The following is a 922,746-nucleotide window of genomic DNA, read 5'->3' on the forward strand; positions in this document are numbered from 1 at the left end:
TGTTCGCCGCCCACGACCGGGCCGACCAGCGCTCCGCCGAGGGCGGCGAGGTGGCCAGGGCCGGGGTGACGAGCACGTCGAAGCGGCCGTCGTTGAACCAGTTCCGGCAGCGCTCCCGCCAGGCCGCCCGGTCGGCGTCGCGGACCAGGCCCCGCCGCTGCGCCGCGGCGCCGAGGGCCACGTGGCGGCGGGTGCGCGGCTGCAGCTGGTCGCGCTCGAGGCCGGCGGCGTCGAGAGTGGCCCCGCTGAACCAGGTGGCGAGCACGCGGGCGGCCAGGACCGGCGGATACACCGGGTCGGCGCGCACGGCGTCGTGACCGTGCGCGAGCAGGAGCCGGACGGCGTCGCTGAGGCCCTTGCGCGCATCGGCGTCCGGCGTCACGCCGGTGACGGGGCTGCGCAGGGAGACGGCCACGCGGAGCGTTCCGGGCGGGGTGAGGGTTTGGGGGGTACGTCCGGACAGTACCGAATAACCCAGATGCGCGTCGGCGACGGTCGTGGCCAGGATCCCGTTCTCGGTCAGGCCATACCAGTCGTTGGCGCCGATGCCTGCCGGCACCGCGCCCCGCCCGGGCTTGAGCCCGACGATCCCGCAGCAGGCGGCCGGGATACGGATCGAGCCGAGCCCGTCGTTGCCGTGCGCGATCGGCACGAGACCGGCGGCGACGGCGGCCGCCGATCCGCCCGACGAGCCGCCGGGCGTGCGGTCGGTCCGCCACGGGTTGCGGGTCACGCCCTCGGCGTCGTCGGTGGTCGCCCAGATGCCCAGCTCCGGCATCCGCGTCACGCCGACCACGACCGCGCCCGCGCCGCGCAGCCGGCGCACCACCTCGTGGTCGCGGTCGGCGACCGCCCGGCGGGCCGCGGCCGAGCCGTTCCAGGTCGCCAGCCCGGCGACCGGAGTGTTCTCCTTGACCGCGACCGGCACCCCGGCCAGCGCCAGGTTGCCCAGCTGCGGCTGCTCGTCGACGGTCTCCGCCTCGGCGATCGCGGCGGCGGCGCGCACCTCGCGGAACGCGCCGACGACGCGGTCGTAGGCCCGGATGGAGTCCAGGTGGTCGGCGACGACGGCGGTCGCGGAGGTGTCGCCGCGCCGGACCGCGCGGGCGATCTCCCTGGCCGTGGCGCCGACCCAGGTGGTGGAGCGCTGCAGCATGCGTGACACCTTCCCGTACCCGTGCCGTGGTGCGGTCAAGTGTGTCAACGAGCGAGGGCGTACTCCAGATCGGCCAGCAGATCCTCGACCGTCTCGATGCCGACGGACAACCGGACGAGGTCGCCCGGCACCTCCAGCGGGCTGCCGGCGGCGCTGGCGTGGGTCATCCGGCCCGGGTGCTCGATCAGCGACTCGACGCCGCCGAGCGACTCGCCGAGCACGAAGAGCTTCGCCCGGTTGCAGATCGCCACCGCGTGCTCCTCGCTGCGGGCGCGGAAACTGACCATGCCGCCGAACCGCTTCATCTGCTTGGCGGCGGTCTCGTGCCCGGGATGGTCGGGCAGGCCCGGATACAGCACCTGGGTGACGGCCCGGTTGCGGGACAGGAACTCGACCACCCGCTCGGCGTTGTCGCAGTGCCGGTCCATGCGCACGCCCAGCGTGCGGATGCCGCGCAGGGTCAGCCAGGCGTCGAAGGGGCCGTTGACCGCGCCCATCGCGTTCTGGTTGTAGGCCAGCTCGCCGAGCAACTGCTCGTCGATGCCGACCAGCGCGCCGCCGACGACGTCCGAGTGGCCGCCGATGTACTTCGTGGTCGAGTGCACCACCACGTCCGCGCCCAGGTGCAGGGGCTGCTGCAGGTACGGCGAGGCGAACGTGTTGTCGACCACCAGCAGCGCGCCGCGGTCGTGCGCGACCTGGGCCAGCGCGGCGATGTCGGCGATGCCCAGCAGCGGGTTGGTGGGCGTCTCGACCCACACGATCCGGGTCCGGTCGGTGATCGCGGCGCGCACCGCCTCGACGCTGTGGATCGACGCGGCGGTCCAGTTCAGCCCCCAGCGCTCCGCGACCTTGGCGAAGAGGCGGTAGGTGCCGCCGTAGGCGTCGTCCGGGATGACCACGTGGTCACCGGGGCGGCACACGGTGCGCAGCAGGGTGTCCTCGGCGGCGAGCCCGGAGGCGAAGGTGAGCGCCCGCCGGCCGCCCTCGAGCGCGGCCAGGCAGTCCTGCAGGGCGGTGCGCGTCGGGTTGGTGGTGCGGCTGTATTCGTACCCCTGGCGCGGGCTGCCGACGGCGTCCTGCGCGTAGGTGCTCGTCTGGAAGATCGGCGGCACCACCGCGCCGGTGGCCGGGTCCGGCTCCTGGCCGGCGTGGATGGCGAGCGTCTCGAAGCCGTGGGTCATGGTCTTGACCCTAGCGGCGGCTAGTCTGGCGGGCGTGTCGGACTGCCTGTTCTGCTCGATCGCGTCGGGCGCCACGCCCGGCTTCGTGGTCGCCGAGACCCCCACCGCCGCCGCGTTCCTGGACATCCGCCCGGTCTTCAAGGGACACGTGCTGGTGGTGCCGAAGGCCCACATCGTCACGCTGAGCGACCTCGACCCGGCCGACATCCCGGACTACTTCGGCTTCGTCCAGCGGGTGACCCGTGCGGTCGAGACCGGCCTGTCGGCGGGCGGCAGCTTCGTCGCGATCAACAACCGGGTCTCGCAGAGCGTCGCCCACTTGCACACCCATGTGGTACCCCGAACCAAGGGCGACGGCCTGCGCGGCTTCTTCTGGCCCCGCACGAAATACGACAGCGACGACGAGGCGTTGTCCTACGCGGAGAAAATCTCGGCCGTAATGAGCTCATAAGGCAGAGCGGCCCTGCACGCGGCAGACTTGAGTCCAAGCACCTCAAGTTTTAAGGAGCGGATCGTGTTCTTGCGGTACACCAAGCAGCTCGACCTGCCGACCGCCGAGTCGGCCATCCCCGGGCGCGACACCGAGATGCCCGTCGCCGCGAAGCACATCGTCCTCGGCACCCCGCTGCGCGGCCCCTGGCCGGCCGGCCTGGAGGTCGCCTACTTCGGGATGGGCTGCTTCTGGGGCGCGGAGCGCATCTTCTGGCGCATTCCGGGCGTCTACTCGACCGCCGTGGGCTACCAGGGCGGCTTCACGAAGAACCCGACCTACGAGGAGACGTGCTCGGGCCGCACCGGCCACACCGAGGCGGTGCAGGTGGTGTACGACCCGGCCAAGGTCTCCTACGAGACGCTGCTAAAGGCGTTCTGGGAGAACCACGACCCGACCCAGGGCATGCGCCAGGGCAACGACGTCGGCACGCAGTACCGCTCGGCGATCTACACCACAACCCCGGCCCAGGCCGCCACGGCCGCCGCCTCCCGCGAGGCTTTCGCCCCCGTCGTCCACGCCGCCGGCCACGGCGAGATCACCACGGAGATCACCCCGGCCGGCCCGTTCTACTACGCCGAGGACTACCACCAGCAGTACCTGTCGGACGCCAAGAACCCCTACGGCTACTGCAACCACGGCCCCAACGGAATGACCTGCCCCATCGGCATCGGCACCCTGCCGTCCTGACCCCTCGACGGGCGGCCACCGCCATCTCGACGGTGGCCGCTTCGCAGCATGTGCGCCGGTTGGTCAGACATAAAGGCGTTGTCGTGCCTTTTACCGCCGGGAGATCCTGCGATCGTGACCACCAACGGCGCCGATGTACGCGCCGGCTTCGATCGCCGGGTCGACTCGCTGCAAGGCCGTCGAGTGCTCTGCGTCGACTACTGGGACCTTCGCAGCGTCGGGCCGGAACCCGAATGGGACTTCGGCGAATGTCACCACGCCGTGATGGGCGCGCAGCTGACGACCGACGCGGGTCCCGTGACTGTGACCTGGACCGCGACCCTCTACCCCGGTTCACGATCGGACCCACCATGCGGGCAAACGGCCAGGTGATCGGCCCGCCGTACGACGTGGACGTCCCTACCGCCCTATGGCTGGACTTCGACGGCAGACCGGTGTGGTTCGTGGCCGGCACGCCGCAGTTCCAGGAGCCGCACGACGCATTCATCCCGGGCGATGCGATCGTGATCGTCTTCGCGGCCTCGAAGATTCGGCAGATGGGGTATGCCGACCCAAACTTTTGCCGAGTAGGGCCGCAGACAATGGATCGCCCGGCGGGAACGGATCTGCGAGCGTCGAACCGGCTCATCGAGAAGGTGGAAGATCGCGCGCTGGACCGTCCATCGCAGTCGCTGGGGCAGCGCCTCCACCTGTTGCCACGCTTGCTCAGGAAAACGAATCTGCCGGTCAGGCACGAATTCCCCAGGCCTCGGCGAGCTGCTCGCGCGTGAACACCCGAGCCTCGTCGCCGGGTCCGGCACCGCGGTCCGCCTGCATGAGGGTCAGCGCGACCTCACGCGCGGCCTCGCGGCGCAGACGCCTCAGCTCTGCCTGCATGGCGTCGAACTCGGCCCGGGGAATCGTGATCATCTCGGTCGCCTCGCTGGTCACGCCGCGCCCCCACTCCCGCCCACTGCCATTGACCGGACACCACCTGAAGGATAGCCCGGTTCCACGGCCGAAGGCGGCCAAGCACGATCGGCCTCCGCCCACCGCAGGGCGCGCGGACGGCATCGACAAGCAGCAGCCGAGCCGCGTACGCACCCGCACCAAAGCCAGTTGGAATACCACCTTGCCCGCCAGAGTCGAAGAACCCCTACGGCTACTGCAACCACGGCCCCAACGGCATGACCTGCCCCATCGGCGTCGCCACCGTCCCCGACGCCTCCTGACCCCCGCCTACCTCCTGCTGTCCGTAGAATCGCCCGGACAGCAGGAGGTGCCGATGACCACCGTCGTTCCAGCGAAGTTCTTCGACGAACTCCTGGCGGAGCTCGATCGGCCAGGCGCGCCGAATCAGGCACTTCGGGCGGCCGCGGAACGCTCTTCTGCCGTCGTGGAACGGCCGCACCGGGCGCGGAGCGACGCCGCCGCGGCGGATTTGCGCGACCTCGCGCTTGTCGTCGCCCGATCGGCCGCCGACACCGGTCGCCGGATTCCTCTCGATGAAGTTCTCGGCGTCTTCGGGCACACCCGCGAGTCGCTCGCCGCACTCCCCGACAACGACTAGTCACGGCGAAGATCGGCGCCCCAGGAGGGGCGCCGTTTTCGTGGTCGCTCGCGGGGTGTGTCAGACGTTTCGGAGCCTTTACCACGTAGCGCACGGCCAACAGGCGAAATGGCGGTTTTGAGCAACTTTCAGGTATCTCACTGCTACTTTGAGTGACAGTCCGGTTGCTGAGCGCGACCTTGCTGCGCCCGCCGAGCACTCCCATCCCGTGGATCCAACGGAGGAGACACTCAAGTGCAAGAGAGAAAACGCTTGTCCGGTGGCCGAATAGCCGCCCGCGCAGGCGTCGCCCTGGGCCTGGTTGCGGCCGGCCTGGTCGCGACCGCCACCCCTGCCTTCGCCGTCGTGGACACTTTGACGCTGAGCACCTCGCACGGTCCGACCGGCGGGGGCTACTCGATCCAGGTGACGCCGGGCGTGTCGACCACCTTCGACGTCGGCAACGGGCCGTTCACCGCCCAGTTCCAGTTCGGAGCGTGTGACAACACGGCCGGCGCGCTGCCTCAGACGCCGGTCGTGTCCACCACGGGCGCCGTCAGCGCCGGTGTCGTGACCGCGACGAACTCGGCGGCCACCAGCCCGGCCACCGACCTGGTGGTCGACGTGCCTCCGGCGCTGACGCTGCCGTCCGACGTCACGTCCGGCGCGTTCTCCGTGTGCATCTACAGCTCGAGCGCCCTCCTTGCCGCGTCGAGCACCGGCGCCTTCAAGGTTCTGCCACTGCTCACGCCGACGCCGAACAGCGGTGCGCCCGGTGGCGGCTACTCGATCGACGTCAACGCGGAGCGCCCGGTCTTCACGGCCTACTCGACCAGCGCCCAGTCGGTGCAGTTCCAGGCCAAGACCGCGACCCAGCCGCTGTGCGCCGCGGCGCCGATGGGCGCGACCTCGCCGTCGTCGGCGGCCGGGACGCCCAACACCCTGGCCGGTGGCGTGATCCCGGTGCCTAGCGCCGGCCTGCAGGCCACCTCGACCACGCATCTGTCGATCACCGTGCCGACGACGCTGACCCAGCCGGCCAGCCCGATGCTGATGCGCGCCGATTACAACATCTGCGCTTACAACAACAGCAGCGCGCTGATCGCCGAGACGTCACCGTCCTCGACGGGGCCGACGACGTTCAACGTCAACGGCAACGTGGCGCCGAGCGCCAGCTCCGGCTCGACGGCGGGCGGCAACTCGCTCACGCTGACCGGTACCGGCACGATCTTCACCAGCGGCGCGACCTACGCCCAGCTGCAGAGCGCGGCGTCGAACCACCTGGACTGCGACTCGACCTACGCGACCACCGGCTCGCCGGTCAACGCCGCCCAGACGCGGTACATCTCGCCCAGCAAGGTGGCGGTGACGCTGCCGACCACCATCGCGAGCGGCACCTACAACGTCTGCGTGTACGACGCGACGACGAGCAGCCACCTGGTCGCCCAGGCCTACGGGTACTACACGGTCGGCACCGTCCCGGCGATCCTGACCGTCACCCCGGCCACCGGCCCGGCGCAGGGCGGATCGACCATCACGGTCACCGGCACCAACTTCCCGACCACGCCCGGCGCCATGACCGCCTCCATCGGCGGCGTCGCGCTGACCAACGTCGTCGTGGCCGGCGGTGGCGGCAGCTTCACCGCGGTCACGCCGCCGCACGCACCCGGCAACAACCAGTCGATCAGCGTGACGACCTCGGGCGGCACGGTGGAGGCGAAGAACATGTTCACCTTCACCAACGGCATCACCATCGCGCCGGTCACCGCGCCGAACTCGAAGATGACCTCGACCGACCTCGACGTCACCGGCGTCGGCTTCACCGACCTCACCTTCGCCCCCGCGGGCACCGTGGACCCGAGCAGCGCCAAGGCGCACGTGTACCTGGTGAAGGGCGCCTACGACCCGAAGCCGGGCGCCCCGGCGACGGCGAAGACCAACGGTCAGGTCGCCGAGTGCGTCGACGTGCTCGTCATCTCCGACACCAACCTCATCTGCAGCCTGTACACCGGCGGCAACGGCCCGCTCGCGACCAGCGCCGGACGCCTAATGACCGGCTGCACCGCGGCCACCTCGGCGTCGACCACGATGGTGCCCGGCGCGACCAACACGAACTGCCTGTTCTACCCGACCGACGTCGGCATGACGATCGCCGGCGCCGGCATTCCGGCCGGTACCACCATCACGGCGGTCAACGCCGCCAACGGCAACGCGACGCTGAGCCGGCCGATCACCGCGGCGGTCACCGCGAGCACCCCGCTGTCGACGTTCGCCACCACGACCAAGGCGCTGACCGACGCCGCCGGCACCAGCGGTACCAAGGTGCTGTCCACCACCACGGCAATGTTCGCCGCCACCGACGTCGGCCGGACGGTCTACGGCACGGGCATCCCGGCCGGGACGGTGATCACGGAGTTCACGGACACGAAGAACGTGAAGATCTCCAACTCGCTGACGGCGGGCATCACCGCCGGCGCGAGCGCGACCGCCCCGGTGTTCGTGGCCGGGTCGGGTCCGGTGCCCAACGGCACGTATACGGTCACGGTGGTGAGCAACGGCACCCTCAACGCCGCCGCGGCGAGCACCACGACCACCAACGCCCCGCCGTACATCCAGTCGATCATCTCCAGCGGATCGACCTTCACGGTGGCGGACTACCTCAACTAGCTCCACCGGCCCGTAACGGCGCTCGGCCCGGTGTCCTCGCGGACACCGGGCCGTTCGTCGTATGCGGTTGGTTTTGGCAGGCGAGGGCACCATCGCGATATATGCGGGGGAACCACGACATGTGCCCTCGCCTGCCGGTAGACCCGCCCGATCCCTGGGGAGGACGCCTGGCCGGAGGCGTTCGGAGCCGGCGGAGGCATGCCGGCAACCGTGTCCGGGCGGGTCTTTGTGTTGCGGGACTGCGTTGCACTGGCGGGGCGCGCCGGAGTCTCCGCGGAATCAACGATCGTGTCAGAGGAAAGTTCCCCGGTTGCCGCCGGCGCGGTGCCAGCCGCCCCGGGAGGTGCTCGGCCGGCCGAGGTCGATGCGCCAGTCGGGCATGGTGCGCAAGCTGTACAGGTCGTGCCGGGCGGTCCAGGCCTCGTTCCACGGCCGGCGGGACGCCTCGGCGGCGTTCTCCGCGAGCCGCCGTGGCGCGCACGGCCACTCCCGCCCGCACCAGAGGCACAGGCCCGCGCCGTCGGACTCGCTGTGCCGACTCAGGATCTGCGTGGCGTCCCGCCACAGGAGTCGATCGACGACGTCTGTTGGCTCGGACTGGTCAACACTGACCAACTTCCCTACCCCCAGTCTCCATGAGGCTTCCTGAGCACCTCCGGACGAGAGGTTAAACAATCGGGCGGCCCGCATGGGCGGACAGACAGTGCGACATTCAACCGACCACACGAAAGTGGACGGCGTGGCGGCGTCGCATAATGGCTGTCATGCAAAGCCCCCTCTTACAGCGAATTCGCGCCGCCGTCATCGGCGACGACCAGGTGATGTGGGGGCCGTTCGGCGCTCGCCGGGTCACGTACGCGGACTACACCGCCTCCGGCCGGGCGCTGGACTTCATCGAGCGCTTCATCCGTGACGAGGTTTTGCCGCGGTACGCCAACACGCACACGGAATCGTCCGGCACCGGCCTGCAGACCACCCGCCTGCGCGAAGACGCGCGCCAGATCGTCAACGAGGCTGTGGGCGGCGACGCGGAGACGGTCGTGATCTTCACCGGCTCCGGCTCGACCGCGGCGATCGACAAGATGGTGCACATCCTGGGCCTGCGCGTGCCAGCCGGCCTGGAGGACCGCTACGAGCTGTCGGCGCACATCCCGCCGGCCGATCGCCCGGTCGTGTTCATCGGGCCGTTCGAGCATCACTCCAACGAGTTGCCGTGGCGCGAGTCCATCGCGGACGTGGTCGTCATCCCCGAGGATCACAACGGTCACATCGACCTGGACCGGCTGCGCGAGGAACTCGCGCGGCACGCCGACCGGCCGCTGAAGATCGGATCGTTCTCCGCGGCCTCCAACGTGACCGGGATCGTCAGCGACACGCACGCGATCTCGGCGCTGCTGCACGAGTACGGCGCGCTGTCGTTCTGGGACTTCGCGGCCGCCGCGCCCTACGTCGACATCGCGATGTACGGGCCGGAGCCGGGGCAGTACAAGGACGCGGTGTTCATCTCGCCGCACAAGTTCGTCGGCGGGCCGGGCACTCCCGGCGTGCTGGCCGTCCGCCGCGAGCTGCTCACCAACCGGGTGCCGACCGTGCCCGGCGGCGGCACGGTGGACTACGTCAACCCGACCGACCACCACTACATCGCCGACCCGGCGCACCGCGAGGAGGGCGGCACCCCGGCCATCGTGGAGTCCATCCGCGCCGGCCTGGTGTTCCAGCTCAAGCAGGCGGTGGGCACGCCGACCATCCGGGCCCTGGAGGAAGGCTTCCTGCGCGAGGCGATCGCCTCCTGGCAGACCAACCCCAACATCGAGATCCTGGGCAACCTGGACGCGCCGCGGCTGTCGATCGTGTCGTTCGTCATCAAGAAGCCCGGGGGACGGTACCTCCACCACAACTTCGTCGTCGCGTTGCTGAACGACCTGTTCGGCATCCAGTCGCGGGGCGGCTGTTCCTGCGCCGGCCCCTACGGCCACCGCCTGCTCGGCATCGACATCGAGCGCTCGCACCGCTTCGAGCAGGAGATCATCGCCGGCTGCGAGGGGATCAAGCCGGGCTGGGTGCGGGTCAGCTTCAACTACTTCATCTCCGAGACCGTGTTCCGCTACATCGTGGACGCGGTGCACCTCGTGGCCACGCACGGGTGGGCGCTGCTGCCGCAGTACCACTTCGATCCCCAGACCGGCCTGTGGCGCCACCGGGCGGGATTGGTCGAGCCCCCGCTCCGCCTGTCACAGTTGACGTACACCGCCGACGGCGAGCTGACCTGGCCTTCGCGGCCCTCACAGCACGAGCGCGCCCCCGAGTCGGACTTGTCCGGATATTTACGGTACGCCCGTGAATTGTGCGATTCGCTGCCTCCCGTGGAGCAGCCGGACGGCGTCGTGTCGCCCAACTTCGAGGCATTGCGGTGGTTCGACCTGCCGGCGGTATCGCTGTTGGCGTAAACCGGCGGGCATGGCGCGCGCCCGGGGCGCGTTCTGCTCTGCATGGACCCAGAAATCGACGCGCTCGACGCGTACAGCCGGGTCGTCTCCACCGTGGCGGCCACCCTGCTGCCGAGCGTGGCCAGCCTGACCGTGCGCAGCCGGCGCGGTGAGGGAGCCGGCTCGGCCGTCGTCTACACCCCGGACGGCTTCGTCCTGACCTCCGCCCACGTAGTCGCCGGCGCCGACGGCGGCGACGCCGAGTTCACCGACGGCACCCAGACCCGCTTCGACGTGGTCGGCGCCGACCCCCTGGCCGACCTGGCGGTGCTGCGCATCCGCGAGCCCGGCGTGCCGCCCGCCACTCTGGGTAATGCCGACGACCTGCGCATCGGCCAGCTGGTCGTGGCCGTGGGCAACCCGCTGGGCCTGGCCGGCTCGGTCACGGCCGGCGTGGTCAGCGCTCTGGGCCGCTCCTTGCCCGTCCGCGACGGCCGGCACACCCGCCTGATCGACGACGTCATCCAGACCGACGCCGCCCTCAACCCGGGCAACTCGGGCGGCGCCCTCGCCGACTCGGCCAGCCGGGTGGTCGGCATCAACACCGCGGTGGCCGGCATCGGCCTGGGCCTGGCGGTGCCGATCAACGGCACGACCCGGCTGATCATGTCGGAGCTCATGTCGACGGGCCGCGTCCGCCGCGCCTGGCTCGGCGTGGCGGGCGCGACGGTGCCGCTGCCGCCACCCCTGGCGCAGCGCCTGGGCCAGTCGAAGGGCCTGCGCCTGGCCGAGGTCGTCCCGGGCAGCCCGGCGGGCCAGGCCGGGCTGTACGTCGGCGACGTCATGCTCTCGGCCGCGGGCAAGCCCATCACCGGCGTTCAGGACGTGCTGCGCCTGATGCTGGGGCCGGCGATCGGCCGCCGCCTGGCGATCACGGTGCTCCGCAAGGACGCCCTGGTCGACGTGGTGGCAGTCCCCGCCCCGCTGGAGTAGCCGCCTTGAGGCGATAAGTCGGGCGCCGGGGGCGCCCGACTTATCGCCTATATCATCATTTAGCGCCCGTGGGACGGATGCTGAAATAGGCGATAAATCCGGCGCCAGGGGCGCCGGATTTATCGCCTTTATCGTGATTTAGCGTGGCCAATGGTTGGCTCATTTGCGGCGTCGGGTGGTCGGGCGGGTTTGCCGGAGGCGTTGATCCGGGCCCAGACGTGTTCGGCGACTCGGCGGCGGCGCGCACGGCGCCCGGCCGAGCCCTCGATCGGCGTGATTCCAGCCGCCATCCGGCATCGCGACCGAATCTCTCCGCGATCATGCCGTGGTCGCCACCCGTATCGCGAGTTTTTCATGATCGCGGAAGGATTATGTACCTATAGGTACTATATGTCTCCGGGATCATGAGAAACACGCTGCACGTCGGCGGGAGTTGCATGATTCCGGAGAGATTCGGGCGTAATTCGTGCGTTCTGGCCGCAGCCGGTAAGTGCGGCGAAAAGTCACGACGCCCGGCGGCGTCATGACTTTTCGGATTTTTCCCCCGTCGGGGTATTAGCGCGCCAAACCAGACGGCGAGGCGAGGTCCGCACGCCGCGAGGGTGCGCGGACACCGGCGCCGCGAGGGTGCGCGGTCGACAGGCCGCGGGGCGCCGACACCGCGCTGCGCTGGCGCCGCACCGCGCTGCGCTGGCGCCGCACCGGGCGCACGCCGCAGAGCTCGTGGACGCCGCGCGGCGCGGACGCTCGGCCGAGACACCGCGCGGGAGCGCGGACACCGCACCGCGCGGATGCCGCACAGTGCGCGGACGCCCCGCGGCGCGGACACGCGGCCGGACACCGCGCGGCGCGGACGCCGCACCGCGCGGACACGCGGCCGGACACCGCGCGGCGCCGCAGGCCCCACGCAGGAGCGCGGACACCGCGCGGATGTCGCGGAGCGCGTGGACGCGGGTCAGGAGAGGCGCTCGAGCACCATCGCCATGCCCTGTCCGCCGCCGACGCACATGGTCTCCAGGCCGATCGACTTGTCGTGCCAGTTCAGCGAGTTGATCAGGGTACCGGTGATGCGGGCGCCGGTCATGCCGAAGGGGTGGCCGACCGCGATCGCGCCGCCGTTGACGTTGAGTTTCTCCAGTGGGATGCCGAGTTGGCGGTACGACGGGATGACCTGGGCCGCGAACGCCTCGTTGATCTCGACCAGGTCGACGTCGTCGATTGTCATGCCGGCGCGGCGCAGGGCGCTGCGGGAGGCCTCGACCGGGCCGATGCCCATGATCTCCGGGGACATCGCGGTCACGCCGGTGGAGATGATGCGGGCCAGCGGCGTGATGCCGAGCTCGCGGGCGCGCGTGTCGCTCATGACGATGACCGCGGCCGCGCCGTCGTTGAGCGGGCAGCAGTTGCCCGCGGTCACCCGGCCGTCGGGGCGGAAGACCGGCTTCAGGCCGGCCACGCCCTCGTAGGTGACGCCGGGGCGGGGGCCGTCGTCGGCCGAGACCACGTCGCCGCCGGGCGTCGTCACGGGGGTGATCTCGCGGGCCCAGAAGCCCTGCTTGATGGCCTCCTCGGCGAGGTTCTGCGACCGTACCCCGAACTCGTCCATCTCCTGCCGGGTCACGCCCTCGATCTCCGCCAGGTTCTCCGCGGTCTGGCCCATCGCGATGTAGATGTCGGGCAGCTCGCCGTCCTCGCGGGGATCGTGCCAGGTCTCGGCGCCGCCCTCGGCGCGCTTCACGGTGCGGGCGTAGGCGCCGGCGAAGGCCTGGTTCTGCCACGGGCCGCCGACGACCTCCTGGGCCTCCGGCGGCAGGGCGTCGGAGTTGCCGCGGGCGTACCGCGAAACGCACTCGACCCCGGCGGAGATGAACACATCGCCCTCGCCGGCCTTGATGGCGTGGAAGGCCATGCGGGTGGTCTGCAGCGAAGAGGCGCAGTACCGCGTCGTGGTCGCGCCCGGCAGGTGGTCGAAGCCCAGCAGGGTGCTGACCACGCGGGCCATGTTGAAGCCCTGTTCGCCGCCGGGGAGGCCGCAGCCCAGGTAGAGGTCCTCGATCTCGGTCGGATCGAGCTGCGGGACCTTGTCGAGCGCGGCGCGGACGATGGTGGCGGCAAGATCGTCGGGGCGGAGGTCGCGCAGCGATCCCTTGGCGGCTCGGCCGATCGGGGACCGGGCGGTGGCAACGATGACAGCTTCCGGCATATCCCGATGCTACTTGAGGGTAACCCGACGAGCGCCCGCCGGAATGTCACAACCGAGCCGGCCGACCCCGAGCAGCGCCCGGCGGAATGTCACAGCGAGGCGCCCGACCCGATGAGCGACCGGCGAGACGTCACACCCCGCGGCGGACCGCGGTGGCCTCCTCGACCGCGGGGAGCAGCGCGTGCGCCCACACCCGGTAGCCGTCCGCCGACGGGTGGAAGCCGTCGTGGCACAGCGTGCCGGCGTCGGCCCGGAACACCGCGCCGGTGCGCGCGCCCAGGTCGACCACGACCGCGCCGGCCGCGCCGGCGGTCAGGCCCTGCAGCCGGGCCATCCGGCGGCTGCGCAGGCCCATCAGCTGCCGCAGGGGCGGCGCGAAGGCGCGCAGCGCGCCGAAGTCGGGGCAGGTGCCGACCACCACCGGGATGCCCGCGTCACGCAGCCGGCGGCAGGCCGCGCCCAGGTGCTCGGCGGCATCGGCGGCCCGGCCGACGTTGGTCACGTCGTTGGTACCCACGAGGATGAGCGCCACGTCCGGAGCCGGCCCGACCAGCGCCCGGGCCACCTGGGTGGCCAGGTCGGAGGCGCGCGAGCCGGCGACGGCGACGCTGGACAGCTCCACCCGCCGGCCCGCGTTGCCCTCCGCCAGCAGGGCGGCGAGCTGGCCGCCGACCGTGTCGGCGACCCGGTCGACCCCGACGCCGAGGGCGGTCGCGTCGCCGAGCAGGACCAGGCGCATCGGGGGCTTGCCGGTGGCGCCGATCGACGAGCGCATCGCCAGGCGCATGTCGGGCTTGGCATACGTGCGGGTCCGGGCGGCGACCGCCTGCGCGGCGAGCACGGCGGCACCGCCGACCGTGCCGGCGAGGACGGTCGCACTCGCGACCTTGGCGAGGCGCTTGACGACACTCATGCCGTCACCTCCGTTCGGGGCGGTATAGGCACCTCAACGGGCCTACTGGGCGAGTCGGACGAACCGGGACCGTTGTCATGCTGCCTCCACGGTCCGGTCAGGGGTACGTTCGGCCTGCTGCGGCAGCCGGTGCCAGACCCGGTGGCGCAGCTGCGCCCAGCGTCCGGCCGGCCCGCGATCGCGCCCGGCCACCTGGGCGGCGCTGACCTCGGTCCCAGGCCGGTGCGCGGCCTCCAGGGCGGCCTGTGGCAGCGCGCGCACGCCCTCCCCCGCGCCCAGCCCGACACCGACGGCCACGGCGGGCTCCGGCTCGCTCAGGGCGGCCACGACGGTGGGCAGCACGGCCTGCGCGGCGGCCAGGTAGCCGGCGCCGGAGGGGTGGAACCGGTCGAAGCTGAACATGCGGTCCGGCTCGGCGTAGAACAGCTCGCCCAGCAGGTCGCCGAGCGACACCGTGCGACCGCCGGCCTCGACGACCGCGATCGTCTGCGCGGTGGCCATCTGCCGGCTCCAGCGCCGGGCCAGCCAGCGCAGCGGCGGCTGGATGGGGCGGATCGTGCCCAGGTCGGGGCAGGTGCCGACGACCACCTCGACGCCGGCCGAGCGCAGCGCCCGCACCGCGGTGACCAGGTGCCGCACCGCGGTCTGGGTGCTCACGCGGTGGGTCACGTCGTTGCCGCCGATGCAGATCACCGCGACGTCGGGCCGCTGCCGCAGCGCCACCTCGACCTGCGGCGCGAGGCCCTTGGACTCGGCCCCGACGACGGCCAGGCAGCGCATCTGGACCGGGCGTCGCAGCTGCTCGGCGAGGCCGGCCGCGACCGCCGCGGCGAAGGTCTCGCTGGGGCGCTCGGCGCCGTAGCCGGCGGCGGATGAGTCGCCGAGGACCATGAGGCGGACCGCCTCGCCGCCGTGGTGCCTGCCGTAGACGCCGTCCGCGCGCGGTGGCGGGCCGACGACCGGCGGAATGGTCTTGCGCGCCATCAGGGCCTGGCCGAGGACCAGGCCGTAGAACAACACGCCCGCGCCGGCGACTCCCCCGCCACCGACCGCCGCCGCCGTGGCTATCCGCCGTGCGCGCTCCGACTGCAGTTTCACGCCCCTGCCCTTTCCGTGCCTCTGGCCCCCGCGAACCCGAGGCTAGCCCCCGACCTCCAAGTATTCGCCGCTATTCGTCCCGATCCCGATCGTCCTCATCCCGACCGATCCGGCCCCGCGCGCAGCAGTGTGACGCGGATCAGCACCCGCTGGTCGCGCAGCATCGCCGAGCGGTAGTCGTCCCAGTCGGGGTGCTCACCCGAGGCGCGGCGGTAGTAGTCGACCAGGCCCTCGAGGCTCTGCGGCGGCGGCACCACCTCCGCCTCCCCCTCCACCTGGATCCAGCGCCCGTAGAAGCCGTCCGGCAGCACGCACAGCGCCGCCCACGGGTCGCGCCGCAGGTTACGCACCTTGAAGGCGGGCAGCCTGCTGCTGATCGCGACCTTGCCCTCGCCGTCGAGGACCGCGAGCACCGGGGACATCTGCACGCCGCCGTCGGAGCGCCGGGTGGCCAGCACGGCCTGGTGCTGCTCGGCGATCACGGCGCGGGCCGCATCGAGATCCATGTCGTCATTCTTACCTCGGCGCATGGTGACCGGCACCGTTACATTCATAGCCAGACAAGAGAGGGCGGTCACCATGGCGGACAAAACGCTGCGACGGCGGATGGCGTGGACCGCGCTGCTGCGGGTGTTCAAGCCCGGCACGCCAGGCATCGGCAAGCGGCTCGCCGCCATCCCGCGGATGATCAAGGCCACCTTCAAGAGGGAGTACGACGGCGGCGCCCGCCTGGCCATGCTCGCCGCGGCCGGGGTGTACATCATCTCCCCCATCGACGCCGTCCCGGAAGCCTTCCTGCTGGTCTTCGGCCTGGTCGACGACCTGGCCGTGGCGGGGTACTTCGCCGGCGCCCTGATGGACGAGCTCGAGCGCTTCCTGGAGTGGGAGAAGCTGCGCGACAACGTCATCCCCGGACACGTGGTCAGGTAGTCCGGCCGCTCCCGATACGCTGGCGACGTGCGCTACTACGACAACGTCGTCGAGCTTGTGGGCAACACCCCACTCGTCCGGCTCCGCAACGTCACCGCGGGCATCTCCGCCACCGTCCTGGCCAAGGTCGAGTACCTCAACCCCGGCGGCAGCGTGAAGGACCGCATCGCGCTGCGGATGGTCGAGGAGGCGGAGAAATCCGGCCTGCTGCGGCCCGGCGGCACCATCGTCGAGCCGACCTCCGGCAACACCGGGGTCGGGCTCGCGCTGGTGGCCCAGCTCAAGGGGTACCACTGCGTCTTCGTCTGTCCCGACAAGGTCAGCGAGGACAAGCAGAACGTGCTGCGCGCCTACGGTGCGGAGGTCGTGGTCTGCCCGACCTCGGTCGCGCCCGAGGACCCGCGCTCCTACTACAACGTCTCCGACCGGCTGGCGCGGGAGATCCCCGGCGCCTGGAAGCCCGACCAGTACGCCAACCCGGCGAACCCGCGCTCCCACTACGAGACGACCGGCCCCGAGATCTGGGAGCAGACCGACGGCCGGGTCACGCACTTCGTGGCGGGCGTGGGCACCGGCGGCACCATCTCCGGCGCCGGCCGCTTCCTGAAGGAGGCTTCCGCGGGGAGGGTACGCGTGATCGGCGCCGACCCGGAGGGCTCCGTCTACTCCGGCGGGACCGGGCGGCCCTACCTGGTGGAGGGCGTCGGCGAGGACTTCTGGCCCACGACGTACGACCGGACCATCTGCGACGAGATCGTCGAGGTCTCCGACAAGGACTCCTTCGACTACACCCGGCGCCTCGCCCGCGAGGAGGGGCTGCTGGTCGGCGGCTCATGCGGCATGGCCGTGGCCGCGGCGCTCAAGGTGGCCCGCGCGGCCGGCCCGGACGACGTCGTGGTGGTCCTGCTGCCCGACGGCGGCCGCGGGTACCTCTCCAAGATCTTCAACGACGCCTGGATGGCCCGCTACGGCTTCCTGCGCACCGCCGAGGCGACGCCGACCGTCGCCGACGTGCTGGTCGGCAAGGACGGCCGGGTGCCCGGCATGGTGCACATCCACCCCAACGAGACGGTGCGCGACGCGATCGACTACATGCGCGAGTACGGCGTCTCCCAGCTGCCGGTGCTCAAGGCCGAGCCGCCGGTCGTCACCGGCGAGGTGGCCGGCTCGATCGCCGAGCGCGACCTGCTCGACGCGCTGTTCTCCGGCCAGGCCCACCTGCACGACATCGTCGAGCGCCACATGTCGGCACCGCTGCCGATGATCGGCGGCGGCCAGCCGGTGAACGAGGCGGTCGCCCTGCTGGAGAAGGCCGACGCCGCGGTGGTCCTCATCGACGGCAAGCCCGCCGGCGTGCTCACCCGCCAGGACCTGCTGGCCTACCTCACCTGACCCCGCCGCCCATCGGCCCGCACATCCGATAAGTCGGGCGCTCCGCGCCACGACTTATCGGATTTATCGCCTGACGGGGCATATATCCGATTTGGCAGCCATAAGTCTCCGTGATCATGCATGCGGCCACGCCGAAACACCGGGTTCGCCATGATCACGGAGACATACGGTACCCATACGTACGTTTTGTCTCCGCGATCACGAATAACGCGTGGTGCACACGTCCGGTTGAGCATGATCACGGAGACAAAGCGTCCCGGACCGCGCGCGACAAGCCCGGCGCCAACTCGGGCAGCGCCCGACGCCCAGCCGGATCAGGTGAGAGACCGCGAACCGCGAATGCCGTGCCGCGGACCGCGCCTCGGCATGGACGGACGTCGGGGGGCAAAACGGCGCAAATTGGCCGCGACCACCCGCAGCCGGCCAGGCGGAGCCAAGTCACTGCCGAGCCGGGGCACCGGCAACGCCGCGCGCACCCCGGGCCGCGCACCCCGGGCCGCGGGCGCACGGCAAGGCCATCGACCGGGCCAGGCTGGGCATGAACGCCGCCCGGCCCGCCAGTCCTGCACGAGCGGCGCCCAGCGGGACCTCAGCGAAGACGCCGCGGCAGGCTAAGCGAAGACGCCGCGGGTAGCTAATCGAAGACGCGCGCCGCGGCGGGCTAAGCGAAGAGGCCGCGGGCTAAGCGAAGGCGCCGCGGAGGGCGTTGATGCGGTCGGCGGCCTCGGCGTGGACGGGCGGCGGGGCGAAGCGGCGCACATCCGCCGCGACCACCCGCAGCTGATCGGGCAGGGCCAAGTCGTTGTCGAGCCGGGGCACGGGCAGCGCCGGGCGTCCCTCGGCCGCGGCGCACCGGTCGGCCAGCCACTGGACGAGGTCGTGCATGAGCGCCGCCCGGCTCGTCGCGGAACCGCCGCTGGACGCCGCCCAGCGGGGCGGCGTCCAGCGTGAGACCTGGCCGACCAGCTTGCGCACGGCGGCGCCCAGTTGGTCGTCGTCGCGCATCAGCGTCGCAGGTAGCTCAGCAGGCGCAGGATCTCGTAGTACAGGAAGATCAGGCCGACGAGAATTCCGAAGGCGCAGTACCACGAATACTTCTGCGGCAGGCCGTAGCGCACGCCCTGCTCGATCTGGTCGAAGTCGAGGATGAACGTCAGGGCGCCGACGCCGATGACGATGAGGCTGAAGACGATCGGCAGCCAGCCGACGCTGCCCGTGGTGCCGTAGTCGCGCAGGCCCAGGTTGACGCCGAACAGGTAGAACAGCCAGTTGGCGAGGCTGAGCACCACGACGCCGATCAGGGCGCCGAGGACGAACTTCGTGAACCGGGGCGTGGCCCGCAGCACCTTCAGCTTGTAGAGCACCGCCATCACGGCGAAGACGCCGAAGGTGCCGATCACCGCCTGCAGGATGATCCCGGAATACCAGCTCTCGTAGGCCCGGCTGATGACGCCGAGCACGATGCCCTGGGCCGCCGCGTAGATCATGATCACTACGGGGTTGGTGATCCGCATGATGGAGATCACCAGGCCGAGCACGAGGCCGGCGATCAGCGAGCCGATGACCGCGAGCACCATCACGCCGGGCGTGTTGGGCAGCAGCGTCCAGGCGCCCGCGCCGAACACGCCGGTGACCGCGAGCAGGGCCACCGTGCGGACGACGACGTCGTCCATCGTCATGGCGCGCGAGGGGGCCTGCGCGCCGGGGTATCCGGTCTCATACCGGGAAGCCCGCGCCGCCTCGCCAAGGCGGGTGAGCACCGGGTTGGAACTCTGCACGATCGGCCTCCATGGGCGTCTCATTCACGTGTACGACCAGGGTACCGCGAAAGGGCCCGTCTGGGACGCCTACCATACAGTGCGACGTGCGGGTTACCGTCCGTCACTGTTCCGGGGACGGCCACGTGGAGCATTGCCAGGAATGGGGAACGGTGGGGGTGCCCGGGGCGGGGTTCGAACCCGCACGCCTCGCGGCAGCCGCTTTTAAGGCGGCCGTGTCTGCCGTTCCACCACCCGGGCGTGGAAACGCGTTTCACGGTAGCCCGTCCGACGAACTGTCAACACCGACAACGGGTTGGCCGTTACTGTCATCCGGGTGACCAGCGCCCCGCATACCGGCGAGGCCGGGACTGCGCCGGTGGAGCAACAAAAACGAACCACTCCGCCGATGTATTTTCGGCGTCCATGGATTAGGGACGCCGCCGTTTGCTTGTTGTTTGTGGTCGCCGGCGTCCTGTTGACGCATGGGCTTTGGCCGGATCCGGCGGGGCGCGCGCTCGAGCTGAACTCGAACGACCAGGCGCTCGACGAGTGGTTCCTCGCCTACGCGACCCGAGCGTACCGCGGGGATTTCACCCTCGTGACCGGCGCGCTGAACGCCCCCGAGGGGGTGAACCTCATGGGCAACGCCTCGCTCATCGGGCTCGGGCTGCTGTTCGCCCCGTTGACGCTCGCCTTCGGCGCCCCGGTGACGTTCGCGGTGGCGACCGCGGTCAACCTGGCGGCGACCGGCGCCGGGTGGTATCTCCTGCTCGCCCGCACGCTCGGCCTGCACCGCCTCGGCGCGCTCGTCGGCGGCGCGTTCTGCGGCTTCGCGCCCGGCATGGTGAGCCAGTCCAACGCGCACCTGCACATGACGGCCGCCTGGCTGGTGCCGCCGATGGTCTGGTGCGTGGTGGCGCTGGCCCGCGAGCATCGCCGGGCGGTGCGCCGCGGCCTGCTGCTGGGGGCGCTGGCCGCCGGGCAGTTCTTCCTCGGCGAGGAGGTGCTCTTCCTCACCGCGCTCACCCTCGGGCTGTTCTGCCTGGCCTACACCGCGACCGCCCGGCCCTTCCCGCGCGCCGCGCTGCACGGCCTCGGCGTCGGGCTGGGCGTCGCCGTCTTCGTCGCCGCCGCGCTGCTGGCCTACCCGCTGTGGGTGCAGTTCGACGGCGCGCAGAGCGCGCACGGCGGGGTGTTCTCCCCGGGGTACTACGCGGCCGATCTGCGCAGCTTCGCGGCCGTCTCGCCGCTGTCACTGGCCGGCGACGACGGGGCCGCGCGGCTGGCGAGCGGGCCCGCCGAGTACACCACCTTCTTCGGCGCGCCAGCGCTCATCGTCGTGCTGGGCGCGACGGTGTGGCTGTGGCGGCGCCCGGCCGTGGTCGCCTGCACGGTGGTGACGATCGTGCTGTTCGCGCTGTCGCTCGGCCCGCGGATCGTGGTCGGGCACGAGCGGACCGAGCAGTGGGGCCCCTTCGCGCTGCTGTCCGGGCTGCCGGTGGTGGAGTGGGCGCTGCCGGCCCGCTTCGCGCTCGCCGCGATCCCGCTACTCGGCTTCGTGCTGGCCCAGGCGGTGCACGTGGCGCTGACCCAGACGGAGACGCTGAAGCTGCTCGTGCCGGTCGCCGTCGTAGCCTCGCTCGTGCCGCTGGCGCCGCGCCCGTTGCCGACGGCGCCGCGCACCCCGGTGCCGAAGTTCTTCACGGAGGGGTACTGGCACGGCTTCGCGCCCCGCGACGGGACGATCGTGCCCGTGCCCCTGCCCGACTCGCACAACCCGCAGTCGATGCGCTGGGCCGCGGCCACCGATGTCGCGTTCGCCACGCCGCAGGGCTGGTTCATCGGGCCCTACGGCCGCGACGGCCGGGCCGCCGTCGGCATCTGGCCGCGGCCCACGGCGCAGTTGCTGGCGCGGGTCGTCACGAACGACGCCGCGCCGGCGCTGACCGACCGGGACCGGGTGGCGCTACGCCGGGACATCGCCTACTGGCACGCGTCCTGCTTCGTGCTCGCCGACGGCCAGCCGGGCGCCGAGGCGCTCAAGAGCACCCTCGACGCCCTGCTCGGCCCGGGCGAACGCGTCGCCGACGTATGGGTCTGGCAAGCCCGCACGACCTGACGACCGCGCCCGCCCCGCCCAAACGACCGCGCCCCGCCCAAACGACCGCGCCGCCCAAGCGACCACGACCGCGCCGCCCAAGCGACCACGACCGCGCCGCCCAAGCGACCACGACCGCGCCGCCCAAGCGACCACGACCGCGCCGCCCAAGCGACCACGACCGCGCCGGCCAAGCGACGGCGCCCCGCACCGCCCAACGACCCCGCCGGCTAGGCGGCGCGGTCGGAGGAAGTGGAGCCGGCGCGGTTGACGGGGAGCGGGATCGGGGCCGTGACCTCGGTGAAGGCCTCCCGCGGCTCGTGCAGCGAGCCGAGCGCGACGACCTCGCGCCGCAGCACCAGCTGCAGCGTCCAGTCGACGAGCACCCGGATCTTGCGGTTCAGGGTCGGGATGCGGCTCAGGTGGTACGTGCGGTGCATGAACCAGGCCGGCACCCCGCGCACCTTCACCCCGTAGACCCGCGCCGCGCCCTTGTAGAGCCCGAGGCCCGCCACCGAGCCGACGTGCTTGTGCTTGTAGTCGACCGGCTCGCGGCCGCGCACCACCGCGGCGATGTTGTCGGCCAGCCGGGAGGCCTGCCGCACCGCGTGCTGCGCGCTCGGCGAGCACAGCGCGGCCGGGTCGGCCGAGGTCAGGTCGGGCACCGCGGCGCAGTCGCCGGCGCTCCACGCGCCCTCGACCACGTTGCCCTCGGCGTCGACGACCTGCAGCGTCGGCTTGCAGGTGATCGCGCCGCGCTGGTTGCGCGGCAGGTCGGTGTCGGCGAGCATCGGGTGCGGCTTCACGCCGGCCGTCCACACGATCGTGTCGGCCTCGAAGGCGTCGCCGTCGGAGAGCCGCACCAGGCCGTCGACGCACGACTCGAGCCGCGTGCCGAGCCGGATGTCGATGCCCCGGCGGGTGAGCTGGACCGCGGTGTAGGCGCCCATCTCGGCGCCGACCTCGGGCAGGATGCGGTTGGCCGCCTCGACCAGCACGAAGCGCACCTCGTCGCGGGGGATCTCGGGGTAGTAGCGCAGGGCGCCGCGGACCATGTCCTCCATCTCGGCCAGCGCCTCGACGCCCGCGTAGCCGCCGCCGACGAAGACGAAGGCGAGGGCCCGGCGGCGGGTCGCCGGGTCGGTCGTGGTCGCGGCCACGTCGAGCCGGTCGAGCACGCTGTTGCGCAGGAAGACCGCCTCGCCGATGGTCTTGAAGCCGACCGCCTGCTCGCGCAGGCCCGGGATGGGCAGCGTGCGCGAGACCGAGCCCGGCGCCACGACGATGTGGTCGTAGGCCACCTCGCGGGCCGGCCCGATGATCGGCTGGACGATGGCCACCTTCCGGGCGTGCTCGATGCTGGTCACCGTGCCTGAGAGCACGTGGCAGCGCTTGAGCTCGCGGCGCAGGGGCACGACGCTGTGCCGGGGCGAGATGTTGCCGGCCGCCGACTCGGGCAGGAACGGCTGGTAGGTCATGTGGGGCTGGGGGTCGACCACGGTGACCTCAGCCTCGTGCAGGTTGAGCTTCTTGGACAGGCGCAGGGCGGCATAGAGCCCGACGTGCCCGGCACCGACGATCAGGATTCGCTTCGCAGCCACGGACACAACGCTAGCCACGAAACGGGCCGCGGAGCCGCCGGGCATCAGACATGTAACCGGCGTTACCAGGGCTGTAACGCCCGCCACAGGTACCGAAGCCGGTCGATCTTCAGGTCCGGCGGGCGATCATCCACGCCAGCACGCCGGCCGCCAGCACGCCGGCCAGCGACGCGGCGAGGAACACCGGCCCGACCGTGAGCCGGGCCGCGAGCATCAGCGCCACGCTCACCAGCGCGCTCGCCGCGACCACCGCGAGGGCCCGTAGCAGCCAGCCGGAGAGCACGCCGGGCGAGACCACGGCGTCGTAGGGCAGCACCGCGGCCAGGGCGGCGAGGGAGTGCATGAGGTAGAGCGCCGCGGACAGCGCGACCAGCCGGGGCAGCCAGACCGGCTCGCCGTAGACGGTGGTGGCGGCCAGCCAGCCGAAGGCGCACGCGAAGATGGCGAGCCCCACCAGCCGGCTGCGCGGGAACAGCCCCGGCAGCAGCGCGACGATCCCGGCCACGAGGATCCCGCCCAGGTTCTGCATCACCGCGGCCGGGAAGCCGAGCACCAGGCTCAGCGCGGCGAACACGGTGACGCCGAGGCGGACCAGCAGCGGACCGGCGGAGGCGCGCTCGGCGAAGTCCTTGACCCGGCCGGCGCGGGCGGCGAAGTAGTCGCCGAGCTCGTCGAACATCAGGTCGTCACCGTCCGCCCGACCGCCACCCGGGCCACGCCGTGCAGCACCTCGTCGAGGCTCCCGGCGCCACCCCAGGCCACCACCGGCACGCCGTGCTCGCGGAGCTGGCCCATGATCGCCTCGCGCTCCAGCCGCCACATGCGCGCCGCCACGTCGCCCCACTTGCCGGCGGCCCGCACGCGCAGGGCCGAGTCGGCGAGGGTGTCCACGGCGACCACGAACCGGCCGGCCCGGGCGAGGCTCGCCAGCATCGCCGCCGAGCGCACGTCCAGCAGCGGCGTGAGCACCATCACCAGCGCGTTGCCCTGGACCATGTGCGGGCCGAACGACGACGGCGGCGGCTCGTCGTCCTGCTCGCCCGGCGCCACGTCGAGCAGCCACTCCAGCGTCGTCATGTAGTGCCGCCGGCCGCTCGCCGCGCGGAGGTGGCGCACGGCGCCGCCGTACTGCAGCAGCGCCACCCGGTCGCCGCGGTGCAGGTAGTGCTCGGCGATGCCGGCCGCCGCGCGGACGGTGATGTCGAGCACCGAGGTGGCGCCGTCGATGCCGCCCGAGCGCCCCGCCTCGTGCAGCGCGTCGAGGAGTACCACCACCTCGGCATCGCGGTCCGACAGCGTGCTCACCACGTGGATCTCGCGCGTGCGCAGCGACACCCGCCAGTCGATGCGGCGCAGCCGGTCGCCGGGGCCGAAGCGGCGCACGCCGGCCAGCTCACCGCCCTCACCGGTGCGGCGGGAGCGGTGGCCGCCCACGTGCCCGGCCGCGCGGGGCATCGCCTCGGCCGCGTCGAAGTGCTCGGTCGCCGGGTATGCCTTGAGCGGCAGCGGCGGTGTCTGCGCGCCCCGGCTGATGAGCAGCCCGTCGGAGGCGATCGCGTGCGCGGTCACCGGGCCCAGCGGGTGGCGGCCCCAGCGCAGGATCCGCCCCTCCAGGCCGACGCCGGCGATCGTGCCGCCGGCGACGCTGACCGCGTAGGGCCGGTCGGTGTGCCGCAGGCGGACCCAGCGCGGTACCACCGCCCGGACGACCACCAGGTCGAACCCGGACGGGTTGGGGTTGCCCACGCTCACCGTGACGTCCACGTCGTTGCCCTCCACGAGGAAGGGCTCGGCGGTGCTCACCTCGAGCGTCGGCACCCGTCGCGGCCGGCGCACCAGCGAGATCGCGGTGCCGATGGCGAAGGGCGCGGCGATCGCGACGAGGTCGTACCGCCCGATGATCACGGCGACGAAGACCAGCGCGCCGGCGACCAGCACGGCCCGGCCCAGCGCCCGGGTCGGCTCGAACGCCCGGGCGTGGGACCTGGGCCCGCCGTGATCAGCCATGCGGCTCAGCCACGCCTTCCGCCGTAGGTGGGCAGCGCGCCGCTGGCCGGGGCCGGAGTCTGGGCGAGCACCTCGCCGACCACCGAGCGCGGGTCGATGCGCTTGAGCCACATCTCCGGCCGCAGCGAGATGCGGTGCGCCAGGGCCGGGACCGCGACCGCCTTGACGTCCTCGGGCACCACGTAGTCCCGGCCGCTGAGCGCGGCGGAGGCGCGGGAGAGCAGCAGCAGCGCGAGGGAGCCGCGGGGCGAGGCGCCGACCAGCACGTGCGGGTGGACCCGGGTGGCCGCGGTCAGCGAGACGATGTACCGCCCGATCGAGTCCTCGACCGCCACGTCCTCGAGCGCGCCCTGCATGGCCAGCAGCGTCTCGGCGTCGACGATCGGCTCGAGGGTGGCCTCCTCCTGCCGGCGGGCCATGCGGCGGCGCAGCACGTCCCACTCCTCGTCGGCCTCCGGGTAGCCGAACGACACCCGCAGCAGGAACCGGTCCAGCTGAGCCTCGGGCAGCGGGTACGTGCCCTCGTACTCGATCGGGTTGGCGGTGGCGAGCACGTGGAACGGCGCGTCGAGCCGGTAGGTGGCGCCCTCCACCGAGACCTGCCGCTCCTGCATCGCCTCCAGCAGCGCCGACTGCGTCTTCGGCGGCGTGCGGTTGATCTCGTCGGCGAGCAGCAGGTTGGTGAAGACCGGGCCGGCCCGGAAGGTGAACTCGTGGTTGCGCTGGTCGTAGAGGAACGACCCGGTCACGTCGGCGGGCAGCAGGTCGGGGGTGAACTGCAGGCGCCGGAAGCCGATGCCGAGCGCCTGGGCGAACGAGCGCGCGGTCAGCGTCTTGCCCAGGCCGGGCAGGTCCTCCAGCAGCACGTGGCCGCCGGCCAGGATCCCGGCCAGGACCAGCTCGAGCGAGTCGCGCTTGCCGACGACCACCGTGCCGACCTGGTCCAGGACCACCTTGGCGATCCGGCCCACCTCGGCCGTTGCGAGCGTCTTCATAGCGCCTCCACCTTCGCGACGATCGATGCTATGTCCTGCGGGCTCGGCACGCGGGACGGTGTGTAGTGCAGCAGCTGCCAGAGCTCCTCGCCGACGAGCGCGCGGGCCTGCTCGGGGGCGCCGGCCAGGGTGATGCCGTGCCGCTGGCGCAGCCGGGCGTCGACGAGGTCGGTGAAGCGCGGTACCACCACCGCGGCGAACCGGCCGGGGTCGCGCTCGCCCCAGACGAAGCGGTCGTCCCACTTCGCCACCGCCAGCCGGATGCCGTCGCCGCGCGGGATCGCGTCGCGCAGCTCGCGCCGGGCGGCCCGCTCCCCCGGGTTCTCCTCCGGCGGGCGGACCGGCTCCCGGCCACTGCCGGTGACCGCGGCGGGCAGGTCGTCGGCGTGCACCTGCTGCAGCACCTCGCGCATCACCTGGATGGCCACGATCGACAGCAGGACCAGCGCATACGGCAACCGGTAGCCGGCCACCCAGAGCACGCCGCCGCCGACCACGGTCAACGCGAACGCGACGAACAGGCGGCGGATCCACCAGCGCAGGTCGAACGGGCGCGACGGGCGGCGGGCCGGGCGCGGGTCGGGCCGGGGCGCCGCCCGCTCGCCGTCGAACAGCTCGTCGAGGCCGACCACCTGCTCGCGCTCACGGGGCACCGGGTGCTCCTCCCGCCGGGCTGGGCGCGACGCCGGAGAGCTCGGCGCGCAGCTGCCGCAGGGCCGCGATCGCGTCCTGCCGGGAGCGCTCGGTGACCGGGTGGGTGGCGTAGCGGGCCTCGCGGTACACGTCGGCGAATCCCTCCAGCGTCGGCCGGCTCACCCGGTGGGCGGACAGCAGGCGGGTGACCAGCTCGGTCGGGCTGTCGCCGATCAGGCGCGGGGTGCCGGCCGCGGCGGCGGCCCGCTCCAGGCGCACCCAGCAGGCGATCACGGCCCGGCGCGGGTCGGCGTCGCTGTCGCCCAGCTCGACCAGGCCGGCCTCGACGGCGGCGATGACCTCGTCGCCGGCCGCCGGGACCGCCATGGGCCGGGCCGCCTCGGGCTCGACGAACAGCCGCGCGGGCTGTTTCGGGGCGCGGTTGCGCAGCAGATACCACACCAGGCTGCCGACGAGCACCACGACGATCAGCCCGCAGACGCCCATCGCGGCGAGGAGCACCCAGTCGGGCAGGGCATAGCCGCTGGAGTAATCGCCGGGCACCGGCTGCGGTGGCGCCGCGATCGTGGCGGCCGGGCCGGGGGTCGGATCGTCGAGGTCGGGCGCGGCGACCGGCAGATTGATGATCTCGGGCGAGGACATCGAGGCGGCGATGGTCCCGACGCCGAGCACGGCCACGACGCCCAGCACCGGCAACCAGCGGCTGATGGTGCGGTCCATGGCATCCCGTCGGTCTGTGAGCGTCTATGTGAGCCCGGCGAGGCGCTTCGCCCGGGCGAGAATCTCGTCCAGCATTCCTGGCGTGAGCCGACCGGTAAAGGTGTTCTGCTGGCTCACGTGGTAACAACCGAGCAACGCGGGGGCGCCGTCGGCCTGCCACAGGGCGCCGTGACCGAACGGAACCTTCCGCGCCGGTGCTACACCGTAGACGGCGCGGACCGCGGGCCAGAAGGCGGCCCACGCGAACGCGCCCAGGGCGACGACGACCCGCAGGTCAGGCGCGAGCGCGCGCAGCTCGCGGTGCAGGAACGGCGCGCACGTGTCGCGCTCCTGCGGCGTGGGCTTGTTGTCCGGCGGTGCGCAGCGGACGGCGGCGAAGATCCGCGTCGCGGTCAGCTCGAGCCCGTCGTCGCGGGCGGTGCTGGTCGGCTGGTTGGCCAGGCCAGCGCGGTGCAGGGCGGCGAAGAGGACGTCGCCGGAGCGGTCGCCGGTGAAGATCCGGCCGGTGCGGTTGCCGCCGTGCGCGGCCGGGGCGAGCCCGAGGATGGCGATGGGCGCCCGGTGCGGGCCGAAGCCGGGCACCGGGCGCCCCCAGTACTCCTCGTCGCGGAACGCCGCCCGCCGGGTGGCCGCCACCTGCTCGCGCCACGCCACCAGGCGGGGGCAGCGGCGGCACTCGGTGATCTCGGCGTCGAGCCGGTCGAGGGCGTCTCCCACCCACCGAACGTTAGTGGGACGGCGAGGGTGTCGGCGAAACGGACACCGACGGCGACCCGCTCGCCGACGGCGACACCGGCGGCGAGACGGTGGCCGACGCGGTCTGCGGGCCGCGCGCATACGGCGCCACGGTGCACCGCGGGTAGACCTCGGTCCGCGGGTAGACCTCGGTCTGCACGTACACGCCGCGGGAGCACGCATACGGGTCGCCGATCACGATCGGGTTGCCGTTCTGGTCGTAGAGCGTGATGCCGGTGAGGGCCTGGCCGTTGGCGTCCACCGGGTAGACGTCGACGACGCCGGAGTAGGGGTCGTAGGAGTAGCCGGCGCTGCCGCCCTGCCCCTGCACGTCGAGGGCGGTCAGGATGGTCAGTCCGCCGAAGACGGCGACCGCGGCGACGACGAACCCGACCCATCGCGGCAGCCGGGGCCGGCCGGTCGCGCCGAGCCGCACCGACACCACCACGGCAGCGGCGCACACCAGCCAGCCCAGCGGGTCGTCGAAGCGGTCCCGGGGCAGGATGTCGAAGGCGAACAGCAGCGCCGCCAGGCAGATCGCCCGGGCGATCCACCACGCCGGGCGGAGCAGCCGCAGGAAGTCGGTCAGCCGCTCGAAGCCGAGCACCCCGCCCACCCGGGCGTCGGCCCGGCCGAGCAGGTGCCGGACCCGGGCCAGCCGGGCGTCGAGGCGCGGACGGCCCGTCGGCCCGGGCTGCGCGCCGAGGCCGGCCGCGGCGCGCAGCTCGGCGGCGTAGGCGGCGGGCGGGCCGAGCCGCTCGATCAGCGAGCCGCCCTGCTCCTCCAGGACCTCGGCGAAGTGCGCCGGCAGGTCCTCGAGGAGGTCGTCGCGCACCTCCGGCGGCAGGTCGGCCAGCGCCTCGGCCACCCGCTCGAGGTAGTAGTCGATCTCCAGGCTGCTGCTCGGCGCGGTCATGCGGTCTCCCCGATGAGCTGGTCCATCGTCTGCGCGAAGCCGCGCCAGACCTTGCCCGACTCGGCGAGCTGGGCCCGGCCGGCGGCGTTGAGCGCGTAGTACTTGCGGTGCGGGCCGGACTCGCTCGGGACCACGTAGGTGGTCAGCGCGCCGCCCTGGAACAGCCGGCGCAGGGTGCCGTAGACCGAGGCGTCACCGACGTCGTCGAGGCCGGCCGAGCGCAGCCGGCGCAGGATGTCGTAGCCGTAGCCGTCCTCGTCCCGCAGGACGGCGAGCACGGCCAGGTCGAGCACCCCCTTGAGCAGCTGGGTGGTGTCCACGGCAAGCAGAGTAGTACGCAATGCACAGTAGTATCAAGCGCGGAACACCCGGACACGCAAAAGGCGGCCCGCCACGGCGGACCGCCTCGCGAAGAACCCGGGTTACTTGGCGTCGTTGAGGCAGAGGGCGTCACCGCTGCTGGTGTCGGTGCCCTGCCACAGCACGTACTTGCTGTCGGTGAACTCGTTGCAGACCTTGGTGTCGTTCGCCAGGGCGTCGGCCTGGGGCACGCCGTTCTTGATGCCCACGACCTTGTACTTCGCCGTCGCGTCGTCGCACTTGACGATCTTGACGCTGACGCTCTTGGAGGTCGTGTCCGTGATCGAGTCGCCGGCCAGGCAGTCGCCCACCTTGGCGTTGGACGGGTCGCTGTTGACGCTGTCGACGATGTCGTTCCACGTGCTCCGCGCGAACAGGAAGATGCCGCCGCAGCAGACGAGCGCCAGGACCAGGATGATGCCGAGGATGATCAGGATGATCCGGCCGGCGCTGCTCTTCTTCGGGGGCGGCGGCGGGGCGCCGAACGGGGCGCCCGGAGGGGCACCGTAGGGCGGCGGCTGGTCATACGGCGCGCCGGATGACGGCTGGCCGTAGGGAGCGCCGCTCGACGGGCCGTAGGGCGCGCCGGGCTGCTGGCCGTAGGGCGCGCCGGACGACGGCGGACCGTACGGGCCGCCGGAGGAGGGCGGGCCGTACTGAGGCTGGTCTCCGCCCGGTGGCGGGTAGCCCCCGCCACCGGGCGGGGGGTAGCTGCCGGGCGGCGGGTACTGATCAGACATGCGTTTCCTTCCGGGGTATGCGCAAAGATCACCCTAACGGGCAGAAAGTCGGTTCAGCCTGCAAAAGCCCGCTGGAGACGGCTCACGATAGCGGTAGAGCGCCAATGCGCGCAGCACCGTGCACGGCCGTATTACGGTGTGCGCCGTGACCGATCTCTTGAAACGGCTCGCCGCGGGCCCCGGCGTCTACCGCGGTCGCGGCGACGGGCTGGAGTCCGGCCCCTTCGTCGCCCGCATCAAGGTGACCTCCGTGGTGCGCGGCAACGCCATCACCCTGGACTACGAGGCGGTCAGCGACAGCAAGGGACTGCAGCACGTCGAGCACACGATCCTCACCGCGAGCGAGGCCGGCCGGCTGGAACTGCACGTCACGTGCCTCGAGCTGCCCGGTGTGACCCGATTCGTGCAGAGCGAGCCGGGAGTGTTCAACGCCTACGAGGGCGCCTTACCAGCCAAGATCATCATCACCATGCCGAGCGACGGCGTGCTCACCTACGGGTGGTGGTGGTCGCGCGACGACGCGGAGCCCCGGGAGCAGTCCCGGGCCGAGGTCCGCCGCACCGGTTAGCCGGGCTGAGCTGCGCTGGCACAAATCCGACAGCGATCGCTCAGATCAACGACAGGGCGATTCCGTCCAGGATGTCCGACTCGGAGGCAATGACCGAATCGGCGCCGGAGCGATCGACGATGATCCGCAGGATCAGCGCGCCCGCGCCGATGACGTCGGCGCGGCCCGGGTGCATGACGGGGCTCTCGAGGCGCTGCCGCGCGCTCTTGGCGAGCAGGTCGGCGGTGACCTTGGCCACGTCCTCGGCGGAGATCCGGGCCCGGTGGATGCGCGCCGGGTCGTACTCCGCGAGCCCGAGCGCCAGCGCCGCCACCGTCGTCACCGAGCCGGCCAGGCCGACCAGGGTGCGCGCCCGCGTGCCCGTCACCGCGGCAAGGCCGCGGTCGACGGCGGCGGTGATGCCGGCCTCGGCGGCCGCGATCTCCGCGGCGGTCGGCGGGTCGGTGTGCAGGTGCCGCTCGGTCATCCGCACGCAGCCGATGTCGACGCTGAGTGCGGCGTCGACCTCGGCCGTGCCCAGCACGAACTCGGTGGAGCCGCCGCCGATGTCCACGACCAGGAACGGCGGCTCGGCCGCCAGGCCGCCCACGGCGCCGGCGAAGGACAGCCGGGCCTCCTCGTCGCCGGTGATCACCTCTGGCTCGAAGCCGAGGGTGTCGAACACCATCGCGCGGAAGTCGGCGGCGTTCTCGGCGTCGCGGGAGGCGCTGGTGGCCACCATGCGGGCCGCATCGACGCCCGCCTTGGCGATGTCGGCGGCGTAATCGACGAGCGCGAGCCGGGTGCGCTCGATGGCGGCCGGGGCGAGCCGCCCGGTCCGGTCGACGCCCTCGCCGAGGCGAACGATCCGCATCTGCCGCGAAATATCCCGCAAACCCGACGAATCACCCTCCGCGATCAGCAGCCGCACGGAGTTGGTGCCACAGTCGATCGCCGCCACGCGCTTCACGGAGGAACTCACGGGGAGCAAGCCTACAAATGCAGCAGCATCCGGTGGTTGCCGAGGGTGTTGGGCTTGACCCGCTCCAGGTCGAGGAACTCCGCCACGCCCTCGTCGTAGGAGCGCAGGAGCTCCTCGTACACCTGATGGGTGACCGGCGTCCCGTCGATCGGCACGAACCCGAACGAGGCGAAGAAGCGGGTCTCGAAGGTGAGCACGAACACCCGCCGCACGCCGATCTGGCGGGCCTCGCCGAGCAGCTCAGCGACGATCCGGTGGCCGATCTTGTGCCCGCGCAGCAGCGGGTCGACGGCGACCGTGCGCACCTCGGCCAGGTCCTCCCACATGACGTGCAGGGCGCCGCAGCCGACGATCGCGCCGTCGCTGTCGCGCTGGGCCACCCAGAACTCCTGGACGGCCTCGTAGAGCGCCACGGTCGGCTTCGACAGCAGCCGGCGATCGGCGACGTACATCGCGACGAGCCGCCGAATCCCCCGCACGTCGGCGGTTCTCGCCCGCCGGACGGTTACCTCCATGGACGTAAGGGTAGTGGCGCGCGGGTGTGGCATCTGACGCGAGACCGGGTGCTGATGATCACCACCGTGGTGATGACGGTGATCGCCGGCACGATGACGGTGCTGTACTTCACCAAGGGCGACGGACCGCAACCGCTGCGGCCGGTGGCCACCTCCAGCGGCGATCCGCCCGGCGCGCGGCGCAGCGGCGGCCCGAGCGTGCCGGCCACGGCCGCCCCGGGCACGGTGAAGGCGGCCTACGCGGTGCGCAGCAAGTGGAAGAACGGCTTCAACGCCGAGGTCACCCTGACCAACCTGGGCAGCCAGCCGCTGACCGGCTGGACCGTGCGACTGGAGCTACCCAAGGGCGTCGACGTGACCTCGACCTGGGGCGCCAAGGCCGAGCAGGCGCCGGGCCGGCTCACGCTGAGCTCGCAGGCGTACAACACCTACCTGGAGGCGGGCGGCGCGCTCCGGATGGGCTTCGAGGCCAAGGGAGACGCCGCGCAGCCGACGAGTTGCTCCGTCAATGGCTCGCCCTGCTGAGCCATTGACGAACCCTTGAGGAGCCATTGACGGGTCGGAAAATTGACTGTCTCGCCGCGACGGGCGGACGCGACCCCGACTGAACAGAGTAAGTGGCGTACCTTGTCGTGGTGTTGACCCCACCGGCAGGGCTCGCGGAGGACGCGCTCGGGGCGTTACTCGCGCGGGAATGGGGCATTCCGGTCAAGTCGCTCGGCTACCGGCCCGTCGGGTTCGGCAGCCACCATTGGGAGCTTGTCGACACGGCCAGCTCACGGTGGTTCGTCACCGTCGATGAGCCGGCCGACCCGGCGAAGCTCGACGCGTCGCTGCGCGTGGCGGCCGACCTCCACGCCACCGGCCACAACTTCGTGGTGGCCCCGGTGCCCACCGTGACCGGCACGCCCTCGCTGCGCAGCGGCCCGTTCACGATCGCCGTCTACCCGTTCGTCGAGGGCGCGAGCTTCGACTGGAACGCGTTCGCCGGACCGGCCCACCGCCAGGCCACCCTGGACATGATCATCCGGCTGCACACCGCGCCGCCGGTCGCCCGCCGCCACGCGCGGGCCGACGACTTCGCCGTGCCCTACCGCGACGAGGTCGAGGCGGCGCTGCGCCGGCCGGGCACGGAGTGCGGGCCCTACGCGGTGCCCACCGCCGACCTGCTCGCCGAGCACCGCCGGCCGCTGGAGCGGGTGCTGGCCCGCTACGACGAGCTGGTGCTGGAGAGCCGCAACGAGCCGGTCCGGGCCGTGCTCACGCACGGCGAGCCGCACTCGGGCAACACCATGCGCACCCCGACCGGGTGGCGGCTCATCGACTGGGACACCGTGCTGCTCTCGCCGCCGGAGCGGGACCTGTGGCTGATCGAGCCCGGCGACGGCTCGATCTTCGCCGCCTACGCGGAGGCCACCGGCGTGCTGGTCCGGCCCTCGACGATCATGCTCTACCAGCTGCGCTGGGCGCTGGCGGACATCGCGGTGGAGGTGCGCCGCTTCCGCCGCCCGCACACCGGCACCCCCGACGACGCCGAGGGCTGGGACATCCTGCGCTCAGTCGTCACCAGCATCGAGTGAGACGCACGGGCCGGCCTGCCACCACTCACCGGCCAGCGCCCGGGTCTCGTCCCCGAAGGGATTGACGCCGGGGCCGACGGCCAGGGCGTGGCCGAGGTGGACGTGCAGGCACTTGACCCGGGTCGGCATGCCACCGGCGGACACCCCGGCGATCTCCTCGACGTGCCCGACCCGCTCCCGGCGGCGCAGGTAGTCCTCGTGCGCGCGCCGGTATTCGTCGGCCAGCTCGGGATCCGCGGCGAGCCGCGCGCCCATCTCGCGCATGAGGCCGGACGACTCCAGCCGGCTGCACTCGTGCACCGCCCGCGGGCAGGTCAGGTAGAACAGCGTCGGGAACGGCGTGCCGTCGGGCAGCCGCGGCGTGGTCTCCACCACGTCAGGCAGGCCGCACGGGCAGCGGTGGGCGACCGCTCGGGTGCCCCGCGGCGTGCGGCCGAGCTGGGCCGCGACCACCGCGAGATCCTCGCCCGTGGCCGGCTCGAAGTCGGTCACTGCTGGTCCGCCGCCTCGACGCTCGACCAGAGCTTGCTATACCACGGCCGGGGTGGCTTCGGCGCGCCGGGCAGGTCGGCGGGGTCGGTCTGCTCGGCGTTGGCCGGGTCGACCACGACGTAGGCCTTCTCACCGGGCAGCATCATGTGCAGCCGCTGCCGGGCCTGGGAGATGATGTACTCCGGGTCGTCGTACTTCTTGGCCTCGGCCTTCATGTCGGCGACCTTCTGCTCCTGCCGCTGCTGGCTGGCCTCCATCGCCTCGATCTCGGCCTGCTGGGCCAGATACACCCGCACCGGGTAGGCATAGGCGAGCAGCAGCGTGAGCAGCACGAAGCTCAGCAGGACGGCGCGGCTGGTGAACCGCTGCGGCTGGGGCGCCCGGGTGCGCAGCGCGGCCCCGCCGGCCGTGACGGCCCGCCGGGCCACCGGCCGCGCGGGCGCCCGCCCGGCCCCGCCGCGCGGGTTTGCCCGCTGGCTCCTCGGCGCCGCGCCGCGGGGGCTCATCCCCCGCCCACCGGGCCTGGTCCGCTGCTGCATGCCTCCCCCAGCTTCGCACCGTTGTCCGCGGCCCCCTGTGGCGCACGGGGGCCGCGGAATCATGAAACCGACTAACGGTAACGCGGGAAGGCGCCGCGGCCGGCGTAGCGCGCCGCGTCGTCGAGCTCGTCCTCGATGCGCAGCAGCTGGTTGTACTTCGCGACCCGGTCGGAGCGGGCCGGCGCGCCGGTCTTGATCTGGCCGCTGCCCACCGCGACGGCCAGGTCGGCGATCGTGGTGTCCTCGGTCTCACCCGAGCGGTGGCTCATCATCGTGCGGAAGCCGGCCCGGTGCGACAGCTCCACCGCGTCGAGCGTCTCGGTGAGCGTGCCGATCTGGTTCACCTTCACCAGCACCGCGTTGGCGGTCTGGGTGGCGATGCCCCGGGCGATGCGCTGCGGGTTGGTGACGAACAGGTCGTCGCCGACGATCTGGATGCGACCGCCGAGCGCGTCGGTCATCGACTTCCAGCCGTCCCAGTCCTCCTCCGACAGCGGGTCCTCGATCGACACGATCGGGTAGGCGTCCACCAGCGAGGTGTAGTAGGCGATCATCTCCTCGGACGACTTGCTGCCGCCCTCGAAGGTGTAGGCGCCGTCCTTGAAGAACTCGGTCGCCGCCACGTCGAGCGCGAGCACGACGTCGCTGCCCAGCGAGTAGCCGGCCTTCTCCACGGCCTCGGCGATCAGGTCGAGCGCCGCCGCGTTGGCCGGCAGGCTCGGGGCGAAGCCGCCCTCGTCGCCCAGGCCGGTGGCCAGGCCCTTCTTCTTCAGCACCGACTTGAGCGTGTGGTACACCTCGGCGCCGGTGCGCAGGGCCTCGCGGAAGGTCGGCGCGCCGATCGGGGCGATCATGAACTCCTGGACGTCCACGTTGGAGTCCGCGTGCGCGCCGCCGTTGAGGATGTTCATCATCGGCACCGGCAGCAGGTGCGCGTTGGGGCCGCCGACGTACTTGAACAGGCTCAGGCCGGTCGAGTCCGCGGCGGCCTTGGCCACCGCGAGGGACACGCCGAGGATGGCGTTGGCGCCCAGCTCGGACTTCTCCGGGGTGCCGTCGAGGTCGAGCATGGCCTGGTCGACCAGGCGCTGCTCGGTGGCGTCGAAGCCGCGCACGGCCTCGGCGATGCGCTCGTTGACGTTCTCGACGGCCTTCTCAACACCCTTGCCGAGGTAGCGCTTGCTGTCGCCGTCGCGCAGCTCGTTGGCCTCGAACGCGCCGGTGGAGGCGCCCGAGGGAACCGCCGCCCGGGCCAGGGTGCCGTCGTCGAGAACGACCTCGACCTCGACCGTCGGGTTGCCCCGCGAGTCGAGGATCTCCCGCGCGCCGATTGCTTCGATAGTGGCCACTGTCGTGTCACTCCCTGCAGAAAAAAAGTTGGTCGGCCGCCACGGTGCGGCACCCCAGAGCCTATCCCCCGGGCCGATCTTGCTCGCGGAAAGGGCATGCTATGTCAGAGTTCGAGCAGGGTGCGCAGGTGCCGCGGGGGCGGCGAGCCGTGCGCCAGCATGCGGTCGTGCCAGTCGCGGAGCGTGACGTTCGCCGGGCGTTCATCGGCGATCTGCCGTACCTCCGTGTAACCCACGAAGTAGGTGGACAGCTGCGTCGAGCTCAGCAGCGCGCGCCGCCACTTGCCGGCCGCCTCACCCTCCTCCTGGAAGCCGCGCTCCATCATCAGCGCCATCGCGTCGGCCTCGCTCAGCCCGTCGCAGTGCACCCGCTGGTCGATGATCGCGTTGATGCTCATCCGCAGCTGCATCTTGAGCTGCTGCAGGCGCACGGGCAGGCCGCCGAAGCCGCGCTCGGCCATGAGCTCCTCGGCGTAGACCGCCCAGCCCTCCACGAACGGCCCGGACCAGCCGATCGCCCGGGCCCGGGTCCGGCCGCGGAACCGCCGGGCGTGCGCGAGCTGCAGGAAGTGCCCGGGCGTCGCCTCGTGCATGGTGAGGTCGCGCAGCATGTGGCTGTTGTACTCGCGGTAGAACGACGCCACCCGCTCCGCCGTCCAGTCGGCCGGGGTGGGCGCGATGCAGAAGAAGGTGGGCAGCTCGGCCGGCTCCAGCAGGCCGGGCGGGTCGCAGTAGGCGACCGCGACGCCCCGGGCGAACTCGGGCATCTCCATGATCACCAGCGGGTCGTCGATCAGGGTGACGAGGTCGTGCTCGCGGACGAACCCGGTCGCCTCGTCCAGCGACACCTTCGCCAGCTCCACGATCGTGTCGTTGTCCGGCACGTCGGCGGCGGCCAGGGCCAGCGCCGCGCGGATCGTCTCGGTCGTCGGCGCCGCGCCGGTCAGCTCGGCGGCCGCCGCGCGCAGCTCGCCGGTGACCCGCTCCAGGTTGGCCTCCGCGCGCTCCAGCACGGCGGCGGCGCTGAGCTCGGTGTCCAGCGTGTGCCACAGCCGGGCCTCCCACAGCCGCCGGCCCAGCCGCGGGTCGCGCTCGGCCGACTCGAGGCGGCCCCGCAGCCACTCGGCGAAGGCGTCGAGCTCGGCGGCGGCCCGCTCCTGCGCCGGCGCCACCACCTCGGCCATGCCGGGCGCCTCCTTGAACAGCTCGCCGAGCTCCTCGCGGACCAGCCGCGCGGTGCCGGCGAACTGGCCGACGGCGGTCTCGACGTGCACCCGTGGCGCGTCGCCGAGCACCTCCCGGGCGGTGGCCAGCGCGTCGGGTACCGCCGAAAGCCGGGCGGCGATGGAGACCAGCCGCTCCTCGGCCGGTGCGAACGGCCGCGAGATGAGCCCGTGCAGCAGCCCGCCGGGGTTGTGCACGAGCGGGTTCCACTCGTGCTCGCGGATCTCCGTGCGCTCGAACAGCATCCGCTCCACCCGGGCCAGCAGCACGGCGTGGTCGACCTGGTCCTGCGGGTCGAGCTCGTCGACGTCGACCTGGCTCAGCGCGGCCGCGGCGTCGCGCAGCATGTCGACGTCGGCGGCAACCCCCTCGGCGGAGTAGTCCGGCAGCCGGTCGTCGAAACGGTGGTCGCCGGCGCTCGCGGCCAGCGCCGGCGCGCACTCCAGCAGCGCGTCGGCGACGTGCTCGGCAAGTGGAACGAAATCCTGGGACATCCCCCGACCGTATCGTTCACAGCAGCGCGGCGAGTGCCCGGACCGCGGTAGCGAGCTCGTGCGGGGTGTGCGCCGCATAGCCGAGCACCAGGCCGCCCGGCCCGCCCTCGCGCACGCGCAGCCCGGACAGGGCCAGCGGGCCCAGCCCGGCGGCGGCCGCGCGCTCGGCCAGGGCCCGGTCGTCCACCCCCGGCGGCAGCTCGACGACCAGGTGCAGGCCGGCCGCGATGCCGCTGACCCGGGCCCGGGGCAGGTGCCGGCGCACGGCGGCGACGACCGCGTCGCGGCGCTCGCGGTGCATCCGGCGGGCCCGGCGCAGGTGCCGGTCGTAGCCGCCGCCGGCCAGGAACTCGGCGAACGCGAGCTGCTGCAGGGCCGGGCCGCCGTTGTCGGCGTCGGACTTCGCCGCGCACAGGTCGGCCAGCCAGTCCGGCGGTGCGGCCAGCCACCCCAGGCGCAGCCCGGGCGCGAGCACCTTGCTCACCGAGCCCAGCAGCGCCACCCGGTCCGGGGCCAGGCCCTGCAGGCAGGCGACGGGGTCGCGGTCGTAGCGGTACTCCGCGTCGTAGTCGTCCTCGATGACCAGGCCGTCGACCCGGCGGGCCCAGGCGATCACCTCGGCCCGCCGGCGCGGCGCGAGCACCACCCCGGTCGGGAACTGGTGGGCCGGGGTGAGCAGCACCGCCCGGACCCGGGTGCGGCCCAGCACGGCGACGTCGACGCCGTCGGCGTCGACCGGCACCGGCACCACGTCCAGGCCGAGCCGCACCAGGTGGTCGCGCAGCGAGACCGGGCCCGGGTCCTCCAGCCCGATCCGCCGGGCGCCGCGGGCCAGCAGCACCCGGGCGAGCAGGGCCAGGCCCTGGGTCACCCCGGCGGTGACGATGAGCCCGTCCGGCGGCACCAGCGCGGCGCGCACCCGGCCGAGGTAGCCGGCCAGCTCGGCGCGCAGCCGGGGCACGCCGGTCGCGTCGCCGTAGTCGAAGTCGGCGTCCAGGGCGCTGGTCAGCGCGGTCTCATAGGCCCGCCGCCAGGCGGTGCGGGGGAAGGCGCCCAGGTCGGGCACGCCGGGGCGCAGCGGCGCGACCGCGGCCGGGCGGGGCGCGGCCGCGCCCCGCTGGCGGGGCACGGCGGTGACCACCTCGGCCACGACGGTGCCCGAGCCGCGCCGGCTGACCAGCCGGCCCTCGGCGGCGAGCTGCTCGTAGGCGCCGACCACCAGGCCGCGGGACACCCCGAGGTCGGCGGCCAGGTCGCGGGTCGAGGGCAGCCGGGTGCCGGGCGCGAGCCGGCCGCGCGTGATGGCCTCGCGCAGGGCGCCGACGAGCTGCTCACCGACCCGCGGGCGGGTGCGGTCGAGCTCGACCAGCGCCTCCCAAACCGACAAGTGGCCCTCCGAAAGCAGCATCCGGTGGCACTGTAGCGTGGACCACTGACGCTCGTAAGTTCCTGTGCATGTCCCGCCGCTACTCCGCGTACTGCGTGCTGACCTGCGCGATTCTCGGTGGCTCATTCACCGTGAGCCGCTCGATCGTCGACTATCCGATCCTGTCCGGCCAGGCGTTGCGCTACGCCCTGGCCGCACTCGCCCTGTTCGCGCTGACCCTGCGGGGCGGCCCGCGCATCCGCCCGACCGGCCGGGAGCTCGCCCGGCTGGCGCTGGTCGCGGCGACGGGCCTCGTGGCGTTCAACGTCCTGCTGCTGTTCGCGTTGCGCCACGCCGACCCGGCGGTGATCGCCACCATCGTCGGGGCCAGCCCGCTGCTGCTGGCCCTGCTCGGCCCGCTGCAGCAACGCCGCCGGCCGGCGCCCCGGCTGCTGGCCGCGGCGGTGGTGGTCGTCGCCGGTGCCGCGCTGGTCAGCGGCTACGGCCGGCACGACCTCGCGGGGCTGGCCGCGGCGGCCGGGGTGCTGTGCTGCGAGGCCGCGTTCTCGCTGCTGGCCGCGCCGCTGCTGCCACGCCTCGGGGCCGTGCGCGTGTCGGCGTGGAGCACGGCACTGGCCGTACCGATGCTGCTCGGGCTTTTGGCTCTCGGGACGGAACGGCTCCGGGTGCCCATCGCGCGGGAGGCCGCGGCGCTGGTCTTCCTCGGCCTGGTGCTCACGGTCGTCGCGTTTGTTTGCTGGTACACCGGGGTGGCCGGCCTCGGCGTCGACCGGGCCGGGGTCTACCTGGCCCTGGTGCCGGTGTTCGCCCTGCTCACCACCGCCGTGGTGGACCGCGCCGGGCCGGGGCCGGCGAAACTGGGGGGCGTGCTGCTGGTGGGCGCGGGCCTGGCACTGGCGGCGCGGCGTGTTAAGCAAGATGCATGGAACGCACCGCGCTCGTCCTCGGCGCCGGTGGCATCACCGGTGTCGCCTGGCAACTCGGCATCCTCGTCGGACTGCACGACCGGGGCCTCGACCTCGGCCGCGCCGACCTGATCCTGGGCACCTCGGCCGGCGCCATGACCGGCGCCCTCATCGCGGCATTCGGCGACCCGCGCGCGGCCGCCGCCATCGAAGCCCCGCTCGGCCCGGGCGACCCGCCGATCACCGCGGACTGGAACCGCGGGGCGATCGCCTTCGGCCTGCTGCAGGACGCGTCGCTGGACCCGGCCGAGATGCGCCGGCGGATCGGCGCGATCGCGCTGGAGGCCGAGGTCGGGCCGCCGGAGCCGTGGCTGGCGGCGTTCGGGCGGCGGCTGCCGATCGAGACCTGGCCGGCGCGGCTCGTGGTCACCGCCGTGGACGCGGCGACCGGCGACCCGGTCGCCTGGGACGAGGACTCCGGGGTGCCGCTGGTGCCCGCCGTGACGGCCAGCTGCGCCGTCCCGTGCATCTTCCCGCCGATCCCGGTCAACGGCTCGCGGTTCATGGACGGCGGGGTCCGCTCCCGCACCAACGCCGACCTGGCGGCCGGCTACGACCGGGTCTACGTGCTGGCCCCGCGCATGCCGATGATGCAGCGCGACGCCCTCGACCCGGCGTTCACCATGATCGAGCCGGACGAGGCGGCGATGGAGGCGATCGGCGGCAACGTGTTCGACGCCGGCCGCTGGATCCCGGTGCTGGCCGCGGCCGAGCGCCAGGGCCGGGAGCTACTGCTTCGCTGAGCCGGACATGGGCTTGTAGTAGGCGTCCTGGGCGAGCGAGCCGCGGAAGGCGGCGAGCACGTCCGGGTCGTCGGAGACCATGAACTGGTTCGTCGGCCCCTTGTTGTCGGTGGGGTCGGACTCGAAGTAGAGCACGGCGCGGACCTGCGGGTTGGCCTTGAACGTCGCCGAGGCGTCGGCCAGCCACGCGGCCCGCTGCCGAGTGCCCCAGCTACGGGCGATGCCGAACTCGCCGACCATCACCGGCTTGCTCGGGTGCCGCGCGCAGAACTCGAGGAACGGCCGCATGAGGTTGCCGATCGTGTCGTACTTCGTGCCCGCGTACACGTCGACGCAGGTCCAGTCGACCTGGTCGTCGCCGGGGTAGAAGCCGGCCGCGACGCCGCCGGCGAAGCCCTCGGCGGTCGGGCACCACACCCAGGAGGCGTTGGTCGCACCCTCCTGCCGGAAGACGTCGCGCACGTACTTCCAGGCGGCGATGTAGTCCGCCCCCGACCACATCTGGGCGCGGAGGTTGGGCCGGTCCATTTCCCAGCGGTACCGCAGCAGCACGGGATGGCCGAACGCCTTGAGCTCGCGGGCCCGCTCGCGGATGAGCTCGTCGTAGCGGCCCATCGTGATGAGCCGGGTGTCGCCGCCCGCCCACGACAGCATCAGTGTGCTGCCGCGGGCGGCGAACTGGCGGTCGGAGTCGTTGAAGAAGTTCTCGTCGAAGCGGCGGTACGTGTTGACGATCGCCATCTTGCGGCCCAGCGAGTGCTCCCAGGCCGTCATCGCGCTCACCCGACCCGACTCGGTGAGGCTCTCCGGGCGCACCCACGCGCCCAGGTAGGAGCCGCTGCGCGGCGGGGCGACCGGCCCCGCCTCGAACGGCCCCTCCGAGCGCGCGATGGCCGGCGGCGACGCCGAAGTGTCCACCGTGGACGACGGGCCGGCCGTGGGCGGCTGCGCCTTCCGGCCGCGGTCGAGCACGGTCAGCGTCACCGCCGCGGCGGCAGCCACGGTCACGACCACCACGGCGATCGTCAGCACGATCCGCTTCATGCTGTCCTTTCCGGCTATCCAGATATGCGCCTGGCTACATAGAGAACGTCCGTGGCCACCCCGGAGAGACGGCGCGAACGGCTGGCGAGGTCGTCGGCCCGCCGGGCCACCGGCCGCAGCCACTGCCGCCGGTACGCCCCGGCCGGCAGCACCGCGAAGCCCCGCCGGTCGATCACCTCGAAGCCGTGCCGGGCCAGCAGCTGCTCCACCTCCGCGTGCTGCAGCTCGGCGAACCACGCGTTGCCGCGGTGCCGCCGGTGCCGCAGGTGGCGCAGCGAGGAGCGGTTGCCGTGGTTCTCCACGACGAGCAGCCCCGAGTCCGCCTCCGGCAGGGCCCGGGCGGCGAACGCGATCGCCCGGTCCCGCACCTCCCGCGGCGCGTTGAGCAGCAGCCGGAACACCGTCACCAGCGCCGGCCCGTCACCGGTGGCCGGCTCCGGCACCGGCCCGGCCTCGGCCACCTGGTGCAGCTTCGCGTAGACGCCCGCTTCCCGGGCCTTCGCGAGCATCTGCGCCGAGGTGTCGTAGCCGTGCGCGGCGCGTACCACACCGTGCAGCAGCTTGATCGCCCGCCCGGTCCCGCAGGCGAAGTCGTGCTGGACCGGGCGCCGGGCGGTGAACTCCCGCCGCACCAGCCCGCGCAGGAACGCCCGCTGCCGCCCGCTCACCGCGGTCGCGTAGGTCTCCGGCGCATAGACGATCCGCTCGTACTTCTCGACCGCCGCCTCCGACTGGAAGACCTCCGCGTAGTCCGTTCTCATGGCTCCCCCTGCATCAAGGTTTTCCTCAATCGCACCGCCGCGTAGCAGTACGCGACGGCGCCCGCCCCCGTGGCGGCGAGTTTCACGGCCGGCCCGGGGTGCAACGCCCACAGCGCGAGCTGGGGCGCGGCGAAGAACCCGGCCGCCATGGCGCAGGCGAGCAGCGTCGCCCGGCCGAAGGGGTGCAGCCCCAGCCCGCGCACGACCTGCACGAGCGGGACGAGGTTGTTCACGAGCACCGCGGCCGCGAGGCCTACGGCCGCGCCGAACGCGCCGCTGCGGGGGATGAGCAGCGCGTCGACGCCGAGCATGACGATCAGGGCCAACCCGACGTTGGCCAGGTTCCACCAGGTGCGCCCGGCCATGGCCAGCACGACGTCGACCATGCCGCAGGCGGTGGCCACCAGCATCGCCGCGGCCAGCACGCGCACCACGCCGACACCGTTGCTGTAGTGTTCGCCGAAGAGGGCGAGGTACCACGGGGCATAGGTGAACACGAGCAGGTACAGCGGCCAGCAGCACAGCACCACCCACGCGGTGGCCTGGCGGTAGAGCAGGTTGGCGCCCTCGGTGTCGCGCACCGCGAGACGCTCGGCCAGGCGCGGCTGGACCGACTGGGAAACGCCCTGGTTGACGAACTGGCCGAGGATCACGAACCGGCCGGCGACGGCGTACATGGCGGCCGGCGCCAGCCCCGCCAGCGAGGCCACCATGAGCACGTCGACGCGCTGCAGCGCCATCTGGGCGAAGCTCGCCACCGCCCTGGGCGCCGTGAATCCCCAGAACCGCTTGGGCGTGAAGTCCGACAGTTCGGTTTTGTCAGGCCTTATACCTACATAGAGGCGTTTGAGGGCGTAGCCGGCGAGCAGCGCGGTCGGCAGGTAGGGCAGCGCCCACAGCGCGGCGAAGAGCTGCGGGCCCCAGCCCGCGGCCCACACCACCACCAGCAGGGCGAGCTGCGCGGCCGGGCGCATCACCCGGTCCAGCAGGACCGTCGGACGCATCGCGCGCAGCCCGCGGGTGGTGGACAGCAGCACGTCGGTGAAGGCCGCCGCGGGCAGGAACAGCGCCAGTGCCCGGACCAGGTCGGGCCGGCCCGGCAGCAGGCCGGCACCGAACCACAGCCCGGCCGCGATGAGCGCGGCGGCGACCGCGACCGGCAGCATCGCCACGCGCAGGCACTCGCCGAACCGGGACAGGTCGCCGACCGCGCGCATCCGGGCCGGCCAGTAGACCAGCGACGTCTGCACGCCGAGCTTGGCCACCGTCACGCCGAGGCCGAAGGTGGCGGTGGCGGCGAAGAAGGCGCCGGCCGTGTGCGGGTCGAGCGCCCGGGCGGCGAGCCAGGTGACGCCGACGCCGGCCAGGCCCGTGCAGGCCGTGCCGGCCAGGTTGGCGATGCCGCCGCGGGCCGCGCCGCGCAGCATCCCGCGCGGCGACTCGACCGCGGGGCGCTCCAGGGTGTCTGTTTCTTCCGGCGCGCTGACGCGGGTCATCCGACCATCCATGAAGGCCGGTAGCCCAGCCAGTCCGCCAGCCTCTCGTCGTAGGGCGCGTAGTGCTCGGCCAGCCGCGAGGCGATCGAGTCGTCGAGGCGGTTGCGCGGCCGGGCGTTGTGCCGCTCGAACGCCGGGTAGGCGTTGACGTGCGGCAGGCCCAGGAAGTCGACGACCGCGTCGTAGACGGGCTCGGGCCGGGTGAAGAACTCGGTGCTGTCCACCACGTGCACCCGGTCGCGGCCGAGCAGGCGGGCCATCGGCTCGATGTACTCGATGTACTCGCCGCGCGCCCGGTAGGCGTGGTGCTGGTGGGAGAAGCTGTAGGCGTGCGGGTCGCCGAGCAGCCGCTCGCGCTGCCCGGACAGCCGGTGCTCCTCCAGGTCCAGCGCGCGGCCGAAGTCCACCTCGGACTCGAAGCCGCGGGCCACCTCGTGGGCGTGCTGGGAGTACGCCCGCTCGATCGGGTCGCGGACCAGCACGACGAGGCGCACCCCGGGCAGGTCGGCGGCGATGCGGGCCAGCGCGTGCGGGTGGTACATGTAGTACGGGCTGGACTCGAACGTCTGCGCCGGCACGCCGAACTCGGCGCGCACGCGGTCGGCGCGCCGCTGCAGCGGGAAGTGGCCGCGATACCAGCGCAGCCCCCGGTGATAGCCGACGTCGAAGTAGTGCACGCCCTTGTGCAGCACCGCCTTGATGACGGCCGGGTGGGCGGCCAGCGCCCGGTAGAGCGACGTGGTGCCGCAGCGCTGCCCGCCGCAGATCAGGAACGACGGCAGCATGCGCCGGCTCGCGGTGAGCTGGCCGTAGTTGCGGGATCCGAAGTGGACGATCCGCTTCATCGACTCGGGAACCTGCACGGGCATGGTTACAGCGCCTCCACTCGCGCGACGAGGACGGGCAGCAGCCAGCTGCCGAGCACGCCCAGCCGGGCGCCGGCCTCCGCCTGCCGGTCGGTGACGTACCGGGTGGCCAGGTCGATGAGGTACAACAGCGTCGTGACCTCGATCGCCTGGCGGTGCACCACGCCGAAGGGCAGCAGCACGTCCGGCGCGGTCGCGACGAGCTCGCTCACGGCCTGCCCGGCGCTGGGCGAGCGGCCGATGCCGATCTGCAGCGCGTGGTGCAGGGCGTCGAAGCCGAGCGGCACGCCGGGGGTGAACCGCTCCCAGTCCCAGACCAGCACCGCGCCGGCGAGCCCGGCCATATTCCACGGCGACCAGTCGCCGTGCCAGGAGCCGAAGGAGAGCTCGACCCCGCCCGCGGCGCCGGCGATCCGCTCGGCGGCGCCGCGCAGCGCCGCGCCCTCCGGGTGGCCGGCGACGGCGTCCAGCCGGGCCCGCAGCCGGTTCCAGTAGCCGCTGCCCGCGAGGGTGCCGTGGCCGGTGCCGCAGCAGCGCGCGACCTCGAGCATCGCGCCGGCCAGCCGGGGCGCGCTGAGCGGCGCCCGCGGCTGCCAGACCGGCAGCGCCGACTGGACCAGCACCTCGTGCTCGCCCCACTGCCCGGCGTGCAGCACGCCGGGGACGCGGACGGCGCGCAGCCCGGCGGAGCCGACCGCGGCCAGCGCGTTGCCCTCGGCCCGGACCAGTTCGCGGGTCAGCGCCGAGGTGCCGAGCTTGGCGAAGGCGACGGTCTGCCCGGCCGCGTCGAGCAGCTGCAGCACCGGCTTGCGGTTGGCCCGCGCCGGTCCGATGTGGACGCTCAGGCGCAGCCCGGCGCCGACGGTGCGGCCGAGGTAGGCATCGATCGTGTCCGCGCCGGGGCTGAGCGTCAGCCGGTCGCGCAGCAGCAGCCCGGACAGGCCGGTGCGCAGCGCGGCGACGACGGCGTCGCGCTTGAGCCGGGCCAGCCGGGACTGCGGCTCGGCGTAGCGGCGCACGGCCGCGGCGGCGACCCGGCGGTCATCGGCCGGCACCAGCAGGCGCGGGCGGCGGGCGTTGGGGATGACGAGGTACTCCACGGCCCGCTCACCCCGGCCGGGGTACAGCAGGCTCAGGACCTCGGCGACGTACTGGGCCCGCAGCTGCTCGTCGCCGGCCCGCAGCTCGGTCGGTGCGGTCTTCATCGGGCTCATGGCCGGCTGAACCCCCTCTGCTGGTTGCGCCACAGCACGGCATAGGCGAGGAACATCAGGGCCAGCGGGGTGACCAGCGCGTTGTACCAGAACATCGCCGCGAAGCTCGACACCAGCGCCGCACCGCCGGCCAGCCCGATCGCGGAGGTGTCGCGGCGGAACCGCCACAGGGCGGCCAGCAGGAAGCCGAGGTACGCCGCGGTGCCCAGCAGCCCGTGCGCGTAGAGCAGCTGCCACAGCTGGCCGTTGCCGCCGATGGTGAAGTTGCCGCAGCGCTCGCAGCTCGCGCTCTCCCCGACCGCGATCGAGTTGCGCCCGCCGATGGTGCTGCGGGTGGAGCCGAAGCCGATCAGCGGCGACTCCCACATGCCGTCGATGGCCTTCTGGGTGGTGTACATCCGCACGCCGTTGGACTTGCCGTCCTCCAGCCGCGCGTTGACCACGTCGCCCAGCGGCGTGGCGGCGACCGCGACGGCCACCGCGACCCCGGCCACCGCGACCAGGCCCAGCGCCGCGGCCCGGCCCTTGAGCGCCAGGCGCACGGCGACGTAGACGATCATCACGCCGAGGCCGATCCACAGGCCGCGGTTCAGCGAGTACACGATCGGCACCAGCGACACCAGCAGCGTGACGGCGGCGAAGACCTTGACCCGCCGGCGCTGGGCGAGGGCGAAGCCGGCGACCGCCAGCCAGCCGGCGAGGAGGCACACGTTGTTGCCCCAGGTGTTGGTGTACCCCCACGGCGCGCCCGGCCGCGGCGTCTCACCGCCGAGCAGGTTCATGATCTGCGCGGCCGTCGGGTGCACCATGGACTGCACGAAGCTGTCGTGCCGCATGTGCGCGGGCAGCAGCAGCTCGACCGGCGCGGTGAACTCGAAGCGTGGCGCGGCCATGCCGAGCAGCCCGCCGGCCACGGTCACCACGAACAGCCAGCCCAGCAGGCGGACCAGCCGCTCCTGGGTCAGCGCGCGGCGCTCCAGGTTGCCGGCGTACACCAGCAGGACGGTCAGCGCGGCGTAGCCGAGGAGCCGGAAGGCGTACGACACCAGGCGGCTCTGCGCGGTGCCCGGCACCGTGCCGGCCGGGTCGGCGCCGAGCGTGAACAGCCCGAAGGCGACCGTCGCCAGGAAGAGCAGCCAGAGCAGGAACGCGGGCGGCAGCTTGACCACGTGACCGGCGGCGCGGTGGCGCACCAGCGACCACAGCATCGGCACGGCGGCGAGGAAGAAGATGAGCACGCCGAGGCCGAGCGCCCACCACAGCGGGTAGAGCAGCAGGATCCCGGTCAGCGGCCAGGCGCGCAGCCGGTGGGCCGGCTTGAACGGCCGGCGCGGCGGGGCGGCCTCGGCGGCGCGTTCGGCGGGGTGGCTCGTGAGGGTGGTCATCGGCGCTTGTCGGCGCCGTTCTCGCTGGGGGTCTTGGGGGCCTCCGCCGGGATCCGGGTGACGGAGATGGTCCGGACCGCGCGCTTCGGCGCGGCCGGGGGCGCCGCGGGCGCCGGCACCGGTGCGGCCGGAGGCGTCGCCCGGACCCGCGCCGGTGCCGGGGCCGCCGGCTCCTCCGGGGCGAGGAGCTCCTTGGGCGGCAGCTTCTCCAGCACCGCGGTCATGTCGGCGGCGACCGGCACGGTGGCGGCGGCGGTCGTCCCCGCGCCGGCCTCGCGCTCGTCGCCGCGCGGCGCGGCGAGCCGGGGCAGGACCACGGCCCCGAGCAGCGGGGTGCCGACCCGGCGCAGCTGGTCGGCGGCGTCGGCCAGCTCGGTGTTGCGGGTCCGGCGCAGCTCGACCGCGACGATCGCCGCGTCGGCCAGGCTGGCCAGGCTCTGCGCGTCGGCGCTGGTCGCCGTCGAGGGCGCCTCGACGACCACGTAGGCGGCCCGCTCGCGCAGCGTGGCCAGCGTGTCCCGCAGGGCCTGCGACTGCAGCAGCCCGCCGGCGCTGGCGGTGCCGCCGGTGGTGACGACGCTGAGGTTCGGGTGCCGCGGCGCGCGCTGGGTGGCGCTGCTGAGCGAGAACCGCCCGGCGAGCACGTCGGACAGGCCCGGCACGGCCCGCACGCCGAGCATGCGGTGCACCGAGGCGGTGTCGACCAGGCTGTCGGGCAGGTGGGCGCAGACCAGCACGGTCTCCGCGCCGGTGCGCGCGAACGCGGCGGCGAGGTTGGCCGCGACCACCGTCGACACCGCGCCGCGGCTGGCCCCGGCGACGACCACGACCTGGCCGGCGAGCGCGACCCGGGCGTCGCCCCCGGCCGGCGCCGGGATGCTCGCGAGCACCTCGTTACGGAGCCGGTTGAAGATCCGCCCGCCGGCGCCGAAGGGGGCGAACACGTCGTCGAGGCGCGGCTTGACCCGGCCCGGCACGGCGGCCAGCACCGTGACGTCGGCCCGCCGCGGCAGGTCGGACGGGCGGCGGATGCGCTGGTCGAGCCGCTCCCGCAGCATGGCCGCGCCGACGCCGAGCAGCAGCCCGACCATCGCGCCGCTGGCCAGGTTGAGCAGCCGGTTGGGCTTGACCGGCGCGCTGGGCAGGTCGGCGTCCCGGGTGATCTTCCCGGCGCTCACGGTCGTGGTGAGCAGCTGGTTGAGCTGCCCGGCGAGCGTGTTGATCTGCGAGGTGGCGGTGCTGCGCTGGCTCTCCAGGTTGGGCCGGTTGGGGTCGTTCTGCTTGAGCGTGGCCAGCTTGTTGTTGATCTGCGTCAGCCCCGCGTTGAGCTGGTTGATCTTGTCGTTGAGGATCGCGATCCGCCCGGCCACGTCGGCCTTCGCCGACTCCTCCCGGTTGCGCAGGTAGGCCTCGGCGAACGCGTGCGACCCGGCCTGCGCCCGCTCGGCGGTGTCGGCCGAGAAGGTGATCACCAGAAAGGTCGTGTTCGGGGGTACCTCCACCCGCACGCCCGCCGCGAGCGTGTCCGGCGGCACGGTGGAGCGCATGAGCGCGGCCGCGTCGGTGGCCACGGTGGTGGAGGCGACCAGCTGGGCCTCGTTGTCGAGGTTGATGTCGCCCTTGGTGCGCCCGCTGGTGGAGTTGGCGTCCTGCCCGTTGCCGATCGGGGAGACCAGCACGGAGGTCGCCGACTCGAAGACCTTGGTCTGCATCGACGTGAACTGCACGGCGCCGGCCAGCCCGGCGAGCACGAGCACCAGGACCAGCCACCAGTGGCGCCGGGCCATGCCGAGCAGATCGACGCCCGGGGAGTCGGGCTCGGCGGAGTGCAGGCGGTTGGCGTCCATGAAGCGGCGGCCCCTTCGTCAGGTTCTCAGGCCCTAACGCCACGGATCGCGCCGACGTAATGGGAGATTCACCCCGGTTCACCCACCAGTAGGCTCTCGCCGGGAATTCGACCCGACCCCGGCGCCCTCGCCGCGCGTCAGCGGACGGGAGGCGATGTGCGCGAGGAACTCGAGCGGGAGTACACCGAGTACTTCCAGGCGCGGCTGCCGCAACTGCGCCGGCTGGCGGCCGCGCTGTGCGGCGACGCCCACCGCGGCGACGACGTCGTGCAGGCGGCGGTGACCACGCTGTACGTGCGCTGGAAGCACATCCGCGGGGTGGACAACCTCGACGCCTATGTGCGGCGGAGCGTGGTCAACGCCTTCCTGAGCGCGCGGCGCCGGCCGTGGGCCCGGGTCGCGCTCACCGACGCGCTGCCCGACCGGCCGGCCGAGCCGGGCCAGCCGGCCGACGAGCGGCTCGTCCTGCGGGCGGCCGTGCGGCGGCTGCCGCACCGCCAGCAGGCGGTCGTGGTGCTGCGGTTCGTGTGCGACCTGCCGGTCGCCGAGGTCGCCGCGCTGCTGGGCTGTGCGGAGGGCACGGTGAAGAGCCAGACCGCGGAGGCGCTGGCCGCGCTGCGGCCCTGACGGCACCGGCTCCGTCGCCGTCGGCATCGCCCGCGACGGCACGGTGGTGGGCGAGGTCGTCGGGAGTGATCGGCGCGTGCCGCACGCAGCCCAGGGGCGAGCGGGCCGACGTGAGCTTCGTCAGCCTGGACGGCCGGCACCTGTCCGGCCGCAGCTCCACCGGCGAGTGGCTGGAGTGGACCTGTGCCGGTTAGGGGATGGGGCGCGGGTCCAGCCAGCCGTTGCTGCCGAGATAGCGCAGCACCGTCGTCACCGCCTCGCCCTGGGAGAGGTCGGTGGTGTCGATGGTGACCTCGGCGTCCAGCGGCTCCTCGTAGGGGTCGTCGATGCCGGTCATGCCCTTGATCAGCCCGGCGCGGGCCTTGGCGTAGAGGCCCTTGCGGTCGCGGCGCTCGCACTCCTCCAGCGGGGTCGCGACGTGCACCAGCACGAAGCCGGCGCCCGCGTTGTGGGCGAACTGGCGGGCGGCGGCGCGCGAGTCGCGGAACGGCGCGATCGGGCAGCAGATCGCCACCCCGCCGTGCCGGCCGACCTCGGCGGCGACCCAGCCGATGCGGCGGATGTTGGTGTCACGGTCCTCGGCGGAGAAGGTCAGCCCGGCCGAGAGGTGCCGGCGCACGATGTCGCCGTCGAGCAGGGTGACGCTGCGCTCGCCGGTCTCCAGGAGCGCGTCAGAGAGGCCGGTGGCCATGGTCGACTTGCCGGAGCCGGACAGGCCGGTGAAGAACACCACGAGGCCGCGCTGGCGCCGGGGCGGGCGGGCGCGGGCCAGCTCGCGGGCGACGGCCGGGGGCGTGTGCCACTCGGGCAGGATCGTGCCGCGGTCCAGGTGGTCCTCGATCTCGGCGACCGTCAGCGGCAGGCGGCGGTGCCGGGGCGGGATGTCGTCCAGGGACCGCCACTGGCCGTCGCGGCCGTCGTAGGCGAGCTCTCGCGGTACCAACACCCGAAGCCCGCCTCCGGAGAGCATCGACTCGCTGGAGGCCAGCAGGTGGGTGACGCCGTAGGCGGCCGCCACCCGGGTGCGCAGCATCGCGTCGCGGATGTCGTCGCCCTCGTGGTGCGGCAGCGGCAGGGCCACGATCGTCGAGGCCGGCATCCGGTCGCGGGCCGCGAGCACGCAGCGCACCAGCGCCTCCGGGGCCAGGCCGTCCGGGCCCGGGCCGTCGACCGGCACGAGCACGACGAGGTGGGCGGCGAGCGTGCGGGCGGCCCGGGCGATCTGGGCCAGTTGCGGGCGGTGCAGCGGCCGGTCGGCGATGACGCCGAGGATGCGCCCGGGCGGCAGCGAGCCGCGCACCTCCGCCGGGGTGCGCCGCATGCGCCGGAAGGCGCCGTGGCCGCCGTCGCCGAGCCGGCGGACCGGGCCCGCGACGCCGAGCGTGGTCTTGCGGCCCGGGTACAGCTCGGTCGCGTCCAGCGCCGCGACCGGGGCGCCCTCAAGATCGGCGAGGATCAGCACCCGGCGTAGCGGGTTGGTCACGTCGAGCTGCTCGGCGAGGGTGCGCGGCACCTCCAGCGTGACGGGCACCGGCCAGGTCGTGCCGTCGGCGAGCCGGCCGGTGCGCCGCAGGGCGATGAGGTCCGCGGAGCCGAGGAATCCGGTCAGCGGCGTGTATGCCCCCGACACCAGCAGCTCCAGGTCGGCCAGCTCGGACGGTTTCGGCGTATAGGTCGGGGCGTCCCGCAGCACGTCTTCCGGCAATACCCAATCCGCGGGGCCCGATCCATCGACTGCCCAACCGTTCACAGACACGACCGCAAGCCTGCCACAGAACTCAACCGGTGTTACGCATGCCCGCCGCGATTCCATTGATCGTTGTCAACAAGGCCCGCTCCAGCGCCGGGTCGGGCGAGGACCGCCGGCCGCCGGGCCAGGCCCCGCTGTCGGCGGTCTTGCTGTCGCGGTACTGCCCGAGCAGCGTGACCTGCAGGTGGTGCAGCGGCTGCAGGTAGCTGTCCCGCACGCCGAGCGTGCGCTGCAGCACCGGCTGGCGGTCGAGCAGCCGCGTCTCACCGGTGACCGCGAGCACCTCGGCCACGGTCTGCTCGTACTCGGCGCTGATCGTGTCGAAGATCGGCCGCAGCGACGCGGGCACGAGCGTCTCGACGTAGCGCGCCGCGATCTCCAGGTCGGTCTTGACGAGCATCATCTCCACGTTGGACAGGAACGTGGCGAAGAAGTGCCACCGCTCGTGCATTTCCCGCAGCACGTCACCCAGGCCGGCCTCGCGGGCCGCCTTCAGGCCGCTGCCGACGCCGAACCAGCCGGGCACGATCTGGCGCGACTGGGTCCAGCCGAACACCCACGGGATGGCCCGCAGGCCCGACAGCCCGGCGTCGGCGTTGGGCCGCTTCGCCGGCCGGGAGCCGATGTTGAGCGCGCCGAGCAGCTCGGTCGGGGTGGCGGCCCAGAAGTAGGCGGGCAGGTCCGGATTCTCGACCAGGGCGCGGTAGTCGGCGAACGCGGCGGAGGAGACGACCTCCATCGCGGCGTCCCAGCGGGCCAGCGCCTCGGCCGGCTGCCGGGGCTCGGTGTGCAGCAGGGCGCTCTGCAGCACGGCGGCCAGCGTCAGCTCCAGGTTCTCCCGGGCCAGGGCGGGCAGCGTGTACTTGTCGGAGATGACCTCGCCCTGCTCGGTCACCTTGATCGCGCCGTCCAGCGTGCCCCACGGCTGGGCCAGGATCGCCTCGTGGGTGGGGCCGCCGCCGCGCCCGACGGTGCCGCCGCGGCCGTGGAAGAGCCGCAGTCGCACGCCGTGGCGACCGGCGACGTCGCGCAGCTGGCGCTGCGCCTTGTGGATCATCCACTGGGAGGTGGTGATGCCGGCGTCCTTGTTGGAGTCGGAGTAGCCGAGCATGACCTCCTGGACGTCACCGCGGGCGCGGACGATCGCGCGGTACACCGGAATCGACAACAGCTCGTCGAGCAGCTCGCCGGCCATCTCCAGCTCGCGGGCCTGCTCCAGCAGCGGCGCGAAACCGACCCGGGCCCGGGCCGACTCCATGGCCGCGCCGCCGAAGCCCGCCCCGGCGGCCACCTCGACCAGGCCCCACTCCCGGGCCAGGACCACCGCGGCCAGCACGTCGTCGATGCCTTGGGTCATGGAGATGATGTACGTCTCGATGACCTCGGGCCCGAACCGCTCCTGGACCTCGCGGATGGCGGCGAACACCTCGAACGTCTTGCGCGCGCTGTCGCTCAGCCCGGTGTCGCGGGTGGCCAGCGGCCGGCGGCCGTTGAGCTCGTCGATGAGCAGCTGGCGGCGCGCGTCGCGGTTCAGGGTCGCGTAGTCGACCTCGCCGACCCGGCGGTACAGCTGGGAGAGCACCTCGTGATGGGCGTCGGCGTGCTCCCGCACGTCGAGCGTGGCCAGCTGCAGGCCGAACGCCGACAGCGTGCGGATCGCGGAGGCGAGCCGGCCCGTGGCGGCGAGCTGGCCGCCGTTGCGCGCCAGCGACGCCCGCATCAGCTCCAGGTCGGAAATGAGCTCGGCGGTGCCGAGGTAGTCGCGGCCGGGCTTGTGCGGGGTGCCGGTGGCCAGCCGGGCCCGGGTGTGGCCGAGCTTGAGCCGGATGCAGCGCAGCTTCAGCCGATACGACTCCTCGAGGTTGACCCGGCGGTAGCGGGCCGGCAGCTCGGGAAGGTTGTCGAGGTCGGCGGCGAGGCTCGCGGACAGGTCGAGCGAGACCCCGCGCAGCCGCTTGGAGACCGACAGCTCGTCGATCAGGCCGTCGATCACGCCCTCGGCCATGCGGATGCCGTACTCATGCTGGATGAGCAGCACGTCGCGGGTCACCGCCGGCGTCACGAACGGGTTGCCGTCGCGGTCCCCGCCGATCCACGAGCCGAACGTGAGCGGCCGCGCGGTCGGCGGCAGCTGGACCCCGAGGTCGCGCAGCGTCTCGTAGAGGTCGTCGAGCACCGTGGGCGCGGCGCCCTCGGCCAGGTCGGCGAGGTAGTAGACGGCGTTGCGGGCCTCGTCGGCCGGCTCCGGGCGCTCCAGGCGCAGCTCGTCGGTCTGCCAGAGCAGGTCGAGCAGCTCGGCGAGGCGGCGGTCGGTGCGCGCGGTGCGGGTCTTGTCGGGCTCGGCGGAGCCGTCCAGCGCGGTGGCCACGGCCTCGGCGTCGAGCTCGTCGCCGACGGCGCGCAGCTTGGTCAGGATCGAGCGGCGGGCGGCCTCGGTCGGGTGCGCGGTGAAGACCGGGCGGACGGCGAGCTTGGACGCGATCGAGCCGATCTCGCGCACCCCGACGCCGCGGTCGGCGATGAGCTTCGCGGCCCGCTCGAGCCAGCCGCCCTCGCGGACCCGGATCCGGCGCAGCTCGCGGGCGCGGTGCACCTGCTCGGTGATGTTGGCGAGGTGGAAATACGTCGAGAAGGCCCGGGCCAGCTGCGTGCCCGTGACCACGTCGAGCCCGTGCAGGCGCTCGGCGGCCCGCTCTGGGTCGGTGCGCACCAGCGCGCGGACCTCTTCGACGAGGTCAAGCAGCTGCTGGCCGTCCTGGCGGACCAGGCTCTGGCCCAGGAGCGAGCCAAGCCGGCGGATGTCGGCGCGCAGCGCGGCGTCGGCTGCGCTCGACGCGGTTGCTTCGACAGACATGGTGACAGGTCCCCTCCGGGTGAGTTGCGGCTCGGCTGGGGGACGGCGCTGTCCGTTTTCTATCCCTATGGTTCCCGGGCATCGTATCGGCTAGCGCAACGCCCCGTGGCCACCCGGTGAGTCACGTCACCCGGTGTTCACGTGGCTTCGCCCCCGATATTTCTGTCATACCCGCCCGATAGTCTGGTAGCCGCATCGACCACCCCCGCCCTGCCTGGGCGCGGGGCTGTTTGCCGTGCAGATTGGGTGCAAATCGCCATGAAGCTCGCAGGCCTCACCGCTGCCGCCCTCGACGACCCCGCTCTCGCCCGCGCCCGCGACCTCGCCCGCGCCGGCCACGCCGACCAGGTCGACCTGACCGGGCCGCCGGCCGTGCGCGCCTTCGTCACCGCCGCCATCGCCGCCGAGCGGCCGGTGCTCGCGGTGACCGCCACCGGCCGCGAGGCCGAGGACCTGGCCGGCGCGCTGGGCTGCCTGCTCGACCCGGACCAGGTCGCGGTCTACCCGTCCTGGGAGACGCTGCCGCACGAGCGGCTCTCGCCGCGCTCCGACACGGTCGGCCGCCGCCTGGCCGTGCTGCGCCGCCTGGCCCACCCGACCGCGGAGGCGCCCCGCCCCCGGGTGGTCGTCGCGCCGGTGCGCTCGGTGCTGCAGCCGCAGCTCAAGGGCCTGGGCGACCTGGAGCCGATCGAGCTGCGCCCGGGCAGCGCGGCCGAGCTCGACGCGCTCACCGTGCGGCTGGGCGAGCTCGCCTACGCCCGGGTCGACCTGGTCACCAAGCGCGGCGAGTTCGCCGTCCGCGGCGGCATCCTCGACGTGTTCCCGCCGACCGAGGAGCACCCCCTGCGGGTGGAGTTCTGGGGCGACGACGTGGAGGAGATCCGCTCGTTCGCCGTGGCCGACCAGCGCACGATCGAGACGGTCGACCGGCTGTGGGCACCGCCGTGCCGGGAGCTGCTGCTCACCGACGAGGTGCGGGCCCGGGCCGCGGCGCTGTCCACCGACCACCCGCAGCTGGCCGAGATGCTCGACAAGCTGGCCGGCGGCGTGCCGGTGGAGGGCATGGAGTCCCTCGCACCGGCCCTGCTGGGCGGCACCGACTCGCTGGAGCTGGTGCTGCACACCATGCCGCCGGGCACGCACGTGCTGCTGTGCGACCCGGAGCGCATCCGCACCCGCGCGCACGACCTGGTCCGCACCAGCGACGAGTTCCTCGAGGCCAGCTGGGCCGCGGCGGCCGTGGGCGGCAAGGTGCCGATCGACCTCGGCGCGGCGGCGTTCCGCCACCTCGGCGACGTGCGGGCCGCCGCCGCCGAGCTCGGGCAGCCGTGGTGGTCGCTCAGCCCGTTCGCGGCGGCCGAGACGACCCGGGAGCCCGACGAGCCGTGGCGGCTCGGCGAGGACACGCCGGTGGCTGTCTCCGACGACGCCGTGTCGATCACCCTCGCCGCGCAGGCGGTCCCGCTGTATCACGGCGAGACCGACCGGGTCGTCGACGACCTCAAGCGGCTCAGCGGCGACGGCTGGCGGATCGCCCTGGTCTTCGAGGGCACCGGCCCGGCCCAGCGGGCGGCCGAGGTGCTGCGCGGCGCCGACCTGGGCGTGACCCTCGTCGACGACCTGGCGACGGCGCCGCGGCCCGGCGCCATCGCGATCACCACCGGCTCGCTGGAGCTGGGCTTCCTCGACGAGGAGGCGCGGCTGGCGATCATCACCGGCGCCGACATCTCCGGCGGGCGGGGCGCGTCCACCAAGGACATGCGCAAGATGCCCAGCCGGCGGCGCAACCAGATCGACCCGCTGGAGCTGCGCGCCGGCGACTTCGTGGTGCACGAGCAGCACGGCATCGGCCGATATGTGGAGATGGTCCAGCGCACGGTCAACGGCGCCGACCGCGAGTATCTGGTGATCGAATATGCGGCCTCCAAGCGCGGCCAGCCCGGCGACCGGCTGTTCGTGCCCACCGACCAGCTCGACCAGCTGTCCCGCTATGTCGGCGGCGAGGCGCCGACGCTGCACAAGATGGGCGGCTCCGACTGGCAGAAGGCCAAGTCCCGGGCCCGCAAGGCGGTCCGCGAGATCGCCGCACAGCTCATCCAGCTCTACGCCGTCCGGCAGAATTCGCAGGGCCACGCCTTCGGCCCCGACACGCCCTGGCAGCGGGAGCTGGAAGACGCGTTCCCCTACCAGGAGACCCCCGACCAGCTGGCCGCGATCGAGGAGGTCAAGGCCGACATGGAGAAGTCCGTCCCGATGGACCGGCTGATCTGCGGCGACGTCGGCTACGGCAAGACCGAGATCGCGGTGCGCGCGGCGTTCAAGGCGGTGCAGGACGGCAAGCAGGTCGCCGTGCTGGTGCCCACGACGCTGCTCGCGCAGCAGCACTTCAACACGTTCGCCGAGCGGGTCGCGCAGTTCCCGGTGGAGGTGCGGCAGCTCTCGCGGTTCCAGACCCCGACCGAGACGAAGGTGACCATGGAGAAGGTCACCGACGGCACCGTCGACATCGTGATCGGCACCCACCGGCTGCTGCAGACCGCGACCCGGTTCAAGCAGCTGGGCCTGGTCATCGTCGACGAGGAGCAGCGTTTCGGCGTGGAGCACAAGGAGTTCCTCAAACAGCTGCGCGCCTCGGTCGACGTGCTGACGATGTCGGCCACCCCGATCCCCCGCACGCTGGAGATGGCGATCACCGGCATCCGGGAGATGTCGACCATCGCCACGCCGCCGGAGGAGCGCCACCCGGTGCTCACGTTCGTCGGCGCGCAGGACGACAAGCAGGTCGCCGCCGCGATCCACCGCGAGCTGCTGCGCGACGGCCAGGTCTTCTACCTGCACAACCGGGTCGAGTCGATCGAGCGCGCCGCGCGCCGGCTGCGCGAGCTGGTGCCCGAGGCGCGCATCGCGGTCGCACACGGCCAGATGGGCGAGGAGGCCCTCGAGAAGATCATGGTCGGCTTCTGGGAGAAGGAGTATGACGTCCTCGTCTGCACCACGATCGTCGAGAGCGGCATCGACATCCCCAACGCCAACACCCTGATCGTGGAGCGCGCCGACCTGCTCGGCCTGGCCCAGCTGCACCAGATCCGCGGCCGGGTGGGCCGGGGCCGGGAGCGGGCCTATGCCTACTTCCTCTATCCGCCGGACAAGCCGCTCACCGAGCACGCCCACGAGCGGCTGGCGACGATCGCGCAGCACACGGAGCTCGGCGCCGGCATGTATGTGGCGATGAAGGACCTGGAGATCCGCGGGGCGGGCAACCTGCTCGGCGGCGAGCAGTCCGGCCACATCGAGGGCGTCGGCTTCGACCTCTACGTGCGCATGGTCGGCGAGGCGGTGCAGCAGTTCAAGGGCGAACGCCCAGAGGAGGAGGAGCCCGACGTCAAGATCGACCTGCCGGTCGACGCCCACCTCCCCTTGGAGTACATCGGCGCCGAGCGCCTCCGCCTGGAGATCTACCGCAAGATCGCCGGCGCCAAGCACGACGCCGCCCTCGACGAGATCGTCGCCGAGATGCGCGACCGCTACGGCGAGCCCCCGGAGCCGGTGGCCAACCTGGTCGCGGTGGCCCGCTTCCGCCACCTGGCCCGCGCCTACGGCCTGACCGACGTGTCACTGCAGGGCAAGCACGTCCGCTTCGGCCCGCTCCGCCTGCCCGACTCGAAGCAGCTACGCCTGAAGCGCCTCTACCCGGAGTCCGTCTACAAGTCCGCCGCCGACACCGTCTCCCTCCCCCGCCCCTCAACCCGCCGCGTCGGCGGCGAACCCATGCGCGACACCCAACTCCTCACCTGGGCCGCCGAACTCCTCAAGTCCGTCCTCGGCGACCCCGTCCCCACCCCCACCCCGACCCCCGCCTCCTAACCCGCGGCCGGGACCCGCCCCGCGGCATCGCGCTCGGCTCCGCCCGCGGCTGCGGGCTCGGCCGCGGGCTCGGCCTCGTGGCGGGCGCGCTGGCATCGCCCGTCCCGGTCAGGCCCGCAGCCTCCCGGCCCGGAGCCATAGCCCGCGGGCGGGGCCCCGGGTCCGGCGACTCGGCGATCTGGGCCCCGGCCGCCGCACGCCTCGGTCACCCGGGCAGTAGGTGCAGTAGGGCACGGCCGCGCCGAGGCCGGCCGCCCCTGCCGCCGCTTCCTCGCCCTGCCGCGGCGCCCAGGCTGCCCTTCGGGCCGCACCGCCCGCACCGCGCTCCGCACCAACCGGCCCTGCGCCAGCCCTGGCCCGCGCCCCAGCTCGCCCCGTGTTGAGCCTCCGCCCTCGGGCCGCATCGCCCCTTGCCCGCCGCCGCACCCCCTTGGCCCACACCGGGGAGCCCGGGCCCGATTTCGCGAGTCGTGCCGGGCCTGGGTTGGGCCACACGGCCACGACTCCGGCACTCCGCGGAGTCCTGCGGCGCCTTGATGGCGTAGCCATTGCGGTCGGGCGGACGAAAGTCTCCGTGATCATGCGCGCGCCCAACCGGGACGGCGGATTTGCCATGATCTTGGAGACATATGGTACCTATGTGTACATTTTTGCTCCGCGATCACGAAAAAGTGCCGTGCGGGCGGCGGGTTTGGCGTGATCGCGGAGAGATACGGTCGCGGGGCGAAGGTCGTCGGTGGTGGGCGGCTTGCGATAGCGTTCCGTGCGCGGGCATCGCGATCTCGTGGAAAGGCTGGCGGCCGTGTCGGGCAGAGTGGTCCTGCTGGTGACGTCGCCGCGGCTGCCGGCCGGGGTGCTGACCGCGCAGGCGTGGGACCTGGTGCGGGCGCACCCGGTGCTCACGGCCGAGGAGTCCGAGCAGACGGAGACCCTGCGCGCCGCGGGTGCCGCGGTCACCGTCGTCCCGGCCACCGCCGACACCCTGCTCGCCGCGATCGCCGAGCACGGCACCGTGGTCTGGCTGGCCGCCCCCGAAGGCGACGAGCACCTGGCCCGCGAGCTGGGCCTGCGGCTGGCCCGCGAGCCGGGCCTGGCCGAGCTGGAGCTGCTGTACGGCTCCTGGGACCCGCCGGGCGCCCGCCTCCTCGACGTGGTGACGGTCATGGACCGCCTGATGCACCCGGACTCGGGCGACCCGTGGAAGCGGGCCCAGACGCACACGAGCCTGGCGCCGTTCCTGCTGGAGGAGGCGTACGAGCTCTACGACGCCATCCGCGACGACGACACCGAGGCGGTCCGCGAGGAGCTCGGCGACGTCCTGCTGCAGGTGGCCCTGCACGCCCGCCTGGCCGAGGAGACCGCGAGCTTCACCATCGACGACGTGGCCGGCGACCTGGTGGCCAAGCTGATCCGCCGCAACCCCCACGTCTTCGCCGGCACCGAGGTCGCCGACATCGACGAGATCATCGCCAACTGGGAGCAGATCAAGAAGACCGAGAAGTCCCGCGCCTCGGCCGCCGACGGCGTGGCCCTCTCGCAACCGGCCCTGTCCCTGACCGCCAAGCTCCTGCAGCGCGTCGAACGCGCCGGCCTCACCGTGCCCACCCCGCCCGCTGACACCTTGGGCGGCGAGCTGTTCGCCCTGGCCGCCCGCGCCCGCGCGGAGGGCGAGGACGCCGAGGCCGCCCTGCGCAAAGCCGCCTTGGACTACATCGAGTCGATCCGCACCGCCGAGCGCCGCTCAGCCTAGATACGGATCTCTCAGCGGCTCCGGCCGGCCGAGGCTCTCGGCGATGGCCAGGATCGGCCCCGCCGCGACGTAGTACCGCCCGCGGGTCTGTCCCCGCTGCGCCAGCAGTTCCCGGTCGAGCAGCATCCGCAGGTCGCGGGTGGCCTGGTCGGAGGTGAGGCCCTCGTCGCGCTGGTACGCGGTGCGCCGCACCCGGCCGCCGGACGCCGCGGCATACAGCGCCGACGTGGTCCGCGTGGGCAGCCCGAGCCGCTCCAGCTTCTCCCACAGCAGCCCGGCCCGGTCCAGCCGCTGCCGCACCCGCTGCATCTGCATGTGGTGCGCTCGCAGACAGAACCGCACCCACGGCAGCGTGTCCCCATGCGGCTGCCAGCTGTCGCGCCCCGTATCCCGCAATGCGTCGTAGTAGGCAACGGTGTTGCGCGCGCTGCCGAGCCACTCCTCGATGGAGGAGAACTCGGGCGCCAGAATGGCGTCGCGCGCAAGCACCAGCGTGTGGACGCATCGGGACATGCGGCCGTTGCCGTCCTTCCACGGATGGATGCGCACCAGGTTCAGATGCGCCATCGCGGCGCGGACGAAGAGCGGCGCGTTGAGATCCCCATCCTCCAGCCAGTCGCTCAGGTCCTGCATGAGCTCCTTGACGCGGTCCGCCTCCGGCCCGGCGTAGACGACTTCGCCGGTCGAGTGATCCGTGATCCAGATGCCACCCGGACGGAAGCGCCCGGGCCACTTTTCGGGATGGTGCTTCAGCAGCATGAAATGGAGGCCGTTGAGCAGCATGTAGTCGTAGCGGAATTCCGCGGAGTGGGCGAGCATCTGCACGTAGCTGAGCGCGTCGCGGTAGCCCGTGATCTCCGCCCAGACGTCGGGATCCGCCTCGAGGGGTTCGTCGCCAGAGGCGGCGGCGATGGCGTCGTCGACCGAGACCTGGTAGCCCTCGATGGAGTTCGAGCCGACGATGCCCCGGGCCACCAGCTGGCGGCGGAGCTGGCCGGTCCACCGGTGCGGCGTGGCGACCTGGTATCGCAGGCTGTCCCGCATGTGCTCCAGCTCGCCCAGGACGCGCTTGTCCTCGTCCTTCAGTTCCGGCGTCGCGTAGAGCATTTCATGATACTAGCATCATGCGGAAATCATTACCGCACTACGCGCGGTGGGCTGGGCGGTGTGTGAGGCGGTGGTGGAGGGAGCGGGCCAGCAGGGCCGCGGCGAACGGGGCGTCCTCGCGTAAGTACCGCCGAGCAAGACGACGCGGCTCGCGGGCCAGGCGGTCCAGCCACTCCAGGCCCGCCCTCTGCAGGGCCGGGCGGGCGCGCCGCACGTCGCCGGCGACGAAGTTCACCGCGGCGCCGCAGCCCAGGAACCAGGTGGCCGGCAGGGACGCGCGCAGGGACGCGATCAGGTGTTCCTGGCGAGGGAAGCCGATTCCGACGTACACCATCTGCGGTTGGGCCTTGATGACCCGCGCGCAGACCGACCGTAGTGCGCGGCGACTGCGGTCGAAGCCGTATGGCGGGCAGTGGGCGCCCGCGATGCGCAGGCCCGGGCAGGCGGCGGCGAGGCGCGCGGCGGCGCGGTGGGCGCCGTCCGGCTCGCCGTCGGTCGACGGCGCGCCGCCGAGCACGAACGCGCTGCCGCCGACCGCGGCGAGGCCCCGCGACAGCGACCAGATCAGGTCCGAGCCCGCCACCCGGGCCGGCAGCGTGCGGCCGGCCAGGCGGGCGGCCCAGACCAGCGGGGCGCCGTCCGCGACGACCAGGTCGGCCGCGCGGAGCTTGGCGCGCAGGGCGGCGTCCGCGGCGACCTGGCGCAGGATGTCGACGTTCGGCGTGACGATCCAGCCGCCGCGGCCGCGTTCCAGGGCGGCCAGGACGCGGGCGACGACCTCGGCCTCGGTGAGCGGGTCGATGGACAGGCCGCCGACCGGGACCCGCCGGGTGTGGGTATAGCTGCGCAGCATCGTTCGTCCGCAATTCCTCGTTATGCCTACCAGATACCAGCGAAACTGGCATATCTACCAAAACGACCAAGGAGGACGGTTTGGTACGCGTTCTGTTCCTCGGAGGGCTCGGGCGCAGCGGCACCACGCTGCTCGAACGCCTGCTGGGGGAACTGCCCGGCGTGTGCCCGCTCGGGGAGGTCGTGCACCTGTGGGAGCGCGACATCGCCGGCGATGAGCGCTGCGCCTGCGGCGTGCACTTCTCCGACTGCGACTTCTGGCAGGCCGTGGGCGAGAAGGCGTTCGGCGGCTGGCACCACGTCGACGTGTGGCGGGTGCTGGCGCTGCGCCACGCGGTGGAGCGGACCCGGCACATCCCGCGGCTGGCCAGCGTGCGGATGAGCCCCGCGCACCGGCTGCTCGTCGAGGAGTACGCCGACTGGTACGCCCGGCTCTACGAGGCGGCCGCCGTCGTCTCCGGCGCCGACGTGCTGGTCGACTCCTCGAAGCACGCGGCGCTGGCCTACTGCCTGCGGTTCGCGCCGAGCGTTGACCTGCGGGTCGTGCACATGGTCCGGGACAGCCGCGGCGTGGCGTACTCCTGGACCAAGAAGGTCAGCCGGCCGGAGACCGACAATGCCGAGGAGATGACGCGGTACTCCCCGGGCCGCTCCGCCCTGCTGTGGAACGCCCACAACACCGCGCTGTCCGTGCTGCACCGCTGCGGCGTGCCGGTCAAGCGGGTCCGGTACGAGTCGCTGCTGGACGAGCCTTCGGCGACGCTGCGCGATCTGTCCGGATTTATCGGGATAAAACCGGGTGAACTGCCCTTCCTGCGCGACGGCGTCGCCGAACTGAGCACGTGCCACAGCGCCGCCGGCAACCCGATGCGCTTCAAGGTCGGCCCGGTGCCGCTGCGCCGCGACGACGCCTGGCGCACCGCGCTGCCGGGAGGCCAGCGGCGGGTCGTGAGCGCACTGACCGCTCCGTTGCTCGGGGTGTACGGCTACCGGGGCAGCCGATGAGCACCGCCGCGCACTGGCCGAGCGTCGGCGTGGTGGTACCCACCCGCAACCGGCCCGAGCTGCTGCGCCGCGCCGTCGCCGGGATCGTGGCGCAGGACTACCCCGGTCCGGTTCGCACGATCGTGGTGTACGACCAGCACGAGACCGACGCAAGCCTGTGCCGCGGCGGCGACCGCCCGCTCGACGTGCTGCCCAACCTGCGCCGCCCCGGCCTGGCCGGCGCGCGCAACACCGGCATCGTCGCCCTGGACACCGACCTGGTCGCGTTCTGCGACGACGACGACGTGTGGCTGCCGACGAAGCTGCGCCGCCAGGTACACGCGCTGCAGCAGCGCCCGCAGGCCGAGTTCTGCAGCTGCGCGATCGAGGTCGAGTTCGCCGACCGGCTCACGCCCCGGCTGGCCGGCGCCTCCCTGATCGGCCTCGACGACCTGGTCCGCTCCCGGATGTCGATGCTGCACTCCTCGACGTTCCTGATGCGCCGCGCCGCGTTCGCCGCCGACGAGCTCGGCCTGGTCGCCGAGGACGCCCCGGGCAGCCAGAACGAGGACTGGGACCTGCTGCTGCGCGCCGCCAAGCGCGGCGAGATCGTGCACGTCGACGAGCCGCTCGTGCGGGTGCTGTGGGGCCGGTCGTCGATGTTCGCCTACGAGTACGCCACGAAGATGGCCTCCCTGCGCTGGATGATGGCCCGCCACCCGGAGATCGCCCGGTCCGCGACCGGCGCCGGGCGCGTCTACGGCCAGCTCGCCTGCTGGTCCGCCGCGACCGGCAACCGCCGCGACGCCTGGCGCTGGACGAAGGCCGCGATGCGCTCCAACTGGCGCGAGCCACGCGCCGCCATAGCCCTGGCCGCCGTCACCGGCGTCGTCAAGGTCGAAAGCGTCCTCGGCGCCCTCCACCGCCGGGGCCGCGGCATCTAGCCATCGCTGAAGTCTCGGGGTCACCCCGGGCTCACCCTCGACCATGCAGTACGCTCGTACTGCTAAGCGAGGTGTCAGCGCGAGAGGAGCGCCCGGCCGATGGCGAAGATCAAGGTAAACAACCCTGTCGTCGAGCTTGACGGCGACGAGATGACCCGGATCATCTGGAAGCAGATCCGCGAGCAGCTGATCCTGCCGTACCTCGACGTCGATCTGAAGTACTACGACCTGTCCATCGAGTACCGCGACCAGACCGACGACCAGGTCACGGTGGACGCCGCGAACGCCATCAAGCAGTACGGCGTCGGGGTCAAGTGCGCGACGATCACGCCCGACGAGGCGCGCGTCGAGGAGTTCGGCCTCAAGAAGATGTGGCGCTCCCCCAACGGCACGATCCGCAACATCCTCGGCGGCGTGGTCTTCCGCGAGCCGATCATCATGTCCAACGTGCCGCGCCTGGTCCCCGGCTGGACGAAGCCGATCATCATCGGCCGCCACGCCCACGGCGACCAGTACAAGGCGACCGACTTCGTGGTCCCCGGCCCGGGCAAGGTCACCATCACCTACACCCCCACCGACGGCGGCGCCCCGCTCGAGTTCGAGGTCGCCAACTTCCCCGGCGGCGGCGTGGCCATGGGCATGTACAACTTCGACGACTCGATCCGCGACTTCGCGCGCGCGTCGTTCCGGTACGGCCTGGACCGCGGCTACCCGGTGTACCTGTCCACCAAGAACACGATCCTGAAGGCGTACGACGGCCGCTTCAAGGACCTCTTCGCCGAAGTCTTCGAGACCGAGTTCAAGGACGCGTTCGCCGCGGCCGGCCTGACCTACGAGCACCGCCTCATCGACGACATGGTCGCCGCGGCGCTCAAGTGGGAGGGCGGCTTCGTCTGGGCCGCGAAGAACTACGACGGCGACGTCCAGTCGGACACGGTCGCCCAGGGCTTCGGCTCCCTCGGCCTCATGACCAGCGTCCTGATGACCCCCGACGGCAAGACCGTCGAGGCCGAGGCGGCCCACGGCACCGTCACCCGGCACTACCGCCAGTGGCAGAAGGGCGAGAAGACGTCGACCAACCCGATCGCGTCGATCTTCGCCTGGACCCGCGGCCTGGCCCACCGCGGCAAGGTCGACGGCACCCCGGAGGTCACGGCGTTCGCCACCGCGCTGGAGGAGGTCTGCGTCGAGACGGTCGAGGCCGGCCAGATGACGAAGGACCTGGCGCTCCTCATCTCCCGCGACGCCCCCTGGCTCACGACGGACGAGTTCATGAACGCCCTGGACCAGAACCTCTCGAAGCGCCTGGCCGCCTGACCCACCGCACCCTCACCGGCCCCGCCTCTTCGGAGCAGCGGGGCCGGTCGCATTCCGCCCACTCCCACGCCATCGACTCTCGATGAGCTTGCGCGCTCTCGACGCCCCCGGAGGCGCGGCGTCCCCGATCGCGCTCCAGCCCCGAGCCGTTCCGATCCGCGCGCCGTCGCCACACTCACCGCCGCCACTCGACCAGCGGGCCTGCGCGGCCGCCGCCGGCTGGGCGGCGATGACCGCCGTGCGGTGGTCATCGTCGCCGACCCCGAGGCGGCGCAGCGGACCGATGCGGACATCGCACCCGTCGAGCGCAACCGCCGATCCGCGCGGCCGGGCCGGACGTATGTCTCCGTGATCATGATGCCCGCGGCGACCGCACACCGGGTTTGCCATGATCCCGGAGACTTGTGGTACACGGGTGTACATCAAGTCTCCGCGATCATGAAAAACCGTTGGTGTCGATGCCGGTTGCGCATGATCACGGAGACTTCCGGTCCCTGCGCCGCGCTTCACAGCGAGGCAACGCCCAACGCGCGCAGGTCGTGGACGTCGACGACCTGGAACGGGCCGCGGTCGAGCTGGGAGTACATGATCGCCGATCGTGACCACCCCAGGGTGTTGGGACGCGCCGGCCAGACACCACGTGGCCACCGGCGGGCATCGCGGCCAGCGTTGCCGGTTCCCGAGTGGCGCCGGCCAGTTCCGCCGCAGCGCTGGCCGGTTCCCGAGTGGCGCCGGCCAGTTCCGCCGCGGCGCTGGCCGGTTCCCGACTGGCGCTGGCGGGCACCTGGGCACGGGCGGAGCGCAGTGGCTGCGAGCCGCGCACCCCGGCCGTACGCGGCGCGGCACGACCGTGCGGTGCCAGTCCATGGCAGGCGCGCCAAGGTCACTCCGCGCCGGGCACCACCGCACATGCAGGGCCCCGCCACCCACCGAACCGGCCGCCGCCGCACAGCAACACAATCCAGAGCGCTGGCCACCTCAGCCACCACGCCGGCGGATGCGACCGCCGCAACGCCCAGCGGCGAACCGGCCTCGCGCCCCCCACCACGCCCCAACCGTGCCCACGCCCGCCCCCACCGCGTCCGTTAACCCTGCGCTCCCGCCGCCTCCGAGGCCGCCCCGCCCACCGGGCCATGCCCCGCTCCCGCCCGCGGCCGGGCCCGCATTACCCCGCGCTTCGCGCGAACCCGCCCCGCCCACCGGGCCATGCCCCGCACCCGCGCCCGTCCGGGGCCGGGCCCGCACTGCCCCGCGCTTCGCGCGAACCAGCCCCACCCACCGGGCTATACCCCGCGCTGCGGCCCTAGGCCGTGTTTCGTAACGGCGTCGATGTTGCGGCGTGGCGGTGATCGATAATTGAAGAGGTCTCCGGTAGGTGGTTTAGCGACCAAGCAAAACCGCATACCAGACCGGAGACCTCGTGCCGAGCGTAGCGGCAGTGAGGCGTCATGACCTGACCGACGCGCAGTGGACGGTGTTGGAGCCGTTGCTGCCTGCGGAGACCGGTCGTGGGCGCCCGCGGAGATGGGCCAGCAGAGACGTCGTTGACGGGATCCGGTGGCGGGTCCGGGCCGGAGTGCCGTGGCGGGATGTTCCTGAGGTGTATGCGCCGTGGCAGACGTTGTATCGCTGGTTTCGGCACTGGCAGCGTGATGGGACCTGGGCGCGGGTCCTGGCGGCGTTGCAGGCCACTGCGGACGCGGGCGGGAAGATCGATTGGACGGTGAGCGTGGACTCCACGGTCAGTCGGGCTCATCACCATGCGGCGGGTGCCCGCCGAGACGGTCACCTGCAGAAGGAGCCGCCGGGCGGTGTACAGGACGAGCCCGGCGATCATGGGCTGGGGCGTTCGCGTGGTGGGTTCACCACGAAGATCCATCTGGCGTGTGAGCAGGGCCGGAAGACCCTCGCGGTGGTGATCACCGCTGGTCAGCGGGGTGACAGCCCGCAGTTCGCCCCGGTGTTGGAACGGATCAAGGTGTGTCGGGTCGGTGGTGGCCGGCCGCGAACCCGTCCGGGCCTGGTCCTGGCGGACAAGGCGTACACGAGCAAAGGCAACCGCGGGTACGCGCGCCGTCGCGGGATCAGGGTGTGTATCCCGAGCAAGGCCGACCAGGACGCTCACCGCAAAGCGAAGGGGTCCAAAGGCGGGCGGCCGCCCGCCTTCGACCCGGTCGTCTACCGACTGCGTCATGCCGTGGAATGCGGCATCAACCAGCTCAAACAGCATCGCGCCATGGCGACCAGATACGACAAGCTCGCCGTTCGCTTCGAGGCCACCGTGACCATCGCCGCCATCAACCAATGGCTCCGCGCGTTATGAAACGCGGCCCTAGCCGCGCCCGTTAGCCCTGCGCTCCCGCCGCAGCCAAGGCTGCCCCGCCCACCGCGCTATGCCCCCTCGCGCGCCCGTTGCCCTGCGCTGCCGCCGCAGCCGGGTCCGCCCCGCCCACCGGGCCATGCCCCGCACCCGCGCCCGCCCGGGGCCGGGCCCGCACTGCTCCGCGCTTCGCGCGAACCCGCCCCGCCCACTGGGCTATACCCCGCTCCCCGCGCCCGCACCGCTCCCCGCGCCCGCACCGCTGCCCACGCCCGCACCGCTTGCCGCGCCCGCTGGGCTATGGCCTGTGCCTGCGGCCCTGGCCGCGCCCGTTAACCCTGCGCTCCCGCCGCCTCCGAGGCCGCCCCGCCCACCGGGCCATGCCCCGTGGCCGTGGCCGCGCCCTGGCCGTGGCCGTGGCAGGCGGCCGCTGCGAGCGGCGTATGGGGTTGGGGCGGAGGTCGGGAGTCGGGACGCTGGTGCGTGCTGGGTGCGCGGCGCGGGTGGTGAGTTGTGTGGTCGTGGGCGGCGGGTGCCGTTCTTGGCACCGCGGACCTGACAGGGAGGGCCGCCAGGCCCGACCGGTGCCTCGCGGGAGGAACGGTCTGAAAGTGACGCGGCCCGAGTCCTGCCTCTATTTCTTTCAGTTGGGCACCTCCGTCCGTCGGCGGCCGCTTTCCGGTCACTGACCCGTGCCGGCCCTGCGCTCCTGCCGTGCCGCACGTCGGCCTGCGTCGCCCGGCGCTCCTACGCCTCCGAATCCCGCTTCCCTTCCCTTCGCCGCGCCCCGGGACAACGCTGCCGGGCTCCAATCACCTGCGCCGGCCCAGGAGCGGGTCAGCTCGTCAGAACGCCGACACCCAGCCCCACCACCCCGGTCGCTAAGCAGGCCGCGCCGATCCAGACGAGCGCTATGGCTGCGTTGGGCGCCGTTCGCTCCTTGCCGGCCGATGAGGCGAAGAAGCCGCCCGGCATCAGGATCGCCGCGGCCAGGATGCCGGCCCGGCCGAGCCATCCGACCACGCCGGCGAGACCTGCGAGGTCCGCGTAGAGGATGCCGACCAGGCCGAGCGTGACCAGGACGCCGGCATGCGCGTGGCCCGCCCGTGCGAACGTCTGCTGGAACGGTGTCATCGGCACCGAGCCGCGCACGATCCTCGTGAGGAACCACCCGCCGAACTCGATCGTGACGATCGACAGCAGCGCGATGCCGGCCAGGATCCGGCCGGCGTCGGTGAACTCGAACGGCATTTCGACCCTCCCGTCACTGGCTTGGTACGGTATGGCAGTGACGATAGGCGGTCAGGGCATCACTGGTCAAGTGGCGATAGACAGTTATGTGGCGGCTTACGTCGAGCTGTGCATCGCCCTCGTCAACGACCTGGCCATCGAGATCCGTCAAGGTAGACGCGTCCACCACGACGCCGGGCTGGGCGAGGCGTTCGCCGAGCTCGCCGAGAACGTCCTCATGCGCCGCCACGACCTCTCCGACGCCGACGTCGACGACCTGGCCTCGGTGGCGCGCCGCCTGCACATCGCGATCGACGCCTGCCTGGCCGGCGACCTGCTCACCGCGTCGTTCGCGCTGAACACCGTCCTCGCCGAGCACGGCGCCGTGCCGAACCTGCACATGGCGCCGGGCGAGGGCCCGCACCTGTCCTTTCACTCCGCCGACGCCACGATCGTCGACGCCTGGGCGGCCGAGTCCGCGACCGCGCTCGCCTTCCTGGTCGGCACCCGGCAGACCCATCGGCTCGGACAATGTTCCGCCGAGTCCTGCGACGCGTACTACCTCGATTCCACCAAAAACGCCTCCCGCCGCTTCTGCTCGCTCGCCTGTCAGAACAGAGCGAAGTCATCCGCTTACCGACAGAAACTGCGCGACCGGGCCGGATGAAATCTGTCGTACCCACCCGTCATCCTGTCCTCGTGAATCTCCTCGCTCGCGCGGCAGGCTTCGTCGTCATCGGAATCGGCATGGTTGCGACCATCGCCGGGCTGGCGCTGCCCTGGACGCTGGCCGGCAGTAAGCATCCTGACCTGGTCACGATCGTCGGCATCGCGTTCCTCGGGCCCCTGCTGAGCGCGCTCTGCGTGGCGTATTCACGCTCCGAGCCCCGCCGCTCACGGCTGATCGCCGCGGTGGCCGCAGTGTCCGCCGCGGCCGGCGGTGTGATCGCGATCGCGCTGACCCGCCTGATCGAGCCGAGTTCGGGCATCGCGCTCGGCGGCCCGGTGACGGTCGCCGGTTCGGCCGCCCTCGTCCTCGGCTGGGCAGTGTTGACGGTCACAGGCTCCGGCACGCTGCCGGGCCGCGACTGGCGTCCCTGGACAGCGGTTGCCGCCTTTTCGGTGGTACTCGTCATTGCCTCCGGATTCGCCGTCGACTGGGCGCGGGAAGGCCGCTTCGTCAACGCGACGACGGCCGGCGCGTCCCCGGGAACGAAGGCGGAGTCGTGGCCCCTGCCCTTCGCCGGCGTCGAGCTCGTGGGCGTGCACGGAGAGCTGGCGATTCTCCGGGCGGGCGACGGGATACGCGCGGTCTGGCTCGACAGCGGCACGACCGCCTGGCAATACCTGCGCTCCGACCTGCCCAGCCAGGCGGCCGGCCTCGTCGACGACGCGGTCGTGGTGGCGTTCGGCACCGACGACGGGGTGCTGGTCACCGCGCTCGAGGCGGCGACGGGGGCGGAGCGGTTCTCCCGGCGGTACCAGTCGGGAAAGATGGCGACCGTGCGCGCCGCCGGTCGCACGGCAGTGCTGTCCGGGACGGGGGTCGGCGCCGGGGATCTGCTCGGCATCGATACGCGGTCCGGCGAGCAGCGCTGGCGGTGGTCGCCCGTCCGCAGCGGCGCGGCCTGCGACGTGACCGACCTGGCCGCTACCGCGGAAACCGTGGCGGTTGCCCTGCGTTGCCGCGCCCAGGGCGTCGACGACGTGGCCGTCGGTCTGACCGCCGCGACGGGCGCGGAGCGCTGGTCCTGGCACGCGATCCAACGCGGCGGCGCTGAGCTGCGCATCTACTCCGCCGACGCCGGCTTCGTGACCCTGACCGGCGCGTCGCCGCAGCGCGCGACGTACATGGACGCCGGCACCGGCACGGTCGGCACCCGCCACGACGCCAAGGGCACCCTGCCCGTGCCCGCCGGCATAACCCTGATCTACGCCGACCCCGGCAGCGCCAGCGCCCACCTGAGCGCCGTCAACGTCCGCACCGGCGCCGTCCAGTGGGACGTGGGCCAGACCGGCCTCGGCGGCTACCAGCCGATCGCCGGCACCGCCACCGACGACCGCGCGTACATCCTGTGGCGCAGCACGTCTGGCGCCCTCCGCCTGCTCACCGTCGCCACCACCGACGGCTCCACAAAGGAGGAACGCGCCATCGCCTGCACCACCCGCTGCCCAGAAGCCTCCATCGCCGCCGCCGGCCCGCACGCGGTAGTCGCCACCAGAGAGGAGAAGTCCACGCAGCTCTACCTCAGCGCCCTCTGACACCCCGCCCGCCCGGCCCCGCCCGCCCGGCCCCGCCCGCCCGGCCCGGCGCGACCGCTGGCGTGGTGTATGAGGGCAGTGCCTGTTCGTGGTGGTTGCTGTGAGGCGGCCGTCGGTTCGGTGGCGGATGCGCTCTGCCGGTGGGGCGGTGCCCGGCGCGGAGCGACTATGGCTTGCCGCCACGGACCGGCACCGGCCGCCGCGGAGCACGGCGTAGCGACCGGAAGTCTCCGCGATCATGCGCACCCGCTGCCGACACCAACGATTTTTCATGATCACGGAGCGCTGATGTACCCCCGTGTACCACAAGTCTCCGAGATCATGGCAAACCCGCGGTGCGGCCACTACGTGCATCATGATCACGGAGACATACGTCCGCCCCGGCTGCGCAGATCGGATTGTGCGCCCGGCGGGTGCGACCTCCGCCCCGTTGCGCCGCCAAGGGGGTCAGCGCCGATGACCGGCGTGCCGACCAACGGCCATTGACGCCCAGCCTGTAGCGGCCGTCGGCGGCCGCCGACATGAACCACCACGATCAGGCGCTGCCCTCATACACCACGCCAGCGGCCACGACCGGCGCGGCCCGGCCCGGCACGGCACGGCGCGGCACGGCGCGGCGCCGGCCCGGCGCGGCCCGGCACGGCCCGGCACGACGCGGCCCGGCGCGGCCCGGCACGACGCGGCCCGGCACGACGCGGCCCGGCACGGCTCCATGTCGACGCGGCCGACGCGTCCGGCCCGCAGCCACCGTGCACCGTGCCCGCACTCGCGCGCCGCGATGGGCTGCGCCGGCTGCGCCCCCGGCACCTGCCAGCGCTGCCATGCCCGCTCACCGCGAGGGCCGACCCGCTCGCCCAGGCCATCCCACGGCGAGCGCGACTCGCGGTCACGGTCCCACACGGCCGGCGCTGCATGCCGCGGAGCGCAGCGCAACGACCACAAGTCTCCGCGATCATGCCGCGCTCGCTGCCGACACCAAGGATTTTTCATGATCACGGAGTGGTGATGTACACCCGTGTACTACAAGTCTCCGGGATCATGGCAAACCCGCGGTGCGGCCACTGCGTGCATCATGATCGCGGAGACATACGTCCGGCCCGGCCGCGCCGATCGCGTCTTTGCTCGGTGCCGGCGGCGAGAGATCCGCGACGCCCGGCCTGCCGCGCCGCCCAGGGGTCCGCGGCCAACTCCACTCCGCCGCGATCGGGCGACGGCCGCCTCGCCACGGCGGCACCGCCTCGCCACGCCAGCGGCCGCCTCGCCACGGCGGCGGGCGTGAGCGGCCCGGAGTGGTCGGCGACGGGCGTGTGGTGGGTCTTGGCACGGCGGACCTGGCAGGGGCCGGCCGCCCGTTCAGGGCAGGCCGGGCCCGGTGACTCGCGGGAGGAACGGTCTGCAAGTGACGCGGGCCCGAGTCATCATCTTCGGGAAGGCAGTGAAAAGGGCGCGCGAAGCACTCGCGCGCCCTTTTTCCGGGGTGGTCGATCAGGTGAAGTTCAGGCTGCCCATGTTCAGCGCGAAAACCAGGATCAGCCACAGCAGTTCCAGGCCGGCGCCGACGGCGCCGCAGATGAGGCCGGCGAGGGCCTGGCTGCGGTTGGTGGCGACGCCCTCCTTCACCTTGTTCAGGCCCAGGTAGCCGAGCACGATGGCGGCGACGCCGATCACCAGGCCCAGGTAGCAGCAGGCCGTCGGGATCGAGATGATGCCCAGGATCATGCTGACGAGGCCGAAGGTGTTCTGCGGCTGGGCGGGGGCCGCGCCGTAGCCTGGCGTGGCGTAGCCGCCCTGCGGGTAGCCGCCGCCGGAGGTCGGGTACGCGCCGCCCGAGGTCGGGTACGGGGTGCCGGAGACCGGCGGCTGCTGGGGCTGCGCGTACGGGTCCTGGTAGGCCGGCTGCTGCGGCTGCGCGTAGGGGTCCTGGTACTGGGGCTGCTGGGGCTGCGCGTACGGGTCCTGGTACGCGGGCTGGCCGTACTGCGGCGGCTGCTGGCCGTACTGGGGCTGACCGTAGGGATCCTGGTTGGGCTGCTGCCCGTAGGGATCCTGGCCCGGTGGTGGGTAGCCCATTGCTATGGCTCCTAAGGCTGGGGACGACTCCGTGCGTTGGTGGTTCGCATCAGGGTAGTCCCGAGGGGGATACGGAACTTGGGCAGCGTACTTGCCCCGATCAACTCTGCGCAGTCGTAAACGGTGGAGTATCGATAACTGGACCACACTGTTTAGGGTTATGTCCGGGTTTGCCCGGAAATGGCGGGCGGCCCGGCGCTGAGCTGGGCGGACCCGGTCGATACAGTTTCGTGGTGACAGTTCGGATTGTCGTGCTCGTGTCCGGTTCCGGGTCGAACCTGCAGGCCCTGCTGGACGCCGCCGAGGATCCGGCGTACGGCGCCGCGGTGGTGGCGGTCGGCGCGGACCGTCGCTCGATCGAGGGGCTGGCCCGGGCGGAGCGGCGCGGCGTGCCCACGTTCGTGGTGCGGGTGGGCGACTACCCGGACCGGGACGCCTGGGACGAGGCGCTGCTGGCCGAGTGCGCGCGGTTCAAGCCGGACCTGGTGGTCTCCGCCGGGTTCCTGAAGCTGGTCGGGCCGCGCTTCCTCGGGGAGTACGAAGGCCGGTACATCAACACACACAACGCTTTGCTGCCGGCATTTCCGGGTATCCACGGACCGCGGGACGCGCTCGCCTACGGAGTGAAGCTCGCGGGTGCCACGCTGCACTTCGTCGACAGCGGCGTCGACACCGGGACGATCATCGCGCAGGTCGCGGTGCCCGTCCTCGACGAGGACACCGAGGAAACGCTCACCGAGCGGATCAAAGTTGCCGAGCGCCGCCAGCTGGTCGACACGGTCGGGCGAATGGCGCGCGAAGGCTGGACCGTCAACGAACGAAAGGTCAGGCTGGGCCGTGGCTAACCGCCGTCCCATCAGGCGCGCGCTCATCAGTGTGTACGACAAGACCGGACTCGAGGAGCTGGCCCGCGCGCTGGCCGGCGCCGGGGTCGAGCTGGTCTCCACCGGCTCCACGGCGGCCCGCATCGAGGCGCTCGGCCTGCCGGTCACCCGCGTCGAGCAGCTGACCGGGTTCCCCGAGACGCTGGACGGGCGGGTCAAGACCCTGCACCCGAAGGTGCACGCCGGCCTGCTGGCCGACCTGCGGCTGGAGGCCCACGCGGCCCAGCTCGCCGAGCTGGGGATCGAGCCGTTCGAGCTGCTGGTGTCCAACCTGTACCCGTTCACCGAGACGGTCGCCTCGGGGGCCTCCGACGACGAGTGCGTGGAACAGATCGACATCGGCGGGCCGGCCATGGTCCGCGCCGCGGCGAAGAACTTCCCCAGCGTCGCGGTCGTCACATCGCCCGGTTTTTACGATTTGGTACTGCAAGCCGTCGCCGACGGGGGCTTCACGCTGGACGAGCGGCGGTCGCTGGCCGGCGCGGCGTTCGCGCACATCGCGGAGTACGACGTCGCCGTCGCCGACTGGTTCGCCCGCGACGACCAGCGCTTCGCCGGCACGGCCCTGCGCAAGGCGGCGACGCTGCGGTACGGCGAGAACCCGCACCAGGCCGCCGCGCTCTACACCAACCCGGCCGCCGCGCCCGGCCTCGCCCAGGCCCAGCAGCTCGGCGGCAAGGAGATGTCGTACAACAACTACGTCGACGCCGACGCCGCCTGGCGCGCCGTCCACGACTTCACCGACCCGTGCGTCGCGGTCATCAAGCACGCGAACCCCTGCGGCATCGCGATCGGCTCGGACGTGGCCGACGCCCACCGCAAGGCGCACGCCTGCGACCCGATCAGCGCGTTCGGCGGCGTGATCGCGGTCAACGCCCCGGTCACCCTCGACCTCGCCAAGCAGATCAGCGAGATCTTCACCGAGGTGGTCGTGGCGCCCGACTACGAGGACGAGGCCGTCTCGCTGCTGACCACCAAGCCCAGCCTGCGGGTCCTGCGGGCGCCGGCCTGGCAGCCGGCCCCGGCCGAGTCGCGGCAGATCTCCGGCGGCGTTCTGGTCCAGGCCGCCGACCGCATCGACGCCGAGGGCGACGACCCGGCGAACTGGCGGCTGGTCACCGGCGAGCCCGCCGCCGCCGGCCTGCTGCGCGACCTGGTCTTCGCCTGGCGTGCGGTGCGCGCCGTCAAGTCCAACGCGATCCTGCTCGCCTCCGGCGGCGCGACCGTCGGCGTCGGCATGGGGCAGGTCAACCGGGTCGACTCGGTCCGCCTGGCGATCACCCGGGCGGGCGAGCGGGCCGCCGGGTCGGTGGCCGCCTCGGACGCGTACTTCCCGTTCCCGGACGGCGCGCAGGCGCTCATCGACGCCGGCATCGCCGCGATCGTGCAGCCGGGCGGCTCGGTCCGCGACGAGCTGACCATCGAGGCGGCCCGCGCGGCCGGCGTGACGATGTACTTCACCGGGACGCGCCACTTCTTCCACTGAGCGCCTCGGGTCGGTGCCCGCCCGCGGCTACGGCAGCGAGACGGGGGCGGGCACCTTCGCGCCGAAGTACGTGGCGACGGCGTCGCTGACCGCGTGCGCGCCCTTGTCCAGGGTGCCGCCGGGCCGCTGCTCGTACATCGCGGCCACGACATACCGCTCGCCGTCGCCGGCGAAGCCGACCGTGTGCGTCATCCAGACGTTCTTGCCGTCCACGGGCTTCTCGGCCCAGCCGTCCTTGTTCCCGGGTTTGAGGCTCGACCCGGCCGCCCAGACGCCCCAGTGCTGGTTGCTGGCGACCTTGCGCAGCGTCGACACCAGGTAGCCGCGATCGGTCGCGTCCAGTTTGTCCAGGACGTACGACATCAGGCTCTGCAGGTCCTCGGCACTGCACCGCAGGTTGCGCCAGAAGGTGTCGTAGCCGTCGATGACGGCGAGGCGACTCATGCCGTACCGCGACCGGAACCGCTCCAGCATGCCCGGCCCGTCATACTTGTTCCACAGCGCCGTCGCCGCGTCGTTGTCGGAGTTGATCAGCGCCTTGTCCAGGTTCGACCGGTCGGTCGCATCGAGCGTGATCTGCTTCGACTGGTTCCGCTCGAGCAGGTCGGTGGCGATCGCCAGCTTGATCGTCGACGCCGTCCACGTCGTCGCCGTGGTGTCGCCGGCCTTCCACACCGCCCCGGTCGTCCGGTCCCGCACGATGATCCCGAACGTCCCTGGCAGCTTCCGCACGAACGCCGCGGCCAGCGCGCCCCGGTCCGTCGCGCCACCCTTGCTCTCCAGCCCGGCCGCGGGCTCGTCGGAGCCGGCCGGCGCCGCCTGCCGCCCCTGGCTCGCGCCCACGGCCGGCTGCTCCGACACGGGCGCGGGCGCGGGCGGATCGCCACACGCGGTCAGCGCGAACAGAGTGAAGAGGGCGACAACCCCTCGCCGCAGCGGCACGCCCTGCACTCTAGTGGCAGGATCGGACTCCGTGACGGCAACCATTCTCGACGGCAAGGCAACGGCGACCGCCATAAAGGACGAGCTGCGCACCCGCGTCAAGGCGCTGGCCGACCGCGGCATCGTCCCCGGCCTGGGCACCATCCTGGTCGGCGACGACCCGGGCTCCCACGCGTACGTCGCCGGCAAGCACCGGGACTGCGCGGAGGTCGGCATCGCCTCGATCCGCCGCGACCTGCCCGCGACCGCCACCCAGGCCGAGGTCGAGGACGCCGTGCACGCCCTCAACGCCGACCCGGCCTGCACCGGCTACATCGTGCAGCTCCCGCTCCCGGCCGGCCTGGACGAGCAGCGCATCCTGCAGCTCATCGACCCGGACAAGGACGCCGACGGCCTCCACCCGACCAACCTGGGCCGCCTGGTCCTGAACATCCCGGCCCCGCTCCCGTGCACCCCCAACGGCATCGTCGAGCTGCTGCGCCGCTACGACATCCCGACCAACGGCGCCGAGCTGACCGCGATCGGCCGCGGCACCACCGCCGGCCGCCCCCTGGGCCTGATCTTCACCCGCAAGACCGAGAACGCGACGGTCACCCTGTGCCACACCGGCACCCGTGACCTGGCCGCCCACACCCGCACCGCGGACATCGTCATCGTCGCCGCCGGCTGGGCCGGCCTGCTGACCCGCGACATGGTGAAGCCCGGCGCCACCGTCCTCGACGTCGGCGTCACCCGGGTCACGGACGAGTCGGGAAAGTCGCGCCTGGTCGGCGACGTCGCCCCCGACGTCGCCGAGGTGGCCGGCCACCTGGCCCCGATGCCGGGCGGCGTGGGCCCGATGACCCGCGCCATGCTCCTGACCAACGTCGTGGAACTCGCCGAGCGCCGGGCCTGAGCAAAAAGCTGCTGGCTCGGGCCGCGTCACCGGCGGACCGTTGCTCCCGCCAGACACCGGTCGGCGCTGGCGCGCCTCCCTGCCAGGTCCGCGGTGCCAAGAACCGGCGCGCTACTCGCGGGACTGGCGGGCGTGGAGGGCGAGCTTGGTCGCCGCCGTGGAGAGCAGGGCGCCGATCGAGATCATGAACATGGCGACGAACCCGACCGCCCCCGAGTGCGGGCCCATGTCGGCCAGGCCGGCGGCGCCGAGGGAGCCGCTGGCCGCGGCCGAGGCCAGGGCCAGCAGCACGCCCGCCACCGGGCCGGCCAGGGCGGAGGCGCCGAGCAGCGGGACCCACGGGCGCGCCGGGTCGTTGCGCAGCGACCGGCGGGCCAGCAGCCAGCCCGCGACCAGGGCCGCGGCCAGCGGCAGGCCCAGCAGCAGCGGCGCGTAGCCGGTGGCGGGCGTCGACGGCAGGCCGGCCAGCAGCGGTACCGCCGGCAGCGGACCAACTGTCACGTGCGCCGCACTGATGTAGGTCTGCGCCCCGATGGTGAAGCCCGGGCCGATCAGGTAGCTCGCGGCCCACGCGGTCACGTCGGGGGCGAAGAGCGCGCACACCACGACCAGACCCACCTGCCCGGCGATCCCGGTGTGGTAGTCGTCGATGATCTGGCTGGCGTCGCCGCCGGAGAACGCGACCGCCATGCCGGTCGTCGCGGCGCCCGCGCCGAGGACGAGCAGGGCGGCGACGGCGCCGGTGCGGGTCGCGTCGCGCACGACCCGGGGCGTGCGGGAGGCCAGCCGGGCAATCCCGCGGGCCTCGGCGAGGGCGCCCAAAAGGCCGGTGGCCAGGCCGAACGCGGCGAACGTGAGGGTGGCGCGGACGGCGGAGACCTCGACGCCCTGGTGGTCGGCGACCGTCGCGGCGAGGGCGCCGAGCGCGGCGTACACGACGCTCACCCCGGCCCCGGCGCGCACGGCGGGCCACGCCGACCAGGGCGAGCCGCGCCTGCGGGCCCGGGCGCCGATGGCGCGGGAGGTGTTGACGCCCGCCCGGTACATCCGCCAGGCGGCGATGGCGGTCAGGCCCAGCGGGGCCAGGCTCATCGGGCCCAGCCCGGTCTGCAGCGGCACCCAGTGCGCGAGCAGCCAACCGGCCAGGCCGAGCCGCAGCACGTCGGCGAGCGGGACGCCCGAGGAGTCGAAGGCGAAGAGCAGCCAGACCACGACGAGGGTCGGCACCAGCGAGACGAGCGCCGCCCACAGCGCGTTGACCACCGCGGCCACGGCCAGCGGGGCGCGCCGGGCCGGCCGGCGGCCGGGATTCCGGCCGCGGACCGCGCGCCGCTGGATCGGCAGCCGGACGGTCTCACGGTCGGCGAGCCGGGTCGGCGCCCCGTCGTCCGGGTCCTCTGGGGTGGTCGGCATCGCCTTCACTCTGCCAAAGTCCGGACGGCCGGTCACTAACCCCGGCCGTCCGAACTTGCACGATCGATGCCGCTCAGAGCGCGGTGACGATGTCCCGCATGAGGTTGGCGGTCTCGGTCGGGGTCTTGCCGACCGCCACCCCGGCCGCCTCGAGCGCCACCTTCTTGGCGTCGGCGGTGCCCGCCGAGCCGGAGATGATCGCGCCGGCGTGGCCCATGGTCTTGCCGGGCGGGGCGGTGAAGCCCGCGATGTAGCCGACCACCGGCTTGCGCACGTTGGCCTTGATGAACTCCGCGGCCCGCTCCTCGGCGTCGCCGCCGATCTCGCCGATCATCACGATCGCGGCGGTCTCCGGGTCAGCCTCGAACGCGGCGAGGGCGTCGATGTGCGTGGTGCCGATGACCGGGTCGCCGCCGATGCCGATGGCGGTCGAGAAGCCGATGTCGCGCAGCTCGTACATCATCTGGTACGTCAGCGTGCCGGACTTGCTGACCAGGCCGATCTTGCCGGGGCCGGAGATGTCGGCCGGGATGATGCCGGCGTTGGACTTGCCGGGGCTCGCGATGCCCGGGCAGTTGGGGCCGATGATCCGGGTCTTGTTCCCGGTCGCCTGCACGTGGGCCCAGAACGCGGCGGTGTCGTGCACCGGCACGCCCTCGGTGATGACCACCGCGAGCGGGATCTCCGCGTCGATCGCCTCGAGCGCCGCCGACTTGGTGCCGGCCGGCGGGACGAAGATGACGCTGACGTCGGCGCCGGTCTGCTCCATCGCCTCCTTGACCGAGGCGAACACGGGCAGCTTGGTGCCGTCGAAGTCGACCTGCTGGCCCGCCTTGCGCGGGTTCACGCCGCCGACCACGTCGGTGCCCGCGGCGAGCATCCGCCGGGTGTGCTTGGAGCCCTCGGCGCCGGTCATGCCCTGGACGATGACCTTGCTGGACTCGGTCAGCCATACCGCCATGGTCGTTACACCCCACTCGCTGCGAGCTCGGCGGCGCGCCGCGCCGCACCGTCCATCGTGTCGACCCGCTCGATGAGCGGGTTCGCGGCGTCGTCGAGGATGCGCCGCCCCTCCTCGGCGTTGTTGCCGTCGAGGCGGACCACGAGCGGCTTGGTGACCGCCTCGCCGCGGTCCTTGAGCAGCTGCAGCGCCTGGACGATGCCGTTGGCCACGGCGTCGCAGGCGGTGATGCCGCCGAAGACGTTGACGAAGACGCTCTTGACGTCGGGGTCGCCGAGCACGATCTCCAGGCCGTTGGCCATGACCTGGGCGCTCGCGCCGCCGCCGATGTCGAGGAAGTTGGCCGGCTTGCTGCCCAGCCCCTCGCCGGCGTAGGCGACCACGTCGAGGGTCGACATGACCAGGCCGGCGCCGTTGCCGATGATGCCGACGTTGCCGTCGAGCTTCACGTAGTTGAGGTTCTTCTCCTTGGCCGCCTGCTCCAGCGGGTCGGTCGCGGCCTTGTCCTCGAGCTCCTCGTGGCCGGGGTGCCGGAAGTCGGCGTTCGCGTCGAGGGTGACCTTGGCGTCGAGGCACAGCACGGTGCCGTCGGTGGTCTTCGCGAGCGGGTTGACCTCGACCAGCGTGGCGTCCTCGGCGACGAACGCCTGCCACAGCTTGACCGCGATCGCCACCACCTGGTCGGCGACGTCGGCCGGGAACTTGGCCTGCTCGACGATCTGCCGCGCCTTCGCCTCGTCGACGCCCTGGAGCGCGTCGATGGCGACCCGGGCCACCTTCTCCGGCGCCTCGTGCGCGACGGTCTCGATCTCCATGCCGCCGGCGACGCTGGCGATGCACAGGAAGGTACGGTTCGCGCGGTCGAGCAGATACGAGAAGTAGTACTCCTCGGCGATGTCGGCCGTGGTGGTGACCATCACCTTGTGGACCGTGTGGCCCTTGATGTCCATGCCGAGGATGTTGGTCGCGTGGGCGGTGGCCTCGTCGGCGCCCTCCGCCAGCTTCACGCCGCCCGCCTTGCCGCGGCCGCCGACCTTCACCTGGGCTTTGATGACGACCCGGCCGCCGAGCTCCTCGGCGATCACCCGGGCCTCTTCAGGGGTCTCGGCGACGCCGCCGCCCAGCACGGGCAGCCCGTGCTGGGCGAAGAGGGCGCGCCCCTGGTACTCGTACAGGTCCACAGTTGGTCCCGTTCCGTCAACCGTGCCGCCTGCCCCATCGCGAGGACGGCTCAACGTTCGCAGCCTAACCGCGGGCTCACCCAGGGCGACCGTGCGGGCCAGCCGATGTGCGCGATTCCACTCTGTACCGGTTTCGGCCCCCCATGCTCTCTCTTCCGGGGGACAGCCGGCCGCCCGCGTAACCGCCCCGGCGGCCCGTCGTTGAGAGCAGTGTCGGCCCGCCCACGGGGAAAGCCCCGAGGGTAGGGCCGGCACCAAAGCGGCCGATGCCCTGTCGGTCGAGGGGTGGCGGCGGGGCATCGTGCGATAGAGGGGCCGGACGTGTGAGGGGTGCGTCCGGCCCCTCCCCTTTCCGGCACTCTCGGAGGTTCACCGCGGTGAATGCTGCGCTCGCGCGCGCCACCTACCGCGGCCGGCGCCGCCGGCCGCGCCCCCGCGGCCGCTACCTGGCGGTGCTCACCGCGGCGGTGATCGGCTCGGCCATCGCCGCCCTCGGCACCGCCGCCGCCCTGCCGCAGCCGCGCACCGACGCGCTGACGATGGAGGCGAGCGGCAACTTCGACGACATCGGTACCCGAACGGGCGAGCGGGCCAGCCGCAGCGACGCCCACGGCACGGTGTCGACCGCCAACCAGCCCGCCCCGGACGTGTGGGTCCTCCCGCTGCGCAACTACACGCTGACGTCGTTCTTCGGCGAGCGCTGGGGCCGGCTCCACCCGGGCGTGGACCTGGGCGCGGCGCAGGGCACCCCGTTCACCGCCGTGGCCGCGGGCAAGGTGATCCTCTGCCGCTGGAACGGCGGGTACGGCAACAATGTGATGATCGACCACGGGGACGGCATCGTGACCGTCTACGGCCACGCGTCGAAGCTGCTCTGCGAGGAGGGCCAGACGGTGCAGGCGGGCGACCGGCTGGCCCTGGTGGGCAACACCGGCCACTCGTTCGGCTCCCACCTGCACTTCGAGGTCCGCCGCGACGACAAGCCGATCGAGCCGCTGGCCTTCATGCGCGAGCACGGGGTGGACATCCAGCGGCACAAGGAGTCGATCTACTCCTGAGCGGGGCTCACAGCTTGTCGAGCGCGGCGTGCCGCAGGACGATCCACATCACCTGGTCGCCGAAGTCGATCTGCGCCTGGGCGCGCGGCCCCGCGCCCTCCACCGCCAGCACCCGGCCGAGGCCGTAACGCTGGTGGTTGACCCGGTCCCCGACCGCCAGCGACGGCACGTCGCGGGCCAGCTCGCTGGCCGTGGACAGCTTCGAGGCGTCCAGGCCGAGCTTCGCCGCCAGCTGCGCCGCCTTCGGCGTGCCGCCCACGAACGACGACGTGCGGGACTGCGTCGCGCCCGACCCGCGCCCGCCGACCCCGGCCCGCCCCGACCAGCTGGTGTAGGCGGCGTCGGTGCGCTCCCAGCGCACCAGCTCCGGCGGCAGCTCCTCCAGGAAGCGCGACGGCGGGTTGTAGGCCGGCTGCCCCCAGGCCGAGCGGGTCACCGCCCGGGAGATGTAGAGGCGCTGGCGGGCGCGGGTGATGCCGACATACGCCAGCCGCCGCTCCTCCTCCAGTTCCTTGCGGTCGCTCATCGCCCGCTGGTGCGGGAAGACGCTGTCCTCCAGCCCGGTGAGGAAGACCACCGGGAACTCCAGGCCCTTGGCCGTGTGCAGGGTCATCAGGGTCACGACGCCGGTGTGGTCCGGGTCGTCGGACGGGATCTGGTCGGCGTCGGCGACCAGCGAGACCTGCTCCAGGAAGCCCGCGACGCTCGGCGGCGGCACCGCGGTCGCGTCGCCCTGCTCGGCGGCGACCGTGACGGTGGCCTCGGTGCGCTCGGTGTACTCCCGGGCGACGCTGACCAGCTCCTGGAGGTTCTCCACCCGGCCCGCCTCCTGCGGGTCGGTGCTCTCCTCGATCTCGCCGAGGTAGCCGGAGCGCTCCAGCGCCGCCTCCAGGACCTCCTCGGGCAGCGCCGTCTCGGCCAAGGTCCGCAGGTCGTCGAGCAACGCCACGAACTCGCCGATGGCGTTGACGGCGCGGGTGGAGATGCCCGGCGCGTCGGCCGCGCGGCGCAGCGCCGCGCCGAACGAGATCCGCTCGCGGCTCGCCAGCGCCTCGATGCACGCCTCGGCCCGATCGCCGATGCCCCGCCGCGGCGTGTTGAGCACCCGGCGGACGCTCACCGTGTCGTCCTCGTTGACCACGGCGCGCAGGTACGCCAGCGCGTCGCGGACCTCCTTGCGCTCGTAGAAGCGCACCCCGCCGACGACCTTGTAGGGCAGGCCGAAGCGGATGAACATCTCCTCGAACACGCGGGACTGCGCGTTGGTCCGGTAGAACACGGCCACGTCGGCCGGGCGCACGCCCTCGTTGTCGGAGAGCCGGTCGATCTCCCGGGCCACCCAGTCGGCCTCGGCGTGCTCGGTGTCGGCGACGTAGCCGACGATCTGCTCGCCGTCGCCCTGGTCGCTCCACAGCCGCTTGGGTTTGCGGTCGCTGTTGCGCCCGATGACGGCGTTGGCCGCGTTGAGGATCGTCTGGGTGGAGCGGTAGTTCTGCTCCAGCAGGATCGTGTGCGCGTTGGGGTAGTCCCGCTCGAACTCCAGGATGTTGCGGATCGTCGCGCCGCGGAACGCGTAGATCGACTGGTCGGCGTCGCCCACGACACACAGCTCGCCGGTGTCCCCGACCAGCTCCTTCACCAGCATGTACTGCGCGTGGTTGGTGTCCTGATACTCGTCGACGAGCACGTGGCGGAACCGCCGCCGGTAGGTCTCGGCGACCTCGGGGTGGCTCTGCAGCAGGTGCACGACCCGCATGATCAGGTCGTCGAAGTCCAGCGCGTGCGCCTCGCCCAGCCGCTGCTGGTAGAGCGTGTAGGCCTCGGCCAGCGCCCGCTCGGCCGGCCCCGACGCCTTCGCGGCGAACGTCTCGGGATCGACGAGCTCGTTCTTCAGGTTGGACACCTGGGTGGCCAGGCCGCGCGGCGGATAGCGCTTCGGGTCGAGGTCGAGCTCGCGCGAGACGAGCTGCATGAGCCGCCGCGAGTCGTCGGCGTCGTAGATCGAGAACGTCGACTTGAGCCCGGCGTGGTCGTGCTCGGCGCGCAGGATCCGCACGCAGGCCGAGTGGAAGGTGGACACCCACATCAGCCGGGCACGGTTGCCCACCAGCTTGGCGACCCGCTCCTTCATCTCGCCGGCGGCCTTGTTGGTGAACGTGATGGCGATGATCTCGCCGGGGTGCACGTGGCGCTCCGCCAGCAGGTAGGCGATGCGGCTCGTGAGCACCTTGGTCTTGCCGGAGCCGGCGCCGGCCACGATGAGCAGCGGCTGGCCCTCGTGGGTCACGGCGTCGCGCTGGGGGCCGTTGAGCCCGTCCAGCAGGTCGCGCTTGGGCGGTCTGGGCTGCGCCGCCGGGGCCTCGGGCTGCGGCGGGCGCGACTGGGGTACCTCGAAGAGAGCATGCATCGCAGGGGCGAGTCTATGCCCGCTCGTACTGATGACCGAAAACCGACGCGTCCCAACTTCCGGCAAGACCTTTCCGCCGCGACGGGGGTCGTGCCATACTCGGCTCGTGATCGAGCGTGCGCGCTACTACTTTTTTTACGGCTACCGGAGTCCGGCAGCCGTAGGTCGCGCCTGATCGCTAAACCTACCGACGCCCCGGGCTCCGAAGCCCGGGGCGTTCGCGTTCCCGGGGGCCGGAGCACGGAGCCAACCCGACGAGGACGAAGAGAAATGGCCGCCATCACCATGGAACAGCAGCCCGCCGACGCCCAGCCGGCGACGCCCGATGAACACATCGCCGGCCTGCGCCACCGCATCGACGAGATCGACGCCGCGCTCGTCGCGCTGTGGAAGGAGCGGGCCGCGATCTCCCAGGAGGTCGGCAAGACCCGCGTCGCCGCCGGCGGCACCCGCCTGGTGCTCTCCCGCGAGCGCGAGATCCTGGAGCGCTTCAGCACGGAGCTCGGCGCCGACGGCACGCAGCTCGCGCTCCTGATCCTGCGCGCCGGCCGCGGTCCGCTGTAATAGGTGCATGACCTTTCCCCCATCGGCCGCGCCGCTCACCGACGTCCAGCGCGTGCTGTGCGTCCTGGCACACCCCGACGACGTCGACTTCGGCTCGGCCGGCACGGTCGCGACCTGGGTCGACGCCGGCCTGGAGGTCGCATACCTGCTGGTGACCAAGGGCGACGCCGGCGGCTTCGACGACACGCCCCGCGAGCAGATGCCGATCCTGCGCGAGGCCGAGCAGCGCGCCGCCGCCGCGGCGGTCGGCGTGAAGCAGGTCGAGTTCCTGGAGGGCTACCGCGACGGCATCCTCGAGCCGACCATCGGGCTGCGCCGGGACATCACGGCGGCCATCCGCCGGTTCCGGCCCGACCGGGTGCTGACCAGCTCGCCGCTGCGCCGCTGGGACCGCATCGCCGGCCCGAGCCACCCCGACCACCTGGCCGCCGGCGAGGCGACGACGTGCGCGGTCTACCCGGACGCGCGCAACCCGTTCACCTTCACCGACATCGGCCTCGACCCCTGGACGGTCCGCGAGATCTGGTACAGCGGCGGCCCGAACCCGGACCACTTCGTCGACGTCACCGACGTGTTCCCGCGCAAGCTGGCGGCCCTGCGGGCACACGTGTCGCAGACGTCACACCTGGACGGCTTCGACGAATTCCTCCGCGAACGCCACCTGCTGCTGGCCCGCGCCGGCGGCCTCCCCGACGGCCACCTGGCCGAGGCCTTCAGCATCTTCCAAACCGCCTGATCCGCGCCCTCCGTCCCGCTGCGTCCGATAAGTCGGGCGCTCCGCGCCACGACTTATCGGATTTTTCGCCTGACGGGGCATAAGTCCGAAAAGTCCGGACACGAAGTGTCTGGACTTTTCGGAGCGACCACAAGTCTCCGCGATCATGCACACCCCCACACCGACACCCATGGTTTTTCATGATCACGGAGATATACGGTACCCAGGCCTACGTTTAGTCTCCGCGATCACGAAAAACCCGTGGTGCACACGACCACTCGAGCATGATCACGGAGACATAGCGCCGCGCCGAGCGCATGTCCGGCCGCCCGCTCCACCGGCAGCGCTTCCGCACGATGCGGTTAGCGCTCTCGCACGACGCAGTTGGCGCTTCCGCGCGATGCGGTTAGCGCTTCCGCACGACGCAGTTGGCGCTTCCGCGCGATGCGGTTAGCGCTTCCGCACGATGCGGCTAGCGCTCTCGCACGACGCGGTTGGCGGTTTCACGCGGGGCGGTTGGCGGTCGAGAACGCGAAGAGCCACGACGAGTGCGACCACCGGCACACGAGGAGCCGGACACCCGCGCCGCGGCCAAAACGAGCCCACGAACCACAACAAGCCCACGAACCCGACGCGCCCCACCACGGACAACAACCAGCCCATCACCGAAGCGCGCCCAGCGGGCGGGCAAGCGACCATAGGGAGCCCGAGACGGGAGCCCCGACGAGCCTGAACCCCCGACGCGCCCGAGCCCCCCGAGCGACCGAGCCTCCGACGCGCCTGAGCGAGCGACCGGGCACGCGGAGGCCGGGGCAAGCCCGGCGGACCTGACGCGATCCAGCGCGGACAGGGAGCGGCCCGGCAGCGAAGCGCGGCCGGTGGCCGCGCAGCGGCCATGGGGGGTCCGGGGTGGGAACCCCCCGGCCGCGCCCGAGCGAAGCGAGCGCCAGGCTAGAAACAGCCAGGCTAGAAACAGCTTCAGACCAGGCGGCGGTCGGCGGCCCAGCGGGAGAGCTCGTAGCGGTTGGACATCTGCAGCTTGCGCAGGACGTTCGAGACGTGCGTCTCGACCGTCTTGATCGAGATGAAGAGCTCCTTGGCGATCTCCTTGTAGGCGTACCCCCGGGCGAGCAACCGCAGCACCTCGCGCTCCCGGTTGGTCAGTTGGTCCAGCTCAGGGTCGGCGACCGGGGTGTCGGGCCGCGCGGCGAAGGCGTCGAGCACGAAGCCGGCCAGCCGGGGGCTGAACACCGCGTCGCCGTCGGCGACCCGGCGGATGGCGTCGGCCAGCTCGTCCGGCGAGATCGTCTTGGTCACGTAGCCGCGGGCGCCGGCGCGGATCAGGCCGATCACGTCCTCGGCCGCGTCGGAGACCGACAGGGCCAGGAAGCGCACGTGCGGGTGCGTGCGGCGCATCGCGTCGAGGACCGCCCGGCCGCCGCCGTCGGGCATGTGGACGTCGAGCAGCACGACGTCGGGCTCCGCCGCGGAGATCTTCTGCACCGCCTCGGCCACCCCGCTCGCCTCCCCGACGACGTCGACGTGCACGCCGAGCTCGGCGCGGACGCCGGCGCGGAACATCGCGTGGTCATCGACCAGGAACACCCGCAGCCGCTGGGACTCTTCGCCGCTCATCGTTTCTCAACCTTCACTCGTGACGGGGGTGCCGGGCGACGCGGCGGGACGGCGCCGCTTGGACTCGAGCTCGACGGGCATGCTCAGGCGCACCTCGGTGCCCTCGCCGGGCGTGCTGCGGATCTCCGCCTTGCCGCCGTGGCGCTGCATGCGCAGCATGATGGAGCCGCGCACGCCGTGGCGGTCCGCGTCCACCGCGGCGAGGTCGAAGCCGGCGCCCCGGTCGCGCACGAAGACGCTGACGGAGTCGGGCTCGACCTCGGCGTACAGCGAAATGGTCTGCACCTTCGCGTGCTTGGCCGCGTTGACCAGCGCCTCGCGCGCGGCCGCGACGATCGCGCCGACCTTCTCGTCGACGTCGACGTCGCCGACGACCACGGTCTCGACGGCGACCGCGAAGGTGTCCTCGACCTCGGCCGAGGCCTCCTCCAGCGCCGCGCTGAGCTTCTCCACCGGCGAGGCGGTCGGCTTGTACAGCCAGTTGCGCAGCGTGCGCTCCTGGCCGCGGGCGAGGCGCTGGACCTCCTTGACGTCGCCCGCGTTGCGCTGGATGAGCGCCAGCGTGTGGAGCACCTGATCGTGGATCATGGCGGCCACCTCGGCCCGCTCCTGTTCCCGCACCCGCGCCTCGCGCTCGGCGGTGAGCTGGGTGAACATCCGGTACAGCAGGGGCGCGAGGGCCAGCCCGACGCCCGCCAGCGCGACCGCGGCGAACGCGAGCCCGTAGCCGAGCGAGGAGAACGGCACCCCGCGCAGCGGCACGACCCCGACCACGAACACGCCGATGATCCCGGCGATGACCAGCAGCCCGCCGCCGACGAAGCGGATCAGGTACGACCGGCGGTTGTTGTCCATCACCGCGCCGAGCCACGGCATCCCGGGCACCGCCGCCGACCAGCGCTCGCGCCGCTTCGGGTCGGCCTGGTGCCAGATGATGCCCGCGCCCAGGGCGATGATCGCGGCGAGCCAGCCGATCACCGCCTCGACGTCGCCGTCCGGCTGCACCATCGCCCGCAGGACCCCGATGCCGACCCCGAGCGCGAGGAAGGAGAACAGCTGGTTGACGTTGCGGGCGCCGCGCCCGGCGTGGGGCGACATCGGTAGCACCGCCCAGAACACCGCGTAGAGCAGCGCGCCGAGCCCGCCGAAGGCCGCCAGCACCACGAACGACCCGCGGATGAGCAGCACGGGCGCACCCAGGTGCGCGGCGATGCCCGTGGCGACGCCGCCCACGACCCGGTCGGCGGGCTCGCGGTAGAGGCGTCGGGCGGGGATCGGGCTGGTCATGGCGCTCGTTTCTCAGGTTCGCGGCTCAGGCACTTCAGATCGTCACACGGATGAGGACGGCGGGACCACTCCGAGCGCCCCGGAGCCGGCAGAATCAGGGTGGCGTCAGGGTCGATGCCTGAGGCGCCGCAGGTGCCCGGTCCGCCAGCATTGATGGCATGACGAAACCGCCTGCCGCCGACGAGCCGGCCGCCAACGCCGCCGCGGAACCGGCCGCGGAGCCGGTGGACGCTCGCCCCACCGCGCCCGGCGCCGGCGATGCGACCACCCAGGACCTCCCCCCCACACCCGAACCAGCCCCCGACGCCCCTGTCCCGAGCGGCACCGCCGACGAACCACGCTACGAGGCCGACTACGTGGCGGGCGACAACCCGGCACCCGCCGCCGAGTGGCCGGCCGCCGACGACACGCCGCCTCCCCCGCCGCCAGGAACAACGCCGCCCGGCGCGGTGCCACCGGGAGCGACGCCGCCGCCGTTCGGTGGCGGGCCGTTCGGCAACCCGCCGCCGTTCGCAGCGGCCCCCGGCTTCAACCGGGCGATGCTCGTGCGGCCGCTGCAGGGCCGGTACATCGCCGGCGTCTGCGCGGCCGTCGGCCGGGCCACCAACACCGACCCCACGCTGTGGCGGGTCATCTTCGCCGTGCTGAGCCTGGCCGGCGGGGTGGGCATCGTGGCGTACCTGCTCGGCTGGATCCTCCTGCCCGCCGAGGGCGACACCGGCTCCCCGCTCGAGGCGCTGCTCGGCCGCGGCCGCTCCGGCACCTCCGCCCCCCTGGCGATCGTCATCGGGGTCGCCGCGGTCCTCACGTTCCTGCTGGTCATGTCCCAGAACGTCGGCGCCGCCCTGGTCGGCATCGCGGTCGTGGTCGGCGTGGTCGCGCTCGTCGTGCGCGGCCAGGGCGGACCGGCCGGGGGCCCGCATCCGGCACCCGCCGGGCCGTTCGCGCCGCCGCCGCCTCCCCCTGGCCCGCCGCCGGGGCCGTTCGCGCCCACATCCGGACCGAAGCCGTTCGGACCCATGTCGTTCGGGTCGCCGTCATTCGGATCCGGACCAACCGCGCCGGCGCCCACCGTGCCGCCGGCCGCGCCGGGACCGGCCGCGGCGGCGCCGACCCCGCCCGGACCGCCGCCGACCAGGGTGTTCCCGGCGACGGGTGAGCCGCTCGTGGCGCCGAATCCGGCCGGTTACCGCGCGCCGTTCGCGCCGCGCGGGCCGTATGTCGGCAGCCCCTACGCGGCCAGCCTCGGCTACCCGCCCAACATCCCGGTGCCGCCGTATCCGGGGCTGACGACGGCGCCCAAGCCGCCACGGCCGCCGAAGGAGCGCTCCAAGCTGGGCCGGCTGACGTTCTCGTTGATCGTGCTGGCGCTCGGGGTGCTGGCCGCGCTCGAGGTCACGGTGGTCGACTTCAAGGCCAGCACGTTCTTCGCGGTACCGCTCGCGATCACCGCTCTGGGCCTGATCGTCGGCGCCTGGCTGGGCCGGGCGCGGGTGCTGATCCTGCTCGGCGCCCTGCTGAGCATCGCGCTGGCGATCTCGACCGCGGCGAGCGGCGTCCATGTGCCGCGCGACACGCAGAACCTGCACATCTCGCCGACGACGGTGGCCGAGCTCGGCACGCGGTACTCGACCGACGCCGGCAACATCGACGCCGACCTGAGCCAGCTCGACCTCGCCGGCCAGGACCCGCCGCCGCCGGTGCAGTTCCGGGCCGGGTTCGGCAACATCGACATCACGGTGCCGCCGAATGCCGACGTCACGGTCGACGTGCACATCCAGGGCGGCGACTGCAAGGTGTTCGGCAACGACTGCGGCGGGTTCAACCAGACCGCCACCTACACCGACCTCGGTGAGGACGGTGCGGGCGGGGGCACGCTGCACCTGAACGTGGACATGCGCTACGGCAATGTGAGGGTGGATCGATGAAGCCGCACCGTCTGGACGGCGTCTCGCTGACGTTCGGCCTGATCTTCCTGGGCATCGTGGTGGTCTGGCTGTTCAACCAGGCCGTCTCGATCCACCTCAACGCGGGCTGGATCGTGGCCGTCGGCCTGATCCTTTTCGGGGGGCTCGGCCTGGTGGGGGCGCTGCGCTCGGACAAATCGTCCGCGCGGGGCAAGGCCGGGCAGCAAACGGATCCGCATGACTACGACCTGGACGTCGAGTAACGGATTCGCGCACGGAATATGCTGGCCGGCGGGGCACGTCCCCGCCGGCCAGCAACCTTTTTCGAGCATTCCCTGAGGAGCCCGTTTCAGATGACCCAGTTTCCCGTTGGCGGCACGTCCGGCGCGCCTCGCCGCCCGATCCAGATCGGTGACCGGGCCGCCCGGGTCCTCGCCTCCGAGCTCGCCCGCCACGGCGGCCCCAAGACCGGCCTGGTGATCGGCGCGGCGGCCGGCTCCGCCGTCCTCGCCGCGGCGATCGACGCGCTGCTGCCCGACGACCGGCTGGCCGTGGTCGGCTCCGGGCCGGGCGCCGCGGCCGCCCTCCGTGAGCACGTCGAGCGGCAGGGCCGCTGGGTCGCCGAGCGCACCCGCGTGCTCGAGTCGCCCGACGCGGCCGAGCCCGCCGACGTGGTGATCCTCGCCGAGGCGCTCACCGGCGCCGCCGAGGACGCCCGCGAGGTGCTCGCCGGGCTGGCCAAGCTGGTGGCCGACGGCGGCGTGCTGACCGTGATGGTGCCGGCGACCCGGCTGCCCAGCGGCGCCGCCGACGAGGTCGAGCGGCAGGCCGCGCTCTACGGCGTCGGCAGCGACCTGGTCCTGCGCAACGTGCCGCCGATCCGCGTCCACCGGCTGCGGTACACCCCGGCCGACCACGCCACGGCGGCCAACCTGCTGCCCGCCATGCGCCCCTCCAGCGTGCCGCTCACCCGGGCCATGAACATCGACTCCAACGGCGTGGCCGCGGCCGGCATCGCGCTCGGCCTGGCGGCGCTGGCCAAGGCGGCCCGGCCGAAGTCGCGGCTGTGGCTGGTTCCGGCGCTGGCCGCGGCGCCGGTGGCGGCGTTCTTCCGCGACCCGCAGCGCGACGTGCCGGACGACCCGCGCTCCGTGGTGGCCGCGAGCGACGGCCGGGTGCTGGGCGTGGAGCGCATGGAGGACAAGCGCTTCGGCGACATGGAGTTCCTGCGGATCGCGGTCTTCCTGTCGGTCCTCGACGTGCACGTCAACCGCGCCCCGGTGGCCGGCAAGGTGATCGACTACTTCGTCGAGGACGGCGGCTACGCCGCGGCGATGCGGCCCGAGGCCGAGCACAACGTGGCGGCGTACACGCTGCTCGAGACCGCGCACGGCCCGGTGGCGGTCGTCCAGCGCACCGGCCTGATCGCCCGCCGGATCGTGCAGCGCGCCCCGATCGGCTCGCTGCTGGCCAAGGGTGAGCGCTTCGGCCTGATCCGCTTCGGCTCCCGCACCGACGTCTACCTCCCCGCCGACAAGGCGACGCCGCTGGTGGCCCCCGGCGACCGCGTCATCGGCGCCCAGACGGTCATCGCCAGGTGGACGGACTGAGCGAAACGGAAAGGGGCCCGCACCGTGCCGGTGCGGGCCCTTTTAGCTACAAGATCGTCAGGCGGCCTGGTGGCGGTGGCGCTGGAGCAGCCAGATCAGCGGCCCGCTGACCAGGTAGGCCAGCACGACCACGACGAACGTCATCCGGAAGTTGACCAGCGCGCCGATGACCGGCAGCACCAGCAGCCACGGCGGGAGCTTCGCCAGCCGGGCGAGCTTGGCATACGGGAAGCTGGAGACCATCGCCAGGCCGAGCAGCGCCACGCCGGCCACCCGCAGCACCGGCGGCATCTGCGGCGCGATGAGCGCGCTCAGGGCCAGCACCGCGGCGCACATCGTGGTCGGCACGCCGCAGAAGAAGCGGCCGTCCTTCGGCGAGACGTTGAAGCGGGCCAGCCGGATCGCCGCCGCGCCGGCGACCAGCGCACAGGCCGGGACCAGCAGGGCCGCCGGGGCCGAGCCGTTGAGCCAGGCGTAGACCACGACCGGGGCGGCCAGGCCGAACGAGCACATGTCGGCGAGCGAGTCCATCTGCGCGCCGAACGGGCTCGCGACGCCCAGGCGGCGGGCGAGGAAGCCGTCGAGGCCGTCGAAGACGACGCAGGCGATGAGCAGCGCGGCGGCCACCCGCACGTCACCGTGGTCGACCGCGATGAAGATCGCCGACAGGCCGAGCATCAGGCTGCTCAGGGTGCAGGCGTTGACCAGCGCGAAGCGGATGCGGCGGGCCGTCGTGTGCTCGCCGGGCAGCAGCGGGATCGACAGCGGTGCCGGCTCTTCCCGGACCGTGCGGGGCGTCGCGACCGGCGGGCTGACCGGCGCGAGCGACCGCGCGTCGGCGGCGAGGCCTCGTGACAGTCCGTCACGGCGTCGCATCCGCAGCCGCGGCAGCCGGGCCCGGCCGGTCCGGGCGTCGGTCTCGGCGGGGGGAATGAGCAGCGAGGTCGCGCCGGCGACATTGCCGTCGCCGCGGCGTCCGACGCGTCCGGCGAAGAGCACCTGGCGGGCCAGGGAGCCGCTGCGCCGCAGGCGTCCCGCCCATTGCCGGCCCCCTCCGGGGCGCGGACTATCCGTCGTGCGTCGTCGCTGCCAAGGTGCTCTCGGCACTGATCCTCCATGCAGGAACGGGGTTCCCACGGTCGCATTTCGGGGTCCTTTGACCCCGGTTGTCCGTTTCGCGAGCCCATCTCGCGATCTACACGATCGCATATCGGGTCGCAGTTGGCGATGGCTCAGATAGGAAACCGCCATCATAGGCGACCCGCGAAACTACTCCTGGTGGCTTCCCGTTAACCTATCGTCCAGTCTAACGAGGCCGGTCACTCCACCGTCGCGGGCCGGGCGATCGCCCACTGGACGACCTCGGTCATCGAAAGGCCGGCGAGCTCGCCCGGCATGAACCAGGCCGCGGCGGCGGTCGATCCGCCCGCCGCCTCGGTCACGCTCGGTGTCGACGGCTCGGGCACGAGCACGCGGTAGAGCGCCCGCACGGCGTGCCAGTTCATCGGGTACCCCTCCGGGCCGACCACCCCCAGGCTGCGCCGGTGGGTGACGCCCAGCAGCGCCACGATCTCGCCCCGCTGGCCGGTCTCCTCGTAGAGCTCGCGCAGCAGCGCCTCGGCCGGCTGCTCGCCGACGTCCGTGCCGCCGCCGGGGAGGTGCCAGCGCCCGGCGCCCGGGTATCCGGGTGCGATCTCGGTCAGCAGCACGCGCCCGGCCGGGTCGGTGACCAGCCCGTACGCCGCGAACCGCTGCCCCTTCGGCAGGTCCGCCTCGGCCGCGCCGTCGGCAGTCGTGACCGCGGCGGCCGACTCGCTCAGCACGACGTCGAACAGGACGCGGTCCTCGTGGCGGTCGGGGGTGATGAGGGCCTGAACGTCGTGTACCCCCGAAACCACCACCGGCAGCCCGGCCACCTCCCGGAACAGCCGGACCACCGCGGACGCCGGATTCTCCCCGTGCCGGATCGGCCCGCCGATCTCGTCGGTGGCGCCCGGCAGCCGCCCGTAGACCGTGATCACCCGTGCCCGCGTCATGTCGATCAGCGTAGGCCGACCCCGCGCAGCGCTTCCTCGGTGACCTCGGTCAATGGCAGCTCGTCGAGCTCGTCGGGGTCGAACCAGCGCGCGTCCGCGGTCGAGCCGCCGACGTCGTGGATGACCGGACGGGTGGAGCGGGCCACGTGGACGCGGTAGAAGGCGCGCACGCCGTGCCAGTCGATCGGGTAGCCCTCGGGGCCCAGCTGCGCCGCGTCGCGGTGGCTGGCCACGCCGAGCAGCTCGACGATCTTGCCTGCCTGGCCGGTCTCCTCGACCAGCTCGCGGATGAGCGCGACGCCGGGCTGCTCGCCGAAGTCGGTGCCGCCGCCGGGCAGGTGCCAGCTGCCGCCGCCGGGGTAGCCCTCGGCGACCTGGGTGAGCAGGACGCGGTTGCGCCGGTCGGTGCACACCGCGTAGGCGGCGAAGCGCTGCGCCCGGTGCAGGCCGTCGGGGCCGGGGACGGCGTAGAAGGAGGGCACCTCCGGGGTACCGTCCGGGCGAATGTCGGCCTCGGCGTCGGGCAGGCCGAGCGCGTCGGCGGTGAACCGGCGCAGCGGCAGCGCCTTGGCCTCCTCCAGGGTCACCCAGCGGGCCAGGTCGGTGGGCTGGCCGACCCGGTCGCGCAGCGAGCCGCCGCGCACGGTGACCGCGTAGATCAGCCGGTCGGTGTGGATGGTCAGCCCGCGGTTGGGCAGGGCGCGCATGTCGGCGAGCACGTCGCGCAGCCCGGACACGGCCACGGACACGCCGGTCTCGGCCGCGGTCTCGCGCACGACGGTGTCGACCGGGTTCTCACCGTGGTCGACCGCCCCGCCGGGCAACGACCACACGCCGGGCGTGCCGGCCCTGGCCGAGGCCCGCACGAGCAGGAAGCGGTCGCCGTCCGCGGCGACGCAGTAGGCCGCGATGCGCCGCAGCGGTTGTAGCGCTGGAGTCACGCCGATAAATTGTCCGGCTTTTCGGTACCGGTGCAAGAGTGACTAACCCCTGAAGGGGGATTCATTCCCATTCAATGGTGCCCGGCGGCTTGGATGTAACGTCCACGACCACGCGGTTGACCTCCCGGACCTCGTTTGTTATCCGGGTGGAAATCTTCGCGATCAGCTCGTGCGGCAGGCGGGACCAGTCGGCGGTCATCGCGTCGTCGCTGGAGACCGGGCGCAGCACGATCGGGTGGCCGTAGGTGCGGCCGTCGCCCTGCACCCCGACGCTGCGCACGTCGGCGAGCAGCACCACCGGGAACTGCCAGACGCTGCGGTCCAGCCCGGCCGCGGTGAGCTCCTCGCGGGCGATCAGGTCGGCGGCGCGCAGGATCGACAGCCGGTGCTCGTCGACCGCGCCGATGATCCGGATCGACAGGCCGGGCCCGGGGAACGGGTGGCGCATGACGATCTCCTCGGGCAGCCCGAGGGCGGCGCCGATCTGGCGCACCTCGTCCTTGAACAGCGTGCGCAGCGGCTCGACCAGGGCGAACTTCAGGTCCTCGGGCAGCCCGCCGACGTTGTGGTGCGACTTGATGTTGGCGGTGCCGGTGCCGCCGCCGGACTCCACGACGTCCGGATACAGCGTCCCCTGGACCAGGAACTCGATGTGCTCCTCGGCGTCGAGCTCGCGCGCCGCGGCCTCGAAGACCCGGATGAACTCCCGGCCGACGATCTTGCGCTTCCGCTCGGGGTCGGTCACCCCGGCCAGCGCGCCGAGGAACTGCGCGGAGGCGTCGACGACCTTGAGCGTGATGCCGGTGGCCGCGACGTAGTCCTTCTCGACCTGCTCCGCCTCGCCCGCGCGCAGCAGCCCGTGGTCGACGAACACGCAGGTGAGCTGCTCGCCGACGGCCCGGTGGACGAGGGCCGCGGCGACGGCCGAGTCGACGCCGCCGGACAGCGCGCAGAGCACCCGCTTGCGCCCGACCCGGGCCCGGATCGCCTCGACCTGCTCGTCGATGATGTTGTTGGAGGTCCAGGTGGGCTCGATGCCGGCGATGTCGTGCAGGAAGCGGCGCAGCACGTCCTGGCCGTGCGGGGTGTGCGCGACCTCGGGGTGGAACTGCACGCCGGCCAGCCGGCGGGCGGTGTCCTCGAACGCGGCGACCGGGGCGCCCGGCGAGCCGGCGGTGACCGTGAAGCCCTCGGGGGCGGCGGTGACGCAGTCGCCGTGGCTCATCCAGACCGACTGCTCGGCCGGCAGGTCGCGCAGCAGCACACCGCCCCCGCCGGTGACCGCCAGCGGGGTGCCGCCGAACTCGCGCAGCCCGGTGTGGGCGGCCTCGCCGTGCAGCGCCACGGCCATCGCCTGGAATCCGTAGCAGATGCCGAAGACCGGCACGCCCGCGCCGAACAGGGCCGGGTCGACCTGCGGCGCACCCTCTTCGTAGACCGACGACGGGCCGCCGGAGAGGATGATCGCCGCCGGGCGTTTGGCCAGCATGTCCGCGACCGGCATCGAGTGCGGCACGATCTCGGAGTAGACGTGCGCCTCGCGCACGCGGCGGGCGATCAGCTGGGCATACTGGGCGCCGTAGTCGACGACGAGAACCGGCGGCGGCGTGGTCATGCCGAAAAGCCTAATCGCAGCGCCGCGGGAGCCTCCGCCGGGACGGCCGGACGTGACGGAGCTATCGCCGCGACGGGGACATAAGGGGCACCCAGCTCGGGGCGGGGGTCGGGCTCGCCCCGGTTGGGCCACATCGACATCGCCCGCTCGGCCTGGGCGGCGATGGTCAGCGACGGGTTCACCCCCAGGTTGGCGCAGACCGCGGCCCCGTCGACCACGTGCAGCCCGGGATGGCCGTAGACGCGGTGGTACGCGTCGATCACCCCGGTCGCCGGCGAGTCCCCGATCGCCGCGCCGCCGAGGATGTGCGCGGTCAGCGGGATGTTGAACACCTCCGACCATGCGCCGCCGGGCAGCCCGCCGATCTCCTCGGCCAGCAGGCGGACCGCCTCGTTGCCGGCCGGGATCCACGACGGGTTGGGCTCGCCGTGCCCCTGCGTGGTCGTGAGCCGCGGCCGACCGGTCCACGACCGGCGGTAATGCACCTGGAGTGAGTTGTCGAGCGACTGCATGACCAACGCGATCACCGTCTGGTTCGACCAGCGGTACACCGAGAGCGCCCGCAGATGCCGGAGCGGATGGCGGAAGAACACCCCGAACCAGCGCAGCGGCCGCCACGGGCCGCCGTCGGTCAGCACCGTCTGCAGCAGGCCCATCGCGTTGGAGCCGGGCCCGTAGCGCACCGGCTCGATGTGCGTGTGGGCGTCCGGATGGAACGAGCTGGTGATCGCCACCCCGTCGGTGAAGTCCACGCCCTTGCGCAAGGATCTCGCGCCGACGATGGATTCGGAGTTGGTACGCGTGAGTGCGCCCAGCCGCGGCGAGAGCCCGGGGAGCGCGCCGCCGGCCCGCATCCGGTGCAGCAGCCGCTGGGTGCCCAGCGCCCCGGCGGCGAACACCACCTGCCCGGCCTCGAAGGTCAGCCGGCGGCGGCGCCGGTCGGTGCCCCGGGTCCGCACGAGGTAGCCGCCGCCCTCGGCGGGATGGACGGCGGTGACCGTGGTCAGCGCGAACACCTCGGCGCCGAGCCGCTCGGCGAGGTACAGATAGTTCTTGACCAGGGTGTTCTTCGCGCCGACCCGGCAGCCGGTCATGCACGCGCCGCAGTGCTCGCAGGACTGGCGCAGCGGGCCGGCGCCGCCGAAGTAGGGGTCGCGGCCGGACTCGCCGAAGTGCACCGCGACCGGCGTGGGGTGGTAGGTGTGCCCGACGCCCATGCGCTCGGCGACCGCCCGCATGGCCCGGTCGGCGCCGGTCGTGCGGGCGTAGGTCGTCGCGCCGAGCATGCGTTCGGCCTGGTCGTAGCACGGCTCCAGCTCGGATCGCCAGTCGGCGATGCCGCGCCACTGCGGGTCGTCGTAGAAGGGCTGGGGCGGGCGGTACAGCGTGTTGGCGTACACCAGCGAGCCGCCCCCGACGCCGGCCCCGGCCAGCACGAGGACGTTGCGCAGCATGGTGATCCGCTGGATGCCGTAGCAGCCCAGCGCCGGCGCCCACAGGAAGCGCCGGGCGTCCCACGAGGTCCTGGGCAGCTCGTCGTCGGCGAAGCGCCGGCCGGCCTCCAGCACGGCGACGGAGTACCCCTTCTCGGCCAGCCGCAGCGCGGTCACGCTGCCGCCGAAGCCGGAACCGATCACGACGACGTCGTAGCGCATGGCCCCATAGTGACTCACGAGTAACTTACCCGGAAGACCCTTCGGTTTCCGTGCCGTTCTGCGGCAGACTGGTCAACTATGGCGAGACTTCCCGGCGGGCTGTCCGTCTGGCGTGGCCGGCGGTTGCTGGGGAACCCGGCCGTGCCGCCGCCACCCGCATTACCGAGCGTCGATGCCGGAAACCACGGCGCGCTGCACTCCCTGATGCTGGACGCGATCAAGTACGCCGATGTCCCACCGCCGCGCTCGGTCCACCTCGGCGGCACCGCCGAGGTGCGCACCGGCGGCGGGGTGCTCGTCATCGGGCTGCCGCTGGTCTGGGGCCTGTCCGCCGACCAGCTGCGGGTGCTGCTGACCCACGAGCTGGCCCTGCCCGCCTCCCGCCACCCGGACCTGGTCCGCGGGCTGCTCGAGGCCCGGCGGCGCAAGCCCGGCTCCGACGCGGCGGCGGAGCGGCACGAGCGGCTGCTGGCCGCGACCGAGTCGCTGCGCGCCGAGGCCGAGCAGGTGCGCGACGCGGCGGCGGTGACCGCGGCCGGCGGGGGGCTGTCCGCGGTCGAGGACGCGGCCCGGGCGCTGCTGCGCGCGGCCGCGGTCCGCGGCGCGTTCACCGCCTTCGCCGCCGCGCCGCTCGCGGCCGGCGCGATCTCGGCCGGCTCGACCGGCGGGCTGCCGCCCGCCCCGCTGCGGGCCCAGGACCTGCACGCCGGCTGGCGGCTGCGGCTGGAGCGCTGGGGCGCCCCCGCCTACGACACCTCGACGCTCCCCGAGGAGGTGGCCGCCCGGCACCCGGGCCTGGCCGAGGAGCTGCGCACCCTGGCACCGGCCGGCGCGGGGCCGCTGGTGGCGCTCGACCCGGGCGCGGTGGCGATCGACGAGCTGGGGCCGGCCGCCGCGCGGACCCTCGCCGCCGATGCGCTGCCCGCCACCGAGGGCGAGTGGGTGCGCTTGGCCGACCTGCCGGTGGAGGCCTACCTGCCCGACGTCGAGCGGCGCGCCCGCGGCTACGTCGAGGCGGTCAGCGCGGTGCTCGGCCGGGCCCCGGACGGCCGCGACGAGCTGGCCGGCACACTGCTGCGCCGCCCGGTCGACGTGGAGCGGGCCCGCCGCGGGCTGCCGGCCGGCGACGACGCGGAGGACGCCGCCGCGCCGCCGTGGATGGGCGCGGCGCTGCTGGCCGTCGTCGTGGAGTACACCCTGCTGCGCAAGGGCTGGCGGCGCGAGCATCCGCTGCTGCCCCGCCGGCTCACCGGCCCCGGCGACGAGGGCGTGCTCGACCTCAACGAGCTGGTCCGCAGCGACCCCGCCGGCCTGCGCGCCCACCTCGGGTAGCACCTGGTCAGAGGGTCAGCGCCGGGTTCTGGGCCAGCTCGGCGGGGTGGACGACCAGGTAGCCGTTCGGCCCGCGCTGCTCGACGACGCCCGCGGCGAGCTGGTTGACGCCGTTGCCGTCGAAGCGGATGCCGTTCCACGGCATGATCGTCTGGGTGGCCGGCAGCGTCACCTGCTGGACCGCGTTGCGCACGGCCTGCTTGCTGTAGTCGGCGGACTGGTCCATCGCCACCGCCAGCACCAGCGTGGCCATGAACGCGTCCGCGGCCACCTCGGTCAGCTTGGTGTGGAACGCCTGCTCGTACATCGCGCCGACGACCTGGGCGATCGGGTCGCGCCCGGCGAACTCGTTGGACCAGCCGGCGGCCCGCAGCGCGGCCGGGCTCTTCACCCCGTCGAGCGCGGAGGCGGCCGGGCCGATCGCGATCACCGGCGCCGTGCCCTTGAGCTTGACGGCGAGCTCGTTGGCGGCGCTCGCCTCGGCCGGGCTGGTCACGATCGCGAACACCGCGTCGCCCTTGGCCACCTGCTCGGCGCTGTCGGCGGCCGCGCCGCCGGACAGCGGCAGGATGCTGTTCTTGCCGGCCACCTCGTAGCCGGCCGCCCGGCTGAGATCCTCGATCGAGTTCTTGAGACTGTTAGCCTCGTCACCGAGCGGGCCGGTGGGCGAGCCGGCGGCGGTGACGATGCGCTTGTACTGCCCGGGCGTGTCCCGCTGCCGGTAGAGCAGGTCGAGCGCGGTGGTGACCAGCCGCCGGTCGCTGGGCTGGATCCGGAAGTGGCCGACCCGGTTGAGGTCGCCGAAGGTGTCCGCGGTGCTCAGCGCGTCGACCAGGGAGACGCCGAGCAGGTCGGTGACCCGGCCGGTAGGCAGCGCCACGTCGATCGTGTCGGCCAGCACCAGCCCCCGGGCGCCCTCGTCGACCAGGCGGGTGGCTTCCTTCTCCACCTTCTCCGGCGCGCCCTCGGTGTTGCCGGTGATCAGCGTCAGCTTCGTGCCGTCGCGCAGGCCGGCCCCCGGGCCCAGCGGCAGGGGCAGCGGCACGGCCGGGACGTCGCGGTTGACCAGCTCGATCGCGAGCTTCGCACCCAGCGTGGCCTGCTGGCCGAGGGCGGCGTTGTTGCCGCTGGTCGGCACGAGCAGCCCGATCGCGATGGTGCCGGGCGCGGTCGCGGCCGGCTGCGGATCGCCGGTGCACGCCGACACGAGGAGCGCCGATGCCAGCCCCACAGCGGTGGCGGCGGCCCGGAGGGCCCGGGTGAGCACGGCGAATGACTCCTTGCGGCGGGCGGTACGGCGAACGGCCGTATCCTTCCTGTCCGATCAATGGGTAGCAAGCCCGGTGTCCGGCTTCGAGTAATGTGACCTGCGCCACTATGACGCGGTTGGACAGGAGTCGCAACCCTGGTTTGATAAGGGCCGCACGCTGCTCAGGCAGCGCGATGACGCATGCGAGAGGTGTGGAGGGTGCAGACCTTCGCTTCGCCGCCTTCCTCGAGGGCCCCGGCCGTCGTGATGAAGGTGAACAGCCATCGCCGCAGGCGGCCGGGGGAGCCGCCGCGGCGCAGCGCATCGCTGTTCCGGGTGCGCGACTGGCGCGTGCCCACGAAGCTCGCCGCCGTCCTCGTGCTGCCCGCCGTCGCGTTCCTCGTCATCGCCGGCGTGCAGATCAACCTCTCCGTCCAGGACGCCTCAAAGCTGGACCAGTTCGCCCAGGGAGTCAAGGTCGGCCGCCAGCTGACCGAGCTCATCCACCAGCTGCAGCTGGAGCGGGACCGCACGGCCGGGTTCCTCGGCCGCACCAGCACCGCCTCCGCGCCGATCGGCCCCTCCGCCGCCACGGAGGATCTCGCCGCCAGCTACGCCTCCACCGACGCCGCCCTGCAGTCGTTCTCCGCGGTGGCCCGCCCGCTGCTGCGCAACCCGATCTTCAGCGGGACCCGCAACCGGGTCACCGCCGACTTCCAGGACCTGGCCCTCGTGCGCGCCGGCGTGAAGTCCCGCTGGCTGCGCGAGGAGGCCGCGTTCGATCAGTACTCGGTCACCATCCAGCACCTGTTCGACCTGGTGCCGGACCGCCCGGACATCGGCGGCGACTCCGAGTCGGTGCGCGAGGTCGCCTCGCTGCTCGACCTCGCCCAGGCCAAGGAGCTCAAGGACCAGCTGCGCGGACGGATCTTCGCCGCGGCCAGCGCCCGCAAGTTCGCGCCCGACGACTTCGAGACGTTCTCGGAGATCCAGGCCCGGCAGGTGGCCGCGGTCGAGCGGTTCCGCAGCACGGCGAGCCCGCGCCACCTCGCCCTCTACGACCGCAACCTGCGCCAGTCCGCCGTGTCCACGGTGGCCCGGCTCCAGCAGGACATCATCTCGCGGTCCCGGGGCGCCGAGGTGGGCGTGACCGCCGAGGACTGGTGGCTGGCCAGCACCACGGAGCTGGACTACCTGCGCAGCATCGAGAAGGAGATGCTGGAGGACGCCATCAAGGGCTCCGCCGACCGCAGTACCGACCAGCGCACCAACGCGATCGTCGCGGTCTCCGCGATCGTGCTGGTCATGCTGCTGGCCCTGCTGCTGTCCTGGCTGATCGGCCGGTCGATGGCCCGCTCGCTGCGCCAGCTGCGGGCCCAGGCGCTCGACGTGGCCCAGCACCGGCTGCCCGAGGCGATCCAGCGGCTGCGAAACCTGCCGCGCGGCGAGACGGTCACCGTCGACACCACGACCAGGGTGCGTTCGTCCGACGAGATCGGCGAGGTGGCGGACGCGTTCACTGCCGTGCACCGCAGCGCGGTCAGCCTGGCCGTCGAGCAGGCGGTCATGCGGCGCAACGTCAACGCGATGTTCGTCAACCTGGCCCGCCGCTCACAGACGCTCGTCGAGCGCCAGCTGCAACTGCTCGACCACCTGGAGTCGGCCGAGACCGACCCGGAGCAGCTGGCCAACCTGTTCCGGCTGGACCACCTGGCCACCCGCATGCGCCGCAACGACGAAAACCTGCTGGTCCTCGCCGGCAGCGAGGCGACCCGGCGGTGGGCGCAGCCGGTGTCGCTGTCGGCGGTCATGCTCGCGGCGATGGCGGAGATTGAGCAGTACGCCCGGATTCGCCACGATGTGTCCAACGATGTCTACATCGTCGGGCATGCCGTCTCCGACGTGGTGCACCTCTTCGCCGAGCTGCTGGAGAACGCGACGACCTTCTCCCCGCCCGACACGGTGGTCACCGTCACCGGCTGGCCCGCCCAGCAGGCCCGCGAGGCGACGATCGTCATCGAGGACAAGGGCATCGGGATGACCGAGTCCGGCCTCATCGAGGCCAACGAGCGGGTCTCCAGCCCGATCGCCATCGACGTGGCCGCCTCGGAGCGGATGGGCCTGGTCGTGGTCGGCCACCTCGCCGACCGGCACGGCGTCTCGGTGCGGCTCACCGCCAGCGACGACGGCGTCACCGCCTACGTGACCCTGCCGGCCCGCCTCCTCGCCGCCCCGGCCGAGGGCGTGGGCCTCTACGGCAACGCCGCCAACCGGCTCGCGGGCGCGGCGCGGCTGCCGATCCCGGTGGACGACCCGGCCGCGGCCCCGGACGGCATGGCGGCCGCCGACTCGCCGACCGGGGCGTTCGCCGCGCTGCCCGCCCTGCCCTCGACCGCCCCCGAGGACGGCGAGGAGAGCCCGCAGCCGGTCTCCGGGGTGCCCGCGGTCGCCGCGCCGCCGCTGCCCGACATCCCGCCCGCGGTCACCACCTGGCCGGTGGCCGCGGAGGCCGCCGAGCCGGCCAACGGTGCCGCGGACCGCACCGCCCCTGTCTCGGGCGCCCCGGTCTCCGCCGCCCCGGTGTCGGCGGCTCCGGTGTCGGCCGTCCCCGTCTCGGCCGCGCCTGTCTCGGCGGCACCCGTCTCGGCGGCACCGGTTTCCGCCGCTCCGGTTTCCGCCAGTCCCGTCTCCACCGCGCCGGTGTCGGCGGCGCCCGCCTCGGCGCCGCCGGCGAACGGGGCCGCGACCAACGGCGGACCGGCCACCGCGGCCGCCCGGCGCGGCGCGGCGCGCGCCGAGGACATCCTGGGCGCCGCGGCGCGGGGCAACCTCCCGGCCGCCGCCAAGGGCGGCACCCGCTGGTGGTCGCGGGGCGGGGGGAGCAGCGAGACGCCCGCCCGGCCCACCTCGGCGATCCCGGCGCAGCCCGAGCCGGTAACGGCCGGGACCAGCAGCGCCGGCCTGCCGATCCGCGTGCCGCAGGCGCAACTGCCGGGCGACCCCACCGGACGGATCCCCGCCGATGAGACGCCGGCCGTAACGGTCACCCACACCGAGCCGGATCCGGCTAGCGTGGGCAGCATGCTCACCCGGTTCTACAGCGGCGTGCACCGCGCCGCGAACGAGGACGAGGTCCCCACGGTGCCGATCAACGAACATCGAGGGAGCACGGCGTGACCCTGAGCCAACAAGCGCGGGACCTGAGCTGGCTGATCAACGCGTTCACCGAGCGGGTGCCCGGCATCGCCCATGCGGTGGTGGTGTCCTCCGACGGCCTGCTGGTGGCCGTCTCGGAGCATCTGCCCCGCGACAGCGCCGACCAGCTGGCCGCGGTCACGTCCGGCTTGGTGAGCGTCACCAGCGGCGCCGCGCGCATCTTCGACGGCGACGAGGTCAAGCAGACCGTGGTCGAGATGGGCCAGGGCTTCTTCCTGGTCATGTCGATCCGCGACGGCTCGATCCTGGCCACGCTGGCCGGCCGCGAGGCCGACATCGGCGTGGTCGGCTACGAGATGGCCCGCCTGGCCAAGCAGGCGGGCGAGATGCTGACCCCGGCCTTGCGCGCGGAACTCCAGCAGGCCCTCCCCCGCTGACCCGCACCCGCGCCACAGCCCAACGCCGACCGGCGGTGACGGTGATCACGGCGCCCCGCGCGAAGCAGCAACAGGGCCCTGCCCGCTGAGTCACTCCTTCGTCCGGCCCGGGCCCCTCGGCCCGGGCCCGAGCCCGATCGGCGCGACGATCGGGGGCCTCTCCCGGCTTCGCCGGCTCCGCCATGTTGACGCCGCGCTCGGCGAGCCGCCGACGGGCCGCACGGGGAAGCACCCGGCAGGCGGATCAAGCAGGAGGCCGCGAAGACGCGAACGGGCCCGGCAGGCCGGGCCCGTGGCGTGAGCGGCGTTACTTGTCCAGGATCAGGCCGACCTTCTGGAACTCCTTCAGGTCGCGGTATCCGCACTTGGCCATGGCCCGGCGCAGGCCGCCGAACAGGTTGAGCGCGCCGTCCGGGTCCTCGGACGGGCCGTAGAGCACCTTCTCCAGGCTGCCCAGGGCCGGCTCCGCCGAGCCGAACGAGCCGCGCGGCAGCTTCGGGTGGCTCGCCGCCGAGTGCCACCACGCGCCGCCGGCCGGGGCCGACTCGCTGCGCGACAGCGGCTCGCCGACCATGACCGCGTCGGCGCCGCAGCCCAGGGCCTTGGCGATGTCGCCCGAGGTCTGGATGTTGCCGTCGGCGATGATGTGCACGTATCGGCCGCCGGTCTCGTCCAGATAGTCGCGGCGGGCGTCGGCGGCGTCGGCGATCGCGGTCGCCATCGGCACCCGGATGCCGAGCACGCGGTCGGTGGTCGACCACTCGTCGGCGCCGATGCCCACGATCACGCCGGCGGCGCCGGTGCGCATCAGGTGCAGCGCGGTCTGGTAGTTGGTGCAGCCGCCGACAATGACCGGCAGGTCGAGGTCGGCGATGAACTCCTTGAGGTTGAGCGGCTCGTCGGTGGTCGAGACGTGCTCGGCCGAGACGAGCGTGCCCTGGATGACCAGGATGTCGACGCCGGCGTCGAGGATCACCGGGGCCAGGGCGAGCGTGTGCTGCGGCGACACCCGCACCGCGACCGTGACCCCGCCGTCGCGGATCTCCTTGACCCGCTCGCCGATCAGCTCGGGCTTGATCGGCTCCGCGTAGACCTCCTGCAGGCGGGCCGTGGCCGGGGCCTCGTCATCGAGGCCGGCCAGCTCCTCCAGGATCTTGGTGGGGTCCGTGTACCGCGTCCAGAGCCCCTCGACGTTGAGCACGCCCAGGCCGCCGAGCTTGCCCAGCGCGACGGCCGTGGCCGGGCTCATCGTGGCGTCGGACGGGTGCGCCACGCAGGGGATCTTGAATGGATACGCGTCGAGCTGCCAGTTCGTGGAAACGTCGTCGACGTCGCGGGTGCGGCGCGTCGGGACGATCGCGATGTCGTCCAGGTGGTAGCCACGCCGGGCGTTCTTGCTCAGCCCGATCTCGACCACGTCACGCATTGTCAGCTCCTGTTGAATTCGGGGTGTACTACTTCCCGCTACCGGGAGTGGTAGTTCGGTGCCTCGACCGTCATCTGGATGTCGTGCGGGTGGCTCTCCTTGAGCCCCGCGGCGGTGATCCGGATGAGCCGGCCGCGCTCGTGCATGTCGGGGACGGTGGCGGCGCCGACGAAGCCCATGCCCGAGCGCAGCCCGCCGACCAGCTGGTGAACCATCCCGGCGAGCGGGCCGCGGTAGGGCACCTGCCCCTCGATGCCCTCGGGGACCAGCTTGTCGTCGGAGAGCACGTCGTCCTGGAAGTAGCGGTCCTTGGAGTAGGAGCGCGCCTGGCCGCGGGACTGCATGGCGCCGAGGGAGCCCATGCCGCGATACGACTTGTACTGCTTGCCGTTGATGAAGATCAGGTCGCCCGGGCTCTCCTCGCAGCCGGCCAGCAGGCTGCCCAGCATCACGGTGTCGGCGCCGGCCACGATGCCCTTGGCGATGTCGCCGGAATACTGCACGCCGCCGTCGGCGATCACCGGCACGCCGAGCGGGCGGCAGGCGCGGGCGGCCTCCATGATCGCGGTGATCTGCGGCACACCCACCCCGGCAACCACCCGGGTGGTGCAGATCGAGCCGGGCCCGACGCCGACCTTGACCGCGTCGGCGCCGGCCTCGGCGAGCGCCTTGGCGCCCTCGTAGGTGGCCACGTTGCCGCCGACGACGTCGACCGAGGTCTCCTTCTTCAGCCGGACGACCATGTCCACCACCTGGCGGTTGTGCCCGTGCGCGGTGTCCACCATGACGATGTCCAGGCCGGCGTCGATGAGCGTGCGGGCCCGCTTGTAGGAGTCGTCGCCGACGCCCACCGCGGCGGCGACCCGCAGCCGGCCGGCCTCGTCCTTGGTGGCGTGCGGGAACTTCTCGCTCTTGGAGAAATCCTTCACGGTGATCAGGCCGCGCAGCTTGCCCGAGCCGTCGACGATCGGCAGCTTTTCCACCTTGTGCTTGCGCAGCAGGGTGAGCGCCTCGTCCTTGCTCACCCCGACCGGCGCGGTGACCAGCGGGGCGACCGTCATGATGTCGCGCACCCGGGTGGTCGGGTCGGAGACGAAGCGCATGTCACGGTTGGTGACGATGCCCACGAGCTGGCTCTCGGCGTCGGTGACCGGCACGCCGGAGATGCGGTAGCGGCCGCACAGCGCGTCGACCTCGCCGACCGTGGCGTCGGGCGAACAGGTGATCGGGTTGGTGACCATGCCGGCCTCCGACCGCTTGACCAGGTCGACCTGCTGCGCCTGGTCCTCGATCGACAGGTTGCGGTGCAGGGTGCCGATGCCGCCCTGCCGCGCCATGGCGATCGCCATCCGTGCCTCGGTCACGGTGTCCATGGCGCTGGACACGAGCGGTATCCGGAGGGTGATGTTGCGGGTGACCTGGCTCGACGTGTCTACGCCGCTGGGCACCACGTCCGATTCGCCCGGTAGCAGCAGCACGTCGTCGAAGGTCAGGCCCAGAGGCAGCACGTCAGGTCGCGAGAAGTCCATGAAGCGCATCCCAGCTCTCGGTCGTCCGGCGGGTGCGTCTCATCGTACTTCCGACCGGGCGGCGCACCCTCCCGCCATGGTCGGTCCGTGCCCGGGCCCACACCGAGGGCGTTTGGGGCTACCGTTGAGGCGTGCACGAAGAGCCCATCGACCCGTTCGCCGGAGACCCGGCCGACCCCTCGGCCGAGCTCGACGACAGCGGGAGTGACGACCCGTTGACCGCCGCCGAGCGCCAGGACGTTCTCGAGGACCTTGCGGACCTCGAGATCTACCAGGCGCTGCTCACGGCGATCGGCGTCCGTGGGCTGGTCATCGAGTGTGAGGACTGCCACGAGCCGCACTACTTCGACTGGGATCTGCTGCGGGGCAACCTGAAGCACCTGCTCACTTCCGGCCGCCCCCGCGTGCACGAGCCCGCCTTCGACCCCGATCCCGACCATTACGTCACGTGGGAGTACGCGCGGGGTTACGCTGACGGAGTCCACGACGCATTGGCGAGCGCGACCGACGACAACGAAGGCTGATCAGGTCTCCGTTTAGGTTTCACGCGCGGCGGGTACCGGCTGCGGCATGCCCCCGATGGCCCGCAGCGTCGCTAGCTCACGAGCCCGGCACGGAATGCCGCCGCTACGGCGTGTGCCCGGTCGCGTGCGCCGAGTTTCCGGAACAGCCGGCGAGCGTGCGTCTTGACCGTGTCCTCGGAGACGAACAGCTCCCGCCCGATCTCGGCGTTGCTCTTGCCGTCCGCCATACCACGCAACACCTGCAGCTCCCGCTCGGTGAGCTCCACGCGCCGGCGGGGCGGCTCACCCGCGACGTCACCGCGCTGCTGCGGTACCCCGGCACCGGTCACCCGGGCGTTGGGCACGCCGACCGCCGTCCGCGCGGCGCCCGGCAGCCCGCGGCCGGCCGGCAGCATGCCGCCCGCCGCCTGGGTCGGGGCGCCCACCCGCGCCTGCAGCACCGGCTCGCCGTTGCCGCGGCCCACCTGGCTGAGCACCAGCAGCACCGCCTTCGCGAGCGTCGTCACGGGGTCGGCCGTGTCGACGCGCAGGACCGCCCTGGCGCCGGCCGCGATCGCCGCGGCGGCGGCCCGTGGCTCCTCCGTGCCGAAGAACACCACCGTCGCGCCCGGCGCCACGGCCAGGACGCGGCGGGAGAACTCCGCGCTGTCGGGCCGGGCGAGCGTCGGGTCCGCCAGCACCAGGTCGGCCTGCTGCTCGCTGAGCCGCGCCAGGGCCTCGACCATCGTGACGGCGGTCCGCACCGCGTGTGCCACTCCCAGTCTGGCCGCGGCTGCGGCAACCGTCTGTGCCGCGACCTGTGTTCGCACACACACCAAAATCGTACGCACCGTCGTACTCCTCTCTCTCAAAGAGAGAAACACGAAATGGCGAGATCGGGACGTGGTTTCGCCGCGATTGGCCTGCCAGAAATTGACCGACGACATGCCGTTACCTGTGGCGGTCTCGCGCGTTGTACAGAGTTTGTGCGACGGGCGAATTCCAGGCCGCACGCCTGGAAGGAGGAGCGAATGACGAATGTGACTCGCCTGCCCGGTCCGATCGCGGACGTTTGGGACTGGCAGCGGCTCGGCCTGTGCCGCGGACGGGACAGCGCCCAGTTCTTCCACCCCGACGGCGAACGCGGCGCGTCGCGCGGCCGGCGGGAGACCGCCGCCAAGAACGTGTGCCGGGCCTGCCCGGTGCGGGCCGAGTGCGCCGCCCAGGCGCTGACCACGCGGGAGCCGTACGGCGTGTGGGGCGGCTTCACCGAGGGCGAGCGGCTGCGGCTGCTGGCGCTGGGCTGGGAGGACGCCGCGGACCGCGGGCGCTCCCGGGTGGACGTCGCACGGCTGGAGGCCAAGCTGGGCCTGCGCCCGGCCCCGCCGATGCCGGCGGCCGCCGCCGCGGCCGCGGCACAGCAGGCGCTGCGCACCGTGTCCGGGCGTCCGGGCCCGACCCACCCGGCGCCCGGCGTGCCGTCCCAGCGGCGCCCGCACATCGCGGCCGGGACGGCCCGGTCGCGCACCGCGGCCCGGTGAAGCGGATCGTCAGCGCACCTCGACGTTGACCGAGTGCCACCCCGTGGCGCCGTCGGGATCCGGCGGCGCCACGGCGTCGGTCTGCGTCTGTCCGCCGTTGTCGGTGGCGCGCACGGTCAGCCGGTGCCGCCCGGGGGTCGCCTGCCACTGCAGCGTCCACTGCCGCCACGTGTCGGTCGACGGTACGGGCAGCAGCGTGGCCGTTTGCCACGCCCCGTCGTCGACCTGGATCTCGACCTTGGAAATGCCCCGGTGCTGCGCCCAGGCCACCCCGGCAATCGTGACCTCGCCCGCCCGGGGATTGGCGCCCGCGCGCGGCGTGTCGATTCTGGACTCGGTCTTGATCGGGCCCTGCGCGGCCCAGCCGCGCTTGATCCAATATGCGTCGAAATCGGCGAACGACGACAGTTCGAGCTCGACGAGCCATTTTGTCGCGGACACGTATCCGTACAACCCAGGCACGACCATGCGAACCGGAAAACCGTGCTCGACCGGCAGCGGCTCGCCGTTCATGGCGATGGCCAGCATGGCGTCGCGCCCGTCGCGCAGCACGGCGGTGGGGGTGCCCGCGGTGAACCCGTCGATCGATCGGCTCACCACCTGATCGGCCCCGGCCTGGGGGCGCGCCTCGTCGAGCAGGTCGGAGACCCGCACGCCCTGCCACTTGGTGTTGCTGATCAGGTCGCCGCCCACCTCGTTGGAGACGCAGGCGAGCGTGATGTACCGCTCGATCATGGGCCGCTTGAGCAGCTCGTCCCAGCTGATGGTGATCTCCTTGTCGACCCGGCCGTGGATGCGCAACTGCCAGTCCTCGGTCGTGAGCTGCGGCACCACCAGGGCCGTGTCGATCCGGTAGAAGTCCTGGTTGGGCGTGACGAACGGCGACAGGTCGGGCAGGCCGGCGTCGGCGCTCGGCGGCAGGGGCGCGACCGAGTTCGGCGCCACGGGGGGCAGGTTCACCGAGGCCCGGTCCGCCTCCACGCCCCGGCGGGTCGACCACCAGCGGCTCGCGAATCCCACGACCACCGCCCCCACCAGCGTGTAGCCGGCGGTGCGCAGGAACGAGCGGCGCTCCTCGGGCGTGGCGTTGTCCCCCGCCTCGCGGGTGAGCAGCCAGCGGAGGGTCCCGGCGCCGGCGAGCACCCCGACGAGCGTCGGCACGAACGCATACCAGGGCGCGTTGTGCCGGCTCAGCGCCGCCACGATGCCGATCACGCCGAACCCGCCGAGGCCGAGGTAACCCCAGATCTCGCGCCTCGCCGCCAAGATGCCGATGAGCGCGGCCACGATGGCCAGGATGATCAGCATGCCGACGCTCAGGGCCAGCTTGTCGTAGGTGTAGAACACCGCGACGGCGAAATCCTTGACCTTTGCCGGAACGCTGTCGATGACCACGCCACCGACGCTGACCAGGGGCGAGGTGGTGGCGCCGGTGAGGATCGCGACCACCTCGGCGACGCCCAGCGCGACGCCGGCGGCGGCCAGCCCGGTCAGCGCTGCGAACCTGCGAGTCTGCACGCCCCTAGCATGCGGCGATCATCCCGGCGGGACCAAGCCCGGTAATGACTCCCTAATCTTTCGCCCAGCTACGACACGGCCCCGGGCGCGGGCGCCCGGGGCCGTGTGCGGTGCAGCGGTTGGGTCAGAAGCCCGGGCCGTGCGAGTGCCCGTGGCCGTGCGAGTGGCCGTGGCCGCCCGCGGCGGCCGGCTCCGGCGCCTCCGGCTTGTCGACGATCAGACTCTCCGTGGTGAGCAGCAGCCCGGCGATCGACGCGGCGTTGGCGACCGCGCTGTGGGTCACCTTCACCGGGTCGACGATGCCCGACTTGACCAGGTCGACATACTCGCCGGTGGCCGCGTCCAGGCCGTGGCCGAAGTCGAGCGCGCCGACCTTGCCGACCACGACGTAGCCGTCGAAGCCCGCGTTCTGGGCGATCCACCGCAGCGGCTCGACCAGGGCCTTGCGCACGATCGAGACGCCGACCTTCTCCTCGCCCTTCAGGCCGAGGTCGCCGTCGAGGACCGACTGGATCTGGGCCAGGGCGGCGCCGCCGCCCGGGACGATGCCCTCCTGGACCGCGGCCTTGGTGGCCGAGATCGCGTCCTCGATGCGGTGCTTGCGCTCCTTCATCTCCACCTCGGTGGCGGCGCCGGCCTTGATGACCGCGACCCCGCCGGCGAGCTTGGCGATGCGCTCGTTGAGCTTCTCCTTGTCCCAGTCGGAGTCGGAGGCCTCGATCTCCTTGCGCAGCTGCTCGACGCGGGCGGAGGTCTCGGACTTGTCGCCACCGCCGTCGACGATCGTGGTCAGGTCCTTGGTGGCCACGACCCGCCGCGCGGTGCCCAGCTGCTCCAGGCCGACCGCCTCGAGCTTGTAGCCAAGCTCCGGGGCGACCAGCTCGGCGCCGGTCAGGATCGAGATGTCCTGCAGCATGGCCTTGCGGCGGTCGCCGAAGCCGGGCGCCTTGACCGCGACGACCTTGAAGGTCTTGCGGATGGCGTTCACCACCAGGGTCGACAGGGCCTGGCCCTCGACGTCCTCGGCGATGATCAGCAGCGGCTTGCTGCTCTGGACGATCTTCTCCAGGAGGGGCAGCAGCTCCTCGATGGCGGCGATCTTCTGGGTGGTGACGAGGACGTAGGTGTCCTCGAGGACCGCCTCCTGCGCCTCGTTGTCGGTCACGAAGTGCGGGGAGATGAAGCCCTTGTCGAACTGCATGCCCTCGGTGACCTCGAGCTCGGTCGTGAGGGTCGAGCCCTCCTCGACCGTGATGACGCCGTCGCGGCCGACCCGCTCCATCGCCGAGGCGATCAGGTCGCCGATGGTGGCGTCCTGCGCGGAGATGGTCGCGACCTGCGCGATCTCGGTGTGGCTGGCGACCGGGGTGGCCTTGTCCTTGAGCGCGTTGACGACCGCGGCCGCGGCCGCGTCGATGCCGCGCTTGATGCCGGCCGGGTTGGTGCCCGCGGCCACGTTGCGCAGACCCTCGCGCACGAGCGCCTGGGCCAGCACGGTCGCGGTCGTGGTGCCGTCGCCCGCCACGTCGTTGGTCTTGGTGGCGACCTCCTTGACCAACTGCGCGCCGAGGTTCTCATACGGGTTGGCGAGCTCGATCTCCTTGGCGATCGTCACGCCGTCGTTGGTGATGGTGGGGGCACCGAACTTCTTGTCCAGGACGACGTTGCGTCCCCGGGGGCCGAGCGTGACCTTGACCGTGTCGGCCAGGTGGTTGACGCCGTGCTCCAGCAGGTGGCGCGCCTCGTCGGAGAAGCTCAGGATTTTCGCCATGCTTATGGATTCCCTTCAAAGCGACACCGCCCCGGCTGCCTCGCGCCTGCGCAAGGGTCCGGGGCGGTGGCCACTGCCTTAATGAAACTCGGTCACTTCTCGATGACGGCGAGAACGTCGCGGGCGGAGAGCACGAGGTACTCCGTGCCGGAGTACTTGACCTCGGTGCCGCCGTACTTCGAGTAGATCACGGTGTCGCCGACCTTGACGTCGATCGGCACCCGGTTGCCCTTGTCGTCGATGCGACCCGGGCCGACCGCGATGACGGTGCCCTCCTGGGGCTTCTCCTTCGCGGTGTCCGGAATGACGATGCCCGAGGCGGTGGTCGTCTCAGCCTCATTGGCCTGGACCAGGATGCGGTCCTCGAGCGGCTTGATCGCAACCTGCGTCGCGGTAGTCACGGGCATACCCTCCTGGGGTATCTAGCTTGCTATCGAGTGCCCGGTGAAGCCGTCGTCGCGGGTGCCGGCTCCGGCCGGGTTGGCTGGCACCCTCGACACGAGAGTGCTAATCGGAGGTTATGTCGGCGTCTAGCACTCCGTCAACTAGAGTGCCAAACACGCCGCGAAATCACCCAGGGATAATCTCGGCGTGGAGCTCGAGGACGTGCTGGCCCTGGACACGCAGGCCGGACGGGCCGCGCTGGCGGCGGCCGGCGCGGTGCCCGGCGACGACCCGCTCGCCGCAGCCTCCGCGCTGCGGGCCCGCGGATTCGAGCCCCGGCTGGCCGCCGCCGCGCTGACCCAGGCCGACCTGCGCCGCCGGGCGGCCGCGAAGTTCGGCCCCGACGCGGCCGGCATGCTCTTCACCCGGGCCGGCCTGGAGCAGGCCACCCGGGGCGCGGTGGCCCGGCGCCGGGCGGCCCGGCTGGCCGCCGCGGGCGTGCGGCGCGTGGCCGACCTGGGCTGCGGCGTCGGCGCCGACAGCATCGCCTTCGCCCGAGCGGGGCTGCGCGTGCAGGCCGTCGACGCCTCACCCGTCACCGCCGCCGTCGCGGCGGCCAACGTGCGCGCCCTCGGCCTGCGGGACTCGGTGACGGTGGACACACAGGACGCCACCGAGACGCCGCTGGACGCGGTGGACGCCGTGTTCTGCGACCCGGCCCGGCGCACGTCGGGCGGCCGGCGGGTGTTCGACCCGCGGGCGTACTCGCCGCCCTGGGAGTTCGTCACCGGCCTGCCCGGGCGCGTGCCGCACACGGTGCTCAAGCTGGCCCCCGGCATCGACCACGCGCTGCTGCCGGCCGGGGCCGAGGGCGAGTGGGTGTCCGTGGACGGCGACGTGGTCGAGGCGGCCGCGTGGTGCGGGCCGCTCGCCGGGGCGCCGCGCCGGGCGACCGTGCTGCGCGGTTCGGAGGCCTTCGAACTGACCGGCACCGGAGAGCGGCAGGCCCCGGCCGGCCCGCTCGGGGCCTATCTGTATGACCCCGACGGCGCGGTCGTCCGGGCCCATCTGGTCGCGGAACTCGCCGAGGCGCTCGACGGCGCCCTGCTGGACCCCACGATCGCCTATGTCACGACAAATCAGCGAATTGAGACACCATTCGCCCGGCCGTACACCATCCTCGAACGGCTCCCGATCGCCCTGAAGAAGCTGCGAGCCGCCCTGCGCGCGCTCGACGTCGGCGCGCTGCAGATCCTCAAGCGCGGCTCCGCCCACGACGTGGAGGAGCTGCGGCGGCAGCTGCGCCTGGACGGATCGAGAACGGCGGTGCTCGCCCTGACCCGCATCGGCGGAGCGCCGGCCGCGCTGCTGCTCACACCAGCGGATGGCCCAGGCGCCGCTGCAGGTCGCTGAGCACCTCATCGGCCAGCTTGTCGGGCGGGCGCAGGCCGAGCTGGCCGAGCAGGTGGCGGCCCGTGTCGCGGCACATCTCGTAGGTCAGGCGGTCGTTGAGCCAGCGCAGCCACTCGACGATGTCGTTGACGTAGAAGGCGACGCTCTGCTCGGAGTTGCGCTGCCGCCGCTCCTCGGCGACGACCAGCAGCGCCGCGGTCAGCCGCTTGCGCGGGAAGTCGTGCCCGGCCAGGGCATCGGCGACCGCGTCGGCCCGGTGCCGGGGCGCGGTCGGCGATACCGTGAGCTTCGGAAACGGCGGCTCGCCGGCCGTCCACACCTGCGCGCTGCGCGGCACGAACTCCGGATCCAGCACCACGTCGACACGCGAGGCGTGCCCGGGGTCGTCGACGGCCACCAGCACGCGCGGTCCGTGGCTGTTGACTTTGACGAGGTACCGCGAGAGACCCGTACCCTCCTCGACGCAGAACTTGGCGTCGGGCAGCTTGAGCAGCCCGTCGAAGACCAGCCGGCCAACGCGCGGCCCGGCGCCCTGCCACAGCCGCACCCGCACCGGCCCGACCTGCGGCCGCGCCGCGATCCGCACGTGATGCTCGGTCGCGGTGACCGCCCCGTCGCCGTCGAAGACCGACAGGTCGATGCCGCTGGACGCGCCGAGGAACAGGTGGCCGTGGCCGAGATACAACTGGACGGCGCCGATTCGCATGTCGCTATTGTGGGCCAGTGGCGAGCAAGGGCACCCCGGCGACCGCGCTCCTGACGCGCGCGAAGATCGCGTTCACCCCGCACACCTACGAGGTGGACCCGCGCGCCGCCTCCTACGGCGAGGCCGCCGCCGCGGCGCTGGGCGTCGACCCGGCGCGGCTGTTCAAGACCCTGATCACCACCGTCGACGGGCAGCTCACGGTCGGCGTGGTGCCGGTCTCGTCGTCGCTGGACCTCAAGGCGCTGGCCGCGGCCGTCGGCGGCAAGCGGGCCGCGATGGCCGAGCCGGCCGCGGCCGAGCGGGCCACCGGCTACGTGACCGGCGGGATCTCCCCCGTCGGCCAGCGCTCCCGGCTGCCGATCGTCATCGACGCGTCGGCGGAGGAGCTGCCCACCATGTATGTCTCCGGCGGCCGGCGCGGCCTGCAGATCGAGCTGGCCCCGGCCGACCTCGTGCAGGTCACCGGCGCGACCCTGGCGCCGATCGCGGCACACTGACAGCATGGTCGCCGTGCGGGCATCGGACGAGGACCGCGAGCGGGTGATCGCGGACCTGCAACGGCACACCCAAGCGGGCCGGCTCACGCTGGACGAGTTCTCCGACCGGGTCGACACGGTCTACGCGGCCAAGACCCTCGACGACCTGCGCGCCGCGGTCATCGACCTGCCGGCCCTGACCCCGCCGCCGCCGGCGGCGGCCCGGCGCGAAGACCACCAGCTGCTGCTGACCTTCGCCCTGGCCCTGCTGGCGGTGGTCCTCATCGGGACGGCCTACACCCTCTTTCACTGACGGCCTGCACCGAGCTGACGGCTTTCACCGAGCTGACGGCTTTCACTGAGGCTGGGCGCCGTGCCAGGAGCGCCACAGCGCGGCGTAGGCACCGCCCGCGGCGACCAGCTCGTCGTGGCTGCCCAGCTCGGTGATCCGGCCGCCCTCCACGACCGCGACCCGGTCGGCGTCGTGCGCGGCGAAGAGCCGGTGCGCGATCGCGATCACCGTGCGGCCCTCCAGCGCGCCGGCCAGGGAGCGCTCCAGGTGCCGGGCCGCCCGCGGGTCGATGAGCGACGTCGCCTCGTCCAGCACGAGCGTGTGCGGGTCGGCCAGCACCAGCCGGGCCAGGGCCAGCTGCTGCGCCTGCGCCGGCGAGAGCGACAGGTCGGTGGCGTCCAGGCCGAGCGCGGTGGCCCAGCCGAGCGCGTCGACGGTGGCGAGGGCGGCGAACAGCTCGTCGTCGGTGGCGCCGGGCCGGGCCAGCGTCAGGTTCTCCCGCAGGCTGCCGAGGAACACGTGGTGTTCCTGGGTGACCAGGGCCACGTGGCCGCGCAGCTCGTCGAGGGGGAGCTCGCCGAGCGGTACCGCACCCAGCTCGATGGTCCCCGCCCGGGGCGCGTGGATGCCGGCCAGCAGCCGGCCCAGGGTGGACTTGCCCGCGCCGGACGGCCCGACGACGGCCAGCCGCTCCCCCGGCCGGACCGCCAGATCGATGCCGTGCAGCACGTCCCGGCCGTCGACGTAGGAGTACCGCACGTCCTTGGCGACGAGCTCCTCGTCGACCGGCCGCGGCCCGCCCGGCGGCACCGGCCGGGCCGCCGCGCCGCGCACGCCCACGAGCCGCGCGACCGAGGCCAGCCCGAGCTGCAGCTGGTCGACGTAGCTCAAGACCGTGTCGAGCGGATCGATGATGGCCACGAAGTACAGCACGGCCGCGGTCACCTGGCCGACGCCGACCCGGCCCTCCAGCGCCAGCCAGCCGCCGGCCAGCAGCGTCACCACGCCCGGCAGCGCGTAGGAGAACTCGGTGATCGGGAACCAGACCGTGCGCAGCGACAGCGTGTAGCGGGCCGCCGCGTAGGTGCCGGCCAGCTGCTCCTGGGTGCGCTCGATCCGCCGGGCCCGCAGCCGCAGCGTGTCGACCGTCCGGGCGCCCTCGACGGTCTCGGTCAGCCCGTCGGTGAGCTGCGCGAACGCCGCGCCCTCGCGCAGGTAGCCGGGGGTGGCGCGGCGGAAGTACCAGCGGGAGACGAAGAACAGCGGCGGCACCGCGACCAGCGCCGGCACCAGCAGGATCGGCCCGACCAGGGCCACCGCGACCAGCGTGAGCAGCATCTGCAGCAGCCCGACCGCGATCTGCGGCAGCGCCATCTGCACCGACTCGGAGGTCTGCGAGACATCGCGCGAGGCCCGGCTGAGCAGGTCGCCGGTGCCGGCTTTCTCCACAGTGGACAGCGGGACGGCGAGCACCCCGTCGACGAACTCCTCGCGGAGCCGGGCCAGCACCTGCTCGGCCAGCTGCGCGGCGGCCAGCCGGGCGTAGCGCACCAGCACCGACTGCACGACCACGAACCCGGCGATCGCCAGCGCGATCCGGTCCACGGTCCACGTGGTGGTGCCCGCCGCGACCCGCTCCACCAGCACGCCGAGCAGCGGCGGCGCGGCCAGCCCGGCCGCCGCGGCGAGCACGTGCAGGGCCAGCACCAGGGCGAGCCGCCGCGGGTAGGCGGTGAAGAGCCCGCGCAGGTAGGCGCGCACCTCGGCCCGCCCGGCCACCGGCAGCATCAGTCCTCCCCGCGGGTCACGACGGCGGCATACGCCGGGCAGCCGTCCAGCAGCGCCCGGTGCGCCCCGGTGGCCTCGACCCGCCCGTCGGCGCCCACGAACGCGACCGTGTCGGCCCGGTCCAGCAGCAGCGGGCTCGTCGTGCACACCACGGTGGTCCGCCCGGCCCGCGCGGCGGCCAGCCGCTCGGCGACGCGCGCCTCGGTGTGCGCGTCGACGGCGCTGGTCGGCTCGACGAGGACCAGCACGGGCGGGTCGAGCGCGAGCGCCCGGGCCAGCCGCAGCCGCTGCTGCTGGCCGCCGGAGAAGTCGCGCCCGCGCTCGGCGATCTCGGTGTCGAGGCCGCCGGGCAGCGCGTCCACGATGTCCCGGGCGGCGGCCGCCTCCAGCGTGTGCCCGTCCCCGACCTCGTCACGCAGCGGGCCACGGAACAGCCGCGCGTCATTGTCGGCGAGGACGATCGCCCGCCGCACCTCGTCAAGAGCCAAATGCCGCAGTGGTACTCCGTGCAGGCGCGCCGAGGACCCCGGTTCCAGCAGCGCGATCCGGTCGGCGATGGCCACCGCGTGCTCGGGCCGGACGGCCGCGACCGCGGTGAACGCGCCCCGGGCGGCCACCAGCCCCGAGTCGGGGTCGTCGAGGTCGCCCAGCTCGAGCGGTACCACCGCCGGGGGATCTTGAATTTCCGGCTCGATCCGCAGCAGGTCGACCACCCGGCGCGCGCTCACCAGGCCGCGGGTCACCTTGTCCGCGAACTCGGTCAGCGTGCGCAGCGGCGCGATCAGGAACGCGGCGTAGGCGTAGAACGCGACCAGCTCGCCCGGGCTGATCCGCCCGGCCACCGCGAACCGCGCGCCGAGCCAGGTCACCAGCGCGACGAAACACCCGGGCAGCAGGATCTGGGCCGCCTCGAGCACCGACTCGACCCGCGCCACCCGCACGCCGGCGAAGCGCACCCGCTGCGACTCGGCGCGGTACCGCTGGGAGAACACGGACTCCCCGCCGACGCCGCGCAGCACCCGCAGCCCGGCCACGATGTCGGCGGCCCGCCCGGTCAGCTCCCCGGCGAGGTCGCGCTGGTGGCGCCGCCGGTGGTGCAGCGGCCGCAGCAGCAGCCCGACCACCGCGACCAGCACCGGAACGCCGAGCACCACGACCAGCCCGAGCGGCACCGACGTGCGCAGGAGCAGCACGGACACCACCACGATCGCGACGATCGCCCCGCTGCCGCGCGCGGTGATGTCCATCGACAGCCCGATCTGGTCGAAGTCGGTGGTGCCGATGCTGACCACCTCGCCGGTCGCCGCCCGCTTCGGCAGCGTCGCCCCGAGCCGGGCCGCCTGCCGGACGGTCACCTGCATGGTGCGGAACCCGGCGCTGAGAAAGTTCGAGACGGCGAACCGGTGCCGCATGATCCCGGCGAACGCGGTCATGGACCCGAGCGCGAGCACCCCGAGCGCGGCCAGGACCAGCCCCCGCCGGTCGTGGCGGGCCAGCGCGTCGACGCCGGCCCCGATCGCCGCCGGCACGAGCGCCTGACTGACCATCCACCCGACGCCGAAGCACACGCCCCCGGCGATCAGCGGGAGCTGACGCCGCGCGATCCACAGCAGATAACGGACGGGCGACCGACTGTCGGCCTCCCCCGGCACGAACTCGGGCAGTCTGCGCACAATCGAGCACCGTAATCCGGCACCCGCCCGCCGCGCCTTACATTTTTCAGCGGTCGACCTGCGTGAAGTCCCAGAACTGCGGCTTGCGCGCGACCAGATGCGACGGCGGCTCGGCGAACACCTCCGGCGTGCTCCCCCGCCACTTGGAGATGACGACGAGCCGATGGTCAGTGGAGGAGTACACCTCGCTGCTCAGATGCAGCGGATGCACCTCGACCTTGGGCAGCATGGCCTCGCAGACCCAGGACAGCAGCTCACCGAACGCCTCCGGGTGCGCCCTGACCTCCCACATGCGCACGATCACGGCGCTGGACTCTACTCCCATGCTGCGACTCCCCTTCGGTGCAGATCGGTGGCCGGCGTCAAGATAGCGCAGCACCGCGAGCAGCCGGCGGTTGGCGCTGTCCGCCGGCGGCAGGCTGAGCTCGCCGAAGATCCGCCTGATGTACTTGTCGACCGCCCGCTCGGGGATGACGAGCTCGGCGGCGATCGCGGAGTTGGACCGCCCGCGCGCCAGGACCTCGTGTTCGCGCGGGGCCAGCTCGCCCAGCGCGCCGGTCCGGGCCAGGCGCTCGACCAACCCACTGATCACCTCCGAGTCCAGCACGGTGCCGCCGCCGGCGACGCAGCACCGTGCATCACTCCGCGGTCACTCTCCGACCCGCGAACCGACGCGGCAGGGCAGACGCCGCACCCGCCGGCCGCCCCAGCCGATCTACACGGCCGGCCCCGGACATATGTCTCCGTGATCATGATGCTCGCGGTGGCCGCACACCGGGTTTTTCATGATCCCGGAGACTTGTGGTACACGGGGGTACATCAAGTCTCCGCGATCATGAAAAACCGTTGGTGTCGACGCCGGTTGCGCATGATCACGGAGACTTCCGGTCCCTGCGCCGCGCTTCACAGCGTGCAAACGCCCGCCGCGCGCAACATGATCGCCGATCGCGACCGCCCCAGGGCGTGAGGACGCGCAGGCCAGACACCACGTGGTCACCAGCGGGCATCGCGGCCAGCAGCGCCGATCCCCACCCGACGCGGGCCGATCCCCGCCCGACGCGGGCCGATCCCCGGCTGGCGCGGGCCGACGCGGGACGCGGGCGGAACACGGTGGCTGCGGCTGGCCGCCCCGGCCAAACGCAACGCGTTACGGCCGTGCCGGTGCCGGTCCGTGGCCGGCCGACCGCCCGGTCCGACGTCTGCTGGCCACGCCCCACGTCCGCTGGCCGCCCAGCCGCCCGCCTCGCCACCCGCCCGGCCAGCCGCCCGCCTCCTCGCCTCGCCGCCCCGCCCCGCCTCGCCGCCCCGCCGCCCCGCCTCGCCTCGCCGCCCCGCCTCGCCGCCCCGCCGCCGCCCCGCCTCGCCGCCTCGCCGCCGCGCCGCCTCGCCACGCCGCCCGCCTCGCCACGCCGCCCGCCTCGCCACGCCGCCCGCCTCGCCGCGCCGCCCGCGGCCAGCTGCCCCGCCCGGCCGGGGCCGGCGGTGCGGCCCGGCCGGCCACCGCGGCCTTCGCCCCGCGCGGCGCCGCGGTCGGGTGGCGGCGCGCTTGGGGAACGTTGCGCGGGTCAGGCCGTGACCAGGGTGATCGGCATTGCCGAGTCGGACGGCAGGGCCAGGTGCCCCGGCTCGGCGCCGGCGGCGACCAGGTGCGAGCCGAGGGCCGCGACCATGGCGCCGTTGTCCGTGCACAGCTTGGGGCGCGGAACGCGGAGCGTGATGCCGAACTTGTCGCAGCGCTCCTGGGCGAGCGACCGGATCCGGGAGTTGGCCGCGACGCCGCCGCCGATGACCAGGGTCGAGATGCCGTGCTCGCGGCAGGCGTCGATGGCCTTCGACGTCAGCACGTCGCAGACCGCCTCCTGGAAGCTGGCCGCGACGTCGTTGACCGGCACGGCCTCGCCGGCCCGCTGGCGGGCCTCGACCCACCGCGCCACGGCGGTCTTCAGGCCGGAGAACGAGAAGTCGAACCGGTGCCCGGCCAGGTCGCGCGGGGCGGTGAGCCCGCGCGGGAACGGGATCAGCGCCTCGCCGTCGCGGGCCGCGCGGTCGATCGGCGGGCCGCCCGGGAACGGCAGGCCCAGCAGCCGCGCCACCTTGTCGAACGCCTCGCCGGCCGCGTCGTCGATCGTCGCGCCGAGCGGCGCCACCCGGCCGGCCAGGTCGTCGACCCGCAGCAGCGACGAGTGCCCGCCCGACACCAGCAGCGCGATCGCCGGCTCCGGCAGCGCGCCGTGCTCCAGGGTGTCGACGGCCACGTGCGCGGCCAGGTGGTTGACGCCATAGATCGGCTTGCCGGCGGCCAGCGCATAGGCCTTGGCCGCGGCGACCCCGACCAGCAGCGCCCCCGCGAGCCCCGGCCCGGCGGTGACCGCGATCGCGTCCACGTCGGACAGCGTCACGCCGGCCTTGTCCAGCGCCCGTTGCATCGTCGGGACCATCGCCTCGAAGTGGGCGCGGCTGGCCACCTCGGGCACGACGCCCCCGAACCGTGCGTGCTCGTCCACGCTCGACGCGATCTCGTCCGCGAGCAGCGTGTGCCCGCGAACGATCCCGACCCCGGTCTCGTCGCACGACGTCTCGATCCCGAGGACCAGCGGCTCAGTCTTGCTACTCACGCATCATCACCAGTGCATCCGTATTGCTGGGCTGGTAGTAGCCGCGGCGGATGCCGACGGCCTCGAACCCATACTGCGCATAAAGCTTCTGCGCCGCCGCGTTGTCGACGGCGACCTCGAGCAGGACCTGCCGCACCCCGTGCCGCTCGGCCTCGGCGAGCAGCGCCTCCAGCAGCAGCCGCCCGATCCCCTGCCGCTGTGCCTCCCGCCGCACGCCGATGTTCTGCACCCACGCCTCGTCCGGCGGCGCGATCGCCAGCCCCGCATACCCGACGATCCGTCCGCCGTCGACGGCGACCAGGTAGTGGTGGCCGTTGGCCAGCTCGTTCCAGAACATGGCCGCCGACCAGCGCTCCTCGCCGAACAGCTCGTCCTCGATCGGCAGCAGCTCGGCGATGTGGAACCACCGCAGCTCGGCCAGCTCCACCGTCATGGCAGTGCCGGTTTTCGCGCGCCGGGCAGCGCCGCGTCGGGACGGCGCAGATAGAGCGGGGTCAGCGTCTCGCCCGGCGCCTTGGACCGCACGCGCTCGGCCGCCAGCTCCGCCAGCGCGAGCGCGGGCGGGTAGCGCGGGCCGTCGATCGCGAGGGCGAACACGTCGGCATACTTCTCCGCGCCGTCGCCGGCCGCCCGCTCGATGCCGTCGAGGGCGACCGCCGCGGGGTTGGCGACCTCGGGGCCGGCCAGGCGGGCGCCGCCGGAGTAAACGGCCCAGTAGACCTCCTTGCGGCGGGCGTCGGTCGCGACCAGCGCCCGACCCGGCAGGCGGAGGCCGATCGCGTCGAGGGTGCAGACGCCGTAGACCGGGATGGCGAGCGCGTGGCCAAGCGCCGTGGCAGTGACCATGCCGGCGCGCAGGCCGGTGAACGGGCCGGGGCCCACGCCGGCCACGATCGCGGCCAGGTCGCCGGGCGCCGCCCCGCCGTCGGCCAGGACGCTAACGATCTGGGGGGCGAGCAGCTCCCCGGCGCCGCGGGCATCGACGGTCACCCGCTCGGCGAGCACGGTCACCTCGTCGTCCCCGACCCGCGCGAGCGCCGCGGTCACCGCCGCCGTCGCCGTGTCCAACACCATCACCAGCACATGGCCAACTTTAGAGGAGGGGTGTGACACTTTTCTCCGGCGACCCGAGGCGGTGCGACGCCGCAACCACGATCCGTTAACGCGAGCGCAACGAGCAGCCCATAGCATCGGCCGATCGACGCCGGGAGATCACCGTGACCGAACCGATCCTGGTCGTGGACATCGGGTCGTGGGCCCTGTCCGCCGCCGTCGTCCTGCCCGACCAGCTGCACCCGCTCCGGGAGCCCGTCACCGGCGCGCTGCGCTGGCCCGGGAGCGCGACCCTCGCCACCGGTGCCGGGCGCCCGCAGCTGCTCGTCGGGACGGCCGCCGAGCAGGCCCGCGACCAGTACCCCCGCCAGTATGTCGACGGCGTCCGCCGGGCGATCGACGCCAACGCCCCGATCTGGCTCGGCGACCAGCTGGTCAACGGCGTGGAGCTGGTCAGCACGGCGTTGGACGCGATCATCGAGGAGGCCCGCCGGGGGTACGGCCAAATCAACCGGCTCGTCCTCACCGCCCCCGCCGGCTACCGCACCCACGATCCGCGCCGCGAGGCGCTGGTCGCCGCCGCGTCGATGTCCGGCTACCCCGACGCGGAGCTCGTGTCCGACGCCACCGCCGCCGCACTCGACCCGATGACGCTGCTCGAGGTCGCCGAGGGCGGATACGTGCTCGTCTGCGACCTCGGCGCGACCTGGACGGCGACGGTGGCGCAGGTGCAGCACGGCCAGCCGGTACCGCAAAGTTATGAAAGCTCTGGAAGCGGCCGGGACATCGACGTCATGCTCGCCGCCGACCTGCGATCCACGCTCGCCGAGTGGGTGGAGCCCGCGTTCGCGGCCGGCGGCGACACGAGCGTGCGGGCCAATCTGCACGCCCTGGACATCGTGCGCCGGCTCAAGCACCGCCTCGCCGACGTGCCCGAGGCGTCGGACGAGGTCGAGGCGGGCGTCCCGGCGTACCGCATGGATCGCAGACTGCTCGACCAGCTCACCGAGCCGGCCACCAGGTGGCTCGTCGCCAGCTGCCGGGCGGTCGTGGCGCGGGCCGGGATCACGCCGGCCGAGGTTGCGGCCGTGCTGCTGGTCGGCGGCGCGGCCCGGCTGGCCAGCACCGGCCCCGTGCTGCACAACAACCTGGGCCGCCCGGTGACCCGCCCCGCCGACCCCGAGCTCGCCATCCTGCGCGGCGCCGCCGCCTGGGCGCGTGCCCGGGTGTCCCGCGCCGTGCCCGCCGACCCGCCGTCCTGGCGGGTGGAGCCGCTGTCGTGGACGATACCGAGCGGGCGCGGCCGGCTGGTGCGATGGCTGGTCAAGGAGGGTGAGGGCTACACCCGCGGCGCCCGCATCGCGCAGGTCCGCACCGCCGACGACCGAGTGTTCGATCTTTCTGCCGGGCGTACCGAGGGGATCCTGCTCGAACAGCGCATCGAGATCGGCGGCATGGTGGTCTCCGGCGCCGTGGCCGCGCACGCGCGGATCGAGCCGGCCGGCGCCGAGCGGTTCCAGCTGGCCAAGCGCCACCACCTGCGCGTCGCCGGCGACTGGCTGCTCATGCCGGACCGCCGCATGCTGGTCGAGTGCTCGCGCACCGGCGAGTACGTCAAGGTCCGCGCCATCGACTCCGGCGCCCTGGTCACCGAGCTGCGCCCCGGCCGCGGCGCGGGCCGCCCCCTGCACGGCCAGGTGGCCTTAGGCCCGGGCCACCAGCTCGCCCTCGTCACCTGGGACGCCGAGGGCCACTTCTCGGTGTGGGACGTGCTCACCGGCAGAATGACGAGCAGCTTCTCCGATGTTCACAAGCCCGATGCGGTACTGCTCAATGAGGCCGAATGGCGCCTCGTCAGCACCGGCGAGGGTGCGGCGAGCGTCGGTCGCTACCGCCGCGACGTGGCCACCGTCTGGGACCTGGCCACCGGCACCCGCCTCGACCGCGTGGTCGGCGAGGACCTGCCGCGCCGCTTCACCGGCTACACGGAGACGAGCCGCGCGGACGCGTTCGCCGAGGCGATGGAGAGCCCCGACGGCCGCCTGCGCGCCGCGGCCCTCGACGGCACGCTGTCCGTGCGCGACCTGGAGACGGAGTCCGAGATCTTCCGCGCCGACCTGTCCCCGGGCCGCCCGGTGAGCACGGCGTTCTGCCACGCCGGCCGGCACCTGCTGGCCCGCGGCACCGACGAGGAGGGCACCTGGGTCGACGTCTGGGAAGTCCTCCAGCCCGCCTGACCCCCGCCTCACAGCCTTAGCCGATAAATCCAGATGCTGGCGCATCCGGATTTATCGGATTTTTCGCCTGACAGGCGAAAGATCCGTTAGCAGGCCGACTGCCCCACCTGACGGCGGCATCCACCAGCCCGCCCGACCAGCCGCCGGCGGTCAGGCGTCCGGTGCGGGCGCCGCCGCTTGGGCGCCACCGCTCGGGCGCCACCGCTCGGGCGCCACCGCTCGGGCGCCACCGCTCGGGCGGCCGCGGGGTGCGGCTGACGCAGTGGGTGCCGGGGCGTCGACATGGGCCCACTGTCGCAGGCGACGCCCCGCCGGGGCGCCCCGGCAGGCGCAGCCGAGGGCCGGAACTCTCCGTGATCATGATGCACGCGGTGGCCGCACCACGGGTTTGCCATGATCCCGGAGACTTTCGGTACACGGGTGTACATCACCACTCCGCGATCATGAAAAACCCTTGGTGCCGGCAGCGGGTGCGGCATGATCACGGAAACATCCGTTCGCCCCGATCGAGGCTGCGGCACGGAGCGCCCGGCCCACGCGCGGAACCGGGCGCCACACCTGGCCACCGGAGACTCAATGCCGCGAAGTCGCCACAACAACCGAGAACGGCCCGGAGAGCCTATATACCGCCCGACGGGGTATAAGTCGGATAAATCCGGACACGAAGTGTCTGGATTTATCCGGAAGGAAACCTATTTATCCGCAAGGAAACGGCATCAGCCAAGGCCAGCCGCGCGAGCAGGCCAGTCGCCGCCGCGCGGAATCAGGGCGACCACCCGAGAGTCATCGTCGCGCCGGTCGAGCCGCACCTCCAGGTGCGCATCGCTGAGCTGCTCCACCAGCCCCTCCCCCCACTCCACCAGCGTCACCGAGTCCTCGAGCGTCGCGTCCAGATCCAGCGCATCCACCTCGCCGACAGGATCTTTGACGTTGCCCAGCCGATAGGCATCGACGTGGACCATCGGCAGCGTGCCGCCGCGGACCGGGTCAGGCTGATGGACCCGCGCGATCACAAACGTAGGCGACGTCACATCCCCCCGGACCCGCAGACCGGCGCCCACCCCCTGGGCCAGCGCGGTCTTCCCGGCACCGAGCGGCCCGGTCAGCACGACCAGGTCACCCGCCCGCAGCACCGCCGCCAAGGTCTTGCCGAAGTCCCTCGTCTGCTCGACGGTCTCCAGGATTCTCAAGAGTCCAGCACCTTCGTCAGGAACATGTCCATCGCGTCGTTGACCTCGTCCGCGTGCTCCAGCAGCACCACATGGCCGCCGTCGGGGACCACCACCAGCTCCGCCTCCGGCAGGACCGACGTTATCTCGTAGGTGTGCGCCAGCGGCGTCAACACGTCCTTGTCGCCGCAGACGAGCAGCACCGGCACGTCGCGCAGCGGGCCGAGGACGAGCAGGCGGGCGTGGGTGTAGAGGGTGCGCAGGTACCGCGCGATCACGTCCGTCGACGTCGTCGAGTTCATCTTCTCGACGTACGACACCAGGGCCGGGCTGGGGCGCGCCGTGCCGAAGCCGTAGCGGCGGGTCAGCAGCCAGGCCAGGTCGGTGGACGCGCGGCGGGCGCGGTCGATGACGGCGGCGCTGATCGGGCCGGCGAAGCCGAGCACCGGCAGCAGCGGGCGGCGGAAGCGGGCCACGACCTCGGGCAGGCCGAAGTTGACCTGGTCGAGCTTGCCCGCGGACGTGGAGATCAGCACGACGGCGGCGACCCGGGACTCGAACAGCTCCGGCACCTGCTCGGCCAGCGCCATGATCGTCATGCCGCCCATCGAGTGGCCGATCAGCACGATCGGGCCGGTGGACGCGGTGGCCTGCAGCACCGCGCGCAGGCCGGCGCCGAGGGAGTCCAGCGTGTACTCCCCCTTCGACAGTTTGCCCGATTTGCCGTGCCCGGGCTGGTCGTAGAGGACCATGCGGTGCTTGCCCTCGAAGTACTTGCGCTGGAAGTGGAACGTGCCCATGTCGAGGCAGAAGCCGTGGACGAACACCAGGGTCGGCCCGGGGCCGTCGACGACCTCGACGTGCAGGTCGAGGCCGTCGTCGGTGGTGACGGTGAGCTCCTCGTCGCTGTGCCAGACGCCGAACTCCTCCTCGGCGTAGGGGTCGTCGGCGATCTTGGAGCGGCGGACGAGGTACCGCTCGGTGGCCACCCCGGCGGCGACCCCCGCGGCGGCCAGCCCCACGACGGCCCCGATGATGCCGGCCGTGCGCTTGCGGTTGCCGCTCTTGACCACCTCGGTACCCATACACAAAGCCTAAACGGTAGTTACCGCCCAGTTAAGATCGCGACCGCCTCGCGCAGGTAGGTGGCCACGTCGGCCGAGGTCACCGGGCCGTGCTCGGCGGCGAGGCGGCCGGCCATCCCGTGGGCGTAGGCCGCGGCGGCGGCCGCCTGTTCGGCCGGCAGCCCGGCCGCCAGCAGCGAGCCGAGCAGCCCGGCCAGCACGTCGCCGGTGCCGCCGGTGGCCAGGGCGGCGGTACCGGTCGGGTTGACGTAGACCCGGCCGTCGGGCGTGGCGATGATCGTGCGGTCGCCCTTGAGCAGCACGACCGAGTCCATCCGCTCGGCCAGGTGCACCGCGGCGGCGACCCGGTCGTCGCCCGGCGCGCCGCCGGCGAGCCGCTGGAACTCCCCGTCGTGCGGGGTCACCACGGTCGGCGCGTCGCGCTCCCGCAGCCAGTCCGCCATCCGGGCGTTGACCAGCAGGGTGAGCGCGTCGGCGTCGAGGATCACCGGCACCGGGGCGCCGAGCACCGCCCGCAGCTCGGTGAAGCCGCGCTCGTCGGTGCCGAGGCCGGAGCCGCAGACCCAGGCCTGCACCCGGCCGGCGTCGGCGACCCGGTCGCTCACGATGACCGGCGGGTGATGGAACCGCACGGCGCTGCCGGCGGCGCCGGCGTAGCGGACCAGGCCGGCCGGGCCGGCCAGCGCGCCGGAGACGGAGAGCACGGCGGCGCCCGGATACCGGTCGGAGCCGGTGGCGACGCCCACGACGCCGCGGGAGTACTTGTTGTCGTTCGCCGACGGGCGCGGCCACCAGGCGGCGACGTCGTCCGCGTCGGGCACGTAGAGCGCGGGGTCACCATCGGGGTGCAGCCCGATGTCCACCAGTTCGACGATCCCCGCGTGTACGGCGCCGGCGCCGACGAGCAGCCCGGGCTTGAGCACGCCGAAGGTGACGGTGATGTCGGCGCGCACCGCCATGCCGGTGACCGCGCCGGTGTCGGCGTCGACGCCGGAGGGCACGTCGACGGCGATGACGGGCGCCCCGCGCAGGACGCCGGACACCTCGGCGACCCTGGCGGCGGCCGGCTCGCGCAGCCCGCCCCGGCCGCCGATGCCGAGGATGCCGTCGACGACCAGGTCGGCGCGGTCGGGCGGCGGCTCCTCCGGGCCGATGAGCCGCCCGCCGGCCGCATAGAGCGCCGCGGCGCCGTCGCGGTGGACGCGCTTGGGGTCGAAGAGCAGGGCCTCCACGCGGGCGCCGCGGCGGGCGAGCCGCTCGCCGGCGTAGAGGGCGTCGCCGCCGTTGTTGCCGGGCCCGACCAGCAGCAGCACGCGCGCGCCGTACACCCTGGGCAGGGTGTCGGCGCAGCGGCGGGCCAGGGCGGCGGCGGCGCGCTGCATGAGCGCGCCGGCGGGCAGGATCTTCATGACGGACTCTTCGGCCGCGCGCACCTGCGCGACCCGCCAGGCGGTTCTCATCCGGCGCTCCCCGGGTCGGTCGGCACCCGCTCGGCAACCACCATGGCCGAGGCAATGCCGCCGTCGTGGGACAGCGACAGGTGCCAGCGGGAGATCCCGCGCTCGGCGGCGGCCTGTGCGACGGTGCCGGAGACGGTCAGCCACGGCCGGCCGTCAAGGTCGGTGACGATCTCGCAGTCGTGCCAGTGCAGTCCGCCGGGCGCGCCGAGGGCCTTGGCCACCGCCTCCTTGGCCGCGAAGCGGGCCGCGAGCGACTCCGCCGAGCGGGGATTCCCGGAAGCCGTGGCCCGCTCGGCGGCGTTGAACAGGCGCGCGGCGAGCAGCGGTGTGCGCGCCAGCGCGTGGGAGAACCGTTCGACGAGGACGACGTCCATGCCGACAGACACGATCACAGGGACAACCCTGTCACACGTGCCCTACTCGACGGTCACGGACTTGGCCAGGTTTCGGGGCTGGTCCACGTCGTGGCCGCGGGCGGCGGCGATCTCGCAGGCCAGGACCTGCAGCGGGACGGTGGTGACCAGCGGCGCGAGCAGGGTCGGGGTGACCGGGACGTGGAAGAGGTGATCCGCGTAGGGTGCGACGGCGCGATCGCCCTCCTCCGCGATGACGATCGTGCGGGCGCCGCGGGCGCGGACCTCCTGGATGTTGGAGACGACCTTGTCGTGCAGCACGCCCCGGCCGCGCGGCGACGGGACCACGCACACCACCGGCGTGCCCTCGTCGATGAGCGCGATCGGGCCGTGCTTGAGCTCGCCGGCGGCGAAGCCCTCGGCGTGCATGTAGGCGAGCTCCTTGAGCTTCAGGGCGCCTTCCAGGGCCACCGGGTAGCTCACGTGCCGGCCGATGAACAGCACGCTCTTGGCCTCGGCGAGATCGCGGGCCAGCTCGCGGATCGGGTGCATCATCGACAGGACCTTCTCGACCTTCGCCGGCATGTCCTGCAGCTGGGCGACGACGGCGCCTACCTCGTCGGCGTACTTCACCCCGCGGACCTGCGCGAGGTGCAGCCCGACGAGGTAGCAGGCGACCAGCTGGGTGAGGAACGCCTTGGTGGAGGCGACCGCGATCTCCGGGCCGGCGTGCGTGTAGAGCACGGCGTCGGACTCGCGCGGGATGGTGGAGCCGTTGGTGTTGCAGATCGCGAGGACCCGGGCCTTCTGCTCCTTCGCGTGGCGCAGCGCCATCAGGGTGTCCATCGTCTCGCCCGACTGGGAGATCGCCACGACCAGCGTGGAGCGGTCCAGCACCGGGTCGCGGTAGCGGAACTCGCTGGCCAGCTCCACCTCGCACGGGATGCGGGTCCAGTGCTCGATGGCGTACTTCGCGACCATCCCCGCGTGGTAGGCCGTGCCGCAGGCCACGATGAAGACCTTGTCGACGTCGCGCAGGTCCTGGTCGGAGAGGCGGACCTCGTCGAGCATCAGGTCGCCGTGCTCGTTGAGCCGGCCCAGCAGGGTCTCGGCGACCGCGTGCGGCTGCTCGGCGATCTCCTTGAGCATGAAGTAGTCGTAGCCGCCCTTCTCGGCGGCCGAGGCGTCCCAGTCGATGTGGAAGTTCTTGCCCTCGGCCGGGTTGCCGAGGAAGTCGGTGATGGCGATCGCGTCGCCGCTGATCAGCACGACCTGGTCCTGGCCGAGCTCGACCGCCTCGCGGGTGTGCTCGATGAACGCCGACACGTCGCTGGCGAGGTAGTTCTCGCCCGTGCCGCGGCCGACGACGAGCGGGGAGTTGCGCCGGGCGCCGACGACCACGCCGGGGGCCTGCACGTCGACGGCGAGCAGCGTGAAGGCGCCCTCCAGGCGGCGGCACACGGCCCGCATCGCGTCGGCGAGCCGCTCGCCGGGCGTGTCGCCGGTCGCGCCGGCGAGCGCGAGGGCCAGCAGGTGCGCGGCGCACTCGGTGTCGGTGTCGCTGGCGAACTCGATGCCCGCGGCCTCGAGTTCGGCGCGCAGCTTGGCGAAGTTCTCGATGATGCCGTTGTGAATCACGGCGACCCGGCCGTCGGCCGAGCGGTGCGGATGGGCGTTGCGGTCGGTCGGGCCGCCGTGGGTGGCCCAGCGGGTGTGGCCGATGCCGGTGGTGCCCGTGCCGAGGCCACGACCGCTGTCGTCGGCGTCGGCGAGCAGGTCGATGACGACCTTCTCGAGGTTGGCGAGCTTGCCGGCGCGCTTGGCGGTGATCAGGTCACCATGCCGGCGTCGGCCGACCGCGTCCCCACCGACGTGGCCTGTGTCGCCTGACCTGACGATCGCGACGCCGGCGGAGTCGTAGCCGCGGTACTCCAGCCGCCGCAGCCCGTCCAGCACGATGTTCAAGGCCGGCCGGGCGCCGGCGTACCCCACGATTCCGCACATGCTCGTACCGTAGCAGAACAGCGCGCAGAGCCCGTGCGCGAAACTGTCGCATACGCGCACGGGTATTGCGCACAATCGGGGTATTGCTAAATCAGCGAGGATCGGATCTGCGCCCCGCCGTCGACCACGAGCGTCTGGCCGGTCATCCAGCGGGCGGCGGTCCCGGCCAGGAAGGTGATGACGCCGGCGATGTCGTCCGGCTCGCCGATGCGCCCCAGCGGCAGCTTTTCGCTGATGTACTCCTCGTTGTTCTCCCACAGCCCGCGGGCGAGGTGGGTGCGCACGATCCCGGGCGCGACCGCGTTGACCCGCACCCGCGGCGCCAGCTCGGCGCCCAGCTGCCGGGTCAGGTGGATCACCGCGGCCTTGGTGGCGTTGTAGTACCCGATGCCGGGCTCGGTGATCACGCCGCCGACGGAGGCGACGTTGACGATCGCCCCGCCCCGCTCGGCCATCGACGCCTTCCACACCAGCTGGCTCCACAGCACCACGCCGAACTGGTTGAGCCGGACCGTCTTGTCCGCCCGCACCGGGTCGATCTCCATGAGCGGGCCGAAGTACGGGTTGGTGGCGGCGTTGTTGACCAGCACGTCGACGGCGCCGAAGCGCTGCATCGCGGCGTCGACGACCGCGGCGGCCTGGTCGGGCTCGGCCGCGTGGGCGGCGTGGGTGAGCACGCCGGCGCCCGGGAACTGCCCGGTGATCTCCGCGGCGACCTCGTCGAGGGATTCGATCTTGCGGGAGGTGAGCACGACGTTGCAGCCCTCGGCGGCGAAGGCGAAGGCGGTCGCCTTGCCGATGCCCCGGGAGGCGCCGGTGACGAGAACGGTGCGGGCATTGGTCATGCGCCGCACGCTACTACTGGGTGGGCGAGAGCGTCCTCACCACGGAAGCGATCCGCTCGGCGGCATCCCGGGCGACCTCCTGGGTGCCGGCCTCCACCATCACCCGCACCAGCTGCTCCGTGCCCGACGGGCGCAGCAGCACCCGGCCGGTGCCGCCGAGCTCGGCCTCGACCTGCTTGGTCGCGTCGAGCACCAGCGGCGAGCGGGCGGCCGCGGCCCGATCGATCACCGGCACATTGATCATCACCTGGGGCAGCCGCTGGACGACCCCGGCGAGCTCCTTGAGCGTCGTGCCGGTCCGGCTCATGCGGCCCATCAGGTGCAGCGCGGTGAGCACGCCGTCGCCCGTGGTGGCATACGCCGGCATCACGATGTGCCCGCTCTGCTCGCCGCCGAGCGCCAGGCCCTTGGCCCGCAGCTCCTCGAGCACATACCGGTCGCCGACCTTGGTCTCCAGCAGCCGGATGCCGGCCTCGGCCATGGCGAGCTTCAGGCCCAGGTTGCTCATCACGGTCGCGACGAGCGTGTCCTCGGTGAGCGCGCCGGCCTCGCGCATCGCCAGCGCCAGGATCGCCATGATCTGGTCGCCGTCGACCTCGGTGCCGTCGCCGGCCACCGCGATACACCGGTCGGCGTCGCCGTCGTGGGCGATGCCCAGGTCGGCGCCGTGCTCGACGACGGCCGCGCGCAGCTGTGCGATGTGGTTGGAGCCGCAGTCCTCGTTGATGTTGAGCCCGTCGGGATCGGCGTTGATCGCGACGACCGAGGCCCCGGCGCGGCGGTAGGCCTCCGGGGCGGCCGAGGAGGCGGCGCCGTTGGCGCAGTCCACGACGACCGTGAGCCCGGCGAGCGGGCTGGGCAGCGAGGTCAGCAGGTGCCGCACGTAGCGGTCCTCGCCGTCGGCGTAGTCGGTGACCCGTCCCACGCCGGCGCCGGTGGGGCGGCGGTGGGTGCCGTTGTCCATGAGGCGCTCGATCTCGTCCTCGACCTCGTCGGGCAGCTTGTGCCCGCCGGCGGCGAAGAGCTTGATCCCGTTGTCCGGCATCGGGTTGTGCGAGGCCGAGAGCATCACGCCGATGTCCGCCTCGAGCACCCCGGTGAGGAAGGCGACCGCCGGCGTCGGCAGCACCCCGACCCGCACCACATTGGCGCCGGCGCTGGTGAGGCCGGCCACGACGGCCGCCTCCAGCATCTCGCCGGACGCCCGCGGGTCGCGGCCGACGACCGCCACCGGTGCGTGGGAGTCGTCGTGTTCGAACAGCGCCTGCGCGGCGGCGATGGCGACCGCCATCGCGAGCTCGGGAGTCAGGTCGGCGTTGGCCCGCCCGCGTACCCCATCGGTGCCGAAGAGTCGCCCCATTGCGTACCTCCCATGGTTGTACCCCACCGCATATCACGGCCGCGCAACACGAAACGGCCGGGCGCGCACCTCCCAGGGTGGCACCCGGCCGACAGGCTTCGTTAGCGCTTCGAGTACTGCGGGGCCTTACGGGCCTTCTTCAGGCCGTACTTCTTACGCTCGGTGGCCCGCGCGTCCCGGGTCAGGAACCCGGCCTTCTTCAGCGCCGCGCGGTCGTCGGGGTCGTTCTCGACGAGGGCGCGGGCGATGGCGAGGCGCAGCCCACCGGCCTGGCCGGTGGTGCCGCCGCCGCGCAGGTTGGCGAAGACGTCGAACGTCTCGGCCTTCTCGACGATGACCAGCGGCTCACGCACCGACTGCTGGTGCACCTTGCTCGGGAAGTAGTTCTCCAGCTCCCGCCCGTTGAGCAGGAACTTGCCCGTGCCGGGCACCAGGCGGACCCGCACGATGGCCTCCTTGCGGCGGCCAACGGTCTGGATCGGCTGGCCGGCGCGGCGCGCCCGGGTGGGTGCCGCGGTCGCGGTGGCGGTCGCCACGGGAGCCGCGGGCGCCGCGGGCGCGGGGGTCTCGACGGTCGCGACAGCGGCCGGCGTCGGGGCGGCGATGGTCTCGTCGGTCACGCTCAGTCCTTCGTCCGCGCTCACTGCGCGATCTGCTTGATCTCGAACGGCTGGGGCAGCTGGGCCGCGTGCGGGTGCTCGGCGCCCGCGTAGACCTTCAGCTTGCGGATCTGGCGCGCGCCCAGGCGGTTGTGCGGGAGCATGCCCTTGACGGCCAGCTCGATCGCCCGCTCGGGGTGCTTGGTCAGCAACTCGTCGTAGCCGACCGCCTTGAGGCCGCCCGGGTAGCCCGAGTGGCGGTAGGCGACCTTGGTCTGCCGCTTGTTGCCGGTCAGCGCCACCTTGCCGGCGTTGATCACGATGACGAAGTCGCCGGTGTCCACGTGCGGGGCGAACGTCGGCTTGTGCTTGCCGCGCAGCAGCGTGGCGGCGTGCGTGGCCAGACGGCCGAGCACCACGTCGGTCGCGTCGATGACGTGCCACACGCGCTCGATCTCACCCGGCTTCGGGCTGTACGTACCCACAGGTCTACCTTGTCTTCCACGTCGTCGGTCTGGGGTGCGCTCGCGATGGCGTCGTCGCAGGCAGGACCTGGAGCGCACGACCATCCAGCGTACCCGAACGATGGGAACGCCTTGTCATCGCACAACAGCATTCCACGATACTCGGCGTCCCCGGCGAGGACAAAATCGGGGTCAGACGCCGACGAGCCGCCCGGGTGACCGGCGCAGGTACACGAACCAGGTGACCAGGAAACACAGCGCGTAGAAGCCGATGAACGCGAGGTAGGCGCCGTCGCCGGTCTTGTAGGCCAGGAACGACTGCCGGAACGCGAGGTTCACCAGCACGCCGCCGGCCGCGCCGACCGCGCCGGCCACGCCGATGAGCGCGGTCGCCAGCCGCCGGGCCTGCCGCTCGTCGTCCGGGTGCTTGGCCTTGAAGATCGCCGGGATCATCTTGTACGTCGAGCCGTTGCCGATCCCGCTGAAGACGAACAGCAGCACGAAGCCGGTCACGAACAGCGGCAGCGACCGCTCGCGGGAGGCGAGCAGCACGGTGCCGGCGCCGGCCGCCATGGCCACGAAGTTCCAGAAGGTGATCCGGCCGCCGCCGAAGCGGTCGGCCAGCAGTCCGCCGACCGGGCGGACCAGCGAGCCGAGCAGCGGGCCGAGGAAGGTGAGGTAGGCCGCCCGGACCGGGGTGGAGAAGTCGGCCTTGAACTGCACCTGCAGGACCTGCCCGAAGGCGAAGCCGAAGCCGATGAAGGAGCCGAAGGTCCCGATGTACAGCAGGGACATGATCCAGGCGTGGCGGTCCTTGATCACGTCCCGCATGGCCCGCTTGTCGTTCGTGGCGTGGGTCAGGTTGTCCATGAAGATCGCGGCCAGCACCGCGGCGATCACGATCAGCGGCAGGTAGACCAGCACGATCAGGCGGGGGTGGGCGGCGCCCGCGGTGGCCAGGACCGCCAGCCCGACGAGCTGGACGGCGGCGACGCCGATGTTGCCGCCGCCGGCGTTGACGCCCAGCGCCCAGCCCTTGAGCCGCTGCGGGTAGAAGGCGTTGATGTTCGCCATCGACGAGGCGAAGTTGCCGCCGCCGACGCCGGCCACGGCCGCCGCGGCGAGCAGCATGCCGAAGGAGACGCCCGGCTTGAGGATGATCCCGGCGAAGATGGTCGGCACGAGCAGCAGCAGAGCGCTGAAGATCGTCCAGTTGCGCCCGCCGAAGGTCGCCACCGCGAAGGTGTACGGCAGCCGCAGCACCGCGCCGACGAGCGTGGGCGCGCTGGTGAGCAGGAACTTCTGCGCCGGGTCGAGCCCGTAGGCGGGCCCGAGGAAGAGCACGAACACCGACCACAGGCTCCAGATCGAGAAGCCGATGTGTTCGGAGAGAATCGACACGACGAGGTTGCGCCGGGCCACCCGGGCGCCGGTGGCCGCCCAGAAGGCGGTGTCCTCCGGGCGCCAGTCGTCGATCCACCGGCCGCGGCGCGGCCCGGGCTGAGACTGCGGTTTTTCCACGGCAAGGGTCATGACCGTGGAAGCTATGGACGGCCCGTTTCTGCCCGGGGCCGCTTTGTTGTCGGTGCCGAAACGTTTCCCACACGGCGGCGGACCAGCGGTTGTGAGATCCGCCGCCGTGTGTAGGCAGCGGTCAGGACTTGTGGAACGTCCAGGTCCCGGTGTCGGGGCCACCCTGCGGCGGGGAGAGCTTCAGGGTGGTGCCGGCGCAGTCGTACTGGCTCTTCTTGAGCACCGGCTGGGCGTCGACGGCGCCACCGGTGTCGGCGGTGCCGGTGCCGGTGAACTCGGTGATCGGCATCTTGTCGGCGACCCGGACCGCGGCGGGCGCGGTGAGGTCGACGGTCACCTTGAGCGAGCTGAAGTCGACGCTGCCGGTCGGCTCGAGCGTGCCGGAGGCCGACGCCGGGGTCTTGATCGCGCCGTTGACCGTGCCCGAGTAGCCGAAGCTGCCCTTCACGTCGTTGCCGGAGACCGCGAAGGTGAAGGTCACCGGCTGCATCGGGCCGAAGTCGACCTGCGTCTTGCCGGCGGAGTCGATCGTGAGCAGGGTGCCGCCGCCGCCGGCGAAGGTGCCGTTCACCGCGCCGCTGAGCTTGCCGGTGAGGTTGTCCGCCTTCCAGGTGCCGACCAGGCACGACGCCGCGGTGCCCGGGCCGCCGCCGGTGGTGGCGGAGCCCGAGCCGGAGCCGCCCGAGGCGGTGGCGCCGCCGGCGCCGCCGGAGGCCCCGGCCGAGGCGCCCGCGGACGCGTTGCCGGAGGCCCCGGCCGAGGTGGCGGCCCCGGGCTTGGTGTCGTCACCACTACATCCGGTGAGCCCGATGCTGAGCACCGCAACGGCCGCGAGCGCGGCCTTGCCGGTCGTACGCATCTGCTTCCTCCTTGCTGCTACATAGGGGTCGATGCTTGTTTACCCCGGCGCGAACGGTCGCCACCCTACCGTGCGAGGATCTGGCACACCGGTCCACCATCCGGGACCGCATCGACCGTGATCGACGTAAATTCGACCACGGAACGGTAACGGCCTGCTCAAGGTGCGTGTGAGACGCTCTTAGCAGGCAGGAAACATTCGGGACTTTGGAGCGAAACCGCTCCCCGGCAGCCTTTTGCCCATGTCCGAAGCGGTCGCCGCATGCTGCCCGGCCCTCGTGCAACGCTGTCGCGGGGCAGAAACACCATCGAAACGTCATTGTCACTCCAGCGTCACCGAGGGGCACGCATGAGTGACTCAAGTTCGTCGATGAATGTGGTCGTCGTCGGCCACGGCATGGTGGGCCACCGCTTCGTCGAGGCGTTGCGGTCCCGCGACCCGGGCCGCCGGTGGCACGTGACCGTCCTGGCCGAGGAGGGCCGGTCGGCCTACGACCGGGTCCGGCTGTCCGCCTACTTCGACGGCGTCTCCGCCCAGGAGCTCACCTACACCGTGCCCGAGGGCATCGACCTGCGCCTCGGCGAGCCCGCGATCGCGGTCGACCGGGCCGCGCGCAAGGTCGTCACCGCCCACGGGGAGTATCCGTACGACGCCCTGGTCCTGGCCACCGGCTCGGCGGCGTTCGTGCCGCCGATCAGCGGGGTCGAGCAGGCCGGCGTCTTCGTGTACCGCACCCTCGACGACCTCGACGCGATCAGCGCGCACGCGCGGGGCAAGGAGGTCGGCGCGGTCATCGGCGGCGGCCTGCTCGGCCTGGAGGCGGCCAACGCGCTGCGCCTGCTGGGGCTGCGCACCCACGTGATCGAGTTCGCGCCGCGGCTCATGCCGGTGCAGGTCGACGAGGCCGGCGGCGCCGTGCTGCGCCGCTACGTCGAGGACCTGGGCGTGCGGGTCCACCTCGGCGCGGGTACCACCGCGATCCGGCAGAGCGCACCGAGCGGGCGGCTCGGCCTGACGCTGTCCGACGGCTCGCACGTGCCGGCCGACCTCGTGGTCGTCGCCGCCGGCGTCCGGCCCCGCGACGAGCTGGCCCGGTCGGCCGGCCTCGCGACGGGCGCGCGTGGCGGGGTGGTCGTCGACGCCGGCTGCCGCACCGAAGACCCGGCGATCTTCGCGATCGGCGAGTGCGCGGAGATCGGCGGGCGCTGCTACGGGCTGGTCGCGCCCGGCTACGCGATGGCCGAGGTGGTCGCCGACCGGCTGGTCGGCGGGGCGGCCGAGTTCCCCGGCGCGGACACCTCGACCAAGCTCAAGCTGCTGGGCGTCGACGTGGCCAGCTTCGGCGATGCCCTGCGCGACGACCTGCTCGACGTCGTCTACCTCGACCCGGCCAACGGTCGCTACGCCAAGCTCGTGCTCTCCGACGACGCCCGGACGCTGCTCGGCGGCATCCTGGTCGGCGACGCGAGCGCCTACCCGACGCTGCGCGCCAGCGTCGGCGGCCCGCTGCCCGACCCCCCGCTCGCCCTGCTCGCCGGCGACACGACGGCGCCGGTGGCGCTGCCCGCCGACGCGCAGGTGTGCAGCTGCAACGCGGTCACCCAGGGGCAGGTCGTCGCGGCGATCGCCGACGGCTGCACGGACGTGGGCGCGCTCAAGGAGTGCACCCGGGCCGGCACCAGCTGCGGATCGTGCGTGCCGCTGCTCAAGCAGATCCTGTCCGCCCAGGGCGTGACGGCGAGCAAGGCGCTGTGCGAGCACTTCGACCACAGCCGCGCGGAGCTGTTCGACATCGCGCGGATCCGCGAGATCCGCACGTTCTCGCAGCTCATCGCCGAGCACGGGCGGGGCCGCGGCTGCGACGTGTGCAAGCCGACGGTCGCCTCGATCCTCGCGTCGCTGCACAACGACTACGTCCTGGACGGCGAGCAGGCCGCGCTGCAGGACACCAACGACCACTTCCTGGCCAACATCCAGCGCAACGGGACGTACTCGGTCGTCCCGCGCATCCCCGGCGGCGAGATCACCCCGGAGAAGCTCATCGTGATCGGCGAGGTCGCCCGGGACTTCAACCTCTACACGAAGATCACCGGCGGCCAGCGCATCGACCTGCTCGGCGCCCGCGTCGAGCAGCTGCCGGCGATCTGGAGCCGGCTGGTCGCGGCCGGGTTCGAGTCCGGACACGCCTACGGCAAGGCGCTGCGCACCGTGAAGTCGTGCGTCGGCTCGACCTGGTGCCGCTACGGCGTGCAGGACTCGGTCGGGCTCGCGATCGAGCTCGAGCTGCGGTACCGCGGCCTCCGCGCGCCCCACAAGATCAAGTCGGCGGTGTCGGGCTGCGCCCGCGAGTGCGCCGAGGCGCGCAACAAGGACTTCGGCATCATCGCCACCGAGCACGGCTGGAACCTCTACGTCGGCGGCAACGGCGGCTTCCGCCCCCGCCACGCCGACCTGCTGGCGTCGGACCTCTCCACGGAGGAGCTGATCCGCGTCGTCGACCGGTTCCTGATGTTCTACATCCGCACCGCCGACCGGCTCCAGCGCACCGCCGCCTGGATCGAGGCCATGGAGGGCGGCCTGGACTACCTGCGCGCCGTGATCGTCGACGACTCACTCGGCATCGCCGCCGAGCTCGACGCCATGATGGCCCGCCACGTCAGCTCCTACCAGGACGAGTGGCGGGCGACGGTCGAAGATCCGGAGCGCCTGGCGCGGTTCGTGTCGTTCGTCAACGCACCCGGCACCCCGGACCCGACGATCTCGTTCGTATCCGAGCGCGGACAGCCAGTACCAGTCGTCCTAGGAGCCCAGCCATGAAGTGGACCGTCGTCTGCCCATACCTGCGACTGGAGCCGGAGCGCGGCGTGGCCGCCCTCGTCGACGGGGTACAGGTGGCGCTCTTCCGGGTCTTCGACGGTGGCCTGCACGCCATCGGCAACCTCGACCCGATCAGCGGTGCCGCGGTGCTCTCCCGCGGGATCGTGGGCAGCCGCGGCGAGACGCCGGTCGTCGCGTCGCCGATGCACAAGCAGGCCTACGACCTGACCACCGGCGAATGCCTGGACGAGCCGGGCATCCGCGTGCCGGTGTATCCGGTCCGGGTCAACGCCGGCCTGGTCGAAGTCGCGGTCGGGGGTACGACGTGAGCGCGGGCAGCACGCTGGAATCGCGCCCGGCCGCGGGCGAGGACCTGCCGCTGGCCGGTTTCACCGTGGCGGTCACCGCCGACCGCCGCCGCGACGAGCTCAGCGCCCTGCTGGAGCGCCGGGGCGCGCGGGTCGTGCTCGCACCGGCGCTGCGCATCGTGCCGGTCGCCGACGACACCGAGCTCAAGGCGGCGACGGTGTCCTGCGTCGACGTCGCCCCCGACATCGTCATCGCCACCACTGGCATCGGACTCCGCGGCTGGCTCGAGGCCGCGGAAGGCTGGGGCCTGGGCGAGGCGCTGCGGGCCCGGCTGGGCGAGGCGTACCTCATCGCCCGCGGCCCCAAGGCCAAGGGCGCGGTGCGCGCCGCCGGCATGATCGAGGCGTGGTCCCCGGAGGCGGAGAGCTGCGACGAGGTCCTCGACTACCTGCTGGCCGGCGGCTACCCGGGCGGCATCGCCGGTCGCCGGATCGCCCTGCAGCTGCACGGCGAGCCGCACCCGGAGTTCACGTCCTCGCTGCGCGACGCGGGCGCGATCGTCGTGGAGATCCCGGTGTACCGCTGGGCGCCCCCGGTCGACCCCGCGCCCCTGCGCCGCCTGGTCGACCTGATCTGCTCGCGCCTGGTCGACTCGGTGACCTTCACCTCCGCGCCCGCGGTCAGCTCCCTGCTGCGCGTCGCCGGCCCGGAGGCGCCCGACGTGCTGGAAGCGCTGCGCACCGACGTGCTGGCCGCCTGCGTCGGCCCGGTCACGGCCGCGCCGCTCAAGCGCCTCGGCGTCCCGGTCGCCGCACCGGCCCGGGCCCGCCTCGGCGCCCTCGTGCGCATCCTCACCGACGAGTTGCCCAAGCGCTCCCCGACGCTCTACGTCGCCGGCGCCGCGGTGACCCTGCGCGGCCACGCGGCGATCATCGACGGCACGCTCAAGCCCCTGGCCCCCGGCCCGATGGCGGTACTGCGCGCGCTGGCCGCCTCGCCCGGCCGGGTGCTGTCCCGCGCGGCGCTGCTGCGCGAGCTGCCCCGGGGTGCGGACGAGCACGCCGTGGAGATGGCGGTGGCGAGGCTGCGGGCGGCCCTGGGCGGCTCCGCGTTCGTCCAGACGGTGGTGAAGCGCGGCTACCGCCTCCGGGTCGACTGAGCCGGCGTTACTGCAGGTAGTGCTCCACCTCGTCGATCGAGTGCGCCTCGACCTCGTCGGGCGAGACCCCCTGCAGCTTGGCCGCGCGCCGCCGGCGCAGGAGGTCCCACAGCTGGTCGAGCTGCGCCTCGACGCCGTGCAGCCGATCGTGCTCCTCCTGCTCGGTGATCTTGCCGCCCTGCAGCTGGGTGCGCAGCTTGTGCTCCTCGTCCACCAGCTCGGAGATCTGGTGGATCAACGTCTTCTCGTCCATGGGTTGCATCATCCACCACGGACGACGACGGGTGTCACAAAACCAGGGTCAGCTCCCCGTCGGACAAACCGTGCGTCAGCCGCGGCCCTCCCAGACCGGCTCGGGCACCTCGACCACCTCGCCGTCGGCGCGGAACAGCACGTACCGGTCGAAGGAGCGGCTGAACCACCGGTCGTGGGTCACCGCGACCACGGTCCCGTCGAAGCCGCGCAGCCCCTCCTCCAGCGCCTCGGCGCTGGCCAGGTCGAGGTTGTCGGTCGGCTCGTCGAGCAGCAGCAGCGTCGCCCCGGAGAGCTCCAGCAGCAGGACCAGGAAGCGCGCCTGCTGCCCGCCGGAGAGCGTGCCGAAGCGCTGGTCGGCCTGGCCGGCCAGCTCGTAGCGGGACAGCGCGGGCATCGCCTGCGGCCGCGGCAGGCCGGCGCGCCAGTCGTCGCCGCGCCAGAGGATCTCGGCGAGGGTGCGCTCCATCAGCTCCGGCCGGTCGTGGGTCTGCGAGAAGTGGCCGGGCCGGACCCGGGCGCCGAGGCGGACCGTGCCGCCGTGGGCGACCGGCGCGAGCTCGGCGCCGATGGCCGGGCCGTCGGGGTCGGTGCCGCCGCGGGCCAGCAGCCGCAGGAAGTGGGACTTGCCGGTGCCGTTGCCGCCCAGCACCGCGACCCGGTCGCCGTACCAGATCTCCAGGTCGAACGGGTAGGTCAGACCGTCGAGCTCCAGTTGCTCGCAGATGATCGCCCGTTTGGCGGTACGACCGCCGGACAGCCGCATCCGGATGTCCTGCTCCTTCGGGGGCGCCGGCGGCGGGCCGACCTCCTCGAACTTGCGCAGCCGGGTCTGCGCCGCCTGCAGGCGCGAGGCGAGCCCGTCGTTGTAGGCGGCCTTCGTGCGGTACAGCAGCACGAGGTCCTTGAGCTTCTGGTGCTCCTCGTCCCAGCGCCGGCGCAGCTCGTCCAGCCGCTCGTGCCGGGCGGAGCGCGCCTCGTGCCAGGACGCGAAGCCGCCGGGATGCACCCAGGCGGAGCCGCCCTCGACCGCCACCACCCGGTCGGCGGACCGGGCCAGCAGCTCGCGGTCGTGCGAGACATACAGCACACTCTTCGGCGACTCGCGCAGCCGCTCCTCCAGCCAGCGCTTCCCCGGCACGTCGAGGAAGTTGTCCGGCTCGTCCAGCAGCAGCACCTCGTCCTCACCGCGCAGTAACAGCTCGAGCGCGAAGCGTTTCTGCTGGCCGCCGGAGAGCGTGCGCACCGGCCGGTCGCGGGTAGCATCCCAGGGCAGGCCGAGCACCGCGACGCTCACCGTGTCGAAGAGCACCTCGGCGTCGTAGCCGCCCGCCTCACCCCAGGCGGCCAGCGCGTTGGCGTAGCGCAGCTGCGCCTTCTCGGCGGCATTTTCCGTGGCCGCGTGCATCGCCCGCTCGGCCGCGGCGAGGCGCTCCCCGACCTCCCGCAGGCGCGGCGGGGCCAGCTCCAGCGCCAGCTCGTAGAGGGTGCGATCGTCGCCGATCATGCCGATGAACTGGCGCATCACGCCCAGCCCGCCGGAGCGCGCGACCGCGCCCGTGTGCACCGGCAGGTCACCGGCGACCATCTTCAGCAGGGTCGTCTTGCCGGCGCCGTTGGGCCCGACGAGCGCCACCTTCGCGCCCTCGCCGACCCGGAACGACACTTCGGAGAAGAGCTCACGGCCGTCCGGCAGCGTGTGCCCGACCCCTGCGACGTCGACATATCCCACGATGAAAAGCTTCTTCGGCGGCGGTACCTCAGGGAAGCGGTTTTTCCACCCGCAGGACCCGGAAGCCTTTGTGACTGGCGTGGCGCTGCGCCGCGAAGCCCTGCTCGGCGAGCCACCGCTGCAGCGAGTCCCCGCCCAGGTTCTTGGCCACGACCAGCCACGCGACGCCGCCGTCGGCCAGCCGCGGCAGCCACCGCAGCAGCAGCGCGTGCAGTTCGCTCTTGCCGACGCGGATCGGCGGGTTCGACCAGATCTGCGCGAACCCGACAGTCTCCGGCACCTCGTCGGGCAGCATCGGCAAGATCCGCCCGGCCGCCCCGAGCGCCGCCGCGTTCAAGCGGACCAGCTCGAGCGCGCGCTGATTCACGTCGATCGCGTAGACCGTCGCCCGCGGCGCCGCGGCGGCCAGCACGGCGGCGATCGGCCCGTATCCGCAGCCCAGGTCCAGCAGCGCGCCCTCGGTCGCCGGCCCGGGCGGCGGCGCCTCGGCCAGCAGCACGGCCGTGCCCGGGTCCAGCCGGCTCCAGGAGAACACCCCCGACGCCGAGACCAGCCGAAACTCCCGGTCCAGCGCCTCGAACACGACCTCGTGCCGCTCGTGCGCCACTGCGGGGTCGGCCGAGAAGTAGTGCTCGCCCGCCAACTTGCCCTCCTTCGGCCGCGTTCGCAACGCATTGTCCACGCACAGGTGACGGGTCGTTCAAGCGCCCACCCATTCGGATTGCGTGCACGGTCGCCGATGCGCCAATGGTCGCGCCGGTCGGCTAACCTGTCCGACATGGGTTCTCGGGACGAGCAGCGCCGAAAGCGGCGATCCGACTCGTTCCGCCAAGACGAGGCGGACGAAGCCGACAACTGGCTGGCGGGCCTCCGCGGCAGCGGCCGGGGCGAACCGGACCCCTTCGCGGCTCCCCCACCCGATGCCGGCCCATACGACCGCGACCGCTCCGGCCCCCCTTCGGGCTCCTTCGACCGCCCCGGGCCGCCTCCGGGCCCCCTCGACCGCCCTAGCCGCCCTTCGGGCTCCTTCGACCGCTCCGGCCCTCCTTCGGGGTCCTTCGACCGCCCTGGGCCGCTGGATCGCCCGGCGCCGCCCGACCGCACCACGGCCCTGGACCGGCCCCGCGGGTATGACGACGGCCTTGACCGCCCTGGGCCGCTCGATCGCCCCGCGTCACCCGACCGCACCACGGGCCTGGACCGGCCCCGCGGATACGACGACGGCCTTGACCGGCCCGGGCCGCTGGATCGCCCGGCGCCGCCCGACCGCACCACGGCCATCGAGCGGCCCCGCGGATTCGACGACGGCGACTCCCGGGGCTCCTCCGCCCGAGGTCGACGCTCCCGTGGCGACTCGCCCAGCGGCGTCTACGGCCCCTCGGCGCTGCCGCCCGCCCCGCCGCCGGCCCGCCCCAACCTCGACGGCTGGTCCGCCCCGGAGGCGGCCCCGGCCGGCGGTCGCCGCCGCGCCACCGACGACGACTCCCCGAGCGGCGTCTACGGCCGCTCCGTGTTGCCGGCCGCCCGCCCGGTGCCCGACCCGCCACCGGCCGCCGCCCCCACCGAGCCCCGGGGCCGCCGCCGCGCCCGCGAGGAGACCGGCCGTAGCTCCTCGGAGTCGTATGGCCACGGCCCGGAGCTGACCCCGATCATCAAGCCGCTCAGCGACACCCCGGCCGCACCGACCGCCGACCCGCCGCCGCTGGTCCCGATCTTCCCCACCCTGCGCCCCGACGCCGCCCCGACGAGCGGCGCCGGCCGCCGCGCCCGGCGCGCCGCGGACGACGACCCCGCCGCCTTCACCGGCGACACCGCAACCTCCCGCCGCCGCGGCGCCCCGGATCCCCGCACCGGCGCCCTGGATCCCCGCACCGGCGACGCGGGCGCCCGCGGAGGCGACTTCGGTGGGCGCACCGGCGACCTGGCATCCCGCACCGGCGACGTCGCCGCCCGCGGAGGCGACTTCGGTGGGCGCACCGGCGACCTGGCATCCCGCACCGGGGATGTGGGCGCCCGCGGGGCCGCACGCACCGGCGACCTGGGCTCCCGCACCGGCGACGTCGGCGCCCGCGGGGGCGACTTCGGTGGGCGCACCGGCGACCCTGGCGGCCGGCGCCGCGCCGGCGCCGACGAGCCCGGCATGCGCGCCGGCGCCGGCTTCGATGCCCCGCCCAACGGCCGAGCCTCGGTCCGCGGCCCCGGGGACCCGGAGCCGAACGGCCGCGCCCCCTATTCCGGCGAGACCACCACGTTCCGCTCCGAGACGAGCGGCCGCGGCACCGCCCGCGGCCTCGGGGACCCGGAGGCGAACGGCCGCGCCCCATACACCGGCGAGACCACGATGTTCCGCCCCGGCGACGACGCCGGGGTGCGCCGCCAGCGCCCGCCGCTCGACGACGACGCGCCCCGATTCGGCGACGACGGATCCAGGTTCGGCGACGAGGGGTCGCGGTTCGGCGAGCCCGGCTCCGGGCGGCGCGGGTATGACGACCGCCGGGATGACGCCGGTTCCGGCCGGGCCCGCGCCGGCTTCGACGCCGGGGCGCCCGCGACCGACACCGGTTCCCGCCGGGCGCGGGCCGGGTTCGAGGCCGGAGCACCCGCGACCGACACCGGCCGGCGCGACGACAGCGGCGCCCGCCGCCGCGACGAGGCCATGCGCCGCCGTCCCCCGCTGGACGAGCCGCCGCAGCAGCGCCGGGCGCTGGACGACGATCTGCCGCCCTACGACGCCTACGACGAGCCGCCCGCGGCCCGCCGGCGCGACGGCCGGCGCGGCTCCGGGGAGTACTCGGACGATTACACCTCCGGCGGCACCCGCCGCGCGCTGCGCGAGGGCCCCGGCGGCCGGCCGATGGGCCCGCCCGGGCGACCCGACCGCCCGGACCGCCTCGACCGCGACCGGCCCGACCGCGACCGCCTGGACCGCGACCGGCCGGACCGCGACCGGCCGGACCGCCTTGACCGCGACGAGCGGCGCGGGCGTCCCGGTGGCGGGCCCCCGCGAGCCGCCGTCGCCGACCCGGCCCGCACCGGCCCGCGGCCGCACCGCTGGGTGGCGCTGCTGAGCGTGATCGCCGTGATCGTGGTGCTCGCCGCCTGCGGCATGGGCACGTGGTTCATCTTCAAGGACGAGAAGAACGGCCCCGACTCGGCGAAGTCCAGCGCGACGACGGGCCCGAAGAAGCGGGACATCAGCAGCCGCGACGTCGACCCGCAGCCGCTCACCGAGGCCGAGGTGTTCCCGACCAACAACATCGTGGCCGTGGCGAACGAGCCGCCGTACGTCATCCTGTCGACCAAGGCGTCCAACGACTGCAAGGTGGCCGCGACCGAGCAACTGGCGGCACTGCTGGCCAACGCCGGCTGCAGCGAGGTCGTGCGCGCGACGATGAAGTCGCCGAACCAGGAGTACCTCATCACGGCCGGCATCTTCAACGTCACCAGCGAGCAGGTGGCCGCGCAGACCTTCGACGGCATCAAGCCCATCGTCGACGGCCAGAAGGGCCGCTTCGCGGGCATGAGCGTGGGCGCCGGCACCGGCACGGACGCCCTGGTCCGGGCGCCGACGCAGCTGGGCTGGAACTACAAGGGTCACTTCATCACGTACTGCGTGATCGCCCGCGTCGACGGCAACAACTTCGCGCAGGGCGACCCCTACCCGAACCAGATCACGTACGACATCGTCGAGACGTACCTGGACAACGGCATCATCGAGAACCGGTCCGTCGTGCAGCCCGACGCCACCCCGGCGGCCTCCCTGCCGGGCTCCCCGGCCCCGAGCTGACCCGGCTCTCTCCGATCCCGGCGACAAGCTCGGCCTGCTCGGCGGCCAGGCGTTCCGGGCCACCCTCCCTGCGTCGTGCGCGGCGTCGGCGGCGAGCACCACCGCGGCGTCGACGGCCCGCCGCGCGTCCGTGCCGTGCTCGACGGCGACGCGCCCGGGCCGGCTTGACTCCACCGCGGGCACCGGCCGGAACTCTCCGCGATCATGCCGTAGTCACCACCGCACCACGCGTTTTCCATGATCGCGGAAGATCTATGTACACATAGGTACCAAAAGACTCCACGATCACGGAAAACCCGACCGCGCAGCAGTGGGAGTCGCATGATCGCGGAGACATCTCGTCACTGAATCCGACATATGCCCCGTCAGGCGAAAAATCCGATAAGTCGTGGCGCGGAGCGCCCGACTTATCGGGACGGCAGCCGTCAGAGATCCCGACGGGAGCCGTCAGAGGTCGCGGCGGGAGCCGTCAGAGGTCGCGGCGGGAGCCGTCAGAGGTCGCGGCGGGAGCCGTCAGAGGTCGCGGCGGGAGCCGTCAGAGGTCGCGGCGGCGGCGGGTTTGGTCGGCGCGGGCGCGCAGGGTGTCGGCGTCGGCCGGGTAGGTCACCTCGGCCAGGGTCAGGCCGTGGGCCGGTGCGACCACCACCTCGTCCGCCCGCACCGTCCGGGTCAGCAAGGTGGCCGGCCAGGATGCCGGGCGGCGGCCGTCGCCCGCCACCAGCATGGCGCCGACCAGGCTGCGGACCATCGACCAGCAGAAAGCGTCGGCCTGCACCGTGGCGACCAGGATGCCGTCCGGGTCGCGGCGCCAGTCCAGGCGGGTGACGGCGCGGATCGTGCTGGCGTGCTCCTTGCGCCGGCAGAAGGCCGCGAAGTCGTGCTCGCCCAGCAGGCCCGCGGCGGCCTCGTTCAGCCGGTCCAGGTCCAGCGGGCGGGGCCAGGCCAGGGTGTCGCGGCGGCGGAGCGGGGCGGCGCCGCTGACGGCGTCCGTGACGCGGTATTCGTACCGGCGGGACAGCGCCGAGAACCGCGCGTCGAACTCCGGGGGCACGGCGCGCGCGGACAGGACCCGCACGTCGGGCGGCAGGAGGCCGGCCAGCTTGCGGATCAGCGCCGGCGCGAAGGCTGTCCAGCGCTCCTCGGGCAGGTCGGCGTGGCAGACCTGGCCGGTGGCGTGCACCCCGGCATCCGTGCGGCCGGCGACGGTCAGGCCGCCCTCGACCGGGCCGAAGAGGCGCTCCAGGACGGCCAGGAGCTCGGCCGCGACGGTGCGCCGGCCGGGCTGCAGGGCCCAGCCGGAGAAGTCGGTGCCGTCGTAGGAGACGTCGAACCGGACGCGGACGCTCACGGGGTACCCCCAAAGGAAAGCCCGGCACCCCCGAAAGGGTGCCGGGCCGACGAACCGTGCGGTCAGGCCTTGGTCTCGTCGTCCTTCGCCTCGTCCGCGTCCGGCTCGGTGTCCGCGGCGGCGGGGCGGGCCGTGGTGACCTCGTCCGTGTCGTCGCCGGCGAGCACCGCGATCGAGTCGGCCTTGGCGGCCTGCCGGGCGGCCTTGCGCGGCGCCGCCTTCGGGGCGGCCACCTCGAGCTCCTCGACCAGCTCGATGATCGCCATCGGGGCGGCGTCGCCCTTGCGCGGGCCGGTCTTCACGATCCGGGTGTAGCCACCCGGACGGTTGCTGAAGCGCGGCGCGATCTGGTCGAACAGCGCGAACACCACGTCCTTGTCCCGCACCACGGAGAGCGCTTGACGGCGCGCGTGCAGGTCGCCGCGCTTGGCCTTGGTGATGAGCTGCTCGGCGAGCGGGCGCAGCCGCTTGGCCTTCGTCTCGGTCGTGGTGATGCGCCCGTGCTTGAACAGCGACGTGGCAAGGTTCGCCAGCATCAGCCGCTCGTGCGCGGGACTGCCGCCGAGGCGGGGACCTCTGGTGGGCGTGGGCATGGTTGGGACTCCTCTAGTACAGCAACCGGGATTACAGCTGCTCGGTCTCGCGGTAGTCGTCGGCGTCGTAGTCCACCTCGGCGAAGGAGTCCACGACGTGGGCCGGGTCGAACGTCGGGGCGGAGTCCTTCAGACCCAGACCCATCCCGGCGAGCTTCATCTTGACCTCGTCGATCGACTTCTGACCGAAATTCCTTATATCGAGGAGGTCGGCTTCCGTGCGGCTGATCAGCTCACCGACGGAGTTGATGCCCTCACGCTTGAGGCAGTTGTAGGAGCGGACGGTGAGGTCCAGCTCCTCGATCGGCAGCGCGAGGTCGGCCGCGAGCTGTGCGTCCTGCGGCGACGGGCCGATGTCGATGCCCTCGGCGTCGGTGTCGAGCTCGCGGGCGAGGCCGAACAGCTCCACCAGCGTCGAGCCGGCCGAGGCCAGCGCGGTGCGCGGGGTCAGCGACGCCTTGGTCTCGACGTCGATGATGAGCCGGTCGAAGTCGGTGCGCTGCTCGACGCGGGTCGCCTCGACGCGGTACGTCACCTTGAGCACCGGCGAGTAGATCGAGTCGACCGGGATGCGCCCGATCTCCTGCCCCTGCTGCTTGTTCTGGTTGGCGGTCACGTAGCCGCGGCCGCGCTCCACGGTCAGCTCCATGTCGAGCCGGCCCTTGCCGTTGAGGGTGGCCAGCTTGAGGTCCGGGTTGTGCACGGAGACGCCGGCCGGGGGCTGGATGTCGCCCGCGGTGACGTCGCCCGGGCCCTGCTTGCGCAGGTACATCGAGACCGGCTCGTCGTGCTCGGAGCTGACGCACAGCTCCTTGATGTTCATGACGAGCTCGACCACGTCCTCCTTGACCCCGGGGATCGTGGTGAACTCGTGCAGGACGCCGTCGATCTTGATGCTGGTGACCGCCGCGCCCGGGATGGAGCTGAGCAGCGTACGCCGCAGCGAGTTGCCGAGCGTGTAACCGAAGCCCGGCTCGAGCGGCTCGATGGTGAACTTGGACCGGACCTCGCTGATGGTCTCTTCGGCGAGGCTGGGCCGCTGGGAGATGAGCACGTTCTGTTCCTCCAGTTCGTTGCGCGCCCGCTATTTGACGCGCTCCGCTTCGGCAGGGCCGTGAGGCCTAGCCCGGTCTGGCTCGATGACGCTTCGCGAGGATCGACCCAGACCAGGCGCCGCCGACAATGGTGCTACTTGCTGTAGAGCTCGACGATGAGCTGCTCCTGGACCTGGGTGTCGATGACCTGCCGGGCCGGCAGGCTGTGCACCAGGACCTTGAACTCGCTCGGGATGAACTCCAGCCACGCGGGGACGGTCTTGCTGCCCGCGAGGCCCTGCGCGATCTGGAACGGGGTGAGCTCCCGCGACTTCTCGCGCACCTGCACGATGTCGTGCTCGCGCAGGCGGTACGACGGGATGTCGACCTTGCGGCCGTTGACCACGATGTGGCCGTGCTTGACCAGCTGGCGGGCCATGTCGCGGGACGACGCCAGGCCGGCCCGGTAGACCACGTTGTCCAGCCGCGACTCGAGGATCCTCAGCAGCTCCTCACCGGTCTTGCCCGGCTTGGCCACGGCCTCCTCGTAGTACCCGGCGAACTGCCGCTCCAGCACGCCGTAGATGCGGCGGGCCTTCTGCTTCTCACGCAGCTGCAGGAGGTACTCGGTCTCCTTCGGCCGGCCGCGGCCGTGCTGGCCGGGCGGGAAGGGACGCGACTCGAACGGGCACTTCGGCCCGTCGCACTTGCTGCCCTTCAGGAACAGCTTCATCTTCTCGCGCCGGCAACGGCGGCAGTCGGCACCTGTATAGCGAGCCATTGTTGTCGTCTCTTCCCTTAGACCCGGCGGCGCTTCGGCGGACGGCAGCCGTTGTGCGGCTGCGGCGTGACGTCAGAGATCTGCCCGACCTCCAGGCCGACGGCCTGCAGCGAGCGGATCGCGGTCTCCCGGCCGGAGCCGGGGCCCTTCACGAAGACGTCGACCTTGCGCATGCCGTGCTCCATCGCGCGGCGCGCGGCGGCCTCGGCGGCCAGCTGCGCGGCGAACGGGGTCGACTTGCGCGAGCCCTTGAAACCCACCTGGCCGGCAGAGGCCCAGGAAATGACGGCACCGGTCGGGTCGGTGATCGACACGATGGTGTTGTTGAACGTGCTCTTGATGTGCGCCTGCCCGTGGGCGACGTTCTTGCGTTCCTTGCGCCGGACCTTCTTGACAGCGGTCGCGCCGGCGCGAGCCTTCGGCGGCATTCTCTATGCGCTCCTAGATACGTTTCTGATCTCGACCCGGCGGTTACTTCTTGCCCGGCTTCTTCTTGCCGGCGACCGTGCGCTTCGGCCCCTTGCGGGTGCGCGCGTTGGTCCGGGTGCGCTGACCGCGCACGGGCAGGCCCTTGCGGTGCCGGATGCCCTCGTAGCAGCCGATCTCGACCTTGCGGCGGATGTCCGCGGCGACCTCGCGGCGCAGGTCGCCCTCTACCTTGTAGTTGGCCTCGATGTGGTCGCGCAGCTGCACGACCTCTTCATCGGTCAGGTCCCGGGCCCGCTTGTTCGGGTCGATGCCGGTGGCGGCCAGAGTCTCGACGGCCCGGGTACGCCCGATGCCGTAGATGTAGGTGAGTGCGATCTCGGTGCGCTTGTCGCGCGGGAGATCGACACCGACGAGACGTGCCATAAGTGGGCGTGCTCCTTGTTTGTGCGGAGGTCTGTGCCCGCTCCGCTCCCGCCTGCCCACAGGCGGGCCCCGGCCTCCGACCGGGGGTGCAGCCCACGCACGCCGCCGCTACCGGCGGTCGCCCGAGGCTGGAACGGGCAAGTGCAAAACGCGAATCCGGCAGACCCGGGCTGGTTCAGCCCTGGCGCTGCTTGTGGCGCGGGTCAGTGCTGCAGATGACCATGACCCGGCCATGCCGCCGGATGATCCGGCAGTTGTTGCAGATCCGCTTGACGCTCGGCTTGACCTTCACGGTTCGCCTAACTCTCGCTGCCGCGCGCGCTCCTGCGAGCGGGCACGGCAGAACCCGACCGTTACCTGGGTACCGACACCGATTACTTGTAGCGGTAGACGATGCGCCCGCGAGTGAGGTCGTAGGGCGAGAGCTCCACGACCACACGGTCCTCGGGCAGGATGCGGATGTAGTGCTGCCGCATCTTGCCACTGATGTGCGCCAAGACCTTGTGGCCATTGGCGAGCTCCACCCGGAACATCGCATTCGGGAGTGGCTCGATCACTCGGCCCTCGATCTCGATGGCCCCGTCTTTCTTCGGCATGTCCTCCGCTACCTGACATCGGGTCTGGTGGTCGACGCTCGCATCCGTTTCACGAGGTCACGACGGTATGCCGTGGGCCTCGAGCCAGCCGCGGCTCCGGTTATGCCACAGAAGCGCGTGGGGGCATGCCGGAGTGGACGCTTTGCGCCAATGCGCAAGTCTACGCGGCGGAGCGCGCCGCACCAAATCGGGGGTGTCTAACTGTCGCGGTAACGCCGCTGCCGGTCAGGGTTGTTCCCCAGGGCCTTCACGGAGAACGTGGAGGCCAGCAGCACCGCGCCCCACGGGCCCGCGACCCACATCGGCCAGAAGTAGACCGGCTCGCCGCTGGAGATGCTGACCAGGGCCCAGATGACCACGTTGACCGAGACCGCGACGAGCCAGGCGCTCCACACGCCGAGCAGCCACCTCGGGTTGCGCCCGTCGGACGGGGCGGACCGCTCGTCCGGGTCGCCGACCCGGGGCGCGGCGGGCTGCAGCTGCGAGGAGCCGACCGGGTGGAAGCCCGGCAGGTCCTTGAGGACGGCGTCCAGCTCGCCGTAGGTGCGCGCCGAGTAGGCATCCTTGAGGCGGTCGTCATACTCGACGAGCGACAGCCGGCCCTCGTCGAGCGCCGCTTTCAGCCGCTCCGCCACGAACTGCCGATCGACGTCGGCCGCACGCAGATCTTCCCGCCGCTCTGCCACTGCTCCCCCTTCGCGCTCGCACACAGCATCCCACCGCCGACGCACAGGGTTCCACCCCGGGATTTCCCTTACTCGACGGCGGGCACCGGCTCACGGGAGGTGATCAGGTCGCCCAGCCGCGCCCGGCCGCCGTCGTGCGCGGTGAGCACCCAGACGCCGTCGTCGCAGATCGCCATCGTGTGCTCCACGTGCACGGCCACCGAGCCGTCGACGGTCACCACGGTCCAGCCGTCGTCGAGCTCGGCGACCCTCGGCTTGCCGCGGGTGATCATCGGCTCGATCGCCAGCGCGATGCCGGGGCGCAGCATCGGGCCCTTGCCGGGGCGGCCGGAGTTCTGCACGAACGGGTCCTGGTGCATCGCGGTGCCGATCCCGTGGCCGCCGTAGCCCTCGACGATGCCGTAGCGGCCGGCCTTGCGGATCGAGGACTGGATCGCGAAGGAGATGTCGGTCAGCCGCCCCTTGCCGCTGCGCGCACCGCGGGCCGCCGCGGCGATGCCCGCCCACATGGCGTCCTCGGCGACGCGCACCATGCCGCGCACGTCCGAGGGCACGTCGCCGACGGCCACCGTGATGGCCGCGTCGCCGTGCCAGCCGTCGAGGTCGGCGCCGCAGTCGATGGAGATCAGGTCGCCCTCCCGCAGCACCTGCCGGGGGCTGGGGATCGCGTGGACGACCTGATCGTTGACGGACGAGCAGATCGAGGCGGGATAGCCGTGGTAGCCCTTGAACGACGGCACGGCGCCGGCCGCGCGAATCGTCTCCTCGGCGATGCGGTCCAGGTCGGCGGTCGACACGCCGGGAGCGACCACGGCGCGCATCCGCTCCAGGGCGTCGGCGACGACGAGCCCGGCCCGGCGCATGAGGCCGATCTGCTCGGGGGTCTTGAGCTCGATCTCGAGCTGGTGAGCCATGGGACTGCCGCCGGGGGGTCAGGCGCCGTACGAACGGAGGGCGTCGATCGCGCGCACGGTGACGTCCTCGACCGGACCCGTGGCGTCGATGCCCACCAGCTTGCCCTGGGCGCCGTAGTAGTCGACCAGCGGCGACGTGTCGCGGGCGTAGACCTTCAGCCGCTCGGCGATGGTCTCGGCCTTGTCGTCGTCGCGCTGGAAGAGCTCACCGCCGCAGCGGTCACAGACGCCGTCGTGGGTCGGCGAGTCGAACTCGACGTGCCAGATCTTGCCGCAGCCACGGCAGGTCCGCCGGCCCGAAAGCCGGCGGATGACCTCTTCGTTCTCGACGACCAGCTCGAGCACGATGTCGAGCCCGGTGCCGAGGTCGGCCAGCAGCTTGTCCAGCGCGTTGGCCTGCGGCACGGTGCGCGGGAAGCCGTCGAGCAGGAAGCCGTCGAGCGAGTCGCCCTCGGCCAGCCGGTCGGACACCATGTTGATGGTGACCTCGTCGGGGACGAGCTGGCCCGCGTCCATGTACCGCTTGGCCTCGACGCCGAGCGGGGTGCCCTGCCCGACGTTGGCCCGGAAGATGTCGCCCGTGGAGATTTTGGGCACGGCGAGGTGCGCGGCGATGTACTCGGCCTGGGTCCCCTTGCCCGCCCCGGGGGGACCTACCAGCACCAGCCTCACTACCGGAGGAACCCTTCGTAGTTGCGCTGCATCAGCTGGCTCTCGATCTGCTTCACCGTCTCGAGGCCCACACCAACAATAATGAGCACCGCAGTACCGCCGAACGGGAAGTTCTGCAGAGCCTGGTTGCCGCCCACGATCCCGATGAGCAGGTTGGGCAGGATCGAGATGATGCCCAGGTAGAGCGCGCCGGGAAGCGTGATGCGGCTGAGGATGAAGTCAAGATACTCGGCCGTGGGCTTGCCCGGGCGGATGCCCGGCACGAAACCACCGTACTTCCGCATGTTGTCCGCCACCTCGGTCGGGTTGAAGGTGATGGACACGTAGAAGTAGGTGAAGAAGATGATCAGCAGGAAGTAGATCGAGATGTGCCAGGCGCTGTTCTGCGGCACGATGTTGCGGTTGATCCACAGGATGGTCTTGTTCGTCGTGTCCGAGCCGGCGAACGAGGTCACCAGCTGCGGCAGGTAGAGCAGCGACGAGGCGAAGATGACCGGGATGACGCCCGCCTGGTTGACCTTCAGGGGGATGTACGTCGAGGTCCCGCCATACATCCGCCGGCCGATCATCCGCTTGGCATACTGCACCGGGATGCGCCGCTGGGCCTGCTCGAGGAAGACGACGAAGGCGATGACCACCACGGCCAGGCCGACGATCACGAAGAACGTGGTCTTGTTGTCCTGCCAGATCTGGATGCCCTCGTTGGGGAGGCGGGCCGCGATCGAGGTGAAGATCAGCACCGACATGCCGTTGCCGACGCCGCGGTCGGTGACCAGCTCACCCAGCCACATGATCACGCCGGTGCCGGCGGTCATGGTGACGACCAGCGCGCCGAGGGTCAGCCACATCGGGATCTTGTGGGTGTCCGGGATGATCGGATACTGCGACTGGTCGCACGCGCCACCGAAGAGCTGGCCGGACCGCGCCAGGGCGACGAACGCCGAGGCCTGCAGGATACCGAGGCCGAGCGTCAGGTAGCGCGTGTACTGCGTGATCTTCGCCTGGCCGGACTGGCCCTCCTTGCGCAGCTGCTCCAGCCGCGGGATCACCACCGTCAGCAGCTGCAGGATGATGCTCGCTGTGATGTAGGGCATAATGCCCAGCGCGAACACCGAAAGCTGCAGCAGCGCACCGCCGGAGAACAGGTTCAGCAGGGTGAAGACCTGGTTGTCCGCGCTGTTCTCGACGATGTTGAGACACTTCTGCACGTTGCCGTATGACACGCCGGGGCTGGGCAAGGTGGCACCGAGCCGGTAGATGGCGATCATGAACAACGTGAAAAAGATTTTCTTGCGCAGGTCAGGCGTTCGGAACGCGCTAACAAAGGCGGAGAGCAACTTCATCCTCCTGCGCAAGGCGGCCGGTCGTTCGGCCGACGAGGTGGGGTCCGGGTGGAGCTTGTGATGCTGTCGTGCGTATGAGTCGAGCGTGTTACCGCGCAACGGACTCTAACAGGATGTCTCGTGCACATCACGCCCGGCTTTGGATGCACCGCGTGGCGCCCACCACTCGGTGGGCGCCACGATAGCGCTCTATGCCGCTTCGCCGCCGAGCACGGTGACGGAACCACCGGCAGCCTCGATCTTCTCCTTGGCCGACGCACTGAACTTGTGCGCGCTGACCTGCAGCTTCACGCCGCCGAGCTCACCGTCGCCGAGCACCTTGACCGGCTCGCCCTTGCGCACGGCACCGGCCTCGACGAGGTCGGTCACGCCAACGGTACCGCCCTGCGGGAACAGCTCCGCCAAGCGAGCGAGGTTCACGACCTGAAACTCGACGCGGTTGCGGTTGCGGAAGCCCTTGAGCTTCGGCAGGCGCATGTGGAGGGGCATCTGCCCACCCTCGAACGCCGCCGAGATGTTCTTGCGGGCCTTGGAGCCCTTGGTGCCACGACCGGCGGTCTTGCCCTTGGAGCCCTCACCGCGACCCACGCGGGTCTTCTCGGTCTTGGCTCCCGGGGCGGGCCGCAGGTGGTGCAGCTTGATCGTCATCGGATTACTCCACCTCTTCCACGGTGACCAGGTGCGTCACGGTGTGGATCATGCCGCGGATCTCCGGGCGGTCCTCCTTGACGACCACGTCGCGGATCCGCTTCAGCCCGAGGGAACGCAGCGTCTCGCGCTGGTTCTGCTTCGAGCCGATCTCGGACCGGATCTGGGTGACCTTCAGACGAGCCATGGCTATGCACCCGCCCCGGCGCGAGCGGCCAGCATCGCGGCCGGCGCGACATCCTCGACCGGCAGGCCACGGCGCGCGGCCACCGCCTCCGGCGCCTCGAGCTTCTTCAGCGCCGCCACCGTCGCGTGCACGATGTTGATCGCGTTGGAGGAGCCCAGGCTCTTCGACAGCACGTCGTGGATGCCCGCGCACTCCAGGACCGCGCGGACCGGGCCGCCGGCGATGACACCCGTACCGGCCGAGGCCGGCTTGAGCAGCACCACACCGGCCGCGTCCTCGCCGATCACCGGGTGCGGGATCGTGGCCGCGAGCCGCGGCACCTTGAAGAAGTGCTTCTTGGCCTCCTCGACGCCCTTGGCGATCGCCGCGGGCACCTCCTTGGCCTTGCCGTAACCGACGCCGACCGTGCCGTCGCCGTCACCGACGATGACCAGGGCGGTGAAGCTGAAGCGACGACCACCCTTCACGACCTTGGCGACCCGGTTGATCGCGACGACCCGCTCCAGATGCGGCGTCTTCTCGGCGGGCGCGTTGCCGCGGCCGCCACCCTCGCGACGATTCTCGCGACGGCCGCCACCTTCTTGGGTGTTACCGGACCCGCCGCCCCTGCGCTGAGGACCAGGCATGAACGTTTCTCCTTCTAGAACTCGAGTCCGGCTTCGCGGGCGGCGTCCGCCAGGGCGGCGATGCGCCCGGCGTACTTGTTGCCACCACGGTCGAAGACGACCTTGCCGACACCCGCGGCCCTGGCCCGCTCGGCCAGGAGGGCGCCCACCTTGCGGGCCTGCGCCTTCTTGTCGCCATCGGTGCCGCGGATGGTCGCGTCGAGCGTCGAGGCCGAGGCCAGCGTGTGGCCCTTGAGGTCGTCGACGATCTGCGCGCTGATGTTGCGCAGCGACCGGGTGACCACCAGGCGGGGACGCTCGGCGGTGCCACCGACGTGCTTGCGGATGCGGAAGTGCCGGCGAGCACGCCCCGTGCGGCGCGCGGAGGCGACGCCACCGGAGTTGCGGCGCTTGAGCAGCGTGGCGCTCATTTCTTACCAGCCTTTCCGGCCTTGCGGCGAATGTTCTCGCCCTGGTACCGCACGCCCTTGCCCTTGTACGGCTCCGGCGGGCGAATCTTGCGGATGTTGGCGGCCACCTCGCCGACCTGCTGCTTGTCGATGCCGGCGATGTGGAACAGCGTCGGCCGCTCGACCGTGAAGCTGATGCCGGGCGGCGGCGTGACGACCACCGGGTGCGAGAACCCGAGCGCGAACTCGAGGTCGCTGCCCTTCGCCGCGACGCGGTAACCGGTGCCGGCGATCTCCAGGCTCTTGCGGTAGCCCTCGGTCACCCCGACCACCATGTTGGAGATCAGCGTCCGGGACAGCCCGTGCAGCTCCTTGGACCGCCGCTCGTCGTTCGGGCGGACGACGTTGAAGCTGCCGTCCTCGGCCCGCTCCAGCGAGATCGGCTCGGCCAGGGTGTGCTTGAGCTCGCCCTTGGGGCCCTTGACGGTGACGACCGGGCCGTCGACCTTGATTTCGACGCCCGAGGGAACCGTGATCGGCTTACGTCCGATTCGAGACATGTGATGCCCTCCCTTACCAGACGTAGGCGAGGACTTCCCCGCCCACCCCTCGCTTGCGAGCCTGCTTGTCGGTCAGCAGGCCCTGGGACGTCGAGATGATGGCCACACCGAGGCCGCCGAGCACGCGCGGCATTTCGACCGACTTGGCGTAGACGCGCAGGCCGGGCTTTGACACGCGGCGGATGCCGGCGAGGCTGCGCTCACGGTTCTGCCCGTACTTGAGGTCGACGACGAGGGTCTTGCCCACCTTGCCGTCCTCGGGCTCCTGAACCTGCCACGCGGACACGTAGCCCTCGGACTTGAGCACCTCGGCGATGTTCGCCTTGATCTTCGAATATGGCATCGACACCCGGTCGTGGTACGCCTGGTTGGCGTTGCGCAGACGGGTCAGCATGTCTGCGATCGGGTCGGTCATGGTCATGGGTTTGTCAGCCTTTCTCGCCGCGGTTCCGCACCGGTGGGGTGGGCCTGCGGCGAAGGAGGATTACCAGGAAGCCTTGGAAACGCCGGGCAGTTCGCCACGGTGCGCCATCTCGCGGATGCACACGCGGCACAGACCGAACTTGCGGTAGACGGCCTTGGGCCGGCCGCAGCGCTGGCAGCGGGTGTAGGCGCGGACCGCGAACTTGGGCTTCGCGGCGGCCTTGAGGACGAGAGCCTTCTTCGCCATTGGTCAGTTCTCCCTAGTTCTCACGGAAGGGGAAACCGAGCAGCTTGAGCAGGGCCCGGCCTTCCTCGTCCGTGCGGGCGGTGGTGACCACGGTGATGTCCATCCCTCGCGGCCGGTCGATGCGATCCTGGTCGATCTCGTGGAACACCGACTGCTCCGTGAGACCGAACGTGTAGTTGCCGTTGCCGTCGAGCTTGCGCCCGTCGAGGCCGCGGAAGTCGCGGATACGCGGCAGCGCGATCGACAGCAGCCGGTCCAGGAACTCCCACATGCGGTCGTTGCGCAGCGTGACCTTGGCGCCGATCGGCATGCCCTCGCGCAGCTTGAACTGCGCGATCGACTTGGTCGCCCGGCGCACCTGCGGCTTCTGGCCGGTGATGGTGGCCAGGTCGCGCACCGCGCCGTCGATCAGCTTGGAGTCCCGGGCCGCCTCGCCGACGCCCATGTTGACGACGACCTTCACCACGCCGGGGATCTGCATGACGTTGGCGTACTTGAACTGCTCCCGCATCGCCGGCGCGATCTCGTCGCGGTAGCGCTGCTTGAGGCGCGGGTTCACCTTCTCGACCGTCGTCATCACAGTTCCTTACCGCTACGGCGGGACACGCGGGTCTTCACGCCGTTCTCGTCCTCGCGGGCGCCGACCCGGGTGGCGTTGCCGTCCGAGTCGATCACCATCACGTTGGAGATGTGGATCGGGGCTTCCTGGGTCACGATGCCACCGGTCTTGGAGCCCCGCTGGGTGGTGCGGATGCGGGTGTGCTTCTTGACCCGGTTCACGCCCTCGACGATGACCTTGTCCTCGCGCGGCAGCGCGGTCAGCACCTTGCCCCGCTGACCCTTGTCCTTGCCGGCGATGACCAGGACGGTGTCGCCCTTCTTGACCTTCATGGCTACAACACCTCCGGCGCGAGCGAGATGATCTTCATGAAACGCTTGTCCCGCAGCTCGCGCCCGACCGGGCCGAAGATGCGGGTGCCGCGCGGGTCGCCGCCGTCCTTGATGATCACGGCGGCGTTCTCGTCGAAACGGATGTACGAACCGTCCGGCCGGCGCCGTTCCTTCGTGGTGCGCACGACGACGGCCTTGACCACGTCGCCCTTCTTCACGCCGGCGCCCGGGATGGCGTCCTTCACCGTGGCCACGATGATGTCACCGATGCCTGCATAGCGGCGACCCGAGCCACCGAGCACACGGATGCACAGGATTTCCCGGGCACCCGTGTTGTCGGCGACGCGCAGCCGCGACTCCTGCTGAATCACGCTTTTCTCCTAATGACGTCTGCCAGTTCTCGGCACCGGAGGGCCCGAGCTTGGCGGAACGGCGGCCTTACTTGGCCTTTTCGAGGATCTCCACGACCCGCCAGCGCTTGGTCGCCGACAGGGGACGGGTCTCCATGAGCAGCACCCGGTCGCCGATGCCGCACGCGTTCTGCTCGTCGTGCGCCTTCAGCTTGCTGGTGCGGCGCATGACCTTGCCGTACAGCGGGTGCTTGACCTGGTCCTCGACCGCCACGACGACGGTCTTGTTCATCTTGTCGCTGACCACGAGGCCCTCGCGGACCTTGCGGCGGCCGCGCACCTCGGTGCCCGACTCGGTCGTCTGCTCGCTCATGCTCATGCCACCTCAGCCACAGCGTCGGGCGCGGCCGAAAGACCCAGCTCGCGCTCGCGCATGATCGTGTAGATCCGGGCGATGTCCCTGCGGATGATCTGCAGGCGCCCGTGGTTGTCCAGCTGGCCGGTGGCCGACTGGACGCGGAGGTTGAACAGCTCCGCCTTGGCTTCCCGCAGCTTCTCGACCAGGCCCTCGTCGGACAGCTCACGCAGCTCGGTCGCCTTGATACCGGCGGCCATCACACATCAGCCCCTTCGCGCGTGACGATCCGGCACTTCAGCGGAAGCTTGTGGATCGCGCGGCGCATCGCTTCGCGGGCGATCTGCTCGTTCGGGAACGACATCTCGAAGAGGATCCGGCCCGGCTTGATGTTGGCCACCCACCACTCCGGCGAGCCCTTGCCGGAACCCATCCGGGTCTCGGCCGGCTTCTTGGTGATGGAGCGGTCCGGGAAGATCGTGATCCAGACCTTGCCACCACGGCGGATGTGCCGGGTCATGGCGATACGTGCCGCCTCGATCTGCCGGTTCGTGATGTACGCCGGCTCCAGCGCCTGGATGCCGAACTCGCCGAAGACCACGCGAGTGCCGCCCTTCGCCGGGCCGTGCCGGTCCGGGTGGTGCGGCTTGCGGAAGCCCTTCGGGGGCTTACGAGGGATCAGCATTCGTCAGCCCTCCTGCTGCGTCTCTGCCGGAGCGGCGGCCGCCTCCGGGGCGGGCTCGCTCCCGCCGGCAGCCTCCGCGGCCGCTGCGGCGGCCGCGGCCCGGCCGGCCTCGGTGCCACCGGCGGTCGTGCCGGAGGAGCCGGAACGCCCGCGACGCGGCCGCTCGGGCCGGTCGGTGCGCTCGCGGCGGCCCCGCGGGGCGGCGGCCTCGGCCGGCGCCTCGCGACCCGGAACGGCGTCGCCCTTGTAGATCCACACCTTCACGCCGATGCGGCCGAAGGTGGTACGCGCCTCGAAGAAGCCGTACTCGATGTTCGCGCGCAGCGAGTGCAGCGGGACGCGGCCCTCGCGGTAGAACTCGGTCCGGCTCATCTCGGCGCCGCCGAGGCGGCCGGAGACCTGCACCCGGATGCCGCGCACCAGCGTGTTCTTCATCGCCGACTGCATGGCCTTGCGCATCGCCCGGCGGAAGCTGACCCGGCTGGACAGCTGCTCGGCCACGCCCTGCGCGACCAGCTGCGCGTCCGACTCGGGGCTCTTCACCTCGAGGATGTTGAGCTGCACCTGCTTGCCGGTGAGCTTCTCCAGCTCCGCGCGGATGCGGTCGGCCTCGGCACCCTTACGGCCGATGACGATGCCCGGGCGGGCCGTGTGGATGTCCACGCGGACCCGGTCGCGGGTGCGCTCGATGTCGACCTTGGCGATGCCGGCCCGCTCCAGACCCTTGGACATCATCCGGCGGATCTTGACGTCCTCGGCGATGTAGTCCTTGTAGAGCTTGTCGGCATACCAGCGCGACTTCCAGTCGGTGCTGATGCCGAGCCGGAACCCGTGCGGGTGAACCTTCTGACCCATTACTCGGTCCCTTCCTCGGCGTCAGCCGTCTGCGCTGCCGCCTTCTTGGCCGGAGCCTGCTTCGCCGGCGCGGCCTGCTTCGCCGGGCGCGGCTCTTCGTCAGTCTCCGGCGTCACGGCCTTGGCGGCCTTGGTCGCCTTGGCCACGCCGGCTTTCGCCGCGCGGGCCTGGGCGGCCGGGACGCTCTCGACCACGATCGTGATGTGGCTGGTGCGCTTGCGGATCCGGTACGCCCGGCCCTGCGCCCGCGGCCGGAACCGCTTGAGCGTCGGGCCCTCGTCGACGTAGGCCTCGGCGACCAGGAGCGAATCGGGGTCGAGACGCTCATTGTTCTCTGCGTTGGCGATGGCGCTCGCGAGCACCTTGTAGACCGGCTCGCTCGCCGACTGCGGCGCGAACTGCAGCACCGTGAGCGCCTCGCGCGCGGGCAGGCCACGCACGAGGTTCACCACACGGCGCGCCTTCATCGGCGACACGCGGACGTGCCGCGCGATCGCCCGCGCACCGGGCAGCGCCGCCTCGCTCTTCGTTGGCATCGGGAAATCCTCTTGATTCCTATCGGCTGCCTTAGCGGCGGCGGCTCTTCCGGTCGTCCTTCTCGTGACCCTTGAACGTGCGGGTCAGCGCGAACTCGCCGAGCTTGTGCCCGACCATCGCCTCGGTCACGAACACGGGCACGTGCTTGCGTCCGTCGTGGACGGCGATCGTGTGGCCGAGCATCTCGGGCACGATCGTCGACCGGCGCGACCAGGTCTTGATGACGTTCTTGGAGTTCTTGGCGTTCTGGACTTCCACCTTCTTGATCAGGTGGTCGTCGACGAACGGGCCCTTCTTCAGGCTGCGAGGCATTGCTCAGGCTCCTTAGCCGCGCTTCCGGGTGGCGTAACGCCTACGGACGATGAGACGGTCGCTCGGCTGGCCCTTGCGCCGCGTGCGGCCCTCCGGCTTGCCCTTCGGGTTGACCGGGTGGCGACCACCCGAGGTCTTACCCTCACCACCACCGTGCGGGTGGTCGATCGGGTTCATCGCGACACCACGGACGGTCGGGCGCTTGCCCTTCCACCGCATGCGGCCGGCCTTGCCCCAGTTGATGTTCGACTGGTCGGCGTTGCCGATCTCGCCAACGGTGGCCCGGCAGTGCACGTCGACCCGCCGGATCTCGCCCGAGGGCATGCGGAGCGTGGCGTACTGCCCCTCGCGGCCCAGCAGCTGGATGCCGACGCCGGCTGAGCGGGCCAGCTTGGCGCCGCCGCCCGGGCGCAGCTCCACCGCGTGGACGGTGGTGCCGACCGGGATGTTGCGCAGCGGCAGGTTGTTGCCCGGCTTGATGTCCGCGCCGGCGCCCGCCTCGACCTGGTCGCCCTGCTTGAGGTCCTTCGGGGCGATGATGTAGCGCTTCTCGCCGTCGGCGTAGTGCAGCAGGGCGATGCGCGCGGTGCGGTTGGGGTCGTACTCGATGTGCGCGACCTTGGCGGGGATCCCGTCCTTGTCGGCACGCCGGAAGTCGATCAACCGGTACTGGCGCTTGTGCCCGCCGCCCTGGTGACGCGCGGTGACCCGCCCGTGAACGTTGCGACCGCCCTTGCTCGGCAGCGGAACGAGCAGCGACTTCTCCGGCGTCGACCGGGTGATCTCGGCGAAGTCGGCGACACTCGCGCCACGACGACCGGGCGTCGTCGGCTTGTACTTACGGATAGCCATCGTCTATACCCCTCAGCTGACCGGTCCGCCGAAGGCTTCGATCCGGTCACCCTCGGCGAGCTTCACCATCGCCCGCTTCGTGTCCTTGCGCTTGCCCCAGCCGGTGCGGGTCCGCTTGCGCTTGCCTTCGCGATTGATGGTGTTGACCGACAGGACGCGGACGTTGAAGATCTGCTGGATAGCGATCTTGATCTCCGTCTTGTTCGCGTCCGGGTGCACCAGGAACGTGTACCAGTTGCGGTTGAGCTCGCTGTAGCTCTTCTCCGAGACCACCGGCTTGATGATCACGTCGCGCGGGTCGGCGATCGTCGCCATGGCTCAGCCCTCCTCGTTGCTGTCGGCGTCGGCACTCTCGCCGTCCGCGGCCGGCACCCCGAGGAACTCGTTCAGCGCCGCGGTCGTGAAGACCACGTCGTCGGAGATGAGCACGTCGTGGGTGTTGAGCTGGTCGGCGACCAGCAGGTGCACCGACGGCTCGTTACGCAGGCTCAGCCAGTTGGCCTCGTCGTCACGGGACAGGACCACCAGGATGCGGCGCGCCTCGGTGATGCCGCGCAGCACCTTGAGCGCGTCCTTCGTCTTCGGCGTCTCACCCTCGATGAAGTTCTCGACGACGTGGACGTTGCCCCCGCGGGCGCGGTCCGACAGCGCGCCGCGCAGGGCGGCCGCCTTCATCTTCTTGTTCACCCGCTGGCTGTAGTCCCGCGGCTGCGGGCCGTGGACCACGCCACCGCCGGTGAACTGCGGCGCGCGGATCGAGCCCTGCCGGGCGCGACCGGTGCCCTTCTGCTTGTAGGGCTTCTTGCCGCCGCCGGCGACCTCGCCGCGCGTCTTGGCCTTGTGCGTGCCCTGCCGGGCGGCGTTGAGCTGGGCCACGACGACCTGGTGCAGCAGCGGGATGCTGGCCTGCGCGTCGAAGATCTCGCCGGGGAGCTCGACGGTGCCGTTGGTCTCGCCATCGACCGTGCGAATGTCAACGGTGGTCATTTGGTGATCCCACCCTTCTGCGCCTTCGCCTCGACCTTGGCCGCGCTGCGCAGCAGCACGAGGCTGCCCTTCGGGCCCGGGATCGCGCCCCTGACCAGGATCAGCCCGTCCTCGGCCTCGACCTTCTGGATGGTCAGGTTCTGCACGGTGAAGCGCACGCCACCCATGCGACCGGCCATCCGCACGCCCTTGAAGACGCGACCGGGGGTCGCGCAGGCGCCGATGGAGCCGGGCGAGCGGTGCTTGCGCTCGACACCGTGGCTGGCCCGCAGGCCGTGAAAGCCGTGCCGCTTCATGACACCGGCGTAGCCCTTGCCCTTGCTGCGGCCGGTCACGTCGATGCGCTGGCCGGCGGCGAAGGCGTCGGCGGTGATCTCCTGGCCGGGCGAGTACTCACCCGCGTCGGTGGTCCGCAGCTCGACGATGTGCCGGCGCGGCGCGACGTCCGCCTTGGCGAAGTGGCCGGCGCGCGGCTTGTTGACCTTGCGGGGGTCGATCTGGCCCCACGCCAGCTGGACCGCCGAGTAGCCGTCGTTGTCGGGCGTGCGCACCTGGGTCACGACGCACGGGCCGGCCTGCACCACGGTCACCGGGACAACCTTGCCGTTGTCCCAGACCTGGGTCATGCCGAGCTTCTCACCCAGGATGCCCTTGACTTGCCTGTCCATAAGTCCGAGTCCCTACAGCTTGATCTCGATGTCGACGCCGGCCGGCAGATCGAGCCGCATCAGCGAGTCGACCGTCTTCGGGGTGGGGTCGATGATGTCGATCAGTCGCTTGTGCGTGCGCATCTCGAAGTGCTCGCGCGAGTCCTTGTACTTGTGCGGCGAGCGGATCACGCAGTAGCGGTTGATCTCAGTGGGCAGCGGCACCGGCCCAGCGACCTGAGCCCCGGTGCGCGTGACCGTCTCGACGATCTTCCGCGCCGAGGAGTCGACGACCTCGTGGTCGTAGGCCTTGAGCCGGATGCGGATCTTCTGTCCCGCCATGGTGGCTTCGTTCCTTCTCTCGTGCAGGGCCGGGAAGCCCTGCGAACCCCGAGGGGTCCGGTGCCGCCGATAAGTTGTCTGTCCGACCCCCGCGGTCGGGCGTGTCGCGGCCAAGGGCCAGGCTCCGCCGCAGACAATTTCCGCTGTGGAGACCTACCCCAGGGCGTGCCACGCCCAAGTCGTGGGGAGTGCGCCAGTCACAGAACTGACGCCGCGCAGAAGCGGTCGAGACTTCTCAACGAGCAGTCTCGACCGCTCCACGACGCAACCCGTCCATTATGCCGCACGTACTGCGACAAAGTGAAATCGGGGTACCTCAGGATCGTTACTTGAGGATCTTCGTTACACGGCCGGCGCCGACGGTGCGGCCACCCTCGCGGATCGCGAAGCGGAGGTTCTCCTCCATCGCGATGGGCTGGATGAGCTGCACCGACATGCTGGTGTTGTCGCCCGGCATGACCATCTCGGTGCCCTCGGGCAGCGTGACGACGCCGGTGACGTCGGTGGTGCGGAAGTAGAACTGCGGCCGGTAGTTCTGGAAGAACGGGGTGTGCCGGCCACCCTCCTCCTTGGAGAGGATGTAGACGGTCGCCTCGAACTCGGTGTGCGGGGTGTTGCTGCCCGGCTTCACCACGACCATGCCGCGCTCGACGTCCTCGCGCTTGATACCACGCAGGAGCAGACCGACGTTCTCGCCGGCGCGCGCCTCGTCGAGGATCTTGCGGAACATCTCGATCGCCGTGCAGGTGGTCTTCATCGACTTGGCCTTGATGCCAACGATCTCGACCTCCTCGTTCGGCTTGAGGATGCCACGCTCGACGCGGCCGGTCACGACCGTGCCACGACCGGTGATCGTGAAGACGTCCTCGACGGGCATGAGGAACGGCTTCTCGGTCTCGCGCTCGGGCTGCGGGATCGCGGTGTCGACCGCGTTCATGAGCTCCATGAGCGCGTCCGCCCACTTCGGGTCACCCTCGAGCGCCTTGAGCGCCGAGACCCGCACGACCGGAGCGTCGTCGCCCGGGAACTCCTGGCTCGACAGCAGCTCACGGACCTCGAGCTCGACGAGCTCGAGGAGCTCCTCGTCGTCGACCATGTCGCTCTTGTTGAGCGCCACGACGATGTACGGCACACCGACCTGGCGGGCCAGCAGCACGTGCTCACGGGTCTGCGGCATGGGGCCGTCGGTCGCCGCCACCACCAGGATCGCGCCATCCATCTGCGCGGCACCGGTGATCATGTTCTTGATGTAGTCGGCGTGACCCGGGCAGTCCACGTGGGCGTAGTGCCGGTTCTCGGTCTGGTACTCGACGTGCGCGATCGAGATCGTGATGCCGCGGGCCTTCTCCTCCGGCGCCTTGTCGATCTCGTCGAACGGCGTGTACGGGTTCACGTCCGGCATCCGGTCGTGCAGCACCTTGGTAATGGCCGCCGTCAGCGTCGTCTTACCGTGGTCGATGTGACCGATGGTGCCGATGTTGACGTGCGGCTTAGTCCGCTCGAACTTCGCCTTCGCCACTGGTGTCCTCCTGTGGACTTCTTGGTTCACGGTGTGCCAACGCTGGAAGCGCCGACGCACCCTGTCGACGGATCACCCCCGCAAGAAAAGCGGGGATAACTACTCTCCGGTCGCCTTCGCGATGATCTCCTTCGCCACGTTCGCGGGAACCTCGGCGTAGGAGTCGAACTGCATCGAGTAGCTCGCCCGGCCCTGGGTCTTCGACCGGAGGTCGCCGACGTAGCCGAACATTTCCGACAGCGGCACGGTGGCGCGGACGACGCGGGCACCGCCGCGCTCCTCCATCGCCTGGATCGTGCCACGCCGGGAGTTGAGGTCACCGATGACGTCGCCCATGTTCTCCTCGGGCGTGGTGACCTCGACCGCCATCAGCGGCTCGAGGAGCACCGGGTTGGCCCTGCGGGCCGCGTCCTTCAGCACCATCGAACCAGCGATCTTGAACGCCATCTCGGACGAGTCGACCTCGTGGTACTGGCCGTCCAGCAGCGTCACCTTGAGACCCACCAGCGGGAAGCCCGCCAGCACGCCGTACTGCATGGCGTCCTGCGCACCGGCGTCGACCGAGGGGATGAACTCCTTCGGGATGCGACCACCGGTGACCGCGTTGACGAACTCGTAGGTCGGGCCGTCGGCGGTCTGCTCCAGCGGCTCGAGCCTGATGATGACCCGCGCGTACTGACCGGAGCCACCCGTCTGCTTCTTGTGGGTGTACTCGACCTTGTCCGCCACCGAGCGGACCGTCTCGCGGTAGGCCACCTGCGGCTTGCCGATGTTGGCCTCGACGTTGAACTCGCGCCGCATGCGGTCGACGAGGATGTCGAGGTGCAGCTCGCCCATGCCGGCGATGACCGTCTGCCCGGTCTCCTCGTCGTTCTTGACGCGGAAGGTCGGGTCCTCCTCGGCCAGGCGCTGGATGGCGGTGCCCAGCTTCTCCTGGTCGGCCTTCGTCTTGGGCTCGATGGCCACCTCGATGACCGGCTCCGGGAAGGTCATCGACTCGAGGATGACCGGGTTGGCCGGGTCGCACAGCGTGTCGCCGGTGGTGGTCTGCTTGAGACCCTGCACGGCGATGATGTCGCCGGCACCGGCGTTGCTGCGCTCCTCACGCTTGTTCGCGTGCATCTGGTAGATCTTGCCGATCCGCTCCTTGCGGTCCTTGGTGGAGTTGACCACCTGGGAGCCGGAGTCGAGCGAGCCGGAGTAGATGCGCACGTAGGTGAGCTTGCCGAGGTGCTTGTCGGTCTGGATCTTGAAGGCCAGGCCGGAGAACGGCTCGTCGACCGAGGGCTTGCGCAGCAGCGGCGTCTCGCCGTCCGTCGCGATGCCCTCGATCGCCGGAATGTCCAGCGGGGAGGGCAGGAAGTCGACGACCGCGTCGAGCATGGGCTGGACGCCCTTGTTCTTGAACGCGGAGCCACACACGACCGGGTTGAGCTTGCCGGCGATGGTCGCCCGGCGGATCGCCGCCTTGAGGTCCTTGACGTCGATGTCCTCGCCGTCGAGGTAGCGCACCAGGATGTCGTCGTCGGCCTCGGACAGCGTCTCGAGGAGCTTCTCCCGCCACTCGTTGGCCTGGTCGAGCAGGCCGGCGGGCACCTCCTCGATCGTGTAGTCCTCACCCTTCTGGGTCTCGCCGCGCCAGGTCAGCGCGCGCATGCCCAGCAGGTCGACGACGCCGATGTGGTCGCCCTCGAGCCCGATCGGGATCTGCAGCACCAGCGGGGTGGCGTTGAGCCGGTCGATCATCATCTGCACACAGCGGAAGAAGTCGGCACCGGTGCGGTCCAGCTTGTTGACGAAGCACATACGCGGGACGTTGTACTTGTCCGCCTGACGCCAGACGTTCTCGGTCTGCGGCTCAACGCCGGCGACGCCGTCGTAGACCGCCACCGCGCCGTCGAGGACGCGCAGCGACCGCTCGACCTCGACCGTGAAGTCGACGTGGCCGGGCGTGTCGATGATCTGGATCGTGTGGCCCTTCCACTCGCACTTCGTGGCAGCGGAGGTGATGGTGATGCCGCGCTCCTGCTCCTGCTCCATCCAGTCCATGACCGCCGCGCCCTCGTGGACCTCGCCGATCTTGTACGTGATGCCGGTGTAGAAGAGGATGCGCTCGGTCGTCGTCGTCTTACCGGCGTCGATGTGCGCCATGATGCCGATGTTGCGGACCTTGGCGAGGGCGGCGTCTGCGGCAGCCACTACAAATCCCTACTTCGTCTCTCGTCGTTGCCGGGGAAGCGTTCGCTTACCAGCGGTAGTGCGCGAAGGCCTTGTTGGACTCCGCCATCTTGTGGGTGTCTTCGCGGCGCTTGACCGAGGCGCCGAGGCCGTTGCTCGCGTCGAGCAGCTCGTTCATGAGCCGCTCCACCATGGTCTTCTCGCGCCGGGCGCGGGAGTAGGTGACCAGCCAGCGCAGGCCCAGCGTCGTGGCCCGCGGCGGGCGCACCTCGACCGGCACCTGGTAGGTCGCGCCACCGACGCGGCGGCTGCGGACCTCGAGGGTCGGCTTGACGTTGTCCATCGCGCGCTTGAGCGTCACCACGGGGTCGGTGCCGGTCTTCTCACGGGCACCCTCGAGCGCGCTGTAGACGATGCGCTCGGCGAGCTGCCGCTTGCCCTCGACCAGGATCTTGTTGATCAGCTGCGTCACGAGCAGGGAGTTGTACACCGGGTCCGCCACGAGCGGCCGGCGCGGCGCGGGGCCTTTACGCGGCATGTCAGCTCTTCTCCTTCTTCGCGCCGTAACGGCTGCGAGCCTGCTTGCGGTTGCGGACACCCTGGGTGTCCAGCGAGCCACGGATGATCTTGTAACGGACGCCAGGGAGGTCCTTCACGCGGCCGCCACGGACCAGCACGATCGAGTGCTCCTGAAGGTTGTGACCGACACCGGGGATGTAGGCCGTCACCTCGATACCGTTGCTCAGCCGCACACGGGCCACCTTGCGAAGCGCCGAGTTGGGCTTCTTCGGCGTGGTCGTGTACACACGCGTGCAGACGCCCCGTCGCTGCGGGCTTCCCTTGAGCGCCGGCGTCTTGGTCTTGCTCAGCTTCGCCTGGCGGCCCTTGCGGACCAGCTGCTGGATCGTAGGCACTGGGCCTGCCTCTCCCTTCGGCCTCCCGGCCGCACGTCTTCTCTTCTGGCTTTCCCGGCGTGACCGGCACCCGCGGTCGGGCGTGTCGCCTGTCCCGCGACCCGGCCCGTGTGATCCCAGCCCGGGGTAGTGGTCCGCACCCACCCTCTCCCGCGGAGCGGGGCCGATGTGGGCGCGCGCACGAGTTACCCGGCAAAGCCGGGCACGAGGGGAAAGAGTACCCACCGTGAGGACGCTGGTCAAAATCACGCGAGACAACGACCGGCGCCCGCCGATGGAACACTCTTCATACCAAGAGTACCTGGTCGCCGATCGAAGTGTTCCCAGGGGTTCAAACCGACAGCAGCAACGTGCCCAGAATCGCCAGCAGGGCCAGGCCGACCCCGACCGAGCCGAGCACGATGCCGGTGACCGCGAGGCCCCTGCCGCTGATCACCCGGTCGGCGGAGGCACGGCGGACCTGGCGGTTGCCGTAGACGCCCAGGCCAATCGCGCCGGCGCCGAGGAAGGCCCCCAGCACGGTGAACGCGCCGCCGGCGGCCAAACCCCAGCCGTCCTTGGCGCCGGTGAGCCCGAGGCAGCCGGCGAACAGGGCGACGAGGATGGAGGCGATGCCGGCGACCAGGCTGCCGATGGCCGGGCCGCTGGTCGTGCCCTGCACGGCCGGATACGCCACGCCGAACGGGGTGCCCTGCACCACATCGATCCGCACGCTGGGCAGCAGGGCCGGCGAGGGCGGCGCCGGGACGCCGTAGGGCTGCGGGTAGCCCGCCGGCAGGGGGGTCGGATACCCCGGCGGGACCGGCGGGCGCGGGTACTGCGGCGGCTGCTGATACGCAGGATGCTGCGGTGGATACGGCTGGTGCGGGGGCGGGGATCCCGGATACACCATCAGTTCACCGTCTGGTCGAAGTCGGTGCCGCGCTGCCGCGCGTAGTGCAGCAGCCCGATGATCGCGAGCACGACCAGGCCGGCGATGGCGAGCACGATGCCGGTCCAGGCCAGCCGGACGCCGCTGCGCAGGCGCCGGGCCCCGAGCAGGAACCCGTCGGCCGCGACCAGCTCCCGGTGCGACTCCCTGGCCATGAGCAGCGCGAGCGTCGCCGGGATCACCCCGCCCAGGAACGGCCCGGTGACCACGGAGAGCAGGCCCAGCCCGAACACGGCCGTGGCCTTCGTCGCGCGGACCGGATCCGGGTCCATCGGGTGCCGGGTCGAGGACGTCACCTCACGACTCTATCCGGTAGACGGAACGGGGGCGGAGACCACGTGGTCTCCGCCCCCGCCGCAGTGCCAGTGCGTGCGGTCGCCGGTTTAGCGGAACGAGCCCAGGTCGAAGTCGTCCAGCGGGACGGCCTGGCCGCTCGCCGGCCCGAAGCCGTAGTCGGCCTCCGGGTAGCCGGTCATCGAGTAGACCTTGGCCTTCGCCTCCTCGGTGGGCTCCACCCGGATGCTGCGGTACTTGCTGATGCCCGTACCGGCCGGGATGAGCTTGCCGATGATGACGTTCTCCTTCAGACCGATCAGCGAGTCGCTGCGCGCGTGGATCGCCGCGTCGGTCAGCACCCGGGTCGTCTCCTGGAACGAGGCCGCGGACAGCCACGACTCCGTCGCCAGCGACGCCTTGGTGATACCCATCAGGACCGGGCGGCCGGCCGCCGGCTCGCCGCCCTCGGCGACGACGCGGCGGTTCTCCGCCTCGAACATCGCGCGGTCGACGAGCACGCCGGGCAGGAACTCGGTCGAGCCGGAGTCGATGACCGTCACCCGCTTGAGCATCTGGCGGATGATGATCTCGATGTGCTTGTCGTGGATGAGCACACCCTGCGAGCGGTACACCTCCTGGACCTCGGAGGTCAGGTGAACCTGGACCGCCCGGGGACCCATGATGCGCAGCAGCTCGTGCGGGTCGATCGTGCCCTCGGTGAGCTTCTCGCCGACCTCGACGTGCTCGCCGTCCTGGATCCGCAGCTTGACTCGCCGGCTGAGCTTGTCGTGGACGATCTCGTCGCTGCCGTCGTCCGGCACGATGATGATCTTCCGCATCCGCTCGCCGTCCTCGATGCGCACGCGGCCGGGGGTGTCGGCGATGGGCGCCTTGCCCTTCGGCACGCGGGCCTCGAAGATCTCCTGCACACGGGGCAGACCCTGGGTGATGTCCTCACCCGCGACGCCACCGGTGTGGAAGGTACGCATCGTCAGCTGCGTGCCCGGCTCGCCGATCGACTGGGCGGCGATGATGCCGACCGCCTCGCCGACGTCGACGGTCTTGCCCGTGGGCAGCGACCGGCCGTAGCAGGCGCCGCAGACGCCCAGCTTGGACTCGCAGGTGAGCACGCTGCGGACCCGGACGTTCTCCACGCCCGCGGCGACCAGCAGGTCGACCACGATCGAGTTGATGTCCGTGCCGCGCTCGGCGACCATCCGGCCGTCCTTGTCGCGCACGTCGTCGGCGAGGGTACGGGCGTGGACGCCCGTCTCCGCGTGCTGGTGGACGCGCAGCACGCCGTCGGACAGCTCGCCGACCGCCATCGGGATGGCCCGGTCGGTGCCGCAGTCCTCCTCGCGGATGATGACGTCCTGCGAGACGTCGACCAGACGACGGGTCAGGTAGCCCGAGTCGGCGGTCCGCAGCGCGGTGTCGGCCAGACCCTTGCGGGCACCGTGGGTGGAGATGAAGTACTCCAGCACGGACAGACCCTCCCGGTAGCTGGCCTTGATCGGCCGCGGGATGATCTCGCCCTTCGGGTTGGCCACCAGGCCACGGATGCCGGCGATCTGGCGAAGCTGGAGGAGGTTACCGCGGGCACCCGAGTTGATCATCTTCCACAGCGGGTTTTCGCGCGGCAGCGCGCTCTCCATCTCCTTGGCCACCTCGCTGGTCGCCTTGGTCCAGATCTCGATGAGCTCGCCGCGGCGCTCCTCGGCGGTCATGAGACCACGCTGGTACTGCTTGTCGATCCGCTGGGCTTCCTTCTCGTAGCGCTCGAGGATCTCGCGCTTGCGAGGCGGCTGGATGACGTCCTCCATGCCGATGGTGACGCCGGACCAGGTGGCCCAGTGGAAGCCGGCCAGCTTGAGCGCGTCCAGGGTCGCCGCGAGGGAGACCTTCGGGAAGCGCTCGGCGAGGTCGTTGACGATCGCCGAAAGCTGACCCTTGCGGATCTCGTAGTTGACGAAGCGGTACCCCACGGGCAGCGTCTCGTTGAACAGCACGCGCCCAAGCGTGGTCTCGATCGTGACCGTCTCGCCCGGCTGCCAGCCCTCCGGCGCCTCCCACGGCGCGGCCCCCACGCCGTTGTCGACCCCGATGATGCCGCGCAGGCGGATCCGCACCGGCGCCTGCAGGTGCAGCTCGCCGTTGTCGAACGCCATCCGCGCCTCGGCGTCGGAGCTGAAGGTCCGCCCCTCGCCCAGCAGGTTCTTCTGGATGTGGGTGAGGTGGTACAGACCGATGATCATGTCCTGGGTGGGCATGGTCACCGGCTTGCCGTCGGCCGGCTTGAGGATGTTGTTGCTGGACAGCATGAGGATGCGGGCCTCGGCCTGCGCCTCGGCGGACAGCGGCACGTGCACCGCCATCTGGTCGCCGTCGAAGTCGGCGTTGAAGGCGGTGCAGACCAGCGGGTGGATCTGGATCGCCTTGCCCTCGACCAGCTGCGGCTCGAAGGCCTGGATGCCCAGGCGGTGCAGGGTCGGCGCGCGGTTGAGCAGCACCGGGTGCTCCGCGATGACCTCCTCCAGCACGTCCCACACGACCGGCCGCTGCCGCTCCACCATGCGCTTGGCCGACTTGATGTTCTGCGCGTGGTTGAGGTCCACCAGGCGCTTCATCACGAACGGCTTGAACAGCTCCAGGGCCATCTGCTTGGGCAGGCCGCACTGGTGCAGCTTGAGCTGCGGACCGACGACGATGACCGAGCGGCCGGAGTAGTCCACGCGCTTGCCGAGCAGGTTCTGGCGGAACCGGCCCTGCTTGCCCTTGAGCATGTCGGACAGCGACTTCAGCGGCCGGTTGCCCGGGCCGGTGACCGGACGGCCGCGGCGGCCGTTGTCGAACAGCGCGTCGACGGCCTCCTGCAGCATCCGCTTCTCGTTGTTGACGATGATCTCCGGGGCACCCAGGTCGATCAGGCGCTTGAGCCGGTTGTTGCGGTTGATCACTCGCCGGTACAGGTCGTTGAGGTCGCTGGTGGCGAACCGGCCACCGTCGAGCTGCACCATCGGGCGCAGGTCCGGCGGGATGACCGGGACGCAGTCCAGCACCATGCCCAGCGGCGAGTTGGCGGTGTTGAGGAACGCCGCGACGACCTTGAGCCGCTTGAGCGCCCGGATCTTGCGCTGGCCCTTGCCGCTGCGGATGGTCTCGCGCAGCAGCTCGGCCTCGTCCTCCAGGTCCAGGTTCTCCAGCAGGGCCTTGATCGCCTCGGCGCCCATGGCGCCGGCGAAGTACTCACCGAACCGGTCGCGCAGCTCGCGGTAGAGCAGCTCGTCGGTGATGAGGTTCTTGCGCTCCAGCTTGCGGAACGTGTCCATGACCTCGTCGAGGCGGTCGATCTCCCGCTGCGCGCGGTCGCGGATCTGCCGCATCTCGCGCTCGCCGGCCTCCTTGACCTTGCGGCGCACGTCGGCCTTGGCACCCTCGGCCTCGAGCTCGGCCAGGTCCTGCTCCAGCTTGGCGGCGCGCTTCTCGATCTCCGAGTCGCGGGCGTTCTCCGCCTGCCGCTTCTCCGCCGACACCTCGTTCTCGAGGGTGGCGAGGTCGCGGTGGCGGGCCTCCTTGTCGACGCTGGTGATCACGTACGACGCGAAGTAGATGATCTTCTCGAGATCCTTCGGCGCCAGGTCGAGCAGGTAGCCGAGCCGGCTCGGCACACCCTTGAAGTACCAGATGTGCGTGACCGGCGCGGCGAGCTCGATGTGGCCCATGCGCTCGCGGCGGACCTTCGCCCGGGTCACCTCGACGCCGCAGCGCTCGCAGATGATGCCCTTGAAGCGGACCCGCTTGTACTTACCGCAGTAGCACTCCCAGTCCCGGGTGGGGCCGAAGATCTTCTCGCAGAAGAGGCCGTCCTTCTCGGGCTTCAGGGTGCGGTAGTTGATCGTCTCTGGCTTCTTGACCTCGCCGTGCGACCACTGCCGGATGTCGTCGGCTGTGGCCAGGCCGATTCGGAGCTCGTCGAAGTAGTTGACGTCGAGCACTTCGTCTATGTCCTCACGATTCAGTTGCTCGGGTAATTGCTAGGTCGCTGCAGCGGCTCTGTCACCGGGCCGCTGCGGCGGCGCCCCGAAGGGCGCCGCCCCGCGAATCAGACTTCCTCGACACTGCTCGGCTCGCGCCGCGAGAGGTCGATGCCCAACTCCTCGGCCGCGCGGAACACCTCGTCGTCCGTCTCGCGCATCTCCAGGGCAACGCCGTCGCTGGAGAGCACCTCGACATTGAGGCACAGCGACTGCAGCTCCTTGAGCAGCACCTTGAAGGACTCCGGGATGCCCGGCTCGGGGATGTTCTCGCCCTTGACGATCGCCTCGTAGACCTTGACGCGCCCAAGGACGTCGTCGGACTTGATCGTCAGCAGCTCCTGCAGCGCGTAGGCCGCGCCGTAGGCCTGCATCGCCCAGCACTCCATCTCACCGAAGCGCTGGCCACCGAACTGCGCCTTACCGCCCAGCGGCTGCTGGGTGATCATGGAGTACGGCCCGGTGGAGCGAGCGTGGATCTTGTCGTCGACCAGGTGGTTGAGCTTCAGGATGTAGATGTAGCCGACCGCGATCGGGTCCGGAAGCGGCTCGCCGGAGCGGCCGTCGAACAGCCGCGCCTTGCCGCTGGCCCCGATGAGCTGCTTGCCGTCCCGGTTGGGCAGCGTGCTGCTGAGCAGGCCGGCGATCTCCTCCTCCTTGGCGCCGTCGAAGACCGGGGTCGCCACGTTGGTGTCCGACTCGGACTCCCCCGCGTTGATGGCCTTCAGGGCGCGCTTCCACTCCGTGTCGTCGCCGTCGATCTTCCAGCCGGTCTTGGCCACCCACCCGAGGTGGGTCTCCAGCACCTGGCCGATGTTCATCCGGCTGGGCACACCGAGCGGGTTGAGCACGATGTCCACGGGCGTGCCGTCCTCCAGGAACGGCATGTCCTCGACCGGAAGGATCTTGGAGATGACACCCTTGTTACCGTGGCGGCCGGCGAGCTTGTCGCCGTCCTGGATCTTGCGCTTCTGCGCCACGTAGACGCGGACCAGCTCGTTCACGCCCGGGGACAGCTCGTCGCCGTCCTCGCGGCTGAACGTCCGCACGCCGATGACCGTGCCGGTCTCGCCGTGCGGCACCTTGAGGCTGGTGTCGCGCACCTCGCGGGCCTTCTCGCCGAAGATCGCGCGGAGCAGCCGCTCCTCCGGGGTCAGCTCGGTCTCGCCCTTGGGCGTGACCTTGCCGACCAGGATGTCGCCGGTGACGACCTCGGCGCCGATCCGGATGATCCCCCGCTCGTCGAGGTCGGCGAGCATCTCCTCGCTGACGTTCGGGATGTCGCGGGTGATCTCCTCCGGGCCCAGCTTGGTGTCGCGGGCGTCGACCTCGTGCTCCTCGATGTGGATCGAGGTGAGGACGTCGTTCTGCACCAGCTTCTGGGACAGGATGATCGCGTCTTCGTAGTTGTGGCCCTCCCAGGGCATGAACGCCACGAGCAGGTTGCGCCCGAGCGCCATCTCGCCCTCGTCGGTGCACGGACCGTCGGCGATGACCTGCCCCGCCTCGACCCGGTCGCCCTCGAAGATCACCGGCTTCTGGTTGACGCAGGAGCCGGAGTTGGAGCGGCGGAACTTGTGGAGCAGGTAGGTGCGACGGTGGCCGTCGTCCTGGTGGATCGTGATGTAGTCGGCGCACATGTCCTCGACGACACCGCCGACCTCGGCCACGACCACGTCGCCGGCGTCGACCGCGGCACGATACTCCATGCCGGTGCCGACCAGCGGCGACTCGGCCTTGACCAGCGGCACGGCCTGGCGCTGCATGTTGGCGCCCATCAGTGCCCGGTTGGCGTCGTCGTGCTCGAGGAACGGGATCATCGCGGTGGCGACCGAGGTCATCTGCCGCGGCGACACATCCATGTAGTCGACCTGGTCCGGCGGGACGTTGTCGACCTCACCGCCCTTCCGGCGGACCAGGATCCGGTCCTCGGCGAAGTAGCCGTCGCTCTTCAGCGGAGCGTTGGCCTGCGCCTTGACATACCGGTCCTCCTCGTCCGCGGTCAGGTAGTCGATCTGGTCGGTGACCCGGCCCTCGGAGACCTTGCGGTAGGGGGTTTCGACGAACCCGAACGGGTTGACCCGCGCGAACGTCGACAGCGCGCCGATGAGGCCGATGTTGGGACCCTCGGGGGTCTCGATCGGGCACATGCGGCCGTAGTGCGACGGGTGCACGTCACGGACCTCGAAGCCGGCCCGCTCACGGGACAGACCGCCCGGGCCGAGCGCGCTCAGCCGGCGCCGGTGGGTCAGGCCCGCCAGCGGGTTGGTCTGGTCCATGAACTGGGACAGCTGCGACGTGCCGAAGAACTCCTTGATCGCCGCCACGACGGGACGGATGTTGATCAGGGTCTGCGGCGTGATCGCCTCGACGTCCTGGGTGGTCATGCGCTCGCGGACGACCCGCTCCATCCGGGACAGGCCCACGCGGACCTGGTTCTGGATGAGTTCGCCGACCGTGCGCAGGCGCCGGTTGCCGAAGTGGTCGATGTCGTCGGCCTCGTAGCCCTCTTCGCCCGTGTGCAGGCGGCAGAGGTACTCGACCGTGGCGACGATGTCCTCCTCGGTCAGCACGCCCTGGTTGATCGGCACCTCCAGGACGAGCTTCTTGTTGAACTTGTATCGACCAACCTTGGCGACGTCATACCGCTTCGGGTTGAAGAACAGGTTGTCGAGAAGGTTCTGCGCGTTCTCCCGCGTCGGCGGCTCACCCGGCCGCAGCTTGCGGTAGATGTCCAGCAGGGCTTCGTCCTGGCCGGCGATGTGATCCTTCTCGAGCGTGGTCATCATGAGCTCGGACCAGCCGAACTTCTCCCGGATCCGCTCGGCCGACCAGCCGATCGCCTTGAGCAGGACGGAGACGGCCTGCCGGCGCTTGCGGTCGATGCGGACGCCGACGGTGTCGCGCTTGTCGATGTCGAACTCGAGCCAGGCGCCCCGGCTCGGGATGACCTTGACGCTGGTGAGGTCGCGGTCGGAGGTCTTGTCCGGCTGCTTGTCGAAGTAGACGCCCGGGGAACGGACGAGCTGACTCACCACGACGCGCTCGGTGCCGTTGATGATGAACGTGCCCTTGGGCGTCATCATCGGGAAGTCCCCCATGAACACCGTCTGGCTCTTGATCTCGCCAGTGGTGTGGTTGGTGAACTCCGCGGTCACGAACAGCGGGGCGCAGTAGGTCAGGTCCTTCTCCTTGCACTCCTCGATCGGGGCCTTGACCTCGTCGAAGCGGGGCGCGGAGAACGACAGTGACATCGTGCCGGAAAAGTCCTCAATAGGACTGATCTCATCGAGGATCTCCGCGAGCCCGGAGCGGGCGTGCGGATCACCGGCCGAGCGGCTCTGCCAATTCTCATTGCCAACCAGCCAGTCGAACGAGTCGGTTTGGATGGCAAGGAGGTTGGGAACCTCAAGGTGTTCGGTGATCCTGCCGAAGGAGACCCGGCGGGGAGCGAAAGCGCTCGAACTGGTCTTCGCAGGGCGGGAAGCTGCCAAGATGCGTCCTTCCGAGGACCGGTGTTGCAAACAGGCCGTTTTGCGTGCAGCCTGACGACCTCCGATGTCGAGGGAGCCCACGAAGGGTCCCCTCACGCCAGAGGTGAAGTCAGAAGACAGCGCAAACTAGCAGTGTAGCCGAGAGGCTAACCGCTGTCCAGCGGCCCCGTGCACGATGTTTCCAACGATCCGTTGCCAAGATCGTTCCCCCACCGGCCGAGCCGCTCACGTCGGTCGTGGCCTGCGGTTTTCCAGTCGATGCGCGCTGAGCTGGCCCAAGAAGGGCCGGGCACATCGGTCGGGCCGCTGGCCGCCGCGTCCGCGGAAGGCAGTGCCTGATTAGCGTGCCTGCCCGTCGGTCATCGCGTCAAGGGTTCCCACGCGCGTCGAGGCGGGGTGACAGATATCTCGCATTCCAACCACTAAGTGTTGTGGTTCGTACCCCTAGATATTGGGTCCTTACCGGTCGCAACGAAAGACGGCCGCCGGATACCCGGCGGCCGCCCCTCTGGCTCGACGCTTTGTTACTTGAGGGTAACCTTGGCGCCCTCGGCCTCGAGCTTCGTCTTGGCCTTGTCGGCGGCCTCCTTGTTGGCCTTCTCCAGCACGGCCTTCGGAGCGGCCTCGACCAGGTCCTTGGCCTCCTTGAGGCCCAGGCCGGTCAGCTCGCGCACGACCTTGATGACCTGGATCTTCTTGCCACCGTCAGCCTCGAGGATGACGTCGAACTCGGTCTGCTCTTCCTTCTCCTCGACCGGCGCGGCGGCGCCGCCGCCCTGCGAGATCGCGACCGGAGCCGCGGCGGTGACCTGGAAGACCTCTTCGAACTGCTTCACGAACTCCGACAGTTCGATCAGCGTCATCTCCTTGAACGCGTCGAGGAGTTCGTCGTTGCTCAGCTTCGCCATGGTGGCGTTTCCTCTCAAAGTTTTGATTTCGGGGCTGAACGGGCCGGAACTACTCGGCCGCGCCGCCTGCTTCCTTCTCGCGCTGGTCCACCAGGGCCTGGACGGTGCGGGCCGCCTTCGACAGCGGGGCCTGGAACAGCGCCGCGGCCTTGCTCAGGTTCCCCTTCATGGCGCCGGCCAGCTTCGCCAGCAGCACCTCGCGGGACTCCAGGTCGGCCAGGCGGCGGACCTCGTCCGCGTTGATGGCCTTGCCCTCGAACACGCCGCCCTTGATGATCAGCTGCGGGTTGGCCTTCGCGAAATCGCGCAGGCTCTTGGCCGCATCGACCGGGTCGCCGCCGACGAAGGCGAGCGCGGTAGGACCGGAGAACAAATCGTCGAGCCCGCTGATGCCAGCGTCGGTCGCGGCGCGCTTCGCGAGCGTGTTCTTCGCGACGGCGTACGTGGTCTCGCGGCCCAGGCTGCGGCGCAGGGTCTTGAGCTGCGCCACGGTGAGGCCGCGGTACTCGGTCAGCACGGTGGCCGAGGAGCCACGGAACTGCTCGGTGAGCTCCGCGACCGCGGTGGCCTTGTCGTCTCGAACCGGCTTGTCCGCCATGTCCCTCCCTTCTCGTTGCTTCGGTGCTGGTCAGCCCCACAGCAATGAAAAACGCCCCGGCGCAGGGGCGCACGGAGCGGGAGGACGGCGACGCACGGTGGCGACGACGATCACACTGTTGTCCGGCCCTGCGCGGGTCGCCCGCATTGCGGCGGGACCTTCGATGTCCGCTCACGCGGACATGACCAGCGGTCTTCGGGTTTCGGAGGCAAGTGTATCACGGTTAGTGGTACAGCTTTCGCGGATACGTCGGTCACGCCCGGCCGCGACGCAACGCGCCGTAACCGGCGACGGCGACGGCGGTCCAGGCCAGCCCCCAGACGGTCGCCAGGGCCAGGGCCGGCAGGCGGGCGGCGCCGGCCGCGTCGCGGGCCGCGGCCATCACCGGCGGCGCCAGCCAGGGCGCCGGGGAGCTCTTGAGGCCGAGCACGATCGCGAAGACCAGGCCGCCGACCAGCACGGTCAGGCCCCGGGCGGCCTGGGCGGTCACCGCCCGGCTGGCCAGCCCGCCGAGGGCCACCGCGGGCAGCAGGAGCAGCAGGTGCGCCCAGACACCCAGCGCGATGCCCTCGGACAGCGGCGGGTCGCCCGGGCCGGGCGTGGTCACGCCGCGCACCACCCAGGGCAGGACCAGCGCGATCAGCACCACCGGCAGCCCGGCCAGCAGGGCGGCGATCAGGCCGGCGGCGATCTCCTTGCCGGCGCCGCCGACCGCCACCCGGCCGAGGCGGCGCTGCACGTCGGGCTCGACGTCGAGCAGGATCTTGGTCTGCCAGGCGAGGACCCCGAACAGGACCGCGGCGGAGACGCCGTAGGCCTCGCCGGCCTGCGCCTGGCCGCCGCCGTAGAGGATCGACAGCACGACCAGGGACGCCAGCAGCGGGGCGGCGGCCCGGCCGGTCTGCACGAAGCCGGCCAGCCGCATGCGCACGAGGGCGGTGATCATGGCCGCGGCGCCTCGTCGCGGACCCGGACGATGTGGAAGCCCGCGGAGCGCAGCCGATCCACCGCGTCCCGGGCGTCGGTCGCGTCGACGGAGAGCTCGATCACGGTGCGCCGGCCGGGCTCGGGCTCGGCGTGGACCCGGCCGTCGTGGACATACCACCGCCGCGCCTGCGGCAGCCGGGCGACCTCGCCGAGATGGTCACTGACCAGGACCGACCCGCCGCGCGCGACGACCTCGGCGACGATGGCGGGCACCTGCTCGCGGGTCTGCGCGTCGAGACCCTCCCACGGCTCGTCGAGCACGAGCAGCCCGGGCGGCGCGAGCAGCGCCTGGACCAGCCCGACCTTCTGCGCGCTGCCCTTGGAGAGCCGGTTGAGCCGGACGTCGAGGAAGTTCTCGAAGTGCAGCCGGCGCGCCCACTCGGCGATGTCGGCGGCGCCGTCGAGGCCGCGGATGGCCGCCATGTGGTTGAGGTGGGCGCGGGCGGTGAACGGCTGGTCGGCGGGGAAGCGCTCGGGCACCCAGCCGACCACGGCGGGACGGCCGGTGACGAGCCCGCGGCCGGGCCGCAGCACCCCGGCGGCCAGTTGCAGCAGTGTGGACTTGCCAGAACCGTTGGGCCCGGCCACGACGGCCGTCTCGCCGGGCTCGAGGGTCAGGTCGACGCCGCGCAGGGTCCAGGGCGCTCGGCGGCCGTAGCGGAACCAGACGTCCTGCAAACGCACCGGGACAGCGTGCCACAGACCCCGCGCCGAGGGAGCCCGCCGAATCGGGCCGGCCTGGCGTCGCAGCGCCAAGCGCGAAACGAAAAGTCGGGCGCTCCGCGCCACGACTTTTCGGACTTATACCCCGACAGGCGAAATATCCGTTAGGCCGAAAGTTGCCCCATTCGAGCCGTCGGGTGCTTGGGCGGCGGCCCGCTGGCTCCGGTCCCGCATGGGGAGCGGAGGGTGACTATGGCGGCGGCGAGGTAGTGGCAGAAGCCGACTGCGGCCGAGTGGCGGCCGGTATGCCGGCCCGGCTTGGCGGCGCGGCGCAGCTTGGCGAAGGCGTTCATGGCCCGGCCGGGCGGCGGCGTGCCCGAGGTCGGCGACCGGGACATCATCAGCGCCGACCAGCTGTCCCGCATGAAGCACAACGCGATCGTCGAAGACGGAGATCAAGCCCCACGTGCACGAGTGGACGTTCCCCGCCGGGCGACGGCGGGCCGCCCGGGGAGCGGGGTCGGATCGATCCGGGCGCGGGCGGGTTCGGCGACCCCAGCGGCGCGTGCCACCCTCTTGGGCGCCGTCGGCCCCGGCCCGCGCCGCCGGCGTCGGGCGAGGCCTCGATCGGCGCAATTCCGTCGGGCCTCGCGGCCGGAACTCTCCGCGATCATGCCGTAGTCGCTGCCCGCACCACGCGTTTTCCATGATCACGGAGAAATAATGTACCCATCGGTACCATATGTCTCCGCGATCATGGAGAAGTCGGTGAATGGCGATGAGTTGTGCATGATCGCGGAGGGTTGTGGCGGTCCGGGTCGCGGTGGGGGGCTTGGCACCGCGGACGTGGCAGGGCCCGGCCGCCCGTTCAGGGCAGGCCGGGCCCGGTGTCTGACGGGAGCAACGGTCGTGCGTTGCACGGACCGGAGTCCATCAAATGTTGTGCTTTGTTACTCCGCGGCGGCGGCGGCGGTGAGGACGCTGTCGTCCTCGAGGAGGTTGCGGATCTTGTTCGGGTCGACCGGGATGCCCGGGCCCATGGTGGTGGTGATGAAGACCTTCCTCAGGTACTTCCCCTTGGCCGCCGAGGGCTTCGCCCGGTTGACCTCGTCCAGCACCGCGGCGTAGTTCTCCACCAGCTGCTGCTCGGTGAAGCTGGCCTTGCCGATGATCAGGTGCAGGTTGGAGTGCTTGTCGACGCGGTAGGTGATCTTGCCGCCCTTGATCTCGTTGACCGCCTTGGTGACGTCCATGGTCACCGTGCCCGTCTTCGGGTTCGGCATCAGGCCGCGCGGGCCCAGGATCCGCGCGATCCGGCCGATCTTGGCCATCTGGTCGGGGGTGGCGATCGCCGCGTCGAAGTCCAGCCAGCCTTCCTGGATCCGGGCGACGAGCTCGTCGGTGCCCACCGCGTCGGCGCCGGCGGCCTCGGCCTCGGCGGCCTTCGCGCCCTGCGCGAAGACGATGACGCGGGCGGTCTTGCCGGTGCCGTGCGGCAGGTTGACCGTGCCCCGGACCATCTGGTCGGCCTTGCGCGGGTCGACGCCCAGGCGCATGGCCACCTCGACGGTGGGGTCGAACTTCACGGTCGTGGTCTGCTTCGCGAGCTTCACCGCGGCCAGGGGGCTGTAGAGGGCGTTGCGGTCGACGAGGTCGACGACCTTGCGGTAGTTCTTGCCGTGCTGCGACATGTCGCTGTGTTCTCCTGTGGTCTCAGTGCGGACGCCGCGCGGCGTCCTCCCACTTGAAAGCGGTGCTTCAGTCCTTGACCGTGATGCCCATGGAGCGGGCGGTACCGGCGATGATCTTCTCGGCCTGCTCGATGTCGTTCGCGTTGAGGTCGGCCATCTTCTTCTCGGCGACCTCGCGGAGCTGGGCCTTGGTGATCGAGCCGACCTTGTCCTTCTGCGGCACGCCCGAGCCCTTGGGCACGCCGGCGGCCTTGAGCAGCAGGCGAGCGGCGGGCGGGGTCTTGAGGATGAACGTGAACGTGCGGTCCTCGTAGACGCTGATCTGCGCCGGGATGATGTCGCCGCGCTGGGACTCGGTCTGGGCGTTGTACGCCTTCACGAACTCCATGATGTTCACGCCGTGCTGACCGAGGGCGGGACCGACCGGCGGCGCCGGGGTGGCCTGGCCGCCCGGCAACTGAAGCGTGAAGGTCTTGACGAGCTTCTTCTTCGGAGGCATGGCTGCTTTCGTCTTTCCTGGGCTGGAATGGATTGCGCTTTGGACACGCGAGAGCGTCCGGCGTTGGTGCCGGACGCTCTAGCCTACCGCAGCGGATTTAGATCTTCGTGACCTGGTTGAAGTTGAGCTCCACCGGGGTCTCCCGGCCGAAGATCGAGACCAGCACCTTGAGCTTCTGCTGGTCGGCGTTGATCTCGCTGATCGTGGCCTGGAGCGAGGCGAAGGCGCCGTCGGTGACGGTGACGGAGTCGCCGACCTCGAAGTCGAGGACCTTGACCTCGGGCTTGCCGGCCTTCTTGCCCTCCTGCTGCACGACCGGGGCCAGCCACTTGAGCACCTCGTCGAGCGACAGCGGCGCCGGGCGGTCGGCGCGGTCCGTCGCCCCGACGAACCCGGTGACGCCCGGCGTGTTGCGCACGCAGGAGTACGACTCCGGGGTGAGCTCCATCCGGACCAGGATGTAGCCGGGGAAGACCTTGTTCTGCACCTGGGTGCGCTTGCCGTTCTTGATCTCGACCTCTTCACGAGTCGGGACCTCGACCTGGTAGATGAACTCTTCCATGTCGAGGCTCGTGATCCGGGTCTCGAGATTCGTCTTGACCTTGTTCTCGTAGCCGGCGTAGGAGTGCACCACATACCAGTCGCCAGGTGCGAAGCGCAGTGCGGCACGCAGCTCGGCGACGGGGTCCTCGGCGTCGGACGCCACCGTCGGGGTGGCGGCCGTCATCACCGTCGACGCTTCCTCGTGCTGCTCGTCGTCGGTTCCGGGCGTCTCGTCGAATTCCTGCACGCTGCTCACTTCCGTCTGTCTGTCGTCGCCGGCGCGCTCGCCCTCACCCGTCGAGGCGGGGGTTACTGGTCGACGTTGCTGTTACCGAACGACCAGAGGACGAGCTTGGCGAAACCGAGGTCGAGGCCGCCGACGATCGCCAGCATGACGATCACGAACACCACCACGACCAGCGTGTAGGTGCCCAGCTCCTTGCGCGTCGGCCAGATAACTTTACGCAGCTCGGCGACAACCTCGCGGATGAAGTTGACGAGCCGCACAAAGATGTTGTTCGAGCCGCCCTCTTTGACCTTGGTCTTCTTCTTGCCGTCCTTGGTCTTCAGGTCCTTGGACTTCGTGTCCTTGGCCTTGGACTCCTTGGCGCGGCCGTTCTTGCTCGCGGTCTCATCGAGGTCGTCCTCGTCGAGATCATCCTCGACGTCGTCCGCGGTTTCGAGGCTGTCCAGCTCGTCCGCGAACTCTTCCTCGATGGCGGCGTCCTCGGCGCTGAGCTCCTCTTCACGGCGATCGTCGGCGGGGTTGGTCCCGCGTCGCCTGCGTTCGGCCACTTTCGCCCTCTTCCGTGATCTCGCGAGTGCTCGGTCCGTGTCGGCCGGCAGCAAGACCCCGGGCCCTTGACGACCCGTCGACCACCGGTCAGGCCCGATCGTCAGCCACCGGCGGGGCCGGCGGCGCGCGGTCGAACCAACCGTGACCGCTGCGGTCGACGACCCGGCCTCGCGGCCGGGCGCACCAGACCCAGGTCAGGCCTTCGGCGCAGGGGCGACAGGACTCGAACCTGCAACCTGCGGTTTTGGAGACCGCTGCGCTACCAATTGCGCCACACCCCTTCGTGCAGTGGGCAACATTGAGTTGCTCACCCCACGGCGGACCAGTGTACGGGTTGCGGGCGGGATATCCCAACTACCCCCCTCAACCGAGTTCGTCAGTGGTTTCGGACCAGCGCCTTGGCCGCGCCCAGGATCTTCTCCCCGTGGCAGGTGGCCGTGACGTCGATCTGCACGAGACCGTCGTCGAGGATCTTCTTGACCACGCCGGACACGACGATCTCGGTGCCCTTGTCGTCGTCGGGTACCACCACCGGGTTGGCGAACCGGGTGGAAAATTCCACGATCGATGCCGTGCCGCCGACCCAGCACGCGACGGCCTGGCCGGCCAGGCCCATGGTCAGCATGCCGTGGGCGATCACGCCGGGCAGCCCGACGGCGGTCGCCTGCCGGTCGCTCCAGTGGATCGGGTTGAAGTCGCCCGAGGCCCCCGCGTAGCGCACCAGGTCGGCGCGGGTGACCTGGTACGTCTGGTCCGGGAACTGGGTGCCTGGCTCCATCTCAGCCCTCCCCGCGGATCACGAGCCGGGTCCAGATCGTCACCACGGGCTCTCCCTCGACGGTGGCCACCTCGTGCCGGGTGGTCAGGAACGCGTGGCCGGCCCGGCTGCTGATCTCCTCGACCGCCATGACCGTGACCAGGTGGTCGCCGGCCACGATCGGCCGCTCGTAGCGGAACGTCTGGCCGCCGTGGACCACGCGGCTGTAGTCCATGCCGAACGTGGGGTCGTCGACGAGCTGCTGCCCGGCGTTCTGGCTCAGGATGATCGCGAACGTGGGCGGCGCGATCACGTCGGTGTAGCCCTTGGCCCGGGCCTCGGCGAGGTCGCGGTGCACGGGGTCGGCGGCGCCGACCGCGTCGGCGAACTCGCGGATCTTCTCCCGGCCCACCTCGTAGGGCGGGGTCGGCGGATACACCCGGCCCGTGAACGACTGATCCAGCGGCATGGTGGGAACTTACCTGTTGCACGAGAATGCCCCGGCCGCAGGCCGGGGCATCGCGTCGGTTCGGGGAACGGCTACCGGGTCTCGCGGTGGATGGTGTGCTTGCCATCCCGCGGGCAGAACTTCTTGAGCTCGATGCGGTCCGGGTCGTTGCGGCGGTTCTTCTTCGTGATGTAGTTGCGCTCCTTGCACTCCGTGCACGCCAGCGTGATCTTCGGACGAACGTCGGTCGCCTTGGCCATGGCGAAGTGCCTTCCTTCGGAGCGATCTCTCGTTTGGATTTCTTTCGGGTGGTCAGACCCAGCGAACCAGCATAGCGGCTCACACAGACGGACGCCCAATCGGGCGTCCTGTGGTGCATTCTGTAGCGGTGGCCGGACTTGAACCGGCGACACAGCGATTATGAGCCGCTTGCTCTGCCATCTGAGCTACACCGCCGCGGCGGACTCGATGTCTCAAGCCCGGTCTCGAGCCCCCTTACGGAATCGAACCGTAGACCTTCTCCTTACCATGGAGACGCTCTGCCGACTGAGCTAAGGGGGCGCCCGGCGCGGTTCCCGCGCACGTGCCCGCTAAGCGTACACGGCCCCGCCCGGGGCACGAAATCGAGTTACCCAGTTCGGGTCTTCGCGCAGGTCGCCGGCTCTTTAGGGCACCGCTCGCAGCCAGCGCACCTCGCCCGCCGGGGCCTCGGCCGGGTCACCCGCGGTCTGGACCTGCAGCCAGGACTCGAAGCGCTCGTACGGCAGCGGGCGGCTGAACAGGAAGCCCTGCCCCATGTCGCAGTGCATGTCCTCGAGCAGCCCGAGGGTGAGCTCGCTCTCCACGCCCTCGGCGACGACGTCGAGCCCGAAGTTGCGGGCCATGCCGACGATCGAGCGCACGATCGCCAGGTCGCTCGGTGAGGTCGCCATGCCCTGCACGAACGACCGGTCGATCTTGACCTCCTGCACCGGCAGCCGGCTGAGGTCGGCGAACGACGAGCGCCCGGCCCCGAAGTCGTCCACGGACAGCCGCACGCCGAGGTCACGCAGGCGGTCGAGGGTCGGCAGAGCCCGGCCGCCGGCCAGCAGCCCCTCGTCCTCGGCGATCTCCAGGATGAGCCGATCCGCCGGTACCCCGTGCTCGTCGAGCAGCTCGGCGATCTGCAGCGGCAGGTCCGCGTCGCCGAGCGTGCGCGCCGACAGGTTCACCGCGACGGCGAGCGGCCGCCCGGCGTCGGCCCACTGCCGGGCCCGCCGGATGCCCTCGCGCAGGACCACCCCGTTGAGCCGGGCAAGCTGCCCGGTGTGCTCGGCCACGGCCACGAAGTCGGGCGGCGCGACCTGCCCGTGCACGGGGTGCTCCCACCGCGCCAGGCACTCGGCGCCGACCAGCCGCCGGTCGCGGAGGGCGACCTTGGGCTGGAAGTAGACCTCCAGCTCGCCGCCGGCGAGCGCGGTGCGCAGATCCGCGGCGAGCCCGACCCGGCGCACCGCCCGCGACTGCAGCCCCGCGTTGAACACCTGGACGATGCCCCGGGACTTGGCCACGTGCACCGCCACGTGCGCGCGCTGGAGCAGCTCCTCCGGCTCGGCGCCGTGCTCGGGGTAGATCGCCACCCCGACGTACGTGTCGATGTCGATCGTCAGCGAGTCGATCACCATCGGGTCGCGCAGCCCAGCCCGCAGCGTGTCGGCCACGGCCGCCGCCGCGTCGGCGCTCGCCGTGCGCAGCTCGATCGCGAACTCGTCATCGCCGACCCGCGCCACCAGCGCACCCTGCGGCGCCAGGCTGGTCAGCCGCTGCGCGACCTCGACCAGCACCTTGTCGCCGGCGGTGTGCCCGAGCGAGTCGTTGACCTCGCGCAGCGCCACGACGTCGAACAGCAGGACGGCGACGACCTCCCGCGGGCCGCGCCCGCTCATCGCCTCGCCGAGCGCCTCGAGCATCCGCCGCCGGTTGGCGAGCCCGGTAAGCGCGTCGTGGTTGGCGTCGTACTGCAGCCGGTCGACGAGCCGGCTGTTCTCCACGGCCACCCCGACCTGCGCGGCGAGGGTCTCGATCAGCCGGACGTCCTCCGGCCCGAACACCGGCCCGCCGCCGAGCCGCCCGGCGACCTCGAGCGTGCCGATCGCCACCCCGCCGGAGCGGAGCGGCACGACGATGATGTCCTTGCCGCCGGCGTCCTGTAACGCGGCCCGCAGGTCGGGCGGCCCCATCTTGGGCCCGACCGCGACCGTGGCGCCGGTCCGCAGCGCCATCTTGCGGAACAGGTCCGGCGTCGGCGCGTTGTCCAGCAGCCCCGAGTACTCGATCCGGGCCGACAGCAGCACCTCCTGGTGCCGCCCCTGCGGCGGCAGCCACAGCGTGGTCGAGTTCGCCGCGATCAGCGCCCGGATCCGCCCGAGCAGCAGGTCGGGCAGCGTGCCGTCGTGGTTGGTGGCGCCGACCTCTCTGGTCAGCGCGTACATCGCGGCGAGGCTGCGGTGTTGTCGCCAGAACTTCGCATACGCCCGGTACACCACGCCCAGGACCAGCACCAGCGCCACGATCAGCACGAAGCCCCAGCGGCTGGCCTCCAGCGTCAGCACCATGATCAGGCCGATGACGATGTTGACGCCCATCACGGCCTGCGTCGGCACCGCCATCCGCAGCAAGGCCGGCAGCACTCCCACGCCCTGCATGACGGTGATCACACAACCGACGCCGATCAGCGTGACCAGATTGTTGGCCAGGATCGCGAGCGCCAGCACGAACCACGTCCACGGGTCGGTGCTGTGCCCCGGGTGCAGGGCGATCACCACGACGTCGGCCGCCGCCGCCATGCCGGCGAAGTAGCTCGCCGTGTTGAAGGCCGCCTTGTGTATCCCCATCCGGGACGTGGTCAGCCAGATGATCGCGGCGATCAACCGCACGCCCATCGCCACGACCGGCGAGAGGTAGAACAACATCAGCAGGATCGCCACGTCGTTCATGTGGACGGTCACCGCTTGCCGGCGGATCTCGAAGCTCAGCGGCGCGTAGGCGGCGAGGATCGCCACCGCGAGCAGCACCGGCGCATACTTCAGGTTGTAGTCGAACGGCCGCGCACTGGACAGGATCACCGGCAGGGCAAGCAAAACCCCGAGCACGATGAGCGGCCCGGTTACGAGCCAGGCGTGTGCCTCGGGTCGACTGACAGGCGCCTTCGGAGCGGGCAACTCTTCCCCAATCGCGCTGGCGTCAAGGCGCGATCATCCATCAGCCGCGTTACCGGCCAGGGGCGATCGGGGCGCCGCCTAGTCCCAAGCGTAGTCCTCGGTGACGTAGATCTGGTCCGGCGCCGCCTTCGCCAGCTGCGCACTACCGATCAACGTGAGTGCACGCGCCTGTGAGGCCTGCACCGCTCGCTGCGAAAGGTCGCTGGCGTGGGCGGCGATAGAGCTGACGCCGAGCGCGAAAGCGCCGACACCAGCGGTCACCGCCAGCCGAACCATCCACCGACCGAGCATCTTGTCGCGCATTCGTTGCTCCCATGCGATTCGCCGTGACACCGGTCTGGTCGGGTTACCCACGATCGTGCCACAAACCACGCCTGGACCAACAGTGTGGCGCCCAGGATGATGCGCCCCCCAGGCAGAATCGACCATTCGGCCGATTTCATTGCCGCCGGACCGGCTACTTCCACTCGCCCGAGGCGCGACATTTGCAACTTTTCTGCCGTCCTGTCGGTCGCCTCCCGACCCGCCACTCTCGCCCGCGTTCGGCCGCTTCACTCGCCCGGGCCGCCCGGGCCGCCCGCCGCGTTCGCAGGCCCCGCGGGGTTTGCTCGTCCGCCGGGGCCGCCGGCCTGTGGGGTTGCTCGCCCGCGGCGTTCGCCAGCCGGCGGGGTTTGCTCGTCCGCGGCGTTCGCAAGCCCGCAGGGTTGCTCGCCCGCACGGGTAGCGCCGTCGGTCCACCCGGTCGAAGCCCTACGCCGGTGCGCACGTCCACAAGTCTCCGCGATCATGCCGCGCCGCCGTGCGTTGCGCCCGGTTTTTGACTATCCCGGAGTGAAAATGTACCTATTGGTGCGGTAAATCTCCGCAATCATGCCAAAGCCGTGGTTTTGGGGCGGCAGCGCGATGATCGCGGATGCTTTTTGTTTCCCCGCGGCTTGTTCTCCGGGGCCGACCCGGGGCCGACCCGCCGCCGGGAAGGCGATCCCAATGCTCACCCTCGGATCGAACCCCGACCACGACGGCGCCCCGGCCGCCCGCCGCGGTCCGTTCCGTTGCGGCTCCTACCGCATCCCACTTCGCCGACACGCCTCGGCCGCCCGGGTCACGCCCGCTGGCGTGGTGTACGAGGTGAGCCGGCCAGCGCTTGATCATGGTGGTCGATGTCGGGCGGCGGCCTCTGCAGCTGGGCGTCGACGGCTGCCGGGTCGGGCACGGCCGTCATCGCGCCGCCCCTCGGACGGGCGCGGCAGGCCGGAGCGTTGCGGATGCATCACTCGTCGGGCGGACATCCGATCGGCGTGACCGTGGCGGATGTATCTCTCCGTGATCATGATGCACGCGGTGGGCGCACCGCGGGTTTGCCATGATCCCGGAGACTTGTGGTACACGGGTGTACATGTTCACTCCGTGATCATGAAAAACCGTTGGTGCCGGTGGCGGGTTCGGCATGATCGCGGAGACTTCTGGTCGCTGCGCTGCGCTGCGCGGCACGCACCGCCCGCCCGCCGTGCGGGAACCCGCATCGCGGATCGCGCTCGCCGCGGGCGTCTTGACGCGCAGGCCGGGCATCGCCGGTCACCGACGGGCATCGCGGCGCTGAACCGACCGCCGTCCAGCAGCACGATCAAGCGTTGGCTACCTCTCACACCACGCCAGCGGACGTGCCGGCGACCCAGCGGGACTCACCGCCGGCTGCATTCATACCGGCCCGCCCGACGGCGCGCCTGGCTGTGACGATCGGCCCCGGCGGCGCGGCGCCCCGCCTCCCACCACGGACGGACGAGTTGGGTCGAGGCGCCCGCTGCGCGACGTGAACGCCCCAGCCGCCCGGCCGAGGCTCCGCGATCGCGACGCCATACGGAGCCGCGCGGAGCGCGGCGACGGTTGGTGGCGCACCACCGGCCCGCCCGCCCGCCCGCCCGCCCCCGCCCGTCAACGCGTCGGAAGGAGGCGCCGCTGGTCATCCCAGCCCTGGCGGCGCGTCCGCGGGTATGGCAGCAGGCCGGATCGCCGGACGCCGTTGCCCATGGCGACGTCAACCACGAGACGACACGACTCACATGGCCCGGTCGGGGGGCCACCGCTTCCTCACCGCTCCGACGTTAGTTGCGCCTCGATGCCACTCCTCCCCACTATTCCTTTCTCTTCGTGTCGCCGCGCCTGCTGTCTCCCCGCCCTCCTCCGCCAGCACCGGCGCTTCCTACCCCTACGCAGGTCGGAGGTCGCCGCCGCGGGCCACGTCCCCACCCTGGCGGCGCGCACCGGCCCGCCGTCGCCGCTCCTGCCTGGGCGCCCCGTCCTGCCGGCGGCGGTCGTGGCCGGTCTCCCCGCCGCACCGGAGGGCGGCGCGTCGGCCGTGGGAGCGCTCCGCGGCGCCGCCGAGCTCGCGCCAGCCTGTGTCCGGGTCGACGATCGCCGACTGGACCCAGCCGACCGCCTCCCGCTCGGAGCCGAACGACCGTGTCCGGACCCGCCCCTCCGGGCCGCCGCGGCGAAGTTCAACCTGCCAGCGGCCGTCAGCCGCGTTGCGCACGAAGACGTCCCGGCGGGTCAGCCGCGACCAGCTTCCGTTCCACCACTGTCGCTCGTTCATGGGTACATCTTAGAACTGGTGTACGACATTTTTTGGGTGCGCGGCCCGCCGGCCACCCAGATTGCGGTGCTAGTTTCCGAAGGTGGACATTCCGGGGAAGGGACTCGCCAAGGGGCTGGCCGTCACGCTCGGCACCATGACCAAGCGGGCGCACACCCAGCAGTACCCGGACGTCGAACCAAGCCTCCCGCCCCGCTCTCGCGGCGTGATCGCGCTGATCGAGGAGAACTGCACCGTGTGCATGCTGTGCGCGCGGGAGTGCCCGGACTGGTGCATCTACATCGACTCGCACAAGGAAGAGGTGCTGGTCCCTGGCGCCGCCCGGCCGCGCCAGCGCAACATGCTCGACCGGTTCGCGATCGATTTTTCCCTCTGCATGTACTGCGGGATCTGCGTCGAGGTCTGCCCGTTCGACGCGCTGCACTGGTCCCCCGAGTTCGAGTATGCCGAGCAGGACATCCGCGACCTGCTGCACGAGAAGGAGCGGCTCGAGGAGTGGGTGCCGACCGTGCCGGCGCCGCCCGCCCACGACCCGCAGGGCGAGCCGGCCAAGGAGCAGACGGCCGCAGCGAAGCGCACACCAAACAACGCGTAACCCCTCCTCCACGCAGAGCGATCAAAGCGGCCCGCCGGTCGATTCCTGTCGTACCCGGGTGGCAGGATGTCGGCCATGAAGGAGGCGCCGCGATGACCGTGTCCGACGTGCTGACATTGGCGCTCGGCGCGGTCGCGCTGGGCTCCGGATTGCTGGTCGTGACCACCCGGCACGTCGTGCGCGCCGGCCTCTGGCTCGTCGTGACGCTGGGCGCGATCGCCGGCCTTTATCTGGTGCTCACCGCCGAGCTCGTCGCCTGGGTCCAGGTGCTCGTCTACGTCGGCGCCGTCGTGGTGCTGCTGCTGTTCGCGGTGATGCTGACCCGGGCACCGATCGGCGCCAGCGCCGACCTTGACCGGATTCGCTGGCCGGGTGCCGTGATCGGGGCCGGTGCGGGGGCCGGCCTGGCCGCACTCCTGATCGACGCGTTCCGCTGGACGCGGGTCGCGACGCCGGAGCCCGGCAACGCGGAGAAGATCGGCGCCGCGTTGTTCCGCACTTGGGTGCTCCCCTTCGAGCTCATCTCCGTGCTGCTGCTCGCGGCGCTGGTCGGCGCGATCGTCGTCTCGCGTCCTGACATCGGCGCCCGGCCGCCGGCCGCGCGCGGCGGAGCCGGTCCGGCCGAGCGGAGGCCGGGCTGATGCATCCCACGCTTCCGTTCACCATCGCGGCCCTGTTGTTCGGCATCGGGGTCTACGGCGTGCTGGTCCGGCGCAATGCGGTGCTGCTGCTGATGGCCGTCGAGCTGATGCTCAACGCGGTCAACCTGGTCTTCGTCACCGCCGACGCGGCGATCCGGGCGGCGGTCCCGCGGGCCGGCCAGTCGTTCACGCTCTTCGTGATCGTGCTGGCCGCGGCGGAGATCGGGGTCGGCCTCGCCTTGATCCTGCAGCTGTACCGTCTGCGGCACACCGTCGCCGTCGACGAGCTCCCCTTGGCCGACGCGATCCCGCCCGAGTCCGCCGCCGACACTGATCCCGGCTCCGGCCCGGCTCCGGGCATCGGCCCAGGCAGCGGACCCGACGGCCCCGGAGGGCCCGACCGGCCGAGCGGATCCGGCGGCGCCGAGCCGGGCCGCCAGCATGGCCTTGACGGACCGGGCCGACCGACCGGCGCAGAGCCGGGCGATGGCCCTGGCGGATCGAGCGAGCCGACCGATGCGGGCGAGCCGGATCGGGCCGGCGCGGGCAAGGCGGTGACCCGGTGACCGTCGATCCGCTGGGTGTAGCGCTGCCGGCCGTGCCGCTGGGGCTTGGGCTGGCGGGGCTGCTCGTGCGGTACCAGATGCGGGGTCTTTCGGCTCTGCTCGGGGTCGGCGGGGCGGCCGTCGCCCTGGTGTGCGCGATCGCCGCCGCGATTCGCGGGGTGCGCGGGCCCGACACAGGGGTCACGGTCGCGGAGTTCGGGCGGTTCCCGGTGACGTTCGGCACCTGGCTGGACGGTCCGGCCGGGCTGGTGGCCGTGGCGGTCGGCGTGGTCGCACTCTGCGTTCAGGTCTATTCGGTGGCGTATTTGCACGAGGACGAGCGATACGCGCCGTATGCCGCCCAGGTGAGCCTGTTCACCGGGGCGATGCTGCTGGTCGTCGTGTCCGGTGACCTCATAGCGCTGCTGGTCGGCTGGGAGGTCATGGGCATTTGCTCATACCTGCTGATCGGTCACGACCGGCGGCTCCCCGACGCACCGCGGGCGGCGGTCAAGGCGTTCCTGGTCACGCGGGTCGGCGACGTCGGCTTCCTGCTCGGCATCGTGCTGCTCGGCCTGCACGCGCACAGCTTCCGCATCGCCGACGTGTTCGCGGCGGCCGGCTCCGGGGCGCTGTCGGGCGGCACGGTGACGGCGGCGTGCGTGCTGCTGCTGGCCGGGGTCGCGGGCAAGAGCGCGCAGTTCCCGCTGCACACATGGCTGCCCGACGCGATGGCCGGCCCGACGCCGATCTCCGCGCTGATCCATGCCGCGACGATGGTGGCCGCCGGTGTGTATGTAGTGGCCCGGCTGTATCCGCTGTTCGAGCGTTCGACGGCGGCGCTGGTCGTGCTGGCGGTGATGGCGTCGGTGACGATGCTGCTCGGGGCGCTGAGCGCGCTCGGCCAGGACGACATCAAACGGGTGCTGGCGTGGTCGACGGTGAGCCAGTTGGGGTACATGACCGGGGCCCTGGCGGTCGGCGCGCCCTCGGCGGCGCTGTTCCACCTGCTCACGCACGCCGCGTTCAAGGCGCTGTTGTTCCTGGCGGCGGGGTCGGTGATCCACTCGGTCGGCACCAACCTGGTGCCGGCGATGGGCGGGCTGCGGGAGCGCATGCCGGTGACGTTCTGGACGATGACCGCCGGGCTGGCCGCGCTGGCCGGGGTGCCGCCGCTGGCCGGGTTCTGGAGCAAGGACGCGATCATCGAGGCCGCGGCCGGATCGGGGCCGGTGCCGCGCGGCGTGGCCCTGATCGTGCTGTGCTCGGCGGGGGTGACGGTGGCGGTGACCGCGGCGTATGTGGTGCGGCTCTGGCGGCGGACCTTCCTCGGCGCGCCCCGGAGCGCGGCGGCCCGGGCCGCTCACGAGCCGCCGTGGGCAATGCGGGGAACGCTGCTGGTCCTGGCCGTGCCGACGGTGCTGCTCGGCCTGGCCGGGCTGGTTCCGGGCTTCGGCGCCCGGCTCGGCTCCCCCGAGCGGCTGGCCCACCTGGGCTGGACGACACCGGTCGCCCTGGTCCTGCTGGCCGCCGGCGGCTGGGTGGCCTGGCGGTGGCTGGTCCCGGCCGCGGAGCGCCCCGTCGAGCTCGCGGCCGAGAGCGCCCTTGGCGAGCCGCTGAGCCCGAGCACCGCCGGCACCGCCTCGAGCGCGCGGTCCGCCACAGGCACGGACGCTGCACGCGAGCTGCTCGGTGCCGGCACCGGGCTGGGGCGGTTGCTCGCCAATGGCTTCTACCTGGACGCGGTGCAGGACGCGCTGGTCGTCCGGCCGGTTGTGGCGCTGGCCCGGCTCGCGCGGGGCGGTGACGAGCGGCTGGTCGACGGGGCGGTCGAGGGCGTCGGCGCGGGTGCCGGCGGGCTCGGCGGGCTGCTGGCGCGGGCGCACGCCGGCTCGCTGCCGCGGGCCGCGACGGCCGTGCTGGGCGGCGCCGTGGTGCTGGCCGCGGTGATCGCCGTCGCGGTGGAGGTGGCGCGGTGACCCCAGCGATGACCCCACCGATCCACGGCCTCCGGGAAATGGGGGTGGCGCGGTGACCGCCGGACAGACCTTGCTCCTCGCGGCGCTGCTGCTGCCCGCGATCGGGGCGGTGCTGGCCGCCGGGATGCCGGCGCGGCTTGATCGGGCCGGGCGGATCGGCGGCACGGTGTTCGCCGCGGCCACGGCCGGTGTGGTCGTCGCGCTCGGCCTGTCGCGGACCCCGGGGCCCGGCGTGCGGCGGATCGAGCCGTTCGCCGAGATCGACGTGCCCTGGGCGCCGGCGCTGAGCCTGCGGTTTCACATCGGCGTCGATGGCATCTCGTATCCGCTGGTCGCGCTGACCGCCCTGCTCACCGTGCTCTGCTGTGCGTACTGTCTGTGGCGCGTGCCCGAGCCGGGGCGGGGACGGCTGCTGGTGGCGCTGCTGCTGGTGCTGCAGGCCGGGATCACCGGGGTCTTCCTCGCGCTCGACCTGGTGCTGTTCTTCGTGTTCTTCGAGGTCGTGCTGCTGCCGATGTATGCGGTGATCGCCGTGTGGGGCGGCGCCGATCGGCGGCGGGCCGCGCGGAAGTTCGTGCTGTACACGCTGTTCGGGTCGGTGTTGCTGCTCGTCGGCGTCTTCGTGGTGGTGTCCGCGACGGGGACCGGCGACCTGGTCGCGCTGAGCGATCCCGCGGTCCGGCCGATGTCGGCCGGGCTGCAGCTGCTGGCATTCGTGCTGCTGGCGCTGGCCTTCGCGGTCAAGAGCCCGCTGTGGCCGCTGCACACCTGGCTGCCGGACGCACACACCGAGGCGCCGACGGTCGGATCGGTGATGCTGGCCGGGGTGCTGCTGAAGATGGGCACCTACGGGCTCCTCCGGGTCGCGGTGGGCGTGGCGCCGGACGGCGCGGCGCGCAGCGCTCCGGTGCTCGGGGCGCTGGCCACGGCCGCGATCCTGGTCGGTGGCCTGGTGTGCCTGGCGCAGACGGAGCTCAAGCGGCTGATCGCGTACTCCTCCGTGGGGCACATGGGGTTCGTCCTGCTGGGGGTGGCCACACTCACGGCCACGGGCATGCAGGCCGCACTGATCGGCAACATCGCCCACGGCATCGTCACCGGCCTGCTGTTCTTCGTCGCCGGCGCGATCAAGGACCGCACGCACACCGGCGAGCTCGACCGGCTCGGCGGCCTGCGGGAGACGGCTCCGGCGCTGAGTGGCGTGCTGGCGTACGCGGCGATCGCGTCCCTGGGCCTGCCGGGGCTGGCCGGCTTCTGGGGCGAGGCGTTCGCGGTGGTGGCCGCGTTCGAGCGGGGCGGTCCGCTGTGGACGGCGCTCGGGGCGCTGGCCGCGGTCGGCGCGGCGCTCGCGGCCGCGTACTTCCTGCGGCTGCTGCGGCGGGTCACCCACGGACCCGCGGTGCCCGCCGTGGCCGGCCTGGGGACGACCGCCCGGCTGGGGACCGGCGAGCTGGTCGCCTGGTCGCCGCTGATCGCCCTGGCCCTGGCCGTCGGCGTCGCGCCGGCGCTGGCCCTGAACTGGTCCGGCGACGCGATCGCCGCCCTGGCGGGGGTGTTCGGCCGATGAGCATTGATCACGTTGCTTTGATCCCGGCGTACATCGCGGCCGGGACGGCGCTGCTGGCGCTCGTGATGGATCTGATCGTGCCGGGGCGGCGGGGGCCGGTGATGGTTGTCACCGCGCTCGGCATGGGCGGGACCGCGGCGGCGGCGATCTGGGCCGGCGTCGCGGGTGAGCATCGCGCCTCGTTCTGCGTGGGGCCGGACCGGTGTTCGCTGGTGCTCGATCCGGCCGCGGCGATCGCCACCGCGGTGTTCGCGGCGCTGGCGCTCGGCGCGCTGGCGCTATCGGTGCCGCTGCTGCGGACCGGGCAGGTGCCGGTCGGGGAGTACTCCTTCTTACTGGCGGCGTCGCTCGCCGGGGCCGTGGTGCTGGGCGGTGCGCGCGACCTGATCACGCTGATCGTGGCGCTGGAGACGCTCACGCTGCCGCTATACCTGCTGGTGGGGCTGCGGCGCGGCAACCGGGACGGCGCGGCGGCGGCGGTGACGTTCTTCGTCGTGAGCGTGGCGTCGACGGCGGTGGCGTTGCTCGGGGCGGCGCTGGTGTTCACGGCGACCGGCGGCGTGCACTTCGGCGACATCGCGGCTGGCCGGGTGGTGCCGGAGGCGGAGCCGCTACTGAAGGTCGGCGTCGTGCTGTTGCTGACCGGGCTCGCGTTCAAGGTGGCGGCGGTGCCGGCGCACGCGTGGGCGCCGGCGACCTATGACGGGGCGCCGCTGCCGGTCGCCGCGTACCTGTCGACCGCCTCGAAGCTGGGCGGCGTGGTGGCGCTGCTGCTCGTCGGGGTGTCGGCGGCGCGGCCGGTGCTGGCCACGTCCGGGTGGACGCTGGCGGTGCTGGCGGTGCTGAGCATGACCGTCGGCAACCTCGTCGCGCTGCGGCAGCGCCGGATGGTGCGGCTGCTGGCCTGGTCGTCGGTGGCGCAGGCCGGGTATCTGCTGGCGCCGCTGGGCGCGCTGATCGCCGCCGACGGGGTGACGCCGCTGCTGGTCGCGGCCGTGGTCGGGTACACCTTCTTCTACGTGGTGCTGGAGTTCTCCGCGTTCGCGGCGCTGGTCGCGGTGCGCGGGGCGGGCGACGGCGGGGCGATCGCCGACTACCGGGGGCTGGCGCGGCGCTCGCCGTGGCTGGCCGCGGCGCTCGTGCTGGCGCTGGCCGGGCTCGCGGGGCTGCCGCCGGGGCTGGCGGGGCTGTTCGCGAAGGTGGCGGTGGTCCGGGCGCTGCTGGGCGGGGATGCGACCTGGCTGGCCGTGGTCGTGGCGATCAACGCCGTGATCGGGCTGGCGTACTACGTGCGGGTCGGCGCGGGGCTGTTCGCCGCCGGGCCAGAGGCCGACGGGGCCGGCACAGTGGCGTACCAAACAGGAGAAAACGGCGCGGCGCAGGGCGAAAACCTGGGTGAATCGCGTCGGCGGGTGCCGTGGCCGGTTGCGACGGTTGTAGGGGTTGCGGCCGTTCTCGGGGTAATCGTCGGGTTTGGGCCGGAGCTCGTCATGCGGGCGGCGGGTGCGTTTGGATGACGCTTTCAGCTAGCTCACAGCTAGCACCGGGAAGGTATACGGCGCGTCGCGCTGTTATTGAAGACATGCAGCACAGGCATTTCAACGGCGTGAAAACGGCGGCCCTCCTCGGGCTGCTGACCTCGCTGATCCTGCTTGTCGGCTACTGGCTCGGCGGTAGCACCGGTCTGGTCATCGCCGTGTTCCTGTCGCTGGCGATGAACGCGTTCAGCTACTTCTACTCGGACAAGATCGCGTTGCGCGCCATGAACGCGCAGCCGGTCAGTGAGGCGCAGGCGCCGCAGCTGTACGCCATGGTGCGTGAGCTGGCGACGTCGGCCGGGCAGCCGATGCCCCGGCTGTACATCAGCCCGACCCGGCAGCCCAACGCATTCGCCACGGGGCGCAATCCCCGCAACGCCGCGGTGGCGGTGACCTCCGGCATCCTCGACATGTTGACGCCTCGCGAGCTGCGGGGCGTGATCGGGCACGAGCTCTCCCACGTGTACAACCGGGATATTTTGATCTCAAGCGTGGCGGGCGCGCTCGGCGGCATGATCACCATGCTCGCCAACCTGGCGATCTTCCTGCCGATCGGCGGGTCGAACGACGACGAGGACGGCCCGGGCATCGTCGGGCTCCTGCTCATGCTCATCCTGGGCCCGCTGGCCGCGACGATCATCCAGCTGGCGATCAGCCGGAGCCGCGAGTACGAGGCCGACGAGTCCGGCGCGCGCCTGACCGGCGACCCGTTGGCCCTGGCGAGCGCCCTGCGCAAGATCCACCGCGGCACACAGGCGCTGCCGCTGCCGGCCGACTCCCAGCTGGCCAGCCAGGCGCACCTGATGATCGACAACCCACTGAAGGGCGGCGGCCTCGCGTCGCTGTTCTCCACGCACCCGCCGATGGAGCAGCGGGTGGCGCGGCTGGAGGAGATGGCCGGGGTCAGCAGCCACCGGTAAGGCCGCGCGCAAGCAGCACAGGGCCCGCCGTATCCCGGCGGGCCCTGTCTTATATGTGGTCGGCGCCGGTCACTCGGAGGGCTGACCGGGAGAGCGCTCCCGTGTAGGGTCACGCACCATGGCCCGCCCGATCTTCGCCGTGCTCACCGACCCCGACGGTACCGGCGAGCACGACATCGAGATCCGCCACGCCGACAGCTTCCTGCTGGTCCGCGCCGAGGAGCCGCCGGCCCGCCGGGTCGACCCCATCGATCGCGACCCATCGAACATCGACTAGGCTCCATCTATGGGCGCCGTCAAGCCGTGGCACATCGCCGTCTGCATCTGCGTGGTCATCGTCGCCGTGGTCGCGCTCGCGATCGTGGTACTGGTCCAGCGCAACCGCGGGCGGCGCTGAACCAGCCACGTCAGCGGTAGTTCGTGAACTGCAGGGCGATGCCGAAGTCCTCCTGCTTGAGCAGCGTGATGACCGCCTGCAGGTCGTCCTTCTTCTTGCCGGTCACCCGCAGCTGATCGCCCTGGATCTGCGCCTGGACCCCCTTGGGCCCTTCGTCGCGGATCTTCTTGGAGATCGCCTTGGCCTTGTCCGACTCGATCCCCTGCACGATCCGAGCGTCGATCTTGTACGTCTTCCCCGACGCCCGCGGCTCGCCCGCGTCCAGCGACTTCAGCGAGATGTTGCGCTTGACCAGCTTCTCCTTGAAGACCTCGAGCGCGGCAACCACCCGCTCCTCGGTCTCCGCCTGGAGGGCGACCGTCTCCTCCCCGGCCCACTTGATCTCAGCCCCGGTACCGCGGAAGTCGAACCGCTGCGCCAGCTCCTTCTCAGCCTGGTTGAGCGCGTTGTCGACCTCCTGCCGGTCGACCTTGCTGACGATGTCGAACGAGGGTGCCGAAGCCATGGCAGACGCTCCCTGTTACTGCGTGCGTTGGACGGATGTGGGCGTGCCGAGGGTACCCGTTTGCATTGCCCCGGGGTCCTACCGCTATTCTGGCTTGCGCCAGGCGGGTTGCCCGAGCGGCCAATGGGAGCGGACTGTAAATCCGTCGCGAAAGCTACAGAGGTTCGAATCCTCTACCCGCCACGTCATGGGGCGGCCCCTGCTCATCGGCGGGGCCGCTTTCGCCGTTCGTGACGTGGGGGCCTCGCGCTCGCTTCGCTCGCTCCAGGCGGGGGCTTCGCCACCCGCGCCCCCGATCCGGTGGGTGCTGTCCGTGGTCGCGTTCGGGGTTCGTGGTTGCTCGCTGCCGTGTCGATGTTGGGTGGTACATCCGGATTGCCGCCGTCGCGCCGGTCTTGCGTTCAGTGCGTTCGGGCTTGGTGCTCTGGGGCTGTTGGGGCGGTAGCCGCTGAGGTGAGCGGCGGTAGGGTGTCGGTATGGCCGGTGTGGTCGGGGATCCGATCAAGTTTGTGCTCAACTGGGGGCGGCGGTACTCCCTGTGGGTGTTCAACTTTGGGCTGGCCTGCTGCGCCATCGAGTTTATTGCTACGTCCATGGGGCGGCATGACTTCATGCGGCTTGGGGTGATTCCGTTTGCTCATGGGCCGCGGCAGGCGGACCTCATGGTGGTGTCGGGGACGGTGACCGACAAGATGGCGCCGGCGATCAAGCGGCTCTATGACCAGATGCCCTCGCCCAAGTATGTGATCAGTTTTGGGGCCTGCAGTAACTGTGGGGGGCCGTACTGGGACTCGTACTCGGTGACCAAAGGGGTTGACCAGCTCATTCCCGTTGACGTGTACGTGCCGGGGTGTCCGCCGCGGCCCGAGGCGCTGCTGCACGGGATCATGCGGTTGCAGGAGAAGATCGCGGACGAGCCCTCGCGGTTCGGCCGGGACGTGCGGGGGCTTACCGCGCCGCCGGTGCGGCCATGACGCCTGATGAGCTTGGGGCGCGGCTCGTCTCGGTGTTGGGGGACGGGGGTGTCGCCGGCTCGAGCGGTGGGGGGAAGTTCGCTCGGGCGACCGTTGACGTGCCGGTTGAGCGGTGGGCTGAGGCGGTCGCCGCCGCTCGCGACGCGTTGGGGTGTGACTTCTTCGACTGGCTTTCCGCCGTGGACGAGCTGCCTGGTGGGTTCACGATCGTGGCGCATGTGTGGTCGGTGGCCCAGAAGCACGGGGTGTTGGTGAGGACCTCGCTGCCTCGGGAGGCGGCGGTCGTGGACAGCGTTGTGGAGGTGTTTCCGGGGGCAGCCTGGCATGAGCGGGAAACCCACGAGATGTTCGGCATTTCGTTTGCCGGGCATCCTGGGCTGGTACCGCTGCTGCTTCCACCGGAATTCGAGGGGCATCCGCTGCGCAAGGAGTTCGTGCTGGCGGCTCGGGTGGCCAAGCCGTGGCCGGGGGCCAAGGAGCCCGGCGAGAGCGAGCACACCGTCAGCAAGCGGGCGCCGATGCGGCCGCCGGGCGTTCCTGATCCCGGCGAGTGGCCGGGAGGGCGGGGGTGATGCCCGTCTGGCTGGAGCTCGCGATCCGGGTGCTGGCGGTCGTCGTCGCCTTCCTGACGTTGCCGCTGGTGGTGGGGCAGACCGAGCACAAGGTCATGGCGCACATGCAGGGGCGGCTCGGGCCGATGTACGCCGGGGCGTTTCACGGGTGGGCGCAGCTCGTGGCCGACGGTGTGAAGTTCGTGCAGAAAGAGGACATCACGCCGCGGGCGGCCGATCGGCCGGTGTTTCGGCTGGCGCCGGTGGTGTCGTTGTTGCCCTATCTCATCGTGCTGCTCGTCATTCCGCTCGGGCCGCACGGGCTGGTGGCGCAGTCGCTGGATATCGGGCTGTTCTTCGTGCTGGCCGTGGTCGGTATCGGCGTGGTCGCGGTGCTCATGGCGGCCTGGTCGTCGGCGAACAAGTATGCGCTGCTCGGTGGGTTGCGGGCGGCGGCCCAACTCCTGGGCTACGAGCTGCCGTTCATTCTTTCGGCGCTCTCCGTCGCCATGGCCGCGGGCACGCTGTCGCTGTCCGGGATCGTCGAGGCCTGGCGGCCCTGGTGGTTGGCGTGGCAGCTGCCGGCGATGGTGGTGTTCTTCGTGTCGGGGCTGGCCGAGATTCGCCGGCCGCCGTTCGACATGCCGATCGCCGACTCCGAGCTGGTGTTCGGCTACATGACCGAGTACACGGGGCTGCGGTTCGCGTTCTTCCTGCTCGCGGAGTACGTCGGGATCGTGGTCATCTCGGCGTTGACCACCGTGCTGTTCCTGGGCGGGTGGAAGGGGCCGTTCGGGCTGGACGACCAGCTCGGGTGGGCCTGGACGCTGATCAAGGTGTTCCTGGTGTCGTTCGTGGTGATCTGGGTTCGCGTCTCCTACCCGCGGCTGCGGGAGGACCAGCTGCAGCGGCTGTGCTGGCTGGTCCTGGTCCCCGTCGCGCTGGGTCAGCTCGTGCTCACGGCCGGGGTGAAGGTCGCTGCAGGAGGCTGAGGAACGCGACCAGCAGCCGCTCCCGTACCGCCGGATCCACGACATTCAGCAGCGTGTTCACGACGGCCATCCGCTCCGGCAGTGCGCCGCCCGAGCCTAGGCCGAGCGCGCCGGCCAGCTGGTCGACGCCGGCCGAGGCGAGCAGGTCGAGGATTCCGTCGGGCAGTTGGACCGGGCCGTGCGCGCGGGCGGCGGCGACCGCCTCGGCCAGGTCGGCCTCGAACTCGGCGACCCTCGGGGCCACGGCGGCGGTCACCGTCAGGTGCATCGACGGGGGGATCTCGCCGTGGCGGAACTGGGGCTGGGTGTGCCAGCCGCGCGCGGCCAGCTCGTCGGCCAGCACGAACAGGTCGACGCCGGTGGACATGAAGGCCACGACCGTTGATTCCCGGGGTACCACAGCCAGGTCTTCGATCTTTTCGACCGCTCCGGCGATGGCTCTCGTGGCGTCGCGCGTGCGCTCGGCCAGGGCCAGGTAACCGTCGTCGCCGATGTGGCGCAGGGTGGCCCACGCCGCGGCGATGGGACCGCCGCTGCGGGTCGAGGAGATGACCGGGTTGACCATGGTGTACCCGGGCCAGTCCGCGTAGCCGAAGTATTGCGGCGCGCGCAGCGCCTCGGTGCGGTGCAGCAGGACCGAGACGCCCTTGGGGGTGTAGGCGTACTTGTGCAGGTCGACCGAGATGCTCGTGACGCCCGGCACGGACAGGTCGAACGGCGGGATCGGCTCGCCGAGGCGGCGCAGGTAGGGCAGGGTCCAGCCGCCGAAACACGCGTCGACGTGGCAGCGCACGCCGGCCGCGGCGGCCGCGGCGGCGATCGGCTCGACCGGGTCGATGAGGCCGTGCGCGTAGGACGGCGCGGAGCAGGCGACCAGCACCGTGTCGGGGGTGATCGCGGCGGCCACGGCGGCCGGGTCGACGCGCAGGGTGTGCGGGTCGACGGGGATCGTGTCGAGGGCGATCCGCAGGTACGCGGCGGCCTTGGCCAGCGCGGCGTGCGCGGTGACCGGCATGACCAGCCGGGGCGCGGCGATCTCCGGGTGGGCGTCGCGGGCGGCCTTCACCGCGAGGATCAGCGACTCGGTGCCGCCGCCGGTGACGCTGCCGACGGTGTGCTCGTCGCCGCCGAGGACCTGAACCGCGGCGCCGACGAGGTCGTTCTCCATCGCCAGCAGCGACGGGAACGCGGTCGGGTCGAGGCCGTTGACGTGCGCGGACAGGGCGTGGGCGGCGGCGGCCAGCTCGTCGAGGCCGGGCAGTCCGGGGTCGTAGACGTAGGCGAACAGCCGGCCGCCGTGGGTGGGCAGGTCGGCGCCGCGCATGGCGCGCAGCTCCTCGAGGACCCGCTCCGCCGGGATGCCGTGCTCAGGCAACGCGCTCATGGATCTCACCCTCCTGCGCCAGTCGCTCCTCGTCCAGGTCGTACCCCCGCAGAGTGAACAGCGCCAGGGCGACGACCACGGCCGGGATCACGGTGAAGCCGAGCAGCACGCCGAGGCGCGCGGTGTCCGTCTGGGCGGCGGCGGTGCCGGAGTCGCTGGAGACGTACCCGAACGCGGCGAGCACCAGCGCGAAGATCCCGGGGCCGAGCGCGAGGCCGAGCGTCTCGCCGGCCGTCCACAGGCCGGTGAACACGCCCGCCTGGCGCCGGCCGGTGCGCCGCGCGTCGTACGCGATGCAGTCGGGCAGCATGGCCAGGCCGAAGACCTGCTGGCCGGCGTAGCCGCAGCCGACCAGGCCGGTGATCGCATACACCGCGGCGGCCGGCAGCACCGGGGCGAGGCCGATGAGGGCGGCGGCGACCGCGAAGACGAGTGAGGCGGCGATGTACGCCTTGAGCTTGCCGATCCGCGCCCCGACCCGCGACCACAGCGGCATGACCAGCAGCGCCGGGCCGACGAAGCACGCGAACAGCACCGTCGCGCCGGTGTCCGGGTCCTTGAGGACCTGGGTGGCGAAGTAGCTCACCCCGGCGAGCATGGTGCCGATGCCGGCGGCCTGGACGATGAAGCAGACCAGCAGCCTGGTGAACGCGCGATTCTCCCGCGCGGTGCGCAGCTGGCGGCCGAGGCTCGCCTCGCTCTCCAGCACCCGGCCGGTGGGGGCGCCGCGGGTGCCGAGGAAGCTGCCGGCCGTACCCACCAAAATGAGCACCGCGACGAAGATGCCCATGGCCCGATGGCCAGGAATGCCACCGCCGAACTGCTTGGTGACCACCGGGGCCAGGGCGCCGGAGACCAGGATGGCGACCGCGAGCAGCGCCACCCGCCAGGTCATGAGCCGGGTCCGCTCGGTGTAGTCGTCGGTCATCTCGGCCGGCATGGCGACATACGGCACCTGGTAGAACGCGTAGGCGGTCGCGGTGGCCAGGAAGGCCAGCGCCACGTAGACCCCGCTGCGCACCGGCGCGGCGAAGATCGCGGCGAACAGCAGCGCGACCGCGATGCCGCCGGCGAGCAGATACGGCCGGCGGGCGCCCCACCGGCTGCGGGTGCGGTCGGAGATCCGCCCGGCGACCGGGTTGATCAGCACGTCCCACGCCTTCGGCGCCAGCACGAGCACGCCGGCGACGCCGGCGGTGACGCCCAGCGTGTCGGTGAGATACGGCAGGAGCAGCAGGCCGGGCACGGTGCCGAAAGCGCCGGTGACCAGCGAGCCCAGCGCATACCCCACCCGAACGCGATTCATGGTCCTGGGATGCTACCTACAGCAGGACCAAGTCGTCACGGTGGATGACCTCGCGCTCGTAGGCCGGCCCGAGCTCCGCCGCCAGCTCGCCCGTCGAGCGGCCCAGCAGCGGCGGCAGCTCGGTGGCGTCATAGTTGACCAGGCCCCGGGCCACCGGCATGCCGGCCGTGTCGACCAGGTCGACCGGGTCGCCGGCGGCGAACCGGCCGTCGACGGCGGTGATGCCGGCCGCGAGCAGCGAGGCGTGGCCGCCGACGACCGCCCGCACCGCGCCCGGGTCCAGGTGCAGGCGCCCGCGCGGGGTCGTGGCGTGGGCCAGCCAGAACAGCCGGGCCTGGGGCCGCTCGCGCTGGCGGTGGAACAGCGTGCCGACCGGATCGCCGGCCAGGACCTCCGCGGCGTGCGGGGCCGAGGCGAGCACGACCGGGATGCCGCTGGTCGTGGCGATCCGGGCGGCCTCGACCTTGGTAACCATGCCGCCGGTGCCGACGCCGGCCTTGCCGGGGCGGCGGATGTCGATGCCGGCGAGGTCGTCGAAGGAGCGCACGTCGGTGATCGCCCGCGAGGCCGGCAGCGACGGGTCGGCCGTGTAGAGCCCCGCGACGTCGGACAGCAGGACCAGCAGATCGGCGTGCACCAGGGCGGCGACCAGCGCGGCGAGCCGGTCGTTGTCGCCGAAGCGGATCTCCTCGGTGGCGACCGTGTCGTTCTCGTTGACGATCGGGATGGCCTTGAGGTCGAGCAGCCGGCGGAGCGTGCGATACGCGTTGCGGTAGTGCGCCCGGCGGGTCACGTCGTCGACGGTCAGCAGCACCTGGCCTACGACCCGGCCGTGCCGCGCGAACGCGTCGTTATACGCCCGCATGAGCAGCCCCTGGCCCACGCTCGCGGCCGCCTGCTGGGTGGCCAGGTCGCGGGGCCGCCGCGGCAGCCCGAGCGGGGCCAGCCCGGCCGCGATAGCGCCCGACGAAACCAGCACGACCTCGGCCGGCGCGGCGGCCAGCGCCTCGACCAGGGCCTCGACGCGCCCCTCGTCCAGCCCACCGGCCGTGGTGGTCAGCGACGACGACCCGACCTTGACGACGATCCGCCGAGCCTGCGTGACCTGTTCCCGCACGGGGCCAATCTTGCCGCGTGGCCGGCGGCGCGGCGTTGTAGGTTCCCATATCGTGGCCGACGAGGAGTACACCGAGCGGGTGCTCGCCCTGGTGGAGCGGATCCCGCCGGGGCGCGTGATGTCGTACGGCGCGATCGCCGAGTACCTGGGCCAGGGCGGACCGCGACAGGTCGGCTCGGTGATGGCCCACTACGGCGGGGGCGTGCCGTGGCACCGGGTCGTCGCCGCGAACGGCCGCCTGGTGCCCGGCCACGAGGCGGAGGCGCTGCGCCGGCACCGCCGCGAGGGCACTCCCCTGCGCGGCGAAAAGATCGACATGCGCAGCGCCGCTTGGTGGCCGGACCAGTCCTGAGGCCGATATTTTCGGCCGAAGCCAAAACAGATGGCTCGGGCCGCGTCACTTGCAGACCGTCGCTCCCGCCAGACACCGCTCGGGCCTGGCGGCCCTCCCTGCCACGCCCGCGGCACCAAGGACACCCGATAAGTCGGGCGCTCCGCGCCACGACTTATCGGATTTTTCGCCTGACGGGGCATTTGTCGGATTCAGCGTCCACAAGTCTCCGCGATCATGCGACTCCCACTGTCACACGGTCGGGTTTTCCATGATCCTGGAGCCTTTTGGTACCTATGTGTACATAATTCTTCCGGGATCATGAAAACGCGTGGTGCGGGTGGCGACTTCGGCATGATCGCGGAGAGTTCCGACCGCGCGGCCCAATGGGATCAAGTCGATCGGGCCCGCGCTGCCACCCGACGCCTCAAATGGCCAGTCGATCGGGCCCGCGGCTGCCACCGACACCTCAAATGGCCCCGTCGATCGGGCTCGTGGATGCCACCGACGCCTCAAATGGGCCAGTCGGTCGGGGCTCGCGCCGGCGCCCGACGCCTCAAATGAGCCAATCGCGGCGCACTTTACCGGACATATCACGATTTTTCGTGATGCCGGCAGCGGCGCGGTTAAGCGGATGTGCGGGCCGAGGCGTGGGAGGTCGCCGCGGTCAGCCCGCCGTCGACCGGGAGCGTCGCGCCGTGGATGTGCGAGGCCTCGTCGGAGGCCAGGAACAGCGCCGCGGCAGCGATCTCCTCGGCCCGGGACATGCGGCGGCTCGGCACCCCGGCGACGAGGCGCTCCAGCATGGGTAGCCGGTCGGCGGCCCACTCGACGACCGTTGGGCCGGGGGCGATCGTGTTGACGCGGATGCCGTACGGCCCGAACTCCGCCGCCCAGGCGACCGTCATCGCGTGCAGGGCGGCCTTGGTCGCGCCGTAGAGGGCACTGCCGGCCATGCCGGTCAGGGCGTTGATCGAGCCGATGTTCACGATGGCGCCGGTACCGCGGGCGAGCATCTTCGGGGCCAGGGCCGCGGTCAGCAGGTAGGGCGCCTTGATGTTGGTCGCCAGGGCGGCGTCGACCACGTCCTCCGGGGTGTCGGCCGTCGGGCGGCCGCCCACCAGGTACGCGGCGTTGTTCACCAGGATGTCGATCTCCCCTACGGCGGCGGCGAAGTCCTCGATGGCGGCGCGGCCGGCGGACAAGTCGGCGGCGATGAACGTGGCCCGGCCGCCGGCGTCCGCGATCGCCTGTACGACGGCGGCGCCGAACTCGGCGCGGCGGCCGCTGACGATGACGTGGGCTCCCTCGGCGGCGAACCGCTCCGCGATCGCGCGGCCGATGCCGCTGGTCGATCCGGTGACGAGGGCGGTGCGGTGGGCGAGACGGCTCATGTGGTACCAACTCCTGAATGGACTGAACGGTCCACCCAACGTAGCACTCAATGGACCAGGTGGTCCACTTGCCTATGATGGAGGTCATGAGCGCCGGCCTGACCCGCAAGGGCATCGCGACCCGCGACCGGATCGTCACCGGCGCGGCGGCGCTGCTGCGCGAGCGCGGGGTCGACGAGGTGTCGCTCGACGACATCCGGGCCGCGACCGCGACCAGCAAGAGCCAGCTGTTCCACTACTTCCCGGAGGGACGCGCCCAGCTACTCCTGGCCGTCGCGCAGCATGAGGCCGCATCGGTACTGCACGATCAGGAGCCCGAGCTCAGCTCCCTCGGCCCGCCCGCTACTTGGACGGCGTGGCGCGACGTGGTGATCGCCCGGTACGAGGCGCAGGGCACCCGCTGTCCGCTCGCGGCCCTGACCCGGCAGCTGGCGCCGAGCAACCCGGAGGTACGCCCGATCGTCGCCGACCTCCTCACCACCTGGCGCGCCCGCCTGACCGAGGGCGCGCGCCGCGCGAACGCCGCCGATCCCGAAAAATCGGGCTTTGTCATCCTCGCAGCCGTCCAGGGCGGTGTGAACATGCTGCTGGCCACCGGCGACTCGACCGCTCTCCGAGTCGCCCTGGACGCCGCCCTCGCCGACCTCACCGCACCCGCGGGCTGATCGCACACACGCTGGGCGCGGCGCGGCGCGGCACGGCGCGGCACGGCGCGGCACGGCACGGCACGGCACGGCACGGCGCGGCACGGCACGGCACGGCGCGGCGCGGCGCGGCGCGGCGCGGCGCGGCACGGCACGGCGCGGCACGGCACGGCGCGGCACGGCACGGCACGGCGGGACGGGACGGGACGGGACGGGACGGGACGGGACGGGACGGGACGGTGCGGTGCGGTGCGGTGCGGTGCGGATGTCGCACCCGCCGGGCGCACCCGCCGATCCGCGCGGCCGGACCGGCCGTATGTCTCCGTGATCATGATGCCCGCGGTGACCGCACACCGGGTTTGCCATGATCCCGGAACCTTTCGGTACACAGGGGTACATCACCACTCCACGATCATGAAAAACCGATGGTGTCGACGCCCTGTTACGCATGATCACGGAGACTTCCGGTCGCTGCGCGGTGCAGCGCCCGACGGGTGGGGCGTGATCGCCGACCGCGCCGCAAGTGTCGGGAAGGGCACCACGTGATCGCCGACGGGCATCGCGGCCAGCGGTGCCGGTTCCCGGGCGGCGCTTCCGGTGCCGGGCGGCCGGGCGGCAGAGCACGGCGGCTGCGGGCCGGCCACCCCCGGACCGCCCAGTCGCCCTACCCAGCCCAGCCCAGCCCAGCCCTGCCCAGCCCTGCCCTGCCCAGGCCAGGCCAGGCCGCGATCCAGCCAGTGCAAGGCGTGATCGGCCAGTGCAAGGCGTGATCGATCAGTGCAAGGCGTGATCGGCGAGCGCAGGGCGCAGATCGCGGTCAGCGCAAGGCGCGGACAGTCAGCGCAAGGCGCGGATCGCGGTCAGGGTCGTGTGGACGTTGAACTGGTCGCCGTCGTCGCTGGTCCAGCCGCCGTCGCTGCGCTGGGTTTCCGACAGGCGGCGGCGGGCGGCGCTGAGCAGCCAGTCGTCGGTCGACATGCCGACGCGGCGCAGCGCGGCGAACAGCGACGCCGTGTCGGCGCCCGTCATGTCGGGGACGCGGTCGGCCAGGGTGACCTGGATCTGGGCCGACTCGTAGAACCAGCCCAGGTGGTAGAGCAGCGCGCAGCCCAGCCAACCCGTGACCAGGAACGACGGCCAGCTGCCGTCGGGGCGCAGGGAGGCGCGGAAGGCCTCGGCGGCGCGGGCCAGGCGGGCGGCGTGCTCGTCCTCGTCGCCGGGGGCCGGGCCGCCGACGATGAGCCAGAAGGCGGCGCTGGTGGTCAGATACAGCCGGGCCTCGTCGTCGCCCGGCTGGGCCCACGGCGGGGCGATGCCGGCCAGCGACTCGTCCTCCTCCCACATCCCGTCGGGGCGCTGGCTCTGGCCGAGCCAGGCCAGCGCCCTCCGGGCGGCGGGGCGGTCGATCGCGCCGAGGTCGTCGAGCTCGGCGAGGCGGAAACAGGTGGCGTCGACCGAGGCGACGTGCGCGCCCCAGTAAGCGGGCCAGCCTCCGGTCGAGGCCTGGCCCACCTCCGCCTTCTCCAGCACGTCGGCCGGGGGCGCCTGGCCGGTGCGTAACCAGGCCAGGCGGGCTCGGTCCACGGCGTCGCCGTGGGCGACGACGTAACCGATCGCGGCATCAAGGTCCACCATGGGGCGTACGCTACCGCGCGTCTGGCTTGCCTGCGTCGGTCGCGCTAATACACCGGCAGGGACGGATCGACGGTCTTCACCCAGGAGACCACACCGCCCTGCACGTGCACGGCGTCCTTGAAGCCGGCCGCCTTCACGGCGGCGAGGGCCTCGGCGGAGCGCATGCCGCTCTTGCAATACAGCACGATCTGCCGATCCTGGGGCAGGCCGGCGAGGGCGTTGCCGTTGAGGAACTCGCCCTTCGGCACGAGCCGCGCGCCGGGCACTCGGACGATCTCCCACTCGGCGGGCTCGCGCACGTCGATGAGGTCGATCGGCTTGCCGGAGTCCTGCCAGTCCTTGAGCTCGCTCGCGGTGATCGTCGAGCCGAGGGTGGCGGCCTGGGCCTCGTCGGAGACGGCGCCGCAGAAGTCGTCGTAGTCGATGAGCCCGGTGACGGTCGGGTTCTCGCCGCAGATCGCGCAGTTGGGGTCCTTGCGGAGCTTGATCTTGCGGTACGACATCTCCAGCGCGTCATAGACCATCAGGCTGCCCAGCAGGGTCTCGCCGACGCCGGTGAGCAGCTTGATCGCCTCGGTCACCTGGATCGCGCCGATCGACGCGCACAGCACGCCGAGGACGCCGCCCTCGGCGCAGGACGGGACCATGCCGGGCGGGGGCGGCTCCGGGTAGAGGCAGCGGTAGCAGGGGCCGTGCTCGGCCCAGAAGACCGACGCCTGGCCGTCGAACCGGTAGATCGACCCCCACACATACGGCTTGCCGAGCAGCACCGCGGCGTCGTTGACCATGTACCGCGTGGCGAAGTTGTCGGTACCGTCGATGATCAGGTCATACTGCGCGAAGATCTCCATGACGTTGTCGTTGCTGAGCGCCTCGTTGTGCAGCACGACGTTGACATACGGATTGATCTCGCGGATCGAGTCGCGCGCCGACTCCGCCTTGGGCCGGCCGATGTCGGCCTGGCCGTGGATGATCTGGCGCTGCAGGTTGGACTCGTCCACGGTGTCGAACTCGACGATGCCGAGCGTGCCGACGCCCGCGGCCGCGAGATACATCAGGGCGGGCGATCCGAGGCCGCCGGCGCCCACGACGAGCACCTTGGCGTTTTTCAGCCGCTTCTGCCCGGCCACCCCGACGTCAGGAATGATCAGATGGCGCGAGTAACGGCGGACCTCGTCCACCGACAGGTCGGCGGCGGGCTCGACCAGAGGAGGCAACGACATGGTTCTTATTCTGCCCCGCCGGTGGGGTATTCCCGAGTGAGCTACGGCACTTTGGGTCCCGTGTACCGCTGCCCGTCCACGTATGGCCAGGAGTTCGCCACACAGCCCTTCAGCCCGTACGTCTGCTGCATCATGACCGGCGCGGGACGGCCCGGCCCCGGGCACGCCTCATGGCCGAAGCCGAGCTCGTGCCCCGTCTCGTGGTTGATGACGTACGTCTGGTAGTCCGCCACCGGCGCGCCGTAGTCCGGCACGGCGGTGAGCCAGCGGGCCAGGTTGATGATCACTTTGCCCTCGGTGCGGCAGGAGCTGTACCCGTCGGTGTGCAGCCCGGCCTGCGCGCACATGGCCTCCGACGTGGCCGGCGTGGCCAGGAAGACGGTGAAGTCGGCCGGCCCCTCGCCGGCCACCCGCTGCAGGCGCAGCTGGCCGCCCGCGATCCAGCCCCGCGGGTCGGCGTAGGTCTTCTCGACCGCGGCGGCGAACGCGTCGGCGGTCTGGCCGGCGCCGTTCTCGACCGCCACCCGGTACTTCTTCAGCGCCCCGGCGCCACCCGCGACCGGCCCGTCACTGCCCGCGTACGCGAACGTCCCGTCGCCCTTGGCCGGCCCGGCCTCCGGCGGCGGGTCGGCCGGCTGGGAGGGCGGGGCGAGCATCGGCGCGTCCCGGCGCGTCGGCGCGGTGGACTGCGACGCGTCGCCGGCGAAGAATAGCTGCCGGCCGAGGCCGAGCGCGGCGATCAGGCCCGCCGCGGCCATCACCCCGGCGACGAGATAGCGCTTCCGGCGAGCGTCCTGGCGGCGGCGATGCCGCGCGGCCCGCACCACCTCGCGCGCGGCCACCGGATCGCTGGGCAGCTCATCCGCGGCCCGGACCACCTCGCGGCCGGGCGGACGGGCGCCCAGACTCGCGGCCGGGATCACCTCGGTAGGGTCCTCGGCGCGGTCCGAGGGGTCGCCGAGCAAGGGTTCCGGCTCTCGCCGGCGGTCGTCGGTCAGCCGGCTCGCCATCGATGGTTAGCTTGCCATGCGCACCTGGGCGACGCGCCGCCGGACCTTCTCCTGCACCGGCTTTGCAACCGAATTGTCGGAAATCTCGTCCAACAGCCCGAAAACCGCGCGCGCGACCGATCGCGGCACCTCCATCTGCGCCACGTGGCCGACGCCCTCCAGCATCATCAGCCGGCTGTCGGGGATGAGCTGGGCGACCTGCGGGGCGGTGCGGATGTCCACCAGCCGGTCCTGCCGCCCGGCGATGACCAGCGTGGGCGCGGTGATCCGGGCGGCGGCCCGCCAGATGGAGCCCTCGCCTGGCAGGTACGCCCGCAGGAAGCTGCTGACCAGGCCGCGCAGGCTGCCGACGTACGCCTCGGCGTACCACGGAACCTGGTGACGCAGGCGGGCCTCCTCGATGGCCTCCAGCCGGCGCTGCTCGGGGTAGCGGGTCGGGTCGGCGTAGCAGGAGTCGATCACCATGTCGGCGAGCGCCTCCGGTTCCATCGCCGACATCCGGCGGCCGGCCAGGCGCGCCGCGTTGGGCAGGAGCAGCAGCGGTACCACCCGGCCCTGCAACGAACGGCGCGGGTCCAGAAACGGCATCGCCGGCGAGATCAGCGTCAGCGAGCGGACCAGGTCGGGGCGCTGCGCGGCGGCCTTGACGATCGCGGCGCCGCCCATCGAGTTGCCGAAGAGGTGGACCGGTCCGCGATCGCTGTACTCGATCCAGCGGATGACGTGGTTCGCCATCGCGTCGAGGGTGTAGCTGCGGGCCCGGCCGCTGTAGCCGAACCCGGGCAGGTCGATCGCCTGGCCGTCCAGCGCTACGCCGTCCTGGCGGGCGGCGAGGATGCCGGCCAGGTCGGTCCAGTTGGTCGACGAGCCGCCCAGGCCGTGGACATACACGGCGGGCTCGGCGTTGGGCGACGCGACGGGGGTGTCCCGCACATATGCGACCGCCCCGTCCAGGTCCACCTCTCGCCCCGGCCACCGATCCGGTAGATGCTCAAGTGACGGGACGGTGAACTCTGGAACAAGAGATGCGCGCTTCATCACCCAAGTGTGCCCCGGATATCGGCCGGACACACGATCTTGTGTGCTACGGAAGCAGCGCCTCCAGGCGGCGGTTCACGGCGGCCATCGTGGCGCGAACCACGGCCTGCCGGGAGTCGCCGTCGCCGGACACCACCGCGGAGCCGGTGAGCTGTTCTACGAAGCCGTCGTACATCAGCAGGAGCACGACGACCGCCACCTCGCACCCGCCGAGCGAGACGACGGCGGCGTGCTCGATGTAGCAGCGCGCGCGGACCGAGGCGTCGGCGTCGATGAGCAGCTGGTCGACCGCGGAGGCGGCGGCGAGCGCGGCGAGCTTGAGCATGTACCCGTCGAAGTTCGGCCCGCTGGCCACGCCGACCGCCGGCTGGTTATCGGCGGTGAGGCGGACCTCCACGGTCGCGTCGATGCCCTGCGTGCTCACGTCGACGGACTCGATCACGACCCGCGGGGAGACGATCGAGCCCGGGTTGGGGGTGAGCGCCGGCGGCTTCTGCTCGACCCGGCGCACCCCGGTGCTCACCGGCCGGCGCCGCCGGGCCTCGCGGCCGTAGCTGGGCAGGGCGCTGTGCGGCGCGTTGCGCGCGGGCGGGCGGGGCGGCTGCACGGGCGTGGAGGTGGGCGTCGCGACGGCCGCCGACGGGGGCTCCGGCCGGTCGTCGTCCGGCAGCAGCGGGTTCTGCTCGGCGGACAGGCCCATCGTGTCGTTGAGCATGCGGGCGACAACCCGGCTGACCTGTCCGGCGTCCGCCTCGTCGGCGAGCTCCAGGCGCAACGTGTGCAGGCCGTCCGCGTTCTTGCGCAGGGTCGCGCGGTGCACGCCGCTGACCGCGCGCACCGCGTGCAGCACCGCGTCCATGTCGAAGCCGTCGGGGCGATCGTCCGGGCTCTCCGGCACGCCGTCTTCGTCCTCGCGCAGGTAGTTGGTGATCCGGGTCAGCTCGGGCGCGCCGACGCTGGGCGCGACCGGGGCAGGTGCGCCGACGACCGGCGCCGGCGCACCCATCGCGGTCAGCGGCGGCACGTCGGGCGCGGACGGGATGCGCTGCGGCAGCTCGACCGCCTCGTACGCGGGCTGGGGCATGTCGTCGGCGAACGTCGGCATCACGGGCCCGGCGGCCATCGCGGTGGCGGAGCCGAGCAGCATCGGCGGGAGGGGCCCGACGAGCGGGTCGTCATCGGGGACGCGCTGGGTCGGCAGCGCCTGGGGCGGCGGCTGCGGCGGCAGGGGGTGCGCGGCCGGCTGGGGCACCGGGTGCGCGGCGGGCTGCGGCAGCGGGTGGACGGCGGGCTGCGGCACCGAGTCGTGCTGGGTGGGCGACGCCCAGTCGAACTCCGGCTTCGCCGGCTCCGGCGCCCAGTGCCGCTGCTCGGGCTGATACGGCTCCGGCTGGTAGGGCTCGGGCTGGTAGGGCTCCGCCTTGTACTGCTCGGGCTGATACGGCTCCGGCTGATACTGGCTCTGGTAGCCCCACTGGTTGGCCGTGTGGCTCGCCGCCGCCTGCTGCTCGGCGACCCGGTCGAGCGCCGACTGCGGCGGCTCATACGGGTCGTACTTCGGCTGCTCGAACTCGTAGGGCTGCGGCTGCGACGGGGCGGGCGGCGCCTGGTCGAAGGCGGGCTGGCCGGACACCGGGCGGCGATACTCCCCGGAGTGGTGATCGATCGACAGCCCGCCATAGACAGTGCCGGGCGGCGGCGGGGCGGGGACGCTCTTCGTCTCGCCGGTCGGGCTGGACGTGGGCCAGCCCTGCCCGTCGGGGCCGTAGTGCCCGTAGTGCAGCGTGGAGGTCGGCGGCGGCCCGGAGACCGGCGGGCTCAGCGGGGCCAATATGTCGGAATACGGACTGCGCACCTCGGCGCGGCCCCACGTCCCGGGGCTGCCGTTGCTCCCGTTGCCGTTCAACCCGTTGCCATTGAGACCGTTGCCATTGAGACCGTTGACGCCGTTGCCGTTGACACCGTTGCCGCCCAGGCCGCCGACCGCGGCCCGCCCGGCGATCGCGCCGGTGGCCGGCTCGCGCCAGGCGGAGACGATCGCCTCGAGGGCATCGTCGCTGGGTGCGGCCCCATTGACGGACCCGTCCGGGTATCCGGCCCGGCCTCGTGACTGGGCCGGGTTGGGCCCGAAACCTGCACCAGGGTACGCGTCAGCCGCGTCCGGGCTACCCGCTTGCCCTGTTTCGTCCACCGCACGCTCCTCCGTCGCCCCTAGGTGAGGCTACCGTGTGGGTGGAAAGGGGGTAAGTTGCAATCTCGACCCAAATCCGGATGGTGAACATGACCTCGGCGATGAGCGGCACGCAGGCGGCCGGTCGGCCAGTGCGACTGCCCCGGTCGGCGCGGCGCAAGCAACTGCTCGCCGCGGCACAGCAGGTCTTTGTGGCCCAGGGTTACCACGCCGCGGCGATGGACGACATCGCTGAGCGCGCGGGTGTCTCCAAGCCGGTGCTCTACCAGCACTTTCCCGGCAAGCTCGAGCTCTACCTCGCGCTGCTCGACACGCACTGCGACGCGATGGTCGCCCGGGTCCGCTCGGCCATGGAGGCGACCACCGACAACAAGGACCGCGTGCGCGGGGCGATCCAGGCGTATTTCGACTTCATCGACCATGAGAGTGAAGCCTTTCGGCTGGTTTTCGAGTCCGATTTGCGCAACGATCCGGCCGTGCGGGAGCGCGTCGACCGCGTCGAGACGGGCTGCATCGCCGCCATCACCGACACGATCATGGCCGACACCGGCGTCAGCCGCGCCCGCGCCGAGCTGCTCGCCTCCGGCCTGGTCGGCGCCGCCGAGATCGCGGCCCGCTTCTGGCTGGCCGGCGGCCGCCAGGTGGACAAGGCCGAGGCGGAGAGCCTGCTGACCGCACTGTCGTGGCGCGGCATCGCGAGCTTCCCCCTGCAGGGCGAACACGCCTGATCGCGTTAATCTTCAACCACACTGGGTGTGCGGGTCGATGCACGGCCGCGCCCGATCAAGGAGGAAGACGTGGAGGTCAAGATCGGCGTGCAGTACGCGCCTCGGGAACTGGTGCTGGAAAGCACCCAGTCGCCGGCCGAGGTCGAGTCTGCGGTCACCGACGCGATCAACGGTGGCGATAAAGGTGTGCTGTCCCTGGTCGACGAAAAGGGCCGCCGGGTGATCGTGCCGGTCGGCAAGCTGGCCTACGTGGAGATCGCCGAGTCCTCGCCGCGGCCGGTCGGGTTCTCGGCCGCCCGCTGACGCTGGCCGCGCCGGCCGGAAGGGCCCCCTTCGGGGGGCCTTTTTCGTGCCCCGTTGATGTTTTTTGACTCCGGCCCGCGCAACTGACGACCGTTCCTCCCGTGAGACACCGGGCCGGGGCCCAGCTTCGCTGGCCCTGGCCCTGCCAGCCCCGCGCCGCCAAGAGCAACACGATAAGTCGGGCGCTCCGCGCCACGACTTATCGGACATTTCGTATATGCCAGCTTCGCCAGCACAATGTCTCCGCGATCATGAGCACCCCGCCGCCGCACCACGGGTTCGCCATGATCATGGAGACATTCGGTACACAGGTGTACATCTTCCTTCCGTGATCATGAAAAACCGGCGGTGCCAACGACGCACCCAGCATGATCGCGGAGACTTCTGGTCGCAGCGGGGCGGCCGCCCGCCACAAGCTGCGGCGCAGCGCCGTCGATGCGCGGCTGCACTCGATGGCGGCGCGCCGCAGCGCTCGTTGACCTTGGTCGCATCGGGACGGCGCTCGCCACGACCTGCGACGGAGCGCCAGCGGTGCGCTGCGGAGAGCGGTGCGCCGCGGCGCTCGTCGACCTTGGTCGCAGCGGGGCGGCGCTCGCCATGACGTGCGGCGGAGCACCGGCGGTGCGGCGCTCGATGGCGGCGCTCGATGGCGGCGCTCGATGGCGGCGCGCGGCGGAGGGCGGTGTGCTGCGGTGCTCGGTCGGGTGGCGGTGCGGCGCCGGATCGGTTCCGGCGGCGGCACTGGGGGCGCGGGGCGTGGAGCGTCCTGTCGGTGACGGAGCGTCGACAGCTCACGGAGATGGTTAAAAATCGTGATATGTCCGATAAGTCGTGGCGCGGAGCGCCCGACTTATCGTGTTGCTCTTGGCGGCGCGGGCGTGGCAGGGAGGGCCGCCAGGCCCGAGTGGTGTCTGGCGGGAGCGACGGTCTGCATGTGACGCGGCCCGAGCCATCTGCATTGTGTTCTTGGGACTCGCCTGTCGAGACCGAAGGCGATAAGTCCGGCGCTGGCGCGCCAGACTTATCGCCTTTATCACGATTTATCGGTGTAAAGCCGGACAACGGGGTGCTTCGCGGGTGGCGCGAAAAATTCGTCAGTTGTTCAGGCCTACGGCGTCCATGCGGGCGGTGTGCTCGGTCGTGAGGCGGCGGAGCAGCGCCTGGAAGTCGGTGCCGTGGATCGCGAGCAGGCCGGCGAGCGACGGGCGCTCCCCCGCCACCCGCAGCGCCTGCGAGATGCCCTCGCCGACCAGGCGGCGGGCCCACATCGACAGGCGGTTGGCCAGCTTCGGGTCGATCGCGATCGCGGCGCGCAGCTCGGCGGTGGCGAAGTCGGCGAGCCGCGCGTCGTGCAGGACGTCGAGGATCAGGCCGCGGTCCGGCTCCTGCAGCACCGCGGCCACCTCGCGGGTGAAGTCGTCGGCGATGCCGTCGCCGACGTACGCTTTGGTGAGCCCCTCCAACCAGTCGTTCGGCTGGGTCTGCTCGTGGTAGTCCGAGACGGCGCGCACGTAGGGCCGCATCGCGGCCTCCGGGTCGGCGCCCAGCTCGGACAACCGGTCGGCCAGGCGGCGGTAGTTGCCGATCTCGATCGCCGCCATCTCGCTGAGCACGGCACGGCGACGCAGGTCGGGTGCCAGGCGGGCGTCGACGGCCATGCGGTCGAAGGCGACCAGCTCGCCATAGGCGAGCATGCCCAGCAGATCGACGACCGCCTCCGCGGGCGGCTCGCCGGCGGACTGGGCGGCCGGGGTGAGATCGGACACGTCGGCACAGTACCCCGCCGCATCACGCGGCGCGCTCCACGCGGTACACCGCGCAAATCAGCCGGTTGACCGGTACAATGACCGAAACACCGCAGGGTGGACCCTAGCCCTGGCAACCGGCGCTTGTAGCCCGCGACCACGGTCATCCGGTCGCGTGTGGCCCGCGCCCCACACAGATCGAGCGCACCCGGCAACTCAGGGGCGCTCCCGCGAGAGAGACACCCCGAGCAAAACATGACGATCGACAACACCGAGGCCGCCGAGACGGTGGCCCCCCGCGCACCTGTGCGCGCTGACAGCCCTTCATTCGCCGACCTGGGCGCCCGGCCCGAGACCGTGGCCGCGCTCGAGGCGGTCGGCATCACCCGCGCCTTCGCGATCCAGGAGTATGCGGTGCCGATCGCGTTGCGCGGCACCGACCTGATCGGCCAGGCGCCGACCGGCACCGGCAAGACCCTCGGCTTCGGGGTGCCGCTGCTGGACCGCGTCACCGCGCCCGGCGAGGGCGCCGACGGGCTCCCCCAGGCGCTCGTCGTCGTGCCGACCCGCGAGCTGGGCCTGCAGGTCGCCCGCGACATCGCCGCGGCCGGCAAGACCCGCGGCGTGCGGGTGCTGCCGCTCTACGGCGGCGTCGCCTACGAGCCGCAGGTCGAGGCGCTGCGCAGCGGCGTCGAGATCGTGGTCGGCACGCCCGGCCGCCTGCTCGACCTGGCCAAGGGCAAGCACCTGCGGCTGCACGCCGTGCGCGCGCTGGTCCTCGACGAGGCCGACCGGATGCTCGACCTCGGGTTCCTCGACGACGTCGAGCGAATCCTGACGCTGCTGCCCGAGGAACGGCAGACGATGCTGTTCTCGGCCACCATGCCCGACCCGATCGTGACCCTGGCCCGGCGGTTCCTGCGTCAGCCGATGACGATCCACGCGCACCACGACAGCAACACCGGGCCTTCGCCGCTGACGAAGCAGTTTGTGTACCGCACCCATCCGCTCAACAAGATCGAGATCGTGGCCCGCGTGCTGCAGGCGACCGACCGCGGCCTCACCATGATCTTCTGCCGCACCAAGCGCGCCGCCGACCGCGTCGCCGAGGACCTCGACTTCCGCGGCTTCGCCGCCGCCGCGGTCCACGGCGACCTGGGCCAGGGCGCCCGCGAGCGGGCCCTGCGCGCCTTCCGGGCCGGCAAGATCGACGTGCTCGTCGCCACCGACGTCGCCGCCCGCGGCCTCGACGTGTCCGGCGTCACGCACGTCATCAACTACGACTGCCCGGAGGACCCGGACACCTACACCCACCGCATCGGCCGCACTGGCCGCGCCGGCGCGACCGGCGTCGCGGTGACGTTCGTGGACTGGGAAGACATGCCGCGCTGGCGGATCATCGACAAGAGCCTCGGCATGGACCTGCCGGAGCCCCCGGAGACATACCACACGTCCCCCCACCTCCTGACCGACATCGGCATCCCGGAGGGCACCACGGGTTCGCTGCCGACGGCCGAGCGCAAGCGCGCCGGCCTGTCCGCCGAGAAGCTCGAGGACGTCGAGGGCAAGCCGCGCGGCCGCGGCCGGACCCGTGGCCGGGGTGGCCGCTCGTCCGGACCGTCGTCGACGGCCACGGCCGACACCGAGGCGCCGACCGAGCGCCGCCAGCGCCGTCGCCGCCGCCGCGGCGAGGTCGACGCCACCGAGCACGCGGAGGCCTCGGCCGCCTCGGCCGAGCGGTCCGACGCTTCGGCCGAGCCGACGGAGCCCACCGCGCCCCTGGCGGTCGCCGGCGACGACAACAGCGGCCCGGCCCGCAACCGCCGCCGTCGCCGCCGTGGCGGTCGCGGCCGCGGAAGCGGCGGCGAGTCGTCCGCGGAGCCTTCGGGCGACGCGAGCCCCGAGGCATAAGCCACCGAGGCCGGCCCCGGCCGCAGGATCGCTGCCGGGGCGGCCGCAGAAGCGGCGGCGAGTCGTCGGCCGAGCCTTCGGGCGACGCGAGCCCCGTGGGCCACCGAGGCCGCCCTGCCGCAGGATCGCTGCCGGGGCGGCCGCGGAGCCCCTCGGCGGGCCGGAGCCCGGGGCAACACCGCCGCGAGCCCCGACTGCCGCGGAGTCCCTCGGTGGCCTGAGTCAGGGGACAACACCCCTTTCGCCACCGCGGGGCATCTGGGGCGACGCGGGCGTGAGGCGTTCGCGACCGAGCACGCCTAGCGGCGGCGGCGCACCTGCCGCGACTCTCGCGCCGAACGACCACTGCGAGCGTCGCGGGCGGTCCTGGGCCCAGGCCAACCGCAGCGGCCGTCGGCCGTCCCGCCGGGGCATGGCGGCTCGCGCGATCGAGGGCATCCGCGCCGAGACTTTGCGTGTCCCGTCTGATGCGATTTTGTCCGCTGTGTCGAATTGTTCGCGGGGCGGCAAGAAGCGCGATGTCTCCGTGATCATGCGTGTTGCCGTGGCCGCACCGCGCGTTTGCCATGATCGTGGAGACATTTGGTACACGGGTGTACATGTTCACTCCGTGATCATGAAAAACCGGTGGTGTCGGTGGCGGTTCGGCATGATCGCGGAGAGTTCTGGTCCAAGCGGGCGGGGTGGAACCGCCATCGGCGGCAGCGCGCGGTGAATCCCGCCGGATCGCGTTCGAGCGGCAAATCCTCGAGCCGTGCCGGTCGCGCGGCTCAGGCGGCTCGCGCGATCGACGGTATTCGTGCCGATAACGATAAATCGTGATATGTCCGATAAGTCGTGGCGCGGAGCGCCCGACTTATCGTGGTTGCTCTTGGCACGGCGGGGCTGGCAGGGAGGGCCGCCAAGGCCCGACCGGTGTCTGGCGGGAGCAACGGTCTGCAAGTGAGACGGCCCGAGTCAATAAAGACCGTGACTATGCGACCTCGAGCGTGAACTCCGCGCGGTGAACGGCGCCGGACTTCTGGAATTCGAAGTACATGCGGTAGCGGCCCGGGCTCGGAACGGCCAGCCAGAACTTGACCGCGCCCCCGACGAGCTCGTCCTCCGGGTGTACGTGCAGGTAGCCGAGGTCTCCGTCGCGAATGACCACCAAATGGCCGTACGCGGCCAGATACCGCTCCAGATCCGTCACCGGCGAGCCGGCGGCGAAGACCCGGAACGACAGCGGCGCGGTGGCGTTGGCCTGTGGCGTGCCCTCCATCGTCACCGTGAAGGTGTCCGCGTCGACGGTACGCGATGGGGGCGGCAGCCGCGTGGGGGCGTAACTGCCCGCGACCGTCACATCCACGGCGAGTGTCAGCGGCACCTGTTGGCCGGCGGCGTCGTACGTGGTGAAATCCGCGTACAGGCGCCAGATGCCCGGTGTGGGCAGGGTCAGCGGAATCGACCAGGTGCCGTCGGCGGCCATGGCCGGGTGCAGGTGCTGGAATCCCGACAAATCGTGCCTTATGACGATCAGGTGCAGCGGCTTGTCGTGGGTCACGACGAATTTGGTCACCGGCTGGCCGTCCGGGCCCAAAATGCGGAACGCGAACTGCTGCTGGGCGCCCGCGGCGAGGTTCAGCGGCTGGGACGGGGTCAGCGTGAAGCCGCCCGCGCTCAGCGAGAAGCCGGCCAGGTCGCCGATCACCGCGCCGCCGTGGCTGTGGGACGGGATGGCGGTTGTCGCGGGGCCGGGGGCGGGCGCGCCGCCGGTCTCCGAGTCCGTCGCGCGGGCGATGCCGAAGCCCAGGAGCAGGGCCGCGACCATTCCGGCCGCCACGAACGGACCCTTCGAGACCATGCGACCACCCTACCGAGGGAACTTACGTTACTTTTGTCCAAATTGCGACGTTAGCGACGCGTGGGGTTATGCCGCATGAACTTGCGCAGCGCCGCATCGCTCGTCGTCGCGGGGCTTATTGTCCTGGGGGCGCCGAGCGCCGGTTACGCGGATCCCGCCGCGGACCGGCAACGGCAGCTCGCCACCGCCTGGCAGGAGCTCGAGGGCGTCATCGAACGGTACAACGCCGTTCGCGACGACCTGCGAGTCACCGACGCGCGGCTCGCTCAGGTCAACTCGCGTCTGGGTCCGATGCAGGCGCAGGTCGACGCCGCCCAGCGGGACACCGACGACACGGCGGCCGCGCTGTACCGCAGCGGTGCCGTCGGATCGACCGCCGTCCTGATCGCGGCGAGTTCGCCCGAGGCGTGGATGGACCAGCTCGCGCTGCTCGACCAGATCTCGCGGCGCCGCGCGAAGGCGTTGCGCGCCTTGAAGGCCGCGCAGGACGCACTGCAATCCGAAAAAACGGAATTATCCGAGTGGTACGGCAAGCAGCAGGCGCAGCGGGCCGAGCTCGGGCAGCGCAAGGCCGTGATCGAGGCGCAGGTACGAAGGCTCGGGGGCGGCACGCAGACGGCGCGAGCGCCCTCGGGCGCGCTGCACGACGGGTGGGTGCCCGTGTTCACCGACGATGCGGCCGGACGCGCGGTTCGCTTCGCATATTCCCAGCTGGGCAAGGTCTATCAGTGGGGAGCCGACGGGCCGAACAGCTTCGACTGCTCCGGCCTGACGATGGCCGCCTGGAAAGCCGCCGGAGTGGTACTCCCGCACAATGCCGCCCGCCAGAAGCAGACGGTCCGCCCGATCCGGCGCGACGAGCTGCGTCCCGGGGATCTCGTCTTCTACTACAAGGACGTGAGCCACGTCGGCATCTACATCGGCGACGGGCGGGTGATCGAGGCGCCCAGGGCGGGCGAACGTGTCTCAATGCGACTACTCGACTACGCTCCGATCGCCGGGTACGGCCGTCCGGACTACACCTAGCGTTTTTGTCAGACCCCGTTGCTAGCGTCGACCCGTGCGACACGAAGCCTCGGAAGTGCTCAAGAAGCTCGCCGGCCCCGCCGCCGAGCTGCGCGAAGATCAGTGGACGGCGATCGAGGCGCTGGTCGCGGAGCACCGCCGGGTGCTCTGCGTGCAGCGCACCGGGTGGGGCAAGTCGGCGGTGTATTTCGTGGCCACCGCCCTGTTACGCGCACGCGGCGCCGGGCCGACCGTGATCGTGTCGCCGCTGCTCGCCCTGATGCGCAATCAGGTCGACGCGGCGGCCCGGGCCGGGATCGCGGCCCGGACGATCAACTCCGCCAACCTGGAGGAGTGGGACGCGATCACCGCGGAGATCGCGTCCGGCGCCGTCGACGTGCTGCTGGTCAGCCCGGAGCGGCTCAACAATCCCGACTTCCGCGACAACGTGCTGCCGAAGCTGGCCGCGACGACCGGCCTGCTCGTGGTCGACGAGGCGCACTGCGTCTCCGACTGGGGCCACGACTTCCGGCCCGACTACCGGCGGCTGCGCACCCTGCTGCTCGACCTGGCGCCCGGCACGCCGGTGCTCGCGACCACGGCGACGGCCAACTCGCGGGTCACCGCCGACGTGGCCGAGCAGCTCGGCGACGCGCTGGTGCTGCGCGGTTCGCTCGACCGCGAGTCGCTGCGGATGGGGTCGCTGACCCTGCCTTCGCCCGCGCACCGGCTCGGCTGGCTCGGCGAGCACCTCGCCGAGCTGCCCGGCTCCGGGATCATCTACACGCTGACCGTGGCCGGCGCCCACGAGACCGCGGCATATCTGCGGGCCCAGGGGTATGACGTGGCGGCATACACGGGCCAGACCGAAAACGCGGAGCGCCTGACCGCCGAGGCCGACCTGCTGGACAACCGGATCAAGGCGCTCGTCGCCACTTCGGCGCTGGGCATGGGGTTCGACAAGCCCGATCTCGGGTTCGTGGTGCACCTGGGGGCGCCGTCGTCCCCGATCGCGTATTACCAGCAGGTCGGCCGGGCCGGCCGGTCCGTCGACAAGGCCGACGTGCTGCTCCTGCCCGGCCGCGAGGACGCCGACATCTGGCGGTATTTCGCCTCCCTGGCCTTCCCGCCCGAGCACCAGGTCCGCGCCGTCCTCGACGTGCTCGCCTCCGCCCGCCGGCCCATGTCGACCATGGTCCTGGAGACCCGGGTGGAGCTGCGCCGCAGCCGGCTGGAGCTGATGCTCAAGGTCCTCGACGTCGACGGCGCCGTCCGGCGGGTCCAGGGCGGCTGGGAGTCGACCGGGGCGGAGTGGCGGCACGACACCGAGCGCTACGCGCGCATCGCCGAGGCACGCCAGGCCGAGCAGGAGGCGATGCGGCAGTATGCGGCGCTGACCGGCTGCCGGCTGGAGTTCCTGCGCCGCCAGCTCGACGACCCGGAGGCCGCCCCGTGCGGCCGGTGCGACACCTGCGCCGGCCCCTGGTATTCGCCCGGCGTCTCCCCCGACGCCCTGGCCTCGGCCCGCGCACACCTCGGCCGCGCCGGCGTCGAGATCGCCCCGCGCAAACAGTGGCCCACCGGCCTGGCCGCCGTCGGTGTCCCGCTCACCGGCAAGATCCCGCCCGCCGAGGTGTCCCTGCCCGGCCGCGCGATCGGCCGGCTCAGCGACCTCGGCTGGGGCAACCGCCTGCGCACCCTGCTCAACGGCCCCGACACCCCGATCACCGACGAGGTCTTCAACGGCGTCGTCGCCACCCTCGCCGACTGGGCCAAGGGCGACGACCGCTGGCCGGAGCGCCCGTCCGGCGTCGTCACGATCGGCTCGCACCACGCCCCGGAGCTGATCGCCTCGCTCGGCGCCCGCATCGCCGAGGTCGGCCGCCTGCCACTGCTCGGCACCATCCCGCCCGCCCTGACCACCGACGCCGCCTCCCGCACCAACAGCGCCCAACGCGTCCGCGCCCTGCACACCGCATTCAAGGTCCCACCCGCACTCGCCGAGGCCCTCCAGTCCGCCGCCGGCCCGATCCTGCTCGTCGACGACATGGTCGACACCGGCTGGACCATGTCCCTGGCCGCCCGCGCCCTCCGCCTCGCCGGCGCCAAGGGGGTGCTGCCCTTCGCCTTGGCCCTCACCGCCTGACCCTTCCACCGCTCACCGCCCCGCCACCCCGCCACCCCGCCGCCCGCGGACCCTGCCCAACCGGACCGCGGACCCGGCGCGGCCACGGACCCGGGCGGGACCGCAGACCCGGGCGGGACCGCAGACCCGGGCGGGACCGCAGACCCGGGCGGGACTGGGGGACCCGGCGCGGCCACGGACCCGATCCGCACGGACCCGGCCCAACCACAGGGCAGCGCCTGATCGTGGTGGTTCATGTCGGGCGGCCTTCGGCGGCCGTTGCAGGCTGGGCGTCGAGGGCCGCCGGTGGGCACGACCGGTCATCGGCTCCGGCTCCGGCTCTGGGCGGGCGCCGGCCGGGCGGGCGCGGCGGGGCGGGGCGGACGGTGCGGGGCAAACGGCGCGGATGTCGCAGCCGTCGGGCGGACCATCCGATCTGCGCGGGGCGGAGCGGACGTATGTCTCCGTGATCATGATGTGTGCGGTGGCCGCACCACGGGTTTGCCATGATCCTGGAGACTTTCGGTACACGGGTGTACATCAGCACTCCGTGATCATGAAAAACCGTTGGTGTCGGCGGCGGGTAGTGCATGATCGCGGAGACTTCCGGTCGGTGCGCCGTGCTCCGCAGTGACAGGCGCCCGCCCCAGAGCCGGAGCCGATGACCGGTCGTGCGGTCGCCGAGTGGGCACACAAGCCCAACGGTGCGCGGGCCGAGCCGATGCGCGGGCCGAGCCGATGCGCGGGCCGAGCCGATGCGCGGGCCGAGCCGATGCGCGGGCCGAGCCGATGCGCGGGCCGAGCCGACGGGTTGGAGTGGCGGGGGCCGATGGCGGTTGGCCGTGGTGGGCCGCGGGTGGGGAAGGTGCGGAAGGTGGGGTGGTCAGTCGACCAGGCGGAGGGCGACGGTTGGGGCGTCGAGGAGGACCGAGGCCGGTTCGGAGCCGACGACGGTTTGCAGGCGGTGGTCGCCTACCACGAGTTCGACGCCGGTGTAGAGCTCTACCGAGTCCCAGCCGTCCAGTTGGTAGGACTTGCGGTAGAGGCGCACGGTCTCCTCCTTGTTGTCGGGGGTCGAGCGCTTCCAGATCAGGGTTCCGTTGTCGCTGGTGTCGGTGACGGTCAGGTGGCCCTGGGCTATGGAGAGCTTCAGGTGTTCCTTCGCGATCCAGGCAGCGGCGGCCTCGTGGAGCCACGCGGCGACCGAGATGTCGGCGGGGTCGGAGGGGTCGCGGCCGACCACGACCGGGTGGTCGGCGCCGACGACGAAGCGGCGGCGGGCCAGGTCCTCGACCACGATGGCCACGGCGAACGCGGCCGGGCGCGGGCCGATGTCCTTGACCGGCTCGCCGTGGCGGGGGCAGGCGGGCACGCCGGCGCGCATCCGGGGCACGGGCTGGCCGATGCTGCGGTACTTGCCGAAGGCGGGGCAGTCGGGCTCCTTGCACTCCCACTGGCGGGCCATCAGCGCGGCGCCGACGCCGCTCGGGTCGGCGCGGGTGAAGCGGCGGCGGACGACCCTGGTGCGGCCGGCGCGCTGGGAGCCGCGGGCCGTGAACGACTGCAGGCCGTCGGGGCGGCCGCCCTTCGGTCGCTCGCCGGGCGAGTCCGAGCCGTTCGCGGGGGCCGGCTCGGCAGCCGCGGACGAGGTAGACCGCGACGAAGCAGAGGACGCGGACGAAGACGAGGGCGACGGCGACGGCGACGGCGACGGCGACGACGCGGACGAAGACGACGCGGATGAGGCAGACGGCGAAGGAGAGGGAGAGGGAGAGGGAGAGGGAGAGGGAGAGGACGCGGAATCCGAGGTGCCGTCGGGGACCGGCTCGGCCATGGGCTTGTCGGTCGCGGGCTCCTCCGGGTCGGGCGGGACGATCGGCAAGGTGGCCTTGCCGACGACGACCAGGCGCTCCTTGCCATCCTTCGGCGGGGCCGGCTCGCCGCCGGGGGTCAGGACGGCGCCGCCGGCGCGCGGGGTGAGGCGCAGCATCCGTTCCGGGCTGTCGGTAAGCCAGGGGAAGCGGGCCGCGTAGGGTGGCACGCCGCGCATCACGATCAACGGCAGGCCGGTGAAGTCGGCGATCTCGACCGGGCGGTCGGCGACGACGGGAGTGACCTCGATCAAGCCGTCGTCCGCCCAGCGGCCCAGGACCATGCGCTCCTTCGAGGTGAGCGCGGACTCGGACAGTACCTCCCGGCCGGTGACCGGATACAGCATGGCGCCCGCGTCGATGAGGTAGCGGCTCAGGGCGTCGACGACCATGCCGAGGCGCAGCAGGTTGATCGGGCGGCCGCCGTCGAGGGCCACGAACCGGGCCACCTCGGCCAGGTCGACCACGGCCTGCGCCAGCGTGACGTCCGTCGTCAGCCGCTGTTCGATGGTGTCCATGACCCGGCTGATCTCGAACCGCACGGTGCCTCCTACCTTCGATCCCAACACCCTAAGGCGAGGCGGCGCGTCGGGGGACGAGACGCCACCAGGATCAGACTTGTGTACCAGTCAGGAAGGTTGCACGCCATAACTTACAAAACGACGATCGTCTTACGAAAGGGTCAGTCGTCGCCCGGACCTTTCTTCTTTCGCAGGCGGTGGCCGCCGCCGTGGTCGGAGCCGCCGAACGGGTTCGTGGCGCGAGTGGCGACCGGGGCCTTGGTCGGGGCGGGGGGCTGCGTCGTGGGTGGGGTCGCGGCGGGCACCTGGGTCGCGGCGGGGGCGAGCAGCACCGAGCGGCAGGCCGCGCCGTTGAGTGCGAAGTCGGTCGGCAGGGCCGAGGTGTCGCGGTAGGCGCCGCTGATCGCGAACTGCGCGCCGCCGGCGAGGTCGGCGGCGACGTCGGCGCCGCTGATCAGGACCTGGCCGGAGTCCTGGTGCCAGGTGGCGCCGTCGATCGCGGCGATGTTCTGGCCGTCGGGCACGCGGAACGTGAGGCTCCAGCCGGCGGCCGGGGCCGGGGCGACGCTCAGCTGCAGGTCGGCGGTGAAGGCGCCGTTGCGTTCTGAGCGCACCGAGTACTGCACGGCGCAGTCCGCCGCGGCGGGTGCCTGGGTCGCGGGGGCGGCGGGGGCGGCCGCGGCGGCCACCCAGGTCGGGTCGCCGTCAGCTTCGCCGGGGGAACACATGGCCAGCCCGCTCACGGCCGCCGCGGCCACGACGCCGGCCGCGGTCAGCCGGCCCCGGCCGGTGCGCGGCAGGGGGATGGATGCCGCTCGGGTGGTCACGCCGCGGGTGGCGCGCGCCGGTGCGGCGACCGTCGCGGTGCCCCGGGCGCGCGGCCGAGGCATTCGCGGTACCGCGGCCAACAGCATTTTCTGCAGCTCGGCGGCGGACGGCCGGTTCTCGGGCCACTTGGCCAAGCAGCGCGCCACGGCCTCGGCCACCGGCTTCGGCACCAGGCGGGGCGGGAGGGGCTCGGGCCGCACCCGCCGGTGCGCCTCGAGCACGCCGGTGGTGGTGAGCTCGTCGGGCCAGGGGAAACGGTCGGCGAGGGCGCGGTACAGCAGCATCCCGAGCGCATAGACGTCGGTCGCCGCGGTGGTGGGCCGGCCGCGCAGGCGCTCCGGGGCCAGGTACGCGGGCGTGCCGAGGATCTCGTCGCCGAGATCGCTGTGGTCGCCGGCGATGGCGGAGATGCCGAAGTCGACGAGCTTGGCCCCGCCGTCGGTGAGCATGACGTTGGCCGGTTTGACGTCGCGGTGCACCAGCCCGCGGGCGTGCACGGCGGCCAGCGCGGAGGCGAGCTGGGCGCCGATGCGCACGACGTCGACCGGTGGCAGCGGTCCGGCGTCCTCCAGGGAGCGGCCGGTGACGAGCTCCATGACCACGTACGGCGCGCCGTCCGGGCCGTGGCCGAAGTCGTACACCTGGGCGATGTTCGGATGGCTCAGCAGCGCGGCCGCCCTGGCCTCCGCCTGGATGCGCCGCCGGGAGGCGGGATCGGCGAGCAGCTTGGGGGCCAGCAGCTTGACGGCGACCGGGCGCTCGAGGATCTCGTCGAAGGCGCGCCAGACCACGGACATGCCGCCGGTGCCGAGGGGTTCGATCAGCCGGTACCGGTCCACGCCATCGTCTTGCCCAGATCCACGGCAGTCACACCAGGATCTCCGGCCGGGTGCGCGCCGAGGTGTTCGAGCAGGGCCAGCACGGGCTCGATCTTCTCGTACAGCAGCAGGACGACGTCGCCGGGGCGGGCCAGGGCCAGCGCGGCCGGGATCGCCTCCTCGACGGTGCGGACCTCGACGCAGGCGGTGTCCGGCGCGGCCCGCAGCAGCTCGTCGTGCAGGATCTCGGGCACCTCGCCGGGCGCCCGGCCGCGGCGGTCGGCGTCCTCGTAGAGCACGACCCGGCCGAACCTGGCGCCGACCACGGCCGCGGACTCGCGCAGCAGGTCGTCGCGCCGGTCGCCGGGCAGCGTGATCGCGGCGACCGCCCGCTCGCAGCCCCAGACCCGCTCGACGAGATCGCTGATCGCGGCGATCGCGGCCGGGTTGTGCGCGTAGTCGACCAGCACGTGCACGTCGCCGCAGCGCAGCAGCATGCCCCGGCCCGGGTTGTCGGCGGGGTCGCGGCCGAAGGTGCGCAGCCGGTCGGCGATCCGGGCGGTGGCCACGCCGAGCACCCGGGCGGCGGCGGTGGCGGCCAGCGCGTTGGCGATGAGGTGCCGGGCCGCGCCGCCGAAGCCGCCGCCGAGCTCGTGCGCGGCGAGCAGCGGAATCCAGCGCCGGCCGTCGAGCTCGACCAGCCAGCCGTCGGCGAGCAGGTACGCGCGGCCGCCCACGTCCCAGTGCCGGCGCACGAGCGGGTTGCGCGGGTCGAGGGAGAACCAGATGATCTCGCGCCCGGGGAACTCGAGCTCGCGGCTGCGCGGGTCGTCGGCGTTGAGCACGACCGCGCCGCCCTCGCGCACCCGCTCGGCGACGACGGACTTGACGTGGACGAGCTCCTCGACGCTCTCGATGCCGTCCTGGCCGATGTGGTCGCCGGAGAGGTTGGTGATGACGCCGACGTCGCTCCAGTCGTAGCCGAGCCCCTGGCGGATCAGCCCGCCGCGGGCGGTCTCCAGCACGGCGGCGTCGACGGTGGGGTCGCCGAGGACGACGCGGGCCGAGCGCGGCCCGGTGGCGTCGGCGCGCTGGATCGTGCGGCCGCCGACGACCACGCCGTCGGTCGTGGTCAGGCCGACCCGCAGGCCGGCCCCGGCGAGCAGGTGCGCGGTCAGCCGGGCCACGGTGGTCTTGCCGTTGGTGCCGGTGATGCCGACGATCGGGATGCGTGAAGGGGTACCGGCCGGATACAGCGCGTCGACGATCCGGACGGCGACGTCGTGCCGCTCCAGGTGCATGCGCAGGCCCGGGGCGGCGTTGACCTCGATCACCCCGCCGCGGTCCAGCGGCAGCTCCTCGGCGATGTCCGGCAGCCGCAGGTCGATGCCGGCGATGTCCAGCCCGACCAGCGCGGCCACCCGCCGGCACAGGTCGGCCACCGACGGGTGCACCAGGGCGGTCACGTCGGCGGCCGTACCGCCGGTGGAGAGGTTGGCGTTGTCCCGCAGCCACACCGTCCGCCCGGGCGCGGGGACATCCCGCGGGCCGAGCCCCTGCCGGCGCAGCAGCGCGTGCGCGATCTCGTCGAGCTCCAGCCGGGTCAGCGCCCGGGCGTGCCCGACGCCGCGGCGGGGGTCCTCGTTGGCCCGCGCGACCAGGCCCGCGACGTCGGTCCCGCCGTCGCCGACCACGTGCGCCGCGACCCGCTCGGCGGCCGCGACGACCTCGCCGCCGACGGTCAGGACCCGGTAGTCGCGCCCGCCGACCTGGCGCTCCACGACCGCGTCGCCGCCGTCGGCGGTGGCCGCCCGGAAGGCCTCACGCACCGCGTCCTGCGTGTCGAGGCCGAGGTACACGTGTTTGCCCTGCCGGCCGCCGCGGGGCTTGACCACGACCGGCGGCCCGAGCTCGGCGAAGAGGCGCAGGGCCGCCTCCTCGGTCGCGGCCGCGCCGCCGCTCGCGACCGGGATGCCGGCGTCGCCGAGCAGGTGGCGGGTGAGCTCCTTGTCGCCGGCGATGTCGACCCCGATGGCGGAGGTACGGTCGGTGAGCGCCGCCCAGACCAGCCGTCTGTGTCGGCCATGGCCGAGGCTGAGCAGGCTGAGCTCGCCGGTGCGCTCGACCGGGATGCCGCGCTCGCGGGCGGCCCGGGCGATCGCCTCCGTGCTCGGCCCCGGCTTCTCCCGCTCGAACTGCCGCTGGACGTCACGCAGATCGAGCTCGGGCACCCGCTCATCGAGCAGCTGATCGAGCAGTACCATGGCGATTTTTAGTAATTTTTCGGACATGTCGGAATCGATCGGCTCGTCCGGCGGGCATTCCATGATGACGTCGAAGGCCGCCGGATCGGTGGTACCGACCGTCCGGCCGAAGTTCACCCGCCGGCCGATGCGGTTGGACAGCTCGATGGCCACGTGCTCGGCGGTGTGACCGAAGTACGTGCCCTCGTGCAGGCGCTTGACGAACCCGCCGGGCGCGCCGAACGCGCAGTGGTGCTCGGTCAGGCCGGGCAGCAGGTCGAGGAGCCGCTCCGCAAAGCCGGGGAACTCGCAGGTCTCGCGGCCGGTGAGCCCGTCGAGCAGGACGCGGGTCACCTGGACGGGGCGCGCGAGATACCGATTGGGCCCCCGCAACCGCCGGCTGCTCTCAATGCGCATGATCCTCTTCCGCTCTCCTCATCGGCACCCGTTCGGTGAGGTTGAACCGGTGCCCGGCCGGCAGGACGTGCAGTTGGGCGCCCCAGAGGGCGATCGGCCCGCCGGACTCGGCGGTGGGGCAGGTGATGTCGCGCGCCTGCCCGGCGTCGATCACGGTGACCGAGCCGTGGCCGAGCACCTCGAACACGTCGCCGTCGACCAGGATGGCGGTGTTCTCGTCGATGCCGAGCCCGAGCTCGTGCGGGAACATGGCGGTCGCGCTGAGCAGCCGGTTGAGCCGCCCCCGCTCGGCGAAGTGCATGTCGATAAGCACGCCGGGCAGGAACTCCATGCCCGGCCCGGTCTGCACGCTGCTCGCGCTGACCGAGGCGACGCTGCCGCCCAGGATCATGGTGCTGGACATCATGGTGGCGCCGGCACTGGTACCGGCCAGGATCATCCCCTCGGCCAGCCGGGCGTGCAGCACCGAGTCGACCTTGGACCCGCCGACCACGGTGGTGATCCGCAACTGGTCCCCGCCGGTGAAGAAGACGCCGGTGGCCCGCTCGATCGCGGCCACGGCCAGGTCGCCGCTGGCCTCCTCGCGCGACTCGAGCCGCAGCGGGGTGACCCGCTCGGCGCCGAGGCGATGGAAGACCTCGGCGTACTCCTTCTCCCGCTCGCCCGGGCTCTCGCTCGCCGTGGCGATCACGACGAGGTGCGCGTCGCTGCCGCCCGCGAGCAGCACGAAGCGCTCGAGGATCTCGTCATCGCCGGGGTCATGGCTTTCCGCACCGCCGATGACGAGCAGTTTTCCGGGCATCCCACCTCCACAACTCCTTCATCTTGCAAACCCGGACCCCTCGCCGCCCCGCGTTTGCCGGTATTGCCCGTCCCCACACGCGAAGGCCCGGGAGGCGATGCCTCCCGGGCCGGTTGCCGCGCGGTGCGTGTCACGGTTCTTCTGGACCGACGGGGAGTTTGGCCGGTCACACCCGCGGAGGTGGTCCGGGCCGTGGCCGCCGGCGTGGGCCGCCCGCTCTCCGGCACCGGCCGCACCGCGGGGCGCGGCGCAGCGACCGGAAGTCTCCGTGATCATGCGCAACCCGGCGTCGACACCAACGGTTTTTCATGATCCTGGAGCGGTGATGTACCCCCGTGTACCGAAAGGTTCCGGGATCATGGCAAACCCGGTGTGCGGTCACCGCGGACAGCATGATCACGGAGACATACGGCCGGCGCGGGGCGGCGATCGACGCCGCGGTTGAGGTTGCGCCGCCCTGGTGGAGCTGCGCGCCGAGATCGCCGACGCGGCCGTGCTCGACGCGGGCCGTGGCCGGATCGCCCCAACCCGCCGGGACCCACGTCCCCTCCCCGGTGGGACCTGCTGCTGCCATCATGAGAGCCGTGGAACGATCGAGCGCCGAATGGATCGCCGTCGTCGGCTACGAGAACCGGCCGGGCCGCCCCACGCCGGGGGCGGCGCTGCGGTCTTGACTGCGTGAGCGGGGCATCGACTGGATGCCGTTCGCCGACGAAGCGGTGCGGCTGAGCCTCGCGTGCGGCCCGGACGCCACCGGCCGGTGGCGGGGGCACGTCACCCTGAGCGTCCCCGCCGCCGCGCTGTGGCGGCTCGGGCTGCATCCCGGCCAGCCGGCGTCCCGGATCGTCGGGCCGTCGCCGCCCGCCTGGTGGCACGCCGAGGCGGAGCGCTCCTGGCGACGCGCCCTTACGCGGCCGGGGTGGTGAGGCAGACCCAGTCCTGCTGGGCGGCCGGGTAGTAGGGCGAGACGCCCGCGGCGTTGTAGGCGCGCACCTTGAAGCACATGTAGGTGTTCGGTGCCAGGCCGTCCCAGGTGTACGCCGTCGTGTTGGCGCCGACGGTTCGTGACGTGCTGCCGTTGATGACCGTGAAGCCCGTTTCGTTGGCCGAGTTGTCCGTCCACTGCAGCCGGATCGCGGTCGGGCCGGCCGGGGTCGCCGTCAGGTTGGTCGGCGGTGTCGGGCCGGTGCCGGGCTGGCTGGTGGCGCAGACCCAGTCCGACTGAGCGGCCGGGAAGTAGGCCGACGCGCCGGAGGCGTTGTAGGCGCGCACCTTGAAGCACATGTAGGTGTCGGGGGTCAGGCCGTCCCAGGTGTACGCCGTGGTGTTGGCGCCGACGGTTCGTGACGTGCTGCCGTTGATGAGCGTGAAGCCGGTTTCGTTCGCGGAGTTGTCCGTCCACTGCAGCCGGATGGCGGTCGCGCTCACCGGGGTCGCCGTCAGTTTCGCCGGCGCCTCCGGTAAGGCGGTGCCGGCGGTGCGCGCCGGGGTCGTGGCGCCGGCCGCCGCGGTCGCACTCGCCGGGCCGGCCACCGGCGCCGGGCTCGAGGCGCCGGGGACCGGCGTGATGCCGGTCAGGCCAGCGACCTCGGCCGGATGCGTGGCGTCGGGCAGGGCCACCGGGTCCGGGGGCGGCGGGTCGGAGCCGCGGCCCAGGAGTACCACCGTCGTCACGACGATCGCGATGACCAGGGCGGCGGCGCCGGCGACCAGCAGGCCACCGCGGCCGCCGAGGATCGACCGGCGGCGGGCCGGCGGCGCGGTCATCGCGGTCCGCGCGGCGGCGGCCAGGGCCTCGCCGGAGGGCCAGCGCGCCGCCGGGTCCTTGGCCATCGCCCGGGTCACGACCTCGCGAACGGCCGGCGGCACGTCCGCCGGCAGCGGCGGCGGGTCGTCGTTGGCGTGCCGCAGCGCGATCTGCAGCAGGTTCTCCCCCTCGAACGGCAGGTGGCCGGCGAGGCACCGGTAGGCCACGACGCCGAGGGAGTAGATGTCGGACCGGGCGGTGGCCGGCTCGCCGGCCGTCCGCTCGGGGGCCATGTACGAGGCGGTGCCGAGCAGCAGTCCGGCCGCGGTCTGCTGGTTCACCGCGGCCGAGCGGGCGATGCCGAAGTCGGTGAGCATCGTGCTGCCGTCGGGGCGCAGCAGCAGGTTGCCGGGCTTGACGTCGCGGTGGGTCACGCCCTTCTCGTGGGCGGCGTGCAGGGCCTCGGCCGCCTCGGCGACCAGCCGCATCGTCGCCTCGGTGCCGAGGCGCTCGTCGCGGGCCAGGGTGTGGGCCAGCGACTCGCCGTCGATGTACTTCATCACCAGGTAGACGCCGGTCGCCGGGTCGTCGCCGAAGTCGTACACGTCCACGACCCCGGGGTGGCTGATCGTGGCCATGGTGCGCGCCTCGGCCCAGAACCGGTCGACGAAGGAAGGCTCGTCCGACGGCGCCCGCAGGCACTTGACCGCCACCGTGCGGTCCAGCACCTGGTCGAACCCCTGCCAGACGTCACCCATGCCGCCGCTGGCGATGTGCTGCTCGATCCGGTACCGCCCGGCGAGCACCGTTCCCACACCGATCACCGCGACCCCCTTCCACCAGGTCGCACTCTACGATCCCGCAGTGCTGGGCAGACGGGGGACGTCCTGGCTGGGGGGTACGCCGAACTGGCGGCGGTAGTCCCGGCTGAACTGCGAGGGGCTGTCGTAGCCGACGCGGCGGCTGATGCCGGCGATGTCGGTGGGATCGGCGGCGAGCTGCAAGCGGGCCTGCTGGAGCCGGATCTGTTTCTGGAACTGGATCGGGCTCATCGCGGTGACCGCCTGGAAGTTGCGGTGGAAGGCGGAGACGCTCATGCCCACCTGCTGCGCCACGTCCTCGACCCGGAAGCGCTCGCTGTAGTTGTCGCGGATCCACCGCACGGCCCGGGCGATGTGGCTCAGGCTGCTGTCCGGCAGGCCGAGCTGGCGGACGATGCCGCCCTGCTCGCCGGTGACGAGCCGCCAGAGGATCTCGCGCTTGGTCAGCGGCGCCAGCACGGGGATGTCGTCGGGCCGGTCGAGCAGGCGGAGCAGCCGGACGACGGCGTCGAGCAGGTCGGCGGGGGTGGTGCTCACGGCGAGGCCGGGCGGCGGCGCGCCGTTGCCGGCCGGCGGGAGGGTCCCGGGGTTGGCCTGCAGCAGGAGCTCGGCGACGACGTTCGGGTCCAGGGCCAGGCCGACGCCGAGCCCGGGGCGGTCCGGGGCGGCCTCGGTGAAGTGGCTGGTCACGGGGAGATCGACGGACGCGACGAGGTACTGCCCGGCCCGGTACTCGTACACGCGGTCGCCGAGCCCGCACCGCTTGGTGCCCTGGCCGACGACGACGAGCACCTTGCCGTAGGTCGTCGGGGCCGGCGGGTAGGGGTGATCCGCCCTCATGATCAGCACGCCGTCGATGCGGGTCCGCAGATCGGGCCGGGCATGGCGGGCCAGCAGGTCCCGGAGCTCGTCGAGGGACATGAGGCGATTGAACCACCGCGGCGCACCGATCCCGGCGCCGTGCACATCTGTCATTCGACTCCAAAATCCGAAAACGGCAGGATTGGGCAAGGGTTCGCGACCTTCGGGCAACGGAGTCCCGGGCCCGCGCTGGTTTCATGGCGTTGATGGCGACCACGGAACTCTTCGGCCGCCGGGCCGAGCTCGAGCAGATCTCCGGCTTCCTGGCCGGCGCGCGGGAGCGCGGCGCCGCCCGGCTGATCCGGGGCGAGCCCGGCGTGGGCAAGTCCTGCCTGCTGGCCGCCGCGGCGGAGCTCGGCCACGCGGCCGGGATGCGGGTGCTGGGGGCGTCCGGCTCGCAGTTCGAGGCCGACGTGAGCTACTCCTGCCTCAACGAGCTGCTCCTGCCGGTCCGCGCCGAGCTCGAGCGCCTCCCGTCCGGCCCGCGGGAGGCGCTGGCGGTCGCGCTCGGCTTCGGCGCCGGGCCGCCGCCGGACGCGCTGCTGGTCTGCAACGCCGCTCTGCTGCTGGTCGACGCGGTGGCCGCCGACGCGCCGGTGCTCCTGCTCGTCGACGACGTCCAGTGGATCGACCGGGCGAGCGCGGTCGTGCTCGGGTTCGTCGCCCGTCGCCTGCACGATTGCCGGGCCGGCCTGCTGGCGTCCGCCCGGGCGGGCACGACGAGCTTCCTCGACCCGCGGGGGCTGGCCGAGACCACGGTCCGGCCGCTCGACGACGACGCGGCCGGGCAGCTGGTCGACGCCGCCTCCCCGCGGCTGCCGGCCCGGATCCGCCGGCGGGTGCTCGACCTCGCCCAGGGCAATCCGCTGGCCCTGACGGAGCTGCCGTCGACGTTGGCGGGTGCCGCCGAAGGTACGGCGGCGCGACCGGAGGTGGTGCCGCTCAGCGACCGGCTGCAGGCGATGTTCACCGCGCGGATCGCCGATCTGCCGGGACCGACCCGCCGGCTGCTGCTGCTCGCGACCTTCGAGGGCACCGGCGACCTCCGGGTCCTGCGGACCGTCCTCGGCGATCGGGCCGGCCTGACCGACCTCGCACCGGCGGAACGCACGCAGCTGGTCCGGGTGGACGACGCGACGGGCCGGGTCGCGTTCCGGCACCCGCTGATCCGCTCGGCGATCGTCGCGATGTCCACGCACGAGGAGCGCCGCGGTGCGCACATCGCCCTGGCCGGCGCGCTGCACGGCGACGACGAGCGCCGGGCCTGGCACCTGGCGGCGGCCGCGGTTGGCCCGGACGAAACGGTGGCGGAGCTGCTCGAACGGGCGGCGCACCGGGTCATGCTGCGCGGGGACGCGTTCGCCGCCGCCGCGGCGCTGATCCGCGCCGCGGAGCTCAGCGTGACCGGCGCCGGCCGGGGCCGGCGGCTCGCCGAGGCCGCCTACATCGGCGCCGAGGCCAGCGGCGCCATCGCCGACGCCACGACGCTGCTGACCGACGCGCGCCGGGCGGCGCCGGACTCCGCCGGCTCGCTGCACGCGGCCAACGCGGCCGCCTTCCTGATGCTCAACGGCGACGGCGACGTGAACACCGCGCACCGTCTCCTCGTGGGCGCCATCGAGACCGGCGAGCACGGCTACCGGGCCGAGGACCCGGCGCTGATCGAGGCCATGCACACGTTGCTGCTGCTGTGCTGGTACGGCGGGGCCGAGTACTGGGAGCCGTTCTACCGGGCCCTGCGCCGCCTGCGGCCGCGGCCGCCCGACGTCCTCACGCTGGCGAGCAAGACCTTTCCCGACCCGGTCCGCACCGGGGCGGCCGCGCTGGCGCAGATCGACGCGATCCTCGGCACGCTGCCGGACGAGGCCGACCCCACCCGCATCATGCGGATCGGCACGGCGTCGGTCTACCTCGACCGGCTCGGCGACTGCCGCGAGTCGTCGTGGCGGCTCGTCCGGCACGGACGCGACGGCGGACCGCCGCGCCGGCACCTCGGCGCCCTCATGCACCTGTGCCTGGACGACTACCTCGCCGGGCGCTGGGACGAGGCCGAGGAGCTCGCGCTCGAGGGCCAGCGGGTCTGCGCCGCCGGCGGATTCTCGTTCTTCGCGTGGTACTTCCGGTACAACCGGGCGATCGTCGCGGCCGGCCGGGGCCGCTTCGACGAGGCGTACACCCTCGCCGACGAGATGACCCACTGGGCCCTGCCCCGCGGCGTGACGGCCGCCGCCCTGTTCGCGCATCATCCGCGCACGCTGGCCGCCCTGGGCCGGGGCGACTGGGACGCCGCCTTCCTGCACGCCGCCGCGATGAGCCCGCCCGGTGTGCTGGCCTCGCACGTGCCGCACTGCACGTGGGTGATGTACGACCTCGTCGAGGCGGCTGTCCGCACCGGGCGCGCGGCCGAGGCACGGGCCCACGTCGCGGCGATGCGGGCCGCCGGCGTCGCCGCGCTGTCGCCCCGGATGGCGCTGCTGCAGGCCGGAGCGGAGTTCCTGGTCCGGGACGACGACGCGGGGGTCGAGCGGCTGGAGGCGATGCTGGCCGGTCCCGCGGCGGACCGGTGGCTGTTCGAGGCGTCCCGGATCCGCCTCGCCCTCGGCGAACGGCTGCGCCGGACCGGCCCGCCGACGCGGGCCCGGCCGTATCTGCTCGCCGCCCGCGACGGGTTCGCCGCCATGGCCGCCGAGCCGTGGCTCGAACGCACGCACGCCGAGCTGCGCGCCACCAAGTACCGGCTGGCGGACGCGCCGCCGGACGGCCCGGCCGCGCTGACCGCGCAGGAGTACCAGATCGCGCGGATGGCGGCGACCGGCCTGACCAAACAAGCAGATCGCCGAGCGGATGTACCTCTCGCACCGCACCGTGGGCGCGCACCTGTACCGGATCTTTCCCAAGCTCGGCGTCGCGTCGCGCGCCGGGCTCAGGGACGCGCTGTCCCGTGCGGTGCAGGCAAATGACTGATGAGCGCCGCCCGGCCGGCCCGGAGAGTGGAGCGCACCACGAACGAGCGGCCCCCGCGGAAGGAGCACCGCCCCCATGACGACCCTCGCCAACCCACCGACCCAGGACGACCGCACCGAGTTCCTGCGCGAGTTCCTCCGCGACCCGTTCACCGTCGCCGCCGTCACGCCCAGCGGCCGGCGGCTGGCCGAGGTGGTCACCGCGCCCGTGCCGCGCACCGGCGCCCCGCTGGTCGTGGAGCTCGGCCCCGGCACGGGCGCGTTCACGGCGGAGATCCAGCGGCGGCTCGCCGGCCGCGGGCGGCACCTGGCCATCGAGATCAACGAACGGTTCGCCGGGCGCCTGGCCGCCCGCTTCCCCGAGGTCGACGTCGCCGTCGCCGACGCCCGGGGGCTGCGCGACGTCCTCGCGCGGCGCGGCCACCGCCACGCCGACGTGATCGTGAGCGGGCTGCCGTGGGCGGCGTTCACGCCGGGCCGCCAGGACGACCTGCTCGACGCCGTCGTCGCCGGCCTGGCCCCGCACGGCGCGTTCACCACCTTCGCCTACACGCACACGCGATGGGCCCCGCCGGCCCGCCGGCTGCGGCGCACGCTGCGCGCACGGTTCGAGGAGGTCGTGCTCGGCCGGACGGTGTGGGCCAACATGCCGCCCGCGTTCGTCTACTCCTGCCGCCGGCCCCGGACCGCCTGACCACCTCCGCGGCGGGCTCAGCCGCTGAGCCCGCCCGGGGTTGCGCATCGACGTACGTCTCACTACAGTGGGCCCACGACGGGCCTGTGAAACGTTTAAATGAAACGATTCACAAGCCCACACAACCAAGGGAGCCCGCCATGCCCCTGCAAAGACGGACGCGCGCGGCCGCCACCGCGCTCGTCGCGCTCGCGGCCATCGTCCTGGTCGCGCCGCCCTCCACCGCTGTCGCCGCCACGCCGGTCACATTGTCCGGGGCGCACTGGATCTGGTATCCGGAAGGGGATCCGCACGTCAGCGTGCCGGCCGAGTATCGGTTCTTCCGCAAGTCGTTCAGCGTCGCCGCCGGAAGCGTCAGCGACGCGCAGCTGGTCGTGACCGGCGACGACACCGTCGACGTCTGGCTCAACGGCAAGCCGCTGGCCGGTTCCAGCCGGGTCGCCGACGCGTGGAAGACCGGCCTCTATGTCGACCTGGGCAGCGCGCTGACCAGCGGCACCAACACCATCGCCCTGGCGGTGAAGAACACCTCGGTCGGGCCGGCCGGCGTGATCGGGCACGTCCACGTCGTGACCGGCGGCGGCACCACCGATCTCGTCACCGACGGGTCCTGGAAGGCCGGGCACGACGGCGTGAGCGGCTGGGAGCAGAGCGGGTTCGGCGACGGCGCCTGGCCGGCCGCGAGCGACCTCGGGCTCTACGGGTCGTCGCCGTGGAACGCTTCCGTGGTCCTGCCCGATCCCAACGCGGTCTCGCCGCTCAGCGTGGCGAGCGCGACCGTCGAGCACCGGGCCAACCCGCTCGGGGTCGACGCCGCGCAGCCGCTGTTCGGGTGGAAGCTGACGTCGGCGGTGGCGCAGCAGCGGCAGGCGGCGTATCAGATCCAGGTCTCCTCGACCAGCGCCAACGGTGCCGACGTGTGGGACAGCGGGCGCGTGCCGGCCGCCGGGCAGGTCGACATCGCCTACGGCGGGCCGGCACTGAGCAGCATGAAGCGGTATTCCTGGCGGGTCCGCGTCTGGGACACGCAGGGGCGGGCCGGGGCGTGGAGCTCGACCCAGACCTTCGAGACCGCGCTGCGCGCCCCGGCCACCGAGTGGACCGGGGACTTCATCGGGCAGCCGGCGGTCACCGCCGACCTGTCCGGGGCGAGCTGGATCTGGTATCCGGAGGGCGACCCCGCGGGCGGCGTGCCCGCTTCCACCCGGTATTTCCGCCGCACGTTCAGCCTGGCGAGCGCCCCGGCCAGCGCCGCGCTCGTGGTCACGGGCGACGACACGGCCGACGTCTGGGTCAACGGCGTCCAGGTCAGTTCGTCGCCGCGGGTGTACCAGTCGTGGCAGCAGGGTGCGCTGGTGGACCTGACCGGACGGCTCACCGCGGGTACCAACACCATCGCCATAGCCACCGAAAACACCACGCAGTCGCCGGCCGGCATGATCGCGAAGCTGACCGTGGCCGGCGGGCCGACGATCACGACCGACGCGGCGTGGAAGTCCTTCACCAGCGCGCCGTCCGGGTGGAACCAGCCGGGCTTCAACGACTCGGGCTGGCCGGCGGCGCGGGCGGTGGCGACCTACGGCAGCGGGCCGTGGGGCGCCAACGTCGTGATCGCCAAGGCCGCCCCGCTGGTGCGCAAGGGCTTCACGGTGAGCAAGCCGGTCGCCTCGGCGCGGCTGCTGACCACGGCGCTCGGGCTGCACGAGACCCGGCTCAACGGCGCGAAGGTCGGCACCGACGTGCTCGCCCCGGGGTGGACCGACTACACCAAGCGGCTGCAGTACAAGGAGTACGACGTCACCGCACAGCTCCGGCAGGGTGACAACGCCCTCGGGGCCTGGCTCGGCAACGGTTGGTACTCCGGCAGCCTGGGCTTCGCGGGCAGCCAGCACTACGGCACCCAGCCGTGGTATTCCGCGCAGCTGCTCATCACGTTCACCGACGGCACCACCCAGACGGTGCGCACCGACGGCACCTGGAAGGTCACCAGCGGCCCGATCCGCGCCGACGACCTGTACAACGGCGAAACCTACGACGCCCGCCAGTCCGTCGCCGGCTGGGACGCGCCCGGCTTCAACGACGGCGGCTGGCCCGCGGTCGCGGTGAAGGGCGGCGCGAAGCCGAACCTGGTCGCGCAGGTCGACCCGGGCGTCGCCGTGCAGCAGGAGTTCCGGCCGGTGGCGATCACCCAGCCGCAGCCCGGCGTGTGGGTCTTCGACCTGGGCCAGAACTTCGCCGGCTGGAACCGGCTGTCGATGTCGGCGCCGGCCGGCACCACGGTGCAGCTGCGCCACGCCGAGGTGCTCAACTCCGACGGCACGATCTACACCGCCAACCTGCGCAATGCGCAGGCCACCGACCGTTACACCTTCGCCGGCACCGGGACCGAGACCTATGAGCCGCGGTTCACCGTGCACGGGTACCGCTACGTCGAACTCACCGGCGCGCCGGCCGGCTTCACCCCGACCGCCGACACGCTGACCGGCCGCGCGGCGTGGACCAGCGGCGCCCAGCTGGGCACGTTCACCACCTCCAGCGCGCTGCTCAACCAGCTGGAGCGCAACATCCTGTGGGGCGAGCGCAGCAACATGCTGTCGATCCCGACCGACTGCCCGCAGCGCGACGAGCGCCTCGGGTGGACGGGCGACATCGCGATCTTCAGCGGTACCTCCACCTTCAACGTCGACGTGCACGCCTTCCTCGACAAGTTCGCCGACGACCTGGTCGACGCCCAGCACTCCGACGGCGCCTTCACCGACGTGGCGCCGGGCGTGTGCTGCGGCGCCGGCACGGCGGGCTGGGGCGACGCCGGCGTGATCGTCCCCTACACCCTGTGGCAGCGCTACGGCGACCTGCGCGTGGTCGACGAGCACTTCGCCGCGATGGCGAAATGGGTTGATTACCTGAGGGGTACTTCGGGTGCCGACCTGATCCGCAACGTGTCGACGTACGGCGACTGGCTCAACGTCAACGACAACACCGCGCAGGACGTCATCTCGACCGCGTTCTTCGCCTGGTCGGCCCGGCTCGTGTCGCGGATGGCGGCGGCGACCGGCCGCACCGCCGAGGCGGCCTCCTACGGCCAGCTCGCCGACCAGGTGGCGGCCGCGTTCACCAACCGGTTCGTGGCCGCCGACGGCACGGTCAGCGGCAACACCCAGACCGGTTACGTGCTGGCCCTCGCCTTCGGCCTGCTGCCCGCCAACCGGGTCCAGGCCGCGGCGGACAAGCTGGCCGCGAAGGTCGCCGCCGCGGGAGGCCACCTGTCGGTCGGCTTCCTCGGCGTGGAGAACCTGCTGCCGGTGCTGGCGAACAACGGCCACGCCGACACGGCGTACCAAATCCTCACGCAGCCCACCTTCCCCGGCTGGGGCTACATGATCAACAACGGCGCCACCACCATCTGGGAGCGCTGGGACGGCATCCGCACCGACGGCTCGTTCAACGACCCGGGCATGAACTCCTTCAACCACTACGGCCTGGGCTCGGTCGGCGACTTCCTGTACCGCCAGGTCGGCGGCCTCGCCCCCGCCGCTCCCGGCTACTCCGCCCTGCTCGTCGCCCCCCAGCCGGGCGGCGGCCTGACCTCGGCGAAGTCGGCCTACGAGACCCCGTACGGCAACGCGGTCAGCGACTGGTCGATCTCCGGCGGCACGCTCACCCTGCGCGTCACGGTCCCGGCCGGCACCTCGGCCACGGTCCGCGTCCCAACCGCAACCGCGGCGTCGATCGCCGCCCCACCCCAGGCCGTCCCAACCGGCCCGGCCACGTACTACCTACCGTCCGGCGCCTACACCTTCACCGCCACCGCCTAACCCCACCGCCAGGCGGGCGCGCGATCTGCCCTAACCAACATCCCGCGCCCGCCCCGCACCACGTCGTCAAGATCCTGAGATGTCGGGGACGGTGCTCAACAGCCAGCCGAGCGGTTGAGCACCGCCTGGGATCTGAACGTACTCGCCAGCATCGATGTCAAGCGTGTGCCGGTGCACGGTGGTAGCCGCGTCGCGTTCGACAAACCAGTAATGGGGAATCCCGGCCTTGGCGTATTCCGCCTTTTTGATGATGCGATCGACGACCTCAGAGCCCCTGGACACCACCTCGATGGCGAGGAGCAGCCCGACCGTGCCGGCATAGCTCGACCGGACCGGGCGCGGCGGCAGGCCCTTCGCCCACACCGTGAGGTCCGGGACCCGTCCGCCACCGACATCGATACCGCAGTCCGTCACCACCTGCTCCGGACCGTAGCCGTTGACCAGAAACCAGGCGAACATCCGTGACACGAGCAGAGCGTGCTCGGGGTCCGCGGGCGGCATGACAGACAGCACTCCCTCAGGGCTGAGTTCGTAGCGATGATTCTCGTCCGCCGCGGCCATCGCAGCGAGGTCGTCCAACGTCACCTGCGTAGGCATCCCCGAGCCCACGGCTTCGGCGCTCATCATGCCTCCCTCTGGCGGTATGCGACTAAAGGCTACAACGGCGTCAGTCTGCCGAAGGCGCCCACGCCGTAAAGGCCGGCCAACACCGGTCCCAGGCCGCCACGTCGGCGGTTGCGGCCCGGACGACCTCCGCGGGGTGACCGGTCGCGACACCCGGCCGCCCTGCACGGTCCCGCTGCGGACGGGACGCTCCCGGGCGCAACCGCCGATCCGCACGGCCGGGCCGGCCGTATGTCTCCGTGATCATGCTGTCCGCGGCGACCACGCCCGGGTTTGCCATGATCCCGGAACCTTTCGGTACACAGGGGTACGTCACCTCTCCACGATCATGAAAACCCTTGGTGCCGAGGCCGGGTTGCGCATGATCACGGAGACTTCAGGCCGCTGCGCCGCGCCCGACGAGTGGGACGTGACCGCCGACCGCACCCGCCCCAGCGTCCCGCTGCGGACGGGACGTGGGTCCCGGCGGGGTCGGGAGGTTCGGCACGGGCGCCCGGTCCAGGCCCGGGATGACGATGTGTGTGTCAAAGGGATACGGCAGGAGGCCGGACATGAGCACCGCACACATCCACCAGGCCAGCACCCTCGAGCGCGTCGAAGCGCCGGGCAGCATGCTCACCAAGACCGCCGCCAAGGCCCTCGCCGTGCTGCGCTACGCCACCGGCTTCCTGTTCCTCTGGGCCTTCCTCGACAAGACCTTCGGCCTGGGCTACTCCACCCCCGAAGCCAAAGCCTGGATCAACGGCGGCAACCCCACCAAGGGCTTCCTCGCCTCGGTGGACGCCGGACCGCTACAGGGCTTCTTCCACACCATCGCCGGCACCTGGTACGCCAACTGGCTGTTCATGCTCGGCATGCTCGGCGTCGGCCTCGCCCTCATCGCCGGCATCGGCCTGCGCGTCGCCGCCGCCTCCGGCACCCTCATCATGGCCGGCATGTGGCTGGCGGAGTTCCCCTTGGCTCAGCACACCGCGAAGGGCGCCCCGACCGGGTCGACCAACCCGCTCACCGACTACCACGTCATCTACGCCGCCGTCCTCATCGTCCTGGCCGCCGCCTACGCCGGCCACACCTGGGGCCTCGGCCGCTGGTGGGCCAAACTCCCCATCGTCCAGAAGAACCGCTGGCTCATCTGACACACAGCATCAACGAAGGCCCGGCAGGCAGCCGCCTCCCGGGCCTTCGCGCGCGCCGCTCAGGCGGCGCCGCCGTTGGCGTAGAGGACCTGGCCGTTGACCCAGCGGCCGGGGCCGGCGAGGAAGGCGGTGACCTCCGCGATGTCGTCGGGGGTGCCCAGACGCTCCATCGGGTTGAGGCTCGCGATGTGGTTGATGACCTGCTCGGTCTTGCCCTCGAAGAACAGCGGGGTCGCCGTGGGTCCGGGTGCCACGGCGTTGACCGTGATGTCCCGGCCGCGCAGTTCCCGGGCGAGGATGAGCGTCATCGCCTCGACGGCGCCCTTGGAGGCCGCGTACGGGCCGTAGGTGGGCATCTGCAGCCGCGTGACCGAGGTCGAGAAGTTGATGATCGCCCCGCCGGGGCGCAGCTGCCGGGCGGCGAGCTGGTTGACGACGAAGGTCCCGCGGACGTTCGTGCGCTGGATGCGGTCGAAGGTGTCGAGGTCCATCTGCGCGATCGGGGCGAGCGGCATGATGCCCGCGGTGTGCGCCACGACGTCGATGCCGCCGAACGCGTCCGTGGCGTGCCGGAACATCGCCGCCATCGCGTCGGCGTCGGCCACGTCGCCGCCGAAGGCGGTGGCCTGCCCGCCGCCGGCCGCGATGGATTCGACGATCTCCTTCGCCTTGTCCGCGCTCCCGCTGTAGTGCACCAGCACGGCGACGCCGTCCCTGGCCAGGCGTTCGGCCACGGCCCGGCCGATGCCGCCGGAGCCGCCGGTCACGATGGCGACGCGAGAGGGGATCGGGATGTGGGTCATGTGCCGTCTCCATCCATATGGATTACCTGTCCATATACGGTATCGCGTTGAAGACAACTTGTCCATTAGTGTGGGGGGTGATCCATGTCGAGCGAGGAGCCGCCGTGACGAACCAGCCGCCTGCCGCCGAGCCGTCCCAGCGCCGGGGGCGCGGGCGCCGTCCGGCCGCCGAGGTCCGGGCCGGTGTGCTGCGGGCGGCGGCGCGGCTGCTGCTCGACGAGGGCATCAAGGCCGTCACCTTCGACCGCGTCGCCGCGGCCGCCGGATCCAGCAAGATGACGCTGTACAAGTGGTGGCCGTCCGCCGGCGCCCTGGCGGCGGAGGCCTACTTCGCCCACAGCGAGCAGCGGCTGGAGTTCCCCGACACCGGCGACATCAGAGCGGACCTCACCACGCAGCTGCGCGCCTTCGTCCGGCTGCTCACCCGGGAGGGCGCGGGCCCGGTCATCGCGGCCCTCATCGGAGCGGCGCAAACCGATCCGGAGCTCTCCGCGGCATTCTCCGAGCACTACTCCCGCCCGCGGCGGGCGCTCGCGGTGGTCGCGCTCGAACGGGCCCGCGACCGCGGCCAGCTCCGCGACGACATCGATCTCGGCATCCTCGTGGACCAGCTCTGGGGGGCGTGCTACCACCGGCTGCTCATCCCCGACGCCCCGCTGGACGAGCAGTACGCCATCGCCCTGGTCAACAACGCGCTCGACGGGGCCTCGGCCCGCCGTTAGCCCGCGCCTTCGGTCAGTCGGTCTCGGGGCGTTGTTGCGGGTCGGGCTCCGGGGCGCGGCGGGGCAGGTGCAGGATGCGGGTCGGCTCCTCGCCCGCCATGGCGTCCGGGTCGTCGCCGGTGTCGCCGCGGGCGTCGGCCAGGGCGGTCTGCAAGGCCCCGTTGATGCGGGAGCCGCCGCGCTTGAAGCCCAGCTCCTTGCGGGCCTCGTCCAGGACCTGCTCCTCGGTGCGCAGCAGGGTGTCCGACTCGATCCAGCGGATCAGCTCGACCAGCAGTTCGTGCGGGTACTCGCCGATCGGGCGCCCGGGGACGAGTTCCGGGCGGGGCCGGGACCGGCCGTCGTCGTCCGAGGCGGCCGGAAGCTCCGCGACCGGGAAGTTCAGCACGACCGTCGGCTCGTCGGTGCGGCGGGCGTCCGCGGCGGCCACCGCCTCGTCGTAGGCGGCGCGGGCCAGGGAGGTCTGGGCGACCGGGTCGGCGAACCAGTCCGTGGACCAGATCCGGTGGAAGCGCCAGCCGAGGCGCTCGAGCTGCTCCTGGCGCAGGCGGTCGCGGTCGCGGGCCGTGCTGGACGAGTGGTACGAGGCGCCGTCGGTCTCGATCGCGAGGACCAGCTCGTCGGGGATGGTCGGGTGGGCGCAGGCGAAGTCGATGCAGTACCCCGCCACGCCGAACTGCGGGGTGACCGGGATCCCGGCGGCGGTCAGGCGGTCGCGGACGTCCCGCTCGAACGCGTTCAGCTCGGGCCGGGTGGCGGCGGCCGCGGCCAGGGAGGTGCCGCCCGACTCCGCGTACTCCAGGTACGAGCGCAGCAGCCGCACCCCGTCGCTGGTGCTGCGGCCCGGGTCCATGTCGGCCGCGGTGAACGAGCTGACCAGGGTCATCCGGCGGCGGGCCCGGGTGACCGCCACGTTCAGGCGGCGCTCGCCGCCGGGCAGCAGCAGCGGGCCGAAGCGGTACAGCAGCCGGCCGGAGGCGTTCTTGCCGTACCCGATGGACAGGATGATGGCGTCGCGCTCGTCGCCCTGGACTCGCTCGAGGTTCTTGACGAAGAACGGCTCGGCGGCGGTCTCGGCGAAGAACGCGTGCAGCTCGGGGCGGGCGGACAGGGCCTTGCGCAGGGCCAGGTCGATGCGCTCGGCGTGGGTGATGCCCATGGTGATGACGCCCAGGGACTCGGCCGGGCGCAGCTGCGCGTGCTGCAGGATCAGCTCGACCACCCGCCGGACCTCGGCGGTCACGCTGTCCGGGGCCTCCTCGCCGCCGCCCTCGGGCGCGAACGGCACGTGGACGTGCTGGACGGTGCCGGCGCCCGCGGTGCCGGGGAACGTGACCAGCGAGCCGTCGTAGATGTGCGCGTTGGAGAAGGCGATCAGCCGGTCGTCCTGGCTGCGGTAGTGCCAGCGGAGGAGGTACGCCGGGAGCAGCGCCGTCAGCACGTCCAGGATCGACTCGTAGCCGGCGGTCAGCGACAGGTCGATCGAGCCGTCGGCGTTGACGCCGAGGGGCTCGGCCGCGGTGCCCTCCTCGGCGGCGGTGAAGAAGCTGGTCGGGGGCAGCTGGTGCTCGTCGCCGGCCACGACGATCTGGCGGCCGCGCAGCAGGGCGGGCACCGCGTCGGCCGGGGTGACCTGGCTCGCCTCGTCGAAGACGACCACGTCGAAGAGGTCGGCCTGGGCCGGCAGCAGCTGGGAGACGACCAGCGGGCTCATCGCCCAGCACGGGCGCAGGGCGGTGAGCATGTGCGGCGCGGTCGCGAAGAGCTGGCGGATCGGCAGGTGCCGGCGCTTGAGGTTGGCCTGGTGCTCGACCAGGCGGCTCTCGTCCGGGTACTCGTCGCGGGTGTGCGTGATGTGCTCGGCGACCGCGCGCAGGACCCGGGTGGCGGTGGCCTCGATGTGACGGCGGTCGGCGTCGCGGAACTCGGCGACCGTGCGGGCGTGCAGCGGGCCGTCGAACGCGCCGACCCGCGGGTCGGTGAAGTTGAGGTGCTGCAGGATCGAGGCGTGCCAGCAGGCGTCGAAGACCGCGGCGGTCAGGTCGGCGTCGGGGCGGCGGCCTTCCAGGTCGGCGACGAGGGGGTCGAGCCCGAGGGCGTTGAAGGCGGCGCCGAGCTCGTTGAGCCGCGGCACCCGGCGCAAGGTCCGCTCGTCGCCGGAGAGGCCGGACAGCACGCGGCCCAGCCGATCGAGGTCCATCGAGGCCATCGGGATGTGTGCGGTGTACCGCTGCAGCAGCTGCACCTCACGGTCCAGCCGGTCGAACTCGGCGCGGGCGCGACCGAGCTCGGCGGGCAGGCGCGGCTGGCCCCGGTCGAGCGCGAGCTGACCCCACTGCTGGCGCTGGGTGAGCGCCGCCGACAGGCCGGCGAACAGCTGCTGCCGCGACGGCTTGCCCGGGCCTCGCCACAGCTCGGCGGCCTGCTTGCGCATCCGGCGGCGGGTGAGCCAGCCGGCGTCGGCGCCGGGCTCGCCGGCGTGGGCCTTGCGCCACTCCCGGTCGGCGGCCGAGGCGATGTGCAGGGCCAGGTCGCTGCGGAACACGTCGTCGCGGAACTGCGCGAGGGTCGCGGCGATCGCGTCGAGGAACGCGAAGAGGGCCCGCCAGCCGGTGAGGTCGGCCGGGGCGCGCAGGCCGGTCTCCTCCAGCACGTACTGCAGGGCCGGACGCGCCTGCGGCAGGGTCTGCTCCGACAGGCGCTCGGCGAGATCGAACGCGGCCTCGGCGTCGGCCGCGCTGTTGACGCTCGCCCCGACCCAGCCCGACTGCTGCTCGGTCATGGTGAACCCGCCGAGCGTGGCGAAGTCGCGCAGCTGCTCGCGGACCCGCCGCGCGGTCGGCGCGTCGAGCCGGGCGAGCACCGGCCCGCGCAGCCGCACCTGGGTCATCGGCCACACGGAACCCACTCTTCTGGGCTCAGCCAGCCGGATCATCTCCGCCTGGGCCTGGTATGCCGAAATTCCCCACGGCTCGCGCACCTGGTGCATGGCGTCGTCGTGGTCGTTGAGCGCGGCCCGGCGCGCGGCGAGCGTCTCATGCAGCACGGCGAGGTCGGGCTGGGCGATGCGGGCGGCCGAGTCGAACGCGGCCTTGAGGTCGGCCGCCACCTTGCGCCGCGACGTGGTGCCGTCGTGCACGTCCATCACCAGGTTGCCCAGCCCGCGGCGGGCCAGCCGATCGGTGACGGCGGTGATCGCGGCCCGCTTCTCGGCCACGAACAGCACCCGCTTGCCCCGCGCGACCAGCGACGCGATCAGGTTGGCGATGGTCTGGCTCTTGCCGGTGCCGGGCGGGCCCTTGATCACGCTGTGCTGGCCGGCGAGGACCGCGTTGATCGCGTAGTTCTGCGACGAGTCGGCGTCGAGCACCAGGAACTCGTCCTCCGGCGGAATCCAGTCCGGGTCGCGCAGCGCGACGACCGCCTCCGGGCGCAGCGCGGCCTGGGCGTCCCGGTCACCGGCGATGGCGGCGATGACGTCGTGCGCGACCAGCGCCCCGGCCGCCACCCGCAGGTCGGTGACCATCGGCAGCTTGGCGTAGGAGAACGTGCCGAGGACGAACCGCGGCCCGATCGCGAACCCGCGGACCCGCCCGGCCGCCTCCTTGACCAGCCGCTCGTAGAGCGGCTGCGGGTCGAACCCGGCGGTGTAGCTGATCAGCTCCTCGAGCTCGTCGGCGTCGACCCGCACGCCGAAGTCCTCTTCGAGCAGCTGCAGCAGCGTCGGGTTGATCTCCAGGTCGCCCTGCAGCGTGAGATCGAAGTCGTCCTCGGCCGCACCCCGCGCCCGCAGCAGCGCCGAGCGCAGCAGCACGGGCGCGGCCGGCGCCGCCCCGGCTCCGGGCGCCGCGGTCCAGGTGGCGCTGCCGATCGCCGCGAAGCAGGTCTCGATGCCCCGCTCCTCGGCCAGCTCCCGCGCCTTGTTGCGAATCGTCCGGGCCCGCTTGATCGCCCCGCCGTGCGCCTCGGCGTCGGGAAACAGCTGACCGAGCGGCAGCGTGCGCCCACCGAGCAGCGCCTCCAGGGCGACCGTGTTCGCGCCGGTCAGGTCGAGCGTGCCGGCCCGCAGGTCGCGGTAGTAGAGCAGGGTGTTGCGCCCGCCCAGGTCGATCAGCTGCGACCGCCACCGCCGGGCGGCGGCCTGCACGAGGTCAGCCCGGGCTGCACCGGGCGCGGTGTCCTCCACGGCTGGAGGGTAGCGCCCCGTCGCCCGCACCGCCCCTCGTCCGAGCGGCCGTCGCTGCTTGATGACTCCGGCCCGTACAACTGACGACCGTTGCTCCCGTCAGACACCGGTCGGCGCTGGCGCGCCTCCCTGCCACCCCCGCCGTGCCAAGAGCGGATAAATCCAGCCACTCCGTGACCGGATTTATCCGACATTTCGTATACGCCCGCTTAGCGCGAAGCGCCGGCAACAACTCTCCACGATCAAGCACGCACCGCCTCGGCACCGCCGGTTTTTCGTGATCACGGAGACATAACGCACCTATGGGTACATAGACCCTCCACGATCACGAAAAACCGTGGTGTCACCAGCACTTTCAGCATGATCACGGAGACTTCCGACCGGCAAACTCGCCAAGCGCAAGAACCTCCATAACCGAAATGTCGGATATATCCGTCACGAAGTGGCGGATATATCCGGAAACCACCGCAACCCGCGCACGCGAGATGGCGAGGCCCGCGGCACGCGGACACGGCTCGCTCGCGTGCACAAAGGAGGCGCGGCAGCGAGGACCTGCGGGCGGCGCCGCGGGGTGCCACGCGACAGGCGTCGTGGCAAGGCGATGCGGGACGTCGGGAGCGGCGCCTCGGAGCGCGGTGACGCGGCGCTCGTCGGGTGCGACGACGGCAACGCGGAAGCAGCGCTCGGCGGGTGCGACGACGCCGACGCGGAAGCAGCGCCCCGCGGGTGCGACGACAGCGACGCGGAAGCAGCGCCCCGCGACAGCAGTGGGACTGCGACGCGACCGCGCCGCCACACGGCGACGGGGCACTCAGCGGCGCGACGGCGGCGACGCGGAAGCGCGGGCAGCGCCCCGCGACAGCTCTGGGACCAGCGACGCGACCGCGTCGCAGCACGGGGACAGCGGAGCGATACCCCCGAAGCAGCGCGCGGCGATGCGAGCGCGAGCGCGGCGGCCCCGCCGGAGCAAGTCCGGCGGGGCCGCGTGGAGGCGTCGGTCAGCTGCTCAGGTCGTACAGGACGGTGTTGCCGATGGTCTGGGACTGGTAGTTGGCCTCGACCCAGGCCGCGATCTCCGCGCTCGCGCTGCTCCCGCCGTTGCTGCGCCCGCCGAAGCCGGCGCCGCCGATGAAGTAGTGGATTTTGCCCTCGTGTACGTACTGCTGGAACTGCGCCAGGCTCGGGGTCGGGTCGCTGCCGTTGAAGCCGCCGATGGCCATGACCGGGAGTTCGGTGGCCAGCTGGTAGCCGGAGGCGTTGTTCGAGCCGACGGCGGCGGCGACCCAGGTGTACTTCCCGCTGTCCTGCCGCAGGGCCGCGACGACCTCGCTGCCCGGCGTGGTCGCGTTGAGCAGACCGCCCATGCCGCCACCGCCACCACCACCAGTGCCGCGGCCGGTGAAGCCGCCGCCGTTGAAGCCGCCCGCGGTGCCGCCGCCGGGGAAAGCACCGCCGCCGCCGGGGAAGCCGCGGCCGCCCATGCCGCCGGCGACGGTCGGGCCGGCGGTGACGATCGAGCCGGTGTGCGGGGTGGCCGCGGTGTTCAGGGAGTACGCGATCGGGCCGGCCAGCACCGCGAACAGCGCGACCACCGCCGCGGCGAGGCGCAGGGAACGGCCGAGCTGCTGGCTGAGCAGGATGCCGGCCGCGCCGAGGGCGCCGGTGGCCAGCACCGCGAACCGCAGCCAGGGGTGGAAGTCGGCGCTGCGGTTGAGCAGCAGATACGACCAGACCGCAGTGATCGCGACCGTACCCCCGAGCACCAACAGGGCATAGAGGTCGGACCGCCGCCGCCACAGCGTCGCGACGCCCATGCCGGCCAGAGCGCCGATCGCCGGGGCGAGGGCGACGGTGTAGTAGTCGTGGAAGATGCCCTGCATGTAGCTGAAGACCACGGCGGTGGTGACCAGCCAGCCGCCCCACAGCACATAGGCCGCCTTGCGGGTGGACCAGATCAGGCCCGCGACGGTAAGGATGAGCGCGGCCGGCAGCAGCCACGACGCCTGGCCGCCGGTCTGGCCGTCCAGCAGGCGGGACCAGCCGGTCTCGCCCCAGGCGCCGCCGAAGCCACCACCGCCGCCGCCACCACCGCCGAAGCCGCCTCCGACGCTGCCGGTCTCGTTGCCGGTGAGCCGGCCGAAGCCGTTGTACCCGAGCGTCAGCTCCAGGATCGAGTTGGTCTGCGAACCGCCGATGTACGGCCGGGCCGACGCCGGGGTCAGCGACACGATCGCCACCCACCAGCCGGCCGAGACGATCATCGCGGCGCCGGCGACGAGCAGCTGCACGAGCCGGCGGCCCCAGCCGGTGGGGGCGAACAGCAGGTACGCCAGCGCGAACGCCGGCACCACCAGCAGGGCCTGCAGCATCTTGGTGAGGAAGCCCAGGCCGACGGCGCTGCCCGCGAACACCAGCCACCAGGTGCTGCCCCGCTCCAGGGCGCGCACCATGCCGTACACGCCGGCCACCAGCACCAGCATGAGCAGCGCATCGGGGTTGTTGAACCGGAACATCAGCGTCGCGATCGGGGTCGTGGCCAGCACCGCCCCGGCGAGCAGCCCGGCGGCCGGACCGTGCCAGCGCTTGACCGTGAGGTACAACAGCCAAACCGTGGCGACCCCGATGAGCGCCTGCGGCGCGAGGACGCTCCAGGAGCTCAGCCCGAAGATTCGCACGGACAGGCCGGTGATCCACAGCGCCCCGGGCGTCTTGTCGACGGTGATGAAGCTCGCGGCGTCGGACGAGCCGAAGAACCACGCCTTCCAGCTCTCGCCGCCGGCCTGCGCGGCCGCCGCGTAGAAGGCGTTGCCCCAGCCGGAGGCGGAGAGGTTCCACAGGTAGAGCGCTGCGGTGGCAAGCAGGAGCAGCACGAGCGCGGGGCGCGCCCAGACCGGATCGCCGGCCTGCCGCGCGGCGGGGTTCGGGGTCGCGGCCTCGGGCGTCGCCGGAGGGGTCAGCGTGGTCGTCATGCCGCCACGGTGCGTCCCGAGGCTTCCGGCCCCTTCAACGCTAGCTGTGCGCCGCCTGGGAAAGGTCGAACAGCATGCAGGTCGAGGTGGCGTGCGCCACGAGCGCCCCGCGCCCGTCGGTGATCTGCGCCTGGGCGAGCGCCGTGCGCCGGCCCTTCGAGATGACCGTGCCCTCGCAGGTGAGCACGCCGGAGGCGATCGACGCCGGGCGCAGGAACTTCGTGGTCAGGTCGAGCGTGGTGTACCCGAAGCCGGCCGGCAGGGTCGAGTGCACCGCGCAGCCGGTCGCCGTGTCCAGCAGCGTGGCCAGCACACCGCCGTGGACGCTGCCGAGCGGGTTGTAGTGGAACTCGGCGGGCTCCAGCGTCACGACCACCCGCCCGTCCTCGGCCTCCAGCCGCCCGGCACCCAGCAGGTGCATGATCGGCGGCGCCGGCAGCTCCCCCGCCGAGATCGCCCGCAGCAGCTCCAGCCCGCCGCGCCGCCCGACCTGCGCGGCGTTGACCATCGGATCGGACCACGAGAACGTACGGCTGCGGAGGTCCCCCTCGATCTGCGTCATGCCCCCAGCCTCCCGGCCCCACCTGAATCTGTCAACAAGACCCAGCTCGGAGCTAGCCTGACTGCATGAGACCTAAAGCACTCGACTGGTCGGTTGACAACTGCACCATCGGCCGAGCCATGGCGATCCTCGGCGAACGCTGGACCATCGTCGTGCTGCGCGAGGTCTTCAACGGCATCTTCCGCTTCGACGACATGCGCGAGCGCACCGGCATCCCGCGCCAGGTGCTCACCAACCGCCTCGCCCTGCTGGTCGACAACGGCGTGCTGCGCCGCGTGCCGTACCGCGAGCCGGGCTCCCGGGCCCGCGACGAGTACCGCCTCACCGAGAAGGGCTTCGACCTGTACCCGCTGCTGGTCGCCGTCCGCGAGTGGGGCGACCGCTACCTGGCCGACCCCGGCGGGCCGCCCCTGGTCACCGTCCACCGCGACTGCGGCGCCGACGTCCACGCCACCCTGGTCTGCGAGGCCGGCCACCACGAGATCACCCCGCGCGACGTCATCCCCCAGCCCGGCCCGGGCGCCCGCCGCCGCGTCCCGGCATAAAACCGAGAAAAATATGGACTCGGGCCGCGTCACTTACAGACCGTTGCTCCCGCCAGACACCGGTCGGGCCTTGCGGCCCTCCCTGCCAGCCCCGCCGTGCCAAGAGCAACCACGATAAGTCGGGCGCTCCGCGCCACGACTTATCGGACATATCATCATTTATCGTGATCGGACGGAGCTGAGCCATTCCGTCCGTGCAACACGTCACGCGGCGTGAGCGAAGTATGGCCGTCCTGTTGACAACGCGCGGCTACCGGCTGCCCAACCATGGATCACGGCGAGTCGTCGACCCGTGGAAGGGGCCCGCATGCCGAGGAAGTACCGCAGCGCACTGCGCGTCGTCGCCGTGGCGGTCCTCGCGATCGCCGGCGGGGCGGCGACGCCGGGCGGGCCGGCGGTTGCGGCCACCCCGCCGGCGCCGGCCGGCGGCGGCCTGACCCGGGTCATCGTCGCCTACGACGACCCCGACGCGGCCGGCCGCGCGGTGACCCGGGCCGGCGGCACGGTCGGCCGGCCGTTGTCCATCGTGGACAGCTTCGCGGCCGAGGTGCCGGCCGACCGCCTCGGCCAGGTCGAGGCCGCCCCCGGCGTGCGCGGTGTGACCGTGGACGGCAGGGTGGCGCTGGACTCGGCGGCCTGGCGGGCGGACGGCGACGCCAACTCGATGTTCAGCGTCGTGCGGGCCACCGGCGCGCTCGACGTGTGGAAGAAGGCCGACGCCGGCGGGCGCCTGCTCGGCGGCAACGGCGTCGGCGTGGCCCTGATCGACTCCGGGATCTCGCCGGTGACCGGGCTCAACGACCAGACCCGGATCATCAACGGGCCGGACCTGTCGTTCGAGTCGCAGGCGCCCAACCTGCGCTACGTCGACACGTTCGGGCACGGCACCCACATGGCGGGCCTGATCGCCGGGCGGGACCCGGGCACCAACCTGGCCACCGTGAGCGACCCGACGAACTTCACCGGCATGGCCCCCAACGCCACGCTGATCAGCGTCAAGGTCGCCGCCGCGGACGGGGCGACCGACGTGTCGCAGGTCATCGCCGGCATCGACTGGGTGGTCGCGCACCGCAACGACCCCGGGCTCAACATCAAGGTGCTGAACCTGTCCTTCGGTACGGACTCCACGCAGGACGAACGCCTCGACCCGCTCTCCCACGCCGTCGAGTCGGCCTGGAAGAAGGGCATCACGGTCGTGGTGTCGGGGGGCAACGACGGTACCGCCCGGGGCACCCTGTCGATGCCCGCGGCCAACCCCTACGTGATCGCGGTCGGCGCCGCCGACTCCAACGGCACCGACACGCGCTCCGACGACGTCGTCGCGGAGTTCAGCAGCCGCGGCAGCGCGACCCGCTCGGTCGACCTGACCGCGCCCGGGCGCTCGATCGTCGGCCTGCGCGACCCCGGCTCGTACGTCGACGTGAACTACCCGACCGGCCTGGTCCCCGGCGACGCCTCGAAGCGCTACTTCCGCGGCAGCGGCAGCTCCCAGGCCGCCGCCATCACCTCCGGCGCGGCCGCCCTGCTGCTGCAGCAGCGCCCGGCGCTCACCCCGGACCAGGTCAAGAAGCTGCTCACGAGCACGGCCGACGCCATGTCCGGCACCGCCGCCCTGGGCCGCGGCGCGGGCGAGCTGAACGTCAAGCGGGCCACCGAGGCGCCGACCCCCTCCGCCGCCGCGGCCGCCCAGACCTGGCCGGCGTCGAGCGGTACCGGCACGCTCGAGGGCTCCCGGGGCAGCGCCCACGTGGCCGACCCGGTCAGCGGCGCGATGCTGACCGGCGAGCAGGACATCATGGGCCGGGCCTGGAACGGTACCGCCTGGGCCAAGGCGGCCACCGCCGGCTCGACCTGGACCCTCGGCGCCTGGAACGGCGCGGCCTGGGCCGGCATCGCGTTCACCTACGGCCCGTCGGGGCGCAGCTGGGCCACGGCCTACTGGGCCGGGACCGACTGGGACGGCCGCGCCTGGAACGGGCGGGCGTGGAGCGGCGCCACGTGGGACGGCCGCACATGGAGCGGCCGAACTTGGTCAGGAAACACCTGGAGCGGCCGAACTTGGAGTGGAAGCTACTGGTCCGCCTCCATCTGGCAATGACGAACCCCCTGGCAATGGTGATGAAGAGAGCACGTGGGTGGAGCCGCCCCGACGCCCGGGTCGCGACGCTGAGCCTCTGGCTGGGCCTCGCGACCGTCGCGGCGCACACGCTGCGCATCCGCAACGCCGGGCTGCCCGCCCACCCCGACCCGGTGCCGCTGGCGATCCTGCTGGTGGCGTTCGCCCTGACCGAGGGCTTCGCGGTGCACGTGCGGGTGCGCCGCGGCGGCCACGCGATGAGCCTCAGCGAGATCCCGATGGTGCTCGGGCTGCTCGCGGTCGACCCGACGCTGCTGCTGTGCGTGCGGCTCATCGGCGGCGCCGTCGGCCTCGCCTGGCTGCGCGGGCAGCGCGGCGTCAAGCTCGGGTTCAACGTCGCGCTGCTGGGCGTGCAGACCACCGCCTCGACCATGCTGCTGCGCGCCCTGTCCGGGCCGCAGCACCCAAGTTCGCCGCTGGAGTGCGGGCCGCTGGAGTGGCTGTACGTCCTGATCGTCATGCTGATCTCCGACGTCATCGCGGCCGTCCTCGTCACCGCCGTCATCGCCCTGCACGACGACCCCGGCGAGTGGCACCGGCTGCCCGGCGCGCTGCGGGGCCTGCCGCTCGTGGCGGTCACCACCAGCATCGGGCTGATCAGCGCGCTGGCCATCGACCGGGACCAGCGGGCCATCGCGCTGCTGGCGATCGTCTCCGCGGTCACCTACCACGCCTACCGGGCCTACGTCCGGCAGAGCCAGGGCCACCAGCAGGTCGAGGAGCTCTACGCCTTCACCCGCGCCCTGGACGGGCCGCTGGACACCGGCGGCGTGGCCCGGATCGTGCTGGAGCAGGCCCGCGACCAGCTACGCGCCGAGCGGGCCGAGCTGATCGTCCCCGGGCCGGGCGGCACCTGCCACCGGCTGAGCATGCACGGCCGGCACCGGCTGGACATCGGCACCGAACCGGCGCCGCCGGAACACGAGTGGTGGCGGCCGGCCCGGTCGGGCACGCCGGTGCTGCTGGCCAAGGGCCACCGGATCGGCGCCCCGGTCGAGGACGGCATCGCCGTACCGGTGCCGCTCAGCGACGGCGTCACCGGCGTGCTGCTGGTCGCCGACAGCCTGCCCGACATCCCGACCTTCGGCGAGCAGCACGTGCGGCTGTTCCAGGCGCTGGCCAACCACGCCAGCGTGTCGCTGGCCAAGGCCCGGCTGCTCGACGAGCTGCGCCGGGAGGTCGCGCAGAAGGAGCACCTGGCCCTGTACGACCCGCTGACCGAGCTGCCGAACCGCCAGCGCTTCCAGGCGCTCACCGACGAGCTGCGCGCCGCCGGCACCCCGCTCGCCGTGCTGCTCATCGACCTGGACCGGTTCAAGGACGTCAACGACGCGCTCGGCCACGACGTCGGCGACCAGCTGCTGCGCCAGGTCGGCGAGCGGCTCCAGGAGCGCCTGGGCGGGCGGGGCACGGTGGCCCGGTTCGGCGGGGACGAGTTCGCCGTACTGCTGCCGGACATCCGCACCCGGGAGGTCGCCGTCGCGATCGGCGACGACCTGAGCGCGGCGATGGAGCAGCCGATCCCGATCGGGCACCTGCGGCTCAACGCCCGGGCCAGCATCGGCGTCGCCCTCGCGCCCGAGCACGGCGACGACGCCAAGACCCTGATCCAGCGGGCCGACGTGGCGATGTACGTGGCCAAGGACACCCGCACCGGCATGCGCGTCTACACCGCCGACGACGACCGCAACAGCCCGCGCCGCCTGGCCATGGCCGCCGACCTGCGCGAGGCCATCCAGCGCCGCGACCTCATGGTGGTGTTCCAGCCCAAGCTGGAGACCGCCACCGGCGTGGTCGTCGGCGCCGAGGCGCTGGCCCGCTGGCACCACCCGCTGCACGGCTTCGTGCCGCCGGACGAGTTCATCCCGCTGGCCGAGCACTCCGGGCTGATCCGCCCGCTGACGCTGCACGTGCTCGAGGTGTCGCTGCGCCGGTGCGCGGGCTGGCGGCGCATGGGCCACGACATGCACGTGGCGGTCAACCTGTCGCCGAGCAGCCTGCAGGAGTCAGACCTGCCCGACATCGTGGCCCGCCTGCTCGGCCAGGCCGGCGTCCCGGCCAGCGCGCTGACCCTGGAGATCACCGAGAGCAGCATCATGGCGGACCCGACCGGCGCCACGGTCATCCTGGACCGGCTGCACGCCCTCGGGGTCAAGCTCGCCATCGACGACTTCGGCACCGGGTACTCCTCGCTGGGCCGCCTGCGCGAGCTGCCCATCCACGAGATGAAGATCGACCGCTCCTTCGTGCAGCGCATCGCCGTCGACCACCGCGACCGGGCGGTGGTCCGCTCGGCCGTCCAGCTCGGCCACGCGCTCGACCTCATGGTCGTCGCCGAGGGCGTCGAGGACGAGCAGACCCTGCTCCACCTGCGCCGCGAGGGGTGCAACCTGGTCCAGGGGTACCACATCTCCAAACCGCTCCCGGCGGACGATTTCGCGGAATGGCTGACCGCCCGGATCCCGCAACTGGGCGGGGCATAACGTTCGCTGCATGTGCACCGTGCTCCTCCGGTTCGACCCCGACGCCACCTGGCCCGTGCTGCTCGCCGCGGTCCGGGACGAGTACCTGGCCCGCCCCTGGGAGCCGCCCGCCGAGCACTGGCCGGGCCGGTTCGGCGGCCGGGACCTCACCGCCGGCGGCACCTGGCTGGCCGTGGACCCGGCCCGGCCCGGCGTCACCGCCCTGCTCAACGGCTATCCGCCGCTGCCGCCGGCCGGGGACCGCCCGACCCGGGGGTCGCTGCCGCTGTCGCCGTTCCCGCCGGACGACGACGTGCTCCGCACGTTCGACGCCTTCCACCTGGTCCGCGCCGAGCCGACCGAGATCTCGCTGACCTCCTGGGACGGCGTGGCGGTCACGCACCGGCTGCTGGCGCCCGGCGACCACGTGATCGTCAACCAGGGCCCGGACGTCAACGACTTCGCCCCGCTGCGGGCCGCGAAGACCCCCGACCCGCAGCCGGGCCTGCCGCCCGAGGAGGCGTGGGGCGACTGGATCGCCATGCTGTCCGGCGGCGACTTCACCGGCGCCGCCGTCCGCCCGCTGCTCGTCCGCCGCGAGGTCGACGGCCTGCTGTACGGCTCCGGCTCGGCGACCCTGGTCGCGATCGGCGAGCCCGGCGTCCGCTACGACTTCACCGCCAACCCCGGCCCCGACGCGCTGTGGCGGGAGATCCCGCTGCCGGGGTGACTAGAGGCCGACCGCGGCCAGCGACGACTCCCACAGCCGCGCCGCCCGCCCCGGGTCGGTCGAGCGCCGTGTGGCCGGCAACAGGGTGCGCAGGAAGTAGTAGCCGCCCGGCACCAGCTGCGCGGCCGGCGCGTCGGCGAGCCACTGCAGCGTGTCGGCGGCCCGGTCCGGGGAGCTGAACAGCACCGGCACGAGCTTGCCCAGCGTGAACAGCGGGCTGCTGGCCGCGAACCGGCTGCGCACCAGCCCGGGGAAGAACGCGGTGGGCAGGATGCCCAGCGGCCCCCAGCGCCGCGCCGCCTCGGCCGTGAACAGCAGGTTCGCCTGCTTCGAGGAGGCGTAGGCGAGCCAGCGCGCCCGGTGCCACGCCGACGGGCGTAGCGGCGCGTCCGCGTCGAGCACGCCCCACGACTCGGCCAGCGACGCGGTGGTCACGATCCGGGCCCGCCCGGCGACCAGCCGGTCCAGCAGGAGATGCGCGAGCAGGAACCCGGCCAGGTGGTTGACGACCAGGGCGCGCGGCCCCCGGTGCAGCCCGCCGGCGTTGTTGGCCAGCACGTCGATCCGCTCGCAGGCGCCGGCCACCGCGGCCGCCGCCGCCCGGACCTGGCCGAGGTCGGCGAAGTCGGCCCGGATGGTGGTCGAGCCCGGGATCGCCGCGCCCGCCGCGGCGAGCCGGCGCTCGTCGCGCCCGAGCAGCACCAGCCGGTCCCCGGCGGCCGCGAACCGGCGGGCGGCGGCCAGCCCGATCCCGGCGCTGGCCCCGGTGACGACGACGGTGCGGTTCACGCCCGGCGCCCCGCGTGCCGGGCCGCGGTTCGCACGTCGGCCTCGGGGACGACGGCCGCGCCGCGCCGCGCGTGGCGGGCCGCGGTCAGCACCAGCCAGGCCGACACGCCGACCAGCGCGGCGCGCTCGAGGACCCCGGTGAACAGCGAGCGGCCGACGAAGAGGATCCCGAACGCGGAGAGGACCAGCGGCGGGTAGGCGATCGCCGCGCCGACCCACCCGGTCCGGCGCAGCAGCCGGTCGGCGGGCAGCAGCGAGTACAGCAGGATCGCCAGCCCGCACAGCAGCAGGGCGCCGATCGCCCCGCCGGCGTGCACGAGGTCGCGGGCGGCCGGAGCCTCGTAGGGCGGCAGCGGGCACCCCGGGCTGCAGTGCACCGCCGCCGAGACGAACGCCAGCGGCGCGGCGAGCGCGAGCGACCCGCCGATCAGCGCGCAGGCCCGCCGGGCCGGCACCGCCAGCAGCCCGAGCGACACGGCCAGCAGCACCATGCTCGCCCGATACAGCCCGGCGTGCGGCGCGCCGGGCACGCCCGACTCCGACACGTAGGTCCACGGCGCCGAGCCGGCCACGGCGATGCCGGCGCCGATGGCGCCGAGCGCCCCGGCGATCGCGGACCCGGCGGCGGCCCAGCGGGTGATCACCCGATCCAGCCTACTGACGCCCGGGGTCCATAGCCCCGGCTGATGGCCGGCGGGCGCACACGGATCAAGGATTTTACATAAAACGGCACGTCTCGATGTCTCAGCCTCTTCTACGCAGGCCCGAACCGCCCTACCGTCACTATATGGATCTGGAGCTGCGGCATCTGCGGGTCGTATGCGCGATCGCGGACGCCGGCAGTGTGACCAAGGCGGCCTCGGTCCTCGGGCTCGCCCAACCCGCCCTCACCGCGCAGCTGCAGCGCATCGAGCGGGCGCTCGGCGGGGCGCTGTTCGAGCGGGACCGCCGCGGCGCCCGCGCGACGCCGCTGGGCGAGCTGGTGCTGTCCCGGGCCCGGGTGCTGCTGCCGGCGGTGAAGGGGCTGCAGGACGAGGCCACCCGGCTGGCCAGCGCGGCCGGGCGCACCGGGCGGTACCGCATCGGAGCGGTGAACGGCCCGATCCTCGGCGGCCTGGTGCACCGGCTCACGACGAACCATTCGGCCGCGCAGATCAGCACCCACGCGTCGTGGTCGTCGGCGGAGCTGGGAGACCTGGTGCTGGCCGGCAAGCTCGACTTCGTGCTGGTCGGCGCGTGCGGGGACGCCCCACCGGCCACCGACACCGGTCTGGCCTGGCGGGTGGTCGCGACCGACCCGGTGTTCCTGCTGCTGCCGGAGAACCACGAGCTGGCCGGCCGGGACGAGGTCGACCTGGCCGAGCTCGCCGACGCGCAGTGGGTGGCCGCGCCCGGCGACGGCTGCTTCTCCGCCTGCCACGCGGCGGCCTGCGCGCGGGCCGGGTTCACCCCGAAGGTGCTGTTCGAGACCGAGGTCCGCGGCGCGATCGACCTCATCGAGTCCGGCGCCGTCGGGCTGTGCCAGGCCACCCTGCGCCCGATGGCCGGGCTGGTCACCGTGCCGATCGCCGGGGCGCCGCTGCACTGGCGGCAGATGCTCGGCTGGCTGCCCGACGGGCCGGCGGCCGACCTGGCCGGGCAGGTGTGGGCGTATGCGATCGAGTCCTACGCCGACGCGGTGCGCCGCAACGAGCGCTACTCCGCCTGGCTGGGCCGCCACCCCGACCGGAGGGGGCTGGCGCTGTAGGGCGCCAGCCCCCGTTCGTTACGTCAGCCGGCTCGTAGCGTCAGCCGGCTCGTAGCGTCAGCCGGCTTGTTACGTCAGCCGGCTCGTAGCGTCGGCCGGCTCGTGCCGTCAGCCGGTGAAGCTGGCCGTGATCTGGGTGAACTGCCAGTTGTTCTGCGCGATGCCGCTGCAGTTGGACACCACGCCGCCGCCGGCGCACGGCCGGTCGCGGTTGACCGACCAGAACGCGAGCCGGGCCAGGTGGTTGGACTGGGCGTAGTCGCGGATCTGCTGCCAGTACGCGACCGACGTCAGCTCCTGCTGGTCGGACAGGCCGTTCATGCCGGAGATGCCCATGTGCGAATACGCGGTGGCGTCGTTCCAGCCGAACGACGACTTCAGCATCGTCTTGAGCCCCTCGGAGGCGCTCACGGTGCTGTTGTACATGTTCGCGCCGCCGCCGAAGTCGAACGGCATGATGGTGAAGATGTCGATCCCGGCGCCGGTCGACGCGGCGCGGCTGATGAGCTGCTGCGCGTAGTAGCCCGGACCGGTGGTGGCCGTGCCGAAGGTGACGATGACCTTCAGGTTCGGGTTGTTCTGCTTGACGATCTTGAGCGCGTCGACGATCCGGTTGCGCACGGTGTCATTCTCGAACTCGTCGGTGTTCTCGATGTCGATGTCGATCGCCTTCAGGCCGTACGCGTTGATCACGGTCTGGTAGGCGCCGGCCAGCGCCTGCGGCGTGGAGCAGTTCGGGCCGAGCTTGTTGCCGCTCCAGCCGCCGAAGGACGGAATGACGTCGCCGCCGCCCGCCCGCACCTGGCTGATCACGGTGGAGTCCACGCCGCCGGTGAGCGGCCGGCTGCCGTCCCACGCCGGCGAGCAGCCGCCGCCGGAGAGCACGAACGCGAGCGTGAACCACTTGATGCCGGTCGCCGACTGCACCGTCTGCGGGTTCGGCGGGTCGCCCCACTGGTAGAGGTACGGCGCCGCGGCGAACCCGGCGGCCGGCGGCGGGTTGGTGCCGCCCGTCGTGGTGGCGGTGACGCTGTTCGACGCCCCGGACTCACCCTGGGCGTTGTAGGCCTTCACCGTGTACGTGTGCGTCGAGCCGGCCGAGAGGCCGGAGACGCTGGCGCTGGTCGAGGTGACCGTGGCCCGCACTGTCGAGCCCTCGTAGACCCGGTAGCCGGTGACGGTGCCGCTGGAGGCGTTCCAGGCCAGCGTGAAGCTCGTGTTGGTGGTCGCGGTGACGTGCAGGTTGGACGGCGCGCCCGGCACGCCGGGCGGGGGCGGGGTGGTGGTGCCGCCGCCACCTCCGGTGCACGCGCCGAGGTCCTGCCACAGCGCGGGCGTGGTGGACGGGGTCCAGCCGGCGCCGGGGTAGGCGGTGTGCGTCTGCAGGGCCTGGTACGTGTGACCCTGGTAGGTGACCTGCTGGCCGACGGTGTAGGTGTTGCCTTCGGCCCAGGCCGGGGCGGTGCAGGCGGCCTGGATGGCGTTGCTGCCGGCTTGTGCCACCGCGGGCACGACAACCAGCGTCGTCACGATGGTCAGTGCCGCGCCCGCTATCAGGGCAATTTTCCGGGGTCGGGATCTCATGGGACTCCTCACCATCGATGTATCGATGGTGAGGGAGGTTATCAGTTAACAGTATTAAATGTAAGAGTCACCAACCTTAGCCGCACCTGTAGCCGCCTCCCCGCGCCCGCTCGCGGCACCAAGGACCCCCGATAAGCCGGGCGCTCCGCGCCACGACTTATCGGATTTTTCGCCTGACGGGGCATATGTCGGATTCAGCAACCAGAAGTCTCCGCGATCACGCGACTCCCACTGCCGCGCGGTCGGGTTTCCCATGATCACGGAGTCTTTTGGTACCCATGTGTACATATTTCTTCCGGGATCATGAAGAACGCGTGGAGCGGGTGGCGACTTCGGCATGATCGCGGAGAGTTCCGGCGCCGCAGGGCCCGAAGATCGAGGACGGCGCGCCGCGGGGTCGCCGAACGCGGCCAACCGGCACAAACGCGCCCGGCGGGACTCACAGGTGCGGCACAGCTTCGGCGCAAGGTACCGGAAGGTCAAAACTCGACCGTTGCACCATGAGCACTGAGACGCTTCCTCGCGCCGACGGCGCCGGCGACCGCAGCGGCGCCGTTCTCGACGTCGTGATTCCGGTGTACAACGAGGAGGCCGACCTCGGGCCCTGCGTTCGCCGGTTACACGCGCACCTGAGCGAGAGCTTCCCGTACCCCTTTCGGATCACGATCGCCGATAACGCCAGCACCGACGCGACACCCGCGGTGGCGACGGCGCTCGCGGTCGAACTGCCCGGGGTCGAGGTGCTGCGGCTGCCCGAGAAGGGCCGCGGCCGGGCGCTGAAGCGGGCGTGGACGGCGTCGGACGCGCCGGTCCTGGCGTACATGGACGTCGATCTCAGCACCGATCTCAACGCGCTGTTGCCGCTGGTGGCGCCGCTGCTGACCGGGCACTCGGACGTCTCCATCGGCACCCGGCTGGCGCGCGGCTCGCGCGTGGTGCGGGGCCCGAAGCGCGAGTTCATCTCGCGCAGTTACAACCGCCTCCTGCGTACCGCCCTCAGCGCCCACTTCACCGACGCCCAGTGCGGCTTCAAGGCGATCCGCCGCGAGGTGGCCGAGCAGCTGCTGCCCATGGTAGAGGACACCGGCTGGTTCTTCGACACCGAACTGCTCGTGCTCGCCCAGCGCGCCGGCCTGCGCATCCACGAGGTGCCGGTCGACTGGATCGACGACCCCGACAGCCGGGTCGACATCGTGGCCACCGCCGTGACCGACCTGAAGGGCATCGCCCGCCTCGGCCGCGCGCTGCTCACCGGGAAGCTGCCGCTGGCCGCGCTGCGCAGCCGGTTCGGCCGGGCGCCCCTGGTGGCCGGGGTGCCCGCCGGCCTGCTGCCGCAGCTGGTGCGCTTCGGCGGGATCGGTGTCTTCTCGACGATCGCCTTCCTGATGTTGTACGCCATGTTGCGCCCCTTCGGCGGTCCCCAGACGGCGAACTTCATCGCCCTGCTGACCACGGCGATCGCCAACACCGCGCTCAACCGCCGGCTCACGTTCGCCATCCGCGGCCGCGACGGTGCGCTGCGCCACCAGGCGCAGGGTTTGCTGCTCTTCGGTCTGGGCCTCGGCCTCAACGCCGCCGCCCTGGCCGCGCTGAACGCCGCCGCCCCGCAGCACGGCCATCCGGCCGAATTGGCGGTACTCCTGGCCGCCAACGCCGTCACCACCCTCCTCCGGTTCGTCCTGATGCGCGCCTGGGTCTTCCGCCGCGCCGACTGATCCGGCGGGTTTGCGAGGGTTCCCGCGCCGGGCGGTCGTGTAAGAATGAGGGTCGCCGGCGTAAAGGACGGTCGCATGGATGAAGCGCTCGCCCGCAGTGGCCTCCTGCAGGGCGTCGAGCCCGAGGCCGCCGAAGAGCTGGCCGGCAACTTCGAGCAGGTCGAGATTCGCCGCGGCGAAGTGCTCTTCACCGAGGACGAGCCGGGCGACAGCCTCTACATCGTCCTCTCGGGCAAAATCAAGCTCGGCCGTCGCTCCCTGGACGGCCGGCAGAACCTCCTGGCCATCATGGGCCCCGGCGACATGGTCGGCGAGCTGGCACTGTTCGACCCCGGCCCGCGCACGGCCACGGCCACCGCGGTCGTCGACTCCCGCGTCGCCCGCCTGGCCAAGCCATCCTTACGCCCCTGGCTGACCCGCCGCCCGGAGATCTCCGAGCAGCTGCTCCGCGTCCTGGCCCGCCGCCTCCGCCGCACCAACGACGCCCTGGCCGACCTCATCTTCACCGACGTACCAGGCCGCGTGGCCAAGAAGCTCCTCCAACTGGCCGGCCCCTTCGGCACCCGCGACGGCGGCGTGCTCCGCGTCACCCACGACCTGACCCAGGAGGAACTGGCCCAACTCGTCGGCGCCTCCCGCGAGACGGTAAACAAGGCCTTGGCCGACTTCAGCTCTCGCGGCTGGATCCGGCTGGACGGCAAGAGCGTCATCATCGCCGACCCGGAGCGCCTCGCCCGCCGCGCCCGCGCCTGACCCCTTCACCACCCGTCCCACCGCACGCTCCCGTCGCACCACCGCCCAGCCCCGCCCAGCCCCGCCCCGCCCAGCCCCGTGCCGCACCCCCAGCGCCGCCGCACTATCCCGCCGCACCCCGCACCGCCCAGCGCCGCCACACTGTGCCGCCACACCGCCCCGAGCCACGGCGCCGCACCACCCCAGCGCGGCCTAACCGCCCCGAGCCACGGCGCCGCAGCACCCAGCGCCGCTACGCCTCCACCACCGCACGTTCGCGCCCCACCGCCCAGCGCTGCCACACCGTCCCGCCGCACCCGCACCACCCCGCCCCACCGCCCAGCGCTGCCACATCGTCGTGCCGCACCGCCCCGTGGCACGGCGCCGCGCCGCCCAGCGCCGCTGCGCCCCCACCACCACACGCTCGCGCCGCACCACCGCGCCGCCCGTCCCATCCCACCGCAGGCTGCGTCGCACCGCAGGGCTGCGTCGCACCGCAGGGCTGCGTCGCACCGCAGGGCCGCGTCGCACCGCAGGGCCGCGTCGCACCGCAGGGCCGCGTCGCACCGCAGTCCGCAGGGTGGGCCCAGCCGCCGACCGGGCAGGGTGACCTGGCCGGGCGAGCTGTCGATCGGCTTGATTCCAGCGGGCCTCGGGCCCCGCTGCGCCGGAACTCTCCGCGATCATGCCGAAGTCGCCACCCGCACACGCGTTTTCCATGATCGCGGAAGAAATATGTACACATAGGTACCAAAAGTCTCCACGATCATGGAAAACCCGGCCGCGCAGCGGTGGGAGTCGCATGATCGCGGAGACTTCTGGTTGCTGAATCCGACAAATGCCCCGTCAGGCGAAAAATCCGATAAGTCGTGGCGCGGAGCGCCCGACTTATCGGGGGTCCTTGGCGGCGCGGGCGCGGCAGGGAGGTTGAAAGCGGGTTGTCGCCGACAAAAAGTGCAAGTCTGACACGCCGGGTTCGTCCGTACGATACCGTTCAAAACGGTGAAAGCGGGATTTCTTCATGAAGTGCGCGACGGCGTCACGCCGCGCGCCGGTGCGCTGGTCCTCGCGGTCCTCGCCCTGCAGCTGGCGTTCATCGCCAGCTACATCGGGGCCTTCCACGAGCCGACCCCGCACCGGATTCCCCTGGCCGTCGCGGCGCCGCCCGAGGCGCTCGACGACCTGGTCGGCAAGCTCAACCGGCTGCCCGGCGAGCCGCTGGCCGCGCGGCCCGCGTTCAGCGCGGACGCGGCCCGGCGCATGATCGAGCAGCGCGAGGTGTACGGCGCGTTCGTCGTCTCCAACGCCGACGCGACCGACCGGCTGATCATCGCCAGCGCCGCCGGGGCCGGCATCGGCACCGCGCTGACGGAGATCATCACGCCGATGGAGGACGCGCAGGAGCGTGCGCTCACCATCGAGGACGTCAAGCCGGCGCCGCTCGGTGACGCGCGCGGGCTGTCCGGGTTCTACCTGGCGCTGGGCTGGGTCGTCGGCGGGTACCTGGTCGCCATCGCGCTCAGCGCCAGCAAGGGTTCCCGCCCGGCCAATCCGCACCGGGCCCTGATCCGGCTGCTGTCCTTGGCGGCGTACGCCGCGCTCTCCGGCGTCGGCGGCGCACTGGTCGCCGGCTCGATCTTCGGCGCCCTGGACGGGCACCTCGGGCAACTATGGTGGTTCGGGGCGCTGCTGGTGTTCGCCTCAGGCTGTTTCACCATGGCGCTTCAGGCAGCATTCGGTTTCGTGGGTACCGGCCTGACCGTGCTGCTCTTCGTAGTGCTGGGCAACCCGAGCGCCGGCGGCGCGTACCCGGCGCCGCTGCTCCCCCCGTTCTGGCGCGCCATCGGTCCGTGGCTGCCACCGGGCCTGGGCACCGAGGCGATCCGCGGCATCGTGTACTTCGACGGCGCCGGCGTCCAGCGGGCCGCCATCGTCCTCGCCGGGTATGCGCTGTTCGGCCTCGCCGGCACGCTCATGGTGGCCCAGATCGCCCAGCCCCGGCAGGTCATCATCCCGCCCAGCCAGAGCCTGGTCCCGGTCGCCTCGAACACCGCCGCGGTCCGCTGACCCGAGCCAGGGCGCCTCACCCACGGCCGGACCGCACGCCCGCACGACCATCGCCGCGGTCCGCTCGCAGCGCACCGCCGGCCCTCGACCGCGCTCCGCGCGGCTCCGGGCAGGCACGACCGGGCGACCTCACCCGGGCCGGAGCTCCTTCGCCTCAAGGTCCCGCCCGAACGGCCGGTCGGGCATCGCCGTGGCCCGCCGGCCCCGGCCAGGGCCCCTCCCCCACGTCCGTCCCTACTACCGCCCCGCCGACGCGGGCGCCGTGTCGCCGCGTCGCCGTGTCGCCGTGTCGCCGTGTCGCCGGCGGCAGCCTTCGTCCACGGCCGGCCGCACAAACCCGGTCGGACCACCACCGCCGCTGTCTGCACAACCGGACATATACGAAATATCCGATAAGTCGCGGCGCGGGGCGCCCGACTTATCGGATCTCAACGCGACGGGGCCAAACCGAGCTGCCCAAAGACCTAGCCCGACCAGCCGAAGTTGGGCAAGCGGCGGGCCCGGAACGCGGCCACGCCTTCCGCCATTTCGGCCTCGTCCGGCGCGGGCGGCTCCAGGTCGGCCAGGACCGCCTTCGCCGCGCGGATCGTCAGCTGCGACCGGGCGGCGATCGTGGTGGCGGTGTGCAGGACCGAAGCGGCCAGCTCCGCGGCGGGGACCACCGCGTCGATGAGGCCGAACCGCTCCGCCGTCGCCGCGTCGATCAGGTCGCCGGTGAAGAGCAGCAGTTTTGCCCGGGCCGGGCCGACGAGGGCGGCCAGGCGGTGCGTGGTCGAGGTCGGGTAGACCACGCCCAGCTTCGCCGGTGGCACGCCGAACCGGCTGTCCGAAGCGGCGATCCGCAGGTCGCACGCCACCGCCAGCTGGCAGCCGCCGCCGACGCAGAAGCCGTCGACGCGGGCGATGGTGGGCTTGGGAAACGCGGCCAGGGCGTCCTCGGCCTCCACCGCGAGGGCGGCGTCGACCGCACGGGCCGCGTCGGCGGTCTCGGCCAGGTCGGCGCCGGCGCAGAAGGTGCCGCCGTCGCCGGCCAGGATCAGCACGCGGACGGCCGGGTCCGCGGCCAGGCCCTTGAGCAGGTCGGGCAGGGCGCGCCACATCGCCGCGGTCATCGCGTTGCGCTTGGTGGGGTTGGTGATGACGATCGTGGCGATCGGCCCGTCGACAGCGAGGACGAGCTCGCCGCTCACCATTCGTGCACGGGAACGTTCGAGTGCATCCTCGGAAGATACTCCGCCAGCAACTTGCGCATCGTGTCGTCCCGGTCGACCGGGCCGGCGCCCTCGATCGCGTGCACGGCCTCGACCTGCCAGGTGGCGCCGTTGCGCTGGGCCAGGCAGCGCTGCTCGATGATGCCGAGCAGCCGGTCGCGGTGCTGCGGGTCGACGCCCCACGCGTCGAGGCCCTCGTAGGCCAGCGGCAGCAGCCGGCGCAGCACGAGCTCGGTGACCGGCACCGAGCCGAGGCCGGGCCAGAAGAGGTCCGCCTCGATGCCCCGCCGGGCGGCGGCGTGGAAGTTCTCCTCGGCGGCGCCGAAGGACATCTGCGTCCACACCGGACGGTCCTGGCGGGCGAGGCGGTGCACCAGGCCGAAGTAGAAGGCCGCGTTGGCCATGCTGTCCACGACGGTCGGCCCGGCGGGCAGCACGCGGTTCTCCACCCGCAGATGCGGCCGGCCGTCGACGACGTCGTAGATCGGGCGGTTCCACCGGTAGACGGTGCCGTTGTGCAGCTTCAGCTCGGCCAGCTCCGGCGTGCCGCCGCCGGCCAGGGTCGCGATCGGGTCCTCGTCCTCGACGATGGGCAGCAGCGCCGGGAAGTACCGGACGTTCTCCTCGAACAGGTCGAAGATCGAGGTGATCCAGCGCTCCCCGAACCAGACCCGGGGCCGCACGCCCTGGCTCTTGAGCTCCTCGGCGCGCGTGTCGGTGGCCTGCTCGAACAGCGGGATCCGGGTCTCGCGCCACAGCTCCCGGCCGAACAGGAAGGCCGCGTTGGCCCCCACCGCCACCTGCGCCGCGGCGATGGCCTGGGCGGCGTTCCAGTAGGCGGCGAAGCGCTGCGGCGTCACCTGCAGGTGGAACTGCACGCTCGTGCACGCCGCCTCCGGCGCGATCGAGTCGCACCGCACGTGCAGCCGCTCCACGCCGTCGATCGAGATGAGCAGGTCCTCGCCGCGGGCCGCGAAGATCTGCTCGTTCAGCAGGGAGTACCGCGGGTTGGCCGACAACACGTCCGGCGTCAGCTGGTCGCGCCGCAGGGTCGGCAGGATGCCGATCATGGCCAGCCGGGTGTCCACCTGCGCGGCGTGCTTCTCGGCCGCGTTGAGGCTGTCCCGCACCTGCGACTCGAACCCGGCGAACCCGTCGCCGGCCAGCGACCGCGGCGGCACGTTGATCTCGATGTTGAACTGTCCCAGCTCGGTCACGAACGCCGGATCGCTCAGCGCGTCGAGCACCCGCTGGTTGCGCAGCGCGGGGTCGTACCGGGCGTCGACGAGGTTCAGCTCGATCTCCATCCCGCTCATGCCCTGGGCCGCCTCGAAGCTCGAGCCGGCGAGCATCCGCGCGAACGCGTCGAGGCACCGGCGCACCTTGTCGCGGTACCGCATCCGGTCTTCCCGGCTGAACACGTGCGACTCGACGTCCTTGCCCATGGGATGCCACCTCCGCCGGGGACGAGCCGTGCCCTTTGGCATACCACGCGTGGAGCGGTTTTACTCCTGTCCGTCACCCGGCGGTCATCTGCCGTAAAGTCCGGCGAAGTATTGCCAAAGCCCCGGGGACCCGGGCGGCCGGCTCCGATGGCGGCCGCCCGAAAGTTCAGTGAAATTTCGCCGGAGTGTTAGTGCCCGTGCTGGGCCGAGGCCATCACAATGGCCACGACCACGGCCAGGACGGTGAGTCCGAACAGCAGTGCGGTGCGCGCGGCGGCCATGTCCGCCACCATCTTCGCCGCGAACGCCGCGGCCTCCTTGCCCGCCTGGTCGGCGGCCGAACGAAGGCCCATGAGCAGCAGGAGCGTGGCGACCGCGAGCACGACGACGACGATCAGCACCGGAATCCCCCTCGGTTTCCGGTGCCGCCCGTCGCCGTGGCCCGCGGTCCAATTGCAACTCGGCGATTGTTTACTCCGCGCTTGCGGAGCGTTAGGTTGTGCATGAGCCATCCCTCCTCACGGGGAGCGGTTCAGGCGGTGGCTCGTGGCGCTCGGTTCTCTTGGCCGGGAGCGGGCGTCACGTGCTCCGTCCAGAAGTTGACTCGAACTTCGGCTCTTCGGCGAAACTTCACCTCCCTCAAGTACACGGTAAACATGGGTGGGGGGTCACACAAGACGCGCCGGTTACTCATGTATGCTCACCTGCGCCATCCGAAACGGCGCGGATACGTGCTGGCGTCGCCGTGACTGGCAGCCATATACTCTTCAGTTGACTGAGCCGTATGTCGCTGAAGTTTCGGTGGGACAAGGTGGAGTGCAGTGCAGCCAGGGGAGGCACAGCAAAGCCGCGCGCTCGCGCGGTATCTTCGTGACCTCCGCAAACGGCACTGGCCCGAACTTCAGGTAACCCAGAAGCAACTTGGCGAAGCTCTGGGTGGCGAGAAGCCGCTCAGCGTGTCGGTGATCTCCAGCTGGGAGAACGTCAACACCCCCACCGTCCCGCCGGAGCACCGGCTCGCCGGATACGCCCGGTTCTTCGCCTCGCGCCGGTCGGTCGGCAGCGACCCGGCGCGGCTGCTGGAGGACGACGAGCTCACCGACGAGGAGCGCGACACCGAGCACGCGATCAACGTCGAGCTGAGCCGGCTGCGCAACCCCGAGCACCGCGCCGCGGCGCCCGAGGCGATGGGGCAGCCGCCCAGCCCGCTGCGGGTGCTCAGCTCGGGCGGCGAGATCGAGCTCGGCCCGGGCGACTCCATCGGCGGCGGCACGTGGTATTTCGGCCCCGACGCCAAGCGCATCGTCATCGTCTGCGCCCGCCTGCCCGAGGAGCTGCGGGACAACATGCCGTATGCGCACAAGAGCAACCCCGACTACGTGCGCGCCTACACCTATGCCGACGTCGACTCGTTGATCGAGCTCTTCGGCCACGTCCGGGCCGTCAACCCGCTCGCCGACGTGCGCATCCGCAGCTACGACCGGCTCAACGCCGATGACTACCACAGCCACCTCGTGCTGCTGGGCGGCGTCGACTTCAACCCGGTGACCCGCGACCTCGTCAAGCAGCTCAACCTGCGCGTGCGGCAGAAGGCCCGGGTCGGACCGGGTGAGATCGGCGGGTTCGAGGCGGACGGGCTGGAGTATGAGCCGGCCGTCGAGAAGGACCCGGAGAGCGGGCAGCAGACCCTCCACGAAGATGTCGCCTACTTCTTTCGTGGACCCAGCCCCATGAACATCAAGCGGACCGTCACACTGTGCAATGGGATGTTTAGCCGTGGTACGTACGGGGCAGTCCGCGCGCTGACAGACCGGAACTTCCGCAATCGCAATGAGGAGTACATCGCGAAGCGGTTCGGCACCGCCGAGAGCTTCAGCGTCCTGTTCCGCGTCACCGTCTTCGCGGGAGAGACCTTGACCCCCGACTGGACTGTCGCACGCAACCGGCTCCACGAGTGGTCGAGCGCGGGTGAATAGCGTGCCCAGGTCCAGGCGCGGTCAGCGTCTGTCGCACAGCGACTTGCTGCTCCGCCCCGACACGCCCGGCCGCGGGGACCGGAAGCTCGACGCGATCATCGTGCCGAGTGCGCGGCCGGCCTCGTCGCTGGAGCACGCCGCGGGGCTCGCCGAGGAGCTCAACGTGCCGCTGATGGTGCTGGCGAGCCGCAAGGCCCGGGGGGCGGAGATCGTCCAGAAGATCGAGGACTGGGGCATCGTCGCCGACGTGATCGTCATCGACATGCCGGCCCGGCCGATCCAGCAGCTGCCGGCGCTGGAGACGACGGCGGACATGTTCGTCGACACGCCGTTCCGGCGCAAGACCGACGTCAGCGCGAAGCGCAACCTCGGCCTCCTGCTCGCCCGGGCGATCGGCTGGCGGCAGGTCATGTTCCTCGACGACGACATCACCATCCCGGACGCCCTCGACCTGCGCCGGGCGGCCGAGCTGCTCGACGGGCACGCGGCCGTCGGCCTGGAGATCAAGGGCATGCTCGACAACTCGGTGGTGTGCCACGCCCGCCGGGATCTCGGCGACAACCAGGGCACCTTCGTCGGCGGCGGGGCGCTGGTCGTCCCGACGGCCCGCGACGACGGGGCGTTCTTCCCCAACATCTACAACGAGGACTGGTTCTTCCTGCTCGACCACACCGGCATCCGGCCGGTCACCCGCACCGGGCAGGCGCAGCAGCTGTGGTACGACCCGTATGTCGACCCGGACCGGGCCCGGGGCGAGGAGCTCGGCGACACCCTGGCCGAGGGCGTCTTCGCCGCGGTCAGCGAAGACGGCAAGATCGACGCCGCGATGGACGACGGCTACTGGGTCGGCTTTCTCGAGGTCCGCCGGGGCCTGATCGGCGACCTGCTGCGCCGGGCCGAGGCCCGCCCGGCGAGCCAGCGACGCTCGCACATGGTCGAGGCGCTCAAGGCGGCCCGGGGCCGCTCGTTCCTCATCGAGCCGGTGGCCTGCAAGCGGTTCCTGCGCGCCTGGGATCGCGACCTGCGGGCCTGGCAGGATGCTTTCGGCGACGTCCGGCCCGATTTCGGAATCCACGGCGCGGTCAGCCACTTCGGGCTCCGCCAGTCAGCCACGATCCGGCTCAACCGGACGGGCCCCGCGCCCAAGGAACCTCGCCTCCGCCAGGCACGCAAGCGGCTGGAGGACCAGGAGAGGCGGCTCGCGGTTACCAGGCGGTAGCGGGCGCGCCTTATGATTGACCCCTTCCGATCAGCCTGAGGCAACGGCGCCGACTGGCAACCGATAGCGGTTGAGGGTGGGGTCCGGCGTTGAGCGATGCAAGAGTCGACACGACGACATCGGCAGCTCGCGTCCGGAGCATGACGGCGCCATGACCGGCGACGCCGGGGCCGTGACCGTGCGGCCGGCGCGCGCCGACGACCTTCCCGGGCTGCAAGCCGCGCTCGGCCAGGACTACTACTTCGAGCACCGGCTCAACCAGCAGCCCGCGCTGGGCATCCTCCTGGTGGCCGTCAAGGCCGGGACGGTGGTCGGCGGCGCGTTCCTGCGCCTGCGGCCCCAGGAGCCGGAGCTGCTGGAGCGGGCCCCCGACGTGCCGGTGCTCACGCACCTCGAGGTCGCCGCCGAGCACCAGGGCAACGGCGTGGGCAGCCTGCTCGTGCAGGCGGCCGAGGCCGAGGCCCGCGCGCACGGCCGGCGGCGCATCCTGCTCGGCGTCCGCACGGGCGACGAGCACCTCCTGGCCATCTACGAAAAGCGCGGTTACCACGACTGGGGCTACGGCCTGATCAACGCCGTCCTGGAGGAACACGACGCCAACGGCGAACGAACGGTTGGTTTCGAGCTGTGCCACATCATGATCAAGGCGCTCGAGGACTGAACCCGCCGGCCGATGTTGCACGTGGAACATCGCTCGTGATCAATGGGCGGAGGAGCGCGTTCCGGGAAATGCCGAAAAATACGATTTATCCTCGCGTACTGTCGGCGTATGGCCAAGGGAACCGCGCGCGATGTGCTGCTCAAGGTCGCCAACGTCAACCCGGCCAGCGTGCGGACCCACACCGATCGGGCGCTCTACGGGTCCATCGGGATCTTCATTCTGTTGTACGGCGTGTACGCGGTCGTCGGCGCGGCGAGCTTCGTCGACGCCTCGACCAACTACCGGCACCCCTGGTGGCAGTGGCTCGTCGGGCCGCCGGTCGCGGCCGCCGTCATCGCCTATGACCGGGCCGTGGTCGGCCGGGTCGCGGTGAACTACGAGCGCCTGGACTCCGCCGACCCGCACCACCTGCTGCGCCGCCGCACGGTCGGCCTCTACGCCGGGCGGCTGCTGCTCGCGCTGCTGTTCGCCGTGGTCATCACCGAGCCGCTGATGCTGGCCCGGTACAAGGGCGAGATCGACGCGTACCTCGGCACGGTGCACAACCGGCAGCTGTCCCAGCTGGAGCAGAGCGGGGCGATCGCCACCTTCCAGCGCCAGGTCGACGCCCTGCGCGCCCAGGACGACGCCGACGACCGGGCCGTGGCCGGCCTGCACGACCGCGCCGCGGACAAGCGCAAGGAGTCGACGGCGATCTACGACCAGGCGCTGGCCGACTCGCGCGCGAACGGCGTCACCCAGCGGGCCGGCTGCCCGCCCGGCGGGTACTGCGACACCCTGGTCCAGCAGTCCCGCTCGCTGATGGACGAGGCGACCCGGCTGGACGGCGAGGCCGCCGCGCTGCGCACCGCGCAGGAGCCGGGCCGGCAGTCCCGGGCCGCGCAGGCCACGGCGCTGCAGCAGCAGATCGCCGCGCAGCGCACCGCGAACCGCGCGTCGGTGGAGGCCGGCGCCGGCTTCGGGGCCCGCACGACCGCGATGTGGCACCTGATCACCAGCGACTTCTGGGGATTCGGCTTCTTCTACCTCGGCATCGCCGCGCTGCTGGTCTGCCTGGACTGCGCGGCCGTCGGGCTGAAGCTGGTCTCGCACGGCAACGCCTACGAGCGCGCCGAGGCGCGCGAGGCGCGCCGCCAGGAACTGTCCGAGACCAAGCGGCACGAGCAGGAGCTGCTGGTGGCGCGGTCGGCGCGGGAGATCGCCGGCGACGGGCTCGACACGGTCGTCGGCGAGCGGCGGCTCATGGACGCGGCGGTGGCCCAGGCGACCGAGCGGCTCCTGGCGGAGCTGGAGGACCAGTCCCGACTGGTCCGTTAGGACAGAAGTTTCCCCATTGCTTGCTATTGGGCGGTACCCCCCGGGCAGACTGGGCCCGTGCGTCACCGACTGCCCCGCCGTGCGCCGGTGCTGCCCATCGTCGCGGGCATCGTGCTGGCCCTCGTCGCGGGCGTCGCCGCGGTCCGCGCGGTCTGGGTCGACGCCCTGTCCGCCTCGTCCGCCGCGGCCGGCGACCCGCCCAACGAGACCCGGGCCGGGCTCGGCGACCGGGCCGACCGGGCCGAGGCCCGCAACGCCCGCTGCGGCGGCGCCCCGCTGAGCGCGCCCCGCGAGCTGCGCGGGATCTGGATCACCACGGTCGAGAACATCGACTGGCCGAGCCGGCCCGGGCTGCCCGCGGACCAGATCAAGGCGGAGTACCTCGGCTGGCTCGACCTCGCGCAGCAGCGCAACCTCAACGCGGTCTTCGTGCACGTGCGGCCCAGCGGCGACGCGCTGTGGCCGTCGCAGTACGCGCCCTGGTCGGAGTGGATCACCGGGGTCCGCGGACAGGGGCCGGGCTTCGACCTCATGCAGTGGATGATCGACGAGACGCACAAACGCAACCTCGAGTTCCACGCCTGGTTCAACCCGTACCGCGGCAGCCAGCCAGCCCCGGCCGGCGCCGGGCCGGACATCAACGCGCTCGCCCCCGACCACCCGCTGCGCAAGCATCCGGAGTGGGCGATCGTCTACCCGTCGGCGGGCACCACCGGCAGCCGGCTGCACTTCAACCCCGGCATCCCCGAGGCGCGCAAGTTCGTCGAGGACTCGATGCTCGAGGCCGTGCAGCAGTACGACATCGACGGGGTGCACTTCGACGACTTCTTCTACCAGTACCCGGTGGGCAAGCAGGACTTCCCCGACGACGCGGCCTACAAGCAGTACGGCGGCGGCATGAGCAAGGCCGACTGGCGCCGGGACAACGTCGACAAGCTGGTCGAGGAGATGAGCCGCCGGATCAAGGAGCTCAAGCCGTGGGTGAAGTTCGGGATCAGCCCGTTCGGCATCTGGCGCAACGACACCACCGACCCGGCCGGCTCACCCACCCGGGGCCTGCAGGCCTACGACGACACCTACGCGGACACCCGGCTGTGGGTCAAGAAACAGTGGCTCGACTACATCGTCCCGCAGCTGTACTGGAACATCGGCTTCGACAAGGCCGACTACGCCAAGCTGCTGCCCTGGTGGGCCGCGGTCGTCAAGGACACCCGGGTGCAGCTCTACATCGGGCAGGCCGACTACCGCGTCGGCGAGGGCGGCGCGTGGTCGGACCCCGGCGAGCTCGACCGGCAGCTGGCCCTGAACCGGCAGTACCCCCAAATCAGCGGCAGCATCCACTTCAGCGCCAAGGACGTGCGGGCGGACCGGCTGGGCTCGGTGTCGAAATACGCCACGCACTTCTACAACACGCCGGCCCTGCCGCCGGTGATGAGCTGGCTGCCCCGGGCCGACCCGGCGGCGCCGGCGCTGCAGGCCCGGACCGACGGCGACAACGTCCGGCTGAGCTGGACCGGCAAGGGCGTGTCGGCGGCCGTCTACCGGGTCGAGGACGGCGCGGCGAAGCTGGTCGCGACCCGGCGCGGCGGCGACGGCGAGTGGACCGGCTCCAAGGGCACCTACTGCGTCACCGAGCTGGATCGCTCCTGGAACGAAAGCCCACCCGCGGGGTGATCCCCGCTCATCCGGCCGTTGCCCAGGCTTCGGCCCATGACGAGCTTCATCTCCGACCAGGACTTCACCACGCCGGCGCACATCCGGACCGCGCCGCCGGACGACGAGCGAGCCCCGGGCGCACCGAAGAATCCGTCCCGGCCGCTGCTGAGCATCATCTTCCTGGCCGCCGTGTGGCTCGTGGTGTCCGCGGTGCCGTTCGGCTACATCGGCGCCGGCCGCTACGACGTGTTCTGGAGCGACGCGGTCACCGGCGTAACGATCGCCATCGTCACGACGCTGCGGCTGCTGCACCCACGGCTGATCTCGTTCGGCTGGGTGACCGGCGGCCTGGCCGGCTGGCTGCTCGTGGCGCCGCTCGTGCTGCAGTACGGCTGGTCGACCTCGACCGTCAACGACGTCATCGTGGGGATCCTGGTGCTGACCTGCGCCGCCCTGGCCAACGGCGACGACCGCGACGGCTGATCAACAGGGCGGGCCGCCCCCGGCTCAGCGGGGGCGGCCCGATCCGTCGCGATGGCGGTCAGCGGTCGAACGCGTCGCGCACGTCCCGCCCGGCGTCCTTCACGTGGTCGCCGGCCTGCTTTGCCTTCGCGCCGGTTCGCTCGGCAGCGCCCTCGGCCTCGAGTCGCTCGTTGTCGGTCGCGTCGCCGTACTTCTCCTTGGCGGCGCCCCGGAGCTCCTCGCCCTTGTGCTCGACCTTGTCCGTGAAGCTCATGACACATCCCTTCCACGTTTCCGGTCATGCCTTGCTACGTTCAGGGGTTCCCGACTTTCCGGACCCGCAAACGCACCCGCTGCGCCAACGTGGTCACACCGGTGACGAGCAGCGACAACACCCCGCCCAGCGCCGCCGCGGCGAGCGGATTGCCGGCGAAGACGTTCCCGCCGAGATAGCCCAGGCCGACGGTGTACGAACCCCAGAGCACCGCGCCGACCGCGATCGCCGGCAGGAAGCGCCGCCGCGGGAACCGCGAATAGCCGCTGATCACCGCCACCGTCGTGCGGCCGAACGGCAGGAACCGGGCGCCCGCCACCAGCGCGCCGCCGCGGCGGTCGAGCAGCCGCGTCACCCAGCCGATCGCCCGCCGATGCTTGTCGCCGGACAGCCACCGGTCCAGCACCTGCCGCCCGCCGCGGCGCGCCGCCTCGTGCATGAGCAGGTCGCCGACGACCACCGCGGCCACGGTCGCGACCAGCACCACCGCCAGGTGCAGCCGGCCGCTCGCGGCGAGCGCACCGCCGGTGATCACGCTGGCCTCCGCCGGCAGCGCCGGGATCAGGCAGTCCAGCACCAGCAGCACGAAGATCACCAGGTACGCCCAGCCGGCCAACGCTTCCATGCCCTCCACGGTGCCGTCCGGCGGGCGCGGAATCAGCGGTGCCAGCCTGCCGATCCGCGGTGGGGCTGGCCCTACCCCGCCGCGTCCCGGGCCACGAACTCGGCGAACACCCGCGGCTCGTGGAAGGCGGTCATCTCCCGAATCAGGCCGCCCTCGATGCGCAGCACCGACACGGCGAACGGCCGCTCCGCCGTCTCGCCCGGCGGCACGTGGTAAACGACGACCGCGGGCATGCGGTTGGCGCGCGTGACGGCCGCCCGGATCCGCCCGACGTGATGCGGGGCGCCGACCGGCACGCTGCGGGCGAGGGCACCGACGATGGCGGCCTTCCCGAGGTACCACATCGGCAGCGGCGGCATGCTGGCGCGCGCCTCGTCGGCGATGAGCTTTGCCATCGCCTGCAGGTCGGCCCGCTCGAACGCCTCGACATACCGGCGCAGCACCTCGCGCTCGTCCGCCCCGGGCCCGCGCTCGGGCGTCCAGTCGGCGCCGCGCTGCGGCAGCCGCTCGCGCAGGGTGGCCCGGGCCCGCTGCAGCGCGCTGTTGACCGTGGCCGCCGTCGTGTCGAGCAGGCGCGCGGTCTCCCCCGCCGTCCAGCCGAGCACGTCCCGCGCGATGAGCACGGCCCGCTGCAGCGGCGGCAGGTGCTGCAGCGCGGCCAGAAACGCGAGCTCCACCGTCTCGCGGGCGACCAGCCGAGTCTCCGGGTCGTCGTCGAGCACCCGATCCGGCAGCGGTTCCAGCCACGGTACGTCGGCGCGCGGCGGCCGGCTCACCGCCGGTTCGGACGGCGGCCCGAGGTCCATCGGCAGGACCCGCCGCTGCGCGCTCTTGAGCACGTCGAGGCACGCGTTGGTGGCGATACGGTAGAGCCAGGCCCGCACCGACGAGCGCCCCTCGAAGCCGTCCCGCCCCCGCCAGGCCTTGAGCATCGTCTCCTGCACGACGTCCTCGGCCTCGTGAAACGAGCCGAGCATCCGGTAGCAGTGGACCTCGAGCTCGCGCCGATGCCGTTCGAACACCTCGGTCAGGTCCGTCAGGTCCGCGTCCATGTCCGCCCTTCGCTCGTAGCCGCCCGTCACCGCTCGCCCGCCCCGATTCTGGCGCGCCTTACCGTCGGCACAGCCCGCTTTGTGGCATGCCCTCCCTTCTGGCGTGCCCTCCCTTCTAGCGCGCCCTGCCTGGGCGTGCCTTGCGTGGGGGTGTCGCTCGTGTGGGAGGTGCCGCTTGCGTGGGGGCGTCGCTCGCGTGTGGGGAGGCGTCGCCGACGGTTGGGGTCGGCCTTGCGCGAGCCGACGGCAGGCTCCGGCCCGTCGAGGCAAGCCGGTTCCTTGAGGTCTGCTTCCTCGAGGGGCACGCGCCGAGCGGGCCTGCCGCCACCGCGGACCGTTCGCCGACGTGACGCCGGCACAGTCTCCCAGCCGCGCCGCGAGGTCGCCGAGCCCGCCGACCAGAAGTCTCCGGGATCATGCGCGCAACCATCACGGAACGGCGTTTTTCGCTGATCTTGGAGACATAAGGTACCTATGTGTACACGTTCGCTCCGCGATCATGAAAAACCCACGGTGCGGGCAGCGCAATCGGCATGATCCCGGAGACTTCTGGTTGCGTCCGCTGCTGGGGCCGGCCTCGGCTGGTCGTGGTCGCCGGCGTGCGCCGCCTTCTCGCGCGCCCTGGCGAAGGCGCGCCCCGCCGAGCGCGCGCCCCGCCGAGCGCGCGCCCCGCCGAGCGCGCGCCCCGCCGAGCGCGCGCCCTGGCGAGTGCATGCCCCCCGAGGGCGCGCCCCGCCGAGTGTGCCCTGGTGAGGTCGTGCCCCGGCGAAAGCGTGTCCTGGCGAGGGCGTCGCTTCGGCTGATGGCAGGCTTCGGCTGATGGCAGGCTTCGGCTGATGGCAGGCTTCGGCTGATGGCAGGCTTCGGCTGATGGCAGGCTTCGCCGATCACGTGCGAGATTAGGACGATGTGGGCGGAGTTTCGTGAGCGCGTGATCCTGGAGGACGACGCGATCCTGGTGCTGGACAAGCCGGTCGGCGTCTCCGTGATGGGCGAGCGGCACGAGTCCGACCTGGTGCGCATGGCCGCCGACGCGGGCGAGCGGCTGTTCCCCGTGCACCGCATCGACAAGGTGACCTCGGGAGTCGTGCTCTTCGCCAAGGACCTGTCCGTGCACGGCGGGCTGACCCGGCAGTTCAACAAGCGCACGGTGGACAAGACGTACCTGGCGGTGACGGCGCCGGGTGGCCTGCCGCCGGCGGGCCGGATCGACCTGCCGCTGAGCGTCGGCCGGAAGAACCGGGTGCGGATCGCGGCGCCTCGGGAGAGCATCGCGGTCAAGGATGACACCTGGTCGGTGCCCGCGTCGGCCGTGTTCGACACCGTGCCCGTGTATCCGTCGGTGACGACGTTCCGGGTCCGCGCGCAGACCGCGGAGCGCGCCCTGCTGGAGGCCGTCCCGGAGACCGGCCGCCGGCACCAGATCCGGGTCCACCTGGCCTGGATCGGCCACCCGATCGTGGGGGACCCGCTGTTTGAGAAGGCTCCGGGCGGGCGCACCTACCTGCACTCGTGGCGGCTCGCATTTGACCACCGCGGCGAGCGAGTGACCGTTAAGGCGCCGGCCCCCGCGGACTTCGCCTAACGCGGGCTTTCGGGGTGGGCGCGCCTGGCTCTTCGACACCCTAGCTCACCCGAAAAAATCGTCTCCTTACACGATGTAGCGCGGGCGTCGCGCCCCGGTCACCGCGTCAGCACCGCGGCCAACGACAGCAGGATACCCAGGCTATTCGCCAAACAGTGCGCAGCGATGCTCATCCGCACGCTGCGCAGCTTCAGCATCACTGTGATGAGCAACACCTGCGCCACGAAGATGAAGATGAACTTCTCCGGCTGCCAGTAGTGCTGGGCGGCGAACAGGGCGGCCGAGGTGACCACGGCGGCTATGCCGCGCACCGGCAGGCGGGGCAGCAGGTAGGCGCGGAAATACAGCTCCTCCACCGCCGGGTTGACCAGGCCGTCGACGACCAGGGCGACCAGCAGGGTGACGACCATCGTCGCGGCCGGGAAGGCGTCGGAGTCCGGCGGCAGCAGCCAGGACGCCGGGTAGGCGTCGTGGATCCGCTCCTCCAGCGGGGCCAGCAGGATGGCCAGGCCGAACGCGATCGCGGTCACCGAGGGCAGGATCATGAGGTACAACTTCGGCGGCAGCTTCCTCCGGAATGCCAGGATCTCCGGCAGCCGGCGGAAGGACCACCCCGCGGCGCGCAGCAGGAGGCTCAGCTCGATCGGGGTGAGCACGAGCGCGAAGGCCAGGGTGAGGGCGAACTGAGGCGGCAGGTGCCAGGCCCGCATGAGGGGCTCCAGCGCGAAGGCCGCGGCGAAGGTCGCGGCGGCCGGCAGTAGATGCAGCGCGAGTACCGTGGGCCAGGCCAGCCGTCGGATCGGCTGCGTGGCGCCGTGGGCCCGGATCAGGGTTGTCGTCATAGAAGTGACGCTATGGATTCCGCACCTGCGGCCCCAGCCCGCTGAGCGGAGTGTTCGGGGTAGGGCCAGCCCCACCCCGATTACTCAAGCCGGCGTTACCACCACTTACTCAGGCCGGCGTTACCACCACCTCGGTGGTGACCGCCGCGACCGCCGCGTCGGTGCCGCCGCGCCATACGACGCCCGTCTCGGCGAAGCCGGCGGCGCGCAGCGCGTCCAGGTGCCAGGACGCGGGCGGCAGCCACTCGCTCGAGTGCGGTTCGCTGTAGAGGCGGTGGCGCTGCTCGACCAGCGGTGCGAGCACCGGGTCGAGCGCGGCCCGGTCCCACCAGTCGTGCCAGGAGAGCACGGCGCCGGTCGCGTAGCGGGCGTCGCGGCGGGCGTCGGCCCGGGCCACCAGCCGGCGGGACAGGTCGGGCAGCGCTTCGTCGGGCATGTGGTCGGCGTTGACGAAGACGCCGCCCGGGCGCAGGACGGTAGTCAGCTCGCGGTAGAGCTCGGCCAGCCGCTGCGGGGTCAGCCAGTGCAGGGCCGTGGCGGTGAGCACCGCGTCGTAGCCGCGGTGCGGCAGCCGCTCGGCCCAGCCCGCCTCCCGCAGGTCGGCGGTGACCAGGGTGGCCCGGCCGGCGAGCGACGCGTCGGCGATGGCCAGCAGCGCGGGGTCGAGGTCGGCCACGGTGACCTCGGCCGACGGGAACCGGGCCAGCGCGCGCAGGGCGATGGAGCCGGTACCGCCGGCCAGATCCAGGATCCGCGCCGACCGCTCCGCGGCGTCCGGCAGGACGGCGTCGACCACGTCGAGCATCGCGGTGAATCGATGCTCGCGGTCCGGCATGAACGCCTCCTGCTGGCGGTCCCAGCTCTCCTGCCACGCGCGCGAATCGAGCTTGTAAGGAGTCATAGGCATCAGACTAGTTAGCGGTACGGCGGGGTTTGGCGCGGTACATCGCCGCGTCCGCGTCCGCCAGCACCTCGTCCGGCTCCTGCCCGGCCGCGGCCAGGGCCAGCCCCACGCTCCCCCGCGCCGCGAGCCGGCCGCCGCTGGTCGGGAACGGCTGGTCGAACGTGGCGCGCAGGGCGGCGGCCAGCCGCTGCGCCGAGCGGGCGTCCGCGCCCGGCAGGAGCACCGCGAACTCGTCGCCGCCCAGCCGGGCCACGACGGCGCGCTGCTCGGTGCCGCGGGTCTCGGCCAGCGCGGCGTCGCGCAGCCGGTGGGCGACGCCGGTCAGCAGGTCGTCGCCGGCCTGGTGGCCGTGGGTGTCGTTGACGGTCTTGAAGTCGTCGAGGTCGATGAGCAGGACCGCGTAGGGGCGGCCGGCCGCGGTGGCGTTGTTCAGGTGCTGCCACAGCAGGGCGCGGTTGGGCAGGCCGGTGAGCGGGTCGTGGTAGGCGGCGTGGTGCAGCGACTCCTCGTAGATGCGCTGGGCGCTGACGTCGAGCAGGGCGAAGACCGTGCCGGCGCCTTCCTCGATCGGTACCGCTTCGACCAGCACGTCGCTCGTCGTGCCGTCCGGGCGGGTCAGTCGCAGCTCGCGGGCCGCGCCCGCGGCGACGGCGCGCAGGTCGGCCGGGACGCCGTCGACGCCGGTGAGGTTGAGCGAGGACGGGGAGGCGTCGACGCCGGTGAGGCCGAGTGAGGACGGGGAGGTGGCGTGCCGCGAGGGCCAGCCGAGCAGGTCGAGCGCGGCCGGGTTGGCCAGCATGACGGCGCCGGCCGGGTCGGTGACCAGGACCGGGAACGGGAAGCGGCGCAGGACGGCCTGCAGCAAGGCGTTCTGCGAGCGGTGCTGCTCCTGCAGGCGCAGCAGGAGAACCCGGGTGGAGTACACCAGCAGGCCGGTGACGACGAGCGAGACCATCCCGCCCGGGTACATCGGGATCCGCGGCTCGACCAGGGCGGCGGTGACCCACAGCGTGATGTACCCGGCGGCCAGGAGCAGCAGCCGGCGCAGGTCGCCGACCGCGGAGCGGAACAGCACGTGGAAGAAGACCAGGCCGAGCACCGCGTCGACGTCGGCCACCTGCACGACCACCGGCAGGAACGCGGCCAGCTCGAGCGCGTCGGCCCAGATCGGCACCGGCCGCACGCGGACGTGCTCGGACACCCGCAGCGCGAGCATGCCGAGCACCACCGCGAAGCTCGCCACCGCGACCCGCGGCGCGAGGCCGAGCAGGGCGATGCGGATCAGCGCCGCGGTGGTGACCGCCGCCAGGCCGAAGACGAACCCGAGTCGCACCGCCCGCAGCAGGTCACGCCTGAGGTATGCGACCGCCCACGCCATGCCGGCCACATCGGCCGGACCGGCGGGCCGATCAGTGCGGCTCGGGTGCAGTTCCGTCAGGTATGCCTCAGCGGCGTGCCTGCCGCCAGGCGGTGCGGGCCAGCGCCGCGCACACGCCCGCGGCTGCGGCCGACGGCGGCGGGCCTGACCGCCGCGCGCGGGGCAGGGCGCGGCGCAGGAGGCGCACCGGGAGTACCCCCAAAGGCAGGAACTCCAGCGGGAACCACAGGCCCGCCGGCTGGGGCGGCCCGGCATAGGCGGCGGTCACCGCCAGCAGCCGAGCGCCGCGGCCAGGGACAGCGCGGCGGCCGGGCGGATCCCGACGGCGACGGCGAGCACGGCGGCGGCGCCGAGCGGGACACCCGGCGCGCCGGTGAACGGCAGGCCGCACAGCACCGGCAGCGCCAGCAGCGGCCATGCCGCCTCACGGCGCGACGACCCCGTTGTTCCAGGCCCACACCGCGATCCCGACCCGGTTGCGCACGCCGAGCTTGCGCTGGGCGGCCGCCACGTGGGTCTTGACCGTGCCGGGCGAGATGAACAGCTCGGCGCCGATCTCCGCGTTGGTGCGGCCGGCGCCCACGTGCCCGGCAATCTCCAGTTGGCGCTCGGTAAGCGGCTCCGGCGACTCCGGGGGGGGGACGGGGCAGCGAAACCGGCAGCGTTGGGCCGTCGGTAGGGGCGGTGAACTTGGCCGCGTATTTGCCGCGACTGGCCGGTCAGAGCCGGGGACAGCCGGACAACGGACGGGCCCCTTGACCGCATGCTGTTGGTCTATCGAGGGCTTGAACGTCGTGCACCGCAAGACCGTCTCCCGCTTTCTCCCAGGCGGGGTGTTCCGTGTCGCGCAAGCGAGCCGAAGATAGCGCACGCAGGGTCAGGCGCTACCCGCTTGCCGGGGGAACGGGCAAATTCGACGCAGTCTCTTCAACCTCGGCCTTACACGAAAGCTTTAGCTGCTTCCCTTCTACGGTCTCGGACGGATTCTGCATGCCGACCACTCCTTGGACGAATTTGCCCGGGTCGGCCTCATCGCCGACCGGTCGCCAGATCTTCCCCAGTTGCTCATCGCGGTAGTACCAGGAGACATGCGCCCGGTAGCTGTGCGGGACCTGGTCGAGATTCTGGACCTTCACCGTGGCGACGAGATACGTGCTGCTCACTACGTCCGTCCGACAGCCGGTGATCCACCACCGTCCCGGGCTGGTGGATGGCGAAACGCTGGGCTGGGCTGCCATTGGAATCGCCAGCATCGCCGCGTAGACGACACCTTGCACCCAGGAAGACATCGGACCTCCTGCGAGACTGGGCTTCGTCTCGTGCAACGGTACTCGCGGCCGGTGCCCGTGCGGGGTCACCGTCATCTTCATCGGAGGGCGAAAAGCCGCGACCGATGCGTTGCTTTGTAGTGCGGGCTCAGCGCCGTCACCGTGGGCAAAGTGCGGTTCGGGGCCGGGCCGGAGCGCTTGAGCAGGAAGCCGGCGGCGCCGTTGCGCAGCGCCGCGTAGACGTACTCGTCCAGGTCGAACGTCGTGACGACCACCACCCGGGTGGGGCCGCCGGCCAGCTCGCGGGTGAGGGTGAGGCCGTCCATGCCCGGCATGCGGATGTCGACCAGGGCGACGTCGGGGGCGAGGGAACGGGTGAGCTCCAGCGCGGCGAGGCCGTCGGCCGCCTCGCCGACCACCTCGAGGTCGGGCGCCGCGCCGAGGATCCGCCGCAGCCCGTCGCGGACCATCGCCTGGTCGTCGGCGATGAGCACCCGGATCCCCATCGCCCGAGCGTAACGGCGCCCGCACGACATAGGCTTTCGCGCTATGGCGTCGAGCGCGAGCCGATGGGACCGGACATGTCCGACGTAGCCGAAAAATCCGGAATATCGACGTGGAAGCGGGACCTCACCGCCCCGCTGCGGGCGTTCATGCGCACCGAGTCCGGCAGCGCGGGCGTGCTCGTCGGCGCCATCGTCGCGGCCCTGGCCTGGGCGAACCTCGACGAGGGGTCGTACGAGCGGCTCTGGCACACCGAGTTCGGCCTGCACCTGGGCGGCTGGTCGCTCGCCTGCGACCTGCGCACCTGGGTCAACAGCGGCCTGATGACGCTGTTCTTCCTGGTCGTCGGCCTGGAGGCGCGCCGCGAGTTCGACCTGGGCGACCTGCGCGACCGGCGCCGGTTCCTGCTGCCGTGCCTCGCCGGCGTGGCCGGCATGGTGCTACCGGTCGCGATCTACCTCGCGGTCAACCGCGGCGGCCCCGGCATGCACGGCTGGGGCGTGGCCATGTCCACCGACACCGCGCTCGCCCTCGGCCTGCTCGCCCTGCTCGGCCGCGGCGTGCCCGACCAGGTGCGGGTGTTCCTGCTCACCGTGTTCGTGGTCGACGACCTGCTCGCGCTGCTCATCATCGCGCTGGCGTACTCCGAGCACATCGCCTTCATGCCGGTGATCCTCGCCGCGATCGTCTTCGGCGCGATGCTCGGCGTCCGCGCACTGGGGGTCAACCGGGGCGCCGTCTACGCGCCGCTCGGCATCCTGCTGTGGTACTGCATGCTGCGCAGCGGCGTCGACCCGGTCGTCTCCGGGCTCGCCATCGGGCTGACCGCCACCGCCTACACGCCGGCCCGCGGCGCCCTGGAGGCGGCCAGCGGCCTGTTCAAGCTGTTCCGCGAGCAGCCCACGGCGGAGCTGGCCCGCTCGGCGTCGCTGGGCCTGACCTGGACGCTCTCGCCCAACGACCGGCTGCAGCGGCTGTACCACCCGTGGAGCAGCTACCTGATCGTCCCGCTGTTCGGCCTTGCCAACGCCGGCATCCACATCGACGGGCCGTTCCTCGCACGGGCGTTCACCTCCCCGATCACCCTCGGCGTCCTGGCCGGCTACGTGCTCGGCAAGCCGGTCGCCGTCGCCGGCGTGTCATGGCTGGTCACCCGGCTCTCCGCCGGGCGGATCCGGCCCGGGGTGGGCTGGGCGGCGGTGCTCGGCAGCGGCACGATCGCCGGCATCGGCTTCACCGTGTCACTGCTCATCGCGAACCTGGCGTTCACCGGCGACGCGCTGGCCGAGGCGAAGGTCGGCGTGCTGGCCGCGGCCGCCCTGGCCTCGCTGTTCACCTGGGTGGTGTACCGCGTGACGGCCCTCCTGCCCAAGCCCCGGCGAGCCCGGGCACTGCTGGGCGACGCCGAGGTCCTCACCGACCTCATCCCGCCCGTCGACGAGTCCGTCGACCACGTCCGCGGCGCGGCGGACGCCTCGGTGACGGTGGTCGAGTACGGCGACTTCCAGTGCCCCTACTGCGGCCAGGCCGAGCCGGTCGTGCGCGAACTGCTGGCCGACACCGACCTGCGCTACGTCTGGCGGCACCTGCCCCTCACCGACGTGCACCCGCAGGCCCAACTGGCCGCGGAGGCGGCCGAGGCGGCGGCCGCGCAGGGGGCGTTCTGGCCCATGCACGACCTCCTGCTGGACCACCAGGACGAGCTGCGCCCGGCGGACCTGGTGCGCCACGCCGAGCAGCTCGGCCTGGACACCGACCGCTTCCACGAGGACCTGCGCCGCCACCTGCACAGCGGCCGGATCGCCCAGGACCTGGAGTCCGCGGATCTCAGCGGCGTCAGCGGTACCCCCACCTTCTTCATCAACGGCCGCCGCCACTACGGCGCCTACGACATCGCGACCCTGACCGCCGCCGTGAAGGAGGCTCGCGTCCGCGCCCTGATCGGCGCCCGCACCGGCTGACACGGATACGTGATTTCGGCCCGCCCCTCCGTTCGCCTAGACTCAACCGCACATGGCCTCGTAGCTCAGGGGATAGAGCACCGCTCTCCTAAAGCGGGTGTCGCGCGTTCGATTCGCGCCGGGGCCACCGCCACTGGCGGCCCCTGCTTCGCGGCGGGGGCCGCTTGCCGCATGTGGCGGTGGGTGTTTCGCGCTCGCTTCGCTCGCTCCCCGGCGGGGGGCTTCGCCCACCCGCACCCCCTCTACGCCGGCTCCTCGTCCGCGGGCCGCTCACGGGCGCGAACCGCCTGCGCCGCTGGCCGCTGGCCGGGCTCGTCGTTCTTCGATGCGCAGGCCCGGGAGGCGCAGCGCCCGCCGGCGCAGCGGGCGGCGCTGCTGCGGGAGGCACTCGGGCTGTGGCGGGGCGAGCCGCTGACCGGCCGCGCCGGACCGTGGGCCGAAAAGTCGGGCGCTTTGCGCCGCGACTTTTCGGATTTATACCCCGGCTGGCGGAAAGTCCGTTGAAACAGCCAATGCTCGGAGGGTCCGATCGGGCCGCCGGAAGTCTCCGCGATCATGCTGCACCCGCCGCCGACACCAACGGTTTTTCATGATCACGGAGTGTCCATGTACACCCGTGTACCGAAAGTCTCCGGGATCATGGCAAACCCGTGGTGCGGCCACCGCGGGCATCTGATCACGGAGACATACGTCCGGGGGCGCCAGGGGCGGGCCGTTCGCGGTGGTTGGGTGCGAACGGCCCGCGGTGGTCAGCCGGTGAAGGTTTCGCAGGCCTTGTTGGTGTTGGTGCCGCCGCCCGGGTGGGCGACGTCGGTGCCGGCGCCGCAGTCCACCTCGTCGTTGCCGCTGCCGGTCGTGATCGTGTCGCCGCCGGCGTCGGTCGACACGTCGTTGTTGCCGTTGCCGGCGTCCACGACGTCCGAGCCGGTGCCCGTGGTGATCTTGTCGTCTCCGGCGGCGGTACCGATGGTGTTGTCTCCGTCGCCCGCTCGGATCACGTTGTTGCCGCCGGCCGCGTCGATGCGGTCGTTGCCGGCGCCGGTGGCGATCGTGTCGTTGCCGTTGGCGGCGGTGACGACGTTGTCGCCGTCCCCGGCCCGGACCACGTTGTTGCCGCCGGCCGCGTCGATGCGGTCGTTGCCGGCCTCGGTGGTGATCGTGTCGTTGCCGTTGCCCGCCGTGACGACGTTGTCCCCGGCGCCGGCCCGCACGGTGTTGTTGCCGCTGCCCGCGTCGATCCAGTCGCCGCCGTCGCCGGTGGTGATGGTGTCGTTGCCGGAGCCGGTGGAGACGCAGTCGGCGCCGCCGTTGCCGTCCACCGTGTCGTTGCCGGCCAGGCCCAGGATCAGGTCGTTGCCGGCGGTACCGGTGAGCTTCTCGTTGCCGGAGCCGCCGACGATGACGTTCTGCACCGCGATGCCGGCGCAGGCGTTCTCCGGCTGGCTCGCGGCGCGGATGGCGACCGGGCCGCTCTGCCGGATGCCGGTGAGCGCGTCGGTGTAGGTCACCGAGCCGCCCGCCGAGACGGTCAGCGTGATCGGGACCGACCTGACCGCCACGGTGACCACCGCCGGCTCGCCGCTCCGCGTCGCGACGGTGCCGGGCGCGGCGAGGGAGTACACGCCCTGGCCGAGCGCGATCGTCGCGGCGCTGCCGTCGAGCTTGACCAGCGCCGGCCGGGTGCCGGCCCCGACGGTGACCTGCAGGCCCGGCTCCACCGTGATGGCACGGCCGGCCCGGTCGAGGATGCGGCCGCCGGTGAAGTCGTCGCCGGCGGTCGCCGGGTGCGGGTCGACCGCGTCGAGGATGCCGTCGTCGTCGGCGTCGAGGTCGGTGCAGCGGATCGTGCCGGCCCGCAGCGCGTGGCCCTCGTCGTTGCTGTCGTCGGACCACCAGGCCCGCTTGAGCCCGGACGCGCACTCCGACTGCGGCGCGATCGCGAAGCCCTCGTTGTTGTAGTTGGGCATGCCGGCCGGGCGCTCGAACAGGCCGGTCACCGCGAACTTGCCGGCCGCGTCGAGGTCCAGGGTGGCCGTGCGGCCGGTGCAGGTGTCGTCGCAGACCGCCCAGACGTGGCCGGTCTCCGGCTCGTACTGCAGGTCCATCACCGCCGGGAAGCCGCTGGCCACGGTGGCGACCCGGGTGAACGAGCCGTTGTCGGACAGCGCGTAGGTGTAGACCGTGCCGTTGGCCTCCAGGCCGACGAGGAACAGCCCGTCGCCGTGGCCGGGATAGGTGGCCGGGTTGTACGGCGCGCCGGTGTGCTCGTCGGCGAAGCCGTGCGCGGTGAGGTACGCGTCGGGGACGAACGTGATGGCCTCCAGGCCGCTGTTCGCGCCGACCGGCGGCAGGTCCGCGGTCAGGTTCCACTCCCGCGTCGCGTTGAGGCTCGCCGCGCCGGCCACCGGGTCGAACCGCTCGACCGCGGGCCGGCTCACGCCGCTGTTGGCGTTGTTGCGCTCGGTCGACACGTACACGCCGCCATTGCCCAGCGTGACGCCCTCGGCGTCGAGGTCGCCGGTGCCGTCCGGGTAGTGCAGGGTGTACGTGTCCGCCGGCGACCACAGCGTGCCGTCGAAGCCCAGGCGGTACAGCGTGCCCGGGCCGTTCTTGACCGCCCACAGCACGTTCTGGCCGGCGTAGGCCAGCCCGCTGAGGTTGGTGCCGAAGGCGTTGGCCGCGTCGGCCGTCGACACGGCGGTCCCGCCCGGCCACGGCGCGGCCGGGGTCTGCCCGGCGCACGCGTTGGCCGCGCCCTTGGTGTCCACGGTCGTGGTGGCGAATTGGCCGGTACCGTCGGGGCAGCGGCCGTAGGTGGTGGCCGCGTGCGCGGTCCAGGAGTAGGCGTCCACGAGGCTGCCGTCCGGCCGGAACAGCCGGGCCGAGTCGGCGGCGCCGAGGCCGAAGACCGGGTCCACGTCCAGCGCCAGGTGGCCGCCGGCGGCCAGGGTCGTGCCGGCGGTGATGGTGAAGACGTGGGTGTCGTCGTTGTCCTTGACCACCCAGCCCGACAGGTCGACCGGGGCCGCGCCGGTGTTCACCAGTTCGACCCAGTCGCCCGGCGTACCACCGTTGGACTCGACCTCGTTGATCCGCACCGGGCTGCTGCAATCGTTCACCGCGCCCCGCGTCGACGACGTCGTCGTCACAAACGCACCGGTACCGTCCGGACAACGCCCATACGTCGTCGCCGCATGTGCCGACCACGAATACGAGTCGACCAACGTACCGTCCGGCAGGAACAACCGCGCCGAGTCCGCCGCGCCCAGCCCGAACACCGGATCCACGTCCGCCACCACAAAACCACCCGCGGCGACCGACGTCCCCGCCGTGAACGTGAAGACATGCGTGTCGTCGTTGTCCTTGACCACCCAGCCGGATAAGTCGACCGAGGACGGACCGGTATTGACCAGTTCGACCCAGTCACCCGGCGTGCCACCGTTCGACTCGATTTCGTTGATGCGCACCGTCGGCGCATCGGCCGCCTGGGCCGCCGGCACGGCCGCGAGCGGCGCGACGGCGACCAGCGCCGCGATCAGAAGGGTTGTTGTACGCACCTGCGCAGCGTCGGGCACACCGGCGAAGCGGGAGTGAACACGTCGCTAACAGTCCGGCAGCCAATACGTTCGGCTGATGGGTCGTTCGGCCGATAGGGGTCGGTCGGGCAGGGGACACTTCGCGTGCACACATCTGCCTGCATTCATTTGCGGCATGCACATCAACATCCTCGGCGGAGTACGCCGCCGAGCCGTGGGCACAGGCCGAAGCCGGGCGGCTCAACGACAACCCCGCCTGGCGGCCCTGGCGCTCGGTCCGCGCCGCCGCCCTGGCCGGGTTGTCGCGCACCGCCGAGGCGCTCGACCTGCTCGACGCCGGACATATCGCCTTTATCATCATAAAGCGGCCCGTCATTACGTCTCCGCGATCATGCACGCGGCACGGTTTCGGCGCCAGCGAGCCTAGACGGCGTCGCGGAAGAACAGCGCGGCCTGGACGCGGTTGGCGCAGCCGAGCTTGGTGAGCAGCCGGCTCACGTAGGTCTTCACGCTCGGCTCGCTCATCCGCAGCCGGGCGCCGATGCCGGCGTTGGACAGGCCCTCGGCGACCAGCCGCAGCACGTCGGCCTCGCGCGGGCTCAGCGCGGCCAGCCGCCCGGCCGCGGCGCGCCGGCGCTCGCCGCGGGCCAGCCCGTCCGGCCCGACCAGGCCGAGCAGGTGCCGGGTGACGGGCGGGGAGAGGTACGCGTCGCCGGCGTGCGCGGCCCGCACCGCCCGCAGCAACTCCTCCGGCGCGCACGACTTCAGCACGAACCCGGCCGCGCCCTGCCGCAGCGCCCGCAGCACGTTGGCCTCGTCCCCGAACGACGTGAGCACCACGAGCGCCGCCGCCGGCCGCGCGGCGCGCAGCCCGTCCATCGCGTCGAGCCCCGACCGGCCCGGCATGCGCACGTCGAGCAGGACCACGTCGACGTCGACCCGGTGTGCGGCCGCGATCGCCCCGGTGCCGTCCCCGGCCACCGCGACCACCTCGATGTCGTCCGCCGACTCCAGCACGGCCCGGATCCCGGCCGCGATCAGCGGCTCGTCGTCGGCGATGAGGACCCGGATCGGCGCCACCTCAGCCCAGCCCGACCAGCATGCTCAGCGGCAGCAGCCCGAACAGCAGCCCGGCCAGCGCGATCCCGGCGGCCGGCGGCCGGCGCGGGGTGGGCGCCGCGACGGGAAAGACGGCCCACAGCCGGAACTCGCCGCCGTACAACCCGTGTCCGGCCAGCCCGCCGGCCAGCGCGGCCCGCTCGGCGAGCCCGGTCAGCCCTCCTCCGGGCGCCCCGCCGCGGGCCGCCGGGTTCACCACGGACACGAGCAGGCCGTCGTCCTCCCACTCGGCGCGCACCGTGAGCGGCGCCCCCGGGGCGTGCCGCAGCCCGTTGGTCAGGCCTTCCTGCACGACGCGGTACGCCGCCCGCTCGACCTCGGCGTCGACCGGCCGCGCCGCGCCCCGCTCGACGAACTCCACCCCGGCCCCGGCCGCCCGAACCCGCTCGACCAACTCCCGGATCGTTTCCTTGGGGGGTACCGACCGCAGGGCTCCGACGACGTCGTGCAGGTCGCTCGCCGCGATCCGGGCCTCCTCGGCCAGCCGGCGGACCGCGGCCCGCTGCTCGGCCGGCAGTTCGGCCACCTCCAGCGCCGCCGCCTGCACCGACACCAGGCTGAGCCGGTGCCCGAGCGCGTCGTGCATGTCGCGGGCGATGCGCAGCCGCTCCTGCGCGGCGAGGGCGAGGGCCTGCCGGCGCTGCTGAGCGACGTACAACCCGGAAAGCCACGGCAGCACCGCGAACACCACCATGGCCGCGACCAGCGGCGCGGCCGCCTCCGGCCGGAGCGCGATCCGCACGCCGAGCGCGATGCCGACCGCGACGGCCGGGCCGGCGATCGCCGCCCGTCCGCGTGCGGACCGCCCGGCCTGGTAGCCGCTCCACGCCAGCACGGCGAGGGCCCCGCCGGCGAACGCGGCCGGGACCAGCGCCCCGACGAACGCGGCGGCGGGGTTGCGGTACCGCAGCCAGATGAGCGACCCGACCACGAGCGCCCACACCGGCAGCAGCGCCGGTCGCGGGGGCCCGGGATGGGCGTAGGTCAGCAGCGCGCTGTCGACGGCCACGATGCCCGCGGTGGCGAGAAGTCGGCGCATGCCAGCAGGCTACCCGCGACGATGGTCGCCGCACGTCCGCGACTTTCGGCGACTGCGCACCGCCGCGCGGCCGGCCTAGCGTGCCTGGCGTGATCGTTGCCGAACAGCTGACGAAACGGTACGGCCGGACCGTCGCCGTCGACGGCCTCTCCTTCGCCGTGCGGCCGGGCCACGTGACGGGCTTCCTCGGCCCGAACGGGGCCGGCAAGTCCACCACCATGCGCATGATCCTGGGCCTGGACCGCCCCAGCGGCGGCCGCGCGCTGATCGACGGCCGGCCCTACGCCGCCCTGCGGCGTCCCCTGCGCCAGGTCGGCGCCCTGCTGGAGGGGCGCGGCGCGCACCCCGGCCGCCGGGTGTACCACCACCTGCTGTACCTGGCCCGCAGCAACGACATTCCGCGCCGGCGGGTCGCCGAGGTGCTCGAGCTGACCGGCCTGGAGGGCGCGGCGGGCCGGCGCGCGGGCGGCCTGTCGCTCGGCCTGACCCAGCGCCTCGGGCTCGCCGCGGCGCTGCTCGGCGACCCGCCGGTACTGCTGCTCGACGAGCCGGTCAACGGCCTGGATCCGCAGGGCGTGCGCTGGCTGCGCGACCTGCTGCGCGGCTTCGCCGCCGAGGGCCGCGCGGTGCTCGTCTCCAGCCACCTGATGGCCGAGACCGCGCAGACCGCCGACCGGCTCGTGGTCGTCACCCGCGGCCGGTTGATCGCGGACGCCGGCGTCACCGAGTTCGTGTCCGGCGCGGCGAGTCTCGAAGAGGCCTTCCTCCGGGCGGTCGGCCGATGAGCGCCCTGGCCGCCGAGTGGATCAAGATTCGCACCCTCCGCTCCACGCCGTGGACCTTGGCCCTGACCCTGCTCATCGCGATCGGCGTCGCCCACCTGGCCGGCACCGCGCTGCGGCGCGTCACCGACCCGGCCCACTTCGACGCGGTGTTCGCGGCCTTCTACGGGCTGAGCCTCGCCCAGCTGGCGCTGGTGGTGTTCGCCGTGGTGGCGGTCGGCGGGGAGTACCCGGCGGGCACCATCGGGCCCTCGCTGGCCGCCGTGCCCCGGCGCGCCGTCTTCTACCTGGCCAAGCTGGCCGCGGTCGGGCTGTGCGCCGTCGCGGTGGCGGTGCCGGCGGTCGCCGCCTCCTTCGCCACGGCCCAGGCGGCGCTCGGCCCGCGCCGCATCGCCCTGACCGACCCGGGCGTGCCCGAGACGGTGGCGGGGGCGGTGCTGTACCTGGTGTTGATCGCGCTGTTCGCGGCCGGCGTGGCGCAGGTGTGCCGCAGCCCGACCGTGTCGCTGGCGGTGCTGCTGCCGCTGTTCTTCCTCGGCTCCCAGGGGCTTGGCAACGTGCCCGCGGTGCACACGGTGACGCAGTACCTCCCGGACCAGGCGGGGGCCGCGATCCTGCACTTCTTCGGGGCGCCGGGCGGGCCGCTGTACTCCCGCGACTTCGGCCCCTGGACCGGGCTGGGCATCCTGGCCCTGTGGACCGCGGCCTCCGTGACCGCCGGGTACCTGGTGCTGCGCTCGCGAGATGCCACTACATCGTGATAAAGGCGATATGTCCGGCGCCAAGGGCGCCGGACATATCGCCTATTTCATCATCGGTCCGTTTGTGCACCCATCGGTGGTTCCAGTACGGGAGGTGGGACGACGGCGCGGCCCGCTGCGCATGGAGCCCCGGCCGACGCGGCCGGCTCGAGCTGCGGGCCGACGCCGAGCCGCCCAGCGGTGCAGCACGACTCGCTGCGCATAGAGCAACCGCCCGGGTTCGCGCGAAGCGCCGCGGAGCGCCACGGAGCGCTGGCGGTGATGGCTGGCGGTGATGGCTGGCGGTGATGGCTGGCGGTGATGGCTGGCGGCTGGCGTTTCGGCGGGTGGGAGCGCGGCGCCGTCGTTCGGCCTGGCGCTTGGGAGGCCCGCGACCATAAGTCTCCGCGATCATGCGGGTGGCGCCGTGCGCACCATCGGTTTCTCATGATCGTGGAGTGGAAATGTACCTATAGGTACCTTAAGTCTCCGCGATCATGGCAAAGCCGTGGTGTCGACGCGGCCGCGTGCATGATCGCGGAGAGTTATCGACGGGCGGTCCGGTGAAATGGCGCCTTATGATGATATGTCCGATAAGTCGCGGCGCGGAGCGCCCGACTTATCGGACGCGCTTGGCATCGCGCGGACGGGTTGCCCTCGCCGGCGTTGTGAGCGTGGGGCTGCTGTCGCTTAGGCCAGCTTTACGTTCCACTTAGGAATCTTGAGAGAGCGCTCTCCAAGTGCGTACGGTCCTGACCATGTCGATCAAGACCGGGGCGGGGCGGCGGCGGACCTTGCTGGCGCTGCTCGCCGTGCCGTTCGCCGGGGCCGTGGCCACCACCGTCATCCTCACCACGACCGCCGGCGCCGAGCAGGTCGACACCGCCGGGGTCGTGCAGGCCGAGGCCTGGAGCGCACAGTCCGGCGCCCGGACCGAGAACACCGGCGACACCGGCGGCGGCAAGAACGTCGGCTGGCTCGCCAACGGGGACTGGATGCGGTACGACACCGTCGATCTCGGCGGCGCGGGCACCCTCACCGCGAGCGTGCGGGTCGCGGCGGCCAGCCACGCCGGGGGCACGATCGAGCTGCGGGCCGGCACGCCGGACGGCGAGGCGCTGGCGACGTACGCCGTCGGGTACACCGGCGGCTGGCAGTCCTGGACCACGAAGACGGCCGTCAGCGAGACCCGGCTGACCGGCAAGCAAACCGTATACCTGCTGCTGAAGAGCCCGCAGGGCAGCGACTTCACCAACGTCAACTGGATCCGGTTCACCCGCACGCCCACCGCCACCGTCCCGGGCGCGAGCTCCGCGGCCCCGACGACGTCCGCGCCTCCCGCTACGGCCCCGTCGGCGACCAAAACCACGTCCGCCCCGCCGCCGCCGAACACCGGCTGGCCGGCGGTCGACCCGGTCAAGCAGCAGGCCGACACCGCGGCGTTCTTCGCCCGCAAGCCGGCGCCGATCACCAACAACCCGGTCAAGGTGCCCGAGTTCCACGCCACCTGCACGGTGAGCCACCACGGCGGCGACGACCCGATCGTCTTCCCGGGGCTGGCCGGCGCCTCCCACAACCACACGTTCCTGGGCAACCGGTCCACCGACGCCAACTCGACCGCCGAGTCGCTGTTCGCGGCCGGCACGACGTGCACGCCCGCGCAGGATCACTCGGCGTACTGGATCCCCACGCTCTACCAGAACGGCAAGGTCGTCGACCCCAAGGAGGTGACCGTCTACTACGGCTCCCGCCTCAAGGACCCGAGCAAGACCCAGCCGTTCCCGTTCGGCCTGCGGATGATCACCGGTGACGCGAAGACGCAGACCGACACGCCGGACCACCAGGGCAACCACTTCTGGTGCGCGGGCATCGGCGGCGAGGTCGGGCGCACCGCGGACGGGCAGTACCCGATCTGCGCCAAGACCGCGGAGCTCGTCCGGCAGATCTCCTTCCCGGACTGCTGGGACGGCGTGCACCTGGACAGCCCGGACCACAAGGCGCACATGGCCAACGGTGACCACACCGGGGCGTGCCCGGCCAGCCATCCGGTGCCGATCCCGTCGGTCTCGTTCGTCATCGCGTACCCGCTCAGCACCGACACGAACGGCATCACGCTCTCGTCGGGCAACGGCTACTCGATGCACGCGGACTTCTTCAACGAGTGGGAGCCCGGCGCCCTCGCCCAGCGGGTCCGCGACTGCCTCGACCAGGGCTACAAATGCAACGCGCAAGGGACGTTCTAGGGGCTACTCCACCCCTTTCCCGCTAGCCGCAAGGCGGTACCACCCGTACCCATGGCACGTTGTTGGTATGACGATCCGCTGCGTCATCGTCGACGACTCGGAGCGCTTCCGCATCAGCGCCAGGCGGCTTCTGTCGGACCAGGGCATCGCGGTGGTCGCGACCGCGGCGGACAGCGGCGAGGCGCTGCGGGCGGTCGAAGCAGAACAGCCGGATGTGGTACTCGTGGATGTCGGCCTCGGCGCCGAGAGCGGCTTCGACCTGGCCGCGCAGATCCCCCGCAGCCCGGTGATCATGGTGTCGAGCCTCGCCCCGGAGGACCTCACCGACCTCCTGGCGAGCAGCCCGGCGATCGGCTACCTGCCGAAGGACCAGCTCTCGAGCTGCGCGATCTGCTCGATGCTGGACACGCCACCCCCCGCGATCCGATAACCGGAACTCTCCGCGATCAAACGTTCGCTCCGGCCCCGGGATGATCAGGTGCCGGCCGAGGCGGCCTCGAGGAAGGTGAGCACCGCGAGCACACGGCGGTGGGTCTCGTCGGTCTCGGGCAGATCGAGCTTGGTGAGGATGGAGCGGACGTGCTTCTCGATGGTGCCCTCGGTGACCCATAGCGCCTTGGCCACGCCGGCGTTGGAGCGGCCCTCCGCCATCAGGGCGAGCACCTCGCGCTCGCGCGGGCTGAGCACGTCGAGCGGGTCGCGCCGGCGGTGCGCGGCGACCAGTTCCTGAACCACGGCCGGGTCGACGACGGTGCCGCCGTCGTGCACCCGGTGCAGGGTCTCGACGAACTCGTCGACGTCGGTGACGCGGCTCTTGAGCAGGTACCCGATCCGCTCACCGCTGGCCAGCAACTCGATCGCGTGCTCCACCTCGACGAACGCGGACAGCACCAGGATGGCCACGCTGGGGAAGCGGCGACGGATCTCCCGGGCCGCGGCCAGGCCCTCGGTGGTGTGCGTGGGTGGCATGCGGATGTCGACGATGGCGATGTCCGGGTTGGTCTTCTCGACCAGGTCCAGCAGGTGCGAGCCGTCGTCGGCGAGCCCGGCGACGCTGAAGCCGTGCCGGTCGAGCAGGCTCGCCAGCCCCTCACGCAGCAGCACGTCGTCGTCGGCGATCACCACCGAACGACGGAGCGCCGTACTCGCCTCAAATGCCATCAAATCCAACATATCTCCGCGAGTGGGGGTAGTCATCCCCCATGCACGGGGGGTTGACCGTCCGCCTCGCGGTGACCAGCGCACTGTTCACGCTGCTCATCAGCGCGGCGTTCGTCGTGATCCTCTTCTCCGTGTACCAGTTGCGGGCCTCGGTCAACATGGTGACCCGGTCGGAGGCCGCGGTCTCCGCCGGTAACACCCTCGAACGCCTGGTGCTCGACGTCGAGGCCGGGCGGCGCGGCTACGCGCTCACCCACGACCGCGCGCTGCTGCAGCCGTGGATCCGCGCCCAGCAGCAGATTCCCCACCGGCAGCAGGATCTCGCCTCATCCGTGGCGGGCGACTCAGCCCAGGTGGTCCGGGTCGCGACGCTCAACAACGACGTCACCATGTACCTCGACAACTACGCCGACCCCGGCATCGCCCGGGACCAGGCCGGCGAGCCGGAGAACATCGACGCGCAGTCCATCCGCGACGGCCAGCAGCACGTCGCCGCGCTGCGCACCGAGTTCGAGCAGTTCCAGGCGAGCCAGCGCACCATGGTGGACCAGGCGCACGCCGAGGCGGCGATCGCCGGCCGGCGGGCCGTCATCGCGGGCATCGCCGGCTTCGGGGTGTCGATGCTCGCCGTGGCCCTGCTGACCCGGTCGCTCGCCGTCATGGTGGTGCGCCCGCTGCACCGCATGGTGATGGCGGCCGACGTCGTCGCCGGCGGCGACCTCTCGATGCGGGTCCCGACCAACGGGCCGGCCGAGGTGGGCGCCTTGCAGCGAACGTTCAATGCCATGGTCGCCGCGATCGGCAAGGGCCGGGAGATGCTCGCCGCGGTCGCGGCCGAGCAGACCGCGCTGCGCCGGGTGGCCACCGTCGCCGCGCACGGCCAGGCGGCCGAGGACGTGTTCGGCGCGGTGACCGAGGAGGCCGGCAAGCTCTTCGGGGCCGACGCCGCGGTACTGCTGCGCTTCGAGCCCGACGGCAACGCCTCCGTCGTGGCCAGCTGGAGCCGGGACCCGGCACACCGGGTGAAGCTGGGCAAGGTGAGGATCGCCGACACCGGCATCGCCGGGCGCGTGCTGCGCTCCGGCAAGCCGATCCGCATGGCCGGCGCGCGCAGCGCCGACTTCCTGCACCACGAGTTCAGCGACCCCTCGATCCGCTCCGCGATCGGCGCACCGGTGCTGGTCGCGGGCCGGGTCTGGGGCGCGCTCAAGGCCCTGTCCACCTGCTCCCAACCGCTGCAGCAGCACGACGCCGAGCGGGCGGCCGAGTTCACCGAGCTGGTCGCGAGCGCGATCGCCAACTCGCAGGCCCGCGCCGACCTGACCGCCTCCCGCGCCCGCGTGGTCGCCGCCACCGACGAGAGCCGCCGACGCATCGAGCGCGACCTGCACGACGGCACCCAGCAGCGGCTCATCGCCCTGCTGCTGGCCCTGCGCGCGACCGAGACCCAGGTCAGCGACGGCGTGCAGAAGCGCCTGCACACCATCGGCAGCGACCTGTCCGACGCCATCGACGAGCTGCGCGAGCTGGCCCGGGGCATCCACCCCTCGATCCTGTCCGAGGGTGGCCTGAACCCGGCGATCAAGTCGCTCGCCCGCCGCTCCCCCGTGCCGGTGGACCTGCGCCTGGACCTGCCGGAGCGACTGGACGCCAAGGTCGAGATCGGTGTGTACTACGTAGTGGCGGAGGCCCTGACCAACGCCATCCGGCACGCGCACGCGACCGTCATCTCGGTCACCGCCGGCGTCGAGCGGGGGCGCCTGCTGCTGGCCGTCGAGGACGACGGCGTCGGGGGCGCCGACCCGGGCACCGGCACGGGCCTGACCGGCCTCGGCGACCGGGTGGCCGCGCTCGGCGGCACCATGCAGATCGCCAGCCGGCCCGGCGCGGGCACCCGGCTGAGCATCACGATCCCGCTCGCGACCGCCCCCGCGGAGGGTGATTCCGGGTGAGTACCGTATGGCGGCCAGCCGGAACTCGCGGGTGCGGAAACCCGCAGGCGTAAAGCCCCGCTGGCGCCGAAGCGCGGCCGGGCCGGCCGGAGGACGGTGTAAGGGTCAACAACACCCCTTGAACAGGTGATCCACCATGACGACCTGCCCGGTTGACCCGGTGCTGTGCATGGCACTGTTCGTCTCCGACACCCCGTGCAGCGCCGAACCCGACGACGCCACCGTCCGGGCGACGGTGGACGCCACGCTCGAGCGCCTCGGCCCCAACGAGTGCTACGCCCGCGCCGCCGAGGTCTTCGGCGACCGCCCGGAGATCGCGCTGAACCGCATCCAGTGGGCCCGCCGCGTGTGCCAACGGGCCCTCACCCCCGCACACACCTGACCCGCTCGGGTCAGCAAAGCCATACAGGCGATAAGTCAGGCCGCTCCGTGGCCCGGCTTATCGCCTGTTTCGTGTTGTGTCCCGGTTCAGGCCTTGCCCGGGAGGATGCCCTCCAGGTGGCGGCCGTTGACCGCGCTGCGGCGGCCGGCTTCGACCTCGCCCTTCCACGTCCGCACGTAGTTGGAGGCGGTGAGCCGCTCCACGTCGTCGAGGTCGAGCAGGTCGCCCACGAGGGTGGTCAGCGCCACCACGTCGCTGCGGTCGTTCGGCGGCACGTGGTCGTGCAGCACCTGGTAGACCTGGTTGCGCAGGGAGCCCTCGCGGATCAGCGGCGTCGGGGAGAGCGTCGGCTCCTCGGCGATCTCGACCACGTCACTGGCCTCGTGGGTGACCGGCGCCGTGCGCGTGCGGGACCGCCGCGGCTGCGGCGCCGCGGGCAGGATGGCCTCCAGCTCGCCCCGCATGTGACCCAACGGCCCGGGGGCGGCGGGCTCGGCCGCGGTCAGCTCGGCGGCTTCCGCGGCGCGGGCCACCGCCTCGCGGGCCGCCCGCCGCTCGTCGTCGTCCGCCGGCCGCCGCGGCTCGGTGCGGCGCTCCTCGGCGCCCTCCCGGGCGGCGGCGGTGGGCAGTGCACGCTGCTCCTCGGTGTCGAGCACCGGTAGCTCGCCGGCCCTGGCGGCGCGCTTGGCCGGGGGCAGGGCGCCCGGGGGCGTCCCGGTCACCGCGGCCAGCCGGGCCGGGGCGAGGTCGGCGGCGATGAGCGCGGTCAGGCCGTCGTAGTCGGCGCCGTCGGCGAGGCGCACCGCGATCTCGTCGAGGTCGTACACGGCGACGGCGATGTCGGCCGTCGTCGGGTCGACCGCGGAGCGGATCTTGCGGTGCAGCACCTTCGCGATCGCCGACGTGCGCTGCTCCTTGCGCTTCTCCGCCTTGGCCGCCGCGATGGAGCTGTAGAGCCCCAGGCGCGGGTCGGCCTTGGCCAGGTTCTTGGCGCGCAGGGTCAGCCAGGGGTGGCGGACCCAGTGGCCGACGACCTCGTAGGCGGGGGTGGTCGGCGGCAGGTCACCCTTGGCCCGCAGCCGGTCGCGGCGCTGGTTCTCGGTGTGCATGAGCCAGACGAGATACCCCAGCGCGGACATCCCGGCGAAGAACCCGGCCATGAGCTTGTTCTCGTGGGCCATCCAGTTGAACGCGACCGCGAACGCGGCGATGGCGGCCGACAGGATGCGCGAGGCGGTCGCCTTCTCGCCGAGCCGGCGCCGCACGTCGGCGTTGGCCAGCACGACGATGCCGCCGAGCTCGAGCGCCCCGACGGCGGGGATCGCCCAGATCATCGGGATGCCCAGCGCCTGCACCGCGCCGGAGACCTGGCCGGCCAGGGCGACGAGCAGGACGACGATGTAGAAGAGCTGCCGCATGTAGGACGTGCGCCGGACCGTTTTCTGCAGATCGGCGTCGAGCTGATTGATGCCCGGCGTGCTCACCGGCTTCTCCCGTCGTCGTTCGGCTGGGGCAGCGGATAGCCCCGGGCCGCAAGAAACTCCGCCAGCGCCAGGTCCACGGAGCTCTGCACCGTGGTGTTGTGGTCGACGACGAACCGCTGCAGCATCTGCTCGATCTCCACCCGGACCCGGGTGTTGAGCTGGACCCGCTCGAACCGCGGCCGTTGTGGCGGCATCGCCACCGTCTTCTCTGTCGCTTCCAACATCACTCCCGCTAGCCGTTTGCTAGCGGGCACGCTAGCAAAGCAACGGTCGATGGCCCGACCCGACACGCCCGACACGTGTTCGAATCACCCGGGCGGGAGTGGCGCTCGTCACACGATCGGCGGCGGCTCGGAGCGATCCGGAACGGCGACCACGGACCGCGAGCTGGGCGGCGACGAAGCGTGTCGGCGGCCACGCATAACCGTGGTTACGAACCGCACGCAGACGGAGTTCAACGTCACTTTGCGTAGTCACCCGGGAGCGTTTCTCGCTCCTGTGCCGAGCCATCTGGGTTCGGTACTCTCACCGCATGCTGCGCCGGGGACTGATGTTCGTGGTTGCGGCGCTCGTGCTGATCGCCGCCCTGGCGACCCCCGCGGCGGCCGCTCCGGGCGATCCCACAGCCCCGCCCGACGAGGGCACGGGCAACCTCACGCTGGGCGACAAGCTCGACTCGGCCAACACCGAGTGGCTGCAGGCGCAGGCGACACTCGAGGCGTCGAAGAAGCGCCAGGCCGAGCTCGAGCAGCAGATGGCCTCGATGGAGAAGGAGCTGGAGCCGATCCGGGCCAGCGTCAACGTGATCGCGGCCGCGGCCTACCGCACCGGCGGCAACATCCGGCTGACCGCCGCGCTGATCACCACCGACTCGGCCGAGCAGTTCATGGACCGGATCGTGCTGGTGAACACGATCGCGCAGTACAACGACCGGCAGATCGCCCGGCTGACCAAGCTGCAGGCCGACCTCGCCGGCGCCAAGCAGGCGATCGACGACGAGGTCGCCAAGCAGCAGGCGCAGGCGAACATCCAGGCCAAGAAGAAGCAGGACGCCGAGGCGGCGCTGGCGAAGATGAAGGGCAAGGCCGACGGCTACGTCAGCGTGAACTCCCCGCTGGCCAACCCGGCCCCGCGCAACGCCGACGGCACCTGGCCGAAGGAGAACTGCATCATCGACGACCCGACCACGACGGGCTGCATCACGCCGCGCATGCTGCACGCGGCGCAGGAGGCCCGCAAGGCCGGGTTCACGCACTTCTACTCCTGTTTCCGCCCGTCCGGGCCGTATGAGCATCCGAAGGGCCGGGCCTGCGACTTCGCCGCCGACTCGGACGGCTTCGGCGGGGTGGCGACGGGCGCGTCGAAGACCTACGGCACCAACCTGGCCGCGTTCTTCGTCAAGAACGCCTCGTCCCTTGGTGTGCTGTATGTGATCTGGTTCCGCCAGGTCTGGACGCCGGCCGCGGGCTGGCACGCCTATAGCGGCGGCAACGGCGACCCGTCGAGCGACCACACGAACCACGTGCACCTCTCGGTCCTGTAGGAATCGGGCGTATCCGAAATATCCGAAATGTCGGGCGCGCCAGTGCCCGACATTTCGGGATTTGGCCACTTCCGCCGGCGCCCGTCAGCATGCCGGGGCCCACGCAGTTGGCCCGCACGCCGTAGCGGCCCTCCTCCGCCGCCACGCCCCGGCGCGCGAGGCCAGTGCCTGATCCTGCTCGTTGACGTCAGACGGCCGCCGGAAGTCTCCGTGATCATGACGTGCGCGGTGGCCGCACCACAGGTTTGCCATGATCCCGGAGCCTTTCGGTACACGGGAGTACATCAGCACTCCGTGATCATGAAAAACCGTTGGTGTCGATGCCAGTTGCGCATGATCACGGAGACATCCGGTCCCTGCGCTGTGCCGCGCGGCGCGCAGCGCCCGACCGGCGGGACGTGATCGCAGACCTTGCCCGCCTGTCGGGACGCGCAGGCCGGGCGCCGGTGGCCGCCGGCGGACGTGACCCGCGATTTCCGCCGTGCGGGGCCGCGTGAGTCGACGCTCACAGGTAAAAGCGAACGTTCGTTCTTGACGGACTCGGGCGCCCGTACCATCCTCAAAAACAGCGAACGAACGTTCCTTTTTAGGAGACTCAGATGGCCGCCCAGCACAGCGCACAGCGGTCGCCCTGGCCTCGCGTCGGCGCGATCGTGCTCCTGCTCACCGCCCTGCTCAGCCTGATCATGATCGCGTTCGCCTGGCCGGCCACGCGGTCCACCGTGCACGACATTCCGCTCGCGGTCGCCGGGCCGCCGCCGGCCACCGCGCAGGTCGTCCAGCAACTGCAGGCCAACCGGCCCGGGGCGTTCGAGGTGACGACGGTGGCCGACACGGCCGCGGCGGAGGCATTGATCAAGGACCGGAAGGTGTACGGCGCGATCGACCTCACCACCGGCCACCCCCAGGTCATCGTCGCCTCGGCGGCCAGCCCGGCCGTGGCGCAGGCGCTCCAGCAGGTCGCGCAGGCGCTCGGCCAGAGCGGGGCCGGCGCGCCCGTCGTGCGCGACCTGGTGCCGCTGCCGGCCGACGACCCCCGCGGCGCCGGGCTCGCCGCCGGCGCGCTCCCACTGGTGCTCGGCGGCATCGTCGCGGCCGGGCTGCTGACCAACCTGATCGCCGGGATCGGGCGGCGGGTGGCCGGCGCGCTGGCCTTCGCGATCACGGGCGGGCTCGCGCTCACCGCGATCCTGCAGTACTGGCTCGGCTCGCTGGAGGGCGACTACTGGACCAACAGCGGCGTGGTGGCCCTGTCCATCGGCGCGACCGCGTTCACGCTGCTCGGCCTGGAGGCGCTGCTCGGCGCGGCCGGGCTGGGCCTCGGCGCGGCGGTCATGATGCTGCTGGGCAACCCGCTGAGCGGCCTGACCAGCGCACCGGAGATGCTGCCGTCGGGCTGGGGCGCGTTCGGGCAGTTCCTGCCGCCGGGCGCGGCCGGGTCGCTGCTGCGCAGCACCGCGTTCTTCGACGGCGCCGGATCGGGTGCGCACCTGCTGGTGCTGTCCGCCTGGGCGGTGTTCGGCCTGCTGCTCGTCGGCGCGGCCGGGCTGCGCCGGGCCGGCACCGGCCGCGGCACACCGACGCCGGCCGCCGAGCGCGAAACCGTCTCGGCCGCCTAAGGCCGCCGCTCACAGGCTCCCGCCAAGCTACGCCGCGGCCGGCACCGGCCGCGGCGCGCCGGCGCCGGCCGCCGAGCGCGAAACCGTCGTCGCCGCATAAACGCCGCATCAACAACAGCGGCTCACAGGCTCCTGCCAAGCTGCGCGCGGCGACGTGCCAGCCAGGCTCGCGATCGTTGCTGGTGAGCGGCCCGCAGCGGGGCCGACCGACGAGCGCAGGGAGCCTCCCATGAGCAGCCAGACCGACCAGCAGCCCGCCGCCCCCGTCCGGGCCACCGACCCGCAGCCGGCCGCGACCCCGCCGAAGACCTCACGGATGAAGACCGTGGTCGTCGGCGTGGTCGCGGCCCTGGTTCTCGGCGGCGGCGGATTCGCGGTGTACAAGGCCGCGGACAACGGCTCCTCGCCCACCTCGCAGCAGGCCGGGCCGGGCGGCAACGGCATGGGCGGGCCGGGCGGCTTCACGCGGTTCGACGGCGCGATCGGCGGGGCGGACGGCGTGGCCGGCGCGCTCTACGGCGACTTCACCGCATCCGACGGCAACGGTGGCTACGTCACCAAGCGGCTGCAGACCGGCACGGTGACCGACGTGAGCGCCACGTCCATCACCGCGAAGAGCGCGGACGGGCACACGACGACGTTCGTGATCGGCGCCGGCACCACCGTGGACAACGGCGACGACCAGGTCTCCGACGTCAAGGCCGGGGACACCGTCACGGTCGTGGGCACGGTGGACGGCACCCAGGCCACCGCGACGACGATCACCGACTCGACCCTAACCCAGGGCAACTGACCGTGATCTGAGCCGCAACCCCTGGCGCCGGGGTAGTTCGTTGTACGAGCATAATTATTATGGTCGTACAATCACGCAGCCGCCGCCTGCTCATCCTCGGCATCTGCTGCATGAGCCTGCTCGTCGTCAGCCTCGACAACACGATCGTGAACGTCGCGCTGCCGGCGATCGGCCGCGATCTGCACGCCCCGCTCTCCGGCCTGCAGTGGGCGATCGACGCCTACACGCTCGTCCTGGCCAGCCTCCTGCTCATGGCCGGCTCCACCGCCGACCGGATCGGGCGCCGCCGGACCTTCCAGACCGGCCTGATCGTCTTCTCCGCCGGCTCGCTGCTGTGCGGCATCGCCCCCTCGCTGGGCTGGTTGATCGCCTTTCGAGCACTGCAGGCCGTCGGCGGCTCGATGCTGAACCCGGTCGCCATGTCGATCATCACCAACGTGTTCACCGACCGGCGCGAGCGCGCCCAGGCCGTCGGGGTCTGGGGCGGCGTGGTCGGGGTCAGCCTCGCGCTCGGCCCGGTGGTCGGCGGCCTGCTGGTGCAGACCGTCGGCTGGCGCACGATCTTCTGGATCAACGTGCCGATCGGCATCGCCGCCGTCGTGCTCGCCGCGCTGTTCGTGCCGGAGTCGCGCGCCCCGCGCCCGCGCCGGATCGACCTGCCCGGCCAGGCCATCGTGCTGATCCTGGTGGCCAGCGGCACCTTCGCCATCATCGAGCACCAGCCGATCGCCGGTGCGGTGGCGCTCGTCGCGCTCGTGGCCCTGCTGCTGGTCGAGCCGCGGCGGCCGGAGCCGCTGGTCGACATCACGCTGTTCCGCAGCCCGCCGTTCGCCGGCGCCACGTCGATCGCGGTCCTCGCGTTCGGCGCCCTCGCCGGGTTCCTGCTGCTCAACACCCTCTACCTGCAGGACGTGCGGGGCTTCTCGCCGCTGCACGCGGGCCTGCTGACCCTGCCGATCGCCGCGATCACGGTGGTCCTCAGCCCGCTGTCGGGCCGCCTGGTCGGCACCCGCGGCCCGCGCCCGTCGCTGCTCACCGGCGGCGCCGGCATCGGCCTCAGCGCCGTGCTGCTGGCCTCGCTCACGCCGCACACGCCGCTGTGGGTGCTGCTCACGGCGTACGTCGCCTTCGGCATCGGCTTCGCCATGATCAATCCGCCGATCACGGTCACCGCCGTCTCCGGCCTGCCGATGGCCCAGGCCGGGGTCGCCGCCGCGTTCGCCTCGACCAGCCGGCAGTTCGGCCTGGTGCTGGGCATTGCCGTGCTCGGCGCGGTGGTCAACGCCGGCCTGCACGGCCGCGCGATGGCCGACGGATTCGCCCCGGCCAGCCACGCGAGCTGGTGGATCGTGGCCGGGTGCGGCGCCGCCATCCTGCTCGTCGGTACGCTCACCACCGGACCCCGCGCGCTGAGCCGACAACCCGATGCGGAGCTGGTCGATGCCTGATCCGGACACCGCCGCCCAGGCCGCGCAGGTCTGGCGCGGGCTGCTGGCCCTGGTGCACGAGCGCCACGACCGCCGCAAGGAGGTCTGCGAGGCCCTGGACATGAGCTTCGTGCGGGTCAAGGCGCTGCGCCGGATCGCCGTCGAGCCCATGACGATGCGGGAGCTGGCGGCGCGGCTGCAGACCGACGCGCCCTACACCACCCTGGTCGTCGACGACCTGGAGCGGCGCGGCCTGCTCCGCCGGGAGCCGCACCCGGCCGACCGCCGCGCCAAGCTCGTGACGGCGACGGACCTGGGCCGGGCCGAGGCGGCGCGGGCCGAGCAGATCTTGGCCCAGCCCCCGCCCCAGATGCTCGCCCTGGACCCCGCCGACCTGGCGACGCTGGGCCGGATCGTGACCAAGCTGGCCACCGACTGACCGGCGCCGGCCACCCGCACGGCGCGGTCAGGCCGGCACGGACCAGCCGAACGGATCCTCCAGGCGGCCGCGCTGGATACCCACGATGAGGTCGCGGATCGCGGTGGTGACCGGGCCCTCCGCCGCGCCGCCGACGAGGAACTCGCCGTCCTTCGACCGGGCGGTGCCGATCGCGGTGATGACCACGCCCGTGCCGGAGGCGAAGGTCTCGCGCAAGGCGCCGCTCGACGCGTCGGCGCGCCACTCGTCCACCGAATACGGGCGCTCCTCGACGGTCCAGCCGCGGTGGCGGGCGAGGGTCAGGACCGAGTCGCGGGTCACGCCGGGCAGGATCGAGCCGTTCAGCGGCGGGGTCACCAGCCGCGGGGTGCCGTCCTGGTCGTAGACGAAGAAGAGGTTCATGCTGCCCGACTCCTCGATCCACCGCCGCTCGACGGCGTCGAGGAACACGACCTGGTCGCAGCCCGTGTCGTGGGCCTGGGCCTGGGCGCGGAGGCTGACCGCATAGTTGGCGGCGGCCTTGACCGCGCCGGTGCCGCCGGGGGCGGCGCGCGTGTATTCCTGCGAGATCCAGACCGTGATCGGCTTGGCGCCGCCGGCGAAGTAGGCGCCCGACGGCGAGGCGATGACGCCAAAGAGGTACTCCGACGACGGCCGCACGCCGAGGAACGGGTCGGTCGCGATCATGTACGGGCGCAGGTAGAGGCTCTGCCCCTCGCCGCTGGGCACCCAGTCGCGGTCGGCCTCGACGAGCGTGCGCACCGCGCGCAGGAACAGCTCCTCGGGCAGGCGCGGCATGGCGAGCCGGTCGGCGGTCGCGTTGAGGCGGCGCGCGTTGGCCTCGGGGCGGAAGAGCCCGATGCCCCCGCCGTCCAGCGCGTAGGCCTTGAGCCCCTCGAAGAGCTCCTGGCCGTAGTGCAGCGCCGCGGTGGCCGGCGACAGCGAGAGCGGCCCGAACGGCTCCAGGCGGGCGTCGTACCAGCCCTTGTCCTCGGAGTACCGAATGGTGATCATGTGGTCGGTGAAGACCCGGCCGAACCCGGGATCGACGAGCAGGGCGGCGCGCTCGTCGGCGGGGCGGCGCGCGGCGGGGACGGTGTCGAATTCGAGCATCCCGGAACTGTATGCGGAAACTGAACGATCCCTAAGCTCGTTCCCGACCACTGGTCGGTAACAACCACTCAGAACAAATTGGCCGGCGGCGGGGGCGAGGTCGTGGCCGTGACGTCGGTGACGACGGGGGCGGTGCCGATGAGCCGGGCCAGTTCGTCGCCGGCCACCAGCCGGGCCGGGAACGGGTCGCCGGCGGCGGCACGGGCCAGCTCCGGCCGCGGGATGCGGCCCGGCTCGGCCGCCCCGGCCAGGATCACGTTGCCGAACCGGCGGCCGCGCAGCACGGAGGGCTCGGCGAGCAGCACGACGTCGCCGCAGACCCGGCGCAGGGTGGCGGCCTGGCCGCGGACGAAGCCGAGCCCGGCGCCGTCGGCGAGGTTGGCCACGTAGATGCCGCCCGGGCGCAGCAGCCGCATCGCCGCGGTCAGAAACTCCAGCGACGCGAGGTGAGCCGGAACGCGCGCCCGGCTGTACACATCGGCGATGACGAGGTCGAAGCGGCCCGCGGCGAGCGACTCGACCGCGGCCCGGGCGTCGGCGGCGCGGACCCGGATGTCGGCGCCGCGCGGCAGCGGCAGCTCGCGGCGCACGAACGCGATGAGCGCGGCGTCGCGCTCGACCACGCGCTGCACCGAGCCGGGGCGGGTGGCGGCGACGTACCGTGGCAGCGTGAGCGCCCCGCCGCCGAGGTGCAGCACGGACAGCGGCGCGCCGGCCGGGGCCATCGCATCGACGACGGAGGCGATCCGGCGCATGTATTCGAAGTCGAGCAACCGCGGGTCGCCGAGGTCGAGCGCGGACTGCGGATACCCGTCGAGCAGCAGCGTCCAGCGGCCCGGACGGCCGTCGTCCGGGCACAGCTCCGCGACGCCACCGTCGACCTGGGCAACGGTGGCGGTCACCCGCTTGCGGCCGCCCACGTACTCAATCTTGCAGTTCCTGCGCACATATAGACGCGCCCGGCCAACGGAAACTACTCTCTGTAAAGCTGTCGACTACGTACGCAGTGTTGTCGGATGTCGGCTTTAGGACGACGATCGGGTCGACCCCTGCACACTGTCCGGACCCGAAAAACCGGAGGCGCGATGCAAGTACCCGCCGCATTCGAATACGCGAAGGCCACCAGCGTAGGCCAGACCCTGCAACTACTGGCCCGGTGGGGGGAGGACGCCCGCGTGATCGCCGGCGGTCACAGCCTCATCCCGATGATGAAGCTGCGCCTGGCCCGCCCCACGGCGCTCATCGACATCAACGACGTGACCGAGCTGTCGTACATCCGGGTCGAGGGCGCCGAGCTGCGCATCGGCGCGCTCACCCGCCACGCCGAGCTGCTGGCCTCGCCGGTGGTCGAGGAGCACTACCGGATCTTCTCCGACGCCGAGCGGGTGATCGCCGACCCGATCGTGCGCAACCGCGGCACCGTCGGCGGCTCGCTCTGCCAGGCGGATCCGGCCGAGGACCTCTCCGCCGCGTTCGCCGCGGTCGACGCCTCCGTGCTGATCCAGGGGCCGGACGGGTCGCGGACCGTGCCGCTCAGCGAGTTCCACGTGGGGCCGTACGAGACCGTGGTCGAGCCCGGTGAGCTGCTCACCGAGATCCGGGTGCCGATCCGGCCGGGCGGCGGCTCGGCGTACCTCAAGGTGGAGCGCCGGGTCGGCGACTGGGCGGTCGCGGCCGCCGGCGCCGCCGTCTGGCTCGACGGTGACGCGATCAAGACCGCCGGGATCGGCCTGGCCGCCGTCGGGGCCGAGCACTTCCGGGCGGCCGAGGCGGAGGCGTTCCTGGCCGGCAAGCCGGCCACCGAGGAGACGTTCGCCGAGGCGGGGCGGATCGCCGCCGAGCACACCAACCCGGTCGCGGATCAGCGCGGGCCGGTCGACTACAAGCGGCACCTCGCCGGCGAGCTGACCGTGCGCGCGCTGCGCGCCGCGACCGCCCGCGCCCGAGGGCAGGAGGCCTGATCATGCAGATCACCGTCACGGTGAACGGCGAGCAGCACACCCGCGACGTCGAGCCCCGGCTCCTGCTGGTGCACTTCCTGCGCAACGAGCTCGGCCTCACCGGTACGCACTGGGGCTGCGACACGTCCAACTGCGGCGTGTGCACGGTGACCCTCGACGGCGTGCCGGTGAAGTCGTGCACCGTGCTCGCGGTCATGGCCGACGGCAAGCAGGTCGGCACCGTCGAGGGGCTGGAGGGCCCGGACGGGCTCGACCCCGTGCAGCAGGGCTTCATCCAGTGCCACGGCCTGCAGTGCGGCTTCTGCACGCCGGGCATGATGATCACCGCCAAGGCGCTGCTGCGGCAGAACCCCGACCCGTCCGAGCACGAGATCCGCGAGGCCATCTCCGGGCAGCTGTGCCGGTGCACGGGCTACGAGAACATCGTCCGGTCCGTGCGCTGGGCCGCCGAGCACCAGGCAAAGGAGGTGACACAGTCGTGACCGTCACCGATCACACAGTGTCTGTACCAATGGGCTTCGGCCGGATGCACCGCAAGGAGGACGCGCGGTTCGTCCGGGGCAAGGGCAACTACGTCGACGACGTCCGGCTGCCGGGCATGCTGCACGGCTCGTTCCTGCGCAGCCCGTATGCCCACGCGAAGATCCTGTCGATCGACACCAGCGCCGCCGAGGCCCTGCCCGGCGTCAAGGCGGTCATCACCGGCGCCACGCTGGAGACGCTCAAGCTGGCCTGGATGCCCACCCTGTCGTACGACACCCAGGCGGTGCTCGCCACGGACAAGGTGCGCTTCCAGAACCAGGAGGTCGCGTTCGTGGTGGCGGAGAGCCACTACATCGCCCGCGACGCCCTGGAGCTCATCGAGGTCGACTACGAGCCGCTGCCCGTGGTCGCCGACGCCAAGCAGGCCCTCGCCCCCGACGCCCCGGTGATCCGGGACGACAAGGAGGGCAAGACCGACAACCACATCTTCGACTGGACCGCTGGCGACAAGGAGCAGACCGACGCGGTCTTCGCCGACGCCGAGGTCGTGGTGGCCGAGGACGTGCTCTACCCGCGCGTGCACCCGTCGCCGCTGGAGACCTGCGGGGCGGTCGCGGACTTCGACAAGGTCAGCGGCAAGCTGACCATCTACTCGACCACGCAGGCGCCGCACGCGCACCGCACCGTCTACGCGCTGGTCGCCGGGCTGCCCGAGCACAAGATCCGGGTGATCTCGCCCGACATCGGCGGCGGCTTCGGCGGCAAGGTCGGCATCTATCCCGGCTACGTGCTGGCGATCGTCGGCTCGATCGTCACCGGCAAGCCGGTCAAGTGGATGGAGGACCGCAACGAGCACCTGACCTCCACCGCGTTCGCCCGCGACTACCACATGCACGGGGAGATCGCGGCCACGAAGGATGGCAAGATCCGCGCCCTGCGGGTCAAGGTGCTCGCCGACCACGGCGCCTTCAACGGCACCGCCCAGCCGACCAAGTTCCCGGCCGGGTTCTTCCACATTTTCACCGGGTCGTACGACCTGGAGGCCGCCTTCTGCGACGTCACCGGCGTCTACACGAACAAGGCCCCCGGCGGCGTGGCCTACGCGTGCTCGTTCCGCATCACCGAGGCCGTCTACCTGGTCGAGCGGATGATCGACGTGCTGGCCTTCGAGCTCAAGATGGACCCGGCCGAGCTGCGTATGAAGAACCTGCTGCGCCCGGAGCAGTTCCCGTACACGACGCCCACCGGCTGGGAGTACGACTCGGGCGACTACCCGCGGACGCTGCGCCTGGCCCTGGAGATGGCCGGCTACGACCAGCTGCGCAAGGAGCAGGCCGAGAAGCGCGAGCGCGGCGAGTACATGGGCATCGGCCTGAGCTTCTTCACCGAGGGCGTGGGCGCCGGCCCGCGCAAGCACATGGACATCCTCGGGCTGGGCATGGCCGACGGCGCCGAGCTGCGCGTGCACCCGACCGGCAAGGCCGTGCTGCGGCTGTCGGTGCAGACCCAGGGCCAGGGCCACGAGACGACGTTCGCCCAGATCGTCGCCGAGGAGCTGGGCATCTCGCCCGACGACATCGACGTCGTGCACGGCGACACCGACCAGACCCCGTTCGGCCTCGGCACCTACGGCTCGCGCTCGACCCCGGTCTCCGGCGCGGCCACCGCGATCGTCGCCCGCAAGGTGCGCGACCGGGCCCGGATCGTGGCCTCGGCGATGCTGGAGGTCTCCCCGGACGACCTGGAGTGGGAGAAGGGCAAGTTCTTCGTCAAGGGCGACCCCGACCAGGCCAAGACGATCCAGGAGATCGCCATGGCCGCGCACTCGAGCCTCGAGCTGCCCGAGGGCGTCGAGGGCCACCTGGACGCGACGACGGTCTACAACCCGCCGAACCTCACCTACCCCTTCGGCGCGTACCTCTGCGTCGTCGACGTCGACCCGGCCACCGGCCAGGTCAAGGTGCGCCGGTTCATCGCCGTGGACGACTGCGGCGTGCGGATCAACCCGCTGATCGTCGAGGGCCAGGTGCACGGCGGCCTCGCCGACGGCATCGGCATGGCGCTCATGCAGCTCATGGCGTTCGACGAGGACGGCAACCACCTCGGCGCCTCGCTGATGGACTACCTGCTGCCGACGGCGCTGGAGTGCCCCTCGTGGGAGCTCGGCGAGACCGTCACCCCGTCGCCGCACCACCCGATCGGCGCCAAGGGCGTCGGCGAGTCCGCCACGGTCGGCTCCCCGGCCGCGGTGGTCAACGCCGTGCTCGACGCGCTCAAGCCGTTCGGCGTGCGGCACGCGGACATGCCCCTGACCCCGTCGAACGTCTGGCGGGCCGCGCAGGGCCGCCCGATCCGCACCGACCTCGCGATCAGCTAGGAGTTTGGCGATGAACCTCCTCACCCGGGCCGACCAGCTGCGCGAGGGGCGCACCCCGTTCGTGCTCGCGACCGTGGTCCGCGCCGAGCGTCCGACCAGCGCCAAGGCGGGCGACCGCGCCCTGGTGCTGCCGGACGGCACGATCGAGGGGTTCGTCGGCGGCACCTGTGCCGAGTCGACCGTCCGTCTCCAGGGGCTGCGGCTGCTGGAGACGGGCGAGTCGACACTGCTGCGCATCACGCCCGACGACGACGGCCCGGACGCCCGGCCCGGCGCCGAAGGGCTGTTGACGGTCGCCAATCCGTGTCTTTCCGGGGGTACCCTCGAAATCTTCTTGGAAGCGATGATCCCGGCCCCGCTCGTTTTCGTGTATGGCGAGGCGCCGGTGGCCCGAGCCCTGACCGAGGTCGCGGACGCGATCGGCTGGCACGGCTTCCTCGCGCCGAGCGCCGAGACGCCGATCCCGCTCGACGCCGGCGCCGTCGTGGTCGCCTCGCACGGCCGCGACGAGGCGGAGATCCTCACCGCCGCCGTCAAGGCCGGCATCCCGTATGTCGCCCTGGTCGCCAGCCGCAAGCGCGCCGCCGCGGTGCTGGCCGAGCTGTCGCTGACCGAGGCCGAGCAGTCCGCCATCCACGCCCCGGCCGGCCTGGACATCGGCGCCCGGACCGCAGCGGAGATCGCGCTGTCGGTCCTCGCCGAGGTCATCGCCGCCCGCCCCCGCCAGACCGCGCCCCCGCCCGGGCAGGTGATGCTTCCCCTGATCGAGAAGCCGGCGGCCGTGACGATCGCCAAGGACCCCGTCTGCGACATGGACGTCGCGGTGGTTCCCGACGCCCTGCACTACCAGCACGAGGGCGTCGTCTATTACTTCTGCGGTACCGGATGTCGCCGCGCCTTCGCCGACAACCCGGCGCGTTACCTGCTGCGCTGGACGCCGGACCATAGCGGTCAGCTGTGATCGACACGGTCGACGCGCTGATCGAGGGCCTTGACCGGCAGGGGTACCTGACCGACCCGGCCTTGGGCACCGCGCTCTTCCTGGCGCTGCACATGGGCCAGCCGATCCTGCTGGAGGGCGAGCCCGGCGTCGGCAAGACCGCCGCGGCCGGCGCCCTGGCCGGCGCGCTCGACACGCCGCTCATCCGGCTGCAGTGCTACGAGGGCCTCAGCGCCGCCGAGGCCATCTACGAGTGGAACTACCCGCGGCAGCTGCTGGGCATCCGGCTCGCCGAGGCGCGCGGCGAGACCCCGCGGGAGGCGGACCTGTTCGCCCCCGAGTACCTGCTGCGCCGCCCGCTGCTCGCCGCGATCGAGCACCCCGGCCCGCGCCCGGCGGTGCTGCTCATCGACGAGGTGGACCGCGCCGACGACGAGTTCGAGGCGTTCCTGTTCGAGCTGCTGGCCGAGGGTTCGGTCACCATCCCGGAGCTGGGCACCCGCACCGCGGTCGTGCCGCCGGTCGTGGTGCTCACCTCCAACCGGACCCGGGACCTGCACGACGCCCTGCTGCGCCGCTGCCTGTACCACTGGATCGGCTACCCCGACGCGGCGCGGGTCGCCGCCATCATCCGCCGCCGCGTGCCCGGCGCCGACGAGCCGCTCGCCGCCCGGGTCGCCGGCGCGGTCTCCCGGCTGCGGGCCCTCGACCTGGCCAAGCCGCCGGGCGTCGCCGAGGCGATCAGCTGGGCCAACGCGCTGCAGCTGCTGGACTTGCCGCTGGACGGGGCGTCCGCCGCGGCGACCCTCGGCGCGGTGCTGAAGTATCGCGAGGACGAGGAGGTGGCCCGCCGTGCCGGGCTCGCCGACGTCGTCGCGGGCTGACCTCCCACCGCTTCCGCCCGCCGCCCCGGGCGTGCCGCCGGCGCGGGCCGACCTCACGCCGCTTCCGCCCACCGCCCCAGGTGCGCCCCCGGCGCGGGCCGACCTCACGCCGCTTCCGCCCGCCGCCTCGGGGGCGCTTCCGGCGCGGGCCGGCCTCGCGCCGACCTCGCCCGCCGCCCCAGGTGCGCCTGCGGCGCGGGCCGACCTCGCGCCGGCTCCGCCCGCCGCCGTGGGGGCGCCGCCGGCGCGGGGTGACCTTGCCGGGCTCGTGGCCGCGTTCGGCGCGGCGCTGCACGACGCGGGTCTGCCCGTGGGTCCCGACCGCTGCGCCCGTTTCGCGCAGGCCGTCTCGCTGCTCGCGCCGCAGACCGTCGACGAGCTGCACCGGTGTGCGCGGGCCACGCTGACCTGGGACCCGGCCCAGTTCGAGATCCTGGACCGGATCTTCGACGCGATCTTCCGCGGCTTCGCCGACGTGGCCGACTTCCGCGGCGATCCCAACGCCCAGGGCACCTCGACCACCACCCGCGACGGCGCCGCTTCTTCCGGCATGCCCAACATTTCCGATTTGTCGGAAATGTCGGACAGGTCCGTTCCCGTCGAGGTGCCCGTGGCGACCGCCGGCAGTGCGGCGGAGCGGCTCGCCCAGCGCGACTTCGCCACGCTCAGCGGCGACGAGCTGGCGCTGCTCGCCGAGCTCATGCGGCGGCTGCGCCTGGCCACCCCGCCGCGGCGCAGCCGAAGGTTCCGGCCCGCCGCCGACGGGCGCCTGGTCGACCTGCGCGCCGCCCTGCGCCGGGCCCGCCGCACCGGCGGCGAACCCCTCCGCCTACCCCGCCGCTCCCGCAAGGAGAAGCCGCGCCGGCTGGTGGTGCTGTGCGACATCTCCGGCTCCATGGAGCCCTACGCCAGGGCCATGCTCCAGCTGTTGTACTGCGCCGCCGGCGCCACCCGCGCCGAGGTGTTCACGTTCGCCACGCGGCTGACCCGGCTCACCCGCGTGCTGGCCCGCACCAGGCCGGCGGTGGCCCTGGAGCGGGCCGGCCGGGCGGCGCCGGACTGGTCGGGCGGCACCCGCATCGGCGCCGCGCTGAAGCGCTTCAACGACGAGTACGGCCGGCGCGGCATGGCCCGCGGCGCGGTCGTGCTCGTGGTATCGGACGGCTGGGAGACCGGCGACCCCGCGCAGGTGGGCGCCGAGATGGCCCGGCTGTCCCGCCTGGCATTCCGCATCGTCTGGGTCAATCCCCGGACCCAGAGCCCGCGCTACCAGCCGCTGGTCGGCGGCATGGCGGCCGCGTGGCCGTACTGCGACGCCGTGGTCAGCGCGCACTCGCTGGCCGCCGTCGAACCGCTGCTCGACGCCCTCAACGGAGGTAGGACGCCCCATGCTGCTCACCAACGAATTCGTCGTGGCCCGGCCGATCGATGAGACCTGGGCGGTGCTCACCGACATCGAGCGGATCGCGCCCTGCATGCCCGGCGCCCAGCTGACCGGGGTCAGCGGCGACGAGTACCAAGGCAAGGTAAAGGTGAAGGTCGGCCCGATGACCGCCCAGTTCTCGGGCACGGCCACGTTCAAAGAGTCCGACCCCGCCGCCCACCGCGCCGTGATCGAGGCCCGGGGCCGCGACGCGAGCGGCAAGGGCCGGGCGTCGGCACTGGTCACGGCGGTGCTCGTCAGCGAGGACTCCGCGACCCGGGTCCAGGTCGAGACGGACCTGAGCATCGCCGGCCCGCTGGCCCAGATGGGCCGCAGCACGATCGCGGACATCAGCACCCGCCTGCTGACCCAGTTCGTGGAGAACCTGGAGCGCCAGCTCGCCGCCGAGGACGCCACCACCCCACCACCCGCACCCCCCGCCGAGGCCACCACCGAGGCCCCCGTGGCGCCCACCGCGGAGTCCACTGTGGACGCCGCCGCGACCACGGAGCCCGACCTCGCCACCACGCAGTCCGTTGTGGACACTCCCACTGCGGAGCCGGACAAGCCGGCGGTACGGGTGATCGAGGGCCCGGAGGCGGAGGCGGTGGACCTCACGAAGGTGGCCGGCACCGCGACCCTGCTAAAGCTGGCCGTCCCCGTCGTCATCGTGGTCCTGCTCGTGATCGTCGCCCTGTTCCTCTGGCTCGGCTGAGCCCGGGCCGGCAACCCAGCGCTCCGCAGTCACCGGCCGACCGGCAACCGCGCCGCGGTCACCGCCCGGGCGGGCAACTGCACGCCGCAGTCACCGGGCCGGCCTGACAACAGCGCACCGCAGTCACCGGGCCCGCTGGCAACCACGCACCGCAGTCACCGGGCCCGCTGGCAACCACGCACCGCAGTCACCGGGCCCGCTGGCAACCACGCACCGCAGTCACCGGGCCCGCTGGCAACCACGCACCGCCGTCGCCGGGCCGGGCTGGCAGCTGCACGCCGCAGCGTGGCCATCGGCGAGCAATGGAGTCGCCCGCCGGTCGCCCGACGACGTTATGTCTCCGCGATCTGCCGATTCTGCGCCCGCGCCCTCGACTTTTTCATGATCGCGGAGAGGAAACGTACCCCTGCGTACATCATGTCTCCGCGATCATGAAAAACCCGGGTGTCGGCGTGGCCGGATGCATGATCGCGGAAGGTTATCGTCGACGAATCGGATATATGACCTGTCAGGGTATAAATCCGAAAAGTCGTGGCACGGAGTGCCCGACTTTTCGGACCAAAAGCTGCCACCGCGGTCCCCGCGCCGCGGTGGCAGCGTCGCTCAGGCGCAGGTGAACAGCGCCGGGGCGGTATTCGGGCCCCAGGGGACCTTGCCGACGATCAGGATCGTCGTCGAGTCGCCTGGGCGCAGGCGGGACTGCCACGGCTTGATCTCCACCGTCGCGCCGGTCTGCGTGGCGGTGCCGTTCACCGCCAATTCGACGTGCTGGGCGCCGGTGTAGGCGTACCGGAGCCGGAAATCGGACAGCGTCTGCCGGCTGGTGTTGCGCACCGTGGCCTGCGCGATGAACACGCCGCCCAGGTCCAGCACCGTGCCGTACTGCACCGAGCACGGCGACGCCCGCAGCGGGCCGCCCTCGCTCTGGTCGGCCACGAACGAGGCGACCCAGGACAAGGTCGAGTTCCAGTTGATCGCGATCTCGTTGGTCGACCACGAGTTGATGTCGTCGACGTAGCAGAACTGCGGCGCGCAGCCGGCCAGCAGCTTCGAGGCCACCGGGTCCTGAATCGAGGAGTTCGGGCCGCCCGCGAGCGAGCCGGACGGCGGGTTGGGCAGCGCCGGGTTGAGCTGGTGCGCATAGATGCGGGTGTGCTGGTTGTGCGAGGAGCGCTCGCCGTAGCCGGTGACGTAGGACTGGTTCAGCGCATTGCGGCCCAGCAGGTAGTCCATGCCGCCGACCACGCCGTCGCGGTAGTCGGCCGCGCCGGTGAGGTCGTAGGCGGTGGCGACCACCACGAGGTTGTTGAGCACCGCGCTGTTGGAGCCCCAGTCGAACTTGCCGCTGGTGGGCGCGTACGCGATGCCGTAGGGGTTGGCGCGCTCCGTGGCCAGGTACTTGCGCGCGGCGTCGACGACCGACTGCCGCACCCGGGTCCGGTCCGGCAGTCCACTGGGGACGGTCGCCAGGTCCAGCCGGCCCGCGGTGGCGGTGAACTGCCAGCTGAAGCCCTCGGGCTTGAACACGTCCGCGGTGTGCCAGGGCGAGGCGGTGACGGCGTCGCGGTACTGCCGCTCGCCGGTGCTGAGGTACAGCTCCGCCGCGGCCCAGTAGAACTCGTCGGTCACGTCGGCGTCGTCGTAGGTGCCGCCGCCGTTGCCGTCGGCGGTCGACGCGTAGATCGCCGGGTGGGCCAGCGCCGCCGCGTAGGCGGTGCGCGCCGCGGTCAGCAGCCGGGCCGCGAACGCCGGGTCGTAGGGCTGGAAGAGCCGGGCGCCCTGCGCGGCGGTGGCCGCGAGGTTGAGCGTCGCCGCCGTCGACGGCGGGTGCAGCTCGCGCGGCTGCGGGTCGGCCGCCGGGTCGAGCGGCAGGCCGGTCCAGTTCTGGTCGTGGACCTTGTGGTGGACCATGCCGGCCAGCGGCTGCCCGGCCGGGACCTGCATGCGGAGCATGAACTCGAGCTCCCAGCGGGCCTCGTCGAGCACGTCGGGCACCCGGTTGCCGCGCTCGGGCAGGCGCAGCGTGGCGTCGGCGAGCCGGTCCGGGCGGGCGGAGGCGGCCACCTTGGTCCGCTCGAACGCGCTCAGCAGCTGGTAGGTGGCGATGCCGCCGTTGACGACGTACTTGCCGTGGTCCCCGGCGTCGTACCAGCCGCCGCGGACGTCGAGCCGGTAGTCGCACACGCCGGGCTGGCAGGGCACGTCGGTGTCGCCCTGGTTGGGCGCGACGCCGAGGTGACCGGCGGCGCGGCCGTACCCGGGCGCGATGGCATTGTCGATCGCGATGCCGCTGCGCTGGGTGTAGAACCAGGACAACGCGTCGGCGCGGAGCTTCTCGTAGGACGCGTTCGCCCCGATGTCGAAGGGCACGCTGGTCTCCCCGTCGACGCTCAGCGTCAGTCCGTTTCCTTGGGAGTGGTACGCCGAAAAGTCGGCCGTCTGCACGTTCTGCCCCGACGTCGGGTCGACCCCGCGCGGGGTGGTGGTGCCGCCGGCCACGAGCGCGCCGCCGGCGGTGCGCAGCTGCCAGGGCAGCGGGGTCGTCGCCTCGGTCACGACGGTGGCCCGCTTCGGGCCGTCGGCGAGGTACCCCACCTGGTTGGCCCGCACCCGCGGGCCGGTGTCCGGCACGTAGACGGGCGGCGGCGCCCCGCCGGTGAGCGAGACGTTGTCGAGGCAGAACGTCCACGCGGTGGCGCTGCCGCCGACCTGGAAGGCGACCTGGCCGGCGGTGGTGCCGGCGGCCGCGGTGAAGGTGTAGCCGAAGTCCTGCGCCTGCGGCGTGAGGGCCGGCGCCTCGGAGATCTCCTGGGTGTACGGCGGGTCGGCGAGCTGCACGTTCGCCCGTACCGTCACCGGAACGGAGGCGCTGGCCGAGAACGTGAGGCGGTAGGACTCGCCGGCCTGCAGGCTGATCTGGTTCTGCCCGATGATGGCGTCCCACGGGTTCGTGGTACCGGCGGGAATGGTCGCGCACAGCCGGCCGTCGACGACCGAGCCCGGCGCGTTGCCGGTCCACCACCAGGGATCGGTGCCGCTGTCGAACGTGCCGTTGACGATCTGTTCCGGTGCGTCGGCGAACGCGGCGGAGCCGGTCAGCGGTACGACCAGCAAGGCCGCCGCGACGGCGAGCGGGAGTTTGCGCTGCACAGACACCCCTTTGGCGGAAGGGAATTGGGAGCGCTCCCACTGTGGCGCAGCACACAGCCGGGTGTCAAGGGGCCCACATTCACCGGCGGGAGGTCGGGTAGACGTACCAGACGCTCACGAAGGCGACCACGAACGCCGCGCCGGCCGCGATCGCCCACGACGTCCCCACCACCACCTGGAAGACCAGGAACACCGCGCCGACGATCGACATCCACAGGAACCACAGGCCGATGCCCGCCAGGTTGCTGCTCGCCGCCACGAGCTGCCGCTTGCGGCCCCGCCGGAACAGGATGCGGTGGTGGCTCACCGGCGCGATGAGGCAGACGCTCGCCAGGGCGGTCAGCAGCAGCGTGACGATGTACGTTGCACGCTGCGCGGCGGTGACCGTGTCGAAGCGGGCGCTGAACGGCAGCGTGAGCAGGAACGCGAACAGAAACTGCACGCCGGTCTGCGCGACCCGCAACTCCTGGAGCAGTTCGTTCCAATTGCGGTCGAAACGCTCATCCGGGGTCTCATCGCGATCGGCCATGCGGCTCCAAATACCCACCCGACGGACCCGCCCAACCTGACGGTTCGGCTCGATCCCGGGCCGCGGTGCGCATGTCGGGGCTGCGCGAGCTTGCACGCTCGGCTTATGGTCGCGAGCGTGAGTGCCCCCTTCGATGAGCTGACCGCCGGGCGCCGGGCCTGGCTCGCGCGCGCCGGCCTCTCCGAGCTCGCCGCCTCCATCGGCCGCCCCGGCCAGGCCGCCGTCGCCGCGCGGCCCGACCTGCTCGCCCGCGTCGACCAGCACGCCGCCGCCATCCGTGACTCGCTCGGCGGCGCGCTGCTCGACCCGGTCGCCCTGGCCGGCTACTCTGCGGCGATCCGCGACGCGGCCCGCGACGCCGGCGACCCGCTCGAGGACTGGTCCCGCCCGTCCTGGGCCATGCTGCGGCTGCTCGCGGTGTGCCGCCTGATCCCCTGAGGGACCGGGCCGCACACCGCTCGCTGCGAGTGCGTCCTCAGTCGAGGAACGCCCGGTCCGCGTGGAGGTTGTCGTCCAGGCGGATGGTGATGAACTCGTTGTTGTCCGGCTTGCCCGGGGTACGACCGTTGGAGAACGGGAAGTTGTTGTCGTTCACCACGCCGAGCGTGCGGTCGTCCAGGATGACGACGTCCTCGATGGTCTGGAACGGGAACGTGAAGACCTTCGAGGGGCCGGCCAGGTGCTTCGGGTCGGCGATGTTCATCAGATCGGCCACGAGCGTCTTGTCCATCTTGCCGTCGTGGTTGCGGTCCCGCTTGTCGGCGAGGTAGATCCGCTTGAGCTTCGCGGTGTCGCCCTGGCCCTGGTCGCGCTCGATGATCAGGAACCGGTCGTTGTCGACGGCGATCGCGTCGCCGATCGAGTTGCTCGGGTCCTCCAATTGGTACGTGTAGATCTTCCCGGTGTACCGCTGCTTCGTCAGATCGAACTCGTTGAACCGCAGGCTGCCGGCCGGGTCACCGGCGACCGTGCCCTCCAGCAGCGGGTAGAGCGTGCGCCCGTCGGGCGACTGCGCCATGCCCTCGAAGCCCTTGCTGCTGTTCAGGTTCGGGTTGCCCTCCGGGTTCTCCGGGGCGCGCACGCCGGGCAGCGAGATCGGCGCCTGCAGCAGGCGGCCGGCCCGGTCGAAGTGCAGCAGGTACGGCCCGAACTCGTCGCCGATCCAGTAGGTGCCGTCCTTGAGCCGCTGGATCGACTCGATGTCGAAGTCGGCGCCGGTCAGCACCCGGTCGGAGCGGGTCAGCGCCCACGGCACGAAGCCGTTGGGGTCGGTCAGGTTGATGCCCCCGACCACGTCCACCGTCTGCTTGTCGTAGTCGGGGAAAAGCCGGTGGATGCGCAGCACGAAGTCGGCGCTGTTGGCCTTGCTGCCGTAGCCGTTGTCGGAGATGACGTCGAAGCTGCCGTCGCCGTTCTTGACGATCCCGCTGAAGCCCTGGACGGGCTGGTCGTCGAAGGGCGGGGTGATGCCGTTGGAGGGGGTGCCGCCGAGCTGGGCGCCGGACGGGTCGCTCGCCGAGACGAAGGTGGTCGCCGGGAGCGCGGCCCAGCCGGTGAGCCGCGCCTGGCCCCATGGCTCGCCGAAGGAATTGTGCGCGGAGGCGCTCGGCGCCGCGACCGCGAGCGTGAGCACGCCGAGGCCGACACCGAGGCCAACACGTCGAAGATTCTTCATGCGGCCGCACGCTAAAGACGCGGCGTGAACCCCGTGTGCTGGGCTCCTAGACTTTCTGTGTCATCTGCCCGAGCAGCGTATGTAGGCGCCCGATCACGCCCGGCCCATCGGTGATCTTCCCGCTGTCGACGTAATACACCAGCGAGGCGCGCAGCACCAGGTCGCCGTCGGAGGTTTCGATGTACGCCTGGCCCTCGTCGAAGTAGGAGAACGTGGACGCGTCGACGTCCTTGGCGCCCTGCACCGCCGCCTTGTCGTAGTTCACCTGGTCGCTCGCGGGCATGCCCGGCTTCACCACGGTCAGGAAGATGTAGAAGTCGCCGGACGAGCCGTCCACCGCGCAGGCCTTGAGGCTGTCGGTGTCGCGCCGCTCCTTGTCGCCGGGACTCTCCCCGAGCGCGGCCTTGTATTCGTCGTCGGTGGCCAGCGCGCACACGTCAACGCTGTCGTACGCCGCCGCGTTGCTCTTCGGCTGCGCCGGCTCGGACGCCTTGCCGCCACCGCAGCCGGCGAGCGCCAGAACGGCGCCCGCCAGCAGCAGTACTCCTCGAAGGGTGCTCACCCGTGTTTTCTACACGGTTTCAGACCCGGCCGAAGTCCTGGGTCCAGTAGGGGGTGCCGTCGGCCTTGTAGGCCAGCCCGACGCCGACCGCGACGCTCTGGCAGTTCAGGATGTTGGCGCGGTGCCCCGGGCTGTTGATCCAGCCGTCGACCACGTCTTTCGCGGTGCGGTACCCCCAGGCGATGTTCTCCGCCGAGGCGCCCGTCGTGTAGCCGGCGGCGGCCTCGCGCTGCACGAAGGTGCTGCCGTTCGAGCCGGTGTGGTCGAAGAAGTTCTTGGTCGCCATGTCAGTGCTGTGCGCCCTGGCGGCGGCGACGAGCCGGCTGTCGATGCGCAGCGCGCCACAGCCGTTGGCCTGCCGGTAGGTGTTGGTCAGGGTGACGACCTCGTTCTCGATCGCCGTGTAGCCACCCGCGGCCGGCTGCGTGGTCGTGGGCGTGGTCGCCGGCTTGGTGGCCGGCGGGGTCGTCGGCGGCTTGGTCGCGGGCGCGGTGCTCGGCTTGGTGGCCGGCTTCTTCTTCTTTTTCTTCTTCTTGGCCACGGTGTACGTCTTGCCGTGCTTGCTGGTCTGCGCGGCCACGTCGTCCGCGGTGGATGCGCCCACCGCCTGGGCCACGTGCGCGACGCCGGCCGAGACGGGCGCGGCGGCCGCGAGGGCCTGTGGTCCGGCGGTCATGACGAGCGCGAAGCCCAGGGGCGCCGCGACGAGCGCGGCGGCGATGGTGGTGGCGCGGCGGGCGAACCGGGTCACTGTGCGTAGGCCTTCCGTCGAGGGACTGGTGAGGTCTTGCGCACTTGGAATCGGGCCCGCCGCCCGCCCCCTGAGCTCCCGAACCACCCCGCAACGCTGTGCAACCGGCTGGCTACCCGTACACACATATCCCTAGTGGTCGCCGCCCCGGAATTCCGCCAAAGGTTGGAGGGCAGCCGGCGCGGGCATTTCTACAGTTGAGGTACACATCGGAAATCGAGGAGCAGAGATGGCCAGTCTGGTCAGACCCCGTGACAACCGTTGGATCGCCGGCGTGTGCTCCGGCCTGGCCCGCCGCTTCGGCATCTCCCCCAACCTGATGCGCTTGATCTTCGTGCTCTCGTGCCTGCTGCCAGGTCCCCAGTTCGTGATCTACATCGTCCTGTGGATCCTCATGCCGGACGAGTCCAAGGCCCGCAGCTACAACTGAGCCGCCCCCTCCACAGCGCGCTCAGCCGCGGGGACAGGTGGCCCGGGGTGCGGCCCGGGCCACCCACCGCTCTCCCCCACCCAGCGACCGGAACGGCCTGGTAGCGGTGCGGGCGACGGCGCGCACCGCTCTCCCGCGCGGCGGTAGCAGCGGCTTGCTCGGTAGCGGTGCGGGTGATCATGGGTGCGGGCCGGGTTCACCGGTCATGCCGGTTCGCCCGCGGCCGAAGTCGGTGGCATGTCCAACGACACCAGCTACACCGCGACCGGTACCGGCGGCGCGTTCGGCGACTACTCGGAGACCACCCGCCGCTCGGTCGCCCGCTCGACGCTCAACGGCCTGATGACCTGGCTCGGCGAGTCCGGCCTGGCCGCGGCCCACGAGTCGGCCGGCCTGCAGGCGGCGATCGACCAGCACGCCGCCGCCATCCGCGACGCCCTCGGCGACCCCCAGCACGGCCCCGGCGCGGTCCCGCTGGCCGGCTACGCCACCGGCGTCCGGGATGCCCTCATCGAGGCCCAGTGGCAGCTCCCCCCGACGAACGAGGTCGACTGGTCCAGCCTCGAGTGGCCCGCCCTCCGCCTGCTCGCCATCTGCGCCCTGGCCCGCGCCGGCGGCCACGCCTAGCCTCTCCGGTGGCCGCCACGGCCAGCCGCTCCGCCACGGCCCCCGCCCGCCCCGGTCCGCGCCAACGGCCACGCCTACCCGCGGCGGTCAGCTTCTCCGCCGCGAACCCCCTGGCCCCGCCGACGGCGACGGTCAGCCGCTCTGCCGCGAACCCGCGCCCTGGCCCCGCCGACGGCCACGCCACCGGCGGCGGGCGGCCGCTCCGCCGCGGACCTCGCACCTTGGCCTCCGCCGACAACCGCGCCACCAGGGGCGGCCAGCCGCTCTGCCGCGGACCGCGCGCCTGGCTCCCGCCTGCGGCCACGCCTGGCGCGGCGGAAGGCTGGCGGGCCGTCGTCCGGTTGCTCAGCGGTGACTCTGCGTCGCGGCCCGGACCGCGTGGAGCGAGGTCTGGTGCGGCTGGTCGATGACGGCCTCCGACTCGTCGACGAGGCCGGTCAGGCGGGCCACCTCGGCGTCGGTCAGGTGCCCGGCAATCTCGGCCGCGGCGACGTTGGCGCGCAGGTGATCGGGTTTGCTCGTGCCGGGGATGACGACCATGGCGGGCGAACGACGCAGCAGCCAGGCCAGCGCGACCTGGGCCGGCGTCGCGCCGAGCCGCCGGGCGGGCCCGGTCAGCTCGTCGTACCCGGCGAGTTGCCCGGACGCGAGCGGGAAGTAGGGGACGAACCAGATGCCCTGCGCCTCGCAGTCCGCCAGGACCTGAACACCGCTGCGGTCGAGCAGGTTGAACCGGTTCTGCACGGCCGCGATGGGCGTGATCCGCTGCGCCCGGGCCAGCATCTCCGGCGACGCACCGGACAGCCCGATGCGCCGAATCAGTCCCCGGTCCCGCAGCTCGACGAGCACGCCGAGCGATTCCTCCAGCGGCACCTCGCTCGGCGGCGCCGGCCCGTCGCCGCCCAGCCGCAGGTACGTCAGCTCGCTCGCCTCCGTGCCCATATCGGCCAGCGCCTCGTAGACCTGCCCGCGGACCGTGTCCGGGCGGCCGGTGATGATCCACGACCCACCCGGCCCACGCCCGGCGCCGACCTTGTTGCCGACGATCACCCCTTCGGGGAACGGCCGCAGCGCCTCCCCGATCAGCCGGTTGACCGTCCGCGGCCCGTAGGCGTTCGCGGTGTCGAAGAACGTGACGCCCAGCTCGACCGCCCGGCGCAGCACCCGCCGCGCCGCCTCAGGGTCGCCCGGCGACCCCCAAACGTTCGGCCCGGCGAGCTGCATGGCGCCGTATCCGATCCGATTCACTGCCTTCTCCCTCGCCGTATCACTGCCACGCCAACGACCGTAGCACTGCACGAAACAGTGATACGCCGAATGCCGTAGCATTGCAACCGTGGACGACGCGAAGGCCGGCACCCGGCGGCAGATCCTCGAGGTGGCGGCCGGCATCCTGGAGCGGGAGGGCGCCCAGGCGGTCTCGACTCGCACGGTCGCCGCCGCGGCGGGCATCCGCGCCGCCTCCCTCTACCAGCTGTTCGACGACAAGGACGGCCTCCTAGCCGCCCTGGCCGTCCACGCCTTCGACAGCTACCTGGCCGAGAAGCACAACCTGGCACCCACCGACGACCCGGTCACCGACATGCGCCGCGGCTGGGACTTCCACGTCGACTTCGGCCTGCGCCACCCCGCCCTCTACCTGCTGATGTTCGGCACCGACCGCCCCGGCCGCCGCCCACCCGCCGCCGACGAGGCCCACGCCCTGCTCCTGAAGTTCCTCGACCGCGTCGCCGCCGCCGGCCGCCTCCGGGTCCCCACCACCCGCGCCGCCGCCCTCTGCCTGGCCGCCGCCACCGGCGTCACCCTGTCGCTCATCGGCACCCCCGCCGAGGACCGCGACCCGGACATCTCCGCCAGAATGCGCGACACCCTCATCGACTCCCTCATCACCGACCCACCCCAACCCCTAGCCGCCGCCCCCGGCCTCGCCGCCCGGGCTCTCGCCCTCGACGCCGCCCTCACCGCCACGGACGGGGCCACCCTCCCGCTCCGCCCGACCGAAACCGCCCTCCTCCGCGACTGGCTCAACCAACTCGCCCGCTGACCCAACCGCCCGCACGCCCTCTCCGGCACACCCTCTCCGGCACAGCCTGGATCGCGCCAGGCCCGTCGCTCTCACCCGCCCGCAAAGCCGCCCGGCTCGCCGCGCTCGCCGCCGGACCCGGCCAGCCCAGCCCAGCTCCGCCCGGCCCGCTCCGCCCGGCCCGCTCCGCTCTACGGCCACGACATGCGCGGCCCCGCCGACCCAGCCTGCTCCGCTCCGCCCAGCCCGGTCACGTCCGCGGCGTGGCGTAGCAACCGGAAGTCTCCGCGATCATGCACAACCCGGCACCGACACCAACGGTTTTTCATGATCACGGAGTGCTGATGTACCCCCGTGTACCAGAAGTCTCCGGGATCATGGCAAACCCGTGGTGCGGCAACCGCGCACATCATGATCACGGAGACATACGTCCGCGTCACCCCGCGCCGCCCCGCGCCCCGCCACCCCGCACCGCCCGCGCCCCGCCGCCCCGCCGCCCCGCCGCCCCGCCGCCGCGCCACCCCGCGCCCCGCGCCACCCCCGCCGCACCGCCCAGCGCCGCGCCGCCCGCACCGCCCAGCGCCGCGCCGCCCGCACCGCCCCGCCGCCGCCCCGCCGCCCCGCCGCCCCGCGGCCCGCCCCGCCGCCCCGCGGCCCGCCCCGCCGCCCCGCGGCCCGCCCCGCCCCGCCGCGCCGCGCCGCGCCGCGCCGCGCCGCGCCGATCGAATGGTCCGCCTGACGGGTGCGACATCCGCAAACGTCCGCCGGCGGGCCGCCCTGGGGGGCGGTGCCCGATGACCGCGGTGTCCCACCGGCCGGGTCGGCCTGGATCTACCGCGTCGCGGCTGGGCGTGTGCGCCGCCCGCGCAACCTCGCATATACGAAATGTCGGATAAATCCGGTCGCGGAGCGGCTGGATTTATCCGACCTCGCATGGGCTGGCTCCGGCGCTGGGGCGGGCTAGGCGTCGGACTCGCTGGGTGGGCCGGCGGTTGCTCGGCGGCCCGACAGGAGCAGCGCGCAGAGGGCGCCGAGGGCGCAGATGACGGCCGTGGCCAGGAAGATTTCGCGGTACTCGGTGCGCAGCGCCGACTGCAACGCCTCCCTGTATGCGTCTATCAGCCGACGCTGCTCGTCCTGGGGCTTGCCGAAGACCAGCGGGAAGTTCAGGTGCGCGGTCAGCTCGTGGAAGCGGTGCAGGCCCCACGCGGTCAGGGCCGCCACGCCGATGAGCATGCCCATCATTCGGGCCACGACCACCGCCGACGACGCCACCCCGTGCTGTGCGGACGGGGTCGCGCGCAGGATCGCCGCGGAAAGGGGGCCGATCACCAGGCCCAGCCCTAGGCCGGCGACCGCCAGGTCGGTGTCCAGCCGCGGCAGGAAGCCGAGATAGTGCCGCTGCAGCACGTCGGCCGGCCAGCCCGCGACCAGCAGATACCCGCCCGCGGCCACCACCAGGCCGGCCACCGCCACCGGGCGCTCGCCGAGCCGCCCGACCAGCCACCCGCCGAGCACCGCGCCGACCGGCAGCGCGACCAGGAAGCGGGTCAGCACCAGCGTCCCCTGCACGCCCGTCCGGCCGAGCAGCGTCTGCGCGACCAGCTCCACGTCGACCAGCGTCACCATGAGCGCCGCCCCGGCGCAGAAGCTCGCACCGAGCGCGGCGAAGAACGGCCGCCGCAGCGCACCGCGCAGGTCGACCAGCCGGGTCCGGGCCCGCCACTCCCACAGGATGAACAGCGCGCCCGCGCCCGCGGCGCCGGCCAGCGTCCACCCGCCCCACGGCGGCAGCACCGACCGCTCCGGATCCGGGTTGTAGAGCGCGACCACGGCCGCCCCGAGCGTCACCGCCAGCAGCAGCCCGCCGACGACATCCGTCTTGCGCGGCGGCACCCCGCGGGCCCGGCCCGGCAGCGCCACCCACACGAGCACGATGGCGACCGCGACGAGCGGCAGGTTGAGCCAGAAGATGCCGCGCCACGACCCGAGCAGCGCCGCCACGCCGACCCCATACAGCGGGCCGAGCACGCTGCCGAGCTCCTGTGCCGCCCCGACCGCGCCGAGCACCGCCGCCCGCCGCCGCTCCGCCCACAGGTCGCCGGCCAGCGCCAGCGTCACCGGCAGCAGCGCCCCGCCGGCCAGCCCTTGCACGGTCCGGCCGGCGGCGAGCACCCAGACCGAGTCCCCGGACATCGCGGTCACCACCGACCCGCCCGCGAATCCGACCAGGCAAGCGACCAGCACCGCGCGCCGCCCGAGCCGGTCGGAGAGCGACCCGAGCAGCGGCATGCCGGCGATATACCCGAGCAGGAACCCGGTGACGACCGGCGTGACCCGCTCGAGCCGGTTGGTCGCGATGTGCAGCGCGTCGAGGATGTCGGTCAGCACCCCCACGACCACATACGCGTCCAGCGCCGCCAGCAGCACCGTCGCCCCGCCGACCCCGATCGCCAGCCGCCGCCGCGACCCCCGGCCGGCAGCGCCGCCTGAAACCGCGGCGCCGCCGGAATCCGCGGCGCCGCCGGAATCCGCGGCGCCGCCCGGCACCGCGGCGTCGCCGGATGCCGCGGCAGTGGCTCCTGCGGCGCTGTGCAGGGCCACGGCCGGCTCCGCGGAGGCCGCAAGGGTGCGGCCGGACCGGGAGGACGTTGAACGTTCGCCGGGCGGACGCCCGTGGTCGGCCGGCGGGTCGGTGAGCGGCATCGGTCCGGCGCTACTTCGGCGGTGCGATGGTGACGGCGGCGTCGAAGTCGCTGAACGTCACGGTGACCGTGCCGCCCTTGGCGTCGCCGACGGCCGGGAGGTCGAACGCGGCCTTCAGCAGCCGCTTGTTGTCCTTGGCGATCCACAGGCGGCCGGGGACGCTGCCGGTCACGCCGGGGACGACCTTCGAGAGGTTTTCGGCCGGGAACTTCGCGCTGACCCGGTAGGTGGCCTGGCCGTCGACCGACTCCGAGGCCTCCGTCTTGCCCTCGGTCGCGCTGCCGACGACCTTCGCGATGCCGCGGTTGGGGTCGAGGATGGCCGACGGGTCATACACCGCGGCGGCCAGCGCGAGCGGGATCTGCTGGTAGTCGCCGGTGGGGCCCTTGAGCCACATCGTCTGGCCGACGACCGTGAACGCCAGGTCGGAGGTCGTGCCCATCTGCTCGACCTGCGCGGTGCCCTGGGCGTTGCCCTCCTTGGTGAGCACGCCGTCGGCCCGCTTGAGCGCGACGCCGGCGATCGTGCCGTCGGAGGTGATCAGGAACTTGGCGGTCTTGATGTCGCCCATCGCGGTCGAGGAGTCCTTCAGCAGCCCGTCGGCGGCCGGCAGGTTGGCCTCGGCCGAGGCCGGGGCGCTGCCCTTGTTGTCGGGCTTGCTGCTGCAGCCGGTGAGGGCGACGAGCACCGCGGCAACGGCGGCGACGCCGGTGACGAGCGGGCCTGAGCGGTACTGGGTGAGGGACATACGGGCATGCTAAACCGGCCGGGAAACCGGCGTGGGATTCGAAGCTGAGCTCTGTCTCAGGGTCACGGCGAGCTCACGCAACGCTGAACCGGAGCGGCGGCGGACTACCGGCCCGCGAGGAGCTCGGCGACCGCACGACCGGCCGCGGCCGTGGCGCCGAAGGTCGCGATGTGCACGTCGCCGCGCGGCGAGGCCGGGACGCCCATCTCGACGACGACGGCGTCCGGACGTACCGCCAAGGCGGCTTGCAACGCCTCCGTCATCCACGCATAGCGGTGCGGGTCCCGCACCACCAGCACGAGCGGCCGCCCGACCGACGCCCGCAGCGCCTCGGGCAGCCCCGCCTCCGACGTCAGCCGGACACCGGAGGTCGCCGGGGACAGCTCGGCCAGCGGCGCGAGCAGCCCCCACGGCGTCTCCGGCGCGATGGCCTGGTTGAGCCGGGGCTGGAACTCGATCACGTGCGCCGCCCCGGCCAGTGGAAACGCCGCGTCCGGCGCGGTGATGCGCAGCGCCCGGCGGGCCGCGGAGAGGCCGATCTCGGCCGCCCGCGGGTCGGGGGCCTGCTTCGGCGCGGCGACCGACCAGGCGGCCAGGCGCGCGACCCGCACCGCGGCGTCGGCCAGGCGCTCCTCGGCCAGCTCGCCCGACCGGACGGCGGCGACGATGGCGTCGCGGAGCATGACCGCGGTCTCCTCGTCGGCGTGGTTGCCGCCCACGCAGATCGCGTCCGCGCCGGCGGCGAGGGCGAGCACGGTGGCGTGGGCGAGGCCGTAGCGGTCGGAGATCGCCCGCATCTCGATGCCGTCGGTGACGATCAGCCCGTCGAAGCCCAGCTCGTCGCGGAGTAACTCGGTCATGATCTTCCGGCTGAGCGTGGCCGGCAGTTGTGGATCCAGCACGGGTACCCGAAGGTGCGCGCTCATCACGGCCCGCACACCGGCGGCGATGGCCGCCCGGAACGGCAGCAGCTCGACCGCGTCGAGCTCGGCCCGGCCGGCCTTGATCAGCGGCACGTCCGTGTGCGAGTCGACGCTGGTGTTGCCGTGCCCGGGGAAGTGCTTCGCGCACGCCGCGACGCCGGCCGACTGCAGCCCCGTGATCCACGCCGCGGTGTGCCGGGCCACCCGCTCGGGCTCGGCGCCGAACGCGCGCGAGCCGATCACCGGGTTGTTCGGGTCGTTGTTGACGTCGGCGTCGGGCGCGTAGTCGAAGGTGATCCCGGCCGCCGCCAGGTCGCGCCCGATGTGGCGGGCGACCTCGCGGGTCAGCTCGGGGTCGTCGATCGCGCCGAGGGCGAGGTTGCCCGGCCACGGGCTGCCGATGTGCGCGTCGATCCGGGTGACGTCGCCGGCCTCCTCGTCGATGGCGACGACGACGTCGGGCTTCTCGGCGCGCAGCGCGGCGGTCAGCTCGGCGACCTGGTCACGGTCGACCACGTTGCGCGCGAAGAGAGCGACGCCGCCCAGCCCTTCGGCGAGGCGGCGGCGCAGCCACGGTGGCGGCTCCTTGCCGACGAATCCCGGCTGAAGCACGGCATCCGCCATGCGGGCAAGGTCGCCCCCCGTGCGTGCATCCATGCGATGTACCACCCTTCGCGCCTGGCGAGAATGGTCACATCACATCTCAGTAATAGTCAAGAAACTTTCCAGTAGTTAACAGACACGTACCCCCATCAGGGACAAGTCAGTCGTGCGGGCGGATCGTCCAGACCACCGTCAGCGTGGTCGTAACCGCCCCGTCACCTCGGGTGATCTCGATCGTGACCGGGAACTCCGGGCGCTCACCGGCGGTGAGTTCGGCGATGACCTCGCCGACCGGGCGGCCGAGCGTCGCGGTGGCGCGGACCGGGCCGCGGGCGAGCTTGGCGTAGGCGATGTCGGCCCGCACGGCCAGCGGCGTGCCGAGCGCCAGGTGAGGCCCGAACGCGGCCATCACGACCGCGCCGGAGGCGGTCTCGCCGAGCGCGAACAGTGCGCCGGCGTGCGGCCCGGCCACGTGGTTGTGCAGGCGCTCCTCGTCGGGGAGGGTGGCGACGGCGCGCACGCCGTCGCCGTCCACGGAGATGTCGACGATCTGGATGCCGAGGGTGCGCGCGAACGGCACGGCCGACACGAGCCCCTCGGCGACCGCCTTCGAGTCAATGCTCATGCGGCGATGTTACCGGCGAGTAGCAGTACGCGGAATCAGGTGAAAAGGTCGCCGATCGCCTGGACGATGTTGACGTAGAAGTTGCCCTCGATCTTGCGGAACACCTCGAACGGCTCGCCCGGCGAACCCACGAACGGGCGCAGCGTCCAGGCCAGCTGGGTGCCCACGAACCCGAACAGCAGGATCCACACGTTCAGCAGCGTCATGCTGGCCGGGCGCTCCCCCGGGGCCAGCTGCGGGCGCGGCGGCGGGGCCGGGCGGGGCATCGGGTAGGCGAGCCGCCCGTCCGGCATGAGGAGCGGTGGAGCGGGCGGTAGCGGGGGCGTCACCACGGTGGCGACTAAGCCGTTCGAGGCCCGCTGCGGTTCGGCAGCCCCGGGGACGGGCGCCGCGGGAACCGGAACCGGGGAGGGAGCCGGGGAGATCGGGACCGCGGAGACCGGAACCGGCTCGGCGTCGTCCGGCGTCGCCGCCGCGGCGGCCTCCTCCCGCTCCCGCTCCGCCCGGCGGGCCGCCGCCAGCGCGGTGGTGTGCTCGTTGAGCGCGCGCATGCCGCTGGTCAGGAACCGCAGGCCGACGAAGGCGGTCAGGGTCAGGATCGCCACATTCAGGATCTTGTAGAACGAGTAGCTGAACGCGGTGATGAGAAAGAACAGGCTGATGGGCGCGAACGCCAGGGCGAGCGCCGACGTGACCGTGATCGTCACCATGACCAGCGCCAATGCCTGCCGCACCTGGAGCCGCGCGCCGAACACCAGGTTGAACAGATACAGCGTGGGCAGGCAGATCGCCAGCGTCATGAGGAAGAGCAGCGGGAGCTTGACCGCCGACAGCGCCGCCTGCGCGACGCTGCTGGAGGCGCCGAGCACGGCTCCGTAGCAGGCCAGCGCCACTACGGAGCTGTACAGCATCTGCTTGGTCAGCTTGCCGAGATCGCGCTCCTGGCCGATCTGCCGCCAGATGGACTCGCGATCGCGCAGAATGCGTTCGATGATGAGCAATCCCGATGCGGATTCACCGTAGGCCGCCATCGGCGCAGGCTATGCGACGCACATCACTTAGCGCCACCCCACGTCGATGCGTTGTCCCCTTTCGTCGAAAAAGTGCAGAGCCTCCATGCGCACAGCGACGGTCAACGGGTGACCGTGGGTGACATTCGGATACGGCGCGAGCCGGACGGCGAGCTCGGCCGGGCGGCGGTGGTGCCGGCCGGGGTCGCTCAGCACGCTCTCGCGCTGCGCGGGGCGGCGCGCGGCGCCACGGCCGTTGACGCCGGCACCGGCGCCGACCAGCTCGTCCTCGCCGCCGCGGCCGGTGAACCGGCTGACGAACCGGCGCAGGCCCCCGCCGTTGACCGGCACGTCCGCCGGCGGCTTGCCGATCTCGTCGACGATCACGGCGGTCGCGCCGATGTCGAGGAAGGCCAGCGACTCGTGGCCGTGGTGCTCGAGGTAGCGGATGCGGCCCCGCAGCACGTCCCCGGTCGCCGTGTCGGGCACCGGGGTCAGCGCCTCGGCCCGCACGCCGATGACGATCCGCTCGCCGTGGAAGTGCGCGACCTGCCGGGAGCGCAGGTCGTTCCACGGCAGGTGCAGCACCTGGTCGCCCATGTGCAGCGCGATGTGCCGGTCGAGGTGGACGTAGACCTCGGCCTCGAGCAGGTTCATCCGCGGGCTGCCGAGGAAGGCGGCGACGTAGAGCGTCGCGGGCCGCCCGTACACCTGGGTCGGCGTGCCGACGTCCTGCAGCACGCCCTTGCGCAGGATCGCGACCCGGTCGGCCATGGTCAGCGCCTCGGCCTGGTCGTGGGTGACGTAGATCGTCGTGACGCCCAGTTCGCGGACCAGGCCGGAGATCTCCGCGCGCAGCTCGGCGCGCAGGCCGCTGTCGAGGTTGGACAGCGGCTCGTCCATGAGGAAGAGCTTGGGCCGGCGCACGATCGCCCGGCCCATCGCGACCCGCTGGCGCTGGCCACCGGAGAGCTGCCCGGGCTTGCGGGCCAGCACGTCGCCGATGCCCAGGGCGCTGGCCACCTCGGCGACCTGCTCGGCCCGCGGCTCGGGCTCGATGCCGGACAGGCGCAGCGGGAATGCGATGTTCTCGCCGACGGTCATGTGCGGATACAGCGCGAAGTCCTGGAACACCATCGCGACCCCCCGCTCCCGCGGCGGCAGGTCGTTGGCCAGTTCGCCGTCCATGATGATCGCTCCGGAGGTGGGGTCCTCCAGGCCGGCCACCATGCGCAGCAGCGTCGATTTGCCGCAGCCGCTGGGGCCGAGCAGCACCATGAACTCGCCCTGGCCCACGTCCAGGTTCACCCGGTCGACGGCGACGGTGCCGTCGGCGAACACCTTCATCACATCTTTGAGCGCGACGGTAGCCACCGTCACACCTCCGCCCCAGGTCAGCAATTCGCGGATCGGTCAGTTACCCCGAGTCAAATACTGTGATGAGGCGCACGCAAGTTGGTCCATCGGGTAAATGACCAGTGTTCGCCCAGTTACCGCGCAACTACGGACAGAACCGTCAGGCGCCTTGGAAGTTTACCGTCACCGATGTGTAGCCCAACGCCGCGAGGAACTGCTGCAACATCTTGCGGGTGTTGTCCTCGGCGCGTTTCTGCAGGCCGGCATCCTTGGCGGCGTCGCCGATCTTCTGCTCGGCGAGCTTGTAGACCTCCTGCAGACGGTTCGGGTCCGAACTGAAGGCGTCGCCGATGCGGTTGAAGACCCCGCGATCCTCTTGGTAAACGTAGCTGTGATCGTTGTCGATCCGCACGGGCCGCAGCTGAGGGGCGGGCAGGGTGATCTCGGCGGTGCGGCGGTCGTCGGACTCCTTCACCGCGCCCTGGCCGATGCTGGCGAAGTCGACGTACACCTCGACCGAACCGGCGGCCACGAACAGGATGCGCTCGTTGAGCAGAAAGTCCGGAATGTACTTACGGTCCTTCTGCACGTCGACGATGACCTGGAAGTTGCCCTCGGCGGCGACGAACTGGTTGAGGTCCTGCACGGACTTGAGCAGCGCCGGGCCGCTGCGGTCGGTCTGCTCCTGGGCGAAGGGATTCTTCAGGCTGGGGAACAGCCCGATCGTCTTCGCGCCGAGGACCAGCGCGACGACCAGGCCGATGGTGGCGACCAGCCAGAACAGCCCGCGCATCGCGCCGCCGCCCGGCCTGACCGGCACGACGACCGGCTCGGGCGCCTTGCGCTCGGCGCGCGGGTCGACCGGGTCGCCGATCTGCGGGTTCCACTCACCCGTGCCGGTTCCGGTCGCGGCTCCCGAGGTGACCTCGGGATACTCGGAGGTCTTCGACTCAAGTTCTTTGTCGGCCATGCTCGACTCCTCGGGAAATCTTCTGACCATCAACGGTAAGGGTCGCGGTAAAGCGTCGCGAGTCGATCTCAGGCGAACGCGGCGAGGCCGGTGAGCCGCTGCCCGATGACCAGCTGATGGATCTCCGAAGTTCCCTCGTACGTGAGCACCGTCTCAAGATTGGCGGCGTGGCGCATGACCGGATACTCGGCGCTGATGCCGTTGGCGCCGAGGATCGTGCGGCACTGCCGGGCGATGGCCAGCGCCTCCCGCACGTTGTTGAGCTTGCCGACGCTGACCTGCTCGGGGCGCAGCTTCCCGGCGTCGGCGAGCCGGCCCAGGTGCAGCGCGAGCAGGTAGCCCTTCTGCAGCTCGACGGCGGCGTCGGCGAACTTGGCCTGGGTGAGCTGGAAGCCCGCGATCGGCCGGCCGAACTGCTCGCGGGAGCCGGCGTAGTCCAGCGCGGTGTGCAGGCTGTCGCGGGCCGCGCCGAGGGCGCCCCAGATGATGCCGAACCGCGCCTCGGTGAGGCACGACAGCGGGGCCTTGAGCCCGCGGGCCAGCGGCAGCCGCGCCGAGGCGGGCAGCCGGACGTCGTCGAGGAAGATCTGGCCAGTGCGGGAGGCCCGCAGCGAGAGCTTGTGCCGCACCTCGCGCACCGACACACCGGTCGTCCGCATGGGTACCGCGAAACCGGCCACGCCCTCGTCCGCCCGCGCCCACACGACGGCCACGTCGGCCACCGGCGCGTTGGTGATCCACATCTTGCCGCCGCTGAGGATCCAGTCGTCGCCGTCGCGGCGGGCCCGGGTGGTCATGGACGCCGGGTCGGAGCCGTGGTCGGGCTCGGTCAGCCCGAAGCAGCCGATCGCCTCGCCCGTCGCCATCCGCGGCAGCCACTCCTCCTTCTGCTCGGCCGAGCCGTACTTCCAGATGGCGAACATCGCCAGCGACCCCTGCACCGACACGATGCTGCGCACGCCGGAGTCCCCGGCCTCGAGCTCCAGGCAGGCCAGCCCGTAGGCGACGGCGCTGGCCCCGGCGCACCCGTAGCCGTGCAGGTGCATGCCGAGCAGCCCGATGCCGGCCAGCTCCTTCGCGAGCTCCCGCACCGGGACCTCACCCGACTCGTACCACTCGGCGACGTTGGGCCGGACGTGGTCGTCGACGACCCGGCGCACCAGCGCGCGGATCGCCAGTTCCTCCTCCGAGTGCAGGCCGTCGAGGTCGAGCAGGTCGAGGGGGCGTGCCGTCGTCGTCACGCCCCCAGCCTAAGGGCTCAGGCCTGGTAGACCCGGGCGTGGATCGTGGTGTGCTGCAACAGTGCCCGGCGCAGCGCCCGATGCAGGCCGTCCTCCAGATAGAGGCCGCCCTCCCACTGCACGACGTGGGGGAACAGGTCGCCGTAGAACGTGGAGTCCTCGGCGAGCAGCTTGTCGAGCGCCAGCTCGCGCTTGGTGGTGATGAGCTGGTCGAGCCGCACTGGGCGCGGCGGGATCTCGGACCACTGCTTCAGCGTCAGCCCATGCTCCGGATACGGCCGGCCTTCGCGGACCGCCTTGAAGATCATGAACGTTTCACCCCCCTGACCGTGCCAGGGTACCGACTAGGTGCGACAGAAATGCGTCACAAGTCGGCTCTGTTGCCCCAATCGCCACGGTGCGTGACGTTGATCGCCTCCCGGCGCCCCCGTTTGAGCGACGGCGAGCGCTGGTCAGGGGCCCGGTAGCCGATGGTCATGGCGCCGATCGGCACATACGCCTCCGGGACACCGAACTCGGCCCGGAAGGCCGGGATCCGCTCCGGCGTGATCCCGAAGAAGCAGGCGCCGAGGCCCTCGTCGACCGCGCCGAGCAGCACCAGCAGGCTCGCCATCCCGGTGTCGATGTGCCAGTAGGGCACCGGCCAGCGGGCCTCGTCGCGGTCGGTCCAGCCCTTGTCCGGCTGGGCGTAGCGGTCGAGGTAGGCGTCGCGGTGGCTGAGCGGCACGACGATCACCGGCGCCCGGGTCATGCCGTCCAGCCAGCCGTTCGGCAGGTTGTCCTCCGGCGTGGTGGCGGCCCAGAAGCGCTCGACGTCCTTGCGGGTGTCCAGCAGCAGGAACTCCCAGCCCTGGGAGAAGCCCGCCGACGGGGCGTGCACGGCGTAGCCGAGCAGCTTCTCGATGGTCTCCGCCGGCACCGGACGGTCGGGGTCGTAGTTGCGCACCATCCGCCGCCGGCGGACCACCTCGGAAAGCTCCACGGGTGGAAGCCTAGAGCCCTACCTAGCTCGCCGTGATCCCCCACGCGCCGCGCCAGGTCGCGCCGGGCTCGAGGACCACCACGTCGCGGCCGGACCGGAACGCGTCGGGCGGGCAGGTCATCGGCTCGATGGCGAGCGCCTTGCGCAGCCGCTCGGGGGGCAGGGTGTCGGAGGAGTACACCTGCCACCAGCCGAAGGAGGAGTCGGCCCAGACGGTGACGCCGCGGCCGTCCGGCGCGCTCACCTCGACCCGGGAGCCGCCCTCCGCGTCGGTCTCGACCTCGCCGAAGGCGGTGTCGAGGACGGTGGCGCCGAGCCGGCGGCCCTCGGTGAAGTCGTACTCGCTGCCGGCCACCCGGGCCGCGCCGATCGGCAGCAGGCGGGCGTCGACGAGCAGCCGGCTGCGGGCCGGCACGCGCAGGGTGAGCTCGTCCACCGGCACGCCGGGCACCTGCACATACGGGTGCGTGGCCAGGCCGAACGGCGCCGCGACCGCGCCGGTGTTGGTCACCTCGTGCTCGGCGCGCAGGCCGGCCGCGCTCACCGACCACCGCGTCTGCAGGCGCAGCGGCCACGGGTAGCCGGGCTGCGGTACCAGATCGTGGACCAGGGTGACGCTGTCCTGCGAAGCGTCGACCGCGTGCCAGCGCGCCCAGTTGACCAGGCCGTGGATCGCGTTGTGCCGCTCCGGCTCGGTCAGCGGCAGCTGCAGGTGCTCGCCGTTGAAGGCGTACTGCCCGTCGCGGATGCGGTTCGGCCACGGGGCGAGCACGTGGCCGGCGCTGCCGACCGCCCGCTCGTGCTCGGCGTATCCGGCGACGACGTCCCGCCCGTCGGCGGAGTAGGCGCGCACGCCGCCGCCCACCTCCACGATGACGGCCTCGTGGCCGCCGGAGCGGATCGTCCACTGTGTACCCGAAGGGGCGTGCGAGAGCTGCGCGGCGGCGGCGGTGTCCATGGGCGCGACAATATCGTCAGTGTGTCGTGTCGGTGTAGCGGAGGAGGACGGGAAATGTCAGCCCCAGGAGCACCGCGACCACGGCGGCGGCGATCCCGCCGGTGACCCACGAGAAGGTCGCGCTGGTGGCGTCGGCGACCGAGCCGGCCCGGAGATCACCCAGACGTGGACCCCCGGCGACCACCGCGAAGAACACGCCCTGCAGGCGTCCCCGCATCTCGTCGGGCGCGCTGAGCAGCACGGTCTGGCGGTACACCCCGCTGATCATGTCGGCCGCCCCGGCCACGGCCATGAAAACTACACATGCCCACAGCCACGGCACCGCGCCGGCCGCCGCGACCGCGAGCCCCCACCCCACCACGGCCAGCACGAGCGCAATCCCCCGCCGATGCACCCGCCCGATCCACCCCGAGGTGAGCCCGGCCAGGACCGCGCCGATCGCGATCGAGGAGTACAGCCATGCCAGCGATGACTCCCCGAAGCGCTCGTCGGCGACGACCGGGAACAGCGCCTTGGGCATCGCCAGCACCATCGCCGCGATGTCGATGGCGAAGGTGAGCAGGATGAGCCGGTGCCCGGCCAGGAAGCGCAGCCCTTCGCGCACGTCGCGCAGCCCGGCGCTGCTGGGGGCGCCGGTCGGCGGCAGGGCGGGCAGGCGCAGGGCGGCCCACAGCACGACGGTGAAGAGCGCCGCGTCGACGGCGTAGGCGGCGGAGAAGTCGAACGCGGCGATCGCGATGCCGGCGCCGACCGGGCCGCCGATCGCGGCCACGTTGGACACGGTGAAGCCCAGCGTGTTGGCCGCGGGCACCTCGTCGTCGCTGACCAGCGCCGGGATGATGGCCTGCCGGACCGGGCTGTTGACGCCGAACGCCGCGGACTGGGCGGCGATCAGCGCCAGCATGAGCCAGGGGTTGTCCAGGTGGACCACGGCCTGGGCGAGCAGGCCGAGCGTGGTCAGCCACATCAGCACCGAGCTGACCAGCAGCACCTTGCGCCGGTCGTAGGCGTCGGCGATCGCGCCGCCCCAGAGCGAGAAGAGGATCAGCGGCACCAGGCCCACGAAGCTGGCGATGCCGACCCACAGCGAGGACTTGGTGATGGCGTAGACCTGCACCGGTACCGCCACCGCCGTGAACTGCACGCCGAAGAACGACACCGCATTGCCGATGAAGACGCGGCGGTACGCCACGTGCCGCAGCGGCCGGACGTCGATCGCGTGCCGGCGCAGCCAGCCCGCCGGCCGTCGTCCCTGCTCCTGGTCCTGATTCTCGGAGACGGCGGTCACGGCGCGAGCCGTTCGACCAGCTCACCGCGGAAACGCAGCCGGTCGTGCAGCCGGCTGCGCCGGCCCTGCCAGAACTCGACCTCGTCCGGCGCGACCAGGAAGCCGCCCCAGTGCGGCGGGGCCGCGACCGGCCCGTCGCCGAAGCGCTCCTCGGCCTGCGCCCACCGCCGCGCCAGCTCCTCCCGCGAGCCGATCGGGCTCGACTGCGGGCTCGCCCACGCGCCCAGCTGCGCGCCGCGCGGCCGGACCGCGAAATACTCCTCGGTCTCCTCCCGCGAGACCTTCCGCACCGAGCCGTTGACGATGACCTGGCGATGGAGGTGGTACCACGGGAAGACCAGCGACGCGCGCGGGTTGGCGGCGAGGTCGCGGCCCTTGCGTGACTCGTAGTTGGTGTAGAAGCTGAATCCGCGCTCGTCATAGCCCTTGAGCAGCACAGTGCGGGCGGACGGGCGCCCGTCGGCGGCGGCGGTGGCCAGCAGCATCGCGTTGGGCTCCGGCATGCCGGCCGAGACGGCGTCGGCGAACCAGGCGGCGAACTGGTCGAGCCAGGTGCCCGCCAGCGTGTCCTCGCCGAACGGCTCATCATCGTACTCAGTGCGCATGCGCGACAAATCTTGCGGTGATGTGCTGGGTCTCACGCTCACATCCTTCCTCCGTCGATCACATATGCGTGAAGATGTGTCATGTAGGACACATCTGAGCCTCCGTTCAGTCGGCAATCGGCACCCCTCGGGGCGAAGATGTCTGAAAGATGACACCCCGATTTCAGCAGGAGTGCATGATGTCTGATTTCAAGCCGGGACTCGAGGGCGTGATCGCCTTCGAATCCGAGATCGCTGAGCCCGATAAGGAAGGTGGCGCGCTGCGCTATCGCGGCGTCGACATCGAGGATCTCATCGGCCAGGTGTCGTTCGGCAACGTCTGGGCCCTCCTGGTCGACGGGAAGTTCGGCCCGGGCCTGCCGCCGGCCGAGCCGTTCCCGGTGCCGGTGCACTCCGGCGACATCCGGGTCGACGTGCAGTCGGCGGTCGCCATGCTGGCGCCGTACTGGGGCCTGGGCCAGCTGCTGGACATCGAGACCCCCCAGGCCCGCGAGGACCTGGCCCGGGTCAGCGTGACCGCCCTGTCCTTCGTGGCGCAGGCCGCCCGCGGCCTCGGGCTGCCCGCCGTACCGCAAAAGGAGATCGACAAGGCGGAGACCATCGTCGAGCGGTTCATGCGCCGCTGGCGGGGCGACCCCGATCCGCGCCACGTGAAGGCCGTCGACGCCTACTTCATCTCCGCCGCCGAGCACGGCATGAACGCCTCCACGTTCACCGCCCGCGTGGTCGCCTCCACCGGCGCCGACGCGGCGGCCTGCATCTCCTCCGGCATCGGCGCCCTGTCCGGCCCGCTGCACGGCGGCGCGCCGTCGCGTGTCCTGGGCATGATCGAGGCGGTCGAGCGCAGTGGTGATGCCGAGGGGTACGTCAAGAATGTCCTCGACCGCGGCGAGCGCCTGATGGGCTTCGGGCACCGGGTGTACCGCGCCGAGGACCCCCGCGCCCGCGTGCTGCGGCGCACCGCGAAGGAGCTCGGCGCGCCGCGCTTCGAGGTCGCCGAGGCGCTGGAGAAGGCCGCGCTGGAGGAGCTGCACGCCCGGCGGCCCGACCGGGTGCTGGCCACCAACGTCGAGTTCTGGTCGGCCGTCGTCCTCGACTTCGCCGAGGTGCCGGCCCACATGTTCACCTCGATGTTCACCTGCGCCCGGGTGGCCGGCTGGAGCGCGCACATCCTGGAGCAGAAGGAGCTGGGCCGGCTGGTCCGCCCGTCGGCGAAGTACATCGGCCCCGCGCCCCGCAAGCCGCAGGACGTCGAGGGCTGGGACCGCATCCCGCACGGGGTCTGACACGCAATGTGACGCTCGTCGCGTCGGAGCGAAATTGTGCCGGGGTTGCGGCGCGGAAAGTGGCAGGATCCGCGAGGTACCCGCCCGCCCGCCGCACCCCGGAGTACTCCTATGGCCGACATCCGCATCCCCGACGAGCTCAAGCCCGCTGACGGACGCTTCGGCGCCGGCCCGAGCAAGGTCCGGCCGGAGGCGGTGCGGGCGCTCGCCGGCGTGGCCGGCACCTGGCTGGGCACCAGCCACCGGCAGAAGCCGGTCCGCGACCAGGTCGCCCGGCTCCGCCGCGGCCTCGCGGAGCTGTTCAGCCTCCCCGAGGGCTACGAGGTCGTGCTCGGCAACGGCGGCAGCACCGCGTTCTGGGAGGTCGCGGTCTTCGGCCTGATCCGCGACCGGGCGCAGTTCGCGAGCTTCGGCGAGTTCGGCGCGAAGTTCGCCGGCGCCGCCAAGAAGGCCCCGTTCCTGGGCGAGCCGACGGTGATCAAGGCCGAGCCCGGCACCGGCGCGTTCCTGCGCGCCGAGGAGGGCGTCGACGCCTACTGCTCGCCGCACAACGAGACCTCGACCGGCGTCGCCGTGCCGGTCCGGCGGCTCGACGGCACCGACGAGGGCGCCCTGCACCTCACCGACGCCACCTCGGGCGCCGGTGGCCTCGACGTCGACGTGTCCCAGACCGATGTGTATTATTTCGCGCCCCAGAAGAGCTTCGGCTCCGACGGCGGCCTGTGGATCGCGCTCATGTCACCCGCCGCGATCGCGCGGGCCGCGGAGATCAAGGAATCCGGGCGGTACATCCCGGACTTCTTCGACCTGCAGACGGCGATCGACAACTCGCGGCTGGAGCAGACCTACAACACCCCGGCGCTGGCCACCATCTTCCTCGCCGCCGAGCAGGTCGACTGGATGCTCGCCGGCGGCGGCCTGTCCTTCGCGGCCAAGCGCAGCGAGGAGTCGGCCTCGATCCTCTACGGCTGGGCCGAGCGCTCCGCCGTCGCCACCCCGTTCGTCGCCGACCCGGCGGTGCGCTCCAACGTCATCGGTACCATCGACTTCGACGCCTCCGTCGACGCGGCCGCCCTGGCCAAGGCGCTGCGGGCCAACGGGATCGTCGACACGGAGCCGTATCGCAAGCTCGGCCGCAACCAGCTACGCGTGGCGATGTTCCCGGGCATCGACCCGGCCGACATCGAGGCGCTGACCGTCTGCGTCGACTACCTCATCGAGCGCCTCTGATCTGCGAGGTTTCGGGTTTCTGTCGGCGCGGCGCACGTCCTTCCAGCTAGGGTTGCCGTACTGTGACCAGAAGGCGCCGGCCGTTGGCGCCTGCAGCGGGTGGGACGGAGGCGCGCTATGCGGCCTGTGCGATTCGTCGCCCTCTCGGAGGACGGGCAGGCGTTCGTCCTGGCCGACGAGGTCGGGCGGCTCCTGGCGCTGCCCATCGACGAGCGTGTGCACAGCGCGCTGCGCCCGGACCACGCCCATCCGACCAGCACCGTCGAGACCGGCTCGTCACAGCTCGCGCCGCGTGACATCCAGGCCCGCATCCGCTCCGGCGAGTCGGCCGAGGAGGTCGCGCGCGTCGCCGGCGTCCCCGTCGACCGGGTCCTGCGCTACGCGGGCCCGGTGCTGCAGGAGCGCGCGATGCTCGCCCAGCACGCCCGGCGCACCCGCTTGAAGACCTCGGAGAAGGGCTCGTCCCTGGCCGAGGTCGTCGACACGCGCCTCGGCCAGCACGGCATCGACACGGAGAAGATCTCCTGGGACGCCTACCGGCGCGAGGACGGCACCTGGCGGATCACCGCGACCTGGCCGAGCGGCAAGGCGACCGCCCAGGCCGTGTGGGAGCTCGACAAGGCCCGCCAGCTGGTCGCGCCGCACGACGACATGGCGCAGTATCTGTGCACCGAGCGCGGCCCCGCCATCCTGGGCCAGGAGCCCCCGGTGCCCGAGCGCCAGATGCCGTCCCGCGGCGAGACCAGCCGCGGCGACCTGGGCCTGCGCCCCGACGCCGTGCGCAGCGGCGGCCACGAGCCGATCCGCCCGGCCACGCCCGAGCGCCGCCCCGGCGGCCGCACGCTGGGCCCCGACCCGATCCGGGCCGGCCGCGACGCGCTGCTCGCCTCGCTCGACCGCCCGCTGGGCAACAGCCCCGCCGCCGAGGAGCCGGTCGTCACGCCGCCACCGGTCAAGCACGACAACCGGGCCCGCGGCGCGGCCGCGCTCATCGGCCGCTCGCCGTTCGACGACGACAGCGACCAGACCAAGGAGGTCCCGGCCGTCCCGTCCCTGGCCGTCCTCCGCCCACGCCGCAACACCACCTCGGCCGCGGGCGCCGTCGAGCAGCCCTCGGCGACCACCGACAAGCCCCGCAAGCGCCTGCCGAGCTGGGACGACGTCCTGTTCGGCGGCGCACCGGCCCGCGAGACCTCGTAATTCCGCAAGTTCGCGCCGTCCGTGGCCCCGGCCCTCACGCCAGCGCCACGGACGCTGGCCGCCTTGGCCTCTTGTTGGCCCTCTTGGGCGACGCCGCCCGATTCGCGCCCGTGCGGCGGCCCCTCAGTCCAGCGCCACGGACGCCAGCACCCGATATTCCGGCTGCGGCCCGAGCAGGCTCTGCATGAGCCGCACCTCACCGACCGGCCACTCCGGCCCCCGGTACGCCGCAAGCACGGCGAGATCCCCGGCCAGTTCCTCCGGGCTCAGCACGTCACCGGGCCGCGCGATCGTCACGTGCGGCTGCCACGGCCGCCGATCGTAAGGGAGCCGGTGCCGCTTGAGCACCCGCCGCACCCCCTTACCGAGCGGGGCGAGATCCTCACTCTCGAGCCCCGCCACAAGATGCCGGAACTGCCCCCGCCCGAGCGTCTTACCCCCCGCGATCCGCACGGTCGGCGCCCCGGACGTTTCGGACAGCTGCTGAAGCGCGTCAACGGCGGCCCGCTCATCCTCAACGTCCCCGATGAACGCCACGGTCATGTGCCACCGCTCGGGCGCCGCCAGCCGCACCGACCGCTCCCGCGGCCGCGCCACGGCCAGCGTGTCGACCATAGCTTTGAAGTGCTCCCGCACGTCTTCAGGCGGATACGCCGCCATGAACACCCTCAACCGCTCCGCGCCCCACTCCCGTATTCGTCCCCGGCACGACTTTCCACCCGCCGCGCCCCATTCTCGCCTTCGCCCCCAACGCTCACGTCAAGCGGTGTGCGCCGCCGCCGCCCATCGCACGCGCGGCCCTGCCTCTACCGCCGACGCCCTCACGCTCCGTTCTCGTCTTGCCCGCGACGTTTCCCATGCCTCGGCACGGCTCACCTCTACGGTCGGTGCGGTCCCGCCCGGCGCCGGGCTCCCGTCTTCGTCGTCGCGCTTCCTGCCGCCGCCCGGGTCGCCCCCGCCGCCCGGGTCGCGTTCGGCGCCCGGGTCGCGTTCGGCGCCCGGGTCGCGTTCGGCGCCCGGGTCGCGTTCGGCGCCCGGGTCGCGTTCGGCGCCCGGGTCGCGTTCGGCGCCCGGGTCGCGTTCGGCGCCCGGGTCGCGTTCGGCGCTATCGTCGGCGCGAGCCCGCGCCGCGCAGCACGAGCCCGGCCTGCTGCAACTCTCCCTCGATCCGGAGCCGCTCGATCTCGAGGTCGACCCCGCCCAGCTCGTCGAGGTGCTCCTCGACCCCGAGCTGGGCGCACGCGACCTGCAGCCCTTCGTCGTATGCCTCCTGGACGGCGACGAACCAGACCCGCGACCGGGTCGCCACGCTCTCGCGCAGCCGGTTGAGTCGCCGCAGATCCCCCGCCACCTGCTCGATCGGCGGACCGACGGCCCGCGGCGTCCGCGCGTGGGCGACCTCGCCGATCCCCCGCCCGACCCGCCTGAGCTGCCACCGCCGCCCCGTCGGCGTGGAACTCCACCGACCACCGAGCGCCGACCGCCCCGCCCGCTCCTGGTCCACGCGCTCCCAGCGCATCCGCTCCCGCTCGGCCCGGCGCTCGAACCACCGCCGAACCGGCCCCGGTAGCAACCGCTGCACGAGTGCCCACGCCTGCTCAACCACCCGATCGGCGGAGAGCAACAGCGCACAGACCAGACACGGCGCCACGGCGATCAGCCCAATGACGCCGGCCACGAGTAGGCCGTGCAGGACGCCCACGCTGTGAGACTAAGCTCACACACCAGCGACCGCCACCGATTTCCCACCTCGGCGAGCCCGAGTCCCAAGAACCGGCCAACCGTGCCACCCGCCGACGACGAACGGCCACCGTCTCCGCCCCTGGCGCCGACCCCGCCCAACGACCGAGACCACCGGTGTGCGCGGCGGGGCCGGACGTATCTCTCCGTGATCATGACGCCCGCCATGACCGCACCCCGGGTTTGCCATGATCCCGGAGACTTGTGGTACACGGGGGTACATCAGCACTCCGTGATCATGAAAAACCGTTGGTGTCGGCGGCCAGTGCAGCATGATCACGGAGACTTCTGGCTTCTGGCTGCTGCGCTGCGCCCCGCGGCGTGCGGCGTCCGCCGTGCAAGATGCGGTCCACCGTGCGGGATCTGATCGCGGATCGCGTTCGCCGTGGGCGCCTGGACGCGCAGGCCGGGCATCGCAGGCGCCGACGGTCAGCGCGGTCGCCAGTGGGCATGGCGGCGCTCCTTCCGCGACCGGATCAACGTCGTGCCGTTCAAGACATTCGCGGTCGATGGCTCGCTCGACCTCACGGCCGCCAATGCGATCACCTGGTGCGTGGGTGGCACAGGCCAGCGCGGGTCGCGGGGCGCGCGGACGCGAGACGGGCGCGGGCACGGGAACGAGACGGGCGGGGCGGACGCAGGCGGGCGCGGGGCGCGCGGGGCGGGGCGCGCGGGGCGGGGCGCGCGGGGCGCGCGGGGCGGACGCGGGGCGGCCGCCGCTGGCGTGGCGTAGGTAGGGCTAGCGAACGCGACCGGCCACGGAGGTACCACGGGCGTGCGGGTGCGGGGTGCGCGGGCGCAGGGCGGGGCGGGCGCGGCGCCGGCGCGGGGCGGGCGCGCGCGGCCGCTGGCGTGGCGTAGGTAGGGCCAGCGAACGCGACCGCGCCCGGCCACGGGGAGGTGCCGCGGGCGTCCGGTGCGGGGTGCGCGGGTGCGGGGCGGGCGGTGGGGCCGGTCGGCGGCGCCCCCTCGCCGCCGCCGGACCGGTCTCACCGTCTTGCGATGGCCGCTCTCGCGACCACGGCCGCCAGGCGACCGCCACTGCCGCCGGGGCCGGGCAGGGCCCGGACGAGGCGGGGCCGGGGCCGGGGCGACCCGCCCAGGAGCCGTGGCCTAGCTCAGCGGGCGTGGCCGGGCCCTGGGTGGCCCAGGAGGCGTGGCCTGGTCCGCCGCCGCCGAGGAGGCGGGCCTGGTCTTGCGACCCTAATGGGTGCCCGCAACCCGGGGCGGTCGCGCTGCGGGTGGAGTTGGGCGGTCACTGCGTCGAGGCCGTCAGCAGGGCTCGAAGTTCTTTGATGGCCTCCTCGTCACCTTCCACCCGGACCGGCGTCGGCGCATCGGCCGTCGGGGTTGATTCGCGTGCCCAAAGCCAGCGGAGCACCGCCGCCGGTGGACCGCTGACCACCGCGTCCGGGGCGATCTGCACGGTTGGGACGGGCTGTGCGGCTGGGAAGGACTGTGCGGATCGAGCGCCCGGGGACGGGACCGCGGACACCGAGGCGCCGGCGGGGTCCGTGCGGACGAGCCAGGCCCGCGAAGCGGCGGGGGTGACCTCGACGCGGACGGTGCGGCCCTTCGCGGTCGACAGGACCTCGGCGAAGTCCTCGTGCCAGGCTCGGGAGCCGTAGGCGACGAAGAGGCTCAGGACTTCGTCGATGCCGTCCAGCGCCAGGTCCTCGGGGATCGGGTCGGACTCCGTGTGCAGCGCGAGCTCGGCGTCGAGGCGGTGGATGACCGTCTCCTGGGCCATGCGGCGGATCCAGAACTTCGCCGTCTGGTCGGGGGCGTGCCAGGTCAGGGCCGGGTCGGTGTCGCCGCGGCGGGAGAACGCGTGGGTCAGGGCGCCGTAGGCGCGGTCGAGCAGGGCGATCGGGGGCTCGGCCCTGGTCTCCTCAGGGGGCCAGGGATCGGGCCAGGCCCCCGTGTGCATGACCGTGGCCTTGTGCAGATACACCTGGCCGACGTGCCGTAACAGATCCGTGACGGTCCAGCCCGGGCAGCTGGGCACCGGTGCGGTCAGGCCGGTGCCGGCGACCTCGCGCAGACGCATGTAGTCGGCGGCCAGGCACTGCAGTAGTCGCGATCGCTCCATGACCGTGACCTAACCACACGGGTACGACAAAAATCAGCGGACGGCGGGGCGCACCGCGGGAATGCCCGCGGCCTGCTCGTGCACCCGCACGTGCAGGCGGGGATGGAGGCCGACGTGAATGCGTCCGCCCGCGCGGCGCAGCTGGAACAGGGCCAGGGCCAGGGTCGCGACCAGGGAGATCACGCCGCCGACGACCAGGCCGGAGCGGGGGCCGAAACGCTCGGCGCACCAGCCGATGATCAGCGAGCCGATCGGCGTGCTGCCGAGGAAGACCAGCACGTACAGCGCCATCACGCGGCCGCGGAAGGCGGCGTCGGTGCCCAGTTGGACGCGCTGGTTGGCGGCCTGCGCGAAGTAGATCATGAAGAAGCCGGTCGGCAGCAGCAGGATCACCGAGACCACGAACGACGGTGCGAACCCGACCAGGGTCTCGAATCCGGCGAACAGGATGGCCGCGGCCAGCACCCGATACACCGACGGGCGGTCCCGGCGCCGCGAGCTGGCCAGCGCGCCGGCCAGGGCGCCGAGCGCGATCGCCGTGGTGAGCAGGCCGAAGTACCTCGCGTCGACGTGGAACTCGACCCGCGCCAGCACCGCCAGCGTCAACTGGAAGTTGAACCCGAACAGGCCCACGACCAGCACGAGCAGGATGGCGAGGCTCAGGTCGGGGCGGCTGCGGACGTACCGCAGGCCGTCGATCGTGCGGGCCTCGCTCGCCGCGACCGCCACGTGCTCGCCGCGGAACAGCTCGGCGGAGCGCATGCGGCTCACGCAGACCAGCGGCGCGATGCACAGCAGCGCGGTGATCAGGAAGATCGGGCCGGTCTGGTCGTGCAGGGCGGCGATGATGAGGCCGGCCACGGCGGGGCCGACGATCCGGGCCGCGTTGAACGTCGCCGACGACAGCGACAACGCGTTGGGCAGCAGCTCCTTGTTGACCAGTTCGGAGACGAACGACTGGCGGACCGGGGTCTCGATGGCGCTGATGACGCCGAAGAGCGCCGCGGTCACGAACACCCACCACAGGGTCACCACGCCGGTCACGACCAGGGTGCCCAGCAGGGCGGCCACCAGCGTCGACGACGCGTTGGCGATGAGGAGCAGGTGCCGCTTGTCGAAGCGGTCGGCGAGCTGCCCGCCATACAGCGTCAGCAGGAGCACCGGCGTGAACTGCAGCGCCGTCACGACACCCAGCGCGGAGGCGGAGTTGTGGGAGAGCTGGAGGACCAGCCAGTCCTGGGCCGTGAACAGCATCCAGGTGCCCAGGAGCTTGACGAGCTGGCCGATGGTGAACAAACGATAATTGCGAACCCGCAAAGAGCCGAACGTGCTCCCAGTCATGCGCTGCGTCCGATCCTCCCCATGATCTCGGCGGCCTTGGTCAGCACCTCGCGCTCCTCCGGCGTGAGGGCCATGAGCCGTTTGGCGAGCCATTCGTCGCGCGCCCGGCGGTGCTCGACCACGACCGCACGCCCGGACTCGCTGGCGGACAGGATCACCTGCCGACCATCGGTCGGATGCGGTGAGCGCTGCACCAGGCCGCGATCTTCGAGTTTTGCCACGATCTTTGTGAGGGTCGGCGGTTGTACCCGCTCATGCTCGGCCAGCTCGCGCGGAGTGAGCGCGCCGGCGAGCTCGAGGCTGGTCAGCGCGGACAGCTGGGTGATCGTCAGGTCACCCATCGGGCGGGCCTGGCGCAGGCGCCGGTTGAGCCGGGTGATGCTGTCCCGCAGCGCCGCCGCGAGCTGGGCGGACGCGAGCTTCGATACTCGAACCATCACGATTGTTAGCTTATCTAATAAGCATGGCTAACGACCTGTGGGTTGAGTCACCGGTCGCCTGCGCTGGGGTGTTTCGGGCGGGTACCGTGATCGTCGTGACCACGCCGCCCAAGCCGCTGGACCCGCCGATGGTGCCGTTCGCCGTCGCGGGCATCGCGCTGTGGATCATCGCCGCGCTGATCATGCTGCCGTTCCGCGACGAGTTGGCCGCCCACGGCCACGGCAACTGGTTCGGCATCGCGATCGCGGGCATGCTGTGGGGGATTCCCGGCCTGCTCATCATGACCGTGCACGACCGGAATCGCCGCCGGCGCCGGGCCGCCGCCGCGCTGGCGTCCGATTCGTTCAAGACCGACGCCGGCGCCGCGCCGTAGCGTCGGGCGCATGGGACTTCGACTCAGCGTATTCGGCCTGGTCGTCGCGGACATGGCGCGCTCGCTGGCCTTCTACCGCCGGCTCGGGCTGGACGTATCCGAGTCCGAGGACAAGAGCCCGCACGTCGAGCACCTCCTGCCCGGCGGCCTGAAGCTGGTCTGGGACACGATCGAGACGATCCGGTCGTTCGATCCCGAATGGCGGTCGCCGGCCGGGAGCCCGCGCGCCGGCCTGGCCTTCGAGTGCGCGTCGCCGGGCGAGGTGGACCGGGTGTACGCCGAGCTGGTCGCGGCCGGGTACGACGGCCACAAGGCACCGTGGGACGCGTTCTGGGGTATGCGCTACGCGGTCGTGCACGACCCGGACGGCAACGGCGTGGACCTCTACGCAGGCCTATCGTAGGCGGCGCCGCATCGCTCTTGGCACCGCGGACCTGGCAGGGCCGGGGCCGCCCTTGAGGCAGGCCCCGGCCCGGTGTCTCGCGGGAGGAACGGTCTGCCAGTGACGCGGCCCGAGCCAGCCGAACCGTGAGTCACGGTCTGAGCAGGACCCCCATCGGCACCCCGGCCAGCGCCTTGACCTCGCGGGACAGGTGGGCCTGGTCGGCGTAACCGGCGGTGGCGGCGGCCGCGGCGAAGGGCGTGCCGGCGCGGGCCAGGTCGAGGGCGGCGGTGAGGCGCAGGATGCGGGACAGGGTCTTGAGGCCATAGCCGTATAGGGACAGGCCGCGGCGGTGCAGCTGGCGCTCGCTCAGGCCGACCTCCGCGGCGATCGACGCGACCGTGCGCCCGGCCCGCAGCCGGGACAGGACGTGCGGGGCCAGCGGATCCGGGTCGTGCTCGACCGCCAGCAGGGCCGACTCCAGGACGGCCGCCCGGTCTGGCGCGTTGTCGAGCGCCTCGGTCAGGCGCCGGACCCGGTGCACAGGCCAAAGATCCCGCAGTGGTACCCGTTGATCCCGCAACTCGCTGGCCGGCACTCCGAGGACGGCCGGCGCCGCGCCGGGGGCGAACCTGATCGCCGTGTAGCGCCTGCCGGCAGGGCTCCACGACAGATGCGCGGTCGTATCCGGCCCGGCGACGAACAACTCGCCGTCCTGGTGGATGACGTCCATGCAGCCATCGGGAAGGATACGGCTTTCGCCCTCCCGCTGGACGCCCCGCTGCCAAACGACCGCGCCCGGTATACGCGACGGTCGCTCCCGGTAATCGGGCTCAGCCGTGCCCATACGGCTCGGCCGGCTCGTCACCGTCGACGGAGCCGTTGGCGCGGCTGACGGCGACCGCCTCGACCTCGCTGTCGTCGAAGACCGTCGGCAGCTCGTCGACGGCCTGGACCTGCTCGACAAGCACCTCCGAGTGCGCGCCGCAGCCGTGGTCGACCGAGACGACCTGAGCGTCGTCCGGCGCATACTCGTTGCCGCACACGCCGAAGGCCTGCCGCAGCGAGCCGGCGAGCGGCAGGTAGAAGCCGCAGGAGCCGCAGCGGGCGGCGGAGGGAGCGGCGACCGAGATGGGGGCGTTGGGGCCGCGCTCGCCGTCATACCACCGCTGGGCGGCGTCCTCGCGCCCCTCGCGGGACAGCACCCGGGTGCGGCCCAGGCCGAGCTCCCAGTTGACCTCCTCGACCGCGGGGTCGTCGGACTGCACGTAGCCGGGCGCCAGGCGCGAATCGTCGGGCGCGGTCGGCAGCAGGTCGCCGACGCCCAGGTCACCGGGCTGGAGGCGCTCCTGCCAGGGCACCCACTCGGGCGCGCGCAGCGCGTCGGGGCCGGGCAGCAGCGTCGACTCGCAGATCGTGACCTGCTTGCTGCGCGAGATGCGGGTGACGGTGACGGCCCAGCGCCAGCCGCGGTAGCCCGGCAGGCCGCACTCGAAGAAGTGCGTGACGAGTCTCTCACCCTCGGCGACCACCCCGAGGTGCTCGCCGATGTGATCGGGGTCGACGACGTCGAGACCCTGCAGCGCGACCTCGACGGCGTCCGCGAGGACCTGGTCGGGCTTGGCGGCGCGGCCGCTTCCGCGCGCTGGTGCAGTCGAGGCAGTCACGCTCCTATTCTTCCTCATCGGCACGCGTACGGAGCACGGCGGCCCCGGCGCGCCCCCGAAACTGTCGTACCCATGGTTCAGGATGGTGTCATGTCCGTGATTCGAGGAGTGGCGCAGACCGTGGTCACCACCGTGCGCGCGGCACGGGTCGCCACGGTCGGGACGACCCGGGCGGGCCGGTTCCTCGGGCGCAACCTGCTGCGCGTGCGCCAGCGCGGGGCGGGCGGCGAGTCGGGCATGCTGCGCCTGCTCGACCTGCACGCGGCGTCCTGCGCGGGCGACACGCTGGTGGCGCTGGGCCTGGCCGGCACGATCTTCTTTTCGGTGCCGGCCGGTGAGGCCCGGGGCCGGGTGGCGCTCTACCTGATCGTGACGATGCTGCCGTTCGCGCTGCTGGCGCCGGTGGTCGGCCCGGTCCTCGACCGGTTCCGGCATGGCCGGCGCTATGCGCTCGCGGTCACCATGCTGGGCCGCGGCTTCCTCGCCTTCCTGATCTCGGATCATCTGAGCGGCTGGGCGCTGTATCCGGCGGCCTTCGGCATGCTGGTGCTGTCCCGGGCGTATGGGGTGGCCCGCAGCGCCGCCGTGCCCCGCGTGCTCCCGCCCGGCCTGGGGCTGTCCGAGGCGGGGGCCCGGGCGTCGGTGTTCGGCACGTTCGCGGGCGCCATCGCGCTGCCGTTCGGCCTGCTGGCCGGGCACTTCGGGGCGCAGTGGCCGCTGCGGCTGTCGATCCTCGTGTTCGTCTACGGCATGATCACCGCGCTGCGGCTGCCGCCGCGGGCCGACTCCGACCCGCCGGAGACGATGCCGCGCCTCCTGCAGCCGCTCGGCCGGCGCGGTTCCGCGGTGCTCAGCGGCAAAGTGGTCATCGCCGCGCTGATCGGCAGCGCGACGCTGCGCTGGCTCTACGGGTTCCTCACGCTGTTCCTCGCGTTCGCGATCAAGGAGGGCACGCTGCCGGTGCGGATCGCCGCCTGGCAGGTGTCCCAGCAGGCCGCGGTCGTCGTCGGGGTCGGCGCGCTGGGCGTCGGCTCGTTCCTGGCCACGGCGATCGGCACACGGCTGCGCATCCACCGGCCCGTCACGCTGCAGGCGATCGGCATCGTGCTCACCGCGTTCGTGGCGATCATCGCCGCCGACCGCAACTCGCTCGGCGCCGTCGCGCTGCTCTGCCTCGTCACCGCCGTCGCCAGCGGGCTGGCGAAGCTCGCGGTCGACGCCTCCATCCAGGAGCGCATCGACGAGCAGGTCCGGGCGAGCGCGTTCGCGCACTCCGAGACGCTGCTCATGGTCGCCTGGGTGTTCGGCGGTGCGGTCGGGCTCATCCCGTTCGGCGGGGCGTGGGGGCTGCTGGTGGTGGCCGGGTTCGCGACGCTCGGCGCGATCCGGGCGCTGTGGTCGGCGGTGGCGCTGCGCAAGGAGCGGCTCCGCGGCGCGCCGCCCGATGCCGGCGACCCCGACGCGACCGCCGCCGCGCCGGCCGCTCCCGCCGCCGCGCCGGCCGCGCCTGGGTCCACCGCAACCCCGCCGCCCGCTGCCTCGCCCCCGCCCTCGGCCCCGCCGCCGCGCGGCGCCGCAACGGGCACCGGCGGGCAGGCGCAGCCGACGGCGCGGATGCCCGCCGCCGAAGCGACCACCGTGCCCCGACCGGCCAAGCCGGCCGACGACGGGCCGCGCAAGCGGTTCGGCTGGGGGCGCACGAGACGGCTGTCCGACGAGCGCCCGGCGCCGCCGCCCGCCGCCCCGACCAAGCAGATGCCCGCGGTCGACGTCGAGAAGGGCGGGACGACTCCGCTCGCCCCACCTGGGTACACGTTGTATCGGCCGTCCGGGATCGACCCGACGGCGCGGCTGGAGGACGACAAGTGAGACCGTTCCTGGGCTACGGACGGGCGTTGATCATCACCGCCGTCGAGGCCGAGCGCAGCACCGTCCTGGCCGGGCTCGGCCTCGGCGACCAGCCGCCCGACGCCCTCGAGGCCGGCGCGCCGATCGTCGTCGCCGCGTGCGGCGTCGGCCCGGCGGCGGCCGGGGCCGTCACCGCGCAACACCTGACCACCGCCGTCCAGCTGGGTGCCCCGTTCGACGTGGTGATCAGCGCCGGGATCGCGGGCGGCTTCGCCGGCCGGGTCGAGATCGGCGGGCTGGTCGTGGCCACCGAGTCGGTCGCCGCCGACCTCGGCGCCGAGGGCCCCGAGGGCTTCCAGAGCGTCGACGATCTGGGGTTCGGCGCGGCCCGGCACGACGCCGATCCCGCCCTGCTGCGGACTCTGCGCATAGCCCTGCCCGAGGCGGTCGGCGGCCCGGTCCTCACGGCCTCGACCGTGACCGGCACCGCCCGCGCCAAAGAGCTGGTCCAGAAGCGCCACCCGGACGCCGTGGCCGAGGCGATGGAGGGCTTCGGCGTCGCCACCGCGGCCCGCCTGTGGCCGGCCACCGCCTTCGGCGAGATCCGCACCATCTCCAACGCCGTCGGCCCGCGCGACCGCGCCGCCTGGCGCATCCCCCAGGCCCTCACAACCCTCCGCGAGGCCTTCGCAACCCTCGGCGGCCGCTGACCCACGCCACGCCGCCCCGCCCAACGCCCACCGCCCACCGCGGCCGCCGTCCCGCCCGCACCCGCCCTCGACGGCCACGTTCTGCGCGCCCTCACAGCCCGCGCGGGCCGAGTCGCCGCGAGGTCACGGGCGGGGCGGGTCCGGCCAGGACCAGACCTGCGGGCCCGGGGTCGGGTTCGACGCACGCGAGCCCGGGCTCGGGCTCGGGCTCGGGCCGGGACAAATCGCGGGCCCAGACACGGGCGCGGACCGAGACACGGGTGCGGGCCCAGACGCGAGCACAGGCACGGACGGGGGCACGGGCACGGGCCCAGTCGCGAGCGCAGGCCCAGGCCCAGGCCCTGGCACGGACGCGGGCACAGGCGCGGGCACGGGCACAGGCACAGGCGCGGGCACAGGCACGGGCACAGGCACGGGCACGGGCGCGGGCGCGGGCGCGGGCACGGGCCCACACGCGGGCACAGGCGCGGGCACGGGCACGCGGCGGATCGCGGCGCGGGCATCGCGCGCCCAGCCGGGGACTGGGACACCTTGCTCCAGCCACCCACTGACACCTATGCAGCCCCCGCCCCCCGGCTCAGCCCCCGCGCCGCCAGCCTTCCGCCGCGTTAGTCGTGGCCGTGCGGCCAGGCGGCAGCTGGTTGCGGCCCTTTCGAGCAAGGCGGTAGCGCGGGGGCGCGCGGCCCGGTGGTCGCGTGTCTCTGGCTGCGGTTTTTCGTCGGCTAGGCGGGCGCTTGCGGGGGGCGGGCTACCCGGCGCGAACCGAAGTCTCCGTGGTCATGATCGATGCGCTAGGCGCGCCGCGCTTTTTCATGATCGTGGAGTGAATGTGTCGTTCTGGGTACCAGAAGCATCCAAGATCGTGGCAAACGGCGGTAGTGGGCTGGTCGCGTGCATGATCACGGAGAGGTTTGTTCGGGGGTGGGGCGGGAGAGTCGTGAGGGTCACAGCATGGGTTCCGGCACTCCGGGTGCGGGGTCGGCGGTGAGGGCTAGATTCGGGTTTGTGACGCTTTCGCTCGCCTTCTCGCCGTGTCCGAACGATACGTTCGTCTTTCACGCGCTCACGCATGGGCTGGTGGCCGGGGCGCCCGGGTTTGATGTGACGTTCGCCGACGTCGACGTCACCAACACCGCGGCGTTGAACGGGGAATTCGACCTCGTCAAGGTCAGTTACGCGGCGCTGCCGTGGTTGCTCGACAAGTACACGTTGCTGCCGTGCGGCGGGGCGCTCGGGCGCGGTTGCGGGCCGCTCGTGCTGGTCAAGGACCAAAGTATCTCGTCGCTGGGCGGGCGGAGCGTGGCGGTGCCGGGGGACCGGACCACGGCGTACCTGCTGATGCGCCTCTGGTCGGCCGGGGACCCGCCGGCCAGCGTCGAGATCGTGCCGTTCGCCGAGATCATGCCGGCGGTGGCGGCCGGGCGGTTCGACGCGGGGCTGGTGATCCACGAGGCGCGGTTCACGTTCCAGCGCTACGGGCTGCACGCGCTCGCCGACCTGGGCGAGTGGTGGGAGAACGACACCGGGCTGCCGATCCCGCTGGGCGCGATCATCGCGCACCGGGACCGGGTGGATGCCGAGCAGGCCACGGCCTGGATCAAGGAGTCGGTGCGGCTGGCGTGGGAGAACCCGCGGGCCAGCCGGGACTTCGTGCTCGATCACGCCCAGGAGATGGAGCAGCCGGTCGTCGATCAGCACATCGCGTTGTACGTCAACGAGTTCACCGCCTCGCTCGGGCCCGACGGGCACGCGGCGGTCGATGCGCTGCTCAACCGGGCCGCCGCCGAGGGCCTCGTGCCCACGACCCCGCTGGTCCGCGCCTAAGCCCTGGGCCAAAGCATCTAAAATCGTGAAATGTCGGATAAGTCCGGACGCGGAGCGTCTGGACTTATCCGTTACGGCCAGGCCAGCGCCAGGCCAGCGCCAGCGGTCATCGGCGCCGACCCATAGGCGGCGCGGCGGACCGGTGCGGATGTCGCACCCGCTGGGTGCAACCGCCGACCCGAGCGGCCGGGGCGGATGAAAGTCTCCGTGATCATGCGCAACCCAACGACCACACCACGGGTTTGCCATGATCCCGGAACCTTTCGGTACACAGGGGTACATCACCACTCCACGATCATGAAAAACCGTTGGTGTCGCTGCCCGGTGCGCATGATCACGGAGACTTCCGGTCGCTGCGCCGTGCCCCGCGGCGCGCAGCACCCGACGGGCAGGACGTGATCGCCGGCCGCGCCCGCCCCCCCAGCGCAGGCCGGGCACCACGTGGCGACATGCGCAGGGCCGAGGGGCGCGACCTGGTACGCCGCCGGGCGGGCATCACGGCCAGCCTGGGCTAGGGCCGCTCAACCCGGCGCCACGCCCACGACAGCCGGGGCCGGGCAACACACGGCGTAGGGCCCGTCCGTGCCACGCTCGCCGCCCCCAAACACGGCACGGGCGCGGGCCGGGAGCCGCCCTCAACGCGGCCGAAGCCGGGATGCGGGCGGCGCGCCGGCGCGGGCCGAAGCCAGGAGGCGGAACCGGGAACGACGGCGGCGGGATGCGGGCAGCGCGCCGGCGCGGGCCGAAGCCAGGAGGCGGGGCCGCGCGCGACGGCGGGATGCGGGCAGCGCGGAGCAGGGCCCGTCCGTGATCGGCGCGGGCCCCACCCGGGCAAGCGAGGGGTCAGACCTCGAGTTCGCGTGCCACCAGGTGCACGGCCTCGGCCACCGTGCGAGAGGTCTTGCGGTCCGGGAAGCGGCCGCGCTGCAGGTCTGGCTGGATCTTCGCCTCCAGCACCTTGATCATGTCCTCGATCAGGCCGTGCAGTTCCTCCGGCGGCCGGCGGCTCGCCACCGCCCGGGCCTCCGTCACCGACGGCGGCGCGTCGAGCAGCTTCACCTGCAAAGCCTGGCTGCCCTTGCGGCTCTCGACCACTCCGAACTCGACCCGCTGACCGGTCTTCAGCTCACCCACGCCGGACGGCAGAGCCGCCTTGTGCACGAAGACGTCTCCCCCGTCGTCGCTGGTGAGGAACCCGAAACCCTTCTCCTGGTCGTACCACTTCACTCGACCCGTCGGCACGCTGCCCTGCTCCCCAGTGTCGGACCCGTCCCTAGGCGCGCGGAAGCGCCCCGGGATTGCACACCAAGGCTAGTCATCCGTTCCGGCCCGGCCAACCGAGATCATGCGTTGGAGAAACGCCGGAAACGGGCGCAGATCCGCAAACACCTCCGCCGCGCCCGCGGTGCGCAGTTCCTCGGCCGAGCAAGGGCCCGAGGTGATTCCGACCGCCGGAACGCCGGCCAGGACGCCGGCCTGCATGTCGGCCACGTGGTCGCCGACGTACAGCGAGGCGCCGATCTCGCGCAGGATCTCGGCTTTCCCGCTGTGGAAGACGTCGCCGTAGACCTTGTCGACCGAAATACCCAAATGCGCTAGGTGCAATTCGGCCAGACGGCCTAACTTCGAGGTGATGACGACGGCCCGGGCCGGCACCTGACGTACAAAATCCAAGGCTTCTTTGGCTCCTGGCAGGGTCACCGAGGGCGTAATGGCGTAATCGGGATAGAGCGATCGATAGATGCCGACCGCCTCCTCGACCCGGTCGGACGGGAACCATTCGGACATCTCCTGGCGCAGTGGCGGACCCAGCCGGCTGACCGCGAGATCGGCGTCCACATACACGCCGGTGCGCACGGTGAGGGCCCGCCACGTCGCGGCGATTCCCTGCCGGGTGTCCAGAAGTGTCATGTCAAGGTCAAAGCCAATGACAACCGGTTGTTGAGACACCTTTAAGGATGCCCAGGTCACAGTAGGTATGCCATCGAGAAACAGGCTCGTCTCCTATTGACGTAGTGAGACGTCGGCCACTACCGTCACGGAGACTTTTAGGAAAGTTTCCTAAGAGAACATCCAGGAGACGCGATGAAACGATCCGTCCGCAACGGCCTCATCGTCGCCGCCGCACTGGCGGCGGCCGGGGCCGTCGTCCCTATCGTCGCCACCACCGCCAGCGCCGCCGGCAGTCTCAGCGCCACCTTCACGGTCGACCAGGACTGGGGTACGGGCTGGGGCGCCACCTACAAGATCACCAACGGCACCGCGAACACGGTCAACGGCTGGACGCTCGAGTTCGACCTGCCCGCGGGTGGCCAGATCACGACCTTCTGGGACGCCGACGTGACCCACACGGGTCAGCACTACGTCGCGAAGAACAAGTCCTGGGCCCCCACGCTCGCCGCCGGCGCCAGCTTCAGCTGGGGCATGAACGGCTCGGGCGCGAAGCCCCCGACCAACTGCACGATCAACGGCGTGAGCTGCAGCGGCGGCACGCCGACCACGGCGCCGCCGACCACCACCAAGCCGCCGACCAGCAACCCCCCGACGTCGAACCCGCCGACCTCGAAGCCACCGACGTCCAACCCGCCCACGTCCAACCCGCCGACCTCGAACCCGCCCTCGGGCAGCAAGAAGGTCGTCGCGTACTTCACCGAGTGGGGCGTCTACGGCCGCAACTACCAGGTGAAGAACATCGAGACGAGCGGCTCGGCGGCGAAGCTGACCCACATCCTGTACGCGTTCGGCAACACCTCGAACGGCCAGTGCTCGATCGGTGACAGCTACGCGGACTACGACAAGGCGTACACCGCGGACCAGGCGGTCGACGGCGTCGCGGACACCTGGGACCAGCCGCTGCGGGGCAATTTCAACCAGCTGAAGAAGCTCAAGGCGATGCACCCGGGCCTCAAGGTCATCTGGTCGTTCGGCGGCTGGACGTGGTCGGCCGGCTTCACCCAGGCCGCGCAGAACCCGGCCGCGTTCGCGAACTCCTGCTACAACCTGGTCAACGACCCGCGCTGGGCGGGCGTGTTCGACGGCATCGACATCGACTGGGAGTACCCGAACGCCTGTGGCCTGCAGTGCGACAGCAGCGGCCCGAACGCGTTCAAGAGCGTCGTCTCGGCGCTGCGTGCCAAGTTCGGCTCGAGCGCACTGGTGACGGCGGCGATCACGGCCGACGGCTCCAACGGCGGCAAGATCGACCTCGCCGACTACGCGGGTGCGGTGCCGAACCTCGACTGGATCGACCCGATGACGTACGACTACTTCGGCGCCTTCAACCCGCAGGGCCCGACCGCCCCGCACTCGCCGCTGACCTGCTACTCGGGCATCCCGACGGCCGGTTTCTGCGCCGACGCGGCCATCCAGAAGCTCAAGGGCAAGGGCATCCCGTCCAACAAGATCCTGCTGGGCATCGGCTTCTACGGCCGCGGCTGGACCGGCGTCACGCAGGACGCGCCGGGCGGCACCGCGACCGGCGCGGCGCCGGGCACCTACGAGGCCGGCATCGAGGACTACAAGGTCCTCAAGACCTCCTGCCCGGCTACCAGCACGGTCGGCGGCACGGCGTACGCCCGCTGCGGCAGCAACTGGTGGAGCTACGACACGCCGTCCACGATCGGCGGCAAGATGTCGTACGCCAAGACGCAGGGCCTCGGCGGCGCGTTCGTCTGGGAGCTCTCCGGCGACACGACCGGCGGCGAGCTCATCAGCGCGGTGAGCAACGGCCTGAAGTAACACGCGGTAAGCAATCGAGGGCGGGCCCACGGGCCCGCCCTCTTTTGTCAGACGGGCCGGTTAGCGTATGAGGCGAGATGACAACGACTTCGCTGGCCGACCATCTGCGCGCCCTGCCCGACGAGGAGCTGATGGCGCTCATCCGGATGCGCCCGGACCTGGTCATCCCGCCGCCGGCGGACTTCTCGGCGCTCGCGCACCGGGCGCAGTCGCGGGTCGCCGTCGCCCGGGCCCTCGACGCGCTCGACCAGTTCACGCTGGAGATCCTCGACGCGTTGCGGTACACGAGAGTCGGTCACACATCGTCGATCGAGGCGGTGCTGGCGCTGACCGCGCAGTCCGGGGTGGAGGCGGCCCGGGTGCGCGCCGCGGTCGACCTGCTGCGCTCCTATGCGGTGGTGTTCGGGCCGGACCAGGCGCTGCGGATCGTGGGGGCGGTCGAGGAGGTCTGCTCGCCGTATCCGGCCGGCCTCGGGCGCCCCGCCGAGGAGCTCGACCCGATGGCGGGCGCGCTGGCCGCCGACGCCGCCGGGCTGCGCCGCACGCTGCTGGCCGCGCCGCCGGCCGCCCGCGCGGTGCTCGACCGGCTCGCCGCCGGCCCGCCCGTCGGCACGGTCGCCGCAACCAGCCTGCAGCCGGAGTCCGACTCGCCGATCCGCTGGCTGGTCGAGCGCCATCTGCTGGTCGCCGTCGGGCGCGACGCCGTCGAGCTGCCGGTCGAGGTGTCGCTCGTGCTGCGCCGCGACGCGGGGCCGCTGGGCCAGCTGCACCCGGACCCGCCACCGATGGAGACTCCGCAGCGCGAGCCCGCCCGGCTCGACCGCGCGGGCGCGGGGCAGGTCCTGGAGCTGGTCCGCAACGCCGAGGCGCTGGTCGAGACGATAGGTCAGGATCCGCCATCGGTACTTCGCTCAGGCGGCCTCGGCATCCGCGAGTTGCGCCGCTACGCCAAGACGGTCGGCGTGGAGGAGCAGCAGGCGGCCCTGCTGGCCGAGGTGGTCACCGCGGCCGGGCTGATCGGCGAGGAGATCATCGACAACAAGCGGGTCGAGAGCGTCTTTCTGCCCACGGTGGCGTATGACGCCTGGCGCGCCGGCGGCATCGCGGCCCGCTGGCACCGGCTGGCGGTCGCCTGGCTCACCATGACCCGCGCGCCGGCCCTGGTCGGGCAGCGCGACGACCGCGACCGCCCGATCAACGCGCTCGCGCCGGAGCTGTCCCGGCCCGGCGCGCCGGCCCAGCGCCGCGCCGCCCTGCAGGTGCTGGCCGACCTCGCGCCGGGCCAGACCGCGGCGCCCTCGGCCGTCGTCGACACGCTCGCCTGGCGCGGGCCGCGGCGCATCTCCCGGGGAGTGTCGGCGGGCGTGGAGGCGAGCCTGGCCGAGGCCGCGTTCCTGGGCCTGACCGGCTTCGACGGGCTGACCAGCTACGGCCGGCTGCTGCTCGCGGAGCTGCTCTCCGACGGCCTCGACCCGGACGATCCGCTCGGCATCGCCGCCCCGGAGGGTTATGCGCTGACCGGCTCGGCGGCGCTGCTCGACACGCTGCTGCCCAGCCCGGTCGACCACGTGCTGCTGCAGGCCGACCTGTCCGTGATCGTGCCCGGCCCGCCGGAGCCCACCCTCGCCGGGGAGCTGGAGCTGCTGGGCCTGCAGGAGTCGGCCAGCGTTTATCGGATCACCGCGGATACGGTGCGGCGAAGCCTTGACGCCGGCTACTCCGCCGCCGACCTGCACGCCCTGCTGGCGCGGCGGTCGCGCACGCCGGTGCCGCAGACGCTGACGTACCTCATCGACGACGTCGCCCGCCGGCACGGCGGGATGCGAATCGGCTCGGCCAACTCCTATGTGCGCAGCGACGACGAGTCCGTGATCGCCGAGGTGCTCGCCGACCGGCGGCTGCAGCCGCTGGCCCTGCGCCGCCTGGCGCCGACCGTGCTGGCCAGCCGCCACACCCCGGCCCGCCTGCTGGAGGCGCTGCGCGCGGCGGGCTATCCGCCGGTGCAGGAGGACGCGACCGGCGCCGCGGTGCTGACCCGGCCGAAGGCGCGGCGGGGCGCGCCCCGGCCGACCTGGGCGTCCCGCGGGGTGGAGGACCCGGCCGCCGCCGCGCGGCTGTCGCCGCCCCGCCTGGCCGGGATCATCGAGCAGATCCGCCGCGGCGACACGGCCGCCCGGGTGGCCCGCCGCGCGCCGGTGACCGTGCGGGCCAACGGGGCGGCGGCCGGCGCCTCGCACACCGAGGCGCTCGAGGTGCTGCAGCAGGCGTTGCGGGACAAGACCCGGGTCTGGGTGGGGTACATCGACGCGCACGGCGCCACCGCGTCGCGGCTGGTCCGGCCGGTGTCGATGGGCTCGGGCTACCTGCGCGCCGAGGACGAGCGCACTGAGATGCTGCACACGTTCGCGCTGCACCGGATCACCGGAGCGGTGCCGGAGGGTGAGGACTGACGCTACTCGTGCTCGCGCGTCGTGCCGATCACGGACACGATCAGCAGCACGACCGCGAGCGTGCCGGCGGTCTCGCCGATCGCGTCGGCGAGCGGGCTGTGTAGGACCTGCCACGAGATGAAGAACCAGGCCAGGGCGGCGGCGCTGACCGTAGCGATGCCGAGCTTGGCCAGCGGGGAGAAGCCCTCGCGCAAGGTCGCCCTCGGACGCATGGCTCGATCGTATGCGCCCGGCCCCGGACCGCGACTCAGGTGAAATTCCCGATGCGACCCGGAACCGGATCGGACGACGCGCTCGCCCCCGAGTTGAACGGCCGTCGTCTCCCGGCCGGCTGTCGCGCCGCCGGGCCGCTGACGGCTCGAACGCGCACGTCCGGCTCCGCGGCGACGGCCGCCTGACCGTCGATACTGAAACGCCTCAGACCCCCTCCCACGTTGCATAGGTATGAATACTTCCCACTATCCGGGAACTGTCATACCCTCGTGCGACACTGGTCCGGTGCCTGAAGGTCCATTGATCGTCCAGTCCGACAAGACCCTGCTGCTTGAGGTCGACCATCCCGACGCCCAGGCGTGCCGCATGGCGATCGCCCCGTTCGCGGAGCTGGAGCGCTCGCCGGAGCACGTGCACACCTACCGGCTGACCCCACTGGGGCTGTGGAATGCGCGCGCCGCCGGCCACGACGCGGAGGGCGTGGTCGACTCGCTGCTGCGCTTCTCCCGCTATCCGGTGCCCCACGCCCTGCTGGTCGACATCGCCGAGACCATGGATCGCTACGGGCGGCTGCAGCTGCTCAACGACCCGGTCCACGGCCTGGTGCTGCACGCCTCCGACCGGGCGGTGCTGATCGAGGTCGCCAAGAGCAAGAAGCTCGCCGGGATGCTCGGCGCCCAGATCGACGCCGACACCGTCATCGTGCACTCCTCCGAGCGGGGCCGGCTCAAGCAGGCGCTGCTGAAGCTCGGCTGGCCCGCGGAGGACCTCGCCGGTTACGTCGACGGCGAGGCGCACCCGATCAGCCTGGCCGAGGACAGCTGGCACCTGCGCTCCTATCAGCGCGAGGCGGTCGACTCCTTCTGGGCCGGCGGCTCCGGCGTGGTCGTGCTGCCCTGCGGCGCCGGCAAGACGCTGGTCGGCGCGGCCGCGATGGCCGAGGCGAAGGCGACCACCCTGATCCTGGTGACCAACACGGTCGCCGGCCGGCAGTGGAAGCGGGAGCTGCTGGCCCGCACCAGCCTGACCGAGGCGGAGATCGGTGAGTATTCCGGGGAGCGCAAGGAGATCCGGCCGGTCACCATCGCGACCTACCAGGTGCTGACCACTCGCCGCGGCGGCACCTTCGCGCACCTCGACCTGTTCGGCGCCCGCGACTGGGGCCTGGTCATCTACGACGAGGTCCACCTGCTGCCCGCGCCGATCTTCCGGTTCACCGCCGACCTGCAGGCGCGGCGCCGGCTGGGCCTGACCGCCACGCTCGTGCGCGAGGACGGCCGCGAGGGCGACGTGTTCTCGCTCATCGGCCCCAAGCGCTACGACGCGCCGTGGAAGGACATCGAGGCGCAGGGCTGGATCGCGCCGGCCGAGTGCGTCGAGGTCCGGGTCACGCTGACCGACGCCGAGCGGATGGCGTATGCCGTCGCGGAGCCGGAGGAGCGCTACCGGGTGGCGGCGACGGCGCGCACCAAGCTGCCCGTCGTCCGGGCGCTGATCGATCGGCACAAGGACGACCAGATCCTGGTCATCGGGGGGTATATCGACCAGCTGCACCAGCTCGGCGAGTTCCTCGATGCGCCGATCATCCAGGGATCGACGACCAACCGGGAGCGGGAGCGGCTGTTCGACGCGTTCCGCAGCGGCGAGCTCAAGACGCTGGTGATCTCCAAGGTCGGCAACTTCTCGATCGACCTGCCCGAGGCGGCGGTGGCCGTTCAGGTGTCGGGCACGTTCGGGTCGCGGCAGGAGGAGGCGCAGCGGCTGGGGCGGGTGCTGCGGCCTAAGGCGGATGGGCGGCAGGCGCACTTCTACACGGTGGTGGCCCGGGACACGATCGACACCGAGTATGCGGCGCATCGGCAGCGGTTCCTGGCGGAGCAGGGCTACGCCTACACGATCACTGATGCGGATGACGTGTTGGCTTGATCTCGCTGGCCCCTCCGGGGGCCGGGGGGAGGGGCGCCGGGGGACCCTGCGGCCGTGCACTGCCGGGTCCAGCGCGGGGTGCGGTTGGTTAGGGGCCCTCGGCGATTACCGACAACGCCTCGTCGATCAGGGCGTTGACGTCGTCTGTCTTCTGGCCGTGCTGGACCCATGCCATGATGGCGTTGATCAGGGCGCCTACGCAGGCGCCGACGAAGGCTTGGCAGCGGAAGTCGTCGGCCGGGCGACCCAGACGTTCGGCAAGGGGGGCGGCCAGGTAGCGGATCGAGTCCTGCATGTTGTCCAGGGCTCGCATGCGCAAGGCGGGCACCGCGAACTGCAACCTCGCGCGCTGCAGGGTCTGTTCGAGTTCGTTCGGGCCGATCGTGCCGAAGGTGGCCTTGATCGAGGCGCGGATGACCTCGAGTGGGGGCAGGTCCGGCGGGGCATTGCGGATTTCCTCGGCCATGACCTCGTCGTAGCGGTCCTGGATGACCACGTCTTCCTTGGTCTTGAAGTAGCGGAAGAACGTGCTCGGCGAGACCTCGGCCGCCTCGGCGATCTGCTCGATGGTGGTCGCGTCGTAACCCTGCTGGGCGAACAGGCGCAAGGCGTGCTCCTGGATCGCCCAGCGGGTCTTCTGCTTCTTGCGTTCACGCAACCCGGGCGAGCTCATCCACCGATTCTTCCCCACGCTTGGCCGGTTGCGCACCGGGCAGGAACAGCGCCACCAGGGCCGCGCCGACGACGGCGATCGCGGCGCAGACGAGCAGTACCACGCTCATGGCGTCGACGAACGCGGAGCGGGCCGCCAGGGCCAGGGCCTGGTCGCCGGTGCGGGTGGCGATGGCGACGGCGGCGGAGATCGACTGTTTCGCGGTCTCGGGGGCGGTGCCGAGGCGGTCGCGGTAGATGGCCGAGGTCAGGCTGCCCAGCAGCGCCACGCCCAGGGCACCGCCGACCTGGCGGAGGGTCATCGTGATCGCGGTGCCCGAGCCGGCCTCGTCGCGCGGGAGGGCGCCGAGCACCGCGTCCATGGCCGGGGTCAGCGCCAGGCCGATGCCGGCGCCGCCGATGAGCAGCCAGGTGGCCACGAAGCCGTAGCCCGAGCCGACGTCGGTGCGGGCGCCGAGCGCCATGCCGACGGCGCCGAGCAGCAGGCCGGCCGCGATCGGGACGCGGGTGACGGTGAGGCGGGCGACGCGCTCGCCCAGCGGGGCGCCGACGAACAGGCCGGCGATCAGCGGCAGCAGCCGCAGGCCGACGCCGAGCGAGTCGTCGCCGCGGACCGCCTGGAGGTATTGCGGCAGGATGAACAGCATCCCGAAGAGGGCGAACGATCCCATGGTTCCGGCGGCGGTACCCCAGGCAAAGCGCGGTTTCCGGAACAGTTTCAGGTCGATCATGGGCTCCGCGGCGCGCCGCTCGGCGAGTGCGAAGATCGCGAGTAGCACCGCGCCGGCGGCCAGGCCGGTGAGCACCCGGGCGTCCGTCCAGCCGCGGGCCGGAGCCTCGATCACGCCGTACACCAGCAGCACCAGTCCCAGCGTGGACAGTGCGGCGCCGATGAAGTCGACCCGCTTCGGCGCGGAGGACCTGGACTCGGGCACGAGCAGCGCGACGGCCACGAGCGCGACCAGCGCGACCGGCACGTTGATCACGAAGATCGAGCCCCACCAGAAGTGCTTCAGCAGGTACCCGCCGATGATCGGCCCGAGCGGCAGCCCGATGCCCATGCCCATCGTGGCCAGGGAGATCGCCTTGCCGCGCTCGTGCGGCTCGAACATCACGGGCAGCACCGCCATGGTGAGCGGCGTGAGGATCGCGCCGCCGACGCCCATGAGCGCGCGGGCGGCGATGACCTGCCCGGCGTCGCCGGCGAACACGGCGATCAGCGAGGCGCCGGCGAACAGCAGGAGGCCGGCCATGAGCAGGCGCTTGCGGCCGTACCGGTCGCCGAGCGCGCCCATGGGCAGCAGGAGACCGGCGAAGACCAGCACATACGCGTTGACGATCCACTGCAGGTCGTCGTTGCCGGCGTTGAGGTCGGCCGCCAGCGTGGGCAACGCGACGTTGAGGATCGTGGTGTCGAACCCGACGGTGAGCACGCTGAGCACGATCGCGACCAGCGCCCACCACCGCCGCGGGCTGGAGGTGACAGTAGACATGTTTTGAGAGTAACTACCACTTGCATGTAGCTGTCAATCGAGACAAGCTTCACAAGCAACCCGCTCGCCGGTCACGCCCACCCTTCGTCGTCTTACCACCCCAGCCGCGACCATTCCGACGGATCGTCGTTTATGCCCTCCATTGCACGGCCCCGCCCGACCGCGCTCCGATGGCACGCACAGCCAGCGGGCTCGCCGAATCTCGCATATCGGATTTATGCCCTGTCAGGCGAAAAATCCGATACGTGGGTCGTGTTGTCACCGGCCGCGCGTTCGCCCGCCCCGCGCTCGCCCACCCGCGCTCGCCCGCCCGCGCTCGCCCGCCCCGCGCTCGCCCACCCGCGTTCGCCCGCCCCGCGTTTCGCCACTGCGACCGGAAGTCTCCGCGATCATGCCGAACCCGCCATCGACACCACTGGTTTTTCATGATCACGGAGCGAACATGTACACCTGTGTACCAAATGTCTCCACGATCATGGCGAACCCGCGGTGCGGTCACGACACCACGCATGATCACGGAAACAAACGTTCGCTCCACCCGCCCGCATCGAGGCCCTCGCCGCCAGGCGAACAAACCCGCAGAACGGCCCGAACCGACAAAAGCGATGTAAACGGATTTATGCCCTGTCGGGCGAAAAATCCGATAAGTCGTGGCGCGGAGCGCCCGACTTATCGGGACTCACCCCGGGCCAGGGGTGCTGCCCCGGGTCAGAGGTGCTGGCGCAGCTCGGTGGAGAGCAGTTCGGCGATCTGGGCCGTGTTGAGGGCGGCGCCCTTGCGCAGGTTGTCGCCGGTCACGAAGAGGTCCAGGGCGCGGGGGTCGTCGACCGAGCGGCGGATGCGGCCGACCCAGGACGGGTCGGTGCCGACGGCGTCGATCGGCATCGGGAACTCGCCCGCGGCCGGGTCGTCGACCACGATCACGCCCGGGGCGTGGCGCAGCACGTCGCGGGCGCCTTCCGCGTCGACCTCCGAGCCGAAGACGGCGTGGACGGCGACCGAGTGGCCGGTTACGACCGGGACGCGGACGCAGGTGGTGGAGACTTTGAGGTCGGGCAGGCCGAGGATCTTGCGGGACTCGTTGCGGATCTTGAGCTCTTCCGAGGACCAGCCGCCGTCGCGCAGCGAGCCGGCCCACGGCACGACGTTGAGGGCGAGCGGGGCCGGGAAGGGGCCGAGGTCGTCGCCGACGGCCTGGCGGACGTTGCCGGAGCGGGAGCCCAGGGTGCGGTCGCCGGCGACGCGGGTGACCTGGTCGAGCAGGGTGTCGACGCCGTCCTTGCCGGCGCCGGAGACCGCCTGGTAGGAGGCCACGACGAGCTCCTTCAGGCCGTACTCCCGGTGCAGCGGCGCCAGGGCCACGATCATCGTCAGGGTGGTGCAGTTGGCGTTGGCGATGATGTTCTTGGGGCGGTTGCGCACCTGCTCCGGGTTGATCTCAGGCACCACGAGCGGCACGTCGGGGTCCATGCGGAAGGCGCCGGAGTTGTCCACGGCGATGGTCCCGCGGGAGGCGGCGATCGGTGCCCACTCAGCCGAGACCTCGTCGGGCACGTCGAACATGGCCACGTCGATGCCGTCGAAGACCTCGGGGGCGAGCTCGTGCACGACGAGCTCCTCGCCGCGCACGACGAGGGTGCGGCCCGCCGAGCGCTTGGACGCGACCAGCCGGATCTCGCCCCACACGTTCTTGCGGGACGACAGCAGCTCGCACATCACGGAGCCGACGGCCCCCGTTGCGCCGACGACGGCGAGGCTCGGCAGAGCGCCCATGAGGGAGGCCTACCTTCCGGTCCCCGCGTAGACCACGGCTTCCTCGTCGCCGCCGAGCTCGAAGGCGTCGTGGATCGCCCGGACGGCGACGTCGAGGTCCGTGTCGCGGCACACGACCGAGACCCGGATCTCCGAGGTCGAGATCATCTCGATGTTGACACCGGCCTCGGCCAGCGCGGCGAAGAGCATGGCCGCGACGCCCGGGTTGGAGCGCATGCCGGCGCCGATGAGCGAGACCTTGCCGATGTGGTCGTCGAACAGGATCGACTTGAAGTCGATCGAGGACTTGATCCGCTCCAGGGCCGCCTTGGCGGTCGCGCCGTCGGTCTTGGGCAGCGTGAAGGAGATGTCCGTGCGGCCCGTGCTCTCGGTCGACACGTTCTGCACGATCATGTCGATGTTGGTCTCCGCGGCGGCGACCGTCTGGAAGATGCGCGCGGCGACACCGGGCTGGTCGGGCACGCCGACGATGGTGATCTTCGCCTCATTGCGGTCGTGCGCGACGCCGGTGATGAGCGCTTGCTCCACGGAAAGGTCCTCCATCGATCCGGTGACCATGGTGCCGTTGGCGGTTGAATACGAGGAGCGGACGTGGATCGGCAGCGAGAACCGGCGCGCGTACTCCACGCTGCGCAGGTGCAGCACCTTCGCGCCGCACGCGGCGAGCTCGAGCATCTCCTCGTAGGTGATCTGCTTGATGTGGCGGGCGTTCTTGGCCACCCGCGGGTCGGCGGTGAAGATGCCGTCGACGTCGGTGTAGATCTCGCAGACGTCGGCGCTCAGCGCCGCGGCCAGCGCGACCGCGGTGGTGTCCGACCCGCCCCGGCCGAGCGTGGTGATGTCCTTGGTGTCCTGGGAGACGCCCTGGAAGCCGGCCACGATCGCGATCGCGCCCTCGTCGAGCGCGCTGCGCAGGCGGCCCGGGGTCACGTCGATGATCCGGGCCCGGCCGTGCGTCGAGGTGGTGATCACGCCGGCCTGGCTGCCCGTGTAGGACCGGGCCTCGTAGCCCAGGTTGTTGATCGCCATCGCCAGCAGGGCCATCGAGATGCGCTCGCCGGCGGTCAGCAGCATGTCCAGCTCGCGGCCGGCGGGCACCGGGCTCACCTGCGAGGCGAGGTCGAGCAGCTCGTCGGTCGTGTCGCCCATCGCGGAGACGACGACCACGACCTCGTGGCCGGCCTTGCGGGTGTCGACGATCCGCTCGGCGACGCGCTTGATTCGCTCGGCGTTGGCCACTGACGACCCGCCATACTTTTGCACGATCAGCGCCACCGCCGTCGAGCTCCTTCCCGCTCGTTTCCAGCTCACCGCCCGTTCGGGCGAGGTCAACGCAGCCGAGCGTACCGGGGTGGGGAGCCGCTCGGGAGTGGCGTTCCACGATCCGGCCGGTCCGCGGGGCGAGAATACGCGGGTGCGGGAGCATCGGCGCGGGAATCGGGCGATCACTGTGACCACCGGCACGGCATTGGCCGTGCTCACCGGCCTGCTGGTGACCGCGTGCGGCTCCTCGGGGGCCACGGATCCGCAGGTCACCCCCGCCGAGACGGAGGCGCCGGCACAGCCCGACCCGCGGGCGCTGCTCGCCGCCCGGGTCGCGGTCGCGAAGGATCGCCGCTACATGGCGGCCTACACGCTGACCGTCCCGGGCAAGGCCCCGCGCTCGATCGTGGTGTCGATCGCCACAGACCGCACCTGGCGGGTCGACATCCAGGGCGGCGCGCTCGGTGGCACCGCCGACGTGGCGATCGCGAGCCGGCCGGAAGGGACGTACCAATGCCCGATCAACCCGGCCGGCGGCTGCATCCGGGTGGCCGGGGGCGGCAAGCGACTGCCGGCCGCGATCGATCCGCGGATCCAGTACGTCTTCGTGACCTGGCTCGACGTGCTGCTGGACCGGCAGGTGCCGCTGTCGGTCGCCCCGGCCGACCCGCTGGCCGGCACCTCCGCCCCGTGCTTCGCGGTGGAGCCCGGGGTGACCGCGATCGCGCCGCCGATGGACCCGGGCACGTTCTGCTACAACGACAGCGGCATCCTCACCGCCGCCAAGCTGCCGTTCGGGCAGCTCATGCTCACCGGCGAGGTCGTCGCGGCGCAGTCGACGATCTCGCTGCCCGGGCCGGTCGTCGACGGCACGCCGCTGAGCACGTCGGCCCCGCCGCCCCCGCCGCCGTCCGCCCCGCCGTCGGTGCCGGCCTCCCCGACGCCCACCCGCTGACCGGGCCCGTCGTTCGCGGTACCGCCGCAACAGGCGTAGAGTGACGCCCGACATGTGGCAGACGCTTCTTCTTCGTCGCCGCGGCGGGGCCCGTCAGACCGGCACCTCGTCGCGGGGATGACGCGCGTCTGCGCTCCTGCCGGTCTGCTTCAGCCCAGACCTATTCCCGCGACCCCGCGATGATCTCAGGAGCCCAGAAGCATGTCCGATATCGCCCGCCAGACCGTCAGCCGGATGCCCATTCACCGCTACCGGCCCTTCTCTGAACAGTTCCCGATCCCGCTGACCGACCGTCAATGGCCCGGCAAAGAGGTCAAGGTCGCGCCCCGCTGGTGCGCCGTCGACCTGCGCGACGGCAACCAGGCCCTGATCGACCCGATGTCGGTCGAGCGCAAGCGGCGGATGTTCAACCTGCTGGTGCGCATGGGATACAAGGAGATCGAGGTCGGCTTCCCGGCCGCCTCGCAGACCGACTTCGACTTCGTGCGCACGCTGATCGAGCAGGACCTGATCCCCGAGGACGTCACGATCCAGGTGCTGACCCAGTGCCGCGACGTGCTGATCGAGCGCACGTTCCAGTCGCTGGTCGGCGCCCGCCGGGCGATCGTGCACTTCTACAACTCGACCTCGACCCTGCAGCGGCGCGTGGTGTTCGGCCTGGACCGGGCCGGGATCACCGACATCGCCACGAGCGGCGCGCGGCTGTGCCAGAAGTACGCCGAGGCGATCACGCCCGACACCGAGATCTACTACGAGTACTCCCCCGAGTCCTACACCGGCACCGAGCTGGACTACGCGCTGGAGGTATGCAGCGCGGTCATCGAGGTGCTGCAGCCGACCCCGGACCGGCCGCTGATCGTCAACCTGCCGGCGACCGTGGAGATGGCCAGCCCGAACGTCTACGCCGACTCCATCGAGTGGATGTCGCGCAACCTGCCGCGGCGCGAGTCGGTCGTGCTGTCGCTGCACCCGCACAACGACCGCGGGACCGCCGTCGCCGCCGCCGAGCTGGGCATGCTGGCCGGCGCCGACCGGGTCGAGGGCTGCCTGTTCGGCAACGGCGAGCGCACCGGCAACGTCGACCTGGTCACCCTGGGGCTGAACCTGTTCTCGCAGGGCGTCGACCCGCAGATCGACTTCTCCGACATCGACGAGATCAAGCGGACCGTCGAGTACTGCAACCAGCTGCCCGTCCACGAGCGCCACCCGTATGCGGGCGATCTGGTGTACACCGCCTTCTCCGGCTCGCACCAGGACGCGATCAAGAAGGGCTTCGAGGCGCTGAACCGCGACGCGGTGGCGGCCGGGGTCGAGGTCGACCAGTTCACCTGGGGCGTGCCGTATCTGCCCGTCGACCCGAAGGACCTGGGCCGCTCCTACGAGGCGGTCATCCGGGTCAACTCGCAGTCCGGCAAGGGCGGCGTGGCGTACATCATGAAGACCGAGCACCACCTCGACCTGCCCCGCCGCCTGCAGATCGACTTCTCCGGCGTGGTGCAACGCCACACCGACGACGAGGGCGGCGAGGTCAGCCCGGCCGCGATGTGGGAGTTCTTCGCTTCGGAGTACTTCAGCGACAAGCGGTTCACGCTGGTCAACTACGAGGCCACCACGGCCGACGACAAGGTCTCCCTCACCGCCGACATCACCGCCGACGGCGTCGCGCGCACCGTCTCCGCCACGGGCAACGGCCCGATCGACGCCTTCGTCCACGCCCTGGGCGACGTGGGCGTCGACGTGCGGGTGCTGGACTACGCCGAGCACGCGCTGACCTCGGGCGAGGGCGCGCAGGCCGCGGCCTACGTCGAGTGCTCCGTCGACGGCCACACCTACTGGGGCGTCGGCGTCGACGCGAACATCGTCACCGCCTCGCTGCGCGCCGTGCTCAGCGCCGCCAACCGCGGCTGACCCAGCAAGAAAGTCGGACATCGGACCCGCCCGTGACCAGCGACACGGGCGGGTCCTCCGGGCCGTACGTGCGCCGATGCCGCACAGTATTGACGTGCGCCCCTCCCTCAACGGCAAAGCCGTCCTCATCGCCCTCGCAATCGCCACGGTGCTCACCGGCGCCGGCAGCTGTGACGTCTCCTCCACCCCCGGCGCGGCCGAGCCCACGTCGGGCACGAACGCCGGCGGCGGTGGTGGCGGCGGCGGTACCGCGTCGGTGGACGCGCTGACCGTCGCCGCGGCCGGCTCGATGTCCGGCTACAGCCGCGAGAAGTTCACGCACTGGATCGGCCAGGGCGACGGCTGCGACACGCGCGACGTCGTGCTCAAGCGCGACGGCAAGAACGTCAAGGCCACCACCGACTGCAAGATCACCTCGGGCACTTGGTACAGCCCATACGACGACAAGACGCTGACCGACCCGCAGGCCCTCGACATCGACCACATGGTCCCGCTCGCGGCGGCTTGGCGCTCGGGCGCGGCGAAGTGGACCGACGAGCAGCGCAAGGGTTTCGCGAACGATCTGACCCGGCCGCAACTGTTCGCGGTTAGCCTTCAGTCCAACCGGGCAAAGGGCGACCAGGACCCGTCGACGTGGAAGCCGCCGAACCACGCCTACTGGTGCACGTACGCCCAGAACTGGGTCACCGTGAAGACGTACTACAAGCTGACCATCACGCAGGCCGAGAAGACCGCACTCAGCGACATGCTCGCGACCTGCAAATAACGTGGAAGGGGCCGGAATGACCGAGACTCCCGCCGTTCCGGCCCCGCTCGTCACAGACATCATGGCGGGGCCGGGCGGCGTCATGACCGACGAGGTCGGGGTGATCACCGGCGAGCTGACGCTGCGCTCGGAGATCGGCCCCGACGGGTCCTTCGTCGTCAAGGTCCAATACAAAGAAGCCGAGGAGTGGTACTCCGTGACCGGCGCCAAGGGCCACCTCAACGACCCTTCGGACCTGCCCGCCGTCCACGCCGCCGTCGCCGGCATCCTCAACCGCCCCGAAGGCTAAACGGCCCGCCGCCCCTCGAAGGCCCGCCCCAGCGTGATCTCGTCGGCGTATTCGAGGTCGCCGCCCACCGGGAGTCCGCTGGCCAGCCGCGTGACGTTGAGCCCCATGGGCTTGACCAGCAGCGCGAGGTACGTCGCGGTCGCCTCGCCCTCGGTGTTGGGGTCGGTCGCCAGGATCAGCTCCTTGCAGGTGCCTTCGGCCAGCCGGGTCATCAGCTCGCGGATCCGCAGATTGTCCGGCCCGATCCCTTCGAGCGGATTGATGGCGCCGCCGAGCACGTGGTACCGCCCGCGAAACTCCCCGGTCCGCTCGATCGCCACGACGTCCTTGGGCTCCTCGACCACGCAGAACACCTCGTCGCTGCGCCGCGGATCGCGGCAGATGCGGCACAGCTCCGATTCGGCCACGTTGAAGCAGCGCGTGCAGAACCGCACGAGCTCCTTCACCCGCTGCAGCGCCTGCGCGAGCCGCTTGACGTCCGCGGGGTCGGACGACAGCACGTGAAACGCGATGCGCTGCGCGCTCTTCGGCCCGACCCCCGGCAGCCGGCCGAGCTCGTCGATCAGGTCCTGGATGGCGCCCTCGTACACGCCGGGCGCCCGTTAGAACCCGGGCAGCCCGAGCCCGCCGCCCAGGCCACCGAGCCCGGCGGTCAGCGGGCCCATCTTCTCCTCGGTCAGGTCGCGGGCCGCCTGCGCCGCGTTGTGCAGCGCGGCGACAACGAGGTCCTCCAGCGTCTCGACGTCGTCCGGATCGACCGCCTTGGGATCGATCTTGACCGACACGATCTCGCCGGTCCCCTTGACGGTCGCCGTCACCAGCCCCCCACCGGCGGTCCCGGTGAGCTCGGCCTCGGCCAACTCCGCCTGCGCGGCGACCATCTGCTGCTGCATCTTCTGCGCCTGCTTCATCATCTGCTGCAGGTTGGGCTGTCCACCGGGCCGCACAGGAGGCTCCTCACCAATGTCGGGGTGTTATCCGGATGTACTAGCACGAGGCTTTCGGACCAGCTTAGGTCCTACCCGACGACCACCCCGACCACGCACCCTCCCACCGCGCGCCACCCGCTCCCGCCACCCGCTCCGAGCATTCACCACGGCCGCGCCCGCTCACCACCGCCACGCCGCCCAACCCCGCGGCAGCGCTTCCGCGCCCGCCCACCGTCGCCACGCCGCCCAACCCCGCGACAGCGCTTCCGCGCCCGCCCACCGTCGCCACGCCGCCTGACGCCTCGACGGCGCGGCTGCGCCGCCGTCAGCCGGTCGTCTCGCCGATCTTCTCCGCGCCCAGCGCCTCGACCAACAGCCGCAGGGCCGCCTCCTCACTGGTCTCCCGGACCTCGGTGGCGTCGTCCAGCAACTCGTCTCCGGGATCGAGCCCGGGGAACCGCGAATCCTGCACCGGCTGGTCATACTCCGGGTCGAACGGCGGCTCTTCCGCCCCCGTGCCCTCCCAGGCCGACTCCGCCGGCGCGGCCGGCGGTGCCGACACCGCTCCCGCTCCGCGCCGTCCACCGTTCGCCGCCGCGGCGGCCGCCCGGCTGGCCGCTTCCCGGGCGCGCTCCAGAGCGCTGGACCCGCCCGGCCGCGACCGCCCGCCCTTGACCGGGGCGGCGGCTGCGGGCTTGCCGCCGTTGGCCGGACCGGGCGGGTTCGACCCGTGCAGGGCCGTGCCCGCGTTCGCCCCGTTGGGCGAGCCCGCGCTCACCCCATTCGGGGAGCCCGCACCGATTCGTGCCCCGTTGGCCGAACCGAGCGCCGCCTCCGCCCAGCCCGCGGCCGCACCTGCGGGCGCGTCGACTCCGGCCGGTGCGGAGCCGATCGGTGCGGAGCCGATCGGTGCCGAGCCGATCGGTGCCGAGCCGATCGGTGCCGAGCCGATCGGTGCCGAGCCGGCCACCGGTCGGCCGCCAATATCCGCCGCCGCATGCTGCATCGCCGGCGCGGGATGGGCCGCGGCCGTTGCCGCTGCGCCCCCCGGCGTCGCCGGCATCGGCCAGTCGTCGTCCGGGGCACTGGCAACAACGGCCGGCGCGGTGACCTGCGCCGCGCCGCCGCCTCCGGGAATCGCGGGCGTCGGCCAGTCATCGTCCGCGGGCGCCGCCTGCGCCGGCGCGCCAACCGGCCGCCCCGAGGACGACCCCCGGTAACCGTTGGGCGCGGCCTGCCCCGGCCCACCGCCGGCCGAGCCCGCCTGGCTCGCCGCGACCTGCTGCCCCGGGCCCCCCGACGAATCAGGTCGCCCCGGCCCCGCGGGGCCGGGCTGGCCCAGGCCTGCCGGGCCGTGCTGCCCCGGGCCTGCGGGCGGGCTCGCGGTGGCCGACAAAACGGCGGAGGACACGGATCGCCCGGCGACAGCCGACGACTCCGCGCCCCCAGAGGACCCCGCGACGGCGGAGGGACCCACGACGGCGGACGGACCGGCAGCGGCGGATGGGGCCGCGGTCGTGTAGTGGCTCGGGGCCGAAGGCTGACCGGGGACGGCGTGGTAGCCCGACGGAGCCGGAGGACCCGACGCCGACGGGCCTGAGGCGGAGGGGCCCGAGGCGGAGGGCGGTGCGGAGGGGCCGGGCGGCTGCGGCGTGGGCTTCGGCGGCGTCGGCCGGTTGCCGCCACCCCCACCGCCACCACCGCCGGGCTGCCCGCCCACCTCGCAGCGGACCTGCCAGCGGCCGCCGAACAGCTCCTGGAGGGCGCTGATCAGCACCTCCGGGGCGGCGTTGAGCATGTTGGCATGCGTTGAGTACTTGAAGGCGAGCACCAGCGTGCCGCCCTCGACGTCCTGGACGATCGCGTCGCGCAGGATGGCGCCCGACTTCTTGCTCTTGTCGTTGACCAGGGCGAGCACGTCGGGCCAGACGCGGCGCATCGCGTCGGCGTCAAGGGCCCCGCCGCTCGCCGGCGGCTGAGCCGGCGCCGGGCCACCGCCGGTCGTCTGTCCGCCGGGCGCCGCATGCGTCACGGGCGCCGGCCGGGTCTCGGGGGCCGGGGCCGGGGTGGGTGCGGGCCGCTCGTCCGCGACCGGGCCGGGCGGCGGCGCGGAAGACCAGGAAGCGTCCGGCACCTCCGGAGCCTGCGATTGCCCACCGGGCTGCCCGCCCGGCGCGCCACCGCGCGGCTCGCGGATGTAGTCCAGGCCGCGGCTCGAGCCGCTCTCGACCGAGCCGCGCACCGGCGCGGCGCCGGAGACCTCCGGGTCGGCAGGGGACGGAGCCGGAGACGGCGCCGGAGAAGTGGGGGCGGGCACGCTGCCGGCCTGCAGGCGGCGCTCCATCCGCTCCAGGCGCTGCAGCAGCGCGGCGCTGGAGTCGTCGGCGGCGGGGAGCAGCATGCGGGCCGTGATCAGCTCCAGGAGCAGGCGCGGGGCGGTCGTGCCGCGCATCTCGGTGAGGCCGTTGTGCACGATGTCGGCGAAGCGGGACAGCGTCGCCTGGCCCAGCTGGGTGGCCTGGGCGCCCATCCGCTCGAGCTCGTCGTGCGGCGCGTCCAGGAGGCCCTTGGTGACGGCGTCGGGCACCTGCTGCAGGACGATCAGGTCGCGCAGGCGCTCGAGCAGGTCGGAGGCGAAGCGGCGCGGGTCGTGGCCGGCCTCGACGACCCGGTCGATGACGCCGTAGGCGCCGCGGCCGTCGTCGGCGGCCAGGGCGTCGCACATCTCGTCGATGAGGGCGACGTCGGTGACGCCCAGCAGGGCCACCGCCCGGGCGTAGGTCACGCCCTCCTCGCCGGCGCCGGCGATCAGCTGGTCGAGCACCGAGAGGCTGTCACGGGCGGAGCCGGCGCCGGCTCGTACCACCAACGGGAAAACGGCCGGCTCCACCTTCACGCCCTCGGCCGCCGTCAACTGCTCCAGGTATGGCCGCAGCACGCCCGGCGGGATCAGGCGGAACGGGTAGTGGTGGGTGCGGGACTTGATGGTCCCCAGCACCTTCTCCGGCTCGGTCGTGGCGAAGACGAACTTGACGTAGTCCGGTGGCTCCTCGACCAGCTTGAGCAGGGCGTTGAAGCCGGCGGACGAGACCATGTGGGCCTCGTCGATCACATAGACCTTGAACCGGCTCGACACCGGGGCGAAGAACGCCCGCTCGCGCAGGTCGCGGGCGTCGTCCACGCCGCCGTGGCTGGCCGCGTCGATCTCGATGACGTCGATGGAGCCGGCGCCGTCGGGAGCCAGGTCGCGGCAGGACTGGCACTCGCCGCACGGCTCCGGGGTCGGCCCGCGCTCGCAGTTGAGCGAGCGGGCGAGGATGCGGGCGCTGCTGGTCTTGCCGCAGCCGCGGGGCCCGGAGAAGAGGTAGGCGTGGTTGAGCCGGCCGGAGCGCAGCGCCTGCGACAGCGGCTCGGTGACGTGCTCCTGCCCGATGACCTCGGCGAACGTGCGCGGCCGGTACTTGCGGTAGAGCGCGAGCGCCACCAGCGGTCCTCCGTTCGACTAGAGGTTCCTAGAGCCGGGACCACCGTACTCCCGACCACCGACACTTTTCGGCAGGCGTCACCGGGCGGGCGCGAGATGCAGGAAGGCCACCCGTGCACCCGACAGAGCTCACTTATCCTTGCTGCCTTCCGGCCCTGGGGAGGTTCATGAGGTGCCGCCGCACGAGTGGCTTGCGGACCACAATACCCGGTGGCGCGAACCCGGCGAACGATGGGTATCCTGGCGCACGGAGGATTCGCCTAGAGGCCTAGGGCGCACGCTTGGAAAGCGTGTTGGGATAAAACCCTCACGAGTTCGAATCTCGTATCCTCCGCCGCTCACCAGGCAAAACGCCGGGCGACCCCCGACCGGGGAAGCCCGGCGTCGCCCCAGCGTTCGCCGACCCGCCATCCATCGGCCCGCCAGACGTCATGTCGCTATCTGCGATACGGCTGGTTGACGGCTGCCCACCCGTGCCGGCGCATGCGACCATCAGGACATCGACACGCTGTTTGAGGGGGCGGCGATGTTCTTCCGCAGTAGCGACATCATGATCACGAGCACCTGCGTGGTCCGCCACGCCGACAACGTCCGGTTCGACCTGACGGAGATCGAGGCGCCGTACATCGTCCGGCACGGCCGGGGGGCCGGGTTCCGGGTCGGCCGCGAGATCCGCGCGCGGTACCGGTCGGCCGACGTCCGGTTGTTCTACACAACCAACGCACCGACGTTCAGCGCCGTGCGGCGGGCCCTGATCCGGGCGCTCGAGCAGCGCGGCAACCCGCTGCCGATCTGAGGAGATCAGCACCAGCGGTTACGCAACCTGCGATATGGCAAGTTGTCAGGTAGCGCACAGGCGTACGGCATGGGACCATCAGGACAGCAGCCACGAGGGGGCGAGTGGCGACACAGACAGCGCCCGGCGGCAACCGGGCGCTGTTCTGGTTGTGCCGCCATTTTCCGGCTACGCGGTGGGGCGGCATCGATACTTGAGGTAATCCCTACCGCATCGCTGGGCCTTCTCGCAAGACCGAGGGGCGAAGCAGATGCGCACGCTGTACCGAAGTCAGGAGCTGATCGTGACCACCGATCGCTTCGAGATCCTCCGGCCCACCCACGTCCAGTACCGGATCGATTTCCTGGAGGGGGTGTACGTCCTGGAGCACCCGCGGACGGGCCGCACCCGCCCGGCAAAGGAAATCCGGGCCCAGTACGGTCTTCACGACGTCCGGCTCTTCCACAGCACCGACCCGACCAAGTTCGGCCAGGTCCGCCGAGCCCTGATCCGCGCCCTCGAGTGGCGCGGCCGGGAGCGGCGCTCCGCGGTCTCGCACTGACGGGTAGGACCGGGTCGTTACTTACTGTCCAGTAGGTAACGATCCGGAGAATCTGCCATATCACCGATAGCCGTATGGCCGATTGGCCTTACACTAACCCAGGCCTCGAACAGGGCCATCCGAACGGCCGGAATAACCCGCGACAACAGGGTAATTCCCGTCCCCCGACGTTTTGCGCAGGTCTGCGACCCTGCCCGCCTACCGGCGAGTAGGGTGGGAATACTCGCAGCGATACGGCAAGTAGACACAGGTCCGACGAGGGACAGCCACGACATGAGTTCGGGTGACACGCCCGCGGTCGCGCGCCGGAAAGTCCGGCTCGCGATCAAGGACGCCCGGCTCCGAAAGGGCGACACGCAGTCCCAAGTGGCCGAGGCCATGGAATGGTCGTTGTCCAAAGTGATGCGGATCGAATCCGGCGAGGTCACCATCTCGCAGAACGACCTGCGGCCACTGCTTGCCTATCTCGGCGTCAAGGATCGTAAGACGATCGAGGACCTCGTCCAGGCCGCCAAGGCCTCCAAGCAGCGCCGGCAGTGGTGGGACGACAAGCGGTACCACGGCCTGCTCACCCCGGCCATGCGCCAGCTGATCAGCTTCGAGGCCGAGGCGACGGCGATCCGCAGCTTCGCGCCCGCGGTGCTGCCGGGATGGCTGCAGACCGAGGCATTCGCCCGCGCCATCATCAGCCCCTTCGCGCACGAGCTGACCGAGGCGGAGATCGACGCTCGCGCGGCGATTCGCACGGTGCGCCGGGAGATGATCCGGCAGCGCGACCCGCGGCCCGAGGTCTTCGCCGTCCTGGACGAGTCGGTGCTGCTGCGCAAGTTCGGCGGATCCAAGACCAGCCGCGAGCAGTTCGCCGAGATCGGCAAGATGATCGCCGAAGGCTGGGTCCACATCCGGATCCACCCGCTGGAAAGCCCGTTCTCACCGTTCGGCCATTATGACCTGCTGTATCTGTCGCCCGATCAGAACAGTCACGCCGTGCTCTATCGAGAAAGCGGCACGGTCGATGAGATTGTCGACGACCCGATACGCATCGCGCGGCACCGCGAGGCCTGGGACCATCTGTGGAATGCCGCCATCGATGAGAAAGAATCGGCTGCACGAATAGCCGCGGCCGCGGAATCCCCCGCCGCCGCTGACGCGGATAAACGGCCTGCCGACCAAGGATCCCCGGACTAATTCCGAGGGAAATCTGGGGCGGCCACCGGGGCCGTCTCCCGTCCAGAGAACAGGTGAAATATGCACAAAACGGCCACGCTGCCCGCTTGGCGCAAGAGCAGCTACTGTGGCAACACGACGTGCGTCGAGGTGGCCGGCCTCGCGTCCAGCGTCGTGATGGTCCGCGATGCGAAAAACCCGGACGGGTCGCGGCTTTCTTTCGGACGCGATTCCTGGGGCGCGTTCATGGCCGGCATCAAGGACGGCGACTTCGACGTCCGATAGCGATCAGGACGGAGCGACGAGGCTACCGGTGCGCAGCCCTGTGATAAACGCACGCCAGTCGGCGGCGCCGAATTTCAGGCGCTCGCCGCAGGGGTGTTTGGAATCGCGGACCAGAATCGCGTCCGCGGTCTGCGCGATCTCCACGCAGGTGTGGTTGCCACACCGCGTGGCCCTGCGCCAGACGATCGCGTCGAGGTCCTCGGCCATCGGGTCGCCCTCCTTCGAACCCTAGGACGTGAACCTTTAGCGTACTCAGCGGCGAGCGACACTTCACGCGAGTATGCAACGTTGGCCCATGAATGCATATAAGCGGCAAACTGGGCAAATGGGTGTTACCCGCCGGCTACCGCCCCGCGGGTAACACCACCATATGCGCGCTCAGAGCTCGGAGTTCAACCTCCTGAAAGCGTCCGCGTAGCCGGCCCGGTCGAGACGGTCCAGGCTGGCCGCGTTGGCAGCCAGGGCCCGCATCAGGCAGCGACGCACCCGAATCAGCGAAATGACGTTGGTCGACGTGAACAGCGTGACGCCGGCGCCCGCGTAACGGGCGCGCAGCAGCCAGACCACCGGCGTGAAGACGCGCATCGCGCGGCCGGTGAGCGGCGGGACCGCCAGTACCGCGGCGGTGACCACATACTGAGCGGTGCCTTCGGTGAAGGTGAGCGCGGCCGCCGCCCCCACGGTGGCCAGCGCGCCGGCGACGAGCAGCACGATGCGGCCACCGCGGCCGTCGTGCTCGACGCGCAGATCGTCCAGCGCCTCCAGGTCGTAGACCTGGGGCTCCGGTTTCCATACGGCGTAGACATCGTCGGTGATGACGATGTCGTGCTCCTGGTAGAAGATGGTCGGCATAAGTTCCCCCCTTAGCCTCTCCATCAGTATGAGTGGGCCGGGTCACAGATCGCCAGACCACAAGGTGCCATATCGCAGGTTGCGCAACACCCACCGGCCGTGCGACTGGTGCGACGATCGTTCCCCCGATGACGCACTCTAGCGTCACCAAGGGCAGCGACGGGCGCAAATGAGAATCACAACCGGGCCACGGCGGCGCGCAACGGGTCGAGGCCGAGCGACCCGAGGTTGAGCGCGTCGCGATGGAAGGCTTTCAGGTCGAATTCCGCCCCTTTGCGGGCCTGGGCGTCGGCCCGGGCCGCCAGCCAGGCGCGCTCGCCGAGCTTGTACGACGGCGCCTGACCCGGCCACCCGAGGTACCGATTCAGCTCAAATCGCAGGCTCTTGTCCTCGACGCGGCAGTGGGCACGCAGGAACTCCCAGCCCAGCGCGGGCGTCCACCGCTCGCCGGGTGCGAAGCCGAAGGGGTTGTCGCGCGGGATGGGAAGCTCCAGGTGCATGCCGATGTCGACGATCACCCGGGTGGCGCGGAACGCCTGGCCGTCAAGCATGCCGAGCTTGTCGCCGGGATCGGAGAGGTACCCGAGCTCGTCCATCAGCCGCTCGGCGTAGAGCGCCCAGCCCTCGCCGTGGCCGGAGGACCAGGCGAGCACCCGGCGCCAGCGGTTGAGCAGCTCGGCCCGCACATATGTCTGCCCGATCTGCAGGTGATGGCCGGGGACGCCCTCGTGGTACACCGTCGTGACCTCACGCCAGGTCGAGAAGCTGTCCACGCCCTGGGGCACGGCCCACCACATGCGGCCGGGGCGGCTGAAGTCCTCGCTCGGGCCGGTGTAGTAGATGCCGCCGTCCGAGGTCGGGGCCAGCATGCACTCGATCGGCTGGACCTGCTCCGGGATGTCGAAGTGCCGGCCGTTGAGCTCGCGCACGGTGGCGTCGGCGAGCTGCTGCATCCAGTCGCGGAAGGCCTCCTTGCCGTGGATCGTGCGGGCCGGGTCGGCGTCGAGGGCGGCGACCGCCTCGTCGACGGTGCCGCCGGGCACGATCTTGTCGGCGACGGTGCGCATCTCCGACTCCAGCCGGGCCAGCTCCTCGAAGCCCCACGCATACGCCTCGTCGAGGTCGACCGTCGCGCCCAGGAAGAAGCGGGAGGCGAGCTGATACCGCTCCCGGCCGGCGGCCTCCTTGGGCCGGCCCAGCGGGACCAGCTCCCGGCGCAGGAACTCGCCCGTCTCGACGGTCGCGACCCGCGCGGCCTCGGCGGCCCGGCTCAGGTGCGCGGCGAGCGCCGGGTGCTCCGCGCCGACCCGCTCGGCCAGGTCGGGGTAGAAGTTGTCACCGTCGATGTCGGCCCAGACCTCGCACTGCTTCGCCACTTCGGCGATCTGCTTGGCCGGGGCGACGTGGCCGCGCCGGGCGTCGTGCAGCAGCGTCTGCCGCCACTGCGCGAGCGCGGTGGGCACGGCGGCGAGGCGGGCGAGGATGTTGGCGACGTCCTGCTCGCCGGCGGAGGGCATGAGATCGAACGAGCTGCGCACGCCGTGCAGCGGGCTGGCGATCACGTTGACATCGCTGGTGAGATCGCCGGCCTCGTAGCGCTCCAGGGCCAGCCCGAGGCGCTCCTGCATGGCCTCCTTGGCGACCCGCTCGCTCTCGCTCTGCGGCGTCGCGGCGTCGAGCGCGGCGAGCGTGCCGCGGTCGAGGTCGGCGAGCGCGCCGAATCCGTCGGGTGAAAGGTCGGTCATCCGGTCGTCGTAGCCGGCCACGCCGACGAAGGTCGCCCCGATCGGGTCGAGGGGCGCCCATTGTTCGACATACCTGTTGGCGATGTCATCGATAGATCCCACGCGCCGAACCCTACGGCAATGTTCCGATCATCGCGGTATGCCCGCAGGCCAATTCCCAATGGGTGGCCCGAGCGGGCCCTTCAGGTCCGATACCCGCGCGACAAGGCCGTCCGACCCGGTGCAGAGTAAGGCCCATGACGAATCCCGCCCCTGACGTGAAACGCTGGTTACCGGCATTCGCCGCGGTCGCCCTGATCTGGGGTACCAGCTTCATGTTCATCAAGGACGCGCTGGCGGGGCTGGCACCGGTGTATATCGCCCTCTATCGGATCGCCCTGGGCGCCGCCACTCTGCTGATCCTGCTGGCGGTGCGCCGGCTGCCGCTGCCGAAGGGCGCCCGGCTCTGGGGACATCTGTTCCTCTTCGCGGTGTTCGCCACGACGGTACCGTTCACCCTCTTCGGCTACGCCGAGCAGCGGGTGCCCTCGGTGCTGGCCGGCATCTGGAACGGCACGGCGCCGCTCACGACCCTGGCGGTGACCCTGATCGCGGTCCGCTCGCAGCGTCCCGACCGGCGCCAGATCACTGGACTTTTCATTGGTTTCCTAGGGGTACTCGTCGTGCTCGGCGTCTGGGACGGCGTCGCCGGGAGCTCGCTGATCGGCCAGCTGATGCTGCTGGGCGCGGTCACCTGCTACGGCATCTCGTTCAACTACACCCGCTGGCTGATGCAGCACTTCGACATCTCCCCGTTCCAGCTCTCCGCCGGCCAGCTGCTCATGTCCACGCTGCACCTGCTCGTCGCCGCGCCGCTGATCGCGGGCCGGCCGCCGGCGCCGCAGCACCTCGGCCCGCGGGTCTGGCTGGGCGTGCTGGCGTTGGGCATCTTCGGCACGGGCATCGCCTTCGCCCTGAACTACCACGTGGTGCAGACGGCGGGCATCACCACCGGCTCGATGGTCACGTACTTCCCGCCGTTCGTGGCCGCCGTCGCCGGCGTGGTTTTCCTGGGCGAGCACCTCACCTGGCACCAGCCGGTCGGCGGCCTGATCGTCCTGGCCGGCGTCGGTGTCTCGCAGGGCCTACTCGTGCGCCGCCGCCCACGCCACAAGCTCCTTGGCGGGCATCGTGTTGACGATCCGCTCCGGGGGAACGCCACAGGCGACGGCCCGCGCACACCCGTTCGGCAGCCAGTCCAGCTGACCGGGCGCGTGAGCGTCGGTGTCGATGGCGAACCGGCAGCCGGCCTCCAGCGCCACCCGTAGCAGCCGCTTGGGCGGATCGAGCCGCTCCGGCCGCGAGTTGATCTCGATCGCCTTGTCGTGCTCCACCGCCGCCCCGAACACGGCCTCAGGATCGAACCGGCTCTCCGGCCGCGTCCCCCGCCCGCCGGTGATCAGCCGCCCGGTGCAGTGCCCGAGGATGTCCAGGTGCGGGTTGCCCAGCGCGGTCACCATCCGCCGCGTCATGACTTCGGGCTCGTCCTTGAGATTGCTGTGTACCGACCCGACCACGACATCGAGCCGCGCGAGCAGCTCGTCGGTCTGATCCAGCGACCCGTCGCCGAGAATGTCCACCTCGATCCCGGTCAGCACGCGAAACTCCATGCCCAGCCCGGCGAACCCGGCGTTGAGCTCGGCCACGACATCGAGCTGCTCGGCCAGCCGCTGCGCGGAGAGCCCGCGCGCGACGGTGAGCCGCGGCGAATGGTCGGTCAGCACGAGGTACTCGTGCCCGAGCTGCGCCGCCGCCATCGCCATCTCGTCGATCGGCGACCCACCGTCGGACCAGTCGGAGTGCGCGTGGCAATCTCCACGCAACGCCCGCACGAGCGCCGCGGTGGCGTCGTCGAGGTCCTGCCCGGCGGTCGCCTCGAGCCGCCGGAGGTAGACCGGCTCCTCACCGGCGAGCGACTCCACCACGCACCGCGCCGTCACCTCACCGACCCCCGCCAGCTCGGTCAACGTCCCGGCCTTGGCCCGCGCCGCCAGCTCCCCTTCGGGCAACTTGGCCAGCTTGGCCGCCGCCCCTCGAAACGCCCGCACCCGGTACGTCGCCTCATGGGCACGCTCGAGCAGGTACGCGATCCGACGCAGATCGGCCAACGGGTCCCGCGCTGACGACATACGCCCACGCTAGCGGTTCCCCGCCGCCACCCGACCAGACCAGCCGCCCACGCCGCCCCAGGCCCGCCGTATGTCTCCGTGATCATGATCCTCGCCGGGTCACGTCCACCGGCGCCCCGATCGCCGACGGCCGCCGCAGGCTGGGCGTCGCTGGGCACAAGCGGCCATCGGCGCCGACCCCGAGGGGCGGGACGGTGCGGATGTCGCACCCGCCGGGCGCAACCGCCGCTCTGCGCGGCCGGGCCGGACGAATGTCTCCGTGATCATGATGCCCGCACCGACCGCACACCGGGTTTGCCATGATCCCGGAACCTTTCGGTACACAGGGGTACATCACCACTCCACGATCATGAAAAACCGTTGGTGTCGGTGCCAGTTGCGCATGATCACGGAGACTTCCGGTCGTTGCGCCGTGCAGCGCCCCGACGAGGCACCAAGCGCACGAGCGGGCCGCGCGGGGCTACGGGGCCGGCGGGAACGGTGAGTGGGTGCCGGCGCGCTGGCGGTGGCGGGGCGCGGCGGGGTGCTGGCGGGCGTCCAGGGCGGCCCAGTCGGCGGGGCCGGGCTCGGCGGACGGGCGGCCGGTAGGGCGGGCGAGTACCGTTCGGGTCCGGATCAGCGTGGCGAGCGGGTTGGCGAGCTGCAGCACCAGCGTGCCGAACTCCGCGCCCGGGAGGCAGCGGATGATGAGGAGCTGGTCGCCGCGGCGCACGTCCCAGAAAATGTTGCCGTATTGGCCGGCCGTGATGAGGCCGCGAATGTGCAGCGGGCCGCGGTGACGGGGCAGCGGCGGGGCCTCCGAGCGCGGCGCGATGCGGATCGAGGCGATCATTGACACCGGCACCTCGATTCGGGCCCGCCGGGTCCACCAGCGGTCCAGGCCCTGCGGCTCGATGACGAACGCGTTGTCGGTGACGGTGAGTTGGAGATTCGTCGGGACCTTCATCAACGCGAGCAGGCCCGCGGCCAGCACGAACGGGACCGCCGCGAGCACCAGTGCGGAGCTCATGAACTCCGAATGTACGCGCGTCTACGTTCCCCGTCGGCGCTTTCGAGAAAATGGGACCGAAGCGGGTAAAGGCGGAAAGGACATTGATGCGCAGCATTGACTGGATTGACGGTGCGCTGGTCATCGTGGATCAGACGCGGCTGCCCGGGGAGACCGTGTTCCTGCGGCTTACCAGCGTCGAGGACGTGGTCGGGGCGATTCGCCGGCTGGCGGTGCGCGGGGCGCCCGCCATCGGGGTCGCGGGGGCGTTCGGGGTGGCGCTCGCGGCCCGGCAGCACGAGGGCGACGCCGCGGCGCAGGCTCATGCGGTACACCTTCTGGAAAACGCTCGGCCGACGGCGGTGAACCTGGCCCGGCAAGCGCGGCGGGCGGCGGGGCGGCTGCCTTCGTTCGACGCCGTGCTGGCCGAGGCCATGCGGATTCGCGACGAGGAGATCGCCAGCTCGACGGAAATGGCGCGGCGCGGCGCGGACCTGGTCGAGCGCCTGTGCGGGACCGGGGCACGGCTGCTCACCCACTGCAACACCGGCGGGCTGGCCACCGTCGTGGACGGCACGGCGCTGGCCGTCATTTTCGAGTTGTACCGCCGGGGCGCGCTCGGCGGCGTCATCGCGAGCGAGACCCGGCCGCTGCTGCAGGGCGCCCGGCTGACCACGTGGGAGCTGGGGCGGGCCGGGATCCCGCACCGGCTCGCGGTCGACTCGGCGGGGCCGTTCCTGATGGCGCGCGGCGAGGTGGACGCGGTGATCCTCGGCGCGGACCGGATCTGCGCCAACGGCGATGTGGTGAACAAGATCGGGACGTATGCGCATGCGCTGGGCGCGCGGGCGGCCGGGATCCCGTTCATCTGCGTGGCGCCGGAGTCCACGGTGGACACCGCGACGGCGTCCGGGGCCGACGTGGAGATCGAGGACCGGGGCGCGGCCGAGGTGGTGGGTACGGCCGCCCCGGCCGGCACCGCCGCGGTGAACCCGGCGTTCGACGTCACCCCGGCCGGGCTGGTCACCGCCGTGGTGACCGATACGCGGACGTTCTCAGGCCGGGCGGACGGCGCGGACCGTCTTGCGGTCGGCTGAGACCGACTCGATCCAGCCGCCCACCCGGCCCAGACGCAGCAGCACGTCGGCGCGGGCCGGCAGGTCGGCCGACTCGCCCGGCTGGGGAGGCCAGCCCAGCCGGGCGGTGTGCCCGGGAGTGAGCCACGGGGTGAGCGCGCCGATCGGGTCGGCGCCGTCGAGGGCCGCGCGGGCCGCGTTGAGGTCGGCCAGGACGGTGTCCAGCACCCGGCCCACCGCGGGCGCGTTGCCGCCACACATCGCGGCGGTCAGCTCCGGGCGGGCGGCGGCGACCCGGGTACCGTCGCGGAACGACCCGGCGCCCAGCGTGCCGGCGAGCGGATCGCTGGAGATCAGCGCGGCCAGCGCGGCGGCGACCAGGTGCGGCACGTGCGAGATGGCGGCGACAGCGGCGTCGTGCTCCTCGGCGGTGGCCGGGACGACCCGCGCGCCCAGGCCGGTGACGAGCGCGGCCAGCTCGACCCAGTCGCGGATGCCGGCGCCGTCCTCGTTCAGGCACAGCACCCACGCGCAGCCCTCGAACAGCCGCGGGTCGGCGGCGGTGAAGCCGGAGGTCTCCCGGCCGGCCATCGGGTGGCCGCCGACGAACGTGGCCAGCGCCTGCCCGCCGGTGCGCAGCCGGTCGGCGGCGATGTCGTGGACCGGGGCCTTGACCGAGGTCACGTCGGTGACGACGCCGACGTACCCCAGCGAGGCCAGCTCGTCGAAGACCGGCCCCACCGACGGCAGCGGCACCGCGACCACGGTCAGGGAGGCGTCGCGCACCGCGTCGGCGATCGTCGCGGTCACGTGCCAGCGCGCGTTGGCCGGCGCCTGCGCGGCCGCGGTGCGCGCGGTCGCCCGGGTCGCCGGGTCGGCGTCGTAACCGCTCACGCGATGGCCGTGCGCCGCGAGCGCACGCAGGACCGATCCGCCGATGAGCCCGAGCCCGACCACCGCCACGTTCAACGTCGCATCACGCACTGCGGAACTCTCGCACACCTGCCGGTCACCCGTTCGGCTCGGGACGGCCGCCGAACGACTTATGCCGACCGATTTCCGGACATTAGCGCGATTACATCCGGTTACCGTCCATTCCATGCGACTTATCCGTTTTGTAGGGGCGGCCATCGCGGCCGGGGTGCTCCTCACCGGTGGTACGGCGAGCGCGGCCACGGTGCAGAAGAGCCCGCTGCGCGCGCCGGAGTTCGACGGTGCCGTGTACGCGACCGCCTACCTGGGCGACACCGTGTACGTGGGCGGGTCGTTCGGCAACGCCATCGTCGCCGGTCGCAGCTATCCACGCGGCCGGCTGGCGGCGTTCAACGCGCGCACCGGCGCGCTGCTGGACTGGGCGCCGTCGGCGGACGACACGGTCCGCGCCCTGGCCGCCGACGGTAACGCTGTGTATATGGCTGGTGACTTCCAGCGAGTCTCGGGCGCGCGCCGTGACTCGCTGGCCCGGCTCGACGCGACCACGGGCGCCGTCGATGCGTTCAGCCACGCCGTCGCCGGGTCGCCGCTCGCGCTCGGCGTCGGCGGCGGGCGGCTCTACGTGGCCGGGCGGTTCACCGGGATCGATGCGGCCCGGCGTACCAATCTGGCGGCCTTCGACGTCGCCACCGGCGCGCTCGACGCCCGCTGGACCCCCACCGCCGACGACGCCGTCGAGGCGCTCGCCGTCACCGCGGATCGGGTCTACCTGGCCGGCTCCTTCCACCGCACCGACGACGTCGCCAACTCGCTGCGCCTCACCGCCGTCGACCCGGTCACCGGCGCCCTGGACCGCGGCTTCCTGCCGCGCCCGCCGGCGATCGTGTTCGCGGTCGCCGTCGGCGCGGACGGCACCGTCTACGCCGGCATGGGCGGGCAGGGCGGCCGGGCGGTCGCCTACACGCCCGGCGGCAAGGTCCGCTGGACCCGCGTCTTCGACGGCGACGTGCAGGCGGTCGCCGCGCTCGGCGGCGTGGCGTACCTCGGCGGGCACTTCGACAAGGCGTGCAAGACCCCCAACAACGGCAGCCAGGGCACGTGCACCGACGGCTCGGTACCCCGGGTGAAGCTCGCCGCCGTCGACGCCTCCGGCCGGCTGCTGGACTGGGCGCCGCAGGCCAACGGGATCGCCGGCGTGCGCGCGCTGACCGCCGCCGGGACGCTGCACCAGCTGACCGCCGGCGGCGAGTTCACGATGGTCGGCGGGTCCAGCCGGAAACGGCTCGCGGTCTTCGGCTGACGTTGCGGGCTAGCGCCTGCTTCATAGCTGGGGTGGGAGCGAGGCGGAGTCCAGGTTTCGTCCAATGGTGGCCCGCGGAAGCCAGGCTACCGGTGTTGTAACCGGGCTTTCGCGGGACGCCGCTGGCGCCTTGGGCGACCCGGCCTGGCGCAGTGCGCCGGGTCGGCCTGGGCGAGAGACCTGGGCCCGACGCAGCCCCGCCGCAGCTATGAAGCAGGCGCTAGGCTGCTGATGTGGCAGTGAGCGAGTCGCAGTGGAAGGAACCGGGCGGTCCGGTGGCCCCGGTCTCGGCGCCCGCTGCCGGCTGGCCCACCGTGACCGCGGCCCAGCCCGCGCTCCCCGGGGCACCGGGCCGGGGGCCGTGGCCGGGTGCCATGGGGCCGCCGGTCGTCGGGCCGCCGCCGCGGCTGAGCGCGCGCCCGCCGACCCCCGCCGCCGCGTACGGCGCCTGGCAGGGCGCGGTTCGGCCGCCGGTGTTCAAGGTCAGCAACCCACGGCCCACGTTTCGCGAGCCGCTGCCCGTCCGCGCTCCGATGATCGCGGCCGGGGCCGGCGCCGGCGCGGCCTGGATGCTGCTGCTCGGTCTGCTGGCGGCCGGTTCCGCGCGGGGGTACGTCTGGGTCACCCTCATCGCCGGTCTCCTCGCCTGGGGCGCGGCGGCGCTGCTGGCCCGCTTCGGCGACCGGGGCGTCGCCGTGGGCGTGGCGGCGGCCAGCGGGATCGCGGTGGCGATCGCCGGCATCCTCGTCGCGTACCGCCTCGCCGGCGGCGTCTGGCTGCTCTGGTGATATCGGCCCGGCACGCTGGGTAGAGTTTCCGCGCTCCACTTGACGTGGATAGCGGTGAGGATCACCCTCAGCCTCATGGCTTTGAGGCTGCAGCGGCTCGACCCCGAGCGGCGTCGCCGGCGGCTCGCGCTGCTCGTCGAGCTCGCGGACGCGAAGGCGCTTCGTGTGCGGCTCCGTCCGCGCCGGGTCCGTGCCGACCGCCTCCGGGAGCTGATCGCCAACCGGCGACGACTCGCCGACTGAACTCTTGGGCCCTTCAGCGCCAAGCGGCAACCGGCTCGAATAGTGTTCACGCGTACCGACGAGCACCGACCGGGGGGACCGTGTCGCACTTCGCTGCCGCTGTCACGCGCGGCGCCGGGAGCTGGGCAGCAGCCGAGCTCGACCTGAGCGGCGTCGCCGACATCGAAGAGATCACCGATCGCCTGCGCGACGCCGATCCTGAGGCGTCCGTCTCGCTGCTGTTCGTCGAGTCCGACGACGCATATCTCGTGGTCCTGCGCCTCGATGACGGCGAGGACCTGCGGATCTTCGGCTCCGACTCGGTCTTCGCCGAGGAGTCGCGCCTCGGCGCCATTCTCCTGGGTGACATCGAGGAGCAGCTGCCCGAGATCGCGGAGGCCGCCGAGGAGCCCGCCGAGGAGGACGAGGAGGAGGAGCGCGGCTCCGCCGAGCCCGACATCGAGCCGGTGGGCGACCCGGAGCTGCTGGCCGACCTCGGCGTGCCAGGTGGGCGGCTGCTGGAGCTGTGCGCCCAGGAGGGCATGCTGCCGGCCGACATCACCGCCGAGATCTGCCAGGCCATCGGCGCCGGCGACGAGATCGAGGAGCTCCGCGAGGTGTGAGCGCCGCTGGGCGCCGGTGGGAGCCGGCGATGCGCCGGGCCCTCGAGGTGGCCGCCGGAGCCGGGCTCGACGTGCCGATCGGCGCGGTCATCCTCGGCCCCGACGGCGCCGAGCTCGCCGCCGCCCACAACGAGCGCGAGGTGACCGGCGACCCCACCGCCCACGCCGAGCTGATCGCGCTGCGCCGGGCGGCCGCCGGGAGCATCGGCTGGCGGCTGGAGGCGTGCACGCTCGTCGTCACCGTCGAGCCGTGCACCATGTGCGCCGGCGCCCTGGTCCTGGCCCGGGTCGGCACGGTGGTGTTCGGCGCCTGGGAGCCCAAGACCGGCGCCGCCGGGTCGCTGTGGGACGTCCTGCGCGACCGCCGCCTCACCCACCGCCCGGAGGTGATCGGCGGCGTCCTGGCCGCCGAGTCCTCGGCCCTGCTGCGCGGCTTCTTCGAGCATTACCGCTAAGGGAACGTCACCGTCACCCGCAAGCCGCCGCCGTCGCGCGGCTCCGCGTCGGCCGTACCCCCGTGCGCCGCCGCGACCGAGCGGACGATGGACAGCCCGAGACCCGTGCCCCGGGCCGACCCGGTCCGCGAGCGGAGCCGCCGGAAGGGCTCGAAGAGCCCCGGGATCTCGTACGCCGGGATCACCGGCCCGGTGTTCGACACCACCAGCCGCGCGCCGCGTTCGGTGCGCTCCGTGGAGACCCACACCCGCCCGTCCGGCACGTTGTAGGCCACCGCGTTGTCGACGAGGTTCTGCACGACCCGCTCCAGCAGCACCGGATCGCCGACCACGGGCGCGGCGCGCAGATCGGCCTCGACCCGCTTGTCGTCGTCGCCGACCACGTGCCGGGCCACCTCGGCCAGGTCGACCCGGTCGTGCACGGTCAGCGCCTGCTCCGAGGCGACCAGGGTGAGCAGCCCGTCGATGAGCCGCTCGTGCCGCGCGTTGACGGCCAGCAGCGTCTCGCCCAGCTGGACCATCTCCGGCGGCGGGTCCGGCCGGCCGAGCGCGACCTCGATGAGCGTCCGGTTGATCGTCAGCGGCGTGCGCAGCTCGTGCGAGGCGTTGGCGGCGAACCGGCGCTGCCCGTCGAAGGCCTGGTCGAGCCGCTCCAGCATCGAGTCGAACGTGTCCGCGAGCTCCTTGATCTCGTCCCGCGGCCCGCTCAGCGCGATCCGCTCGTGCAGGTTGCCGCCGGCCACCCGGCGGGCCGCCTCGGTGATCTGCCCGACCGGGCGCAGCGCCCGCTCGGCCATCAGCCAGCCGAAGCCGACGCCGATGACGGTCACCGCGACCAGCGCTATCGCGCCCTGGGTGAGCAGCGAGTGCAGGGTGTCCTGCTCGATCCGCTCCTGCCGCTGCTGGAGCTGCTGGACGAACTGCAGCAGCTGGATCTGCTGGCTGCCCAGGTCGAGCTTCAGGTCCGGCGGGAGGTCGGTGGTCGTGCGCTGGTGGATGTTCTGGCGGACCAGGAAGTACGTGACGCCCAGCAGGAGGGCGCCGCCGATCAGGAACAGCGCGCCGTAGAGCAGCGTCAGGCGGGCTCGGATGTGCAGATGCTTCATTGGATCTGGTACCCCACTCCGGCGACGGTGGAGATCACGGGCGGATCGCCGAGCTTGCGGCGCAGCGTCATCACGGTCACCCGCAGCACGTTGGTGAACGGGTCGATGTGCTCGTCCCAGGCCCGCTCCAGCAGCTGCTCGGCCGACACGACCGCGCCGCCGGCCCGCAGCAGCTCCTCCAGCACCGCGAACTCCTTGCGGGTCAGCGCCACGTAGTGCCCGGCCCGGAACACCTCCCGCCGGTTCGGGTCCAGTCGCAGCTCACCGCGCTCCAGCACCGGCGGGGCGGCGGCCCGGGCCCGCCGGCCCAGCGCCCGCACCCGGGCCACCAGCTCGGTGAACGCGAACGGCTTGCCCAGGTAGTCGTCGGCGCCGAGGGACAGCCCGGCGACCCGCTCGGCCACGGCCGAGGCCGCGGTCAGCATGAGGATGCGGGTGTCCGGCAGCGTGGCGCTCACCCGCCGGCAGACCTCGTCGCCGTCGACCGCGGGCAGGTCGCGGTCGAGGATCAGCACGTCGTACTCGTTGACGCCGAGCCGCTCCAGCGCGCCGTCGCCGTCGTAGGCCACGTCGACCGCGAACGACTCCCGGCGCAGCCCCTCGGCGACCGCGTCGGCGAGCAGCTGCTCGTCCTCCACCACCAACACCCGCATGTCCTCATGGTGCCGCGCCGGCGTGTAAGCGCGGGATAAGTGGGCGCACTGACGGCGGTCTTACGGGCCCGGCGGTGCACTTTCGGCCATGAAGAAGCTCCTGATCGCTCTCTGCGGGCTGGCGCTGGCCGCGTGCTCGTCGGCGCCGTCCGGGCCGTCCGTCGCCACCGCCGCGACCGGCACCGCCAAGCCGTCCGCCTCCGCGTCGATCGACAAGGCGGAGGCCAACCGGCAGTTCGCCAGGTGCATGCGCGAGCACGGGGTCGACGTGCCCGATCCCGGGCCGGACGGCAACCTGCAGTTCGACGCCGGCTCCGGGGACCGCGACAAGGCGGTGGCGGCGGCATCGGCGTGCCAGCAGTACCTGCCCAACGGCGGATCGCTGTCGAACCTGACGCCGCAGCAGCTGGAGCAGGCGCGGGCCTTCGCCAAGTGCATGCGGGAGCACGGCGTGAACATGCCCGACCCGGACCCGAACACCGGCCTCTCTTCGCTGCTCAACGGCACCGTGGATTTCAACAGCCCGCAGTTCCAGGCGGCGGCCCAGGCCTGCCAGGGCACGGTGCAGCGGTGAGGCGCTGGGCCATCGGCCTGGTTGTCGTGGCCGTTGCGATCGGCATTATCGGCTATGTCGGATTCAACCGGGCCGCTCCGCCGGCCGCGGCGCCCGCACCGCCGCACACCGCACAGATCGTGCAGGGCACGCTGACCGCGACCGAGGACGTCGACGGCACGCTCGGCTTCGGCGACCCGGTGACCGTCAACGGCCGGCTCCCGGGCATCGTCACCGCCCTGCCCGCCGAGGGCTCGACCGTGCGGCGGGGCGAGGCGATGTACCACGTCGACGGCCGCCCGATCGTGCTGTTCTACGCCGGCGCGCCGTTCTACCGCGCGCTGAAGCCCGGCGACTCGGGCGCCGACGTGGCCGCGCTCGAGGCCAACCTGACCGCCCTGGGCTACAAGGGCTTCACCGCCGACGACGAGTACACCGGCGCCACCGCCGACGCGGTGCGCGACTGGCAGCAAGCCCTCGGCCTGGACGAGACCGGCACCGTCGAACTCGGCCGGATCGTGGTCGCCCCCGACGCGGTGCGCATCGGCAAGGTCACCGCGCACGCCGGCGACAACGCGGCCGGCCCGGTCCTGCAGTGGACCGGCTCGACCCGGCTGGTCACGATCCAGCTCGACGTGACCCAGCAGCGGCTCGCCGCGGTCGGCGCCGCGGCCGCGGTGAAGCTGCCCGACGACACCGCCGTCGACGGCAAGGTCGCCACGATCGGCGCGGTCGCGACGGCGTCGGTGCAGAACAACCAGACGAAGGTGACCGTCGACGTGACGGTGACCGTGGCGGACCAGGCCCGGCTCGGCACCTACGACGCCGCGCCGGTGAAGGTGACCCTGGTCTCGCAGCAGCGCGAGCACGTGCTCATCGTGCCGGTGAGTGCCCTGGTGGCGCTTTCCGAGGGTGGGTACGGCCTGCAGCTCATCACCGACGGCGGCATGCGCACGGTCGCGGTGCACACCGGGCTGTTCGCCTCCGGCAAGGTCGAGGTCGCCGGCGCCGATCTGGCCGCCGGCCTGACCGTCGGGGTGGCCGGATGATCGAGCTGGAGCGGGTGTGCAAGGTGTACCCCGGCGGCGTGACGGCGCTGGACGAGGTCTCCCTGACGATCGAGGCGGGCGCCCTGGCCGCGATCGTCGGCCCGTCCGGCTCGGGCAAGTCGACGCTGCTGCACCTCATCGGGGCGCTGGACGTGCCGACCAGCGGCACGGTCCGCATCGCCGGCCGGGACGTCGCGACGCTCTCCGACGCGGGCCTGTCCCGGCTGCGCGCGTCGGCGATCGGCTTCGTCTTCCAGCAGTTCCACCTGGCGGCGGGCATGTCCGCGCTGGACAACGTCGCCGACGGGCTGCTCTACGCCGGGGTCGGGCTCGCCTCGCGCCGCCGCCAGGCCGCCGACGCGCTGACCCGGGTCGGGCTCGCCCACCGGATGACGCACCGGCCCGCGCAGCTCTCCGGCGGCGAGCGGCAGCGGGTCGCGATCGCGCGGGCGGTGCTCGGCTCGCCGCCGCTGCTGCTGGCCGACGAGCCCACCGGGAATCTCGACAGTGCGTCGGGTGCCGCGGTACTCGACCTGCTTCGCTCCCTGCACGCCGCCGGCACGACGATCGTGATCATCACACACGACCGCGACATCGCGGCTTCGATGCCGTTGCGCTTCGCGCTGCGCGATGGGCGGTTGTCATGAAATTCGCGGACGTCTGGCGCCTTGGCGGGATCGGCCTGCGCACCCGCCCCCTGCGGGTCGTCCTGTCGGCCCTGGGCATCGCCATCGGCATCGCCGCGATGGTGGCCGTGGTCGGCATCTCGTCCTCCAGCCGGGCACAGGTCGACCGGCAGCTCGCCGCGCTCGGCACCAACCTGCTCACGGCCGGCCCCGGCAAGTCGTTCTTCGGCGACAACTCCCACCTGCCCGACGACGCCGAGGCGATGGTCGCCCGGATCGGCCCGGTCACGGCGGTCTCGGCCACCGGCCGCGTGCCGTCGGCGCACGTGTACCGCACCGACCGCATCCCGGCCGAGGAGTCGGGCGGCATCGCGGTGCTGGCCGCCCGCCCGGACCTGCCGGCCACGGTCGGCGTCACGGTGCATGCCGGAACCTGGCTGACCGCCCCCGACTATCCGACGGTCGTCCTGGGCGCCCGCGCCGCGTCGATCCTGGGCCTCGCCGACGGGCTGGGACTGAACGTCTGGCTCGGCGACCATTGGTTCACGGTGGTGGGGATTCTGGATGCGGTACCCCTGGCGCCTGAACTCGACAGCGCCGCGCTGATCGGCTGGCCGGCGGCGACCGGCGTGCTCGGCTTCGACGGCTACCCGACGACCATCTACAGCCGGGCCCGCGACGACGCCGTGACCGCGGTGGCCGATGTGCTCGCCGCGACCGCGAACCCGGCCGCGCCCAACGAGGTCCAGGTCTCCCGCCCGTCGGACGCCCTCGCCGCCAAGGCGGCCACCGACCAGGCGTACACCGGGCTCCTCTTGGGCCTCGGCGCGGTGGCCCTGCTGGTCGGCGGCGTCGGCGTGGCCAACACCATGGTCATCTCGGTGCTGGAGCGCCGCCCCGAGATCGGCCTGCGCCGGGCCCTGGGCGCGACCCGCGGCCACATCCGGTCGCAGTTCCTGGCCGAGTCGCTGCTGCTGGCCCTCCTGGGCGGCACCGGCGGCGTGCTGCTGGGCCTGCTGGTGACCGAGGCCTACGCCGCCGCGCGCGACTGGCCGGCGGTGCTGCCGGCCTGGGCCTTGCTCGGCGGCCTGCTGGCCACGCTGGTGATCGGCGGGATAGCGGGCCTCTACCCGGCGATGCGCGCCGCCCGCCTGTCCCCCACGACCGCCTTGTCGTCCTGACCGTTTACATCCGGGGCTGCAGTTTCTCGATCACCGCATGCGGATCGTCGTAAGGCCCGGAGACGTAGACCGGCCGGCCGTCCCGCCCGAACCGGATCGGGCTGGGACCGGCCGGCCCGCCGAGGTATGGCGCCGCGGCGGCGAAGTCCGGGTGGGGCTCGAACCCCAGCCCCCGGGCGTACTCCACCGCACCGTGCACGACGGCCCGGGCGAGCTCGATCGGGGCGGCCACCGGCGCGCCGCCGAAGTTGGCGAAGATCTCCTCGCGGAGGTCGTCGGCGGCCCGCGAACTCATCGAATGCGGCCCCAGCGCGTCCTTGACGCCCAAGCAGTACAGATCCACCAGGAATCCGCAGACCGACACCCGGCTGTAGCGTTCCTGCCGGACGATCAGGACGTTCGCCAGGCCGTCCGCCCCGCCGAACCCGCCCGGGTCCAGCGCCGCCCACTGCGCGGGCGCCTCGTCCAGCCCCAGCCCGACGCTCCAACCCGGGCTGATCCAGCACCCGAGCAGGACCCGGCCGGCCGGATCGTCGTTGTGCGCCTGGTCCGCCTCCGCGACCTGACGTACCAACGGAGCAACGGCGGCCGGCCGCAGCCCCAGCGCCTTGGCGATCTGCTTGGGCGTGTTGCCGCGCTCGCGCATCAACCGCACCTGGCTCAGCAACGCATCGTTGTCGGTCATGAGGCGATGATCGTCTTCAGCGCGATCTCCACCATCTGCCCGAACGTCTGCTCCCGCTCCTGCGCGGTCGTCCGCTCACCGGTCTTGATGTGGTCGCTCACGGTGAGCAGCGTCAGCGCCCGCGCCCCGAACCGCGCCGCGATCGTGTACAGCGCCGCGGACTCCATCTCCACGGCGAGCACCCCGTAGTCGGCCAGCCGGTCGTAGAGGTCGGGCCGATCGGTGTAGAACGCGTCGGCGGCCAGGATCGGCCCGACCCGCATCGCGATCCCCTTCTCCGCCGCCACGTCCACGGCCGTCCGCAGCAGCGAGAAGTCCGCCACCGGCGCGTAGTCGATGAGCCCGTCGAACCGGGCCCGGTTCATGCTGGAGTCGGTGCTCGCCCCGATCGCCGCGACGACGTCGCGCAGCTTGAGGGAATCTTGGATCGCACCACAGCTGCCGACCCGGATCAGCGCCTGGACGCCGTAGTCGTTGATAAGCTCGTGGGCGTAGATGCTGGCCGAGGGCATCCCCATGCCGGACCCTTGGACGGACACCTCGACGCCGTCGAACGTGCCCGTGAACCCGAGCATGTTGCGCACGGTGGAGTAGCAGTAGGCATCCTTGAGGTACGTCTCGGCGATCCATTTCGCCCGGAGCGGATCCCCAGGCATGAGAACCCGCTGCGCAATCTGACCCGGCTCGGCGCCGATGTGCGTGCTCATGCAGTGATCCTCCCAAACCCCGAGCCCCGCCGCCGACGCGCCTGGCCGATCGGGTAAGGTCTTCGGCGGTGGCGTGTCCGAGTGGCCTAAGGAGCACGCCTCGAAAGCGTGTGAGGGGGTAACTCCTCCCGGGGTTCGAATCCCCGCGCCACCGCACTTAGCCAGCGAGAACGCCGGACCCGTCCGCTCAGGACGGACCGGCGTTCTGCGTTTCAGTCTCAGTTGGGGCGGCCCGCTGTACAACAACACATCGGCGCTCCGGTACTACAGGTTCTGCCCGCCGGCGCCACTGGTGCCCGGCCCGCGCGTCCCAACAGGCGGACATGGTCTGCGATCACGTCCCACCCGTCGGGCGCTACACGCCGCGCGGCACGGCGCAGGGACCGAAAGTCTCCGTGATCATGCGCAACCGGCATCGACACCAACGGTTTTTCATGATCACGGAGTGCTGATGTACACCCGTGTACCGAAAGGCTCCGGGATCATGGCAAACCCGTGGTGCGGTCACCGCGAGCATCATGATCACGGAGACTTCCGGTCCCCGGCCTTGCCGTCGGCGGCGAACACCACGTTCAGGATGTCGCCGGAGACGAGGAGCGTGACCGTCTTGCTGGTGGTGGTGTCCACGACGGCGAAGGTTTCGTCGACGGGGACGGGGAGGTGCCGAGCCAGCCGACCGTGATGTACCGGCCGTCCATCGAAACGCCGCGGGCCGCCCACCCATCATGGAGGGCCGCCTGGTCCTGCGGCGGCGTGTACTGGTAGTAGGGTGTTGCTCGCGCACTCGCCGGACGCGAACCCGATTCCGGCCGAACGGACCGGGGAGCGGTCAGGCGGCGTAGGTGATGCTCAGGGCCGGGGCGGTCAGCAGGTTCGACTGGACGTACACCAGCTCGATCGTGCAGTTCGTGTAGAAGCCCGGCAGCGGGATCGGGGGCGGCGGGAACGACGGGGTGAAGGTGAGTGGCAGCAGGCCCAGGACGTTGGCGCTGAAGCTGGTCGTGTAGAACTTCACGTTGCCCGAGACGGTCAGCTTGCTGCTGGTGGTGATCAGCTGCTTCGGGGCGCCGGGGGTGTCCAGTTCGAACGGGGTCGACACCGAGTTCTTCATCGAGAAGGCCAGGACCCGGACCTTCGTGCCGTCCCTGTGCGGCAGCTCTGCCACGCCGTCGTAGGTCAGGCTGTCCATCGTCATGACCTTGGCCCTCAGGATCGACGGCTGCTTCGCCACGAAGGGCTGGCCGGCGGGTACCCGAGCCTGCTTGTTGTTCGGGGTGGCGGACGGGCAGGCGGTCGGCCTCGGGGAGGCGGGCCTGGTCGCGGGCGCCGCGCTTGATGCCGGAGCCGGCGGTGACAGCGATGGGGACGGCGTGGCGGCGGCCGCTTGCTTGCCGCCGCCGAACAGGCCGGACAGCCAGCCGAGGATGCCGGTCGGATTGTCCTGTGTCGGCGACGGCGACGGGGAGGCCGAGGGCGACGGCGAGGGCGAAGCGGAAGACGAACGCGGGGACGACGCCGCGGCCGAGGGCGAAAGCGAAGGCGGCTTGCACGGGGCGGCGTAGGCGGTGCCGGGGTGGTCGGTGGCGGCGAGAATCGAGACGGCCAGGGCGGCCAGCATCAGGAGTGGGCCCAGGTGACGCCGCCTGGGCAGGTCACCTGGGCCGGACGCTGGGGGGAGCTGATCATCGGCGCTGCCAGCGCCGTCCCCCTCTTCCAAAACCGGCTCCGCATCTTCCGAAATCGGCTCCGAGGCCAGCACGTCCGGTGGAACCACCGGCGCCCAGGCGACCGCCAGGCCGCCGCCGGCCAGGCCCAGCAGCATGCCCAGGAAGAAGCCGCCCAGGTTCAGGCCGATCAGCGAGTACAGCGCGGTGACGGTGCCGAGAATGCCGTAGAACAGCCGCTGCTGGGGCGTGAACCAGGTCAGCACTCCGCAGAGCAGCATGATCAGCGGGATGACGTACGACAGGAAGCCGGTCGGGCCGAAGTGGACCTCCAGCGCGAGCTTCATGTTGCCGCTGAGGAAGAGCTCCAGGCTCGACAGCATCAACAGCAGACCGCCCCAGAAGGGCCGTTGCGCGCGCCACCCGACCGAAGCGTGCGAGGTGATCAAGGCGTCCTCCAGCAAGGAGGCCCGCGGGTGTCAACCCGCGGGCCCAGGCCGTACGGCTAGAAGCACTCTTCCGGGTTCGAGCCCGTGGAGATGCCGAGATCGAGACCGGTCAGCTTGAACGTGCCGGCGGTGGTGGACCAGGCGACCTGCTTCAGGCCGGTGATCGTCACCGAGTCGGCCTGCTGGGCGAAGCTGCCCTGCAGGCCCTTGGCGTTGGCGCCGCCCTTGCTCAGGTCGGAGGCGTCGATGCCGATCTGGATGTTGCCGAAGGTGGCGTCGCCCTTGAGCGACGACATGTCGATCAGCAGATCGGTGGCCTCGGCCGGGTGGTTGGCGTCGCGGCCGGCGCGGATGACCATGCTGGCGGGCAGGTTGGGGATCCGCACGGACTGGCAGAGGTTGTAGAGCTTGGCGCTGGCGATGCCGGAGACCGCCACCAGGTGGTTCTTCGGGTCGGCCGGGTTGCGCGGGTCGCCGCCCTTCTCCGTGGCCACGCCGCCGTACTGCACGAACCCGGTCCCCTCGAGCCGGTCGGCGGAGACCTTGAACTGCTGGCCGGACACGCTGAACGACGCGGCGATCGCGCCGGTCGCCTGGCCGAAGACGATGGCGCCGGCGATGAAGCCGGCCGGCACGACGACGGTCGCGAAGCGCTTCCATCTCGTGCGGCCTCTCACCGCGCTGCCCTGAGCTGGAGACACGTAGGGCTCCTTTTGTCGGTGATGGTTCGCAGATGTGCCAAATGGCCGGGCCGAGGCGTGCGGACGATGTTGCCGGGTCCCTCGCGCGCGGACAAGGCCGGTCGTTACCGGCGGGTAACCCGACATCGGTCAATTTCATACGCTGCGTAATCGGTTACCGGAGTGTTTCCGAGGGCCGTCCGCCCATCAAACCGGGCGAATCCGCGCAAAAACCAGATGTGACTGCTACCACAGGTAGCCAATCTTGACGTACGTCACGGTTGCATAACGAAAACCCGCGAGGTTCTTTTCTTGCGCATCCGCCGGTGTCGATGGTTAGTTAGCACGCATAACTAACGCGGGTGGCCGCCATCCACCCCGGCGTCAGTTACCGCGCGACGGAGGGTCGGCGCCCCACGTCCCAGCGGCTGCTCATCGCAAGCGCGTCGGCGCGCGTCTTGCCTGGCTGAACCCCACAGCTCAGGAAGGACACCCGCTCATGGCACCATCCCCGCGCCGCTGGCGGCGGCTGCTCACCGCAGCCTCGCTCGCCACCGGCGGCTCCGTCGCGGCCGTCGTGGCACACGCCCCGGCCGCCGCCGCGATCCCCATCTCGCCCACCGACTATCAGCACGTCCAGCTGGCGCTGGGCAGCGCCGAGCTGGGCGAGCCGATGTCCCTGGCGGTGCTGCCGGACCGGTCGGTGGTCCACACCGCCCGTGACGGCACAGTCCGCGTCACCGACGCCGCGGGCAACACCAAGGTGGCCGCCAAGCTTTCCGTGTACACCCACGACGAGGAGGGCTTGCAGGGCGTCGCCGCCGACCCCGGGTTCGCCACCAACCGGTGGGTGTGGCTGTACTACTCCCCCACGCTGTCCACGCCCGCGGGCGACGCGCCGGCCACCGGTACCGCCGCGGACTTCAATGCGTGGAAGGGCCACCTCAACCTCTCCCGGTTCACCCTGCGAGCCGACAACACGCTCGACCTGGCCAGCGAGAAGGTCGTGCTCACCGTCGACAACGACCGGGGCCTGTGCTGCCACGTCGGCGGGGACATCGACTTCGACGCGCAGGGCAACCTCTACCTCACCACCGGCGACGACACCAACCCGTTCGAGTCGAACTCCTACGCGCCGATCGACGAGCGGACCAACCGCAACCCGCAGTACGACGCGCAGCGCTCCGCCGCCAACAGCAACGACCTGCGCGGCAAGCTGCTGCGAATCCACCCGAACACGGACGGCAGCTACTCGATCCCGGCCGGCAACATGTTCGCGCCGGGCACCGCGAAGACCCGCCCGGAGATCTACGCGATGGGCTTCCGCAACCCGTTCCGGATGAGCGTCGACAAGCCGACCGGGGTCGTCTACCTCGGCGACTACGGCCCCGACGCCGGTACCACGGATCCCAACCGTGGCCCCAACGGCCAGGTCGAGTTCGACCGCGTCACCGGGCCCGGCTTCTTCGGCTGGCCCTATTGCACCGGCACGAACACCACCGCGGAGACCTACAACGAGTGGGACTTCGCGGCCAACGTCACCGGCCCGAAGTTCAACTGCGCGGGCGGCCCGGCGAACAACTCCTTCCGCAACACGGGCGTGACCACCCTGCCCGCGGCCAGGCCCAGCTGGATCCGCTACGGCGGCGACGCGGGCACCCCGCCGGAGTTCGGCACCGGCTCGGAGTCGCCGATGGGCGGCCCGGTGTACCGCTTCAACGCCTCCCTCAACTCGGCGGTGAAGTTCCCGCAGGCGCTCGACGGCAACTTCTTCGCCGGCGAGTACGGCCGCAAGTGGATCAAGCCGGTAAAGATCAACGCGGACGGCTCACCGGGCGAGATCTCATCGTTCCCGTGGGCCGGCACGCAGGTCATGGACCTGGCCTTCGGCCCGGACGGGGCGCTCTACGTGCTCGACTACGGCACCGGGTCGAACAACCAGGCGCTGTACCGCATCGAGTACGTCGGCGGCGGCAACCGCGCCCCGATCGCGAAGATCACCGTGGACAAGACCTCGGGGCCGAACCCGCTGACGGTGAGCTTCTCATCGGCGGGCAGCAACGACCCCGAGGGCGGTGCGCTGAGCTATGCCTGGGACTTTGATGGCAACGGTACGACCGACTCGACGGCCGCCAACCCGTCGTTCACGTACACGACGAACGGCACGAAGACGCCGACGCTGACGGTCCGCGACCCGCAGGGCGCGACCGGCACGGCGAGCACCGTCATCACGGTGGGCAACGCGGCGCCGACGGTCCGGCTGCTGCTGCCGGCCGACGGCCAGCTGTTCAGCTTCGGCGACACGGTGCCCTACCAGGTGACGGTCACCGACCCGGAGGACGGCGCGATCGACTGCACGAAGGTCACCGTGACGTACTTCCTCGGCCACGACAGTCACTCGCACCAGATCACGTCGAAGACCGGCTGCAGCGGCACGCTCACGATCCCGGTCGACGGCGAGCACGACGCCGCGGCGAACATCTTCGGCATCTTCGACGCCGCCTACACCGACAACGGCGGGCTGACCGGCCACGGCGTCTCGACCCTGCAGCCCAAGCACCGGCAGGGCGAGCACTTCGGCGCCCAGTCCGGCGGCGTGCAGCCGGCCACCCACGGCACGGCCGAGGGCGGCGCGACGGTCGGCTTCATCGACAACGGGGACTGGGTCTCGTTCTCGCCGTACCTGCTGAACAACGCCACCCAGTTCAGCGCCCGGGTCTCCTCGGGCGGGCCGGGCGGCACGATCGAGGTGCGGGCCGGCTCGCCGACCGGCACCCTGCTCGGCACCGCGGCGGTGTCCCCGACCGGCAGCTGGGACACGTTCGCCACCGTCAGCGGGAACATCTCCGGCGCGCCAAGCACCGCCACCACGCTGTACCTCGTGTTCAAGGGCGGCGCCGGAAACCTGTTCGACCTCGACGCGTTCACCTTCACCGCGAGCACGCCGGCGACGCCGGTGGTGAGCCTGCGGTCGCTGGCGAACAACCAATACGTGTCCGCGCCCAACGCCACCACGGCGCTGATCGCCAACTCGGCGACGATCGGCACCGCGCAGCAGTTCGACCTGGTGGACCTGGGCGGCGGCAAGGTGGCGCTGCGGGCGCGGTCGAACGGCCAGTTCGTCTGCGCCGACAACATCGGCGCGAATCCGCTCATCGCCAACCGGCCGGCGGTCGGCGGGTGGGAGACCTTTACCCTGATCCGCAACGCCGACGGCACCGAGAGCCTGCTGGCGCAGGCGAACGGGAAGTACGTCACCGCGGAGAACAGCGGCACCCAGCCGCTGATCGCCAACCGGGCGTCGATCGGCCCGTGGGAGAAGTTCGATCTCATCGGCGCCTGAGATGTTGACACTCTTCGTTGAAATGTGAGTCGATGTGTTGGTCCGTGGGGGTCTTTGTGGGGACCCCCGCGGACCGGCCACGGTCCGCCACCGTGGCCGCCGGCCCGCCCCGAGGAGTCCCTCAGCATGAAGCTCGCAAGATGCGTCGCGCTGGCGCTCGCCCCGCTGCTCGCCACCACCGGCCTATTGGCCGCCGCCGCCCAGCCGGCCGCGGCCTGGACCCCGAAGACCCCGCCGATGACGACCCCGTGGACCAACTCGGTGTCCACGACCGACCCGTTGCCCGAGTACCCACGCCCGCAGCTGACCCGGCCCGACTGGCAGAGCCTGAACGGGATCTGGGACTTCGCCGTCACCGGCAGCGGCCAGACCACGCCGCCCGCGACGTTCGGCGAGCAGATCCGGGTGCCGTTCCCGGTGGAGTCCGCGCTCTCCGGCATCCAGCGCAAGATCACCGAGAATGACCGGATGTGGTACCGCCGGAGCTTCACCGTCCCCGCGGGGTGGAGCGGCCGGCGGGTGCAGCTGAACTTCGGCGCGGTCGACTGGCAGAGCACGGTCTGGGTCAACGGCACCCAGGCGGGCACCGTGCACAGCGGTGGGTACGACGCCTTCTCGTACGACATCACCCCACTGCTCGTCGCCGGCACCAACACGATCGTGGTCGGCGTCTACGACCCCACCGACGCGGGCAGCCAGGCGGTGGGCAAGCAGCGCCGCAACGACGTGCTGCCGCACGCCGGCGGCGGCATCTTCTACACCGGCGCCTCCGGCATCTGGCAGACGGTCTGGCTGGAGCCGACGCCGACGGCCCGCATCACCCGGGTCGACCTGGTGCCGAACCTCGGCAACAACACGCTCTCGGTGACCGCCCAGGGCACCGGCCTGTCCGGCCAGACGGTCACCGCCACGGTCTCCACCGGCGGCACGGTCGTCGGCACCGCGAGCGGCAGCCCCGGCACCGCGTTCGCCGTGCCGGTGCCCAGCGCGCACCGCTGGACACCGGACGACCCGTTCCTCTACGACGTGCGGGTCGAGCTGCGCTCCGGTTCGACCGTGGTGGACGCGGTCGGCTCCTACGCCGGCATGCGCTCCATCGCCGTCGGCTCGGTCAACGGCAAGCTGCGCATCCTGCTCAACGGGCAGTTCGTCTTCCAGTCCGGCACGCTCGATCAGGGGTACTGGCCGGACGGCATCTACACCGCGCCGACCGACGCCGCGCTGCGCTCGGACCTGCAGGCGCACAAGAACCTGGGCTTCAACATGGTGCGCAAGCACATCAAGGTGGAGCCGCAGCGCTGGTTCTACGCCGCCGACCAGCTCGGCCTGCTGGTGTGGCAGGACATGCCGGCGATGCCGACCGGCAAGACCCCGGACGCCGCCGCCCGCACGCAGTGGGAGGCGGAGTACCACCGGATCATCGACCAGCACCGCAGCTCGCCCGCCCTGGTCATGTGGGTCGACGAGAACGAGGGCTGGGGGCAGTACGACCAGGCCCGCATCGCCAACGACGTGAAGGCCTACGACCCGTCGCGCCTGGTCGACAACATGAGCGGCGTCAACTGCTGCGGCTCGGTCGACGGCGGCAACGGCGACGTGATCGACAACCACATCTACGTCGGCCCGGGCGCGACCCGCCCGGCCGGCACCCGCGCCGGCGTCCTCGGCGAGTTCGGCGGCCTGGGCTGGCGGGTGTCCGGCCACGAGTGGTCACCGGGCAACGGATTCAGCTACGAGGACCAGGCGAGCACGGCCCGGCTCAACGACCGGCTCAACGGCCTCTACGAGCAGCTGCGCGTCGGCGGTCTGCCGCAGGGCCTGTCCGCGTCGGTCTACACCGAGATCACCGACGTGGAGAACGAGAGCAACGGCCTGCTGACCTACGACCGGCAGGTGGTCAAGGTCGACGCCGCCCGGCTGCGCGCCAGCAACCAGGCGCTCATCGCCGCCTCGGGCAGCCCGGTCGCCCCGGCGACGCTGCAGACCGGCGTCTACAAGTCGCTGCGCGCGACCACGGCCTGCTGCGCCAACCGCTATGTCCGGCATCAGGACAGCCTGGGGTACACCGAGATCGTCGACGCCAACAGCAGCACACTGCTCAAGCAGGACGCCACCTGGCGGGTCGTGCCCGGCCTGGCGGACGCCTCCTGCTACTCGTTCGAGTCGCGCAACTACGCCGGCCAGTACCTGCGGCACCAGTCGTACCGGGTGCGCAAGGACCCGAACGACAACTCGGCACTGTTCAAGGCCGACGCCACCTGGTGCGCCCAGCAGGGTACCGGCGGGGTGCGGCTGACCGCCTGGAACTTCCCGGGCCAGTACCTGCGCCACTACAACGCCGAACTGTGGCTGGCCACCCCGGGCGGACCGAGCGCCTACGACAACCCAACCTTGTTCACCGAGGACACCACCTGGTCCGTCGACGCCCCCTGGGCACCGTAGGCGCCCTGTGTTCCTGGGCTTGTCCCTGGCTTTTGTCTTGGCATTTTGTTCCTTGGCATTTGTTCTTGTTCTTGGCACCGCGGACCTGTTGTTCTTGGCACCGCGGACCTGGCACGTCCCAGACGCTGGTCCCTGCACCCCGCGCGGCGCGGTGCAGGGACCAGAAGTCTCCGTGATCATGCACAGCCCGCGTCGACACCAACGGTTTTTCATGATCACGGAGCGCTGATGTACCCCCGTGTACCACAAGTCTCCGGGATCATGGCAAACCCGGTGTGCGGTCACCGCGCGCATCATGATCACGGAGACATACGTCCGGCCCGGCCGCGCGGATCGCAGGTTGCGCCCGCCTGGCGCGGCACCCGCACCGGGGGTCGGCGCCGACGACCGCTCGCGCCCCGCCGATGACCGCTTGTGCCCCGCCGGTGGCCGCTTGTGCCCCGCCGATGACCGCTTGTGCCCCGCCGATGGCCACCGACGCCCAGCCTGCGCCGCGCGCCGGGCATCAACCCCAGCACGATCAGGCGCTGGCCTCCATACACCGCACCAGCGGACGTGATCCCGTTTCGCCCAGTTTGGCTCGATTGGGCTTCGCAAGAACCGACCCAGGCGCTGGCGGCAGCAACGGTCTGCGGGCCCGAGTCCAGATCTTTTGTTTTCTATGCCCGCATGACCGTCGCGATCGGGATTCGCGCGGCGCGGATGGCGGGGATGAGGCCGCCGAGGAGGCCGGCGATCAGGCCCGCGATCACGCCGGCCGCGCCGGCCTGCCAGGGGAAGGTCATGTCGTGCAGTTCGGGCACGCGGCCGCCCAGGATGCGGCCGGCGACGTTGAGGCCGGCGGCGGCCACGGCGATCGCGGCGCCGGCGGTGAGCAGGCCGGTCAGCAGGGTCTCGGACAGGACGATGCCGGCCAGCAGGACGCGCGGGGTGCCGACCGCTCGGCGCAGCGCGAACTCCTCGACGCGCTCCCCGACCGTGGCCAGGCCGACGTTGAGGATGCCGGCCACGCCGATGAGCAGGACCAGGCCGGCCAGCCCGAGGAAGATCCAGTTGATGATGGCCAGCTCCTCCTCGATGGTCTTGCGCGCCTCGATGACCTCCACGTGGAGCATCTGGCTCGGCACGCCGGCGCCGACCAGCTTGCGGTTGAGCAGGCTTTCCGTCTCGCCCGCGGTCGGCGCGAACATGACCTGCAGGCCGGGCCCGCTGCCCATGACCACCGGGGCGTTGCCACCCTCGAGAGCGGCGATCACGCCGGGCTTGCCCGCATCGGCCGGGACGGGCGCTTCGGCCGGCTCGGGCGGGGGCATCCAGTTGGCGATCTCGTCGGCGCGAACATACGCCATCGGCTGCTCGCCGTTGCCGTCGTCGATGACGCCGATGATGCGCGGGGTCGGGTTGGCGATCGCGCCGTCGATGCGCATCTCGGCGGGGATGCGGTAGCGCGCGAAGCCGGCCGCGGCCGCCTTGTTGAGCACGATGCGTGGCGAATACGACGGCTGGCCGGTGAAGTCGAGCCAGGAGCCGGACACCGGGCGGAACGGGCGGAACTGCCGGATGTCGTTGACCACCGCGGTGAGCTGCAGCTCGATCGCGGCGCCGGGCGGGTCGACGGACTGGTCCATCGGCTCCGGGCGGCAGACGCCGGAGTCGTCGCAGCGCATGACGTAGCTCTGGCCGCCGCTGTAGCGCTCAGGGTGCTCCAGCGGCGACCCGCCGGGGTTGATCGGCCGGACCTTCGGCTCGCCGATGATGGCCCGCATGGTGTAGGTGGCCGCGGCGCCGGGCTGGTCCTTGATCGTCGTCGTGGTGACGTCCGCCGCGCCGGCGATCGGCGGCACATACAGCATCCGGGTGCCGTCCTTGGCGCTGTGCAGCTCGATGTCGGCCAGGCGCAGCGTGCGGGCGGTCTCGGCGGAGGCCTGGACGGTGACGACCGCGAGCACCCCCAGGAACAGCGAGACCATCGACAGGAACGTGCGCATCTTGTGGGCGCGGATGCCCTGCAGGCCGATGATCAGCGCGGAGCGGAGCCGACCGGAGAGCCGGATCATGCGAACTCCAGCGCGACCGGGCGCAGCACGCCGTCCTCCAGGCGCAGCACCCGGCGCATCTTCGCGGCGTGCGCCTGGTCGTGGGTGACCAGGATCAGGCCGCAGCCGCGGTCGGTGGCGGCCCGCATCACCTCGATGACGAGATTGCCGGTCTCGGTGTCCAGCGCCCCGGTGGGCTCGTCGGCGAGCAACATGCGCGGCCCGCGCACGAGCGCCCGGGCGATCGCGACCCGCTGCTGCTCGCCGCCGGAGAGCCTGGCCGGCCGGTGCTTGGCCAGGTGCGCGATGCCGACCTGGTCGAGCGCCTCCAGGGTGCGGACCCGCCGCCTGCGCCGCGGCAGCCAGCCCTGGCCGTTGACCAGCGCCATGGCCACATTCTGCGCGGCGGTGAGGTGCTTGAGCAGGAAGAAGCGCTGGAACACGAAGCCGAACTCGGCGCTGCGCAGCGCCGCGGCCCGCCGCTCGGAGACGCGGGCCAGGTCGCGGCCGCCCATGAAATACGTCCCGGAGTCGGGCCGGTCGAACAGCCCGATGAGGCTCAGCAGCGTGCTCTTGCCCGACCCGGACCGGCCCAGAATGGCCACGCTCTCGCCCTCGGCGACGCTCAGGTCGACGCCGGCCAGGATCGCGCGCGGCTGCCGCTGGCCCTTGAGCGTCTTGGTGATGCCCTCGAGCTCGATGATCGGTGTCATTTGCCCACCCCCGGGCCGCCGCCGGGGCCGCCCTTCGCGGCCGGGAGGTTGGGCCCGGGCACCGCGACGGTCTCCCCTTCGGTCAGCCCGCTCTTGATCTCGATGACCTTGCCGTCGGTCAGGCCGAGCGTCACCTCGCGGATCTCCCGGGTCTGGTCCGCCTTGATCACCTCGACCTGACCCTTGCCCTGCGAGCCGGCGACCGCCTCGACCGGCAGGACCAGCACGCCGGCGGCCTTGGCGGTGACCACCTCGACGGTCGCGGCGGCGCCGTTGATGAACTTCGCGTCGGCGGGGCCGACGCAGACCAGCCGCATCCCGGTCGGCTCGGACGGCTGCTGCGCCTGGCGGCCCTGGCTGACCGGCGGCGGTGCGCTCGCGGCGGTGCTCGGGTTGGTGGCCGGGACGACCGGCTCCGGGATGGTGCCCGCCGGCAGTGCGGCGAGCGTGCCGAGCACCGTGCACGGGAACGGCCCGGGCCCGCTCTTGATCTGCGCGGTGACCGACTCCAGGGTGTCCGAGATCTGGTACGCCTGGGCGCCGTCGATGTCCGCCACGATCCCGTAGCCGACCTGGCGGGCCGAGACGATCGGCGTGCCGGCCGTCACCTTCGACCGGTCGTCGACCAGCCGCCCCGCGAAGACCGCGCCGGCGGGGACCTCGACCGCGGTCGCCTTGCCGCCGGCCCAGATGTTGGCCACCTTCGTCGGCTTGGTCGGCGTGCCCGTCGGCGGCTTCACGTCGAGGTAGCGCACCTCGCCATCGATCGGGGCCACCAGCCCGAAGGTCGGATTCAGCGTGACCTTGCCGCTCAGGCTGACCTTGTTGGCCAGATCCTGGCGGGCCGGCTTGGCGGTGGTCACCGTGGTGCCGCGGTCGGCGAGGGAGGGCGGCGGCTGCTGCGAGGCGGCGGACGCGGTGCAGCCCGCGAGCAATCCCAGCACGGCGAGCAACGGCAGGAATCTTCGCACCGGGCTACCCCCACATCGCGGTCCGATCGAAGTCCGCCAAAGGGTAGCGGGCGGGGGCGGGGTGCGGCTGCCCCGTCTGGGGGTGAACGCGAAAAAACCACCCAGTGTCGGTGGATGGATACGCAGCGGCCCCGCCCCCGGAGGCAAGGGGACGGGGCCGCCCGGTGTGCCGCGCAGACTTCGTGCGTTCGCATCAAGGCCGCGCCGGCAGCTGTGAGGTGGTCACCTCGCCATCGGCACCGGCCACCGGCTCCTGAGCGAACCGCGGCTTCGCAACCGTTTGGCCCCCGTCACGAGGTCTCGAGCGCGTCCTTCACCGTGTCGTAGCGCTCCTGCGCCACGGTGATCTGCGGCATCTCCGCCTCGACAAGGTCGATGAGCTCGGTGAGCTTGACCGCGATCCGGCGGCCGCCGTCGGTGAGGCTGTACTCCACCCGGGGCGGGATCGCGCTGAGCACCTCCCGCACGACCAGCCCGTCGCGCTCGAGCGCGTGCAGGGTCTGGGACAGCATCTTCTCGCTCACGCCGCTGACCCGCCGGCGCAGCTCGTTGAAGCGGTGGGTGCCCTCCAGCAGCGCGGCCAGGGTCAGCAGCCCCCATCGACCGGCGACGGTTTCCATGACCGGTCGCGACGTGCAGTTCTTCGCGAACACGTCGAACACCAGCTCGTCCGGGGCCATGCAACTACGATAACCCAGGAGGTTGTACTTTCTAGAAGTTAGTGCCTACGATCAGGTAATGGCAATCACCGTCACCGGCGCAACCGGTCACCTGGGCAAACTGATCCTGAGCGAGCTGAAGGGCCACGACGTCATCGCCGTCGCACGCCGGCCCGAGGCGATCGAGGGCACGGCGCGCTTCGGCGACTACGACCAGCCCGAGAGCCTCGCGCCCGCGTTCGAGGGCACCGACACGCTGGTGTTCATCTCCGGCAGCGAGGTGGGCAAGCGCATCGCCCAGCACCGCGCGATCGTCGACGCGGCCGTCGCGGCCAAGGTCGGCCGGATCGTCTACACGAGCATCACGCACGCCGACACCAACCCGGGCCCACTGGCGCCGGAGCACAAGGCCACCGAGGACTACATCGTCGCTTCCGGCCTGCCGTACACGTTCCTGCGCAACAACTGGTACCTGGAGAACTACACCGAGAACCTGGCCGGTGCCCTGGAGCACGGCGCCCTGCTCGGCTCGGCCGGCAACGGCCGCGTCGCCGCCGCGACCCGCGCGGACTTCGCCGCGGCCACCGCCGTAGTCGCCAGCACCGATGGCCACGAGGGCAAGATCTACGAGCTGGGCGGCGACGAGGCGTTCACCTTGACCGAACTCGCCGCGGCCGTCTCGGAGCGCTTCGGCAAGCCGGTCGTGTACCGCGACCTGCCCGTCGAGGAGTACGCGAAGACCCTGGAGAGCTTCGGAGTGCCCGGCCCCTTCGCCCAGGCCCTAGCCCACTCGGACGCCGCCATCGCCCAGGGCGCGCTCGACGTCGTGACCGGCGACCTGAGCCGGCTTGTCGGTCGCCCGACCACCACGGCCCGCGAACTGCTCCAGACGCTGTAGTCCTCACCCCGGGGCGCTGCCGCGCTTGTATCGCGGCAGCGCCCACCAGCCGGCTCACCACCTATCCCACCGCTTCAGGGCCCGCCCCGGGCGCTGCAGCGCACCTGCATCGCCGGTCACGCCCGCCGGCGTGGTGGATGAGGTGGCCCGCCCCGGATCGTGTTGGTTGCTCCGCGGCCACCGCCGCTGGGCGTCCCTTGCGGCCGCCGGGGCACGCGGCAGGGGCGGAGGTTGCGGATGTCTCGCCGCGCCGGGCGAACCTGCGATCGGTGTGGCCGGCCGGACGTATGTCTCCGTGATCATGCTGCCCGCCATGGCCGCACCACGGGTTTGCCATGATCCCGGAGACTTCTGGTACGCGGGTGTACATGTTCACTCCGTGATCATGAAAAACCGTTGGTGTCGGCGGCCGGTACGCATGATCGCGGAGACTTATGGTCGCTGCGCTGCGCTCCGCGGTGGAGCCGCAGTTGGAGGGTGCCGGGCCCTCGGTCCAAGCGATCGAAGGCCCGGCGTCGCCGCGCCGGAACGGCCTGGACCGGCGGGCGAAGATCAGGGCGTGCGCCTCGGCCGTCGCTAAATACGCGGCGAGGAACGCCAGCGGCCCGGGTATGAGCCATGCATTCTGGACGTGCATTCTGCCAGCCCGACTCGACCGAAGCATCTCGGCCCCGAGTGCTGGCGGTCTGCCGGTGATCGGCGCGGTGCCAGGCCCCGGTCCGAGCGACCGAAGGCCCGGCGTTGCCGCGCCAGAACGGCGCGGGCCAGGACCCCGCGGGCGGCCGGGGCCTGCGCGCGCCGTTCCGGCCCGGCGTTGCCGCGCCGGGGCGGCCCAAGCCGGGGCGGGCAAGCCGGGGCGGGCAAGCCAGAACGGCCCAAGCCGGTGCGGGCAAGACGGGGCGGGGCAGGACGGGGCGGGCTAAGACGGGGTGGCGAGGAGCAGGGCCAGTGCATCGGCCGTCGCTGGGTGTGTGGTGAGTAGCGCCAGCGGGTCGGAGGAAGGTGGTGGCGGGTCGGACGGTGATGCTGGGCGCCAAGCCGGCGGCAGGCCGAGCAGGTCGGCCAGGGCGTCGGTGGTCTCCGGGTGGGTGGCTAGGAAGGCTGCGGCCGGGGCCGGGGCCGGGCCGGACGCGGGGGCGGTGCCGGTTGGCCGGGGCGTGGGCGGGCGGGGGGTGGAGTGCCAGGGTGGGACGAAGGCGTCGACGGCGGGCAGGGTGGCCGGGAAGGTGCGGCCGGCCTCGCGGATCAGGACCGGGACCAGCTCGGCCGCCTGGTCGCGCAGCGTGGTGATGAGGGTGGGCAGCCACGGGAGCAGGACCGGGTCGGGGAGCTTGGCGAAGGCGCTCGACATCGCCTCGACGACGAACGGGGCCAGCTTCGGGACCGGCTCCAGGGCCTGGACGAAGCCGCTCAGATACTGCGGGAACGACGGCACGACGAGCGGGTTGTCCAGCAGCTGCGCGGTCCGGGCGCGCAGGTCGGCCAGGGGCAGCAGGCCCAGCTGGTGGTGGGCCGACCACAGCAGGGCGGTCTTGGCCGGTGACTCCGGGTGGGACTGGCGCACCGCCAGCTCGAGCTGGGCCCGGTCGCAGCCCAGCGACAGGGCCAGGCCCTCCATCGTGAAGAGGAAGCCCAGCATGGCGGCGACCTGCCGCACGCCGGTCTCGTCGTCGACGAAGGCGGTGGGCAGCAGGGTGCAGTAGTGGGCGTAGCCCGCGGTCACGAACGACTCGCACCAGGCCGGCAGGGCCGGCTCGGTGGAGCGGTAGTGGGCCAGCAGCCGCCGGATGCGGCGCAGCACCTCCGGGGCGTCGTCGACGGTGCGCTCGGCGGCGAGCAGGTCCACGGCGCGGGCGCCGAGCTCGTCGGTGAAGCGGCGGCTGCCGAGGAACAGGATCGAGTCCTCGACGGCGCGCAGGGCGACCGCGGCGGTGGCGTCCGGCGCCCAGACCGAGCGGCGCAGGCGCTGCTCGACCACCTGCTCGACGGTGACGCCCTCGTAGCCGAGCTCGATGATGTATCGCTGGTGCCGCCCGATCGCGAGGTCCCAGCTCTCCTGGATGGACTTCTCCCCGAGCCGCCGGGAGCCCATGATCGGACGCACCGCCCCTTCGGGCAGCAGATACCGCAGCATCCACAGCAGGTGCGAGGCCGCCCCGAGCTCGGGCCGCCCGGCCAGGTCGAGCAGGGCCCGCTGGACGGTGGTCTTGGTGAGGTCGAGGCCGATCGGTGCGAGCCGGTCGTAGACGTCGCGGGCCAGCGGCGGCAGGGCCGCGTAACCGACCTGGCCGACCCGGTCGCCGCCGAGCAGGATCTCGCAGAGGCGGCGCACGTCGCGCCGGCCGGGCACGGCGTCCTTCTCGATGCAGGTGACGGCGGCGTCCTGGAAGTCCCACGGCGTCGGCCGGGCCCGGTTGCGCATGCCCGCCAGCAGGATCGACGTCTCGAACACGGCGATGGCATCGGCGGTGCTGGCCAGATAGCCGTTGCGCCGGGCCAGCCGCACGATGTCGACGCACCAGCCGAGCAGCTCCTCCTCGTCGAGGCCGTCGAGCACCGGCGGGGCGGCCAGGAAGCCGGAGAGCCGGTCGGCCACGGGCGGCGCGGACCCGCCGGCCGCCGCGGCGGCGGCCGCCTTGCGCTTGCGGCCGCCCTGCTGGCCCTCCAGCGCGAACGGGGTGAGCCGGGCCCGGGTGACCGCCTTCTGCCAGGTCGCGGCGGCGATCGAGACCGAGCCCCCGGCGAGGCCGAACTGGGCCTCGATCGCCGAGTGGCTGGAGGGGATGAGCCCGTAGAGCCACTTCGTCGCCGTGCGCGGGCTGATGTCGAAGTCGGGCACGCCGGCGCCGGTGCCGAACTCGGCGACCCGGCTCGCGGCGTGGAAGGCGCCGCAGACGTAGAGGCAGTCGGCCTTGTCGGCACCGGTGCGGGCCAGGTGCTCGCGCATCCGGGTCCACATGTAGCGCTCCCGGTCCTCGTCGACCGCGAGCCGCCCGGAGCCGGCCGGGGTCAGCCGCCGGAAGAGGCTGCCGATGAGCACCATGACCTGCCGGTAGGTGTCGTAGTCGGCGGCGGACAGCGGCTGCTCGACATACTGGTCCCACCACTCCGACCAGTGCCGGACCTTGCCGTGGTGCAGCAGGTGCCGCTCCAGCTCGGCGAAGCGCGGCCGCAGGTCGCCGATCTCGATGCCGACCGCGTCGCCGTGCAGGTCGGCCTCCTCCGGCTTCTCGCCGGGCTCGCCCTCGCCCTCCGGAGCCGGGGTGTCCTCCTCCCGCGGCTGCCACTGGAAGACGTGGTCGGTGGAGCGGTCGACGAGCACCAGCTCGACGCCGGGCGTGTCGAGGGCGTAGGCGATCGCCTGATACTCCGCGGACGCCTCGGTGATCGGCGCGACGACGCTCAGCGGCCCCCACTCGGACGGGAAGCCCTCGAGCTGCGACGCGAAGGCCTGCAGCGCGACCGGGAGCCGGCAGTTGCGCAGCTCGGTGAGCAGCGGCCCGAGGTCCTCGCACAGCTCCAGGTAGATGACCTTGGGTCGCTTCTCGCGCAGCCGGCGGACCATCGCCAGCCCGGACGCGGGCGAGTGGTGGCAGACCGGGAAGATCTCCAGCTCCTCGCGCAGCGCCCGGTCGACGTCGTCGACCAGCCCGGCCAGGATCTCGGGGATCGCGCCCGGCCCGTCGGCGAAGGCGGTGGCCGCCTCCACCAACTGGGACCGGAGCCCGGCGAACGGGCTCGGGGCGCGCGTCAGCGCCTCGGAAACCTCGGTCATGAGAGTGTGGCGATCGCCTGGCGGCCGCCCTCCAGGAACGCCGGCCAGTGCCCGCCGTCCTCCTTGCTGCGCGGCTCGACCACACCGTGCCAGTACTTGTTGAGGATGGCGAGATCCTCCGGGCTGCGCCGGGCCAGCGACCCGACCAGCGAGCCGGCGAGCGTCTCCGCCCGCAGCGTGCGGTCGCCGAAGAACGTGCTGTGCAGGATCGCGTCCTCCAGCACGCCGATCTGCTCGGCGGTGGACAGCGCCGACTCGAGCTTGTCGTCGTCGCTGGTCGCCGACGCGGCCGCGGCGCGCAGGTCGGCGAAGCTCTGCAGCAGGATGTCGAGCAGGTTGGGCGGCACGTCGAGCTCGATGCGGTGCCGGCGCAGCAGCTCGGTGGTGCGGAACCGGACGATCTCCGCCTCGCTCTTCTTGTTGGTGACGACCGGGATGCGCACGAAGTTGAACCGCCGCTTGAGCGCCGAGGACAGGTCGTTGACGCCCCGGTCGCGGCTGTTGGCGGTGGCGATGATCGAGAAGCCGGGCTGCGCGAAGACGATGTTGTCGTCGTCGAGCTCGGGAATCGAGACGTACTTCTCCGACAGGATCGAGATCAGCGCGTCCTGCACGTCGCTGGTCGAGCGGGTCAGCTCCTCGAACCGGCCGATGACGCCCTTCTCCATCGCGGTCATGATCGGCGACGGGATCAGCGACGCCCGGGACTGGCCCTTGGCGATGACCATCGAGACATTCCATGAGTACTTGATGTGGTCCTCGGTCGTGCCGGCCGTGCCCTGCACCACGAGCGTCGAGTTGCGCGAGATCGCCGCGGCGAGCAGCTCGGCGAGCCAGCTCTTGCCGGTGCCCGGGTCGCCGATGAGCAGCAGGCCGCGGTCGGAGGCGAGGGTCACGATGCTGCGCTCGACGAAGCTGCGGTCGCCGAACCACTTCTGCGGGATCTCGCGCTCGAGGCCGTCGGCGCGCTCCGAGCCGAGGACGAACAGCCGGACCATGCGCGGGCTGAGCCGCCACGAGAACGGCTTGGGGCCGTCGTCGATCGACTCGAGCCAGTCGAGCTCGTCGGCATACTTGACCTCGGCGGGGGCGCGGAGCATGTCAGTCATGAGGGGCTCTCCTAGGCGAGGAAGCTCTTGAGCTCGGACACGAGCTTGCGGACGTGACCGGACAGCACGGGGGTGCCCAGGTCCTTGAAGCGCTGGCGGAACCACGGGTTGACGCTCTGCTCACCGCCGCTGCCGACCGAGCCGACGGGAATGAACTTCACGCCGGAGCGGTGCACGGACTGGATCATGTCGAACAGCGGCTGGGAGCGGTCGAACTCGTAGAAGTCGGAGATCCAGACCATGACCGTGTTGCGCGGGTCGGTGATCTTCGGCTGGGCCATGGCCATGGCGACCGGGCCGTCGTTGCCGCCGCCCAGCTTGGTGCGCAGCAGCACCTCGAACGGGTCGTGCACCCACGGCGTCAGGTCGAGCGCCCGGGTGTCGTAGGCGATGAGGTGCACGTCGACCTTGGGCAGCCCGGCGAAGATCGAGGCCAGGATGGTGCAGTTGACCATCGAGTTGACCATCGAGCCGGACTGGTCGACCACGACGATGAGCTTGGCGGGCGTGGTCCGCTTCGCGGTCTGCCGGTAGAAGAGCCGGTCGACATAGAGCCGCTCGTCCTCGGGGCTCCAGTTGGTGAGGTTCTTCCAGATGGTGCGCTCGATGTCGAGGTTGCGGAACACCCGCTTGGGTGGCACCGACCGGTCGATCTCGCCCACGCTGGTCTGCTGGACCTGCGTGCGCAGCACCTGGGCGACCTCGTCGACGAACCGCCGGATGAGCGCCTTGGCGTTGGCCAGCGCGACGCCGGAGAGGTTGCTCTTGTCGCGCAGCAGCTGCTCGATGAGCGACATGCTCGGGGTGAGCTGCTTGGCCAGCGCCGGGTTGGCCAGCACCTCCCGCAGGTGCATCCGCTTCACCAGGTCGCCCTCGATGCCGGCGAGCACGCCGCCGAGGCCGCCGCCGGCGCTCTCGCCCGGCCTGCCGCGCAGCTGGCCGGGCTCCATCCCGAGGGCCCGCTCGAACCAGCCCGCGTCGGCCTGCCAGCCGGCCAGCTGGGTGGCGCTGACGCTGCCGTGGCCGGTGTTGAACACGTTGATGAGCAGCTTCGAGACCAGCGCGGCGCGGCGGACCTCCTGCCCGTCGCCGGCCGCGCTGCCGGTGAGCAGGCCCTCGAACTCGCCCGCCAGCTCGGGGTGGCGCTGCACCAGGTTGTCGACGGACACGCCCGGGTCGAGCAGCGCCGGCGGCAGGCCGATGTCGTCGACGATCGCGACGCTCGCGGACTCCAGCGCGAGCTGCTCGTCGGCGTCGAACAGCCGGCCCAGCATGCGCCAGTAGAGCACTTGGCGCCGGTTCTCCTCGGCGGTCATTTGCGCAGCAACCTTCCGGCCCGCTCGCGCAGCACGTCGACCGCCTCGCCGGCCGCCTTGGCCAGCTTGGGGTCGGCGGGGCCGAGCGCCCAATCGCCGGTGTGCACCGCGACCGGCTTCTTCTTGACCGTGGCCAGCACCGCGAGCGGCTGCACCGTCCAGGCGCCGTCGTCCCAGCGCAGCAGGCCGATGCAGGCGGTCGCGGCGGCGAGCAGCTCCGCGGTCAGCGGCCCGGCGGCGGGCAGCCGGCGGGTGTCGAGGGTGACCGCCGAGAGGTCCTCGACCAGCACCGGCTCGGCGATGCGGGCCGGGTGGCGCTCCAGCGGCGGCGTCGCCGGGGCGAGCGCGGCGCCGAGGTGCACCCGGGCGGTGGTGAACGGGTCGGCCGGCTCGCCGGGCCGGGCCTGCGCGTCGCGCCACAGCAGGTCGCCGCCGGGCAGCAGCGGCACGTCGGTGAGCTCGAGCGCCCGGTGCTCGGCCAGCGCGGTCAGCAGCATCGGGTGGCCGGCCAGCAGCCGCCAGATCGCCGGGCCGACGATCGTGTCGACCTTCGCCGCGGAGACGCTCGCCCGGACCAGCCGGGGCGGGCCGCCCGCCGCCTCCAGCACGCCGTGGACCTGCACCTGGACGGCGGTGGCGTGCTCGTGGACGTCGGCGCCGAGGATCAGCAGCCGCCCGGTGACCGGCTCGGCCTGACCGGCCCGCCCGGCGCGGCCCCCGTCGTGGGCCAGCAGCAGGCCGCGGCTCCACAGGTCGGCCCAGCGGCGCACCGGCAGGTGCTCCAGGGTGGCGACCGGGCTGCCGGCCCGCAGCTCGGCGGCGAGGCCGTCGAGCAGGACCGCGAGGCGGCGCAGCTCGGGCTCGGTGAGGGTGGCCTCGATCACCTGGCCCGCCGCGGCGACCAGCTCGTGGTCGACGCCGCGCCAGCCGGTGATGGCCAGCTCGCGCAGCCACGACCGGGCCCCGGCCAGCAGGTGGCCGAGGTGTCCGGCGCCGGCGGCCGGGCCGGGCTCGCCCGCCCAGGGGGCGCGGTCGCGGCCCAGCGCCGCGTCGGCGCGGGCGAGCAGCGCGTCGTGCACCGCGCCGAAGAGCGCGATCCGGGCGGCGGCCAGGGCGAACAGGTGGTCGTCGGCGATCGAGCCGGCCGCGATCTTGTCGGCCGCCTCGGCGACCGCCTCGCGCAGCGGGCTGCCGGCGAACGCGCCGGTCAGCGCGCCGAGCGCGGCCGCATCCTCCTCGTCGACCCGGGCGAAGCCGTGCACGAGCCCGTCGTCGACCGCGGCGGCCAGGGCGAGGGCGTCGGCGATCCCCGGGTCGGGATCCGCGGCGTTGAGCGTGGCGAGCATCAGCCCTCCTCCGCCGGGCGCGAGACGGACGGGAACCAGTGCAGCTCGGGGATCGGCTCGGCGCTGCCGGGCAGCTCCAGATAGGCCAGGTGGCGCAGGAAGCCGCTGAACACGGTGGCCGCGGGCGCCGGCTCGTGGTGCGGCTTCAGCCCGGCGAGCAGCGGGGTGCCCTCGTCGACCTCGATGCGCAGATAGCGCGCGACGCGCTCGCGGCCATACTGCAGCTCGGCCTCCTCCAGCAGCGCCTGCAGGTGCTTGCACAGGTAGGAGCCGCGCAGCCCGCCGCAGGGCCGGTTGTTGTTGGTGCTGCAGCTCAGCCCGTGGCCGGCGGCGCCGATCGAGGAGACGTAGACCCGCTCGACGTCGGAGCCGCTGGACACCACGCCTTGCAGGCGCCCGTCGGCCAGCTCGACGAACGGCACTTTGGCCAGCTTGCGGGGCTTGACCGGCGGTATGACGACCGCGGTCGAGCGCGTTTCGACGCTCAAGACCATCGACCTCCAACGTTCGGGGTGGTCCGTGACGCCGGTAGTTCTACCGCACGGGTACGACAAAAAATCTCTACACCCGGGCGACCGCCTCGCTCAGGCAGGTCGGGACGTCTTCGGCGTGGTACGGCCATTCACTCGGCTCGATGTTGTGCACGAAGCCGGCGTAGAGGACCGCGTCCACGAGCGGGGCGACCGGCCGCACCAGCTCGACCGCCGCCTCTGGGTCGCAGCCGGGCGCCACCCGCCGCCAGAGGCCGGCCCAGTGCGCCTCCAGCGCCTCCGCCTCGGCCGGCGCGAGCCCCTCGCACAGGCCGAGGATGTCGAAGGCCGGATTGCCCAGGAAGGCGTCGCCCCAGTCGAGCACTGCCGGCGGTACCGACGCGGAAAAACGAACGTTGCCGGGATGGAAATCGCCGTGGACCAGCGTGTCGGGCAGGCCGCACGCGGCGACCGCGGCCAGCCGCCCGGCCAGGCCGCTCAACAGGGCGTCGAGCCCGAAGATCTCGCCGAGCCACGGCTCCGCGGCCACCGCGATCTGCGTGCGCAGCAGCTCACCGCGCCGGTCCCGCACGCCCCGCGCGGCCAGCCCCGGCAGGTCGTCCAGGGCCCGGCGCTGCAGCCCGTGCAGCAGGTCCGCCATCGCGAACCGCTGCTCGACGGGCGCGCCGAAACCGTCCTCGCCCGGCAGGTGGCCCAGCAGCTGCCGGCCGGTGCCATCGGCGGCGAGCAGGTGCGGGGCGGACCCCGGCGCCACTTCGCCCAGCCAGGCCAGCACCTCGCTCTCGGCGCGCAGGAACGGCGGCAGGTGCTTGAGCCACACCGGTCCGCCCGGCGTGTCCAGCCGCCACAGCGCCGAGAGGTTCCAGGTCTTGCGTTGTGAGATTTTTTCGACGGTACCCATGCCAAGCCCGCGAAGCTCGTCCAGCGCCCAGCGGAGCGACGCGGCCGGCCCGCCCACCTCGGCGAAAGGCGCCCGAAGCGGATGCGGGGCCGGCCGGAAGTCCACCGGGGTGAGCGCCGGAGTGCCGCCGTCGAGCTGGGCGAGGTACGTCACCGCGCCACCGTGCGGCCGGGGCCGGTCGGCGTGCAGCAGCCGCAGCACGGTCACGTCGGCGCCGAAGCGCTCCCGTGCGCCGAGCACGACGTCGGCGACCTCGGGCCAGTAGGGCAGCTCGACGTCGAACGCCGGCAACGCGCCGAGCACCGCGCCCGACACGTCGACCAGCACCAGCGTCACGTTGCGCATCGGTACAACTTCACCACCCCAGGGGACGGCCCGTCACAGGGATCGGGCCAGCCGGTCCGCCAGCAGCCGGGTGAACCGCGACGGGTCGCTCAGCTCGCCGCCCTCGGCCAGCAGCGCCATGCCGTAGAGCAGCTCGGCGGCCTCGCCCAGCGACGGCGCCTCCGCGTCGGCGGCGAGCGCGTCGCGCAGGCCGGTGACCAGCGGATGATCCGGGTTGAGCTCCAGGATGCGCTTGGTGTGCGGCATTTCCTGGCCCATCGCCCGGTACATCTTCTCCAGCGTCGGGGTGATGTCGTGCTCGTCGCCGACGATGCAGGCGGCCGAGGTGGTCAGCCGGGTGGAGAGCCGGACCTCCTTGACGTCGGCCTCCAGCTTGGTGCCGAGCCACGACAGCAGCGGCGCGAAGCCCTCGCTGCGCTCCGGCGCGATCTCCTCGGCGCCCAGGTCCACCTGGCCCTTGGCCACCGACTGCAACTGCCGGCCGTCGTACTGCGACACCTGCTCGACCCACACCTCGTCGACCGGGTCGGTGAGGATCAGCACCTCGTAGCCCTTGGCCAGGAATGCCTCCAGGTGCGGCGAGTTCTCCACCATCGCGCGCGACTCGCCGGTCATGAAGTAGATGTCGTTCTGCCCCTCCTTCATCCGGTCCACGTATTCGCGCAGCGACGTCGGCCGCTCCGCCGAATGCGTCGAGGGCAGCCGGAGCAGGTCGAGCAGGGTATCGCGATTCTCGGTGTCGTCGAGCAGGCCCTCCTTGAGCGCCCGGCCGAATTCGGTCCAGAACGTGGAATACCGCTCGGAGTCCTTTTCCTTGATCTCGGTGAGCGTGGCGAGGACCTTTTTCACCAGGCGCCGGCGCACGACCTGGATCTGGCGGTCCTGCTGCAGGATCTCGCGGGAGATGTTGAGCGAGAGGTCGTGCGCGTCGACCACGCCCTTGATGAATCGCAGGTACAGCGGGGTCAGCGCCTCGCAGTCGTCCATGATGAACACGCGCTTGACGTACAACTGCACGCCGTGCTTGGCGTCGCGGGTGAACAGATCGAACGGCGCGCGGGACGGAATGAACAGCAGGGCCTCGTATTCGAAGGTGCCCTCGCCCTTCATGTGGATCGTCTCGAACGGATTCGTCCAGTCGTGGCTGACGTGCTTGTAGAACTCGTTGTACTCCTCGTCGGCGACCTCGCTGCGCGGCCGCGCCCAGAGCGCCTTCATCGAGTTCAGCGGGGTGTCGGCGCCGCCCAGCCGGATCGGCCAGGCGATGAAGTCCGAGTACTTCTTGACGATTTCCCGGACCTTCCACTCCGCCGTGTAGTCGAACAGCCGGTCCTCGCTGTCCTCGGGCTTGAGGTGCAGCGTGACCGACGTGCCCTGCGGCGCGCCTGCCTCGATGGCCTCGATCTCGTAGGTGCCCTCGCCGGCGGATTCCCACCGCGTGCCCTGGCTCTCGCCGGCCTTGCGGGTCACCAGCGTCACCTTGTCGGCGACCATGAACGTCGAGTAGAAACCGACGCCGAACTGGCCGATGAGCTCGGCCCGCTGCTGCTGCTCGGGTGATTCCCGAAGCTTGCGCAGCAGCTCCGCGGTGCCGGACTTCGCGATGGTACCGATCAGCGAGACGACGTCCTCGTGGGACATCCCGATGCCGTTGTCGCGCACGGTGAGCGTGCGGGCATCCTGGTCAATCTCCAGCTCGATGTGCAGGTCGCTCGTGTCGACCTCGAGCTCCTTGTTCAACATCGATTCCAGGCGCAGCTTGTCCAGCGCGTCGGAGGCGTTGGAGATCAGCTCGCGCAGGAAGATGTCCTTGTTGGAGTAGATCGAGTGGACCATCAGGTGCAGCAGCTGACGGGTCTCGGCCTGGAACTCCAGCGTCTCGCTCACTTCGACTCCTTCTCAAAGAGCTACGGCCGCGGAAAAGAATACTTCCGCACGCCGCCGCTCGACCGGTGTGGCAGCGCGGTGAGATGCTCGAAGGGTGCAGAATCCGGTGCTCGCCCAGCTGCTCGCGGTCGCACTGATCGTGGCGATCGTCGCGCTGGCCGTCGTCGCGATCCCGATCCGCCGCGGCGGCGCGCCGATCAGCGCCCGCGGCCGTGAGGAGCGCGGGTGGTACGGCTTCATCTACGCAAACCCGGACGATCCTCATCTGATCGTACCCAAACGGCTGGGCCTCGGCTGGACGATCAACTTCGGCCACCGCCGCGCCTGGCAGACGGTGTTCGGGCTGCTGGCCTTCATCGCCGTCAGCGTTGTGGTGTACACCCTGGCCGGAGCGAACGGCCAGAGCGCCCACTGACCGTGCGCGGCCCGGGAAGGCGCTGGTCGACGGGCCGAGACCGCCGAGGCCCTCGCCGCCTAGCTCCTCCGGGAGCAGGTCTTTCACCGCCGCCGGAGACACAGCGCCTAGCCGCGAGTGGTGGCCCTACCTGCGCCGCTACGCGCACGACCTGCGCACGGCGTTGTTGCGCCGCGCGGGCACCCTGCCCGCGGTCGCGCCGCTGGAGGTCACCCCGATCACGCTGGACACCGCGGAGCCGGGGCTGCGCACGCTCACGGAGAGCGGCTTCGCGATGGACGTGCCGACGGTCTTCGTGATCGGCTGCGGCCGAGGTGTCCGTCGCCGAGGTGTCCGTCGCCGCGGGCGCCGACGACGCCGGCTCGGCGGCGCGGCTCGCGCGGCTGGACCGGGCCCGCTACCCGCTGCTCATCGAGGCCGCCCTGACCGGCACCGGCACTGACGACGCCGCCCGGTTCGACTTCGCCCTCGAACCCCCTGTTGGGCGGCTTCGCCGCCGCTCTCACCCGCCCGCCGCTCCCACCCGCCCGCCCGCCGCGACCATAAGTCTCCGCGATCACGCCGATTCCGCGCGGGCACCGGCACTTTTTCATGATCGCGGAGTGAAAGTGTACTCATGAGTACATTAAGTCTCCGCGATCATGACAAACCCGCGAAACGCCGGCTCCCATCGCATGATCGCGGAGACTTATGGTCGCTGCGAAAAGTCCAAACACTTCGTGTCCGGACTTTTCGGACTTATGCCCTGTCAGGCGAAAAATCCGATAAGTCGTGGCGCGGAGCGCCCGACTTATCGTAAAGCGGCGTGAGTGGGCCAAATCGGTGCGGACTCTGGCGAGCGCGGCGCGAAGCGTTCAACTTGGCGGATAACAGTGGGAATAGCGCAAATGCGGTGTGCGAACTCCGGCGGCTGTGGCGGCGGAGCGGTCGCATCGGACTTGTCGGAGGTCGGCGCAACTCGGTCAAACCGGTGCGGAGTCGAACGGTCGCGGCGCGGAGCGCCTGACTGTCGGAAAACGGCGTGGCCGGGTCGGATGCAGCGCAGCGGCGGCCGTGACTTGTCGGGACGGGCGAAGGGGGCGATGGCGGCGCGGGCCCGGGGGCTGGGGGCGCCCGGGCCCGGGACGGCCGGGGGGGCTAGTGGGCGCTGGAGCGGGCCCAGAGGTTGATGCCGGACTCCGTGGCGTGGGTGTCGATCGCCGCCAGCTCCTCCGCGGAGAAGTCCAGGTTCGACAGGGCCGCCACGTTGTCGTCCAGCTGCGCCACGCTCGAAACGCCGATCAGGGTCGAGGTGACGCGGGGGTCGCGCAGCGTCCAGGCGAGGGCCATCTGGGCGAGGCTCTGGCCGCGGGCGGCGGCCAGGTCGTTCAGCGCGCGGATCTTGGCGAGGTTGTCGTCGGTGAGCCACTCCGGGGCCAGCGAGCTGTGCTCGCTGGCCCGTGATCCCTGTGGTACCCCGTGCAGATAACGGTCCGTGAGCATGCCCTGGGCCAGCGGCGAGAAGGTGATGCAGCCGATGCCCTCCCGCTCGAGCACGTCGAGCAGGCCGTCCTCGATCCAGCGGTTGAGCATCGAGTATGACGGCTGGTGGATGAGGGCCGGCGTGCCGAGCCGCCGCAGGATCTCCGCCGCCTCCGCCGTCTTGGCCGGTGAGTAGGACGACACGCCCACGTAGAGTGCCTTGCCCTGGCGCACCGCGGCGTCCAGCGCGCCCATCGTCTCTTCCAGCGGCGTCTCGGGGTCGAAGCGGTGCGAGTAGAAGATGTCGACGTAGTCCAGGCCCATCCGGCGCAGGCTCTGGTCCAGGCTGGCCAGCAGGTACTTGCGCGATCCCCACTCGCCGTAGGGGCCGGGCCACATGTCGTAGCCGGCCTTGGTGGAGATGACGAGCTCGTCGCGGTACGGCCGGAGGTCGCTCGCCAGGAGCCGCCCGAAGTTCTCCTCCGCCGAGCCGTACGGCGGGCCGTAGTTGTTGGCCAGGTCGAAGTGCGTGATGCCCAGGTCGAACGCGCGCCGCACGAGCGCGCGGTGTCCGTCAAGCGGACGGCCGTGTCCGAAGTTGTGCCACAGCCCCAGCGAGACGGCCGGCAGCTTCAGGCCGCTGCGCCCGGTGCGGCGGTATTGCATGTGCTCATAACGCGATGCGTCGGCGGTGTACGTCACGAGCCTCAGCCTATGAGTCAGCCGATCGTGCGCACGACGTTCCCGTCGGGATCGCGGATCTCGGAGCGCACGATCTCCACGACCAGGGGCTCGGCGCCGGGCACCGCGCGCACGCCGGCGAACGGCTCCAGCACCCGGACCAGGGAATCGAGCGCCTCGTCGGTGAGCGAGACCTGCAGCAGTTCGCCGGCTTCCGCCGTACCCACGGAGAAACTGCCGGAGGTGAACTCCACGCTGCTCTCGGGCCCGTCCAGGCGCAGGGTGCGGCCGAAGGGCAGGCGCCCGAGCAGCGTCTCGGCGACCCGCTCGGCGACGTGCGCGCCGAGCACCAGCCGGACCAGGTCGCCGTCGGGGCGCCAGCCGAACTCGCTCAAGGCCAGCGTGGCGGTGGAGGAGCCGTCCAGCCGCCGGCCCTCGTCGACCGCCTCGGCCACGGCCGGGTCGTCGATCACCGAGGCGCGGTCCAGGTCGGTGACGAGCAGCGGGAGCCGCTGGGCGAGCAGTTCGAGGAAGTCGCGGACGCTCCACGCCTGGGTCGCCGCGTACTCGTCCGGCGTGATGCCCACGATCTGCAGGAACTGCACGGCGCCGTGCGGCGTGGCGATGGTGCCCAGTTCCGGGTCCTCGGTGAAGACGACGGCCCGGATGAGGGTGCGGTGCTCCAGCGCGATCGGGCCGTTGAGGTCCATGTGGTGGTTGGGCTCGAACCAGTTGCCGGTCTGGAAGACGTACCGCGCCAGATTCTGCAGGAAGTTCGCGGCCCAGACCGGCGGCTCGCTCTCCCCCGGGTCGCGGGCGAGGCGGAACGTGAACTCGAAGCCCCACCCGGAATCGTCGGGATTGTCGGACTGCTTGTCGTAGAGCTCGCTCATGCCGTACGACACCGCGTGCCAGTGCGGGACCGGATCCTGCCGCGGGTAGAAGCTGATCCCGTCGAGCGGGTCCGGGCCGCCGAATGCCCACTTCAGGATCGTGCCGAGGTGGCGGGGATCGACGCCGGGGTACAGCCGATCCAACGCCGCGTCGATGGCGTCCCAGCCGGCCGTGTCGGAGGTCATGTTTTCGATTAAACCCGCTCTATGCCTAGAGTCCCAGCCGAGCGGCGACGCCCGCGGCCCCCGGGTGACCCAGGCGCTCGTAGATGGCCAGCGCGCGGCGCCACAGGCCGACCGCGGGGGCGCCGTCGAGGGCGTCGCCGAGCCGGGTCGCCGTGTCGGCCTCGTCGAGGCGGTCGCCGAGCGCCGCGTAGCGCTCCAGCGCCTCCCGGTAACGCTCGGTGGCCGGCTCGACCTGGCCGAGCGCCGCGTGGACCCGGCCGAGGTGGGCCAGCGCCGCCGCGACCTCGCGCTCCTCGCCCAGCTCGCGGCGCAGGCCCAGGGCCCGCTCGCCGTGCCCGACGGCCTCCGCCGCCCGGCCCGCGACCCCGTAGTGCCAGGCGGCCGCGGCGTGCGCGGCGGCCGCGCCGGGCCGGTCGCCGGCCCGGCGGAACAAGGCGAGCGCCAGCTCGTCCTGGACGATCGCCTCGGTGAAGCGGGCCATCGACTCCAGCAGCGCGGCCAGCTCCTGCCGGCAGCCGGCCGCCTCGGCCGCCGCGCCGTGCGCGTGGAAGCCGTCGGCCGCCTCGCGCAGCCGGCGCAGCGCGGCCTCGTGCTGCCCGGTGCGCCGGTAGGCGGCCGCCTGCGCGCGCCGCGCGCGGGCCAGCAGCGCCGGGTCGCCGAGGTGCTCGGCGGCCCGGATCGCGATGTCCTGCACGGCGATGCGCTCGTCCCACTGCCCCGCCGCGTCCAGCGGGCCGTCCAGGGCGTCGGCGATGCGGCAGGCGTCGCGGAAGCGGCCGCGGCGCATGGCCAGGCCGAGCACGCCGCGCCGGGCCGGCGGATCGCCGGCGCCGGCGGCGTGCGCGGCCACCAGCCGGTCCTGCACGGCCGCCCGCTCGGCGTCGGTCAGCAGGGCCGCCGCGTGCTCGCGCAGCAGGGCGTGCATCGAGAACCGCCCGGGCCGCGGCTCGCCGACCAGCCCGGCCCGGGCCAGCTCGGTCAGGGCGTCCACGTCGGAGGGTCCGCCGAGCACCGCGGGGTGGGCGCCGAAGGCCCGGAACTGCGTGCGCGCGTCCGGCGAGAGCAGCCCGTAGGACCAGGCGAACACGGTCTGCGCGGCCAGCGCGTCCGCGGCCGCGGTCAGCGACAGCTCCGGGTGCAGGGCGGCCCGCGCGGAGACCACCGCGAGCGCCATGGGCAGGCGCCCGCACGCGGTGATGATCCGGTCGACGGCGGCCGGCTCCGATTCGGTGCGCCCGGCGCCGATCCGCCCGGCGAGCACGGCCCGCGCCTCGGTGCGGTCCAGCACCCCGAGCACGACCCCGTCCACACCCTCCACTTCGGACAGTCCGGCGAGGCGCCCGGTGACGATCGCGACGCTGTCGCCCGCCGCCGGCAGCAGCGGCCGGACCTGGGCGGCGTCGGCGGCGTCGTCGAGCACGACGAGCATGCCGCGGCGGGCGGTCAGGCTGCGGTACATCCCGGTGCGCGCCGCCACCCCGAGCGGCATGTCCGCAGGCGCCACGCCGAGCGCGCCGAGCAGGGTGGCGAGCGCCTCCGCGGTGGTCAGCGGCGGCCCGGCTGGGTCGGAGCCGCGCAGGTCGAGCAGGATGGCGCCGTCGGGGAACCGGCCGGCCACCCGGTGTCCATAGTGGACGGCGAGGGCGGTCTTGCCGACGCCCGCGGCGCCGCCCACGAACACGGCCCGGGCGCCGGGCAGCAGCCGGTCGAGCCGGGCGATGGCGCCGGCCCGCCCGGCGAACCCGGCGGGCGCGGGCGGCAGCCGCCGGATCTCCGCCGGTGGCTCCGATACCGTGGCCAAACCGTTACCAACCTCGAGCCGGGCCCGGGCCGAGACCAGCGCACCGGCCTCGGCCGGGCTCGCGCCGAGCAGCCGCAGCAGGGCATCGAGGCGCTCGGCCGGGGGCAGCGCCCGGCCGGCGAAGTAGGCGCCGATGACCGCGTCGGACCAGCCGGTGCGCGCGGCGAGCTCGCCGAACGTGAGCGGGGACGAGCGGACCCGCCGCGCCTGCCGGCGCCGCAGGTCGCGCAGCCGCCCCGCGAGCTCGTCGAGGGTGGAGACACCCGATGGATCTTCCACCCTGGGAAGCCTGCCACAGCCCGCCAAATCGAGCCGGATAACGACGGTGCCCCGCCGGCGCCGGGTGGCGCGGGCGGGGCACCGGATCGCGATGCGTCAGGCGCAGATCGTCTCGAGGTCCTTGCCCGCGGCCTCGATGTCGGTCGTCACCTTGTCCAGGTCGTTGATCGTGTTGATCTGGGACAGGGTGGCCGGGTCGCCGAGCAGCGCGAGACCCTTGGCGGCCTTGTCCAGCGCGGCCTGCAGTTTCGGGTCGGCGGCCTCGGCCTTGAGGTCGCTGAGCTGCTTGGCGAGGGCGTCGGCGAGCTCCTTGGCCTTCGCCTCGGCCGCGGTCTCGGCGGCCTTGTTCTTCTGCTGCTTCGCGACGACGGCCAAGCCGATCTGCTCGCCGATGGGCTTCACCGCGTCCTCGGTGACGATCTTCTGGGCCTTGCCGCAGACCTCTTTGGTGTTGGCCGCGACGTCGACCGTCGGGCTCGGCGACGAGGTCGGGCTCGGCGATGCTTGGGCCGACGCGCCCGCCGACGTGTCGCTGTCATCGGCCTGCGCGCAGGCCGCGGAGGTGCTCACGAGTGCGGCAAGGACCGCCGCGGTCAGGAGCCGTCGCACGATGGGGGTTCTCCTCAATATGTGGGATGCATCACGCTGGTCGATCTTCGCCGGGGTCCGGGTCCGGCGAACCAGCGGACGCCGGATCGTAGCAACCTGTACCCAGTCCGCGGGCGTCCGCTACATCTGCTCGGGGGCGTCGATGCCGAGCAGCTCAAGACCGATCCGCAGGGTCCGCGCGGTCAGCTCACACAGCGCGAGCCGGCCGTGGCGCACCGGCTCCGGCGCGCGCAGCACCGGGCACTGCTCGAAGAATGTGTTGAACGCCACGGCCAGGCCGTGCAGGTAGCCGGCAAGGCGGTGGAACTCGAGCGTCTCGCCGGCCGCCGCCACGACGCCGGGGAAGCCGAGCAGCTCGACGGCGAGCGCGTGCTCGGCCGGCTCGGCGACCGCGAACGCGGCGCCGGCCCGCTCCACCCCGCCCCGGCGGAAGATCGAGCGGACCCGGACGTGGGCGTACTGCAGATACGGCGCCGTGTCACCGGTCGCCGACAGCATCCGGTCGAAGTCGAGCACGTAGTCCTTGATCCGGTCGCTCGACAGGTCGGCGTACTTGATCGCGCCGATCCCGATCGCCGGCGCGTCGGCCCGTTCGAGGGCCTCGTCCAGCAGCGCGGCCAGCTTGACCGCGTCGCCGGCCCGGCTGCGCAGCCGCTTGCCGTCGGCGCCGAGCACCAGGCCGAAGGCGACGTGCTGCGCCCGCGCCGGCGGCACCAGCCAGCCGGCGGCCCGGGAGACCGCGAAGACCATCTCCAGGTGCTGCCGCTGCTCCGCGCCGACGACGTAGAGCAGGCGGGTGGCCTTGAGCTCGCGGATGCGGTACCGCAGCGCCGCCAGGTCGGTCGCGGCGTAGCCGTAGCCGCCGTCGCGCTTGCGCACGATGAGCGGCAGCGGCTCGCCGTCGCGGCCGGTGAAGCCCTCCGGGAACGCGCACTCGGCGCCGTCGCTCGCCCGCAGCAGCCCGAGACCGCGCAGCTCCGCCACGACGCCGTCGAGCGCAGGTGCCCGACGTGCATCTCCTTCGCGGCGTTGGGCCCCGAGTAGTCCACGACCACCGTCTCGGGCTCCACAGTGGACACGCCGAGCCGCTCGTCCGCGGCCGCGCCGGCGAGCAGCCGGTCGAGCACCGGGTCGGCGAGGGTCAGGTTGATGAACCCGGGCCCGGTGACCTCGACGCTGCGGCACAGGTCGGACAGGCCGGCGGCGCCGGCCACGGCGAGGGCGAGGGCCCGCCGGTCGCCCAGCTCCCGGGGCAACGCGAGCGCGCCGTCGGCCTGGAAGTCGGCGAACTTGGATCGGCGCAGCACGGGGTCGACGGTCGATCCGGTCACTTCCCCGAACGCGGCCGCGAGCCGGTCCCGCAGCACTGTGCCGATGTCAGCCATGCTCTGGCACGGTACCGGCGGACCGCGCCGCCCGCCGCCGGATTAATCCTCAGGACCAGCTGGGCAGCGCGGCCGGGCCGGCAACGATGAGCAGGAAACAGAATGTCGCCGTGAGCAGCAATCGTGCGATTCGTTGTGCCATGGCCGGAAGTTAACCGCGCCAATGGGGGCGGTGCGCTCACCTCGCGGGGCGATACCGCGGCGGCCGGAGGTTCACCCTTGTTAGGGTGCGGGCCGTGAGCTTCTCGGAGCATGCCACGACATTCGCCGGGCTGCCGGTCGTCGACCTCGAGGCCGGGCAGCCGCTGCCCGCGGTGGACGGGCCGGTCGCCTGGCGGTTCGAGCACTGGGACTACGACGGCGACGACGAGTACGAGCCCAGCCCCACGTTCGCGGCGTCGTTCGCGGAGCTGCTCGACGGGATCGACACCGCGGCCGTGCGGGCGCTGGTGGTCGGCTCGTGGGGGTACGCCGCCTTCAACGACGCGCCGATCGCCCAGCTGTGCGCGGCCGCCGACCGGCTCACCGGGCTGGAGGCGCTCTTCCTGGGCGACATCACCGGCGAGGAGTGCGAAGCCTCCTGGATCCGGCTGGGCGACATCACGCCGTTGCTGCGGTCGTACCCCCGGCTGCGCGTCCTGCGCGTGCGCGGCACCCTGGAGCTGCGGCTGTCGCCGGTGCGCCACGCGAACCTGCGCGAGCTCGCGTTCGAGTCCGGCGGGCTGCCCGGCCACGTGCTCGGCGCCGTGCTCGACAGCGACCTGCCCGCCCTGGAGCGGCTGGAGCTCTGGCTGGGCGTGCGCGACTACGGCGGCGACATCGGCATCGCCGACCTCGAGCCGCTGCTGGCCGGCGGCCGGTTCCCGGCGCTGCGCCGGCTGGGCCTGCGCAACGCCGAGATCGCCGACCGGATCGCCGCCGCGCTCGCCGGCGCGCCGGTCGTGGGCCGGCTGGACGAGCTCGACCTGTCGCTCGGCGTGCTGGGCGACGACGGCGCCGAGGCGCTGCTGGCCGGGCAGCCGCTGACCCACCTGCGCCGGCTCGACCTGCACCACAGCTTCCTGTCGCCGCCGTTCGCCGCCCGGCTGGTCGAGGAGCTGCCCGGCGTCGACGTCGACGTGTCCGAGCCGCAGGTCGAGCGCGAGTGGGGCCGCTACACCGCGGTGTCGGAGTAGCCTCAGCCCCAGTTCTGCGGCGCCTGCTGGCGCGTGGTGGCGTTGACCCGGTTGAAGAAGTTGGTCGTGGCGATCCACAGCACGATCGCGGCCAGTTCCGGCTCGGTGAAGTGCTTCGCGGCGGCGTCCCAGATCTCGTCCGGCACCGCGTCGGCGCGGTCGGCCAGCCGGGTCGCCGCCTCGGCCAGGGCCAGCGCGGCGCGCTCGGCGTCGGTGAAGTAGGGCGTCTCCTGCCACACCGCGACCGCGAAGAGCCGCTCGTCGGTCTCGCCGCGCTGCTTGGCGGCGCGGGCGCCGGCGTCCACGCACGGGCTGCAGCCGTTGATCTGGCTGGCCCGCAGGTGGACCAGCTCCAGCGTGCTCTGCGGCACGCCGGCCGAGTGCGCGGCCTTGTAGAGCAGGCTGACCGCCTTCGTGGCGTCGGGCAGGAGGGCGGCCGGGTTCTCGATTCGGGCCTTCATGATCGGTCTCCTCTGTCACATCGGAGCGATTTGCTTCGTCGCCGGTACGACGGGCCCGCCCGGGACAATGTGACAAATGTGGCTCAGGCCACAAACTTGACGAAAGGTACCGTCGAAGTGAGCGACGCTGACCAACTGCTGGCCCAACGGTTCGAGGAGCTGCGGCCCCGGCTACGCGCGGTGGCCCACCGCATGCTCGGCTCGACCGGCGAGGCCGACGACGCGGTGCAGGAGGCCTGGCTGCGGCTCAACCGCGCGGACGCGGCGGAGGTGGACAACCTGGCGGCCTGGCTGACCACGGTCGTCGGGCGGATCTGCCTGGACATGCTGCGCTCCCGCACCGGCCGGCGCGAGGAGCCGCTGGAGCCGGAGGCGGCCACGGCCGATCCGCAGGCCGGTCCGGAGCAGGAGGCGCTGCTGGCCGACTCGGTCGGCGTCGCGCTGCTGGTGGTGCTGGAGACGCTGACGCCGAGCGAACGCCTGGCGTTCGTCCTGCACGACATGTTCGCGGTGTCCTTCGACGACATCGCCGTCATCGTGGGGCGCAGCCCGGCGGCCGCCCGCCAGCTGGCCAGCCGGGCCCGCCGGCGCGTCCAGGCCGACCCCGCCGCTCCGGCCGCCGACGCGCAGCGGCAACGCGAGGTCGTCGCGGCGTTCCTGGCCGCCTCGCGCGGCGGCGACCTGGCCGCGCTGCTGCGCCTGCTCGACCCGGACGTGGTCGTGCGCGCCGACGAGACGGCGGCCCGGATGGGCACGGCCGGCGAGACCCGCGGCGCCGACGTGGTCGCGGCGTTCTTCTCCGGCCGGGCGCGGGCCGCCCGCCCGGCCGACATCGACGGTGCCGCCGGCGCGGTCGTGCTGGCCGGCGGCCGGATCCGCATCGCGCTGAGCTTCACGATCGTGGGCGGGCGGATCATCGGCATCGACGCCGTCGCCGACCCCGAGCAGCTGGCGCTGATGGAGGTGACGCCGCCGGTTGGGCCGGGCGGGGAGGGGTAGCACGTCAGGCATGAGCACCATCGCCGCCGACCTCCTCGTCCCGCAGGGGGCGCAGGGCCTCGTCGTGTTCGCGCACGGCAGCGGCAGCGGCCGCGGCAGCCCGCGCGGCCGCTTCGTCGCCGAGCGGCTGCGGGCGGCCTCGCTGGCCACGCTGCTGGCCGACCTCGCGACGCCGAGCTTCGATCTCGACCGGCTCTCCACCCGGCTCGCCGCCCTGGTCGACCACATGACCACCGACGAGCGCACCGCCGGCCTGCCGATCGGGCTGTACGGTGCGAGCACGGGCACGGCCGCCGCGCTGGCGACCGCCGCGGAGCGCCCCGGCGTCGTACGCACGGTCGTCTCCCGCGGCGGGCGGCCGGACCTGGCCGCCGACCACCTGCCGCGGGTGCGCCAGCCGGTCCTGCTGATCGTCGGCGGGGAGGACCATCAGGTGCTGGACCTCAACCGGGAGGCGATGGGCCACCTCGGCGGCGAGGTCCGCCTGGAGGTCGTCCCCGGCGCCGCCCATCTGTTCGAGGAGCCGGGCGCCCTCGATCGCGTCGCCGCCCTGGCCCGCGCCTGGTTCACCGCCCGCCTGGTCCCGGCCTAGCGCGCGTCAGGCGGCCACACCGTCGCCGGCCCCGTTGTTCGGGCCGTTGCCGGTGGCGATGCTGCCGAGGCCGACCCAGTGGTCGCCGGTGGTGTCGGCGCCGTTGTTCCGCCAGCCCAGGACGCTGCCGTTCGACGGGTCGACGGCCAGGTAGTCGGCCCGGCGGTCGACGTTGAGGTTCGCCAGGAACGCCCGCCGGCCGCGAGTCGTGACCCCGGTGCCGGTGCCGGAGGCGATCACGCCGCGGTCCTCCCAGTGGTCGCCGGTGGTGTACGCGCCGCGGTTGAGCCAGGCGTGCACCGCACCGGTGTTGGCGTCGAGGGCCAGGTAGTCGTCGAAGCCGTCGCCGTTCAGGTCGGCGAAGGTCACCTGGGGGCCGCCGTCGTGGACTCCGGTGCCGGTGCCGGAGGCGACCACGCCCTGGTCCACCCAGCGGTCGCCGGCGTGGTCGGCGCCAACGTTCAGCCACAGATGCACCGAGCCGTTGTGCTGGTTGACCGCCACGTAGTCGTCGCGGCCGTCGCCGTTCATGTCCGCGAACTGGGCTTCGCTCCTGCCCGCGCCGAGACCGACGCCGGTGTTCGTACCCGACGCGATGATGCCCCGATCGATCCAGTGGTCGCCGGCCGTCGCCGCGCCGTTGTTGATCCATGCCTCGGCCAGGCCGGTGGCCGGGTCGAGGGCGAGGTAGTCGTCCCGGCCGTCGCCGTCGAGGTCGGCCCAGCGCACCACACGGCCGCTCAGCCCGACGCCGGTGTTCGTCCCGGAGGCGATCGTTCCGCGGCCGATCCAGTGGTCGCCCGCCGCGTCGGCGCCGTTGTTGATCCAGGCCATGACCGCGCCGTTGCCGGTGTTGACGGCCAGGTAGTCGTCCCGGCCGTCGCCGTCGAGGTCGGCGAACGCGGCCTGGCCGTTGACGAACGAGCCGACCAGCGGGACCCCGTTGGTCGTGCCGACGCCGGTGTTGGTGCCGGACGCGATCACGCCGCGGTAGAGCCAGTTGTCCCCGGATTCCCAGGCCCGCACGTTGAGCCAGCCGTCGGTCGATCCGGTCGTCGGGTCGATCGCCACATAGTCGGCCAGCCGGTCACCGTTGAGGTCGGCGAACTGCGCCTGCCGGCCGAGCGAGCCGACGCCGGTGTTCGTGCCGGAGGCGATGATGCCCTCGTCGATCCAGCGGTCCCCGCCCCGCTCGGCGCCGTTGTTCAGCCACCCGTGCACCGAACCGGTGCGCTGGTCGACCGCCAGATACTCGACCCGGCCGTCGCCGTTGAGGTCGGCGAACTGCACCTGCCGGCCGGTCAGCCCGACCCCGGTGTTCGTGCCGGAGGCGATGATGCCCACGTCGATCCAGCGGTCCCCGCCGTTCTCGGCGCCGTTGTTGAGCCAGCCGTGCACCGATCCGTTCGCCGGGTCGACCGCGAGGTAGTCGGCCCGCCCGTCGCCGTTGAGGTCGCCGAACCGAACCTGCCGGGCGCCGTAGGCGACGCCGGTGTTCGTGCCGGAGGCGATCACGCCGCGGTCGTCCCAGTGGTCGCCGGGCTCGTAGCCGCGCACGTTCAGCCAGCCGCGCACCGATCCGGTGGCCTGGTCGACGGCGAGGTAGTCGTCGCGCCCGTCGGCGTTGAGGTCGGCGACCTGCATCTCGCGGCCGAACCCGACCCCGGTGTTCGTGCCCGACGCGGTGATGCCGCACGGCAACCAGTGGTCGCCGTCCCGGTCGGCGCCGTTGTTGAGCCAGGTGCGCACCGAACCGGTCGCCGGGTCGACGGCCAGGTAGTCGTCCTTGCCGTCGCCGTTGAGGTCGGCGAACCGCGCCTGCCGCGGCCCACCGCCGCCGGGATTGCCGCCCGGCGGGCAGACGGCCGTGTTCTGCGTGGAGCCGGCCACCGGCCAGTCCCGTCCGATCGCGGTCAGTACGCCGACGTCGAAGACCTTGGCCATCTTGGCGTACCCGGCATCGTTGGGATGCACGTCGTCGGCGAGGTCGCCGTTGTCGACCGCGTTCATGTTGACGAACACCAAGTGCCTGCCGCTGTCGGTCCGGCGCTGGACCATGTCGCTCATGCCCTGGTTGAACGCCCGGATCCGGGCCTCGATCGCCGGGTCGCGCGAGGGTACCAGCGACGAGACGACCACAGTTGCCTGCGGCAGGCCGGCGAAGATCTGGTCGATCACGCCGCCGAGCCGGTCCACCGCACCGGCCGTCTGGTAGTTCTGGATCATGTCGTTGGTGCCCAGGTGCAGCGTGACGACCTGGGGCCGGTAGCCGGCCAGCCAGTCCGGCAGCCGGGCGGCGATCTCGTCGATCCGCCAGCCGGAATGGCCCTCGTGCTGGGTGTCGGCCGTGGACACGCCGTCCGACTGCGAACCCACGAAGTCGAAGCCGACTCCGGCGTCACGCAGCCGCTGCTGCAGGGGCACCCGGTAGCCGTTCATCCCCGAACTGCCGGTACCGGAGGTGATCGAGTCGCCAAGCGGCATGATCCGCAACGCCCCGGCCGCCTGGATCCCCTGCGCCAGCCGATCGAGGTATCCCCGGACGATGGCCATGGCGTCCGGTGTGACCCGGTTCCGCACAAATTCAAGGACGCTCGCGTACCACCGGCTGGCAAAACCGCGCAGCGTGGCCTGGATGCTGCTGACCAGCTCACGAGTGGTGGTGCTGAGGGTATTGGCGAGCAGGCCCGCGGCGGCGCCGCTCACCGCGCCCCAGATGGCGGCGGCGACCGCCGCCCCCCACACCTCGTTGTCGATCGGTTTCTTGTTGAGTGCCGCACCCACCAACTCGCCGACCCCGGCCGCCAGCCCGCCCGAGATCGCCCCGCACACCGGCGCCGCGGCCACGGCGCCGACATTGAACACGGCCAGGCAAATCCCGGCGATGAGGACGGTCACCGCGGTGACGATGATCCCGGTCACGAGCTTCTTCCAGAACGCGTCCCAGAATCCGGCGACGCTGATGTCGCCGCTCGGCACCACGATGACGATGCTGTCGCCGACGACCTGGATGCTCCCGCCGAACTGGATGTCGTCGGCCGCCAGCGGGTAGAAGGCGACGCCGGTGCGCCGGGCCTGCATGAGCAGAGCGGCGCTGAACGGCCGGCCGGGGTTCTGGTCGGCGCGGACCGTGTCGACGAACTGCTGCATCTGCTGGTGCAACTGGTCCGGTCGCGCCCCGGGCTTGAAATCGATCGCCGCCAGCACATCGTCGTCGCCATTCGCCAGCGATCGCAGGCTCCCGGCGGCACGCGCGCATCCGATGCGCAGCGTCGCACCGCCGTCGCCCACCGCAACGGCGTCGAACGGGGTCGTGATCTGCGAGCATTGGCTGACCCCGGCCGCGGCGACCGGACGAATCGGCCCGGCCAACACCAGACACAGCGAGAGAATCACCGCGATCACCCACCGGGCTCGCGCGGGCACTTTCCAGCGGAGGGGCAGGTCAATGTGGCCGGCCGGCGAGGCCGCGCGATTCGGGTGCACAGGATCTCCAGTCTCGCAGGAGTTCGGCGCGCAGATCGAATCGCCGCCATCGATGTCCATGATCCGCGGGCCCGATTCTAGGGGCACGGGACGGCGCTCTGGGAGTCCCCGCCAGTGACCCCCTCAGGCCGGCCCCTGGCGTTCCTTGTGCAGGTCGCGGCCGGCGTACCAGGTGGCGAGCAGGCGCAATGCGTCGGCCGACGGCGATCCGGGTTCGGCGTGGTAGACCTTCAACTTCAGTCCTGGTTCGGCCGCGACGTCGATCGACTCGTAGGTGAGCGGGGATCCTGGTTCGGCGCGGTAACTCGCCACCGCCTGCCCCGGTCCGGCCGCGACATCGAACGACTCGAAGCTGAGGACGAGTTCGCCGAACTCCGGATGCCGGTACCGGATCACACCGCTGGTATGCCTGTTGACGTTGTGGGCGGCCCACCGGCGCCGGAACTGCTCGCTGCGGGCGTTCAACTCCTCCACCAACGCGGACCGGACCGGATCCTGGCCGGGTGCCGAGCGCAGCATGGCCACGAGTTCGTCGGCCAGGGTGTCCCAGTCCGGCCACGCCGTCGCGTCGGGTGTCACCAGGAACAGGTACCGGGCGAAATTCGGCACCGGTGCGGTCTCGAACATCGGCCAGTAGGCGGCCCGGGCCAGCTGGTTGGCGCCGATGATGTCCAACCGTGCGTTGTAGATGATCGCCGGCGCGTCGGTCATCGAGTCCAGCATCCGTTGGACCGTCGGCCGCAGCCTCGGCGTGATGACGGCCCGGTCGGCGGGCCGGCTGGTGGCGTGGACGAGGGCGGCCAGATGTGTACGCTCCGCGTCGTCGAGTCGCAGGGCGCGGGCGATCGCGTCGAGCACGCCGCCGGAGACGCCGGTGGCGTCGCCGCGTTCGAGGCGGATGTAGTAGCTGATACTGACTCCGGCCAGTGAGGCCAGTTCCTCCCGGCGCAGTCCTGGCACCCGGCGGTTCCCGCCGGCTGCCGGTAGGCCCGCTTCGGCCGGACTGACCCGGGCCCGCCGGGAAATCAGGAACTCGCGGATCTCCGCCCGGGCGTCCATGCCGGCGACCATACGGGAAGTCCGACCGGCAAGGGAGTCACCGCCGGTGACCCCCGGCATCGGTGGCGCTAGGCGGGGCGGCGGCCCCAGGCGGAGATCATCGGGGAGGTGGCCAGGTCGAGGCGGCCGGCGGCGACGCTGGCCAGGTGGCGGTCGATCTCCTCGTCGGTGGCCAGGCCCGCGGCGGTCAGCCGGCCGCGGATCTGCTCGACCGTGGCCCGCTCCAGCCGGTCGCAGGCCGGGCCGGTGACCGGGAAGTAACCGTCGGCGGCGATCTCCGTCAGGCCCGCCGCGCGCAGCCGGCCCGGCAGCGTCCGGCCGAAGGCGAGGTCGGCGCCGCGCTGCGCCATCAGCGTGCGGAAGTCGCGCTTGAGCTTGTTGGCCAGCCGCTGCTCCGGGCCGGACTCGTCGAGGCAGGCCAGCGGCTGCAGCGCCGGGTCGGCCTCCTCGACCAGCAGCCACCCGCCCGGGCGCAGCGCGGCGACCATCGCGGCGAGGGCCGCGTCGCGCCGGGGCACGTGCACGAGCACCAGCCGGGCGTGGACCAGGTCGAACCCGTCGCCCGGGGCCGGCTCGACGCCCACGTCGTGGCGGAGCACCTCGTAGCCCGCGCCCTCGGACAGCCAGGCCGTGTCGATGTCGGTGGCCAGCACCCGGCCCGCCGGGCCGACCCGGGCCGCGAGCCGGGCCGGCACGCTCGGGCCGCCCGCGCCGACCTCCCAGCACCGCCAGCCGGGGGCGATGCCGAGCGCGTCGAGGCGGCGGAACGTCGCCGGGTCGAACAGCTCGGCGAACGCGCCGAAGCGGTCGCCGGCCTCGCGCTGGGCGTTGTCGAGCAGGTATGCGCCGGAGGCGGTCGGCGCCTCGCTGTCCCGCACCATGAGCGCCAACCTAGCACCGGTAAGTACCTCAGCCGCCCGCGCTGGAGCTCACGGTGGGCCCGCCGGTGTCCGAACCCGGCGGCGCTCAGACGTAGAGCCGGCCGTCGGCGACGACGATCGCGGTGCCGTCGATCTCGACCCGGTCGACGGCACCGTCGCGCATCGAGGCGCGGGCGCGGATCGTCGAGGGGCGGCCCATCTCGACGCCCTGGCGGACGGTGATGGTCGCGCCGAGCGGTATCCGGCCGTGCCGGCCCAGGTGCAGCGCCAGCGGGCCGGCCGCGGAGCCGGTGCCGGCGTCCTCGGTCACGCCGTAGGCGGGCGAGAACATCCGGGCCCGCCAGACGAGCGGGTCGCCGGCCGGGGCGAAGCAGTTCGCGGCCAGGTCGTCGTGGTCGGCCAGCGCGCGCAGGTCGACCCGCAGGGCGGACAGCTCGGCCACGCTGCCGAGCCCGACGAACGCGTGGCGCGGCCCGTTGCGGTACACCTCGACCGGCAGACTCGACGCGGGGACCCCCAGCGCCTCGAGCAGCTCGCCGGCCCGGGCGTAGGGCTCCCACACCGGGATCGGCTGGAGCATCCGCGCCCGCACGCGGCCGTCGCCCGCCTCTCCGGTGAAGCGGAACGGCACCACCCCCATGCCGGTCTCCATCCGCAGCTCGCCGCCGCGCACGCCGGGATGCCCGGTCGCGGCCAGGACCGCGGCGGTGCCGAACGTCGGGTGCCCGGCGAAGGGCAGCTCCCCGATCGGCGTGAAGATCCGCACGCGCACGTCGCCGCCGGCCGCGGGCGGGAAGACGAAGGTGGTCTCGGACAGGTTCATCTCGCGCGCGATGCGCTGCATCCGCTCGCCGGACAGCCCGGAGGCGTCGGGCACGACGGCGAGCGGGTTGCCCTCCAGGGCGGTGTCGGTGAAGACATCGGCGATCACGTAGCCGTACACGAACGCCAGGCTAAGCGCCGCCCCGAGCAGCCCGACACTGCACGAACGAGTAGCCGCCGAGCACGGACTCATCCCCCCATTCCGCCACATGTGTGCCCGTAACGGCATTCCACGGACGAAGGTCCTTCAGGGCCAAGTGCAGGGTCGGCAAGGGCGTCAATTCCGCGAAGTTGTCTTATCGTGTCACACGCCGTTCAGCCTTCGTCCGCCGACAGGTCGGCGTCAGGCGCCTAGCGTCCGTAGGTCGGCCCCCAGCTCAGCGGGGCCGAATCACCACCACCTGGAGGTCCGGGTCTATGTCCCGTGCGATCGTCCGGCGATTAGCCGCCGTCCTGTCCCTGTCCACAGCCGGGTTGGCCTGGCCCCTGCTCGCCGACCCGGCATCCGCCAATCCGGCGGGGACGGGGCTGGTCATCAGCGAGGCGTACGTCAATGGCGGCTCGTCCGGCGCAAGCTACCTCAACAAGTTCATCGAGCTGTACAACCCCACGTCGAGCGCGATCTCGCTGAGCGGCGACACCCTGCAGTACCGCGCCCCCACCAGCACCGTCGTGCCCAGCGGCGCGCAGGTGTTCACCCTGTCGGGCACGGTGGCCGCGCACGGACACTTCCTCATCCAGCTGCCGAGCAACGGCGCCGCCACCAACCCCGGCGCGCCGCTGCCCACACCGGACCTCAACACCGGCGGCAGCATCAACCCGGGCGCCGGCGGCGGCACGCTCTTCGTCGCCGCCAGCGCCGTCGGCGTCCTGCCCACCGACGCCTCGGTCATCGACAAGATCGGCTGGGGCACCAGCAACTCCCCCGAGGGCACGGTGACCACCGGCAACTCGCTCGTGCTGAGCTACCAGCGCGACGCCGCCGGCGCGGACACCGACAACAACGCGACCGACTTCCACACCGCCACCCCGGAGCCGCAGAACGCGGCGTCCGACGGCGGCACGGCGGCGGTCACGGTGACGAACCCGGGCACCCAGAACGCGACGGTGGGCACGGCGATCGCGCCGCTGACCCTCGCCGCCTCGGGTGGCACCGCGCCGTACACCTGGAGCGCGACCGGCCTGCCCGCGGGCCTGTCGATCTCCACGGCCGGGGTCGTCACGGGCACGCCGACCGCGGCCGGCACCTCCTCGGTGACGGTCACCGCGACCGACTCGACCAGCGCCGGCGGCTCGGCGACGTTCACCTACGTCGTCACCGCCCCGGCCACGGTCCTGCCGATCGCCGCCATCCAGGGCACGAACACGGACACCTCGCCGTACACCGGCCAAAGCGTGACGACCGAGGGTGTCGTGACCGCGGTGTACAAGACCGGCGGGTTCAACGGGTTCTTCCTGGAGACCGGCGGTGCCGGCGGCAGCGAGGCGGACGACGCCACGCCGGGCGCCTCCGACGCGGTCTTCGTCTTCGGCTCGATCTCGGCCGGTCAGGTGAACATCGGCGACAGCGTCCGGGTCACCGGTACCGTGCAGGAGTTCCAGGGCGAGACCGAGATCTCCTCGCCCTCGGTCACGCAGCTCGCCACCGCGCTGCCGGCCGTCGTGCCGGACGCGATCCCGTGGTCGAGCCTCGCGACGGACGCGCAGAAGGAGGCCCACGAGGGCGAGCTGGTCGCGCCGCAGGGCACCTTCACGGTGTCGGACAACTACGACGCGAACTGGTACGGCTCCTTCACCCTCGCGGCCGGTGACACGCCGCTGCGCCAGCCCACCGACGCCGGAGCGGCCGGCAGCGCCCAGGCGCAGGCCGTGGCCGCCGACAACGCGGCCCGGATGGTGACGCTGGACGACGGCGCGAGCCTCAACTACAGCAACGCCTCGAACGCCGGCACGCCCCTGCCGTGGCTCACGCCGGCCAACACGGTCAGCGTCGGGTCGACGGTCACCTTCCACCAGCCGGTGATTCTGGAGTACCGGTTCTCGCTGTGGAACTTCCAGCCGACCCGGCAGGTGACCGACAACGGGGCGGCGGTCGCGACCTTCAGCGACACCCGCACCGGCAACCAGCAGCCGGCGAACGTCGGCGGCAACCTCCGCCTGGCGACGTTCAACGTGGAGAACTACTTCCCGCTGACCGGCGAGGAGTACGTCGCCAAGGGCCTCGGCACCTGCACGTACTACACCGACCGGGCGGGCAACCGCATCGCGGTGAACACCTGCACCGGCACCGACGGCAGCGCCGGCCCGCGCGGCGCCGCCAACGACGCCAGCTTCCAGCGGCAGCAGGCGAAGATCGTGACCGGCATCAACCGGCTCGGCGCCAGCATCGTCTCGCTGGAGGAGGTCGAGAACTCGGCCAAGTTCGGCGAGTCCCGCGACGCCGCGCTCGCCACCCTCGTCGACGCGCTCAACGCGGCCGCCGGCGCGCCGGTGTGGGCCTACGTGCCCTCGCCGTCCGCCGACAAGCTGCCGGCCGTCGCCGACGAGGACGTGATCCGCACCGCGTTCATCTACAAGCCGGCCGACGTGGCGCTCGTCGGGACCTCGACGGTGCTCACCACCGCCTCGGGCCCCGGCCAGTCGTTCTCGATCGCCCGGGAGCCGCTGGCCCAGGGCTTCAAGCGGGCCGGCGCGACCGACGCCGACGTGTTCCTCGTCGTCGCCAACCACTGGAAGTCGAAGGGCAGCGGCACGCCGATGTACCCGGGCGACGCCGAGGACACGTCGTCGCCCGCGGTGGACCAGGGTGCGTTCAACGCCACCCGGGTCCACGAGGCGCAGGACACCAGCGCCTTCGCCACGCAGGTGGCCGCGAGCCTCGGCACCGACCGGATCTTCCTGGTCGGCGACTTCAACTCGTACACCCAGGAGGACCCGCTGCAGGTGCTGTACGCGGCGGGCTACACCGACCTGGGCTCGGCCCTCGACCCGTCCGAGTGGACGTACTCCTTCAACAGCCTGGAGGGCTCCCTCGACCACGTGCTGGCCAACGCGCCCGCGCGTGCGCTGGTCACCGGGGCGGACGTGTGGCAGATCAACGCGCAGGAAGCGATCGCCTACGCGTACAGCCGCTACAACTACAACGCCACCCTGCTGTTCAACGGCAGCGACCCGTTCGCGGCGTCGGACCACGACCCGGTCGTCATCGGGCTGAACCCGCCCGTGACCCCGGTGCCGCCGGCCTGGAACTCGTCGAAGATCTACTACAACGGGGACCTGGTCACCTACCAGGGCTCCACGTGGCAGGCGCTGTGGTACAACACGCACCAAACTCCGGGCGACCCCTACGGCGCCTGGATGGAGATCAAGACGGCCCCGGACGGCACCGCCATCTGGACCCCGTCGCGCATCTTCAACGCCACGGACGTGGTGGTCTACCAGGGCAAGAAGTACGTCGCCAAGTGGTGGACCCGTAACCAGGTTCCCCTCGCCGATCCGTGGGGCGCCTGGAAAGCCCTCTGATCCGACCGCACCACAGAACCGGGGCCGCCCTCACCCGAGGGCGGCCCCGCTCGTCGGGCGTCTGCGAGGATGGGCGCGTGTCGACAGCCACGAGAATTCTTCGGACGGTGACGGCCGGTAGCGTCGCCGTGACGCTGGCGCTGGCGGGCTGCTCGGGCGGCGGCGAGGGCCCGGCGCCGGACGGCGGCCCGTACACGGTCGCCAAGCTGCAGGCCGGCGTGCTGCAGCCGGCCGACGTCGGTCCGACGTGGAAGCGCCCCGAGCAGTCGTCGCCGCCGGTGACGAGCCTGATACCGCTCTGCCCGGGGCTCGCGACCCGGCCGCCGGTGCCCGGCTCGCCGACCGTGATCGCCGCGTCGATGGCCGACGAGGGCGACCGGGGCGCGCAGGCCTTCGACCAGATGGGCCTCGTCTACAAGGACGCGGCCGCGATGGAGGCGGCATTCGCGTCGCTGCAGGACACGATGGACGCCTGCCCGCCGAAAGCGTCCCGGACCGCCGGGCCGCGCGACGACACCGCCGAGGCCGGATACACCGAGACCAGCACGATCGAGCCGCTGGTCTCCGGCGGGTGGAAGGGCTTCGTGACGCTGCGGCACAAGGTGTACGAGGCGGCGAGCCCCGGCACGGCCGACGTCGCCGTGGCGGTGGTCGGCCAGGGCAACGCGATCATCGTGGCCAGCTATGCGGTCTACTGGGTGGGTCAGCACAGCACCGGCCCGGAGTTCACCGCCGACTGGCGCCGCCTGGTCGGCACCGTGCTGAGCCGGGTCGACGCCAAACACCCCAGCTGACGCCGGTGGCGCGGCCGCCGAAATTCTTGCCCGAGGGATTGAACCCTCCGGCCCTGCCCACACGAACAACCCGGTGTGGAGTACACGCAGGCGGGCTCTCAGCGGCGACCGAGGTGGGCCGTCCGCGCAGCCATCGCCGGAACCAGTGTCCTGGGCCTCGTCGGCATCGCCGCACCCGCCTGGGCCGACGTGTCCGTCACGCCGACCGAGGCGGCGCAGCGTGACGCCGCCAACCTGACGTTCCGCATCACGAACGAGAGCCAGACGGCCTCGATCACCACGATCGACGTGCAGCTGCCGGCGGACACCCCGATCGCCGAGGTGTACCCGCTGTCGGTGGCCGACTGGGCACCCGCGATGACCAACGTGAAGATCGACAAGCCGGTCGAGTCGCTGCACGGCTACCAGATCACCGACGTCACGACGGCGGTGAAGTGGATCGCGATGCCGGGCAAGGAGCTACCGCCGGGCGGGACGACCGAGCTGCCGCTGTCGATCGGGCCGCTGCCGGCCGTGGCGAAGCTGTCGTTCGGCGTGGTGCTGACCAACTCCGACGGCACGCAGGTGCGCTGGACGGGCCAGCCTGGGGCGGCCGCCGCGCCGGGTGAGCATCCCGCTCCGGTGCTCGCGCTCACGGCCGCACCGGCGGGCCAGGGCGGGCACGCGGCCGAGCACGGCGGCGCGATCCCGGACGGGACCGCCGACACCGCCGGCGACGCGGCCGACGCTGCCGACGCCGGCGGCAGCGCCCCCACCGGCGGCACCTCCTACCTCGGCTGGGCCTTGGCGGCGCTGGTGCTCATCGCCGCGATCTGCGTCTTCGGCGTGGTGCTGGATCACCGGCGAACGGCCGCCTCCGGCGCCCAGGAGCCGGATGCGCCGACGCCCGATTCGGAAGCCGCGCCCACCGAGGGTAAAAGCATGGCTACGGCGCACGGTAAATCCGCGCCTTAATCATTTCCAAATAAGCGCCTGAGGTCCATTTTTTGGGCTCTCGGCGGCGGGTCCGACCTGCGCAAATGCGCGATCTGTAAGTGCGCTTTGGGATAGCCTTTAGAGTTGCTTAGTTCCTGCTCCGACGCTTGACGATGGTCAATCTTCAATTCTAGATTGGCAACCGGATACGAGGTTTAGCTTCCGGTGGGTTATCTGGGTTCCGCTACCCCCACCAGCCCCCCGGCGGCGCCGAGCCGTCGGCGCCAGTCAGAAATGAGAGAGGTTTCCGTCATGCAGCGAAGGTCGGCCGCATACCCGCGCTGGTCTGAAGATGAGGCCGGCTCGACCGAAGGCAAGCCCGGGTTCTTCCGGAACAAGCGAGTGCTATCCATCGGTGCTGCGGTGCTCGCCTTCGCGGCGGGCCTCACGGTCACACAGATCTCGAATGCGTCCACCTGGAAACGGCAGCCGCAGGGCGGCGGGAGCGCGGCGTGCGCGACCGCCACCGCGAAGGGCCCCGCGACCGGCCGCGCCGGCTCGAGCAGCGCACCCGCCGCGAAGGCGTCGGCGGATGCCTCGGCCGACCCGGGCGTCGGCGCCAACCCCGCCGCGGGTGATGTTCCCAAGCCCGGCCAGACCGCAGGTGACGTGAGCGGCGGGACGCAGAACGGCCACCGGGTGACCAACCACGTCGGCGACGGCCAGGTGCAGGGCCGGCCCAACTGGCGCCGCGTCAACCCGAACTGCCCGACCCCGGCCGCGACGACAACGACGACCGGCGCGCCGAACGCCGGCAGCAGCACCGGCACCACCCTGGACACGCTCGGCAACGACTGCAGCCAGAGCAAGCTCCCGGCGCACGACGGCTTCCAGAACGCCCCGCGCTGCGTGAGCACGGCGTTCGGCGAGGTCAGCAGCCAGGACAAGAACCCGACGCTGCTCATCACCGGGGCACCGCAGCGGGTCCGGGTGGGCCAGGCCTTCACCATCCAGGTGAGCACCCGCAACCTGGTCCGCGACCGCTTCCTCGGCGCCGCGGCGGGCGGCTACTACCTCGAGAGCGCGTTCCTGACCGCCGACGGCCTGACCCGCGGCCACTTCCACACCGCGTGCCGCATGCTCGCCAGCACCCGCCTCGCGCCGGACCCGACCGTGGCGCCGGCGTTCTTCGTCGCCACCGAGGACAGCGGCGGCAGCGCCCAGCCGGACGTCGTCACCATCAACGTGACCGGCATGCCCACCGCCGGCACCGCCCAGTGCGCCTCGTGGGCCGGTGACGGCTCGCACCGCATCCCGATGATGCAGAAGGCCAACGAGACCCCGGCCTTCGACGCGGTCCGCATCACCGTGACGAATTAGCGCCAGCGCCAGGCCACCGAAAACGGTCCTGCGGGGCATCGCCGGTCAACTCGGCGATGCCCCGCTTTGGTGTCAGCGCCGGGTTTGCCCGTTGCCCAGATGGTCGTGCCCCAGTCGATGTCGCATCTGCCGTCTCGTGGCACCGGCCGCTCAGCTCGCTTTCTCGTCGACCGGCCGGTTTTCGCCGATGACTCGTGAACCCCAGGAGCGCGGGCTTCGTAGTAGGGCAAACCGTCCGCGATCTACACGGCGAAGGGGCCCATAGGTGATCCGGCCACAGTCGACCCACGGCGCGACTCTCCGCGTCGACCTCGTCACTGACGACCCCACCAACCCGCAAGTTCTGCCGGCTTCAGGCCGTTTTCGGGCATACGGGCCACGAGAACTCGATCACATCGTCGAACGATTCCGGATACCCGCGGACCTCGCCGAGAGCATGCGCCTGCACTCGCTGGTGCTGCCGTTCCGGGTCAACGAGTACGTGCTGTCGGAACTGATCGACTGGTCCCGCGTGCCCGGCGACCCGATGTACCAGCTCGTGTTCCCGCAGCCGGGAATGATCGACGCCGGTGACGAGAAGGAGCTGGCCCGGCTCAGCCAGAGTCGCGCGGACGCGGGCGAGCTCGCCGCACTCATCGCGCGGATCCGCCGTGCGATGAATCCGCACCCATCCGGCCAGCGGGAACTGAATGTGCCGACGCTGGACGGCGTCCGGCTGCCTGGGATCCAGCACAAGTACCGGGAAACCCTGCTCTATTTCCCGGTACACGGGCAGAGCTGTCACGCCTACTGCACCTACTGCTTCCGGTGGGCCCAGTTCATCGGGGATCCGGATCTGCGTTTCGCCGCTCCCGGACCGGATTGGCTCGTCACCTATCTGCGGTCCCACGCGGAGGTCAGCGATGTGCTCATCACCGGTGGCGATCCGATGATCATGTCAACGGCGAGGCTCGACGAGCACGTGCGTCCGCTCCTGTCCGTCTCGAGCGTGCGCACGATCCGCATCGGCACCAAGTCGTTGGCCTACTGGCCACAGCGGTTCTCCACCGATGCCGACGCCGACGACCTGCTCCGGCTCTTCGAGGACGTCGTGCGCTCCGGCCGGACCCTGGCCGTCATGGCGCACTTCAGCCACCCCCGGGAGATCGACACCGACCTGGCGCGGCGGGGCCTGTCGCGCATCCTGTCCGCCGGAGCCGTCGTCTACTGCCAGGCGCCGCTGATCGGGCACGTGAACGACGACCCGGCGGTCTGGTCCGACCTCTGGCGGAAGGAGCTGGCGGCCGGGGCGGTGCCCTACTACCTGTTCATCGCCCGTGACACCGGGCCGTATGAGTACTTCCGGGTCTCGCTCGACCGGGCCGGCCGGATCTTCACCGAGGCGTACCGAGACCTGCCCGGACTGGCTCGGACGGTCCGGGGCCCGGTGATGTCGGTCACGGCAGGCAAAGTGGTGGTGGACGGCGTGGAGGAGACCTCCCAGGGCCGGTTCTTCCAGCTCCGGATGCTGCAGGCGCGCACCCCGAACCTGGTCGGCCGGCCGTTCCGGGCGCACTACTCGGCGGACGCGGCCTGGATCGACGATCTGACGCTCCATCCCGACACGCCGCCCGACCTCGTCGCGGCCATCCACGGCGTGCCGGGGACGGACGAGTCCTGGACCGGGCGAGGGTTCGTGTCTTGAGCAGGCACGCGGGAATCTCGCCCAACCTGGCCCTGGACCAGGAGATCGCCAAGCGCCGTGCGGCCGGCGAGGACATCGTGCACCTCGGGTTCGGGGAGTCGCGCCTTCCCGTACACCCGAGCCTTGTTGAACAGCTGGCCAAGGGCGCCTATCGCCACGAGTACGGCCCCGTCGCCGGCAGCCCGGACGTCCGGGAGGCCGCGGCCGGTTACTTCACGCGGCGCCGGCTCGCCACGCTCCCGGAGCAAATCATCGTCGCCCCCGGCAGCAAGCCGCTGCTGGCCGCTCTCGTCGCCGCCATCGGTGGCGATGTCATTCTGCCCAACCCGTGCTGGGTCACCTACGCCCCGCAGGCCAGGCTGTTCGGCCACAAGCCGTACCTCGTACCGGTTCCGGAGAGGTGCGGCGGCGTCCCAGAGGCATCGGCCCTTCAGGACACGATCCGCCGGGCCAGGGCCGAAGGCGGTGATCCCCGGGTCCTGATCGTCACCCTGCCCGACAATCCGACGGGTACCCTTGCTCCCCCCGAGATGATCCGAGAGCTGTGCCGGATCGCGGAGGACGAGCGTCTGATCATCGTGTCAGACGAGATTTACCGGGACACGCTGCACGCACCGGCGGACCCGATGGCGAGCCCGGCGGAATTCCTACCGGATCGCACCGTCGTTGTCACCGGGCTGAGCAAGAGCCTGGCCCTGGGCGGTTGGCGGATCGGGCTGGCCCGCTTTCCGGCCGGCGCGCCGGGACAAGACCTTCACGCCGGTGTCGCGGCCGTGGCCAGCGAGACATGGTCCACCCTGGCCGGGCCGATGCAGCAGGTCGCGGCCTACGCGCTGAACGAGTCCGAAGACATCCGGCAGCATCTCGCCCAGAGCGCCTTCCTGCACGGTGCGGTCGCCGCCGACGTGCACCGGATCATGACGTATGCCGGCGCACGCGGCAACGCTCCCCAGGGCGCTTTCTATGTCTACCCGGACTTCGAGCCGATCCGAGCCGAGCTGGCCGGGATCGGCGTCAGGGACTCGCCGGGGCTGCAGCGGTACCTCCTGGACGAATTCGGTATCGCGGTCCTCGGCGGCCACCACTTCGGTGAGGCCGTCTCTTGTCTGCGGTTTCGGGCGGCTACCAGCCTGCTCTACGGCGAGACGGACGAGCAGCGATGGCGCGCCTTGACGTCGGCCGACCCTCTCCGCGTGCCCCACGTGGCCCGGACCCTTGACCGCATTGAGCTCGCCTTCCACGAGTTGGCGCGACGCGCGAAGTTCTGACATCGACAAAGAGGAATCAGATAAACCATGGGAAATCCCTTTGAGAACGCCGAAGGCGCATACCTCGTGCTGGTCAACCAGGAAGGTCAGCACTCGCTGTGGCCCGCGTACATCGAGGTTCCCCCGGGATGGTCGACCGCTTTCGGGCGGGCCGGCCGGGATGAGTGCCTCGCATACATCGAGGAGAACTGGACCGACATGAGACCGAAGAGCCTTTCGGACCTGTGACGGCCGCCAAAAATTGACTCGATGTAGAGAACAGGAGCTTGGCGTGTCCGAAATCCGAGGCGATCACTGGGATCTGCTGCCCGGGCAGACCGAGATTTGGTACTCCCAGCAGTTTGATCCAGGCAACCCCATCTTCAATATCGTGGAGTATCTGGACATCCGGGGCCCGCTGGATGTCGGCCTCTTCGAGCGTTCACTGCGCCACACCCTCGACGAGATCGAGTTCTTCCACCTGCGTTTCGTCGACGACGGTGAGAAGCTGCGGCAGTACGTGAGCGACCCCGGCGGATGGGAAATGCGGTTCATCGACTTCAGGCAGCATGACGATGCGGAGTCGGCCGCCATGCAGTGGATCCGGTCGGACACCCGAAGCCCGTTCACCATGGTTGACGCTCCGCTTTTCGTGCAAGCGCTCTTGAAGGTCGGAGAAGACCGGCACTTCTGGTACGAGCGCGCTCACCATGTGATTGTCGACGGATTCAGCGGCGCACTCGTCGTCGATCGGCTTGCCGAGATATACCGATCCCTCGCCACCGGTGGAACGTACGCGCCGGGACCCGCCCGTTCCATCGCGAAGCTGATTGCCGATGACTCCGCCTACCGCGGTTCGGACGACTTCTCCAGGGATCGGCAGTACTGGGCCACGGTGCTCGCCGACCGCCCGGAGACGGCGAGTCTGAGCGCGGCGCCGTTCGCGGCCGGCCTGCCGTTCACGTTCCTTCGCCATCCTGAAGAACTGGCTCCCGAGGCCGCCGCCGGACTTCGGCATGCGGCCCGGAACATGCGGACGAGCCTGGGCGGTCTGGCGATCGCGGCCGCCGTGGTCACCCTCCACAAAGCGACGGGCGCGCACGATGTCATGGTCGGTCTTTCCGTCTCGGCCCGAGTCGGGAAGGATCAGCGCGGCATTCCCGGCATGATGGCCAACATCCTGCCCATTCGTGTCGCGCTGCGTCCGGGCATGTCGTTGGGCGAACTCGTCCGGATCACCGCGCAGGCGGTCAAGGAAGGTTTGCGCCATCAGCGCTACCGCTATGCGGACATGCTCCGCGATGTTCGGACGGCGGGCCGGGATCCCCTGGTCGGACTGGTGGTCAACGTGATGTCCTTCGGAGCGGACCTGGCCCTGCCGGGTTTGACCACCACGGCCCACACGATGGCCAACGGACCGATCGGAGACGTGCTGCTGTCGGTCTATGACCGGCCCATGGACGACGACCTCAAGATAGTTTTCAGCGCGAACGCCGACCGGTACGACGAGGGAAGCAACCGGAAGAACGCTGTCCTTTTCCGTCGCATTCTGGAGCAGTTCGCGACCCTCGCTCCGGAATCGCCGCTGTCTCGCTTCGAGATGTTGTCCGGGGAGGAGCACCGCCGGATTCTCGTGGAGTGGAACGACACGGCGCGGGATGTTCCGGTGATGACCGTACCGGAGTTGTTCGAGCGTCAGGTGGCGGCGAGTCCGGATGCGACCGCCGTGGTCTTCGAGGACCAGGTACTGACGTATGCACAGTTGAACGCCCGCGCCAACCGGCTGGCGCGGCTACTCGTGAGCCGGGGTGTGGGACCGGAATGCGCGGTGGCCTTGGCACTGCCCCGGTCGGCGGATTTCGTGATCGCCCTACTGGCAGTGCTCAAGGCCGGCGGCGCCTACGTCCCCATCGATCTAGGATACCCAGCCGCCCGGATCACCTACATGCTGCGAGACGCGGCACCGGTCTGCATAGTGACCACGACACAGCACCGCGGCATCGTCGAAGATCAGGCCCCGATCGTGGTCCTCGACGACGTACCAACCACCGAAGACGACCACGACATCACCAACGCGCAGCGTCTGACACCACTACGGACGGAACATCCGGCATACGTGATCTACACCTCCGGCTCCACCGGCCGGCCCAAGGGCGTGGTCGTTCCGCACCGGGGCATCGTGAACCGGCTGCTGTGGATGCGAGACGAGTACCGGCTGAGCCCGGACGACCGGGTGCTGCACAAGACGCCGTCCAGCTTCGACGTCTCGGTGTGGGAGCTGCTCCTCCCGCTGCTGTCGGGCGCGGTGATGGTGGTGGCCCGGCCGGACGGGCACCGGGACCCGGCCTATCTGGCCGGCCTGATCCAGGCCCAGCGGGTCACCACCGTGCACTTCGTTCCGCCGATGCTGCCGGCGTTCCTCAACGAGCCCGCGGCCGCCGGCGATACCAGCCTGCGCCGGGTGATCTGCAGCGGTGAAGCGCTACCCGGCGAGCTGGCGGCCCGCTTCCGGCAGGTCCTGAGTGCGCGGCTCGACAACCTCTACGGCCCCACCGAGGCTTCGGTGGACGTCACGTTCACCGCCGACGCGCCCGATGCACGGTCGGCCGCCGGCGTGGTGCCGATCGGCCGGCCGGTGTGGAACACCCAGGTGTACGTGCTGGACGCGAGCCTGAGCCCGGTGCCGGTGGGGGTCGTGGGCGAGCTGTACCTGGCCGGAGAGCAGCTGGGCCGGGGGTACCTCGGGCGGCCGGGACTGACCGCCGAGCGTTTCGTCGCGTGTCCGTTCGGTGCGCCGGGCGCGCGGATGTACCGCACCGGTGATGTGGCGCGGTGGCGGGCGGACGGGCAACTGGAGTTCGCCGGCCGGGTCGATGACCAGGTCAAGATTCGCGGCTTCCGGGTTGAGCTCGGCGAAGTGGAGGACGCGCTGGGCCGGCAGCCTCGCGTGGGCCAGTGTGCGGTTGTCGCGCGTGCCGACGGACCGGGTGGGTTGGTGGGGTACGTCGTGCCCGTCCCCGGAGAGTCCGTGGATGTCGCGGGTATCCGGGCCGGGTTGGCCGGTGTACTGCCGGAGTACATGGTGCCCTCGGCCGTTGTCGTCCTGGATGCGTTGCCGTTGACGCCGAACGGGAAGGTCGATCGGCGGGCTTTGCCGGCTCCCGACTTCGCCACGGTGTCGCGCGGTCGTGGGCCTGCTACGCCCCGGGAAGAGGCATTGTGTGCGTTGTTCGCGGAGGTGCTGGGGCTGGAAACGGTCGGCGTGGACGACAGTTTCTTCGACCTCGGCGGGCATTCGCTGCTGGGAACCCGGCTGATCTCTCGTATACGCACCGTGCTGAACACCGAGATCAGCATCCGGACGCTGTTCGAGACGCCAACCGTCGCATCGCTGGCCGGGCGCCTGGACGCCGCAGGGACGCGGCGGCGGGCGATGCCGGCGGCCGGGGCGCGGCCGGAGGTCGTACCCCTCTCATTCGCCCAGCAGCGGTTGTGGTTCCTGACCCAGCTCGAAGGGCCGAACGCCACTTATCACATGCCTTTGGTACTGCGGCTCTCCGGCGAACTGGACACGGCCGCGCTCGGGACAGCGCTGGAGGATCTGGTACTCCGGCACGAGGCGTTGCGGACCGTGTTCCCGGCCGTAGACGGCCGGCCGCGCCAGGAGATTCTGGGTGAAGAGCAGGCTCGGGTACCGCTGGCAGTGACGCCGGTGTCCGAGACCGAGCTCGAGGATGCGCTGCGAACGGTCGTCTTGACTCCGTTCGACCTGACCCGCGATCTGCCGCTGCGCGCTCACCTGTTCCGCGTGAACGACCACGAGCACGTGCTCCTGGTGGTCATCCACCACATCGCCGGTGACGGCTGGTCGGTCGCGCCGCTGGCGCGGGACCTGTCGGTGGCGTACGAGGCCCGGTGGGCGGGCGGGCGGCCCGGCTGGGAACCGCTGCCGGTGCAGTACGCGGACTACACCCTGTGGCAGCGCGAACTCCTGGGCAGCGGGGACGACCCCGGCAGCCTCCTGAGCGAACAACTCGGCTTCTGGCGGCAGGCGCTCCAGGGCGCACCGCGGGAGCTGGCGCTGCCGTACGACCGGCCGCGCCCCGCGGTCCCCACGCACCGGGGCGGCACCGTCGAGGTGCGCGTTCCCGCGCGGATACACCACGCCCTGGCCGCCCTGGCCGCGGCGAACGGCGCCAGCCTGTTCATGGCGTTGCAGGCGGCGGTGGCGGCCCTGCTGTCCCGGCTGGGCGCCGGCAGTGACGTGCCGATCGGATCGCCGGTGGCCGGGCGCACCGACGAGGCACTCGACGAGCTTGCCGGCTTCTTCGTCAACACGCTCGTCCTGCGGACCGACCTGTCGGGCGACCCCACCTTCACCGAACTGCTCCGGCGGGTCCGGGAGACCGACCTGGCCGCGTTCGCCCACCAGGACGTGCCGTTCGAGCGGCTGGTCGAAGACCTGAACCCGGACCGTTCCATGGCTCACCACCCGCTTTTCCAGACCATGCTGACCCTGCAGAACAACGCCCGGGCGGAGTACCGCTTCCACGGGCTGGAGACCGAGCGGCTGGCGATCCAGGGATCGCTGGCGAAGTTCGACCTCGACCTCCAGTTCACCGAGCAGGCCGGCACCGGCGGAGGGCTGGCCGGTGACATCACCTACGCGGCCGACCTGTTCGACCGGCGCACCGTGGAGGAGATCGGGCAGCGTCTCCTGCGGCTGCTGGAACAGGTGACGGCCGACCCTGATGGCCCGCTGTCCGGCTTTGAGATCCTGTCGGCGGAGGAGCGCCACCGGATTCTGGTGGGGTGGAACGATACGGCGCGGGATGTTCCGGTGGTGACGGTGCCGGAGTTGTTCGAGCGTCAGGTGGCGGCGAGTCCGGATGCGGTCGCGGTGGTCTTCGAGGATCAGGTGCTGACGTATGGGCAGTTGAACGCGCGGGCGAACCGGTTGGCGCGGCTGCTGGTGGGGCGGGGTGTGGGACCGGAGTGTGTGGTGGCGTTGGCGCTGCCGCGGTCGGCGGATTTTGTGGTTGCTGTGCTGGGGGTGTTGAAGGCCGGTGGTGCCTATGTTCCGATCGATCTGGGGTATCCGGCTTCCCGGATCGACTACATGTTGCGGGACGCGGCGCCGGTCTGCGTGGTGACCACGGCGCGGCATCGTGGTGTGGTGGAGGATCGGGTTCCGGTTGTGGTTCTCGACGATGTACCAACGGCCGGGGATGACCGTGACATCACCGATGCGCAGCGTCTGGCGCCGCTGCGGGTGGAGCATCCGGCATATGTGATCTACACCTCCGGCTCCACCGGCCGGCCCAAGGGCGTGGTCGGGGATCACCGGGGAATGGTGAACCGGCTGTTGTGGTTCGGCCGGGTCTTCCCGTACCCGCCGGGTGAGCGGGTGCTCGCGAAGAGCTCCCTGAGTTTCGCGGACGGCTCCTCGGAGCTGATGGGCGCGCTGGTGCACGGGGCCGTGGTGGTGATGGCCGACGCCGAACAGGCCCGGGACGCCCGGGAGATGGCGCGCCTGGGGCTGCGCCACCGGATCGGGCGGATCACCGTGACCCCGGCGCTGCTGGCCAGCCTGCTCGAACTGGAGGACGACGAACTGCTGTCCTCCGCTCGGCTGTGGGTGAGCAGCGGCGACGTACTGCCGTCGGCGACGGTGCGCCGATTCGGTCGGGTGCTGCCCGGCGCGCAGCTGGTCAACACGTCCGGCGCCACCGAGGTCAGCTTCGACAGCGTCTTCGGGCTGCGATCGGGCGGCGACGCGCCGATTGGGCGGCCGATCGACAACACCCGTGCGTATGTGCTGGATGCTCATTTGCGTCCGGTACCGGTCGGCGTCGCCGGCGAGTTCTACCTCGCCGGCACCGGTGTGACACGCGGCTATCTCGGGCGCCCCGGTCTCACCGCGGAGCGGTTCGTGGCGTGCCCGTTCGGTGAGCCGGGAGCGCAGATGTACCGCACCGGTGATGTGGTGCGGTGGCGGGCGGACGGGCAACTGGAGTTCATCGGCCGGGCCGATGACCAGGTGAAGGTTCGCGGTTTCCGGGTGGAGCTCGGTGAGGTCGAGAACGCTTTGGGCCGTCAGCCTTCCGTGGGGCGGTGTGCGGTTGTGCCGCGTGACGATGGACCGGGTGGGTTGGTGGGGTACGTCGTGCCGGCTTCCGGCCAGTTGGTGGATGTCGCCGCGGTTCGGGCCGGGCTGGCCGATGTGCTGCCGGAGTACATGGTGCCCTCCGCTGTTGTCGTCCTGGATGCGTTGCCGTTGACGCCGAACGGGAAGATCGATCGGCGGGCTTTGCCGGCTCCCGACTTCGGTGCGGTGTCGCGAGGGCCTTCCACCCCTCGGGAGGAAGCGCTCTGTGCGCTGTTCGCGGAGGTGCTGGGGCTGGAAAGAGTCGGCATCGACGACAGCTTCTTCGAGCTGGGCGGGCATTCGCTGCTGGCGACCCGGCTGATCTCACGCATCCGCACCGTACTGAACACCGAGATCAGCATCCGGACGCTGTTCGAGACGCCGACCGTCGCGGCGCTGGCCCGGCAGCTCGACTCGCCGATCACCGCGGGGTCCTTCGATGTACTGCTGCCGATCCGGAAGAAGGGTGACCGGGAGCCGCTCTTCTGTATCCATCCCGGCGGCGGGATCGGCTGGTCCTACGCGCCGCTCGCGCAGTTCTTCCCCGAAGGGCATCCGATCTACGCGCTCCAGGCACGAGGTCTGGACGGGAAAGCAGACCTTCCCGGCAGTGTGCGGGAGATGGCGGACGATTACATCGAGCAGATTCGCGCGGTTCAACCGAGCGGGCCTTACCAACTACTGGGATGGTCGTTCGGTGGTGCGGTGGCTCACCAGATCGCGGTACTGCTGCAAGAGGCGGGGGAACCCGTGGCGATGCTCGCCCTGCTGGACTCGTATCCGGCGCACGGACAGGAAAGCTCCTCCACAGAGATCCTTGACCACATCGCCGGGGCTCTCGGGGTCGCGCCAGGCCCCGGGCCGGATGGCGAGCTCGTGTCGAGTGAACTGCTGCGTGCGGTCCATCGCCAGCTAGGGGTTTCCGCGGGCATCACACCCGAGACGGCCGGGAACATCCTTGCGGTGTTCCAGAGCCACGTCCGCATCCTCGCGGAGCACCGGCCCGGGCGCTTCGCGGGCGACATCCAGTTCTTCACGGCCCTGAACGGGCGGAACGAGGAGTCGCCCGCGGCGGCCGAATGGTCCCCTTACGTCACCGGCGAGATCTGGGAGTCGCAGATCCTGTGCACGCACCTGGAGATGGGGAAGCCGGAGTTCCTGGCCGAGATCAGTGACAAGATCTCTCGTCGGCTCCAGAGGGAGGACGTCCCGCCGGGCGGCCGGGCGTGATTATTTATGTCAGCTTGACAGTATGGGGTACGTTGGGCACATGCCCGTTGCGAAATCCCCCGGTGACCGAGCGCACGCGCAGCTGCGATTGACCGTCGACCTCGTGATCCTGACCGTTCGCGACGGCGCGCTGCGTGTGCTGCTGGTCGAGCGCGGCAACGAGCCGTTCCGCGGACATCTCGCGCTGCCGGGCGGCTTCCTGCGGCCGGACGAGGACGTCCGGGACGCGGCCACCCGCGAGCTGTTCGAGGAGACCGGCCTCGACGGCGACAAGCTCCCGCTGCGCCAGCTGCAGGTGTTCGGGCAGCCGGATCGCGACCCCCGAGGCCGGATCGTCACCGTGCCCTACCTCGCCATCGCGCCCGACCTGCCGCTGCCGATCGCCGGCTCGGACGCGGCCAGCGCGACGTGGGTTCCGGTCGCCTCGGTGCGCGAGTCGCCCGGCCGGCTGGCCTTCGACCACAACGAGATCCTGGAGCTCGCCGTCGAGGAGGCCCGCACCGAGCTGGAGCGCACGACGATAGCCACGAAATTCTGCGGCGAGACCTTCACCATCGGCGAGCTGCGCGCCATCTACGAGCTGATCTGGGAGCAGCCGCTGGACCCGCGCAACTTCAACCGGAAGGTGACCAAAACGGAGGGGTTTCTGGAGCCGGTCGGCACCCGGGCGAGCGGCGAGCCCGGCCGCCCCGCCATGCTGTATCGCGCCGGCCCCGCCCGGCGCCTGTACCCGCCGATGACGCGGGGCGACTCCTAGCAATACAAGCGGCCCGACGGTAGGTCGGCGGCACATTCGCGGTAGCGCCGGACGTGAGACTGCGGTCGCAGTCTTCTCCCCCGACCGACCGAGGTATCTGCCGTATGGCGCAGCACGCCGACGAGACCAGCACAACCCGGAGGACATACCCGGTCGTTGACTCGGCCGAACTGCAGCCCGCGCCCCTGCGCCGCTTCCGGCGGCAGCGGCGCGAACTGCATGAGATTCCGCGGCAGCCGCCGGGCTGTCTGCTCGTGTTCCAGGTGGCGGACGCATATGACGTGCCGACCGGCGGCCCGCTGCGCCTCGACGACGACCTGATCGTCGAGGCCGTCTCGGTCGCGGTCGTGTCGATGGTGCTCGAGGTCCGCGACATCGAGGTCCAGGTGCCGACCACCAACCCGGACATCGCCGTGACCGTCCGGGCCCGCTACCACTGCCTGGTCACGGATCCGCTGCTCGTGCTCGAGTCCGGTTGCTGGGACGCCGATCCCTGGCTGCGCCGGCACCTGCACTGCGGCAACCGCGTCGGGGCCATCGCGCTGGGCACCGATGTCCTCGCCAACTGGACCTACGTGCACAACAACATCCACGCCAACGTCAAGGCGTTCCACGACGTCGTGCAGTACATCGTCCCCGGCATGACGACCCAGCTCGTCGACCTCGCCGTGGTGCGCACGGCGGTGACGACCGTGCCGCGGCCCCGCCCGCCGGCCGAGGAGCAGGCGGATCCGTGGGCGGGCCACCAGCCGTTCGGGGACACCCCGCCGGACCAGGCCCCCTACGACGACGGTCACCCCTCCTTCGTGCCCGGCCACTACTCCTGGGAAGACGACACGCCATGACCGATCAGCCGACCGGGTCGCCGGCCCGCGTTGCTCCGGGGAACGGTCCCGGCCGCTTCCTGCGCTCCCTCACCGGCGTGGACGAGAGCATCCTCGCGACGGTGCCGAGCGAGCGGTCGAAGTACACCGCGCTCGGCGGCGTCGTGCTGGGCACCGCGATCACCGCCATGTTCTCCATGTCGGTGGCGCTGTACTTCGTCTTCGGCCGGTTCCAGCCGCCGATCTTCGCGTTCGTGCCGGCCTGGGGCTTCTTCATCCTGTTCCTCGACCGCTGGCTGATGTCGAGCGCGAGCGCGCCGCGGGCGCTGCAGCGGTTCCTGCGGCTGCTGCCCCGCTTCTGCCTCGCCGTGATGTTCGGCTTCGTGATCGCGGAACCGCTGCTGCTCGGGCTGTTCCACACGGCGATCGAGCAGCGCATCGTCAACGACCGGGACCACGACGTGGAAAGCCGCCGCGCCGCGCTCGTGCGGTGCAACCCGGTGCCCGGCAGCGCGGAGGCGGCCACCGGGGTGGCCACGTCGCCGGAGTGCAAGGACCTGCGGCTCGGCGTGACCACCGCGGCGGAAGCCCGCCAGCGCGAGCTCGACGACGCCAAGACCAACGCGGAGAACCTCAAGAAGACCATCGACGCCGATGACGCGGCCTACGCGGACCTGGAGCGCAAGGCGCGCGAGGAGTGCAACGGCACGGCCGGGCCGGAGTACTCGGGCCGGTTCGGCGAGGGGCCCAACTGCCGGCGGCTGCGCGCCGAGGCCGACAAGTACCACTCGGACCACAACATCGACGCCAACCACGACGAGTACGCCAGGCAGAACGAACGGATCAACCAGCTCACCGCGGAAGTGGCCGACCTGCGGGCCAACGCGGCCCGCGACATCGGCAAGGCGATCGACGACGCGGTCACGGACTACCGCAACGACCAGCGCAAGGAGATCGGCCTGCTCGAGCGGCTGCGCACGCTGGCCAAGCTCAGCGACGAGGACGCCGAGGTCCGGCTGGCCGGCATCGGCCTGCGCACGTTCTTCGTGTCGGTCGACTGCCTGCCCGTCCTGCTGAAGTTCCTGAGCGGTCACAACAGCTACGACATGATCCTGGCGGACCGGCTCAAGCGCCAGGAGCGCGCCGAGAAGGTCGTCAGCGAGAGCCACCGCCGCGACATCGTGCGCCGGGAGGCGCTCGCGCGCTACCAGCTCGACCTCGAGCACAACGCCGCCCGCAGCAAGGCCGAGTTCGACGCCCGCGTCCGGCACGTGGACGTCGAGGTGCTGCGCGAGGACCTGATCGAGACGAGGGCCGCCGGCTTGCTCGGCGACACCCCGACGGTCGCCATCCACGGCCTGCCGCCGCGCTCGACGCTCCACGACGACGAGGCCGGGCGGGCGTCGTGAGCGTCGAGATGACCCACCGCAAGCAGTACCCCATCTACATCCTGCTGGACGTGTCCGCGTCGATGCGGCGCCCGGCCGGCGGTACCACACCTCAGGCCGCCTTCACCAGGCTCATCCCCGAGCTGATCATGACCCTGGCCGACGCACCGGCCCTGGCCTCGACGGCGTGGCTGAGCGTGATCGCGTTCAGCGACGGGCCGGAGCTGCTCAGCCCGATGACCGCGCTGGCGCACCCGGCCCACGTCCGGGAGCCGGCCCCCGGCCGCGAGACCGACTACGCGGCCGCGCTGGGCTTCCTCAGCCAGCAGGTCGGGCGCGACGCGACGGCGATCAACGAACACGGCGCCACCGGGCTCTACCGCACGGTGGTCGCGCATCCGCTGGTGTTCGTCATCACCGACGGCGCCCCGTACAGCAACGGGCAGTACCAGCCGCCGCGGATGTGGCTGCGGTACCGGGATCGACTGGTCGGCGCGCCGACCAACGCACGGATAGCGGCCATCGGGCTCGCCGGCGCCCACCCGCGGGTGCTGCGGGCGCTGGCCACCGGCAACGATCGCGGCGAGCGCAACGCCTTCATCGCCGATCCGGGCGCCGACCCGGCGGCGCTGGCCGCCAGCGTCATCAACGTCATCGAGCGCAGCATCAAGGTCAGCGTCCGGATCGGCGACCTGATCATCGATGCGCCCCGGGGAATGCGGCGGATCTCATGCCCAGCCTGACATCGTTCGTCGTCGTCACGTCCATCGTCGCCGTGATGCTGGCCGTGCTGCTGTGGCGGTTCGACGCGGTCGCGGGCCTGCGGACCCGGTTCGGCCGGGTCGCCACCGCCCGGCCCGGATCCGGCGGCGGGGGCCGGCGGCCGGACGGGGCGGAGGACACCGCACCGGGCGAGCCGGCGGTCTACTCCCCGGTCGCGCGCCCCGCGGCCGCCATCGCGGACGCCCCCGCGCGGAAGCTTCCCCCGGAGGAGCCGCCGTTCGTCATCGGCGAGCACGCCGGCGCGGAGCGGGAGTCGCGGCTGCCGCCGCTGGTGGTCGCGGCGGCCGGCTGGCACGACGCGATGTTCAAGGGCTGGTGCGCGAGCGCCGCCGGCGCGGCGCCCACCACCCGCCTGGCGGTGCGGGCCGCGGCGATGCGCGGCTCGAGCCACGCCCAGCTGGTCGCCGAGCGCCAGGATGCGCTCGGCGCGGCCTGGGACGACCGGCGCGGGGCGCTCTACGTGGCCGTCGCCGACGGGCTCGGGTCCCTGCCCGGCTCCGGCCGCGTGGCGACCGCCGCCGTGCAGGCCGCCCTGCACCTCTGCCTGAGCCGCCCCGCCGACGCCGGGTTCGCGGCCGCCGGCGAGCGGCTGTTCGAGGCGATCGCGGCCGGGCTGCGCCGCTCGTTCACCGCGGACCAGGGCGCCGCGACGCTCGTCGTCGCCGAGGTCCGGCCGCACGCGTACGGCGCCGAGGTCACGGTCCACGGGGTCGGCGACTCCGAGGCGTGGCTGCTGTACGAGCAGAACTGGACCTCGCTGCACCACGAGCGGGAGGAGCGCGGCAACGCGACCCGGGACCTGCCCTCCCACACCACGCCGCGCACGGTCGGCTACGACGTGCCGCCGGGGGCGGTCCTGGTCCTCGGCAGCGACGGCTTCGCGGGCGCGCTCGACACCGGCTCGTCGCCGCTGGCCCGCGGCCTGGCCCGGCAGTGGCAGCGGACGCCGCGCTGGATCGACTTCCTCAACCACGTGGAGTTCCTCGACGACTACTGGTCCGACGATCGGGGCGTGGTCGCCGTCTGGATCGGGGAACGTGCGCCGGATGCCTGACGAGACGCCCGAGGAGCGGCCACGAGCGGACGCGGACGCGGCGTCCTGGAGCATCGACAGCGAGGAACTGCGGCCCGCCGAGGACGCGCTGCTGCACATCGACGAGGGCGGCAACGCGCGGATGTACCTGTGCGAGTACCAGGGGCGGCGGTATCTGTTCAAGCACTACCGCGAACGGTTTCTCGCCGAGGTGGACGAGGCCGCGCTCGGGCAGCTCGTCGCGTGGCGGCACCGGCTGCCGGCCGAGATCCGGCGGCGGCTGGACCGCTCGGCGGCGTGGCCGGCCTACCGGGTGCGCGGCGCCGGCCGGCTGCGGGGCGTGCTGATCCCGCTGGCCTCGGCGCCGTTCCTGCGCGAGGACGGCGGCCACCGGACGCCGCGCTCGATCTACGACATGATGGGCACGTACCGCCGCCGCGCCGTGGCGCCGCATGTGCAGCGCAGCGTCTTCGGCCATGCCATCGAGACGATGCTCTGGCTGCACGAACTGGGCGTGATCGTCAACGACGTCCAGCCGGAGAACATGCTGTGGGCGGATCCGGCCCACGAGGTGTACCTCGTCGACTGCGACTCGATGCTGTCCGGCGCCTGGGGCCCGGTCGCGCCGCTCGCCGCCCCGGACCTCATGACCAGCGCGGTCGGCGAGTCCGCCGCCTCGGCGGAGGTCGATCTCGCGAAGCTCGCCAGCCTCATTCTCCGCGTGGCGATCGGCGACATGAGCGTGACCAGGTTCGGCACGGCCGAGCGGGAGCGGGCCGCCGAGGTGCTCCCGCCGGAGGCGGTGACGTTCCTCGAGGACGCGTGGCACCGCCGGCGCTCGGACGTCGCCGGGTGGCGGGCCCTCGCGGCGGCCTGGATCACCGCGCCCGCCCCGCCGCCCGCCGAGGAGGCGCCCCCGGCCACCGAGCAGGCCACGCCGCCGCCTCAGGCCACCCCGTCGCCTCAGGCACCGCCGCCGCCTCAGGCACCGCCGCCGCCTCAGGCACCGCCGGCCGCCCGGATTCGATGGTCGCACTGGCTGGAAGCGGCCCGCTCCTATCGGCCGGCGCCGGCACCGCCGGTGCTGCCGCCGGACATCGCGTTCGATCGGCTACGCCGCCGGCTGCGCTGGACGGGCCCCGTCCTCATCCTCGGCGTGGTCGCACTCGGCCTGCTCGGCCTCGCGCTCCTGCTGCTCTCGCCCGACGCGCTGAAGGGGATCTGACATGGGCAGTCTTCGCCTGGTGCTGGACGACCGCGAGGTCGAGCTCGCCGATCACGAGGTGCACTACCTGACGGCGGACGGCAACCGGCTGCACACCACCACGGCCGAGCCGGACGGCGGACGGCTGGGCTACCTGACCACCATCCTCGGCCGCTGGTTCCTGCACATCGACAACGTTCCCGGCGCACGGGGGCTCGTCGTCGACGGCCTGCCCGTGACGAACGGCAGAGTGGAGCTGCCCGCGGATCGCGCCGTGGTCCTCTACGACAGCAAGGTGCCGCGCTCGCCACGGGCGCCGCGAGCCCCGGAGGGCCAGGCCGAACCGGCCCAGCCCGGCGGGCCTCGCGCCGCCGCCGAACGCTCGCGGCGGCCGGGGCAGGACACGCAGTACACCATCGGCCGGCTCGGGACGAACGCCGACATCGAGGTCGACGACCCGCTGGTCCGGGCGCGGCACGCCACGGTGCGCATCGACGCCAAGGGCCGGTGGTGGATCGCCGGGCCGGTCTACGTCGACGGCGTCCGCCAGATGTCGGCGACGCTGCAGGTCGGCGACACGTTCGTGGTCGGACAGACCGTGTTGACGGTGTCGCCCGACCTGCTGCCCAGCCGCGACCGCGCCCCGGAGCCGCTGACCTCCCCGCGCCGGATCGACACGGTCCGGCGGCGGCCGAGCTCGGAGACCGGCCTCGCGGTGGAGCTGCAGGGCGTGACCGTCTACGGCGACCCCGGGAAGACCCGGCTCGACGACGTGACGCTGTCGATCCGGCCGGGCGAGCTCGTCGCCGTGGTCGGCCCCTCGGGCTCCGGCAAGTCCTCGCTCATCAAGGTGCTCCTCGGGGAGCTGCCGGAGGACGCGGGCACGGTACACATCGGCGTGTCGAGCGGCCGGCGCACCGACCCCGCGCTGCGGCGCCGGCAGGTGAAGTACGTGCCGCAGAGCGATGATCTGTACGCCGGGCTGACCGTCCGCGAGACCCTGACGTTCGCGGCCCGGCTGCGGTCGGCGCCCGACACGCCGGCCAGAGACATCATCAGACGCGTCGACGAGGTCATGAAACGCCTGACGCTGGACATGCCGGACCGCATGGTGAAGGCGCTCTCGGGCGGGCAGAAGCGCCGCGTGTCGATCGGCCTGGAGCTCGTCGGCGACCCGAAGCTGCTGCTGCTCGACGAGCCGACCAGCGGCCTCGACCCGGGCAAGGACCGCGGGGTGATGTCGGACCTGCGGATGGTCGCCAAGGAGTACCCGTGCACGGTCGTCATCGTCACCCACGCGACCGAGCACCTCGGCTACGTCGACCGGGTGATCGTGGTGGCCAAGGGCGGCCGGGTCCGCTACGTCGGCCCGCCGGATCGCGTCCTCGCCGACCTCGGCTTCGACAGCTGGGCCGACCTCATGGTCGACCTCGACCAGGACCCGCCGCCCAAGCCACAACGCCCGGTCGCCCGGCGCGCGCGGCGCGACGTGGCGCCGTCGTCGCTGTCCATGCAGGGCTTCCGGACCGCGCTGCTCCGCCAGGCCCGGGTGACCCTCCGCCGCGGTCCGGGCTCGCTCGCGGCGCTGTTCGCCGTGCCCCTGGTCTGCACCATCGTCGCGATCGTCGCCTCCGGTGACGGCCTGCGCCCGGCCCCGGGCATGACGTCGGTGCTGGCCATCCTCGTGACCGTGGCGGCGCTCGCCGGCGCCTCGCTCACCTACACCGACCTCGTCGCCGACTCCGCCGTCCTGCGCCGGGACTGGCGCGTCGGCGTCGAGACGCTGCCGATCGTCGCCGCGAAGACGGTGGTGTTCGGCGCGCTGGCGGCCCTGCTCGCGCTGGTGGTGACCGGAACGTTCGCCATCGTGCGGCCGCTGCCGCCGGCGTCGGGCTACGGGCCGCCGCCGCTGCTCATGCTGTACGGCGCCGTGCTCGGCATCATGCTGGCCTCGATGGGCATCGGGCTGCTCATTTCGGCGTACTGCGACTCGCTGGAGCGGGCAGTCACGCTGAGCACCCTGCTGGCGGTGCTGCAGGTCGCGCTGAGCGGCGCCTTGTTCGAGCTGCCCTGGGGCGTGCGGTACCTGACCGCGCTCCTGCCGGCCCGCCTCGGGCTGGGCACCGTCGCGTCCTACTCCGACCTCAACAGCTACCGGCGCCCCGCGATGTACACCGACTGGCTCTGGAACGGCGACGCCCGTCACTACTGGTTCTGCACCGCCGGCCTGGCGGTGGTGTTCGCCGCGGCGGTGGCCGGCGCGGTCGTGCTCATCGCCCGCCGCTGGCGCAACGAGCGCAACTGAGCGGCCCCGGCGAGGCGTGGGCCGGGCGGCGACCCGGCCCACGTCCGCCGATGCCTGCCGTACTTACCGGCAGGAGTCCCAGTTGGTGCCGTTGAGGCAGTTGCCGGCCTGGACGCCGGCCGCCCCGCCGGTCTGCGTCGCAGCGTCGGCGGCGACGAACAGGCCCGCGGCGACGCCGGCACCCAGCACGATGGAGACGATCAAGTTGCGGACGGTGACGCGCATGGTGATGCTCCGTTTCTCGAGCGGCTGAGCTGAACAGGGGTTCGGGAACGCGGGTTCCGGGGCTCGGAGGTTGGCCGGCCTCCGCGGATTCGTCCGCTCGCGAGTCGTTCCCGGGCCGGGCGGCCCAAGGCGCCGGGCATCGCCGGAGGAGCGCCCGCTTCGGGGCACCCACCCGGTTCGGTGTCGGGGAGCGGCGGCCTTGGCCCGCCGCTTTTCTGTCACTACGACATTAATCCCGCACGACCGTTTGTGTCAAGCTGACGTTTATTGCCTGACGCGCGCTACTGGTCGGGGTGGTTCAGCCGCCGCCGCAGCTGCCGCGCGGCCAGCCCGAAGAACAGGCCGGTCTGCGCGAGCACCAGGCCGGTGTCGAAGACCCACTGACCGGTCGCGTGGGTCCACAGGGCGTCGGAGTACGCCGTGTTGGGGGCGATGCCGCGCAGGCCGATCGACGACGCGGTGGCGGCCAGCCCCATCCGGCTCGGCAGCAGGTACGTCAGGAGGTTGAGGAACCATCCCTTGTTCGACAGGTCCGCGGTGACGCCGTTGAGCGCGATCTGCGCGATCGAGGCGGCCGTCACCCACGCCACCGCCTGCTCCAGCCGCCGGGCCAGCGCCGAGATCAGCAGGCCGAGCGACATCGAGGCCACGGTCAGCGTCGCGAGGTCGGCGAACAGCTCGACGGTACCGCCGCCGTAGACGAGGTAGTTGCGGGGCGCGGGCAGCAGGGCGCAGAAGATCGTGGTGATGATGCCGGCCTGGGCGATCCCGATGAGCGCGAACACCCACCACTTCGACAGCAGCACGGACAGCGGGCGCACTCCGGTGCGGTGTTCGCGCCTGATGACCGGCCATTCGGAGACCACGTTGCTGTAGGTCAGCGCCTGCCCGTTGAGCATGCACAGCGTGGTGAGGAGGCTGAGCGCGGCCGCCGGGCTCGGGGTCTGCCGCGGGCCGGACGGCGGGCCGAACCCGTCGTGGCCGGCGATCAGCGCCGACAGCAGGGCGCCGAACACGGCGATGAGGAGCGGCATCGCGACGACGGCGGGGCCGGCCAGCGGCTTCAGCCACGACCACGGGCCGGTGGCGCGCGGCTTGTTCCCATCGCGGTCCCGCAGCCGCTGCGCCCACAGGAGGGCGAGCTGGCGGCGGGAGAGGATCGCGAACTCGCGGTGCAGGGGCCGGGCCGACCGGCGGGCCTTCACCGCCTCGTTCGGCTTGGCCATGGCGCCGGCGATCCGGTCGGCCTCCCGCTCGGCTTCACGGGCCGCCGGGCCGTCGCGGTACTGCGTCGCGAGCCGATCGGCGTCGTGGCCGCCGTCGGCGGCCAGGAGTTTCATGAGGTCGGCCCAGCTGCGCACGTGCAGCGCGCGCAGCGCGTCGCCGGGCCGCCCGTAATAGACCGGCCGGCCACCCCTGGCGAGCACCAGCACCCGGTGGGCCAGCCGGAGGTGCTCGGTGTTGTGGGTGATGACGATGACGGTCCGGTCGCGCTCCGCGTAGTCGCGCAGGATCGTCATCACCTCCCGGTCCATGTTCGGGTCGAGCCCCGACGTCGGCTCGTCGAGCATGAGCAGCTCCGGGCGCGCGATCATCTCCAGGGCGATCGAGACGCGCTTGCGCTGCCCGCCCGAGAGCGTGCGCACGAGCTGGTCGACCTGGGCGCTCAGGCCGAGCACCGCGCAGGTCTGCTCGATGCGCTCCGTCCGCTTGCCGCGGTGATCGGGGCCGCTGCGCAGCTGGTCGGCGAACGAGAGCAGCTGCCGCACGGTGAGCGACCGGTACATCTCGTCGTCCTGCGGGACGAAGCCGAGCATCGTGCGGATCTCCTCGCGATGCGCGACGAGGCTGAGATGGCGGAAGTAGAGCCGCCCCGACGTGGTCTCGAGCTCGTTCAGCAGCGCGGAGAACAGCGACGACTTGCCGGCCCCGGACGGCCCGAGGATGGCCACCACGGTCCGGTTGTGCTGCACGAACGACATGTGCCGCAGGCGGCTTCCGGCCGAGTCGGCCAGGTCGTGCACGACGAGCTCCGGCGCGGCGAGCGGGCTGACCAGCAGGGCCGACGCGTCGTCGCTGACCTCGTACCGCAGGTCGCCGAAGTCGAAGTACTCGCCCGGGAGCAGCCGGGCGGCCCGGACCGGCCGGCCGTCCACGAACGGCCCGTTGCCGTGGCCGCGGTCGAGCAGGCGGGCGTGTCCCTCCCCGGGCACGACGGTGAAGTGGTGCGGAGCGACCCAGAACCAGGGCAGGACGACATCGGCCCGGTCCGGGTCGGATCCGAACCGGACCGCCGAGGACAGCTCGATCCGCTCCGCGGGCGGCTCCGGCTCGGCTTCCGGCTCCGGCTCGTCCGGGGCCGGCCGCGCCCCGGGCGGCGCCTCCAGCTCGTGGCCCGGATACGGGGAGAACGCCCACCCGGGGATCGCCGGCTCGAGGACGCTCATGCCCTCCACGATCCAGGCCGGGTCGGGGTGCGACCGGGCCAGCCGGCGGCGGTAGGCGGCGAGCCGGCGGTGGGTGAACTCGTGGATGCGCCGCACCCGGGACGCGGCGACCACCAGTTGCGTGGTGGCCTCCTGCCGAGCGCCGGCGATGCGCGCCTCGGCGCCGGTCACCTCGGCGTGCGCGCGGCGCACCGCGGCCAGGGCCACGGCGCGCCGCCGATGGTGCTCCCGCATCCGCCGCGCGCGCACGATCCCCTCGTCGCGGTATGCCTCGGCCGCCCGCCGCTCCCGCAGCTGCTCGTCGCCGGGCGGCACGGAGGCGTCGCTCAGCTCCCGCTCGGCCAGCGCCAGCGCGGCCTCGGCGCCGGCCCGCTCCGCCTCCGAGCGGGCGAGGCGGTCCAGGGCCGAACGCCGCGTCTCCTCGAACCGCAAGCGCTCCAGCTCGAACGAGTCCTGGGCGCGGCGGATCAGCACCTCGCGGTGCGGCGTGGTGATCCGCTGGCCGCGGCGCCAGTGGTCCTTCGGCGGGATGCTGGACAGGCCGTCGCGCCAGCCGTGGTACAGGTCGGACAGCCGGGCGAACGGCCCGTAGCGGATCGGCTCCATGCCGCGGGTCAGCCCCCGTTGGGGCACGACAGCTCCACGACGACCGACCGGTTCTGGGCCGCCGGTCCCGGCAGCAGTGTGCCGCCGGGGCCGATGTCGTTGACGTGCGTCTTATAGGTGGTACCGGCGCCGACGGTCTCGATGCGTTCGGCCGGGATGCCGAGGCGGATCAGCACGTCCTTGACCGCGTTGGCCCGCTGCAGCGACAGCTTCGCGCGGAACTCGACGGACTGGTCCGTCGCGGTCGTGCCGATGAGCTTCGCGTGCTGGTTGCCCTTGCGCATGGCGTCGGCGATCTCGCCGATGGCCTGCTCGGCGGCCTGCTGGTCGATGAACACCGCCACGTTCTTCTTGAAGCCCACCCGGCCCGAGTTGGCCAGGACGGTGGTACCGCAGGGCACCGGCGGCTTCTCGACCGGAAATTCGATCTTGGAGACGTGCGGCAGGTCGCTCGCCGGCTTGTCCCCGCCGGCCTGGTCGTAGACGCCGACGCAGGCCGCCTCGGCGGTGCCGGCGATCGCCCGCCAGATGTCGAGCAGGTTGTTCCGCTGGCGGGTGTCGAGCGCCGGCTGCGGATCGGCGGTGTAGCCGACCCCGACCAGCACCACCGTCCGGCCCTTGAGCGTCGGCAGCTGACCGTGCTGCTTGAGCGCGGCGGCCACCTCCTGCGGGTCGGCGCCGATCAGGTTGGCGTCGTGGAAGTCCAGGGGCGGGACGGTCTGCAGGCCGGAGTCGACGAGCACGACCGTGCCGCCCGGGCCGGCCCGCCGGCCGGCCAGATCCACCGTCGCCAGCGGATTGGCCTCGTCGTTGCCGGCGTGGATCGCTCCGAGCTGTTCCCGCAGGTCCTGATTGAGCTGGTCCTGCTCGGCCCGCTGGGCGCCGGGGTTCTTGGCCTGCGGGTGGAATGTGAGCTGGAAGTCGACGTCGCGGGGAGTCCCGGAGACGGCGAAGGCGGTGATCTCGCTGCCGGCATAGGCGGCCTTGTCGATCGCGGCGAGGACGCCGTCGGGCAGCTCCGGCACCGGGTTGTTGGCCCGCGCGCCGTAGGCGATCGAGATGGGCCCGGTCGGCACCGGGCAGCCGGCCGGGCCCTCGGCCAGCCCGGTCGACTGCGGCTGCGGCGCCGGCTCGTCGGCGCAGCCGGAGAACAGCAGGCCGGCGGCCACGAGGGCGGCGGCCGAGAAGGACAAGCGGCGCATGGGGTACTCCCTTGACGTCTCAGGAGGAGGGCGCGCCGGCGCCGCCGGGCGGCAGGTTGGGCGCGGGGGGACGCTCGGGCGGAAAGAGCGCGTCGGTCAGTGCCGGATCCTTGGAGCGCTGGGCGATGACCAGCCGGGCGTGCTGCTTGAGCGCCTCGCCGAACGCGTGACGGCGGGCCTGCTCCAGGGCGAGCACCGCCGCGGCGCTCTGCTGGTTGAGCTCGTAGAGGCCGCGGGTGCCCTCGGCGATTTCCAGGCGCAGCACCGAGGAGGCGAACCGGCGGCTGGCGAAGATGAGCGCCCACTTGGTCCGCACGAAGGCCGCGCGCTCGGGGTTGTGGGTGAAGTACGCGCCGGCCAGGGCGACAAGGCCCGTGCCGACGTACAGCGCGAGGAACATGAACGACGCCGGCGTGAAGTGCGGGCCACCGGAGAGCGGCGCGCGGTGGTTGACCTCGACGGCGGTCTTGACCTGCTCGGCGACCCGAACGTAGAAGGCGGTGGCGCCGAGCGCGGTCCACGCCACGACGAAGAGCCACGGCTTGATCCGTTTGATCCAGCCGCGCCGGGCCTGCCGCTCCCGCATGGACACGCCGGCGAAGTGCATGAGGAGGATGGCGATGCCGACGAACCCGTAGACGACCATGGTGACCGTCTGCGCCGAGCTCGTGAGCATCGCCGGCTCGAGGACCTGCCGGAACGCGGCGATGTCGGCCACCGCGGCGACCACGATGCCGGCCACGTAGACCAGCGCACCGAACGGCCGGCCGGCGATCAGCGTCGGATCGGCGAAGCCGCCGTCCTCGCGGCTCGGCTCCTGCTCACTCATGTCGCTCTCACCTTTCGTACGGCTGGCCGCCGCGCGGGCGAGTCAGCGCCTCGACCGCGGCCTGGTGCGCGATCCCCAGCTCGTCGCGGCGCCGGGCGGCGTCCTGGTTGAGCACGGCCTCCCGGGCCGCCAGCGCGCCGGCGATCATCGCCGTGCGGGCGTTGCGCAGGCCCTGCCGCTGGAAGTCGACCGCCAGCTCGGCGACCCACGCCTCGGTCCAGACGTTGATCAGTCCGTCCATCACGTGTCCGGTGGCCTCGTCGGTCCCGTCGGGCGCCAGGGCGCCGACGATGGCCTCGATCTCCGACCGCGCGGCCTGCTGGTCGATCGCGCGGGGCTCGAAGGGCCTCGGCTCGGGCAGCCAGAACACCAGGCTGCCGGGCAGGACGCGGGCAAGGAACACCCACATCCGCAGGCGGAACGTCTCGAACAGCCGGCTCATGGTCAGTCCTCCTCCTCGGCCCAGGCCGGCAGCTCCGGTCCGACCGGTCGCAGCAGGGCGTTGAGCTGCGGCCCCTTGTCGTGCGAGCGGACCAGCTGCTGCCAGTACGCGGCGACCCGGCGCCAGTGGTGCTCGTGGATGCGCCGGGCCCGGGCGGCGGCCGCCCGGCGGGTGTGCCGCAGGTCCTCGGCGGCGCGGACCATCTCCTGCCGGGCGTCGTCGCGCCGCTGCTTGGCGGCGCCGAGGGCGCGTGCGGTGCCGGCCTCGCGGCGCGAGCGCTCGGCCAGCCGCCGGGTGCGGACCAGCGCGTCCGAGTGGTCGCCCTCGGCGCTGCGCCGCTCCTTCAGCGCCAGGTCGTCCGGCGGCGTCCGGTCGAGCTCCAGCTGCGCCTCCAGCCGGTCGACCGCCGCCTGCAGGCCGTCGAGCCGCGGCTCGATCTCGGCCGGGACGGCGACGCCGATCAGGCCACGGTCGTACCGCTCGCGCTCCACGTGGATCAGCTCCGCGGAGCGCCGCTGGAGCGCCTCGAGGCGCGGCGTCCCGACCAGCCGGCGCCGCTCCTCGCCGTCGTCGCCGTCCGGGTCGTGGCCGTCCGGGTCGAGCAGCGCCGCGGGGACCAGCGGGATGCCGCGCCGCCCGTCGCGCCAGCCGTGCCACGCGTCGGCCAGCCGCTGGTGCAGCGGATACCGCACGGGCTTCGGCGGCGGCGCGGCCCACCCCGGACCGCGCCCGATCCTCCTCGCCATTCGTCCACCTCCTCGCGGCCACCACCGGCTCCGCGGCGCATGCGGCCCGCGGGGTACCGGAACACCGACAAGTGTTCGGGCGCCGGCTACCGCTGGAATGCCGCCGGCCTACCCGGCGCGTGCCGGGCGGAGACCGCCGTGCGGCGAAGGATCAGGCCGCGGTACCGGTGTTCGCCTCGCGGCGCAGGTAGTCGGCGTCGACGGCGGTGAAACACACGACCGCCCGCTCGCGCTCGTTCCGCTCGGCCTCGACCCGCCCGGCGGCGAGGTGCAGGCGGGCGAGCGCCAGGTGCGCCCGCCCTTCCAGCACGGCGTCGCCGCCGCGCTCCGCGAGCGCGATCGCGCTCGCGAGCCAGTGCATGGCCGCGGCCTCGTCGCCGCCGCGCCGGGCCACCTCGCCGAGCCCGTGGTGGGCGTACGCCTGGCCGATCTCGTCGGCGTCGGTGACGTGCTGGAGCACCTGCTGGAACTGCGACTGCGCGGCGGCCAGATCGTCCCCGCCGAGGTACGCCCAGCCCAGCCAGTATGCGGACTGGGCGCGCAGCCGGGCCGATCCGCTGCCGGCGGCGACCTCGGCGGCGGCGGTGAGGCTCGCCAGTGCCGAGCCGTGCTGGCCGAGGTCGAGCTGGGTCTGGCCGATGTACCGCAGCGCCTGCCACTGCCCGACGACGTCATCGCATCCGCGGTACAGCGTCAGGGCCTGACCGAACGCGGTCAGCGCCTCGTCGAGCCGCCCCGCCCGGCGCAGGCTGTTCGCCAGGGTCCGCAGCGCGATCGCCTCGCCGTGCCGATCCTCGAGCCGCCGGAAGATCCGCAGCGCCCGCTCCAGGTCGGCCGACCCGGACACGCCGCGCTGGCGCCCGTCGGCGACCAGCGCCGGCTGGCCGAGGATCGTCAGCACGGCCGCCTCGCCGCGCTCGTCGCCGGCCCGGCGGCAGGCGTGCAGCGCGACGAGGTGGGTCTCGCGCCAGTCGTCGAGGTGGTGGCGCAGGTTGTAGAACTCGTGCGTCGAGACCGCGAGGTCCCAGCCGTGCTCCACCAGGCCCAGCTCGGTCGCGTGCCGCACGCCGGCCCGGATGTTGGCGCGCTCCGCCTCGCACCACTCCAGTGGCGCGCGCCGGACGTCCTCGATCAGCTCTTCGGGGGCGTCCCAGTCGGCGACGGTACCGTGCACGACCTCGTAGTCGCCCCGGTAGATCGACCGGTGGGCGCGCCGCACCAGCGTCAGCAGCGCGGTGTACACCCGCTCCACGTCGGCGCCGGCGTCGCCGGCCAGGCTGCGCGAGTAGGCCCGGGTCAGCGTGTGGAGGCGGTACCGCCCGGTCGTCGACACCTGCAGCAGGCTGCACCGCGCGAGCCGCAGCAGCGCGTCGGACGCCTCGGGCAGTGGCAGGTCGAGCGCCGCCGCGGCGACCCACGGCGCGAAGTCGACGAGCTGCAGCATGCCCAGGACGAAGAACAGCCGCTGCGCTGCGGGGTCCAGCCGCTCGACGCTGGCGCCGATGCTGTAGGCGACGCTGCGCTCCTGGTGGACCAGCGCCCCGAGCGGCTGGTCGGTGAGCCGGTCGACCAGCCGCGCACAGGTCCGGCCGGGCTCACCGCGCACCGCCGCGGCGATGGTGATGGCCAGCGGCAGCCCGTCGCACAGCTCGGCGATGCGATGCGTCGCCTCCGGCTCGGCGGCCACCGACTCGCCGCTGCGCGTCACGATCCGCTCGAACAGCTCGATCGACTCGCGCAGCGACAGCGGCTCCAGCGCCGGCAGGTGCAGCGCGCCCGGCAGCCCGGGCAGCCGGTTCCGGGCGGTGATGAGCACCGCCGATCCGGCGTCGCCGGGCATGAGGTCGCGCAGCTGCGCCTCCGCGCTCGCGTCGTCGAACACCAGCAGCACGCGCCGGCTGCCCAGCAGCGTCCGCAGCGACGAGCGCCGCTCCTCAAGCGTCTCCGGCAGCTGCGCCGAACCGAATGCGCGCAGGATCTGCGCCATCACCTCGCCGGGCCGCGCGGGTTCGGCCTCGGTGCCGCGCAGCTCGACGAACACCTGCCCGTCGGGGTACTCGTCGCGCACGAGGTGGGCGATGTGGACCGCGAGCGCGGTCTTGCCGATGCCGGCCAGCCCGGTCAGCACGATCACCGCCGGGGTGCGGCGCTCCCCGGTGAGCTGGCCGACGGCCGTCCGGATGTGATCCGCCCGTCCGATCAGGTCGGGCTCGTCCATGGGCAGCTGCCGCGGGACGGCGACCACCCGGGAGGGCACCTCGGCCTGCGGGTCGTAGGCGCCGTCGACGTCCTTACCCGAGGCGATGTCGTACATCAGCGTGCGCAGCTCCGGCGCGGGCGCGGTGCCCAGCTCGGCCTCGAGCGCCTCGGCGTGGGCGGTGTATGTGTCCAGCGCGTCGCCGGAATGCCCGCCGTAGTGCTGCGCCCGCATCAGGAACTCGCAGACGCTGCGGTCGGTGGCGTGGAAGCGGAACAGGGTGGTGAGCTCCTCGAGCAGCTCCGCGTGGCGCCGCCGCGGCACCAGCAGCTCGCAGAGACGGATCGCCGCCCGCTTGCGGCGCTGCTGCAGTTCCCGTCCGTAGCTCGGCATCGACCGGCCGGGAATTCCCTGGAGCGGCAGGACGTCGCGGAAATAGCTCAGCGCCCGGCGCAGCGCCTCGATCTCGGCGTCGCCGTCATCGCGGTTGCGCGCCTCGGCGGCCGCCGCCGATGCCTGCTGGAAGGCGAGGAGGTCAAGGTCGTCGGCGGTCAGGTTCAGCCGGTAGCCGAACCGCGAAACGGTCACCAACGCATCGCGCCGCCCGAGCCCGTCCAGGAAGACCCGGAGATCGGCAATGGCCTTGTGGATCTGCGTGCCGCTGACGTCGGCGCCGTCCCACGCCTCGCCGCGCAGCTGATCGGTGGAGACCTTCTGGTTGGCGTGCACGAGGAGCAGCGCAAGCACGCTCAGCCGGATCGGCGGCAGCTCGACGGGCCGCTCGTCATCGCCGACGAGCATTCCCGGCAGCAATCGGAACAGCATGACGCGCTTCCCTTTCCCCACGTGGCACCGTCGTCCGTCGTGTCCGGTACGCCGATCATCAATTCGTAAGGCGGTATCCGGGCAGACCGTCAGTATTTCGGAAGGCCGGCGGTAGCGTGAAGTGACTCAATGGCTTCTCGTCATTGTCGGCAGAGCGCACCGCGCTTGCCCGAGGAGTCGCCAGATGCGTCCAGACATCGATGCCGACGTTGCCCGAACCGGCAAAAGTACCAGCCGATCGGCATCGCCTTCCGGTGACGTGGTCTCAGGATGACGGCGCCCCGGTTCACCCGATCAACCGACGCATTCCGGAATTCGTCGATCGCCATCGAATTGTCCCGGCGCTGTGCCCGCGAAATCAATCTGCGCCTGCTGCGAGAACTCATCGAACCCTGGCCCCAGCTTATAGTCGAAAGTGAATTGACTCGACGGGTGATCGAGGCGGTCCGCGTCCAGGACCACGTCACCGGGCACTGGGCCATCGAGCGGTTGCACCGGGACCGCGGCGGATCGGCCGAGGTGGAGGGGCTGCGCGCGCTGAGCGAGGCGGTGCGCGGCCGCCTCGGCGAGGCCGTGCTGCGGGCCAGGCGCGCGACCCGGCGCGACCCGGCGGTACCGGCGTTCCGGGGGCTCCTCGGCTGGCTGCTCACCGAGGCCGGCAACGCCCCGGCAGCGGCACACACGTTCCGCAGGATGAGCGAGGCCGACCCGCCGGCGGTTGCCCCGAGCATCGGGCTCGCCGCCGCGCTGGGCCGGCAGGGCGCACACGACGAGGCCATACGGCTGTTGGGCCGGCTCGCCCGAGCGGCCGGCCGCGGTCCCCTCGGCTCGCTGATCGCGGACCAGAGGGCGCTGCTGCTGCTCGCGTCGGTGGAGCCCGCGGGCCTCGCCGGGGCGGGACGGCACGAGGCGGCCGAGGCGGAACGGCGGCTGTGCGATGCCGCCCGGATCGTGCGGCACGCGGGCCTGGCGGCGTGCATCGCGCGGCTGCGTGCACAGGTAGCCGACCGGAATAGCAGCGGTAGCCGGCCGGAGCAGCCTTGGTCGCGTCGAGGTGACGACCGCGCACCCGGCGAGGCCGGGATCGGGGAGCACGCGGGGACTGAGGAGGCTCGGGATGCGCACACAGCTGGGGATCGTCGGCCTGGTGCTGACCCTGCTCGCGGGCTGTGACCCGGTGCAGGCCGGCGGCGAGCCGAGCGGCCCGGGCCCATCCACCGCACCGCCGGCGGGACGCACGACGGCGGCGGCGCCGACGGGACACCCTACGGCGGCGCCGGCCTCGAGCCCGGCCAAGACCTACCAGAGCGACGTGCAGGCCGCGCTGCGGACCGTGGCGCAGTACTGGCAGGACGAGTTCGCCAAGCACGGGCGCGACTTCGCGGCGGTCCGGACGTTCACGCCGTACCGGGGCGCGGGTGGCCCCCGCTGCGGCGACGAGCAGGTACCGGCCAAGAACGCCGCCTACTGCTCCGGCCCCGACTACATCGCCTACGACGACGAGTGGCTGCGGGAGGAGTGGTCGTCGATGGGCGACGCCTTCGTGTACTACGTGATCGGGCACGAGTACGGCCACGCGATCCAGCAGCGGCTCGGCCTCACCGCCCCGCTCACCATCAAGAGCGAGCTGCAGGCCGACTGCTTCGCGGGCGCGTACCTCGGCGGATCGATCGCGGACGGCCGCCTCGACCTGGACGAGGGCGATCTGCGGGAGCTCTTCGACGCGGTCGGCTCGGTGGCCGACCAGCCCGGCGTGCGCTGGTTCGCCACCGGCGCGCACGGATCCGCCAAACAGCGGCAGATCGCCTTCTTCGGCGGCTACTTCGGCACCGTGCGGTCCTGCACCACCGGGCTATGACAGGAGGGGGCACATGACGATGTTGTCGCGGGTCACGGTGATCTTCGCCGCCCTGCTGCTACTCGCCGCCTGCGGCGACGGCAAGACCGACCGGGACATCAGGCCGACCGAGGGCGCCGTGACCGGGGCCGGGGTGTCCTCCGGTGCGCCCGACCCGTCGGGCCCGCCGTCCGACGGCCCGGCCCCCACCTCGCATCCGAGCGCCTCCTCGGTGGCGCCGGACGAGGTGCCCAACGTGGTCGACATGCGCCTCGACCAGGCCGAGGGCATCCTGCGCGGCGCCGGCCTGCTGTCGATCAACCGCGCCGACGCCACCGGGCAGAACCGGACCGTGCTGGAGCCGCACAACTGGATCGTGCGCGGCCAGGACCCGGTCGCGGGTACCAAGATCACGGCCGGACTCACGGTGACGCTCAAGGTCGGCAAGTCGACCGACGACCTGCCCACCATCGAGCCCACGAAGGGCGTCGTGCCCGACGTGCGCTGCCGCGACCTGCAGACGGCCCAGGACGCCCTGCGCGGCGCCGGCTTCTACCTGCTGGTACCGAAGGACGGCCTGGGCGGGCACCGCGTTCCGCTCGTGGACCGCGACTGGATCGTGGTGGGCCAGTCGGTCGCGCCGGGCACGCAGGCGGGGTACAAGACGACGATCACGCTGACGGTGGTGAAGATCGGCGAGCCGGCGGGCGCGTCCGGCTGCCAGACGTGATCCGCCGCCCAGCACCGCGGGACTGCCTGGCCGCCGCCCGGTCGGTCCGCGCCGCCGAGCTCCGGCGCCCCGCGGTCGACACCATCCGGCCGCGCGGCCCGGTCGGCATCTACCGCAGCGCCGCGCCGCTGACGGTGCTGCTGCTGATCGCCGCGGCCGAGGGGCGGCTGGTCTGGCGCGGCCCGGACTCCTTCGCCGTGCTGCAGCGGCCGTTCGGCCGGGGCGGCAGCCGCCACCGCGGGTTCGTGCTCCGCCTGGTCACCGAGCGGTGGGACGTCGTGCTGACCTTCGGGCCGCTGATCCCGCTGCTCCTCGCCGCGCTGGCGGTCGGCGCGACCGGGCGGCCGTGGGCGGTGATGACGGCCCTGTCGCTGATCGTCGCGGCGATGGCGGTGCTGGCCTTCGCGATGGTGTGCCTGGTCGGCTACTCGACCTGGCAGCTGGTGCGCTCCATCGTCCGCCCGGCCCGCGACACCGACGACGTCGGCGCCGAGACCCTGCCGACACAGCGCTGGACGCTGGTGCTGTGCCACCACGTGCGTCCGCAGGGTGCCGACGAGCTGCTCCGCGACGTGCAGCGGCAGCTTAAGGCGCTGCTCACCGCGGAGGCCGGCCGGGACCTGGATGAGCACGGCGTGCGCGCCCAGGCGCTGCGCCCGACCGAGACGCTCGTCTGCCTGCGCAGCGGGGTCACCACCCGGCAGTTGCAGGCCCGCATCGCCGCCTGGTCGAGCCTGGCCGGTACCGGGGACAAGGTGCTGTTCCGCCTCGCCGACCGGCCGCGGCGGGCGCCGATCCGCTACCGCGACACCGGCACCTTCCTGTTCTGGTACGTCGCCGGGATGATCGTCCTGATCGTCTGCGAGGCGGTCCTCATCCCCGACATGGAGCGCGCCGCCTGCGCCGCCGCGGCGTGCACCGGGCACCCGGTGACGTACCGGCTCGCCGTGCAGTGGCTCGCGCAGCGGCTGCTGCTCAACGACCCACCCGGGCTCACGCCGCTGTCCGGCACCGCCTGGGCCATCGGCTGGCTCACGAGCCTCATGGCCCTGACCGGCGTGGGCGTGTTCGTCACCGCCGTCCGCCAGCACATCAAGTACCGAGGAGTGATCATGGAAGCGATCAACACTGTGCTCGAGGAGGCGCACCGCCGGACGGTCGTGCTGATCCTCGTCGCGACCGACGTCGAGCGGTTCGCGGTGATCGAGGCGGCCGGGCGCGTGAACGGCGCGACGCCGCAGCAGCGGTTCCTGCCGCAGCAGGTGGTCTTCGAACTCGGCCTGATCGGCGGCGCGGAGGTGCTGCTCGCGCAGAGCGGCCAGGGCGCCGTGAGCCCGACCGGCGCGGCGATCACGGCGGCGTCCCTGATCGACAACGTTCGCCCGGACTACCTCATCCTCACCGGCATCTGCTACGGCCTCCGCCCGGACGAGCAGCGGCTCGGCGACATCATCGTCGGCCGGCAGGTGCGGGCCATCGACCACCAGAAGGTCACGATGTCCGAGGACGGCGCCGAGGAGGTGACCTACGTCCGCGGCGACTTCGTGACCGCCTCGGCGACGCTCGTCAGCCGGTTCACCGTGGCCGACCGGCCGGACGGCGTGAGCGTGCACGTCGGCCAGCTGCTGTCCGGCAGCACCCTCGTGGACTCCGAGCGGCTGCGGGACAAGCTGGTGAAGCTCGACCCGGAGGCGCTGGGCGGGGAGATGGAGGGCGCGGGCGTCTACGCCGCCGCCGCGCCGAGGAAAACGGACTGGATCGTGGTCAAGGCGATCTCCGACTGGGCCCACCACAAGACCTACGACGCGCAGCCGCGCGCCGCGGCCAACGTCGCCGAGTTCGTCGTCTCCGTGATCCGCTCCGGCGCCCTCGACGAGCGAGAGCTGCCCGCGAACGCCCGCTGAGCCGCGCCGGCACACCGCTGTCGCACCGGCCCGGGACCGGGGAACGGGCGGGACCGCCGAGCGCGGTCCCGCCCTTCCCTCGGCGGCGGCGGGAACGGCCGCCATCCCCCCGCCGCCAGCCTCGCAGCCTCCGCTACCGTCCGCCCACCATCGGCCTACCGCCGCCATCAACACCGCCACCTTCCTGCTGGTGGCACGCCTGCAGAACACCCAGACCGGTAACCGAGCTGCGCGACGCGGTCGGGCTGGAGGACCGCGAGAGCTCCTGAACCCGTCGGGCCGAGCGGCGTAGCGTTACGGTCTGCCGTAGCCGTACAGGGTGTCGCCGTCGATGGGTCCGATCTTCACGACGGTGCGGCTGTTGGGTGCGTGGATGATCTGGTTGTTGCCGATGTAGATCCCCACGTGCCCGAGGTTGTTGTAGAACACCAGGTCGCCGGGGATCAGCTGGCTGCGGGAGATGTGCTGCACGACCTTGTACTGCTCCGCGGCGTTGTGCGGCAGCGTCTTGCCGGCGGCCTTCCAGGCCATCATGGTCAGGCCGGAGCAGTCCCAGGTGTCCGGTCCGGCCGCCCCGAAGACGTACTTCTCGTTGAGCTGCGCCCAGGCGAAGGCGACGACCTTGCCGCCCGGGCCGGGGAGCACGGGCGCCGGCCCGTACGCCGTGGTGGTCGTGGTGGTCTTTCCGGTCGCGGCGTTGACCTTCTTCTGCAGCGCGTCCAGCCGGGCGATGTCGCCCTCGATGTGGGTCTTCTTCGCGGCCAGATCCGCCTGCTGAGCCTTCTGCGCGGCGAGGAGATCGTCGAGGCGCCGCTTCTCTCCGGTGTACTGCTGCTTCGCCTCGGTGAAGGCGTCGATCTGGCGCTGCTGGGCCGCCGAGAGCTCCTGCAAGGTGCCGAGCTGATCGATGAGACTCGCGGGCGTTCCCGCCGACAGCAACATCGACATCGTGCGCATCCCGCTGCCGGTCACATACGCGGTCCGCGCGATCGCGGCGACGCTCGCCGAAGCCTCGTCCAGGCTCGACAGCACCGGCCGCATCTTCGTCTCCAGCGCGGCCAACGACGCCTGGGTCGCCGCCAGGTCCGTGTTGACCTTGTTGTACGACTCGACGACCAGTTCAAGAGCCCGGTTACCCTCGTCGATCTGCCGCTGCACCTCGCCCGGGGAGGGATCGGCGAGCGCCGCACTGGCCGGCACCAACACGGCGACCACGGCGGCCGCCACGAGCAGGGACCGCCGCAAGGCCCGTCCGCCAAACATGGGCACCCCTTCTCCGAGACAGCGGGCGCGTGCAGCGTCCGTACACCCGCTGATACGGCAGCCCAGGGCACAGAGTTCAAACGAACGGTCCGTTCTCGCCCACACCGCCGGTTACGCCCGGATTGAGATATGGCCCAGGCGTCCGCCGCATGGCCGGGGCGGACACAACGTTCCGTGATCATGATGCTCGGGATGGCCGAGGGGCGCGTTTTTCATGATCCCGGAGAGCTGTGGTACCCAGGGGTACATCAGCACTCCAGGATCATGAAAAACCGTTGGTGTCGGCGGCATGTCGGCATGATCACGGAGACTTCTTGTCGCCGCTCCGTGCTCGGCGTAACGGTCGATGGCCTGGTCATGCGGCGCTGGGCGCTGAAGCCGTCCTACCGGGCGATCATGAGGTCCTCCCGGGGCAGGGTCTGGCAGGCCAGCCGCCAGCCGGCGTCGAGCTCCTCGGCGGAGAACATTCCCCGTGGGTCCGTCTCGTAGGTGCCGGAAACGACTTGGATCCGGCACGTGCCGCAGGCGCCCTCCCCGCACGACTGCGGCAGCGAGACGCCGGCGGCGTTGCCCGCGTCGAGGACCGTCTGCCCGGGCCGGCAGGCGAACGCCTGGCCGTCCCGGGTGCCGATCGTGAACTGGGTGGTGCCCGCCGCCGCGGCGGCGACGGCGATGGCGTGCGCGCGCTCCCGGCGAGTCTGCCGGCTGCGTTCCGATACAAAAGCCTCCGTGTGTACGACCTCCCGCGGCACCCCCAACGCGGTCAGCAGACCGATCACGTCCTGCATCATCGCCGCCGGTCCGCACAGGTGGACGCGGCCGGCGGCGCCGGCGTACGGGCGCAGCGCCTCGGCATCGATGCGCCGGCCGGCGAGGATCCGCACCTCCAGCCCGGGCAGGCGGGTCCGCAAGGCCGCGATGTCCGGCCGGAACAGGACCTCGTCCTCGCTGCGGAAGCCGGCCAGCAGTACGATCCGCCCGCGATGGCCGGCGCCGTCGGCCGCGGCCAGGACGCCCATGAGCGGGGTGATCCCGACGCCGCCGGCGATCAGCAGCAGCGAACCGGAGCCGTGGTCGCGCACCGGATCCCAGGTGAACTCGCCGAGCGGGCCGGTCACCCGCAGCGCCTGCCCGGCCACCAGCTCGTCGTGCAGGAAGGCCGAACCGAGGCCGCGCGGCTCCCGCTTCACCGCGATCTCGACGAAGTCGCCCGCGCCCGGCCCGCTGCAGATCGAGTAGGAGCGCTCGATCGGCTCGACCGCCACCGGCAGGTCGACCTTGAGGTACTGGCCGGCCGTGAACGAGAACGGCAGCGCGCCCCCGCCGAGCGGCTCGAGGCGGAACCGGCGGACGGTCGGGCTCAGCGTCTCGATCCCGGCGACGCGCAGGTACCCTCGCCAGGGAGTGCTCTCGTCGCGGGCCGGGCCGCCGGCGCGGACCGTCCGCCACATCGCCGACATCTGCCTCGGCCGCAGCACCGCGTTCGCCGCCATGAGCCCGCCGGCCAGCGCCCCGACCACGCCGGAGCCCCAGGCGTCCTGTCCGGCGATGACCAAACCCTTGACGGAGGTACGGGCACCCGCCAACGCTGATCGCATCCGGCCCGGGGTCGCCGAGAGCCCGTAGAAGGAACCCCGCACGCTGTGCTGGTACGTCTCGAACGACAGCGGCGTCGCGAGCTCGGCGAACGCGATGGTCTCCCGGAAGCCGGGCCATTGCTTGTCCAGCCGGTCGATCAGCCGTCCGGCCAGCTCGTCCTTGAGCCTGCGGTACTCCTCCGGCCGGTCCTCGATGGACGTCCCGCGCCACCGGTCGACCAGCTTCGGATCGACGAGCTCCAGCACCTCGACGGTGTGGAAGCGGGCGGCCGGGTTGTTCAGGGACGCGAACGAGACGTACAGCGTGCCCTCGCCGGGCGGCCGGCCCGAACCGCCGTGATCGTCGAGGTCCGGCATGAACCAGTGGTTCTCGCCGCGCGCGCCGAAGACGGCCGGTGACCGGTCCAGGCCGAGGAACAGCATGACCGCGGAGGGCTCGGCCGGCAGGCTCGCCAGCTCCCGCCGCCACCCGGGCTTGGCTTCCGGTCCGAGCAGCGTGTACGCGTTGCGGACGCCCGCTGCCGAGACCACGGCCGGGGCCCGCACCCGGTAGCGCCGCCCGGTGGCGCCGTCCTCGACGTCGACGCCGGTCACCCGGCCCCGCTCGACGACGATCCGGTCCACCCGCTGGCGGGCGCGCACCTCGACGCCGTAGCGCCCGAGGATCTCCACGACGATCTGGCTGATCTCCCGCGGGCCGCCCACGGGGTGCGCGGTACCGTCCATGAAGAAGGTCAGCGGGACCGCGGCGTGATAGCCGAAGGCACTCGACCCGGGCGGTGTTCCGTAGAGCCCCCACCGCGCCGCCATGACCGCCCGCAGCCGCGGATCCCGGAAGCTGCGCGAGACCTGGTCCGAAAGCGATCGGTACGCCACCGGGAACAGCCGTTCCACGAGCGGAAAGCCCAGGGTCCGCAGGGCGGCGGGCAACGAGGAGCAGACATTGCGCGCGGCGAGTCCGGCCATGGCCCGGCGCGTTTCGGTGAAGAACCGGTCGATCGCGCCGGCCTCGCCGGGAAACGCTTCCACGAGACGCGCCCGGAACCGTTCCTTCGTGGCCGGGACGGCGAAGTCGAATCCCGGGAAATGCAGCACGTCGTAGTCGTCCGGCAGCGGCGAGAGCTGGACCCGCCCATCCGTCAGGTACTCGAGGAAGGGCCCGGCGTTCGCGCTGATGTAGTGCAGCCCGGTCCCGAACTGGTACTTCCCCTCGCGGGCGAACTCGTGCGTCATCCCGCCGACGGTGTAGTGCTGCTCCAGGACGAGGACCCGTTTCCCGCCGAACTGCGCGATCGTGCGGGCGGCCGCGAGACCGCCCATGCCCGACCCGATGACGACGACGTCGACTGCTTCCTGCATAGCGGCGACGGTAGAGCGACCCCACTTGACGATGAGTTGACGATTTGTGAATGCCCGCGTTCACGATCGGTCCAGTGCGCCGGCCTAGCTTCCCCTCATGAATTCTCAATATCCCCGGAGTTTCGAGCACTACAAGCGGGGCATGCGGATCCATCTCGTGTTCTACGTGCTCGTCAACCTGATCCAGGTCGTGGTGTGGTGGGTGTTCACGCCCGACCAGTTCTTCTGGCCGCTGTGGTCGATCGTCGGCTGGGGCATCGGGATGGCATCGCACATCTGGGCCGTGTATGCGGTCTCCAGACACGTCACGGCCCGCAACTGAGCCCGTGTCGTTCTTTCTCGAGTTCGTGCGCAATCCCCTGACGGTCGCCGCGGTGGCGCCCAGCAGCCTCGCCTTGGCCGAGGTCGTCACCGCGGCGGTGCCGCGCACGGGTGCTCCGGTCGTCGTCGAGCTCGGCCCGGGCACCGGCGCGTTCACCGAGGTCGTGCAGCGGCGCCTCGCGGGCCGCGGCCAGCACATCGCCGTCGAGGTCATCCCCCGGTTCGCCGAGCGACTGGCCGCTCGGTACCCGGCCGTCGACGTCGTTCAGGCGGACGCGGCGGACCTGGGCACGGTGCTGGCGGCGCGGGGGATCAGCCGGGCCGACGTCGTGGTCAGCGGCCTGCCCTGGGCGGCGTTCGCCGCGGGCCGGCAGCGCGACGTCCTGTCCGCGGTGCTCGCGGCCCTGCCGCCGCACGGCGTGTTCACCACGTTCGCCTACGTGCAGACCCGGTGGGCGCCGCCGGCCCGGCGGCTGCTGCGCTCCCTGCGGTCGCGGTTCGACGAGGTCATGATCAGCCGGACCGTGTGGGCCAACGTTCCGCCCGCCCTGGTCTATGTCTGCCGGCGCCCGGACACCGCACCGTCCGCCCGCCTGGAACCGGCCGGCAGCGGCCTGGCCGGGCACGCCTGAGGCACCCGATGGCCTTCAACCGAAAGGCGCGAGTCCAGCGCCTGTCAACAACCCCCCTTCCACCGTCAGCCCGTCAAGACGCCGTCATCCGGAGGTTTTCAGTGCTACGCAAAATTGGATATACAGGGGTACTCGCCGCAGCCGCGGGTCTGATGCTGCTGCCCATGACCGCGGGCAGCGCACACCCGGGTGGTCACCCGGCGAAGCGGCCGACGATCGTGCTCGTGCACGGCGCATTCGCCGACAGCAGCGGCTTCGCCGCGGTCACCCAGCGCCTCCTGGCCGACGGCTACCCGGTGGTCGCCGCGCCGAACCCGCTGCGGGGGCTCACCTCCGACGCGGCACAGGTCCGGGCGCTGCTGGACAGCATCGAGGGTCCCGTCGTGCTGGTCGGCCACTCGTACGGCGGAGCGGTCATCTCCACGGCCGCCACCGGGAACCCGGACGTGAAGGCGCTGGTCTACCTGGCGGCCTTCGTGCCGGAAACGGGCGAGAGCGCTCAGGACCTGGCCGGCAAGTTCCCCGGCAGCACCGTCGGGGTGTCCCTGAAGCCGGTACCGCTCCCCGACGGCCAGGTCGACCTCTACATCGACCCGAAGGTGTACCACGCCAACTTCGCCGCCGACGTGCCCGCCAAGGACGCCGCGCTCTACGCGATCGCGCAGCGCCCGGCCACCGGCGCCGCGCTCGGCGAGCCCGCGGCCGGCCCGCAGGCGTGGCACACGATCCCGAACTACAACCTCATCAGCGGCGCCGACAAAATCATCCCGCCGGAGGCACAGGCGTTCATGGCCAAGCGCGCGCACGCCAAGGTGCAGGTGGTCGACGGCGCCTCGCACCTGGTGTTCATCTCGCATCCCGGCACGACCGTGTCCTTCATCGAGAAGGCCGCGCGCGAGACCGTCCACTGACCGCCGGAATTCCCGGACTGATGCGGAGTTACAGCCGAGAATCGCTGACAAAAGGGTGCCGTGGATAGCACTTCAGCCGATTGCCGCAGCCTTTGCGTAAACGCAAGACTACTTGGTGTCACTTCGCTGTTCGGACTGCTGGTGAAGGGATTCCAAGCATGCCCACAACTGCCGAGCGCGACCGTTGAGCAGCGCGATCGAACGCAGCATCGAGGCCGCGCTCGATGCCCGCCACGCGCAGATCGGCACGGTGACCCGGCTGGCCGAACTTTGGGCGGTGATCCGTTCCGCCGCAGACCAGTTGGCGACGAGCGCGCCGGCCGTCGAAGCCGCCGCCGCGCGGACGGGTCTGCCGGGGGCCACCCAGCAGACCGCGGCCGAGCTTCGCACGGTGCTGCAGGAGGCGTTCGGGCCCGGCGGGTCACTGCACCCACGCATGGCTGCCATTGACTTACGCATCACGGCGGTCGTGGCGCGGGCGCACCGCGATACGGTGAACCTGGGCGTCATCGGCCTCACGAAGGCCGGCAAGACCACCCTGCTGCGCTCGATCACCGGCCTTGATGACGACAATGTGCTCCCGGCCCGGGCCATCAAACCGACGACGGCCGCGTCGAGCCGGATCTACCACGACCGTTCCGGAACACGGGCCGAGGTCCGGACATACGACTGGGATTCGTTCCGAGCCGATGTGCTCGTCCCGCTGTACCGCGAGGCGGCGGTCGGCGGGGTGGCGCTCGGCGAGGTTCCGCACCTGATCGATGCATGGCTCCGGGTCCGGTACCCGGAGCAGCGCGGGCTGCCGTCCGGGGCGAGTGTCGCCGTGCAGCGGCTGCTGCAGGCCCAGGAGTCCGTCGGCAGCTACCGCGGACTGCTCTCCGGGCCCGGCACCGTGGCGGTGGAGCCGCTGAACCGGCTCGCCTCGCTCGTCTCGCGCCCGGCCGACGACCAGTCCCGCGACCGGCCGTACCTCGCGGTGCGCGACGTGGTGATCAGGACGCCGTTCGCGCATGTCGACAGCGTGCGGCTCGGCCTGATCGACCTGCCCGGCGCCGGCGAGGCCAGCCTCGACGTGGAGAAACGGTTCCTCGAGCCGTTGCGGCACGAGGTCGATCTGTTCATGATGGTGATCCGGCCGGTGAAGAGTCAGGGCTTCGTGCGCGACTTCGCCCCGACGCGGCAGGTCATCCAGCTCGCGGACAAGGCACGGCTGGGTGTCCGGCTGACGGACTTCCTCACCGTCGTGGTGAACGATGACGGCGCCCCCGCCGACCAGCAATACGTCGACAGCGTCATGGCTGACCTGGCTCAGGACCCCGAGCTCGGCGACATCCCCCGCTATCGGATCAACAACGCCGACGGCGGCGCGGTGGCCTCGCGGCTGCTCGAGCCGGTGCTGCAGCACCTTGCCCGCCGGCTCGCGGCCATGGACGCGGCGACCGTCACCGGCGCGGTGGCCGAGGCCGACGCCGTGCTCGCCGATGCCGCCGCCGTGATCGAGCGGGCCGATGAGCTGGCCGACCGGATCCGCTCGGTGTTGCCGCTGGAGAAGTGGGAGTCCCTGCGGCGAGCCAAGGAACTGAGCAACCGGATCGCGAGCGGGCTCAAGCAGGTCGTCGACGAGTACGACAGCGTGGTGTCGGCCGGCAAAGCCGATCCTCGGATGCACAAGGCGATCACGACCGCCCGGGAAGGTATGCGCACCTGGGCCATGAACGGCCTCGGCTACGGCTCGCGCGAAGGCTGGTTGCAGGCGCGCAGAGAAGCGTTCAGTCCGCGGGATCTGGAGACGGTACAGGACGAGTTCGTCCGGGTCCGGCTCGCGCTCACGGAGCATTGCGATGCCATCGACGTCGGGCTGGAGAGCTCGATCCAGCGCCTGTGGCGTGACGTGGCCACGGTCCTGCGCACGAACCTCGGCAGCACCCTGGTGCCGGCCGAGGCGTCGAACGGTCGTACCCCCTTGGAGTCCCTGGCTGTGACGGCCCGGAAGCAGCGGGCGAACCAGCTGGCCGTCGCGCTGGCCGATCTCGCTGCCGTCAAGGTCGCTTACGGCAGTATCGTGCTGCGGGTCACCCGGCCGCTCATCCGTACCATCGACTGGCGCAACTCCGCGATCGCGGGACCCGCCGGGCACGGTCCCGGCGTGACGATCGGGTTCGGCATGGGCGCCGGGCCGATCGGCGCCACCGTCGATGTCGGTCGCGTCGACCTCAACGAGGTCGCGACCAAGCTGCTCGGCACCGTCGGGCGCGGTGTCGCACGTGGGCCGGCACCCGATACGGCAACGGTCACGGGTTACCGCTCAGAGGCGCCGATCCCGACCCAGCCCGGGCCGGTGTCCCCGGTGCCGCGAGTGCTCAACAGTGTCGAGGATCTGTACGACGAGTTGCAAGCCATGGTCCTGGCGCGCATCGATCAGATGACCACCGCACTCGACGCCGAGGCGGCGACGATCGCCACCGTGCTCGCGGCGGCCGCGGACCGGTTCCTGGACGCCGCCGGCCGGGCCGACGACATCGAGCAGGACTACGACGAGCTCTGCGCGCCGGTGCGCGCCGAGCTGTGGCCGGACCTTGTCGACGCCGGCGGACCGGCGACCGGGCTGTTGCTCGACGAGGTCCGCGAGGCCGGCCGGAGGGTGCGGGACGCCGCCGATCGGTTCCAGGCCGCCGCCGCGGCCGCGCAGGCGATCCCGCGATGAATGTCTTGCTGATCGGGCCGTCAGGGGTGGGCCGGACCACGTTTCTGTGCCTGGCGCTCGCGGCGCTCGGTGACCACCGCTTCCCGGTACGGGTGACGGCGGCCCGCAGCGAGACGGGCCGATGGGTGCGATACGTCACGAGGGAGATCCGCGAACGCGGAACGTACCCGGCGCGGGGTGGTCCCGATGTGGTGCTGGACCTGCTGCTGACGGCGGACAACGCCGGCCGGTGGCGGTTTCGATGCCAGGACTTCAGCGGCGCCGTTCTGCGCGAACCCGGCACCGCTCAAGCGGCGAGCTTCGACCGCGCACTGGCATCGGCCGATGGGCTGCTGCTCTTCGCCGACGCCACCGAACTGCTCGACGCTCGCCGTACCCCCCGAAACATCAACGACATCGTGGCGGCACTGCTGCGCGCGGCCACCTATCGGGCGGGCCGGCCGACAGCGGCCGCCGTCGTGGTCACCAAGACCGACGCGGTGGACCTGACCCGGCCACAGGTGACCGCACAGCTGCTCGAACCGTTCAGGTCGCTGGTGGCCAGCGCCCGCAGAGATCCGAGCATCCAGTTGCGGACCAGCTTCGCGGCGGTCGGCCCGCAGCCGGTGGGATTCGCCGGCCCGTTGCTGTGGGTCCTGACGCTCGGACTGCTCAGCCGCGCTCGCGAGCTGTCCCGCGCACTCCGCGTCCCGGCCGCGGCACCGCCGTATCACGCGGCCCGGCAGGCCGAGTGGGCCGAACTGATCGCGCTGAACGAGCTGCAGCCGCTGCTTGTCGAACGCCTCGTCGAGCTGGCCGACGAGCATCCCCTGATCCGGGCCGTCCATACACACGCGACCACCATCAGGAGCCCCCTGTGAACCTTCCGAATCTGCCGACCCTTTCCGGCCCCGAGCGCACCGGCCATCCGAAACTTGTCGTGACGATGCTCGGCGCTTCCGGGTCCGGCAAGACGACGTTCGTTCTCGGCATGTATGCCAACCTGGTCTCCGGCCGCCACGGCTACCGTGTCCACGCGCCCAACAAACAGCACATCCAATTGATGGACAGCTGGGACGCGCTCTGGGAGAACGGCACGCTACCGGTGGCCAACGACGAGCGTGCCATGGTGTCGTACGAGTTCTCGTTTCTGCGCGACCTCGAGACCCTGCTGGTGGTCGACTGGCTGGACTACCGTGGCGGTGCGATCCGCGATGACGAGACGAAGGCCGACGCCGCCGCACTCATCGAGCGGCTCAAGGTGTCGCACAGTGTCTACCTGGTGCTGGACGGCCGGGTTCTCGGCGAGTGGATCCGCGCTCACCTCCAGGCTCACGTCGCCGGCGGGCCGCCGCCCAATCTCTACGGTCAGCGGCGGAATCTGCGCGTCGAGGACATGACCAACCTCCTGCAGACCGCGTTCAACGCCCGCGCCGAGGCGGGCCACCCGCCGCCCTCGATCGTTGTGGTCATCACCAAACAGGACACCCTGCCGGAGATCACGGGCCTCGCTCCACAGATCGCGCTGGCCTTCGTCGCCGACCGGCTCGCTGAGCTCGTGCCGGTGACCATCGCGCACGGGGTGAAGACCATGGTCAATCCGGTGCAGCTCGGTGTGCTCGGCGCGCAGCCGACCGATCGGGTGCAGGTGGAGTCGCTGCACCCGATCGGTTTCGAGTACCCGTTCATCTTCACCTTCACCGAGTACCTCGCGGCACGCATCGACGAGACGAATCTGTTCCTGGAGACGATTTCGCGGCAGCAAGCCAACAACGTGCAGGAGATCGCCGTGATGCGCAGCCGCTTCGGCGGTCTGTTCAACCAAGGCCGCATCGGCCGGCTCAACTCCGAGCAGCAGCACATCGTCGCCGAACAGCAGCGCCTGCGCAATGACCTGCTGCGCATGCAGCACCAGGCCAAGCGGCTCACCGCCGATCTGAACTCGTGCGTCATCCTGCGCAGCGGACAACGCCGATGACCGGCGGCGGCCCGGGCTGGGCGCCGCTGGTCTACGGCCGGACGTTCCGGGCCGATCAGTGGTGGCGCGCCGTGCCGGAAGACCTCGACCCGAACGGTTGGGTGGGTGAGGTGGTTTCGGCGGTGCTGGCCAGCGGCAGCGACCTCGACAGACCGCGGTTCGTCCACGCCAGGCTGCACCAGCGGCGCGCCGTCGGGGTGGCCTGCCGCGCCAGCCTGCTCAGTGACTCGATGCATGCCGAGAGCCAGGGCCGGCCCTTGTTCACGTTCGTCGGCTGGGTGGCCGACGACACCGCGCAACCGCCCGGCCTGCCCGAGCTGGCCGGCCAGTACCGCACGTGGGCCGGCCAGGTGTACGAGCGATGGTTGCGCGACGTGTGGGGCGCGTCCGCTTCGGAACTGCGTGACCCCCCGCGGACGACCCCGGAACCGCCGCCCTGGCCCTCCGGTCCGCTGCACCCTGCGGACTCCCAGGCATGGCCCGACGCCGAACCGGGCCGGGTTCACGCCTACCCGGCCGCGGCGGCGGCCGACCTGTGGCGTCGCAGCCGGTCGGCCGCTGCGCCGTTCGTGCTGGCCGTCGGCTGGCCGGCCGCTGCCCGGGTGAAACTCACCGCGTTGTCACACCTCGCCGCCGACGACGTCGCCGAACCCGCGGCACTCGATCGGCCCGATCCCTGGGTCTTCGCCGAGCTGCTCGCACCACCGATGCCGGCGCCGGCGACGCAGGCCGAACCACCGCCGGCGCGTTCGTGGCCGCTGCAGCTGTCCCGGTCGGACGCCGCCGAGCTTCCCTGGTCGCTGCCGGGCATTCTCGGCTTCCGGAGCCGGCCGGCGACACGAATCCACACGGTGGCGTTGATCCTGGTGGAGAACGCCTACGTCCTCGCCGTCCGGGACGATCCGCACCGGCCACGCTGGCGGCTGCCATCGATCAATCCGGCGCCCGACGCCCGCGTGGCACTCGTCTACCGGGCAGTTCAGCAGCGCCAGGAGGACTACTTCGTGGCCTTTCGCAGCGAGCAGAGCCAGCGGAGTTTCGGCATGCCGGCACTCGACACGACGAATCCGATCGGGCACACAAAAGTGCTCGTGCCGCTGCCCCGCGTCAGGGAATTCTTTGAGCCGCCCCATGCCCGCGTCGCCTCGCTCATCCTGGAAAATGACGCGGCCGGCCGATGGCTCGCGGAGCGCTGGACCTGACCTGTTGGGCTCGCTCCCGCTCAGCCTCGAACGCGTTCGCGGGTCGCCGTCTCGGTCGCCGGCCGGCACGTCAGTGGTGGTAGATCAGCTCGGCGCGGCGCTCGCTGGGGTCGTGGCCGGTCACCGCGACGGTGGCGTGACGGTCGCGGGTGCGGTGGTCCGGGATCTGCGCCGCGGCCGGCTGCGCGTCGGTCGGCTCGTCGACCCCGCGAAGATCGGGCGGGAACGGCGCACCGGCCTCGATCAGGCCCTCGTACGACTCCAGCCACTTGCCCTGGTCGAACCCGACCGCGGCGGTGAGGCGGCCCTGATAGCCGTAGGCGGCCACGAACCGGCGCTGTGCGACCGAACCCTGGGCGATGACGACCTGGTCGGCGAGGGTCGGTACCCCGACGGATTTGATGTTGGTGCCGAACTGCGCGGACCAGAACACCGGAACGGCCAGGTGCGGCCACCGCTCGGCCGGGGCGCTGATCATGTTGTGGGCGGCGACCTGGGCCTGTGCGACGGCGTTGCCCCAGTGCTCCAGGGCCAGGAACTGGTAGTCGTACAGCGGGTGCGGGAAGCGGGCCACGTCACCGGCGACGAACACGTCGTCGGTGACCACGCCGGCCGCGTCGAACACCCGGCAGCCGGCGTCGCAGCCCACCCCCCAGTCGCCGACGGCCAGGCCGCAGCCGCGCAGCCATTCGGTGTTGCGGACCGCGCCCAGCGCCACCACGGCCACCTCCGCGTCCACGATGCTGCCGTCGGACAGGTGGGCGCGGCGAAGCCGCCCGGCGGTGTCACCCTCCAGCCGCGTGACGGTGACCCCGCAGCGCAGGTCGACGCCGTGCTCACGCTGCAGGTCGGCGGCCACCGCGCCGATCACCCCGCCCAGCGCGCCGGCCAGGGGCGTGGGCCCCCGCTCCACAAGCGTGACCGCCAGGTCCCGGTCCCGGCAGGCCGAGGCGACCTCCGAGCCGGTGAACCCGCCGCCGATGACGAGCACCCGGCCGGGCCGTCCGGCCAGCCGGTGTCGCAGGCCGGCGGCGTCGTCGCGGGTCCGCAGCACGAACACGCCGTCGAGGGCGGCCTCGTCCGCGTTGAACCAGGGCCGGGCCCGGGTACCGGTGGCGATCAGTATCCGGTCGTAGTCGATGATGCCGCCGTCGCCGAGGTGTACCTGCTTGCCGGCCGGGTCCAGTCCGGTGGCGGGCACGCCGAGCAGCCACCGCGCGTGGAGTTCGTCGACGCGGGGCAGCCCGGTGTGGTCAGGGGCCACCCACCCGTCAAGGACCTGCTTGGACAGCGGCGGCCGGTCATACGGCCGGTACGGCTCGTCCCCGATCATCGTCAGCGAGCCGGTGAAGCCCTCCCGGCGCAGCGTCGCCGCCGCGGCCAGGCCGGCCAGCGACGCGCCCACGATCACGAGCCGGCCGTTCCGGCGCAACCCCTCGATCGCCGCGTCATGCCCGTCCGGCGACGGCTGCCAGCCGGTTCGTCGCCACCCGGCCGTCCGCAACGGTGCGGCCGGCCTCGCAGCCGCTGCCGGCCCGGTCGTCGCGGATTCCACGGCGGCCTCCTTGTCGTCGACGTGATCGACCAGGATGGCCTGCACCGGACAGGCCGCCGCGGCCCGCAGCACGCGCTCCCGCTGCGCGTTGTCGGGCTCCGGGTCGTACATCAGCGCCTCGGCGCCGCGCATCCGGAACACCTCGGGAGCGAGGAAGGCGCACTGCGCGTAGCCCTGGCAGCGCGTGAGGTTCACCACAACCCGCATTGCCGTGTCCTTCCCCCCGGTCCTACCGGCAAACCGGCGGCTGAGCCTGGTGAGATTGGGCGACCACGGTTAGGGTCGCCGTCGTGGTTGCTGTGTGGCGGATCGTGAACTATCACCAGGCCCAGGCGCCGGTGACCGAGCCGGTGACCAAGTTCGGCGGCCAGCCCACCTGGCTCACCGGGCCGCAGTGGCCGATCAGCCAGGGCTGGGACACGCCGATGCGCTTCGTCTGCCAGATCGCGTTGGAGCCCGAACTGGCCGGTGCCGGCCCGGGTCGCCTGGCCTACGTGTTCATCACCCACGGCGACCACGGCCGGGATGTCGAGGACTTCGATCCGGACGTCATCTTCGCCGACGGTGGTGAGAACGCCGTCCTCATCCAGCCCGGCGGCACCTTCGACGGTCCGACCAGCCCGCTGAGCAGCGGCCCGACCCTCTATCACAGCGATGGGTCGCCGGCGGAGTACACCGTCGACCTGGTCCGCGGCGAGGACCCCGATCACCTGACGCACGACGCCTACCTGGCGCTGCCGCCAGCCGAGCGGGACCGCTACTTCCAGACCCTGGACCAGGACAAGATCGGCGGGACGGCACTGCAAGACGCGCCCAAGAACGGCCCATGGCGGCTCCTGCTGCGCCTGGAAGCGAACTGGAAGCCGTTCCACCTCAACCTCGGCGCGGCACCGGTGGCCTTCGCGTTCGTCTCCACCGACGGCCGATACGGGTGCTTCCTCGTCGAAGACTCGTAGTCCGAACCCCGACGACGGCAGCGGCGCGGACGTGAGGGCCGGCGGCACCGGTCAGTCGGGCTCGCGGAGTCTCGCGATCGAGCTGATGAGCTCCACCTCGATCTGGTCAAGGTCGGGCCAGGGGAACTGGTAGCCGTTGCCGCGCAACAGGGCGAGTCCGTGCATGGCCGTCCTCGTTGAGGATCTCCCGGGCTTTGGGTGGAAGAGGTCCGCTGGAGTCCCGCCGCGACCACGCCGCCAGGGCCTCCCCCTGGCTCATTGTTCAGAGATTGTCGTTCAGTGTTCAGGCACCCGGCGGTGAACAACGGCAACGGGCTAGGCATGGCGAATCGGTTCCGTGACGATCAGGGGGTTGTACATGTCACACCGATTCCGACAACGCGGTCCGCGTCTGTTCGCGGCGGTGCTGGTCGCCGTCCTCGGGCTCACGATGCTCAATGCGCCGCCCGTCGGCGCGCGCGAGCGGGCGAGCGCCGCACCGATCGATGCGCGCGAGGTTCCGCTCCTGCCGGGACAGGGTGCCGCGCGGCCGTCGGCCGCTCCGGTGAAGGCCGAGTTCGCGCCGCTGGCCAGCCGGTCCGGCGGTGCGGGGCACTTCGACCCGAAGACGTCGCGGCCGGTGTCGCGGACGATGTTCTCCGAGGAGTACGCGAACGCGGACGGCACCCGCACGGTTCGGCAGTCGAGCCTGCCGCTGAACGTGGCGGACGCCGAGGGCCGATGGCATCCGGTCGACACGGCGCTGCGGCGCACGCCGTCGGGACGGCTGGCGGCCACGGCGCAGCCGCTGGCGCCGTCGGTCGCCGGCAGCGCCGCGGACCCGGCGGTAGTGTCCGTCGAGGTGGACGGCGCCCGGGCGTCGCTCGGCCTGGAGCAGGCCGCGCCCAGCCCGGCGCGGGTCCAGGGCAACCGGGCGAACTACGCCGACGTCCTGCCGGACACCGACCTCGACTACGAGGTCACGCCTGGATCGGTCAAGGAGACGCTGCTGCTCAAGCGGCCGCCGGCCCAGGCGACGTGGCGGTTCCGGCTGGCGACGACTGGGCTGACCCCGCGCGTCGCGGCCGATGGCACGGTTCGCTTCACCGACGCCCGGTCGGTCCTGAAGCTCGTCATGCCTCCGGTCGAGGCCTGGGACTCATCCGGTGACGCGAGCCACGCCCCGGCGCAGAGCGGCGGCGGCTATCGGCTCGAGCGTGCGGGTGAGGGCTGGGTCCTCACCGTGTCGGTCGACACGGCGTGGCTGCGTGACCCCAAGCGGGTCTATCCCGTGCACGTCGATCCCACGTTTTCCTTCGGGGTCCTGGACTCGCAGTCCTACCGGTCGGACGGCTACGTCTGCGGCAACTGCGGTCTGCGCATCGGCAACAGCCAGAACAACGGTGACTCGTACAACCGGACCGCGGTGCAGTTCGACTTCTCACCGTTGTACGGCAAGACCGTGGTCGGCGCCCGGGTCGACCTCACGCGCAACACCAGCGTGGTCGGCTCGCTGAAGACCTGGAACGCCGACCTCTTCCACGCGTCGGCCCTCGACTACAACGGACTCGGCGCACACCTGGCGAGCGCTCTGGTCGGTGACGTGGGTTCGTTCTCCTCGCCGGAGCTCACCGGGTTCCTCAAGCACGTCGTGGACATCCGGCAGCCCTCGTACTTCATGCTGCTCGGCAGCGAGGTCGCCGGTACCTGGACATACAAGGACCTCAACGCCACACTCGTCGTGGACACCGGAACCGCGCCGCCCGCAGCGAATCTGGCCGGCCCGGCCGACAACAGCGTGCTCACCACGTTGACGCCGACGCTGGCCGTCAGCCCGGTGACCGACCCGGACGGTGACCCCACGTCGTACTGCTTCAAGGTCGCGACCGGCCCGGACGCGCGGTCCGGTGTCGTCGTCGACTCCGGTTGCCTGGCGAGTCCGACCTGGACCGTGCCCGCGGGCGTGCTGCAGGACGGCGGTACCTACACCTGGCAGGCGACCACGTACAGCGGGATCAGCACGACCGCCCCGCCCTGGGTGGGCCACTTCAAGGTCGACCAGCGGATCGGCGCACGCGGACCGTCGCCGGTCGACACCCTCGGCCCGTTCACCGTCAACCTCGCCAACGGCAACCTCTCGACCCAGGTCAGCGGCCCGGAGTTCAGCACCGTCGCGGGCAAGGCCGGGCTGTCCCTGACGTACAACTCGCAACAGGCCGAGCTCAAGGGCCTGAAGGCCTCCTACTTTGTGGACCTGTCGCACAACGGCCTGATCAACGACGCACAACAGCCGGTCCTCGTGCGGACCGAGCCGCAGGTGAACGTCAACTGGGACACCGGATCGCCGTTCCCGCCGGCGATGTCCGCCGATTGGTACGTGGTTCGCTGGGAGGGCTATTTCCAGGCGCCCGCCACCGGCGGCTACCAGTTCGCCGGGGTACACGACGACGGCGCCACGGTGTGGATCAACGGGGCGAAGGTCTACGGCGTCTCCGGCCCGAGCGACGTGAACTGGACCGAGTCGACGATGGTGAACCTCACCGCCGGCCAGCGGGTGCCGATCAAGGTCGAGCTCGCCGAGGCCACCGGCGCGGCGAAGATGCGGCTGTTCACCCGAACCGCCGACGGCGTGACCGTACCGGCCCAGATTGTTTCCGCGGACTGGTTGTACTCCGCCGACCTGCCGGCGCTCTCCCGGGGCTGGGTGCTGTCGTCCGATGTGGACGGTGACGGCTCGGCGTACACCGAGGCCAAGATCGCCGATCAGTCGATCGTGCTCACCGATGGCACCGGCGCCAAGCACACCTGGACCAAGACGAGCGCCGGCGGCTACAGCCCGCCCGACGGCGAGGTCGGCGTCCTCGCCCTGGACACCGGCGGCCGGGTCACCCTGACCGAGGGCTCCGACGTCTTCACCTTCCGCGCGGACGGGAATCTCGACGCCCAGACCAGCGTGGCCGACTCCCGCAAACCGGCCACCCTGCAAAACCTGTACGACGGCACGCCCTCGCGGCTCCGGGAGATCAAGGACCCCGTCTCCGGACGCTCACACGTGCTGCACTACAACCGAGCCGGTGACGACTGTTACGGCGGCGCCACGGTGCCGCCCGGCGCCGACCGGCTTCCCCCGTCGCAGATGCTGTGCCGCGTCACGTACTGGGACGGCAGCGAGACCCGCCTGTGGTACGTGGGCGGCAACCTCAGCCGCGTCGAGGACCCGGGCTCCGAGATCACCGACTTCGGCTACACCGCTCAGGGCCTGCTGAACGGTCTGCGGGACGCCCGCGCCGGCGACTGGATCGCCGCCGACCCGGCCACCCGGAAGGCCAACGAGGGCGACATCACCGCCATCGTCACCTACGACGGCGCCGCCAAGGCAAAGGTGCTCGGGGTGGCCTCTGCCGTACCGGCGATCGGCACACCGCGGCAGGGCCGCACCTACCGCTACGACCCCGCTGGGCGGCAGACCTTCGTGGACGTCGCCGGGCTCTCCCCGGCGCAGGGCTTCGCCACCAAGGTCACGTTCGACGACGCGGACCGTACCCTGAGCACGACCGACGCCACCGGCCGGACCACTCGCCAGAGCTGGAACGTCCGGGACCAGGAACTCACCTCGAGCGACCCCGCGGGGCGGATGACGACCAAGGTCTACGACCAGGCCGACCGTCTCACCGACACGTACGGTCCGGCCCCGGCGTCGTGTTTCAGCGGCCAACTGCCCACGGCCGCCTGCGCGAACACCGTGCCGCACGAACACAGCGGCTTCGACGAGGGAATCAACGGCCTGTCCGTCGCCTACTACGCCAACGACTCGCTGACCGGCGCGCCCAAGGTGTTCAGCACCGGCATCGGCGAGGCCACCGGCAAGCTGGCCCGCAACTGGGACACGGCCGCCCCCGCGGACGGCATCCCCGCCGATCACTTCTCGCTACGCGCCACCGGCGAGATCGTCTTTCCGCAGGCCGGCGACTACACACTGCGGGTCCTCGCCGACGACGGGCTACGGGTGTGGATCGACGACCGCAACGTGATCGACGACTGGCGCAACACGGCACCGGCCTGGCGGCAGGCGACCGTGCACAGCGACGCGGCCGGCTCGATCAAGCGGATCCGCCTCGACTACTACGAGTTCGACGTGACCGCCCAGCTGGAGCTGCATTGGACCACCCCGGGCGGCCTCCAGGAACAGGTGCCGGGCACCGTGCTGCGGCCCCGGTACGGGCTCACCACCTCGACCGTGACGGCGGAGTCGGGCGGCGTGCCGGACCGGGTGTCCGCGACCCGCTACACCGGCCTCGACCCCGCATACGGGCAAGCCACCTCGATCGTCGCCGACCCCGCCGGACTCGGCCTCACCCAGGGGTTCGGATTCGAGCCGGTCGGCAACGGGTACCTGCGCAAGACGAGCCGGACGCTGCCGGCCGGAACCCAGACCGGCTACAGCTACTACGGCGACGGCGAGGCACGCGCCAACCCCTGCGTCACCGGCAGCCCGTCGGTCAATCAGGGCGGCCTGGCGAAGCTGACTGCCGGTACCACGCCGGCGACCGGGCCGGCGCGGGTCGACGAACAGGTTTACGACGCCGCCGGACGGGTCGTGGCGAAGGCTACGGCCAACCAGTGGTCGTGCTTGAGCTACGACGCCCGGGGACGCGTCACTCAGCAGACGTACCCGGCGAACCCCTCGGCCGGGGCCCGCACCGTGACCCGTGACCACGCCGTGGGCGGCGACCCGCTGACCAACTCGGTGGCCGACCAGAACGGCACCGTGACCACCACGGTCGACCTGCTGGGCCGGGTCGTGCGCTACGTCGATGCCAACGGAACCGACACCGTCACCACCTACGACCGGGCCGGACGAGCCACGCGGATCTGGAGCGACCCGTCGCTGTCCAACGACGCACCGCGTGTGACCACCACGGCGTACGACGACGCGGGCCGGGTGGTGACCGTCGAGGTCGACGGCGTCACACAGGCCACCGCCTCCTACGACGCCGGTGGCGAACTGGCCGGCGTGACCTACTCCAACCGGGCCGCCCTCACCGGGACCGGCCGCGACGCCGCCGGCCGCACCACCTCGCTGACCTGGAAGCTCAGCGACGGCCGGACGATCGTCTCTGCCGTCACCCGCAGCCGGGCCGGAACCGTCACCGACGAGTCGCTGGGCGGTGTGGACGCCAATCCAGCCGGTCCGAACTACGTCTACGACGCGGCCGGCCGGATGACCGAGGCCTACGTCACTGGACACCACCTGACGTATGACTACAGCTCCGCCTCACCGGGCGCCTGCCCGGCCGGGACGCAGCCGACCGCGGGCCGCAACTCCAACCGGATCCGGCTGCTCGACCAGACCACGGCGGGCACCGCCGAGACGGGATACTGCTACGACAACGCCGACCGGCTGCTCGCCACGACCGGCGCGACCACGGCGACCGGCTTCACCTACGACAACCACGGCAACACGACGGCCTACACCGTCGGCGGCTCGACCACGCGCCTCGGCTTCGACGCGGCCGACCGCAACATCTCCCTGAGCACCACCGGTTCCGGCGCCGCCGACGTGTCCTACGTCCGGGACGCCACCGACCGGATCGTGCGTCGCGACGCCCGCCAGGGCGACGAGCAGGACGCCGTGCTCTACGGATACGCCGGTGACGGCGACGCCGCGGTCGCCACCTTCGACACCGACCACCACGTGCTGACCTGGACCCAGGTACTGCCCGGTGGCGTCGTGTGGACCGAGCAGAACTCCCAGGCGCCGGACAACTGGGATCTGCCGACGGTACGCGGGGATCTGTTCGCCACCGTGCAGAACGGCGGCCTGACCGTCGGCGATGTGCAGGCCTACGACCCGTACGGGCAACCGCTGACGACAGCCGGCGGTCTGGACAACCAGCCCGGCCGATTCGACTTCGGCTGGCTCGGCCAGTACCAGCGTCCGTACGAGCACGCGGGTGCACTGTCCATCATGGAAATGGGTGACCGTCCGTACAGCCCGCTGTTCGGCCGCTTCCTCTCCGTCGACCCGGTGGAGGGCGGATCGGCCAACGACTACGACTACGTCATGGGCGACCCGGTCAACAAGACCGACCTCGACGGAAACTCGTGCCGCAGAAACTGGTACTCACGCACCTGCACGACGATCCGGTTCCGCTGGACCCGCTTCTCGGTCCGGACCGTCACCCGCACGGTCTGGGGCTCGACCATCGACCGCGAGCGCGAATACCGCCTCGGCCGGGCCGGGCTCCGCAGCGGGTGGATCCTCGACTCCGAGATCACCTGCACCCAAAACCGCGGCGCCCGCAAGAGCTGCTCGATATACCAGCCACACGCCACGAAGATCAAACGCAACTGGCCCTGCTTCGGCGGATTCCTGGCCTTCGGCGGCGGGTTGATCGCGACCGCCGCTACCAACGGCGCCTTCGCACCCTTGCTCGGCGCAACGATGATCGGCGTCAACGGAGTATTGGCATCATGCCGGTAGACGACCGAACAAATGTGCTGGTGGTCAAGCTCGCTTGACCACCAGCACGTGAGTTATGCCGCATCTGCCGCTGGTTGCGCGCGCTGGAGGGGCTTCGGCGTTGGCAGCCACCGGACGGCGCTGGCCGGTCAGCGCCTATTGAAGCGGCGTGCCACGTGTCGCATCGGATTGGTCAAGCTCTGCGATGAAGCTGCACAAGGGCGACGTCGTCGAGGTGTGTGAGCGCCGCCGGAAGAGCGAAGGCTTCACCGTGCGAGCGCGAGGAACGTCGGTTCGCCCGCGCCCTGCGGCAACGCGATGATTTGCGTGCCGTCCGGCCGCGGATTCGCAGAGTCAAACCGGCCGCTCGCCAACCGGATTGGTGTGTCGCACGTCGTGATGCGGCATTGGTACAGGCCGGCCGTGTCGCCCTGTCCAGCGCTGATCACGAGCACCCCTTCGTCGGTCACCGCCATGGCAAGGGGCCATCGGAACTGGACGCTGGGAAAGGTGACCTCGCCGTTGACTCGGTCCTGCACCACGACCCGTCAGATCTCGTCCACGGCGACCGGTCCAGGTCGCGCATTGGGCATCTTGCCGGTGCAGGGCGTTTCACAAACGTGGAGGAACCCGAGTTCCGCAGTTCGGGGCTTGATCTAGATACCGTTTGAGGCGTTAGCGCTGGTCGCGGGGTTGGCGAGCCGCCCCTGAGCGGAAGATGCCTAGTAACACGCTTCGGCTGACTACTGAGCGTTGAGCTGGGCCGATAGGTATATGATCTAGAGCTGTGTATGTACGAACGACATCACGGCGGACCAAAGACGGCAGCGAGGTGCGGTATCTACAGCTCGCGCACAACGAGTGGGACGCGGACGCCGGGCGGTCGCGGCCGCGGATCCTGTTCTCCTTCGGCCGTGAGGACCAGCTCGACCGCACCGGGATCGAGCGGCTGATCGGCGCGTTGTCCCGGCTGCTGGACCCGGCCTCGGCCGCTGCGCTGACCGCGCCGGCCGATCTGGCGGTCACCGGCTCGCGGCCGCTGGGCGGGACGTTCATCCTGGACGCGTTGTGGCGCAGGCTGCGGATCGATGCGGCGGTCACCACCGCGCTGGCCGGGCGGCGGCTGGATGCGGCGGCGACCGAGCGGGTGCTGTTCGCGCTGGTCGCCAACCGGGCCCTGGCCGCCTCCTCCAAACTGGCCGCGACCGGCTGGATCAGCAACGACGTGCACATCGACGGGCTGGCCGAAGTCTCCGACGACGCCTGCTACCGGGCGATGGACGCGCTGGTCGACGTGGACGCGCGCGTGGCCGAGCAGGTCTACTTCGGGGTGACCGATCTGCTGAACCTTGAGGTCGACCTGCTGTTCTTCGACACCACCAGCACCTACTTCGAACTCGACGAACCCGATGAGCCGGTATGGCGCGACGAGCACGGCCGCGTGGTGGACGCCGGCGATCCGGTCGCGGTGCGGCACGCGGGGTTCCGCTCGTTCGGCAAGTCCAAGGACTCCCGTGACGACCTGCCGCAGGTCGTCATCGGCATGGCCGTCACCCGCGACGGTATCCCGGTGCGGGTGTGGTCCTGGCCCGGATCGACGGCCGACAGCAAGCTGATCCGGCAGGTCAAGAACGACATGCGCGCCTGGTCGCTGTCCCGGATCGTGTGGGTCGCCGACCGTGGCTTCTCCTCATCGGGCAACCGCCGTGAGCTGATGCGCGGCGCCGGCGGCTACATCATCGGCGAGAAGCTGCGCTCGGGGTCACCGGAGGTGCAGGCCGCCTTGTCCCGGCAAGGCCGCTACCAGCACGTCCGCGAGAACCTCCAGGTCAAAGAGGTCAACATCGGCTCCGACGACCGGTTCGTGCTCTGCTACAACCCCGAGCAGGCCGTCCGCGACGCCGCCACCCGCGAGCGGATGATCGCCCAGCTGGAGCAGGCGATCGCCGGCTCGGACACGCTCACCGGCACCGAGCGCGCGAAGCTGGAGGGCGTCATCTCCACCAAGCCGCACCTCAAGCGGTTCCTGCGCACCACGCCCGGCGGGCTGCTGCGCATCGACAAGAAGAAGATCGCCGCCGAGGAGAACCTGGACGGCAAGTACCTCCTTCGCTGCTGCGACCCGAACCTGTCCAGCGAGGACATCGCCCTGGGCTACAAGCAACTGCTCGAGGTGGAACGCGGCTGGCGCGACATGAAACAGATCATCGACCTGCGCCCGATCTACCACCGGCTAGAGGAGCGTATACGCGCCCACGTGCTGCTGTGCTGGCTGGCGCTGCTGCTCATACGCGTTGCGGAGAACACCTCCGGACAGACCTGGCAACGCATCCGCACCGAGGCCGACCGGCTGCACGCCGTCACCTTCACCGGCCCGGCCGGCACCTTCCGGCAGACCACCGAGCTCACCAAGACCCAGCGCGACCTGTTCACCGCGCTCGCAATCGACCCGCCCAAGCGAGTCCAGGCCGCCATCCCAGCCGCCTGACCGCCGAACCCCAGGTCAAGACCTCGCCACGGCCTCCGACCGCCTAGACACACGCCCCGTCACCAGCCGAGGGCGCATTTCCGCACGTCACCAACCGGATCCGCGGCCTATTCAACACCCCTACCTGCGGAACTCGGGAGGAAGAACGCGAGGTACCGTGCGCGCGGCGACAGGGCCGGAGCCATGGCCAGCACGCGGGCCTCGCAACCCGCTCCGCCGGCCGGCGGCAGGGCGGTCGCGAGACTTACCGAGCCGCCGGGCATCAGGACCTCCGTGTCCAACGGGTGCACCGTTCCACCGGTGAGCGTCCCCACGCCCGAGCAGCCCAAAGTGGTGTACTCGATGAAGGCCGATCGGTCCGGCTCGGACCAGACACCTGCACCGTAACCGGACAACGGGGGCAGGTCTGCGGTCGACGCCGCGGCGAGGGACTCGACCAGGCCGCCGTCCAGATCGAAGGACACAAACGTGACCCGCGGGTCATTCCCGCCGCACGACACGACGAGCCCTACCCTGGGTGAGGCCAATGGGAAGATGGACCGCACCGTCGCGCCGTAGCACACGCGGCCCAGCGATACCGCGCGCAGGCGGCCGCCGCGAGGCCCCATCCACAGCACGGCCGCCTCGTCGGACGGGTTGCGCACGAGCACCACGTCGCCGTTCGACGTCCAGCCCGCCGCCGTCGCCGGGCCGTCGTCGCTACCACCGCACCCGGTGAGCAGTGTCAGCGTCAACCCCACGACTGCGACCCACCCGGCATAGCGCCCACTCATTGCGCGCACCGTACTCGACACCTGCGACTCGGGCGTGGAGGTGCCGTGTCGGGCTTGTGGAGATCGGTGGGTGGCTTGCGTGTCACTCCTCGCCGGACAGCGTCCAGCCTGGCGGCGCCTTCGACGGGCCGACCAGCCCGCTGAGCAGCGGCCGCACCCGTGGCCTTCGCGTTCGTCTCCACCGACGGCCGGTACGGGTGCTTCCTCGTCCAAGGCTCGTAATCCGAACGCCGACGACGGTAGCGGCCTCGACAACCGGGCGGCACGGGCCGGCGATGCCAGCGCGGGTCGCACCGAGCGGGCGCAACTTCCTGATCTGCGCGGCCGGGCCGGACGTATGTCTCCGTGATCATGCTGCCCGCGCTGACCGCACCACGGGTTTGCCATGATCCCGGAGACTTTCGGTACACGGGGGTACATCACCACTCCACGATCAGGAAAAACCGTTGGTGTCGATGCCGGGTTGCTCATAATCACGGAGACTTACGGTCGCTGCGCCGTGGAGCGCCCGAGGTGTGGGACGCGTTCGCCGATCGTGCCCGCCCCCAGCGTGTTGGGTGTAAACCGTTCTCGTTCGGGGCGGTCATGCCGCGTGGCGATGGGGCTGCCGGATCAGGTCGAGCAGGCTCGCGACTCGAGGGTCATGCGAGTCGGCCGGCCAGGCCAGCAGGACATCGGTTGAGGGAAGCCCGGTCACCGGTACGGCGGCGACATGCCGTCCGAGCCGGTCGACGGCGCTGTCACCGACGACCGCGACCAGTTGCCCGGTGGCCACCAGGTCGATCAGGGCGTCCAGGCCGAGGGGCGGGAGCTCGGCGGCGTAGGTCGGGTCGTGGAGCAGGCAGCCCGGGGTCAGTGTCTGCCGGGTAGCGAGGGCTGGTCCTGGCTGTAGTCGTCGCGCTCGACCGCTCCGCTCCCGAGTCGACCGGGCGGACGGCGCCAGTGGCGGCCCACGCTGCCGCGACGGAGCCCACGCAACCCTTTTCCGCGGGGCCGGACTTTCGCCGGGCCGTGGCCAGACACCTGCCGGTTCGACCGTCTTCCCGGTTCCTCAGTTCGAGGGCCGGAACGCGTGCTGGGCACGAAAGGCGGCCGGGCTCGAACCGTACGCATTCTGGAATACCCGGCTGAAGTGTGCGGCGTCCGGGAAGCCCCATCGCCGCGCGATGCTGCGCACCGACCTCGTCACCAGCGCCGGGTCGAGCAGGTCGGCATGGCACCGTTCGAGCCGTCGCTGCCGGATCCAGCCGGCCACCGTGACCTCGTTGGCCTGGAAGAGGCGGTGCAGGGTGCGGACCGAGATGTGGTGCGCGGCCGCAACGGACTCCGGCGTGAGAGTCGGGTCGCCGAGGCGGACAATGATGTGCTCCCGCACGCGCGCGAGCAGAGCGTCCTCGCGGGTCTCGCCCGGCAGCGCACGCACCGAGTTGAGCCGGCGGGCCAGCATGAGTGACACCAGGGACACGGTGGCCGACGTGAGCCGCCCGGCGTCGGCGGGCTGGAAGCGTCCTGCGCCGAGCCCCAGGATGTACTGCGACACCAGCGAGTCCAGGCTGTCGCCGGTGGACAACGGCAGCCCGACGAGATCGCGGAGACGGCGGGCCGGTATCGGCAGGATGCCCGGCTCGAGCATGACAACGGTGCCGTGCTGGGTTGGGCCGTCCGGGTCGCATGTGGTGCGAAAGGGGTGCGAGGAATGCAGCAACACCATGTCCCAGGGACTCATCACCGTCACCCGGCCGTCTTGCTCGAGCTGCTCCCCGCCCTTGTGGTTGAGTAGGACGAGGTAGACCTCCGGGTCGCTGCGCCGGATCAGTGCGGGTGTGCGCTCCGCGTCGACGGGACGGCTCTTGGTGGCCACCACCCGGACCGGGCCGAAGTCCGCGGCCTGCACCACCCCGACGAAGTCCCTGGGGTATCGCGTTCGGTAGACCACCGGTATCGCCTGCCGGGAGAGCGTTTCCCGCCAGAACTCGAACCGGTCGCCGGCTGATAGATGCATGGTACTCAATGTCGAACGCATGCTGGCCCCCGTCGCCGACTTGGTGGCCCGAGCGACATACTCAACTATCAATCGGCACCTGTCAACTCCTGATCCAGGCGTCAACGCTCGACCAGATCGCCCAGTACGCCGGTCATCGCGATGCGCGTTCGCCGCTGCCCTTGCCCAGGTCTGGGGCGAGTAGTCGAGGATCTGCTCGTCCTGGACGTGGCCGTCGGCGAACGTGCAGACCCGTCCGGTGTCAGTGCGGCGCACCGCGGTCACGCCGGGAATCCACGCTCGATCCGCGACGTCCTGCGCCCCGACGGCCGCTACCTCTGCCTGGAGATCAACTGCTCCGACCGCACCACCGAGAACGTCGGCCCGATCGCCACGCTGCTGTACGGCTTCTCAATGCTGTACTGCATGACCACGTCCCTCGCCGAGGGCGGCGAGGGGCTCGGCACGCTCGGGCTGCCCGAGCCGGTGCTGGCCCGCCTGGCCGCCAAGGCCGGGTTCGGCCAGGTCCGGCGGGTGGCGATGGACAACCCGTTCAACTCCCTGTACGAGCTGACCCGATGACCGCCGGGCAGCCGGTCGACGGCATCGACCACACAGCCCCCTACCGGCCCCGTCGCGATGTTCCTCGGAGGCCGGGCGCAGTCGTTCAGGAGGCGACGACACCCTCGCCGCCGACGGCGCCCGGCACGGCGACCTCGCCGATCGCGGTCAGCGTCCCACCGGGACCGACCCGCAGCGCCACGAGGTGGCCGTCCGCGCCGGTCTGCGCATACAGGTACCGGCCGTCGGGGGTCGCCGCGACGTCGACCTGACCGCCTCCGGTGGCGAAGGTGCCCAGCGACCGAAGCTCGCCGCCGCCGGTGACGGTGTAGCCGGAGAGGTTGCCGCTGCCCGCGTTGGCCGTGTACACCCGATCGCCGGTAGCCACGATCCAGCACGTGGCGGCCTGCCCCGTCGCGGCGCCGCCGAGCGGCGTGAGCGTGTTGTCACGGCCGAGACGGAAGGTGGCCACCGCATTCGGACCCGCCTCGGCGACGACCAGCCGCCCGGCCGGATCGAACGCGACCGCGAACGGCACCGCACCCGGCTCGGTGTGCACTACCGGCTGGGCCGACGGTCCGCGCCGCCGGTCGACGGTGAACACAACGATGGCGTTGCTGCCCGCCTTCGTCGTGATGATGAGGCGGGTACCGTCCGGGGTGAATGCGACCTGGCCCGGCGTATGCGTGAACTCCGGGGTCGCGGCCGCGTCCAGCCCGAGGGTGCGGTGCCAGGCCAGCACCCGCACCAGGGCCCGGCCCACCCGCCGGTAGCCCTGGATCGAGCCGCCGCCGCGGCCGTTGAGCACATACACCAGGTCGCCGTGCACGGCGACGCTGACCGGAAACGCGCCGCCGGAAGAGATGGCCTGCTGCCGGTCGAGCCGGTCGCCGTGCACGCCGAACACCGTGAGCGTGTCGCTGCCCGGGTTGACCGCGTACAACAGACCAGCGGCCCGGTCCAGGGCGAGAGCACCCTGCGAGGCCGTGTGGTCCACGACCGAGCCGTCCAATTGGCCGCCACGCCCGCCCGTGCGGTACACCCCGGTCTGCCGCAAGGCGCCGCCCGGTCCGCGGTCGAACGCGACGACGGTGTTCGCGGACAGGTTGTCGGTCAGCACGAACACCGACCCGACTCCGCCAGATACGGCGGCGGAGGCCGGCGTCGCGGCGACCGCCGTCGCCGCCAACGCGACTACGGCGGTTCCCGCGACGCGGATGCTGCGTTTCATGACTGCTCCTCACACGTTGGTCCCGGTACTCTCCGCCATCCTGGCCGCCCAACGAGGTGCGCGAACCGCTGTTTCGCGCGCTGTAAGGGCACGGCAGCTACCTCGTAAGAACTGCCGGCGCCCTGCTCGCTGGCTGGGTTTTCCGCGCATACAGCAGCGCCGAACAGTCGCCACTCAACGACCGGATTGGCGGACGCTACGGGGCGATCGGGTCGCGTCCTTGGGCTGGCGCTGCGGCCGCGAGATCACTCATGGCCGTCGGCTTTCGACAGGCCGAGAAGCCTCATGAGCAGCGACCATCAATCAGACCGGTCTTCCTCCGGAAGCGAACACGCCGGTCTCGCAGATCGTCGCGCCCGACCGGACCGTCAACCTGCCAGCGTTCAGACCCGACCTGCTCGGCCGCGCTCGCATCGAGGTGATTCTGAGGTACCGACCGGCGAACATAAGGCATTTACCCAAGGCGCCCGGCGCGCCTTAGCTCCTAAGTTGGTCCGTGTTCAGACAACGGCAACTTCAGGAGGCACCACCATGCGGGCAACAGCGTTGCTCAAGCGGACCGCGGCCGGCATCGTCATGGCGCTGGCGTTCACTGGCGCTGTGGCCGTCAGTCCGTCTGCCGCATACGCGTCCGACGACTGGACCGTGCGGATCGCCCCCAAGTCCCAACCGGGCCTGTTCCTGGACGTCAGCGGCGCATCCAAGGACACGCTCGCACGGGTCATCCAGTGGCCGTTGACCACCGGAGACAACCAGATCTGGACGATCAGGCACATCTCCGGCACGGATTACGAATTCATCAACAAGCACAGCGGCAAGTGCATGGAGACCGACAATGTCGCCGGTCACCAACTGTTCCAGGCGCCGTGCGACGGCAACCGCTGGCAGCTCTGGAGCTACGACAAAGCTCAGGACGGTTCCAGCGGGTACCTCATCTGGAACACCTTGACCAACCTCTACGTGGACGTGTATGGCGCCAGCCGGACCCAGGGCGCCGCCATCGACGCATGGCCCTTCGACGGATACGACACGACCAACTACCCGTTCTTGCAGGGACCGCTCAACCAGGAGTTCCTCCTCCTGAACGCATGACCGGTCCCCGGCCGCGCCGACCGCCCGGCCCAGATGGGTGCGGGCGTCGATGCTGGCAGGGATCGCGCGGCTGCTGGCTGGCTTGTGGTGGACGACCGGGTGCGTTACGACAGGCCCAGCGAGGTGGTGGTCGTGCGCTACTTGCCTCGGCGTCGGCTACTCCGGCAAGCGGCAGGGCCAGTGGCGTCCTACTACTGCGTGACGGTCGTGCCGTCCGGTGCGACCGGCCCGGGCCGCTCCGAGCTCCGGATCGAGTAACCCTGTGATGGCCCGGCCGGGGTCACATCGTGCGGAAGCCGGAGCCGCCGCACGCGAAGCACTTGATCTTGCCGCTGCCGGCGCACAGGTGGTGGACCCGCGGCTGGCCGGTGTCGTATTCGTAGCCGTTGCTGCAGCTGCACGACGACCCGCCGGAGCCGCCGCACGCCGGGCATCGGACGCGCTCCGGCGCCGGGGGCGGGGTCCATCCGGCCGCCTGGTAGCCACCAGCGCCGGCGGAGCCGGTCGGCGCCGAGCCGCCCCGGCCGCGCGCCACCACGGCGAGGACGATCGCGGCCACCGGCAGCAGGCACAGCAGCGTGCAGCAGACCCACCCGAGAGCGTGGCTTCGGTCCATGGCTCCTCCCGGTGGCGACGTGCGTGCCCGGGCAATGATCACCGGGGCGGGCCGGCGGGCGGATCGCCTGAACGGCCGGTCCGGGCCAGAGGAAACGCTATTTTCGATGACTCGGACCGCGTCACCGGCAGACCATTCCTCCCGCGAGACACCGCGAAGTGCTCGGCCGCCAGGTGCAGCCCCGCATCGACGTCCGCCGGGAGCGCCGCGACGCTCACGGTGAGCGAGCTGCTGTCGATCTGGAGAACCCTGACGCCAAAGCGGCCTTCCCATGAACGCAGCACCGCAGAGAATTTGGCGGTTGTCTCGTTCAGGGCCGCGCGGAGCATCGTGAAGAGGCGCCGACGCCCACCCGGATGGCGTCGCTGATATCTACCCGTCTGATCGGCGCCCATCGTCATCACGATGTGTATGCAGCGCAGTGCCCTTGCCGTGCCGTGCCGCCAGACCATGGCGTCGTCACAGCACGTCCTCCTCGCGAGACGCTCGTCGTACCTAGCCTCGGTCTTTCGTGCGCCCAGCGGACCTGGAGGTGAGTGTGAAGGTCATGGAAGCGGTGCAGCTGCTGGATTTCCCCGCGGAGGGCTCCCCGGCGTCTGGGGCGCGGAAAGCCACAAACACCACCCCAACCTGGGCAACGCCGATCCGGGGCGTCGGTTCCACGGATGCGGGTCAGGAGTAGGCTCAGGTGATCGACGCAACGGAGATTCAGATCACCGCCAGTGATATGCAAACACGAACGTCTCCTCGATGGGCGCCCGGGACCAGGGCCGCCGATCCGGCCCGGGAGGATGACGGCTTCCGACGCAAGCCGCCGAATAATTCAGGCTGTCTATTGCCTGGCTGTCGTGGTCAACGGCTTGGCGTCTGCTGAATGACGAGTCGAAGCGAATAGCACGACGCCGATGCCTAACTGCGATAAGAACAGCGGGTAGGCGGCGAATCTCTCGACTAGGCCAGTGATTCCTGTTTGCGCCACTAGCGGCAGAATGCAGAAGCTGATCAGTCCGATAGATCCCAGGATTGACGGAACCGACGCAACTACAGGTTTAGCATACCCGACGCGCCGCAGCGCAAGCCCCAGCTGAATGAGCGTAATATTCCCCGGAATTCCAATGAGTACTGCACCGAAGGCGTGCAATGGAAACGAACCTGCCGGAACCTCGTGAAAGACACCGGCCAGCGCAATGCCGAACCCATAGAGGGATCCGCCAATCCACATGAGCCTGGCTGGCCTCCCTTTCGCCCTGGGGCCGATAGCGACCGTAACCGCTGCGGCGACCAGGGCCCCGTTCAGGACGTACGCCGCGCTCATTAATATCCACAGCGGAGAATGGACGAGATTGTCCTGAAACACGATTGGTCCGCGCACCTCCAGATCGCTGATGTAATTTCTCATGTAGGAGTAGTGCGGGTCCGTCCATGCACTTGCTGTGACTGCTTCGGCAATTAAGATGCCTCCGCCCGCAGCGGCGAGGGCCGCTCCAGCAAACCGAGATTTCTCCACGTTTTGAATCCCTTCTTTCGTAATTGGCGGAGTATTCCTCTGCCCTTAGCGGGCAGCGGTGTCGGCATCACAGGCCGTTCAGGGCCACTGGCCGGGCCGCAATAAACCGTCCGATCGGTGCGCGCCTGTGCAGCGACTCCTCGCATGCGCGGCAGCCGCCAAGTGACGTCGGTGCCGTAGGGAAGTCCGTCGACCCGATCGCTCTGGCAGTGACTGCCATACTAGCAGTGGATGACAGCTGAAAAAAGACGCTCGCCGCAGAGATGTCCCGACACGGAGGGGGCCGTCTTGGCGGCTCGGTGAACGGTCTGGGCCGCACCGAGGGGAATTTCAAAGTCGGTCAGGACTTGTTGATCAACGTTTGAGGGCTGCGGCCAGTACCGGCAGGATCCGCATCCGGTCCGCAGCGATGCTCTCGATCAGGCGCTTGATCAGGGTGACCTGTGCCAGGCGGAACAGACCGAGCACCAGGTTGCGCAGGATCGCCATGGCGTGCGGGCCGTTGCCGATGTACGCACCCTGCTGGTCCTCGCCGAAGACCACGTCGCGTGGCCAGTGGACGAGATTCTCGATGCCCCACTGGCCGCGGATGAAGCCGGCGACCTGGTGCGGTGTCGCCCGGCCGGCGGACAGAGGTAGTCGGCCGTCTCGTGCTGGGCATGCGCGGCGTCGGCGGTCACCACCCGGCCGTCCAGGTCCAGGCCATCCAGCAACGCGCGGACCTGGGTGACCTCCGGCATGCCCGCCGGCACCCGCACCTGCCCCACCACGATCGCCGCCCCGTGGGCCATCGCGGACAACAGCTGCAACCGGCTTCGCGGACAGCGCACTTCGGCCGGCAGCGCCTCGCCCGGCGCCGGTCGGGGCACTGTCATGTCGGCACTCCATGACAATACGGCAGTGCGGTACCGTGGGGGCCATGACTGAGCGCGCCACCACAACGGCCAGCTTGCGCGAGCGCACCAAAGCGGCAATGCGCGACGAGGTCGCGGCGGTGGCAATCAAACTATTCGCGGAGCACGGCTTCGATGCGGTGACCACGACGCAGATCGCCGCGGTGGCCGGCATCTCCCCGCGATCGTTCTTCCGCTACTTCCCGACGAAGGAGGATCTGGTTCTCGGTGGCCTGCAGGACGCGGGGCACCGCGTCCAGGCGGCCCTGCGGTCCAGGCCATCCCGTGAGGGTCCATGGACAGCATTGCGTCATGCATTGCGGGTCCTGATGGACGAGCCGGTCTATCCGCCGCAACATCTGCAGACCATTACGCGGATCATCCTCGAGACGCCCTCGATCCGCGCACGCGACATGCAGAAGCACCAGCAATGGGAGGAGCTGCTCGCACCGGAGATCGCCCGGCGTATGAGCAATCCCGACCGCGCTGGCCTCTCCGACAGCGACGCACGAGCGCGCGCACTGATCGGAGCCGCACTGTCCTGCCTGCGCGTCGCGACCGACACGTGGCTTCGAAGCGGTGGCACAGCCGATCCGATCGCCATACTCGATGAGCTCATCGACACAGTCCGCACTGCGTAGCCCGGGGCAGCACCGCAGGCTGCCGCGTATCGGCTGGGCCACTGTCAAGGGCGCCTGAATAACCGGCCCGCCGGACGCGACGAAAAACAGACACCCTCCGAACAGCGACCGGCTCGGTCGAAGAAACGTCGCAGGTCACGGACCCACCACAAGCCAAACCGTCGCGGACGGTGACGACAACCATGCGGCACCCACGTGACACCCACCGTCCACAAAGGCCGGACAACACGAAGGGCCCGAACCGCGTTGCCGCAGCTCAGGCCCTTGGTGAACTTGCGCGCCCGAAGGGACTCGAACCCCTAACCTTCTGATCCGTAGTCAGATGCTCTATCCGTTGAGCTACGGGCGCTCGGTGCTTCGCCTAGTGTACACACCAGGTTTTGCGCGGAGGCTCCGGGATTCGAACCCGGGATGGGCTTTAAGACCCAAACCGCATTAGCAGTGCGGCGCCATAGACCGAACTAGGCGAAGCCTCCAGCAATCCCCGTCACCGGTGACCGCCGTCCGAGGATACAGGCAGCGACGCAGGGCCAGCAAAGTGGGTACGCCCTGCGGTGGGCGGGTGCAGAACGGGTGCTCAGGGCGATTGGCCATTACGCTCGTGCAGATGGGAGAGGACGCGACTCCGCCGGGGCGTCGGAGGGTGCCGAAGGCCACAAAACCGGACGCGGCGCCGGCGAAGGCCGGGCCGGCGCCGCGGGCCAAGGCGCTGGGTGACACCTCGCTGCGGTTTGAGCCGCCGCCGCAGGAGGGGCCCGGTGACGAGGAGCCGCGGGTGGCACCTCGGCCGCGGACCAGTGCTCCCACGACGCCCTTCGCGCCGGCGTCGCCCACGGTGGCCAGCACCCCGTTCCGGGCGGTCGCCCCGCCGTCACAGAGCGGGGCGCCGCCGGAGGAGGAGGGGAAGCCGGCAGAGGAGAACCCGGCCACCCAGGACGCACCGCCGGCCATGGCCGCCCCCGCCAAGGCGGTCAAGAAGGCCACCGCGGCGAAGAAGACCAGCGCAGTCAAGAAGGCCACACCCGTAAAGGCGGATAAGGCCACACCTGCCACACCCGCCAACAAGGTAACCCCAGAGAAGCAAGCCACCCCGGAGAAGAAGGCAAGCCCGGAGAAGAAGGTCACTCCCGCCAAGAAGGCCGCCCCCGCCAAGAAGGTGGCCCCAGCGGTCGAGACGACAGCCTCCGAACCCGCCGAGGCCGAGACGCCACCCGCAAAGCAGACCGCACCCACCGCGCCCAAGAAGACCGTGCCCAAAGAGACCGTGGCCAAGAAGACGATGGCCAAGCAGGCCACAGCCAAGCAGGCCCCGGCCAAGAAGGCGGTCACAAAGACCGCGGTCGAGCCCGCGGACGAAACGGGAGAAACGGTACTCGCGGTCACCGAAACGTCGCCCACCGTCCAACCGGCGAGCGGGCCGCCGTCAGACAGTGCACCAAGCGAGCAAAGTCACGAATCGCCAAAATCGGGCGAGGACGGAGAAGACTGGGAGATCCGGTTCAATCCGTCCGCGATAAATGCCGCATTTCTCCCCGAAATGCTCGCACTGGCGGCGGTCGATCGGCTGGGACCGGCGGCTCGGCGGCGCGTCGACTGGTACCGGATCACCTACCCGGGGGCCGACGGCGATGCCGTGTCGCGGGCCATCACGCGCGAGTTCGTCCGCCGGGCGCGCCGCCAAGGGTTCGCCGCGGGGCTTGGGCCGGCCGGGCTGGTGATCGAGGCGGCCGGCCTCGGCTGGCTGCAGGCCCAGCTGGTCCTGCACCTGGCCGCCGCCTACGGCCACGCGCCCGAGCATCGGCAGCGGGCGGCCGAACTCCTCGTGCTCCAACGCATCCACGGCAGCCTGGAAACGGCCGAAGTGGCCGTGCGGGACGCCGAGCGGGCGGCCGCCGCCCGGGGGCGGCGCACCGCCGGCCCGCTGGCACGGATGGTGGCGGCCGGGGTCGCCCGAGCCGCCGCGGCCCGGTTCGCCCAGCGCATCCTGCCGGGCGCCGCCGCGGTGCTGGGATCGGTCTCGGCCGCCCGCAGCACCGAACGACTCGCCGCCCGCGCGGCACGCTACTACCGCCGGCCACACCGCCAACCCGACGAGAGCCGCCAACCCGAAGCAGCCAGCCCCGAAGAGCAAAGCCAACCCCAGGAGCACAGCCAAGCCGAAGAGAGGCGCCGACCCGCAGAGCGTTGAACCCGGCGGTGGCGCAGGTGAGGTAGAACGGTGTATACGGGGAGTGAGGAGAGCCCGTGGTGACGGTGCCGAACGCCAACCCATACAACATTCAGAAACGACCCGGCAACCTTATGGACTCATTGAACTCCAGTGTTGAACATGACCGGGTAGGGCAACGTGAACTGCGCTTATGTATAGTCTCGCCCTGTGTCGCTCTCCTCTGGCGCTATCGACTCTGACGCCGCCGACGTGAACGATATCGACATCGATGCACTGACCACGGGGCGGACAACTGTGACCAGCGAGGTCGAGGCAGCACAGGCTGCAACCTCGGATGTGACCGACCGGACGTCCGACGACCTGGTCGAGGCGGCCGGGACCACCGGAACCTCCGAGACAACGAAGACGGCGGACGCGCCGGCCCGCACCCCCAAGTGGCGGGCATGGGTACGTCCGTGGATGACCCCTTGGCTGCGATCGCTCAAGGTCGCCGGCACGGTGTGGATCGCCGCCGGCATGGCCTACGCCATCGCCACCGCGCTGGTGTTCCGCTTCGAGCCGGGCCGGCCCCCGCCGCACATCCACACCCTGATCGGCTTCTGGAACCGGTTCGACACGATCTTCTACGTTCGGATCGCCCAGGACGGATACCTGTACGGCAAGTTCGCTCCGGCCTTCTATCCCCTGTATCCATTCCTCATCAAGATCGGCAATCCGATCATCCCCGGGTCGGGGCTGATCGCCGCGCTGGTCATCAGCGTCTTCTTCGCGTTCACCGCGTTGCTGCTGCTGCACCGGCTGGTCGACGAGGAGTTCGGCGACGCGATCGCCGGTCGCACCGTGTTCTACCTGGCCGCGTTTCCCGCCGGATTCTTCCTGTTCGCGGCCTACAACGAGTCGCTGTACATCACGATGGCCCTCCTCTCGCTCTACGCGGCCCGCAAGGGCAACTTCTGGATCGCCAGCGCGGCCGCCGCGCTGGCCGGCTCGACGCGGCTGTTCGGGCTATTGCTCGCCGCGCCGCTGGCGTATGAGTACATGCGGCAGCGGGGCTGGAATCTGCGCAAGATCCGCTGGGACGTGGCGAGCTTCCTGTTCATCCCGAGCGGCCTCGTCGCGTTCTCGATCTTCCTGAAGATCAAGACGAACGACTGGCTCGCGTTCAGCCACGCGCAGGACGGCTGGAAGCGCACCTACGGCTGGCCCGGCGAGCCGATCTGGAAGACGCTCAAGCTGCTCAACGACAAGCCGTTCTTCCAGGACTGGCGGCTGCTGGGCATCCTGGAGATCATCTCGGTGGTCGGCGCGATCCTCATGCTGGTGCTCGCCTTCCGGGGCCGCTTCAAGTTCCGCCGCGACCAGTACTACCTGCTCGTCTACGCCGCGGTGCCGATTTTCCTCTTCACCTGCACGATGGGTGGCTGGCCGAATTACCTGATCTCGGCTCCCCGCATCGCGCTGGAGTGGTTCCCGGCCTTCATCGTGGTCGGCATGCTCGGTGCGAGCCGGACCTTCGAGCGTCTCTACCTGTTCATAGCGATCATGACCCAGGCGATGATGCTCGGCCCGGTCCTGCTAGGCACCCAGTTCGTCGCTTGAGGCCGGCGGCGCGGGTCCGACCACCACGGTGGTCCAGGCCCGCGCCGCCGCGCCGTCGCCGAACTCGATCATGCCCAGGTAGCGCGCGGCCGGGTCCAGCCCCTGCCAGTTCACGTCGAACGTCAACGGCTGGTCCGGCTCGACCGGGCGGACCTTCGGGGTCACCGTCAGGTTGCCGGTGAGCAAGCTGGGGACCAGAAACACGTGGGCCTTCGCGACCTGTTCGGTCAGGCCCGGCGGCAGGGCGAACTGCACGACGTACACCTCAAACGTGCCGGAACCGCCGGTGAGCGGGACCTCCTCGTCGGCGGTGGTCCCGTCGCCGCGACCGACGAGCTTACCGCCCTGGTAGACATACAGATCGAGGTCGGTGCCGGGCGCGTGGTCGGCGGCAAAGGTGGCCAGGCGGGCCAGCTTCGTCGCGGGCGGCAGCGTGAACTCGAAGCTGAAGACGCTCGGCGACAGTCCGGGCGCACTCGGCACGAAGCCGGCGGTGCCGCCGACCAGCCGCCGCTCGTGGACGCTGGAGGCGGCGAGGCCATACGGGTGGGCGGTCACCGTTCCGCGGTACCCCCCGAGCAGGTCGATCGTCGCGTGCCCGCTCGCGCCGGTGCCGGTGATCTCGCCGGGGCCGGACAGGGCGACCGGCCGGACCGCGATCGGGCTGCGCACCGCGTGCCCGCGCAGGTCGGTCCAGGTCAGCGCGCCGAACGTGTAGGCGCCGTAGGGCGCGTCGGTGCGCCGGACGGTCACCGTGAAGGTGGCCCGGCCGCCGGCCGCGACGGTGATCGTCGACGGGCTGACCTCGACCGCGGTGCCCGGCGGCGGGGCGACGGCGGCGACGTACACGCTGGGCAGGCTCGAGACGTTGGTGACCGTGCGCGTGACGGTTTGCGTGCCGGGCAGGGAGCCGATGCCGATCGACGGATAGTTCAGGTCGCTCGGGTCGATCGCGCCGACCGTCGGGCACCAGTCGCTGACCTCCTGCAGTTGTCCGATGCCGCAGGTGTACCGCGCCCAGTCCGCCGCCCCCGCGTCGTAGACGAGGCCGGGGTCGAAGGCCCGGGCCGGGCGGACGTGGCCGGAGCCGTGGTCGAACGGGGTCGCGTCGCGGGTGCCCCGCTGGATCGGCCCGCCCGAGTTGTCGGCCGGGTCGGCGGTGGTCATCAGCGCCGACTTGATCTCGGCGGGCGACCACCGCGGGTGCTTGGCGCGCAGCAGCGCGGCGATGCCGGCGATGTGCGGGCTGGACATCGACGTGCCGGACTCGCCGTCGTAGAGGTTGCCGTGGTCCCCGGCCGGGGACACGCCCGCGACGATGTCCACGCCGGGCGCGGTGATGTCGGGCTTGATGAGGTCGCCGCCGCCCGCCGCGGCGGGGCCGGCCGAGGAGAAGGCGGCCACGGCCGGCGCGCGGGGCACGGCGACGGTCGTCGCGGAGATCGACGCGCGCGGGTCGGTTCCGGCGGCGTACGCCTTGATCGCCGCCCCGGCCGCGGCGTCGACGTGCACGGTCGGCACGACGTGGTAGTCGGCGTTGAGCGAGTTGTCGTCGGCGTTGTAGAGGATCATGCCCACGCCGCCGGCGTCGCGGACCGCGATGCTCTTTTCGGTGCGCGGGTTGACGCCCCGCCTGCACAGCACGATCCGGCCCTTGACCTTGGCCGGGTCCAGCGCGCCGGGATAGCACAGCTCGACCCGGTCGGGCTCGGCCGCGGCCAGCCCGGCCCGGACCGAGTCGACCAGCGGCGCGTCGGGCACGGCCGGGCCCTGGCCCACGCCGGTGTAAGTCTTGCCGTCGCCGAGGGTCACGCTCTTGATCGCGCCGCGGTCGTGCGAGCTCGCCGCGACCGTCATCTCCCACGGCGCGTTGTGCGCGACCGTGCCGGCGTCGGGGCCGGAGTTGCCGGCCGACGCGGCGACGAACACGCCGGCCGCGGCGGCGTTGAAGAAGGCCAGCTCGATCGGGTCGACGACCAGCGCGCTGGAGCCGGAGACGGAGTAGTTGATGACGTCGGCGCCGTCGGACACCGCGTCGTCGATCGCCTCCAGCAGGTCGACGGTGCCGCCGGCGCCCTCCCCGTCGCCCTGGCGCCACAGCGCCTTGTAGACCGCGATGCGGGCGGCCGGCGCCATCCCGGAGACGGTGCCGACCGGCGCGCCGTTGATGGTGGCCGCCACGCCGTTCAGGCCGGCCGCGGTGGTCGCGGTGTGCGTGCCGTGCCCGTCGTAGTCGCGCGGGGAGGAGAACTCGCCGGTCCAGTCGCCGAAGCCGCTGTGGTTGTAGTACCGCGCCCCGATGACCTTGTTGTTGCAGGTGATCCGCTGCTGCGGGGTGCCGGTGCCCTCGTCGCATTTGTCGGCGCCGCCCCACTTCGCGTCGATGACGGCCTGGTCGGGGCGGGGCTCCGGAAGCGCGGCCAGGCTCGGGCTCTCGGGCCAGAAGCCGGTGTCGATGTCGGCGATGATCACGCCCTCGCCGGCGTGCGCGGGGTCGCCGAACTGCTGCTCCCATGCGCCGCCGGCACCGGCCAGGCCGAGGAACGCGGGCGTGGAGATGGTGTCGACGGTGCGCCGTTCGTTCTTCCAGATCCGCAGTACTCCGGGAGTGCCCGCGACGCGCTCGCGCTGCTGGGGCGTGAGCGCGGCGGCGAAGCCGTTGAAGACGGTGTCGTAGTCGGCGACGGTGCGCCCGACGCCGGCTGCCCGCAGTACCATATCCCGGTTTGTCCGAATCGCCGCCCGGGCACTCTCGGTGCGCAGCGCGGGCGAGCCGGCCAGTTGCACGATGTAGAGCGCGGTTTCGGCCTTGGCAAGAGCCGGCGGGGGTACGGCGGAGACACCGGTCAGGGCGAGGGTGATGACGAGAAGGATGCGACCCACACGGTCAGGGTAATTGTCCGGATTTGCCCTAACTCAGGAAACCGAGATGATCCTTGAGCAGCGCGTATCCCACGAAGGAGACGATGTCGAGGATCGAGTGGGCGATCACCAGCGGCATGACCCGTCGCGTGCGGCGGAACCAGTAGCCGAACACCAGGCCCATCACGAAGTTGCCGATGAAGCCGCCGAAGCCCTGGTAGAGGTGGTACGACCCGCGGATCGCGGCGCTGGTCACGATCGCCGGCCAGGCGCCCCAGCCCAGGTCGCGCAGCCGGGTCAGCAGGTAGCCGATCATCACGATCTCCTCCAGCACGCCGTTCTCGACGGCGGAGAGGATCAGCACCGGCACCGACCACCAGTGCGCGCCGAGCGCCTCGGGCACGATCTGCGCGCTGATGCCGAGCTGCCGGGCGGCCCAGACCAGGCCGAGGCCGGGCAGCCCGATCAGCGCGGCCAGCCCCGCGCCGTAGGCCAGGTCGCGCAGCGGCCGCCGGACGTCGAGGCCGATGTCCAGCGGGTCGTGGGCGCGGCGCAGCAGGTGCACGGCGAGCAGCGCCGGCACCACGCCGAGCCCGATGCCGGCGAGCTGGTAGAGCAGGTCGAGCCAGGGGCGGTCGGCCACGACGGTCGGGTTGAGCGTCGCGGTCTGCTGGGACAGTGGCTTGACGTAGGTCAGCCGATTGATGATGTTGAGGATCGCGTAGATCGCGGAGCTGCCCAGCGAGACGCCGAGCACGAGCAGCACCTCGGCCCGCACGGCCCGCCGGTCGATCACCGCGCCAGCGTACTTGGGGAAGCTCAGGAGTCGCCGAAGGCGTCGTACTTGATCCGGATCGACGGCACCTGCATCTCGGCCAGGGTGCGCAGGGTGGCGCGGACCATGGTCGGCGAGCCGGAGACGAAGAAGTCGTGGTCGCGCCACGGCCCGAAGCTGGCCACGACGTCGGAGATGTTGCCGTGCTCGCCGGGGAACTCGGGGTCCTCGCTGGTCGCGGCCACCACCGACAGCCACGGGTAGCGGGCCGCGAGCCGGTTGAGGCAGGCCAGGTCGTAGAGGTCGTCGCGGTCCTTCGCGCCGAAGAAGACGTGGACCCAGCGGGTGCGGTTGGCGCGGGTCATCTCCTCGATGAGCGCCTTGATCGGGGCGAGGCCGGTGCCGCCGGCGACGCAGACGATGTCGCGGGTCGAGCGGCGGTCCAGCGTCATCTGGCCCATCGGCGCACCCAGCCGGATCATGTCGCCCGGCCCGACCCGGCGGACCAGCGCCGAGGAGACCCAGCCGGCGCCGACGGCGCGCACGTGGAAGTCGAGGGAGCCGTCCTTGCGCGGCGCGTTGGCGACGGAGTAGACGCGCCACAGCCGCGGCTGGTACTTGGTCTCGATGCTGACGTACTGCCCGGCGCGGTACTCCAGCGGCTGCATCGGGCGGCAGGTGATCACGGCGATGTCCCGGCTGCGCCGCTCGTGGTAGAGCACCTCGGCGTGCCAGTAGGGCGGATTGGTGGAGTCGGCGTCGGCGCCCTCGATCATCTTGGCGGCGATGACCGCGTAGGCGTCGCGCCACGCCTGGTCGAACTCGAGCGTCCACTGCTCGCCGGCGAACGTGCGCAGTGCCTCCATCAGCGCGCCGCCGACGACGTCGTAGTGCTCGGGCTGTACGTGGAACTTGCGGTGGTCCCGGCCGAGCGACTGAAGGTAGTCGGTGAACCGCTCCGGGTCGTCGACCGTCTGCACGGCCGTCACTATGGCGCCCAGCAGCCGGGAGCGCTGGATGTCCATCTGGACCGGGAACAGGTCCCGCAGCTGCGGGTTGTCGAGGAACATGCGCGCGTAGAAGTAGCTGGCGAGCTTGTCCTGCTGTTCCTCGACGAGTGTCCAACTCTCCTTCAGTAATCGCGACAGATTGCTCATCGGTGCCCTTCGCGGTCAACGTCGGTGCCGTCTGCGAATCAGCGTCACTACCTGCGAAGACCACGCATCGCACGGATTGTGCGACGACGCGTGCGCAGGGTCGACATTCCCCGCGACGCGCCGGTCCCCGGGGCTGGACTTCCTCCCGCCCGGCTCCGCCGAACGGCGGGCGTCGCACCCGCTGTCCGGCTACACCCCGGCAGCGGGGTGCGACGGTACGTGCCGAGGCGTTCCCGGCAACCTCGGAGGTGCACCGTGCCCGCAGTGTCCGATCGTGAGGTCCTCGCCGCGCTGGACGAGCGCATGCAGAGCTTCGTCCGCCGGCAGGAGATGATGTTCGTCGCCACCGGGGAACCGGACGACGGGCACGACTGCACGTTCGTCACCGGCGGGCCGGGCTTCGTGCGGGTGCTCAGCGTCAACCGGCTCGCCTGGCCGGAGTTCGACGACGACGCGAGCCTGTCGCAGGCGATCGCCGGCATCCGCCACGATCCGCGGATCAGCCTGCTGTTCGTCGACTTCGCCCGCGGCGCGATCGGCCTGCACATCAGCGGCCAGGCCAAGGTGCTCGGCGACGACGCGATGCGCCGCGCGTACCACCGGCTCAACCTCGACCCGTCGCTGGACCTCGTCGCGGACCGCCGGCCGTCCCGCTGGATCACCGTTTACGTACAGGAGGCGTACCTCTCGGCCGCCGGCGAACTGGATTGACAGTGCGTAACTAAACGCCGTATCAGGCCAAAAGAATCGAACAATTCATTCACGTTCAACGAGACCTAGAGGGGTTCACACCCGGCTCACAACCGCTCACACTGAGTGGATGGTTGTGAGCCGGGCCGACGCATTTCCAGTCGCGCCCCCGTACGATTCTTCGCGCCGCGGTCCTGCCAGACCGCGGCTTTTTGCACGCCCGGCTCGTGCCCTTTCACGTGGCGATTCGGCAACCCGCCCAGAGGAGCAGCGATGACGAGCGATGTGGTCAACGACCGAACGACCGTGCCGGGCGCGACCGGCAGCCGCCGGGCGAGCGAGGTGATGGCCGCCCTCGGGATCGTGCAGCTGGGCGACCCGATCCTCACCACCGCCACCCGCCCGTTCGCGCTGCCGGACGAGCGCGACGAGCTCCGGCGCATCCTCGACCGGCTCACCGCGATCGCCGACGCGGTGCAGCGCGTGCACGACTTCAGCACCGGCGCCATGGGCCTGGCCGCACCCCAGATCGGCGAGCCGCGCTCGGTGGCCATCTTCCGGGCCGCGGGCGCGCCGCAGCTCGCGCTGATCAACCCGCGGGTCGTCGAGGTCGGTCCGGCCGGCCGGCCGGAGTGGGAGGAGCGGACCGAGGGCTGCCTGAGCTTCTTCGACTTCCGCTGCGTGCTGCGCCGGCCGCGGAGCGCGGTGATCAGCTACCGGACGCCGGCCGGGGAGCCGGCGATCGTCCGGTTCGACCACGGCCGGCTGGCCGGCGACGTGCTGCACGAGGTGGACCACCTCGGCGGCGTGCTCTGCGCCGACCACCTGGAGCCCGGCGCCCCCGCGGTCTCGCTCGCCTGACGCGCTTGTTCGACGACCAGGACCGGCCCGACGCATTGCGCCGGGCCGGACGCTAGGCCGACAGCGGGTGCTCGTCGGCCCAGTCGTCGGTGTCCTCCACCGCACCCTCCGGCCGGCTGCCGCGGAAGCGCCACTCCAGCCGGTAGTAGTCGTGCAGCGTGGCCGCCTCGGTGTGCCAGGAGAAGACCGCACGCCCGTCCTCCGACAGCTCCTGCGTGATCGGGGTGCGCAGCGGCACCTCCTCGGCCGACAGCGACGTCTGCACGCCCCAGACCACCGGCCGCATCCGGGCCGGGAACTCGACCTCGACGGTGAGGTGGCGGGTGGGCAGGCGGATGGCCCGCTCGAACCAGTTGCCCCACTTGTCGATGCCGATGTGCCAGGAGTACGCGATGGTCGTGCGCTGCCCCGGGTAGAGCGGGAACCGGCCCTGCGCGTTCTCGAAGAGCAGCCAGAGCTCCTTGAGCGTGTCGCGGTCGGTCTTCGCTCGCCACTCCATCGGCTCACCGGCGCACGAGGCCACCAGCGACAGCTCGTCGAGCGACAGCGGGTGGTCGTGGTGGTGACGGTTGGAGCGGGCGGGGTCGTCCGGGTAGCGGTCGACCGAGATCCGCACGAGATACCGCGTGATCGGCTCGGTGCCGGCGTTGTAGAGCGCGCGACGAACCGTGCAGCGGTACTTGCCGTCGACATACGACAGCCGGGCGGTCTCCCGCTCGACCACGAGGCCCGTTCCGGGTGGCAGCCACTGGTCGGGCACCGGCGGGTCGCGCCCGGGCACACCGACCCGGCTGCGCGCGGTGGCCCGCAGCTCGTCGTACTCCTTGTACCGCTGCCAGACGGCCCCGTTGCTCTGCAGGATCGCCTCGGCGCGGCGCGCGAAGTCCTCGGTCGGCCGGTGCCGGCCGGCCTCGACGTGGCTGACATAGGAGGCGTCGAAGCCCATCGCGGCGGCGAGCTGCTTCTTGGACATGCCGCGCTCGACGCGCCAGCGCGCGAACTCTGCGACGAACGCCTCTGACGCCCGCTGCACGGGAGAAGAGTCGCTCGTGGTCATTTTCCGGTCCAGCCCTACAGGGAGACGGCCCCTGTCCGGTTAGTGTCCACGAGTCCGAGTGTCGACCACGTCAGCCCGACAGATTCCTGACAAAAACGTTGACAACCACGTGTCATCGGTGTTGATCAACGGACTTCCGTCACGACCTGCCGCCGATACGGTGACAGAACGTTACGATCAGTACCCTGGCGATCTCCACCGGCAGTATGCTGGTTAGGCTTACCTAAACGCGATACGGTGGGCGCTTGGCAAGCACATCTGGGGGTACGCAACGGTGGTGAGCATCAGCCGCAGGCACACGGGGAGCATCGCGCCGCGATGCCGCCGTGCCGTGCCCGACGCCCGCCCCGGCGACTCAACGTGACCGCGCTCATCAGCCGCGCGGCCGTCGAGCCGCTCGCGCCGGTCCTCGCGACGCTCACCGCCTTGCAGGCCCGGCACGGCGAAGATTCACTCCAGGGACTGGCGCCCGGCCTGGTCAGACCGGCCGGCCCGGCCGCCGAGGGCTGGGTCCCCGCCGCCGAGCTGGACGTCGACGACCTGCTGGGCGCCGCGGCCCGCCGCTGGAGCGCCCAGCCGCACGCCGCGGCGGCGCTGGCCTGGAAGTGCTACTCGTACTGGGTGGCGCTGCCGGCGGTGCTGGGCTTCGCCGCGGCCCGGCGGGTGCCGCTGATGACGCCGGATCACGTGCTGGTCCGCTACACCGACCACCGCCCCTTCCTGACCCTGGCCCTGCGCAGCCCGGTGACGGCGGTGCTGGCCACCGACCCGATCGTCGCCACCGACGCCCCCGGCCTGCTCATCGTCTCCGACGAGGCGGAGCTGCTGGACGTGCTGCGCCGCTCGGTGGCCGACGCCCACCTGGCACCGCTGCTCGAGGAGCTGCACAAGCGGGTCCGCATCGGCCGGCGCACGCTGTGGGGCTCGGTCGCCTCGGGCGTGGCCTACGGCCTGTCCCGCGCCGCCGACTCCCTGCCCGGGCCCATCCTGGACACCGCGCACCGGCTGCTCACCGCCCTGGACGCGGACGACCTGGTGGAGCTCGCCAACCGCCCCGGCGGCGGCCTGGACATCCAGCGCAAGACCTGCTGCCTGGCCTTCACCCTGCCCACGCCAAAGGTCTGCACCAGCTGCTGCATCCGCTCGCACTGAGCCCCGCACGCAGGGACAACGCTCACAAGCTGCGGCTGCCGGGCTCAGCACGTAGGTTGATTCCCATCAGCCATCCGATCTCCACCGAGCCCGCCCGGCGCAGCCGACCACATCGGCGCCGGCGCCAGCGAGGTGTGAACCCGTGATGCTGGTTCACCAGGCCCTCCTGTTCGACACGGCGGCGGCGTTCCTCGCCGCCGCGGTGCCCTTCGTGACCGAGGGCGTCCGCCGCGGCGACGCCGTGCTGGCCGTCACCTCCGGCGAGCACGCCGAGCTGCTGCGCGAGCACCTCGACGGGGCCGACGAGCGGGCCATCACGTTCCTGCCGGCGGCGGGCTGGTTCGACTCGCCCGGCCGCACGCTCAACGCGCACCACCGGCGCATCGACGCGCTGCCCGGCCCGAGCGGCATCCTGCGGGTGCTGGGCGAGCCGGTCTGGTCGGGCCTGGACGCGCTGGAGACGGCCGAGTGGGGCCGCTACGAGTCCGTGCTGAACGTCGCCCTCGCCGGGTCCAGGGCGTGGCTCATGTGCGGGTACGACTGCGACGCCCTGCCCCCGGCCGTCATCGACGACGCCCGCCACACCCACCCGGCGCTCGCCGTCGGCACGGGCAGCGCGGCCAGCCCCGGCTATGCCGACCCGGCCACCTACTACGCCGAGCACGACGGCCCGCTGCAGCCCCGCCCGGTCCACGGCGTCGTGTGGCTGCCCGAGTTTCACGACATGGCGCCGGTACGCCAGTTCGTCGCCGACCACGCGGTCCGCCTCGGGATGCCCCCCGACCGCCTCGACGACTTCACGCTCGCGGTCAACGAGGTCGCCACCAACTCGGTGCGCCACGGCGCCGGAAACGGCGAGGTGCGCCTGTGGTCCACCGAGCGCCGGGTGACCTGCGAAATCGTCGACCGGGGCCGGGCCGCGGCCAATTTTCTCGGATTCCTGCGCGCCGACCCGAACGGCGAACGGGGCCACGGCCTGTGGATCGCGCGACAGATATGCGATCTGCTGGAAATGCGATCCGGCGCGTCCGGGACCACGGTTCGGCTGCACGTGCGGCGGGCCGTTTAAAAGCTCATTTTCCGGTACGTTTCTGTGGCGCCTTTCGACCGGGGATAATCGCCTGCGATGAGTGACTTCAGCGCGGACTTCGAACTCGACGGCGAACCGGAGCGGGAGTTCCACCCCGGCATCGCGAAACGAATGGCACACAAGACGGTGGCCAGCGGCGCCCTGATCCGCGACCCGGCGGGCCGGGTGCTGTTCGTGGTGCCGAACTATAAGCCGTACCTCGACATCCCCGGCGGCATCGTCGAGCCGGGCGAGCCCCCGTCGGCCGCCTGCGCCCGGGAGGTCGCCGAGGAGGTCGGCCTCGAGCTGCGCATCGGCCCGCTGCTGCTGGTCGACTGGACGCCGGGCCGCGGCCCGTGGAGCGACCAGGTGCAGTTCGTCTTCGACGGCGGCGTGCTCGCCCCCGGCGCGGCGATCCGCCCGGCCGGCGACGAGCTCACCGGGTACCGCTGGGCGACGCTCGAGGAGGCCCGCCCCGACCTGCGCGCGTCGCTGTACCGCCGGCTCACCCTGGCATCGAAGGCCGTCCTCCTGGGCTATCCTCTGCACGCGGAATTCGGCCATTTACTCAGCCAGTCTTGATCCGATACTCACCTTCGATCGGGGGAAACCGGTCGGGCCCCGCACCGGAACCGTTCGTGGTCTAACGATTGCGTCGCGATCCCCGCACACTCGGTAGCGTGAGTATTCAACGAGGCGACATCGGCCACGTGCCGAGACACCGCGCCGCAGGCCCGGCCACCCGGATGCTGCGCAAGGTGCGCTGGCTGCGGATAACCCACCCGCGGCAGTCGACCCCGGTGACCACGGACCTGGACGCCGCCTGTCGCGCCGCACCCATCACGAAATGACAGCGACCATGGGGAAAATGACCACGGGAATGTGCATATGATCCGCCGTCACACAAAGGTCCTGCACCGACCGGACGAGGACGGTTACCGGCCGCGCCACGCCCGGGACTCCCACAACACCCTGAACGACGCGGACCACCGCGACGAGCCCGGCGCCGACTCCCCGCCCGCCCCGGACTCACCCTCCACCGATCCCAACTCCTGACGAGGGGCGGCCCCGGCCGCCCCTCTCCCGCCCCACCCCGCGCAGCGCCCCCGCGCCCCACCCCGCGCAGCGCCCCCACGCCCCCACCCGCGCAGCGCCCCCGCGCCCCCACCCGCGCAGCGCTCCCACGCCTCCCACCTCCCGCAGCGCCATCCACGCCTCGCACTCTCGCAGCGCCCATCCGCGCCTCCGACCTCCCGCGCAGCGCCCACCCGCGCAGCACCATCCGCGCCTCCCACCCGCGCAGCGCCACGGTTCGCGCGAAGCGCGACGGTTCGCGCGAAGCGCGACGGTTCGCGCGAAGCGCGACGGTTCGCGCGAAGCGCGGATCCGCGCCTCCACCTTCCACGCAGCACCCACCCACGCCTCCACCTCCCGCACAGCGCCCACTCACGCCGATCTCGCAATCGCGGCGTCATCGCAATCGCTAGATGCCGGATTTGTCGGGCATAACGGGCGCAGAATCAAGGCCGGTGAGCCACGCAGCGGGCAGAAACTCTCCGCGATCAGGAAGGGGTCATTCTGAAATCGCGACTTTTTCATGATCGTGGAGACATACCGCACCTATGAGTACGCTTTCACTCCGCGATCATGAAAAACCCATGGTGCGCGAGGCGAGCCATGCATGATCGCGGAGACTTGATGTCGCGCTCCGAAAGCGACAGCCGCCGCGCCGGCCCCGGCAGCGGGCCGACCGGCCAAACGCCGCACTCCGCCCGCCACGATGTGGGCGGAGGGTCAGTAGTCGAGCCAGTCCAGAGACCAACCGCCACCGCCGCGCCCACTAGCCGGAGCCGACCGGCACACCGCGGGCCGTGGTCAGTGGTCGAGCCGCCCCGGAGAGCGGCGGCCACCGCCGCGCCCGGCGGGGCCGGAGCCGGCCGGTATGCCGCGGCGGAGGGTCAGTCGTCGAGCCAGTCCAGGGAGCGGCGGCCGCCGCCGCGCTGGCCCTGGGAGCGGGCGTCGTCGTAGTCCCCGCCGCCGCTGCCGGAGGATGGGCCGTAGCCGCCGCGCTGCTCGTAGTCGCCGCCGCCGGCGGCGTTGTAGCCGTTGCCGGCGCGTGGGGGCTCCGGGACGCGCTCGTAGCCGTCGCGCTCGTAGCCGGCGGCCGGCTCGTAGCCGCCGCGGGGTTCGTAGCCGCCGCGGCCCGTGTACGGGCCGTCGTAGTCGCCGCCGGCGCCGCCGGCCCCGGCGCCGCCGCCGTTGTAGCCGCCGCCCGAGGACGGGCCGTAGCCGCTGCCCGCGCTGGGGCCCGGGCCGTAGTCGCCGTCGCCGTAGCCGCCGCCGGCCGACGGGCCTGCGCCGTTGCCGTAGCCGCCCGCCGAGGGGCCGGCGCCGTTGTAGCCGCCGGCCGACGGACCGCCCGAGGACGGGCCGTAGCCGCCGCCTGAGGACGGGCCGCTCGACGACGGGCCGTAGCCGCCGCCGGCCGAAGGGCCGTCGTAACCGTTGGCGCCGTAACCGCCGCCCTGGGGGGCGTCGTAGCCGCCGCCACCGCCCGGGCCGTCGTAGCCGTTGCCGTTGCCGTAGCCGCCGGCCGAGGGGCCGGCGCCGTTGTAGCCGCCGGCCGCGGGGCCGCCCGAGGACGGGCCGTAGCCGCCGCCCGCGGAGGGGCCGTCGTAACCGTTGGCGCCGTAACCGCCGCCCGGGCCGCCCGGGCCGCCGGAGTTGTAGCCGCCGACCGTCGAGGGCGGGCCCTCGTAGCCGCCGCCGGCGCCGCCGTAGCCGCCGCCCTGGTGGGCGCCGCCGTTGCCGTAGCCGCCGCCGGTGGACGGGCCGTCGTAGCCGTTGGCGCCGTAGCCGCCGCCCTGGCCACCGGGGCCGCCCTGGCCGCCGGGGCCACCCGGTCCGCCGGAGCCGTAGCCGCCGCCGGACGACGGGCCGTAGCCGCCCGCGCCGCCGCCGCCATAGTTGTTGCCGCCGGTGCCGGGCTCGTAGCGCTGGGTCGCGTCGGGGTAGCCGTTGCCGCCACCGGCGCCGTTGCCGTAGTCCGGGGCATACGGGTCGACGGGCGGCCGCGAGGCCGGGCCGTAACCCGCCGCGCCGCCCGCACCGCCGTAGCCGCCGCTGGCGAAGCCGGCCGTCTCGTTGTACCCGCCGCCGCCGGCCGGGTAGCCCGCGCGGGTCGGGGGTGCGCCATACGGGTCCGGCGGCACGTCGTCGAACGCGCGGCCGGGCCGCACGATCGCGGTCGCGTCGTTGGCGCCGGCGCGGTTGACCATCGTCGGGGCCGGGCCCATCGCGCCGACCATGGTCGGGTCGGGCTGCGGCCGGAAGCCGGGCGCGGGGCCGCCGCGCCGCGGCGCCGGGGCGTCCTCGTCCTCTTCGTCGTCGTCATCGCCGCGCCGGCGCAGCAGCAGCACGATCGCGACGATGCCGAAGGCGACCAGGAGCACACCGAGCGCGATGAGGATCCAGGAGACGCCGCCGCCACCGCCCTCGTTGGACGCGTTCTGCGTGGCCTTGTCCTGCGGCTGCACGCCGCCCGCCGACTGGCCACCGTCGGTGGTCAGGTCGTTCGCCGATGGAGGCGGCGGCGGGGTGGCGGTGTCGGCGAGCACGACCAGGCCGACGGTGATCCCGGTCGACGCCTTGCCGACCGTGAGGTTGATGTCCTTGGAGTTGTTGTCGTATCCGGTGGCGCCGGCCGTGATCGTGGCCGTGCCGCCCGCGATGGGGTTGGTGTCCGAGCCGGGGAAGGTGAACCGGCCGTCGCTGTCCGTCTGCGTCTGCCGGCTCTTGCCCGCGGAGTCCTCGAGCACGACGGTCGCGCCCTTGATCGCCTTGCCGGTGCTGGAGTCCGTGATCTTGCCGGAGACCGATGGCACCGTGGAAGGCGCGGCCGACGTCGTCGGCGCGGCGGCCTGCGCCTTGAGGGTGACGTTGAAGTTCTTGGTGTCGGAGCCGCCGTTGGTGACGATCACCTGGCCGCCGCCGGACTTGCTCTGCCCCGCCGGGATCGAGCTCTGCGCCGGCGGCTGGACGCCGACCGGGAGGTTCTTCGTCGCGCCGGCCGCGAGGCTCTGGATCGTGCAGCTGAGGTGCGTGCCGCTGCCCTCGCAGCCCTGGGGCTTGCTGGAGATCGACACCTGCAGGTCGCCCGGCAGATCGATGGTGAGCGTGACCGGGTCGCCGGTCGGCTCCACGTCGCCGCCGGTGTTCTTCACGGCGACGTTGACGGTTTGGGCTCCACCACCTACGGTCAGCGTCACGTCGTTGGCACTGACCGTGATATTCGGGGGAGGCGCCGCGGCTGCACGTGTTGCCATGCCAAGCATTGCGCTCGCCGCCAGAACAGCCACCGCCCCTGCTCTGAGCAGCAGGGCTCGTCGGTGCGCAGTCACGTCCACACCCCTCCGGATCTTGACCTTCACCCGAGCGTCGCTGCCGAGCATGCCTTCATCGGTCCAACATGCGAGCGAAACTCGCCTTGCATGGTGCGCCGCAGCAAACTATGCCCTGTCCGGAGGGCTCGGCGAAACCCGCACCGTGTTGCCAGTGTGGCGGAGGCGGTCGTATCGTCCGGGTATGTCCCCTGCGCACCAATATTCGGACACGGTACAAAAAGTCCTCGATGTCCTGGATACCGGTGCCGATCCGGACCGCGTCGCGCTGCGCGACGCCGTCCGGGAACTGCTCGCCGACCTGCGGACAAAGGCACCCGGACGTTCGGTGGAGGTGCGCGTTCCCCCCTACGGTGCGATTCAGTGCATCGAGGGGCCGAGACATACGAGAGGTACGCCACCCAACGTCGTGGAGACCGATCCAGCGACGTGGATCGAGATCGCCACCGGCCGGCGGACGTGGCAGGAGGCGGTTACCGCCGGGAAGATCCGGGCGAGCGGGGTTCGAGCGGATTTATCGCCCTATCTACCCTTGTAACTGCGCAAATCGTCGGGCAGACTGCCTACGAACAGCATGCAAAATGTGGCTCTGCGTATTGCCCGAAACCTCGCGTACACTGTTTTGGCGACGGCGACCCAGCCTGCGTGGCGTCGACCTGCGGCCGGCCGAGAACAACTCTGCGGCCCGCGTCAACCTCAACGCAATCTTTCAGCCACGTCACACAAAGCCACCCGGACATGAGCATCCCGGAAAACTTGCGACGACAGGAGCGGCACGTGCCCCGAGGCGATGGCCGGTTGAGCCACGAGCTCGATCCCCAGCGTCCAGGTCCCCAGGACAAGTGCGGTTTGTTCGGCGTCTGGGCGCCGGGCGAAGAGGTCGCGAAGATGACCTACTACGGGCTGTATGCACTGCAGCACCGTGGGCAGGAGGCGGCCGGGATCGCGGTGTCCGACGGATCCGGTGTAGTGGTCTACAAGGATCTCGGCCTGGTGTCCCAGGTCTTCGACGAGCCGACCCTGGCGAGCCTGCGCGGCCACATCGCGATCGGCCACACGCGCTACTCGACCACCGGCGGATCGACCTGGGAGAACGCCCAGCCGACGCTGCGCTCCACCCGGGCCGGCGGCGACCGGGCCGGCACCACGATCGCGCTGGCGCACAACGGCAACCTGGTCAACACCGCCGAGCTCGCCCGGCGGGTGGCCGAACTGCCCGACGTCGAGCCCGACGCGATCAACTCGACGAACGACACCGCCCTGGTGACCGCCCTGCTCGCCGCGCGCCCCGACCTGTCGGTCGAGGCGGCCGCGCTGGAGGTGCTGCCGACCCTGCGCGGCGCGTTCAGCTTCGTCTTCATGGACGAGGACACGCTGTATGCGGCCCGTGACGTCAACGGCGTCCGGCCGCTGGTGCTCGGCCGCCTCGAGCGCGGCTGGGTCGTGGCGAGCGAGACCGCGGCGCTGGACATCGTCGGCGCGAGCGTGGTGCGGGAGATCGAGCCCGGCGAGCTCATCGCGATCGACGAGCACGGGCTGCGCTCCGCCCGCTTCGGCGCCCCGGATCCGAAGGGGTGCCTGTTCGAGTACGTCTACCTGGCCCGTCCCGACACCACGATCTCCGGGCGCAACGTGCACGCGGCCCGCGTCGCGATCGGGCGCACCCTGGCCCGCGAGCACCCGGTCGAGGCCGACCTGGTGATCCCGGTGCCCGAGTCCGGCACCCCGGCCGCGATCGGCTACGCGACCGAGTCCGGCGTCCCGTTCGGCCACGGCCTCATCAAGAACGCCTACGTCGGGCGGACCTTCATCCAGCCGTCCCAGACCATTCGCCAGCTGGGCATCCGGCTCAAGCTCAACCCGCTGCGCGACAATGTGCGGGGCAAGCGGCTCATCGTCGTGGACGACTCCATCGTGCGGGGCAACACCCAGCGCGCGATCGTGCGCATGCTGCGCGAGGCCGGCGCGATCGAGGTGCACGTGCGGATCTCCTCGCCGCCCGTGAAGTGGCCGTGCTTCTACGGCATCGACTTCGCCACCCGCGCCGAACTGCTGGCCAACGGGCTTGACCTGGAAGGCATCCGGCGCTCGATCGGCGCCGACTCGCTGGGCTACGTGTCGCTGGCCGGCCTGGTCGCGGCCACCGAGCAACCGGCGACGCGGTTGTGTAGCGCGTGCTTCGACGGGCACTACCCGATCGAGCTGCCGGCCGACAACGTGATCGGCAAGCACGTCCTGGAAGGTGTCGCGCGCGCCGCGGGGGCCGCGCCCACCACGGCCGAAGGCGGCGTGATCAGCGTCGCCGCCGGCTTGGGCGGCTCGGACGCACTGCTGCGCCCGTAGCCCACCCCACCCGAGACATACAGCGGTGTCCGCCGCCGCGAGGCAACCAAAGGGGAGAAAGTGACGCACGTGGATGAGCGCGCCGACAGGACCGGCGAGACCGGTCAGGGCAGCACCCCCGAGCGGCAGCTGTGGACGGCCGGCAACGGCCGGGGCCGTCGCAAGACCGTGACCTACGCGGACGCGGGTGTTTCGATCCACGCCGGCGAGCAGGCCGTCGAGCTGCTGCGGACCAAGGTGCACCGGACCCACCGGCCCGAGGTCATGGGCGACATCGGCGGGTTCGCCGGGCTGTTCCGGCTCGACCTGAAGAAGTACAAGAGTCCGATCCTCGCCTCCTCGACCGACGGCGTCGGCACCAAGCTCGCCATCGCGCAGGCCCTGGGCATCCACGACACGGTCGGCATCGACCTGGTCGCGATGGTCGTCGACGACCTGGTCGCCTGCGGCGCCGAGCCGCTGTTCCTGCTCGACTACATCGCCTGCGGCGAGGTCGTGCCGGACCGGGTCGCCGAGATCGGCGCCGGCATCGCCGACGGCTGCCGCTACGCCGGCTGCGCGCTGCTGGGCGGTGAGACCGCCGAGCACCCGGGCGTGATGCGCCCGGATGAGTACGACATCTCCGGCACCGGCGTGGGCGTCGTGGAGGAGGACGCGATCCTCGGCCGCGACCGGGTCGAGGTCGGCGACGCGGTCATCGCGCTGCGCTCGACCGGGCTGCACTCCAACGGCTACTCGCTGGTCCGCCACGTGCTGCTGGGCGCCGGCCGGATGCGGCTGGACAGCGTGATCGAGGAGTTCGGCCGGCAGCGCACGCTGGGCGAGGAGCTGCTCACCCCGACCCGGATCTACGCCAAGGACTGCCTGGACCTGCTCAAGGAGAGCGACATCCACGCGTATGCCCACGTCACGGGCGGCGGCATCCCCGGCAACCTGGTGCGCGTGCTGCCCGAGCACGTCGACGCGGTCGTGGACCGCTCGACCTGGCGGCCGCAACCGATCTTCGAGCTGGTGCGCACCAAGGGGCGCATCGAGGACTCGGAGATGGAGAGCACGTTCAACATGGGCATCGGCATGCTGACCGTGGTCGCCGCCGAGGACACCGACCGCACGCTGGCCTTCCTGGCCGGCCGTGGCCTGGACGCGTGGCAGGTGGGCGAGGTCATCGAGGGCACCGGCACGGTGCAGATGGTTGGCTCGCACACCCGCGGGTAACCGGCCGGGCCGGGCAGCGGACGCGAGCGGGGGCGGATCGCCGGGCAACCGGCGCCGCCCCTTTGTGCGTCTATCGAAGGAGCAGTTGTCCGAATGCGCGAGTTCACGCGTATTTGATCAACAGGGGCTTACCGCAGGGCAGAGAGGGACCTAGGCTGAAGCGACACGTCCCTACACCTAAAAGGAGGACGGGGCGGTGTCGTGGAGCGGCATGCAGGGCATTTCGCCGATCCCGGGCTATGTGGTTTTGCAGCCCACGACGTTGTGCAATCTGGACTGCACGTATTGCTACCTGCCCTTTCGTTCGCGCAACGACCGGATGAGCCCGGCCGTGGCCGCGGGGGTGGCCGCCTCCGTCAACCCCTGGGCGGCGGCGGACCGGCGCTTCTCGGTGGTCTGGCACGGCGGTGAGCCGCTCGCGGCCGGGCGATCCGCCCTGGCCGAGCTCATGGCCCCGTTCGAGGGCGTCGAGCACCACGTCCAGACCAACGCCACCCTGATCGACGACGCCTGGTGCGAGTTCTTCGCCGAGCGGCAGGTCCGGGTGAGCGTGAGCGTCGACGGGCCCGAGGCCCTCAACGCCGAGCGGGTGAACCGGGCGGGCGTCCCGGCGTACCGGACGATCATCCACGGCATCGAAGCGCTCCGGCGCCACCGGGTGCCGTTCTCGGCGCTGTGTGTGGTCGCCCGGCCCGGCCCCGGGCTGGCGGCGCGGCTCTACGAGTATTTTCTGGACCTCGGCTGCGACGTCCTCGGCATCAACATCGAGGAGCACGAGGGCGTCAACGCGCGGACCAACGAGTTCGCCGCCGACGCCGTCCGGGCATTCTGGGCGGAGCTGGTGGCGGCGTGGCGGCGCGACCCGCGCATTCACGTGCGCGAGATCGAGTGGACGCTTCGGTATGCCGGGGCGGTCCTCGACGGCCGGGCCGACGGCATCCTTCCCCGCGCGCTCGACCCGATCCCGACCATCGCCGCCGACGGGCGGGTGTTCCTGCTCTCGCCGGAGCTGGCCGGGTTCACCGACGCGCACTACGGCGACTTCTCCTCCGGCAACGTCCTGCACACCCCGCTCTCGACGATCCTGGCCGGCGCGGCCACGTCGGCGCGGTGGGTGCCGGAGTACCTGCGGGGCGTCGAGGCGTGCCGCATCAGCTGCCCGTACTTCGGGTTCTGCGGCGGCGCGCACGCGGCCAACCGCTACTTCGAGCACGGCAGGTTCGACGGCACCGAGACGAACCATTGCCGGAACAGCAAGATTCGCCTTCTGGAGGGAGTGCTGGACCATGCCGGAGCATGCTGACCCGGTGACCGAGCGCGTCAACGGGGCCGCGGACGGTCTTCGCGTGTTGCTCGACGAGGCTGCCGCGGCCCGGGCCGCCCGCGCGGAGGCGAGCGGCGCCGACGGCACGAGCGCCGTCTGCGCCTGGAACCACTTCGAGAACATCCCGACGTTCTACAACTGGAACAACCGTCCCCGTTGACGGGCGTTCACAGGTCGTAGCGGTGGCCCCGCCCTGCGGGCGCACAGAAGCGCCGTGGGGCGGTCGCCGCCGGGGCCCAGGATCGCCCGAAGCCTCGCAACGCCACCGCCCAGCCGGCAGCGCACGACGCCTTGAGGCTGCCGGCCACCGGTCGCTCTGCCGCGTCCCTGCCACCGCGCCGCGGAAACGCAGGCGACGGCGACGTGGCCGGGCGCAGTGTCTCCGCACGGAGCGCTACCGCCCTGTGCCTGCCGCCAGTCCAGCGGCGACCCTGCCGCGGGTGTGCGACATCCACAAAGCGGTGTGGGAAGCCCCGAGGCGGTGGCTACGCCGAGTCGCCCGCATGGCGCGCCGTCGAGAGAACGGCCGCCGTGCGGGCGCTGTTGACACGACTCGGGCACGTGGTTGTCCACGTGCCCGTGAGCCGGGTTGACCGATGGTCAACGACCCCGTGAGCGCCAATCACTGTCGCTAGAGGGGTCGTAATCGTCGTCCTCGTCGTCAGCCTCGTCATCGACTGCGTCCGAATACTCGGCGTAGTCGTCGCGTGACTTAGGGCTGCCCGCCGCGAGCTCGCGTTGCAACGCTTCGAGGTCGGTGTTGGGGGAGTGATATTTCAACTCCCTGGCCACCCTAGTCTGCTTGGCCTTCGCACGGCCGCGCCCCATGGCTCGACCCCCTCGCACAGAATTACGGGGCAGCCATTACCGGCAGGCCCCGACAACGTCAGGCATCTCTCGTGGCTCTTACGGTACATGTCGCGGGCACCTTTCGGCATCTCGCCCCTACCGACCATTTCGGTGGCGTTGCTTACCCGACCGGCCCGGTCGGGATCGGCCCAGGTAAGCACCACCGTCGTCGGCGGGTCGTCACGCCCGCACAGAGCCCCCGCGCATGGATTTCCTACACCAAGATGGTACGGAGCCGACCGACTTCGGCCATCCGCCGTTCGGCGAGCCGATCCGCGGCCAGCGCCGGAGGCGCCCCTTCGGCGTCCGCGACCTGCAGGATCTGCCGGGTGGTGTCGTAGATCCGCCCCGCCCGTTCCTTCGCCCGGGCGAAGTTGAAGCCCTCGATCTCGTCGGCGACCTGGATGACGCCGCCGGAGTTGACCACGTAGTCGGGCGCGTAGAGCACGTCGCGATCGGCGAGCAGCTTCTCCACCCCCGGGTGAGCCAGCTGGTTGTTGGCCGCCCCGGCGACGATCTTGGCGCGCAGCTTCGGCACCGTCTCGTCGTTCAGCGCGCCGCCCAGCGCGCAGGGCGCGTAGACGTCGATCTCCTGCTCGATCAGCTCCTCGTTGCTGTCGACCAGGTCGAGCTGCGGGTAGGTGGCGCTCGCCCAGTCCAGCGCGCGCCCGGAGACGTCGGTGGCGACCACGGACGCGCCGTCATCCAGCAGGTGGCGGGTCAGGTGCTTGCCGACCTTGCCCAGCCCGGAGACGCCGACCCGGCGCCCGGCCAGCGACGGGGTGCCCCAGCGGTGCTCGGCGGCGGCCCGCATGCCCTGGAAGACGCCGTACGCGGTGAGCACCGACGAGTCGCCGGCGCCGCCGTGCGACTCGGAGCGGCCGGTGACGTACCGGGTCTCCTTCGCCACGACGTCCATGTCCTGCACGTAGGTGCCCACATCGCAGGCGGTGTAGTAGCGGCCGCCGAGGGACTGCACGAACCGGCCGTAGGCCCGCAGCAGCGGCTCGCTCTTGTCCTTGTCCGGGTCGCCCCAGATCACCGCTTTGCCGCCGCCCAGGTCGAGGCCGGCGAGCGCGTTCTTGTAGGCCATGCCGCGCGACAGCTCGAGCACGTCGTGCAGCGCCTCCTCCTCGGAGGCGTAGGGGTAGAACCTGGTCCCGCCGAGCGAGGGGCCCAGCGCCGTGGAGTAGACGGCGATGATGGCCCGCAGGCCCGATTGCCGGTCGTGACAGAACACGACCTGTTCGTGGTTGTGGGTGAACACGCTCATGGACGCTCCCGGGGGCGGATGGCGGCCCGGCCTTGTGAGACGGCGCCGCCTGCGAACTGCGGTGATCCGACACTAACCCCGACACGTAGAGCGCGGGTTGCGGGCGCCTTCGCGCCCTTCGGCCGTTTCGTGCGACGATCGGGCCGTGCCGTCGCTCTTCGCGTCATACCTGCGGGTGTACGAGCCGCTGGCCGCCTTCGACCGCGACTACCAGCTGTACTGGCGTCGCTACGTCAAAGAGGGCCGGGCGGTGGCGCTCTCCGACGGCCCCGGCCGCCAGCGGACCGCGGTGCTCGAGGCGCTCGGGGCCGGCTGGACCCGGCTGCCGGCGCTGCCCGACGAGGCCTACGTGCTGGAGGCGGACGACACGCTGCTCGTCTGCCCGTGGAACCTGCGCATCCGGGTCGCCGAGGCGGCCCTGACGGCCCGGGACGGCGTTCCCAGCGTCATTGCCGATGCGTTTGTACCCCCGGCGCTGGCCGGGCTGGCACAGACCATCGTGGACGACTGGCGCAGCGGCGACCGGGTCCTGGAGCGGGGGCTGCCCCGCGTGCACGAGCAGGTGGCCACCTGGGGGGTGCCGCTGCGCTGGTTCGTCTTCGTCGACCTGGAGGAGCGCGAGCTGTCGCTGCGCCCCGGGCGGCGGGTCCTGCGGTACCGCACCGAGATCTCCAAGGCGCGCCGGCGCGCGCACCGGGCCTATGCGGTGCTGCGCCGGGCCATAGGGGATGCGCCGATCACGGTGGCCGTGGAGGAGACGGCCCGGTGGCTGGAGGAGTTCCACTCGCGCTCGATCGTGGAGCTCGACTACGGCGGCCTGGTCAACCTCATGTCCGACGACGCGCTGGCCACCGACGACTCCCCCGGGCTCGTCTCGGCGGGCCTGTCCAACGTCGCGCGCGGGGACGCGGACGCGGCCACCGAGGTGTACGAGCGCCTCGTCGACCGGTGGCGCGCGGTGCAGCTGCTGGAGCGCTGCAACTAGCCCTTGGCACCGCTCTCGCGGACCGATCGCGGAAAATCGGTCCGCCGTTCGGCCGGAGTTTCGCTGCCGTTCGGCTTTTCGCGGCTTGTCGCGGCCGCAGGCCGCGTGCCCTTGGCACCGCGAATCCGGCAGGGAGGCGCGCCAGCGCCGACCGGTGTCTGACGGGAGCAACGGTCGTGCGTTGCACGGACCGGAGCCAGCGGTCGATGATGGTAAATGTCCGGTTCGTCACCCACCCGGCCGGGTGTCACCCTCCGCAACCGAATCGCACCCGTCCGGTGTCCGTTATGCCGTAATGAGTGAGGTTTGTGGGCTACCCGTCACCCCGGAGGGTGACCTATATTCGTGGTTGGTCACTCACCCTCCGTTGCAAACGGTCACCCTTTATCCCATTTTGGCCCATCAAAATGGGAAAATTCACTTATTCATCATCCGTCCATACAGGGACCTTCAGCCGTTCGGCCCATGTCGGACATCGGGGACTAGCCGGACCATAGGAAACGCGTCGGCCGGCGGGACCCCGTCCGGCGTTCCTGGGTACCTGTGGAGGAGTGACCGATGCCATCTCGCACGCACGAGCCTGAGCCGTTGCTAACGCCGGCTGAGGTTGCGTCGATGTTCCGCGTCGACCCGAAAACCGTCACCCGCTGGGCGAAGGCGGGCAAGCTGAGCGCCATTCGCACGCTCGGCGGTCACCGACGCTACCGCGAATCCGAGGTGCGGGCCCTGCTCCAGGGCCAAATTCCCCAGCAACGCCAAGGCGACTGACGCAGACACTAGCGCGCCAGCCCGCCCGGCGCCAAACGACACGCTTCTTTCCGCGACGCGCTCGGATCGTCACCCCCCGGTGGTCCGAGCGCGTCGCTTTTTGTTGGCGTGGCAGGGTGTTCAGGCCAGCGTGATGCGGATCCCGACGGTGGCATCCGCGCCCCGGCGCAGGACGCTCCCCCACACGAACAGCCGGCCGCGCAGGCCGTACTTGCGCTTGATCAGCTCGCGCGCCGCGGCGCCGCCCTCGGGGCCGAGCAGCGTCGCCCGGGCCGGCACCGCCTCGCCCTTCGGCACACCGCGCACGTTGCACGCGGCCACCGTCACCGCGCCGTCGCGGCGGATCCGCTTGACCTTGCCGGAATCACCCACGGTCCACACCATCAGCGCATCACCGTCGCGCACGGCCCACACCGGCGTGGGTACCGGTGTGCCGTCCCGGCGGAACGTGGTCACCAGCAGGTACTGTTCCTCGCCCAACTGCTCCACGGTGGCGGGAGTGTTCGTCATAGAGCACACCGTACGCAGCGGCGGGTCACACGCGCGGGTGACGGGGAGCTAATCTGATGGTCCAGCCCGAGCCCCGGAGATCATGTTGAAGCTATCGATCCTGATGCCGGTCTACAACGAGGAAGAGCGCGTCGCTGACGCGGTCAAGCAGGCGCTCGACGTGGACTACCCGACCGACATCGAGCTCGTGATCGTCGACGACGGCAGCCGTGACCGCACGGCCGAGATCCTCGCCGGCATTCACGATGACCGGCTGCGTGTGATCGTCCACCAGCGCAACCAGGGCAAGGGCGCCGCCATCCGCACCGCGGTGGAGAACGCGGCCGGCGACTACATGGTCATCCTGGATGCCGATCTCGAATACGACCCCCAGGACATCCCGCGACTGCTGGAGCCGGTGCTCGACGGCCGCGCCACGGTCGTCTACGGCAACCGCACGTTCGGCAGCCACAGCTCGTTCTCGTACTGGTACGTGATGGGCAACAGGGCGGTCACCACCGCGGCCAACATGCTCTACAACTGCTACCTCGGCGACCTCGAGACGTGCTTCAAGCTCATGCCCGTGTCGCTGTACCGCTCGCTGCAGATCCGCTCGGCCGGCTTCGGCATGGAGGCCGAGGTGACCGGCAAGCTGCTGCGCAACCGCCACCGCCCGTTCGAGGTCCCGATCAGCTACCGCGCCCGCACCCGCGAAGAGGGCAAGAAGATCACCTGGAAGGACGGCGTCGAGGCGTTGTGGATCCTGTCCCGCGAACGCGTCCGCAAGCCGTCCACCCCGGCCTGACCGCCCGCCGACCCGAGCTGCTCACCATCGGCGAGCTGTCGGCCCGCAGCGGCGTCGCCCCGTCGGCGCTGCGCTTCTACGAGCGGCTCGGCCTTATCCACGCGACCCGCACCACCGGCAACCAGCGCCGCTACGAGCGCACGGAGCTGCGGCGGGTCGCGTTCATCCGGATCTCCGCCCAGGTCGGCGTGCCGCTGGAGACCATCAAGGAGGCCCTGGCCTCCCTGCCGGCCGGCCGCACGCCGACCAAGGCCGACTGGGCCCGCCTCTCCGCCGGCTGGCGGACCCACCTCGACGAGCAGATCACGCTGCTCGAGCGCCTGCGCGACACGCTCACCGACTGCATCGGCTGCGGCTGCCTGTCGCTCAAGACCTGCCGGCTGGCCAACACCGACGACCGCCTGGCCGCGAAGGGCCAGGGCCCGGTGATCCTCACCCGCCCGTAGCCCCCGCCGCCCCCGTCGTCAGCAGGATCTTCCCGAAGTGCTCGTTGGACTCGAGCAGCCGGTGCGCCTCGGCGGCGTCCTGCATCGCGAACCGCGAGTCCACCACGGGCCGGATCATCCCCTCCTCGATCAGCGGCCACACCTCTTCCCGGACCCCGCGGATGATCGCCGCTTTCTCCTCGTCCGCCCGCGCCCGCAGCGTCGTGCCGGCCACCAGCGCCCGCTTGGTCAACAGCGCCCCGACGTCGAGCTCACCGCGCCGCCCACCCTGCAGGCCGATCACCACGAGCCGCCCGCCGACCTTCAGCGCCGACACGTTCCGCGCGAGGTAGCTCCCGCCCATGATGTCGAGGATCACGTCGGCCTCGACGGAGTCGCTGAAGTCCTCGACCGTGTAGTCGATCACCCGATCCGCCCCGAGCTCCAGCAGCCGATCCCGCTTCGCCGCCCGCGCGGTCGCCACGACGGTCGCCCCGAGCGCCTTGCCCAGCTGCACGGCAAAGGTGCCGATGCCGCTCCCCCCACCGTGCACGAGCAGCGTCTCCCCCGGCTTCAGCCGCGCCAGGTCCACGACGTTGGAGAAGACGGTCGCCGCCACCTCGGGCAGCGCCGCCGCGTCGACGACGGTAGTTTTCGCCGCCACCGGCAGCACCTGCCCGGCCGGCGCCACGACCAGCTCGGCGTAGCCGCCGCCCCCGATGAGCGCGCAAACCTCCTGTCCGACCCGCCAGCCGTGCACCCCATCCCCCAGCGCACGGATACGCCCGGACACCTCCATTCCCGGGTACGGCGGAGCCCCCGCCGGCGGCGGGTAGTGCCCTTGCCGCTGCAGCGCATCGGCCCGGTTCAGCCCGGCCGCCGCCACCTCGATCAGCACCTCACCGGCGGCGGGGGCCGGGTCGGGAACTTCGGTCCACTGCAGTACTTCTGGCCCACCGGGCTGCGTGATCGTGATCGCATACACGGCTCCATCATCGTCCCTCCCACCACGCCCGCCACTGCCGGTCGCGGTGTCTGTGTTGCCACCCTCTTCGCCCGTCCGCAGGCTCCTCCGCCGGCTCCTCGCTCGGCTCCATGCCCGGCCCCATGCTCGGCTCCTCGCTCGGCTCCGCGGTCGGCTGCGTCTCTTGGGTCGGCGGCTCCGTTGTTGGCGGCGTGTTCACCGCCTCAACCTCCTTGGCGGCTTTTGCCTTTTTAGCTGTGGTACGACGGGAGCCGTCGAAATCCAGCACCGGAACGGGCCCGGCCGGCACGGTCCCGTACGCCAGCGACCCGCTGTTGTCTATCTGCGGCGTCGGGACCGGTATGGCCACGCCCAGGTCGGCGGTCGCGGGCGGCGGCGGCGCGGAGCCGTGGTCGTAGCCGACGCTGCCGACGAACACTCCGAGGGCGGCGACGCCGACCCCGCCGACGACAAGCCCGACCAACGGCCCCGGCTCGACCCGCCGATGCCTGGTGACGTACGCCACCCGAGGATCGTTGAAGAAGAGGTGCATCAGTCCATTCCCCTCGCCGCCGGACCGTTGCCTTGAGTCTGCGCAGCTCAGCGCCCTGATGCGGACATTTCCGGCACCATGTCCGGCAAAGTCATCACCCAGCGTTCGCCCACCCGGCCACGCGACGCCCCCGAACGACGTCCCTCACGTGGGCGACAACCCCACCGCCGGAGGGATCTGGCAAACTAGGCGTCGTTCGTTGGAGGGCTCGCCTAGTGGCCGATGGCGCCGGTCTTGAAAACCGGTGAGGCGTTCCGCGTCTCCGTGGGTTCGAATCCCACGCCCTCCGCCAAAGATCAGCAAGAATGCCCGTCAGCAGCGGGAACACAAGTCAGCCCTCGCTTGGCCTAACGACCGGCTATCTGCTGGCCCCGCGAGCTAGGTGGCTTGCCGACGCAGGGACATAAGGTGTTGCGGCTCCGCTCGACGCGGCCTCGCGAGTCCGGGTCCGAAACGGCACGTATCGAGCGGTCCTTCAAAACGCTGAGGACGAAATCACAGATCAGACGGCGAGTCGCGACCTTCGTGACTTGGTATCTGCCGGCTTTGCTAGAGGCGCGCGTCCGTTGGCGTCGCAACCCGCCGGCTGGCCGGGCGCCTGCGCTCGAGCTGGGTCGGCGATGTGGCCTTGGCCGGCGCGGTGCAGCGACCGGAAGTCTCCGCGATCATGCTGTACCCGCCGCCGACACCAATGGTTTTTCATGATCGCGGAAGGAATAGGTACACCCGCGTACCACAAGTCTCCGTGATCATGAGAAACCCGGGCGCAGCCGGTGTGTGGGTCATGATCACGGAGACATACGTCCGCGTCGGTGGCCCGGGTAAGACTGCCTTATGGCCAGGGCGGGGGTTGTGCCGCGTTGCGCGTCGCAAGTCAGGGTCGGTGAGAGGGTCGGGCGGGCGCTGCGGGTAGCGGCAATCGCTTGGCTTGTGCGGCTTCCCCCTGGTGCCGTTCCAGGTACTCCTCGACCGCGGCCCGGATGATGCCGGATCGGCCGGCCCGGTCGCGGCCGGCGGCGATGTCCAGCCTCGCGACCATGTCGCTGGACATCTTCACCGTCACAACCCGCTCGACCGCCTCGTCGGTCGGGTCGACCTGGACGAACGTCCCGGACGGGCTCGACGGCTTCGCCCATTCGCGCCACGGCGTGATGTCGTCGGCCTCCAGCAGCCAGTTTGCGATCTCGTCCCTGCTCATTCGGTCGAAGTCCGGCGTCGCGGTCATCGCTGATCTCCCCTCTGCTTCCACTGCTCACCATCGATGGCGCTCGCAACCCGGGCGTTGTGCACCCGCCAGACGAACGAGTCGTCGTTGCGCACCAGCAACACCCGGACGAGCATCAGGGCGTCCGTCTCGGCCGCCACGAGCAGCAGCAGGTCGCTGTGCGCCCGCAACTGCCGCCGCTCGTCGCGGTCCAGGGCCTCGGCGACGTCGGCCACGGTCAGGCCGTCACGCAAGGTCGCCGGCGGACTTTCGTCCGGCTGCGGCATCCGCCACTGCAGCTCGCTCACCGGAGCAGCGTATTACCGGTAATACCCTGACAGCGGACAACCGCCGAACAAAGCCGAACAAATGCGTACCCGGGCCGCTTCGCGATGACGGCGGCAGGCACCCCCGCGCAGGTGCACGAGCGTCCCGCAGGCCACTCGTGCACCGCTCAAGCGGCGGCGGTGGCGTGCTCCCGGGGCGGGCCGGGGCGGGGTCAGGACAGGTCGGGGGCGCGGCCCGGGGACAGGCGGTCCTCGGGGTCCAGGGCGAGCTTGAGCCGGGCCGCCGCGGGCGGCAGCGGCTCGGGGTCGTGGCCGGTGAGCAGCTCGCGCAGCTCCAGCGGGGCGCGCAGCAGCGTGCAGCCACCGCCGCCGCGGGCGATGAGCACGGTGCGGGCGGCGGTCAGCATGCCGTCGAGGCGCTCGGGGGAGACCGTGGCAGGCAGCGACGCGTGCGCCACGCCCAGCCCGACCGAGCCGCGCACCGGCACCGGCAGTCCGGCCGCGTCGCGCAGCGCGTAGACGGCGGCGAACAGCTCGCTCGGCCGGCCCCACACCTTCAGCGCCACGTCGTCGGCGTCGAACGGGTAGCGGCCCCACCAGGCCGGCGGCAGCTGCTCGACCGCGGCGCCGCCGCCGAGCAGCTTCGCCGCCGACTCGGCCCGGGCCGTAGCGGTCGCGCGGTCCCCCTCGAACAGCGCGGCCAGCTCGGCTGGGCGGCCGCCCGCGCCGCCGGGCAGGTCGGCCTCGATCGCGACCGGCTCGAGCGGCGAGGCGACCATCGCCTCGGTCAGCTGCTGCACCTCGCGCGGGGTCGACACCGGCCGCACCACCCAGGCCCGGGCGGCGGGCAGCGGCTGCAGGCGCACCGTCGCCTCGGTGATCACGCCGAGCGTGCCGTAGGAGCCGCAGACGTGCCGGGCCAGGTCGTAGCCGTCGACGGTCTGCTCCAGGCTGCCCTCGTCGAGCGCCACCCGCACGCCGGTCACCAGGTCGCGCGGGGTGCCGAAGCGGTGCCGCAGCGGGCCGGCCTCGTTGGTGGCGAGCACCCCGCCGAGGGTCGCGGCCGGAGACCCGACGTCGACCGCGAGCCGGCGGCCCTCCCTGAGCAGATACGCCCGGAGGGCCCGCAGCGGCGTGCCGGCCGCGACGGTGGCGGTCATCGCGTCGGCGTCGTAGTCGAGCACGCCGGTGAGCCGCCCGACGTCGAGCAGAATGTCGGCGTGGGTCGGCGGCAAGCCCCAGTCGAGCTTGGTGCCGGCCCCGGTCGCCACGACGGACAGGCCCTCGGCGGCGGCGAACCGCAGCACGCTCGCCACCTCGTCGGCGCCGCGCGGCTCGGCGACCCAGCCGACGGGCACGCCGTCGACCGTGTCGGCCGGCCCCGCCTCCCACACGTGGTCGGGGCCACACGCATCGGCCAACGCCTCGATCACCGTCACCGCTCTCCCGCTTCCCTGAATCGTCAAATCGGCCATGGATGCCGTGGGGAAGGTCGGTCGATGGGATCGCGGTTCCCATGACGCTTTCGAACATGCGTTCGAGAGCTTATGCGTTCGTCACTGCAGCCGCAAGGCCTGCTTGAGGAAGGCCGCCCGATCGGCGGTCGCGGCCGGGAATCCGGCCAGGTCATGGCCGGTGTCGTAGTCCTTGCGCTGCTTCGCGCCGGCGACCGCGGCGGTGAGCTCGGCCCGCTCCGCCTCCGGTACCACGGTGTCCTGCTTGCCGAACTGCAGCAGCACGGAGCGCTTGCCGCCGGCCGCGGCATACGGCCCGGCGTCGAAGCGGGCGAGCGAGTCGAGGTAGGCGTGCCAGTCCGCCGGCACCTTCTGCTTGACCATCCAGCGGGAGAATCGGCTGGTACCGGAGGCCAGGACGGCGGCGGTGATCCGGCTCTCCAGGCCGAGCAGGACCGCGCCGAGCGCCGCCCCGGAGTGGTGCCCGGCGTAGCCCACGCGCGAGCCGTCGCAGTCGCTGCGCCGGATGAGCAGGTCGAACGCGCGGCGCTGGGCGACCACGGCGTTGGCGAGGACCTTGGCGTCGGCGGACGGGTCGCCGGTCGGCTTGATCGGCAGGCTGGGCACCATCACCAGGGCGTGCGTGCGGGCGATGGCCATCGCCTCCTGCAGCAGCGTGTCGCGGTTGCCGTCGGGGCCGGTGCCGAAGACCACGGCGGGCATCCGCAGGGCGTCGCCGGGAATGTCGGCGCTGACCACGTACGCCGCGAGCGAGTCGTTGCCGCGCGCGTCGGAATACGTGATGTCCTCGAGGATGACGCCGTCGCCGGTGCGCTTGTCGGTGAGCTGCGCGTTGAGCGAGGAGCCCTTGTCGTAGTTGAAGAGCTTCTTGAGCTCGCTCAGGGCGACCGCGGCCGGGACGTACCCCGAGGGGTCGAACGTCGACGCGACCTGAGGATCGGCGCTCGGCGGACGGGAACCCGCCGCCGAGGAGCCGCTCCCCGTGCCTGGTGTCGTCGTCGACCCCTCGGAGCACGCCTGGACCAGCATTGCTGCCAGCCCGGTCACCCCAATGTGCAACACCCCACGACGCCGCACCGGCATCCCTCCGTGGTCTCGCCCGAACTTCGAGACCCTGACGGTATCCGGCGTCGCTCTCTCCTGATGGACAGACCGTCGAACGACGCGCGTGGTTGCGTTCCGAACGGGGTAACGTCTGAACGTGTGACGACCGAGCAGCCGCCCACCGCCAAGCGCGTCCCGCACGAGCGGGTCCACCACGGCGACACCGTGGTCGACGAGTATTTCTGGCTCCAGAACAAGGACGATCCAGACACGATCGCCTATCTGAAGGCCGAGAACACGTTCACCAACGCCGCCACCGCGCACCTGGAGCAGTTGCGCGAGACGCTCTTCAACGAAACGAAGACGCGGACGAAGGAGACCGACCTTTCGGTCCCCACGCGCAAGGGCGGCTATTGGTACTACACCAGGACCGAAGCCGGCAAGCAGTACGGCATCCACTGCCGCGTCGCGGCCACCGGCGGCAGCGCCACCCCGCCCGACATCGGCGACGGCACCCCGCTGCCGGGCGAGGAGATCCTGCTCGACGGCAACGAGCTGGCCGGCGACTCGGAGTTCTTCGCGCTGGGCACGTTCGACCTGAGCGTCGACGGCCACCTGCTCGCCTACAGCACCGACTTCTCCGGCGACGAGCGCTTCACGCTGCGGGTCAAGGACCTGCGCACCGGCGAGGTGCTGCCCGACGTGATCGAGGACGCCTTCTACGGCTCCGCCTGGTCGGCCGACGGCTCGACGCTGTTCTACCTGACGGTCGACGAGGCGTGGCGGCCGTACCGGGTCTGGCGGCACACGATCGGCACTCCGGCCGCCGCCGACGTGATCGTGCACGAGGAGCCCGACGAGCGTTTCTGGGTCGGCGTCGAGCTGACCCGCTCCGAGCGCTTCGTGCTCGTCGACATCAACAGCAAGGTCACCAGCGAGGTCCTGGTCATTCCCGCCGACGCCCCGACGACCCCGCCGCGCGCCATCGCCGCCCGCCGCCAGGGCGTGGAGTACTCGGTGGAGCACCACGGCCACCGGTTCCTGATCCTGCACAACGACGGCGCGGAGGACTTCGCCCTGTCGTACACCTCGGTCGACAACCCCGGCGACTGGACCACCCTGATCGAGCACGTGCCCGGCACCCGCCTGCTGCAGGTCGACGCCTTCGCGGGGCACCTGGTCGTCTCCCTGCGCCGCGACGGCCTCACCGGCCTGCGGGTCGTGCCGCTCCACGGGGCCGCGCCCTACGACATCGCCTTCCCCGAGCCGCTGTACTCCGTGAGCCCCGAGGCCAACCTGGAGTACGACACCACGTCCTTCCGGCTGAGCTACGTCTCGCTGGTGACGCCGGACTCGGTGTACGACTGCAACCTGGACAGCGGCGAACTGACCTTGCGCAAGCAGAAGCCCGTGCTGGGCGACTTCGACCCGTCCCGCTACGAGCAGCACCGCGAGTGGGCCATCGCCGACGACGGCACCCGCGTCCCCATTTCCATCGTCGCCCGCACCGGTACTCCGCGCGATGGCTCCGCCCCCGCGGTCATCTACGGCTACGGCTCCTACGAGGCGTCGATGGACCCCTGGTTCTCGATCCCAAGGCTTTCGTTGCTGGACCGCGGCGTGGTCTTCGCCATCGCCCACATCCGCGGCGGCGGCGAGATGGGCCGCCGCTGGTACGACGAAGGCAAGATGCTGTCGAAGAAGAACACCTTCACCGACTTCGTCGCCTGCGCCGAGCACCTGGTCAAGGCCGGCTGGACCGCCGCCGACCGCTTGATCGCCCGCGGCGGCTCGGCCGGCGGCCTGCTGATGGGCGCGGTGGCCAACCTGGCCCCCACCGCCTTCGGCGGCGTCGTCGCCCAGGTCCCGTTCGTCGACGCCCTGGACACGATCCTCGACCCGTCGCTCCCGCTCACGGTCACCGAGTGGGAGGAGTGGGGCAACCCGCTGGAGGATCCGGAGGTGTACGCCTACATGAAGTCGTACACCCCGTACGAGAACCTGGCGGCGGTGCAGTACCCGGCAATCCTGGCGGTCACGAGCCTCAACGACACCAGAGTCCTGTTCCACGAGCCGGCCAAGTGGGTGGCCCGCCTGCGCGCCCTGTCCCCCACGACGGACGTCCTGCTGAAGACCGAAATGGAAGCCGGACACGGCGGCCGCAGCGGCCGCTACGACGCCTGGCGCGAGGAGGCCTTCATCACCGCCTGGATCTTGGACAAGGCCGGCAAGGCCTAACCTCAGCCACGGTTGTCCACAGCCTGGGGATAACAGGCTGTGGACAACACGCCGAACCCTGTGGATAACCCCAGGCCAGGGCGTAACGACCCCAATCCACACAGGCATTACCCACAGCCTGTGGATAACTTTGTTCAACTGTGTGCGGTGCCCGCCACCTCGGTGGGCCGTTCCGGGACGCTCCCGCCGGCCCCAAACGTTAACGAGCATGTCGATCCGCCCGACCGAACTGCACTGGCCTCGATGGATCAAGCGGCAGCCGGCGGCTGGGCGTCGCTGGCCGCCGGCGTCCCTGGGCGGCGCGGCAAGGCGGGCGTTGCAGATGTCTCGCCCGTCGGGTCCCAGCATCCGATCAGTGCGGCCGGGGCGGACGTTTGTCTCCGTGATCATGATGCCCGCAGTGGCCGCACCACGGGTTTGCCATGATCCCGGAGACTTGTGGTACACGGGTGTACATCACCACTCCGTGATCATGAAAAACCGTTGGTGTCGGCGGTGGGTGCGGCATGATCGCGGAGACTTCTGGTCGCTGCGCTGTGCTCCGCGGCGTCCAGCGCCGGCCGTGTGGGCCTGATCGCGGATCGCGCTCACCGTGGGCAGCCTGGACGCGGAGGCCGGGCAGCGTGGTCGCGAGGTCGTCGGCGCGGTGCGAGTCGCCGCTGAGCACGTACGCGAACCGGTGCAGCGCCGGTAGCCGCGCGATGACGTACTCGACGTACTCGTCGTCGGTCGCTGCGTCGCCCATACGTGCCCTTTCCGTCGCGCCGGGAAACCGTCCTCCCTCAGACGGGTACGGCCGGCGGTCAGGTTGTACGCGTCTTCTCCGTCCACACCACGAGCTCGTCGCGGCCGTCGATTTGAGTGGTGTACCGGCGCTCGGGCACCTCGACGAAGCCGAAGCGGCGGTGCAGGGCGAGCACGGGCTCGTTCCAGGCCAGGGTGCGGCCGCCGAACGAGCGCAGGGCCAGCTCGCCGAAGGCGTGGGCGATGGCCGCCTTCTCCAGCTCCATCCAGGCCGGCAGCAGCTCGCCGCGCTCCTGCAGGCCGTCGACGTCGAGGAAGAAGCCCCATTCGGCGGTACCGGCGGCCGGATCGTGGTCGTTGAAGGTTACGACGCCGCAGTCGTGGCCGCGGTACCCGAACATCAGGACCCGCCGCGCGGGATCCGCCTGCACCGCGGTCCACCAGCGGGCATGGCCTTCCGGCGTGATGTATGCCGTCCAGATGCTCGCGCCGCGGGTCTTGGGATGGTTGCGCCAGCGGCGGATGGTCTCGACGTCGGACTCGCGGGCCTCGCGCAGCACCCCGGACACCCCTAGGTCGTTGAACGACAGGACGAACCGTACAACTCGCGCACGACCCACCGGGATGCGCCACCACCCGAAGGACCGCCGATGAGCAACCTCGACCGACTCCGCGCCGCCTTCCGCACGGCGCTGGGCCTGCCGGAGGACCTCGACGTCGACCGGCTGGAGTACCGCGGCATCGAGCAGTGGGACTCCCTGGCGCACCTGACCCTGATCGCCGAGATCGAGGACGCCTTCGACGTCATGATCGACACCGACGAGGTCATCGACCTGAGCTCCTTCGGCAAGGCCGTCGAGATCCTCGGGAAGCACGACGTTGCGCTCGCCGGCTGACGGCCCACGGGTCGCGCTGGTCACCGGCTCCTCCCGCGGCATCGGCCGGGCCGTGGCCGCGGCGCTCGCCGCCGACGGCTACGCGCTCGCCCTGCACGGGCGCGAGGAGGGCTCCGCCAAGGCCGCCGCCGCGGAGATCCCCGGCGACCACCTGCTCGTGCACGGCGACGTGAGCCGCCCCGAGGAGGTGGCGGCGATGGTCCGGGCGGTCTTCGAGCGGCACCGCCGCCTCGACGCCCTGGTCGTCAACGCCGGCATCCACGCGGCCGGGCCGCTGGGCCTGATGGGCGCGGAGACGGTCGAGCGGCTGTTCGCGGTGAACGCCGCCGGCGCCGCGCACACCTTGCAGGCCGCCGCCAGGCTGCTGCGCCGCGGCGCCGATCCGGCCGTCGTGCTGGTCTCCTCCGTCATGGGGACGGCCGGCGCCGCCGGTCAGGCGGTGTACGGCGCGTCGAAGGCCGCGGTGGCCGGCCTCGCCCGGGCCGCGGCCAAGGAACTCGGGCCGGCCGGGATCCGGGTGAACGCGGTCGCGCCCGGGTTCATCGCCACGGACCTGCTGGACTCGCTGGACGAGGCGGGGCGAGCCGAGCGGGTCGCGGCGACGCCGCTGCGCCGGCTGGGCACCCCCGAGGACGTCGCCGACGTCGTGGCGTTCCTGCTGTCGCAGCGCGCCCGCTTCGTGACGGGCCAGGTCCTGGCCGTGGACGGCGGGGTGATCGTGTGACGCGGCTGATTCGCCCAGGAGCGCGGCTCGTCGACGCCGAAACCGGCCGGATCAGCGACGATCCGGTGCGCCCCGAGATCTACGACGGCGTGCCGCAAGGCGTGGTCTTCCTGCGCGCGACCACCACGGTGGAGGCCGTCAAGCAATACCTCACGGCGTTCGAGACCGGCCGCCCGCTCGCCCTCCTCGACCCCGGCCTGCCCGACGACACGCTCGCCGACCTGGTCGAACGGTATGAGCCCGCCGCCGTCCTCGGGCCCGCGCCGGAGGCCGGGCTCAAGGGGTACCACCGCCAAAGCGACCATCGCTGGATCCGCGAAACGCCGCCGGAGACCGCCCCGCACCCCGACCTGGCCGTGCTGCTGGCCACGTCGGGCTCCACCGGCGACCCGAAGCTGGTCCGCCTGTCGCGCCGGGCGGTCCTGGCCAACACCGCGGCGATCATCGAGGCGCTCGGCATCACCGCCGCGGACGTGGCGATCAGCGCCCTGCCGTTCTACTACAGCTACGGCATGTCGGTGCTCAACACGCACCTCGCCGCCGGGGCCACGTTCGTCGTCGAGGCGGGCGGGCTGCTCGGCCGCGGCTTCTGGAGCGCGGTGGACCGCCACGGGGTGACGACGCTGTCGCTGGTGCCTTCGCAGTACGACATGCTGCTCCGCCTGCGCTTCGACCCGGCCCGCCACCCGGCGCTGCGCACGCTCACGCAGGCCGGCGGCCGGCTGCGCCCCGAGCTGGTGCGCGAGTTCCACGGCCGGATGGCGGCGGCCGGCGGGCGGCTGTTCGTGATGTACGGCCAGACCGAGGCGGGCCCGCGGCTCACCACCCTGCCCGCGGAGCGGCTCGCGGACAAGCCCGGCTCGGTCGGCCCGGCCGTCCCGGGCGGGACGCTCGGCATCCGGCTCGAGGACGGCACCGAGACCACCGAGCCGGGCGTGCGCGGCGAGGTTCTCTACCGCGGCCCCAACGTCATGCTCGGCTACGCCGAGACCGCCGCCGACCTGGCCCGCGGCGACGACCAGGGCGGCCTGCTGGTCACCGGCGACCTCGGCCACCTCGACGCCGACGGGTACCTCTTCCTCGACGGCCGCCGCAAGCGCTTCGGCAAGGTCTCCGGCGTGCGGCTCAACCTCGACGACCTCGAGCGCCTGCTGCCCGGGCCGGCCGCCGCGGTGGCCGGCGACGACCGCGTGCTCGTGTTCGTGACCGAGGGCGACCCGGCCGAGCTGCGCCGCACGCTGGCCGCCCGGCTGCGGCTGCACTGGTCCGGCCTGGAGGTGCGCCCGATCGAGGCGCTGCCGCTGCTGCGCAACGGCAAGATCGACTATCGGGCGCTGGAGGAACCGCGATGAGCGTCTTCACGATGTCCACGCCGGAACGCGAGGCACGGCTGCTGCCCCGGCTCATCGAGCTGACCGAGCGGCACCGGGCGCGCGGCGCGGCCTACGCCAACATTCTCGCCGCCACCGGCCACGCCCCCGGACGCATTTATCGGGACACCGCCGAACTGCCCTGGCTACCGGTGCGGCTGTTCAAGACCCACGAGCTCAAAAGCATTCCGGACGAGGCGGTCTTCAAGGTCCTCACCTCCAGCGGCACGACGGGCGCGGTCAGCCGGATCTATCTGGATCGCGAGGCCGCCGCCGCGCAGACCCGCATGCTCGGCCGCACCCTGCAGACCGTGCTCGGCCCGCGCCGCCTGCCGATGCTGGTCATCGACAGCACCGCGATCATCAAGAACCGCCGCTCGTTCAGCGCCCGCGGCGCCGGCGTGCTGGGCATGGCCACCTTCGGCCGGGACCACGTGTGGGCCCTGGACGAGCACGACCGCCCCGACCTCGCGGCCATCCAGCGTTTCCTCGCCGCGCACGGCGCCCGCCCATTCCTGATTTTCGGATTCACGTTCATGATTTGGCGGTACTTGTACGAGCTCGCGAAATCCCATGCCCTGGACCTCAGCAACGGAATTCTGGTCCACTCGGGCGGCTGGAAGAAGCTCGAGGCCGAACGGGTCGGCAACGCGGAGTTCCGCCGCGCATTCCGCGCCGACACGGGCCTCACCCGTATCCACAATTTCTACGGCATGGTCGAACAGATCGGCGTCGTCTACCTCGAGGGCCCGGACGGCGACTCCCTGTACTGCCCGGACTTCGCCGACATCGTCATCCGCGACCCGGACACCTTGGCGCCCTTGCCCCCGGGCCGCCCCGGCCTGGTCGAGGTGCTCAGCACGCTCCCCGAGTCCTACCCGGGTCACATCTTGCTGACCGAGGACCTCGGCGTGGTGCACGGCATCGACGACGGCGCCTGGCCGGGCAAGCGCTTCTCGATTCTGGGCCGCCTGCCGCGCGCCGAGGCCCGCGGCTGCAGCGACACCTTCGTCGGAGCCGCTATATGACGACCTTCTCGGTCAAATTTCCGCATTTTTCCGCATCCATCGGCCTGCGGGATCTGGTCGACGAGGTTGGTGCGGAGCCGCCCGGCGGGCGGCTGACCGTCGGCGACGCGCGGATCCGGGACTTCCTCGCCGAGTTTTCCCGCCGCCTGCTGCGCCCCGACCTGGCCCGCCGCCACCCCGAGCTCGGCTCGCTCGGCTTCTTCCTGCGCAAGGGCGAGCTGACCCGGGCCGTGGCCCGCCTCGGCGACGGCGCGGCCGGCCGGCGCCGGGCCCCGCGCGGCCTGGTCCTGCACTTCCCGCCGGCCAACGTCGACACGATCTTCGTCTACTCGTGGGCGCTGTCCGCGCTGGCCGGCAACCACAACATCGTGCGCATCTCCCAGCGCTCCGCGGGCGCCGCCGAGGCCGTGCTGGAGGCGCTCAACAACGCGCTCGCCGGGGCCGATCCCGCGGTCGCCCAGACGCAGCGAATGGTGACGTACCCCCGCGATGATGACCTGACCGCCGCGCTCACCGCCGCCTGCGACCTCCGCGTGCTATGGGGTGGCGACGAGTCGGTCACCGCGCTGCGCCGGCACCCGCTGCGCCCGCTCGCCCGCGAGCTGGCGTTTCCGGACCGCTCGTCCTTCGCCGCGATCTCGGTCGAGGGCTGGCGGGCGGCGAGCCCGCACCAGCGCCGGACGGCGGTGGCCGGGCTCGCCAACGATCTCTTCTGGTTCGACCAGGCCGCCTGCTCGTCCCCGCGCACCCTGTGCTGGGTCGGCGACCCCGACGCGGTCCGTGCGGCCAGGGCCGAGTTCACCGGCCTGCTCGCCCAGGAGGTGGCGGCCCGCGGCCAGACGGTCGACCCGGCGATGGCCATGGAGAAGTACGTGGCCACGTACGGCCTGGCCGCCACCGGCGCCGCCACCCGCGTGACCTTCGCCGGCACCGCCCTCGCCGAGGTCGACCTGGCCGGCGTCGCGGAGCTGCAGCGCGGCTGGCTGGGCGCCGGCACCGTCTGCCACGTGACCGTCCCGTCGCTGGCCGAGCTGGCCGTGGCGATCCGGCGCAAGGACCAGACCCTGAGCCACTTCGGCTTCGCCCAGGCCGACCTCGACGACTTCGTCACCGCGCTCGCCGGCCGCGGCCTGGACCGCATCGTCCCCTTCGGCCAGGCCCTCACCTTCGCCGGCGTCTGGGACGGCCTCGACCTGCTGCACGAGTTCACCCGCATCATCACGATCGCCGCGTGAGGAGTACCGCGAAGGTGTCAATCTCCGTCGTCGTCCCCTGCTACCGCTCGGCGGCCGTCCTCCCGCGCCTGGTCGACCGCCTGAACGCCGTGCTGCCCGCCATCCACCCGCACCACGAGGTGATCCTGGTCGTCGACAGCACCGACGAGACCTGGGACACCGCCCGCGCCCTGGCCGCCCGCCACGACCACGTCCAGGCGATCCGCATGGCCCGCAACTACGGCCAGCACAACGCCCTGATCGCCGGCATCCGCGCAGCCTCGTTCGAGCGCATCATCACCATGGACGACGACCTGCAGCACCCGCCGGAGGAACTGCCCAAACTCGTGGCCGCCCTCACCGACGACCTCGACGTGGTCTACGCCGTCCCGGAGTCCGACGAGCACGGCCCGCTGCGCAACCTGACCTCCTGGGCCGCGAAGAACCTCGTCATGGGCCGCACCATGGGCGTCCCCAACGCCGACGTACTGGGCGCGCTGCGCATCTTCCGCACGTTCCTGCGGGCCGGCTTCGACCAGGTCAGCGGCCCGCACGTGTCGGTCGACATCGTGCTGTCCTGGACCACGACCCGGGTCGGCTCGGTCGTGGTCCGCATGGACCAGCGCACCGAGGGCCGCTCGGGCTTCACCTTGCGCTCCCTGATCAAGCACGCGATCAACATGATCCTCGGCTACTCGGTCAAGCCCCTACGCCTGGTGACGTACGTCGGCTTCCTCATCGGCGTCGCCGGCGTCCTGCTCACCGCCCGCCTGGTCTGGCTCTACTTCACCGGCGACACGAAGGTGGCCGGCTTCACGACACTGGCGTCGCTGGTCACCATCTTCTCGTCGGCCCAGATGATCGGCATCGGCGTGCTCGGCGAGTACCTGGGCCGCGTCCACGCCCACGGCATGGGCCGCCCCACCTACGTAGTCCGCGAGCACTACGTCAAGAGCGAGGGCTGAGCTCTCGAGGCGCCCGTGAACACACCGTGGACGCAGGAACAGGAAAGCGCGACCATTGTCCGGTGGTTACGACAACGGTGACGCTGCCGGACGAATTGCTCGCCGACCTCAAGCAGGTCGCGGAGGCCGAACACCGCTCGGTCGACGCGACCATCGTCGCTGCCATCGCGCAGTACGTACAGGCACACGACAAGTGGGTCGCCGTGCAGGCCATCGCCGCCGAGGTTTCCGCCCGGCACGGTGATCTCCTGGACCGGCTTGGAGGCGGATGGCGTCAACGCCGGCCGGGCGGACGAATGTCTCCGTGATCATGGTGCCCGCGGTGGGCGCGACACGGGTTTTTCATGATCCCGGAGACTTGCGGTACTCGGGTGTACATCAGCACTCCGTGATCATGAAAAACCGTTGGTGTCGGTGGCGGGTGCGGCATGATCGCGGAGACTTCTGGTCGCAGCGCTGTGCTCCGCGGTGTGCAGCGTCCGCCGTGGGCGCCGGGACGCGCAGGCCGGACCGGATCAATGGCCTGCAAGCGACTTCAGCGCCGGAAGGCCCAGAGTTTGCTGAGTTGGTAGTTGATCAGTGGGGCGGTGACGATCAGCAGGGCCTGGGCGAGCAGGACCGGCACGTGGGCGAGTTCGACCAGCGGCGGCAGGCCGGCGTAGGTGAAGACCAAGGCCCACAGGCAGATCGCATAGAACTTCAGGAAGCCGGGCACGATCGGGCCCGTCGACCGGAAGACCCAGCGGCGCTGCAGCGGATAGGTGGCGATGGCGCAGCCCAGGTTGGCCAGGACCGGCACGGCCAGGTAGTGCAGGTGGTGGCGGGTGGTCAGGTAGATCGCGGCGAACAACGCGTAGTAGACGGCGGACGAGACGCCGCCGACCAGGACGTAGCGGACGCGGCGGTCGGTGAGGGCCCGCGCCACGGTTGTCGTCACGAGGGGCAGGCCAGCGGCGGGCGCGGGGCGCGGCGGACCGGGTGGTAGGACTCGACCGCGGCGATGACCAGGTCGATGTCGGCGTCCCGCATGCCGGCGTACAGGGGCAGGCGCAGCAGCCGGTCGGCGACATCCTCGGTCACCGGGCAGCCCGCTGGGGCGGTCCGGCCGAATTTCTCCCCGGCGGGGGCCAGGTGCAGCGGCTGGTAGTGGAAGGTGCCGAGCACGCCCTGCTCCAGCAGGTGCGACAGCATCGCCGAGCGGGTGGCCAGGTCGGGCAGCAGCAGGTAGTACAGATGCGCGGGATGGCTGCGGTCCTCGGGGACCGTGGGCTGGATCACGCCGTGCTCGACCGCCCAGGTGGCCAGCCGGCGGTGGTAGCTGTTCCACACGTGCATGCGCCGGCGCTGGATCTCCGCGAAGTGCTCCAGCTGGGCGGTCAGGAAGGCGGCGAGCAGGTCCGACGGGAGGTAGGACGAGCCGAGGTCCATCCAGCGGTACTTGTCCACCATGCCGCGGAAGAACTGCCCGCGGTTCGTTCCCTTCTCCCGGATGATCTCGGCCCGGTCGTGGAAGCGGTCGTCGTTGAGGACCAGGGCGCCGCCCTCGCCGCAGTGCACGTTCTTCGTCTCGTGGAAGCTCTGGGTGGCCAGCGCGCCGATCGAGCCGAGGTTGCGGCCGCGGTAGGTGCCGCCCAGGCCGTGCGCGTTGTCCTCGATGACGACGAGGTTGTGCCGGCGGGCGATCGCGGTGATCGCGTCCATCTCCGCGGCCACGCCGGCGTAGTGCACGACCACGATCGCCCGGGTGCGTTCGGTGACCGCGGCCTCGACCAGCCGCTCGTCGAGGTTGAGGGTGTCGGGGCGGCAGTCGACGAAGACCGGGACCGCGCCGCGCAGGGCGTAGGCGTTGGCGGTGGAGCAGAAGGTGAACGACGGCACGATGACCTCGTCGCCGGGGCCCAGGTCGAGCAGCAGCGCGGTCATGTCCAGGGCGTGCGTGCAGGAGGTCGTGAGCAGCGCGTGCGGTGCGCCGATGATCTGGGTGAGCAGCCGGCTCGCGCGCTTGGTGAACGGGCCGTCGCCGGTCATCGGGCCGCCGGTCATCGCCTGCTGCATGTACCCGGTCTCGGCCCCGGTCAGGAAGCCCTGGTTGAACGGGACGGCGAGTTGCTTCGTGGCTTTCACTGGCGGGCGCCTACCTCACGTCAGGAACGGGGCAGCTCGTACACCACGCAGGCCCCCGAGCGGTAGCGAAACCGCGCAAAGGCCGCAAGTCGTGGCGAAACGCTGCTCTGCGTCTCATCAACGAACAGCCACCGGACTCGGTAGCGATCGCGAAGAACCCGCACGTTCTCGGCGGTCGGGCCGGCGAACACGGCGTCGTTGGCGGCCAGCACCTCCGGCTTCCAGTAGGGCACCGCGCCGACCCAGACACCGCGCCGGGCGGCCTCCTCGTGCGCGGTCGTGGCGAAGCCCCAGCCCTCGACGAGCATCCGCCGCTCGGAGTACGCCGTCATCGAGAAGTGCAGGTCGCTGCACTCGCCCTGGAAGATCAGGCAGTGGGCGTTGGTCGCGACCAGGTCGTCGGGGTCGGAGTGCTCGCGCAGCCAGCGGCCCGCCTCCAGGGTGCCTGGCGAGATGTACCGCGGTTCGCGCACCACGTCGCGCCAGCCGCCCTGCCGCGATTCCTGGGCGATGAGCAGGAAGTGCTGGGCCGAGGTGTTGAGCCCGAAGCCCGCCAGCAGAGCGATGACCAGCGCCGGCGCGCTAACATCACGCAATATCATGAAATGTCGGATATGTCCGTCACGGAGTGGCGGACATATCCGGTGAAACACCACCGTGGCGATCGCGGCTACCAGGATGAGCGCAACGTACGGCAACACGAGATCGGCGGTCAGGTTCGGCGAGGACCTGGGGATGTCGTGCCGGCCCGCCGTCTGCAGGGCCTGGATCAGGATCACGCCGAGCACGGCGGTGCCCAGCAGCACGGCAGCCCGGCGCGCCGTCATCGGGCCCGGCAGCAAGGCGGACAGGCCGGCGATCGCGGCGATGCTGAGGTACGGCCGGGCCGACTCCAGAAAGTACCGCTGGCTGTCGCCGTCCTGGCCGAGCAGCAGCGTCGCCGCCGCGCCCGCGGCGCCCAGGCCCAGCATCACCACCAGCTCCGGCGCGAGCGGGCGGCGCCGGGTCAGCCCGGCCAGGCCCGCCCAGATGGCGGCCCAGCACAGCACGGTGAGGATGGCGAGGACGAGCAGGCGCCACGGTACCCGGCCGGTGGTGTACCCGGTGGTCACGCCGATGCCGCCGGTCGCCACGTCGGTCAGCGGGGCGAACGCGGTGCCCTGGCTGCTGCCGCCGAAGAGCACCAGCTGGGCCACGGCGGCCGCGAGGGCGGTGGCCAGCAGGGCCGCCAGCGCCGGGCGGTGCCAGCGGCGGCGGCGCACCAGCTCGACCGCGACCAGCAGGGCCAGGCCGGCGGCCAGCAGCGGCAGGAACGTCGCCTTGGCGCCCATGACGCCGGCGAGCAGCAACCCGAAGAGCGCCCAGCGGCGCCGGTCGCCCCGGCCGTGCAGCAGGTCGACGAGGACGAGCATCAGCGGCACGAAGAGCAGGGCGCCGAAGGTCTGGGTCGGGCCGCTCCACACCGTCTGGCGCAGCGTGGCGCCGTCGTCCAGGCCGCTGAACGCGGTGTCCCGGTAGAAGGCGTTGAGCTGCCACTGGTACGGGTTGGGCGCGAGCACCAGCAGGGTGAGCCCGGCGGCCGCGGGCCCGGTCCACCAGCCGCCGGTCACCCGGCGCGCGAGCAGCGCCACGAGCAGCGGGAACACCATCAGCATCGGCAGCATCGACAGGCGCAGCAGCAGCACGTTGGCCTCGATGCCGGTGACCCAGCCGGTGGCGGCCAGCTCCGGGTAGACGAACCAGTGGTACAGCAGCGGCTCGCCCTCGATCCAGGGCACCCGCATCGGCATGTGATGGCGGGCCTCGCCGACCAGCGCCAGGTGGAACGTCGAGTCGGTGTCGGGCGAGGCGTTGGCGGGATACGTCAGGCCGTACACCCGATAGAACTTGACGCTCCAGACCAGCGTCAGCCCGGCGAGCACGGTCACCGCCCACCGCCACGCCGCCGGCGGGCGTTCGGCGCCGGGGGCATTGCGGAAGTACCGGCGCAGGCTCTTGAACCCGGCGAACGCCGCCACGGTGCCGATGGGCCAGGCGAGCACGAGCAGCGGCGCGCCCGCCAGCCGGGCGAGGATGTAGCCGAACACCTCGCCGACATAGCCGACCACCAGGCCGGCGGCCGCGTCGGCGGCGAAGAGGCCCGGGCCGCCGCGCAGGAAGCGCCACCACAGCGTGCCGGGCAGGGCGACGCCCAGGGCGACGTAGAGCGCGAAGACCGCGGTGGTCAGGGGCGGGACGCGGTAGTACCACAGCACCGCGAATGCGGCGGCGACCAGCAGCGCGGGCCCCGCGAACTCAGTCCGCGCGATCGCCCTCGTCGGGGTCTGCACAGTCAAGGTCAACGATCGAGCCGGTCAGGTGGGGGCTGCCTGTCCTTCGATCGTGTACCGCGACGCCCCACCGCCCGCCACCGCCCCCGGCCGCGGCGGAGAACCCGACCGCGGCCGGCAGCAGGATCGGCCGCTTGAAGGCGACCCGCACGGTGTAGACATCGGGCAGCCGCCCCTCCAGCGCGGCGAGGCAGCGGGCCTTGGTCCACATGCCGTGCGCGATCGTCGAGCGGAAGCCGAACGCCCTGGCCAGCAGGCGGCTGGTGTGGATCGGGTTGCGGTCGCCCGAGACGCGGGCGTAGTCGGTCGCGGTGCGCCGGGGAACGCGCCAGACCGCGTTCGCCGCCACCGTCGCTTCGGATCTATCCGACGTATCGCCCGGATGGCCCTCGCGGCGCAGGTAGGTCGACCGCCCGCGCCAGGCCGGGACACCGTCGACCGAGGCGGTCGCGACCACGTCGAGCTGGGTGCCGCGCGGGTGCGGTCGCAGCGCCTCGGCGCGCACCGACAGCGACAGAGTGTCGGCGGCCCGCAGCGGGCGCAGCAGGTCGACGCGGTTCGCCACGTGCACCAGCCCGAGCGGCGGCAGCGGGAAGTCGGCGGCCGTCATCACCGCCATGGCCAGCGGAAACGCGAGCACGTGCGGATAGGTGGCGGGCAGCGCGTCGGCGAGCCGGAAGCCGCACACCCGGTCGTATTCGGCCAGGTGCGCCCGGTCGACGCTCACCCCGTCCAGCCGCAGCTCGCGGTCCGGCAGCGTGTCGCCGACCGAGCGGCGCAGCACGGCCGCGCGGTAGAGCGGACCCAGCTTCGGCGGGCGGTCCAGCACGGTCGTGCTCATCGTCAGGCCCCCAGCAGGCTCTGCCCGCAGACCCGCACGACGTTGCCGTTCACCCCGCCCGAGGCCGGGTTGGCCAGCCAGGCGATCGTCTCGGCCACGTCGACCGGCAGGCCGCCCTGCGCCATGCTGTTGAGCCGCCGGCCGCCCTCGCGCACGAACATCGGCATCGCCGCGGTCATCTTCGTCTCGATGAACCCGGGCGCCACCGCGTTGATCGTCAGGCCGTGCTCGGCGACCGCCCCGGCGGTGGCCTGGACCAGCCCGATCACGCCGGCCTTCGAGGTGGCGTAGTTGGTCTGGCCGCGGTTGCCGGCGATACCGGCGACGGAGGAGACCGACACGATCCGGCCGTCGCCGCCGAGCAGGTTCTCGGCGACCAGCACGTCGTTGATCCGCTCCTGGCTGGTGAGGTTGACCTCGAGCACGGAGGACCACTGCCCCTCGTCCATGCGCCCGAGCGTCTTGTCCCGGGTGATCCCGGCGTTGTGCACGAAGATGTCGGCGTGCACGTGCCGGGTCGCGATGAAGTCGGCGAGCCGGCGCGGTGCCTCCTCGGCGGTCAGGTCCAGCTGCAGCGCGGTGCCCTTGACCTCGTTGGCGACGGCGGCCAGCTCCTCGCCGGCGGCCGGCACGTCGAGGCAGACGGCGTGCGCGCCCTCGCGGGTGAGCACCCGGGCGATGGCCGCGCCGATGCCGCGGGCGGCGCCGGTGACGATCGCCGTCTTGCCGACCAGCGGCTGGTCCCAGTCGTCGGGCACGTCCACGGTGGCGGGCCCGATCCGGACGACCTGCCCGGAGACGTAGGCCGAGCGCCCCGACAGCAGGAACCGCAGGGTCGACTCGGTGGCCTCCTCGGCGCCCGGCGCGACGTAGACGAGCTGGGCGGTCGTGCCGCGGCCGGCCTCCTTGCCCAGCGAGCGCACGAACCCCTCGAGGGCGCGCTGCGCGGTGGCCTCCCGGGCGCTCGTGCACAGCTCGGGCGGGCTGCCCAGCACGACGATCCGGCCCGACGGGCGCAGCGAGCGAATTACCGGGTGAAAGAAGTCGTAGAGCTCCCGCAGCTGCGCGCTGCCCGTGATGCCGCTGGCGTCGAAGATCAGCGCGGCGCTGCGCTCGTCGGCCCCGGCCGCCGCCGGGGGCAGCTTGTCGAGGATCTGGCGGGTGGGATCGGCGAGCCGGCCCGACCCGCCGAGGGTGATCGGCCCGAACTCGGCGCCGGACTCGTACCGGCGCAGCTTTGGTGGATCCGGCAGGCCAAGTCGCTTGACGATGAACCGGCCCGCGCCCGAGTGGGCGAAGGCCGCGTAGCGATCGGTCATTTGTGGTGCCTCCCCAGTCACAACAAACGCGCTAACCTACTCGCGAGTAGGGTAACGCCAGGATGCCCTGTCGCGTCGATGAAGGAGACTCCGATGGCCCCCTCGAAAGCGACGGCTCGGGTAGCAGTCGTCGGCGGTAACCGCCTCCCCTTTGCGCGCTCGGGCAGTGCCTACGCCACTGCATCAAACCAGGACATGCTGACCACCGCCATAGACGGCCTCGTCGCGCGTTTCGGCCTGGCCGGGGAGCGGCTCGGCGAGGTCGCCGCCGGTGCGGTGCTCAAGCACAGCCGCGATTTCAACCTGACGCGGGAATCCGTGCTCGGATCGCGGCTCGACCCACGGACTCCGGCGTACGACGTGCAGCAGGCCTGCGGAACCGGTCTCGAGGCGGCGATCCTGGTCGCCAACAAGATCGCCCTCGGGCAGATCACCGTGGGCATCGCGGGCGGGGTCGACACCACCTCCGACGCTCCCCTCGGGGTGAACGACGACGCCCGGCGGATCATGATGGAGCTCAATCGGGCCCGATCGATCGGCGCCCGGCTGCGCGCGGTCAGCAAATTCCGGCCCACCCAGCTCAAGCCCGACGTCCCGCGCAACTCGGAGCCGCGCACCGGCCTGTCGATGGGCGAGTCGGCGGCCCGCACCGCCCTGGAGTTCGGCATCGGCCGCGAGGAGCAGGACGCGCTGGCGCTCGCCTCGCACCGACGCCTCGCCGCCGCCTACGACCGCGGCTTCTTCGACGACCTGGTCACGCCGTATCTCGGGCTGTCGCGCGACCAGAACCTGCGGCCGGACACCTCGGCGGAGAAGCTCGCCGCGCTCAAGCCGGTCTACGGCCGCGGCCCGCAGGCGACGATGACGGCCGGCAACTCGACCCCGCTGACCGACGGGGCGGCGGTCGTGCTGCTCGCCTCCGAGGCCTGGGCCAAGGCGCGCAGCCTGCCGATCCTGGCGTACTTCGACACCGCCGAGACCGGCGCGGTGGACTTCGTGCACGGCGGCGACGGGCTGCTCATGGCCCCGGCGTACGCAGTGCCCCGGATGCTCGCCCGCGAGGGGCTCACCCTGCAGGACTTCGACTACTACGAGATCCACGAGGCGTTCGCGTCGCAGGTGCTGGCCACGCTGAAGGCGTGGGAGGACCCGGCGTTCTGCAAGGACCGGCTGGGTCTGGACGAGCCGCTCGGCGCGATCGACCGGGACCGGCTCAACGTCAACGGCTCGTCGCTGGCGGCCGGCCACCCGTTCGCCGCGACCGGCGGGCGGATCCTCGCCACGCTGGCCAAGCTGCTGGCCCAGCGGGGCTCCGGCCGGGGATTGATCTCGATCTGTGCGGCCGGCGGTCAGGGGGTGACCGCGATCCTGTCGCGCTGAAAGCGGCCGCGACCCATATGGTGGGGTGCATGACCATCCAGCCCACGATGCTGCGCCCCGCGGCACCGCGCCCCGCCTGGCAAGTGGTCCTCGGCCTGGTGCTGCCACTCCCCGCCCTCATCCTGCTGATCACCTCCTACGTCGAGCCCCTCTTCTGGACGATCCGCACCTCGTTCCGCCGCTTCACCGGCATCCGCGGCCTGACGGCGCAGGGCCCGGGCTCCTCGGTCGGCTTCGACAACTACCGGCGCGCGTTCGACGACGGGCTGGGCGGGGCGCTGGGCTACGCGCTCGGCCTGGCCGTCGCCCCGCTGCTGATCGTGCTGCTGCTCGCGCCGGCGCTGGCGTGGGCGGCCCACTCCTCGGGCCGGGTCGTGCGCTGGATCGCCCGCGGCGCCCTGGTCGTGCCGCTGGCCGCGTTCTCGCCGTTCGGCATCGCCGTGGCCGCCGTGTTCGCCGGCCGCGGCGAGCGGTGGGCCTACTGGCTGGGCACCGCCGGCGTCTTCGCGGCCATAGCGGCGCTGGTGTATCTGGCCGCGTTCCGCACCAACCGCAGCCCGTGGCCGGGCGTGATCATCGCCGGCGGCCTCGCGGTGCTCGGCGTGTTCGCCGTGGTGCTGCAGGAGTTCACGTTCGCCTGGGCCGGCCGCTACCAGGCGCGGGATTCGGCCGGTACTCCCGCCCTGCTCAGCTACGAGCACGCGTTCGTGCGGGCCGACATGGGCACCGGCGCGGCGATCTCGACCGTGGTCCTGGTGCCCGTGCTACTGCTCGGCCTGGCCGCGACCCTGATCGCGATCGTCACCGGGCTGCGCCTGCAGGTGCGCTCCGACGTCGCCGAGACCCCGCCACCGTGGCGCGCCGTCGCGGCCGTCGTCGCCGGCGTGCTGCTGCTGATCGTGCTCGGCGACACCATCGCCGGGCTGTGGCCGTGGCTCTCCCGCCTGGGCGTCTCCCCCGCCCCCGGCACCCCGTCGACCTGGGTCAACACCTGGATCCCGCCGCTGCTGTCCACGCTGGTCGGCGTCACCGCGGCCGCCCTGGCCGCCTTCGGCATCAGCGGCCTGCGCCCGCTCGGCCGGCGCAGCGAGTGGCTGCTGCTGCCGTTCGGGCTGTTCCTGTTCGTCGGCACCGCCCCGCTGGCCCTGCGCGCCTTCGCCGCCGGCGCCACCGCCGGGCGGCTGGACACGTTCCTCGCGCTGATCCCGCCGTCGCGGCTGGCCGTCCCGGCGCTGATCGTGCTCGCCCTGCTGTTCCGCGGCCAGGCCCTGCGGCGCGAGGTGCTGCACCAGGAGAACCGGCCGGCGCCGTGGAGCTCGCTCGTGCTGCCCGCGCTGCCGATGCTCGGCCTGGCCTACGTCGCCACCTGGGTCGTGCAGGCGCAGGACCTCATCTGGCCGCTGATCACCTCGTCGGGGCACCACCCGACGGCGCAGTACGCCATCCTGACGATCCTCACCGAGTACTTCGACGTCGACCACGCGCCCTACGGCAGCCTGCTGCCGATCCCGCTGCTCATCCTCCTGCTGCTGCTCGGCGTGGCCGCCCAGCTGTTCTACCTGGACCGGGTGGCGCTGCAGTCCGGCCTGCCCGAACGCGACCACCCGCCGCGCACGTAACCCGGCGTGGGCAGAATGGGCGGCGTGGACAAACCGCGGATTCCCGATGTGCTCGCCGCCCGCTACGCCTCGCCCGAGCTGGTGGGCATCTGGTCGCCCGAGGAGAAGGTACGGCTGGAGCGCCGGCTCTGGCTGGCCGTGCTCCGGGCCCAGCGCGACCTCGGGGTGCCGGTGCCCGACGGGGTGGTCGAGGCCTACGAGCGGGTCGTCGACGACGTCGACCTGCTCTCGATCGCCGAGCGGGAGCGGGTCACCCGCCACGACGTGAAGGCCCGGATCGAGGAGTTCTCCGCGCTGGCCGGGCACGAGCACATCCACAAGGGGATGACCTCGCGCGACCTCACCGAGAACGTCGAGCAGCTGCAGATCCGGCTCTCCCTGCAGCTGGTGCGCGACCGGATGGTGGCCACCCTGGCCCGGCTGGCCGCCCGCGCGAAGCAGTACGACGACCTGGTCATGGTCGGCCGCTCGCACAACGTCCCGGCGCAGGCCACGACCCTGGGCAAGCGGTTCGCCAGCGCCGCCGAGGAACTGCTCATCGCGTACCGCCGGCTGGAGGACCTCCTCGATCGCTACCCGCTGCGCGGCATCAAGGGCCCGGTCGGCACGGCCGCCGACCAGCTGGACCTCTTCGGGGGAGACGCCGGCAAGGTGGCGGCGCTGGAGCGCGCGGTCGCCGAGCACCTGGGCTTCCGCCACGTGCTCGCCAGCGTCGGCCAGGTGTACCCCCGCTCGCTGGACTTCGACGTGGTGTCCGCGCTCGCCCAGGCGGTCGCCGGCCCGTCGAGCCTGGCCACGACGATCCGCCTGATGGCCGGCTACGAGCTGGTCACCGAGGGCTTCAAGGCGGGCCAGGTCGGCTCCTCGGCGATGCCGCACAAGATGAACACGCGCTCCTGCGAGCGGGTCAACGGCCTCGCCGTCGTCGTCCGCGGCTACCTGTCGATGGTCGGCGAGCTGGCCGGCGACCAGTGGAACGAGGGCGACGTGTCATGCTCGGTGGTCCGCCGGGTGGCGCTACCCGATGCGTTTTTCGCCGTTGACGGGCTGTTTGCCGCGTTTTTGACGGTACTCGACGAGTTCGGGGCATATCCCGCGGTCGTGGCCCGGGAGCTCGACCGCTACCTGCCCTTCCTGGCCACCACGCGGGTGCTCGTCGCCGCGGTCGGGCACGGCGTCGGGCGTGAGGATGCTCACGAAGCGATCAAGGAGCACGCCGTGAGCGTGGCCCTCGCCATGCGCGAAAAGGGCATCCAGGACAACGACCTGCTGCAACGGCTGGCCGGCGACGAGCGGCTGCGGCTCTCCCCGGCCGAGGTCCAGGCCCTGGTGGCCGACCCCGCGACCTTCGTCGGGGCGGCATCCGCGCAGGTCAGCGCGGTGGTGGCGGAGATCGCGGAGATCGTCGCGGCGCACCCGGAGGCCGGCGCCTACGTCCCGCCGCCCATCCTCTAGGCGCCGCTGACCACGGGTTCCGGCCCGGCGCGCGACGGATCTTGGTTGCCCGCCGGCCCCGGTAAGATGCGTGTCGGGCGATGTTTTCTGGGCCGCGCCGTGCGGTCCACCGGCCGGACACGGCCGGTGATCTGCGGCGTTGCCCCGCCCGGTAGGCTCGTGTCGCTCGCCCTCGAGCGCCCGACTCAACGTCAGGAGTGCCCCGTGGCCCGCGTCGTGGTGGACGTCATGCTCAAACCGGAGATCCTGGACCCGCAGGGCCAGGCGGTCGCCAACGCGCTGCCGCGCCTCGGCGTGGTGGACGTGGCGTCCGTGCGCATCGGCAAGCGCATCGAGATCGAGTTCGAGGGCGCCCCCGACCTCGACCGGGCCCGCGAGATCGCCGACAAGCTGCTCGCCAACCCGGTGATCGAGGAGTTCACCCTGCGGGTCGAAGCGCCAGGAGAGGAAGAACAGCGGTGACCGCCCGCATTGGTGTCGTCACGTTCCCCGGCTCGCTCGACGACCGCGACGCCGCCCGCGCCGTGCACCTCGCCGGCGCCGCGGCGATCCCGCTGTGGCACGCCGACGCGGAACTCTACGGCGTCGACGCGGTGATCCTGCCCGGCGGCTTCTCCTACGGCGACTACCTGCGGGCCGGCGCGATCGCCCGGTTCTCCGCGGTCATGGAGTCGATCATCAGGGCGGCCGGCGACGGCCTGCCCGTGCTCGGCATCTGCAACGGCTTCCAGGTGCTCTGCGAGGCCCACCTGCTGCCCGGCGCGCTCACCCGCAACCAGCACCTGCACTTCCGCAACCGCGACCAGGGCCTGCGCATCGAGAACAACACCACCGCCTGGACGGTCGGCTTCCAGCCCCGCCAGGAGGTCGTGATCCCGGTGAAGAACGGCGAAGGCTGCTACATGGCCGATGAGCGGACCCTCGAAGAGCTCGAGGGCGAGGGGCGGGTCGTCGCGCGGTACATCCGCGGAAACCCCAACGGGTCGCTGCACGACATCGCGGCCATCAGCAACGCCGCCGGCAACGTCGTCGGGATCATGCCCCACCCGGAGCACGCGGTCGAGGTCCTCACCGGCCCGTCCATCGACGGCCTGGGCGTCTTCACGTCCGTGCTGGCACACCTGGGAGCTCGTGTATGACCGCCAATCCCGCCGACCGTTCGTTCGACACCGTCGAGGATGCCGGCAAGACGCCCGACGAGGAGCAGCCCTACGCGGAGCTGGGCCTGCGGGAGGATGAGTACCAGCGGATCCGGCAGATCCTGAGCCGCCGGCCGACCACGTCCGAGCTCGCCATGTATTCGATCATGTGGAGCGAGCACTGCTCGTACAAGAGCAGCAAGGTCCACCTGCGCCAGTTCAGCGAGAAGGCGCCGAAGTCCGACCTCATGCTCGCCGGCATCGGGGAGAACGCGGGCGTGATCCGCATCTCCGACGAGATCGCGGTCACCTTCAAGGTCGAGTCCCACAACCACCCCAGCTTCGTCGAGCCGTACCAGGGCGCCGCGACCGGCGTCGGCGGCATCGTCCGGGACATCCTGGCCATGGGCGCCCGCCCGGTGGCCGTGATGGACCCGCTGCGCTTCGGCGCCGCCGACCACGAGGACACCAAGCGCGTCCTGCCCGGCGTCGTGGCCGGCGTCGGCGGCTACGGCAACTGCCTGGGCCTGCCCAACATCGGCGGCGAGGTCGTCTTCGACCCCTGCTACCAGGGCAACCCGCTGGTCAACGCGCTCTGCGTCGGCGTGCTGCCGGTCAACCGGCTGCAGAACAAGGAGGCACACGGCCCCGGCAACGTGGTCGTCCTGCTCGGCGCCAAGACCGGCCGCGACGGCATCGGCGGCGTCTCGGTGCTGGCCAGCGCCACCTTCGACAGCAGCAGCGAGCAGCGCCGCCCGTCGGTGCAGGTCGGCGACCCGTTCATCGAGAAGCTGCTGATCGAGAGCTGCCTGGAGCTCTACGAGCGCGACCTGATCGTCGGCGTGCAGGACCTCGGCGGCGCGGGCCTGACCTGCGCCCTCACCGAGACCAGCGCCGCGGCCGGCACCGGCATGGACGTCGACCTCAACCTGGTGCCGCTGCGCGAGGCCTCGATGGACCCGCAGGAGGTCCTGGCCAGCGAGTCGCAGGAGCGCATGCTGCTCATCGTCGACCCGGCCAAGCTCGACGACGTGCTGCACGTCGCCGAGCGCTGGGGCGTGATCGCCACCGCGATCGGCCGGGTCACCGACACCGGCCGCCTGGTCATCACCTGGCACGGCGAGACCGTCGTCGACGTCCCGCCCGGCTCGCTGGCCGACGACGGCCCGGTCTACGCCCGCCCGATGCGCGAGCCCGCCGACCTGATCCTGCTGCAGGCCGACCGCGCCGAGACCCTGCCCCGCCCGCGCACCGGCGTCGAGCTGCGCGAGACGCTCCTGCGCCTGGCCGCCAGCCCCAACCTGTGCGACAAGAGCTGGGTCACCGAGCAGTACGACCGCTACGTCCAGGGCAACACGATCCTCGCCCAGCCGGAGAACTCCGGCGTCGTGCGCATCGACGAGCAGAGCGGCCTGGGCATCGCCCTCTCCGTCGACGGCAACTCCCGCTTCGCCCGCCTCGACCCCTACTCCGGCGCCAAGCTGGCCCTCGCCGAGGCCTACCGCAACGTCGCCGCCTCCGGCGCCACCCCGCTCGCGGTCACCAACTGCCTCAACTTCGGCTCCCCCGAGGACCCGCAGGTCATGTGGCAGTTCGCCGAGGCCGTGCGCGGCCTGGCCGACGGCTGCGCGGAGCTGGGCATCCCGGTCACCGGCGGCAACGTCAGCTTCTACAACTCCACCGGCTCCCAGGCCATCCACCCCACCCCGGTCGTCGGCGTCCTGGGCATCCTGGCCAACGTCGGCAGCCGCGTCCCGATGGGCTTCGGCGGCGACAGCGACCTGATCATGCTCCTGGGCGAGACCACCGACGAGCTCTCCGGCTCCGAGTGGGCCTGGGTCACCCACGAGCACCTGGGCGGCCGCCCCCCGCGAGTCAACCTCACCCGCGAGCGCATCCTGGCCGCCGTCCTCACCGAGGCCGGCGAGCGCGGCCACCTCTCCTCGGCCCACGACCTCTCCGACGGCGGCCTGGCCCAGGCCCTGGTCGAGGCCACGCTGCGCTACGACTGCGGCGCGAACATCACCCTCCCGGAGGGCTTGAACCCGTTCGTGGCCCTGTTCTCGGAGTCCACGGCCCGCGCCCTGGTCTCGGTCCCGCGCGGCCACGAGAAGGCCTTCACCAGCCTCTGCGCCCAGCACGGCCTCCCGGTCACGGTGATCGGCACGGTCGACGGCCGCAGCCGCGCCCTCGACGTCCGCGGCCAGTTCACCATCGCCCTGGGAGAGCTGCGCGCCGCCTGGACGGGCACGTTCCCCGCCCTGTTCGGCGAGGTCTCCACGGAGGCGCCCGCCTACCTGACCCCGAACGACCCCGGCCCCGACCTCTCGGCCTCCACCGACCCGGCACCGCCCGCGTCCTTCACGGACCCGGACGCCCCGTCCGGCGCGGCACCCGACCCGGGCACAGCCTCGCACCAGGACGCGGCCCCTTCTCCGGACACGGAGGCCGGCCCCGACGCGGACGCCGGATCCCGCCCCGGCTCGCCCTCGTGGCCACCGGCGGCCTCGCACCCGGACGTGCCGGCAACCCGCCCCGACACCGACACCGGCGCCGGCTCCCGCCCCGCCGGGCCCTCGTGGCCACCGCTGGCCCGGCGCCCGGACGCGGCCGCGTCCCGCCCGGACACCGGTTCCCGCCCGGGCGCGATCTCGTGGCCACCGCCGGCGGGCTCGCAGCCGGACCCGGGCGCGCGCACCGAGCGGGGCGCCCGCCCCACGTTCTTCGAGCCGGTGGACGCCCCCGAGGTGCCGCACGCCCCGCTCGACGACGACGAAGCCTGAGGGGGCTGCGACCCCAATGGCCGAGGGCGTCTTCAGCCAGCCCGGCTCGGGCGCCCGCTTCGACTGGGGCCCGGCCGGCGCGGCCGAACTGGCCCGCGTCTGCTCCGTCCTCGTGGTGGTGGACGTCCTGTCCTTCTCCACCGCCGTCGACGTGGCCGTGTCCCGCGGCATCCGCGTCCACCCGTTTCCGTGGGGCGAGCAGGCCCGCGCCTACGCCGACCGCCTGGGCGCCGCGGTCGCCGTCGGCCGCCGCCACGCCAACGCCGACCAGCCGTGGAGCCTGTCCCCCGCCGCCCTCCAGACGGCCCCGCTGGTCGACGAACTGGTGCTCCCTTCCCCCAACGGCGCCACGATCTGCTCCGCCGCCGCCTCGACCGGCGTGCCGGTCGTGGCCGCCTGCCTGCGCAACGCCCCCGCCGTGGCCCGCTGGCTGCACGCCCACGGCCACGGCACCCAGTCCAGCCCGGTCGGCGTCATCGCCGCCGGCGAGCTCTGGCCGGACGGCACCCTCCGCCCCTGCGCCGAGGACCTGCTGGGCGCCGCCGCCGTCCTCGACGGCCTGTCGATGCTCGGCTCCCCGCTGTCGGTGGAGGCCGCCGTGTCGCTGGCCGCCCTGGCCGCCGTCCGCAACATCCCGGCCGCCGTCCGCCGCTGCGTGAGCGGCCAGGAACTGATCCAGCGCGGCTTCGCCGAGGACGTCGGCTTGGCCGTCCAGTCCGGCACCTCCAGCACCGTCCCGATCATGACCAACGGCGAGTGCTTCACCACCGCCTGACCCCACCCACCCCAGAGCGCCCGCCCAACTGGCAAGGTCATCGCGCCCAGAACTCTCCGCGATCACGCTGTAGCCACCGCAGCCCCGCATCGTCCATGATCGCGGAAGCACGGAAGCAAGCGGCGGTAAACGGCGGTTGGCTCGGCCGATGCGGGCCTTGTCGTCCAGGGGACCCGGTCCGGCCGGGTGTGGGGCCGCCCCACCCGGTCGCGGCACCTGAATCCCAACCAGCACGACCGTGAACTGGGGGCTACTGTCCCCGCAGCCTGCGATCACGTCCCACCCGTCTGACGCCGCACGCCCGGAAGCACGGCCCAGCGACCGGAACTCTCCGTGATCATGCGCAACCGGCACCGACACCAACGGTTTTTCATGATCACGGAGCGCTGATGTACCCCCGTGTACCACAAGTCTCCGGGATCATGGCAAACCCGGTGTGCGACCACCGCGAGCATCATGATCACGGAGACATACGTCCGGCCCGCCCGCGCAGATCGGCCGTTGCGCCCGACGGGTCCGAGATCCGCGCCGTTCCGCCCCGCCCCTGCCGCCCCGCCGCCCCCGCCCCCGCCGCCGCCCGGCCGCCCGCCGCGCCGCCCGCCGCGCCGCCCGCCCGCCGCGCCGCCCGCCCGCCGCGCCGCCCGCCCGCCGCGCCGCCCGCCCGCCGCGCCGCCCGCCCGCCGCGCCGCCCGCCCGCCGCGCCGCCCGCGCGCCGCGCCGCCCGGCTGCCCGCCGCGCCGCCCGGCTGCCCGCCGCGCCGCCCCGGGGGCGCCGATGACCGCTTGTGGCCCAACGCCGGCCACCGATGCCCAGCCTGCGGTGGCCGGCGGCGGTCGGACAGGTCACGTCCGCCGATGTGGTGTACGAGGTGGCCGGCGACTGTTCGTGGTGGTTGCTGTGCGGCGACGGCCGGTTCGGTGGTGGTTGCGCTCTGCCGGTGGGGCGGTGCCCGGCGTGGAGCGACCATGGTGTGCCCGCCACGCACCGGCACTGGCACCGGCACGCCGACACCGCCGGCCGCCGGCGGGCATGGCGACCGCCGGCGGGCATGGCGACCGAGTGGTGCCCGGCTCGCGCGTCCCGATGCGCTGGGCGGGGCCACGGTCGGCGGTCAACCCCCCACCCGCCGGGCGCCGGCGGCCACCGAGCGCGGCGTAGCGACCGGAAGCCTAGCCGGAGGGGTCGATGTCGCAGTAGACGGAGAGCTCCGTCCGGTCGAGTGCGGCGCGCTGCGGGACGAACTGCGCCGCGAACGTGTCGGGAAAGTCGCCGCCGGAGCAGAAGCCTCGCGAGACCTCGACGGTGTCGCCGCCAACCACGGTCCCGTTGGCGTCGCGGAACAGCAGGGCGGCGCCGCGCTCGACGAGGCCCTCGCACCGGGCGGGCGGCCGGGCGGCCCAGAATTCCACCCACGGCGAAGAACCCGGCTCCGCCGAGGCGAGGCCCGGCCGGGTGTCGTGGGCCTGGAACAGCAGGTTGCTCTCGTCCGGCGCCGCCCAGTGGGTCTCGCCGAGCCGCAGTTCCACCCGCCCGACCTCCGCCGCGTCGACGGTCGGCACGGTGGCTCCGACTCCGACGGCGACCCGCCGCCCCGGCCCGACGACGGGTATCTCGACGGGCTGCCGCTGCGCCCAGATCCGATCCCCGCCGGCCCGATCGAGCAGCTCGAACGTCACCGCGGTGCGATAGGCGACCTTTCCGGAGCCGTTCTCGACGAGCGCCCCCAGGCTGAACGTGTGCTCATCCAGCCGGGAGAACCCCCGCTCGGCAACGACCAGGCCGCTGCCGGCCGACGTCGCGGCGGGCGCCCGCGCGGCCCGGCAGCCGGGCGACGGGCCGCCGGGCCTGTCCCTGGCCCGGCCCCACTCGATCCAGGCCGCGCCGAGGATCAACACCGCCGCAGCGACCACCGCAACCATTCGCCACATCGCGAGCCCCGTCATGGGGTTCAGCTTTCGCCGCCGGCCGGGCGGGGACAAGGTTCGGCCGCGACCTGTGGATAACTAACGGCAAAACGGACTAAATCTCACGAGAATAGGCGGGCGGCAAGCTCCGGAGCGATGTTGCCGCCGCTGACCACGGCCACCGTCCGGCCCGCGGGGAGTTCGTCGCGACGGTGGAGTACCGCCGCCGTAGCCACCGCACCGCTGGGCTCCGCGATCAGCCGGGCCTTGCGCGCCAGCGTGCGCACCGTGTCCAGGATCTCCTCCTCGGACACCGTGACGATGGCATCCAGGTAGGTCGACAGGTGGGCCAGCGTGAGCTCGGACAGCGACGTGCGCAGCCCGTCGGCCACGGTGCTCAGCGTGCGCTCCACCGGCCAGACCCGGACCATGCCCGCGGCCAGGCTCTCCGCCGCGTCGGCGGCCACGGCCGGCTCCACGCCGATCACGGCGACGTGCGGCGCCAGGGACTTGATCGCCGTCGCGACGCCCGAGGAGAGGCCCCCGCCGCCGACCGGGACGACGACCACGTCGACGCTGGAGAGGTCCTCGAAGATCTCCAGGCCGATGGTGCCCTGGCCGGCGATGATGTCCGGGTGGTCGTACGGCGGAATGAGGGTCAGCCCGCGCTCCGCGACCAGGCGGTCGGCCGCCGCCTCGCGCTCGGCCTGCGACACGAGGATGACCTCGGCGCCGTAGCCGCGGGTCGCCTCGATCTTCAGCGGCGTGGAGACGTCGGGCATGACGACCGTGACGGGCACGCCGAGGGCGCGGCCCGCATAGGCCAGGGCCTGGCCGTGGTTGCCCGACGAGTGCGTCACCACGCCCGCGCGGCGGCGCTCCAGGTCGAGGCGGTGCAAGGCGTTGGTGGCGCCGCGGAGCTTGAACGCGCCGATCGGCTGCAGGCTCTCGGGTTTGAGCCACAGCTCCTCGGCCCAGGGGCTGGGTAGCAGCGGAGTGCGCACCACGAGACCGGAGACGCGGGCGGCCGCGTCGCGGATGTCGTCCAGGTGAACGAGGTTTTGCTGGGTGGCGGTCACGTCGCCAATCCTGACATCACCCGGCCGGATTCACCCTGGTCGCGGACGCGGAATGAGAGATCCATAACGCTATCCACTGCTGTAATACCGGGCCGCGCCCGGATGCAGCGGGACCGGATCGGTCTGCGGGGCGTTGCCTTTGTCGTAATTGCCGCCCTCGGGATGGACGCGGCTCAGCTCCGTCTGGTACTCGAACAGGACCTTGGTGAGGTCGTGGGCGAGTTGCTCGGGCATGTCGGGCGATACGACGATGAAGTTGGGGATGACGATGGTGTCGACGTCGCCGGGGGTGTTGTACGTCGCCTGCGGGATTTTCGCGCTGCCGTAGACCGGCCCGTAGCGGTACGTCAACGGCTGCAGCTGCGCGCTGAGCGGGAGGATCTGATAGGCGTTGGGCGCGGCGGCGAACAGGTCGGTGATGCCCGGCGTGGGCAGGCCGCCGATGAAGAAGAACGCGTCGGTGGTGCCGTTCTGCATGCCCTTGGTGGTCTCCGGCAGCGACAGGCGCTGCCGGACGATGTCGGTGTCGGGGTTGAGGCCGCCGGCGAAGAGGATCCGGCCGGCGACGATGTCGGCGCCCGAGCCGGCGGAGCCGGTGGAGACCCGCTTGCCGTGCAGGTCGGAGAACTTGGTGATGTTCGCGGAGCGGCGCACGACGAGCTGGACATAGCTCTTGTACACCCGGGCCAGCGCGACGATCTTCTGCGGCTGGCCCTCGAAGGCGCCCTTGCCGGAGTAGGCGTCGGCGGCGACGTCGGCCAGGGTCAGGGCGATGTCCATGTCGCCGGTCGACACCCGCTGGATGTTCTCCCCGGAGGCGCCGGTCGGCTCGGCGCGCGCCTCGTAGCCGGGCACGTGCTTGGAGATCAGGTCGGCGTAGCCGCCGCCGATCGAGTAGTACACGCCGGTGGAGTTGCCGGTGGCGATGAACAGCCGGCCGCCGTGCCAAAGCCCCGCGCCCGTGCGCTGGGGAAGGTCGGCACATCCGGCGACGAGGAGCGTCGCCACGAGTACCAACGCGATCTGTTTGATCTTCAAACGGACCCTCACCTGGACAGGGCGTCGCGTGGAAGCGGGTCGAGGGCGTCGGCGACCCGGTGGACCAGCATCGCGGTCTCGTAGCCGACCTGACCGAGGTCGCAGCCCGGCGCGGCGAGAACACCCAGCAACGCCCGGTCGCCGACCGCCATGACGATCATGACGCCGCCGTCCATGTCCACGATCGTCTGCCGCACGTTGCCGGCCTGCATGACCCGGGCGGCTCCGAAGACCAGGCTGGCCAAACCGCTGATCACCGCCGCGAGGTGATCGGCCTGGTCGATGGGCAGGTCGGCCGAGGCGGCCAGGCGCAGCCCGTCGCCCGACACCGTGATGGCGTGTGCGACGTCGGGCACCTGCCGCGCGAAGCTCACCATCAGCCAGTCGAGCTGCCCGGCGCCGTGGGGTTGCTGAGACATCATGATTCCTCTTGTCCTGGGGCTGTGCTGGTTGTTCGTCGTGCGGCCGCCGAGACCCCCTCGGCGAACGCGGCCAGCCGGGAGCGGATCTGCTCCGGGTCGACCACGGCACCACGGGACTCGGCGCGAGGTTCGGTGGTTTCCGGCACGAGCTGTGCGCCGGGACGACGGCGAGGAAGATTGTCCTGATCCTGATCCGACATCGAGCCACCTCCGGCACTGGACGGGCTCCCGGGCCGTGGCGGCCACGTGCCGGGGGATCCCCAGGTGGGCTGTGCGCTGTACTGCGGCGGCGCGGGCCGGTCGGCGTGCACCTGAGCTACACCACGCGGCGGTGTGTTGCCGAATGGCTGAGCCGGTTGGGACGCGGCGGGTTGGGTCGACCCGCCGGTGCTGCTGAGATAGGGGCGGAACCAGGGCGCGGCCGCCGCCATCGGCGCCGCGGCCGGCTGCGGCCGGCGTTGCTGCGGCACGATCGGCGTGGGGCGGCCGAGCGGGGCGCCGACGGTCGAGGGCACCTGCACCGGGCGGGCCGGCACCACGACGGCGGGGATGGTCTCGGTCGGCGCGGCGCGGCCCGCCGGCAGGGCGCTGATCTGCTCCAGCAGCCGGTGCGGCAGCGCCACGTAGGCGATCGTGCCGCCGGTGCTGGACTGCAGCTGCACCCGGATGCCGTGCCGGGCCGCGAGGTGGGAGACCACGTGCAGGCCCATCGTGCCGGCCGCGGCGCTGCTCAGCACGCTGGGCAGGGCGAGCCGCGAGTTGATCTCGGCGAGGCGGGCCGGGATGATGCCGATGCCGCGGTCGTGCACGCGGATCATCGCGCCGTCGGAGGTCGCCCGGGCGTCGACGAGGACGGGCTCGGTCGGCGGCGAGAACGCGGTGGCGTTCTCCAGCAGCTCGGCGAGCAGGTGCACGAGGTCACCGACGACCGGGCCGGCGATGGCCAGCTCGGCGGGCTGGAACTCGACCCGGGTGAACTCCTCGATCTCCGACGCGGAGGCCGAGATGACGGCGCTGAGCCCGACGGCCTTGGTCTGCGGGCGGCCGGGCTCGCCACCGGAGAGGACCAGCAGGTTCTCCCCGTTGCGGCGCAGGCGCGCGGCCAGGTGGTCGAGGGCGAAGAGCCGGGCCAGCATGTCCGGGTCGGTCTCGTCGCGCTCGAACTCGTCGAGCAGCCGCAGCTGGCGGGTGATCAGGGTACGGATGCGGCGGGCCAGAACCTCGGCCATGCGCGCCACGTCGACGCGCAGCTCGGCCTGCTCGCCGGCCAGGCGCAGCGCGGTGCGGTGCACCGTGCCGAACGCCTCGGCCACCTGACCGATCTCGTCGTTGAGGGCGGCGATGCCGCGGGTGACCTCGGCCGCGGTCTGCCCGCCCTCCATGAGCGACGGGGCGGGCGCGGCCGCGCCGGCGGTGACGGAGCCGATGGCGTCGGGCAGGTCGCGGCGGGCCACCTGCAGGGCCGCGCCGCGCAGCAGGTTGAGCCGGCGGGCGGTGCGCACCGCGAGCAGGACGGCGATGGCCAGCGCGGCCAGGCCGAGCAGCGCCGTGCCGAGGCCGGTCGCCCAGGCCACGCGGGCCGCGTTGACGGCGGTCTGCTCGGCGCGGGCGTCGAGGTCGTCGGCGAGGTCGACGCTGACGATGTTGATCCGGCGGATCACGCCGCTCTGCGCCGAGAACCACTTGTCGGCGTCGGCCGGCACACCGCTCGGGTCGCGCTCGGCGTTGCGCACGCCGGCGGCCATGCTGTCGGCGGTGTCGACGTCGAGGCCGCGCACCTGCGAGGTGTAGAGGTCGAGCTGCTCGGCGGTGGCGACCCGGCGGAACTCCGCCTCCCGCTGCGCCCGCGCGCCCTCGACCTGCGAGAGGCTGCCCAGGTCGCCGGGCTGCAGGCCACCGCGGTTGAAGACAGTGCGCAGCAGGTCGCGCTCGACGGCCGCGTAGTGCTCGATGGCGGCGGTGGCGGCCAGCGCCCGGGCCGCGTTGGCCAGCGCGATGTCCTCGATCTGGCCGGGCACGGCGTCGGCGACGGCGAGCAGCGCGTCGGAGAGGCCGCCGTAGACGACGTCGGTGACCAGCACCATCGTGGCGGTGCCGTTGTCGACGGAGGCCCGGGTGAAGCCGAGCTGCCCGTAGTTGTCGCCCGCCACCCGCACGGCCGTGGCCAGCGCGGGCGCGGCGTCGACGGCCTTGGTGGCGTCGGCGAAGAACTGGGTCGCGGCCCCGTCGGTGCGCACGCGCTGCGCGGTGACGAGCGGGGAGACGGCCTTGCCGGGGCGCGGCTGGCCGGCGGCCGCGGTCTCGGCGAGCTCGCGCTCCAGCTCGTGCACGAAGAGCACGGCGCTGCCGGCGGTGACGCTCAGCGTGCGGGCGTGCCCGGCATCGCGGGCCGCGGCGACCGCCGTGGCCGCCTGGACGGTACTGAGCACGACGAGGCCGATCATCGCGACGACGATCGGCGCCAGCAGCTGGGTGCGCACCGAGCGCAGGCGGCTCGGCCGGGGGCCGCCACCGCGACGGTGCCCGGCGACCGACGTATCGGTGCCGGCCGTACGGCGCGGTCGGGCGCCGGCGGCGGCGTTCAAGCCGTGCCGCGGTACCGGGGCGCGGGAGGGGCCGCTGCCTGCCACGCCTGGCCTCCTAAAAGTAGCGCCTCCGACACGGAGCGTGCTCGTGCGAGCGCTCCAAATGCCGGGTCGTCAGATGCCGGATCCACTACGGAACACGATCAGGCACGCTACTGGAAGAGGTCGGTTCCCTAAAGGGTCCTTAGCCGAACGGCCGAGTCGTTCTGACTAGGCGTGACGCCGGCGTCGCCGTACGAACCACGTGACCACCCCGGCCAACAGGACAACCACGCCGAGCACGATCCACGGGGAGGAGTCGCGCGGTGACGCTGCGGCCGGAACCGGGCTCGCCGCGGGCTCGCTCGGCGCGGGCGCCGACGCCGCCGGGGACCCGGCCGGCGATCCCGCGGCCGTCGGTACGGCGGCGGAGGACGGCGGGCGCCCGGACGGCGCCGATGGCTCGCGCAGCGTCACGAGCGGCGGAATCGTCCCGGGCGCCGTGGGCCCGGGCGGCACCGCCGACGGCCCGGCCGGCTCGAGGATGGGCGGCGGCCCGGGCAGCGGCGGGCCGGGCGGCGGCGTCGGGCCCGGCACGACGCCGGGGGTCAGGCCGCCGATCAGCAGCGCGATCAGCAGCGGCTTCACGCCGGTCCCAACGGCAGCGCCGGGACCGGGTTGAGCCTTTTGCCGGGGTTAAGGCAACCTTTCCCGCTTAGCGGCGCCGGTCGTTACCGCGGACGCGGACCGGGGCCGGCTCCCGCGCGGGCAGGTTCTGCACGAACTTGCCGAACAGCGCGGCGGAGATGACCACACAGACGGCCAGGACCGTGGCGGCGGTCAGGGCGGCGCGCGAGGTCGCCACCCAGCCGGCGTCGACCAGCAGGACGAGCAGCCACATGGCGGCCGTCGCCTTCAGGACGCGGTTGCGGTATCGACTCATGCGATGGTGGTTACCCCACCTTCGGCGCCTCCATGCCTGCTACGCCGCCTGAACAAACACCGCTACGGTGCGTGCCGGAACGGTGAACGATCCGTGTGTACCGTCGAATGTGGACTGCCGGGCAACCGGGTCCACGGACTCGGCCTGGACCGGGTGCAGCGCCACCCGCGCCCCGCGGTAGGCGTCCAGCGTCTGCGTGGCGGGCGTGGCACCCGCGTTGAACACGACCACCACCGACCGCCAGCGCGCGTCCAACCCGCGCGCGTCCAGCACCATGGTGATGACGCCCGGGGTGGCCTGCGGGCCCGACAGCGGGAAGCTCAGCCGCTGCTGGACCTGCGCGGCGGTGTCCAGGGCGAACACCGGCGAGCCGGCCCGGATGCGCAGCAGTTCCTGGAAGCGGGCCGCGGCCAGACCGATCGCGTCGCAGCCGGGCACCAGCGCCGCATCGGCCAGCAGCGGCTGCGCGTACTGCCACTTGTCCTGGTTGTCGGCGGCCGGCGGCAGCCCGGCCCCGAAGCCGTTGCCGCCGGCGCAGTCCCAGCGGATCTGGTTGAACCAGTCGCCGGAGTTGAACGAGTTGCGGTCCAGCGACTTGGACCGCAGCCGGTCCGAGCCCGCGGTGACGAACCCGGTGCCCTGCCCGAACACCGTCGTGGACAGCGCCACCACCTGCAGCCGGGCCCGCTGCTCGGCGGTCGTGGCGGCGGGCAGCTTGTAGGCCATCGCGTCGTACAGGATCTCGTTGTCGTGCGCGTCGACGTAGGTCACCGCCTCGCTCGGCGAGCTCGTGTAGCCGGCCGGCGAGCCGTTGTAGTCCACCTGCGCGCCGGTGACCCGGTGCCCGGCCGAGTCGGTGAACTCGTAGGCGGCCAGGTTGCCGGTCAGCCCCACCTGGATCAGGTCCTGGTAGTGCAGCAGCCGGGTGCGCTGCTCGGCGGGGCTGCCGTTGACCGGGTCGCCGTTGGGGTCGGTGTAGAGGCCGGTGCCGAAGCCCTGCACGCGCGGGTTGCCGTCGAACGGGCCGCCGCCGCGGACGGCGTCGCGGAGCCGGTCGTTGAACGTCGCGACCCCGGTGCCGGCCATGTTGGCCTGCGTGGCCTGCACGAACCGGGCGTCGCCGGCCACCTCGCCGAAGTTCCAGCCTTCGCCGTACAGCAGGATCTTCTTGCCGTCGACGCCGTCCTTGGCCACGGTGAGCTGGTCCAGCGCCGCCCGCACGGCCAGGATGTTGGCCTTCGGGTGGTGGCCCATCAGGTCGAAGCGGAAACCGTCGACCTTGTACTGCTTGGCCCACTGCACGATCGAGTCGACGACCAGCTTGCCCATCATCGCGTTCTCGGGCGCGGTGTTGGCGCAGCAGGTGGAGTTGGCCACGGTGCCGTCGTCGAGCAGGCGCTGGTAGTAGCCCGGCACGATCTGGTCGAGCACGGAGTACTGATCGGTGCCGGCCGCGGTGGTGTGGTTGTAGACGACGTCCATCACGACCCGCAGGCCGGCGGTGTTGAGCCCGGCGACCATCTGCCGGAACTGCGTGATCCGCGGGGTGCCCTGCGGATCGGTCGCGTAGGAACCCTCCGGCGCGTTGTAGTGGAAGGGGTCGTACCCCCAGTTGTAGCCGTCCCGGTCGGCCACCTGCGCGACGCAGGCCTGCTGCTGCGGCGAGTCCGGCGGCAGCGCGGCCAGGTCGCACGGCGGCTGCGCCTGGTCGGCGCGCACCTCGGGGATGGTGGCGATGTCGAACACCGGCAGCAGGTGCACGTACGACGTGCCGGCCTGGGCCAGCTGCCGCAGGTGCCGCATGCCGGCCGAGTTCGCCTGGGTGAAGGCCAGGTAGGTGCCCCGCTGAGCGGCCGGCACCGTGGTGTCGGCGATGGAGAAGTCGCGCACCGACAGCTCCTGGATCTGCGGCCGCGCCGGCGCCGGCGGTTTGCGCAGGTCACTCCAGCCCGCCGGGCGCAGCGCCGGATCGCCCAGGTCGGCGATCTGGCTGTGCGTGCCGTTGGCGGACAGCGACACGCTGTAGGGGTCGGTGACGCTGGCCGTGACGACGGCGCGCACGGCGGGCTGATAGGCGGTCACGCGGAGCTTGTAGTAGGCGTTCTTCCAGCCCTTGTCGCCGGTGACGCTCCAGACGCCGGTGCGGTCATCCCGGCGCATGGCCACGAGGTCCGGACTTTTCGCGACATCCCGGTAGAGCTCCAGGGCCACGTTCTGGGCGGTGGGGGCCCAGACCGCGATCGTGGGGCGCTGCCCGTCGAACGTGGGACCGAGCTTCGCGCTCACCGCGGCGCCGTAGAGGTCGTCGAGGGCCCCGGCCACCTGCACGCCGGTCGCCTCGGTGACCTGCCCGGCGGCGTCGCGCTCCACGGCCACGACCTGCCCGCGCAGGGCCGCGGTCAGCGCCGCCCGGTCGCCGTCGATGTGGAAGGTTTGGTACGCCCACAAATGCGGGAACTTCGCCCGCTGCGCCTCGGTCAGGTTGCCCGGCACGGCGCTCATCGCGAGCTTCGTGCCGTTGCCCACGATCTGGCCGTCGACGACGGTGAGGCCGCCGCCCGGCGCGGACCACAGCTCATAGGTGTGCCCGTCGGTCGGCCCGGCCCGCCAGGCCAGCGTGCCGCCGTCGATCCATACCGCCTTCTGCCTGGTCGCGTCGGTGTCGGGCGTGCCCTGCGCCGGGATCGGCAGCAGGTACTTCTCCTGCCCCGACAGGATCCACACCTCGTGCCCGACGGTGACCAGGTCGAGCGTCTGGTCGGCCGGCAGGTCCTTGGTGTCGCCCTTGTGCACGATGTAGTTGAGCAGCGGCGCGTTGTCGGCCAGCGGCACGGTGAACGTCACGCCGAAGGCGTCGGTGCCCGACGGCGGCAGCGGGCTGCCCCAGTCCGTGGCGGTCGCGGCGCCGTTCCACACGTGCAGGCCCCAGCCGTCGTAGTCGCCGGCCGGCCGCCGGTAGTGCAGCACGGCGGTGTGCTCGGCCGCGGCGCGGGTCGGATGCACGGTCGCCTCCCCGGAGCGGATCCACGCCTCGCCCTGCATGGCCGGCAGCACCGACTGGTCCGGGCCCGGGTCCTTGGTATCGCCCTTGTGCACGATGAAGTTCACCGGCTTGCCCGGGTCGGCGACCGGCACGTGCCAGTAGGCGCCGAACGCGTCGGTGCCGTCGGGCGGGCGGGGGCTCGCCCAGTCGGTCGCCGTACCCGGGGCCAGACCGTCGCCCCAGAGGTGCAGGCCCCAACCGGTGTAGTCGCCGTCGGACCGTCCATAGTGGATCGAAACACTGCCGGTGGCGGCCGCCTGGGAGGTGTAGATGGTCGCATCTCCTTGCTTGAGCCAGATCTCCGGATGTTTCGTCGGGTCGAGCGAGCGATCCGCCTGGACGTCCTTCACGCCGCCCGAGTCGACCACCAGGAAGCCTACGTTCGTCGCGCCCGGCTTCAGCTTGACCCATGCGAAGCGGCCATACGAGTCCTCCCCGGCAAACGGCGCGCCCGCGGGCCAGGTCATGGGATCCTGGATGTCGCCCCACGCATACAGGCCCCAGCCGGTGTAGTCGCCGGCCGGGCGCTGGTAGTGCACGATCGCGTAGTCGGCCGACGCGGCGCTCGGCGGCGTGCCGACCTTCGTTTCGATCTTCGCTTCGGCGGTACGACCTGAGCCGTCCCGGACCACCGCCTTGTACTCGAGCTTCGTGCCGGCGGCCAGCCCGTCGAGGTCGTGCGTGGCGGCGTAGGGCGCGGCGCGATCGGTGCCGAGCAGCTTCCACGGGCCGTCACCGACCCGGGCCGCGAACGTGACCGCGGCCAGCGGGTCGCCGGTGACCGTGGCGTGCACGGTGGCGGCCGTGGCCGGTGCCGGGTCGACCTGCAGCGCGATCGACGGGCGGGCGGCCGCCCGCTTGATGGCGCCCCGCGCCTTGAACACCAGCGTGGTCAGCGGCGGGATGCTCACCTGCAGCGAACCGTCGCCGGCGGTCGCGGCGATCGGCCCCGCCGCCGGGTAGATCTGGTCGAACGTGGTGGTCGCCATCGCCGTCGGGATCGTGACCGTCCGCGTGCCCGGGCCGTTGTTGCTGGCCACGACGTATTCGACGCGCTGCTGCGGGTCGATGCGGGAGAAGGCGAAGACGCTCTGGTCGGCGTACCGCGTCAATTGCACGCCCTGCCGCAGCGCCGGGTTGTCCTCGCGCAGGCGCGCGAGGCTGGCGATCGTGCGGTAGATGGGGTGGTTCGGGTCGTAGTGCGAGGTGGCGTGGGTCGTGTCGGTGCCGAGCAGGTCGTCGTCCAGGTAGTCGGCGGTGCGGCTGGCGAACATGTCCTGCCGGGCGTCCTTGTCGCCGCCGGCGCCGGTGAAGCCCTGCTCGTCGCCGGAGTAGACGACCGGCTGGCCCCGGGTCAGGAACATCAGCTCGTGGCCGAGCTCGTCGCGGCGCAGGTGGGTGGCCGGGTCGGTGCCGCCGTTGGCCACGAAGTAGCCGATACGGCCCATGTCGTGGTTGCCCAGAAACGTCGGCAGGTACTGCGCGCTGGTGCCGGCGGAGGTGTAGAGGTCGTCCTGGGCGAACGTGTCGGCGAGTTCCTGGCCCGAGCCGCCCCGCGCCACGAAGTCCGCCGCCGCCTGCTGGAACGGGAAGTCCAGGGTGGCCGGCAGGCGCCCCTTGCGCACGTAGGTCGAGTCGAAGGCGGGATTCGCGTCGTACACCTCGCCGAACATGAAGAAGTCGGGCTTGTCGGCGTCCTTGGCCGCATTCAGCACGCCCTGCGTGAACTGGGGCCAGAACTGCATGTCGACGTGCTTGGCCGTGTCGATGCGGTAGCCGTCGATGCCGCTGTCGCGCACCCAGTCCTGGTAGATCTTCGTCATGCCCTTGACGACCTCGGGCCGCTCGGTGAACAGGTCGTCGAGGCCGAAGAAATCGCCGTACTCCGCGTTCTCGCCGGTGAACGTCGAGTCGCCGCGGTTGTGGTACATCATCGGATCGTTGAGCCAGGCCGGTTTCTTGACGCTCTTGTCGGCCTCGCTTTCGAGGACCGGCGTATACGGGAAGGACTGCGCGTTGACCGGCGGGAAGCCGTGCGTGCCGTCGGCGTAGTTGCGGTCGTCGAACTTGTTGCCGGCGGCATCTTTGTAGGGGTAATCCGTCTTGCTGCGGTACGAGTACTGACCCTGCGCATACCGGATGACGTCCGCGGTGTGGTTCGTGATGACGTCGAGGTAGATCTTGATGCCGCGCTGGTGGGCCAGCTTGGTCAGCCGTTTGAGATCGTCCTTGGTGCCGAAATGCGGATCGATCTGGGTGAAGTCGGTGATCCAGTAGCCGTGGTAGCCGGCCGAGACGTCGGCGCCGCTGCCCTGCACCGGCCGGTTCTTGAACACCGGCGCCAGCCAGATCGCGGTCGTGCCCAGTCCCTGGATGTAATCGAGCTTGTCGATCACTCCTTTGAGGTCCCCGCCGTGGTAGAACCCTTTGTCCGTCGGGTCGTAGCCGGTGCTCAGCCGGTCACCGCCCAGGCCGCCCTTGTTGTTCGCCGGATCGCCGTCAGCGAACCGGTCGGCGAGCACGAAGTAGAACTGCTCGGCGTGCTGTGGCCGCTGCGCGTCGAGCAGGCTCGCGATCGACGGCTCATTCGCCCACTCGGGCACGCCCTCGGTGTAACCGGTGGGCCGCTGCGGCGCGTCAGGCGTCCGCGGGTTGTCCCCCGGCACCGCGGCGACCACCGCAAATGCGGTCAGAACGGCGAGCGCGATCTTTGCCGGCGAGACTGATGTGACGGAGGGCATGGCGGGCCTTCCTCTCTGGCGAGGTGGGCCACCGTATCGACCGGCAAAGATCTTTACAAGGCTTGACTTCTACCGTTCGCTGCTATGTCTTCAGCGTTTCGGCTATCGCCTGGCTGATTTGCTGCAATTGTTCGATCTGCTCCGGCGCCAGCGCGTCGAACAGGTGCCGCCGAACCGTCTCGACGTGCCCCGGCGCGGCCGCGACCAGCGCCGCGAACCCTTGATCGGTGAGATCGGCGAACTGCCCGCGCTTGTCGTCGTCGCAGTCCCGCCGCTTCACCCAGCCGTGCGCCTCGAGCTTCGTGACCGCATGCGAGAGCCGGCTGCGCGAGGACCGGGTGAGCAGCGCCAGCTCGCTCATGCGCAGCGACCGCTGCGGCGCCTCGGAGAGCACGACGAGGATCTCGTAGTACGCGTGCGGCATCCCGGCGTCGTGCTGCAACTCCCGGTCGAGCCGGTCGATGAGCAACGTGACCGTGCCGTAGAAGGCGCGCCAGGCCTCCTGCTCTTCGTCATCGAGCCAGCGGGTCATACGCATATTTTTGCATGCTGCATTTTTGCCGGTCCGGAAACGTCTGTCTGTTCGGTATCTTGCGCGGCAAGGTACTGTGTGGCGCATGGATGTACCGGGCTCGCTGTCCTCGGCACTGCGCCGCGGGACGCTGGAGTTCTGCGTGCTGGCCCTGATGGAGCAGGGCGAGCAGTATGGCGTGGAGCTGGTCCGCCAACTGGGCGCGGAGCGCACGTTGACCACGAGCGAGGGCACGCTGTATCCGCTGCTGGCCCGCCTGCGCCGCCAGGGCTGGGTGGAGACGAGCTGGCGCGAGTCCAGGTCGGGCCCGCCGCGCCGCTACTACAGCCTGACCCAGCACGGCCGCTCGGCCTTGCATCACTTCCGCACCGAGTGGGCCGCTTTCCGCGACACAGTTGATCGAATCGTCGGAACGAGGCCGGCATGAACCCCTACGATGACCTGGTCAACGACTACCTCCGCGCCGTCGAGCAGGCCTTGGCGGGCGTCCCCGCCAACCGCCGCGAAGAACTCCTCGCCGACCTGAGCCAGCACATCGCCGCCCGCCGGGCCGAGCTGTCCCCGGAGCACGAGACGGAGCTCGAGGTCCGCTCGATCTTGGAACTCCTGGGCGACCCGGAGGAGCTAGCCGCAGAGGCCTTGGTAGACGCCGCGCTCCCCCCGCAAGCGCCTCCACCCCCGCTACTCATCCAGCCGAAGCGCCGAGCCGCAGCTTTGATCTGGGTCGCCGTGACGATCGCCGCCGTGGCCACGATGTGCGTAACGGCCGGCCTACTGGCCTTCCTGCTGTTCGCCTAGCCCCCCCACGCAGAAACTCTCCGCGATCATGCAGAACTGCCACCGCCACCAAGGCTTTTTCATGATCGCGGAGCGAAAACGTACCCATGAGTACAGTAAGTCTCCAAGATCACCGCAAATCGCCGATTCCGGCCGGCGACACGCATGATCACGGAGAGTTCTGGTCACTACGCCGCCCCAACGTCCGCATTGACGATCACCGACCACAGCCGGCTCGTCGATCACAGTGCCGGATTCGTCAGCCGCAGCTGGATCGTCGGTCGCAGCGGGGATTCGTCGACCGCCACTCACTGATGATCGCCGGGGGCACCCTTGCCGCGCGATCGAAGCCGGACCGCCGAATTGGCGAGCCGGGGAGCCGGGGAGCCGGAGAGCCGGAGAGCCGGAGAGTCGGCAATGACGCCGCGCTAACGCCCATAACGCAAGGTGCTCTTTCGGCTGCCGTTAGCGCCACCGCTAAACCGGCTCCGCCCTCATAGCCGCCCACACTCAGCTCGCCGAACCACGACGGCTCCCCCATCCGCTGCCCGCCGCCGCTGCCCGCCGCCGCTGCCCGCCGCCGCTGCCCGCCGCCGCTGCCCGCCGCCGCTGCCCGCCGCCGCCGCTGCCCGCCGCCGCCGCTGCCCGCCGCCGCCGCTCGGAGAAGCGGTCGCGGGACCCGGCGAGATCCCGCGGCCGCAGCTCCGTGTCGCCGCCGCCGAGTGGAACGCGCCTGTGCGCAGTCCACTCGGCGGCCGGGAGTTCGCATCGCCCCGTTCCCCCAAATCTCCGATACGAACGCCCCCACCGGCCGATCAGCTGCGTGCGATGCACGCGACCGCCCCCCGGTCTCAACGCCCCTGGCCGGTGCGTCCAGATCAGCGTATCTAGACGTCTAGGTTCGCGCAATTGTTGATTTGAGGAAATGTGGTTTAGCCTTGCGGCGTGCGGGGCCGCCTGTTCCCGGTCGGTGATGACTGGTACGAATGGCACCAGGACGAGCCTCGGCTGGCCGGGACCGTGCTGGTGCGGGTCGGCGTCGAGCCGGGCGGCCGGCTGGTCCTGACCGGGCTGCGGATCGACGGCACGCCGAGCGCCGATCTGCTGCGCGCGATCCCGGTCGGGCGGATCGAGGCCGCCGCAAACGCGCAGCTGGCGGCCGTGGAGGCTCCGCACGGTACCACTCCTGTAATGAGCACTCGGGCGAGACCCGTGACGCCGCCGGTGGCCCAGGATGTGGGCTGGGAGACCGTCGCGCCGTCGCGGGCGGTGACGCGCGCGGCGCCCATCGCGACGGCACGCTTCCAGGGGCGGCCGGACGTCTTCTACCAGGAGGTGGCCGATGTGTACCTCGCCTATGCGCAAGCCTCGCACCGCCCGGCCTGCGACCTCGCCGACCGGCACGGGGTGCCGGTGAGCACCGCGCACCGATGGGTGAAGGAGGCGCGCCGGCGGGGGTTCCTGCCGCCCGGGCGGCCGGGCAAGAGCGGCTGAGGGGATGCGCGCCATCGCTATCGTGAACCTGTGTCGATAGACGACGCTTTGCGGGCGAAGGTGCACGGGCTGGTCACGGAGTACCTGGGCAGGCAGGACGTGCCCGCGGACCTGGCGGCCGAGCCGGTGGCGATCCGCAGCGGCACCGCCGTGGTGTACCTGCGCCTGATCGCGGGCGAGCCGCCGCTGGTGCGCGTGTTCTCGCCGCTGCTGCGCCGGCTGGGGCGCTCGCCGGAGCTGTTGACCGAGCTCAACGAGCTCAACGGGCGGCTGAACTTCGTGCGGCTCTTCTGGCGCGACGACTCTGTGATCGCCGCGATGGAGATGCTGGCCTCGACGCTCGATCCGATCGAGCTCAGCAACGCGTGCGACTGGGTGGCGGACACGGCGGACTACTACGACGAGCGGTTGCGCGACCAGTTCGGCGGGCAACTCGCCTTCGACCCCTCGTAGTCGTACCAACACTCTATGCAGCCATCCGCCCGGCCCCTCCAAAACTGTCAGACCCCCGCGCCAAGATGAACCCCATGAACCGGCTCATCGTTTCGACCGTCGGCGGCAAGCCCGTCGCCGCCAATGACCACCGCGTGCCATCGCTCAACCCGTCGCGGCTCGACGACGTCGTGGCCGAGGTCGCGCTCGCCGACACCGACACGTTCGTCGCCGCCTGCCGGTCCGCCCGCCGGGCGCAGAGGGCGTGGGCCGACGTGCCGGCGCCGGTCCGCGGCCGGGTCATCGCCAACCTCGGCCGCCTGGTCGAGGCCAACTTCGAGGCCCTGGCCGCACTGGTGACCCGGGAGGTCGGCAAGACCCGGACCGAGGCGCGCGGCGAAGTGCAGGAGATCGTCGACACCTGCGACTTCTTCCTCGGCGAGGGCCGGCGGCTCTACGGCCACACCGTGCCCAGCGAGATGCCCGACAAGCAGCTGTTCACATTCCGCGTGCCGGTGGGCGTGGCCGCCGTCGTGACCGCGGGCAATTTCCCGGTTGCCGTCCCGAGTTGGTATCTCGTGCCGGCGCTGCTGTGCGGCAACGCCGTCGTCTGGAAGCCCGCGGAGTATTCCGCCGCCTGCGCCGACGCGTTCGCCGAGCTGATTCGCCGGGCCGGCGTGCCCGACGGCGTGTTCGAGGTGGTCCACGCCGATGGTCCGACGACGTACTCGGGACTGGAGGCCGGCCTGCGCGAGCAGCTGATCGACAAGATCGGGTTCACCGGCTCGTCGGAGGTCGGCGCGCGGATCGGCGAGCTGGCCGGGCGATATCTGCAGAGCGCCTGCCTGGAGCTGGGCGGCAAGAATCCGATGGTCGTCACCGAGGACGCCGACCTCGATCTGGCCGTGCACGGTGCGCTGTTCTCCGGGTTCGGCACGGCCGGGCAGCGCTGCACCTCGCTCGGCACGCTGATCGTCCACGACAGCGTGCTGGAGGAGTTCGACCGCCGGCTCGAGGAGGCCGTGCGGGGCGCGGTCGTCGGCGACCCGGCCGACCCGTCGGTCCTCTACGGGCCGCTGATGAGTGAGCGGTTCGCCGAGCGGTATGAGGGCTATCTGGACTGGGTCGAGGACCACCACCGGGTGTCCGGCTCGACCGGCGTCGGACGGATCACCGCGGACAACCCGCGCGACGGCTTCGTCGGCGACCCGGCCGCGGGGATGTTCTACCACCCGGTGCTCGTGCACGGGGTGCGGCCGGAGGACAAGATCTTCCAGCAGGAGACGTTCGGGCCGCTGGTGGGCGTGGTGCCGTATTCGGCACTGGAGGAGGCGATCGAGCTGGCCGACGCGCCGGGCTACGGGCTGTCGGCCGCGATCTACACGACCGACCCGCGCAAGGCGTTCACGTTCCGCCGCGGCACCCGGGCCGGCATGGTGAGCATCAACAACTCGACGTCGGGCGCCGAGGCCCACCTGCCGTTCGGTGGCAACGGGCGGTCGGGCAACGGCAGCCGGCAGTCCGGGGTGTGGGTGCTCGACCAGTTCACCCGATGGCAGTCGATGAACTGGGACTATTCCGGGCGGCTGCAACGAGCCCAGATGGACACGCTCACGATTACCCCGGACATGGACTATCGGCTTAGCCCGGAGTAATTCCGACATTTGCCGTAAATTCCCCATCGGGTTCGCCCGCACCTTTGATCGGCGGGCGCACCCGGACGGGGGAAACCATGATATTTCGACAGAACGGGGCGCGCTCGACCCGCTGGGCCGCGGCGGCGATGCTCGCCACCTGCGGCGCGCTGGCCGTGCCACAGACAGCCTTCGCCTCGACGGCCGCGTCATCCGGCGCGCCGACCTCGGCCCCTACGGCCTCGGCCGCGACCGCGACCGCGGAGTCGGCAGGGTCGACGCGCCCCGCCGCCTCGGCCGCGGCGGCGGAGTCAGCGCGGTCGGCAGGGCGAGCAGGGTCGACCCGCGCGGCCATGACGGCGAGGACGACGGGCTTCGAGGGACCGGCCGCGACGGCGGGGGCGAGTGGATCGCCCGCGACGGCGGGGTCGGAGGGATCGGCAGCGGGTGGCGCGCGGTCGGGCCACGGACGGTTGACCACCACCCAGAACAAACAGGCTCGCGACGCGGTGAAGGGAGACAAACAGGCAGACCACACGGCGAAGGGCGGCGCACGGACGCAGAAGACCGCGACGGACGGCGCTACGGCCGGGGACGGCGCGGCCGGCAATGCCGGGGCCGACGCGAAAGCCAGCGGGAAGACCGATGCGAAAGGCACCGCGAAGGCTGGCGCCAAGCGGGCGCAGGCCACGGGCGGCGGCGATCAGCAAGGCGAAGATCGCGGTGGCTCGGTCCGGACGGCCTCGTGCCTCGAGGACTCGGACGTGACCGTGGGTGCGGCCTGGGACGACGCCACGGTCGAGGACCACGAGGTCACCACGCTGGTGGTGACGATCAGCCGGGTGGACACGTGCGGGGCGGTGAGCGGGCTGGGGTTCGAGATCGGGCTGCCGGGGACGCTGTACCGGGCGCAGGGGACCGACACGCACACCTGTGCCTCGGCGACCATCTCGACGACGGTCGGGTCGGGGGCCCTGGCGGTCAGCAACGTCGGGCTGGACGACGAGGTCGGCAGCTGCACGGTCTCGTTCCCGGTGGAGGCGGAAGCCTCGGGGACGTATGACATGACGACCGCGGAGTTCACCGGCGTCACGGGGCTGGCGGTGAGTCAGACGACGCAGACGCTGACCGTGACGACGGCGCCGGCGAAGGTGGGAGCCAGTATTGAGCCGTCGACGATCGACGCGCTCAATGGCAGTGTGCTGACCATGCGGCTGGGGCGGACCGATGAGAACGCCGCCGCGGTGTCCAGTGGGCTGGGCTTCCAGGTGAACCTGCCGATCGGGGTGACGATCGGGCCCGGGAGTCAGACCAACGGCTGTGGCGGCACGCTGTCGGCGGCGGTCGGGGCGAGCTCGTTCACGGTGGCCGGGGCGTCGCTGACCGGGTTCCCGGCCGAGTGTGAGCTCACGGTCGCGATCACCAGCACGATCGCGGACACGTACAGCCTGGACAACACTTCCATCACCAACGCGGTCGGGGTGGAGGCCCACCTGACCGGGGGATGCGAGAGCGGGCGGGCCGAGGGCGCCTGCGCGCCGACGCTGGTGGTGAACCTGCGCGAGCAGACCGTGAGCTTCGCGCAGCCGGCTGACTGGTCGGTGTCCAAGCACACGGTGCCGCTGGACGGGTCGGCGTCCTCGACGCTGCCGGTGACGTTCAGCAGCCTGACGCCGCTGGTGTGCACCGTCTCGGGGAGCACGGCGACGCTGCTGGACGCCGGGACCTGCACGATCGCGGCGGACCAGGTGGGCAACCTGACCTACGCCGCGGCGACGCAGGTGACGCGCTCGTTCATGGTGAGCGGGCCGACCCCGCCGCCGAGCAACGTCGTGGCGGTCGGTGGGGTCTCGTCGCTCTCGGTGTCGTGGCAGGTGCCGGACGACGTGACGGGCGTGACCGGGTACACCGCGATCGCCGAGCCGGGGCCGGCGCGGTGCACGACGAGCTCGGCCGCGGCCACGTCGTGCGTCATGGGCGGGCAGGCCGGCGTGACGTACACCGTCACCGTCATCACCAACCACCCGCTCGGCGACTCGGCGGCGGCCGGGCCGTCGAACCCGGCGACGCCCACCGCGCCGCCGATCGCGGCGGCGCCGCCGGACACCGACCTGCGGCTGACCACCGATCAGGGGCAGATCACGACCGCCGCGCCGGGACAGAACATCGTGGTGATCGGGACCGGGTTCATGCCGTACTCGACCGCGACCATCGTGGTCTACTCGACGCCGATCGTGCTGGGCACCGTCGTCACCGACGGGGCGGGGAACTTCAGCAAGCCGGTGAGCGTTCCGCTCGACCTCTCCGTCGGCGGTCACACGATGGTGGCCGCCGGGATCGGGCCGGACGGCGCGCCGCGCAGCATGAAGATGGCGATCACGGTGCGGGCCCGGGGTGGCGGGCTGGCGCTGACTGGCGCGCCGATCGCGGCGATGCTGCAGCTCGGCCTGGCGGCGCTCTTCGGTGGCGGCTCGCTGCTGCTGGCCGGCCGCAGGAAGCTACGCCTCTAGCGTCACCCAAAGCGCTCAGGCCCGAAATAACGGACATATCCGAAATTCCGGGCCTGAGCGAAATGGCGATGCGCGCCGCAAAGCCAAGACACGACAGGACAGGTCAGGCGGCGACCGCCACCGGCGGGGTCGAAGCGGGCGCCGGCTGGCGGGTCTTGAAGAGCAGCAGCGACAGGGCCGCCGCCGAGATGGACAGGCCCCCCGCGATGAACCAGGCCAGGTCGTAGTTGCCGAGCCGGTCCCGCACCAGGCCGGTCGCCGTGGCCGCGATCGCCGCGCCGATCTGGTGCGACGCGAACACCCAGCCGAAGACCACCGGGCCGCTCGAGCCGAAGTACTCGCGGCACAGCGCGACGGTCGGCGGTACCGTCGCCACCCAGTCCAGGCCGTAGAACAGGATGAACACCAGCATGCTGGGGCGCACCGTGGCCGCGAACAGGGCCGGCAGGACCAGCAGCGACAGCCCGCGCAGGGCGTAGTACCAGCCCAGGAGAATCCGGCTGTCCATCCGGTCGGTCAGCCAGCCCGAGGCGATCGTCCCCACGATGTCGAACAGGCCGACGAGCGCCAGCAGCGAAGCCGCGGTCGGCTCGGTCATCCCGTGGTCATGGGCGGCCGGGATGAAGTGGGTGCCGATCAGGCCGTTCGTGGTCGCGCCGCAGATGGCGAAGCCGCCGGCCAGCAGCCAGAACGCCGGGCGGCCGGACGCGGTGCGCAGTGCGCCCAGGGCGCGGCGGGCGGCGCCGGTGCTGGCGGCCGGCGGGGGCACGACGTCGCCGGTGGCGCCGTAGGCGGTCGTGCCGAGGTCGTACGGGTGATCGCGGAGCCGCCACAGGACCAGCGGCACGACGAGGAGAGCGGCGGCGGCCACGGTGAGCGCCGCCGAGCGCCAGCCGTGGTCCTCGGCGAGCAGCGCCAGCACCGGCAGGAAGACCAGCTGGCCGGCGGCGCCGCCCGCGGTGAGGACGCCGGTGATCAGGCCGCGGCTCCGGACGAACCAGCGGCCGGTGACCGTGGCCACGAACGCGAGCGCCATGGACCCGGTGCCCAGGCCCACCAGCACGCCCCACAGCAGGATCAGCTCCCAGCTGTGCCGCATGAACACGGTCAGGCCGCTGCCGGCCGAGACGAGCAGCAGCGCGTACGCCACCACCCGGCGGATGCCGAAGCGCTCCATCAGCGCGGCCGCGAACGGCGCGGTGAGCCCGAACAGCAGCAGGTTGATCGAGACGGCCAGCGAGATGGTCCCCAGCGACCAGCCGAACTCGTCGTGCAGCGGATGGATGAGCACGCCCGGCGTCGCGCGGAAGCCCGCGGCACCGACCAGTGCGACGAACGCGACGGCGGCGACCAGCCAGGCCGGGTGGAGTCGTTTCACGAAACCATTGCAGCCGATTCGGTACCGCACGACGAGTGGCCCGAGAGCCATAGTGCGCAAGAATCGAGCCATGACCGACAAGCACCGGGTGGCCGTCGTGGCCCTCGACGGCGTGGTCCCCTTCGACCTGGGCACTCCGACGCAGATCTTCGGCACCGCCAGGGACGAGGCCGGGCACCGGAAGTACCACGTCCAAATCTGCACAATCGCCGACGAACCGGTGGTGACCGCCGCGGGCTATCAGGTGCTCGCCGGCCATGGACTGGAGCTCACCGAGCACGCGGACACCGTGGTGGTGGCCGGGGTCTCCGCCGGCGATCCGGTCGAGACCGGCACCGTCGATCCGCGGGTGGCCGACGCGCTGCGGGCCGCCCACGCGCGCGGCGCCCGGGTGATGTCGATCTGTACCGGCGCGTTCGTGCTCGCCGCCGCCGGCCTGCTCGACGAGCGGCCGGCGACCACGCACTGGTGGTGGGCGGAGCGGTTCCGGGAGCTGTTCCCGCAGGTGAAGCTCGACCCCGACGTGCTGTTCGTCGACGACGGCGACCTGCTCACCAGCGCCGGTGTCGGCGCCGGGATCGACCTGTGCCTGCACGTGGTGCGCATCGACTTCGGCAGCGAGATCGCCAACCGGGCGGCGCGGCGCAGCGTGGTGCCGCCGTGGCGGGAGGGCGGGCAGGCGCAGTACATCGAGCGCCCCCTCCCCCGGCCGGTCGACACGACCACGGCCGGCACCCGCGCCTGGGCGATGGAGCGGCTGGACGCCCCGCTGTCGCTGCAGGAGATGGCCGAGCACGCACGGATGAGCGTGCGCACGTTCACCCGGCGCTTCCGCGACGAGACCGGGGTGAGCCCGGCCCGCTGGCTGCTCCAGCAGCGGGTCGACCGCGCCCGCGCGCTGCTGGAGAGCACCGACCTGCCGGTCGAGGTGGTCGCCCGCCGCTCGGGCCTGGGCACCGCCGCCGGCCTGCGCCAACACCTGCAGAGCACCATCGGCGTCGCGCCCAGCGCCTACCGCCGCACCTTCCGGATAGAGTGAAGCGATCATCGTCGATTCGTCCGGAGGTACCACCGGTGCGAAGGCTCATTCCACTCGCCGTCATTCCGGCATTGCTCCTACCAGCGGCACCCGCATCCGCGCACCCCACGCCGCCGTCCGGGCCTACGGCGACCGGCTACGGCGGGGCGGTGGCCTCGGTCGATCCCACCGCCACCGCGGCCGGCCTCAAGGTGCTGCGCGACGGCGGCAACGCGGTCGACGCGGCGATCGCCGTGGCCGCCACGCTCGGCGTGACGGAACCGTTCTCGTCCGGCATCGGCGGCGGCGGGTTCTTCGTGTACTACGACGCCCGCACCGGCCGCATCTCGACCCTCGACGGCCGGGAGACCGCGCCGCGGACCATGACCGAGACCGCGTTCGTCGACCCGGCGACCGGTGCGCCGTATGCGTTCCAGGAGGCCCGGGTCAGCGGCATCTCGGCCGGGATTCCGGGCTCGCTGGCCACGTGGGACACCGCGGCCCGCCGCTGGGGCACCCGCCCGCTCTCCGCCGCGCTGCGCCCGGCCGCCGACGTGGCCCGCCAGGGGTTCACCGTCGACGCGACCTTCGCCCAGCAGGTGACCGACAACGCCGCCGCGTTCTCGCAGTTCGGGCCGACGGCGCAGTTGTACCTGCCCGGCGGCGCGCCGCCCGCGGCCGGCAGCACGCTGCGCAACCCCGACCTCGCCGCGACCTACGACCTGATCGCCCGGCGCGGCGTCGGCGCCTTCTACGGCGGCGAGATCGGCCGCGACATCGTCGGGGCGGTGCAGCACCCGCCAGTGGCGGCGAGCCCGGCCCGGCCGTGGCCGTATGCGATCCGCCCGGGCGGCATGACGCTGGACGACCTGCGCGCCTACGACGTGCGCAGCCCCGCGCCGACGCACGTGGGCTACCGCGGCTACGACGTCTACGGCATGGCCACCCCGTCGTCGGGCGGCTCGACCGTGGGCGAGGCGCTCAACCTGCTCGAGCGCTCTGACCTGCGCAAACTCGACAAGGTCCAGAGCCTGCACCGGTACCTCGAGGCGAGCGCCTTGGCCTTCGCCGACCGCAACCGCTACGTCGGCGACTACACGCCGCGCCCGCTGCTGGACGCGCTGCTGACCGACGGTTACGCGGCCGAGCGGGCCTGCCAGATCGACCCGGCCCGGGCCGCCGCGAAGCCGGTCGCGCCGGGCGTGCCCGACGGCCGCTACGGGCGCTGCGCGAGCACGTCCGGCGGTGCCGCGCCCGACCTCGGGCTGTCCACCACCAACCTGACGGTGGCCGACAAGTGGGGCAACATCGTGGAGTACACCCTCACCATCGAGCAGATCGGTGGGAACGGCATCGTGGTGCCGGGGCGCGGTTTCCTGCTCAACAACGAGCTGACCGACTTCAACTTCACGCCCACGCAGGGCACCGCGCCGGACCCGAACCTCCCCGGTCCGGGCAAGCGCCCGCGCAGCTCGATGGCGCCGACGATCGTGTTGCAGCACGGCAAGCCGCTGCTGGCGGTGGGGTCGCCGGGCGGCTCGACGATCATCACGACCGTGCTGCAGATCCTGGTCAACCGGCTGGACCTGGGCATGACCCTGCCGGAGGCGATCGCGGCGCCGCGAGCCTCGCAGCGCAACACGGCCACGGTCACGGCCGAGCCGGCGTTCATCGGCTCGCCGGAGGGGCAGGGGCTGGCCGCGCTGGGCCACACCTACACCCCGATGGCCGAGATCGGCGCGGCGACCGGGATCGAGTTCCTGCCGCACGGGAAGCTCCTGGCCAGCGCCGAACCCGTCCGCCGCGGCTCCGGCTCGGCCGGCACGGTGCGCTAAGGACGCGCGCGGGCACCTGAACCCGGCCGGGGCCGAGCCCATCCGCCGCGGCTCCGGCTCGGCCGGGTCCGGCTCGGCCCGGGACGGCTCCGGCGGGACGGTGCGCTAAGGACGCGCGCGGGCACGTGGACCTGGTCAGGGCCGAGCCCGTCCGGCCGTGGCTCGGCCCAAGCCGTCCGGCGAGCGTCGTCCGGCGAGGACACGTGGGCCGCGGTGGTGCGCCCGGCAGCTATCTGCACACTACAGCACGCTACCAAATTGACCATGTAAATATCGCACAGTGTAACTGAGTCAAGCACACAGAGGCGCCCCCGCCGTTCGAGCGGGGGCGCCTCGGCGTAACTAGCGCGGCATCACCAGGGCTGTGGGGCCGGGGGCACGACGACCGGCGGGCGGTCGTCGCAGGTGATGGTGTTCGGCAGCTCCCACGGCGCCAGCCACGGGCCCGTGGTGCCGCCGCCGTCGTTGCCGCCCAGGTCGGTCAGGGAGAACTCCGAGCCGGCCGGGGTGAAGTGGAACGAGCCGCAGTTGTTCACGCCCACCGCGCCCACGTTGCGGGCGTCGACGTTGTCGAAGGTGGCGGAGCCGGCGACCCGGGCGCTGACGACCGAGGTGCCGGTGCCGTCCACCTTGATGTCCTTGAAGTGGACGTTCGTGATCGAGTACTGGTCCTTCACCGGGAAGTCGACGACCAGCATGATCGCGTTGTAGGTGTTGTCGAGGAAGTTGTCGCCGACGACCTGGACGTTGGCGTCGAGGTTGCGCTCGAGCGCGTAGAGCCAGATCGCGCCCAGGCCGATGTTCCAGTTGAGCTCGTAGGTCCCGGCCCGGACCGTGGTGTTGCCGGTGACGTTGATGGTGCCGGCGAACGGCTGGGCGCCGAAGCGGGTGCCCAGGTGCAGGGCGCTGCCCTCGCGGATCGGGTCGGCCACCAGGTTGTTGGAGACCGTGATGTCCTTGCCGCCGTAGATGGCGATGCCGTTGGCCAGCGTCGGGGTCTGCACCGTGTTGTGGTCGAACGTGTCGTTCGCGTTCGACGTCGTCTCCGACCACATCGCCAGCGCGTCGTCGCCGGTGTTGCGGAAGAAGCTGTGGGACACCGTCGAGTTGGTGACGCCGGTGTGGAAGTTCAGGCCGTCGGCGATCTGGTCGACGACCGTCGTGTTGCTGATCTTCGTGTTGTTCATCGGGCCGTCGAACCACAGGCCCACCTTCGTGTGCTGGATGTACAGCCCGTCGACGGTGGAGTCCGACAGCGCCCCGCCGATGCCGTTGACCTGGTCGGTGTCGATGCGCTCGCGCACGTCACCGATGATCGAGAAGCCGGACAGGTGCACGTTGCGGCTGCCGCCGTTCTGGGCGTACTTGCCGTAGAACCCGACCCCGGTGTGGATCGAGTTGTCGGGCAGGGGCTGGCTCAGGGCGACCTCGTGGCCCTTGACGATCGAGTACCACGCGCCGGCGCCCTCGACGGTCACGTTGTCGACGATGATGTGCCGGTTGACCTGGTAGGTGCCCGGCGGGATGTAGACCTTCAGGTGCGTGAGCTTGGCGAAGGCGATCGCCATGTCGAACGCGTCGGCCGAGTCGCGCCGGCCGGTCGGGTCGGCGCCGAAGAACAGCACGTTGGACGCCAGGAGGTCGATCTTGGGCGCGCCGACGAGCTGGGAGTCCAGCAGGTCGATCGCGGTCCAGGCGGCCTTGCTGTTCGCCGGAGCCTGCAGCCGGACCTTGTCGCCCGCCTTGTACGTCTTGCCGAGCAGCAGGCGCTGCTCGTCGAAGAAGTGGAACGGGCGGAACGGCTTGGTGATCTGCGGCGCCGGGGTGGTGGCCGCCGGCACGCAGCCGCACTCGGTGATCCACCAGTCGGGGTGCAGCAGGTCCGCATTCGGGTCGTTGGTGAACGGATACTGGTTGTAGAGCCAGGAGTACTGCGACGTCAGCGTCATGGTCTGCGCCGACTTCCCGTTGACCGTGACGGTGAGCGGCGCGGTGATGCCGCCGCCGTTCGGCGCGTCCGGGATGCTGTACCGCACGTTGATCGCGTTGGCCGCGCTCGGCAGCGTGAACTCGACGTACTGGCCGGGGGCGAGCTTGACCGCCGACCGGCCGGACGCTTCCGAGGCCACCGTGTAGGCCGTGCGGTCCGGGCCGATGACCACCCCGTTGGTCTTGGCCTTCTCGGCCTCCTGCTCGGCGAAGCCGACGCTCGCGCCCCGGCCCGCGACTAACGCGGGGTCCAGGGCCGCGCGTGTGACGACGGGTGCGGCCGAGGAGCCGGAGGCTGAGGCGGCGGTGCCAAAGACGGCGATGAACCCGAGGCCGACGACGGCCGCGGTCGCCGCCGCGGACCACCGCGGTGGTGCTGCTGTGGTGCTCCGTGACATCGATTGACTCGTTTCTCTCGAGATGGCGCGCGCACCTGAGGCACCGAGTTGGCGGGGTACATCGAGCGGGCGGGGAGCGGGCGCCGTTGAGGGTGAGGTGACAGTAGGACCGCCGCACCCTCTTGCACAAGAGATCGCGAAATAATTGCGTAACGTTGCGGCCTTCTTGCACAGCACCGCGCACTGGATTGCAGCGCGATGCCCTAAATGACCGGCCGCGGGCTACGCGGCGGCGGCCGCCGCGATCACCGCCGAGCAGATGCGCACGAGGTCGTCGTCGCCGGTGACGTACGGCGGCATGGTGTAGACGAGATCGCGGAACGGCCGCAGCCAGACGCCGTGCTCGACCGCGGCCCGGGTGGCGGCGCCCATGTCCACCTCGTGGTCGAGCTGGACGACGCCGATCGCGCCGAGCACCCGCACGTCGATCACCCCGGGCACGGATCGGGCCGGCGCGAGGCGGTGGATCAGGGCGGCCTCGATGCCGGTCACGGTGCCGGCCCAGTCGCCGGCGAGCAGCAGCTCGACCGAGGCGTTCGCGACCGCGGCGGCGAGCGGGTTGCCCATGAACGTCGGGCCGTGGGCCAGCACCGGCGTCTCGCCGCGGCTGATGCCCTGGGCCACCCGCGGCACGCACAGGGTCGCGCCCATGGAGAGGTACCCCCCGGTCAGCGCCTTGCCGACGCACATCACGTCGGGCGTGACGCCGGCGTGGTCGGCGGCGAACAGCGCGCCGGTGCGCCCGAAGCCGGTGGCGATCTCGTCGAAGACGAGCAGCACGTCGTGCTCGTCGGCGAGCGCGCGCAGCGCGGGGAGGTACTGCGGGCTGTGGAAGCGCATCCCGCCCGCGCCCTGCACGACCGGCTCGACGATGATCCCGGCCACCTCGTCGCGGCACTCGCGCAGCAGCTCGTCGAGCGCGGCGACGTAATCCGGGTCGTACTCGACCGGCGGCATCGGCGCGAAGACCTGCTCCGGCAGCACGCCGCGCCACAGGCTGTGCATCCCGCCCTCGGGGTCGGTCACGGACATGGGGTGGAACGTGTCGCCGTGGTAGCCGCCGCGCCAGGTCAGCATCCGGCGCTTCCCGGGGCGGCCGAGCGAGCGGTGGTACTGCAGGCACATCTTGATCGCGATCTCGACCGCCACCGACCCGGAGTCGCTGAAGAAGACGTGCCGCAGCGGGTCCGGCGTGATGTCGACGAGGGTCTTCGCCAGCCTGACCGCCGGCTCGTGGGTCAGCCCGCCGAACATCACGTGGCTCATCCGGCCGATTTGGTCGCGCACGGCGGCGTCGAGCACCGGGTGGGCGTACCCGTGAATCGCCGCCCACCACGAGGACATCCCGTCGACGAGCTCCACGCCGTCGGCCGTGGTGAGCCGCACGCCTGACGCCGAGGCGATGACCAGCGGCGACTGCGTCGCGGGCAGCGGGGCATACGGGTGCCAGACGTGTTCACGGTCCAGCGCGATCAGCTCGTCCGGGTCCATGCCCGAAACGATATTGCACTCAACGGTGCTCGATGTCCGGCCAGTCGCCCAGCGTGACGTCGCCGTGAATGTCACCGGCCTGCACGACGGGGCCGGTGACGTGCGAGGCGTTGTTGGACACCCTCGACGGCGGCCGGGGTTCAGGGACAGCGGCCGGCTCGACCTCAAGATCAACTGAGTGGAGATCGTGGCCGGGCACCAGCAGCCAGGCGGTCTGCCGCAGCTCCTTGTGCTCGACGGTGACGGCGCGGAACGCGGCCGGGTCGTAGGAGGTGTGCGGCTGCTCGACGGTGTCGGCGAAGACCCGCTCGGAGACGACCAGCACCAGGTCGCCGCCGGCGCGGTCGAGGGCCAGGTGGGCGACCCGCGAGTCGGCCAGCCGGCTCACCTCGACCACGCCCTTGCCGGAGAAGCCCATCGCCGCCGCGCGCACGACGCCGTGGTGGACCGCGACGCGCATCCGCAGCCGGGCCGCGGGCGGGGCGCCGGCGTTGCCCCGCATCAGCTCGGCGGCCAGCTCCCGCACGAAGCCGTCGACGAGCCGCGGCTCGGGCTCGGAGTCGGGCAGCACGGCGAGCTCGCCGTCGCCGGCGGCCTGGCGCTGCCAGCTCGGGCGGTCCAGCCCGGCCCGGGCCGCGGCGGTGTCGAGCAGCCACGCCAGCTGCCGCTGGATCTCGTGCTGGCGCCGGTCGTCGCTGCGGCCGTAGCCGCGCACGTCGACGGCCAGCAGCAGGTGGCGGCCGTAGTCGGAAAGGGCCAACGGCGTCAGCCCTGCGCGGCGGCGATGTTGACCATCCACTGGACGCCGAACTGGTCGAGGCACGAGCCGAACTCGTCGCCCCACATCTGCTTCTCCAGCGGGATGGAGACCTTGCCCGACCCGGACAGCCGCTCCCAGTAGCCGCGCAGCTCGTCGGCGTCGTCCCCGCTGAGGCTGATCGTGATGTTGTCGCCCGGCGTGACGGTCATGTTGGGCGGCGTGTCGGAGGCCATGAGGGTGTACCCGCCCGGGGTCTCCAGCTGGGCGTGCATGATCTGGTCGGCGATGGTGGCGTCGTCGGAGCCGAACTCGCCGAACGTGTTCATGCGCAGGTCACCGCCGAAGACGCCCTGGTAGAACTCCATCGCCTGGCGCGCGGTGCCGCGGAAACTGATGTACGGGTTGAGTCTCGAAGTCACAACAAGCTCCCTTGGTCGTGTGACGTACGCGATACCCGAAGCCTAAACCGTCGCAGGTCCGGCGGCGCCCGGTTCGGGGGCCGCTGCCTGGGCGGCGAGCGCGTCGCCGAGCGGCGTGCGGCGGTAGAGCACCGAGCGGCCGGCGCGGGCCGAGCGGACCAGCCCGGACCGGCGCAGGATGGCCAGGTGGTCGCCGACCGCGCCGACCGCCAGGCCGAGCCGCGCGGCCAGCTGGGTGGTGCTCGCCGGGGCCTGCAGGGCCAGCAGCAGCCGGGCCCGGGAGCGGCCGAGCAGCTCGGCGAGGGCGCCGGCCCCGACGCCGGGCGCCTCCTCCCACAGTGCCGCCACGCCGCGGGCCGGGTAGGCGATCGCCCGCCGCCACGGCGGGTCGGTGAACGCGACCGCGCCCGGCCAGATCAGCGCCGACGACACCAGCAGCAGGCCCTGCCCGTCGGACGGGACGGTGCGCACGTCCGGGTCGCGCGGGTCGCCGATCTCCACGGCGCCGTCGCGCCAGCGCACGTCGCGGTGCAGGTCACCCAGGGCGGCGGCCCAGCCGCCCGCGCCGAGCCGGCCCGCGCGGTACACCACGTCGCTCTCGCAGATCGCGCGCAGCTGCGGCCAGTCCGGCGCGAGCAGGGCCTGCCAGGCCGCCTCGAGCGCCTCGGCCAGCCGGTCGACGACGTCGGCGGAGCGCAGCACCCGCAGTACCACATCGGGAACCCGGGGACCGGTGGACAGCGCGTGGGCGATCTCCCGGCGCGCCACCGGCAGCGGCGTGGACCGCACCGCGGCCAGGTCGGCGGCCCAGCTCTGCTGCATGCCGGGCGGCGGCGGGCCGAGGAAGTCGGCGCCGTAGCGGGCGGTGTGCAGGGCGGTGACCGCGTCGAGGTCGGTCTCGGCGCGCAGCCGCGCGTAGACCGGGCGGAGCCGGGCGAGGTGGCCCAGCGGCGCGAGGCCGGACAGCCGGCGCAGCAGGCCGCCGAGCTCGAACAGCGGCGACACCGCGAAGCGGGTGTGCAGCAGGTCGGCGGCGTCGGCCAGGAGCCGGATCACCCTTGCGACCTTACGTCGAGCGACGAAAAAGTCTTCTCGGATGGGGTACTCCCCTGAGCCTGACGGCATGACGACGTACTCGGCGGTGTGGCGCAACGGCACGTTCCGCGTCCTGTTCGGCACCCGGACCCTGGGCATCCTGGCCGACTCCCTGCGGATCGTGGCGCTGTCGCTGCTGGTGTACGCCGCGACCGCCTCGCCCGCCCTGGCCGCGCTCGCGTTCGGCATCGGCTTCCTGCCGCAGCTGCTGGGCGCCGGGCTGCTCGGGGCGCTGGCCGACCGGGTCCGCCCGCGGCCGCTCATCGCGCTGGGCTACCTCGCCGAGGCGGCCGCCGCGGTGGCGCTCGGCACCGCGCCGCTGCCGGTGTGGGCGTGCCTGGCGCTGGTCGCCGCGGTGGCGCTGGTGACGCCGGTGTTCGCCGGCGCGTCGAACGCGCTCGTGGCCGAGACCCTCACCGGCGACGCGTACGTGCTGGGCCGCTCCCTGTCCAACGTCGCCTCGTCGCTCGCCCAGCTGGCCGGGCTGGCCGGCGCCGGGCTCGCGGTCGCGGCGCTGGGCGGCCGGCGGGCGCTGCTCGTCGCGGCGCTGGCCCACCTCGTCGCCGCCGCCTGGACCCGGCTCGGCCTGGCCGACCTGCCCGCGCCCCCGCGCCGCCCGGAGGGCCTGGCCGCGGCGAGCTGGCGCGGCAACGTCGCGCTCGCGCGGGACCGCGCGATCCGCCGGCTGCTGCTGGTGCAGTGGCTGCCGCCGGCGTTCCTCACCGGCGCGGAGGCGCTCGTGGTGCCCTACGCCGCCGGCCGCGGCTTTCCCACCGGCGTCGCCGGCTGGCTGCTGGCCGGGGTGCCGGTCGGGATGGTGGCCGGCAACCTGGTGGTGGGCCGGGCGCTCGCCCCGGCCCGGCGGGAGCGGCTGGTGGCGGCGCTCATCGCGCTCATGGGCCTGCCGTGCCTGGCGTTCGCGGCGCCGGTTGCGTGGCCCGGGCTGGCCGCCGCGATGGTGGTGGCCGGCGCCGGGTCGGCCTTCGGCCTCGGCCTGCAGGCCGCGTTCCGCGACGCGCTGCCGCCCGACCGGCGCGGCCAGGGGTTCGCGCTGCTCAGCACCGGCCTGATGACCGCACAGGGGCTCCTGCCGGCGCTGGCCGGCCTGCTGGCCGAGGTGGTGCCGGCCGGCGTCGTCGTCGGGCTGCTCGGCGCGGCCGTCCTGCTGTGCGCCGCCGGCGCGGCCGGCGTGCCGGTCCGCCGCCGGGCGTCGGTAGGTTGGGCGGGTGCAGCTGCGCCCCGCGACCGTTGACGACATTCCCGCCGTGCTGGCGTTCTGGAAGACCTCCGCGGAGGACACCAACCGCGCCGGCGACGACGCGGCCGCCGTGGCCGCGCTCATGGCCCGCGACCCGGAGGCGCTCGTGCTGGCCACGGACGGCGAGGAGATCGTCGGCTCGCTCATCGCCGGCTTCGACGGCTGGCGGTGCCACCTGTACCGCTTCGCGGTACGCCCGGACCGGCGCCGCCGGGGCATCGGCGCGGCGCTGCTGGCCGCGGCCGAGGAACGGTTCCGGGCCTTCGGCGCCGGGCGGGCCGACGCCATGGTGCTCGGGGACAACGTCCTGGCCCACCGCGCCTGGGCCGCCTCCGGCTACGCGGCCCAGCCCGAGTGGCGGCGCTGGGTCAAGCGCCTGTAGTTGTTGGGTGGTGACGGCGACGGTCTCCGACGAGCTGCGCGAGCTGGCCCCGCAGGTGCTGAGCATCCTGATCCGGCGGTACGGCCGGTTCGACGCGTGCGAGGACGCGGTGCAGGAGGCGCTGCTGGCGGCGGCCCTGCAGTGGCCGGCCGAGGGCGTGCCGGACAGCCCGCGCGGGTGGCTCGTCACGGTCGCCGCGCGCCGGCTCGCCGACCAGTTCCGCTCCGACGACGCCCGCCGCCGGCGCGAGCTCACCGTGGCCCAGCTCGACGCGGCGGCGGTGACCGATGCCGTACCCGAGCGGGACGACACCCTCACGCTGCTCTTCCTGTGCTGCCATCCGGCCCTGTCGGCCGCCTCCCAGCTGGCGCTCACCCTGCGCGCGGTCGGCGGGCTCACCACGGCCCAGATCGCCAGCGCCTTTCTGGTGCCGGAGGCCACGATGGCCCAGCGGATCAGCCGGGCCAAGGCGAAGATCAGGTCGGCCGGCGCCCGGTTCGCCCCGCCGCCGCCCGCCGAGCGCCCGGCCCGGCTCGAGGTCGTCCTGCAGGTGCTGTACCTCATCTTCAACGAGGGGTACACCGCCAGCTCCGGTGACGACCTCCAGCGCGGCGACCTGACCGCCGAGGCGATCCGGCTGACCCGCGAGGTGCACCGCCTGCTGCCCGCCGACCGCGAGGTGGCCGGCCTGCTGGCGCTCATGCTGCTCACCGACGCCCGCCGGCCGGCCCGCGCCCGGCCCGACGGCACGCTGGTCCCGCTGGCCGAGCAGGACCGCTCGCGGTGGCTGCGCCCGATGGTCGACGAGGGCGTCGCGCTGATCAGCCGCACCCTGCCGCAGGGGCCGCCCGGGCCGTACCAGCTGCAGGCCGCGATCGCCGCCGTCCACGACGAGGCTCCGAGCGCCGGTGACACGGACTGGCCGCAGATCCTCGGGCTCTACCAGCTGCTGGCCCGGGTCGCGCCGAGCCCAGTGGTGACCCTCAACCACGCCGTGGCCCTGGCGATGGTGCAGGGCCCGCGGGCCGGGCTGCACATGCTGGAGGCGCTGGACGGCGACGAGCGGATGGCGGGCCACCACCGGCTGGCGGCGGTGCGCGCGCACCTGCTGGAGATGGCGGGGTCGGCGGCGCAGGCGCGGGAGTGGTACTTGCGCGCCGCCGAGCGCACGACGAGCCGGCCGGAGCGGCGCTACCTGGAGGCCCGGGCCGCGGCGCTCATCGCTTGAGGCCGAGGGTGGCGATCAGGTCCTCGTGCAGCTCGAACCAGACCCGGTGGCACGAGTCGACCTCGATGCCGGTGATCCACGCCGGGTCGCGGCCGGCCCGGGCCAGCGCGGCGGCGAACCGGTCGTAGTAGCCGGCGAACCGCACGAGGCTCCCGGCCAGGGCCCGCTCGAGGTCGCGCAGCTCGCCGGCGAGGTCGGTGAGCCGGCGCAGGGTGCCGGCGAGACCGCCGGAATCCAGCTGCCAGGCGGTGAAGGTCTGGGTGGCCCGGGCGTTGAGCGGCAGGAACCGCTCGTGGCCGGCGGCGACGCGCTCGCGGGCACCGGCGCGGTCGAGCTCGTCGCGCAGCTGTGCCTCGTTGTGCCCGTACCCGGCCTCGGTGAGCGACCACCCGGCGAGGTCGGCGAACGCGGACCGGCCGACCCGGCCGAGCGCCTGGGCGTCGAGGAGATCCTCACGGGTCCGATCGGGGTCGAGACCGAACCGCCCGGCGACGGCGGCGGTGTCCGCGAACCCCTTGAGCCGCACCGCGTGCAACACCAGCAGGCCGGTCTGCGAAGGGCGCGCGGTCATCGGCCGCATCCCGCGGTGATGGTACCGGCGGTGCCGTCGACGGTGACCGGTGCGCCGTCGGTCAGCCGGGCCATCGCCGCGCCGGCGCCGACGACGGCGGGGATGCCGAACTCCCGGGCGACGATGGCGGCGTGGCTGAGCGCGCCGCCGGTCTCGGTGACCACGGCGGCGGCGAGGCGGAACAGCGGGGTCCAGGCCGGGTCGGTGGTCCGGCACACCAGGACGTCGCCGCGCCGGACCCGGGCGAAGTCGTCGACCGAGCGCACGAGCCGCGCCGGTCCCCCCGCCCGGCCGGGGCTGCTGGGCACCCCGGTGACCAGCGGCCGTGACGCGCTCGGGGTGACGGGGCCGGCGGCGCCGAGGGCGGTGATCGGGCGCGCCTGGAGCAGCCAGATCCGCTCGTCGCGGATCGCCCACTCGACGTCCTGGGGCCCGCCGAACAGCTCGGCGCACCGCCGTCCGAGCGCGACGAGCCGGGGCACCTCGCCGGCCTCCACGCAGGCCCGGGCCCGCTCCGGCGCGGGGACGCGCGAGCGCACCAGCCCGGCCACGCCCAGGTCGAGCCGGGTCTGCTTGGCCCCGACGGTGACCCGGACGGTGTCCCCCGGCGGGGCCACGACGACCTCGTCGGGAACCACCGCGCCGGAGACGACGGACTCCCCGAGCCCCCAGGACGCGTTGATCACCACGGCGTCGGCGCCGCTGCGGGGGTCGCGGGTGAACAGCACGCCCGCGTGGTCGGCCTCGACCAGCCGCTGCACGAGCACCGGCGCGGCGGCGCCGTCGTCGGCCAGACCGAGGCGGGCCCGGTAGCCGCAGACCCGGTCCGTGCCCGCCGAGGCGGCGCAGCGCCGGATCGCGGCCAGCACCTCGTCGAGCCCCCGGGCACCGAGGACGGTCTCCAACTGCCCGGCGAAGGACGCCGCCGCCGAGTCCTCGGCCAGGCCGGACGACCGGACCGCGACCGCCCCGCCGCCGAGCCGGCGCAGGTGCTCCGCGACCGCCCCCGGCTCGACCGCCGGGCCGACAACGACGAACCCTTCCGGAACGGGCAGGCCGGCCCGCAGCAACACCCCGAGCCCGTGAGCCTTGCCGCCACAGCCCGGCCCCGCATCGTCGAGCGGAACGATCACGGCCCGGCGTCCCCGTCGAGCCGGGCCAGCACGCGCTCGTTGCGCTGCTGCGCCGCCTGGGCGGTCCGCAGGCCCAGCGGCTCGGCGAGCTGGGCCCAGGTGAGCCCCTCGGCCCGGGCGACGAACAGCAGGCCGGCCTCGAGCTGGTCGACCTCGGCCCGGGCGGCGGCCAGCAGCGCGAGCGCGGCGAGCAGGTCGTCGGGCAGCTCCAGCGCGTCACGGTCGGTGTTGGCCCGCCACAGCGCCTGGCGGATCAGCGTGACCGCGTCGTGCGGCTGGCCCTCGGCCAGCCAGGGCAGCCGGGGCAGGTCCTTGCCGCCGCGGGCGGTCAACCGCTCCCGAGCTCCCTGCTCATCCACCCGCCCAGCCTGACCTTCAACAACCTGTTTGTCAACAAGTTGTTGAGCGCGGCTTTTGATCGGATAAGTCCAGACACTCCGAATCCTGACTTATCCGATATTTCATATTTACTGGGTCAATTTCGATCGGCAGCCAGCGCGGAAGCGCGGGCGCGGAAGCGCGGGCGCGGAAGCGCGGGCGCGGAAGCGCGGGCGCGAAGGCGTTGATCGAGGCCGCGTTCGGCGACCCGCGCCGCCCTTGGGGCAGGCCATCGTTCGACTTGATCCCAGCCGACGGCGGACATCGCGACCGGAACTCTCCGCGATCATGCCGTGGACAGCGCCCGATCGCGCCGGCGGGAGTCGCATGATCGCGGAGAGATTCGGTTCACTCCGGCCGCGGCCGTTAAGTCACGACGCCTGGCGGGGCATAAGTCGGTGCGGTCAGCGGCCCCGGGCCAGGTTGATGATGCCGCGGAAGAGCACCACGACGCCGTACACGACCGGGCCCCACGCGACGAAGTACACCTTGATGTCCATCGCATACGTGCACACGGTGATGGCGACGCCACCCGCGATCCACAGCAGGCCCATGACGATCTCGCGGCCGCCCTTGCGGGACATCACGCCGGCCGCCGCCTGCGCCAGCGGCGCCGCGCCGGAGCCCGCCTGCGGCGGCTGGTACGGCGCGGGCTGACCATAAGGCGCCGGCTGACCATAAGGCGCCGGCTGACCATAAGGCGCCGGCTGGCCGTAGGGCGCCGGCTGGCCGTAGGGCGGCTGGCCCTGGCCGTACTGGGGGGCCGCGGGGCTCTGCGGATACGGCGGCGCGGAGTTCGGCGGTTGCCCGAAAGCAGGCGGCGCCGAAGCCGGCGGGCCGTACGCCGGCGGCGCCGAAGCGGCCGGGCCGTACGCGGGCGGGGCCGAGGCAGGCGGGCCGTACGCAGGCGGCGCGGAAGCGGGCGGGGCAGACGCCGGCGGGGCCGACGTGGGCGGGCCGTAGGCCGGCGGGGCCGAGGCAGGCGGGCCGTACGAGGGCGCCTGCGTCGGGGGCGGGCCGTAGGAGGGTGGCTGCGCGAGCGGCGCCGCCGGGTCGTTCGGTTGTCCAGGCTGCATCTTTGGGGGTTCCTGTCAGGTGGTCGGCGAGCTCGTCGCGCTCGCCGACGATGGCGTTCGGTCGGGGAGGCAATGGGTGCAGCCGGCCAGAGCACTGTCCCCGAATGTCGCCGCGCGCCCTCCCCGTGTGCGCCAGCGTCGCCCGGTCCGGCTCGGTTGCGCTTCCGGAGGCCGATCCAGGCCAGGCTCAGGCACGATAACAGCCCGAACGCACCCGTAGGATCGACGGGTGTTGTACGTGGCGTTCGACCAAACCGGGCGTTGCCTCGTATCTCGGGACGATCCGGCGACCGGGCGGCGGGCCGAACGGGCCGACTACAACGGCCTGGTCGCCATCGTGCTCACCGGCTCGCCGGAGGAAGGGTGGGCCGACGCCGCGCCGGATCTGGACAGTGCCCGGCTGCTCACCGGCAGCGTGATGGTCGTCGTCGCGGGGGCCACGCTCGCCGCCTCCGCGCTGCTGAACCCGTTGCTGGTCGTGCCGGCCGGGGCAGTCGTCGGGGTGTACGTGGGGCGCCGCTACACCGCCGCGGCCGCCGAGCTCGAGCGCCGCTGGGCCGAGCGGCACCGGGTGCTGGCCACCCGGGCCGAGGTGGCCCGCTTCCGCCGCGCGTTCGACGCCGCCCGCACGATCCTGGTGGCCTGGCCGTTCCTGGCCGACCTGGTGCAGGTCAGCTCGCCCGCCGCGGAGGTGACGGCGTCGCTGTGGACGCTGTCCGGGCTGCTGGTCGACCACGCCGAGCTCGGGGAGCAGGCGGCCGGCCTCAGCGACGCCCGCTTCGGCGCCCTGCCGCGGGAGACGCCGGTCCGCGCCGCCCTCGACGACCGGCTCACCCGGGTCGACGCCTCGCAGCGGGCGCTGAGCGAGGAGATCGACCGGCGGGTCGCGGCGCTGACCGAGCTGGCCGAGCACTGCGCCGGGTTCCTGCGCACGGAGACCGCGCTGCACGCCGCCCACGAGGCCGTCCGCCGGGCCGACGAGTCGCTGCGCCGCGTGGCGCCGCCCGAGCACGCGGCCCCGGACGACACCCGCGACCTGTCCGAGCGCACCGCGGCCATCATCGCCGCCTACCGTGCCCTGACCGGAACCGACGTCACCCGCTGAAGCCCGAGCCGAAACGAAGGCCGGAGCCGAAACGAAGGCCGCCGCCCGGGACCGCGAGGTGTGCGGGCCCGGGCGGCGACCGAATCGCCGCCCACCCCTGGCGGGAAGAACGATGATGGGCTCGGCGCCGCCGAGGCCGGGCGGTCACCCGGCGGCGCCGAGGCTTTTCGGTCCACAGTGGATAGTCCACGGTGGACGGTACTAGAAGGCGGGCCGGCGTCTCCTGGACGCCCCGCGGCTGCTGCGGTAGATGCGGAACGCGGCGACGGCGCCGACGACCAGGGCCAGGCCGGCGACCGCCCAGACGGCGTCCGGGCGCAAGGCCCCGGCGGGGGCGGGTGCCGTTGTCGAGTTGGCGGCCGGCACGCCGGGCGTCGGCAGCGCGTTGAAGTCGACGTTGCCGATGCTCTCCAGCAGCGTCATGTGTTTCATCACGACGTTCACGGCGGTCTGCGCGAACTCACGCACGAGATCGTTGCGGGTGCCCGAGCGGATCGAGGACACCAGCGCGAAGACCTTGCCGTGCGCGGCGCGCAGCCGGTTGGCGAAGATGTTGTCGAAGTCCGTGCCGGTCGCGCCGTTGAGCTCGCGCAGCCAGCCCTGCTGCTCGTCGCTGGGCTTGTCCGGCAGCGCGACCCCGAGCTGGGCGGAGACCTGGCGCACCTGCTGGTCCAGGCCCTTGTGGTCGGAGGCGAGCTGCGCGCCGACCTCCTTGACCCGCTCGTCGGCGGCCTTCGTCTGGGCCATCTGCCCGGCCGGGCCTTCCCACAGGCCGGCCTGGCGCACCTTCTGCAGGAACTCGCGGTCCGCCGGGCCGAGCGGGCCGGCCGAGGTCATGACCCAGCCGTCCGGCAGCGCCGTGCCGCTGGGCACCGGGCCGGTCACGGCGACCTGCACCGTGTTGTGCTGCTGCTGCGCGGCGGCGCCGGCGGCGGGGGCATATCCCGTCGCCGGACCGCTCGCCGCGCTGTTCGACTGGCCGGTCGTGCCGGTCAGCGCCGCACGGACCCCGGGCAAGGCCACGATCACGCCCACCGCGGCGACCAGGAGCACCGCCCACGGCCACATCCGGCGGCGCGGCCACGGGCGAGGACGGACGCCGTCAGGCTCGACCGGGTACATCAGTAGCCGCCGGTTCCGTTGCCGCTGTCCGTGGCGTTCTGGTCGGCGGCCTGGGACGCGGACGGCGGCTGGACCGCGGTCGGCGCCGGGGTGGGCAGGCAGGTCAGGTTCTTCTTGCCGTCAGGGGCGACGACGAACCAGACACCGCCGACGTTCTGGCCCTTCCAGGCGCCCGGCTTCGGGTCGCCGATGTAGCGGTACACCGGCCAGCCGGCCAGGGTGATCTGGCGCGAGCCGTCGGCCCGCACGACGGTACCGACGACGGCCGGATCGACGCCGCTGAGCTGGGGGTTGCCGTCGGTCAGGGCCGGCGGCCAGACCTCCGCGCACTTGTCCTCGCAGTTGGACTTCGGCGGTTTGGCGGTGTCCTTGTCGAAGCGGTACAGCACCCAGCCGTTCTGGTCGGTGACGACCTTGCCCATCTTCGCGATCGTCTGTGCCTTCAACGCCTCGGTCAGTGGCTGCGGCGGGGCGGTGGTGGCCGGTGGCGCGGAGTTCGCCTCGTTGGCGAAGTCCGCCAGGCCCGGCACCTGCTGCTGCGCCGCCGCGGGGTCGTAGTTCGCGTCGGCACCCTTGGGCGCGCAGGCGGTCAGGGCGGCCAGGGCGGCCGCCGCTACCGCGCATCCCGCTACGGTGACGGTGAGCCTCTTTGGTGCCACGTCGTCCTCCTCGATCCGTTCCCATCGCGTTTTCTTGTTCCGCCAGGTGGTACGGGCGGGGGGCCGGCCGAGACTGAAAATCCACAGTAGACAAATTCACAAAGTTTGCTGGGTGCCGCGTCGAACTAGCGCGGGGTCTTGCCCGTACCACCTCGTGCGTCCAGTGCGGCGCGCAGGGCGCGCAGCGCGTAGTACACCCGCGACTTGGCGGTCCCCAGTGGAAGCCCGAGCAGCTCGGCCACTTCGTTCACGGTGCGGTCGCGCAGATACGTCTCGACGATGATCTCGCGGTGCGCGCGGCTGAGGCTGCGCAGCGCGTCCATGATCACCATGTTGGCCAGCACGCGCTCGGTCTCGTCGGACTGCGTGAGCTGGGACAGCCACAGCTCGTCGAGGTCCTGGCCGTAGGTCTCGTCGGCCCGCGACTGCGCGCTGCGGTACTCGTCGATCGCGATCCGCCGGGCCACGGTGAACAGCCACGGCCGCAGCGAGCCGACCGCGTCGTGATCGAGGCGGTGCGCGTTGCGCCAGGCCCGCAGCAGCGTCTCCTGCACGATGTCCTCGGCCCGCTGGCGGTCGCCGGCGGTGAGCCGCGCGACGAAGCGCAGCAGGGCGTCGGCGTGCTCGCGGTAGAGCGCGCGCAGCAACTCCTCGTCGGGGTCCTTCGCGCCCTTGTGTCGTCCGGCCCGGCGGCCGCTCGCGGTCAGCATCCCGGTCACCGCTTCGCCGCCGCGAGGCGCAGGGCGAGCGCGGGACACACGGCCACCGCCTGCGCGGCGACCTGCTCGAGCCGCACCGGCACGGGCGCGTCGAGAAGGGCCGGATAACCGTTGCCGTCCAAGCGAATCAGGTCGGGGGCGACGTCGGCGCACAGGCCGTGGCCGTCGCAGCGGGACCAGTCGACGTGCAGCCGATGGGTGCCGGCCTCCTCGCGGGCCGTCGGCACGGGCAGCACCCCGGCCACCGGGCGCCCGCAGTCGCCGGACCGCGCGTGACGGGCCAGATCGTCGGCGAAGACCTCCAGGGCGGAGGTGGCGAATGCGGCGGTACCGTCGGGATGGCTGCAGGCACCGCGGCCCTTGACGCCCGCCGCGGCCGCCCGCACGACGGCCGGATCCCCGGCCCCCGAAGCGATCCCGTCCACCGCCCGGGCCAGGTCCGGCAGCCCGAGCCGGCACGGCCCGCACTGCCCGGCCGACTCGGCCGCAAGATAGCGCACCACCCGGGCCACCTCCCCTAACGGGCACGTGTCGGAGCTGATCGGCAGCACGATTCCGGCGCCGAGCGACCCGCCGACCGCCGTCATCCCGCGGCGCGAGACCTCGGCCCGCGACGCGGTCGTCATGTCCAGCCAGCGGCCGTGGAAGCCGCCGGAGAGCACGGCCGGCCCGGACGGCACGGCGCACAGGTCGAGCACGTCGGCGAGCGCCGTGCCGGTCGGGCACTCGACCACGGCCGGGTGCCGGGCGCTGCCGGTGACGCTGAGCAGCACGGTGCCGGGCTCCTTGCCGTCGCGGTCGCCGACCTCGCAGTAGCGGCGCGGCCCGACCCGGGCGGCGATCGCCAGCTGCGCGAACGTCTCCGCGTTGGACAGCAGCGTCGGCTGGCCGGCCACGCCGCCCTCGGCCGCGCGCCGCTTGATGCCCGGCGGGATGTGCGGCAGGCCGTTGATGCCCTGGACCAGCGCGCCGCCCTCGCCGGAGATGAACCGGTGCGGCACCCGCACCACGCGGGCCGGGACCGGCAGGTCACGCTCGGCGACCGCGGCGAGCAGCGAGCGCTCGCCGACGCCGTCGTCGGCGACGCACAGCACGATCTCCACCGCCCGCAGCGCCCACGCGACGAGCGCGGCGCCGTCGAGGATCAGGTGCGGCGCGCGGGTCAGCAGGACCTTGTCCTTCCACGCCGCCGGCTCGCCCTCGGTCGCGTTGACCACCACGAACGGCGCGAGCATGCGCCGCTCGACGGCGTCGGCGACGGCGCGCAGCTTCTTGGCGAAGGGGAACCCGGCGCCGCCGCGCCCGGCCAGGTTGATGTCCTCGGCCAGCTCGATCAGCGCGCGCAGGGACAGCGGGCCGATCGGGCCGTGCACCTGCTGGTGGGCCCGCAGGTCGAGGCGCTCGGCGCGGTCCAGGCCGGCGGTCAGCCGGGCCGGGCCGATCGACAGGACGGTCGGCACCAGCGCCGCGCCGTCGCTGCCCCGGGTCCGGGGGCGCTGGCTCGTCGCGGCTCGGGGACTCATCGTGCCTCGCCCCGCAGCCGGTTCCAGTACTCGACGTCGTCGTCCTCGGCGCGGTGCCGCCGGCCGCGGCCCGCCTGGGCCTGCTCGCGCTCCTGGCGGCGCAGCTCCCGCCGGGTGTCGAGGTTGACCAGCGTGGGCGTGTCGTCGTCGACGTACCGGTCGGGCTCGGCCGCCGCGGAGACCTTGGACCGGCGCGCCTCGAACCGGTCGCGCAGCGTCATGCCGGCGGTCTCGGTCGAGTGGCGCGGCGCGGGCTCCTGGTACGTCTCCGCATAGGGCTCGGGGTAGGTCGCGTAGGGGTCGTAGCCGTCGTCGTACTTCGGGGTGGCGGTGCCGCGGTACGTCGTCGGCTCCGGCTTCTCGTAGTACTCGGTGGCGTAGGCATCCGGCGTGTACCGATCCTCGTCGTACGCCTTCTCGAAGGGCGGCTCGAACGGCACGGCGGTCACCGGGGCCGCCGCGGGCCGTTCGGCCTCGCGCCGGTAGTCGGCGGGCTCGGGCTCGGCGGTCTCGCGCCGGTAGTCGGCGCGCAGGTTCGCCGCGTCGGCGTCCCACAGCTGCTCGGCCGCTGGCGCGTCCCACCGGAACCGGCTGCCGGAGCGGGAGGAGCGCGTGGCGCGGCGGTCGTAGCCGGCCGGCTCGGGCCGCCCGACCGGCGCGATCTCGGTGGTGGTGCGGTCGGCGGCGAGCTGCTGCTGCTTGCGGTTGCGCTCGGCGGACAGCCGCAGTCCGAGCGCGACCAGGGTCAGGAACAGCAGCAGCACGTAGCTGGCGGTGACCCAGACGGCGGCCGGGCGGCCGGCGTTCAGCCCGTGCCAGACCGCGACCGGCCAGGACAGGTACGCCGTCGCGTGCAGCGGCCGCCACATCCACGGCTTCCCGGTCTGGGCGAAGCGGGCCCGGACCATGCCGGTCCACATCACGGTGACCATGAGGTACGCCGCGATCGTGCCCGCGCCGACCGCGAACGGCGCCGTGGTGAAGGGCACCAGCGCGCCGAAGATGCCGACCCGCCCGGAGACGAGCTCGCTGCCGATGTGCAGCCCCAGGAAGGAAACGGCGACGATGCCCAGCGTGCGGTGCACCGACTGCACCCACACCCGGTGCCGGGCGACGAGGATGATCCGATCGGTGGCGAGCAGCCCGGCGATCACGCACATAGTCAGCGAGACCAGCGTGAAGACGCCGCAGTAGAAGAGCATGAAGGCGAAAAGCTGGGTGAGCGTCTCCCGCCCACCGCCGGTCACCACGCCGAGCAGCATCAGTGCTGCGAGGACGACCAGTCCGATGTTGACAGGGGAGGGGGGAGCACCCCGAGTGAAACGACCGCGGCGCGAGGGAGCCCCACCGGAGGCCGGCGGGTGCGGCTGTGCCATTGCAGTTCCTCAATCCTGTGCGGTAATTCCCGGCGATTTCCGCCGCCCGGCGCAATCCAACGTAGGCAGGTGTCTGGAACGGGTCAATTTAAGTTTGCTCGTGCAGGTAGCGCGTGCCGATGCATGATCGAGAGGTTCTTCTTCAAGTCCGCCTAAAGCTTTTTAGTGATCCACTGGGCCACATGAGGGCGCCATTCAGGGAGTATCACGCTGGATTTGCCCGTTTTGTCAGCTCGGAGAGCGCGCTCCCACAGCCATCGACGGCCGCCGTGGTCGGTTGACTTCAAACGGTTACCTGAATGGATTCGTAAAACACGCCTTAAGCCCGCGTTAGGCCTGCTTTCGGTTCGGCCTCCGGGATCATTCGCCCGGCCGCGACGACTTCGTTCGGACCCGCACAAGCCGTGCGACCGCGCACCCGGAGGGTTCGTACACACGTGCTATCCACAGCCTGTGGATAGCACGTGTGTACGACGGCCGAAGATCAGCGGATGCGGTAGACCGCGCAGTGGCCGGCGCGGTACATCAGCGTCGCATAGCGGGGCAGATCGGGCGACGGGGGCATGATGTCGTCCTCGGTGAAGAGCCAGGTGACGTGGTACCGGTCGCGCAGCACACCGATCGTCTCCGGCGAGGGGTCGGCGAAGGCGGCGTCGTTGTCGGCCAGCAGCCGGGGGCGCCAGTAGCGGGTGTGCTCCTGCGGCACCCCCTGGATCGCCTCCTGGTTATGGGCCTCGGCGGTGTAGGCCCAGGATTCGACCAGGACCCGGCGCTCGGTGTAGGCGGCGATGCCGAAGTGCCGGCGGTCGCACGCGGAGCGGCCGCGGCGGCCCTCGTAGGCGCAGTGCATGTTGGTGGCGACGAGGTCGTTCGGGGACGAATGGTCGCGCAGCCAGCGGCCGGCCTCCAGGGTGCCCTCGGTGACCACGGGCCACAGATCGGCCCGCTCCGACCAGCCGTTGGCCCGGCCGTCCTGGTAGGCGTAGCCGAGCTGGCGCAGCGCCGTCGGGGCCGTGCCGCCGAGCAGGAACACCACGACGAGCCCGAACGCCGCCGGGGTGCGGGCCCGGCGAGCGAGCAGCACGGCGAGGATGCCCGCGGCGCCGAGCGCGGCCCACGGCCACACCAGCGCGATGGTGACGGCGGCCGCGCGCCGCTCGGGGCCGATCACCGGCACGCCGCCGCCGTCGATCAGCCTGATGGTGTACACCAGGACGGCGCCGCCGAGGAATACCGCTAAATACTGAAATGTCGGATAAATCCGGACACGCCAGCGTCCGGATTTATCCGTAATTAGGGTTAGCAGGCCCCAGGTTGAGAGCGCCGCCAGATACGGGCGGGCGCCCTGCAGGAAGAAGCCCTCCGCCTGGCCGCCCGAGTGGCCGAACAGCAGCAGCACCGCGAACCCGGTCACGCCCAGGCCCAGCAGCAGCACCGCGTCGGCGCCCAGGAGCCGGCGGCCCAGGCCGGCCGCGCCGCACCACAGGACGGTCCAGCCGAGCAGCGTCAGGGCGAGCAGGACGACCAGCCGGTACAGCCGCGGATCCTCGGTGTAGTGCGTGCTCACGCCGGCCGGGTTGCGCCGCAGGGCGTCCAGCGGGCCCAGTCCCAGCCCCTGGCTCTGCCCGCCGAACAGCACGAACTGCGCGAACACCAGCCAGGCCAGCACGATGCCCAGCGCGGCCGCGCCCGCGCGGTGCAGCCGGCGGGCGCGCAGGGCGTGCACCGCGAGCACCAGCAGCAGCGCGCAGAACAGCGTCGGCAGGAAGCTCGCCTTCGCGCCCATGACGGCGGCCGGCAGCAGGGCCAGCGCCGCCCACCGCCGGCGATCGGCGGCGTCCCGCAGCAGGTCGAGCAGGACGAGCATCAGCGGTACGAACAGCAGGGCCCCGAAGGTCTGCGTCGGGCTGGTCCACAGGGTGAGCCGCGCGTTGGAGCCGTCATCGATCGGGTTGAACCCGTAGTCGCGGTAGAACAGGTCCTGGACCCAGCCGTACGGGTCGGGGGCGAGCGCGAGGAACGCGGTCAGCGCCGTCACCGCGCCGGCCGTCCAGGAGCCGCCGACCCGCCGGCCCACCGCGGCGACCCCGACCACCAGCGCGAAGCTGATCGGGAGCATCGACAGGCGGGTGAGCAGCACGTACGGCTCGATGCCGGTCGCCCAGCTGGTCGCCGCCAGGTCCGCGTAGGCGAACCAGTGGTAGTAGATCGGCTCGCTGGTCACCCACGGCGTGACGAGGCCCATGTGGTGCTTGAGCTCGCCGACCAGCGCGAGATGGAAGGGCACGTCGATGTCCGGCTTGCCGTAGCTGGGCCAGGCGAAGCCGTGGTGGCGGTAGTACACCGTGCTCCAGCCGAGCAGGGCCAGCGCGATGCCGGCGAGGGTCCACGAGTGCGCGGTCGGGGCGCGGCCGGCGGGGCCGGTGCCCCGCCAGTACCGTCGCAGGCCCTTGAAACCGGCGAAGGCGAGCACGATCGCGGCCGGCCCGGCCAGCGCGGCGAGCGGCGCGCCGAGGGCCCGGGCCGGCACGTAGCACAGCACCTCGACCCCGTAGCCGGCGGCGGTCCCGGCGGCGAGGTCCTCGCCGAGGCCCCGCGAGCCGCGGTGCACCAGCCGCCACAGCAGCGTCCCGGGCAGCGTCACGGCGGCGGCGACGTAGAGCGCGAACGCCAGATACGTCGGCGCCGAGACGCCGTAGGCGTGCAGTACCCCGCCGGTCGCGACGAACACGAGCCCGGCCGGCCACCAGCCGGACCGCCACCGGATCCGCGGCGCCCGCCCGCCCCGCCCGGCGTGCACGTCCGGTTCGTCCCGCTCCGCGAGGCGTGTCAGGGCCATGACCCGCTTTCCTACCGGCCCCGCCGCCCCGGCACCCGGGAAAATGCGCGCGGTTCACCCGGCCGAGCGTGTCATGGGTCGCCGCTGCCAGACGCCGTTCGGCGGTTGTCGGGCGCCTAGGCCCGCCGGCCACGCTGGCGGTCGGCGACCCGGCGCAGCACGCGCTTGAAGGCGGCGTAGGCCGCCTCGCCGACCGCCTCCGCGTGGCCCCGTTCGATGTCCGCCAGGATCTCGGCCGAGCGGTGCATCTCGGCCAGGCCGCGCTCGGTCGGGACGATGAGCTTGGCCCGGCGGTCCTGCGGGTCGGGGTGGCGCTCCACGTAGCCCAGCGCCTCGAGCTCGTCGACCAGCGTGCCGATCACCTGCTTGTGCTGGCCGGACAGGAACGCCAGGTCGGTCGCGCGGCTGCCCGCCTCGTCGAGGTAGGCCAGCACCGCGCCGTGCCGCGGGCGCAGGTCCGCGTAGCCGTGCTCGCCCAGCCGGCGGAAGAGCTCCCGCTGCAGGGCGAACAGGATCTGCGCGGACAGCACGCCGAGGTCGGGATCGGCGCGCTGAGGAGCACCAGGGGAAATAGTCACCGGTCATGACTATATGGCGGCTACCGGAAACGGGCGCAGCCGCACGCCGTCGAGCATCGCGGCCGGGCCGCCGCCGAAGGACGTGAGCCGGGCCCGCAGCGGCTTGGGCAGCCGGGGCAGCAGCCGCAGCGCCTGCGCCGTCGTCCAGATCTGCCGCTCGCTGCGCGGGACCATGGTGGCCAGCACCGCCGGGCCGATGCGCCGGCTGCCCGCGACCGTGCCGGCCATCGCCGCCTCGTAAGCACCGAATGCCACGGTGTGGTCGCCGCCCGCCGCCGCGAGCTCGGCGGCCAGGACGTAGCCGCCGACCGCGGCGAGGCTGGTCCCGCCGCCGACCGCCGGGCCGGGGCCGTAGCCGGCGTCCCCGACCAGCGTCACCCGGCCCCGCGACCACGAGTCGAGCCGGATCTGGCTGATCGAGTCGAAGTAGAAGTCGTCGGCGTCGTCCAGATGAGCCAGCAGATTCGGTACCTCCCAGCCGAGCCCGTCCGCCATCGCCCGCAGCAGCCGCCGCTGCTCGGCGCCGTCGCGGTGGTCGTAGTCGCGCTCGGCGGCCCGGATCAGGAACACGACCCGGGCCCGGGCCGGGTCGTGGGTCGGGTAGACGCCCACCGCGCGGTCGACCGCGTTGTAGCTCAGGGTCACCCCGTCCAGGCCGATGCAGTCCGGCACCGAGAACACCGCCAGGTAGGCGCCGAGGAAGTGCCGGTACTGCCGCTCGTCGCCGAACGTGAGCCGCCGGATCCCCGAGTGCAGGCCGTCGGCGCCGACGACGAGGTCGAAGCGCTCCCGGCTGCCGTCGGCGAAGGTGACGTCGCCGTCGTCGATCGCCGTGACCCAGGTGCCGAAGCGGTACTCCACGTCGCCCGCGGTCGCCTCGTAGAGGATCTGCGCCAGATCGCCCCGCATGATCTCGACGTGCCGGTCGGAGACCCCGGCGAGCAGCAGCGACGCGTTGAGGCTGACGGTCGGCCGGCCCGGCCGGATCAGCCGCATCAGGTCGGTCGTGGTGCGCGCCGCCCGGACCCGGTCGAGCAGCCCCATCCGCTCGACGACCTCGACCGCCGGCCCGAGCAGGTCGACGGCGTGGCCGCCGGCGCCGCCGGTGCGCAATGTGGCGGCGCGGTCCACGACGGTGACCCGGTAGCCGGCCCGGCGCAGCCAGAACGCCAGCACCGGCCCGGCGATGCTCGCCCCCGAAATGAGCACGTTCACGGTGATCCTCCCCCACGAGAGTTTGTTTACCTACCGGACAGTAAAGGACTTACCGTCCGGTAAGTCAACTACGATCGGGGAGTGCCGAGACCGAGGACGAGCGAGACCGCCGGACGCATCCGCGCCGCCGCGCTGGAGGTGATCGCCGAGCGGGGCGTGCAGCAGGCCAGCCTGCGCGAGATCGCCGAGCGGGTCGGCATCACCAAGCCGGCGCTGTACTACCACTTCGCGTCCCGGGAGGACCTGCTCCGGGGGCTGGTGCAGCCGTTCGTCGACGACGTCGAGGACCTGCTCGCGCGGCTCGAGGCGAGCCCGCCCGACGACCCGCGGGAGGTGCTCGGGACCTACTTCGACGTGGCGTACCGCCACCGCGACATCATCAGGGCGGTCATGCTCGACCCCGGTGTCCTGGCGGAGCTCAACCTGGCCGCCGCCGTCGACGGCTGGCGCCGCCGGCTCACGACGCTGCTGTTCGGCCCCGCACCGACGCTGTCGCAGCTGACCCGCGCGGCCGTGGCGATCGGCGGCCTCGGCGACTGCACGGTCATGTTCACCGATGCCTCCGCGGCGGAGCTGCGCGCGGCCACCCTGGCCGCGGCGCTCGGCGCGCTCGGGCGGTGACCTCGCGGTTTGCCCTCGGGCCAGCCGGGTAGCGCGCCCGGATGACCGCGATCGCCCCCTCCGACGGGCCGGCGCCGTGACCTCGCTGTCGCCGTTCCCGCCGATCGAGTCGTACGGCTTCCTCTCCGACTGCGAGACGACCGCGCTGATCGCGCCCAGCGGCAACGTCGAGTGGCTCTGCCTGCCCCGGCTGGACTCGCCGAGCGTCTTCGGCGCGCTGCTGGACCGCGGGGCGGGCGGCTTCCGGCTGGGTCCGTCGGACCAGCGAGTGCCGGCGGCGCGGCGGTACCTGCCCGGCACGATGGTGCTGGAGACCACCTGGGGCACGCCGACCGGCTGGATCGTGGTGCTCGACGTGCTGCTCATGGGGCCGTGGCACCACGACAGCGAGCGCTCCGGCACGCACCGGCGGGCGCCGACCGACTACGACGCCGAGCACGTGCTGCTGCGCACGGTGCACTGCATCAGCGGCGAGGTCCAGCTCACGCTCGACTGCGACCCGGTGTTCGACTACGGGCGGCTGAGCGGGCGGTGGGAGTACCTCGGCCCGGGCTATCACGAGGGGACCTGCCAGGCCGACGGCTGCGACGTGGAGCTGCGGCTCACCACCGACCTGCGGCTCGGTTTCGAGGGCGGCAAGGCCATCGCCCGCACGCTGCTGAAGGACGGCGATTCGCGGTACTGCGCGCTGTCCTGGACCGAGCACCCGCCGCCGACCGACCGCGCCGAGGCCGAGGCCCGGCTCACCTGGACCGCGCACCACTGGCAGCACTGGCTGGCCCGCGGGCGGTTCCCCGACCACCCGTTCCGGGGCCACCTGGAGCGCAGCGCGCTGACGCTGAAGGGGCTGAGCTTCGCACCGACCGGGGCGCTCGCCGCGGCGGCCACCACCTCGCTGCCGGAGACGCCGGGCGGCGAGCGCAACTGGGACTACCGGTACTGCTGGATCCGCGACTCCGCCTTCACCCTCTGGGGCCTGTTCACGCTCGGCCTGGACTGGGAGGCCGACGACTTCCGCCGGTTCATCAGCGAGATCGCCGGCCGCTACGTCGACCTGCAGGTCATGTACGGCGTCGGCGGCGAGCGCCAGCTGTCCGAGCACCTGCTGGAGCACCTGTACGGCTACGAGGGCGCCAAGCCGGTGCGGGTCGGCAACGACGCGTTCACCCACCGCCAGCACGACGTGTGGGGCACGATGCTCGACACCGTGTGGCAGCACACCAAGCACCGCGACCGGCTCGACGAGCGCATGTGGCCGGTGCTGGTGCACCAGGTGGAGAGCGCCGCGCAGCACTGGCGGGAGCCGGACCGCGGGATCTGGGAGGTCCGCGGCGAGCCCCGGCACTTCACCTCCTCGAAGATCATGTGCTGGGTGGCGCTCGACCGGGGCGCGCGCCTGGCCGCGCTGCGCGACGACGAGCCGCTCGGGCAGCGGTGGCGGGCCTGCGCCGACGAGATCCGCGCGGACGTGCTGGCCAACGGCGTCGACGAGCGCGGCGTCTTCACCGCGCACTACGAGAGCACCGCGCTGGACGCCTCCGTGCTGCTCATCCCGCTGGTCGGCTTCCTGCCCTCGCACGACGAGCGGGTCCGCGCCACCGTGCTCGCCATCGAGGACGAGCTCACGGTCAACGAGCTGGTTCTGCGGTACCGCACCGAGGACACCGACGACGGCGTCAGCGGCGCCGAGGGCACGTTCACGGTCTGCTCGTTCTGGCTGGTGTCGGCGCTGGTGGAGATCGGCGAGACGGCACGCGCCGAGCGGCTGTGCGCCAAACTGCTGTCCTTCGCCGGGCCGCTGGGCCTCTACGCCGAGGAGATCGAGCCGCACAGCGGGCGGCACCTGGGCAACTTCCCGCAGGCCCTCACGCACCTGTCGCTCATCAACGCGGTGTTCCGCGTCATCCGGGCCGAGGAGGAGCACTGACGCCTCATTCGCGGCAGGGGAGGCTCTCACCCCGGCTCGGGGCAGAGGCTGGAGATGACGGCGAAGGCACAACAGGAGGGAATCGATCAGTTATGACTCTCGCACCCTTCGCATCCCGGCGCCGGCGCGGGCAGCTGGCCGGGATCCCGTACCGCTGGGACCCGCGCCGGGAGATCGATGAGATCAACAGCCGGTTCGGTCAGCTGATGCAGGCGTTCATGGGCGAAAATCCGACGCTGCCCACGGGGCTCTCGGCGCTGTCGCCCCCGATCGACATCGAGGAGACCGAGAACGCCTACATCGTCGAGATCGACCTGCCCAACGTCGACCCGTCGGACGTGAGCCTGGAACTGCGCGGCGAGGAGCTGCGCGTCTCCGGCACCTTCCAGCAGCGCGAACGCGGCGGCGTGATCCGCCGGCAGAACCGGCAGACCGGCGAGTTCGAGTACGACGTCGACCTGCCCAGCGACGTGGACGCGGAGCAGGTGGAGGCCGGCTACAGCAACGGCGTGCTGACCGTCACCGTGGCCAAGGCGCGCGACGCCCAGCCCCGCCGCATCGAGATCCAGCGCAAGCAGACCGCGCAGCAGGGGCAGCAGCAAGGCCAGCAGCGCGGACAAACCGGTCAGCCCGGGCAGCCGGGCCAGCAGGGCCAGCAAGGACAGCAAGGCCAGCAGGGCCAGGGCCAGCAGGGCTCCCGGCGGTAACGGAAGCGGCTTGGATGGCAGTCGGGTTCGAGCAGCTCCTGGCGCCGGTCCGGCAGAGCCTCGGCGACGAGCGCGCCGCGCGGCGGGCGGTCGAGACCACGCTGCGGACGATCGCCGAACGGATCGGCAGCGACGAGGCGCGGCACCTGGTCCCGGCGCTGCCGCCGGAGGCGGCGCCGTGGCTGTTCACCACCGGGCCGGCCCAGGGCTTCGGCCCGGTGGAGTTCGTCGGCCGGGTCGCGCGCCGGGAGGGCGTGCCCCGGGAGGTGGCCGAGCGGCACACGGCCGCGGTGATGACGGCGCTCGGGGAGACCCTCGACGACGAGGCCTACCGGCACCTGACCGCCCGGCTGCCGCGCTCGTTCGCGCCGCTGATGCCCAAGGGCGGGTTCGTCGGCGGGGCCGCCGCCAGCGAGTTCGTCGCGACGGTGGCGGGTCGCGCCGGGATACCGCCCGCGCAGGCCGAGCCGGGCACCGCGGCGGTGCTCGAGGTACTGGCCCGGCGCATCGGGGCCGATGCCGACGACCTGACGGCCTTCCTGCCGGTGCGGCTGCACGCGGCGCTGCGCCGGGGGCGGCTGGCCCCGGCGCCGCAGCTGACCGCGGACGAGTTCATCGTCATGGTCATGCGGCTGACCGGGCTGACGGAGGCGGACGCGACCCGGATGATCCGCGCCGCCCTGTCGGCGCTGCGGGACGCCGTCGACGAGGACTTCTTCGAGGGTCAGGTGCAGCTGCCCGGACGGTACCGGGAGCTGCTGCGGGCACCGTGAACGCGAGGGGGTACACCATGCCCACCCAGACGGTCGAACGCACCGACCGGGAAATCCTCGACGACGTCGGCACGGAGCTGCGATGGGACGCGCGCCTGCAGCCCAACGACATCGGCGCGATGGTCCGCGACCGGATCGTGACGCTGGCCGGCCGGGCGGACAGCTACCCCAAGAAGTGGGCCGCCGAGCGGGCCGTGCACCGCGTCCGCGGAGTGCGGGCCGTGGTCAATGACATCGACGTCCGGCTGCCCGCCGAGGCGCAGCGGCCCGACACCGACGTCGCCGAGGCGGCCGCGCGGGCCCTGGACTGGGACGTCTTCGTCCCCGCCGAGCAGACCCAGGCAACAGTCTCCAACGGCTGGGTCACGCTGCGCGGCGAGGTCGAGTGGGAGCACGAGCGGCGGGCGGCGGAGCACGCCGTGCGCCGGCTGACCGGCGTGCACGGGGTGACGAACCTCGTCTCCGTGCGCCCGCGGCGCCCCACCGCCACCGAGATCCGCCGCCGGATCGAGGACGCGCTGGTACGCAGCGCCGAAACCGACGCCGAGCACATCCACGCCGACGTGGACGCCACCACCGTCATCCTCACCGGCCGGGTCCGTTCCTGGGCGGAGAAGGAGGAGGCGGGCCGGGTCGTCTGGTCGGCGCCCGGGGTGGCCCGCGTCGACAACCGCATCATCGTCGGCTGAAGCCGGCCGAGTTGAAGCCGGCCGAGTTGAAGCCGGCCGAGTTGAAGCCGGCTGAGTTGAAGCCGGCCGAGTTGGTGCCGGCTGAGTTGGAGCCGGCTTGAGTTGGAGCCGGCTGAGTTGGAAAGGAAGCCCAAGTCATGACCAGCGTGAGCCAACCCGGCGGGTCGTCGTTCTCGACGAGCGGTCCGGCGGGCCGTGTGTCGGGTCCCGAACGCGCCGCGAACGAGGACCGAGACGCGGCCCGCCAGCCCAGGGCGACGATCGCGACCTACCCGGACTATCTTGAGGCCCAGCACGCGGTGGACCGCCTGTCCGACAGCGGTTTCCCGGTCGAGCGGGTCACCATCATCGGCGAGGACCTACGCCTGGTCGAGCGGGTGCTCGGCCGCCTGACGGTCGGCCGGGCGGCGCTGGCCGGGGCCGGCACCGGGGCCTGGTTCGGCCTGCTGGTGGGCTTCCTGCTCGGCATCTTCGCGGTCAGCGCCTGGTGGAAGGTCATGGTGTTCGCGATCGTCGCGGGCGTGGTGTGGGGCGCCGTGTTCGGCGCGATCGCCCACGCTATGACCGGCGGCCGCCGCGACTTCACCTCCACCAGCACCTTGCAGGCCGGGCGCTACTCGGTGCAGGTCGACCCGGATTCCGCACCCCGCGCCCGCCACCTGCTCACCACCTGACCCGCGGTTGTCACACCGCCCCCGCCGCCGGAGTTGATCCGCCGGCACGCTGCCCCTTGCTCGCGGCGACCGCCACCCGGCCACCCGCCGCGAGCGGAAGCGACCGGAAGTCTCCGCGATCATGCCGAACCCGCCACGACACCACCGGTTTTTCATGATCACGGAGTGAACATGTACACCTGTGTACCAAATGTCTCCGCGATCATGGCAAACCCGCGGTGCGGCCACGGCGACGCGCATGATCGCGGAGACTTTGTGCGCCCAGGGCGTCGCGCCCCCGCCCGGTCGCGGCGACTTGTCACCGCGCACCCGCCGCGACCGGAAGTCTCCGCGATCCGGCCCGGCGACCGGAAGTCTCCGCGATCATGCCGGAGCCCGGCCGCATCCGGGGTTCCGCCAGGCGAGCAATCCGGCATGACCGCCTGAAGCGGCCGGCCCGCACGAGGCCGGACCGGCCGCTCAGGCGTCAACTCGGGCGGTCGCGCCACTCGGGCGGTCGCGCCACTCGGGCGGTCGCGCCACTCGGGCGGTCCGTGCCGCGACTTCGATCGGCGGCGGGCCGGGCGAGGCGGCTGGGCGCCGGGTCAGCAGCGGCTGGGCTCGGCCGGGGCGGCGATGGGCAGGGCCGGCGGCGAGGTCGTGGTGTCGGCGAACGCGGGCTGCGCCCCCGGCGACTCCGCGGCCGAGGCCACGGGCGCGGCGGCGAGCGCGGTCGGCGACGCCACCGGCCTCGCCGGGCCGGTCGTCGTGGTGCGGGCCGGGCCGGTGGTTCCGGCCGCGACGGCACCGGCCTCGGTCGCGCCCGGGCGCTGCACGGTGCCGGGCGTGAGTGCGATGCCGGTGAGCGTGGTGCGCCGGCCGGCGGTGTCGGTCAGCCGCACCGTGAACGGCCCGGCCCCGGCGCCGCTGTCGGCGAGCCAGTAGTTGTAGTCGGTGTGCCCGAGCGCCGCCCATCCGCCACCGGACTGCAGTTCGGCGCTCGCCAGCGGGTTGCCGGTGTTGTCGAAGCGCAGCGCCAGCCAGTAGCGCGACGAGCCCTCCTTGACCCGCACGGTCACCGGGCCCGGCACCGCGGGGTTGGCGACCTGGCTGTAGGTCACCGGGATGATCCCGGCGTCGATGTCGCCGATCCGGGCGAACGCCTGCCGGCTCAGGTCGATGTGCCCGGCGGCGCACTCCGGGCACCGGTCGGTGACCTTGACCCGCACGCTGCCCTTCGGCCCCTTGACGTCGAGGTAGCCGCCGCAGGCGGCGCCCGAGCGGTACTCGGCGTTGCCGAGCGCGACCACCAGCGGCTCGGCCACCTGGTCGAACGAGCAGTTGCCGCCGCCGTCGGCGGCGTAGTACGTGGCCTGTCCCGACGTCGCCGCGACGGCCGCGCAGGCGGCCCCCGACGCCTGCGCCACGAGCGCTACGGTTGCCGACCCGGCCACGACGGCACCGGCCGCCGTGATCACCCAGGTCCGCGGGGCCTGCCACCACGGCAGGCCCATCTCATGATGCTCCCCCACGGCGCGGATGCTATCGACGCCGGTCGGGCCGGCGCGGGCGGTAAAGCAAAGCTTAAGGTGCTTCCCACGTTCGGCCGCCGTCGCGAACGATCTCAGCCCTACGAGAAGCACGTTCGGCCGGCGCGGTGCGAAACGATCTCAGCCCCACGAGAAGCACGTTCGGCCGCCGCCGGGCGAGACGATCTCAGCCCCACCAGAAGACGGAGGCGATGATCGTGTAGAGGGCGACCAGGGTCGCGCCCTCCAGCCAGGTCGACTCGCCGTCGAAGACGATGAAGGCGACCGCGATCACCGTGACCGCCACGGCCATGATCAGCATCGGCGCGAAGACCAGGGTGAGCGTGGTGGCGGTGAACAGGCTCAGCAGCACCAGCGCCGGGGCGAGCACCAGGGCGATCTGCAGCGGGCTGTTGATGATGACGCTCAGCGCGTAGTCGGACTGGTTCTTGTAGGCGAGCTTGATGCCGATCACGTTCTCGATCGCGTTGCCCGCGATGGCCACGATGACCAGGCCGGCGAACGCCTGCGAGATGCCCATCGCGTCGATCGCGGGCTCCAGGGCGTAGACGAACCAGTCCGACACCAGCGCCGCGCTCCCGCTGGCCAGCGCCAGCAGGCCGACCGCCACCCAGACCGGCCACCGCGGCGGCTCCATGTGCACGTCGTTCGCGGCCGCCGCCGCGGAGCGGCGCAGGCTCGCCGGCAGCGACAGCGCGAAGACCACGAGCAGGATGATCGCCACGAAGACCGACAGCGACTTCTCGTGCGGCTCGGCCGGGGTGTGGACGTAGGAGGCGAGGCTCGGCAGCACCAGGGCGGCGGTGGCGAGCACCATCAGCACCATCGTGGTGCGGGCGCGCTCGGAGTTGAACCGCTGCGTGCCGTGCTTGAGCCCGCCGGCCAGGAACGACAGCCCCAGCACCAGCAGGATGTTGGACAGGATCGAGCCGATGATCGCCGACTGCACGACCGCGACCAGCCCGGCCTTGAGCGAGAAGAAGCCGATGAACAGCTCCGGCAGGTTGCCCAGCGCGCCCTGCAGCACGCCGGTCGCGCCCGCCCCGAAGCGGTCGCCGAGCTGCTCGACGCTGCGCCCGACCAGCGACGCGAGCGCGGCCACCGCGCCGCCGGCCACCGCGAACGCGAGCACCGACGGGACGTTGGCGTAGCGGGTGACGGCGGCCAGCCCCACGGCCGCGGCGCAGATGCCGAAGACGACGAAGTCGGAGCGGATGAAAACGCGCGCGGGGGCGGTGTCCACAGTCACGTCGTCGAATATCGCAGACGATCACCACTCTGTCCCGACGGCGGCACTGTACAGTTCCCGCAATTTGGCGGCCCGGGCCGGACGGCCGTGCCCGACCCAGGCGATCCGGCCGGCCAGGTGGGCGGCGAAGTCGGGGTGGCCGTCGCGGTTGGCCGCGGCCAGCCCGTCGCGGGCGGCGTTGTGCAGGATCGCGCGCAGCCGGTCGTACTCGTCCCGCGGCGGCGCCGGCTGGGTGTTGACCACCAGCCCGGCGAGGCGCTGCCGGTCGCCGCGGCCGCGCACCCGGGTCTTGGCCGGGTTGACCCGGAAACCCTCGGCGGCGGCGAGCGCGGTGACCAGGCCGATCAGCCGCCCGGTCTCGGCCGGGCCGAGGTCGCCGGAGAAGGCCAGGTCGTCGGCGTAGCGGGTGTAGGTGACGCCGAACGCGGCGGCCAGGCCGGCCAGCCGCCGGTCGAGGCGGTAGGTGCACAGGTTGGCCAGCGCCGGCGAGGTCGGCGCGCCCTGCGGCAGGTGCGGCGCGCGCAGCGCGAACGCCTCCGGATGGCCGCGCAGCACGTCGGCCGGGCTCGCCGTGGTGCACAGCGCGGCCAGGGCGTGCGCCACCGGCTCCGGGTAGCCCATGGCGCGGAACAGGCCGTACACCCGGGAAACCGAGACGCTGGTGAAGTAGGCGGCAAGGTCCAGCCGGACCACCACCGCCTTGCCCGCGTGCGGCGCGGCGAACGTGTGCACCGAGCGGCCCGGCACGAAGCCGTGGGCGGCCGGGTGCACGGGCACGCGGCCCAGGACCTCGTCGAGCAGGCGGCGCTGCAGGGCGCGCAGGCGCGGCTTGGGCGCCTCGATGAGCCGGTTCGGCCGCCAGGTGTACCGATAATGGCGCAGCCGCTCCGTTCCGGTCTTGCGGTTGATCTCCCGTCGGTCCGCATACCAATCGAGACGGTCACCCTCGACGCCGAGGAACTCGGCGAGCGCGGCCAGGTCGTCCAGGCGCGGGGTGTCCCAGCGCATCCGCACCGTGCGGGTCGGCACCGCCCGGCGCAGCACGATCCGCTGCGGCACCGTCGCGGGCAGCCGGGCCGCGATGAACCCGGCCAGCTCGCGCGGGCGGTCGGCGGGCGGCTCGCGGTAGGCCCGCAGCACCGCCGTCACCAAAGGCCCCAGCCAGCGCGGCCGCCGGCCGAAGGTGGCGGCCCCGGCCTCGAGCAGCGCCGGGCGGGCCCAGTCGGTGGCCAGGAAGGCCAGGGCGAGGGCCTGCGCGGCAGCGCGGCCCGACGTCGCCCGGTCGTGCCTGCCCGGAGCCGCGCGGAGCGCGGTCGAGGGCCGGCGGTGCGCTGCGGTGCTCAATCCTTCGTCCCCGGGGTTACCCCGGAGAGATCACGGCGGGCCGTGACCAGCTCGGGCCGCGCTGCCACGGCGGTCAGCCTACGGCAGCCGGTCCTGATACTCCCGCAGCGCCCGCCGCGCGAAGACCTGCTGGAACGTGGAGACCCGCTCCGAGCGGCCCCGGCCGATGAAGCTCACGAACCAGTGCAGCACGGCGGTGACCCGGTTCTTGAAGCCGACCAGGTAGAGCAGGTGGACCACCAGCCACAGCAGCCAGCCCGGCAGGCCGGCGAAGTGGAACCGGCCGACGCTGGCCACCGCCGAGAAGCGCGAGATGGTCGCGAGGCTGCCCTTGTCGTGGTACTTGAACGGCTGCCCGGTCGGCTGCCCGGCCAGCCGCTTGCGGATCTGCCCGGCCGCGTGCTGGCCGCTCTGGATCGCCACCTGGGCCACCCCGGGCAGCTTCTCCATCGACATCATGTCGCCGACGGCGAAGATCTCCGGGTGGCCCGGGACGCTGGTGTCCGGGTTGACCAGCAGCCGGCCGGCCCGGTCGACCTCGGCCCCGGTCGCCTCGGCCAGCTGGCGCGACAGCGCGGGCGCGGCCACGCCGGCGGCCCAGATCTTCGTCATGGACTCGATGCGCCGGTGCCCGTTGGGCGTCTCGACCTCGATGCCGGTCTCGTCGACGTCGACGACCTTGGTGGACAGCTCCACCTCGACGCCGAGCTTGTGCAGCTGGCGCAGCGCGGCGGTGGAGAGCCGGTCGCCGAACGTGGACAGCACGGTCGGCAGGGCGTCGATGAGGATGATGCGCGACTGCCGGGGGTCGATGTTGTGGTACTGCCCGGGCAGGTGCCGGTGCGCGAGCTCGGCGATCTGCCCGGCCATCTCCACGCCGGTCGGGCCGGCGCCGACCACGACGAAGGTCAGCAGCCGCTCGATCGCGGCCGGGTCCTGCTCGAGCTCGGCCAGCTCGAACGCGCCGAAGATCCGCCCGCGCAGCTCCAGCGCGTCGTCGATGCTCTTCATGCCGGGGGCGAACTCGGCGAACTGGTCCTTGCCGAAGTACGACTGCGAGGCGCCGGCGGCCACGATCAGCGAGTCGTAGTCGACGCTGTAGGCCACGCCCGGCGCCACCACGTCGACCCGCTTCGCGTCCGGGTCGATGCGCGTGACGGTGCCGAGCAGCGTCCTGGCGTTGCCCTGCCGCTTGAGGACCTCGCGGATCGGCGGCGCGATCTCGCCCTCCGACAGGATGCCGGTGGCCACCTGGTAGAGCAGCGGCTGGAACAGGTGGTGCGCGGTGCTGTTGATCAGGGTGACGTCGACCGGCGCGCCCTTGAGCGCCTTGGTCGCGAACAGCCCTCCGAACCCGGCGCCGACGATCACGACCCGGTGCCGCTGCGCCTGCTCGTCCATGTGCATCTCCCGATGGGGCAATGGCTCGTGCACATCAAGTACACCACCGCGCGGCTACGGCTGCCGTGTGTCGTCCGCTACGCCGGCAGCAGCCCGCGCACGTATGCCGCCTGGCCGACGTGCTGGGTGTCGTCGTCGAGGACGCTGATCAGCCGCACGCCGAGGGTGACCGGCGGGTCCCAGCGCTCGTCGACGATCCGGTCGAGGTCCGCGGGCGTGAGCCCGGCCACAAAGGAGTGGGTGCGCGCGTACACCGCGTCGAAGTAGTCCAGCAGGGCCTCGGGCGACTCCGGGCGCACCGCCGCCACCTCCTGCGGCCCGTGCCCGTAGCCGGTGTCGTGCGCCCGCGCCTTGAGCCCGATCCGGGACGCGTAGTCGCCGGTCACCCACAGCTGCTCGGCGCCGTCGAGCAGGTCGGTGACGTGGTCGTCCTGGACCCGGGTGAGGTGCCAGACCAGCCAGCCGATCGAGTTCGCGCCGGGACCGGGCGCCCACCGCAACTGCTGCGCGTCGAGCCCCTCGACCGCGCCCCGCACCAGGTCGGGCAGCCGCCCGAAACCCTCGACCAGCAGCTCGTTCACCTGCATCGTCATCCTCCTCGGGGCTGGGTCCGCCGGCATGGAAATAACCGCCGCAGGACACAACCTAACCCCGCCGGAGCACGAGATTCTCGCCGCCGGGGGCGCTCACCCGCCGTTGAGCGCCTTGTACGCCGAGTCGGGCAGGTCGCGCACCTGGTCGCCGGTCGGCGCGGTGGCCGGGACGGGGCGGCCGAAGTCGCTCAGCGTGATCGTCGTCTCGCTGGCCGGCTCGGTGCCGTAGGCGGGAAGGCTGAGCTTGATCGAATTGAGGTACCCCTGCTGGTCGATCGACGCGGCGAAGGGCACGGCCTTGGCCTTGTCGCCGAGCTCCTTGACCATGTCGGCGTCGTACAGCATCCCGGACGTGTCCTGGGTGATGTCCAGCGTGCCGGTGAACAGCGTGCCGTCCACGTTCTGCACCGCCGTCGCGCCCTTCACCAGGGCGTTCAGCCCGGCCGGGTCCTTCGCGTCGAGCGTCGTGAACTCGCTGCCCAGCCGCGCCGGGTCGGCCCGGAACCAGTACTTGGACAGGTCGACCGGCAGCGGCAGGCCGGTGATCTTCAGGTAGAACGTGCCGGCGACGGTCAGGCTCTCGATCGTCATGGTGGTGTCGGCGTCGAGCCGGAGGGTCATCTTGCCGGTCATCGTCTGCGTCGCCGGGTCGGCGGCCCCCTCGACGCCACCATCGATCGCCGGGTCGCTGACCGCGAAGTGGTACGACCCGGAGCCGCTCTTCGCCGCGGCGGCGGCCAGCTGCTCACCGGCGCTCACCGACCGGCTCGGCCCCGGGGTGACGCCGCCGCCGGCCGCACCCGTGTCCTTGTTGTCCGCGCATCCCCCGGCGAACAGCGCGGACGCGACGAGCACAGCCAGGCCTTTGCGACACCTCATGCCGTAACGCTATGTCATCAATTAGGCACATAGGGTGTGATTCGGCGACCAAGGCGGCCCGGCCGGCGCACCGGCCATCGTCACGTGACAGTGGCGGGATTATTCCGGCGCGGGAGTCGTTTGGGAAGCCCTCGATATCGAACGAGGGTAACGGAGAGGGTTATCCCGGTAGATCGCGGCCGCCACTGCGGGTCCGATGAACACGTCTCTATTGGCCTGCACGAGAGGTGCCGATGAAGCTCATCTCGATCGCGTCCCGGGCCGCCGTCGCGACGGTCGTGACGACCACCGTGGCCGGCCTCACCGCGGTGGCCGGCCCGGCGGCGGCCTCGGCCGCGCCCGCGCCGGCGTTCAAGGTCGTCCCGGCCATCACCGGGCACGTCCAGAAGGTCTCGCGGACCACCCCGCTGTCCACGTCCGACTGCCTCGCGCAGATCGGCATCCACTGCTACTCGCCGCTGCAGTACCGCACGGCCTACAACCTCAACCCGCTGTACGCCCGCGGCATCACCGGCAAGGGCCGCACCATCGTCATCGTGGACTCGTTCGGCTCGCCGACGATCCAGCACGACCTCGAGGTGTTCGACGCCCAGTTCGGCCTGCCGAACACCAACGTCCAGGTCGTCAAGGCCGGCAACGTCCCGCCGTTCGACCCGGCGAACCCCGACCACGTCGGCTGGGCGCAGGAGACGACGCTCGACGTCGAATACGCCCACGCGGTCGCGCCGGACGCCAAGATCGTGCTCGTGGAGACCCCGGTCGCCGAGACCGAGGGCGTCACCGGCCTGCCCGAGATGATGAACGCCGAGAAGGCCCTGATCGACAAGGGCGTCGGCGACGTCATCTCGCAGAGCTTCGGCGCGACCGAGAACACGTTCCCGGGCTTCGACAAGCACAACTACTCCAGCCTGTTGAAGCTGCGGTACGCGTACACCGACGCCGCCCTGCACGGCGTGACGGTGCTCGCCGCGTCGGGCGACGCCGGGGCGACGGACTACCAGGCCGACGGGGAGACGCTGTACTCGTACCCGGTCAACTCCTGGCCGTCGTCGGACCCGCTGGTGACCTCGATCGGCGGTACCCAGCTCAACCTCGACAACACCGGCAAGCGCCTCTCGCCCGACGTCGTGTGGAACGACGGCTACGGCGCCGGCGGCGGGGGCCTGTCGTCGGTCTTCCAGCGGCCCGGCTTCCAGACCGGGGTCCGCTCGGTCGTGGGCAACCACCGGGGCACGCCGGACATCTCGATGAGCTCGGCCGTGGACGGCGGCGCGTGGGTGTATTACTCCTTCGTGGGCGCCGACTCGCCGTGGCACATCTTCGGCGGTACCAGCGAGGCGACCCCGATCTTCGCGGGCATCATCGCGCTGGCCGACCAGCAGGCGGGCCGCCGCCTGGGTGACATCAACGCGAGCCTGTACCTGCTCGGCGCCGGCAGCACCCGCACCCACCTGCCGACCGGCCTGGTCGACGTGACCTCGGGCGACAACAGCTTCGAGGGCGTGACCGGCTACCCGGCCCGCCCGGGCTACGACCTGAGCTCCGGCTGGGGCACGATCGACGCCAGCAAGTTCGTCCCGGCCCTGGCATTCCTGTAGTTGCTCGCAGTGCTCAACGGCGCGGCCCTCGATCGGGGCCGCGCCGTTGCCGTTTCGGGCGGCCCGTTCCCCGGCCGCGGCGAGCCGGTGGGTCAGGCGAAGGACCAGCGCTGGTTGGCGCCGGCGAAGCAGTCCCACACCTGCAGCGGGGTGCCGTTGGCCGAGCTCACGTCCTTGGCGTCGAGGCACTTGCCGAGGGCGCGCAGCGTGCCGTCGGGGTTGGCGGTCCACTTCTGGGCGGCCGTGCCGTTGCAATCGTAGAGCTGCACCCGGGTGCCGTTGGCCGAGTTGGCGGCCTGCACGTCGAGGCACTTGCCCAGGGCGCGGATCGTGCCGTCGCCGGGGCGGGTCCACTGCTGGGCCGGCGTGCCGTTGCAGTCGTAGAGCTGGACCTGCGTGCCGTTGGCCGGGTTGGCGGCCTGGACGTCGACGCACTTGCCGCCGATGCCGGTGATCCGCCCGCCGCCGGCCGGGGGCTGGGTGGTGCCGCCGCCGTCGCTGGTGTAGCCGTACACCCGCACGTAGTCGACGACCATCTGCTGCGGGTAGGTCGAGGAGGCGTCCGGCGAGCCGGGCCAGGTGCCGCCGACGGCGACGTTGAGGATCATGAAGAACGGGTGGTCGAAGACCCAGCGGTTGCCGCGGGTGTCGGCCGGGGTCTGGCGCTCGTACTGCACGCCGTCGAGGTACCAGACAACGGAATCCGGCGCCCAGTCGACGGTGAAGGTGTGGAAGTCATCGGCGAGGGCCCGCCCGCCGGACAGCGTGGTCCAGCCGGTCAGCGGGTTGCCGCCGGAGTAGCCGGGGCCGTGCAGGCTGCCGTGCACCGTGCCCGGCTCCTTGCCGACGTTCTCCATGATGTCGATCTCGCCGTTGTTGGGCCAGGGGTTGGTGCCGATGTCGTCGCCGAGCATCCAGAACGCCGGCCAGATGCCCTGCCCGCGCGGGATCTTGATGCGCGCCTCGAAGCGGCCGTACTTCTGGGTGAACTTGCCCGCGGTCAGCAGCCGCGAGGACGTGTACTCGCAGCGGCCGTACCAGCAGTTGTAGTTGGCCGGGTTCTCCTTGCGGGCGCTGATCACCAGGTGCCCGGCGCCGTCGAGCGCCGAGTTGGCCGCGCCGTCGGTGTAGTATTCCAGCTCGCTGTTGCCGAAGCCCCCGCCGCCGACGTCGTGCTTCCACTTCGCGCCGTCGGGCGCGGCGCCGGCCGCCCCGTCGAACTCGTCGGACCAGGTCAGGCCCCCGACGCCGGCCGAGGCCTCCGGCGCGCTGTGCACGGCGGCCACGACGAGCCCGGCCACGGCCAGGGCGAGGGTGGCGGCGATGACCGGCAGGCGCCGTCGATGCTTGCTGTTCACGAACGCTCCCAGGTGCGGGTTCGGGTATCGAGCCGACCCTATGGAGAGAGCGCTTTCAGGAGCCCTATTGGATCCTTACGTTTTGGTTTACCGGTTTTGAGCGGCTTTTGAGCCCCCCGCACGGCGGCGACGGGCTCATCCGCCGATCGGATCAGCAGGTCAGGTTGCCGCCTGCCGGCACACCCAGGATGCCGACGAACTGGTTGTAGAGGTTGACCCGGCTCTGCATCTGGGCCGGGTTTCCGCCGTTGCACTCGATGCTGTTGATCGCCCGGATGGTGGTGCCGAAGCCCTGCCCGTTCACCATCGCGTTGTGCGAGGTGGTGCCCGCGGCGCCGGTGCCGGTCATCCAGTACCACAGCCCGGTCTGCCAGGAGATCGACGAGTTCGTACCCACCAGGTCCGGGTGGTTGAGCAGGTCGACGCCGAGCGCGTCACCGGCCGCCTTGTAGTTGAAGTTCCAGCTCAGCTGGATCGGTCCGCGGCCGTGGTACGCCGACTGACCGGCCGGGCAGCCGTAGGGCTGGCTCCAGTCGCAGTAGGTCGGCCAGTTGGCGGTGTTGATCTCGTCGATGTACACCAGGCCGCCGGTCTCGTGGCTGACGTTGGCCAGGAACGCCGCGGCCTCCTGCCGCTTGACCGTGTCGCTGCCGGTCGTGGCGAACGCCGGGAACTTCGTCATCGCGTCGGTCAGCCCGGCATAGGTGTAGAAGGAGTTCCGGCTCGGGAACATCTGGTTGAACTGCGCCTCGCTGACCACGAAGCCGCCGCCACCGCCGGTGTTGCCGCCACCGCCGCAGGAGTAGGGCGACCAGAACCAGGTGCTGATCGTCGGGTCGTAGCCCGGGTTGTCGTGCGTCGCCTGGTAATACAAACCGTTGGTGTACCGCACGATCGCGCCCGTGGCGTAGAACTGCCCGGCCACCCAGTTCGGGTAGTTGCACGCGCCGGTACCGCCGCCGCCTCCACCGGTACCGTCGCCGCAGCTGCCGTTGTCGGTCCACACGCCGGAGCCGCCGGTGCTCGGCGTCTCGTACTGCGTCCACCACTTGGCGGTCCAGTTGTGGCCGGCATACGACGCCTGCATGCCGCCGGTGTAGACGGCGCTGCCGGAGTAGGCCGGAGCGCAGGCGACGGCCGCCTCGGACGCGCTCATCGGCAGGATGGCGGCCACCGCGGCGGCGACGATCACGCCCGCCACGGCGACGAACGCGAGCAGTCGTCTCGGCCGCGGGGGCTCAACACATGGGTGGATGTCCATGCCTCTTTGTAAACAAAACTTCGTATTTTGTAAAGTATCTTTCTTGTTTGGATTGGGACCTTCACGAGGAACTCGTGGCCGTCCCGGGTCTTCACGATGATCTGGTACGTGTCGGACGTACCCTCCCGCTGCGCCGCGACCGGGTCGACCTGCCCGAGCTTGTCGAACACGCCGCGCTCGGCCGCCTGGAACGACTCGGCCTGCGCCGGCCCCCACTTGGCCGGGTCGCGCGGGTCGCCGTCCTTCGCCTCGTTGGCCCGCCGCCGCGCCACGGTCGCCGGCGGGATGGTGACGTCGTTCGCGGCGACCGGCGCGGCCTCCTGCGTCGTGGGTCACCGCAACCGTCTCGACCGGCACCACACGCGTGGCGGCGCCGGCCACGCCGACACCGGCGGCGACGCCGGCCACCACCACGCCGAGGCCGATCACCAGGACGATCTTTCGCATCGTGCTTCCTCCCCAGGCTGGGCTCGCGAGCGCGATCTGACACCCGCGAGAACCAAGACGGGTCACCACCGCCGCCCTGTCACTGCCGTCCGCGAACTGGTGCCAAACGCCTGGTTGGCGGGGATACTGGGGCTCCCGCTATTGGAGGCGATGTCATGCCCGCACTTCCGTTGTTCCCGACCACGCTCGTGGGCAGCTTTCCGCAGCCCGAGTGGCTCATCGACCGGGCCAGGCTCGCCGGCCGGTTCCCGCCGCGCGTGCGCGCGAAAGAGCTGTGGCGGCCCGCGCCGGAGCACCTCGCCCGCGCGCAGGAGGACGCGACGCTGCTCGCGATCCGGGCGCAGGAGGATGCCGGCCTCGACATCCTGACCGACGGCGAGATCCGGCGGGAGAGCTACTCCAATCACTTCGCGACCGCCCTGGTCGGGCTCGACCTGGACGAGCCGGGCGTGGCGCTGGACCGCAGCGGACATCCGAACCCCGTCCCCCGCGTGGTCGGCCCGGTCAGCCGCCCGGGCCCGGTGCAGGTCGCCGACGTCCGTTTCCTGCGCGAACACACCGACCGCACGATCAAGGTCACGGTGCCCGGTCCATTCACCATGTCGCAGCAGGCGCAGGACGACCACTACGGCAACCCGGAGGCTCTCGCGGAGGCCTACGCCGACGCCGTCAACGCCGAGGTCCGCGACCTGTTCGCGGCCGGCGCGGACATCGTCCAGCTGGACGAGCCGTATCTGCAGGCGCGGCCGGAGCCGGCCCGCGCATACGGCGTGAAGGCCCTCAACCGCGCGCTGGACGGCGTGGTCGGCACCACGGCCGTGCACCTCTGTTTCGGGTACGCCGCGATCATCCACGAGCGCCCGTCCGGCTACTCGTTCCTGCCGGAGCTGGCCGACTGCAGCTGCGACCAGATCTCGATCGAGACGGCCCAGTCCAATCTCGACACCTCGGTGCTGAAGCACCTCACCGGCAAGACGATCATGCTGGGCGTGATCAACCTGTCCGACCCGGCCGTCGAGTCCGTCGACACGGTCGTCGAGCGGGTCCGCCGCGCGCTGCCCTACGTCGCGGCGGAGAAGGTCGTGATCGCCCCGGACTGCGGGATGAAGTACCTGCCGTGGGAGTCGGCGACCGGCAAGATGCGCGCCATGGCCGGCGCCGCCGAGGTCCTCCGCCGGGGCTGACCCGCGCGACGGCGCCCCCTGCCGGTCCGCCACCGGCAAGGGGCGCCGAGGGCTCGGATTGGCGAGCGCTTCGCCGAATGTCGACTTCGATGCGAACTCCTAGAATGGCAACTGTGAGTTCACCGGGACGGCGTCGCATCGACGAGATCGGCGAGGAGAGCCGGCGTCGGATCCTCGATGCGGCCGAGGCGCTGTTCGCCGAGCGCGGATTCGACCGGACCTCGTTCGTGGACATCTCGGAGCGGTCCGGGATCAGCCGGGGCAGCATCCCGTGGCACTTCACGAACAAGGACGGCCTGGTGATGGCGGTCTTCGAACGCGCCGTGGACCGGTTCCTGGGCCCGGACCGGTATGAAACGATTCCGACGCTGGCCGAGGTCGTGCGCGACTATGCGGACTGGGTGCGCAGCGGCAACTCGGCGCTGATGTTCATGGTCCTCACCGAGGCGATGAGCAGCACAGGCGTGGTCCACGCCCAGTATCAGGAGTTCCTCGACCGGCGCCGCAAGGGCCTCGAGCGGTGGCTGCGCCTGCAGCGCCCCGCCGGCGTCGACGCCGTCGTCGCGGCCGAGCGGGAGCGCCAGGTCTCGATCGCGCTCAACGGAGCCGTGATCGGTATCCACCTCCAGTGGCTCGTCGACCCCGAGGGCGTCGACCTCGACGGGGCCTTGCAGTCGTTGGCGGCCGTGTTCGACACGCATCTCGCCGACGCGTGGGCCGTTCCGGCCGCGGTCGAGGCGCGCCGCAACGGCGCGGGGAACCGCAAGGGCTCAAGCCCGCGCAGGCGCACCGCCTGACGCGGCGCAACCATCGGGACCGTTCAGCGGGGCGGCCGGGTTTCCCGCTCCGGGGCCAGCCGCAAGGTCGTGGCCGCGGCCGTGGCTCCCACCATGGTCGAGCTGCCCGAGCTCCCGTATTTGTCGCGGTAGGCGGCGTCGATGGCGTCGCGCAGGTCGGCCGGACCTTCGCCCACGTCATCGATGGTGACGTCGGTCTCCGATCCTGGAACGCGGATGCGGGCTCGGTGAGAGCGCAGTGCGTGACCGTACCAACCGGTGTCGCGCTGGTACCAGGTGCGCACGAACACCTGATCGTCGGCGCACACGACCCAGATCGGGGTCCAGGGGCGCAGGCTTCCGTCGGCGCGCTTGACGGCGATGTGCAGCTCGCCGGCCGCATCGATCTGCTCCAGCTCGTGCGGGGACCACGTGGCATGCATTTCGCGAAGACCTCCTCCGAATTCGCATCGGGTCAGCTCGGCCGCAGGGCGGCGAAGACCTCGGGCCAGTTGGCCGGCAGATTGTCGAAGATGAATCGCTGGTACAGCGTCATGAAGTCCGCGCCGGCCCGGCTCACTTCGGCGCTGTCCGAGCGCCTGGCCGCTATGCACTGGTCGAGGCAGTCCCAGTCCTCGCGGTCGCGCTCCCGTACACCCATCGTGGCCAGCGCGGCCTGGACGGCCTCGTGCTCGAAGAATGACTCGTCCCAGGCCGTCGCCGCGCCCATCAGGTAGATGAGTCGAGTGCTGGGCAGCTCAGCCGCAACGGTTTCGCTGTCGTAGGTGCGCGCCGCGTCCTCACCCACGATGCCGGACGTCTCGACCGACGAGTCGACCAGATCCCGCCAATAGGCGACGTCGTGTACCCCGTCGGTCTGGAGCATGTGCTTGCTCGCGAACTCCGCCATCCGCGCCGGGTCGTCGATCAGCGGCGAGACCGCCGTGTCCATGCTGTAGTCGAACCCGAAGAACCACCTGCGCCCGTCGACCATCATGGATTCGATACCGCCCACGTGACCCTCACGGTCCGCGATCGGTTTGATGTCTTCCACGATGGGCGAGCGTAGTACGGTGCCGGTCAGCCGGCTCGGTTCGCCTTCGGTGACGAGGCGGCGGCACGGTCGGCAGCATTCACGAGGGCCGAAGCCAGGAGGGCCACGGGCCGGTCATCGTCGTGGGCCAGTCGCCGCAGGACGTCCAGCGCAATGGTCCCCGGCATCTCCGCGAGGGCCTGGGTCAGTCGAATCCGTACCGCCGAGTCCGCGGTGTGTACGGCGAGCTCATCGACCAGCGCACTCATGATCCGGTCCGCCCACTCCGCGTCCCGCGCCAACGTTCCCAGCAGCTCGGCCGCCTCGACGTCGTTCGTGCCCTCGACCACCATGGCGAGCAGCGTCGGCACGGCTCGGGTCACGCCCCGTGCGCCCAGTGCGAGAGCGGCATGTCCGCGGATCGTCGTGTCCGCGTCCCCGAGCGCGTCCGTGAGCGCCGCGGTCGCCTCGTCGCCGGGCAGCTCGGCGAGCGCCAGGACCGCGCGGCGCCGGACGTCGGCGTCGTCGGAGGCCATGGCGGATGCCAGGCTTGCCACACCGTCACCGCCGGCCCGGGCGAGGGCCCACCGCAGAGCCCCGGCAACGTTCGGATCGGATTCGGCGAGGACCGCCCTGGCCAGCACCTCGACGGGTACCGACGCGGGCTCGGCCGGGGCCAGGACGGCCTGCTGCCGGCGGGCGGCGCTCGGCGAGCCCAGTCCGTGCAGGAGCTCGACGATCCGCGCGACGTCCGGCCAGCCGGCGGGCTCGGCCGCATCGACCGTTCGCAGCCGTTCGAGGAGTTCGTGCTCCCGCCGCAGTCGTTCCCCGGTCGCCTCGATGAGGTCGCCGACCAGCGCGGACGGGGTGAATCCGGGATCGTCGAGCGTGCGTGCGATCTGACGCAGCGACAGTCCCAGCGACCGCAGACCCTCCACGTAGAAGATCCGCCGGACGTCCTCGGGCGTGTACTCCCGGTAGCCGCCCACGGTGCGGCCGGTCGGCCGGACCAGTCCGATGGCGTCGAAGTGCCTGAGCATCCGGGCGCTCACCCCAGAGCGGCGAGCCACCTCACCGATCAGCACGCAGTGCTCTCCTCCCGGTCCGGACCGAGCGCGACGACCCGTCTCGCCGCATCGACGGCGAGGTCGAATCCGGCATCCGGGTCGCGCCGGAGCCGCTCCGTCGCGCTCGCATGCGCGCGCACCGCCGGGTCGTGATGGGTCATCGCCGCCCGCAGGACCGGCTCGACCACGTCGCCGAGCGCGACGAGGGCACGGCTCAGGCTGAGCCGCACCTCCCGGTCGCCGCGACCGAACTCCGCGGCCAGTTCCGCCGCCAGCGCCTCCTGCTCCCCGTCGGGTACGAGCACGACGGCAGCGCGCCACGCACTGCGCGCGACCTCATCGACGGCGTCGTGCAGCAGGGACCGCGTGATCGCGGGCCACACGCCGCTGTCCCCGATCTTGGACAGGGTGTGCAGCGCCTGGCTACGAGCCTGTGCGCGTCCGGACCGCAGCTCCGTGAGCAGCTTCGGCACCGTGATCTCCGCCGGGAGACGGGTCAGCGCCCACGTGAGCATGTCGCGCACGAAAAAGTCCGGCTCGATCGCGCACCGCGCCACGAGCGCGTCGGCGAAACCGGGTTCGGGATGCGAACCGATGGCCAGGGCCGCCTTCAGCCGCGTCGACGAGTTCCCACCCGCCAAGGCGTCGAGCAGCCGCGTGTCCTGCCTGTACCCATGTGCCGAGCTCACGGGGCACCACCTCCGACACCCCAGTCAAAACCCTGTCACCGTGACAATGTCAAGTTCACAGACGAGACGCCGCAGCCGCGATGTCGTCGACGCGGCGGGCGCCTGAGCCATGGCTGACCACCGGGTCGCGGCCCATTCGGGGGTGGGGCACCCGCCGCGCGGACACAAAGTCTCCGTGATCATGATGCTCGCAATGGCCCCGGGCCGGGTTTTTCATGATCCCGGAGAACTGTGGTACCCAGGGGTACATCAGCACTCCGTGATCATGAAAAACCGGTGGTGCCTTGGCGAGTTGTGCATGATCACGGAGACTTCTTGTCGCTGCGCCGCGCTCCGCGGCGGCCAAGCGCCCGGTGTGCGTCGACTCAGCCCTGCTGGGGCGCGCCGAACCGCAGGCCGTCGAAGAGGATCGCCGTGATGCGCACGGCTTCGTCCTTCCAGCCGTCCGTGGCGCGCATTCCGCAGACGCCTCCCAGCGCGCGCAGCATGGTGCGTCCGCCGACGTCGCCACGAATGGTGCCTGCCGCCGCGCCCGCCCTGAGCAGCCGATCGAGAGTGTGCGCCATCTGCGTGCGGGCGTCGTCGAAGACCGGTGAATCCGTCGCCATGATGCTCTCCAGTGCGACGGCCATGCCTTTGCTGACGGCCGCGTGCTCCACGAGCAGCAGCAGGAAGCGTCGCAGGGCCTCGTCCGGGGCGTGCCGGTCGAGCAGATCCGCGGGAGCGGCGCACAGCTCATCGACCTCCTGGCGATAGACCTCCTCGACCAGGGCTTCGCGGGTCTCGAAGTGGCGATAGAGCGTTCCGACCGCCACGCCGGCTCGCCGGGCGATCTCTTCCACTCCGGCGTCGGCCTCGCCGCCGAGGAACGCCTCCCGCGCCGCAGCCAGGAGCGACTCGCGGTTACGCCGCGCGTCAGCACGCAACGGACGTGACGACGACAACACGACCTCCATAAGATGAGTCCGACTCCGGTTATGCTACATTTCCGGAGTCGCTCTCACCTTACTGAACGGGTCGCCTCATGACGGTCTTCGAAGACGGCCTCAAACCGAGCAGGCAGGACGGAGCACGAGCATGAACATCAACCTCGGCGCCGTGATCATCGACGCCGGCGAACTGGAAGCCGAGAGCGCGTTCTGGCACCGGTTGCTGGGCGGCTCGATCGCGAAGACCCCGACCCACCACTTCCTGCGCATCGACGGGTTCCCCGCATTCGTGATCCAACTGGCTCCGAGACACGTCCCCCCGCACTGGCCGGAGGGCAACGCCCAGCAACTGCATGTCGACCTGACGACGGACGACCTCGCGGCCGCGGACAGGCTGGCGCTCGAAGCCGGCGCCCGCCGGCTGAAGCCCACCGACGACGTCGACCCCGCCGCACCGAACGGTGGCCGGGTCTACGCCAGCCCGGCCGGGCACCCCTTCTGCCTGCGATCGGCCTGACCACCGCCGGGCGCCCAAGAGCCCGTTGACCGAGTTCTCCGCCTGGTCCTACCCGCCGGGGGCTAGCCGGCGATGGCGCGGGCCGCGGTGACCAGGCCCAGCGACACCGCGGCGACGCAGATCAACGCGATGACCGAGGTCGCCTCGAGCCAGCGCAGCACCGGGCGGCCGAGGCTGCCGCGCCAGGACAGCGCGGCCTGGACGGTGCCCAGCAGCGCACCGGTCGCCATCCCGGCGATCGCCGGGGCCAGGTCCGGCAGCGAGCCGTGGCCGGTGGCCAACCGGTCCAGAGCGACCACGGTGACGGCCCCGCCCACCAGCAGCAGCGCCGGCGCGGCCCAGGTGTCCGCGAACAGTCGCGACCTGACCAGCAGGCACAGGCCGACCAGCAGTGCGAGCAGCCGGTCGCCGGGAGTGCCCCGCAGCGCGAGCCAGGTGGCCCACGCCGCACCCGCGGCCGCGACGCCGAGCACCATGGCGCCCACCGAGCGGCGGGCGGCACGCAGCCGATACGCCACATCGGCCCGCGCGACGGAGTCGGCGAAGCGGACCTGGAAGTCGGCCGCGGCCAGGCCGCCGGCCGCGAGCGTCACGCGCGGCAGCGCGCCGAGCAGCATCACCGCGAGCACCGCACCGACCCGGAACACGACATGGGCGGGCCAGCCGGGACGGTCGGCCAGCAGGAGCCCGGCGACGGCGACGGCGACGAACGACAGGCCCACGGCAAACGACCGCAGGTAGCCATCGGACACTTCGTACCCCCTGATCCAGAGTCGCCTCTGTACGACAACACGAGATACGCCGCCCCGCAAGGGTCTGGCGCTCAGCGGTGTCCGGCCGGAGGTGGAATCCTCGCCCCTGTTGGTTGTAGTGTGTTCGCAAAGCGAACACCATCACGGAGCGGATCGGACCCGGCAGACCAGTCGTTGCGGGCCGGAGGGATGAGCAGTGAGCGTCTACAGAATCCAGATCAACGCCGAAGAAGGCGGCGGTGAGACCACCGTCAGCGTCGAGGTGAACGGCGACGAGGGCCGGGTCATCGAGTTCAGCGTGCGCGCACCCGAGGGCGCCGATCTCACCGGGCTCGATCTGACCGCGGTCGACCTGTCGATGCTGGTTCGTGCGGTGCTTCCCGACGCCGGTCGCCGGCCGTCGGACACCGAGGCCGGCCGCGCCGCCGGCGGGCCCTACCGGCGGGTCCCGGCGGTGGTGACCCGGGCCGGTGCGGCGCCCTTGCCCACCCGGGCCTACCGGCGAATGCCCGACGACCTGGCCGAGGTCTACACGCAGGCCCGGAGCGTCAACGCCGTCGCCGCCCACTACGGAGTCCCCCGCCATACCGCGCAGGGCTGGATGATCCGGCTCCGGGAGCGGCTGCTCGCGCAGGGCGCGCCGGCCCGATGACCGGACGGCAGCCACCGGGCTCGCGTCGACGACCAGGAAGACGCCATAGACTATCCAACATGCTCCGTGTATCCGACATCGCCTTGTGCCGGGCGCTGACGTGGACCCTGCGCTGATTCTGCGTGACCTCGCCGAGGGGCGCAGCCGCGGCATCGCGCGGTCGCAGCGGATCGGCCGAGCCGTGCGAATGCTGACGTTCGGCATGGCGCGCACCGGGGAAGTGGAGGCGGCCAAGGTCGAGCGCCTGCTCGTCGAGGCCGTCCAGGCCGCCCGACCGAGGCCCCGCGTGGTCGCCGTGCTGTCCGGTAGCGGCGGGACCGGAACGACGACGACGGCGGCCGGCATCGCCGCGACCATGGCCGCCCTGCGCGACGACGCCGTGGTGCTCGTCGACGCGCAGACCGGCACGGGCTCCCTCGCCGCGCGAATGCCCGGCGTTGCCGTCCAGCGGGCCGTGCCGACCGCGTGGGACCTCGCCGTCCGCGGCGAGCGTGCGGTCCCGCGCGCCCAGCAGGGGAGACCGGCCGTGGTCGACGCCGCGCCCCGCGGTGCGCCGATGACGCCGTATCACCTCGAGCGGGCCCTCGACGCGCTCGCCGCCCGGTACACGTTCCTCGTGCTGGACCTGGGCGACGACGCGGGCGCTCTGGCCGGGCTGGCGGACCGGGTCGTGGTGGTCACCGTGCCGGCCGAGGCCGCGGTCGACGGGGCGAGAAGAGCGCTGGACCGGGTCGGCCGCTGCGGCCCCGAGGTGGCCGAGACCGCGGCGGTGGCGGTCGTCTGCCGCGAGCCGGCCGCTCACCGCCGCCTCGTGCGGCGCCTGCACGAGGAGCTCAGCGCCGACGTGGCGCGGCTCGTGCTCGTGCCCTACGACCGCGCTCTGGACGGGCCCGGGCTGCCGGATCCGGTGCGACTGCGCCCGGCGACGCGGGAGGCATATCTCGCCCTTGCCGCGCTCGCGGCGGGCTGACCCTACGCGCCCGCGCCCGCGACCAGTGCGGCCAGCGCCAGATACGCGCGCCGGGTCGCGGGTCGTATCCGGGCGGGATCGAAACGGCCGCCGCCGCTCAAGTAGCGGTCGTACGGAATCAGCGCCCCCTCCGCCGAACCGTCCGTCAGCCGGCCGAGGCGGCTGTGCAGCCGCCGGTCGGCGTGGGGACGGACCCGCACCACCGCGAACACCACCGGCACCCGGGCGCTGCGGTCACGCTCACTGATCCGGTCGAGGGCGAGCTGCGCACTCTGCAGGCCTTCGTCGGTGGCCGTGGTCACGATCACCACCTGGTCGGCGAGCCGGACGGCCTCCTCCCCGGCCGGGGACAGGTCGTTGCCGACGTCCAGCATCGTGAACGTGTGGGTCGTGGTCAGTCCATCGACGGCGGCCCGCAGGTCGTGGGGGTCCATCGGCTCGGTGGACGGTGCGCCGTCGATGCTGCGCAGCCCGCCGCCGCCGACGAAGGGCAGCGCGGAACGGGGCCCGTCCGCGACCGCGCGCAGGCTGGGACCCGGACGCCCGGCGAGCCGATTGGTCAGGGACGCGGTGCCGGACCTGGCGTCCGCGAGCACGGTCGTGTCCTGGCGCATGGCCGCGAGGGTCAGCGCGATGCCCGCGGCCGTGGTCGTGGTGCCGGCGCCGCCCTGCCCGGACATCACCGCGACCACACGCGCGTGCCGCTGTGGCGCGCACACCGAGGCGATCAACTCGCGCTCCAGCTCGAGTGCCTCCACGGCGCCCGGATCGACGAGCCCCGCAGCGAGTGACCGCATCGCCTGCCCGAGCATCGCCACCCGCCCGCTCGGCCGCGCCTCGGCGTCGGCCAGCGTGCGCAGCACCTCGATCACGGGCGACACGCCGGCCTCGGTGCCCGCCTGCCAAGCGTCTTCGGCCTCCCAGTCCGGCGTAGCACGGCGGGCCGGCACCGCGTCGCGGGCCGCGCTCGTGGCCGCGGTCTCGGCGGCAGCGACGGGAAGGCCCGGATCGAGCAGCCACCGCTGAGCGACACCCGACGGGCCGGCGTCCCGGTCCGCGGTCTCCGCGGCGTCCAGCCTCGCCGGCTGACGAGGAAGCTCCGCCCGCCCGCCGTTGCCCTCCACCGTCGAGTCCCGGGACGAGACGGTCCGTTCACGGACCTGGCGTCCGCCGCGCGGCGAGGCCCGTTCGGCGTCGTCCAGGGTGTCCGATGGGCCACCGGCAAGCGCGGACAGCCACGCTTCCTGGTCTAGCTCCATGTGCCGGCTGGGATCGGGCTCGGTCCGCCCCGGCCGCCCACTCGTTTCCGAGGCGCCGGACACCGCCGTGCGCGGCGCGTCGTCCTCGTCCGCGCCCGTCCCGGGCCCGCCTGTGTCCCGGCTCGGTGGCCTCATGACCGCTGTCGTCGAGGGCGGCGGCGGATAGGCCCGCGGCGGAGCCGCCCGCCGGGGCTCGGACCCGCCGGCCTCCGCGGTGCCGGCCCCGTGTCCGCCGGCCGGTGACGCGCCGCGGGACGTCGGCAGGCGGTCGGATCGCCGGGCCGCCTCGTTGGTGTCCGCATCCGCTTCCCCGTGGGGCGCGGCCGCGGCGCCTCCGCCGCCGGCGGGCTTCCGGCCGGTGCTGCCGTCCCTGTCCGCCACCATCGTGATCCCTTCACAGAGCTGCCCGCAGCTTTGTTCGACGCAAGTCAATCATGCGTCAAGCGTCGCGGAAAATCGTCATAGCGATCATCATTCCGGCCCGCCCACCGGATTGGATGTGGGCTCAAGTTGGCTGTAGGGTTGTGCGCTAAGCGAACACTGTCCGGGCCACAGCCACGACCGGCGGTGTGTTTGGAGGGAGACGCGATGAGCATTTACACCATCACCATCAGCCCGGACGACGACAGCGGAGCCGAGACGACGGTCAGCGTCGACGTCGACGGTGGCCAGATGCGGATCATGGAAGTCACCGTCAGGTCGGCCAGCGGTGCCGGGCTGTCCGGCGGCCGGATGCCGAACGTCGACTTCGACCTCCTGTTGCGTGCGATCAACCCTGTTCGCCAGGCGGCGGAGCAGTCCGGCGCCGAGGCCGAGCCCGAGATCGAGGAGCCGGCTCCGCGCCGGTCCGCGCAGCCCGTCCGGTCGCGGGGGCCGGCCGGCGAGGGCAAGCCGCGCGGATCGGGCGCCGAGGGCAGGCGCCGCCAGCGCAAGCCCCGGATCGAGACGAGCGTGCCGCCGAGCGCGCTCGGGGGCAGGGTCTATCGCCGCATGCCCGACGACCTGGCCGAGGTCTACGAACAGACGCAGAGCGTCTCGGCGGTCGCGCAACACTACGACGTGCCACGACACACCGCGCAGGGCTGGATGAACCGGCTGCGGGAGCGGGTCCGGGAGCAGTGACGGCGCGAGTGCGACGGGCTCCAGGGTGACAGATGCTCCCCCACGTGCGCATGATGGTGTAGTCACGCACGTGCGTTGAAGGGTGGGTAGCCGTGCCAGCCGCGGAGACAGCACAAGCCACAAAGCCTGCCGACGACGTCCGGACGATCGACTGGCCGGGTGAGTATGTGCAGTCACTGGACCGCGGCCTGGCCGTGATCCGCAGCTTCACCGGCACGTCCGGCCGGCTCACCATCGCCGACGTGGCGCGGGGCACCGGGCTGACCCGCGCCTCGGTCCGGCGGTCACTGCACACCCTGCGGACGCTGGGCTATGTCGGCAGCGCCGACGGCCGCTTCTTCCTGCAGCCGCGGGTGTTGGAGCTCGGCTACGCATACCTGTCGTCGGCGTCCATCCCCGTGGTCGCCCGGGAGCACCTCGTCCGGCTGTCCGAGCGGTTGAAGGCGTCGTGCTCGATGGCCGTGCTGGACGGCTCCGACATTCTCTACGTCGCCCGGGCCCAGACGCAGCGGACGGTGAGCGTGTCGGTCGGCGCCCGGACGCCGGCCTTCGCCACGTCGATGGGCCGCGTGCTGCTGGCCGGGCTGGCCGGCGAGGCCCTCGAGGAGCAGCTCGAGGCCGCGGACCGGGACCGCTGGGAGCCCGATCGGCTGCGCGAGGTGATCGGCGACGTGCGGCGGCAGGGATTCGCGCTGGTCGACGAGGAGCTGGTGGCGGGCCAGCGTTCGGTGGCCGCGCCGGTGCGGGACGTGACCGGCCGCGTGGTCGCGGCCGTCGCGGTGTCCGACGACGCCGCCCGGGTGACGGTGGGCACCCTGCGCACCACGTATCGCCGGGAGTTGGTGCAGACCGCCCTCAACATCTCCTACGGCCTCGCCGCCCGCGGCTGAGCCGGCAGGCCTCGCCGCGCGGCTGAGCCGGCAGCCGTCGCCGCACGCGGCTGAGCCGGCACCGGCCGCGCGGTCAGTCGAAGTACGAGGGCAGCGCCTCGCCGACCAGCTGTTCGGTGATGTCGACGTCGTCGCGGGCCGCCCAGGTCTGGAACACCCGATGGTCGAACTCCTCCAGGCCCAGCTCCGCCGCCAAGGCCGGCTCGTCACGGTCCAGCTCCAGCCGGAGCCAGTCACCGTGAGCGCCGATCACGACGAACCGCTCGCCGCGCCAGGTTCCGATCGTCCGGCGATACCGCAGCGTGTCGAGTTCGTCGAGTTTTATCGGGTCGCTCGGGTGGTCCACTTCCCCGCCGGGCGTCAGGGCAGCGTCGAGGTGGACGCCGTCCGGCGACGGCCAGGCCAGATACTCGTGCCCGTCCCAGGCAGCCAGGTAGCCGTCGCGCAGTTCACCGCGGTAAGGATCGATCGACGGCCCACGCTCGGGCTGCCAGCACCGCTCTCGCGCGTCGTACTCGCCGACCAGCGACTCGTACCCGTCCGGCCAGATCCGCAGCAACTGCGCCCGATGCGGCAGCAGGATGCCGGATCCGACGAGCGCCGGCGGCTCGGACGCCGGCACCGGCCGGTACAGCTGCGGGCAGAAAGCCGGCCAGCGGACGACGTGGATCGAACCGTCGTCCGGGTCGGTGATCCAGTCCACCGGGGCGAAGCCGGGGAGGTCGGCCAGCTCGGCGATGCTCAGGGCGGCGACGTCGTCGAGATGATGGAACAAGCCGCCGACGCGGCCGTGGCCGTCGTCGAGATACAGCGGCACCTGGTTGTGGGCCAGCACTTTCTGCAGGATCGGCGGCGGCGCGGGCGAGGGGCTGGGCAGGAACAGGTCCGTCACGTCGAGGATTCGGGACGCGAGCAGCGCGACCCGTTGGGCGGGCAGCCGGGCCGCGATCGGTGAGCCGGCGTTGACCACGAGCGACACCGGGCCGTGCGGCCAGTGCTGCAACACGTCACTCATCGGCACGCGGCTCGCCGGCGTGTCCGGCCCGAGATGGTTGGCCAGCGTCTCGGCCGAGGTGAAGACCAGGATGCTCGGCTCGCCGTACTCCTCGATGCGCCACCCGAAGTCGTGGTCGCCGGGCGCGGCGTCCGCCGGTGTCGCCGCGTCGACCGCCACGAGCACGGTGGCTCCGGCGACGACCTTGAGGAACTGCAGCGAGTCGTCCTCCCGCACAGCATCGACCAGGGCCTGCTCGGTCAGGTTCGCCGGACGGAAGTCGGGCCCGGCGTCCGATGCGCGGACGCGCTCGGACCCCAGATCCGGCGGTGCGCCCGTGCCGAGCCGGGCCACCAGCCAGCCGGGCAGACGGCTGGCGATCGGCAGGCCGGGGTCGACGATGAGTCCCCAGGCCGGATCCGGCCAGACCCCGGCGAGCTGCTCCAGGCCGAGGATGACGTGCGGCCGGGTCGAGCCGTGGACCGCCATCGCCGCCCGGGAGGTGAATGCGACAAGCGACGTTCGTCCGTCGTCGTTGCGGGTCAGCCACTGCGGTTCGGCCGCCTTGCCGTCGCTGGCCGGGTGCACGAGCACCAGGAGGTTCACGTCGGCGAGCACCTGGAAGTAGCGGTCACGATCGTCATCGGCGACCGCCCGCAACAGCGCGTCCTCGGTTTGCGTGGCCGGCCGCCACTGCCCCTTTGGTTGCATCGCCGGCTCCTCCGTCCGGACTGGACAGCCCATTGTGTACGAGAACATGAGCGCCGCGCCAGCGGCAAGAGGCCGAATGATCGATATCATCCGGAGGGTTGAACCAACATACGTCATACACTACAGTGCGGCGCATGGAACGGCTTCGGCACGGTGCCGGGCCCGGGGCGTCCGGCGAGGACCGCGGCACGCCGCCCGGCCGCCATCGGTGCCCGACGCTCAGCTGACCGGCAGGCCGAACAAGCCATGCCGGTCGGCGAGCGTCTGGTCAACGGCGTCGGGCGCGAGCACCCGGGAGACGACGAGGTGCACCAGGCCGACCGTGCCGGCCCGCTCGCCGAGCGAGCTGGTCACGATCCGCAGTTCGTTGGTGCTGCGATCGAGTGCGACCTCGCGCACGCGGGTCGAGACCGCGTCAAGGACGCGTGGCAGCGCGCCGATGGTACCGCCGAGGACGAGGGTGCGCGGATTGGCCATCGCGATGAGCGACGCCAGCACGGTCCCGACCTTGCGGGCCGCGTCGTCCAGGCGCCGGCCGATGTCCCGCTCGCCGGCCCGGCGCACCAGGTCGTCCAGGTGGGTCACACCGTGATCGGCGAGCTGGCCGAGCAGCGCGTGGCCGGAGGCGTACGCGGCGAGACAGCCCCGCCGCCCGCACCGGCAGGCGGGTCCGGAGGTGGTCAGCTTGATGTGGCCGATGTCCCCGGCGGCGCCGTCGTCGCCGGCGATGCTGCGACCGTCGGCGATCAGGCCGGCACCGATGCCGGTGGCCCACTTGATGCCGAGCAGTGTCTCGCCGCCGTGCAGCGTCGCCTCGCCGAATACCACGGCCCGGGCGTCGTTCTCCAGCACCATCGGCACGTCCCAGTGCTCGCGCAACCGATCCACGACCGGGTACGCGTCCCAGCCGGGCATGATCGGTGTCGGCCCGGGCAGGCCGGTCGCCGGCGTGATCGGGCCCGGCAGTCCCACGCCGATGCCGATGATCCGGTCGCCGGTCCGGTCCGCTGTGAGCTTGCCGGCGAGCGCGGTGAGCCGGCGCAGCACCTGATCCGGCGGCGTGCCGGTGATGTCCAGCTGGCAGCGGCTCGAGCGCAGCTCGCGGCCGTGTACCCCGGTCAGGCTCACCCGGCCCTGGGTGTGCCCGACGTCGAACGTGAGCACGGCGAGGTGGCGGTCGTCGAAGCTGATCAGCTGCGCCGGGCGGCCACCGACGGACGCGGTCGTGCCCGCCTCCCGGGCCAGTCCGGCGGCGAACAGCGGCGACATGCGCTCCAGCAGGGTCGGCCGGGACATGCCCGTGGCGTCCAGCAACTGTTGCCGGGTCCAGGCCGGGGCCGACCTGATCAGTGCGAGCAGGTGACCCGGGCTGGCGCCCGGCGTGCGCGTGATCCCATCGAGATCAGCTGTGCCATTCATCGACGACCTCTTGACAAGCGTGTTACCGGAGAGTGCACTTACGTCAGCCCGCTTTACAAAAGATGACTTTACAAAACTCAACCAGCTTTCGGGAGTGGCGATGACGAACGGTACCCCGAACCGGCCTGTGATCAGCCGCCGAATCATGCTCCGCGCCGGTCTGGGCGTGGGGCTCGGTGCCTTAGCGGGGCCCGCGCTGGCCGCCTGTGGCGGCGTCTCGACCAGCGGCGCCAGCGGCGAAAGCGGAACGGTGAACTTCCTGTGCACCCAATTCACTCCGGTCGAGGAGCGACAGCGGTTCGAGAAGATCCTCGGCAAGCGCGTGACCGCCGCCAAGGTCGCGTACAACCCCGTCGACGCCGGCGTGTTCGCCTCCACCCTGCAGTCGCAGGTGGACGCCGGCAAGGTGCAGATCAGCCTGGTGGGCGGCGTGCACGGCGACCTCGCCCCGCACGCCGGACGGCTGCTCGACCTTGACGACATCGCGTCCGCCCTCACCGATCGCGGCATCGACCCGGAGTTGATGGCGCTCGGCAAGCTCGGCGGCGGCACCACCAAGTACATCCCCTGGATGCAGGCCTCCTACGTGCTCGCGGTGCACAAGAAGGCCACGCAGTGGCTGCCCTCGGGCGTCGACCCGCAGCGCCTCACCTACGATCAGCTGCTCTCCTGGGCGACCGCCGCCCGCCAGGGCAACGGCGGCAAGCCGGTGTTCGGCCTGCCCGCCGGGCCGAAGGGCCTCTACCACCGCTTCTTCCAGGGCTTCCTGCTGCCGAGCTTCACCGGCGGCCAGATCACCACGTTCCGCAGCCCCGAGGCCGCGCAGGCGTGGACCTACATGAAGGACCTCTGGGCCGTGACGGCGCCGGCGTCCACCAACTACGACTCCATGCAGGAGCCGCTGCAGCGCGGCGAAGTGCTGATGGCCTGGGACCACGTCGCCCGGCTGGCCGACGCGCCGAAGGACAAGCCCGACGACTGGCTCATGCTGCCGGCGCCGAGCGGGCCCAAGGGCCTCGGCTACCTGCTCGTGGTGGCCGGGCTGGCGATTCCGCGCGGTGCACCCGACGTCGACAAGGCCAAGGAGGTCATCAAGGCGCTGTCCGTCGCCGACACGCAGCTCGACGTGCTGCGGGACAACGCCTTCTTCCCCGTCGTCAAGGCCACCCTGCCGGGCGATCTGCCGCCCGCGATCGCCCTGGAGGCCGCGGCGGTACAGAAGCAGCAGAACGACACCGCCGCGATCGTCTCGCTGCCGCCGGTCGGGCTGGGCTCGAAGGACGGCGAGGTCTCGCAGATCTTCAAGGACACGTTCAAGCAGGTCTGCATCGACGGCAAGCCGGTCCAGCCGGTCCTCGACAACCAGGCCAAACAGCTCAACGCGATTCTGGACGAGGTCAAGGTGCCGTGCTGGAAGCCGGACCCGGCGGCCGCCGCCTGCCGGGCGGCATGATGGCGGTCACCGCCGAGCCCCGCGTGAAGGTCGCCGGCCCGAGCGGGCCGGCGACCAGGCGACGCGGCCGGATCACCACGGCGCCGCTGCTGCTCATCGCCCCGTCGCTGGTCTACCTGACGGCCCTGTTCGCCTGGCCCGTGGTGGTCGGCATCGGCCAGGCGTTCGTCGGCGGCAATGGTGTGACGCTGTCGTACCTGCGCCGGATGGTCGACGATCCGTACTTCTGGCCGGCGGTCCGGTACACGTTGCTGCTCATCGTCGTGCTGATCCCGCTGCAGTTCGTCTTCGCCATCGCCATGGCGCTGCTGCTGCGGGAGCGGCCCCGGTTCAGCGGCTTCCACTTCTACGTGTGGGTCATTCCGCTGGCCATCAGCGATCTCGCCGCCGGTCTCGTCTGGCTGTCGGTCTTCACCGACCGCGGCTACCTCAACTCCGCGCTCGACCGGCTGGGCGTTTCCGGCTATGCCTGGCTGTCGTTCCAGCACAAGCCGACCATCTTCCTCGCCGTGGTCGTCGCCGAACTGTGGCGGGCCACGTCCCTGGTGTTCGTCATCGTGGTGGCCGGCATGCAGAACATCCCGAAGGACTACGACGAGGCCGCCTCGGTCTTCGGCGCGACCTATTGGCAGCGGCTGCGCCACGTCATCCTGCCGCAGCTGCGGCCGAGCCTGCAGGTCGCCATGATCCTGCGGACGATCCTGGCGCTGCAGACGTTCGCGGTCGCCCAGGCGCTCGCCGGCCGGGACTTCCCCGTCCTCGTCGGGGAGACCTACCAGTGGTACAGCAACCTGCAGAACCCGCACGTGGCGGCCGCCATCGCCCTCGTCGTGCTGCTGGTGTCGCTGGCGACGTCGGTCGCCTACCTCCGCCTGCTGCGGACGCCGGCCGGAGAGGAGGCCCGATGACGGCCCGCCGGCGCCGCCGCGCGTTCCTGCTGCAGGCGGCATGCATCGCCGTGACGCTGTTCATGGGTGTACCGATCTATCTCATCGCGTTGGCCGCGCTGTCGAGCCGGGAGTCGCTCAACCGCTTCCCGCTCGCGCTGCTGCCGACCGACGTCTCCACCGAAACGCTGCGGACCTTCCTGTCATCCACCGGCGTCGTCGGCGCATTCATCAACTCCCTGATCGTCGGCTTCACCACTGTCGTGCTGGCGCTGCTCATCGGCGTGCCCGCCGGTTACGCCCTGGCCCGCTACACCTTCCGCGGGCGCGGGCCGTATCAGCTGTTCCTGCTGCTGACCCGGGCGCTGCCGATCGTGGTGCTGTCGGTGCCGCTGGCCCAGGTGTTCCTCAACGCGGGCCTCTACGACACCACCTACGCGGTGACGCTGCTGCACACCGCGCTGTCCCTGCCCACCACGGTGCTCATCACTGCCGCCATCTTCGTCTCGGTGCCCCGCGACCACGAGGAGGCGGCGGTGATCTTCGGTGCCACGCCGGTACAGGCATTCGTGCGCGTGGTCATGCCCCAGGCGCTGCCGGGCGTCGCCGCCGCCGCCATGTTCGCGTTCGTCATGTCCTGGAACGAGGTGCTCGGCGCCGCCGTGCTCACCCTCAACCAGCGCACGCTGCCCGCTCAGGTGCTCTCGACGCTCGGCGACTCGCCACTGGCCTACCGCTTCGCCGGCGGCTTCGCGCTCGTGCTGCCCGCCCTGCTGTTCATCGCCGTGATGCGCAAGTACCTGCTCAACATGTGGGGGACGACGCTTCGATGACCACTACACCGTTGCACACGGGGAGCCGCACATGGCCGACATCGTGATCGACCGCCTGGTGAAGACCTACCCCGGCGCGACCGCCCGGGCGACCGACGACATCAGCCTGACCGTCGCCGACGGCGAGTTTCTGGTGCTGGTCGGGCCGAGCGGCTGCGGCAAGACCACCCTGCTGCGGATGGTCGCCGGCCTGGAGAGCCCCGACAGCGGGACCATCACCATCGGCGGCCGCGACGTCACCGACCTGCCGGCCCGCAACCGCGACCTGTCGATGGTCTTCCAGTCGTACGCCATCTTCCCCCACCTGCGGGTCCGGCAGAACATCGGCTTCGGCCTGAGCATGCGCAAGGTGCCCAAGGCCGAGGTCGAGCGCCGTGTCCGCGAGGCGGCCGAGGTGCTCGAGCTGACCGACTATCTCGACCGGTACCCCGCCCAGCTCTCCGGCGGCCAGCGGCAGCGGGTCGCGGTCGCCCGGGCCATCGTCGTCAACGCCGGCGTCCTGCTCATGGACGAGCCACTGTCCAATCTGGACGCCCTGCTGCGCCTGCAGTTCCGGGCCGAGCTCAAGAAGATCGTGCGCCGCGTCGGCGCGACGACCCTCTACGTGACCCACGACCAGGCCGAGGCGATGTCGCTCGGCGATCGGGTCGCCGTCATGCGCACCGGGCGCATCGCACAGCTCGGCCCGCCGGTCGAGGTCTACGACCGGCCGAGCGAGCGGTTCGTCGGCGGCTTCCTCGGCGCACCGCCGATGAACTTCTTCCCGGCGACGGTCCGGGTCAACGGCTCCGGCCCCCAGCTGCGGGTCGGCGATCAGGCGCTGGCCGCACCGGAGCGGCTCGGCGGGTACGACGGCCAAAACATCCTCGTCGGCGTCAGAGCGGAGAATCTCGAGGTCGTGACCTCGGCCCGGGACGGCTGGCTGGCCGCCCGCGTCGACGTGGTCGAGCCGACCGGCGCCGCGGTGCTGCTCACCGTGCGCCTGTCCGGGCACGAGCTGAAGGTGCAGGCGCCGGCGGCGTTCCAGGCCGAGCCGGACACCGAGGTGTGGCTGCGGCCGCCGGCGCAGAGCCTGCGGTTCTACGACCCCGAGACCGGCCTCGTCCTGGCGGCGGCATGACGACGACCAGCGTGTCACCGGAGACCCTGGCCGCCCGCGCGGCGTACATCCTGCGCGGCAACGACACCGGCGAGCTGACCACCGCGGCACCGCAGCTGTATCCGCACCTGTGGAGCTGGGACGCCGCCTTCGTGGCGATCGGCCTGGCGACGCTGTCGGTGCCGCGGGCCATCGCCGAGCTCCGCACGCTGCTGCGCGCCCAGTGGCGCACCGGCATGCTGCCGCACATCGTCTTCGGACCGGACCAGGGGTACTTTCCCGGCCCGGACGTGTGGGACTGCGGGGTGGCCGCCGCCGCACCGGCCGGCGTGCAGACCTCCGGCATCTGCCAGCCTCCGGTGCACGCCATCGCGGTGCGCCGCGTGCTCGACGCCGGCCGGCGCAACGGCGGCGCCGACCGGGAGCTGGCCGAGCGCTTCGCCGCCGAGACGTTCGACCAATGGCTGGCCTGGCACCGATGGCTGGCAACGGCGCGGGACCCGTCCCGGCGCGGACTCCTCGAGATTTTCCACGGCTGGGAGTCCGGCATGGACAACTCGCCCCGGTGGGACCGGGCGTACTCCGCCGTGGTGCCGGGCGCGCACATGCCCGTCGACCGCCGCCACGATCTCCAGCACGTCGCCGACGCCGGGCAGCGGCCCACCGACGAGGAGTACCAGCGCTATCTCTGGCTGATGCACCAGATGCACGAGGCGCGCTACGACGACGACGCCGTCCGCGAGACCGTCGACTTCCGCGTGACGGACGTGTTCATGTCGGGGGTCGCGGCGCTGGCCAGCGAGGTGCTCGCCGAGCTGGGCGACGAGTTCGGCCGGCGGGCCGAGGCGGACGAGCTGCGTGAGCTTGCGGCGAGGTTCCGGGCCGGTGTGCTGTCGGCGGTATCGCCGCAGACCGGGCTCGCCCGCGACGAGGACGTGCGAACCGGGGAGCGCTTCGAGGTGCTGAGCGTCGGCGGCTTCGCACCGTTGCTGTGCGGCGGCGATCCGGCCGTCACAGCGCACCAGCTCGACCTGCTGACCGGGCCGCAATGGTGCGGCCACCCGGATCTGCTCTATGCGGTACCGCCCTCGACGGCGCCGGCGTACCCCGGGTTCCAGGCCCGCACCTACTGGCGTGGTCCACAGTGGCCGTTCCTGAACTGGCTGCTGTGGTGGGCCCTGCGGCGCCACGGAGCGACCGGCCTGGCCACAAAGATCCGGGCCGAGGCACTGCGGCAGCTTTCCGACCTCGCGTTCGGTGAGTACTACGAGCCCTTCACCGGGGAAGCGCTCGGTAGCGCACACCAGTCGTGGACCGCCGCCGTGGCACTGGACTGGCTCCTGGCCGCGGACTGAACGAGAGGAAGGCCATGAGCGGGTACATCCTGCATATCGCTTGTCGTGACACGGCGACCGGGGAGCCGGGCGAGTCGTTCATAGTCCGGTTCACCGCGGCGCCGGAGGGTCTCACGTTCAGCGACGTCGTGCCCGGCCGGCCGCACCCGCCCGAGATGCCGCCGTTCGACCTGTACGCCCTGGCGGCTGCCCTGATCGGGAGCCAGTCCGCCGACCACGCGGACCCGGCCCCCGGCGGCCGCCGGCCCAGGCGCCGGCGACACCGGCACCTGCGGATCGTCCGACCTGCCGCAACCGGCTGAGCTGGCGGTCCGTTTTCCCGGCGGCATATAATACAACACACGATAAGACAACGTTCAGCTGGCAACCCGACGACGTTGGGGGTATGTTCGGTGTCGTGTTGACGCCTGCGAGGCCCTGGTGACCACGATGATCTGCACGGCTGCGCCGCGCGCCGCCGTCCGATAGTTGCGGCTAGGGGGACAACGTTGTCGTCGCACCGGATGAGCCGCCAGCACTGGCCGGACGCCCCGAGAAGTCGTTCCGCCGATAACGCACCGGCACGCGACGCCGAGGCGGCCGTCACCCCCATCCCGGCTGACGACGTCGGTTCGGTGGCGGCCCCGGTCGACTGGTCGGAGCCCGTGAGGCGCGACCAGACCGGCAGCGGCGGCTCCTGGGCCGCAGCGCCGGACGACTCGTTCGGCGACCGGGTTTCCGGACCCGTCGCGACACCGGCCAAACCCTATCTGGCCGATCCGGTGCTCATTGCGGGCTCGGCGCCCGGCGCCGCCGACCCGTTGCTCATCGCCGGTGTGGTGCCTGGCAAGGTTCCGGACCCCGTTCTTGTCGCCGGTGAGGCTCCGCGTCCGCCTGGCGAGCCGGTGACCGGTGCCCCCGAGGTGGGGGCGGCACGCACCGTGCTGCCGATCGGGCAGCGTTCCGCGGAGGCAGCGCCGGCCGCAGCGGTGCCGGTCGAGCGCCCGGACCCGCCCGCCGGCGGGCCGCTGGCACTCTGGCCGTCGACGACCGGCGTCGGCGATCCGGTGGCTGCGCCGCCCGCCGGCGGGCCGCTGGCACTCTGGCCGTCGACGACCGGCGTCGGCGATCCGGTGTCGGCTCCGGCCGCCGGCAGCCGGTCGGGCACCGCAACACGGGCATCGTCGCGACCGGCAACCGCACCATCCCCCGAACAGGCGGTCACCGGCTGGCCGGACCGTCCCGCCCGGACCCGTCCGGCCGCCGACGACCACGTCGACCCGCATCGGCGGCACGAGCCGTCCGTCGCATCGCCCATCGTGGCATTCATATCCGGCAGCGGCGGCACCGGCGTCACCACGACTGCGACCGGCGCCGGACTTGCGCTCGCCACCATGCGCCCCACCGCCCTCATCGACATCGGTGCCGGTCATGCCTCGGTTGCGCGGAGGGCGGTTGAGCCGGGGGCACGCCTTGCCGACGTCGCCCGCGACCCGCGGCTCGCGATGCGGTCCGGACCCGCGGGCGGGTTGCAGACGATCGACGGTAGTGACCGATGGTCCGCCGACCCTGGCGTTGTGCGCTCCGCGCTCCTGGCGCTGACCCGCATCCGGACGACCGCGCTGCTCGACGTCGGCAACGACACCTCGGCGGCGGCCGGCGCGGGTCTGGCCGCGGCGGACCGCTTCGTGCTGGTGACCGGCCTGAGCCAGGTCGCGCTGGACGCGGCCGCGGCCACCGTCGAACGGCTGTCCCGGACCGCACCGGCGTCGGCCAAGAACCTTGTGGTCGCCGTCGTGCTGACCCGTCGTCAGCGTGCGGCCCGGGTAGAACGCCATCTCCGCAGGCAGCTGCCGGGCCGCGCCGGGACGTGGGTGGTCGTGCCATATGATCGCGCGGCCACCCGGGACGGGCCGCTGGATCCGCTGCGGCTGCGCAGCCGTACGAGGGCCGCCTACGATGCCCTGGCCGGGCTGCTTCGCTAGAGCGGCGGTGTGGCCCACGTACTGTCCGACCAGGTCGCGCCGGGACTTCCCTCAGGCTGGCCTTCGGGAGCACCCCCATCGCGCTGAGCAGCCGGCCGTAGATCCGGGCGACCGTGGTTTTGCCCGTGCCGGGCGCCCCGCGAAGATCAGGTGCTGGCTCGACGAGCTCATCCCGAGGCCGGCCTCCCGGCGCCACTTGCGAGCGGCCGCGAACCAATGACGTATGTTGCATCCTGATGAGTGAATGACGTATATTGCATCTAGTGTTTCCTGTTGGCAGGCGATTTGGTTCAGCCCAGGACAACGGCGCAGGGAGCGGGGCTCACGCATGGAGTAAGCGTTGCTGCCGATCCGTAAGGCATCAGCAGCGTCTCCAGGGCGAAAAGGCCGACGGCGGCGAGGCGGTCCTGTTCGCCAACCTCGGCACCGGCACGTTCAAGCTGTCCCAGCTCGGGACCAGTACGGCCCGCGCGAGCGGGTACAACGTCTGGAAGAACACCACTAGCACCTTCAGCGGCGTGATCCTGACCGTGGCCGCCGGGCAGACGGAGACAACGGTGATCAAGCCGATCGGAGGCTGAGGCCGGCGGCGTGGGCCAAGCAGGAGTCGCCTGCCTATCGCAGCGGTTCAACGCCCGCACCCCGTACCAATCGCAAGGGCCCAAAATTGCCGACTATGCATTGAAGGAGATCTATATGATTCTCAGGCGCCGCACTACCGGGGCGCTCCTCGGCGTAGCGCTGGCGGCGATAGCCATGGTCGTGGCTACCGCGGTATCGGCCCGCTCCACCACCACACCGTCCAAGCCGGCGCCCCCGGCCGCGACACTCGGCATCTACAAGGGCGGATCGGCTTCTCAGGGACAGCACCCCAACATCGTCAACGAGTACTACGCCTGGGGCGACACCAGCATCAGCGCGTTACTGAACTCGGCTCGTTCCCAGGGAGCGACACCGTTCATCGAGATGGAGCCCTGGACCCAGTCCAGCGCGAGCAATTGCACGGTATCCATGTCCGGAATCGCGAGCAACGCCTCGTCGAACGTCACCTACGAGAAGGCTATCGGCACGGCGATCGCGAACTTCGGGCATCCGGTCATTCTGACGTTTGCCCACGAGTTCAACGTCTCCGGCCAGTACCCGTGGGCGGTCGGCGGCGGCTGCAACACGAGTTCGTCTCAGTGGATCTCAGCGTGGAAGAGTGTTGTCACCAACGTGAACAGCACCGCGGGCCAGAACGCGTACTGGATGTGGGCTCCCAACGCTGACACGGGCGGCTCGACCCAGAGCCCCGCGCCGTGGTGGCCAGGCGGCGGCTACGTCGATATGGTCGGTATCGACGGCTACCCAGACACTGAATGGGGTTCCCAGTTCGGGACGTTCTCCGGTGAGTTCGGCCGGACGTTCAGCGACATTCGCGGTGCCGGCTGGAGCGGGCCGATCTTCATCTCGGAGACAAACCTGGCCCGGCTTGGCAGCAGCGGGTACGAGTCGATGACCGGCTTCGTCAATGACCTGCTCAACGCCGGCGGTTCGGGGGTGCTGGAATTCGAGGACCCGAGCTGGGGCGCGCCGACGATGACCAGCCAGCAATGGACCGAGCTGGACAACGCCATTGCCGCTCACACGGGCGGCGGGGCACGGCCCACGAGCAGCGGGGCACGGCCCACGAGCAGCGGGGCACGGCCCACGAGCAGCGGGGCGCGGCCCACGAGCAGCGGGGAGTGGCCCACGGGCGGCGGGGCGCGGCCCACGAGCAGCGGGGAGTGGCCACCAGGTTCGACTATGGCACCTCCACCAACTACGGGAACATCACCACGGCCGGGAGGGCCGGGATGGGGATGGGGATGGGGATGTTGGCGGTGAACGAGTCGGCCAATCTCTCCGGCCTGGCCGCGTCCACCACCTACCACTACCGGATCGAGGCGACGAACAGTGCCGGTACCACCTACGGCGCCGACAACACGTTCACTACGTCATCGACGGCACCACTGCGCCGGTCCTCTGCTGCGGTCAGGTGTTCTCCGTGAACAAACAACGAGGTAGTCGTTGCCTGGGGCTCCACAGTGGAGCCTGGTACCTGGAAGGTGACGATCGTCGGCCCCGGCCCGATCAACGGGCGCGCAAACACCGTGAGCATTCCTTCGGACGCGTTCCGGCAGCTTCACCACGCAAGCGCCTTCCGTCCGGAGGCTGCACCAGCTCCTGGAACGCATCAACTCCTACCTGATGCGGTTCCTCCGTCGCAAGCTCAAATGGTTGCGGAGCAAGAGAAAGGCTCTCCAGTACTGGAAGAGGACCGTCGCGAGGCGACGAGGTCTGTTCGCGCACTGGGCGTGGGTCACCTCGCTCACGACCGCCTGGTGATCCGGGTGGCAGGAGCCCGGTAAACCGAGAGGTTTACGCCGGGATCTGTGGGAGCCGGAGGGTGAGATCCCCTCCGGCCGCCCGACAAGGCACCTGTCAACGGGAGGTCGTACGTCACCATTCCGGAGACGCTGACGAACTCCACCGACGACCCGATGTGGATCACCTTCAGCGGGAGTTCATGCTCGGGGGCCGGGGGTAGCGTGCGCGTTAACGGCACCCAGGGAATCGGGACGGCCGGAAGCCCGCAGGTTCACGAGAAGCGCCGGGGACTGTGCGGCGGCGAGCTCGATGGTGGGCGGCAGTCCGTCCAGCCGCGCGCAGATCTGTCCGACGGCGTCGGCATTGGACTCGTCGAGCCGGAACTGCGGGAGGACGGCCTGCGCGCGTTCGACGAAGCGCCGGACAGCGTCCAGCCCCGGCGAGCTCGGGCAATCTGGCCGGCTGCCGCGGGACCGGCATGGACGGCCCCGCCAAACGGTCTCCCCGGTCACGCCGAGGGCCTCCCGGCTGGTGGCGAGGAACCGGTGGCCGCCCGGCGAGCACCCTGGGTCAAGACCTGGGCGTGGGCTTCCAGCACACGTGTTCGCAATTGTCAAGCACGACCGGTGCCTCGTGGCCGGCCGCGCGCCTACGCAGGAGGTCGGTGTGGGCAGGCCCGGGCTGCTCGCGCAGCCCGAGCGTGACGCAGATCGCCGGCGCCGCAGCCTGCTCGCGGGTCAGCTGTTGCAGATCGACCCACCACGCGCCGTCCAGGTACTCGCCCGCCAGGGAATGACCAACCCCGATCGCCTACCGGCTCTTGCCGCACCCACCAGGCCCGACGGCGCTGACCAGGCGGGACCGCACGACGACTGTCACAGCGCGGCCACCTCGCGGTGCTACCCTGCGCAGGCCCGCTGGCGAATGGCCGCCCGGTATCGCCGGGACTGTCGCGTGCGCCCGCAGCTCGGACATAGCACCTGGGCGGCGGCTGTGTGAGCCGTAACGGGCGGACCACAACAGCTCCAGGCACGCGTTGTCGTCCGGAAACGACCGTTCAAGCGCCGCGATGCCGTCATGCACAGCCCTGGACATGTCGGACACCACGTGGTCAAGTAGCGCGTTGAATGCTTCTACCGTCAAGGAACCCACGCCGTTCCGGCGGTTCCGCGTCAGCCGGGGCGCAGCGCGAGCAGTACGCCCGACTGGGCTTCTCCGTCGCTGCTCTCGGCGGTGCGGGATCCAGTGGGTCCGGCGCCGACGGTCTGGTCGAACAGGATCAGTCCGTGCCATTGCTGTCCTTCGGCGCTGGCCCGGCGGCTCATCCCGGCCGGGGCGCGGACCCAGCGTCCGGGGGTCCCGTTGGCGGCCATCCCCACGGCCAGGACGAGCTGGCCGCCGCTCGGCGCGCTCAGGCTGGGCACGGTGATGCTCGCCGAGTTGTCGTTGAAGGCGGTGGTGGCGCCGGCAACCGGCGCGGACGGGTCGACGCCGCGATACACGATGACCGCTGACACATGGTGTGTGTATCCGCCGAAAGACACCGCGACCTGGGTGTCGCCGGCCTGTGCGGTGCGGCGGAACAGTACGGTCGCTGGTTGTTCCCATTCCCCGCCGGTGGCTGTCGCGATCTGGGTGTAGCCGGGGGGCACTGAGAATGCGTATTCCTCGTTGAGTTCGACGGCCACGATGATCTGGTCGCCGGCCCGCACACCCGGAGGCAACTGGTGGATGTGGCTGACCTCGGTGCCCGGGTCCTGGACGACGGTGGCGGTGCCGACCTGTGTGATGCGTGCAAGATTGGCGGCCGGCGGGCCGGGCGTTGCCGCGATTGTCGGTGCCGTGTGGGAGACCGCGGACGGCGATCCCGACGCTCCGAACGGTACCGAAGGGGAGGCCGATGGTGGTGGCTGGCCCGCTTGGGCGCCAAATCCTGATGCGGGTCCGGCGGCGGCCGCGAGCGCGGGCGGGCCGGCCGGCGAGTAGTCGCGCAGGAAGGGCAGCAGCGGGTCCTCGGTCGAGCCGGTGTTGCCGACCGAACATCCGCCGGCGGGCTGGCCGGGCCGCCAGCCCCGCACGTCGGCGCCGGCAATACCGTCGGTGAAGGAGGCGTCGAGCTTCGAGCGCAGCTTGCTCACGCGCTGCGCCCAGGTGACACATTGCGTGTCTGCGGCTCGGCCGGGGTCGAAGGCGAGCCCCGGGTCGCCGTCGCGGCTCGCGAAGACCCCGACGTCGGCGAGCACGAGCGGCTTGTCCACGGCCTCGGCCTGGGCCAGCGCGTCGGCTAGGTGCGGCGACGGCCCGGCGTTCATGTCGTAGTCGAGCATCGTGGCCACGTCGACGCCCGGGCTCTCCTCCAACTGGCGCCACTCGGCCGCACCGCCGTACACCGACGGCGCCTGCGTCCCCGAGGCGACGAGGTGGTTGGGGTCGGCGTGATGCAACTCGCCGCCGGCGACGTCGTAGAACCGGCGCAGTTCGGTCGCGCTCGCGGTGCTGCCCGGCGCGCTGATCAGCTCCCACAGGCCCACCGCGGGTTCGTCGCGGAAGCGGGCTGCGACGGTGCGCAGCCAGGGTAGGAACGACTCGGTGTAGCCGCCGCGGTACCACGCGTCGGGGCGTTGCTGGCCGCTCGGGGCGACGTCGTTGTCCGGCGCCGGGCAGTCCGCGCCGCCGCTGGCGAGCACGAGCGTCAGCAGCTGGCCGTGCCGCTTGGCCGCCGCGACGACGCGCTCGACGTCCGCCAGCCGCATCGTCTGGGTCGCCCAGGTACGCACCATCGATCGGGCCGGCAGCCCGCCGAAGAACGCGTCGAGCTGGGCATCGTCCGGTCCCTGCCCCTGGTGACCGCAGCGGACGAGGCCCGGCACGGTCTGCCCGGCGAACCGGTAGTTGCGCCCGTCGAGCACCAGACGATCGCCGCGGCGGGTCAGGAACCCCTCGTGCGTGGGGGCGAAGTTCGCGACCAGCGTCGCCGCGCCCGCCGTGACGGCAAGAGCCACCAGCGCGACCGAGACCCGAACGCCCGCGCGGCGGCGCAGCCGGGCAACCGTCGTCATCAACGTACAACCTCCAACCCGCACGCTGTCCGACACTCGACTATGGCGTATCACGGCCAAGCGCGCCACGACGGATCCACCGTCGACACTATGTCGTTTGTTGTCTACCCTGGATGGCCTCCCCCTCCGGTGTCGGATGTGGGGCTACCGGCGTACGACCCACCTCCACGGCTACCCTCCCCGCCCGGGCCCGTATGCCGGATCATCTGACTGGCAACGTACCTGATGCGGGCAAGACAAGATCTGACCCTGGTCCGCACTGCTGGGGCCTGGCGTGTCGCGGAGTTGCGGAGTTGCGCGCCTATTCAGTAGGCACGTTCCTGTGACGCGGCACACTGTGTCACCGAAAAGCAACATGCTACAGTCGTGATGCTCTACTGAGAGCGAACAGGGCGTCAGCGCCGGCACGCCCGAGCCGGCGCGTCGACGAAGGCGAGGCACGGTGCGGAGAAGTTCGCAGGCCCATCAAGCCCTAGCCCACGCCCCGCCGGTGCCGGACCGTGTCGACGGCCTGGCCCGACGTCCGATGACTCGGGATCGCCCCGCCAAGCCCCCGCCGCTGCAGGCTCGCCTGGTGCAGGCCCCGAAGGCCCGCGCCCTGCCGTTCGCGCCGATCCGGCAGCACCGCCTCGTGAACGGATGGCCGCCAGTGTGGTGGGTCGGCTGCCACGGCGGCGCCGGCGCGACCACCCTGGCGGCGGTCACGGGCCTGGGCGCGGACGTCGGCGGCGCGTGGCCTGTGGCGCCGCCGGGCTGGCCGCCGGCGCAGGTGGTTCTGGTGTGCCGGGCCACCGCGCTGGGCGTGCTGGCCGCGACGGCCGCCGTGGAGCAGTGGCGCCGCGGCGCCGCGCCGCCCGGCACGCGGGTGCTCGGGGTGGTCGTCGTTGCCGCCTCGGCGCGCCGGCCTCCCCGGCGGGCGCTAGAGCGTGTCCGGCTCCTCGCCGGCTGGGTGCCCGCGCTGTGGCGGGTGCGGTGGGTGGAGGAGTACCTCGCGGCCGACAACCCTCGCGACCTCGGGGTGCCGCCGGAGGTTGCGGCTATGCGCCATCACCTGAGCACGCAGCTGGCGCCGGAGCGCGGCCCGGGTCTCGTGACACGGGCCGCGCCGTCCCAGCACCCCCAGCCGACAACCAAGCCGACAGAGGCCAACCGACGCACAGAACGGATACCGCAATGACACCTTCCGAGCCGAAGCCGGCGGACCTGCCCGGACACCTGCAGAACGACATCTACCACCTGCTGGGCCAGGTCAAGACGGCGAGCGCGCTCATCGCCGTCGGCTGTGTCCTGCTCGCGGCCACCAGAGTGATCTTGGCATGGCGCAGCGGCGGCGCGTCCGAGTTCGGCAGGATGGGCTGGATTGCGGTGGGCGGCATTATCATCGGCTCCGCGGCCTCCATCACCGCGTCCATCTTCTCGACTTCCTGATCCGATGGCCCGCAACACGCAGCCCCACTACGCCGGCGCCCGCCCGCCGTGGACCCAACCCGGGTTCCTCGTCGCTGCCGCCCTGATCGGGCTGGTCGTCCTGGCGGGCGTCGTCGTCGTCGCCGCCCCGCGCAACGGCTCCGCCGGCGACGTGGCGGCCCAGAGTGCGACCCTCCAGGAAACACCGAGCACAAGCGGAAGGCAGTCCAATGCGCAACCGCCGGCTGCCCAGCCGACCGCCGTGCTGACGAGCGCGCCGCCGGACGTGACCTGGCAGCTCGTCGGCCAGGTCGCTCTGCCGGTGAGCCCGTCGGCGGGTCCGTTCCAGGTGACCGCCACCACGGCCACGGGCTACGCGCACACGCCCACCGGGTCGCTCGTCGCCGCCGCACAGATCGCCACCCGGGCGATGTCGGTGGGCGGCCGGGACGTCTGGGAGCCGACGATCCTGCGGCAGTTCATGCCCGGAGCGGATCGCGACCAGCTGCTGGCCGGGCTGCGGGCGGCGCCCTCGAAGCAGGCCGAGCCCGGCGCAACGGCCCAGATCTCCGGGTTCCAGTTCTACTCGTATGGCCCCGACACGGCCGTCGTCGGCCTGGCCATCCAGTCGGCCGGGCAGGGCGCCATCGTGACGATGACGCTGCAGTGGCGCGACGAGGACTGGCGGATGGTCGCCCCGCCCGGCGGCTCGTGGGCCTCGGTGGCCAAGTCCACCGACGGGGTTGCCGGCATCGTGCCATGGGGGGCGCGCTGATGTGGGACTGGCTGGATGTGATTCCCGGCGTACAGCCGATCCGGCAGGCGGTCGGCAGTGCGCTGAGCTCGGCGGGCGACTCGGTCGCGAGCGGCACGGTCGACTGGTTCGCCAGGGAGAGCGCCGAGGTGGTCGCGCAGATGCTCCGGATGGTGCTGACGGGCTGGGTCTACGTGCCGCCGAACAACGCGGAGCTCAGCACCGAATGCACCGCCAGCGGCGGGCTGTTCGGCGGCGGCACGGTCTCGGCCAACTGCCAGGGGCCGATCTACTTCATCCAGAGCCACACGTACTTCGTGCTGGCCGCCGTCGCCATCGGGGCGCTGTTCGTCGGCGCCGTCCGCATCATGTGGCAACGCGACGGCAAGGACGCCGCGGCGATGGGCAAGTCGGCGCTGGTGCTCGTGTTCATCCTGGGCGCGGGCATCCCGACGATCGGCATGGTCGAGTCGATGGGCCACACGTATTCGGTCTGGATCGTTGACCAGTCGGTGTCGGAGGGCTGCCCGCAGTACCAGCACACGCAGGATCTGCTGAAGGCGCAGGCGCAGGGCACCGGCCCCGCCGCGCAAAAGGCGCAGCAACAGCTCGACGCACAGGGCCAACACGCCACCGGCCCCGACGTGAACAACCCGTGCACGCTCGGCGACGACCTGCTGCTGCGACGGCTGCCCGACAACAACGTCGGCACCGGCGTGGCGGTGGCCAGCCCGCTGCTGCTGGTGTTCATGGACACGACCCTGATCCTCGCCCTGCTCGTCCAGGTGCTCATGAAGGCCGCGCGCGGCGCCGCGCTGGCGCTCGTGGTGGCGTTCTGGGCGATCATGCGGGCGCTCGGCCTGGGCGGCCGGGGCGGCGACCGGCCGGGCCGGCAGGTCGAGGCGTGGCTCATCACACTGCTGCTGTGGGAGCCGGTGGCCGCCACCATCGACGCGTTCTCGCTCCGCATGGTGATGCAGCCGGATTTCATGTCGGTCGTCTACGGCCTGATCGGGTTCTTCGTCGCGCTGCTGGCCATGCCGACGCTGCACCGGCTCGCCGCGCCGATCACCACCATCGCCCTGGGCGACCTGTCCGGGAATTTCGCCGCCCGGGGTCGGGGCGCCGGCGCGCTGGACCTGACGGCGCGGGCGCTCGGCGCCCGGATCGTCGGCCTGCCTTCGGCCGCCAGGGTCGTGCAGGGCGCCGCGAACGTGGGCAGGGCAGGGCGGCGGATCGTGGCCGACGCCGCCGATCAGAGCGGGCGCCACATTCCCGGCGGTAAGCCCTGATGTCCGAGCCGGCTGGTCACGGGCTAGCGCCCCAGCGCACCTACGGCAACTGGCGGCTGGGGCGCCGCCCGGGGATGTTCGGCCTCGGGCCGGGCCCCACCGCCGTCGCCTTTGGCATTATCGCGCTCGCCTTCCTGATGTCGACTGTGTCCACGAGGGCGGCGCTGTACACCGTCCTGCTGGGCGCCGCGACGCTCGCGCCGTTGGCCATCCGCGTCAACGGCCGCACCGGGCTCCAGGTACTGGCCGCGCGGATGGCCTGGACGTACGGGCGGTCGTTGCGGCAACACGTCTACCTGTCCGGCGTGGCCTCCGCGGTGACCCAGGCGCACACCCTGCCGGGGCTGCTGGCGCAGTCGCGGGTGTACGAGGTGGAGACCGGCCGGGCGGGGCGCATCGGCGTGGTGGTGATCCCGCAGAGCCGGCATTACACGATTACGCTGCGCTGCGCCCCGGAGGGCACCGAGCTGGTCGACCAGTCCGTGATCGACGCCCGCGTCGGGCGGCTGGCGGCGTGGCTCTCGTCGCTTTGTCGGGAGCCGATGCTCGTGCAGGCCCAGGTGACGATCGAGTCGATGCCCGACCCGGGCTCGTTCCTGGCCGGCGAGGTCGAGTCGACGACCCACGTGGACGCGCCCGACCTCGCGCGGCAGGTGCTCGACGAGGTGGTGCGGACCTATCCGGCCGGGTCCGCGCTCATGGCCACCCGCGTGTCGCTGACCTTCCAGCCGCCGCCGCGGCGCTCCCTGTCCCACGAGGCCATGTGCATCGAGCTGGCGGCCAAGCTGCCGCTGTTCCACGCCGGCCTGGTGGGCGCCGGCGCGTCGGCCATCGCGCCGATGTCCGCCGCCGAGCTGGCGCGAGCGGTCCGCACCGCCTACGACCCGGCCTCCTCGCTGGACCTGACCCGGGATACGACGACGACCCTGGACTGGTCGCAGGCCGGCCCGGTGGCCACCCGCGAGGGTTGGGACGACTACCGCCACGACTCCGGCCTCAGCCGCACCTGGGGCATGGTGGAGGCACCCCGCGGGGTGGTGTTCGCGACCACCTTCAGCCGGCTGTCCGAGCCGGAGCCGAGCTTTCTGTGCAACCGGACCACCATCATATACCGGCCCTACGCGCCCGCCGAAGCCGCCCGGCTGGTGGAGAACGACAAGCGGGACGCCCGGTTCACCGCCTCGAAAGGCCCGCGGCCGAGCGCCCGCGAGATGGCCGACCTCGACGCCGCCGACCAGGCCGCCCAGGAGGAGGCCGCCGGCGCCGGCATGATCAGGTTCACCGTGCTGGTCACCGCCACGGTCCGCTCCCCGCGGGAACTGGACGACGCCGCCCGCATCGTGCAGTCCCGCGCCGGTGAGGCCCGGCTGTTCCTTCGGCCCATGTACGGCTGCCAGGCCGCGACGTTCGCCGCCGGGCTCCCGGCCGGCGTGGTGCTCACGTCGCACACGACGATCCCGTTCTGACGGTGGAGAAGGAGACTCGGATGGCTGGCAGGCCGGCCCCGGCGCGGCCGAATCGGCAGGCCCGGCACGGCTTCACCGGGCCGGGCGGCGGCAAGTACTCCTGGGTGGAGCCGCCGACGGAGTTCCGCGGCACCACGATCCAGGTGTGCGGCCTGTGGCCGTTCGGCACCGGCTCTACCACGCCACTGATCGGTGTGCCGATGGGCCGGCACATCTACACGGGCGCGACGGTCTGCTTCGACCCGATCTCGTGGTACACGCGAGCTCGCCTCATCAACAATCCGAGCGTCTACATCGAGTCCGAGCCGGGCATGGGCAAGTCCACCGCCGTGCGCCGCATGGTGCTCGGGCTGGCCGCGCGCGGCATCACGCCGCTGGTCCTGGGCGACCTGAAGCCGGACTACACCGCGCTGGTGGGCGCTCTCGGCGGGCAGGTGCTGCGCATCGGCCCCGGGCTGGACCGGATCAACCCGCTGGACGCCGGGCCGTGGCGCCAGGTGCTGCGCAACGTCGACCCCAGGACCGCCACCCAGGTGCGGGCGGCGATCAACGACCGGCGCACCCACATGCTGCTCGCCCTGGCCACCCTGGCGCGCCGCGGCCCGGTCAGCTCCGACGAAGCGACGCTGGCCTCGGCGGTCCTGCGGTACCTCGGGGAGCGGGAGGGCGACACCCAGCCCGTGCTGTCGGACGTGCTACGGGTGGTCCGCGAGGGTCCCGCCGAGGTGCGGGCCGTGACGCTGTGGTCGGACGACCGGGACTTCGACCGGTACGTCGAGGACAGCGGCAACCTGCAGCGCACCCTGCTCGCGCTGCTGCACGGCCCGCTGGGCGACACCTTCGAGGGCCAGACGACCACCGCGATCGACCTGGACACCCCGGCGGTCTGCGTCGACATCTCCGGCATCGACGAGAGCGACGAGCTGCGCACCGCCGCCACCCTGCTGTGCACATGGTCCTACGGGTTCGGCCAGGTCGAGGCCGCGCACATGATGTCGGACCTTGGGCTGGCCCCACCGCGGACGTTCTTCGCGGTGCTCGACGAGCTGTGGCGGGCCCTGCGGGTCGGCCACGGGCTGGTCGACCGCGCCGACGCGCTGACCCGGCTCAACCGGCAGAAGGGCACCGGCGTCGCGTTCATCACCCACACGCTCGCCGACCTCGAGGCGCTGCCGACCGCCGAGGAGCGGGCGAAGGCCCGCGGCTTCGCCGAGCGCGCCGCGGTGCTCATGGTCGGGCCCTGCTCCGACCAGGAGCTGGACTCAGTGTCGAAGGTGCGGCCGCTGTCGCACGCCGAGCGCGAGGAGGTGCTGTCCTGGTCGGCCCCGCCGTCGTGGTCCACGCGCGACGGCGACGACGTCGTCGGCCGCGGCAACTTTCTCATCAAGGTCGGCAGCCGGCCTGGCATCCCCGTCCACCTGGAGCCGACGGAGATCGAGAAGCGGCTCGGCAACACCGACTTCCGCTGGGCGATGCGCGAGTCGCGCTGAGCCCTTGTCGTATGTTGTGATCCGTGGCTCGCTTGACACCTATAAACAACAAACGCCACTCTGGGAGTGTCGGCTGGAGGAGGCTGGATGAGCGGCAAGGACGACGACGAGGGGCGCATCCTGGTGGGCATCGGCGCCCTGGGCGGCGGCCTGCTGCTGCACGGCGGCCTGCTCTGGCTCGCCGGGCAGGTTTCGTCGGTGCTGTCCGGCAACGGCTGGCCCGACACGTCGCCGCGCGACATCCCGCACATCCTCATCGCGTGGTTCCACTCGCCCGGCACCCCGAGCCGTTTCTGGCCGGAGGCGAGCGCGGCGCTCATCGGCTCGTTTGAGCTGTTCTACGGCATCTTCGCGGCCCTCCTCGTGCTCGCCCTTCCCACCCTCTACGTCCTCGCGCGGTTCCTGCTGAACTGGCGGCGGCGCCGGGGCGTGCGCCGGTTGCGCCTCGGCTTCGCGTCCGGCTGGGAGATCCGCCGGCTGCTCGGCCGCCGCGCGGTGCTGCATCGCGCCCGGCTCGCCCGCCCGATGCGGGCCGGCGAGCGCGGCCTGCGCCCCGAGGAGGTCGGCTACATGCTCGGCCGCGACCTCCGCTCGGGGCGGGAGCTGTACAGCTCGGTCGAGGACTCCATGCTCGTGCTCGGCCCGATCCGCCGGGGCAAGGACGTCCACTTCGTCACGCCATTCACCATTGATGCGCCCGGCGCTTGCATCGTCCTGTCCACCGAGTTGGAGTCCTTCAGTTCCACCTACGCGGCGCGGTACCGGATGGGCCGGGTGTATCTTTTCGACCCACAGAACATGACCAACTGGCCCGACCGAACCCGGCTGTGCCTCGTCCGCGGCGCCGAGAACCCTAACGTCGCCGACGACCGGGCCGCGGTGCTGGCGAAGTACGGCGGCTTCCTGCCCGGCACGGAGACCAGCCACTTCGCCGCGACGGCGGTCATCGTCGTGCTGCGCTGCTACTTGCACGCCGCCGCGCTGCACGGCCGCAACATCTCCGACGTCGTCCGCTGGACCCGGCAACAGACCAGCCCCGAGCCGCTGGAGCTGCTGCGGCAGGCCGAGTCGGCCGGCGTGGCCGCGCCGGGCTGGTCGACCGAGCTGGAGGAGCTTATGCGCACCAACCAGCAGATGCGCACCGCGGTGTGGGGCGCCGTCGCGGGGTCGCTGCGGTTCCTGTCCGACCCGGCCGTGTTGGACCAGTTCTCCCCGGGCCCGGACGAGGTGTTCGATGTCAAGGAGTTCGCCTCCGGCCGCAACACGCTCTACTTCCTCGGCAAGGAGACCGGCGCGAACCCCATCACGCCGGCGGTGCATCTGCTGATGGAGTCAATCTGGCAGCAGCTGCGAATGCTGGCCGCGAAGATGCCCGGCGGCCGGATCGAGCCGCCGGTCACCGTCGAGGTGAACGAGGCCGGCTACATCGCCCCGATGAGCAGCCTGCCGCGGTTCATGGGCCTGGTCGGCAAGTCGTCCATCGCGATGCACGTGTACCTGCGGTCGCTGTCGCACGCCCGGGAGCGCTACGGCGCCGACGCGGTGAAGACCATGTGGGACAACTCGTCGGTCCGCATCATCCTCGGCGGCGGCGGCAACATCGACGACCTCGAGGAGGTCTCGAAGCTGCTCGGCGAGGTCCGCAAGCCCTCCAGGATCACCGACGACGCCGGCAAGCCGGGTCTGAGCCGAATCCTCACTGCCGAGGAGCTCCGCATCATGCAGTTCGGCCGCGGGGTCGTCGTCGGCCGCGATGCCCGGCCGGTCGAGATCGTCCTTACGCCCTGGTGGCGGCGCAAGGACGGCAAGGCCATCGAGGCCGGCAAGGTCCGGACCGAGCAGCTGATGCTGCAGTACGCCCAGGCGGCGCCCGACAACGAGCGGGTGCGCAACTACATTCGGTCCGCCGCCAAGGTCTGGCGGATCACCGATCTCACCGGGAGTACAGGGGAATCGCGAGGATGAACGCAACGCATGCGGGTCCGGCGCGAGCCCGGCGGCTCGGCCGGTACGTCACCGCCGGCACCGTCTTCATGGTGCTCGCCGCGGCGGTGACGAGCTTCTTCGGCCTCGGCGCGTCCGACAAGGCGGTCGCGGGATACATGCCCGCCGCCTGGTTGTTCAGCCGCCAGGTCGGTGAGCTCGGCCGGGTCAACGGCCTCACCGCCAAGGTCGACACTCGGGTGCGGCTCGACGGCACGGCCGGCCACCAGATCGAGGTCAGCAACACCGACAGCCGGCTGGTGTTCCGCGACGTCGAGACCGGCACGGTGTACGCGCTGGACCTGATCACCCTGCAGATCTCGGCGAGCCTGCAGACCACCCCCGGCGAGGGCGTGCAGGTCCTGGTCAACGGCGAGGTCGCCTACATCGTTGACCGCATCCACGGCGAGGTCCGTCAGGTGAACGCGGCCGCCCTCGCCCCGGTCGGCCCGGCCGTTGAGCTGCCGCCGGGCCTGCGCGGCGGCGAGTTCGACACGGACGGCCGCCTGTGGCTCGCGGTGCCGAGCGAGGGCACGCTGGTCGCGGTGAGCCCCGCGGCGAAGCAGGACGCCCAGCCGGCGGTCAAGCCCACGCCCGTCGCCCAGCCCAACCACGACCTGGCCGTCTCCGTGCTCGACAAGGGTGCGGCGGTGCTGGACAGGACGGCGAGCAAGCTGATCACCGTGGACGGCACGAAGGTGACGAACACCGCCGCGCTGACCCTGCCCGGGCCGGCCACGCTGGCGCCGCGCACCACGGGCGACCAAGTCCCGGTCACGGTCGCGGGCAGTCGCAAGGTCATCGTGGTGGGCGCGGACGGCGTGGCCCACACGTTCAGCGTGCCCGGCGGCGGCGGCGACCTGGGCGCCGCGGTCGCTTGGGCTGGCTGGTTCTACGTCGCCGACAACAAGAGCGGCGAGGTGTTCGTGCTCGACGGCGAGGGCGCCCTTGTCGGCGACCCGATTCGGTTCCCCGGCCGCACCGCGATCGAACTTCAGGTGCGCGGCGACCGGCTGTACATCAACGCTGTCGACGGCTCAACCGCCGTCGTGGTGGACACCCAGCACAAGGTGTCCGCGGTCGCCGACAAGTACCCGGTCGACGTCACCGGCGCCCAGCCCACGCCCCCGGCGCCCTCTGCGCCCCCCTCGTCTGCGCCTGCGTCCTCGACGCCCCCGGTGCACCGGCCGTCGGTGCCGGCCCCGCGCCAGTCGTCCCTGCCGCCACCGGTGCGTCCGTCGTCGGCGTCGCCCGCACCCTCGGCGTCCTCCGCCCCGGCGACGCAGCCGCCGCCCACGGAGCAGCCGACCGCAACCACCTCGGCGCCCTCGGCGTCCGCGCAGCCGCCGGGTGGGCCACCCACGGTGACCGCCACTGGCGGCGATGGGACCGCCCATCTCTCGTGGGCCGCGGCGCCAGCCAACGGCTCGCCGATCACCGCATACGCGATCGTGGACAGCAAAGGCAACCCCCTGCAGGACACGGCCGGGCGGCCGGTCACCGTCGCGGGCAACCTGCACACGTACGACGTCACCGGGCTGACCAACGGCACTTCGTACACGTTCGGCGTCTACGCGGTCAACGCCCAGGGCAACGGCCCGGTGACGCGGTCCCAGCCGGTGGTACCCACCGCCGAGGCGACGAACCCGCCTAGCGGCGTCACCGCTACCGCCCAGAAGGACGGTACCGTCACCGTGACGTGGGCGGCACCGAACGCCCAGGGCGACAGCACCGTGACCGCATACCAGATCAGCGCCACCGGACCGGACGGCCCGGCCGGGACATGGTCGGCGCCCGCCGCCACGACGACGTTCACTGTGCCGTCCGGCGCCCTGGCATACGGCACCCAGGTCGCCTTCAGCGTGGCCGCCGTCGACGCCAAGGGCGCCACGTCGAAGCCGTCCGCGCTGAGCGCATCGGTGACGCCGTACACCGCGCCGGCCGCCCCGGGGAACCTGCGCGTCACTACCGCCAAGACGGCCGGCGTGGTCAACGTGGCCTGGGATGCCTCCGCGGGCAACGGCCGGCCCGTCGCGCAGTACCGCGTCGTGTACAACGGGACCGCAGTCGACGTCCGCGGCGGTACCACCTATCAGATCACCGGCCTGACCGGCGGCGCATCGGTCACTGTGACCGTCACGGCGGTCAACGACGCCGGTGACGCGGGGCCGGCGGCGGGGCCCGTGGTGGCCAAGGCGATGGGCGCCCCGAAGCTCACCCTCACCTCGCAGGAGCAGGGGTACACCTGGGTCCGCGCCAACTTCACCGCCGACGCCGGCGGCGGGACCGTCCGGTGCGGGCTGACCCTCACCGGTCGGCCCGCGGTCGAGGGGAGTTGCAACAGCATCACCGTCGGTGGGCTCCGGCCCGGCACGCGATACACCGGAACCCTCACCGTCACCAACGAGGCCGGCCACGCCGACAAGGCCGTCACCTTCCTCACCAAGGTCCTCCGGGGCACGGTGCACTGCGTGAGCACCAACGGCTACTGCGACAGCGGCATCGGCATCTACTCGGCGCCCAAGCAGGACACCGGCGCCGAGACGAACCTGAGCGGCACCAACGGCCAGCAGTACGAAGCCTTCTGCAGGGTCCACGGCCAGGCCGGGAACCAGGCGAAGAACCCGGTCCTGACGGCCGGCCCGTACAACCCCGGCAAGCAACCCAGTGATTGGTGGATCCGCATCGCCGCGGTGCCCAACGACACAGCGCCGCACTACATCCCCTGGGTCTGGCTCAACCTGGACGCCGGCGACGACCTCAACAACCTTCCCAGCTGCTGACGTCGTCGATGACGCTGTCCGACCCCGAACCGCTGAGCCCGGCCGAGGTGCGATCCCTGACCAGCGCGGTCAACCGGATCGCGGCCGGGATCGGCGCCGCCTTGCTCGGCAAGCCGGACCTGGTGCGGCTCGCCGTGACCGCGCTGCTCGCCCAGGGCCACCTGCTCATCGAGGACGTGCCCGGGGTCGGCAAGACCACGCTGGCCCGGGCACTGTCCACAGTGGTCGACGGCCGTTGGCGGCGCATCCAGTTCACGCCCGACCTGCTGCCCTCCGACGTCACCGGCGTGTCGGTGTACGACCCGGCGGAGCGCGCGTTCGCCTTCCACCCTGGCCCGGTGTTCGCCAACGTGGTCGTCGCCGACGAGATCAACCGCGCCTCGCCGAAGACTCAGTCGGCGCTGCTGGAGGTGATGGAGGAGCACAGCGTGACCGTCGACGGGGTGCGGCACCTGGTGCCCGAGCCGTTCCTGGTCGTGGCCACGCAGAACCCGGTCGAGACCGAGGGCACCTATCCGCTGCCGGAGGCGCAATTGGACCGGTTCCTGATGAAGGTGTCGGTCGGGTACCCGGACGAGGACGACGAGGTCGACGTCGTCCGGGCCGCCTGCGCCGGGCGGACGGCGGACGCGCCGGCGCCGGTCGCCGACACCGAGACCCTGCGCGCGCTGATCGGCCTCGCCGCCCGCACGCACGTCGCAGGCGCGCTGTACCGCTACGCGGTCCGGCTTGCCGCGGCGACCCGCACGCACCCGCGCGTCGAGGTCGGGGTCAGCCCACGGGGCGCGGTCGCGCTGGCCAAGGCGGCCCGCGCCTACGCCTGCACCGCCGGGCGCGGCTACGTCGTGCCCGAGGACCTGCAGGCGCTGATCGAGCCGGTGTTCGCGCACCGCCTGGTGCTCGCCGGGGAGGCGCGCCTGGGCGGGGTGACGCCCGCCGAAATCCTGCACGACGTGGTGCGCGAGGTCGCGGTCCCGACGCCGGTCGGCCCATGATCCTCACGCGCCGTGGCGCCGGGGTCGCGGCCGCGGGCGCGCTGCTGACGGCCGGGGGCGCCGGGCTGCGCTACCCGGAGTTGGCCGCGCTCGGCGCGGCCGCGCTGCTGGCGGTGCTGCTGTCCGCGCTGGCCAGCCTCCGCCCGCCGGGGCTGGAGGTGACCCGCGCCGTCGCGCCTCGCCAGGTCATGCGCGGCGAGGCCTGCCGGGTGACGCTCGAGGCGCGCCACCCAGGCCGGCTCCCGTTCACCCTCAATGGCGAGGACCGCTGCAGCGGCCCCGTCGACCGGCGCATCCCGATCCCCGCGCTGCGGCTGCGACCGGGCGAGACCGCCGTGGTGCGGTACCCGGTGCAGACCGACAGGCGCGGGATCATCCGGCTCGGCCCGCTGTCCGCCGGCCGCGCCGACCCGCTGGGCCTTGTCGGGACGCGCCGGTCAATCGGGCCGGTGGCTTCCCTCATCGTGTACCCCCGGCTGCACCCCGTTGCCGCCCGCCCGCCCGGCGTACGGCGCGACGCCGAGGGCGGGGGAGGCCGGCTGCCCCACGGCAGCGTCAGCGTCGACGCGCTGCGCGCCTACGTGCCCGGTGACGACCCGCGCCAGGTGCACTGGCGCTCCAGCGCCCGGCTCGGCCGGCTGGTCGTGCGGGAGCGCGCCGACGCCGGCCGGGCGCGGCTGACCGTCTTGCTCGACGACCGCGCCGAGGTCCACGACGACGACACCTTCGAGGCGGCCTGCGAGGCCGCCGCGTCGACCGTCGCCGCGGCGGTGCGCGTCGGCACCGCCGTCCACCTCATGCTCGCCGGCGGCGAGGTCGTGCCCTCCGGCCGCGCCCTGGGCGCCTACCTCGGCCTGCTGGCCCGGGCCTGCCGGCACCCGGCCGCCGGGCCTTCGGCGGCGGAGACCGGTGGGCGCCCGCTGCCGCCGCTAGCCGGCGAAATGCTACTCTGCCTGACCGGACGGCCCGACGCCACGCAGCTGCGCGGCCTGGTCCGGCCCGGCCGGCACACCGCGACCGTGCTGGCGGTCTTCGGTCCGCAGGATTCGCTGCCCGCCGGGACTGGGTTCCGGCTGATCGTCGCGCGGGACGGGGCGGACTTCGCCCGGCAATGGGACGGCCTGGCATGACGCGGCCGGCCCCGCTGGCCGGGCCGCACGCGACGTTATCGGCCGGGCTGCAGGCGGCGCTGCTGGCCGTGGCCGCCGGGGCGGCCGGTCGGGTGTACGACGGGCCGCTCCTCGCCGTCCTCGTCGCCGGCGCCGCGGCCGGTTCGGCCGGCATCGGCCGGCTGCTCCTAGGCCGCCCACAGTGGACCGTCGCGCCGGTCTCGGTCGCGGCGTTGCTTGGCTACACCGCCGTGGCCGTCTGGTGGACGGCCCGATCCTCGGCCACCGCGGGGCCGCTGCCCGCGCTGCTGTTCGACGCCTTGGCCAGCGGCGGCTCCCGGGTGCTGAGCGCGGCCGTGCCGGTCGAGGCTCGGCCCGACACCGTCGCGCTGCCGGTCGTCCTGGTTTGGGTACACGGGCTGATTGGCACCGAGCTGGCCCTACGCGCCGGCCGTGTCGCCGTCGCGCTCGTCCCGCCGGCCGTGGTGTACGCCGCCGCGCTCGTGTTGGCCGGGCCGCACGGGGGGCCGCAGCCCTGGCGCGCGGTCGCGTTCGTGGTGCTCGCCGCGGTCGCGCTGGCCGCCCCGGCGGTCCGGCTGGCCGCGGATCTGGCGCCGGTCGGCGGCTGCGTGGCGGCCGCGGCGGTGGTGGTCGTGGCGGTGTCGCTCGGCCTGCCGTACCGGCCGCCCGACCCGCGGGGCCTGGTCGAGCCGCCCAGCTCGGACGTGCTCGACGACGAGAACCCACTGGCCCGCATCTCCGGCTGGATGCAGAACCAGGAGCAACCCCTTCTCGACGTCGTCGGCGGCTCGGCCCCGCTCACCCTCGCTGTGCTCGACGACTTCGACGGAGTCGTGTGGCGGATCGACGCCCGATACCAGGATGCGGGCCGGGTGCTCCCCGAGCCGGAGCTGCCGGCCGACGCCGTAGCACCCGCCGGCCCGACCCTCGCCGAGCGCATCACGATCCGGCAGCTGGGCGGCCGGCTCGTCCCGGCGGTGAGCGTGCCGCGGCGCATCGACGGCATCCGGGTCGCGTTCGACGAGCGCGGCGGCACACTGCTCCGGATGGACGGGCCGATCGACGGAGCCAGCTACGCCGTCACGTCGCAGGTGCCCCGCCCGGACCGGGCCCGGCTGGCGGCCGCGGGCGTGCCCAGCGGCCCGGCGGTCGCCCGGCTGCTGGACGCCGGCGGCAACGTCCCGCCCGACCTCTCCGCGCTGGCGCAGTCCATCGCCGAGACCAACGGCGCCGCTTACCAGCGGGCCACGGCGCTGCAGCAGTACCTCGCCAGCCACTATCGCTTCGTCACCGACGCGCCCAGCGGCCACGCCTATCCGAACCTGCGCTTCTTCCTGCTCGGCGACCCGGGTCGGGGCGGCGGCCGTGGTACCTCGGAGCAGTTCGCTGCGGCCTACGCCGTCCTGGGCCGGCTGATGGGCCTGCCCACCCGGGTCGTGGTCGGCTTCACCGTCCCGGCCGGCGGCGGCACCGTGCGCGGCGCCGACGCCCTCGCATGGCCGGAGGTGCTGTTCAGCGGAGTCGGCTGGGTGGCGTTTGACCCGCTGCCGCCGGCCGGGACGCAGCCGCTCTCCGTACCGCAGGATCTCCGGCCCTCACCCTCACCGTCGCCGTCCCGCGCCCCGTCGCCCACGCCGTCGGCCGCGCGCAGTCCAACGCCCCCCGCCCCGCCGGCCATCTCCGGCCCGGCCGCCCGTCCGGCGGACACCGGCGGCCGCGCGGCGTCGCCGTCCTGGCCGTGGCTCGCTGCCGGGCTCTTGCTCGGCATCCCGCTCGCGGTGGCCGGGGCCCGCCGCGCGCAGACCGGGCGGCGGCTGCGCGCCGGCCCCGCACCCGCGCGCGTCCGCGGCGCTTGGCTGGAGGTCCTCGACGCGCTACGACTGGCCGGGCTGCCCCCGGCCGGGCACCTGCCGGCGACCGCCGTCCCGCCGCGCTCCCTGGACGGCGGATCCCTGCCGTCGGTTGCCGGCCTCGCCGAGCTGGTCAACGCGGATGCGTTCGCCCCCGGCGGCCTCGACGAGCAGGACCCGGCCGCGGCCGGCGCGGTGTGGCAGGCCCTACGGTACACCGCCGCCTTGCGCCGTGGCGGCCCGTGGTGGCGGCGGGCCTCCTGGCCGGTTCACCCGGGCCCACTGCTCTGGCGCCACGGCCTACTCCGGCGGGCCCTTCGCCGCGGCGTCCGGCGGGAGTAGTCCGCCAACGTGGCGTTGCGGGCGTTCAGCACCGCCGCACCACCAGCCGGTCCTGGCTACCCTCGAGGTGGGCCGAGTTGGCCGGGCCGACAGGGACGAACCCGGCTTTGGTCAGCACCTTCTGGGATGCGGCATTCTGGCAGGTGGTGGCCGTCCGCAGCGTAGCCCATGCTGGGCCGCCGCCAGCCGACACAGCTCCCGATCCCTGCACGGCATCACCGAGCCGGTGGCAGTTCGCTCAGTAGCGCTTCGTGCACACCTGCGCCGACGGCGCGTAGCTGTCCACGCTGACCACGGCCCATACCTGGTAGCAGTAGTCCTGCGTGGTGTTCAGGCCCTGCAGCGTCAGGCGGGTGGTGCCTGGCCTGAGCACCTTCTGCACGGTGACCGCCGCGCCGCGGGGGCCGCCGAGGACCGCGAACTGCACTGCCCCGGCCGTCGGGTCCCTCCAGGTCAGGGTGATCGACGCCCCCTCGTCGGTAAGCTTGACGTCGCGCGGCACTCCCTCGGTCGTGGCTTTGAGCGTGCCCGCGGCGCCCGACAGGGCCGGGCTCGAACTCGAACCGCTGCCGGCGGGGCTATCGGCCGGCGCCGAACCTGCCGGGTCACCGAAATCGGGCGAGGGCCCCGACGTGCCGGCCGGGTCGCTGCCGAGGGCCGGCGGCGGAGCCGCGGCGTGGTGTTCCCCCCCGCTGAACAGCCGGAACGCGCAGACCGCGCACAGCAGCACGACGGACGCGCCGGTCGCGATGTACAACCACGTCGGCCTGGACCGGCGGGGCTCGGACCACATGTCCGCATCCTTGAACGGGTCGACGTCCTGGCCGTATGCCTCGGGCGGTGGGACGGCGTCGTCGTAGTCGTAGTCCACCTCCGGCGCCGCCCGGCCCGGTGGCGTGGCGGCGGGGTACGGTCGCACGGGCTCGCCGAGCATGCGCTGGTACAGCGCCCGGTTCTCGGCCGTGCCGTCGCCCGGCCAGAGCGGCTCCTCCGTCTCGACGTACGCCGGCGCCGCTGGCAGTACGTCCTTCATCAGCAACGGCTCGGGCTCCATTGCCAACGGCTCCGGCCGTCCGGGCGCCGTCTTGTCCGGCTCGAGCCCTGCCATCAGCGCGCTGGCGAACACCAGCGCGCTCGGGTGGCGCCGCTCCGGCTCCTTGCTCAGCGCCCGGGCCAGCTCGCGCTGCAGCCAGGGCGGCACGTCGTCGCCCGGGACGGCCGGCGCCGGGTCCGTGAGCGCACGCTCGCGCAGCACTGCCGGATCCGGCGCGACGTCGTCTGGGTCGGCGAACGGCGGATAACCGGCGAGCAGGTGCCACAGAGCCGAGGCGAGGCTGTAGACGTCGGAGGCCGACGACGGCACGCGGTCGCGCAGGAACTCCGGCGCGGCGTGCGCCAGGGTCGTCGGGTCGAGGCCGCCCAGGTCCGGCGCGGTCGCGGCCCGGGCGATCGGGAAGTCCGTCAGCGCCGGGCCGAACCCGGTGCGCATGATGTTGGACGGCTTGACGGCCCCGTGTACCAGCCCGGCCTCGTGCGCCGCCTGAAGCGCCTCGGCAACCGCGGCGCCGGCCGCGACGACCGTCTCCACCGGCTGCGGCCCGTGCTCGCGCAGGACGTCGGCGTACGAGCCGTCGGCGCAGTAGCTCATGATGATGTACGGCACGCCCCGGCGCGTGGCACCGATGTCGAGGATGCGGACCAAGCGAGGGTGGCTGCTCGACAGCAGCACCGTCGTCTCCAGCTCGCGCTCGAACTGCGGCCGGGCCTCGTCGTCGCCGTGGGTCAGGACCTTGACGGCGACCGTGCGGCTGAGCCGGGAATGCTCGGCGCGGAACATCACCGACGCGGCGCCGCGCCCGATCGGCTGCAGGTCGCGGCAGCCCGGAATCTCGACAAGGTTCGGCGATCCTGCGGTCACGTGCGGCTCCGTTCGTGCTGGCGAGGTACCTCATCGTAGCGTATGACTTATGTTCTGTGGCGTATTAGGACTGTCGTTCGATACTTCACGACCGGCTCGATGGCACGGGTGAGGACCGATGAAGTTGCTTTTTCAGCCCAGATCGCCTAGCCGGAGTCTCCTCCCTTTCATGATCGACATGCCGGGAGTCGGGTGCTGAGCTGGACTTACGGGTGGTGCCGCGCCGGTGGGTGGTGCGCTACCGCTTGCCACGTGCGACCTCGTGTCGCAACACTGGTGTTGACAATTGCTCTTGTTGTATGTTCTGTAGCACGAGTTTGACGAGTTCTACTACTCCGCCAGCCCACCGGGTACCAGCAGGTGCACCCAGAACGGCAGCGTCAACACCGGGGCTGGTAACAGTGCGGCAGCCACTATCGCCTCGCCAGGAGGCCCGGCCACAATGGCCTGGTCCGCAACACGCCGATTTATTTGTTTACACGCCCCAACGGGCCGCGGTCCGGTGCCGTCATCAGGTCGGGCGCAGCGGGCGGAGGCTCACATCTGATCGGTGACGCGCCATCTATGAGCGGCCATTGGATGGCCTGCATGTCCGATTGCGTCGATCCCTTCGGGATGCCTCACCATGCCGGGGTGGAGGTTCCGGAAACTGGTGGACGCTCGCGCCGGTTCGACCATCGGCTCCCTGTCGCGCACGCTCCCTTCCGCAGCCACAGTTGATGCCATACACTAGATACAACATAGTTCAGGGTGGTGTGACCTCCGGATGGAAGGAGGCTCCATGTCGAATCGACGCCGCGTCGGGATGCTCGCCGCTGGCGTGTCGACCTTTGCCGTCAACGGCATTGGTGGAGCACTTCGTGCCAACCGGCCATGGAGTGGATCGAGGCAGGCTGCGGTACCGGCCGTGAGCATTGCTCGACATGGCCGCGCGGATGAGACGTGAACCAGATGACTCCTGACCGCGGTGCTCTCGGCGTGGTGTCCAACCCGTTCGCCGGCGAAACGCTCGATCTGAACCCTGACTGCCTACAACGCGGGTCCCGGCACCGTCGAGCGGCACCGCGGCGTCCCCCCCCGTACGCGGAGACGGTCGGGGCGGGCCCAGACCGGCTGCATCAGCTGGTGCACCGCCGCCGTCGCGCCCGGGCCGGCGACCGCGGGCCGTGGCTGAGCGACCTGCAGGCCGCCGTCCGCGCCGTCGGGCAACTGCCCAACGACGCCCAGGGCGGCTGGCCACCACGCCCGCCCGACGACGAGGCGGCATGGCCCTGCGCCGGATCGCCCAGCTCGCGGTGACCGCCAGCACCCTGCTGGCGGTCACCGCCGCCGCCCTCACCGCCTGCACCAGCCGCCCGCACCGGCCACCGCCACGCCCTAACCGTCGGCCAGCGACAACGTATATGAACGATGGCGCGCAACCGGACACCTCAGCACCGACGGAACCGGCCGCGCTCGACGTCATCACCGCGTTCGCGCCGGCCTGGGCCCGGCCCGGCCTCGACCAGCCACGCTGGTACGCCGACGTCGCCCGCTACGCCACGCCCGCCTACGCGGCCCCGCTCCCCACCGTCGACCCCGCCACGGTCCCCGCCACGACGATCACCACCACACCGGCGGTGACCAGCTCCACCAGCGGCGCGGTCGCCGCGGACAGCGGCACCGACGCCGGACCGATCACCGTCACCTGCATACAGCTCGACGGCCACTGGCTCGTCGTCGAGGTCGAGCCGTCCGAACCGGACCCGGAGGCGACCCGGTGAAACTCGCCGCCCTCATTTTGGCGATCGTGCTTGTCGTCTTCGGCGGCTGCTGCGGCCTCTTGGGCCTCCTCACCCTCATCCAACAAGCCGGCGCCGGCGCCTGCGCGCTCACCAGCGGCGCCGCCGTGCGCACTGACGGCCTGCACGACGTCGGCGCGTGGCAGGCCGACCCGCAAGTCCACAACGCCGCGATCATCGTCGCCACCGGCCAGCAGCTCAAGGTGCCAGCCCGCGGCTGGGTGATCGCGGTCGCCACCGCCATGGAGGAATCGTCGCTGATCAACATCCCCGGCGGCGACAGCGACTCAGTCGGCCTCTTCCAGCAACGCCCCAGCCAGGGCTGGGGCACCCCCGGGCAACTGCTCGACCCCGTGTACGCGGCCACGCAGTTCTACCGCAAGCTACTCACCATCAACGGCTGGCAGCAAATGCCCCTCACCGACGCCGCGCAGGCCGTGCAGCAAAGCGCCCACCCTGACGCCTACGCCAGATACGAGCAGGACGCCCAACGCGTCGTCGCCGCTGTAGTTCCCAGCGGAATGGCGGTCGATCTTGACCAATGTCCGGGCAATTGTCCGTCGATCTCGACCAGTGGCTTGCCGTCTTCTGCGTCGGACGGTTGCCTTGACGGCCAGCAAGTGCTGGCACGTGCCGCGAGTTGGTTGACCGCGTGGCGAGGTGGTGCTGTGCCGTACCTGTCCAGCGTGGACCCGGCGACCTGGTTGGGCGGGTATCGGCGGGACTGCTCCGGGTATGCCTCGATGGCGTTGGGACTGGACGGACCCGGCCTGGACACTGCCGGGTTGGTTGCCCAGTCGACGCCTATACCGAAGGCGGCGTTGCGGGCCGGAGATCTGCTGATCAATCCGGCTCTTGACGGCGATGGTCATGTGGTGATTTTCGACGCTTGGACGGACGCGACGATGAGCGCGTATGTCGGGTACGAGCAGTCCGGCGATGGGGGCACCCACCATCGGACCATCCCGTACCCCTACTTCGGCAACTATCAGTTGAGCCCCTACCGTTACGGCAAGTGAGCCGGTTTCGTTCGCGGAGCTTTGGCGCGGATTTGGCGGCATGTGGTGGGGCTGCAGGCGGGTACGTGCGCCGTTAGACGTCCGGTCAGGCTGCTTTTCGACGAGGAGTTCGCGGCTTTCTTGGGCGGCCGGTCGTGGATGTCGACCGGTTACTGCACGACGCGTGGCAGTTTCTGTGCGGCGCACCGAGTCTGCTGGATGGCTCGCGCACGGTGTCCCTGCAGGACGAGCCGCTGTCGGTGGTGGTGCGGCAGGCACAGGCGTTGACGGCCATTGGGTCGCCTATCTCGACGTGGCCGGTGAAACGCCGACCTGACAAGCAAACAACCAACATAGTGTCGACTGTGCATCGAGTGTCGGCTAGCGTACGGGTTGGAGGTTGTGCGTTGATCACGACGGTTGACCGGCTGCATCGCCGCGCGGGCGTTCGGGTCTCGGTCGCGCTGGCGGCTCTTGCCGCTACGGCGGGCGCGGCGACGCTGGTCACGAACGGCGGCCGCCCCGATCGGCCGTCGCCCGCCCCGCCCTCGCTGGCGGCCGCTGCCGGGCCCGATTCGGGCCCGCTCGTGCCGTCCACCGGCGTCTCGGCGAGCGCGCCGCCACCATCGGCCTCCCCGTCGGTACCGGTCGTAGCGTCGGGATCCTCGTCCGCGGTCCCCCACACGGCACCGACAAGCGCGGCAACGCCAGGCCCGCCGGCCGTCAACGCCGCGACCGCTGTGACCTTCGACAGCGCCGGCAGCGCCCGTAGCAACGGCTCGTCGCTGTCCTGGACACAGGGTGTCAGCGGGACGAACCGGTTGCTGGTCGTCGAGGTGGCGGTTGGCGCGATCAGCGACACAGGCTGCACGTTATCGGTCAGCGACAACGGCGCCGGGCTGACGCCGCTGACGACGGTGCACGACGACAATCAGCACGCCGGGTACCACAGTGTTTTCTACCGGGTCGCGCCGCCCAGTGGCGGCAACACGATCTCGGCCCAGGTGACCGGCTGCACCGTGGACGAGCTGACCGGCGGGTCGATCTCGTTGGACGGTGCCGACCAGAGCGCACCTCTCGGGTCGGCCGTGACTGCCGAGGGCTCCGGTAGCAATGCCGCGGCGACGGTCGGCGGCACGCGCTTTGGTGGCATGGTCGTCGGCTTCGTCTCTAACGGCGGCTCGGTCGACTCCGCCAGCCCACCGAGTACCAGCAGGTACACCCAGAACGGCAGCGTCAACACCGGGGCTGGTAACAGTGCGGCAGCCACTGTCGCCTCGCCAGGAGGCCCGGCCACAATGGCCTGGTCGGTGCAGCCTGACTGGTGGGCGGTGACGGCGATCGAGGTCCGCGCCTGACATGCCGCCCTGGTCGTCTCGTTCGCCTCCGACCTCCAGCTGCGCCCTCGTCGAGGTGATGGGTCCGGACGCCGCCCTGCGCGGGGACAACGACATCGTCGTCCGGGCGTGGCAGCGGTACCACAAGCATCGTCTCCCGCGCGGAATGGCGCACTGAGGGCGTCATCCGCGCGCTGATGCTCAAGACGTTCCCGTCCCACGCCATCGCCGGCGCGGAGGGGAACTCGCCCTGGCTCTGGTTCTTCGACGGAATCGACGGCACGGCCGCGATGATCCGCACGGCGCTGGCCGAGGCCCTCGACGTCGAGGTGCCGCAGCCGCCGCGCGCGTTCGGCGTGACGATCGCGGTGCTGCACGAGGCCGCGGTGCGCCCGAAGGCAGAAGGTCATGGTCACGCTCGAGACGGTCCTTTCACGGAGCTGCCCGGGCTGCGGATGATCGAAGGCGCCACGCCCCTGACGCTGTGGGACACGTTCCAGCGTCAAGGCGTCCTGTTCAGTCGTCAGCGTGCGGCCCGGGTAGAACGCCATCTCCGCAGCCAGCTGCCGGGCCGCGCCGGGACGTGGGTGGTCGTGCTAGAGCCGCCGGTCAGGTCCGCGTGATGGCGGCGGCCACGTCGTCGGTGTTGATCGCCCGTAGTTCGCTGAGGTCCGGCCGCCGGCTCGCCGCCCGCAGGCGCTGAGCCTGGGCCTGGCGCATCCGCTCGAAGAGCCGCCGCGCCTCGCGCGCGTTGCCGAAGTTCTGCGTGCGGGGTGTTGCCTTGAAATGCTCCATGACCGCCTGCAGGGCGGCCTCGTCACACACGTAGTCGGCCGACTGCGCCATGTGGCTGATGATGAGCACCAGTTCCTCGTCGGCGTAGTTCTCGAACACCACCGTCTTGGCGAAGCGCGAGGCCAACCCGGGGTTGGTGTCGAGGAAGCTCTGCATCTCGTCCGTGTAGCCGGCGGCGATGACCGCGATCGAGTCCCGATGGTCCTCCATCAGCTTCACCAGCGTGTCGATCGACTCCTGACCGAAGTCGGCGCCGGAGCCGAAGGACCTGGACAAGGTGTACGCCTCGTCGATGAACAGCACGCCCCCGAGCGCTTCCTCGAACACGTGCGCGGTTCGCTCGGCGGTGTGGCCGACATACTGTCCGACCAGGTCGCGCCGGGACACTTCCCGCAGGCTGGCCTTCGGGAGCACCCCCATCGCGCTGAGCAGCCGGCCGTAGATCCGGGCGACCGTGGTCTTGCCCGTGCCGGGCGCCCCCGCGAAGATCAGGTGCTGGCTCGACGAGCTCACCCCGAGCCCGGCCTCCCGGCGCCACTCGTTGACCTGGATCTCGTCGACCAGCGCGCGCACCTCGTCCTTGACTCCCGCGAGCCCGACCAGTGCGTCCAGCTCGGCGAGGAGCGCTTCGATGGTCTCGCCCTGCTGCGACCCTTTCGATCCGCCGGTACCCACGCCGACCTTCATCGTCGCCCGGGCCTGCTCGATGTCGGGATTGGCGCCGGGTGCGACGTCGATCGCCGGCTCCGCGGTGTTCTCGATCCGGCACTGCTCCACCTGCCCGCCGCAGTTCGCGCCGAACGCGATACCGGGCCCCTGGCAGTCATGGATCCAGGTTCGCCGGACGGCCGGCGCACCGCGGTGCGAGGCAAGCACCGCAGGACCGCCGGTCTGGCTGATCTCGCACGACTCCAGCCGCGGCTTGCCGCTCTGGTACGCGTAGACGCCGCGCGCCCCGCACCGGCTGATCACCGTGTCGCGCAGGACCGGGTCGGCATACGCGCGGACGGTGACGCCGTCGCTGGTGATGTGGGCGATGTTGCTCTCGACGATCGTGCCCCCGCAGTCCTCCAGGTCGAGTCCGCAGTCCGCCCCGTCGATCGTGCATCCCCGAAGGTCCACGACGGCGCGGCTGCGGCCGACGACCGCCGTCGCCCGCGGGGCGTTGATCGTGCACTTGTCCAGTCGTACGGTCCCCCGCGCGACGAACAGCGCGGGCGAGCCCGCCGACGACTTCAGGGTCAGTGCCTTGACGGAGACGGTGCCGCCACGCACGTCGACCGTGGGCCGGCCGAGGTCGGCGGCTCCGATGACGACGGTGCCCGGTCCGTCGGCCGCGACGATGCTGACGTGCCCGGCGTCGATCGTGATCGCCTCCGGATACACGCCGCCGGCCACGACGATCGTCGTCTCGCCGTCGGCGGCAGCGATCGCTTCGGCGATGGTGACGAAGGCGCCGGGCAGGTTCGACACCGATATCGTTCGCGTCATGGCTCCCGCCCGGGGTGAACGTTGTTGCTTCTAGGGTTTGACCCGCCACAGTAGTGTGTCTGACCGGCGATGGCCAAGCACCCCTCACCGGTCGACCGGTCGCACCCGGGCGAGGCCGGTGTGCCGGCGTGGCTCCGGCCGCCGGCGTCGCGGTGGGGCGATCCGCAGCTCACGCCCCCGTGAGCAAGGCACGGTAGGCGGTCACCTCGCCCACCAGGCGGTCGCGCCGGAACTGGTCGGGGTCCAGCTCATGCTCCTGCCGACCCTCCACGCTGAAGAACGCCTCGACCGGAATCCGGTCACCGTCTCGCGGCACGAACTTCAACGCCTCCTCCAGCGCGGCGATCGCAAACCCGACCGCGTCGGCGGCGTCGCGTGGTGTCGGCGCCGCCCCGGCGCGGACGGCCGACACGGCCTGCCGCGCGGCCAGCAGGAACTGGGCCGGGTCGATGATGGCGGAGGGCTCGGGACCACCGATCGCGGGCGGTGGTGCCGGGTCCGCCGGCAGCACGAACTCGAACCGCCGACTGGCCCCGCACCGACCGCACGACCCTTCGTACACCGAAAGCACCCCCTCCGGATGGCCGGCCTGCCCGTGACGCGACCACACGAACAGCGGCTCACCGCAGGTGCACGGATGCAACTGCATGTAGATGTGACACTCGTCGATCGATCGCGCGTGCAGCACGGACGTGTCCTCTCCCAGCCCGGTCACGGCTGCGGCCCGTACGACAGAGGCCAGAGGTATCCACCGTCGGGCGATCCGCTGCCGGGCGGCCGTGTGTTCGCCTTCGGCTCCTGCCGAACGCCACCGAGGTCGGCCAGGGCCGATCCGAGGTCCGCGCCGTGGACCCGCACGTCCGGATCGGTGCGCAAGCGCGGGTCCCCGGTGTACGAAGCCCAATGCCCGAGCTCTTCCGCCCGGGTCTGGCCCGGCTCTGTGCGAACGGCCAGGACCTGCCCCCACTCCAGCGACGTGTCCCGGATCGACGGTACGCCTGTCTCGGCGACCGCGAACTCCGGCTGCGGCACCAGCAGGCCCCGCCCGCCGAGGCTTCGCCACAGTTCTACCGCGTACTCGTGCGTGACCCCTGGCGCCAGCAGCGTCACCTGTTGCTCACCACCCAGGAGGAGCCGGCGGGCGAACTCAGCCGCTGCGAGGTTCTCTCCTTCGACGATCATTCCACCATCGCGGAACTCGGCGCTGACCGTGATTCCCTTCTCGACCCGGGGCACGGCGGCCAGTGCCTGCGCGGCCTGGACCGGGTCGCCGTCCCTGGGGAAGAGCCGGCCACCGATCAACCCGATACCGTTCGGCAGCCGGTGGCCGTCGCCGTCGGGCTGGAGCCGGTCCATGATCGCCAACACCTTTTCACCGTCGGCCACGAACCTGTGCGCATTCTTCAGCGTCCGCTCGATGACGATCTCGCCGGTGACCAGGCGCCGAGCGCCCGGTATCCGGGCGGCCAGCCGGACCGGCGCGGTCGCCGCACGCTCGCCGCTCACGGTGATCTCGTAGTGCACGTCCGCCGTGAGCCGGACGGGTTTGAGATCCTGAAGGCGGGTGTCGACGTCCAGCCGGCGAACCTGGTCCGTGTCGGCGGCCCTGCCCTCGACTCTGAACCGCGCCGCGCCGGGCGTGAGCTTGTCCCGCACCCCCTCCTCGTGCCCGGCCCCCTCCATCGGAATCTCCACCACCACCCGGGCCTGGACGTTGGCCGCGAGCACGGATCCGTTCGTGTTGTACGTGACGCCGTGCCGGTGGTTCTCCTGCCGGATGTCGGCCACGTCGGCTTCGCCGGCGTACCGGAGATTGGACAGTTTCACCCGGATGGTGATGTCGCCGTGCCGCCCGACGAACCCACCGGACGACATCAGGCCAGGAAATTCCATTCCCGCGTCGCGGGCCATTTCGGAGAAGTACACCATCTGGAAGGGCACACCGAACACGTGGGCCAGCTGCGCCTCGGCCAGGCTCGGCTCCCGCCACCGGAACCGCCCGGTCCGGCCCCGGTCCAGCAGGCCGGCGAGCACCCTCCCGGAATCGTTTCGCAGATCATGCAGCACGGCCCTGTGGAGCTCGCGCAGCCCGGCGGGATCCGGCGGCTCGGCCAAGGTGATGCCGCGGTCGAAGAAGTCCCGAGCGGTCAATGGACGATCTGCACGCTGCCCGAACGACCCGCGCGGGTCGCGCGTGACGACCGGCTCGGTGCGGGGACCCTTCGCGGCCCGTACATCGGCATCGTTGATGAGGACCTTGTCCCACAGCGCCGCCTTGGCTTCGTGCCCGTCGACGGTGACGACGACCGAAACCTTCCCCTCGTACTGGTGCGCGACATCTGGGTGAAAGGCCGGCGTGCGGCGCGCTGCCTTGGTCTCCGCGACGGCGGACTCACGCGAGATGACGCGGTCACGGGTCCCATATCCGTCGCCACCGACCTTGAACCCGGTATCGACGCCCGCCTCTTCATTACCGCCCGTGCCCAGCCCCCCCGACAACGGCTCGGCTCGGGTGACGCCGGTGAGGCGCTTGTCCCGGCCCAGTCCGAATCCGCCGTCCGTCCAGGGTTCGCCCGCATGCTTGACGGTTTTCCGCCATTCGTATTTGGTGTCGGGGGGCGTATCCACGCGCACCGTGATCTCGTGTCCCTTGAGGTGCAGTCTTACGCCCGTGGATCGCAACTGTTCCATGCCACCGCCTTGAAAGGCGCTCATGGTGAGCAGGCGGTGCACCTCAAGCGGCAGGCCCGATTTCGTTGCGACGAGTCCGCCATCCTCGTGCGGAGTCCATTCGGGGCGCAACAGCTCGGGCGCGTGCGTCGCCATCAGGTCGCGAACCCGCTGCTCGATCGGGTTGAGCCCGCGGTCGTCGTACGGTTCCTCGAAGCCCGCCCGGATGGTCGTCCGCTGGGCCGGCAGCCAGCTGGACCTCAATTCCGCCGGTACGGCGGCGTCGCGGGGCTCCGACGATGGTGACAGGTCCCTGAGGATCATCGCGCCATGGCGCACGCGGATGTGCGTCTCCATGGGATCGCCGGCGACGTGCTCCCGCCGCCCCAGGGCAATCCGATCGGTGCCACGAGGGGGCTCCGTCACGTGGATCTTGATCTCGTAGACCGCGTCGGCCACGATGGCCGTGTGCGTCGCCTTCGGACCGATGGTCCAGCCGCCGCGCAGCGCCTCGGTGAAGCGGGCCCTGATGCTGGTGGCCCCCAGTTCCACGCTTCCCTGGGCGCCGGTCGGTGCCAGAGTACTCCCGCCCTTGGAACCGCCGTCCGAACCGGCCGTCCCGGCCACCGTGACAAGGCCGGCGTTGGCTTCAAGACCGGACAACTCGCCCAGCGCGCCCTGGATCGTCATCGGCTTGGTGTCGATGGTCTGCGCGGTTTCGGTGGCTTGGTGCAAGAACACCTTCACCTCGACGTGGCCCAGTCTGGGGCGCAACGAGGAGCCGGCGTCGATGACAAACCGGATGGCGCCCTGCGGATCACGCTGGACGTGGGTCTGGACCTGGGTGGGTCCGACGTAGTCCGTTACCGGGGCGACCGCGTCGTCCGAGAACCCAGCCTCTTTCAGCATCTTCTGGATGATCCGGGCCGCATCCTGGCCGCCGGCAATGCCGGCCACGATGTCCGGCGTGTCGACAATGGTCGCCGGCCCAAGATCGTGGAACGGTGAGTCCGTCTCCGGTGGCCGTCCGTCGATCCGTTCCGTGCGGGGCGGCGCCGGCCGCACGTCGGCCGGCGCGCTCGCCTCGGCCCGCAGCGGGCCGGCGACCGGTTGATCCAGGGCCAGGCCCGCCGGCATGCCGCCGCGCATCAGGCCCGGCATCGTCAGGTGTGAGTGAGCCTCGGCCGCGCTGAAGCCCTCGGCCGCACGTTCGATCTGGTTCCGCCAGCCCGGCTCGGCGAGGTTCGATTCGTGTCGCACCTCGATGTCGAGATGCCACTCCAGGCGTTGCCAGACCGGAGCCAGGTCACCCTTGTAGTCGCTGGCGTGGATCAGCACGTTCGTCATCTTGGCGCCCGCGCCGGTGGTCGTGACCCGCGCGCCGCCGACGGTCGGGTTCCCCGAGAGCGCGCCGAAGAGGACGCCGTCCTGCGGACCGGGCCCGGCCCGCGTTTGGGTCTTGGCCGAGATGTTCAATCCCAGGCGAGCATCGGCGACCCCGATGACCGCGTTTCCGGACTCGGAGTAGGACACCGGCAGCATCGCGGCGGTGCCCTCGCGCACGGTGTCGACGACGGGTTCGCCCACGAACTCGGCCCTCGCCACGACGTGGTAGCGCTCGCGGCCACCCGGGACCTCCCGGGACCAGTCGACGCTGACCCTGCCGTCCCGCGGGAACCATTCGTCCTGCAGGGACATCATCGTCGTCCAGCCGAGTTTCTTGCGCAGGGCCGAGAAGAGGTGGATCTGATCCATGTCCGAGAGTTCTGCCATCCACGGGTTGGCGGCCCGCATGGCGTCCAGCTCGTCGAAGATCCGGTCGATGAACCGCTCCGGGCCGGCGAGCGTGTCGAGCGTCAACAGTCCCGTGTGCAGCCTCTCCAGGAGGTACTCCGGCGCGTGAAGGGTCTTCTCGCCCTCCCGGCGGATTTGCGGCAGCTCCGGTTCGAGCGGCTCATCCTTGGCCACGGTGTCGAGCAGTTCCAGGAACCGGGGCAGGTCGGCCTCGGTGACGTTCAGCACGACGGCGCCCTGGTGGGCGAGCCGCTCCGCCGACGCTGCGATCCGGTCGGAGAAGACCCGGGCGACAAGTTCTCCACCGACCTCGAACCTGTACACGTTGGTCTTGTCGGCGGTCATGTTCCGCCAGATACCGAAGCCGTTACCCCCCACCTCCTGCTGCTCGCGTCGCAACGTCCGCCCGGCCACCAATCCGCCGCCGACTCTCCCCTCGCGGCCGGCGATCGCCTCGTGATCGGCGGTGTCCAGCTTGGGCCTCGCGAAGCCCCGGACCGTCTGCGCGTCCTTCATCCGGTCCTCGACCGTCGTGGAGACCCGGTGTTCCTCCTTCGCCGTGGTTCGCTCGGTCACACCGAGGTACTTGACCGAGTGGGCCTCGAACCGCGCTGTCAGGCCGGCCTCGGCTCGGCCCCCCGGGCGCAGCGACTGGGCGGGCACCATCATGCCTTCATGGATCAGACGGGGACCGTCGAGCGTCGCGTTGTACTCGGTGAACTCGTTCCGGATACCGTTGCGGAACTGCTCCCCGGCCAGCGGCCCGAGATGCTCGATGACGACACCGGCCAGTCCGTCCATGCCGCCGACGGATTCCACCGACAGCATGCCGATGAGGCCGGCGACCTCCAGCAGCCTCGCCGCCCGCTCCGGCCTACCGTCAGCACCCGGCGCGGCCAGCAACATCATCCCGGGCTTGATGTTGCGGGCATCCAGGACAGGGTTCGGCTTGACCTCCGCATGCTCGGCGGGGCCGAGGTTGGGCTCCGGAAAGCCGAGCACGACGTCGATCGGGGTCTCCCGGCTGATCGGATCGGGGCCGGCCGGTCCGTCGTGGCCGATGCTCACCGTCAGTGCCGCCTCCGGCATGCGGAAGTGGCCGTGCGTCCCGTCGTCCTGCCGGAGGGTCTGGATGGCGGTGACGGCCGACTCCACGTGTTCGCGGGTGGTGGCCCAGGTCTTGCCGGCATCCACGCCGATGACAAAGTCCTTGTATGTGCCGGGGAGGTCGATGCTCAGGTCCCAGAGACCGTGATAGTGCAGTCCAATCTTGACCGCCAGATGGAAGACCCGCCGAACCTCGTCGACGGGCACCGGCACGAACAGGCTGCTCGTCCTGTCCAGCATCCGCCCCGCCGAGGTGAACTGCAGCAGGTCGCTCGGCAGCGCCATCTTCTGACCGGTCGGCACGCCGCGGTCGGTCGCGGTCGGGTCGGGCAAGGCGGACCGCAGGAACTCGGCTTTGCTCAGGTCTGCGAGGTCCAGCCGGACGGTGACGGGATGGACGGTCTCGCGTGCGTCCGGCACGCGGAGCACGATGCCGGCCTCGCTGGCCAGGCGCCGGCCGAACTCACGACCACCCAGTGCGACGAACGTGGCAGTGATCGCGTCCCGCACGTTGTTCCGGAACGTCACCCGCTCCTGCGGGGAGCGCTGCGGTTGTCCTGGCAGGTCCAGCGGCATCCGGTCGGCGATCTCGGCGCCGACGGCCGCCGCGACGTCCTCGCGGAGGTTGCCCATCCAGTGTTCACCGAGCTGCCAGACGCCGCCGGTGAGCCCCCATGCCCGCAGATCGGGGTCGACGAATGCGTGCGGAAGGGTCGGCTCAGGCTGCTCCTCGAACGCCTTCCACGCGTCCATGACCGCCACCGCGGCGTCGTGCCGCTTCACGGCCGCGACCAGGCCGGCCTCGTCGGGCGCCAGCTGCGTGCCGGTGGTCTCGTCCTGGTGCAGCCGGCGGAACAGCTCGGTCCACTCGGCGCGGCCGGTGATCGGGTCCGCAGCCAGCTGACCCAGCATGCTGGTCATGTCGGTGTTCGGGTCCGCGAAGTGTTCCTCGATGGCCGTCAGTCGTTCAACGATGCGTGCGTGCTGCTGCTGGCGGTGCAGGATGTCGTCTCTCCGCCCTGGATCCGTCGATTGCAGATGCTCCAGGTCGTCGCGCACCGCTGCGTGGAAGTCACGTAACGTCGTGACGTTGGTCCGGAACGCTTCGGCCGCGGCGGCGATGTCGCCCGCGGGTCGGCTGTCCAGCACCGCGGCGCGATAGTGCTGATAGCCGTCCGTGAGGGCGGCAGCGGAGTCGGGGACGGTGTCCGCCGCGTCGACGGGAGCGGCGAGCAGCCACCGCCCGGCACTGTCCTGGTAAAGCGGGTCGTCCATGCCGGCGGCCTGTTCCCGGACGTACCGGAACGCGGCCACCACGTTGTCGACCTCGTGCACCTGCCTGGACCCGCCGAGCGCCTCACCGACGTGGGTGATCGCCACCTGGAGCGCTGCCGCGACGAGCCGGCGCTGGCGTATCCCCTCCGGGTCGTCCGCCGCCAGCAGATGCTCGGCGTTGAGCCCGTCGACGAGGTCGCGCCACGCCGCGTTCGCCAGGTCCCGTTCGGCGAACGGGATGACGCGCTCGACGGACACCCCGAGCGCCTCCAGCCGCCCGGAGAGCTCCCAGAGCAGGGATTCGGCTTTCCTGGCGGCGATCACATCCGGGGAGCCGGCGTCCCGCCCGGCCCGCTCGTCGAGGAGCTCACGCAGGATGCGCTGGCGTTGCATGGGCAGGGCGTCGGCATGGTGCAGGCTCTCCACCCACTGCCACGTGGGATCGGCGTCCGAGCGGTCGGCCCAGATCGCCGCCCGGCGGGCCGCGCCCGTGGGGTCGTCCGCATGCAGGCCGAGGTCCAGGAAGGTGCGCACCGACTCCCGCCACCGGGTTCCCCCTGGGTCAGCCGCGACACCGGCCTCGGCCGCAACCCGGATGTCGGCCCGGAGCCGTTCGGCCCGGGCGGCCTCGACCGGGGTCAAGACGGCCGACCCGTCGAGCGTGGCCTCGTGGTGGCGAGCCAACTGGGTCAGCAGCATGTCCAATGCGGACGCGTGCTCGGCCAGGGTGAGGCCCGAGCCGGGGGCCAGGCGGAAGTGCCCGTCCACGCTGCGGAATACGGCCCCGTCGCCGCCGGCGGTGATGCCCTCCACGCGTTGCTCCGCCGGCGTGCCGTACTCCGGCGGCGTGCCCCAGGTGCCGTACTCCGCCGGCATGACCCAGGTGTCGTACTCCGCCGGCGTGCTCCAGGTGTCGTACTCCGGTGTCCGCCCGACGCTGACGTCGATGTCCGCCCCGGCGGTCGTGCGCAGGCGGATCAGGCCGTGGCCGAGCGGGGTGGCGCTCTGGTACGCGCCAGCGGCACCCGGCAGCTCGAGTCTGCTGATGAGCGCCTCGGACACCCGCGGGAACACGGCGTCGACCGCGCTGCCACGCAGCTCACTCGAGGCCGGGGCCTGGATCGCCAGCTCCGTTGGCTCTGACGCGATCGCGGCATCCAACGGCGAGCGGTGCCGCGCGAGCCCGGGGATGTCGGCCAGCGCGTCGGCGCCGACCCCTAAGCTCCGCCGCAACAGTGTCGTGGCCATGCGCAGCTGTGGATCGGCGGGCGCGTCCGACAGACGCCCGGCGGCCTCCAGCAACACGGCTCCGGCCTGGTAGTCGGGCCAGTTCACCCGGCCGGCCGGTGCTTCGGCCAGTTGGTGCGGACGCTGTCCGCCCGTGCTCATGGCGGCGAGGATCGCGCGTTCGTCGTCAGAGAGGTGCCGGTCTCGGAGGATGCTGTTGACCATGCGCCAGCGCCGGTCGGCGTCGACGACGTGGATTGCTGGGCCGCTGTGGTCGAGGCCGAGGTGGTGGAGCAGGGTGTCGGCGCTGTCGATGGCGCGTGTCAGGGCGGTCGTGTCGGGTGCGTCGAGGATGGTTTTGACCGCTGACACGAGGTCGCCGACGCCGCCGCGGTCGTGGTCGGACGGCCTGCGTCCGGTGATCGGGGGGAGTGGGTCGGCGGTGAGGAGGTGGGTGTTGTCGGCTCGGGGCAGCCATCGGGTGAGCCAGGACCGGGATTCGTTGTGTTGCTGCCGGTCGATTTCCCAGATTTCGTGGGTGAGGGTGTGCAGCATCCAGGGTGCGACGGTGTCCTGGTCGGCTTCGGTCATGTGCCGGAACAGGTCGGTCAGGGTGACCGTTGCGTCGTTGGACAACTGCGGGCGTTGGGACTCGGCCCGCAGTCCGTGGGCGTCACCGAGCTGTACGGTGAGGCTCAAGGGATCACCCTGATGACGCTCTGCCAGCACCTGCAGCTGCACCACTGGCGTTCCGCCGACGTCGACGGTCTGGATGTCGCCGACGATCCGCATGCCGCTGATGACCGGATCCTCCACGCCGACGCCCGACAACCGGCCGTCCACCTGCTCGACCAGCAACCGCAGCACGTCCTGCGGCGGGCGGGCCGTGGCGGGGTCCGGCGGCCGTTGCGCCATCGTGTGCAGCCATGAGTCGACGGGGGGCCGGCCCGCGGCGGCCATCGGCCAATCGCGGGAACCGGCAGTGTCGGTCGGCGTCGCCGCGTCCGCATCTGTTCGGTGGGGCCGCAGGGCGATGGTGATCGCACTGCGGGCCGGGGTCGGTGCGGGGTGGGGTTGGGGCGGGTAGTTGGGATCGTTTTGGAGGTTGTTGTGTTGTTCGGTGAGGTCGGTGAGGTGGGTGGCGGCGTCTTCGTAGAGGTGGTGTTGTCCGAGGTGTTCGGCGAGGGTTTCGAACTGTTGGTGGGCGTCGTTGATGGCGGCGGTGAGCCGGTGGTAGATGGTTTGGGCTTTGGTGTGTTCGGTTTCGAGTTGGTTGAGGTGGCTGCGGTGGTCGGTTTCGCCGGGGTTGGGGCGTTCGTGGGCCTGGCGGAGTGCTGCTGTGGTGCGGTCGAGTGCCGCACGGGCGGCTGGGAGTTGTTCGACGGCTTCGTGAGTGGCGTCGTGTGCGGTGCGGAGGGCGTCGAGGATGGCGTAGGCGCGTTCGGGGTGGAGGGGTTGGTTTAGGCGGGCTTTGGCGAGTTGGTCGCGGTGTGTAGTGGTGTAGTCGAGTGCGGTGTCGGCTTGGAGTTGGAGAATGGTATGGGCTTGGGCGAGTGCGTCGACGTCGGCGATGATCTTGGGGTCGGGTTCACCGGTGAGGCGGGAGTGTTCCCAGTCTCGGTCGAGTTGTGCGCCGGTTTCGGTGGCTGCACGCAGCGCGGCGTCGGTGGCCTCGCTGCCGGAGACCAGGCCGATGAGCGCGGTGAAGGTTTGGGTTGGCAGGTCGGGGCGGGGGCGTCCGTCGGGGGCGAACGAGGCGATGGCCTGGTCGAGTGCGCGTCGGTTCTGCTCGTGTGTTTCCTGGAGCTTGCGGGCGGTGCCGGCCGTTTCGCGGACGTTGTCGTTGGCGTCGAGCCACCGGTTTTCGGCGCGTCTGACGGCGAGGTGGCGGATGTCGCCGGGGTGGTCGGCGAGGGCGCGTTGGTAGCGTTCGTAGGCTTGGCTGGCTCCGGTGCGGGCCTCGGACCATTGTTGGTGGGCTTCGGCGAGGTCTCGGGCGGACTTCTGCCAGGTCAGGGCGGCGTCGTCGGCTGTACGGACCAGGTCGGGAAGGGGCTGGACGACGATCGGGTCGAGCTCGGCGGCGCCTGGCATGGCACTGAGCGCTTCGCCATCGACCGGCGGACCGCTGCGGCCCGGCTTGACCACCGGCGGCGCCCCCGCCTCGGTCGGATCGGCGGTCGTCCCTTCACCCGCCGCTGCCGCCTCCGCACCGGCGGTCGCTTCCGCGGTTGGGGTGGGCTCGGGACCTGGGGTTTGTTCCGCGGGCGCCGCCGCGGTTCTGGCCGGCTCCGTGGTCGTGTGCGGCTCCGGCGTTGGGTGTGGTGCTGGTGCGGCCTCGCCGGAGTCCGAGCGGCTGGTGGTGTCTGTGGCGGAGGTGTGGCTGGTCGTGTCTGCTGTCGCGGGCCGTCCCTCGCTGGTGGCGGTGGATCGGCTGGTGGGGTCCGCAGACCGGCTGGTGGTGTCTGTCGTCGTTGGGTGGCCTTGGTCGTCGGGGTTTGAGTGCGTGGTGGTGTCTGCTGGTGCGGGGTGTGGTTCGGTTTGTGGGTGGGTGGTGGTGTCCGTGGTGGGTGTGCGGCGGTTGATTCGGGTGTCGAGTTGGTCGGCGCGTTGTTGGGTGTGTTGCAGGGCTTCGGTCGAGATGCGGGCGCGCTGGTCAGCTCTGGTGGTAGCGGTTTTGGCCTGCTCGGCGGTGGTTTTGGCGTGCTCGGCGACGGTTCTGGCGTGGGTGGCCTGGTCGCGGGCGGTGGCGATGCCGGCGGGGTCGCCGCCGCCGCGTTGCAGGCCGGCGAGGCGGGCCTCGGCGATCGCGGCCTGTTCCGCGGCGACCCGGCCGGCCAGTTCCTGCCCGGCGGCGGCGACACGCTGCTGCACAGCCGCGGCCCGGTCCTCCGCGGCGATACCGGCCAGATCGGCGGCAGCGGCACGGGCGGTGTCACGCTGCCGGCCCAGTTCGGCGAGACCGGTGGCGCGGTCGGTGACGGCGATCCGGGCGGTGCGCCCGGCCCGGCCGAGCCCTTCGATACCGGCGTGCAGGCCGGCGCCCATCATGCCGCCCTCGAACGCCAGGACCATTTCCCCGACCGGGTCCTTGAGGAAGGCGTCGGACAGGCCGAACCGGCGGTCGAAGCCGTTCTGCACCAGGTTCAGGGCCAGCACGACCGGGACGTTGACGACACCGGCCATACTCCAGCGCAGGTTCGCGGCGGCCGTGCGCAAGGCGACGGCGCCGCCCGCCAGGATAAGGCGTTGGATACCGGTCCCGCCGGTGGTGGACAGCCGGGCACCGGCCGCGGCCAGCCGGGTCAACGGGGCCTGCAGCGCCCGCTCCCCGAGAGGACCGAGCCCGGACCCGAGCACCCCGACCGCGACACCACTACCCGCGGACTTGACCGTCGACCAGTAGTCGAAACCGTCACGGTGACCCAACCCCAGCTGGATACCCTGCGCGGCGACATCAGCGGCCACGAACGTCCGCGCCGCCTTGAACGCCCCCTTCGCCACGGTCTTCAACACCTGTTTCAACACCGGCTTGGACATCTCGGTCAGCAGCCGCCGCAACACCACACTTAACGCCTCCCGCCCCACCACCGTCGCCGCCGCCGCAAACTCCGCCCCACCGAACATCCACAACGCCGCCCCGACCGCCCACTCCAACACCGTGATCGCCACAATCACGATGATCATCAGCTGGGCGAACTCCAACTCATTCGCCGCCGACTCCCCAGCCACCGCAAACCGATCCGCCGCATCCGCCAGGTCCTTCCACACCCCCTGAAACTTGTCGAAGTACTGCGACTGGAAGTGCCGCCCCGACGCCCCACCCCACACCGGCGCCAACCCCACCACGGCACCATCCACCTCCGGAAACTGCTCCCCCAGCAACCGCGCCACCGCCCCCCACCGCGCCCCCAACGCCCGCAACCCATCCGGATCCCCATCCGGATACCGCTGCATCGCCAAACCCTCCGACAACCGCCGCCACACCCACCCCTCAACCCCATCCGGCTCAAAACTCACCACAACACAACACCCCCCTCCAGGCCGAGGTGTTAATACAACATGCGACATACTTATCGCGAAGGTTACCAACCGGCTTCCGATCCGTCGCTGATTGGTTCGAGCATGTTTCCGGTGCCTGCGCCTGAAGTTCGCCCGAAGGGGCACGGTGCCGGGCCCTGGCCATCAACCGGTGAGCGGACTAGACTCGGCTAGCCCAGCACAGAGCCAACACACGTCACTCATGAGCGGAGCTACGAAGCGAACCGCCGCCGCGTTGAAGCTGCTCCGACGGCCGGCGGCCCGGCACGACTGGGGTGACGATGGACCTTGCCGCGTGGAGGCCGGCGGACGCGCTCGAGGAGGAGCTGCGGCGGACCCGGTCGGCCGGCGACCGCGAGCGCTACCTCCGGGCGCTCGCCGGAGCCGACCTGTTGCTGCCGCTGCTCGGCGAGCCGGACACACCGACGTGGGCGACGACCACGGCCGACAACCGCACGATGGTGCTCGCGTTCACCTCCCGCCAGGCCCTGGCCGCCGCGCTCGGCCGGCCGGAGCGCAGCCGCCGGGCCCGGTTCGGCGAGCTGGCCCGGACCTGGCCGGATCCGCAGCTCTGGCTGGCCGTCGACCCGGGCCTGCCGATCGAGGCGTACCTCGACCCGGTCGCCGTCCAAGAGCTTGCCGCCGTTGCCGACGAGACCGCCGACGAGCGCGAACAGACGTTGCGGGACGCCGCCGACCGCGCAGACCTGGAAGCGTTCGTGGAGGCGCTGTCCACCGCCCCGTTGTGCGTTCCGATCGACGGGAGACCGGGCCACGGGCCGGCGCCCGCCGACCCGGCCTTGCTCTGGTGGCGCCTGGAGCTGGACGGCAGACCGATCGCCGTCTACACCTCCGACCGCCGGCTGCGCGACCAACTTGGCGAGCAGGAGTGGGTGCAGACGACGCTCGCCGAGCTGGCACTGGCGTGGCCGGACGGCGAGACCGCGATGGCGGTCAACCCGGGAAGCGTGTTCGGCTCGCTGCTGGATGGGCCGGTGATCGCCGTCGTGGCGGAGCTGGTGAAGGAGCGGCTGACCGCTGTCCGCGGGCCGGATGGCGGACGTCCGGACGGGGCACCAGCTGCCTCCGCGAACGGCGCCGTCCCCTTGCAACTCGCCGGCCCGGTCGACCCGGCCTCAGGCGGCGACGGCGTCGAGGTGCAGGTGGTCGTACTGCCGGCCCAGGTCGCGCGGTACCTGGACAGCGGGCACAACCGGGTCGCCGGGCTGATCCACCGCCGGCCGGACGTGGCCCTGCCGCTCGCGGACCTCTACGCGTACGTGGGCCTGCTCGGCGACGGTTCGCCGTTCCGGGCCGACGACGAGTTCGGGTACATGCTGCGCTGGACCGAGCCGGCGGCGGACGCGTACGAGACGCCGGTGGCCGACGGGATCGAGATGCCGGCCGCTGCCGTGCTCGTCCGGGTCCATCGGTCGGGGCGCGAGGAGCCGGTGGCCCGCTACTCGCCCCCGGCCGGATGGACCGGGCTCAGCCGTTGACCGCGGCGGTCAGCCCCGGACGATGGCGCTACCGGGCGCCTGCACCACCTGTGCGACCGGCGCCTCGATCGCGTTGGTCTCCCGGGTCTCGACCGTGAAGATTTCCTCGTCGACGGCCGCGGCGGACTGCGCCGCCTCGGCCGCCGGCCCCGGCTCCGCGCGCCCGGGCTCGGTGGAGGGCCGGGTGGTGCGTGCTGGGCCGCGACCCTGGGCGGGCCGGCCCGGCTTCCCGGCGGCCGGGTCGGCGGGCGCCTCGCCGACCAGGGCACGGCCCGGAGGCGCGGCTGCGGCGATCTCCGCCTTGATCGCGGCCAGCCCGTTGCGTCCAGTGAGGTCGGGGGTGCTGAGCAACTCGGGCAGCAGCAGCTCCTCCTCGGTCATGGCCGCCTCGATCCGGGCTCGCCGGCCACGCAGCTCGCTCTCGGCGTGGCGCGACCGGCCGACACCTGCCAGCGGGGGCCGCCCGGAGCCGGCGCCCGGCGCGCCCCGCCCGGGCAGCCCGGCCGGAGGCACGCCGGACGGACCGGCAGGCACGCCGCCCAGCCGGCCGATGAGTGGGCCCGGGGGCGCCGGCGGCGCGCCGATGTACTCGTCGCGCGCGGCGAGATCGAGCGTATGGTCGCCGCCGGTGGTCGATCGGTCGCCGCGACCGGGCTGACCGCTTCCCGGCGGACGGCCGCCCGCGCCCGGCTGGCCTGGCGTGCCGGGCCGGCCGCCCGCCGGTGCGCCACCGCCCGGCGGGCCGCCGCGGCCGCGCAGCATGCCGTTGGCGGGACGCCCGCCCATGCCCGGGACCCCGCCGCCGGGAGAACCGGGCCGGACGAGTCCGCCGGTGCTACCAATGCCACCGGGGCTCGCCGGACGGCCCAGGCTCGGAATTCCGGCCCGCGGCGGCAGCCCGGCCCCGGCGCCGCTGTCGATATTGCCGAAGCCGGCCGGGGCGCCGAGCCGGGGTACACCGGCCGCGCCCGGCGGTTGGGCGAGCGGGATGGACGACGGCGCGCCGAGGGCGGGCGCGTTGAGGCTAGCGGCGCCCGGTGGCTGGGCCAGCGGGATGGGCGACGGCGCGCCGAGGGTCGGGGCGTTGGGGCTGGCGGCGCCCGGTGGCTGGGCCAGCGGGATGGGCGACGGCGCGCCGAGAGTGGGGGCGTTGGGGCTGGCGGCGCCCGGTGGCTGGGCCAGCGGGATGGGCGACGGCGCGCCGAGAGTGGGGGCGTTGGGGTTGGCGGCGCCCGGTGGCTGGGCCAGCGGGATGGGCGGCGGCTCGCGGAGGATAAAGCCGCTGAGGCCGGCCGCGACCGGCGGTTGGGCGAGCGCGATCGGCTGGGGCCTGCCCAGGCCCCCGCCGCCGGCGCCGCCCAGGCCGAGCTTCGGCAGTAGGTCGTGGAGCAGGACAGACGCCGGTTCCGCCGCTGCCGTAGGCCCCTGGTACACGAAGCCCGCTGCCACCTCCTCCCGCGCCGTGGTGTAGGCGTCTGCCACCCGATTCATGATGATCGCGGCCTGTTGGCTGTAGTAATTCCGGGTGGCGTCCTTCTTGGCATTCGTCAAATCGAGGAACTGGCGGGCCTCGAGTGTGTCGATTTCGGCGTCAGTTCGGTAGGTACCTGTCGCCAAGGAACTCGTCCGCTGCGCCTCCCTCATTTTGGCCAGGTTCGTGTCGTACTCGGTGATAATGGCCAGCATCCGCTGCTTGTACTGCGTGTACAGCGCCGGTATCCCCTTCGCCGGATCCACGGTGTCACGGGCGTCCCTGATGACGTCGCCGAGTGCACGCAGCGCGGTCGCGTTCCCGCTGGCGTGCTGCGACCACTCCCGCAGCGACATCAGGGCAGCGGCGATCTTGCTGAAGAACGTGGCCGCGGCCATGCTCTTCGCCGGCGACCAACTGGGCTCCATCGCGTTGCCACGGTTGATCATGTCTTCGACGACGCTGTCGATGTAACCCCGGATTCGGCCCCAGACCAGGGCGGCGCCGTAGGCCGCGCCGTCGCTCTCGAGCTGGATGGCCGCGTACGCCTGCTCGATGCTGTAGTGGGCGAAGTCGGTGTGGCCCTCGTCGGCGGGGGGTGGGATTTTCAGCATCTGGGCGTAGGTCGGCGGGCGGGCCAGGTCGGCCGTGGTGGCCGACCAATTGAGGTTCCGCCAGTCGGACGGGTCAGCCATCGTCGATCCCGTCCCCCGGCCTAGCGCCCGCCGGGCGTGTCGTCCGCCGGTGGATTGGCGACGACTGTCAGCCGCTTTTCGAGGGCGCCCACGTCGAGGCCGTCGTAGAGCCCCGGTTCGTGAACCTTGTCGGCGTCTTTCACCTCGGTCTGGTCCGAGCGGTCGGCGGGAATTTGGAACGGGCGACCCTGCGCGTCGAGGATGGGCACCGCCGGACCCTTGTCCTGCGGTAGCTTGGTCGAAAGAACCTCGTGTTGCTCGTGGTAGGTGCTCGCTCGCTGGGCGGCGGCACTTTTGGAGGCCTTCACGGCGTCCTTCCTCGCCTGCTCCGTGTCGCGTTCCGCTTGCCAGGTGGCCAGCGTCTGTTGGACCGGGTCGCTCTTCAGCCGGACCAGCGCCTTGGCGGCAGGGGTGGCCGGTTGCTCCGGCACGTTCCCCGTGCCGTAACCGTGGAACATGCCCAGGACCGGGTTGTAGTCGTCGGCCCGCGCCGGCGCAAAGGCATCGTCCACGTCATCGACGGTCGCATTGACCTGGGCCGAGCTGCCGGTGATGTTGTAGAGCCCGAGCAGCTTCGCCGGGCTGTAGTCCCCTCCGGTGTTGAGGTTGAGCAACCGGCTCGCGTTGAGATCGTCGACCGTGGTGTAGTCCAGCGCGATGGTGTTGGCCGCATCGGCGAGGGCGCCGACGCCGGCCGTCGCGTCCCGGAGGAAGGTGACGAACTGCTGGGCCACGTCCAGGTGGTGGTTCCGGAATTCGACGCCTTCGTTGAGCGTCGAGAGGTCCATGGCGAGTTCGCCGGCGAGACTCGGCATCTCGCGGAGCGCCTGTTGCGCCAGGGTGGAGGTGGTCTCCCCGAGTGCCTGCGCGAAGGTGTTCAGCGCATTGGGGTCCACTTCAGTGGAAGGCTGCCCGTCCGCCATATGGCTCCGTCCGGGTGTCGCATGTCGGCTGTTGCTTGTTTCCACGGTACCTGTCCCGGCGGAGTTCGGGGTAGTGCCTACTCCGGCGGGTCGAGCCAGGCGAGCTGGACGAGCTGGGCGCCGCCCCGGCGGGTGACGAGCCAGCCGCGACCGGGCGGCATCGGCGCCGGCCGCACGTTACCCAGCAGCGCCCCTTCGTCCTTGCTGCCGGACATCACGATGCCGGCGGAGCCCAGTTCGCGGATCGTCATCATGACCGGCTCGTAGAGCGACCGGCCGGCGCCGCCGGACCGGCGGGCGAGGATCACGTGCAGGCCCACGTCGCGGGCCTGCCCGAAGTATTCCAGCAGGTGCTGCAGCGGGTTGCTCTGCGAGCCGGCGACGAGGTCGTAGTCGTCGACCAGGACGTACAGCTCGGGCCCGTACCACCAGGTCCGGTTGCGCAGCTGCTCGGCCGTCACGTCCGGACCGGGCAGCCGCCCCTGCATCACCTGCGCGACCTCGGCCAGCATCTCGACGGCCCGCGGAGCCGACGTACCGTAGCCGATGAGGTGGTCCGTGGCCACCGCGCCGAGCAGGCTCCGCCGGTAGTCGACGATGAGGATCCGCGCCTCGTCGGGCGTGAAGCGCTCCGTGATCGTCCGCGCGAACGCGCGCAGGAACGCGCTCTTGCCGGAGCCGATGTCGCCGTAGAGCAGGAAGTGCGGGTCGGTGGCGAGGTCGACGAACACCGGGCCCAGGTCGAGTTCGGCGATGCCGATCGGCAGGCCGGACCGCGGGTCGTCGATCGGCATCTCGTCGTAGGCGTACATCGGCGGCAGGAGCCGCACCGGCGGCGCGGCGGGACCCTGCCAGGCGCCGGCGACCCCCGCCACGAGCTTCGCCACACCCTCGGTCAGGTCCTCCACGGTGTGCGCGCCGTCGAGACGGGGAAGGGCGGCGAGGAAATGGTGGAGGTCGGGAGTGATGCCCCGCCCCGGTGACTGCTCGGGGATGTTCATCGCGGCGTGCCGGTTCAGCATCGAGTCGCTGGGGTCGCCGAGCCGCAGCTCCAGCCTCGTGGTCAGCATGTCGCGAACCGCCGGGCGCAGCTCCATCCAGCGCCCGGCGGTGACCAGCAGATGCACGCCGAACGTCAGGCCACGGCCGGCGATCTCGTTGAAGCGCGGCTCGAGGTCCTCGTACTCGGACCGGACCGTCGACCAGCCGTCGACGACGAGGAACACGTCGCCGAACGGGTCGTCGGACAGCGCGCCCTCGCGCCGGAGGCGGCGGTAGGTGGCCATCGAGTCGATGCGCCGCTGCGTGAACTGCCGCTCGCGCTGCGCGATGAGCAGCGAGATCTCGGCTACGGTCCGGCGCACCTGCCCGATCTCCAGCCGGGTCGCGACTCCGCCGACGTGCGGCAGTTCCAGGAGCGTGCTCAGCGTGCCACCGCCGAAGTCGAGGCAGTAGAACTGCACCTCGCTCGGGGTGTGCGTCAGCGCCAGGCTGGTGATGATCGCCCGCAGGACGTTGCTCTTCCCGCTGCGCGGCCCGCCGACGACAACGGCGTGACCGCCGCCGCCCGACAGGTCGAGCCACAGCACGTCGCGGCGCTGCTCGAACGGGCGATCGATCGCGCCGACCGCCGCCTGCAGCCGTCCGTGCCGGGCCGGGTCGTCGACGGTCAGCCCGCGGTCGCTGGTGGCGCGCAGCGGGGGCAGCAGCCCGTCCAGCGACGGCGGCTCGCCCAGCGGCGGCAGCCACACCTGGTGCGCCGGCACGCCACGGTCCTCGATCCGGCCGACGAGCACGTCGAGGAGGCTCTCGCCCATCGACTCGTCGTCGGGCTCGTCCCGCTCCGCCGGCTCGTCCGCGAGGACCGGGGTCACGTACTGCGTGGCGTAGTCCCGGACCTGCGCGTCGGCCGCCGCCGCGGTGGTGGGTACCCCGTCGCGCCGCAGTACCCCGGAGACATAGGCCGCCCGGAACCGCGTCATCACCTCGGTGCCGTACTTCATGTACCCGTGGCCGGGTGAACGGGGCAGCTCGTAGGCGTCGGTCACGCCGAGCACGACCCGGCTCTCGCCCGCCGAGAAGGTCCGCAGTCCGATCCGGTACGACAGATGGGTATCGAGGCCGCGCAGCCGGCCCTCCTCCAGGCGCTGCGAGGCCAGCAGCAGGTGTACGCCGAGCGAGCGGCCGACCCGTCCGATCTGCAGGAACATTTCGATGAAGTCGGGCCGGGCGGAGAGCAGCTCGCTGAACTCGTCGCAGATCACCAGCAGGCTCGGCAGCGGGGCCAGCGGCGCTCCGGCCGCCCGGGCCTTCTCGTAGTCCCGCTGCGAGACGTAGTTGCCCGTGGCACGCAGCAGTTCCTGCCGGCGTACCAGCTCACCGTTGATCGCCTCGGTCATGCGGTCGACCAGCGGCAGCTCGTCGACCAGGTTGGTGATGACCGCACTGGTGTGCGGCAGCCGGTCGAGCTTGGTGAACGTCGCGCCGCCCTTGAAGTCGACCAGTACGAAGTTGAGCGTCTCGGAGTCGTGCGTGGCGGCCAGCGCGAGCACGAGCGTGCGGAGCAGCTCGGATTTGCCCGAGCCGGTCGCGCCGATGAGCAGCCCGTGCGGTCCCATGCCGTCCTGGGCCGACTCCTTCAGGTCCAGTTCGACCGGGGTACCGTCGGCCGAAACGCCGATCGGCACCCGCAACCGGTCCCGATTGGGCCGGACCTGCCACGTCACGGCGGTGTCCAGCTCGAACGGGTCGTCGATGCGCAGCAGCTGCGCCAATCCGATCTCGGAGTTCATCGCCAGCTCGGGGCGGGCGGCCGCCGACAGTCGCAGGGGCGTGAGCTGGCGGGAGAGGAGCTGGACGGCCGAGAGGCTGAGCGCGTCGGCGCGGCCCATCTCGCTCGTCGCGCTGATGGTGGTGCTCGACAGCGTGCCCTCGGCGGTGATGTCCAGCACCAGCGTCGCGTAGTCGAGCATCCGCGGCACCGGGCTGGACAGGTCGAGGATCGTCACGCCCTCCATGCCGCCGTCGGTCATCAGGTGGTCGGAGCCCGCCGTCGAGCCGCCGTCGAGGACCACGACGAGGTGGCGGCCCACCCGGCCGACGCGCTGGCTGGACTCGCTCGGATTGAACCTGGGCCGGGAGGCGATCACGTCGTCGAGCATGGCCTCGAGACCGGTCACCGTCTCGGAGACCAGCCGGACCTGGCCGAGCGCGTCGGTGCGGCTGGGGTGCAGCGCGTGCGGCAGCCACTTCACCCACTCCCAGGACGCGCGGCGGTCCGGGCCGGCGCAGACGGCGACGAGCAGGTCCTCGGGCGCGTGGAACATCGTGACCTGGGCCAGGACCGCCCGGACCAGCGCCGCACATCGCGCCGCGTCGCCGCGCAGGTGGACCCGGGCGAACCCGTCGAGCGCCATGGCCACCGGCAGGTCGTCGACGATGGCATACGCCGTGATGAACCGGCGCAGCGCCGCCGCGCACATCGGCTCCAGCTGGTCGAGCGGCTTCGTCTGGGGCGGGATGAGCGGCGTCGCCAGCTCCTGCGGACCGAGCCCGATGCGTACCATGCCGAAGTCCGGGTCGGCGGGGCGCCGTTCCCACAGCCGCTGGCTGGCGGGCACCGACCACAGCGTGTCGGGACCCGGGTAGTGGTAATGGAGGCTTTCGCGCTGCAGCAGCACGGTCCGCCGGACCCGGATCCGTAGCTGCGACAGGTAGCGGACGTACTCGCGCCGGGCCGCGCGCATCTGCCGCTTGCTCTGCCCACCGGCGAACATGAACTGCGAGCCCAGCATGCCGACGGAGGAGAGGCCGAACAGGCCGCCGGTCACGTACATGAGCACGTTGCTGCGTCCGGTCGCGGCGTAGCTCGAGTACATCAGCGCCATCGCCATCGAGCCGGCGAGCATCGGCAGCATCATCAGCACCTGCTGCCAGCGTGCGCCGTCGGGCACGGAAACCTCCGGCGGCGACTGGAGCACCACTTCCCCGGAGGGGTACTCGGGCGCCGGCCGACGGGGTAGCCGCTTGATCACGACCGTGGCCACCGGTGTCTCCTCGCGTCTATGTTGCTTGTCGGGTCCAGGCGTCGCACCCTACATTGTAGGAGTATCTGCTGATAGCGCGGCTACCTGTCGACGGGCACAAGGAGACGACAATGGCGACCGGCGGGAGCGTTCCCGGCCTGGCCAGGGTGATCATCGCCCTGGCCGGCGGGCGCTTCGAGATGGCCATTCCGGAGCATCCGCCTCTGCATGCGGTGCTGCCGGCGCTGCTCGGCCGGATCACGACGAACCGGTCCGGCGACGGCTGGGCGGTACGCCGCACCGACGGCAGCCCGCTGGACCCGAAGCGGTCGCTGGGCCAGCAGCAGGTCCGCGACGGCGAGGTCTTGCACCTCGTGCCGCCGGACGTCGAGTGGCCGGAGCCCGCCTACGAGGAAAGGATCGTGCTGGACGTCGGCGCCCGCGGCGCCGGGCCGCCGCGCACCGCCGGGTCGCTCGTGGCCGCCGTCGTGCTGGTGTCGGCGCCGGTGGCGCTGTTGCCGGTCGCGAGCTGGCCGGCCCTCGGCGCGGCGATGCTCGCGGCCGCCGTGCTGCTCGTCGGCGCCGGCGCGGTGACGTCCCGGCTGGGTTCCGCCGGAACCGGGACAGCGCTGGGGGTCCTGGGACTTCTGTACGGGTTCGCCGGCGGCCTGCTCGCGGTCGGCGGCACCCGGTCGCCGCTGGGTATGGGGGCGCCGCACCTGTTGGTCGCCTCGTCCGTGCTGCTGGTGCTGAGCGTGGGCGCGTACATCCAGTTCGGCCGGCGCGGCCGGGCCTTCGTGGGCGGCATCCTGGCCGGGTTCACCGGCCTGGTGAGCGGCCTGGTGGCGCTGGGACCGCTGGACAGTGCCGGCACGGCCGCGCTGGCGGCGACCGCGTTGCTCGTGCTCATGCCCGGCATGCCGCTGCTGTCGGTACGGATGGGCCGGGTACCGACGCCGTCGGTGCCGCGTGGGGCGGACGAGCTGCTCGCGGGGGGTGATCCGGTGCCGGACCGGGTCGTTCGGGACCGAGTCCTGGACTCCCACGCCCTGCTCACCGGCGGGCTGGTCGGCATCGGAGCCGCGTTGAGCACGGCGGTCGCGGCGCTCGCCGCCGCGGGCGGTACCGCGCAGTTGCTGCTGGCGGGCGCCGCCTCGGCCGCGATGCTGCTGCGCGCCCGGCTGTTCGTCGTGCTCGGGCACCGGCTGGTGGTCCTGTTCGCCGGCCTCGTGGGCGCGCTGGCGACGGCGGCCGGCGTCGTGCATGGCATGCCCGCCACGCTCCGGCTCGGCCTCGTCGTGCCGCTGCTGGTATCCGGCGCGGCGATCGTCTGCGCGGCCGGCCTCACGTACAGCCGGCGCCGCCCGTCGCCGCAGCTGGGCCGGCTGGGCGACGTCTTCGACGTGCTGCTGACCCTCGCGCTCGCCGTCGTCGCCGCCGACGTGCTGGGCCTCTACCACCAGATGCGCGGCCTGGGTGGATAGATGACGTCGCGACGGGATCTTGTCGAGGGCTACCAGTTCGCGATGCGCCGCGTCGTCAGCGCGGTCGTCATGCGGCGGCCCGATCCGGACGAGTGGCCCTTCCGCCGGCTCGGCGGCGCCGGGTTCGGCACGCTCATGCTGACCGTGATCGCCCTCGGCGCGGTGGCCGTCTTCGGGCTGGTGTTTCCGGGTGGCAAAACGTCCTGGAAGGACGGTCACACCGTCATCGTGGAGAAGGAGACCGGGGCCCGCTTCGTGTACATCGACGGCCGCCTGCACCCGGTGCGCAACTTCGCCTCCGCCGCGCTGCTGGTCGGCTCGACGGCGGTGACGACGACCGCACGTGCATCGCTGATGGGTGTGCGGCGCGGTGTCGAACTGGGTATCGAGGGTGCACCGGACGCCATCCCCGGGCCCGGGAACCTGGTGCCTGCGCCGTGGTCGCTGTGCACGGAGCCGGCGCCCGACAAGACCGGAAAGATCGTGCCGCGCACCGCCATCGCCGTCGGGCGGAGCCCGGTCGAGGGCGCCCCGCCCGGCGACCTGGCGTTGCTGGTGTCGGTGCCGGCCACCAACGACACGTACATCGTCTGGCACAACCGCCGCTATCACGTGGACGACCCCGCGACGGTGGGCGTGGCCCTCGGGCTGCCGGCCGAGGTGAACGTTCCCGTCGGCGCGGCGTGGGTGCAGGCACTGCCGGCGGGCCGGTCGCTCGGCCCGATCCGGCCCGCCGGCGTCGGCTCGCCGAGCACCGCGCTGCCGGGCGCCACGATCGGCCAGGTGCTCACGGTGACCGCCGAGAACCGGACGCGGCGGTACTACCTGGTGGCGTCCGATCATCTCCAGCCGCTCACCTTGCTGCAGGCCCAGATCCAGCTGGCGAGCAAGGACCTGCCGGCCGCCAAGGAGGCCCGCGCGAGCGACGTCGCGGCCACCCGCCAGGCCGGCGGGCCCGAAGCCACGGCGGAGGCGCCGCCGGCCGAGCCGCCGAGGTTCGTCCGGCCGCCGACCGAACGGACGACGCTGTGCGCGGTGTACCGGGACTCGTCGTTCGAGCCGCTGCTCCTCGTCGGCAGCGAGGTACCGGCGGGCGGCGGCGCGATATCGAGCGAGGCGATCTCGGCGACCGGAGTGCCGCTGGCCGACCGGGTCTGGGTCCCGCCGGGAAAGGCGGCCCTGGTGGAGGCGCTGGCGTCACCGCAGGCCAAGAACGGGCCGATCTACCTGGTGACGGATGCCGGCAAGCGCTTCGCCGTCGCCGGCGGCGATGCGTTGAGCTCGCTGGGGTATCGCACGGACGAGCCGAGCCGACTTCCGGCGGGCCTGTTGGTCCGCATCCCCGAGGGCCCACCGCTGGACCCCGAGGCGGCCCGGGCGGCCCTGGCCAACGAACCGGACGACTGATACCGACAGTCGTATGTCGTCTTACCTGGGCAAGAAATCCAACATACGCTACCGTAGCTATCAGGCTGGCTTTGCCCCCGCACCTCGCGTGCCGGCGGGCCGCCATCGAAGAGCGGAGGCATGAAGCAATCATGGCTGGTAGTGGGGATCCTGGTCTGGTTCGGACCGACATCGACACCATGAACCACGTGGTCCAACAGTTCGGCGCCGAATACGATCAGCTCAATTCAAGCATGACGAAGCTGCGGGGAACTGTGGACAGCACCATGCCCGGCTTCCTGGGAATGGGGCCGGACGCGTTCACTCAGGTGCACACCGAGCTAGACGCGGCCTGGAAGCAGGTGAACGATGCGCTTGCGAACATAGCGCACCACATCAACAAGTCCGCCGTCGGCTACGTCAACACCGACCAGCAGGTCCAAAGCAACCTGAGGAAGGTCCAGCCCGGGCCGATCACCCAGGGCCTCACTCTTTACAACGGCTAGGAGCGGTCGCCATGAGCGGTTCTGAGATCCTGTACCAACCCGGGCTCATCGCGGAGCTCGTCGGCGAAATTCGCGCCGCCAGCAGCGCGACGGAAACCCTTCAACATGACATCAACGGGCATGCCTCGGCGCTGAACGCGGTCTGGGACGGCAAGAACAGCGATGGGTGGGCAGCCGCCCAGAAGAAGTGGAACGACGCATGTGACGCTCTCACCCGCGCGCTCATCGACCTCGCGACGGCGACTCACCTCGGTGGCGAACTCATGGCGGAGCTCGAAGCGAGCCTGGCCACTCAGTAAGTGCTCGCCCAACCGCCGATGCGACGCGGCCTGGTCCGGTTTCCGGGCCAGGCCGTTGTGCTGCGCCGTTCCCGCTGAGTGACTGTGGATGCCACAAGCCGGCCCGGGCCGGTTTGTGGCCGGCGTCTATGCGTCCCGGCTCCCGATCGACGCAACCCGCACGGCAGCACCCACGTTTGTGCCAGGCAACAGACTCAAGACCCGATGGTTGTATTTCGCTGATCCAGGCGGCTCGCCTTGAGGGCGAAAAGGTCGTCATGATCGAGCACGTTGTCGACGACCGGGTCGACGGGCGCCGGCGCCATGCCGGTGCGCCAGCGGCGCCGGCGACCGGCCGGCAGGACCCCGAGCACCGCCGCCAGCAGCGCGGCCGCGCCGGTGGCCACGCCGGCCACGGCCAGCGCGGTGTCGCCCGCGGAGTTCCACCACTGGTTGCGCGCGATGCCGGCCTGGTCGGGCACCGGCGACGCGACGCCGGGGATGGCGCTCGGCTCGCCGGGCCACCGGCGCTCGGTCACCGCCCGGTACGGGTCGACGATGCCGCGGCCGTACGCGAGCCCACGCTGCCCGCCGGGGGACGGGTCGGCCGTGGCCGCCAGCCGCTCGGCGACCTGCTGCGGGGTGAGCGTGGGCGCGGCCGCGCGCAGCAGGGCCACCGTGCCGCTGACCACTGCGGCCGCGACGCTGGTGCCGGACAAGGTCTGCAGGCCGGCGATCCGGGCGGCGGCCAGCACCTGATCCCCGGGCGCCATCAGGTCGACGTAGTCACCCACCTGCGAGCTCGACGCCCGGTCGAACGACGAGTTGATTGCGCCGACGCCGATCACGCCCGGATAGGCGGCCGGGAAGGTCGGGGGGTCGACCAGGTGGTTGGCGTCGTGATGGTCGCCGACCGCGGCGACCACGACCACGCCTGCGGCCTGCGCCTGCTGCACGGCCGACCGCAGCAGCGGATCGTCGTAGGCCAGTGCGGACGAGACGTCGATGACCGTCGCGCCGTGCGCGGCCGCCCACGCGACGGCCGAGGCGACGATCGCCGTGCTCGGGGCGTTGCCGCTGTCCGGGGTCGCGGCCGGGTCGCTGTCACCCAGCCGGACGGGCAGGATGGTGGCGCCGGGCGCCAACCCCTTGAAACCGACCAGGTCGGACGCCTGCGCGGCGATGATGCTCGCCACCGACGTACCGTGACCGATGCAGTCGAGGTTGTTGTCGGGGTGGCCCGACTCCAGGTCGAAGCCGGGCAGCACGTGACCGCGCAGTTGCGAATGGTTGCCGTCCACGCCGCTGTCGATCACCGCGACCACCTGGCCGGCGCCGGTGGTGAACGGCCAGACCCGCTCCGGGTCGAGCCATCGCTGTTGCCAGGGTACTTCCTGAACCGTCTCACCGGCCCGGCCCTGCGCGTTCGAGCACGTCGCCGGCGCCGCGTGCGCGCTCGTCGGCACCAGGAGGGCAGCCGGCAAGGCGAGCAGCGACCCCAGTGCCGGCACCAGCCACCGTCGGCTCGACATTTCCGGTTCACCTCCTATACGCCCTGGTCGGGGCGTTTATTGTCAAGCTTTACTATGTTCGCTGTTGTATTATGCTTCATGTGTCTAGGGCTGGAGGAGGGCACACGTGGAGCATGATCTCGGCAAGCTTCGGGCCTTGGCGGAGAGCCTGACCGCGGAGTCCCGGCGGATCCGGGCGTCCATGGGCGACCTGCAGCGCGACCTCGCCGCGATCGCCGCCTCGGCAACATCGCCCGACGGTCTCGTCAAGGCGACTGTCGGGTTCCGTGGTCAGGTGGTCTCGCTGGACCTTGATCCCCGGGTGTACCGGCGTCCCGACTCGAAGGCGCTCGCGGACACGATCGTCGCGACCATCCAGTCGGCCACGGTCGAGGCTGGCAAGCGGGTCGACGAGTTGTCGGCGCGGCTCAGCCCGACCCTCGACGTCCGCTCGGCCCTGGAGGGCGATGCGGCGAGCCGCCTGAGCCGCTACGACTTCATTTTCGACGAGCTGGATACGAAGGAGAACCGGTGAGCGAGAGCGAGACGGACATCGCGGACCTGGACGCGGCGCTGGCCGCGGCCGGCCGGGGAATCGTGGCTACGACCGAGATGAAGAACAAACTCGGCGGCCTGCTCACAGAGATCGTCGGCCTGCACGCCAGCAAGCCGTGGGGAACGTCGGAGGCCGGTGAGAACTTCGAGAAGGTCTACCAGACGGACAAGGGCGGCGCCCAGTTCGTGATCGACAATGCCCCGACCGTCGTCAACACGGCCGACGACGCGATGGGATTCGCCGCCTACGCGGTCACACACATCAGCGCACTCGACGAGGACATCGCGCAAACGGTGTGGAAGCTCGACCCGGCCATCGGCAGCCAGATCGCCGCGGGTAACCACGAACGGGACGAGCTCGACAAGCTCGGCCGATGACCATACAGGCCGGATGCGCACTGTGACGGCTCGGCCGGCAGCGGTCAACCAACTTGTGTACGGGTGGGGCGAGATGCGCTTCCGCAAGACCGCGGCAGCCAACAAGGCGCACTACGACGAGTACATCGCTGAACGGAACCGGAATGAGCTGGTGATGACGCCGGCCGAGTTCGCGAACTCGATCCGGAAGCTCGCCGTAAGCGCGCACGCGGCGCAGTTGCGTCACATCTCGCAGCAGCCAGCCATCACCTCGCCGGACTAGTAGTATGGCGTTTCTTGTCTTGCCCGCATCCGGTACATTGCCAATCAGATGATCCGACATACGAGCCAGGGCGGGGAGGGTAGCCGTGGACGTGGGTGGTACCCCGGTAGCCGCCCACCCGGCACCGGAGCGGGAGTCCATCCAGGACACCGGCCGGGGACCCGGCTACGCCGGACCGTTCCACCTCGTGCAGCTGCTGGTCGTGCAGGGGGCGGTGGTCCTCGTGGTGCTGGCCGCGAGCCATCCCACCGCCGCATCGGCCGGTGGCGCCGCCGCTGCCGTCGCCATGGTCGCGGCGGTGTTGACGCGTCTCGACAAGCGGTGGATGGTCGAACGGATCGAGCTGCGCTGGCGACTGGGACGGCGTCATCGCTGGGAGCGGTCGCTGCGAAGGGCCCGGGGCGGGTCCGTCAACGGTGTGACCGAGCCCGGCCGGCTGTTGCTGGAGCTGCGCCGCGTCGCGCCGGGACTGTCCGTCGGCGCCGTGACGGGCTCGGACGGGGTGCGGATCGGTGTCGGGCGCGACGGCGAGGGCTGGTTCGCGGCCGCCGTGATGCAGCCGAGTGCGCCCATGCGCGACGATCCCCGGCCGAGCCTCCCCACGGACGAGCTGCTGAGCTTGATCGAGGAGGCCGCGTGCCCGGGCGCCGTGCTCCAGGTCGTGACGCACACCGTTCCGGCCCAGGGCGGGGCGGCCGCGCCGAACCGTCAGCCGCCCGACCGCAGCGGACCGATTCCCATCGAGCGCGTGACGTGGATCGTGGTACGCCTCGACGCGAGGTCGCTGGCCGTTCTCGGCGCGGACCCCGCGCGCACGGCCGGCCAGGCAGACGCGGTCGTCGCCACGCTGATCCGCCGGCAGGCGAAGGCGCTGCGGGACATGGGGCTGACGACTCAGGTCCTCGATCCGGAGGGCCTGCTCGCCGCGCTGGCGCACTCCGTCGGACTCGATCGCCCGGCCGCCGCCGCGGACCTGCGCGAGCACTGGATCTCCTGGCCGGCCAACGATCTGGCCCACGCGACGTTCTGGATTCGCGAATGGCCGCCACCGCAACGCATCGGCCGGCTCCTCGACGCGCTGGCCGTGACGCCGGCGACGTTGACCAGCGTCGCGATCACGATGACGGCCGACGGCGACGATGCGCTCGTGCGGTGTCTGGTGCGGGTGGCGGCGCCGCGACGCCGGCTGAGTCAGGTCTGTGCGGCCGTGGTGGGTGTCGCGCGGGCGGACGGCGCCGGTCTGTCCCGGCTCGACGGTCAGCACGCCCCCGCGGTCTACGCGTCCGCGCCGACCGGAGGCAGCGTGCGGTGACCAGCCTGCAGCGTGGCCAGCAGTACCAGCGCGGCGGGCCGGATGCGGACCGCCGGGCCGAGGCCGCGGCCGCACGGAACACCGGCGAGGCGGCGCCGGGCGTCTCCGCTGCCGTTGGCGCCGAAAACGTCGCGGCCGTCGCGGCGGCGGTTGGCGTACCCCAGGCGGCCGCCGCGCTGGCCGTGCCCCCGGCTGTGGTCGCGGCGCCGGGCCCGGCCGAGCCGCCGCCTGAGCACAACGATGCCTTTGCCGCGCCCGGCGGCGGCCGGCGGAACCAGCACCGGCTCGCTGCCGGCGCGCATCGGGTTTCCCGTTCGGCGCTGCGCCGCATCGGCGTCTCCTCGCCCGGCGCCGGCCTGGTCCTGGGCCAGGACCGCGACGGTGAACCGGTGTCCGTGCGGCTCTTCCGGGCTGTACCGACGCGGATCGCGGCCGTCGGCGCTGTGTGGCTGGCGAAGTTCGTCGTCGCTCGAGCGCTGGCTTCCGGCTCGGATGCGTTCGTGACGACACTCGACCCGGGGCCGTGGCAGGGGCTCGGCGAGCGCCTGGACGGGTCCGGAGCGCTGACGGTAGCGCCGCCCGCTCATCCGCGACCCCATGCGCCGGCGACCCCGGACCGCCCGGTACTGATCGTCGACGACCTCGACCCGGCCGCCGGGTCCGTGGCCATGCCGTGGCGGAGCCAGCTCACGTTGCTCCGGCAACTGACTCCGGCCGGCGTCTCCGTGCTGAAGTCGGCGGATCTGGTGCTCGTACAGCGCCTGACGGCCGCCGAGGCCGCACTTGCCGGTTCGGCATTCAAGCTCACCGACCAGAGCTCGCAACTGCTGCAGGAACTCGAGCCGGACATGCTCGCCCTGATCGGCGGAGGTGCGGATCGGTACATATGGCTCGATCCGACCTCGGCCGAGCGACGCGAGATCGGAGTGGTACGGCCATGACACGGCCGGCGCCGGTCGGCCTGACGACGATCGCCATCATGACGTCGCGGCTGCGCGTCCGGGTGACGCTGCCGGACAGCGCGCTCGTCGGGGAGCTCATGCCGCACGTGCTGAGTCAGGTCGGCGAGCAGCTGACCGACGAGGCCGAGCGGCATGGCGGCTGGCGCCTGCTGCGGGCCGACCGGAGCGCGCTGGAGCTCACCCGCAGCCTCCCCGACCAGGGCGTCCGCGACGGCGAGGTGCTCCAGCTCGCGCCGAGCAGTGACGAGCGGCGCGAACTGCCGTACGACGACGTGGTAGAGACGATCGCCGAGGGCGCCCGCGCCGCCGGCGTCGAGTGGAACCGGCTGGCGACCCGCCGTGCCGCCCTGGCGGTCACGGCGGCGGTCCTCGTGCTGGCGCTCGGCGTGCTGCTGCTGTGCGGGCCGCCGTGGCGGCTTCCGGGCATTGTCGCGCTCTGCGTCGCCGCCCTGCTGCTCGCCTCCGGTGTCGCGGTCTCCCGCGCGGTGCCCGATGCGGTGGCCGGTGGGGTGGTCGCCGCCGCCGGCCTGCCCTACGCGTTCGCCGGCGCCGGGCTGCTGGCGACCTCCGGTCCGCTGTGGACGCGACCCACCCCGTCGGTGGTGATGTACGGTTCGGCCGTCCTGGTCCTGGCGAGCGCCGTCGGGTACCTGGGAGTCGTCGGGATGCTGTCGTTGTTCGCGGCGGGTCTGCTGGCGGGATGCTTCGGGCTGGTGGCCGGCGTCGCCTGGGCCGCCGGCGTGTCGGCCGCCGGAGCCGCCGCGCTGGCCGTGGTCGTCGCCGTCGGGCTGCTGCCCGCCTACCCCGCCCTGGCGGATCGGCTGGCGGAGGCATCGGTGCCCCCGCTGCTGCGGGATCCCGCGGCCGCCGGGGTGTTCGTGCCCGGCGTGTTCGGCCGGGTGTCCCGCGCCGCGGAGTTGCTGGCCGGAATGCTGCTCGCCACGGCCGTGGTGAGCGTCGCCGCCGGAGCCGCTCTGGTCACTGCCGGCGCTGAGGCCGGGCTGCTGCTCACCGCGGTGGTGGCCGGCGCGTTGCTGAGCCGGGCGCGGCTGTTCCTCGCCGGATGGCATCGGATTCCCTTGCTGGCCGGCGGGATCGCCGCCGGCCTCGAGGCGCTCGTCACCGCTGTGTGGCGGTTGGACGGCTCGGCCGGCCTCAGGACCCTGCTGATCGTGATGATGGTGGCGGTGTGCGCGGCGGTCGGCGTCGTCGGATACCCGGCTTCGACGCGGGGCACGGCGGCCGCTGCGGGCCGTCGCCCCGGGGTGGACATCGCGGACCTGCTGCTGCTGATGCTCATTCCGGTGGCGTGTGGTGTATTCGGGCTCTATCCGCTGGTCGCGGCGGCGTTCGGGGGATCGTGATGACCGCGTTGCTGTTCCCGGTCGGCCATCTGCTCGCTCGGCCCGCGGGCCCGGCACAATCCATCACCGCGGCGCTGGGCGGCGGCACCGTCCCGACCGGCCCGCGAGACGCGCGGGTCCGGGTCGGCGATGCGGTCCGGCGGCTGACTCAGGTGCAGTTTCTCGCCTGGAGCGCGGCCCACGGTGACGCGGACGCCGGACCCGACACAGCGGGCCGCACGCGGCCGCAGGTCGAGCATTGGCTGCGTGACCAGGGCCTCAGCGCGCCGGATCGAACCGTTCAAGAGCTGCTGGCCGATCGTCTCCTCGCCGAGGCGGATCCTCATGGCTCCGATGCGGTCGGCTTCGCGCGCGGGCACCGCGTGAACCCCCTCCTATGGGGGCTGGGCAACTCCCCGGAGGAGCCCTGGTTGTTCTCCATCGGCTTGATGGGCCAGGAGGTGGCTCGGGTAGGGCGGGCGATGTTCGAGATCTGGGCCTGGGGGCCGGTGGACAGCGACCTGTGGTCGAGCTGCCGGACGTTCGCCGAGCTGGAACGCGACGATGACAACGCGGAGGACCCCGGCCACGTTCTTGCCGGCTTCCTCGACGGCCTGCACGGTCTGCTCGCCGTCCAGGCTGCCTACCTCGATGTGAGCAGCACGTGAGCGACTCGCTGGTGTTCGCGGTCGGTCACCTCCTGGGACCGTTCTACGCCGGTCCCGGCGCGCTGCCCGCGTACTACCGGATCCGGGTCGGTCATGAGGTGGTACGGCTGTTCTCCGACGAGGAGTTCGCGGCCTGGAACCTGGCGCGCGGCCTGCCGGACGTGGCGGCCGGTGAGGGCTGGACCATCGGCGCGATGCGGTCGTGCGCGACCGGACTCGGCCTGCCCGACCTCGGCGACGAGTTCGCGCAGTTGTCCGCCGCCGGCGTCGTCGTCGAGAGCGGGCCTGACCCGACGGTGGAATTCGCGCGGCGCTACCGGTTGTGTCCGCTCGGGCTGGGGCTCGGTGCGGACGCGGATCGGCCGGACATGTTCGGGATCGGCTTTCTCGGGCGGCCGGTCGTGGATGTCGACCGGCTACTGTACGACGCGTGGCAGTTTCTGTGCGGCGCACCGAGTCTGCTGGACGGCTCGCGAACGGTGTCCCTCCAGGACGAGCCGCTGTCGGTGGTGGTGCGGCAGGCACAGGCGTTGACGGCCATCGGGGTCGCCTATCTCGATGTGGCCGGTGAAACGCCGACCTGATCCGACCTTGATCTTGTCGTTCCGGTCCAGACAACAAACAACATATGGGTTGGAGGTTGTACGTTGATGACGACGGTTGCCCGGCTGCGCCGCCGCGCGGGCGTTCGGGTCTCGGTCGCGCTGGTGGCTCTTGCCGTCACGGCGGGCGCGGCGACGCTGGTCGCGAACCTCGCCCCCACGCACGAGGGGTTCCTGACCCGCCGCGGCGATCGTCTGGTGCTCGACGGGCACAACTACCGGTTCGCCGGACAGACCGTGCCGGGCCTCGTCCGCTGCGGTCACCAGGGGCAGGGACCGGACGACGCCCAGCTCGACACGTTCTTCGGCGGGCTGCCGGCCCGATCGATGGTGCGTACCTGGGCGACCCAGACGATGCGGCTGGCGGACGTCGAGCGCGTCGTCGCGGCGGCCAAGCGGCACGGCCAGCTGCTGACCCTCGTGCTCGCCAGCGGCGGCGCGGACTGCCCTCAGCCGGACAACGACGTCGCCCCGAGCGGCCAGCAACGCCCCGACGCGTGGTACCGCGGCGGCTACACCGAGTCGTTCCTGCCCTGGCTGCGCACCGTCGCCGCGCGCTTCCGCGACGAACCCGCGGTGGGCCTGTGGGAGCTGATCAGCGCGCCGGGCAGCACCGCGAGCGCGACCGAACTGCGAAAGTTCTACGACGTCGCCGGCGGCGAGTTGCATCGCGCCGACCCCAACCACCTCGTCGCCTCGGGGACGCAGGCGCCGTCGGTGTACGGCGGTGCGGCCGAGTGGCGCCAGTTGGAGGAGAGCCCGGGCGTCGACGTGGCCACGATGCTCGACTACGACATGAACGCCGGGCCGTCGCCGCACCTAGCCGACGCGCTGGCCCAGGCCGAGGCCGTGGACAAGCCGCTCGTGCTCGCCGACGTCGGGGTCTTCGCGAGCCGCGACGGCGACCCGGGGCTCGCCTTCGACCCCGGCCGAACCGCAGACACGCAATGTGTCACCTGGGCGCAGCGCGTGAGCAAGCTGCGCTCGAAGCTCGACGCCTCCTTCACCGACGGTATTGCCGGCGCCGACGTGCGGGGCTGGCGGCCCGGCCAGCCCGCCGGCGGATGTTCGGTCGGCAACACCGGCTCGACCGAGGACCCGCTGCTGCCCTTCCTGCGCGACTACTCGCCGGCCGGCCCGCCCGCGCTCGCGGCCGCCGCCGCGCCCGCATCAGGCTCGCCCGCGCCGTCCACCGGCGCCTCGGTGAGCGCGCCGCCACCGTCGGCCTCCCCTTCCGTGCCGCCGGTAACGTCGGTGTCGCCGCCCGGGGTCTCCCCCACCGCACCCACAGTCGCGGCAACGCCCGGCCCGCCGGCCGCCAACGCGGCGCTCATCACACAGGTCGGCACCGCCACCGTCATTCAGGAGCCGGGCACCGAGGTCAGCCACGTCCACCAGTTGCCTTCGGGCGTGCGGGCCGGCGACCAGATCATCGTGGCCGTCGAGCTGAATGAGGAGTACTCGTTCTCGGTGCCCGCCGGTTACGTCCACGTCGCGACGGCCACCAGCGGCCAATGGGAGCAACCGAAGACTGTGGTGTTCCGCCGCACCGCGCAGGCCGGCGACACCAAGGTCGTGGTGAACTTCGACGGATACACACACCACTCGTCAACGGTCATCGTGTATCGCGGCGTCGACCCGTCCGCGCCGGTCGTCGCCGCCACCACCGCCTTCAACGACAACTCGGCGAGCATCACCGTGCCCAGCCTGAGCGCGCCGAGCGGCGGCCAGCTCGTCCTGGCCGTGGGGGTGGCCGCCAACGGGACCCCCGGACGCTGGGTCGGCGCTCCCGCCGGGATGAGCCGCCGGGCCAGCGCCGAGGGACAGCAGTGGCACGGGCTGATCCTGTTCGACCAGGCCGTCGGCGCCGGGGCTACCGGCTCCCGTACCGCCGTGTGTGACGCCGGAGTAGCCCAGTCGGGGGTACTGCTCGCGCTGCGGCACGGCTGACGCGGAGTTGAGGTGAAGTGTGCGGTTTCCGGTCTGAGTGAAGTTCATCCCGCCCGAAGCCGAGGCGGTCCCTGGCGAGGCGCTCGTCTCCGAGCACAGCCGCGACCTGCTGGCCGAGGCTCCGGACCGGTTCGCCCGGGCGCGGATCAACACACTCCTGGCGGGGTACCAGGAGCTCATCCGCCGGTACCGCGACGCGTGACGGAAAAGATCGACGTTCGGATCGGTGCGGTGACCGAGTTGTCGCGCGGGCCCTGTCCTTTCGGGCGGTTGTCGGCCGCCTGACGGATTCACGCCTTTTGTTGATCAACAGTGTGTGACATGTTGCTGCCCATGAGTGCGGGTGAGGCGATGGTCGCGCCGACGCGGTTGCAGGTGAGGGCGCGCTCCAACCGGTTCGACGAGACTGACACCGTCTGGCTGGCACAGGCCGACGAGCTGCTGGAGTTCCTGACCGGGCACGGGGTGCCGGTGTCCCGGCAGCACGCCGCCGGCTCGGGTGACAAGGGTGTCGTGTCCACCATCATCGTGGCGATCACGTCGGCCGGTGGTCTCACCGCGGCCGTCGAGGCGTGGAAGGCGTGGCTGGCCCGCGACCGGACCCGCTGGATCGAACTGTCCCGCACGGTCGACGGGGTCGAGGAGTCGTTCGTCCTGCGCGGCCGGGACATCTCCGGCGACCAGTTCGACCTGCTGGTGCAGCAGCTCATCCGCCGGCTCGACCCGCCGGCGTAAGTCGCGGTGAGCACCCGGCGCTATCGCGCGCTGCTACTGGGCAACGCGCGCTACCGGCCCGACTCGGAGCTGTCGGACCTGCGTGGACCGATCAACGACATCAGCCAGATGGCGGCCGTGCTGACCCACGAGGAGCTCGGGCTGTTCGAGCCGGACGACGTCATCGTCCGCGCCGAACTGGAGTCCCGGGAGATCCTCACCGAGCTGCACAGCGTGGTCAGCTCCACGACGCAGGACGACGTCCTGCTCATCTACTACAGCGGTCACGGGCTCACCGGCGAGCAGAGCGGGTCGCTGCTGCTGTGCGGCAAGGACACCACGGTGGCGACGGCCGGGGAAAGCGCGGTCAGCTTCGCCGCGATCAACGACGCCTTGGCCCGGTGCCCGGCGGCCGCGGTCGTCATCGTGCTCGACTGCTGCAACAGCGGCGGCGCCAAGGCCGGGCCGCCGGACCTCGGCGAGCTGGCCGGCCAGGGCCGGTACATCCTGTCGGCGACCCGGCCGGGTTTCACCGCCCGTGACGCGACCGCCGTCAACGCGCTGAGCCTCTTCACCGAGCACCTCGTCTCCGGGCTCTGGGGCGACGCCGCCCGGGAGCACGCCACGGACATCACCGTCGAGGACCTTTACCGGCACGTGTACTCACGGATGGCCGGCGATGGCGTGTACGTGCCGAGACGGCAGTACGACGGGCACGGCGACGTCGTCATCGGCCACGCCCCCGACGTGCCCGCGCTGCCGGACGCCGGCGTGCGCCGCCGCACGGCACCGAGCGCGCCGGCCGTCGCGCGGGCGCTCGGCCGCTGGTCGCTGGCCATCGTCCTGCTGCTGCTCATCCTGGTCGGCTCGTCGGGTTTCGCGGCCGTGGCGACCGAGCGGGCCTACCGCGCGCAGTGGGAGATCTCGGGCTACGTCGAGGGCGACGGCGACCTGGGCCTCGGCGGCGTGTTCGTCGGTGGCCTCGTCACGATCCTGCCGCTCGCGCTGGGCCTGTACGTGTGCTGCGTGCTGCTCACCCGCATGCTCGGCGTCGCGTGGTGGATCCCGCCCGCCGGGCTGGGTCTGCTGGCCGCGAGCGGCATGTTCGAGGGCCTCGTGCACTACGGTCAGAACACGTCGTCGCTGTTCGTCCCGGCGGCCGCGATGCTGATGGCCGGGACGGTGCTGCGGCGGTCCGGGCCGCAGCCGGGCCGCCCGACCCGGCCGCGGGTGACGGCCGCCGTCATCGTCACCGCGGCGGTGTGGCTGCCCTGCCTCTACCTCGGCTACCGGTACGGGCGCTACCAGAGCTCGGCCTGGCACGGCGACGACGCCCTGACCTTCGCGACGCTGAAGAGCGCGATGACCCTCGACCGCATCCTGCCGCTATGGGTCGCCGGCGTCCTCGGGTTCGCGTTCGGCGGCCTGATCGCGGCCTGGCTGCTGCCCCGCGTCCCGGTGCTCGGCGGGTCGGCCCGATGGGTGCGGCGCGCGGCGCGCCCGTGGGTGCGCCGCACCGTGCTCGTCGCGGTGCTGCTCACCGTGGTCCCGACGGCCGCCGTGGTCGCGTTCCGCGACTACACCGGCCGCAAGGACTACGGGTTCGACCGCGCGGACCTGCACGCCTTCGCCAGCCCCTGGTTCGGGTACCTCGACTCCTGCGACGGCACCGACTGCGTCATGGAGGACTTCCTGGGCGACGGCAACGAGGACGTCGACATCAGCTTCTACCGCGCCGGGAGCCGCGAGGACGCCCTGGATCGGGTCCGCAGCCTCGGCCAGCGCGACAGCCCGCAGCCGGCCGCCTCCGGTGACCACGCGGGGTACACGTACTGGATCGGCCGGTACGACGGGCACGACGGGGTCGCCTACTGGACGCACGAGTCCTGCCTGTGCTCGGCGGAGATCCGGGTGCACAACAACCCGAAGATGTACAACTTCGCCGTCGGCATCCTCTACGAAAACACCGACATCCCGAAGCCGAGCTGAGGCCACTGTGGACGCCGCCGCCGCAGACGATCCCGGCCGGGTCGGGCCGTACCAGATCGCCGGCCGCCTCGGCACGAGCCCGCTCGCCATCGTCTACCTCGGACGGTCGGCGCGGGGCAGCGCGGTCGTGGTGAAGGTGGTCCGGCCCGCGCATGCGAACGACGAGAACCTGCGGCTGCGGTTGCTCGACAGCATCAACGACCGCCCGGCCGACGCCACCGGCACGCTCCTCCCACGGCTGCTGAAGCACGACGTCACCGCGTGGCCGGCGTGGGTGGCGACCGCCTTCGAGCCGGGGTTGACGCTGCAGGACGCGGTCTCGCGGTTCGGCCCGCTGCCGGCGCCGGCGGTCGCGCTGCTCGCCGACGGGCTGCTGCGTCCGCTGCGGTGGCTGCACGGCCGGGCGGCGGCGCACGGCGCGCTCAAACCGTCCAATGTGCTGCTCACCGAGGACGGGCCGCGGCTGCTCGACGTGGGCACCGCCCTGTCGACCGGCACCGCCGACGACCCGGCCGCGCTCCGCGCGGTGCTGGCGTACGCGGCGGGCGGCGTCGACCTGCTGCCGCCCGGACTCGCCGCGATCCGCGACGGAGCCCGGCCGCCGCAGATCGGGAAGTGGCCGTACACCCCGGTCGAGACGTTCGACGGGTGGCTGCCGCATCCGGTCACGGTCGCCGCGCTGCGGTCGGCGCGGGAGGCCCTGACCCGCGAGGCCCGCATCCTGTGGCGGTCGCCGGACGAACGGTCCGCGGTCCGCCCGTTCGTCCGCACCGAGGTCACGACCCGGCCGGTGCCGGTCGAACCCGACCCTGACGTGCCGGCGAAGGCGACCGTCAAGCGACGGCACGTCCTCATGGCGGCCGGTGCGGTGCTCGCCGTCGCCGGTGCCGCGGCGGCCGGCATCACGCGCGGGACCCGCGAGCCCGCCCGCGACACGGCGCGCTGGCGCTACGACACCGGCGACGGCCTCGACGGGCAGCTGCTGGTCGTGCCGGAGGCCGGCGTCGTCATCGCCGCCACCTCGTATGACGACAGCCGCTTGTACGCGCTGGACCTCGCGACCGGCGCCAAACGGTGGGACCGCGCCGCGGAGCGACTCAGCGACTACTACACCATTGTGGACGGTGCCCTGCTGGTCTGCATGGACGGCAGGCTCCACGCGCTCGACCCGGCGACCGGGTCGTCGGTGTGGGCGACCGGCGACACCGGGTTCGGCATCGGCGACTTCGAGTGGGCGAACGTCACCGCCGACGCCGAACGCGCCTACGTGGTCGGCGGGAATACCGTCATCGCCGTCGACCTGGCCACCCGGGAGGTCGCCTGGCGGTGCCGGAACCCGGCAAGCGTGTCACGCACCGCGACCGTCCACAACGGCACGGTCCTGGTCGGCCTGACGCCGGAGGCCGTCTGCCTGGACGCGCGCACGGGCACGAAGCTGTGGGGCTACGACCTCGGCCAGTACCTCGGCGCCGCACCGGTCGGCGCCGGGGACCTCGCCTGGATCGGCAACCGCATCGGCGACCTCGTGGCGCTGGACGCCCGTACCGGCGCGGTACGCCACAAGATCCTGACGTCCGGTGGTGGCGGCGGCGACGGCAGATCCCAGGTGGCGGTCGCCAGCGGCATCGCGGTCGTGGGGACCGTCGACTTCGAGGTGTACGGCGTGGAAACCGCCACCGGTGCGATCCGATGGAAGTACCGCACGAGCCCGCACGAGAACTACGGCACCGGCATCAACTCCTCGCCGGTCATCGACGGCGACACCGTCTACATCGGCAGCGGCACCAAGGACTTCCTGGCCCTGGATCTGGCCAGCGGTGCGCTGCGCTGGCGCTTCCGGACCGGCAGCACCGTCAACAGCACGGCCGCGGTGCACGGCGGTCTGGTGTACTTCGGCGGCTGGGACGGCAGCGTCTACGCGGTCGACAAGGCGACCGGCCGCGACCGGTAGGACTACGACGCCGGCAGTTGCGGTTTCTAGACGAGGCCGAGCTCTCGTGCTCGTGCGCCGGCCTGGAACCGCGACTGGGCGCCCAGGGCGGCCATCAGCTCGGCCACCCGGCGGCGGTAGGTGCGCACGCCGAGGCCGAGCGCCCGGGCCGCTGTCTCGTCCTTGCACCCCTGGCTGAGCAGGTCCAGCACCTGGGGAGCGAGCTGACGGATCTCGGCGATCTGCGCGTCGTAGACGGCCAACTCCGTGGCCGATCGCCAGGCGGCATCGAACAGTGAGGCGACCCCCTGCACCGTCTCGGGCTGGGTGATCACGCTGTAGCCGCGCTGACCCGCGCTGAGGTCACCGGCCAGGATCACGAGCTTGTTGTCGAGGACGATCGTCTCGTTGATCTCCTCGGTCGCGATGCGGATGTGCATGCCGTAGTGGTCGCGATCGTCGGCCAGCCCCCGCGCCGACACCGGATCGAGCAGCACGCTGGACCGGTAGATCTTGCGGATGCGGGCGCTGCCCGCTCGACGTGCCCGCAGCGCGGCGGCGAACTCGTCCGTCGCGCGTGACCGCGCCCACGTGGCGAGGTCGTTGGCCGCGCAGGCAACGTCGGTCGCGGTCGCGAACAGGTGCGCCGTCCGTCGGAGCAGTTCCTGCTCGCCGCGCACGATGGTGACCGCCTCGGTGGCCCGCATGACCTCGATTTTGCCTGGTACCCCGGTCGGCAACAAGTTGCCATCCCTGGGGGTCCGGGCCGTTGCGGCGCCATCGTCGTGGCATGACGACCAACACGCCGAATCCAGCCACGGGCGAAGCCCGGACGATTGTTGTTACCGGCGGCAACAGCGGCATTGGGTACGCCGCCGCCACGGCGATCCTCGGCTCGCACGACGGGCCGTGGCACGTCGTGGTGGCCAGCAGGAATGCCGGCCGGACGCAGGAGGCCGTCGACAAGCTCGCCGCCGGCGCCCGCGCGGGCCACACGGTGGAGGCGATGGTGCTGGACCTCGGCTCCCTCGCCTCGGTCCGGACGTTCGCCGCAGACCTGACCGGCCGCGTGACGTCGGGCACGATCCCCCCGGTGCACGCTCTGGTGTGCAACGCGGGCGTGCAGTCCGGTACCACCCTGACCCGGACCACCGACGGCTTCGAGACCACGTTCGGCGTCAACCACCTGGGCCACTTCGTCCTGGTCAACGAACTGCTGCCGATCATGCAGGCGCCCTCACGCGTGGTCGTGGTCTCCAGCGACACCCACGACCCGGCGCTGAAGCTCGGACCCGCTCCCGCATGGAGCGATGCGCGAGCCCTGGCCCGCGGCGAGTTCGCGCCCTCGGCCGCAGGAGGCAATGCCCTCGTGACCGGCCAGCGCCGCTACAGCACCTCCAAGCTGGCCAACATCTACTTCACCTACGCCCTGGCCCGCCGCCTGCCCGCCGGGATCACCGCCAACGCCTTCAACCCCGGCATGGTCCTGGGAACGAACCTGGGGCGATCGCTACCCGCACCGGCCCGGTTCGTCGCCGAGCACGTCCTGCCCCACCTGACCTGGCTGCTGCGCCGAGTGCTGTCGCCCAACATCCACAGCGCCGAGGATTCAGGCGGCGCGCTCGCCTGGCTCGCGACCTCCCCTGAGCTGGCCGGCACCACCGGCAAGTACTTCGACGGACGCACGGCCATCCGCTCCTCGGAGGAGTCCTACGACACCGTTCGCGCCGAAGACCTCTGGAACGACAGCCTGGAGATGACCGCCGGGCCCAGGGCTCACTGACAACGGGTCGAGGACGTCGAATGTGCGCACGTTCGTCATCTTGGACACCGCCCGCCTTGCGATGACTACTCGTACATCTCTTAGGAGCAGGTACTGACGTCGAAGTCCTGATGCCCGCGGCCGGATCGGCATTTGAAGGTCCGCTCGCCCGAGGCGAACCGGTACCGGCTGTCTTGGCCGCCGGTGAACACGACGCGGTACCGCTCGGCATCGACTGAGTCGTCTCCGAGATTGGTGATGGTCGCGGTGACGACGGCCTGGTCCTGCTCGGTTCCCTGCAGCATGGAGATCTTCGGTCGGCCGTCGAACGGGCCGTTGAGGCCCAGCAGTTCCGCCGCGGCCGTGTCCGGTGCTCCCGCCCAGCCCGGGGACGACCGGTCGATCAGATCGTTGAAACCCGGCGCCGAAATCTTGCCGGTCGCCCGGTCGATCGCAATCTTTCCCGGCCACCGTTCGCCCGCGGCCGGGCTGATCGGGATCTTCCACGGCGTCGCACCGGACTGCTGGACCGGGTCGCCGCAGCCCGCGACGAGAGTCAGCAAGAGAACGATCGATGCCCCGGCCCGCCGCATCGCAAGAGCCTACCCGCATCGACCGCGCGGGCAGCATCGGCAAGGCTCAGCTGCCTCTCGTCGTCGCCGAGGCGCTGCGCGAGTGCTTCACCGCGCCGTAGCGATGAGGACCTTTTCAATGTGTACGGCCGGCCCGACCATTGTGGTGTGCGCCCCATCATCACGGCCGCCTATGTCTTCACGGTTTGGGTCGTCCTGGTCCTGGTCGTGCTCGGACTGGACACGCTGGTCGCCTACATCGGATTCCTCTGGCGCGCCCGGGCGTGGGTCACCACGGTGTGGGCGATCGGCGGGACTACCCTCACGATGTTCGCGGGGGCGGGCCTGATCATTTACCTCGAATACCGGTGGCCGGCGCGCCAGGGCGTCGTTTTCGGCGTGTGCGGTCTGCTCGCCACCTTTTTGGCGATTTTTTACCTGGCCCAGCTGGGCGAGGTGCTGGAACTCCGGCCGCTGGTCGAACACGGTGTGCGGATCGACGCCGTCGTGGTCGAGGAGCACGAGTTCTCCACGCAGGAGACCTTGCCCATCTACAGCTACACGATCCGCCGGCTCGACGGGACCGAGATACCGGGCGAGCTCAACCCGGACGGCCGCTTGGAGGTGGGCGAGCAGGTGAGCGTCGTCGTCGATCCGGAGAACCGCACCCTGCCGCGGACGGACCCGGAGGGGATGCTGGTCGAGGCACGCTGGACGACCCGCGTGAGCGGGGCGGTCACCGCGGTCCTGCTGGTCGTTGCGGCTTGGGGCGCGCCGCGCCCGAAGCGGCTCATGCGATCAAGGTCAGCGTGACCGGGCCGGTCGGCTGCTCCCGCCCGGGGGCGAGGTCCGCGCCGGAACGGAAATCTAGCTTTGATCAATTTCGCGTACCGATATTTGGTCATCTCCAAACGCCACGAGCACAGCATCGTCACTTGTTATCGCCGTGGCAGCGTATCCGTTCCCAACCGCATCGACCAGGGCCCCAGTTTCGCCATCCCAGCGCCGCACTACGCCGTCAAAACCGGTCGACAATAGTTGAGGGCCATCGGGCAGCGGGATCGCTGCCAGAGCTATGATTCCACCATCGTGAGCCCCGTACTGGGTGCCAATTCGCTCTCCGGTGATGGCATCCCAGCGCTGAATGATGGACGCGCGATCCGCGGATACGATAATGGCCCCGTCATTTACGGTCGAAAGCAACGCGAGGGAAAAAACGGGTTCGGGCCCTCCGAGCGGACGCCCGAACTCCGATCCAGCCAGCAGATCCCATCGGCGCACCAGTCCCCCATCGTCTCCAGACACGACAATTGGCCTATTCAAGACGATGCCTGCCGTGACGTCCTTGACACATTCGGAGTGATGTCCGATGGGGTCCTGGGGCCGGCCGGAACGTGGATCCCAGCGGCACACCGGGTACGGGTCCAATTGAGCAGCTCCGAACACTCCTGCTGGCTGCCCGGAAATACTAGCTATGGTGACTCCCCAGAGGGTGCCGACGTTCGAGTCGGGATATGGCGCTTCGGTGACGTCAGGATCCCACCAGGACAGCCCGCGTTCCGTTGCGATGGCGACAACAACCCGTTCGCCTACCGTAAAGGCGGCTATTCCGTTAATGCCTGGGTAGCGGCTTGATCGAGTCAATTCTGCGCCAGTGGCAAGGTCCCAGAATCGGACGTCTTGATCGCTGGCCGAGATGAGCCTCATGCCGTTCGGCGTATGGACGGATACCAGATGCTTCAGGCCCGAATGGGGCCCCATCGTACGTGCGTAATCCATGGCCGTTGACAATGGCAGCCTGCATGCGCGGCGTCCACCACGCGTCGAGTTCTGCGTTACTCCTGGACAGCCGAGTCCAGCACGTCCGTCAACGTCGCGGTGCGGTCCGGGGGTGCCGGCCCGCAGCCCCGTGCTCCGCCCGCAGCCCCGCGCTCCGCCCGCACCGCGGCACCGGCCCGCGCCGCCCGGGAACCGGTGCCGCCGGTCGCAATGCCCGCCGACGACCCAGCGGCGCCCCCGCCCGCCCCAACGCCGCGGCGCGATCTCGTCCCAAACGGCTGGGTGCTGCACCCGCGCAGCGCGGTGCAGGGACCGGAAGTCTCCGTGATCATGCACAGCCCGCGTCGACACCAACGGTTTTTCATGATCACGGAGTACTGATGTACCCCCGTGTACCAGAAGTCTCCGGGATCATGCCAAACCCGGTGCGCGGCCACCGCGGGCAGCATGATCACGGAGACATACGTCCGGCCCGGCCGCGCGGATCGCAGGTTGCGCCCGCCTGGCGCGGCACCCGCACCAGGGGCCGGCGCCGATGACAGCTCGTGCCCCGCCGGTGGCCACCGACGCCCAGCCTGCGCCGGGCGCCGGGCATCAACCAGCATGGTCAGGCGCTGGCCGCCATACACCACACCAGCGGACGTGATCGATGACCGGCTGCGCAGCTCGATGGCATCGCTGCAGGTGCGGCTCTTTGTTTGTTGGTGCCGGGTAGCGTTTCGGTGTGGACATCATGGACGGGGTGAACGTCGTTATGGCGATCATGGGCCTGGGAGAACTCTGCCTCGGTTCCCATGTCCTAGTCACGGGTAAGGTCCCGGGCGGCCGCGTCACGGAGCCTGGGCAGATCCGGAAGTACGGCGTGGCCCTCATCCTCTTCAGCGGATTCTTCCTGCTCCAGGTCATCGGCTACCTCGGTGTCCGGCTGGGCCTTTGGTCCTCGGTCATCCGCGGCTTGTTGCTTCTTCTGGCCGTCGCCGTTGCCGCCATCACCATGGTGAAGTCCAGACCGCTGTTTTCGCTGACCATGTTTCGCCGCCATCCCGAACGCAACTCCATCGATCCTCACGGCTAGACGTGCTGGTCACAGCCATTCCTTGATGGCGGCGATGGTCATGATGGCCTCGTAGCGCACGGCGCCTGGCCCATCTCGGAACCGTGCGAGCACCTCGTCGGTGCACGGCTCGCGCGACGATGTTGACCCGGTTCGCGGACCCGGGTGCCGGTCGCCGCAGACGAAGGAGCCCCCGGCGCTGACTGCTCGTGATCACGTGGTTGGTGCGGGGCCGGGCGGCTACGTGCGGCTAGAGCCATCGGCGCGCACGGGACTGGTAGTCGCTGTAGGTCGGGCCGAATCGCTGGGTGAGGTAGTGCTCTTCGGGGCGGATGACCAGTTGGCGCACGGCGATGACGACCAGCGGCCACAGCACCAGCGGCCACCAGGAATCGAAGAGCAACGCTAGGCCGAGATAGATGATGGCAAGGCCGGTGTACATCGGGTTTCGGGACAGCCGGTAGGCGCCGCCGGTCAGCAGGGTGGCGACCGGGTGGTGCGGCACGATCGTGGTGCGGTGCCGGATCACGGCGGCGACGCCGGCGAAGGCCAGCGTCAGCCCGAGGACGGTGAGCACCGCCCCGGCGACCGTGGTCGCCGGACGGCCGCCGAGCGGGAGCGCGACCACGCCGTTGATCGCCATGCCGCCTGCCAGGCCGGCCGCGTAGTACGCCGGCGGGGGTATAAAGATCACCCGAGCGCCGTGCTTTGCCTCTGTATTGGCCGCCATCGCAGCTCCTTAGGTAGAGTCACACTCTAACCAATAGAGCACTACACTCGTGCGATGGCTGTCAAGAGGCGGTACGAGTCGGCACACCGACAGGAGCAGGCCCGGCAGACACGCCGGGCGATCCTCAACGCAGCCGCGGCCCTGTTCGTCGACCCCGGCTACGCGGCCACACCACTGACCGCCGTCGCGGCCGAGGCGGGCGTCGCCATCCAGACCGTGTACAAGGTCTTCGGCAGCAAGCAGGCGCTGCTCTCCGCGCTGGTCGACGTCACGGTCGCCGGCGACGACGAGCCGGTGGCGCTGCCCGAGCGCCAGTTCGTGGCGGACATCAGGGCGCTGACCGACGCCCGCGCGATGCTCGAACGGTATGCCCGGCACCTCGCCGACACCCACGCCCGGATGGCCCAGGTGATGCTCGCCCTCGCCGCCGCCGCGACCGCCGATCCCGAGGCGGCGGCGATCTGGCGCAAGAACCACGACGAGCGCCGCATCGGCATGACCATGTTCGCCGCCGACCTGGCCGCAACCGGCCAGCTACGGCCGGAACACACCGTCGACACCGCCGCCGACGTGCTGTGGCTGGCTATGGACGTGCACAACTATGACTGGCTGGTACGCCAGCGCGGCTGGCCGGTGGAGCATTTCCGGCGCTGGTACGTCGACACAGTCGCCGCAGCGCTCCTCACCACCTCAGGAACGCCGACATCGACACGTCAGTGAGCTGGACAACCCGCTCGTCGTAATGTCGCACAACGATGCGACCCGTTGGGGCAGGAAAGACTGCCATGCATGACCCGTGGTTCAGCGGTGGCGCCAGGTCGGGCTGAGCTCGTCGAGCACAGTGAGGCGGTCGGCCGTGAAAGTGTCCGTATGCAGCGTGTCGGCTCGCATGTCGGTCACGAGTTGCGTGATCCAATCCGGCCTTGGGCGGCAGCTGTCTCGGGCGCTTGATCTCCTACACAGCACCGTATCCAGCGAGCCTTACACTCCCTTCGGGCTCCCCTCCGCGTTCTGGACGTGCCTCAGGTCGAAGCAACTAGTAACACACATCGACGTACCACACCGGCGTCCAGTTGAACGACAGATTGGCAGCGTAGGCGAAGCTCTGGTTGACCACGCTGAGGTTCTGATTCAGTAGGTAAGCCGGCGTGCCCTGCGTCTGGTTGTTGATCCAGGAGCCGGTGCCGCCCCACGGCATATTGTAGCGACCGCAGTTGTACCACTGGAGTATGTCGCCTTGGTAGCCGGCCGCGCGGTAAGCGCAGAACCATCCGGAGTAGAGGGGAGCCGCGTAGGTGCAATTATCCACCGCCGCGGCGGCTGACAGGTTCCGCACGGCCAGCTCACCCGGAACGGTGGCGGTGTACAGACCGCCGTCGAACTCCACCTGATTGGCGGAGATCTGGCGACCGCCGTACGTCTGGATGTAGTTGTCGATCTTTCCCTGCAACTCGTTGGCCTGGATGCGGCTCAACCCGGCATACAAGGCCTGCCTGGTGAACGAGCCGACGGGGGCGGCCGCGGCGGGCGTGGGCACCGCGAAGGCGACGAGCACGGCGCCGACGGCGAGTAGCGCAAACGTTCTCGTACGGAGATATTGCGACACAGTGGTCCAATCAGCCTTGACCCGATCGTCACGATCGCGGTCGAACGAATAAGAAGTATTTGCGGCCTTCCACGCGCACGTCTACAGCAGAGGTGATGTGTAGGTGGTGCCGTCGCCGAACTGGATGGTGAGGTAGTAGGAGGACCACGCATATCCACTCGGCGAGCAGTAGACCGATGCGACGCCAGAGCTGTAGATCCAGACGGAGGACAGTGTTCGGGCCGATCCCGCCGAGTTCATAATGTTGCTCATCGCGTACTACCTCCCGGCTGGGAATGTCCATGCAGTGACACCATATGGACCCGCCTTCGTTGAGGTCATTGACCACACGCGCCAGTGATTGACGGTCCGCGTCAACATTGCTCGATCATGCGTCAACGCCCGAGCATCCGAGCCACCATGCCACGCCCGGCTGACCCGCGGTTTGCGCCGTTCACAATCAAGTGCCGGTAACGGTAGCGAGGGCAGGGTTATCGCGACCTGTTGGAGCCGGAACGCGGCCGGGCTCGCGCCGTACTCGGCCTTGAACACCCGGGTAAAATGGCTAGGCTGCGGCGGTGGTTGAGCGTTGGAGTGTGCGCGGGCTGTGGTCGGCCTTTGCGGCCGTAGCGGTGTTGTCCAGCGTGTTGGTGTTGCGTCGTCCGGCGTTTGATCGCCTCGCCGATCTGCAGGTGTATCGGGAGGCGGTGCGGTGGGCCCAGGCCGGTCATCCGCTGTATGAGTACGCCGCCGCGAACGGGGATCCGTTCACGTACCCGCCGTTTGCCGCGCTGGTGTTCTGGCCGTTCGGTTGGCTGCCGGAGCCGGTGGTCCAGGTCGCGTGGTTGTGCGCCGTCTGCGCCGCGGTCGCGGGAATCGCTGTGGTGGTGAGCCGCCGGCGCGACAACGGCGAGCGTCGCGGCCTGTTCGCCGCGGCGACCGCATTGGTACTGATCCTGTCGGCCCCGGTGCAAAGCGACCTGCGGTTCGGTCAGGTCTCCGTGTTCGTGGTGCTGCTGGCGCTGGTGGACGCGCTGGAACTCCTCCCACCGCGGTGGCGGGGAATCCTGATCGGCGTGGCGGCGGCGGTCAAGCTCACACCGCTGTTGTTCGTGGTCTATCTGGTACTGATCGGTCGGCGCCGGGACGCCGTGCGGGCTATGGCGGCGTTCGTCGGTGCCGGATTGCTCGCCGCGGTGGTCCTCCCGGCGGACAGCTGGCAGTTCTGGACCCGCACGATGTTGACCACGTCCCGGATCGGTGACCTGGCCTCGTTGGGCAACCAGTCGTTGAACGCGCTGCTGGTCCGGGCCGGCGTGGACCAGCAGGACAGGCCCCTGATCTGGGCGGGGTTGGTCGTGGTGATCTGCGGACTGGCGTTGTGGCAGGCCAGGCGGCTCGCCGGCCAGGGCCATGCTGTCCACGCGGCGGTGCTGGTCGGTTGTGCCACCATCGCGGCGTCCCCGGTCTCGTGGACGCATCACCAGATCTGGACCGTGCTGGCCGGCATGCTGCTGATCGCCTCTGCCGCTGGCGGCCGGTGGGCATTCGGCGTCTTCCTGGTCGTGGCCATGACGTTGAATCTGGGCAACGTCGCGTTCGAGCTGGTGCCGACGCCGGGACTGCAGTACCTGTTCGACAACGCCCGGGGGCTCGGCACTGTGTTGGTGTGCTGTATCGGATTCGGCGCCGTCGTGCGGCACCGGCGCAGCGATCCCGTGCCGGTCGCCCGTCGCGTGGCCGTGACTCGAACGGCAGGTTTGGTCGTTGCTGGTGTACTCGTGTTCGCGGTGCTGCCGCTACCGGCCAGCAGCGATCCGCACCTGCACATGTTCTCGCTGGACGAGACCCGGGCAGAGTTCTCCTACACCACCGTGACCTGCGGTGCCGACCCGTGCGACATGAGTTGGGGCGGCCGGTTGCTGCTCAACTACAGCATCGGATCTGACGGCCGGCGCGCCGTCGTCAACGGGTGGGTCAGTGCCCAGGTGGCCCGGCTCGGGATGCGTACCGCCCCTGGAGCTCCAATCCACTTTGTGCCCATCATGGACTTGGGCGACGGTCAGCGAGTGTTCTGTTTCAGTGGCGAGAACCTCGTGTATGGCCAGTTCCTTGAGTACGACGCGAACGGACGCCTGCTGGAGAACCCACCCCGCAACCTGTGGAAGTAGTCTCGGGTCGCCGACGGAGGACTCATCGATCTGCTCGTCGCCGCCTCCGCTGACGGGCTCCGCGCGGCGCGCCGTCGATGCCGCATCGTCCGGGCCGGCCGCCGGGCCGAGCCTCGAAACCCCGTTCACGACCATCACGTGACCGTGATTCTTCGGCCACTACCGCGGCGAGACGAACGTGGTGGCCAACTCGTTGCGCCTCACGACGTCATGCTGCTTTCGGTGTTCGTCTTCACCACCCGCCACGAGCCGGCAGAACGGGCACACATAGTCAGCCGGCGCGTGGTTGAACATGACACCCCCTGATGCGTTGCGGTGAGCTGTGTCAGTGGCCGGCATCGGCGGCCTCGTCCAGCTTGGACGCGTTGGCGCGGAGGCGGGCCTGGTGTTCGGTGTGGGCGAGCAGGATCGTGGGCACGGCGGCGGCGATCGCGATCGCCAGCACCCACACGAACGTGGTCCCGAATCCACCGGCCTGCCCGGCGGGCGTGGCTTGGTGGCGGAGCTGGTCGGTGAGGACGACGGTGAGCACGGCAGTACCGATCGCGCCACCAACGCGTTGGAGGACGTTGAGCTGCGGGGTGGCGTCGGGGATCTTGTCCGGTGGCAGGGCCTGGTAGGCGGCGGTCATTGCCGGGATGATCGACAGGCCGAACCCGACACCCCGGATGACCATGACGAGGCACAGCAGGGCGTAGGGGGTGGTGGCGGTCAGGAAGACGAACGGGATGGTCGAGGCCACCAAGATGGCGGCGCCCGTGAAGGAGGTGATCCCGGCACCGAAGCGGTCGGTGAACGGCGCCGCGAGCAGCGCGCCCAGCCCGGTCGGTGCGAGCAGGAGCCCGGCGAGGATCACGTCCTCGCCGCGGACGATCTGGAAGTACAAAGGCATGAGGATCATCCCGCCGAAATTCGCGGCGCCGAGTGTGAACTGGGCGACCGAGGCGGCGGTGAACTCCCGGCTGGCGTACAGCCGGAGGTCGAGCAACGGCCGCTTCGCCCGCAGCGCGTGCACGACGAAGCCGGCCAGGGCGGCCAGCCCGGCCAGCAGCGCAACGATGGCAGCCGGATCCAGCCCAGCCGCGACGCCCAGCTCCGCCAGGCCGTAGGTGATACCCACGACCCCGGCGGAGGCCAGGATCAGGCCGATCACATCCAGCCGGCCCGCATCGCGTCCCTTTCCCAGGGGCAGGAGCCACAGAGCGAGCACGATACCGACCACGCCGAAGGGAACGTTGAGCCAGAAGATCGCCCGCCAGTCGATGCCCTGGATGAGCAGACCACCGATCGCGGGGCCGAGGGTCGGGGCGAGCACGATCGGCACCGCAATCAGGGCCATCACCCGCCCCATCTGCGCCTTGGACGACTGCGCGGTCCAGATCATGGTGCCGACCGGCATGATCGCCCCGCCACCGACGCCCTGCAGCACCCGGGCGGCGATCAGCATCCCCACGCTCTGCGAGCACGCGCACAGCACCGACCCGGCGGTGAACACCGCCAGCGCGGCGACATACAGCCGGGCGGCGCCGAACCGGCGGGCCGCCCACCCGGTTACGGGGATGACCGCCGCGAGCGCGAGGAGGTAGGCGGTCACCACCCACTGCACCGTCCCCAGCCCGGCGTCCAAGTCGGCCGAGAGGGTGTGCAGGGCGACGTTGACGATCGTCGAGTCCAGAAACGACAGCGACGCGCCGATCATCACCACCCCCACCGATCGGCGTAGACCAGGCGAGAACGGCCCAGTGGGGCCGGCCTCGATCATCACGTCATTCATCAGCCACGCACTCCTTAAGTTAGGCATACCTAAGTTATGCTGGCGGCAGTGCGGGCAGAGGCCAATCGATACCCCAAACCGGCCAACCTGGCGGGGCGGACCGCGAGCGGTTCGCCGAAGACGTCCCGGCCAACGGGTACCACGGACGGGGGGCGCGCGGGAGCGACCTCGAGGACGGCGGGACCGGCGGTCTCGCCCGTCCTGAGCGTTGACCGCGACATCGCCCAGGACCACGAACTGCTGCATCTGCACTCGCACCCTGAACCGATGCTCACGTGGAGTTCGACCGCGACGCTGATGGGGACCATCGCCCGTCGTGACTGGCTCATCCCGCCCGGCTACGGGCTCTGGGTACCCGGCGGCATCGAACACGCCGGCGCCGTCCTGCACGCGGGCGAGATGTTGACCATCACCTTCGCCGCCGACCGCTGCCCCATCACGTGGACCGAGCCCACCTGCTTCACCGTCGGGTCGCTGCTGGGCGAGATCATCACCCACCTGCACCAGATCGCTCCCGGCGACCACAGCCGTCCGGCCGCGTTCCGCCGGGTCACCGGCCAAACTCCCGGCACCTACCTGCCGCCCCACCTGCGATAGGCCTGCCGCAGTGGAAACGCCAGCGGTTCGGTGACGTACGCGTCGTACCGTAGGGTCACGTCGCTATCGCGCCCGAGGTGGTGCACACGACCGTCGGGATCGCCTTGAGCTCGCCATCGGTCTCGATCTGCGCCAGCTCTGACGGTCAGTCGTCCTCGCCGTCCCTGCGTCGGCGCAGCGCCCGTTCTGCGAGCTTGCCCGTCGCCGACTTGGCCCGGTCGAACGTCTCGGCGCCGACACGGCGGGCGGCGTCGACGCGGTCCGCGCCGGTCTCCAGGGCCTTGTCCCGCGCCTCCTTCGCCGCCTCCGCCCAGCGCCGGGCCTCCGCGGACTGCCGATCGCCCTCGATCCCGAGCCGGCCGTGGAACTCCACGACCGCGGTGGAGACATGGTTGCTCGACTGCACCACGGCCGGGGCCTTGGCCGGGTGGAGCAGCACCCGGCTGTTGGCCGTACCGGCGGCCGCGTCCATGCGGGCCAGCAGCCGCTCGGTGCTGCGGGCGATGAGCTCGAGCCGATTCTGCCGGGCGGTTTTGAGGCCGAGACGGTGCCGGTCGAGCTCTTCCGGGGCCGCGTCCAGCACCCGGTCGAGCTCGAGCACGCCGATCGCGTCTTGCAGTTGGAAGCAGCGGGCCAGCACGGCGAGCCACTCCTGGACCTTGGTCTCGGCGTCCCGGGCGGCCTTGGCGAGGTCGCCGATGTTCGCCTTGTGCTCGAGCTTCTCGGCGAGCGCGTCGAGCTGCCGCAGCGCGTACGCCTGGGTCTTGCCGATCGTCACCGGTGTGGCCTGCACCTTCGACCAGGTCACCTCGGACACCCGCCCGACCTCGGCCCGGATCGTCATGGCCTCCTCGATCACGAGGTCCGCCCCGATCATGTCGGCCAGCACGGCGTCCTTCTGCGCGCGCAGGACGTCGTCGACCTTCTCGTCGATCACCGCGAGGTAGTCGGTGATCTCGTCCATGGCCTGCTGCATGGCCAGCTGCGCCATGATCCCGGCGGCCCCGGCCAGCACCGCCGGGTTGGAGAGTAACGACCCGGGACCCTTGCCCGCGAACTCGACGAAGCCCTTGATCTGACCCTTGCTGCCCTTGAGCACCCCGGTGCTGAGCCCCGACTTCGAGCTCTCCCGCAGCCCGTACTTGCTGACCGCCTGGGCGGACTCCCGCGTCAACTGTACCCACCGGCCCGAGTTGGCGGCGATCTCCGACCCCGCCTGCGCGACACCCGAGCCGGCGTTGAGCACCGAGCCGAGGCGGTGCAGCCCGAGGTCCTTGGCCGGCAACCGCTCCGAGACGAGGAACCGCTCGACCGCTGCCGGATGCCCGATGACCGCCAGGCCGTCGCCGTCGCTGATCAGCTGAATCTCGTCGTCCATCGCCGGCTCCTGACGTTTGGGCGGGGGACCAGCTTCGCACAGACGCCAGCCGGGCGCCGCGCCCTCGGGCACAGCGCCCGAAGCTTGGCTTAGCCGTTGTAGTGCGCGCCGTTGGTGTAGTGGTCGGTGTAGTGCGTCATCTTGGGGTCCGGGGCGTGGACGTTGTCGACGCGGTCGTACTTGCCGTCGTGGTCGGCGTCGGTGTACAGCCGGTCGAGGTAGCCGTCGCCGTCGCTGTCGACCTGCAGCAGGTCCGCCTTGCCGTCCTTGTCGGTGTCGTACTTGATCTCTTCCAGGCGCCCGTCGTGGTCATGGTCGTATCCGCGTGCGTCGATGTAGCCATCGTGGTTACTGTCCCACGCCTGGTTATCGAGGTTGCCGTCGCCGTCGAGGTCGTACTGGTACACGTCGTCGCGCCCGTCCGCGTTCGTGTCGGCGCTGAGCCACTCGTCGTGGCCGTCGTAGTTGGTGTCGTGCTCCACGACGTACGGAATGTCGGCGTCGGTCATGGCGGCCCCCCTCGGTTACTGTGCCTCAGCTCACGGTAGACCCCCGCCGGACCGGGCAACTCCCGAATCCGTGCCGCCCTGACCTGGCCATACGGCCGTCCCGGGGCCTGCGAAACCCCCAACTCGTGCGCCCGCCGCCGGGCGGGTCCGGCTCATCATCGGACTGGCCGGGGCCGGTCTGCGTGATCTGCGGCAGGACGCCGGCGCCGGACGTGGAACCGCGCGACGAACACCATCAGGGTCAACGCACTGTCATCGGCAGATGTGATCACATGACCATGACTTCGTCTTCCCGCTTGGCCACGCCGAGCAGCCGTCTTCGCGCAGTTCGGCAGCACGACCGCGAGCCGCCGGACGGCAACGTGGCTGGACCCGTGGCCGCAGTCCACGATCAGTCACGGCGATGCGGTACGTCAAAGCGGAAACTGTTGCGACACAACGGTTTCCGCTTTGACGTCGTCCGGCTCGGTCCGGTCGGTTGCTGTACTTCTGCGCAGCCCTTCCCGACCCTGGGTAGCGTTAAGGTCCGGCTTCGCGGCGGGGAGGTGCATCCGATGGGACGATCAGGTAGTGGCCTGCCGATCCCGGTGCGGTGCTTCGGCGTCGCGATCCTGCACGAGGACGATGCGACCCATTGCACCAATGCCGATTGCCCCGGCATGGAGTGGCGTCACGCCGACATCGACGTCTGCCGGAGGGACGGATGTCCGAACTGCCCTTCGAGCCCGGGCTGGTTCGACTCGCTGCACGTCGCCTCTCCAACCGCTCCGCACACCCGTCGGCCACCCTAGGGAGCGGGCCGGCGGCCGTCCGGTGTGGACCCGCCGAGCGACGAGCCCGCGCCGGACGAGCGTCAGGGCAGGGTGATGGTGACACCGGACTGGGTCGTGCCGGCGGTGGTGTGGAACTGGGTCGGGTACTGCACCAGGTTGCCGTTGACCGTGTAGTACAGCCAGACGTCCTGGGTGTTGAGCCCCTTGACGGTGAACGTGCCGTCGGGGAAGACGTAGGGCGTGACACCCGCGTAGTCCCCGGTGGTCGCGTCGACCGCGTAGATGGTGGTGCACTGGACGCAAGCGCCGGCCGGTCCGGTCACCTGACCGCTGATCGCGGCGGCGGCGGGCGCCGACACGTCCAGCGTCTTCGTCCGACCCGCGACGATCTTGACCGTGGTGGCCTGGGCGCGGTTGGGCGCGTTGCCCGACCACACCCACGCGTGCCCGCCGCTGTAGTCCGGGAACGCGAGCTTCCACTGATACGGCCCGAGGTTGCTGACCAGGTACGCCCCGCTGTAGTACGTGCAAGCGGACTGGCTGTTCGAGCCATAGCTGGCCGACGGGGCCGACGGGGTGGCGCAGATGCTGCCGGAGACGCTCTCGCCGGTGGTCGCGTCCCTGACGGTACCGCTCACCGAGCCCGCGCCGTCGAGCTTGATCGTCACCCGGACCTGCTCGCCGGGCTTCGGGTTGTAGACCTTGGCCTTGTCCGGGTCGCCGGTGCCGAGGCCGTTCCTGCCGACCCACTGGGCGCCGTGGACGTTGTCGTAGGCCGAGGCGAACAACCGGAACTTCTCGTGCGGGAACAGGTTGTTCATGTCCACCGAGGTACCGCAGTGGTAGCCGTACCCGATGTCGTTCCGGACCCCTTCGGCCAGCAGGAAGCAGGCGTTGACCGCCTCGCCGCTCGCGCTGTCCACGAAGTCGACGTGCAGCTTCGAGTTCTTCTCCAGCCGCAGGACGGTCGTCGAGGTGTGGTTCTCGGTGACCGTCACCGGGCCGAAGAACCCGTTGACGTAGTTCTCCGCCTGGTCGTAGCCGCCGCCGGAGTAGTCGCCGACGGGGACGTTCTGCAGCTTGGCGACCCCGGTGGCGTCGGTGCACACCGGCGGGAACTGGTACGGGGCCTGCTGGTAGTACCAGCAGTAGTTGGCGATCGGCGCCTTCGTCACCTTGTCGATCGCCTTGATGTGGAGGTTGCCGACTGGCGGGCGCACGACGTTGATCGTGGTCGTGGCGTTGGGCGTGACCTCGATCGGCGTCGCGTGCCACTCGTCGGTGTTGTCGTACCAGACCACCTGCCCGCTGGGGTAGCGGAAGTTCATCTGGTACGTGCCGGTCTCGATGTTGTCGAAGTGGTACTTGCCCTCGGCGTCGGTGCCGGTGTACCCGACCCAGTTACCGTTGCGGCGCAGCTCGACATAGATGTCCGCGAGGCCCCCGCCGCCGGGCTTGGAGACCTTGCCGGCGATGGTGCCGTACTGGATCGGCATGAGCGAGACGCTGAGCGTGGCCGGGGCCGTGATCAGGTCGGCCGAGTAGCGGTCGGGCTTGCCGTTGAGCCACTGGTCGAGGTAACCGCCTTGCTGGACGTGGATGATGTACTGCCCGGCGACCGCGTCCGGAAACGAGAAGTGCCCGGTGGCGTCCGCGTTGGTGAAGGCCCAGTGCGAGCTGTCCTGGAACTGGATGGTGACTCCGGCCCCCTCGACCGGCGCGCCGGTGAGCGCGTTGGTGACGGTGCCGTCAAGCCCGGTGCCCGCCGCGGACGCGCCGGTTGCGGGCACGAGCACTCCGGGCAGGGCGATGAGCGCCGCGATCGCCAGGGTCCGTAACGAGCGCAGCGTTGAGCCAGACTTCATTCCTCCCCCGTTCTGCCACCGTGGTGGCCGACGGCCGCTTGTACGACGGGGGAAAAATATCAATCTTGCTCGTGCGCCGATGTCCCCTGAACCGAAAGCCGCAAATATAGACATACGTCAGGGAGTAACCGGCGAGCAACTGATCATGTAGAGTCCACGCCCGCGCGGGCCAGGAATTCAGTGGCCGCGGTATCGGACCATGCTCCGGAGAGCGTTGAAGACCAGCCGTCCCGCTCCGAGTAGCAGGAGTGCCGCGCCGCCGAGTAGCACCACGACCTTTCCTTCGCCTTGGAAGAGAGCGGTGCGCCGGAAGGACATCAATGCCACACCGAGCAACAGCACAGCCACGGTCGCGGCGACGTACGCCACTGCGGTGAGCAGCGGTCGCCAGGACGGTGGCCGGGTCATGGTCGGACGGTACCAGCAGAGACCCTGGGCGGTTCAAGGTCAGATGCACGGTAGCCGCCGTCCGGGCCTGAGCCATGCACGGCTGCAGACCATCCGGAAGTCCTCCCATTCGGTGTCGGTTGGTTCCCGGTATTCCTCGCTGGGCCGCCGAGTCCGGCGCTGGTCGATGAACCGCCGGTAGTGGGCGATGACCTGTTCGGGATAGATCGCGACCCCTGGCACCCCGACCAGATCATCAACCGCTTCGAACACCTCATCCAACAATCCCACCTCTCACCGATCCGCGTGCACGACCTGCGCCACTGCGCCGCCACCTACCTCAAAGCCGCCGGCGCCGACATGAAAGACATCCAGGAAACCCTCGGCCCCCGGCGGCCAAGGCCCCCGGCATGACATCCACACCTCGCCGGCCCGGCCTCCGGGGGTACCGTGTCCGACACCAACAGATACTCGAGCGCTCGCATCAGCGACGCGGTGCCATCGGGAGGGACATGGGACGCGGACGGAGCAAGGCCAAACAGGCAAAGATCGCCCGGGAGCTCAAATACTTCAGCCCGCCCACCGACCTCACCGCACTCCAGCAGGAACTGGCCGGCATCCCCTCGCCCGCCACACCCGCAACGCCCACCACGCCCCCTCCTGGCGAAAGCACCCCAACCCGCCGGGCGGCACGACAACCCACACCGGTGAATCGCACCGACCCCGCACGCCGACGCTCAGCCCACCGGCCCGGCGTACACCCGTTACCGCAGCGAACCGCGCTGGGCTAGTAGTGGCGCGGCTGCGGCGCCCAGCCGTTCGTCGCCAATCGTACCTAGGTCGGCGTCTGGGAGAAGTTCGTGCCGACCATCGTGCCGGGCGACTACCGGCTGCTGCAGGCCAGGGTGAACGACCGCTTCGTAACCGCGGAGGCGGACGGCGTTCTGCCGCTCATCGCCAACCGGGCCGCGACCGGGATCTGGGAGCAGTTCACGCGCATCACCGCGTGATCGACAGGGCAACGGCGGCAGCGCCGATCTTGCATACTGTCGCCGTGCTCAAGCCACTCATCGCCGGGCTCAACGCCTCGGCGCTCGGCGCTGCCGCCCTCATAGTGCTCGCCACCCCGGCGAACGCCGCGACCGCGCCTCGTCAGGTGCTCTACGTCAGCGGCTACCGTAGTGACGACCTCGGCGTTATCGCCGACCCCACGACCGGCAAAGCCATCGGCACGATCACCGACCCCGCTACCTTCCCCAACAGCCGCGGCGGACTCGGCGGGATGGCCTTCGATCCGGTCCGCGGCCGGGTCTACATCGCCGACAACTTCAACCACCGCGTCGCCGTGGTCGACCCGGCCCGGGCCAGGGTCGTCCAAGCGGTGCCGGTCGGCGAGCGTCCGCGCGGCCTCGCGGTCGCCCCCGGCGGCGGGCACGTCTACGTCGCCAACCGCAGCGCCGGCTCCGTCACCGTCATCGACGCGGCGAACCCGGCGAACACCGTCGACATCACCCTCGGTAAGCAACCGATCGACGTCGCCGTCGCACCCGACGGCAAGCGGGCCTACGTCGCGATCGAGGACCTCAACACCGGCGGCAACGGGCAGGTGGCGGTCCTCGACCTCGCGACAAACAAGGTCACCGCGACCATCCCGGTCGGCGTCGGTACCGCCGCCATCGCCCTCACCCCGGACGGCCGGCGCGCCTACGTCACCAACCTCACCGCCGGCACCGTGTCGGTGCTCGACCTGACGAACAACACCGTCACCACGACCATCACCGCCGGCACCCAGCCGAGCGACGTGGCCGTGGCCAACGACGGCCGGCGCGCCTACGTCACCAACCTCGACGCCGGCACCGCGACGGTCGTCGACACCGTGACGAACACGGTCGCCGCGACCATCACGCTGCCGCGCCTGACCCACCCGAACGCCATCACCATGGCGCCGGACGGCACCCGCGCGTATATCGCCTCCAGCCAGCAGGTCATCCCGCTCGACCTCGCGACCGGCACCACGGCGACCCCCATCGAGGTCAGCGCGGACGGCCTCGGCGTCACCGTGGTGACGATCGCCGAGCCGGTCGGCCCGACCGCCGCGTTCAGCTACACCGACCCGACCGCCGCCGACCCGCGCAATGTGCGCTTCAACGCCGGGGAGTCGCTGCCGGGTACGGCCCGCATCGTCAGGTACAACTGGGACTTCGGCGACGGCCGCGGCTTCGCCTCGACATCGCCCGAGGCGCAGAACTACTACCAGGCGCCAGGCAACTACACGGTGCAGCTAACCATCACCGACGCCGACGGCCGGACCGCCACAAACCGCAAGACGGTCCGGTTCTCGTACCTGGGCCGGACGACCGCGCTGCTGGCCATGTCGAACCTGCGGTACGTGACCGCGGAGGCGGGCGGCAGCCAGCCGCTCATCCCTAACCGACCGATCGTCGGCGACTGGGAGCGGTTCGAGATCGTCGACCTCGGCGGCGGCGACGTCGCCGTGCGGGCCCAGGTAAACAACCGCTACCTCGCGGTCGACCAGGCCAGCAAGCGCCTAATCGCCAACGCGACGCAGCCGGTGCCGTTCCGGTACGTCGCCGGGGCCGACGGGGCGGTCAGCCTGCAGCACAAGGCGAGCGGCAAGTACGTCAGCACGAACGGCGACCGCCAGCTCACCGCCGACCGCGACGCGATCGGCCCCTGGGAGAAGTTCCTCGCCGCGCGCGACGTCAACCACTGGATCCGCGCGGAGGCCAACGGCCGGTACGTCACCGCCGAGGACGGCGGCCGCGGCCCGCTCATCGCCAACCGGACCCAGATCGGCTCGTGGGAGACCTTCGACCTGCTCGACGCCGGCGACGGCTGGACGGCCCTGTTCTCCCACGCGAACTACACCTTCGTCGTGGCCGAGGCGGGCGGCGCGAAGCCTCTGGTCGCCAACCGCACGGCGGTCGGCCCATGGGAGAAGTTCGTCGTCCTCATCAACCCGGACAACGCGACCGTCCAGGCGCTGTACGCCGGCGCCAACAACAAGCTGGTAACGGCGGAGGCCGGCGGCGCACAGCCGCTGATCGCCAACCGCACCGCGATCGGCTCGTGGGAGCAGTTCCGCGGCCTGCCCTGAGCTTGACGGCTGGGCGCTGACCAGCAGGACTGGCTGGTCAGCGACAGCTGGCAGGACTACAAGCAGCAAGGGGCTATCCGCGAGATCGAGTCCTCCCTGGACGGGCAGCGAGAGTCGCGCCCTGCGCTCGCAACTGTCCCGGCTGCGGGGCTCGACCGAGGATCGGCTCGCCCGCGGTACCGCATACGCCAGGTCCTGCCGCGCTTACACGCGGTGACGATGCCCCCGCCGACCTCGAACGGGCCGCGTGCCCACGATCACCGCCAGACCGGACTGCTACTCACGGCGGACACGAGCCGGATCAGCGCATCGGGCAGCGGCATGGCAGTGCAGGTGATCAACGGCTCCGTCGGCGATTGGAGCGTGCGTCCGCAATGCACCAAGGCGTCCGTGCGGTTGCGTGCCGAATTGCTAGCCCAATCCGAGGCGTTGCAGGGCCAAGGCGACGTACCCACGTTGCGCCCGCCTACGCCAGCCGGGAGGGAAGTCCGGCAGTTTCTCGTGTTCCTTGGCGTCGATGAGGATGGTGAGGGCGCGGTCGGGCAAGCGCTGACCGATGTTGTACGCCAGGGTGACCGCGGCCGTGATCCGTACCATGAAGGAGCCGTGATCGAGCAGGGATATCATCCGTTCGACGGTGGCGGCGTTGAGCACGTCAAGATGCGCGAGGGCGAGGTTGGCGCTCGCCCGCACGGTGTCGTCCCGGTCTGCGGACAGCAGCGCTGCCATGGTGGGTCCGGCCGCAGGGAACCAGGCCAGCAACTCCGCCGCCTGTGACGCGACCTCGGGATCGTCGTCGGCCAGCCAGCGACGGTACGCGTCGGCGTGCGCGGCGGCGGCCCAGTAGGCGTCTGCGTCCCACTTCTCGGCGCATGCGTCAGCGACGTCGGCCCAGTCGTCGGTGAACTCGTCCTCGAGGTAGTACACCCGCTCGATGACCATGTCTTCCTGCTCCTTGGTCACCATCCGGCCACCGAAGCGAGCGAAGGCGGTATCTGGGTCGAAAGGCAGGTCGCCGTCATCCCGCGGACCGAGACCCACATGCCGCAACAACGCCATCAGGGCACCCCGCTCAGCAGTCGCGGGATCGTCGATCAACCATGCGAGGAAGGGCACCACGTGGGAGCTGACCTGCCAGCGCGTGCCCTGGTGGACGACGGCATTCGACAGCTTGCTCAAAGCCTCGCGACGCACGCTGCTGTCATGCGAGCGGAGCGCTTCGATCTGGCCGGGTAGGTCGCCCGCCGACCGGTAGGTGCCGTGCAACGAGGCCCAGGCAACACCGTCAAGACCGGGGATGAGATCCACGCACGGATTATCGCCACGACCGGACTGAAGGGTCATGACGCATAGCCGTAACCTGAGCCTTCCGCAGGTGGTGTGAATGCGCGTCGGCGAGCCTGCGGCACGGCCTGGCGCAAGCGATCGCTTCGCGGCATGACCGCGCGCCTGATCATGCGGTCCGCCAACGAGAGCGAGCCAGCGCCAATGGCAGCACCACCACGCTGGCAAGGCTCGCGACTGCAACGATGACAGGGCCGGCCACCGAGGCGGGCTCCACCCACCATGCTTGTGTCTTGGCATGGTCCATCAGCAACCCGTTCGAACCGGCGGATATCGCGGCGCACTGCCCTCCGCAGCACAGCAACAGCACGGGCAGCACGATCATTGCGGTGATGCCGGCAGGCCGGTTGTGCGTGGCCACAAGTACCGCCAGCACGACAAGCGCGACCGCGACGACCGTGGCTGCAACCAACTCGGCCCCGGTGAAAATCTGATTGATCCCATCCGCCACGGGTCCGGACATCGACATGTCATCCGGGTCGCGCATCGCGTCGTAGATCTCGTTCCAATGCGTCATGTCGTAGCCGAGGAGCGCAAGAACCAGCACCAGACCAGCGGCTGCTGCGCCGATCAGAACCGCGGCAAACCCCCATGCCCACGACCGGGCGGATTGCTCTGCCGCGTGCGGTACCGCAAAGGAGCCGGAGGGAAAGACCACCGCTGAAGGGTAGTCGGCCGGTGCGCGTCCACGCACTTGTCAGGTGCATGCACATCGGCAGATGTGATCACGTGATCATGACTTCGTCTTGCCGCTTGGCCACGCAGAGCAGCCGTCTCGCGCAGTTCGGCAGCACGACCGCGAGCCGTCGACTGCAACGTGGCTGGACTCGTGGCCGCAGTCCACGATCAGTCAGGGACCGTTGCAGGCCGCTCATCGATGGGGCTGAGACCCCGTGGATGGCAGGGAATCGCCCATGCTCGAGCTACGTCGAGAACAGGCCCTGCAGTCGAGGTGAGCCAGAGTACGATCCGGCATTCCACACATTCCTTGAAGTGGGCCAGGGACTCGAACCCTGAACCTATGGATCAAAAGTCCGAAGTGGACGATCAACTCGCTCAAGTCCAAGCATAGCAAGGAAAAGTCCAGTCGAACGGGCCTAGGTCCGAACTGATCCGACCACGTCCGTCCTGGTCAGGGCGATCTCCCGCGCAGTGGTTTTCCGGCTGGCGTACGCCCTCGGCTCGCGAGTCCTGGAACATCCGCCGCCGTCCGCACGTGGTAGCGAACATCCGAGCAACCGCGGAGCAACCACGACCCGCCACCATGCACGCTGCTGGCGGATACGGGTGGGTCGGCGCACCGGACAGCGGCAGATCCGTGCACCGGATCAAGCGCTCCCCAAGAATTCGGGAGACAATCAGCCAATATTTCGTCCACCACGCTCGCGAACGCAGAAGCGAACATCCGGCACGCGCTCAGCCAAAGTCGCTGATGTTACTGCATGACGCCCGTCGCGGCGACACCGTCGCTCGACTGCCGGACGGTGGCTGGCCAGGCTGCCCGGCAGGAGGCGCTGCTCATCGCGGTCGGACGTGTTGTGTAGTCCGGCCCACGACGTTGATTCCTGCCCGGCGCTGCAGAATCCGGGTTACACGGCTTCGGTCGCGTGCCAGCCGGAGGCGCGACCGACTACGCTCCGCCAGCTCGACCAGCATCACCATGGTTACCTGGCGCGCTCCATCTTCTATGTAGATGTTCCTGGATAGCGACATGCCGGAACTGATACACCGCCCCTGCCTGCCGCAGCACACCCTTCCGGTGCGCTTCAGCAAGGAATCGCATCAGGCGCCATGGCAGCCGTCTGCTCCATGCCAAGTACCCCCGTACGAGGAGAAACCGACCCCATGCGGTCAGTAGGAACGGCAGCGTCAACAAGACGATGATTGCTGAGTCGATCGCGGACACCGTGGCTACCTCGATCAGGTCTGCTACTCGCAGGTCGGCTGCATTCATCGGTCCGAGTGTTAGCAACCCCAACGAAATCGCTGGGTACAGAATGCTTCCCAAGATCGCCGCCGCGGAGCCGTAGAGCGCGGCCTCCGTCCATGCAGCGGCGCGATCGAGTCGGAGCATTGCATGCGGGCCGATCGACCGACCAAGACCAACCGGTGCCTTAATCCTCTGCGACAGCCAGGTCGCAAACCATGCAGCCAATGCCACTGGCACGCCAGTCGCGAGCGCCACGTTCGGTATATTCCACAGGGCCCAGCGGTTGAATCCCACTGGAATCGCCCAAACGATGCCGCTGATCAGGCCGACCCGTACGCCCACGCGAACCGCGAATCGTCGCGCGCCGCGACCATCATAGCGGTCGGCTGCCAGTTGCAACGTGTCGGTGCGGCGCCATCCGCCGATGCGTACGGGCAACGGCGAAAGCCGTCGGCCGAGGACGCTGTCCCGGCCGATCGTCGTCGCGGCGAGGAACCCGGCCGCGATGCCGATCGTTAGGCCGTCGAAGACGGCGTCGGTGGGTCCGAGTGGAAGCTCGAGTAGGAAGGTGAGGACGACACAGATGGTGCCGAACAGGAAGCCGAGTGCGCGGCGATTGGCTGCATTCAGGCTCCCTGCCAGCTCCCACCAGCGAAGGTGGGTACCACCAGTCATCGCGAGATGGCGAGCCAGATGACCAAGGTGTCGTTCGGCAAGTTTGGCCCTGTCGCCATAGACGGCGGGAAGGTACTCCCGCAAAAGAAACGAGCGGTGTCGCAAGTGCGTCCCGTAGCGCGCTTGAGCCGGGATCTTCGAGAAGTTCCGCCCAGCCTGAGCCCAGAAACTCCATAAGCTCGCCAGGTTCGAGGCGCTGCAGCACTATTGCGTGACTACCGGGCACTGATGCGGTCGTACGGACGGCTGCCTGGTACTCAACGGTGCGGCTCGTCAGCAGAAAACGATCCGACTGCCGCAGTGACCGCGCCAGTTCACGCAACGCCTCTGCCCGCACTTCCCCCGCCATCTCATCGAGCCCGTCGAGTACTGGCAGAATCCGTCCCCGGGCAAGCAGCTCCGCCGCGACCCGAAGCCCACCCACGACAATACGCCCGAGCGCTGGATGAACTCCGGCGAGTTCCTCCTCCAGCCACGTCCGGTAAGGGACGGCCGGGTCCCACGTGCTGAGGCTGACCATAACGGGCACCGGTCCTACAACTGGCTGACCAGGTGCCGGCAGCAGCGACAGCATGAACCGAATCGCGAGCATGGTCTTACCCGCCCCGCGCTCCCCAAGAATCACCAAACGCCCGGTCTGCTCGAAAACCGTGGCGATCTCGTCGATAGTCCCAACTCCACCAACATCGTCCACCCATCGCACTGGCAGCGATACAGGCCTGTCGATGAGCCACAGCGATGCCTCGTCGGACCAGTTTTCTCGCTGTCGAACCGCGAAGGTCTCAACGATTGCGTTGAGCTCGGCTGCGAGCTCGGTCTCCTTAGTGGGCGCCCTCTCAAGTGATCGCCAAGCGAACAAGCCAACTACGCTGGCGACGATGAGCACCGCCCCCGCGAGTAACGGGTGGGCGACGAACGACGCGAACCACCCGGGGTGCGCCTGTAGGTCGTTTGAGGCGAAGTTTGCCGCCAGGCTGAGACAGAACCCAACGACGGCCGTCGTCATCGCTAGCAATACGAGCGCAACTATACGCCGGAAGAGCACAGGCCGATCCTCGGTCATCGCTCGCCGGTACGCCACGACGTTCGTTCAAGGAAGGTGCGCCGATCGGCCGATCGGTCACCGACATTCTGGCCATCAGCAGCGTGGCAGTCTCTTGTCGGCAAGCGCTGCCCGCGTCTGAACAGGCGCTCATCGGCACGAGCGGGAGCCGACCCCGAAGTGATCCGTCGGGTGTCCAAACACGAAGCGTGACGATCTTCGAGCCGACCGCCCCGCGCAGTACTCGCGGCATGTCCGGAAACCCAGATTTGTCAGCTGGAGCTACGCATCGTGGTCAACCTTCGACCATCTGTGCAGGATGTTATCCGCAATCCTTCCTGAACATCGACCCCTCGCCCTCGCACAAAAGTCCGGTATCCACCGACGAGCTCCGGTTGAGGTCGGCCAATCGGGCAGGGTACGCGCCTTCAAGCTGGGAAAGTACCGCTTCGCATTCGAGCCGAGCCGCGTCGAATCGAGGGGCCCGGCGGCGCCGGACCGCCTCACCGAGTGACCGGCCGCGGACGTGCCAGCACCTGGCATCCACCCGACGGCCTCACCGCGCCGCTGGCCGATTACCACACCCGCGTCGACGCAGAGTGCGCGACCAGCGGCATGAGCGTGCGCCTGGATCGCGGATCGGCACCAAGCTCCCGGCGCGGCGTCAGGTGCTGATGGCTCCGGTACGCCAGGCGTCCCGGAAACTCCTCGACAGTGCCCGCGAGCCGGTACGCCTGCTGGTCGATGTGATTCCACACGAACACGCCGTCGCTGCCGTCGCTCGGCACGCAGAAGGGTGCGCCGGTGCCGTCGTTGCCGAACCCAAGCAACTGCCGGCGGGCCATCGGCGCATCGGTCCAAGCATGGGTGATGCTCCTCGGCCATCTGCTCCAGCGGCCAGTTGACGAACCACTGGCCGAGTTTGTCGAACACGCCGTCGGTCGCCCGGTACAACGTACGCAGAGCAGGCGGCAGCACGATCCCCAGCGACGCTTCGACACCGTCGACAAAGTCCCGCGGCAACGGCTCGAAGGTCTCACCGAGCTCCCGCCGGTACGGCTGCACGACCTCCGCCACGCCGCCTCCCTAGCCCACCAGGCCGGCGCCGACCTCAAGACCGTCCAGGACCAGCTCGGCCACGCAAGCAATGGTTCTCACCGCAAACACCTACACCAGCGTCCTACCCGAAGCGCAGCGCCGAGCCGCGGCAGCCACGGCCGAGCTCGTGCTCACCGCCGCCCGCGCCGTCCGCAAGCAGATCAAGCGGCGGCGGAACGAGTACGGCGACCACGGCGCCCGGTCCGCAGCCCTGGGTGCTCCTGATCGGCCGGTGAGCCGCGACACCGCAGGTCAAGCGACCGCTCCACGCCCGGAACAGCCCCGGAAGAGCAAGAGCGCCGAGCAGCACGCGCCGAGCAGCCACCGTCCACACCGGACGGGCACGCCGCGTAAAAGCGCAGGTCAACGAGTGGGCCGCCAGGGACTCGAACCCTGAACCTACGGACTAAAAGGACCCGAGGACCCGTCGAGCGTCTGATTCCCCTCAACGATATGCACCGAGGCGCATACGACAAACCCCACATGGACCCCGTCAGAAACTGTAAGCCTCACATAGCGAGCGTCATGGCGTTCTGGGACGTCGACAAATTCGTCAATTTCAAGTCGGTCGTCCGCATCAGCGATCAACAACTGATCATATTTGTGCCGAATTTTCATTCCCAATACGTCGAGGAATACGACGTCAATCGTCTCGCCCATCTCATCGACGGAACCCCGGAAGACGAGCCGACGGTGGGAGACTTCATATCGCCATGGACGAAACTGGCGATCGATGTGCAGGGGCAGATCAAGCCGACCACCTGCGGAAATTTCCTCCACGTTCTCAGCCTCCAGCGAACGGACTCGGCACAATATCACCATCCGAGTACCAGGTTACCCGGGCTTGCGCCGAGCCAGAAGCCGCCCGGATTTGCGCCAGTTCCCAGGCCGTATACTTTCCCGGCTCAGGAGACTTCACGCCTGCAGCCGAATCAGCCAGACCAACTGGGTCATCGATGCCGTCGAGGTTAAAGTGGATTTGTACATCACTATCGGGACCAAGAGCTTCCTTAACGATCGACTCCCAACTCCGATCTTGAGGCCAGTCTGTATACATCTTTGCACCCGTGCGGTCCGCAAAATCTGCGAGTAAGAACGGGTCTTCTTCAGTCTGGGTATATCCCAATGCGATAGAAGAAGGGCAGTTGCTGTTGTGGACGAGCACCGGCATCGAACCAGCCATCACATAGTACGTGTGCGCGTCGCGGACGGTGAGGTTGTACATCCAAGCTCGGCCGCCGAAGCTGCGGACGGCGACGACTTGGACCGGCGAGCCGTCTTCAGCGTGCAACGTTTCGCCGACTTGTAGCTCACCTGCGGCGATCCACTGGTGGCGCGTTTCGCTCCAAAACGGGTGGTTCGAGGTGGTGTGCAGAGTGCCAACACCGCCGTTGGTTACGGCCAGCGTGAGGTCCGCAAGGTTCGTGTCGTCGTTGATATGGAGGTCGGTAACGGCCTTGGGCCCGGTTTTGCCGGTTCGCGGGTCTGTGGCAATGACGGCATCACCGGGTCTGATGTCTGCGATGTGTTTCGCGCTGCCGTCAGCCATGACTACTGGCGTGTCTGGGGCGAACGAGCATTTACCAAGTGTCGCGCGCGACGCGGCGGCAGCTTCTCCAGCTTCGGCTTCTTCAACTCCGGCCGCAGCCGCGCCGCCCAATCTAAGGAATTTTCCAGCGAAGGGCAGAAGGCCAACTGCGAGGCCCGGTGCGGCGTATCCAGCCCCATATGCGGTTTCCTCAAGCACCGATTTCGCGTCGCCGCCGAATAGTCGCTGGATATTACTGACCGCGTGTTTGAGCTGCCCTGGAAGTGCTTTGGCCGAGGTGTAGATTCCGTAGACAGGGCTAGCACCTTCGACGACGCTCAGCGCGAAGCCAGCTTCATCCATGGCAACCTTTGCGAAGCTGCCAAAGCTGGGATGCGCAGTCGAGTTGTATGCGTCCTTAAGGAAGGGCTTGACAGTATTGTTCCACGTATCTTGGAATTTCGCTTTGAGACCGCTCACGGCGGCGCGACCGATGTCACCGAGCCAACTGAGGCCGCTAGGGTCGCTGTTGGTAGTGGGGTTGTTGTCGCTGTAGGTGTAGCCGCCGATGGCGAGGGGGTCGCCGACGTTGAGCTGCGGATCGGCCGAAATGAAGCGGCCGGTGGCGGGTTCGTATTCGCGGGCGCCCAGATGCGTGAGGCCGGTGTTGTCTTGAGGGCCGTTGAGGTATCCGCGGTTGGTGGGCCACAGGATGCTGGCTGTGGTTCGGGGGTTGCCGTACGGGTCGAGGCGGCGTCGGGTGGTGGTGAGGGTGGTGGCGTTGACGGCGAGGGTGCCGGTGCCGTGGGGGTCGGTGGACAGCCAGGTGACTCCGCTGGTGGTGCGGACGGCGACGCCGTTGTAGTAGCGGGTGGCGGTGGTGGTGCCGGCCTGGGTGCGTAGTTCGAAGCCGGCGAGGTAGACGGTGGTGCCTTGGGGGTCGGCGGCGACGAGGCGGTTGCCGTCCGGGTCGTACGTGTATGCGGTGGTGCCGCTGGTGTCAGTGACGGTGCTGATGTGGCCTTCATTGTCCCAGTTCAGGGTCTGGTTGGGTCCGGCGGCGATGGTGCGGGTCAGGGCGTTGCCGGCAAGGTCGTAGGTGTAGCTGTCGGTGCTGGTGACCGCGCCGGTGCTGTCGACCCGGGTGATGGTGTGCGGCCGGACGCTGGTGGTGCCGGAGTTGGGGTAGGTGTAGGTGCGGGTGGTGTCGCCGGTGGCGGCATGCCGGGTTTCGGTGTCGCGGTTACCGGTGGCCTGCTTGTACTGGTAGCTGGTCCAGTACGCGTCCGCGCCGCCGACTGCGGTCTGGCTGGGGCCGGTTTGGCAGGCGGCGGTGGTGGTCCACGCCTCGGTGAGTTCGCGCAGTCCGTCGTACTTGAAGCATTCGTTGGCCACGACTGTGCCGGCGCTGGTCTCCTTGACGGAGGTGACGTTCCCGGCTGGGTCGAACGTGTAGGCCTGGTTGAGTTTCTCGTCCCAGGTGTTGGTGGTCGTCTGGTTCTGGGTCTCGGTCACCGCGCCGGTGAGCCGGCCGGTGGCCTCCTCGATCGTGGCCGTGGTCCGCACCGTCTTGGTGCCCGAGCCCAGCACCTGCTGGTAGGCGGGGCCGAACCCGTAGTAGCTGGTGTCGGCGATGTAGGTGTCCAGGCCGGTCATGGTCTTCGCCCGGCCTGTGGTGTCGTAGCCGTAGCTGACCGTCTCCTCCGGCAGGCCACCCGCGGCGGGATACTTCATGGTCGCCAACGAGCCGTCGACGTTGTAGGTCGCGGTGGTGGTGTAGGCACCCGTGGGGGCGTTAGCGACAGGAGGCAAAGAAACGGTGGTGGACAACAGGTGGCCTTGCACGTCGTAGCTGCCGATCGCGGCGGTGTACGAGCCACCGGCGGTGTACCGGGTGGAACTGGTCAGCGCGCCCTTGCGCACCGTGTCGTAGGTCCAGGCCACACGCAGGTTCCCGCTGGTGGAGCCGTCGTAGACCTTCGTTTTGCGGTTGAGGTCGTCGTAGACGTAGGCCAGGGTGACGCCGCGGCCGTCGGTGCTGCTGGTCATCCGCCCGGCCAGGTCGTAGCCCGCCGAGGTGCTGCCCGCGTCCGGGTCGCTCGACGCGGTGATCCGGCCCAGCCGGTCGTAGCTGGTGCTCCACTGGTTCCCGGCCGGGTCGATGACCTTGGTGCGCTGGCCGAGGCGGTCGTACTGGTAGGTGGTGTCCTGGAACGCCCCCGACGTACTGCCCGCCGTGTACTGCCGCAGCGCGGTGACATGCCCGGCGGCGTCGAACGTCTGCCTGGTCGGCACGCCGCCGGCCGGGGGCACCGTGGTGGTGCTGTTGCCGTCATAGCTGGTCATGGACTGCCACTTCAGCACATCAGCGGCGTACAGGCCGGTAATCGTGGGCCGTTCCCGCTGGTCGAACGTGGTACGGGTCTGCTGCTGGACCGCGCTGTTGGAGAACCCGGCCAGCGCCGTGCCGGGGGCGTTGGTGCCGTCCCAGAAGCTCGTCTGCTGCCACGCCAGCCCGCGGCCGTTGTACTGGGTGTCGGTGACGATCTGACCGCCCTTGGCCTCCGCCGCCGGCACCTGGGTCTGCCGCGCCCGCAGCCGCCCGTCATACAGGGCCGTGGAGACGATCTGGTTGCCGTTCGGGCCGAGCTTCTTCGTCGTCACCACGTTCGGCGCGCTGTTGCTCAGTGCGTAGGTGTATTCGACGTTCGCGGTGAGGTTGGTGGCCCGGCCCGGCAGCCACACCTTGGTCAGCCGACCCAGCGGGTCGTACTGGGCCGTCGTGGTCTGGTTGTTGACGTCCACCATGCTCGTGGCGGTGCCGTGGCCCGGCTCCACGGTCGTGACGTGGACCTGGTTGAACGAGTCCGGCAGTTGCGTGACCGTCGTGGCAGTGACCGGCCCGCCAGTGGCGGGGGTGTAGCGGGTCGTTGTCTTGTGCTCGAGGGCGTCGAAGCTGTCCTGCAGCCGTCCGTTGGTGTCGTAGGTGGTGCGGCCCTGCTTCGTCCACGCGAGCGTGGTGCCGGTGGCGCCGGTGAGTGCGTTGGTCTGGGTCGGCAGGCCCTGCGTCGGTGCGGCACCGACGCTGCCGCTGCCGTCGTAGAGGATCTGGGTGCCGGCCAGGAAGTTGCCATCGAGCGGGCTGCTGGCACAGTCGGTGACCTTCGACTGCGACGGGAACGCCACCAGGTACAGGCTCCCGGTGGTGTTGCGGGCGTAGTCGGTGTGGGTGCACGCGTCGTCCGAACTGTCGGCGACGTCGCCCCAGTTGTTGACGTCGGTGGGCAGGCCGTAGCCGTCGTAGGTGGTGTCGGTCTGGGTCCAGCGCCAGGTCGAGGTGGCCGCGATCCAGGTGCCGGTCTTGGTCTGGTTCTCCCGGGTCATGTAGGCGCGGATGGTGGCCGTGGGGTTGGCGTAGGCGGCCCGGGATGCGGTGGTGGGGATCGTGTACCGGTGGAAGCTCAGGTTGTCTACGGCGCCGTTGTTGAGGGTGTAGCTGACCCGCAGCTGGCCGTTGAGCGGGGCGTGGTCGCGGGTCCGGCCGACCCATTTTTGGCTCAGCGCGGCGGTGCAGGTCTGGATGGTCAGCTGCTGGGCGTGGACGGCGCTGCTGCCGGCGTCCAGGCATTTGCCGGAGTTGGGGTTCATCAGCGTGCCGTCGGGCTGGGCGACCCAGTGCTGGGCGCCGATCCCGCCGTTGCAGTTCCACAACCACACGACGGTGCCGTTCGTGGTGCCGCTGGACTGCACATCCAGGCACCGGCCGCTGTTCGGGTTCTTGATACTGCCATCGGGTTGCAGCTGCCACAGGTCCCCGGGGTTGTTGTCGACCGTGCCACAGGGCTGGTTCTGGATCGCCGCGCCGTTGGCGCTGGACACGGCGTTAGCGCAGCGCACCTGCTGGGTGAGCATGAGCCCGCCGCGGGCGGTGGGCATCCACACCTGATTCCACCGGCCGGTACAGTCAAACAGGTTCGGGCTGCCGCTGGCGGCCAGGTTGTAGCCACTGATGTCCAGACAGCGACCGGAGGACGGGTTCTTCAACGTCCCGTCGGGCTGGCGCAGCCACCGCTGCGCGGCGCTGCCGTTACAGGTCCACAACCGAACCGCGCTGCCGTTGGCACCACCATTGGTGTCCAGACATTTACCGGTGATCGGATTCTTCCACGCCTGGGTGCCGTCGGTGAGCCGCACCCACTGCTGGAAAGCACCACCGAAACAGCCGATCGTCTGCAACGCCGCGCCGTCCTCGCTGTGCCCGTTGGCGATGTCCAGACACAACGCGCCGGTGGTGTCCGTGCCCCCACCCGCGATCCCGACCGGAATGTCCGAACCGGGCTGCAACGGCTCCACCGTGAACGCCGACCGCTGGTCATACAGCACCTGCGTGTCGTCGCCGCTCTTCTTCGCATCCCCAGCCAGACCCCGGTGATAGACCGCCCGGGACACCGTCTGCTGCCCCCCGACCGCGCCGTGCGTGGTCGTCACCGTCGGATAGCCACGCCAGTCCGCCCACGACGTCTGCGCCACGGTAGCCATGTCCACGTCGTCGTGCGCCCACAACGCCGTATCACTCGACCCGTCCGCCGAATACGCGTACAAGGTGACCTCGTCCGGCGACAGCGCCGCTCCACCGCCCGTCAGATCATGCTCGGTCACGGACTTGACCACGTACTTGTTGAAATAGCCGAAATCGGCCTCGGCCGCAGGCCCCTTGTAGAACATCGGGAAACACCGGAACGGATTGCTATCCGAATTGATCTTCGACTGGCCGATGGCACAGTCCGACTCGTAATACTCGACCAGCGTCTGCCCGCCGGCACCGTTGTCGACCTGGCTGATCCGCCCATGATTGAACGGCGCCATCCCAGCCGCGTCGCTCCAGTCGGTCCGGTTGGCCAGCAGCGTCGAGTGGAACGTCACCTGCGGCTCAGCCAACGCGGCCCCGCTGGGGGCATAGCCGGTGTGGGTCAGCCCGGACAGCCACAGATTCGGCGCGGTGTCGTCACCCGGATGCGGGGCGATGACGTCACCCGAGGTCAGGAACGTCTGGTCCAGATCCCACCGGTCCACGCTGCGGAACCCACTGGCGGTCAAGACCTGCGTCATCACGAACGACAACCGGTAGCGGGTGAAATGCATCGGCGTGTTCACGTTCGCGCACGGACCCGCGCTGCAGTACAAGTCCCAGGCCGTGTCGACATAGCTGTCGTTCGGCCAGGCGCAGTCGTTCCAACACCGCTCCGCGTACTTGAACAGCATCTGCATCGGCGGCGCCACACCGGCCTCCGAACCGGCGCGGGTACCGTACTCGATCCGCTTCAACGTCGAGGACAGGTCGTACTGCGCCCCCGCCGGCCCGTACCTGCTCTGCATCTTGTCGTAGTAGAACGTCATCGAATTGCCGCGCGGATCCACGACATAATCGAGGTTCCACCGGTACGCCTGCAAACACCAATCCGCGGCATGACACGGGTCGTTCGTGTTGTTGCCGAACACCGGCTCGAACAACACCGACGCCGTATCGGGATTCGTCGACGTGACGGTGTCACCGTTGTAGCGGTGCACCTTGCCGAAGTAGTACTGCGTCCCGTCCTGGGTCGTGACCTTCCAATACTCCCCGTGCTGCGCGCCGTTGCTCGGCGAGTTCGGGTCGTCCACCACCGACTCGATCTTCAGCTTGTCATCGCTGGAGGCATGCCAGCCGTTGGCGTCCTGGATCAGCTTCACCGACCGGCCGCCGAACACCAGCGTCACCGCGCCACCGTTCACCCAGCACAGATCCGGGATCGTGCCACCATCCTCGGTACACGGCCGGAACGAGCGTTCCACATACCCGACCCCAGCCAGCTCCCACCCCTCACCGACCACCGACGACTGCCCGTTCTTCGACGCCGTCTTCGCATCCACACCACCCGACGAATACGCCAGCGACACCTGCGGCTGCGGCCCGCCCAACGACGCCGGCACCTTCAACGGATAGCCCAGCGAAAAATCCCCACCCGGGGTACCCGACGCCCACGAATACGCCGGGGACAGATCCGTGGCCGTCCAGTCCCCCGCCGCCGACGTCCCCGACGCACTGTTCGTCAGGGCCAGCAACGTTGAGGACGTCGACGCACTCCCCACCGACACCTGCGACGCGGTGAGCGTCCGGGCCGCCAGATCATTCGTCGAAGCAACCGGCGTCCACGCCTGACAGGCCGGCACCGACGGCGTCGTCAACGCGCACTCCGGCAACGACACCAACTGCAACCGCGCCCCGTAATCCGCAAAACCCGCGGCGAACTTCCCGTAGTCCACCGACAGGCCCGTGTTAATGCGGCCGGGCTTGCCGTCGCTGCGCGCGACCTGCAGCAGCACCCCGTGCACCCCGGCCGCCGCAGCCGCCTGCTGATCGGCGACCGTCACCCGCACCGGCACCACCGGACGCGCCGCCGACGCCGACAACTCCTTGCGCGTGCGCGGCGCCGCGTCCACCGACCCATCACCGAGCACCCGCACCGGCAACCCACCCGGCGCCACACTCACCGCCGCGGTATCAGCATCCGCAGCCCCCGCCGACGGCCACGACACCGGCGGCAACGCCCTGGTCAGCAAACCGTCCGAGTCCGACCGCACCGGCGCCTGCACCGGCACCTTCGACACCGGCACCGACTTGTCCGGCGCCGCCTGCGCCCGCCCATCACCCGACCTCGGCGCCGCCAGCACCGGAACACTCACCAGACTCGAGGCCACCAGCGCGGCGACCGTCGCGACCGCCACCGCTGCGACCCGGCCGAACCTCGACTGGGACCGGACAGAACCAAAGCGCACGCCAGCAACGGACATCGATACCCCCGTGTAGGTGAGATGCCGAAATGCAAGCGCACGTTATGCCCTCGGACGGCCGAACCGATAGACGCCGATCGCATCGATCACCATCCGTCGCTGCAAGGTTGCCGGGCGTTCGCTGATAGCCACCTGTGCAAGACCACCAACAGGTGACGCGTGTCACAGCAACCGCCACGCAGTGTGGTCAACGCCGCTGGCGGGACAGCGGACGACGCCGCGATACGAGAGCGAGCCCGGCGGTCCGCGCCTCTGCGGCGGCAGCATCAAACGCCATGTGGTGCGCGACCCTGCGCCCGTAATTTCACTTATGGTGCGTCGGCTGGGCAGCGCGGACGCGGTCACATGCGGAGACGGAAGTCCTCGATCCGTTGCCGGACCAGCTCCGCCGGGTCTCCGCCCGACCGCTGGGTGAGCAGCATCTGGCGGTAGTCGTCCTCACTGAGCCCGACGATGAGCTTGCTGTACAGCAGCCACTGCTCCCGACTCGTCCAGCGCCCGTCCTGCGCCAGGCCGTTGCGGGTCAGCAGCATCCCGACCAGTCCGGTGCCGTGGTGGCTGAGATAGTTGGCCAGCTGCAGCACCTCCTCCTTGCCGACCGGCCTCGTGTAGTTCTTCGCATCGGCGACGATGAAGTCGCCGCGGGGTAGTGCACGCGCAGGAAGCCCCAGAAGCTGTCGGCGGGAGCGTAGTTCGGCAGGACGAAGTCGCGGCGGTTCACGCCGTTCTCAGTGCTGCTCTGCGGGATGACAGTGTTCAGCGGCGGCACGAACAGCAGGTTGAGCAGGTCCTCACTGAACTGCTCGAACGCCTGCCAGCCGGTCTTGCCGGCGGGGATGGCGTCGAGCCGGCGCAGTAGTTCGTCGGCGGGTTCGCGCCGGACCGCGGGTTCCTCCTCCTCAGGGATGGCCAGGAACTCCGGCGTGTCCACGCCGACAGCGCGGGCCATACGCTGCAGCACGGCCCCGTCCCAGATCTCCACGCTGGCCGCCCGGACCACCGTCTGGCGCTGCTGCGACAACACGCCAGGGAACGCGACAACGAGCCGCGGCTCCTGGTGCGGGCCGTGCAACTGTTCGTACGCCGTCCAGGCTTGCTGCAGTTGCCAGATCATCTCCCGTAGCCGGCGGGGAGTCTGCGGCGTCGTGACCTTCGCCTCCAGCAGCAGCGGCCGGCCCTCGAAGCGGGCCACGAAGTCGGCACGGACGTCGGTGGCCAGCGCGCCGCCGCGCTCCGCCTCCAGCTCCGTGACGCCGGGCAGCGCGGCGAGCAACTCCTCCAGGAACCGGAAGAACTGCCAGCCCTGGCTGCCCGCGCCCCGCTCCTCCACCATGACGCCCCCTCGATCACGCCGCGGTCCGCCCCGTCGCGGTCCGCGCGCCGTGGCAACGGCATCACGTCCGCTGGACGCCGGCGGGAAGGCCACCGACCCCACACCGCGGGACAGAGCGTTTCTGGCTGATGTCACGTTGACGATCTGGCTCCTCGACGACATCGACGGCTGGCGGGCACGGCTGCGGCGGCCGGTGTGGGCGTTGCATCTGGGCCGCAGCCAGGACTCGGACCATGCTCCGGAGAGCGTTGAAGACCAGCCGTCCCGCTCCGAGTAGCAGGAGTGCCGCGCCGCCGAATAGCACCACGACCTTTCCTTCGCCTTGGAAGAGAGCGGTTTATCGGTGAGCAGGACCATGGAGACGCCGCCGACGGTTCCGCCGATGGCGTCGACGATCGGTTTGCCGAGGATCTGCCAGGAGGTGCCGAACCAGCCGATTGCCGTCGACTGTGATACCTGGTCGCCGCGGCCGTAGCGACCCGGGGCGTCCTCACGGCCGCGCAGTGGCATCAGCTGTTGCCCAGTTGTCCCACCACCGGCCGTGCGCCGGGTGAGCCGCCCCAGCGTCGGCCGGCGTTCGGAATCTCGATCACGTGGCGTTGCCGGCCCGCAGGAGCCGGGCGGTATAGGGATTGAGTTCGATCGCGTCGTCTTCGCCGACGATCACGGTGCCGCCGAGGCTGACTCGGCGGTGCCCGAGGATGCAGTGCGGTTCGAGCGCGAAGGTCATGCCGGGCTGGAGCTGAAGGTCGCCGCTGATGAGCAGCGATCCGCCGCCTATCGCCTCGATCGGGTTGAGAGAGTGGATGAGCGGATAGATCGGTGGGTTCGCTCCGGCGGCTTCCAAAGGCTTTCGCATCCGGTTGACGACCTCTGCGAATGCATTGCCGGGGCGCAGTGTGCGTAGACCTGCGTCGTAGGACTCGCGCGCGATGTCTGCCGCCCGGTCATAGTCCTCGTGTACCGTGCCGATGGCGATCGTGACTTGGTGTTGTGTTTCGCGCAGTCCGAAGTTGCAGAAGACCTCGGACCTGACCACGTCGCCGTCAGCAAGGATGAGCGGGGCTTCCGGGCGGTAGGACCATCGCGGCAGGCCCAGCTCCAGGGGTTGCGGTCCGGTGGCGAGGTGCAGGCCCGGCACGATAGCGCCGCGCCGGTGTGCAGCTGCCATGCCAGCCGCGAACACGTCGCTTTCGGCTGCTCCGGGCGCGGCGGCGTCAACCATCGCTTTGGCCATCTCGTCGCCGATGCCGGCCGCGTGTCGTACGACTGCAATTTCTTCTTCGCTCTGCGGCATCATCATCCTGGCCAGCTTCAAACCGACGGGGACGAAGCTGGCTTGTGCACATCCCTGCTGGATGCCATTCCACAGCCCGTACGGGGAAGAGCCTTCGGGCTGGTACGGCAGGTAGGGCTCCAGGCCGGCGACGCCGATGGTCGCTTGGGAAAGCCCGAGTTCCCCAAGCACGCTGACGACGCCTTGAGAATGGCGAAGCCCGACACGCCGATTCGGTGGCGCCAGCCACGGCACGGTGCCGCGGCGCGCGTCCTCTGCCGAGTCGGCGGGAAACCAGGCCAGGCTCACCGGATCTGCGTTCCGCGGGAAGACGACGATGGCGCCCGGCGCGTCATTGGTGAACCAGGTGTCGAGCCGGAAAGGTGCCGGGCCGGCGTCTTCATGCTCACCGATCACCAGTAGCGCATCGATGTTCTGGTCGTGCATGAACGATCTAGCCAGGTTCCAGCGACGCTCGCGCTCCGCAAGGGAAAACACAGGTACTGATACGACGGTCATCGACGCTCCTATGTCAGTTGGTTGGCAGCAGCTCGTAGCGGTCTACGGCTGTCACGACCGCGGGAGCGTCGGACTACTTCTTGAGGAGTTCTTCGCTGAGTTCCCACAGCCGCCGTGCCGACTCTGGGTCGAGCGCGTGCGGTGCGGCGTCGGACAGCACGACCGGCTTCTCGCCCACGGGGGTGGGTCCCCAAGGGGTCGGGTCCAGGGGTGCGACGTTGCTGTTCTTCAGGTAGACGCCGCCGATGCCGTCGAGCAGTGGGCTGGTCGCGCCGAACACGATCGTCGCGGCGGCTTGCCGTGGGGTCTTCTTCTCGTGTTCGGGATCGATGATCGGCTGTTCACTGTCGTCGACCAGTCCCATGGCTTTCAGTTGCTGCATGGTGAACGTGCCCTGTTCCATGTGCGCCAAGTTCGACGCGACAGAGATTCCGGGGTGAACGGAGAAGGCACGGATGTCCTCGCCGGCCCAGCGCCGGTCGAGTTCGACGGCGAACAGGACGCCCGCGGTCTTGGTCTGCCCGTAGGCGAGGTTGCCGTTGTAGCCCTCGGCGAAGTGCAGGTCGTTCCATCGGATGTCGCTGGTGCGGTGCGCGCCGGAGGACACGTTGACGATCCGGGCGCCGTGCGCGGCTCGCAATGCGGAGTACAGGGCGAGGGTGAGTTGGAAGTGACCGAGGTGGAACGCGGCGAAGCCGGCCTCATAACCGCGGGCGTCCAGGGTCAGCTTGCCGTAAGTGTTGCCGGCGCTGTTGATGAGGATGTGCAATGGCCGCCCGGTCTGCAGGTAGCGGCTCGCGAAGGCGTCGATCGAGGCCGGGTCGAGCAGATCCAGCTCGCTGACCTCGATGCGGTCGATGCCGGCCAAGATGGCGGCGGCCCGCCGCGGGTCGCGTGCGGCGACGGTGATCGAGGCTCCGGCCTTGCTCAGCGCCCGGGAAACCTCCAATCCGAGACCGCCCGCGCCGCCGGTGATGACGACGTTCTTGCCGGTCAGGTCGAGGCCGACAATGACGTCGTCGGTCGTCGATGCGGCGGTGAACGGGGTCTCGATGGGGTGTTGCTGTGCAATGGTCATGATCCAACGGTAGGACGGGTTTCCGTACGATGAATGCTTGATGGTTCGCATTTTCTTTGCAATAGTCCGGACATGGACGAGCTCTCTGAGATCTTCGACGTCGTGGAAGCACACGGCCAGGTGACAGGCGCGTTCACCGCCGACGGACGTTGGGTGGCCCGCTCGTTCAGCCGGACCCCGCTGAAGCTCACCGTGCTGGTGCGCGGACGGGCCCGGCTGAACGCGGACGGCCTCGACACTCCCATCCTTCTCGAAGAGGGGGATGTCGCCATCCTCAACAGCCGGTCTTGGCTTGAACTCGAAGGCGGCACCGGCGACGGTCCGGTCCAGGAAATCGAACCTGAGGTCACCGACCTGACCACCGGGCTGCGTACCGCCGACCGCGACCTCGTGGTCGGCGGCCGGTTGCTGCTCAACCCCGCCGGCGAGGAGTTGTTCCTTCAGGCACTCCCGCCCGTCGGCCACGTCCGCGCGTCTGCACCGGAGGCGAAGCGACTGCGCGCCATCGTCAATCAGCTGGTGGACGAAGTAGCCGACGCACGGATGGGATCAAGCTTCGCCATCCGGCAATACGCCCAACTGCTGGTGCTCGAAGTCCTCCGCACCTACATCGGACAAACACCGCTGCCACCAGGGCGTCTGAGAGTACTGACCGACGCGCGCCTGCGCCCCGCCGTCAGCCGCATGCACGCTGAACCCGGCCGACTATGGAAACTTGAAGACCTCGCGCACGCCGCGGCGATGTCACGCACAACCTTCGCCGAACACTTCCGGGCCGTCGCAGGCGTACCCCCGCTCACCTACCTCAACGGGTGGCGCATGCTGCTCGCCCAACGCGCCCTGCGCCATGACGACGTACGAGTGGGCGCACTCGCGGCAGACCTGGGATACACCTCGGAAAGCGCGTTCAGCACAGCCTTCAAACGCGAGGTCGGCGAGTCACCCCTGCGGTACCGCAGCCGCATCCGCGAGAAACAGTCCACGACCATTGCATAGTCTCGTCTCGGCGCGCCGACCCGTGTCGACGTAGCTTCCCGAACCTGGAGAAGCTCCGCGAGGACGTCCTCGACGGTGCCGCCATCACGTTCACCGTCGAGCGTGCCGCGCTGCTCGCCGCGGTGTTCGACGCGCACGTGCACCTCGATCCCGACCCGCGGGCCGCGCTGGGCGACCTCGCCACGATGGGCGTCACGACCGCGCTGGGCATGTTCACCGGCGCCGGCACCCACGCCCGTGTGCCCGGCCGAGGTGTACCCATGAACCTTCCGGGGCGCGGGGCGCTCAGACGCGTTTCTCGCAGGCGAGCACGAAGTTGTCCACCAGCGAGGTGAACATCGACGACGCATCGGCGTGATGGGTCGATCGAACCCAGTCGGTGAACACCGCTCGCAGGCCGAACTTCTCGACCTCGCCGGGCCATCGCTCGGCCGGCCAATGGTCGTCGGCGGGCCGGTCGAACTGGTACCCCAGCGGACCGACGTGCACGAAGGTTCCTCCCGGAGCGAGTATGCGAGCCACCTCGGGCAGTAACCGACTGGGCGGCACGACGTCCGAGAAGTACAGCGATGCCACAGTCGAGAAATAGCCGTCGGGGTATGGGCAGTGCAAGGCGTCCGCTATCGCCCAGCCCACCGAATCCAGCTCGACGCCAAGGTTCGACGCGGTGTGCTGTTGGCGTGCGTCGGCCTCAGATCGCCGGTTCCGCCGGTCGAGAACGGTGAAGCGCAGCGGTCCGTCGCGCAGAAAGTCCCTGAGCAGGCCCATGGGAACCGACAGCTCCATGGCGTGTGTCGATGCGAAATGCGGCGACAAGACGCTCGCGAACCGCCCGGTGCCCGCACCCAGGAGCAGGATCCTCGAACGCTCACCGCCGGCGTTGTCCAGCGCCTTGAGGGCCGCCTGGGTGACGTCCTGGATCTCCTCCTCACACTCTGGTGTGCCGCTCCAGTCTCGACGCAGGTAATACAGGGACTGCACCGGCGAGTACGGGTTTCGAGACCTTGTCGCCGGACGGGCGGCCGCGGTGGCCAGGACGGACCGCACGGTCAGCAACGGGCTGATCGCATCCGTCATCTTGTCGCAGACGTCGTCGAGCGACATCGCGTCCGGCTCGACCCTGTTCCCGTGAGCCGGGTTGCTCTGGCGGTATTCGACGATGCGCAGAGCCTCCTCCCCGAGATGGCGATACGGGGCAGGGCACAGCACGGGCATGCCGCGGATGACGGGATACCGGACGTTGCAACCTGGGCAGTAGAACCCGTCGTGCGTTGCGAAGCCGGCCCGGCAAACGGGACAGACATACGGAAGAGAGCTGGTCAGCGGTCTCACCCACAGTATCGACTGTTCAGAACACGGGCAGGACACTAAATTAACTACTTGGCTCACAGAACCTGCAGGAGGTGTTGGAAGGCCGACTCGGACCGCCCGGCCGCGACGTTCGACGCCACGGTCGAGTATCTCGACCGCGGGCCACCGCACCGGTGACGGGTCGAGCAGCCGGGAGGAGTCTCACCTCCCAGCTCTCACAGGTCCCCGCTACGCGTCCGCCCGGCGCTGCCGCCGGCCGGTGAGCATCTCGACCATCCGCAGGCCGGTCAGCACGAAGGCCGGCATCGTCGGGGCGGACACGATGCGCGGCATGATGATGCTGTCGGCGATCCGCAGGTTGTGCACGCCGTTCACCCGCAGTTTGGCGTCGACGACGGCCCGGTCGTCCTTGCCCATGCGGCAGGCACCGGACGAGTGGAAGTACGTCGTGGCCCGGTTGCGGACGAAGTCGACGAGTTCCTGGCCCTTGAGGGCGCGGCCGGGTGCGACCTCGCGCTTGACGTACGGCCGCATCGCCTTCGTCGCCGCGATCGTCCGGGCGAGCTCGATGCTGCGTTCGAGCGCGGCGACGTCGAACGGGTGGCTGAGGAACTGCGTGTCGACGATCGGCCGGTTGGTCGAGCGCAGCCGGACGGTACCGCGGCTCTGCGGCGTCACCAGACCGCCGCCCAGCGCCCAGGTGTCGGGCGGCGCCGAGCAGGTGGACGACAGCCGCAAGACATCGAGCGCTGGGGAACCGGGCTGGCATGGCAGAGGGCTATACGAGCATCGCTCGATGGGATCCACGGCCGGCGATGATCGCCAGCCGTCCAGGTGTCGGAGTCCGCGCCAGCGGCTTGGCCCGACGCGCGGATCGCCGTGCACGCGCGTACACCGGCGAGGTGGAGGGCCGTCGCAGTCGGTAGCGAGCGCTATGCGGCAGATCCGCGCAGCCGACCGAGGCGGGACCCGGCGGGTGAGAAGGCAGCCGTTCAAGCAATCCCTGCCGGTGGGCCGACCGTCCGGCTTCAGCCGGGCAGGCCGACCCGATCCATGCGCAGGTCGCCAGGTTGCGTTGACGCAGTGGGCGCCAGGGCGAGGAGCCGGCCCGAGACCGCCGATAGGAATGAGTAGATGACCAGGCCACCGAAGGTCGGTCCCAGGAAGTTCTCGGTGGCCAGTCCGGCGGCCACGAGGATGATGCCGACGACGGCGGACACGACACCGTAGATGCTCCAGCCGCGTTGCCCGAGTCCGCGGAACACCCAGGCGAAGAAGAAGCAGCTGGCGATCAGTGAGGTGTTGACCAGGATGAACCCGATCCAGTGCACGATGTAGTGGCCACTCATCGGCGCGGTCGAGTGCAGCGGGGTGCCCGGCGGGAAGCCCGCGCCGGGGTCGGGGTGCCAGGCGCCCGCGATCACAAGCCCGAGGCCGTAGATCGCCACCAGCAACGGGCTCCAGACTCCGCCCCGATGCCTGGCCAGCACGGCGCGGAAACCGAAGACGCTCATCAGCGCGAGCAGCCCGCAGACGATGAAGTTGGTGATCTGGATCCAGCCCTCATTGCCGAGGCTCAGCAGGCTCAAGGCGACACGGCTCAACGAGTAGCCGTCGCGCATCGCGGCCTGTATGAAGACGGTCAGGTAGAAGATCGGCGCCACCAGGACGCCGGCGGCCAGAGCTAGCTTGGCCAAGGCATGAGGACTGTTCATGGTTCGTCCAACCACCTATCACATCAGTAACCGATGCCGGTACGGGGTCTTGCCGGGCTCATGCGTTTCCGGGGTAGCGGAGCTACCCGCCGGTCAGACGAAGTAGTGGCCTTGCTCGATGTCCTCGATGAGGCCGGGGCGCGTGGGTTTCCAGTCCAGGAGTTCCTGAGTGAGGGTGCTGGAGGCGGGCATGTCGACGCCGAGCAGCGCGGACAGGGGCAGGCCGAACTCGTCGGCGGGCAGGGACTTGGCTGGCAGGTTCAGGCCGCGGCCGATAGCTTCGGCGATCTCCCGGACCGCCACGCCTTCATCGCCGACGGCGTGGAGCACCGCGCCGGCGGGCGCCCGCTCGACGGCCAGCCGGTAGAGGGTCGCGGCGTCTTTCACATGGACGGCGGGCCAGCGGTTGGTCCCGTCGCCGATGTAGCCGGACACGCCCTCGGCGCGGGCTCGGCGGATGAGCTGCGGGATGAAGCCGTGCCGTTCGCCCTGGCCGTGTGCCGACCGCGGGATCATGACCAAACAGGATCGAACGTCACGCTGCGCGGCCGCGAGGGCGGTCTGCATGTTGGTGATGCGGGCGGCAATGGGTCCTTGCGGGACGAACTCGTCCTGTTCGGTCGCAGGCCGGCCGGGCGTCGTGAGCGTCGCGCCAGTGATGACCATGGGCTTGCCGGTGCCGGCGAGGGCCGCAGTGAAGGCCGAAACGGCGCTGGCGTCGGTTTGCGCCCCGCCGATCTGGCCGAGGGCGTGCTCATAGGCGAGGTGAATGACGCCGTCGCTGTCGAGGGCTCCGGCCTGCAGGACAGCAGCGTCCGTCAGGTCGCCGCGCAGCACGTCGGCGCCCATGTCGGCGACTGCTTGAGCGGTGGCGCCCGAGCGGGCGAGCCCGAGGACCTGGTGGCCGGCACCGATGAGTTCGGGGACGACGGCCGAGCCGATCCAGCCAGATGCGCCGGTGACAAAAATACGCACAACGGTCTCCTTCCAACGCGTGATGCGATTGGGTCGCATCAACCATAACACAGTCATGCGACGCAGTCGCATGACTGGTGATGCGACCTGATCGCATCGCGCTAGGATGTGACCGTGGGCAGATGGGCACCAGACGCGCGTGCGCGTCTGGAAACAGCCGCGTTGGACCTGTTCGTCGAGCACGGGTATGAGGAGACGACCGTCGCGCAGATCGCCGAGCGCGCGGGGTTGAACCGCGCCACGTTCTTCCGGCACTTCGCCGACAAGCGCGAGGTCCTTTTCGCCGGCGAGGACGTCCTGGCCGGTCTGTTCGCCGACGCCATCCGGGCCGCTCCGCCGCAGGCGACGCTCATCGCGTGCCTGCGGGCAGCGCTCGCCGCCGTTGGGGACACGATGACCCCTCAGCGGCGGGCCACCGCCAGGCGGCGCATCCTGATCGTCGCGGCCGATAGCGAACTGCACGAACGAGGCCAGCTCAAGTACGCCCGCATCACCAGTTCGATCGCCGATGCACTGCGCGAGCGCGGCTTGGACGACCTGACCGCACGGCTGGCGGCAGACCTGGGCCTGCTGGCATTCCGGGTCGCCTTCGAACGCTGGATGAAGGCCGGCGAGGAGGAACCGTTCCCGCCCTTCGCCGTCAAGGCCCTCAACGACCTGCAAACACGCGCAGCCGAGTTTTCCGACCCTGTAACAGACGGCAAGCGTACGCATTCCGGTCCGCACATGTCAGGCCGCTCGGCAGCCTCGACCTAAGGAACCAATCCCTCGCGTCTATATTCTTCATCGGGTATCTCCCGAGCAGCTGGCGCAGGCCTGGGATGCGCACCGCAGTTTTTGCGGCTGCGGGACTTCCGGGATGCCCGCACTCGCCGCCGTGTGCCACCACTGGCGCCGCCGACAACGACATGTTGGCCGCTCTGCGCGATCGTTGGCCGCCGGAGGATGAGGACGATTACATGAACGCTCCAGCAGTCGGGTGGTTCCGGGATACGTAGCGCACTGCTTGAGCGGGTGACGTTTCCCCGAACCAAACAGTGATATCCGAGGCATCCCTCGGCGCCCGTAGTAGCACGACTGCGGCCCTTGCACACGCGAAGCTCCCGCGGGTTGTGGGCACTCTCATCGCAGCGTCGGAAGACCGTGGCCCGACCCGAGCGCCATGATCAGGTGCACTGTCATCGGCAGATGTGATCACGTGATCATGACTTCGTCTTCCCGCTTGGCCACGCAGAGCAGCCGTCTCGCGCAGTTCGGCAGCACGACCGCGAGCCGTCGACTGCAACGTGGCTGGACTCGTGGCCGCAGTCCACGATCAGTCAGGGGACCGTTGCAGGCCGCTCATCGATGGGGCTGAGACCCCATGGATGGCAGGGAATCGCCCATGCACGAGCTACGTCAAGAACAGGCCCTGCAGTCGAGGTGAGCCAGCGTAGAATCCGGCATTCCACACGAATACCTTGAAGTGGGCCGCCAGGGACTCGAACCCTGAACCTATGGATTAAAAGTCCGCAGAACGGGGCACTCTCGTCCATATCTCGCGGTAACCGAACTCGTTTCGGCCTGTCCAGCGGTCAGGCGCGCAATCCATTCGTGTTTGCCCTGGTCCAGTCGATGCTCACGGAACGTGATCCGCCGTCTCCAGGCCGATTCAGGCGTTAATCCAGCAGCCCTGCGGTAAATCCGTGCAGCGTCTGGAACATCCGAGCACCCACGGAGCACCCAGGCCAACGCGCAATCGCCACAACCCCGCAGTCAGGTCACAACAACAGCGCCGATCTTCGAGCCACCGCCACTCCGGCACCGCCGCCCCGAGCCCACACGGTCAAACTGCAACACATTAACTCGCCCCACCATTCGTTCTGGTGCCGTTCCGACGGCGGCGAAGAAGGCCAGGAATTGGACGGTGAGCCCGTGGTGGACCACCAGCCTCTGCACCTGTACGCGCCGGTCCTAGACCTACAGGTCGGCGCGGTGTTCAGGATCGCCTGTTGGAGGGTGCGCCGGTCAGCGGCGGCGAGGAGCTTAAGGGGCTGGGAGCGCGTTCGATCTGCCGCGGCGCTGCACGAGCCGCATCAGAGCACGGCGGTTGGCGCGGACCTCGGCATCGATGAGCCGCTGTTGGCGCCGGGCGTGACGGCGTCGTCGACGGCCCAGAGGAGGCTCCACGTGGCGTCAGCAAGCAACACCCCGGCGGGTCTTCGTGCACAGGTTTGCGGAAGTCGCCGTGCAATGAAGAAGGCGGCGAGGCCATCGCCTCGCCGCCTCTGTGGATCATCGGGCCGTTACGACCTCGGCCGTCCAGGGTCGCGGAGGACCAGTGCGGTGGCCCGCAAGGCGGTAGCGCCTGCTCTGATGCACTCGGCGAAGCCGTCGTGCCCTGCCAGGTGGACGCCGACGCCCACGGCGTCGAGCAAGACGGCCGCGGCGGGCAGCAGCCGGCTGGCCAGCCTGCGAAGCTGGCCGGGCTCACGGTCCGCCGGTGGTTCGGGCGCGGAGATATCAGGGATGTGCGACATGGTGATGCCTTCCCGTTCAAGGTCTGCGGGTCGGCGGTTGGGGGCCCCTGCAACCGCTTGGCCTCGACGCTGCCCGTCCATTCGGCCACCTGGAACGGCGGATGGACGCGATGGACGATGGACGGGCTGTGCGGTCCCGTTCGGTTACGCTGGATCGACCTGATGCTGAGGGCGGAGCGGGAGGGCCGGTGTCCTCGGACGAACACGACCCGCCGGCCCCGTCGCTGATCGACCGACGGGTGCAGTTCGCGGAGCGGCTGGACACGGTCAGAAACGGACGGTCATTCGGGCAGATTGAGCTTAATGCGGACATCTCAAGTTCGACGGCGAATAACCTTGTGGACCGGGAGCGGGCTAAACGCGGGGTAATGCCCACCAAGGAGAAGGTGAAGCAGTTTCTGATCGGCTGCCGGCTGACCGAGGAGGAGCGGAAGCCGCTGCTCGCCGAGTACGACGACCTGTACCCCTCAGCGCCGACGGTTCCGGCGCCCAGACGGGAGACGGCGAAGCTGACCGCGCTGCGCAGGGTCAGCGACGAAGCCGTCGAGGAGATCGCCTTCGTCCTGCCGCAGGTGCCCGGGCGCACGGCCGGTGTGCGGCTCGACGATCACCTCTACGTCGCTCGCCAGGTCGAGGCCGGCTTGGTCCGCGACATCCAGGCACAGCTCGACACCGCCACCCGCGGAAGCGGAGCGCGGCCGCGGGCAACCGCGGTGCTCGGCGAGCCCGGCCACGGCAAGAGCTGCCTGCTGTGGTGGCTACACCGACGGTTCAGCGCCGACGCGGACGTTTTCCTGGTCCCCGCCGCCGCGCTCCACTCCCTTCAGACGGCTGGGCTGTTCGACGGGCTGCAGGAGGCAGCCTCGACCCGTCCGGTCGTCCTGCTGCTCGACACGGCTGACGCGCTACTGCACCACCGCCAGGACGTCCCCGGGTTCGTGCACTTGCTCGAACGGCTCAGCGAGCTGGGCATCCCCACGGTGCTGGCGAGCCGCGTGGTCGAGGCGGCCGTGCTGGAGCAGGAATACCGCGGCAATCTGAGCGCGCTGCTCAGCAAGCACGTGCTCGGGCCGTACACCGAGCAGGAATGGCCTGCGGCGGTCGATGCCTACGCCGCGATCTACTACCGACCGCCGGGCACGCCCGGACCACGACACGGCGGCGTGGCGCCCGTCGACCATCTCGCCGTCGACGCTGAAACCGTCCGTAGTGACATCGCCGCCGCGGTCGCCCGCGGGCTGCCGCTGTCGGAAGTCGTGATCCACCCGCTGGCGCTGCGGGTGTTGTTCGAGGTCTGCGCCCCGAACTCGCCGACGACCGAGGTCGACGTCGCCGACCTGCACGACCGGCTCTGGAAGAACCGCGTAGTCGAGAACCGGCGCGCCTACGCAGACGGCCCGGATGCCGCACCTGCCGCCGCGACCCAGAACCTGAGCCAGGTCGCGGAAGAACTCGGACTGGCGATGATCCGCATCGGGACGTTCTGGATCGATCACGACGATTGCGTCAAGCTGATCACACGCCGCCTGAACGAGTCTGCCGAGCACATCGAGGCGGACTTGGTCGAACTGCGCCGCCGTGACGTGATCCGCATGCGGGCGACGGCCGAGGGGACGGTGGTGTCGTTCTGGCACCAAACCATGGCCGAGCATGCGGCTGGGCGGGCCCTGGCTGCTTACGGCCCGGCGGGCCTCGAACTACTCGCGCAGCGGATCACCGCGTACCCCGACGACCTCCTGCTCGCCGAGGTTGCCGGGCACGCGTTCCGACGCCGGACCGACCCGGCCGTCCTGGGCCTGGATGAAGGCACCAGCCATCTCGCTGCGCTGCTGCGACACGACGACGCCTTCGTCCGCGTCACCGGGCTGAGGCTGTACGCGCAGCAGCGCGCCGCAGGCGCGGCGGTGGCCGGCGACGCGCATTTCGCGCTGGAACGGGCCGACACCTGGGAGATCCTGCAGTTCCTCGACGTACTCGGCGCGGTCCGCCGCACCGTCGACGACACGTGGCCCACCGATCTCGCCGTGGTGTGGAACCGAACGGTGATCACCGAGCGTCCGCGTCTGCTGGCGACACTGGCCAGGCTCGCGCACCAGCAACCGGGCGCGGTGCACCGGTTCCTCCGCCGCCATCGGGTGCTGCTCGACGACGACACGCCCCTGGATCCGACCGGTCTTCCCTCAGGAACAGAGCTGTCGCTTGTGCTCCGTCGCCTGCAGCACGCCGACCCGGCCGCTGGCCAACACCGCATCGAAGCGTTGTGGCGAGCCGCCAGAGCCAACCGCGACGGCGGATTGCTGCGCCATCTACTCGACGCGCTGCACGACCTACTCGCCGCCGGTCACCACGAGTTGGACGCGTACATCGCCGAAGTGCCGGGCCTCATCGGTGCGCTTGGGCAGCGCGACTGGACCGGCGGCGTCGAACAGATCATCGAGGCCGCATCCGGCGCCTGGTCGGCGTCGAGCGCCGCCCGACTCCCACCGGCACCGCAGGACCGCACGCAGATCTGGGCGTCCTGGGTACGCGTCCTCGACGGGGGAACGCTGACCCCCGCCGATCGGGTGCGCCTCCGCGGCCACGCACTGCAGCTTCGCGGCCACCCCGACGACGACGTGCGCGTGGCGCTGGACACGCTGCTGGCAACCCACCTGCCTGCCAGCTGGGACCACCTCGCCCGCTACGTCCTGGTGCCACTTCTCGGGCCAGGTGACGCGCCGGGAGTGCAGGCCGCCAGACGGTACTGCGCCACGCATCTGACCGCGACGACCGAGCCACTCATCCAGGCGCTCACTCAGCGAACCCGACACAGGTTGCCGTGCGACGTCATCGCCGCGTGCGTCCCAGCGCTGGCGTCTGCCGCGTGGCTGGAAGCGCCCTGGCCGATCGTGATCACCGCGCGGGCGGCGACCGGCGGCCATCCAGCTGCACGGGCGGCGCTGGACCACTGGCTCCACGACCCCGGTGACCTGCGCGACCGGGTGGGAGCCGACCGCGCCGCCCAGCTGCGTACGGAGGTGGCCAAGGACGTCGGCACCGCCACTGACATGCTCGACTGGCTGCTGCGTGACGCGCGGCGGGACGGCGATTTCAGCTCGATCGCCGACCTTTCCCAGCGCGGCGGTCCTGTATTCCGGCACCATGCTGACGCGCTTGGCGCGTTCGCCGCTGAACTCATCGAGGACGTTTCTGTCGACTGCCGCGCCGTCGGCTACCAGTTACTGACCGCACTGGTGATGCAGCGTCACGGTCCGGCGTTCGTCACACCCTCATGGCTGGTCGGCCAGATCGCGACCGAGCAGAACCACCGGGTGTTCCGAAAGCTCGCTGCGCTGGCCGAGGCAACCCTGTTGCGCACCCGGCAACCGAGCCCTCCCGAGCAACTAGACCCCGCGGTCGCCGCGCTGCGAGCCAGGATCGACGACGGTGACCGGTTCCTGGCGCAGCGACGGTGGTCGGCGACCGGCGACCGTGAACACGTGCTGGCCGGCGCGGATGCCCATCGCCTGCTCATCGTGCTACACGCCATGTTCGCCCCGATCGGTCCGGTGTCCTGGCCACAAACCAGCGCAGAACTACACCGGCTCGCCTTCGAACCGATCACGGCGCATCGCCCCCCAAACGACGCACCGCCCGCCGAATGGGCGAACAGGCTCGCGAGCCTCCCGCAACTCGCATGCCGACTCACCGACGCGGGGCGCGTAGCCGACGCCCTGGACCTGATGGACCGAGCCATCGGAGTGATCTTCAACAGCGACCCGAACCCACGCGCGAAATGGAAGAACGGCCACGCGAACACCTGGCGGCCATTTCTGCGCAAGCTCGTCCTCTCCGAACGCGATGATCTACCGGCACGCATCCACACCCTGGCCGCCCGCGACGAATACCTCGCACAGCACCTCATCGAGGTCGGCGGTCAGGAACTGGTCGACATCAGCGAGCAGCTCAAGCAACTGCGACTCAGTGAACTATCCCCCAGCCTGTCGTCGTATGTGCGCCGGACCGCCGTGTGGGCAGGGCGCAAAGGCATCGGTGAGACGTGGCCGGACCTCTACACCCTGCTCCATGCCATCCACAACACCGGCGCCCTGGACGAGAGCCCGTAACCCTTCTGCGCCATCAGTTCAAGGGCTGTCGTACATGCGTGTCCGGACCGTAGGCTAGCTGGCGACAAAGCCGTAGAAGAGCATGGTCGGCAAGCGCGGTCGTTGATCAGGAAGGCTCATTCAGGTGTTGGACCGGACAGGGTTTGACCTGACTGAATCCGAGTGCGGACGGTTGCCGTCTGAAGAAGACGTTCAGTTCTACGAGGAACACGGCTGGTTCGTTGCGCCACGGCTGTTCGATGAGGCGGATGTCGCCGAGGCGATCACAGCCGTCAAAGCGCACCAGGGGGGTCGGCGTGACGCCGCCGCGCCGACCGCCCTCAACCTGATCGATGACTGGCGGGAAGGCTCGTCCTATCGCATCCGACTCAACGACTACGTGGCGTTGACCAATGAACGACTCGCCGCGCTGCTACGCCGCCCATTGATCGCGGCCGTCGCTGCCCGGCTAGCCCGCACCGAGGAGATCAGGCTCTGGCAAAGCGGCATCGTCTATAAGGAACCACTGGTGGACGGCGCTGCGGTGACCATCGGGTGGCACACCGACCGGGCCTACTGGCGTTCCTGCACATCGACCAGGATGCTTACAGCCTGGATTGCGCTCCAGGACTGCGATGATCTCATGGGTCCGGTGACGATGATCGACGGTAGTCATCTATGGCCAGATACTGAAGCGGTGCGCGCGGTGCGGTACGGCCGCACCTTCCTCGGCACGGATTCGGCGGAGTTGCGTAGGCGCCTTGCCCGCACCGGCATGCCTGTCACGACTGTACCGATGAACCTTCGCAAGGGCCAGGTCAGTTTCCACAACTGCTTGACCGTCCACGGGAGTGGTCCCAATCTCAGCGAGCGCCCGCGGATCGGCCTCACGGCCCATTTTCAGGATGGCGAAAATCGGTATCAGCGTGCGTACGACGAGTCGGGAACGCTTCAGACGCATAACAACGACCTGGCCTGCCGCAAGCTGCCCAACGGCGACGTCGACTACAGCGATCCGGATATCTGCCCCGTGTTGTGGCGGACGACCAATGCGCGAACTCCGGTCGCTGCTCGACACACTTTGAATGTGTCGACCAACCATCAGGAGCCGCAACGTGAGTAATGCGAACCCGCGTCGATGGAGCGGGCCGGCACTGAACGCCGATGGCTCATATCTCGTAACGCTAGAACCGGCTGAGATCGGTCAGCTGGCAAAGAAGCTGCCCGAACGGTTCACGGCTCCCCGCGACGAGGCCAGTTCCGATCTCTATCGCGGTGAGGCTACCGCGTCGCTCAGCGACCTCGCGAAACGCATTCGGGAGCAGGTCACGGCTGGCTGCGGCCTTGCCATCTTGACTGGGAAGGGTCTGGATACGCTGACCGATGGGCAGCTGACCTTCATGCTCTATGGATTGTCGTTGGTCCTGGGCCGCCCGATGGCGCAGAATCCGGCGGGAGATCGGATCGTGTCGGTACGCGACGAGCATCCGGCCGATCCACAGGCACGCGGCTACCGGACCAATAAGGATCTGTTGATGCACACGGACGCCGCCGACGTGGCTGGCCTGTTGTGCCTCAACCAGGGTTCGGTCGGCGGTGGCAATGCGTTCGCCAGCGCTGAGATGGTTCACGATGTGCTGACCGACGAAGCCCCCGAGTTGCTGCACGAGTACTACCAGTTGTGGGAGTGGGATTTGCGAGGGCTGCATCGCGAGGGTGCGCGGCCTACGCTGTCGTCGCCGATCTTCAGCTTCTACGCCGGTCGGCTCAGCTGCCGTTACGCCTCGCTGCTGCTGCGGCAGGGTGCGGCACGTGCCGGTGGTGAGCTGAGTGCGGCGCAGGTCGCTGCGCTGGATCGGTTCGAGGAGGTGGCGCGGCGCCCACAATTGCAGGTGACCCGCACGTTGGGCCGGGGCGAGAGCATGTGGTTCGACAACTACGGCATCCTGCACGGACGCGAAGCGTTCGCCGATGAGGCGGCTTCGGGCCGCGTCCGGCACCTCTTGCGGAGCTGGGTCTGGTTGCATGACGGGCCGCTGTTGGCGCCGAGTTTTGCTTCCCCCCGTGAGGTGTACTGACGTCGGATCCGGACCGCTCGGACCTTGCTAGCCATTATGAGCGAACGGTGCGTCCCGGCACGAGTTCAGCCGAGGCGAACTGCTTTTCGAACGTGCGCAGCTCGGTGCCGCACACTCGGGCGCAAACCTTCAGCCGACCATCGGCGATACTTGAGCGCTTCCAACTGTGTTCGACGGCGGCGATCAGCTCGCTTTCCACCGCACGCCGAAGACCGACTATTCGAGCATTGATGGCATCGAACCCGCCGTGAGCCAGGACCAGCCTTTCCATCTGGCGATCCGCTGGGCTGTTCCCGCCGTACACCGCTGGCAGCGTGGCCGCCGTGTATGACTGGCAGCATGGAAAAACGTATCCCTGAGCGCCGAGGTAGATACTGCGCTCGCCCTTGACCCGGCAGTCGATCACCGTGGTGTCGAGCATCCGGTCCAGGCCCTGTGCTGAATGGCGGAGCAGCTCCACCGCGACGGCGCTGCCGTTGCGCAACGCGAGGTCGCTGGGCGGTTCGAGCAGGCCGATCACCTGGCCACGGTGTGAATGGATCGGGAACCGATCAGTATCCGGTGCGCCGTCGAGCTCCGGTACGTACTCCATCGCGGCGCGGACGAACCGTCCGCTCTTCTTCGGCTGGAACTCGACAAAGCCCAGTTCCTGGCTGAAAGCTCGAGCCTGCTCGATTTGGTGCTCGTTGTGTCTGAAGATCAGGAAGTCCCATTGCGCCTCGCCGCCTGCCTCAATGAACGCACGGGCGTTGGCGATGACTTGATCGAAGCGGACATTGCGGCGGTATACGCCGTTGACCTCGCCAATGCCGTCGATGCCGAACACGACGCGGGCCGGACGGCCGAGTGCCTGCGCCAGCCTGGTCCACCACGGTGGCCGATGGATGCCCCCGTTGGTGTACAGCACCATCCGGCAGGCCGGGCCGCCGCGCCGGACATACTCGACGATTTTGAGAATATCCGGTGCGAGGACTGGCTCGCCGTATGCGCCACAGAAGTCCACGCCGACGAGCCTGCCGAGGAATTCGGCGTCGAGCAAACGCCGTATGTCCTCTATAGATAGGTCGGTCAGACGCAGTCCGGGGGACGTGGCGCCGTTCATGTTGCGCGGACACATCGGGCAGGCCGCGTTGCACCGGGTTGACGGCTCGATGTGGACGTGGCGGATCTCGTCGTATCGGTACATGGAGTCTCCGTTCGGGTCTACGTCGCGGTCCGCTCGTCTCGGCTGCGCGGGAACGGCGCGGACAGCTCATCGTCGAGGAGGTTGAGGACCACGGCGTTGTCCGCCATCGTGGCAGTCTTCGCCAGCCCGGTGACTGCGCACGCCGTGCCGTCGTCAAAGTCGATCACTGCGTCGTAGCGGATGTGGTAATGCCCGTGGAGCAGGCGCCGGGGTCGGACTCGACGCACCACGTCAAGAAGGCGCTGGCGGTGCCGCGCCTCGATCACCAGCTCGTCGTACAGCTCTTTGGGCTGGCCGGGCTCAGCGTCGCAGATGCCAGGCATCGAGATCCCGGCGGGGCAGTCATGGGTAACCATGTAGTCGGTGGTGCCGCCAGATGCCGCCAGGTGCGCTTGGCCGTCAGTTATCTGTTCTTCCGACCACCAGTCGACCATTGGCGTACGTTTCGGTCGATCGATGGAGTGTGCCCCGCCTAGCGCGAGCCAGCGCTGGCCGTGCCACGTCCAGCGGAAGCCGCGCGGCAGATGGTAGAGCCGCGGCCGGACCACTCTCAGCCCATCGGCTCTGATCGGATAGCCGAGTAGCTGTGGATGGTCCTCGTGGTTGCCGTCGATGAACAGCAGCGATGCGTCAGCGCGAAGCAGGCTGTCCGCTACAGCGTCGAGGAACGCAGCACCGGCTCGGCCGGGCCACACGCTGAAGTCGCCGAGTTGTACGACAATTCGGGTACCAGTCGGCCCGGCTGGGGCTCGTTCGATGAGCGCCGACGCGAAGTCCGCCTCGCCGTGCCAGTCGCCGGCGATGGTGACCAATGTGGGGTCGCGGAGCGGCTGCAGATCGAGTCGGGCGTCATCGGCGAGCAGCACCTCGTCTCGCTCCAGTCGGCATGGTTCGGCTGCGACCTTGTCTGTGGCTGCGGACCAGCCGGGGCTGGTCATGCTCGGGGTGCTCATGCGACCCGCTGGGCGAGGAGCGCGCCGTAGTTGTGGTGGTGCCACTCCTCCTGTCCGTAATGGCTTTCGCCGATGAGCCCCACGCCCTCGTTATGGATCAGTCGCCAAGGCGGTTCCGGAAAGAACGGTTGCAGGTCCTCCGGCTGCGGGTATAGATCGATTCCGCGCTCCATCTCGGTGACCGGCAGCAGGTAGTCGGCGAACAGATAGCCGCCGGACGCGACGAGACGCTGCATGACCGCGAGCACTCCGGACAGCCCGTGCTCCAGGTTGCGGTTGTATGCCCAGGAGCCGCTGGTCAGCACGAAGTCGAAGGTGCGGTCGGTGCGCCAGCGCATGAAGTCGGTCTCGATGAGCTCGCAACGGTCGAGCAGGCCGGTCCGGTCCAGATTCGACCGCAGTCCACGTAACGTCACCGTTTCGCCGCGGTATCGGATTTCGCCGCCGTCCAGCATGATTGGGTCAACGTCGACGCAGGTCACCTGGCATCCGGCACCGGCCAACGGAATCACGAACTTGCCGTCCGAGCAGCCCAGTACGCATGCTGTCGTGCCGGCTAGGTCGCGGTCGCCGAGTTCATCGGCGAGCAGCGGGAAGCTCGTGTACAGGTCGGCCCAGAAGCTTTCGGGGTAGGTTCTCATCTGGCCTCCAGGAGGGGTTGTACCTGCAGGGGTGGGCAGTCAAAGGGCAGAACGCCGGTAAGGTCTTTCGCCTGGAGAAGCCGGCGCTCCAGGTGTCGTCGGTGCTCATCGAGCAGTTCGGCCGGGATGGGTGCGCCTTCGTCGCGGAGCGCCTCCAGCAGCGAGATCCGGTCCAGGCGGTTGGCCTGCAGCGTCTCCCACGCGGTCGGCGCGTACTGCTCGGCGTAGCCGTGCACCGGAAACAGCCGGTTCAGTGGCTGCCAGAGCGCCGTGGTGAGGTGGTGGGCTGCGGCACTCGTCGCTCCGATCAGTGGGTCGGTACCCAGCCGAGCGGCGAGGCGCGACAGCGCACCCGCGGCAGGCGCGACGTCAACGACTGCGAGCACCTCTACTCCAAGTCCTGCCTGGGCTGCGATAGCCGCCGCACCAACCGCCTCAGTGGCGCACACGTCCCCGATCACGACCAGCGTTGCCGACGGCGGCGGCATGCCCGCCACTCGGTAGCTGATTACCGGGCCGCCTGGGTCTGGCAGGTCAAGTAGCCGCTGCTTGGAGCAGACTATTAATGCGACGCCGCTCCGACGACGGTCGGCGAGCGCGGCCATCCGTCGGCCCGCCGATGCGGCTCCCACTGGGTACACCACGCTCACCTGAGGAATCGGGCGGGCGAGTAGCACGCCGGTGAGGTCGGTGTTCTGGTGGGTCGGCGCATTTGCCCAGCCGAGGCTGGTGGCAAGCACGGTGAATGGCGGGATGGGCCGTGCTGGTCGGGCGTGGATCATCTTGGCATATTGGGCGACCAGGCTCGCCGCGATCGGCGCGAACGCCTCGTAGGTGGCAAATACTGCTGGTCGGCCGGCTTCCACGCATCCCCACAGCCACGCGGCGCAGGTCTCCTCCGCCAACACCTCCACCACCGTCCCAGCACGGAGGCACTCCTGCAGGCCGTTGGAGTCGGCCTCGTCCGGGCTGAACACGACCAGAGGTCGCACCGCCAGCTCCGCGTCGACGGCAGACATGGGTTGACGCCAGGCGCGACCTGCCGTGCGTCGACCGGGCCCTGCGATAGCCGGCGCGGGAGGTCGCAGGGCCTCAGGCGCCAAGGTCTGATCGGGCAGCGTGAGGGCGACCCGACGAGCGAGCCGGACGACGTCGTCGATCGGCTCGCCGGTGGGTTTGAGCAGTCCGTCCGGTTCGAGGCAGGCGAACCACGCCGCCACGTCGGACGGGCGCGCGCCGCCCTGTCGCACCATGGGGGGAGCCTTGTGAGCGGCGTGACCGCGGTAGCGGTGCCCATCGATGAGCTCTGGTGCTGGCCACCCCTTTTCGGTCACGCTCACCCAAGCGACGCGACGCCCGGCGAGGCAGCTGGCGAGTACGGCAGCGGCGGCCGAAGATGCCTCAGTAAGGTCGGCGCCGGACTGCACCACCTCGTAACCGAAGCCGTGCAGGATCCGCCGCAGGGTCGTAGGCTGCAACCTCGCCGGGCCGCCCATCCTCGCGCCGTTGGCGTTGACGATCGGAAGCCACGGAGCCCCGCCCCGCTTGAGCAGCACGTCGGCGTGGGCCAATGCAGCGAGCGCCGCTGGAGTCTCACATTCGCCGTCGCCGACCACGCATGCCACCAGTGGCGCCGCGTCTCCGGCCGCCAGGCCCTGGCTGACCGCGAGTGCTGGGCCAAGTTCACCGCCGGTGTAGGGCACGCCGGGCTGGCAGATCCATTCCGACGGATCGCCGCCGGGTTGGCCGTACCGAGCGGTGGCCGCGCTGATCGCCGTGGCGCTCGTGCGTTCGCGTACGGCCTCGTGGGCGAAACGGAACGACGATGCGTGGCCGGTGCCGACCACCATCAGCAACGCGCGTTCGTCAGCCCAGTGCGCGGCGAGATGGGCGGTAACCCAGGCGATGCCGGGATTGCAGCCCCAATGTCCGACGACTCGAGTGCGTTGTGCCGTTCCGGGCGGCGGCCACGTGGTTCCCAGGAGGTGGCTTGTGGTGACGGCGCACACAACGCGCCAGTATCGTTCGGCGCGTCGGGCCGCATCGGTGGACGTCTGGTCGGGCAACGCCGACGCGGTGATGCCGATGGAAGTGTCCATTACCGTGGCTTGTGTCCGATGACGCAATGGAACCGCAGTGTTTCTGTGTAGATGCCGGACGGATCGTGGTTGCGCAGCGCTTCTTGCATGTCCGACTCGAAGCTCTCGATTCGGTCGCCGAGCACGGATTTGGACGCGAATGAGGTGGAGTACAGATATCCCAGGAAGTCCTCGACCGTCCACGTGTGGCTCACCGGGAATGTGGTGTCGGTGACCTGGACGAACCCGATTGCGCGCAGGACGTCCTCGTGGCGCCCATGTCCGACGTCGAACGTTCCGGTCCCGGCTCGCCGGCGTTCGCCCAGCCAGCGTTGGATTACCGAGACGGCGACGCGCTGCCACTCTTCCGTGCCGTTCCAGGTGCTGTTGACGCCTGCAATCGCGATGGCGCCGCCAGGGCGTAGCCACCGCAGTGCACGGGCGCCGACCAGGCGGCGGTCCATCCAGTGGAATGAGGCACCCGCCGTGACGAGGTTGAACGCCTCATCTGGCGCGGTGAAGGCTTCGGCAGTCGTGACCTGCCATTCGATGGTGTCCCGGCCCGCCCGCCGGGCCTTGGCTCGGCCGTGGCGCACCATGTCGGCCGAGGGATCTACGGCCACAGATTCGTCCATGTCGGCGCTAAGAGGAATGACCAGTTCTCCGGTGCCGCAACCGAGATCAAGCAGCCGGAGGGGCCGGCCGGGCGCCGCCTGGGCCGCCAGCGTGGCGAACAGGGCGGGTGGGTACGGCGGCCGATGACGCGCGTAGTACTCGACCGTTCCGGCGAACAACTCCTCGGCAGCTACTTTCACAGGTTCCTCCCGGCCGGTCGTCGCGCTTCAAGGAAGCTGACGACGTTGTCGATCCGTATCCTTCGCACCTCGGCATCCCGCGCCTCGCGAACCATGGAGACCAGATGCCGCAATTCAAGTTCGGACAGTCCGTCGGTGGACAGGTGACGCTGGACCAAGGTCTCTCGAAGGTCGGCGGGCATGGTGCCGCTGCGGAGATCAGCGACCGCGCCGAGCCACACCAGTGCCCCACCATCAATGGCCCGTGGCAGCAGTAACGCCGGCGGCAGATCTCGGCGGCGTACGAGCGTCGTGGCCACCGGCCGATGGCCGTGCATCGAGGCCCGGACCCGGCGCCGAGTCACTGTCAACACCGACGCGGCGAGGTGCGGCGCTGCCATGATGTGCTGGCCGGCCCAGCGGGCGCATCGACCCGCGACCAGGCCGACGACCTCGTCGGGCGCTTCGGTCGCCGCGGCGATCCAGCCTGCGATCTCGCCCAGCGACGGGCCGTCGCGGTGGTGAACGGCGGTGCAGTAGCCCTCCCCAGTCGGGACTTCACCGTCAGCGCGCGGGTTGTCACCCACCACGAGCGCGGCCCTGGGGTCGATGCCGTACTCCGACCGGACCTGCCGCCAGAATGCGGGGTCCTGCTTCACGACACCGAGGTGTGCTGACGAGATCGTCATGGTGAGCCGGCTGGCGATGGGGGTGGGGAGCTCAGCACTCCACAGGGCGGCGTTGGTGACAGCCACTACCCGCCATCCGGTCTGCGTCGCATGTTCTAGCAGCGACTGTGCGCCGGGCAGCATGCGTGCCTGTCCTTCCGGCTGTCGCAGCGCCTCCAGCAGAGCCGCCGCGGCCGAGGCCGCCAGCCGCAGAGTTGTGGCAGCCCGCTCGGCGGCTGCCGATCGATCCAACCCGGTCATCAGGCAAGCGGTCAGGAGGTTCCTGACCGTGGGGTCGGTGGTGTCCACTCCGTGCTGGGTGAGGACCTCGAGCGAGCGGGCGAACGGGCCCGGCCTGCTGCGTTTGATCAGCGTGTCGCCGATGTCCACCAGGAGGGTCTTGATCGGTTTGTGCGGTTGGCTATCCATCGGCGAGATCCGTTCGGAGGGGTCCGGCCCAGCCGGGCAGTTCCGGCACGCCGAATTGTCCATCAAGCCCCGGTAGTAGCGGGGATCCGAGGTGCACCTGCCGACGCGGTTCGAGGAGCAGGTGGTGTTCAACCAAGGCGATCGGGTCGCCAGCGATCGCGGCGTGAATCGCGGGAATGAGGCCACCACCGTGTGGGTAGGTCGGGAGTTCCATCTTCGCCGCGCGGGCGGCGATCGCGCGCAGCGCTGTGAACCCTCCGCAGAACACCGCATCCGGCTGCCAGACGTCGATTCCAGCGGCAAGGAGCACGGCGGTCTCATCGACGTTGTAGCAGTGTTCGCCGGCTGCGACGGGCGCCGGGCGGGGGTGCCGATCAAGCTCGGTCAACGCTCCCGGCGGGGCTGGTTCCTCGATGAAGGCCAGTTCGAGTTCGAGCGCCCCTGCGTATCGCAGGGCGGACCGGGTCGGCCAGACGCCGCCGAAGTCGAGTGCGACTGCGGCCGGGCCGGCCGCCTGCGCCGCCCGCAGCGCAGGACCGTTGGTTCTACTCAGCGTACGGACTGGACGCCACTTCTGGATTGGCCACACCTGTCTGACCTCCGAGATCACCTGCGGTGCACGGACGTGGTCGAGGCGCATGCCGAAGCAGGTCGCATATGCTGGGACGTGCCGGCCGGTCGGCTGGGCGGTGATCAGGCGCCACACCGGTAATCCGTGACGGTGCCCGAGCAAGTCCCAGCAGGCTAGTTCGAATGCTCCGACGCTCACGCCGTGCGCCCCTGTGTGGGCGTGCCGGGTCTTCCGCCGCAGTTGCTGGGCGCATTGCTCTGGGCTCCCGCGCATTCGACCTGGCAACCGCTGGGCCAGCCGGCGTAGGCGGCTGGCGACGTCTTGACCCACCGGTCCCCACCAGCCAATTCGGCGTCCTTCGCGGACACCGACGAGCCAACCCTCAACACGCTTGGACGACGCCGCGAACCGAACCCCGGAGAAGAACCGTGACGGTTCCGGTGGTGCGGCTCGGAAGGGCCGGGTCAGTACCTCGTCAATGGCCAGGCCAAGGTCGTGCAGGCGTCGCATGATCAGACTCGAGGACCGCTGACCGGACCACCTGCGTACGACGAGTACCACAGCGGACGGTAGTTCTCCCATGATCTCGGCGCGAGGCCCCGACCGGCGAACGCTCCCTCTACCTCGGTGCGCACTTGCAGGTAGTACTCTAGAGGCTCCGCCTGGGCGTCCCGGGCCGCGCGCATGTACTGGTTGTGCGCCTGGAAAACTTGAATGCGCGGGAAGGTCGTAGCGTGCCCGGCCAGCCGTCGCAGGCCGGCAACTGTCGCATCGATCGGATCGAGGCCGGCAACGTAGGTGAAGTCGGCTTGCATCCCGAGATCGGCGCAGTCGTCCATGATCCGGCACGCGTCGTCCAGCGTGAGCGATGCTTTGGTGTCCTTCAGCAGCAGATTGCGTCGTGTGAAGCATTCCAAGGTCAGTGTGAGGTGGAACGGTGCCGTCTGTCCCGCCAATTGTTCAAGATCGTCCCGGTTGCGGATCACTGACGAGAGCAGGTGCAGGCGGCCGGTGAAGCCGTACCGGGCGGCGGCGCGGCGTACCGCGACCATATGGGCGATGGCGGCGGCAGGAGTCTGGAAACACCCGGTGCAGACGGTGATGACCTCGACGCCGGATAGGTCGGGCCAGCCGTTGTCTGCCTGCACCCATTCCAGAAGGTCGGCGAGCTGTCGTTCGGTCTTGAGCGTCGCGTCGGCTGCGTCCTCTAGGACGTTAGGGCAGAACAGGCACCCTGTGCAGATGGACCTGGAGTGTGTGTTGAGCGTCAGCGAACGTCCGCCCGCACGCAGATAGGTCAGCACAACATCGTCATTCTCTAACCCCACGAGTTCGGCGACCGGTTCACCGCCAAGCCTCAGGCCCTGCTCGTCCAGCAGGAACGGCGAGTGGGGGTTGTCCAGTGGAAGGATGACCTGCCACACCTCGTCGGAGTCAAGCGGTCGCAGTTGCATCCGTGCCCGCGGGTAGGGCAGGTCGGTGCGCGCGCCAGCTGCATTAGCGGCGATCAACAGGGCATCTAGCTGCGGCGTCGAATAGGCGTCCGCAGCCCGCAGCACGTCCTTGAGGTTTGCGATCATGTGAGCATCTCCTACACGCCTACGCCTGCTTGGTCGACGGCTGAGTCTGCTGCCTGTCGCGCGCCACCGGGCGCGCCGGGCGGCCGCGCTGGAGCCGGGTCAAATGTCACCGCGCCGATGTCAGCGAAGTCACCCCGCGGGCTGATGTCTGCTTGGCGGAGCACCGCCTTGCGAAGGAACAGCGCTGCGTCCACCTGGGATACAAAGTGCCGGTAGGTCTGTTCCTGATCACCCGGGTTGATGTGCCGTACCGTCAGCGTGCCTGTAGAAAAGCTGCAGGTACGAGGCACCGACTGACGGATCTCCTCGATCAACCGGTGGATGTCCGCCACGAACTCGTCGTATCCCCGGCCGGCAGCAGCAATGATCACCTCATCGCCGCCGAAGGTGCCGCACAGCGCGAAGGGCCAAGTTGAGAACGTCCGCTCGGCCCATTGCCGGGTCGCCGACCCGAGCGCCTGCATGCATGCGTTGCCGGCGAGGTGCCCAAAACACGTGGGGTCCTCGGCACGCCGTTGGCTGACGTATTCCTTGAGATCGTCGACGTCACCGATGGCGAGGTGGACCGGGGCTGGCACGAGTTGAGGCAGTTGCTCGGTCAAGTAGTTGGCGAAGCTTGGGTATGCGATAAGTCCGGTAAGCGGATCGCACCAGAGCACGACCGGTTCACCATCCGGGCCCGGTACAGGCATTGACATCATCGACAGGTGCGGGCGCGGCGCCGGAGCCATCGTTGGCAAAGCAGCGAGTTCGTCGATCACTTGGTGGCCGTTCACTGTACCGCCTCCAGAGCATGCGCAATTGAGCCCGCCAGCGACGTCGGGCACCGCTGTAGATCACCGTGCGCAGACCTCTCGCCGCCCAGCGTTTGTGATGGTCCGCCCTGAACAGGTGTTGCGGAGGCCGGGCTTGGTTCGCGGTCGGTGGCCTCGGAGTAGCCGCCGCGGTTGTCAGTTCCGCCGTGCCGCCCGCCGCCCCAGCGAGATCGGGTCAGTCGATGGATGTGCCACACATCGTCTTCGTCGAGCAGGCGCGACACGACGTCCGGATATGCCTCTTCGAAGAAGACGTACGGCGCCCGATTGCTGCGGTCGATGGAGTGGTAGTCGATCGAGTCTTGCATCCCGTGTCGGGCGGTGATCTCCGTGGCCGGGTGGTAGGTGAGGATGTTTGCGCTGGCAAGATCGAGGAGACCGTCGTCGAGGAGGCGACCGACGTTCTCAACAGTCTCCTCAATGGTGTGCCGAGTTTCCCCGTCGAGACCGAACAGCACGGACGTACCGGTCCGGATTCCCGCAGCCTTTACCGTCGCTAGTGCTGCTCGAACCTTGTCGCCCCACGGCGGCCCGTGCTGTTGGTGCAGGTTCTTGTGAATGCCGGACATGACGGTGGCGGACATACTCTCGAGGCCGAGGTACACGTAGCTACAGCCTGCATCCTTCGCCGCCACGAGCATCCGCTCAATTGTCGAACCGCGGTGGACGGTTGTGAGCAGGTCCACCGTGAGTTGCATGCCCCAGCTGAGGCCGCGAAGCCGGTCGATGTCGTCAGGATCGCGCAGCCACGCACGGCATTGCGGTGGAAGGTCCGCCCCACAGGACCTGCGCCCCGTGCTCAGCAGCTGAGAAAAATCGGTCATTGCGGCAAAGTTGCCGGCCCAGAAGACCGGATCGTCGACGAAGATCGCCTCGGCTCCGTAATGGATGTAGCGGCAGACCCGGGCGACGGACGGGACGACGTCAGCACCACCCAACCGCCGCAGCGAACCGGTAACTCTCGCGCTCTCCGAACAGAACGAGCAGCGATACGGGCACGATACGGCAGTCATCAGATGCGCAGTGCGGCGCGCTCGACCGTCGACGCCGCCGAAGATCGGAAACCGGGAACGGATCGTGAACGCGTCGTACGGGGCCGGGAGATCCGCCAGATCGTACGGCGGGCCGGTGATCGGAAAGGCGTTTACCCGCCCACGTTCAAGCGCGACGATGACGGCGGAACCTGCCGGTCGTTCACCGGCGACACCTGCTTTATGCAGTGCCGCCACGGTGCCAGCCACGCTCGGTGTGCATCCGTCGTCCATGGCACGGCAGATCGCCCGCATAAGCAGGTCTACGGTGTACGCGCCGTCTCCGCTGACCACGAAGTCCACCGCAGGCTCCGCCCGCCGTTCGATGATGGCCGCAACGGTGCTGCTGTATGCGTACATCACCCGACCGGTCATCGGCGCATAGCGGACTGTCTCGTCCGCGTGGCGTCCGCCGAGGATTACGACACACTGCGGAAGCTCCTGCTTGGCTATGGCAGCCATATGCAGTCCGTACCGGTGCGCGGCGGACACGCTGCTGATCAGTAGCACGTGCGGTCGACGTCGGCGCAGGGTGGCCCGAAACTGCTGCTGGGTCTCCTCGGTCCAAACCCGAGGATCGAAGACGTTGAGGTCGGAGTTGCGCTCAACGTCTCCGTCTAGCGGACGGATCCCGTCGTCGGGGGCGGCGAGGCGGTACGCCTTCGATGGCGGCGGTCCCCAGTCTGGCTGTGGACCGGGGCCGGAATGAGACCGGCTAACGGTCAGCGCCAGCGCCGAGTACAGACACATTGGGTCGCCCGGGTAGGCGAGTTCGTTGTCCGGCGACGTAATCACCGGCGCCAAGGCGGCGAGCACCGGAAAGGTAGTAGTGGCATGCGTCCGTCGCAGGGCGACGCGATCGAGTTCGTCTGGGCCGCACGCCGCGAGACCGGTCGAGCCTCGGTTCGCTGCGGGAGCGGTGAAGCAGGTATGCGTGCGATAGACAGCATCGTTCACGCTAGTAGACCCCCGACTGCGTTCCAAGCTGTTTGTTGCAGCTCTGAAGACGCCGCGCTATGCGCGCTACGCCGCAACGACAGCAGACTCGATCACGGAAGGTACAGGTTCCGACACTAGCAGCCACCGATCGCTCGGACAATAGACCTAAGACGATGGAATACCGGCACCTTGCGCGCTAGTCTCTTGCGAACTGTGCCCGGCGTCCGCTGGTCGTCGCTGGCCGGCGAATGCCTTGACGTCACCGAGCGGAGGCCGTCATGTCCATTGTGGAACCGGTGGCTACGTGGATTGGGGCGTCTGTTCAGGCACGGCCATCGGCCAGTGCAGAGCAAGGGGAAGCTGGCTGCTCCAACTCGTATTCGTTAGATCACCACGCCCTGGCGAGAGGTTTGGCCCGCGACCCTGACGAGCGACCCGTCGCCCTGCTCGTCGACTACGCTGGCGTGCTGACATGTCCGTTGACCGATGGTCACGAAGGTTGGTGCGTCAGCGAGGGCCTCGATCGATCTGCGCTGGACAACGTGCTACACGGTTGGGCGAGTGTCCCGCCTCCAGGTGGAAGTCCAGTTCACCTCGTGGAGACCGGCGTACTGGCGCCCACGGACTTCGAAGAGTTGCTGGCCAACCAACTCCTCGACCACCAGGGACGCCGCGTAGAAGCGACTGGCCTACTGGCCAGGATCTTCTCATTCTTCAAGCCCGATCCGATCATGATCGGGGTTGTCCACCGGGTAAGGAAGGCCGGTTGGGCAACTGCGCTGATCACGAACTCGTGGGGCGCCGCTCGCCCGTGGGAGGATATGGAAGGGCTGTTTGACGCCGTCCTGGTCTCGTGCGACTTGGGGGTACGCAAACCGGAGCCCGGCATCTACCTATCGGCTGCGGACGCCCTTGGGACTCAGCCCGACCGTTGCGTGTTCATCGACGACCATCCCGCCAATGTGTCCGCTGCGGAGCGGGTCGGCATGCGCGGGATACGACATCTCAACGCGGCGACCACCGTGGCCATTCTTGCCGCAGTGTTCCTGGAGCGGCCTGCCGACCCGCCGACCCGGGGCGGACCACTATGAACGAGACGTATCGCGGCACGGGCGGCCCACTGCGTGCGACCAGAGCCGCGGAGTTGGTCCGAGGCGTGGTCCGCGACGTCGCCGCCCACGGTTCACTGCGCTTCTCGGACAACGGTCTCGAGGTTCGCGAACTGTTGTCCGTCAATACGGTGTTGACGGAACCACGCGCCCGTCTTATGCGCTCCTCGAGTCACCCACATGTGTTCAACCCTGGCCTCGCGGTGGCCCGGTTCTTCTACCTGCTGTCTGGTTCTCACGATCTCGACGCCATCGCGTTTTACTCGCCGGCCGCAGCGAGATTTACGGACGACGGCCTCACGATGCCGGGCGGCGCCCATGGGTTCCGCCTGTTCTACCCAGGCTCATCCACCGACCAGTTCGAAGGTGTGCTGAACGCCCTCAACGACCACCCTGAGCGCAACCGCGCGGTCGTGTCCTTTTACCACCCGCAAGACTGCGGCAGTGCGACAGCAGACCTTACCTGCGTCATGGGCGCGATGTTCAGCTGCAAGGAAGGGAGGCTCGAAATCCTGGTCAACATGCGGGCCAATGACGCATTCCGCCTACTATGGCACGACATGTTCGAGTTCTCCATGCTCGGCGAATACATCGCCCGCCTTTGCGGCTTCGAACTCGGCGCCTATTACCACTCCAGTTTCGTCATGATGCTCATCGGACGCTCCGCCTACGAGGCTGTTGAGGAGTTGACCGGCGAGACCGACGAGGCACCTTTGATGGCTCCCATGCCGCGAGTCACAACGGCCAGCCGCGCCCAGTTGGTTCGGATCGAACGGCGCATCCGATCCCTCGTGGGACACCAGCCGTTCGGCGAGTTCACCACCCTGCTCAAGACACTCGCCCAGGAGGTTGAGCCGTACTGGGCTGATCTGTTCACAAGCGTGTCAGTGCAGGGCCGGATGGTACGCCAAGATCCGGCGACAGCAGCCTGGGAACTGTCGCAGCTTGCCGTGCCCGACGGCTATGTCGTGTCGAGGGAGACGATACAAAACTCGCTCAAGATCGCCCGCCATCGTGCGGCGGGCCCGTTGATCAGCCGACCCCAGTGAACTCCATGCCCGCCTCGCCTAGGACGGCGGCGACCGACCGGGTTCGAACCATGCCCTCCCGCCGCAGCACCGCACCGGCGTCCGTGCAGTCAACGATCGTCATGTCGACCGGGTGAGGACAGACACCCCCGTCCACGACCACCGCTATGTCGGCTCCCGACCGGTCGACGAACTGCCGCACTTCGTTGACCGTTACCGCGGGCACGGAACCGGGCAAGTCTCCGTCCGGACACAGGTTGACCGACGTCGCCGCTAGCGGCCCGGACAGCAACCGCGACAGCTCTCCGAGTGCCCCACCTGGCATCGCGACTAATGCTGGCGAGCCCACGGACGTCATGCGGCGCCTGTCATCGTCGTGTTGCCACGGCAGCAGCAATGCTAGATCACCGGGCCAAAATGCCTCAGCAAGCAGACCAGCCACCGGGCTAAGGGTGAACAACCGCCGAACCGTCTCCGTCGAGGGCGCAGCAAGCAGCAGCGACCGGCTTTCAGGCCGGCGTTTGGCCAGAAAGATGCGCTCTGCCACCTCGGGGAAGTCGGCCCGCCCGCACAACATGTACCACCGGCTGGTCGGCACTATGACCACACCGCCAGCGTCAACGGCGGTCGCCGCAGCGCCGAGGTCGGCCAGGGGAACCACCTGCACGACGAGCTAAGCCGAGCGTTTGCGGCCGAACATCACGTAGAAATCGAGCAGTTCTGGAAAAGAGTCGCCCGTGGACAACTTGGCCAGTTCGGCTCGCAGATCCGCCTCGAAATCGCTAAGCCGCTCGCCGAACAAGGCGGGGTTGGCAAAAGACGTCGAGTAAAGGTAGCCGACGATGGCATCCGCGTTCCAGTTCTGTTCGACCCGGTACCGCCTCGACTCAAGAGTGAATCCGGCCGGCTCCAAGAAGTCGCCGTGTTTCTTCGTCACAGTATACGTGGAACTGCCCGCGCGGCGCTGGTCACCAAGCCATCGCTTCATCATTCGTACCGCGACCTCATGCCAGTCGCATTTGATGTCCCAGACGTCGCTGCCGCCGCCAATGATCGCGATGACACCGCGATCGATAAGGGCGCTAAAAGCGCGCCTCGACAATAACTCCCGATCCATCCAGTGGAATGACGAGCCGGCTACAATTAGATCCTGCGAGGCATCAGTCAGTTCTAAATCCTCGGCAGGGCCGACGATCCAGCGAATATTAGACACGTCCTGCTGGCTCGCCTTCTCGCGAGCAAGTCCCACCATTCCGGCATCGATGTCGATAGCAGTGATGTCGTCGAAGTAGCTGCTCAGAGGCAGCGCCACCTCGCCGGTGCCGCAACCCCAGTCGACCATGCTCCCGCCGCGGTCACCGACCGACAGGGCCACAAGATCGTGCAGCAATTCCTCCGGATAGCGCGGCCGGTAGAGGCTGTAGTAGCGGGCAGTGCCCGAAAAGACCTGCTCGTCTGCCACTACCGTGTACCCCGTCCTCGTTAAGATGCCACCGCCAGCAGCCCGATGCGCGACTTCCGCACGACGAGTACCTGATCTCGGCATCCGACCACCCTGGGAGCGGGCATCTTATCACTCTTCGTTCGGCTCACTCACCCTCGCCAGGGCAGGATCGTCAGAAGTCACCGATCGTGAAGTAGAGCTCATCGACGCCTTGCCGTTGCTTCGATCGTCGATGAGGCCGACGGCTGCCAGCAGTCGCCGCTGTGACCGCTCGATCGCTTGGCTCCGCCGCGATCGGGTGACCATGAAGGGTTGTACCCCTCACCAGTGCGGATCGACGTTGGGCGTCAGTTTCCGGAATACTGCGGCGCGCTCCAAGAAGTCATTGGTCAGCTCTCATCCCGGCTCGACGGAACGGACTAACGCAGAACGCGACCAGTCCAAGGTTGTGTGTCGTCGCGGGCGAGCATATCGCCCAGTCGCAGTGACCGAGGCGGCGGAGTACCAGTCGAGGAAGGGGACCGGAAATGCATGCTGCCCGACGAATCGCGCCAAAGTCGAGCGGCTCGGCGGCAAATTCACGGTACACGTTTTGTGACGGACCGACCTGGGCCGTCAGCCGCCTACTGTCGACGCCACGACACAGCAGATGCGCCATGACGCAATGTACTTCTGCGGCTCGCAGGGTCGCTGTGACGTGGAGGCGGCCGCTCATCGCGAAAAGTAGAGTACTGATCCCGCAAGCGTTTTAACGTCGCCATGTGTGCCCACGACTGCACCACCTCGAAAATGCTCTGGGCAAGCTGGCCCGGGACGTGAATGATTCGGGTGGCTTGCTAACGAACAAAGGCGAACCCCATAGACACGGTTGACCGATCGACCTGGACGGCGCCGTGGTGACCGCCGACGCGTTGCACTGTCAACGCGACCACTTCACCTACCTTGCCGAGCGCGGCGCCCGCTGGATTCTCACCGCAAAAGGCAACCAGCCCAGCGTGCGTCAACGGTCAGCTCAACTGTATTCATTGGCCGCGGACAGCCTGCACCAGCAACTCGCCAGCCCGTCCTGGCGGTTCGTCCCGGTCGCGGACCGCACGACCGACCGCTGCCATGGCCGGCAAGAGATCGACACCTTGAAGATCCTGTCGCGACCGGCAATTGACTTCCCCGGCGCCGCCCTAGCCCTGCAGATCCGCCGCCGCCGGCGGCGGCTCGACAAACCGAGACGCTTCACCACCGAGATCGTCTACGCGATCACCGATCTCCAAACCCATCAAGCCAAAACCGTGGCAGCTGGCCGACTGAACCCGCAGCCACTGGTCGATCGAGAACAAGGTCCACTGGGTTCGCGACGTCACCTACGACGAAGACCGCTCCCAGGTCCGAACCGGCACCGGACCTCAAGTCATGGCCGCCCTGCGCAACGCCGCCATCGGCGTCCTACGCCTTGACGGCACTACCAACATCGCCGCCGCCAACCGACACCACGCCCGCAATCCTAACCGCTCGCTGGCCCTGCTCGGCATCACCTGACGACTTTGCCGGGGCACTGAGGCGCTACCCTTCAGCTATGTCTGTGTCGGCCAAGGAAATGGCCCTGGTTGATGCTGCCACTGACCTCATCCGCCGGCGCGGGACAGCACACAGCCACGCTGCGGCAGTGCTGTGTGCCGACGGCCAGATGTACCTCGGCGTAAATCTGTATCACTTCAGCGGTGGACCGTGCGCGGAGGTGGTGGCGCTGGGCAGGATGCTGACCGACACAGAATGGCCGCCGATCGTCGTTGTGGCGGTTGGGCGAGACGGAAGGGGCGTCGTTACGCCGTGCGGCGTATGCCGTCAGATACTGTACGACCGTTGGCCCGACATTGCTCTAGTCATCAGTCGCGGAGGCGACCTTGTCCGAGTAGCGCTGACCGAGTTGCTGCCGGAGCCTTAAGCCAACTGTGCTTGGTGCGTTAAGGTGGCTGGAGGTGTGGTAGCGACCCCCATGCAGCCGGCGTAGCGGCATCGGACGGAAATCTGCACGGCCTCAGCGGCGGTTCGTGCGAGCCCCGGCTGCCTCCCCTGCACCACCGTTCCCGGGCTGCGTACGCAAGGCGTCCAGCAGTCGCGTTCCGGCTCCGTGGTACCCCAGGGCCGACGTGCCGAGCCTGGGGGTCAGCCGGTATTGGTTGTAACGGGATATGAACACTCCGGCGAGCCAACGGCTCAGACCGTTCCCCCGGACCCATCCATCGGACCGAAGCGTTCCAAATTCCCGCGAGGTCGGCACACCGCTTCTCCCCGCTACGTGCGGTTGAGGATCTCCTAAGCAGGTAGGCAAAGGTTCGGTACGTAACTGGTGACGGGCTGTACGCGAACACGCTCAGCGAGAGGGACATACCAACGCAAAGACCCCGCCGTGGGATCGGATCAAGTTTCCACACCAGAACGCGATCCCCGACGAGGTCACCGTCAGTATGCGCCCCGCGCACGTCTACGCCAGCATGTCCGCCGAGCAACACACCGAACTGATTACCGCCCTGCACGGCCCCTGGCGTAACGCCACCCGGATCATGATGGTGGTGCTGTCCGCGGCCGGTATGTCCGCCAGCGAAATCGCCGACCTGCTGCACTACGACCCGAAAACCGTTCGCGGCTGGATCGCCCGCCACCGGTCCGAAGGCCTCGCCGGTCTGCCCGACCGGCCCCGACCCGGCCGCCCCCGCAAAGGCAGCCCTCGCCTCGGCGAACGCATCCACGCCCTGCTGCAGACCCCGAAATCCTGGACCACAGCACGTATCTGGAAAGCCCTGGGCAGACCGCAGATCAGCCTGTCCACGATGCGCCGCCGCATCAAAGAGCAAGCCCGCTGGGCCCGGCCCCGCCTGATCGCCAAAAGCGACCCGAACCGAGACACCATCTGCGCCGGCATCCGCGACCAGATCGCCACCCTGCCCGAAGGCTCGGTCGTGCTCGCCGAGGACGAAACCCACCTCGACCTGCTCGCCCGGGTCCGCTCCTGCTGGATGCCCACCGGCCTGCGGCACCGGATCCTGACCCCCGGGACCAACGTGCGCCGCACCGTGCACGGCGCGGTCAACCTGCTCACCGGCGCCTGGCACCACCACGTCTCCGTCAAGAACGTATCCGTCGTGTTCTGCTACTTCCTGCAGCAACTACTCGACGCCTACCCCGACGCCCCGGTCATCGCGGTCATCACGGACAACGGCAGCACCCACCACAGCGGCATCACCAAACGCTGGCTCGCCGAACACCCCCAGATCAAAGTCATCGAAGGCGCCAAATACAGTCCCCAGGACAACCCCGTCGAACGGATCTGGGCCGTCATGAAACGAGCCCTCGCGAACACCGCACCCACCACCATCACCGACCGGGTCCAGCAAGCCCACGCGTTCTTCCAACACCGCACCGACGCCCAAAACCTGACCACCGCAGCACCCTGGACCTCGCCCTGGCTACCGGAGGGTTACGGGAAGGAGTTCTTGCCAGGGGCTTAGAGAGGAACACGACTGAACTGTCGCTTGCCAGGTCGATGGGACCGGGGTGTTGCCACGACCTAGGGACCACCTGGGTGCGTGGTGAGCATGGCCTGGGGTGGGTCGGGGTGTCAACGTGATCGAGCCGGCCTGACCTGCAGCGAGGGGCTGCGGCCGGGCCGGCTCGGGTGGGTGTTGGGTGCTGGCTATTGGGTGGTGGGGCGTTGTCGGCGGCGGTAGGAGTCGCCTTCGATGATCAGCTCGTGGCAGGTGCTGACGAGGCGGTCGACGGCGGACTGGGCCAGGAGCGGGTCGGCCATCATGGCGAGCCATTCGTTGGGTTCGCGGTTGGAGGTGACCACGGTCGCTGTCTTGTGGTGGCGCTCGACGATGAGTTCGTAGAAGTCGGCGGTCTCGGTGGCGTCGAGGGCTTGGAGGCAGAAGTCGTCGATGATCAGCAGCGGGGTGTGGGCCAGCCGTCGCATCTCCGCTTCGACGGTGTTGTCCAGCCGGGCGGCCTTGAGCCGCTTGAACAGTTTGTCCGCGCGGGTCAGGTGCACCCCGACGCGGCGGCGCACGGCGATGTGCCCGAGCGCGGTGGCTAGGTGTGTCTTTCCGACCCCGACCGGGCCCAGCAGGAGAGCGCCGTGTGGTCCGTCGAGGAACCTCAGGCTGGTCAGTTCGTTCCACAGTTGCTGGTCGAATCGGACCTGCGCGCTGGTGTCCCAGGTGTCCAGGCGCATGGTGGGGTCCAGTCCGGCGGCGCGGGCGCGCAGCGCGGCGGAGTTGGTGTCGCGGCGGCCGACCTCGTCGGCGAGCACGAGTTCTAGGAAGTCCGCATGCGGCAGCTGCTGTTGGCGGGCCAGGGTCACACCTTGACCAACTGTCCCCGGTAGAACATCTTGACCAGGGCCGAGTCGGCGCGCACGTCCAGATACTGTCCGATATAGACCTTCGGCGCGGAGTACAACGCTCTGCCGATCTCCAGGTGGTAGTCGCGGTGGACCTTGCACCGCCGGAACACTGGCACGTCATACGGGGCGGGCACGTCCAGCAGCAGACCGGCCTCCTGCTCGGTGAACACCTGCGCCGGGCGGGCCGCGGTGGTGCCGTGCACCCGCAGCCCGGCGGTCTGCGTGCACCAGGCACGGGCCCGGCTCTGCCCGTCGGCCAGGTCGACGAACTGCTCGCCGGCCCACATGCTGTTGCGAACATATTGGACGGTCCGCTCGACCCTCGGCTTGTCCTTGGCGTGCCGCACCCGGGCAGTGTCCGTGACGAACCCGCAGTGCTGGGCGTAGTCCAGCCAGCCGACGGTCAGCTTCGGGTTGATCACGTCCGCGTCAGCCACGATCGGCGACATGTTGTCCGGGATGAGGACCTTGAACACCCCGCCGAAGAACGCCCACGCCTGCTCGCAGCCGGCGATCACCGCTTCCAGGGTCTGCGAGTACGACAGCCACACGAACATGTGCCGCGAGTACACCGCGGTGAAGATCAACGCGTGGACGGTGCGGCGCCGCCCACAGGCCGGATCGTAGAGCAGCCCCATCCGGCCGAAGTCGATCTGGCACTCCGCCCCCGGCTCGCCGTCGGCCACCCGGACCGTCTGGCCGCCACCACGGCCGAAGCCGCAGCAGGCCACGCAGAACCGGTGCAGCGTCCGGTACGGCACCACCACACCCCGCCGGCCGAGCAGGTCGCTGATCTTCACCACGGTCAGGCCCTGACCCACCCACTCGGCGATCTGCTGCTGCTGTGCCTGCAACAGCCGCCACGCCTCGCCGTGGCCCTCCGGCCGCGCCGGGCGCACCGCCGCCACGACCGCGCCGATCACCTCGTCGGTGATCTGCGCCCACCCGCCGTCGCGGGCCACACCCGCAGCCTCGGCCGCCTGCACGTAACGCCGTGCGGTCTTGCGGTCGACGCCGGCCTGCGCGGCCACCGTACGCAGCCCGGCCCCGCCCAGCCAGCCGCGCAGCACCTCACGAACCTCGATCACTGATACCTCCCGGTATGTCATCTTCTATCCCCCATGTCCATTGACATGAGGGATCAAGAACCCAGTGATCAACCACCCCGGCGCGGACACGCCGTGGTGGTCCCATCACTGGCAACCGGGTGGTCCCATCACCGTGGCAAGAACCGGCTCACGGTGGTCCCATGCGCGTGGCAGGCGACAACTGAACCGGGCACCACGCCAACCCGACGTTGTCGGTCAGCGACCCCGCTCGGCAGCCGCTCCTACCTACCGATGACGTCACGGCCAGCGCCCCGACCTCAGCAGTCGACGTCGCCTCGATGACTTCCGCGGAAGCCCCATCTGAACACGGTGGTTCAAGCGGCGGCCTGTGCATGGCTGCTGTCGGTGCCGCTCGTCAGAAACTGGGCGTCTGATCAAGATCGAATGCTAGGATCTCCGCCTGCTGGCGGACGAATGGGCAACCCCGCTTCCCGACAATTGGCCACGGACCGAAGCGCTGCCGCGGCCGAAGATCAGCACCGCTTGGCGGGGAGTAGACATCAGCGTCTATCCTGGCAGTAGCTGTCCAGGCTGTCGATATTTGGGGGTTGCTTTCGTGGATCCTATAGTGATCACATTCGGCGCGGCCTTGGTTTCGGCGATGGCCACCGACGTGTGGCAGCGGGCGCGCGACGCCGTCGCAGTACTTGGGCGGCGTCTACAGCCGTCGGCCCCCGGTGAAGCATTCGAGGATCAGCTGGCTGCCTTGCGGAGGCAGGTTCTGGCAGCCCGCCAAGCTGACCAGAAGGAAGTCGAGCAGGCGCTGGTTGTAATATGGCAGGCTCGCCTTCAGGAATTGCTACTCCAGGAACCGGATCTGGCAGTCGAACTGCAGCATCTTTTGGACCATACCCTCTTGCCCATGTTGACCGACTCCGAGCGAACCCACGCTCGGCAAATCGCAATGACTGGCCGCTCGCATGATGCAAGCACCTTTAACCAGTTCATAGGCGACCAACACAATACCCGCCCGTAGCGGATGCCCGTGATCAGCGACAGCTCGATTCCTGCAGATGATCTAAGCCTGCATGCGACCGCTTCCGGTCGCGGGACGGTCAACCAGTTCGTCGGAAATCAGTACAATCAGTATCTATCCGCCCCGGCCGCAACGCCGGTGCAAGTGATTCGGACATTGCGTCCGAACATCGCAACGTTCATTGGGCGGACGAAGCAAATTCACGAGATCACCGAGACGACCTCCACCAGTTTACGGGCCGGTCAGCTGATCCCGATGTTCGCGGTCGACGGTATGCCTGGTGTCGGCAAGACAGCGCTCGTCGTATACGTCGGTCACCTGCTAGCCGATCAGTTCCCCGACGGTCAGTTGTTTGTCGATCTTCACGGTCATACGGTGGATCGCACGCCGGTGGATCCATTTGATGCGCTCGCAACGCTGCTTGCCGCCACCGGCCTGCCGGCCGAGCAGATTCCTGCCACCCTGGAGGAGCGGGAGGCAAAGTGGCGCGACCGCATGGCTAGCAAGCGTGTATTGCTAATACTGGACAACGCCGCTACCGCCGATCAAGTCGCCCCGCTTCTGCTCGGTTCGAGCGGTTGCCTCACTCTAATCACGGGTCGCCGTCGAATGCCTGTGCTTCGCCGCAACTACGGAGCCAACCTCATGTCCTTGGGCGTGCTACCCGAAACGGATGCCGTTTCCTTGTTCGCGCGAGTCTGTCCACGCCCATTGTCGGTGGAAGACAAGCGGGCGGTGCTCGACATCACGGCACTGTGCGGTCTTCTGCCCCTGGCCATCACCATTGTCGCCGCGAACATAGACGCTGAGGTGGACGCGTCTGTTGCCCGCCAAGTGGCCGACCTGAGAGTAACGCGGGACCGCCTAGCCAGCATCGATGCGCACCTTGACGAACGCGAGATCGGGGTGGCCGCTGCGTTCGATATGTCCTACCAGCGTCTGGCGATCGATCAGCGCAGAACCTTCCGGCTGCTCAGTCTAAGTCCGGGTACGGACGTCGACTTCTACGCGGTCGCAGCGCTGACCGGGCTGTCTTTGGGTACCGTGCGCCGTCACATGCATGTCCTGTACACCCACCGACTCATTAACCAGCCGAGTCACCAACGTTTTCGTCTGCACGACTTAATCGCCGAATACGCCCGCTCTCGAGTCGACCCTGACGAGCAAGACCTCGCGCTCAACAGCTTGCTCGACTACTACCAGCATGCAGCGGCCATAGCCGGGGAGCAGCTTTCCGCACGTGGTGCCCGTCCATCGCACGCCACTAATCAGATGCCGGTCACCTCGATCCCGAATCTGGAAGATCTATTGCATGCCACGGAGTGGCTGCGCGTTGAACGCGCCAACCTCCAAGGTTGCCTGCAATATGCGCGCGATCGTCGTCTGCTTCACCGTGTGGTTGACCTGGCTGCCAGCCTTGCATATCTCGCGCGCCGAAGTGGCCCGTGGACAGAAGGAATCGATCTGCACACTCTAGCGTTGGGCATCCAACGCCAAATGGGTGACCGTCATGGCGAGGCGGGAACACTCGCCGAGCTCGGCTCGCTGCGACGGCTCACCGGCGACTACCCGGAAGCCACCGCGCTGCTCGAACAGGCGCTGACGGCGTTCGATGAGGTTGGTGACCGCCACGGACAGGCGTGGGCACTTCGCGAACTAGGTGCCCTGAGCCGGGGTACTGGCGACTATCTGCGAGCGACTGAGCTGCAGCGGCAGGCCCTCACCATCTTCGAGGAGACGGGGGACCGTCATGACCAAGCCTGGACCCTGCGCGAACTAGGTGGTCTAAGTCGGGGTATTGGCGACTATCCGCGAGCGACTGAGCTGCAGCGGCAGGCCCTCACCATCTTCGAGGAGGTCAGCGACCGTAACGGCCAGGCGTGGACGTTCCGCGAACTGGGTGCCCTCCGTCGGCTCGTCGGTGACTATTTCAATGCCGCCCAGCTGCAGCAGCAGGCGTTCACCATCTTCGAGGACAGCACCGACCGCCACGGGCAGGCCTATACCTCTTTCGAGCAAGGACTGCTGAGGCGGCTCACCGGTGACTATCGGAGCGCCAGTGAAATGCAGCGGCGGGTTCTGACGATCTTCGAGGAGACCAATGACCTCCATGGCCAGGCGTACACTTTGGCCGAGCTAGGAGTCCTCGCGCGGCTCACGGGCGACTATGCTCGGGCGGACGCGCTCCTGCGGCAGGCGTTGACGATGCTCGAAGACACCAACGATCGCGTTGGGCAGGCGTACGGCTTGGCTGAACTCGGCACACTATGTCGGGTAGCTGGTGACTACACGAGGGCAGTCGAACTCCTCGAACGCGCGAAGCTCACGTTTGACGACATCGGTGATCGCCCCGGTCGGGCACGAATTCTCTGCGAGTTGGGGGTGCTTAGCCGGCTCACCGGAAACCTTCAACGTGCAGTGGAAATGATTGAAGAAGCCGTCACGATTCGGCAGGAGATCGGCGACCGCCATGGCGAATCCGCTACGCTAAATCAGCTGGGGATTTCGCTCATTCAATTTCGCGACCTCGATGGCGCAATGGAGCGCTTCAATCGTTCTCTGTTGTTGGCTCGCGAGGTGGGTAGCCCTTTGCAAGAGGCGCACGCTTTGACCGGTTTGGGTCGCTGTGCAAAGGGCAAGGGGACCATAGGAGCGACAGAAGCTTCCCGCAAAGCTCGGCAGATCTTCGAGCGCATTGGTATTGGTTCGGTGGAGGCACTCAATAGTAGCCTCACCTACGAAAGGTCGGACGGTTAGCCCCGGCCCTTCAGTAATCTTGGCCGTGGTTCATGCTCAGAAATACGGAAGTGCCTCCCTGTCTGGGATTATCTGGCTTGTCGACCCTGATACCTCATCGCGGGTGCGTCCGGGCTTGATTGGTTCGGCTATGTCGAGATTCGTCGATTGAGTTGGTCTTCGAGCAGGCGGACGGCCCGACTGGCGGGTCGGTGGTCGTGGTCTCCTGGGTCTCCTGTCGTCGGGGCAGATGGTGGGTGGTGGTCAGCCGGGGCGGGCCAGCGGCAGGCGGCGGATGGTGTTGATGATCTGGACGAGGGCGGCCGACCAGGGCCAGTGGCGGGGCAGGCGTAGGGTGCGTCGGCGTTGCCCGCGCACGATCCGGGCTGGGACGGCCAGGATCCGGTGGCGCAACGTCTTCGGCTCAGCCCTCGATAGTGCGCCGAGGTCGCGGCAGCCGAGCAGGCGGAGCCAGGCGAGCAGGTCGACGGCGATCGTGATGGCCACGCACCAGGCGCTGTTGACGGCCCACGACTTGGACGGCAGGTGGCCCAGGCCGGTGTCCTTGGTGGTGCGTACGCCGTCCTCGACGCGGGCGTGGGCGCGATGGCGGGCGTCGAGCAGCTGGGCGGTCAGCGTGGTGGTGTTGGTGACGAACGCGCTGTACTTGTAGCCGCGCAGGTGAAACAGGGCAGGCTTCTCACCCGCCGCCAGTCGACGGCGGCGGACGAACACCCGCATGGTCTTGGGCCAACTGGTGCGGTCGAGCCGGTCGCGCAGCAGGGCGGTGATCTCGGCGACGTCCATGTCGCCGCGGACCGCGCCGGTGGCGTTGTCCACGGCCGGGATCCAGCAATCACGGCGGGTGGCCCGGATCGCCGAGCGCACGTCAGCGTCCACGTCGAACCCGACCGAGTACTCGACGCTGCGGTCGGCGGCATGGTTCTGGTTGGTCAACCAGTCGATCAGAGCGTGCGAGGTGCCGGCCCCGTCGGAGGTGACCAGCAGCCGGGCCCGATGCGGTTTCGGGACCTGACCGATCGCGTCGGCCAGCACGGCGATCAGGTCAGCGGCCGTGTTCGCACCTGCGTTGCCGTTTCGCAGCATCAGACTCGCGAGTTCGCCACTGTTGTCGATCCAGCAGCCGAGGGGATGGTGACCGTACGTGCCCTTGAACGTTCCCGCCGCACGGTCCTTCTTGGAGTGTGAGACCACCAGCGACCCGTCGATACGCAGCACCACCGTGCCCGCCTGACTCATCCCGCCGGCGAAGGTGGACTCCGGCGGCCGACCACCTGGCAGCCGCGACCACATATGCGCCCGGGCAGCGGCCCGGACCCGGGCGATCGCCGCCGGACGAGTCGTGCCGATCTCACCCAACGCCCGCAACACCGTCGTGTCCGACGCGACCGGCCCGAACACCGCGCCCTGGGCGCGCAGGGCTTCCACGTCCACGATGTCGCGACCGCCGCAAGCGATCATCACCGCCACGTCGGTCAGCACCCGGCCCCGGTCATGGACCGGCACGAACCCGCGCCGGGCGAGCACCCCGGACAGGCCTGCGGTCAAACCGGATCTATCGGCCAGCATCCGCAACGGTACCGCCCCGACCAGTGACGCCACGCCGTCCGCGTCCGCCGTGACCCGCAGATCCCGGCTCCATGCCGTAAAGTCACCCACGTAGAAAGTGCCTGTCTCGGAGAACCCTTGGTTGTGTGAGAACTCCAAGTTTCTCTTACGAGGCAGGCACTTTCGCGTTCCCACGCCGAACGCGAGCGGCTAAACGATCATAGCTGTGAATACCCCGGGTCGAAGGCCCTGATCGCCCGCCAAGGAAGGCACTTACCGAGTGCAGGCTACCCGAACGCGTCCGAAGATCCTCGTGAGTGCCGAAGGGCGGGGGTGTGGTCGGTCATGCCGGCGCCCGGCTCGTCGCTGACATTGCCGAGGTGACCGGGCTGACCGCCCGGATTCGTGACGTCCTGGCCGTGTCGCGTCAGCGGCGGAGTGGGCATGACCCGGGGCCGGGTCGCGGTGCATCTGGCGGTGATGCTCGCCGATAGTGGCGACGGTTGATGGAGTGGGCATCCCTGGGCGCTAGGCACTCGCAGCCATGCCAGATTCACCGAAATTCCCCTGGGCACGTGGTAGGAGCGGGGCGGATCACCCGCAGTCCGTCACCCGCGAGTGCGTAGCTGTCCGCCTGCGGAAAGTCTTGGTGATTGCCGTCGACGAACGACAGCATGCCCTGGAGCCGTTCGAATACCCTCGAGCATCGTCGCGATGGTGCGGATGAACAGGTTACCGCCGTTGGCGAGCCAGAACGCTTCGGCGTAGTGCTCGACCAGCCGGTTGTACCACCAGGCGGGGTTGAGGATCACCTCGAGGCAGGGCCGCAGCAGGGCCAGGTTGACTGTCATCGCGGCTCCGCCTGCGATTTGAACGTCTGGGCCAGGTCGAACGCCGCGGTGACGAGCCGATGATCGGAGGGCCAGTCGGCCGGGTCGCCGGAAGGAATGTGAACGTGATAGCTGCGTGGATCGACGTGCGGAACCATCGCTGGGTTGGCCACCAGCCAGTCCTTGATGATGGCGCCGCCGGAGTCGACGTTGTTGTTGACCGTGGGCAACAGCCCGCCCTCGGAGCCGGCCCGCCACGCGAGTTCCGCGATGGCGCGGTACCCGCACCCGCCCGTCCGACTGTCGCCCTCCCAGGAGCCGATGAGGTGGTCTACCGCGTCGGTGTCCGTGACCCAGGCTCCGTCGGGCAGGCGGCGGCCCTCGGCGCTGCGTCGCTGGTGGCTGGCGATGGTCCAGTCTCGCTGCGGCAGGTGTGGTCCGGACGCGTTGGCATTGAGGTCGCCGCCGCCGATGACTGGCAGTCGGGTTTCTCGGCCGTATCGGGCCAGCCGTGCCGCTTCCTGCCGGCGGATCGTGCCGGAGTCGGGATGCCAGTGGTCCACCCAGGCCAGGAACTCGGCCCGGCTGTCGCCGTCTGGTGCGGTGTCGCGGACCGCGAACCGGGCGACGTTCAACTTGTCCGCGTAGCTGTAGGGGTCGTCGGGGTTCCACCACGCGCGCAGTACGAGAACGGTCGGGTCGTAGATGATTGCAGGTGGGATCGGGCCGCGCGGGCTGGCGCCGAGGACACCGACGTAGGGCACTCCGAGCGCATCGGACAGGGCCTCTGCAGCGCCGTGCAGGCCGACGTTGGCGTCGGCCCGCCAGAGCTTCGCCTCATTGATCAGCCACAACGCGGGTGCCGTGTCGACGTCGGCGGCAGCCTGCTGGAGGCGACGGAAGTCGTAGCTGCCTTCGGGGAGCAGGCAGCCGCCCTGGCAGTTGAACAGCGCCGTACCGATCCGGGTCATGATCGCCCGATCCGGGCGACCGCGCCGTAAGCGGCGACCGCGGTCGCCTCCGCTTCCGGCTTCGGGTCGAGGTCAGGCCGCCACTCGACGAGCGAACACACCCCGGGCGCCAGCAGGCTCAGCCCGGTGAAGAACTCCTCGAACTCGGCGCGGGTTCGCGCGTGGAAGGGTCCGTCTTTGCCGCGTTCAGCCAGGAGGCGCAGCCGGTCGCGCGTCTCGGCCGGCAGGGGGTCGTAGGTGGCGTGCGAGACGGCCAGATAGCTGCCGGGCGGTAGCCGCTCGACCAGCTCCGCCACGATGCGGTACGCCTGCTCGTCGTCGTCGAGGAAGTGCAGCACCGCGATGAGCAGCACAGCGATCGGCTTGCCGAAGTCGAAGGTGGCACGCACCGTGGGGTCGTCAAGGATCGTCGCCGGTTGACGGAGGTCAAGCTCGACGTACTCGGTGACCCCTTCCGGCGTGCCGACCAGCAGCGCTCGGTTGTGGACCATCACGAGCGGGTCGTTGTCGACGTAGATGACTCGGGCGGCCGGTGCGGTCTCCTGCGCGACCTGGTGCACGTTCGGCGATGTGGGGATGCCGGTGCCGATGTCCAGGAATTGGGTGATGCCCGCTTCGGCGGCCAGACTCCGGACGACCCGTTGCATGAACCGGCGATTCTCCCGGACCGAGGTGACGGTGTCGGGGTACGCCTCCGCGATGCGGTCGCCGGATTCCCGGTCGGCGGCGAAGTTGTCCTTTCCGCCGAGCCAGTAGTCGTAGCGTCGCGCAGGATGCGGGACGCTGGTGTCGATCCTGTCCGCCGGTAGGTCGGCGCCGGGTGGTGTCGTCATCTGGATTCCGGTCCTAGCGTCGAGCTGCTGTCGGTGCGCCCCGGTGGGCACGTTGGCGATCGCGGAAGCGGGCATCGTTGCGGGGGCGCGGCGGGATGCCGGGCGTGCCGTCGGCGGACCCGGCGGTGGTAACCGTCTCGGCCGCAGCCGGTCGCGGATTGCGGCCGACGCCGGCGAGGAACCCGGCGAGGAATGGGCTGTTCGACCTGTCCGGTAGCCGCTCCTGCTCGGTTGGATCAGGCCGCCAAGCAGAGACCGACACCAAGTTGGCGGGTTTGGCCAGGTGCGGATCGGGCGCGATCAGATCGAGGTCGCCGAACAACGCCCGGATGTCATGTGCACTGCGCAGGTGCAACGGAGTTGGTGTGCGCGCGTACAGCTCGTTCACGGTCTTCGTCGCGTCGGTGGTAAGGGTTGGGCTGGCATGGGAGATGACGAGCAGGCTCCCCGAAGCGGCCGGGCGCATGAACTCGCCAAGCAAGGCCGTGAGCTCGTCGGTCGTGCCGGGGACGAAGTGCAGGACCGAGACCAGCAGTACGGTGACCGGCTGGCGGAAGTCGATCAGCCGATGCGTCTGGTCATGGCCGAGGATCCCGGCCGGATCGCGCAGGTCAGCCTGGATGGCCTTGGCCCCGTCGACGTCGTTCAGGAGGACTTGGGCGTGCTTGATGACGACGGGATCGGCGTCGACGTATAGCACCCGGCCGTCCGGGTGGGCGGCGCGGACGACGTCGTGGACGTTGCCCCGAGACGGGATACCGCAGCCGAGGTCGAGGAACTGGCGAATGCCCTGGTCCAGGGCGTACTGGACGGCGCGGCGGAGGAATCGACGATTGGCCCAGGCCGCGTCTCGGATCTCCGGAGCCACCTCCAGCAAGGCGAGCGCGGCGCGGCGGTCGGCGTCGAAGTTGTGAGCGCCGCCGAGGAGGAAGTCGTACATCCGCGCGGCGTTCGGCCGGGACATCCCGATGCCCGGTGGTGTCCCGTTCGCCTGTTCAGCGCCGACCATCACGCCTGCTCCCGTCGGGGTGGGGGTGTGCCGCCGTGCTACGGGGGGTTGCGGCAGCGGCACACCCCCTGGTGCGCCGCCATGACCACAGGCGGAGGCGCAGGCGCACAGGGCCTGTCGCGGTGGTCGGGCGGCGTCGGCCGCTCGCCGGCCGAGCCGATTCGGCGAGCAGCAGGATGTGGCCGGGGCGAGTTCGGGGCGCGGTCATGGTGGTTCCTCAGCCCAGTCCGGGACGATGGGCTTGTTCGATGAGCAGGAGGTAGTAACGGACCAGGCCGTCCGGTACGGGTAGGTATTCGTGGGCGCCGATCGAGCGCTGTTCGGAGGCCAGTAGGCGGCCGCTGTTCGGGTCGAACAGGAGGGTGTACTGGACTCCGTGGCCGACGAGGCTGACCGCGATGCCGACGCGGCCGAGGCGGTCGGTCGCCACGGGGTGGTAGGTAAGACCGTCTAGGTCGGCCAGGACCCGAAGGACGGCTTGCCGCGCGGGCAGGGCAACGTAGTGCGCGGTGTAGAGCTCGTCCACGGCGCGCAGCGTCGCCTGTGGCCCGTCGGGCATCGGATCGGCGGCGGCGAGCTGCCGGGCCAGCGCGGTCGGCTCCGTAGCGATCGGCCCAGCGATCGGGCTGCGGAGGTTGCCGGCGGCGTACGTGGTCCGCTTGGTATGGCCGCGCGCGAACTCATCGTCCGTGGTCCGGTAGTTGAGGTCGGCGGCCTTGAACGTGTAGTCCGGCGGGTTCTCCACGTCGAGCCCTAGGCCGGAGCCGTCTGCGGCTTCCCACCGGCGGACGTCGAGTGCGAACACCGCCGGGGTGTTCTCCCGCATCCCAGCCGGCGCGGGTGTGCCGGTCGTGCTGAGGCTCCAGAGTCGCTGGTGGTGGTACACGTACCCGGTGGTCGCATCTTCGGGCGTCGCGACGACGGCTGCGGCGAGCCTGATGAGGGCGTCGTGCGCAGATGCCGGTCCCGGATCGGAGCCCGCGCTCGGCACCACGGTCGGGGACGATGCGGCCGGGTATGTTCGGTCAGCGCCGCTGCCGGGGACCATCAATGCCGGAGCGCCCGCGGTGAGGAGAACCGCCAGCACGATCAACACCGGCGCGAGGCGGGGCCGCGTGGGCTTTGTAACTGACGTGCTCGGCTCGAGCGCCGGGAGGGTGACGGGCACAGCGGACGTGTCGGGAGCTGGCATCGGCCGCCGAGAGCCGTGGTCGAGGGTCATCGCATCGCCGCCACAGCGAGGTCACCGCGACCGGCGTCCACCGCCGTTACCACCGCCCTGACCGTCGCCTCGTCGTGCTGCTCGACGACGTAGCGCAGCCACTCGGTCAGCTCTCGTGTGGACCGGCCGTCGTACAGGAACTCGGCCAGTTCCAGCGCGGCGGTCAGCCCGCACAGGGCGACGGTCTGATTGTCCGGTGGGGTGCGGTGCCGGCCCTGCCGTTCGTGGTAGGCCACTGCGTCGCGCACGTGAGCGCGGGCGCGTACGGCGTAGCGCTCGTGCACAGGCAGGTGCGCCTCGGTCTTGACCAGCCCGGCGTATCGGCGGATGTGCGTCCGTCGCAGCAGCCCGATCATGATGAGGTTGGCTCGGACACGCTCCGGGAGGTCACTCGCGGCGAACACGCGTAGCCACGTCCGGAGTTGATCGCTTCCAGCGTGGATACGGGCGACGCGCTCCACGGCCGCCAGGGCGGAGTCGGTCAGCGGGTTCGCGGTCGGGCCGGGCTTGGCCACCACGAGCTGGCCGGGTGCTTCGCGCCACTGCTGCTGCCGGTAGTCGAAGGCCCAACCGATGTGGATCCGATCGGTGAACCACAACTCCAGCAACAGCGCACCGGCCAGCCCGATCGCGAGAGACTGCTCGTTGATGAGCTGTTTGCCGGTGTCGTCGTCGTGGGCCAGCAGGTACAGCTCGGCGTGCAGCGGTAACACCGCTGCCGGGTCGATTCGGGTCGGATGCACGGGGCGTGCCTCGCCAGCGGTCGCGTAGGTGGTCATCGGACGCCGCCGCCGGGTGTCGGCCGCGGTGTGGCGCGCAGCCGCTCGTGGGCGCCGCCGTAGGCGGCTGCCGTGCCGAGCAGGGCCTTGGGCATGCGGGCGAGCATCGTGTAGTTCGGGTCGCACACGTTGCCCACCGGCGCGGTGCCGGCCTGCGCCACCAACTGGTAGGCGTCCAGCAGACCCAGGCCGGTCAGCTCGGCCACCCACTGCACGAGGTCGTGCTGGCTGATCCGGAACGCGTCCTCGAGGGGCCGGGCACAGCCGATGGAAAGCAGGCCGTCGCTGGTCTCCAGGCGCGGTGTCGGCGTGGCCACGCCTTTGATCACGTCGATGGTGATGGTGGTGTGCATCGCCGTCTCGACCGCGACCCCGGAGGTCTCGCCCTGGCCCTGGCGGGCGTGGCCGTCGCCGAGCGCGAGCAACGCGCCGTGGACGAACACCGGCAGGTACAGCGTGGTGCCGGCCCGCAGCTCCGGCGTGTCGAGGTTCCCGCCGTGTACGTCGCTGGTGATGGTGGAGATGACCTGGAAACCGGCGGGGGCCACGCCGACGGTGCCGTGCATCGGCTCCAGCGGCAGATCCAGGCCGTAGTCGCTGTCGCGGGCCTGGAACCGGACCGTCCCGGCGGTGGCGTCGATCGGGTACATCCACACCCGCTCGTCCAGGGGCGGCTGCAACGTGGCGGTCGTGTGGGTCGAGGTGAGGGCGCCGAAGTGCGGGAACGTGGACGACACGCCCCAGTCCCGGGCCGGCGCGATGTCCAGGAAGTGCACGGCCAGGGTGTCGCCGGGCTCGGCACCGTTGATGTAGAACGGGCCGGTGACCGGGTTGAGATACGGCATCTGGCATACCCGGGTGGGCAGGTCGTCGATCGTCTTCACGGCGCCGCCGAAGCAGTCTTCGGTGTAGACGCTCAGGACCTGGCCGGGGTGCAGATCGCGGACCGGTTGCCGGCCGCCGAACGTGTAGGCCAGCTCGGCTGGCTTCGGCTCGTACAGGTCGCTCACCGGTTCACACCGCCTCGCGGACCGGGCTGGAATGCGGCTGCACCGGTTCCATGCCGGACAGCCTTGGCCGGCGGCCGGTCGCGTACATGATGGCCAGCACCACGACGCCGAGGCCGATCCAGACGAAGCCGAGCTTCTGCGCGGCGATGTTGGCGTTCCAGATGACAAAGCCAAGGATCGTCGCGCCGATGGCCGGCATGACGAGGTGCGCGAACAGGCTCCGGCTGCGGCGGCGGAACACGAAGTAGATGATCACCGCGAGGTGCAGCAGCAGGAACGCCGTCAGCGCCCCGAAGTTGATCATGCTGGAGAGCAGGCTGATGCCGTCGGCGCGGCTGTTCATGTAGAGGCCGAGCGCGAGGCTGACGGCGGCGACGAGCAGGATGGCGTTGCGCGGGACGTTGTGCTTGCGCGAGACCTTGCCCAGGAAGCTCGGCAGCTGCCGGTCGCGGGCCATCGCGTAGAGCAGCCGCGAGATCGCGACCTGCGCGACCATCGAGTCAGGCAGGCCCCAGGCGATGGCGGTGGCGACCGCGCACAGCGTCGCCACCCAATGCCCGCCGGCTGCCTGGGCGGCGTCGTAGAAGGCGGTCCCGTTCGGGTCGCCGTTGGCGATCAGGGCCTGCGGGTCCGGGGTCAGGATGGCCGCCAGCCAGGTCTGGGCGATGAACAGCACGCCGGCCAGCAGCAGCGCTCCGGCCATGGCCCGGCCGACGAACTTGGCGCCGCCACGGCTCTCCTCGGCCAGCATGGAGATGCCGTCGAAGCCCAGGAAGCTGAGCACGGCGACGGCGGTCGCCGCGAGCACGATCGACGGGGTGAAGGTGTGCGCGTTGTAGAGCGGCTCCCAGGTCCAGTGGCCCTTGCCGGTGAGCACGGCCCAGGCGCCGACGGCGATGAAGATGCCCAGCACGGCCAACTCGCCGAGCAGCATGAGCCAGGTGAACCGGGCGGTCATCTTGATGCCGAGGGTGTTGATGATCGTGTTGGCCAGGACGAAGGCGATCAGCCACAGCCACACCGGCACCGCCGGGACGGTGGCGTGCATGGCGACCGAGGCCACCAGGTACAGCAGCGACGGCACGAGGATGTAGTCGAGCATGATCGCCCAGCCGGCCACGAACCCGAACGGGGCGCCGATCCCTCGGCCGACGTAGTTGTACACCGACCCGGATAGGGGGAACGCGTTGACCATCCGCGAGTACGAGAACGCGGTGAAGATCAGCGCGACCATGCCGATCGCGTACGCCATCACCACCATGCCGCCGGAGGCGGAGAACACGGCGCCGAAGATGGCCATCGGCGCGATGGGCACCATGAAGATCAGCCCGTACGCGAGCAGGTCGCGGAACCGCAGAACTCGACGGAGTTCCTGCTGGTAACCGAACTGTTGCAACTCTTCAACCGGATACGACACCGGGGAATCCTTCCGCCGTTGGCTTCATCGAGGGATGTTCAAGTCGGTGCCCGGCAACGGGCGAGATTCGGGCGTATCTGCCGCCTTGATGCGAGGCGAGACGGCGGCCGGGCGGGGTGCGCAACCCGCCGCCGCGCCCTCCGGCAGCGACGGCGGGTGCAGCTTCATGTGGGACGCATGAACCGGATGTCGTCGAGGGTGCCGCCGACCTCGATCCGCTCACCGAACTGGCTGAGGACTGCGGCAACGACTGCAGGCGCCGCGTCGAATTCAGACGCCGAGGAGCCGCTGGACGCGTACGCATAAACCCGCTGCTCGATCACTGCTGCGTTGATCGGCCACAGCCGGCAGCCACACAGGCTCACATACTCGCGGCCAGGCGCGGTGGAACTGCCGGGAACGAAGCGCTGACCGCAGCCGCAGAACAGCCGGCCATACAGCGGATAGCGGTCCACAGAACTGGCGCTCCGCGGGCGGCCGGCCCTGGCGAACGGGGCCGTCGCAGCTGAGGTAGCGAGACCACGAGGCGCCATCGCGCCAAAAGGCCGCGGTTGTCCGCGGCGACTCTGAGACTGTCGCGGCCGGGTACGGACGATCTTCACCCGCTGGGGTGAACCTCTTCGGACGGCGATCGCGCGCTGCCGGCGTCGCAGACGAGCGCCCCACCGTGCCGCGTCGACGTCGGCAGGATTCACGCCTGCGGCAGCAATGATCGTGGCAGCATGGACGCGCGACCGGCAGTCTTCGGTCCCACACGATCGGCATCGGCCCGCGCTGTCCCGCTGGTGCAGTCGGTAGACCTGAAGTGCAAGTGCGTACCTCGGCGAGATCCGCAGCCCGCATAGGACGTTGGTAGCTCGGTGCGGCGCCGGCTTCACGAGGCGGACTGTGGCGAACTGCTCGCCAGGCGATGCTGGCCAGGCGAGGCGTACGGTCGGTGGCTGTGTCCCGTGAGCCGTCATCACGCCTCCTTGGCACCGGTCGGATTGGCTGGTCGGCGGGTCCGACTGTCGTGCGATTCGTAAACCGCGGCATCGATACGTCGCGTGTCGTGTGCCTACGATCACCGACAGTCCACAAGCGCGGAAGACCGACTTAATAGGAGACTTATCAGGGGAGTTAGCCGGAGACGTGCCTCTGACCTGCGGTTTCTTGGCGTCAATCACGGACCGGTCGGCGGTTACCGCCGAAAACCGGGGTTACGCTCTGGCCGCACCAGACAGTCCGCGACGGCCGGACAGTCGCGTTGCATCGCCAATCTCTTCGCGCCGGAGGTTCGTTGATGATCAGCCCACACGTGCGCCGCCAACGCCTCGCGAGTGAACTGATCAAACTTCGGGAGGAGCATGGTTACTCCACCCAGCGGCTAGCGATGAAGGTCGGCATACCGCGGCAGCGCATCAGCCAGCTCCAGAACGGCCATCTCAGCCCAGACCTCGACGACATCATCCGGATCTTGGACGTGTTCAACGTCGGCGAGCGCCGCTGGGAAATGATCATGTCCATCGCCCGTGATGCGCAGGGACGAGGCTGGTGGGAGAAGTACCGCGAGGAGATGGGGCCTCGGCAGGCGTTGATCGCCGACCTGGAAGCCGGCGCCCGTTCGATCGTCGAGTACCAGATGACCTTGCTACCCGGTCTGCTGCAAACCCCGGCATTCACCGAAGTCCGCGCACGAGCTGACCGCGGCGCGTATCCCGAGCACTTCGACCCCAGCCGCGCGCTGGAGGCTCGCGCGATGCGTCAGCGCGTCCTCGAACGGGCTGGCGGCCCCACCTACGAGGTCATCATCGACGAGCTCGCTGTCCGCCGGCATGCCGCCCCACCCGAGGTAGTCCGCGGGCAACTCGACCACCTGGTCGAACTCGGGCGCCATCGCAAGAAGATCACCATCCGGATCCTGCCGCTGTCCTCGTCGGTACCCGGGCACGTCGTGCCACGATCGTCGTTCTTCACTTACCGCTATCCCGATCCGGGTGACCCCATCGTGGTCGCCGTGGACACACTCCTCGCCGACGATGTCCTCACCGACCCGGCTATGGTCAGTCCCTATATCGACCTGTTTAAGCGCATTCAACAGGCCGCTCTCAGCCCCACCGACAGCCTCAACTTCCTCGCCAACGTGGCCGAGGAGCTGCCCAGATACCCAGGGAGTCATCGATGAACCGCGACAAGTTCACCAACTGGCGCAAATCCCGTCGCAGCGGGGGCGGAGACAACTGCGTGGAGGTGGCGTTCGCCGACGACGGAACCGTCGGCGTCCGCGACTCCAAGAACCGCGACGGCGCGCTCCTCGAGTTCACGCCAGGTGAGTGGGCCGCGTTCACCGGCGGCGTCCGAGACGGCGAGTTCGACGCCTAGCCAAGTCGCCCAGCATCGCAGGGCTCCCCTCTCGCCGGCCCGCTGTCGTCCGACACGACGCCAGCCGCTTGAGAGCGGGTGGCCACGCTGCGATGCTGGGCGTACCGGCATACCCATCAGCGCATCGGCCCCGAAACCTTCGGGCACGCGACACGCAGGAGCGCCGCGAGAGGGGGAAGCATGGCGCACGACGGCGCCACCGTCGCACGCAATACCAAGCTGACCAGGGCGCGGTGCCGGGTGTCGTCCCCCTCCGGGTCGGGGCAACCAATGTCGCGGCAGGAACTGGCCGAAGCCGTCAACGCCTACCTATGGGCGACGTTCCACCGGCGAACCAGCCTGGACGCCAGCTATGTCGGCAAGCTGGAGAACGGCAAGCATCGCTGGCCGCATGAGCAGTACCGACAGGCGTTCCGTGCCGCCCTTGGAGTCGAGACCGACGCTGAGCTCGGGTTCTATCCCACACGTCGGCGGGCACCGACGGCCTCCAGTCCTGAGGACCGGGGAGCCCCTGACCTAGATGGGTCGGACGGCGGGTCGCGCGTGTTCATGATCTCGTCTGACGAGGCCGCCGAGATGCTTGCGCACCTGCAGGAGCAATGGCACAGCCTCGTTCGGGCCGACAACCTCTTCGGTCCACGCCACGCACTCACCGGCGTCGAAGCCCAGCTCGCCGTCCTTCAGGAGCTGATGAACGCCGACGTCGACGAGTTCCGCATCCCCACCGTCCGTCTGGCAGCTCAGTACGCCGAGTCGGCGGCGTGGTTGCACGAGGACGCTGACGACATGGAACGGGCACGGTATTGGACCAGCCAAGCGATGGAGTGGGCCTACGCGGCCGGCGACCACACGATGGTGTCGTGGACCGCGTACCGGCGCAGTCAACAGTTGACGGCCGACGGGCTTGCAACCCAGGCCATCGGATTGGCGCAAGCCGCACGCCGCGACGAAGACCAACTGCCCGGTCCCATGCGTGCGGCTATCCGCGTTCAAGAGGCCATCGGCTTTGCGCTGCGGCAGGATGAAGACGCAGCCCAGCGGCTTCTTGATGAAGCACAGAGCTGGGCCGGCGACGACCGCAATGGCGACGCGCGGGGCGGACACGGCTCGTTTTGTACCAGCGGCTACATCGAGGCTCACCGCGCTCAGTGCCTGGTCCTCCTACGGTCGCCGCGGCGGGCGATCGGACATTACGAGCAGGCACTGCCTGCGCTCGCACCGGTGTATCGCCGCGACCGCGCCGCTGCATTGGCTGGCAAGGCAAGTGCCCACGCCGCCGCCGACCAGCCCGAAGAAGCTGCCGCCGCAGCTCGCTTGGCCTTACCTATGGCCCGACGCGCCGGCTCCCGGCGAATCGTCCGCCGTCTCGCCGCTGTCGGCACCACGCTGCACCCTCACCGGCACCTCGAAGCGGTCGCCGGACTGCTGCACGAGCTGAACGAGGTCGCGAGCTGATGCCGACACCCCAAGAGATCGGCGCGATGCGCCAAGCCATAGCCCTCTCTACGCTGGGACTAGGCACCACCAGCCCTAACCCGCCGGTTGGCTGCGTCATCCTCGATCGTCACGGCCAGCAGGTCGGCGCCGGCTTCCACCGACGCAAGGGGGAACCCCACGCCGAAGCGAACGCCCTAGAAGCGGCTGGATCACGGGCAGCCGGAGGCACAGCCATCGTCACCCTGGAACCTTGCAACCACGTGGGCGTCACTCCCGCATGCCGGCAACTCCTACTCGATGCCGGCGTCTCACGTGTCGTTATCGCCCTCATCGACCCCACCTCGCGGGGCGACGGAGGCGCCGCAGTGTTGAAGTCAGCCGGCGTTGACGTCGAAGTTGGCGTCCTCGCCCACGAGGCGCAAACAGTCCTTGGTCCGTGGCTCACCGCCACAGCAAGGAGACGGCCATGGGTGGTCTGGTTCCCGTTGCCGCTCGAGGACGCCGACGATCCCGCTCATCTACTCGTCACACGGGAGCTACGCCAACAGGCCGACATTGTGGTCTGTCCGGACGGACTTATTCTCGAAGGCATTCCTGGCGGCCACGGGGTGGGCCGATTGCACTACCCCACGAAGATTGACTCTACGAATCCAACGATGTTCTTGAGTCAACTATTCGACGGCGGAACGCGAACGGCGCTCATCGTTGGCGCTGCACCGTTCGCACAAGAACTACTCGCGGCGAATGCAATAGATCGAGCTGTGATCGAACTACCGCGTACCCGTTCCCCGTTCTTCGGCGCTGGCGGCGTTCCATGCATTCCGACATACGGTTTCCGTGTCGAGACGGTCACCACAACGGCAGACGCCATTCGAATCACCATGCTGCGAGATGCGACCGACGGTATTTCTGAATTTAACCCGGGCATTTGGGGTGAACAATAATGCCCCGCCATCCGGATACAGCGGCGACGCCGAATCTCCGGCTTCAGGGCGCTCGGCGTCGCCTCCCCTCGCCGCTGCGGCCTGGAAAGTGCATGTCGCGATCAGAGTTCGTTACAGCGGTCAACAACCGCCTCCACGCCGACGGAGTGCTCGATGCGGACGTCGATTACGACTACGTCGTAAAGCTGGAGGCCGGCAAACATCGTTGGCCTCGCGACGAGCGCCGGCGGTCGGCCATACGAGCGGTCCTGCACGCAGGCTCCGATGCTGAGATTGGCTTCCACCGCGAACGACGGAGCAGGGCAGACGAAAAAGACCCGAGCTCCACCGGTCCGGACGCGAGCCTTGCTGTCGCGAAGAGCGACATCCGACCCGGCGACCGCGAGTCGTTGGAATGGCCACCGGATGTCTGGATGCGGATGCTCGACGGGTTGGCTGCGACTGCGGCGATGCACGGACACGCTGGCCTATATCCGGTCGCGGTCGATCAGGTTCGACGGCTGGGCAACGCCTCGGTGCCTGATCAGCCGCTACATCCTGACTTTGCGGTCGCCGACGCGCGTTGGTCAGAGTTCATCTCTTGGCTCTGCGACAACGAAGGTCTCGACGACGCCGGTCAGTGAGGTGATCTCACCAAGTTCGATAGTCGGAGGTGTGACGACACGGACTTTGCGCACATAGCGGACGATGCGAGAGATGGACGTGGAGCCATCGGTAGACAGGTTCTTGCGACGGAATCGATCTACCGAGAGGGCTCCACGTGCTTGCCTATCGTGCCACGCTCGACGTGCCCAGGGAACTCGTCCAGCATGTCGCCGGCCTGCTCCGCGCGGAACGACGTGCCCGCGGAACCCGGCGCAACACGCGTCGGCTCACCTGCTTCTACCAGGCGATGCTGGCCCTGGTCTGGTTCCGCAAGGGCGAGGACAAGACCACCCTCGGGGCCGGGTTCGGCGTGTCCCGGGCCACCGCGTACCGCTACATTGCCGAGGCCGTCGCGGTCCTGGCGGCCCAGACGCCCACCCTGCACGACGCGCTCCGCCAGGTCGCCGCCGACGGCTGGTCCCACGTCATTCTGGACGGCAAACTCTTCGACACCGACCGCCTCGCCGAGACCACCACCAGCGTCAAAGGCGTATCCATCGACGCCTGGTACTCCGGCAAACACCGCGACTTCGGCGCCAACATCCAAGCGATCATGCGCCCGGACGGACTGCCGATCTGGACCTCCGACGCAATGCCCGGACACCTGCACGACCTCACCTGCGCCCAGCACCTGGACATCACCGGCGCCCTGTACTGGGCAGCGTCCACATTGGACCTGCCGACCCTGGCCGACTCCGGCTACGACGGCACCGGCCTGGGCATCCACACCCCGGACAAGCAACCCGCAGACGGCCGGGCGCTCGCGGTCGACAACCGCGCCCACAATCTCCTGCTGCGCTCAATGCGCTGCCTCGGCGAACGCGGCTTCGCCATCCTCACCGGACGCTGGCGGACACTCCGCCACACAACCACCAGCCCCCGCGCACTCGGCGACATCGTCGCCGCAGCGCTACATCTCACCCACTTCGAATACCGCCACCTACCGCAGACTCGTTGAGATCACGTCAGTGGCTCGCCCGGGCCTTCAGCCGCGCGGTAGAGGCGAAAGATCCATATCTTCAGGCTTATGTCCTGATGCGGCAAAGCCAGCGAGCTGTGGACGATGGCGACGCCCTTGTCGCCATCCGCTTCGCCCGGCGAGCCTTGGATGGGCCTCCGCTGCCGCCGAAGATTCACGCCCTCTGCCTGGCTCGACTCGCAGAGGCCCTGGCCCTCACCGGCGATGATGCCAGCTTGGACCTGGGTCTCACGGCCGATCGGCAGGTCCTCGGGCCCCATGATGACCCGGCCGACTCCATGGCCCGGCACTGTGACCACCGGTACCTCATGGCGGCCCGTGCCCGGTGCGCATATCTTCTCGGTGACCACAACAGCTCGGCCGCGATGCTCAACGAGGTCTTGTCCGTAGACTCGCCGGCTGCACCGCTAGACACTGGCGTATGGCTCGCTTACCTCGCGGAGAGCCTGAAATGGCAAGATCCCGAACGGGCGGCAGACACTGGCCGCGACGCCCTCGCTTTGGCCCATCGATCCGGATCAGCGCGCGTCGTACGGGCCCTCCTCCCGCTGGCCATCACGTTGCGTCAGCACCGTGGTCGCGAGCCAGTTGACCGTTTCCTGGTGGCGCACCATCAGGCTCTGGCCGCAAGGCTGGCAGGATCCAGAGCGTGATTCTGACGCCGAGCACCACCGCCGCCGATGTCCGTCGCCACCAGCCTTCCATCGCTGTACTGCCCGTCGGCAGCTTCGAGCAGCATGGCGACCACCTGCCGCTGGCCACCGATACTGTTGTGGCGACGGCGATCACGGCCAGCATCGCGGCAGCGTACAACGTGCTTGCCCTTCCCCCGGTGACCGTCTCGTGTTCACACGAACACGCCGGGTGGCCCGGGACCGTCAGCATCACTCACCAGACCTTGTCGGCAGTGGTGACAGACATGGCCGCCTCGCTAGCCGCTCAGGGGATCAGGCGGCTCGCGCTGGTCAACGGTCATGGCGGCAACTACGTCTTGTCTAACGTCGTACAGACGGCTAATGCGTCCGCCAAAGGCGCCATGACGCTGTTCCCAACGCGGCTCGACTGGGACCGCGCCCGTAAGGCTGCCAGCCTGGAGACAACAGCACACGACGACATGCACGCTGGGGAACTTGAGGTCTCCATCCTTGCTGCCGTATGGCCGGAGTCCGTACAGGAGGGCGCGTACGGTGACGATCACCTTGCTGGTGACCGATCTATGCTCCTAGTACACGGTATGGCCGGCTACACCGACAGCGGCGTAATCGGCCGTCCATCGGCCGCAACTGCAGCTAAAGGCAAGGCCATCCTTAAAAGCCTCACCGCATCCTTCGCCGACCATCTGGCCGCCCTCGAGCTGCCCAGTGACGTTGCTATGGTCCCGGGCGCTAAACCGTGACACGTCTTGCCCTCCTGCCGTCCGACGTCGCGGACTCTTCCCGGGTTCGTCTCGATGAGGACGCCGTTTCCATGGCGCCAAGCGGCCCGTCGTCACGCCGCATGCACCATAAATCTCGATGGCGCCACGCTCGGCCGGCCCGGCTGGTTCTCCTAAACCGCCGGGATGGGAAAGCCGCGCGACTGGCTCGCGAGGTCTCAGGTAGCCTTGTTGGGCGGCGGGCCGCTAGCTCAATGGCAGAGCTGAGGACTTTTAATCCTTAGGTTCGGGGTTCGAGTCCCCGGCGGCCCACAAATAGTGGCCATGACCAGCATGTATAGATCGTCGTCAAAGTAATGCGCGTCGATTTCCCGCAGCACATCGCACCCCGCCTAGTGTTCCGAGTCGTTGATGAGTTGATTAAGTTTGGTGCAGTAGTTGGCGAGGTTGTCGAGGATCTCGTCGGCGGTCTTGACCCAGACGAAGGGTTTCGGGTCGGCGTTCCACGCCTCAATCCAGGCGGTGACGTCGGTTTCGAGGTCTTTGACGCTGCGGTGGCTGCTGCGGCGGAGCTTGCGGCGGGTGAGTTCGGCGAACCACCGCTCGACGAGGTTGAGCCAACTGCCGGAGGTGGGGGTGAAATGCAGATGGAAGCGGGGATGTGCGGCCAGCCAGGTCTTGATTGCCGGGGTCTTGTGGGTGGCGTAGTTGTCGCAGATGAGATGCAGGTCCAGCTCGGATGGGGTGTTCGCGTCGATGGTCTTGAGGAACCGCAGGAATTCCTGATGCCGGTGCCGGCGTTGGTGCTGGCCGATCACCTGGCCGGTGGCCACGTCCAGCGCGGCGAACAGACTCGTGGTGCCGTACCGGATGTAGTCGTGGGTCTGCCGGCCGGGCACGCCCGGCATCATCGGCAGTACCGGCGCGCTGCGGTCCAGGGCCTGCATCTGGGACTTCTCGTCCACCGCGAGGACCATGGCCTTGTCCGGCGGGTCGAGATACAGCCCGACGACGTCGCGGACCTTCTCGATGAACTGCGGGTCCTTGGACAACTTCCAGGTGTCCACCAGATGCGGCTTGAGCCCGAACGCCCGCCAGATCCGCGAGATCGCTGTCTGGTTCAACCCGACCGCCGCAGCCATCGAGCGGGTGGACCAGTGGGTGTCGTTGCCGGTCGGCGCCTCTTCCAGGGTCTTGGTGATCACGGCCTCGATCTGCTCGTCGGTAATCTTCCGGGCCGCGCCCGGGCGAGGCTCGTCCGACAGGCCCTCCAGGCGGTCCCGCACGAATCTGGCCCGCCACTTGTTCACCGTCTGCGGCCAGATCCCCAACGCCGCGGCCACGTCCTTGTTGTTCGTACCTTCCGCGCACGCCAACACGATCCGGGCCCGCAACGCGAGAGCTTGCGCCGTCTTCGCCCGGCGAGACCACGACAGCAACGTCTGACGCTCCACATCGGACAGTACAAGCTCCGCCTTCGGGCGGCCGGCACTCGGCATAGACAACACGCTACATCATTTCAACATCGAAACAACGACTCACGACACTAGTTGTCCGCCGTCCGCGGAGGGCCACGGGGCTCCCCTCCGCAGTCCAGCAACTCGGCGTCGCAGACGCGGTCAGCCCGGACCCGAGCGCGAAGCTAGTTGGCGGCGGTGAACGCGTCGGTGGCTGCTTCGAGGTTCGCTGTCCACCAGTGCAGCAACTCCGAGGCGGAGACGAAGAGGTGGTCACAGGACGTGTCGGACCTGCCGTAATGGAGTTCGAGCTGCCACAGATCGTTGCTGAGGCGCTCCCACCACAGGCGGTGGACCGCATTGGCAAGGTCAGGGCTGGAGATTGGTCGGTGACGGCGGTAGCCGGAACTGAAGGCGGCAACGCGGGCAAGGTCTAGTCCTCGTTCGTCGCCGTATCCGAAGAGCAGGGTCGCGGAGCGGGCCACTTCGAGCCCGAGGGGCCGAATGTCAAGACGGTCCCAGTCCAGTACTGCTGACACGCGTCCCTTGTTCCACAGGATGTTGAGGTGCTGGAAGTCGCCGTGCGTATAACCACAGGGCCCAACCAGTGTTTCGCCGGCGGGGTGTAGATGGGTCGCCTGTTCCAGTAGCCGCCGACGGTGGTGCAGTTGCGCTTCGACGTAGCGGTCAAAGTTGTCGGGAGTGGCCTGTTGGCCAATCAGGGACAGGTAGCGATTGATCTTTGCGCGTGCGGTCGGGAGATCAGTCACAGGGACTAGAAGGCGGTCCGGTGCTGGTTCCAGGACGTCGGCGAGCGCCAAGTGCAGCGCAGCCAGCAACTCCCCAAGGGCGGCGGCTTCGGCCAGTGTCAGACTGTGCCCTGCACGGTGGACACCGGTCACCCACGGTAGAACGGCGTAGGCTGCGCCATCGATGAAGACCACGCTGTCGTCGCCGGCGAGGACCGGCGCCGGTACGGGTAGGTCGAGACCGGCCAGTGTCGCGGCGGCACGGTACTGCTGGCGTGCGACCTCGGGGCCGACGTCGAGAAGCTGCTTGACCGCCCATACGCCGGCCGCGGTGGTGACCCGCCAGTTGCGGTTCATCAGACCCTCGGTGATGACGGCGACCCGCGTGATCACGCCTAGTTAGAAAGCGGCAGCCACCTGGTGCAGGGCGCTCGGGACCGGGTACGGGCAGCGGGTCACTTTCGACCGGACTGGACTGCACTGCTCCACTCATACCAGCCAGGCCCTCCCGTGGGCGATGCGGCGTGTTGTCGACACGCTCTCGGCGTGTCGGACACACGTTCGAGAAAGGTCGGCGTGGACGGTGTTACGACAGCCGCGACGGCACTAACGTACCGAGACGTCGCCGGTCGTCGGGTGACCGGCCGTGGTCGAGCGGGGGCATCGATGGGTGAGGTGGCGTTGCCGCGTCCACGGGTGCGGCAGGCCCTCGGTAACAGCGTGGATATCACCGTCGGCGATGAGCCGGGGGTGTTGACGGTTGCCCGTGGACCGGAGGGTGCACCGTGCTGGGTACAGCTGCGGGCGGGTGTGCACGAGTCGGCGTTGGCGGGGCTCGCGGACGCGGTGGCGACGGCGCTCACGGTCGGCCTGCAGCATGGTGTTCCCGGGGCCGCGCTGGCGGACGCGCTGCAGCTTGCCGGGATCGTTACTCCTGGCGAGCACGCCGCAGACCTGCTGGTCGATAGGGACGTCCCGGCGGATCGGGCAGGCGTAGTGGTGGTGGGCCAGTGAGCACGGGTGTTGAGGTGGTCGACGAGCCGGCGCGGCTGCGGCACGACCTGGTCCGTACGCTGGTCGAGGCCGGCTGGTTGCAGGATGCGGCGGTGATGGCAGCGCTGCAGAGGGTGCCGCGGCATCTGTTCGTGCCGCACGTGCCTGTGCGGCAGGCGTACGCCAACGACGTCGTACACACCAAGTTCGGTCCGGACGGCCGACCGATCAGTGCGGCGTCGCAGCCGCGGATCGTGGCCATGATGTTGCAGCAGGCCGCGCTGCGGCCCGGTGACCGGGTGCTGGAGATCGGCGCGGGCACGGGCTACAACGCGGCGTTGCTCGCCGAGTTGACGGGACCCAGCGGGCACGTAACGACCGTGGACGTCGACGCGGACCTGGTCGACGCGGCGCGCGCTCACTTGGCCGCCGCCGGATACGGCACGGTGGAGGTGGTGTGCGGGGATGGCGCGTTGGGCCACCCGGCCGGGGCGCCGTTCGATGTGCTGATCGCGACGGTCGGCGCGTGGGATATACCCACGGCGTGGTCAGAGCAGGTCGGCGACGGCGGCCGGCTCGTTGTGCCGCAGCGCATTCGTGGCGGGATCAGCCGGTCCGTGGTCTATGAGCGCGACGCGGCGGGGCGGTGGGCCAGCGTCGATCACCAAATGTGTGGGTTCATGCCGTTGCGCGGCGGCGCCGCCGACGATCCTTGTGCCGCTGTCGACCTTATCGGGGATGGTCAGGTGCGCCTCGATGTCTACCAGGAGCAACGCGTCAATTCGGGCGCGCTGGCTGGCGTGCTCGGCAGGCCGCGGGTGCAGCGGCGGACCGGTGTGCGGTTCGGCGGTGCCGAGTCAGCGGAATGGCTGTGGCTCTGGCTGGCCTGCACGCTGCCCGGCGGCCTGTCGCTGCTGCACGCCGACCAGACGGCCCGCGACGCCGACCTGGTGGTCCAGCCGTACGGGCTATGGCCGATGGCCAGCACCAACGGCGCAGCGCTCAGCTACCTGACCGTCCTCGACCCGCTCGACGGCGGCAACGGTGTCGAAGTCGTGGTCGTCGGTCACGGCGCCGGCGGTGACGACCTCGCCGACCAGATGGCCGCGGAAGTCGTGCGCTGGCACGAGCGGTACCGCGACAAGAGCGTGCACCTGTTCTTCGAACCACTCACTGCACCAGGCCCAGTGGCGGGCGAACTTCGCGACGTCGCGCGTGGGCAGTTCCTGTTCACGATGCCGAATGGCCGGCTCACGGTGCGGTGGAACGATGGAGGGTTGGCGTGACCGTGCTCGACATGCGAGCGGCGTTGCGCGGTGTCGTGACGAGGCTGGTGCCGTTCGACGAGCGGGAGGCGGCCGACCGCAGTGCGGTGATGGCCTGGATCGACTCCGGTGCGGATCTGTATCGGAGGGTGCCACCCGACCGGCCGCCCCAGCACCTCGTCACGTACTTCCTGCCCTTCGACTCGGCCACCGACCAGGTGTTCCTCGTTGCGCATCGCAAAGCCGGACTTTGGCTGCCGCCCGGCGGGCACGTCGAACCCGGCGAGGCGCCGTGGGCGGCCGTCGAACGTGAAGCCGATGAGGAACTGTCCGTCGCCGCCCGTCCGCACACGCTGACGCCCGACCGGCAGCCGCTGTTCCTGACCGTCACGGAGACCGTCGGTCCAGGCCAGCACCATGACGCCACGTTGTGGTTTCTGCTTGCTTTGGACCGTGAGGCACGGATGGCGCCCGACCCGGTCGAGTTCACCGGCTACGGCTGGTTCCGTCGCACTGACGTGGCTGCCTGGCCCGCCGGCCGAAGCGACCCGGAGATGCCCCGTGCCCTGGCCAAGCTAGCCTCCCGACTGCACCTTCGAGAGCCCGGCCATGGCGACCGGTGACAACCGCCGCCTGACCGCCACGCACGACCCAGTGACGGCAGCCAGGAAGGAGCCGTACCTGGTGCCGGTTGACGTTCTGCTGCTCTATACCCGCGTCGGTCCGGACGGGACTGAGTTGCTGGTCGGGCTGCGCCAGGGCGGCTTCGCGTCCGGGCACTGGGATACCGTCAGCGGCAAGCTCGAGCCGGACGAAGCGCTGCAGCAGGGCATGGCGCGGGAGGCCTTCGAGGAGACCCGGCTGCGGGTGCCCGCAGACGAACTGCGGCTGGTCGCGGTGGCCCACTGGCATCCACCAGACGGCACACCCCGGGTGGGCATGTTCTTCCACCTGGAGGCTGATCCCGGCCGCCACGGTGAACCGGTCATCGCGGAACCGGGTAAGTGCCGCGAACTGCGGTGGGCGCCGATGACCGCGCTGCCGACGCTGCTGCTGCGGTACACGGAGATCGGCATCGACCTGTACCGGTCGGGGCGGCCGTACACCTCCGTGGACTGGCCCGACAGCACCCAAACCTTCGGCGGGCGGTGACATGCAGCGGGTAGCGATCATCGGCGCGGGCGGAGCCGGCAAGACCGTGCTGGCCAACCAGCTCAGCGTGCTGCTCGACCTCCCGGTGACGCACCTGGACGCGCTGCGGTATACGCCGACGTGGCACCTCGTGCCGGAGGACGAGTTCGCCGCGGCCCAGCGGGTAGTCACCGCGACGGACCGGTGGATCATCGACGGGAACTCGCTGGCGAGCATGCCGATCCGGTTCGCCGCCGCCGACACCATCGTGTTCCTCGATCTGCCCGCCCGGGCCTGCCTGTGGGGCGTGTTGCGGCGACGCTGGCGCTACCGCGGCGGACAGCATGCCGACGGCGTTCACGATCGGATTACCTGGTCGTTTCTGACCTACATCGTGCGGTTCCGGCGCCGGACGGGTCCAGCTGTGCGCCGGTGCATCGCCGACTACGGGAGTCACGCCGTTCTCGTGGAGCTCACCAGCCGCCGTCAGGTGCAGCGGTGGCTAGCCCACCTCCACCGGCGAGCCGGCCATCTTGTGTCCGGCGAGATGGCCGAGGACGGTTGACGCGCACAACGTGCCTGGCTGGGCGGGTGCGGCTGCAGTAGCGGGATGCGCGGTCCGCCGCGTCATGCCGCCCGTTGCCGTCGGCGGGGTACCAGTGCAGCGGCGGCTTCGGCCTTGGCCCGCTCCACCTCGAGTTCGGCGATGACGGAGGTGTAGGTGTCACCGGTGATCGTGATCGAGGAGTGGCCGAGCAACTCTTGGACGTCCTTGAGGTCGGCCCCAGCGGCCTTAAGGAACGTCGCGGCGCAGTGCCGCAAGTCGTGCAGGCGGATCGGTGGGAGCCCAGCGTCGCGGACGAGCCGTTCGAAACGCCCGGTGACCGTCTCGGGGTGCCATGGCTGACCGCCGGGCTGGACGAAGAAGAATCCGGTGTCGGGCCATGCTGCGCCGCCGACCAGCTGCCACCGGGCGCGGCGGGCGTGGTAGGCGTGCAGCGCGGCGAGAGTGAAGCTGTCCAGTGACACGACGCGGTTGCCGGACTCGGTCTTCACGTTCTTGACCATCGGCCTGTAGCCGAGCGTGGCCATCTGCTGGGAGATCGTGACCAGGGCGTTGTCGAGGTCGACAGCGGCGTCCGGCAGCCCGACGGCTTCACCGCGGCGCAGCCCGCGGTGCAGGATCAACACGTACAGCGGGTAGAGGACGATGTCGTGGTCCTCGGCGTAGTCGAGGAACTCGCCGGCCTGCTGCGGGGTCCACACCATGACGGCGCTGGGCCGCTCGCCGGTGGCGCGCCAGTGCTGCACGGCCTTGTCGGTCCAGACGCGCGCCTTCGGCCGGGCGCCGGAGGGCAGTTCGACGTGTGCGGCCGGGTTGAAGTCGATCAACCGGTTGTTGCTCTTGCGGATCGCGTCGTTGAGCGCTTTGCGCAGCGTGGCGCGGATGCGCTGCATGGTGGCCGGCCCGGTGGTCCTGGCGCCCCGCACGGCCGCCCGGACTTCCGGGTCGTTGCTCTGCCTGGCGATCTCGATGGCGGTGTTGCGGTCGGCGATCGCGGTGAACATCGCCTCGATGTGCTCGACCCGCAGCTTCTCCAGCGGGATGCCTCCGAGGTGCGGGACAAGATGCACCCGGATGTGCGACTCGTAGGCGCGCACGGTGCCGGGCTCGATCGTGCGCCGCGAGTCCAGCCATTGTGGGAGGTACTCGGCGAGGGTCATGGCGACCGTGGCGGGAAGCCCGGCTCGGACGCGTTTGGCGACCATGTCGCGGTCCGGTAGCGGCGACCCGGACTTGACGGCTTTGAGCAGGTCGGCGATCTCGATGCCGAGGGCGGCGTCGTCGCCGGCGAGGGCGAGCAGTTCGTTGGCCTTGTCGAGGTCCTTCGCGGCCTCGTCGCGGCTGTCGAACGTGATACGGCGCAGTTGCCGCCGGTCGCCGGCGGCGGTGGGTGGGAGTTCGAGCTGGTAGCCCCACCGCCCGTGGGTGGGACTCCACGATCCGCCGGCCCGGCGCAGGTGCGGGCAGGCGTTGCCGAGTTTCTTACCGTTGGCGTCCCGGCAGGCGCAGCGTTTGAAAATGGATCCTTCCGCCATGGTGGGTTGGCTCCCTGGTTATGGGGCAGCTTGTGGGCTGCGGATTCGATACGGGGTGATCGACGCGTGCCTTCCGCGATGTGGTCAAGTCGCGGGTGCCCGGTCGGTCGGTGGGATGTCGTCGGGCGGTTCGTCGTCGCCGACCGGCAGGTGCAGCGCCTGGAGGATGGCCGCGACCGGCACGCGGTAGCGGCTGCCGAAGCGCAGCACGCTGACCGGGAACTGGTCGCGTTTGGCCAGGTCGTAGGCGGCAGCGCGGGAGAGTCCGAAGATCTGTGCCGCGGTCGCCACATCGGTGACCAGCCCGAGTGCGCGGATCCGCTGCTGGGTCCATACCGACGGCGACTGTGCGTCGCCGGCGGCCGAGGAGCCGGTGTCGTTGGTGGGCACGAGTTGTGCTCCCTTCATTTGTGTAAGGGCGGGTATGGGCATCGCGGTGCATCCGATGGATCGGATTGACGTGCTGTAGGAGATCGAGCTACGTCGGCGACGTAGACCCCGGTCCGCCTCTGCCCGATGGGCATGCCGCCGGGTTTGCTTTCGCGATTGCCGGGTGCGCCGGGTCAGGTACCGGGTAGGTGCGACCGCCCGGAATCGGATGGAAGGCCGCAGACATCGTGGGCGGAGTGTGAGGTACCGGGTCCACGGTGGTCACGAGCTTCGATGAGGTCCTGCCGGTGTGGCCGGGTCCTGCGCGACGGTCCGCAGCCAGGCAAGGAGGATCGGCAGGTTGCGGTCGGGGCCGTAGGCGAGGAAGGTGCCGTCGGCCGAGTGGCAGCCGATCGACTGCGCATATCGCAGCCGGCGCAGGCTGTTGACCCGGCCCATGTGCACCCAGAGTCCGCGGCGGCGTGCCTGCCGCGCGAGCTGCGCGGCGGCAGGTCCGAGCTTCCAACCGGTTGTGCCGCCGAGGAACAGGGCGTCGAAGGACCGCCAGGAGATCGGCAGGTCCTCCAGGCCGTCTTGGGCGACGAGCGCGGCCGGGAAACCGGCGGCACGGATGTGCTCGAGCATCGGCTCTGCTCGTGTGAGGGTGGCTGCGGCGTCGTACGGCACGTCGGGTGCGGTGGCGAACGCGCAGCGCCCGGCCCGGTCCCTGCGACCGGTGAGCCACCGCAGGTACGCTGCGTCGCCGGGGTAGCGGCCGGGCGTGAAGCAGCTGTTGTCGGCGCACCAGTCCACCCCGGCCGGCACGGTGTTGCCTGCGGCCGGGGTGGCGATCATGCCGAGCAGGCCGGCGGCCATCGCCTCACGTACCTGGGGGCCGGAGGCGGTGGCGTAGTAGCGCACGGCAGACGGTGACGGCGGTGACAGGGACGAGCGTGGCGATGGCCTTGACCCACAGCTGGCCGGGCATGGCGGCCCAGACCGGCAGTCCGGCGAGGGCGAGGAACACGACGGTGTCCACCGGCGCGCCGACTGCGTTGGAGGCCAGCGCGGCCGGGATCCAGCCGTGCCGGCGCAGCGGCTGGTAGACGAGCAGGTCGGCCAGTTCGGACACGGCGAACGCGGCGCCGGAGGCGACCGCAAGTCGGGGCCCGGCGAGGCCGGCGCTCAGTACCGCGCCGGCGCCGATGCACACGAGCACGGCCGTGCGGCCGCCCTTGTCGTGGAGCCAGTCGCGGGTGAGCAGAGTGAGCCCGGCGGCGGAGGTGCCAGCGGTCGCGGTCATGCCGAACCCCACCGGGATCAGGCCGTAGGCGGAGGTGAGAGCGTTGGCGGCCACGACGGTGGCGATGAACACCACGACCGCAGATCCGGCCTGAGGTCGGCGGGTTGGTGCCCGGTGCCGGCCCGGTGCGGTCTGTGCGGAGCGGATGACGGAATACGGAGGTGAGGGTGTGGTAGTCACGGTCGGTGTCGGTCCTTCCAGACGAGTGCAGACGGCGAACGGCCACCGCGCGGGGCGGTGGCCGTTCGAGGTGGGCGCGTTCGGTCGATAGCGCGGTGGTCCGGGTCAGGCCTCCGGGGCGTGCCACCGTTGTCGCGCGATGCCGTCGGCGCCGCGATCGGTGCGGGGACGGCTGGGCCGTGACCAGCCGGGGCTGGGCGGCCGGGCGGCGACGACGCGCCACCCAGCCGCGCGCAGGCTGGCCCCGGACTCGCCGCCCTGCGTGTACGTGATGAGCCGGCGGTAACCGAGCGCTTTGGCCGCTCGCCACGCCGCGGCGTAGAGCAAGCTGCAGGCGTTGCGGGCCCCGTCGGCCACGGCGACCCTGGTGACCTCGAGGGTCTGGCCGTCGTCGAGCATCCGGGCCACCGGCCGGCCCACCACGGCCACCCCGACCAGCACCTCGCCGCAGGCGACGCCCATGGAGAACTTGTGCCCCTGCGGCGGCCGGTGATGGCGGTGCCAATCGGTGATGAACGAGCACGCCTCGGCGTACGTGACCGGCACGACCCGTAGGCTCATCTGCCCGTCCCGTCCTCGTGGGCCGGCAGGTGTGGGGCGAGGCGGGCGATGGCCTCGTCGTGAAAACCGGCCGCGATGTCGACGCCGACGTACCGCCGCCCTAACTGGACGGCGGCGAGGCCGGTGGTGCCCGCCCCGGAGAACGGATCGAGCACCACCCCGCCCGGCGGGCAGCCCGCGGCGATCGCCCGCAGCGGCAGGTCGAGCGGGAACGGCGCGACGTGTGCACCGCGATACGGGCGGGTGGCGATGGTCCGCACGTCGCCCGGGTTGCGGCCCTTCGGGTGCGCCGCGCTGTGCGCGTGGCCGAGCGGGACGAGGTTTCCCCGCCCCGCGCCTGGTTCCACGGCAGTGTGCTCGGCGTTGTATTTGCCCCCGTAGCGGCCACCGCGGCGCCGGGCAGTCGCGCCGACTCCGCCGGTGGTGCCCTTGCGGGCGCCGCCGAAGACCCGGCTGCCGTCGGCCGCCTCCGGCCGTTTGAGCGGCAGCCGGACCGGGTCCAGGTCGAAGTGGTACCGCTGCGACGTGGTGAGCAGGAACAGCAACTCGTACGTCGCGGACAGTCGGTCGGTGACCGACTCCGGCATCGGGTTCGACTTGGCCCAGATCACCGCGTTCCGCAGCCACCACCCCGAGCTCTGCAACGCGAACGCTACCCGCCAGGGCACCCCGATGAGGTTCTTCGCGGGCAGCTGCGACCCGTTGCGCCCTGACGGCAGCCGCCGGGTCGCGGCAATGCCGCTGGCGGTGTCGTAGGCACGTTTCGACCCACCGGAGTAGCTGTCGCCGAGGTTGAGCCAGCACGTGCCGGTCGGCGACAGCACCCGACGGACCTGGTCGAACACGCCGACCAGCCGCGCCACGTACTGCTCGACCGTGGCTTCCAGGCCGTACTGCGGGTCGGACCACACCGCGCCACAGCGCGGGCATACGGCGCCGTCGACACGGCTTCGCGCCGGAGGCCGATGTCCGCAGCCGCCGTCACCGCCAACCCAGGCACCGGTGCCGTAGTCACGCAGTGACCAGAACGGCGGCGAGGTGACGACGGCGTCGACACTGCTGTCCGGCATGGCGGCCAGCACGTCGGCGGCGTCACCCAGATATAAGGTGACCGGCCCCGCCCGGTGGTACTCGTATCCAGTCAGGCTGTGGCCAGTTGGGCGGTCACTGGTCATCCGGCCACCGCCCACCGGTGCGGACACAGCAGCAGCCGCAGCGCGACCGCTGCCTGCTGCGGCACGACGCCGTTGCCGAGCACCCGCAGCGCGGCGGTGCGCGGCAGGCCCAGCCCGGTGACCCAGCCCGGGTCGAGGCCCATGAGCCATTCCACAAACGGGGGCGCCAGCACGGGCTTGCCGTGCTTGCCGGGCTGGGTTGGCTCGGGCACCACCCGGCCGAGCAGCAGCTCCCACCGGGCGACCGCCGCCGCATAGACGCCCCATCGATCTTCGTCAGGGGTGCCCAGGGCAGACACCGCGGTGATCAGGTCCGCGCCACCGTCGCCGTGCCGCCACGCCCCGTGCCCATCCGACGCGCGCGGGGTCGGCAGCGTGCGGACCTGCACGGCGGCCGACGGCAACGTGAGATCACCGTGCGACCCCCGCTGCCCCGGGCAGCCCTTCTCTCCGTCCGACGCCCGGGGCGTGGGCAGCAGCACCTGCGACAGCGGCGGCCGGAACCCCGCTCCGGCACGCCGACCCGCCGTGCCGGTGTCGCTGGCCCGCGGGGTGGGCAGCAGCCGGGCGGCGTCGGTCAGCGTGCGACCGGCGTGCCCGACCATCGGGACGCTACGCCCGGCGGTGGCGTTCGCCGACGAGCGGCTGTCGGCCACCGTGGGCGTGGGCAGCAACTGCCCGGCCAGTTGGTGCAGGCCGGGCCGGCGGGTCGCACCTGCCGACAGGGACCGGTTCGACCCGTACGCGACCGCCGTCGGCGTCGGCAGCAACCCGTGTCGGCTGCCGCCGGGCTCGAGCAGATCGGGCAGCCCGTACGGCAGCCCCGGGCCCTTGCCGTCACGCGCGCACGGGGTCGGCAACGTCGGCGCGTTCGTCGAAGACGCCTGCCGGGACGGCCAGCAGGAACAGGCGGTCTCGGCGGTGAGCGGCACCGACGTCGGACGCGCGTAGGCATAGCCACCGCGTGTCGTACCCGAGCGCGGCCAGGTCGGACTGGACCCGGTCGAACCCGCGCCGGAGGAGCGCGGCCACGTTCTCCACGTAGAGGACCGGCGGGTGTAGCGCGCGAACGGCGTCGACGACGGCGCTCCACAGACCGGAGTGCGCTCCGGTGATGCCGGCGCGTTTGCCGGCGTTGCTGATGTCCTGGCAGGGGAACCCGGCGGTGAGGACATCGACCGGCTCGACGGCGCCCCAGTCGACGGCCCGGATGTCGCCGAGGTTGGCGACGTCCGGCCACCGTGTGGCCAGGACGGTGCGGGCGTGCGGGTCGGTTTCGGCGTACCAGACGAGCTGGCCGCCGAGCACCAGCTCGACGGCCAGGTCAAGCCCGCCGTAGCCAGTGCACAGGGATCCGACCCGTGGCCCGTGGCCGGGTCCGGGCTGCGGGACGGGAGGGGCACTCACGCCACCTCCCGGACCGACAGACCGGCCCCATCGGCCTCAATGGCGGCGACGGGAGCCTGCTCGTTGGCGTGTGGGCAGGTCCACGGCCCGCATCCTGGGGCGTCCGCCTCCTCGGCTGACTGTGGGCGCAGCCGGACCACATCGAGCGGGACCCGCTGGCGGTGCAGGAAGAACTGCCCGCGCAGCGGATGCCCGTCGGCGTTGGCCCGGGCCGACCCGTGGCGGATCGCCGCGTCGAACGCGACCGCGTCCGCCCACTCGGCTGGGTTCTGCTCGCGGAGCCGCGCCCACTCTGCGTCGGTGTGGTACGGGCACCCGATGCAGGCTGAGCGGGGTGTGCTGCCCAGGCCGTGTTCGGCGAGGTAGGTGACGCAGTCGCTGCGCCGCCAGCCGAGATCCAGCAGCGGGAACGTGTTGCGCATGTAGGCCACGTCCGCGTCCCGGGCCCGATGGACCTCGTCGACCGAAATCCCGATGGCCATCTCGACGAACACGCCGGCCGGGATCCGCTGCGGATACGGGTATCCGAGCCGGCGACGCACCTCCGCCTTGATGGGTTTGATCTTGTACTCGGCGGTGCATTGCCGCCGCGCCATCCCGTGTTCACCGTTCGGGCCCAGGGTGAACAGCGGCATCGACGCGAAGCGGTGCGCCGGATCGAGCGCGTCGACGCGGATATCGCCGACGCCTACCCGCACGACCGGGATCCCGGCCGCGGCGGCGAGCCGCTCGAGGCGGTCCAGGTGGGTGTAGACGGCGGCGGGTTCCCAGCCGGTGTCCGCGAAGATCGTCGCGTCGAAGGGCGGGATCTTGCCCTGGATCGCCAGCAGCAGGCACGTGGTGCTCTGAATGCCGGCGCCCAGGCTCAGGTAGCGGCCTGACGGCTCCGTGGGTGCACTCATGCGACCACCCCGCCGCCGGTCGGCCCGTCGCCGGGCTGGCCCTTGACGAACACGAGGACGTCCTCGTGCGCGATCAGGTGCATGGGCGTTCCGGCCGCGCGTGCCCGGCGGACCTGCTGCAGTTGGAAGAACGACGGCCGGGCGACCAGCCCGCCGTCGCGGACGGCGGCGAGCAGCGCCACGCACCGGTCCACCGGGGTCAGCCCGGCCCGCAGCCCGGCGCCGATCACCGCCGACGGGAGGTCGACCAGTTCGCCGTGCTTGCGCCACGGCCGGGCGGTCACCACGACCACCCCGCCGGGCTTCAGCAGCGTCGCGCAGCCGGCCAGGATCTGGGCGAACCCGTCGGTGAGGCCGGTGAGGTCGCGGTAGGCGAGGTTGCCCTTGTCGGTGCCGTCGTTGTAGGCGTTGTCGAACTTCGCTACCCCGTCCGCACCCGGCCGCACGAGGCCGTGCACGGTCGGCCCGTACGGCGGCGACGTGACAACCAGCGCCACCTGCCCGGCCAGGGCCTCGGGGACCAGCGACAGGATGCCGGTGGCGTCGCCGCGGATCACGCCGGCCCGGCCGGTCGCGCCCTGGGCGTGGGCGTGGCGGATGTTGGCGTCGGCGATGTCCGACCAGCGCGACTCGTACTCCACGCCGATCGCGTCCCGCCCGGCGTGGACCGCCTCAACGAGGGTGGTGCCGATCCCGCACATCGGGTCCAGCACGAGGTCGCCGGGCCGGGTGTAGGCGGTGACGGCGTGCGCGGCGATCGCCGGCAGCATCCGCGCCGGGTGCTGCACCGACTCCCGCACATATCGGCCCTTGCGCTGGACCGGGCCGGTTGCCTGCGCGGTCGCCCACACCGACAGCCGCTCCGGGGCGGGATCGGCGCGGTGGCGTCCGTCGTAGGTGACGTCCGCAGCGCCGATCCCCTTGTTGGGCTCGTCGGGCTCGGCTGCCGCGACGGTGGTGGGTCGCTTAGCCACGGCGACCACCGCCCTCGCGCCCGGCCCGTCGCTGCCCCACCGGGCGCTGGCTCTGGGACTGGCTGAATACGAGCAGGTCGGCGTGGATGCGCAGATGCGCGACCTGCCACTGCGCGCCGGTGGCGCCGACGAGCGTGAGCAGTTCCTCGTCGGTGACGTGGTAGACGAACGCGTCGCCGCCGTCGCTGATGTCCGCGGCGACCGCGACGATGTGCTGCAGGTAGCCGAGCCCGACACTGGCCGCCGCGGTCACGACCGGCGAGAAGTCCTCCGGGCCGGTGGTGCCGGTGGCCGAGCCGGCGGGGACGGCGACGACGAGGATGAGGCAGCCGCCGGGGCGCAGCAGCCGGGCGCAGGCGGTCAGCAGCCAGGCCAGGCGGACCCGGTTGGCGGCGTCGGCCTCGTCGAGGGGCCAGCAGGCGACCACGAGGCTGGTGGCCTGCTGCAGCGACCCGTCCGGGGGCAGGTCGGTGACGGGCTCGGTGGTGGTGGAGCCGGTGGGCAGGTCCGGGTCGGTGAGGTCGTCACCGAACCAGGCGCCCAGTTCCGGCACGTCGTCGCCGTCCTCGGCGGCAGTGCCGTCGGTGGTGTCCGTGGTGGTCTGGTTGGAGGCGGCCGGGGTGGCCGGGCCGATGATCAGGCTGGAGGCGTCGGTGAACCAGGCCGGGTGGTGCCGCCGGCCGCCGGCCGCGCACGCCTGGCTGAGGGCGTGGCGGTCGGTGAGGTCGACGACGGCCTCGCCCGGGCGGCTGTAGGCGGCCACCAGGCGGGCGGCGAGCCGGGCGCCGATGCTACGCCCGACGTCGGCGCCGGTGCGGGCGGTGCGCCAGACGGTGAGCGGTACCGGCGGATCACCGGCCACCAGGTCCGTCTGGGCCGCCTCGGCCCCGCCGGCGAGGCCGGCGGTGCCCGGGTCGGAGGTGGATGCGGGATTGCGGGGATCGTGCTGCGGCGTGTGCTCGCTCATGTGGTGTCGGCTCCGCGCCGCGCCGTGGTGCGCTGACACCCTCAAACCGGCGTTTGTGAGCTGTGGCGAACACCTGCCGATCTCACAGCGGTCTCACAAAACCCTGACAGCGCCGCGAGCGGTCCACACAGTCCGGTTCTGTCCCGCTTCGCCATCGTTGCGGCGCGCATGCTCGGGCCAGAGTGGATCAGCGTTGTGAGATCGGCGCGGAGGCCGGACAGTTGCTCGTTGTCAGATACCCACCGTGACCGGCACCCGGACAATGACAATGACGGCTGTCGATGACATGACAGTGGCGTGCTGCACTGCCAGCCCGGAGGATGACAACGGCACGGTGGCGCTGCGGGCCGCCGGCACCGCCTCAGGCCATGACATTCGATCTTGGCGTTGTCAGACGGGTGTGACACCCGTCCGGCGCGTCGTCTGTCAGCAACGGCGGCGGCGCGGCGCTGTCGGCGGTGATGACGTCCGACGGCGCTGTCAGATCGGCGAAGTCTGACGCCGCGCCACTGCGAGGCGCGGTGAGAAGCCGTCAGACGCTGTGAGATCGCCCGGACGCCCTGTCCGCCTCTCTGGCGCCGCCGTGTCATCGTCGCTGGCCCGTCGGCGCGTGGTGGCATCCGCGCCAGCACGTCATTGTCAATGCGCAGCTCAGCGCACCTTTGTCAGCCCTGCGGCAACCGAGAGGCCGGTAACCGACGGCGGTTGTCAGAGCGCCGGTCGGGCGGTTGGGTCGGGTGTCAACCGGCGCTGGCCTGCGATGTCAGTGCCTTGTGAGACCGGCGTGGCGCAATCACGGTCAGGCACGCCGGCCGTACCGGCGCCGGCGTGTCATCGACATCCTTCTCTGTCATTGGAGTTCTTGACATGACCGTGTCCGCCAAGGACTGGCCCGACTCGCCGCTGGACGCCGTGGACGCCGCGTTCGCCAAACTCACCTGCGACCCGGATCCGTTGTCCCTCGACCTGGACCAGCTGACCGACCCGATCGGTGCTGACAGCGGCCTGCCGGCCGGTGTCATCACTCTGCCGGCGCTGGGACAGTGGCTCCTGCAGCACCCGCGCGCCTACACCGTGCGTGACGTCGTCTGGCGAGAGCTGATCCGCCGGGCCCGCCTGGACGGCCCGGAGTGGGTCATCGCCGCCACCGCCCTCGCGATGCCAGCGCTGCGCCGCTACGCCGGGCAGCTACGCACCGGCTGGGCCGGCGACGCCGACGACCTGGACGCGGAGATCCTCACCGGGTTCCTGACCGCCCTGCGCGACCGGGTCGACCTCGTCCGACCCGCGCCGTACGCGGCACTGTGCAAGGCGGCCTGGCGCGCCGGCTATGAACTGCGTCAGCGCGACGGCGCCGAGGCGACCCCGGTGGAAAACCTCGAGCACGTCACCGGCCCGCGCACCCCGAAACGCCCGTACGGGCACCCGGACCTGCTGGTGCGCCGCGCCGTACAGCTGGGCATCGTCGACGTCTGCGATGAGCAGCCCTACATCGACCTGCGGCTGGGCCACCGTGCCGTCGAGCCGATCGCCGCCCGGCTCGGGCTGGCCGTGGACACCCTGCGCCGGCGGGTCGAGCGCATCGACGAGCGCATCGCCGACGCCCTGGCCGAGGGCCTGCTCACCGAGGTGACCTCCCCGCGTGCCCGCGACGACCTGGCCCGCAAGGCCAGCAAGCGTCAGCGCATCCGCGCTGGACGCAGCGCCGCCGTCTCACCGTCGCCAGCCCTGGCCGCCGCCTGACGTCCAGCCCAAGCCCCCTCCCGCCGCGCGGGCCCGACCCTTGATGTCGGGCCCGCGTTCGTCTGCCCCCGACCCTTGGACGCAAGCCGGGTTCCCGCAGCGCCCAGTACATCCTCGGCACGCCGTGCGGCGTTCGGCGAGCGGGACGGACGAGCCCTTGTCAAGGGTTGTGAGGCTGACGTCGTCTCACAAGGATCTGTCAGGGCTCGGCCCAGCTCGCGCCGTGAGGGTGCTGTGAGACCGGACCGGCGAGCCGCGCGACCGCGCCAGCCAGCCGGCTGATCGCGGCAGAGGGCCTCTGAGCTGCGCTGTCAGACATTCGTGCAGCGTTGTGAGTCTGTTGTCAGACGCTGTGAGACATCGAGGTGTTCGCCACAGCTCACAAACGCCGGTTTGAGGGTGCGGAACCACCGCGGCGCGCCACCGGATCTCAGACCGGGCGCACCGGACGGCTGGTTCCGCTCGCCGCCGGGCCGAGACATGGCCGATGCGAGCCGGGCGCCTCGGGTGCCGCGCCATGTTGATGCGCTGACACCTCATCGAACACCGCCAACCCGAATGGGAGGACGAGCTCCTCCCGAGGTCCGCCGCGGTTTCGCCGGACGCCTGCCTCCCGCGCCCGGCGGCGGTCCCTGACCGCCGTTCGAGCACACGCCCGGGCACCCGCCGTTGCGCGGCGCCGGGCGGGAGGTGAACCCACCCATGTCCCGCATCCCGCGGGCACGCCTGCGTGCCCTCATCACCGTACTGTCCACATCGGACACATCACGTCGTGTCGCCCGCCGTGCCGGCCGGGTCGGCGCGCACCTCGCGACCGTCGCGTTGATGCTGTCAGTGCCGGCCGCCGCCTACGCCGACACCGGCGCGCCGGTCATCCTGGCCGCCAACGACCTGCCCACCGTCATCAGCAACCTGCAGACGTGGGTCATGGGCATCCTGGCCGCCGTCGCCACCCTGTTCCTGGTCCTCGCGGGCGTGTACTGGGCGACCGCCGGCGGCGACCCCGCCCAGGTCGACAAGGCCAAAGGCGCGTTGAAGAACGCCCTGGTCGGCTACGGCCTGGCCGTGCTCGCCCCGATCCTGCTGCAGGTCGTCAAAGGCATCGTCGGGGGCTGAGCGGCGATGGGCTACCTGCTGAACGGGATCCTCGATTGGTTCGCGGGCATCCTGCTGGACTGCCTCAACGGGCTGATCGGCGCGATCACCCACGCGCTGCTGATCACCCCGGACGTCACGGCCCTGCCGCAGGTGAAGGCCCTGACCGGCCGGTCGATCTGGGTCGTGGACACCGTCTTCGTCCTCGCGTTCCTCGCCGCCGGCGCCCTGACCATGGTCGCCGGCGGCGATGAACGCGCCCGCTACACCGCCAAGGACCTGCTGCCGCGGTGCATCGTCGGGTTCGTCACCGCGCACTTCTCCCAGCTGATCGCCGGCAAGCTCATCGAACTGGCCAACGCGTTCACCCAGGCGCTGACGGCGCAGAACTTCGACGGCGACGGCGCGCTCAACGCCGTTAAGACGAACATGCTGGCGGCCCGCGACAAGACGGCCGCGCTGCTGTTCATCGTCTGCCTGGCCATCATCGTGTTCCTGCTCGCCGCCACGGCCTGCAGCGTGATCGTCCGGTTCGCGGTCGCCCTCGTGCTGACCGCCGTCGCGCCGATCGCCCTCGCGTGCCATGCGCTGCCGCAGACCGACCCGGTGGCCCGGATGTGGTGGCGCTCCTACGTCACCATGCTCGCCATCCCGGTGGTGCAGGCGTTCGTGCTGTTCGCCGGGCAGTGGATGATGCTCGACACCGCCAACATGCTGCCCGTCCTCGGCCTGCCGATGGATCCCGGCGGCGTGATCAACATGTTCGTGGTGATGGTCCTGCTCTGGACCACCGTCAAAGTGCCCGGGCTGATGCGCCGCTTCGCCACCAGCGGCGGCGGACGCAGCCCCAACTTCCTCGGCACGATCGTGCGGGTCGTGGTCGTGCAGCAGCTCACCCGAGGGCTGCGCATCCCCGGCGTGCGGGCGGTGGCCTGATGACCCGCCGCGACCGCCGCGACGAGGAAACCGTCAGGGCGCGCATGCCCGCGGACGTCGACGCGCCGGACAAGGTGCTCTACGGCCTGACCTTCCGGCAGCTGGCGATCCTGGCCGTCGCCGCCGTCGTGGGCTACGGCGGCTGGCAGGCCCTGCACCAGGTGCTGCCGGTACCGGTGCTGCTCGGCGCCGCCGTGGTCCTCGGCGGGCTGGTGTTCGGCCTGGCCGTGGGCCGCCGCGACGGGCTGCCGATGGACGTGTGGCTGACCGCGGCGGTGCGGCACTCCCGCGCACCGCGGGCGCTGTCCACGACCGACACGACCGCCAAGACGCCCGACTGGGTGCAGGCGCCGGCGTCGAAGGTGATGCTCCCGGCGCCGCTGAAACTGCCGGCCGACGCCGTCGACGAACGCGGCGAGATCAACCTCGGCGGCACGAAGGCGGCGATGGTGGCCGCGACCAGCGTCAACCTGGCGCTGCGCACCGCCGACGAGCAGGCCGCACTCATCGACACGTTCGGCCGCTGGCTCAACAGCCTGTCCACGGCGACGCAGATCGTCGTGTCGGCGCAGCCGGTCGACCTGCACTCGCACGCCCGCACGCTCGCCGCAGCGGCGGACCGGATGCCGCACCCGGCCCTCGCGGACGCGGCGGCCGACCACGCGAAATTCCTCGACGACCTCGCCGAGCGCCGCGATCCGCTGCGCCGGCAGGTCCTCATCGTCACCCGCACCGGCACCGGCGAACGCGGCGAGCACGCCGCCCGCCGCCGCGCCGACGACACCGTCCGGTCGCTGTCCGGGCTCGGCGTCACCACCCGAGCCCTGGACGGACACGCCGCCACCGCGGCCCTCGCGGCCGCCGCGGACCCGTACCGGCCGCCCCGCCCCGGCGGGCTGGCCGCGCCCAACACCGTCATCACCGCGCCCCCGGCAGGGAGGCCGCGCACCAGGAGGACATCGTGATCTCCGTCCGGCGCCGACGCGCCGCACCCACCGTTGACGCCGGCGACAGCACGCCGCCCGCCGCCCTGGCCGCCGCAGTCGCGCCGGCCTCGGTCGAAGTCACCCCCCGGTTCCTGCGGGTGGGCGACGGCTACGCCGCCACCCTCGTCGTCACCGGCTACCCGGCCGAGGTCGGCCCGGCCTGGCTCGAACCACTGCTGTCCTGGCCCGGCCGGCTCGACCTCGCCCTGCACATCGACCCCATCCCGGCCCCCGTCGCCGCGGCCCGGCTGCGCAACCAACGGGCCCGATTCGAATCCTCCCGCCGCGCGGACGAGCAGAAGGGCAAGCTCGCCGACCCGTACGTCGAGGCCGCCGCCGACGACGCCGCCGACCTCGCCGAACGTCTGGCCCGCGGCGCGGCGAAGCTGTTCCGCGTCGGGCTGTACCTCACCGTCCACGCCCGCACCGAGACCGAACTGCTCGAGGCGTGCGCGCAGGTGAAGGCCGCCGCCGCCTCCACCCTGATCGAGGTCCAGCCGGCCACCTGGCGGCACCTGCCCGGCTGGACCACCACCCTGCCCCTGGCGACCGACTCGCTGCAGATGCGCCGCACCATGGACACCCAGGCCCTGGCCGCCGCCTTCCCGCTCGCCAGCGCGGACCTGCCCGCGCCGCTGCCGGGCGACGCGGCCACCACCGGCGGCGTGCTCTACGGGATCAACCCCGACTCGCAGGGCATCGTCTGGTGGGACCGCTGGGCGCAGGAGAACTACAACTCCGTCGTCCTGGCCAGAAGCGGCGCCGGGAAAAGCTACTTCGTCAAGCTCGACGTCCTGCGCAACCTTTACCAGGGCGTGGTCTGCGCGATCGTCGACCCCGAGGACGAATACCTCCGGCTGGCCGACGCCGTCGGCGGCACCATCGTGCGGCTCGGCGTCACCGGAGTGAAGATCAACCCCCTCGATCTGCCGGTCGGCGACACCCGCCCCGATGTACTCACCCGGCGCGGACTGTTCCTGCACACCCTCATCTCGGTGCTGCTCGGGCAGCTGCCGCCGCCGGCCGAACGCGCCGCCCTGGACCGGGCGATCCTGGCCGTGTACCGGCAGGCCGGGATCACCGCCGACCCGGCCACCCACCATCGGCCCGCGCCGCTGCTACGCGATCTGGCCGGTGTCCTGCAGGCCGACACTGATCCGGCCGCGGCGCAGCTCGCCGCGCGCCTGGCGCCCTGGGTGGCCGGCTCCTTCTCGGACCTGTTCGACGGCCCGACCACCACCCGCCCGGACGGGCACCTGGTGGTCTGGAGCCTGCGGCACCTGCCCGACGAGCTGCGTACCGTCGGCACCCTGCTCGCCCTGGACTCGATCTGGCGGTCGGTGGACGCCCCCGGCCGGGCCCGGCTGGCGACCCGGCGGCTGGTCGTGGTGGACGAGGCGTGGCTGCTCATGCGCGACGGCGAAGGCGCCCGGTTCCTGTTCAAGATGAGCAAGGCCGGCCGGAAACGCAACGCTGGTCTGTCGGTGATCACCCAGGACGTCGCCGATGTCCTCGGCACCGACCTCGGCCAGGCCGTGGTGTCCAACGCCGCGACTCAGGTGTTGCTGCAGCAGGCGCCGCAGGCGATCGAGGCGGTCGCCGACGCGTTCGGGCTGACCGTCGGGGAACGGCGGATGCTGCTGTCCGCCCGCGTCGGGCACGGCCTGTTGATCTCGGGCACGAACCGGACCGCATTCGAGTCGATCAGCTCGCAGGCCGAGCACCTCCTGGCCACGACGAAGCCGTCCGACCTCGTCGACCTCGACGACGGTGGGGAGGACGAGCTGTGAGACCACCGCCGACCATTCTGCTCGCGTCGCCGTCACCGGCGCCCAGCCCTTCCGGGCCGGGCGCCGGTCTCGTTTCCCCACCCAGCCCGCCTGCGCAGTGGGTGCTGCACACCGCCGGCTGGGCGGCCGACCGGCCGTGGTTGCTCGCGGTCGCCGCAGGGCTGCTGGTGGTCTACGTGGCCGGCCGCAATCTGCTCGATGGGTGGCGGCACCGCCGCCACGCCGAGGGCGCGCGGCTGGTCACGATCGCGCCGCCGCCGGAGGTCGACCCGCACAGCGCCGCCGCTTTGTGGGCGAACCTGCACGGCACGCTGACCCCGTCCCGTCGACGGCGGCTGCTGTATGGCAGCCCGCACGTGGTGTGGCAGTACACCTGGTCCGGCCGGCAGCTGCTGATCTCGGTCTGGGTGCCCGGCACCGTGCCCCATGGTGCGGTCGAGGCCGCGGTCCGCGCGGCCTGGCCCAGTGTCGCCTGCACCACCGAGGAGCAGGCCGCCGCGCCGATCCCGCTCGACGTGCCGGCCGCGGTCGGCGGGCACCTGCTGCCCAGCGCCGCGGAGTGGCTGCCGTTCGAGACCGAGCATGACAACGACCCGCTGCGGGCGTTGATGGCGGCCGGTTCCCAGCTCAAAGCCGGCGAGTACGCCTGTGTGCAGGTCCTCGCCCGGCCCGCCGGCCCGCGGCGGGCGGCCCGGGCCCGGCGCGCCGCTGGCCGGTTGCGCGACGGCAAGACCGCCGTGCCGACGATCAACCCCGCGTTGCCGGTGCTGTGGCTGCTCGAGCTGTTCCTGCCCGGGCGCAGCACGACCGGGCGTACCGGCACGCAGCCGGCGGCCCGCCGCGATCCAGGGGTGGAGCGGGATGTGCGGGCGATCCTCGACAAGACCGCCCACCCGCTGTGGACCGCCGGGATTAGGTACGCGATCGCCAAAGACGGTCGTCGCGCCGGCAGCGATCCGTATCCGCGGCTGCGGGGCGTGGCCGACGCGGTCGCGTCCTCGTTCGCCGTGTACGCCGGCCGGAACCGGCTGGCCCATCGGGCGCGGATGGCCGCCCCGGTGGCCGTGTTGGCGACACGGCGGCTCGGTGCGGGGTTCCTGGCCTCTACCCCGGAGCTGGCGGTGTGGGCGGCGCTGCCGCGCGACCTGGCCGTGCCGGGGCTGGACCGGGCCCGGGCGAAGTCGATGCCGGCGCCGGTGGCGGTGCCGACCGGCGGGCGGGGCGTCAAGGTCCTCGGCGATGCCGAAGTCGGCGGCCACGCGGTGGCCCTGTCCGTGCCGGACGCGAGGTATCACCTGCATGTGGTCGGATCGACGGGCTCCGGGAAGACCACGCTGCTGGTCAACCTCGCGGTCGACGACATCAAGGCCGGCCGCGGCACCGTGGTCATCGACCCGCACGGCGACATGGTCCTGGACATCCTCGACCGGCTCCCCGCCTCCGTCGCCGGGCGGGTGGTGCTGTTCGACCCCGACCAGCCCAACCCGCCCACCCTCAACCCGCTCGCCGGGGACGACCCCGACCTGGTCGTGGACAACCTCGTGTCGATCTTCGGCAACATCTTCGCCAAGGCGTGGGGGCCGCGGATGGACGACGTCATGCGGGTCGCCTGCCTCACCCTGCTGCGGCACGCCAACGTCACGCTGCAGCACATCCCGCCCCTGCTCAACTCGGCGCAGTTCCGGTCGGCGATGACCGTCGGTCTGGACGACCCGGCCGGGCTGTCCGGGTTCTGGCAGTGGTACGACGAGCTCAACCCGGCGCTGCGCTCGCAGGTCATCGGCCCGGTCCTCGCGAGGTTGCGGGCGTTTCTGCTGCGGGACTTCGTCAAGCGCACGATGCGTTACCCGAAGTCGAGCTTCGACATGGGCAAAATCCTCGACGGTGGCGCGCTGTTGGTGCGGATCCCGAAGGGCCAGCTGGGTGAGGACACCAGCAAGCTGCTCGGCTCGCTGGTCCTGGCCCAGGTGTGGCAGGCGGCGACTGCCCGGGCCAGTGTGCCGGCGGACCGGCGACGCGACGCCACGTTGATCATCGACGAGTGCCAGAACTTTCTGACCTTGGCGAACAGCCTCGATTCGATGCTGGCCGAGGCCCGCAAGTACCGGCTGTCCATGGTGCTGGCGCACCAGGACCTGGCCCAGTTCCCGAAGGACCTCCTGGCAGCGGCGTCGGCGAACGCGCGGAACAAGTTGTACTTCAGCGTGGCGCCGGAAGACGCCCGGGTGCTGGCCAGGCACACCCTGCCCGAGTTGGATGAGCACGACCTGACCCATCTGGACGCCTACACCGCCGCCAGCCGCCTCGTGGTGGCCGGGCGGCAGACGCCGGCGTTCACGATGCGGACCCGGCCGCCGAAACCCCTCGTCGGCGGGGCGACCGCGATCCGGCAGGCCGCCGCGCAGGCCGTGCCGGCGCAGGACACCAGTGCGATCGACGAACTCGTCGAGCGGTTCTCCGCGAAACCCGACGACGGGCGCCGCAACCGCGGCAACGGCCGGAAACCGCAAACCTGAGCGGCAACTGCGGCGGCTGACAGCGCTCGACGCAGCTGTCAGCCGCACCGGAACTGCTGTCCTCGTCCCTTCCGTAAGGGCTTCACCAGCCCTTCACCACTGATCACCTCTGCCGCCCTGACAGATCCCCGCAGTGGGTCTGTCAATGCTGCACACCGGCGATGACCGCCCGAGATCCCCGTCCAGCCGAATTCAGACACCCCTCCGTAGGAGGGAACCTCTTCCGCTTAGGAGCTCCACCCGTGTCCGCTCACGACGCCTTCTCCAACGACTCTTCCTCCTCTGGTCACTCCCGGTCCGGCCCACTGCCCTCCGGACAGCCGTCTTCCTCCAGTCGCTCCGGCTCCTCGTCTACCCACCGCTCGTCATCGTCTCGGCTGCTCCGGCTCGACCGGCTCCGGCACCTGACCGTCCGCGATCACACCCTGCTGTCCTGGCTCGCCGAGCACTACGTCCTGTCGACGGACCAGATCGCGGCGGCGCTGTTCCCGTCGCGTCGCGCGGCCAGGCTACGGCTGGCCGTCCTGCATGGGCTGGAGGCGGTCAGCCGGTTCGTCGACGTCACCACCGGCGACCGGCAGTACCTCTACACCCTCGGCCCGCTCGGCGCCGTGGTCTACCCGACGCAGTTCAACGACCCGAACCGGCCCGACGCCCGCGCGCCCCGCTCGAGCATCGACCGCACCGAACGCATCATCGGCAGCCGCAAACTCGCCCACCTGCTCGGCACCAACCAGCTCTTCATCGATCTGGCCGCATACGCCCGCACCGACGACAACGCAGCACTTGCCCGCTGGTGGTCCGAGCAGCACACCACCGCCGTCTACGCCCGCTCCGGCATCCAGCCCGACGGACACGGGGTGTGGATCGCCGGCGGCAGGGAAGTCGGCTTCTTCGTGGAGCACGATCGCGGCACCGAGAACCTCGGCACCGTATTGAAGAAGCTGCGCGGCTATGAGCAACTCGCCGCCTACGGGCCGCGCTACCCGGTGCTGCTGCGGGTGCCCGGCCGGCGCCGCGAGCGGCACCTGCTCGACGCTCTCGCCGGCGTACCCACCGCCATGCCGGTGGCCACCGGCATCCACGGCGAACACCCCGCCGGCCCGGCCTGGACCCTCGCCGCAGATCCCGGCCTGCGCCGGTGGCTGCACGAACTGCCCTCGGACCACGGCCCGGACAACCCGGCCACCAACCCCCACCGGTTCCCCGACGACGGACTCGACGACCTCATCGAGTAAAGCCAGCCCGCGCATCCGAGCGCAGGTCACGGCGGTTCTATCACAACGCAAGATCGTTTGTCAGACCTGTCCGAATGTCACAGACTCGCCGCCGACAGCTCACAGAAGACGGCGGCACGTCTCACAGTGCAGGTCAACCGCCCTGTGGACGATCACGACGGCGGCCGGGGCTGACAGACCAGGCCGCTACCTTCTTCGGCACCACCTTTTCCTATATATCTCCACCCCGGTCCGGTCCCACCTCGGGAACCACCGCCGCACCACCCGGTGCGCTTCGCCCACCCGCCCGCATGGGCCGGTCGGCACCCGCGCCGAGCGGCGACCCCAGGTCGCACCGCACCACCAGCACCACCTCGCACCACCCTGTTTCCCCTGACCCGACCCATGCACCCGGTGGGCCGGTCATTTCCGCGCGCCCACAACGCGCCCACGTCGAAGGAGGCAATCCCCATGACTGCTACCAATGGCGCCGCTACGCCGCTGAGCCGCTTCGGCCGCCGCGTACCGATCGTCACGCCCCGCCAGGGCAACCCGGTCGCCTCGGCGACCAACACCACGACCACCACGGCGGTGACGCCGACGGCGACGATCCGCACGATGATCGTCTGCCTGCCCGACGAGCTGCCCCGCGAAGCCCTCACGGCTTCCCAGCTCGACCGGCACTTCGGCGTGTCCGGCACCCTGTCGCCGCGGTTCTGGGCCAGCCAGGCCATGTGGCTGTGGCAGCGCAACCAGCTGTTCGGGTTGCGCAAGGGCCGCCCGGCCTACTGCGCCGGCGGTCCGGTCAAGCTGCTCGACCTGCAAGGGATGCGCCAAGCCGCAGGCATGGGCGCGGGCATCCGCCACCAACTGTGGCAGCGGGTCGTGCACGGCACCCGGCCGGCACGGTCGTGGACCGAGTTCCACACCCGGCACCTCGCCGAGCCCGCCAAGTACCCGTACGAGCGGGCACAGGCGGACTTCTGGAACCAACCCCGCGTCAACGCGATGCGGATGCACAACGCGGCCAGCTACGGCGCCGCCCAACTGCCGGTGGAGGAACTGGAGATGCTGCAGGCAGGCGCGATCGCCTACCAGCACTACAGCGCCACCACCGCCGTGTGCGGTGACGCCCTGCTGACCCCGGACGGGCACAAGTTCGCACCCGCGAGCGACGCCCTGTGCCACCGGGTGACCTACCTCGAGCAGGCCGGCCGGTACCTCGACACCGTCGAGGCCGACCAGCGGCTGCTCGCCGTCGCCCTGTAAGGCGCACAACCGAACCGGAACCGGTCGGACCCAGCCACCCATCCCCACTTCCCCGGGGATCGGCGACAGGTCCGGCCGGCTCCACCACGATCTCACCCCGTTCCCCAAGACGGGGGCACGCAGCCGCCAAGCCCGCAGCGCAGGCACCCCCTTGCCGCCGCACCGCCACAGGCGCCACGTCAACAGAGGCCCGAGCACAGCACCAGCTCCGCAGCGCGGGCCCAGCGCGTGCCATGCCCGGCACCGCCAACACCTGCTCCTCCACCTTCGACCTCACCCATCTGCGGCGATGCGCCGGCGCGAAGCCGCTTCCGCCGCAGCCGGGCTCGCGCCATCGCACGTCGGTGCCCCCGCAACGAGGTGGCACTGCCCGGCGCCCCGGGCCGGGGCGCATCCATAAGCCCGGCCAGCGAAACGGCCGACCTTTCCCTCTTCCGACCGTCCTGACCAAGGAGGCAACCCCGCATGCCACATCGACTGTGGTTCCGGCTCGACGACGTGCTACCCCTGGCCGAACACGCCATGGCCTGCTTCACCCACCGCATCACCGAAGCGCAGGCCGCCGCGCTGACCCCGAGCGGGCCGGCGCTGATCTGGACCAGCACCGCGGTGCTGGACGTGCTCACCTCCAACGGCGCCCCGGCCTGGTACGGCGAGCGCGGCACCACCCACGCCGCCGAAGCCCATACCTGGCGCGACACGTCGGGCCGCTACGGCACCGCCTGGACCGACGGCTACCACACCGCCGTCCTGCCACTGACCGCCGGCGACGGCAGCGCCAGCCCGACAATGGACCAGCTGCGCCTGGCCCGCTATAGCGAGCACAGCTGGATCGCCGTCGACATCGACGCCGCCGACCAGCAGGTGATCGGCCCGAGCCGGGTGCACCTGATGGCCTGCCGCGACGACCTCGTCCCGGCCGGCACGGCCTGGACCCCGGCGACGGTCACCTGCCGCGACGTCGACGACATGCCCTACCCGGCGTTGGTCGCCGACGGCTACACCACCGACAGCGGCCACCTGCTCGCCCGCTTCGACCGTCCGACGATCGAACGGCTGGCCGCCGACCTGGACGCCGTGCACGCCAACCCGGACCGCACCAGCGACCCCATGCCCGGCGAGTACCGGATCCTGCGGCTGCACGGCGACGTGCTCACCGTGATCGAAGAGCAGGACAACGGTGCGGCCGTCGTCTACCGGGGCACCGACCACCTCACCCCGGACGGCGACGGCTACTACCCGCTCGGCGCCTACCTGTGGCCGTGGCGGTACGCCCACCAGCCCAGCCCCGCCGACGCGCGGACGGGACGGTGATCGTCATGGGCGCAGCCACGTTCGAGACCTACCGCGACGGCGCCGACGTCAGCGCCGCCTTCCGCGACGCGGTCGAGGAAGCCGGGTGGGAACACGGCCATGGCGGCTACACCGGCACCATCGCCGAGAAGTACGAGTACGTCATCATCACCCGCCAGCCGATGAGCTACGACGACGCGAGCCGTCTCGCGAGCGACCTGCTCGAGCGGGCCGACCCGCGCGTCGAGGACAAGTGGGGCCCGGCCGGCGCGATCCCCGTCCGGCAGCCCACCAGCCCGGCCGGGCAGCAGACGCCGGACGGCTGGCTGTTCTTCGGCCGGGCCAGCAGCTGACCCGCCGCCACCGCCACCGCCACCGGCGCTGGCGCTTGCCGCCGGACCCCCACGTGCCCATGACGCCCGCTGCCTGAGCGCAGCCGGCGTCGCGCCCGCGCCGCGACCTCGCGACGCGGGGCCTGACCGCATCACCGCACGACCTGGCCGTCGCCCGGCCATCCGCGCATCCCGCGCACCCCCGGGCACGGCCGTACGGCCGTGCCCGGGTTGCCGCCGCCCACACCAGGGAGGAAACCCGTGATCACCTCAACCAACCCGCTGCGCCAGCCCGACACCGAGGCGAACCGCGAGGTGCTGGCCGCGCTGCACGCCGGCGACCGTGCCGCCTTCGGCGAGCTCTACCAGCAGACCGCTGCGGTGCTGGCCCGCTACGTCGCCGCCCGGCTGCGCGACCGCGACGCCGTCGACGACGTGGTCCAGGAGGCGTTCTGCATGGCCCTGGCCGAGCCGCACCTGCTCGGCGAGGACCTGCTCGGCTCGATGCTGCGCCTGGCCGCCCGCGCGGTCACCCGGCACGGCTGGTCCCAGCGGCGCTACGTGCGCGCCGCCTACACCGTCTACGAGGACCGCACCAGCGACCCGCAGTCGGCCGCGGTGACCCTGGCCGTGCTGCGCCGGCCCGGGTTGCGCCAGGCCCTGGCCCGGCTCACCACGCTGCAGCGGCAGGTGGTGCAGCTGCGCTACCTCGACGGGTACCCGCGCGACCGCACCGCGGCCGCCATGGGCCGCAGGATCCCCGCGGTCCGCTGGCTCGAACGAGCCGCGCTGCGCCGCCTGCACACCGAGTGCAGCACCGGCTCCGCCTGAGCGTCGCGTCCGGCGCTCGTCCCGCAACCGCCCCGCCGCAGTCCGCTGCGCGGGGCTTCTTCCTGCCCGAACACGAACCCCGTCACGAGAAGGGACCGACAGCCGTGGCTGTCCGCATCCACCGCACCGTGGTCGACGACCTCGACGCCAGCACCGACGACGTCGGCACCTACCGCTTCGCCCTCGAAGGCGTCGAGTACGAGATCGACCTGTCCCAGCCCAACCTGCAGCGGCTGCGCGCCGCGCTCGCCCCGTTCACCGCCGCCGGCCGGCGGCTGACCAAGCAGAAGCCGGCCACCCGCCGCACCACCGGCCTCACCGGTCCGACCGCGGCCACCAAACGGGTTCGCCGCTGGTGGGCGGACAACGCCGACCACAGCGAGGACCTGCCGCCGTGCCGGGCCAACGGTCCGATTCCCGCACAGGTCTACGACGCCTACCGCACCACCCACCCCGAGGACCGGGTCTGACCCGACCCGCTTCCACGACCGGCCGGACCCATCCGGGTCCGGCCGGTCGCCTCGCTCCTTGGCAACTCTCGCCCGCGGCAGCCGCCCTCACGGCGTCAACGCCGCACCACCGGGTCCCGCACTCCGGGCAGCCGACTTGAGCAATCCGCTCGGCGAAGCGTGCATGGAATGCCCGCCGCCGCACCCCACCACCAGACCCTGGGTGCCATGGCGGCCCCGGGGAGAAAGGGCAACCACACCGATGACCGACACGACACTGGACCTGAAGCCCAACGAACGGAAGGTCCTGGCCTCCCTGCTCGCGCTCGGCGAGGCCACCGCAGCGAAGGTCGGCGAGCACGCCGGCCTGCCCTATTCGACCACCACCCCGAAGCTGCGCAAGCTGGAAGCCCTCGGCCTGGCCGAACGGTTCCACAACGAGGCGAACCAGACGCTGTGGCGGCCTACCGGCACCGGCACCGGCGACGGCGGCGATGCACCGACGCACGGAGCGTCGCGCGCAGCCGACGAACCGGGTACCGCAGCCGCATCCGGCACCGCCATCGCCGACAGTGACGTCCCGGCCGGTATCGAGTCGGCCCCGCCAGGAGCCGACACCGGCGAGGCGGACCTCCAGGCGACCGCCACTCCGCATGCCGCGGCCACGGCCACCGAGCCGGCCGAGCCGGACACGGCCGAGCCGGAGGAGCGCCGCGACGTCCCTGCGGATGGCGCTTCAGCCGCCGCCGTGGAACCCGCCACGACCGGCGGTGACAACGCCCCGGACGACGAGCACGCGGGGCCGTCGGACACGGCCGCGCCGACGGCCAAGCGCAAGCGTCCGGCGGGCGCGCTGGAGGCCAGCGTCCTGGCGATCCTGCGCGGCGACCCCGACGGGCAGTACAAGGTCAACGACCTGCGCAAGCTGGTCGACAAGGCCGACGAGGCAACCGGGTATCCCGCCGCCAGTGCCGGCGCGATCGCCAACGCACTGGACAAGCTCACCGGCAAGGGCGAGGTCATCACCATCCCGGCCAAGCACGCCACCTTCCAGGCCGCCCCCGCCGCCGGCTGACGGCCCGGCGAACGTACGGCGCCGCTTTCAGGTAGCCCGGGACGGGCGTTCATCGTTGGCGCGACACGCCCGCCCCGGTGCTCCTTCCGAGAAAAGGAGCAAGCCCAAGTGTCTCCCATCCTCAACACGATCCTCACCGCCGTCGGTGGGGTCCTCGCCGGACTGGCCTGCGCCGGTGCGGTGCTCTACTGGCAGCAGCAGCGGCTGAACCTGGCCCGTTGGCATGCCGCCGCCGGCGAGAAGATCGCCGACCACTGGCAGCACCTGGCCCATCACGACGACACCACCGGCCTTCCCAACCGGCGCGCCTTCCTCGCCCAGCTCGACCGGGCCCTCGCCGCTGGCGGGGCGACCGGTGTGGTCCTGCTCGATCTCGACGACTTCAAAACCGTCAACGACACGTTCGGCCACGAGTGCGGCAACGATCTGCTCACCGCCGTCGGGCTGCGCCTGGCGGATCTGCCGGCGCCCGTGAGGTTCGTCGCCCGGCTCTCCGGCGACGAGTTCGCGCTGCTCATCGACGGCGATGCCGCCCTCACCCACCTCAGCGCCCGCGCGGCGTGGCACACGATCAGCGCCCACCCCCTGCCGATCACCGCACAGCACAAGATCCCACTGCGGGCCAGCGTCGGCTACGCCACCGCCACCGAAGACCAGACCGCCGGAGGTCTCCTGCACGAGGCGGACCTGGCCATGTACCACGCCAAACGGTCCGGCAGCGGCGTGTACCAACCGTCGGTGGCCGAGCACACCACCATGCCGCCGCACACCCGTTGCCGCGACCTGCGACGCAAGGACTAGATCCCCCGCTCCGCAGGCAATCGCCGGCCGCCGACGCGCCGCATGACGTCGAGGACCTCGCGCCCGCCGACCCGGGCGCGAGGCCTCGCCATGCCGCGCGCCGGCGCCGCCGTCCACCCCGATGCCACACCGTCCTTTGTGGAGGTTCACGTGTTGTCCTTCGCCACCGTCCACGCCATCACCGCATGCCTGCTGAATGTCGAGCACGACACGCCGCCCGTGCCCGTTGCGGCAGCGGAACATCTCGGCACCATCGTCCTGGCCCAAGACCAACCCGCCTGCCCGGCCAGCGGACCGCTGCGCGCACTACGTCTGCTGAGCCGGCCGCTGTTGGGCGACGAGCGCCGCCACCTCACCCTGCCCGCCGTCCTGGACCAGATCGCCGACGCCATCACCGCTGACGGCGCTGCACCCGCGCCGTGGCCGGGCCACAGCGATCACGGCCCGCTGCACCGCGACGACCTCGCCGCGCTGCGCCGGGCGCTGTGCGAGTCGCGGCCAGGACTGCGGCTGCTGGCATGGGCGATCTGCTACGACGACCTGCTCGCCGACGACGAGGACATCGTCGCCGTCCGCAGGGTCGAGGCGGTCGACGTCGACGGGCGGGTCTACCAGATCAGCCGCCGCCCCGGCGAACCCGGCCCGGTGGTGCTGCTCGACGAACAGGCCGACCCCGACGACCTGCCCGCTACCTACCCGCCGCTCGCCCGCCTCGCCGCCGGACAGCCGGCGCAAACCTGACGGCCGCGCGAGCGGACGGCCCTCAACCCCGGCGCTAGCCGCAGGCCGGCCGATACCAGGTGCATCCAATCCCAGCACTGATCGCTCGGCGACCGCCGAGCGTGTCCCGCATTGCCTCGAAGGAGCACACCAGCAATGAGCACCGAACGCACCTACGCCATCGGCGACCGGGTCATCGTCGACCCGGCCGTCGCATCAGCCCGTCACCGCGGTGTCGTGTACCGCGTCACCCGGCTGCTGCCGGTGAACGTGATCGTCGAACCGGTCGACGGCGGCCGACCCATGAGGATCAATCCGAGCTACCTGCAGCCCGCCCCGGACGCCGCCCCCGACACCACCACCGGCGCCGCCGCGAACGCCGCCGCGGCGATCGTAGAGCTCGTGCCGTACGAGGCGCCGCTGGACCAGGGCGCCCTCGTCACCGTCGCCGGGCCCGGCTGGAAGCAGCCGCCCGGCGAGCTGTACGTGGTGCTGCGCGACAACGGCACCGGCAAGGTGTCGCTGGTCAAGCTCGGCGGCAACAAGGGCCAGTACTGGCGCGGTGTCTCGCGCCGTCTGCTCACCGTCATCGACCCCGCCCGCGTGCGCCTCGAGCCCGAGCAGACCAGCTGAGGCGCCGCCGCCGGACACCCGGCACAGGCCAAGAACCGTGGAGCGTCCCCAGGGTCGGCGGCCTGACCGCCGACCCAGGCAACGCCAACCCCCGCCCGCGGCGCGCCGAAATCCCCGCACTGAGCACGGGATGTCGGCGCCACCCGCTGGCACGCCGCACAACCTGCCGTCCCCATCACCAGCACGAGGAGGAACAAACCACCATGCCTACTACGGTGCGCAAGCGCATCACAGCCGCCGATCTCCGTACCGGCGACATCCTGGAGGAGACCCCGCCGGCGGTCGTCGAGTCGCTGACGCGCCACGTCACCCGCGGCGTCGTGCAGATCGCCGGGGAGACCAAGCCGAGACGGCTGCGCCTCGACGCCGATGTCATCGTGCTGCGCGAGGAACCCACCGAGCAGGAGCAGGCACAACGGCGGCGCACCATGATGGTCGAGATCCTCAAGGGCGACCCTGGCCGACTGGCTCAAGCGCGACCCGGCCCGGATGCTCCAGGAGATCCTCGACAACGACCGCGGCTACGGTGAGGTGCTGACCTGGTCGAACCTGCCGGACGTCCTCAAGGCGCAGGCGACCTACAAGCACGCGCGCATCCTGTGGCACCACCTCGGCGAGCCCGCCGACCTCGCCGCCGTCGACGAGGACACGCTGCTGCAGGCGTACGCGTCCTGGTGGCACACCAACATCCACCAGCCCGCCGACCAAGGCCCACGCCACGACCCGATCTCCCGGTCGACCAGCATCGTGGCCAACCTCATCGACGACTGCGACGAATGGGCCATCCAGCAGATCCGCGCCCGCATCTGCTGGGCCGGAGCCCGCGACGAGCTGCAGCGCCGCGTCACCGAGGCCCTGACGGCCCGTCAGTAACCCCGCCACCTCCGGCCTTCTTCATGGGAGCCGACGCGGCTCGCCCCGGTAAGGGGCCTGACCAATCCCGGCCTTACGCAGCCGTCGCCGGATGCAGCCCCGCGTTGCGGCTGCCCCCGAGGCCGCCGCAGCGGCAGCGCCACCTGCCGGCGAACGAAACCGTCACCTGCCCAAACCTGTTGTGAAGGAGCTGACGCATGTCCAGTCCTGACCCCGTGGACACGTACGTCCACCCGCCGGGCAACCCGGTCCTGGACCGCACCGCCGCCCGCCTCTCGGTCACCAACCGCGGCCCGGTGGGCCACGCCATCGCCCGAGGGGACCGCGCCGTCGTGGTCGCCACCGGCCGCGCGGTGATCATCACCGATGTCGACCACCAGACCGGACGCGTCCAGGCCCGACCTCAGCGGGGCCGGACGGCCGTCGAGTACGCCGGCGTCGACGTGGAGGTCACCGCAGCGGCGCATCATCCGCCGCTGCCGGACGACTGCCTGGACGGGTTGAGCATCGCGCAGGCCCGCGCGCTCCTGGCGCCGGTCGCCTCGGACAACGGCCGGTACCCGCAGTACGGCCCGGATTACTTCCGCCGCTGGGTGTTCGGCCGGGCCCGCCACGACGTGCAGCTGCGGGGCGAGACGATCCTCGTCGCCGGACAGCGGTGCCTGCTCAACACCGTCGACCCGCCCGCCGGCGGCGGGTTCGGGCCCCACACGTACACGGCATGGATCACCCGGCGGGCACACCACGGCGCAGCGGTCAGCGTCTGGGCTTCCGACATCGACCTTGAGCCGGCCGACGGGTGACCCGACGCGGCCCCTCCGGGGCGGCGGCCGAGGCGACTTGACCTTCGTCAAGAGGTGAGCGTCGATCGACGGTGGTCGTCGTCCGGCCCGCGATCAGGACAAACGCCTCCCAGGCCGCGCTGGGTTGGACGGCGATCCCGTATGCCAGGACTCGCCCAGGAGGTCACCGACCCATGCCACCGTCACCGCGCACCGACCGGCCAACGACACCGGCCGGGCGGCGGCCCAGCGACCGCACCCCGCCGCCCGACGACGTCACCGACCGGCTGTTGTGGGCCCTCGCGGTCGACGTTGCCGCCGCCCACCAGCCCGGGCCCGACGGATCGTGCAGCAACCTGCAATGCCGCGGCCAGCACGGCCCGTGCCGGGCACTGCACACGGCATACCGCGCCGCGCAGCTGGCCCGCCTCCCCGTCCCCGCCGCGCCGCCCGCGGCCCCCGCGCTGACCCGCCGGGTCGCGCGCGGACGCGCCGCCGTCATCCCTGCGCCGGACCGCTTCACCAACTGGTTCGGCGCCGACGACGGACCACGCACGCCACCGCCAGCTGCACCGGCACCACTGTCGGCATCGGCGCCGGCGGGCGTGCCGCACACATACGCACCGTTCCGGCGACCGACCGTGGCCACGGTCGCCGCCTGAACCCGTTCGCGTACCACGCGCCCAAGACACCGGAGGCAGCCATCAACTTCCACGCCAACGACACCCTTGCCGGCTACGCCCGCACCGCCGTCGACCTGCGCAGCCGCATGGTCGACTACCACCGCAGCCCGCTCGCCCGGCAGTACCTCGAGGCGTTCCTCGACGGCCGCCTGGCCCGCCACGACCCCGACTACGACGGCACACTGCAGCCGCAGTTCCTCGAGGCGATGAGCCGCATCACGGGCACGCCGTGGCAACTCGGCGAACCGTACGTCGTCGCACCGGCGATGACCGCGATCGTCGCCGCCGCCGCGCAGGCCCTCGATCTGACCGGTGAGGTCCTGCCCGACGACATCGCCCCCGACAACGGCGGCGTGCTGTTCCTGCCCGAGCCGGTCTACCACCGCCACCTGGGCGGCGAGGTGCTCTCGATCGGCGCGATCACCTGGGACCGCACCACCAACGTGACCACCGGCCGGTCCGGCTGGTACATCGGCGGCTGGGCCGACCACAACGACCCTCACGACCCGTCCGCCGCCCGCCGCCGCGCCCAGCTCGCCGACCGGCCCGACCTCGCCCGGCAGTTCGGTCCCTACGTGCTGACCGACTTCGCCGAGATCCCGATCGGCCGACCGGTCGACCCGCGCCCGGATCTGCCCATCGTCGACGACGCCGACCGCGACTGGGAACCGGCGCCGGACGGGCGGTTCTGCATCGACGAGACAACCGTCGCCACCCCCGCCTGCGCCGCGATCGCCTACGCGTTCTGGCGCATCCAGGCCCAGCCGCTCGCGACCGTGGCCGCCGCCCCGCTGGACCGCGCCGCCCGCCGCCGCGCCGAACGCGCCTCAATCCGCCACGACACCCGCGTCGTCATGCTGCGCCGCACCAGCCCTCCGGCAGAACCCGGCGACGGCGAACCGAAGTGGCACTACCGGGTGCGGTTCATCGTGCGTGGCCACTGGCGGCGGCTGATCGACCGCGACGGCCGCCCGTACCGCATCTGGATCAACGCCCACATCAAAGGACCCGACGGCGCGCCGCTGCTGCACGGCGAGAAGGTCGCCGTGCTCGCCCGCTGACCCACAGATCCCGCCCCCGCACGCGAAGGCCGCGCGACCCCCACACCCGGCACCGCGCGGCCTTCGCCGTGCCACCTGAACCAGCCGTCCGCAAGGGAGTGACCAGCCATGACCACCCGAGTGCTGTCCTGGATTGCCATCGCGGTCGCCGGCACCATCCTGCTGTGCTCGGGGCTGGCCACGACCCTGATCTTCGGCGGAGCCGGTTCCGGCACCTGCGCCACCGCGGCCAGCGCCGCACCGGCCGCATCGTCGGCCGCCTCCGCCGCCGCCCCGACCGGCGCGCACAGTCCCAATCCGGGCGGGATCGGGCCGATCGGCCGATGGAACGCCGAGCAGGTCGGCAACGCCGCCATCATCGTCACCGTCGGCATGCGACTCGGAGTCCCGCCCCGCGGCTGGGTCATCGCGGTCGCCACCGCCATGCAGGAATCCAGCCTGATCAACACCCTCGGCGGCGACCAGGACTCGATCGGCCTGTTCCAGCAGCGGCCCTCCCAGGGCTGGGGCACCCCGGCACAGCTGCACGACCCCGACTACGCGGCGTCCAAGTTCTACGAGAAGCTGCTCACCGTCGACGGGTGGCAGGCGATGCCGCTCACCGAGGCAGCCCAGAAGGTGCAACGCTCGGCCTACCCCGACGCGTACGCCAAATGGGAACCGGACGCCACCCAGCTCGTCACCGCCTTGACCGGGGCCAGCGTGGGACTGGGCATGTGCGGGGTCACCGTCAGCGCCGAAGGCTGGACCCAGCCGGTACACGGCAAGGTCGGCTCCGGGTTCCGCACCCCGGACCGGCCCACCCACGACGGCGTCGACCTCATCGTGCCCAAAGGCACGCCCATCCACGCCGCCTCCGCAGGCACCGTCAGCCGGGTCCGGTGCAACGCCATCGACGTGCGCACCGGCGGCGACTGGGGCTGCGACCGCGACGGCGACCCCAACCTCACCAGGGGCTGCGGCTGGTACGTCGACATCGACCACCCCGGCGGGATCGTGACCCGCTACTGCCACCAGCTCGTCGAGCCGTACGTCCATGTCGGGCAGCACGTCAACGCCGGTGACGTCATCGGCATCTCCGGCAGCAGCGGCCACTCCTCCGGACCCCACGTCCACTACGAAGTGCATCTCGGCGATCACACCTCTGCCACGGCCGTGGACCCGGTGACCTTCATGGCCTCTGTCGGGGCGCCCCTGGACCAGTAGCCGACCGGCTACCTGACTCGCCGGGCGCTGGACGCTGCCGGTCCTAAGGCCGCCTGGGCCGCGTCGGGCCTACCGATTCCCTGCCTGGCCGGCAACGGCGCCGGCCGGATCCACCACCATCGAGGAGGTATCTGTGGGAACACCCACCCTGATCGGCGCCGCCGCGCCGCGCGCCGCGTACACCGCCCGCTACCTGCACTACGGCGAGCATCCTGACACCCTGGTGCCGCTGTTGCGTCGGATCTGGACCGAGACGTTCACCCGCGACACGGCCGCGCTCGTCGCGGCGCTGCTCGCCTGCGACTGGTCCAGCCTCGCCGTCGAACCCCGCCGGCGCAGCCACGACCGGCAACGGCCGGTGGCCGGGGTCGGCTACCCCTCGCCGGCCCGTGACGGCGTCCTACGCCACGGCCAGCTCGGCGAAGACCTCAACGGGTTCCTGGAATGGCTGTACCTGATCCACCCCGAACAGGGCCTGGTCACGGTCTACGAGGCGACCTGCCACGCCCGGTGGCTGCGGCACTGCGTCCACGCCCTCAACCCGATCGAGGAACTGTTCGTCACCGAACCCGACCCCCACAACGCCACCGGGTCGGCGATGACCGTGTGCACCGTCTGCGGCGCCGTCGACGAGATCGAGTACCTGGAGCTGCCCTCGATGGTCGGCTACGACCTCGACACCTGCACCTCCTGCCAGCGCTGCGGCTCCTGCGTGACGACCGACCCGATGTTCGGCGTCCACGTCACCCGCAAACCCTGGCCGCGGCACTGACCCAAGAGGTCCGTCCATCCGGCCCAGCTCACGAGAGCCGTCCGCCTGCCAGCCTGCCTGCTGTCGGACGCAGCACTGCACAACCGCAACAACCACTGCCCTGGACCGGCAGCGCCACGCCGCCGGCCGACCCAACGCCATCGCACAGAAAGGCAACCACCTGATGCTTGCACCCACAGCCGTCGCCGGGATCGCCGAGGCACTCGGCGGCTACGCCGGCACCGAGCGCGACCCGCTGCCCAGCCCGCAGTTCGAGATCATCTACGAGTACGCCCCGAAGAACGGGCCAAAAGCGTTGGAGTTCAACCTCATCCACGAGTCGGTGTGGCGGGGCTGGGACGCCGACGCACAGCTCGGCGAGGACGTCGGACTGGCTGAGTTCCTCGCCGTGCTGACCGCCAACATCCCGCGGTGGCTGCCGCAACACCGGCAGGACTCCCGATTCACCATCATCGGGTTCACCCTGAGGTACGACGAGCCGCTGAGCTCCTCCGTCGACGCCGACCACGGCGGCATCGACGAACCGGCCCTGCGAGCCGTCCTCGCCATGGACGTCGACCACCGCCGGTACCAGATGCTGCTCGGCACCGATCGCCCAGCAACACCGGTCCAGGTCAGCGAGACCGGCGGGCCGCTGCCCGACGACGCCACCGCGCCGCACCGGCAGCAAGCCTGGTCCGCCCCCACATCGTCGCGCACGCCACCGCCGCCCCCGATCCGCAGCCCCACGCCGACCGCGATGGCGACCAGGACGCTGGCCGGTGACGTCCTGGTGGCCGGTGAGATCGTCACCGTCACCGGCGACCGGTTCGACGACGACCAGCGCAACCAACTGTGGGTCGTCGTCGACTACTTCGACGACTACACGATCGCGGTCCTCGGCGGCGACGGCTACCAATGGCCCCGCGTCCCCCGCGGAGACCTCACCCCGATCACGGCGCAGTGGATCCGGCGGGTCATCAGACGCGACGGCACCAACGCCTACGTCAGCGCCGACAGCACCGAACCGGTCCTGCTCGACGACGCGTTCCACCGGCTGCAGCCCGGCTGCTACGAACTGACCCGGGTGTACCGGCTGGCGGGGCAGGTGCTGCGCGTGCAGGTCCACCGGGGGCCGGAGCCCGAGCACAGCACGGCGCAGGCGCAGGTACTCGAGCCGACCGGCGGCTTCACCACCGTCGCGGTCATGCCGCCGGCCGACTGGCACCCCGGCACGCCGTCCGCGACGGACAGCGCCCAACCGCTGTATCCGATCGCCGAGCGGCTGCTGCACCGGGCGACCCGGATCCTCGCCCCGCCGACGAGCACGCCCGATTGCTGAGCCGGCCCCTCCGCGAGCTCAACGTCGGTGGCACGCCCCGGGCGGATGCCCCGACACCATCCCCCGCGCGCGGCTCACGCCAAGCGCCGCAGGCCGCGCAGTGCACGCCGCGGCGCGGCCCAACGCAACCCGCAGTACCGATCCGACGCAACCGAACAGGAGAGCACCGTGACCATCTACCAACCGGGCCAGCGCGTCGTGCTGGTCCGCACCAGCGACCCGTACACCGATCTGCGGCCCGGCGCCGCCGGCACCGTCCGCCACCACGACGAGCAGCGCAGCATCGTCCACATCAACTGGGACAGCGGCTCGACGCTGGCGATGTGCCTGGACGCCGGCGACCGCATCACACTGCTCGATAGCGCCGAGGCAGTCGCGCGGCCGTCCGAAGGCGTCGACGGGTGGACCGCCGCCCTCGAGCGGCTGCGCGCCGCGGGCGCCGAGGCGGGCCGCGGGGTCGCCGAATGGTGGGCCCAAGACACCATCGGCGGCCGGGCCACCGGCGACGTCCGCCGCGCCGCCCGGCGGATCCTGGCCGGCATCGACGACGAAGACCCGGCCGTGCTCGACGGGCTGCCGACGTTCACCCCGCCGCCGCGGTGGCATGACGGCCGGGACAGCGCCGAGGTCCGCTACACCGAGGCCGCGCATGACGCCGCGCCAGCTCAGGCACCGCACTGGCGGGAACTGACCGACGCCCAGCGTAAGGCCACCATCGCCGCGTCCCAGGAGGCGTTCGACACCGCGGTGCTCGAGCGGGTCACCGAGCTGTGCCGGCTGGCGACCAGCCCCACCGGTACCGACGTGTCCCACCTGCACCCGGACCGGGTACGGATCGGCCGGGTCGGGGTGTTCGCCGGCGACTGGTCCTGGGCCGTCGACGACGACGGCGCCGACCGCATCGCGGTCGGGTTCGTCGGCACGCTGATCGACCGCTGGAACGGCTGGGCGGTGTTCTCCTGCACCCGGCAGGTGGCCGAGGCGATCGTCGCCGACCAGCAGGAACACCGCCGCGAACTGCGCGAGTCCTACCGCGGCCAGGGCCTGAGCGGCGAGGACATCGACCAGCGCGTCAACGCGGAGCTGACCGACCTGCGCTTCGACGGCGACGTCATCGTCGCCGACCAGCGCGCCCAGTACGACGACCCGGAGGCGATCGAACGCATCACCCCCGACGGCGACGGCCGGTACGTGGTGATGGGCTGGAACTGGTGCTGGGAGGCCGTCGACCCGTACGCCTGCGACCGCATCGTCGGCGAGCTACCCCCGCCGGACGAGGCCCAGCAGTGGGTCCAGCTGCCGCACACCGGCCTGCGGGTGCCGCACGACCGGCTGAAGGTCACCGACCTGCACACGACACCGACGCACAACGGGCCGGCGTACACCGCCACCCTGACCCTCGACGGTGAGCCGGTCGGCGGCATCCACAACGACGGCAACGGCGGGGACACCGACCTGGCCAGCAGCCCGGACCGGTGGGGCTGGCAGCGCATGGCCGACTACGCCGCCGCCAGCCGCCGTTTCGGCGAACCGGCCTCGGTGCAGCAGGTCCTCGACGCGCTGGTTGTCGAAGCGCAGATCGGCGAGGCGATCCGCGCGGCGGAGACGGCCGGCGGCACCCTGGCCCGGCTGATCGACGCCGACGGCGCCATCCGCGCCACGCGACCGATCACGCCCTCCCCGCGCGACCTGCAGGAGGTGCTGGAGCTCGGCCACACCCTCACCCGCGGCCCGGACGAGCTGTGGCAGATCTGGACCGGCGCCTCCTGGTTCACCGTGCCCGGCACCCTCACCGAGCCCGCTCAACCCCTCGACCCGAACAGCTGACAGGAGGTTCCCCCATGGGCTCCGACATGTACCTACGCGACCTGTACCTCCCCACCGGCACCTGCGTGGACCTGGCCGCCGCCAAGACCACCGTCACGGTCCTGTGCCGCAACGCCACCGTCGACGACCTGCGGATCCTGCTCGACGAAGACTGGATCAGCGACGACAGCCCCATCGACCCCGAAGACTGGACCGAGGAGAACCTGACCCGGCACGCCGCGACACTGCGGGCCGCCGCCGAACACCGGCTGCACCGGCTGCTCGACGAATTCGCCGCGTCCCTGACCGGCCGCGACGTGGCTCGGTTCCGCTTCGACAACCCCGCCGACACCGACGACGGCAGCGGGGGCGTGGACGCCTACGTCACCGGCGGCGTCAGCGCCGGCGGCGGCCCGACCGACGCGTACGACGCCTGGGACATCGTCCTGGACACCGACCGGTTCCCTGACGGCTGGTGCGACCGGATCGGCGCCGCCTGCGAGCTGCTGCACCCGCACGGCGACGGCCCGGCCGCCGCGACCGTCACCCTGCACCGGTGGACCACGCCACCGGTTGACGAGGCGACGACGCCATGACACCGACACAGGACCCTGCCGGGCCGGGCCCGGCGCAGCAGGAAGCCGACGCCCGAGCCGACGCGGCCCGAGCCGTCATCGCGGCCTCCGCGCGGGTCACCGCCGCGGTCCTGCCGCACGTGCGGCAGCTGCTCCCCGCCGGCTGGAGGGCCAGCAGCCATCAGGCGATCAGCGGCGCCACGCACACCGTGGCGATTGACCCGCCCACCGCGCTGGTAGACGCCACCGCCTACCTGCTGCCCAACACCGGCAGCGGCGAGGACGCCGTGTCTGGCTGGGGGGTGCGGGTCCACAACCGCCAGCAGCGGGTCGACTTCCCGCTCTACACCGACGGCGGCGCCCACGCCGCCGTCTTCACCGACGTCGCCGACGCCGTCACCGCGGCCATCACCGCGCTGCGCATCGAAGCGGTACCGACCCGCATCGGCCCCCACCGGTAGCGCCAACCGGCTCTACCTCAGCAGTTGCCGTATCCGCACCGTCTCGCGTGATCCGCCACGGCGGGCGCGAGACCGCTCGTCCGCCCGGCGCCCGTGGGCGCCCGTCCGGCAGCCCGCCGGCCCGTCAGCCACCGCAACGGCTGACCGGCTCCGGCAGGCCGCCACCTTGCCCCTCGAGGTGGCCCCTGCCGGACGCGGCTGGGGCCACCTCCATGCCTCATGGAGGAACACCGATGCACCCAGACGTGCACCCAGCCCACCCCACCGACCCGGTCACGGCCGCCGCCGCAGGCGACTTGCCGACCGCCGGACCGGCCGGTAGTCCTGTTCGCGGCCCACACCCCACCGACTACACGAGGACACCGGCGATGACCACGCCGACCGGCGCGGCCACCGCCGTCAACCCGGTCACCGGGCTTCCCCGGCTGCGCCCCGGTGAGCTGCAGGCCCAGGTCCTCGGCGTGCTGGCCGCCAACTCCGGCAAGGCGCTGAACATCGGCGAGATCGCCCGGCAGTTGCACGGCCGCTCCACCGGCGCCGTCGGGCAGGCCTGCGACCGGCTCGTCGAGCTCGGCCACGCCACCAAGACCGTCTCGCAGTTCGCCGTCACCACCGCCGGACTGGCCGAACACCGCGCCAACCCCGGCCCCGCCCCGATCCCGCCGGTCGCACCGCCCGCACCGCAGGCACCCACCGCCCGCCCGGCACCCGCCCCTGCCACGACCGGCACGCCGGTCGCCCGGCCCACGGCGGCACCGGCACAGCCCAAAGGCACCACCGGCCCGGTACGCCGGCCCAACGGGCAGCTGTACTACCCGCGGCGGCTGGCCAAGCGCACCGACGTCGACGTCCTGCGCGACCTGCGCACCGCCGAGGTGCCGGTCCTGCTGTACGGGCCGCCCGGCACCGGCAAGACCAGCCTGATCGAGGCCGCCTTCGGCCAAGAGCTGTACACGGTGCCCGGGGACGGCGACACCACCGTCGGCGACATCATCGGCGACTACGTGCCCACCGACACCGGCGGCTACGAATTCATTCCCGGCCCGCTGCCCCGCGCGATGGAGGCCGGTGGGGTGCTGTTCATCGACGACGCCACCCTCATCGCCCCGAAAGTCCTCGCCGTGGTGTACCCGGCGATGGACGGCCGCCGGCAGATCATCCTCAAGGCCCACGCAGGCAAGGTGATCACCGCCAGGTCGGGCTTCTACGTGGCCGCCGGGCACAACCCCGGCGTGCACGGCGCGGTCCTCACCGAAGCCCTCGCCTCCCGCTTCTCCGCGCAGGTCAAGGTGTCCACCGACTACGACCTCGCCGCCGCCCTCGGCGTCGACGCCAGGATGGTCCGCGCCGCCCGGAACCTGGCCACCCGGTTCGACTCCGGCGACATCGGCTGGGCACCCCAGCTCCGCGAGTTGCTCGCCTTCAAGAAGATCACCGACGTGCTCGGCGTCGACACGGCGCTGGCCAACCTCGTCGGTGTCGCACCGGTCGAGGACCGCGACGCCGTGGTCAAGGCCATCAAGGCCGCCTTCGCCAACACGGTCGAGCCGCTCGCGCTCGGCAAGCAGCTGTGAACGGCCAGGTGACGACCATGACAACGGCGACGAACCCACCCGCCAGCAGCGGCAAGCACCTCAACCCCGACCCCGACGCGCCCGCCCCGGCCGCCCCCGCCGACGCGGGCTGGTTGCGGCTGTCGGCCGCATTGACCGCCCAGATCGCGCCGGTGGCCGGCCGGGCCGACCTGATCGTGGTCTGCGAACCCGGCGCCGGGCACGGCGCCCCCGCCTGCCTCATCCGCGAACAGGCCTGCGTCGAGATCGACGGCACATACCTCGACTGCGACCTCAACGGCATCGACCCCGACGACCCGGACGCCCGCGAGCAGTTTCCGGTGCTGTGGGGGCTGCTGGTCCACGAGGCCGCGCACGGCCAGCACACCTGCTGGGACTTCGGCACCGGCGAACCGGCCGCCGCCGAAGCCGCCACGGTCCTGGAGGAGTCGCGGATCGAGGCCGCCCAGGTCCGCCGCCGGCCCGGCGACCGCCGATGGTTGCGCGCCGCCTCAACGAAGATCCTGCTCGCTGACGTGCCGACCACCGATGACCTGTGGTCGGCCGCCGGCACCGCTGCGCTCGTGCTGGCCCGCGCCGACGCCGGCGTCCTGGACCCGGACGAGGTCGAACCCGTCCGCGACGCGGTCGTGAAGATCCTGGGCCCGGCGCGGCTGGACCGGCTCACCGAGATCTGGCGGCAGGCCCACGCCACCGACGACTTCGACACCGACGCCATGGTCGAGCTCGGCCGCCGCTGGTGCGCAGTCCTCGGAATCAAACCCGACGACACCAGCATCCCGCCGCTCGGCGGCCCGGCAGGCGGCGGGTCCGGCACACCCGGCGGTGGCCCCGGTGATGGCCAAGGTGGCAGCCCGGCCGGTGGCGGAACGCTGCGCAGGGCCGCCGGTCAGGTCGTGGTGATCGTCGCCGACCACGACGGCGAGGACGCCAAAGCCAAAGCCGAGGCCGCGCAACGCGCCGCGCAGCAGGCCGCCGCCCGCGACGCCGAATCGAAGGCCCAGACGCGGGCGAACGCGGCCGGCGCGAAGGTGTTCAGCAACCCGGGCGGCGTCGGGCCCGGCAGCGGCCGTTCCAGCGGGGTGCGCCGCAACCCGCCGACGCCGTCCACCAGGCCCGCCACCGAGGCCGAACGCGCCGCCGCGCGGCAGCTCGCCCGGGCCCTGCGCGCGGCAGCGCACCGGGAACCGACCGAGACGATCGTCGCGGCGCCGACCCCGCCGGGACGGCTGCGGGCCCGCGCGGCCATGAACGCCGACGCGCAACGCGCGATGGGCCAGCAGCCCACCGCCGAGCCGTGGCGGCGCACCGAACGCCGCCGCCACCCGAACCCGCCGATCCAGGTCGGCATCTGCGCCGACGTGTCCCCATCGGTGTCGGCGTTCGCCGGGCCGATCGCCTCCGCCGCGTGGATCACCGCCCAGGCCACCGCCTGGGCCGGCGGCACCAGCGCCACCATCACCTTCGGCCAGTACGTCACCCCGGTCACCCAACCCGGGCAGCCACCGGCACAAGTCCGGCTGTTCGACGAAGAAGGCGACACCGCCGGATTCCCGCTCGCCGTCGACGCCCTCGACGGCGCGCTCGACCTGGCCAACCCGCGCGCCGGGGCGCGGCTGCTCGTGGTGGTCAGCGACGGCGAGTTCACCGGCGAGGAGAAACTCGCCGGGCAGCAACGCCTCGACCGGCTCCTGCGGGCCGGCTGCGCCCTGCTCTGGCTCGCCCCGCCCGGTTCCACACCGCTGACCGGCGGACAACAAGTCACCCTCACCGATCCCGCCCGCTCCGGGCAACTCATCGCCCGCGCCGCCACCGCGGCCCTGGCCGCGCACGCCTGACACCGCGACGGCGTGACTTGACCTGCCCCGGCGCGTGAAGCGTGGCTTGCGTGATGCCGCCGGTCCGTTCCGCTGGACCGGCGGCATCCAGCCAGCACCCAGCATCCACATGTCCCAACCAGGCCCCCTGCCCGCCAGACGCCGCCGGGCAGAACCGACCAGCTCGTTCGGAAGGAAGCACCACCGATGCAATTCCACGCCGACACCGGCTATCCCTTCAACACCGATAACCACGCCTACCGGCGGCTACTTACCGCCGGCAGCGAGCACCTGCACACCGTCGCCTGGACCCGCGACGACGGCCGCCCGGTCCTGCTCACCCTCTACGACCTCGCCACCGGCGACGCGGTCACCATCGCCCTGCTCGACTCAATCGAAGCCAGCCACGCACACGCCCTGCTCATACTGCACCGCGACGGCACACTGCACGTCCACGGCCCGTTCGGCGGCCCGTTCGGCGGCCCGTTCGGCGGCCCGTTCGGCGGCGAGGCCGCTGCCGCCGCGCACGCCCCCGCCCTGGCAACGACTGACCCGTCCGTCGCCGCCAACCTGCCGCTGCCACTGCACCACCCCGGCCGCGGCGACCTGCCACCCGACGACGCGTGGCGACCCCTGCACCAGCAGACCCCCGCAGCCTCCACCCTCGCCGCGCCCTCCGGGCCTGCGCAGACCGCGCTGCTGCTGCTCGACCAGCAGCGCCACCGCCTCGCCGCGGTCGGCCCCTTCCCCAACCACACGACGGCCCTGGCCTGGGAGCCAGCCAGCTTCCCGGACGCCGACGTCGACTGTGTGATCGTGCCGATGCACCTCGCCGCCACCGTCGCCGCTCCCGCCACCGACGGTCATGACGGCGAAGGCGACTAGCTCCGACCGCGCCGCCGGGCGGCGTCCCAGTCGTCGCGATCGACGCTGGTGGCCCCGCGCAGCCCGACAGTCACCAGCCAGCGACACGGCTCGGGCCACCGGCCACACACCGCTACGACGGACCCGACCCGTCTGGGCAGCCGGTCACCACCTGGCATCTTCAGCGGTGCGAGCGACACTTGGCCCTGGTCGAAGCACCGCTATCCGACCCCGGCCCATCCGAACGACTGCATCCCGAGCGCCGCGATCATCACCACGACAGCCAGCGCGGCACCGATTCGAAGGAGAAAGTCCGTGCCGGACATCGGCGACTTCCTGCAACGTCAGGAAAAGATCATCGACACGGTCGGCTGGGCGGTCATACACATCCTGCCCACCGACGACGAGCCCGACACCGCGACCCCGTTCGCCTACACCGTCGGACTGACCGCCCACGGCTACCCGGAACTGCTCATCGCCGGGCTGCCGCCCGAGATCGCGCACGACCTACTCAACGACCTGGCCGCACGGGTGTACGACAAGGCCGAACGCTTCAGCCACGGCCAGCGCATCAGCGACCTCATCGCCGGCTACGAGGCCGTCCTCGTCGAGGGCGAACCCACCGACGACCTGCTGCCCGGTGTGGCGATCGCCCGCTACGGACGCGAGCAGGTCCGCCTGCTGCAGGTGATATGGCCCGACCCGCAAGGCCGATTCCCCTGGGATGCCGGTTACAGCACGGACCCGCACGTCCAGCCCCAGATCGCTCGACCGTAATCCGGCAGACGCCCCCTCCCGCGGCGTAGCCGGAAACGCCCAAGGGCGTCCGGCTTCCCGCAAGTCCACCGCGCCGTCGAACCCGGCGGTCTGCGCTTCGCTGCCCAAATCCGGTTTCGCGGCGGGCATCTTGGCTCGGCGGCCTTGGGCCGCCGAGCCAAGAGCAAGAACAAGGGCCTTTTTGTCGTTTAGGCACAGCCGGAAGGCGGCGCCGTTCGGGGTACCGACGCCACGCAGATCACGCCAGCCGCATCACGTACCGGGACGCCCTGTCAGGTCGTGGCGTTCACGGCCACGGGCTGCAGGCCCCAATCCCGCACGGACCTACCCCCGACAAAGGCCCACTCCACGTCGCACTTGGAGCAGTCGATCCGCACGTCGTGCTCCCGGAAGCCCGGTACGTTGTCATGCTCCTCGACGATCGCGCCGTCACCGCAGGGACACCGGTACTCGTAGCGCTCCACGGTGCCTGCGCCAGCGCCCCAGCCCCCGTGGTCGTGCTCGCCTCCACGGATCGGCTCGGTGCGCACGGGTGCTGCAGACGGCACGGTCCTCATCCACTCCGCGATCGCGCTCACCACGGCGTCGTACGCCTCGGGCGAGTGCGCAACGACATGGAAGATCGCCAGCAGCTCGTCGGGGGTGCGGGCGACACGGTGGTCGCTGTCTCGCACACCCGCAACGTAGTCACCCGCGAGGTCGCCGATGACGTCGTTACGGCCGACCTGCAGGACCAGCCAGTCGTGAAACGGAGCTGACACGGCTACGGGAGCCGGCCGGACCCAGGCGCCCGCGATCCGCTCACCCGCTGCCGCCCGCGCGAGCGCGGACTGCAGGTATTCGTATCCGGCGGGGCGGTGATGGTCGGCCTTCGGCCGGGTCTGCCCTGAGCCGGTCATCCGGCGCACGTAGTCGTGCTCGCGCTCCGGTACACCGATCAAGAGATTCGGCCCGGAGCCGCCGGGATCGGCGACCGGGAGCCCCAGCGCTGCCGCCGCCCAGATCAAGCGGCCGTTGGACACGTAGGAGCAGTGCGGGGCGAGGAACTCTTCTGCGGTGTGCTTCAAGGAGTAGCTGCCCACCTCCGGCGTCGCGGAGTCCGGGATAGGCGTGAACATTCGCAGCATGTCCGTGATGAGCGCGAGTTCGATGAAGTCGGTCTCACGATCGAAGCGCCAGGTCGCTTCCGAGCGGAAGCCGTTCTCGCCGAGGCGGGGCGAACCGCCGCGCGCGCCGATCACGGCGTGCTGGTCGAGGGTGGCGATCAGGTGCCGGGCGCTGACCCGCTCGCCGAGGAGTCCCTGGGCCAGAGGGGAGCCCATCTGCCGCAGCGCGGCGGTGTACTTCGTACCGGTGAAATCTGCCCACGCGCGCGCATCCTGTTGGAGCTCGCGATCATGGGTGTGGTTGTCGGAGGTCATCTCAACTCTGCTCCGGACTGTGCAACCCACGCCTGCCAGCCCTGCGTCATGAGAGATCTCGGTCCGACAGGTACTGCGCTTTTCTGGATCGGCCACCGTTGTCCTCTGCGCCATCGTCGCGTGGGGACTCAGGCTCGGAGTGGGGCAGTCCAGACTGCCCACACGGAGCCTAGCAGCAGACCTCCTTCATCGCGTATGGCCAGTTCCCACCGCGGCATGGCCTGCCTGCTCGCACCACCAGACGCGATCACCCTCCCGAGGGCGACGTAGGCATGCGGATTGGGCGCAGACCAAGCGTCTGGTTCAGGACGCGCGCAGTTGCTCGGCGAGGTCGCTCGCCTCGTGGCCGTTGGTCGCCCGTGATGGGGGCCAGTACCGGCGAACGGTGCGCTCGGACCGGCCGATCTTGGCCGCGATGTCGGCGGGGTGCAGCGACGGGTCGCGGTGGTGCCAGTAGGCGACCGCCGCCGGCGTGTCGGACGGCACGACGGCCTCGGCGTCGTGCCCGTTCCGGCCGCTGCGGCCGTCGTCGTCGACGTCCAGGTTGGGCTCGCCGTCGCCCGATCCGTCCGGCGACGGTGCCGGGTTCGGCGGCTGGTCGCTGTTCGGGCCGGGCAGGGCAGTCGGGCGCTGCGCGATGTCGTCGGCGCTGGCCGGTCGGCGATCGACTCCCGGCGGTTCAGCGTCGGCGGCCTTCAGGTCATCGGTGGTCGGCGCCGTCGCGCTGCCAGCGCCCGGTTCGGGCGGCGTCGCGGTCCTGTCGGGCAGCGCGTGGTCGGGCCGGCCTGTCTGATGGTGGTCGTCGACGCCCCCTGCTGCTGGCTGCGCCGGTTGGTCCCGCATCATGCCCGGTGCGGCGTGGGCCGCCGTGATGGCGTGGCCGAGGCCGGAGTCAGCGGTCGAGTCGTCGATGACGGCGACGGCGACGGTGGCGGCGGCGGGCTGCGGCGCTGCGGGCACTGCGGGCACTGATGGGCTGGCCGTGGCGGCCTCCGGGGGTGAGGCCGCCACGGGGTCGGTGGCCGGCAGGTCGGGAGGTGGGGAGGGCGCCGGCATGGTGGCGGGGGACGGCTGCATAGTGGCGGTGCGGATGCGTCCGGCGATTTCGACCAGGCTGATGCTGGCCACGACGACGAGGCCGTCGACGGACAGGGGTAGCAGGTGGGAGGCGCCGGCGTCGGTCTCGCCGTAGCGGGCGGCGACGCCGGCCATGTGCCAGTAGGAGACCCAGGCGGCGATGCCGGCGATGACGGCGGCGGCCAGCAACCGCAGGTTGGCCAGCCAGCGCCGGTCCGCGGGAACCCGGGAGATGAGTTCGACGGTCAGCAGCAGCGCCAGCGGCGGCCAGGCGGCGATGATCTGGCTGACCAGGTTGGGCCGCGCGTGCAGCACGTTCGCGGCGATCGACGCAGTGACACCGAGGGTGAGCACTGCCCGCACCGCCCACCGCAGACGGCGCAGGTACGTCGCGTCGGTGTCGGCGCCGCCGGCCGCCGCGACGTTCCGGCTGAGGTCGGGGGCCGGGGGCGTTGTCGCGGTCATGCGGCGGCTCCGTCGCCGGGCCGGGGTGCCGGCCGCAGCTCGGGGCGCCGGCCGGCGCGTTGCGCCTGGGCGACCAGCTCGTCGGCCAGGGCGATGGTTTCGTCGCTGGGTTCGGCGTCGATGTCGCCGAGCGCGCGGGTCAGCGTCCGGCGCAACGTTCGGATCGCGTCGAGGTGCCCGAGGGTGGCTCGGGCCCGCATGGCCTGCTGGTACAGCTGTTCGGTGTACGGGTTGTGGCGGATCGCCGCCTCCACCACGGCGATCTGCTCGGCCGGTTTGTCGGCGAGGGCCTCGGCTAGTGCGAGGAATGCATCGAGGGCCTGCACGCGGACGGCTTCGCGGTAAGGCTCGATCCACTCGTAGTCGGCGCCGTCGGCCAGCGGCCCGCCGTAGGTGTCCACGGCCCGGCGCAGCGCCGCGAGCCGGTCCTGCGGGTCGGTGGCCTGGTCGGCGTCGCGGATCGCGGCGCGCATCCGCCACAGGTCCACATCGACGGCGTCGGTGTTGAGCACGTACCGCTGGCCGGGATGGGTGATGTAGGTGCCGCGGCCGCCGGTGTGGCGCATGACCGTGCGCAGGTTGGACACGTACGTGTACAGCCGGCCGGGTGCCTTCTTGGACGGGGCGTCGGGCATCACGTCGTCGAGGATCGCCTCGGCGGACGCGTCGCCGTCGTGGACGGCCAGATACACCAGCACCTCGGCGGACTTCTTCCGCAGCGTCGGCCCAGGCGGCACATCGACGATCCCCGCCGAACCGAGCACCGTCACCTCGACCCGGCCCGGACCCGCATCGGCGTCGTCGCCGGCGTCCGGTTCCTCCGCCGCATCGTCGTCGGCCGCGTCGCCGTCCTCGTCCTCCGCGTCGTTGCCGGCATCTGCGGCCGGGCGTGTGGTCGGCTGCGCCTCGACGGCCGCGTCGGCCTCTACGCTGCCGGGGTGGCCGGCTTCGACGGCTTGAGCCGGGACAACCGGTTCAGCGGCAGCATCGGTCGCCGCGTCCGGGAGGGCGCTGCCGTCGATGCGTGCGTCGTTGCTCCCGGAGACGGTGGCCTGCTCGCCGGGCGGATCTTCGAGGTTCGCGTCCGGTGCAGCTGCGGGATCGGTCGGCTCCGGGGCGCTTGTCGCGTGCGCGGGGGTGCCGTGGTGCGGCGCGGCTGTCGAGGCGGGGGTGGACTGCTGCGCGGCCGGCTCGACGGGTGCGGGCGCCTGCGGCGCTCCGGTGTGCGACTCGGCGAGGGTGGCCAGCAGGTCGCTGGTCTCGGTCGGGGTGAGGATGGCCAGTCGGCCGATGTCGGCGGGGTGGTGGCCGTGCCGGGCGCCTTCCCCGTCGGCCGGGCTGGTGGTGCCGTCCGCGGCGACGACCACGGTGTTGCCGTCGGGCCAAGCGCCGAGCAGCACGCCGTGGATGTCCAGGCGCTGACCCTGGGCCAGTAGCGCGGCGATGCGGGTGCGCTGGTGGCGGGTGGTCGCGTCGGCCAGCAGCAGGATCGGTGGCAGCGGTTCTTCGGTCGGGTCGGCGGCACGCAGTTCGGCGACGGTGTCGACCTCGTGGGCGTAGACGATGCGGCTGCGGTGCAGGGTCTGCGCCTCGAGCAGATCGAGGGCCTCGTCGAGTCCGCCGGTGACGGTCAGCCGTGGCGTGTACGGCAGGGCGACCGCGTCGGCGCCGAGCAGGGTCGCGGCGGTCGCCGAGGGCATCACTACCCAGCTGCGCTCGTCCGGCTCGTCCAGTCCGCCGGCCGCGAGCCCGGCGGCCAGGAACCCGCGGGCGGCGGCCTCGGCGCCGGGACCGGTGAGCCCGAGACCGGCGGGCGGCCACACCGCGACCAGGGGATGCGCCAGCGACGGCACCACCGGGCGCACCGCGGCCGGTGCCTGCTCGCCGGTCGCGTCCGAGCCGGTCGGCAACGTCAGGAACTCGTCGTCCTCGTCCTCGTTGTTGTCCTCCACGGCGTCTTCGTCGACGTCCTCGCCGTCCGGTTCGAGTGCCATGTCGGCGTCCGCGTCGGTGTCGTCGCGGGCGAGCAGGTGCGCATGCTCGAGGGTCTCGTCCTCGTCTGTAAGCAGGTCGAGTGGGGCGGCGTCGGCGGGGTCGCGCTGCCTCGCGGCGGCGTCGTGTTCGGCACGGCGCAGCCGGCGGCGGATCTGCTGGACCACCGGCGGCATCGGCGCCACGTCGGGGTCGTCCAGCCGCAGGTCCGGGGAGGGTGGGCGGAGCGTGTAGCGGCGTCGCCGGTGGGCCCAGACGAGGGCGACGGCGGCGATGATCGCGGTGGCGAGGCCCATGTCCAGCCAGCTGCCGCCGGGCAGCTCGACCCCGTGGGGTCGGCTCGGTGTCGCCGGGCTGCGGGTGGGTGCCGGGTCGCTGCTGGCCGACGGTGACGGGGAGGTGGCCGTCGACGCGGAGCCCGTGCCGGCCGGTGGCGGGCCGACGACACCGTCCGGGTCGGTGGTCGCCGACGCGGTGGCGCTGGGCGCAGCTGGGGATGCGGTGGCGCTGGGCGTGGCGGATGCGGCCGAGGTTGCGGATGAGGGTGTGGCGGTGGCCGATGGTGTGGGGTTTGTGGACGGTGCGGGAGCTGTGGATTGTCCGGGGCTGGGCTGGGTCTGGGTACCTGGCTGTTGCTGCGGTGGGTTGCCGGGTCGGGCGCCGGGTGGCGGGGTGGCGTCGTCGGGCAGGGTGAGCACCCAGGTTGGTTCGATGTGGTCGCCGTGGTGCATGCGGCCGTGCTGGTCGTAGCGGTCGGCGTTGAGGTGGTAGATCTCGGGCCAGCGGTGCGGGTCGCCCAGCCACGCCCCGGCGAGGTCCCACAGGGTGTCGCCGCGGTGGACGGTGACGGTGTAGTGCTGGCCGCCGGCCGCGACGGTCAGCGGGCCGGTCTGCGCGGCCAGGGCGAACCGCGGCAGCCCGGTCATGGCAGCGCCGTTTGTGGTGGTTGTCGGGCGGGACGGCAGGTTCGTCGCGGTGATCGGCTGGGCGGGTTGGTGCCCGGTTGTGACGGTCAGCCAGGGCAGGCTGGTCTGGGTGAGCGAGCCGCCGGCTGGCGTTGGTGCCGTCGTGGTTGCTGCGGCGGTGACCGGCGGCGGTGCGACGGTTGTGACGACGGCGGGTGGGAGGACCAGCGCGGCGGACGCGGCGGCCGGGCCGGCGGACATGCCGGCGACCAGCAGCGCCGCGAGGGCCTGCAGCGGGGAGATGCCTTTGACCTGCCGGGCGGGCCGGCCGCGGCGGGCGGCGGCGATCTCCCCGGCGAGGCTGTAGCAGAACGCGGCCCAGACCAGCCACAGCGCCACGGCGAGCAGGTTGATCACTGCGGTGTCGGGGAACCCGCCGGTGAGTACGTGTGCCCAGCCGGCCCATTTGGTGGGGACATGGCGTGGTAGGGGCCAGCCGACGAAGAAGGCCAGCGCGGTGGGAAGCCCGGCGAGCAGGGCGAGCGTGGTCAGCAGACTGGCCGCCCGGACGATCAGGCGGCCGAGCCGGTGCATCAGCATCACAACGCGCTCCAGCAAGAGGGGTCAGGCCGGTGGGCCGGTGGTCGGGGTGGCCGATGCCGTCGAGGTGACCGTGATGTCGGTGATGCCGAACGGCTTGAGCATCGGTGTGGCCTGGTGACTGGTGGCGGTCACCGTGATCCGCGCGCCGGTCACCTGCACCGTGCCGGTGGCGTCGGCAGCGGCGAGGAACTGTTTGGCGGCCTGCGCGGCGCGGGCCGGGTCCAGCCGCAGCACCCCCGAGGCGCGGTAGGCCGCCGTGTCGATCTGCTGCGCGCCGGCGCGGGCGGCGGACTGGGCCAGGTCGTAGCCGTGCGCCCGGGCGGCGAACAGGGCCCCGCCGCCGAGCAGCGCGGCGGCGGAGACGATGACGATCATGCCGGTGACCAGGAGCGTCACCGCGACGGCGCCCTGGTCGTCGCCCAGCAGCCGGGTCAGCGCCGTCCTAGCCGCAGGGCGCGCTGTTGCCGGCGGGGTGGCGGTGATGGCAGGTGTCGGCATGGCTTCAGACTGTCAGCCAACTCTTGAGTTCTTTCCGGCTTCCGCCGCGTCCCTGAACTGCTGACCTGGTCGTCATGGGTTTCCTCGATCGCGTATCGATGTTGACGTTTGGTCGGGATTCCTGAAGGATCGCTTCGATCTTTGAGGTATTCGGTCCTTCGGCGAACTGAGGTGCGAGCGTGGGGCTGGCTGTGGTTCGGTCGATTCGATCGCCTCGGCAGCTGAGCAGTCAGCAGGAGATCGAGGACTTCGAGCAGGAGTTGGTCGACCAGTACGCCCTCGCTATGGCGGCGGCGGGGATCACCGATCATCACATCTCCCATCAACGGAGCACGCTGTTCGACTTCATCCGGCACCTCGGTCGTCCGGTGTGGACGGCGGAGTCGGCCGACGCGGACCGGTACCTGGCGTGGCTGCGTGCCGAGCAGCGGCAGGCGCAGAGCACCTTGTTCAGCAAGGCGAGTTTTCTGCGGCAGTTCTTCGAGTTCCTGGTCCTGCGGTACCAGGGCGACATTCACGCGTTGACCGGGTACCTGGTCAGCCAGCCGATCGACGAGTTCAACCGGCCGAGCAAGCCGTACCACGACGTACCGCGGGTGCCGCCGGCCGAGGCGGAGGTCGAGCAGTTGTTCACCGGCTGGCGGGAGTCCTTGCCGCACGCGCGGAAGTTCCTGCCGGCGGCCCGGGACTATCTGGCGGCCTCGCTGTGGCGGCGGGCCGGGTTGCGTATCACCGAGACCGCAATGCTCGACATCCGTGACTGGCGGCCGGACGTCGGCGAGTTGGGCAAGCTGCACGTGCGGTTCGGTAAGGGCAGCGGCGGCCGAGGGCCGAAGACGCGGCTGGTCCCGGCGATCAACGCGGTCGACGATCTGCTCACCTGGTGGCTGACCGATGTCCGGCACCAGTTCGGCGGCGACTGGGCCGACCCCGACGCGCCTCTGCTGCCCAGCGAACGCCGCGACCGGCACAGCGGGCGGTGCATGCGGGCAGGAGCCAACGCGCTGCGCACCGGCCTGGCCGACGCCGTCGCGCGGTGGCTGCCCTCCTGGCAGGGCCGGTTGACGCCGCACGGCTTGCGGCACTTCTGCGCGTCGTCGCTGTACGCGCGGGGCGTGGACCTCAAGGCCGTGCAGGAGTTGCTCGGCCACTCCTGGCTGTCCACTACCACCCGGTATATCCATGTTCATGACGAACACATCGAGCAGGCGTGGGCGCAGGCCAATCACCGAGTCGCCGCCCGCCTGACCGGGCTCGGAGGGTGAACCGATGCGCTGGAACCTGCGGTTGAAGGCCGCCGAGCGCGGCATCTGGAAGTCCACCGAGATGCGCCGACGCCTCGCCGAGTACGGGCTCGAGATCAGCGCGGGCAAGATGTCGGCGTTGTGGACCACGACACCGACCACGATCCGGCTGGACGACCTGGACGTGATCTGCACAGTCCTCGACTGCACCCCGGCCGAGTTGCTGATCCGCGAGCCCGAGCAGGTCGAGGCCCGCCGCACGCATAACCGCGCCGCCCGCACGGCCGGCGACCCGACGCTTCCCGGGAGCCCGTCGTCGCCTGCGGTGACGCCCCGGTTGGGCCGCAACCGTTCCTTGCCGCCGGCATGACCCCCAAGAAGCCGGGCGCTATCGCGCACCGGCGCCGCAAATGCCGTGTCTGCCGGAGCGCTCCGGCGGCGATGGCCGGCGTCGAGTTCTGCTTCGGCTGCTGGCCCGGCGGGCCGGTCATCCCGCCGCCGTGTCTGCGCTGTGGCTCTCGGACCGGCTACTACACCAGCGGGTTGTGCAACCGCTGCCACAAGGACGGCGACCCGGGCGTCGACTCCTGCCGGGAATGCCAGGCGTGGGGAGCGACCCGGCACCACAACTGGCGGTGCCGCGCCTGCGTGACCTGGTGCCACAACTACCCGACGGTCAAGCCGTGCACCGTGTGCGGGCAACCGCGGCACGTCGGCTTCTGGGGCCGCGAGGTCTGCCGGCTGTGCTACAAGCAGGCCAGCATGCTGCGCCACCCCGACGAGAAACTCGACCTGACCGGCGCCAACCACCACGGGCAGCAACTGTTCATCGCCGACACCTTCCAGGACAGCCGCGCCAACCTTCGGCCGCCCGACACCGGGGCGATCGCCGAGCCGCTGTCGGAGTTCGCGGTCACCGGCGACCACGAGCAACTCGTGCTCTTCGGGATGCGCCGCGACCTCGCCGCGCACGGCCGCACCGGGTTGCACCTGCGCGCCGACCCCGCCCGCGCTGCCGCCCTGGACCAGCTCGCCCACGACATGGCCGCCGAGCTGGGCTGGACCGCCCGACTGCTGGAGGGCACCTGCTACGGCCTGCGGATCGTCCTGGGCATCCAGGACCGGCCGAACGCGCCGATCAACGCCAGCGACGTGACCTTGCTGCGCGATATCGACCTGCCCATCTGGCCGGTGATGAAGGTCCTCGCCGTGGCCGGTGACCTGGTCGAGGACCGCACCCCGGCCCTGGACCGCTGGTTCACCCAGCAGATCGACGGCCTCCCGGACACGATGGTCACCGAGCTGACCGTCTGGTACGAGGTCATGAAGCACGGCAGCCCCACCCCGCCGCGCCGCCGACCCCGCGCCGAGATCACCATCAGGCTGCACCTGCAGTGGGCGTTGCCGCTGCTGCGGGTCTGGGCCGCCGCCGGTCACGGCTCGCTGCGGGAGATCACGCGCGAGCAGGTCCTCGACGCCCTGCCACCCTCGGGCAACGCACGCTCCACCGCAGGGCAGGGCCTCAAGTCCATCTGCCGGCTGCTCAAGGGCCGCAAGGTGCTGTTCACCGACCCCACCGCCCGCGTCAAAGTCGGCTACCACGAGGCCAAGCAACCGCTGCCGGTCAACGTCGAACTGCTGCAGGCCGCGCTGATGTCCGACAACCCAGCTCAGGCCGTACTGGTCGCCCTGACCGCGTTCCACGGGCTGCGCGCCGGTCAGCTGCAACGCCTGCAGCTGACCGACGTCCGTGACGGCCGGCTGCACCTCGACGGACGCGTCATCGTCCTGGCCGACCCGGTACGCGACCGTCTCAGTGCCTACCTCAACGCCCGGAACCAGCGTTGGCCCGACACCGCCAACACGCATCTGTTCGTCACCGAACACACCGGCCGCCGCACCGAGGAATGCAGCAAACGCTGGATCTGGCTCACCATCGGCCCAGGATTGTCCGCAGCCGCGATCCGCGAGGACCGCATCCTCGACGAGGCCCACGCCACCGGCGGCGACGTCCGCCGCTTGGCCGACCTGTTCGGCCTGAGCATCCAAGCCGGCACCCGCTACACCGCCACACTCGATCATCCCGACCTCACCCCGTCTTGACCCAGGGCCGAACCACATTCAATCGACCACCCCGCTAACGCACGCGCTACCAGGACGAACTCGACACGCCCGCTCCCGCGCAGGCGAAGGTCCGTCCCGAACTCTCGCCAAGCCATTGGCGTACCTCCACGCTGCAGCGTGACGACCCCTCTTACCGTGGAGGCAGGAGGCCAGCGACGGAGGTAGATCGTGACGCCATTCGACACACCAGACCCACCCGATGAGGCTGATGACTCAACCTGGGACGACCATGAACCTTTTGCTGACAACGACGGTGATGATGAGTCCCTGACGCTAGGACCGGACGATGACGACCAGTCGATGGAAGCCAGCGAACCGCTGGAGTACGGAATGCTCGTCAACGCGGCGTTGGGATCCATGCATGACGACGAGCGGGATTCGCTGAAGAGGAAGATCGCCAGCTTCGTTGCGCTCCACCCCGACCACACCGAGCAGCTCGACACCCGGAACTGGGATCGTCTCGACGACGATGTGAAGGCCGCTGCCAGCGCGATCTGGAACGAGGCCGCCGCAATAGTCGGAAAGGCTGTCACCGAACAACACCTGGACGAGTATCGAGAAGATCTAGTCGTCTGGCGGCGCGACCCCTTCCGTGAAACGGCTTCCGAGGAAGATGTCCGTATCCGGTACCCGTTCCTCGCGTGGGCGTGGGATGCCATGAAGGAGTTGGCCAGACACTTCTTGGAGGAAGCGGTGCAAGCCACCGTGATCGAGATGCTCTTCCCGGGCGCCCACCTCATTATCCCGCCAATGAACCTTGTAGCCGCTCTGTTCACTGCCGGCGATCTCGCGGACGTCGCGCAGGGCATCGCCTGAACACAGCAAGGGCTCGGCTGGCTCCGGCCGCGCACGATGGTGTCGGTTCTCGAACCGAATGTGCCCGCTACGCCCATCAAGCACCACCCATACGCGGGTTCGCTGCGGACGGCGCTTCAGTAATCCCGAACCCGAGAGCTCTCGCCCGGTACAGGTCGAGAGGGCTGGTCGAGGACGCCGACACCGTCATCGAACCGGGCAGCCCGACGCCGAGCAGCCCTTCGGTGGTGACGGTGCAGCCGACGTGCACGGTGACCGCGCCGCCGCGGTGGAACTCGCTGGTGTCGACCGACACCGTGACGGTGGCGCACTGCCCGGCCAGGTTGGCGGTGGCGCTGTCGCGGGCGGCAGCGTCGGCTGCCCCAGCGCTGCGGGTCAGCGATGCGGCGCGGGAGGCGGCGGCTGCGGCGGCGTTGACGTCGATGTTGGCCTGCCCGAGGTGGTAGGCGCCGACGATCAGGAAGACGAACAGCACGGCGAGGGGCATGCCGATGGCCAGCTCGACCGCGACGGAGCCGCGGTCGTCGCGCAGCCGGCGGCGCACCGGCCGGACCGGCGAGAGGCTGGCGTGGACGGGTTGTCGGGTCATCTGGTGTACCGCTCGGTGGGGGCGTGGACGGTGACGGTGATCGGCAGTGGCAGGCCGTGCGCGGTGCCGCGGATCGTCACCGTGGTGGTGGCCTGGCCGCGGGTGACGCTCACCGTGGGGTTGTCGACGAACGACCCGCCGAGCTGGTCGAACAGCGCGGCGGCGTCGTCCTGGCCGGCGGCGACGGTGCCGCCGACCACGCGGCTGGTCTGTACCGCATGGTCGGCGGCGGCGTGCGCGGCGAGGTAGCCCATGCCCCAGGCGAACATCTGCAGCAGGATCAGCACGATCCCGAGCAGGATCGGCGCACCGATCGCGAACTCCACCGCGACCGACCCGCGGTCGTCGCGTCGGAGGCGACGCCACCACGTCACACGCGAGGAACGGGTCGGCGTGTGGCGAGCCCGACGAGTTGGGGGCATGGTCGGGTGCACTACTTGAACACCCAGTTCTTGATGATGCCGTCGACACCGGACTTGTACGCGCCGTACAGCAGGATGATGACGGCCGCGCCGAGACCGATACCGATGGCGTACTCCACGGCGTGGCTGCCGCGGTCGGGGTTGCGGCGCAGCTCGTCGATGCGGTCGCGCAGGACGCCAGTGACGAATGCGAGCAGCGCCAGTGCGGGGTTTCGTGGCATCGAAGGGTTTCCTTCCGGGCTTGTTGGTGTGTCTGCTCTTCCGCTGCGCCGGTAGTGCCGCAGTGGTGGTCGTGTCGGGTCGAGACATCGCTGGTGAGGAGGTGCGCGGGAAGGTGAGGCGTTCAGACGCACGCTGCGAACTCCTTCGCGAAGGTCGGGCGAACATGAGGGCCGGTCCGGGAAGCCGTCAGCCGCCTGGGCGTCTCGGATTGCCGGGGCGACGGGGCCGGCCACAGTGAGCAGCGCCACCGCCGCGGCGAGGACCAAGGCCGCGCGTGTAAGGCGGACATTGCGGACCTCCTTCGGTTCACGGTTCAGCCCTTGATCGCGACGATCGCGGGGTAGATGAGGAACAACAGGAAGATCGAGGTCAGGGCCATCAGGGGGATACTCATCCGTTCGGTAGCCGATTCGGCGTTGGCTTCCATCTCCGCGGTGAGCCGTTCGGAGACTGCTTCGCCGCGCTGGAGGAGCGCCTCACGGATGCGGGTGCCCTCCCCGGCCGCCAGTTGCAGCGTGCCGGCCAGTTGCTCGAGCTGGACGACTCCCGTGCGTTCGCCGAGTTCGCGCAGCGGCTGCCACAGCGGTACCCGGGTCAGCCGGGCGGTGCTCAGCGCGTCGCGGATGCGTCGCGCGGCCCAGCCCTCGGCGATCGACGAAGCGTCGGTGAGCGCCTGTTCGATGCCGGCGCCGGCGGCCAGCGCCGGCGGGACGACATCGAGCAGGGCGGCGAGGGTGTGCCGCATCAGCAGCCGCCGCTGTTCGGCCTCCTCGTGAATGGACAACTCGCCGACGATCAACGCGCCGGCCCCGAGAGCGAGGCCGAGCCACAGCGGTACGGTGAGGCTGATGCCGGCACCCATGACGTTGAGCAGCGCCACGGTGGCCGGTGGGGCGAGCAGGCCGAGCGCGGCCAGACCGAACTGTCCGGCCAGGTGCCGGTGCGGGTCGCGTTCCAGGATGGCGAGGTCTTTACGGACTCGTTCGCGGGGCAGGCCGAGCTGTTGCAGCGGCGCGGCGAGGGCCTGCAGCAGCCGCTGCTGGCCGGTCAGGGCGGGCGGCGGTGGCCGGCGCAGCGTGTCGATCGCGGCGGCGAGGGACGGCCGGGCCGGAACGAGGCCCCACAGCAGCATCGCCATGCCGAGGCCGACGCCTGCGCCGGTGAGGATCAGGGTGGTCACGAGGTCACCTCGTCGGCGGTGCGGGTCAGGATGCGGGGCAGGTCGGGGATGCGGCCGGTGCGGACCATCCACATCAGGGCGCCGCCGAACATGGTGCCGAGCACGGCGAGGATCAGTTGGCCGAGCGGGCTGCCGTACGGGGCGAGGAAGTTGCGGGCGAACATGGCCAGCAGCACCACGGAGGCGAGCACGACGCAGATGACGATCCGGGTGGAGGTGCGGGTCCGGGACCGGCCGGTGGCCACCCGAAGCCGCGAGGATGCTTGCCGGCGGGCGGCGCGGCCGACTCCGGACAGGCCGGTGGCAATGTCGCGGGCCTGGTGCTGCGCCGCCTGCAGCAGCACGTTGACCACCATGTCCGCGGTCGGGTCGGCCAGGTCGGCGGCGAACGCTCGCAGCGCGTCGGGGAGCCGGATCGCGGCGCGCAACGCCTCGGCGAGCCGGTTGAGTTCGGGCCGGATCTCGGCCGGGGCGACCGCCGCGGTCTGCAGGATGGTCTGCTCGATTCCGGCCGCGGCGCGCAGCGTCCCGGACAGATCTTCGGCCCACGCCGCGATCGCCTCAACGCGCTCCAGCGTGCGTCGCTGTGCCCGGTCGGGTCCGAGGACGGCGGGTAGCGCCCAGGCGGCGACGGCGGCGAGGGCCGCCGCTACCGGCCAGCGGGTCACCGCGCCGACCAGCGCGGCGGCGGCGAGAACCCCGGCGATCCGCAGCGCCGACACCCCGGCGCGGGCCCGGCGGCGTTCGGCTCGCGCCGGCCGATCAGGGCGGACCGGTGCGCGCAGGCCACCGGCGAGCAGCAGGACCGCGATGCCGACACCGGCACCGAACAGGGCAAACAGAGCGCGCATCGATCGATCACCATCCCCGGATAAGGTTCGGGTTGAACCCGGCCGCGGTGAGCTCGTCGAGAGTGTCGGTCCGCAGCGGCGCGGCGGGCACGGCCCGCCGGTCCGGGCCGGGCCGGAACACCTCGTTGGAGATAACCTCCGCGCCTTCAGCGTGCAGGACCTCCCGGATGCTGGACACGACCCGCACGCCGTCGGTCGACCAGGCCAGATGCACGACGAAGTGCACGGCCCCACCGACCAGCGGCGCGGTGGACTCGAACGGCAGTCGTTCGGCGGACTGCGCGGCGTAGGTCATCAGCCGGGTGAACGCCTGCTTCGACGACGAGGTGTGGATCGTCGCCAAGCTGCCGTCGTTGCCCTGGCTCATGCAGTTGAGCAGCGGCACGACCTCGCCGCCGCGCGCCTCACCGAGGATGACCCGGTCCGGGGACATCCGCAGCGCCCAACGGACCAGCTCGGCCAGGTCGATGCCGCCCTCGCCCTCGACGTTGGGTTCGCGAGCCTGCAAGGCGACGCAGTCGGGATGGTCGGGGTCCTCGTCCAGGGCGAGCTCGTCGGTGTCCTCGATGGTGATCAGCCGCTCGTCGGGTGGGATCGCCTTGGCCATCGCCCGCAGGAACGTCGTCTTGCCCGTGTCGGTACCGCCGCAAATGATGACGTTGCGGCGGGCCAGGACCATCGCGGTGAGCAGGGCCAGCAGCCCATGGTCCATCGCGCCGTACTTCAGCGCCATCTCGTCCAGGCTGGCGTGCAGCAGCGTGTGCCGGCGGATCGACACCGACGGTTCCCGCGACAGCATCGTGGCGAACAGCCGGGAGCCGTCAGGAAGCCGCACGGACACCCGCGGCACGCCGCGGTCGAAGCGGCGTTCGTCAGCGCCGGCGCGGGCGGCAATGTCCCGGATCAGGTCGATCAGCTCGTCCGCCGTGGCGGTGACCGCCGGCATCCGGGTCTTCGTGCCGTCAGCGCGTTTGACCCAGACAGTGCCGCCGTTGATGAAGATGTTCGTGATCGAAGGGTCGTCGAGCAGCGGTTGCAGGGCGCCCATGCCGGTCAGCGCGTCCCGGACGGCCTTGGCCACGACCGCCTCCACCGGCGGATCCAGTGGCATGGCTCCGGCGGCCAGGCGGTCGCGGGCGTGGGCATCGAGGGCCCCGGCGACGAGCTGCTCGACCCGCTGGTCGCGTTCCCGGCCGGTCAGCCGGGCACCCGAGGCCGCCAGCTGCGCGGCGACCTGCCGGCGCAGCTCGTCGATCAGGGGCTGCTGCACGGACGGCTGCCAGTCGGTGGCCGAGGATCGTGGGCTGCTCATCGGTGACGTCCCTCCACGACGGGTCGGACTGCCAGCTGCCGGGCCGGGTCGAACTCCGGCAGGATCGACGCGGGTTGCGCCGTGGTAAGCGTGGTGGCCATGCCGCGGACGGCGCGGGCCAGCTTCAGCCGCCGCCAGTTCGGCACCCGCAGCTGACCGGTCAGCGCGCCGGCGCCGAGCCGGCTGTGCGGCAGGTCCCACAGCACCGGCACACCCAGGTCGCGGGCGAGCTCGGTCGAGCTGTAGCCGCCGTCGCCGGCGCGGACCAGCCACAACCGGCCGGACAGCTCCGGCCGCAGCCACTCCAGCCGGGCCTGCACCTGGGTCGCATCGGCCAGTTGTGCGCCGGCGACGACCAGCACGTGGTCGGCGACGGCGGCCAGCGCCAGGCCGGGGCCACCGCGGGACAGCCGGCCCAGGTCCACCACCACTGGCTGGTCGTCGCCGGCCCGCCGCAGTGTCTCGCCGCCGCTGTAGGTGAGGGTCTGCACCGCGGCTGCGGCGCCGTCGCCCGGCGGAGCCAGGACCACGTTGGCGCCGACCGCGAGGCGCTGCACGTGCTCCGCCAGGGGCACCTGCGTCAAACCCGTGCGGGCGGCAGCGGCGAGGCTGGCTAGGCCCGGATCGGGGTGGTGACCGAACCGGGCGGCCAGGTCCCCGCCGTCGGGATCACACTCGACCAGGACTGCGCCCAGCTCCGGCCACAATGCCGCCAGGCCCAGCGCGAGCGTCGTGACGCCGGGGGCGCCTTTCACGGAGGCGACCGCGATCAGCATCGGCCGGTCACCGCCCCGCGCCGAGCTGCACCAGCGACGGCTCACCCGCGGTCGAGGCGATTCTGGTGGCCGCCGAGCCGCTGAGGAGCAGCGACACCACCAGGGTGCCGGACTGGTCGGTGGCCTGCTCCACCGAGACCACCGTCGCGTCGGCCTGCACCACCGACGACGGGCCGCTCGACGGGGCGGTGCCCGGCGCGTTGCTGGTCGGCACGATCAGCACCGTGACGTGGCTGCCGGCCGCCAGCCCGGCCGGGGCGTGGCCGGGCTTGACCCCGACGGCGATCACCGCCTGCCCGGCCGGCGGCCAGGCCACGTCGCCGAGCAGGGCAGGCTGCAGCAGGCTCCCGGCCGCGACCGGCATCGCGGCGGTGCGCCCGACCACCGTGGCCCGCTGCGCCTCCGGCACGGTCGTCACGCCGGCCTCGGCGGCGACCCGCACCACCGTCAGATCGGCGTCGCTGATCGTCTGCCCGGCGGCGATGTCATGCGCGGCGGCCAGCACCGGCACCCGGGTATCGACCCGGTTGGCCACCACAGCACCGGCCAGGGCGAACCCGAGGACCAGCACCGCGCCGAGCAGCACGCGGGGCACGCTGACCCGCCGACGGATCACCGGCCCGGCAGCCGTAGAGGCGGATTGAGGCAAGGCTGGGGTACCGCTCGGACGCTTCGCGTCGAGCGTTGCTGTGGAAGGCATGGCTATCCCTGTGTTGTGGTATTCAGCGCCTGGGAGTCGGTGACGTTCAGCGGCAGCGTCGAGGTGGTCGTCAAGTCCGAGACCGTGCCGGTCTGACCGCCGCCCGCCCAGCTGATCTGCCAGGTGACCGTCGCGGTCACGGTGAACGAACCCGGCCGTTGGTAGGTGTGACCGCAGTCCGGCGACGCGGTATTCGGGTCCTTACCGGTGCTCCACGGAGTACCGGGACCGGGGCAGGAAACGCTGGAGCCGTCACCGGTAGCGAACACCAGCTTCGCCGGCCTCGCCGTCGCGGTCACCGACAGGCCCGGCACCGACGCGGTCGCCGACCGCGATCCCCACGACGAACCGTCCAGCCACATCCACGTCGGCAGGAACACCAGCTGCGCGGCCGGAGGCGCCGGGTTCACCCGGATCGCCGGCAACGGCAGGTGCAACTGCTTGACCGCGTCCGCGGCCAGATCAGCCGGATTGGGCAGCACATTCCCACCGAAGATCCGGAACTTCGTCAACACCGGTGACGGCGGATACCCGCACGTCCCGACATACCAGCGGCCAGGCGGCGTCGGTGTGCCGCCCAACGCCTCGGCCGCCGCCAAGTCGTTGCCGGTAGCAGGCTTGTAATAACAGCCGTCGTCGGCGAACTGGCCGTAGTCCGGCAAGTAGCACGGCACGACCTCGTTGGTGATCGGGTAATGGCAGACCTGAGACCCGCCGCCGCTCCCGCCGTTTCCGCCGCCGCCTCCATCGCCCGGGCCACCGGGCTGGCCGGCGTGCACGTCGCAACGAGGATCGGTCGGGTTCTGCGCGCAGTTGACGGGATCCGTGCCACCAGCAACGGCGGGTGCGGCAGATGCGAAGACCAACAGCGCCGCCGTAACGACCACCGTCGAGAGACGTCGTGAGGTCAGCAACTTCCCACCTCCCGGACGCCGAAGTCGCTCACCTTCCAAGTCCCGTCGCTCTGGCGGTCGACCGCCGCCGTCGTGCGGTGCCGGCCACCCGGCTTGTCGTTGTACGGCGAACCCGGCCCTGCGCGGACGATGTGCGAGTCGGCGTCGTTGAGACAGTCGGTGATCTCGACGTTGGTCGGTGCGCTTGCCGGGGAAAATCCGGTGATCTTGGGTGTGACCTCGATGGACCCGGTGCCCTTGAGCCCCTGGTCCTTGACCGACTGCAGGCCCTTGGTCAGGGTCGTTAGCGCCTTGCCGGTTGCGTGTTTGGCCAGGTCCGGAAAGGCGGGGTCCGGAATGGACAATGCGTCCTGGTACGCCTTCCACATGTCGCGGTAGGCATCCAGAGCACTCTGTCCGGTGGTCGCCGCGTCCTCGGACTTGGCCGGGGAGGGCGCTGACAGCGAGGGCGGAGCACTCGATCTGGTCGGTTCGCTGGACGGCTGGTGGGTACATCCGGCGGAGGCGAGCGCGACCAATAGAATCCCCGCCGACACCAGTCGGCCCCGCCGATGGAGCATGAGCACGTGCACCCCCCGCGAGCTTGGATGAACAACGTCTACGAACGCTTGTACACCCTTCACCCCCGGTATTCGCAACATGCAGTAGGTCGCGGAAAGTACAACGCGGTAAGTACCTAGGGTGACCGTGGAAGCTCCACGAAACCGGACGAGACAGGCAGGAGGTGTCGTGTTCGCGACAGCTAGGTGGGGCATCGAAGGTCTTAGACTTTTCGTACTTCCCCTCGAGGAGGCCGCTGCATGAGCGGAGCCGAAGAGCGCGACGTGTCCCGGCTAGCCCGCGAACTGGCCGATACTGCGGGTGCTGTTCCCGTGCTAGTCGGCCTCCTCCAGTGTGGAGGTTCGGCCAGCCGGGAAACGCTCTTGGCGGCGGGCAACTACCCGCACGTCGATGACGCGATCCGCTGGCTCACCGCAGTCGATCTCGTACGCCGGACCGGCGGGTCCGGCACCTTCGACCTCGACCAACACGGGATCTCCTACGAGCTCACTGCCATCGGCGCATCACTGACTCGTTCCCTGATCGACCTGTCGAAGGCGTTCACGGAGCCGGCCACCGGGGATCGTAGAAAAGCAAGCATTGCGGAGGATTAGTCCGCAAACTCCGGCATGGGCCGATTCGGCCTCCTCATCGATCGCTGTGCAGCTAAACGGGCATGAGAGCGTGACTCACGTCCGTCTACACTCGCCAAGGGAGGCGCGAGGCTTGATCGATGCCTAACGGGGGATGCATGGAGGATCTCGACGCAATCTACGACGTCTTACGACTTTTTGATCACCGCTGGACTCTGGAAATCCTTGCTTCGCTGCTCGACGGGCCGAAGCGCTTCAACGCCATCCAGCGCGACGTTGGCAACATCAATTCCAAAACCCACCGCGACGCACTCCAACGTCTCGTCGACCGTGGGCTGGTACGCCACCCCACCGACGGAGACGGCGTGCACTACATGCTGACGCCGCTCGGCGAACGGGCGCTGCCTGCACTGCGCGCCTTCGTCAACGAGCTGTCGCAATGGGACGTTGCGCGCGACGGCGGTGATCGTTCGAGCCGCACCTGACCTGGCGTCGCCCGATCGAAGGCGACTGCACCATGGCGGCGCGCGAACGGTGGTCGTATCGTCCAGACTCAACCCGAGGTGTGCTGTTCCCCCGTGCGGCACACCTCGGGGCATCCTCTAACCGACGGGCTTGCCACCTCCCGAAGAAGCCCCTTCCCTAGCCCCGGCTGGAGACGCCGGCGCCCGCTGGCCGTGAGCCCTTCACAGGCTATTGGCCCGAACAAGCGCGGGCGCCCGAGCCGCTGCGAGCGGGTTGGGCGCCCTGGGTGCCTCCGATCGATCTAGCGTTGGGCTGGCCGGAGCCCGAGCAAGCCGGAAGCTCGAGTCAAGATGGCCTGTTCATCGTCGAGATGGGCGTGCAGCACTGCGCTGAGGATGACGAGCTGTACGGGAGGCGGGACCGCAGCGGTGAAGCGCACCGTCCACAGGGTCTCGCCGTCAGCGTCACAGCGAGCCAGCCGCGCCTCCTGGCCGGTACGGTCGATGGTGGCCAGTATCGCGCCGCCGTGTGGGTGGGCGTGCGGGGTGATGCCGTCGACGGTGTCGCCGGCGACGTAATCGAACTCCGTCAGCTCACGCGCCAGCGCGCCGAAAGGGTCGTCCTCAGCCATCCTGACGTCGTCGGGCGGTTCGGTGTCCATCACCAGGTTCCCTCCGGTCGCGCCGATGCACCGGATGCATCGGTCGACGACGAATGGAATCCGCACTGCGCTCGTCGAAGCAAGTGCTCGGCTGCGAGACGCCGCGACGGGGTTGCCGGCTGGCACAAAGGTGTGTGAACGCTTGGAACGGAACGGCCGATCGACGGTCAGACCGGGCATGCCCCAGGCGGTGGGTTCTCAGCCGTCGTGACCGCCGTGTGGCGGACGTCGCGTTCGTGATCCAGGAGGAGAAATGCAAAACGGCTCCTCGCGGAGGCGTTGATCTACGGTCCTTCGAGATGGCGCGGCGTACGGCGTTCTACTTGCGGACCGTGCTCGAGCGCCGAAGGTCGATACCATCGCAACGGTGCATATGCTGCCGATCGCCGGCGTAGCCGCGCTGAGCGCCGTAGTCGCGGCGCTGTGGCCCCGGACCGCCTGTCGGATGGCCGTGATGATCGACGAACCTCTCCGAATCGCCTGTCCGCGATGCCGCCGGCCGTTCCCCGACGGATGGCGCGGCTGGATCCGGCTGGGTGCGCCCTGCCCGGTCTGTCCGGCGGGAGCGAGGTCTTGGCTCGCGGTCGGCGGGTGTGCCGCCGGGACGGCCGTCCTGGCATGGAGGATGCCCGCGGCAGGGGCGCCACAGATCGTCTTGCTGGTGATGTGGCTGATCGTCGTCCAGGTGAGCACGTTGCTGTCCTTGATCGACGTCGCGGTGAACCGGCTGCCCGCCGCGTTGGTGATGGCCACTGGGTCGATGGTGGGCGTCGGCATCGGCGCGGCGGCGTTGCTGGCCCGTCAGCCGCAGTGGGTCCTCGCGGCGCTGCTCGGCGCTGCTGGACTCGGCGGTGTGTATCTACTGCTGGCCGTGCTCGTGCCTAGTCAGATGGGCATGGGCGACGTACGCCTGGCTGCCGTCCTCGGAGCCGCGCTCGGCATCGGCGGATGGGAAACGCTGCTCCTCGGCGCCGTCCTGCCGTACCTGATAGGTCTTCCATTCGCCCTGGCGCAGCTTCGGCACAGCTCCCCATTGCGGCGTGGACAAGTACCGTTCGGCCCGTTGCTTGCTGCCGGAGCCATCATCGCGACCGCTCTGACCAGCTGATCGTTGCGCCGCTGCGGAAGAGACCTTCGGACTGTCTCCCATCACTGCGGAGCGCGGCTGGGAGCTACCAACGGTGGACCGGTCACAGGAGCGTCCGCGGGCTAGGAACGTCGCGTTGGGCTGGCGGCACCGGCCCACTGTCCCGAGCGGTCCAAGGCACGATGACACTGTAAGAGCCGATACCGTGCAGGACGACCCTGGCGCAGCTATGCCACGTCGGCGTGCCCCCCGCAGCACAGTGGCAACAGTTCGAAGTCACCGTGGCCACCTTGACCTTCGAGCAGACGTTCGGCGGATTAGCGTTTCAGCAGGGAGTTGCCGCCGTGCTGACCGAGCCAGCGCGCCATCGTGTGGGAGAGAATGCAGTGGGCGGCCGAGCCACCGTCGACGTCGCGAGCGCTCGCGCCGGCCGAGCTCGCGTTGGACCTTGCTCGACGGATGTCTCCACAGCCCGAACAACCTGCATGTGTCGGGCGGTGCGGTCGTTCGGCGGTGGTTGATCAGACCTTTGGCGTCGTCGTGTCCTGTTCGGTTTCCGCTACGCTGAGAGACGCCACTCGGCTTCGTTCCACGACAGCGTCAGTCGGCTGTAATGCGACGCGTGGGACCGTGACCGGCGTGGACGCGGAGCAGGATTGAGGGGTGGCGTGACTAGCAGGCGTTTCGAGGAGAAGCGTGCAGTGAATCTTGAGCGCCTCCGTCGAAATTACTTGCCCGATTCGGTAGCTCGTCTGCTGGCAGTCGTCCAAGAGCCAAGGTGCGATGGCGAGCCGTCGTCGGCCGAGTTCGATGCTTGTCTCGTTGCCGAACTTGCCCGCTTGCGTACGCGCCTGGACGAGATGCCGGGTCCTACCTCGAATGGCTTGGGCAAGGGCGGCGGAGTTGTGGAGGCGGAGGCCAGTAAGGTTGCGCGAACGCTGCTGGCCGCCGCGGAGGCGGCCGGGATGCCCATGGCGGCTGAGTTGCTGCGGTCAGCTCTTGGCCGGTGCGCGGTCATCCCGCAGCAGTCATCGCAGCCGTCATCAGCGACCGAGTTTCCTCAGCCTGTACGTGTTATCGACCCGGATACGGGCCGGCCGATCGGTCTATGGCGCTAGCGGATCAGTCGCGTGCCACCGGTAATCCGCTGGAAGCCCGGGATGAAGCGCTCGATCCATGCCGCCAGGGTCTCCCACAGCACGCCCGGGTCATCGATGGCGATGCCCCTCGCCGTGCACAGGTCGGTCAGGCGCTGTACCGCTTTGATGGTGGTCAGGTTGCTGCATTCCTGAGCGATTCGGCCGGTGAAGCCCTGCCGCAGGATTGCACCGACGTAGGCGTTGAATGCCGGTTCGCTGTCGATACCGCTCGGAACTCCAAGCGCTTGCAGCTCGGGCTGCACGAAGTCCGTGAGGTCCTTTTCGCGTTGCCCGGAGTAGACGAGCCAGAGCACCTCCGGCATCCGATAGGAGGGCAGCCAATCGGTTCGATCCACCGGTTCGGCAGCGGCCCGCAGTGGTGCTGGAGGAAGCGCCGCGGCGGCGGCCAGAACTGCGTCGCGGTCGGCTTCGGTGGCGGTCGACGATGTCGCCCGCAGCACGGATATCAGCGCTGCCACGGCGGGGTCGCTCGGGGAGGTTGCGACGAGGATTTCGACGGCACCGGGGCGGCCCCATCCGAGGCCGTTCCCGGTGACGTTGGCAGAGCCCACGAGGGCGGATGAGCCGGTCAGGTAGGCCTTGGCGTGAACGATCGGATGCAGCGACACCGTTCCACCGCGGGCGTCCACCAGATCGAAGACGTGCGGGTCACTGACTCCGGCGGCGACCTCGTCCGGGCGCCACCGGGTATAGACCTCAAGTGCGGCTTCCTGCGGCAGTGCCGTGAGGATGGGCCTGATGCCGGCTGCGGTGATGAACGGCGCGACGATCGTCAGCTCGGTAGCGGCGGAGACCAGTTCGAGGACCCGGAGTCCACAGTGCTGAGGATCGGCCTCTGGTGGCGTCATGCACCACCCTCGCTGTCGTCTTCGGCGCTGTCGCCGAAGAGTTCGGAAGCCTTGAAGGCGGAGTCTTGCACCGTCTCGGCGAGGCGCTGACCCCACTGGTCGCGGATCTGCTTCCAGGTGCCCGCAAGCGGGTGGCCCTGGTACTCGTTCTCACAGCGGGCATAGGCCAGCAGGAGCCAGGTGATGGCGTCAGCACTCTTGGTGAGCAGCCGCTTGGCTTCCTCCTCGCTCATCGCCGCAATGTCCTCGCCGGAAGCCCGGAGCGGATCGATGATCGCCTGGTAGGCAGGGTGCGCGTTGTTCAGGCAGAGCAGCTCCAGGTTCATGGCCTCGTCGGGCCGGAAGAACGCGGGCACGTGTTTCTCGGGTTGCGTCACGATCTGGACGGTCACACCACGTTTGTAGTTCTCGATGATGATTCTGCGGGTCTGGTCGGAGACGTCATCTGCCTTGAGCTTGTTCTCGATGGCATCGGCAGCCTTCTCGGGGTCTGGATCATCCGCGAACTTCTTCTCCCCAGGCGTAGGGACGACCGTGGAGCGGGTCTTCTTGATGTTGGAGGCGACGCCGGCGATATTCGGCGGTGTTGAGCGGCTTCGCGATGCCGCGTCGCGGCCTTCCCGGCCTTCCTGTCGCATGGCGCGCACGAGCAGCAGCAGCTGGTGTGCCATCCCATACAACTCGGCGATCGGGTGCTCTTCGTCGAAGAGCGCTTCCTTCAATGCCTCTTGCTTCGGTAGATCGTAGGTACGCGCGAGTTGCAGCGCCTGAGTGAGGTTGGGGACGTCCTGCTTGTTGTTCGTTACCCCGAAGATCTCGTCGAGATCGGGGCTGAAGGAAAGCTCGACTCCCCACCACCGGTCGGTGGCTTCCTCATTCAGGGTCTGTTCCAGGACTAGTTCGCGGCCGGCGCGCACCACCGAGATCCCGGCGTTGTCGCGGGCGTGGCGGCCCTGGTGAGTGTCTTTACCTGGATTCCTGCCCGGTCGGGCTTCGGGCCGAGCCAGGGACAGGCGCGCGTACACCGTGGAGTCGCCCTTGCCGTCCGGCCGCGCGATCTTGAACTCTCGAGAGTTGTGGTGTTCGGTGAAGGGCGCGATGCCGGTGACCGGAACGTACTTCTCCTTCTCACCTTCCGGCGCGGCCTGCTCCCAGAACTCGAGTGTGCTTTGATCTGCCGGCAGCAGGTACAGCGGGTCGTTGGGGCGTACGTCGTGGAACTCAATGAGCCCGCCGATCATGTCGGCGTCGACGATGGCGATCTTGATCTGCCGGCGCTCAGTGTCGGCGGTCAGGAAGTTGCGGTAGACCCGTCCGAGCAGGTACTCCGCGTGTTTGAGAATGGTGCCGGCCGTGGTCCACCGGACTCGGTCGAGCGCCGACCAGCGGATTGCCGTGCCGCCGTAAAGCGGCTGTCCCATCGAGGTGTCCGCGGTGGCATGCTGCTTGAAGACGTCGAGGACCCAGTCGGGCATGGTCTCGTAGCCGGACTCGCCGGGACGGGTAGGCCACGGGACGGTCAGCGTGGATCCCTTGCCGGAGCGGGAGAGTTTCTGCAGGTCGAGGAAGGTGTGGGAGGCGTTCTCGGGCTGTGACTTCTGCCAGGTCCAGACGTCGGTCCGCTCGCATTGCGAGACGCTAGCCTGCGGCAGGCCCATGCCGAAGCGGCCAATACCCGACCGGTCGTCATACTTCCCGGAGCCGCCGAACGACAGGGCGAGGTTCACTGCCTGATCCGTCATGCCGGTGCCGTCGTCGATGACCCAGATCTCGTCGGCGCGTTTGGTGGCCCGCAGCTTGCCCTGCACCGGGCGCTGCACGATCACCAGGAGGACGGTGCGGGCTTGACCCCACTGAAAGGAGTTGTCGATGAGCTCCGCCAGGGCGTAATCGGTGCCCTTGTAGCCGGTGTCCCGGATGGACTTGACGGTCTGCTCACCGGAGAGGAGCGGAGCTTCCTGATGAGTTTCGGGTGTTACCACAAGTCCTCCCAGTGGGTGAAGGCGGCGGCGATGGAACCAAATGCGGGGACTGTGGGGTCGACGACCGTGACGACAACGGCGTTCCTGTTGCCGCCGGCCTTAGGGCCGCGGATGCCCCGGCCTACCATCTGGCTGTACAGCACAAGGGAGCGCGTCGGGCGTGCGATCACGACGGCACTGGTCTGCGGGGCGTCGAAGCCTGTGGTCAGCACGCCGTAGTTAACCAGCACGCGGGGAATAGGTGCCGGACTCTTAAACATCCGGATCGCGGTATCACGAAGTTCGGGAGCCGTCATGCCGTCCACCGCGTCGGCGAGAACACCGACCGATCGCAACGTCGCCGCCAGGGCGTGCGCCAGCTCCACAGAGGCAGCGAACACGATGATTCGGCGGTGCGACTCGCTGACCAGCTGCAGGGTGGCGCCGAGAACTTCCTGCAGGTAGTCGTCCTCATTGACGCCGATGTCATCCGGTTCATCCTCACCGCTGTCCGGACCGTCGTCTGCCGGAAGTTCTCCGAGGAGCCGGAACTCGGGCTCGGCAAGGTAGCCCTCACGGATCAGGTAGGCGACCGGGTTGTCCGCGCCTTCGGCGGCGGTATCGAGCTCCACCTTCGTGTGCTCGAAAAACTCCGCGAGGTCTTCGTCCGAGCGTCCTCCCAGGAACGTCCGTCCCGGGGTCGCACTGAGCCCGATAATGGGAGTGACCGGCTGTCCGGCTGCCGAAAGTTGCTCGACCACGTGCCGGTAAGTCCGGGCAACCGCTTGATGCGCTTCATCGAACACGATTAGCCCGACACGCCGGCCGAGACCAGGGATGAACCCAGGCTCACCGCGGCGCGCGTAGACGGTCTGCAGACTCGCCACGATGAGACCGTCGCTGAGGTCGGTGAAGTCGGCGTCCTGACCGCCCCAGGCCGAGACGATAGACACGGGCCGGTCACCCAGCAGCGACCACGCCTTGTGGAACTCGCGGGCTGCTTGATCCAGCAACTCCCGGGTGGAGGCAAACCAGAGCACGGCGCGGCCCTCGTTCTCGCGCAGATAGTCACAGACCATGCTCATCGTGGTACGGGTCTTGCCGGACCCTGTCGGCATGTGCAGCAACAGTCGGGTACGGCCCAGCCGCAGAAGCTCGCGCGCCCGAACTACAGCGCGGCGTTGATGCGGAAACAGCCCGTACGCCGGCGTCGCGCCAGCCGGCGCCTGCACCGTGGCATCGCCGCGAACTTCGGGAAGGCCGAGAAACACCGCTACAGCAGCTGCGTTCGCCGCGATCGCCTTGCTGTCGAGCCGATCGGCGGCCACCGATAAACGGGCGGCTAGATCCCGGCGCTGTTCGGCCGGAAGTTCACCCGGAAGCACGCCAGCCTCGGCAAGGCGTCGCACTGCGCTGATCGGATCACCGAGACAAGCCGCCGCCACCACCGCCTCGATAGGCGCCCGCCGGACGAGCCCGCTGTCGACGAGACGGCTGACCGCGCGTAGCACGCGATCGTCGATGAAATTCGTGGTCCGGGCAGAAGCACCCAGCAGATCAAAGATCGTGTACGTCATCGCCGCGATCCGGCCGCAGCCAGTAGGGGGACGCCGACACGCGAGCGGCGACAGAGATTAGAAGCCGTCAGGTGCCGGGCACCTGTCATCGACACGGCGGTGTAGATCATCTAGGCGGCATCCTCCGCGCGCATCGCCTTGAGCTCGCTGGTCACGTGGTCATGGAACGGATGCCAACGACATCGACCCAAGCGCTCACTCTATCGCGCTGACGCCACCGAAGGGCACCGCGGCCCATCGCGGCGCGAGGTACCCCCGTGCCGTTCCTCAGCCCTTCCGGACGTCGTTGGACCCCGATGCGACAAGGGCGCCCGAAACGGTCATCGGGGCATCAGAGCCGAACACTCGTACGGTAACGTTACGGCCCTAGATCACGGCTGGTGACTCGCGACGCGAGCCTCCAGCTATAAGGTGAGGATGACGACTGAGGGGAGAGGGATGGGGCAAAAAGGTACTGATCCCGTCATCTACCTCGACTACAACGCCACGGCACCCGTCCGTCCTGAAGCGCTAGCAGCGACTACGGCGGCGCTTGCCGCGGTCGGAAACGCCTCGAGCGTTCACGCTGCAGGCCGGGACGCCGCCTATGCGGTTGATCAGGCGCGCGAGCGAGTGGCGGCCCTGTTGGGCTGCTCACCGAGCGAGCTGATCTTCACGTCGGGGGCGACGGAAGCCAACAACCTCGCCATCCGTTCGGCCGCGACGCCTGGGCGGAGCCTAGTGGTCAGCGCGGTGGAACATCCGGCGGTGGGTGAAGCGGCAGCTGCGGTAGCCGATAGCGTCGGCAGCAAGGTGTACACGATCGGGGTCCACCGTGACGGCACATTGCGAGTCCCCGAGCTGGAGGAAGCCCTGGCGACGTCGCCCACCCTGGTTTCGGTCATGGCAGCGAACAACGAGACCGGTGTTCTGGCCGACCTCGATCTCGTGGTGCGACTCGCGCACGAAGCAGGGGCGCTGGTGCACTCAGACGCGACGCAACTCGTGGGCCGGCTGCCTATCGATCTCCGTGAGCTGCGGCTCGACCTGCTGTCACTGTCCGGACATAAGTTCGGCGCCCCGCAAGGGGTAGGAGCGCTGTTCGTGCGGCGGGGAACGGTGCCTGCTATCCGCCCGCTGGCATACGGCGGCGGTCATGAACGCGGACGCCGGCCGGGGACGCTCAACGTCCCCGGGATCGCTGGTCTCGGCGCCGCAGCTGATGCCGCCAGACGCGACCTTGAGCAGGAAGCAGCCCGGATCAGGACGCTGCGCGACCGCTTCGAGGCCGAGGTGATGACCGCACTGCCCGGCACACGGCGCAATGGTCATCCCGACCAGCGTCTGCCCGGGGTAACGAGCCTCACCTTCGACGGCCTGCCCGCCGACGCGCTCCTGGCCGCCATGCCTCACCTCGCCGCATCCGAAGGAAGCGCCTGCTCCTCCGGGGCACTGGAACCGAGCCACGTGCTGCTCGCCATGGGCCTGAGCCGCGACGAGGCCGACAGCACGATCCGATTCTCTCTCGGCCACGCCACCAGCGCCGATGACATCGACCGAGCCGTTCAATGCGTGACCGACGCTGCGCACCGGGTCCGGAGCGCCCTGCACCCGAACATCACCACGACCGCCCCCGCCCATCCCGGGGGACAGGAAGGAACGCGGAGACACGATGCTTGAAACCAAGCTCAAGGACGTCGCTGAGCCCTCGTTCTCCCGCCACGAGACCTTCCACCCCCGGTTCGGATGGCTCCTCAAGGCGTACACCGCGCTGACCAACCCCGACATTGGCAACGACGTGTTCCTGCGCGACAACGCGACCGTGACGCTGGGAGTTGGCAAGAACATGGTCAACGCCATTCGGTTCTGGTCGTACGCGTTCAAGCTGACCGTTGAGTACCCCAAAGACCCGACCTCGCGGGCGAACGTCGCGTCACCGACCTGGGAGGCGCGCTGGCTGCTTGATGAGAACGGCGCCGACCCGTACCTGGAGGACACCGCAAGCCTCTGGCTCTTGCACTGGTGGCTGTTGGCGAAGCCGTGCTACGCCCCGACCTGGTGGGTGGCCTTCCACGCCCAGTCCACTTCCCGTTTTAAGACGGCTGATCTGACCGAGACCACTCTGCGGCACGTTCGGCTGGCCGGCTGGGAACCTCCCGTCGAGGCGTCCGTGGCTAAGGACGCCGACTGCCTCACCAAGATGTACGGCCGCCGGGACGAACAGCCCGCCAAGGGCGCCCGGGTGGGGTTTGAGGACATGCTGGACTCCACCTTCCGGGAACTTGGGCTGCTGGAGCCGATCACCTTCGGCCGCGCTAACTCCGTCGACTCCTGGAAGTTCACCAGCACCGCCCGGACGTCACTGCCGCCGGCCCTGGTCGCTTACGCCTCCCTGGACTACGCGGCACGTGCCGGGGCACAGCAGGGCAGCTCGATAGCGGTGGCCCGCCTGGCGAACGAGCCCGGCGGCCCAGGTAAGGCATTCCGTCTCAGGGAACCGGAGATCGTCAATGCTCTTCAGGAAGTCGTTGCCGCGCACCCCCAGCTCGAGCTGATCGAAGGCATCGGCCAGCGCAGCCTAGGCTTCAACGCCCAACCCAAGGACCTCGCGTGGGACGTCCTGGACAACTACTACGGCGGGGTCCGCGCCCGCGACGGCTTCCCCGACCGAGAGACCTGGTACGCCATGCAGCCGCCCGGCATGCTGCGCGAGATGCGCCGCCGGGGCCGTACCGATCTGCTCGACCAGCCGACGCTCGACCGACTTGCAGGAGCCCTGGTATGACTGCCCTCGGAACGCCGCCGACCCGCAGCCCGCAGGCGCCCGCTGGCATCAGCATCGTCAGCAGCCGGCTGCGGTCGACCAACATCGAACGCGACGTCCGCGCCGAACACCTCGGCCCCTTGCACGTCGGTATCCGGGCACAGGATGTGCTGGACCGGGTTACCGCCGCACTGGAGGACCCGGGACGTACCCGTGCCTGGTCGCTCACCGGGCCCTACGGATCCGGTAAATCGACGCTCGCGCTCGTCACGACATCACTGCTTGGCCACGCAGGCAGCCGCCGCAGTGATGCCGAGAAACTGCTCACCGAAGCTAGTCCCATCCTGGCCCGGCGCCTGACCACTGCGCGCGACAAGATCGCACCCGACGGTTTCGTCACCTGCGTTACCACCGCACGACGCGAACCCCTGCTCGCCAGCGTTGCCCGCGGACTGCTCGAAGGCGCCTCCCGCACGTGGTCCGACGACACCATGCCGTCGGCGGTGCGACACGCCCTCGCGCCACTCGCCACGACCGGGCTCGGCCACCAGCAGCTTCTGAGCGCGGTGCGCGCGTTGTGTGAGCAGGCTCCGGTCCTGCTGGTCATCGACGAGTTCGGCAAGTCGCTGGAGCACCTCTCAGCGCACGGCGACTTCAGCGACGCCAGCAGTGACGTCTATCTGCTGCAGGAACTCGCGGAACTCGGCGCCGGCGCACGCGGCGTACCGCTGTACCTGCTCACCATGCAGCACCTGTCCTTCGGCGACTACGCGTCCCGCTCGAACACGCTACTCACTCGCGAATGGGCGAAAATCCAGGGCCGGTTCGAAGATATCCTCATGACCGTCCACCTCGGCGACACTGTCGAGTTGGTCCGCCGCACCCTTGACCACAGCGGCGTCACCGCCAGGGGCCGCAAGCTCATCACCGAACACGCCACAGCCTCGGCACGGGCCTGGACCGACCGCGGCCTCGAAGGCATTCTCGCTGCCGACCAGGAGTTTTTCGCCCAGGTTTACCCGCTGCACCCGTTGACCACCGTCGTCGCCCCGCTGTTGGCAGCCCAGATCGGGCAACACGACCGCAGCGTGACGGGCTTCATCGCCAACGACGAACCGCACACGGCACGCCGGTTCCTGGCCAGCTACGCCACCGACAAGCCAACCACCGCCTCCACCATCCGCATCTCGGACGCCTTCGACTTCTTCTTCACCGCCGGCCGCACCACCGTCCTGGCCTCGGCCAACGCGAGTCGATGGATGGAGATAGATAATCGCATCGCGGAGGCACACGGTCTTCCTGAATATGATCAGGTCATCCTCAAAACCGTCGGGATGCTGAACCTGGTTGACGCCTCCGGCGCCTTACGAGCCAGCATGGACACCATCCTGTTTGCGCTGGCCGACCCAACCACGCTCGATGACACCGCGACCCGGCAACAGCTAGCGGACCGCGTCGCCAGCCTCGTCGAACGTGGCTTCCTGGTATACCGGCAGTTCAGCGACGAATACCGGGTCTGGCAAGGCAGCGATGTCGACCTCACCGCGCACATCGAGCAACTGATCGACAGCTGCGACGACCACACCGCCGTTAGGCTCATTTCCGACTACCTGCCCCCCGCAGTGGTAGCCGGCAAGCACAGCCAGCGCACCGGCATGCTGCGCTACTTCGTCACGAAAGCGACCGACTCCGAGACCCCCAGCGTCGAGGGGCCGTCGGCCGCCAACGCAGAAGACGGTGTACTGCTGTTCCACTTCGGTACAAGCGACACCATCCCGACGGTCCGGACCGAACGCCCTGTCGTGGCAGGCACCACCGAACATGCCGACAAGGTTCTCCACGCCGCCCGCTACCTGCACGCTCTGAACGAACTGCCGGCCCACGTCGAACTCGACGGCGTCGCCAGCGCTGAGGTGAAGGAACGTATCGCCCAGGCCAGCGCCGAACTCGCCACCCGCGTTGCCGAGGCTTTCCTGCCGAGCCAACTGGCTCCCAAGTGGTACCTAATGTCATTAACCGCCGGAGCAGCAACCTGGTCCCCTACCTGCAAGCGAGTCAGGGGCCGCAGCCTCGCCGAACTCGTCTCCAAGGCGTGCGACAGCGTGTTCCCCGACGCGCCGCACATCCGCAACGAGATGCTCGGCCGGCACAAACTGACCAGCCAGGCAGCCAAAGCCCGCCGCGAGCTCATCACCGCCATGATCAATTCGCCGGGCCAGCCCAACCTCGGCATCGAGGGCTACGGGCCGGAACGCGCCATGTACGGCGGCGTTCTGGAATACCTGCGCCTACACCGCCTCACGCCGGCCCGCCCCGACGAGGCCGGTCACCTGACGTTCGGCTTCTGCGAACCCGAACCACCCACGCCGACTAAGAGAAACTCGCTGTACCCCGCCTGGACAGCGATGCGTCAGCAGATGTACGCCGCCACCGAAAAGCCGGTGCGCCTCGACACCGTGTACAGCCTTCTGGAAGCGCCCCCGTTCGGGATGCGTCCCGGCGTCATCCCGATCATCGTGCTAACCGCACTCATCATCGGCAGCCAGGAACTCGCGCTCTTCGAGGAAGGGACCTACCAGACCCGGCTCACCGACGCGCTCGCTGAGCGGATGCTCAAAGCGCCGGAACGGTTCGCGGTCAAGGCCATGGGCGTACAGGCTGGCCCCCGCAAGATCGCGGTCGACGAGATCGCGCAGGAGATCGGCGCCCGGATGCCGGCAGCACCCCCAGCGAACGCACGCAACGTGGCACCCCTGGCAATCACCCGTGAGCTGCTCGACCGCGCCCGAACGCTCTCCTCGTACGCAGACCGCACCCAGCAGATTCCCAAGCAGGCCCAGGCGGTACGCCAGGCGCTCAAAACCGCCCGCGAACCAGACACCCTGCTGTTCAGCGAACTTCCCGCTGCGCTCGGGCTCAAGCCGATCCCCGCCGACGGGCCCACCGACGAACAGACCGCACGCCGGTACGCCGCTTCCTTGAGCAAGGCCCTCGCCGACATCAGCCGCGCCGACGTCCGGCTTCGCGACCAGGTCGTCAAAGCCATCGCTGCCGCGTTCCACATGCCCACGAATCTCAGCAAGCTACGCGAGCGCCTCGGCGCCTACACGCAGCCGCTCGCCGAGGTGAACCTCGTGGAAGCGAAACTGCGTGGCGTCATCACGCTGGCCCAAGACACCGACCTCACGGACGACGAGTGGCTCGACCCGTTCGTCGTCCGGATCGTCGGCCGCGGACTATCCGACTGGCGTGACGGCGACATCACCACGTTCGCCGTCGAGGCCCGCTCGGTCGCGCGCTCCATCGAACGGCTCGCCAACCTGCACCAGGCGAGCAGTCCACAACCCGCCGACTCCACCTTCGTCTCTCAGACGATCACGCTCACTCACGCCGATGGCCAGGAGTTTCACACCGTCGTCCATCTCTCCGACGACGAGCGCGCGAACGCCCAGGCGCTGCTGCCGGAACTGATCGCCTTAGCCCGCAAGAAGATCGGCGAGAACGGTGAACGGGCCCTGCTCGCCCTGCTCGCCGAGAATGTCATAGCCGAGAGGGACACTGGCAACGACGGCGCATCACGCACGCGAAGGAAGTCCACCCGATGACCGCACCACGGCAACGCACTCCCGACGAGACCCGTCACGTCCTCGGCATCTCCGGAGGCAAGGACTCCTCCGCCCTCGCGATCTACATGCGCGGGAAGGTGCCTCAGATGGAGTATTTCTTCTGCGATACCGGCGCCGAACTGCCCGAGACGTACGACTATCTCAACCGTCTCGAAGCCGCGCTCGGCAAGCAGATCGTCCGCCTCAACGCGACCCGCGACTTCGACCACTGGCTGCAGGTCTACCAGGGCACGCTACCGAGCGCCTCCATGCGGTGGTGCACCAAGAACCTCAAGATCAAGCCGCTTGAGGAATGGCTCGGCGACGACCCCGCGATTTCCTACGTCGCCATCCGCGCCGACGAGAACCGTCTCGGCTACGTCAGCACCAAGCCCAACATCAAAGCCGTATTCCCTTTCCGGGAAGACGGCATCGACCGCGACGGCGTCAATCGCATCCTCGACGAATCGGGTATCGGCCTGCCGGCCTACTACGAATGGCGCACCCGTTCCGGGTGCTACTTCTGCTTTTTCCAGCGTAAGCACGAATGGGTCGGCCTCGCCGACCGGCACCCCGAACTGTTCGAACGCGCCGTCGATTACGAAGACAAGGTCAACTACCAGGCGACCGCGATGCAAGGCCGCCAGTACACCTGGTCACAGGGCGAATCCCTGCGTGAACTCCTCGACCGGCGTGAAGCCATCGAAGAGCGGCATGCCGCCGCGCTCGCCCGCGCGGCGGCCAAACCACGGCCCAACCTGCCGCTGATCGAGGTTCTCACCGATGCCCTCGACGAGGACAGCGACGAGGCCGGCTGCGCCGTCTGCCACCTCTAACTGTTAGGACATACCTCAGCTAGCACCAGCAAGACGTCCGGATCCCGAAGCAGCCTGTTGTAGGGCTGATGCCACCACGACCGGCACGCTGCCGCACTCGCGAATACGCCGACCGCGGCAGCGTGCCGACTCGCCGTATGCACGATCAACGCCACCACGCTCGTGCCGTCGGCCGGCTCGTCCGCCTCAGACAAGATGAGGACGGCGTCCCTCGCCAAGTCGACCACGGCCTGCGGATTGCGGAAGGTCCCTGTCGACCGCTGCACCCCGGCAGGGCTAATCATGGTCGCGTCAAAGCTCAATTCTTTTCCGAGCGGAGCCTGCAGTGCGAACGACAATTCATTATCGCCCCGTAAATGCGCTTTCAAGGGACCCGTCCTCCATGGCTAGTTCCACCGGCGGACAGTGACCCGTGCGTCATGCCGGACAGTCAAGTCGAACTGGCGGCGACGGGTAAAGGAGCGGACTGTATTGAGCGGTTGAGGGCCAGGCGACTGAATTCGAGATCCGGGCAGGGTGCAATAGCATCAGCTGCACTCCGCGCGTACGCTTCGAATCTCGGCGGGGAGCATGCAAAATCCCACTCATGGACAGCAGCCAGGTGGTTCCCGATGGCCGGCAGCGCGACTGCGTCACAGGTCGAGGCAGGCGACCCTGGCGCCAGCCTCCTGTGCGCTCAGCAGGGCGGTGATGGATGAGCACTGAGCAGGCGATCCCCCGACACCGCACCGCGATCGCGCGGCCTGACCTGTCCAAGCCGATCGCGCGGGCACTCGCTGACGGGATCATCACAAAGAGCTCCAGCCTTTTCGACTACGGATGCGGTCGGGGACTCGACGTGACGCGACTGCGTGCCCTCGGGTACGAAGCCGACGGCTGGGATCCCTCACACCGCCCCACCGCGGATATCCGTTCGGCAGACGTCATTAACCTTGGCTACGTCGTGAACGTCATCGAGAACCCGATGGAGCGGGCGCAAACGCTGCGTGCCGCTTGGGAACTCGCCAAGAAGGTCCTAGTCGTAGCGGCCCGACCGGACTGGGAAGGGCGCACCGTAGCGGGAAAACGCCACGGCGACGGTGTCCTGACCACTCGAGGGACGTTTCAGAAATTCTTCACCCAAGACGAGCTGCAGAAGTGGATCAAGGGCGAGCTGCGAGTGGAGTGCATCGCTGCTGCGCCCGGGATCTTCTACGTTTTCCGCGACGAAAGCCATGCGCAGTCCTTGCTCGCCTCCCGCACTCGGCGCCGCTCCGTTCCGGTGCGTCGGCCTCAGCTGCGCCAGGCGCTGTACGACGCTCACCGCGACGTCATGGAGGAGATACACGGTTTCATAGCCGACCGGGGGCGGCTACCCGAACTGTGGGAGCTCAACGGCAGTGCTGATCGACTTACCACTGCCTCACTCTCGATTAAGCGAGCAGCCGCCATCCTCCGCCAGGTTGTCGGCGCGGAGGACTGGGACCGGGACCTGGAAGCCGCGCAAGACCGAGCCCGGCAAGACCTTCTTGTCTACCTCGCACTAGCCGCGTTCACCCGCCGGCCCAAAGCGTCGCACCTGCCCCGCGAGATCGCCCTCGACATCAGAACGCTCTTCGGCTCCTATAGCGCGGCGTGCGATCGCGCCGATCAACTGCTACACAGCGTCGCCGACCAAAGCGCCGTGAACATCGCCTGCGCACAGTCCAAGGTCGGAAAGCTGACGCCCGAGGCCCTTTATGTGCACCAGACCGCGTCAGAGCACCTGAGCCCGCTTCTGCGGGTCTACGAGGGGTGTGCGCGCGTGCTAACGGGCAATATCGCGGACGCCAACATCATCAAGCTGTCAAGGACCGGCCCGAAGGTCTCCTACCTTTCCTATCCCGATTTCGACCGTGATCCTCACCCAGCACTCGCCAGCTCAGTGCGCGCGGACCTACGCCGGCTCGACGTGAGATACACAGACTTCCGTGAATCATCGAACCCACCGGTTCTTCATCGGAAGGAGACATTTGTCGCTGATGACTACCCTCGGCGAGATAAATTCACGCGGCTGACGCGCCAGGAGGAGCGCGTCGGCCTGCTCGAGGACAGTAGCTCTATCGGCACGCGGGAAGGTTGGCGGACACGTCTGGACAACGCCGGCTACCAACTTCAAGGCCACCGACTCGTCCGGACCCCGCCGTCAAGATCGTGAATACGGACAGCAGCGTCCGAGCCGATGAACGGCCACTGCAAAGTCATTAGCCTCCGCTGGCATATGGCGGCACGGATATCTGACGCGCGGCTTGCATCTGGGGAGCCCGGTCGCGCAGCAAAGCCATGGCGAACGGCGGTCCGTGCCGTGGCGCCAATCATGCCAACATCGGCCACAACCGCTCGACCGCGAGCTCCGCTAGGCGCTGCCCTCGCTGTGCGATATACGCATCAGAAAGGGGTGTGTCCTGTTTACCTAGGAAGTCACAGAAGGGCAAGTATGAGGCTGACTGCAGGACCGTTTTTGTCTTCAGAGCCAGACCCGGAAGTTGCTGTTGCATATGGCTCACTCGTGCACTCGGGTCCGTCTCGGACAACACTGCATAGACACTCTTTTTATACGCCCAGGTCTTGTTCCCGATTAACTCATTAAGATCAGTCGGCATTAGCGTAAGGTTCCCGAGGCGGTCTATGAGGCCCTGCTCGTAGATTTTAAGATCGTACGACGTATCGCCCTGAACTGGGTTTTGGGGAGCAATGTGCTCGACCGAGTAGTGTGAATCCCACACCTCCGGCGTCAGAGCCCGGAAAGATCCCGAAACGCCCCGCTTAACTAGACCCGGCGCGACGTGGTCCTCGACCCGATCGTCATGGGCGCACAGGAGGACGAACTTTGCGAGTTGCTTACTCGTCTGGTACAGCGGTTGCTTCGTCACCTCGGTGACCCAGGCCGCCATGGAGGGAATGTTCCCGCGCACGGACAGGACGTTCCTCAAGGCCGCACGGATCTCCGCCGCCGGGGGAACAGACCCCGACACGCCGCTGGCGCGCCTCGCCATGGCCGGAAGCCCCGTCTCCGAGTGACCGGTAGCCATCAGTTTGCGGTGGACGTCATCGATCCCTCGTGTCGTTGCTCGCGACGTCCGCCAGAGAACCCAGAAGGCAGTCACGGCCCGCAGGACGCTCATGAACTCGTCCCGGCTGTGCAGACTCTGGCTGTCAGCCCACACGGAGTAGTAGCGCGCTAACAAGGCTAGAACCACTGTGTGGTTAGTCGACCGCAAGACCTCCAAGCATAAGCGGTCCAGATCAGAGCCTAGCGACATGAGCGGCGATGGGCCGCTACGGGGCCAGACGTCGCATATAAAAGCCGAAACGTCGGCGAGCTGGCCGACGAAATCGCGCGCTGTTGTGATGTGCCCGTTCGGTGGTGCCACAGATTGAAACTCGGAGCGAAGATAGCGCCGTTGGTCGAGAAGAGTGCGGGATAGTTTTCGTCCCGTCTCCGCCAGCGCGAACGCGGTGAGCATGTCCGCTATCGACTTCCCGCGGCCGTCTGCTTTCATGGAAGAGGGGAAGTAGGATTCAACTCGACTGAACGCCGCCGCCGAGGGTGATGTGCTGTAATCCGTGTTCCCGCCCTCGCTGCGCACCACCAACGGCTTCAGCGTCTCCAAGGCCGTCAAAGGTTGCCCTGTGGTGTTGAGTGGCTCAAACAACGCGAAGGCGTACTCTTCATCCGGCGCCTTCACGTCGATGACCAGTACCCCGTTCAGTAGGAATGACGCAACGACGAGGAGTCGTGCGGCCGATTTCCGACGGTCATCCAACAGTTCGGGTTGTGCCACAGGGGCTGGACTGGACCCAATAAGCGCCTTCGCCATGCCAATGTCTCGAAGGAAGCGAAGCTCTGTAAGGACATCACAGTCAACATCTGCGCCGTCCTTGCGCAAATTGTCGATGTGGCTGGTGATTACCCGGAGCACCGACTCCAGGTGGCGTCGATCGGTGGGTACCTTGATGGCGACATGTTGGTTGTTCTGGTTCCGATATCGAGTCGCCTCCATCAGTAACCACGCAACATCGCTCTCGTACCTTGCATGGATGGCGTCGTTGCCCCAAACGTCACTCGCCTGGCGAATCAGTCGAGGCTTCATGTTGAACTCGTCTATGCCTGAGTAGGTCTTGAACGCGATGGCGCCGAGTAGTTCGTCACGCCGCTCGCCCAACGTGTTCAACAACCACTCGTCGAGATCCTCTGCAGTGCCGCCGTCGATCTGCTGCTGTAGCCATCGCATGTCGGCGGAGACGAACCTTGACAAGACCACGAACACCGTGAGGAGTGTCGAAAGACGTTGCTGGCCGTCGACTACCTGGAGCACTGTTGTCGGAAGCGCGTCTGGATGCTTTGGCATCACACTTTCTCGGTCGCTGACCATGATGACCGTGCCCAGGAATGTCGATGGCGTCCCCCCGAGGGTTGCCCGCGTGATCCCCTGTTCCAGATCTTCAAACAGTCGATCGATCTCGTCCTCGCCCCACGTGAAGTCCCGCTGGTATGCAGGCACGTAGAACCCTTGCCCCGGCTGCAGGATCAACTGGCGAAGCGTCGATGGGTCGGCAGTGAAGGTGCTTGGCATGCGAGAACCTACCCCGATGATGGACTGCGCGCGGCGCGTTTGGCGCCCTCGATGATTGCACGAAGGGCCGCGACATGGCATCGAACGCCCCCTGCGCCCGGACCTCGTGCTCGCTGGCTCACTCCAATGACGAGGCTGCCGCGTTGCCGTCGTCGGCTATCCGTCAGACGACGGGCGCGGACAGGCCGGGCGGTGGTCGGTCGCGGAGGCAAGTAGGTCAGCGGCGGAGGCCGCGGATGCCGCACGGACCTGCGCGGCGGCATCGAGGTGGCGGGTGGGCCCGATGCTGCGACGCAGCGGCGCCGCCACCTTCCGAGCGCCCACGCCGCCATCGACACCGTCGCCCTGGTCGTCGTCCTTACCGACCACCGTCTCGAGCGACACACCTTCCGCACCGTGACGATCGGCGGAGACCACTTGCCGGTACTCAACACCCGCGGGGTCACCGACGAGCGGTTCACCCGGCAGCTGCCCCTGCTCGGCCCGGACGTCCAGGCCGCCATCGCCGTGCTGCGCGTCGCGGTCATCGGCGCCGGCGGCACCGGCTCTCACGCATCCTCAACCTCGCCTACCTCGGCTTCCAGGATTTGGTGCCGCCGGCGGCCTATCCGCCGACGACACCGCGCCTTAGCGGTCCACGTCGCATCCGGTTGGCCCGCAGCACCAACCCCACCGTGCCTCGAAATACTGCGTCAGGGTCGACCCGTCAGCGAAGGAGCAAGAAGTGACTAAAGTGTCCTCTCGTCGGGCAGCAGACCTCTGGCTCCGCGAACGAGCCCGAGGAACGGTATGGGCACACCTCGGCATCCGTGACGTGGCTGACTTCGCTCCAAGCGTCAAAAGCATGATCGAGCAGACCCAGCGCGAGTACAGCGGCCGGTTCCTGTTCGAGCTCATCCAGAACGCCTACGACCGCGAGCCGCAGGACGGCGAAGGTGGATGGGTAGTCATCGTCCTGGCCGAGGAAGAGGGCGATCATGGCACGCTGTATGCCGCGAACACCGGTCGGGGCTTCGACGCCCTCGACGTCCGCCGCATCGGCAGTCTGGGGCTGAGCGACAAGCGGGTCGGCGAGGGCATCGGCAACAAGGGCGTCGGCTTCAAAAGCGTGCTTCAGGTGTGCTCGGCGCCGGAGATTTACAGCACGCTGCCCGACGGCTCGCCCGGCTTCTGCTTCCGCTTCGCCACCCCGCACGACATCCCGGCGCTCGTCGACGGCGACCCCGAGCGCGAGGCGCAGGTGCTCGACGAACTGTCGCTGTACAACCTCACCGTCCCGGTCGAGGGTGTTCCGGCGCGCGTAGCCCGACTGTGGACGGAGGGCGCCGCGACAGTGGTGCGGCTGCCGTTGCGCCAGGCCGACGCGGCGGACGTCGTCAGGGCGGGCATCGCCGACCTTGAGTCGTCGGACGTTCCGGTGATGTTGTTCCTGGATCGTCTGCGGCGGGTCGAGGTCCGCAGGGAGTCCGGAGCCGTGAGCCACGCATTCGTCCTTGGGCGGGATCGCGGCCCCTCTCTAAACTCGGGCGAGGGGTTCGACAGCCATGTCGTGGATCTGGGCGATGAGGGCCGGTTCCTGGTGTTCGAGCGACGCGTTAACCCTGAGGCGGTGCACGACGTGGTCCGCCAGGCGATCGTCACGGGGCAGCTCGACAAGCGGTGGAGTCAGTGGACAGCACCAGTGTCGGTATCCGTTGCTCTGCCCCGCGGCACCGCCGACGCCGCCACCGGCCGCTGCTACACCTACCTGCCGATGGGTCCCAAGGCGCCGTCACCGCTCGCGGGACACCTCAACGCCCCGTTCTTCACCAACTTCGCCCGGACCGACATCCCGCTCGACCACCCGCTGAATGACCTGCTGGTGCGCGAGGTCGCGCAGCTGTGCCTCGACGCCGCTGCGGCACTCACGCGCCGCGACGACCCGTCGACGGCGGCCGACGTGCTCGACCTGGTGACCTGGGCCGAAGGCTACCTACCGGTCCTCGAGGCCGAGGCCGCCAGAACGGGCATCCCCCTGGCCGATCGGCCGGTCATACCGACCCGCGAACCGCAGATCTGGACAACGCTCGGGGACGTGTGGCGGTGGCCGTCCGACGACACCGCCGTGCTGACCTCGGAGCGCGCCTCGGCCGTGTGCGGCGTGCGGTTCCTTCCAGGGTTACCAGCCGGGCGGTGGGATCGGCTCACCGCGCTCATGAGCGCTCTGAAACTCGATTGGGACCCGGAGCCTGAACGGCTCGCGAACTGGGTGGAGGCGGTGATGGCCATCCTGCTCGCCGAACGGCGCCCGGTCCGGGACTGGGAGGACGCTTACACCGACCTCGCGATCCTGTTTGCCCGGGCCGCTGACGCCCTGCGCGGGCGGAAGGTCCTGCTCACCGACGACTGGGAGCTTCGGCCGTGCGCGGCGGCCACGCGCACCAACGACCCGGCCGCTACTGCCGCGGCAACGCCGTTCTTCCCGCCTGCGAGGCAGCGCGTCGACGACGAAGACGAGATTGATGCCGACGCCGACCTCGACCTTCCCAAGAGCCTGGCCCGGCGGGTGTTCTACGTGCACCGAGATCTGACGTGGTATGCGAACGGTCAACAAACTCGGGCGCGGCGCTTCCTGCAGAGCAACAACCTGGTGCGCCGTTTCGACATGCGCAGCATCCTTGACCACGTACGCGGCGAACTCAGCCGGAGCCGTTCGGTCGGCATCGCCCGCGACGCCTTACATCTGGCGTTCAACCTGATCCGCGCCGGCGGATTCGGCAAGGTCGACCTCAAGGGGCTCGGCCTGCGCGTACCGACGGCTGGCGGCGCTTGGGCTGCCGCGAGCTCGTGCTACTTCTCGGCGGGGTGGCCGCCCGACACCAACGGCGACGACCTGTCCACGATCGGAGGTACGCCGGAAGAGCGCTCACCCGAACTGCACAACCTGGGCAGACACCTTCTGGCACCGCCCGATGAAGTTATGGCAAAGTCCGGCGACCGCAGATTGTGGACCCGGTTCCTGCGCGAGATCGGCGTACGCGACGTTATCGCCCTGGCGAGCGTCACGGACCAGCGACTCGTCATGGGCCAGGAACTGGTCCGGTGGCGGCTCGGCCAAGTCTCCGGCCTGCCGGAGGCTGTGAACAGCGCCTGGCAGCGCAGCCTGCCGACGGGGTCCTCGGCGACGGCCCCCTACACGCCATACAGGCCGCAGTCGCCGTTGTTCTGGCTGCCGGGCCAGGGTGACTGGGAACGCCTGACCAGCCGCGTGCGCGGCGCACTGGCGAGACAAATCCTCACCGCCCTCAAAGGACCGTGGGCTAAGGACACACTCACCACCGTCTGGGAGAAGGACCGCCCGTACAACAAGGACTATGTCACCGTGCCTACGCCGCTACGCGCCTTCCTTACCGAAACGGCGTGGCTACCTGTTCAGCGCCCCGGGCAATCGGGCAACGAGCTTGTGCGACCTGGCCAGTGCTGGACTTTCCCGGTCCGTGCCGACCGCAGCGAGAACGGCCCGCCGCGCTTCGCCCCCCTGCTCAGCCGGAACTTGCGCGAACTACTCGACGACCATCCCGCCGCCATCGCACAACTCCGCGGACTGGGCGTAGGCGTCTGGGGCTCCGATCCCGACGCGGCGCGGCTTGTCCGCCACCTCGGCGACCTGGCGGCGAGCGACGTCGTCGCCGACGTCCATGGCTCTCAGTTTCAGGCGATGTACCGTGCGGCCTGGACGGCGTGCACGACCTCCGGGCAGATGCCCTTCCCGGCCAAAGCACGGTGCTACCTGGTCGCCGACGTCGGCGGAGTCGCCACGGCGCTAGTCATAGAGCCCCTCGGCCACGGGGCGGAACCGCTCCCGCTCGTCGTCGCCTCCACCGACGAGGACAAAAGCCTCCTTCGGCTGCTTGCCGACTTCCGCCGGCCCGTCCTCACAATCGACGCCCACGTCGAGAAGGCCGTCGCCATGTTGCGCCAGCGGATCGGCGCTCAAGTCGTCGCAGCGACCGACGTGGCGCCCGCGGTCCTCGTCGACGGCGCGCCGTTCACCAGCGACAAGTCGCACCCCGGGGAGACACTCGTCGACCTCGTGCCTCAACTACCCGTGCTGGTCGCCACGCTTGTCGAGTTCCGCCGAAGCTCGTTCGACCGCGGAGGCCAGCGCGCCTTCGACGACACTCTGGATGCCCTCCGCCGCGTGCGCATCGTCCACGCCGACCGCGTCGAGGTCCGTATCGGCGACGACATCCGTCCGCTGCCCGAACGCCTGTACGGCGTCCTGTCGATCCCGCACCCGGACCGGCCCAGCATCGTCATCGAAGGTCCCACCGCGCCACTCACCTGGCAGGCGATCGAACTTCTCGCCGAGCCCCTGCTCCACCTCGTTGGGCGACCTCACTTCACCGACGCGCTTCGCCTGGCCGCCGCTCGGCTTCGGGCCGCTGGCGTACCGTTCGGCACGCTCGACGACGACGATCTCGCCCTCGCCTGCGGCGTCAATCGCACGGACGTGCGCACCACGGCCCGCCGCGTGGAGACGGCCATCACGCCGCTGCTGACCCGGCTCTACCCGATTGTCGTCCACTTCGCCGGAGCGGAAACAGCTGCGGCGTTCGACCCCGAATCCACCTCAATCACTAGTGAAGCCGAAGCCCGTGACGCCGCCGCGCGCCTGGCAGAAACCCTCCCGTGCCCGCCCGGCGAACTGCTCGACGCGGCGCTGAACACGTCCTCCCTCGACCAACTCCGTCAAGCGCTGCGGATACCGCTGAAAGCCTTAAACGAGACCCTGGCGACGTTTGGCGGCCGGTACCCGGCGATGGACTACTCCGGACAGCACGCCGACGACTTCGCCGACCACGCCCGCGCCGCGCGAGGCCGGATCCTCGACCGGATCCGCTGGGCCCGCTGGCGTTTCTTCACGGCGTTCGAGCCCCAACTGGACTGGACGGCCATCAGGGACACCAAGGCGCTGACGCCAGACCCCGCCTGGGGCACCACCCTAGATCAGCTCTCAACGGATCTCATGGACCTGCGCATCGAGACCGAACTCGCCCGCCTGCTCGACGCGCCGCCGCCGACAACCGGCGACCCGCTGCAGAGCGTCGACGAATGCGCCAAACACAACAAGGACCTCATCGGCTCCGGCGTCGGACGGCTGACTCAGCTGGTGCGGGCCTGGCTGACCGCCCGCGGCCGATCGATTGCCGCGCCCTGGGTAGACCCCGAGTCGGCCGGCCGAGCCACGATCGAGGCTCTCGACCGCTGCGGCGCCCTGGACTTCGCCCCGCTGTCGCTGACCGACATACTCATCTGGCTGGGAAAGCTCGGCCTATGGCCTGCCGACATGCCAGCCTCGGACGACTTGACCGCCCTGAAGCTAACGCCCGCGGACCTCGACGCTCAGCGCTCTGAGGAACAACGCCGCCGAGCCGAGGCGGCCCGCCAGCGACGCACGGTTATTGTTGACGACGAACCGTTCGACCTCGATGACGGGCTCGCCCAGTTCGCCGCCACGCTCGATGCGTCACTCGCTCGGACACCGGCATTCCTCAAAACGTCGCGCCGGCACACCACCCTCGCCCCGATCGCCGACCTCCCTGGTGGCAGGCCGGGCTCCGGGGGCGGCGGTTCCACCAACGGCTACAGCGAACGCCGGCTAACCGATGCACAACGGGGCGCCATCGGCTTCGCCGGTGAATGGCTAGCCTACCAATGGCTGCAGCACGTCCACGGCACCGACTTCACGCCAGCGTGCTGGGTCTCCGAATACCGGCAGGAGATGTTCGCCGAACCGGGTGACGACGGCCTGGGCTGGGACTTCGCGGTGCCAGTTCGGCGGCTGACCTACCTCTACGAAGTCAAGACCAGCCGTCTCGATGGCAGTCAGATCGAGCTCGGCGAAACCCAGGTCCGTGCCGCCCAGCGCAACGCCAAGAACGACCACTGGCGACTCATTGTCATCACCAACGTGCTCAACGAACACCGCCAGCTGCACGTGTTACGCAACCCCTTCCACGAGGAAGCCCGAGGTCGCTATACGTTCGTCGGTCAAGGCCTGCGACTGCGGTATCGGCTCGACTGATCGAAGGCCTGGACGACGCCGCAACGCGGCGGACGACACAAGGGTCGAGCGGAATCAACCGCTCCCAAACAGACGAGCACCCAGGGAGGCGCCGCGGTCCATGTAGGACACCTAGAGCAGGTACTGAATCTTGAATAACCGCAGCTCACGACGCGAAAAACAGCGACAGGAATCGATGTAATGTCGGCTTGCCTGTGGATTAAAAGTCCACAGCTCTGCCTATTGAGCTACCGAGGCTGAAAGGTCGGGGTGATCACGGCGGTTGGGGTTGCAGAGCGAGGCCCGTTTCAGCGATGAAGGCGTCGAGGAGTCGCGGCCGATACTGCATGCTCTTGAGCCGCGTGCGCACGATCGTGGCGAGTTGGTCGGTGCTGCAGGCGGCGAGGTTGCCCAGCCCGCGCTTGAGGTTCGACCACACTCCCTCGGTCGGGTTCAGTTCCGGTGTGTACGCGGGCAGTTGGACCACAGTCAGCCAGTCGTGGGCCTCGACGAATGCCCGCATCGCCGCGCTGACATGGTGATTGAGGTTGTCCCAGATGAGCACGACCGGCGCGCGCAGCTGGGCGTGGACCGCGCCGAGCAGCCGGATGTAGTCGGCCTCGGCCAGGCCCTTCGGCTCACGTTTGCGGCCGTGATACACGCGGATGCGGAAGAACAGCCGGGTGCGCAGCCCCGGCCGGGCGGCGATCAGCCCGGCCATCGACACCCGGCCCGATCCCTTACCCGACACCGGCACCACCGGGGTCACCCCGCACCGCGACCAGGTGCTGGCCTTCGGCGGCCGCAACGACTGCCCGGCCTCGTCCTCGAAGCACACCCACGCCCCGAGGGCCCGGGCCGTCATCTGACCCGCGACCACGTCTCCTCCCGCCACACGGCGACCGCTCGCTCATCGCGTTCGACGGCCCGATGGACCGGCACCTGCGGGGTCCAGCCGATGCGGTGCAGCAGATACGACACGCCCCGCTCGGTGTAGCGCACATGGAACAGCCGGCCGACCAGCACGGTGATCCGCGGCAGCGTCCACCGCTGGTCCTCGACCCAGCCGTGCGCGGCCGGCCCCAGGTCCAGCTCGGCCTGCAACCTGGCCAGCCGGACCGGGTCCAGCCGGCACCGGCTCCCGCTGGGCCCCTTGGACCGCAACCCATCGCGCCCGGCCCGCCGCCAGGTCTGCTGCCACTGGTAGGCCGACTTCGCCGACACCCGCAACACCGAGGCGACCCGACCGGCCGGCACCTGCTCCTCGAACAGGTCAACAGCCTGCATCCGTACCATCTCGCGGCGGGCCCGGCCCTTCGCGCTCAGCCCGCCGCCATCGGCGTACCTCACACTGTCGGTATAGATCCCCGCCAGGCCTGGGTCACGCCGACACGCCGAGCCAACATCGACTCACCTCGACGTTTCGGCCTCAGTAGCAGCCCGCGCTTGACAGGGTACCTGCGCGCGACCCGTCGTTCCACGCGATACTCGCCGCAGACATCCCCGCACCACACGGACAGTAAGGGCCAACAGGCCTAATGGCCATACGAGCCAGCCGAAGGCTGACGACACCGACACTTGAGCAACACAGGATCCGCCCAAGAAGATCTGTACTTCGGAGGCATGGCATCCGCCCCCGCGACACTCCAAGGCACCGCTCCCTCCGGGGGGGCGGGCATACCCTGTGTACCCACGCCCGGCGTGACAGCCCCGCTCGCTTCCGTCTGCTCCCGCCCAGTCGGTCAGTGATCGCCATAAGCTGCGGCAATGAGCCGAAGCCTCAACGAAATCGCCGCCAAGCTGCGAGCGCTCAGACCGGCTGATTTTGACCTGGACAACGTCGAGGCCAACGGCGGCGAGCGGCTCGCGGCGCTCTCCGAACGGGATGACCCACAGCAGTGGGCGCCATTGCTCTACTCGCTCATGGAGCGGCTTGATGAAGCCGACCTGGGCAGTCCCGGCCCGATCGTGCACACCCTCGAGGCGTGGTCCGGCTACCATCCAGCGCTCGCCGAGTCGCTCCGGCGCAAACCGGCCCCGTTGACCGTCTGGATGGCCAACCGCGTTTTGAACCTCGATCCACCGGACGCCGCTGCCTGGCTAGAGCTCCTGCACCAGGCTGCGAAGCACCCAGCGGCCTCGGCCCAGGCTCAATCCGACGCCCACCACTTCCTCGAATACCAGGCCACCCGCCGGTAGCGATCGGCGCTCATTGTTACCGTGGCCTGCAAGCGTTGATCGAGTTGCCCTTGCTGCTCATACGTCGATAGCCCGGCCGAGCGCTTTGCCGAATGTTGAAGCCCAGCGCTTCGCGCTCGCCAGAATGTCGACCTCGATGCCGTTCGAGTTGAATTCCGGGCCGGCGTGTATCCGCCGGCGTACCTCCTGGGCAAGCGCTTCGTTGTGCAGATCCTCGGCCAGCAGGATGGCCTTGACCAAACGGTTGGGATAGTTGCCCAGGAGCGTTTGGGCATGCCAGCGGCCCCGTTCCACGTAGCCGAGTTGCATCATGACGTTGCAGAGGTCCGTCCGGTCGGCGATGAACGCGGTGGCTTCGCGCGCGCGTTCCACCAGTTCGGCCAGGTCGGCAGCGGAGCTTCGGGTGGGCCATCCGACGATCGGATCGACGTCGGGACGGATGGGTACAGCGAACCCGCTGGTTTCGGCGAGCAGGGCGCCGAGCTTTGCGTCGCCGGTGTTGAGGGACAGTGCCAGCCCACCAGAGCTGTCTTTGTCGAGCCACAAGGAGTACGCGAGGCCGGACGGT

General features: G+C 71.3%; 784 protein-coding genes, 12 tRNA genes, 1 other RNA gene and 15 pseudogenes (2 of these 812 only partly in view). 371 read left to right on the top strand and 441 right to left on the bottom strand.

Going from position 1 to position 922,746, the window contains the following annotated elements; translation table 11 throughout:
• Both ACQPXD_RS51215 and ACQPXD_RS51220 read right to left on the bottom strand, forming a co-directional pair.
• Window positions 1–1,156, bottom strand: the 5' portion of a protein-coding gene (locus ACQPXD_RS51215; protein WP_432831642.1) for an amidase. Its footprint begins 230 nt before the window's first position; only the first 1,156 of its 1,386 coding nucleotides appear in the window; its start codon is at window positions 1,154–1,156; the stop codon falls past the left edge of the window.
• A gap of 44 nt (window positions 1,157–1,200) precedes the next feature.
• A complete protein-coding gene (locus ACQPXD_RS51220) occupies window positions 1,201–2,340 on the bottom strand; it encodes a cystathionine gamma-synthase (RefSeq protein WP_432831644.1) in 1,140 nt (379 codons plus the stop codon).
• Between the two features lie 34 nt (window positions 2,341–2,374).
• Here ACQPXD_RS51220 and ACQPXD_RS51225 point away from each other — a divergent pair, with 34 nt between their 5' ends.
• The 4 genes from ACQPXD_RS51225 (at window position 2,375) to ACQPXD_RS51240 (ending at window position 4,290) form a co-directional block, all read left to right on the top strand.
• Window positions 2,375–2,791: an HIT family protein gene (locus ACQPXD_RS51225; protein WP_432831646.1), complete on the top strand. Its 417-nt coding sequence runs from the start codon at window positions 2,375–2,377 to the stop codon at window positions 2,789–2,791.
• A gap of 63 nt (window positions 2,792–2,854) precedes the next feature.
• Window positions 2,855–3,520: a peptide-methionine (S)-S-oxide reductase MsrA gene (gene msrA / locus ACQPXD_RS51230; RefSeq protein WP_432831648.1), complete on the top strand. Its 666-nt coding sequence runs from the start codon at window positions 2,855–2,857 to the stop codon at window positions 3,518–3,520.
• Between the two features lie 114 nt (window positions 3,521–3,634).
• Window positions 3,635–3,892 (top strand): hypothetical protein, encoded by a 258-nt coding sequence (locus ACQPXD_RS51235; protein WP_432831650.1) that lies wholly within the window; start codon window positions 3,635–3,637, stop codon window positions 3,890–3,892.
• The gene (locus ACQPXD_RS51240) at window positions 3,871–4,290 is read left to right on the top strand and encodes a hypothetical protein (protein WP_432831651.1); all 420 of its coding nucleotides are present in this window, start codon (window positions 3,871–3,873) and stop codon (window positions 4,288–4,290) included. The genes ACQPXD_RS51235 and ACQPXD_RS51240 overlap by 22 nt, the downstream gene beginning before the upstream one ends.
• On the opposite strand, the gene ACQPXD_RS51245 is transcribed toward ACQPXD_RS51240, so the two are convergent.
• The gene (locus tag ACQPXD_RS51245; RefSeq protein ID WP_432831652.1) at window positions 4,247–4,450 is read right to left on the bottom strand and encodes a hypothetical protein; all 204 of its coding nucleotides are present in this window, start codon (window positions 4,448–4,450) and stop codon (window positions 4,247–4,249) included. The two genes, ACQPXD_RS51240 and ACQPXD_RS51245, sit on opposite strands and share 44 nt — an antisense overlap.
• Before the next feature lie 334 nt (window positions 4,451–4,784).
• On the opposite strand from ACQPXD_RS51245, the gene ACQPXD_RS51250 reads away from it, so the two are divergent.
• Both ACQPXD_RS51250 and ACQPXD_RS51255 read left to right on the top strand, forming a co-directional pair.
• Window positions 4,785–5,069, top strand: coding sequence for a hypothetical protein (locus tag ACQPXD_RS51250; protein ID WP_432831654.1), 285 nt, complete (start codon window positions 4,785–4,787; stop codon window positions 5,067–5,069).
• Window positions 5,070–5,303: 234 nt separating this feature from the next.
• Window positions 5,304–7,715: an IPT/TIG domain-containing protein gene (locus ACQPXD_RS51255; protein ID WP_432831656.1), complete on the top strand. Its 2,412-nt coding sequence runs from the start codon at window positions 5,304–5,306 to the stop codon at window positions 7,713–7,715.
• Between the two features lie 291 nt (window positions 7,716–8,006).
• Here ACQPXD_RS51255 and ACQPXD_RS51260 read toward each other — a convergent pair whose 3' ends face one another.
• Window positions 8,007–8,330 (bottom strand): hypothetical protein, encoded by a 324-nt coding sequence (locus tag ACQPXD_RS51260; protein WP_432831659.1) that lies wholly within the window; start codon window positions 8,328–8,330, stop codon window positions 8,007–8,009.
• A 149-nt stretch (window positions 8,331–8,479) separates the two neighbouring features.
• Here ACQPXD_RS51260 and ACQPXD_RS51265 point away from each other — a divergent pair, with 149 nt between their 5' ends.
• Both ACQPXD_RS51265 and ACQPXD_RS51270 read left to right on the top strand, forming a co-directional pair.
• Window positions 8,480–10,162 (top strand): aminotransferase class V-fold PLP-dependent enzyme, encoded by a 1,683-nt coding sequence (locus ACQPXD_RS51265; protein ID WP_432831661.1) that lies wholly within the window; start codon window positions 8,480–8,482, stop codon window positions 10,160–10,162.
• A 42-nt stretch (window positions 10,163–10,204) separates the two neighbouring features.
• Window positions 10,205–11,134, top strand: a complete 930-nt coding sequence (locus ACQPXD_RS51270) for a S1C family serine protease (RefSeq protein WP_432831663.1) — start codon at window positions 10,205–10,207, stop codon at window positions 11,132–11,134.
• 955 nt (window positions 11,135–12,089) lie between these two features.
• Here the strand turns inward: ACQPXD_RS51270 and ACQPXD_RS51275 are convergent.
• The 4 genes from ACQPXD_RS51275 to ACQPXD_RS51290 form a co-directional block, all read right to left on the bottom strand.
• On the bottom strand, window positions 12,090–13,337 hold the full coding sequence (locus tag ACQPXD_RS51275; protein WP_432831665.1) for an acetyl-CoA C-acetyltransferase: 1,248 nt from the start codon (window positions 13,335–13,337) through the stop codon (window positions 12,090–12,092).
• Window positions 13,338–13,467: 130 nt separating this feature from the next.
• The gene (locus ACQPXD_RS51280; protein WP_432831667.1) at window positions 13,468–14,250 is read right to left on the bottom strand and encodes an SGNH/GDSL hydrolase family protein; all 783 of its coding nucleotides are present in this window, start codon (window positions 14,248–14,250) and stop codon (window positions 13,468–13,470) included.
• A 75-nt stretch (window positions 14,251–14,325) separates the two neighbouring features.
• Window positions 14,326–15,348, bottom strand: a complete 1,023-nt coding sequence (locus ACQPXD_RS51285; protein WP_432831669.1) for an SGNH/GDSL hydrolase family protein — start codon at window positions 15,346–15,348, stop codon at window positions 14,326–14,328.
• 95 nt (window positions 15,349–15,443) lie between these two features.
• Window positions 15,444–15,854: a PPOX class F420-dependent oxidoreductase gene (locus tag ACQPXD_RS51290; protein ID WP_432831671.1), complete on the bottom strand. Its 411-nt coding sequence runs from the start codon at window positions 15,852–15,854 to the stop codon at window positions 15,444–15,446.
• Window positions 15,855–15,927: 73 nt separating this feature from the next.
• Between ACQPXD_RS51290 and ACQPXD_RS51295 the strand changes: the two genes are divergently transcribed.
• Window positions 15,928–16,278: a YkvA family protein gene (locus tag ACQPXD_RS51295; protein ID WP_432831673.1), complete on the top strand. Its 351-nt coding sequence runs from the start codon at window positions 15,928–15,930 to the stop codon at window positions 16,276–16,278.
• 27 nt (window positions 16,279–16,305) lie between these two features.
• Window positions 16,306–17,670 carry a cystathionine beta-synthase gene (locus ACQPXD_RS51300; protein WP_432831675.1) on the top strand — a complete coding sequence of 455 codons (1,365 nt, stop codon included), beginning with the start codon at window positions 16,306–16,308 and terminating at the stop codon, window positions 17,668–17,670.
• 681 nt (window positions 17,671–18,351) lie between these two features.
• Here ACQPXD_RS51300 and ACQPXD_RS51305 read toward each other — a convergent pair.
• The 3 genes from ACQPXD_RS51305 to ACQPXD_RS51315 form a co-directional block, all read right to left on the bottom strand.
• Window positions 18,352–18,675, bottom strand: a complete 324-nt coding sequence (locus ACQPXD_RS51305) for a hypothetical protein (RefSeq protein WP_432831677.1) — start codon at window positions 18,673–18,675, stop codon at window positions 18,352–18,354.
• On the bottom strand, window positions 18,675–19,448 hold the full coding sequence (locus ACQPXD_RS51310) for a Bax inhibitor-1/YccA family protein (protein ID WP_432831679.1): 774 nt from the start codon (window positions 19,446–19,448) through the stop codon (window positions 18,675–18,677). Before ACQPXD_RS51310 ends, ACQPXD_RS51305 begins: the two co-directional genes overlap by 1 nt.
• A gap of 159 nt (window positions 19,449–19,607) precedes the next feature.
• Window positions 19,608–19,688: transfer RNA gene (locus tag ACQPXD_RS51315), tRNA-Leu, on the bottom strand.
• Between the two features lie 217 nt (window positions 19,689–19,905).
• Here ACQPXD_RS51315 and ACQPXD_RS51320 point away from each other — a divergent pair.
• Window positions 19,906–21,549 (top strand): hypothetical protein, encoded by a 1,644-nt coding sequence (locus tag ACQPXD_RS51320; protein WP_432831681.1) that lies wholly within the window; start codon window positions 19,906–19,908, stop codon window positions 21,547–21,549.
• 209 nt (window positions 21,550–21,758) lie between these two features.
• Here ACQPXD_RS51320 and ACQPXD_RS51325 read toward each other — a convergent pair whose 3' ends face one another.
• The 10 genes from ACQPXD_RS51325 to ACQPXD_RS51370 all read right to left on the bottom strand — a co-directional run bounded on the left by ACQPXD_RS51325 (window position 21,759) and on the right by ACQPXD_RS51370 (window position 30,256).
• On the bottom strand, window positions 21,759–23,174 hold the full coding sequence (locus ACQPXD_RS51325; protein WP_432831683.1) for an NAD(P)/FAD-dependent oxidoreductase: 1,416 nt from the start codon (window positions 23,172–23,174) through the stop codon (window positions 21,759–21,761).
• A gap of 64 nt (window positions 23,175–23,238) precedes the next feature.
• A complete protein-coding gene (locus ACQPXD_RS51330; protein ID WP_432831685.1) occupies window positions 23,239–23,808 on the bottom strand; it encodes a hypothetical protein in 570 nt (189 codons plus the stop codon).
• Complete coding sequence (locus tag ACQPXD_RS51335; RefSeq protein WP_432831687.1) at window positions 23,808–25,136, bottom strand: DUF58 domain-containing protein; 1,329 nt, start codon at window positions 25,134–25,136, stop codon at window positions 23,808–23,810. Before ACQPXD_RS51335 ends, ACQPXD_RS51330 begins: the two co-directional genes overlap by 1 nt.
• A 5-nt stretch (window positions 25,137–25,141) precedes the next feature.
• Window positions 25,142–26,131, bottom strand: coding sequence for an AAA family ATPase (locus ACQPXD_RS51340; protein WP_432831689.1), 990 nt, complete (start codon window positions 26,129–26,131; stop codon window positions 25,142–25,144).
• Window positions 26,128–26,784 (bottom strand): hypothetical protein, encoded by a 657-nt coding sequence (locus tag ACQPXD_RS51345; RefSeq protein WP_432831691.1) that lies wholly within the window; start codon window positions 26,782–26,784, stop codon window positions 26,128–26,130. The genes ACQPXD_RS51340 and ACQPXD_RS51345 overlap by 4 nt, the downstream gene beginning before the upstream one ends.
• Window positions 26,774–27,505, bottom strand: coding sequence for a DUF4129 domain-containing protein (locus ACQPXD_RS51350; RefSeq protein ID WP_432831693.1), 732 nt, complete (start codon window positions 27,503–27,505; stop codon window positions 26,774–26,776). The genes ACQPXD_RS51345 and ACQPXD_RS51350 overlap by 11 nt, the downstream gene beginning before the upstream one ends.
• Before the next feature lie 24 nt (window positions 27,506–27,529).
• A complete protein-coding gene (locus ACQPXD_RS51355) occupies window positions 27,530–28,222 on the bottom strand; it encodes a uracil-DNA glycosylase (RefSeq protein WP_432831695.1) in 693 nt (230 codons plus the stop codon).
• 10 nt (window positions 28,223–28,232) lie between these two features.
• Window positions 28,233–29,156 (bottom strand): HAAS signaling domain-containing protein, encoded by a 924-nt coding sequence (locus ACQPXD_RS51360; RefSeq protein WP_432831697.1) that lies wholly within the window; start codon window positions 29,154–29,156, stop codon window positions 28,233–28,235.
• Complete coding sequence (locus tag ACQPXD_RS51365; protein WP_432831699.1) at window positions 29,153–29,476, bottom strand: PadR family transcriptional regulator; 324 nt, start codon at window positions 29,474–29,476, stop codon at window positions 29,153–29,155. The genes ACQPXD_RS51360 and ACQPXD_RS51365 overlap by 4 nt, the downstream gene beginning before the upstream one ends.
• Window positions 29,477–29,578: 102 nt before the next feature.
• A complete protein-coding gene (locus ACQPXD_RS51370) occupies window positions 29,579–30,256 on the bottom strand; it encodes an LppU/SCO3897 family protein (RefSeq protein ID WP_432831701.1) in 678 nt (225 codons plus the stop codon).
• Between the two features lie 145 nt (window positions 30,257–30,401).
• Here ACQPXD_RS51370 and ACQPXD_RS51375 point away from each other — a divergent pair, with 145 nt between their 5' ends.
• Window positions 30,402–30,824 (top strand): hypothetical protein, encoded by a 423-nt coding sequence (locus ACQPXD_RS51375; RefSeq protein ID WP_344620144.1) that lies wholly within the window; start codon window positions 30,402–30,404, stop codon window positions 30,822–30,824.
• Window positions 30,825–30,864: 40 nt separating this feature from the next.
• On the opposite strand, the gene ACQPXD_RS51380 is transcribed toward ACQPXD_RS51375, so the two are convergent.
• Window positions 30,865–31,764 (bottom strand): exopolyphosphatase, encoded by a 900-nt coding sequence (locus ACQPXD_RS51380; protein ID WP_432844268.1) that lies wholly within the window; start codon window positions 31,762–31,764, stop codon window positions 30,865–30,867.
• Between the two features lie 32 nt (window positions 31,765–31,796).
• Complete coding sequence (locus tag ACQPXD_RS51385) at window positions 31,797–32,300, bottom strand: amino-acid N-acetyltransferase (RefSeq protein ID WP_432831703.1); 504 nt, start codon at window positions 32,298–32,300, stop codon at window positions 31,797–31,799.
• Between the two features lie 54 nt (window positions 32,301–32,354).
• Here ACQPXD_RS51385 and ACQPXD_RS51390 point away from each other — a divergent pair, with 54 nt between their 5' ends.
• Together ACQPXD_RS51390 and ACQPXD_RS51395 are read left to right on the top strand one after the other, a co-directional pair.
• Window positions 32,355–32,825, top strand: a complete 471-nt coding sequence (locus ACQPXD_RS51390) for a cellulose binding domain-containing protein (protein ID WP_432831705.1) — start codon at window positions 32,355–32,357, stop codon at window positions 32,823–32,825.
• Between the two features lie 110 nt (window positions 32,826–32,935).
• The gene (locus ACQPXD_RS51395; RefSeq protein ID WP_432831707.1) at window positions 32,936–33,880 is read left to right on the top strand and encodes a phosphotransferase; all 945 of its coding nucleotides are present in this window, start codon (window positions 32,936–32,938) and stop codon (window positions 33,878–33,880) included.
• Here the strand turns inward: ACQPXD_RS51395 and ACQPXD_RS51400 are convergent.
• From ACQPXD_RS51400 to ACQPXD_RS51420, 5 genes are all read right to left on the bottom strand, one after another.
• Window positions 33,857–34,372 carry a DUF501 domain-containing protein gene (locus tag ACQPXD_RS51400; protein ID WP_432831709.1) on the bottom strand — a complete coding sequence of 172 codons (516 nt, stop codon included), beginning with the start codon at window positions 34,370–34,372 and terminating at the stop codon, window positions 33,857–33,859. The two genes, ACQPXD_RS51395 and ACQPXD_RS51400, sit on opposite strands and share 24 nt — an antisense overlap.
• Window positions 34,369–34,911: a septum formation initiator family protein gene (locus tag ACQPXD_RS51405; RefSeq protein WP_432831711.1), complete on the bottom strand. Its 543-nt coding sequence runs from the start codon at window positions 34,909–34,911 to the stop codon at window positions 34,369–34,371. The genes ACQPXD_RS51400 and ACQPXD_RS51405 overlap by 4 nt, the downstream gene beginning before the upstream one ends.
• A gap of 71 nt (window positions 34,912–34,982) precedes the next feature.
• Entirely contained in the window at window positions 34,983–36,260 is a 1,278-nt protein-coding gene (gene eno / locus ACQPXD_RS51410) for a phosphopyruvate hydratase (RefSeq protein ID WP_432831712.1), read from the bottom strand.
• A 104-nt stretch (window positions 36,261–36,364) separates the two neighbouring features.
• Window positions 36,365–37,978: a DUF885 domain-containing protein gene (locus tag ACQPXD_RS51415; protein ID WP_432831714.1), complete on the bottom strand. Its 1,614-nt coding sequence runs from the start codon at window positions 37,976–37,978 to the stop codon at window positions 36,365–36,367.
• A gap of 16 nt (window positions 37,979–37,994) precedes the next feature.
• Window positions 37,995–39,386, bottom strand: a complete 1,392-nt coding sequence (locus ACQPXD_RS51420; RefSeq protein ID WP_432831716.1) for a PLP-dependent aminotransferase family protein — start codon at window positions 39,384–39,386, stop codon at window positions 37,995–37,997.
• Window positions 39,387–39,433: 47 nt separating this feature from the next.
• On the opposite strand from ACQPXD_RS51420, the gene ACQPXD_RS51425 reads away from it, so the two are divergent.
• Window positions 39,434–40,402, top strand: coding sequence for a DMT family transporter (locus ACQPXD_RS51425; protein ID WP_432831718.1), 969 nt, complete (start codon window positions 39,434–39,436; stop codon window positions 40,400–40,402).
• Window positions 40,288–41,073, top strand: a complete 786-nt coding sequence (locus ACQPXD_RS51430) for a patatin-like phospholipase family protein (protein ID WP_432831720.1) — start codon at window positions 40,288–40,290, stop codon at window positions 41,071–41,073. Before ACQPXD_RS51425 ends, ACQPXD_RS51430 begins: the two co-directional genes overlap by 115 nt.
• Here ACQPXD_RS51430 and ACQPXD_RS51435 read toward each other — a convergent pair.
• The 7 genes from ACQPXD_RS51435 to ACQPXD_RS51465 are packed head-to-tail and all read right to left on the bottom strand — an operon-like array spanning window position 41,059 to window position 49,686.
• Window positions 41,059–42,117, bottom strand: a complete 1,059-nt coding sequence (locus ACQPXD_RS51435; RefSeq protein WP_432831722.1) for a glycoside hydrolase family 26 protein — start codon at window positions 42,115–42,117, stop codon at window positions 41,059–41,061. The genes ACQPXD_RS51430 and ACQPXD_RS51435 overlap by 15 nt on opposite strands.
• A 14-nt stretch (window positions 42,118–42,131) precedes the next feature.
• The gene (locus ACQPXD_RS51440) at window positions 42,132–42,878 is read right to left on the bottom strand and encodes an SAM-dependent methyltransferase (RefSeq protein ID WP_432831724.1); all 747 of its coding nucleotides are present in this window, start codon (window positions 42,876–42,878) and stop codon (window positions 42,132–42,134) included.
• Window positions 42,875–44,374 (bottom strand): polysaccharide biosynthesis C-terminal domain-containing protein, encoded by a 1,500-nt coding sequence (locus ACQPXD_RS51445; RefSeq protein ID WP_432831726.1) that lies wholly within the window; start codon window positions 44,372–44,374, stop codon window positions 42,875–42,877. The genes ACQPXD_RS51440 and ACQPXD_RS51445 overlap by 4 nt, the downstream gene beginning before the upstream one ends.
• Complete coding sequence (locus tag ACQPXD_RS51450) at window positions 44,371–45,243, bottom strand: sulfotransferase domain-containing protein (protein WP_432831728.1); 873 nt, start codon at window positions 45,241–45,243, stop codon at window positions 44,371–44,373. Before ACQPXD_RS51450 ends, ACQPXD_RS51445 begins: the two co-directional genes overlap by 4 nt.
• A 2-nt stretch (window positions 45,244–45,245) precedes the next feature.
• Window positions 45,246–46,445, bottom strand: a complete 1,200-nt coding sequence (locus tag ACQPXD_RS51455) for a hypothetical protein (protein ID WP_432831730.1) — start codon at window positions 46,443–46,445, stop codon at window positions 45,246–45,248.
• Between the two features lie 5 nt (window positions 46,446–46,450).
• Window positions 46,451–47,839 (bottom strand): O-antigen ligase family protein, encoded by a 1,389-nt coding sequence (locus ACQPXD_RS51460; protein ID WP_432831731.1) that lies wholly within the window; start codon window positions 47,837–47,839, stop codon window positions 46,451–46,453.
• Window positions 47,836–49,686, bottom strand: coding sequence for a lipopolysaccharide biosynthesis protein (locus ACQPXD_RS51465; RefSeq protein WP_432831733.1), 1,851 nt, complete (start codon window positions 49,684–49,686; stop codon window positions 47,836–47,838). Before ACQPXD_RS51465 ends, ACQPXD_RS51460 begins: the two co-directional genes overlap by 4 nt.
• 156 nt (window positions 49,687–49,842) lie before the next feature.
• Here ACQPXD_RS51465 and ACQPXD_RS51470 point away from each other — a divergent pair, with 156 nt between their 5' ends.
• On the top strand, window positions 49,843–50,313 hold the full coding sequence (locus tag ACQPXD_RS51470) for a SigE family RNA polymerase sigma factor (protein ID WP_432831735.1): 471 nt from the start codon (window positions 49,843–49,845) through the stop codon (window positions 50,311–50,313).
• A gap of 65 nt (window positions 50,314–50,378) precedes the next feature.
• Window positions 50,379–50,507 carry a hypothetical protein gene (locus ACQPXD_RS51475; protein WP_432831737.1) on the top strand — a complete coding sequence of 43 codons (129 nt, stop codon included), beginning with the start codon at window positions 50,379–50,381 and terminating at the stop codon, window positions 50,505–50,507.
• Here the strand turns inward: ACQPXD_RS51475 and cysC are convergent.
• Together cysC and ppc are read right to left on the bottom strand one after the other, a co-directional pair.
• Window positions 50,504–52,126: an adenylyl-sulfate kinase gene (gene cysC, locus ACQPXD_RS51480; protein WP_432831739.1), complete on the bottom strand. Its 1,623-nt coding sequence runs from the start codon at window positions 52,124–52,126 to the stop codon at window positions 50,504–50,506. The two genes, ACQPXD_RS51475 and cysC, sit on opposite strands and share 4 nt — an antisense overlap.
• Window positions 52,092–54,917 carry a phosphoenolpyruvate carboxylase gene (gene ppc, locus ACQPXD_RS51485; RefSeq protein WP_432831741.1) on the bottom strand — a complete coding sequence of 942 codons (2,826 nt, stop codon included), beginning with the start codon at window positions 54,915–54,917 and terminating at the stop codon, window positions 52,092–52,094. The genes cysC and ppc overlap by 35 nt, the downstream gene beginning before the upstream one ends.
• A gap of 258 nt (window positions 54,918–55,175) precedes the next feature.
• On the opposite strand from ppc, the gene mfd reads away from it, so the two are divergent.
• Entirely contained in the window at window positions 55,176–58,781 is a 3,606-nt protein-coding gene (mfd, locus tag ACQPXD_RS51490) for a transcription-repair coupling factor (RefSeq protein WP_432831743.1), read from the top strand.
• An 802-nt stretch (window positions 58,782–59,583) separates the two neighbouring features.
• Complete coding sequence (locus ACQPXD_RS51495; protein WP_432831745.1) at window positions 59,584–60,531, top strand: MazG family protein; 948 nt, start codon at window positions 59,584–59,586, stop codon at window positions 60,529–60,531.
• Here ACQPXD_RS51495 and ACQPXD_RS51500 read toward each other — a convergent pair.
• Both ACQPXD_RS51500 and ACQPXD_RS51505 read right to left on the bottom strand, forming a co-directional pair.
• Complete coding sequence (locus ACQPXD_RS51500) at window positions 60,523–61,638, bottom strand: Fic family protein (protein WP_432831747.1); 1,116 nt, start codon at window positions 61,636–61,638, stop codon at window positions 60,523–60,525. The two genes, ACQPXD_RS51495 and ACQPXD_RS51500, sit on opposite strands and share 9 nt — an antisense overlap.
• 37 nt (window positions 61,639–61,675) lie before the next feature.
• Complete coding sequence (locus ACQPXD_RS51505) at window positions 61,676–62,491, bottom strand: WecB/TagA/CpsF family glycosyltransferase (protein WP_432831749.1); 816 nt, start codon at window positions 62,489–62,491, stop codon at window positions 61,676–61,678.
• 80 nt (window positions 62,492–62,571) lie between these two features.
• Here ACQPXD_RS51505 and ACQPXD_RS51510 point away from each other — a divergent pair, with 80 nt between their 5' ends.
• From ACQPXD_RS51510 to ACQPXD_RS51525, 4 genes are all read left to right on the top strand, one after another.
• Window positions 62,572–63,495, top strand: a complete 924-nt coding sequence (locus ACQPXD_RS51510; RefSeq protein ID WP_432831751.1) for a sulfotransferase — start codon at window positions 62,572–62,574, stop codon at window positions 63,493–63,495.
• Window positions 63,492–64,418, top strand: coding sequence for a glycosyltransferase family A protein (locus ACQPXD_RS51515; RefSeq protein WP_432831760.1), 927 nt, complete (start codon window positions 63,492–63,494; stop codon window positions 64,416–64,418). Before ACQPXD_RS51510 ends, ACQPXD_RS51515 begins: the two co-directional genes overlap by 4 nt.
• 99 nt (window positions 64,419–64,517) lie before the next feature.
• Complete coding sequence (locus tag ACQPXD_RS51520) at window positions 64,518–65,735, top strand: NADP-dependent isocitrate dehydrogenase (protein ID WP_432831762.1); 1,218 nt, start codon at window positions 64,518–64,520, stop codon at window positions 65,733–65,735.
• A 1,420-nt stretch (window positions 65,736–67,155) separates the two neighbouring features.
• The gene (locus ACQPXD_RS51525; RefSeq protein ID WP_432831764.1) at window positions 67,156–68,058 is read left to right on the top strand and encodes an IS5 family transposase; all 903 of its coding nucleotides are present in this window, start codon (window positions 67,156–67,158) and stop codon (window positions 68,056–68,058) included.
• 834 nt (window positions 68,059–68,892) lie between these two features.
• On the opposite strand, the gene ACQPXD_RS51530 is transcribed toward ACQPXD_RS51525, so the two are convergent.
• The gene (locus ACQPXD_RS51530; protein WP_432831766.1) at window positions 68,893–69,306 is read right to left on the bottom strand and encodes a hypothetical protein; all 414 of its coding nucleotides are present in this window, start codon (window positions 69,304–69,306) and stop codon (window positions 68,893–68,895) included.
• 88 nt (window positions 69,307–69,394) lie between these two features.
• On the opposite strand from ACQPXD_RS51530, the gene ACQPXD_RS51535 reads away from it, so the two are divergent.
• Window positions 69,395–69,952 carry a CGNR zinc finger domain-containing protein gene (locus tag ACQPXD_RS51535; RefSeq protein WP_432831768.1) on the top strand — a complete coding sequence of 186 codons (558 nt, stop codon included), beginning with the start codon at window positions 69,395–69,397 and terminating at the stop codon, window positions 69,950–69,952.
• Between the two features lie 32 nt (window positions 69,953–69,984).
• Complete coding sequence (locus tag ACQPXD_RS51540) at window positions 69,985–71,547, top strand: hypothetical protein (protein ID WP_432831770.1); 1,563 nt, start codon at window positions 69,985–69,987, stop codon at window positions 71,545–71,547.
• Between the two features lie 1,485 nt (window positions 71,548–73,032).
• Here ACQPXD_RS51540 and ACQPXD_RS51545 read toward each other — a convergent pair.
• Window positions 73,033–73,617, bottom strand: coding sequence for a DUF4190 domain-containing protein (locus tag ACQPXD_RS51545; protein ID WP_432831772.1), 585 nt, complete (start codon window positions 73,615–73,617; stop codon window positions 73,033–73,035).
• A gap of 233 nt (window positions 73,618–73,850) precedes the next feature.
• Here ACQPXD_RS51545 and purN point away from each other — a divergent pair, with 233 nt between their 5' ends.
• A complete protein-coding gene (purN, locus tag ACQPXD_RS51550; protein ID WP_432831773.1) occupies window positions 73,851–74,462 on the top strand; it encodes a phosphoribosylglycinamide formyltransferase in 612 nt (203 codons plus the stop codon).
• Window positions 74,455–75,987 carry a bifunctional phosphoribosylaminoimidazolecarboxamide formyltransferase/IMP cyclohydrolase gene (purH, locus tag ACQPXD_RS51555; RefSeq protein WP_432831775.1) on the top strand — a complete coding sequence of 511 codons (1,533 nt, stop codon included), beginning with the start codon at window positions 74,455–74,457 and terminating at the stop codon, window positions 75,985–75,987. Before purN ends, purH begins: the two co-directional genes overlap by 8 nt.
• A gap of 27 nt (window positions 75,988–76,014) precedes the next feature.
• Here purH and ACQPXD_RS51560 read toward each other — a convergent pair whose 3' ends face one another.
• Entirely contained in the window at window positions 76,015–76,929 is a 915-nt protein-coding gene (locus ACQPXD_RS51560) for a hypothetical protein (RefSeq protein WP_432831777.1), read from the bottom strand.
• A 31-nt stretch (window positions 76,930–76,960) separates the two neighbouring features.
• Between ACQPXD_RS51560 and ACQPXD_RS51565 the strand changes: the two genes are divergently transcribed.
• A complete protein-coding gene (locus tag ACQPXD_RS51565; protein ID WP_432831779.1) occupies window positions 76,961–77,824 on the top strand; it encodes a bifunctional methylenetetrahydrofolate dehydrogenase/methenyltetrahydrofolate cyclohydrolase in 864 nt (287 codons plus the stop codon).
• 111 nt (window positions 77,825–77,935) lie between these two features.
• On the opposite strand, the gene ACQPXD_RS51570 is transcribed toward ACQPXD_RS51565, so the two are convergent.
• The 3 genes from ACQPXD_RS51570 to sucC form a co-directional block, all read right to left on the bottom strand.
• Window positions 77,936–79,237, bottom strand: coding sequence for a cell division protein PerM (locus tag ACQPXD_RS51570; protein ID WP_432831781.1), 1,302 nt, complete (start codon window positions 79,235–79,237; stop codon window positions 77,936–77,938).
• A gap of 73 nt (window positions 79,238–79,310) precedes the next feature.
• Window positions 79,311–80,198: a succinate--CoA ligase subunit alpha gene (sucD, locus tag ACQPXD_RS51575; RefSeq protein ID WP_432831783.1), complete on the bottom strand. Its 888-nt coding sequence runs from the start codon at window positions 80,196–80,198 to the stop codon at window positions 79,311–79,313.
• Between the two features lie 5 nt (window positions 80,199–80,203).
• Complete coding sequence (gene sucC / locus ACQPXD_RS51580) at window positions 80,204–81,379, bottom strand: ADP-forming succinate--CoA ligase subunit beta (protein ID WP_432831785.1); 1,176 nt, start codon at window positions 81,377–81,379, stop codon at window positions 80,204–80,206.
• A 377-nt stretch (window positions 81,380–81,756) separates the two neighbouring features.
• Between sucC and ACQPXD_RS51585 the strand changes: the two genes are divergently transcribed.
• On the top strand, window positions 81,757–82,437 hold the full coding sequence (locus ACQPXD_RS51585) for a M23 family metallopeptidase (RefSeq protein WP_432831787.1): 681 nt from the start codon (window positions 81,757–81,759) through the stop codon (window positions 82,435–82,437).
• A gap of 7 nt (window positions 82,438–82,444) precedes the next feature.
• Here ACQPXD_RS51585 and pcrA read toward each other — a convergent pair whose 3' ends face one another.
• Window positions 82,445–84,844 (bottom strand): DNA helicase PcrA, encoded by a 2,400-nt coding sequence (gene pcrA, locus ACQPXD_RS51590; protein ID WP_432831789.1) that lies wholly within the window; start codon window positions 84,842–84,844, stop codon window positions 82,445–82,447.
• A gap of 285 nt (window positions 84,845–85,129) precedes the next feature.
• Here pcrA and ACQPXD_RS51595 point away from each other — a divergent pair, with 285 nt between their 5' ends.
• Both ACQPXD_RS51595 and ACQPXD_RS51600 read left to right on the top strand, forming a co-directional pair.
• On the top strand, window positions 85,130–85,408 hold the full coding sequence (locus tag ACQPXD_RS51595; RefSeq protein ID WP_432844270.1) for a chorismate mutase: 279 nt from the start codon (window positions 85,130–85,132) through the stop codon (window positions 85,406–85,408).
• Window positions 85,409–85,415: 7 nt separating this feature from the next.
• Window positions 85,416–86,144 carry a PIG-L deacetylase family protein gene (locus tag ACQPXD_RS51600; protein WP_432831791.1) on the top strand — a complete coding sequence of 243 codons (729 nt, stop codon included), beginning with the start codon at window positions 85,416–85,418 and terminating at the stop codon, window positions 86,142–86,144.
• Window positions 86,145–87,101: 957 nt separating this feature from the next.
• Here the strand turns inward: ACQPXD_RS51600 and ACQPXD_RS51605 are convergent.
• Window positions 87,102–87,758, bottom strand: a complete 657-nt coding sequence (locus tag ACQPXD_RS51605) for a response regulator (RefSeq protein WP_432831793.1) — start codon at window positions 87,756–87,758, stop codon at window positions 87,102–87,104.
• Between the two features lie 6 nt (window positions 87,759–87,764).
• On the bottom strand, window positions 87,765–89,045 hold the full coding sequence (locus ACQPXD_RS51610) for an ATP-binding protein (RefSeq protein WP_432831795.1): 1,281 nt from the start codon (window positions 89,043–89,045) through the stop codon (window positions 87,765–87,767).
• Window positions 89,046–89,203: 158 nt separating this feature from the next.
• Here ACQPXD_RS51610 and ACQPXD_RS51615 point away from each other — a divergent pair, with 158 nt between their 5' ends.
• From ACQPXD_RS51615 to ACQPXD_RS51625, 3 genes are all read left to right on the top strand, one after another.
• The gene (locus tag ACQPXD_RS51615) at window positions 89,204–90,973 is read left to right on the top strand and encodes a PspC domain-containing protein (protein WP_432831797.1); all 1,770 of its coding nucleotides are present in this window, start codon (window positions 89,204–89,206) and stop codon (window positions 90,971–90,973) included.
• A complete protein-coding gene (locus ACQPXD_RS51620; RefSeq protein WP_432831799.1) occupies window positions 90,970–91,215 on the top strand; it encodes a hypothetical protein in 246 nt (81 codons plus the stop codon). The genes ACQPXD_RS51615 and ACQPXD_RS51620 overlap by 4 nt, the downstream gene beginning before the upstream one ends.
• 90 nt (window positions 91,216–91,305) lie before the next feature.
• Window positions 91,306–92,562: a phosphatidylserine decarboxylase gene (locus ACQPXD_RS51625; protein WP_432831801.1), complete on the top strand. Its 1,257-nt coding sequence runs from the start codon at window positions 91,306–91,308 to the stop codon at window positions 92,560–92,562.
• A gap of 57 nt (window positions 92,563–92,619) precedes the next feature.
• Here the strand turns inward: ACQPXD_RS51625 and ACQPXD_RS51630 are convergent, their stop codons facing one another.
• The 5 genes from ACQPXD_RS51630 to ACQPXD_RS51650 form a co-directional block, all read right to left on the bottom strand.
• Window positions 92,620–93,591: a CDP-alcohol phosphatidyltransferase family protein gene (locus tag ACQPXD_RS51630; RefSeq protein ID WP_432844272.1), complete on the bottom strand. Its 972-nt coding sequence runs from the start codon at window positions 93,589–93,591 to the stop codon at window positions 92,620–92,622.
• Between the two features lie 290 nt (window positions 93,592–93,881).
• Window positions 93,882–94,598 carry an NUDIX hydrolase gene (locus ACQPXD_RS51635; RefSeq protein ID WP_432831803.1) on the bottom strand — a complete coding sequence of 239 codons (717 nt, stop codon included), beginning with the start codon at window positions 94,596–94,598 and terminating at the stop codon, window positions 93,882–93,884.
• 5 nt (window positions 94,599–94,603) lie between these two features.
• Window positions 94,604–95,539, bottom strand: a complete 936-nt coding sequence (locus tag ACQPXD_RS51640; protein WP_432831805.1) for an NUDIX domain-containing protein — start codon at window positions 95,537–95,539, stop codon at window positions 94,604–94,606.
• A 61-nt stretch (window positions 95,540–95,600) separates the two neighbouring features.
• Window positions 95,601–97,154, bottom strand: a complete 1,554-nt coding sequence (gene guaA, locus ACQPXD_RS51645) for a glutamine-hydrolyzing GMP synthase (protein ID WP_432831806.1) — start codon at window positions 97,152–97,154, stop codon at window positions 95,601–95,603.
• Window positions 97,151–98,809, bottom strand: coding sequence for an FAD-dependent oxidoreductase (locus tag ACQPXD_RS51650; protein WP_432831808.1), 1,659 nt, complete (start codon window positions 98,807–98,809; stop codon window positions 97,151–97,153). The genes guaA and ACQPXD_RS51650 overlap by 4 nt, the downstream gene beginning before the upstream one ends.
• A gap of 78 nt (window positions 98,810–98,887) precedes the next feature.
• Between ACQPXD_RS51650 and ACQPXD_RS51655 the strand changes: the two genes are divergently transcribed.
• Window positions 98,888–100,141: a hypothetical protein gene (locus tag ACQPXD_RS51655; protein ID WP_432831810.1), complete on the top strand. Its 1,254-nt coding sequence runs from the start codon at window positions 98,888–98,890 to the stop codon at window positions 100,139–100,141.
• 7 nt (window positions 100,142–100,148) lie between these two features.
• On the opposite strand, the gene ACQPXD_RS51660 is transcribed toward ACQPXD_RS51655, so the two are convergent.
• Complete coding sequence (locus ACQPXD_RS51660; RefSeq protein WP_432831812.1) at window positions 100,149–101,408, bottom strand: ABC transporter substrate-binding protein; 1,260 nt, start codon at window positions 101,406–101,408, stop codon at window positions 100,149–100,151.
• A 318-nt stretch (window positions 101,409–101,726) separates the two neighbouring features.
• On the opposite strand from ACQPXD_RS51660, the gene ACQPXD_RS51665 reads away from it, so the two are divergent.
• Together ACQPXD_RS51665 and ACQPXD_RS51670 are read left to right on the top strand one after the other, a co-directional pair.
• Window positions 101,727–104,567 (top strand): nitrate- and nitrite sensing domain-containing protein, encoded by a 2,841-nt coding sequence (locus ACQPXD_RS51665; RefSeq protein WP_432831814.1) that lies wholly within the window; start codon window positions 101,727–101,729, stop codon window positions 104,565–104,567.
• Window positions 104,564–104,983: a roadblock/LC7 domain-containing protein gene (locus ACQPXD_RS51670; protein WP_432831816.1), complete on the top strand. Its 420-nt coding sequence runs from the start codon at window positions 104,564–104,566 to the stop codon at window positions 104,981–104,983. Before ACQPXD_RS51665 ends, ACQPXD_RS51670 begins: the two co-directional genes overlap by 4 nt.
• A 307-nt stretch (window positions 104,984–105,290) precedes the next feature.
• Here the strand turns inward: ACQPXD_RS51670 and ACQPXD_RS51675 are convergent, their stop codons facing one another.
• Entirely contained in the window at window positions 105,291–106,409 is a 1,119-nt protein-coding gene (locus tag ACQPXD_RS51675; protein ID WP_432831818.1) for a GuaB3 family IMP dehydrogenase-related protein, read from the bottom strand.
• Between the two features lie 38 nt (window positions 106,410–106,447).
• Complete coding sequence (guaB, locus tag ACQPXD_RS51680) at window positions 106,448–107,947, bottom strand: IMP dehydrogenase (protein WP_432831820.1); 1,500 nt, start codon at window positions 107,945–107,947, stop codon at window positions 106,448–106,450.
• 122 nt (window positions 107,948–108,069) lie between these two features.
• Here guaB and ACQPXD_RS51685 point away from each other — a divergent pair, with 122 nt between their 5' ends.
• Complete coding sequence (locus ACQPXD_RS51685) at window positions 108,070–108,462, top strand: DUF5319 domain-containing protein (protein ID WP_432831822.1); 393 nt, start codon at window positions 108,070–108,072, stop codon at window positions 108,460–108,462.
• A 71-nt stretch (window positions 108,463–108,533) separates the two neighbouring features.
• On the opposite strand, the gene ACQPXD_RS51690 is transcribed toward ACQPXD_RS51685, so the two are convergent.
• A complete protein-coding gene (locus tag ACQPXD_RS51690; protein WP_432831824.1) occupies window positions 108,534–109,292 on the bottom strand; it encodes a helix-turn-helix transcriptional regulator in 759 nt (252 codons plus the stop codon).
• 180 nt (window positions 109,293–109,472) lie between these two features.
• On the opposite strand from ACQPXD_RS51690, the pseudogene ACQPXD_RS51695 reads away from it, so the two are divergent.
• Window positions 109,473–109,838 (top strand): annotated as a pseudogene (locus tag ACQPXD_RS51695) (WhiB family transcriptional regulator); the annotation flags it as partial.
• A 153-nt stretch (window positions 109,839–109,991) separates the two neighbouring features.
• On the opposite strand, the gene ACQPXD_RS51700 reads toward ACQPXD_RS51695, so the two are convergent.
• The 3 genes from ACQPXD_RS51700 to groES form a co-directional block, all read right to left on the bottom strand.
• Window positions 109,992–111,500 carry a molybdopterin-dependent oxidoreductase gene (locus tag ACQPXD_RS51700; protein ID WP_432831826.1) on the bottom strand — a complete coding sequence of 503 codons (1,509 nt, stop codon included), beginning with the start codon at window positions 111,498–111,500 and terminating at the stop codon, window positions 109,992–109,994.
• 124 nt (window positions 111,501–111,624) lie between these two features.
• Complete coding sequence (groL, locus tag ACQPXD_RS51705; RefSeq protein WP_432831828.1) at window positions 111,625–113,271, bottom strand: chaperonin GroEL; 1,647 nt, start codon at window positions 113,269–113,271, stop codon at window positions 111,625–111,627.
• Window positions 113,272–113,363: 92 nt separating this feature from the next.
• Complete coding sequence (gene groES / locus ACQPXD_RS51710) at window positions 113,364–113,678, bottom strand: co-chaperone GroES (protein WP_432831830.1); 315 nt, start codon at window positions 113,676–113,678, stop codon at window positions 113,364–113,366.
• A 184-nt stretch (window positions 113,679–113,862) separates the two neighbouring features.
• Here groES and ACQPXD_RS51715 point away from each other — a divergent pair, with 184 nt between their 5' ends.
• Window positions 113,863–115,068: a THUMP-like domain-containing protein gene (locus tag ACQPXD_RS51715; protein ID WP_432831832.1), complete on the top strand. Its 1,206-nt coding sequence runs from the start codon at window positions 113,863–113,865 to the stop codon at window positions 115,066–115,068.
• Here ACQPXD_RS51715 and ACQPXD_RS51720 read toward each other — a convergent pair.
• Window positions 115,028–115,774, bottom strand: coding sequence for a hypothetical protein (locus ACQPXD_RS51720; RefSeq protein WP_432831834.1), 747 nt, complete (start codon window positions 115,772–115,774; stop codon window positions 115,028–115,030). The genes ACQPXD_RS51715 and ACQPXD_RS51720 overlap by 41 nt on opposite strands.
• Before the next feature lie 17 nt (window positions 115,775–115,791).
• Between ACQPXD_RS51720 and ybaK the strand changes: the two genes are divergently transcribed.
• On the top strand, window positions 115,792–116,271 hold the full coding sequence (ybaK, locus tag ACQPXD_RS51725) for a Cys-tRNA(Pro) deacylase (RefSeq protein ID WP_432831836.1): 480 nt from the start codon (window positions 115,792–115,794) through the stop codon (window positions 116,269–116,271).
• Window positions 116,272–116,275: 4 nt separating this feature from the next.
• The gene (locus tag ACQPXD_RS51730) at window positions 116,276–116,563 is read left to right on the top strand and encodes a DUF1707 SHOCT-like domain-containing protein (RefSeq protein WP_432831838.1); all 288 of its coding nucleotides are present in this window, start codon (window positions 116,276–116,278) and stop codon (window positions 116,561–116,563) included.
• A gap of 42 nt (window positions 116,564–116,605) precedes the next feature.
• Here the strand turns inward: ACQPXD_RS51730 and ACQPXD_RS51735 are convergent, their stop codons facing one another.
• The 6 genes from ACQPXD_RS51735 to tsaB form a co-directional block, all read right to left on the bottom strand.
• A complete protein-coding gene (locus ACQPXD_RS51735) occupies window positions 116,606–118,330 on the bottom strand; it encodes an ABC transporter ATP-binding protein (protein WP_432831839.1) in 1,725 nt (574 codons plus the stop codon).
• Window positions 118,330–120,003, bottom strand: coding sequence for an ABC transporter transmembrane domain-containing protein (locus ACQPXD_RS51740; protein WP_432831841.1), 1,674 nt, complete (start codon window positions 120,001–120,003; stop codon window positions 118,330–118,332). The genes ACQPXD_RS51735 and ACQPXD_RS51740 overlap by 1 nt, the downstream gene beginning before the upstream one ends.
• A gap of 46 nt (window positions 120,004–120,049) precedes the next feature.
• Complete coding sequence (locus tag ACQPXD_RS51745; protein ID WP_432844274.1) at window positions 120,050–120,307, bottom strand: hypothetical protein; 258 nt, start codon at window positions 120,305–120,307, stop codon at window positions 120,050–120,052.
• A 1,261-nt stretch (window positions 120,308–121,568) separates the two neighbouring features.
• A complete protein-coding gene (gene tsaD, locus ACQPXD_RS51750; protein ID WP_432831843.1) occupies window positions 121,569–122,618 on the bottom strand; it encodes a tRNA (adenosine(37)-N6)-threonylcarbamoyltransferase complex transferase subunit TsaD in 1,050 nt (349 codons plus the stop codon).
• Window positions 122,611–123,051: a ribosomal protein S18-alanine N-acetyltransferase gene (gene rimI / locus ACQPXD_RS51755; protein WP_432831845.1), complete on the bottom strand. Its 441-nt coding sequence runs from the start codon at window positions 123,049–123,051 to the stop codon at window positions 122,611–122,613. The genes tsaD and rimI overlap by 8 nt, the downstream gene beginning before the upstream one ends.
• Window positions 123,048–123,701, bottom strand: a complete 654-nt coding sequence (tsaB, locus tag ACQPXD_RS51760) for a tRNA (adenosine(37)-N6)-threonylcarbamoyltransferase complex dimerization subunit type 1 TsaB (protein ID WP_432831847.1) — start codon at window positions 123,699–123,701, stop codon at window positions 123,048–123,050. The genes rimI and tsaB overlap by 4 nt, the downstream gene beginning before the upstream one ends.
• Before the next feature lie 134 nt (window positions 123,702–123,835).
• Between tsaB and ACQPXD_RS51765 the strand changes: the two genes are divergently transcribed.
• On the top strand, window positions 123,836–125,908 hold the full coding sequence (locus tag ACQPXD_RS51765) for an Hsp70 family protein (protein ID WP_432831849.1): 2,073 nt from the start codon (window positions 123,836–123,838) through the stop codon (window positions 125,906–125,908).
• A gap of 716 nt (window positions 125,909–126,624) precedes the next feature.
• Here the strand turns inward: ACQPXD_RS51765 and tsaE are convergent.
• From tsaE to ACQPXD_RS51820, 11 genes are all read right to left on the bottom strand, one after another.
• Window positions 126,625–127,098: a tRNA (adenosine(37)-N6)-threonylcarbamoyltransferase complex ATPase subunit type 1 TsaE gene (gene tsaE / locus ACQPXD_RS51770; protein ID WP_432831851.1), complete on the bottom strand. Its 474-nt coding sequence runs from the start codon at window positions 127,096–127,098 to the stop codon at window positions 126,625–126,627.
• On the bottom strand, window positions 127,095–128,162 hold the full coding sequence (locus tag ACQPXD_RS51775) for an alpha/beta fold hydrolase (RefSeq protein ID WP_432831853.1): 1,068 nt from the start codon (window positions 128,160–128,162) through the stop codon (window positions 127,095–127,097). The genes tsaE and ACQPXD_RS51775 overlap by 4 nt, the downstream gene beginning before the upstream one ends.
• Before the next feature lie 20 nt (window positions 128,163–128,182).
• The gene (locus ACQPXD_RS51780) at window positions 128,183–129,622 is read right to left on the bottom strand and encodes an NAD(P)H-hydrate dehydratase (RefSeq protein ID WP_432831855.1); all 1,440 of its coding nucleotides are present in this window, start codon (window positions 129,620–129,622) and stop codon (window positions 128,183–128,185) included.
• Window positions 129,619–130,014 carry a holo-ACP synthase gene (locus tag ACQPXD_RS51785; RefSeq protein WP_432831857.1) on the bottom strand — a complete coding sequence of 132 codons (396 nt, stop codon included), beginning with the start codon at window positions 130,012–130,014 and terminating at the stop codon, window positions 129,619–129,621. The genes ACQPXD_RS51780 and ACQPXD_RS51785 overlap by 4 nt, the downstream gene beginning before the upstream one ends.
• A 24-nt stretch (window positions 130,015–130,038) precedes the next feature.
• Window positions 130,039–131,979 carry a glutamine--fructose-6-phosphate transaminase (isomerizing) gene (gene glmS, locus ACQPXD_RS51790; protein ID WP_432831859.1) on the bottom strand — a complete coding sequence of 647 codons (1,941 nt, stop codon included), beginning with the start codon at window positions 131,977–131,979 and terminating at the stop codon, window positions 130,039–130,041.
• Between the two features lie 86 nt (window positions 131,980–132,065).
• Window positions 132,066–132,824 (bottom strand): SDR family oxidoreductase, encoded by a 759-nt coding sequence (locus tag ACQPXD_RS51795; RefSeq protein ID WP_432831861.1) that lies wholly within the window; start codon window positions 132,822–132,824, stop codon window positions 132,066–132,068.
• Between the two features lie 13 nt (window positions 132,825–132,837).
• The gene (gene glmM, locus ACQPXD_RS51800; protein ID WP_432831863.1) at window positions 132,838–134,184 is read right to left on the bottom strand and encodes a phosphoglucosamine mutase; all 1,347 of its coding nucleotides are present in this window, start codon (window positions 134,182–134,184) and stop codon (window positions 132,838–132,840) included.
• 101 nt (window positions 134,185–134,285) lie between these two features.
• Complete coding sequence (gene rpsI, locus ACQPXD_RS51805) at window positions 134,286–134,789, bottom strand: 30S ribosomal protein S9 (protein ID WP_432844276.1); 504 nt, start codon at window positions 134,787–134,789, stop codon at window positions 134,286–134,288.
• Between the two features lie 35 nt (window positions 134,790–134,824).
• Entirely contained in the window at window positions 134,825–135,268 is a 444-nt protein-coding gene (gene rplM / locus ACQPXD_RS51810; RefSeq protein ID WP_432831865.1) for a 50S ribosomal protein L13, read from the bottom strand.
• Window positions 135,269–135,439: 171 nt separating this feature from the next.
• Window positions 135,440–136,780, bottom strand: coding sequence for a nitrate/nitrite transporter (locus ACQPXD_RS51815; protein ID WP_432831867.1), 1,341 nt, complete (start codon window positions 136,778–136,780; stop codon window positions 135,440–135,442).
• Between the two features lie 121 nt (window positions 136,781–136,901).
• A complete protein-coding gene (locus ACQPXD_RS51820) occupies window positions 136,902–137,639 on the bottom strand; it encodes a hypothetical protein (protein WP_432831869.1) in 738 nt (245 codons plus the stop codon).
• A gap of 348 nt (window positions 137,640–137,987) precedes the next feature.
• Here ACQPXD_RS51820 and nirB point away from each other — a divergent pair, with 348 nt between their 5' ends.
• From nirB to ACQPXD_RS51835, 3 genes are read left to right on the top strand one after another with little or no spacing between them, the layout of a single operon-like run.
• Entirely contained in the window at window positions 137,988–140,456 is a 2,469-nt protein-coding gene (gene nirB, locus ACQPXD_RS51825) for a nitrite reductase large subunit NirB (RefSeq protein WP_432831871.1), read from the top strand.
• Window positions 140,453–140,785: a nitrite reductase small subunit NirD gene (gene nirD, locus ACQPXD_RS51830; protein WP_432831873.1), complete on the top strand. Its 333-nt coding sequence runs from the start codon at window positions 140,453–140,455 to the stop codon at window positions 140,783–140,785. Before nirB ends, nirD begins: the two co-directional genes overlap by 4 nt.
• On the top strand, window positions 140,782–141,924 hold the full coding sequence (locus ACQPXD_RS51835; RefSeq protein ID WP_432831875.1) for a uroporphyrinogen-III synthase: 1,143 nt from the start codon (window positions 140,782–140,784) through the stop codon (window positions 141,922–141,924). Before nirD ends, ACQPXD_RS51835 begins: the two co-directional genes overlap by 4 nt.
• A gap of 7 nt (window positions 141,925–141,931) precedes the next feature.
• Here the strand turns inward: ACQPXD_RS51835 and ACQPXD_RS51840 are convergent, their stop codons facing one another.
• From ACQPXD_RS51840 to ACQPXD_RS51850, 3 genes are all read right to left on the bottom strand, one after another.
• Window positions 141,932–142,177 (bottom strand): DUF2630 family protein, encoded by a 246-nt coding sequence (locus tag ACQPXD_RS51840; protein ID WP_432831876.1) that lies wholly within the window; start codon window positions 142,175–142,177, stop codon window positions 141,932–141,934.
• Between the two features lie 75 nt (window positions 142,178–142,252).
• On the bottom strand, window positions 142,253–143,908 hold the full coding sequence (locus ACQPXD_RS51845; RefSeq protein ID WP_432831878.1) for an ABC-F family ATP-binding cassette domain-containing protein: 1,656 nt from the start codon (window positions 143,906–143,908) through the stop codon (window positions 142,253–142,255).
• Between the two features lie 28 nt (window positions 143,909–143,936).
• Window positions 143,937–144,551 (bottom strand): class I SAM-dependent methyltransferase, encoded by a 615-nt coding sequence (locus ACQPXD_RS51850; protein WP_432831880.1) that lies wholly within the window; start codon window positions 144,549–144,551, stop codon window positions 143,937–143,939.
• Between the two features lie 135 nt (window positions 144,552–144,686).
• Here ACQPXD_RS51850 and ACQPXD_RS51855 point away from each other — a divergent pair, with 135 nt between their 5' ends.
• The gene (locus ACQPXD_RS51855) at window positions 144,687–147,695 is read left to right on the top strand and encodes a hypothetical protein (RefSeq protein WP_432831882.1); all 3,009 of its coding nucleotides are present in this window, start codon (window positions 144,687–144,689) and stop codon (window positions 147,693–147,695) included.
• A 535-nt stretch (window positions 147,696–148,230) separates the two neighbouring features.
• Here ACQPXD_RS51855 and truA read toward each other — a convergent pair.
• From truA to ACQPXD_RS52150, 59 genes and pseudogenes are all read right to left on the bottom strand, one after another.
• On the bottom strand, window positions 148,231–149,043 hold the full coding sequence (gene truA / locus ACQPXD_RS51860; protein WP_432831884.1) for a tRNA pseudouridine(38-40) synthase TruA: 813 nt from the start codon (window positions 149,041–149,043) through the stop codon (window positions 148,231–148,233).
• 62 nt (window positions 149,044–149,105) lie between these two features.
• Complete coding sequence (gene rplQ, locus ACQPXD_RS51865; protein WP_432831886.1) at window positions 149,106–149,636, bottom strand: 50S ribosomal protein L17; 531 nt, start codon at window positions 149,634–149,636, stop codon at window positions 149,106–149,108.
• A gap of 31 nt (window positions 149,637–149,667) precedes the next feature.
• Window positions 149,668–150,690 (bottom strand): DNA-directed RNA polymerase subunit alpha, encoded by a 1,023-nt coding sequence (locus tag ACQPXD_RS51870; RefSeq protein WP_432831888.1) that lies wholly within the window; start codon window positions 150,688–150,690, stop codon window positions 149,668–149,670.
• Between the two features lie 134 nt (window positions 150,691–150,824).
• Window positions 150,825–151,451 carry a 30S ribosomal protein S4 gene (gene rpsD / locus ACQPXD_RS51875; protein WP_345126309.1) on the bottom strand — a complete coding sequence of 209 codons (627 nt, stop codon included), beginning with the start codon at window positions 151,449–151,451 and terminating at the stop codon, window positions 150,825–150,827.
• 17 nt (window positions 151,452–151,468) lie between these two features.
• Window positions 151,469–151,879: a 30S ribosomal protein S11 gene (gene rpsK / locus ACQPXD_RS51880; protein ID WP_033357646.1), complete on the bottom strand. Its 411-nt coding sequence runs from the start codon at window positions 151,877–151,879 to the stop codon at window positions 151,469–151,471.
• A 43-nt stretch (window positions 151,880–151,922) separates the two neighbouring features.
• A complete protein-coding gene (rpsM, locus tag ACQPXD_RS51885) occupies window positions 151,923–152,303 on the bottom strand; it encodes a 30S ribosomal protein S13 (protein WP_432831892.1) in 381 nt (126 codons plus the stop codon).
• A gap of 175 nt (window positions 152,304–152,478) precedes the next feature.
• Window positions 152,479–152,595: a 50S ribosomal protein L36 gene (gene rpmJ / locus ACQPXD_RS51890; RefSeq protein WP_014687778.1), complete on the bottom strand. Its 117-nt coding sequence runs from the start codon at window positions 152,593–152,595 to the stop codon at window positions 152,479–152,481.
• A gap of 82 nt (window positions 152,596–152,677) precedes the next feature.
• Window positions 152,678–152,899 (bottom strand): translation initiation factor IF-1, encoded by a 222-nt coding sequence (infA, locus tag ACQPXD_RS51895; protein ID WP_007073013.1) that lies wholly within the window; start codon window positions 152,897–152,899, stop codon window positions 152,678–152,680.
• 197 nt (window positions 152,900–153,096) lie between these two features.
• Window positions 153,097–153,585, bottom strand: a complete 489-nt coding sequence (locus ACQPXD_RS51900) for a DUF1707 SHOCT-like domain-containing protein (protein WP_432831904.1) — start codon at window positions 153,583–153,585, stop codon at window positions 153,097–153,099.
• Between the two features lie 68 nt (window positions 153,586–153,653).
• Window positions 153,654–154,499 (bottom strand): type I methionyl aminopeptidase, encoded by an 846-nt coding sequence (gene map / locus ACQPXD_RS51905; RefSeq protein ID WP_432831906.1) that lies wholly within the window; start codon window positions 154,497–154,499, stop codon window positions 153,654–153,656.
• A gap of 18 nt (window positions 154,500–154,517) precedes the next feature.
• Window positions 154,518–155,171 carry an adenylate kinase gene (locus tag ACQPXD_RS51910; protein ID WP_432831908.1) on the bottom strand — a complete coding sequence of 218 codons (654 nt, stop codon included), beginning with the start codon at window positions 155,169–155,171 and terminating at the stop codon, window positions 154,518–154,520.
• The gene (secY, locus tag ACQPXD_RS51915; protein ID WP_432844278.1) at window positions 155,171–156,508 is read right to left on the bottom strand and encodes a preprotein translocase subunit SecY; all 1,338 of its coding nucleotides are present in this window, start codon (window positions 156,506–156,508) and stop codon (window positions 155,171–155,173) included. The genes ACQPXD_RS51910 and secY overlap by 1 nt, the downstream gene beginning before the upstream one ends.
• Before the next feature lie 195 nt (window positions 156,509–156,703).
• Complete coding sequence (gene rplO / locus ACQPXD_RS51920; RefSeq protein ID WP_432831910.1) at window positions 156,704–157,162, bottom strand: 50S ribosomal protein L15; 459 nt, start codon at window positions 157,160–157,162, stop codon at window positions 156,704–156,706.
• Between the two features lie 4 nt (window positions 157,163–157,166).
• A complete protein-coding gene (gene rpmD, locus ACQPXD_RS51925; RefSeq protein WP_432831912.1) occupies window positions 157,167–157,349 on the bottom strand; it encodes a 50S ribosomal protein L30 in 183 nt (60 codons plus the stop codon).
• 2 nt (window positions 157,350–157,351) lie between these two features.
• Entirely contained in the window at window positions 157,352–157,975 is a 624-nt protein-coding gene (rpsE, locus tag ACQPXD_RS51930; RefSeq protein WP_432831914.1) for a 30S ribosomal protein S5, read from the bottom strand.
• Between the two features lie 14 nt (window positions 157,976–157,989).
• A complete protein-coding gene (gene rplR / locus ACQPXD_RS51935; RefSeq protein WP_432831916.1) occupies window positions 157,990–158,385 on the bottom strand; it encodes a 50S ribosomal protein L18 in 396 nt (131 codons plus the stop codon).
• On the bottom strand, window positions 158,382–158,924 hold the full coding sequence (rplF, locus tag ACQPXD_RS51940; protein ID WP_432831918.1) for a 50S ribosomal protein L6: 543 nt from the start codon (window positions 158,922–158,924) through the stop codon (window positions 158,382–158,384). Before rplF ends, rplR begins: the two co-directional genes overlap by 4 nt.
• A gap of 13 nt (window positions 158,925–158,937) precedes the next feature.
• Window positions 158,938–159,345, bottom strand: a complete 408-nt coding sequence (gene rpsH, locus ACQPXD_RS51945) for a 30S ribosomal protein S8 (protein ID WP_432831920.1) — start codon at window positions 159,343–159,345, stop codon at window positions 158,938–158,940.
• A 63-nt stretch (window positions 159,346–159,408) separates the two neighbouring features.
• The gene (locus ACQPXD_RS51950; RefSeq protein WP_190249376.1) at window positions 159,409–159,594 is read right to left on the bottom strand and encodes a type Z 30S ribosomal protein S14; all 186 of its coding nucleotides are present in this window, start codon (window positions 159,592–159,594) and stop codon (window positions 159,409–159,411) included.
• A 13-nt stretch (window positions 159,595–159,607) separates the two neighbouring features.
• Complete coding sequence (rplE, locus tag ACQPXD_RS51955) at window positions 159,608–160,171, bottom strand: 50S ribosomal protein L5 (RefSeq protein ID WP_432831923.1); 564 nt, start codon at window positions 160,169–160,171, stop codon at window positions 159,608–159,610.
• The gene (rplX, locus tag ACQPXD_RS51960) at window positions 160,171–160,485 is read right to left on the bottom strand and encodes a 50S ribosomal protein L24 (RefSeq protein ID WP_432831925.1); all 315 of its coding nucleotides are present in this window, start codon (window positions 160,483–160,485) and stop codon (window positions 160,171–160,173) included. Before rplX ends, rplE begins: the two co-directional genes overlap by 1 nt.
• A gap of 2 nt (window positions 160,486–160,487) precedes the next feature.
• Window positions 160,488–160,856, bottom strand: a complete 369-nt coding sequence (gene rplN / locus ACQPXD_RS51965; RefSeq protein ID WP_033357657.1) for a 50S ribosomal protein L14 — start codon at window positions 160,854–160,856, stop codon at window positions 160,488–160,490.
• Window positions 160,857–160,923: 67 nt separating this feature from the next.
• On the bottom strand, window positions 160,924–161,208 hold the full coding sequence (gene rpsQ, locus ACQPXD_RS51970) for a 30S ribosomal protein S17 (RefSeq protein WP_238007611.1): 285 nt from the start codon (window positions 161,206–161,208) through the stop codon (window positions 160,924–160,926).
• A 2-nt stretch (window positions 161,209–161,210) separates the two neighbouring features.
• The gene (gene rpmC / locus ACQPXD_RS51975; protein WP_259859806.1) at window positions 161,211–161,450 is read right to left on the bottom strand and encodes a 50S ribosomal protein L29; all 240 of its coding nucleotides are present in this window, start codon (window positions 161,448–161,450) and stop codon (window positions 161,211–161,213) included.
• Window positions 161,450–161,875: a 50S ribosomal protein L16 gene (rplP, locus tag ACQPXD_RS51980; protein ID WP_190249381.1), complete on the bottom strand. Its 426-nt coding sequence runs from the start codon at window positions 161,873–161,875 to the stop codon at window positions 161,450–161,452. The genes rpmC and rplP overlap by 1 nt, the downstream gene beginning before the upstream one ends.
• Before the next feature lie 3 nt (window positions 161,876–161,878).
• Window positions 161,879–162,730, bottom strand: a complete 852-nt coding sequence (gene rpsC / locus ACQPXD_RS51985) for a 30S ribosomal protein S3 (protein ID WP_432831929.1) — start codon at window positions 162,728–162,730, stop codon at window positions 161,879–161,881.
• Window positions 162,730–163,266, bottom strand: a complete 537-nt coding sequence (gene rplV, locus ACQPXD_RS51990) for a 50S ribosomal protein L22 (RefSeq protein WP_432831931.1) — start codon at window positions 163,264–163,266, stop codon at window positions 162,730–162,732. Before rplV ends, rpsC begins: the two co-directional genes overlap by 1 nt.
• Window positions 163,267–163,297: 31 nt before the next feature.
• The gene (gene rpsS / locus ACQPXD_RS51995; protein ID WP_190249384.1) at window positions 163,298–163,579 is read right to left on the bottom strand and encodes a 30S ribosomal protein S19; all 282 of its coding nucleotides are present in this window, start codon (window positions 163,577–163,579) and stop codon (window positions 163,298–163,300) included.
• Between the two features lie 12 nt (window positions 163,580–163,591).
• Window positions 163,592–164,431 carry a 50S ribosomal protein L2 gene (gene rplB / locus ACQPXD_RS52000; protein WP_432831933.1) on the bottom strand — a complete coding sequence of 280 codons (840 nt, stop codon included), beginning with the start codon at window positions 164,429–164,431 and terminating at the stop codon, window positions 163,592–163,594.
• A 12-nt stretch (window positions 164,432–164,443) separates the two neighbouring features.
• Window positions 164,444–164,746: a 50S ribosomal protein L23 gene (gene rplW, locus ACQPXD_RS52005; RefSeq protein WP_432831935.1), complete on the bottom strand. Its 303-nt coding sequence runs from the start codon at window positions 164,744–164,746 to the stop codon at window positions 164,444–164,446.
• Window positions 164,747–164,749: 3 nt separating this feature from the next.
• Window positions 164,750–165,418 (bottom strand): 50S ribosomal protein L4, encoded by a 669-nt coding sequence (gene rplD, locus ACQPXD_RS52010; protein WP_432831937.1) that lies wholly within the window; start codon window positions 165,416–165,418, stop codon window positions 164,750–164,752.
• Window positions 165,415–166,086, bottom strand: a complete 672-nt coding sequence (rplC, locus tag ACQPXD_RS52015) for a 50S ribosomal protein L3 (RefSeq protein ID WP_432831939.1) — start codon at window positions 166,084–166,086, stop codon at window positions 165,415–165,417. Before rplC ends, rplD begins: the two co-directional genes overlap by 4 nt.
• Before the next feature lie 12 nt (window positions 166,087–166,098).
• Window positions 166,099–166,407: a 30S ribosomal protein S10 gene (rpsJ, locus tag ACQPXD_RS52020; protein WP_018347762.1), complete on the bottom strand. Its 309-nt coding sequence runs from the start codon at window positions 166,405–166,407 to the stop codon at window positions 166,099–166,101.
• A gap of 325 nt (window positions 166,408–166,732) precedes the next feature.
• Window positions 166,733–167,926 (bottom strand): elongation factor Tu, encoded by a 1,194-nt coding sequence (gene tuf, locus ACQPXD_RS52025; protein ID WP_432831941.1) that lies wholly within the window; start codon window positions 167,924–167,926, stop codon window positions 166,733–166,735.
• 99 nt (window positions 167,927–168,025) lie between these two features.
• On the bottom strand, window positions 168,026–170,125 hold the full coding sequence (gene fusA / locus ACQPXD_RS52030; RefSeq protein WP_432831943.1) for an elongation factor G: 2,100 nt from the start codon (window positions 170,123–170,125) through the stop codon (window positions 168,026–168,028).
• A gap of 46 nt (window positions 170,126–170,171) precedes the next feature.
• On the bottom strand, window positions 170,172–170,642 hold the full coding sequence (gene rpsG, locus ACQPXD_RS52035) for a 30S ribosomal protein S7 (protein ID WP_190249390.1): 471 nt from the start codon (window positions 170,640–170,642) through the stop codon (window positions 170,172–170,174).
• Window position 170,643: 1 nt separating this feature from the next.
• Window positions 170,644–171,018: a 30S ribosomal protein S12 gene (gene rpsL, locus ACQPXD_RS52040; RefSeq protein ID WP_033357671.1), complete on the bottom strand. Its 375-nt coding sequence runs from the start codon at window positions 171,016–171,018 to the stop codon at window positions 170,644–170,646.
• A gap of 331 nt (window positions 171,019–171,349) precedes the next feature.
• The gene (locus tag ACQPXD_RS52045) at window positions 171,350–171,910 is read right to left on the bottom strand and encodes a hypothetical protein (protein WP_432831946.1); all 561 of its coding nucleotides are present in this window, start codon (window positions 171,908–171,910) and stop codon (window positions 171,350–171,352) included.
• Complete coding sequence (locus ACQPXD_RS52050) at window positions 171,910–172,221, bottom strand: hypothetical protein (RefSeq protein WP_432844280.1); 312 nt, start codon at window positions 172,219–172,221, stop codon at window positions 171,910–171,912. Before ACQPXD_RS52050 ends, ACQPXD_RS52045 begins: the two co-directional genes overlap by 1 nt.
• Window positions 172,222–172,332: 111 nt before the next feature.
• A complete protein-coding gene (locus ACQPXD_RS52055) occupies window positions 172,333–176,220 on the bottom strand; it encodes a DNA-directed RNA polymerase subunit beta' (RefSeq protein WP_432831948.1) in 3,888 nt (1,295 codons plus the stop codon).
• A gap of 107 nt (window positions 176,221–176,327) precedes the next feature.
• Window positions 176,328–179,753 carry a DNA-directed RNA polymerase subunit beta gene (locus ACQPXD_RS52060; RefSeq protein WP_432831950.1) on the bottom strand — a complete coding sequence of 1,142 codons (3,426 nt, stop codon included), beginning with the start codon at window positions 179,751–179,753 and terminating at the stop codon, window positions 176,328–176,330.
• 524 nt (window positions 179,754–180,277) lie between these two features.
• The gene (gene rplL / locus ACQPXD_RS52065) at window positions 180,278–180,661 is read right to left on the bottom strand and encodes a 50S ribosomal protein L7/L12 (protein WP_432831952.1); all 384 of its coding nucleotides are present in this window, start codon (window positions 180,659–180,661) and stop codon (window positions 180,278–180,280) included.
• A gap of 49 nt (window positions 180,662–180,710) precedes the next feature.
• Window positions 180,711–181,259, bottom strand: coding sequence for a 50S ribosomal protein L10 (gene rplJ, locus ACQPXD_RS52070; RefSeq protein ID WP_432831954.1), 549 nt, complete (start codon window positions 181,257–181,259; stop codon window positions 180,711–180,713).
• Window positions 181,260–181,512: 253 nt separating this feature from the next.
• On the bottom strand, window positions 181,513–182,205 hold the full coding sequence (locus ACQPXD_RS52075; RefSeq protein WP_432831956.1) for a hypothetical protein: 693 nt from the start codon (window positions 182,203–182,205) through the stop codon (window positions 181,513–181,515).
• Entirely contained in the window at window positions 182,202–182,930 is a 729-nt protein-coding gene (locus ACQPXD_RS52080) for an ATP-binding cassette domain-containing protein (RefSeq protein WP_432831958.1), read from the bottom strand. Before ACQPXD_RS52080 ends, ACQPXD_RS52075 begins: the two co-directional genes overlap by 4 nt.
• 929 nt (window positions 182,931–183,859) lie before the next feature.
• On the bottom strand, window positions 183,860–184,600 hold the full coding sequence (gene rplA / locus ACQPXD_RS52085) for a 50S ribosomal protein L1 (RefSeq protein WP_432831960.1): 741 nt from the start codon (window positions 184,598–184,600) through the stop codon (window positions 183,860–183,862).
• A gap of 67 nt (window positions 184,601–184,667) precedes the next feature.
• The gene (rplK, locus tag ACQPXD_RS52090) at window positions 184,668–185,099 is read right to left on the bottom strand and encodes a 50S ribosomal protein L11 (protein WP_432831962.1); all 432 of its coding nucleotides are present in this window, start codon (window positions 185,097–185,099) and stop codon (window positions 184,668–184,670) included.
• 97 nt (window positions 185,100–185,196) lie between these two features.
• Window positions 185,197–185,796 (bottom strand): annotated as a pseudogene (gene nusG, locus ACQPXD_RS52095) (transcription termination/antitermination protein NusG); the annotation flags it as partial.
• A 155-nt stretch (window positions 185,797–185,951) separates the two neighbouring features.
• The gene (secE, locus tag ACQPXD_RS52100; RefSeq protein WP_432831964.1) at window positions 185,952–186,437 is read right to left on the bottom strand and encodes a preprotein translocase subunit SecE; all 486 of its coding nucleotides are present in this window, start codon (window positions 186,435–186,437) and stop codon (window positions 185,952–185,954) included.
• A gap of 209 nt (window positions 186,438–186,646) precedes the next feature.
• Window positions 186,647–186,719, bottom strand: a tRNA-Trp gene (locus tag ACQPXD_RS52105).
• Window positions 186,720–186,814: 95 nt separating this feature from the next.
• Window positions 186,815–187,216 carry a MaoC family dehydratase gene (locus tag ACQPXD_RS52110; protein ID WP_432831966.1) on the bottom strand — a complete coding sequence of 134 codons (402 nt, stop codon included), beginning with the start codon at window positions 187,214–187,216 and terminating at the stop codon, window positions 186,815–186,817.
• Between the two features lies 1 nt (window position 187,217).
• The gene (locus tag ACQPXD_RS52115; protein ID WP_432831968.1) at window positions 187,218–187,664 is read right to left on the bottom strand and encodes an FAS1-like dehydratase domain-containing protein; all 447 of its coding nucleotides are present in this window, start codon (window positions 187,662–187,664) and stop codon (window positions 187,218–187,220) included.
• Between the two features lie 71 nt (window positions 187,665–187,735).
• The gene (gene rpmG, locus ACQPXD_RS52120) at window positions 187,736–187,903 is read right to left on the bottom strand and encodes a 50S ribosomal protein L33 (RefSeq protein WP_259859830.1); all 168 of its coding nucleotides are present in this window, start codon (window positions 187,901–187,903) and stop codon (window positions 187,736–187,738) included.
• 123 nt (window positions 187,904–188,026) lie between these two features.
• Window positions 188,027–188,099, bottom strand: a tRNA-Met gene (locus ACQPXD_RS52125).
• A gap of 32 nt (window positions 188,100–188,131) precedes the next feature.
• Window positions 188,132–188,204, bottom strand: a tRNA-Thr gene (locus ACQPXD_RS52130).
• Between the two features lie 104 nt (window positions 188,205–188,308).
• Window positions 188,309–190,843, bottom strand: a complete 2,535-nt coding sequence (locus ACQPXD_RS52135) for a putative bifunctional diguanylate cyclase/phosphodiesterase (RefSeq protein ID WP_432831970.1) — start codon at window positions 190,841–190,843, stop codon at window positions 188,309–188,311.
• Between the two features lie 78 nt (window positions 190,844–190,921).
• On the bottom strand, window positions 190,922–191,146 hold the full coding sequence (locus ACQPXD_RS52140) for a hypothetical protein (RefSeq protein ID WP_432831972.1): 225 nt from the start codon (window positions 191,144–191,146) through the stop codon (window positions 190,922–190,924).
• A 518-nt stretch (window positions 191,147–191,664) separates the two neighbouring features.
• A complete protein-coding gene (locus ACQPXD_RS52145; protein ID WP_432831974.1) occupies window positions 191,665–191,838 on the bottom strand; it encodes a hypothetical protein in 174 nt (57 codons plus the stop codon).
• Window positions 191,839–193,049: 1,211 nt separating this feature from the next.
• Window positions 193,050–193,436, bottom strand: coding sequence for a hypothetical protein (locus ACQPXD_RS52150; protein WP_432831976.1), 387 nt, complete (start codon window positions 193,434–193,436; stop codon window positions 193,050–193,052).
• Window positions 193,437–193,518: 82 nt separating this feature from the next.
• Here ACQPXD_RS52150 and ACQPXD_RS52155 point away from each other — a divergent pair, with 82 nt between their 5' ends.
• The 8 genes and pseudogenes from ACQPXD_RS52155 to ACQPXD_RS52190 all read left to right on the top strand — a co-directional run bounded on the left by ACQPXD_RS52155 (window position 193,519) and on the right by ACQPXD_RS52190 (window position 201,498).
• Entirely contained in the window at window positions 193,519–194,031 is a 513-nt protein-coding gene (locus tag ACQPXD_RS52155; protein ID WP_432831978.1) for a NuoI/complex I 23 kDa subunit family protein, read from the top strand.
• Window positions 194,032–194,123: 92 nt separating this feature from the next.
• Window positions 194,124–194,672 (top strand): NADH-quinone oxidoreductase subunit J family protein, encoded by a 549-nt coding sequence (locus ACQPXD_RS52160; protein ID WP_432831980.1) that lies wholly within the window; start codon window positions 194,124–194,126, stop codon window positions 194,670–194,672.
• Window positions 194,672–195,076: pseudogene (gene nuoK, locus ACQPXD_RS52165) on the top strand (NADH-quinone oxidoreductase subunit NuoK); the annotation flags it as partial. The gene ACQPXD_RS52160 and the pseudogene nuoK, both read left to right, overlap by 1 nt.
• A gap of 158 nt (window positions 195,077–195,234) precedes the next feature.
• Window positions 195,235–197,196, top strand: a complete 1,962-nt coding sequence (locus ACQPXD_RS52170) for an NADH-quinone oxidoreductase subunit 5 family protein (protein WP_432831982.1) — start codon at window positions 195,235–195,237, stop codon at window positions 197,194–197,196.
• A 52-nt stretch (window positions 197,197–197,248) separates the two neighbouring features.
• A complete protein-coding gene (locus ACQPXD_RS52175; protein WP_432831984.1) occupies window positions 197,249–198,763 on the top strand; it encodes a complex I subunit 4 family protein in 1,515 nt (504 codons plus the stop codon).
• Window positions 198,760–200,280 carry an NADH-quinone oxidoreductase subunit N gene (locus tag ACQPXD_RS52180; protein WP_432831986.1) on the top strand — a complete coding sequence of 507 codons (1,521 nt, stop codon included), beginning with the start codon at window positions 198,760–198,762 and terminating at the stop codon, window positions 200,278–200,280. Before ACQPXD_RS52175 ends, ACQPXD_RS52180 begins: the two co-directional genes overlap by 4 nt.
• 65 nt (window positions 200,281–200,345) lie before the next feature.
• Window positions 200,346–201,221 (top strand): zinc metalloprotease HtpX, encoded by an 876-nt coding sequence (gene htpX / locus ACQPXD_RS52185; protein WP_432831988.1) that lies wholly within the window; start codon window positions 200,346–200,348, stop codon window positions 201,219–201,221.
• A gap of 118 nt (window positions 201,222–201,339) precedes the next feature.
• Window positions 201,340–201,498, top strand: a complete 159-nt coding sequence (locus tag ACQPXD_RS52190) for a hypothetical protein (RefSeq protein ID WP_432831990.1) — start codon at window positions 201,340–201,342, stop codon at window positions 201,496–201,498.
• 130 nt (window positions 201,499–201,628) lie between these two features.
• Here ACQPXD_RS52190 and ACQPXD_RS52195 read toward each other — a convergent pair whose 3' ends face one another.
• Window positions 201,629–202,123 carry a YajQ family cyclic di-GMP-binding protein gene (locus ACQPXD_RS52195; protein WP_432831992.1) on the bottom strand — a complete coding sequence of 165 codons (495 nt, stop codon included), beginning with the start codon at window positions 202,121–202,123 and terminating at the stop codon, window positions 201,629–201,631.
• A gap of 102 nt (window positions 202,124–202,225) precedes the next feature.
• Here ACQPXD_RS52195 and ACQPXD_RS52200 point away from each other — a divergent pair.
• From ACQPXD_RS52200 to ACQPXD_RS52215, 4 genes are all read left to right on the top strand, one after another.
• Window positions 202,226–202,306: transfer RNA gene (locus ACQPXD_RS52200), tRNA-Tyr, on the top strand.
• A 293-nt stretch (window positions 202,307–202,599) separates the two neighbouring features.
• Window positions 202,600–203,097 carry an NADH-quinone oxidoreductase subunit B gene (locus tag ACQPXD_RS52205; protein WP_432831994.1) on the top strand — a complete coding sequence of 166 codons (498 nt, stop codon included), beginning with the start codon at window positions 202,600–202,602 and terminating at the stop codon, window positions 203,095–203,097.
• Window positions 203,094–203,669 carry an NADH-quinone oxidoreductase subunit C gene (locus ACQPXD_RS52210; RefSeq protein WP_432831996.1) on the top strand — a complete coding sequence of 192 codons (576 nt, stop codon included), beginning with the start codon at window positions 203,094–203,096 and terminating at the stop codon, window positions 203,667–203,669. Before ACQPXD_RS52205 ends, ACQPXD_RS52210 begins: the two co-directional genes overlap by 4 nt.
• Window positions 203,669–204,640 (top strand): complex I subunit 1/NuoH family protein, encoded by a 972-nt coding sequence (locus tag ACQPXD_RS52215; RefSeq protein ID WP_432831998.1) that lies wholly within the window; start codon window positions 203,669–203,671, stop codon window positions 204,638–204,640. The genes ACQPXD_RS52210 and ACQPXD_RS52215 overlap by 1 nt, the downstream gene beginning before the upstream one ends.
• Here the strand turns inward: ACQPXD_RS52215 and ACQPXD_RS52220 are convergent.
• The 3 genes from ACQPXD_RS52220 to proB are packed head-to-tail and all read right to left on the bottom strand — an operon-like array spanning window position 204,606 to window position 208,447.
• Window positions 204,606–206,033, bottom strand: a complete 1,428-nt coding sequence (locus ACQPXD_RS52220; RefSeq protein ID WP_432832000.1) for a pyridoxal phosphate-dependent decarboxylase family protein — start codon at window positions 206,031–206,033, stop codon at window positions 204,606–204,608. The genes ACQPXD_RS52215 and ACQPXD_RS52220 overlap by 35 nt on opposite strands.
• Window positions 206,008–207,330 carry an MFS transporter gene (locus ACQPXD_RS52225; protein WP_432832002.1) on the bottom strand — a complete coding sequence of 441 codons (1,323 nt, stop codon included), beginning with the start codon at window positions 207,328–207,330 and terminating at the stop codon, window positions 206,008–206,010. The genes ACQPXD_RS52220 and ACQPXD_RS52225 overlap by 26 nt, the downstream gene beginning before the upstream one ends.
• 16 nt (window positions 207,331–207,346) lie before the next feature.
• The gene (proB, locus tag ACQPXD_RS52230) at window positions 207,347–208,447 is read right to left on the bottom strand and encodes a glutamate 5-kinase (protein WP_432832004.1); all 1,101 of its coding nucleotides are present in this window, start codon (window positions 208,445–208,447) and stop codon (window positions 207,347–207,349) included.
• A 52-nt stretch (window positions 208,448–208,499) separates the two neighbouring features.
• Here proB and ACQPXD_RS52235 point away from each other — a divergent pair, with 52 nt between their 5' ends.
• Entirely contained in the window at window positions 208,500–208,799 is a 300-nt protein-coding gene (locus tag ACQPXD_RS52235) for an MGMT family protein (protein WP_432832006.1), read from the top strand.
• Window positions 208,800–209,404: 605 nt separating this feature from the next.
• Here the strand turns inward: ACQPXD_RS52235 and ACQPXD_RS52240 are convergent.
• On the bottom strand, window positions 209,405–210,172 hold the full coding sequence (locus ACQPXD_RS52240) for an SDR family NAD(P)-dependent oxidoreductase (RefSeq protein ID WP_432832008.1): 768 nt from the start codon (window positions 210,170–210,172) through the stop codon (window positions 209,405–209,407).
• Window positions 210,173–210,258: 86 nt separating this feature from the next.
• Here ACQPXD_RS52240 and ACQPXD_RS52245 point away from each other — a divergent pair, with 86 nt between their 5' ends.
• Window positions 210,259–210,837, top strand: coding sequence for a TetR/AcrR family transcriptional regulator (locus tag ACQPXD_RS52245; RefSeq protein ID WP_432832010.1), 579 nt, complete (start codon window positions 210,259–210,261; stop codon window positions 210,835–210,837).
• A gap of 816 nt (window positions 210,838–211,653) precedes the next feature.
• On the opposite strand, the gene ACQPXD_RS52250 is transcribed toward ACQPXD_RS52245, so the two are convergent.
• From ACQPXD_RS52250 to ACQPXD_RS52270, 5 genes are read right to left on the bottom strand one after another with little or no spacing between them, the layout of a single operon-like run.
• Complete coding sequence (locus ACQPXD_RS52250; RefSeq protein ID WP_432832012.1) at window positions 211,654–212,451, bottom strand: squalene--hopene cyclase; 798 nt, start codon at window positions 212,449–212,451, stop codon at window positions 211,654–211,656.
• A 44-nt stretch (window positions 212,452–212,495) separates the two neighbouring features.
• Entirely contained in the window at window positions 212,496–213,674 is a 1,179-nt protein-coding gene (gene moeZ / locus ACQPXD_RS52255) for an adenylyltransferase/sulfurtransferase MoeZ (RefSeq protein WP_432832014.1), read from the bottom strand.
• 41 nt (window positions 213,675–213,715) lie between these two features.
• Window positions 213,716–214,684: a DUF3152 domain-containing protein gene (locus ACQPXD_RS52260; protein ID WP_432832016.1), complete on the bottom strand. Its 969-nt coding sequence runs from the start codon at window positions 214,682–214,684 to the stop codon at window positions 213,716–213,718.
• 6 nt (window positions 214,685–214,690) lie between these two features.
• The gene (locus tag ACQPXD_RS52265; RefSeq protein ID WP_432832018.1) at window positions 214,691–215,722 is read right to left on the bottom strand and encodes an alpha/beta fold hydrolase; all 1,032 of its coding nucleotides are present in this window, start codon (window positions 215,720–215,722) and stop codon (window positions 214,691–214,693) included.
• A gap of 46 nt (window positions 215,723–215,768) precedes the next feature.
• A complete protein-coding gene (locus ACQPXD_RS52270) occupies window positions 215,769–217,913 on the bottom strand; it encodes a hypothetical protein (RefSeq protein ID WP_432832020.1) in 2,145 nt (714 codons plus the stop codon).
• 89 nt (window positions 217,914–218,002) lie between these two features.
• On the opposite strand from ACQPXD_RS52270, the gene ACQPXD_RS52275 reads away from it, so the two are divergent.
• On the top strand, window positions 218,003–218,641 hold the full coding sequence (locus tag ACQPXD_RS52275; protein WP_432832022.1) for a TetR/AcrR family transcriptional regulator: 639 nt from the start codon (window positions 218,003–218,005) through the stop codon (window positions 218,639–218,641).
• A gap of 69 nt (window positions 218,642–218,710) precedes the next feature.
• Window positions 218,711–218,944 (top strand): DUF3107 domain-containing protein, encoded by a 234-nt coding sequence (locus ACQPXD_RS52280; protein WP_432832024.1) that lies wholly within the window; start codon window positions 218,711–218,713, stop codon window positions 218,942–218,944.
• A 1,094-nt stretch (window positions 218,945–220,038) separates the two neighbouring features.
• On the opposite strand, the gene ACQPXD_RS52285 is transcribed toward ACQPXD_RS52280, so the two are convergent.
• Entirely contained in the window at window positions 220,039–220,710 is a 672-nt protein-coding gene (locus tag ACQPXD_RS52285) for a ferritin-like fold-containing protein (protein WP_432832026.1), read from the bottom strand.
• Window positions 220,711–220,944: 234 nt separating this feature from the next.
• Between ACQPXD_RS52285 and ACQPXD_RS52290 the strand changes: the two genes are divergently transcribed.
• On the top strand, window positions 220,945–222,600 hold the full coding sequence (locus ACQPXD_RS52290) for a DEAD/DEAH box helicase (protein WP_432832028.1): 1,656 nt from the start codon (window positions 220,945–220,947) through the stop codon (window positions 222,598–222,600).
• Window positions 222,601–223,573: 973 nt separating this feature from the next.
• On the opposite strand, the gene ACQPXD_RS52295 is transcribed toward ACQPXD_RS52290, so the two are convergent.
• On the bottom strand, window positions 223,574–224,443 hold the full coding sequence (locus ACQPXD_RS52295) for a hypothetical protein (protein ID WP_432832030.1): 870 nt from the start codon (window positions 224,441–224,443) through the stop codon (window positions 223,574–223,576).
• A gap of 75 nt (window positions 224,444–224,518) precedes the next feature.
• On the opposite strand from ACQPXD_RS52295, the gene ACQPXD_RS52300 reads away from it, so the two are divergent.
• Together ACQPXD_RS52300 and ACQPXD_RS52305 are read left to right on the top strand one after the other, a co-directional pair.
• Entirely contained in the window at window positions 224,519–225,469 is a 951-nt protein-coding gene (locus ACQPXD_RS52300; protein WP_432832032.1) for an NlpC/P60 family protein, read from the top strand.
• Window positions 225,470–225,503: 34 nt separating this feature from the next.
• Window positions 225,504–227,594: a RecQ family ATP-dependent DNA helicase gene (locus ACQPXD_RS52305; protein ID WP_432832034.1), complete on the top strand. Its 2,091-nt coding sequence runs from the start codon at window positions 225,504–225,506 to the stop codon at window positions 227,592–227,594.
• 862 nt (window positions 227,595–228,456) lie between these two features.
• Here the strand turns inward: ACQPXD_RS52305 and ACQPXD_RS52310 are convergent.
• The 4 genes from ACQPXD_RS52310 to ACQPXD_RS52325 all read right to left on the bottom strand — a co-directional run bounded on the left by ACQPXD_RS52310 (window position 228,457) and on the right by ACQPXD_RS52325 (window position 235,073).
• Entirely contained in the window at window positions 228,457–229,986 is a 1,530-nt protein-coding gene (locus tag ACQPXD_RS52310; RefSeq protein ID WP_432832036.1) for an FHA domain-containing protein, read from the bottom strand.
• Window positions 229,987–230,126: 140 nt separating this feature from the next.
• A complete protein-coding gene (locus ACQPXD_RS52315; RefSeq protein ID WP_432832038.1) occupies window positions 230,127–231,632 on the bottom strand; it encodes a serine/threonine-protein kinase in 1,506 nt (501 codons plus the stop codon).
• Complete coding sequence (cphA, locus tag ACQPXD_RS52320) at window positions 231,614–234,271, bottom strand: cyanophycin synthetase (RefSeq protein WP_432832040.1); 2,658 nt, start codon at window positions 234,269–234,271, stop codon at window positions 231,614–231,616. Before cphA ends, ACQPXD_RS52315 begins: the two co-directional genes overlap by 19 nt.
• Entirely contained in the window at window positions 234,261–235,073 is an 813-nt protein-coding gene (locus ACQPXD_RS52325) for a cyanophycinase (RefSeq protein WP_432832042.1), read from the bottom strand. Before ACQPXD_RS52325 ends, cphA begins: the two co-directional genes overlap by 11 nt.
• Window positions 235,074–235,771: 698 nt before the next feature.
• Here ACQPXD_RS52325 and ACQPXD_RS52330 point away from each other — a divergent pair.
• Complete coding sequence (locus ACQPXD_RS52330; protein ID WP_432832044.1) at window positions 235,772–235,999, top strand: hypothetical protein; 228 nt, start codon at window positions 235,772–235,774, stop codon at window positions 235,997–235,999.
• Here the strand turns inward: ACQPXD_RS52330 and ACQPXD_RS52335 are convergent.
• Both ACQPXD_RS52335 and ACQPXD_RS52340 read right to left on the bottom strand, forming a co-directional pair.
• Window positions 235,980–237,644 (bottom strand): protein kinase domain-containing protein, encoded by a 1,665-nt coding sequence (locus ACQPXD_RS52335; RefSeq protein ID WP_432832046.1) that lies wholly within the window; start codon window positions 237,642–237,644, stop codon window positions 235,980–235,982. The two genes, ACQPXD_RS52330 and ACQPXD_RS52335, sit on opposite strands and share 20 nt — an antisense overlap.
• A gap of 27 nt (window positions 237,645–237,671) precedes the next feature.
• Entirely contained in the window at window positions 237,672–238,562 is an 891-nt protein-coding gene (locus ACQPXD_RS52340; RefSeq protein WP_432832048.1) for an AraC family transcriptional regulator, read from the bottom strand.
• A 146-nt stretch (window positions 238,563–238,708) separates the two neighbouring features.
• On the opposite strand from ACQPXD_RS52340, the pseudogene ACQPXD_RS52345 reads away from it, so the two are divergent.
• The 4 genes and pseudogenes from ACQPXD_RS52345 to ACQPXD_RS52360 form a co-directional block, all read left to right on the top strand.
• Window positions 238,709–239,116: pseudogene (locus ACQPXD_RS52345) on the top strand (AAA family ATPase); the annotation flags it as partial.
• A 2,230-nt stretch (window positions 239,117–241,346) separates the two neighbouring features.
• Entirely contained in the window at window positions 241,347–241,466 is a 120-nt protein-coding gene (locus tag ACQPXD_RS52350; protein ID WP_432832050.1) for a hypothetical protein, read from the top strand.
• Between the two features lie 75 nt (window positions 241,467–241,541).
• Entirely contained in the window at window positions 241,542–242,159 is a 618-nt protein-coding gene (locus tag ACQPXD_RS52355) for a class I SAM-dependent methyltransferase (RefSeq protein WP_432832052.1), read from the top strand.
• Window positions 242,160–242,299: 140 nt separating this feature from the next.
• Window positions 242,300–245,974, top strand: coding sequence for a family 78 glycoside hydrolase catalytic domain (locus tag ACQPXD_RS52360; RefSeq protein ID WP_432832054.1), 3,675 nt, complete (start codon window positions 242,300–242,302; stop codon window positions 245,972–245,974).
• Window positions 245,975–246,040: 66 nt separating this feature from the next.
• On the opposite strand, the gene ACQPXD_RS52365 is transcribed toward ACQPXD_RS52360, so the two are convergent.
• Window positions 246,041–246,601: a Uma2 family endonuclease gene (locus tag ACQPXD_RS52365; RefSeq protein ID WP_432832056.1), complete on the bottom strand. Its 561-nt coding sequence runs from the start codon at window positions 246,599–246,601 to the stop codon at window positions 246,041–246,043.
• A gap of 548 nt (window positions 246,602–247,149) precedes the next feature.
• Between ACQPXD_RS52365 and ACQPXD_RS52370 the strand changes: the two genes are divergently transcribed.
• Window positions 247,150–247,734 (top strand): hypothetical protein, encoded by a 585-nt coding sequence (locus tag ACQPXD_RS52370; protein WP_432830157.1) that lies wholly within the window; start codon window positions 247,150–247,152, stop codon window positions 247,732–247,734.
• 59 nt (window positions 247,735–247,793) lie between these two features.
• On the opposite strand, the gene ACQPXD_RS52375 is transcribed toward ACQPXD_RS52370, so the two are convergent.
• Window positions 247,794–248,537: an SDR family oxidoreductase gene (locus ACQPXD_RS52375; RefSeq protein ID WP_432832058.1), complete on the bottom strand. Its 744-nt coding sequence runs from the start codon at window positions 248,535–248,537 to the stop codon at window positions 247,794–247,796.
• A gap of 104 nt (window positions 248,538–248,641) precedes the next feature.
• Here ACQPXD_RS52375 and ACQPXD_RS52380 point away from each other — a divergent pair, with 104 nt between their 5' ends.
• Window positions 248,642–249,259, top strand: coding sequence for a TetR/AcrR family transcriptional regulator (locus ACQPXD_RS52380; RefSeq protein WP_432832060.1), 618 nt, complete (start codon window positions 248,642–248,644; stop codon window positions 249,257–249,259).
• Window positions 249,260–249,272: 13 nt separating this feature from the next.
• On the opposite strand, the gene ACQPXD_RS52385 is transcribed toward ACQPXD_RS52380, so the two are convergent.
• The 3 genes from ACQPXD_RS52385 to ACQPXD_RS52395 all read right to left on the bottom strand — a co-directional run bounded on the left by ACQPXD_RS52385 (window position 249,273) and on the right by ACQPXD_RS52395 (window position 256,976).
• A complete protein-coding gene (locus ACQPXD_RS52385) occupies window positions 249,273–253,445 on the bottom strand; it encodes an AAA domain-containing protein (RefSeq protein WP_432832062.1) in 4,173 nt (1,390 codons plus the stop codon).
• A 998-nt stretch (window positions 253,446–254,443) separates the two neighbouring features.
• Window positions 254,444–256,414: a glycosyltransferase family 39 protein gene (locus ACQPXD_RS52390; RefSeq protein WP_432832064.1), complete on the bottom strand. Its 1,971-nt coding sequence runs from the start codon at window positions 256,412–256,414 to the stop codon at window positions 254,444–254,446.
• 40 nt (window positions 256,415–256,454) lie between these two features.
• The gene (locus ACQPXD_RS52395; protein WP_432832066.1) at window positions 256,455–256,976 is read right to left on the bottom strand and encodes a PaaI family thioesterase; all 522 of its coding nucleotides are present in this window, start codon (window positions 256,974–256,976) and stop codon (window positions 256,455–256,457) included.
• A gap of 65 nt (window positions 256,977–257,041) precedes the next feature.
• Between ACQPXD_RS52395 and ACQPXD_RS52400 the strand changes: the two genes are divergently transcribed.
• From ACQPXD_RS52400 to ACQPXD_RS52415, 4 genes are all read left to right on the top strand, one after another.
• Window positions 257,042–257,521 (top strand): winged helix-turn-helix transcriptional regulator, encoded by a 480-nt coding sequence (locus ACQPXD_RS52400; RefSeq protein ID WP_432832068.1) that lies wholly within the window; start codon window positions 257,042–257,044, stop codon window positions 257,519–257,521.
• A 307-nt stretch (window positions 257,522–257,828) separates the two neighbouring features.
• Entirely contained in the window at window positions 257,829–259,619 is a 1,791-nt protein-coding gene (locus ACQPXD_RS52405; protein WP_432832070.1) for a S8 family serine peptidase, read from the top strand.
• 20 nt (window positions 259,620–259,639) lie between these two features.
• Window positions 259,640–262,141: a putative bifunctional diguanylate cyclase/phosphodiesterase gene (locus ACQPXD_RS52410; RefSeq protein WP_432832072.1), complete on the top strand. Its 2,502-nt coding sequence runs from the start codon at window positions 259,640–259,642 to the stop codon at window positions 262,139–262,141.
• 10 nt (window positions 262,142–262,151) lie between these two features.
• Window positions 262,152–262,850, top strand: a complete 699-nt coding sequence (locus ACQPXD_RS52415) for an NRDE family protein (RefSeq protein ID WP_432832074.1) — start codon at window positions 262,152–262,154, stop codon at window positions 262,848–262,850.
• Here the strand turns inward: ACQPXD_RS52415 and ACQPXD_RS52420 are convergent, their stop codons facing one another.
• Window positions 262,851–263,639 (bottom strand): SDR family NAD(P)-dependent oxidoreductase, encoded by a 789-nt coding sequence (locus ACQPXD_RS52420; protein ID WP_432832076.1) that lies wholly within the window; start codon window positions 263,637–263,639, stop codon window positions 262,851–262,853.
• The gene (locus ACQPXD_RS52425; protein ID WP_432832078.1) at window positions 263,636–264,283 is read right to left on the bottom strand and encodes a DUF998 domain-containing protein; all 648 of its coding nucleotides are present in this window, start codon (window positions 264,281–264,283) and stop codon (window positions 263,636–263,638) included. The genes ACQPXD_RS52420 and ACQPXD_RS52425 overlap by 4 nt, the downstream gene beginning before the upstream one ends.
• Window positions 264,284–264,426: 143 nt before the next feature.
• On the opposite strand from ACQPXD_RS52425, the gene ACQPXD_RS52430 reads away from it, so the two are divergent.
• Complete coding sequence (locus tag ACQPXD_RS52430) at window positions 264,427–265,386, top strand: LysR family transcriptional regulator (protein WP_432832080.1); 960 nt, start codon at window positions 264,427–264,429, stop codon at window positions 265,384–265,386.
• A gap of 108 nt (window positions 265,387–265,494) precedes the next feature.
• Here the strand turns inward: ACQPXD_RS52430 and ACQPXD_RS52435 are convergent, their stop codons facing one another.
• Window positions 265,495–266,916 carry a carbohydrate-binding protein gene (locus ACQPXD_RS52435; protein ID WP_432832082.1) on the bottom strand — a complete coding sequence of 474 codons (1,422 nt, stop codon included), beginning with the start codon at window positions 266,914–266,916 and terminating at the stop codon, window positions 265,495–265,497.
• 554 nt (window positions 266,917–267,470) lie between these two features.
• Here ACQPXD_RS52435 and ACQPXD_RS52440 point away from each other — a divergent pair.
• From ACQPXD_RS52440 to ACQPXD_RS52450, 3 genes are all read left to right on the top strand, one after another.
• Window positions 267,471–268,685 (top strand): glycosyltransferase, encoded by a 1,215-nt coding sequence (locus ACQPXD_RS52440; RefSeq protein ID WP_432832084.1) that lies wholly within the window; start codon window positions 267,471–267,473, stop codon window positions 268,683–268,685.
• 75 nt (window positions 268,686–268,760) lie between these two features.
• On the top strand, window positions 268,761–269,438 hold the full coding sequence (locus ACQPXD_RS52445; protein ID WP_432832086.1) for a Crp/Fnr family transcriptional regulator: 678 nt from the start codon (window positions 268,761–268,763) through the stop codon (window positions 269,436–269,438).
• Window positions 269,439–270,443: 1,005 nt separating this feature from the next.
• Window positions 270,444–271,484 (top strand): hypothetical protein, encoded by a 1,041-nt coding sequence (locus tag ACQPXD_RS52450; protein ID WP_432832087.1) that lies wholly within the window; start codon window positions 270,444–270,446, stop codon window positions 271,482–271,484.
• A gap of 464 nt (window positions 271,485–271,948) precedes the next feature.
• On the opposite strand, the gene ACQPXD_RS52455 is transcribed toward ACQPXD_RS52450, so the two are convergent.
• The 3 genes from ACQPXD_RS52455 to ACQPXD_RS52465 form a co-directional block, all read right to left on the bottom strand.
• Complete coding sequence (locus ACQPXD_RS52455) at window positions 271,949–272,677, bottom strand: enoyl-CoA hydratase/isomerase family protein (protein WP_432832089.1); 729 nt, start codon at window positions 272,675–272,677, stop codon at window positions 271,949–271,951.
• Entirely contained in the window at window positions 272,671–274,140 is a 1,470-nt protein-coding gene (locus tag ACQPXD_RS52460; RefSeq protein ID WP_432832091.1) for a glutamate--cysteine ligase, read from the bottom strand. The genes ACQPXD_RS52455 and ACQPXD_RS52460 overlap by 7 nt, the downstream gene beginning before the upstream one ends.
• Window positions 274,141–274,328: 188 nt before the next feature.
• Window positions 274,329–274,541, bottom strand: coding sequence for a hypothetical protein (locus ACQPXD_RS52465; RefSeq protein WP_432832093.1), 213 nt, complete (start codon window positions 274,539–274,541; stop codon window positions 274,329–274,331).
• 555 nt (window positions 274,542–275,096) lie between these two features.
• Between ACQPXD_RS52465 and ACQPXD_RS52470 the strand changes: the two genes are divergently transcribed.
• The 6 genes from ACQPXD_RS52470 (at window position 275,097) to ACQPXD_RS52495 (ending at window position 281,452) form a co-directional block, all read left to right on the top strand.
• The gene (locus tag ACQPXD_RS52470) at window positions 275,097–276,116 is read left to right on the top strand and encodes a hypothetical protein (RefSeq protein ID WP_432832095.1); all 1,020 of its coding nucleotides are present in this window, start codon (window positions 275,097–275,099) and stop codon (window positions 276,114–276,116) included.
• Between the two features lies 1 nt (window position 276,117).
• The gene (locus tag ACQPXD_RS52475) at window positions 276,118–277,335 is read left to right on the top strand and encodes a hypothetical protein (protein ID WP_432832096.1); all 1,218 of its coding nucleotides are present in this window, start codon (window positions 276,118–276,120) and stop codon (window positions 277,333–277,335) included.
• Window positions 277,336–277,486: 151 nt separating this feature from the next.
• The gene (locus tag ACQPXD_RS52480; RefSeq protein ID WP_432832098.1) at window positions 277,487–277,996 is read left to right on the top strand and encodes a GNAT family N-acetyltransferase; all 510 of its coding nucleotides are present in this window, start codon (window positions 277,487–277,489) and stop codon (window positions 277,994–277,996) included.
• Window positions 277,997–278,104: 108 nt separating this feature from the next.
• Window positions 278,105–279,313 (top strand): DUF4407 domain-containing protein, encoded by a 1,209-nt coding sequence (locus ACQPXD_RS52485; RefSeq protein WP_432832100.1) that lies wholly within the window; start codon window positions 278,105–278,107, stop codon window positions 279,311–279,313.
• Window positions 279,314–279,370: 57 nt separating this feature from the next.
• Window positions 279,371–280,987: a glycoside hydrolase family 10 protein gene (locus ACQPXD_RS52490; RefSeq protein WP_432832102.1), complete on the top strand. Its 1,617-nt coding sequence runs from the start codon at window positions 279,371–279,373 to the stop codon at window positions 280,985–280,987.
• Window positions 280,988–281,023: 36 nt separating this feature from the next.
• Window positions 281,024–281,452, top strand: a complete 429-nt coding sequence (locus tag ACQPXD_RS52495) for an SPW repeat domain-containing protein (protein ID WP_432832104.1) — start codon at window positions 281,024–281,026, stop codon at window positions 281,450–281,452.
• Between the two features lie 58 nt (window positions 281,453–281,510).
• Here ACQPXD_RS52495 and ACQPXD_RS52500 read toward each other — a convergent pair whose 3' ends face one another.
• The 3 genes from ACQPXD_RS52500 to ACQPXD_RS52510 form a co-directional block, all read right to left on the bottom strand.
• Window positions 281,511–281,705 (bottom strand): CsbD family protein, encoded by a 195-nt coding sequence (locus ACQPXD_RS52500; RefSeq protein ID WP_432832106.1) that lies wholly within the window; start codon window positions 281,703–281,705, stop codon window positions 281,511–281,513.
• 40 nt (window positions 281,706–281,745) lie between these two features.
• Window positions 281,746–282,330, bottom strand: coding sequence for a DedA family protein (locus tag ACQPXD_RS52505; protein WP_432832108.1), 585 nt, complete (start codon window positions 282,328–282,330; stop codon window positions 281,746–281,748).
• 71 nt (window positions 282,331–282,401) lie between these two features.
• Window positions 282,402–283,382, bottom strand: coding sequence for a sigma-70 family RNA polymerase sigma factor (locus tag ACQPXD_RS52510; RefSeq protein WP_432832110.1), 981 nt, complete (start codon window positions 283,380–283,382; stop codon window positions 282,402–282,404).
• A gap of 931 nt (window positions 283,383–284,313) precedes the next feature.
• On the opposite strand from ACQPXD_RS52510, the gene ACQPXD_RS52515 reads away from it, so the two are divergent.
• Complete coding sequence (locus ACQPXD_RS52515; RefSeq protein WP_432832112.1) at window positions 284,314–284,967, top strand: RluA family pseudouridine synthase; 654 nt, start codon at window positions 284,314–284,316, stop codon at window positions 284,965–284,967.
• Window positions 284,968–285,065: 98 nt separating this feature from the next.
• On the opposite strand, the gene ACQPXD_RS52520 is transcribed toward ACQPXD_RS52515, so the two are convergent.
• The 8 genes and pseudogenes from ACQPXD_RS52520 to ACQPXD_RS52555 form a co-directional block, all read right to left on the bottom strand.
• Window positions 285,066–285,809, bottom strand: coding sequence for a lysostaphin resistance A-like protein (locus ACQPXD_RS52520; RefSeq protein WP_432832114.1), 744 nt, complete (start codon window positions 285,807–285,809; stop codon window positions 285,066–285,068).
• A gap of 109 nt (window positions 285,810–285,918) precedes the next feature.
• The gene (locus ACQPXD_RS52525) at window positions 285,919–286,710 is read right to left on the bottom strand and encodes a class I SAM-dependent methyltransferase (RefSeq protein ID WP_432832116.1); all 792 of its coding nucleotides are present in this window, start codon (window positions 286,708–286,710) and stop codon (window positions 285,919–285,921) included.
• A 10-nt stretch (window positions 286,711–286,720) separates the two neighbouring features.
• Window positions 286,721–288,091 (bottom strand): diguanylate cyclase domain-containing protein, encoded by a 1,371-nt coding sequence (locus ACQPXD_RS52530; RefSeq protein WP_432832118.1) that lies wholly within the window; start codon window positions 288,089–288,091, stop codon window positions 286,721–286,723.
• Window positions 288,092–288,158: 67 nt separating this feature from the next.
• Complete coding sequence (locus tag ACQPXD_RS52535; protein ID WP_432832120.1) at window positions 288,159–288,359, bottom strand: hypothetical protein; 201 nt, start codon at window positions 288,357–288,359, stop codon at window positions 288,159–288,161.
• Window positions 288,356–288,487, bottom strand: a complete 132-nt coding sequence (locus ACQPXD_RS52540; RefSeq protein ID WP_432832122.1) for a hypothetical protein — start codon at window positions 288,485–288,487, stop codon at window positions 288,356–288,358. The genes ACQPXD_RS52535 and ACQPXD_RS52540 overlap by 4 nt, the downstream gene beginning before the upstream one ends.
• A gap of 28 nt (window positions 288,488–288,515) precedes the next feature.
• Window positions 288,516–288,674, bottom strand: coding sequence for a response regulator transcription factor (locus tag ACQPXD_RS52545; protein WP_432832124.1), 159 nt, complete (start codon window positions 288,672–288,674; stop codon window positions 288,516–288,518).
• A gap of 301 nt (window positions 288,675–288,975) precedes the next feature.
• Window positions 288,976–289,380 carry a hypothetical protein gene (locus tag ACQPXD_RS52550; protein ID WP_432832126.1) on the bottom strand — a complete coding sequence of 135 codons (405 nt, stop codon included), beginning with the start codon at window positions 289,378–289,380 and terminating at the stop codon, window positions 288,976–288,978.
• 161 nt (window positions 289,381–289,541) lie between these two features.
• Window positions 289,542–289,865 (bottom strand): annotated as a pseudogene (locus tag ACQPXD_RS52555) (response regulator); the annotation flags it as partial.
• Between the two features lie 68 nt (window positions 289,866–289,933).
• Between ACQPXD_RS52555 and nhaA the strand changes: the two are divergent.
• Window positions 289,934–291,824 (top strand): annotated as a pseudogene (gene nhaA, locus ACQPXD_RS52560) (Na+/H+ antiporter NhaA); the annotation flags it as partial.
• A gap of 54 nt (window positions 291,825–291,878) precedes the next feature.
• Window positions 291,879–291,951: transfer RNA gene (locus tag ACQPXD_RS52565), tRNA-Arg, on the top strand.
• Between the two features lie 622 nt (window positions 291,952–292,573).
• Here ACQPXD_RS52565 and ACQPXD_RS52570 read toward each other — a convergent pair.
• The 3 genes from ACQPXD_RS52570 to ACQPXD_RS52580 all read right to left on the bottom strand — a co-directional run bounded on the left by ACQPXD_RS52570 (window position 292,574) and on the right by ACQPXD_RS52580 (window position 297,518).
• Window positions 292,574–295,381 (bottom strand): lamin tail domain-containing protein, encoded by a 2,808-nt coding sequence (locus ACQPXD_RS52570; protein ID WP_432832128.1) that lies wholly within the window; start codon window positions 295,379–295,381, stop codon window positions 292,574–292,576.
• A 402-nt stretch (window positions 295,382–295,783) separates the two neighbouring features.
• Window positions 295,784–296,440 (bottom strand): response regulator, encoded by a 657-nt coding sequence (locus tag ACQPXD_RS52575; protein WP_432832130.1) that lies wholly within the window; start codon window positions 296,438–296,440, stop codon window positions 295,784–295,786.
• A gap of 1 nt (window position 296,441) precedes the next feature.
• Window positions 296,442–297,518, bottom strand: a complete 1,077-nt coding sequence (locus ACQPXD_RS52580) for a sensor histidine kinase (RefSeq protein ID WP_432832132.1) — start codon at window positions 297,516–297,518, stop codon at window positions 296,442–296,444.
• 89 nt (window positions 297,519–297,607) lie between these two features.
• On the opposite strand from ACQPXD_RS52580, the gene ACQPXD_RS52585 reads away from it, so the two are divergent.
• The 4 genes from ACQPXD_RS52585 (at window position 297,608) to ACQPXD_RS52600 (ending at window position 301,713) form a co-directional block, all read left to right on the top strand.
• Window positions 297,608–298,303 (top strand): ABC transporter ATP-binding protein, encoded by a 696-nt coding sequence (locus ACQPXD_RS52585; RefSeq protein ID WP_432832134.1) that lies wholly within the window; start codon window positions 297,608–297,610, stop codon window positions 298,301–298,303.
• The gene (locus ACQPXD_RS52590; RefSeq protein WP_432832136.1) at window positions 298,300–299,061 is read left to right on the top strand and encodes a hypothetical protein; all 762 of its coding nucleotides are present in this window, start codon (window positions 298,300–298,302) and stop codon (window positions 299,059–299,061) included. Before ACQPXD_RS52585 ends, ACQPXD_RS52590 begins: the two co-directional genes overlap by 4 nt.
• 737 nt (window positions 299,062–299,798) lie before the next feature.
• On the top strand, window positions 299,799–301,283 hold the full coding sequence (locus ACQPXD_RS52595; protein WP_432832138.1) for a DUF1996 domain-containing protein: 1,485 nt from the start codon (window positions 299,799–299,801) through the stop codon (window positions 301,281–301,283).
• Between the two features lie 67 nt (window positions 301,284–301,350).
• Entirely contained in the window at window positions 301,351–301,713 is a 363-nt protein-coding gene (locus ACQPXD_RS52600; protein WP_432832140.1) for a response regulator, read from the top strand.
• A gap of 44 nt (window positions 301,714–301,757) precedes the next feature.
• On the opposite strand, the gene ACQPXD_RS52605 is transcribed toward ACQPXD_RS52600, so the two are convergent.
• Window positions 301,758–302,444, bottom strand: coding sequence for a response regulator transcription factor (locus ACQPXD_RS52605; protein ID WP_432832142.1), 687 nt, complete (start codon window positions 302,442–302,444; stop codon window positions 301,758–301,760).
• Between the two features lie 41 nt (window positions 302,445–302,485).
• Between ACQPXD_RS52605 and ACQPXD_RS52610 the strand changes: the two genes are divergently transcribed.
• Both ACQPXD_RS52610 and ACQPXD_RS52615 read left to right on the top strand, forming a co-directional pair.
• Window positions 302,486–304,396 carry a CHASE3 domain-containing protein gene (locus ACQPXD_RS52610; RefSeq protein WP_432832144.1) on the top strand — a complete coding sequence of 637 codons (1,911 nt, stop codon included), beginning with the start codon at window positions 302,486–302,488 and terminating at the stop codon, window positions 304,394–304,396.
• A gap of 136 nt (window positions 304,397–304,532) precedes the next feature.
• Window positions 304,533–304,778 carry a hypothetical protein gene (locus ACQPXD_RS52615; RefSeq protein WP_432832146.1) on the top strand — a complete coding sequence of 82 codons (246 nt, stop codon included), beginning with the start codon at window positions 304,533–304,535 and terminating at the stop codon, window positions 304,776–304,778.
• Window positions 304,779–304,864: 86 nt separating this feature from the next.
• Here ACQPXD_RS52615 and ACQPXD_RS52620 read toward each other — a convergent pair whose 3' ends face one another.
• A complete protein-coding gene (locus ACQPXD_RS52620; protein ID WP_432832147.1) occupies window positions 304,865–306,262 on the bottom strand; it encodes a hypothetical protein in 1,398 nt (465 codons plus the stop codon).
• Window positions 306,259–306,486 carry a hypothetical protein gene (locus ACQPXD_RS52625; protein ID WP_432832149.1) on the bottom strand — a complete coding sequence of 76 codons (228 nt, stop codon included), beginning with the start codon at window positions 306,484–306,486 and terminating at the stop codon, window positions 306,259–306,261. Before ACQPXD_RS52625 ends, ACQPXD_RS52620 begins: the two co-directional genes overlap by 4 nt.
• A gap of 308 nt (window positions 306,487–306,794) precedes the next feature.
• Between ACQPXD_RS52625 and ACQPXD_RS52630 the strand changes: the two genes are divergently transcribed.
• From ACQPXD_RS52630 to ACQPXD_RS52650, 5 genes are all read left to right on the top strand, one after another.
• Window positions 306,795–307,805: a coiled-coil domain-containing protein gene (locus ACQPXD_RS52630; protein ID WP_432832151.1), complete on the top strand. Its 1,011-nt coding sequence runs from the start codon at window positions 306,795–306,797 to the stop codon at window positions 307,803–307,805.
• A 599-nt stretch (window positions 307,806–308,404) separates the two neighbouring features.
• The gene (locus tag ACQPXD_RS52635) at window positions 308,405–309,424 is read left to right on the top strand and encodes a hypothetical protein (protein ID WP_432832153.1); all 1,020 of its coding nucleotides are present in this window, start codon (window positions 308,405–308,407) and stop codon (window positions 309,422–309,424) included.
• 229 nt (window positions 309,425–309,653) lie between these two features.
• A complete protein-coding gene (locus ACQPXD_RS52640) occupies window positions 309,654–310,217 on the top strand; it encodes a hypothetical protein (RefSeq protein WP_432832155.1) in 564 nt (187 codons plus the stop codon).
• 59 nt (window positions 310,218–310,276) lie between these two features.
• The gene (locus ACQPXD_RS52645) at window positions 310,277–311,665 is read left to right on the top strand and encodes an MFS transporter (protein WP_432832157.1); all 1,389 of its coding nucleotides are present in this window, start codon (window positions 310,277–310,279) and stop codon (window positions 311,663–311,665) included.
• Complete coding sequence (locus ACQPXD_RS52650; protein ID WP_432832159.1) at window positions 311,658–312,083, top strand: MarR family winged helix-turn-helix transcriptional regulator; 426 nt, start codon at window positions 311,658–311,660, stop codon at window positions 312,081–312,083. The genes ACQPXD_RS52645 and ACQPXD_RS52650 overlap by 8 nt, the downstream gene beginning before the upstream one ends.
• 27 nt (window positions 312,084–312,110) lie before the next feature.
• Here the strand turns inward: ACQPXD_RS52650 and ACQPXD_RS52655 are convergent, their stop codons facing one another.
• The gene (locus tag ACQPXD_RS52655; protein WP_432832161.1) at window positions 312,111–313,196 is read right to left on the bottom strand and encodes a branched-chain amino acid aminotransferase; all 1,086 of its coding nucleotides are present in this window, start codon (window positions 313,194–313,196) and stop codon (window positions 312,111–312,113) included.
• Between the two features lie 68 nt (window positions 313,197–313,264).
• Window positions 313,265–314,116: a spermidine synthase gene (locus ACQPXD_RS52660; protein WP_432832163.1), complete on the bottom strand. Its 852-nt coding sequence runs from the start codon at window positions 314,114–314,116 to the stop codon at window positions 313,265–313,267.
• A gap of 165 nt (window positions 314,117–314,281) precedes the next feature.
• On the opposite strand from ACQPXD_RS52660, the gene ACQPXD_RS52665 reads away from it, so the two are divergent.
• The 7 genes from ACQPXD_RS52665 to ACQPXD_RS52695 all read left to right on the top strand — a co-directional run bounded on the left by ACQPXD_RS52665 (window position 314,282) and on the right by ACQPXD_RS52695 (window position 321,979).
• Entirely contained in the window at window positions 314,282–315,157 is an 876-nt protein-coding gene (locus ACQPXD_RS52665; protein ID WP_432832165.1) for an FAD binding domain-containing protein, read from the top strand.
• Between the two features lie 2 nt (window positions 315,158–315,159).
• Entirely contained in the window at window positions 315,160–315,639 is a 480-nt protein-coding gene (locus ACQPXD_RS52670) for a (2Fe-2S)-binding protein (protein WP_432832167.1), read from the top strand.
• Entirely contained in the window at window positions 315,636–318,017 is a 2,382-nt protein-coding gene (locus ACQPXD_RS52675; RefSeq protein WP_432832169.1) for an aerobic carbon-monoxide dehydrogenase large subunit, read from the top strand. The genes ACQPXD_RS52670 and ACQPXD_RS52675 overlap by 4 nt, the downstream gene beginning before the upstream one ends.
• Window positions 318,018–318,027: 10 nt before the next feature.
• Entirely contained in the window at window positions 318,028–318,978 is a 951-nt protein-coding gene (locus tag ACQPXD_RS52680; protein WP_432832171.1) for an XdhC family protein, read from the top strand.
• Complete coding sequence (locus ACQPXD_RS52685; RefSeq protein ID WP_432832173.1) at window positions 318,975–319,841, top strand: AAA family ATPase; 867 nt, start codon at window positions 318,975–318,977, stop codon at window positions 319,839–319,841. The genes ACQPXD_RS52680 and ACQPXD_RS52685 overlap by 4 nt, the downstream gene beginning before the upstream one ends.
• Before the next feature lie 268 nt (window positions 319,842–320,109).
• The gene (locus tag ACQPXD_RS52690) at window positions 320,110–321,273 is read left to right on the top strand and encodes a vWA domain-containing protein (protein ID WP_432832175.1); all 1,164 of its coding nucleotides are present in this window, start codon (window positions 320,110–320,112) and stop codon (window positions 321,271–321,273) included.
• Window positions 321,230–321,979 carry an SRPBCC family protein gene (locus tag ACQPXD_RS52695; RefSeq protein WP_432832177.1) on the top strand — a complete coding sequence of 250 codons (750 nt, stop codon included), beginning with the start codon at window positions 321,230–321,232 and terminating at the stop codon, window positions 321,977–321,979. Before ACQPXD_RS52690 ends, ACQPXD_RS52695 begins: the two co-directional genes overlap by 44 nt.
• Before the next feature lie 603 nt (window positions 321,980–322,582).
• On the opposite strand, the gene ACQPXD_RS52700 is transcribed toward ACQPXD_RS52695, so the two are convergent.
• Window positions 322,583–325,129, bottom strand: a complete 2,547-nt coding sequence (locus ACQPXD_RS52700; protein WP_432832179.1) for a glycoside hydrolase family 9 protein — start codon at window positions 325,127–325,129, stop codon at window positions 322,583–322,585.
• Window positions 325,130–325,208: 79 nt separating this feature from the next.
• Window positions 325,209–325,658 (bottom strand): DUF6328 family protein, encoded by a 450-nt coding sequence (locus tag ACQPXD_RS52705; RefSeq protein ID WP_432832181.1) that lies wholly within the window; start codon window positions 325,656–325,658, stop codon window positions 325,209–325,211.
• A gap of 117 nt (window positions 325,659–325,775) precedes the next feature.
• On the opposite strand from ACQPXD_RS52705, the gene ACQPXD_RS52710 reads away from it, so the two are divergent.
• Window positions 325,776–326,096 (top strand): DUF6401 family natural product biosynthesis protein, encoded by a 321-nt coding sequence (locus ACQPXD_RS52710; protein WP_432832183.1) that lies wholly within the window; start codon window positions 325,776–325,778, stop codon window positions 326,094–326,096.
• Window positions 326,097–326,133: 37 nt separating this feature from the next.
• Here ACQPXD_RS52710 and ACQPXD_RS52715 read toward each other — a convergent pair whose 3' ends face one another.
• From ACQPXD_RS52715 to ACQPXD_RS52725, 3 genes are read right to left on the bottom strand one after another with little or no spacing between them, the layout of a single operon-like run.
• Window positions 326,134–327,333: an esterase-like activity of phytase family protein gene (locus tag ACQPXD_RS52715; protein WP_432832185.1), complete on the bottom strand. Its 1,200-nt coding sequence runs from the start codon at window positions 327,331–327,333 to the stop codon at window positions 326,134–326,136.
• Window positions 327,334–327,379: 46 nt separating this feature from the next.
• On the bottom strand, window positions 327,380–327,895 hold the full coding sequence (locus ACQPXD_RS52720; RefSeq protein ID WP_432832187.1) for a hypothetical protein: 516 nt from the start codon (window positions 327,893–327,895) through the stop codon (window positions 327,380–327,382).
• Window positions 327,896–327,914: 19 nt separating this feature from the next.
• Window positions 327,915–328,646: a CAP domain-containing protein gene (locus ACQPXD_RS52725; protein ID WP_432832189.1), complete on the bottom strand. Its 732-nt coding sequence runs from the start codon at window positions 328,644–328,646 to the stop codon at window positions 327,915–327,917.
• A 229-nt stretch (window positions 328,647–328,875) separates the two neighbouring features.
• Between ACQPXD_RS52725 and ACQPXD_RS52730 the strand changes: the two genes are divergently transcribed.
• Together ACQPXD_RS52730 and ACQPXD_RS52735 are read left to right on the top strand one after the other, a co-directional pair.
• Complete coding sequence (locus ACQPXD_RS52730) at window positions 328,876–329,076, top strand: PspC domain-containing protein (protein ID WP_432832191.1); 201 nt, start codon at window positions 328,876–328,878, stop codon at window positions 329,074–329,076.
• A 237-nt stretch (window positions 329,077–329,313) separates the two neighbouring features.
• On the top strand, window positions 329,314–329,703 hold the full coding sequence (locus ACQPXD_RS52735) for a DUF6401 family natural product biosynthesis protein (RefSeq protein WP_432832193.1): 390 nt from the start codon (window positions 329,314–329,316) through the stop codon (window positions 329,701–329,703).
• 345 nt (window positions 329,704–330,048) lie between these two features.
• Here the strand turns inward: ACQPXD_RS52735 and ACQPXD_RS52740 are convergent, their stop codons facing one another.
• Window positions 330,049–330,951: an aldo/keto reductase gene (locus ACQPXD_RS52740; RefSeq protein WP_432832195.1), complete on the bottom strand. Its 903-nt coding sequence runs from the start codon at window positions 330,949–330,951 to the stop codon at window positions 330,049–330,051.
• 88 nt (window positions 330,952–331,039) lie between these two features.
• Between ACQPXD_RS52740 and ACQPXD_RS52745 the strand changes: the two genes are divergently transcribed.
• The gene (locus tag ACQPXD_RS52745) at window positions 331,040–331,747 is read left to right on the top strand and encodes a TetR/AcrR family transcriptional regulator (protein ID WP_432832197.1); all 708 of its coding nucleotides are present in this window, start codon (window positions 331,040–331,042) and stop codon (window positions 331,745–331,747) included.
• A gap of 939 nt (window positions 331,748–332,686) precedes the next feature.
• Here the strand turns inward: ACQPXD_RS52745 and ACQPXD_RS52750 are convergent.
• The 13 genes from ACQPXD_RS52750 to pdxH all read right to left on the bottom strand — a co-directional run bounded on the left by ACQPXD_RS52750 (window position 332,687) and on the right by pdxH (window position 345,741).
• Window positions 332,687–334,330 (bottom strand): MFS transporter, encoded by a 1,644-nt coding sequence (locus ACQPXD_RS52750; protein ID WP_432832199.1) that lies wholly within the window; start codon window positions 334,328–334,330, stop codon window positions 332,687–332,689.
• A gap of 112 nt (window positions 334,331–334,442) precedes the next feature.
• Complete coding sequence (locus tag ACQPXD_RS52755; RefSeq protein WP_432832201.1) at window positions 334,443–335,180, bottom strand: LppX_LprAFG lipoprotein; 738 nt, start codon at window positions 335,178–335,180, stop codon at window positions 334,443–334,445.
• A gap of 104 nt (window positions 335,181–335,284) precedes the next feature.
• Entirely contained in the window at window positions 335,285–336,760 is a 1,476-nt protein-coding gene (locus tag ACQPXD_RS52760; protein ID WP_432832203.1) for a glycoside hydrolase family 3 protein, read from the bottom strand.
• 106 nt (window positions 336,761–336,866) lie between these two features.
• Window positions 336,867–337,331, bottom strand: coding sequence for a DUF4442 domain-containing protein (locus tag ACQPXD_RS52765; protein ID WP_432832205.1), 465 nt, complete (start codon window positions 337,329–337,331; stop codon window positions 336,867–336,869).
• 35 nt (window positions 337,332–337,366) lie between these two features.
• Complete coding sequence (locus ACQPXD_RS52770; RefSeq protein ID WP_432832207.1) at window positions 337,367–338,362, bottom strand: hypothetical protein; 996 nt, start codon at window positions 338,360–338,362, stop codon at window positions 337,367–337,369.
• Between the two features lie 27 nt (window positions 338,363–338,389).
• Window positions 338,390–339,715: an ABC transporter ATP-binding protein gene (locus ACQPXD_RS52775; RefSeq protein ID WP_432832208.1), complete on the bottom strand. Its 1,326-nt coding sequence runs from the start codon at window positions 339,713–339,715 to the stop codon at window positions 338,390–338,392.
• Between the two features lie 142 nt (window positions 339,716–339,857).
• The gene (locus tag ACQPXD_RS52780; protein ID WP_432832210.1) at window positions 339,858–340,667 is read right to left on the bottom strand and encodes a DUF4230 domain-containing protein; all 810 of its coding nucleotides are present in this window, start codon (window positions 340,665–340,667) and stop codon (window positions 339,858–339,860) included.
• A gap of 68 nt (window positions 340,668–340,735) precedes the next feature.
• A complete protein-coding gene (locus ACQPXD_RS52785; protein ID WP_432832212.1) occupies window positions 340,736–341,908 on the bottom strand; it encodes an acyl-CoA dehydrogenase family protein in 1,173 nt (390 codons plus the stop codon).
• Between the two features lie 17 nt (window positions 341,909–341,925).
• Entirely contained in the window at window positions 341,926–342,216 is a 291-nt protein-coding gene (locus ACQPXD_RS52790; protein ID WP_432832214.1) for a type II toxin-antitoxin system VapB family antitoxin, read from the bottom strand.
• A gap of 56 nt (window positions 342,217–342,272) precedes the next feature.
• Window positions 342,273–342,890, bottom strand: a complete 618-nt coding sequence (locus tag ACQPXD_RS52795) for a nitroreductase family protein (RefSeq protein ID WP_432832216.1) — start codon at window positions 342,888–342,890, stop codon at window positions 342,273–342,275.
• A 22-nt stretch (window positions 342,891–342,912) separates the two neighbouring features.
• The gene (locus ACQPXD_RS52800) at window positions 342,913–343,848 is read right to left on the bottom strand and encodes an aldose 1-epimerase family protein (RefSeq protein WP_432832218.1); all 936 of its coding nucleotides are present in this window, start codon (window positions 343,846–343,848) and stop codon (window positions 342,913–342,915) included.
• 16 nt (window positions 343,849–343,864) lie between these two features.
• A complete protein-coding gene (locus ACQPXD_RS52805; RefSeq protein ID WP_432832220.1) occupies window positions 343,865–345,136 on the bottom strand; it encodes an MFS transporter in 1,272 nt (423 codons plus the stop codon).
• The gene (pdxH, locus tag ACQPXD_RS52810; RefSeq protein WP_432832222.1) at window positions 345,133–345,741 is read right to left on the bottom strand and encodes a pyridoxamine 5'-phosphate oxidase; all 609 of its coding nucleotides are present in this window, start codon (window positions 345,739–345,741) and stop codon (window positions 345,133–345,135) included. Before pdxH ends, ACQPXD_RS52805 begins: the two co-directional genes overlap by 4 nt.
• Before the next feature lie 179 nt (window positions 345,742–345,920).
• Between pdxH and ACQPXD_RS52815 the strand changes: the two genes are divergently transcribed.
• From ACQPXD_RS52815 to sepH, 3 genes are all read left to right on the top strand, one after another.
• The gene (locus tag ACQPXD_RS52815; protein ID WP_432844282.1) at window positions 345,921–347,027 is read left to right on the top strand and encodes a citrate synthase 2; all 1,107 of its coding nucleotides are present in this window, start codon (window positions 345,921–345,923) and stop codon (window positions 347,025–347,027) included.
• A 111-nt stretch (window positions 347,028–347,138) separates the two neighbouring features.
• A complete protein-coding gene (gene serC / locus ACQPXD_RS52820; RefSeq protein WP_432832224.1) occupies window positions 347,139–348,257 on the top strand; it encodes a phosphoserine transaminase in 1,119 nt (372 codons plus the stop codon).
• A gap of 117 nt (window positions 348,258–348,374) precedes the next feature.
• Complete coding sequence (gene sepH / locus ACQPXD_RS52825) at window positions 348,375–349,457, top strand: septation protein SepH (RefSeq protein WP_432832226.1); 1,083 nt, start codon at window positions 348,375–348,377, stop codon at window positions 349,455–349,457.
• A gap of 123 nt (window positions 349,458–349,580) precedes the next feature.
• On the opposite strand, the gene thpR is transcribed toward sepH, so the two are convergent.
• From thpR to ACQPXD_RS52850, 5 genes are all read right to left on the bottom strand, one after another.
• Window positions 349,581–350,117, bottom strand: a complete 537-nt coding sequence (gene thpR / locus ACQPXD_RS52830) for an RNA 2',3'-cyclic phosphodiesterase (protein WP_432832228.1) — start codon at window positions 350,115–350,117, stop codon at window positions 349,581–349,583.
• A 445-nt stretch (window positions 350,118–350,562) separates the two neighbouring features.
• Window positions 350,563–351,159 carry a hypothetical protein gene (locus tag ACQPXD_RS52835; protein WP_432832230.1) on the bottom strand — a complete coding sequence of 199 codons (597 nt, stop codon included), beginning with the start codon at window positions 351,157–351,159 and terminating at the stop codon, window positions 350,563–350,565.
• Window positions 351,160–352,452: 1,293 nt separating this feature from the next.
• Window positions 352,453–353,289, bottom strand: a complete 837-nt coding sequence (locus ACQPXD_RS52840; RefSeq protein ID WP_432832232.1) for a maleylpyruvate isomerase N-terminal domain-containing protein — start codon at window positions 353,287–353,289, stop codon at window positions 352,453–352,455.
• A 33-nt stretch (window positions 353,290–353,322) separates the two neighbouring features.
• Complete coding sequence (locus tag ACQPXD_RS52845; RefSeq protein WP_432832234.1) at window positions 353,323–354,630, bottom strand: MFS transporter; 1,308 nt, start codon at window positions 354,628–354,630, stop codon at window positions 353,323–353,325.
• Window positions 354,627–355,067, bottom strand: coding sequence for a MarR family transcriptional regulator (locus tag ACQPXD_RS52850; RefSeq protein ID WP_432844284.1), 441 nt, complete (start codon window positions 355,065–355,067; stop codon window positions 354,627–354,629). The genes ACQPXD_RS52845 and ACQPXD_RS52850 overlap by 4 nt, the downstream gene beginning before the upstream one ends.
• Before the next feature lie 131 nt (window positions 355,068–355,198).
• On the opposite strand from ACQPXD_RS52850, the gene ACQPXD_RS52855 reads away from it, so the two are divergent.
• Complete coding sequence (locus tag ACQPXD_RS52855) at window positions 355,199–355,444, top strand: DUF2530 domain-containing protein (protein WP_432844286.1); 246 nt, start codon at window positions 355,199–355,201, stop codon at window positions 355,442–355,444.
• 10 nt (window positions 355,445–355,454) lie between these two features.
• Window positions 355,455–355,847: a VOC family protein gene (locus ACQPXD_RS52860; RefSeq protein ID WP_432832236.1), complete on the top strand. Its 393-nt coding sequence runs from the start codon at window positions 355,455–355,457 to the stop codon at window positions 355,845–355,847.
• 130 nt (window positions 355,848–355,977) lie between these two features.
• Here the strand turns inward: ACQPXD_RS52860 and ACQPXD_RS52865 are convergent, their stop codons facing one another.
• On the bottom strand, window positions 355,978–356,673 hold the full coding sequence (locus tag ACQPXD_RS52865) for a DUF6597 domain-containing transcriptional factor (protein WP_432832238.1): 696 nt from the start codon (window positions 356,671–356,673) through the stop codon (window positions 355,978–355,980).
• Window positions 356,660–357,511, bottom strand: a complete 852-nt coding sequence (locus tag ACQPXD_RS52870; RefSeq protein ID WP_432832240.1) for a DUF3027 domain-containing protein — start codon at window positions 357,509–357,511, stop codon at window positions 356,660–356,662. Before ACQPXD_RS52870 ends, ACQPXD_RS52865 begins: the two co-directional genes overlap by 14 nt.
• Before the next feature lie 72 nt (window positions 357,512–357,583).
• Here ACQPXD_RS52870 and ACQPXD_RS52875 point away from each other — a divergent pair, with 72 nt between their 5' ends.
• The 3 genes from ACQPXD_RS52875 to ACQPXD_RS52885 all read left to right on the top strand — a co-directional run bounded on the left by ACQPXD_RS52875 (window position 357,584) and on the right by ACQPXD_RS52885 (window position 361,875).
• On the top strand, window positions 357,584–359,362 hold the full coding sequence (locus ACQPXD_RS52875; protein WP_432832242.1) for an MFS transporter: 1,779 nt from the start codon (window positions 357,584–357,586) through the stop codon (window positions 359,360–359,362).
• Window positions 359,359–360,051, top strand: a complete 693-nt coding sequence (locus ACQPXD_RS52880) for a futalosine hydrolase (RefSeq protein WP_432832244.1) — start codon at window positions 359,359–359,361, stop codon at window positions 360,049–360,051. Before ACQPXD_RS52875 ends, ACQPXD_RS52880 begins: the two co-directional genes overlap by 4 nt.
• Window positions 360,052–361,002: 951 nt before the next feature.
• On the top strand, window positions 361,003–361,875 hold the full coding sequence (locus ACQPXD_RS52885) for a 1,4-dihydroxy-6-naphthoate synthase (RefSeq protein ID WP_432832246.1): 873 nt from the start codon (window positions 361,003–361,005) through the stop codon (window positions 361,873–361,875).
• 843 nt (window positions 361,876–362,718) lie between these two features.
• Here the strand turns inward: ACQPXD_RS52885 and ACQPXD_RS52890 are convergent.
• Together ACQPXD_RS52890 and ACQPXD_RS52895 are read right to left on the bottom strand one after the other, a co-directional pair.
• Window positions 362,719–363,117, bottom strand: coding sequence for a cold-shock protein (locus ACQPXD_RS52890; RefSeq protein WP_432832248.1), 399 nt, complete (start codon window positions 363,115–363,117; stop codon window positions 362,719–362,721).
• A gap of 69 nt (window positions 363,118–363,186) precedes the next feature.
• The gene (locus ACQPXD_RS52895; RefSeq protein ID WP_432844288.1) at window positions 363,187–363,786 is read right to left on the bottom strand and encodes an HAD family hydrolase; all 600 of its coding nucleotides are present in this window, start codon (window positions 363,784–363,786) and stop codon (window positions 363,187–363,189) included.
• Window positions 363,787–363,960: 174 nt separating this feature from the next.
• On the opposite strand from ACQPXD_RS52895, the gene ACQPXD_RS52900 reads away from it, so the two are divergent.
• Both ACQPXD_RS52900 and ACQPXD_RS52905 read left to right on the top strand, forming a co-directional pair.
• Window positions 363,961–365,613: a glycosyl hydrolase family 18 protein gene (locus ACQPXD_RS52900; protein WP_432832250.1), complete on the top strand. Its 1,653-nt coding sequence runs from the start codon at window positions 363,961–363,963 to the stop codon at window positions 365,611–365,613.
• A gap of 77 nt (window positions 365,614–365,690) precedes the next feature.
• Entirely contained in the window at window positions 365,691–368,063 is a 2,373-nt protein-coding gene (locus ACQPXD_RS52905; protein ID WP_432832252.1) for a helicase-associated domain-containing protein, read from the top strand.
• A gap of 2 nt (window positions 368,064–368,065) precedes the next feature.
• On the opposite strand, the gene ACQPXD_RS52910 is transcribed toward ACQPXD_RS52905, so the two are convergent.
• Entirely contained in the window at window positions 368,066–368,275 is a 210-nt protein-coding gene (locus tag ACQPXD_RS52910; protein WP_432832254.1) for a hypothetical protein, read from the bottom strand.
• A gap of 286 nt (window positions 368,276–368,561) precedes the next feature.
• Here ACQPXD_RS52910 and ACQPXD_RS52915 point away from each other — a divergent pair, with 286 nt between their 5' ends.
• Entirely contained in the window at window positions 368,562–370,202 is a 1,641-nt protein-coding gene (locus tag ACQPXD_RS52915) for a DNA repair helicase XPB (protein ID WP_432832256.1), read from the top strand.
• Window positions 370,203–370,290: 88 nt separating this feature from the next.
• Here the strand turns inward: ACQPXD_RS52915 and ACQPXD_RS52920 are convergent, their stop codons facing one another.
• The 4 genes from ACQPXD_RS52920 to ACQPXD_RS52935 form a co-directional block, all read right to left on the bottom strand.
• Window positions 370,291–370,875, bottom strand: a complete 585-nt coding sequence (locus ACQPXD_RS52920; RefSeq protein ID WP_432832258.1) for a TetR family transcriptional regulator — start codon at window positions 370,873–370,875, stop codon at window positions 370,291–370,293.
• Window positions 370,853–372,367 carry an MFS transporter gene (locus tag ACQPXD_RS52925; protein WP_432832260.1) on the bottom strand — a complete coding sequence of 505 codons (1,515 nt, stop codon included), beginning with the start codon at window positions 372,365–372,367 and terminating at the stop codon, window positions 370,853–370,855. Before ACQPXD_RS52925 ends, ACQPXD_RS52920 begins: the two co-directional genes overlap by 23 nt.
• A gap of 708 nt (window positions 372,368–373,075) precedes the next feature.
• The gene (locus ACQPXD_RS52930) at window positions 373,076–374,140 is read right to left on the bottom strand and encodes an aspartate-semialdehyde dehydrogenase (RefSeq protein ID WP_432832262.1); all 1,065 of its coding nucleotides are present in this window, start codon (window positions 374,138–374,140) and stop codon (window positions 373,076–373,078) included.
• A gap of 9 nt (window positions 374,141–374,149) precedes the next feature.
• The gene (locus ACQPXD_RS52935) at window positions 374,150–375,415 is read right to left on the bottom strand and encodes an aspartate kinase (RefSeq protein WP_432832264.1); all 1,266 of its coding nucleotides are present in this window, start codon (window positions 375,413–375,415) and stop codon (window positions 374,150–374,152) included.
• A 175-nt stretch (window positions 375,416–375,590) separates the two neighbouring features.
• Between ACQPXD_RS52935 and ACQPXD_RS52940 the strand changes: the two genes are divergently transcribed.
• From ACQPXD_RS52940 to ACQPXD_RS52955, 4 genes are all read left to right on the top strand, one after another.
• Window positions 375,591–376,358, top strand: coding sequence for a hypothetical protein (locus ACQPXD_RS52940; protein WP_432832266.1), 768 nt, complete (start codon window positions 375,591–375,593; stop codon window positions 376,356–376,358).
• A 201-nt stretch (window positions 376,359–376,559) separates the two neighbouring features.
• Window positions 376,560–378,266: a 2-isopropylmalate synthase gene (leuA, locus tag ACQPXD_RS52945; protein WP_432832268.1), complete on the top strand. Its 1,707-nt coding sequence runs from the start codon at window positions 376,560–376,562 to the stop codon at window positions 378,264–378,266.
• Between the two features lie 76 nt (window positions 378,267–378,342).
• Window positions 378,343–379,032: an HNH endonuclease family protein gene (locus ACQPXD_RS52950; RefSeq protein WP_432832270.1), complete on the top strand. Its 690-nt coding sequence runs from the start codon at window positions 378,343–378,345 to the stop codon at window positions 379,030–379,032.
• Window positions 379,033–379,048: 16 nt separating this feature from the next.
• Window positions 379,049–379,321, top strand: a complete 273-nt coding sequence (locus ACQPXD_RS52955) for a hypothetical protein (protein ID WP_432832272.1) — start codon at window positions 379,049–379,051, stop codon at window positions 379,319–379,321.
• Here the strand turns inward: ACQPXD_RS52955 and recR are convergent.
• The 4 genes from recR to ffs form a co-directional block, all read right to left on the bottom strand.
• Window positions 379,318–379,911: a recombination mediator RecR gene (gene recR, locus ACQPXD_RS52960; protein WP_432832274.1), complete on the bottom strand. Its 594-nt coding sequence runs from the start codon at window positions 379,909–379,911 to the stop codon at window positions 379,318–379,320. The genes ACQPXD_RS52955 and recR overlap by 4 nt on opposite strands.
• A 12-nt stretch (window positions 379,912–379,923) precedes the next feature.
• Entirely contained in the window at window positions 379,924–380,244 is a 321-nt protein-coding gene (locus ACQPXD_RS52965) for a YbaB/EbfC family nucleoid-associated protein (protein WP_432844290.1), read from the bottom strand.
• Between the two features lie 331 nt (window positions 380,245–380,575).
• Window positions 380,576–383,734, bottom strand: a complete 3,159-nt coding sequence (locus ACQPXD_RS52970; protein ID WP_432832276.1) for a DNA polymerase III subunit gamma and tau — start codon at window positions 383,732–383,734, stop codon at window positions 380,576–380,578.
• 100 nt (window positions 383,735–383,834) lie between these two features.
• An RNA gene (ffs, locus tag ACQPXD_RS52975) (signal recognition particle sRNA small type) lies at window positions 383,835–383,928 on the bottom strand.
• A 55-nt stretch (window positions 383,929–383,983) separates the two neighbouring features.
• On the opposite strand from ffs, the gene ACQPXD_RS52980 reads away from it, so the two are divergent.
• The 5 genes from ACQPXD_RS52980 (at window position 383,984) to ACQPXD_RS53000 (ending at window position 386,523) form a co-directional block, all read left to right on the top strand.
• A tRNA-Ser gene (locus ACQPXD_RS52980) sits at window positions 383,984–384,068 on the top strand.
• Between the two features lie 192 nt (window positions 384,069–384,260).
• Window positions 384,261–384,530 carry a hypothetical protein gene (locus ACQPXD_RS52985; protein WP_432832278.1) on the top strand — a complete coding sequence of 90 codons (270 nt, stop codon included), beginning with the start codon at window positions 384,261–384,263 and terminating at the stop codon, window positions 384,528–384,530.
• Window positions 384,531–384,813: 283 nt separating this feature from the next.
• Window positions 384,814–385,071: a hypothetical protein gene (locus ACQPXD_RS52990; protein WP_432832280.1), complete on the top strand. Its 258-nt coding sequence runs from the start codon at window positions 384,814–384,816 to the stop codon at window positions 385,069–385,071.
• A 273-nt stretch (window positions 385,072–385,344) separates the two neighbouring features.
• Window positions 385,345–386,259 (top strand): helix-turn-helix domain-containing protein, encoded by a 915-nt coding sequence (locus ACQPXD_RS52995; protein WP_432832282.1) that lies wholly within the window; start codon window positions 385,345–385,347, stop codon window positions 386,257–386,259.
• Between the two features lie 60 nt (window positions 386,260–386,319).
• Complete coding sequence (locus tag ACQPXD_RS53000; RefSeq protein WP_432832284.1) at window positions 386,320–386,523, top strand: DUF397 domain-containing protein; 204 nt, start codon at window positions 386,320–386,322, stop codon at window positions 386,521–386,523.
• A 3-nt stretch (window positions 386,524–386,526) separates the two neighbouring features.
• Here ACQPXD_RS53000 and ACQPXD_RS53005 read toward each other — a convergent pair whose 3' ends face one another.
• From ACQPXD_RS53005 to ACQPXD_RS53015, 3 genes are all read right to left on the bottom strand, one after another.
• Window positions 386,527–386,730, bottom strand: coding sequence for a DUF397 domain-containing protein (locus ACQPXD_RS53005; protein ID WP_432832286.1), 204 nt, complete (start codon window positions 386,728–386,730; stop codon window positions 386,527–386,529).
• A gap of 171 nt (window positions 386,731–386,901) precedes the next feature.
• Window positions 386,902–387,375, bottom strand: coding sequence for a DUF6232 family protein (locus ACQPXD_RS53010; protein WP_432832288.1), 474 nt, complete (start codon window positions 387,373–387,375; stop codon window positions 386,902–386,904).
• A gap of 176 nt (window positions 387,376–387,551) precedes the next feature.
• Window positions 387,552–389,222 carry a DUF885 domain-containing protein gene (locus ACQPXD_RS53015; protein WP_432832289.1) on the bottom strand — a complete coding sequence of 557 codons (1,671 nt, stop codon included), beginning with the start codon at window positions 389,220–389,222 and terminating at the stop codon, window positions 387,552–387,554.
• A 212-nt stretch (window positions 389,223–389,434) separates the two neighbouring features.
• On the opposite strand from ACQPXD_RS53015, the pseudogene ACQPXD_RS53020 reads away from it, so the two are divergent.
• Window positions 389,435–390,172: pseudogene (locus ACQPXD_RS53020) on the top strand (DMT family transporter); the annotation flags it as partial.
• 72 nt (window positions 390,173–390,244) lie between these two features.
• Here ACQPXD_RS53020 and ACQPXD_RS53025 read toward each other — a convergent pair.
• Window positions 390,245–391,288 (bottom strand): PHP domain-containing protein, encoded by a 1,044-nt coding sequence (locus ACQPXD_RS53025; protein WP_432832291.1) that lies wholly within the window; start codon window positions 391,286–391,288, stop codon window positions 390,245–390,247.
• A 460-nt stretch (window positions 391,289–391,748) separates the two neighbouring features.
• Entirely contained in the window at window positions 391,749–392,297 is a 549-nt protein-coding gene (locus ACQPXD_RS53030; protein WP_432832293.1) for a hypothetical protein, read from the bottom strand.
• 86 nt (window positions 392,298–392,383) lie between these two features.
• Between ACQPXD_RS53030 and mtnA the strand changes: the two genes are divergently transcribed.
• Complete coding sequence (gene mtnA, locus ACQPXD_RS53035; protein ID WP_432832295.1) at window positions 392,384–393,373, top strand: S-methyl-5-thioribose-1-phosphate isomerase; 990 nt, start codon at window positions 392,384–392,386, stop codon at window positions 393,371–393,373.
• Here the strand turns inward: mtnA and ACQPXD_RS53040 are convergent.
• Window positions 393,332–394,336, bottom strand: a complete 1,005-nt coding sequence (locus tag ACQPXD_RS53040) for a prephenate dehydrogenase (RefSeq protein WP_432832297.1) — start codon at window positions 394,334–394,336, stop codon at window positions 393,332–393,334. The two genes, mtnA and ACQPXD_RS53040, sit on opposite strands and share 42 nt — an antisense overlap.
• Window positions 394,337–394,451: 115 nt before the next feature.
• Between ACQPXD_RS53040 and ACQPXD_RS53045 the strand changes: the two genes are divergently transcribed.
• The 5 genes from ACQPXD_RS53045 (at window position 394,452) to ACQPXD_RS53065 (ending at window position 397,673) form a co-directional block, all read left to right on the top strand.
• Window positions 394,452–395,585: a hypothetical protein gene (locus ACQPXD_RS53045; protein WP_432832299.1), complete on the top strand. Its 1,134-nt coding sequence runs from the start codon at window positions 394,452–394,454 to the stop codon at window positions 395,583–395,585.
• Between the two features lie 233 nt (window positions 395,586–395,818).
• Window positions 395,819–396,373: a hypothetical protein gene (locus tag ACQPXD_RS53050; RefSeq protein ID WP_432832301.1), complete on the top strand. Its 555-nt coding sequence runs from the start codon at window positions 395,819–395,821 to the stop codon at window positions 396,371–396,373.
• A gap of 75 nt (window positions 396,374–396,448) precedes the next feature.
• Window positions 396,449–396,616, top strand: a complete 168-nt coding sequence (locus tag ACQPXD_RS53055) for a hypothetical protein (protein ID WP_432832302.1) — start codon at window positions 396,449–396,451, stop codon at window positions 396,614–396,616.
• 80 nt (window positions 396,617–396,696) lie between these two features.
• Window positions 396,697–397,218 carry a tRNA adenosine deaminase-associated protein gene (locus tag ACQPXD_RS53060; protein ID WP_432832304.1) on the top strand — a complete coding sequence of 174 codons (522 nt, stop codon included), beginning with the start codon at window positions 396,697–396,699 and terminating at the stop codon, window positions 397,216–397,218.
• A 29-nt stretch (window positions 397,219–397,247) separates the two neighbouring features.
• Complete coding sequence (locus ACQPXD_RS53065; protein WP_432844292.1) at window positions 397,248–397,673, top strand: nucleoside deaminase; 426 nt, start codon at window positions 397,248–397,250, stop codon at window positions 397,671–397,673.
• Here the strand turns inward: ACQPXD_RS53065 and ACQPXD_RS53070 are convergent.
• Both ACQPXD_RS53070 and ACQPXD_RS53075 read right to left on the bottom strand, forming a co-directional pair.
• Window positions 397,670–398,779, bottom strand: a complete 1,110-nt coding sequence (locus tag ACQPXD_RS53070; protein ID WP_432832306.1) for a sensor histidine kinase — start codon at window positions 398,777–398,779, stop codon at window positions 397,670–397,672. The genes ACQPXD_RS53065 and ACQPXD_RS53070 overlap by 4 nt on opposite strands.
• Window positions 398,776–399,432 (bottom strand): response regulator transcription factor, encoded by a 657-nt coding sequence (locus ACQPXD_RS53075; protein WP_432832308.1) that lies wholly within the window; start codon window positions 399,430–399,432, stop codon window positions 398,776–398,778. Before ACQPXD_RS53075 ends, ACQPXD_RS53070 begins: the two co-directional genes overlap by 4 nt.
• 88 nt (window positions 399,433–399,520) lie before the next feature.
• Between ACQPXD_RS53075 and ACQPXD_RS53080 the strand changes: the two genes are divergently transcribed.
• From ACQPXD_RS53080 to ACQPXD_RS53095, 4 genes are read left to right on the top strand one after another with little or no spacing between them, the layout of a single operon-like run.
• Window positions 399,521–400,006, top strand: a complete 486-nt coding sequence (locus ACQPXD_RS53080; RefSeq protein WP_432832310.1) for a hypothetical protein — start codon at window positions 399,521–399,523, stop codon at window positions 400,004–400,006.
• Window positions 400,003–401,034 carry a peptidoglycan-binding protein gene (locus tag ACQPXD_RS53085; RefSeq protein ID WP_432832312.1) on the top strand — a complete coding sequence of 344 codons (1,032 nt, stop codon included), beginning with the start codon at window positions 400,003–400,005 and terminating at the stop codon, window positions 401,032–401,034. Before ACQPXD_RS53080 ends, ACQPXD_RS53085 begins: the two co-directional genes overlap by 4 nt.
• Window positions 401,031–401,681 (top strand): ABC transporter ATP-binding protein, encoded by a 651-nt coding sequence (locus ACQPXD_RS53090; protein WP_432832314.1) that lies wholly within the window; start codon window positions 401,031–401,033, stop codon window positions 401,679–401,681. The genes ACQPXD_RS53085 and ACQPXD_RS53090 overlap by 4 nt, the downstream gene beginning before the upstream one ends.
• Window positions 401,678–402,841 (top strand): ABC transporter permease, encoded by a 1,164-nt coding sequence (locus ACQPXD_RS53095; protein ID WP_432832316.1) that lies wholly within the window; start codon window positions 401,678–401,680, stop codon window positions 402,839–402,841. Before ACQPXD_RS53090 ends, ACQPXD_RS53095 begins: the two co-directional genes overlap by 4 nt.
• A gap of 4 nt (window positions 402,842–402,845) precedes the next feature.
• Here the strand turns inward: ACQPXD_RS53095 and ACQPXD_RS53100 are convergent, their stop codons facing one another.
• On the bottom strand, window positions 402,846–403,526 hold the full coding sequence (locus ACQPXD_RS53100) for a hypothetical protein (protein ID WP_432832318.1): 681 nt from the start codon (window positions 403,524–403,526) through the stop codon (window positions 402,846–402,848).
• The gene (deoD, locus tag ACQPXD_RS53105; RefSeq protein WP_432832320.1) at window positions 403,523–404,233 is read right to left on the bottom strand and encodes a purine-nucleoside phosphorylase; all 711 of its coding nucleotides are present in this window, start codon (window positions 404,231–404,233) and stop codon (window positions 403,523–403,525) included. The genes ACQPXD_RS53100 and deoD overlap by 4 nt, the downstream gene beginning before the upstream one ends.
• Before the next feature lie 67 nt (window positions 404,234–404,300).
• Here deoD and ACQPXD_RS53110 point away from each other — a divergent pair.
• Window positions 404,301–404,387, top strand: a tRNA-Ser gene (locus ACQPXD_RS53110).
• Between the two features lie 675 nt (window positions 404,388–405,062).
• Here the strand turns inward: ACQPXD_RS53110 and ACQPXD_RS53115 are convergent.
• Both ACQPXD_RS53115 and ACQPXD_RS53120 read right to left on the bottom strand, forming a co-directional pair.
• Window positions 405,063–406,346 (bottom strand): DUF6114 domain-containing protein, encoded by a 1,284-nt coding sequence (locus ACQPXD_RS53115; protein WP_432832322.1) that lies wholly within the window; start codon window positions 406,344–406,346, stop codon window positions 405,063–405,065.
• Between the two features lie 56 nt (window positions 406,347–406,402).
• Window positions 406,403–407,047, bottom strand: coding sequence for a DUF6230 family protein (locus ACQPXD_RS53120; RefSeq protein ID WP_432832324.1), 645 nt, complete (start codon window positions 407,045–407,047; stop codon window positions 406,403–406,405).
• A 478-nt stretch (window positions 407,048–407,525) separates the two neighbouring features.
• On the opposite strand from ACQPXD_RS53120, the gene ACQPXD_RS53125 reads away from it, so the two are divergent.
• Both ACQPXD_RS53125 and ACQPXD_RS53130 read left to right on the top strand, forming a co-directional pair.
• Entirely contained in the window at window positions 407,526–410,369 is a 2,844-nt protein-coding gene (locus ACQPXD_RS53125) for a PQQ-dependent sugar dehydrogenase (protein WP_432832326.1), read from the top strand.
• 126 nt (window positions 410,370–410,495) lie between these two features.
• Window positions 410,496–412,811, top strand: coding sequence for an AbfB domain-containing protein (locus ACQPXD_RS53130; RefSeq protein ID WP_432832328.1), 2,316 nt, complete (start codon window positions 410,496–410,498; stop codon window positions 412,809–412,811).
• Window positions 412,812–413,470: 659 nt separating this feature from the next.
• Here ACQPXD_RS53130 and ACQPXD_RS53135 read toward each other — a convergent pair.
• The 4 genes from ACQPXD_RS53135 to ACQPXD_RS53150 all read right to left on the bottom strand — a co-directional run bounded on the left by ACQPXD_RS53135 (window position 413,471) and on the right by ACQPXD_RS53150 (window position 417,211).
• Entirely contained in the window at window positions 413,471–414,868 is a 1,398-nt protein-coding gene (locus ACQPXD_RS53135) for an ABC transporter permease (protein WP_432832330.1), read from the bottom strand.
• Window positions 414,865–415,560, bottom strand: coding sequence for an ABC transporter ATP-binding protein (locus ACQPXD_RS53140; RefSeq protein ID WP_432832332.1), 696 nt, complete (start codon window positions 415,558–415,560; stop codon window positions 414,865–414,867). Before ACQPXD_RS53140 ends, ACQPXD_RS53135 begins: the two co-directional genes overlap by 4 nt.
• A complete protein-coding gene (locus ACQPXD_RS53145; protein WP_432832334.1) occupies window positions 415,557–416,531 on the bottom strand; it encodes an efflux RND transporter periplasmic adaptor subunit in 975 nt (324 codons plus the stop codon). The genes ACQPXD_RS53140 and ACQPXD_RS53145 overlap by 4 nt, the downstream gene beginning before the upstream one ends.
• A 290-nt stretch (window positions 416,532–416,821) precedes the next feature.
• A complete protein-coding gene (locus ACQPXD_RS53150; RefSeq protein WP_432832336.1) occupies window positions 416,822–417,211 on the bottom strand; it encodes a winged helix-turn-helix transcriptional regulator in 390 nt (129 codons plus the stop codon).
• 58 nt (window positions 417,212–417,269) lie between these two features.
• On the opposite strand from ACQPXD_RS53150, the gene ACQPXD_RS53155 reads away from it, so the two are divergent.
• Complete coding sequence (locus ACQPXD_RS53155; protein ID WP_432832338.1) at window positions 417,270–418,088, top strand: SDR family oxidoreductase; 819 nt, start codon at window positions 417,270–417,272, stop codon at window positions 418,086–418,088.
• Between the two features lie 919 nt (window positions 418,089–419,007).
• Here ACQPXD_RS53155 and ACQPXD_RS53160 read toward each other — a convergent pair.
• From ACQPXD_RS53160 to htpG, 7 genes are all read right to left on the bottom strand, one after another.
• A complete protein-coding gene (locus tag ACQPXD_RS53160) occupies window positions 419,008–421,863 on the bottom strand; it encodes a DUF5682 family protein (protein ID WP_432832340.1) in 2,856 nt (951 codons plus the stop codon).
• Window positions 421,860–422,972, bottom strand: coding sequence for an ATP-binding protein (locus tag ACQPXD_RS53165; RefSeq protein WP_432832342.1), 1,113 nt, complete (start codon window positions 422,970–422,972; stop codon window positions 421,860–421,862). The genes ACQPXD_RS53160 and ACQPXD_RS53165 overlap by 4 nt, the downstream gene beginning before the upstream one ends.
• 11 nt (window positions 422,973–422,983) lie before the next feature.
• On the bottom strand, window positions 422,984–424,288 hold the full coding sequence (locus tag ACQPXD_RS53170) for a vWA domain-containing protein (RefSeq protein WP_432832344.1): 1,305 nt from the start codon (window positions 424,286–424,288) through the stop codon (window positions 422,984–422,986).
• Window positions 424,285–425,634 (bottom strand): hypothetical protein, encoded by a 1,350-nt coding sequence (locus ACQPXD_RS53175; RefSeq protein ID WP_432832346.1) that lies wholly within the window; start codon window positions 425,632–425,634, stop codon window positions 424,285–424,287. The genes ACQPXD_RS53170 and ACQPXD_RS53175 overlap by 4 nt, the downstream gene beginning before the upstream one ends.
• Window positions 425,634–426,128 carry a hypothetical protein gene (locus ACQPXD_RS53180; RefSeq protein ID WP_432832348.1) on the bottom strand — a complete coding sequence of 165 codons (495 nt, stop codon included), beginning with the start codon at window positions 426,126–426,128 and terminating at the stop codon, window positions 425,634–425,636. Before ACQPXD_RS53180 ends, ACQPXD_RS53175 begins: the two co-directional genes overlap by 1 nt.
• A 67-nt stretch (window positions 426,129–426,195) precedes the next feature.
• Window positions 426,196–427,371 (bottom strand): phosphotransferase family protein, encoded by a 1,176-nt coding sequence (locus ACQPXD_RS53185; RefSeq protein WP_432832350.1) that lies wholly within the window; start codon window positions 427,369–427,371, stop codon window positions 426,196–426,198.
• 33 nt (window positions 427,372–427,404) lie between these two features.
• Complete coding sequence (htpG, locus tag ACQPXD_RS53190; protein WP_432844294.1) at window positions 427,405–429,207, bottom strand: molecular chaperone HtpG; 1,803 nt, start codon at window positions 429,205–429,207, stop codon at window positions 427,405–427,407.
• A gap of 145 nt (window positions 429,208–429,352) precedes the next feature.
• Between htpG and ACQPXD_RS53195 the strand changes: the two genes are divergently transcribed.
• Together ACQPXD_RS53195 and ACQPXD_RS53200 are read left to right on the top strand one after the other, a co-directional pair.
• Window positions 429,353–429,673 carry a DUF5808 domain-containing protein gene (locus ACQPXD_RS53195; protein ID WP_432832352.1) on the top strand — a complete coding sequence of 107 codons (321 nt, stop codon included), beginning with the start codon at window positions 429,353–429,355 and terminating at the stop codon, window positions 429,671–429,673.
• 314 nt (window positions 429,674–429,987) lie between these two features.
• Window positions 429,988–430,293, top strand: coding sequence for a hypothetical protein (locus ACQPXD_RS53200; protein WP_432832354.1), 306 nt, complete (start codon window positions 429,988–429,990; stop codon window positions 430,291–430,293).
• 517 nt (window positions 430,294–430,810) lie between these two features.
• Here the strand turns inward: ACQPXD_RS53200 and mgrA are convergent.
• The 5 genes and pseudogenes from mgrA to ACQPXD_RS53225 all read right to left on the bottom strand — a co-directional run bounded on the left by mgrA (window position 430,811) and on the right by ACQPXD_RS53225 (window position 436,968).
• Window positions 430,811–431,800, bottom strand: coding sequence for an L-glyceraldehyde 3-phosphate reductase (mgrA, locus tag ACQPXD_RS53205; RefSeq protein ID WP_432844296.1), 990 nt, complete (start codon window positions 431,798–431,800; stop codon window positions 430,811–430,813).
• A 53-nt stretch (window positions 431,801–431,853) separates the two neighbouring features.
• Complete coding sequence (locus ACQPXD_RS53210) at window positions 431,854–432,894, bottom strand: suppressor of fused domain protein (protein WP_432832356.1); 1,041 nt, start codon at window positions 432,892–432,894, stop codon at window positions 431,854–431,856.
• A 25-nt stretch (window positions 432,895–432,919) separates the two neighbouring features.
• Complete coding sequence (locus tag ACQPXD_RS53215; RefSeq protein WP_432832358.1) at window positions 432,920–434,974, bottom strand: helix-turn-helix domain-containing protein; 2,055 nt, start codon at window positions 434,972–434,974, stop codon at window positions 432,920–432,922.
• 96 nt (window positions 434,975–435,070) lie between these two features.
• Window positions 435,071–435,583, bottom strand: coding sequence for a hypothetical protein (locus tag ACQPXD_RS53220; RefSeq protein WP_432832360.1), 513 nt, complete (start codon window positions 435,581–435,583; stop codon window positions 435,071–435,073).
• A 120-nt stretch (window positions 435,584–435,703) separates the two neighbouring features.
• Window positions 435,704–436,968, bottom strand: a pseudogene (locus ACQPXD_RS53225) (arginine--tRNA ligase).
• A 236-nt stretch (window positions 436,969–437,204) separates the two neighbouring features.
• Here ACQPXD_RS53225 and ACQPXD_RS53230 point away from each other — a divergent pair.
• Window positions 437,205–438,143, top strand: a complete 939-nt coding sequence (locus tag ACQPXD_RS53230; RefSeq protein ID WP_432832362.1) for an STM4015 family protein — start codon at window positions 437,205–437,207, stop codon at window positions 438,141–438,143.
• 2 nt (window positions 438,144–438,145) lie between these two features.
• Here the strand turns inward: ACQPXD_RS53230 and ACQPXD_RS53235 are convergent, their stop codons facing one another.
• Window positions 438,146–438,604 (bottom strand): carboxymuconolactone decarboxylase family protein, encoded by a 459-nt coding sequence (locus tag ACQPXD_RS53235; protein WP_432832364.1) that lies wholly within the window; start codon window positions 438,602–438,604, stop codon window positions 438,146–438,148.
• Between the two features lie 117 nt (window positions 438,605–438,721).
• Between ACQPXD_RS53235 and ACQPXD_RS53240 the strand changes: the two genes are divergently transcribed.
• Both ACQPXD_RS53240 and ACQPXD_RS53245 read left to right on the top strand, forming a co-directional pair.
• The gene (locus ACQPXD_RS53240) at window positions 438,722–439,603 is read left to right on the top strand and encodes a sigma-70 family RNA polymerase sigma factor (RefSeq protein ID WP_432832366.1); all 882 of its coding nucleotides are present in this window, start codon (window positions 438,722–438,724) and stop codon (window positions 439,601–439,603) included.
• A 10-nt stretch (window positions 439,604–439,613) separates the two neighbouring features.
• A complete protein-coding gene (locus tag ACQPXD_RS53245) occupies window positions 439,614–440,195 on the top strand; it encodes a dienelactone hydrolase family protein (protein ID WP_432832368.1) in 582 nt (193 codons plus the stop codon).
• A gap of 6 nt (window positions 440,196–440,201) precedes the next feature.
• On the opposite strand, the gene ACQPXD_RS53250 is transcribed toward ACQPXD_RS53245, so the two are convergent.
• The 4 genes from ACQPXD_RS53250 to ACQPXD_RS53265 all read right to left on the bottom strand — a co-directional run bounded on the left by ACQPXD_RS53250 (window position 440,202) and on the right by ACQPXD_RS53265 (window position 446,564).
• Window positions 440,202–443,591, bottom strand: a complete 3,390-nt coding sequence (locus tag ACQPXD_RS53250; RefSeq protein ID WP_432832370.1) for an FG-GAP-like repeat-containing protein — start codon at window positions 443,589–443,591, stop codon at window positions 440,202–440,204.
• A gap of 213 nt (window positions 443,592–443,804) precedes the next feature.
• Window positions 443,805–444,740 (bottom strand): helix-turn-helix transcriptional regulator, encoded by a 936-nt coding sequence (locus tag ACQPXD_RS53255; RefSeq protein WP_432832372.1) that lies wholly within the window; start codon window positions 444,738–444,740, stop codon window positions 443,805–443,807.
• Window positions 444,741–444,808: 68 nt separating this feature from the next.
• Window positions 444,809–445,621: a class I SAM-dependent methyltransferase gene (locus ACQPXD_RS53260; protein WP_432832374.1), complete on the bottom strand. Its 813-nt coding sequence runs from the start codon at window positions 445,619–445,621 to the stop codon at window positions 444,809–444,811.
• Window positions 445,622–445,706: 85 nt separating this feature from the next.
• Entirely contained in the window at window positions 445,707–446,564 is an 858-nt protein-coding gene (locus tag ACQPXD_RS53265) for a PhzF family phenazine biosynthesis protein (RefSeq protein WP_432832376.1), read from the bottom strand.
• 296 nt (window positions 446,565–446,860) lie between these two features.
• Between ACQPXD_RS53265 and ACQPXD_RS53270 the strand changes: the two genes are divergently transcribed.
• From ACQPXD_RS53270 to ACQPXD_RS53340, 15 genes are all read left to right on the top strand, one after another.
• Window positions 446,861–449,965: an ExeM/NucH family extracellular endonuclease gene (locus tag ACQPXD_RS53270; RefSeq protein ID WP_432832378.1), complete on the top strand. Its 3,105-nt coding sequence runs from the start codon at window positions 446,861–446,863 to the stop codon at window positions 449,963–449,965.
• Window positions 449,966–450,072: 107 nt separating this feature from the next.
• Window positions 450,073–450,759 (top strand): hypothetical protein, encoded by a 687-nt coding sequence (locus tag ACQPXD_RS53275; RefSeq protein ID WP_432832380.1) that lies wholly within the window; start codon window positions 450,073–450,075, stop codon window positions 450,757–450,759.
• Between the two features lie 75 nt (window positions 450,760–450,834).
• Window positions 450,835–451,713, top strand: coding sequence for a YcnI family protein (locus tag ACQPXD_RS53280; protein WP_432832382.1), 879 nt, complete (start codon window positions 450,835–450,837; stop codon window positions 451,711–451,713).
• Between the two features lie 273 nt (window positions 451,714–451,986).
• Window positions 451,987–453,054, top strand: a complete 1,068-nt coding sequence (locus ACQPXD_RS53285) for a Pecanex-like protein 1 (RefSeq protein ID WP_432832384.1) — start codon at window positions 451,987–451,989, stop codon at window positions 453,052–453,054.
• Window positions 453,055–453,490: 436 nt separating this feature from the next.
• On the top strand, window positions 453,491–454,738 hold the full coding sequence (locus ACQPXD_RS53290; protein ID WP_432832386.1) for a KamA family radical SAM protein: 1,248 nt from the start codon (window positions 453,491–453,493) through the stop codon (window positions 454,736–454,738).
• Window positions 454,735–456,006 (top strand): pyridoxal phosphate-dependent aminotransferase, encoded by a 1,272-nt coding sequence (locus tag ACQPXD_RS53295; RefSeq protein WP_432832388.1) that lies wholly within the window; start codon window positions 454,735–454,737, stop codon window positions 456,004–456,006. Before ACQPXD_RS53290 ends, ACQPXD_RS53295 begins: the two co-directional genes overlap by 4 nt.
• A gap of 27 nt (window positions 456,007–456,033) precedes the next feature.
• Window positions 456,034–456,234 carry an MbtH family protein gene (locus ACQPXD_RS53300; RefSeq protein ID WP_432832390.1) on the top strand — a complete coding sequence of 67 codons (201 nt, stop codon included), beginning with the start codon at window positions 456,034–456,036 and terminating at the stop codon, window positions 456,232–456,234.
• Window positions 456,235–456,277: 43 nt separating this feature from the next.
• The gene (locus ACQPXD_RS53305; RefSeq protein ID WP_432832392.1) at window positions 456,278–463,363 is read left to right on the top strand and encodes an amino acid adenylation domain-containing protein; all 7,086 of its coding nucleotides are present in this window, start codon (window positions 456,278–456,280) and stop codon (window positions 463,361–463,363) included.
• A 40-nt stretch (window positions 463,364–463,403) separates the two neighbouring features.
• Window positions 463,404–464,120 carry an NUDIX domain-containing protein gene (locus ACQPXD_RS53310; protein WP_432832394.1) on the top strand — a complete coding sequence of 239 codons (717 nt, stop codon included), beginning with the start codon at window positions 463,404–463,406 and terminating at the stop codon, window positions 464,118–464,120.
• A gap of 104 nt (window positions 464,121–464,224) precedes the next feature.
• Window positions 464,225–464,965 (top strand): hypothetical protein, encoded by a 741-nt coding sequence (locus ACQPXD_RS53315; protein WP_432832396.1) that lies wholly within the window; start codon window positions 464,225–464,227, stop codon window positions 464,963–464,965.
• On the top strand, window positions 464,962–466,353 hold the full coding sequence (locus tag ACQPXD_RS53320; protein WP_432832397.1) for a DUF4407 domain-containing protein: 1,392 nt from the start codon (window positions 464,962–464,964) through the stop codon (window positions 466,351–466,353). Before ACQPXD_RS53315 ends, ACQPXD_RS53320 begins: the two co-directional genes overlap by 4 nt.
• The gene (locus ACQPXD_RS53325) at window positions 466,350–467,075 is read left to right on the top strand and encodes a vWA domain-containing protein (protein WP_432832399.1); all 726 of its coding nucleotides are present in this window, start codon (window positions 466,350–466,352) and stop codon (window positions 467,073–467,075) included. Before ACQPXD_RS53320 ends, ACQPXD_RS53325 begins: the two co-directional genes overlap by 4 nt.
• Window positions 467,063–468,169: a protein phosphatase 2C domain-containing protein gene (locus ACQPXD_RS53330; RefSeq protein ID WP_432832401.1), complete on the top strand. Its 1,107-nt coding sequence runs from the start codon at window positions 467,063–467,065 to the stop codon at window positions 468,167–468,169. Before ACQPXD_RS53325 ends, ACQPXD_RS53330 begins: the two co-directional genes overlap by 13 nt.
• Window positions 468,162–469,373, top strand: a complete 1,212-nt coding sequence (locus tag ACQPXD_RS53335; RefSeq protein WP_432832403.1) for a hypothetical protein — start codon at window positions 468,162–468,164, stop codon at window positions 469,371–469,373. The genes ACQPXD_RS53330 and ACQPXD_RS53335 overlap by 8 nt, the downstream gene beginning before the upstream one ends.
• Before the next feature lies 1 nt (window position 469,374).
• The gene (locus ACQPXD_RS53340; protein WP_432832405.1) at window positions 469,375–471,657 is read left to right on the top strand and encodes an ATP-binding cassette domain-containing protein; all 2,283 of its coding nucleotides are present in this window, start codon (window positions 469,375–469,377) and stop codon (window positions 471,655–471,657) included.
• 63 nt (window positions 471,658–471,720) lie between these two features.
• Here the strand turns inward: ACQPXD_RS53340 and ACQPXD_RS53345 are convergent, their stop codons facing one another.
• From ACQPXD_RS53345 to ACQPXD_RS53375, 7 genes are all read right to left on the bottom strand, one after another.
• Complete coding sequence (locus tag ACQPXD_RS53345) at window positions 471,721–471,882, bottom strand: hypothetical protein (RefSeq protein WP_432832407.1); 162 nt, start codon at window positions 471,880–471,882, stop codon at window positions 471,721–471,723.
• A 281-nt stretch (window positions 471,883–472,163) separates the two neighbouring features.
• Window positions 472,164–474,962 (bottom strand): ATP-binding cassette domain-containing protein, encoded by a 2,799-nt coding sequence (locus ACQPXD_RS53350; protein ID WP_432832409.1) that lies wholly within the window; start codon window positions 474,960–474,962, stop codon window positions 472,164–472,166.
• On the bottom strand, window positions 474,944–476,137 hold the full coding sequence (locus tag ACQPXD_RS53355; RefSeq protein WP_432832411.1) for an OmpA family protein: 1,194 nt from the start codon (window positions 476,135–476,137) through the stop codon (window positions 474,944–474,946). The genes ACQPXD_RS53350 and ACQPXD_RS53355 overlap by 19 nt, the downstream gene beginning before the upstream one ends.
• A gap of 19 nt (window positions 476,138–476,156) precedes the next feature.
• On the bottom strand, window positions 476,157–476,966 hold the full coding sequence (locus ACQPXD_RS53360; protein WP_432832413.1) for a hypothetical protein: 810 nt from the start codon (window positions 476,964–476,966) through the stop codon (window positions 476,157–476,159).
• Between the two features lie 7 nt (window positions 476,967–476,973).
• Window positions 476,974–477,408: a hypothetical protein gene (locus tag ACQPXD_RS53365; RefSeq protein WP_432832415.1), complete on the bottom strand. Its 435-nt coding sequence runs from the start codon at window positions 477,406–477,408 to the stop codon at window positions 476,974–476,976.
• Window positions 477,409–477,410: 2 nt separating this feature from the next.
• Window positions 477,411–478,154 carry a hypothetical protein gene (locus ACQPXD_RS53370; RefSeq protein WP_432832417.1) on the bottom strand — a complete coding sequence of 248 codons (744 nt, stop codon included), beginning with the start codon at window positions 478,152–478,154 and terminating at the stop codon, window positions 477,411–477,413.
• 151 nt (window positions 478,155–478,305) lie between these two features.
• Window positions 478,306–481,176, bottom strand: coding sequence for a BTAD domain-containing putative transcriptional regulator (locus ACQPXD_RS53375; protein ID WP_432832419.1), 2,871 nt, complete (start codon window positions 481,174–481,176; stop codon window positions 478,306–478,308).
• Window positions 481,177–481,446: 270 nt separating this feature from the next.
• Here ACQPXD_RS53375 and ACQPXD_RS53380 point away from each other — a divergent pair, with 270 nt between their 5' ends.
• From ACQPXD_RS53380 to ACQPXD_RS53395, 4 genes are read left to right on the top strand one after another with little or no spacing between them, the layout of a single operon-like run.
• Window positions 481,447–482,349, top strand: a complete 903-nt coding sequence (locus tag ACQPXD_RS53380; RefSeq protein ID WP_432832421.1) for a hypothetical protein — start codon at window positions 481,447–481,449, stop codon at window positions 482,347–482,349.
• Window positions 482,294–483,034: a neutral zinc metallopeptidase gene (locus tag ACQPXD_RS53385; RefSeq protein ID WP_432832423.1), complete on the top strand. Its 741-nt coding sequence runs from the start codon at window positions 482,294–482,296 to the stop codon at window positions 483,032–483,034. The genes ACQPXD_RS53380 and ACQPXD_RS53385 overlap by 56 nt, the downstream gene beginning before the upstream one ends.
• A gap of 13 nt (window positions 483,035–483,047) precedes the next feature.
• Window positions 483,048–483,743 (top strand): PASTA domain-containing protein, encoded by a 696-nt coding sequence (locus ACQPXD_RS53390; RefSeq protein ID WP_432832425.1) that lies wholly within the window; start codon window positions 483,048–483,050, stop codon window positions 483,741–483,743.
• The gene (locus tag ACQPXD_RS53395) at window positions 483,740–485,647 is read left to right on the top strand and encodes a hypothetical protein (protein WP_432832427.1); all 1,908 of its coding nucleotides are present in this window, start codon (window positions 483,740–483,742) and stop codon (window positions 485,645–485,647) included. The genes ACQPXD_RS53390 and ACQPXD_RS53395 overlap by 4 nt, the downstream gene beginning before the upstream one ends.
• Before the next feature lie 294 nt (window positions 485,648–485,941).
• On the opposite strand, the gene ACQPXD_RS53400 is transcribed toward ACQPXD_RS53395, so the two are convergent.
• Both ACQPXD_RS53400 and ACQPXD_RS53405 read right to left on the bottom strand, forming a co-directional pair.
• A complete protein-coding gene (locus tag ACQPXD_RS53400; protein WP_432832429.1) occupies window positions 485,942–486,910 on the bottom strand; it encodes an NlpC/P60 family protein in 969 nt (322 codons plus the stop codon).
• A 383-nt stretch (window positions 486,911–487,293) separates the two neighbouring features.
• Window positions 487,294–489,867, bottom strand: coding sequence for an FAD-dependent oxidoreductase (locus ACQPXD_RS53405; RefSeq protein WP_432832431.1), 2,574 nt, complete (start codon window positions 489,865–489,867; stop codon window positions 487,294–487,296).
• Between the two features lie 97 nt (window positions 489,868–489,964).
• Between ACQPXD_RS53405 and ACQPXD_RS53410 the strand changes: the two genes are divergently transcribed.
• From ACQPXD_RS53410 to ACQPXD_RS53440, 7 genes are all read left to right on the top strand, one after another.
• Window positions 489,965–490,189: a 2TM domain-containing protein gene (locus ACQPXD_RS53410; RefSeq protein WP_432832433.1), complete on the top strand. Its 225-nt coding sequence runs from the start codon at window positions 489,965–489,967 to the stop codon at window positions 490,187–490,189.
• A 4-nt stretch (window positions 490,190–490,193) separates the two neighbouring features.
• Window positions 490,194–490,820, top strand: a complete 627-nt coding sequence (locus ACQPXD_RS53415) for a class I SAM-dependent methyltransferase (protein ID WP_432832435.1) — start codon at window positions 490,194–490,196, stop codon at window positions 490,818–490,820.
• Window positions 490,821–490,984: 164 nt separating this feature from the next.
• Window positions 490,985–491,731, top strand: a complete 747-nt coding sequence (locus ACQPXD_RS53420; protein WP_432832437.1) for an alpha/beta fold hydrolase — start codon at window positions 490,985–490,987, stop codon at window positions 491,729–491,731.
• 184 nt (window positions 491,732–491,915) lie between these two features.
• Window positions 491,916–494,435, top strand: a complete 2,520-nt coding sequence (locus tag ACQPXD_RS53425) for a hypothetical protein (RefSeq protein WP_432832439.1) — start codon at window positions 491,916–491,918, stop codon at window positions 494,433–494,435.
• On the top strand, window positions 494,432–495,295 hold the full coding sequence (locus ACQPXD_RS53430) for a TRAFAC clade GTPase domain-containing protein (RefSeq protein ID WP_432832441.1): 864 nt from the start codon (window positions 494,432–494,434) through the stop codon (window positions 495,293–495,295). Before ACQPXD_RS53425 ends, ACQPXD_RS53430 begins: the two co-directional genes overlap by 4 nt.
• Window positions 495,296–495,354: 59 nt before the next feature.
• On the top strand, window positions 495,355–496,392 hold the full coding sequence (locus tag ACQPXD_RS53435; protein WP_432832443.1) for a hypothetical protein: 1,038 nt from the start codon (window positions 495,355–495,357) through the stop codon (window positions 496,390–496,392).
• A 71-nt stretch (window positions 496,393–496,463) separates the two neighbouring features.
• Window positions 496,464–497,594: a hypothetical protein gene (locus tag ACQPXD_RS53440; protein WP_432832445.1), complete on the top strand. Its 1,131-nt coding sequence runs from the start codon at window positions 496,464–496,466 to the stop codon at window positions 497,592–497,594.
• Between the two features lie 70 nt (window positions 497,595–497,664).
• On the opposite strand, the gene ACQPXD_RS53445 is transcribed toward ACQPXD_RS53440, so the two are convergent.
• Entirely contained in the window at window positions 497,665–499,356 is a 1,692-nt protein-coding gene (locus tag ACQPXD_RS53445; RefSeq protein WP_432832447.1) for an FAD-dependent oxidoreductase, read from the bottom strand.
• A gap of 83 nt (window positions 499,357–499,439) precedes the next feature.
• Between ACQPXD_RS53445 and ACQPXD_RS53450 the strand changes: the two genes are divergently transcribed.
• Both ACQPXD_RS53450 and ACQPXD_RS53455 read left to right on the top strand, forming a co-directional pair.
• The gene (locus ACQPXD_RS53450) at window positions 499,440–500,105 is read left to right on the top strand and encodes a hypothetical protein (protein ID WP_432832449.1); all 666 of its coding nucleotides are present in this window, start codon (window positions 499,440–499,442) and stop codon (window positions 500,103–500,105) included.
• Window positions 500,106–500,508: 403 nt separating this feature from the next.
• Window positions 500,509–506,568, top strand: a complete 6,060-nt coding sequence (locus tag ACQPXD_RS53455) for a PA14 domain-containing protein (protein ID WP_432832451.1) — start codon at window positions 500,509–500,511, stop codon at window positions 506,566–506,568.
• Between the two features lie 245 nt (window positions 506,569–506,813).
• Here the strand turns inward: ACQPXD_RS53455 and ACQPXD_RS53460 are convergent, their stop codons facing one another.
• Window positions 506,814–507,089 carry a hypothetical protein gene (locus ACQPXD_RS53460; RefSeq protein ID WP_432832453.1) on the bottom strand — a complete coding sequence of 92 codons (276 nt, stop codon included), beginning with the start codon at window positions 507,087–507,089 and terminating at the stop codon, window positions 506,814–506,816.
• A gap of 245 nt (window positions 507,090–507,334) precedes the next feature.
• Here ACQPXD_RS53460 and ACQPXD_RS53465 point away from each other — a divergent pair, with 245 nt between their 5' ends.
• Window positions 507,335–509,035 carry an IS1634 family transposase gene (locus ACQPXD_RS53465; RefSeq protein WP_432824727.1) on the top strand — a complete coding sequence of 567 codons (1,701 nt, stop codon included), beginning with the start codon at window positions 507,335–507,337 and terminating at the stop codon, window positions 509,033–509,035.
• Window positions 509,036–509,142: 107 nt separating this feature from the next.
• Here ACQPXD_RS53465 and ACQPXD_RS53470 read toward each other — a convergent pair whose 3' ends face one another.
• From ACQPXD_RS53470 to ACQPXD_RS53480, 3 genes are all read right to left on the bottom strand, one after another.
• Window positions 509,143–509,769 carry a hypothetical protein gene (locus ACQPXD_RS53470; protein ID WP_432832455.1) on the bottom strand — a complete coding sequence of 209 codons (627 nt, stop codon included), beginning with the start codon at window positions 509,767–509,769 and terminating at the stop codon, window positions 509,143–509,145.
• A gap of 622 nt (window positions 509,770–510,391) precedes the next feature.
• A complete protein-coding gene (locus tag ACQPXD_RS53475) occupies window positions 510,392–510,583 on the bottom strand; it encodes a hypothetical protein (RefSeq protein ID WP_432832457.1) in 192 nt (63 codons plus the stop codon).
• Window positions 510,584–510,859: 276 nt separating this feature from the next.
• Window positions 510,860–511,810: a helix-turn-helix domain-containing protein gene (locus ACQPXD_RS53480; protein ID WP_432832459.1), complete on the bottom strand. Its 951-nt coding sequence runs from the start codon at window positions 511,808–511,810 to the stop codon at window positions 510,860–510,862.
• Between the two features lie 207 nt (window positions 511,811–512,017).
• Between ACQPXD_RS53480 and ACQPXD_RS53485 the strand changes: the two genes are divergently transcribed.
• A complete protein-coding gene (locus ACQPXD_RS53485) occupies window positions 512,018–512,371 on the top strand; it encodes a hypothetical protein (RefSeq protein ID WP_432832461.1) in 354 nt (117 codons plus the stop codon).
• A gap of 85 nt (window positions 512,372–512,456) precedes the next feature.
• On the opposite strand, the gene ACQPXD_RS53490 is transcribed toward ACQPXD_RS53485, so the two are convergent.
• On the bottom strand, window positions 512,457–513,581 hold the full coding sequence (locus tag ACQPXD_RS53490) for a lactonase family protein (protein ID WP_432832463.1): 1,125 nt from the start codon (window positions 513,579–513,581) through the stop codon (window positions 512,457–512,459).
• A gap of 531 nt (window positions 513,582–514,112) precedes the next feature.
• Between ACQPXD_RS53490 and ACQPXD_RS53495 the strand changes: the two genes are divergently transcribed.
• Window positions 514,113–514,673 carry an RICIN domain-containing protein gene (locus ACQPXD_RS53495; protein ID WP_432832465.1) on the top strand — a complete coding sequence of 187 codons (561 nt, stop codon included), beginning with the start codon at window positions 514,113–514,115 and terminating at the stop codon, window positions 514,671–514,673.
• 280 nt (window positions 514,674–514,953) lie between these two features.
• Here the strand turns inward: ACQPXD_RS53495 and ACQPXD_RS53500 are convergent, their stop codons facing one another.
• The 4 genes from ACQPXD_RS53500 to ACQPXD_RS53515 all read right to left on the bottom strand — a co-directional run bounded on the left by ACQPXD_RS53500 (window position 514,954) and on the right by ACQPXD_RS53515 (window position 517,339).
• Window positions 514,954–515,289, bottom strand: a complete 336-nt coding sequence (locus ACQPXD_RS53500) for a hypothetical protein (RefSeq protein ID WP_432832467.1) — start codon at window positions 515,287–515,289, stop codon at window positions 514,954–514,956.
• A gap of 38 nt (window positions 515,290–515,327) precedes the next feature.
• Window positions 515,328–515,684: a DUF4253 domain-containing protein gene (locus ACQPXD_RS53505; protein ID WP_432832468.1), complete on the bottom strand. Its 357-nt coding sequence runs from the start codon at window positions 515,682–515,684 to the stop codon at window positions 515,328–515,330.
• Between the two features lie 437 nt (window positions 515,685–516,121).
• Window positions 516,122–516,796, bottom strand: coding sequence for a DUF998 domain-containing protein (locus ACQPXD_RS53510; protein ID WP_432832470.1), 675 nt, complete (start codon window positions 516,794–516,796; stop codon window positions 516,122–516,124).
• A gap of 354 nt (window positions 516,797–517,150) precedes the next feature.
• Entirely contained in the window at window positions 517,151–517,339 is a 189-nt protein-coding gene (locus ACQPXD_RS53515; protein WP_432832472.1) for a hypothetical protein, read from the bottom strand.
• Window positions 517,340–517,715: 376 nt separating this feature from the next.
• Between ACQPXD_RS53515 and ACQPXD_RS53520 the strand changes: the two genes are divergently transcribed.
• Window positions 517,716–518,330: a TetR family transcriptional regulator gene (locus ACQPXD_RS53520; RefSeq protein ID WP_432832474.1), complete on the top strand. Its 615-nt coding sequence runs from the start codon at window positions 517,716–517,718 to the stop codon at window positions 518,328–518,330.
• A 276-nt stretch (window positions 518,331–518,606) separates the two neighbouring features.
• Here ACQPXD_RS53520 and ACQPXD_RS53525 read toward each other — a convergent pair.
• Window positions 518,607–518,679: transfer RNA gene (locus tag ACQPXD_RS53525), tRNA-Arg, on the bottom strand.
• Between the two features lie 36 nt (window positions 518,680–518,715).
• Window positions 518,716–518,806 (bottom strand) — tRNA-Ser (locus ACQPXD_RS53530).
• Between the two features lie 131 nt (window positions 518,807–518,937).
• Here ACQPXD_RS53530 and ACQPXD_RS53535 point away from each other — a divergent pair.
• Window positions 518,938–520,518: a hypothetical protein gene (locus tag ACQPXD_RS53535; RefSeq protein ID WP_432832476.1), complete on the top strand. Its 1,581-nt coding sequence runs from the start codon at window positions 518,938–518,940 to the stop codon at window positions 520,516–520,518.
• Window positions 520,519–520,836: 318 nt separating this feature from the next.
• Window positions 520,837–522,099, top strand: a complete 1,263-nt coding sequence (locus ACQPXD_RS53540; RefSeq protein WP_432832478.1) for a mannosyltransferase family protein — start codon at window positions 520,837–520,839, stop codon at window positions 522,097–522,099.
• Here ACQPXD_RS53540 and ACQPXD_RS53545 read toward each other — a convergent pair.
• Genes ACQPXD_RS53545 through ACQPXD_RS53555 form a run of 3 tightly spaced genes read right to left on the bottom strand, consistent with a single transcriptional unit; the run spans window position 522,076 to window position 526,893 of the window.
• Complete coding sequence (locus ACQPXD_RS53545; protein WP_432832480.1) at window positions 522,076–524,982, bottom strand: S8 family serine peptidase; 2,907 nt, start codon at window positions 524,980–524,982, stop codon at window positions 522,076–522,078. The genes ACQPXD_RS53540 and ACQPXD_RS53545 overlap by 24 nt on opposite strands.
• A 28-nt stretch (window positions 524,983–525,010) precedes the next feature.
• A complete protein-coding gene (locus tag ACQPXD_RS53550) occupies window positions 525,011–525,757 on the bottom strand; it encodes a CPBP family intramembrane glutamic endopeptidase (protein ID WP_432832482.1) in 747 nt (248 codons plus the stop codon).
• Window positions 525,758–525,780: 23 nt separating this feature from the next.
• A complete protein-coding gene (locus tag ACQPXD_RS53555) occupies window positions 525,781–526,893 on the bottom strand; it encodes a globin domain-containing protein (protein ID WP_432832484.1) in 1,113 nt (370 codons plus the stop codon).
• Window positions 526,894–527,157: 264 nt separating this feature from the next.
• On the opposite strand from ACQPXD_RS53555, the gene ACQPXD_RS53560 reads away from it, so the two are divergent.
• The gene (locus ACQPXD_RS53560) at window positions 527,158–527,604 is read left to right on the top strand and encodes a pyridoxamine 5'-phosphate oxidase family protein (protein WP_432832486.1); all 447 of its coding nucleotides are present in this window, start codon (window positions 527,158–527,160) and stop codon (window positions 527,602–527,604) included.
• A 252-nt stretch (window positions 527,605–527,856) separates the two neighbouring features.
• Entirely contained in the window at window positions 527,857–528,444 is a 588-nt protein-coding gene (locus tag ACQPXD_RS53565) for a peptide deformylase (protein ID WP_432832488.1), read from the top strand.
• 103 nt (window positions 528,445–528,547) lie between these two features.
• Here ACQPXD_RS53565 and ACQPXD_RS53570 read toward each other — a convergent pair.
• Window positions 528,548–529,501: pseudogene (locus ACQPXD_RS53570) on the bottom strand (helix-turn-helix domain-containing protein); the annotation flags it as partial.
• A gap of 318 nt (window positions 529,502–529,819) precedes the next feature.
• Between ACQPXD_RS53570 and ACQPXD_RS53575 the strand changes: the two are divergent.
• The 5 genes from ACQPXD_RS53575 (at window position 529,820) to ACQPXD_RS53595 (ending at window position 532,778) form a co-directional block, all read left to right on the top strand.
• Complete coding sequence (locus ACQPXD_RS53575; RefSeq protein WP_432832490.1) at window positions 529,820–530,653, top strand: IucA/IucC family C-terminal-domain containing protein; 834 nt, start codon at window positions 529,820–529,822, stop codon at window positions 530,651–530,653.
• A gap of 145 nt (window positions 530,654–530,798) precedes the next feature.
• The gene (locus ACQPXD_RS53580) at window positions 530,799–531,722 is read left to right on the top strand and encodes an anti-sigma factor RsbA family regulatory protein (protein ID WP_432844298.1); all 924 of its coding nucleotides are present in this window, start codon (window positions 530,799–530,801) and stop codon (window positions 531,720–531,722) included.
• Window positions 531,723–531,779: 57 nt separating this feature from the next.
• Complete coding sequence (locus ACQPXD_RS53585) at window positions 531,780–532,304, top strand: NUDIX domain-containing protein (RefSeq protein ID WP_432832492.1); 525 nt, start codon at window positions 531,780–531,782, stop codon at window positions 532,302–532,304.
• A 98-nt stretch (window positions 532,305–532,402) separates the two neighbouring features.
• A complete protein-coding gene (locus ACQPXD_RS53590) occupies window positions 532,403–532,573 on the top strand; it encodes a hypothetical protein (RefSeq protein WP_432832494.1) in 171 nt (56 codons plus the stop codon).
• A 37-nt stretch (window positions 532,574–532,610) separates the two neighbouring features.
• On the top strand, window positions 532,611–532,778 hold the full coding sequence (locus ACQPXD_RS53595; RefSeq protein ID WP_432832496.1) for a hypothetical protein: 168 nt from the start codon (window positions 532,611–532,613) through the stop codon (window positions 532,776–532,778).
• 902 nt (window positions 532,779–533,680) lie between these two features.
• Here the strand turns inward: ACQPXD_RS53595 and ACQPXD_RS53600 are convergent.
• Window positions 533,681–536,047, bottom strand: coding sequence for a carboxypeptidase regulatory-like domain-containing protein (locus ACQPXD_RS53600; RefSeq protein ID WP_432832498.1), 2,367 nt, complete (start codon window positions 536,045–536,047; stop codon window positions 533,681–533,683).
• Between the two features lie 259 nt (window positions 536,048–536,306).
• Here ACQPXD_RS53600 and ACQPXD_RS53605 point away from each other — a divergent pair, with 259 nt between their 5' ends.
• The 5 genes and pseudogenes from ACQPXD_RS53605 to amcA all read left to right on the top strand — a co-directional run bounded on the left by ACQPXD_RS53605 (window position 536,307) and on the right by amcA (window position 541,164).
• Window positions 536,307–536,660: a sterol carrier family protein gene (locus ACQPXD_RS53605; RefSeq protein ID WP_432832500.1), complete on the top strand. Its 354-nt coding sequence runs from the start codon at window positions 536,307–536,309 to the stop codon at window positions 536,658–536,660.
• A 239-nt stretch (window positions 536,661–536,899) separates the two neighbouring features.
• Window positions 536,900–538,465: an amidophosphoribosyltransferase gene (gene purF / locus ACQPXD_RS53610; RefSeq protein WP_432832502.1), complete on the top strand. Its 1,566-nt coding sequence runs from the start codon at window positions 536,900–536,902 to the stop codon at window positions 538,463–538,465.
• A 60-nt stretch (window positions 538,466–538,525) separates the two neighbouring features.
• Entirely contained in the window at window positions 538,526–539,680 is a 1,155-nt protein-coding gene (purM, locus tag ACQPXD_RS53615; RefSeq protein ID WP_432832504.1) for a phosphoribosylformylglycinamidine cyclo-ligase, read from the top strand.
• A 211-nt stretch (window positions 539,681–539,891) separates the two neighbouring features.
• A pseudogene (amcB, locus tag ACQPXD_RS53620) lies at window positions 539,892–540,993 on the top strand (cyclophane-forming radical SAM peptide maturase AmcB); the annotation flags it as partial.
• Window positions 540,994–541,026: 33 nt separating this feature from the next.
• Complete coding sequence (amcA, locus tag ACQPXD_RS53625) at window positions 541,027–541,164, top strand: multiple cyclophane-containing RiPP AmcA (RefSeq protein WP_432844300.1); 138 nt, start codon at window positions 541,027–541,029, stop codon at window positions 541,162–541,164.
• Between the two features lie 440 nt (window positions 541,165–541,604).
• Here amcA and ACQPXD_RS53630 read toward each other — a convergent pair whose 3' ends face one another.
• Both ACQPXD_RS53630 and ACQPXD_RS53635 read right to left on the bottom strand, forming a co-directional pair.
• On the bottom strand, window positions 541,605–541,832 hold the full coding sequence (locus ACQPXD_RS53630; RefSeq protein ID WP_432832506.1) for a DUF3073 domain-containing protein: 228 nt from the start codon (window positions 541,830–541,832) through the stop codon (window positions 541,605–541,607).
• A 235-nt stretch (window positions 541,833–542,067) separates the two neighbouring features.
• Complete coding sequence (locus ACQPXD_RS53635; RefSeq protein WP_432832508.1) at window positions 542,068–543,126, bottom strand: Glu/Leu/Phe/Val dehydrogenase dimerization domain-containing protein; 1,059 nt, start codon at window positions 543,124–543,126, stop codon at window positions 542,068–542,070.
• 145 nt (window positions 543,127–543,271) lie between these two features.
• On the opposite strand from ACQPXD_RS53635, the gene ACQPXD_RS53640 reads away from it, so the two are divergent.
• Window positions 543,272–544,111: a hypothetical protein gene (locus ACQPXD_RS53640; protein WP_432832510.1), complete on the top strand. Its 840-nt coding sequence runs from the start codon at window positions 543,272–543,274 to the stop codon at window positions 544,109–544,111.
• A 558-nt stretch (window positions 544,112–544,669) separates the two neighbouring features.
• Entirely contained in the window at window positions 544,670–544,879 is a 210-nt protein-coding gene (locus ACQPXD_RS53645) for a BldC family transcriptional regulator (RefSeq protein WP_033365012.1), read from the top strand.
• Window positions 544,880–544,999: 120 nt separating this feature from the next.
• Here ACQPXD_RS53645 and ACQPXD_RS53650 read toward each other — a convergent pair whose 3' ends face one another.
• Entirely contained in the window at window positions 545,000–545,389 is a 390-nt protein-coding gene (locus ACQPXD_RS53650) for a PPOX class F420-dependent oxidoreductase (RefSeq protein WP_432832512.1), read from the bottom strand.
• Between the two features lie 85 nt (window positions 545,390–545,474).
• Between ACQPXD_RS53650 and ACQPXD_RS53655 the strand changes: the two genes are divergently transcribed.
• Both ACQPXD_RS53655 and soxR read left to right on the top strand, forming a co-directional pair.
• Window positions 545,475–546,173, top strand: a complete 699-nt coding sequence (locus tag ACQPXD_RS53655; RefSeq protein ID WP_432844302.1) for a glycosyltransferase family 2 protein — start codon at window positions 545,475–545,477, stop codon at window positions 546,171–546,173.
• A 17-nt stretch (window positions 546,174–546,190) separates the two neighbouring features.
• Window positions 546,191–546,619 carry a redox-sensitive transcriptional activator SoxR gene (soxR, locus tag ACQPXD_RS53660; protein WP_432844304.1) on the top strand — a complete coding sequence of 143 codons (429 nt, stop codon included), beginning with the start codon at window positions 546,191–546,193 and terminating at the stop codon, window positions 546,617–546,619.
• On the opposite strand, the gene ACQPXD_RS53665 is transcribed toward soxR, so the two are convergent.
• Both ACQPXD_RS53665 and ACQPXD_RS53670 read right to left on the bottom strand, forming a co-directional pair.
• Window positions 546,606–547,583: an NAD(P)H-quinone oxidoreductase gene (locus tag ACQPXD_RS53665; RefSeq protein ID WP_432832514.1), complete on the bottom strand. Its 978-nt coding sequence runs from the start codon at window positions 547,581–547,583 to the stop codon at window positions 546,606–546,608. The genes soxR and ACQPXD_RS53665 overlap by 14 nt on opposite strands.
• Before the next feature lie 7 nt (window positions 547,584–547,590).
• Window positions 547,591–548,115, bottom strand: a complete 525-nt coding sequence (locus tag ACQPXD_RS53670; protein WP_432832516.1) for a hypothetical protein — start codon at window positions 548,113–548,115, stop codon at window positions 547,591–547,593.
• 201 nt (window positions 548,116–548,316) lie between these two features.
• On the opposite strand from ACQPXD_RS53670, the gene ACQPXD_RS53675 reads away from it, so the two are divergent.
• Window positions 548,317–548,407: transfer RNA gene (locus ACQPXD_RS53675), tRNA-Ser, on the top strand.
• Window positions 548,408–548,989: 582 nt separating this feature from the next.
• Here the strand turns inward: ACQPXD_RS53675 and ACQPXD_RS53680 are convergent.
• The 4 genes from ACQPXD_RS53680 to ACQPXD_RS53695 form a co-directional block, all read right to left on the bottom strand.
• Window positions 548,990–549,340, bottom strand: a complete 351-nt coding sequence (locus tag ACQPXD_RS53680) for a ribbon-helix-helix protein, CopG family (protein WP_432832518.1) — start codon at window positions 549,338–549,340, stop codon at window positions 548,990–548,992.
• Window positions 549,337–549,627, bottom strand: a complete 291-nt coding sequence (locus ACQPXD_RS53685; RefSeq protein WP_432832520.1) for a hypothetical protein — start codon at window positions 549,625–549,627, stop codon at window positions 549,337–549,339. Before ACQPXD_RS53685 ends, ACQPXD_RS53680 begins: the two co-directional genes overlap by 4 nt.
• A gap of 191 nt (window positions 549,628–549,818) precedes the next feature.
• Window positions 549,819–551,045 carry an FAD-binding oxidoreductase gene (locus ACQPXD_RS53690; protein ID WP_432832521.1) on the bottom strand — a complete coding sequence of 409 codons (1,227 nt, stop codon included), beginning with the start codon at window positions 551,043–551,045 and terminating at the stop codon, window positions 549,819–549,821.
• A 117-nt stretch (window positions 551,046–551,162) separates the two neighbouring features.
• Entirely contained in the window at window positions 551,163–552,128 is a 966-nt protein-coding gene (locus tag ACQPXD_RS53695) for an alpha/beta hydrolase family protein (RefSeq protein ID WP_432832523.1), read from the bottom strand.
• A gap of 156 nt (window positions 552,129–552,284) precedes the next feature.
• On the opposite strand from ACQPXD_RS53695, the gene ACQPXD_RS53700 reads away from it, so the two are divergent.
• On the top strand, window positions 552,285–554,363 hold the full coding sequence (locus tag ACQPXD_RS53700) for a S9 family peptidase (protein WP_432832525.1): 2,079 nt from the start codon (window positions 552,285–552,287) through the stop codon (window positions 554,361–554,363).
• An 803-nt stretch (window positions 554,364–555,166) separates the two neighbouring features.
• Here the strand turns inward: ACQPXD_RS53700 and ACQPXD_RS53705 are convergent.
• Window positions 555,167–555,676, bottom strand: a complete 510-nt coding sequence (locus ACQPXD_RS53705; RefSeq protein ID WP_432844306.1) for a GNAT family N-acetyltransferase — start codon at window positions 555,674–555,676, stop codon at window positions 555,167–555,169.
• An 81-nt stretch (window positions 555,677–555,757) separates the two neighbouring features.
• Between ACQPXD_RS53705 and ACQPXD_RS53710 the strand changes: the two genes are divergently transcribed.
• From ACQPXD_RS53710 to ACQPXD_RS53740, 7 genes are all read left to right on the top strand, one after another.
• A complete protein-coding gene (locus ACQPXD_RS53710; protein WP_432832527.1) occupies window positions 555,758–556,003 on the top strand; it encodes an acyl carrier protein in 246 nt (81 codons plus the stop codon).
• Window positions 555,987–556,727: an SDR family NAD(P)-dependent oxidoreductase gene (locus ACQPXD_RS53715; protein WP_432832529.1), complete on the top strand. Its 741-nt coding sequence runs from the start codon at window positions 555,987–555,989 to the stop codon at window positions 556,725–556,727. Before ACQPXD_RS53710 ends, ACQPXD_RS53715 begins: the two co-directional genes overlap by 17 nt.
• Window positions 556,724–558,079, top strand: a complete 1,356-nt coding sequence (locus ACQPXD_RS53720; protein WP_432832531.1) for an AMP-binding protein — start codon at window positions 556,724–556,726, stop codon at window positions 558,077–558,079. The genes ACQPXD_RS53715 and ACQPXD_RS53720 overlap by 4 nt, the downstream gene beginning before the upstream one ends.
• Window positions 558,076–559,125 carry an acyl-protein synthetase gene (locus tag ACQPXD_RS53725; RefSeq protein ID WP_432832533.1) on the top strand — a complete coding sequence of 350 codons (1,050 nt, stop codon included), beginning with the start codon at window positions 558,076–558,078 and terminating at the stop codon, window positions 559,123–559,125. Before ACQPXD_RS53720 ends, ACQPXD_RS53725 begins: the two co-directional genes overlap by 4 nt.
• Complete coding sequence (locus ACQPXD_RS53730) at window positions 559,122–560,360, top strand: acyl-CoA reductase (RefSeq protein ID WP_432832535.1); 1,239 nt, start codon at window positions 559,122–559,124, stop codon at window positions 560,358–560,360. The genes ACQPXD_RS53725 and ACQPXD_RS53730 overlap by 4 nt, the downstream gene beginning before the upstream one ends.
• Window positions 560,357–561,304: a glycosyltransferase family 2 protein gene (locus tag ACQPXD_RS53735; protein ID WP_432832537.1), complete on the top strand. Its 948-nt coding sequence runs from the start codon at window positions 560,357–560,359 to the stop codon at window positions 561,302–561,304. Before ACQPXD_RS53730 ends, ACQPXD_RS53735 begins: the two co-directional genes overlap by 4 nt.
• Window positions 561,305–561,381: 77 nt before the next feature.
• A complete protein-coding gene (locus ACQPXD_RS53740; RefSeq protein ID WP_432832539.1) occupies window positions 561,382–561,612 on the top strand; it encodes a ribbon-helix-helix domain-containing protein in 231 nt (76 codons plus the stop codon).
• 227 nt (window positions 561,613–561,839) lie between these two features.
• Here ACQPXD_RS53740 and ACQPXD_RS53745 read toward each other — a convergent pair whose 3' ends face one another.
• From ACQPXD_RS53745 to ACQPXD_RS53765, 5 genes are read right to left on the bottom strand one after another with little or no spacing between them, the layout of a single operon-like run.
• Window positions 561,840–562,241 carry a GtrA family protein gene (locus tag ACQPXD_RS53745; protein WP_432832541.1) on the bottom strand — a complete coding sequence of 134 codons (402 nt, stop codon included), beginning with the start codon at window positions 562,239–562,241 and terminating at the stop codon, window positions 561,840–561,842.
• The gene (rffA, locus tag ACQPXD_RS53750; protein ID WP_432832543.1) at window positions 562,238–563,428 is read right to left on the bottom strand and encodes a dTDP-4-amino-4,6-dideoxygalactose transaminase; all 1,191 of its coding nucleotides are present in this window, start codon (window positions 563,426–563,428) and stop codon (window positions 562,238–562,240) included. The genes ACQPXD_RS53745 and rffA overlap by 4 nt, the downstream gene beginning before the upstream one ends.
• A 20-nt stretch (window positions 563,429–563,448) precedes the next feature.
• The gene (locus ACQPXD_RS53755) at window positions 563,449–565,764 is read right to left on the bottom strand and encodes a hypothetical protein (RefSeq protein WP_432832545.1); all 2,316 of its coding nucleotides are present in this window, start codon (window positions 565,762–565,764) and stop codon (window positions 563,449–563,451) included.
• Window positions 565,724–566,599 (bottom strand): MaoC/PaaZ C-terminal domain-containing protein, encoded by an 876-nt coding sequence (locus ACQPXD_RS53760; protein WP_432832547.1) that lies wholly within the window; start codon window positions 566,597–566,599, stop codon window positions 565,724–565,726. Before ACQPXD_RS53760 ends, ACQPXD_RS53755 begins: the two co-directional genes overlap by 41 nt.
• 2 nt (window positions 566,600–566,601) lie before the next feature.
• Window positions 566,602–567,918, bottom strand: coding sequence for a 3-oxoacyl-ACP reductase (locus tag ACQPXD_RS53765; RefSeq protein ID WP_432832549.1), 1,317 nt, complete (start codon window positions 567,916–567,918; stop codon window positions 566,602–566,604).
• Window positions 567,919–568,011: 93 nt separating this feature from the next.
• Between ACQPXD_RS53765 and ACQPXD_RS53770 the strand changes: the two genes are divergently transcribed.
• The 7 genes and pseudogenes from ACQPXD_RS53770 (at window position 568,012) to ACQPXD_RS53800 (ending at window position 577,069) form a co-directional block, all read left to right on the top strand.
• On the top strand, window positions 568,012–569,298 hold the full coding sequence (locus ACQPXD_RS53770; protein ID WP_432832551.1) for an acetyl-CoA C-acetyltransferase: 1,287 nt from the start codon (window positions 568,012–568,014) through the stop codon (window positions 569,296–569,298).
• Between the two features lie 29 nt (window positions 569,299–569,327).
• Window positions 569,328–570,917 (top strand): hypothetical protein, encoded by a 1,590-nt coding sequence (locus tag ACQPXD_RS53775; protein ID WP_432832553.1) that lies wholly within the window; start codon window positions 569,328–569,330, stop codon window positions 570,915–570,917.
• A gap of 24 nt (window positions 570,918–570,941) precedes the next feature.
• The gene (gene purB, locus ACQPXD_RS53780) at window positions 570,942–572,372 is read left to right on the top strand and encodes an adenylosuccinate lyase (protein WP_432832554.1); all 1,431 of its coding nucleotides are present in this window, start codon (window positions 570,942–570,944) and stop codon (window positions 572,370–572,372) included.
• Window positions 572,373–572,576: 204 nt separating this feature from the next.
• Window positions 572,577–572,834 (top strand): phosphoribosylformylglycinamidine synthase subunit PurS, encoded by a 258-nt coding sequence (gene purS / locus ACQPXD_RS53785; protein WP_432832556.1) that lies wholly within the window; start codon window positions 572,577–572,579, stop codon window positions 572,832–572,834.
• Window positions 572,831–573,511: a phosphoribosylformylglycinamidine synthase subunit PurQ gene (purQ, locus tag ACQPXD_RS53790; protein ID WP_432832558.1), complete on the top strand. Its 681-nt coding sequence runs from the start codon at window positions 572,831–572,833 to the stop codon at window positions 573,509–573,511. Before purS ends, purQ begins: the two co-directional genes overlap by 4 nt.
• Window positions 573,508–575,785, top strand: a pseudogene (gene purL / locus ACQPXD_RS53795) (phosphoribosylformylglycinamidine synthase subunit PurL); the annotation flags it as partial. The gene purQ and the pseudogene purL, both read left to right, overlap by 4 nt.
• Window positions 575,786–576,310: 525 nt before the next feature.
• Entirely contained in the window at window positions 576,311–577,069 is a 759-nt protein-coding gene (locus ACQPXD_RS53800; RefSeq protein ID WP_432832560.1) for a 2-phosphosulfolactate phosphatase, read from the top strand.
• 1,169 nt (window positions 577,070–578,238) lie between these two features.
• Here ACQPXD_RS53800 and ACQPXD_RS53805 read toward each other — a convergent pair.
• The 9 genes from ACQPXD_RS53805 to ACQPXD_RS53845 form a co-directional block, all read right to left on the bottom strand.
• Window positions 578,239–579,012 carry a hypothetical protein gene (locus tag ACQPXD_RS53805; protein WP_432832562.1) on the bottom strand — a complete coding sequence of 258 codons (774 nt, stop codon included), beginning with the start codon at window positions 579,010–579,012 and terminating at the stop codon, window positions 578,239–578,241.
• 83 nt (window positions 579,013–579,095) lie between these two features.
• Window positions 579,096–580,052, bottom strand: coding sequence for a threonine ammonia-lyase (locus tag ACQPXD_RS53810; protein ID WP_432832564.1), 957 nt, complete (start codon window positions 580,050–580,052; stop codon window positions 579,096–579,098).
• Between the two features lie 69 nt (window positions 580,053–580,121).
• Window positions 580,122–581,090 (bottom strand): TAXI family TRAP transporter solute-binding subunit, encoded by a 969-nt coding sequence (locus ACQPXD_RS53815; RefSeq protein WP_432832566.1) that lies wholly within the window; start codon window positions 581,088–581,090, stop codon window positions 580,122–580,124.
• Between the two features lie 8 nt (window positions 581,091–581,098).
• Window positions 581,099–581,512 carry a roadblock/LC7 domain-containing protein gene (locus tag ACQPXD_RS53820; RefSeq protein ID WP_432832568.1) on the bottom strand — a complete coding sequence of 138 codons (414 nt, stop codon included), beginning with the start codon at window positions 581,510–581,512 and terminating at the stop codon, window positions 581,099–581,101.
• Window positions 581,509–583,992 carry a sensor histidine kinase gene (locus ACQPXD_RS53825; protein ID WP_432832569.1) on the bottom strand — a complete coding sequence of 828 codons (2,484 nt, stop codon included), beginning with the start codon at window positions 583,990–583,992 and terminating at the stop codon, window positions 581,509–581,511. Before ACQPXD_RS53825 ends, ACQPXD_RS53820 begins: the two co-directional genes overlap by 4 nt.
• 315 nt (window positions 583,993–584,307) lie before the next feature.
• Window positions 584,308–584,724 carry an LPXTG cell wall anchor domain-containing protein gene (locus ACQPXD_RS53830; protein ID WP_432832571.1) on the bottom strand — a complete coding sequence of 139 codons (417 nt, stop codon included), beginning with the start codon at window positions 584,722–584,724 and terminating at the stop codon, window positions 584,308–584,310.
• A gap of 67 nt (window positions 584,725–584,791) precedes the next feature.
• Window positions 584,792–585,019: a hypothetical protein gene (locus ACQPXD_RS53835; protein WP_432832573.1), complete on the bottom strand. Its 228-nt coding sequence runs from the start codon at window positions 585,017–585,019 to the stop codon at window positions 584,792–584,794.
• A 39-nt stretch (window positions 585,020–585,058) separates the two neighbouring features.
• The gene (gene pulA, locus ACQPXD_RS53840; protein ID WP_432832575.1) at window positions 585,059–590,803 is read right to left on the bottom strand and encodes a pullulanase-type alpha-1,6-glucosidase; all 5,745 of its coding nucleotides are present in this window, start codon (window positions 590,801–590,803) and stop codon (window positions 585,059–585,061) included.
• Window positions 590,804–590,885: 82 nt separating this feature from the next.
• Window positions 590,886–591,335 (bottom strand): MarR family winged helix-turn-helix transcriptional regulator, encoded by a 450-nt coding sequence (locus ACQPXD_RS53845; protein ID WP_432832576.1) that lies wholly within the window; start codon window positions 591,333–591,335, stop codon window positions 590,886–590,888.
• An 85-nt stretch (window positions 591,336–591,420) separates the two neighbouring features.
• On the opposite strand from ACQPXD_RS53845, the gene ACQPXD_RS53850 reads away from it, so the two are divergent.
• The 5 genes from ACQPXD_RS53850 (at window position 591,421) to ACQPXD_RS53870 (ending at window position 595,693) form a co-directional block, all read left to right on the top strand.
• The gene (locus ACQPXD_RS53850; RefSeq protein WP_432832578.1) at window positions 591,421–591,762 is read left to right on the top strand and encodes a PadR family transcriptional regulator; all 342 of its coding nucleotides are present in this window, start codon (window positions 591,421–591,423) and stop codon (window positions 591,760–591,762) included.
• Window positions 591,759–592,133 (top strand): HAAS signaling domain-containing protein, encoded by a 375-nt coding sequence (locus ACQPXD_RS53855; RefSeq protein WP_432832580.1) that lies wholly within the window; start codon window positions 591,759–591,761, stop codon window positions 592,131–592,133. The genes ACQPXD_RS53850 and ACQPXD_RS53855 overlap by 4 nt, the downstream gene beginning before the upstream one ends.
• 924 nt (window positions 592,134–593,057) lie before the next feature.
• A complete protein-coding gene (locus ACQPXD_RS53860; protein ID WP_432832582.1) occupies window positions 593,058–593,606 on the top strand; it encodes a hypothetical protein in 549 nt (182 codons plus the stop codon).
• A gap of 30 nt (window positions 593,607–593,636) precedes the next feature.
• Complete coding sequence (locus ACQPXD_RS53865) at window positions 593,637–594,059, top strand: T3SS (YopN, CesT) and YbjN peptide-binding chaperone 1 (protein ID WP_432832584.1); 423 nt, start codon at window positions 593,637–593,639, stop codon at window positions 594,057–594,059.
• 74 nt (window positions 594,060–594,133) lie between these two features.
• A complete protein-coding gene (locus ACQPXD_RS53870; protein ID WP_432832586.1) occupies window positions 594,134–595,693 on the top strand; it encodes an aldehyde dehydrogenase family protein in 1,560 nt (519 codons plus the stop codon).
• Here the strand turns inward: ACQPXD_RS53870 and ACQPXD_RS53875 are convergent.
• On the bottom strand, window positions 595,680–596,165 hold the full coding sequence (locus ACQPXD_RS53875) for a hypothetical protein (protein WP_432832588.1): 486 nt from the start codon (window positions 596,163–596,165) through the stop codon (window positions 595,680–595,682). The two genes, ACQPXD_RS53870 and ACQPXD_RS53875, sit on opposite strands and share 14 nt — an antisense overlap.
• Before the next feature lie 271 nt (window positions 596,166–596,436).
• Between ACQPXD_RS53875 and ACQPXD_RS53880 the strand changes: the two genes are divergently transcribed.
• Window positions 596,437–598,182 (top strand): fibronectin type III domain-containing protein, encoded by a 1,746-nt coding sequence (locus ACQPXD_RS53880; protein WP_432832590.1) that lies wholly within the window; start codon window positions 596,437–596,439, stop codon window positions 598,180–598,182.
• A gap of 103 nt (window positions 598,183–598,285) precedes the next feature.
• On the opposite strand, the gene ACQPXD_RS53885 is transcribed toward ACQPXD_RS53880, so the two are convergent.
• Entirely contained in the window at window positions 598,286–599,560 is a 1,275-nt protein-coding gene (locus tag ACQPXD_RS53885) for an MFS transporter (RefSeq protein ID WP_432832592.1), read from the bottom strand.
• A gap of 70 nt (window positions 599,561–599,630) precedes the next feature.
• On the opposite strand from ACQPXD_RS53885, the gene ACQPXD_RS53890 reads away from it, so the two are divergent.
• Window positions 599,631–600,599 (top strand): GlxA family transcriptional regulator, encoded by a 969-nt coding sequence (locus ACQPXD_RS53890; RefSeq protein ID WP_432832594.1) that lies wholly within the window; start codon window positions 599,631–599,633, stop codon window positions 600,597–600,599.
• 35 nt (window positions 600,600–600,634) lie between these two features.
• Complete coding sequence (gene ggt / locus ACQPXD_RS53895) at window positions 600,635–602,413, top strand: gamma-glutamyltransferase (protein WP_432832596.1); 1,779 nt, start codon at window positions 600,635–600,637, stop codon at window positions 602,411–602,413.
• 353 nt (window positions 602,414–602,766) lie between these two features.
• Here ggt and ACQPXD_RS53900 read toward each other — a convergent pair whose 3' ends face one another.
• The 5 genes from ACQPXD_RS53900 to ACQPXD_RS53920 form a co-directional block, all read right to left on the bottom strand.
• Window positions 602,767–604,800 carry a glycosyl hydrolase family 28-related protein gene (locus ACQPXD_RS53900; protein ID WP_432832598.1) on the bottom strand — a complete coding sequence of 678 codons (2,034 nt, stop codon included), beginning with the start codon at window positions 604,798–604,800 and terminating at the stop codon, window positions 602,767–602,769.
• Window positions 604,801–605,022: 222 nt separating this feature from the next.
• Window positions 605,023–606,291 carry an adenosylmethionine--8-amino-7-oxononanoate transaminase gene (locus ACQPXD_RS53905; RefSeq protein WP_432832600.1) on the bottom strand — a complete coding sequence of 423 codons (1,269 nt, stop codon included), beginning with the start codon at window positions 606,289–606,291 and terminating at the stop codon, window positions 605,023–605,025.
• Window positions 606,292–606,310: 19 nt separating this feature from the next.
• On the bottom strand, window positions 606,311–607,051 hold the full coding sequence (locus ACQPXD_RS53910; protein WP_432832602.1) for a hypothetical protein: 741 nt from the start codon (window positions 607,049–607,051) through the stop codon (window positions 606,311–606,313).
• Window positions 607,052–607,056: 5 nt separating this feature from the next.
• Window positions 607,057–607,470: a VOC family protein gene (locus tag ACQPXD_RS53915; protein ID WP_432832604.1), complete on the bottom strand. Its 414-nt coding sequence runs from the start codon at window positions 607,468–607,470 to the stop codon at window positions 607,057–607,059.
• Window positions 607,471–607,512: 42 nt separating this feature from the next.
• A complete protein-coding gene (locus tag ACQPXD_RS53920) occupies window positions 607,513–608,526 on the bottom strand; it encodes an ArsR/SmtB family transcription factor (RefSeq protein ID WP_432832606.1) in 1,014 nt (337 codons plus the stop codon).
• Between the two features lie 67 nt (window positions 608,527–608,593).
• Between ACQPXD_RS53920 and ACQPXD_RS53925 the strand changes: the two genes are divergently transcribed.
• Genes ACQPXD_RS53925 through ACQPXD_RS53935 form a run of 3 tightly spaced genes read left to right on the top strand, consistent with a single transcriptional unit; the run spans window position 608,594 to window position 611,433 of the window.
• Entirely contained in the window at window positions 608,594–609,817 is a 1,224-nt protein-coding gene (locus tag ACQPXD_RS53925; protein WP_432832608.1) for an MFS transporter, read from the top strand.
• Entirely contained in the window at window positions 609,792–610,205 is a 414-nt protein-coding gene (locus ACQPXD_RS53930; protein WP_432832610.1) for a GNAT family N-acetyltransferase, read from the top strand. Before ACQPXD_RS53925 ends, ACQPXD_RS53930 begins: the two co-directional genes overlap by 26 nt.
• 10 nt (window positions 610,206–610,215) lie before the next feature.
• Entirely contained in the window at window positions 610,216–611,433 is a 1,218-nt protein-coding gene (locus ACQPXD_RS53935; protein WP_432844308.1) for an RNA polymerase sigma factor, read from the top strand.
• Here the strand turns inward: ACQPXD_RS53935 and ACQPXD_RS53940 are convergent.
• The 4 genes from ACQPXD_RS53940 to ACQPXD_RS53955 form a co-directional block, all read right to left on the bottom strand.
• Window positions 611,423–612,004, bottom strand: a complete 582-nt coding sequence (locus ACQPXD_RS53940) for a transcriptional regulator (RefSeq protein WP_432832612.1) — start codon at window positions 612,002–612,004, stop codon at window positions 611,423–611,425. The genes ACQPXD_RS53935 and ACQPXD_RS53940 overlap by 11 nt on opposite strands.
• Window positions 612,001–613,137, bottom strand: coding sequence for a PEP/pyruvate-binding domain-containing protein (locus ACQPXD_RS53945; RefSeq protein WP_432832614.1), 1,137 nt, complete (start codon window positions 613,135–613,137; stop codon window positions 612,001–612,003). Before ACQPXD_RS53945 ends, ACQPXD_RS53940 begins: the two co-directional genes overlap by 4 nt.
• Window positions 613,134–613,496, bottom strand: coding sequence for a DNA-binding protein (locus ACQPXD_RS53950; protein WP_432832616.1), 363 nt, complete (start codon window positions 613,494–613,496; stop codon window positions 613,134–613,136). Before ACQPXD_RS53950 ends, ACQPXD_RS53945 begins: the two co-directional genes overlap by 4 nt.
• 423 nt (window positions 613,497–613,919) lie before the next feature.
• Window positions 613,920–614,102, bottom strand: a complete 183-nt coding sequence (locus tag ACQPXD_RS53955) for a hypothetical protein (protein WP_432832618.1) — start codon at window positions 614,100–614,102, stop codon at window positions 613,920–613,922.
• Window positions 614,103–614,820: 718 nt separating this feature from the next.
• Between ACQPXD_RS53955 and ACQPXD_RS53960 the strand changes: the two genes are divergently transcribed.
• Window positions 614,821–615,696 (top strand): hypothetical protein, encoded by an 876-nt coding sequence (locus ACQPXD_RS53960; protein WP_432832620.1) that lies wholly within the window; start codon window positions 614,821–614,823, stop codon window positions 615,694–615,696.
• Between the two features lie 201 nt (window positions 615,697–615,897).
• Here ACQPXD_RS53960 and ACQPXD_RS53965 read toward each other — a convergent pair whose 3' ends face one another.
• The 8 genes from ACQPXD_RS53965 to ACQPXD_RS54000 all read right to left on the bottom strand — a co-directional run bounded on the left by ACQPXD_RS53965 (window position 615,898) and on the right by ACQPXD_RS54000 (window position 625,727).
• Complete coding sequence (locus ACQPXD_RS53965) at window positions 615,898–616,749, bottom strand: DUF4142 domain-containing protein (protein WP_432832622.1); 852 nt, start codon at window positions 616,747–616,749, stop codon at window positions 615,898–615,900.
• Between the two features lie 68 nt (window positions 616,750–616,817).
• Complete coding sequence (locus ACQPXD_RS53970; RefSeq protein ID WP_432832624.1) at window positions 616,818–617,477, bottom strand: hypothetical protein; 660 nt, start codon at window positions 617,475–617,477, stop codon at window positions 616,818–616,820.
• A gap of 125 nt (window positions 617,478–617,602) precedes the next feature.
• Window positions 617,603–618,187 carry a sigma-70 family RNA polymerase sigma factor gene (locus tag ACQPXD_RS53975; protein WP_432832626.1) on the bottom strand — a complete coding sequence of 195 codons (585 nt, stop codon included), beginning with the start codon at window positions 618,185–618,187 and terminating at the stop codon, window positions 617,603–617,605.
• Between the two features lie 5 nt (window positions 618,188–618,192).
• Window positions 618,193–619,719: a ferredoxin gene (locus tag ACQPXD_RS53980; RefSeq protein WP_432832628.1), complete on the bottom strand. Its 1,527-nt coding sequence runs from the start codon at window positions 619,717–619,719 to the stop codon at window positions 618,193–618,195.
• Window positions 619,716–620,981, bottom strand: a complete 1,266-nt coding sequence (locus ACQPXD_RS53985; RefSeq protein ID WP_432832630.1) for a hypothetical protein — start codon at window positions 620,979–620,981, stop codon at window positions 619,716–619,718. The genes ACQPXD_RS53980 and ACQPXD_RS53985 overlap by 4 nt, the downstream gene beginning before the upstream one ends.
• 598 nt (window positions 620,982–621,579) lie before the next feature.
• Window positions 621,580–623,934 (bottom strand): hypothetical protein, encoded by a 2,355-nt coding sequence (locus tag ACQPXD_RS53990; RefSeq protein ID WP_432832632.1) that lies wholly within the window; start codon window positions 623,932–623,934, stop codon window positions 621,580–621,582.
• 116 nt (window positions 623,935–624,050) lie between these two features.
• A complete protein-coding gene (locus ACQPXD_RS53995) occupies window positions 624,051–624,512 on the bottom strand; it encodes a MarR family winged helix-turn-helix transcriptional regulator (protein ID WP_432832634.1) in 462 nt (153 codons plus the stop codon).
• Window positions 624,513–624,521: 9 nt separating this feature from the next.
• Entirely contained in the window at window positions 624,522–625,727 is a 1,206-nt protein-coding gene (locus ACQPXD_RS54000) for an FAD-dependent monooxygenase (RefSeq protein ID WP_432832636.1), read from the bottom strand.
• Window positions 625,728–625,808: 81 nt separating this feature from the next.
• Between ACQPXD_RS54000 and ACQPXD_RS54005 the strand changes: the two genes are divergently transcribed.
• The 6 genes from ACQPXD_RS54005 to ACQPXD_RS54030 all read left to right on the top strand — a co-directional run bounded on the left by ACQPXD_RS54005 (window position 625,809) and on the right by ACQPXD_RS54030 (window position 631,118).
• Window positions 625,809–626,348 carry a TetR/AcrR family transcriptional regulator gene (locus ACQPXD_RS54005; protein WP_432832638.1) on the top strand — a complete coding sequence of 180 codons (540 nt, stop codon included), beginning with the start codon at window positions 625,809–625,811 and terminating at the stop codon, window positions 626,346–626,348.
• A 76-nt stretch (window positions 626,349–626,424) separates the two neighbouring features.
• Window positions 626,425–628,275: a glycoside hydrolase family 15 protein gene (locus tag ACQPXD_RS54010; RefSeq protein WP_432832640.1), complete on the top strand. Its 1,851-nt coding sequence runs from the start codon at window positions 626,425–626,427 to the stop codon at window positions 628,273–628,275.
• Window positions 628,276–628,367: 92 nt separating this feature from the next.
• Window positions 628,368–628,982 (top strand): Hsp20/alpha crystallin family protein, encoded by a 615-nt coding sequence (locus ACQPXD_RS54015; protein ID WP_432832642.1) that lies wholly within the window; start codon window positions 628,368–628,370, stop codon window positions 628,980–628,982.
• A 14-nt stretch (window positions 628,983–628,996) separates the two neighbouring features.
• Complete coding sequence (locus ACQPXD_RS54020; RefSeq protein WP_432832644.1) at window positions 628,997–629,755, top strand: DUF2267 domain-containing protein; 759 nt, start codon at window positions 628,997–628,999, stop codon at window positions 629,753–629,755.
• A 17-nt stretch (window positions 629,756–629,772) separates the two neighbouring features.
• Window positions 629,773–630,444: a BON domain-containing protein gene (locus ACQPXD_RS54025; protein ID WP_432832646.1), complete on the top strand. Its 672-nt coding sequence runs from the start codon at window positions 629,773–629,775 to the stop codon at window positions 630,442–630,444.
• A 137-nt stretch (window positions 630,445–630,581) separates the two neighbouring features.
• On the top strand, window positions 630,582–631,118 hold the full coding sequence (locus ACQPXD_RS54030; RefSeq protein ID WP_432832648.1) for a general stress protein: 537 nt from the start codon (window positions 630,582–630,584) through the stop codon (window positions 631,116–631,118).
• Window positions 631,119–631,702: 584 nt separating this feature from the next.
• Here the strand turns inward: ACQPXD_RS54030 and ACQPXD_RS54035 are convergent.
• The 6 genes from ACQPXD_RS54035 to ACQPXD_RS54060 all read right to left on the bottom strand — a co-directional run bounded on the left by ACQPXD_RS54035 (window position 631,703) and on the right by ACQPXD_RS54060 (window position 638,113).
• Window positions 631,703–632,629: an expansin EXLX1 family cellulose-binding protein gene (locus tag ACQPXD_RS54035; RefSeq protein WP_432832650.1), complete on the bottom strand. Its 927-nt coding sequence runs from the start codon at window positions 632,627–632,629 to the stop codon at window positions 631,703–631,705.
• Window positions 632,630–632,813: 184 nt separating this feature from the next.
• Complete coding sequence (gene cax / locus ACQPXD_RS54040) at window positions 632,814–633,896, bottom strand: calcium/proton exchanger (RefSeq protein ID WP_432832652.1); 1,083 nt, start codon at window positions 633,894–633,896, stop codon at window positions 632,814–632,816.
• A gap of 21 nt (window positions 633,897–633,917) precedes the next feature.
• Window positions 633,918–635,240, bottom strand: coding sequence for a reverse transcriptase family protein (locus tag ACQPXD_RS54045; RefSeq protein ID WP_432832654.1), 1,323 nt, complete (start codon window positions 635,238–635,240; stop codon window positions 633,918–633,920).
• A gap of 78 nt (window positions 635,241–635,318) precedes the next feature.
• Window positions 635,319–636,641 (bottom strand): NAD(P)/FAD-dependent oxidoreductase, encoded by a 1,323-nt coding sequence (locus ACQPXD_RS54050; RefSeq protein ID WP_432832656.1) that lies wholly within the window; start codon window positions 636,639–636,641, stop codon window positions 635,319–635,321.
• A 77-nt stretch (window positions 636,642–636,718) separates the two neighbouring features.
• The gene (locus ACQPXD_RS54055; protein ID WP_432832658.1) at window positions 636,719–637,228 is read right to left on the bottom strand and encodes a mycothiol transferase; all 510 of its coding nucleotides are present in this window, start codon (window positions 637,226–637,228) and stop codon (window positions 636,719–636,721) included.
• Between the two features lie 99 nt (window positions 637,229–637,327).
• Window positions 637,328–638,113 (bottom strand): hypothetical protein, encoded by a 786-nt coding sequence (locus ACQPXD_RS54060; RefSeq protein WP_432832660.1) that lies wholly within the window; start codon window positions 638,111–638,113, stop codon window positions 637,328–637,330.
• 233 nt (window positions 638,114–638,346) lie between these two features.
• Between ACQPXD_RS54060 and ACQPXD_RS54065 the strand changes: the two genes are divergently transcribed.
• Window positions 638,347–639,711 carry a S53 family peptidase gene (locus tag ACQPXD_RS54065; RefSeq protein WP_432832662.1) on the top strand — a complete coding sequence of 455 codons (1,365 nt, stop codon included), beginning with the start codon at window positions 638,347–638,349 and terminating at the stop codon, window positions 639,709–639,711.
• A gap of 92 nt (window positions 639,712–639,803) precedes the next feature.
• On the opposite strand, the gene ACQPXD_RS54070 is transcribed toward ACQPXD_RS54065, so the two are convergent.
• The 3 genes from ACQPXD_RS54070 to ACQPXD_RS54080 all read right to left on the bottom strand — a co-directional run bounded on the left by ACQPXD_RS54070 (window position 639,804) and on the right by ACQPXD_RS54080 (window position 642,602).
• Window positions 639,804–641,069, bottom strand: a complete 1,266-nt coding sequence (locus ACQPXD_RS54070; RefSeq protein ID WP_432832664.1) for a family 16 glycosylhydrolase — start codon at window positions 641,067–641,069, stop codon at window positions 639,804–639,806.
• A gap of 151 nt (window positions 641,070–641,220) precedes the next feature.
• Complete coding sequence (locus ACQPXD_RS54075; protein WP_432832666.1) at window positions 641,221–642,330, bottom strand: glycoside hydrolase family 19 protein; 1,110 nt, start codon at window positions 642,328–642,330, stop codon at window positions 641,221–641,223.
• Window positions 642,258–642,602, bottom strand: coding sequence for a hypothetical protein (locus tag ACQPXD_RS54080; RefSeq protein ID WP_432832668.1), 345 nt, complete (start codon window positions 642,600–642,602; stop codon window positions 642,258–642,260). Before ACQPXD_RS54080 ends, ACQPXD_RS54075 begins: the two co-directional genes overlap by 73 nt.
• Before the next feature lie 330 nt (window positions 642,603–642,932).
• On the opposite strand from ACQPXD_RS54080, the gene ACQPXD_RS54085 reads away from it, so the two are divergent.
• Entirely contained in the window at window positions 642,933–643,961 is a 1,029-nt protein-coding gene (locus ACQPXD_RS54085) for a uroporphyrinogen decarboxylase family protein (RefSeq protein ID WP_432832670.1), read from the top strand.
• A gap of 113 nt (window positions 643,962–644,074) precedes the next feature.
• Window positions 644,075–644,758, top strand: a complete 684-nt coding sequence (locus tag ACQPXD_RS54090) for a TetR/AcrR family transcriptional regulator (protein ID WP_432832672.1) — start codon at window positions 644,075–644,077, stop codon at window positions 644,756–644,758.
• A 23-nt stretch (window positions 644,759–644,781) separates the two neighbouring features.
• On the opposite strand, the gene ACQPXD_RS54095 is transcribed toward ACQPXD_RS54090, so the two are convergent.
• The 5 genes from ACQPXD_RS54095 to ACQPXD_RS54115 all read right to left on the bottom strand — a co-directional run bounded on the left by ACQPXD_RS54095 (window position 644,782) and on the right by ACQPXD_RS54115 (window position 648,482).
• Complete coding sequence (locus ACQPXD_RS54095) at window positions 644,782–645,180, bottom strand: DUF2255 family protein (protein ID WP_432832674.1); 399 nt, start codon at window positions 645,178–645,180, stop codon at window positions 644,782–644,784.
• Window positions 645,181–645,212: 32 nt separating this feature from the next.
• Complete coding sequence (locus tag ACQPXD_RS54100; RefSeq protein WP_432832676.1) at window positions 645,213–645,791, bottom strand: hypothetical protein; 579 nt, start codon at window positions 645,789–645,791, stop codon at window positions 645,213–645,215.
• A gap of 26 nt (window positions 645,792–645,817) precedes the next feature.
• Window positions 645,818–646,855: a HEAT repeat domain-containing protein gene (locus ACQPXD_RS54105; RefSeq protein WP_432832678.1), complete on the bottom strand. Its 1,038-nt coding sequence runs from the start codon at window positions 646,853–646,855 to the stop codon at window positions 645,818–645,820.
• Entirely contained in the window at window positions 646,849–647,526 is a 678-nt protein-coding gene (locus tag ACQPXD_RS54110; RefSeq protein ID WP_432832680.1) for a HEAT repeat domain-containing protein, read from the bottom strand. Before ACQPXD_RS54110 ends, ACQPXD_RS54105 begins: the two co-directional genes overlap by 7 nt.
• A gap of 365 nt (window positions 647,527–647,891) precedes the next feature.
• Entirely contained in the window at window positions 647,892–648,482 is a 591-nt protein-coding gene (locus tag ACQPXD_RS54115; RefSeq protein ID WP_432832682.1) for a TetR/AcrR family transcriptional regulator, read from the bottom strand.
• A gap of 121 nt (window positions 648,483–648,603) precedes the next feature.
• Here ACQPXD_RS54115 and ACQPXD_RS54120 point away from each other — a divergent pair, with 121 nt between their 5' ends.
• On the top strand, window positions 648,604–648,972 hold the full coding sequence (locus ACQPXD_RS54120) for a VOC family protein (RefSeq protein WP_432832684.1): 369 nt from the start codon (window positions 648,604–648,606) through the stop codon (window positions 648,970–648,972).
• A gap of 62 nt (window positions 648,973–649,034) precedes the next feature.
• Here ACQPXD_RS54120 and ACQPXD_RS54125 read toward each other — a convergent pair whose 3' ends face one another.
• On the bottom strand, window positions 649,035–649,724 hold the full coding sequence (locus ACQPXD_RS54125) for a hypothetical protein (RefSeq protein ID WP_432832685.1): 690 nt from the start codon (window positions 649,722–649,724) through the stop codon (window positions 649,035–649,037).
• Window positions 649,725–649,920: 196 nt separating this feature from the next.
• Here ACQPXD_RS54125 and ACQPXD_RS54130 point away from each other — a divergent pair, with 196 nt between their 5' ends.
• Both ACQPXD_RS54130 and ACQPXD_RS54135 read left to right on the top strand, forming a co-directional pair.
• The gene (locus ACQPXD_RS54130; protein ID WP_432832687.1) at window positions 649,921–650,376 is read left to right on the top strand and encodes a hypothetical protein; all 456 of its coding nucleotides are present in this window, start codon (window positions 649,921–649,923) and stop codon (window positions 650,374–650,376) included.
• Between the two features lie 100 nt (window positions 650,377–650,476).
• Entirely contained in the window at window positions 650,477–651,346 is an 870-nt protein-coding gene (locus tag ACQPXD_RS54135; protein WP_432832689.1) for a hypothetical protein, read from the top strand.
• A 2-nt stretch (window positions 651,347–651,348) separates the two neighbouring features.
• Here ACQPXD_RS54135 and ACQPXD_RS54140 read toward each other — a convergent pair whose 3' ends face one another.
• Entirely contained in the window at window positions 651,349–652,605 is a 1,257-nt protein-coding gene (locus tag ACQPXD_RS54140) for a MinD/ParA family ATP-binding protein (protein WP_432832691.1), read from the bottom strand.
• Between the two features lie 588 nt (window positions 652,606–653,193).
• Here ACQPXD_RS54140 and ACQPXD_RS54145 point away from each other — a divergent pair.
• Together ACQPXD_RS54145 and ACQPXD_RS54150 are read left to right on the top strand one after the other, a co-directional pair.
• Window positions 653,194–653,727 (top strand): hypothetical protein, encoded by a 534-nt coding sequence (locus ACQPXD_RS54145; RefSeq protein ID WP_432832693.1) that lies wholly within the window; start codon window positions 653,194–653,196, stop codon window positions 653,725–653,727.
• 167 nt (window positions 653,728–653,894) lie between these two features.
• Window positions 653,895–654,617 (top strand): IclR family transcriptional regulator domain-containing protein, encoded by a 723-nt coding sequence (locus tag ACQPXD_RS54150; RefSeq protein ID WP_432832695.1) that lies wholly within the window; start codon window positions 653,895–653,897, stop codon window positions 654,615–654,617.
• Between the two features lie 73 nt (window positions 654,618–654,690).
• Here the strand turns inward: ACQPXD_RS54150 and ACQPXD_RS54155 are convergent, their stop codons facing one another.
• Window positions 654,691–656,322, bottom strand: a complete 1,632-nt coding sequence (locus tag ACQPXD_RS54155; RefSeq protein ID WP_432832697.1) for an SseB family protein — start codon at window positions 656,320–656,322, stop codon at window positions 654,691–654,693.
• Between the two features lie 219 nt (window positions 656,323–656,541).
• The gene (locus ACQPXD_RS54160; protein WP_432832699.1) at window positions 656,542–657,741 is read right to left on the bottom strand and encodes an ROK family protein; all 1,200 of its coding nucleotides are present in this window, start codon (window positions 657,739–657,741) and stop codon (window positions 656,542–656,544) included.
• 100 nt (window positions 657,742–657,841) lie between these two features.
• On the opposite strand from ACQPXD_RS54160, the gene ACQPXD_RS54165 reads away from it, so the two are divergent.
• From ACQPXD_RS54165 to ACQPXD_RS54195, 7 genes are all read left to right on the top strand, one after another.
• The gene (locus ACQPXD_RS54165; protein ID WP_432832701.1) at window positions 657,842–659,194 is read left to right on the top strand and encodes an ABC transporter substrate-binding protein; all 1,353 of its coding nucleotides are present in this window, start codon (window positions 657,842–657,844) and stop codon (window positions 659,192–659,194) included.
• Window positions 659,149–660,102 (top strand): carbohydrate ABC transporter permease, encoded by a 954-nt coding sequence (locus ACQPXD_RS54170; RefSeq protein WP_432832703.1) that lies wholly within the window; start codon window positions 659,149–659,151, stop codon window positions 660,100–660,102. Before ACQPXD_RS54165 ends, ACQPXD_RS54170 begins: the two co-directional genes overlap by 46 nt.
• Window positions 660,099–660,914 carry a carbohydrate ABC transporter permease gene (locus ACQPXD_RS54175; protein WP_432832705.1) on the top strand — a complete coding sequence of 272 codons (816 nt, stop codon included), beginning with the start codon at window positions 660,099–660,101 and terminating at the stop codon, window positions 660,912–660,914. Before ACQPXD_RS54170 ends, ACQPXD_RS54175 begins: the two co-directional genes overlap by 4 nt.
• Before the next feature lie 31 nt (window positions 660,915–660,945).
• Window positions 660,946–662,034, top strand: coding sequence for an ABC transporter ATP-binding protein (locus ACQPXD_RS54180; protein WP_432832707.1), 1,089 nt, complete (start codon window positions 660,946–660,948; stop codon window positions 662,032–662,034).
• Window positions 662,031–663,368 (top strand): glucosylglycerate hydrolase, encoded by a 1,338-nt coding sequence (gene ggh / locus ACQPXD_RS54185; RefSeq protein WP_432832709.1) that lies wholly within the window; start codon window positions 662,031–662,033, stop codon window positions 663,366–663,368. The genes ACQPXD_RS54180 and ggh overlap by 4 nt, the downstream gene beginning before the upstream one ends.
• A 14-nt stretch (window positions 663,369–663,382) precedes the next feature.
• The gene (locus ACQPXD_RS54190; RefSeq protein ID WP_432832711.1) at window positions 663,383–663,670 is read left to right on the top strand and encodes a hypothetical protein; all 288 of its coding nucleotides are present in this window, start codon (window positions 663,383–663,385) and stop codon (window positions 663,668–663,670) included.
• Between the two features lie 342 nt (window positions 663,671–664,012).
• On the top strand, window positions 664,013–665,332 hold the full coding sequence (locus ACQPXD_RS54195) for a hypothetical protein (RefSeq protein WP_432844378.1): 1,320 nt from the start codon (window positions 664,013–664,015) through the stop codon (window positions 665,330–665,332).
• Here the strand turns inward: ACQPXD_RS54195 and ACQPXD_RS54200 are convergent.
• Window positions 665,297–665,530 (bottom strand): annotated as a pseudogene (locus ACQPXD_RS54200) (AAA family ATPase); the annotation flags it as partial. The gene ACQPXD_RS54195 and the pseudogene ACQPXD_RS54200 sit on opposite strands and share 36 nt — an antisense overlap.
• 65 nt (window positions 665,531–665,595) lie before the next feature.
• Between ACQPXD_RS54200 and ACQPXD_RS54205 the strand changes: the two are divergent.
• From ACQPXD_RS54205 to ACQPXD_RS54215, 3 genes are all read left to right on the top strand, one after another.
• The gene (locus tag ACQPXD_RS54205) at window positions 665,596–665,913 is read left to right on the top strand and encodes a hypothetical protein (protein ID WP_432844380.1); all 318 of its coding nucleotides are present in this window, start codon (window positions 665,596–665,598) and stop codon (window positions 665,911–665,913) included.
• A 115-nt stretch (window positions 665,914–666,028) separates the two neighbouring features.
• Entirely contained in the window at window positions 666,029–667,198 is a 1,170-nt protein-coding gene (locus ACQPXD_RS54210) for a glycosyl hydrolase (RefSeq protein ID WP_432832712.1), read from the top strand.
• Window positions 667,195–667,362, top strand: coding sequence for a hypothetical protein (locus ACQPXD_RS54215; RefSeq protein WP_432832714.1), 168 nt, complete (start codon window positions 667,195–667,197; stop codon window positions 667,360–667,362). Before ACQPXD_RS54210 ends, ACQPXD_RS54215 begins: the two co-directional genes overlap by 4 nt.
• Before the next feature lie 1,491 nt (window positions 667,363–668,853).
• On the opposite strand, the gene ACQPXD_RS54220 is transcribed toward ACQPXD_RS54215, so the two are convergent.
• Entirely contained in the window at window positions 668,854–670,740 is a 1,887-nt protein-coding gene (locus ACQPXD_RS54220) for a hypothetical protein (protein WP_432832716.1), read from the bottom strand.
• 574 nt (window positions 670,741–671,314) lie between these two features.
• Here ACQPXD_RS54220 and ACQPXD_RS54225 point away from each other — a divergent pair.
• The 11 genes from ACQPXD_RS54225 to ACQPXD_RS54275 all read left to right on the top strand — a co-directional run bounded on the left by ACQPXD_RS54225 (window position 671,315) and on the right by ACQPXD_RS54275 (window position 686,232).
• Window positions 671,315–671,917, top strand: coding sequence for a hypothetical protein (locus tag ACQPXD_RS54225; protein ID WP_432832718.1), 603 nt, complete (start codon window positions 671,315–671,317; stop codon window positions 671,915–671,917).
• On the top strand, window positions 671,914–672,168 hold the full coding sequence (locus tag ACQPXD_RS54230) for a hypothetical protein (RefSeq protein WP_432832719.1): 255 nt from the start codon (window positions 671,914–671,916) through the stop codon (window positions 672,166–672,168). Before ACQPXD_RS54225 ends, ACQPXD_RS54230 begins: the two co-directional genes overlap by 4 nt.
• A gap of 4 nt (window positions 672,169–672,172) precedes the next feature.
• Window positions 672,173–672,922, top strand: coding sequence for a hypothetical protein (locus tag ACQPXD_RS54235; RefSeq protein WP_432832721.1), 750 nt, complete (start codon window positions 672,173–672,175; stop codon window positions 672,920–672,922).
• The gene (locus tag ACQPXD_RS54240; RefSeq protein ID WP_432832723.1) at window positions 672,907–674,193 is read left to right on the top strand and encodes a hypothetical protein; all 1,287 of its coding nucleotides are present in this window, start codon (window positions 672,907–672,909) and stop codon (window positions 674,191–674,193) included. The genes ACQPXD_RS54235 and ACQPXD_RS54240 overlap by 16 nt, the downstream gene beginning before the upstream one ends.
• Entirely contained in the window at window positions 674,193–675,659 is a 1,467-nt protein-coding gene (locus tag ACQPXD_RS54245; RefSeq protein ID WP_432832725.1) for an SCO6880 family protein, read from the top strand. Before ACQPXD_RS54240 ends, ACQPXD_RS54245 begins: the two co-directional genes overlap by 1 nt.
• A 20-nt stretch (window positions 675,660–675,679) precedes the next feature.
• Complete coding sequence (locus ACQPXD_RS54250; RefSeq protein WP_432832727.1) at window positions 675,680–677,149, top strand: ATP/GTP-binding protein; 1,470 nt, start codon at window positions 675,680–675,682, stop codon at window positions 677,147–677,149.
• A gap of 87 nt (window positions 677,150–677,236) precedes the next feature.
• On the top strand, window positions 677,237–679,114 hold the full coding sequence (locus tag ACQPXD_RS54255) for a type IV secretory system conjugative DNA transfer family protein (protein WP_432832729.1): 1,878 nt from the start codon (window positions 677,237–677,239) through the stop codon (window positions 679,112–679,114).
• Window positions 679,111–681,915, top strand: coding sequence for a fibronectin type III domain-containing protein (locus tag ACQPXD_RS54260; RefSeq protein ID WP_432832731.1), 2,805 nt, complete (start codon window positions 679,111–679,113; stop codon window positions 681,913–681,915). Before ACQPXD_RS54255 ends, ACQPXD_RS54260 begins: the two co-directional genes overlap by 4 nt.
• Window positions 681,916–681,929: 14 nt before the next feature.
• Entirely contained in the window at window positions 681,930–682,910 is a 981-nt protein-coding gene (locus ACQPXD_RS54265) for an AAA family ATPase (protein WP_432844310.1), read from the top strand.
• On the top strand, window positions 682,907–684,040 hold the full coding sequence (locus ACQPXD_RS54270; RefSeq protein WP_432832733.1) for a DUF58 domain-containing protein: 1,134 nt from the start codon (window positions 682,907–682,909) through the stop codon (window positions 684,038–684,040). Before ACQPXD_RS54265 ends, ACQPXD_RS54270 begins: the two co-directional genes overlap by 4 nt.
• Window positions 684,037–686,232: a transglutaminaseTgpA domain-containing protein gene (locus ACQPXD_RS54275; protein ID WP_432832735.1), complete on the top strand. Its 2,196-nt coding sequence runs from the start codon at window positions 684,037–684,039 to the stop codon at window positions 686,230–686,232. The genes ACQPXD_RS54270 and ACQPXD_RS54275 overlap by 4 nt, the downstream gene beginning before the upstream one ends.
• Window positions 686,233–686,470: 238 nt before the next feature.
• Here the strand turns inward: ACQPXD_RS54275 and ACQPXD_RS54280 are convergent, their stop codons facing one another.
• The gene (locus ACQPXD_RS54280) at window positions 686,471–688,150 is read right to left on the bottom strand and encodes a protein kinase domain-containing protein (protein ID WP_432832737.1); all 1,680 of its coding nucleotides are present in this window, start codon (window positions 688,148–688,150) and stop codon (window positions 686,471–686,473) included.
• Between the two features lie 1,125 nt (window positions 688,151–689,275).
• Between ACQPXD_RS54280 and ACQPXD_RS54285 the strand changes: the two genes are divergently transcribed.
• The 5 genes from ACQPXD_RS54285 to ACQPXD_RS54305 all read left to right on the top strand — a co-directional run bounded on the left by ACQPXD_RS54285 (window position 689,276) and on the right by ACQPXD_RS54305 (window position 692,889).
• A complete protein-coding gene (locus ACQPXD_RS54285) occupies window positions 689,276–689,449 on the top strand; it encodes a hypothetical protein (protein WP_432832739.1) in 174 nt (57 codons plus the stop codon).
• Window positions 689,450–689,553: 104 nt separating this feature from the next.
• Entirely contained in the window at window positions 689,554–689,913 is a 360-nt protein-coding gene (locus ACQPXD_RS54290) for a hypothetical protein (protein WP_432832740.1), read from the top strand.
• Entirely contained in the window at window positions 689,910–690,950 is a 1,041-nt protein-coding gene (locus ACQPXD_RS54295; RefSeq protein ID WP_432832742.1) for a hypothetical protein, read from the top strand. Before ACQPXD_RS54290 ends, ACQPXD_RS54295 begins: the two co-directional genes overlap by 4 nt.
• Before the next feature lie 386 nt (window positions 690,951–691,336).
• Window positions 691,337–692,287, top strand: a complete 951-nt coding sequence (locus ACQPXD_RS54300; protein ID WP_432832744.1) for a hypothetical protein — start codon at window positions 691,337–691,339, stop codon at window positions 692,285–692,287.
• 176 nt (window positions 692,288–692,463) lie between these two features.
• Complete coding sequence (locus ACQPXD_RS54305; protein WP_432832746.1) at window positions 692,464–692,889, top strand: hypothetical protein; 426 nt, start codon at window positions 692,464–692,466, stop codon at window positions 692,887–692,889.
• Here ACQPXD_RS54305 and ACQPXD_RS54310 read toward each other — a convergent pair.
• The 3 genes from ACQPXD_RS54310 to ACQPXD_RS54320 form a co-directional block, all read right to left on the bottom strand.
• Window positions 692,876–694,552, bottom strand: coding sequence for a right-handed parallel beta-helix repeat-containing protein (locus tag ACQPXD_RS54310; protein ID WP_432832748.1), 1,677 nt, complete (start codon window positions 694,550–694,552; stop codon window positions 692,876–692,878). The genes ACQPXD_RS54305 and ACQPXD_RS54310 overlap by 14 nt on opposite strands.
• A 169-nt stretch (window positions 694,553–694,721) precedes the next feature.
• Window positions 694,722–695,267, bottom strand: coding sequence for a hypothetical protein (locus ACQPXD_RS54315; protein WP_432832750.1), 546 nt, complete (start codon window positions 695,265–695,267; stop codon window positions 694,722–694,724).
• On the bottom strand, window positions 695,264–706,519 hold the full coding sequence (locus ACQPXD_RS54320) for a hypothetical protein (RefSeq protein ID WP_432832752.1): 11,256 nt from the start codon (window positions 706,517–706,519) through the stop codon (window positions 695,264–695,266). The genes ACQPXD_RS54315 and ACQPXD_RS54320 overlap by 4 nt, the downstream gene beginning before the upstream one ends.
• Window positions 706,520–706,947: 428 nt before the next feature.
• On the opposite strand from ACQPXD_RS54320, the gene ACQPXD_RS54325 reads away from it, so the two are divergent.
• A complete protein-coding gene (locus ACQPXD_RS54325) occupies window positions 706,948–708,165 on the top strand; it encodes an SseB family protein (RefSeq protein WP_432832754.1) in 1,218 nt (405 codons plus the stop codon).
• 9 nt (window positions 708,166–708,174) lie between these two features.
• Here ACQPXD_RS54325 and ACQPXD_RS54330 read toward each other — a convergent pair whose 3' ends face one another.
• The 3 genes from ACQPXD_RS54330 to eccCa all read right to left on the bottom strand — a co-directional run bounded on the left by ACQPXD_RS54330 (window position 708,175) and on the right by eccCa (window position 715,300).
• The gene (locus tag ACQPXD_RS54330; protein WP_432832756.1) at window positions 708,175–710,331 is read right to left on the bottom strand and encodes a hypothetical protein; all 2,157 of its coding nucleotides are present in this window, start codon (window positions 710,329–710,331) and stop codon (window positions 708,175–708,177) included.
• 20 nt (window positions 710,332–710,351) lie between these two features.
• The gene (locus ACQPXD_RS54335) at window positions 710,352–711,254 is read right to left on the bottom strand and encodes a hypothetical protein (protein WP_432832758.1); all 903 of its coding nucleotides are present in this window, start codon (window positions 711,252–711,254) and stop codon (window positions 710,352–710,354) included.
• 77 nt (window positions 711,255–711,331) lie between these two features.
• The gene (eccCa, locus tag ACQPXD_RS54340) at window positions 711,332–715,300 is read right to left on the bottom strand and encodes a type VII secretion protein EccCa (RefSeq protein WP_432832760.1); all 3,969 of its coding nucleotides are present in this window, start codon (window positions 715,298–715,300) and stop codon (window positions 711,332–711,334) included.
• 110 nt (window positions 715,301–715,410) lie between these two features.
• Here eccCa and eccD (ACQPXD_RS54345) point away from each other — a divergent pair, with 110 nt between their 5' ends.
• From eccD (ACQPXD_RS54345) to ACQPXD_RS54360, 4 genes are all read left to right on the top strand, one after another.
• On the top strand, window positions 715,411–716,763 hold the full coding sequence (gene eccD, locus ACQPXD_RS54345) for a type VII secretion integral membrane protein EccD (protein WP_432832762.1): 1,353 nt from the start codon (window positions 715,411–715,413) through the stop codon (window positions 716,761–716,763).
• Complete coding sequence (gene eccB / locus ACQPXD_RS54350) at window positions 716,764–718,170, top strand: type VII secretion protein EccB (protein ID WP_432832766.1); 1,407 nt, start codon at window positions 716,764–716,766, stop codon at window positions 718,168–718,170.
• A 131-nt stretch (window positions 718,171–718,301) separates the two neighbouring features.
• Window positions 718,302–718,655, top strand: coding sequence for a WXG100 family type VII secretion target (locus ACQPXD_RS54355; RefSeq protein ID WP_432832768.1), 354 nt, complete (start codon window positions 718,302–718,304; stop codon window positions 718,653–718,655).
• An 11-nt stretch (window positions 718,656–718,666) separates the two neighbouring features.
• Window positions 718,667–718,954 carry a WXG100 family type VII secretion target gene (locus ACQPXD_RS54360; RefSeq protein ID WP_432832770.1) on the top strand — a complete coding sequence of 96 codons (288 nt, stop codon included), beginning with the start codon at window positions 718,667–718,669 and terminating at the stop codon, window positions 718,952–718,954.
• A gap of 194 nt (window positions 718,955–719,148) precedes the next feature.
• On the opposite strand, the gene ACQPXD_RS54365 is transcribed toward ACQPXD_RS54360, so the two are convergent.
• Entirely contained in the window at window positions 719,149–720,465 is a 1,317-nt protein-coding gene (locus tag ACQPXD_RS54365) for a S8 family serine peptidase (RefSeq protein WP_432832772.1), read from the bottom strand.
• Window positions 720,466–720,571: 106 nt separating this feature from the next.
• On the opposite strand from ACQPXD_RS54365, the gene ACQPXD_RS54370 reads away from it, so the two are divergent.
• The 4 genes from ACQPXD_RS54370 to ACQPXD_RS54385 all read left to right on the top strand — a co-directional run bounded on the left by ACQPXD_RS54370 (window position 720,572) and on the right by ACQPXD_RS54385 (window position 722,951).
• Entirely contained in the window at window positions 720,572–720,979 is a 408-nt protein-coding gene (locus ACQPXD_RS54370; protein WP_432832773.1) for a YbaB/EbfC family nucleoid-associated protein, read from the top strand.
• Window positions 720,976–721,377, top strand: coding sequence for a hypothetical protein (locus tag ACQPXD_RS54375; RefSeq protein ID WP_432832775.1), 402 nt, complete (start codon window positions 720,976–720,978; stop codon window positions 721,375–721,377). The genes ACQPXD_RS54370 and ACQPXD_RS54375 overlap by 4 nt, the downstream gene beginning before the upstream one ends.
• A gap of 73 nt (window positions 721,378–721,450) precedes the next feature.
• A complete protein-coding gene (locus tag ACQPXD_RS54380; protein ID WP_432832777.1) occupies window positions 721,451–721,639 on the top strand; it encodes a hypothetical protein in 189 nt (62 codons plus the stop codon).
• Window positions 721,640–721,724: 85 nt separating this feature from the next.
• Window positions 721,725–722,951 (top strand): type VII secretion protein EccE, encoded by a 1,227-nt coding sequence (locus tag ACQPXD_RS54385; RefSeq protein WP_432832779.1) that lies wholly within the window; start codon window positions 721,725–721,727, stop codon window positions 722,949–722,951.
• Here the strand turns inward: ACQPXD_RS54385 and ACQPXD_RS54390 are convergent.
• On the bottom strand, window positions 722,915–723,253 hold the full coding sequence (locus tag ACQPXD_RS54390) for a hypothetical protein (protein WP_432832781.1): 339 nt from the start codon (window positions 723,251–723,253) through the stop codon (window positions 722,915–722,917). The two genes, ACQPXD_RS54385 and ACQPXD_RS54390, sit on opposite strands and share 37 nt — an antisense overlap.
• 87 nt (window positions 723,254–723,340) lie before the next feature.
• Between ACQPXD_RS54390 and ACQPXD_RS54395 the strand changes: the two genes are divergently transcribed.
• The 9 genes from ACQPXD_RS54395 (at window position 723,341) to ACQPXD_RS54435 (ending at window position 733,130) form a co-directional block, all read left to right on the top strand.
• Window positions 723,341–723,892: a hypothetical protein gene (locus tag ACQPXD_RS54395; RefSeq protein ID WP_432832783.1), complete on the top strand. Its 552-nt coding sequence runs from the start codon at window positions 723,341–723,343 to the stop codon at window positions 723,890–723,892.
• Window positions 723,889–725,277, top strand: a complete 1,389-nt coding sequence (gene eccD, locus ACQPXD_RS54400) for a type VII secretion integral membrane protein EccD (protein ID WP_432832785.1) — start codon at window positions 723,889–723,891, stop codon at window positions 725,275–725,277. The genes ACQPXD_RS54395 and eccD (ACQPXD_RS54400) overlap by 4 nt, the downstream gene beginning before the upstream one ends.
• Window positions 725,277–725,924, top strand: a complete 648-nt coding sequence (locus ACQPXD_RS54405) for a hypothetical protein (RefSeq protein WP_432832787.1) — start codon at window positions 725,277–725,279, stop codon at window positions 725,922–725,924. The genes eccD (ACQPXD_RS54400) and ACQPXD_RS54405 overlap by 1 nt, the downstream gene beginning before the upstream one ends.
• On the top strand, window positions 725,921–726,508 hold the full coding sequence (locus tag ACQPXD_RS54410; protein WP_432832789.1) for a hypothetical protein: 588 nt from the start codon (window positions 725,921–725,923) through the stop codon (window positions 726,506–726,508). Before ACQPXD_RS54405 ends, ACQPXD_RS54410 begins: the two co-directional genes overlap by 4 nt.
• A gap of 66 nt (window positions 726,509–726,574) precedes the next feature.
• Window positions 726,575–728,476 carry a hypothetical protein gene (locus ACQPXD_RS54415; RefSeq protein WP_432832791.1) on the top strand — a complete coding sequence of 634 codons (1,902 nt, stop codon included), beginning with the start codon at window positions 726,575–726,577 and terminating at the stop codon, window positions 728,474–728,476.
• 37 nt (window positions 728,477–728,513) lie between these two features.
• Entirely contained in the window at window positions 728,514–728,678 is a 165-nt protein-coding gene (locus ACQPXD_RS54420) for a hypothetical protein (RefSeq protein ID WP_432832793.1), read from the top strand.
• A gap of 131 nt (window positions 728,679–728,809) precedes the next feature.
• Window positions 728,810–729,211 (top strand): effector-associated constant component EACC1, encoded by a 402-nt coding sequence (locus ACQPXD_RS54425; RefSeq protein ID WP_432832795.1) that lies wholly within the window; start codon window positions 728,810–728,812, stop codon window positions 729,209–729,211.
• 6 nt (window positions 729,212–729,217) lie between these two features.
• Window positions 729,218–731,179 carry a caspase family protein gene (locus ACQPXD_RS54430; RefSeq protein WP_432832797.1) on the top strand — a complete coding sequence of 654 codons (1,962 nt, stop codon included), beginning with the start codon at window positions 729,218–729,220 and terminating at the stop codon, window positions 731,177–731,179.
• Window positions 731,180–731,186: 7 nt separating this feature from the next.
• Entirely contained in the window at window positions 731,187–733,130 is a 1,944-nt protein-coding gene (locus ACQPXD_RS54435; RefSeq protein ID WP_432832799.1) for a PQQ-binding-like beta-propeller repeat protein, read from the top strand.
• Between the two features lie 26 nt (window positions 733,131–733,156).
• Here ACQPXD_RS54435 and ACQPXD_RS54440 read toward each other — a convergent pair whose 3' ends face one another.
• Window positions 733,157–733,816 carry a hypothetical protein gene (locus ACQPXD_RS54440; RefSeq protein ID WP_432832801.1) on the bottom strand — a complete coding sequence of 220 codons (660 nt, stop codon included), beginning with the start codon at window positions 733,814–733,816 and terminating at the stop codon, window positions 733,157–733,159.
• 83 nt (window positions 733,817–733,899) lie between these two features.
• Here ACQPXD_RS54440 and ACQPXD_RS54445 point away from each other — a divergent pair, with 83 nt between their 5' ends.
• Window positions 733,900–734,892 (top strand): SDR family NAD(P)-dependent oxidoreductase, encoded by a 993-nt coding sequence (locus tag ACQPXD_RS54445; RefSeq protein ID WP_432832803.1) that lies wholly within the window; start codon window positions 733,900–733,902, stop codon window positions 734,890–734,892.
• An 80-nt stretch (window positions 734,893–734,972) separates the two neighbouring features.
• On the opposite strand, the gene ACQPXD_RS54450 is transcribed toward ACQPXD_RS54445, so the two are convergent.
• Window positions 734,973–735,464 carry a hypothetical protein gene (locus ACQPXD_RS54450; RefSeq protein ID WP_432832805.1) on the bottom strand — a complete coding sequence of 164 codons (492 nt, stop codon included), beginning with the start codon at window positions 735,462–735,464 and terminating at the stop codon, window positions 734,973–734,975.
• A gap of 147 nt (window positions 735,465–735,611) precedes the next feature.
• On the opposite strand from ACQPXD_RS54450, the gene ACQPXD_RS54455 reads away from it, so the two are divergent.
• Entirely contained in the window at window positions 735,612–736,256 is a 645-nt protein-coding gene (locus ACQPXD_RS54455) for a hypothetical protein (protein WP_432832807.1), read from the top strand.
• A 54-nt stretch (window positions 736,257–736,310) separates the two neighbouring features.
• Here the strand turns inward: ACQPXD_RS54455 and ACQPXD_RS54460 are convergent, their stop codons facing one another.
• Window positions 736,311–737,150: a WD40 repeat domain-containing protein gene (locus ACQPXD_RS54460; RefSeq protein ID WP_432832809.1), complete on the bottom strand. Its 840-nt coding sequence runs from the start codon at window positions 737,148–737,150 to the stop codon at window positions 736,311–736,313.
• A gap of 796 nt (window positions 737,151–737,946) precedes the next feature.
• Between ACQPXD_RS54460 and ACQPXD_RS54465 the strand changes: the two genes are divergently transcribed.
• Window positions 737,947–738,297 carry a hypothetical protein gene (locus ACQPXD_RS54465; protein WP_432832811.1) on the top strand — a complete coding sequence of 117 codons (351 nt, stop codon included), beginning with the start codon at window positions 737,947–737,949 and terminating at the stop codon, window positions 738,295–738,297.
• Between the two features lie 229 nt (window positions 738,298–738,526).
• Here the strand turns inward: ACQPXD_RS54465 and ACQPXD_RS54470 are convergent, their stop codons facing one another.
• The gene (locus tag ACQPXD_RS54470; RefSeq protein ID WP_432832813.1) at window positions 738,527–738,970 is read right to left on the bottom strand and encodes a methyltransferase family protein; all 444 of its coding nucleotides are present in this window, start codon (window positions 738,968–738,970) and stop codon (window positions 738,527–738,529) included.
• Between the two features lie 90 nt (window positions 738,971–739,060).
• Here ACQPXD_RS54470 and ACQPXD_RS54475 point away from each other — a divergent pair, with 90 nt between their 5' ends.
• The gene (locus ACQPXD_RS54475; protein ID WP_432832815.1) at window positions 739,061–739,726 is read left to right on the top strand and encodes a TetR/AcrR family transcriptional regulator; all 666 of its coding nucleotides are present in this window, start codon (window positions 739,061–739,063) and stop codon (window positions 739,724–739,726) included.
• Between the two features lie 316 nt (window positions 739,727–740,042).
• On the opposite strand, the gene ACQPXD_RS54480 is transcribed toward ACQPXD_RS54475, so the two are convergent.
• Both ACQPXD_RS54480 and ACQPXD_RS54485 read right to left on the bottom strand, forming a co-directional pair.
• Window positions 740,043–740,561, bottom strand: a complete 519-nt coding sequence (locus ACQPXD_RS54480; RefSeq protein ID WP_432832817.1) for a hypothetical protein — start codon at window positions 740,559–740,561, stop codon at window positions 740,043–740,045.
• Window positions 740,562–740,693: 132 nt separating this feature from the next.
• The gene (locus ACQPXD_RS54485; RefSeq protein WP_432832818.1) at window positions 740,694–740,864 is read right to left on the bottom strand and encodes a hypothetical protein; all 171 of its coding nucleotides are present in this window, start codon (window positions 740,862–740,864) and stop codon (window positions 740,694–740,696) included.
• 305 nt (window positions 740,865–741,169) lie between these two features.
• Between ACQPXD_RS54485 and ACQPXD_RS54490 the strand changes: the two genes are divergently transcribed.
• Window positions 741,170–742,762: a glycosyltransferase 87 family protein gene (locus tag ACQPXD_RS54490; protein ID WP_432832820.1), complete on the top strand. Its 1,593-nt coding sequence runs from the start codon at window positions 741,170–741,172 to the stop codon at window positions 742,760–742,762.
• Window positions 742,763–743,087: 325 nt separating this feature from the next.
• Here ACQPXD_RS54490 and ACQPXD_RS54495 read toward each other — a convergent pair whose 3' ends face one another.
• Window positions 743,088–744,536, bottom strand: a complete 1,449-nt coding sequence (locus ACQPXD_RS54495) for an MDR family MFS transporter (protein WP_432832822.1) — start codon at window positions 744,534–744,536, stop codon at window positions 743,088–743,090.
• A gap of 267 nt (window positions 744,537–744,803) precedes the next feature.
• Here ACQPXD_RS54495 and ACQPXD_RS54500 point away from each other — a divergent pair, with 267 nt between their 5' ends.
• A complete protein-coding gene (locus ACQPXD_RS54500) occupies window positions 744,804–745,133 on the top strand; it encodes a hypothetical protein (RefSeq protein WP_432832824.1) in 330 nt (109 codons plus the stop codon).
• 145 nt (window positions 745,134–745,278) lie between these two features.
• On the opposite strand, the gene ACQPXD_RS54505 is transcribed toward ACQPXD_RS54500, so the two are convergent.
• The 3 genes from ACQPXD_RS54505 to ACQPXD_RS54515 form a co-directional block, all read right to left on the bottom strand.
• The gene (locus ACQPXD_RS54505; protein ID WP_432832826.1) at window positions 745,279–746,511 is read right to left on the bottom strand and encodes a hypothetical protein; all 1,233 of its coding nucleotides are present in this window, start codon (window positions 746,509–746,511) and stop codon (window positions 745,279–745,281) included.
• A gap of 89 nt (window positions 746,512–746,600) precedes the next feature.
• Window positions 746,601–747,020, bottom strand: a complete 420-nt coding sequence (locus ACQPXD_RS54510; RefSeq protein WP_432832828.1) for a hypothetical protein — start codon at window positions 747,018–747,020, stop codon at window positions 746,601–746,603.
• 853 nt (window positions 747,021–747,873) lie between these two features.
• Complete coding sequence (locus tag ACQPXD_RS54515) at window positions 747,874–749,658, bottom strand: carboxypeptidase regulatory-like domain-containing protein (RefSeq protein WP_432832829.1); 1,785 nt, start codon at window positions 749,656–749,658, stop codon at window positions 747,874–747,876.
• A 588-nt stretch (window positions 749,659–750,246) separates the two neighbouring features.
• Between ACQPXD_RS54515 and ACQPXD_RS54520 the strand changes: the two genes are divergently transcribed.
• From ACQPXD_RS54520 to ACQPXD_RS54535, 4 genes and pseudogenes are all read left to right on the top strand, one after another.
• On the top strand, window positions 750,247–750,459 hold the full coding sequence (locus ACQPXD_RS54520) for a tyrosine-type recombinase/integrase (RefSeq protein ID WP_432832831.1): 213 nt from the start codon (window positions 750,247–750,249) through the stop codon (window positions 750,457–750,459).
• A 98-nt stretch (window positions 750,460–750,557) separates the two neighbouring features.
• Window positions 750,558–750,662: pseudogene (locus tag ACQPXD_RS54525) on the top strand (DUF3073 domain-containing protein); the annotation flags it as partial.
• Between the two features lie 243 nt (window positions 750,663–750,905).
• On the top strand, window positions 750,906–751,055 hold the full coding sequence (locus ACQPXD_RS54530; protein WP_432832833.1) for a hypothetical protein: 150 nt from the start codon (window positions 750,906–750,908) through the stop codon (window positions 751,053–751,055).
• Between the two features lie 44 nt (window positions 751,056–751,099).
• Window positions 751,100–753,163: a PKD domain-containing protein gene (locus tag ACQPXD_RS54535; RefSeq protein ID WP_432832835.1), complete on the top strand. Its 2,064-nt coding sequence runs from the start codon at window positions 751,100–751,102 to the stop codon at window positions 753,161–753,163.
• Window positions 753,164–753,574: 411 nt separating this feature from the next.
• Here ACQPXD_RS54535 and ACQPXD_RS54540 read toward each other — a convergent pair whose 3' ends face one another.
• The 8 genes from ACQPXD_RS54540 to ACQPXD_RS54575 form a co-directional block, all read right to left on the bottom strand.
• Window positions 753,575–754,471, bottom strand: coding sequence for a HEAT repeat domain-containing protein (locus ACQPXD_RS54540; RefSeq protein ID WP_432832837.1), 897 nt, complete (start codon window positions 754,469–754,471; stop codon window positions 753,575–753,577).
• A gap of 145 nt (window positions 754,472–754,616) precedes the next feature.
• On the bottom strand, window positions 754,617–755,165 hold the full coding sequence (locus ACQPXD_RS54545; protein ID WP_432832839.1) for a hypothetical protein: 549 nt from the start codon (window positions 755,163–755,165) through the stop codon (window positions 754,617–754,619).
• A gap of 972 nt (window positions 755,166–756,137) precedes the next feature.
• Window positions 756,138–757,217 carry a hypothetical protein gene (locus tag ACQPXD_RS54550; RefSeq protein ID WP_432832841.1) on the bottom strand — a complete coding sequence of 360 codons (1,080 nt, stop codon included), beginning with the start codon at window positions 757,215–757,217 and terminating at the stop codon, window positions 756,138–756,140.
• Between the two features lie 1,512 nt (window positions 757,218–758,729).
• Window positions 758,730–758,999 (bottom strand): hypothetical protein, encoded by a 270-nt coding sequence (locus ACQPXD_RS54555; RefSeq protein WP_432832842.1) that lies wholly within the window; start codon window positions 758,997–758,999, stop codon window positions 758,730–758,732.
• 652 nt (window positions 759,000–759,651) lie between these two features.
• The gene (locus ACQPXD_RS54560) at window positions 759,652–760,032 is read right to left on the bottom strand and encodes a hypothetical protein (protein WP_432832844.1); all 381 of its coding nucleotides are present in this window, start codon (window positions 760,030–760,032) and stop codon (window positions 759,652–759,654) included.
• Between the two features lie 4 nt (window positions 760,033–760,036).
• Entirely contained in the window at window positions 760,037–767,611 is a 7,575-nt protein-coding gene (locus ACQPXD_RS54565; RefSeq protein WP_432832846.1) for a ricin-type beta-trefoil lectin domain protein, read from the bottom strand.
• Window positions 767,612–767,952: 341 nt separating this feature from the next.
• Window positions 767,953–768,195: a hypothetical protein gene (locus tag ACQPXD_RS54570; RefSeq protein ID WP_432832848.1), complete on the bottom strand. Its 243-nt coding sequence runs from the start codon at window positions 768,193–768,195 to the stop codon at window positions 767,953–767,955.
• Window positions 768,135–768,944 (bottom strand): hypothetical protein, encoded by an 810-nt coding sequence (locus ACQPXD_RS54575; protein ID WP_432832850.1) that lies wholly within the window; start codon window positions 768,942–768,944, stop codon window positions 768,135–768,137. Before ACQPXD_RS54575 ends, ACQPXD_RS54570 begins: the two co-directional genes overlap by 61 nt.
• 136 nt (window positions 768,945–769,080) lie before the next feature.
• Here ACQPXD_RS54575 and ACQPXD_RS54580 point away from each other — a divergent pair, with 136 nt between their 5' ends.
• Window positions 769,081–769,221 (top strand): hypothetical protein, encoded by a 141-nt coding sequence (locus tag ACQPXD_RS54580; protein ID WP_432832852.1) that lies wholly within the window; start codon window positions 769,081–769,083, stop codon window positions 769,219–769,221.
• Between the two features lie 312 nt (window positions 769,222–769,533).
• Here the strand turns inward: ACQPXD_RS54580 and ACQPXD_RS54585 are convergent, their stop codons facing one another.
• Window positions 769,534–770,739, bottom strand: a complete 1,206-nt coding sequence (locus ACQPXD_RS54585) for a M24 family metallopeptidase (RefSeq protein ID WP_432832854.1) — start codon at window positions 770,737–770,739, stop codon at window positions 769,534–769,536.
• A 73-nt stretch (window positions 770,740–770,812) separates the two neighbouring features.
• Window positions 770,813–771,868: an SDR family NAD(P)-dependent oxidoreductase gene (locus tag ACQPXD_RS54590; RefSeq protein WP_432832856.1), complete on the bottom strand. Its 1,056-nt coding sequence runs from the start codon at window positions 771,866–771,868 to the stop codon at window positions 770,813–770,815.
• 21 nt (window positions 771,869–771,889) lie between these two features.
• On the opposite strand from ACQPXD_RS54590, the gene ACQPXD_RS54595 reads away from it, so the two are divergent.
• Window positions 771,890–772,813: an AraC family transcriptional regulator gene (locus tag ACQPXD_RS54595; RefSeq protein ID WP_432832858.1), complete on the top strand. Its 924-nt coding sequence runs from the start codon at window positions 771,890–771,892 to the stop codon at window positions 772,811–772,813.
• Between the two features lie 285 nt (window positions 772,814–773,098).
• Here the strand turns inward: ACQPXD_RS54595 and ACQPXD_RS54600 are convergent, their stop codons facing one another.
• The 4 genes from ACQPXD_RS54600 to ACQPXD_RS54615 all read right to left on the bottom strand — a co-directional run bounded on the left by ACQPXD_RS54600 (window position 773,099) and on the right by ACQPXD_RS54615 (window position 776,886).
• Complete coding sequence (locus ACQPXD_RS54600) at window positions 773,099–774,028, bottom strand: class I SAM-dependent methyltransferase (RefSeq protein ID WP_432832860.1); 930 nt, start codon at window positions 774,026–774,028, stop codon at window positions 773,099–773,101.
• Between the two features lie 324 nt (window positions 774,029–774,352).
• Window positions 774,353–774,862 carry a GMC oxidoreductase gene (locus ACQPXD_RS54605; protein WP_432832862.1) on the bottom strand — a complete coding sequence of 170 codons (510 nt, stop codon included), beginning with the start codon at window positions 774,860–774,862 and terminating at the stop codon, window positions 774,353–774,355.
• Window positions 774,863–775,152: 290 nt separating this feature from the next.
• Window positions 775,153–775,839: a DUF998 domain-containing protein gene (locus ACQPXD_RS54610; RefSeq protein WP_432832864.1), complete on the bottom strand. Its 687-nt coding sequence runs from the start codon at window positions 775,837–775,839 to the stop codon at window positions 775,153–775,155.
• Between the two features lie 93 nt (window positions 775,840–775,932).
• Window positions 775,933–776,886, bottom strand: coding sequence for an SDR family oxidoreductase (locus tag ACQPXD_RS54615; RefSeq protein ID WP_432832866.1), 954 nt, complete (start codon window positions 776,884–776,886; stop codon window positions 775,933–775,935).
• Window positions 776,887–776,976: 90 nt separating this feature from the next.
• On the opposite strand from ACQPXD_RS54615, the gene ACQPXD_RS54620 reads away from it, so the two are divergent.
• The 4 genes from ACQPXD_RS54620 to ACQPXD_RS54635 all read left to right on the top strand — a co-directional run bounded on the left by ACQPXD_RS54620 (window position 776,977) and on the right by ACQPXD_RS54635 (window position 785,496).
• Window positions 776,977–777,570 carry a TetR/AcrR family transcriptional regulator gene (locus tag ACQPXD_RS54620; protein ID WP_432832868.1) on the top strand — a complete coding sequence of 198 codons (594 nt, stop codon included), beginning with the start codon at window positions 776,977–776,979 and terminating at the stop codon, window positions 777,568–777,570.
• Between the two features lie 1,951 nt (window positions 777,571–779,521).
• Window positions 779,522–783,439: a hypothetical protein gene (locus ACQPXD_RS54625; protein WP_432832870.1), complete on the top strand. Its 3,918-nt coding sequence runs from the start codon at window positions 779,522–779,524 to the stop codon at window positions 783,437–783,439.
• Between the two features lie 124 nt (window positions 783,440–783,563).
• A complete protein-coding gene (locus tag ACQPXD_RS54630; RefSeq protein WP_432832872.1) occupies window positions 783,564–784,541 on the top strand; it encodes a phytanoyl-CoA dioxygenase family protein in 978 nt (325 codons plus the stop codon).
• Window positions 784,534–785,496, top strand: coding sequence for a TauD/TfdA family dioxygenase (locus ACQPXD_RS54635; protein ID WP_432832874.1), 963 nt, complete (start codon window positions 784,534–784,536; stop codon window positions 785,494–785,496). The genes ACQPXD_RS54630 and ACQPXD_RS54635 overlap by 8 nt, the downstream gene beginning before the upstream one ends.
• A gap of 34 nt (window positions 785,497–785,530) precedes the next feature.
• On the opposite strand, the gene ACQPXD_RS54640 is transcribed toward ACQPXD_RS54635, so the two are convergent.
• The 10 genes from ACQPXD_RS54640 to ACQPXD_RS54685 all read right to left on the bottom strand — a co-directional run bounded on the left by ACQPXD_RS54640 (window position 785,531) and on the right by ACQPXD_RS54685 (window position 797,199).
• Entirely contained in the window at window positions 785,531–786,682 is a 1,152-nt protein-coding gene (locus ACQPXD_RS54640) for a radical SAM protein (RefSeq protein ID WP_432832876.1), read from the bottom strand.
• Window positions 786,683–786,699: 17 nt separating this feature from the next.
• Window positions 786,700–787,548 carry a metallophosphoesterase gene (locus tag ACQPXD_RS54645; RefSeq protein ID WP_432832878.1) on the bottom strand — a complete coding sequence of 283 codons (849 nt, stop codon included), beginning with the start codon at window positions 787,546–787,548 and terminating at the stop codon, window positions 786,700–786,702.
• Window positions 787,549–787,631: 83 nt separating this feature from the next.
• On the bottom strand, window positions 787,632–788,276 hold the full coding sequence (locus ACQPXD_RS54650; RefSeq protein WP_432832880.1) for a class I SAM-dependent methyltransferase: 645 nt from the start codon (window positions 788,274–788,276) through the stop codon (window positions 787,632–787,634).
• Complete coding sequence (locus ACQPXD_RS54655; protein ID WP_432832882.1) at window positions 788,273–790,375, bottom strand: hypothetical protein; 2,103 nt, start codon at window positions 790,373–790,375, stop codon at window positions 788,273–788,275. Before ACQPXD_RS54655 ends, ACQPXD_RS54650 begins: the two co-directional genes overlap by 4 nt.
• A complete protein-coding gene (locus ACQPXD_RS54660; RefSeq protein WP_432832884.1) occupies window positions 790,375–791,169 on the bottom strand; it encodes a class I SAM-dependent methyltransferase in 795 nt (264 codons plus the stop codon). Before ACQPXD_RS54660 ends, ACQPXD_RS54655 begins: the two co-directional genes overlap by 1 nt.
• The gene (locus ACQPXD_RS54665) at window positions 791,166–792,245 is read right to left on the bottom strand and encodes an HAD family hydrolase (protein ID WP_432832886.1); all 1,080 of its coding nucleotides are present in this window, start codon (window positions 792,243–792,245) and stop codon (window positions 791,166–791,168) included. Before ACQPXD_RS54665 ends, ACQPXD_RS54660 begins: the two co-directional genes overlap by 4 nt.
• Entirely contained in the window at window positions 792,238–792,951 is a 714-nt protein-coding gene (locus ACQPXD_RS54670; RefSeq protein ID WP_432832888.1) for an enolase C-terminal domain-like protein, read from the bottom strand. Before ACQPXD_RS54670 ends, ACQPXD_RS54665 begins: the two co-directional genes overlap by 8 nt.
• A 377-nt stretch (window positions 792,952–793,328) precedes the next feature.
• Window positions 793,329–794,396, bottom strand: coding sequence for a hypothetical protein (locus ACQPXD_RS54675; RefSeq protein ID WP_432832890.1), 1,068 nt, complete (start codon window positions 794,394–794,396; stop codon window positions 793,329–793,331).
• 11 nt (window positions 794,397–794,407) lie between these two features.
• Complete coding sequence (locus ACQPXD_RS54680; RefSeq protein WP_432832892.1) at window positions 794,408–795,157, bottom strand: hypothetical protein; 750 nt, start codon at window positions 795,155–795,157, stop codon at window positions 794,408–794,410.
• A gap of 11 nt (window positions 795,158–795,168) precedes the next feature.
• Window positions 795,169–797,199, bottom strand: coding sequence for a B12-binding domain-containing radical SAM protein (locus ACQPXD_RS54685; RefSeq protein ID WP_432832894.1), 2,031 nt, complete (start codon window positions 797,197–797,199; stop codon window positions 795,169–795,171).
• Between the two features lie 578 nt (window positions 797,200–797,777).
• Here ACQPXD_RS54685 and ACQPXD_RS54690 point away from each other — a divergent pair.
• Together ACQPXD_RS54690 and ACQPXD_RS54695 are read left to right on the top strand one after the other, a co-directional pair.
• Window positions 797,778–798,272, top strand: coding sequence for an HAD-IA family hydrolase (locus ACQPXD_RS54690; protein WP_432832896.1), 495 nt, complete (start codon window positions 797,778–797,780; stop codon window positions 798,270–798,272).
• 65 nt (window positions 798,273–798,337) lie between these two features.
• Window positions 798,338–799,339, top strand: coding sequence for a thymidylate synthase (locus tag ACQPXD_RS54695; RefSeq protein ID WP_432832898.1), 1,002 nt, complete (start codon window positions 798,338–798,340; stop codon window positions 799,337–799,339).
• Here ACQPXD_RS54695 and ACQPXD_RS54700 read toward each other — a convergent pair.
• Both ACQPXD_RS54700 and ACQPXD_RS54705 read right to left on the bottom strand, forming a co-directional pair.
• On the bottom strand, window positions 799,323–799,985 hold the full coding sequence (locus tag ACQPXD_RS54700) for an L-threonylcarbamoyladenylate synthase (RefSeq protein WP_432832900.1): 663 nt from the start codon (window positions 799,983–799,985) through the stop codon (window positions 799,323–799,325). The genes ACQPXD_RS54695 and ACQPXD_RS54700 overlap by 17 nt on opposite strands.
• 6 nt (window positions 799,986–799,991) lie before the next feature.
• Window positions 799,992–800,780, bottom strand: a complete 789-nt coding sequence (locus tag ACQPXD_RS54705; protein WP_432832902.1) for a class I SAM-dependent methyltransferase — start codon at window positions 800,778–800,780, stop codon at window positions 799,992–799,994.
• A gap of 878 nt (window positions 800,781–801,658) precedes the next feature.
• Here ACQPXD_RS54705 and ACQPXD_RS54710 point away from each other — a divergent pair.
• The 3 genes from ACQPXD_RS54710 to ACQPXD_RS54720 all read left to right on the top strand — a co-directional run bounded on the left by ACQPXD_RS54710 (window position 801,659) and on the right by ACQPXD_RS54720 (window position 804,265).
• A complete protein-coding gene (locus ACQPXD_RS54710; RefSeq protein WP_432832904.1) occupies window positions 801,659–802,213 on the top strand; it encodes a hypothetical protein in 555 nt (184 codons plus the stop codon).
• 119 nt (window positions 802,214–802,332) lie between these two features.
• Window positions 802,333–802,701, top strand: a complete 369-nt coding sequence (locus tag ACQPXD_RS54715) for a cytidine deaminase family protein (RefSeq protein ID WP_432832906.1) — start codon at window positions 802,333–802,335, stop codon at window positions 802,699–802,701.
• Window positions 802,702–803,224: 523 nt separating this feature from the next.
• A complete protein-coding gene (locus tag ACQPXD_RS54720) occupies window positions 803,225–804,265 on the top strand; it encodes an IS630 family transposase (RefSeq protein ID WP_432832908.1) in 1,041 nt (346 codons plus the stop codon).
• A gap of 185 nt (window positions 804,266–804,450) precedes the next feature.
• Here ACQPXD_RS54720 and ACQPXD_RS54725 read toward each other — a convergent pair whose 3' ends face one another.
• Entirely contained in the window at window positions 804,451–805,116 is a 666-nt protein-coding gene (locus ACQPXD_RS54725; RefSeq protein ID WP_432832910.1) for an ATP-binding protein, read from the bottom strand.
• Window positions 805,113–806,246: an IS21 family transposase gene (gene istA / locus ACQPXD_RS54730; protein WP_432832912.1), complete on the bottom strand. Its 1,134-nt coding sequence runs from the start codon at window positions 806,244–806,246 to the stop codon at window positions 805,113–805,115. Before istA ends, ACQPXD_RS54725 begins: the two co-directional genes overlap by 4 nt.
• Window positions 806,247–806,835: 589 nt before the next feature.
• Between istA and ACQPXD_RS54735 the strand changes: the two genes are divergently transcribed.
• On the top strand, window positions 806,836–807,243 hold the full coding sequence (locus ACQPXD_RS54735; protein ID WP_432832913.1) for a hypothetical protein: 408 nt from the start codon (window positions 806,836–806,838) through the stop codon (window positions 807,241–807,243).
• A 9-nt stretch (window positions 807,244–807,252) separates the two neighbouring features.
• Window positions 807,253–810,000 (top strand): ATP-binding protein, encoded by a 2,748-nt coding sequence (locus ACQPXD_RS54740; protein WP_432832915.1) that lies wholly within the window; start codon window positions 807,253–807,255, stop codon window positions 809,998–810,000.
• A 243-nt stretch (window positions 810,001–810,243) separates the two neighbouring features.
• Here ACQPXD_RS54740 and ACQPXD_RS54745 read toward each other — a convergent pair whose 3' ends face one another.
• Window positions 810,244–811,659: an IS1380 family transposase gene (locus ACQPXD_RS54745; RefSeq protein WP_432832917.1), complete on the bottom strand. Its 1,416-nt coding sequence runs from the start codon at window positions 811,657–811,659 to the stop codon at window positions 810,244–810,246.
• A 169-nt stretch (window positions 811,660–811,828) separates the two neighbouring features.
• On the opposite strand from ACQPXD_RS54745, the pseudogene ACQPXD_RS54750 reads away from it, so the two are divergent.
• A pseudogene (locus tag ACQPXD_RS54750) lies at window positions 811,829–812,049 on the top strand (IS1380 family transposase); the annotation flags it as partial.
• A 107-nt stretch (window positions 812,050–812,156) separates the two neighbouring features.
• On the opposite strand, the gene ACQPXD_RS54755 reads toward ACQPXD_RS54750, so the two are convergent.
• The 9 genes from ACQPXD_RS54755 to ACQPXD_RS54795 all read right to left on the bottom strand — a co-directional run bounded on the left by ACQPXD_RS54755 (window position 812,157) and on the right by ACQPXD_RS54795 (window position 820,074).
• On the bottom strand, window positions 812,157–812,399 hold the full coding sequence (locus ACQPXD_RS54755) for a hypothetical protein (protein ID WP_432832919.1): 243 nt from the start codon (window positions 812,397–812,399) through the stop codon (window positions 812,157–812,159).
• Window positions 812,396–813,349, bottom strand: coding sequence for a hypothetical protein (locus ACQPXD_RS54760; RefSeq protein ID WP_432832921.1), 954 nt, complete (start codon window positions 813,347–813,349; stop codon window positions 812,396–812,398). The genes ACQPXD_RS54755 and ACQPXD_RS54760 overlap by 4 nt, the downstream gene beginning before the upstream one ends.
• Window positions 813,346–814,182, bottom strand: a complete 837-nt coding sequence (locus tag ACQPXD_RS54765) for an SAM-dependent methyltransferase (protein WP_432832922.1) — start codon at window positions 814,180–814,182, stop codon at window positions 813,346–813,348. The genes ACQPXD_RS54760 and ACQPXD_RS54765 overlap by 4 nt, the downstream gene beginning before the upstream one ends.
• A gap of 13 nt (window positions 814,183–814,195) precedes the next feature.
• A complete protein-coding gene (locus ACQPXD_RS54770) occupies window positions 814,196–815,191 on the bottom strand; it encodes an SAM-dependent methyltransferase (protein ID WP_432832924.1) in 996 nt (331 codons plus the stop codon).
• Between the two features lie 217 nt (window positions 815,192–815,408).
• Window positions 815,409–816,359 carry a hypothetical protein gene (locus ACQPXD_RS54775; RefSeq protein ID WP_432832926.1) on the bottom strand — a complete coding sequence of 317 codons (951 nt, stop codon included), beginning with the start codon at window positions 816,357–816,359 and terminating at the stop codon, window positions 815,409–815,411.
• 50 nt (window positions 816,360–816,409) lie between these two features.
• Entirely contained in the window at window positions 816,410–817,156 is a 747-nt protein-coding gene (locus ACQPXD_RS54780; protein WP_432832928.1) for a GOLPH3/VPS74 family protein, read from the bottom strand.
• A gap of 32 nt (window positions 817,157–817,188) precedes the next feature.
• Window positions 817,189–818,202, bottom strand: a complete 1,014-nt coding sequence (locus ACQPXD_RS54785; protein ID WP_432832930.1) for an acetamidase/formamidase family protein — start codon at window positions 818,200–818,202, stop codon at window positions 817,189–817,191.
• A 4-nt stretch (window positions 818,203–818,206) separates the two neighbouring features.
• A complete protein-coding gene (locus tag ACQPXD_RS54790; RefSeq protein WP_432832932.1) occupies window positions 818,207–819,619 on the bottom strand; it encodes an APC family permease in 1,413 nt (470 codons plus the stop codon).
• A gap of 164 nt (window positions 819,620–819,783) precedes the next feature.
• Window positions 819,784–820,074, bottom strand: a complete 291-nt coding sequence (locus tag ACQPXD_RS54795; RefSeq protein WP_432832934.1) for a hypothetical protein — start codon at window positions 820,072–820,074, stop codon at window positions 819,784–819,786.
• A gap of 827 nt (window positions 820,075–820,901) precedes the next feature.
• Between ACQPXD_RS54795 and ACQPXD_RS54800 the strand changes: the two genes are divergently transcribed.
• From ACQPXD_RS54800 to ACQPXD_RS54825, 6 genes are all read left to right on the top strand, one after another.
• Window positions 820,902–821,783 carry a helix-turn-helix domain-containing protein gene (locus ACQPXD_RS54800; RefSeq protein WP_432832936.1) on the top strand — a complete coding sequence of 294 codons (882 nt, stop codon included), beginning with the start codon at window positions 820,902–820,904 and terminating at the stop codon, window positions 821,781–821,783.
• Complete coding sequence (locus tag ACQPXD_RS54805) at window positions 821,780–821,980, top strand: DUF397 domain-containing protein (RefSeq protein ID WP_432832937.1); 201 nt, start codon at window positions 821,780–821,782, stop codon at window positions 821,978–821,980. The genes ACQPXD_RS54800 and ACQPXD_RS54805 overlap by 4 nt, the downstream gene beginning before the upstream one ends.
• Before the next feature lie 180 nt (window positions 821,981–822,160).
• On the top strand, window positions 822,161–823,435 hold the full coding sequence (locus ACQPXD_RS54810) for a hypothetical protein (RefSeq protein ID WP_432832939.1): 1,275 nt from the start codon (window positions 822,161–822,163) through the stop codon (window positions 823,433–823,435).
• Window positions 823,435–824,361 carry a bifunctional diaminohydroxyphosphoribosylaminopyrimidine deaminase/5-amino-6-(5-phosphoribosylamino)uracil reductase RibD gene (gene ribD, locus ACQPXD_RS54815; RefSeq protein WP_432832941.1) on the top strand — a complete coding sequence of 309 codons (927 nt, stop codon included), beginning with the start codon at window positions 823,435–823,437 and terminating at the stop codon, window positions 824,359–824,361. The genes ACQPXD_RS54810 and ribD overlap by 1 nt, the downstream gene beginning before the upstream one ends.
• Window positions 824,362–824,453: 92 nt before the next feature.
• Window positions 824,454–824,984, top strand: coding sequence for a hypothetical protein (locus ACQPXD_RS54820; protein ID WP_432832943.1), 531 nt, complete (start codon window positions 824,454–824,456; stop codon window positions 824,982–824,984).
• 137 nt (window positions 824,985–825,121) lie between these two features.
• Entirely contained in the window at window positions 825,122–825,964 is an 843-nt protein-coding gene (locus tag ACQPXD_RS54825) for a transposase family protein (protein WP_432832945.1), read from the top strand.
• Between the two features lie 2 nt (window positions 825,965–825,966).
• On the opposite strand, the gene ACQPXD_RS54830 is transcribed toward ACQPXD_RS54825, so the two are convergent.
• Window positions 825,967–826,335, bottom strand: coding sequence for a hypothetical protein (locus ACQPXD_RS54830; protein WP_432832947.1), 369 nt, complete (start codon window positions 826,333–826,335; stop codon window positions 825,967–825,969).
• A 299-nt stretch (window positions 826,336–826,634) separates the two neighbouring features.
• Between ACQPXD_RS54830 and ACQPXD_RS54835 the strand changes: the two genes are divergently transcribed.
• Window positions 826,635–827,381, top strand: a complete 747-nt coding sequence (locus ACQPXD_RS54835) for a creatininase family protein (protein ID WP_432832949.1) — start codon at window positions 826,635–826,637, stop codon at window positions 827,379–827,381.
• Window positions 827,382–827,600: 219 nt separating this feature from the next.
• Window positions 827,601–827,672 (top strand) — tRNA-Lys (locus tag ACQPXD_RS54840).
• 80 nt (window positions 827,673–827,752) lie between these two features.
• Here the strand turns inward: ACQPXD_RS54840 and ACQPXD_RS54845 are convergent.
• The gene (locus ACQPXD_RS54845) at window positions 827,753–828,859 is read right to left on the bottom strand and encodes an IS630 family transposase (protein ID WP_432832951.1); all 1,107 of its coding nucleotides are present in this window, start codon (window positions 828,857–828,859) and stop codon (window positions 827,753–827,755) included.
• A 143-nt stretch (window positions 828,860–829,002) separates the two neighbouring features.
• Window positions 829,003–829,959, bottom strand: a complete 957-nt coding sequence (locus ACQPXD_RS54850; RefSeq protein WP_432832953.1) for a phosphotransferase — start codon at window positions 829,957–829,959, stop codon at window positions 829,003–829,005.
• Between the two features lie 273 nt (window positions 829,960–830,232).
• Here ACQPXD_RS54850 and ACQPXD_RS54855 point away from each other — a divergent pair, with 273 nt between their 5' ends.
• The 5 genes from ACQPXD_RS54855 to ACQPXD_RS54875 are packed head-to-tail and all read left to right on the top strand — an operon-like array spanning window position 830,233 to window position 833,520.
• The gene (locus ACQPXD_RS54855) at window positions 830,233–830,580 is read left to right on the top strand and encodes a hypothetical protein (protein WP_432832955.1); all 348 of its coding nucleotides are present in this window, start codon (window positions 830,233–830,235) and stop codon (window positions 830,578–830,580) included.
• On the top strand, window positions 830,577–831,845 hold the full coding sequence (gene fxlM, locus ACQPXD_RS54860) for a methyltransferase, FxLD system (RefSeq protein ID WP_432832957.1): 1,269 nt from the start codon (window positions 830,577–830,579) through the stop codon (window positions 831,843–831,845). Before ACQPXD_RS54855 ends, fxlM begins: the two co-directional genes overlap by 4 nt.
• Window positions 831,842–832,447, top strand: coding sequence for an NUDIX domain-containing protein (locus tag ACQPXD_RS54865; protein ID WP_432832959.1), 606 nt, complete (start codon window positions 831,842–831,844; stop codon window positions 832,445–832,447). The genes fxlM and ACQPXD_RS54865 overlap by 4 nt, the downstream gene beginning before the upstream one ends.
• Entirely contained in the window at window positions 832,434–832,976 is a 543-nt protein-coding gene (locus tag ACQPXD_RS54870) for an NUDIX domain-containing protein (protein ID WP_432832961.1), read from the top strand. Before ACQPXD_RS54865 ends, ACQPXD_RS54870 begins: the two co-directional genes overlap by 14 nt.
• A 1-nt stretch (window position 832,977) precedes the next feature.
• Window positions 832,978–833,520, top strand: a complete 543-nt coding sequence (locus ACQPXD_RS54875; protein WP_432832963.1) for a topology modulation protein — start codon at window positions 832,978–832,980, stop codon at window positions 833,518–833,520.
• A 62-nt stretch (window positions 833,521–833,582) separates the two neighbouring features.
• Here the strand turns inward: ACQPXD_RS54875 and ACQPXD_RS54880 are convergent, their stop codons facing one another.
• The 11 genes from ACQPXD_RS54880 to ACQPXD_RS54930 all read right to left on the bottom strand — a co-directional run bounded on the left by ACQPXD_RS54880 (window position 833,583) and on the right by ACQPXD_RS54930 (window position 842,893).
• Window positions 833,583–835,055, bottom strand: coding sequence for a tyrosine-type recombinase/integrase (locus tag ACQPXD_RS54880; protein ID WP_432832965.1), 1,473 nt, complete (start codon window positions 835,053–835,055; stop codon window positions 833,583–833,585).
• Window positions 835,056–835,139: 84 nt separating this feature from the next.
• Entirely contained in the window at window positions 835,140–835,445 is a 306-nt protein-coding gene (locus ACQPXD_RS54885) for a DNA-binding protein (RefSeq protein ID WP_432832967.1), read from the bottom strand.
• A 261-nt stretch (window positions 835,446–835,706) separates the two neighbouring features.
• Window positions 835,707–836,345: a hypothetical protein gene (locus ACQPXD_RS54890; protein ID WP_432832968.1), complete on the bottom strand. Its 639-nt coding sequence runs from the start codon at window positions 836,343–836,345 to the stop codon at window positions 835,707–835,709.
• Window positions 836,305–836,802 (bottom strand): VUT family protein, encoded by a 498-nt coding sequence (locus tag ACQPXD_RS54895; protein ID WP_432832970.1) that lies wholly within the window; start codon window positions 836,800–836,802, stop codon window positions 836,305–836,307. The genes ACQPXD_RS54890 and ACQPXD_RS54895 overlap by 41 nt, the downstream gene beginning before the upstream one ends.
• A gap of 210 nt (window positions 836,803–837,012) precedes the next feature.
• Window positions 837,013–837,468, bottom strand: a complete 456-nt coding sequence (locus ACQPXD_RS54900) for an XF1762 family protein (protein ID WP_432832972.1) — start codon at window positions 837,466–837,468, stop codon at window positions 837,013–837,015.
• Window positions 837,465–838,643 carry a DNA-methyltransferase gene (locus tag ACQPXD_RS54905; protein WP_432832974.1) on the bottom strand — a complete coding sequence of 393 codons (1,179 nt, stop codon included), beginning with the start codon at window positions 838,641–838,643 and terminating at the stop codon, window positions 837,465–837,467. Before ACQPXD_RS54905 ends, ACQPXD_RS54900 begins: the two co-directional genes overlap by 4 nt.
• Window positions 838,640–839,503, bottom strand: coding sequence for a hypothetical protein (locus ACQPXD_RS54910; protein WP_432832976.1), 864 nt, complete (start codon window positions 839,501–839,503; stop codon window positions 838,640–838,642). The genes ACQPXD_RS54905 and ACQPXD_RS54910 overlap by 4 nt, the downstream gene beginning before the upstream one ends.
• Entirely contained in the window at window positions 839,481–840,050 is a 570-nt protein-coding gene (locus ACQPXD_RS54915) for a DNA cytosine methyltransferase (protein ID WP_432832978.1), read from the bottom strand. Before ACQPXD_RS54915 ends, ACQPXD_RS54910 begins: the two co-directional genes overlap by 23 nt.
• Complete coding sequence (locus ACQPXD_RS54920) at window positions 840,047–840,952, bottom strand: hypothetical protein (protein ID WP_432832980.1); 906 nt, start codon at window positions 840,950–840,952, stop codon at window positions 840,047–840,049. The genes ACQPXD_RS54915 and ACQPXD_RS54920 overlap by 4 nt, the downstream gene beginning before the upstream one ends.
• Entirely contained in the window at window positions 840,949–841,869 is a 921-nt protein-coding gene (locus tag ACQPXD_RS54925; RefSeq protein ID WP_432844312.1) for a TRM11 family SAM-dependent methyltransferase, read from the bottom strand. Before ACQPXD_RS54925 ends, ACQPXD_RS54920 begins: the two co-directional genes overlap by 4 nt.
• 49 nt (window positions 841,870–841,918) lie before the next feature.
• Complete coding sequence (locus ACQPXD_RS54930) at window positions 841,919–842,893, bottom strand: hypothetical protein (protein WP_432832982.1); 975 nt, start codon at window positions 842,891–842,893, stop codon at window positions 841,919–841,921.
• 867 nt (window positions 842,894–843,760) lie between these two features.
• On the opposite strand from ACQPXD_RS54930, the gene ACQPXD_RS54935 reads away from it, so the two are divergent.
• The 31 genes and pseudogenes from ACQPXD_RS54935 to ACQPXD_RS55085 all read left to right on the top strand — a co-directional run bounded on the left by ACQPXD_RS54935 (window position 843,761) and on the right by ACQPXD_RS55085 (window position 875,151).
• Window positions 843,761–844,636, top strand: coding sequence for a hypothetical protein (locus ACQPXD_RS54935; protein ID WP_432832984.1), 876 nt, complete (start codon window positions 843,761–843,763; stop codon window positions 844,634–844,636).
• 702 nt (window positions 844,637–845,338) lie between these two features.
• Window positions 845,339–845,752, top strand: coding sequence for a pilin (locus ACQPXD_RS54940; RefSeq protein ID WP_432832986.1), 414 nt, complete (start codon window positions 845,339–845,341; stop codon window positions 845,750–845,752).
• A gap of 6 nt (window positions 845,753–845,758) precedes the next feature.
• Window positions 845,759–846,667, top strand: a complete 909-nt coding sequence (locus ACQPXD_RS54945; protein ID WP_432832988.1) for a conjugal transfer protein TrbL family protein — start codon at window positions 845,759–845,761, stop codon at window positions 846,665–846,667.
• 44 nt (window positions 846,668–846,711) lie between these two features.
• Entirely contained in the window at window positions 846,712–847,632 is a 921-nt protein-coding gene (locus ACQPXD_RS54950; protein ID WP_432844314.1) for a PrgI family protein, read from the top strand.
• Window positions 847,629–849,443 (top strand): VirB4 family type IV secretion system protein, encoded by a 1,815-nt coding sequence (locus ACQPXD_RS54955; RefSeq protein ID WP_432832990.1) that lies wholly within the window; start codon window positions 847,629–847,631, stop codon window positions 849,441–849,443. Before ACQPXD_RS54950 ends, ACQPXD_RS54955 begins: the two co-directional genes overlap by 4 nt.
• 14 nt (window positions 849,444–849,457) lie before the next feature.
• Window positions 849,458–851,959 carry a type IV secretory system conjugative DNA transfer family protein gene (locus ACQPXD_RS54960; protein ID WP_432844316.1) on the top strand — a complete coding sequence of 834 codons (2,502 nt, stop codon included), beginning with the start codon at window positions 849,458–849,460 and terminating at the stop codon, window positions 851,957–851,959.
• Between the two features lie 377 nt (window positions 851,960–852,336).
• Window positions 852,337–853,197, top strand: coding sequence for a replication-relaxation family protein (locus tag ACQPXD_RS54965; protein WP_432844318.1), 861 nt, complete (start codon window positions 852,337–852,339; stop codon window positions 853,195–853,197).
• Window positions 853,198–853,647: 450 nt separating this feature from the next.
• Window positions 853,648–854,445: a hypothetical protein gene (locus ACQPXD_RS54970; RefSeq protein WP_432832992.1), complete on the top strand. Its 798-nt coding sequence runs from the start codon at window positions 853,648–853,650 to the stop codon at window positions 854,443–854,445.
• Between the two features lie 465 nt (window positions 854,446–854,910).
• Window positions 854,911–855,759: a hypothetical protein gene (locus ACQPXD_RS54975; protein ID WP_432832994.1), complete on the top strand. Its 849-nt coding sequence runs from the start codon at window positions 854,911–854,913 to the stop codon at window positions 855,757–855,759.
• Window positions 855,760–855,764: 5 nt separating this feature from the next.
• A complete protein-coding gene (locus tag ACQPXD_RS54980; RefSeq protein WP_432832996.1) occupies window positions 855,765–856,091 on the top strand; it encodes a hypothetical protein in 327 nt (108 codons plus the stop codon).
• A 240-nt stretch (window positions 856,092–856,331) separates the two neighbouring features.
• A complete protein-coding gene (locus ACQPXD_RS54985; protein WP_432832998.1) occupies window positions 856,332–856,901 on the top strand; it encodes an RNA polymerase sigma factor in 570 nt (189 codons plus the stop codon).
• Window positions 856,902–857,005: 104 nt separating this feature from the next.
• A complete protein-coding gene (locus ACQPXD_RS54990) occupies window positions 857,006–857,371 on the top strand; it encodes a histone-like nucleoid-structuring protein Lsr2 (protein WP_432833000.1) in 366 nt (121 codons plus the stop codon).
• Window positions 857,372–857,612: 241 nt separating this feature from the next.
• Window positions 857,613–858,425 (top strand): helix-turn-helix domain-containing protein, encoded by an 813-nt coding sequence (locus ACQPXD_RS54995; protein ID WP_432833002.1) that lies wholly within the window; start codon window positions 857,613–857,615, stop codon window positions 858,423–858,425.
• A gap of 108 nt (window positions 858,426–858,533) precedes the next feature.
• Entirely contained in the window at window positions 858,534–859,226 is a 693-nt protein-coding gene (locus ACQPXD_RS55000) for a diguanylate cyclase domain-containing protein (RefSeq protein WP_432833004.1), read from the top strand.
• 150 nt (window positions 859,227–859,376) lie between these two features.
• Window positions 859,377–859,967 (top strand): hypothetical protein, encoded by a 591-nt coding sequence (locus tag ACQPXD_RS55005; protein ID WP_432833006.1) that lies wholly within the window; start codon window positions 859,377–859,379, stop codon window positions 859,965–859,967.
• 135 nt (window positions 859,968–860,102) lie between these two features.
• Window positions 860,103–860,579 carry a hypothetical protein gene (locus ACQPXD_RS55010; protein WP_432833008.1) on the top strand — a complete coding sequence of 159 codons (477 nt, stop codon included), beginning with the start codon at window positions 860,103–860,105 and terminating at the stop codon, window positions 860,577–860,579.
• A gap of 203 nt (window positions 860,580–860,782) precedes the next feature.
• On the top strand, window positions 860,783–861,109 hold the full coding sequence (locus ACQPXD_RS55015) for a hypothetical protein (protein WP_432833010.1): 327 nt from the start codon (window positions 860,783–860,785) through the stop codon (window positions 861,107–861,109).
• Window positions 861,069–861,452, top strand: coding sequence for a hypothetical protein (locus ACQPXD_RS55020; RefSeq protein WP_432833012.1), 384 nt, complete (start codon window positions 861,069–861,071; stop codon window positions 861,450–861,452). Before ACQPXD_RS55015 ends, ACQPXD_RS55020 begins: the two co-directional genes overlap by 41 nt.
• A gap of 197 nt (window positions 861,453–861,649) precedes the next feature.
• On the top strand, window positions 861,650–862,255 hold the full coding sequence (locus ACQPXD_RS55025; protein ID WP_432833014.1) for a hypothetical protein: 606 nt from the start codon (window positions 861,650–861,652) through the stop codon (window positions 862,253–862,255).
• 173 nt (window positions 862,256–862,428) lie between these two features.
• Complete coding sequence (locus ACQPXD_RS55030) at window positions 862,429–862,896, top strand: hypothetical protein (RefSeq protein ID WP_432833016.1); 468 nt, start codon at window positions 862,429–862,431, stop codon at window positions 862,894–862,896.
• Between the two features lie 107 nt (window positions 862,897–863,003).
• Entirely contained in the window at window positions 863,004–863,978 is a 975-nt protein-coding gene (locus ACQPXD_RS55035; protein ID WP_432833018.1) for a hypothetical protein, read from the top strand.
• A 108-nt stretch (window positions 863,979–864,086) separates the two neighbouring features.
• Entirely contained in the window at window positions 864,087–865,184 is a 1,098-nt protein-coding gene (locus tag ACQPXD_RS55040) for a peptidoglycan DD-metalloendopeptidase family protein (RefSeq protein ID WP_432833020.1), read from the top strand.
• Between the two features lie 133 nt (window positions 865,185–865,317).
• Window positions 865,318–865,956, top strand: coding sequence for a hypothetical protein (locus tag ACQPXD_RS55045; RefSeq protein ID WP_432833022.1), 639 nt, complete (start codon window positions 865,318–865,320; stop codon window positions 865,954–865,956).
• Window positions 865,957–866,119: 163 nt separating this feature from the next.
• Window positions 866,120–867,277, top strand: a complete 1,158-nt coding sequence (locus ACQPXD_RS55050) for a hypothetical protein (RefSeq protein ID WP_432833024.1) — start codon at window positions 866,120–866,122, stop codon at window positions 867,275–867,277.
• 168 nt (window positions 867,278–867,445) lie between these two features.
• Window positions 867,446–868,543: pseudogene (locus ACQPXD_RS55055) on the top strand (DUF4314 domain-containing protein); the annotation flags it as partial.
• Between the two features lie 575 nt (window positions 868,544–869,118).
• A complete protein-coding gene (locus ACQPXD_RS55060) occupies window positions 869,119–869,679 on the top strand; it encodes a hypothetical protein (protein WP_432833026.1) in 561 nt (186 codons plus the stop codon).
• Window positions 869,676–870,119, top strand: a complete 444-nt coding sequence (locus ACQPXD_RS55065; RefSeq protein WP_432833028.1) for a hypothetical protein — start codon at window positions 869,676–869,678, stop codon at window positions 870,117–870,119. The genes ACQPXD_RS55060 and ACQPXD_RS55065 overlap by 4 nt, the downstream gene beginning before the upstream one ends.
• Window positions 870,120–870,487: 368 nt before the next feature.
• Complete coding sequence (locus ACQPXD_RS55070) at window positions 870,488–871,693, top strand: AAA family ATPase (protein ID WP_432833030.1); 1,206 nt, start codon at window positions 870,488–870,490, stop codon at window positions 871,691–871,693.
• Window positions 871,694–871,710: 17 nt separating this feature from the next.
• Entirely contained in the window at window positions 871,711–873,531 is a 1,821-nt protein-coding gene (locus ACQPXD_RS55075; protein WP_432833032.1) for a VWA domain-containing protein, read from the top strand.
• A 186-nt stretch (window positions 873,532–873,717) separates the two neighbouring features.
• On the top strand, window positions 873,718–874,395 hold the full coding sequence (locus ACQPXD_RS55080; RefSeq protein WP_432833034.1) for a hypothetical protein: 678 nt from the start codon (window positions 873,718–873,720) through the stop codon (window positions 874,393–874,395).
• Window positions 874,396–874,689: 294 nt separating this feature from the next.
• Window positions 874,690–875,151, top strand: a complete 462-nt coding sequence (locus ACQPXD_RS55085) for a DUF4262 domain-containing protein (RefSeq protein WP_432833036.1) — start codon at window positions 874,690–874,692, stop codon at window positions 875,149–875,151.
• A 272-nt stretch (window positions 875,152–875,423) separates the two neighbouring features.
• On the opposite strand, the gene ACQPXD_RS55090 is transcribed toward ACQPXD_RS55085, so the two are convergent.
• From ACQPXD_RS55090 to ACQPXD_RS55105, 4 genes are all read right to left on the bottom strand, one after another.
• Window positions 875,424–876,572, bottom strand: a complete 1,149-nt coding sequence (locus ACQPXD_RS55090; protein ID WP_432833038.1) for a hypothetical protein — start codon at window positions 876,570–876,572, stop codon at window positions 875,424–875,426.
• A 303-nt stretch (window positions 876,573–876,875) separates the two neighbouring features.
• The gene (locus ACQPXD_RS55095; RefSeq protein WP_432833040.1) at window positions 876,876–878,114 is read right to left on the bottom strand and encodes a DUF2637 domain-containing protein; all 1,239 of its coding nucleotides are present in this window, start codon (window positions 878,112–878,114) and stop codon (window positions 876,876–876,878) included.
• Window positions 878,111–881,611, bottom strand: coding sequence for a BTAD domain-containing putative transcriptional regulator (locus tag ACQPXD_RS55100; protein WP_432844320.1), 3,501 nt, complete (start codon window positions 881,609–881,611; stop codon window positions 878,111–878,113). Before ACQPXD_RS55100 ends, ACQPXD_RS55095 begins: the two co-directional genes overlap by 4 nt.
• Window positions 881,612–881,635: 24 nt before the next feature.
• Complete coding sequence (locus ACQPXD_RS55105) at window positions 881,636–882,112, bottom strand: hypothetical protein (protein WP_432833042.1); 477 nt, start codon at window positions 882,110–882,112, stop codon at window positions 881,636–881,638.
• A 179-nt stretch (window positions 882,113–882,291) separates the two neighbouring features.
• Here ACQPXD_RS55105 and ACQPXD_RS55110 point away from each other — a divergent pair, with 179 nt between their 5' ends.
• The 4 genes from ACQPXD_RS55110 (at window position 882,292) to ACQPXD_RS55125 (ending at window position 886,296) form a co-directional block, all read left to right on the top strand.
• Window positions 882,292–883,377 (top strand): tyrosine-type recombinase/integrase, encoded by a 1,086-nt coding sequence (locus ACQPXD_RS55110; protein WP_432833044.1) that lies wholly within the window; start codon window positions 882,292–882,294, stop codon window positions 883,375–883,377.
• 4 nt (window positions 883,378–883,381) lie between these two features.
• On the top strand, window positions 883,382–883,726 hold the full coding sequence (locus tag ACQPXD_RS55115; RefSeq protein ID WP_432833045.1) for a helix-turn-helix domain-containing protein: 345 nt from the start codon (window positions 883,382–883,384) through the stop codon (window positions 883,724–883,726).
• A 71-nt stretch (window positions 883,727–883,797) separates the two neighbouring features.
• Window positions 883,798–885,459, top strand: coding sequence for a hypothetical protein (locus ACQPXD_RS55120; RefSeq protein WP_432833046.1), 1,662 nt, complete (start codon window positions 883,798–883,800; stop codon window positions 885,457–885,459).
• A gap of 189 nt (window positions 885,460–885,648) precedes the next feature.
• Window positions 885,649–886,296: a hypothetical protein gene (locus ACQPXD_RS55125; protein ID WP_432833048.1), complete on the top strand. Its 648-nt coding sequence runs from the start codon at window positions 885,649–885,651 to the stop codon at window positions 886,294–886,296.
• A 76-nt stretch (window positions 886,297–886,372) separates the two neighbouring features.
• Here the strand turns inward: ACQPXD_RS55125 and ACQPXD_RS55130 are convergent, their stop codons facing one another.
• The 10 genes from ACQPXD_RS55130 to ACQPXD_RS55175 all read right to left on the bottom strand — a co-directional run bounded on the left by ACQPXD_RS55130 (window position 886,373) and on the right by ACQPXD_RS55175 (window position 893,834).
• Complete coding sequence (locus tag ACQPXD_RS55130; protein ID WP_432833050.1) at window positions 886,373–886,885, bottom strand: TadE/TadG family type IV pilus assembly protein; 513 nt, start codon at window positions 886,883–886,885, stop codon at window positions 886,373–886,375.
• Window positions 886,882–887,211 carry a TadE family protein gene (locus ACQPXD_RS55135; protein WP_432833052.1) on the bottom strand — a complete coding sequence of 110 codons (330 nt, stop codon included), beginning with the start codon at window positions 887,209–887,211 and terminating at the stop codon, window positions 886,882–886,884. The genes ACQPXD_RS55130 and ACQPXD_RS55135 overlap by 4 nt, the downstream gene beginning before the upstream one ends.
• Window positions 887,212–887,318: 107 nt before the next feature.
• On the bottom strand, window positions 887,319–887,528 hold the full coding sequence (locus ACQPXD_RS55140; RefSeq protein ID WP_432833054.1) for a hypothetical protein: 210 nt from the start codon (window positions 887,526–887,528) through the stop codon (window positions 887,319–887,321).
• 314 nt (window positions 887,529–887,842) lie between these two features.
• Complete coding sequence (locus ACQPXD_RS55145) at window positions 887,843–888,709, bottom strand: type II secretion system F family protein (RefSeq protein WP_432833056.1); 867 nt, start codon at window positions 888,707–888,709, stop codon at window positions 887,843–887,845.
• A complete protein-coding gene (locus ACQPXD_RS55150) occupies window positions 888,706–889,560 on the bottom strand; it encodes a type II secretion system F family protein (RefSeq protein WP_432833058.1) in 855 nt (284 codons plus the stop codon). The genes ACQPXD_RS55145 and ACQPXD_RS55150 overlap by 4 nt, the downstream gene beginning before the upstream one ends.
• A 7-nt stretch (window positions 889,561–889,567) precedes the next feature.
• Window positions 889,568–890,872 carry a CpaF family protein gene (locus ACQPXD_RS55155; RefSeq protein WP_432833060.1) on the bottom strand — a complete coding sequence of 435 codons (1,305 nt, stop codon included), beginning with the start codon at window positions 890,870–890,872 and terminating at the stop codon, window positions 889,568–889,570.
• Window positions 890,869–891,648, bottom strand: a complete 780-nt coding sequence (locus ACQPXD_RS55160; protein ID WP_432833062.1) for a hypothetical protein — start codon at window positions 891,646–891,648, stop codon at window positions 890,869–890,871. Before ACQPXD_RS55160 ends, ACQPXD_RS55155 begins: the two co-directional genes overlap by 4 nt.
• A 7-nt stretch (window positions 891,649–891,655) precedes the next feature.
• Window positions 891,656–892,264, bottom strand: coding sequence for an SAF domain-containing protein (locus tag ACQPXD_RS55165; RefSeq protein WP_432833064.1), 609 nt, complete (start codon window positions 892,262–892,264; stop codon window positions 891,656–891,658).
• Between the two features lie 86 nt (window positions 892,265–892,350).
• The gene (locus ACQPXD_RS55170; protein WP_432833066.1) at window positions 892,351–893,262 is read right to left on the bottom strand and encodes a hypothetical protein; all 912 of its coding nucleotides are present in this window, start codon (window positions 893,260–893,262) and stop codon (window positions 892,351–892,353) included.
• Complete coding sequence (locus tag ACQPXD_RS55175) at window positions 893,256–893,834, bottom strand: hypothetical protein (protein WP_432833067.1); 579 nt, start codon at window positions 893,832–893,834, stop codon at window positions 893,256–893,258. The genes ACQPXD_RS55170 and ACQPXD_RS55175 overlap by 7 nt, the downstream gene beginning before the upstream one ends.
• A 228-nt stretch (window positions 893,835–894,062) precedes the next feature.
• On the opposite strand from ACQPXD_RS55175, the gene ACQPXD_RS55180 reads away from it, so the two are divergent.
• Both ACQPXD_RS55180 and ACQPXD_RS55185 read left to right on the top strand, forming a co-directional pair.
• Complete coding sequence (locus ACQPXD_RS55180) at window positions 894,063–894,416, top strand: hypothetical protein (RefSeq protein WP_432833069.1); 354 nt, start codon at window positions 894,063–894,065, stop codon at window positions 894,414–894,416.
• Between the two features lie 137 nt (window positions 894,417–894,553).
• Window positions 894,554–894,880, top strand: coding sequence for a winged helix-turn-helix transcriptional regulator (locus ACQPXD_RS55185; protein ID WP_432833071.1), 327 nt, complete (start codon window positions 894,554–894,556; stop codon window positions 894,878–894,880).
• Window positions 894,881–895,161: 281 nt separating this feature from the next.
• On the opposite strand, the gene ACQPXD_RS55190 is transcribed toward ACQPXD_RS55185, so the two are convergent.
• Complete coding sequence (locus tag ACQPXD_RS55190) at window positions 895,162–895,521, bottom strand: hypothetical protein (protein WP_432833073.1); 360 nt, start codon at window positions 895,519–895,521, stop codon at window positions 895,162–895,164.
• 664 nt (window positions 895,522–896,185) lie between these two features.
• Here ACQPXD_RS55190 and ACQPXD_RS55195 point away from each other — a divergent pair.
• Window positions 896,186–896,629 carry a prepilin peptidase gene (locus ACQPXD_RS55195; RefSeq protein ID WP_432844322.1) on the top strand — a complete coding sequence of 148 codons (444 nt, stop codon included), beginning with the start codon at window positions 896,186–896,188 and terminating at the stop codon, window positions 896,627–896,629.
• A 1,093-nt stretch (window positions 896,630–897,722) separates the two neighbouring features.
• Here the strand turns inward: ACQPXD_RS55195 and ACQPXD_RS55200 are convergent.
• Genes ACQPXD_RS55200 through ACQPXD_RS55210 form a run of 3 tightly spaced genes read right to left on the bottom strand, consistent with a single transcriptional unit; the run spans window position 897,723 to window position 902,154 of the window.
• Entirely contained in the window at window positions 897,723–898,616 is an 894-nt protein-coding gene (locus ACQPXD_RS55200) for a phospholipase D family protein (protein ID WP_432833075.1), read from the bottom strand.
• A complete protein-coding gene (locus ACQPXD_RS55205; protein WP_432833077.1) occupies window positions 898,613–900,598 on the bottom strand; it encodes an ATP-binding protein in 1,986 nt (661 codons plus the stop codon). The genes ACQPXD_RS55200 and ACQPXD_RS55205 overlap by 4 nt, the downstream gene beginning before the upstream one ends.
• On the bottom strand, window positions 900,592–902,154 hold the full coding sequence (locus ACQPXD_RS55210) for a DEAD/DEAH box helicase (RefSeq protein ID WP_432833079.1): 1,563 nt from the start codon (window positions 902,152–902,154) through the stop codon (window positions 900,592–900,594). Before ACQPXD_RS55210 ends, ACQPXD_RS55205 begins: the two co-directional genes overlap by 7 nt.
• Before the next feature lie 417 nt (window positions 902,155–902,571).
• On the opposite strand from ACQPXD_RS55210, the gene ACQPXD_RS55215 reads away from it, so the two are divergent.
• From ACQPXD_RS55215 to ACQPXD_RS55235, 5 genes are all read left to right on the top strand, one after another.
• On the top strand, window positions 902,572–903,813 hold the full coding sequence (locus tag ACQPXD_RS55215) for a cysteine desulfurase family protein (RefSeq protein WP_432833081.1): 1,242 nt from the start codon (window positions 902,572–902,574) through the stop codon (window positions 903,811–903,813).
• Window positions 903,806–904,918: a DUF4007 family protein gene (locus tag ACQPXD_RS55220; protein WP_432833083.1), complete on the top strand. Its 1,113-nt coding sequence runs from the start codon at window positions 903,806–903,808 to the stop codon at window positions 904,916–904,918. The genes ACQPXD_RS55215 and ACQPXD_RS55220 overlap by 8 nt, the downstream gene beginning before the upstream one ends.
• Window positions 904,915–908,502 carry a hypothetical protein gene (locus tag ACQPXD_RS55225; RefSeq protein WP_432833085.1) on the top strand — a complete coding sequence of 1,196 codons (3,588 nt, stop codon included), beginning with the start codon at window positions 904,915–904,917 and terminating at the stop codon, window positions 908,500–908,502. Before ACQPXD_RS55220 ends, ACQPXD_RS55225 begins: the two co-directional genes overlap by 4 nt.
• Window positions 908,499–909,338: a phosphoadenosine phosphosulfate reductase family protein gene (locus ACQPXD_RS55230; RefSeq protein WP_432833087.1), complete on the top strand. Its 840-nt coding sequence runs from the start codon at window positions 908,499–908,501 to the stop codon at window positions 909,336–909,338. The genes ACQPXD_RS55225 and ACQPXD_RS55230 overlap by 4 nt, the downstream gene beginning before the upstream one ends.
• A gap of 694 nt (window positions 909,339–910,032) precedes the next feature.
• The gene (locus tag ACQPXD_RS55235; RefSeq protein ID WP_432833089.1) at window positions 910,033–911,514 is read left to right on the top strand and encodes a DNA phosphorothioation-associated putative methyltransferase; all 1,482 of its coding nucleotides are present in this window, start codon (window positions 910,033–910,035) and stop codon (window positions 911,512–911,514) included.
• Between the two features lie 157 nt (window positions 911,515–911,671).
• Here the strand turns inward: ACQPXD_RS55235 and ACQPXD_RS55240 are convergent, their stop codons facing one another.
• Complete coding sequence (locus ACQPXD_RS55240) at window positions 911,672–913,933, bottom strand: GmrSD restriction endonuclease domain-containing protein (RefSeq protein ID WP_432833091.1); 2,262 nt, start codon at window positions 913,931–913,933, stop codon at window positions 911,672–911,674.
• 156 nt (window positions 913,934–914,089) lie between these two features.
• Window positions 914,090–914,485, bottom strand: a complete 396-nt coding sequence (locus tag ACQPXD_RS55245) for a hypothetical protein (protein ID WP_432833093.1) — start codon at window positions 914,483–914,485, stop codon at window positions 914,090–914,092.
• A 292-nt stretch (window positions 914,486–914,777) separates the two neighbouring features.
• On the opposite strand from ACQPXD_RS55245, the gene ACQPXD_RS55250 reads away from it, so the two are divergent.
• The gene (locus tag ACQPXD_RS55250) at window positions 914,778–920,000 is read left to right on the top strand and encodes a sacsin N-terminal ATP-binding-like domain-containing protein (protein ID WP_432833095.1); all 5,223 of its coding nucleotides are present in this window, start codon (window positions 914,778–914,780) and stop codon (window positions 919,998–920,000) included.
• A 253-nt stretch (window positions 920,001–920,253) separates the two neighbouring features.
• Here the strand turns inward: ACQPXD_RS55250 and ACQPXD_RS55255 are convergent, their stop codons facing one another.
• Together ACQPXD_RS55255 and ACQPXD_RS55260 are read right to left on the bottom strand one after the other, a co-directional pair.
• Complete coding sequence (locus tag ACQPXD_RS55255) at window positions 920,254–920,859, bottom strand: transposase (RefSeq protein WP_432825384.1); 606 nt, start codon at window positions 920,857–920,859, stop codon at window positions 920,254–920,256.
• Window positions 920,841–921,329 carry a winged helix-turn-helix domain-containing protein gene (locus ACQPXD_RS55260; RefSeq protein WP_432825383.1) on the bottom strand — a complete coding sequence of 163 codons (489 nt, stop codon included), beginning with the start codon at window positions 921,327–921,329 and terminating at the stop codon, window positions 920,841–920,843. The genes ACQPXD_RS55255 and ACQPXD_RS55260 overlap by 19 nt, the downstream gene beginning before the upstream one ends.
• A 417-nt stretch (window positions 921,330–921,746) precedes the next feature.
• Between ACQPXD_RS55260 and ACQPXD_RS55265 the strand changes: the two genes are divergently transcribed.
• Window positions 921,747–922,178 carry a hypothetical protein gene (locus ACQPXD_RS55265; protein WP_432833097.1) on the top strand — a complete coding sequence of 144 codons (432 nt, stop codon included), beginning with the start codon at window positions 921,747–921,749 and terminating at the stop codon, window positions 922,176–922,178.
• Between the two features lie 57 nt (window positions 922,179–922,235).
• On the opposite strand, the gene ACQPXD_RS55270 is transcribed toward ACQPXD_RS55265, so the two are convergent.
• On the bottom strand, window positions 922,236–922,746 hold the 3' portion of the coding sequence (locus ACQPXD_RS55270; protein WP_432833099.1) for a hypothetical protein. Its footprint extends 107 nt past the window's final position; only the last 511 of its 618 coding nucleotides appear in the window; the start codon falls outside the window, past its right edge — the gene reads right to left on this strand; its stop codon occupies window positions 922,236–922,238.

This window comes from Dactylosporangium sp. CA-092794, from assembly GCF_050948465.1.
In the GTDB taxonomy this organism is placed as follows: Bacteria; Actinomycetota; Actinomycetes; order Mycobacteriales; family Micromonosporaceae; genus Dactylosporangium.

Bases quoted from the DNA above. Each gene is read 5' to 3' on its own strand.
- rplF (WP_432831918.1), bottom strand. From the start codon at position 158,924: ATGTCTCGAATCGGACGTAAGCCGATCACGGTTCCCTCGGGCGTCGAA.
- ACQPXD_RS53535 (WP_432832476.1), top strand. From the start codon at position 518,938: ATGGGAGAGGACGCGACTCCGCCGGGGCGTCGGAGGGTGCCGAAGGCC.
- ACQPXD_RS53800 (WP_432832560.1), top strand. From the start codon at position 576,311: ATGGCCGAGGGCGTCTTCAGCCAGCCCGGCTCGGGCGCCCGCTTCGAC.
- ACQPXD_RS54845 (WP_432832951.1), bottom strand. From the start codon at position 828,859: ATGCCGAGTGCCGGCCGCCCGAAGGCGGAGCTTGTACTGTCCGATGTG.
- sepH (WP_432832226.1), top strand. From the start codon at position 348,375: ATGCGGCCTGTGCGATTCGTCGCCCTCTCGGAGGACGGGCAGGCGTTC.
- ACQPXD_RS53730 (WP_432832535.1), top strand. From the start codon at position 559,122: ATGACGACCTTCTCGGTCAAATTTCCGCATTTTTCCGCATCCATCGGC.
- ACQPXD_RS54210 (WP_432832712.1), top strand. From the start codon at position 666,029: ATGATTCTCAGGCGCCGCACTACCGGGGCGCTCCTCGGCGTAGCGCTG.
- ACQPXD_RS52275 (WP_432832022.1), top strand. From the start codon at position 218,003: ATGACCTCGGCGATGAGCGGCACGCAGGCGGCCGGTCGGCCAGTGCGA.
- ACQPXD_RS52445 (WP_432832086.1), top strand. From the start codon at position 268,761: ATGGATGAAGCGCTCGCCCGCAGTGGCCTCCTGCAGGGCGTCGAGCCC.
- ACQPXD_RS54875 (WP_432832963.1), top strand. From the start codon at position 832,978: ATGCAGCGGGTAGCGATCATCGGCGCGGGCGGAGCCGGCAAGACCGTG.
- ACQPXD_RS52635 (WP_432832153.1), top strand. From the start codon at position 308,405: ATGGCCGCCCAGCACAGCGCACAGCGGTCGCCCTGGCCTCGCGTCGGC.
- ACQPXD_RS53580 (WP_432844298.1), top strand. From the start codon at position 530,799: ATGCTGGTTCACCAGGCCCTCCTGTTCGACACGGCGGCGGCGTTCCTC.
- eccB (WP_432832766.1), top strand. From the start codon at position 716,764: ATGACGTCGCGACGGGATCTTGTCGAGGGCTACCAGTTCGCGATGCGC.
- ACQPXD_RS51735 (WP_432831839.1), bottom strand. From the start codon at position 118,330: ATGCTGCCGGTGGCCGGGCGGGCCGAGGTGCGCGCCTACCTGCGCGGG.
- ACQPXD_RS55265 (WP_432833097.1), top strand. From the start codon at position 921,747: ATGAGCCGAAGCCTCAACGAAATCGCCGCCAAGCTGCGAGCGCTCAGA.
- ACQPXD_RS52800 (WP_432832218.1), bottom strand. From the start codon at position 343,848: ATGGACACCGCCGCCGCCGCGCAGCTCTCGCACGCCCCTTCGGGTACA.
- ACQPXD_RS55220 (WP_432833083.1), top strand. From the start codon at position 903,806: ATGCTTGAAACCAAGCTCAAGGACGTCGCTGAGCCCTCGTTCTCCCGC.
- ACQPXD_RS53600 (WP_432832498.1), bottom strand. From the start codon at position 536,047: ATGGCAACACGTGCAGCCGCGGCGCCTCCCCCGAATATCACGGTCAGT.
- ACQPXD_RS54015 (WP_432832642.1), top strand. From the start codon at position 628,368: ATGACTCTCGCACCCTTCGCATCCCGGCGCCGGCGCGGGCAGCTGGCC.
- ACQPXD_RS55140 (WP_432833054.1), bottom strand. From the start codon at position 887,528: ATGCCACGAAACCCCGCACTGGCGCTGCTCGCATTCGTCACTGGCGTC.
- ACQPXD_RS53010 (WP_432832288.1), bottom strand. From the start codon at position 387,375: ATGCCGACCATCTTCTACCAGGAGCACGACATCGTCATCACCGACGAT.
- ACQPXD_RS53680 (WP_432832518.1), bottom strand. From the start codon at position 549,340: ATGACCGCGACGCCGGACTTCGACCGAATGAGCAGGGACGAGATCGCA.
- ACQPXD_RS52355 (WP_432832052.1), top strand. From the start codon at position 241,542: ATGACGACCCTCGCCAACCCACCGACCCAGGACGACCGCACCGAGTTC.
- cysC (WP_432831739.1), bottom strand. From the start codon at position 52,126: ATGGAATCGCGGCGGGCATGCGTAACACCGGTTGAGTTCTGTGGCAGG.
- ACQPXD_RS54575 (WP_432832850.1), bottom strand. From the start codon at position 768,944: ATGGTGGAGGAGCGGGGCGCGGGCAGCCAGGGCTGGCAGTTCTTCCGG.
- ACQPXD_RS55130 (WP_432833050.1), bottom strand. From the start codon at position 886,885: ATGACCCGACAACCCGTCCACGCCAGCCTCTCGCCGGTCCGGCCGGTG.
- ACQPXD_RS51855 (WP_432831882.1), top strand. From the start codon at position 144,687: ATGGGTTCTCGGGACGAGCAGCGCCGAAAGCGGCGATCCGACTCGTTC.
- groL (WP_432831828.1), bottom strand. From the start codon at position 113,271: ATGGCGAAAATCCTGAGCTTCTCCGACGAGGCGCGCCACCTGCTGGAG.
- ACQPXD_RS54190 (WP_432832711.1), top strand. From the start codon at position 663,383: ATGAGCGGGTACATCCTGCATATCGCTTGTCGTGACACGGCGACCGGG.
- ACQPXD_RS52855 (WP_432844286.1), top strand. From the start codon at position 355,199: ATGGTGCCGTTCGCCGTCGCGGGCATCGCGCTGTGGATCATCGCCGCG.
- ACQPXD_RS52735 (WP_432832193.1), top strand. From the start codon at position 329,314: ATGTCCAACGACACCAGCTACACCGCGACCGGTACCGGCGGCGCGTTC.
- ACQPXD_RS52370 (WP_432830157.1), top strand. From the start codon at position 247,150: ATGAGCACCGCACACATCCACCAGGCCAGCACCCTCGAGCGCGTCGAA.
- ACQPXD_RS52160 (WP_432831980.1), top strand. From the start codon at position 194,124: ATGACCGTGTCCGACGTGCTGACATTGGCGCTCGGCGCGGTCGCGCTG.
- ACQPXD_RS55120 (WP_432833046.1), top strand. From the start codon at position 883,798: ATGGCCGGCGTCGAGTTCTGCTTCGGCTGCTGGCCCGGCGGGCCGGTC.
- ACQPXD_RS52290 (WP_432832028.1), top strand. From the start codon at position 220,945: ATGACGATCGACAACACCGAGGCCGCCGAGACGGTGGCCCCCCGCGCA.
- rplJ (WP_432831954.1), bottom strand. From the start codon at position 181,259: ATGGCGGACAAGCCGGTTCGAGACGACAAGGCCACCGCGGTCGCGGAG.
- ACQPXD_RS54305 (WP_432832746.1), top strand. From the start codon at position 692,464: ATGCTCAAGACGTTCCCGTCCCACGCCATCGCCGGCGCGGAGGGGAAC.
- ACQPXD_RS51440 (WP_432831724.1), bottom strand. From the start codon at position 42,878: ATGAGAACGGACTACGCGGAGGTCTTCCAGTCGGAGGCGGCGGTCGAG.
- ACQPXD_RS55230 (WP_432833087.1), top strand. From the start codon at position 908,499: ATGACCGCACCACGGCAACGCACTCCCGACGAGACCCGTCACGTCCTC.
- ACQPXD_RS52520 (WP_432832114.1), bottom strand. From the start codon at position 285,809: ATGACGACAACCCTGATCCGGGCCCACGGCGCCACGCAGCCGATCCGA.
- ACQPXD_RS52715 (WP_432832185.1), bottom strand. From the start codon at position 327,333: ATGAAGAATCTTCGACGTGTTGGCCTCGGTGTCGGCCTCGGCGTGCTC.
- ACQPXD_RS54405 (WP_432832787.1), top strand. From the start codon at position 725,277: ATGACCGCGTTGCTGTTCCCGGTCGGCCATCTGCTCGCTCGGCCCGCG.
- ACQPXD_RS51415 (WP_432831714.1), bottom strand. From the start codon at position 37,978: ATGTCCCAGGATTTCGTTCCACTTGCCGAGCACGTCGCCGACGCGCTG.
- ACQPXD_RS55195 (WP_432844322.1), top strand. From the start codon at position 896,186: ATGTGGCTGATCGTCGTCCAGGTGAGCACGTTGCTGTCCTTGATCGAC.
- ACQPXD_RS54355 (WP_432832768.1), top strand. From the start codon at position 718,302: ATGGCTGGTAGTGGGGATCCTGGTCTGGTTCGGACCGACATCGACACC.
- ACQPXD_RS52860 (WP_432832236.1), top strand. From the start codon at position 355,455: ATGGGACTTCGACTCAGCGTATTCGGCCTGGTCGTCGCGGACATGGCG.
- ACQPXD_RS55190 (WP_432833073.1), bottom strand. From the start codon at position 895,521: ATGGACACCGAACCGCCCGACGACGTCAGGATGGCTGAGGACGACCCT.
- ACQPXD_RS53150 (WP_432832336.1), bottom strand. From the start codon at position 417,211: ATGGCCCCGGACGAGCTGGTGTTCGACGTGTTCGCGAAGAACTGCACG.
- ACQPXD_RS52150 (WP_432831976.1), bottom strand. From the start codon at position 193,436: ATGAACGAGCGACAGTGGTGGAACGGAAGCTGGTCGCGGCTGACCCGC.
- ACQPXD_RS54155 (WP_432832697.1), bottom strand. From the start codon at position 656,322: ATGCAACCAAAGGGGCAGTGGCGGCCGGCCACGCAAACCGAGGACGCG.
- ACQPXD_RS53400 (WP_432832429.1), bottom strand. From the start codon at position 486,910: ATGTTTGGCGGACGGGCCTTGCGGCGGTCCCTGCTCGTGGCGGCCGCC.
- ACQPXD_RS51650 (WP_432831808.1), bottom strand. From the start codon at position 98,809: ATGCGCTACGACGTCGTCGTGATCGGTTCCGGCTTCGGCGGCAGCGTG.
- rplE (WP_432831923.1), bottom strand. From the start codon at position 160,171: ATGACGACGGTCGAGAAGGTGAACCCGCGCCTCAAGCAGCGCTACCGC.
- ACQPXD_RS52930 (WP_432832262.1), bottom strand. From the start codon at position 374,140: ATGGGCGCTCTGCCGAGCCTCGCCGTCGTCGGCGCAACGGGGGCCGTC.
- ACQPXD_RS52955 (WP_432832272.1), top strand. From the start codon at position 379,049: ATGACCGAGACTCCCGCCGTTCCGGCCCCGCTCGTCACAGACATCATG.
- ACQPXD_RS54290 (WP_432832740.1), top strand. From the start codon at position 689,554: ATGAACGATGGCGCGCAACCGGACACCTCAGCACCGACGGAACCGGCC.
- ACQPXD_RS52780 (WP_432832210.1), bottom strand. From the start codon at position 340,667: ATGGCCGACAAAGAACTTGAGTCGAAGACCTCCGAGTATCCCGAGGTC.
- ACQPXD_RS53290 (WP_432832386.1), top strand. From the start codon at position 453,491: ATGCGCCTGCACTCGCTGGTGCTGCCGTTCCGGGTCAACGAGTACGTG.
- ACQPXD_RS54055 (WP_432832658.1), bottom strand. From the start codon at position 637,228: ATGCAGGTGAACGAGCTGCTGGTCGAGGGTTTCGGGCGGCTGCCCGAC.
- rpsS (WP_190249384.1), bottom strand. From the start codon at position 163,579: ATGCCTCGCAGCCTGAAGAAGGGCCCGTTCGTCGACGACCACCTGATC.
- rpmC (WP_259859806.1), bottom strand. From the start codon at position 161,450: ATGGCCGCCGGTATCAAGGCGACCGAGCTGCGTGAGCTGTCCGACGAG.
- ACQPXD_RS54855 (WP_432832955.1), top strand. From the start codon at position 830,233: ATGGGTGAGGTGGCGTTGCCGCGTCCACGGGTGCGGCAGGCCCTCGGT.
- ACQPXD_RS52705 (WP_432832181.1), bottom strand. From the start codon at position 325,658: ATGGCCGATCGCGATGAGACCCCGGATGAGCGTTTCGACCGCAATTGG.
- ACQPXD_RS53870 (WP_432832586.1), top strand. From the start codon at position 594,134: ATGAACCGGCTCATCGTTTCGACCGTCGGCGGCAAGCCCGTCGCCGCC.
- ACQPXD_RS52670 (WP_432832167.1), top strand. From the start codon at position 315,160: ATGCAGATCACCGTCACGGTGAACGGCGAGCAGCACACCCGCGACGTC.
- ACQPXD_RS54595 (WP_432832858.1), top strand. From the start codon at position 771,890: ATGGACGAGCTCTCTGAGATCTTCGACGTCGTGGAAGCACACGGCCAG.
- ACQPXD_RS53375 (WP_432832419.1), bottom strand. From the start codon at position 481,176: ATGCTGTTCCGATTGCTGCCGGGAATGCTCGTCGGCGATGACGAGCGG.
- ACQPXD_RS52210 (WP_432831996.1), top strand. From the start codon at position 203,094: ATGACGCCTGATGAGCTTGGGGCGCGGCTCGTCTCGGTGTTGGGGGAC.
- ACQPXD_RS54880 (WP_432832965.1), bottom strand. From the start codon at position 835,055: ATGGCGGAAGGATCCATTTTCAAACGCTGCGCCTGCCGGGACGCCAAC.
- ACQPXD_RS53490 (WP_432832463.1), bottom strand. From the start codon at position 513,581: ATGAAACGCAGCATCCGCGTCGCGGGAACCGCCGTAGTCGCGTTGGCG.
- ACQPXD_RS51515 (WP_432831760.1), top strand. From the start codon at position 63,492: ATGAGCACCGCCGCGCACTGGCCGAGCGTCGGCGTGGTGGTACCCACC.
- ACQPXD_RS52765 (WP_432832205.1), bottom strand. From the start codon at position 337,331: ATGAGCATTGACTCGAAGGCGGTCGCCGAGGGGCTCGTGTCGGCCGTG.
- ACQPXD_RS51450 (WP_432831728.1), bottom strand. From the start codon at position 45,243: ATGCCCGTGCAGGTTCCCGAGTCGATGAAGCGGATCGTCCACTTCGGA.
- ACQPXD_RS55075 (WP_432833032.1), top strand. From the start codon at position 871,711: ATGACAACGGCGACGAACCCACCCGCCAGCAGCGGCAAGCACCTCAAC.
- ACQPXD_RS55035 (WP_432833018.1), top strand. From the start codon at position 863,004: ATGGTCGACTACCACCGCAGCCCGCTCGCCCGGCAGTACCTCGAGGCG.
- ACQPXD_RS52905 (WP_432832252.1), top strand. From the start codon at position 365,691: ATGACAACGACTTCGCTGGCCGACCATCTGCGCGCCCTGCCCGACGAG.
- ACQPXD_RS52590 (WP_432832136.1), top strand. From the start codon at position 298,300: ATGAGCGCCCTGGCCGCCGAGTGGATCAAGATTCGCACCCTCCGCTCC.
- ACQPXD_RS52865 (WP_432832238.1), bottom strand. From the start codon at position 356,673: ATGGGCACGGCTGAGCCCGATTACCGGGAGCGACCGTCGCGTATACCG.
- ACQPXD_RS53670 (WP_432832516.1), bottom strand. From the start codon at position 548,115: ATGCACCTCTTCTTCAACGATCCTCGGGTGGCGTACGTCACCAGGCAT.
- ACQPXD_RS53100 (WP_432832318.1), bottom strand. From the start codon at position 403,526: ATGACCGACAACGATGCGTTGCTGAGCCAGGTGCGGTTGATGCGCGAG.
- ACQPXD_RS54995 (WP_432833002.1), top strand. From the start codon at position 857,613: ATGACCGACACGACACTGGACCTGAAGCCCAACGAACGGAAGGTCCTG.
- ACQPXD_RS52525 (WP_432832116.1), bottom strand. From the start codon at position 286,710: ATGACTCCTTACAAGCTCGATTCGCGCGCGTGGCAGGAGAGCTGGGAC.
- ACQPXD_RS52405 (WP_432832070.1), top strand. From the start codon at position 257,829: ATGCCGAGGAAGTACCGCAGCGCACTGCGCGTCGTCGCCGTGGCGGTC.
- ACQPXD_RS51500 (WP_432831747.1), bottom strand. From the start codon at position 61,638: ATGCTCTACGCGACGCCGGAACTGAAGGACGAGGACAAGCGCGTCCTG.
- ACQPXD_RS53210 (WP_432832356.1), bottom strand. From the start codon at position 432,894: ATGACCTCCGACACGGCCGGCTGGGACGCCATCGACGCGGCGTTGGAT.
- rpsQ (WP_238007611.1), bottom strand. From the start codon at position 161,208: ATGAGCGAGCAGACGACCGAGTCGGGCACCGAGGTGCGCGGCCGCCGC.
- ACQPXD_RS52050 (WP_432844280.1), bottom strand. From the start codon at position 172,221: ATGGACCCGGATCCGGTCCGCGCGACGAAGGCCACGGCCGTGTTCGGG.
- ACQPXD_RS54020 (WP_432832644.1), top strand. From the start codon at position 628,997: ATGGCAGTCGGGTTCGAGCAGCTCCTGGCGCCGGTCCGGCAGAGCCTC.
- ACQPXD_RS53070 (WP_432832306.1), bottom strand. From the start codon at position 398,779: ATGAAGCATCTGCACATCCGAGCCCGCCTGACGCTGCTCTACGGCGCG.
- ACQPXD_RS53185 (WP_432832350.1), bottom strand. From the start codon at position 427,371: ATGCGCAACGTGACGCTGGTGCTGGTCGACGTGTCGGGCGCGGTGCTC.
- ACQPXD_RS53005 (WP_432832286.1), bottom strand. From the start codon at position 386,730: ATGGCCGAGGACCTCGACGCGATCGTCTGGCGCAGGGCCACGCGGTGT.
- ACQPXD_RS52870 (WP_432832240.1), bottom strand. From the start codon at position 357,511: ATGAGGAAGAATAGGAGCGTGACTGCCTCGACTGCACCAGCGCGCGGA.
- ACQPXD_RS53495 (WP_432832465.1), top strand. From the start codon at position 514,113: ATGCGGGCAACAGCGTTGCTCAAGCGGACCGCGGCCGGCATCGTCATG.
- ACQPXD_RS51655 (WP_432831810.1), top strand. From the start codon at position 98,888: ATGGCGAGACTTCCCGGCGGGCTGTCCGTCTGGCGTGGCCGGCGGTTG.
- ACQPXD_RS53365 (WP_432832415.1), bottom strand. From the start codon at position 477,408: ATGAGCCGGCTGTTCGAGACGTTCCGCCTGCGGATGTGGGTGTTCCTT.
- ACQPXD_RS53975 (WP_432832626.1), bottom strand. From the start codon at position 618,187: ATGCTGACCGCGAGCGGCCGCCGGGCCGGACGACACAAGGGCGCGAAG.
- ACQPXD_RS54720 (WP_432832908.1), top strand. From the start codon at position 803,225: ATGCGCCCCGCGCACGTCTACGCCAGCATGTCCGCCGAGCAACACACC.
- ACQPXD_RS54275 (WP_432832735.1), top strand. From the start codon at position 684,037: ATGACGCGGCCGGCCCCGCTGGCCGGGCCGCACGCGACGTTATCGGCC.
- ACQPXD_RS51530 (WP_432831766.1), bottom strand. From the start codon at position 69,306: ATGCCGTTCGAGTTCACCGACGCCGGCCGGATCCTGGCCGGCATCGCG.
- ACQPXD_RS53585 (WP_432832492.1), top strand. From the start codon at position 531,780: ATGAGTGACTTCAGCGCGGACTTCGAACTCGACGGCGAACCGGAGCGG.
- ACQPXD_RS53775 (WP_432832553.1), top strand. From the start codon at position 569,328: ATGACCATCCAGCCCACGATGCTGCGCCCCGCGGCACCGCGCCCCGCC.
- ACQPXD_RS52850 (WP_432844284.1), bottom strand. From the start codon at position 355,067: ATGGTTCGAGTATCGAAGCTCGCGTCCGCCCAGCTCGCGGCGGCGCTG.
- ACQPXD_RS51385 (WP_432831703.1), bottom strand. From the start codon at position 32,300: ATGGAGGTAACCGTCCGGCGGGCGAGAACCGCCGACGTGCGGGGGATT.
- ACQPXD_RS54475 (WP_432832815.1), top strand. From the start codon at position 739,061: ATGGCTGTCAAGAGGCGGTACGAGTCGGCACACCGACAGGAGCAGGCC.
- ACQPXD_RS54445 (WP_432832803.1), top strand. From the start codon at position 733,900: ATGACGACCAACACGCCGAATCCAGCCACGGGCGAAGCCCGGACGATT.
- ACQPXD_RS54615 (WP_432832866.1), bottom strand. From the start codon at position 776,886: ATGCGACTGCGTCGCATGACTGTGTTATGGTTGATGCGACCCAATCGC.
- ACQPXD_RS53820 (WP_432832568.1), bottom strand. From the start codon at position 581,512: ATGATGTCTCAGCAACCCCACGGCGCCGGGCAGCTCGACTGGCTGATG.
- ACQPXD_RS52910 (WP_432832254.1), bottom strand. From the start codon at position 368,275: ATGCGTCCGAGGGCGACCTTGCGCGAGGGCTTCTCCCCGCTGGCCAAG.
- guaB (WP_432831820.1), bottom strand. From the start codon at position 107,947: ATGCGCTTCATGGACTTCTCGCGACCTGACGTGCTGCCTCTGGGCCTG.
- ACQPXD_RS53595 (WP_432832496.1), top strand. From the start codon at position 532,611: ATGATCCGCCGTCACACAAAGGTCCTGCACCGACCGGACGAGGACGGT.
- ACQPXD_RS54935 (WP_432832984.1), top strand. From the start codon at position 843,761: ATGACCGTGTCCGCCAAGGACTGGCCCGACTCGCCGCTGGACGCCGTG.
- ACQPXD_RS55025 (WP_432833014.1), top strand. From the start codon at position 861,650: ATGTCCAGTCCTGACCCCGTGGACACGTACGTCCACCCGCCGGGCAAC.
- ACQPXD_RS52695 (WP_432832177.1), top strand. From the start codon at position 321,230: ATGCTGCTCACCAACGAATTCGTCGTGGCCCGGCCGATCGATGAGACC.
- ACQPXD_RS52610 (WP_432832144.1), top strand. From the start codon at position 302,486: ATGCACGGGGGGTTGACCGTCCGCCTCGCGGTGACCAGCGCACTGTTC.
- ACQPXD_RS53940 (WP_432832612.1), bottom strand. From the start codon at position 612,004: ATGACCGCGCGCCCTTCGCAGACCGGCCTGCTGGTGTTGCACGCGGTG.
- ACQPXD_RS51600 (WP_432831791.1), top strand. From the start codon at position 85,416: ATGACCTTTCCCCCATCGGCCGCGCCGCTCACCGACGTCCAGCGCGTG.
- rplL (WP_432831952.1), bottom strand. From the start codon at position 180,661: ATGGCGAAGCTGAGCAACGACGAACTCCTCGACGCGTTCAAGGAGATG.
- ACQPXD_RS52650 (WP_432832159.1), top strand. From the start codon at position 311,658: ATGCCTGATCCGGACACCGCCGCCCAGGCCGCGCAGGTCTGGCGCGGG.
- ACQPXD_RS54715 (WP_432832906.1), top strand. From the start codon at position 802,333: ATGTCTGTGTCGGCCAAGGAAATGGCCCTGGTTGATGCTGCCACTGAC.
- ACQPXD_RS53505 (WP_432832468.1), bottom strand. From the start codon at position 515,684: ATGGGCGCCGATCAGACGGGTAGATATCAGCGACGCCATCCGGGTGGG.
- ACQPXD_RS51635 (WP_432831803.1), bottom strand. From the start codon at position 94,598: ATGACGCGGGCACGGGTGATCACGGTCTACGGGCGGCTGCCGGGCGCC.
- ACQPXD_RS55080 (WP_432833034.1), top strand. From the start codon at position 873,718: ATGCAATTCCACGCCGACACCGGCTATCCCTTCAACACCGATAACCAC.
- serC (WP_432832224.1), top strand. From the start codon at position 347,139: ATGGCCGACATCCGCATCCCCGACGAGCTCAAGCCCGCTGACGGACGC.
- ACQPXD_RS53130 (WP_432832328.1), top strand. From the start codon at position 410,496: ATGAAGCTCGCAAGATGCGTCGCGCTGGCGCTCGCCCCGCTGCTCGCC.
- ACQPXD_RS53090 (WP_432832314.1), top strand. From the start codon at position 401,031: ATGATCGAGCTGGAGCGGGTGTGCAAGGTGTACCCCGGCGGCGTGACG.
- ACQPXD_RS53765 (WP_432832549.1), bottom strand. From the start codon at position 567,918: ATGACCGATCGCTACGCGGCCTTCGCCCACTCGGGCGCGGGCCGGTTC.
- guaA (WP_432831806.1), bottom strand. From the start codon at position 97,154: ATGACCACGCCGCCGCCGGTTCTCGTCGTCGACTACGGCGCCCAGTAT.
- ACQPXD_RS54180 (WP_432832707.1), top strand. From the start codon at position 660,946: ATGGCCGACATCGTGATCGACCGCCTGGTGAAGACCTACCCCGGCGCG.
- ACQPXD_RS54610 (WP_432832864.1), bottom strand. From the start codon at position 775,839: ATGAACAGTCCTCATGCCTTGGCCAAGCTAGCTCTGGCCGCCGGCGTC.
- ACQPXD_RS53905 (WP_432832600.1), bottom strand. From the start codon at position 606,291: ATGGACCCGGACGAGCTGATCGCGCTGGACCGTGAACACGTCTGGCAC.
- ACQPXD_RS55090 (WP_432833038.1), bottom strand. From the start codon at position 876,572: ATGACCTCCGACAACCACACCCATGATCGCGAGCTCCAACAGGATGCG.
- rpsG (WP_190249390.1), bottom strand. From the start codon at position 170,642: ATGCCGCGTAAAGGCCCCGCGCCGCGCCGGCCGCTCGTGGCGGACCCG.
- htpX (WP_432831988.1), top strand. From the start codon at position 200,346: ATGCAGCACAGGCATTTCAACGGCGTGAAAACGGCGGCCCTCCTCGGG.
- ACQPXD_RS52985 (WP_432832278.1), top strand. From the start codon at position 384,261: ATGTTCTTCCGCAGTAGCGACATCATGATCACGAGCACCTGCGTGGTC.
- ACQPXD_RS53315 (WP_432832396.1), top strand. From the start codon at position 464,225: ATGGCGCAGCACGCCGACGAGACCAGCACAACCCGGAGGACATACCCG.
- ACQPXD_RS52655 (WP_432832161.1), bottom strand. From the start codon at position 313,196: ATGCTCGAATTCGACACCGTCCCCGCCGCGCGCCGCCCCGCCGACGAG.
- ACQPXD_RS52265 (WP_432832018.1), bottom strand. From the start codon at position 215,722: ATGAAGCGCGCATCTCTTGTTCCAGAGTTCACCGTCCCGTCACTTGAG.
- ACQPXD_RS54220 (WP_432832716.1), bottom strand. From the start codon at position 670,740: ATGACGACGGTTGCCCGGCTGCGCCGCCGCGCGGGCGTTCGGGTCTCG.
- eccD (WP_432832785.1), top strand. From the start codon at position 723,889: ATGACACGGCCGGCGCCGGTCGGCCTGACGACGATCGCCATCATGACG.
- ACQPXD_RS53160 (WP_432832340.1), bottom strand. From the start codon at position 421,863: ATGACCGAGGTTTCCGAGGCGCTGACGCGCGCCCCGAGCCCGTTCGCC.
- ACQPXD_RS54425 (WP_432832795.1), top strand. From the start codon at position 728,810: ATGAGTGCGGGTGAGGCGATGGTCGCGCCGACGCGGTTGCAGGTGAGG.
- ACQPXD_RS52360 (WP_432832054.1), top strand. From the start codon at position 242,300: ATGCCCCTGCAAAGACGGACGCGCGCGGCCGCCACCGCGCTCGTCGCG.
- ACQPXD_RS53805 (WP_432832562.1), bottom strand. From the start codon at position 579,012: ATGACGGGGCTCGCGATGTGGCGAATGGTTGCGGTGGTCGCTGCGGCG.
- ACQPXD_RS55210 (WP_432833079.1), bottom strand. From the start codon at position 902,154: ATGACGTACACGATCTTTGATCTGCTGGGTGCTTCTGCCCGGACCACG.
- ACQPXD_RS52140 (WP_432831972.1), bottom strand. From the start codon at position 191,146: ATGCGCGACAAGATGCTCGGTCGGTGGATGGTTCGGCTGGCGGTGACC.
- ACQPXD_RS52340 (WP_432832048.1), bottom strand. From the start codon at position 238,562: ATGTCCCTCGACGAGCTCCGGGACCTGCTGGCCCGCCATGCCCGGCCC.
- ACQPXD_RS51275 (WP_432831665.1), bottom strand. From the start codon at position 13,337: ATGCCGGAAGCTGTCATCGTTGCCACCGCCCGGTCCCCGATCGGCCGA.
- ACQPXD_RS54485 (WP_432832818.1), bottom strand. From the start codon at position 740,864: ATGAGCAACATTATGAACTCGGCGGGATCGGCCCGAACACTGTCCTCC.
- ACQPXD_RS54415 (WP_432832791.1), top strand. From the start codon at position 726,575: ATGACGACGGTTGCCCGGCTGCGCCGCCGCGCGGGCGTTCGGGTCTCG.
- rpsK (WP_033357646.1), bottom strand. From the start codon at position 151,879: ATGCCGCCGAAGGCTCGCGCCGGCGCGACCGCTGTCAAGAAGGTCCGG.
- ACQPXD_RS51445 (WP_432831726.1), bottom strand. From the start codon at position 44,374: ATGACCCGCGTCAGCGCGCCGGAAGAAACAGACACCCTGGAGCGCCCC.
- ACQPXD_RS54270 (WP_432832733.1), top strand. From the start codon at position 682,907: ATGATCCTCACGCGCCGTGGCGCCGGGGTCGCGGCCGCGGGCGCGCTG.
- ACQPXD_RS51405 (WP_432831711.1), bottom strand. From the start codon at position 34,911: ATGCAGCAGCGGACCAGGCCCGGTGGGCGGGGGATGAGCCCCCGCGGC.
- ACQPXD_RS52885 (WP_432832246.1), top strand. From the start codon at position 361,003: ATGGGTTCCGGCACTCCGGGTGCGGGGTCGGCGGTGAGGGCTAGATTC.
- ACQPXD_RS53635 (WP_432832508.1), bottom strand. From the start codon at position 543,126: ATGAGCGTGTTCACCCACAACCACGAACAGGTCGTGTTCTGTCACGAC.
- ACQPXD_RS54820 (WP_432832943.1), top strand. From the start codon at position 824,454: ATGTCGCGATCAGAGTTCGTTACAGCGGTCAACAACCGCCTCCACGCC.
- ACQPXD_RS51780 (WP_432831855.1), bottom strand. From the start codon at position 129,622: ATGAGAACCGCCTGGCGGGTCGCGCAGGTGCGCGCGGCCGAAGAGTCC.
- ACQPXD_RS53335 (WP_432832403.1), top strand. From the start codon at position 468,162: ATGCCTGACGAGACGCCCGAGGAGCGGCCACGAGCGGACGCGGACGCG.
- rpmG (WP_259859830.1), bottom strand. From the start codon at position 187,903: ATGGCCAAGGCGACCGACGTTCGTCCGAAGATCACGCTGGCGTGCACG.
- htpG (WP_432844294.1), bottom strand. From the start codon at position 429,207: ATGGTCCACTCGATCTACTCCAACAAGGACATCTTCCTGCGCGAGCTG.
- ACQPXD_RS52480 (WP_432832098.1), top strand. From the start codon at position 277,487: ATGACCGGCGACGCCGGGGCCGTGACCGTGCGGCCGGCGCGCGCCGAC.
- rpsJ (WP_018347762.1), bottom strand. From the start codon at position 166,407: ATGGCGGGACAGAAGATCCGCATCCGGCTCAAGGCCTACGACCACGAG.
- ACQPXD_RS53355 (WP_432832411.1), bottom strand. From the start codon at position 476,137: ATGCGCCGCTTGTCCTTCTCGGCCGCCGCCCTCGTGGCCGCCGGCCTG.
- ACQPXD_RS51950 (WP_190249376.1), bottom strand. From the start codon at position 159,594: ATGGCGAAGAAGGCTCTCGTCCTCAAGGCCGCCGCGAAGCCCAAGTTC.
- ACQPXD_RS51270 (WP_432831663.1), top strand. From the start codon at position 10,205: ATGGACCCAGAAATCGACGCGCTCGACGCGTACAGCCGGGTCGTCTCC.
- ACQPXD_RS54665 (WP_432832886.1), bottom strand. From the start codon at position 792,245: ATGGATAGCCAACCGCACAAACCGATCAAGACCCTCCTGGTGGACATC.
- ACQPXD_RS52260 (WP_432832016.1), bottom strand. From the start codon at position 214,684: ATGGCGAGCCGGCTGACCGACGACCGCCGGCGAGAGCCGGAACCCTTG.
- nirB (WP_432831871.1), top strand. From the start codon at position 137,988: ATGAGTGACTCAAGTTCGTCGATGAATGTGGTCGTCGTCGGCCACGGC.
- ACQPXD_RS52440 (WP_432832084.1), top strand. From the start codon at position 267,471: ATGAGCACTGAGACGCTTCCTCGCGCCGACGGCGCCGGCGACCGCAGC.
- ACQPXD_RS52395 (WP_432832066.1), bottom strand. From the start codon at position 256,976: ATGACGCAGATCGAGGGGGACCTCCGCAGCCGTACGTTCTCGTGGTCC.
- ACQPXD_RS54165 (WP_432832701.1), top strand. From the start codon at position 657,842: ATGACGAACGGTACCCCGAACCGGCCTGTGATCAGCCGCCGAATCATG.
- rplP (WP_190249381.1), bottom strand. From the start codon at position 161,875: ATGCTGATCCCTCGTAAGCCCCCGAAGGGCTTCCGCAAGCCGCACCAC.
- ACQPXD_RS51265 (WP_432831661.1), top strand. From the start codon at position 8,480: ATGCAAAGCCCCCTCTTACAGCGAATTCGCGCCGCCGTCATCGGCGAC.
- ACQPXD_RS55150 (WP_432833058.1), bottom strand. From the start codon at position 889,560: ATGCGCGCTCTGTTTGCCCTGTTCGGTGCCGGTGTCGGCATCGCGGTC.
- ACQPXD_RS53320 (WP_432832397.1), top strand. From the start codon at position 464,962: ATGACCGATCAGCCGACCGGGTCGCCGGCCCGCGTTGCTCCGGGGAAC.
- glmM (WP_432831863.1), bottom strand. From the start codon at position 134,184: ATGGGGCGACTCTTCGGCACCGATGGGGTACGCGGGCGGGCCAACGCC.
- ACQPXD_RS52615 (WP_432832146.1), top strand. From the start codon at position 304,533: ATGACGACCTGCCCGGTTGACCCGGTGCTGTGCATGGCACTGTTCGTC.
- ACQPXD_RS54945 (WP_432832988.1), top strand. From the start codon at position 845,759: ATGGGCTACCTGCTGAACGGGATCCTCGATTGGTTCGCGGGCATCCTG.
- ACQPXD_RS54365 (WP_432832772.1), bottom strand. From the start codon at position 720,465: ATGTCGAGCCGACGGTGGCTGGTGCCGGCACTGGGGTCGCTGCTCGCC.
- ACQPXD_RS51460 (WP_432831731.1), bottom strand. From the start codon at position 47,839: ATGACCACCCTCACGAGCCACCCCGCCGAACGCGCCGCCGAGGCCGCC.
- ACQPXD_RS55240 (WP_432833091.1), bottom strand. From the start codon at position 913,933: ATGCCAAGCACCTTCACTGCCGACCCATCGACGCTTCGCCAGTTGATC.
- ACQPXD_RS54175 (WP_432832705.1), top strand. From the start codon at position 660,099: ATGACGGCCCGCCGGCGCCGCCGCGCGTTCCTGCTGCAGGCGGCATGC.
- ACQPXD_RS52180 (WP_432831986.1), top strand. From the start codon at position 198,760: ATGAGCATTGATCACGTTGCTTTGATCCCGGCGTACATCGCGGCCGGG.
- ACQPXD_RS51305 (WP_432831677.1), bottom strand. From the start codon at position 18,675: ATGCGCGACGACGACCAACTGGGCGCCGCCGTGCGCAAGCTGGTCGGC.
- ACQPXD_RS52240 (WP_432832008.1), bottom strand. From the start codon at position 210,172: ATGAGCCGTCTCGCCCACCGCACCGCCCTCGTCACCGGATCGACCAGC.
- ACQPXD_RS51620 (WP_432831799.1), top strand. From the start codon at position 90,970: ATGAAGCCGCACCGTCTGGACGGCGTCTCGCTGACGTTCGGCCTGATC.
- ACQPXD_RS53405 (WP_432832431.1), bottom strand. From the start codon at position 489,867: ATGCAGGAAGCAGTCGACGTCGTCGTCATCGGGTCGGGCATGGGCGGT.
- ACQPXD_RS55225 (WP_432833085.1), top strand. From the start codon at position 904,915: ATGACTGCCCTCGGAACGCCGCCGACCCGCAGCCCGCAGGCGCCCGCT.
- ACQPXD_RS54115 (WP_432832682.1), bottom strand. From the start codon at position 648,482: ATGGAGGTCGTGTTGTCGTCGTCACGTCCGTTGCGTGCTGACGCGCGG.
- ACQPXD_RS53025 (WP_432832291.1), bottom strand. From the start codon at position 391,288: ATGTCGTCAGCGCGGGACCCGTTGGCCGATCTGCGTCGGATCGCGTAC.
- ACQPXD_RS52760 (WP_432832203.1), bottom strand. From the start codon at position 336,760: ATGGATGCACGCACGGGGGGCGACCTTGCCCGCATGGCGGATGCCGTG.
- ACQPXD_RS52400 (WP_432832068.1), top strand. From the start codon at position 257,042: ATGAGACCTAAAGCACTCGACTGGTCGGTTGACAACTGCACCATCGGC.
- ACQPXD_RS55180 (WP_432833069.1), top strand. From the start codon at position 894,063: ATGAGCGGAGCCGAAGAGCGCGACGTGTCCCGGCTAGCCCGCGAACTG.
- ACQPXD_RS52550 (WP_432832126.1), bottom strand. From the start codon at position 289,380: ATGTCTTCCTGGGTGCAAGGTGTCGTCTACGCGGCGATGCTGGCGATT.
- ACQPXD_RS52995 (WP_432832282.1), top strand. From the start codon at position 385,345: ATGAGTTCGGGTGACACGCCCGCGGTCGCGCGCCGGAAAGTCCGGCTC.
- ACQPXD_RS51370 (WP_432831701.1), bottom strand. From the start codon at position 30,256: ATGTCTGATCAGTACCCGCCGCCCGGCAGCTACCCCCCGCCCGGTGGC.
- ACQPXD_RS55010 (WP_432833008.1), top strand. From the start codon at position 860,103: ATGAGCACCGAACGCACCTACGCCATCGGCGACCGGGTCATCGTCGAC.
- ACQPXD_RS51340 (WP_432831689.1), bottom strand. From the start codon at position 26,131: ATGAAGACGCTCGCAACGGCCGAGGTGGGCCGGATCGCCAAGGTGGTC.
- ACQPXD_RS52625 (WP_432832149.1), bottom strand. From the start codon at position 306,486: ATGTTGGAAGCGACAGAGAAGACGGTGGCGATGCCGCCACAACGGCCG.
- ACQPXD_RS54800 (WP_432832936.1), top strand. From the start codon at position 820,902: ATGATCAGCCCACACGTGCGCCGCCAACGCCTCGCGAGTGAACTGATC.
- ACQPXD_RS53990 (WP_432832632.1), bottom strand. From the start codon at position 623,934: ATGGCCCTGACACGCCTCGCGGAGCGGGACGAACCGGACGTGCACGCC.
- rplV (WP_432831931.1), bottom strand. From the start codon at position 163,266: ATGCCAACGAAGAGCGAGGCGGCGCTGCCCGGTGCGCGGGCGATCGCG.
- ACQPXD_RS52875 (WP_432832242.1), top strand. From the start codon at position 357,584: ATGTCCGTGATTCGAGGAGTGGCGCAGACCGTGGTCACCACCGTGCGC.
- ACQPXD_RS54460 (WP_432832809.1), bottom strand. From the start codon at position 737,150: ATGAGGCTCATCTCGGCCAGCGATCAAGACGTCCGATTCTGGGACCTT.
- ACQPXD_RS54390 (WP_432832781.1), bottom strand. From the start codon at position 723,253: ATGCGCGCCGGCAGCGAGCCGGTGCTGGTTCCGCCGGCCGCCGCCGGG.
- ACQPXD_RS54440 (WP_432832801.1), bottom strand. From the start codon at position 733,816: ATGCGGGCCACCGAGGCGGTCACCATCGTGCGCGGCGAGCAGGAACTG.
- ACQPXD_RS53345 (WP_432832407.1), bottom strand. From the start codon at position 471,882: ATGCGCGTCACCGTCCGCAACTTGATCGTCTCCATCGTGCTGGGTGCC.
- ACQPXD_RS53420 (WP_432832437.1), top strand. From the start codon at position 490,985: ATGACCGCGGGCAGCGCACACCCGGGTGGTCACCCGGCGAAGCGGCCG.
- ACQPXD_RS53235 (WP_432832364.1), bottom strand. From the start codon at position 438,604: ATGAAGGCCCGAATCGAGAACCCGGCCGCCCTCCTGCCCGACGCCACG.
- ACQPXD_RS53270 (WP_432832378.1), top strand. From the start codon at position 446,861: ATGTCCCGTGCGATCGTCCGGCGATTAGCCGCCGTCCTGTCCCTGTCC.
- groES (WP_432831830.1), bottom strand. From the start codon at position 113,678: ATGCCCGTGACTACCGCGACGCAGGTTGCGATCAAGCCGCTCGAGGAC.
- ACQPXD_RS54025 (WP_432832646.1), top strand. From the start codon at position 629,773: ATGCCCACCCAGACGGTCGAACGCACCGACCGGGAAATCCTCGACGAC.
- ACQPXD_RS51570 (WP_432831781.1), bottom strand. From the start codon at position 79,237: ATGCCGACCACCCCAGAGGACCCGGACGACGGGGCGCCGACCCGGCTC.
- ACQPXD_RS52630 (WP_432832151.1), top strand. From the start codon at position 306,795: ATGCTGCGCCGGGGACTGATGTTCGTGGTTGCGGCGCTCGTGCTGATC.
- ACQPXD_RS52665 (WP_432832165.1), top strand. From the start codon at position 314,282: ATGCAAGTACCCGCCGCATTCGAATACGCGAAGGCCACCAGCGTAGGC.
- ACQPXD_RS54940 (WP_432832986.1), top strand. From the start codon at position 845,339: ATGTCCCGCATCCCGCGGGCACGCCTGCGTGCCCTCATCACCGTACTG.
- ACQPXD_RS53445 (WP_432832447.1), bottom strand. From the start codon at position 499,356: ATGCGGGTTGTGGTGAACCTCACGCGCTGCCAGGGCTACGCGCAGTGC.
- ACQPXD_RS51730 (WP_432831838.1), top strand. From the start codon at position 116,276: ATGGTCGCCGTGCGGGCATCGGACGAGGACCGCGAGCGGGTGATCGCG.
- ACQPXD_RS53630 (WP_432832506.1), bottom strand. From the start codon at position 541,832: ATGGGGCGCGGCCGTGCGAAGGCCAAGCAGACTAGGGTGGCCAGGGAG.
- ACQPXD_RS51335 (WP_432831687.1), bottom strand. From the start codon at position 25,136: ATGGCTGATCACGGCGGGCCCAGGTCCCACGCCCGGGCGTTCGAGCCG.
- ACQPXD_RS54230 (WP_432832719.1), top strand. From the start codon at position 671,914: ATGACACCTTCCGAGCCGAAGCCGGCGGACCTGCCCGGACACCTGCAG.
- ACQPXD_RS53385 (WP_432832423.1), top strand. From the start codon at position 482,294: ATGCGCACACAGCTGGGGATCGTCGGCCTGGTGCTGACCCTGCTCGCG.
- ACQPXD_RS51610 (WP_432831795.1), bottom strand. From the start codon at position 89,045: ATGACCAGCCCGATCCCCGCCCGACGCCTCTACCGCGAGCCCGCCGAC.
- ACQPXD_RS52460 (WP_432832091.1), bottom strand. From the start codon at position 274,140: ATGGGCAAGGACGTCGAGTCGCACGTGTTCAGCCGGGAAGACCGGATG.
- ACQPXD_RS53260 (WP_432832374.1), bottom strand. From the start codon at position 445,621: ATGGTGCGGGACAGCGAGGCGCCGACCGCCTCCGGCGCATACCTGCTC.
- ACQPXD_RS52195 (WP_432831992.1), bottom strand. From the start codon at position 202,123: ATGGCTTCGGCACCCTCGTTCGACATCGTCAGCAAGGTCGACCGGCAG.
- ACQPXD_RS54120 (WP_432832684.1), top strand. From the start codon at position 648,604: ATGAACATCAACCTCGGCGCCGTGATCATCGACGCCGGCGAACTGGAA.
- moeZ (WP_432832014.1), bottom strand. From the start codon at position 213,674: ATGTCGTTGCCTCCTCTGGTCGAGCCCGCCGCCGACCTGTCGGTGGAC.
- ACQPXD_RS52300 (WP_432832032.1), top strand. From the start codon at position 224,519: ATGAACTTGCGCAGCGCCGCATCGCTCGTCGTCGCGGGGCTTATTGTC.
- ACQPXD_RS54240 (WP_432832723.1), top strand. From the start codon at position 672,907: ATGGGGGGCGCGCTGATGTGGGACTGGCTGGATGTGATTCCCGGCGTA.
- ACQPXD_RS54760 (WP_432832921.1), bottom strand. From the start codon at position 813,349: ATGACCCGGATCGGTACGGCGCTGTTCAACTGCCAGGGCGGCTGCCTG.
- ACQPXD_RS51465 (WP_432831733.1), bottom strand. From the start codon at position 49,686: ATGGACGCCAACCGCCTGCACTCCGCCGAGCCCGACTCCCCGGGCGTC.
- ACQPXD_RS55070 (WP_432833030.1), top strand. From the start codon at position 870,488: ATGACCACGCCGACCGGCGCGGCCACCGCCGTCAACCCGGTCACCGGG.
- ACQPXD_RS54950 (WP_432844314.1), top strand. From the start codon at position 846,712: ATGCCCGCGGACGTCGACGCGCCGGACAAGGTGCTCTACGGCCTGACC.
- infA (WP_007073013.1), bottom strand. From the start codon at position 152,899: ATGCCGAAGAAAGACGGGGCCATCGAGATCGAGGGCCGAGTGATCGAG.
- ACQPXD_RS55065 (WP_432833028.1), top strand. From the start codon at position 869,676: ATGACACCGACACAGGACCCTGCCGGGCCGGGCCCGGCGCAGCAGGAA.
- ACQPXD_RS51330 (WP_432831685.1), bottom strand. From the start codon at position 23,808: ATGTTCGACGAGCTCGGCGACTACTTCGCCGCCCGCGCCGGCCGGGTC.
- ACQPXD_RS53310 (WP_432832394.1), top strand. From the start codon at position 463,404: ATGCCCGTTGCGAAATCCCCCGGTGACCGAGCGCACGCGCAGCTGCGA.
- ACQPXD_RS54500 (WP_432832824.1), top strand. From the start codon at position 744,804: ATGCTCACGTGGAGTTCGACCGCGACGCTGATGGGGACCATCGCCCGT.
- ACQPXD_RS54900 (WP_432832972.1), bottom strand. From the start codon at position 837,468: ATGAGCCTACGGGTCGTGCCGGTCACGTACGCCGAGGCGTGCTCGTTC.
- ACQPXD_RS53065 (WP_432844292.1), top strand. From the start codon at position 397,248: ATGCGCCGGGCCCTCGAGGTGGCCGCCGGAGCCGGGCTCGACGTGCCG.
- ACQPXD_RS52950 (WP_432832270.1), top strand. From the start codon at position 378,343: ATGCCGCACAGTATTGACGTGCGCCCCTCCCTCAACGGCAAAGCCGTC.
- ACQPXD_RS52350 (WP_432832050.1), top strand. From the start codon at position 241,347: ATGTACCTCTCGCACCGCACCGTGGGCGCGCACCTGTACCGGATCTTT.
- ACQPXD_RS52730 (WP_432832191.1), top strand. From the start codon at position 328,876: ATGGCCAGTCTGGTCAGACCCCGTGACAACCGTTGGATCGCCGGCGTG.
- rplA (WP_432831960.1), bottom strand. From the start codon at position 184,600: ATGTCGCAGCACGGCAAGAACTACCGCAAGGTCGTCGACCTCGTCGAC.
- ACQPXD_RS52530 (WP_432832118.1), bottom strand. From the start codon at position 288,091: ATGGCGTGGGCGGTCGCATACCTCAGGCGTGACCTGCTGCGGGCGGTG.
- map (WP_432831906.1), bottom strand. From the start codon at position 154,499: ATGGCTCACCAGCTCGAGATCGAGCTCAAGACCCCCGAGCAGATCGGC.
- ACQPXD_RS53855 (WP_432832580.1), top strand. From the start codon at position 591,759: ATGAACCCCTACGATGACCTGGTCAACGACTACCTCCGCGCCGTCGAG.
- ACQPXD_RS55155 (WP_432833060.1), bottom strand. From the start codon at position 890,872: ATGAGCAGCCCACGATCCTCGGCCACCGACTGGCAGCCGTCCGTGCAG.
- ACQPXD_RS54085 (WP_432832670.1), top strand. From the start codon at position 642,933: ATGCCCGCACTTCCGTTGTTCCCGACCACGCTCGTGGGCAGCTTTCCG.
- ACQPXD_RS51720 (WP_432831834.1), bottom strand. From the start codon at position 115,774: ATGCGAATCGGCGCCGTCCAGTTGTATCTCGGCCACGGCCACCTGTTC.
- ACQPXD_RS51220 (WP_432831644.1), bottom strand. From the start codon at position 2,340: ATGACCCACGGCTTCGAGACGCTCGCCATCCACGCCGGCCAGGAGCCG.
- ACQPXD_RS54250 (WP_432832727.1), top strand. From the start codon at position 675,680: ATGGCTGGCAGGCCGGCCCCGGCGCGGCCGAATCGGCAGGCCCGGCAC.
- ACQPXD_RS52430 (WP_432832080.1), top strand. From the start codon at position 264,427: ATGGATCTGGAGCTGCGGCATCTGCGGGTCGTATGCGCGATCGCGGAC.
- ACQPXD_RS51775 (WP_432831853.1), bottom strand. From the start codon at position 128,162: ATGGGTACCGAGGTGGTCAAGAGCGGCAACCGCAAGCGCACGGCCGGC.
- ACQPXD_RS53140 (WP_432832332.1), bottom strand. From the start codon at position 415,560: ATGACACCGATCATCGAGCTCGAGGGCATCACCAAGACGCTCAAGGGC.
- ACQPXD_RS54565 (WP_432832846.1), bottom strand. From the start codon at position 767,611: ATGTCCGTTGCTGGCGTGCGCTTTGGTTCTGTCCGGTCCCAGTCGAGG.
- rimI (WP_432831845.1), bottom strand. From the start codon at position 123,051: ATGACGGTGGAGCTGGCCGAGCTGCGGTGGTTCCACATCGCCGAGCTG.
- ACQPXD_RS51240 (WP_432831651.1), top strand. From the start codon at position 3,871: ATGCGGGCAAACGGCCAGGTGATCGGCCCGCCGTACGACGTGGACGTC.
- ACQPXD_RS53480 (WP_432832459.1), bottom strand. From the start codon at position 511,810: ATGCATCTATCAGCCGGCGACCGGTTCGAGTTCTGGCGGGAAACGCTC.
- ACQPXD_RS53575 (WP_432832490.1), top strand. From the start codon at position 529,820: ATGCCGCCGTGCCGTGCCCGACGCCCGCCCCGGCGACTCAACGTGACC.
- ACQPXD_RS52250 (WP_432832012.1), bottom strand. From the start codon at position 212,451: ATGGTGGACCTTGATGCCGCGATCGGTTACGTCGTCGCCCACGGCGAC.
- ACQPXD_RS52815 (WP_432844282.1), top strand. From the start codon at position 345,921: ATGTCTGATTTCAAGCCGGGACTCGAGGGCGTGATCGCCTTCGAATCC.
- ACQPXD_RS52410 (WP_432832072.1), top strand. From the start codon at position 259,640: ATGAAGAGAGCACGTGGGTGGAGCCGCCCCGACGCCCGGGTCGCGACG.
- rpsD (WP_345126309.1), bottom strand. From the start codon at position 151,451: ATGGCTCGCTATACAGGTGCCGACTGCCGCCGTTGCCGGCGCGAGAAG.
- ACQPXD_RS54920 (WP_432832980.1), bottom strand. From the start codon at position 840,952: ATGAGTGCACCCACGGAGCCGTCAGGCCGCTACCTGAGCCTGGGCGCC.
- ACQPXD_RS53135 (WP_432832330.1), bottom strand. From the start codon at position 414,868: ATGATCCGGCTCTCCGGTCGGCTCCGCTCCGCGCTGATCATCGGCCTG.
- ACQPXD_RS55215 (WP_432833081.1), top strand. From the start codon at position 902,572: ATGACGACTGAGGGGAGAGGGATGGGGCAAAAAGGTACTGATCCCGTC.
- ACQPXD_RS54050 (WP_432832656.1), bottom strand. From the start codon at position 636,641: ATGGACGAGCAGGCGCAGCGGCACCGGGTCGTGATCGTCGGCGCCGGG.
- ACQPXD_RS54975 (WP_432832994.1), top strand. From the start codon at position 854,911: ATGCCACATCGACTGTGGTTCCGGCTCGACGACGTGCTACCCCTGGCC.
- ACQPXD_RS52900 (WP_432832250.1), top strand. From the start codon at position 363,961: ATGAAACGATCCGTCCGCAACGGCCTCATCGTCGCCGCCGCACTGGCG.
- ACQPXD_RS51545 (WP_432831772.1), bottom strand. From the start codon at position 73,617: ATGGGCTACCCACCACCGGGCCAGGATCCCTACGGGCAGCAGCCCAAC.
- ACQPXD_RS54515 (WP_432832829.1), bottom strand. From the start codon at position 749,658: ATGAAGTCTGGCTCAACGCTGCGCTCGTTACGGACCCTGGCGATCGCG.
- ACQPXD_RS54505 (WP_432832826.1), bottom strand. From the start codon at position 746,511: ATGGACGACGAGATTCAGCTGATCAGCGACGGCGACGGCCTGGCGGTC.
- rplC (WP_432831939.1), bottom strand. From the start codon at position 166,086: ATGGACAGGCAAGTCAAGGGCATCCTGGGTGAGAAGCTCGGCATGACC.
- ACQPXD_RS52115 (WP_432831968.1), bottom strand. From the start codon at position 187,664: ATGCCGCTGGATCAGTCGTTCACGGGCCGGGTGTATCCGCCGACCCCG.
- rplR (WP_432831916.1), bottom strand. From the start codon at position 158,385: ATGAGCGCCACGCTGCTCAAGCGCCGCAACTCCGGTGGCGTCGCCTCC.
- ACQPXD_RS53410 (WP_432832433.1), top strand. From the start codon at position 489,965: ATGAATTCTCAATATCCCCGGAGTTTCGAGCACTACAAGCGGGGCATG.
- nirD (WP_432831873.1), top strand. From the start codon at position 140,453: ATGAAGTGGACCGTCGTCTGCCCATACCTGCGACTGGAGCCGGAGCGC.
- ACQPXD_RS51280 (WP_432831667.1), bottom strand. From the start codon at position 14,250: ATGAGTGTCGTCAAGCGCCTCGCCAAGGTCGCGAGTGCGACCGTCCTC.
- ACQPXD_RS53835 (WP_432832573.1), bottom strand. From the start codon at position 585,019: ATGAGTCGATACCGCAACCGCGTCCTGAAGGCGACGGCCGCCATGTGG.
- ACQPXD_RS54930 (WP_432832982.1), bottom strand. From the start codon at position 842,893: ATGAGCGAGCACACGCCGCAGCACGATCCCCGCAATCCCGCATCCACC.
- ACQPXD_RS52215 (WP_432831998.1), top strand. From the start codon at position 203,669: ATGCCCGTCTGGCTGGAGCTCGCGATCCGGGTGCTGGCGGTCGTCGTC.
- ACQPXD_RS55250 (WP_432833095.1), top strand. From the start codon at position 914,778: ATGATCGAGCAGACCCAGCGCGAGTACAGCGGCCGGTTCCTGTTCGAG.
- ACQPXD_RS53175 (WP_432832346.1), bottom strand. From the start codon at position 425,634: ATGCTCGCCACGCTCAACGCCGCGGATCCCGACCCGGGGATCGCCGAC.
- ACQPXD_RS52605 (WP_432832142.1), bottom strand. From the start codon at position 302,444: ATGGCATTTGAGGCGAGTACGGCGCTCCGTCGTTCGGTGGTGATCGCC.
- ACQPXD_RS53360 (WP_432832413.1), bottom strand. From the start codon at position 476,966: ATGAGTGAGCAGGAGCCGAGCCGCGAGGACGGCGGCTTCGCCGATCCG.
- ACQPXD_RS54140 (WP_432832691.1), bottom strand. From the start codon at position 652,605: ATGGAGCTAGACCAGGAAGCGTGGCTGTCCGCGCTTGCCGGTGGCCCA.
- ACQPXD_RS52455 (WP_432832089.1), bottom strand. From the start codon at position 272,677: ATGGTGAGCGGCGAGCTCGTCCTCGCTGTCGACGGGCCGATCGCCACG.
- ACQPXD_RS54905 (WP_432832974.1), bottom strand. From the start codon at position 838,643: ATGACCAGTGACCGCCCAACTGGCCACAGCCTGACTGGATACGAGTAC.
- ACQPXD_RS53095 (WP_432832316.1), top strand. From the start codon at position 401,678: ATGAAATTCGCGGACGTCTGGCGCCTTGGCGGGATCGGCCTGCGCACC.
- ACQPXD_RS52755 (WP_432832201.1), bottom strand. From the start codon at position 335,180: ATGTCCCTCACCCAGTACCGCTCAGGCCCGCTCGTCACCGGCGTCGCC.
- ACQPXD_RS54360 (WP_432832770.1), top strand. From the start codon at position 718,667: ATGAGCGGTTCTGAGATCCTGTACCAACCCGGGCTCATCGCGGAGCTC.
- ACQPXD_RS54585 (WP_432832854.1), bottom strand. From the start codon at position 770,739: ATGACCGTCGTATCAGTACCTGTGTTTTCCCTTGCGGAGCGCGAGCGT.
- ACQPXD_RS52205 (WP_432831994.1), top strand. From the start codon at position 202,600: ATGGCCGGTGTGGTCGGGGATCCGATCAAGTTTGTGCTCAACTGGGGG.
- ACQPXD_RS51595 (WP_432844270.1), top strand. From the start codon at position 85,130: ATGGAACAGCAGCCCGCCGACGCCCAGCCGGCGACGCCCGATGAACAC.
- rplQ (WP_432831886.1), bottom strand. From the start codon at position 149,636: ATGCCCACGCCCACCAGAGGTCCCCGCCTCGGCGGCAGTCCCGCGCAC.
- ACQPXD_RS54450 (WP_432832805.1), bottom strand. From the start codon at position 735,464: ATGCGGCGGGCCGGGGCATCGATCGTTCTCTTGCTGACTCTCGTCGCG.
- ACQPXD_RS53900 (WP_432832598.1), bottom strand. From the start codon at position 604,800: ATGTCACGGAGCACCACAGCAGCACCACCGCGGTGGTCCGCGGCGGCG.
- ACQPXD_RS53055 (WP_432832302.1), top strand. From the start codon at position 396,449: ATGGCTTTGAGGCTGCAGCGGCTCGACCCCGAGCGGCGTCGCCGGCGG.
- ACQPXD_RS54145 (WP_432832693.1), top strand. From the start codon at position 653,194: ATGAGCATTTACACCATCACCATCAGCCCGGACGACGACAGCGGAGCC.
- ACQPXD_RS55040 (WP_432833020.1), top strand. From the start codon at position 864,087: ATGACCACCCGAGTGCTGTCCTGGATTGCCATCGCGGTCGCCGGCACC.
- thpR (WP_432832228.1), bottom strand. From the start codon at position 350,117: ATGGCGGCGTATCCGCCTGAAGACGTGCGGGAGCACTTCAAAGCTATG.
- ACQPXD_RS52075 (WP_432831956.1), bottom strand. From the start codon at position 182,205: ATGATCACCGCCCTCGTGCGCATGCGGCTGGCCGGCTTCGTGCAGACC.
- ACQPXD_RS52840 (WP_432832232.1), bottom strand. From the start codon at position 353,289: ATGGAGCGATCGCGACTACTGCAGTGCCTGGCCGCCGACTACATGCGT.
- ACQPXD_RS53760 (WP_432832547.1), bottom strand. From the start codon at position 566,599: ATGAGCACGACCGTGCTGGACCGCCCGCCGAAGCTGGGTCCGCTCTAC.
- ACQPXD_RS54065 (WP_432832662.1), top strand. From the start codon at position 638,347: ATGAAGCTCATCTCGATCGCGTCCCGGGCCGCCGTCGCGACGGTCGTG.
- ACQPXD_RS52925 (WP_432832260.1), bottom strand. From the start codon at position 372,367: ATGTCTACTGTCACCTCCAGCCCGCGGCGGTGGTGGGCGCTGGTCGCG.
- ACQPXD_RS53725 (WP_432832533.1), top strand. From the start codon at position 558,076: ATGAGCGTCTTCACGATGTCCACGCCGGAACGCGAGGCACGGCTGCTG.
- ACQPXD_RS51430 (WP_432831720.1), top strand. From the start codon at position 40,288: ATGGAACGCACCGCGCTCGTCCTCGGCGCCGGTGGCATCACCGGTGTC.
- ACQPXD_RS51815 (WP_432831867.1), bottom strand. From the start codon at position 136,780: ATGACCCTTGCCGTGGAAAAACCGCAGTCTCAGCCCGGGCCGCGCCGC.
- ACQPXD_RS52770 (WP_432832207.1), bottom strand. From the start codon at position 338,362: ATGGCGGCCTACGGTGAATCCGCATCGGGATTGCTCATCATCGAACGC.
- rplW (WP_432831935.1), bottom strand. From the start codon at position 164,746: ATGGCGACGATCGCCGACCCGCGCGACGTGATCATCAAGCCGGTGGTC.
- ACQPXD_RS53170 (WP_432832344.1), bottom strand. From the start codon at position 424,288: ATGACCGCCGAGGAGAACCGGCGCCAAGTGCTCTACTGGCGCATGCTG.
- ACQPXD_RS54675 (WP_432832890.1), bottom strand. From the start codon at position 794,396: ATGATCGCAAACCTCAAGGACGTGCTGCGGGCTGCGGACGCCTATTCG.
- ACQPXD_RS53390 (WP_432832425.1), top strand. From the start codon at position 483,048: ATGACGATGTTGTCGCGGGTCACGGTGATCTTCGCCGCCCTGCTGCTA.
- ACQPXD_RS52295 (WP_432832030.1), bottom strand. From the start codon at position 224,443: ATGGTCTCGAAGGGTCCGTTCGTGGCGGCCGGAATGGTCGCGGCCCTG.
- ACQPXD_RS53125 (WP_432832326.1), top strand. From the start codon at position 407,526: ATGGCACCATCCCCGCGCCGCTGGCGGCGGCTGCTCACCGCAGCCTCG.
- ACQPXD_RS54160 (WP_432832699.1), bottom strand. From the start codon at position 657,741: ATGAATGGCACAGCTGATCTCGATGGGATCACGCGCACGCCGGGCGCC.
- ACQPXD_RS54770 (WP_432832924.1), bottom strand. From the start codon at position 815,191: ATGGTCGGCGCTGAACAGGCGAACGGGACACCACCGGGCATCGGGATG.
- rplX (WP_432831925.1), bottom strand. From the start codon at position 160,485: ATGAAGGTCAAGAAGGGCGACACCGTCCTGGTCATCGCCGGCAAGGAC.
- pdxH (WP_432832222.1), bottom strand. From the start codon at position 345,741: ATGCGCACTGAGTACGATGATGAGCCGTTCGGCGAGGACACGCTGGCG.
- mgrA (WP_432844296.1), bottom strand. From the start codon at position 431,800: ATGCAATACCGCCGCACCGGGCGCAGCGGCCTGAAGCTGCCGGCCGTC.
- ACQPXD_RS51455 (WP_432831730.1), bottom strand. From the start codon at position 46,445: ATGAAGACCGCACCGACCGAGCTGCGGGCCGGCGACGAGCAGCTGCGG.
- ACQPXD_RS51615 (WP_432831797.1), top strand. From the start codon at position 89,204: ATGACGAAACCGCCTGCCGCCGACGAGCCGGCCGCCAACGCCGCCGCG.
- cphA (WP_432832040.1), bottom strand. From the start codon at position 234,271: ATGCGCATTGAGAGCAGCCGGCGGTTGCGGGGGCCCAATCGGTATCTC.
- ACQPXD_RS53340 (WP_432832405.1), top strand. From the start codon at position 469,375: ATGGGCAGTCTTCGCCTGGTGCTGGACGACCGCGAGGTCGAGCTCGCC.
- ACQPXD_RS51290 (WP_432831671.1), bottom strand. From the start codon at position 15,854: ATGGATCTCGATGCGGCCCGCGCCGTGATCGCCGAGCAGCACCAGGCC.
- ACQPXD_RS51295 (WP_432831673.1), top strand. From the start codon at position 15,928: ATGGCGGACAAAACGCTGCGACGGCGGATGGCGTGGACCGCGCTGCTG.
- ACQPXD_RS53845 (WP_432832576.1), bottom strand. From the start codon at position 591,335: ATGACCCGCTGGCTCGATGACGAAGAGCAGGAGGCCTGGCGCGCCTTC.
- ACQPXD_RS52485 (WP_432832100.1), top strand. From the start codon at position 278,105: ATGGCCAAGGGAACCGCGCGCGATGTGCTGCTCAAGGTCGCCAACGTC.
- ACQPXD_RS52640 (WP_432832155.1), top strand. From the start codon at position 309,654: ATGAGCAGCCAGACCGACCAGCAGCCCGCCGCCCCCGTCCGGGCCACC.
- eccD (WP_432832762.1), top strand. From the start codon at position 715,411: ATGGCGACCGGCGGGAGCGTTCCCGGCCTGGCCAGGGTGATCATCGCC.
- rpsE (WP_432831914.1), bottom strand. From the start codon at position 157,975: ATGCCTGGTCCTCAGCGCAGGGGCGGCGGGTCCGGTAACACCCAAGAA.
- ACQPXD_RS51250 (WP_432831654.1), top strand. From the start codon at position 4,785: ATGACCACCGTCGTTCCAGCGAAGTTCTTCGACGAACTCCTGGCGGAG.
- ACQPXD_RS55050 (WP_432833024.1), top strand. From the start codon at position 866,120: ATGCTTGCACCCACAGCCGTCGCCGGGATCGCCGAGGCACTCGGCGGC.
- ACQPXD_RS53770 (WP_432832551.1), top strand. From the start codon at position 568,012: ATGGCCCCCTCGAAAGCGACGGCTCGGGTAGCAGTCGTCGGCGGTAAC.
- ACQPXD_RS53985 (WP_432832630.1), bottom strand. From the start codon at position 620,981: ATGCTGCTCGGCGTGGTGACCGGCGGTGGGCGGGAGACGCTCACCCAG.
- ACQPXD_RS52045 (WP_432831946.1), bottom strand. From the start codon at position 171,910: ATGGTGTATCCGGGATCCCCGCCCCCGCACCAGCCGTATCCACCGCAG.
- rplK (WP_432831962.1), bottom strand. From the start codon at position 185,099: ATGCCTCCGAAGAAGAAGCTCGTCAAGACCTTCACGCTTCAGTTGCCG.
- ACQPXD_RS51420 (WP_432831716.1), bottom strand. From the start codon at position 39,386: ATGCTGCTTTCGGAGGGCCACTTGTCGGTTTGGGAGGCGCTGGTCGAG.
- ACQPXD_RS51350 (WP_432831693.1), bottom strand. From the start codon at position 27,505: ATGGACCGCACCATCAGCCGCTGGTTGCCGGTGCTGGGCGTCGTGGCC.
- ACQPXD_RS54075 (WP_432832666.1), bottom strand. From the start codon at position 642,330: ATGGACATCCACCCATGTGTTGAGCCCCCGCGGCCGAGACGACTGCTC.
- ACQPXD_RS53430 (WP_432832441.1), top strand. From the start codon at position 494,432: ATGAATGTCTTGCTGATCGGGCCGTCAGGGGTGGGCCGGACCACGTTT.
- ACQPXD_RS52390 (WP_432832064.1), bottom strand. From the start codon at position 256,414: ATGACGACCACGCTGACCCCTCCGGCGACGCCCGAGGCCGCGACCCCG.
- ACQPXD_RS55185 (WP_432833071.1), top strand. From the start codon at position 894,554: ATGGAGGATCTCGACGCAATCTACGACGTCTTACGACTTTTTGATCAC.
- ACQPXD_RS52365 (WP_432832056.1), bottom strand. From the start codon at position 246,601: ATGATGAGCGCCGAAGCCGTGGGCTCGGGGATGCCTACGCAGGTGACG.
- ACQPXD_RS52110 (WP_432831966.1), bottom strand. From the start codon at position 187,216: ATGGAGCCAGGCACCCAGTTCCCGGACCAGACGTACCAGGTCACCCGC.
- ACQPXD_RS52495 (WP_432832104.1), top strand. From the start codon at position 281,024: ATGACGAGCTTCATCTCCGACCAGGACTTCACCACGCCGGCGCACATC.
- deoD (WP_432832320.1), bottom strand. From the start codon at position 404,233: ATGAGCACGCACATCGGCGCCGAGCCGGGTCAGATTGCGCAGCGGGTT.
- ACQPXD_RS54810 (WP_432832939.1), top strand. From the start codon at position 822,161: ATGGCGCACGACGGCGCCACCGTCGCACGCAATACCAAGCTGACCAGG.
- ACQPXD_RS52510 (WP_432832110.1), bottom strand. From the start codon at position 283,382: ATGGACGCGGACCTGACGGACCTGACCGAGGTGTTCGAACGGCATCGG.
- ACQPXD_RS53645 (WP_033365012.1), top strand. From the start codon at position 544,670: ATGCCATCTCGCACGCACGAGCCTGAGCCGTTGCTAACGCCGGCTGAG.
- ACQPXD_RS55235 (WP_432833089.1), top strand. From the start codon at position 910,033: ATGAGCACTGAGCAGGCGATCCCCCGACACCGCACCGCGATCGCGCGG.
- ACQPXD_RS51820 (WP_432831869.1), bottom strand. From the start codon at position 137,639: ATGCGTACGACCGGCAAGGCCGCGCTCGCGGCCGTTGCGGTGCTCAGC.
- ACQPXD_RS54655 (WP_432832882.1), bottom strand. From the start codon at position 790,375: ATGGACACTTCCATCGGCATCACCGCGTCGGCGTTGCCCGACCAGACG.
- ACQPXD_RS51520 (WP_432831762.1), top strand. From the start codon at position 64,518: ATGGCGAAGATCAAGGTAAACAACCCTGTCGTCGAGCTTGACGGCGAC.
- ACQPXD_RS51605 (WP_432831793.1), bottom strand. From the start codon at position 87,758: ATGAGCGGCGAAGAGTCCCAGCGGCTGCGGGTGTTCCTGGTCGATGAC.
- ACQPXD_RS53285 (WP_432832384.1), top strand. From the start codon at position 451,987: ATGCAGCGAAGGTCGGCCGCATACCCGCGCTGGTCTGAAGATGAGGCC.
- ACQPXD_RS55100 (WP_432844320.1), bottom strand. From the start codon at position 881,611: ATGCTGATGCACCGGCTCGGCCGCCTGATCGTCCGGGCGGCCAGTCTG.
- ACQPXD_RS54260 (WP_432832731.1), top strand. From the start codon at position 679,111: ATGAACGCAACGCATGCGGGTCCGGCGCGAGCCCGGCGGCTCGGCCGG.
- rplO (WP_432831910.1), bottom strand. From the start codon at position 157,162: ATGACGATCAAGCTGCACCACCTGCGGCCCGCCCCGGGAGCCAAGACC.
- rplD (WP_432831937.1), bottom strand. From the start codon at position 165,418: ATGACCACCGTTGACATTCGCACGGTCGATGGCGAGACCAACGGCACC.
- ACQPXD_RS55105 (WP_432833042.1), bottom strand. From the start codon at position 882,112: ATGCCGACACCTGCCATCACCGCCACCCCGCCGGCAACAGCGCGCCCT.
- ACQPXD_RS53045 (WP_432832299.1), top strand. From the start codon at position 394,452: ATGCGACTTATCCGTTTTGTAGGGGCGGCCATCGCGGCCGGGGTGCTC.
- ACQPXD_RS52645 (WP_432832157.1), top strand. From the start codon at position 310,277: ATGGTCGTACAATCACGCAGCCGCCGCCTGCTCATCCTCGGCATCTGC.
- ACQPXD_RS51390 (WP_432831705.1), top strand. From the start codon at position 32,355: ATGATCACCACCGTGGTGATGACGGTGATCGCCGGCACGATGACGGTG.
- ACQPXD_RS51360 (WP_432831697.1), bottom strand. From the start codon at position 29,156: ATGACCGCGCCGAGCAGCAGCCTGGAGATCGACTACTACCTCGAGCGG.
- ACQPXD_RS54060 (WP_432832660.1), bottom strand. From the start codon at position 638,113: ATGAGGTGTCGCAAAGGCCTGGCTGTGCTCGTCGCGTCCGCGCTGTTC.
- pcrA (WP_432831789.1), bottom strand. From the start codon at position 84,844: ATGCATGCTCTCTTCGAGGTACCCCAGTCGCGCCCGCCGCAGCCCGAG.
- ACQPXD_RS55095 (WP_432833040.1), bottom strand. From the start codon at position 878,114: ATGACCGCGACAACGCCCCCGGCCCCCGACCTCAGCCGGAACGTCGCG.
- ACQPXD_RS52680 (WP_432832171.1), top strand. From the start codon at position 318,028: ATGAACCTCCTCACCCGGGCCGACCAGCTGCGCGAGGGGCGCACCCCG.
- mtnA (WP_432832295.1), top strand. From the start codon at position 392,384: ATGCGCAGCATTGACTGGATTGACGGTGCGCTGGTCATCGTGGATCAG.
- ACQPXD_RS51625 (WP_432831801.1), top strand. From the start codon at position 91,306: ATGACCCAGTTTCCCGTTGGCGGCACGTCCGGCGCGCCTCGCCGCCCG.
- ACQPXD_RS54095 (WP_432832674.1), bottom strand. From the start codon at position 645,180: ATGCATGCCACGTGGTCCCCGCACGAGCTGGAGCAGATCGATGCGGCC.
- ACQPXD_RS53555 (WP_432832484.1), bottom strand. From the start codon at position 526,893: ATGAGCAATCTGTCGCGATTACTGAAGGAGAGTTGGACACTCGTCGAG.
- ACQPXD_RS53890 (WP_432832594.1), top strand. From the start codon at position 599,631: ATGACCGACAAGCACCGGGTGGCCGTCGTGGCCCTCGACGGCGTGGTC.
- ACQPXD_RS55160 (WP_432833062.1), bottom strand. From the start codon at position 891,648: ATGCTGATCGCGGTCGCCTCCGTGAAAGGCGCCCCCGGCGTCACGACG.
- ACQPXD_RS54255 (WP_432832729.1), top strand. From the start codon at position 677,237: ATGAGCGGCAAGGACGACGACGAGGGGCGCATCCTGGTGGGCATCGGC.
- ACQPXD_RS54970 (WP_432832992.1), top strand. From the start codon at position 853,648: ATGACTGCTACCAATGGCGCCGCTACGCCGCTGAGCCGCTTCGGCCGC.
- ACQPXD_RS51795 (WP_432831861.1), bottom strand. From the start codon at position 132,824: ATGACCAATGCCCGCACCGTTCTCGTCACCGGCGCCTCCCGGGGCATC.
- ACQPXD_RS54030 (WP_432832648.1), top strand. From the start codon at position 630,582: ATGACCAGCGTGAGCCAACCCGGCGGGTCGTCGTTCTCGACGAGCGGT.
- sucD (WP_432831783.1), bottom strand. From the start codon at position 80,198: ATGGCGGTATGGCTGACCGAGTCCAGCAAGGTCATCGTCCAGGGCATG.
- ACQPXD_RS52600 (WP_432832140.1), top strand. From the start codon at position 301,351: ATGACGATCCGCTGCGTCATCGTCGACGACTCGGAGCGCTTCCGCATC.
- ACQPXD_RS55115 (WP_432833045.1), top strand. From the start codon at position 883,382: ATGCGCTGGAACCTGCGGTTGAAGGCCGCCGAGCGCGGCATCTGGAAG.
- rpsM (WP_432831892.1), bottom strand. From the start codon at position 152,303: ATGGCACGTCTCGTCGGTGTCGATCTCCCGCGCGACAAGCGCACCGAG.
- ACQPXD_RS53245 (WP_432832368.1), top strand. From the start codon at position 439,614: ATGAGCACCATCGCCGCCGACCTCCTCGTCCCGCAGGGGGCGCAGGGC.
- ACQPXD_RS52920 (WP_432832258.1), bottom strand. From the start codon at position 370,875: ATGAGCTCGCCCGGGTTGCGTGAACGCAAGAAGCAGAAGACCCGCTGG.
- ACQPXD_RS52415 (WP_432832074.1), top strand. From the start codon at position 262,152: ATGTGCACCGTGCTCCTCCGGTTCGACCCCGACGCCACCTGGCCCGTG.
- ACQPXD_RS54235 (WP_432832721.1), top strand. From the start codon at position 672,173: ATGGCCCGCAACACGCAGCCCCACTACGCCGGCGCCCGCCCGCCGTGG.
- ACQPXD_RS54600 (WP_432832860.1), bottom strand. From the start codon at position 774,028: ATGCCCGTGCTGTGCCCTGCCCCGTATCGCCATCTCGGGGAGGAGGCT.
- ACQPXD_RS53330 (WP_432832401.1), top strand. From the start codon at position 467,063: ATGCCCAGCCTGACATCGTTCGTCGTCGTCACGTCCATCGTCGCCGTG.
- ACQPXD_RS52845 (WP_432832234.1), bottom strand. From the start codon at position 354,630: ATGACTGGGAGCACGTTCGGCTCTTTGCGGGTTCGCAATTATCGTTTG.
- ACQPXD_RS52895 (WP_432844288.1), bottom strand. From the start codon at position 363,786: ATGACACTTCTGGACACCCGGCAGGGAATCGCCGCGACGTGGCGGGCC.
- ACQPXD_RS53370 (WP_432832417.1), bottom strand. From the start codon at position 478,154: ATGGCGAGGAGGATCGGGCGCGGTCCGGGGTGGGCCGCGCCGCCGCCG.
- ACQPXD_RS53030 (WP_432832293.1), bottom strand. From the start codon at position 392,297: ATGAGCTCCGCACTGGTGCTCGCGGCGGTCCCGTTCGTGCTGGCCGCG.
- ACQPXD_RS53300 (WP_432832390.1), top strand. From the start codon at position 456,034: ATGGGAAATCCCTTTGAGAACGCCGAAGGCGCATACCTCGTGCTGGTC.
- ACQPXD_RS51325 (WP_432831683.1), bottom strand. From the start codon at position 23,174: ATGCCCGGCGGCTCCGCGGCCCGTTTCGTGGCTAGCGTTGTGTCCGTG.
- ACQPXD_RS54330 (WP_432832756.1), bottom strand. From the start codon at position 710,331: ATGGCTGACCCGTCCGACTGGCGGAACCTCAATTGGTCGGCCACCACG.
- ACQPXD_RS53500 (WP_432832467.1), bottom strand. From the start codon at position 515,289: ATGGACCGAAGCCACGCTCTCGGGTGGGTCTGCTGCACGCTGCTGTGC.
- rpmD (WP_432831912.1), bottom strand. From the start codon at position 157,349: ATGGCTCGTCTGAAGGTCACCCAGATCCGGTCCGAGATCGGCTCGAAG.
- rpsH (WP_432831920.1), bottom strand. From the start codon at position 159,345: ATGACCATGACCGACCCGATCGCAGACATGCTGACCCGTCTGCGCAAC.
- ggh (WP_432832709.1), top strand. From the start codon at position 662,031: ATGACGACGACCAGCGTGTCACCGGAGACCCTGGCCGCCCGCGCGGCG.
- ACQPXD_RS54495 (WP_432832822.1), bottom strand. From the start codon at position 744,536: ATGAATGACGTGATGATCGAGGCCGGCCCCACTGGGCCGTTCTCGCCT.
- glmS (WP_432831859.1), bottom strand. From the start codon at position 131,979: ATGTGCGGAATCGTGGGGTACGCCGGCGCCCGGCCGGCCTTGAACATC.
- ACQPXD_RS55015 (WP_432833010.1), top strand. From the start codon at position 860,783: ATGCCTACTACGGTGCGCAAGCGCATCACAGCCGCCGATCTCCGTACC.
- pulA (WP_432832575.1), bottom strand. From the start codon at position 590,803: ATGCCCTCCGTCACATCAGTCTCGCCGGCAAAGATCGCGCTCGCCGTT.
- ACQPXD_RS54765 (WP_432832922.1), bottom strand. From the start codon at position 814,182: ATGACGACACCACCCGGCGCCGACCTACCGGCGGACAGGATCGACACC.
- ACQPXD_RS54870 (WP_432832961.1), top strand. From the start codon at position 832,434: ATGGCGACCGGTGACAACCGCCGCCTGACCGCCACGCACGACCCAGTG.
- ACQPXD_RS53605 (WP_432832500.1), top strand. From the start codon at position 536,307: ATGTCCCCTGCGCACCAATATTCGGACACGGTACAAAAAGTCCTCGAT.
- ppc (WP_432831741.1), bottom strand. From the start codon at position 54,917: ATGTCTGTCGAAGCAACCGCGTCGAGCGCAGCCGACGCCGCGCTGCGC.
- ACQPXD_RS54640 (WP_432832876.1), bottom strand. From the start codon at position 786,682: ATGTACCGATACGACGAGATCCGCCACGTCCACATCGAGCCGTCAACC.
- ACQPXD_RS54555 (WP_432832842.1), bottom strand. From the start codon at position 758,999: ATGGCCCGCCGGCAGTTGCTTGGGTTCGGCAACGACGGCACCGGCGCA.
- ACQPXD_RS53850 (WP_432832578.1), top strand. From the start codon at position 591,421: ATGGATGTACCGGGCTCGCTGTCCTCGGCACTGCGCCGCGGGACGCTG.
- ACQPXD_RS53080 (WP_432832310.1), top strand. From the start codon at position 399,521: ATGAAGAAGCTCCTGATCGCTCTCTGCGGGCTGGCGCTGGCCGCGTGC.
- ACQPXD_RS53155 (WP_432832338.1), top strand. From the start codon at position 417,270: ATGGCAATCACCGTCACCGGCGCAACCGGTCACCTGGGCAAACTGATC.
- ACQPXD_RS54650 (WP_432832880.1), bottom strand. From the start codon at position 788,276: ATGAGAACCTACCCCGAAAGCTTCTGGGCCGACCTGTACACGAGCTTC.
- ACQPXD_RS54335 (WP_432832758.1), bottom strand. From the start codon at position 711,254: ATGGCGGACGGGCAGCCTTCCACTGAAGTGGACCCCAATGCGCTGAAC.
- ACQPXD_RS54755 (WP_432832919.1), bottom strand. From the start codon at position 812,399: ATGACAGTCAACCTGGCCCTGCTGCGGCCCTGCCTCGAGGTGATCCTC.
- ACQPXD_RS51425 (WP_432831718.1), top strand. From the start codon at position 39,434: ATGTCCCGCCGCTACTCCGCGTACTGCGTGCTGACCTGCGCGATTCTC.
- ACQPXD_RS51840 (WP_432831876.1), bottom strand. From the start codon at position 142,177: ATGGACGAGAAGACGTTGATCCACCAGATCTCCGAGCTGGTGGACGAG.
- ACQPXD_RS54380 (WP_432832777.1), top strand. From the start codon at position 721,451: ATGCGCTTCCGCAAGACCGCGGCAGCCAACAAGGCGCACTACGACGAG.
- ACQPXD_RS54805 (WP_432832937.1), top strand. From the start codon at position 821,780: ATGAACCGCGACAAGTTCACCAACTGGCGCAAATCCCGTCGCAGCGGG.
- leuA (WP_432832268.1), top strand. From the start codon at position 376,560: ATGTCCGATATCGCCCGCCAGACCGTCAGCCGGATGCCCATTCACCGC.
- ACQPXD_RS53980 (WP_432832628.1), bottom strand. From the start codon at position 619,719: ATGAGTCCCCGAGCCGCGACGAGCCAGCGCCCCCGGACCCGGGGCAGC.
- ACQPXD_RS51675 (WP_432831818.1), bottom strand. From the start codon at position 106,409: ATGCGTGACGTGGTCGAGATCGGGCTGAGCAAGAACGCCCGGCGTGGC.
- rpsC (WP_432831929.1), bottom strand. From the start codon at position 162,730: ATGGGTCAGAAGGTTCACCCGCACGGGTTCCGGCTCGGCATCAGCACC.
- ACQPXD_RS52375 (WP_432832058.1), bottom strand. From the start codon at position 248,537: ATGACCCACATCCCGATCCCCTCTCGCGTCGCCATCGTGACCGGCGGC.
- ACQPXD_RS52245 (WP_432832010.1), top strand. From the start codon at position 210,259: ATGAGCGCCGGCCTGACCCGCAAGGGCATCGCGACCCGCGACCGGATC.
- ACQPXD_RS54980 (WP_432832996.1), top strand. From the start codon at position 855,765: ATGGGCGCAGCCACGTTCGAGACCTACCGCGACGGCGCCGACGTCAGC.
- rplB (WP_432831933.1), bottom strand. From the start codon at position 164,431: ATGGCTATCCGTAAGTACAAGCCGACGACGCCCGGTCGTCGTGGCGCG.
- ACQPXD_RS54325 (WP_432832754.1), top strand. From the start codon at position 706,948: ATGGACCTTGCCGCGTGGAGGCCGGCGGACGCGCTCGAGGAGGAGCTG.
- ACQPXD_RS52225 (WP_432832002.1), bottom strand. From the start codon at position 207,330: ATGAATCGCGTTCGGGTGGGGTATGCGCTGGGCTCGCTGGTCACCGGC.
- ACQPXD_RS54510 (WP_432832828.1), bottom strand. From the start codon at position 747,020: ATGACCGACGCCGACATTCCGTACGTCGTGGAGCACGACACCAACTAC.
- ACQPXD_RS53255 (WP_432832372.1), bottom strand. From the start codon at position 444,740: ATGGACGCCCGGGCGGAGATCCGCGAGTTCCTGATTTCCCGGCGGGCC.
- ACQPXD_RS52580 (WP_432832132.1), bottom strand. From the start codon at position 297,518: ATGCGCCGACTTCTCGCCACCGCGGGCATCGTGGCCGTCGACAGCGCG.
- ACQPXD_RS52500 (WP_432832106.1), bottom strand. From the start codon at position 281,705: ATGAGCTTCACGGACAAGGTCGAGCACAAGGGCGAGGAGCTCCGGGGC.
- ACQPXD_RS52505 (WP_432832108.1), bottom strand. From the start codon at position 282,330: ATGGAAGCGTTGGCCGGCTGGGCGTACCTGGTGATCTTCGTGCTGCTG.
- ACQPXD_RS53650 (WP_432832512.1), bottom strand. From the start codon at position 545,389: ATGACGAACACTCCCGCCACCGTGGAGCAGTTGGGCGAGGAACAGTAC.
- ACQPXD_RS55030 (WP_432833016.1), top strand. From the start codon at position 862,429: ATGCCACCGTCACCGCGCACCGACCGGCCAACGACACCGGCCGGGCGG.
- ACQPXD_RS53000 (WP_432832284.1), top strand. From the start codon at position 386,320: ATGCACAAAACGGCCACGCTGCCCGCTTGGCGCAAGAGCAGCTACTGT.
- ACQPXD_RS55200 (WP_432833075.1), bottom strand. From the start codon at position 898,616: ATGACGCCACCAGAGGCCGATCCTCAGCACTGTGGACTCCGGGTCCTC.
- ACQPXD_RS53180 (WP_432832348.1), bottom strand. From the start codon at position 426,128: ATGGTCTTGAGCGTCGAAACGCGCTCGACCGCGGTCGTCATACCGCCG.
- ACQPXD_RS53925 (WP_432832608.1), top strand. From the start codon at position 608,594: ATGACGACGTACTCGGCGGTGTGGCGCAACGGCACGTTCCGCGTCCTG.
- ACQPXD_RS53710 (WP_432832527.1), top strand. From the start codon at position 555,758: ATGAGCAACCTCGACCGACTCCGCGCCGCCTTCCGCACGGCGCTGGGC.
- ACQPXD_RS54590 (WP_432832856.1), bottom strand. From the start codon at position 771,868: ATGCGAACCATCAAGCATTCATCGTACGGAAACCCGTCCTACCGTTGG.
- ACQPXD_RS53165 (WP_432832342.1), bottom strand. From the start codon at position 422,972: ATGACTGACATGCTCCGCGCCCCCGCCGAGGTCAAGTATGCCGACGAG.
- ACQPXD_RS52330 (WP_432832044.1), top strand. From the start codon at position 235,772: ATGCCGTTCGCCGACGAAGCGGTGCGGCTGAGCCTCGCGTGCGGCCCG.
- ribD (WP_432832941.1), top strand. From the start codon at position 823,435: ATGCCGACACCCCAAGAGATCGGCGCGATGCGCCAAGCCATAGCCCTC.
- ACQPXD_RS55020 (WP_432833012.1), top strand. From the start codon at position 861,069: ATGCTCCAGGAGATCCTCGACAACGACCGCGGCTACGGTGAGGTGCTG.
- ACQPXD_RS55060 (WP_432833026.1), top strand. From the start codon at position 869,119: ATGGGCTCCGACATGTACCTACGCGACCTGTACCTCCCCACCGGCACC.
- ACQPXD_RS54245 (WP_432832725.1), top strand. From the start codon at position 674,193: ATGTCCGAGCCGGCTGGTCACGGGCTAGCGCCCCAGCGCACCTACGGC.
- ACQPXD_RS52790 (WP_432832214.1), bottom strand. From the start codon at position 342,216: ATGATCTTCAAGGCGGTCCGCGAAGGCCGGCCGTATCCGGAGCATGGG.
- ACQPXD_RS51505 (WP_432831749.1), bottom strand. From the start codon at position 62,491: ATGCTGCGCAGCTATACCCACACCCGGCGGGTCCCGGTCGGCGGCCTG.
- mfd (WP_432831743.1), top strand. From the start codon at position 55,176: ATGAAGCTCGCAGGCCTCACCGCTGCCGCCCTCGACGACCCCGCTCTC.
- ACQPXD_RS53380 (WP_432832421.1), top strand. From the start codon at position 481,447: ATGACGGCGCCCCGGTTCACCCGATCAACCGACGCATTCCGGAATTCG.
- ACQPXD_RS52190 (WP_432831990.1), top strand. From the start codon at position 201,340: ATGGCCCGCCCGATCTTCGCCGTGCTCACCGACCCCGACGGTACCGGC.
- ACQPXD_RS53565 (WP_432832488.1), top strand. From the start codon at position 527,857: ATGACGAGCGATGTGGTCAACGACCGAACGACCGTGCCGGGCGCGACC.
- ACQPXD_RS52595 (WP_432832138.1), top strand. From the start codon at position 299,799: ATGTCGATCAAGACCGGGGCGGGGCGGCGGCGGACCTTGCTGGCGCTG.
- ACQPXD_RS54310 (WP_432832748.1), bottom strand. From the start codon at position 694,552: ATGACGCGAACGATATCGGTGTCGAACCTGCCCGGCGCCTTCGTCACC.
- ACQPXD_RS52325 (WP_432832042.1), bottom strand. From the start codon at position 235,073: ATGCCCGGAAAACTGCTCGTCATCGGCGGTGCGGAAAGCCATGACCCC.
- ACQPXD_RS53075 (WP_432832308.1), bottom strand. From the start codon at position 399,432: ATGCGGGTGTTGGTGGTGGAGGACGAGCAGCTGCTCGCCGACGCGGTC.
- ACQPXD_RS51435 (WP_432831722.1), bottom strand. From the start codon at position 42,117: ATGAAGCGGATCGTGCTGACGATCGCCGTGGTGGTCGTGACCGTGGCT.
- ACQPXD_RS53520 (WP_432832474.1), top strand. From the start codon at position 517,716: ATGACTGAGCGCGCCACCACAACGGCCAGCTTGCGCGAGCGCACCAAA.